Source organism: Nocardia sp. CA-119907 (genome assembly GCF_050955995.1).
Taxonomy (GTDB): domain Bacteria; phylum Actinomycetota; class Actinomycetes; order Mycobacteriales; family Mycobacteriaceae; genus Nocardia.
The window spans coordinates 576,717-1,499,462 of sequence record NZ_CP192091.1 but is presented as its reverse complement, the minus strand read 5'-3'; the positions used below and the strand labels follow the sequence as shown (position 1 = coordinate 1,499,462).

Annotated in this window: 822 protein-coding genes, 12 tRNA genes, 6 pseudogenes and 2 riboswitches (2 of these 842 running past the window's edge); of the genes and pseudogenes, 369 read left to right on the top strand and 471 right to left on the bottom strand. The window is 66.4% G+C overall.

Features of this window, described 5'->3' with window-relative positions; translation table 11 throughout:
- Positions 1–91, bottom strand: the beginning of a protein-coding gene (gene glyA, locus ACQP2D_RS06845) for a serine hydroxymethyltransferase (RefSeq protein ID WP_433685559.1). Its footprint begins 1,205 nt before the window's first position; the window shows 91 of its 1,296 coding nt (coding positions 1–91); it begins with the start codon at positions 89–91; its stop codon lies beyond the left edge, outside the window.
- A 114-nt stretch (positions 92–205) separates the two neighbouring features.
- A riboswitch (ZMP/ZTP riboswitch) is annotated at positions 206–290 on the bottom strand.
- Between the two features lie 49 nt (positions 291–339).
- Complete coding sequence (locus ACQP2D_RS06840; RefSeq protein ID WP_433682864.1) at positions 340–909, bottom strand: TetR/AcrR family transcriptional regulator; 570 nt, start codon at positions 907–909, stop codon at positions 340–342.
- A 166-nt stretch (positions 910–1,075) separates the two neighbouring features.
- On the opposite strand from ACQP2D_RS06840, the gene ACQP2D_RS06835 reads away from it, so the two are divergent.
- Together ACQP2D_RS06835 and ACQP2D_RS06830 are read left to right on the top strand one after the other, a co-directional pair.
- A complete protein-coding gene (locus tag ACQP2D_RS06835; RefSeq protein ID WP_433685558.1) occupies positions 1,076–1,552 on the top strand; it encodes a PaaI family thioesterase in 477 nt (158 codons plus the stop codon).
- A gap of 31 nt (positions 1,553–1,583) precedes the next feature.
- Complete coding sequence (locus ACQP2D_RS06830; protein WP_433682863.1) at positions 1,584–2,033, top strand: nitroreductase family deazaflavin-dependent oxidoreductase; 450 nt, start codon at positions 1,584–1,586, stop codon at positions 2,031–2,033.
- Positions 2,034–2,060: 27 nt separating this feature from the next.
- Here the strand turns inward: ACQP2D_RS06830 and ACQP2D_RS06825 are convergent, their stop codons facing one another.
- Positions 2,061–3,257 (bottom strand): DUF885 domain-containing protein, encoded by a 1,197-nt coding sequence (locus ACQP2D_RS06825; protein WP_433682862.1) that lies wholly within the window; start codon positions 3,255–3,257, stop codon positions 2,061–2,063.
- A gap of 176 nt (positions 3,258–3,433) precedes the next feature.
- On the opposite strand from ACQP2D_RS06825, the gene coaA reads away from it, so the two are divergent.
- Positions 3,434–4,366: a type I pantothenate kinase gene (coaA, locus tag ACQP2D_RS06820; RefSeq protein ID WP_433682861.1), complete on the top strand. Its 933-nt coding sequence runs from the start codon at positions 3,434–3,436 to the stop codon at positions 4,364–4,366.
- 32 nt (positions 4,367–4,398) lie between these two features.
- Here coaA and ACQP2D_RS06815 read toward each other — a convergent pair whose 3' ends face one another.
- Both ACQP2D_RS06815 and ACQP2D_RS06810 read right to left on the bottom strand, forming a co-directional pair.
- The gene (locus ACQP2D_RS06815; protein ID WP_433682860.1) at positions 4,399–4,977 is read right to left on the bottom strand and encodes a hypothetical protein; all 579 of its coding nucleotides are present in this window, start codon (positions 4,975–4,977) and stop codon (positions 4,399–4,401) included.
- A gap of 178 nt (positions 4,978–5,155) precedes the next feature.
- On the bottom strand, positions 5,156–5,944 hold the full coding sequence (locus ACQP2D_RS06810) for an isoprenyl transferase (protein WP_433685557.1): 789 nt from the start codon (positions 5,942–5,944) through the stop codon (positions 5,156–5,158).
- Positions 5,945–6,251: 307 nt separating this feature from the next.
- Between ACQP2D_RS06810 and trhA the strand changes: the two genes are divergently transcribed.
- The 3 genes from trhA to ACQP2D_RS06795 all read left to right on the top strand — a co-directional run bounded on the left by trhA (position 6,252) and on the right by ACQP2D_RS06795 (position 10,879).
- Positions 6,252–6,941, top strand: coding sequence for a PAQR family membrane homeostasis protein TrhA (trhA, locus tag ACQP2D_RS06805; RefSeq protein ID WP_433685556.1), 690 nt, complete (start codon positions 6,252–6,254; stop codon positions 6,939–6,941).
- An 87-nt stretch (positions 6,942–7,028) separates the two neighbouring features.
- Positions 7,029–9,293: an MMPL family transporter gene (locus ACQP2D_RS06800; RefSeq protein WP_433682859.1), complete on the top strand. Its 2,265-nt coding sequence runs from the start codon at positions 7,029–7,031 to the stop codon at positions 9,291–9,293.
- The gene (locus ACQP2D_RS06795) at positions 9,290–10,879 is read left to right on the top strand and encodes an adenylate/guanylate cyclase domain-containing protein (protein ID WP_433682858.1); all 1,590 of its coding nucleotides are present in this window, start codon (positions 9,290–9,292) and stop codon (positions 10,877–10,879) included. Before ACQP2D_RS06800 ends, ACQP2D_RS06795 begins: the two co-directional genes overlap by 4 nt.
- Before the next feature lie 121 nt (positions 10,880–11,000).
- Here ACQP2D_RS06795 and ACQP2D_RS06790 read toward each other — a convergent pair whose 3' ends face one another.
- Positions 11,001–11,525, bottom strand: coding sequence for an ATPase (locus ACQP2D_RS06790; protein WP_433682857.1), 525 nt, complete (start codon positions 11,523–11,525; stop codon positions 11,001–11,003).
- Between the two features lie 216 nt (positions 11,526–11,741).
- On the opposite strand from ACQP2D_RS06790, the gene ACQP2D_RS06785 reads away from it, so the two are divergent.
- Positions 11,742–12,086 (top strand): YrdB family protein, encoded by a 345-nt coding sequence (locus ACQP2D_RS06785; protein ID WP_433682856.1) that lies wholly within the window; start codon positions 11,742–11,744, stop codon positions 12,084–12,086.
- Between the two features lie 131 nt (positions 12,087–12,217).
- On the opposite strand, the gene ACQP2D_RS06780 is transcribed toward ACQP2D_RS06785, so the two are convergent.
- Entirely contained in the window at positions 12,218–14,290 is a 2,073-nt protein-coding gene (locus ACQP2D_RS06780; protein ID WP_433682855.1) for a thioredoxin domain-containing protein, read from the bottom strand.
- Positions 14,291–14,503: 213 nt separating this feature from the next.
- Between ACQP2D_RS06780 and ACQP2D_RS06775 the strand changes: the two genes are divergently transcribed.
- Positions 14,504–14,776: a zinc-binding dehydrogenase gene (locus ACQP2D_RS06775; RefSeq protein WP_433682854.1), complete on the top strand. Its 273-nt coding sequence runs from the start codon at positions 14,504–14,506 to the stop codon at positions 14,774–14,776.
- Positions 14,777–14,855: 79 nt separating this feature from the next.
- Positions 14,856–15,602 (top strand): annotated as a pseudogene (locus tag ACQP2D_RS06770) (helix-turn-helix transcriptional regulator); the annotation flags it as partial.
- A 129-nt stretch (positions 15,603–15,731) separates the two neighbouring features.
- On the opposite strand, the gene ACQP2D_RS06765 reads toward ACQP2D_RS06770, so the two are convergent.
- Both ACQP2D_RS06765 and ACQP2D_RS06760 read right to left on the bottom strand, forming a co-directional pair.
- Positions 15,732–16,262 carry a hypothetical protein gene (locus ACQP2D_RS06765; protein ID WP_433685989.1) on the bottom strand — a complete coding sequence of 177 codons (531 nt, stop codon included), beginning with the start codon at positions 16,260–16,262 and terminating at the stop codon, positions 15,732–15,734.
- A gap of 37 nt (positions 16,263–16,299) precedes the next feature.
- On the bottom strand, positions 16,300–16,842 hold the full coding sequence (locus ACQP2D_RS06760) for a cupin domain-containing protein (RefSeq protein WP_433682853.1): 543 nt from the start codon (positions 16,840–16,842) through the stop codon (positions 16,300–16,302).
- 236 nt (positions 16,843–17,078) lie between these two features.
- Between ACQP2D_RS06760 and ACQP2D_RS06755 the strand changes: the two genes are divergently transcribed.
- Together ACQP2D_RS06755 and ACQP2D_RS06750 are read left to right on the top strand one after the other, a co-directional pair.
- Entirely contained in the window at positions 17,079–18,095 is a 1,017-nt protein-coding gene (locus ACQP2D_RS06755; protein WP_433682852.1) for an AraC family transcriptional regulator, read from the top strand.
- Positions 18,096–18,214: 119 nt separating this feature from the next.
- Complete coding sequence (locus tag ACQP2D_RS06750) at positions 18,215–19,162, top strand: LysR substrate-binding domain-containing protein (protein ID WP_433682851.1); 948 nt, start codon at positions 18,215–18,217, stop codon at positions 19,160–19,162.
- Here the strand turns inward: ACQP2D_RS06750 and ACQP2D_RS06745 are convergent.
- Positions 19,114–20,016, bottom strand: a complete 903-nt coding sequence (locus ACQP2D_RS06745) for a serine hydrolase (RefSeq protein WP_433682850.1) — start codon at positions 20,014–20,016, stop codon at positions 19,114–19,116. The genes ACQP2D_RS06750 and ACQP2D_RS06745 overlap by 49 nt on opposite strands.
- Positions 20,017–20,119: 103 nt before the next feature.
- Between ACQP2D_RS06745 and ACQP2D_RS06740 the strand changes: the two genes are divergently transcribed.
- Positions 20,120–20,674 (top strand): GyrI-like domain-containing protein, encoded by a 555-nt coding sequence (locus ACQP2D_RS06740; RefSeq protein ID WP_433682849.1) that lies wholly within the window; start codon positions 20,120–20,122, stop codon positions 20,672–20,674.
- A gap of 63 nt (positions 20,675–20,737) precedes the next feature.
- Here the strand turns inward: ACQP2D_RS06740 and ACQP2D_RS06735 are convergent, their stop codons facing one another.
- The 4 genes from ACQP2D_RS06735 to mca form a co-directional block, all read right to left on the bottom strand.
- Complete coding sequence (locus ACQP2D_RS06735; protein ID WP_433682848.1) at positions 20,738–21,304, bottom strand: TIGR03086 family metal-binding protein; 567 nt, start codon at positions 21,302–21,304, stop codon at positions 20,738–20,740.
- 261 nt (positions 21,305–21,565) lie between these two features.
- On the bottom strand, positions 21,566–21,871 hold the full coding sequence (locus tag ACQP2D_RS06730) for a hypothetical protein (protein WP_433682847.1): 306 nt from the start codon (positions 21,869–21,871) through the stop codon (positions 21,566–21,568).
- Between the two features lie 228 nt (positions 21,872–22,099).
- Positions 22,100–22,369, bottom strand: a complete 270-nt coding sequence (locus ACQP2D_RS06725; RefSeq protein WP_433682846.1) for a hypothetical protein — start codon at positions 22,367–22,369, stop codon at positions 22,100–22,102.
- Positions 22,369–23,253, bottom strand: a complete 885-nt coding sequence (mca, locus tag ACQP2D_RS06720; RefSeq protein WP_433682845.1) for a mycothiol conjugate amidase Mca — start codon at positions 23,251–23,253, stop codon at positions 22,369–22,371. Before mca ends, ACQP2D_RS06725 begins: the two co-directional genes overlap by 1 nt.
- A 124-nt stretch (positions 23,254–23,377) precedes the next feature.
- Between mca and ACQP2D_RS06715 the strand changes: the two genes are divergently transcribed.
- Together ACQP2D_RS06715 and greA are read left to right on the top strand one after the other, a co-directional pair.
- On the top strand, positions 23,378–23,827 hold the full coding sequence (locus ACQP2D_RS06715) for a DUF4307 domain-containing protein (protein ID WP_433682844.1): 450 nt from the start codon (positions 23,378–23,380) through the stop codon (positions 23,825–23,827).
- A gap of 297 nt (positions 23,828–24,124) precedes the next feature.
- Positions 24,125–24,619: a transcription elongation factor GreA gene (gene greA / locus ACQP2D_RS06710; RefSeq protein ID WP_040695247.1), complete on the top strand. Its 495-nt coding sequence runs from the start codon at positions 24,125–24,127 to the stop codon at positions 24,617–24,619.
- Positions 24,620–24,723: 104 nt separating this feature from the next.
- Here greA and ACQP2D_RS06705 read toward each other — a convergent pair whose 3' ends face one another.
- Positions 24,724–25,869 carry a cystathionine gamma-synthase gene (locus ACQP2D_RS06705; RefSeq protein ID WP_433682843.1) on the bottom strand — a complete coding sequence of 382 codons (1,146 nt, stop codon included), beginning with the start codon at positions 25,867–25,869 and terminating at the stop codon, positions 24,724–24,726.
- Between the two features lie 99 nt (positions 25,870–25,968).
- On the opposite strand from ACQP2D_RS06705, the gene ACQP2D_RS06700 reads away from it, so the two are divergent.
- The 3 genes from ACQP2D_RS06700 (at position 25,969) to ACQP2D_RS06690 (ending at position 29,709) form a co-directional block, all read left to right on the top strand.
- Positions 25,969–27,144, top strand: coding sequence for an acyl-CoA dehydrogenase family protein (locus ACQP2D_RS06700; RefSeq protein ID WP_433682842.1), 1,176 nt, complete (start codon positions 25,969–25,971; stop codon positions 27,142–27,144).
- A 101-nt stretch (positions 27,145–27,245) separates the two neighbouring features.
- Positions 27,246–28,847: an HD domain-containing phosphohydrolase gene (locus ACQP2D_RS06695; RefSeq protein WP_433682841.1), complete on the top strand. Its 1,602-nt coding sequence runs from the start codon at positions 27,246–27,248 to the stop codon at positions 28,845–28,847.
- Between the two features lie 388 nt (positions 28,848–29,235).
- On the top strand, positions 29,236–29,709 hold the full coding sequence (locus tag ACQP2D_RS06690; RefSeq protein WP_433682840.1) for a DUF4254 domain-containing protein: 474 nt from the start codon (positions 29,236–29,238) through the stop codon (positions 29,707–29,709).
- A gap of 294 nt (positions 29,710–30,003) precedes the next feature.
- Here ACQP2D_RS06690 and ACQP2D_RS06685 read toward each other — a convergent pair whose 3' ends face one another.
- A complete protein-coding gene (locus tag ACQP2D_RS06685) occupies positions 30,004–31,377 on the bottom strand; it encodes a cystathionine beta-synthase (protein ID WP_433682839.1) in 1,374 nt (457 codons plus the stop codon).
- A gap of 460 nt (positions 31,378–31,837) precedes the next feature.
- Here ACQP2D_RS06685 and ACQP2D_RS06680 point away from each other — a divergent pair, with 460 nt between their 5' ends.
- The 3 genes from ACQP2D_RS06680 to ACQP2D_RS06670 all read left to right on the top strand — a co-directional run bounded on the left by ACQP2D_RS06680 (position 31,838) and on the right by ACQP2D_RS06670 (position 34,654).
- Positions 31,838–32,296, top strand: coding sequence for a hypothetical protein (locus ACQP2D_RS06680; RefSeq protein WP_433682838.1), 459 nt, complete (start codon positions 31,838–31,840; stop codon positions 32,294–32,296).
- Between the two features lie 190 nt (positions 32,297–32,486).
- Positions 32,487–33,410 carry an SGNH/GDSL hydrolase family protein gene (locus tag ACQP2D_RS06675; RefSeq protein ID WP_433685555.1) on the top strand — a complete coding sequence of 308 codons (924 nt, stop codon included), beginning with the start codon at positions 32,487–32,489 and terminating at the stop codon, positions 33,408–33,410.
- 23 nt (positions 33,411–33,433) lie between these two features.
- Positions 33,434–34,654 (top strand): acetyl-CoA C-acetyltransferase, encoded by a 1,221-nt coding sequence (locus ACQP2D_RS06670; protein ID WP_433682837.1) that lies wholly within the window; start codon positions 33,434–33,436, stop codon positions 34,652–34,654.
- 201 nt (positions 34,655–34,855) lie between these two features.
- Here the strand turns inward: ACQP2D_RS06670 and ACQP2D_RS06665 are convergent, their stop codons facing one another.
- Together ACQP2D_RS06665 and ACQP2D_RS06660 are read right to left on the bottom strand one after the other, a co-directional pair.
- Entirely contained in the window at positions 34,856–35,713 is an 858-nt protein-coding gene (locus tag ACQP2D_RS06665; protein WP_433682836.1) for a Bax inhibitor-1/YccA family protein, read from the bottom strand.
- Positions 35,714–35,906: 193 nt separating this feature from the next.
- On the bottom strand, positions 35,907–37,055 hold the full coding sequence (locus ACQP2D_RS06660) for a methyltransferase (RefSeq protein ID WP_433682835.1): 1,149 nt from the start codon (positions 37,053–37,055) through the stop codon (positions 35,907–35,909).
- 128 nt (positions 37,056–37,183) lie between these two features.
- Between ACQP2D_RS06660 and ACQP2D_RS06655 the strand changes: the two genes are divergently transcribed.
- From ACQP2D_RS06655 to ACQP2D_RS06640, 4 genes are all read left to right on the top strand, one after another.
- Complete coding sequence (locus tag ACQP2D_RS06655) at positions 37,184–37,759, top strand: AMIN-like domain-containing (lipo)protein (RefSeq protein WP_433682834.1); 576 nt, start codon at positions 37,184–37,186, stop codon at positions 37,757–37,759.
- A 63-nt stretch (positions 37,760–37,822) separates the two neighbouring features.
- Positions 37,823–38,230, top strand: coding sequence for a DUF6153 family protein (locus ACQP2D_RS06650; RefSeq protein WP_433682833.1), 408 nt, complete (start codon positions 37,823–37,825; stop codon positions 38,228–38,230).
- Between the two features lie 81 nt (positions 38,231–38,311).
- On the top strand, positions 38,312–38,980 hold the full coding sequence (locus ACQP2D_RS06645; protein ID WP_433682832.1) for a DUF305 domain-containing protein: 669 nt from the start codon (positions 38,312–38,314) through the stop codon (positions 38,978–38,980).
- Positions 38,981–39,202: 222 nt separating this feature from the next.
- Positions 39,203–39,745: a hypothetical protein gene (locus ACQP2D_RS06640; RefSeq protein WP_433682831.1), complete on the top strand. Its 543-nt coding sequence runs from the start codon at positions 39,203–39,205 to the stop codon at positions 39,743–39,745.
- Between the two features lie 6 nt (positions 39,746–39,751).
- On the opposite strand, the gene ACQP2D_RS06635 is transcribed toward ACQP2D_RS06640, so the two are convergent.
- From ACQP2D_RS06635 to ACQP2D_RS06625, 3 genes are all read right to left on the bottom strand, one after another.
- Complete coding sequence (locus ACQP2D_RS06635) at positions 39,752–39,925, bottom strand: hypothetical protein (RefSeq protein ID WP_433682830.1); 174 nt, start codon at positions 39,923–39,925, stop codon at positions 39,752–39,754.
- Between the two features lie 144 nt (positions 39,926–40,069).
- The gene (locus ACQP2D_RS06630; RefSeq protein WP_433682829.1) at positions 40,070–40,399 is read right to left on the bottom strand and encodes a hypothetical protein; all 330 of its coding nucleotides are present in this window, start codon (positions 40,397–40,399) and stop codon (positions 40,070–40,072) included.
- Positions 40,400–40,492: 93 nt separating this feature from the next.
- Positions 40,493–42,094 (bottom strand): FAD-dependent monooxygenase, encoded by a 1,602-nt coding sequence (locus ACQP2D_RS06625; protein ID WP_433682828.1) that lies wholly within the window; start codon positions 42,092–42,094, stop codon positions 40,493–40,495.
- Between the two features lie 60 nt (positions 42,095–42,154).
- Between ACQP2D_RS06625 and ACQP2D_RS06620 the strand changes: the two genes are divergently transcribed.
- Positions 42,155–42,895 carry a TetR/AcrR family transcriptional regulator gene (locus ACQP2D_RS06620; RefSeq protein ID WP_433682827.1) on the top strand — a complete coding sequence of 247 codons (741 nt, stop codon included), beginning with the start codon at positions 42,155–42,157 and terminating at the stop codon, positions 42,893–42,895.
- A gap of 201 nt (positions 42,896–43,096) precedes the next feature.
- On the opposite strand, the gene ACQP2D_RS06615 is transcribed toward ACQP2D_RS06620, so the two are convergent.
- Positions 43,097–44,047: a GlxA family transcriptional regulator gene (locus ACQP2D_RS06615; RefSeq protein ID WP_433685554.1), complete on the bottom strand. Its 951-nt coding sequence runs from the start codon at positions 44,045–44,047 to the stop codon at positions 43,097–43,099.
- 179 nt (positions 44,048–44,226) lie between these two features.
- Between ACQP2D_RS06615 and ACQP2D_RS06610 the strand changes: the two genes are divergently transcribed.
- A complete protein-coding gene (locus ACQP2D_RS06610; RefSeq protein ID WP_433682826.1) occupies positions 44,227–44,889 on the top strand; it encodes a DJ-1/PfpI family protein in 663 nt (220 codons plus the stop codon).
- A 10-nt stretch (positions 44,890–44,899) separates the two neighbouring features.
- A complete protein-coding gene (locus ACQP2D_RS06605; protein ID WP_433682825.1) occupies positions 44,900–45,364 on the top strand; it encodes a hypothetical protein in 465 nt (154 codons plus the stop codon).
- A gap of 15 nt (positions 45,365–45,379) precedes the next feature.
- Here the strand turns inward: ACQP2D_RS06605 and ACQP2D_RS06600 are convergent, their stop codons facing one another.
- Both ACQP2D_RS06600 and ACQP2D_RS06595 read right to left on the bottom strand, forming a co-directional pair.
- The gene (locus tag ACQP2D_RS06600; protein ID WP_433682824.1) at positions 45,380–46,402 is read right to left on the bottom strand and encodes a medium chain dehydrogenase/reductase family protein; all 1,023 of its coding nucleotides are present in this window, start codon (positions 46,400–46,402) and stop codon (positions 45,380–45,382) included.
- 96 nt (positions 46,403–46,498) lie between these two features.
- Positions 46,499–47,071, bottom strand: coding sequence for a TetR/AcrR family transcriptional regulator (locus tag ACQP2D_RS06595; RefSeq protein ID WP_433682823.1), 573 nt, complete (start codon positions 47,069–47,071; stop codon positions 46,499–46,501).
- 75 nt (positions 47,072–47,146) lie between these two features.
- Between ACQP2D_RS06595 and ACQP2D_RS06590 the strand changes: the two genes are divergently transcribed.
- A complete protein-coding gene (locus ACQP2D_RS06590; RefSeq protein ID WP_433682822.1) occupies positions 47,147–48,910 on the top strand; it encodes a hypothetical protein in 1,764 nt (587 codons plus the stop codon).
- Between the two features lie 183 nt (positions 48,911–49,093).
- Here ACQP2D_RS06590 and ACQP2D_RS06585 read toward each other — a convergent pair whose 3' ends face one another.
- Complete coding sequence (locus ACQP2D_RS06585) at positions 49,094–49,444, bottom strand: winged helix-turn-helix transcriptional regulator (protein WP_433682821.1); 351 nt, start codon at positions 49,442–49,444, stop codon at positions 49,094–49,096.
- A gap of 59 nt (positions 49,445–49,503) precedes the next feature.
- Here ACQP2D_RS06585 and ACQP2D_RS06580 point away from each other — a divergent pair, with 59 nt between their 5' ends.
- Positions 49,504–50,106, top strand: a complete 603-nt coding sequence (locus ACQP2D_RS06580; RefSeq protein ID WP_433682820.1) for a carboxymuconolactone decarboxylase family protein — start codon at positions 49,504–49,506, stop codon at positions 50,104–50,106.
- Here ACQP2D_RS06580 and ACQP2D_RS06575 read toward each other — a convergent pair.
- A complete protein-coding gene (locus tag ACQP2D_RS06575) occupies positions 50,079–52,091 on the bottom strand; it encodes an ArnT family glycosyltransferase (RefSeq protein ID WP_433682819.1) in 2,013 nt (670 codons plus the stop codon). The two genes, ACQP2D_RS06580 and ACQP2D_RS06575, sit on opposite strands and share 28 nt — an antisense overlap.
- Before the next feature lie 195 nt (positions 52,092–52,286).
- Here ACQP2D_RS06575 and ACQP2D_RS06570 point away from each other — a divergent pair, with 195 nt between their 5' ends.
- Positions 52,287–53,588 (top strand): serine hydrolase domain-containing protein, encoded by a 1,302-nt coding sequence (locus ACQP2D_RS06570; protein WP_433682818.1) that lies wholly within the window; start codon positions 52,287–52,289, stop codon positions 53,586–53,588.
- A gap of 6 nt (positions 53,589–53,594) precedes the next feature.
- Here the strand turns inward: ACQP2D_RS06570 and ACQP2D_RS06565 are convergent, their stop codons facing one another.
- Positions 53,595–54,806, bottom strand: coding sequence for a hypothetical protein (locus ACQP2D_RS06565; protein WP_433682817.1), 1,212 nt, complete (start codon positions 54,804–54,806; stop codon positions 53,595–53,597).
- A 198-nt stretch (positions 54,807–55,004) separates the two neighbouring features.
- Here ACQP2D_RS06565 and ACQP2D_RS06560 point away from each other — a divergent pair, with 198 nt between their 5' ends.
- The 3 genes from ACQP2D_RS06560 (at position 55,005) to ACQP2D_RS06550 (ending at position 58,525) form a co-directional block, all read left to right on the top strand.
- On the top strand, positions 55,005–55,946 hold the full coding sequence (locus ACQP2D_RS06560) for an esterase/lipase family protein (protein ID WP_433682816.1): 942 nt from the start codon (positions 55,005–55,007) through the stop codon (positions 55,944–55,946).
- A 117-nt stretch (positions 55,947–56,063) separates the two neighbouring features.
- Positions 56,064–57,185: a metallophosphoesterase gene (locus ACQP2D_RS06555; protein ID WP_433682815.1), complete on the top strand. Its 1,122-nt coding sequence runs from the start codon at positions 56,064–56,066 to the stop codon at positions 57,183–57,185.
- 74 nt (positions 57,186–57,259) lie between these two features.
- Positions 57,260–58,525, top strand: coding sequence for a permease (locus ACQP2D_RS06550; RefSeq protein ID WP_433685553.1), 1,266 nt, complete (start codon positions 57,260–57,262; stop codon positions 58,523–58,525).
- Positions 58,526–58,709: 184 nt separating this feature from the next.
- Here the strand turns inward: ACQP2D_RS06550 and ACQP2D_RS06545 are convergent, their stop codons facing one another.
- The 3 genes from ACQP2D_RS06545 to ACQP2D_RS06535 are packed head-to-tail and all read right to left on the bottom strand — an operon-like array spanning position 58,710 to position 61,620.
- Positions 58,710–59,129, bottom strand: coding sequence for a hypothetical protein (locus ACQP2D_RS06545; RefSeq protein ID WP_433682814.1), 420 nt, complete (start codon positions 59,127–59,129; stop codon positions 58,710–58,712).
- A complete protein-coding gene (locus ACQP2D_RS06540) occupies positions 59,126–60,574 on the bottom strand; it encodes a pyridoxal phosphate-dependent aminotransferase (RefSeq protein ID WP_433682813.1) in 1,449 nt (482 codons plus the stop codon). Before ACQP2D_RS06540 ends, ACQP2D_RS06545 begins: the two co-directional genes overlap by 4 nt.
- Complete coding sequence (locus tag ACQP2D_RS06535; RefSeq protein WP_433682812.1) at positions 60,571–61,620, bottom strand: helix-turn-helix domain-containing protein; 1,050 nt, start codon at positions 61,618–61,620, stop codon at positions 60,571–60,573. Before ACQP2D_RS06535 ends, ACQP2D_RS06540 begins: the two co-directional genes overlap by 4 nt.
- Before the next feature lie 407 nt (positions 61,621–62,027).
- Between ACQP2D_RS06535 and ACQP2D_RS06530 the strand changes: the two genes are divergently transcribed.
- Positions 62,028–62,360 (top strand): hypothetical protein, encoded by a 333-nt coding sequence (locus tag ACQP2D_RS06530; RefSeq protein ID WP_433682811.1) that lies wholly within the window; start codon positions 62,028–62,030, stop codon positions 62,358–62,360.
- 86 nt (positions 62,361–62,446) lie between these two features.
- Here the strand turns inward: ACQP2D_RS06530 and ACQP2D_RS06525 are convergent, their stop codons facing one another.
- Positions 62,447–62,905, bottom strand: a complete 459-nt coding sequence (locus ACQP2D_RS06525) for a MerR family transcriptional regulator (RefSeq protein WP_433682810.1) — start codon at positions 62,903–62,905, stop codon at positions 62,447–62,449.
- A 49-nt stretch (positions 62,906–62,954) separates the two neighbouring features.
- Here ACQP2D_RS06525 and ACQP2D_RS06520 point away from each other — a divergent pair, with 49 nt between their 5' ends.
- Positions 62,955–63,905 (top strand): alpha/beta hydrolase, encoded by a 951-nt coding sequence (locus ACQP2D_RS06520; RefSeq protein WP_433682809.1) that lies wholly within the window; start codon positions 62,955–62,957, stop codon positions 63,903–63,905.
- Positions 63,906–63,914: 9 nt separating this feature from the next.
- Here ACQP2D_RS06520 and ACQP2D_RS06515 read toward each other — a convergent pair whose 3' ends face one another.
- Positions 63,915–64,685 (bottom strand): hypothetical protein, encoded by a 771-nt coding sequence (locus ACQP2D_RS06515; RefSeq protein ID WP_433682808.1) that lies wholly within the window; start codon positions 64,683–64,685, stop codon positions 63,915–63,917.
- Between the two features lie 211 nt (positions 64,686–64,896).
- Here ACQP2D_RS06515 and ACQP2D_RS06510 point away from each other — a divergent pair, with 211 nt between their 5' ends.
- Positions 64,897–65,616 carry a DsbA family oxidoreductase gene (locus tag ACQP2D_RS06510; RefSeq protein ID WP_433682807.1) on the top strand — a complete coding sequence of 240 codons (720 nt, stop codon included), beginning with the start codon at positions 64,897–64,899 and terminating at the stop codon, positions 65,614–65,616.
- Positions 65,617–65,630: 14 nt separating this feature from the next.
- Here ACQP2D_RS06510 and ACQP2D_RS06505 read toward each other — a convergent pair whose 3' ends face one another.
- Complete coding sequence (locus tag ACQP2D_RS06505; protein ID WP_433682806.1) at positions 65,631–65,795, bottom strand: hypothetical protein; 165 nt, start codon at positions 65,793–65,795, stop codon at positions 65,631–65,633.
- A 91-nt stretch (positions 65,796–65,886) separates the two neighbouring features.
- Between ACQP2D_RS06505 and ACQP2D_RS06500 the strand changes: the two genes are divergently transcribed.
- Positions 65,887–66,228 (top strand): hypothetical protein, encoded by a 342-nt coding sequence (locus ACQP2D_RS06500; RefSeq protein ID WP_433682805.1) that lies wholly within the window; start codon positions 65,887–65,889, stop codon positions 66,226–66,228.
- A 7-nt stretch (positions 66,229–66,235) separates the two neighbouring features.
- Here the strand turns inward: ACQP2D_RS06500 and ACQP2D_RS06495 are convergent, their stop codons facing one another.
- Positions 66,236–67,570 carry an aspartate aminotransferase family protein gene (locus ACQP2D_RS06495; protein WP_433682804.1) on the bottom strand — a complete coding sequence of 445 codons (1,335 nt, stop codon included), beginning with the start codon at positions 67,568–67,570 and terminating at the stop codon, positions 66,236–66,238.
- Positions 67,571–67,657: 87 nt separating this feature from the next.
- On the opposite strand from ACQP2D_RS06495, the gene ACQP2D_RS06490 reads away from it, so the two are divergent.
- From ACQP2D_RS06490 to ACQP2D_RS06460, 7 genes are all read left to right on the top strand, one after another.
- Positions 67,658–68,617, top strand: coding sequence for a LysR family transcriptional regulator (locus ACQP2D_RS06490; protein ID WP_433682803.1), 960 nt, complete (start codon positions 67,658–67,660; stop codon positions 68,615–68,617).
- Between the two features lie 209 nt (positions 68,618–68,826).
- Complete coding sequence (locus tag ACQP2D_RS06485; RefSeq protein ID WP_433682802.1) at positions 68,827–70,464, top strand: acyl-CoA carboxylase subunit beta; 1,638 nt, start codon at positions 68,827–68,829, stop codon at positions 70,462–70,464.
- A gap of 11 nt (positions 70,465–70,475) precedes the next feature.
- The gene (locus ACQP2D_RS06480; RefSeq protein WP_433682801.1) at positions 70,476–70,664 is read left to right on the top strand and encodes an acyl-CoA carboxylase subunit epsilon; all 189 of its coding nucleotides are present in this window, start codon (positions 70,476–70,478) and stop codon (positions 70,662–70,664) included.
- 326 nt (positions 70,665–70,990) lie between these two features.
- Positions 70,991–71,398, top strand: a complete 408-nt coding sequence (locus ACQP2D_RS06475) for a hypothetical protein (protein WP_433682800.1) — start codon at positions 70,991–70,993, stop codon at positions 71,396–71,398.
- Complete coding sequence (locus tag ACQP2D_RS06470; RefSeq protein WP_433682799.1) at positions 71,388–72,212, top strand: hypothetical protein; 825 nt, start codon at positions 71,388–71,390, stop codon at positions 72,210–72,212. The genes ACQP2D_RS06475 and ACQP2D_RS06470 overlap by 11 nt, the downstream gene beginning before the upstream one ends.
- Positions 72,209–72,694, top strand: a complete 486-nt coding sequence (locus ACQP2D_RS06465) for a roadblock/LC7 domain-containing protein (protein WP_433682798.1) — start codon at positions 72,209–72,211, stop codon at positions 72,692–72,694. The genes ACQP2D_RS06470 and ACQP2D_RS06465 overlap by 4 nt, the downstream gene beginning before the upstream one ends.
- On the top strand, positions 72,691–73,062 hold the full coding sequence (locus ACQP2D_RS06460) for a hypothetical protein (RefSeq protein ID WP_433682797.1): 372 nt from the start codon (positions 72,691–72,693) through the stop codon (positions 73,060–73,062). The genes ACQP2D_RS06465 and ACQP2D_RS06460 overlap by 4 nt, the downstream gene beginning before the upstream one ends.
- An 83-nt stretch (positions 73,063–73,145) precedes the next feature.
- Here ACQP2D_RS06460 and ACQP2D_RS06455 read toward each other — a convergent pair whose 3' ends face one another.
- Positions 73,146–74,291 (bottom strand): esterase/lipase family protein, encoded by a 1,146-nt coding sequence (locus ACQP2D_RS06455; protein WP_433682796.1) that lies wholly within the window; start codon positions 74,289–74,291, stop codon positions 73,146–73,148.
- A gap of 271 nt (positions 74,292–74,562) precedes the next feature.
- A complete protein-coding gene (locus ACQP2D_RS06450; RefSeq protein ID WP_433682795.1) occupies positions 74,563–76,047 on the bottom strand; it encodes a long-chain-fatty-acid--CoA ligase in 1,485 nt (494 codons plus the stop codon).
- 138 nt (positions 76,048–76,185) lie between these two features.
- On the opposite strand from ACQP2D_RS06450, the gene ACQP2D_RS06445 reads away from it, so the two are divergent.
- Positions 76,186–76,836, top strand: coding sequence for a TetR/AcrR family transcriptional regulator (locus ACQP2D_RS06445; protein WP_433682794.1), 651 nt, complete (start codon positions 76,186–76,188; stop codon positions 76,834–76,836).
- Positions 76,837–77,197: 361 nt separating this feature from the next.
- Positions 77,198–77,908 (top strand): hypothetical protein, encoded by a 711-nt coding sequence (locus ACQP2D_RS06440; protein WP_433682793.1) that lies wholly within the window; start codon positions 77,198–77,200, stop codon positions 77,906–77,908.
- Between the two features lie 21 nt (positions 77,909–77,929).
- Here ACQP2D_RS06440 and ACQP2D_RS06435 read toward each other — a convergent pair whose 3' ends face one another.
- Positions 77,930–78,946 carry an alpha/beta hydrolase gene (locus tag ACQP2D_RS06435; RefSeq protein WP_433682792.1) on the bottom strand — a complete coding sequence of 339 codons (1,017 nt, stop codon included), beginning with the start codon at positions 78,944–78,946 and terminating at the stop codon, positions 77,930–77,932.
- A gap of 448 nt (positions 78,947–79,394) precedes the next feature.
- Here ACQP2D_RS06435 and ACQP2D_RS06430 point away from each other — a divergent pair, with 448 nt between their 5' ends.
- Entirely contained in the window at positions 79,395–80,435 is a 1,041-nt protein-coding gene (locus ACQP2D_RS06430; protein WP_433682791.1) for a hypothetical protein, read from the top strand.
- Positions 80,436–80,477: 42 nt separating this feature from the next.
- Here the strand turns inward: ACQP2D_RS06430 and ACQP2D_RS06425 are convergent, their stop codons facing one another.
- Positions 80,478–81,296 carry an SAM-dependent methyltransferase gene (locus ACQP2D_RS06425; RefSeq protein WP_433682790.1) on the bottom strand — a complete coding sequence of 273 codons (819 nt, stop codon included), beginning with the start codon at positions 81,294–81,296 and terminating at the stop codon, positions 80,478–80,480.
- Between the two features lie 335 nt (positions 81,297–81,631).
- On the opposite strand from ACQP2D_RS06425, the gene ACQP2D_RS06420 reads away from it, so the two are divergent.
- Complete coding sequence (locus ACQP2D_RS06420) at positions 81,632–82,711, top strand: hypothetical protein (RefSeq protein ID WP_433682789.1); 1,080 nt, start codon at positions 81,632–81,634, stop codon at positions 82,709–82,711.
- Here ACQP2D_RS06420 and ACQP2D_RS06415 read toward each other — a convergent pair.
- Positions 82,627–83,319 (bottom strand): hypothetical protein, encoded by a 693-nt coding sequence (locus tag ACQP2D_RS06415; RefSeq protein WP_433682788.1) that lies wholly within the window; start codon positions 83,317–83,319, stop codon positions 82,627–82,629. The two genes, ACQP2D_RS06420 and ACQP2D_RS06415, sit on opposite strands and share 85 nt — an antisense overlap.
- A 42-nt stretch (positions 83,320–83,361) precedes the next feature.
- On the bottom strand, positions 83,362–84,219 hold the full coding sequence (locus ACQP2D_RS06410) for an SGNH/GDSL hydrolase family protein (RefSeq protein WP_433682787.1): 858 nt from the start codon (positions 84,217–84,219) through the stop codon (positions 83,362–83,364).
- Between the two features lie 36 nt (positions 84,220–84,255).
- Here ACQP2D_RS06410 and ACQP2D_RS06405 point away from each other — a divergent pair, with 36 nt between their 5' ends.
- Complete coding sequence (locus ACQP2D_RS06405) at positions 84,256–84,765, top strand: MarR family winged helix-turn-helix transcriptional regulator (RefSeq protein ID WP_433682786.1); 510 nt, start codon at positions 84,256–84,258, stop codon at positions 84,763–84,765.
- 132 nt (positions 84,766–84,897) lie between these two features.
- Here the strand turns inward: ACQP2D_RS06405 and ACQP2D_RS06400 are convergent, their stop codons facing one another.
- The 11 genes from ACQP2D_RS06400 to ACQP2D_RS06350 all read right to left on the bottom strand — a co-directional run bounded on the left by ACQP2D_RS06400 (position 84,898) and on the right by ACQP2D_RS06350 (position 93,661).
- Entirely contained in the window at positions 84,898–86,805 is a 1,908-nt protein-coding gene (locus ACQP2D_RS06400) for an MFS transporter (RefSeq protein WP_433682785.1), read from the bottom strand.
- A 47-nt stretch (positions 86,806–86,852) separates the two neighbouring features.
- The gene (locus ACQP2D_RS06395) at positions 86,853–87,800 is read right to left on the bottom strand and encodes an SAM-dependent methyltransferase (RefSeq protein ID WP_433685552.1); all 948 of its coding nucleotides are present in this window, start codon (positions 87,798–87,800) and stop codon (positions 86,853–86,855) included.
- A 77-nt stretch (positions 87,801–87,877) separates the two neighbouring features.
- Positions 87,878–88,117 carry a hypothetical protein gene (locus tag ACQP2D_RS06390; RefSeq protein WP_433682784.1) on the bottom strand — a complete coding sequence of 80 codons (240 nt, stop codon included), beginning with the start codon at positions 88,115–88,117 and terminating at the stop codon, positions 87,878–87,880.
- Positions 88,114–88,452 carry an antibiotic biosynthesis monooxygenase family protein gene (locus tag ACQP2D_RS06385; RefSeq protein ID WP_433682783.1) on the bottom strand — a complete coding sequence of 113 codons (339 nt, stop codon included), beginning with the start codon at positions 88,450–88,452 and terminating at the stop codon, positions 88,114–88,116. The genes ACQP2D_RS06390 and ACQP2D_RS06385 overlap by 4 nt, the downstream gene beginning before the upstream one ends.
- Complete coding sequence (locus tag ACQP2D_RS06380; protein WP_433682782.1) at positions 88,449–88,766, bottom strand: hypothetical protein; 318 nt, start codon at positions 88,764–88,766, stop codon at positions 88,449–88,451. Before ACQP2D_RS06380 ends, ACQP2D_RS06385 begins: the two co-directional genes overlap by 4 nt.
- Before the next feature lie 2 nt (positions 88,767–88,768).
- A complete protein-coding gene (locus tag ACQP2D_RS06375) occupies positions 88,769–89,602 on the bottom strand; it encodes an SDR family NAD(P)-dependent oxidoreductase (protein WP_433682781.1) in 834 nt (277 codons plus the stop codon).
- Complete coding sequence (locus ACQP2D_RS06370) at positions 89,599–90,849, bottom strand: beta-ketoacyl synthase N-terminal-like domain-containing protein (RefSeq protein ID WP_433682780.1); 1,251 nt, start codon at positions 90,847–90,849, stop codon at positions 89,599–89,601. Before ACQP2D_RS06370 ends, ACQP2D_RS06375 begins: the two co-directional genes overlap by 4 nt.
- Positions 90,846–92,108 carry a beta-ketoacyl-[acyl-carrier-protein] synthase family protein gene (locus ACQP2D_RS06365; RefSeq protein ID WP_433682779.1) on the bottom strand — a complete coding sequence of 421 codons (1,263 nt, stop codon included), beginning with the start codon at positions 92,106–92,108 and terminating at the stop codon, positions 90,846–90,848. Before ACQP2D_RS06365 ends, ACQP2D_RS06370 begins: the two co-directional genes overlap by 4 nt.
- Positions 92,105–93,013 carry a cupin domain-containing protein gene (locus tag ACQP2D_RS06360; protein ID WP_433682778.1) on the bottom strand — a complete coding sequence of 303 codons (909 nt, stop codon included), beginning with the start codon at positions 93,011–93,013 and terminating at the stop codon, positions 92,105–92,107. The genes ACQP2D_RS06365 and ACQP2D_RS06360 overlap by 4 nt, the downstream gene beginning before the upstream one ends.
- The gene (locus ACQP2D_RS06355; RefSeq protein WP_433682777.1) at positions 93,013–93,270 is read right to left on the bottom strand and encodes an acyl carrier protein; all 258 of its coding nucleotides are present in this window, start codon (positions 93,268–93,270) and stop codon (positions 93,013–93,015) included. Before ACQP2D_RS06355 ends, ACQP2D_RS06360 begins: the two co-directional genes overlap by 1 nt.
- 1 nt (position 93,271) lies before the next feature.
- Positions 93,272–93,661, bottom strand: coding sequence for a TcmI family type II polyketide cyclase (locus ACQP2D_RS06350; protein WP_433682776.1), 390 nt, complete (start codon positions 93,659–93,661; stop codon positions 93,272–93,274).
- 952 nt (positions 93,662–94,613) lie between these two features.
- On the opposite strand from ACQP2D_RS06350, the gene ACQP2D_RS06345 reads away from it, so the two are divergent.
- Positions 94,614–95,228 (top strand): hypothetical protein, encoded by a 615-nt coding sequence (locus ACQP2D_RS06345; protein ID WP_433682775.1) that lies wholly within the window; start codon positions 94,614–94,616, stop codon positions 95,226–95,228.
- Between the two features lie 55 nt (positions 95,229–95,283).
- Here the strand turns inward: ACQP2D_RS06345 and ACQP2D_RS06340 are convergent, their stop codons facing one another.
- From ACQP2D_RS06340 to ACQP2D_RS06320, 5 genes are all read right to left on the bottom strand, one after another.
- Positions 95,284–113,397, bottom strand: a complete 18,114-nt coding sequence (locus ACQP2D_RS06340; RefSeq protein ID WP_433682774.1) for an amino acid adenylation domain-containing protein — start codon at positions 113,395–113,397, stop codon at positions 95,284–95,286.
- Positions 113,369–113,587 (bottom strand): hypothetical protein, encoded by a 219-nt coding sequence (locus tag ACQP2D_RS06335; protein WP_433682773.1) that lies wholly within the window; start codon positions 113,585–113,587, stop codon positions 113,369–113,371. The genes ACQP2D_RS06340 and ACQP2D_RS06335 overlap by 29 nt, the downstream gene beginning before the upstream one ends.
- 823 nt (positions 113,588–114,410) lie before the next feature.
- A tRNA-Leu gene (locus ACQP2D_RS06330) sits at positions 114,411–114,484 on the bottom strand.
- 145 nt (positions 114,485–114,629) lie between these two features.
- Positions 114,630–116,153 (bottom strand): amino acid permease, encoded by a 1,524-nt coding sequence (locus tag ACQP2D_RS06325; RefSeq protein ID WP_433682772.1) that lies wholly within the window; start codon positions 116,151–116,153, stop codon positions 114,630–114,632.
- A gap of 43 nt (positions 116,154–116,196) precedes the next feature.
- A complete protein-coding gene (locus ACQP2D_RS06320; RefSeq protein WP_433682771.1) occupies positions 116,197–117,663 on the bottom strand; it encodes a peptide MFS transporter in 1,467 nt (488 codons plus the stop codon).
- Between the two features lie 308 nt (positions 117,664–117,971).
- Between ACQP2D_RS06320 and ACQP2D_RS06315 the strand changes: the two genes are divergently transcribed.
- Positions 117,972–118,793: a neutral zinc metallopeptidase gene (locus ACQP2D_RS06315; RefSeq protein ID WP_433682770.1), complete on the top strand. Its 822-nt coding sequence runs from the start codon at positions 117,972–117,974 to the stop codon at positions 118,791–118,793.
- A gap of 37 nt (positions 118,794–118,830) precedes the next feature.
- Here the strand turns inward: ACQP2D_RS06315 and ACQP2D_RS06310 are convergent, their stop codons facing one another.
- From ACQP2D_RS06310 to ACQP2D_RS06270, 9 genes are all read right to left on the bottom strand, one after another.
- A complete protein-coding gene (locus ACQP2D_RS06310) occupies positions 118,831–119,778 on the bottom strand; it encodes an exopolyphosphatase (RefSeq protein ID WP_433682769.1) in 948 nt (315 codons plus the stop codon).
- Positions 119,771–120,325, bottom strand: coding sequence for a DUF501 domain-containing protein (locus ACQP2D_RS06305; protein WP_433682768.1), 555 nt, complete (start codon positions 120,323–120,325; stop codon positions 119,771–119,773). Before ACQP2D_RS06305 ends, ACQP2D_RS06310 begins: the two co-directional genes overlap by 8 nt.
- The gene (locus ACQP2D_RS06300) at positions 120,322–120,963 is read right to left on the bottom strand and encodes an FtsB family cell division protein (RefSeq protein WP_433682767.1); all 642 of its coding nucleotides are present in this window, start codon (positions 120,961–120,963) and stop codon (positions 120,322–120,324) included. Before ACQP2D_RS06300 ends, ACQP2D_RS06305 begins: the two co-directional genes overlap by 4 nt.
- A gap of 102 nt (positions 120,964–121,065) precedes the next feature.
- Positions 121,066–122,352, bottom strand: a complete 1,287-nt coding sequence (eno, locus tag ACQP2D_RS06295) for a phosphopyruvate hydratase (protein WP_433682766.1) — start codon at positions 122,350–122,352, stop codon at positions 121,066–121,068.
- A 157-nt stretch (positions 122,353–122,509) separates the two neighbouring features.
- Positions 122,510–123,301 carry a lytic transglycosylase domain-containing protein gene (locus tag ACQP2D_RS06290; RefSeq protein WP_433682765.1) on the bottom strand — a complete coding sequence of 264 codons (792 nt, stop codon included), beginning with the start codon at positions 123,299–123,301 and terminating at the stop codon, positions 122,510–122,512.
- Between the two features lie 144 nt (positions 123,302–123,445).
- Positions 123,446–125,218 (bottom strand): ABC transporter ATP-binding protein, encoded by a 1,773-nt coding sequence (locus tag ACQP2D_RS06285; protein ID WP_433682764.1) that lies wholly within the window; start codon positions 125,216–125,218, stop codon positions 123,446–123,448.
- A gap of 2 nt (positions 125,219–125,220) precedes the next feature.
- On the bottom strand, positions 125,221–126,075 hold the full coding sequence (locus ACQP2D_RS06280) for an ABC transporter permease subunit (protein ID WP_433682763.1): 855 nt from the start codon (positions 126,073–126,075) through the stop codon (positions 125,221–125,223).
- Positions 126,072–126,995 (bottom strand): ABC transporter permease, encoded by a 924-nt coding sequence (locus ACQP2D_RS06275; protein WP_433682762.1) that lies wholly within the window; start codon positions 126,993–126,995, stop codon positions 126,072–126,074. The genes ACQP2D_RS06280 and ACQP2D_RS06275 overlap by 4 nt, the downstream gene beginning before the upstream one ends.
- The gene (locus ACQP2D_RS06270; RefSeq protein ID WP_433682761.1) at positions 126,995–128,512 is read right to left on the bottom strand and encodes an ABC transporter substrate-binding protein; all 1,518 of its coding nucleotides are present in this window, start codon (positions 128,510–128,512) and stop codon (positions 126,995–126,997) included. The genes ACQP2D_RS06275 and ACQP2D_RS06270 overlap by 1 nt, the downstream gene beginning before the upstream one ends.
- A gap of 314 nt (positions 128,513–128,826) precedes the next feature.
- Here ACQP2D_RS06270 and ACQP2D_RS06265 point away from each other — a divergent pair, with 314 nt between their 5' ends.
- The 6 genes from ACQP2D_RS06265 (at position 128,827) to ACQP2D_RS06240 (ending at position 136,254) form a co-directional block, all read left to right on the top strand.
- Entirely contained in the window at positions 128,827–130,020 is a 1,194-nt protein-coding gene (locus ACQP2D_RS06265) for a TauD/TfdA family dioxygenase (RefSeq protein WP_433682760.1), read from the top strand.
- Positions 129,992–131,002: an ornithine cyclodeaminase family protein gene (locus ACQP2D_RS06260; protein WP_433682759.1), complete on the top strand. Its 1,011-nt coding sequence runs from the start codon at positions 129,992–129,994 to the stop codon at positions 131,000–131,002. Before ACQP2D_RS06265 ends, ACQP2D_RS06260 begins: the two co-directional genes overlap by 29 nt.
- Before the next feature lie 149 nt (positions 131,003–131,151).
- Positions 131,152–132,513: a Y4yA family PLP-dependent enzyme gene (locus ACQP2D_RS06255; RefSeq protein WP_433685550.1), complete on the top strand. Its 1,362-nt coding sequence runs from the start codon at positions 131,152–131,154 to the stop codon at positions 132,511–132,513.
- 52 nt (positions 132,514–132,565) lie between these two features.
- A complete protein-coding gene (locus tag ACQP2D_RS06250) occupies positions 132,566–133,600 on the top strand; it encodes a PLP-dependent cysteine synthase family protein (protein WP_433682758.1) in 1,035 nt (344 codons plus the stop codon).
- Positions 133,601–133,679: 79 nt separating this feature from the next.
- Positions 133,680–135,086 carry an MATE family efflux transporter gene (locus tag ACQP2D_RS06245; RefSeq protein WP_433682757.1) on the top strand — a complete coding sequence of 469 codons (1,407 nt, stop codon included), beginning with the start codon at positions 133,680–133,682 and terminating at the stop codon, positions 135,084–135,086.
- Between the two features lie 253 nt (positions 135,087–135,339).
- Positions 135,340–136,254: a putative PEP-binding protein gene (locus ACQP2D_RS06240; RefSeq protein WP_433682756.1), complete on the top strand. Its 915-nt coding sequence runs from the start codon at positions 135,340–135,342 to the stop codon at positions 136,252–136,254.
- Here the strand turns inward: ACQP2D_RS06240 and ACQP2D_RS06235 are convergent.
- The 8 genes from ACQP2D_RS06235 to ACQP2D_RS06200 all read right to left on the bottom strand — a co-directional run bounded on the left by ACQP2D_RS06235 (position 136,236) and on the right by ACQP2D_RS06200 (position 145,653).
- Complete coding sequence (locus ACQP2D_RS06235; RefSeq protein WP_040695304.1) at positions 136,236–136,811, bottom strand: TerD family protein; 576 nt, start codon at positions 136,809–136,811, stop codon at positions 136,236–136,238. The two genes, ACQP2D_RS06240 and ACQP2D_RS06235, sit on opposite strands and share 19 nt — an antisense overlap.
- Positions 136,812–137,001: 190 nt before the next feature.
- Entirely contained in the window at positions 137,002–137,475 is a 474-nt protein-coding gene (locus ACQP2D_RS06230; protein WP_433682755.1) for a pyridoxamine 5'-phosphate oxidase family protein, read from the bottom strand.
- A gap of 122 nt (positions 137,476–137,597) precedes the next feature.
- Entirely contained in the window at positions 137,598–138,059 is a 462-nt protein-coding gene (locus tag ACQP2D_RS06225) for a flavodoxin domain-containing protein (protein WP_433682754.1), read from the bottom strand.
- A gap of 143 nt (positions 138,060–138,202) precedes the next feature.
- Positions 138,203–139,294 (bottom strand): glycerol dehydrogenase, encoded by a 1,092-nt coding sequence (locus ACQP2D_RS06220; RefSeq protein ID WP_433682753.1) that lies wholly within the window; start codon positions 139,292–139,294, stop codon positions 138,203–138,205.
- A gap of 193 nt (positions 139,295–139,487) precedes the next feature.
- Positions 139,488–140,351: a MazG family protein gene (locus ACQP2D_RS06215; RefSeq protein ID WP_433682752.1), complete on the bottom strand. Its 864-nt coding sequence runs from the start codon at positions 140,349–140,351 to the stop codon at positions 139,488–139,490.
- Positions 140,348–143,959 (bottom strand): transcription-repair coupling factor, encoded by a 3,612-nt coding sequence (mfd, locus tag ACQP2D_RS06210; RefSeq protein ID WP_433682751.1) that lies wholly within the window; start codon positions 143,957–143,959, stop codon positions 140,348–140,350. The genes ACQP2D_RS06215 and mfd overlap by 4 nt, the downstream gene beginning before the upstream one ends.
- Positions 143,960–144,209: 250 nt before the next feature.
- A complete protein-coding gene (locus ACQP2D_RS06205) occupies positions 144,210–144,857 on the bottom strand; it encodes a TetR family transcriptional regulator (RefSeq protein ID WP_433682750.1) in 648 nt (215 codons plus the stop codon).
- 181 nt (positions 144,858–145,038) lie between these two features.
- Entirely contained in the window at positions 145,039–145,653 is a 615-nt protein-coding gene (locus tag ACQP2D_RS06200; RefSeq protein ID WP_433682749.1) for a TetR/AcrR family transcriptional regulator, read from the bottom strand.
- Between the two features lie 304 nt (positions 145,654–145,957).
- On the opposite strand from ACQP2D_RS06200, the gene ACQP2D_RS06195 reads away from it, so the two are divergent.
- The 6 genes from ACQP2D_RS06195 to ACQP2D_RS06170 all read left to right on the top strand — a co-directional run bounded on the left by ACQP2D_RS06195 (position 145,958) and on the right by ACQP2D_RS06170 (position 150,700).
- Positions 145,958–146,028: transfer RNA gene (locus ACQP2D_RS06195), tRNA-Gln, on the top strand.
- Positions 146,029–146,099: 71 nt separating this feature from the next.
- Complete coding sequence (gene glmU, locus ACQP2D_RS06190; RefSeq protein WP_433682748.1) at positions 146,100–147,590, top strand: bifunctional UDP-N-acetylglucosamine diphosphorylase/glucosamine-1-phosphate N-acetyltransferase GlmU; 1,491 nt, start codon at positions 146,100–146,102, stop codon at positions 147,588–147,590.
- Positions 147,587–148,567, top strand: a complete 981-nt coding sequence (locus tag ACQP2D_RS06185; RefSeq protein ID WP_354951356.1) for a ribose-phosphate diphosphokinase — start codon at positions 147,587–147,589, stop codon at positions 148,565–148,567. Before glmU ends, ACQP2D_RS06185 begins: the two co-directional genes overlap by 4 nt.
- A gap of 82 nt (positions 148,568–148,649) precedes the next feature.
- Entirely contained in the window at positions 148,650–149,009 is a 360-nt protein-coding gene (locus tag ACQP2D_RS06180) for a hypothetical protein (protein WP_433682747.1), read from the top strand.
- A gap of 50 nt (positions 149,010–149,059) precedes the next feature.
- Positions 149,060–149,893, top strand: coding sequence for a hypothetical protein (locus ACQP2D_RS06175; protein ID WP_433682746.1), 834 nt, complete (start codon positions 149,060–149,062; stop codon positions 149,891–149,893).
- Between the two features lie 156 nt (positions 149,894–150,049).
- Positions 150,050–150,700, top strand: a complete 651-nt coding sequence (locus ACQP2D_RS06170; protein WP_433682745.1) for a DUF2461 domain-containing protein — start codon at positions 150,050–150,052, stop codon at positions 150,698–150,700.
- Here ACQP2D_RS06170 and egtD read toward each other — a convergent pair.
- From egtD to egtA, 4 genes are all read right to left on the bottom strand, one after another.
- A complete protein-coding gene (egtD, locus tag ACQP2D_RS06165; protein ID WP_433682744.1) occupies positions 150,697–151,668 on the bottom strand; it encodes an L-histidine N(alpha)-methyltransferase in 972 nt (323 codons plus the stop codon). The genes ACQP2D_RS06170 and egtD overlap by 4 nt on opposite strands.
- Positions 151,665–152,498: an ergothioneine biosynthesis protein EgtC gene (gene egtC / locus ACQP2D_RS06160; RefSeq protein WP_433682743.1), complete on the bottom strand. Its 834-nt coding sequence runs from the start codon at positions 152,496–152,498 to the stop codon at positions 151,665–151,667. Before egtC ends, egtD begins: the two co-directional genes overlap by 4 nt.
- Before the next feature lie 124 nt (positions 152,499–152,622).
- Positions 152,623–153,963, bottom strand: coding sequence for an ergothioneine biosynthesis protein EgtB (egtB, locus tag ACQP2D_RS06155; protein WP_433682742.1), 1,341 nt, complete (start codon positions 153,961–153,963; stop codon positions 152,623–152,625).
- A gap of 67 nt (positions 153,964–154,030) precedes the next feature.
- Positions 154,031–155,356 carry an ergothioneine biosynthesis glutamate--cysteine ligase EgtA gene (gene egtA / locus ACQP2D_RS06150; RefSeq protein WP_433682741.1) on the bottom strand — a complete coding sequence of 442 codons (1,326 nt, stop codon included), beginning with the start codon at positions 155,354–155,356 and terminating at the stop codon, positions 154,031–154,033.
- Between the two features lie 261 nt (positions 155,357–155,617).
- On the opposite strand from egtA, the gene ACQP2D_RS06145 reads away from it, so the two are divergent.
- Together ACQP2D_RS06145 and ACQP2D_RS06140 are read left to right on the top strand one after the other, a co-directional pair.
- Positions 155,618–156,796: an aminotransferase class V-fold PLP-dependent enzyme gene (locus ACQP2D_RS06145; RefSeq protein ID WP_433682740.1), complete on the top strand. Its 1,179-nt coding sequence runs from the start codon at positions 155,618–155,620 to the stop codon at positions 156,794–156,796.
- Entirely contained in the window at positions 156,796–157,713 is a 918-nt protein-coding gene (locus tag ACQP2D_RS06140; RefSeq protein ID WP_433682739.1) for a ribonuclease Z, read from the top strand. The genes ACQP2D_RS06145 and ACQP2D_RS06140 overlap by 1 nt, the downstream gene beginning before the upstream one ends.
- A 74-nt stretch (positions 157,714–157,787) precedes the next feature.
- Here ACQP2D_RS06140 and ACQP2D_RS06135 read toward each other — a convergent pair whose 3' ends face one another.
- Positions 157,788–158,375, bottom strand: a complete 588-nt coding sequence (locus ACQP2D_RS06135; RefSeq protein ID WP_433682738.1) for a TetR/AcrR family transcriptional regulator — start codon at positions 158,373–158,375, stop codon at positions 157,788–157,790.
- Positions 158,376–158,498: 123 nt separating this feature from the next.
- Here ACQP2D_RS06135 and ACQP2D_RS06130 point away from each other — a divergent pair, with 123 nt between their 5' ends.
- Both ACQP2D_RS06130 and ACQP2D_RS06125 read left to right on the top strand, forming a co-directional pair.
- On the top strand, positions 158,499–159,200 hold the full coding sequence (locus ACQP2D_RS06130; RefSeq protein ID WP_433685549.1) for a lysophospholipid acyltransferase family protein: 702 nt from the start codon (positions 158,499–158,501) through the stop codon (positions 159,198–159,200).
- A 145-nt stretch (positions 159,201–159,345) separates the two neighbouring features.
- A complete protein-coding gene (locus tag ACQP2D_RS06125) occupies positions 159,346–160,992 on the top strand; it encodes a fatty acyl-AMP ligase (RefSeq protein ID WP_433682737.1) in 1,647 nt (548 codons plus the stop codon).
- A gap of 122 nt (positions 160,993–161,114) precedes the next feature.
- Here ACQP2D_RS06125 and pth read toward each other — a convergent pair whose 3' ends face one another.
- Complete coding sequence (gene pth, locus ACQP2D_RS06120; protein WP_062986458.1) at positions 161,115–161,696, bottom strand: aminoacyl-tRNA hydrolase; 582 nt, start codon at positions 161,694–161,696, stop codon at positions 161,115–161,117.
- Positions 161,697–161,720: 24 nt separating this feature from the next.
- Positions 161,721–162,326 carry a 50S ribosomal protein L25/general stress protein Ctc gene (locus ACQP2D_RS06115; protein WP_433682736.1) on the bottom strand — a complete coding sequence of 202 codons (606 nt, stop codon included), beginning with the start codon at positions 162,324–162,326 and terminating at the stop codon, positions 161,721–161,723.
- A gap of 303 nt (positions 162,327–162,629) precedes the next feature.
- On the opposite strand from ACQP2D_RS06115, the gene ACQP2D_RS06110 reads away from it, so the two are divergent.
- A complete protein-coding gene (locus ACQP2D_RS06110) occupies positions 162,630–164,273 on the top strand; it encodes a peptide chain release factor 3 (protein WP_433682735.1) in 1,644 nt (547 codons plus the stop codon).
- Positions 164,274–164,283: 10 nt separating this feature from the next.
- Here the strand turns inward: ACQP2D_RS06110 and ACQP2D_RS06105 are convergent, their stop codons facing one another.
- Both ACQP2D_RS06105 and ACQP2D_RS06100 read right to left on the bottom strand, forming a co-directional pair.
- On the bottom strand, positions 164,284–164,838 hold the full coding sequence (locus ACQP2D_RS06105) for a nuclear transport factor 2 family protein (protein WP_433682734.1): 555 nt from the start codon (positions 164,836–164,838) through the stop codon (positions 164,284–164,286).
- Positions 164,839–164,940: 102 nt separating this feature from the next.
- Positions 164,941–165,819: a DUF4393 domain-containing protein gene (locus ACQP2D_RS06100; RefSeq protein ID WP_433682733.1), complete on the bottom strand. Its 879-nt coding sequence runs from the start codon at positions 165,817–165,819 to the stop codon at positions 164,941–164,943.
- Positions 165,820–166,182: 363 nt separating this feature from the next.
- On the opposite strand from ACQP2D_RS06100, the gene ACQP2D_RS06095 reads away from it, so the two are divergent.
- The gene (locus ACQP2D_RS06095; RefSeq protein WP_433682732.1) at positions 166,183–167,457 is read left to right on the top strand and encodes a DUF445 domain-containing protein; all 1,275 of its coding nucleotides are present in this window, start codon (positions 166,183–166,185) and stop codon (positions 167,455–167,457) included.
- Positions 167,448–168,362, top strand: a complete 915-nt coding sequence (locus ACQP2D_RS06090) for an Abi-alpha family protein (RefSeq protein WP_433682731.1) — start codon at positions 167,448–167,450, stop codon at positions 168,360–168,362. The genes ACQP2D_RS06095 and ACQP2D_RS06090 overlap by 10 nt, the downstream gene beginning before the upstream one ends.
- Before the next feature lie 549 nt (positions 168,363–168,911).
- On the opposite strand, the gene ACQP2D_RS06085 is transcribed toward ACQP2D_RS06090, so the two are convergent.
- The gene (locus ACQP2D_RS06085; protein ID WP_433682730.1) at positions 168,912–170,705 is read right to left on the bottom strand and encodes an ABC-F family ATP-binding cassette domain-containing protein; all 1,794 of its coding nucleotides are present in this window, start codon (positions 170,703–170,705) and stop codon (positions 168,912–168,914) included.
- Positions 170,706–171,065: 360 nt separating this feature from the next.
- Here ACQP2D_RS06085 and ACQP2D_RS06080 point away from each other — a divergent pair, with 360 nt between their 5' ends.
- Positions 171,066–171,914 carry an LLM class flavin-dependent oxidoreductase gene (locus tag ACQP2D_RS06080; protein WP_433682729.1) on the top strand — a complete coding sequence of 283 codons (849 nt, stop codon included), beginning with the start codon at positions 171,066–171,068 and terminating at the stop codon, positions 171,912–171,914.
- A gap of 90 nt (positions 171,915–172,004) precedes the next feature.
- Here the strand turns inward: ACQP2D_RS06080 and ACQP2D_RS06075 are convergent, their stop codons facing one another.
- Both ACQP2D_RS06075 and ACQP2D_RS06070 read right to left on the bottom strand, forming a co-directional pair.
- A complete protein-coding gene (locus ACQP2D_RS06075; RefSeq protein WP_433682728.1) occupies positions 172,005–172,940 on the bottom strand; it encodes a 4-(cytidine 5'-diphospho)-2-C-methyl-D-erythritol kinase in 936 nt (311 codons plus the stop codon).
- 76 nt (positions 172,941–173,016) lie between these two features.
- Positions 173,017–173,787, bottom strand: coding sequence for an SDR family oxidoreductase (locus ACQP2D_RS06070; RefSeq protein WP_433682727.1), 771 nt, complete (start codon positions 173,785–173,787; stop codon positions 173,017–173,019).
- 75 nt (positions 173,788–173,862) lie between these two features.
- Between ACQP2D_RS06070 and ACQP2D_RS06065 the strand changes: the two genes are divergently transcribed.
- From ACQP2D_RS06065 to ACQP2D_RS06055, 3 genes are all read left to right on the top strand, one after another.
- A complete protein-coding gene (locus ACQP2D_RS06065) occupies positions 173,863–174,468 on the top strand; it encodes a TetR/AcrR family transcriptional regulator (RefSeq protein ID WP_433682726.1) in 606 nt (201 codons plus the stop codon).
- Between the two features lie 222 nt (positions 174,469–174,690).
- Positions 174,691–174,897: a heavy-metal-associated domain-containing protein gene (locus ACQP2D_RS06060; RefSeq protein WP_433682725.1), complete on the top strand. Its 207-nt coding sequence runs from the start codon at positions 174,691–174,693 to the stop codon at positions 174,895–174,897.
- On the top strand, positions 174,897–175,793 hold the full coding sequence (locus ACQP2D_RS06055; protein ID WP_433682724.1) for a hypothetical protein: 897 nt from the start codon (positions 174,897–174,899) through the stop codon (positions 175,791–175,793). Before ACQP2D_RS06060 ends, ACQP2D_RS06055 begins: the two co-directional genes overlap by 1 nt.
- Here the strand turns inward: ACQP2D_RS06055 and ACQP2D_RS06050 are convergent.
- The 4 genes from ACQP2D_RS06050 to ACQP2D_RS06035 all read right to left on the bottom strand — a co-directional run bounded on the left by ACQP2D_RS06050 (position 175,784) and on the right by ACQP2D_RS06035 (position 179,304).
- Positions 175,784–175,996 carry a hypothetical protein gene (locus ACQP2D_RS06050; protein ID WP_433682723.1) on the bottom strand — a complete coding sequence of 71 codons (213 nt, stop codon included), beginning with the start codon at positions 175,994–175,996 and terminating at the stop codon, positions 175,784–175,786. The two genes, ACQP2D_RS06055 and ACQP2D_RS06050, sit on opposite strands and share 10 nt — an antisense overlap.
- 172 nt (positions 175,997–176,168) lie before the next feature.
- The gene (gene rsmA / locus ACQP2D_RS06045) at positions 176,169–177,050 is read right to left on the bottom strand and encodes a 16S rRNA (adenine(1518)-N(6)/adenine(1519)-N(6))-dimethyltransferase RsmA (RefSeq protein ID WP_433682722.1); all 882 of its coding nucleotides are present in this window, start codon (positions 177,048–177,050) and stop codon (positions 176,169–176,171) included.
- A 34-nt stretch (positions 177,051–177,084) separates the two neighbouring features.
- Positions 177,085–178,212, bottom strand: coding sequence for a transglycosylase family protein (locus ACQP2D_RS06040; protein ID WP_433682721.1), 1,128 nt, complete (start codon positions 178,210–178,212; stop codon positions 177,085–177,087).
- Between the two features lie 264 nt (positions 178,213–178,476).
- A complete protein-coding gene (locus tag ACQP2D_RS06035) occupies positions 178,477–179,304 on the bottom strand; it encodes a TatD family hydrolase (RefSeq protein WP_433682720.1) in 828 nt (275 codons plus the stop codon).
- 104 nt (positions 179,305–179,408) lie between these two features.
- Between ACQP2D_RS06035 and metG the strand changes: the two genes are divergently transcribed.
- Positions 179,409–180,962 carry a methionine--tRNA ligase gene (gene metG, locus ACQP2D_RS06030; RefSeq protein ID WP_433682719.1) on the top strand — a complete coding sequence of 518 codons (1,554 nt, stop codon included), beginning with the start codon at positions 179,409–179,411 and terminating at the stop codon, positions 180,960–180,962.
- Between the two features lie 63 nt (positions 180,963–181,025).
- Here the strand turns inward: metG and ACQP2D_RS06025 are convergent, their stop codons facing one another.
- Together ACQP2D_RS06025 and rsmI are read right to left on the bottom strand one after the other, a co-directional pair.
- The gene (locus ACQP2D_RS06025; RefSeq protein WP_433682718.1) at positions 181,026–181,778 is read right to left on the bottom strand and encodes an isocitrate lyase/PEP mutase family protein; all 753 of its coding nucleotides are present in this window, start codon (positions 181,776–181,778) and stop codon (positions 181,026–181,028) included.
- 87 nt (positions 181,779–181,865) lie between these two features.
- Positions 181,866–182,717, bottom strand: a complete 852-nt coding sequence (rsmI, locus tag ACQP2D_RS06020) for a 16S rRNA (cytidine(1402)-2'-O)-methyltransferase (RefSeq protein WP_433682717.1) — start codon at positions 182,715–182,717, stop codon at positions 181,866–181,868.
- 238 nt (positions 182,718–182,955) lie between these two features.
- On the opposite strand from rsmI, the gene ACQP2D_RS06015 reads away from it, so the two are divergent.
- Entirely contained in the window at positions 182,956–184,557 is a 1,602-nt protein-coding gene (locus ACQP2D_RS06015) for a dolichyl-phosphate-mannose--protein mannosyltransferase (protein ID WP_433682716.1), read from the top strand.
- 42 nt (positions 184,558–184,599) lie between these two features.
- Here the strand turns inward: ACQP2D_RS06015 and ACQP2D_RS06010 are convergent, their stop codons facing one another.
- Entirely contained in the window at positions 184,600–184,959 is a 360-nt protein-coding gene (locus ACQP2D_RS06010) for a GntR family transcriptional regulator (RefSeq protein ID WP_433685548.1), read from the bottom strand.
- 7 nt (positions 184,960–184,966) lie between these two features.
- Positions 184,967–186,274, bottom strand: coding sequence for an arginine deiminase (arcA, locus tag ACQP2D_RS06005; RefSeq protein WP_433682715.1), 1,308 nt, complete (start codon positions 186,272–186,274; stop codon positions 184,967–184,969).
- 109 nt (positions 186,275–186,383) lie between these two features.
- Here arcA and soxR point away from each other — a divergent pair, with 109 nt between their 5' ends.
- Positions 186,384–186,869 carry a redox-sensitive transcriptional activator SoxR gene (gene soxR / locus ACQP2D_RS06000; protein WP_355176626.1) on the top strand — a complete coding sequence of 162 codons (486 nt, stop codon included), beginning with the start codon at positions 186,384–186,386 and terminating at the stop codon, positions 186,867–186,869.
- Here the strand turns inward: soxR and ACQP2D_RS05995 are convergent.
- The 7 genes from ACQP2D_RS05995 to ACQP2D_RS05965 form a co-directional block, all read right to left on the bottom strand.
- Positions 186,838–187,716: an SDR family oxidoreductase gene (locus ACQP2D_RS05995; RefSeq protein WP_433682714.1), complete on the bottom strand. Its 879-nt coding sequence runs from the start codon at positions 187,714–187,716 to the stop codon at positions 186,838–186,840. The two genes, soxR and ACQP2D_RS05995, sit on opposite strands and share 32 nt — an antisense overlap.
- A 116-nt stretch (positions 187,717–187,832) precedes the next feature.
- Complete coding sequence (locus tag ACQP2D_RS05990) at positions 187,833–188,960, bottom strand: glycosyltransferase (RefSeq protein ID WP_433682713.1); 1,128 nt, start codon at positions 188,958–188,960, stop codon at positions 187,833–187,835.
- Positions 188,961–189,098: 138 nt separating this feature from the next.
- A complete protein-coding gene (locus ACQP2D_RS05985; protein WP_433685547.1) occupies positions 189,099–190,916 on the bottom strand; it encodes a putative bifunctional diguanylate cyclase/phosphodiesterase in 1,818 nt (605 codons plus the stop codon).
- A 67-nt stretch (positions 190,917–190,983) separates the two neighbouring features.
- Entirely contained in the window at positions 190,984–193,137 is a 2,154-nt protein-coding gene (locus ACQP2D_RS05980; RefSeq protein ID WP_433682712.1) for an Rv1355c family protein, read from the bottom strand.
- Positions 193,134–193,898 carry a hypothetical protein gene (locus tag ACQP2D_RS05975; protein WP_433682711.1) on the bottom strand — a complete coding sequence of 255 codons (765 nt, stop codon included), beginning with the start codon at positions 193,896–193,898 and terminating at the stop codon, positions 193,134–193,136. Before ACQP2D_RS05975 ends, ACQP2D_RS05980 begins: the two co-directional genes overlap by 4 nt.
- 255 nt (positions 193,899–194,153) lie before the next feature.
- Positions 194,154–194,588: an effector binding domain-containing protein gene (locus ACQP2D_RS05970; RefSeq protein ID WP_433682710.1), complete on the bottom strand. Its 435-nt coding sequence runs from the start codon at positions 194,586–194,588 to the stop codon at positions 194,154–194,156.
- Between the two features lie 64 nt (positions 194,589–194,652).
- Positions 194,653–195,096, bottom strand: coding sequence for a GyrI-like domain-containing protein (locus ACQP2D_RS05965; protein WP_433199135.1), 444 nt, complete (start codon positions 195,094–195,096; stop codon positions 194,653–194,655).
- 241 nt (positions 195,097–195,337) lie between these two features.
- Here ACQP2D_RS05965 and ACQP2D_RS05960 point away from each other — a divergent pair, with 241 nt between their 5' ends.
- Positions 195,338–196,627 carry a M20 metallopeptidase family protein gene (locus tag ACQP2D_RS05960; RefSeq protein WP_433682709.1) on the top strand — a complete coding sequence of 430 codons (1,290 nt, stop codon included), beginning with the start codon at positions 195,338–195,340 and terminating at the stop codon, positions 196,625–196,627.
- A 30-nt stretch (positions 196,628–196,657) separates the two neighbouring features.
- The gene (locus ACQP2D_RS05955; RefSeq protein WP_433682708.1) at positions 196,658–197,380 is read left to right on the top strand and encodes a uracil-DNA glycosylase; all 723 of its coding nucleotides are present in this window, start codon (positions 196,658–196,660) and stop codon (positions 197,378–197,380) included.
- A gap of 47 nt (positions 197,381–197,427) precedes the next feature.
- Here ACQP2D_RS05955 and ACQP2D_RS05950 read toward each other — a convergent pair whose 3' ends face one another.
- Positions 197,428–198,006, bottom strand: coding sequence for a hypothetical protein (locus ACQP2D_RS05950; RefSeq protein WP_433682707.1), 579 nt, complete (start codon positions 198,004–198,006; stop codon positions 197,428–197,430).
- Between the two features lie 581 nt (positions 198,007–198,587).
- Here ACQP2D_RS05950 and ACQP2D_RS05945 point away from each other — a divergent pair.
- Positions 198,588–199,838, top strand: a complete 1,251-nt coding sequence (locus ACQP2D_RS05945; protein ID WP_433682706.1) for a KasA/KasB family beta-ketoacyl-ACP synthase — start codon at positions 198,588–198,590, stop codon at positions 199,836–199,838.
- Here the strand turns inward: ACQP2D_RS05945 and ACQP2D_RS05940 are convergent.
- The 3 genes from ACQP2D_RS05940 to ACQP2D_RS05930 all read right to left on the bottom strand — a co-directional run bounded on the left by ACQP2D_RS05940 (position 199,835) and on the right by ACQP2D_RS05930 (position 202,206).
- Positions 199,835–200,659, bottom strand: a complete 825-nt coding sequence (locus ACQP2D_RS05940; RefSeq protein ID WP_433685546.1) for a GNAT family N-acetyltransferase — start codon at positions 200,657–200,659, stop codon at positions 199,835–199,837. The genes ACQP2D_RS05945 and ACQP2D_RS05940 overlap by 4 nt on opposite strands.
- A gap of 120 nt (positions 200,660–200,779) precedes the next feature.
- Positions 200,780–201,706, bottom strand: coding sequence for a cyclase family protein (locus ACQP2D_RS05935; protein WP_433682705.1), 927 nt, complete (start codon positions 201,704–201,706; stop codon positions 200,780–200,782).
- A 59-nt stretch (positions 201,707–201,765) separates the two neighbouring features.
- On the bottom strand, positions 201,766–202,206 hold the full coding sequence (locus ACQP2D_RS05930; protein WP_433682704.1) for a universal stress protein: 441 nt from the start codon (positions 202,204–202,206) through the stop codon (positions 201,766–201,768).
- 128 nt (positions 202,207–202,334) lie between these two features.
- Between ACQP2D_RS05930 and ACQP2D_RS05925 the strand changes: the two genes are divergently transcribed.
- The gene (locus tag ACQP2D_RS05925) at positions 202,335–203,231 is read left to right on the top strand and encodes an alpha/beta fold hydrolase (RefSeq protein WP_433682703.1); all 897 of its coding nucleotides are present in this window, start codon (positions 202,335–202,337) and stop codon (positions 203,229–203,231) included.
- A 195-nt stretch (positions 203,232–203,426) separates the two neighbouring features.
- Here the strand turns inward: ACQP2D_RS05925 and ACQP2D_RS05920 are convergent, their stop codons facing one another.
- Positions 203,427–203,987 carry a hypothetical protein gene (locus ACQP2D_RS05920; protein WP_433682702.1) on the bottom strand — a complete coding sequence of 187 codons (561 nt, stop codon included), beginning with the start codon at positions 203,985–203,987 and terminating at the stop codon, positions 203,427–203,429.
- A gap of 564 nt (positions 203,988–204,551) precedes the next feature.
- On the opposite strand from ACQP2D_RS05920, the gene ACQP2D_RS05915 reads away from it, so the two are divergent.
- Positions 204,552–205,172: an antibiotic biosynthesis monooxygenase gene (locus ACQP2D_RS05915; protein ID WP_433682701.1), complete on the top strand. Its 621-nt coding sequence runs from the start codon at positions 204,552–204,554 to the stop codon at positions 205,170–205,172.
- 154 nt (positions 205,173–205,326) lie between these two features.
- Here the strand turns inward: ACQP2D_RS05915 and ACQP2D_RS05910 are convergent, their stop codons facing one another.
- From ACQP2D_RS05910 to ACQP2D_RS05895, 4 genes are all read right to left on the bottom strand, one after another.
- Positions 205,327–206,646, bottom strand: a complete 1,320-nt coding sequence (locus ACQP2D_RS05910; RefSeq protein ID WP_433682700.1) for a tetratricopeptide repeat protein — start codon at positions 206,644–206,646, stop codon at positions 205,327–205,329.
- 70 nt (positions 206,647–206,716) lie between these two features.
- Positions 206,717–208,393 carry a DUF4331 domain-containing protein gene (locus ACQP2D_RS05905; protein WP_433682699.1) on the bottom strand — a complete coding sequence of 559 codons (1,677 nt, stop codon included), beginning with the start codon at positions 208,391–208,393 and terminating at the stop codon, positions 206,717–206,719.
- A gap of 286 nt (positions 208,394–208,679) precedes the next feature.
- The gene (locus ACQP2D_RS05900) at positions 208,680–209,513 is read right to left on the bottom strand and encodes an SDR family NAD(P)-dependent oxidoreductase (protein WP_433682698.1); all 834 of its coding nucleotides are present in this window, start codon (positions 209,511–209,513) and stop codon (positions 208,680–208,682) included.
- A complete protein-coding gene (locus ACQP2D_RS05895) occupies positions 209,510–210,367 on the bottom strand; it encodes an SDR family NAD(P)-dependent oxidoreductase (protein ID WP_433682697.1) in 858 nt (285 codons plus the stop codon). Before ACQP2D_RS05895 ends, ACQP2D_RS05900 begins: the two co-directional genes overlap by 4 nt.
- A gap of 119 nt (positions 210,368–210,486) precedes the next feature.
- Between ACQP2D_RS05895 and ACQP2D_RS05890 the strand changes: the two genes are divergently transcribed.
- Positions 210,487–211,026, top strand: coding sequence for a helix-turn-helix transcriptional regulator (locus ACQP2D_RS05890; RefSeq protein ID WP_433682696.1), 540 nt, complete (start codon positions 210,487–210,489; stop codon positions 211,024–211,026).
- 26 nt (positions 211,027–211,052) lie between these two features.
- On the opposite strand, the gene ACQP2D_RS05885 is transcribed toward ACQP2D_RS05890, so the two are convergent.
- The 4 genes from ACQP2D_RS05885 to ACQP2D_RS05870 all read right to left on the bottom strand — a co-directional run bounded on the left by ACQP2D_RS05885 (position 211,053) and on the right by ACQP2D_RS05870 (position 214,590).
- Positions 211,053–211,418, bottom strand: a complete 366-nt coding sequence (locus ACQP2D_RS05885) for a hypothetical protein (RefSeq protein ID WP_433682695.1) — start codon at positions 211,416–211,418, stop codon at positions 211,053–211,055.
- A gap of 253 nt (positions 211,419–211,671) precedes the next feature.
- A complete protein-coding gene (locus ACQP2D_RS05880) occupies positions 211,672–212,685 on the bottom strand; it encodes a hypothetical protein (protein ID WP_433682694.1) in 1,014 nt (337 codons plus the stop codon).
- An 11-nt stretch (positions 212,686–212,696) separates the two neighbouring features.
- Entirely contained in the window at positions 212,697–214,016 is a 1,320-nt protein-coding gene (locus tag ACQP2D_RS05875) for a Dyp-type peroxidase (RefSeq protein WP_433682693.1), read from the bottom strand.
- Between the two features lie 13 nt (positions 214,017–214,029).
- Entirely contained in the window at positions 214,030–214,590 is a 561-nt protein-coding gene (locus ACQP2D_RS05870; RefSeq protein ID WP_433682692.1) for a hypothetical protein, read from the bottom strand.
- Positions 214,591–214,753: 163 nt separating this feature from the next.
- Between ACQP2D_RS05870 and ACQP2D_RS05865 the strand changes: the two genes are divergently transcribed.
- The 5 genes from ACQP2D_RS05865 to ACQP2D_RS05845 all read left to right on the top strand — a co-directional run bounded on the left by ACQP2D_RS05865 (position 214,754) and on the right by ACQP2D_RS05845 (position 217,999).
- The gene (locus tag ACQP2D_RS05865) at positions 214,754–215,443 is read left to right on the top strand and encodes a hypothetical protein (protein WP_433682691.1); all 690 of its coding nucleotides are present in this window, start codon (positions 214,754–214,756) and stop codon (positions 215,441–215,443) included.
- 111 nt (positions 215,444–215,554) lie between these two features.
- Complete coding sequence (locus ACQP2D_RS05860) at positions 215,555–215,770, top strand: hypothetical protein (protein ID WP_433682690.1); 216 nt, start codon at positions 215,555–215,557, stop codon at positions 215,768–215,770.
- A 166-nt stretch (positions 215,771–215,936) separates the two neighbouring features.
- Positions 215,937–216,389, top strand: coding sequence for a DUF4231 domain-containing protein (locus ACQP2D_RS05855; protein WP_433682689.1), 453 nt, complete (start codon positions 215,937–215,939; stop codon positions 216,387–216,389).
- The gene (locus ACQP2D_RS05850; RefSeq protein ID WP_433682688.1) at positions 216,386–217,705 is read left to right on the top strand and encodes a toll/interleukin-1 receptor domain-containing protein; all 1,320 of its coding nucleotides are present in this window, start codon (positions 216,386–216,388) and stop codon (positions 217,703–217,705) included. The genes ACQP2D_RS05855 and ACQP2D_RS05850 overlap by 4 nt, the downstream gene beginning before the upstream one ends.
- A gap of 3 nt (positions 217,706–217,708) precedes the next feature.
- Positions 217,709–217,999 (top strand): RyR domain-containing protein, encoded by a 291-nt coding sequence (locus ACQP2D_RS05845; RefSeq protein ID WP_433682687.1) that lies wholly within the window; start codon positions 217,709–217,711, stop codon positions 217,997–217,999.
- Positions 218,000–218,064: 65 nt separating this feature from the next.
- Here ACQP2D_RS05845 and ACQP2D_RS05840 read toward each other — a convergent pair whose 3' ends face one another.
- Both ACQP2D_RS05840 and ACQP2D_RS05835 read right to left on the bottom strand, forming a co-directional pair.
- The gene (locus ACQP2D_RS05840) at positions 218,065–218,700 is read right to left on the bottom strand and encodes a DUF3159 domain-containing protein (protein ID WP_433682686.1); all 636 of its coding nucleotides are present in this window, start codon (positions 218,698–218,700) and stop codon (positions 218,065–218,067) included.
- A 5-nt stretch (positions 218,701–218,705) separates the two neighbouring features.
- Positions 218,706–219,659 carry a TauD/TfdA dioxygenase family protein gene (locus ACQP2D_RS05835; RefSeq protein ID WP_433682685.1) on the bottom strand — a complete coding sequence of 318 codons (954 nt, stop codon included), beginning with the start codon at positions 219,657–219,659 and terminating at the stop codon, positions 218,706–218,708.
- A gap of 70 nt (positions 219,660–219,729) precedes the next feature.
- Between ACQP2D_RS05835 and ACQP2D_RS05830 the strand changes: the two genes are divergently transcribed.
- A complete protein-coding gene (locus ACQP2D_RS05830; RefSeq protein ID WP_433682684.1) occupies positions 219,730–220,326 on the top strand; it encodes a TetR/AcrR family transcriptional regulator in 597 nt (198 codons plus the stop codon).
- 373 nt (positions 220,327–220,699) lie between these two features.
- Positions 220,700–221,392: a type 1 glutamine amidotransferase domain-containing protein gene (locus tag ACQP2D_RS05825; protein ID WP_433682683.1), complete on the top strand. Its 693-nt coding sequence runs from the start codon at positions 220,700–220,702 to the stop codon at positions 221,390–221,392.
- An 816-nt stretch (positions 221,393–222,208) separates the two neighbouring features.
- Here the strand turns inward: ACQP2D_RS05825 and ACQP2D_RS05820 are convergent.
- The gene (locus ACQP2D_RS05820) at positions 222,209–222,343 is read right to left on the bottom strand and encodes a hypothetical protein (protein ID WP_433682682.1); all 135 of its coding nucleotides are present in this window, start codon (positions 222,341–222,343) and stop codon (positions 222,209–222,211) included.
- A gap of 743 nt (positions 222,344–223,086) precedes the next feature.
- Between ACQP2D_RS05820 and ACQP2D_RS05815 the strand changes: the two genes are divergently transcribed.
- Together ACQP2D_RS05815 and ACQP2D_RS05810 are read left to right on the top strand one after the other, a co-directional pair.
- Positions 223,087–223,701, top strand: a complete 615-nt coding sequence (locus ACQP2D_RS05815) for a hypothetical protein (RefSeq protein ID WP_433682681.1) — start codon at positions 223,087–223,089, stop codon at positions 223,699–223,701.
- 348 nt (positions 223,702–224,049) lie between these two features.
- On the top strand, positions 224,050–224,232 hold the full coding sequence (locus ACQP2D_RS05810; protein WP_433682680.1) for a hypothetical protein: 183 nt from the start codon (positions 224,050–224,052) through the stop codon (positions 224,230–224,232).
- A gap of 97 nt (positions 224,233–224,329) precedes the next feature.
- Here the strand turns inward: ACQP2D_RS05810 and ACQP2D_RS05805 are convergent.
- The 5 genes from ACQP2D_RS05805 to ACQP2D_RS05785 form a co-directional block, all read right to left on the bottom strand.
- Positions 224,330–224,402 (bottom strand) — tRNA-Ala (locus ACQP2D_RS05805).
- A gap of 122 nt (positions 224,403–224,524) precedes the next feature.
- On the bottom strand, positions 224,525–225,631 hold the full coding sequence (sepX, locus tag ACQP2D_RS05800; RefSeq protein WP_433682679.1) for a divisome protein SepX/GlpR: 1,107 nt from the start codon (positions 225,629–225,631) through the stop codon (positions 224,525–224,527).
- Positions 225,632–226,000: 369 nt separating this feature from the next.
- Complete coding sequence (locus tag ACQP2D_RS05795; RefSeq protein ID WP_433682678.1) at positions 226,001–226,651, bottom strand: GNAT family N-acetyltransferase; 651 nt, start codon at positions 226,649–226,651, stop codon at positions 226,001–226,003.
- Between the two features lie 12 nt (positions 226,652–226,663).
- Positions 226,664–227,923 carry a molybdotransferase-like divisome protein Glp gene (glp, locus tag ACQP2D_RS05790; RefSeq protein ID WP_354958371.1) on the bottom strand — a complete coding sequence of 420 codons (1,260 nt, stop codon included), beginning with the start codon at positions 227,921–227,923 and terminating at the stop codon, positions 226,664–226,666.
- Between the two features lie 126 nt (positions 227,924–228,049).
- Positions 228,050–229,006, bottom strand: coding sequence for a UTP--glucose-1-phosphate uridylyltransferase (locus ACQP2D_RS05785; RefSeq protein ID WP_433682677.1), 957 nt, complete (start codon positions 229,004–229,006; stop codon positions 228,050–228,052).
- A gap of 86 nt (positions 229,007–229,092) precedes the next feature.
- Between ACQP2D_RS05785 and ACQP2D_RS05780 the strand changes: the two genes are divergently transcribed.
- The 4 genes from ACQP2D_RS05780 to mscL (ACQP2D_RS05765) all read left to right on the top strand — a co-directional run bounded on the left by ACQP2D_RS05780 (position 229,093) and on the right by mscL (ACQP2D_RS05765) (position 231,255).
- Positions 229,093–229,680, top strand: a complete 588-nt coding sequence (locus tag ACQP2D_RS05780) for a 5-formyltetrahydrofolate cyclo-ligase (RefSeq protein WP_433685545.1) — start codon at positions 229,093–229,095, stop codon at positions 229,678–229,680.
- Positions 229,681–229,749: 69 nt separating this feature from the next.
- Positions 229,750–230,046, top strand: coding sequence for an FmdB family zinc ribbon protein (locus ACQP2D_RS05775; protein WP_433682676.1), 297 nt, complete (start codon positions 229,750–229,752; stop codon positions 230,044–230,046).
- A gap of 111 nt (positions 230,047–230,157) precedes the next feature.
- A complete protein-coding gene (locus ACQP2D_RS05770) occupies positions 230,158–230,739 on the top strand; it encodes an SAF domain-containing protein (protein WP_433682675.1) in 582 nt (193 codons plus the stop codon).
- A gap of 111 nt (positions 230,740–230,850) precedes the next feature.
- Positions 230,851–231,255 (top strand): large conductance mechanosensitive channel protein MscL, encoded by a 405-nt coding sequence (gene mscL / locus ACQP2D_RS05765; RefSeq protein ID WP_433682674.1) that lies wholly within the window; start codon positions 230,851–230,853, stop codon positions 231,253–231,255.
- A 132-nt stretch (positions 231,256–231,387) separates the two neighbouring features.
- On the opposite strand, the gene ACQP2D_RS05760 is transcribed toward mscL (ACQP2D_RS05765), so the two are convergent.
- The 8 genes from ACQP2D_RS05760 to ACQP2D_RS05725 form a co-directional block, all read right to left on the bottom strand.
- The gene (locus ACQP2D_RS05760) at positions 231,388–232,056 is read right to left on the bottom strand and encodes an MspA family porin (RefSeq protein ID WP_433682673.1); all 669 of its coding nucleotides are present in this window, start codon (positions 232,054–232,056) and stop codon (positions 231,388–231,390) included.
- A 75-nt stretch (positions 232,057–232,131) separates the two neighbouring features.
- Complete coding sequence (locus ACQP2D_RS05755; RefSeq protein ID WP_433682672.1) at positions 232,132–232,806, bottom strand: MspA family porin; 675 nt, start codon at positions 232,804–232,806, stop codon at positions 232,132–232,134.
- A 311-nt stretch (positions 232,807–233,117) separates the two neighbouring features.
- Complete coding sequence (locus ACQP2D_RS05750) at positions 233,118–233,786, bottom strand: MspA family porin (protein ID WP_433682671.1); 669 nt, start codon at positions 233,784–233,786, stop codon at positions 233,118–233,120.
- 62 nt (positions 233,787–233,848) lie between these two features.
- A complete protein-coding gene (locus ACQP2D_RS05745) occupies positions 233,849–234,517 on the bottom strand; it encodes an MspA family porin (protein WP_433682670.1) in 669 nt (222 codons plus the stop codon).
- Positions 234,518–235,214: 697 nt separating this feature from the next.
- Positions 235,215–235,790, bottom strand: a complete 576-nt coding sequence (locus tag ACQP2D_RS05740; RefSeq protein ID WP_433682669.1) for a MogA/MoaB family molybdenum cofactor biosynthesis protein — start codon at positions 235,788–235,790, stop codon at positions 235,215–235,217.
- Positions 235,790–237,220, bottom strand: coding sequence for a trypsin-like peptidase domain-containing protein (locus tag ACQP2D_RS05735; RefSeq protein ID WP_433682668.1), 1,431 nt, complete (start codon positions 237,218–237,220; stop codon positions 235,790–235,792). The genes ACQP2D_RS05740 and ACQP2D_RS05735 overlap by 1 nt, the downstream gene beginning before the upstream one ends.
- A 70-nt stretch (positions 237,221–237,290) precedes the next feature.
- Positions 237,291–238,766 carry an ATP-binding protein gene (locus ACQP2D_RS05730; RefSeq protein ID WP_433682667.1) on the bottom strand — a complete coding sequence of 492 codons (1,476 nt, stop codon included), beginning with the start codon at positions 238,764–238,766 and terminating at the stop codon, positions 237,291–237,293.
- Between the two features lie 6 nt (positions 238,767–238,772).
- Positions 238,773–239,459, bottom strand: coding sequence for a response regulator transcription factor (locus ACQP2D_RS05725; protein ID WP_433682666.1), 687 nt, complete (start codon positions 239,457–239,459; stop codon positions 238,773–238,775).
- Positions 239,460–239,831: 372 nt separating this feature from the next.
- Between ACQP2D_RS05725 and ACQP2D_RS05720 the strand changes: the two genes are divergently transcribed.
- From ACQP2D_RS05720 to ACQP2D_RS05695, 6 genes are all read left to right on the top strand, one after another.
- On the top strand, positions 239,832–242,651 hold the full coding sequence (locus tag ACQP2D_RS05720) for an ATP-binding protein (RefSeq protein ID WP_433682665.1): 2,820 nt from the start codon (positions 239,832–239,834) through the stop codon (positions 242,649–242,651).
- A complete protein-coding gene (locus ACQP2D_RS05715; protein ID WP_433682664.1) occupies positions 242,648–243,055 on the top strand; it encodes a roadblock/LC7 domain-containing protein in 408 nt (135 codons plus the stop codon). The genes ACQP2D_RS05720 and ACQP2D_RS05715 overlap by 4 nt, the downstream gene beginning before the upstream one ends.
- Before the next feature lie 7 nt (positions 243,056–243,062).
- Positions 243,063–243,437, top strand: coding sequence for a DUF742 domain-containing protein (locus ACQP2D_RS05710; RefSeq protein ID WP_354958386.1), 375 nt, complete (start codon positions 243,063–243,065; stop codon positions 243,435–243,437).
- 91 nt (positions 243,438–243,528) lie between these two features.
- Entirely contained in the window at positions 243,529–244,086 is a 558-nt protein-coding gene (locus tag ACQP2D_RS05705) for a GTP-binding protein (protein ID WP_433635024.1), read from the top strand.
- Positions 244,079–244,909 carry an MHYT domain-containing protein gene (locus ACQP2D_RS05700; protein WP_433682663.1) on the top strand — a complete coding sequence of 277 codons (831 nt, stop codon included), beginning with the start codon at positions 244,079–244,081 and terminating at the stop codon, positions 244,907–244,909. Before ACQP2D_RS05705 ends, ACQP2D_RS05700 begins: the two co-directional genes overlap by 8 nt.
- Positions 244,910–245,095: 186 nt before the next feature.
- A complete protein-coding gene (locus ACQP2D_RS05695; RefSeq protein WP_433682662.1) occupies positions 245,096–246,118 on the top strand; it encodes a glycoside hydrolase domain-containing protein in 1,023 nt (340 codons plus the stop codon).
- 422 nt (positions 246,119–246,540) lie between these two features.
- Here the strand turns inward: ACQP2D_RS05695 and rpmF are convergent, their stop codons facing one another.
- The 3 genes from rpmF to mrf are packed head-to-tail and all read right to left on the bottom strand — an operon-like array spanning position 246,541 to position 248,328.
- Positions 246,541–246,714, bottom strand: a complete 174-nt coding sequence (gene rpmF / locus ACQP2D_RS05690; protein ID WP_433682661.1) for a 50S ribosomal protein L32 — start codon at positions 246,712–246,714, stop codon at positions 246,541–246,543.
- Between the two features lies 1 nt (position 246,715).
- Positions 246,716–246,997 (bottom strand): type B 50S ribosomal protein L31, encoded by a 282-nt coding sequence (locus ACQP2D_RS05685; RefSeq protein WP_433682660.1) that lies wholly within the window; start codon positions 246,995–246,997, stop codon positions 246,716–246,718.
- Positions 246,994–248,328 carry a ribosome hibernation factor-recruiting GTPase MRF gene (gene mrf / locus ACQP2D_RS05680; protein WP_433685544.1) on the bottom strand — a complete coding sequence of 445 codons (1,335 nt, stop codon included), beginning with the start codon at positions 248,326–248,328 and terminating at the stop codon, positions 246,994–246,996. Before mrf ends, ACQP2D_RS05685 begins: the two co-directional genes overlap by 4 nt.
- 138 nt (positions 248,329–248,466) lie before the next feature.
- Between mrf and rpmB the strand changes: the two genes are divergently transcribed.
- The 4 genes from rpmB to rpsR are packed head-to-tail and all read left to right on the top strand — an operon-like array spanning position 248,467 to position 249,477.
- Positions 248,467–248,703, top strand: a complete 237-nt coding sequence (gene rpmB / locus ACQP2D_RS05675; protein ID WP_433682659.1) for a 50S ribosomal protein L28 — start codon at positions 248,467–248,469, stop codon at positions 248,701–248,703.
- 10 nt (positions 248,704–248,713) lie between these two features.
- Positions 248,714–248,884 (top strand): 50S ribosomal protein L33, encoded by a 171-nt coding sequence (gene rpmG, locus ACQP2D_RS05670; RefSeq protein WP_433682658.1) that lies wholly within the window; start codon positions 248,714–248,716, stop codon positions 248,882–248,884.
- Complete coding sequence (gene rpsN / locus ACQP2D_RS05665) at positions 248,884–249,189, top strand: 30S ribosomal protein S14 (RefSeq protein WP_433682657.1); 306 nt, start codon at positions 248,884–248,886, stop codon at positions 249,187–249,189. Before rpmG (ACQP2D_RS05670) ends, rpsN begins: the two co-directional genes overlap by 1 nt.
- A gap of 33 nt (positions 249,190–249,222) precedes the next feature.
- Positions 249,223–249,477 (top strand): 30S ribosomal protein S18, encoded by a 255-nt coding sequence (rpsR, locus tag ACQP2D_RS05660; protein ID WP_355176510.1) that lies wholly within the window; start codon positions 249,223–249,225, stop codon positions 249,475–249,477.
- 64 nt (positions 249,478–249,541) lie between these two features.
- Here the strand turns inward: rpsR and ACQP2D_RS05655 are convergent, their stop codons facing one another.
- The gene (locus ACQP2D_RS05655; RefSeq protein WP_433682656.1) at positions 249,542–250,120 is read right to left on the bottom strand and encodes a LysM peptidoglycan-binding domain-containing protein; all 579 of its coding nucleotides are present in this window, start codon (positions 250,118–250,120) and stop codon (positions 249,542–249,544) included.
- A 253-nt stretch (positions 250,121–250,373) separates the two neighbouring features.
- Between ACQP2D_RS05655 and ACQP2D_RS05650 the strand changes: the two genes are divergently transcribed.
- Positions 250,374–250,826 carry a hypothetical protein gene (locus ACQP2D_RS05650; RefSeq protein WP_433682655.1) on the top strand — a complete coding sequence of 151 codons (453 nt, stop codon included), beginning with the start codon at positions 250,374–250,376 and terminating at the stop codon, positions 250,824–250,826.
- 21 nt (positions 250,827–250,847) lie between these two features.
- On the opposite strand, the gene ACQP2D_RS05645 is transcribed toward ACQP2D_RS05650, so the two are convergent.
- The 6 genes from ACQP2D_RS05645 to ACQP2D_RS05620 form a co-directional block, all read right to left on the bottom strand.
- The gene (locus ACQP2D_RS05645; RefSeq protein ID WP_433682654.1) at positions 250,848–251,471 is read right to left on the bottom strand and encodes a hypothetical protein; all 624 of its coding nucleotides are present in this window, start codon (positions 251,469–251,471) and stop codon (positions 250,848–250,850) included.
- Between the two features lie 296 nt (positions 251,472–251,767).
- Positions 251,768–253,342: a bifunctional phosphoribosylaminoimidazolecarboxamide formyltransferase/IMP cyclohydrolase gene (gene purH / locus ACQP2D_RS05640; protein WP_433682653.1), complete on the bottom strand. Its 1,575-nt coding sequence runs from the start codon at positions 253,340–253,342 to the stop codon at positions 251,768–251,770.
- Positions 253,339–253,971, bottom strand: coding sequence for a phosphoribosylglycinamide formyltransferase (gene purN, locus ACQP2D_RS05635; RefSeq protein WP_433682652.1), 633 nt, complete (start codon positions 253,969–253,971; stop codon positions 253,339–253,341). The genes purH and purN overlap by 4 nt, the downstream gene beginning before the upstream one ends.
- Positions 253,972–254,091: 120 nt before the next feature.
- On the bottom strand, positions 254,092–255,645 hold the full coding sequence (locus tag ACQP2D_RS05630) for a cell division protein PerM (protein ID WP_433682651.1): 1,554 nt from the start codon (positions 255,643–255,645) through the stop codon (positions 254,092–254,094).
- Positions 255,646–255,729: 84 nt separating this feature from the next.
- Positions 255,730–256,779, bottom strand: coding sequence for a DUF5336 domain-containing protein (locus ACQP2D_RS05625; protein ID WP_433682650.1), 1,050 nt, complete (start codon positions 256,777–256,779; stop codon positions 255,730–255,732).
- Between the two features lie 120 nt (positions 256,780–256,899).
- Positions 256,900–257,910, bottom strand: coding sequence for a hypothetical protein (locus tag ACQP2D_RS05620; protein WP_433682649.1), 1,011 nt, complete (start codon positions 257,908–257,910; stop codon positions 256,900–256,902).
- A 41-nt stretch (positions 257,911–257,951) separates the two neighbouring features.
- Here ACQP2D_RS05620 and ACQP2D_RS05615 point away from each other — a divergent pair, with 41 nt between their 5' ends.
- From ACQP2D_RS05615 to ACQP2D_RS05605, 3 genes are all read left to right on the top strand, one after another.
- Positions 257,952–258,431, top strand: coding sequence for a Uma2 family endonuclease (locus ACQP2D_RS05615; RefSeq protein ID WP_433682648.1), 480 nt, complete (start codon positions 257,952–257,954; stop codon positions 258,429–258,431).
- 29 nt (positions 258,432–258,460) lie between these two features.
- Positions 258,461–258,643: a hypothetical protein gene (locus ACQP2D_RS05610; protein WP_433682647.1), complete on the top strand. Its 183-nt coding sequence runs from the start codon at positions 258,461–258,463 to the stop codon at positions 258,641–258,643.
- 88 nt (positions 258,644–258,731) lie between these two features.
- Complete coding sequence (locus tag ACQP2D_RS05605; RefSeq protein WP_433682646.1) at positions 258,732–259,676, top strand: undecaprenyl-diphosphate phosphatase; 945 nt, start codon at positions 258,732–258,734, stop codon at positions 259,674–259,676.
- Between the two features lie 58 nt (positions 259,677–259,734).
- Here ACQP2D_RS05605 and sucD read toward each other — a convergent pair whose 3' ends face one another.
- Positions 259,735–260,649 carry a succinate--CoA ligase subunit alpha gene (sucD, locus tag ACQP2D_RS05600; protein WP_433682645.1) on the bottom strand — a complete coding sequence of 305 codons (915 nt, stop codon included), beginning with the start codon at positions 260,647–260,649 and terminating at the stop codon, positions 259,735–259,737.
- A gap of 12 nt (positions 260,650–260,661) precedes the next feature.
- Entirely contained in the window at positions 260,662–261,828 is a 1,167-nt protein-coding gene (gene sucC / locus ACQP2D_RS05595) for an ADP-forming succinate--CoA ligase subunit beta (protein ID WP_433682644.1), read from the bottom strand.
- A 528-nt stretch (positions 261,829–262,356) separates the two neighbouring features.
- Here sucC and ACQP2D_RS05590 point away from each other — a divergent pair.
- On the top strand, positions 262,357–263,604 hold the full coding sequence (locus ACQP2D_RS05590) for a peptidoglycan DD-metalloendopeptidase family protein (RefSeq protein WP_433682643.1): 1,248 nt from the start codon (positions 262,357–262,359) through the stop codon (positions 263,602–263,604).
- Positions 263,605–264,277: 673 nt separating this feature from the next.
- On the top strand, positions 264,278–265,399 hold the full coding sequence (locus tag ACQP2D_RS05585; protein WP_433685543.1) for a M23 family metallopeptidase: 1,122 nt from the start codon (positions 264,278–264,280) through the stop codon (positions 265,397–265,399).
- Positions 265,400–265,533: 134 nt separating this feature from the next.
- Here the strand turns inward: ACQP2D_RS05585 and ACQP2D_RS05580 are convergent, their stop codons facing one another.
- Complete coding sequence (locus ACQP2D_RS05580; RefSeq protein ID WP_433682642.1) at positions 265,534–265,959, bottom strand: hypothetical protein; 426 nt, start codon at positions 265,957–265,959, stop codon at positions 265,534–265,536.
- 66 nt (positions 265,960–266,025) lie between these two features.
- Complete coding sequence (gene pcrA / locus ACQP2D_RS05575) at positions 266,026–268,653, bottom strand: DNA helicase PcrA (protein WP_433682641.1); 2,628 nt, start codon at positions 268,651–268,653, stop codon at positions 266,026–266,028.
- 383 nt (positions 268,654–269,036) lie between these two features.
- Here pcrA and ACQP2D_RS05570 point away from each other — a divergent pair, with 383 nt between their 5' ends.
- Positions 269,037–269,330, top strand: a complete 294-nt coding sequence (locus ACQP2D_RS05570; protein ID WP_327093861.1) for a chorismate mutase — start codon at positions 269,037–269,039, stop codon at positions 269,328–269,330.
- A gap of 114 nt (positions 269,331–269,444) precedes the next feature.
- Here the strand turns inward: ACQP2D_RS05570 and ACQP2D_RS05565 are convergent, their stop codons facing one another.
- Positions 269,445–270,899 carry an NAD-dependent succinate-semialdehyde dehydrogenase gene (locus ACQP2D_RS05565; protein WP_433682640.1) on the bottom strand — a complete coding sequence of 485 codons (1,455 nt, stop codon included), beginning with the start codon at positions 270,897–270,899 and terminating at the stop codon, positions 269,445–269,447.
- A 511-nt stretch (positions 270,900–271,410) separates the two neighbouring features.
- On the opposite strand from ACQP2D_RS05565, the gene pgi reads away from it, so the two are divergent.
- On the top strand, positions 271,411–273,048 hold the full coding sequence (gene pgi, locus ACQP2D_RS05560; RefSeq protein ID WP_433682639.1) for a glucose-6-phosphate isomerase: 1,638 nt from the start codon (positions 271,411–271,413) through the stop codon (positions 273,046–273,048).
- Between the two features lie 39 nt (positions 273,049–273,087).
- On the opposite strand, the gene ACQP2D_RS05555 is transcribed toward pgi, so the two are convergent.
- The 3 genes from ACQP2D_RS05555 to ACQP2D_RS05545 form a co-directional block, all read right to left on the bottom strand.
- Positions 273,088–273,510, bottom strand: coding sequence for an SRPBCC family protein (locus tag ACQP2D_RS05555; RefSeq protein ID WP_433682638.1), 423 nt, complete (start codon positions 273,508–273,510; stop codon positions 273,088–273,090).
- Between the two features lie 93 nt (positions 273,511–273,603).
- Positions 273,604–274,284, bottom strand: coding sequence for a nucleoside/nucleotide kinase family protein (locus ACQP2D_RS05550; RefSeq protein ID WP_433682637.1), 681 nt, complete (start codon positions 274,282–274,284; stop codon positions 273,604–273,606).
- Between the two features lie 65 nt (positions 274,285–274,349).
- Complete coding sequence (locus ACQP2D_RS05545; protein WP_433682636.1) at positions 274,350–275,306, bottom strand: LysR family transcriptional regulator; 957 nt, start codon at positions 275,304–275,306, stop codon at positions 274,350–274,352.
- A 71-nt stretch (positions 275,307–275,377) separates the two neighbouring features.
- Here ACQP2D_RS05545 and ACQP2D_RS05540 point away from each other — a divergent pair, with 71 nt between their 5' ends.
- Positions 275,378–275,791, top strand: coding sequence for a nuclear transport factor 2 family protein (locus tag ACQP2D_RS05540; protein WP_433682635.1), 414 nt, complete (start codon positions 275,378–275,380; stop codon positions 275,789–275,791).
- Here ACQP2D_RS05540 and ACQP2D_RS05535 read toward each other — a convergent pair.
- Entirely contained in the window at positions 275,788–276,465 is a 678-nt protein-coding gene (locus tag ACQP2D_RS05535) for a class I SAM-dependent methyltransferase (protein WP_433682634.1), read from the bottom strand. The two genes, ACQP2D_RS05540 and ACQP2D_RS05535, sit on opposite strands and share 4 nt — an antisense overlap.
- A 74-nt stretch (positions 276,466–276,539) precedes the next feature.
- On the opposite strand from ACQP2D_RS05535, the gene ACQP2D_RS05530 reads away from it, so the two are divergent.
- Positions 276,540–277,412, top strand: coding sequence for a helix-turn-helix transcriptional regulator (locus ACQP2D_RS05530; RefSeq protein ID WP_433682633.1), 873 nt, complete (start codon positions 276,540–276,542; stop codon positions 277,410–277,412).
- Between the two features lie 73 nt (positions 277,413–277,485).
- Here ACQP2D_RS05530 and ACQP2D_RS05525 read toward each other — a convergent pair whose 3' ends face one another.
- Complete coding sequence (locus tag ACQP2D_RS05525; RefSeq protein WP_433682632.1) at positions 277,486–279,105, bottom strand: acyl-CoA dehydrogenase family protein; 1,620 nt, start codon at positions 279,103–279,105, stop codon at positions 277,486–277,488.
- On the bottom strand, positions 279,092–279,721 hold the full coding sequence (locus tag ACQP2D_RS05520) for a TetR/AcrR family transcriptional regulator (RefSeq protein WP_433682631.1): 630 nt from the start codon (positions 279,719–279,721) through the stop codon (positions 279,092–279,094). Before ACQP2D_RS05520 ends, ACQP2D_RS05525 begins: the two co-directional genes overlap by 14 nt.
- Positions 279,722–279,775: 54 nt before the next feature.
- Between ACQP2D_RS05520 and ACQP2D_RS05515 the strand changes: the two genes are divergently transcribed.
- The 5 genes from ACQP2D_RS05515 (at position 279,776) to ACQP2D_RS05495 (ending at position 284,934) form a co-directional block, all read left to right on the top strand.
- Complete coding sequence (locus tag ACQP2D_RS05515) at positions 279,776–280,549, top strand: crotonase/enoyl-CoA hydratase family protein (protein WP_433682630.1); 774 nt, start codon at positions 279,776–279,778, stop codon at positions 280,547–280,549.
- Positions 280,500–282,080, top strand: coding sequence for a hypothetical protein (locus tag ACQP2D_RS05510; RefSeq protein ID WP_433682629.1), 1,581 nt, complete (start codon positions 280,500–280,502; stop codon positions 282,078–282,080). Before ACQP2D_RS05515 ends, ACQP2D_RS05510 begins: the two co-directional genes overlap by 50 nt.
- A gap of 206 nt (positions 282,081–282,286) precedes the next feature.
- Complete coding sequence (locus ACQP2D_RS05505; RefSeq protein ID WP_433682628.1) at positions 282,287–282,553, top strand: hypothetical protein; 267 nt, start codon at positions 282,287–282,289, stop codon at positions 282,551–282,553.
- Positions 282,554–283,024: 471 nt separating this feature from the next.
- On the top strand, positions 283,025–284,188 hold the full coding sequence (locus ACQP2D_RS05500) for an IS110 family transposase (RefSeq protein WP_433682627.1): 1,164 nt from the start codon (positions 283,025–283,027) through the stop codon (positions 284,186–284,188).
- A 218-nt stretch (positions 284,189–284,406) separates the two neighbouring features.
- The gene (locus ACQP2D_RS05495) at positions 284,407–284,934 is read left to right on the top strand and encodes a hypothetical protein (RefSeq protein WP_433682626.1); all 528 of its coding nucleotides are present in this window, start codon (positions 284,407–284,409) and stop codon (positions 284,932–284,934) included.
- 420 nt (positions 284,935–285,354) lie between these two features.
- Here the strand turns inward: ACQP2D_RS05495 and ACQP2D_RS05490 are convergent, their stop codons facing one another.
- Positions 285,355–285,651 carry a hypothetical protein gene (locus ACQP2D_RS05490; protein ID WP_433682625.1) on the bottom strand — a complete coding sequence of 99 codons (297 nt, stop codon included), beginning with the start codon at positions 285,649–285,651 and terminating at the stop codon, positions 285,355–285,357.
- 425 nt (positions 285,652–286,076) lie between these two features.
- Here ACQP2D_RS05490 and ACQP2D_RS05485 point away from each other — a divergent pair, with 425 nt between their 5' ends.
- The 3 genes from ACQP2D_RS05485 to ACQP2D_RS05475 are packed head-to-tail and all read left to right on the top strand — an operon-like array spanning position 286,077 to position 287,413.
- Complete coding sequence (locus ACQP2D_RS05485) at positions 286,077–286,958, top strand: helix-turn-helix domain-containing protein (RefSeq protein WP_433682624.1); 882 nt, start codon at positions 286,077–286,079, stop codon at positions 286,956–286,958.
- Positions 286,958–287,173: a DUF397 domain-containing protein gene (locus tag ACQP2D_RS05480; protein ID WP_433682623.1), complete on the top strand. Its 216-nt coding sequence runs from the start codon at positions 286,958–286,960 to the stop codon at positions 287,171–287,173. The genes ACQP2D_RS05485 and ACQP2D_RS05480 overlap by 1 nt, the downstream gene beginning before the upstream one ends.
- A 33-nt stretch (positions 287,174–287,206) precedes the next feature.
- Positions 287,207–287,413 (top strand): DUF397 domain-containing protein, encoded by a 207-nt coding sequence (locus ACQP2D_RS05475; RefSeq protein WP_433682622.1) that lies wholly within the window; start codon positions 287,207–287,209, stop codon positions 287,411–287,413.
- A 204-nt stretch (positions 287,414–287,617) separates the two neighbouring features.
- Here ACQP2D_RS05475 and ACQP2D_RS05470 read toward each other — a convergent pair whose 3' ends face one another.
- A complete protein-coding gene (locus tag ACQP2D_RS05470; protein ID WP_433682621.1) occupies positions 287,618–288,310 on the bottom strand; it encodes a pyridoxamine 5'-phosphate oxidase family protein in 693 nt (230 codons plus the stop codon).
- Between the two features lie 82 nt (positions 288,311–288,392).
- Between ACQP2D_RS05470 and ACQP2D_RS05465 the strand changes: the two genes are divergently transcribed.
- Positions 288,393–289,859, top strand: coding sequence for a PLP-dependent aminotransferase family protein (locus ACQP2D_RS05465; RefSeq protein ID WP_433682620.1), 1,467 nt, complete (start codon positions 288,393–288,395; stop codon positions 289,857–289,859).
- Here the strand turns inward: ACQP2D_RS05465 and ACQP2D_RS05460 are convergent.
- A complete protein-coding gene (locus tag ACQP2D_RS05460; RefSeq protein ID WP_433682619.1) occupies positions 289,793–290,914 on the bottom strand; it encodes a lipase family protein in 1,122 nt (373 codons plus the stop codon). The two genes, ACQP2D_RS05465 and ACQP2D_RS05460, sit on opposite strands and share 67 nt — an antisense overlap.
- 100 nt (positions 290,915–291,014) lie before the next feature.
- On the opposite strand from ACQP2D_RS05460, the gene ACQP2D_RS05455 reads away from it, so the two are divergent.
- From ACQP2D_RS05455 to ACQP2D_RS05440, 4 genes are read left to right on the top strand one after another with little or no spacing between them, the layout of a single operon-like run.
- Entirely contained in the window at positions 291,015–291,653 is a 639-nt protein-coding gene (locus ACQP2D_RS05455) for a TetR/AcrR family transcriptional regulator (RefSeq protein ID WP_433682618.1), read from the top strand.
- A gap of 49 nt (positions 291,654–291,702) precedes the next feature.
- Positions 291,703–291,948: a DUF2630 family protein gene (locus ACQP2D_RS05450; protein WP_433682617.1), complete on the top strand. Its 246-nt coding sequence runs from the start codon at positions 291,703–291,705 to the stop codon at positions 291,946–291,948.
- Complete coding sequence (locus tag ACQP2D_RS05445; protein ID WP_433682616.1) at positions 291,945–293,375, top strand: dihydrolipoyl dehydrogenase family protein; 1,431 nt, start codon at positions 291,945–291,947, stop codon at positions 293,373–293,375. The genes ACQP2D_RS05450 and ACQP2D_RS05445 overlap by 4 nt, the downstream gene beginning before the upstream one ends.
- A gap of 14 nt (positions 293,376–293,389) precedes the next feature.
- The gene (locus ACQP2D_RS05440; protein WP_433682615.1) at positions 293,390–294,895 is read left to right on the top strand and encodes a carboxylesterase/lipase family protein; all 1,506 of its coding nucleotides are present in this window, start codon (positions 293,390–293,392) and stop codon (positions 294,893–294,895) included.
- Between the two features lie 4 nt (positions 294,896–294,899).
- Here the strand turns inward: ACQP2D_RS05440 and ACQP2D_RS05435 are convergent, their stop codons facing one another.
- Both ACQP2D_RS05435 and ACQP2D_RS05430 read right to left on the bottom strand, forming a co-directional pair.
- Positions 294,900–295,769, bottom strand: coding sequence for an Fpg/Nei family DNA glycosylase (locus ACQP2D_RS05435; RefSeq protein ID WP_433682614.1), 870 nt, complete (start codon positions 295,767–295,769; stop codon positions 294,900–294,902).
- A 158-nt stretch (positions 295,770–295,927) separates the two neighbouring features.
- Entirely contained in the window at positions 295,928–296,791 is an 864-nt protein-coding gene (locus ACQP2D_RS05430; protein ID WP_433682613.1) for an SDR family oxidoreductase, read from the bottom strand.
- A 125-nt stretch (positions 296,792–296,916) separates the two neighbouring features.
- On the opposite strand from ACQP2D_RS05430, the gene ACQP2D_RS05425 reads away from it, so the two are divergent.
- A complete protein-coding gene (locus tag ACQP2D_RS05425; RefSeq protein ID WP_433685542.1) occupies positions 296,917–297,915 on the top strand; it encodes an Lrp/AsnC family transcriptional regulator in 999 nt (332 codons plus the stop codon).
- Here ACQP2D_RS05425 and cobF read toward each other — a convergent pair.
- Positions 297,863–298,621 (bottom strand): precorrin-6A synthase (deacetylating), encoded by a 759-nt coding sequence (gene cobF, locus ACQP2D_RS05420; RefSeq protein WP_433682612.1) that lies wholly within the window; start codon positions 298,619–298,621, stop codon positions 297,863–297,865. The two genes, ACQP2D_RS05425 and cobF, sit on opposite strands and share 53 nt — an antisense overlap.
- A gap of 43 nt (positions 298,622–298,664) precedes the next feature.
- Between cobF and ACQP2D_RS05415 the strand changes: the two genes are divergently transcribed.
- From ACQP2D_RS05415 to ACQP2D_RS05380, 8 genes are all read left to right on the top strand, one after another.
- Positions 298,665–299,471: a thymidylate synthase gene (locus tag ACQP2D_RS05415; protein WP_433682611.1), complete on the top strand. Its 807-nt coding sequence runs from the start codon at positions 298,665–298,667 to the stop codon at positions 299,469–299,471.
- Complete coding sequence (locus ACQP2D_RS05410; protein ID WP_433682610.1) at positions 299,468–299,962, top strand: dihydrofolate reductase; 495 nt, start codon at positions 299,468–299,470, stop codon at positions 299,960–299,962. Before ACQP2D_RS05415 ends, ACQP2D_RS05410 begins: the two co-directional genes overlap by 4 nt.
- 199 nt (positions 299,963–300,161) lie before the next feature.
- Positions 300,162–300,488: a cupin domain-containing protein gene (locus ACQP2D_RS05405; protein WP_355176414.1), complete on the top strand. Its 327-nt coding sequence runs from the start codon at positions 300,162–300,164 to the stop codon at positions 300,486–300,488.
- Positions 300,489–300,548: 60 nt separating this feature from the next.
- Positions 300,549–301,577, top strand: a complete 1,029-nt coding sequence (locus ACQP2D_RS05400) for a Dyp-type peroxidase (protein WP_433682609.1) — start codon at positions 300,549–300,551, stop codon at positions 301,575–301,577.
- Positions 301,574–302,374 carry a family 1 encapsulin nanocompartment shell protein gene (locus ACQP2D_RS05395; RefSeq protein ID WP_433682608.1) on the top strand — a complete coding sequence of 267 codons (801 nt, stop codon included), beginning with the start codon at positions 301,574–301,576 and terminating at the stop codon, positions 302,372–302,374. Before ACQP2D_RS05400 ends, ACQP2D_RS05395 begins: the two co-directional genes overlap by 4 nt.
- 80 nt (positions 302,375–302,454) lie before the next feature.
- On the top strand, positions 302,455–302,985 hold the full coding sequence (locus tag ACQP2D_RS05390; RefSeq protein ID WP_433682607.1) for a hypothetical protein: 531 nt from the start codon (positions 302,455–302,457) through the stop codon (positions 302,983–302,985).
- A 64-nt stretch (positions 302,986–303,049) separates the two neighbouring features.
- Positions 303,050–304,666, top strand: coding sequence for a TerD family protein (locus tag ACQP2D_RS05385; RefSeq protein ID WP_433685541.1), 1,617 nt, complete (start codon positions 303,050–303,052; stop codon positions 304,664–304,666).
- A 31-nt stretch (positions 304,667–304,697) separates the two neighbouring features.
- On the top strand, positions 304,698–304,820 hold the full coding sequence (locus ACQP2D_RS05380; protein ID WP_433682606.1) for a hypothetical protein: 123 nt from the start codon (positions 304,698–304,700) through the stop codon (positions 304,818–304,820).
- A 12-nt stretch (positions 304,821–304,832) separates the two neighbouring features.
- Here ACQP2D_RS05380 and ACQP2D_RS05375 read toward each other — a convergent pair whose 3' ends face one another.
- Complete coding sequence (locus ACQP2D_RS05375) at positions 304,833–305,489, bottom strand: TetR/AcrR family transcriptional regulator (RefSeq protein WP_433682605.1); 657 nt, start codon at positions 305,487–305,489, stop codon at positions 304,833–304,835.
- Between the two features lie 232 nt (positions 305,490–305,721).
- On the opposite strand from ACQP2D_RS05375, the gene ACQP2D_RS05370 reads away from it, so the two are divergent.
- The 4 genes from ACQP2D_RS05370 to ACQP2D_RS05355 all read left to right on the top strand — a co-directional run bounded on the left by ACQP2D_RS05370 (position 305,722) and on the right by ACQP2D_RS05355 (position 311,017).
- Complete coding sequence (locus tag ACQP2D_RS05370; RefSeq protein WP_433682604.1) at positions 305,722–307,257, top strand: amino acid permease; 1,536 nt, start codon at positions 305,722–305,724, stop codon at positions 307,255–307,257.
- Between the two features lie 222 nt (positions 307,258–307,479).
- Complete coding sequence (locus ACQP2D_RS05365) at positions 307,480–308,229, top strand: DUF1989 domain-containing protein (protein ID WP_433682603.1); 750 nt, start codon at positions 307,480–307,482, stop codon at positions 308,227–308,229.
- Positions 308,226–308,846: an urea amidolyase associated protein UAAP2 gene (locus ACQP2D_RS05360; protein WP_433682602.1), complete on the top strand. Its 621-nt coding sequence runs from the start codon at positions 308,226–308,228 to the stop codon at positions 308,844–308,846. The genes ACQP2D_RS05365 and ACQP2D_RS05360 overlap by 4 nt, the downstream gene beginning before the upstream one ends.
- Positions 308,847–309,085: 239 nt before the next feature.
- Positions 309,086–311,017 (top strand): 5-oxoprolinase/urea amidolyase family protein, encoded by a 1,932-nt coding sequence (locus ACQP2D_RS05355; RefSeq protein ID WP_433685540.1) that lies wholly within the window; start codon positions 309,086–309,088, stop codon positions 311,015–311,017.
- Between the two features lie 6 nt (positions 311,018–311,023).
- Here the strand turns inward: ACQP2D_RS05355 and ACQP2D_RS05350 are convergent, their stop codons facing one another.
- Both ACQP2D_RS05350 and ACQP2D_RS05345 read right to left on the bottom strand, forming a co-directional pair.
- Positions 311,024–311,176 (bottom strand): hypothetical protein, encoded by a 153-nt coding sequence (locus tag ACQP2D_RS05350; protein ID WP_433682601.1) that lies wholly within the window; start codon positions 311,174–311,176, stop codon positions 311,024–311,026.
- Between the two features lie 86 nt (positions 311,177–311,262).
- A complete protein-coding gene (locus tag ACQP2D_RS05345) occupies positions 311,263–312,417 on the bottom strand; it encodes an epoxide hydrolase family protein (RefSeq protein WP_433682600.1) in 1,155 nt (384 codons plus the stop codon).
- 63 nt (positions 312,418–312,480) lie between these two features.
- Between ACQP2D_RS05345 and ACQP2D_RS05340 the strand changes: the two genes are divergently transcribed.
- The gene (locus ACQP2D_RS05340; protein ID WP_433682599.1) at positions 312,481–313,431 is read left to right on the top strand and encodes a helix-turn-helix transcriptional regulator; all 951 of its coding nucleotides are present in this window, start codon (positions 312,481–312,483) and stop codon (positions 313,429–313,431) included.
- A 167-nt stretch (positions 313,432–313,598) separates the two neighbouring features.
- Here the strand turns inward: ACQP2D_RS05340 and ACQP2D_RS05335 are convergent, their stop codons facing one another.
- Entirely contained in the window at positions 313,599–314,573 is a 975-nt protein-coding gene (locus tag ACQP2D_RS05335; RefSeq protein WP_433682598.1) for an NAD(P)-dependent alcohol dehydrogenase, read from the bottom strand.
- Between the two features lie 141 nt (positions 314,574–314,714).
- Between ACQP2D_RS05335 and ACQP2D_RS05330 the strand changes: the two genes are divergently transcribed.
- Complete coding sequence (locus tag ACQP2D_RS05330; RefSeq protein ID WP_433682597.1) at positions 314,715–315,374, top strand: TetR/AcrR family transcriptional regulator C-terminal domain-containing protein; 660 nt, start codon at positions 314,715–314,717, stop codon at positions 315,372–315,374.
- On the opposite strand, the gene ACQP2D_RS05325 is transcribed toward ACQP2D_RS05330, so the two are convergent.
- Together ACQP2D_RS05325 and ACQP2D_RS05320 are read right to left on the bottom strand one after the other, a co-directional pair.
- Positions 315,375–316,121, bottom strand: coding sequence for a type 1 glutamine amidotransferase domain-containing protein (locus tag ACQP2D_RS05325; RefSeq protein ID WP_433682596.1), 747 nt, complete (start codon positions 316,119–316,121; stop codon positions 315,375–315,377).
- A gap of 127 nt (positions 316,122–316,248) precedes the next feature.
- Positions 316,249–316,725 (bottom strand): MarR family winged helix-turn-helix transcriptional regulator, encoded by a 477-nt coding sequence (locus tag ACQP2D_RS05320; RefSeq protein WP_433682595.1) that lies wholly within the window; start codon positions 316,723–316,725, stop codon positions 316,249–316,251.
- A 112-nt stretch (positions 316,726–316,837) separates the two neighbouring features.
- Here ACQP2D_RS05320 and ACQP2D_RS05315 point away from each other — a divergent pair, with 112 nt between their 5' ends.
- Positions 316,838–317,965 carry a GDSL-type esterase/lipase family protein gene (locus tag ACQP2D_RS05315; RefSeq protein WP_433682594.1) on the top strand — a complete coding sequence of 376 codons (1,128 nt, stop codon included), beginning with the start codon at positions 316,838–316,840 and terminating at the stop codon, positions 317,963–317,965.
- Between the two features lie 228 nt (positions 317,966–318,193).
- Here ACQP2D_RS05315 and ACQP2D_RS05310 read toward each other — a convergent pair whose 3' ends face one another.
- Entirely contained in the window at positions 318,194–318,805 is a 612-nt protein-coding gene (locus tag ACQP2D_RS05310; protein WP_433682593.1) for a TetR/AcrR family transcriptional regulator, read from the bottom strand.
- A gap of 71 nt (positions 318,806–318,876) precedes the next feature.
- Between ACQP2D_RS05310 and ACQP2D_RS05305 the strand changes: the two genes are divergently transcribed.
- The gene (locus ACQP2D_RS05305; protein WP_433682592.1) at positions 318,877–319,437 is read left to right on the top strand and encodes a peroxiredoxin-like family protein; all 561 of its coding nucleotides are present in this window, start codon (positions 318,877–318,879) and stop codon (positions 319,435–319,437) included.
- Between the two features lie 62 nt (positions 319,438–319,499).
- Here ACQP2D_RS05305 and ACQP2D_RS05300 read toward each other — a convergent pair whose 3' ends face one another.
- From ACQP2D_RS05300 to ACQP2D_RS05275, 6 genes and pseudogenes are all read right to left on the bottom strand, one after another.
- Positions 319,500–319,829: a Uma2 family endonuclease gene (locus ACQP2D_RS05300; protein ID WP_433682591.1), complete on the bottom strand. Its 330-nt coding sequence runs from the start codon at positions 319,827–319,829 to the stop codon at positions 319,500–319,502.
- A gap of 378 nt (positions 319,830–320,207) precedes the next feature.
- Positions 320,208–357,557, bottom strand: coding sequence for a non-ribosomal peptide synthase/polyketide synthase (locus ACQP2D_RS05295; protein ID WP_433685539.1), 37,350 nt, complete (start codon positions 357,555–357,557; stop codon positions 320,208–320,210).
- A 336-nt stretch (positions 357,558–357,893) separates the two neighbouring features.
- Positions 357,894–358,658 carry a precorrin-4 C(11)-methyltransferase gene (gene cobM / locus ACQP2D_RS05290; RefSeq protein ID WP_433682590.1) on the bottom strand — a complete coding sequence of 255 codons (765 nt, stop codon included), beginning with the start codon at positions 358,656–358,658 and terminating at the stop codon, positions 357,894–357,896.
- Between the two features lie 21 nt (positions 358,659–358,679).
- The gene (locus tag ACQP2D_RS05285) at positions 358,680–359,105 is read right to left on the bottom strand and encodes a PPOX class F420-dependent oxidoreductase (RefSeq protein ID WP_433682589.1); all 426 of its coding nucleotides are present in this window, start codon (positions 359,103–359,105) and stop codon (positions 358,680–358,682) included.
- 94 nt (positions 359,106–359,199) lie between these two features.
- Positions 359,200–359,817, bottom strand: coding sequence for a response regulator (locus tag ACQP2D_RS05280; RefSeq protein WP_433682588.1), 618 nt, complete (start codon positions 359,815–359,817; stop codon positions 359,200–359,202).
- A 194-nt stretch (positions 359,818–360,011) separates the two neighbouring features.
- A pseudogene (locus ACQP2D_RS05275) lies at positions 360,012–361,163 on the bottom strand (sensor histidine kinase); the annotation flags it as partial.
- Positions 361,164–361,293: 130 nt separating this feature from the next.
- Here ACQP2D_RS05275 and ACQP2D_RS05270 point away from each other — a divergent pair.
- Genes ACQP2D_RS05270 through ACQP2D_RS05260 form a run of 3 tightly spaced genes read left to right on the top strand, consistent with a single transcriptional unit; the run spans position 361,294 to position 364,021 of the window.
- The gene (locus ACQP2D_RS05270) at positions 361,294–362,361 is read left to right on the top strand and encodes an ABC transporter permease (RefSeq protein WP_433682587.1); all 1,068 of its coding nucleotides are present in this window, start codon (positions 361,294–361,296) and stop codon (positions 362,359–362,361) included.
- A gap of 31 nt (positions 362,362–362,392) precedes the next feature.
- Complete coding sequence (locus ACQP2D_RS05265) at positions 362,393–363,115, top strand: ABC transporter ATP-binding protein (RefSeq protein ID WP_433685538.1); 723 nt, start codon at positions 362,393–362,395, stop codon at positions 363,113–363,115.
- A gap of 54 nt (positions 363,116–363,169) precedes the next feature.
- Positions 363,170–364,021 carry a hypothetical protein gene (locus tag ACQP2D_RS05260; RefSeq protein ID WP_433682586.1) on the top strand — a complete coding sequence of 284 codons (852 nt, stop codon included), beginning with the start codon at positions 363,170–363,172 and terminating at the stop codon, positions 364,019–364,021.
- 239 nt (positions 364,022–364,260) lie between these two features.
- Here ACQP2D_RS05260 and ACQP2D_RS05255 read toward each other — a convergent pair whose 3' ends face one another.
- Positions 364,261–365,172: a LysR family transcriptional regulator gene (locus ACQP2D_RS05255; RefSeq protein WP_433682585.1), complete on the bottom strand. Its 912-nt coding sequence runs from the start codon at positions 365,170–365,172 to the stop codon at positions 364,261–364,263.
- A gap of 140 nt (positions 365,173–365,312) precedes the next feature.
- Between ACQP2D_RS05255 and ACQP2D_RS05250 the strand changes: the two genes are divergently transcribed.
- Entirely contained in the window at positions 365,313–366,731 is a 1,419-nt protein-coding gene (locus tag ACQP2D_RS05250) for an MFS transporter (RefSeq protein WP_433682584.1), read from the top strand.
- A complete protein-coding gene (locus tag ACQP2D_RS05245; RefSeq protein ID WP_433682583.1) occupies positions 366,728–367,474 on the top strand; it encodes a 3-hydroxybutyrate dehydrogenase in 747 nt (248 codons plus the stop codon). The genes ACQP2D_RS05250 and ACQP2D_RS05245 overlap by 4 nt, the downstream gene beginning before the upstream one ends.
- A 26-nt stretch (positions 367,475–367,500) precedes the next feature.
- Here ACQP2D_RS05245 and ACQP2D_RS05240 read toward each other — a convergent pair whose 3' ends face one another.
- Positions 367,501–368,094 (bottom strand): SACE_7040 family transcriptional regulator, encoded by a 594-nt coding sequence (locus tag ACQP2D_RS05240; protein WP_433682582.1) that lies wholly within the window; start codon positions 368,092–368,094, stop codon positions 367,501–367,503.
- A gap of 93 nt (positions 368,095–368,187) precedes the next feature.
- On the opposite strand from ACQP2D_RS05240, the gene ACQP2D_RS05235 reads away from it, so the two are divergent.
- The 8 genes from ACQP2D_RS05235 to ACQP2D_RS05200 all read left to right on the top strand — a co-directional run bounded on the left by ACQP2D_RS05235 (position 368,188) and on the right by ACQP2D_RS05200 (position 379,109).
- Positions 368,188–369,789 (top strand): carboxyl transferase domain-containing protein, encoded by a 1,602-nt coding sequence (locus tag ACQP2D_RS05235; protein ID WP_433682581.1) that lies wholly within the window; start codon positions 368,188–368,190, stop codon positions 369,787–369,789.
- A 5-nt stretch (positions 369,790–369,794) separates the two neighbouring features.
- On the top strand, positions 369,795–371,837 hold the full coding sequence (locus tag ACQP2D_RS05230; RefSeq protein ID WP_433682580.1) for a biotin carboxylase N-terminal domain-containing protein: 2,043 nt from the start codon (positions 369,795–369,797) through the stop codon (positions 371,835–371,837).
- Positions 371,834–372,994 (top strand): acyl-CoA dehydrogenase family protein, encoded by a 1,161-nt coding sequence (locus tag ACQP2D_RS05225; protein WP_433682579.1) that lies wholly within the window; start codon positions 371,834–371,836, stop codon positions 372,992–372,994. Before ACQP2D_RS05230 ends, ACQP2D_RS05225 begins: the two co-directional genes overlap by 4 nt.
- Positions 372,991–373,515, top strand: a complete 525-nt coding sequence (locus tag ACQP2D_RS05220) for a MaoC family dehydratase (RefSeq protein ID WP_433682578.1) — start codon at positions 372,991–372,993, stop codon at positions 373,513–373,515. Before ACQP2D_RS05225 ends, ACQP2D_RS05220 begins: the two co-directional genes overlap by 4 nt.
- Positions 373,512–374,324 (top strand): HpcH/HpaI aldolase/citrate lyase family protein, encoded by an 813-nt coding sequence (locus ACQP2D_RS05215; RefSeq protein ID WP_433682577.1) that lies wholly within the window; start codon positions 373,512–373,514, stop codon positions 374,322–374,324. The genes ACQP2D_RS05220 and ACQP2D_RS05215 overlap by 4 nt, the downstream gene beginning before the upstream one ends.
- A 33-nt stretch (positions 374,325–374,357) precedes the next feature.
- Positions 374,358–376,298, top strand: a complete 1,941-nt coding sequence (locus ACQP2D_RS05210; RefSeq protein ID WP_433682576.1) for an acetoacetate--CoA ligase — start codon at positions 374,358–374,360, stop codon at positions 376,296–376,298.
- Positions 376,299–376,385: 87 nt separating this feature from the next.
- On the top strand, positions 376,386–377,672 hold the full coding sequence (locus ACQP2D_RS05205) for a TetR/AcrR family transcriptional regulator (RefSeq protein ID WP_433682575.1): 1,287 nt from the start codon (positions 376,386–376,388) through the stop codon (positions 377,670–377,672).
- 186 nt (positions 377,673–377,858) lie between these two features.
- Positions 377,859–379,109, top strand: a complete 1,251-nt coding sequence (locus ACQP2D_RS05200) for a TetR/AcrR family transcriptional regulator (RefSeq protein WP_433682574.1) — start codon at positions 377,859–377,861, stop codon at positions 379,107–379,109.
- 1 nt (position 379,110) lies between these two features.
- On the opposite strand, the gene ACQP2D_RS05195 is transcribed toward ACQP2D_RS05200, so the two are convergent.
- From ACQP2D_RS05195 to ACQP2D_RS05145, 11 genes are read right to left on the bottom strand one after another with little or no spacing between them, the layout of a single operon-like run.
- Positions 379,111–379,803 (bottom strand): hypothetical protein, encoded by a 693-nt coding sequence (locus ACQP2D_RS05195; RefSeq protein WP_433682573.1) that lies wholly within the window; start codon positions 379,801–379,803, stop codon positions 379,111–379,113.
- A 12-nt stretch (positions 379,804–379,815) separates the two neighbouring features.
- Positions 379,816–380,994, bottom strand: a complete 1,179-nt coding sequence (locus ACQP2D_RS05190) for an MCE family protein (protein ID WP_433682572.1) — start codon at positions 380,992–380,994, stop codon at positions 379,816–379,818.
- Positions 380,991–382,070 (bottom strand): MCE family protein, encoded by a 1,080-nt coding sequence (locus tag ACQP2D_RS05185; protein WP_433682571.1) that lies wholly within the window; start codon positions 382,068–382,070, stop codon positions 380,991–380,993. The genes ACQP2D_RS05190 and ACQP2D_RS05185 overlap by 4 nt, the downstream gene beginning before the upstream one ends.
- Positions 382,067–383,167 carry an MCE family protein gene (locus tag ACQP2D_RS05180; RefSeq protein ID WP_433682570.1) on the bottom strand — a complete coding sequence of 367 codons (1,101 nt, stop codon included), beginning with the start codon at positions 383,165–383,167 and terminating at the stop codon, positions 382,067–382,069. The genes ACQP2D_RS05185 and ACQP2D_RS05180 overlap by 4 nt, the downstream gene beginning before the upstream one ends.
- Positions 383,167–384,180 carry an MCE family protein gene (locus ACQP2D_RS05175; protein ID WP_433682569.1) on the bottom strand — a complete coding sequence of 338 codons (1,014 nt, stop codon included), beginning with the start codon at positions 384,178–384,180 and terminating at the stop codon, positions 383,167–383,169. The genes ACQP2D_RS05180 and ACQP2D_RS05175 overlap by 1 nt, the downstream gene beginning before the upstream one ends.
- Entirely contained in the window at positions 384,177–385,199 is a 1,023-nt protein-coding gene (locus ACQP2D_RS05170; RefSeq protein WP_433682568.1) for an MCE family protein, read from the bottom strand. The genes ACQP2D_RS05175 and ACQP2D_RS05170 overlap by 4 nt, the downstream gene beginning before the upstream one ends.
- A 3-nt stretch (positions 385,200–385,202) precedes the next feature.
- Positions 385,203–386,570 (bottom strand): MCE family protein, encoded by a 1,368-nt coding sequence (locus ACQP2D_RS05165; RefSeq protein WP_433682567.1) that lies wholly within the window; start codon positions 386,568–386,570, stop codon positions 385,203–385,205.
- Between the two features lie 4 nt (positions 386,571–386,574).
- Positions 386,575–387,438: an ABC transporter permease gene (locus tag ACQP2D_RS05160; RefSeq protein WP_433682566.1), complete on the bottom strand. Its 864-nt coding sequence runs from the start codon at positions 387,436–387,438 to the stop codon at positions 386,575–386,577.
- 1 nt (position 387,439) lies between these two features.
- Positions 387,440–388,300, bottom strand: coding sequence for an MlaE family ABC transporter permease (locus tag ACQP2D_RS05155; RefSeq protein ID WP_433682565.1), 861 nt, complete (start codon positions 388,298–388,300; stop codon positions 387,440–387,442).
- On the bottom strand, positions 388,297–388,482 hold the full coding sequence (locus ACQP2D_RS05150; protein ID WP_433682564.1) for a hypothetical protein: 186 nt from the start codon (positions 388,480–388,482) through the stop codon (positions 388,297–388,299). The genes ACQP2D_RS05155 and ACQP2D_RS05150 overlap by 4 nt, the downstream gene beginning before the upstream one ends.
- A gap of 2 nt (positions 388,483–388,484) precedes the next feature.
- Positions 388,485–388,709, bottom strand: a complete 225-nt coding sequence (locus ACQP2D_RS05145; RefSeq protein WP_433601235.1) for a hypothetical protein — start codon at positions 388,707–388,709, stop codon at positions 388,485–388,487.
- 289 nt (positions 388,710–388,998) lie between these two features.
- On the opposite strand from ACQP2D_RS05145, the gene ACQP2D_RS05140 reads away from it, so the two are divergent.
- Positions 388,999–389,919 carry an oxygenase MpaB family protein gene (locus ACQP2D_RS05140; protein ID WP_433682563.1) on the top strand — a complete coding sequence of 307 codons (921 nt, stop codon included), beginning with the start codon at positions 388,999–389,001 and terminating at the stop codon, positions 389,917–389,919.
- 74 nt (positions 389,920–389,993) lie between these two features.
- On the opposite strand, the gene ACQP2D_RS05135 is transcribed toward ACQP2D_RS05140, so the two are convergent.
- The 4 genes from ACQP2D_RS05135 to ACQP2D_RS05120 form a co-directional block, all read right to left on the bottom strand.
- The gene (locus ACQP2D_RS05135; RefSeq protein WP_433682562.1) at positions 389,994–390,314 is read right to left on the bottom strand and encodes a hypothetical protein; all 321 of its coding nucleotides are present in this window, start codon (positions 390,312–390,314) and stop codon (positions 389,994–389,996) included.
- A 267-nt stretch (positions 390,315–390,581) separates the two neighbouring features.
- Positions 390,582–392,297: a hydroxysqualene dehydroxylase gene (locus ACQP2D_RS05130; protein ID WP_433682561.1), complete on the bottom strand. Its 1,716-nt coding sequence runs from the start codon at positions 392,295–392,297 to the stop codon at positions 390,582–390,584.
- Between the two features lie 286 nt (positions 392,298–392,583).
- Positions 392,584–393,705 carry a serine hydrolase domain-containing protein gene (locus ACQP2D_RS05125; RefSeq protein WP_433682560.1) on the bottom strand — a complete coding sequence of 374 codons (1,122 nt, stop codon included), beginning with the start codon at positions 393,703–393,705 and terminating at the stop codon, positions 392,584–392,586.
- A gap of 566 nt (positions 393,706–394,271) precedes the next feature.
- Complete coding sequence (locus ACQP2D_RS05120; RefSeq protein WP_433682559.1) at positions 394,272–395,135, bottom strand: SRPBCC domain-containing protein; 864 nt, start codon at positions 395,133–395,135, stop codon at positions 394,272–394,274.
- A gap of 60 nt (positions 395,136–395,195) precedes the next feature.
- Between ACQP2D_RS05120 and ACQP2D_RS05115 the strand changes: the two genes are divergently transcribed.
- The gene (locus ACQP2D_RS05115) at positions 395,196–395,666 is read left to right on the top strand and encodes a winged helix-turn-helix transcriptional regulator (protein ID WP_433682558.1); all 471 of its coding nucleotides are present in this window, start codon (positions 395,196–395,198) and stop codon (positions 395,664–395,666) included.
- Between the two features lie 336 nt (positions 395,667–396,002).
- Here ACQP2D_RS05115 and ACQP2D_RS05110 read toward each other — a convergent pair whose 3' ends face one another.
- Positions 396,003–396,473, bottom strand: a complete 471-nt coding sequence (locus ACQP2D_RS05110) for a Scr1 family TA system antitoxin-like transcriptional regulator (RefSeq protein WP_433682557.1) — start codon at positions 396,471–396,473, stop codon at positions 396,003–396,005.
- 435 nt (positions 396,474–396,908) lie between these two features.
- Between ACQP2D_RS05110 and ACQP2D_RS05105 the strand changes: the two genes are divergently transcribed.
- From ACQP2D_RS05105 to ACQP2D_RS05095, 3 genes are all read left to right on the top strand, one after another.
- Positions 396,909–397,220 carry a hypothetical protein gene (locus ACQP2D_RS05105; protein WP_433682556.1) on the top strand — a complete coding sequence of 104 codons (312 nt, stop codon included), beginning with the start codon at positions 396,909–396,911 and terminating at the stop codon, positions 397,218–397,220.
- Positions 397,221–397,225: 5 nt separating this feature from the next.
- Positions 397,226–397,447 (top strand): hypothetical protein, encoded by a 222-nt coding sequence (locus ACQP2D_RS05100; protein WP_433682555.1) that lies wholly within the window; start codon positions 397,226–397,228, stop codon positions 397,445–397,447.
- A 92-nt stretch (positions 397,448–397,539) separates the two neighbouring features.
- Positions 397,540–398,028 carry a hypothetical protein gene (locus ACQP2D_RS05095; protein WP_433682554.1) on the top strand — a complete coding sequence of 163 codons (489 nt, stop codon included), beginning with the start codon at positions 397,540–397,542 and terminating at the stop codon, positions 398,026–398,028.
- 62 nt (positions 398,029–398,090) lie between these two features.
- On the opposite strand, the gene ACQP2D_RS05090 is transcribed toward ACQP2D_RS05095, so the two are convergent.
- Positions 398,091–398,645, bottom strand: a complete 555-nt coding sequence (locus ACQP2D_RS05090; protein ID WP_433682553.1) for a hypothetical protein — start codon at positions 398,643–398,645, stop codon at positions 398,091–398,093.
- A 395-nt stretch (positions 398,646–399,040) separates the two neighbouring features.
- Here ACQP2D_RS05090 and ACQP2D_RS05085 point away from each other — a divergent pair, with 395 nt between their 5' ends.
- Both ACQP2D_RS05085 and ACQP2D_RS05080 read left to right on the top strand, forming a co-directional pair.
- The gene (locus ACQP2D_RS05085) at positions 399,041–399,841 is read left to right on the top strand and encodes a carboxymuconolactone decarboxylase family protein (RefSeq protein ID WP_433682552.1); all 801 of its coding nucleotides are present in this window, start codon (positions 399,041–399,043) and stop codon (positions 399,839–399,841) included.
- A gap of 138 nt (positions 399,842–399,979) precedes the next feature.
- Positions 399,980–400,299, top strand: a pseudogene (locus ACQP2D_RS05080) (helix-turn-helix transcriptional regulator); the annotation flags it as partial.
- A 90-nt stretch (positions 400,300–400,389) separates the two neighbouring features.
- Here ACQP2D_RS05080 and ACQP2D_RS05075 read toward each other — a convergent pair.
- Positions 400,390–400,578: a hypothetical protein gene (locus ACQP2D_RS05075; protein ID WP_433685988.1), complete on the bottom strand. Its 189-nt coding sequence runs from the start codon at positions 400,576–400,578 to the stop codon at positions 400,390–400,392.
- Between the two features lie 306 nt (positions 400,579–400,884).
- Between ACQP2D_RS05075 and ACQP2D_RS05070 the strand changes: the two genes are divergently transcribed.
- Positions 400,885–402,183 (top strand): helix-turn-helix domain-containing protein, encoded by a 1,299-nt coding sequence (locus tag ACQP2D_RS05070; RefSeq protein ID WP_433682551.1) that lies wholly within the window; start codon positions 400,885–400,887, stop codon positions 402,181–402,183.
- 56 nt (positions 402,184–402,239) lie between these two features.
- Here the strand turns inward: ACQP2D_RS05070 and ACQP2D_RS05065 are convergent, their stop codons facing one another.
- From ACQP2D_RS05065 to mftA, 8 genes are all read right to left on the bottom strand, one after another.
- Complete coding sequence (locus ACQP2D_RS05065) at positions 402,240–402,512, bottom strand: MbtH family protein (RefSeq protein ID WP_433682550.1); 273 nt, start codon at positions 402,510–402,512, stop codon at positions 402,240–402,242.
- Positions 402,484–428,079 carry a non-ribosomal peptide synthase/polyketide synthase gene (locus tag ACQP2D_RS05060; RefSeq protein ID WP_433682549.1) on the bottom strand — a complete coding sequence of 8,532 codons (25,596 nt, stop codon included), beginning with the start codon at positions 428,077–428,079 and terminating at the stop codon, positions 402,484–402,486. The genes ACQP2D_RS05065 and ACQP2D_RS05060 overlap by 29 nt, the downstream gene beginning before the upstream one ends.
- Positions 428,079–445,967, bottom strand: coding sequence for a non-ribosomal peptide synthase/polyketide synthase (locus ACQP2D_RS05055; RefSeq protein WP_433682548.1), 17,889 nt, complete (start codon positions 445,965–445,967; stop codon positions 428,079–428,081). The genes ACQP2D_RS05060 and ACQP2D_RS05055 overlap by 1 nt, the downstream gene beginning before the upstream one ends.
- A gap of 487 nt (positions 445,968–446,454) precedes the next feature.
- Entirely contained in the window at positions 446,455–447,831 is a 1,377-nt protein-coding gene (locus ACQP2D_RS05050; RefSeq protein ID WP_433682547.1) for a GAF domain-containing protein, read from the bottom strand.
- A gap of 128 nt (positions 447,832–447,959) precedes the next feature.
- The gene (gene mftG / locus ACQP2D_RS05045) at positions 447,960–449,402 is read right to left on the bottom strand and encodes a mycofactocin dehydrogenase MftG (protein WP_433682546.1); all 1,443 of its coding nucleotides are present in this window, start codon (positions 449,400–449,402) and stop codon (positions 447,960–447,962) included.
- 42 nt (positions 449,403–449,444) lie between these two features.
- Positions 449,445–450,845, bottom strand: a complete 1,401-nt coding sequence (gene mftF / locus ACQP2D_RS05040; RefSeq protein WP_433682545.1) for a mycofactocin biosynthesis glycosyltransferase MftF — start codon at positions 450,843–450,845, stop codon at positions 449,445–449,447.
- Positions 450,846–451,073: 228 nt separating this feature from the next.
- Entirely contained in the window at positions 451,074–452,621 is a 1,548-nt protein-coding gene (gene mftC, locus ACQP2D_RS05035) for a mycofactocin radical SAM maturase (protein WP_433685537.1), read from the bottom strand.
- Between the two features lie 14 nt (positions 452,622–452,635).
- Entirely contained in the window at positions 452,636–452,725 is a 90-nt protein-coding gene (gene mftA / locus ACQP2D_RS05030; RefSeq protein ID WP_354956351.1) for a mycofactocin precursor MftA, read from the bottom strand.
- 398 nt (positions 452,726–453,123) lie between these two features.
- Between mftA and mftR2 the strand changes: the two genes are divergently transcribed.
- Both mftR2 and ACQP2D_RS05020 read left to right on the top strand, forming a co-directional pair.
- Positions 453,124–453,762 carry a mycofactocin system transcriptional regulator MftR2 gene (gene mftR2 / locus ACQP2D_RS05025; RefSeq protein ID WP_433682544.1) on the top strand — a complete coding sequence of 213 codons (639 nt, stop codon included), beginning with the start codon at positions 453,124–453,126 and terminating at the stop codon, positions 453,760–453,762.
- Positions 453,763–453,805: 43 nt separating this feature from the next.
- Positions 453,806–454,861 carry a 2Fe-2S iron-sulfur cluster-binding protein gene (locus ACQP2D_RS05020; protein WP_433682543.1) on the top strand — a complete coding sequence of 352 codons (1,056 nt, stop codon included), beginning with the start codon at positions 453,806–453,808 and terminating at the stop codon, positions 454,859–454,861.
- Positions 454,862–454,875: 14 nt separating this feature from the next.
- On the opposite strand, the gene ACQP2D_RS05015 is transcribed toward ACQP2D_RS05020, so the two are convergent.
- The 3 genes from ACQP2D_RS05015 to ACQP2D_RS05005 form a co-directional block, all read right to left on the bottom strand.
- A complete protein-coding gene (locus ACQP2D_RS05015) occupies positions 454,876–455,616 on the bottom strand; it encodes a DNA alkylation repair protein (RefSeq protein WP_433682542.1) in 741 nt (246 codons plus the stop codon).
- A 5-nt stretch (positions 455,617–455,621) separates the two neighbouring features.
- Positions 455,622–456,383 (bottom strand): glutamate racemase, encoded by a 762-nt coding sequence (locus ACQP2D_RS05010; protein ID WP_433682541.1) that lies wholly within the window; start codon positions 456,381–456,383, stop codon positions 455,622–455,624.
- Between the two features lie 117 nt (positions 456,384–456,500).
- A complete protein-coding gene (locus tag ACQP2D_RS05005; RefSeq protein ID WP_433682540.1) occupies positions 456,501–457,700 on the bottom strand; it encodes an NAD(P)/FAD-dependent oxidoreductase in 1,200 nt (399 codons plus the stop codon).
- 232 nt (positions 457,701–457,932) lie between these two features.
- Between ACQP2D_RS05005 and ACQP2D_RS05000 the strand changes: the two genes are divergently transcribed.
- The 3 genes from ACQP2D_RS05000 to ACQP2D_RS04990 all read left to right on the top strand — a co-directional run bounded on the left by ACQP2D_RS05000 (position 457,933) and on the right by ACQP2D_RS04990 (position 460,238).
- A complete protein-coding gene (locus tag ACQP2D_RS05000; protein WP_433682539.1) occupies positions 457,933–458,289 on the top strand; it encodes an SPW repeat domain-containing protein in 357 nt (118 codons plus the stop codon).
- 5 nt (positions 458,290–458,294) lie between these two features.
- Positions 458,295–458,918: a TetR/AcrR family transcriptional regulator gene (locus ACQP2D_RS04995; RefSeq protein ID WP_433682538.1), complete on the top strand. Its 624-nt coding sequence runs from the start codon at positions 458,295–458,297 to the stop codon at positions 458,916–458,918.
- A 141-nt stretch (positions 458,919–459,059) separates the two neighbouring features.
- Positions 459,060–460,238 carry a lipase family protein gene (locus ACQP2D_RS04990; RefSeq protein ID WP_433685535.1) on the top strand — a complete coding sequence of 393 codons (1,179 nt, stop codon included), beginning with the start codon at positions 459,060–459,062 and terminating at the stop codon, positions 460,236–460,238.
- Here the strand turns inward: ACQP2D_RS04990 and ACQP2D_RS04985 are convergent.
- Positions 460,235–461,044 carry an alpha/beta fold hydrolase gene (locus tag ACQP2D_RS04985; RefSeq protein ID WP_433682537.1) on the bottom strand — a complete coding sequence of 270 codons (810 nt, stop codon included), beginning with the start codon at positions 461,042–461,044 and terminating at the stop codon, positions 460,235–460,237. The genes ACQP2D_RS04990 and ACQP2D_RS04985 overlap by 4 nt on opposite strands.
- A 202-nt stretch (positions 461,045–461,246) precedes the next feature.
- Between ACQP2D_RS04985 and ACQP2D_RS04980 the strand changes: the two genes are divergently transcribed.
- Complete coding sequence (locus ACQP2D_RS04980; RefSeq protein WP_433682536.1) at positions 461,247–461,885, top strand: DUF4232 domain-containing protein; 639 nt, start codon at positions 461,247–461,249, stop codon at positions 461,883–461,885.
- Positions 461,886–461,933: 48 nt separating this feature from the next.
- Here ACQP2D_RS04980 and tuf (ACQP2D_RS04975) read toward each other — a convergent pair whose 3' ends face one another.
- The 8 genes from tuf (ACQP2D_RS04975) to hppD all read right to left on the bottom strand — a co-directional run bounded on the left by tuf (ACQP2D_RS04975) (position 461,934) and on the right by hppD (position 470,445).
- Positions 461,934–463,124: an elongation factor Tu gene (tuf, locus tag ACQP2D_RS04975; protein WP_433682535.1), complete on the bottom strand. Its 1,191-nt coding sequence runs from the start codon at positions 463,122–463,124 to the stop codon at positions 461,934–461,936.
- 203 nt (positions 463,125–463,327) lie between these two features.
- Complete coding sequence (tuf, locus tag ACQP2D_RS04970; RefSeq protein WP_420772619.1) at positions 463,328–464,518, bottom strand: elongation factor Tu; 1,191 nt, start codon at positions 464,516–464,518, stop codon at positions 463,328–463,330.
- A gap of 115 nt (positions 464,519–464,633) precedes the next feature.
- Positions 464,634–466,736, bottom strand: coding sequence for an elongation factor G (fusA, locus tag ACQP2D_RS04965; protein WP_433682534.1), 2,103 nt, complete (start codon positions 466,734–466,736; stop codon positions 464,634–464,636).
- Positions 466,737–466,876: 140 nt separating this feature from the next.
- Positions 466,877–467,347 carry a 30S ribosomal protein S7 gene (gene rpsG, locus ACQP2D_RS04960; protein ID WP_014353063.1) on the bottom strand — a complete coding sequence of 157 codons (471 nt, stop codon included), beginning with the start codon at positions 467,345–467,347 and terminating at the stop codon, positions 466,877–466,879.
- A gap of 1 nt (position 467,348) precedes the next feature.
- Positions 467,349–467,723 carry a 30S ribosomal protein S12 gene (rpsL, locus tag ACQP2D_RS04955; protein ID WP_014353064.1) on the bottom strand — a complete coding sequence of 125 codons (375 nt, stop codon included), beginning with the start codon at positions 467,721–467,723 and terminating at the stop codon, positions 467,349–467,351.
- A gap of 295 nt (positions 467,724–468,018) precedes the next feature.
- Positions 468,019–468,576, bottom strand: coding sequence for a DUF3558 domain-containing protein (locus tag ACQP2D_RS04950; protein WP_433682533.1), 558 nt, complete (start codon positions 468,574–468,576; stop codon positions 468,019–468,021).
- Between the two features lie 11 nt (positions 468,577–468,587).
- Complete coding sequence (locus ACQP2D_RS04945; RefSeq protein WP_433682532.1) at positions 468,588–469,115, bottom strand: DUF3558 domain-containing protein; 528 nt, start codon at positions 469,113–469,115, stop codon at positions 468,588–468,590.
- A 121-nt stretch (positions 469,116–469,236) separates the two neighbouring features.
- Positions 469,237–470,445, bottom strand: coding sequence for a 4-hydroxyphenylpyruvate dioxygenase (gene hppD / locus ACQP2D_RS04940; RefSeq protein WP_433682531.1), 1,209 nt, complete (start codon positions 470,443–470,445; stop codon positions 469,237–469,239).
- Positions 470,446–470,604: 159 nt separating this feature from the next.
- Here hppD and ACQP2D_RS04935 point away from each other — a divergent pair, with 159 nt between their 5' ends.
- The gene (locus ACQP2D_RS04935) at positions 470,605–471,129 is read left to right on the top strand and encodes an Lrp/AsnC family transcriptional regulator (RefSeq protein WP_433682530.1); all 525 of its coding nucleotides are present in this window, start codon (positions 470,605–470,607) and stop codon (positions 471,127–471,129) included.
- 46 nt (positions 471,130–471,175) lie between these two features.
- Positions 471,176–472,342, top strand: a complete 1,167-nt coding sequence (locus ACQP2D_RS04930) for a low temperature requirement protein A (RefSeq protein WP_433682529.1) — start codon at positions 471,176–471,178, stop codon at positions 472,340–472,342.
- A gap of 44 nt (positions 472,343–472,386) precedes the next feature.
- Here the strand turns inward: ACQP2D_RS04930 and ACQP2D_RS04925 are convergent, their stop codons facing one another.
- Together ACQP2D_RS04925 and ACQP2D_RS04920 are read right to left on the bottom strand one after the other, a co-directional pair.
- Complete coding sequence (locus ACQP2D_RS04925) at positions 472,387–473,499, bottom strand: winged helix DNA-binding domain-containing protein (protein ID WP_433682528.1); 1,113 nt, start codon at positions 473,497–473,499, stop codon at positions 472,387–472,389.
- Positions 473,499–474,473, bottom strand: a complete 975-nt coding sequence (locus ACQP2D_RS04920; RefSeq protein WP_433682527.1) for an NADPH:quinone oxidoreductase family protein — start codon at positions 474,471–474,473, stop codon at positions 473,499–473,501. Before ACQP2D_RS04920 ends, ACQP2D_RS04925 begins: the two co-directional genes overlap by 1 nt.
- 147 nt (positions 474,474–474,620) lie before the next feature.
- Here ACQP2D_RS04920 and ACQP2D_RS04915 point away from each other — a divergent pair, with 147 nt between their 5' ends.
- Both ACQP2D_RS04915 and ACQP2D_RS04910 read left to right on the top strand, forming a co-directional pair.
- Positions 474,621–474,944: a type VII secretion target gene (locus ACQP2D_RS04915; protein WP_433682526.1), complete on the top strand. Its 324-nt coding sequence runs from the start codon at positions 474,621–474,623 to the stop codon at positions 474,942–474,944.
- Positions 474,941–476,077: a transglycosylase SLT domain-containing protein gene (locus ACQP2D_RS04910; RefSeq protein WP_433682525.1), complete on the top strand. Its 1,137-nt coding sequence runs from the start codon at positions 474,941–474,943 to the stop codon at positions 476,075–476,077. Before ACQP2D_RS04915 ends, ACQP2D_RS04910 begins: the two co-directional genes overlap by 4 nt.
- Positions 476,078–476,095: 18 nt before the next feature.
- Here the strand turns inward: ACQP2D_RS04910 and ACQP2D_RS04905 are convergent, their stop codons facing one another.
- The 4 genes from ACQP2D_RS04905 to ACQP2D_RS04890 are packed head-to-tail and all read right to left on the bottom strand — an operon-like array spanning position 476,096 to position 481,380.
- On the bottom strand, positions 476,096–477,313 hold the full coding sequence (locus ACQP2D_RS04905; protein ID WP_433682524.1) for a DUF7373 family lipoprotein: 1,218 nt from the start codon (positions 477,311–477,313) through the stop codon (positions 476,096–476,098).
- Positions 477,310–479,253 (bottom strand): serine/threonine-protein kinase, encoded by a 1,944-nt coding sequence (locus tag ACQP2D_RS04900; protein WP_433682523.1) that lies wholly within the window; start codon positions 479,251–479,253, stop codon positions 477,310–477,312. Before ACQP2D_RS04900 ends, ACQP2D_RS04905 begins: the two co-directional genes overlap by 4 nt.
- Positions 479,253–481,250, bottom strand: coding sequence for a serine/threonine-protein kinase (locus ACQP2D_RS04895; protein ID WP_433682522.1), 1,998 nt, complete (start codon positions 481,248–481,250; stop codon positions 479,253–479,255). Before ACQP2D_RS04895 ends, ACQP2D_RS04900 begins: the two co-directional genes overlap by 1 nt.
- A complete protein-coding gene (locus tag ACQP2D_RS04890) occupies positions 481,180–481,380 on the bottom strand; it encodes a DNA-binding protein (RefSeq protein ID WP_433682521.1) in 201 nt (66 codons plus the stop codon). The genes ACQP2D_RS04895 and ACQP2D_RS04890 overlap by 71 nt, the downstream gene beginning before the upstream one ends.
- Before the next feature lie 175 nt (positions 481,381–481,555).
- Here ACQP2D_RS04890 and ACQP2D_RS04885 point away from each other — a divergent pair, with 175 nt between their 5' ends.
- Positions 481,556–482,323, top strand: coding sequence for an acyl-[acyl-carrier-protein] thioesterase (locus ACQP2D_RS04885; protein WP_433682520.1), 768 nt, complete (start codon positions 481,556–481,558; stop codon positions 482,321–482,323).
- Positions 482,324–482,368: 45 nt separating this feature from the next.
- Here the strand turns inward: ACQP2D_RS04885 and ACQP2D_RS04880 are convergent, their stop codons facing one another.
- A complete protein-coding gene (locus tag ACQP2D_RS04880; RefSeq protein WP_433682519.1) occupies positions 482,369–484,039 on the bottom strand; it encodes an FAD-dependent oxidoreductase in 1,671 nt (556 codons plus the stop codon).
- A gap of 183 nt (positions 484,040–484,222) precedes the next feature.
- Here ACQP2D_RS04880 and ACQP2D_RS04875 point away from each other — a divergent pair, with 183 nt between their 5' ends.
- The gene (locus ACQP2D_RS04875; RefSeq protein WP_433682518.1) at positions 484,223–484,714 is read left to right on the top strand and encodes a SixA phosphatase family protein; all 492 of its coding nucleotides are present in this window, start codon (positions 484,223–484,225) and stop codon (positions 484,712–484,714) included.
- 17 nt (positions 484,715–484,731) lie between these two features.
- Here ACQP2D_RS04875 and ACQP2D_RS04870 read toward each other — a convergent pair whose 3' ends face one another.
- The gene (locus ACQP2D_RS04870; protein ID WP_354961774.1) at positions 484,732–484,935 is read right to left on the bottom strand and encodes a hypothetical protein; all 204 of its coding nucleotides are present in this window, start codon (positions 484,933–484,935) and stop codon (positions 484,732–484,734) included.
- A gap of 59 nt (positions 484,936–484,994) precedes the next feature.
- Here ACQP2D_RS04870 and ACQP2D_RS04865 point away from each other — a divergent pair, with 59 nt between their 5' ends.
- Positions 484,995–485,381: a glyoxalase superfamily protein gene (locus tag ACQP2D_RS04865; protein WP_433682517.1), complete on the top strand. Its 387-nt coding sequence runs from the start codon at positions 484,995–484,997 to the stop codon at positions 485,379–485,381.
- On the opposite strand, the gene ACQP2D_RS04860 is transcribed toward ACQP2D_RS04865, so the two are convergent.
- Positions 485,369–485,944, bottom strand: a complete 576-nt coding sequence (locus tag ACQP2D_RS04860; RefSeq protein ID WP_433682516.1) for a Uma2 family endonuclease — start codon at positions 485,942–485,944, stop codon at positions 485,369–485,371. The two genes, ACQP2D_RS04865 and ACQP2D_RS04860, sit on opposite strands and share 13 nt — an antisense overlap.
- A 159-nt stretch (positions 485,945–486,103) precedes the next feature.
- Here ACQP2D_RS04860 and ACQP2D_RS04855 point away from each other — a divergent pair, with 159 nt between their 5' ends.
- The 7 genes and pseudogenes from ACQP2D_RS04855 to ACQP2D_RS04825 all read left to right on the top strand — a co-directional run bounded on the left by ACQP2D_RS04855 (position 486,104) and on the right by ACQP2D_RS04825 (position 490,574).
- Entirely contained in the window at positions 486,104–486,574 is a 471-nt protein-coding gene (locus tag ACQP2D_RS04855) for a MerR family transcriptional regulator (RefSeq protein WP_433682515.1), read from the top strand.
- On the top strand, positions 486,571–487,581 hold the full coding sequence (locus ACQP2D_RS04850; RefSeq protein ID WP_433682514.1) for an aldo/keto reductase: 1,011 nt from the start codon (positions 486,571–486,573) through the stop codon (positions 487,579–487,581). Before ACQP2D_RS04855 ends, ACQP2D_RS04850 begins: the two co-directional genes overlap by 4 nt.
- Before the next feature lie 58 nt (positions 487,582–487,639).
- On the top strand, positions 487,640–487,933 hold the full coding sequence (locus tag ACQP2D_RS04845; RefSeq protein WP_433682513.1) for a putative quinol monooxygenase: 294 nt from the start codon (positions 487,640–487,642) through the stop codon (positions 487,931–487,933).
- A 90-nt stretch (positions 487,934–488,023) separates the two neighbouring features.
- Positions 488,024–488,488 (top strand): annotated as a pseudogene (locus ACQP2D_RS04840) (carboxymuconolactone decarboxylase family protein); the annotation flags it as partial.
- 12 nt (positions 488,489–488,500) lie between these two features.
- Positions 488,501–488,812: a GNAT family N-acetyltransferase gene (locus ACQP2D_RS04835; protein WP_433685534.1), complete on the top strand. Its 312-nt coding sequence runs from the start codon at positions 488,501–488,503 to the stop codon at positions 488,810–488,812.
- The gene (locus tag ACQP2D_RS04830; protein ID WP_433682512.1) at positions 488,809–489,798 is read left to right on the top strand and encodes a pirin family protein; all 990 of its coding nucleotides are present in this window, start codon (positions 488,809–488,811) and stop codon (positions 489,796–489,798) included. Before ACQP2D_RS04835 ends, ACQP2D_RS04830 begins: the two co-directional genes overlap by 4 nt.
- A gap of 131 nt (positions 489,799–489,929) precedes the next feature.
- Positions 489,930–490,574, top strand: coding sequence for a hypothetical protein (locus ACQP2D_RS04825; protein ID WP_433682511.1), 645 nt, complete (start codon positions 489,930–489,932; stop codon positions 490,572–490,574).
- A gap of 30 nt (positions 490,575–490,604) precedes the next feature.
- On the opposite strand, the gene ACQP2D_RS04820 is transcribed toward ACQP2D_RS04825, so the two are convergent.
- Positions 490,605–491,456 carry a helix-turn-helix transcriptional regulator gene (locus ACQP2D_RS04820; RefSeq protein WP_433682510.1) on the bottom strand — a complete coding sequence of 284 codons (852 nt, stop codon included), beginning with the start codon at positions 491,454–491,456 and terminating at the stop codon, positions 490,605–490,607.
- 100 nt (positions 491,457–491,556) lie between these two features.
- Here ACQP2D_RS04820 and ACQP2D_RS04815 point away from each other — a divergent pair, with 100 nt between their 5' ends.
- Entirely contained in the window at positions 491,557–492,570 is a 1,014-nt protein-coding gene (locus ACQP2D_RS04815; protein ID WP_433682509.1) for an aldo/keto reductase, read from the top strand.
- A gap of 54 nt (positions 492,571–492,624) precedes the next feature.
- On the opposite strand, the gene ACQP2D_RS04810 is transcribed toward ACQP2D_RS04815, so the two are convergent.
- From ACQP2D_RS04810 to rplJ, 18 genes are all read right to left on the bottom strand, one after another.
- On the bottom strand, positions 492,625–493,095 hold the full coding sequence (locus tag ACQP2D_RS04810; protein WP_433682508.1) for a PaaI family thioesterase: 471 nt from the start codon (positions 493,093–493,095) through the stop codon (positions 492,625–492,627).
- A 91-nt stretch (positions 493,096–493,186) separates the two neighbouring features.
- Positions 493,187–493,540: a CD225/dispanin family protein gene (locus tag ACQP2D_RS04805; RefSeq protein WP_433682507.1), complete on the bottom strand. Its 354-nt coding sequence runs from the start codon at positions 493,538–493,540 to the stop codon at positions 493,187–493,189.
- A gap of 111 nt (positions 493,541–493,651) precedes the next feature.
- A complete protein-coding gene (locus tag ACQP2D_RS04800; protein ID WP_433682506.1) occupies positions 493,652–494,704 on the bottom strand; it encodes a glycerophosphodiester phosphodiesterase family protein in 1,053 nt (350 codons plus the stop codon).
- A gap of 202 nt (positions 494,705–494,906) precedes the next feature.
- Positions 494,907–498,860: a DNA-directed RNA polymerase subunit beta' gene (locus ACQP2D_RS04795; protein WP_433682505.1), complete on the bottom strand. Its 3,954-nt coding sequence runs from the start codon at positions 498,858–498,860 to the stop codon at positions 494,907–494,909.
- A gap of 104 nt (positions 498,861–498,964) precedes the next feature.
- Positions 498,965–502,471: a DNA-directed RNA polymerase subunit beta gene (locus ACQP2D_RS04790; protein ID WP_433682504.1), complete on the bottom strand. Its 3,507-nt coding sequence runs from the start codon at positions 502,469–502,471 to the stop codon at positions 498,965–498,967.
- Between the two features lie 380 nt (positions 502,472–502,851).
- Positions 502,852–503,559 carry a hypothetical protein gene (locus ACQP2D_RS04785; protein ID WP_433682503.1) on the bottom strand — a complete coding sequence of 236 codons (708 nt, stop codon included), beginning with the start codon at positions 503,557–503,559 and terminating at the stop codon, positions 502,852–502,854.
- A gap of 11 nt (positions 503,560–503,570) precedes the next feature.
- Positions 503,571–504,281 (bottom strand): hypothetical protein, encoded by a 711-nt coding sequence (locus tag ACQP2D_RS04780; protein ID WP_433682502.1) that lies wholly within the window; start codon positions 504,279–504,281, stop codon positions 503,571–503,573.
- A gap of 50 nt (positions 504,282–504,331) precedes the next feature.
- Positions 504,332–505,573, bottom strand: coding sequence for an MCE family protein (locus ACQP2D_RS04775; RefSeq protein ID WP_433682501.1), 1,242 nt, complete (start codon positions 505,571–505,573; stop codon positions 504,332–504,334).
- Positions 505,570–506,814, bottom strand: coding sequence for an MCE family protein (locus ACQP2D_RS04770; RefSeq protein WP_433682500.1), 1,245 nt, complete (start codon positions 506,812–506,814; stop codon positions 505,570–505,572). The genes ACQP2D_RS04775 and ACQP2D_RS04770 overlap by 4 nt, the downstream gene beginning before the upstream one ends.
- Entirely contained in the window at positions 506,811–508,085 is a 1,275-nt protein-coding gene (locus ACQP2D_RS04765; RefSeq protein ID WP_433682499.1) for an MCE family protein, read from the bottom strand. Before ACQP2D_RS04765 ends, ACQP2D_RS04770 begins: the two co-directional genes overlap by 4 nt.
- A 1-nt stretch (position 508,086) precedes the next feature.
- Positions 508,087–509,097: an MCE family protein gene (locus ACQP2D_RS04760; protein ID WP_433682498.1), complete on the bottom strand. Its 1,011-nt coding sequence runs from the start codon at positions 509,095–509,097 to the stop codon at positions 508,087–508,089.
- A complete protein-coding gene (locus ACQP2D_RS04755) occupies positions 509,097–510,164 on the bottom strand; it encodes an MCE family protein (protein WP_433685533.1) in 1,068 nt (355 codons plus the stop codon). The genes ACQP2D_RS04760 and ACQP2D_RS04755 overlap by 1 nt, the downstream gene beginning before the upstream one ends.
- A gap of 8 nt (positions 510,165–510,172) precedes the next feature.
- On the bottom strand, positions 510,173–511,525 hold the full coding sequence (locus ACQP2D_RS04750; protein WP_433682497.1) for an MCE family protein: 1,353 nt from the start codon (positions 511,523–511,525) through the stop codon (positions 510,173–510,175).
- A gap of 34 nt (positions 511,526–511,559) precedes the next feature.
- Positions 511,560–512,360, bottom strand: a complete 801-nt coding sequence (locus tag ACQP2D_RS04745) for an MlaE family ABC transporter permease (RefSeq protein ID WP_433685532.1) — start codon at positions 512,358–512,360, stop codon at positions 511,560–511,562.
- 69 nt (positions 512,361–512,429) lie between these two features.
- On the bottom strand, positions 512,430–513,137 hold the full coding sequence (locus ACQP2D_RS04740; RefSeq protein ID WP_354961092.1) for an MlaE family ABC transporter permease: 708 nt from the start codon (positions 513,135–513,137) through the stop codon (positions 512,430–512,432).
- A gap of 98 nt (positions 513,138–513,235) precedes the next feature.
- Positions 513,236–514,312: an ABC transporter ATP-binding protein gene (locus ACQP2D_RS04735; RefSeq protein WP_433682496.1), complete on the bottom strand. Its 1,077-nt coding sequence runs from the start codon at positions 514,310–514,312 to the stop codon at positions 513,236–513,238.
- 275 nt (positions 514,313–514,587) lie between these two features.
- Positions 514,588–514,968, bottom strand: a complete 381-nt coding sequence (rplL, locus tag ACQP2D_RS04730) for a 50S ribosomal protein L7/L12 (protein ID WP_433682495.1) — start codon at positions 514,966–514,968, stop codon at positions 514,588–514,590.
- Positions 514,969–515,035: 67 nt separating this feature from the next.
- Positions 515,036–515,572, bottom strand: coding sequence for a 50S ribosomal protein L10 (gene rplJ / locus ACQP2D_RS04725; RefSeq protein WP_354961082.1), 537 nt, complete (start codon positions 515,570–515,572; stop codon positions 515,036–515,038).
- A gap of 428 nt (positions 515,573–516,000) precedes the next feature.
- Here rplJ and ACQP2D_RS04720 point away from each other — a divergent pair, with 428 nt between their 5' ends.
- Positions 516,001–517,614, top strand: coding sequence for an MFS transporter (locus tag ACQP2D_RS04720; protein ID WP_433682494.1), 1,614 nt, complete (start codon positions 516,001–516,003; stop codon positions 517,612–517,614).
- A gap of 59 nt (positions 517,615–517,673) precedes the next feature.
- Here the strand turns inward: ACQP2D_RS04720 and ACQP2D_RS04715 are convergent, their stop codons facing one another.
- From ACQP2D_RS04715 to ACQP2D_RS04665, 11 genes are all read right to left on the bottom strand, one after another.
- Positions 517,674–518,207, bottom strand: coding sequence for an NADPH-dependent FMN reductase (locus ACQP2D_RS04715; protein WP_433682493.1), 534 nt, complete (start codon positions 518,205–518,207; stop codon positions 517,674–517,676).
- Positions 518,208–518,384: 177 nt separating this feature from the next.
- Positions 518,385–519,098: a 50S ribosomal protein L1 gene (gene rplA, locus ACQP2D_RS04710; protein ID WP_354960268.1), complete on the bottom strand. Its 714-nt coding sequence runs from the start codon at positions 519,096–519,098 to the stop codon at positions 518,385–518,387.
- A 94-nt stretch (positions 519,099–519,192) separates the two neighbouring features.
- Positions 519,193–519,627, bottom strand: a complete 435-nt coding sequence (rplK, locus tag ACQP2D_RS04705; protein ID WP_355179587.1) for a 50S ribosomal protein L11 — start codon at positions 519,625–519,627, stop codon at positions 519,193–519,195.
- A gap of 111 nt (positions 519,628–519,738) precedes the next feature.
- The gene (gene nusG, locus ACQP2D_RS04700) at positions 519,739–520,518 is read right to left on the bottom strand and encodes a transcription termination/antitermination protein NusG (RefSeq protein WP_433685531.1); all 780 of its coding nucleotides are present in this window, start codon (positions 520,516–520,518) and stop codon (positions 519,739–519,741) included.
- 142 nt (positions 520,519–520,660) lie between these two features.
- Complete coding sequence (gene secE, locus ACQP2D_RS04695; protein ID WP_433682492.1) at positions 520,661–521,059, bottom strand: preprotein translocase subunit SecE; 399 nt, start codon at positions 521,057–521,059, stop codon at positions 520,661–520,663.
- A 29-nt stretch (positions 521,060–521,088) separates the two neighbouring features.
- Positions 521,089–521,161: transfer RNA gene (locus ACQP2D_RS04690), tRNA-Trp, on the bottom strand.
- Positions 521,162–521,393: 232 nt separating this feature from the next.
- A complete protein-coding gene (locus ACQP2D_RS04685) occupies positions 521,394–522,455 on the bottom strand; it encodes a fused (3R)-hydroxyacyl-ACP dehydratase subunits HadA/HadB (protein WP_433685529.1) in 1,062 nt (353 codons plus the stop codon).
- A gap of 261 nt (positions 522,456–522,716) precedes the next feature.
- Positions 522,717–522,887, bottom strand: a complete 171-nt coding sequence (gene rpmG / locus ACQP2D_RS04680; RefSeq protein ID WP_011211653.1) for a 50S ribosomal protein L33 — start codon at positions 522,885–522,887, stop codon at positions 522,717–522,719.
- 42 nt (positions 522,888–522,929) lie between these two features.
- A tRNA-Met gene (locus ACQP2D_RS04675) sits at positions 522,930–523,005 on the bottom strand.
- A gap of 91 nt (positions 523,006–523,096) precedes the next feature.
- Positions 523,097–523,169 (bottom strand) — tRNA-Thr (locus ACQP2D_RS04670).
- Positions 523,170–523,347: 178 nt separating this feature from the next.
- Complete coding sequence (locus ACQP2D_RS04665; protein WP_433682491.1) at positions 523,348–523,839, bottom strand: YajQ family cyclic di-GMP-binding protein; 492 nt, start codon at positions 523,837–523,839, stop codon at positions 523,348–523,350.
- Positions 523,840–524,043: 204 nt separating this feature from the next.
- Between ACQP2D_RS04665 and ACQP2D_RS04660 the strand changes: the two genes are divergently transcribed.
- A tRNA-Tyr gene (locus tag ACQP2D_RS04660) sits at positions 524,044–524,126 on the top strand.
- On the opposite strand, the gene ACQP2D_RS04655 is transcribed toward ACQP2D_RS04660, so the two are convergent.
- Entirely contained in the window at positions 524,115–524,723 is a 609-nt protein-coding gene (locus tag ACQP2D_RS04655; RefSeq protein ID WP_433682490.1) for a hemerythrin domain-containing protein, read from the bottom strand. The genes ACQP2D_RS04660 and ACQP2D_RS04655 overlap by 12 nt on opposite strands.
- A 126-nt stretch (positions 524,724–524,849) precedes the next feature.
- On the opposite strand from ACQP2D_RS04655, the gene ACQP2D_RS04650 reads away from it, so the two are divergent.
- Positions 524,850–525,314: a MarR family winged helix-turn-helix transcriptional regulator gene (locus ACQP2D_RS04650; RefSeq protein WP_433682489.1), complete on the top strand. Its 465-nt coding sequence runs from the start codon at positions 524,850–524,852 to the stop codon at positions 525,312–525,314.
- A 45-nt stretch (positions 525,315–525,359) separates the two neighbouring features.
- Here ACQP2D_RS04650 and htpX read toward each other — a convergent pair whose 3' ends face one another.
- Entirely contained in the window at positions 525,360–526,241 is an 882-nt protein-coding gene (gene htpX / locus ACQP2D_RS04645; RefSeq protein WP_433682488.1) for a zinc metalloprotease HtpX, read from the bottom strand.
- A 111-nt stretch (positions 526,242–526,352) separates the two neighbouring features.
- Positions 526,353–527,375: a polyprenyl synthetase family protein gene (locus ACQP2D_RS04640; RefSeq protein WP_433682487.1), complete on the bottom strand. Its 1,023-nt coding sequence runs from the start codon at positions 527,373–527,375 to the stop codon at positions 526,353–526,355.
- 194 nt (positions 527,376–527,569) lie between these two features.
- Between ACQP2D_RS04640 and ACQP2D_RS04635 the strand changes: the two genes are divergently transcribed.
- From ACQP2D_RS04635 to ACQP2D_RS04625, 3 genes are all read left to right on the top strand, one after another.
- A complete protein-coding gene (locus tag ACQP2D_RS04635; protein ID WP_433682486.1) occupies positions 527,570–528,850 on the top strand; it encodes a geranylgeranyl reductase family protein in 1,281 nt (426 codons plus the stop codon).
- A gap of 1 nt (position 528,851) precedes the next feature.
- Positions 528,852–529,265 carry a helix-turn-helix transcriptional regulator gene (locus ACQP2D_RS04630; RefSeq protein WP_433682485.1) on the top strand — a complete coding sequence of 138 codons (414 nt, stop codon included), beginning with the start codon at positions 528,852–528,854 and terminating at the stop codon, positions 529,263–529,265.
- 72 nt (positions 529,266–529,337) lie between these two features.
- Positions 529,338–529,772, top strand: a complete 435-nt coding sequence (locus ACQP2D_RS04625; RefSeq protein WP_433682484.1) for a VOC family protein — start codon at positions 529,338–529,340, stop codon at positions 529,770–529,772.
- Positions 529,773–529,826: 54 nt separating this feature from the next.
- On the opposite strand, the gene ACQP2D_RS04620 is transcribed toward ACQP2D_RS04625, so the two are convergent.
- The gene (locus ACQP2D_RS04620; protein WP_433682483.1) at positions 529,827–530,333 is read right to left on the bottom strand and encodes a DUF2505 domain-containing protein; all 507 of its coding nucleotides are present in this window, start codon (positions 530,331–530,333) and stop codon (positions 529,827–529,829) included.
- A gap of 39 nt (positions 530,334–530,372) precedes the next feature.
- On the opposite strand from ACQP2D_RS04620, the gene ACQP2D_RS04615 reads away from it, so the two are divergent.
- From ACQP2D_RS04615 to ACQP2D_RS04600, 4 genes are all read left to right on the top strand, one after another.
- Complete coding sequence (locus tag ACQP2D_RS04615; RefSeq protein WP_433682482.1) at positions 530,373–530,855, top strand: DUF3592 domain-containing protein; 483 nt, start codon at positions 530,373–530,375, stop codon at positions 530,853–530,855.
- A gap of 93 nt (positions 530,856–530,948) precedes the next feature.
- Positions 530,949–532,091, top strand: coding sequence for a glycosyltransferase family 4 protein (locus ACQP2D_RS04610; protein ID WP_433682481.1), 1,143 nt, complete (start codon positions 530,949–530,951; stop codon positions 532,089–532,091).
- 175 nt (positions 532,092–532,266) lie between these two features.
- Positions 532,267–532,980, top strand: coding sequence for a demethylmenaquinone methyltransferase (locus tag ACQP2D_RS04605; protein ID WP_433682480.1), 714 nt, complete (start codon positions 532,267–532,269; stop codon positions 532,978–532,980).
- Positions 532,981–533,113: 133 nt separating this feature from the next.
- The gene (locus ACQP2D_RS04600; RefSeq protein WP_433682479.1) at positions 533,114–537,370 is read left to right on the top strand and encodes a molybdopterin-dependent oxidoreductase; all 4,257 of its coding nucleotides are present in this window, start codon (positions 533,114–533,116) and stop codon (positions 537,368–537,370) included.
- 4 nt (positions 537,371–537,374) lie between these two features.
- On the opposite strand, the gene ACQP2D_RS04595 is transcribed toward ACQP2D_RS04600, so the two are convergent.
- Positions 537,375–538,409: an aldo/keto reductase gene (locus ACQP2D_RS04595; protein ID WP_433685528.1), complete on the bottom strand. Its 1,035-nt coding sequence runs from the start codon at positions 538,407–538,409 to the stop codon at positions 537,375–537,377.
- 82 nt (positions 538,410–538,491) lie between these two features.
- Between ACQP2D_RS04595 and ACQP2D_RS04590 the strand changes: the two genes are divergently transcribed.
- The gene (locus ACQP2D_RS04590; protein ID WP_433682478.1) at positions 538,492–539,136 is read left to right on the top strand and encodes a TetR/AcrR family transcriptional regulator C-terminal ligand-binding domain-containing protein; all 645 of its coding nucleotides are present in this window, start codon (positions 538,492–538,494) and stop codon (positions 539,134–539,136) included.
- Positions 539,137–539,250: 114 nt separating this feature from the next.
- On the opposite strand, the gene ACQP2D_RS04585 is transcribed toward ACQP2D_RS04590, so the two are convergent.
- The gene (locus tag ACQP2D_RS04585; RefSeq protein WP_433682477.1) at positions 539,251–539,781 is read right to left on the bottom strand and encodes a TIGR03086 family metal-binding protein; all 531 of its coding nucleotides are present in this window, start codon (positions 539,779–539,781) and stop codon (positions 539,251–539,253) included.
- 200 nt (positions 539,782–539,981) lie between these two features.
- Here ACQP2D_RS04585 and ACQP2D_RS04580 point away from each other — a divergent pair, with 200 nt between their 5' ends.
- The gene (locus ACQP2D_RS04580; protein WP_433682476.1) at positions 539,982–540,218 is read left to right on the top strand and encodes a hypothetical protein; all 237 of its coding nucleotides are present in this window, start codon (positions 539,982–539,984) and stop codon (positions 540,216–540,218) included.
- Between the two features lie 162 nt (positions 540,219–540,380).
- Positions 540,381–540,614, top strand: a complete 234-nt coding sequence (locus tag ACQP2D_RS04575) for a hypothetical protein (protein ID WP_433682475.1) — start codon at positions 540,381–540,383, stop codon at positions 540,612–540,614.
- 9 nt (positions 540,615–540,623) lie between these two features.
- On the opposite strand, the gene menD is transcribed toward ACQP2D_RS04575, so the two are convergent.
- From menD to ACQP2D_RS04560, 3 genes are all read right to left on the bottom strand, one after another.
- Positions 540,624–542,261: a 2-succinyl-5-enolpyruvyl-6-hydroxy-3-cyclohexene-1-carboxylic-acid synthase gene (gene menD, locus ACQP2D_RS04570; protein WP_433682474.1), complete on the bottom strand. Its 1,638-nt coding sequence runs from the start codon at positions 542,259–542,261 to the stop codon at positions 540,624–540,626.
- A 350-nt stretch (positions 542,262–542,611) separates the two neighbouring features.
- Entirely contained in the window at positions 542,612–543,055 is a 444-nt protein-coding gene (locus tag ACQP2D_RS04565; protein ID WP_433682473.1) for a DUF6918 family protein, read from the bottom strand.
- 86 nt (positions 543,056–543,141) lie between these two features.
- Positions 543,142–543,819, bottom strand: coding sequence for a PaaI family thioesterase (locus ACQP2D_RS04560; RefSeq protein WP_433682472.1), 678 nt, complete (start codon positions 543,817–543,819; stop codon positions 543,142–543,144).
- A 191-nt stretch (positions 543,820–544,010) separates the two neighbouring features.
- Here ACQP2D_RS04560 and ACQP2D_RS04555 point away from each other — a divergent pair, with 191 nt between their 5' ends.
- The 5 genes from ACQP2D_RS04555 (at position 544,011) to ACQP2D_RS04535 (ending at position 548,874) form a co-directional block, all read left to right on the top strand.
- Positions 544,011–544,904 carry a 1,4-dihydroxy-2-naphthoyl-CoA synthase gene (locus tag ACQP2D_RS04555; RefSeq protein WP_354959900.1) on the top strand — a complete coding sequence of 298 codons (894 nt, stop codon included), beginning with the start codon at positions 544,011–544,013 and terminating at the stop codon, positions 544,902–544,904.
- A gap of 1 nt (position 544,905) precedes the next feature.
- Positions 544,906–545,298, top strand: coding sequence for a VOC family protein (locus tag ACQP2D_RS04550; protein ID WP_433682471.1), 393 nt, complete (start codon positions 544,906–544,908; stop codon positions 545,296–545,298).
- 428 nt (positions 545,299–545,726) lie between these two features.
- Entirely contained in the window at positions 545,727–546,887 is a 1,161-nt protein-coding gene (gene menE / locus ACQP2D_RS04545; RefSeq protein WP_433682470.1) for an o-succinylbenzoate--CoA ligase, read from the top strand.
- A gap of 167 nt (positions 546,888–547,054) precedes the next feature.
- Entirely contained in the window at positions 547,055–548,038 is a 984-nt protein-coding gene (locus ACQP2D_RS04540; protein ID WP_433682469.1) for an ATP-binding cassette domain-containing protein, read from the top strand.
- Positions 548,035–548,874: an ABC transporter permease gene (locus ACQP2D_RS04535; protein WP_433682468.1), complete on the top strand. Its 840-nt coding sequence runs from the start codon at positions 548,035–548,037 to the stop codon at positions 548,872–548,874. Before ACQP2D_RS04540 ends, ACQP2D_RS04535 begins: the two co-directional genes overlap by 4 nt.
- A 48-nt stretch (positions 548,875–548,922) precedes the next feature.
- Here the strand turns inward: ACQP2D_RS04535 and ACQP2D_RS04530 are convergent, their stop codons facing one another.
- Positions 548,923–552,492: an AfsR/SARP family transcriptional regulator gene (locus tag ACQP2D_RS04530; RefSeq protein WP_433682467.1), complete on the bottom strand. Its 3,570-nt coding sequence runs from the start codon at positions 552,490–552,492 to the stop codon at positions 548,923–548,925.
- Between the two features lie 45 nt (positions 552,493–552,537).
- Between ACQP2D_RS04530 and ACQP2D_RS04525 the strand changes: the two genes are divergently transcribed.
- Positions 552,538–552,996, top strand: coding sequence for an SRPBCC family protein (locus ACQP2D_RS04525; RefSeq protein ID WP_433682466.1), 459 nt, complete (start codon positions 552,538–552,540; stop codon positions 552,994–552,996).
- 63 nt (positions 552,997–553,059) lie between these two features.
- Complete coding sequence (locus ACQP2D_RS04520) at positions 553,060–553,932, top strand: 1,4-dihydroxy-2-naphthoate polyprenyltransferase (protein ID WP_433682465.1); 873 nt, start codon at positions 553,060–553,062, stop codon at positions 553,930–553,932.
- 149 nt (positions 553,933–554,081) lie between these two features.
- Here ACQP2D_RS04520 and ACQP2D_RS04515 read toward each other — a convergent pair whose 3' ends face one another.
- The 5 genes from ACQP2D_RS04515 to ACQP2D_RS04495 form a co-directional block, all read right to left on the bottom strand.
- Positions 554,082–554,468 (bottom strand): phage holin family protein, encoded by a 387-nt coding sequence (locus ACQP2D_RS04515; protein ID WP_433682464.1) that lies wholly within the window; start codon positions 554,466–554,468, stop codon positions 554,082–554,084.
- A gap of 76 nt (positions 554,469–554,544) precedes the next feature.
- Positions 554,545–555,123, bottom strand: coding sequence for a Clp protease N-terminal domain-containing protein (locus tag ACQP2D_RS04510; protein WP_433682463.1), 579 nt, complete (start codon positions 555,121–555,123; stop codon positions 554,545–554,547).
- A complete protein-coding gene (locus tag ACQP2D_RS04505; RefSeq protein WP_354959891.1) occupies positions 555,123–555,344 on the bottom strand; it encodes a helix-turn-helix domain-containing protein in 222 nt (73 codons plus the stop codon). Before ACQP2D_RS04505 ends, ACQP2D_RS04510 begins: the two co-directional genes overlap by 1 nt.
- Before the next feature lie 137 nt (positions 555,345–555,481).
- Entirely contained in the window at positions 555,482–556,567 is a 1,086-nt protein-coding gene (locus ACQP2D_RS04500; RefSeq protein ID WP_433682462.1) for a PLP-dependent cysteine synthase family protein, read from the bottom strand.
- Positions 556,564–556,914: a DUF4229 domain-containing protein gene (locus ACQP2D_RS04495; protein WP_433682461.1), complete on the bottom strand. Its 351-nt coding sequence runs from the start codon at positions 556,912–556,914 to the stop codon at positions 556,564–556,566. Before ACQP2D_RS04495 ends, ACQP2D_RS04500 begins: the two co-directional genes overlap by 4 nt.
- A 173-nt stretch (positions 556,915–557,087) precedes the next feature.
- Here ACQP2D_RS04495 and ACQP2D_RS04490 point away from each other — a divergent pair, with 173 nt between their 5' ends.
- The gene (locus ACQP2D_RS04490; protein WP_330250627.1) at positions 557,088–557,297 is read left to right on the top strand and encodes a BldC family transcriptional regulator; all 210 of its coding nucleotides are present in this window, start codon (positions 557,088–557,090) and stop codon (positions 557,295–557,297) included.
- Positions 557,298–557,426: 129 nt separating this feature from the next.
- A complete protein-coding gene (locus ACQP2D_RS04485; protein WP_433682460.1) occupies positions 557,427–557,630 on the top strand; it encodes a hypothetical protein in 204 nt (67 codons plus the stop codon).
- A gap of 338 nt (positions 557,631–557,968) precedes the next feature.
- Here the strand turns inward: ACQP2D_RS04485 and ACQP2D_RS04480 are convergent, their stop codons facing one another.
- Positions 557,969–558,595 (bottom strand): DUF456 domain-containing protein, encoded by a 627-nt coding sequence (locus ACQP2D_RS04480; protein ID WP_433682459.1) that lies wholly within the window; start codon positions 558,593–558,595, stop codon positions 557,969–557,971.
- Positions 558,596–558,883: 288 nt separating this feature from the next.
- On the opposite strand from ACQP2D_RS04480, the gene lppU reads away from it, so the two are divergent.
- Positions 558,884–559,549, top strand: a complete 666-nt coding sequence (gene lppU, locus ACQP2D_RS04475; protein WP_433682458.1) for an LppU family putative lipoprotein — start codon at positions 558,884–558,886, stop codon at positions 559,547–559,549.
- 207 nt (positions 559,550–559,756) lie between these two features.
- Here the strand turns inward: lppU and ccsB are convergent, their stop codons facing one another.
- From ccsB to hemL, 6 genes are all read right to left on the bottom strand, one after another.
- The gene (gene ccsB / locus ACQP2D_RS04470; protein WP_433682457.1) at positions 559,757–560,725 is read right to left on the bottom strand and encodes a c-type cytochrome biogenesis protein CcsB; all 969 of its coding nucleotides are present in this window, start codon (positions 560,723–560,725) and stop codon (positions 559,757–559,759) included.
- Between the two features lie 2 nt (positions 560,726–560,727).
- On the bottom strand, positions 560,728–562,380 hold the full coding sequence (gene resB / locus ACQP2D_RS04465) for a cytochrome c biogenesis protein ResB (RefSeq protein ID WP_433682456.1): 1,653 nt from the start codon (positions 562,378–562,380) through the stop codon (positions 560,728–560,730).
- On the bottom strand, positions 562,377–563,210 hold the full coding sequence (locus ACQP2D_RS04460; protein WP_433682455.1) for a cytochrome c biogenesis CcdA family protein: 834 nt from the start codon (positions 563,208–563,210) through the stop codon (positions 562,377–562,379). The genes resB and ACQP2D_RS04460 overlap by 4 nt, the downstream gene beginning before the upstream one ends.
- A 294-nt stretch (positions 563,211–563,504) precedes the next feature.
- Positions 563,505–564,128 carry a TlpA disulfide reductase family protein gene (locus ACQP2D_RS04455; RefSeq protein WP_433682454.1) on the bottom strand — a complete coding sequence of 208 codons (624 nt, stop codon included), beginning with the start codon at positions 564,126–564,128 and terminating at the stop codon, positions 563,505–563,507.
- Positions 564,125–564,751 (bottom strand): histidine phosphatase family protein, encoded by a 627-nt coding sequence (locus ACQP2D_RS04450; protein WP_433685527.1) that lies wholly within the window; start codon positions 564,749–564,751, stop codon positions 564,125–564,127. The genes ACQP2D_RS04455 and ACQP2D_RS04450 overlap by 4 nt, the downstream gene beginning before the upstream one ends.
- A gap of 101 nt (positions 564,752–564,852) precedes the next feature.
- A complete protein-coding gene (gene hemL, locus ACQP2D_RS04445) occupies positions 564,853–566,190 on the bottom strand; it encodes a glutamate-1-semialdehyde 2,1-aminomutase (RefSeq protein ID WP_433682453.1) in 1,338 nt (445 codons plus the stop codon).
- A 191-nt stretch (positions 566,191–566,381) separates the two neighbouring features.
- Between hemL and ACQP2D_RS04440 the strand changes: the two genes are divergently transcribed.
- Complete coding sequence (locus ACQP2D_RS04440; protein WP_433682452.1) at positions 566,382–566,762, top strand: hypothetical protein; 381 nt, start codon at positions 566,382–566,384, stop codon at positions 566,760–566,762.
- Here the strand turns inward: ACQP2D_RS04440 and ACQP2D_RS04435 are convergent.
- From ACQP2D_RS04435 to ACQP2D_RS04410, 6 genes are all read right to left on the bottom strand, one after another.
- Complete coding sequence (locus tag ACQP2D_RS04435; protein ID WP_433682451.1) at positions 566,759–566,989, bottom strand: hypothetical protein; 231 nt, start codon at positions 566,987–566,989, stop codon at positions 566,759–566,761. The two genes, ACQP2D_RS04440 and ACQP2D_RS04435, sit on opposite strands and share 4 nt — an antisense overlap.
- Before the next feature lie 323 nt (positions 566,990–567,312).
- Entirely contained in the window at positions 567,313–567,579 is a 267-nt protein-coding gene (locus tag ACQP2D_RS04430; RefSeq protein ID WP_433682450.1) for a hypothetical protein, read from the bottom strand.
- Positions 567,576–568,163: a hypothetical protein gene (locus tag ACQP2D_RS04425; protein WP_433682449.1), complete on the bottom strand. Its 588-nt coding sequence runs from the start codon at positions 568,161–568,163 to the stop codon at positions 567,576–567,578. Before ACQP2D_RS04425 ends, ACQP2D_RS04430 begins: the two co-directional genes overlap by 4 nt.
- Positions 568,164–568,495: 332 nt before the next feature.
- Positions 568,496–568,912 (bottom strand): hypothetical protein, encoded by a 417-nt coding sequence (locus ACQP2D_RS04420; RefSeq protein ID WP_433682448.1) that lies wholly within the window; start codon positions 568,910–568,912, stop codon positions 568,496–568,498.
- A gap of 785 nt (positions 568,913–569,697) precedes the next feature.
- Positions 569,698–570,675 (bottom strand): porphobilinogen synthase, encoded by a 978-nt coding sequence (hemB, locus tag ACQP2D_RS04415; RefSeq protein WP_433682447.1) that lies wholly within the window; start codon positions 570,673–570,675, stop codon positions 569,698–569,700.
- Positions 570,676–570,732: 57 nt separating this feature from the next.
- On the bottom strand, positions 570,733–571,710 hold the full coding sequence (locus ACQP2D_RS04410) for an SDR family NAD(P)-dependent oxidoreductase (protein WP_433682446.1): 978 nt from the start codon (positions 571,708–571,710) through the stop codon (positions 570,733–570,735).
- 242 nt (positions 571,711–571,952) lie between these two features.
- Here ACQP2D_RS04410 and ACQP2D_RS04405 point away from each other — a divergent pair, with 242 nt between their 5' ends.
- Both ACQP2D_RS04405 and ACQP2D_RS04400 read left to right on the top strand, forming a co-directional pair.
- A complete protein-coding gene (locus ACQP2D_RS04405) occupies positions 571,953–572,780 on the top strand; it encodes a tetratricopeptide repeat protein (protein ID WP_433682445.1) in 828 nt (275 codons plus the stop codon).
- Between the two features lie 137 nt (positions 572,781–572,917).
- A complete protein-coding gene (locus tag ACQP2D_RS04400; RefSeq protein WP_433682444.1) occupies positions 572,918–573,196 on the top strand; it encodes a hypothetical protein in 279 nt (92 codons plus the stop codon).
- An 81-nt stretch (positions 573,197–573,277) separates the two neighbouring features.
- Here the strand turns inward: ACQP2D_RS04400 and ACQP2D_RS04395 are convergent, their stop codons facing one another.
- From ACQP2D_RS04395 to ACQP2D_RS04375, 5 genes are all read right to left on the bottom strand, one after another.
- Positions 573,278–574,840: a uroporphyrinogen-III synthase gene (locus ACQP2D_RS04395; protein WP_433682443.1), complete on the bottom strand. Its 1,563-nt coding sequence runs from the start codon at positions 574,838–574,840 to the stop codon at positions 573,278–573,280.
- Between the two features lie 73 nt (positions 574,841–574,913).
- Positions 574,914–575,978 (bottom strand): hydroxymethylbilane synthase, encoded by a 1,065-nt coding sequence (gene hemC, locus ACQP2D_RS04390; RefSeq protein ID WP_433682442.1) that lies wholly within the window; start codon positions 575,976–575,978, stop codon positions 574,914–574,916.
- Positions 575,975–577,420 carry a glutamyl-tRNA reductase gene (locus ACQP2D_RS04385; protein WP_433682441.1) on the bottom strand — a complete coding sequence of 482 codons (1,446 nt, stop codon included), beginning with the start codon at positions 577,418–577,420 and terminating at the stop codon, positions 575,975–575,977. The genes hemC and ACQP2D_RS04385 overlap by 4 nt, the downstream gene beginning before the upstream one ends.
- Positions 577,421–577,493: 73 nt before the next feature.
- Positions 577,494–578,315: a redox-sensing transcriptional repressor Rex gene (locus ACQP2D_RS04380; protein WP_433682440.1), complete on the bottom strand. Its 822-nt coding sequence runs from the start codon at positions 578,313–578,315 to the stop codon at positions 577,494–577,496.
- A gap of 254 nt (positions 578,316–578,569) precedes the next feature.
- Positions 578,570–578,830, bottom strand: a complete 261-nt coding sequence (locus ACQP2D_RS04375; RefSeq protein WP_433682439.1) for a glutaredoxin family protein — start codon at positions 578,828–578,830, stop codon at positions 578,570–578,572.
- Between the two features lie 129 nt (positions 578,831–578,959).
- On the opposite strand from ACQP2D_RS04375, the gene ACQP2D_RS04370 reads away from it, so the two are divergent.
- Positions 578,960–579,970 carry an HAD family hydrolase gene (locus tag ACQP2D_RS04370; protein WP_433685526.1) on the top strand — a complete coding sequence of 337 codons (1,011 nt, stop codon included), beginning with the start codon at positions 578,960–578,962 and terminating at the stop codon, positions 579,968–579,970.
- Positions 579,971–580,084: 114 nt separating this feature from the next.
- On the opposite strand, the gene ACQP2D_RS04365 is transcribed toward ACQP2D_RS04370, so the two are convergent.
- From ACQP2D_RS04365 to ACQP2D_RS04325, 9 genes are all read right to left on the bottom strand, one after another.
- The gene (locus ACQP2D_RS04365; protein ID WP_433682438.1) at positions 580,085–581,116 is read right to left on the bottom strand and encodes a lysophospholipid acyltransferase family protein; all 1,032 of its coding nucleotides are present in this window, start codon (positions 581,114–581,116) and stop codon (positions 580,085–580,087) included.
- A complete protein-coding gene (locus ACQP2D_RS04360) occupies positions 581,113–582,144 on the bottom strand; it encodes an NAD-dependent epimerase/dehydratase family protein (protein WP_433685525.1) in 1,032 nt (343 codons plus the stop codon). The genes ACQP2D_RS04365 and ACQP2D_RS04360 overlap by 4 nt, the downstream gene beginning before the upstream one ends.
- A 247-nt stretch (positions 582,145–582,391) precedes the next feature.
- Positions 582,392–582,493 (bottom strand): 30S ribosomal protein bS22, encoded by a 102-nt coding sequence (locus tag ACQP2D_RS04355; protein ID WP_003402602.1) that lies wholly within the window; start codon positions 582,491–582,493, stop codon positions 582,392–582,394.
- 169 nt (positions 582,494–582,662) lie between these two features.
- The gene (locus tag ACQP2D_RS04350; protein ID WP_433682437.1) at positions 582,663–582,953 is read right to left on the bottom strand and encodes a helix-turn-helix domain-containing protein; all 291 of its coding nucleotides are present in this window, start codon (positions 582,951–582,953) and stop codon (positions 582,663–582,665) included.
- Positions 582,954–583,228: 275 nt separating this feature from the next.
- Positions 583,229–584,068 carry a pyrroline-5-carboxylate reductase gene (proC, locus tag ACQP2D_RS04345; protein WP_433682436.1) on the bottom strand — a complete coding sequence of 280 codons (840 nt, stop codon included), beginning with the start codon at positions 584,066–584,068 and terminating at the stop codon, positions 583,229–583,231.
- Positions 584,069–584,140: 72 nt separating this feature from the next.
- Positions 584,141–585,052, bottom strand: a complete 912-nt coding sequence (locus ACQP2D_RS04340; protein ID WP_433685524.1) for a thioesterase family protein — start codon at positions 585,050–585,052, stop codon at positions 584,141–584,143.
- A gap of 155 nt (positions 585,053–585,207) precedes the next feature.
- Positions 585,208–586,101, bottom strand: a complete 894-nt coding sequence (locus ACQP2D_RS04335) for a sugar phosphate isomerase/epimerase family protein (protein ID WP_433685523.1) — start codon at positions 586,099–586,101, stop codon at positions 585,208–585,210.
- A 106-nt stretch (positions 586,102–586,207) separates the two neighbouring features.
- Entirely contained in the window at positions 586,208–587,908 is a 1,701-nt protein-coding gene (locus tag ACQP2D_RS04330; RefSeq protein ID WP_433682435.1) for a hypothetical protein, read from the bottom strand.
- Entirely contained in the window at positions 587,905–588,936 is a 1,032-nt protein-coding gene (locus ACQP2D_RS04325; protein WP_433682434.1) for a hypothetical protein, read from the bottom strand. The genes ACQP2D_RS04330 and ACQP2D_RS04325 overlap by 4 nt, the downstream gene beginning before the upstream one ends.
- Before the next feature lie 163 nt (positions 588,937–589,099).
- On the opposite strand from ACQP2D_RS04325, the gene ACQP2D_RS04320 reads away from it, so the two are divergent.
- A complete protein-coding gene (locus ACQP2D_RS04320; RefSeq protein WP_433682433.1) occupies positions 589,100–589,963 on the top strand; it encodes a hypothetical protein in 864 nt (287 codons plus the stop codon).
- Positions 589,964–590,032: 69 nt separating this feature from the next.
- Positions 590,033–590,365 carry a hypothetical protein gene (locus tag ACQP2D_RS04315; protein ID WP_433682432.1) on the top strand — a complete coding sequence of 111 codons (333 nt, stop codon included), beginning with the start codon at positions 590,033–590,035 and terminating at the stop codon, positions 590,363–590,365.
- 149 nt (positions 590,366–590,514) lie between these two features.
- On the opposite strand, the gene ACQP2D_RS04310 is transcribed toward ACQP2D_RS04315, so the two are convergent.
- The 3 genes from ACQP2D_RS04310 to ACQP2D_RS04300 form a co-directional block, all read right to left on the bottom strand.
- The gene (locus tag ACQP2D_RS04310) at positions 590,515–591,204 is read right to left on the bottom strand and encodes a response regulator transcription factor (RefSeq protein ID WP_040696229.1); all 690 of its coding nucleotides are present in this window, start codon (positions 591,202–591,204) and stop codon (positions 590,515–590,517) included.
- Entirely contained in the window at positions 591,201–592,436 is a 1,236-nt protein-coding gene (locus ACQP2D_RS04305) for a sensor histidine kinase (protein WP_433682431.1), read from the bottom strand. The genes ACQP2D_RS04310 and ACQP2D_RS04305 overlap by 4 nt, the downstream gene beginning before the upstream one ends.
- Positions 592,437–592,562: 126 nt before the next feature.
- Positions 592,563–592,946: a winged helix-turn-helix transcriptional regulator gene (locus tag ACQP2D_RS04300; RefSeq protein ID WP_433682430.1), complete on the bottom strand. Its 384-nt coding sequence runs from the start codon at positions 592,944–592,946 to the stop codon at positions 592,563–592,565.
- Positions 592,947–593,037: 91 nt separating this feature from the next.
- On the opposite strand from ACQP2D_RS04300, the gene ACQP2D_RS04295 reads away from it, so the two are divergent.
- Complete coding sequence (locus tag ACQP2D_RS04295; RefSeq protein ID WP_433682429.1) at positions 593,038–593,703, top strand: NADPH-dependent F420 reductase; 666 nt, start codon at positions 593,038–593,040, stop codon at positions 593,701–593,703.
- A gap of 210 nt (positions 593,704–593,913) precedes the next feature.
- Here ACQP2D_RS04295 and ACQP2D_RS04290 read toward each other — a convergent pair whose 3' ends face one another.
- The 5 genes from ACQP2D_RS04290 to ACQP2D_RS04270 all read right to left on the bottom strand — a co-directional run bounded on the left by ACQP2D_RS04290 (position 593,914) and on the right by ACQP2D_RS04270 (position 598,631).
- The gene (locus ACQP2D_RS04290; RefSeq protein WP_354956905.1) at positions 593,914–594,660 is read right to left on the bottom strand and encodes a phosphoglyceromutase; all 747 of its coding nucleotides are present in this window, start codon (positions 594,658–594,660) and stop codon (positions 593,914–593,916) included.
- A gap of 54 nt (positions 594,661–594,714) precedes the next feature.
- Entirely contained in the window at positions 594,715–595,620 is a 906-nt protein-coding gene (locus ACQP2D_RS04285; RefSeq protein WP_433682428.1) for an ROK family protein, read from the bottom strand.
- Between the two features lie 92 nt (positions 595,621–595,712).
- Positions 595,713–596,207, bottom strand: coding sequence for a YbjN domain-containing protein (locus ACQP2D_RS04280; RefSeq protein WP_433685522.1), 495 nt, complete (start codon positions 596,205–596,207; stop codon positions 595,713–595,715).
- Between the two features lie 2 nt (positions 596,208–596,209).
- Positions 596,210–597,637, bottom strand: a complete 1,428-nt coding sequence (mshA, locus tag ACQP2D_RS04275) for a D-inositol-3-phosphate glycosyltransferase (RefSeq protein WP_433682427.1) — start codon at positions 597,635–597,637, stop codon at positions 596,210–596,212.
- Between the two features lie 172 nt (positions 597,638–597,809).
- Complete coding sequence (locus ACQP2D_RS04270) at positions 597,810–598,631, bottom strand: alpha/beta fold hydrolase (RefSeq protein WP_433682426.1); 822 nt, start codon at positions 598,629–598,631, stop codon at positions 597,810–597,812.
- Positions 598,632–598,731: 100 nt separating this feature from the next.
- Here ACQP2D_RS04270 and ACQP2D_RS04265 point away from each other — a divergent pair, with 100 nt between their 5' ends.
- Positions 598,732–599,466: an SDR family NAD(P)-dependent oxidoreductase gene (locus tag ACQP2D_RS04265; RefSeq protein WP_433682425.1), complete on the top strand. Its 735-nt coding sequence runs from the start codon at positions 598,732–598,734 to the stop codon at positions 599,464–599,466.
- A gap of 118 nt (positions 599,467–599,584) precedes the next feature.
- Positions 599,585–600,070, top strand: a complete 486-nt coding sequence (gene mscL, locus ACQP2D_RS04260; protein ID WP_433682424.1) for a large conductance mechanosensitive channel protein MscL — start codon at positions 599,585–599,587, stop codon at positions 600,068–600,070.
- Between the two features lie 66 nt (positions 600,071–600,136).
- On the opposite strand, the gene ACQP2D_RS04255 is transcribed toward mscL (ACQP2D_RS04260), so the two are convergent.
- Both ACQP2D_RS04255 and ACQP2D_RS04250 read right to left on the bottom strand, forming a co-directional pair.
- Complete coding sequence (locus ACQP2D_RS04255; RefSeq protein WP_433682423.1) at positions 600,137–601,375, bottom strand: L,D-transpeptidase; 1,239 nt, start codon at positions 601,373–601,375, stop codon at positions 600,137–600,139.
- 68 nt (positions 601,376–601,443) lie between these two features.
- Positions 601,444–602,577, bottom strand: coding sequence for a UDP-N-acetylmuramate dehydrogenase (locus tag ACQP2D_RS04250; RefSeq protein WP_433682422.1), 1,134 nt, complete (start codon positions 602,575–602,577; stop codon positions 601,444–601,446).
- On the opposite strand from ACQP2D_RS04250, the gene ACQP2D_RS04245 reads away from it, so the two are divergent.
- Complete coding sequence (locus tag ACQP2D_RS04245) at positions 602,576–603,061, top strand: DUF2505 domain-containing protein (protein WP_433682421.1); 486 nt, start codon at positions 602,576–602,578, stop codon at positions 603,059–603,061. The two genes, ACQP2D_RS04250 and ACQP2D_RS04245, sit on opposite strands and share 2 nt — an antisense overlap.
- 330 nt (positions 603,062–603,391) lie before the next feature.
- Here ACQP2D_RS04245 and ACQP2D_RS04240 read toward each other — a convergent pair whose 3' ends face one another.
- Entirely contained in the window at positions 603,392–603,934 is a 543-nt protein-coding gene (locus ACQP2D_RS04240) for a VanZ family protein (protein WP_433682420.1), read from the bottom strand.
- 118 nt (positions 603,935–604,052) lie between these two features.
- Between ACQP2D_RS04240 and ACQP2D_RS04235 the strand changes: the two genes are divergently transcribed.
- Positions 604,053–604,574: a DUF2505 domain-containing protein gene (locus tag ACQP2D_RS04235; RefSeq protein WP_433682419.1), complete on the top strand. Its 522-nt coding sequence runs from the start codon at positions 604,053–604,055 to the stop codon at positions 604,572–604,574.
- Positions 604,544–605,338 (top strand): class I SAM-dependent methyltransferase, encoded by a 795-nt coding sequence (locus ACQP2D_RS04230; RefSeq protein WP_433682418.1) that lies wholly within the window; start codon positions 604,544–604,546, stop codon positions 605,336–605,338. Before ACQP2D_RS04235 ends, ACQP2D_RS04230 begins: the two co-directional genes overlap by 31 nt.
- Before the next feature lie 436 nt (positions 605,339–605,774).
- Here ACQP2D_RS04230 and ACQP2D_RS04225 read toward each other — a convergent pair whose 3' ends face one another.
- Complete coding sequence (locus ACQP2D_RS04225; RefSeq protein ID WP_433682417.1) at positions 605,775–607,265, bottom strand: hypothetical protein; 1,491 nt, start codon at positions 607,263–607,265, stop codon at positions 605,775–605,777.
- Positions 607,266–607,362: 97 nt separating this feature from the next.
- Complete coding sequence (locus ACQP2D_RS04220; protein ID WP_433682416.1) at positions 607,363–607,971, bottom strand: hypothetical protein; 609 nt, start codon at positions 607,969–607,971, stop codon at positions 607,363–607,365.
- 99 nt (positions 607,972–608,070) lie between these two features.
- Here ACQP2D_RS04220 and ACQP2D_RS04215 point away from each other — a divergent pair, with 99 nt between their 5' ends.
- A complete protein-coding gene (locus tag ACQP2D_RS04215) occupies positions 608,071–608,796 on the top strand; it encodes an LmeA family phospholipid-binding protein (protein ID WP_433682415.1) in 726 nt (241 codons plus the stop codon).
- A 507-nt stretch (positions 608,797–609,303) separates the two neighbouring features.
- On the opposite strand, the gene deoC is transcribed toward ACQP2D_RS04215, so the two are convergent.
- Positions 609,304–609,930: a deoxyribose-phosphate aldolase gene (deoC, locus tag ACQP2D_RS04210; RefSeq protein ID WP_433682414.1), complete on the bottom strand. Its 627-nt coding sequence runs from the start codon at positions 609,928–609,930 to the stop codon at positions 609,304–609,306.
- Between the two features lie 191 nt (positions 609,931–610,121).
- Between deoC and ACQP2D_RS04205 the strand changes: the two genes are divergently transcribed.
- A complete protein-coding gene (locus ACQP2D_RS04205; RefSeq protein ID WP_433682413.1) occupies positions 610,122–610,697 on the top strand; it encodes a GNAT family N-acetyltransferase in 576 nt (191 codons plus the stop codon).
- Positions 610,698–611,046: 349 nt separating this feature from the next.
- On the opposite strand, the gene ACQP2D_RS04200 is transcribed toward ACQP2D_RS04205, so the two are convergent.
- Positions 611,047–611,322: a hypothetical protein gene (locus ACQP2D_RS04200; RefSeq protein ID WP_433682412.1), complete on the bottom strand. Its 276-nt coding sequence runs from the start codon at positions 611,320–611,322 to the stop codon at positions 611,047–611,049.
- 127 nt (positions 611,323–611,449) lie between these two features.
- On the opposite strand from ACQP2D_RS04200, the gene purU reads away from it, so the two are divergent.
- Positions 611,450–612,382 carry a formyltetrahydrofolate deformylase gene (gene purU / locus ACQP2D_RS04195; protein WP_433682411.1) on the top strand — a complete coding sequence of 311 codons (933 nt, stop codon included), beginning with the start codon at positions 611,450–611,452 and terminating at the stop codon, positions 612,380–612,382.
- Positions 612,383–612,506: 124 nt separating this feature from the next.
- On the opposite strand, the gene ACQP2D_RS04190 is transcribed toward purU, so the two are convergent.
- From ACQP2D_RS04190 to ACQP2D_RS04170, 5 genes are all read right to left on the bottom strand, one after another.
- Complete coding sequence (locus ACQP2D_RS04190; RefSeq protein WP_433682410.1) at positions 612,507–613,541, bottom strand: alpha/beta fold hydrolase; 1,035 nt, start codon at positions 613,539–613,541, stop codon at positions 612,507–612,509.
- 933 nt (positions 613,542–614,474) lie between these two features.
- Positions 614,475–614,771 carry a DUF2516 family protein gene (locus ACQP2D_RS04185; protein ID WP_354956879.1) on the bottom strand — a complete coding sequence of 99 codons (297 nt, stop codon included), beginning with the start codon at positions 614,769–614,771 and terminating at the stop codon, positions 614,475–614,477.
- 72 nt (positions 614,772–614,843) lie between these two features.
- Complete coding sequence (locus ACQP2D_RS04180) at positions 614,844–615,488, bottom strand: heparin-binding hemagglutinin (protein WP_433682409.1); 645 nt, start codon at positions 615,486–615,488, stop codon at positions 614,844–614,846.
- Positions 615,485–615,985 (bottom strand): helix-turn-helix domain-containing protein, encoded by a 501-nt coding sequence (locus tag ACQP2D_RS04175; protein ID WP_433682408.1) that lies wholly within the window; start codon positions 615,983–615,985, stop codon positions 615,485–615,487. The genes ACQP2D_RS04180 and ACQP2D_RS04175 overlap by 4 nt, the downstream gene beginning before the upstream one ends.
- A 103-nt stretch (positions 615,986–616,088) precedes the next feature.
- The gene (locus tag ACQP2D_RS04170) at positions 616,089–617,531 is read right to left on the bottom strand and encodes a DUF445 domain-containing protein (RefSeq protein WP_433682407.1); all 1,443 of its coding nucleotides are present in this window, start codon (positions 617,529–617,531) and stop codon (positions 616,089–616,091) included.
- 234 nt (positions 617,532–617,765) lie between these two features.
- Here ACQP2D_RS04170 and ACQP2D_RS04165 point away from each other — a divergent pair, with 234 nt between their 5' ends.
- The 9 genes from ACQP2D_RS04165 to ACQP2D_RS04125 all read left to right on the top strand — a co-directional run bounded on the left by ACQP2D_RS04165 (position 617,766) and on the right by ACQP2D_RS04125 (position 625,867).
- The gene (locus ACQP2D_RS04165; protein ID WP_433685521.1) at positions 617,766–618,446 is read left to right on the top strand and encodes a TetR/AcrR family transcriptional regulator; all 681 of its coding nucleotides are present in this window, start codon (positions 617,766–617,768) and stop codon (positions 618,444–618,446) included.
- A gap of 189 nt (positions 618,447–618,635) precedes the next feature.
- Positions 618,636–620,075 (top strand): AarF/UbiB family protein, encoded by a 1,440-nt coding sequence (locus ACQP2D_RS04160; RefSeq protein ID WP_433682406.1) that lies wholly within the window; start codon positions 618,636–618,638, stop codon positions 620,073–620,075.
- Between the two features lie 32 nt (positions 620,076–620,107).
- Positions 620,108–621,358: a saccharopine dehydrogenase family protein gene (locus ACQP2D_RS04155; RefSeq protein ID WP_433682405.1), complete on the top strand. Its 1,251-nt coding sequence runs from the start codon at positions 620,108–620,110 to the stop codon at positions 621,356–621,358.
- A gap of 274 nt (positions 621,359–621,632) precedes the next feature.
- Positions 621,633–622,049: a hypothetical protein gene (locus ACQP2D_RS04150; protein WP_433682404.1), complete on the top strand. Its 417-nt coding sequence runs from the start codon at positions 621,633–621,635 to the stop codon at positions 622,047–622,049.
- Between the two features lie 3 nt (positions 622,050–622,052).
- Positions 622,053–622,721 (top strand): hypothetical protein, encoded by a 669-nt coding sequence (locus tag ACQP2D_RS04145; RefSeq protein ID WP_433682403.1) that lies wholly within the window; start codon positions 622,053–622,055, stop codon positions 622,719–622,721.
- Positions 622,718–623,413 (top strand): ESX secretion-associated protein EspG, encoded by a 696-nt coding sequence (locus tag ACQP2D_RS04140; protein ID WP_433682402.1) that lies wholly within the window; start codon positions 622,718–622,720, stop codon positions 623,411–623,413. Before ACQP2D_RS04145 ends, ACQP2D_RS04140 begins: the two co-directional genes overlap by 4 nt.
- 120 nt (positions 623,414–623,533) lie before the next feature.
- Positions 623,534–624,379 carry a polyphosphate kinase 2 family protein gene (locus ACQP2D_RS04135; protein ID WP_433682401.1) on the top strand — a complete coding sequence of 282 codons (846 nt, stop codon included), beginning with the start codon at positions 623,534–623,536 and terminating at the stop codon, positions 624,377–624,379.
- Positions 624,380–624,524: 145 nt separating this feature from the next.
- On the top strand, positions 624,525–625,304 hold the full coding sequence (locus ACQP2D_RS04130; protein ID WP_433682400.1) for a DsbA family protein: 780 nt from the start codon (positions 624,525–624,527) through the stop codon (positions 625,302–625,304).
- Complete coding sequence (locus tag ACQP2D_RS04125) at positions 625,301–625,867, top strand: vitamin K epoxide reductase family protein (RefSeq protein ID WP_433682399.1); 567 nt, start codon at positions 625,301–625,303, stop codon at positions 625,865–625,867. The genes ACQP2D_RS04130 and ACQP2D_RS04125 overlap by 4 nt, the downstream gene beginning before the upstream one ends.
- A 24-nt stretch (positions 625,868–625,891) precedes the next feature.
- On the opposite strand, the gene ACQP2D_RS04120 is transcribed toward ACQP2D_RS04125, so the two are convergent.
- Positions 625,892–627,013 (bottom strand): S1C family serine protease, encoded by a 1,122-nt coding sequence (locus tag ACQP2D_RS04120; RefSeq protein WP_433682398.1) that lies wholly within the window; start codon positions 627,011–627,013, stop codon positions 625,892–625,894.
- A 108-nt stretch (positions 627,014–627,121) separates the two neighbouring features.
- Here ACQP2D_RS04120 and ACQP2D_RS04115 point away from each other — a divergent pair, with 108 nt between their 5' ends.
- Positions 627,122–628,174, top strand: coding sequence for an NAD(P)-dependent alcohol dehydrogenase (locus ACQP2D_RS04115; protein ID WP_433682397.1), 1,053 nt, complete (start codon positions 627,122–627,124; stop codon positions 628,172–628,174).
- Between the two features lie 105 nt (positions 628,175–628,279).
- Positions 628,280–629,485: an AI-2E family transporter gene (locus tag ACQP2D_RS04110; RefSeq protein WP_433682396.1), complete on the top strand. Its 1,206-nt coding sequence runs from the start codon at positions 628,280–628,282 to the stop codon at positions 629,483–629,485.
- 7 nt (positions 629,486–629,492) lie between these two features.
- Here ACQP2D_RS04110 and ACQP2D_RS04105 read toward each other — a convergent pair whose 3' ends face one another.
- Positions 629,493–630,782, bottom strand: a complete 1,290-nt coding sequence (locus ACQP2D_RS04105; RefSeq protein ID WP_433682395.1) for a phthiocerol/phthiodiolone dimycocerosyl transferase family protein — start codon at positions 630,780–630,782, stop codon at positions 629,493–629,495.
- 124 nt (positions 630,783–630,906) lie between these two features.
- On the opposite strand from ACQP2D_RS04105, the gene ACQP2D_RS04100 reads away from it, so the two are divergent.
- Together ACQP2D_RS04100 and ACQP2D_RS04095 are read left to right on the top strand one after the other, a co-directional pair.
- Complete coding sequence (locus ACQP2D_RS04100; protein WP_433682394.1) at positions 630,907–631,482, top strand: TetR/AcrR family transcriptional regulator; 576 nt, start codon at positions 630,907–630,909, stop codon at positions 631,480–631,482.
- Positions 631,483–631,620: 138 nt separating this feature from the next.
- A complete protein-coding gene (locus tag ACQP2D_RS04095; RefSeq protein ID WP_433682393.1) occupies positions 631,621–632,352 on the top strand; it encodes a ZIP family metal transporter in 732 nt (243 codons plus the stop codon).
- A 240-nt stretch (positions 632,353–632,592) separates the two neighbouring features.
- Here the strand turns inward: ACQP2D_RS04095 and ACQP2D_RS04090 are convergent, their stop codons facing one another.
- The 5 genes from ACQP2D_RS04090 to aceA all read right to left on the bottom strand — a co-directional run bounded on the left by ACQP2D_RS04090 (position 632,593) and on the right by aceA (position 638,685).
- A complete protein-coding gene (locus ACQP2D_RS04090) occupies positions 632,593–633,159 on the bottom strand; it encodes a TetR/AcrR family transcriptional regulator (RefSeq protein ID WP_433682392.1) in 567 nt (188 codons plus the stop codon).
- Positions 633,159–633,578: a VOC family protein gene (locus tag ACQP2D_RS04085; protein ID WP_433682391.1), complete on the bottom strand. Its 420-nt coding sequence runs from the start codon at positions 633,576–633,578 to the stop codon at positions 633,159–633,161. Before ACQP2D_RS04085 ends, ACQP2D_RS04090 begins: the two co-directional genes overlap by 1 nt.
- Positions 633,579–633,687: 109 nt before the next feature.
- Positions 633,688–635,994, bottom strand: a complete 2,307-nt coding sequence (gene metE, locus ACQP2D_RS04080; RefSeq protein ID WP_433682390.1) for a 5-methyltetrahydropteroyltriglutamate--homocysteine S-methyltransferase — start codon at positions 635,992–635,994, stop codon at positions 633,688–633,690.
- 345 nt (positions 635,995–636,339) lie between these two features.
- Complete coding sequence (locus ACQP2D_RS04075; protein WP_433682389.1) at positions 636,340–637,209, bottom strand: 3-hydroxybutyryl-CoA dehydrogenase; 870 nt, start codon at positions 637,207–637,209, stop codon at positions 636,340–636,342.
- 186 nt (positions 637,210–637,395) lie between these two features.
- Positions 637,396–638,685 (bottom strand): isocitrate lyase, encoded by a 1,290-nt coding sequence (gene aceA, locus ACQP2D_RS04070; protein WP_433682388.1) that lies wholly within the window; start codon positions 638,683–638,685, stop codon positions 637,396–637,398.
- A gap of 453 nt (positions 638,686–639,138) precedes the next feature.
- Here aceA and ACQP2D_RS04065 point away from each other — a divergent pair, with 453 nt between their 5' ends.
- On the top strand, positions 639,139–640,278 hold the full coding sequence (locus ACQP2D_RS04065; RefSeq protein ID WP_433682387.1) for a lipase family protein: 1,140 nt from the start codon (positions 639,139–639,141) through the stop codon (positions 640,276–640,278).
- Positions 640,279–640,347: 69 nt separating this feature from the next.
- Here the strand turns inward: ACQP2D_RS04065 and puuE are convergent, their stop codons facing one another.
- The 5 genes from puuE to ACQP2D_RS04040 form a co-directional block, all read right to left on the bottom strand.
- A complete protein-coding gene (puuE, locus tag ACQP2D_RS04060) occupies positions 640,348–641,271 on the bottom strand; it encodes an allantoinase PuuE (protein WP_433682386.1) in 924 nt (307 codons plus the stop codon).
- Positions 641,268–642,272, bottom strand: coding sequence for an allantoicase (gene alc / locus ACQP2D_RS04055; RefSeq protein WP_433685519.1), 1,005 nt, complete (start codon positions 642,270–642,272; stop codon positions 641,268–641,270). The genes puuE and alc overlap by 4 nt, the downstream gene beginning before the upstream one ends.
- A 69-nt stretch (positions 642,273–642,341) precedes the next feature.
- On the bottom strand, positions 642,342–643,607 hold the full coding sequence (locus ACQP2D_RS04050) for a DUF6986 family protein (protein ID WP_433682385.1): 1,266 nt from the start codon (positions 643,605–643,607) through the stop codon (positions 642,342–642,344).
- Positions 643,608–643,722: 115 nt separating this feature from the next.
- Positions 643,723–646,581 carry a molybdopterin-dependent oxidoreductase gene (locus ACQP2D_RS04045; protein WP_433682384.1) on the bottom strand — a complete coding sequence of 953 codons (2,859 nt, stop codon included), beginning with the start codon at positions 646,579–646,581 and terminating at the stop codon, positions 643,723–643,725.
- On the bottom strand, positions 646,578–647,435 hold the full coding sequence (locus ACQP2D_RS04040) for an FAD binding domain-containing protein (RefSeq protein WP_433682383.1): 858 nt from the start codon (positions 647,433–647,435) through the stop codon (positions 646,578–646,580). The genes ACQP2D_RS04045 and ACQP2D_RS04040 overlap by 4 nt, the downstream gene beginning before the upstream one ends.
- Before the next feature lie 535 nt (positions 647,436–647,970).
- Between ACQP2D_RS04040 and ACQP2D_RS04035 the strand changes: the two genes are divergently transcribed.
- Both ACQP2D_RS04035 and ACQP2D_RS04030 read left to right on the top strand, forming a co-directional pair.
- Positions 647,971–648,594 (top strand): 2OG-Fe dioxygenase family protein, encoded by a 624-nt coding sequence (locus tag ACQP2D_RS04035; RefSeq protein ID WP_433682382.1) that lies wholly within the window; start codon positions 647,971–647,973, stop codon positions 648,592–648,594.
- Positions 648,587–649,819: a M20 family metallopeptidase gene (locus ACQP2D_RS04030; RefSeq protein WP_433682381.1), complete on the top strand. Its 1,233-nt coding sequence runs from the start codon at positions 648,587–648,589 to the stop codon at positions 649,817–649,819. Before ACQP2D_RS04035 ends, ACQP2D_RS04030 begins: the two co-directional genes overlap by 8 nt.
- 10 nt (positions 649,820–649,829) lie before the next feature.
- On the opposite strand, the gene ACQP2D_RS04025 is transcribed toward ACQP2D_RS04030, so the two are convergent.
- A complete protein-coding gene (locus ACQP2D_RS04025; RefSeq protein ID WP_433682380.1) occupies positions 649,830–652,718 on the bottom strand; it encodes a tetratricopeptide repeat protein in 2,889 nt (962 codons plus the stop codon).
- 239 nt (positions 652,719–652,957) lie between these two features.
- Between ACQP2D_RS04025 and ACQP2D_RS04020 the strand changes: the two genes are divergently transcribed.
- Entirely contained in the window at positions 652,958–653,317 is a 360-nt protein-coding gene (locus ACQP2D_RS04020; RefSeq protein WP_433682379.1) for a hypothetical protein, read from the top strand.
- 97 nt (positions 653,318–653,414) lie between these two features.
- On the opposite strand, the gene ACQP2D_RS04015 is transcribed toward ACQP2D_RS04020, so the two are convergent.
- From ACQP2D_RS04015 to uraD, 4 genes are all read right to left on the bottom strand, one after another.
- Positions 653,415–654,776, bottom strand: coding sequence for an 8-oxoguanine deaminase (locus tag ACQP2D_RS04015; RefSeq protein ID WP_433682378.1), 1,362 nt, complete (start codon positions 654,774–654,776; stop codon positions 653,415–653,417).
- Between the two features lie 4 nt (positions 654,777–654,780).
- Entirely contained in the window at positions 654,781–655,686 is a 906-nt protein-coding gene (pucL, locus tag ACQP2D_RS04010) for a factor-independent urate hydroxylase (protein ID WP_433682377.1), read from the bottom strand.
- A 3-nt stretch (positions 655,687–655,689) separates the two neighbouring features.
- A complete protein-coding gene (gene uraH, locus ACQP2D_RS04005) occupies positions 655,690–656,007 on the bottom strand; it encodes a hydroxyisourate hydrolase (protein ID WP_433682376.1) in 318 nt (105 codons plus the stop codon).
- A gap of 64 nt (positions 656,008–656,071) precedes the next feature.
- The gene (gene uraD / locus ACQP2D_RS04000) at positions 656,072–656,575 is read right to left on the bottom strand and encodes a 2-oxo-4-hydroxy-4-carboxy-5-ureidoimidazoline decarboxylase (protein WP_433682375.1); all 504 of its coding nucleotides are present in this window, start codon (positions 656,573–656,575) and stop codon (positions 656,072–656,074) included.
- A 141-nt stretch (positions 656,576–656,716) separates the two neighbouring features.
- Between uraD and ACQP2D_RS03995 the strand changes: the two genes are divergently transcribed.
- On the top strand, positions 656,717–657,316 hold the full coding sequence (locus ACQP2D_RS03995; RefSeq protein WP_433682374.1) for a nucleotidyltransferase family protein: 600 nt from the start codon (positions 656,717–656,719) through the stop codon (positions 657,314–657,316).
- Positions 657,313–658,371 (top strand): XdhC family protein, encoded by a 1,059-nt coding sequence (locus tag ACQP2D_RS03990; protein WP_433682373.1) that lies wholly within the window; start codon positions 657,313–657,315, stop codon positions 658,369–658,371. Before ACQP2D_RS03995 ends, ACQP2D_RS03990 begins: the two co-directional genes overlap by 4 nt.
- 10 nt (positions 658,372–658,381) lie before the next feature.
- Here the strand turns inward: ACQP2D_RS03990 and ACQP2D_RS03985 are convergent, their stop codons facing one another.
- From ACQP2D_RS03985 to ACQP2D_RS03970, 4 genes are all read right to left on the bottom strand, one after another.
- Complete coding sequence (locus tag ACQP2D_RS03985) at positions 658,382–659,473, bottom strand: ABC transporter substrate-binding protein (protein WP_433682372.1); 1,092 nt, start codon at positions 659,471–659,473, stop codon at positions 658,382–658,384.
- A gap of 77 nt (positions 659,474–659,550) precedes the next feature.
- Positions 659,551–660,288, bottom strand: coding sequence for an ABC transporter permease (locus tag ACQP2D_RS03980; protein ID WP_433685518.1), 738 nt, complete (start codon positions 660,286–660,288; stop codon positions 659,551–659,553).
- A 288-nt stretch (positions 660,289–660,576) separates the two neighbouring features.
- Positions 660,577–661,323: an ABC transporter permease gene (locus ACQP2D_RS03975; RefSeq protein ID WP_433682371.1), complete on the bottom strand. Its 747-nt coding sequence runs from the start codon at positions 661,321–661,323 to the stop codon at positions 660,577–660,579.
- Positions 661,324–661,505: 182 nt separating this feature from the next.
- Positions 661,506–662,318, bottom strand: coding sequence for an ABC transporter ATP-binding protein (locus ACQP2D_RS03970; protein ID WP_433682370.1), 813 nt, complete (start codon positions 662,316–662,318; stop codon positions 661,506–661,508).
- Between the two features lie 496 nt (positions 662,319–662,814).
- Between ACQP2D_RS03970 and pnuC the strand changes: the two genes are divergently transcribed.
- The 3 genes from pnuC to ACQP2D_RS03955 all read left to right on the top strand — a co-directional run bounded on the left by pnuC (position 662,815) and on the right by ACQP2D_RS03955 (position 666,005).
- A complete protein-coding gene (gene pnuC / locus ACQP2D_RS03965) occupies positions 662,815–663,504 on the top strand; it encodes a nicotinamide riboside transporter PnuC (RefSeq protein WP_433682369.1) in 690 nt (229 codons plus the stop codon).
- 75 nt (positions 663,505–663,579) lie between these two features.
- Positions 663,580–664,998 (top strand): MFS transporter, encoded by a 1,419-nt coding sequence (locus tag ACQP2D_RS03960; protein WP_433682368.1) that lies wholly within the window; start codon positions 663,580–663,582, stop codon positions 664,996–664,998.
- Entirely contained in the window at positions 664,995–666,005 is a 1,011-nt protein-coding gene (locus ACQP2D_RS03955; protein WP_433682367.1) for a sigma-70 family RNA polymerase sigma factor, read from the top strand. Before ACQP2D_RS03960 ends, ACQP2D_RS03955 begins: the two co-directional genes overlap by 4 nt.
- 248 nt (positions 666,006–666,253) lie before the next feature.
- Here ACQP2D_RS03955 and ACQP2D_RS03950 read toward each other — a convergent pair whose 3' ends face one another.
- Both ACQP2D_RS03950 and ACQP2D_RS03945 read right to left on the bottom strand, forming a co-directional pair.
- Positions 666,254–667,045, bottom strand: a complete 792-nt coding sequence (locus ACQP2D_RS03950) for a DeoR/GlpR family DNA-binding transcription regulator (protein WP_433682366.1) — start codon at positions 667,043–667,045, stop codon at positions 666,254–666,256.
- Between the two features lie 120 nt (positions 667,046–667,165).
- On the bottom strand, positions 667,166–667,738 hold the full coding sequence (locus ACQP2D_RS03945) for a TetR/AcrR family transcriptional regulator (RefSeq protein WP_433682365.1): 573 nt from the start codon (positions 667,736–667,738) through the stop codon (positions 667,166–667,168).
- 90 nt (positions 667,739–667,828) lie between these two features.
- Between ACQP2D_RS03945 and ACQP2D_RS03940 the strand changes: the two genes are divergently transcribed.
- On the top strand, positions 667,829–668,977 hold the full coding sequence (locus tag ACQP2D_RS03940; protein WP_433682364.1) for an FAD-dependent monooxygenase: 1,149 nt from the start codon (positions 667,829–667,831) through the stop codon (positions 668,975–668,977).
- Between the two features lie 195 nt (positions 668,978–669,172).
- Here the strand turns inward: ACQP2D_RS03940 and ACQP2D_RS03935 are convergent, their stop codons facing one another.
- The 4 genes from ACQP2D_RS03935 to ACQP2D_RS03920 all read right to left on the bottom strand — a co-directional run bounded on the left by ACQP2D_RS03935 (position 669,173) and on the right by ACQP2D_RS03920 (position 673,088).
- Positions 669,173–669,826: a TetR/AcrR family transcriptional regulator gene (locus tag ACQP2D_RS03935; protein WP_433682363.1), complete on the bottom strand. Its 654-nt coding sequence runs from the start codon at positions 669,824–669,826 to the stop codon at positions 669,173–669,175.
- Between the two features lie 123 nt (positions 669,827–669,949).
- Positions 669,950–670,855 (bottom strand): carbohydrate ABC transporter permease, encoded by a 906-nt coding sequence (locus tag ACQP2D_RS03930; RefSeq protein WP_433682362.1) that lies wholly within the window; start codon positions 670,853–670,855, stop codon positions 669,950–669,952.
- Positions 670,856–670,892: 37 nt separating this feature from the next.
- On the bottom strand, positions 670,893–671,777 hold the full coding sequence (locus ACQP2D_RS03925) for a carbohydrate ABC transporter permease (protein WP_433682361.1): 885 nt from the start codon (positions 671,775–671,777) through the stop codon (positions 670,893–670,895).
- A gap of 60 nt (positions 671,778–671,837) precedes the next feature.
- Positions 671,838–673,088 (bottom strand): extracellular solute-binding protein, encoded by a 1,251-nt coding sequence (locus tag ACQP2D_RS03920; protein ID WP_433682360.1) that lies wholly within the window; start codon positions 673,086–673,088, stop codon positions 671,838–671,840.
- A 158-nt stretch (positions 673,089–673,246) separates the two neighbouring features.
- On the opposite strand from ACQP2D_RS03920, the gene ACQP2D_RS03915 reads away from it, so the two are divergent.
- From ACQP2D_RS03915 to ACQP2D_RS03890, 6 genes are all read left to right on the top strand, one after another.
- Positions 673,247–674,161: an SIS domain-containing protein gene (locus tag ACQP2D_RS03915; protein ID WP_433682359.1), complete on the top strand. Its 915-nt coding sequence runs from the start codon at positions 673,247–673,249 to the stop codon at positions 674,159–674,161.
- Positions 674,162–674,192: 31 nt separating this feature from the next.
- Entirely contained in the window at positions 674,193–675,245 is a 1,053-nt protein-coding gene (locus ACQP2D_RS03910; protein ID WP_433682358.1) for an ROK family protein, read from the top strand.
- Positions 675,242–676,423 (top strand): N-acetylglucosamine-6-phosphate deacetylase, encoded by a 1,182-nt coding sequence (locus ACQP2D_RS03905; protein WP_433682357.1) that lies wholly within the window; start codon positions 675,242–675,244, stop codon positions 676,421–676,423. The genes ACQP2D_RS03910 and ACQP2D_RS03905 overlap by 4 nt, the downstream gene beginning before the upstream one ends.
- Positions 676,420–677,370 (top strand): hexose kinase, encoded by a 951-nt coding sequence (locus tag ACQP2D_RS03900; protein WP_433682356.1) that lies wholly within the window; start codon positions 676,420–676,422, stop codon positions 677,368–677,370. Before ACQP2D_RS03905 ends, ACQP2D_RS03900 begins: the two co-directional genes overlap by 4 nt.
- Positions 677,367–678,194: a class II fructose-bisphosphate aldolase gene (locus ACQP2D_RS03895; RefSeq protein ID WP_433682355.1), complete on the top strand. Its 828-nt coding sequence runs from the start codon at positions 677,367–677,369 to the stop codon at positions 678,192–678,194. The genes ACQP2D_RS03900 and ACQP2D_RS03895 overlap by 4 nt, the downstream gene beginning before the upstream one ends.
- Positions 678,195–678,321: 127 nt before the next feature.
- On the top strand, positions 678,322–679,737 hold the full coding sequence (locus ACQP2D_RS03890; RefSeq protein ID WP_433682354.1) for a glycosyltransferase 87 family protein: 1,416 nt from the start codon (positions 678,322–678,324) through the stop codon (positions 679,735–679,737).
- Positions 679,738–679,838: 101 nt separating this feature from the next.
- Here the strand turns inward: ACQP2D_RS03890 and ACQP2D_RS03885 are convergent, their stop codons facing one another.
- The 5 genes from ACQP2D_RS03885 to ACQP2D_RS03865 form a co-directional block, all read right to left on the bottom strand.
- Positions 679,839–680,411: a hypothetical protein gene (locus ACQP2D_RS03885; RefSeq protein ID WP_433682353.1), complete on the bottom strand. Its 573-nt coding sequence runs from the start codon at positions 680,409–680,411 to the stop codon at positions 679,839–679,841.
- 234 nt (positions 680,412–680,645) lie between these two features.
- A complete protein-coding gene (locus ACQP2D_RS03880; protein WP_433682352.1) occupies positions 680,646–680,996 on the bottom strand; it encodes a DUF3349 domain-containing protein in 351 nt (116 codons plus the stop codon).
- Positions 680,997–681,009: 13 nt separating this feature from the next.
- Positions 681,010–681,291, bottom strand: a complete 282-nt coding sequence (locus ACQP2D_RS03875; RefSeq protein ID WP_433682351.1) for a hypothetical protein — start codon at positions 681,289–681,291, stop codon at positions 681,010–681,012.
- An 11-nt stretch (positions 681,292–681,302) separates the two neighbouring features.
- Positions 681,303–682,610: an anion permease gene (locus ACQP2D_RS03870; RefSeq protein WP_433682350.1), complete on the bottom strand. Its 1,308-nt coding sequence runs from the start codon at positions 682,608–682,610 to the stop codon at positions 681,303–681,305.
- Between the two features lie 302 nt (positions 682,611–682,912).
- Positions 682,913–684,424, bottom strand: coding sequence for an ATP-dependent DNA ligase (locus ACQP2D_RS03865; protein ID WP_433682349.1), 1,512 nt, complete (start codon positions 684,422–684,424; stop codon positions 682,913–682,915).
- 93 nt (positions 684,425–684,517) lie between these two features.
- Here ACQP2D_RS03865 and ramB point away from each other — a divergent pair, with 93 nt between their 5' ends.
- Positions 684,518–685,924 carry an acetate metabolism transcriptional regulator RamB gene (gene ramB / locus ACQP2D_RS03860; protein ID WP_433682348.1) on the top strand — a complete coding sequence of 469 codons (1,407 nt, stop codon included), beginning with the start codon at positions 684,518–684,520 and terminating at the stop codon, positions 685,922–685,924.
- A gap of 277 nt (positions 685,925–686,201) precedes the next feature.
- Here ramB and ACQP2D_RS03855 read toward each other — a convergent pair whose 3' ends face one another.
- On the bottom strand, positions 686,202–687,434 hold the full coding sequence (locus ACQP2D_RS03855; protein ID WP_433682347.1) for an MFS transporter: 1,233 nt from the start codon (positions 687,432–687,434) through the stop codon (positions 686,202–686,204).
- 75 nt (positions 687,435–687,509) lie between these two features.
- Between ACQP2D_RS03855 and ACQP2D_RS03850 the strand changes: the two genes are divergently transcribed.
- A complete protein-coding gene (locus ACQP2D_RS03850) occupies positions 687,510–688,364 on the top strand; it encodes a TetR/AcrR family transcriptional regulator (protein ID WP_433682346.1) in 855 nt (284 codons plus the stop codon).
- A 64-nt stretch (positions 688,365–688,428) separates the two neighbouring features.
- Here ACQP2D_RS03850 and ACQP2D_RS03845 read toward each other — a convergent pair whose 3' ends face one another.
- Entirely contained in the window at positions 688,429–690,258 is a 1,830-nt protein-coding gene (locus ACQP2D_RS03845; protein WP_433682345.1) for an acyl-CoA dehydrogenase, read from the bottom strand.
- Between the two features lie 389 nt (positions 690,259–690,647).
- Here ACQP2D_RS03845 and urtA point away from each other — a divergent pair, with 389 nt between their 5' ends.
- The 6 genes from urtA to ACQP2D_RS03815 all read left to right on the top strand — a co-directional run bounded on the left by urtA (position 690,648) and on the right by ACQP2D_RS03815 (position 696,283).
- Positions 690,648–691,928 (top strand): urea ABC transporter substrate-binding protein, encoded by a 1,281-nt coding sequence (urtA, locus tag ACQP2D_RS03840; protein ID WP_433198423.1) that lies wholly within the window; start codon positions 690,648–690,650, stop codon positions 691,926–691,928.
- A gap of 68 nt (positions 691,929–691,996) precedes the next feature.
- A complete protein-coding gene (gene urtB, locus ACQP2D_RS03835) occupies positions 691,997–692,881 on the top strand; it encodes an urea ABC transporter permease subunit UrtB (protein WP_433682344.1) in 885 nt (294 codons plus the stop codon).
- The gene (gene urtC / locus ACQP2D_RS03830; RefSeq protein WP_433682343.1) at positions 692,878–694,032 is read left to right on the top strand and encodes an urea ABC transporter permease subunit UrtC; all 1,155 of its coding nucleotides are present in this window, start codon (positions 692,878–692,880) and stop codon (positions 694,030–694,032) included. The genes urtB and urtC overlap by 4 nt, the downstream gene beginning before the upstream one ends.
- Positions 694,029–694,883: an urea ABC transporter ATP-binding protein UrtD gene (gene urtD / locus ACQP2D_RS03825; protein WP_433682342.1), complete on the top strand. Its 855-nt coding sequence runs from the start codon at positions 694,029–694,031 to the stop codon at positions 694,881–694,883. Before urtC ends, urtD begins: the two co-directional genes overlap by 4 nt.
- Positions 694,876–695,568: an urea ABC transporter ATP-binding subunit UrtE gene (gene urtE / locus ACQP2D_RS03820; RefSeq protein WP_433682341.1), complete on the top strand. Its 693-nt coding sequence runs from the start codon at positions 694,876–694,878 to the stop codon at positions 695,566–695,568. The genes urtD and urtE overlap by 8 nt, the downstream gene beginning before the upstream one ends.
- 10 nt (positions 695,569–695,578) lie before the next feature.
- Positions 695,579–696,283: a GntR family transcriptional regulator gene (locus ACQP2D_RS03815; RefSeq protein ID WP_433682340.1), complete on the top strand. Its 705-nt coding sequence runs from the start codon at positions 695,579–695,581 to the stop codon at positions 696,281–696,283.
- 85 nt (positions 696,284–696,368) lie between these two features.
- Here ACQP2D_RS03815 and ACQP2D_RS03810 read toward each other — a convergent pair whose 3' ends face one another.
- Positions 696,369–697,247, bottom strand: a complete 879-nt coding sequence (locus ACQP2D_RS03810; RefSeq protein ID WP_433682339.1) for a nuclease-related domain-containing protein — start codon at positions 697,245–697,247, stop codon at positions 696,369–696,371.
- 388 nt (positions 697,248–697,635) lie between these two features.
- On the opposite strand from ACQP2D_RS03810, the gene ACQP2D_RS03805 reads away from it, so the two are divergent.
- Positions 697,636–698,169, top strand: a complete 534-nt coding sequence (locus tag ACQP2D_RS03805; protein WP_433685517.1) for a carboxymuconolactone decarboxylase family protein — start codon at positions 697,636–697,638, stop codon at positions 698,167–698,169.
- Positions 698,170–698,511: 342 nt separating this feature from the next.
- Positions 698,512–698,649, top strand: a complete 138-nt coding sequence (locus ACQP2D_RS03800) for a hypothetical protein (protein ID WP_433682338.1) — start codon at positions 698,512–698,514, stop codon at positions 698,647–698,649.
- Here ACQP2D_RS03800 and ACQP2D_RS03795 read toward each other — a convergent pair.
- Positions 698,643–699,440 (bottom strand): TetR/AcrR family transcriptional regulator C-terminal domain-containing protein, encoded by a 798-nt coding sequence (locus ACQP2D_RS03795; RefSeq protein WP_433682337.1) that lies wholly within the window; start codon positions 699,438–699,440, stop codon positions 698,643–698,645. The two genes, ACQP2D_RS03800 and ACQP2D_RS03795, sit on opposite strands and share 7 nt — an antisense overlap.
- Positions 699,441–699,593: 153 nt before the next feature.
- Between ACQP2D_RS03795 and ACQP2D_RS03790 the strand changes: the two genes are divergently transcribed.
- On the top strand, positions 699,594–699,971 hold the full coding sequence (locus ACQP2D_RS03790) for a VOC family protein (RefSeq protein WP_433682336.1): 378 nt from the start codon (positions 699,594–699,596) through the stop codon (positions 699,969–699,971).
- 261 nt (positions 699,972–700,232) lie between these two features.
- Here ACQP2D_RS03790 and ACQP2D_RS03785 read toward each other — a convergent pair whose 3' ends face one another.
- On the bottom strand, positions 700,233–701,084 hold the full coding sequence (locus ACQP2D_RS03785) for an SDR family oxidoreductase (RefSeq protein ID WP_433682335.1): 852 nt from the start codon (positions 701,082–701,084) through the stop codon (positions 700,233–700,235).
- 99 nt (positions 701,085–701,183) lie between these two features.
- Between ACQP2D_RS03785 and ACQP2D_RS03780 the strand changes: the two genes are divergently transcribed.
- The 3 genes from ACQP2D_RS03780 to ACQP2D_RS03770 all read left to right on the top strand — a co-directional run bounded on the left by ACQP2D_RS03780 (position 701,184) and on the right by ACQP2D_RS03770 (position 702,835).
- On the top strand, positions 701,184–701,582 hold the full coding sequence (locus ACQP2D_RS03780; protein ID WP_433682334.1) for a winged helix-turn-helix transcriptional regulator: 399 nt from the start codon (positions 701,184–701,186) through the stop codon (positions 701,580–701,582).
- Between the two features lie 599 nt (positions 701,583–702,181).
- Complete coding sequence (locus ACQP2D_RS03775; RefSeq protein WP_433682333.1) at positions 702,182–702,343, top strand: hypothetical protein; 162 nt, start codon at positions 702,182–702,184, stop codon at positions 702,341–702,343.
- Between the two features lie 75 nt (positions 702,344–702,418).
- Complete coding sequence (locus ACQP2D_RS03770) at positions 702,419–702,835, top strand: PPOX class F420-dependent oxidoreductase (RefSeq protein WP_433682332.1); 417 nt, start codon at positions 702,419–702,421, stop codon at positions 702,833–702,835.
- Between the two features lie 152 nt (positions 702,836–702,987).
- On the opposite strand, the gene ACQP2D_RS03765 is transcribed toward ACQP2D_RS03770, so the two are convergent.
- The 3 genes from ACQP2D_RS03765 to ACQP2D_RS03755 all read right to left on the bottom strand — a co-directional run bounded on the left by ACQP2D_RS03765 (position 702,988) and on the right by ACQP2D_RS03755 (position 706,671).
- Positions 702,988–703,692 carry a polysaccharide deacetylase family protein gene (locus ACQP2D_RS03765; RefSeq protein ID WP_433682331.1) on the bottom strand — a complete coding sequence of 235 codons (705 nt, stop codon included), beginning with the start codon at positions 703,690–703,692 and terminating at the stop codon, positions 702,988–702,990.
- Between the two features lie 96 nt (positions 703,693–703,788).
- A complete protein-coding gene (gene lpdA, locus ACQP2D_RS03760; protein WP_433682330.1) occupies positions 703,789–705,189 on the bottom strand; it encodes a dihydrolipoyl dehydrogenase in 1,401 nt (466 codons plus the stop codon).
- 507 nt (positions 705,190–705,696) lie between these two features.
- A complete protein-coding gene (locus ACQP2D_RS03755; RefSeq protein ID WP_433682329.1) occupies positions 705,697–706,671 on the bottom strand; it encodes a dipeptidase in 975 nt (324 codons plus the stop codon).
- 168 nt (positions 706,672–706,839) lie between these two features.
- Here ACQP2D_RS03755 and ACQP2D_RS03750 point away from each other — a divergent pair, with 168 nt between their 5' ends.
- From ACQP2D_RS03750 to ACQP2D_RS03740, 3 genes are all read left to right on the top strand, one after another.
- Positions 706,840–708,897, top strand: a complete 2,058-nt coding sequence (locus tag ACQP2D_RS03750; RefSeq protein ID WP_433682328.1) for a prolyl oligopeptidase family serine peptidase — start codon at positions 706,840–706,842, stop codon at positions 708,895–708,897.
- 83 nt (positions 708,898–708,980) lie between these two features.
- Positions 708,981–709,898, top strand: coding sequence for an alpha/beta fold hydrolase (locus ACQP2D_RS03745; RefSeq protein WP_433682327.1), 918 nt, complete (start codon positions 708,981–708,983; stop codon positions 709,896–709,898).
- Positions 709,895–710,617: a TetR/AcrR family transcriptional regulator gene (locus tag ACQP2D_RS03740; RefSeq protein ID WP_433682326.1), complete on the top strand. Its 723-nt coding sequence runs from the start codon at positions 709,895–709,897 to the stop codon at positions 710,615–710,617. The genes ACQP2D_RS03745 and ACQP2D_RS03740 overlap by 4 nt, the downstream gene beginning before the upstream one ends.
- On the opposite strand, the gene ACQP2D_RS03735 is transcribed toward ACQP2D_RS03740, so the two are convergent.
- Together ACQP2D_RS03735 and ACQP2D_RS03730 are read right to left on the bottom strand one after the other, a co-directional pair.
- Complete coding sequence (locus ACQP2D_RS03735; protein ID WP_433682325.1) at positions 710,554–710,985, bottom strand: nitroreductase family deazaflavin-dependent oxidoreductase; 432 nt, start codon at positions 710,983–710,985, stop codon at positions 710,554–710,556. The genes ACQP2D_RS03740 and ACQP2D_RS03735 overlap by 64 nt on opposite strands.
- Before the next feature lie 9 nt (positions 710,986–710,994).
- Positions 710,995–711,429: a winged helix-turn-helix transcriptional regulator gene (locus ACQP2D_RS03730; RefSeq protein WP_433682324.1), complete on the bottom strand. Its 435-nt coding sequence runs from the start codon at positions 711,427–711,429 to the stop codon at positions 710,995–710,997.
- 68 nt (positions 711,430–711,497) lie between these two features.
- Here ACQP2D_RS03730 and ACQP2D_RS03725 point away from each other — a divergent pair, with 68 nt between their 5' ends.
- Positions 711,498–712,001 (top strand): luciferase family protein, encoded by a 504-nt coding sequence (locus ACQP2D_RS03725; RefSeq protein WP_433682323.1) that lies wholly within the window; start codon positions 711,498–711,500, stop codon positions 711,999–712,001.
- A 2-nt stretch (positions 712,002–712,003) separates the two neighbouring features.
- Positions 712,004–712,930 (top strand): alcohol dehydrogenase catalytic domain-containing protein, encoded by a 927-nt coding sequence (locus tag ACQP2D_RS03720; RefSeq protein WP_433682322.1) that lies wholly within the window; start codon positions 712,004–712,006, stop codon positions 712,928–712,930.
- 5 nt (positions 712,931–712,935) lie between these two features.
- On the opposite strand, the gene ACQP2D_RS03715 is transcribed toward ACQP2D_RS03720, so the two are convergent.
- The 4 genes from ACQP2D_RS03715 to ACQP2D_RS03700 all read right to left on the bottom strand — a co-directional run bounded on the left by ACQP2D_RS03715 (position 712,936) and on the right by ACQP2D_RS03700 (position 716,027).
- Positions 712,936–713,796: an alpha/beta fold hydrolase gene (locus ACQP2D_RS03715; protein ID WP_433682321.1), complete on the bottom strand. Its 861-nt coding sequence runs from the start codon at positions 713,794–713,796 to the stop codon at positions 712,936–712,938.
- Positions 713,797–713,846: 50 nt separating this feature from the next.
- Positions 713,847–714,479 (bottom strand): TetR/AcrR family transcriptional regulator, encoded by a 633-nt coding sequence (locus ACQP2D_RS03710; protein WP_433682320.1) that lies wholly within the window; start codon positions 714,477–714,479, stop codon positions 713,847–713,849.
- Positions 714,480–714,712: 233 nt separating this feature from the next.
- Positions 714,713–715,513, bottom strand: coding sequence for an HAD-IIA family hydrolase (locus ACQP2D_RS03705; protein WP_433682319.1), 801 nt, complete (start codon positions 715,511–715,513; stop codon positions 714,713–714,715).
- A 58-nt stretch (positions 715,514–715,571) separates the two neighbouring features.
- Positions 715,572–716,027, bottom strand: coding sequence for a DUF2867 domain-containing protein (locus tag ACQP2D_RS03700; protein WP_433682318.1), 456 nt, complete (start codon positions 716,025–716,027; stop codon positions 715,572–715,574).
- Between ACQP2D_RS03700 and ACQP2D_RS03695 the strand changes: the two genes are divergently transcribed.
- On the top strand, positions 716,026–716,634 hold the full coding sequence (locus tag ACQP2D_RS03695) for a TetR/AcrR family transcriptional regulator (RefSeq protein WP_433682317.1): 609 nt from the start codon (positions 716,026–716,028) through the stop codon (positions 716,632–716,634). The genes ACQP2D_RS03700 and ACQP2D_RS03695 overlap by 2 nt on opposite strands.
- Before the next feature lie 9 nt (positions 716,635–716,643).
- On the opposite strand, the gene ACQP2D_RS03690 is transcribed toward ACQP2D_RS03695, so the two are convergent.
- Together ACQP2D_RS03690 and ACQP2D_RS03685 are read right to left on the bottom strand one after the other, a co-directional pair.
- Positions 716,644–716,934 (bottom strand): hypothetical protein, encoded by a 291-nt coding sequence (locus tag ACQP2D_RS03690; RefSeq protein WP_433682316.1) that lies wholly within the window; start codon positions 716,932–716,934, stop codon positions 716,644–716,646.
- Positions 716,935–717,110: 176 nt separating this feature from the next.
- A complete protein-coding gene (locus tag ACQP2D_RS03685) occupies positions 717,111–717,431 on the bottom strand; it encodes an ArsR/SmtB family transcription factor (RefSeq protein ID WP_433682315.1) in 321 nt (106 codons plus the stop codon).
- Positions 717,432–717,477: 46 nt separating this feature from the next.
- Between ACQP2D_RS03685 and ACQP2D_RS03680 the strand changes: the two genes are divergently transcribed.
- A complete protein-coding gene (locus ACQP2D_RS03680; RefSeq protein WP_433682314.1) occupies positions 717,478–718,659 on the top strand; it encodes an MFS transporter in 1,182 nt (393 codons plus the stop codon).
- Between the two features lie 43 nt (positions 718,660–718,702).
- On the opposite strand, the gene ACQP2D_RS03675 is transcribed toward ACQP2D_RS03680, so the two are convergent.
- Positions 718,703–719,161 carry a MarR family winged helix-turn-helix transcriptional regulator gene (locus tag ACQP2D_RS03675; protein WP_433682313.1) on the bottom strand — a complete coding sequence of 153 codons (459 nt, stop codon included), beginning with the start codon at positions 719,159–719,161 and terminating at the stop codon, positions 718,703–718,705.
- Positions 719,162–719,287: 126 nt separating this feature from the next.
- Here ACQP2D_RS03675 and ACQP2D_RS03670 point away from each other — a divergent pair, with 126 nt between their 5' ends.
- Together ACQP2D_RS03670 and ACQP2D_RS03665 are read left to right on the top strand one after the other, a co-directional pair.
- On the top strand, positions 719,288–720,301 hold the full coding sequence (locus tag ACQP2D_RS03670) for an SMP-30/gluconolactonase/LRE family protein (RefSeq protein WP_433682312.1): 1,014 nt from the start codon (positions 719,288–719,290) through the stop codon (positions 720,299–720,301).
- Between the two features lie 190 nt (positions 720,302–720,491).
- A complete protein-coding gene (locus tag ACQP2D_RS03665; RefSeq protein ID WP_433682311.1) occupies positions 720,492–721,682 on the top strand; it encodes a DUF6585 family protein in 1,191 nt (396 codons plus the stop codon).
- A gap of 269 nt (positions 721,683–721,951) precedes the next feature.
- Here the strand turns inward: ACQP2D_RS03665 and cyaB are convergent, their stop codons facing one another.
- The 3 genes from cyaB to ACQP2D_RS03650 all read right to left on the bottom strand — a co-directional run bounded on the left by cyaB (position 721,952) and on the right by ACQP2D_RS03650 (position 724,898).
- Positions 721,952–722,692: a class IV adenylate cyclase gene (gene cyaB / locus ACQP2D_RS03660; RefSeq protein ID WP_433682310.1), complete on the bottom strand. Its 741-nt coding sequence runs from the start codon at positions 722,690–722,692 to the stop codon at positions 721,952–721,954.
- A 71-nt stretch (positions 722,693–722,763) separates the two neighbouring features.
- Positions 722,764–724,389, bottom strand: coding sequence for a chaperonin GroEL (gene groL, locus ACQP2D_RS03655; protein WP_433682309.1), 1,626 nt, complete (start codon positions 724,387–724,389; stop codon positions 722,764–722,766).
- A 209-nt stretch (positions 724,390–724,598) separates the two neighbouring features.
- Positions 724,599–724,898, bottom strand: coding sequence for a DUF222 domain-containing protein (locus ACQP2D_RS03650; RefSeq protein ID WP_354955560.1), 300 nt, complete (start codon positions 724,896–724,898; stop codon positions 724,599–724,601).
- 198 nt (positions 724,899–725,096) lie between these two features.
- Between ACQP2D_RS03650 and ACQP2D_RS03645 the strand changes: the two genes are divergently transcribed.
- Both ACQP2D_RS03645 and ACQP2D_RS03640 read left to right on the top strand, forming a co-directional pair.
- Positions 725,097–725,771 (top strand): suppressor of fused domain protein, encoded by a 675-nt coding sequence (locus ACQP2D_RS03645; protein ID WP_433682308.1) that lies wholly within the window; start codon positions 725,097–725,099, stop codon positions 725,769–725,771.
- Between the two features lie 41 nt (positions 725,772–725,812).
- The gene (locus tag ACQP2D_RS03640; protein ID WP_433682307.1) at positions 725,813–727,870 is read left to right on the top strand and encodes an NAD(+) synthase; all 2,058 of its coding nucleotides are present in this window, start codon (positions 725,813–725,815) and stop codon (positions 727,868–727,870) included.
- A gap of 181 nt (positions 727,871–728,051) precedes the next feature.
- Here ACQP2D_RS03640 and ACQP2D_RS03635 read toward each other — a convergent pair whose 3' ends face one another.
- The 6 genes from ACQP2D_RS03635 to ACQP2D_RS03610 form a co-directional block, all read right to left on the bottom strand.
- Positions 728,052–728,789, bottom strand: a complete 738-nt coding sequence (locus ACQP2D_RS03635; RefSeq protein ID WP_433682306.1) for a Clp protease N-terminal domain-containing protein — start codon at positions 728,787–728,789, stop codon at positions 728,052–728,054.
- 121 nt (positions 728,790–728,910) lie between these two features.
- Positions 728,911–730,002, bottom strand: a complete 1,092-nt coding sequence (locus ACQP2D_RS03630; protein WP_433682305.1) for an NAD(P)/FAD-dependent oxidoreductase — start codon at positions 730,000–730,002, stop codon at positions 728,911–728,913.
- A gap of 82 nt (positions 730,003–730,084) precedes the next feature.
- Positions 730,085–731,143 (bottom strand): RNA polymerase sigma-70 factor, encoded by a 1,059-nt coding sequence (locus ACQP2D_RS03625; RefSeq protein WP_433682304.1) that lies wholly within the window; start codon positions 731,141–731,143, stop codon positions 730,085–730,087.
- A gap of 71 nt (positions 731,144–731,214) precedes the next feature.
- Positions 731,215–732,132 (bottom strand): CDP-alcohol phosphatidyltransferase family protein, encoded by a 918-nt coding sequence (locus ACQP2D_RS03620; RefSeq protein WP_433682303.1) that lies wholly within the window; start codon positions 732,130–732,132, stop codon positions 731,215–731,217.
- On the bottom strand, positions 732,129–732,851 hold the full coding sequence (locus ACQP2D_RS03615) for a phosphatidylserine decarboxylase (RefSeq protein WP_433682302.1): 723 nt from the start codon (positions 732,849–732,851) through the stop codon (positions 732,129–732,131). Before ACQP2D_RS03615 ends, ACQP2D_RS03620 begins: the two co-directional genes overlap by 4 nt.
- Positions 732,852–732,953: 102 nt before the next feature.
- On the bottom strand, positions 732,954–733,226 hold the full coding sequence (locus tag ACQP2D_RS03610) for a GlsB/YeaQ/YmgE family stress response membrane protein (RefSeq protein ID WP_433682301.1): 273 nt from the start codon (positions 733,224–733,226) through the stop codon (positions 732,954–732,956).
- A 223-nt stretch (positions 733,227–733,449) separates the two neighbouring features.
- Between ACQP2D_RS03610 and ACQP2D_RS03605 the strand changes: the two genes are divergently transcribed.
- On the top strand, positions 733,450–734,478 hold the full coding sequence (locus tag ACQP2D_RS03605) for a beta-ketoacyl-ACP synthase III (protein ID WP_433682300.1): 1,029 nt from the start codon (positions 733,450–733,452) through the stop codon (positions 734,476–734,478).
- Positions 734,479–734,496: 18 nt separating this feature from the next.
- Here ACQP2D_RS03605 and ACQP2D_RS03600 read toward each other — a convergent pair whose 3' ends face one another.
- Positions 734,497–735,189 (bottom strand): SIMPL domain-containing protein, encoded by a 693-nt coding sequence (locus tag ACQP2D_RS03600; RefSeq protein WP_433682299.1) that lies wholly within the window; start codon positions 735,187–735,189, stop codon positions 734,497–734,499.
- 54 nt (positions 735,190–735,243) lie between these two features.
- Positions 735,244–735,699: an SRPBCC family protein gene (locus tag ACQP2D_RS03595; protein ID WP_433682298.1), complete on the bottom strand. Its 456-nt coding sequence runs from the start codon at positions 735,697–735,699 to the stop codon at positions 735,244–735,246.
- A 190-nt stretch (positions 735,700–735,889) separates the two neighbouring features.
- On the opposite strand from ACQP2D_RS03595, the gene ACQP2D_RS03590 reads away from it, so the two are divergent.
- From ACQP2D_RS03590 to ACQP2D_RS03570, 5 genes are all read left to right on the top strand, one after another.
- Complete coding sequence (locus tag ACQP2D_RS03590; RefSeq protein WP_433682297.1) at positions 735,890–736,096, top strand: hypothetical protein; 207 nt, start codon at positions 735,890–735,892, stop codon at positions 736,094–736,096.
- A gap of 21 nt (positions 736,097–736,117) precedes the next feature.
- Positions 736,118–737,785, top strand: coding sequence for an FAD-dependent oxidoreductase (locus tag ACQP2D_RS03585; protein WP_433682296.1), 1,668 nt, complete (start codon positions 736,118–736,120; stop codon positions 737,783–737,785).
- Between the two features lie 14 nt (positions 737,786–737,799).
- Entirely contained in the window at positions 737,800–739,302 is a 1,503-nt protein-coding gene (locus ACQP2D_RS03580; RefSeq protein ID WP_433682295.1) for an ATP-binding protein, read from the top strand.
- Positions 739,302–739,655 carry a UBP-type zinc finger domain-containing protein gene (locus ACQP2D_RS03575; protein WP_433682294.1) on the top strand — a complete coding sequence of 118 codons (354 nt, stop codon included), beginning with the start codon at positions 739,302–739,304 and terminating at the stop codon, positions 739,653–739,655. The genes ACQP2D_RS03580 and ACQP2D_RS03575 overlap by 1 nt, the downstream gene beginning before the upstream one ends.
- A 132-nt stretch (positions 739,656–739,787) precedes the next feature.
- Positions 739,788–740,234 carry a hypothetical protein gene (locus tag ACQP2D_RS03570; RefSeq protein WP_433682293.1) on the top strand — a complete coding sequence of 149 codons (447 nt, stop codon included), beginning with the start codon at positions 739,788–739,790 and terminating at the stop codon, positions 740,232–740,234.
- Between the two features lie 99 nt (positions 740,235–740,333).
- On the opposite strand, the gene ACQP2D_RS03565 is transcribed toward ACQP2D_RS03570, so the two are convergent.
- Positions 740,334–740,951 carry a hypothetical protein gene (locus tag ACQP2D_RS03565; protein WP_433682292.1) on the bottom strand — a complete coding sequence of 206 codons (618 nt, stop codon included), beginning with the start codon at positions 740,949–740,951 and terminating at the stop codon, positions 740,334–740,336.
- 554 nt (positions 740,952–741,505) lie between these two features.
- Between ACQP2D_RS03565 and ACQP2D_RS03560 the strand changes: the two genes are divergently transcribed.
- The 8 genes from ACQP2D_RS03560 (at position 741,506) to mnhG (ending at position 751,352) form a co-directional block, all read left to right on the top strand.
- A complete protein-coding gene (locus ACQP2D_RS03560) occupies positions 741,506–743,773 on the top strand; it encodes an AAA family ATPase (RefSeq protein ID WP_433682291.1) in 2,268 nt (755 codons plus the stop codon).
- 125 nt (positions 743,774–743,898) lie between these two features.
- Positions 743,899–745,206: a hypothetical protein gene (locus ACQP2D_RS03555; RefSeq protein WP_433682290.1), complete on the top strand. Its 1,308-nt coding sequence runs from the start codon at positions 743,899–743,901 to the stop codon at positions 745,204–745,206.
- A gap of 110 nt (positions 745,207–745,316) precedes the next feature.
- On the top strand, positions 745,317–748,169 hold the full coding sequence (locus ACQP2D_RS03550) for a Na+/H+ antiporter subunit A (RefSeq protein WP_433682289.1): 2,853 nt from the start codon (positions 745,317–745,319) through the stop codon (positions 748,167–748,169).
- A complete protein-coding gene (locus ACQP2D_RS03545) occupies positions 748,166–748,540 on the top strand; it encodes a Na(+)/H(+) antiporter subunit C (protein ID WP_433682288.1) in 375 nt (124 codons plus the stop codon). The genes ACQP2D_RS03550 and ACQP2D_RS03545 overlap by 4 nt, the downstream gene beginning before the upstream one ends.
- Positions 748,537–750,156: a Na+/H+ antiporter subunit D gene (locus ACQP2D_RS03540; protein WP_433682287.1), complete on the top strand. Its 1,620-nt coding sequence runs from the start codon at positions 748,537–748,539 to the stop codon at positions 750,154–750,156. The genes ACQP2D_RS03545 and ACQP2D_RS03540 overlap by 4 nt, the downstream gene beginning before the upstream one ends.
- A 28-nt stretch (positions 750,157–750,184) precedes the next feature.
- A complete protein-coding gene (locus ACQP2D_RS03535; RefSeq protein ID WP_433682286.1) occupies positions 750,185–750,760 on the top strand; it encodes a Na+/H+ antiporter subunit E in 576 nt (191 codons plus the stop codon).
- Positions 750,757–751,017 (top strand): monovalent cation/H+ antiporter complex subunit F, encoded by a 261-nt coding sequence (locus ACQP2D_RS03530; protein WP_433682285.1) that lies wholly within the window; start codon positions 750,757–750,759, stop codon positions 751,015–751,017. Before ACQP2D_RS03535 ends, ACQP2D_RS03530 begins: the two co-directional genes overlap by 4 nt.
- Entirely contained in the window at positions 751,014–751,352 is a 339-nt protein-coding gene (mnhG, locus tag ACQP2D_RS03525) for a monovalent cation/H(+) antiporter subunit G (RefSeq protein ID WP_433682284.1), read from the top strand. Before ACQP2D_RS03530 ends, mnhG begins: the two co-directional genes overlap by 4 nt.
- Here the strand turns inward: mnhG and ACQP2D_RS03520 are convergent.
- From ACQP2D_RS03520 to ACQP2D_RS03500, 5 genes are all read right to left on the bottom strand, one after another.
- Positions 751,295–752,635: a DUF5933 domain-containing protein gene (locus tag ACQP2D_RS03520; protein WP_433685516.1), complete on the bottom strand. Its 1,341-nt coding sequence runs from the start codon at positions 752,633–752,635 to the stop codon at positions 751,295–751,297. The genes mnhG and ACQP2D_RS03520 overlap by 58 nt on opposite strands.
- A 185-nt stretch (positions 752,636–752,820) precedes the next feature.
- Positions 752,821–753,966 (bottom strand): glutamate--cysteine ligase, encoded by a 1,146-nt coding sequence (locus tag ACQP2D_RS03515; RefSeq protein ID WP_433682283.1) that lies wholly within the window; start codon positions 753,964–753,966, stop codon positions 752,821–752,823.
- A 14-nt stretch (positions 753,967–753,980) separates the two neighbouring features.
- On the bottom strand, positions 753,981–754,667 hold the full coding sequence (gene sodC, locus ACQP2D_RS03510; RefSeq protein WP_433682282.1) for a superoxide dismutase[Cu-Zn]: 687 nt from the start codon (positions 754,665–754,667) through the stop codon (positions 753,981–753,983).
- Between the two features lie 205 nt (positions 754,668–754,872).
- Positions 754,873–755,439, bottom strand: coding sequence for a LytR C-terminal domain-containing protein (locus ACQP2D_RS03505; protein ID WP_433682281.1), 567 nt, complete (start codon positions 755,437–755,439; stop codon positions 754,873–754,875).
- A 67-nt stretch (positions 755,440–755,506) separates the two neighbouring features.
- The gene (locus tag ACQP2D_RS03500; RefSeq protein WP_433682280.1) at positions 755,507–755,851 is read right to left on the bottom strand and encodes a DUF3263 domain-containing protein; all 345 of its coding nucleotides are present in this window, start codon (positions 755,849–755,851) and stop codon (positions 755,507–755,509) included.
- 180 nt (positions 755,852–756,031) lie between these two features.
- Between ACQP2D_RS03500 and ACQP2D_RS03495 the strand changes: the two genes are divergently transcribed.
- Genes ACQP2D_RS03495 through ACQP2D_RS03485 form a run of 3 tightly spaced genes read left to right on the top strand, consistent with a single transcriptional unit; the run spans position 756,032 to position 758,516 of the window.
- Positions 756,032–756,622: a peptide deformylase gene (locus tag ACQP2D_RS03495; RefSeq protein ID WP_433682279.1), complete on the top strand. Its 591-nt coding sequence runs from the start codon at positions 756,032–756,034 to the stop codon at positions 756,620–756,622.
- Positions 756,615–757,646, top strand: a complete 1,032-nt coding sequence (locus ACQP2D_RS03490; RefSeq protein WP_433682278.1) for an N-acetylglutamate synthase, CG3035 family — start codon at positions 756,615–756,617, stop codon at positions 757,644–757,646. Before ACQP2D_RS03495 ends, ACQP2D_RS03490 begins: the two co-directional genes overlap by 8 nt.
- Before the next feature lie 54 nt (positions 757,647–757,700).
- On the top strand, positions 757,701–758,516 hold the full coding sequence (locus ACQP2D_RS03485; RefSeq protein ID WP_433682277.1) for an exodeoxyribonuclease III: 816 nt from the start codon (positions 757,701–757,703) through the stop codon (positions 758,514–758,516).
- A gap of 116 nt (positions 758,517–758,632) precedes the next feature.
- Here the strand turns inward: ACQP2D_RS03485 and ACQP2D_RS03480 are convergent, their stop codons facing one another.
- The gene (locus ACQP2D_RS03480; RefSeq protein ID WP_433682276.1) at positions 758,633–760,555 is read right to left on the bottom strand and encodes an acyl-CoA dehydrogenase family protein; all 1,923 of its coding nucleotides are present in this window, start codon (positions 760,553–760,555) and stop codon (positions 758,633–758,635) included.
- A gap of 151 nt (positions 760,556–760,706) precedes the next feature.
- On the opposite strand from ACQP2D_RS03480, the gene ACQP2D_RS03475 reads away from it, so the two are divergent.
- From ACQP2D_RS03475 to fahA, 3 genes are all read left to right on the top strand, one after another.
- Complete coding sequence (locus ACQP2D_RS03475; RefSeq protein WP_433682275.1) at positions 760,707–761,333, top strand: TetR/AcrR family transcriptional regulator; 627 nt, start codon at positions 760,707–760,709, stop codon at positions 761,331–761,333.
- A gap of 199 nt (positions 761,334–761,532) precedes the next feature.
- The gene (locus tag ACQP2D_RS03470; protein ID WP_433682274.1) at positions 761,533–762,783 is read left to right on the top strand and encodes a homogentisate 1,2-dioxygenase; all 1,251 of its coding nucleotides are present in this window, start codon (positions 761,533–761,535) and stop codon (positions 762,781–762,783) included.
- On the top strand, positions 762,780–763,961 hold the full coding sequence (gene fahA, locus ACQP2D_RS03465; RefSeq protein ID WP_433682273.1) for a fumarylacetoacetase: 1,182 nt from the start codon (positions 762,780–762,782) through the stop codon (positions 763,959–763,961). The genes ACQP2D_RS03470 and fahA overlap by 4 nt, the downstream gene beginning before the upstream one ends.
- 145 nt (positions 763,962–764,106) lie before the next feature.
- On the opposite strand, the gene ACQP2D_RS03460 is transcribed toward fahA, so the two are convergent.
- The gene (locus ACQP2D_RS03460; RefSeq protein ID WP_433682272.1) at positions 764,107–764,796 is read right to left on the bottom strand and encodes a TetR/AcrR family transcriptional regulator; all 690 of its coding nucleotides are present in this window, start codon (positions 764,794–764,796) and stop codon (positions 764,107–764,109) included.
- A gap of 96 nt (positions 764,797–764,892) precedes the next feature.
- On the opposite strand from ACQP2D_RS03460, the gene ACQP2D_RS03455 reads away from it, so the two are divergent.
- Both ACQP2D_RS03455 and ACQP2D_RS03450 read left to right on the top strand, forming a co-directional pair.
- Positions 764,893–766,293, top strand: coding sequence for a lipase family protein (locus ACQP2D_RS03455; RefSeq protein WP_433682271.1), 1,401 nt, complete (start codon positions 764,893–764,895; stop codon positions 766,291–766,293).
- Positions 766,294–766,468: 175 nt separating this feature from the next.
- On the top strand, positions 766,469–768,034 hold the full coding sequence (locus ACQP2D_RS03450; protein ID WP_433682270.1) for a M12 family metallopeptidase: 1,566 nt from the start codon (positions 766,469–766,471) through the stop codon (positions 768,032–768,034).
- Positions 768,035–768,146: 112 nt separating this feature from the next.
- Here the strand turns inward: ACQP2D_RS03450 and ACQP2D_RS03445 are convergent, their stop codons facing one another.
- Together ACQP2D_RS03445 and thiC are read right to left on the bottom strand one after the other, a co-directional pair.
- On the bottom strand, positions 768,147–768,581 hold the full coding sequence (locus ACQP2D_RS03445) for a VOC family protein (protein WP_433682269.1): 435 nt from the start codon (positions 768,579–768,581) through the stop codon (positions 768,147–768,149).
- Positions 768,582–768,746: 165 nt separating this feature from the next.
- Entirely contained in the window at positions 768,747–770,405 is a 1,659-nt protein-coding gene (gene thiC, locus ACQP2D_RS03440; protein ID WP_433682268.1) for a phosphomethylpyrimidine synthase ThiC, read from the bottom strand.
- 225 nt (positions 770,406–770,630) lie between these two features.
- Here thiC and ACQP2D_RS03435 point away from each other — a divergent pair, with 225 nt between their 5' ends.
- Positions 770,631–770,825 (top strand): hypothetical protein, encoded by a 195-nt coding sequence (locus ACQP2D_RS03435; RefSeq protein ID WP_433682267.1) that lies wholly within the window; start codon positions 770,631–770,633, stop codon positions 770,823–770,825.
- On the opposite strand, the gene ACQP2D_RS03430 is transcribed toward ACQP2D_RS03435, so the two are convergent.
- Positions 770,818–771,300, bottom strand: coding sequence for a VOC family protein (locus tag ACQP2D_RS03430; protein ID WP_433682266.1), 483 nt, complete (start codon positions 771,298–771,300; stop codon positions 770,818–770,820). The genes ACQP2D_RS03435 and ACQP2D_RS03430 overlap by 8 nt on opposite strands.
- Before the next feature lie 109 nt (positions 771,301–771,409).
- Positions 771,410–771,817, bottom strand: a complete 408-nt coding sequence (locus ACQP2D_RS03425) for a VOC family protein (RefSeq protein WP_433682265.1) — start codon at positions 771,815–771,817, stop codon at positions 771,410–771,412.
- Positions 771,818–771,875: 58 nt separating this feature from the next.
- Between ACQP2D_RS03425 and ACQP2D_RS03420 the strand changes: the two genes are divergently transcribed.
- Positions 771,876–772,337, top strand: coding sequence for a MarR family winged helix-turn-helix transcriptional regulator (locus ACQP2D_RS03420; RefSeq protein ID WP_433682264.1), 462 nt, complete (start codon positions 771,876–771,878; stop codon positions 772,335–772,337).
- A 104-nt stretch (positions 772,338–772,441) separates the two neighbouring features.
- Here the strand turns inward: ACQP2D_RS03420 and ACQP2D_RS03415 are convergent, their stop codons facing one another.
- A complete protein-coding gene (locus ACQP2D_RS03415; protein WP_433682263.1) occupies positions 772,442–773,932 on the bottom strand; it encodes an MDR family MFS transporter in 1,491 nt (496 codons plus the stop codon).
- Between the two features lie 131 nt (positions 773,933–774,063).
- Between ACQP2D_RS03415 and ACQP2D_RS03410 the strand changes: the two genes are divergently transcribed.
- Together ACQP2D_RS03410 and ACQP2D_RS03405 are read left to right on the top strand one after the other, a co-directional pair.
- The gene (locus ACQP2D_RS03410; RefSeq protein WP_433682262.1) at positions 774,064–774,648 is read left to right on the top strand and encodes a TetR/AcrR family transcriptional regulator; all 585 of its coding nucleotides are present in this window, start codon (positions 774,064–774,066) and stop codon (positions 774,646–774,648) included.
- A 532-nt stretch (positions 774,649–775,180) separates the two neighbouring features.
- Positions 775,181–775,657, top strand: coding sequence for a DUF1772 domain-containing protein (locus ACQP2D_RS03405; RefSeq protein ID WP_433682261.1), 477 nt, complete (start codon positions 775,181–775,183; stop codon positions 775,655–775,657).
- A 91-nt stretch (positions 775,658–775,748) separates the two neighbouring features.
- Here ACQP2D_RS03405 and ACQP2D_RS03400 read toward each other — a convergent pair whose 3' ends face one another.
- A complete protein-coding gene (locus ACQP2D_RS03400; RefSeq protein WP_433682260.1) occupies positions 775,749–776,306 on the bottom strand; it encodes a TetR/AcrR family transcriptional regulator in 558 nt (185 codons plus the stop codon).
- A gap of 39 nt (positions 776,307–776,345) precedes the next feature.
- On the opposite strand from ACQP2D_RS03400, the gene ACQP2D_RS03395 reads away from it, so the two are divergent.
- The 3 genes from ACQP2D_RS03395 to ACQP2D_RS03385 all read left to right on the top strand — a co-directional run bounded on the left by ACQP2D_RS03395 (position 776,346) and on the right by ACQP2D_RS03385 (position 780,401).
- A complete protein-coding gene (locus tag ACQP2D_RS03395) occupies positions 776,346–777,590 on the top strand; it encodes a KasA/KasB family beta-ketoacyl-ACP synthase (protein WP_433682259.1) in 1,245 nt (414 codons plus the stop codon).
- Positions 777,591–777,684: 94 nt separating this feature from the next.
- Positions 777,685–778,476: a thioesterase family protein gene (locus ACQP2D_RS03390; RefSeq protein WP_433682258.1), complete on the top strand. Its 792-nt coding sequence runs from the start codon at positions 777,685–777,687 to the stop codon at positions 778,474–778,476.
- A gap of 413 nt (positions 778,477–778,889) precedes the next feature.
- Positions 778,890–780,401: a hypothetical protein gene (locus tag ACQP2D_RS03385; protein WP_433682257.1), complete on the top strand. Its 1,512-nt coding sequence runs from the start codon at positions 778,890–778,892 to the stop codon at positions 780,399–780,401.
- 15 nt (positions 780,402–780,416) lie between these two features.
- On the opposite strand, the gene ACQP2D_RS03380 is transcribed toward ACQP2D_RS03385, so the two are convergent.
- On the bottom strand, positions 780,417–781,061 hold the full coding sequence (locus tag ACQP2D_RS03380) for a TetR/AcrR family transcriptional regulator (protein WP_433682256.1): 645 nt from the start codon (positions 781,059–781,061) through the stop codon (positions 780,417–780,419).
- 85 nt (positions 781,062–781,146) lie between these two features.
- On the opposite strand from ACQP2D_RS03380, the gene ACQP2D_RS03375 reads away from it, so the two are divergent.
- The 4 genes from ACQP2D_RS03375 to thiD all read left to right on the top strand — a co-directional run bounded on the left by ACQP2D_RS03375 (position 781,147) and on the right by thiD (position 785,354).
- Complete coding sequence (locus ACQP2D_RS03375) at positions 781,147–782,232, top strand: epoxide hydrolase family protein (RefSeq protein ID WP_433682255.1); 1,086 nt, start codon at positions 781,147–781,149, stop codon at positions 782,230–782,232.
- Positions 782,233–782,267: 35 nt separating this feature from the next.
- The gene (locus tag ACQP2D_RS03370) at positions 782,268–783,452 is read left to right on the top strand and encodes an epoxide hydrolase family protein (RefSeq protein ID WP_433682254.1); all 1,185 of its coding nucleotides are present in this window, start codon (positions 782,268–782,270) and stop codon (positions 783,450–783,452) included.
- A gap of 167 nt (positions 783,453–783,619) precedes the next feature.
- The gene (locus ACQP2D_RS03365) at positions 783,620–784,243 is read left to right on the top strand and encodes an NAD(P)-dependent oxidoreductase (protein ID WP_433682253.1); all 624 of its coding nucleotides are present in this window, start codon (positions 783,620–783,622) and stop codon (positions 784,241–784,243) included.
- A 268-nt stretch (positions 784,244–784,511) separates the two neighbouring features.
- Positions 784,512–785,354 (top strand): bifunctional hydroxymethylpyrimidine kinase/phosphomethylpyrimidine kinase, encoded by an 843-nt coding sequence (gene thiD, locus ACQP2D_RS03360; RefSeq protein WP_433682252.1) that lies wholly within the window; start codon positions 784,512–784,514, stop codon positions 785,352–785,354.
- A gap of 156 nt (positions 785,355–785,510) precedes the next feature.
- Here thiD and ACQP2D_RS03355 read toward each other — a convergent pair whose 3' ends face one another.
- A complete protein-coding gene (locus tag ACQP2D_RS03355) occupies positions 785,511–786,233 on the bottom strand; it encodes a TetR/AcrR family transcriptional regulator (RefSeq protein WP_433682251.1) in 723 nt (240 codons plus the stop codon).
- A 402-nt stretch (positions 786,234–786,635) separates the two neighbouring features.
- Between ACQP2D_RS03355 and ACQP2D_RS03350 the strand changes: the two genes are divergently transcribed.
- The 3 genes from ACQP2D_RS03350 (at position 786,636) to ACQP2D_RS03340 (ending at position 790,709) form a co-directional block, all read left to right on the top strand.
- Positions 786,636–787,277, top strand: coding sequence for an SAM-dependent methyltransferase (locus ACQP2D_RS03350; protein ID WP_433682250.1), 642 nt, complete (start codon positions 786,636–786,638; stop codon positions 787,275–787,277).
- A 70-nt stretch (positions 787,278–787,347) separates the two neighbouring features.
- Entirely contained in the window at positions 787,348–788,655 is a 1,308-nt protein-coding gene (locus tag ACQP2D_RS03345; RefSeq protein WP_433682249.1) for a glycosyltransferase, read from the top strand.
- The gene (locus ACQP2D_RS03340) at positions 788,652–790,709 is read left to right on the top strand and encodes an ArnT family glycosyltransferase (protein ID WP_433682248.1); all 2,058 of its coding nucleotides are present in this window, start codon (positions 788,652–788,654) and stop codon (positions 790,707–790,709) included. The genes ACQP2D_RS03345 and ACQP2D_RS03340 overlap by 4 nt, the downstream gene beginning before the upstream one ends.
- 92 nt (positions 790,710–790,801) lie before the next feature.
- On the opposite strand, the gene ACQP2D_RS03335 is transcribed toward ACQP2D_RS03340, so the two are convergent.
- Positions 790,802–791,584 (bottom strand): SDR family oxidoreductase, encoded by a 783-nt coding sequence (locus ACQP2D_RS03335; RefSeq protein ID WP_433682247.1) that lies wholly within the window; start codon positions 791,582–791,584, stop codon positions 790,802–790,804.
- Between the two features lie 233 nt (positions 791,585–791,817).
- Between ACQP2D_RS03335 and ACQP2D_RS03330 the strand changes: the two genes are divergently transcribed.
- From ACQP2D_RS03330 to ACQP2D_RS03320, 3 genes are all read left to right on the top strand, one after another.
- Positions 791,818–792,210: a hypothetical protein gene (locus ACQP2D_RS03330; RefSeq protein WP_433682246.1), complete on the top strand. Its 393-nt coding sequence runs from the start codon at positions 791,818–791,820 to the stop codon at positions 792,208–792,210.
- A gap of 40 nt (positions 792,211–792,250) precedes the next feature.
- The gene (locus tag ACQP2D_RS03325; protein WP_433682245.1) at positions 792,251–793,282 is read left to right on the top strand and encodes a hypothetical protein; all 1,032 of its coding nucleotides are present in this window, start codon (positions 792,251–792,253) and stop codon (positions 793,280–793,282) included.
- A 153-nt stretch (positions 793,283–793,435) separates the two neighbouring features.
- Positions 793,436–794,074 carry a Uma2 family endonuclease gene (locus ACQP2D_RS03320; protein WP_433682244.1) on the top strand — a complete coding sequence of 213 codons (639 nt, stop codon included), beginning with the start codon at positions 793,436–793,438 and terminating at the stop codon, positions 794,072–794,074.
- A gap of 106 nt (positions 794,075–794,180) precedes the next feature.
- Here ACQP2D_RS03320 and ACQP2D_RS03315 read toward each other — a convergent pair whose 3' ends face one another.
- The 7 genes from ACQP2D_RS03315 to ACQP2D_RS03285 form a co-directional block, all read right to left on the bottom strand.
- Complete coding sequence (locus ACQP2D_RS03315; protein ID WP_433682243.1) at positions 794,181–794,795, bottom strand: TetR/AcrR family transcriptional regulator; 615 nt, start codon at positions 794,793–794,795, stop codon at positions 794,181–794,183.
- Between the two features lie 4 nt (positions 794,796–794,799).
- On the bottom strand, positions 794,800–795,609 hold the full coding sequence (locus tag ACQP2D_RS03310; protein ID WP_433685515.1) for an enoyl-CoA hydratase family protein: 810 nt from the start codon (positions 795,607–795,609) through the stop codon (positions 794,800–794,802).
- Positions 795,610–795,700: 91 nt separating this feature from the next.
- On the bottom strand, positions 795,701–796,861 hold the full coding sequence (locus ACQP2D_RS03305) for an acyl-CoA dehydrogenase family protein (RefSeq protein ID WP_433682242.1): 1,161 nt from the start codon (positions 796,859–796,861) through the stop codon (positions 795,701–795,703).
- Positions 796,858–798,957: an acetyl/propionyl/methylcrotonyl-CoA carboxylase subunit alpha gene (locus ACQP2D_RS03300; RefSeq protein ID WP_433682241.1), complete on the bottom strand. Its 2,100-nt coding sequence runs from the start codon at positions 798,955–798,957 to the stop codon at positions 796,858–796,860. The genes ACQP2D_RS03305 and ACQP2D_RS03300 overlap by 4 nt, the downstream gene beginning before the upstream one ends.
- Positions 798,958–798,962: 5 nt before the next feature.
- A complete protein-coding gene (locus ACQP2D_RS03295) occupies positions 798,963–800,561 on the bottom strand; it encodes an acyl-CoA carboxylase subunit beta (RefSeq protein WP_433682240.1) in 1,599 nt (532 codons plus the stop codon).
- Complete coding sequence (locus tag ACQP2D_RS03290) at positions 800,558–801,706, bottom strand: acyl-CoA dehydrogenase family protein (RefSeq protein WP_433682239.1); 1,149 nt, start codon at positions 801,704–801,706, stop codon at positions 800,558–800,560. Before ACQP2D_RS03290 ends, ACQP2D_RS03295 begins: the two co-directional genes overlap by 4 nt.
- Entirely contained in the window at positions 801,703–803,418 is a 1,716-nt protein-coding gene (locus ACQP2D_RS03285; RefSeq protein ID WP_433682238.1) for an acyclic terpene utilization AtuA family protein, read from the bottom strand. The genes ACQP2D_RS03290 and ACQP2D_RS03285 overlap by 4 nt, the downstream gene beginning before the upstream one ends.
- Before the next feature lie 229 nt (positions 803,419–803,647).
- On the opposite strand from ACQP2D_RS03285, the gene ACQP2D_RS03280 reads away from it, so the two are divergent.
- Complete coding sequence (locus ACQP2D_RS03280; RefSeq protein WP_433682237.1) at positions 803,648–803,791, top strand: hypothetical protein; 144 nt, start codon at positions 803,648–803,650, stop codon at positions 803,789–803,791.
- 173 nt (positions 803,792–803,964) lie between these two features.
- On the opposite strand, the gene ACQP2D_RS03275 is transcribed toward ACQP2D_RS03280, so the two are convergent.
- The 4 genes from ACQP2D_RS03275 to ACQP2D_RS03260 all read right to left on the bottom strand — a co-directional run bounded on the left by ACQP2D_RS03275 (position 803,965) and on the right by ACQP2D_RS03260 (position 807,625).
- On the bottom strand, positions 803,965–804,729 hold the full coding sequence (locus ACQP2D_RS03275) for an adenylate/guanylate cyclase domain-containing protein (protein ID WP_433685514.1): 765 nt from the start codon (positions 804,727–804,729) through the stop codon (positions 803,965–803,967).
- Between the two features lie 527 nt (positions 804,730–805,256).
- Positions 805,257–806,015 (bottom strand): ABC transporter permease, encoded by a 759-nt coding sequence (locus tag ACQP2D_RS03270; RefSeq protein WP_433682236.1) that lies wholly within the window; start codon positions 806,013–806,015, stop codon positions 805,257–805,259.
- Positions 806,015–806,959 (bottom strand): ABC transporter ATP-binding protein, encoded by a 945-nt coding sequence (locus ACQP2D_RS03265; RefSeq protein WP_433682235.1) that lies wholly within the window; start codon positions 806,957–806,959, stop codon positions 806,015–806,017. Before ACQP2D_RS03265 ends, ACQP2D_RS03270 begins: the two co-directional genes overlap by 1 nt.
- Positions 806,960–807,307: 348 nt before the next feature.
- Positions 807,308–807,625 carry a hypothetical protein gene (locus ACQP2D_RS03260; protein ID WP_433682234.1) on the bottom strand — a complete coding sequence of 106 codons (318 nt, stop codon included), beginning with the start codon at positions 807,623–807,625 and terminating at the stop codon, positions 807,308–807,310.
- 408 nt (positions 807,626–808,033) lie between these two features.
- Here ACQP2D_RS03260 and ACQP2D_RS03255 point away from each other — a divergent pair, with 408 nt between their 5' ends.
- Positions 808,034–808,585 carry an XRE family transcriptional regulator gene (locus tag ACQP2D_RS03255; protein WP_433682233.1) on the top strand — a complete coding sequence of 184 codons (552 nt, stop codon included), beginning with the start codon at positions 808,034–808,036 and terminating at the stop codon, positions 808,583–808,585.
- A gap of 189 nt (positions 808,586–808,774) precedes the next feature.
- Here the strand turns inward: ACQP2D_RS03255 and ACQP2D_RS03250 are convergent, their stop codons facing one another.
- From ACQP2D_RS03250 to thiO, 4 genes are all read right to left on the bottom strand, one after another.
- Positions 808,775–809,032: a helix-turn-helix domain-containing protein gene (locus ACQP2D_RS03250; RefSeq protein ID WP_433682232.1), complete on the bottom strand. Its 258-nt coding sequence runs from the start codon at positions 809,030–809,032 to the stop codon at positions 808,775–808,777.
- 353 nt (positions 809,033–809,385) lie between these two features.
- Positions 809,386–810,138 (bottom strand): thiazole synthase, encoded by a 753-nt coding sequence (locus ACQP2D_RS03245; RefSeq protein WP_433685513.1) that lies wholly within the window; start codon positions 810,136–810,138, stop codon positions 809,386–809,388.
- Between the two features lie 31 nt (positions 810,139–810,169).
- Positions 810,170–810,388, bottom strand: a complete 219-nt coding sequence (gene thiS, locus ACQP2D_RS03240; RefSeq protein WP_355189674.1) for a sulfur carrier protein ThiS — start codon at positions 810,386–810,388, stop codon at positions 810,170–810,172.
- Positions 810,385–811,482 (bottom strand): glycine oxidase ThiO, encoded by a 1,098-nt coding sequence (gene thiO / locus ACQP2D_RS03235; RefSeq protein WP_433682231.1) that lies wholly within the window; start codon positions 811,480–811,482, stop codon positions 810,385–810,387. Before thiO ends, thiS begins: the two co-directional genes overlap by 4 nt.
- A 57-nt stretch (positions 811,483–811,539) precedes the next feature.
- Between thiO and thiE the strand changes: the two genes are divergently transcribed.
- A complete protein-coding gene (thiE, locus tag ACQP2D_RS03230; RefSeq protein ID WP_433682230.1) occupies positions 811,540–812,247 on the top strand; it encodes a thiamine phosphate synthase in 708 nt (235 codons plus the stop codon).
- 560 nt (positions 812,248–812,807) lie between these two features.
- On the opposite strand, the gene ACQP2D_RS03225 is transcribed toward thiE, so the two are convergent.
- Positions 812,808–813,515: an NUDIX hydrolase gene (locus tag ACQP2D_RS03225; RefSeq protein ID WP_433682229.1), complete on the bottom strand. Its 708-nt coding sequence runs from the start codon at positions 813,513–813,515 to the stop codon at positions 812,808–812,810.
- A 114-nt stretch (positions 813,516–813,629) separates the two neighbouring features.
- Between ACQP2D_RS03225 and ACQP2D_RS03220 the strand changes: the two genes are divergently transcribed.
- The 3 genes from ACQP2D_RS03220 to ACQP2D_RS03210 are packed head-to-tail and all read left to right on the top strand — an operon-like array spanning position 813,630 to position 818,376.
- On the top strand, positions 813,630–815,012 hold the full coding sequence (locus ACQP2D_RS03220) for a hypothetical protein (protein WP_433682228.1): 1,383 nt from the start codon (positions 813,630–813,632) through the stop codon (positions 815,010–815,012).
- Positions 815,009–815,989: a glutamate ABC transporter substrate-binding protein gene (locus ACQP2D_RS03215; protein WP_433682227.1), complete on the top strand. Its 981-nt coding sequence runs from the start codon at positions 815,009–815,011 to the stop codon at positions 815,987–815,989. Before ACQP2D_RS03220 ends, ACQP2D_RS03215 begins: the two co-directional genes overlap by 4 nt.
- 5 nt (positions 815,990–815,994) lie before the next feature.
- The gene (locus tag ACQP2D_RS03210) at positions 815,995–818,376 is read left to right on the top strand and encodes a tetratricopeptide repeat protein (RefSeq protein ID WP_433682226.1); all 2,382 of its coding nucleotides are present in this window, start codon (positions 815,995–815,997) and stop codon (positions 818,374–818,376) included.
- A gap of 286 nt (positions 818,377–818,662) precedes the next feature.
- Here ACQP2D_RS03210 and ACQP2D_RS03205 read toward each other — a convergent pair whose 3' ends face one another.
- Complete coding sequence (locus tag ACQP2D_RS03205) at positions 818,663–819,880, bottom strand: acetate kinase (RefSeq protein ID WP_433682225.1); 1,218 nt, start codon at positions 819,878–819,880, stop codon at positions 818,663–818,665.
- Positions 819,881–820,030: 150 nt separating this feature from the next.
- Positions 820,031–822,103: a phosphate acetyltransferase gene (pta, locus tag ACQP2D_RS03200; protein WP_433682224.1), complete on the bottom strand. Its 2,073-nt coding sequence runs from the start codon at positions 822,101–822,103 to the stop codon at positions 820,031–820,033.
- Between the two features lie 94 nt (positions 822,104–822,197).
- On the opposite strand from pta, the gene ACQP2D_RS03195 reads away from it, so the two are divergent.
- Complete coding sequence (locus ACQP2D_RS03195; protein ID WP_433682223.1) at positions 822,198–822,701, top strand: nitroreductase family deazaflavin-dependent oxidoreductase; 504 nt, start codon at positions 822,198–822,200, stop codon at positions 822,699–822,701.
- A 604-nt stretch (positions 822,702–823,305) separates the two neighbouring features.
- Here ACQP2D_RS03195 and fgd read toward each other — a convergent pair.
- Entirely contained in the window at positions 823,306–824,316 is a 1,011-nt protein-coding gene (gene fgd, locus ACQP2D_RS03190) for a glucose-6-phosphate dehydrogenase (coenzyme-F420) (RefSeq protein WP_433682222.1), read from the bottom strand.
- Between the two features lie 511 nt (positions 824,317–824,827).
- Here fgd and ACQP2D_RS03185 point away from each other — a divergent pair.
- Positions 824,828–825,583: an HAD-IIA family hydrolase gene (locus ACQP2D_RS03185; protein WP_433685512.1), complete on the top strand. Its 756-nt coding sequence runs from the start codon at positions 824,828–824,830 to the stop codon at positions 825,581–825,583.
- Positions 825,584–826,806: 1,223 nt separating this feature from the next.
- Here ACQP2D_RS03185 and ACQP2D_RS03180 read toward each other — a convergent pair.
- From ACQP2D_RS03180 to ACQP2D_RS03155, 6 genes are all read right to left on the bottom strand, one after another.
- Positions 826,807–827,259: a MarR family winged helix-turn-helix transcriptional regulator gene (locus tag ACQP2D_RS03180; RefSeq protein WP_433682221.1), complete on the bottom strand. Its 453-nt coding sequence runs from the start codon at positions 827,257–827,259 to the stop codon at positions 826,807–826,809.
- Entirely contained in the window at positions 827,256–827,894 is a 639-nt protein-coding gene (locus tag ACQP2D_RS03175; RefSeq protein WP_433682220.1) for a DJ-1/PfpI family protein, read from the bottom strand. The genes ACQP2D_RS03180 and ACQP2D_RS03175 overlap by 4 nt, the downstream gene beginning before the upstream one ends.
- Before the next feature lie 1,011 nt (positions 827,895–828,905).
- Positions 828,906–829,352 (bottom strand): RpiB/LacA/LacB family sugar-phosphate isomerase, encoded by a 447-nt coding sequence (locus tag ACQP2D_RS03170; RefSeq protein ID WP_433682219.1) that lies wholly within the window; start codon positions 829,350–829,352, stop codon positions 828,906–828,908.
- 1,144 nt (positions 829,353–830,496) lie between these two features.
- On the bottom strand, positions 830,497–831,711 hold the full coding sequence (locus ACQP2D_RS03165) for an O-succinylhomoserine sulfhydrylase (protein ID WP_433682218.1): 1,215 nt from the start codon (positions 831,709–831,711) through the stop codon (positions 830,497–830,499).
- Complete coding sequence (locus ACQP2D_RS03160) at positions 831,708–832,124, bottom strand: rhodanese-like domain-containing protein (protein ID WP_433682217.1); 417 nt, start codon at positions 832,122–832,124, stop codon at positions 831,708–831,710. The genes ACQP2D_RS03165 and ACQP2D_RS03160 overlap by 4 nt, the downstream gene beginning before the upstream one ends.
- Positions 832,125–832,138: 14 nt before the next feature.
- Positions 832,139–832,255, bottom strand: a riboswitch (SAM riboswitch).
- A gap of 63 nt (positions 832,256–832,318) precedes the next feature.
- Complete coding sequence (locus tag ACQP2D_RS03155; protein ID WP_433682216.1) at positions 832,319–832,774, bottom strand: Rv0361 family membrane protein; 456 nt, start codon at positions 832,772–832,774, stop codon at positions 832,319–832,321.
- A gap of 363 nt (positions 832,775–833,137) precedes the next feature.
- On the opposite strand from ACQP2D_RS03155, the gene ACQP2D_RS03150 reads away from it, so the two are divergent.
- Complete coding sequence (locus ACQP2D_RS03150; protein ID WP_433682215.1) at positions 833,138–834,526, top strand: FAD-dependent oxidoreductase; 1,389 nt, start codon at positions 833,138–833,140, stop codon at positions 834,524–834,526.
- A gap of 124 nt (positions 834,527–834,650) precedes the next feature.
- A complete protein-coding gene (locus ACQP2D_RS03145) occupies positions 834,651–835,523 on the top strand; it encodes an amidohydrolase family protein (RefSeq protein ID WP_433682214.1) in 873 nt (290 codons plus the stop codon).
- A 137-nt stretch (positions 835,524–835,660) separates the two neighbouring features.
- Here ACQP2D_RS03145 and ACQP2D_RS03140 read toward each other — a convergent pair whose 3' ends face one another.
- Positions 835,661–836,143 (bottom strand): DUF456 domain-containing protein, encoded by a 483-nt coding sequence (locus ACQP2D_RS03140; protein ID WP_433682213.1) that lies wholly within the window; start codon positions 836,141–836,143, stop codon positions 835,661–835,663.
- Positions 836,144–836,385: 242 nt separating this feature from the next.
- Complete coding sequence (locus tag ACQP2D_RS03135; RefSeq protein WP_433682212.1) at positions 836,386–836,973, bottom strand: TetR/AcrR family transcriptional regulator; 588 nt, start codon at positions 836,971–836,973, stop codon at positions 836,386–836,388.
- Between the two features lie 31 nt (positions 836,974–837,004).
- On the opposite strand from ACQP2D_RS03135, the gene ACQP2D_RS03130 reads away from it, so the two are divergent.
- Positions 837,005–837,241: a hypothetical protein gene (locus ACQP2D_RS03130; protein ID WP_433682211.1), complete on the top strand. Its 237-nt coding sequence runs from the start codon at positions 837,005–837,007 to the stop codon at positions 837,239–837,241.
- 78 nt (positions 837,242–837,319) lie between these two features.
- The gene (locus ACQP2D_RS03125; protein ID WP_433682210.1) at positions 837,320–838,012 is read left to right on the top strand and encodes an NUDIX hydrolase; all 693 of its coding nucleotides are present in this window, start codon (positions 837,320–837,322) and stop codon (positions 838,010–838,012) included.
- Between the two features lie 652 nt (positions 838,013–838,664).
- Here the strand turns inward: ACQP2D_RS03125 and ACQP2D_RS03120 are convergent.
- Complete coding sequence (locus tag ACQP2D_RS03120) at positions 838,665–839,765, bottom strand: CaiB/BaiF CoA transferase family protein (protein WP_433682209.1); 1,101 nt, start codon at positions 839,763–839,765, stop codon at positions 838,665–838,667.
- A 252-nt stretch (positions 839,766–840,017) separates the two neighbouring features.
- Positions 840,018–841,520, bottom strand: coding sequence for a PLP-dependent aminotransferase family protein (locus ACQP2D_RS03115; protein ID WP_433682208.1), 1,503 nt, complete (start codon positions 841,518–841,520; stop codon positions 840,018–840,020).
- 62 nt (positions 841,521–841,582) lie between these two features.
- On the opposite strand from ACQP2D_RS03115, the gene ACQP2D_RS03110 reads away from it, so the two are divergent.
- The 5 genes and pseudogenes from ACQP2D_RS03110 to ACQP2D_RS03090 all read left to right on the top strand — a co-directional run bounded on the left by ACQP2D_RS03110 (position 841,583) and on the right by ACQP2D_RS03090 (position 843,653).
- A complete protein-coding gene (locus ACQP2D_RS03110) occupies positions 841,583–841,897 on the top strand; it encodes a hypothetical protein (RefSeq protein WP_433682207.1) in 315 nt (104 codons plus the stop codon).
- Between the two features lie 52 nt (positions 841,898–841,949).
- Complete coding sequence (locus tag ACQP2D_RS03105) at positions 841,950–842,522, top strand: methylated-DNA--[protein]-cysteine S-methyltransferase (RefSeq protein WP_433682206.1); 573 nt, start codon at positions 841,950–841,952, stop codon at positions 842,520–842,522.
- Between the two features lie 70 nt (positions 842,523–842,592).
- On the top strand, positions 842,593–842,808 hold the full coding sequence (locus tag ACQP2D_RS03100; protein ID WP_433682205.1) for a type II toxin-antitoxin system VapB family antitoxin: 216 nt from the start codon (positions 842,593–842,595) through the stop codon (positions 842,806–842,808).
- A pseudogene (locus ACQP2D_RS03095) lies at positions 842,805–843,164 on the top strand (PIN domain-containing protein); the annotation flags it as partial. The gene ACQP2D_RS03100 and the pseudogene ACQP2D_RS03095, both read left to right, overlap by 4 nt.
- Positions 843,165–843,242: 78 nt before the next feature.
- Positions 843,243–843,653, top strand: a complete 411-nt coding sequence (locus ACQP2D_RS03090) for a cupin domain-containing protein (protein WP_433685511.1) — start codon at positions 843,243–843,245, stop codon at positions 843,651–843,653.
- A 1-nt stretch (position 843,654) separates the two neighbouring features.
- On the opposite strand, the gene ACQP2D_RS03085 is transcribed toward ACQP2D_RS03090, so the two are convergent.
- Both ACQP2D_RS03085 and ACQP2D_RS03080 read right to left on the bottom strand, forming a co-directional pair.
- Entirely contained in the window at positions 843,655–843,984 is a 330-nt protein-coding gene (locus ACQP2D_RS03085; RefSeq protein ID WP_433682204.1) for a hypothetical protein, read from the bottom strand.
- Positions 843,984–845,174, bottom strand: a complete 1,191-nt coding sequence (locus ACQP2D_RS03080) for a Rieske 2Fe-2S domain-containing protein (protein WP_433682203.1) — start codon at positions 845,172–845,174, stop codon at positions 843,984–843,986. The genes ACQP2D_RS03085 and ACQP2D_RS03080 overlap by 1 nt, the downstream gene beginning before the upstream one ends.
- Positions 845,175–845,372: 198 nt before the next feature.
- Here ACQP2D_RS03080 and hsaA point away from each other — a divergent pair, with 198 nt between their 5' ends.
- From hsaA to hsaB, 4 genes are all read left to right on the top strand, one after another.
- Positions 845,373–846,536, top strand: coding sequence for a 3-hydroxy-9,10-secoandrosta-1,3,5(10)-triene-9,17-dione monooxygenase oxygenase subunit (hsaA, locus tag ACQP2D_RS03075; protein ID WP_433682202.1), 1,164 nt, complete (start codon positions 845,373–845,375; stop codon positions 846,534–846,536).
- A 147-nt stretch (positions 846,537–846,683) separates the two neighbouring features.
- Positions 846,684–847,562 (top strand): 4,5:9,10-diseco-3-hydroxy-5,9,17-trioxoandrosta-1(10),2-diene-4-oate hydrolase, encoded by an 879-nt coding sequence (gene hsaD / locus ACQP2D_RS03070; RefSeq protein ID WP_433682201.1) that lies wholly within the window; start codon positions 846,684–846,686, stop codon positions 847,560–847,562.
- Positions 847,562–848,467 carry an iron-dependent extradiol dioxygenase HsaC gene (gene hsaC, locus ACQP2D_RS03065; protein WP_433682200.1) on the top strand — a complete coding sequence of 302 codons (906 nt, stop codon included), beginning with the start codon at positions 847,562–847,564 and terminating at the stop codon, positions 848,465–848,467. The genes hsaD and hsaC overlap by 1 nt, the downstream gene beginning before the upstream one ends.
- A gap of 38 nt (positions 848,468–848,505) precedes the next feature.
- On the top strand, positions 848,506–849,081 hold the full coding sequence (gene hsaB / locus ACQP2D_RS03060) for a 3-hydroxy-9,10-secoandrosta-1,3,5(10)-triene-9,17-dione monooxygenase reductase subunit (protein WP_433682199.1): 576 nt from the start codon (positions 848,506–848,508) through the stop codon (positions 849,079–849,081).
- A 127-nt stretch (positions 849,082–849,208) separates the two neighbouring features.
- Here hsaB and ACQP2D_RS03055 read toward each other — a convergent pair whose 3' ends face one another.
- Complete coding sequence (locus tag ACQP2D_RS03055; protein ID WP_433682198.1) at positions 849,209–850,639, bottom strand: MFS transporter; 1,431 nt, start codon at positions 850,637–850,639, stop codon at positions 849,209–849,211.
- A gap of 126 nt (positions 850,640–850,765) precedes the next feature.
- On the opposite strand from ACQP2D_RS03055, the gene ACQP2D_RS03050 reads away from it, so the two are divergent.
- Positions 850,766–851,335 carry a TetR/AcrR family transcriptional regulator gene (locus ACQP2D_RS03050; protein WP_433682197.1) on the top strand — a complete coding sequence of 190 codons (570 nt, stop codon included), beginning with the start codon at positions 850,766–850,768 and terminating at the stop codon, positions 851,333–851,335.
- A gap of 29 nt (positions 851,336–851,364) precedes the next feature.
- Here the strand turns inward: ACQP2D_RS03050 and ACQP2D_RS03045 are convergent.
- From ACQP2D_RS03045 to ACQP2D_RS02970, 16 genes and pseudogenes are all read right to left on the bottom strand, one after another.
- Positions 851,365–851,455, bottom strand: a tRNA-OTHER gene (locus tag ACQP2D_RS03045).
- Between the two features lie 97 nt (positions 851,456–851,552).
- Positions 851,553–851,625: transfer RNA gene (locus tag ACQP2D_RS03040), tRNA-Lys, on the bottom strand.
- A 4-nt stretch (positions 851,626–851,629) separates the two neighbouring features.
- Positions 851,630–851,702, bottom strand: a tRNA-Asp gene (locus tag ACQP2D_RS03035).
- Between the two features lie 4 nt (positions 851,703–851,706).
- Positions 851,707–851,779, bottom strand: a tRNA-Phe gene (locus ACQP2D_RS03030).
- A 40-nt stretch (positions 851,780–851,819) separates the two neighbouring features.
- A tRNA-Glu gene (locus tag ACQP2D_RS03025) sits at positions 851,820–851,895 on the bottom strand.
- Positions 851,896–851,977: 82 nt separating this feature from the next.
- On the bottom strand, positions 851,978–852,100 hold the full coding sequence (locus ACQP2D_RS03020) for a hypothetical protein (protein ID WP_433682196.1): 123 nt from the start codon (positions 852,098–852,100) through the stop codon (positions 851,978–851,980).
- Positions 852,101–852,190: 90 nt separating this feature from the next.
- Positions 852,191–852,922, bottom strand: a complete 732-nt coding sequence (locus ACQP2D_RS03015; protein ID WP_433682195.1) for a hypothetical protein — start codon at positions 852,920–852,922, stop codon at positions 852,191–852,193.
- Positions 852,923–852,958: 36 nt separating this feature from the next.
- Positions 852,959–854,680 carry an asparagine synthetase B family protein gene (locus ACQP2D_RS03010; RefSeq protein ID WP_433682194.1) on the bottom strand — a complete coding sequence of 574 codons (1,722 nt, stop codon included), beginning with the start codon at positions 854,678–854,680 and terminating at the stop codon, positions 852,959–852,961.
- Between the two features lie 8 nt (positions 854,681–854,688).
- Positions 854,689–855,174 (bottom strand): hypothetical protein, encoded by a 486-nt coding sequence (locus ACQP2D_RS03005; RefSeq protein WP_433682193.1) that lies wholly within the window; start codon positions 855,172–855,174, stop codon positions 854,689–854,691.
- Between the two features lie 213 nt (positions 855,175–855,387).
- Positions 855,388–856,452: a hypothetical protein gene (locus tag ACQP2D_RS03000; protein ID WP_433682192.1), complete on the bottom strand. Its 1,065-nt coding sequence runs from the start codon at positions 856,450–856,452 to the stop codon at positions 855,388–855,390.
- Positions 856,437–857,327 (bottom strand): hypothetical protein, encoded by an 891-nt coding sequence (locus ACQP2D_RS02995; RefSeq protein ID WP_433682191.1) that lies wholly within the window; start codon positions 857,325–857,327, stop codon positions 856,437–856,439. Before ACQP2D_RS02995 ends, ACQP2D_RS03000 begins: the two co-directional genes overlap by 16 nt.
- Before the next feature lie 454 nt (positions 857,328–857,781).
- Positions 857,782–857,868 (bottom strand): annotated as a pseudogene (locus tag ACQP2D_RS02990) (hypothetical protein); the annotation flags it as partial.
- 144 nt (positions 857,869–858,012) lie between these two features.
- Positions 858,013–859,047, bottom strand: a complete 1,035-nt coding sequence (gene dmpG / locus ACQP2D_RS02985) for a 4-hydroxy-2-oxovalerate aldolase (protein WP_433682190.1) — start codon at positions 859,045–859,047, stop codon at positions 858,013–858,015.
- Between the two features lie 13 nt (positions 859,048–859,060).
- Positions 859,061–859,975 carry an acetaldehyde dehydrogenase (acetylating) gene (locus ACQP2D_RS02980; RefSeq protein ID WP_433682189.1) on the bottom strand — a complete coding sequence of 305 codons (915 nt, stop codon included), beginning with the start codon at positions 859,973–859,975 and terminating at the stop codon, positions 859,061–859,063.
- A gap of 10 nt (positions 859,976–859,985) precedes the next feature.
- On the bottom strand, positions 859,986–860,771 hold the full coding sequence (locus ACQP2D_RS02975; protein ID WP_433682188.1) for a 2-keto-4-pentenoate hydratase: 786 nt from the start codon (positions 860,769–860,771) through the stop codon (positions 859,986–859,988).
- 1 nt (position 860,772) lies between these two features.
- Positions 860,773–862,413 (bottom strand): FAD-binding protein, encoded by a 1,641-nt coding sequence (locus ACQP2D_RS02970; protein WP_433682187.1) that lies wholly within the window; start codon positions 862,411–862,413, stop codon positions 860,773–860,775.
- 105 nt (positions 862,414–862,518) lie between these two features.
- Between ACQP2D_RS02970 and kstD the strand changes: the two genes are divergently transcribed.
- Positions 862,519–864,243 carry a 3-oxosteroid 1-dehydrogenase gene (gene kstD, locus ACQP2D_RS02965; RefSeq protein WP_433682186.1) on the top strand — a complete coding sequence of 575 codons (1,725 nt, stop codon included), beginning with the start codon at positions 862,519–862,521 and terminating at the stop codon, positions 864,241–864,243.
- Positions 864,244–864,432: 189 nt separating this feature from the next.
- A complete protein-coding gene (locus tag ACQP2D_RS02960) occupies positions 864,433–865,299 on the top strand; it encodes a MaoC/PaaZ C-terminal domain-containing protein (RefSeq protein WP_433682185.1) in 867 nt (288 codons plus the stop codon).
- A 21-nt stretch (positions 865,300–865,320) separates the two neighbouring features.
- Here the strand turns inward: ACQP2D_RS02960 and ACQP2D_RS02955 are convergent, their stop codons facing one another.
- The 8 genes from ACQP2D_RS02955 to zapE all read right to left on the bottom strand — a co-directional run bounded on the left by ACQP2D_RS02955 (position 865,321) and on the right by zapE (position 871,596).
- Positions 865,321–865,698: a DUF5615 family PIN-like protein gene (locus ACQP2D_RS02955; protein WP_433682184.1), complete on the bottom strand. Its 378-nt coding sequence runs from the start codon at positions 865,696–865,698 to the stop codon at positions 865,321–865,323.
- Entirely contained in the window at positions 865,695–865,928 is a 234-nt protein-coding gene (locus ACQP2D_RS02950; protein ID WP_433682183.1) for a DUF433 domain-containing protein, read from the bottom strand. Before ACQP2D_RS02950 ends, ACQP2D_RS02955 begins: the two co-directional genes overlap by 4 nt.
- 39 nt (positions 865,929–865,967) lie before the next feature.
- Entirely contained in the window at positions 865,968–866,435 is a 468-nt protein-coding gene (locus ACQP2D_RS02945) for a hypothetical protein (RefSeq protein ID WP_433682182.1), read from the bottom strand.
- A complete protein-coding gene (locus ACQP2D_RS02940) occupies positions 866,432–867,718 on the bottom strand; it encodes a DUF58 domain-containing protein (RefSeq protein WP_433685509.1) in 1,287 nt (428 codons plus the stop codon). Before ACQP2D_RS02940 ends, ACQP2D_RS02945 begins: the two co-directional genes overlap by 4 nt.
- A gap of 169 nt (positions 867,719–867,887) precedes the next feature.
- The gene (locus tag ACQP2D_RS02935) at positions 867,888–868,850 is read right to left on the bottom strand and encodes an AAA family ATPase (protein ID WP_433682181.1); all 963 of its coding nucleotides are present in this window, start codon (positions 868,848–868,850) and stop codon (positions 867,888–867,890) included.
- 197 nt (positions 868,851–869,047) lie between these two features.
- The gene (locus tag ACQP2D_RS02930) at positions 869,048–869,542 is read right to left on the bottom strand and encodes a hypothetical protein (RefSeq protein WP_433682180.1); all 495 of its coding nucleotides are present in this window, start codon (positions 869,540–869,542) and stop codon (positions 869,048–869,050) included.
- Positions 869,539–870,456: a DUF4129 domain-containing protein gene (locus ACQP2D_RS02925; RefSeq protein ID WP_433682179.1), complete on the bottom strand. Its 918-nt coding sequence runs from the start codon at positions 870,454–870,456 to the stop codon at positions 869,539–869,541. Before ACQP2D_RS02925 ends, ACQP2D_RS02930 begins: the two co-directional genes overlap by 4 nt.
- 165 nt (positions 870,457–870,621) lie before the next feature.
- The gene (gene zapE / locus ACQP2D_RS02920; RefSeq protein WP_433682178.1) at positions 870,622–871,596 is read right to left on the bottom strand and encodes a cell division protein ZapE; all 975 of its coding nucleotides are present in this window, start codon (positions 871,594–871,596) and stop codon (positions 870,622–870,624) included.
- Positions 871,597–871,660: 64 nt separating this feature from the next.
- Between zapE and ACQP2D_RS02915 the strand changes: the two genes are divergently transcribed.
- The gene (locus ACQP2D_RS02915) at positions 871,661–872,239 is read left to right on the top strand and encodes a TetR/AcrR family transcriptional regulator (RefSeq protein ID WP_433682177.1); all 579 of its coding nucleotides are present in this window, start codon (positions 871,661–871,663) and stop codon (positions 872,237–872,239) included.
- Here ACQP2D_RS02915 and ACQP2D_RS02910 read toward each other — a convergent pair.
- The 7 genes from ACQP2D_RS02910 to ACQP2D_RS02880 all read right to left on the bottom strand — a co-directional run bounded on the left by ACQP2D_RS02910 (position 872,236) and on the right by ACQP2D_RS02880 (position 879,781).
- Positions 872,236–872,679 carry an NUDIX hydrolase gene (locus ACQP2D_RS02910; RefSeq protein ID WP_433682176.1) on the bottom strand — a complete coding sequence of 148 codons (444 nt, stop codon included), beginning with the start codon at positions 872,677–872,679 and terminating at the stop codon, positions 872,236–872,238. The two genes, ACQP2D_RS02915 and ACQP2D_RS02910, sit on opposite strands and share 4 nt — an antisense overlap.
- A gap of 77 nt (positions 872,680–872,756) precedes the next feature.
- Positions 872,757–873,944 carry a lipid-transfer protein gene (locus tag ACQP2D_RS02905; RefSeq protein WP_433682175.1) on the bottom strand — a complete coding sequence of 396 codons (1,188 nt, stop codon included), beginning with the start codon at positions 873,942–873,944 and terminating at the stop codon, positions 872,757–872,759.
- Positions 873,944–874,354, bottom strand: a complete 411-nt coding sequence (locus ACQP2D_RS02900) for a MaoC family dehydratase (RefSeq protein ID WP_433682174.1) — start codon at positions 874,352–874,354, stop codon at positions 873,944–873,946. The genes ACQP2D_RS02905 and ACQP2D_RS02900 overlap by 1 nt, the downstream gene beginning before the upstream one ends.
- Positions 874,351–875,316, bottom strand: coding sequence for a bifunctional MaoC family dehydratase N-terminal/OB-fold nucleic acid binding domain-containing protein (locus tag ACQP2D_RS02895; protein WP_433682173.1), 966 nt, complete (start codon positions 875,314–875,316; stop codon positions 874,351–874,353). Before ACQP2D_RS02895 ends, ACQP2D_RS02900 begins: the two co-directional genes overlap by 4 nt.
- A 10-nt stretch (positions 875,317–875,326) precedes the next feature.
- Positions 875,327–876,487: an acyl-CoA dehydrogenase family protein gene (locus ACQP2D_RS02890; RefSeq protein WP_433682172.1), complete on the bottom strand. Its 1,161-nt coding sequence runs from the start codon at positions 876,485–876,487 to the stop codon at positions 875,327–875,329.
- A complete protein-coding gene (locus ACQP2D_RS02885; RefSeq protein ID WP_433682171.1) occupies positions 876,472–877,536 on the bottom strand; it encodes an acyl-CoA dehydrogenase family protein in 1,065 nt (354 codons plus the stop codon). The genes ACQP2D_RS02890 and ACQP2D_RS02885 overlap by 16 nt, the downstream gene beginning before the upstream one ends.
- Positions 877,537–877,609: 73 nt before the next feature.
- Positions 877,610–879,781 (bottom strand): acyl-CoA dehydrogenase family protein, encoded by a 2,172-nt coding sequence (locus ACQP2D_RS02880; protein WP_433682170.1) that lies wholly within the window; start codon positions 879,779–879,781, stop codon positions 877,610–877,612.
- A 119-nt stretch (positions 879,782–879,900) separates the two neighbouring features.
- Between ACQP2D_RS02880 and kstR the strand changes: the two genes are divergently transcribed.
- From kstR to ACQP2D_RS02845, 7 genes are all read left to right on the top strand, one after another.
- Positions 879,901–880,563, top strand: a complete 663-nt coding sequence (gene kstR / locus ACQP2D_RS02875) for a cholesterol catabolism transcriptional regulator KstR (protein ID WP_433682169.1) — start codon at positions 879,901–879,903, stop codon at positions 880,561–880,563.
- Positions 880,564–880,811: 248 nt separating this feature from the next.
- Positions 880,812–883,382, top strand: a complete 2,571-nt coding sequence (gene otsB / locus ACQP2D_RS02870; protein ID WP_433682168.1) for a trehalose-phosphatase — start codon at positions 880,812–880,814, stop codon at positions 883,380–883,382.
- Between the two features lie 190 nt (positions 883,383–883,572).
- Positions 883,573–884,448, top strand: coding sequence for a metal ABC transporter solute-binding protein, Zn/Mn family (locus ACQP2D_RS02865; protein WP_433682167.1), 876 nt, complete (start codon positions 883,573–883,575; stop codon positions 884,446–884,448).
- Between the two features lie 94 nt (positions 884,449–884,542).
- A complete protein-coding gene (locus ACQP2D_RS02860) occupies positions 884,543–885,598 on the top strand; it encodes a metal ABC transporter ATP-binding protein (protein ID WP_433682166.1) in 1,056 nt (351 codons plus the stop codon).
- A 29-nt stretch (positions 885,599–885,627) separates the two neighbouring features.
- A complete protein-coding gene (locus ACQP2D_RS02855; RefSeq protein ID WP_433685508.1) occupies positions 885,628–886,464 on the top strand; it encodes a metal ABC transporter permease in 837 nt (278 codons plus the stop codon).
- Between the two features lie 308 nt (positions 886,465–886,772).
- Positions 886,773–887,942 carry an acyl-CoA dehydrogenase family protein gene (locus ACQP2D_RS02850; protein ID WP_433682165.1) on the top strand — a complete coding sequence of 390 codons (1,170 nt, stop codon included), beginning with the start codon at positions 886,773–886,775 and terminating at the stop codon, positions 887,940–887,942.
- 45 nt (positions 887,943–887,987) lie between these two features.
- Complete coding sequence (locus tag ACQP2D_RS02845) at positions 887,988–888,797, top strand: enoyl-CoA hydratase/isomerase family protein (protein ID WP_433682164.1); 810 nt, start codon at positions 887,988–887,990, stop codon at positions 888,795–888,797.
- Positions 888,798–888,809: 12 nt separating this feature from the next.
- On the opposite strand, the gene ACQP2D_RS02840 is transcribed toward ACQP2D_RS02845, so the two are convergent.
- The 6 genes from ACQP2D_RS02840 to carD all read right to left on the bottom strand — a co-directional run bounded on the left by ACQP2D_RS02840 (position 888,810) and on the right by carD (position 893,445).
- Complete coding sequence (locus tag ACQP2D_RS02840; protein ID WP_433682163.1) at positions 888,810–889,088, bottom strand: DUF4190 domain-containing protein; 279 nt, start codon at positions 889,086–889,088, stop codon at positions 888,810–888,812.
- 136 nt (positions 889,089–889,224) lie between these two features.
- Positions 889,225–890,208 (bottom strand): 23S rRNA (guanosine(2251)-2'-O)-methyltransferase RlmB, encoded by a 984-nt coding sequence (rlmB, locus tag ACQP2D_RS02835; protein ID WP_433682162.1) that lies wholly within the window; start codon positions 890,206–890,208, stop codon positions 889,225–889,227.
- A complete protein-coding gene (cysS, locus tag ACQP2D_RS02830) occupies positions 890,208–891,635 on the bottom strand; it encodes a cysteine--tRNA ligase (protein ID WP_433682161.1) in 1,428 nt (475 codons plus the stop codon). Before cysS ends, rlmB begins: the two co-directional genes overlap by 1 nt.
- Positions 891,636–891,699: 64 nt before the next feature.
- Positions 891,700–892,167 carry a 2-C-methyl-D-erythritol 2,4-cyclodiphosphate synthase gene (ispF, locus tag ACQP2D_RS02825; protein ID WP_354959966.1) on the bottom strand — a complete coding sequence of 156 codons (468 nt, stop codon included), beginning with the start codon at positions 892,165–892,167 and terminating at the stop codon, positions 891,700–891,702.
- A gap of 82 nt (positions 892,168–892,249) precedes the next feature.
- A complete protein-coding gene (ispD, locus tag ACQP2D_RS02820; RefSeq protein ID WP_433682160.1) occupies positions 892,250–892,954 on the bottom strand; it encodes a 2-C-methyl-D-erythritol 4-phosphate cytidylyltransferase in 705 nt (234 codons plus the stop codon).
- 2 nt (positions 892,955–892,956) lie between these two features.
- On the bottom strand, positions 892,957–893,445 hold the full coding sequence (gene carD / locus ACQP2D_RS02815; protein ID WP_354959943.1) for an RNA polymerase-binding transcription factor CarD: 489 nt from the start codon (positions 893,443–893,445) through the stop codon (positions 892,957–892,959).
- Between the two features lie 992 nt (positions 893,446–894,437).
- Between carD and ACQP2D_RS02810 the strand changes: the two genes are divergently transcribed.
- Positions 894,438–895,163, top strand: a complete 726-nt coding sequence (locus ACQP2D_RS02810; RefSeq protein WP_433682159.1) for a hypothetical protein — start codon at positions 894,438–894,440, stop codon at positions 895,161–895,163.
- A gap of 120 nt (positions 895,164–895,283) precedes the next feature.
- Entirely contained in the window at positions 895,284–896,690 is a 1,407-nt protein-coding gene (gene radA, locus ACQP2D_RS02805) for a DNA repair protein RadA (protein ID WP_433682158.1), read from the top strand.
- 116 nt (positions 896,691–896,806) lie between these two features.
- Here the strand turns inward: radA and ACQP2D_RS02800 are convergent, their stop codons facing one another.
- Positions 896,807–897,484, bottom strand: a complete 678-nt coding sequence (locus ACQP2D_RS02800) for a hypothetical protein (protein WP_433682157.1) — start codon at positions 897,482–897,484, stop codon at positions 896,807–896,809.
- A gap of 120 nt (positions 897,485–897,604) precedes the next feature.
- Positions 897,605–898,228 (bottom strand): carbonic anhydrase, encoded by a 624-nt coding sequence (locus ACQP2D_RS02795; RefSeq protein ID WP_433682156.1) that lies wholly within the window; start codon positions 898,226–898,228, stop codon positions 897,605–897,607.
- Positions 898,229–898,384: 156 nt separating this feature from the next.
- Here ACQP2D_RS02795 and ACQP2D_RS02790 point away from each other — a divergent pair, with 156 nt between their 5' ends.
- Entirely contained in the window at positions 898,385–899,275 is an 891-nt protein-coding gene (locus tag ACQP2D_RS02790) for an A/G-specific adenine glycosylase (RefSeq protein ID WP_433685507.1), read from the top strand.
- 365 nt (positions 899,276–899,640) lie between these two features.
- Here ACQP2D_RS02790 and ACQP2D_RS02785 read toward each other — a convergent pair whose 3' ends face one another.
- On the bottom strand, positions 899,641–900,387 hold the full coding sequence (locus ACQP2D_RS02785) for an alpha/beta fold hydrolase (RefSeq protein ID WP_433682155.1): 747 nt from the start codon (positions 900,385–900,387) through the stop codon (positions 899,641–899,643).
- A 423-nt stretch (positions 900,388–900,810) separates the two neighbouring features.
- Between ACQP2D_RS02785 and mhuD the strand changes: the two genes are divergently transcribed.
- The 4 genes from mhuD to ACQP2D_RS02765 all read left to right on the top strand — a co-directional run bounded on the left by mhuD (position 900,811) and on the right by ACQP2D_RS02765 (position 902,852).
- Positions 900,811–901,125, top strand: a complete 315-nt coding sequence (gene mhuD / locus ACQP2D_RS02780; RefSeq protein WP_397293899.1) for a mycobilin-forming heme oxygenase MhuD — start codon at positions 900,811–900,813, stop codon at positions 901,123–901,125.
- A 249-nt stretch (positions 901,126–901,374) separates the two neighbouring features.
- Entirely contained in the window at positions 901,375–901,569 is a 195-nt protein-coding gene (locus tag ACQP2D_RS02775) for a CbtB domain-containing protein (protein WP_040686176.1), read from the top strand.
- Positions 901,560–902,348: a CbtA family protein gene (locus tag ACQP2D_RS02770; RefSeq protein ID WP_433682154.1), complete on the top strand. Its 789-nt coding sequence runs from the start codon at positions 901,560–901,562 to the stop codon at positions 902,346–902,348. Before ACQP2D_RS02775 ends, ACQP2D_RS02770 begins: the two co-directional genes overlap by 10 nt.
- A gap of 36 nt (positions 902,349–902,384) precedes the next feature.
- Positions 902,385–902,852, top strand: coding sequence for a hypothetical protein (locus ACQP2D_RS02765; protein ID WP_433682153.1), 468 nt, complete (start codon positions 902,385–902,387; stop codon positions 902,850–902,852).
- Positions 902,853–902,865: 13 nt separating this feature from the next.
- Here ACQP2D_RS02765 and ACQP2D_RS02760 read toward each other — a convergent pair whose 3' ends face one another.
- Together ACQP2D_RS02760 and ACQP2D_RS02755 are read right to left on the bottom strand one after the other, a co-directional pair.
- Positions 902,866–903,540 carry a response regulator transcription factor gene (locus tag ACQP2D_RS02760; RefSeq protein ID WP_433682152.1) on the bottom strand — a complete coding sequence of 225 codons (675 nt, stop codon included), beginning with the start codon at positions 903,538–903,540 and terminating at the stop codon, positions 902,866–902,868.
- Positions 903,537–904,856 carry a sensor histidine kinase gene (locus ACQP2D_RS02755; protein WP_433682151.1) on the bottom strand — a complete coding sequence of 440 codons (1,320 nt, stop codon included), beginning with the start codon at positions 904,854–904,856 and terminating at the stop codon, positions 903,537–903,539. Before ACQP2D_RS02755 ends, ACQP2D_RS02760 begins: the two co-directional genes overlap by 4 nt.
- A 282-nt stretch (positions 904,857–905,138) precedes the next feature.
- Between ACQP2D_RS02755 and ACQP2D_RS02750 the strand changes: the two genes are divergently transcribed.
- Together ACQP2D_RS02750 and ACQP2D_RS02745 are read left to right on the top strand one after the other, a co-directional pair.
- Entirely contained in the window at positions 905,139–906,041 is a 903-nt protein-coding gene (locus tag ACQP2D_RS02750) for an ABC transporter ATP-binding protein (protein WP_433682150.1), read from the top strand.
- A 23-nt stretch (positions 906,042–906,064) separates the two neighbouring features.
- Positions 906,065–906,901, top strand: a complete 837-nt coding sequence (locus ACQP2D_RS02745) for an ABC transporter permease (protein ID WP_433682149.1) — start codon at positions 906,065–906,067, stop codon at positions 906,899–906,901.
- A gap of 66 nt (positions 906,902–906,967) precedes the next feature.
- Here ACQP2D_RS02745 and ACQP2D_RS02740 read toward each other — a convergent pair whose 3' ends face one another.
- Complete coding sequence (locus ACQP2D_RS02740; protein ID WP_433682148.1) at positions 906,968–907,579, bottom strand: TetR/AcrR family transcriptional regulator; 612 nt, start codon at positions 907,577–907,579, stop codon at positions 906,968–906,970.
- A gap of 115 nt (positions 907,580–907,694) precedes the next feature.
- Between ACQP2D_RS02740 and ACQP2D_RS02735 the strand changes: the two genes are divergently transcribed.
- From ACQP2D_RS02735 to ACQP2D_RS02710, 6 genes are all read left to right on the top strand, one after another.
- Complete coding sequence (locus tag ACQP2D_RS02735) at positions 907,695–908,339, top strand: FMN-dependent NADH-azoreductase (RefSeq protein ID WP_433682147.1); 645 nt, start codon at positions 907,695–907,697, stop codon at positions 908,337–908,339.
- A 27-nt stretch (positions 908,340–908,366) separates the two neighbouring features.
- The gene (locus tag ACQP2D_RS02730; protein WP_433682146.1) at positions 908,367–908,687 is read left to right on the top strand and encodes a DMT family transporter; all 321 of its coding nucleotides are present in this window, start codon (positions 908,367–908,369) and stop codon (positions 908,685–908,687) included.
- 26 nt (positions 908,688–908,713) lie between these two features.
- Positions 908,714–909,172 (top strand): SRPBCC family protein, encoded by a 459-nt coding sequence (locus ACQP2D_RS02725; protein ID WP_433682145.1) that lies wholly within the window; start codon positions 908,714–908,716, stop codon positions 909,170–909,172.
- 94 nt (positions 909,173–909,266) lie between these two features.
- Entirely contained in the window at positions 909,267–909,707 is a 441-nt protein-coding gene (locus tag ACQP2D_RS02720; RefSeq protein ID WP_433682144.1) for an OsmC family peroxiredoxin, read from the top strand.
- 338 nt (positions 909,708–910,045) lie between these two features.
- A complete protein-coding gene (locus ACQP2D_RS02715; protein ID WP_433682143.1) occupies positions 910,046–910,330 on the top strand; it encodes a hypothetical protein in 285 nt (94 codons plus the stop codon).
- A 148-nt stretch (positions 910,331–910,478) separates the two neighbouring features.
- Positions 910,479–911,282 (top strand): LLM class flavin-dependent oxidoreductase, encoded by an 804-nt coding sequence (locus tag ACQP2D_RS02710; RefSeq protein ID WP_433682142.1) that lies wholly within the window; start codon positions 910,479–910,481, stop codon positions 911,280–911,282.
- Positions 911,283–911,483: 201 nt separating this feature from the next.
- On the opposite strand, the gene ACQP2D_RS02705 is transcribed toward ACQP2D_RS02710, so the two are convergent.
- From ACQP2D_RS02705 to ACQP2D_RS02695, 3 genes are all read right to left on the bottom strand, one after another.
- Positions 911,484–912,131, bottom strand: coding sequence for a vWA domain-containing protein (locus ACQP2D_RS02705; RefSeq protein WP_433682141.1), 648 nt, complete (start codon positions 912,129–912,131; stop codon positions 911,484–911,486).
- 126 nt (positions 912,132–912,257) lie between these two features.
- Positions 912,258–914,816, bottom strand: coding sequence for an ATP-dependent Clp protease ATP-binding subunit (locus ACQP2D_RS02700; protein ID WP_433682140.1), 2,559 nt, complete (start codon positions 914,814–914,816; stop codon positions 912,258–912,260).
- Positions 914,817–915,064: 248 nt separating this feature from the next.
- A complete protein-coding gene (locus tag ACQP2D_RS02695; RefSeq protein ID WP_433682139.1) occupies positions 915,065–916,003 on the bottom strand; it encodes an esterase/lipase family protein in 939 nt (312 codons plus the stop codon).
- Positions 916,004–916,186: 183 nt separating this feature from the next.
- On the opposite strand from ACQP2D_RS02695, the gene ACQP2D_RS02690 reads away from it, so the two are divergent.
- From ACQP2D_RS02690 to ACQP2D_RS02680, 3 genes are read left to right on the top strand one after another with little or no spacing between them, the layout of a single operon-like run.
- On the top strand, positions 916,187–916,687 hold the full coding sequence (locus ACQP2D_RS02690; protein WP_433682138.1) for a hypothetical protein: 501 nt from the start codon (positions 916,187–916,189) through the stop codon (positions 916,685–916,687).
- A 14-nt stretch (positions 916,688–916,701) separates the two neighbouring features.
- Entirely contained in the window at positions 916,702–917,847 is a 1,146-nt protein-coding gene (locus ACQP2D_RS02685; protein WP_433682137.1) for a DUF6545 domain-containing protein, read from the top strand.
- Positions 917,844–918,017, top strand: coding sequence for a hypothetical protein (locus ACQP2D_RS02680; RefSeq protein ID WP_433682136.1), 174 nt, complete (start codon positions 917,844–917,846; stop codon positions 918,015–918,017). Before ACQP2D_RS02685 ends, ACQP2D_RS02680 begins: the two co-directional genes overlap by 4 nt.
- 223 nt (positions 918,018–918,240) lie before the next feature.
- On the opposite strand, the gene ACQP2D_RS02675 is transcribed toward ACQP2D_RS02680, so the two are convergent.
- From ACQP2D_RS02675 to ACQP2D_RS02650, 6 genes are all read right to left on the bottom strand, one after another.
- The gene (locus ACQP2D_RS02675; protein ID WP_433682135.1) at positions 918,241–918,921 is read right to left on the bottom strand and encodes a DUF1772 domain-containing protein; all 681 of its coding nucleotides are present in this window, start codon (positions 918,919–918,921) and stop codon (positions 918,241–918,243) included.
- 143 nt (positions 918,922–919,064) lie between these two features.
- Positions 919,065–919,625, bottom strand: a complete 561-nt coding sequence (locus tag ACQP2D_RS02670) for an FHA domain-containing protein (protein WP_433685506.1) — start codon at positions 919,623–919,625, stop codon at positions 919,065–919,067.
- A 251-nt stretch (positions 919,626–919,876) separates the two neighbouring features.
- Entirely contained in the window at positions 919,877–920,236 is a 360-nt protein-coding gene (locus tag ACQP2D_RS02665; RefSeq protein ID WP_040686163.1) for a histone-like nucleoid-structuring protein Lsr2, read from the bottom strand.
- Positions 920,237–920,351: 115 nt separating this feature from the next.
- On the bottom strand, positions 920,352–921,818 hold the full coding sequence (gene lysS / locus ACQP2D_RS02660; protein WP_433685505.1) for a lysine--tRNA ligase: 1,467 nt from the start codon (positions 921,816–921,818) through the stop codon (positions 920,352–920,354).
- A 309-nt stretch (positions 921,819–922,127) separates the two neighbouring features.
- Positions 922,128–922,550 carry a rhodanese-like domain-containing protein gene (locus tag ACQP2D_RS02655; RefSeq protein ID WP_433685504.1) on the bottom strand — a complete coding sequence of 141 codons (423 nt, stop codon included), beginning with the start codon at positions 922,548–922,550 and terminating at the stop codon, positions 922,128–922,130.
- 8 nt (positions 922,551–922,558) lie between these two features.
- On the bottom strand, positions 922,559–922,746 hold the 3' portion of the coding sequence (locus tag ACQP2D_RS02650; RefSeq protein WP_433685503.1) for a cysteine dioxygenase. Its footprint extends 403 nt past the window's final position; the window shows 188 of its 591 coding nt (coding positions 404–591); its start codon lies beyond the right edge, outside the window — the gene reads right to left on this strand; its stop codon occupies positions 922,559–922,561.

Sequence of the window (922,746 nt, the reverse complement as noted above, 5' to 3'; positions counted from 1 at the left end):
CGCGGGCGAGTTCGCCTGCCATCGCGGCCGCGACCTCGGGATCGAGCTCACCGAGAGATTGGGTATTGACAGAGGCGGTCGTCTGCGTCACCTGATCGAGTCTATTGGCCGTCCGCGCCGCGTCGATCAGGGGGTTCTGTGTCTCGGTGTGCATCGCAACCTCCGTGGTCCGGATGCCCCGGGGTGCGCACCCCGAAGCCCTTGAGCCCGGCACCCAGGCGCGCGGTGCGGGGCGAGGGTGCTTCCCGGTGGTTGCTTCCACCTCGAGTGCGCCAGTCGCGTCCGACCATCTTATCCGTGGGTACGCGACGTGCCGATACGCCTCTGCCGGCCCGCGCGTCAGGCATCGGGCACGGCGGACCGCAACAGCGCGGTGAGGTGGATCTGCGCGTCGTCGAGGGGCCGAGTGGATTTCAGCGCCCGGGATTGAATGATGGCACCCTCCAGTGCGCTGATCACGAATCCGGCCAGTGACCGCGCCTGCTCGACCGATAGACCGTTATCGCACAATGCGCTCGCGAGCCGGTCGGTCCAGTCGGTGAAGGCGGCGCCCGCCGCCGCCTGCACACCCGGTTCGGATTCGGCGAGGGCGGCACCGACGATGGGGCAGCCCGTGCTGAACGAGCTGCGCGTGAGGGCGCGCTGCCACCAGTCGGTGAGCGCGCTCGCCCATTGCGCGGGCGCGCCCTTCGCGGTGACCTTGTCCATCACGACGGCCAGGCGCGCGCCCGCCGTCTTGGTCGCGACCTCGACCAGTTGGCTCTTACCGGATGGAAAGTGCTGGTAGAGCGAATTCCGGGAGGCACTGCTGCGCTCGAGCAGGGCGGCGAGCCCGGCGGCGTGCACACCCTGCTCGCGAACCAGCTCGATGGCGCTTTCGATCAGTCGGTCGCGCGGGCCCGCGGTCATCGGCGTCCTCCCTGGGCTGTGCTCATTGTTCGCGCACTCATGGTTGCGTGAACCGATCGGTTCATGCTCCAATCATGACAGATGTGGACCGATCGGTTCATCGAAAGGACGGGATTTTATGAGCGAGCGCAGCGAGCGAACATCCAACACAGCCACATCGGTGGTCATGACGGAGCCGAGCGCTGGCGAGGCGCAGTCATGGGCACCGACCGACCTGGCCCAGCTGTCCGGACTCGAACTGCTGCGCACCGCGATGACGGCGCAAGGGCGGCCGCCGTTCATCGGCGATCTGCTCGGCATGGAGATCGAGCAGCTCGAGCACGGCGAGGTGGTCTTCGGGCTGCGGACCCGCCCGGATTTCGCCAATCCGCTCGGCACCACGCACGGCGGCATCTGCGCGACCCTGCTCGATTCGGTCATGGGCTGCGCCGTGCACACCACCCTGGACGCCGGCGTCGGCTACACCACGCTGGAACTGAAGATCAACTACATCCGCGCGGTGCCGACCGCCGGCAGTCGCCTGATCGCGACCGGGACCACCATCCACGTCGGCCGCACCACCGCCACCGCCGAAGGCCGAATCGTCGACGACCAGGACCGTCTGGTCGCACACGGCACCACCACCTGCGTCATCTTCCGCTGAGCGGACCCGCAGGCCGACGAAGGAGAACACCATGAGTGAGCGCAGCACCGCAGCGACCGTGCGCAAGTTCCGGCGCGAACGCCTCATCGGCCGCTATTTCGTCAATCCCGCTGTCGGACTGCTGGATCGGATCGGCATCCGCTCCGCGTTGCTCGCCGAACTGGAGACCACCGGCGCGAAATCCGGTCAGCCACGCCGCGTTCCGGTGACCGTTTCGATCGACGACGAGGGCGCCTGGCTCATCTCCCAGCACGGCCACCGCGCGGGCTGGGCCCGCAATATCGCCGCGAACCCGCAGGTCCGGCTGCGTCACGGCGAGCGCTGGTACACCGGCACCGCCGCCTTCGTCCCCGATGACAACGTGGTCGCCCGGGCACGCAGCTTCGCCAAGGGCCGCATCCCCGCCCAAGCCACGGCATGGACGATCAAAGCACTGGAATCGGATCCGATTTCGGTGCGCATCACATTCACCACGGCGTAGGTCGCCACAGCTGAGCGGGTATCGGGCTCATCTGGCGCGCAGACCGCCGGGGGTGAGGGGTTCGTCGAGGAGGCGGCGGAAGCGGTCGGCGCGATCGTCGGCGTCGGCCGCGCGGTCCAGCCAGCCGCCGAGCAGGCGGTAGCCCTCGACATAGGTGCTGATGTAGGCGCGCCACAGCGGTGAGGACAGGAAGCGCAGGGACTGGCGGGCGCGTTCGGGGGTGGTCAGGTTCCAGCGCTGCAGGAATCCGGCGACCTCGTCGGCATCGCGGTGCTGATCGTGCAGCAGCAGTGCGGCGTCCTGCCTGACCCCGAGCAATTTGGCCGATGCGTTCGAAAGCTGTTCCGCGCGTTCACCTTCGAAGCGCAGCCCCAGATCGGCGTAGATCTCCTGCGCCCATTTACCCCAGCCGGGTCCGACGATCGAGCGCAGCGCCAGATCCGCCAGCCCCTCCGCCATCAGACACTGCGGGGTGTTCACCAGGAACAGCGTCTGCTCGGCCTGCCCATTTTCGACCAGCCCGGCCTCCTTGCGGCAGTGCTCGGTGTGATGTCCGGGATAGGACTCGTGCGCGATGAGGGTGGGCAGATGCGCCATATGCTGTTTGAGGTCGGAGTTGATCGCCACCCTGGAGTGGTAGTTGCCCAGGTAGTAGTTGAAGCCGGACCAGGGCTTGTCCCCGACCACCTCATAGGTGACGTGCTCGTGGTCGGGCAGCGGATAACGCTCGCGCACCAGTTCCCGCAGCGCACCCGAGAATGCCTCGACGCAGACGTGCAACCGCTCCGGCGGAATCTCATCGGCCTTGCGGAACGCCGTCATCCGCTCGGCGAGCGGACCGTCGCCGGTCAGCACCTCGTCCATCTGCCGGTGCGCATCGCGATAGTCCTCGACATCCCCCGGTGCGATCTCGACATCGAAGTACGCCCGCACCTCGTCGACGAAGCCGATATCGTCCCCGGCGAACTTGCGTCCCGAACATTCCAGCGCCCGCAGGTGCACATCGAGGAATTCCGTCCGCTCCGGTGCCAACCCGGCGGCGGGCAGTGCCGCACGCAGTGCCGCGGCCCGCCTGGCCAGCTCGCGCGGCTGCGGTGCCGGCGCGTTCTCGACCTCGCGACGCAACGCCGGATCGCCGGTATACGCGTCGACGAACCCTTCCTCCAGCCGGTCGAATGCCAAGCCGAGTCGCAGGTACTCGGTCACGAGGGGATGCGCTTCCATGCCCGCCGACATTAGCCGCAATGGGCCTGCGTATCGACCGGTTACCACCCGGTAGGGCACCCCGCGTTTCACACGATGTTGACGCAGAGCAGAATTCGGCTATGCGAGAGCTGGACCGAATCTCATACCGTCGGCGCATCACGTATGCGTGTTTGCCGGAACGGAGTGTCGGGTAAGTGGCACGAATGAGCGAGCCGAGTCCCTATGTGGAATTCGACCGGAAACAGTGGCGCACCCTGCGTAAGTCGACTCCGCTGGTACTCACCGAGGAAGAACTGATCGGACTTCGCGGCCTCGGCGAACAGATCGATCTGGAAGAGGTCGCCGAGGTCTATCTCCCGCTCGCTCGTCTCATCCATCTGCAGGTCGCCGCACGTCAACGGCTGTTCGCGGCGACCGCGACCTTTCTCGGGGAGAAGCATCCCGATCAACAGGTGCCATTCGTGATCGGTGTCGCGGGCAGTGTCGCGGTCGGAAAATCCACCACGGCTCGCGTACTGCAGGCCTTGCTCGCGCGGTGGGATCACCATCCGCGTGTGGATTTGGTCACAACCGACGGATTCCTTTATCCGACCGCGGAACTGACCCGGCGCGGCATCATGCACCGCAAGGGATTTCCGGAAAGTTACGACCGGCGAAAACTGCTGCGCTTCGTCACCGAGGTGAAATCCGGTGCGGCCGAAGTATGTGCGCCGGTGTATTCGCATATCTCCTATGACATCGTGCCGGGCAAGTTCCACTGCGTGACTCAGCCCGACATTCTCATCGTGGAGGGTCTCAATGTGCTGCAGACCGGTCCGCGGTTGATGGTCTCGGACCTATTCGACTTCTCGATCTACGTCGACGCGCGCATCGAGGACATCGAAAAGTGGTATGTGCAAAGGTTTCTCACCCTGCGCCAGACCGCCTTCGCCGATCCGAACGCGCATTTCCACCACTACGCCGGTTTCACCGATGACCAGGCGACGGCCGCCGCACAGGAGATCTGGAACAACACCAACCGGCCCAACCTGGTGGATAACATCCTGCCCACCCGTCCGCGCGCCACGCTGGTGTTGCGCAAGGATGCCGACCACACCATCAACCGGCTGCGGCTGCGCAAGCTCTAGCCGCGGCGAACGCTTGCGGCCGCTCGAGGAGACTACAGCTTCCAGGCCGCGTCCAGCCGAGCCGCGACATCGATATCCCGGACCGCCGCGATATGCGGTTTGCGGATTTCGGTGGCGATATAGCGCGCCACGAACCGCCGGATCTCGTGGTCGACGCTGGCCAGGATGCGCAGCAGCTGCCCGCGCTTGGTGGCGGTGGCCACATTGATGCGGACATCGCTCGGGCGGGGCTCGGCGATATCGATGACGACCCGCAGTGGTTCGGCGGTGCGCACGGCCAAGTGCAGGTGGACATTGCCGTGGACGTGGAAGCGATGCCGGTCCACGGCGAGATCGAGCAGCAGATCGACATCGAGCGGGATGATCAGCTCGAAGGAGATGATGTCGTCGACATGCCGATGCAGCTTCGGCTCGCCGAGTCGCACCTGCGCGGCGACCTTGGCCAGCTTGCCCGGCCCGACGCCGATCGGCCCGAAATCGAAGGCGGCCCCGGTCAACTGGGCGAATGCGCCGGAAATGCGCTGCTCGGAGGCCGCGTACTCCAGGAACCGCCGACCGAACTGCTCATAGTCGATGTAAGGCGTCAGCCCATCCCCCCACGGCGGGTTCACTTTTCGTCCTCAGCTGAGGTCGCCGACCCAACCACAGCGGAGCGAGTCTTACGAGCGACGTTCGCGGCCCGTCTCGCGTCCGAGTCGTCGAAGCGTATGCGACGAAGTCGCGAGTCTCGACGGCTCGGACGCGAGACACCAGGGGGCCGCGAACACGCGGCGCCGCAGGCGCCACAAATCAAACACCGAAACGGCGATGTCGGGCGGCGTAGTCGCGCAATGCGCGCAGGAAGTCCACCCGGCGGAATTCCGGCCAGTACGCCTCGGTGAACCATATTTCCGAGTATGCGCTCTGCCACAGTAGGAATCCGGAAAGTCGCTGCTCACCGGAGGTTCGGATGACCAGATCGGGATCCGGCTGGCCGGAGGTGTAGAGGTGCTGGCCGATGGAGTTCACGGTGATCGACTGGACCAGATCCTCGCCGGTCTCCCCCGCGGCCATCTCCTGGCGGACCAGTTTGCGGACCGCGTCCGCGATCTCCTGCCGACCGCCGTAGCCGACCGCCACGTTCACGTGTACGCCATCGCGTCCGCTGGTGCGCTCGGCCGCGGTGCGCAGTCGCTTGGCGACCAGTTCCGGAAAGCCGTCCAGCGAACCGACGATGCGCACGCTCCAGTTCTGCTCCGGTGCGGACAGCTCCTCGACGACATCGGTGATCACCTCGAACAGCGTCTCCAGTTCGTCCGGATCGCGCTGCAGGTTCTCGGTGGAGAGCAGGTAGACGGTCACCATCTCGATGCCCTCGTCCGCGCACCAGCCGACGAGTTCGGCGATCTTCAGCGCGCCGACCCGGTGCCCGTGGCTCACATCGGTGAAGCCGTTCTCTCTCGCCCAGCGCCGATTACCATCACACATCACCGCGACGTGCCGGGGATGTTGTTTGCCCGCCAGCTGCTTGGACAGCCGGGCCTCGTAGATGCGGTAGGGCAAACCACGCACCTGACTCGGAAGCTCCACGGCGACCAACCCTACGCCCAACCGCTTCGATCCCGGCACCGGCTGTGTCGGATTCGCGGCGTTCGCGGTGCGCTCCATCGTTACGCCGCGCTACCACCTCTGGACCCGTCATTCCCGCCGCCGTGTTGGATTCGCCGCGTTCCCGGCGCCCTCCGTGAGCGCGCATTCCCTGCGGCGTATCGCCTCGACGGCCCGCACCAGATGCCTTCTGGCCCTCGCCCGCACCGCGGGTGACCCGGTACAGTGGCCGATGACCCACAACTTACGGCACCGTAGGTTACCGGCGGGTATTTCTAGGAGGTAGCTCGTGTCCGAAATGATCGGCACAGCCGATGCGATACCCGACATGATCACGCACACGGCTATACCGACAAAACCGCGCATGCGCGGCTGGATCCACACCTGGGCGGTCGGCATCGCGGCAATCGCGGGGCTCGTCCTGGTGGCCACGGCCGCGACGATTTCGGCGACGGCAGGCTGGTCCACCCTGGTCTACGGGCTCACGGTCTGTGGACTGTTCGGCATCAGCGCCGTCTACCACCGGGTGACCTGGGCAACCGCAAATGCGCGCGTTCAGATGAAGCGCGCCGACCATTCGATGATCTTCCTGTTCATCGCGGGCAGCTATACCCCGTTCGCACTGCTCGGGCTGCCGGGACGGACCGGGCAGACGCTGCTGCTGGTGGTCTGGCTCGGCGCGTTGGCCGGTGTGGCGTTGAAACTGCTGTGGCCCACCGCACCCCGCTGGGTCGGGGTGCCGCTGTATCTGCTGCTGGGCTGGGCGATCGTGCCGGTCGCCGGAGAGCTGAACACGAATATCGGCATCGCTCCACTGATCCTGCTGCTCATCGGCGGTCTGGTCTACAGCGGCGGCGCGATCCTCTACGCGACCAAATGGCCCAACCCCTGGCCCACTGTCTTCGGCCATCACGAGTTCTTCCATGCCGCGACGGTCCTCGCCGCACTGTGCCACTACGCCGCGATCTGGCTGGTCGTACTGCGCTGAGCCGCCCCCGGGACCATCGTGGGTGTGCCGAATTGCCCATTGCGGCAATAGAGTTGGGGACGAGGGACGGATAGACGGCGGGGCAATATGGCACAGCGGACGATCGAGACCGGCAGACGGCACACGGACAGCGATCGGAGGATCGGCTACCGCTGGGGCGTCGCGATGGCACAGCACCGGCGCATCGTCGTCACGCTCTGGCTGATACTCATCGCCGCGTGCGCGGTCGCCTACCCACAGCTCAACGGCCGCCTCGAGGCCATGGAATTCCACGCCGACCGGGCGGATTCGACACGGATCACCGAACTGCTCGCCGCGCACTATCCCGATCTGGGCGCCGAACAGCTGGCGCTGGTCTTCGATTCGCGCGAGCGGACCGTCGACGATCCGGCCTACCGGGCCATCGTGGAGCCAGCGGTCGCGGAGCTGCGCGGTGTGCCGGGGGTGCGGATCGCGGTCGGGCCGTTCCAGGGTGATCAGAAGTCGCAGATCTCGGCGAACAGACATGCGGCGATGGCGGTCATCGGGATCGATGGCGCGATTCCGGCGCGCGCGCAGTTGGCCGGTGAACTGCAGGAACGCGCGGGCCACTATTCCGGTGACGGAGTGAGCGTCGGCATCACCGGATTCTCGCCGGTATTGCACGATCTGATGCAGATCGAGGTGGCCGATTCCGGCCAGGCCGAGGCACTCGGCCTACCGGTGGCATTCGTGCTGCTCATCCTCGCGCTCGGCACGGTGGTCGCCGCACTGGTGCCGGTGATGGTCGCGGTGAGCGGGCTACTGCTCGCATTCGGCGGACTGTTTCTGCTGTCGCATGTGATGGGCACGAGTTCGCTACTGCTTGCCGTCGCGACCATGATCGGCACCGGTATCGGACTGGACTATGCGATGTTCGTGGTCAGTCGCTTTCGGGAGGAGTTGGCGAAGCCCGGCGGCAGTTCCCCGGCCGGTGTCGCCCATGCCTGCGGGATCGCCATCGCCACGGCCGGCAAGACCATCGTCGCCTCGGGCTTCATCGTGATGATCTCGCTGTGCTCGCTGGTCGTGGTGCGGGCGCCGGTGTTCCGGGGTATCGCGGTCGGCGTCGCGATCGCGGTGGTCGCCACGCTGGCGGTGGCATTGACACTGCTGCCAGCGGTACTGGCGATGCTCGGGACGCGGGTCAATCGCGGTGCGCTGCCCGCGCGGTGGCAGCCGCTGGAGACCCGACCGGGCGCCGAGGCCACCGATCCGACGAGCGGACGGTGGGCGCGCTGGAGCCGGATCGTCATGGCTCGACCCGCGGTGTTCGGTATCGCGGCCACCGTGGTGCTGCTCCTGGCGGCCGCACCGCTGGCCGGCGTGCGCTACGGGATGGATATGGGCACCGCGGCGATGACCGAGACCGCCTCCGGCAAGGCGGGCAAGGTCGCCTCGGAGAATTTCGCGCCCGGACTGCTCGCACCGATCACGCTGGTCGCGACCGGTCCCGGCGATTCCCCACTGAGTTCCACCTCGGCCACCGCGGTACAGGACTACCTGTCCGCGCTCCGCTCGGACCCGCGCATCGAACAGGTGCTGCCGATCCAACGCGACGGACGGATCTTCGCCATGGTGGTGGCGAAGACGTCATTCGATTCCACCGACGCCGATCGACTCGTCCGGGAGATCCGCGACCGGGCCGCCGTATTGCCCGCGGCGCAGGTCCTGGTCGGCGGCGTGACGGCCGAGTTCGCCGATATGTCCGATGAGATCACCGGGAAACTGCCACTGGTGATCGCACTGGTTCTATGCTGCTCGTTCGTGTTCCTCATCGCCGCCTTCCGCAGCATCGCGCTGCCGATCAAGGCAATCGTGATGAATCTGCTGGCCACCGGCGCGGCCCTGGGCATCACTGTCGCGGTGTTCCAGTGGGGCATCGGCGAGTCGCTGCTCGACTTCCACAGCACCGGATTCATCCAGGTATTCCTGCCGACCATGGTGTTCGCCATCCTGTTCGGGTTGTCGATGGACTATGAGGTGTTCCTGATCCGGCGGGTCAAGGAGTTCTGGGAGGGTTCCGCGCGCACCGCGGCCGATAACGAGTACGCGGTGGCGGCGGGACTGCAGCACACCGCCCGCCCGATCAGTGCGGCGGCGGCCATCATGGTGGCGATCTTCGGCAGCTTCCTCACCGCGAGCGTGCTCGAGCTGAAACAGATCGGGCTCGCGCTGGCGGTGGCCGTCGCGATCGATGCGGCATTGGTGCGGTTGGTGCTGGTGCCCGCGCTGATGAAGATGTTCGGGACCTGGAATTGGTGGCTGCCGGGTTCGACGCGAGCGGGCGTGCCGGTGCGGGTTACGGTGCGTGCGGACGCAGAGGCACCGTGATCACCAAGCTCGTCATCTGGGCGCTGAAGGCGCGATGGGGTTTGGCGGCGGTGGTGATCACCGCGAATCTCAGCGGGCTCGCGGTGATCGTCACCGAGCTGTGGCTCAGTGGATTTCTCGGCCGGATCGGCGACGACTGGCACCGCATCATCGGACTGGTGTCGATCTATCCGGTGGTGGGTTTTCTGGTCGGGGTCGGGCTCGCCGTGCGCGATCGCACCGTCTACTTCGCCTGGCTCGATGACGGCCGCAAGCCGACGGTCGACGAGGCCCAGCGACTGCTGCGCCTGCCGATCGCCATCACCATCCGAGCGCTGGCCATCTGGCTGCCCGGTGTGATCGTCGCGGCCTCGATGTTCTCCCATCTCACCGCGCACAACAGCGCGGCGGTGACGGCGGCGCTGTTCACCCTCGGCGCCCTCGAATCCGCCGGATTCACCTTCCTGATCGTCGACCGGCTGATCCGCCCGACCATCCCGGTGGTGGCGGGGGTCCTCGGCGGCACGATGCACTGGAGTTCCTCGGTGCTCGTCCGGGTCGTCATGACCTGGGCGGTGGCGGGTGCCATGCCGCTGCTCATGCTGATCGTGGTGCTCGCCGATCCGGCCTCCGGTGCGCCGAACCGCATCCGCACCGCCATCTACCTCTCCGGAGTCGGATTCGGTGTCGGCGCACTGGCCACCGCCTTCCTGGCCCGTTCGGTGGCCACGCCGATGCGCACACTGCGCCGGGCGCTGGACCTGATCACCAAGGGCGAGTTGGATGTCCGGGTACCGGTCGGCAGTACCAGCGAGATCGGGCGGCTGGAGCATTCGGTCAACGAACTCGCCGCCAACCTGCGCGAGCGTGAGCGGATGCGGGATGTATTCGGCCGCCATGTCGGCGCCGAGGTCGCCGAGCGGGCGCTGGCCGGCGGATTCGATCTGACCGGCGACGTACGCGAGGTGTCGGCGCTGTTCGTCGACGTCACCGGATCCGTCGAACTGTCCAGCGGTCTGCGTCCGCAGGAGTTCGTCGCCAAGCTCAATCGACTGCTCGCGATCGTCGTCGCGGCGACCGAGGAGAACAACGGTCTGGTCAACAAGTTCGAGGGTGATGCGGCACTGTGCATCTTCGGCGCACCGATCGCCTTGCCGGACAATGCGACACCGGCGCTGCGGGCAGCCAGGCGCATCCGGGACGAGGTCATCGCCACCGGCGAACTCGATATCGGTATCGGTGTGGCGCGCGGACCGGTGTTCGCCGGTGATGTCGGCTCCGATACCCGCTTGGAGTACACGGTGATCGGCGATGCGGTCAATGAGGCGGCCCGGTTGACCACCGAGGCGAAAGAGGTGCCGCGCCGAATTCTGGTGAGCGGCGCGGTCACCGAGGCCGCGGCCGCGCACGAGCGCGCCAAATGGACTCTCTACGACCATATTCTGCTGCGCGGCATGCCCGAGCCCACCGCCTGCTGGACCGATGTCGAGACCGCCGAGACATCCGGTGGCACGGCGCCCGACACCGCCCCGGCCGATGACCGGACCGCCGTCAGCGCGATCACCGAAGTGCGCACCGCGGCGACCGAATCTCCGTCCCAGAATTGAGTTGGTGTTCCTCGTACCGCACGAATGCGATACGAGGTCGATCTTGCCCTTCCTCGTCGGTGAGCTCACCAAGAAACCTTGTGCGCCAACCGCTTTCGACGAGTCACCCCTACCGCTGAGATCAGGGCAACCAGCGGGTCAGGCCGACGACCTCCGCCGCGATATCCGATACTCGGCGGCCATCGGTGCCGACCCGATGCACCCAGTCCGGGGCCTCGGCATCCAGCTTCGCGGCCGTCACCTTGCCGCGCTCGATGTGCTCGTCCAGTGCGGTGCCGATCTCCCGACCCGCGAGCCGCTCGGCCGCCGCCGCATCCGCACAGGTCAACAGGACCGCGGTGATCTCGGGCTGTTCCCCCAATGCCGCGACGAGCTCGCCGAGCACATTCTCGAAGACACTGGCGGTGTTCGTGTACACGATCCGCCGATATCCGAGCGCACGGTAATTCGCCCACATCGCAGCGAGATTCCGCTCCGCGAGTCCGTGCTCCCACGGCGCCGGATAGGCCTGATCCAGATTGTCGCCCTCGATCAAACAGTGCCGCACCCGCGCTGCCGAAAGCCGCGCGTGCACCTCGAAAGCCACGGTCGTCTTCCCGACCCCGGCCCTACCGCCGATGAAAAGTGCCTGACTGCGCACGGTCACCCAACCACTGTGCCGCATCGGCCACGGTGCCGGGCCCGACCGTGCCGACCGCGACCCGCCGGGAACTGTCAGCGGGATTACGGCGCTCGCATCACGGCATCTTCTCCCGCTCGCCGCCACGGCCGGTGCCAGGCGGCAACTTGACGAGAACGAACTATGCGTGCACACTGCTCTCATTAGAGAGCGTCGCTCTCGCCAATCTGAGGGAGAACAGACATGTTGGAAGCCTGGAAGTGGGCCAATCTCACGCTGGCATTCGTGATGGAGTTGGTCGCGTTCGCGGCGCTGGCGCTGTGGGGCTGGAAGACCGCCAATGCGACTCCGCTCAAGCTCGTACTGGCCGTGGGCATCCCCCTCCTCGCGGCGCTGGCCTGGGGCCTCTTCGCGGCGCCGAATGCGACATTCGACTACCCACTGCTAGCGGTCGTCACCAAGGTCGCGGTTTTCGGCGGCGCCGCGGTCGGACTGTGGGCCACGGGCTACCGATCGGTCGCGGTGGTCTTCGTCGCCGTCCTGGTCGCGAACCTGCTGACGATCAGGCTCGGACACCTGTCCTTGTGAGCAGGTCGACGACGCCCGAATCCGCAAGGCGGAGCCGAACCTCCACGCCGCCGACCTGTTCGCCCGCCCCTTCCCTGCCAGCGCACGATCCAAACGGTGCCGAGCAGACAGTGGGCAACCGCCGGTGCAGGCTAGGGGCGTTTCAGAGATGTGCTCAGGTCGACGGAAGTCGTCACCGGGAGGTCGCAGACCGAGCCGCGGCAGACGTAGGCGGCCGGTGCGCCGTTCTTCTGGGGTCGGTCGGCCAGGAGGGGAACCGAGTCGGTGGGCGCGGCGACAATGACCGTGCCGCCGGGGGCTTCGGTGCGGGCAGTGGCGATCAATTCCGTTGCCGCGGTGGAGCTGTCGGCCGCGATCGCGACCTGCAGCGGGCCGCGGAGAGCGGCTTCGGCGACGGTCAGCCATTGGCCCGCCGAGCGCGGGGCGCGGGCGAGGACGACGGCACCGCGGGCGAGCGTCCGATCGGCCAGCTCGCGGTAGCGCAGGGCGGGTTCCGGTGCGCTGGCGGCAGCGGCGGTGAGGAGGGCTTCGGCCAGTGCGGAGGCGCCCGCGGGGGTGGCGCCGTCGATGGGGTCGCGCGGACGGGTGACGAGGGTTTCGGCATCGTCGGCGGTGTCGAACCAGCTGCCGGGGGCCGCGGGATCGGCGAAGTGCTCAATCGCCTTGTCGAGCAGGCGTTGTGCGTGTTCGAGCCAGTCCAGTCGGCCGGTGGCCTGATGTAGGGCGAGCAGACCGGTGACCAGCCAGGCATAGTCCTCCAGGACACCGGGAGACGCACCGACGGCACCGCCGAGGGAGGCGCGGCGCACCCGGCCGTCGACCACATGCTCGGCCAGCAGGAAGCGGGCGCAGCGGACCGCGACGTCGACCCAATCATCTTGCCGCAGTGCGGAACCCGCTTCGGCGAGGGCGGTAATGGCCATACCGTTCCATGCGGTCACGACCTTGTCGTCGCGGTCCGGCTGTGGGCGTCGGCCACGGGCCGCACGCAGCGTCGCCCGAATCCGCTCGAAGCGCTCGCTGGCGGCGGCCGCGGTGGCCGAGTCGGATAGGGCATCGGGGTCGGAGTAGCGGGTGAGGACCGAGGTGCCCTGTTCGAAGTTACCGGCGGTGGTGACCCCGAAAACCTCGGCGGCCCATGCGCCGTCGATGGAACCGAGTTCGCCGATCAGGTCGGCGGGAGTCCATACGTACGTCGCGCCCTCGACGCCGGGACCGCCGGATTCCAGATGCGTATCGGCGTCGAGCGCGGAGGCGAACCCGCCACTGTCGGTGCCGAGATCGTCGATGATGAACTGCACGGTCTCGCGAGTAACCCTGTGTGCCAAGGACTCCCGGCCCTGCCCGAGAGTACGCCGAGCGAGATGCGCATAGGCGCGCAGCAATTGCGCATTGTCGTAGAGCATCTTCTCGAAATGCGGCACCACCCACGCGGCATCGACGGAGTAGCGTGCGAAACCGCCGCGCAACTGGTCGTAGATGCCGCCGCGCGCCATGGCTTCGGCGGTGCGGTTCACCACATCGAAGACGGCCGCATCGCCGGTGCGTTCCCAACTGCGCAGCAGCCCCTCCAGCAGCGCCGATGGCGGAAACTTCGGTGCGCCACCGAATCCGCCGTGTTCGGTGTCCTCATCGCGAACGACCGCGGCGACGGCGTGCGCGAGCAGGTCGGCCGAGATCGCCACCCCGGCATCGGGCAGCCCGGCGGTTTGTGCTCGCAACGCCTCGGTCACCTGGGCGGATGCCTGGTCCACTTCGTCGCGCCGGGACTTCCAGGTATCGGTGATGGCGGCGAGCAACTGGGTGAACGACGGCATCCCGCCGCGCGGCAGCTTCGGGTAGTAGGTGCCGCAATAGAACGGTTCGCCGTCCGGGGTGAGGAAGCACGTCATCGGCCAGCCGCCCTGACCGGTCATCGCCACCGTGGCGTTCATATAGACCGCATCCAGATCCGGCCGTTCCTCGCGATCCACCTTGACGCACACGAAGTTGTCATTCATCAACGCGGCCGTCTGCGCATCCTCGAACGATTCGTGCGCCATCACATGGCACCAGTGGCAGCTCGCATATCCCACCGAAAGCAGAATGGGCACATCACGCGCACGCGCCGCCGCCAGCGCCGCCGCATCCCACTCTCGCCAATGCACCGGATTCTCCGCATGCTGCCGCAAATACGGTGAGGTCGCGCTACCCAGCAGGTTCACAACTCCACCCTCTCACGTTCGTCGCGAGCGGCACACGGCCGCCGCGCCTGATTCGGCGTCCCGAACACGGTGGCTGGTGCGGTGCGCGCTGTGTCTGCCGAGCACGAACGCCTGGAACTGCGGCCGTCATGGGTTTACCCAGCGAGCTGGGCGTCATCCGGGAAGCGGCAGCCAGATGACGTCGCCCGAGGGGTTGTGGCCCCTCGGGCTGTCGTGCCGAGCAGCCGACGGCGTGGTGGAATCCTGGTCGCGACGCCTGCCCCGCCCGACGCCGAGCGTGCCGCCACCCGGGGCGTGCGCGCCGAATTCGTCTTTCACAGCTCGGATGCGCCCCGGCTCGCGACCGTGGCCGAGAAGATCGATTCCGGCACGCACATCCTGCTCGACCGCGTACTGCCGCTCGGCGAAGCGCCCGCAGCCCTGAGCTATCTCGCCGAAGGCAAGGCCAAGGGCAAGGTCGTCCTCGTCCCCGACAACGTCGTCTGAGAGCGGCCGCTGTCACGTCGCCGAGACTGGTGCCGTCAACCCCTGGTAGGCGGCGGGACCGGATACACATACTGAGCGTATGGATCTCTCGGAGCTCGGCGCTTTCCTGAAATCCCGGCGGGACCGGGTGCGACCGGCCGACATCGGGCTTCCCACCGGACCCCGTCGACGCGTACCCGGTTTGCGTCGTGACGAGGTGGCTACAGTCGCCGGGGTATCCACCGACTACTACGTGGAGTTGGAGCAGGGGCGCGGAGTCCAGCCGTCCGAACAGATGCTGGCCGTACTGTCACGGACACTGCGCCTCAGCTCCGACGAGCGAGATCACCTCTACCACCTGGCCGGACGTCCACTCCCCCCGGTGCACGGCATCGCCGCACATGTTCATCCGGGCATGCTCGATCTCCTCGACCGGCTTCCGAATACCCCGGCGCAAGTGATCACCGATCTGAGCGCGCCCCTGGTCCAAAACCAGCTCGCAAGAGCGCTGCTGGGCCCGCCGCAGGGCGGAAAAGGCATCGAGGCGAGCTTCATCTATCAATGGTTTGCGGACCTCTCCGTCCGTGAGCGCTATCACCCCGACGAACACGCACGACAATCCCGGGTATTCGTCGCGGATATGCAGGCGGTCGCCGCACGCGGCGGGAAAGATCCCGAAGTCATTGGACTCACCCGGAAACTCTTGCGTATCAGTGCAGAATTCGCAGAGCTCTGGGGCCAGCGCGACGTCGGCGTCCGTCGCGCAGACCGGAAGCGACTGATCCACCCGGTCGTAGGCGAGCTCGAACTCAACTGCCTGAGCCTGCTCAGCGAGGACGGCACCCAACGACTGCTCTGGTTCACCCCCGTGCCGGGCTCGCGGGCCGTTGAACAGCTCGAATTGCTTTCGGTGGTCGGTGAACAGGAAATAGCCAACGGTGATCGGCTGCGCGATCGGCGTGCTGGAGCGTGGCGGTCACGACATGTAGGAATAGGGCACGCTCGAGCCCGACGACCTGCGGATGGAATCCGGCACCACGTCGACGTACCCGGAGGCGGATACGGTGACGGACGGCAAATTCCATTGTCGTGTCGATGCTTCGGCGCGCCAGGCGATCTTCCATCCGAATGGCAGCAGGTGGACGCGTTCCCCATATCTCCCCAGTCGTTCGGCGAGATCCGAAAGCACGTCGAGAGTGTCGGCGACCTGGGTGAGGACATCCAGTGGATCGGCGGCTGGCGTCGATCCACTACCCGCAGTCGCGCAGTGCGGAACCCCAGCGATAACGATGTGGGCAGCCTCGCTGACGAGGCACAGGTACCGGATCGCGCGCGCGGCCTCGGCGGTCAAGGGACAATCGCCCGGTTCGACATCGACTCGCACCACCAGGCAATCGAAGAACATCTGCGCCATGCCCACCGTCGACAGGTCGACGGCCACGGCGCACGGACCTGCCGACATCAGGGTGTATTCGACACTGCGCCAACGACTTCCGACGCCCCTCATGCAACGGACCTCCGCCGCGAGCGCGGCTGCGGGTGCGTCATGGCCGGTCGGCGACGCCGCAGAGGGCGTAACAGAAGACGAACGGCACCGCACCGTCGTTGAACCATGCGTGCGGCGCGCCGTGCTGGATCACGCAATCGCCCGACCGCAGCGACACATCGACACCGTCGCCGAGGCGCATGCGGCCCTGGCCGCTGAGCACGACGACGAAATCGATACTCGCAGTGCTGTGCATGCCGGGCGCGGCGGGGTCGAACGCCGCCATCATCCCTGGCAGTTTCGCCTCCGCTTCCGCGGTGACGGCCGCCATTACTTCCTCGGGCGGGTCGGCGTCGGGCTCATAGGTCAGACCCGGCGGTACGGAGATGTACCCGAAACGCAGCCCGCCCGGGCCCGGGAAATAGCGGGTGTCGGTCCGGGGAGGCATCCGGTAGACCGGCAGATCGGGTAGCTCGTCGAGCTCCCACATCCGATAGATCTCGGCGCCGGGCAGCAGCGCCAATGTCAGCGGGTCGATACTGTCGTCCGCCAGCACCCGTCCCTGTCCGGTTCCGTCGTCGCCGACCACGATTCTGCGCATGTGAACTCCCGATTGTCTTCCGCGACCAGCTGAATCGGGTCGGCACCGATAGCCGCATCGGGCCGATCCGAGCTATTCGGACCGTAGCCGCGGCCCGCGCATCCCCACTTGTCCCAGTACGCACGAGCACTGTCCGAATGCGCAGAACTCGAAATACCCACGCTGCCGCTGCGGCGGTGATCCGCGCGGTTCTGCCGTAGGCTGCTTCCAGAATTGGGGTCGACGCCTGGGCACCGATGACCGTCGATCGGAAGGCGGTATTCATGGATCGAGCGGCCATCGCCGACTCCGCCACGACGAGTGTGGTGGATCCACATGAGCGAGCCGACTACTGGGCCCATCTGATCAGCACGTACCACTGTCGGCTGGGCTACCGATTCCCGAGCCACACCGACTTCCAGGGGCACACTCAACTGCGCCGCACCGACGCCTACCAGCTCGTCGGGTGGAAATCGGATGCTGTCACCTACCTGCGCAACCCAGCGCACATCCGTGCCGACCCCGACGACGATTACCGGCTGATCGTTCCGCTCGTCGGGCAACTGTCCTTCCGCACCGCCGACGGGAACGGGATCCTCACACCGGGAACGATGAGCCTGGTGGCCGTCGACCGGCCCTACGCGATGTCCATGTCCGACGGCACGCGAGGGCTGATCATCACCATTCCGCGCAGGGAAATACAGCATCGCCTCAACCGCGTCACGCCGCCCACCCACCCGCTGGATCTCACGAGCGGGCTCGGGCGGGTGACCGACGGGATCGTCAGTGCACTGTCCACCGAATGCGCCGCACTCACCGACCTGCAATTCGACGCCGTCGCCGAACGGCTGGTGGATCTGATCTGCATGCAGATCCTCGGCGACCCGGGGAGCTCACCCACCCGGCTCGCCCATGTGGAAGCGACCGCCCGTCGGTATATCCACAGCCATGCCGGAGATCCGGACCTCACCGGCACATCCGTCGCCGGTGCGCTCGGCTGGTCGCTGCGTCAAATTCAACTGGCGTTCAACGCGGTCGGCACCACGCCCAGCGAAGTCATCCGGGAGGAACGCCTGCAACTGGCGCACGATCGCCTGCGCAGCCCCGCCTACCGGCATCGAAGTATCACCGATATCGCATCGGACCTGGGCTTCGGTTCGACGAGCAGCTTCAGTAAGGCCTTCCGTCGACGCTTCGACACCACGCCCGGCCAACTCCGCGAAGGACTGGCGAGCAGCATCCGGCCCGGTCGCACGCCAGGAACAACCAGCTAACGGCCAACGAGTGCCGACCCGGCGTGACCAGCGGACAGCCCACAGGTCGCGGGGATCACCCATCATCTACGTCATCGCAAGCCATCAGCCGAGAAACACGACCACGCTATCGTCGCAGCGTGGACTCCCTGCGCCAGTTGCGGTACTTCGTCGCCGTCGCCGAAGAACTGCATTTCGGACGGGCGGCGGAGCGGCTGGGCATTGCGCAGCCGCCGCTGAGCCAGCGCATCCGCAAACTCGAGCAGGATCTCGGTGCCCGTCTGTTCGATCGGGACAGCCGACGGGTCGAACTGACCGAGGCAGGCCAGATCCTGCTCGCCGAATCCCGTGATCTGCTGGCCCGCTGGGATCGGGCGCAGCGGCTGGTGGGCAAGGCACATCGGGGTGAGATCGATGCGCTGCGGGTCGGGGTTCCGCCCGAGCTGGCCGGGCGGGTGCTTGCGGCGATCCTCACCGCATTCGAAAGTCGTGACGTCCGGGTCGATCTGCAGGAGCTGACCACTGCGGAACAGATCCGGCTGCTCGCCGACCGCCAACTCGATGCCGGGCTGCTACAGCATCCGATCGATGTGGTCGGCCTCGAACTCGGCCCCGAAGTCGAGACACCGCTCGGCGTGGTGCTGCCGCGCGACTCGCCGCTTGCCGTTCGCTCCTCGCTCACCCTGGCCGAGCTGGCCGGACTCGGTCTGGTGATCTTTCCGCGGGCCGCCGCGCCCGGACTCTACGACGCCACCCTGCGCACCTGCTGGGAGCACGGCTTCCGCCCCAGCCGGGTCCAGCACGCCCGCAACCCCGAATTCGTGCTGGGCATGGTGCTTTCCGGCCGCGGCGTCGCCTTCGACCAGGGCATGGTGGCGCAGAAGGAGCCGCGGGTCGTGTGGCGCCCGCTGACCGACCACTTGAGCTGGCGGCTGTCGCTGGCCTGGCCCGCGGCGGCACCGCATCCCCTGGTACGCGAGCTCGCCGACCTCATCGTCGAAGTGATCGAGGGCGACGGCTCGTCACGACCCGCACCCGCTCAGGAGGTGGCGCAGCGGCCGTGGAATGTCGTATTCGGCAGATCGTGACGGATGCGCTCGATCGCCAGCCGCGCGGCCGCGCCGATCGCGTGATCGACATCGGGCAATCGTTGTACGAGGGTATCGGCCCTGGTGAAAACCGCGACGGCATAGCGACTTCCGCCGGGGTATTCCACCACGCCGATCTCATTGCGAATCGCGGGCAGTGAACCGGTCTTGCCCCACACCGACACCTCGGGCGGGAAGGCCGCGGCGAGCCGGTGCCAGTTGACCTGCTGTGCCATGAGCCCGCGTACCCACCGGCAGGCCTCGGCGGCGCCAGCGCGCTCCTGGCCGAGCAGGGTGAGCAGGCGGGTCATATCGCGCGGCGTGCTCGCGGTGGTGCGGTGCGGGTCCATGGCACGGGTGGCGAGCACTTCGGACACGCTCAGCGTCGGGAAGCGGCGCGCGAAATCGACGGTATCGCGTGCGCCGATATCCTCGGCCATGGTCTGCACGACGTACCTGGGCGAGCCGACGATCCGGGTGCCGGTCAGGCCCAATTCGCGGACCAACGAGCGCACATTGTCCAGGCCGACGCGATCGAACAGCAGGTCGGCGGCAGTGTTATCGCTCACCGACAGCGCGAAGAACGCGGCATCGCGCAGGCTGAATTCGACATCGTCCGAACAGCCCGCGGTGCCGACGCCACCGAGCCGGTCCGCCGCGCTCGCCCGCACCCGGTCGGTCGGATCGAGCTGACCGGCCACGACCTGGCGCGCGAACTCCAGCACCAATGGCACCTTGACCACCGATGCCAGCACCACCGGTTCGTCGGCACCCAGCCCGGCCGCGCCGTCGCAATCGAAACATCGGGCATGCACCCAGCCGCGCACGCCGACCTTACGGAAGATTTCCTCCACGCCCGCCAAGCTTCCATACGGGGGCGATCCGAGTCATCTTGACTCTCCCCCCGATGGAGGGTTCACGCTCGTCAGCGTCCGCATTCGACCGGGAGGACCCGCGATGAAACTCGATCTGGCCAAGACCGATAGGCACTACTACGACGCCACCACGCAACCACAGCTGCGCACCTTCGACACCTACGGCTATCTCACGGTCACCGGCGCCGGCGCGCCCGGCGGCGAGGTGTACATCGAGGCGGTGCAGACGCTGTACCGAACCGCCTACGGCGCCAAGAAGCTCGCCAAGGCGGACGGACAGGATTTCGTGGTGCCCAAGCTGGAGGGCCAGTGGTGGGTGAATTCCGATGAGCCGCCGCTGTCGGTACCGCGCGAACAGTGGCAGTGGAAGCTGATGATCCGGATGCCCGATACCGTCAGCGCCGAGATGGTCTCCGGTGCCACATTCGAGCGGCTGACCGAGGGGGAAGCGATCCAGGTCATGCACATCGGACCGTACGCGACGGAACCGGAGACGTTGGCTCGCATGGAGGCGTTCATGGCCGAGCAGGATCTGGTCATGAACGGCCGCCATCATGAGATCTACCTCTCGGATCCGCGCAAATCCCCCGACGCGAAGACCCGGACCATCCTGCGTCATCCCGTCCGCCGCGCCTGATCCGGCGACGCCAGCTTCGTCAAACAGCGCACGAACTCGGCTGCGCGGCAAGTGGTTACGCGATCAGCACGCCCGTCCGAGATAGCCGAGCAGCCGGCGGTGCGCTGGCGCGTCGGCGGGCACGGCGACCTCCGCGCCGAACACGCCCGGTTTGCGGAAGCCGTCGAGGCCGCCCATCGCGTGCATGGTGGTCAGCAGTTCGGCGCACAGCTCATCGTCGGCGAGATCGGGGCGGTCGATGGCCACCGCGATATCGACGCCGTGTGCGACGACCTCGGTGAGGTGGATCATGGCGGCGGCCGGGCCGGGCAGCTCACCGAGCGAGAAGTGAACGGTGCCGGTCAGTGCGTCGGGACGATGCCAGGCCGCGCGGTCGACCTCGGACGCCGCGGCGAAGGCGCCCTGCGGATCGATGCCGAGCCAGTCGTCATCGTGTCCGGCGCCCGCGTCGGTGCCGCTCAGCTCGGCGGCGAACAGGTGCATACCGCCCACGGCATGGTTGAGCACGGCGTGCACATCCCACTCCGGACACGGCGTCGGCGCCGCGAGCCGGTCGCTGTCGACGGCGGCGACCACGATCGCGCCCGTCATATCCAGAGCGCGGTCGATCTGTCCGATCACATTGTCCATGGGCATCCTTCGCTCGAAGAGTTCGCAGAATAGGTAGCACGACGGGGTGACATCCAAACTCGATCCAACGCCGCCCGGATCACGGAATCCAGCACGGCAAGGACCCAAAAGGATTGCGCTGCCGCACTTCCGGCGACACGTAGGTCTCCGAAAACGAAATGTCAACGAGTTCCGCAAGCCCGCGATATCCGCACGAGGACTTCGGACAGCTGCGGCCGACCGGCGGTCGGCGAACCGGCGGTCGGCAGCGGCCGAAATGCGTTATCCGAGAACCGGATAGTTGGAGCGGATCACCGACCGCGGGTCGCGCGCACGCTTGATCTCCCGCAACCGCGCGAGCGTGGTCTCGTCGAACGCCGCGGCGGCCGTCTCCTCCGGAGTGAGGAATGTGTACGGCTTGCGGCCGCTGATGTGCGCGCCGATCGCATCGACGACCTCGGCCCGTCGGGCGGTGACCGCGGCCGTCAGATGCGGCAGTCCGAGGCCGAGTGCGTAGAGCAGGTACGGCTCGGTGACCGGGCCGCGCGCACCGCCGCGGCCACCGGCTGCGTGACCGCGGTCGACCACGGCCGCGCCGCCACGTCGAAGCCGTCTTCCCCCGGCACCAGCACCCGGCCGGGCAGGGCAGCACGCAGATCCTCGAATGTCATTGGTATTTCCTCACTTCGCAGCCGTGCCCGAAAGCACCTGCGGCCCGTGGATCGTGCCGCGACTACTCCATCGACGAAATACGGCCGGCAAACGTAACACCGGCCGCCCGAATTCATCGGGCGGCCGGTGTCGCAGCGGGCGCTATCAGGTTTTGTCGGGTCGATCGCCCGAGTCGCCCTCGTCCTTCTCGAGCCGGGTGATGCCCGGTTCAGTGCCCTCGTCGGCCTCCTGATCCGGCTCCGGATGGTCGGGCTCGAAGGTCGCGGGCAGCCCCTTGATATGCCGGTTCATCGACCGCACCAACAGCACTGTCCCGGCGAGCAGCACCAGAATGATCACCAGACCCAGCGGCGACGCCTTGCCGAACTCCGGTCCGGTCGGCGTGCCCGGCGCTTGGGCGAGTAGAGCCAGCATCACCGGTGCTCGTCTTCGATACCGGCGAACAGGTCGGTCTCCGGGAGCGAGCTCGACACCCGTGACTTGGCCAGTTCGAACTCCTCGGTCGGCCACAGCCGCTGCTGCATCTCCATCGGAATCGCGAAGAACGCGCCGTTGGGATCGATCTGCGTGGCGTGGGCACGCAGGGCGTCGTCACGCTGCGGGAAGTATTTGGCGCATTCGATCTGCGTGGTCACCCGGGTCATTCCGTCCGGGCGGCCCTGCCGGTAGGTGCGCATCCGCTCCAGCCACTCCCGCAATGGGAACGGCTCGCCGATCCGCTCGTACTCCGCGGCGAAGACATCCAGGCGGGCCATGGTGAAGCCGTGGTCGTAGTAGATCTTCAGCGGCTGCCACGGCTCGCCCGCGTCCGGGAACCGCTCCGGATCGCCCGCCGCCTCGAATGCGGCCATCGACACCTCATGGCAGCGGATGTGATCCGGATGCGGGTAGCCGCCGTTCTCGTCATAGGTGGTCATCACATGCGGTTTGAACTCGCGCACCACCCGGACCAGCGCCTCGACGGCCTCATCCAACGGGACCAGCGCGAAGCAGCCCTCCGGCAGCGGCGGCGGCGGATCGCCCTCGGGCAGGCCGGAGTCGACGAAACCGAGCCAGGTCTGTTGCACCCCGAGCGCGGCGGCCGCGGCATCCATCTCCTCGCGCCGGATCTCATCGATCCGCTCCAGCACCCCCGGCGTGTCCATCGCGGGATTGAGGATGCTGCCCCGTTCGCCGCCGGTCAGCGTCACGATGAGGACGTCATGGCCCTCGTCGGCGTAGCGCGCGGTCGTCGCGGCCCCCTTGCTGGATTCGTCGTCGGGGTGGGCGTGAACCGCCATGAGGCGAAAGCCACTCACGTCTCGTTCACCTCAGAACTCACCGTCATACCTCGTATCTCCGCCGCCGGGGTCCGATCTGCCTGTCCCTATAGTTCCATTCGACAGACTTTTGTTCCGACGTACCCCCCGGGAGCGATGCACCATGAGCGATACACCCGGTGCCGCCGCTTCGGCGCCCGCCGATCGACGTGCCGACCGGTACGGTACGACGCCACGCCCGAGGCGACGCTGGATTCCTTTCGCACTCGGCGCGGTCGTGCTCGCCGCGGGTCTCGGGGTCGCCTATCTCGGTTTCCAGAAGTACGGCCCGGACGATATCGACGCCGAACAGCTCGGCTACACCGTCGTCGACGATTCCACGATCTCGGTACACCTCAAGGTCACCCGCAAGGATCCGCAGCGGCCGGTGGTGTGTTTCGTGCGGGCGATGGCCAGGGACGGGTCCGAATTGGGCCGGCGCGAGGTGCTGATCGAACCGTCCGGCAGCGGCACCATCGAGCTGACGACCACCGTGCGCGCCTCCGCGCGGCCGGTCTCGAGCAGCATCTACGGCTGCAGCGATGACGTCCCCCAGTACCTGCGGGCGGGCTGATTCCGGGCAGTATCCCATCACGGCGTCCACAAAACGAACGCCGACCTGCGTGTTTATGATTCATGCTAAAATAGCGTGATGCACGGTTCCGGGGCCCGGAGCCGTGTTTGCTGCATTGACGGCCAGCGCTGTCAGTTCCGGGTGTGTGAGTTCGCCGGACCTGAGGCCTGTCGGGGTTCGATGAACTTCCCCAGGAGGGCAATAGCCGTCGGCTGGTGCGTGCCCGCCCCCTGTGGGCACTGCAGCGGATCAGGGAACCCGGTCTCGGCCGGGAACAACTACTAGGGAGTGATCGAGATGACTGAGACGCAAGTGACTTGGCTGACCCCGGAGTCGCACGACAGGCTCAAGGGTGAACTCGACGCGCTCATCGCCAATCGTCCGGTCATCGCTGCCGAGATCAACGAACGCCGCGAAGAGGGCGACCTCAAGGAAAACGGCGGATACCACGCCGCGCGCGAGGAGCAGGGTCAGCAAGAGGCGCGCATCCGGCAGCTGCAGGAGCTGCTGAACAACGCCAAGGTCGGCGTTGCGCCCACCAAGTCCGGCGTCGCGCTGCCGGGTTCGGTCGTCAAGGTCTATTACGACGGCGACGAGTCCGACACCGAGACCTTCCTCATCGCGACCCGCGAAGAGGGCCTCAATGATTCCAAGCTCGAGACCTACTCGCCGAATTCGCCGCTCGGCGGCGCGCTCATCGACGCCAAGGTCGGCGACACCCGTGAGTACACGCTGCCCAACGGCAAGACCATGAAGGTGACGCTGGTCAGCGCGGAGCCCTACCACAGCTGATCTGGGTTCGGGACCGGCTCGGCCGCGGCATCCCGACACCAGACCCGAAACGAACGGCCGCATCCGGGAGATCCGGATGCGGCCGCCGTTCGAGAAATGCATACCTAGTTCGCCAGCGCCTGCTCGATATCGGCCAGCAGATCGCTGACATCCTCGATGCCGACCGAGAGCCGCACCAGATCGTCCGGCACCTCGAGCTGCGAGCCAGCGGTGGAGGCGTGTGTCATCGCGGCCGGATGTTCGATCAGCGATTCCACACCGCCGAGCGATTCGGCGAGGGTGAATATCTTGGTGCGCGAGCAGAACTCGTGCGCCGCGTCCTTGCCGCCATTGAGCCGGACCGAGATCATGCCGCCGAATCGCTTCATCTGCTTATCGGCGATGAAGTGGCCGGGATGTTCGGCCAGGCCGGGGTAGATGACCTGCGAAATCGCCGGATGCCTGGTCAGGAATTCGGCGATGGTCTCGGCATTGTCACAGTGCCGATCCATCCGCACGGCGAGGGTTTTGGTGCCGCGCAGGGTGAGGAAGGCGTCGAACGGACCGGGCACCGCGCCGGCGCCGTTCTGCAGGAAGGCGAATGCCGCGTCGAGCTCCGGATCATTGGTGATCAGCGCGCCACCGACGACATCGGAATGCCCGCCCAGATATTTGGTGGTCGAATGGGTGACGATATCGGCGCCGAGCAGCAGCGGCTGCTGCAGGTACGGGGTGGCAAAGGTGTTGTCCACCACCAGTTTCGCGCCCGCGGTATGCGCGATATCGGCGAGCGCCGGGATATCGCCGATGCTCAGCAGCGGGTTGGTCGGGGTCTCGATCCAGATCAGCTTGGTATTGGGCCGGATCGCGGCGCGCATTTCGTCGACGTTGAACACGTGGGCGGGCGAATGTTCGATGCCCCACTGGCTGAAGACCTTGTCGATCAGCCGGAAGGTGCCGCCGTAGGCGTCATCCGGGATGACGATGTGGTCTCCGGGACGCAGCGTCGCCCGCAGCGCACAGTCGGTGGCGGCCATGCCGGAGGCGAATGCTCGTCCGTAGCGGCCCGATTCGAGCGCGGCGAGGTTCGCTTCCAGTGCGGTCCTGGTCGGGTTGCCGGTGCGGCCGTATTCGTAGCCGTCGCGCAGCCCGCCCACCCCGTCCTGGGCAAACGTCGAACTCGCGTAGATGGGCACGTTCACCGCACCGGTCCGCGCTTCGGGGTCGTATCCGGCGTGCACGGCTCTGGTGGAGAATCCCAGCTCACTCATGGGGTCAGCCTAGCGTCGGGCGATCGGTGGGCTATCGACCGGATCAGCGTTGTGCGCCGATCCGGACTTTCGCCGCGGGTGCGGCGGTAGGTTGAGCTCATGCTGAGCGTTGATGAACTGTTCGCGATCGATGCCCTGTTGAGCGAGGACGAGCGGGAGATCCGCGATACCGTCCGCACGTTCGCCAACCAGCGGTTGCGACCGCATATCGCGGACTGGTTCGAGGCGGGTACGTTCCCGGCCCGCGAGATCGCGCCGGAACTCGGCAATATCGGATTGCTCGGCATGCACTTGGACGGCTACGGGTGTGCTGGCCTCTCGGCGACCGACTACGGTCTGGCCTGCCAGGAGCTCGAGGCGGTCGATTCGGGCGTGCGCAGCATGGTCTCGGTGCAGGGCTCCCTCGCCATGACCGCGATCCACAAATACGGCTCCGAGGAGCAGAAACAGCGCTGGCTGCCGGACATGGCGGCCGGGCGCGCGCTCGGCTGTTTCGGCCTGACCGAACCGGACTTCGGCTCCAATCCGGGCGGCATGCGGACCAGGGCAAAGCGCGACGGCTCCGACTGGATGCTCAATGGCTCGAAGATGTGGATCACCAATGGCTCGGTGGCCGATATCGCGGTGGTGTGGGCGCAGACCGAGGATGAGGGCAAGCAGGTGGTGCGCGGATTCCTGGTACCCGCGGGCACACCGGGATTCACCGCCCGCGAGATGCATCACAAACTCTCATTGCGCGCATCGGTGACCGCGGAACTGGACCTCGACGATGTGCGACTGCCCGCGGACGCGGTCCTCCCGCAATCCCGCGGCCTGAGCTCCCCCCTCGGCTGCCTCAGCGAGGCCCGTTTCGGCATCATCTTCGGCGCACTGGGCGCCGCCCGCGACTGCCTGGCCGCAACCATCGACTACGCGCGGACCAGGGAGGTCTTCGACAAGCCCCTCGCCGCCTACCAACTCACCCAGGCCAAGCTGGCCGATATGGCCCTCGAATACGGCAAGGGCCAACTGCTCGCACTACAGATCAGCAGACTGAAAGACCGCGGCGAAGTCCTCCCCGAGCAAATCAGCGCGGGCAAACTGAACAGCACAAGGGAAGCCATCGCCATCGCCCGCGAATGCCGCACCATCCTCGGCGCAAACGGCATCACCCTCGACTATCCGGTACTACGCCACGCAAACAACCTCGAATCGGTCCTCACCTACGAGGGCACCGCCGAAGTCCACCAACTGGTCCTCGGCAAAGCCCTCACCGACTCCAACGCCTTCCGCTAACCCCGCATCCGACGAGAATGCGTTGACGCAGAGGGCTCGGCCGGCCGGGCCTGAAGTGGATTGGACCTGCACGGGGGCGGGCGGAACATTACTGTCGAAGGGTGTCGTCGATCCGGGTCACCGAGGTGCTCGCCGCGCTGTCATTGACCACCGACCTGGCGACCGGAATGCCGTTCGAAAAGGGTTTGGCCACTTGCCTTGTCGCGACGGCACTGGCCGATCGGATCGGGTTGGACGAGGCGGACCGGCGAGTCGTCTTCCACGCCGCGCTGCTCGGCGCCGTCGGCTGTACCAGCCGGGCGTCGGAGAACGCCGATTCCTATGCCGATGACATCGAATTCCAGCGCGCGTACCACACGCTCGACCCCGGTGACAGCGCCGTCTTCGCTGGTCAGATGCGGAATTTCGGATCCTGGGCGGCGGGTGCCCAGACCGTGCTGCGGGACCGTTTCGTGACCACGGCGCCGAAGGGCGCGCCGGTCGCGGTGCGGTCGGTCTGCGAGGTCAGCAGGGCGCTGGGTCCGCGCCTCGGCCTGCCCGAGGGTTCGGTGCGCGCTCTCACGGAAGTGAAGGAGCGCTGGGACGGACTCGGTGCGCCGGACCGGCTGCACGGGGAGACCATATCGCTGGCCGGACGCATTCTGCACCTGGCCGAGCAGACGGTATTGTCCTTGGGCCCCAACGCGATCGGATCCGGCGCGGCCGCCGCGGGTGCGACCGAGGCGGGCACCGTGATCGCTTCCGGCCGCAGGGACCAGCGCGCGGTGCTCACCGAACTGCGCCGCCGGGCCGGCGGACATCTCGACCCCGAGCTGGTCTCGGTCTTCGATGCCGATCCGGACGCGGTATGGGGCGCCCTGGATGTACCGGATCTGCTGGCCGCGGTCGTGGCGACCGAACCGGGGCTGCCGACGGTGATCCGGCCCGCCGAACGGGACCGGTTATGTCTGGCCCTGGCGATCGTTGTCGACCTGAAAGGCCGCTATCTGCTCGGTCATTCGGCACATGTCGCACAGCTCTGCGATGCGGCCGCGGCACTGTCGGGCATGGATGCGGGCGACCGGGCCACGCTGCGGGCGGCGGCACTGCTGCACGACATCGGCCGCGCCGGTGTCTCCAGCGCGATCTGGGATCGCCCCGGCCCGCTCGGCACGGGCGATTGGGAACGCGTTCGGCTGCACAGCTATTGGACCGATCGGGTACTGCGCCGATGCCCCGGGCTCACCGATCTGGCCGACGTCGCGGCGGGCCATCACGAACGCCTCGACGGCAGCGGCTACCACCGCGGCGTGCGGGTGCACGACCTGTCGCTCTCGGCCCGATTGCTGGCCGCCGCGGATGTTTTCGCGGCCATGACCGAACCGCGCCCCTACCGCCGCGCGGCCGAACTCAGCGAGGCGGCCGCACAACTCACCGCCGAAGCCGCGGCGGGCACCCTCGACCGCGACGCCTGCGCGGCCGTCATCGAGGCCGCCGGTCTGCGCCCGCCCCGCACCGAATGGCCCTGCGGCCTCACCGACCGCGAGGTCGACGTCCTGCGCCTGGCCGCCCGCGGCATGTCGAACCGCCAAATAGCCGCGGACCTCGTCGTCTCCGAACGTACCGTCGGCCATCACCTGGCCCACATCTACGACAAGATCGGACGCCGCACCCGAGCTGGCGCAGCGGTTTTCGCCATGGAGCACAACCTGCTGCCCGGCTAGCACACCGCCGCGGTCGCGCCGAACCCTTCCGCTTTCGTCGGACCGGATCAGCCGGCGCTGGCATCCCATGCTGGCGGCATTCGAGCGCTGAGCGGCCGAATTATGCTGGGGAACCGGCAAATTCGGCGTAGTCCGAACTGGTCGGCCTAATTCACAGTGTCGCTCGCACCAAGCGGAGAACATTGTTACTACCTGTCATCGCTGTGCCATCTTCATGTCACCGGTTCGCCAAGGCGAATAGCCAAGCTGTAACGGCACTCGGTTTCGGGAAGGCCTCACAGCATCGGAGCCGTACAGCGTCCCGGATCAACGCGGCGAATCCGAGTGCACCGACCGCTTATTCGGAGGTGCACCATGTCCATGCCGTCGCAAGATCTGGGGGCCCAGTATGTTCGTCCGTGACCGCGCGCCGATCATCGAGGGCGCGAAAACACTGCCGGACCAACGAGAATTGATCGCCGCATTCGGTGGGCATCCGCCCGAACCGGGTTCGGAACATCCGCTTATTCCGCTGGCGCGCGTGCTCGCCGATCTGCACAGGAAGCGGCACGACGATCCGCTCGCCACCGCCGGAATCGATTGCCGCCGAGCCGAACTCGTCTCGGCGATCGACACCTGGGTGATCACCCGGGTGCCGCAGCGGCGATCGACGGCACATATCCGGGCCGAATCCATCGGCGCGACATTGGATCGGATGGCCGCCGCCTACACCCACGCCAGCCATCTGCTGCACACCGCCGAAAAGGTCTCCGACGATCGCGTGCACGCCGCCTGGTACCGCCTCGCGCTGCTCGCCGACCAGTGGAGCGACCTCATTATCGGTGCCGCACAAGACAACTCGCGCACGCGTCGGTCCGCATAGTAACGGAGCACTGGCGGCAGTCGCCGCTGGACATCGTCCAGAGCGGGTCCAGGCTCTGGACGCGCTGGCAGCCGAGGTCCCATGCCCTCGAGCCTGGCCAGCAAGACGTTGATATGGCTTGGTGTCGATGCCTGGTACAGATCCGGCAGCGCCAGATCGACGAACAGCGCCGAGTCGAACAGTGCCACGGCCGTGGCCGAAACGCGGCCGCCGACGTGTGCCCGGCCGATGCCACGGATCCGTCACGTCGACGGACGACTCAGCACGGCCGGGCTACCGACGACTTCAGATGGATCAGGTGCTGAGGAACCCGAGCAGATCGTGCCGGGTGATCACGCCGACCGGCTTGCCGTCCTCGACCACCATCAACGCGTCGGTATCCGACAGCGCCTTGGTCGCGGCCGAAATGGGTTCGCCCGAACCGATCAGCGGGAACGACGGACTCATGTGCTGGGCCACCGAATCCGTCAGGTGCGCACGGCCCTCGAAGACCGCGGAGAGCAGATCGCGCTCGGTGACGCTGCCCGCGACCTCACCGGCCATTACCGGCGGTTCGGCGCCGACGACCGGCATCTGCGAAACCCCGTATTCGCGCAGGATCTCGATCGCATCGCGCAGGGTCTCCGACGGATGGGTGTGCACCAGATCGGGCAGCGCGCCCGACTTGCCGCGCAGCACATCACCGACCAGCGGTTCCGCGGTGCCGTCCAGACGTTCGCGCAGGAAGCCGTAGGAGCTCATCCACTCGTCGTTGAAGATCTTCGACAGGTAGCCGCGGCCGCCGTCGGGCAGCAATACGACCACCAGCGCGTCGGGATCGCGGCGCGCGACCTCGATGGCCGCGACCACCGCCATTCCGCAGGAGCCGCCGACCAGCAGACCCTCCTCGCGTGCGAGGCGGCGGGTCATATCGAAGGAGTCGGCGTCGGAGACGGCGATGATCTCGTCGGGGACGGCCGGGTCGTAGGCCGAGGGCCAGAAGTCCTCGCCGACGCCCTCGACCAGATACGGCCGACCGGTGCCACCGGAGTACACCGAACCCTCCGGATCCGCGCCGACGATCTTCACCTTGCCGCCGGACACCTCCTTCAGATACCGGCCGGTGCCGGTGATGGTGCCGCCGGTGCCGACGCCCGCCACGAAGTGGGTGACCTTACCGTCGGTATCGCGCCAGACCTCCGGACCGGTGGTCTCGTAGTGGCTGTCCGGGCCGCCCGGGTTGGAGTACTGATCCGGCTTCCACGCACCGTCGATCTCGCGGACCAGCCGGTCGGAGACGCTGTAGTAGCTGTCCGGGTGGTCCGGCGGCACCGCGGTCGGACACACCACGACCTCGGCGCCGTAGGCGCGCAGCACATTGCGCTTGTCCTCGCTGACCTTGTCCGGGCAGACGAATACGCACTTGTAGCCGCGCTGCTGCGCGACCAGCGCGAGCCCGACACCGGTATTACCCGAGGTCGGCTCGACAATGGTGCCGCCGGGCCGCAGGGCACCGGAGGCCTCCGCCGCCTCGATCATCTTCACCGCGATGCGGTCCTTGGCGCTGCCGCCCGGATTCAGATATTCGATCTTGGCCGCGACGACGCCGGCGTTGGGCCCCACCACCGAGTTCAACCGAACCAGCGGCGTATTGCCGATGAGGTCAACGACATGATCAGCGATGCGCATGCCCCCTATCGTTGCAGAAGGCTTTCCAGGGCGTTCGCGACGGTCCCGGAGGCGGACGCGCAGCGTACGGCGCGTCGGGCACCGCGAATGTCACAGATCCGACTCCGCGGTCTGCTCAACGGACCCGCAGGCAGCAGCACAGCGAAACCATGCAGGGCACCACGACCGGTCTCGCGGCCTTCACAACGAGCCCGCAGGCGAAAGCGCAGCGTATCCGCGCAGGGCACCGTCACAGGTCAGCCTCGACGGCGGTCACAAAGGGCCTGAAGGAAGCAGGACCACGAACGTCACACAGATCCGTCCCACGGCGTTCGCAGCAGGCACGCTGGCGGACGCACGGCACAACACGCAGCGCACTGCGAGTGTCGCGGATCCGACACTGTGAGTTCGCGCACGTCACCTCGGACGGTTTCGCGTGACAAACGCACCTGAGGGCGATCACTTGCCTAGGATCGCGACCATGAGGCAGCCGAACATCGCTCGCGCCGCAACAGTTCTCGTCGGCGCGGCACTCGCCGCGGGAGTTGGCGCGGCACAAGCCGATGCCGCGACCATCGAATTCCCGCAGGTGCCGACGCTGGCCCACGGCGGCATCTGCTGGACGAGCATCCGCACCTGGGCAGACACCAGTTCGGAGTGGCCGGGCCGGGCCATTCTCAATGTGCGCGCGCTTCCGGCGACGGGTCTCGGCCCCGGCGACTATCCGCTGGCCCCGCTGTGCGAGGTCCGCACCACCGTCGCGTGGCGCAATCTGAGCACCGGCGCGACGGGTGTCTACGAGAACAACGTGGTCACCGGCCTCTACGGCAGCATCCAGTACGCGCTGTTCCAGGACACCGGTCCGGGTCGCGTCGAGGTCACCGTCACTACCGACACCGCGAGCGTCCCGGCACACGGCACCTTCGACGTTCCCGCCTGATCCCGCCGGACCGCCACTTCGGCGAAGCGGGGCCCGGCGTGCGGTTTGGCGACGAGCGCCGATACGGTGCCGGGGCCGCACCTCGGATGAGCCAACGGCGCAGTTCAACCAACCGCGGGGTGCCGATCAACCCGTACTATTTCTAGTCGTGGCACCTCGAATCAGTTGGCGGACCGCCGCGGTGACTGGTATGGCGACCGTGCTGGCCGGATCCAGCGCGGGCACCGCGTCTTGGGCCGCGTACCGACTTCTCATGGCGCAGGCGGGGGTAGCGCGCGGTGTGATCGGGCGCGATACCAGCAAACCGCCGGAGGCCGACGGTATCTATTCGACCGGATGTGACGTCCCTGAGCCGTGGCGTCCCGGTCGGCCGGTCGACGTCCACCTGATGGTCTTCGGCGACTCCACCGCCGCGGGCGTGGGCTGCGTGACCGCCGAAGAGGTACCGGGGGTGCGCATCGCCCGCGGACTGGCCGAGGCCACCGGCATGCGGATCCGGTTGAGCACCAAGGCGATCTCCGGCGCGACTTCCAAGGGGCTGGCCGGACAGGTCGACGCGATGTTCGTGGCGGGGCCGCCGCCGGATGCCGCGGTCATCTTCATCGGCGCGAACGACATCACCAAGAAGCATTCGATATCCGCGTCGGCGCGCCGGTTGGGCGCGGCCGTCGCGCGGCTGCATGCGGCCGGGAGTGTCGTGGTTGTCGGCACCTGCCCGGATCTGGGCACCGTCGGCGCCATTCCGCAGCCGCTGCGCACCATCGTGCACAACTGGAGCGTCAGGCTGGCCAAGGCGCAGTTCGCGGTCACCCACACCGCGGGCGGCAGCCCCGTGCCGATGGGCGATCTCGGGCCCGAATTCCTCACCGCGCCACACCGGCTCTTCGCTGACGACGGCTTCCATCCTTCTGCCGACGGCTACGCATTGGCCGCCGCGCATCTGCTGCCGATCCTGGTGACGGCACTCGCACAGCGGCGCTCGGATTCGCCACAGGCCTGCGCTGCCGAACGTCGCGGCATCACCGCTCGGCTGCGCGGACTCATCGAATCACCGGGGTGGCGACTGTCCCGTTCAGCGGATTCGGTACACATAGAGGTGCCAGTACAGAACTGAGCGCGAGTACATAAGGAGCCCTCATGCCTGAGGCAGTTATCGTTTCGACCGCCCGCTCCCCCATCGGCCGGGCAGCAAAGGGTTCGCTGGTCGATATTCGGCCTGACGATCTGACCACCCAGATCGTGCGCGCGGCGCTCGACAAGGTGCCTGCCCTGGATCCGGCCCAGATCGACGACCTGATCCTCGGCTGCGGCTCGCCCGGCGGTGAGCAGGGCTTCAATATCGCCCGCATCGTCGCGGTGCAGTTGGGCTACGACTTCGTGCCCGGCACTACCGTGCACCGCTACTGCGCCTCGTCGCTGCAGTCCACCCGGATGGCCTTCCACGCCATCAAGGCCGGCGAGGGCGATGTGTTCATCTCCGCGGGTGTGGAGACCGTGTCCCGCTACAAGAACGGCTCCGCCGACAGCTGGCCGAACACCAAGAACTCGCTGTTCGCCGAGGCCGAGGCCCGGACCGCGAAGACCGCGGAGGGCGGCGCTGGCATCTGGCACGACCCGCGCGAGGACGGCCTGATCCCGGACGCCTACATCGCCATGGGCCAGACCGCCGAGAATGTCGCGTCGTTCACCGGCATCACCCGCGAGGAGCAGGACCGCTGGGGCGTGCGCTCGCAGAACCGCGCGGAGGAGGCCATCAAGGCGGGCTTCTTCGAGCGCGAGATCACCCCGATCACGCTGCCCGACGGCACCGTGATCTCCAAGGACGACGGCCCGCGCGCCGGAGTCACCTACGAGGCGGTCAGCCAGCTGAAGCCGGTGTTCCGTCCGGACGGCACCGTCACCGCCGGTAACTGCTGCCCGCTCAACGACGGTGCGGCCGCGCTGGTCATCATGAGCGACACCAAGGCCAAGGAACTCGGCCTCACCCCGCTGGCGCGCATCGTGTCGACCGGTGTCTCCGGTCTGTCCCCCGAGATCATGGGCCTCGGCCCGATCGAGGCGGTCAAGCGTGCACTCGCGCTGGCGGGCAAGTCCGTCGACGATATCGACCTGTTCGAGATCAACGAGGCCTTCGCGGTGCAGGTGCTCGGCTCGGCCCGCGCGCTGAAGATCGATGAGGACAAGCTGAACGTCTCCGGCGGCGCGATCGCGCTCGGCCACCCGTTCGGTATGACCGGCGCCCGCATCACCACCACGCTGCTCAACAACCTGCAGACATACGACAAGCAGTTCGGTGTGGAGACCATGTGCGTCGGCGGCGGCCAGGGCATGGCGATGGTCATCGAGCGCCTGAGCTGATCGGGTAACTCGCCAAATCGCTACAGCGGCTCCCCATCCCGGTGGATGGGGAGCCGTTGGCATATCAGGGGCCCCTGCTCGCCGTGGTGTCGATCGGCCCGGAGAATCCGAGTCCGCTCGCGGATCAGAGAACGGCCCCAGTTGCCTGGATTCTCGAGGCAACTGGGGCCGTATCGTCAGCGGCGGACCCGGGTGGCCGGATCAGTCGTTGTTGAAGTAGCTGAGCAGGCGCAGGATTTCGACGTAGAGCCAGACCAGGGTGACGGTCAGGCCGAGGGCCACGCCCCAGGCGGCCTTCTCCGGAGCCTGGGCGCGGATCAGCTGGTCGGCGGCGTCGAAGTCGAGCAGGAAGCTGAATGCGGCGACCGCGATGACGACCAGGCTGAAGACAATGGCGAGCGGGCCGCCGTCACGCAGGCCGAGACCGCCGTCGATGAAGAAGCTGGCGATCACATTGCCGAGGATGAGCACCAGGATGCCGATCATCGCGCCGAAGATCATGCGGGTGAAGCGCGGGGTGACCCGGATCGCGCCGGTCTTGTAGACCACCAGCATGCCCGCGAAGACACCGAAGGTACCCAGCACGGCCTGCGCGATCATCGCGCTGCCACCGACGCCGCCGAATTCGATATTGGTGAACATGAACGACAGCGCGCCGACGAACAGACCCTCGAAGACCGCGTACGAGAGCACGACGACCGGGTTGTCCATCTTCCTCGCGAAGGTCGCGACCAGCACCAGCACGAAGCCGATCAGACCGCCGCCGATGACGAACAGCGGGGCCAGCGCGGTATTGGCATTGGTGAGGCCGTAGGAGACGATCGCCGACAGCGCGAGCACACCGAGGGTGATGGCGGTCTTGGTGACCACATCGTCGATGGTCATGGCCCGGGTGGTGGGGGCCTGCTGATACGGCTGCTGATACTGGGGGTACTGCGGGTATTGGCCGTACTGCTGGCTCATCTGGCCCGCGCCCGTCACCCCTGATCCGAAGTTGGCATAGCCACCGCCCTCTTGCCGAGGAAGTTGACGGAATACCGGATTGCTAGTGGTGCGCACCGTGAATGCCTTTCTGGAGTCGTGGTCCACGTCGCCGTGGCCGATCGCCAGCGCCTAATTGCCGGTCGCTCGAAGATCGGTCCCGAGCCGTGTCGTTCGAGCCGGTCGCTCGATATCCAACTAGGTTGTCCAACGTGTGTCGGCCCGCTCGAGTTCCCCGAGCAACCCTTCGGTACGGACAAATCGGACTCTACTACCGCTGGACGTCGCGCAGTCCACACACGGATCGCGTGACCGTGAATTTCCGATTGCGGCCGATCACCTCGGTCTGGCCCACCATGCGCTGAACCACACCGCGATAGTTCAAATGTGAGTTGTACACCGTCCACAGCTCACCACCGGGGCGCAATACCCGGCCGGTCTCGGCGAACATCTTGATCGCCGATCCGGTGTGCACGGCCGCGCCGACATGGAACGGCGGATTGCAGAGCACCAGATCGGCGCTGTTGTCCGCGGCCGAGGACATGGCATCGTCGCGCACCACCGTCACCCGATCGGCGACCTGGTTGACCTCGGCGGTCGCCCGCGCCGAGGCCACCGCGGCGGCCGATTGGTCGGTGCCGACGACGCGGATGCCGGGCCGGGCCTTGGCCAGCGCGACGGCCAGAATGCCGGTGCCGCAACCGAGATCGATGGCATCGCGGGCATCGGGTTTCATCCACTTGAGGTGCTGCAACAGGAATCGGGTTCCGATATCCAATGTGGCGCCGGAGAATGCGGCACCGTGCGCGACCACATCGATATCAATATCGTCGATCCGCTCGCGCACCGGAAATGGCGGCGCGGCAACGGGTTTCGGACCGCTCACCAATAGCGTGCGTGATTTCTGCCGACCTCGGCTCGCGCGCACCTGCGAGAAAGAGTCCGCCAGTACGTCGTTCATGGATTTGGTCAGGTATTTATCGCGCCCGCCCGCGACAACGACCACCTCGGGGTCCGCGTAGCGGGCGATGGCGTCGGCGACCTCGGCCAGTCCGGCGAGCATGCGCGGCAGGCGCAGCAGGACGACCTCGGCGCCGGCGAGCAACTCTTCGGAAAGCGCGTGCGCGGCATAGCGATCCGTCAGGCCGAGCGCTCGGGCATTGTTGGCCAGCGCGAGTTCGCCGGTGAGCAGGTCCTGATGGACCCGGACGGCGCGCAGGTCGTGCCCGGCGATCGCGCCGAGGGTGAGCGCGCCGTAGGCGTCGCCGATCACCGTGATCCGGCCGCTGCCAGCGGCATCGATGGCGTCCGCGGCGACGTCGAGGATCAGCCGGTCGGCGGCATCGACGGCATAGAGGTTGCGCGCCTCCACATCCGGGTACCGCCGCAATCGGCCAAGTACATCCTCGACATTTTCCACACCTCAAGTGTGCTAGATCGTTGCCGATACATCGCGTCCGCCCCGCCATATCGGCGACACCCCGGTGCCGGACGCCGGGTTATCGCAAATCCCGGGCAGCGCGGGCGATGGCCAATACCATCAGCCACATGCGTAACAGGATGGTGCTGATGGCCGCCGCCGCGGCGATGGTGCTCGTTGGCTGCGGCGACGGTGGATCCAGCTCGAACGCCACGACCGCGCCGACCACGACCGGCACATTCAGCGACGCACCGGAGAGCGCACCGCGCGATGCCCTGCCCAAGCGCGGGGCCCCGTCCAATGCCGCGGGCGTGACCGTGACCGACCTGCGGATCGGACATCATCCCGGGTTCGACCGCGTGGTCTACGAATTCGGCGGCGCTGGCACGCCCGGCTGGATCGTGCAGTACACCGAGCAGGCCATCCAGGACGGCAGCGGCAAGGTCATCGATGTCGCGGGCCACTCGATTCTCGAGGTCCAGATCACGGGCTCGGCCTATCCGTTCGACAGCGGTGTGACGCCGTACTCCGGTCCCGATCCGGCCACCGACCCCAGCGCGCCCGCGATCGCGGGCGTCTACCGGACCACCGTCTTCGAGGGCACCACCCAGTCGTTCATCGGGGTCAACGCCGATCGCCCGAACTTCGCGGTCAGCACGCTGACGAACCCCACCCGGCTGATCATCGATATCGCGACCGCATAGCCGGTGTCGATACGGCCAGGGGGTATCAAAGGTCGCCCGTCCGGGCCGCTCTAGAATGACGGCGTGGTCGAACAGCATCTGCCTCCGCGCGCCACCGGACTCGTCCGGGCGCTCGGTGTGCTGGCGCTGCTCGCGGGGATCGTGGCCATGCACGCGGGGGTTTTCACCGTCGCCCCCACCCCCGCCGACCACCACGGCACGATGACAATGGCGATGCCCGCCGGGCACGATGCGACCACCGGATCGGACTGCACCGACGACGGTTGCGGCGATGCGCATTTCGGCATGCACGCCTGCGTCTTCATCCTGACGGCCGTGGCATTGGCCCTGATGCTCGTCCTGCTCTACTGGATCACCCTCGATCGACCGGGCGGCGGTGTGTCGAAACCGCGCCAGTGGTGGCCGATGCGCGAACGCGCACCACCGTGGACCGTGCTGTCCCTGGCCGAATTGTCGATTCTGCGGATCTGACAGGCCCACCGCGCCCGCAACCACGGTCGCGGCTTCTGCCTGTCCGAAACCGTTCATTAGCAATTCCTCAGGAGCACAGACATGTTCATCACCCGTAGCCGAATCACCCTTGCCATCGCCGTAACCAGCACCGCCGCAGCGCTTTTCGCCGCGGGGTGTAGCAATAGCGAATCGCCGAGCACGGACCAGGGCGCATCATCGAGCCAGGCCAGCTCCGGCAAGCCCGCTGCCCGAACCGATTTCAATGACGCGGATGTGACCTTCCTGCAGATGATGTACCCGCATCACGCGCAGGCGGTCGAGATGGCGCGGCTGGTCCCGAGCCGCACCCAGAACGAGCAGGTGCGCGCGCTCGCCGCGAATATCGAGCAGGCACAGTCCCCCGAAATGGAGCAGATCACCACATTGCTCGAGAGCTTCGGCAAGCCCGCGCCGAGCAGCACCGGACACGGCGGACACAGCATGGAGATGCCGACCACCATGCCTGGTATGACCACCATGCCCAGCACCTCGGCAATGCCGGGCATCATGTCGAACGAGCAGATGAACGCGCTCGCGGCGGCATCGGGAGCCGACTTCGACCGGAAGTGGATGGAACTGATGATCGAGCACCACGCCGGCGCGATCACCATGGCGAATACCGAACTCGCCAACGGCGTAAATCCGGACGCGAAGGGGCTCGCCACCGCCATCGTCGCCGCCCAGCAGTCCGAAATCGACACCATGCGCGGCCTGCTCGGACAGCGCTGACCCCAGCGCAACCGGGGCACACCGGGACGGCCCGTCCCGGTGTGCCCCGGTGCCGATCTTGTGGCCCTGACCTGGACGTTAGATCCCGGCGGATATCGGTTGGTCATCGATCTGGGTGCGGTCGGCTGACGTCGACGGGCGCGAGCAAGTACGGTCTTTACGTCCGGCCTCCTTCGTGCCTCCAGCGGCCGGGTGTTCGGAGGGGAGAGAGGGGAAACCGACATGCGACGTCTAGAACGTGTGGGCCTCGTCGCCGCCGCGGCCGCGGCCGCAGCGGGTGTCCTGACCATCGGCGCGTGCTCGAAGCAGATCACCGGCAGCGCGCAGGTCAACCAGACCGAACTCGCCGCATGGGCCTCCGAGGTCACGGCGTCGTCGGTGGCCGCATCCTCCTCGCGCGCGGCGGCGGCCGAACGGGCGACCGGAAGCGCTTGCGACACCTTCACCACCGCGAACACCAGCTCGATCCACTCCTTCAACGACTACATCGATGCGAGCAATAGCAAGGGCGTCAACGATCCGGAGACCAATTCCAAGGCCAATGACGCCGTCACGACGCTGCGCAATAACGCGCGCACCATCGATTCGAAGGTGACCTCCGAGGTGCCTTTGACCGTCGCGACCCCGCTGCGCAGCTACCGCGACGACACCAACGCACTCGCCGACACCCTCGATCGGCGCGCGCCGACCGATACTCTCAATGCCGCGATCGATAAGTTCAACGCCACCAAGAACATTGCCGAGGATGCCTGTAAAGGCCACTGACACAGCTCATTTCGCATCCTCGTCGGCGCGCCGAAAGAACTCTTCGAGCAGGTAGTCGAACGACGCACCGCTATCGGGCACCAGATGTCCCATACCGGGCAGAGCGGCCGAGGCCGTCCGCGGGCGATGCGGACGTGTCCTCGATGATCGCGCGGGTGGCGGCGCTGGTCGCATCGACATCCGGTGCCCCTACGCGACGAGAACAGCGGCGCTTCGACGATCGTCAGCGATCGGACGTGCTCCGGGCGCAGCGCGGCGGCACACAGCGAGACGAGCCCACCTGTGGTGTCGCCCCAAGAAGCTAATGGTCGAATACCGGGGTGATCAGGCCCCCGGCGGGATGGTCGACTGCCACGGCGATGACTCCGGCCCGCGTGGCTGCGGGCGGTGGCCGCGACGCTCGAACAATACGAGCGCCACGCCGCTGAGCGATGCGGCGATGGCGACGAGCGCGAAAATGAATGCCGCGCCAGGGAAGCCGACCACTCCGATCACCGCGGCGGCGATCGCGACGAGTCCGCCGATGATCAGCAGGACGAATCCGGGCCAATTTCTAGCGTCCGCCAACGTTATTCGCGGCTCCGGCTCGGTCGCGCGAGCGATATCCGGCGCGTCGTCGAGCGGGGGAATTTCCCACGGCCCTTCCGCTGTCATAGTGGTACCTCACATTTCGATCTCAGGCTGGGTGCTCGGTGCCTGACATCTCTGAGGTTTCCCCCACGCGCCGATCCGAAACAGCCAGGTGGGCTAGCCCCGAGTGCGGGCGAGGATGCGCGCGAGCACTCGGCCGAGCGCATCGGCCGGATCGGGCGGCGTGGTCGGCGCGCGCCAGGCGATCATCTGATCGGGTCGCACGAGAAGAGCGCCCTGCTCGGGAATTCCGACCTGCCGCAACCATTCCGGCGTATCGATCACCATCGTCCGCAGGGGTACGAGCAGACGGTCGGCAACCGCACGTGCGGCACCCAGCCACGTCGCACCGTCCGGACCGACCAGCAGCGTGAAATGGGATGCCACGAGGTCGAGGGTGGAGACTCGGGTGCCGTCACGCTCCACCCAGGCGTGCGGAAGCCGGGATCCCGGTGTACCGTCGAGCACCAGTTCGATGTCCTCGGTCGATGGCAGCGCGGGCTCCGGTGCGATTACCGCCGCCGAATCGTATCGATAGCCCATATGCACGACGGGAGCGTTGATGATGCCGAGTGCCGCGCGCTCGGCGGCGGCGGCCGAGCTGGAATCCCAGTGCAGCCGTGGGGCCTTCAAGCGAAGCAGCGCCTGCGCCATGGTGGTGGTCGCGACCGGACGCCGCTCGGCGTCATAGCTGTCGAGCAGCGCCGGACCGGCATGCCCGGCCAGCACCGCGGCCAGTTTCCAGGCCAGATTGTGCGCATCGGCCGCGCCGGTATTCAACCCGAAGGCGCCGAGCGGGGGCACCGCGTGCGCCGCGTCACCGACCAGGAACACCCGCCCATCCCGGAACCGTTCGGCGACCGATCCCCTTGCCCGCCAGGGCAATCTGCTGATCACCTGCGGATCCAGATCGGGATCGCCGACCGCGGCGCGGATCAATTCGACGCACCGGTCGACGGTGAAATCCTCGGCCGATTCGCCGCGCTCAGGATCGTAATCACTGTGGAAGACCCACTCTTTCGCGCCATCGATGGTCATCAAGATGCCCGGCGCGCTCGGGGTGGTGATATCGCATGCGACGAACTGCCGACCCTGGGTGTACGGGCGTAGGTCGGCGTGGAAGAGGATGTTCATCTTCGGATTGCCGAGCGCCCCAGGTCCGTTCGTGCCGATGCCGAGCGCCTTGCGCACCCCGCTGTGCACGCCGTCTGCGGCCACCAGGTAGTCGGCGCGGATCGTCTGCCCGTCGTCGAGATGGGCGGTAACGCCATCGGCGTCCTGGTCGAAGGACAGCAGCCGGGTCCCGTAGCGGACGGCGGCACCGCGCTGTGTAGCCGCGGGCAGCAGCACCGAATCGAGTCGGTGCTGTGGGCAGGTGCCGCGAATCGCGGCCGGTGTCACCAAGTCCGAGCGCCATCCCGAACGTGCGGGCGCGGCATCGGGCAGCCCGGCCGGATTCGCCGCGATGAGGGTTGTCGCGGTGAGTTTGCCGAGATTGCCCACCGACATATCGACGGCCACCGCATCAACCGCGTCCAACACCTCGGCCTCGCGCAGGAATTCCAGGGTGCGCGGGCCGAGCCCGGTCGCCCGCGGATGTACCGACGGCTCCGGCTGTGCCTCGACCAGCTGCGCCTCGACCCCGTGCCGGGCCAGAAATAGGGCCGTGAACAGGCCGACCGAGCCGCCTCCGACGATCAATATCGGTGTGCGCAACATGACAACTCCCTTATGGATACAGCGTTTCCGTAACGGATACACCGTATCCATACTGCTACGATGTTCGCAACGAAAGCAGTCGAGGAGCAGGTAGTGACGAATTCGGCGAAGACCCCCGCGCTGGTCTGGAGCAAGGAGCGGCGCATGCCGCGACGGCAGGCTCCCGGCGTGGAGCAGATCGTTCGCACCGCCATCGGCTTGGCCGACAGCGAAGGACCCGACGCGGTGTCCATGCGCCGCATTGCCACCGAACTCGAATCCGGCACGGCATCGCTGTACCGCTACATCGCCAGTCGCGACGATCTGCTCGATCTGATGATCGATGCGGTCCGCGGCGAAGTGGCGCCGCCCGCCCTCGTCGGCGACTGGCGCACCGACCTCACCGCCGTCGCGCAGCACCTGCGTGACACCATGATCCGGCACCCGTGGCTGGCCTCCGAACTGACCGGCCGACCCACCCTCGGCGCGAATTCCCTTCGCCTGCACGACACTTCACTCGCCGCCGCGACCGAGCTGACGCCGGATATCACGAGCGCGGCCGCCATTGTCGATACCGTGCACGCCTACGTTTTCGGCGCCACCGCCGCCCAACTCGCGGAGGAACAGGCGCAACGTCGCACCGGTCTGACCGAGGACCAGTGGCGCGAGACCGTCGCACCCTATATCCGCGAGGTGATCGCGAGCGAGGACTATCCCCACTTCGCCCGTCGGGTGCGCGACGCCGCCGATGCGGACGCGGACCAGCGCTTCGACTTCGGCCTCGGGTGCATACTCGACGGGATCGCCGCCCGGATCGACTGATTACCTGCCTGGCGCTATTGCGGCGAGTCCACGCGGTCGCTGGTCGACGAGATCGGCCTCGAGCCGGGACCGGTGTGCGCCGCAAGCTCGAACGCCGCGTGCTCGACCACGATCCGACGCTGTTCCACGATGGCCCGGCGGCGGCCCACCGGCGAGAGACTGTCTTGCAGTCCTGTTGGAACCGTCAGTTCGTGTGCTGAGTCAGCGGGCGAGGCTCTGGAAGGCGGTGCGGTAGGCGTGCGGACTGGTGCCGACGACTCGTTTGAAGCGGTCGCGAAAGGCGGTGGGGGAACCGAATCCGACCTGGACGGCGATGCGATCGACCGGATGGTTGGTGGCTTCGAGCAGATATTGGGCCTGACGCACGCGGGCTCGGTGCAACCACTGTAGCGGGGTGGTGCCGGTCTGTTCGCGGAAGCGGCGATTGAGGGTCCGCTGGCTCATACCGGCCTGGGCCGCGACGTCGTCCAGCGTGAGGGGCCGCGCGGCATTTTCCTCCAGCCAGCGCAGGAGCGGTTCCATCGACGCGCCCTGCGGCGTCGGCGGCTGGTCGTGCACGATGAACTGGGCCTGTCCCCCTTCGCGTTCCAGCGGCATCACCGCGAGGCGGGCGGCATCGGCGGCCACCGCCGAACCGTGATCGCGGCGAATCATGTGCAGGCACAGGTCGATTCCGGCAGCGGCGCCCGCGGAGGTCAGCAACTGGCCATTATCGACGTAGAGCACATCCGGGTCGACATCGATGGCGGGGTAGCGGGCGGCGAGCGTCGGGGCGGCCAGCCAGTGTGTGGTGGCGCGCAACCCATCGAGCAGTCCGGTAGCGGCCAGGATGAACGCGCCGACGCAGATCGAAGCGATGCGGATGCCGTTCGCCGCGGCCGTGCGCAGGGCCGCGACGATATCGGCGGGGACCGGCGCGGTGGGATCCGCGCAGCCGGGGAGGATGATCGTATCGGCCTCGGCCAATGCCTCGAGTCCCCAGCGGGCTCGGATGGTGAACAGTTCGGTATCGACGGTCGGTCCGGCCGCGCAGACGCGGACCCGGTAGGCCGGGCGGCCGTCGGGCAGCCGACAGCGGGTGAAGGATTCGATCGGCGTGGAGAGGTCGAAGGGCAGGACCTGGTCCAGCGCGAGGACGGCCACGGTATGCATGCCGATACCGTAGGTGGTCATCAGATTTCCGCCAAGAGGTCTGACCAGGCTAATTCGCCGTATTTGCAGTTCAGTCGTCCTGGCGAGAATCCGTTGGTATATGGCAATTCCGCCAGTTCCCGCGCCGCTCCCCGATCACTAGCGTCGGCAGCACCGACAATGAGAAGGAGCTGATTCGGGTGTTCGCCCAGTTCGTACTGTTCGACGGATTCGACCCGCTGGATGTCATCGCACCGCTCGAGGTGCTCGATGCCGGACGTCTGGTGACCGGCGGCGGAGTGACCGTCGAACTGGTCTCCGCCGAGGGCGCGCGCCGGGTGCCCAGCGGCATCCCCGCCATTTCGCTCGATGCCGCCGCCCGTCTCGATCCGGACCGCGCGGACCTGATCGTCGTCCCCGGCGCGGTCGGCAGACTGGCCGAGGGACCGGATGACCAACGGGCGGACACCATTCCGATGATCATTGCCCGCAGCCTCGGCACCGAACTGCCCGCGCTGCTGCGAGAAGCACTCGACAGCCAGGATACGACCGTGGCCACCGTCTGCGGCGGCTCGCTGGTGCTCGCGATGGCGGGTCTGATCAAAGGACGTTGCGCCACAACACATCTCAGCGGAATGGACACCCTCACCGCGACCGGGGTCACTGCCATCGATGCCCGCGTGGTCGATGATGGCGACCTGATCTCCGGTGCCAGCGTCACCTCCGGCCTCGATCTCGGCCTGTATCTCGTTGAGCGCGAACTGGGCCCGCGCATCGCCAATGCCGTGGAGAAACTGTTCGCACACGAGCGGCGCGGCACCGTCTGGCGCAATGCGGGCCGCAACCCCACCGTCGCCCTCTGAGCCGCCGCCCGTGACGAAACTTCTACTCTCCCTGCACGTCCTGGCCGCCATTATCGCCATCGGACCGGTGACGGTGGCGGCCAGCATGTTTCCCGCCACCGCTCGCCGGGCATTCGCCACCCCGGCCGACCAACACCACCTGACCACCGCCCGCACCCTGCACCGCATCTGCCGCGTCTACGCGGCCATCGGCCTCGCCGTCCCGGTCTTCGGCCTGGCCACCGCGGCGAGTCTCGGTGTCCTGACCGATATTTGGCTCACCATCTCCATCGCCCTGACCGGGGCGGCCGCCGGAATCCTCGCCCTGGCAATACTGCCCGATCAAACCCGCTTCCTCGCCGCGCTGTCCGGCACAACATCCCAGCCCGTCCCGAGCACCGGCCAGCTGGCCATGTTCACCGGCATCTTCAATCTCCTCTGGACCGTCGTCACGGTGCTGATGGTCGTCCGCCCCGGCTCCACGACGGGGGCGTGAGCCGGGGCAACAATGTCAGGGGACGAGGACGACCTTGCCGGTGACGGTGCCGGATTCGGCGAGTTCCATGGCGCGGGCAGCCTCGGCCAGCGGGATACGAGCGGCCACCTGCGCCCGCAGGATTCCGGCCGCGGCCAGGTCGAATACCGCGGTGAGATCCGCTGCGATCTCGGTGCGGAACCGGGCGCGGTTGCGCTTTCCCGCCCAGATGTTGAAGAAATGCGCATTCCGCTTGTTGGGCAGCAGATTCCACCAGATCAGGCGGCCCACCAGGGCGAGCACCGGGAGACGTGAGTTGCCGGGATCGTCCTTGGTGGCCGCGGAGCCATAGGAAACCAGCGTGCCGTGCGGCGCGAGCAGGCGGAACGAATCGACGATCCCGGGACCGCCGACATGATCGAAGACCGCGTCGACTCCGCCCGGCGCCAGCGCGCGAACCTGCGCCACCACATCGCCGCGGTAGTCGATGGCCTCGGCGCCCAGTGCGGTAACGGCTTCGGCATGCCGGGCGGAGGCCGTGCCGAGCACCCGGATTCCGGCATGGCGCGCGAGCTGGACCAGGGTCGAGCCGACGCCGCCATTGGCACCGTGTACGAGAATTGTTGCACCGCTGCGCACCTTGGCGATGCGATGCAGCATCTGCCATGCGGTGATGCCGTTCACAACGAAGGTTTCGGCCTCGGCGGCATCGAGGCCATCGGGAACCGGGACCAGGTCGGCGGCGTCGAGGACGATATGGCTGGCCCAGCCGCCCACCTTGGTCAGTACGGCGACGCGGCGGCCGAGCAGCGTCGAATCGACATTCGCCCCGATCGCGGTCACCGTGCCGACCAGGTCGTAGCCGGGGACGAACGGGAACGGCGGCTGGTCGTAGTACTTCGCGCGCCGCATCTGCTGTTCGGCGAAGGAGATGCCGGTGGCCTCGACGGCCACCATGGCTTGGCCAGCGGCCGGTGCGGGCAGCTCGCGGTGGGTGATCTGCAGACCCGACGGTTCGACGGGGCCGGGCAGCAGGATCTGGGTCGCCAGGGTGTTCATTTTCGGTGTCCTCTCAGTTGATGGTTTATCGAGTGAGTGACTGAACAGTCACTAGATGGCCAAAAAGAGTGCCCCACGAAGGGGCGACAAGTTTCCTCAGTGCTTCGGATCGACGTGACGGATACCGGCGCTCAGCATGCGCGCCCAATCGCTTTCGAGACTGTCCAATCCGAGCGTGGTGATCAGATGGCAGAGTTGGCCGTAGGCGATGAAGCGCTGCACCGCGTCATCGGCGGCTCCGGATCGCGTCTTCGCGAAGGTCGTCACGCGCTCGAGCCCGCGCCGCACCGCCTCGGCGACCTCCGGGATATCGACCGCCGATTGTGCGTGCACCTGCAGCAGCAACAGGTTTCGGTCGGCGATCAGTTCCGCGTACGCCGCACCCATCTCGTACAGGATCTCGTCGGGAGCCGCGCCGTCGACCCGCGCAGCGCCCGCCGACAACGCGCGCTCGACCAGTTCGTAGCACCGATCCAGCGCGGCGACGAACAGTGCGACCTTGCCGGGAAACAGCTTGAACACATAGGCCGGCGAGATATTCGCCCGCGCCGCAACGGTATTGATCGGCGTGCCGTGATATCCGGCCTGTGCGAATTCGGCGATCGCGGCATCGACCACTGCCTCGCGCCGGATCTCCGAGGTGGAAAGTGCGATACCGCGTCTGTCCATGTGAGTGACTATACACTCACTCACCCGCTCGCCGTCAACCCCCGGATTGTCGGACCCTGCCTCTACGGTGTGCCCATGGCGGATACCGAGCGCGCGGTCAGGCACGGGCAGTTGCTCAGTGATCTGCTGCGTGCGGACGCGCCTCCGTCCGAGATCCGTTGGCGGCTGGTAGAACTCACGCGGATGCAGGCCAGTGTTGCCGAATGCGCCGGGCGGGTGGAGTACTACTCGCGGATGTTGGCCGAAGGGCGGTCCACCGCCGCCGCTCATGCGCAGAGTGTGCTCGCCGAATTGCATACCGAGGGTGCGCTCGCCAGCACGGATGTCGTATCGCTTTCGCGGTCGGTGCTCGCGCGGCCGGAGAAGAAGCTGGTCCGCACACAGTTGAGCTGGTTGGATCGGGCGGTTAGGGGTGAGCCGGGGTGCGCTTCGGCGTCCGTGCGGGTGCTGGCGGAAGCCATGGAAACGACCGCGGATATCGCGCTGCGCGCGCGAATGGCGCGGATCATCACCCGGCAGCTGCGAGCGGCGGACGAGCCGACGCGGGTCGAATGCGCCGATGCCGCGCGGGCGTGGGAGCTCGAAGAGCGGTTTCCACTGCCACCTCGGGCTCCGCTCGCTCGATTCACCGTGGCGAGCACGGCTTCGGAAACGGTGGCGCTGTACCGCCGGGTGACCGCGCGACATCACGACGACTGGTCGCTGGATGAGCGATTCCTCGACGCCGTCATCCGGTTCACCTACCGGGATCGGGACGGGTTGGCGGTGGCGCTCGGCCCGGCTGTCGACCATGAAGTTCCTGCGGCGCAACAGGATTCATCGTGGTGGCAGCGCCAACGACAGCGTCGATGGTGTGCTGGACAGCCGTGGTCGATCCGTACCCTCGCCGCGATCGCCACCGGCGCACTGCGGTATCCGCCGCGCGGGCCGTCCCGGTCCACCCCATTGACCGACCGCATGGCCGAGTGGGGCACCCTGGCGCTGGAAGGCGCTGTGCTGCCGCCGTTCTCACTGGCGACACCTACCTTCGACAATGGCGGGATAGATGCCGCCGAACTCGTTGGACGGCTGCGCGAATACGCGGAGTTGGGCCTGCGGCCCGGTTCGGCCGATTTCGCCCAGGCGCTGGTGCGGGTCATGCCCACATCGCACCCCGAGGTGCCATTGATGGCCGATGCGCTGCACTCACCCGAGGGGACACGCCTGGCCGCCTGGCTGCGCGGCGAACAGTCCGATACGGAGATCGACGCGTTACCGAAGTACCTGAGCGCGGCATTGCGCGGCCCGCCCCCGAATGGGCGTGGGTACTCCAGTCCGCTACCCGCATATCAGCTCCCCATCCCGGAGTCGCAGGCCGCATGGATGTCGTGGGTGGACCGAGATCGGTTGTCGCGCATCGTGAGTCTGCCGGGCGCAAAGGGGCCGCAGGTGCATCGAGCGGTCATGACCGCACTCGTCAGCGAGGACGCCCGCGACCGCGCGGTGGGCGTCGACGCACTGGTCACGCTGGCAGCCACAGACGAACTCCGACCGGATCTGCTGGCGCGCGCACTACCCGTGCGCGCCCCGACCGGACGACTCGCGAGTTCACTGCGCGACACCCGACATGCACTGGGCGCACACCGCACCTGGCCTTTGCTCGCGGCCATCCTGCCCGTGCTGTTCGCGAACAACCCAACGCCCGGCCTGCCCGACTTGGTTGCGGTGGCGGCCGATTGCGCCCGTAAATCTGGTGCCCAGGGTGACCTCCTCGGACTCGATGCGGTGCTGCGGCGCGGCGGTGCCAGCCGACTGACCATGGCCGCCCGCGCACTGTCGGTCGCCTTGTCGAGCACTTGACCCGGGCGTCCGACTCGACCGCACCCAGGCGCGGTCGACCCAACGCTCAACCCAAACCTGCAGTGCCGAAGACCGCGACCGACTCGCAGCCGTCGCTCGGCGAGCGGCGCCAACCGGTTGGCCGGGCAGCGCACGCACTGTCCACGCGTTTATCGAACCGCCGCTCCGGCGCCGAACGCGTCGCTAGGCGTCGTCGGCCCAGCGCTCGACCCAAACCTGTAGCGGTCCGAGGGCCGCGACCAGGTCGAGGCCATCGGCGGTGAGGCGGTACCCCTTCGCATCCGTCTCCACGATCGCCACCTCGCGCAGCTCGCGCAGCCGATCGTTCAGCACGCTGGCCGACACCCCGCCGGTCAGACTCTGCAATTCGCGGAAGGTGACGCTGGCGCCGTCGCGCAATTCCCACAGCACCCGCAGCGTCCAGCGACGTCCGAGCAGATCCAGCAGCGCCATGATCGGGCGGCCGGTGCGCGATCCCCGCACGGGGTGGCCGACCACCGGAGTCTTGTCTGCTTCGGATTCCGAAGCTACCATCGAGACCGTCCTTGCTCTGTTTTTCGAAGCATGAAGACCAGTCTAACGAGGTTCGATCGATGACCACCGAATCCACACCCCGCATCGCCCCGCTGCGCCCGCCCTACGCACCCGATACCGACGCCCAACTGAAGAAGTGGATGCCACCGGAAGCCGCGGTCGAACCACTGGCGCTGTTCCGCACGCTGGCCCTGCACGACGAACTCTTCGCGCGCATGCGTCCGCTCGGCGCGGGAATTCTCGGCCACGGCCGAGTGCCGCCGCGCGACCGCGAGATCGTCATCCATCGCACCTGCGCCCGGGCGGGCGCCGAGTACGAATGGGGTGTGCACGCGGTGGTCCAGGGTCCGCAGGTCGGCCTGACCACCGCCCAGATCGACGCCGCCGCCGTCGGTCCGGCCGACGATCCGGCGTGGACCGCCGCGGACAGCGTGCTGGTGCGCATGGCCGATGAACTCCACGACACCGGGGATATCTCCGATGATGTCTGGACCCGGCTGGCCGACCGCTACGGCGCGGACCAGATCCTGGAACTGATCATCATCGCGGGCTGGTATCGCTTGCTCAGCACCGTGATCACCAGTGCCCGTATCGAATTCGAACCCTGGGCCCGGCGCTTTCCGGTGCGAAACCCTCAGCTCGGCGACACCGTCAGGTCGTAGACCGCGACATTGCCGATGTGGACCGCTTGATAATGCTCGGCCACCCAGTCGCCGATGTCCTTGTGGCCGACCGGCCGCCACAGCTCATCGTCGGGCTCCGCTGCCGGGGCATTGCCTTGATTCGGGACCCGCCAGGAATCGGGCAGCTTCACCTCCTGCGCGAGGTAATAGGTGACCTGATGGGTGCGCACCAGTTCCTGGAACTGGTGCAGCGTCGGCACCGGATCGTCGGAGGTGAAGCCGCCGATCGCGATAATCGGTGTGCGACTGGCCAATTCGAGGGTGGCCGCGGTCGAGGAGCGATCCACGGCGGCCGACCACCGCGTCGCCGTATCGCTGAGCATGCTCACCAATCGCGGCTCCGCGAAATCGCCGCTCATGAACCGGCGCATCTGCTGTTGGGCCTCGTTCTCGGGGCCGGGCTTCTGCTTGCGGCCCGGGCCGACCGTCGGACTGCCGCCAGTGTGCGACTGCGGCAGCGTCGTCACGGCATACGCCGTCGATCCGCCGAGACCGGCCAACACACCCGCGACCACCAGTACCGAGGTCACCCGATCGCGCGCCCGGCGACGCCCGGCCGCCGGAAGCGATGCGATGAGCAGACCGACGGCCGCGAGCACCGAGATCACGAGGATGGTCCACCGCAGCCAGGGCTGCCAGTCCGAATTCCGCTGTAGGACAATGAATGCCCAGATGCCGGCGGTCAGAATGAGTGCGGCGGAGCCGATTCGGCCGAATGCACCGTCGCGGCGACGCCACATTTCGTGTACCCCGAGCGCGAACATTCCCGCCACAGCGGGTCCGATCGCCAGGGTGTAGTAGGCGTGCATGCCGCCCTTCATGGTGGAGAAGGCGACGCCATCGATGATCAGCCACAGCCCGAAGGTCAGCGCCGCACCACGCACCAGATCGGTGCGCGGCGCCCGCCACCGTGCCGCGAGCACCAATCCGAAGGCGAGGATCGCCGCGGGCAGCAGCCAGGAGATCTCATAACCGATTTCGCCGGTGAACAATCGGTCCGGCCCCGAACCGAAGCCGCCGAAGCCCTGTCCCGGTCCGGCATTGTGCGGCATTTCGTAACCGGGTGGCAGCTCGAAGCGGTTGCCGCCCTTGTGGTTGCGGCCGAGGAAGCGCGCGAAGCCGTTATAGCCGAGCACCAGATCCATGAAGGTGTTGTTCGTCGAACCGGCCAGATACGGTCGCGAGGACTCCGGCCACAGCATGGTCAGCAGCACGAACCAGCCGGACGAGACGATCAACGCCCCGGCCGCGGCAAGCAGGTGCCACAGCCGGGTCCGCAGTGCGGTGGGCGCGACGATCAGATACGCAATGCCCAATGCGGGCAGCACCATCAGGCCCTCGAGCATCTTCGCCAGGAAGGCGAACCCCAGCGCGACGCCAGCCAGCATCAGCCAGCGCACACTCGCCTGCCGCAGCGCGCGGATGGTGCAGTACGCACCGGCCGTCATCAGCAGCACCATGACCGCGTCCGGATTGTTGAACCGGAACATCAGCGCCACCACCGGCGTCACCGCGAAGACGGCACCGGCGAGCAGTCCCGCGCCGCGGCTCGCGGTCGCCCGGGTCAGCGCCCCGTACATCAGCGCGACCGTCACGACCGCCATCAGTGCCTGCGGTATGAGCATGCTCGCGCTGCTGAAGCCGAACAGCTGACCGGAAAGTCCCATTACCCACTGCGATACCGGCGGCTTGTCGACCGTAATGAAGTTTTCCGGATCCAGCGAGCCGAACAGCACCGCCTTCCAGTCCCGCGAGCCCGACCAAGCCGCGGCGGCATAGAAGCCATTGCCCATGGCATTGACGGTGATATTCCACAGATAGGCGGCCGCCGTCGCGATCAGCAGGACCACCAGGCCGATAAGCTCCCACCGCCGGATGGGTGGCAGCGCCGTCGCCGAGACGGGCGGAGTCGGGTCGGGTGGGGTCGTGTCCGGCAGGGACGCCGGGGCACTGGTCACTGTCACCTGGGGAGTATCACAGCCGTACCGGTGGACCGCCTTGGCGTTTGCTGTCAGTCCGCTGTGAGCCTGCCCCTAACCCCTGTGACCATGGGATTTGGGGCGTTCGATGCCGTAACACGGGGCGATACCGCTCGATCTCACCACCGTAACCGTGGGTGCGTGGAGGGTCGAGTGCGTCGTCGTTCGAAGAGTGCTGTGGTGTCTGCGATCACCATGGCCATTGTGCTGTTGGCCGGTCTGTCGGGTGCGGTCGCCGATGCCGCGCCAGCGGAGCTGAAACATTGTGAACTCACCGATGGACGCACGCCGCAAACGGCGACGCCCGAAGAGGTGGGCCTCGATTCGCCCGTGCTACGCACGGCCATCGGCTTCGCCGCCGATCCGACACGCCGCAATATCCAGGTGTTCCGCAATAACTGTCTGATCGCGACCGGGCCGAACAACGCACAGACCGGCGGTGTGCCGTGGAATCTGTGGAGTGCGACCAAGAGCGTGGTCTCGCTGATCACCGGCATCGCTGTCGACGAGGGGCGGCTGCGGATCGATGATCCGATCGACGCCTATCTGCCGCCGGGCGTCGGCGATGCCGAGCACCGCGCGATCACCGTGCGCAATCTGCTCACCGAATCCTCGGGTCTCGAGGTCTCGGTACTCTCCGAGGGTGTCACAGGGCTGGCACAACTCGATCCGAATGTGGTGGCGCAGGCCATGGCGCGACCGGTCGAGCATCCGCAGGGCACGGTCTGGCGCTACAGCCAGCGCGCCGTCGACCTGATCGCCTATGTGGTACAGCGGGCGGTGGGCTCGGACTTCCAGGAGTATGCGCAGCGAAAGCTGTTCGACCCATTGGGCATCCGGAGCACCGACTACTACTGGGGCCGCGACCGCAGCGGAAACACCTATGGCTACGCCCATCTCGTGCTCCCTCCCGACGATTTCGTCAAGCTCGGCCTGCTGGTCGCCAATCGCGGGAACTGGCATGGCATCCAGGTCATTTCGGCCGACTACCTCGCGCAGGCGAGTCAACCGTCGCAGACCAGCCCGTGCTACGGCTTCCTCTTCGTCGTCAACGGACCCGAATGCGCCGCCGAATTCCCCGGTCTGCCCGCCGATGCCGTCAAGATGTCGGGCATGATGCGCCAGGACAGCTACATTGTGCCGAGCCTCGACCTGGTGGTCAGCTGGACCGGCGTCACCGTTCCGGGTGCTGCCGGGACCTTCCAGAACGACGCGCTGCGCGCCATCAATGCGGCCTTCCGGGAACCGCGGCTACCAGATCCGGGACCCTATGTGCCACAAGAGGGCGTGAGCCTGGACGATCCGATGATCACCAACCCCGACGCGGTCCTCGACGCCCTCGGCATCGGCCCCACCGCCTATCCGGGCTGCGGCCCGCTGCTCTGCCTCGGCAAGGCCCCGGCCGCACCGTTCGCGGATTGGCCATCCGGCTGCTTCATCCTCGGCTGCGTCGGCCCCGCCCCGACTCCCGGCATCCGCTGAACCCGTTCAGGTGGCCGGAATTTCGCGTTGGAACCAATCGAGAATCTGTGGGAGCGCGACGCGGGCAGTGGCGGAGTGGTCGATATCGCCGAGGTCGGTAAGAGTGGCGCGGTCGGTGCGCATCGCTTGCACGCAGTGTTCGGCATTGGCGTAGAGCACATTTCGGTCGCCGGTTGCGGCGTAGAGGTGCACCGGGACGCGTGGCGTCCAGTCGCAGGTACCGTCGCTGGCGGCCACCGCCGATTGCGAGGTTCCGGTCGGATGTTGGGCCTGGGCCAGGAATTTCGGTGTCAGCAGCAGTTCCGGGCGCGCGGGGAGGGCGTTGCCGATGGTGATCTCGTTCTGCTCTCCGTCGAAGAGTTGGTCGATGCGGTCGGCGATGGGTTCGGAGAATGCGTCGGCGGGCCGATCGTAGAGGTGGTAGATGCGGTTCATCGAGGTGATCCAGTAGGCCAGGTAGAAGACTGCGATCGCCGGGGGGACCCGTCCGTCGATGGCGCCGTGCGTCTCGACCTGCGCGACGTCGTAGGGACCGCTGATCGGCGCGAGCGCGGACAGGCCGAAGCCGGGGGCGTCACCGCCCTGTAGCGCCTTGCCCAGTGCCGTCGCGGCCTGTCCGCCCTGGGAGAAGCCGGTGACGAGGATGTCCGGGTCCAGATCGCGCTGCCGTTCGGCGGCCATGGTGCGGGCGGCGCGCAACAGGTCGACCGAGGCGCTGACCTCCGAGGGGGCGTGGGTGTAGGGATGAAAGCCCGGACCTTCGCCGAGTCCGAGGTAGTCCGGCGCGACGGCCGCGTAGCCCGCCGCGGCGAACATAATGGTGCGCGCACGTTCCGGGCGGGTCGTGCCATTGACCGAGGGCGCGTCACTCTTGAGCACCAGCGTGCCGTGCTCGTAGCTGACCACGCGCAGTCGCCGGGAATCGGTGCGCGGCAAGGCGATAAGTCCGCTCGCCGTTGTCGCGCCGCCCTCCGGGGTGATGGTGCGATAGACGACGCGGTAGGCGTCGACGCCATTGCGCACCGGCGTACCGATATTCGCATCGGCCAGATACGCCGTGGTCTGCTGGGGCGACAGCTGCTCGACCGGGGAGGTGGAGACCACCTCGCCGCGCGGTATCGCCGGGGCGGGTTTGTTATCGGAACCACAGGCGGTCAGCACCGAAACCAGCACTGCCGCGACGAACACTGCGATAGCCGAACGCGGCGTGCTGGGCATGAATTCGGATTCCTCTCCAACGGCCACACCGACCGACAGCGGTGCTCAACTCCATCGTGGCACCGCATTTCCGCGACTCGCCACGCTGGCAAACATGTTTGCCCTGAATTCGCTGTCATGTTATGAAGCAGGAGGTCGACAGCCATATCGGCCTCGATCACCGAGCCGATGGCGGGTTTCGTTTGCAGGTCCTGATTTGTGAGCGAAGGGAGCGTTGCGCTGTTCGCGAAGAGTTCGCCTGTTCGGCGATCGTTGATCCTGCCCGCTCTGCTCATCGGCGCATTCTCGGGCGTGATCACTACGGCGCACGCCGACGACAGCCCCCCGGATGGGAGCATGCCACCGGCCGGGGCCAATGATTGGGAGTGCCGACCGTCGGCGGCGCATCCGGAACCGGTGGTCCTGGTGCATGGCACCTGGGGTAATCAGAATTCCTGGGACGTGCTCGCACCGCAACTGAAAGCGGAAGGCTATTGCGTATTTTCGCTCAGCTACGGTCGTGCGGCCTCCAGTGTCCGCGGTGCGGAACCGGGCGTATACGGCACCGAGGACATTCGCAGTTCGGCCCGGGAAGTCGGCGGATTCGTCGACCTGGTGCGCGCGGCGACCGGTGTACCGAAGGTGGATATCGTCGCGCATTCGCAGGGCGGTCCGCTGGTGCGGCAATTCCTGCGCTTCGAGGGCGGCGCGAACCATCGCGATCCCGCGCAGAACAAGGTGGACCATCTGATCACCATTGCCGCGACCAATCACGGCACCACCGCGGAGGGGCTCGGTTACCTACTACCGACCGGCAGCGCACAGGCGCCCGTCCTCGACCTCGTCACCCAATATCTCGGCACGGCCGCGCTACAACAACTGATCGACAGTGAATTCCTGCACAGCCTCAATGCCGGGGGCGATACCGAACCCGGCATCAAATACACGGTGATCGCCAGCCATCTCGACCGGGTCGTCACCCCGCCCGAGGCCACCTTTCTCACCGCTGGTCTCGGTGCCACGGTCGACAATATCTGGGTGCAGGATCTGTGCCCGGACGATGACTTCAACCATGGCGCGCTGCCGGAATCGCCCACCGTTGGCTTTGTCGTGCAGAAAGCACTCGATCCGTCCTATATCGGACGACCCTGCCCGGACTGACGTGCGCGGATGGTCGTCGCCGACGCGGTTGCGTTAACGCTGTTATCGTCGATAGCGCCCATGGCGCCGGGTGGTGGGACCGGGCGCTGCACCGCACCCCGCGAGAAATGATCTTCCGTGAAATACGTTCCGCGCATCGCGCTGTTTCTGGCGATTCCCGCCATATTGTTCCTGCTGCCGTGGTGGACCTTGATCGGTGCCGCGACCGAGGGCCCGCTGTTCTGGTTCGGCTCGGCGGTTTTCCTGGCCGGATTCGTATGTTTGCCCGCCTCGATGTTTCTCGGCCATGGACCGCGGCAGTCGGATCCGGCGTCCATTGTGGGCGACACGCTGCTCGGCGTGATGTGGGTATTGTTCAGCTGGTCGGTGATCGGCAATATCGTCGGGCTCGGATTGGCGCTCGGCGGGATGGATGATCCGGCCCGCTCCAGAATTGTCGCCGCCGGCGTACTGGCGATCGCGGCCGCGCTGACGGTATGGGGGGTGATCGAAGCGCGCCGGGTGCCTCGGGTCCGCACCCTCGATATCGCGATCCGTGGGCTCGGCCCCGCGCTCGACGGACTGCGCATGGTGGTCATCACCGACACCCACTACGCCGCGCTCGACCGGTTGCGCTGGTCGGAGCAGGTGGTCGACGTCGTCAATGCCCAGCAGCCCGATATCGCCTGCCACGCAGGCGATCTCGCGGATGGTTCGGTGGCGAAGCGGCATCCGCAGGTCGACCCGCTCGGCAAGATCGAGGCCCCGCTCGGCCGGTTCTACATCACCGGCAACCACGAATACTTCGGCGACGCGCCGGGCTGGATCGACCATATGACCTCGATCGGCTGGCAGCCGCTGCACAACCAGCACGAGACGATCACCCGCGGCGATGATCGGCTGGTGCTGGCCGGTATCGACGATCCCACCGGCGTCGGCCTGCCCGGCCACGGCCCCGACCTGCCCGCCGCGCTCGCGGGCGCGGATCCGGACGCACCGGTCGTCCTGTTGGCCCACCAACCCAGGCAGGTCACCGAGGCCGCCGCCGCCGGTGTCGCCCTGCAGATCTCCGGCCACACCCACGGCGGCCAGATCTGGCCGTTCCACTATCTGGTCCGCCTCGAACAACCCGTCGTGGCCGGTCTGTCCCGGCACGGCGACACCCAGCTCTACACCAGCCGCGGTACCGGTTTCTGGGGTCCACAGCTGCGCGTCTTCGCACCCAGCGAAATCACCGTCCTCGTATTGCGTAGCGCCTGAGCGGATTCGGCCGGCGGGGCGTACGACTCGGCCCGCCGACCCGAGCGGCGGCTTGACCATTACCCAGTGGGGGTATAGCTTGCCGCGCAGGGCGGTCGAGCGGTCGCCCGGATCCCCACCGAGACGAGGTTGTGGTGAACGCTATCGGGCATGCGCTGTCGCTGGCCGGGTCGATGACCTGGGAGATCCTCTGGGCGTTGATCCTCGGCTTCGCGCTCTCGGCCGTGGTGCAGGCGGTGGTGCGCAAGTCGACCATCCTGCGGCTGATGGGCGATGATCGCCCGCGCACCCTCGCCATCGCGGCCGGGCTGGGCGCGGCCTCGTCGTCGTGTTCGTATGCGGCGGTGGCATTGGCGCGTTCACTGTTCCGCAAGGGCGCGAATTTCACCGCGGCAATGGCCTTCGAGATCGGTTCGACCAATCTCGTCATCGAACTCGGCGTCATTCTCGCGCTGCTGATGGGCTGGCAGTTCACCGCGGCCGAATTCGTTGGCGGTCCGATTATGATCGTGCTGCTCGCGGTGCTGTTCCGCCTCTTCGTGCGGTCCAAGCTGGTCGACGAGGCCCGTCGGCAAGCCGACCGCGGTCTCGCCGGATCGATGGAAGGCCATGCCGCCATGGATATGTCGGTAGCGGCCGACGGCTCCTTCGCGCACCGGCTGCTGTCACGATCGGGGCTGACCGCGGTCTCACATGGATTCGTCATGGAATGGGCCGCGATCCTGCGCGACCTCGTCCTCGGTCTGCTCATCGCGGGTGCGATCGGCGCATGGGTGCCGGAGACGTTCTGGCAGAACTTCTTCCTCACCGATCATCCACTGCTGTCGGCCATTTGGGGACCGATCGTCGGACCGCTGGTGGCAATCCTGTCGTTCGTCTGCTCGATCGGCAATGTGCCGCTGGCCGCGGTGCTGTGGAATGGCGGCATCAGCTTCGGCGGTGTGATCGCCTTCATCTACGCCGACCTGCTGATCTTGCCGATCCTGAATATCTACCGCAAGTACTACGGCACCCGGATGATGCTGACCCTGCTCGGCACCTTCTATGCCGCAATGGTCGGCGCGGGATACCTGGTCGAAATACTTTTCGGCACAGCCGATCTCATTCCGAAAGAACGCAATGCCATGGTGATGACGGAAGGAATCAGGTGGAACTACACCACCTGGCTCAATATCGCCTTCCTCATTCTCGCCGCACTGCTGGTCACGATTTTCCTACGCACCGGCGGAATTCCGATGCTGCGCATGATGGGTGGTTCACCCGACGCCGAGCACGATCACACTCGGCAAGAGCACACCGGTCACGACCATGACCATGGATCACCGCACGTCGGAATGTAATCCGTTCGTGGTAACCGAAACCAACCGCGTGACAGCGCCTTCCGTGGCGAGTTCAGCCACTGGCAAATGCCTATCGCATCGAGCCTTCCCCTGGTCGGGGACGCCGCGCACGTCACCCCCGCCGCTGACCGCGTTCAGCGCTAACTACTATGCCCACAGTGCCACGCTGAAAAACCTCTATCTACTAGGGCTTTTCACCCATGGTCTTCAGCAGGGCGGTGGTGGCGGCGCTGTATGCGGTGCTCGCCTCCAGCGGAACGGTTTCGTAGCCGATGGATTCGATGCCGCGGGCACGCAATCCCGCGATCACATCATGACGATGCAGAGGGTCCTGGAACCCGATCAAGACTGTACCGGGGCGCACCGAATCCAGTGGATACGTTGGAGGTTTCACCCACACCACAATGTCGGAGCGCGCGAAAACCTCCGCACGCTCGGCTACCCGCGCGCCGGACGCGCGGTAGTCCGCATCACCGAACCCGATCGACCGGCCCGCATCGCGCTCCACGATGACATCCACACGCGCGAGCCCGCGCACATCGTCGGGGATCAGCGCGACGCGTCGCTCATCGACCGCCGTCTCGCGGAGCACTCCGATAATCATTGTGCGACAGCGTTTTCCAGCACTGGCAGACCACGCTCGGCCAGTACCTTGGGATAGGTCAGCCCCTCCCGGATCTGCTGGATCAACCGTTCGAGCCGCTCGAAGACCTCATCGACCAGATCGGCCGACTCGCGGCCCGGCGCCTTGCGCGGCGCCAGTACATTGAATCGCACGCCGAGTCGCTCGGATCCGGTCCGGTCCAGCGCGACGGTGTCGATCCCGGCACCGGCGAGCAGCAGATCCTCCAGCTCCGCGCTGGTCGCGACACACGCCCGGCCGAGGAGCGCGTCGTCGAAGACCACGGTCAGGAACATACCCTGCCGACTGCCCAGTGGCCGTACGACTTTCGCACCGAATCGAGCATTGATGGCGGCAATGCGGCCATGCGCTCGGTCGAGTTGTTCGAGCATGCGCACGCGATTGTGCGCGAAGTAGTCCGCTGGCGTGTGCTCGACGATGGCTCGCGCCAGATGGGTGGACTCGCGCTGGAAGGAAATGGTGAGCCGCTCCCGAACCTCGGCAAGCCATTCGGCATTGCCCGAGCACGCCGCGCCCAATTTGCACGGCCCGAAAGCGTTGTAGCCCTTCGAGTTCCCCGTGATGGTCAGCACCTGGTCGTACAGCCGCCGCACGCCCTCGGCGGTGGGGATCTCCAGTGCGGCGATCGGAATGTGCTGCGCCACCATGCAGTCGAAGGCCATATCGCAGATCACCGGCACTCCATGTGCCACCAGCACGCGGCCGATCGCCAGCAGCTCCTCGGCCGAATACTCGGTGAATACCGGATTTCCGGGCAGGGTGAGCAGCACCCCGCACAGTTCGCCACGCTCGGCGAAGTAGCCGAGGCAGGATGCCAGCAGCTCCGGATCGATCTTGAAGGAGTCGTCCGGTGCGACCGGGCATGCCTGCATCCGCAGACCGTACTTCTCCACGTGGATGCCCGAACTCTTGTACAGGCCTTCCGGATACACAATGACACCACCGGGACGAGCAAGCGTCGCGACCGCCTCCTCGAGCAGCATGGTGCTCGAGTACGCGCAGACGATGACCTCCTCGGGCGATACCCGCACTCCGCGCACCCCGGCGACCGGCTCGGACAACCGCCCGAACAGCTTGTGCGCCGCCAACTCGCGCAGTATCAGCGGTTGCCGCTTGTGATACAGCGCGCCGTCGGTGTACTCATCGGGCCGCTCGGTGTGCAGCAGCTCGCGCCAGGCCAGATCCAGTGCGGCGACGGCGCTTTCGGCCAATGCGAGACCGGTCTCGCCGTGATAGGCGTCGATGACATCCGAATACATCCGGTCGCCCGCACCCGCGAACTGTGGCCGGGCGCCCAGGTGTCGACGCACTTCCCGCTTGCGCACCTCCGAGCGGTTGGCGCGGGCCGCGAGACTCGGCGCCGGGTGCTGCCATGGCAGCCCATTAACGGCAGCCTGCCGAGTCACGGCACCTCACCTTCGACGGGCGACTCCCCCGGCGCGGCCATCTCGCGCCAACTCTGTTCCAGCGCCGCGCGAAACACCCTGCGGCAGTCGCCATCGGCCAGGCGTTCGAAACCGGCCAGCGCGGGTGCGGCGACGAGATCGTTGACGACGATGCCCGAACCGGCGAGTTTGAGTTCGTAGAGGCGCTCGAACCGGCGCACCGCGAACGCGACATCGTGCTTCAAGGCCGAGAACCGGGTCGCGACGCGCGCCTGTCGGGAATAGTCGTATTCACCTACGGCGACGTACTTTTCGTCCACTACGAGCATGCTCTGCGCATTACGCGCGTGCTCGCGCTTGACCAGCACACTCTCCACTCCGGAACGCGCCTGTTTCCATAGTTTGTCGTCATAGGGCCATACGTCGTCGATCGTGTCGAGGACATACATGCGTCTCACATCGATTCGGGGCGGATGGGTATTGTCGGCCAGCCGCAGGATCGCGGCGTGATAGTCATCGCCGACATCGCCGCCGATGGTGCCGAGGTCGGCGGTGTGGATCGCGCGAACGGACTGCTTGGCCTGTTCGAGGATCATCAACCAGTCACTGACGGTATTCCATTCCCACACCGTCGCGCTGCGCGAGGGGATCTGCGCCAAGATCTCCTCGGCCCGCTCCAACTGCCGATCCGCGATCATGCGCAGCGGTTCGATCTCCTCGCGCGCACCTGTCGCATCGATCAGGCTGCCCGCGATGCCGATTGCCCGCTCGACCAGTTCAGGGTCCTTGCCGAGCAGCACATTGAATCGCATGCGCAGATCGTGGTACGCGCCGCCAGCGAGATCATCGGCGACACCGTCGGCGGTCGGCAATTCCTGGCCGAGCGCGAGGCTCAGACGTTCACGCAGCGGTAGCGGCGGCACCCGGGTGCCGTTCTCGATCTGCTGGATCAGACTGCGCGAACAACCCGCCTTGGCCGCGAGTGCGGCCTGGGTGAACCCGCGTTCGGTGCGGAGCCGACGGACCAGATCTCCTACCTGCTCACCGTCCGGCCCTGAGCCAGCCATGCCGCGCCTCCATCCTGCGCTCGGATCCTAATGCTCACGATGTGTCATCCGTCGTCATCATAGTCACGTTACGATGCCGGCCGCCGATTCGAGCAGTGGATGTTTCCTGGACGATCGCTGGAAACCGTACGCGCGGGCGGATATTGCGTATAGCAGCGCCGGTATCGTCGGTGCAATTTCATTCGCAATGGCATGACGCCACTCAACCTCGCCCGCATAGAACACATTTCGGACATTCTTCACTCAATATGCTTAACTCTAAGCAATATTGACTGAAAGATATCATCGGATAACATCTATGCTTAGTTGACATCCCGAAGTGGCGATCCATAGCATTGTCGTCAGCGCCACATGTGATTCGGAACCGCTTCCGGGACAGGTGGTTTCGATCGACCAAGGGAGGGGTCATGACGCTCGAACCGACCGACTGGTTGATCACCAGTGACATCACCCCCGAGACCGCCCACTACACCGGCGACGGCTGGATCCTCAGCTGGCTGCCGGGCCGACTGCTCACCCGTGAGCAGGCCATTACCGGCATGGTGCTCGACGAGACCCTGAGCGATCCGGATCCCGATGATTACCTGCTGGCCATGGAAATCGCGGCCATGCGCGCCGCCGATCTCGGCCTCGAACTGGCCCGAGCGGTCGTGCTGCTGCACGCCCGCATCCTCGAACGCGACCGGCGTCAGTCCGGCGCCAACTGCCGCATCGCGGTACCGACCACACCGGCCGCGTAACGGCAGTTGGCGCCGCGGAGGGGTCGGCGCCACCTGACGTCGCGCCGACACAGGGTCCGGCGAGTACCACTCGCCGGACCCTGTTCTCATCCGCGAGAAGCCGAAAGTGCCTGGTGGAGGCTGGCTTTCGACCCGACCCCGCGGCTGGCCAGGGCCGGTTCGGATCGGGTGTCGCCGAAGGTCTGCTTGAAGTCGGGACACTCGACCAACGGTCGATGCGTGCAGGTGGCGGCGTGGCGGAGGCTGTCGCGCATGCGGGTGAGGCGGGCGATATCGGCATCCAGCTCCATGGCCTTCGCGGCCATATAGCCGCGCAGCTCGGTGTCCGCGGGCGTGGCAACGAGAAATCGCGCGATCTGCGCGAGCGTGAAACCCGCTGCGCGAGCGCAGGATACGAGCGCCAACCGGTCGAGCACCTCGGGGCGGTAGGTGCGCCGCAGACCGTTTCGGCCCGCGGATTCGATGAGACCGCGCTTCTCGTAGTACCGCAGTGCCGACGCCGCCAACCCAGATCGCGCGGCCACTTCTCCGATATCGAGCTCCATCGCATCTACTCCTTGACTTGAAGTCGACTTCAAGTCAGACGATAGACGCATGAGCGAAACAAAAGAAGAGCAAATCTCCTTGGATCCCCAGGTTCAGGCCTATTTGGACCGTCTCGCCCGCGCCGATTTCGGCTCGGTGCACACCTTCACCCCGGAGCAGGCGCGCGAAGGGTGGCGCCGGCAGATCGCCCTACTCGGCGAACCGGAACCCATCGCCCAGGTCGAGGACCGGACGATCCCGAGCGCGGACGGACCGATACCGATCCGCGTCTACACCCCGGAGGGTGACGGCCCCTTCCCGGCATTGGTGTTCTTCCACGGCGGCGGCTTCATGCTCGGCGATCTGGACACCCACGACGGCCTGTGCCGCAGTCTGGCCAATGGCGCCGAATGCGTCGTGGTGTCCGTCGACTATCCACGGGCGCCCGAACACAAGTTTCCCGCGGCACCCGATGCGTGCTTAGGCGCGACCCAGTGGGTCGCCGAACGGGCGGCGAGCATCGGTGTCGATGCCACCCGGATCGCCGTCGGCGGCGATAGCGCCGGGGGAAATCTGGCGGCCGTCGTCGCGCGGATGGCACGCGACAGCGGTCCGGCACTGGTCTTCCAACTGCTGATCTATCCCGATCTCGACTTCCGCAGAACGAATTTCAGCATCCGCGAGTACGCGGGCAAGTACGGCAATATCAGTCGCGATGCCCAGTCGTGGTTCATGGACAACTACCTGAACAGCGATGCGGAGAAACTCGACCCGAGGGTCTCCCCACTGCTGGCCACCGACCTGGCCGACCTCCCCGCGGCGCTCATCATCACCGCCGAATACGACGCGCTGCGCGATGAGGGCGAACAGTACGGTGAGCGGCTCGACGAGGCCGGAGTCCCGGTCATTGTCACCCGCTATCCGGGGATGATCCACGAATTCGTCCGGCACCCCTTCGACGCCAGCCAGCGAGCCCGACTCGATGCCGCGACCGCGCTGCGGAAGGCATTCACTCGGTAGCGAATTGCGTCATGGGGTGATGTCGCGGTTCGATTGTGCTCGCGAAATGACAATGGGCATCCGCCACGACAGACGGACCGGATTGTCGGCCGCGCGACGCACGAGCAGCCATTGGCCGACAGCCGCCATAGTCGATCCGAGCGAGGTCACTACCGCGAGAAATCCCCAGTGCGTGAGCCCGGCGGATGCGTAGTTGGAGGTACCGGTGCCCGGGATGACGAGCTTGCCTCTACCGGTAGCCCAGTTGACTATCTGTCCGATGCTGCCGCCCAGGTCATAGGTCCGACCGGTCATGGCCTTGAGTTCAGCGCCTTTGCTATTGAGGTAGATCAGAGTCAGGATCACGAAAAGTGCGGCACACGCCAGGGAAAACGTCGTCAGGCGGGCGAGAATCTCGTTGCGAAGGCGGATGTTCAGCACGATGGCGCAGAGCGCGACGATGATGGCGGCGCTGGCGAGGATGGCCCAAAGGCCGGTGAGCGGCGGGGTTTTGGGCTTCGCTTGCGACCAGACGTTCAGGTAATTGGTGGTTATTTCGAGCCGGCCGAAGGCGTTGGCGGCGACCGTGCCGTCGGGTCCCTGTGCGGTGATCCACGACTGGAACAGCAGGATAAGGGTCGCCATGCTGCCGATCGCGGCGACTATGTAGCCCCAATAACATCGGAACGGTCTCAGCTGCGCCCGGAGCTCAGCCAGCTCCGCGGCGCGGCTTTGCATCGGTCTCACCGGAGCGGTCGCGCGTCGAGATGCGATGGCTCTGGAGGAGTTCGGCTGCTCCATGAGCTCAGCTTAGGTGTCGAAGAACACTGAGACTCGGCGCGAACTCACCTCCAGTGGGAACCTCGGTCGGCGGTGACCACCGCCGTTCGACTATGGCATCGGAGTCATCGATGCGATCGTTGGCACCTGGCAGGCGTCGGTGACCCGCTGACCGGGAACAGATCCAGTAGCCGAGGTGTTGCCAAACCCGGGGGTTCGAATGAGAGCGAGGATGACCGTGCGGGTCGAGATCTGGACCGATATCAATTGCCCCTTCTGCTACCTGGGCAAGCAGCGGTTCGAGCAGGCGTTGGCCGACTTCCCGCACCGCGCCGAGGTCGAGGTGGTGCACCGCTCGTTCGAATTGGATCCGACCTTGCCCGCCGATGAATCCGGTCCGGTCATCGCGAAGATCGCCCGCAAATACGGCATCAGCGAGGCGCAGGCGGCGGCCAATGAGCGCGGCATCGGCGCGCAGGCGGCCGCGATCGGACTGCCCTATCTGACCGAAGGCCGTGACTACGGCAACTCCTTCGATATGCACCGGCTACTGCATTTCGCGCTGGCCGAGGGCAAGCAGGACGAGCTGCTCGATGCCCTCTACCGTGCGAATTTCGCCGAAGAGCAGTCGCTGTTCGCCGATCACGAGCGCCTGGTGCGGATCGCCGTCGCGGCCGGATTCGATGAATCGGCGGTGCGCGCCGTGCTCGCCGACCCGCATGCCTACGCCGATGCGGTACGCGCCGACGAGCGGGAGGCCGCACAACTCGGGGCGACCGGCGTTCCGTTCTTCGTCTTCGATCGCAAATACGGCGTCTCGGGTGCCCAGCCGTCCGAGATGTTCACCCAAGTGCTGGACAAGGCCTGGGCGGATCGCGAACCCGTTATCGCGACGATCGGCGGGGCCGAGGTCTGCGGTCCGGACGGATGTGCGCTGCCCGCGCGCGATTGAGCTGCGGGACAGCGCTATTCACTCGGTGTGTCCGTGGTCGAGGGCGCGATGGGTCCGAGGCGCACGACACCCGCGTCGAAGTCGATCTCGACGCGCGGCCGGTGCGTCTGACCATCGCTGTCCTCGCTCCCCTCATCGGTCAGCTTCTGCCCCGGGAACAGTTCACCGATAACGCCCACGTCTCCACGATAGTCCGCGCCATGATTCGCGCCGTCCCACAGCAACCGTGAGCGACGTGCCATCGAGGTGACGCCCCCTACACTGGGCCGCATGCCTGTGCAACGGATGCTCGCTCTGTCCGCGTTCGCCCTGCTCACGCCCCTCGCAGCGGCGGCGTGCTCATCCTCGGGGCCCGGCTACAAGTCCGAGTGCGAGGTCAGCGGTTGCACGGTCACCTTCACCCGCGGCGTCAATGCCAAGGCCACTGTGCTCGGCATCGATGCCGAACTCGTCGCGGTGAACGGCAACACGGTCACGCTGAAGGTGGGCGGCCAAGAGGTCAGCATCCCGGCCGGGCAGACCCAACCCGCCGACGGTCTCCGCGCGACGGTGCAGGAGATCACCGATGACAAGGTCGTGGTCCGGCTCACCACCGGCGTCAACGCCAGCTGATCCGGTATCAGCCCTGAGCGACGACGTCACCGATCGCCGTGTCGAGGATGGACAGGCCGAGAGCGAGTTCGTCCTCGGTGGCGGTCAGTGGCGGGGCGATGCGGAAGACGCCGCCCATGCCGGGGAGCTGGACGATATTCATGTGCAGGCCGAGCTCCAGGCAGCGGCGGGTGACGAGCGCTCCGAGTTCATCGGAGCCCTCCTTGGTTTCGCGATCGAGGACGAGTTCCAGTCCGACGAGTAGGCCACGCCCTCGGATATCGCCGACGACGCTGTGCCGCTGGCCGATTCGCTCGAGACCACCCCGCAGGTACGCACCGAGTGCGGCGGCACGCTCGGCGAGACCGTCGCGGATGAGCACATCCAGCACCGTATTACCGACCGCGGCGACCAGCGGGTCCGATACGTGGGTGGTGAAGAAGAGGAAGCCACGCTCGTGTGCCCGCCGCTCGATCTCGGCGCTGGTGATCACCGCCGCGAGCGGCAGTCCCGCGCCGAGCGTCTTGGACAGGGTGAGGATGTCGGGCACCACGCCGTCGCGCTCGAAGGCGTACCAGGATCCGGTGCGGCACAGGCCGGTCTGCGCCTCGTCGAGGATGAGCAGCATGCCGCGTTCGCGACACTTGTCCCGCAGCGCGGCGAAATAGCCCGGCGGCGGTTCGACGACGCCGCCGGAGCTGAGGATCGGTTCGACCAGGCAGGCGGCCAGGCTGCCGACCGACTGGGCATCGATCAGGGCGAAGGCGAAATCGAGTTGGCGACGCCAGCCGAGTTCGCCATCGGCCGTGGTGAAGTCGGGGCGATAGGAATTGGGTACCGGGATGGCGAAATTGCCCGGTGCGGCGGGCCCGTAGCCCCTGCGGCCCGCGCTGTAGGTGGCACTGGCGGCCGCCTGGGTCATACCGTGCCAGGAGCGGGCGAACGAGACGATCTCGTGTTTTCCGGTGACCAGCTTGGCCATTCGGATCGCGGCCTCATTCGACTCGGCTCCGGTGGTCAGCAGCAGAACCTTCGCGAGCGGTTCGGGCAGGGTCTCGGCCAAGCGGCGGGCGAGGTCGACGACCGGGCGGCTGAGCATACCGCTGAACAGATGGTCCAGCTCACCGATCTGGCGGCGCACGGTGGCGACGATATCCGGATGTCTGTGTCCGAGAATCGAACTCATCTGACCCGAGGTGAAATCCAGTATCTCCCTGCCGCTTTCGGTGTACAGAAAACTGCCCTCGGCGCGGGCGATGATCTCGCGGGTGAACTCGCCCGTGCCCGCGTAGCGCACGAGATGGCGGTCGACGTCGCCCCAGAAGTCGTCGGTGGACAGTGATGCGGAGGTGGGAGCAGCCATATCTGCGACGGTAAGGCGGGTCCGAGCATCACGTCCATCTCACAATTCCGGCCGTGCTGTTCGGCCGAGCCGCACAACAATGGAGACATGCTGAACCCCTGGCGGCTGCGCCTACTCAGCCAGCTCGACTCCCTCGGCACCGTCCGCGCGGTCGCGCAGGCGGCCAACCTCAGCGCGTCCAGCGTGTCGCAGCAACTCGCCGTGCTCGAGGCCGAAACCAAGACCCGGCTGCTGGAACGCACGGGCCGCCGGGTCCGGCTCACCCCCGCCGGGCTGATGCTGGCCCGCCGAGCCAGGGCGATCCTCGATCAAATGGACGGCGTCGAGGCCGAACTGCGCAGCCTCGGTGACGAACCGGTCGGACAGGTACGGCTCGGCGCGTTCCAGAGCGCCATCCACTCGCTGTGTGTGCCCGCGGTGACTCAGCTGGCGCATACGCATCCGAACCTCGATATCGAACTGGTCGAGCTGGAACCGCATGCGAGCATGCCGGCACTGCGGGTCGGTGATGCCGACATCATCATTACGACAACCGATTTCGTCGAACATCCGCTCGGCGCGGATGTCGATATCGTGCCGCTGGCCACCGACCCGATCGTGCTCGTGCTACCACCCGGCCGGGCCGCCCGCGGCCCCGCCGACCTCGCCGCCTACGCAAACGAACCGTGGGCCTTCGATATGCCGAAGTCCTATATGGCGAACCTGGCGACTCGACTCTGCCGCGAATCAGGTTTCGAACCGCGCGTGGTGTGCCGCTTCAGCAACTACATGATGACGCTGCAACATGTCGAAGCCGGACTCTCGATCGCCCTGCTGCCCGGTCTGGCCGTCGACCCGCGCTATCGCGTCACCACCCGGGAACTCGCCACCCCCGTCACCCGCACGATCACCGCCGTCATCCGCCGCGGCGCGCCCCCGCGCGCCGCTGTCAACCTCGTGCTCGAGGCCCTGCGCCGGTTCCGTGATCTCCCGATCGCGGACCCGCGTCTCGGGGATAGTCGCCGGATCCTCGCTCCAGCACCGCGATCGCATGCCGGCCCCGGGTGAGCACATCGTCGACGAAGTCTGGCCGAACCCCGCGCGAGGGAACGGCCGGACCACTACCGGCTACGGTCATGCCGCGATTGATCGCGCTGGCCCTGCAGAGTCTCGCCCGGCCCTGAATTTCGACCTCGGTCGATCGGCGCAGCAAACATTTCGGCGCCCGATGGCGATTATCAAATGCACAAGCCGCACCGACCAGGCGAGAGCAGCTGATGATCCCCGAACGACCGCAGGCCGACAACGACGCACCGGACGCCGACCCCGCTTCAGCACCGAGCATCGATCCGATGCCCGGTCCGGCCTCGATGCGCGCTCACGTCGCCGAACTCGTCGAACGCAAACGTGCCGCCGCGATCGGACCCGATCCGGCGGCCACCGAACGCCAGCACGCGCGCGGTAAGCGGACCGCCCATGAGCGGATCGAGATGCTGCTCGATCCGGGTTCCTTCGTCGAAATCGAGGGCCTGCGCACGCACCAGGCCACCGGCTTCGGCATGGACCGCAAACACCCACCCGGTGACGGTGTCGTCACCGGGTGGGGCACCGTCGAGGGACGCCGAGTCTTCGTCTACGCGCACGACTTCCGGATCTTCGGCGGATCACTCGGCGAGGCGCACGCGCACAAGATCCACAAGGTGATGGATCTGGCCGCCACGGCGGGCGCGCCGCTGGTCAGCCTCAATGACGGTGCGGGCGCGCGCATCCAGGAGGGGGTGACCGCGCTGGCCGGATACGGCGGTATCTTCCTGCGCAATACCCGCGCATCTGGCGTCATCCCGCAGATCAGTGTGATGCTCGGACCGTGTGCGGGCGGTGCCGCCTACAGTCCGGCGCTGACCGATTTCGTCTTCATGGTGCGCGGCACCGCCCAGATGTTCATCACCGGACCCGAGGTGGTTACCGCGGTGACCGGCGAGACCATCACTATGGAGGACCTCGGCGGTGCCGACGTGCACGCGCAGACCTCCGGGGTCGCGCATTTCCTGTACGACGACGAGGCGAACTGCCTGCACGACGTGCGATTCCTGTTATCGCTGCTGCCGTCGAACAATCGCGAACAGCCACCGGTGCACGCCAGTACCGATCCGGCCGACCGGCGCGGCGAATCGCTCTACGACCTGGTGCCGACCGATAGCAACCGGCCCTACGACATGCGCGCGGTGATCGAGGAAATCGTCGACGACGGCGTGCTATTCGAGGTGCACGAGCACTGGGCGGCCAATATCGTCTGCGCGCTGGCGCGCTTGGACGGACGGGTGGTCGGGATCGTGGCCAACCAGCCCAGCGTCCTGGCCGGTGTGCTCGATATCGAAGCATCGGAGAAGGCGGCCCGATTCGTGCAACTGTGCGATGCCTTCAATATCCCGATCGTCACGCTGGTGGACGTGCCCGGCTTCCTGCCCGGCGTCGCACAGGAGCACGAGGGCATCATCCGGCACGGCGCGAAGTTGTTATACGCGTACTGCAATGCCACCGTCACCCGGATCTCGGTGGTGCTGCGCAAGGCGTACGGCGGCGCGTACATCGTCATGGACTCGCGCTCGATCGGCGCCGACCTGGCACTGGCCTGGCCGACCAATGAGATCGCGGTCATGGGTGCCGAGGGCGCGGCGAATGTCATTTTCCGGCGCGAGATCGCGGCCGCCGACGATCCCGACGCCGCCCGCCGTCAGAAGATCAAGGAATACCGCACCGAATTGATCCATCCGTACTACGCGGCCGAACGCGGTCTCGTCGACGACGTCATCGACCCCGCCGATACCCGCCCCGCACTGATCGCCGCACTGGCCGTGCTCAGCAGCAAGCACGCCGATCTCCCGATGCGCAAGCACGGCAATCCACCGCAGTAGGAGCAGCCCGGATGACCACCTTCCTGAAAATCGAGCGCGGCAACCCGACCGATGAGGAACTTGCCGCTCTGACCACCGTCCTGCTGTCCGTCATCGCCGGAGCCAGCCGCCCCACCCCCGCGTCCGGCCCGGCATCGGTGCAGTGGCTACGCCCCGAACGCCGCCCCGCCTTCGTGGTCCCGCACAGCTGGGCCGCCTGATCCCGGAAGATTCGCCAGCTGATAGCCGTGCTGGATATACCCGTTTGCTGATCGGAATGCCGGAGTCGCGCGATCCGGGCGCCCCATCGCCTTCTGGCATCGAAAGCGATTAATACCGAATGGTATTCGATCATCCAGTGTCGAAAGCCTCTGATTTCGAATCAGATTCACGTTGGGTGGCCTGTTGGATACCGAAAGGTATTGATACCGAAGGGTATTCTTAGCGCCGCATCCGGGGGAAATGCACCCATCGCCCAAATTTGCGCGGAATTCACCTTCCGTCACCCGTCCACACTGTGTAGCGTCGGGTTCGCTGGAATCCCCGAATGACAGGCCGGGCCGCGGTGATCGGAATCGACGACTGCTTGAAACACATCATGGACATTCCCGGTGCGCGCAGCGTGACGATGGTGGACGGCGCGAGCGGTCTGGCGATCGCCGCAGCGGGCAGGCACGACCTCGTCGACGAACATGAGGACGCAGCGACCACCACCGACGTGGTCCGCGCCGTACTCGGCTGCCCAGCACTGGCGACCGGCCGCGATGACGACCTCACCGAGATCATCGCCTGCGGCACCCGCGGCTATCACCTCTTGAATCTGGTGAACGGCGACTTCGACGGTCGGCTTTTCGTCCATGTGCTGTTCGATGACGACACCGGAAATCTGGCCATCGCGAGATTCCGGCTCCGAGCAATTCTCGCCGAATTGGCCGAGGGCGCACATGGGCGTTGACGTCGCGGCCGAACTGCGGCGATTGGAAGAGGAAAGAAGTACCGGAGTGTTGTGCGCGGGCGACGGCGCATTTCATCTCGCGGATGGTGCGATAACCGCCGCCGACTGTCTGCGCACAACCAATCTGGACCTACTCGTCGTCGCAGCGGGGGTGGCGACCACGGAGGAATTACGAAGGGCCGCGGCCGGGGATCCACACGGTGTGCTGACCCGGCCACGGCTGGAAACCCTGGCATTGCTGTCGGTCTTCGACGCCGCCTACTTCCTGCTCGCCACACCCGTCGTTCCCGAATTCCGACCGGCGCCGCCGCACTGGCTGGCCTCGGTCTGCCATATCCCGCCGCGGGTACTGCTGCACGAATGCGCGCGGCGGGGTGATCCGGAGGCCGAACCATGGCCCGCCGATCTGGTCGACCGCGCCCCCGTGGTGCCGGTGCGACGGGTCCGCCGCCGACGCGTCGCACTCACCGGCGGCCAGACCGAGGTGATCGCCGCCGCCGATGGTCGGCGCAGCGTGGCCGGGATCGCCCGCGACCTCGGCCGCACCAGCTACGGCGCGCTGGTCGCGGTGCGCGAGCTGACCGCGGCGGGGCTGATCGAGCCGCCCGACCTGGTGCCGGTCCCGGCCGGATGGTCGCCACCGATAGCGCACGCGGCGACCGCCGTCGCGGTCACCGAGCCGCGGCAGTTCCTGCCGCGCCGGGTGCGCCAGCCGGTATCGGCCCCGGCCCCGGGCCCGGCCCCCGACAGCTGGGAGCCCGTCGACCGCGACCTGCTCATCCGTCTCCGTGCGGCGTTGGAGGAGCTTGCGTGACCGCGCGGAAGAAACTGCTCGGCGAACTGATGGGAAGGTTTACGAAGGTGGCGATGACCGGACCCGAACCGAATGCGGTGGTGCTGGCGGAGCTGAAGGCGCTACGCGATCGCCTGCCCCGCGTGACCGGCTCACTGGTCGCCTCCAGCGACGGACTGCTCGTCGCGCACGATCTGCCACCCGATATCGAGCCGACCAGAATGGCCGCGCTGGCGTCGGCGCAGCTGTCGCTGTCGTACCAGCTGGCCGCCACCGCGCACGGCGGCGGATTCCATGAGGTCGTGGTGCACGGCTCCGGCGGACACGTGGTGATCTACGCCGCGGGCTGGTCCTCGCTGATGGTGCTCGCCGGACCCGAGGTGAATGTCGGCCGCCTGCATCTGGAGTCGCGCCCGGTGGCCCGCGCCATCGCCGATCACCTGACCGCCACCGACTCCGGAAAAGACCGGACCCAGAAAACCGATCGAAAGGAACGAGTATGACAAATATGGATCTGGCGCTGAAGGACATGATGGGAATCGATGGCGCGATCGGCGCCGCCGTCGTCGATTACGGCAGCGGCATGGCGCTCGGCATGCTCGGCAGTTCCAAGAGCCTGGACCTCCAGATCGCCGCGGCGGGCAATACCGAGGTGGTGCGGGCCAAGCTGCGGACCATCGAGCAACTCCAGCTCAAGGACGATATCGAGGATGTTCTCATCACGCTGAGCGGCCAGTACCACATCATTCGCCCGATGACCGGCCGCAAGTCCAAGGGCCTGTTCCTCTATATCGCACTGGACCGCGGCCGGGCGAACCTCGCGTTGGCGCGACACCGCCTCAAGGGCATCGAAGAGGATCTCGAGGTGTGACGTTGCCGCACACCACCTTTCAACGGCAGGCGGCGCGGCAGCTGCCGCGCCGCCTCCGCGTCCGGGGCGAATCGCATCGCGGGCTAGAGCTTTCCGCCGCCGCCGATCATCCAGGGATTGAAGGTGCATGCCAGATTCGGCGCGGCATCCGGGTCGAGTGCGTGCAATGCGATCGAGGCCGACCGCGGCGAATACATGATCGTCAGATGGTCGGACATATCCTGGACGCAGCCGTCCTGGAGCGTGATGTTGTGCACCGTGGCATCCGGGCCGGCCTGCAGGAATGTCCACTCGAAGGGGTTCGATACCTCATCGTGGCTGGTGCCGACGGCCGTATATTCGATGCCGGGAACGGTGTCACCGTGTTCGCTCAGCGTGGCGTAGAACCGTGAACCCACGGCCTGCTGAATATTGGCGACGCCGATGATCGGTTCGTAGAAGCCGAGAATGTTCACGCCGAGATTGGTGATCAACCGGCCCAGTGTCGCCATTCCCATCAGGGAGGTGCCGTGATTGGTGGCGCCGAAGCTGATCACCTTGCCGACCTTGTCTGCGCCGCCCTCGAATTTGAGGTACTGGCTCGATACCGGTCCGCCCTGGGAATGCGCCACAATATCGACCCGATCCGAACCGGTGGCGGTGCGCACTCGATCGATGAATTCGCCCAATTGCCGCGCGGAATCCTCCATCGGCCCGACACCGTAGCGGCCCGGCAGTATGGGACCGATGCCGCCGCCCTCCAGCAGATTCGATCGACCGTAGTTGAAGGCGAAGACGCAGTATCCGGCCCGCGCGAGCTGCGGCGACAGGTACGCGAAGGTGTCATAGGCGTTGAGCCAGGTGCCGTGCACCAGTACGACCGGCCGCGGATGTGCCGCGGACGGGGTGCAGTCGGCCCGGTTCGCACCGGGTGGGGCGGCATCCGGATGGGTCAGGCCGTAACCGAAGGCCGCCAGATAGGCGGATACTTCGGGGCCTTCGCCGACGGCGGCGGTGGCGTGGCTGCGCGCGGCGGATCCGGAGCTGCTGCCGGTGTCGACGATCGCCTTCGGCTGGTCGCCATTGGCCGCGGGCCGCAAGCCAGCATCGAGATAATCGGTGAGTTCCTGCTGGGTGAACTGCGGAGCCGAATCCGCGGCCGATACGCCGACGCCGAAATTCATGGCGAGCGCGGCAACGCCCGAAACAATGGCTGCCGCGAGCATTCTTCGGCCAATTCTGTGCTTCATTGCAAAACCTTTCCTGCCGCTTCGTGATCAAATCGTAATAAAGCGGCCAATTCATCATCACTGCCCGATCTGTCGATGTCACTGCGCTCTCGGAACAAGAAGCCGGTCGACAGACTGTCGCGGAAAACTATAAATAGGAGAGATTTGGGCAGTGCCAAAAGATTTCGCGATCACAAAATCACGAACGGTCGAACCGCTCGGCACATATCGAATTATGTGGCGCCGGGAATTCTCACCTCACAGCGGTTGGACATAATGCGCGGGACGGTCCTCAGCTGAACCGCTTTTTGAGCTCTCGCTTGAGGACCTTATGGCTGGGACCGAGCGGAAGTTCGGTGACGAATTCGACGCGCCGCGGATACTTGTGCTTGGCCAAGTGCGCACGCCCGTAGGCGATCACCGCTTCGGCGGTCACCGGCCGCGCGGGCACGACGACGGCGCAGACCTCTTCACCATAGGTGTCGTGCGGCAAACCGATGACCGCGACCGCGGCAATATCCGGATGCCGCAGCAGCGCCTCTTCGACCTCGGTCGGGTACACATTGAACCCGCCGCGGATGATCATGTCCTTGATCCGGTCGACGAGCGTCAGGTAGCCGTCGGCATCCTTGACCCCCAGGTCAGCCGTGCGAAACCAGCCGTCGACCACGGCGGCGGCCGTGGCCTCGGGCTTCCCGAGATACCCGTTGAAGACGTTGTGGCCGCGAATGACCACCTCGCCGAGTTCACCGGTGGGCAGCAGCGTAATCCGTTGCGATTCGGACGGATCGGCGATCTCCACCTCGACACCCCAGACCGAATGTCCGACCGTACCCGGCCGCGGACCGAAATCGGGCTGGTTCACCGCCGCCGTCGGCGAGGTCTCCGACAGCCCATAGCCTTCCAGGACCGGCGTACCGAAGACCTCCTCGAACGCCTCCAGCACCGGCTGCGGCAGCGATACACCACCCGAGATGCACAGCCGCAGTCGCGGCGGTTCCGCCAACTCGCGAGCGGCGGCGATCAGCCCGACATACATCGTCGGCACGCCGTGAAATGTATTGACGCCCTTGGCCTTCATCAGCCGTAGCGCCTCGGCCGCGTCGAATCGGGGCAACAGCACGAGGGCCGCTCCGGCACGCCAGGTGGCGTTCATCGAGACGGTCTGACCGAAGACGTGGAACAGCGGCAGCGCGCCGAGCGCGACATCATCGCTGCGCACATCGTTGGCGTCGAAGGCATTCACCGTCGCGTTCATCACCATATTCAGGTGACTCAGCTCGGCACCCTTCGGCCGACCGGTCGTCCCACTCGTATAGAACACCACCGCTGGATCGTCGGGGCGCCGCGTCACGAAGGTCGCAATGGGTTGTCCGGCAAGGGAATCCGGTTCGACACACGGTATCCGCACCGCCTCCGCGGCGGTCCCGCCCACCTCCGCGAACCACGGATGGCACACCAGCAGGCGAGCATCGCTGTCGCGCAGCACGTGTTCGGCCTCACCCGCCGTCAGCAGCAGATGCACCGGAACCGCCACCGCCCCGGCGGCGAGAATCGCGTAGTAGGCGGCCGGAAAGTCGGCGGTATTGGGGCACATGAGCGCGACGCGGTCGCCGGGGCGCACACCCAGCTCGATCAGGGCCGCGGCCTGACGCCGCGCCCGTTCCCACAGTTCGGCGAAGGTGATCCGCGCCGTGCCCTCGATCAGCGCGATCCGGTCCGGTCGCCGTCTCGCTTGTTCGGCCAGGATGCTCGCCAGGGACAGTGTCGCGTTCATAACGCCCGCCCGGTGAATCTCGTCATCGCTCTCCAAAAACTAGCAGCGCAAGTTTCAATCAACCGTAGGGCACCGAAACTAGCGGCGCAAGTTTTTGGCGGCTCCTGGAAGAATGCGAGCACCTAGAGGAGGCGATACATGGCCCGACCCCGCCGACCACTGCTCAGCCACGAGCGCATCGTCGAGACCGCGCTGGCCCTTGTCGACGCGGAAGGACTGGCGGCCGTCTCGACCCGCCGCCTCGCCGCCGAACTCGGCGTACAGGGACCCTCGCTGTACAACCATGTCGGCACCAAGGACGAACTCATCGACGCCGTGGTCGATTCCGTACTCGGCGAGGTGGACACGTCGATGTTCGGCGAGCTGTCGGCCGACAATCCGGCATGGCGGTCGGCATTGCGACGCTGGGCCCATTCGTATCGGAACGCCGTTGCCGCGCATCCGCATATCGTCCCGGCATTGGCGAGCGGACCCGGCCATCGGCCCAATGCGCTACGCATGGCCGATGCCGTCTTCGGTGGGCTGGTGGCAGCGAACTGGCCGCGCCGGGAGGCGACAACCGTCGGCACGCTGATGCGCTACTTCCTCACCGGCTCGTCCCTCGGCTCATTCGCCGCCGGCTTCCCCGCCGACGCCGAGGTTTACGCCGACGACTATCCACACCTGAACGAGGCGCACCTACTCGCCGATCGGCAGCAGCGCATCGATCAGGTCGCATTCGAGGTGGGTCTCGAATCGCTATTGGACGGACTCGAGGGCCGATACCAGTTACTACTCAGTAGTCAGTAGCGGAATCCCTTGCCGGAGCTGTTGATCGGGTCACAACCGGTGCGCCGCGGCGGTAGTAGCCAGCGCCGCACCGGCTCGTTTTACGCGGTCGCACAATGACCACGAAAACGCCTACGAGAGAGCGGGATTCACCGGAACCAGGCGGCCGATCCGCGCCCGGACCGGGGCTTTTGATGCCGAGTTCGCGCCGTTGTCTGTGCATGGGATCACGTTGCTCCTTCGGAGCTCAGGGGCATAACGTAACGTCCCGTTAACAGGACGATGTCGTCCTGACCAATTCCTTTATTCGGTCCCGCAGGAGGACATGCCCCGCAGTGCCCGCTCCCTCGATCAGGAAGCGGCGCAGCAGGTGTGGTTAGAAATGGCATACGCAACGCCTTGGCAAGTCAATGAAGTTCAGCTCGGCCGGTCCGAGAACGGTGGCTACCGCATTCGCGAACTGACCGCGCAACGTTTCGATTTACGATCCGACTGGGGCTACCTGTGCGCGGCGGGCCTGAGTCTGCTCACCTTCCTACTACTGTTCCAGCCCTGGGTTTCGGCGACGGGACCGAACGGCACGGTCAGCGCCAATGCCTTCGGTCGCATCGACGGATTCACCAGCAGCAATTGGCAATCGGGCGGCTCGGACGTGGTGAGCATCAGTGGCGCCTGGGCCGTCCTCACCACCATGGCGGTCGCCGGCACGGTTTTCTCGGTCGTGCTCTACTTCCGGGTGCGCAGCCGGGCGCTGTCCCGCCTGGTCATGGTCACGAGCGGTGCGGCCGCGCTCTTCGTGCTCATCACCCTGCTGTACCTCGACAGCAAGGCGCCGGAACTGCGCGAACTTACCGAATCCGCCACTCACGCCGGACTTTTCAGCTGGCTATTCGGCAATGACGTGACCTCGAACCTGGGGGTGGGTGAGCATCGAATCGCCAGTGCCGGAATCGATCTCGGCGCTACGCTCAGTGCCGTCTCCGCATTCGGCGCCGCGCTGGCCGCCGCTGCTATGGGGCTGCGCAAACAGCCGATCAGCGCACTGCGCGTGATCGCGACGCAGCGGCCGTATCGCGCGAAGATCGCTGCCTGACAACCCGACTCGGGCCGACCATCACTTGACGGTCGTATTCACCCAGTCGACAACAGCCCGCTGATAGGCGGCGGTATTCGGTGCGAGATTCACCGAATGTCCGCTGCCGGGCAGTACGAAGGTCTGCAACTTCGCGGCCGGGGCGAAGAACGGGGTCTCCGCGGCCAGCAGGGTGGCGGCGTCCCGGCAGATCGAATACGCGGGGCCGCAGGACAATCGGTCCAGACTGCCATTGGCGATCATCACGGGCGCCTTGATGAGGCTGGACATGCCCGGCAGTGTGGAGGTCAGGCCGTCCGGATATTCGGTGAGCGAGAAGACCTCCTTGGTCTTCTCGTCCAGTTCGACCACCCTGGGGTCGGCGTCCGGGCCGAAGAAATCCTTGGCCCGGGTGCCGGGCCGGGTCGTGAGATAGCCCGAATCCAGTGCGTGACCGGCGAATACGGGATCGTTGATGGCCTGGTAGTAGGTGGCGATGACGCCCAGCACCTCGGGGATATTGAGGGTGTGCGAATAGCCGGTGAGCAGTACACCGTCGACATCGTTGTGCGCGGTCGCCTCGATGACGGAGGTGCCCGAGGTCAGCGAGTGACCGACGGTGACGACCTTGCCGAAGGGCTGCGCGCCGGCGAATCCGCGCCGCAGCGATTGGACGATCTCGTGCAGGGCATCCGCGGTGGCGGTGGCGGTCAGTGTCATGGCCGGCGGGTGGCTGCTGTCGCCGTTGCCGAGCCGGTCCATGGTCAGCGTCGCGAAACCGGCACGGTTCATTGCCCGCCGGAAGCTGTAGGTCTCCGGCTGGTAAGCGAAGTCCCAATAGGTGGCGTTGTAGTTGGAGCCCGACATCAGCACCATCACGACATCGGTCGGCTGTTGCGGCAGGCACAGCGTCCCGGCCAGATTGCCCTGCGGCACAGGGAACGAGACGGCCTGGCAACTGTCCGGCGCCGCGGTATCGTCGGCATGGGCTACCCCCGGCGCGAGGCAGAGCAGTGCTGTGGCCGCGAATGCGGCAATGGACCGAACCGAGCTTCGCACGGGAGGCGCTCCCTCTTGCTGATGTATGAAAATCGCCAGGCTGGCATCCTGATCAGCCGTTCAGTTAGGCAGGCTATAGCGGGAGTTCGTCGCCGCGCAAGAATTGCTGCATGCGTCATGGAAAGGCCCGCACTCCGATTCCCTTGCGGCACAAGATCGGAACCGACCGCCCCGCCAACACCTCGAGTACCCCGTGCGTGGAGCGGTGCGCACCCGAGCTGGCATAACGGCATTCACTGTCGGCATCGTGCGTGGCGATGGCCAGTGTCGTCGATGGTGATCGAGAGGACCGTGCCATACTCGCGCCACTTTCTGGCGAATCACACTACCGCGCAGGGCGATTCGTTTGCTGCGAGAAGACGGAATCCGGCGTCGGCGACAGATCCGGCGCAAAGGACATGCCGGGCGTAAGCCCGAATGCGGGACGTTTGCGATCTACAATCCGGACGTGAGCGCGCGAGCTGTGCATTTTGTTGGAAGCTACCCGGCGGAGAGTGCCGACGACGCGATGCGGGCGATGTTGGACGGAGCGGGAGCCCGGCTACGTACGCTGCCCACCGGCGAGACCAGCCGCTATGAGTTCTATATCCAGCCGATCATCGCGGACCTGGTGACCCAGGGGGCATTGGAGGTGCGCAGGCCCGGCAGCTGGCGGACCAGCCAGGAACGCACCATCCACCGCGTCGCCCACGGCGCCGAACTCACCGGCGACATGATGGATCTCGGCTACCTCCGCGAGACACGGGAGGCGTTGCCGGTCTTCCAGAAGTTGCGCGAGGCACGCGATCTGCCCGACCTCTCGCTGCAGATGGGCATGCCCACCGATTTCACGCTGACGTTCATCGCCCTCGGTCCAACCGGCCTGCGATCACATAAGCAGGCGTTCACCGATGCCTCCGTGCGCGATATCGCGGCGATCCGCGAACTGGTCGGCGACGATGTGGTCATCCAGTTGGAGGCGACTGCCGAATTGGTGCTGCTGGCGAAAACCCAACCGGCACACCGGCAGGTGGAGGCGGCACTCGGGCTCGGCCGCGGCATTGCCGCGCTGGCCGCCGCGGCACCGGCGGGCACCCGATTCGGGGTACACCTGTGCCTGGGCAGCATGAACAACAAGTCCCGCGCCAGAATGCGCGACACCCGGCCGCTGGTGGATCTGGCCAATTCCATTGCGCGGCACTGGCCGTCGGGGCGTGTATTGGAGTACGTGCACGGACCACTCGCGGCGGGAGACGTGCCTCCCCCGACACTGCCGGAATTCTATGCGCCACTGCAGGATCTGCGGCTGGGCGATGGCACGGCCTTCTATGCCGGTCTGGTGCACGACATTCCGACCGAGGCGCAGCAGGTGCAGACATTGCACATGGTCGAAAGCGCGCTCGGCCGATCGGTCGACGGCGTCGCCACTGCCTGCGGACTCGGCCGCAGACCCCGCGAGATCGCCGACGCCCTGGCGGCACGCGCCGATGCCATCGCCGGGGCGGAGTGAACCGCTCGCCCCAAATATCGTTGCGGTCCTGGATATTCCGGACTAGTTCTTGCGGCCGACGCCGCCGATGAGCACCAACCCGGTTTTCGGCGTATCACCGTCGAGCCACTGCTGTACCGGCACCAGGCCGGGCTCGAGCATTTCGAAACCGTCGAAGTACTTGGCCACTTCGACCCGCGACCGGAAAATGACCTGCGCCGTGCTGCCGGCGGCCTGCGCGGTCGACTGCGCGATGAAGTCCGGATCGCTTTCGTCGGACCCATGGGTGAAGATGAAATAGCTACCCGGCGCCAGTTTCTCGTGGAAGCGCGCGATGATCTCGGCCGGACGTTCGTCGTCCATGATGTAGTGCAGCACGCCGACCAGCACGATCGCGACCGGCTGCGAGAAATCGATCTGCGCCTCGGTCTGCACCCGCTCGATGATGTCGTCCGGACGGCGCACATCGGCCAGCATCGGAGTCACCCGGGGCAGCTGGGCCAGCAGCGCGGTGTTGTGCGCGAATACGACCGCGTCGTAGTCGACGGCCACCACCTTCGACGACGCATCGATCTGCTGCACCGCCTCGTGCAGGCTGGGCGAGGCCGGAATCCCGGCACCGATATCGATGAACTGACGCACGCCCGCGTCGGCCGCGAGCTGCGCGCTCTGGATCATGAACTTGCGGACCAGCCAGGCCAGGGTTTTGGTATCCGGTGCTATCTGCAACATGCGGTGGGCCAGCATCTGGTCCACTTCGTAATTGTCCTTGCCACCCAGCAGGTAGTTGTACACCCGAGCCGAGTTCGGCTTCGATGGATCGACGCCCGCCGGTACCCGCTTGACGTCCGACACCGCACCTCCCTCGATATCCTCGATCATCGTAACAAGCCTTTCCTGCCGTCCGGCGGAAAAATGTTGGCGATATGGGATGTCCCCCGCCCCAGCCTCGTTCGACCGGTGCGGGCAACGCGAATCTGTAAATGATAGCGCTACAACGGCATTCGTCGATCTCACCACCAGCTTTTCCGAGCGGTACGCGGTGCTGGCCATTTGCCCGCATCTGCGACTCGCACCACCGGGATGCTCAACTCGCCCTCCCACCTACAGCCGCCTTACACCCGGAGCCAGCGCCTACGATCCCCGCCGCACAGTCCGAAGCGGAGATCCTCCGAGACCATCCCGCACCGCCGCGGCGCAAACGGCCCGTCATCTTCGTGAGGTCGGCCTTGGCTGCCGTGCTGATCGTCGTCGGGGCCGTGGTCGGAACGTGGGGGCTGAACCACACCAGCGCGGCACATACCAGCCGACCTCCGAACCCCGGGGTCGCCCTCGACGGCAAATACGAGGCCATCCGCACGCCCCGAACCTTCGATGGAAAGCCGGTCGAATCCGCGACCCCGTACACCCGGGTGTGGTCGGTCCGGTCGTACTGCCCGCCGCACAGCGAACGCTGCGTAGCCTCGATAACTACCCAGGACCCGTCCACCGGGGAGAAAGCCGCGATGGTCGCTGACTATCGCGACGGCGCACGGATCAGCACAAGAGAGCTACCGCCCGCGGCGAATTGCACGAGTACGGTCAACAAGGCGCCCATCGAGTCCCGGGCGTGGGAGCGGGTCGTAGTCCGATTCGCGGCTGGGTCGTGGACCGGCACCGTCTCCCCTTACGGCACCGAATCTTGTACGCATGTCTGGGAGTTTGCGATGACGCTCCGTCGTGTCGGCGAGATCGACCCGGCGGTCACCGTCGTCGCGCCGGACACCATCCCCGCCCGCGTCGATACCATGCCCATCGCGCCGATCCGCGGAACCTACGAGTTGACCCTCCCTTACCTTCCGACACCGGACTTTCCCAATCCACCACCACAGGAGAAAGTCCGACAACCATACGACACCATCTGTACGCGCAACGGAGATCGCTGCGTGGCAACGACATCCCCAGCACCTGGTGCCAGCAATTTTCCGCCGTTCATGCTCGAAGGCGGGGCATGGCGGAGCGTCTACACGGAGCCGTACACGTGCCATACGGAATCGGACGAACCGGTCACCAATGCGACGTTCCATTGGGAGTTGTTCCGGTCCGATGCGGGCCCCGACCTCATCAAATCCTTGACAGGCACCTGGGTCCTCGACAAAGCCGACCCGTGTCATGCGACCAGCCGCGGTTCCGTCGACATGCAGAGGGTCGGCGACCGACCCGCGACACCCGATCATCGCCCCGGGAGCGGGGAACTGACCGTGGTGAAGTACTGGATCGCGGCCGCGACGATCACCGGGGCGGTGACCAAGAGCTGACCCGCGATGGTGCCCAGCGCGCCGACCGCCATGACGCCACCGAAACAGCCGACCGCGGCGGCGGGCAGGATCGGACCGAACAGCCCGATGATGGTGGCGGTGGCGGCCGCGGCACCGGCCGCACCGCCGAGCACACAGCCCACGGCCGCGCCGCCGAGGCCGCCGACCACCGTGCCGACGAGGGCCCCCATGGCGATGGTGCTGCTCATCCGATTCCACGCCGCGACCTCGCGCTCGTATTCCGATCGAAACGGCGCCTGATCCTCGAAGGGCAGCGCCACCGGCCGATAGACCGCGCGCGCCATATCGAATTGCGGTACCAGGGTCGCGCTGTGCTCGGAAATCGCTGCCGCGATGGGGAATTCGAAATCGTCGAGCCGCAGCCGCAATGGCATAGCGGCGACCACCGTGCCGTCGGCGGCCCTGATCTCGAAGACATCGTTGTCCGATGACAGTGTGCCCGAGTCGATATCGATCACACTGGCGCCGTCGACCGCGCGTGCGGTGAAGGCAACGCCATCGATCTCTTCCGGGGTTTGGGCGGCGGCGGTGCCCACGGCAGTGGCGGCGGCGAGTGTGCAGGTGAGGATGAAGGTAATGACGCGCATGCTTGACCTTTTCGAGTGTGATGCGAACACCGAGGAATCGGTTCAGGACAGTTGGGCGAGAGTGACGATGACCGCCGCACCGATCTCCTGTTGGCCGGAGATGCTCAGGTGCACACCGTCATCGAGGTGCCCGTCGAAGCCCGAGGCGGGGGCGGTTATCGCGAACACATCCACGGTCGGTTCCGGCTGATCGATCAGCACCCGGGCGGTCTGGGCCATATCGGTCGTGCGCCAACCGATTCCGGCCCGCTGGAAGTGTGGGAACGCTGCCGCCCTGCCCTCGTCCACCGCGGCCGGTGTCAGCCACACCCAGCGCGCGCCGGTGGCCCGCACCGTCGATTCGCGCAGCATCAGCAGATTGCGGGTCGTTTCCGACATGCTCACCAGCCGAGGTCCGTCCAGCCCGCCCAGGCGCTGGGCATCGTTCGCGCCGAGTTGGCACAGCACCCAGTCGGGCCGCTGACCGACCAGCGTGGCCAGTGCGGTGAGCGCCTGTGTGGTGGTGCAACCGGATACGGCCAGATTGCTGAGTCGGATGCCGTCATCCGGACGGCGCACGGCCAGCAGCACCCGCAGTATCTCGAACCAGGACAGCCGATCCGCCGTCGTGCTCTCCCCGATGGCGACGACGTGCTGTCCCGGCTCGAACGGGAGCTGGTCCACCGCGTCGGCCACTTCGGCATCGGCCAGGAGTTCGGTGGCCGCGGCTCGGGTCTGGTCGTCGAATCCGGCGAGCAAGCGCTGGTATTCGGCCGGATCCAGTCCGAACAGGCCCGCGGCGCGGATGTCGTCGAGCCCGTTCACATAGGGCAGCGCCCGCTCGGGCCAATGGAACCGGATCAGCTTCTCGATCAACTCGGCATGCACGATCAACTCAATTCTCTCAGGTGAATCGTTCACCGCAGTGAACGATACTGCGGTGTGTACGATAGCGTGGTGAGCGAAGCCGAGCAAGGGGATGCGCAGCACCCGCCACGCACACGGGCAGTGACCTACCTGCTCACACAGATAGGCGCGCACGCGGCACAGCGATTCGCCGAACTCATCAGCGATCTGGACCTCTCCCCGCCCGATATCGGACTGCTGCGCATGATCGCCACCCAGCCCGGACGCAGTCAGCGGTCACTGTCCGCCGAACTAGGCGTCGTCCCGAGCCGCATCGTCACCCTGATCGACCACCTCGACCGCAAGGGCCTCGTCGAACGCCGCCGCAGCGCCACCGACCGCCGCAACCACGAACTGCACCTCACCCCCAAGGCACAACAGCTGATGGGCCAGGTATGGCAACTCGCCACAACGCACGAGGCCGATATCTGCGCAAGCCTGAACGACGCCGAATACGAGCAATTGGCAACCCTGCTCAACCGCGTCGCCGACCAACAGCGCCTGAAACCGGGCGTACACCCCGGCTATCGCCGGACTCCGTTCCCCCCGAGCGATACGTAACCGAAACCCGCCTTCCGACGAATCCAGGACCGGCCTGGTCCACGAACACATCGTGATCGATGCCGACCACCGACGACGGAGTAGCCGCAGGTAGCGGCATGCATTTGGCAAGTGCCCCCGGTGCGGCTCCAGTTAGGAGAACATCCGCCCTGACCGAGCATCGACGCGTGCGACCCCGCGGATGCTCTGGTCAACTGGAGCGGCATCACGGTGCGCATCGACCTCGGGTCGAATCGGACTGTGCTGTCCTGCGTGTCGAGGGACCGCGAACAATCCCGCAAAGACGGCAGCGAGAATTCCCACGGCCCACCACAGCGTGAGCCCGAAAGTGCGGGAGAAATTCTCCGCGTTGGCCATTTCACCCGCTTCGCTGAGGATTTCGGTCACCCGATCAGGCCTGCCGGGTTGGGTGGCCTGTCCCTCGATCCCCCGGCAACTCATAGGCGTCTCGGTGGGGTTGGTGCTGGCCGATCTGTCCTGCACGCACACTCGGAAGTCGGAGATGATCCGCGCCTGCGCCTGCTCGTCCAAGCCCGCCACGGCGAGTTCGGTGCGGACCCGGGGTATGACCGTATCGACGCTGCGGTCGGAACCGCTGTCGAGCTGGGCGAAGAAAATCACCCCGGCGAGCGCGACGCCGAGTGCGACGCCGAGTTGCTGAGCGGTGTTCACCAGGCCGGACGCCGAACCCGCATCGTCCTTGGGGACCGCGGCCAGCACGAAGTCGATGGTCGGCGAGACGATCAGGCCGAAGCCGAGTCCCGAAATGACGAGCGGTGCGATCAACTGCCACGATGTGATCGCCGGGCCATACCGCCCGGCGGCCCACACGCAGCCGGCGACGCCCGTGGCGTTGAGCAGTGCTCCGGCCATCAGCACTCGCCGCCCGTACCGGGGTACGAGCACCTCCACAGATATTGCGGCCGCCGCGGCAGCGCCGACGGCGAAGGCGCCAGCGGTCAGACCGGCCCGCAGTGGCGACCAGCCGAGGCCGAGCTGCATGTAGAGCGTCCAGACGAGGAAGAATCCGCCGAGCGCGATCCAGAAGATCAGCCAGAGCACGGTGCCGATCGTGAATGATCGCGCCCGGAACAATCCGAGGACTACCAGCGGTGAACCGATTGTCCTGGCACGTCGATGTTCGTAGACCACAAGGACCGCAAGCACTGCGATCGCACCGGCCATCATCGCGAAAGTCCATGCCGGCCAACCGAATCGGCGGCCTTCCATGAGCGGGTAGACCAGCATCGCAATCGCGGCCGTGACGAGCCCGGCGCCGACGAGGTCGAGCTTCGCAGCGGTGGCGGACTTCGATTCGCACATCACGAACAGGGCCGCGGCGATAGCGGCGACACCGACCGGGACATTGACCAGAAAGATCGGCCGCCAGTCGAGGCCGAACACATTCCAGTCGACGAGGACACCACCGAAGGTCGGCCCGACGACCGCCGCCGATCCGACGATGGCGCCGAACATGCCGAGTACCCTGCCCCGCTCGTTGGGCGGGAAGGTGACATGGATGATCGCGAGGATCTGCGGCACCATCAATCCGGCGGTGCCGCCGTGCAGAAACCGCGAGACGATGAGCATGCCTGGGCTGCTGGCGATGCCGCACAGCGCCGAGGCGACGGTGAACCCTGCGACTCCGGTCAGGAACAACCGGCGGCGGCCGTAGATATCGCCGAGCCTGCCACTGGTGATGAGGACCACGGCGAACGCCAGCACGTATGCTGCGACGATCCACTCGAGCTGCGCATACTGCGCCTGAAGATCGCGTTGGATGCTCGGTACAGCGATGTTGACGATGGTGGTGTCGAGCAGGTCCATGAACCCGGCGACGAGGACGACTACGAGCGCGATCCAGCGTCTGCGCTCCGGCGGCGTCGAACACCGCCGGGATACCGGCGCGCTCGCGACGGCCGGGCAGACGTCGCGAGCCTCCGCATCGCGAATCGACGGCCGCACCGTGTCGACCTGCCCGCTGGTCGACACGGCGGCTGCGGCCCGTTCGGTGACAGTACAACTCCACTGCCACACCATCTATGGCCCTCCCATCGTTGAAAGTGCGGTAACCCAGACGGTTTCGGTCAGAGCCGAGCGTTGGCCGACGTCGGCTTCCGCATGGTCGCGAGGCTCATCAGGGACGGGTTGAAGTGCCCCACCGCCGCACCGCCGCCGGGGACGGCACGGCCGTGGGATTGCAGGTAGTCGACCAGGCCGATCGCGGCGCCGGTCCAGCCCTGCGGTGTGAACGATTGCACCGCTTGGGTTTTGCGATCGTTGTAGATGAGCCCGGCCCAGCGTGCGCCCTCACCGCGGTCGTAGCTGTCCGGATCGGCGGACGGCGTGGTCATGGCGGAAAAGACGTCGGAATCGATCGCGGCCATTTCCTCGATGCCCAGCCAGCTGCCGGGGGCGGACAGTGCGTTCAGGGTGTCGAACAGTTGATCCTGGGCGGCGGGGGTGAGGTAGATAACGAGACCTTCGACCAGCCACGCTGTCGGTCGCGATGGATCGAAGCCGTTGTCGCGCAGGGCAGTTGCCCAGTCGTCGCGCAGATCGACGGCGACTTCGTGACGTTCGGCGGTCGTCGTCGCGCCGACGTCGTCGAGCACGGCGCGTTTGAATTCGAGTACCGGCTGGCGGTCGAGTTCGTAGATGACCGTGCCGTCCGGCCAGGGCAAGCGATACGCGCGGGCGTCGAGTCCGGCGGCGAGGACGACCACTTGACGCACACCCGCCTCGGTGGCGGAGCGCAGATAGTCGTCGAAGTACCGGGTGCGTCCGGCTTGGAAAGCTTGGAACAGCGATCCGAAGTCGGCCGAGCGCAGCGGATGTTGCTTCGTCAGTTCCGGGTCGGCGGTGAACAGCACGGCCCATTCGTCGCCCGCGGCGCGACAGAACACTTCGGCGAACTCGTCGACGGCCAGCGCCTGCGGCTGCCGAGCTGCCAGGCCGCGGGCTGCCGCGACGAACAGCGCCGTGGCGCCGACGCTCGTCTTGATGTCCCAGGAATCGTTGTCGTTGCGCGTAATGCTCACTTTTTCTCCAATAAGGGTCGGGTCACTGGTGCGATGGGCGGGGGATGTTGTCGTAGGCGGCGAGGAACTCGTCATGGCGTGCCACCGGGACCGTGGTCACAAGGACCACGCGACTCGGTGCCGTGGTCGGCGGCCCGGACCTGCTCGAGGCTGTAGCCGTGCAGCGAGAGCCCGTAAATGCAGATACCTTCGAGAAACCACCGCAGGGCGCGGACGAGGATGAGCGGCCCAGTGCAGGTCGACGGGCGGGGGTCGGACGAGTCCGGGTCGGCGGATTCGACGGGCGTGTCGGGTGGGGCGTTCGCGGTCACGGGAGTTCTCCTTCCGGCGTCGGCAAGCGAGTGTTTGCGGTGCTGGAGTGCGCGACGATGTGGATGTCGCGGCGGACTCGCCCCGCCCAGTACGGACGCATGGGGGTGGTGGTCTGCCGGTGGATCGGGGCGTCTTCCCAGGCGAGGAACGCCGCTTCGTCGGTCCATTCCGACAGCAGGATGTAGTGGTCGTCGTCGGCGCACGGCCGCAGCAACTCGTCACGAATATGGCCTGGCGTACCCGCGACCTGCGCAGTGACCTGCGCATATGCGGCTTCGAATGCTGCTTCCTCGCCGGCCCGTATGCGGGCTCGGACCATCACTCGCGCGGTCATGCGATCACCTGGCCCGGTCCATTCACCGTGCTCAGTTGCATGTCGTTGCTGGTGCGGACGGCCCGCAAGGCAGCGGTTGCGGCGTCCTGTTTGCGGCTGCGTTCGAAGGCGTGGAAGCAGCCCTCGTCGGCCCAGTCGCTGGTGATGACGAAAGTGCGCATATCCGGGTCCGCGGATACGGCGCGGGTGATGCGCTGCTGGAGGAAACCCGGGGACTGTGCGGCCAAGGTGAACACCGCCCGCAGGCCCTCGAGCAGGCGGGCAGCGTCGCGTCTGGCGACGGTCATGGTCAGGGTGGCGCGCAAGGCGGTCATGGTCAGATTCCTCCGTCGACGTTGAGGCAGACACCGTTGACGAACTGTGCGAGTTCGCTGGCGAGGAAGAGCACGGCGCCGGCGACGTCGCCGGGGCGGCCGAGACGGCCGAGGGCCGCCAGGGCCGCGTAGCGCTGTCTCTGATCTTCGGCCAGACCGATGATCTGGTCGGTTTCGATGATTCCCGGGGCGACGGTGTTGACGCGGATGCCCTGTGGCCCCAATTCCTTGCACAGCGAGCGAGTCAGGCCGTGCACGCCGGCCTTGGACGCGGTGTAGTGCGTCCGGTTGGGCATTCCGACATTCGCGACGGCGGAGGAGATGTTGATGATCGACGCGGACTCGCCCAGGCGAGGCAGCAGCGCGCGCACCATCAGGTACATCCCGGTCAAATTGGTGTCGACGACGCGGTGCCATTCGGCCGGATCCATCTGCAGCAGTGGCGTATTCGACACGACCCCTGCGTTGTTGACGACGATGTCGACGGTGGCCGGGGCAGTCTCGACGATGGTGGCGACTTCCGCGGGGTCGGCGACGTTCGCGAAGCACACGCGGCCGGGTGCGGTGGCCTTGTCCAGTTCGCGGGCGAGGTCGGTGGCGGCGGCGCTGGGTTTGCTGCCGATCGCTGTCACGTGCGCGCCTTGCGCGGCCAAGGCGCGGACGATGCCCAGGCCGATGCCGCGGGTGCCGCCGGTGACGATCGCGGTCTTGCCGGTCAGTCGCAGGTTCAGCTGCGCCTGTTGCACGCCGGGGGGATTGTCGGTTGTCGGATGCTCGCGCTGTCGCACAGCAGGGCATCCGAGCCGGCTGGCGAGGGTGTTCTCGTTGTCGTTCACTGTCGGACTCCTTCGGGTCGGCGCAGAATCAACGCGCTGTTGAAGCCGTCGTATCCGCGTGCGGCGACGGCGGCGACATGGACGGCCGCTCGTTGCGGAGCAGCGATGAAATCGAGTTCGCAGCCCGGGGCCGGGTTGACCAGCGCCCCGAACGCAGGCAAGGTTTGCTCCCGCATTGCCAGCACGGCGGTCGCAACGTCGAGCGCGGAACTGCCGTGGGCGGCTCTGCCCAGCAGCCCTTTCTGACCGGTGACCGGTACTCCGTCGGGGAAGACGGTGCGGATCGCGTTGGCTTCGGCCCGGTCGGCAGCCGGCACGCCGGCTGAGTCGGCGAACAGGACATCTGTTTGCCCCGGCGAGATCTGCGCACGCCGCAGCGCTCCTCGTAGTGCAGCGGCAAGGTAATTCGATGGCTGCTCACCGGTCACGTCGCCGCAGGGGTGGGAGGTGCGTCCATCGTGGTTGGCGGCGTACCCCGCGACCTCCGCGTACGCATACGGCGCGCCGCGCCGCAGCGCGTGCTGCTCTTCCTCCACAACGAAGATCGCGCCGCCCTCGCCGGGGACATATCCGGCGGCATCGACATCGAAGGGGAGATATCCGCGTGCGGGGTCCTTGTGCCGGCTCAGCCATCCGCTGCGCTGCAAGCAGGTCAGCGCGTAGGGGCCGAGTGGCGCCTCGGTGCCACCGGCCAGGACGACGTCGGTGCCGCGACGGATGGCACGGACTGCGTATCCGAGGCTGTCCAGGCCGCCGGCCGCTTCGGCGACGAGGACGCTCGACGGACCTTTCATCTGATGCAGAATCGAGGTTTGCCCAACGCTTGCCGCATAGAACCAGGCGATCGATTGATAGGTGCCCACGGTGCGTTTCTCTCCTGACCACAGCCGCTGCAGCTCCTGCTGGCCGAAGTGATTTCCGCCCGACGAGCTCGCCAACGCGACCGACATCTGGTATGGATCCAGGCTGGACGGATCGAGCTCCGCATCCGCCAGGGCCTGCGTTGTCGCCGCCATCGACATCCACGTCCATCGGTCGGTCTGCACGATCAGACGGCGGTCCATGTGCAGTTCCGGCACGAAGTCGCGGACCTCTCCGGCCAGCGTCGTCGAATACCCGGAGGCGTCGAAGTGGGTGATCGGTGCGATCCGGTTCTCACCTGCCACAACGGTTTTCCAGTGCTCGCTCGCCGACGTGCCGCTCGGGGCGACAACGCCTATCCCGGTGATCACTGCTCGGCGGGTCATCGCAATTCCTCCGGACGGGTGAAGACCATCGCGGACTGGAAACCGCCGAACCCACTCCCGACCGACAACGCCGTATCGACGGTGGCGTCGCGCGCGATGTTCGGGACGTAGTCCAGGTCGCACTCAGGATCTCGGTTACTCCAGTTGGCGGTCGGCGGTATCACGCCGGTGTCGATCGCCAACGCGCAGGCCGCCATTTCGATAGAGCCGATCGCCCCGAGCGAATGCCCGACCATCGACTTGATCGAGCTGACCGGCACCTCGTACGCGGCCGCACCGAGCGCCTTTTTGAAGGCGGCCGTTTCGTGGCGGTCATTTTGCTTCGTGCCCGAGCCGTGGGCGCTGATGTATCCGATCGCGCTGGGATCGATCCGGGCTTGGTCCATCGCGGCCCGGATGGCAATGCTCATCTCGAGTCCGTCCGGGCGGAGTCCGGTCATGTGGAAGCCGTTGCAGCGCGAGGCATACCCGCCGATCTCGCAGTAGATGTGGGCACCCCGATCCAGTGCGTGTTCGAGCTTCTCCAACATCAGCACCGCCGCACCTTCCCCCAGCACGAATCCGGCCCGCGTCATATCGAAGGGTCGGGACGCGTGCGCGGGATCGTCGTTGTCATCGGTGGTCGCCCGGATCGCGTCGAACGCGGCGACGGAGATCGGTGAGATGGGCGCGTCCGATGCGCCGGCAAGAACGAAGTCGGCGTCACCGTCTTCGATCATGTGAAGTCCGTAACCGATCGAGTCGATCCCGGATGTGCAGCCCGTCGAGATGACCGCTGCCGGACCGTGCAACTCGTACAACGCCGAAACCTCGGCGGCCATGCTGCTGGGGACGAGGGCCTGATACATGTGAGGCAGCACGGAACCCTCGTCGACCAGCCATTCCCGGCCACCGTCACTGGCGATGACGTACTCGTTCTCCAGGGTGATGGTCGCTCCGACCGCCGAGCCCAGCGACACCCCGAAAACGTCACGCGCGGCGTCGGACAACTCCAGACCACTGTCCTGCATCGCCTCGCGGGCGGCAACGAGCGCGAACTGCGTCATCCGATCACAGCGGCGCGCCTGCCTGGGCGACAACCCATATGCCTGCGGATCGAAATCGCACTCCGCCGCCACCTGCGAGCGAAACCCCGTCGGATCAAACGAACTGATCCGACGGGTCGCGGTGCGCCCGGACGACAAACAGTCCCAGAACGACCTGCGTCCGATTCCGCCTGGAGCAACGACCCCGATCCCGGTGACGGCGACCCGGGTCATCGAGCTCTCTCCGCGGCACTGTCCGACGGTTCGGTGTCCACGTGGCCGAGTTCGGGTCGTGGGGCGAGTGGTCCGAGATGGAAGACGACGCTCGCGGTCTCGGTCCCGACATTGCGCAACCGGTGCCGGACACCGATCGGGATGAACAGTCCCTGCCCCGCTGCCACCGGCCACTCCTCATCGTCGAGGTCGACGACGAGTTCCCCCTGTACGCAGAACAGGAACTCCTCCGAATACGGGTGGTAGTGCTCGGCGATGCGCTCGCCCGCCTCCAACGTGGCAACGCCGGTGAACCCGGACGTGCTGCCGACGGTTTTCGGGCTCAGCACAGTCCTGATCTCACCTCCCCGGCGGCGGTCAGCGGGAAGGTCGGAAGCATCGATGCGGCCCGGTCGAATGCTCGGCACAGATTCGCTCGATGGCTGATGCGTCGGCGTAGCTTGGGCGCCGGATTCCAGGGTGTGGCGCCGTTCGACCTTTTCCTTGATGAGCTGCATCTGAATCACGCTGTTGGTGTTGATTCGGTCGGTCATGCCAGCGTCGTCGAGCGGTGCATTCGGGTGCATGTGAAAGTCCTGGACCCAGGTCATTTGGGTGCCCGCTCCGGACTCGGCATAGTGCCAGTGGATGCGCATGTACTCGAACGGTCCGGTCTCCACGCGATGTGCGTCAACGGTTCGGTTGATCGGATCAACGGTTCGTTCGCTGACCCAGCTCCATACTCGACCGGCCTCGTCCGGGTGCATCGTGAGCCGGAATCGGACGGTGTCACCGTATTGTGCGAGAACGTCGACGGCGGCGTATTCGGAGAACAGATCCGGCCAGCTTCGCACGTCGTTGGTCGCATTCCACACCACGTCGAGGGGTGCGTCGATGTGGATCGTGTTTTCTGTGTGACCGGACATCATGCGACCTCCACGCTCATTGCGCGCTCGACGTGCCGGACCAATTCGGCACCGGTCATCTCGATCAGCTGAGCGGGCAACCTGACGTCGAAGTCGCGTTCCACAACACTCTGGATCTCGAAGACGGCAAGCGAATCTACGCCGAGTTCCGCCATTGTCGAACTGTCAACCGACTGCAACTCGTCCGGGCTGATATCGACCCCGACGTGCTTGTCCAGGATCGCGCGGAGGGTTTCCATGGTGAATGGTGCGGACACTTTACTTCTCCTCATTCCATTTTGTGTCGACATCCGACGCCGATCGGCTCGGAATTTCCAGCGTGGGACCGGTCTGCGGTGTCCAGCTGTAGAACATGTGGGCGCGCGCGTCCGCCGGGGATTGCCATGTCGCGAGATAGGGTGAAATGAATTCACCCAGCCGGGAGCTCACGCGCGCGAACTCCGGATGCTGCTGAGCTGTACCGATCGCGGCCGCGCCGGGTTCCGCGGTCTCCAGCAAGTGCACATAGAGATCACCCAGGACATAGAGTTCTCGCCGGGCGACGCCCGCGATCTCCGGCAGAGCTGTCGCATCGGATTCGGCGAAGATCTCGGCAACGCGAGAAGCGGCGTGCGGAAGTATTCGAGCGACGATCAACGAACGATTCATTGCACGACCCCGCGCCTGCCGAAAACGATTCGCTCGGGCAAACGCGCCATTGCGGCGCAGTTGCTACAATATTGGATGACCATAGAGCTTCTCCTGTCCAGGTTCATGGTTAGAAATGGGCTCGACGCCGGACTGTATCGGGCGTGCCATGAACTTTATTGGCGAAGCCGGGCGGTAATCCATACCCCTTGATGTGCAATACCCAGCACCTTCAGGTTGACATAAACAACACCAAGGTGGCACCCGACGGTGGATTATATTTCAACGACTTTCGTCGCAAACGATCATGGAAACCGTCGCAATAAATGTTAACAATAAGGCAGTTGCGTGCGATTCGCCGAACGGCGATGGATGTGGAAATAATAAAGCGAATTGCAATAGTCAATAGAAGCGAAGCGACCGTGCGCCCGATCCGGGCTGCCCAGAAGTTCAACGCCGAGCATAACCACGACATCCGCACTGCGTTGGCCACTGGATGTACACAGTCTGCGGGATAGCTTGGCCCACAACCGATCTCGAAGTTGCGTAATGGTTGACAACGATGGGGTCGACAATCGCGACCCAGCCCCGGCAGGCAGCAGCTCGACGACATCATCGTCGACGCCCGTAGAGGTCTACGCGCGCTCGCTGGTCCATCGCCGACGTCTTCTTGCGCCGACAGGACTGGGACTCCGGCTGCTGCGCACTCGGCGGGTTGACGTCAGCGCTCGGCGGGCCGGCAAACACAGCGGGATACCGATCCGGTGCATTCGGATGGCGCGACAGGCTTGACATAGCCACAGATTTGCCACGCGTACACGGGATTCGACAGTTCTCCCCGCTACGGCCGCGCCGGCCGCTTACACTGAGGCGCCGCAACGTGCGACAAATACTCGAGAGGTAGACGTCCAGGAGGTGCGGAATGCCGGAAGCCGTTCGTTGGCGCCGATCACGTCCACTATTGATTGCGAGCATGTTGCCGCTTGCGGTTTTCCTCGGCACCGGAGTAGCCAACCCAGCCCCGGATGACACCGCACAGGCACCTGCCATGCCGTCGGCGACAGCGGACTGGCTATCGCTGACGCGCCATGAGCAGGGGCACAGCCCTTCCCCGTCGCCGACCCTTCTCGCGCTACTCGGCCAGTCGCCGGTCGACACGCACCGCGCCGATCGAACTGTCGGCCCAGCGAATCCGCTCGCCGCCTACCGACGGATCCTGGTCGGGACGGTGGACGCGCCGGAGGCGCCGTCGGCCGTGGATCAGGATGCGATCCAGGCGTTCTGCGTGCAGTTCCCCGTAGATCCCCGCCGATGCTCCATCACCGCCGTGGACGCGGGCGTCGGTGCGGCAATCGGTGCGGGCCTCGCCGCGGGGATGTCCGCGCCCGTCGCGGTAGCCGCCGGCGCGGTCGGCGCGGCCGCCGGGTTCGTTGCCGGTATCCCGTTCATGCCGACCGGCTTGGTTGCCGGCCCGCTGCTCGGCGCGGCCGTCGGTGCCGCTGCCATTGCCGGACCCGCCGCCGTGCTCGGTGGCGCACTCGGGGCGTCGGTCGGGGCGGTAGTGGGCATTACCACGCCCCTCCCGTAAGCGGACGGCCGAACCGATGGATCCGGCGCCCACGACCTCGGCGAGATAGCCCCCGTCATCGATCCAGTCGGGCATTGAGAATCCGGGCGATCTGGGCGATCGCACCGGGTTCGGTCATTGCGAGATGGCTCGCGTCGATGTCGAAGATCGACATCTGCCCGCGGACCACCCGCGCCCATCCCTCGTGACCCGCGGCATCGGATCGCCTTTCCCGCGCCGCGGCGAAGTAGAGCACGTCGCTGTCCAAGACCGCGGGCCGCCACTCACTGGCCGCCAGGATCGCCAGGTTGTAGGCGTCGGTCAGGCGCTCGATCCGTGCGGCGTCGATACCGAAGCTGCCGCCCAGGTGCCGCTCGATCAGTTCGGCGGCCTCCTCGGCGGTCGCATCGGGGTTCACGAAGTCGACACCCATGACCGGGCCGAGATTGCTGATCAGTTCTCCGGCCGTGACGGCGCGCAGCGTCGCCTCATCGACACCGTCTACTTCGGCGTCCAACAGCGCCAGTAGCGCAACCTCTGCACCGGCGGCGCGCATCTGGACGGCGATGGCATGGGCGATGACACCGCCCAGCGACCAGCCGAGGAGGTGATAGGGGCCGTGTGGCTGAACCGCGCGAATCTCGTCGAAGTAGCGTTCGGCCATTTCTTCGATCGACGTCGGACCGGGGATCTCGCCGCCGATCTGTGGCGCCTGCAGGCCGTAGATCGGTCGACCGTCGGACAGGTATCGGTCGAGTGTGCGGTAACACCACGACAGGCCCACCGCCGGGTGGATACAGAACAGTGGCGGTAGCTCACCGCCGGTCCGGATCGGTAGCAGCACGTCGAAGCCGTCATCGGTCCGGTCGACGGCGGGACCCGAGCGCATTCCGGATTCGATCCGCTTTGCCAGGTCGGCCGGACAATGATCCGACAGCATCCAGCTGATCGGAATCTCGTAGTCGAGTTCCTTGCGCAACTCGCTCACCACCTGCACCGACTTCAGCGAGTTACCACCCAATGCGTAGAAGTCGTCATCGACGCCGACCCGATCCACACCGAGTACCGCTCCGAAGGCCCGTGCGACCTCCCCTTCCAGCCACGACGAGGGCGCCCTGAACTCCCCGACCGCGAGTACCGCCTCCGGCAGCCGCGTGCGGTCCAGCTTGCCCGACGCGGTGAGGGGCACGGTGTCGAGCACCATCATCGTGGTGGGCACCATGTAGTCGGGCAGTTTGGTCGCCGCGTGTGCCGAGACCGCCGCGGTGTCGACCGTGGCGCCCGCGGCAGGCACGAGGTAGCCGACCAGGTGGTCCACCGCACCGGTGGAGCGCACCACAGCGATCGCCCGGGCAATGCTGGGGTGCTCGGCGAGTACCGCCTCGATTTCACCGAGTTCGATACGCAGGCCGCGCAGCTTCACCTGGAGATCGGTGCGGCCCAGGTATTCCAATTCGCCGGTGTGGCGCCAGCGCACCAAGTCGCCGGTGCGGTACAGGCGCAGGCCGTCGCCGTAGGGGTCGGGCACGAACCGTTCCGCGGTGAGGCCCGGACGTGACCGATAGCCGCGTGCGAGTTGGGTGCCCCCCAAGTACAACTCGCCGGCGACACCGGGCGGCACCGGATGTAACCGGTTGTCGAGTACGTAGGCTCGCGTGTTCCATACCGGCGTGCCCATCGGCATGTTCCCGGTGTCGGCTTCGGTCACCCGGTGTGCGGCCGCGCACACGGTGAACTCGGTCGGCCCGTACAGATTGTGCAACTCGACCCCGGGCACCAGTCGCCGCACCGCGGCCACCACGTCGGGACCGAAGGCCTCACCGCCGACCAGGAACGTCCGCACCGACGCCAGCGACTCCGCGGGCGCCGCGTCCGCGAATACCGCCAGCATCGACGGCACGAACGCGGTGATCGTGACCCGCTGGGTGGCAATGGTTTCGGCGAGATGGGCCGGGTCGGTATGCCCGTCGGCCCGCACGATCACCAGCCGCGCGCCCACCGCCAGTGTCGCGAACAGCTCCCACACCGACATATCGAACGTGGCCGGGGACTTCAGCAGCACCACGTCATTCGACGTCATCGAGTAGGTCTCGATGACCCACCGCAACTGGTTGATCACCGAATAATGCGATACCGCAACACCTTTCGGTCGACCCGTCGACCCCGAAGTGAACAGCACGTATGCGACGTTGTGCGGTCGCAGCGGTGCGAGCCGGTCGGCGTCGGTGACCGGCGCGTCATCGAATCCGGACAGCTCGAGCCCGTCGAGGGACGACAGCTCCAGCACCGGTGCGGCGATCGACAGCATGTACGCGATGCGGTCGGCCGGCAGGTCCGGATCGACCGGCACGTACCCACCGCCGGCGGCGTGCACCGCGTACATGGCGGTGACCTGGTCCACTGAACGCCGCATCCGCAGCGCCACCAACGACTCCGGACCCACTCCGCGGGAGATCAACCACCGCGCCAACCGATAAACGCGAGACGCGAATTCCGCATAGGTCAGCGACTGTTCGCCGAATATCAGCGCGGTCCGGTCCGCACACGACTGCACGGAGTGGGCGAAGACCGAGGTGAGCGTCTCGCCGGTAGGGAGCATCTGATCGGTCGAATTCCACTGCGTCAGAACCGCTTCCCGTTCATCGGCGGCCAGCAGATCCACCTCGTGCACCGGCTGTGCCGCATCGGTCACCAGTGCGCCGAGCAACCGCAGCAGACGATCGCCGATCGTGGTCACCGTCGTCGCGTCGAAGAGGTCGCTCGCGTAGGTCAACCCGCCGCTGATGCCGGCCGCGGCACCGGTGGAGTCGTAGGAATCCGACACCGCGAGCTGCAGATCGAACAGCGCGGTGTCGGTGTCGGCCGTCACAGCCGACGCCGAGAGCTCCGGAAGTTCGAACTCGGCCCCGCCGACGTTCTGGAATGCCAACATCACCTGGAACAGTGGATGGTGTGCCTGCGACCGCACCGGATTCATCTCCTGCACCAGCCGCTCGAACGGAACATCCGCATGTCCGAACGCGGCCAGATCGGTCCCGCGCACCTGCTCCAGCAGCTGTGTGAAGGTCATTCCCGGGGTCAACCTGGTCCGCAGCACCAGCGTGTTGACGAACATCCCGACCAGATCGTCGAGTTCGGGTTGGCCGCGTCCCGCATATGGTGTGCCGATCGCTATATCGTCCGTATCGGCCAGCCGGGCCAGCGTGGCCGCCAGCGCAGCGTGGAAGACCATGAACAGCGTCGTGTTGTGTGCTCGCGCGACCCGCTGCAATCCCGCGTGCAGATCGGCATCGACGGTTATCGGTATGCTCGCGCCCGCATAGCTCTGCACGGGCGGACGCGGTCGGTCGGTCGGCAGCTCCAGCAAAGCCGGGAGCTCCGCCAATTCGCGTGTCCAGTAGTCGATCTGAGCGCGGAGCAGCGATTCCGGATCGTCTTCGGTTCCCAGCACGGTCCGCTGCCAGATCGCGAAGTCGGCGTACTGCACCGGCAGCAGCGGCCAGCTCGGTGTCTCCCCGAGCAGGTGCGCTGTGTACGCGGCCATCATGTCCCGTGCCAGCGGGCCGAGCGACGAGCCGTCGCAGGAAATGTGGTGCACGACCGCGGCCAGGACCCACTCGTTCGGCCCGAGTTCGAACAACCGTATCCGCACCGGCGCCTCGACCGTCACGTCGAACACCGTCGAGACGAACGCCGACAACGTTTCGGCCAGTTCCGATTCCGTGACCGAGGTCGCCACTATCGGCGCCATTGCCTCGGCGACCGGAAGGACAACCTGTGCCGGCTCGCCCTCGGCATACGGATAGACGGTTCGCAGTACCTCGTGCCGGTTCAGCACATCCTCGAAGGCCGCGCGCAGCGCGTCGAGATTCAGCTTTCCGGATAGCCGCAGCACGATCGGAATGCTGTAGGCGGCCGAGTCGGGCTCGAGCCGGTTCAGGAACCACATTCGCTGCTGTGCGAACGACAGGGGAATTCGCTGCGGCCGTGGCTGTGCCGTGAGCGCCACCCGACCGGTGTCGGCCTGCGATTCGGCGCGCGCGGCCAACCTCGCGACCGTCGGCGCCTCGAAGATCATCGACGCCGGGATGGTCGCGTCGAGCGCCGCGCCGATCCGCGCGGCTACGCGGGTGGCCACCAGGCTGTTGCCACCGAGTTCGAAGAAGTCGTCGTCGGCGCCTACGGGACCGTCGATGTCGAGGAGGTCGGCGAATACGCCGGCCACTATTTCCTCCACCGGCGACGCCGGGGCCCGGAATCGCTTGGCCTGGACGACGGGTGCGGGCAGGGCCGCGCGGTCGAGCTTGCCATTCGGCAACAGGGGGATGCTGTCGAGGATCATTACCGCGGCAGGCACCAGGTATGACGGCAACGCCTCGGCCAACGCGGCCCGCAACTGTTCGCCGGACAGACTCGCCTTGTTTTCGGGCACCACATAGGACACCAACTGCGCCGGACCCGTGCCCGCACGCCATGGCATCGTGACCGCGTATGCCACCTCCGCCCGCGCGCTCAACACCGCGTCGATCTCGCCCAGCTCGACCCGGTAGCCACGGATCTTCACCTGGAAATCGTTGCGCCCCAAGAACTCCAGGGCACCGTCGGGATTCCAGCGCACCACATCACCGGTGCGGTACATGCGGCGTCCCGGTTCCCCGAACGGATGCGCGACGAACCACGCCGCATTGGTAGCGGCCTTGTTCAGATATCCGCGCGCCAGCGCCGGCCCCGCCAGATACAGCTCTCCGGCCACCCCCACCGGCACCGGCCGCAGCCGGGTATCCAGGACCAGCGCCTGCATTCCGGGGACCGGGGCACCGATCGTCGGCCGGTCATCCGGTTGCAGCGCACCCGTCGCCGTGGCGACAATCGTCGCCTCGGTCGGCCCGTACAGCACCTGGAACTTCCGGGCGCGGGCAATGTCGGTGCCCGCCCATCGGCTCACCAGATCCGCCGGGACCTCCTCACCACCGGACATCACCAGCCGCAAATCGTCCAGCCCGGCCGGATCCACCGACGCGAGCGCCGCCGGGGTCATGAAGGCATGGGTGACCCGCCGCACGCGCAGGAACTCGGCCAGCTCACCGCCGCCGTAGATGCCCGTCGGCGCCACGACCAGTGCGCCGGCCCCGCTGACCGCGATCAGGATCTCCATCAGTGCGGCGTCGAACGACGGCGAGGCGAAATGCAACACCCTGGACATGCGCCGCAGCTCGCGGTCGGCGCGCCACCCCGAGACGAAGTCGGCAATGCCGGAATGGGTAATGGCGACGCCCTTCGGCACCCCGGTGGATCCGGAGGTGAAGACCACGTAGGCGACATCCGAGGCCCGCAGCGGCCGCGGCCGCTCGTCATCGCCGACCGGGCCGCTCGCCGACGCGTCGATCTGCGCGGCGACGGCCGGGTCGTCGAGCACGATCCAGTCCACCGAATCGGGCACCTGGGCACGCGACGACGACACCGTAATCCCCAGCGTCGCATCGGAATCCGACACCATCTGCTCGATCCGGCCCGCGGGATAGCCGGGGTCCACCGGCACGTATGCCGCACCCGACTTCACCACCGCCCACCACGCGACGACGGACTCCATCGACCGCGCCGCCGCGACCAGCACCGCATTCTCCGGTCCGGCACCACGGCGGATCAGTAGTCTCGCCAGCCGGCTCGATCTTTCGTCCAGCTGTGCATACGACAAGATGGCATCCCCCGCGACAACGGCGATACCGTCGCCGTTGTCGCGGACAGCCGAGGCGAACACCTCCGGCAGCAATCCGGACGGCTCCAGCGCCGCCACGGTGCGTGTGCCCACTCGCGAGATGAGCGCCGAGCGCTCGTCGGCTTCCAGCCAGTCGATATCCCCGACCACGACGGCAGGATCGTCGGCGACGGCTTCCAGTACCCGCACCAGCCGTCGGACAATTCCCGCCGCGGTCGCCTCGTCGAACAGATCCCGCGCATAGGTCATTATTCCCGAGATGCCTTGCGACACACCGGCATTGCCGGATGAATCGGACAGCACCAGTTGCAGGTCGAACTGGCTCGCCCCGGTATCCACATCCGCCCGGGCAACCCGGACGTCGGGCAGCGCCACATCGACCGTCGACACATTCTGGAACGCCAAGGCGACCTGGAACAACGGATGCCGCGCCGCCGACCGCTCCGGGTTCAACTCCTCCACGACCCGCTCGAACGGCACGTCCGCGTGCTCGAACGCCAGCAGGTCCGTCTCCCGGGTGCGCATCAGCAACTCGGCGAACGGCTCGCCCGTATCCACCCGGGTACGCAATGCGAGGGTGTTGACGAACATCCCCACCAGATCGTCCAGACCGGGCTCGCCGCGCCCCGCGACCGGGGTGCCGATCACTACGTCATCGCTGCCACTGAGCCGCCCCAATACCGTTGCCAGCGCCGCATGAATCACCATGAACAGCGACGACCCCCGCGACCGTGCCAGCGTGAGCAGCCGCTCGTGCAGCCTCACGCCGATCTGCACCGGCACCCGGCCGCCCGACATCGAGGCGACGGCCGGGCGCGGTCGATCGCCCGGCAGTTCCAGCCGGTCCGGCGCGCCCGCGAGCGTCGAGCGCCAGAACTCCAGCTGCGTGGACAGCAACGATGCCGGATCGTCCGCGGCCCCCAGCATCTGCCGCTGCCACCACGCGAAATCCGCGTACTGCACATCGAGCGGCTCCCATTGCGGCGCGTGTCCGGCCAGTCGCGCGACATAGGCCGCCATCACGTCACGAGCCAGTGGCCCCATCGACTGACCATCGCCGGCGATGTGATGGACGACCAGCACCAGCAGGAATTCTCCTGTGTCGCTGTCGAGCTCGAACAATCCCACTCGCAGCGGCACCTCGGCGGTCACATCGAATCCGCGCCGCACGAACTCGCCCACCACATCCGGGACCGAATCCGCCGGCACCCGCACCGGCTGCACCGGCACCGCGGGCTCGTCGAGAACGACCTGCCGCGGCTCGCCGGAGGTTTCCGGATATATCGTCCGCAATACCTCGTGTCGTCCGACCACATCGGCGAGCGCGGCCGCCAGCGCCTCGGTGTCCAGCCGTCCCGACAACCGCAGCATCACCGGAATGTTGTATGCCGCAGAGTCCGGCTCGAACCGGTTCAGGAACCACATCCGCTGCTGTGCCAGCGACAGCGGTACGGGGTCGGGGTGCACTCCCGGCAGCAGGGGCACCCGGCCCCCACCGTTGAGTGTCGCTGCGCGCGCGGCCAATCCGCCGACGGTCGGCGCCTCGAATACCGACCGCACCGGCACTCGCACGTTCAGGGCCGCGCCTATGCGCGCCACCGCCAGCGCGGCGCTCAGCGAATCACCGCCCAGCGCGAAGAAGTCGTCGTCGACTCCCACCCGGTCCACATGGAGCACCTGCTCGAATGTCCGCGCGACCAACTCTTCCAACCCGGGCGAGGGCGCCCGGAATTCGCGCGCGACGGCAACCGGTTCGGGCAACCGCTCGCGATCCAGCTTCCCGTTGGCGGTCAGCGGCACCTCGTCCAGCACCATCACCGCGGACGGCACCATGTACCGGGGCAGCGCCTCGGTCAGCGCCGCACGCAACTCCTCGCCCGATACCTCCGTCCCGGTCGCGGGCACGACATAGGAGACGAGCAGCACCGGTCGCCCGTCATCGCGGCGCGGCACCGTGACCGCATATGCCACATCCGCCCGCGCACCCAGCACCGCGTCGATCTCCCCCAGCTCGATCCTGGTGCCACGCACCTTCACCTGAAAATCGTTGCGCCCCAAGAACTCCATCGCGCCATCGGCGCTGCGGCGCACCACGTCACCGGTGCGGTACATGCGCCGCCCCGGCTCCCCGAACGGGCAGGCGACGAACCGCGCCGCGGTCAACGCCGTCCTGGCGACGTACCCATCGGCCAGGCCGGCACCGAACAGGTACAGCTCACCCGCGACACCGTCTGGCACGGGACGCAACCAGGTATCCAGGACGGCGGCCGCGACGGGGCCGACCGGCCTGCCGATCGTGATCGCGACACCGGAAGCCAGTGCATCACTGGCGGTAGCCCAGATAGTGCTTTCGCTCGGCCCGTACAGATTGACCATGGTGCGATCCGGCGCCCACCGATCGACCAGTTCCGGCCCGACCGGCTCACCGGCTGTTGCCAGCACGCGCAGCCCATCGAGACCGTCGCACGGAACTGTCGCCAGCGCCGAGGGGGTCACTACGGCATGCGAAATACGTTCGCGCCCGATCAGATCCGCCAACTCGGGTCCGGCGTAGACATCGGCCGGCGATACGACCAGTCGACCGCCCGAGCCGTGCGCCATCAACAACTCGAACACCGAGGCGTCGAAGCTGGGCGAGGCGACCTGCAACACCACCGACATCAGGTCGACATCGAGTACTCGCCGCTGTGCCGCGACGAGATCGGCCAAGCCCCGATGGCTGACGAGTACGCCCTTGGGCGTTCCGGTCGACCCGGAGGTGTAGCTGACGTACGCGGTCTGATCCCGCCGAATCGGTCCGCCGCGTTCGGCATCGGTGATCGGCGTGGCGGGAACCGAGTCCACGGCGCCGAGCGTCCGCTCCTGGTCGAGGACCAGCCAGTCGACGCCGTCGGGAAGATGCTTCCAGGTGGACGTGTCGGTCAGCCCGAGCACGGTGTCCGAATCCGACAGCAGAAATTCGATCCGCTCCGATGGCAGGGTCGGATCGATCGGCAGGAATGCGGCACCGGTCTTCGCCACGGCCCATACGGTGACCGTCGCCGCCAGGGATCGCGGAAGCACGGAGGCGACGACCTGTCCCGGCCGGGCGCCGTGCCGCAGCAGGACCCGAGCCAGCCGAGCGGATCGCTCGTCGAGCTGCCGGTAGGTCATGGCGGCCGTACCGCACCGCACGGCGATCGCATCGGGTTCGGTATGAGCGGAAGCGGCGAGTATCCGGTCCAACGTGTCCGGGATCGCGGCTCGCGCACCCGAAACCGGCCACGCCGGCCCCGGTTCCTCGTCGAGCGCCAGCTCGACCAGCCGCACGTCGGCGTTCGCGGCGATGCGGCACAGCAACTCGACGAAGCGGTCGAGGATGCGGCGCGCCGACGCGGTGTCGAATACCTGGTCGTGGAATCGGAGGGTGATCCGCAATCCCTGTGCCTCGCCGTCCTCGGACTGCTTCGGTTCCACGGCCAGGCTCAGCGGGTACGGCGTCGCGTCGACACCGCTGAGTTCGTCCACCCGCAGACCCGCCGAATCGACGAGTTGCTGCAATGCCATCCGGTCGACGGGGAACGACTGGAAAGTGATGGCGGTGTCGAAGAGTTCGGACAGGCCGACGCTGCGGTGAATCTCGGGTAGGCCGATATGGTGATGCTCCAGCATGCGGGCGTGCCGCGCCTGAATGCCGGTCAGCAACTCGCGGACCGTCATCGTGGGGTCGAGCGGGACTCGCACGGGAATCGTATTCAGGAACATGCCGAGCGTCTGATCGACCAGCGGCAACTCCGGGGGCCGGCCCGACACCGAGGAGCCGAAGATCACATCGGTCTCCCCGGTCAGCAGACGCAGATTCAGGGCCCAGGCCGCGGCGACCGCGGTGTTGATGGTGACGGCGGACTCCGCCGCCACTCGACGGAGTTCGCCGAAATGATCCGTGAGCAGCTCGGCCACGACCTCGGCGGCGGATACCGAGCCCGCTGCGCCAGCGGCGCGGGAAACCCGGGTGGGTGCGTCGACATCCGAAAAGGCTTGCGCCCATGCCGCTTTGGATGCGGGACTGTCCTGCCGACCCAGCCAGGACAGATAGTCGCGGTAGGAGGGAGCAGGTCCGGCGGAGTCGATGTGTGCGGGAGATCCGTAGTAGTCGAGCAGTTCTCGCATCAGCAGCGGCATCGACCAGCCATCCAGGATCACATGGTGATTCGTGACGAGCAACCGGAAGGACCGCGCATCGAGACGGATCAGCGTGAAGCGCAGGAGCGGAGGCGCCGACAGGTCGAACCCCGCCGCCGCGTCCGCTGCGGCAATCGCTTCCGGGTCGGCCGGAGATTCCGCATCGCCACCACCGGCGAGATCGATCTCCCGGAACGGGATCTCGGCATGGTCCAGCACGATCTGGCACGGTCCGGTCGACGTCTGCACAAAGGCGGCCCGCAAGATATCGTGCCGGTCGACCACGGCCTGAGCGGCACGTCGTAGGCGCTCACTGTCGACCGCGCCGGAAAATCCGATCATCGTCTGGACGGTGTAGTTGTCCCCGGCATCCGGGTCGAACGTCGAGTGGAAGTGCATCCCGGATTGCGTGGGCGACAACGGCCATACGTCGGACAGGCCGCGGTACTGCCGCTCCAGCCGATCGATGTCCTGTTGCGTGAGCGCGACGAGCGGAGAATCCGAGGTGCGATCCGCTGTCGGTAGTCGACGGGGTTCCTCGACTGTCGCGGGAGGCGCATTGCCGCCCGCCATGGCGGCGAGGGCGGCAACTGTCTTGCCTTCGAATACATCTCGCGGTGTGAGCGTGAGCCCGGCGGATCTGGCCAGCGCCACCAGCCGCATCGAGACGATGCTGTCCCCGCCGAGCGCGAAGAAGTTGCTATCGGCGGATACGGTGTCGATATGGAGCACATCGGCGAAGAGCTTCGCCACGACCTGCTCCAGCTGCGTCGACGGCGGTCTGCCGGCTGCGGCGTCGGATTCGAAGGCGCGCCGCTGCAATGCTTTCCGATCGATCTTTCCCGTCGGCGTGCGCGGCATCTCCTCGAGCCGCACGATCGCCGCGGGATTCATGTAGCGGGGTAGCCTGACCGCGAGGTCGTCGCCGAGTGCCGCCACATCCACGGCAGCGCCCGGTGCGGAGACGACATAGGACACCAGAACCGGTTCGCCGGCAGGCCCTTGCATCGCAACGGTGGCAACGCTCGCCACGTCCGGGTGTCGGGTGATGTGGGCATCGATCTCCCCCGGCTCGATCCGCAAGCCGTGAATCTTGACCTGCTGATCGCAGCGACCCAAGTATTCCAGGGCCAACCCGGCGCGTCCGCGCACCCAGCGCACGGAATCGCCGGTGCGGTAGATCCGCTCGCCGCGGGTGGATCGCGGATCCGCGACCAAGCGCGACGCGGTCACGCCCGGTCGATCGACGTACCCGCGGGCAAGTCCGGGCCCACCGATATAGAGTTCGCCCGCGACACCGATCGGCACCGGTCGCAGCCATGTGTCGAGAACCATCGCGGACGCGCCTCGGATCGGGCCACCGATCGTCACCGGCTCGCCGGGTACCAGGGCATCCGACCCCGTCGCCCAGATCGTGCACTCGGTCGGTCCGTAATGATTCATGAGCCGTCGCCCACGGCCCCACCGGTTCACGGTGTCCGGCCCGGTCGCTTCGCCGACGACCGCGAGCGATGTCAACGACGGCGTCCGGGACGGATCCAGGGTGTTCAGCACGGACGGGGTGATGATCGCGTGCGAAACCTGCTGCGCCCGAAGCAATTCCTCGAGGTCGGCCCCGGCGTACACCTCCGGTGGCGCCACCACGAGACAGGCGCCACTGCCGTGCGCCATCAGCAACTCCGACAAGCAGGCGTCGAATCCCGGTGAAGCGACCTGCAATACCACCGAATCCGTACCCACACCGAACGCGTCGACTTGCGCCGCGACCAGATCGGCCAGACCTCGATGGCTGAGGTGGACCGCCTTTGGTTTGCCGGTCGATCCGGACGTATAGATCACGTATGCCGCATTGTCCGCCGAGAGCCGGTCGGCGCCGGTCGGGACATCGGACAGACTACGTAGCCCCTCCGGAGCGTCGGACTCCGAAGCGTCCAGGACCAACCAGTCGACGGTATCCGGAAGCCGCGGTGCCACAGCGCTGGTCGTCACGCCCAGACCGGTCCGCGAGTCGGACAACAACTCCGCGATCCGCGCGGCGGGATTGGCGGGATCCAACGGCAGGAAGGCGGCACCCGTCTTCGCCACCGCCCAGATCGCGACGACCAGTTCGGCCGAACGGGGCACCGCCAATGCGACGATCGACTCGGCGCGAGCACCGTGGCCGACCAGCAGTCGAGCGAACCCGTCGGCGCGACGCTCCAGCTCACGATAGGTCCACGTGATGTCACCACACCGGACGGCCACGGCATCCGGATACCCGCGTGCGGTGCCCCACAGGATGTCGCGCAGTACGAGTTCCGCGGCCGGCTCCGCGCCGCCGACCGACAGTAGTTCCGCGCGTTCGGAATCCCAGCAGGACGAGATCGCGGCGACCGGCCGGGCGGGATCCGTGACGATCTGCGTGAGCAGCAGCTCGAATCGTTCGAGCAGCGTGCGGGCAGTGTCCGAATCGAATCGGTCGGTGGCGAATTTCAGCGTCACCGTGTAGGTGCCGGGCTCGTCGGCGTCCGGTCGCCGGTCGCGACTCGACCGCGGCGGGGTCACCTGCAAACTCAGCGGATACGGCGTGGCATCGTGTGCGTCGATCTCGACGAACCGCAATCCGGCGTCGGAGAGATTGCGCGCCAACAGTTCCCGGTCGAGCGGATAGGACTCGAGCACCGTCGCGGTGTCGAACATATCGGTGATACCGATGGCCCGTTGCAGCTCCGCCAAGCCGATGTGCTGGTGGCCCAGCATCGCCGCCTGTTCGGATTGCACGCGGACGAGCAGGTCGCCGACGGTTTCGTCGGGTTGGAGCCGGACTCGGACGGGCAGCGTGTTGACCAAGAGCCCGACCATGCGCTCGACATCCGGAATCTGCGGCGGGCGGTGCGAGATCGTATTGCCGAACACTACGTCCGACCGTCCGGTCAGGACGGCCACCAGCAATGCCCACGCCACCTGCAGGGCCGTGTTGGCGGTGACGCCGTGCGAGCGGCCCAGATCGACGATCGCGGCGGTGGTCGCGGCGTCGAGGTCCAGGCCGACTGCACCGGCGTCCGCGGTAACCGTCCGATCGGACCCGCTGGTGACCCGCGTCGGACTGTCGATTCCGGCGAGCATCTCCCGCCACGCGGCGGTCGCGGCGTCGCGATCCTGAACCTGCAGCCACCGCAGATACTCTCGATACGAACGAGGGGGCGCGAGCTCGGCGGTATCGCCATCGGATGTGTACAGCGAGAGCAGTTCGTGGATCAGCAGGGGCATCGACCAGCCGTCCAGCACGAGGTGGTGGTTGGTGACCAGCAACTGGAACCTATCGACGCCGGTGCGCACGAGGTGGAAACGCACCAGCGGCGGGCGGGCCGGGTCGAATGGAGCCGAGGCGGCCGCCGCGAGTCGCCGAAGCGCTTGCGTCTGCCGACCGGCATCGCTGATGTCGGTGACACTCGAGTCGCCCCAATCGACCCTGATGTCGCGCAATACGATCTGACGTGGCCCATCGGCACTTTCGACGAATGCGGTCCGCAGGCTGTCGTGCCGGTCGATGAGCACCTGCGCGGCCCGCCGCATCCGGTCCCCATCCACCTGCCCGGCGAACGTCAACGCCGCCTGCACGATGTAGCCGTCGTCGCCGTCCCGGTCGTAGATCGTGTGGAACAGCAGCCCCGACTGCAGGGCGGTGAGTGGCCACACATCGGTCATCGACGGGTATTCCCGCAGCCAGTTGTCGACATCGTCCTGCGCTACCGCGACGAGCGGAAAGTCGGATGGGGTGAAGCCGGGGGTGGTGTCGGATCGGACGTGATCGGCCAGCGCCCCCAGGGCGCGAACCCACAGTCCGGCGAGCTCGTCGACCTCTGCACCACTCAAAACCTGCGAGGCGAACTCCCAGGTCACGTCGAGTTCGAGCCCGTCGCGACCTGCCTCGGCGATCGCATTGATGTCGAGCACGGCGGCCAGCGCCATCGCCGGATCGCTGGTCGCGGTCAGCGCGGGGAATTCGGTGGTGGGTGCCCAGGGACCCGAGTGTTCACCAACACCCACCCGCCCGAGGTAGTTGAAGCTGATCTGAGGTTCGGGCAGGTCCGCGAGCTCGGCGCTGCCCCGTGCGTCGAGGTGACGCAGCATCTGATAGCCGATGCCGTTGCCGGGCACCGCGCGCAACTGCTCCTTCACCTGCTTTATCGCCAGTCCCGCACTCGTGCCGCCGGCCAGCGCATCATCGAGGTCGATATTCCCGCATTCGATCCGGACCGGGAAGCGTGTGGTGAACCAGCCCACGGTGGCGCTGAGATCGGCGCCGGGGACGGCCCGCTCCTCGCGGCCGTGTCCCTCCAGCGAGATCAGCTCGCCGGCGGCCGCCGCCGTACCGCGCCTGCGCCGCCACTCACCGAGTGCCAGTACCAGGGCCGCCAGCAGCGGATCGTTGGCGCTGCAGTGGAAGCGGTCCGGAATGGTGGTGAGCACCGCATCGGCAACCGCTGCCGGGATGCGCTGATGTACCCGGCCCACGGTGGCCCGCACGTCACGGTCCGGAATCAGACGACGCGATCCGAGCAGCTGATCGCCTCGCTCCAGTACGTCTTTCCACCGGCCGAGCTCCGCCGACCGCCGGCCCGGCGCCGCCTCGACCAGGCCGTGCACCCACCGCCGGAACGAGGTGGTGACCGGACCGAAATGCGGTTCGCCGCCATCGGAAATCTGCGACCAGGCCTGCGCGAGGTCGGCGAGGATGATGCGCCATGACACCGCGTCGACGGCCAGATGGTGGATCACCAGCCACATCAGGTCGGGTTCCGAGCCCTTGCGATCCCGAATCCAGACGGCCTGAACGAGCACGCCGTTGCCCGGTTTCAACCGATCCGCGGCCTGCTGCAGGTGCCGGTCGACTTCGGCGGCATCCCCTCGATCGAGCCGAACATCGACGAGCGCGGTGTCCGGGTCGACCGCTTCCCGATCGAGTACCTCGACGTACCGATCAGCCGAATCGCCGCGCAGTACCGCGCGCAGCATATCGTGGCGGTCCAGCAGGGACCCCAATGCGCGCACGAGACCCGCTCGATCAACCCCCTCGGGCAGCTGCACGAGCGCGGCCTGCGCAAATCGGTCGCAATGACCCCGATCGAGCATTGCGCGCATAATCGGCGACAACGGCATCGGCCCGACGCCGGCACCGGGCAACTCGGCCAGCTCGGGGGTATCGCGGGCTTCCGTCGCCGTGGCCGCCAGGCCCGCGACGGTCTTGTGCACGAACACATCCTGGGTGGAGAAACTCAGGCCCTCGGCCTTGGCCCGCGCCACCAGCCGGATCGACAGAATGCTGTCACCGCCGAGGGCGAAGAAGCTGTCGTCCGCTCCGACCCGAGGCACGCCGAGCACCTCGGCGAACAGCTTGGCGACCGTCTTTTCCCGGGCTGTGGCCGGCGCCCGACCGACCGGCGCGGTCCCGAATTCGGGCTTCGGCAAAGCGCTGCGATCGAGCTTGCCGAAGGTGTTCATCGGCAGGCTGTCCAACGACAGGATCACCGCCGGGACCATATGCGGCGGCAGCGAATCGCGGGCGAAGCGGTGGAGTTCGAGCGGATCGATCCGACGGCCGCTGACCGGGACGACATAGGACGCCAGCACCGTCGTGTCGGCGTTGTTCCGCACCGGCACCGTGACGGAAATGTCCACGTCCTCGTGTGTGGTGAGCACGGCGTCGATTTCACCCGGTTCGATCCGGTATCCGCGGATCTTGACCTGGAAGTCGCTGCGCCCCAGCAATTCCAGCGTCATCTCGGCGTTGTCGCCGGTCCAGCGCGCGATATCGCCGGTGCGGTACATCCGCTCACCGGTGCCGCCGTAGGGATCGGCGACGAACCGGGCGGCGGTTTCGACGGACAGATGGCTGTATCCACGGGCCAATCCCGGCCCGGCGAGATACAACTCGCCGGCGGTGCCCTTGGGCACCGGCTGCAGCGTTCGGTCCAGCACCATCGCCGAGACGCCACGAATCGGGCCACCGACCGTGTGGGCGTGGCCGGGTGTCAGCATCGCGCCGACGGCGGTCACGGTGGTTTCGGTGGGACCGTATTCGTTGTACATGGACAACGAATGTGTCCACCGCTCGATGACGTGCGGCGGACATACGTCGCCACCGACCACGACCACCCGCAGATCGGTCGTCGGACGCGGGTCCATGGTTGCCAGCATCGTGGGCGTCAGCGTCAGGTGGGTCACGTGCTCGTCGGCCAGCAGTTGCGTGAGCGGCTCACCGCCGGTCACCTCGGGCGGCACGATCACCAGCGTGGATCCGTTCGCGAAGCAGGTCAGAAACTGTTCCAGGGAGGCGTCGAAACTGGGCGAGAGGGCATAGGACACGCGGGATGTCGTGTCGATGCCATAGGTGGCGGCGCGGTCGGCAACCAGATTCGCGAGGCCGGTGTGGGTGACCTGGACACCTTTCGGCGTTCCGGTGGATCCGGAGGTATAGGTGATGTAGGCGACGTTGGACGGCCGTAGTGGGTGAATACGGTCATCGTCGGAAATCGGTCCGCCCGCGGTATCGGATTCCCACCCGGGCGCGGGGGCGTCGAGAACCACACTGTGTATTTCGTGCGGGAGCCGCCCGCGCAGGGCATCGACCGTGATCGCCACGGTTGCGCCGCTATCGGCGATCACGTGGTCTATCCGCTTCGACGGATACTCGGGGGACAGCTGCACGAAGGCGGCACCGCATTTCGCGACCGCCCACGTCGCCACGACCGATTCGACCGATCGGCGCAGCATGATCGCCACTGCCGTGTCCGGCCCGCAACCCAGAGCTATCAGATGCCGCGCCAGCTGGGAGGATCTGGTGTCCAGCTCGCCATAGGTCATCGTCTGCCCGGCCGAGGCGATCGCGCACGCACTGCGATTCCGGCGCGCGCTCTCGGTCAGAATCTCCGGAAGCAGCCGTGTTTCGACCCCGCTCGGCCCGCGCACTGGCAGCAGCGCGGAACGTTCCTGCGCTTCGAGCAGCGGCAGTCTGCTGACCGGACAGCCCTGCCCCCCGGCGAGGAACTCATGCAGGAACATGAGGAACCGGCGGTGGTGACCGGCGAGTTCCTCCGGGCTGTAGGCATTCGGATTGCCCTGGAAGTCGATCTGTGTGCTGTCCTTGCCTGCGCCCGGGTAGATATTGACGAAAAGGTCGGCGGTAGGGCCTGAAGTGAGGACGTGCAGGCTGCCTGTCGTGTCGCCGAGCACAACCTCGTTCTCGATCATCATGAGGTTCAGGGCCGGCCCGAAGGATGCCGCCTCATCGCGCGCAATCCCCATGTCATGGAATATGTCCTCTTGGCGGTAGCGCTGCCGCCGAAGGGCACTCGTCAACTCGCTGAGCACAGCGGCGATCAGTTCATCGACGTTTCGGCCGGCGACCCGTACTCGCAGCGGGACCACATTTGCCACCATGCCCCCGGAACGGCGCAGCACGGCAGAGTGCCGGCCCGAAACCGGCAGGCTCAGCAATACTTCATCGCTTCCGGTCATCCGCGCGAGATAAGCGGCGAACGCCGCGACGATGATCGGAGTCACGCTGGTGCTGTGCTCGAGCGCGACGCTTTCCAGCAGCTGCGCGGTGTCGTCGGGGAGCGCCGCGCTGACCAGCGCCGGATGAATGGTCGGCTTGCCCACACGACCGGCCAGGCTGACGACGGGAGGCGCGCCTGCCAGGTGCTCCAGCCAGTACTTGCGGTCGTTGTCGAAACGCTCGGAACCTCGGTACGCCAGATCCTGCTGGACGACGTCCGCCAGGTCCTGCGCCACGCACGGCGCCGCGTCCTCGGATCTCACCCGAGCGTTGTACAACTCGGTTATCCGGTGCAGCATCGTTACCGCGGCAAATCCGTCGAGCGCGATATGGTGCGCGCGCTGGTACCACAGGAAATGGCCCTCACCGACCTGGAACACAATGCTCGTCATGAGGTCGTCGTTCAGCAGGTCCAGCGGAGCAGAATAATCCTGCACCATAAGTCTGTGCGCAGTCGCAACCGGCTCGGTGTGCCCGCGCAAGTCCACGATCGACACCTGACCGCCGTGGTCCTCGTCGACGAACTGACGTGGCTCGCCGTCGACCTCGATCAGGCGCAGATGTCCGGAACCGAACTCGCGACCGGCGGTTCTGCAGGCCTCGGCAAGCAATTCCGTGTCCAACTCGCCTGCGATCTCGACGTATTGGGCCACAGATATCGGCGACGACTCCGCGAGATGCTGGGCAAACCAGATTCCTCGCTGTGCAGCGGTCAGTGGAAGAACGAATGACGAGTCCGAATTGTCATCGATGCCGCTCTTCAATTGGTCCATTTCGACCTCCGCCGAACCGTTCATCGCAGAAGCTCAAATATTGCTGTGCAGTTGCCAATATCAGCTTGTTGAAGCTTTGCAACACAGTGACGACAACCGGATCACACGCTCGGGGAGCACCGTCATGGCGATCGGTACCCGATTCCGCCGAGCGTGCACGGCGATCCAACCGGTCGGATGTCTCGGCCATCCGTCCATCGTGAGGTCGCCCGCAGCACAATCACAGGGACTAAAGTCACCAGTTTCGAGCACGATTCGGCATCCAGCAGCAAATACAGCGCAGACACGTGCCGCGCCATCAAGGTAGCTATAACGTGGCATCTAGGCTGTGTGAGCACGTAGGAGCAGTTCAGACTGACAGAATAGCAATGAGTTGGCTAATAATCACCATGATCAGTGAGGATAGGCCGCCGACAGTTCCACCACCCACGGTCAGCCTCGGAATCCCGAACAACTGTGCGACCTGTTTCGAATACTCCAACACCCGGCAGACATCGAATCCCGCGGGAGATCCAGGGCCTCCACCCGCCGATAGGATCTCTCGATCAACAGAATGCTCACAGTTAACTGGATCGTGTATTGGGCCGCTGAAGTTACCCTGTTACAGCAGGATCGGCAAGACACCAGAAGCCGGTGAATTTGCGCTTCGAAATCCATGTCTACGCCCATGGGCGAGCCGGTGGCGGTCCGCACTGGAAATAGCCGAACGATCGCAATTCGCTGGCTCGACAGCGAGCTCACTATCGACGGTCCGATCGGCAACGCGCCGATCCCGCGACAGGATCCGCCCATCGCCTGCGTCATGATCGCCAGGGCGGTCGCTGGGGTGGCCGCCGAGCCGGGGTGTGAGTTGCCCAGTCTGCCTTGGCCCACCTCGGGCCCGACCATTCGAGCACGCGATGGCAACTACCGAACGGAAGCCTCGCTACGCACCGGTCGATGCAGAGTGGCTCGGCAATCCCGAATGCACAGCCGAAACCCCTCCCGAGCTCGTCCTGTGCCGCAGTCACTCGTGCCCCCAGTCGGACTCGAACCGACACTTTGCAGATTTTAAGTCTGCTGCCTCTGCCAATTGGGCTATAGGGGCGCCCGGCTAGCGTACCGACTCGTACTGGCGTACCGGAATTCCCGCTGCAGGCAAGTCCGTATCCGGTGTCATCAGAGTGTTCGCGGCGGGGCGGATCGTTGGATGGGGCTGCGGCCGCTCGGGGCGCAGTTCTGTTGGGAGGCAGCTACTCTCGCGCGGTGATCTGGGTGGACTCCGGCGGGCCGTCGGCCGAGTCCGGCTCCGCGGCGTTGCCGAGGACGGAGTGTCGGCGGCTATAGGCGAAGTAGACGACCAGGCCCAGTCCCATCCAGACCACGAAGCGCAGCCAGGTCTCGACCGAGAGGTTGAGCATCAGCCAGAGGCATGCCAGGACGCCGAGGATCGGGATCAGCGGGACCAGTGGAACGCGGAAGCCGCGGGGGAGTTCGGGGCGGGTGCGGCGCAGGATCAGCACGCCGATGGCGACCAGTACGAAGGCGAAGAGGGTGCCGATATTGACCATCTCTTCGAGGGTGCCGAAGTCCACGAAACCGGCGAGCAGGGCGCACACAATCCCGACGAGCACGGTGAGCCGGACCGGTGTGCCCTTCTTACCGGTGTGCGCGAGGCGGCGCGGCAGCAGCCCGTCGCGCGACATCGCGAACAGCACGCGGGTCTGCCCGAGGAACATCACCATGACGACCGTGGTGAGTCCGGCGAGCGCGCCGACGGAGATGATGTTCTTGGTCCAGGTGGCGCCGTGCTGCGCGAAAGCCGTTGCCAGCGTTGCCTTATCGCCCGACAGTGCGGTATAGGGCACCATGCCGGTGAGGATCAGGGATACGGCGACATAGAGAATGGTGACGATGAGCAGTGAGCCGAGGATGCCGCGGGGCAGTGCGCGCTGCGGATCCTTGGTCTCCTCCGCGGTGGTCGCGACCACATCGAAGCCGATGAACGCGAAGAACACCAGGCTGGCCGCGGCGAGCAGGCCGTACCAGCCGAAGGTGCTGTGCCCGGCGCCGGTGAAGTAGGACAGCAGCGACTGCCGCAGCCCCTCGTCTTCCGCACCCTGCTGCGACGGCGGGATGTATGGCGTCAGATTCGACTTGTCGAAATAGGTGGCGCCGACCACGAGCACCAATGCGATAACGCTCAGCTTGATGGCAACGGCCACCGCCGAAACACGCGAAGACACCTTGGTGCCGACCGCGAGCAGCACCGCGAGCACGGCGATGAGTAGTACCGCACCCCAGTCGAAGTCGATCGGCCCTAGATGCAGGATCGGCGAATGCGACCCCATCACCTCACCGAGGTATTGCGACCAGCCCTTGGCGACCACTGAAACCGCGAGCGCGAACTCCAGGATCAGGTCCCAGCCGATGATCCAGGCGACGAGTTCACCGAAGGTGGCATAGGAGAAGGTGTACGCGCTGCCCGCGACCGGCACGGTCGAGGCGAATTCGGCGTAGCACAGCGCGGTCAAACCGCAGGCGATGGCGGCGAAGACGAAGGCGAGGGAGACCGAGGGTCCGGCCACATTGCCCGCGGTGCGCGCGGTGAGCGTGAAGATGCCAGCACCGACGACCACGGCGACACCGAAGATGGTGAGGTCCCAGGCGGTCAGGTCCTTGCGCAGTTTCGAATCGGGTTCGTCGGTGTCCCGGATGGACTGCTCGACCGATTTGGTGCGAAACAGACCGCCCCATCGAGTTCCTGGGGTCGCCACACTATCTCCTTGCTATCGAATGACGGGTTCTCCGCCGATTTATTCAGTGCACACCGGCCATATGTCGGCTCACCCATGGTGTGAGTGCGACGACGATCGAACCGGCACAGATCGCCACCGCTCCGGTGATACCGAAGTAAGCGAATTCGTGTTCCGCGTCATAGAACCGAGCCAAGGTACCGGACATCGACGTGCCGATGCCAACAGAGAAGAAGTACAGGGCCATCATCTGCGCGCGAAACGCCTCGGGGGCCAGCTGGGTGGTCACCGAGAGGCCGATCGGTGAGAGCAGCAGCTCCGAAACCGCGAAAGCACCCATGATGAGCAGCACCGCAATAGCCGGGACGGACTTTCCGCTGCTGCCCGAGAACAGCACGAACAACCAGAACGCCAGGCCCATGCCGATGACACCGAGGGCGAATTTGCGCGGTGTGCTCGGCGCGCGGTTGCCGAGTTTGGTCCACATCAGTGCGAACAGCGGCGACAGGCAGATGATCCATACCGGCTCGGCCGAGCCGACCCAGTTCGACGGCGCGGTCCAGCCGAAGATGCGCCAGTTCATCCGCTCGTCGGAATAGACCGCGAGCACGGTGAAGATCTGCTGGAACAGCGACCAGAAGACCGCGTTCGCGACGAACAGGGGAATGAACGCGCGGACCCGGCTGCGCTCGATCGGCGTCACCTTGGCGCTGGTCAGCATGATCACGAAGTAGGCGAGCGCGGCCGCGATGATGACACCGGTGGTGACCTCGGAGAGGTTGTCCAGATTCACCAGCCCGCTGATCAGTGCCAGCGCGATCACGATGGCCGCACCGGCCACGATCCCGGCGACCGGCCCAGCGGCGGCGCGCGGCAGCGGATTGGGCACATGTCGGCCCGCGGTGCCGAGGTTGCGCCGGAACACCACGTACTGGGTGAGCCCGACCGCCATACCGACCGCGGCCGCGCCGAAGCCGTAGTGGAAGCCCCAATGCCGCTGCAGCAGACCGGTCAGCAGCGGTCCGGTGAACGCGCCGAGGTTGATGCCGAGATAGAACAGCGTGAACCCGCCGTCGAAGCGCGGATCACCCCGCCGATACAGGGTGCCGAGCAGCGAGGACGCATTGGCCTTCAGTCCGCCGCTGCCGAGAGCGACCAGGACCAACCCGACCCCGACACCGGTCAGTCCCGGCAGGATCGCCAGCGCGAGATGTCCGGCCATCACCACGACGCCGCCGTAGAAGACGGTGCGCTCCATGCCGATCAGCCGGTCGGCGACCCACCCACCGAGCACCGTGGACAGATACACCAGCCCGCCGTAGGCGCCGACGATCCCGACCCCGGTGCTCTGCGGCAGACCGAGTCCACCGTCGGTCGTCGAGTAATAGAGGTAGTACCCGAGGATGGTGAGCATCCCGTAGAACGAGAAGCGTTCCCAGAGCTCGACTCCGAACAGGTTGGTCAAGCCGATGGGGTGACCGAACAGGGTCCGCTCCCTGATCGGTTGCTCCATCATTGCTGCGTCGGACATGCTGAGACCATCCCATATGGGCAGAGAATTTCCGGCATCCTGAACAAAGTTTCCCTGTTCATGCGCGATGCCACTCAACCCGCCTGTAGTGCGGGTCATAGCAAATCGCTGCCGGGCCGGAACATCGTGGAACTACCCGACAACAGGGTTCAGCTAGCGAATTCGAGGCAATGTCGAATATTCGTCGGCCCGGTTCCGTGACCTCACTCATTATCGACAACGCTCGACGAGAAGCCACCGGAACTTCCCGGTAAAGTGCGCCTCGCTGGACGGGGAACCCTCGTTTGTTGGCTGGACGGGGGAACCTGATGAAGCACTCGAGCGCGTACGCGGCACTGTTCCTCGCCGCGATCGTCACGCTGGTGTCGCTGCTCGGCACCGGATGCGCGCCGGTATCCGCGGTGGACGACGAGCGAAGCGATCTCGTCGTCGAGTGGGCGCAGGAGCCCCCGCTCACGGCCAATACCCTGCACGCCGATCTGCGGCTGGCACCGCTGCAGTGTGAGCTGCCGCCGGTCGAGATGAGCGCGGCCGGCCAGCGGCAATTCGTGCAGACCGCGCTGAACTGCCTTGCCACGGTCTGGGACTCGCCCCTGCGTTCCGCCGGTATGTCCGTCGCGCCGCTGGAGCTCGTCCTAGTGGATAGCGTGATATCCGGCTGCTCGAAGCAGGTCCGACCGACCGATGCCGCGTTCTACTGCGGCGGCAGTGTGTACTGGCCCGCCGACGATCCGATCCATCAGGGCTGGGGCTCGCTGCTCGAGCACTACCTGCTGTTCGTGGTGATGCACGAATACGGCCACCATCTGCAGTCCTCCACCGGCATCCTGCGCACGGCCGACCGGGATATCGATACCGCGGGCGAGCGGTCACCGGTCGGACTCGAACTCAGCCGACGCATCGAACTACAGGCCCAGTGCCTGGCCGGGGTGATGTTGGCGGCGGCGCAATCCGGCGGCATGATGACGCCGAGCGCGGCCGCCGAGCTGATCGATATCCAATCCGATGTCGCGGAGGATCCGGCCCACGGCACCGGCACGAACAGCAGGCGCTGGGTCGAAACCGGCTACCGCAGCGCCTCGACCGCGTCGTGCAATACCTGGGCGGCAACGCAGGACGAGGTGGAGTGAACGAATCCGATCGACCGCACGGGTCGCCGGTAATGTCTCAGGCGATCGACATGGCGATGCCGTCGAGGATGTCGTGTTCGCTGACGATGAGGGCGGATATGTCGGTGCGACGGGACAATTCGTAGGCGAGCACCTCGGTGATGACGGCGCCGCCGCCGATCACGTCGACGCGGCCCGGATGCATGGGGCCGAGGGCCGCACGCTCGTCGTGGTTCATGCCGATCAGGCGGTCGCAGACCTCGCGGACCTGGTCCAGGGTCAGGCTGGTGAGATGGACCCGCTCCGAATCGTATTCGGGCAGATCGAGGGCGACGGCGGCGAGCGTGGTCATGGTGCCTGCGACACCGACCCAGGTGTGCGCGCCGTCGACGGGCACCTTGTCGAAGGCCTCGGATAGTCGTTCGGTGGCGAATTCCCGTGCGGCGGCGACCTGTTCGGCGGTCGGCGGATTTCCGGGCAGGCACCGCTCGGTAATCCGGACACAGCCGATATCGGCGGAGAACGCGGCCCACACGCCATCGCTATCGCCGACCACCAGTTCGGTGGAACCGCCACCCAGATCGACGACGACGAAAGGTCCCGCGTCGCTGGCCAATTCGCCGACGGCGCCGGTGAACGACAGCCGCGCCTCTTCGTCGCCGGTGATCACCTCGGCCTCCGCCCCCGGCACCACGGTGCCGAGTTCGGCACGGGCCATGGCGAAGAAGTCCTCACGGTTCGCGGCATCGCGGGTGGCCGAGGTCGCGACCATCCGCACCCGGCTGACGCCCGCCTCCCGCATCATCACGACATAGTCGGCGAGCGCGATCCTGGTGCGCTCGATGGCCTCCGGTGCGAGCGCACCGGTCGCGTCCACACCCTGGCCGAGCCGCACGATGCGCATCTCGCGGTGCACGTCCGCCAGTCGGCCGTCACCGAGCACATCGGCGATCAATAGTCGGATGGAGTTGGTGCCGCAATCCACGGCCGCTACCCGGTCACTCATTGTCGCTCCGCTCGTTTTCGTGCCCGTCGGCTGGCGGGTAGGGCCGCTGGTACTTCGGCCAGTCGGCGGGAATCGCGGTGCCGCGCAAGCCATGATCGGCCGCCATCGCTACCGCTTCATCGCCGAACGGATTGACGCCGGGGCCCTTCGCCAGCGCGTGCGCGATCAGCACATGCAAGCATTTCACCCGCTCCGGCATCCCGCCACCGGTGAAATCGGTGCCGAGCGATTCGATGGCATCGCGTTCGGCCAGATAGCTCTCGTGCGCGGCGCGGTAGGCGGCGGCCAATTCCTGGTCGGTGGCGAGGCGTTCGGTCATTTCCCGCATGACGCCAGCGGATTCCTGACGACTCGCCTCGGCGGTGAGCCGCGGATCGGTCAGGTAGTACAGGGTCGGGAAGGGGGTGCCGTCGGGCAGGCGCGGCGCGGTCTTCACCACCGCCGGCAGCCCGTCCGGGGTGCGGTAGGCGACGGCGAGTACGCCGCGCGGTGCGCGCCCGAGCTGTTCGGCGATGATCTCGAGATCGCGGTCGGTCGGTGCGGTCACCTCGGTCCTTCCGGTGCTGGAGTCGGCGCGGCAGGCGGCCCGGCCGGTGCGGCCGCGGGCGGCGCCGGGGCCTGCTGCGGTTGGGAGATACTGCGCCACAGCTCGGTGTACCAGGGCTCAGGCGCCTTCGACTGGGTCGGCGCGGCGGGTGGTGCCGGCGCTTCGATTCCGGGCACCTGCACGATATAGGGCGTCTCACCCGGCATGACCAGCCGCAACCGGTCCCTGGCCTCGGACCGGACGTAGGCCGGATCCTGTTGCTGGGCCCGGCGATCGCGCAACTTGGCGAGATCGGCCTCGAGTTCGATGCGCTCTTGCGCGAGGTGCGCGGCCTCTGCGCGCTGGGTGAAGTAGGTGCGCAGCGGCACGGCCAGGGTCAGCGCCAGGGCGCACACCACAATGGCCAGGATGACCGCCTTACCGGTCGAGAGACCGAGGATGGTCCGATCGTGCTCGGCCGCACGCGGTTTTGTTCGTCGCGACTCGGCCTTCTTCTCAGCGGGTTCGGAGCGCCTGCGGGTCGTCCGCTTCGGCGCGGCCGCCGGAGATTCGGCCGCCGGGCGCGATCTGGCAGAGCGCGACGTGCGGCGGTTCCCACGTCCGGCCGGACTGGATCCACGCGCACGTCGCTCTGTCATACCGTCACCCTGTATCTACCTGTAGCCCATTGCGGTGCTCCCGGGGCCCCTCGCGATTACGCGGGTTGCCGCCTCCGGGCCCGTCGCGCGCACCGCGATCGACTAGCCCTCGAACGCGAACCGCGGGAACGCGACATCGCCCGCGTACCGTGCGGAATCGCCGAGCGCGTCCTCGATGCGCAGCAGCTGGTTGTACTTGGCGACGCGCTCGCTGCGCGCGGGAGCACCGGTCTTGATCTGGCCGCTGCCCACCGCTACGGCGAGATCGGCGATGGTGGTGTCCTCGGTCTCGCCGGACCGGTGGCTCATCATCGTCTTGTAGCCGTTGCGGTGCGCGAGCTCGACGGCGTCAAGGGTCTCGGTGAGCGTGCCGATCTGGTTGACCTTCACCAGCAGCGCATTGGCCGCACCCTTGGCGATGCCCTCCTCCAAGCGCTCCGGGTTGGTGACGAACAGGTCGTCACCGACGAGCTGCACCTTGTCGCCGATCTGATCGGTCAGCGCGATCCAGCCGTCCCAGTCGTCCTCCGACAGCGGGTCCTCGATGGAGACCAGCGGGTAGGCGGCGAGGAGTTCGGCGTAGAACTGCGCCATATCGGCGGCCGAGCGCACGCTGCCCTCGAATTTGTAACCGCTACCCGCGGTGTAGAACTCGGTCGCGGCGACATCGAGCGCGAGCGCGACATCGGTGCCGAGCTTCAGACCGGTCTTCGCGATGGCGACGCCGATCAGGTCCAGGGCTTCCTTGGTGCCGCCGACGGACGGCGCGAAGCCACCCTCGTCACCGAGGCCGGTGGACAGGCCCTTGGCCTTCAGCACCGACTTGAGCGCGTGGTACACCTCGGCGCCCCAGCGCAGCGATTCCTTGAAGGTCGGTGCGCCGATCGGGGCGACCATGAACTCCTGGACGTCGACGCCGCTGTCCGCGTGCGCGCCACCGTTGAGGATGTTCATCATCGGCACCGGAAGCACATGCGCGTTCGGGCCACCCAGGTAGCGGAACAACTCGAGGCCCGAGGATTCGGCGGCGGCGCGGGCCACCGCGAGCGAGACACCGAGCAGAGCGTTGGCGCCGAGGCGGGACTTGTCCGGGGTGCCGTCCAGATCCAGCAGGACCTGGTCGACGGTGCGCTGCTCGACCGCGTCGAGTCCGATGACGGCGGGCGCGATCTCGTCGAGAACACCCTCGACGGCCTTGCGCACACCCTTACCGCCGTAGCGCTCACCGCCGTCGCGCAGTTCGACGGCCTCGTGCTCGCCGGTGGAGGCGCCCGAAGGCACGGCAGCCCGGGTCAGGGTGCCGTCGTCGAGGGCGATCTCGACCTCGACGGTGGGGTTTCCACGAGAATCCAGGATCTCGCGAGCTCCGACCTGTTCGATGATGGCCACGAAAACGACACTCCTTCGGCTGCTGGCACGGTAGGTCTGACGGGAAGGGCCGTGCGCTTGCGAGCCTAGCGTCCTCGCCGATTGCGAGGTAACCGGCACTCCGACGAATCCCGTCGGATCGTCGTAGGGATCGCCCGTCGTTTCATCCAACGGGTGATCATGCCCGGCGTCCGACGCTGTACGCGGCGGCGCGATCACGGACCGTCAGCAGATACGCATTGGATTGGTTATAGGTCAACAGTGCTTGCTGCCAGCCGCGCTCGGAAGTCAGGTCGCCGCCGCTCGCACACAGGTATCGGGCCGCGGTGAGGGCGGCGTCATCGATATTCTGCGGGTCGGCGATGCCGTCGCCGTTGGCGTCGACGCCCCAGCGCTTCCATGTCTCCGGAATGAATTGCAGTGGGCCCAGGGCCCTGTCGTAGTCCGGATCGCCGTCGAGCTTGCCGCCATCGGTGTCCTTGACCAGAGCCACACCCGGCGAGCCGTCCAGCGGTATGCCGATGATCGGCGGGCGCACGGTGCCGTTGGCATCGACCGCCGAACCCCGATGGGTGCCGTGTTTACTCTCCACGCTGGCGATTCCCGCGATGGTGGTCCACGCGATCCCGCAATCGGGCCGGGACCTGCCCATGATCGCCGCGGCATAGCCGTAGGCCTCCAGCGCGACGCTCGGAATGCCGAGTTCGTCGGATTGCTCCTCGGCCCAGTCGCGCAATTGCACGGCGGTGCGGCCGGGGGCATCCAGGTCGATCATCGGCAGCGGCGTACCAGGACCGGGCGGGATGCCCTCGGGAATGGGCGGCAGCGCGCGTTCGGCGCCGCAACCGGCGAGCACGAGGGTCACCATTGCGGCGGCCGATACGCCGGTCAGCTTCGCGAGCACCCCTCCATCATCCAGATCCGAACGACCACCCCCGCGGAACAAGCGTCGCGGCAAGCCGAGCATCATATCGCCTCCCCCTCCGATGGCGCATGCCCCAGCTGTCACGCGCTTCGTGATCCGAGAGTACCGAGCAAATCGCCGTTGGAGTGGTCGCGAAATGTCCTCGCATACCTAAGGCGTATCACGCATATGCTGTGCGGCGGGCCGCTCCTAACCGAGAAGTTCACGGGTCGCGGTATGCGCCGGAGTGGTGAGTACCGTTGTCGCCGGACCGAATTCGACGATGCGGCCGTGATCGAGGACGATGACGTCCGAACAGTGGCCGGTGACCAGGGCCATATCGTGAGTGATGACGAGTAGGCCGGTGCCGTGTTCGGCGCGGATGCGGTCCAGCAGCGTCATGATGGCGACGGCGGTGTTGTGGTCGAGGGCGGCGGTGATCTCATCGCAGACCAGAACCGCCGGCTCGGCCGCGAGCGCCCTGGCCAGTGCCACCCGCTGACGCTGGCCGCCGGAGAGTTCGTGGGGATAGCGGGTCGCCAATTCCGGCGCGAGTTCGACCGAGTCGAGCAGATCGATGACGCGTTGCGCCAGTGCCCGTTTCGGCACACCGCCGATGCGGCGCAGTGGGCGGCCGAGCGTCTGCGCGACGGTTCGGCGTGGATTGAGCGCGGACCGTGGATTCTGCGTGACCAGTTGAATGCCATTGCGGCCATGGCTAGCTCGACGGCGAGGACCGACCGGGATCTGCGCACCGTCGAGTTCCAGTGAGCCGGTCGCCGCATGGTGCAGACCGGCGATCACCCGCGCGAGAGTGGTCTTGCCCGCGCCGGAAGCCCCGGCAACCGCGAGCGCCGAGCCGCGGGACAGGACGAGATCGATACCCGCCAGCACCTGTTGCCCGTCGATCGATGCGCCGATATCCCGAGCGCGCAGTAGGGGTTCCGGACTATCTGCGGACCGCAGTATCGCCGCATCCTGTGCATCCGGATCGAGCCGCTCGAGCACTTCGACGGCGCCCGACCGAACCACTGCGACGTCAGATCCGGCCGATGCCACCGACTCGCACTCCGCCTTCGTGTCGCACATCGGGTACCGCTGCGCCGCCGCATCCACCTGACTCGGCGAACCAACTGGCCTGTGAACCGCAGTCGAGGCGGCGGTGAGCACCGCGTCCCCGATACGCTCCGCAAGGTCGGCGGGCAGCTCCAGCGAGGTATCGAGCACCGGGCGTCGTGCCGCCGACAGCTCGACACGATCGTCCGACGAAGCGCCGATCCCGTTCGGCTGCGGCGAGTTCGACGCTGCCGAACGGATCGGACCAGCGACGCCGGTCGCACCGAGTTCGACCACGTTATCCGCGATCGCGTGAACGGCCGCCGTGTCATGTCCGGAGAGCAGGACAGCCGCTGCGTGCTCGGCGGCGATATCGGCCAGCAGGTGGGCGATTTCGGTGCGCAGGGCGCCGTGCAGACCGGCGAGCGGTTCATCGAGGATGAGTATTCCGGTGCGGCGGACCAGGGCACGGGCTAGCGCGACTCGGCGCTGCTGACCGCCGGAGAGTTCGCCGGGGCGGCGGCGCAGGTGTTCGGCGGACAGGCCGACCAGCTCCAGGGTTTCGGATACGGCCGCCTCCGGATGGCTCACCTCATCGAGCAGGGTACGCACTCGCATCAACGGGTTGAGGGCGGAGCCGGGATCCTGTCCGACATAGGCGATGTTCGCGCGCCGAAACCGTTGCAGTGCAGCGGGATTCAGTGCGAACACATCGCGCCCCGCGACGGTTGCCGAACCCGCGGCGCGAGTAGCTCCCGCCGGCAGGCGCCCGAGCAATGCGCGCATCAACGTGGTCTTGCCCGATCCGGAGGGACCGGTCAGTGCGGTGACCGTGCCCGCGGCGATACGGAATGTGGTGGGCCCGAACAACTCCTGCCCATTCGAACCGCGCACCGTCAGCGCGTCGACGACGACCGGGTCACTCATCCTCATCCCTCCAGTGCATCGAGGACGGCGTCTTCTCTGCGCGTCCGGCGAGTCGCCCATCGTCGCGGTGCGCCCGGCCGTCGGTGCTCGAAGCTCGTGACCGCGATATTCACGCTGACCGCGACCACCGCGATCGCCAGGCTCGGGGCCAGCACCGACCAGGGGTTGAGAAGCATGCCGGCGGCGTTCTCGCGCACCATGACCGCCCAGTTGCTCGCGCCGAGCGTGGTCGGCAGTTGCAGAAATGAAGCGGTGCTGACCACATAAACACCCTCGACGAACCGCAGGCCGAGTTGAGCGGCCAGCACTTCGCGCAGATTCGGGATCACCTCGCGGAATACCACATGCGGCAGGGTTTCGCCGCTGGCTTGCGCGGCTTCGACATAGCCGCTGGCGGCTACGCCCGCTGCGGCAGCCGCGAAAACCCTTGCGCAGTACGGGGTTCCGAAAAGCAGCGCCACCACGAGCAAGCCATACACGCCCGCGTCCGGCCAAGAGGTCAGCACCAGCAGGATGCCGAGGACGGCCGGGAGCAGGATCGCGAAGTCGGCGGCACCTTCGATCACCGCCCCGACCCGAGGGCGCAGCGCCGCGACGGTGCCGAGCACGCAGGACAGTGCCGTCACGGCCACCGCGATCACGGCGGCCAGCAACAGCAGACCCCAACCGCCATAGAGCAATTGGGTGAGGACATCGCGTCCGATTCGATCCGTCCCCAGCGGGGCATCCGCACCGGGCCTGGCGAACGGAATGCCGGCCGCCTGCTCGGCGGGCCGAGTCGCCAGGGTCGGCCCGAGCGCGGCGGTAACCACCACCAGCAGCGCGGGCAGCACGGTGAGCAGCCGAATTTTCGTCATATCCGCCCTCGCGATGCCCGAGTCCGAATACCGTCCGCCGCCGCCAACATCGCCATGATGACCACGCCGGCCAGCGCGACCACCGCGGCGATCAGCGAGGTATCGCGATCGGCCACCGAACTCGCCAGCACCGCACCGAGTCCCGGATAGTTGAAGATGGTCTCGACCACCAGCGCACCGCCGAGCAGCATGCCGACCGTGGTCGCGAAACTCGCCACAATGGTCGGCAGCGCGAACGGCAGCACATGCCGCGTCAGTACCATCGTGGTCGAAAGTCCGTCCAGCACAGCACTTTCCACATGCGGTGCACGCGCCGCGTCCAGCAGGGCCGCGCGCACCACCCTGGTGTTCCAGCCGATCTGCGGTATCGCCAGCGCGAGCACCGGCAGCACCAGCATGTCGGGGCTGGCCGGGAAGCCCGAGCGGCCGGTAATGGTGACGGCGGGCAGCCATCCCGCACCCAAGGAGAACACCAGGATCAACAACGTCGCGATGACGAACTCCGGAATCGCAGCGGCCGCAGTGGTAGTCGGCTGCAGGAACCGGGTCGACGCGCCCTGCCGGGCCGCCCACCAGCCGCCGAGCAGCAGCGATGCCACCACCGTCACCAGGAAGGCGATCCCACCGAGCAGCAGCGTGGGCGGGAACTTGTCGGCCAGTAGCTCATTGATCGATCGCCCACGCGCCGTCCGGCCGAAATCGCCGGTCGCCACACCGGATAGCCACTCGACGAACCGCACGGGCAGCGGACGATCCAATCCCAGTTCGTGTTCCTTCGCCGAGATCCGCTCCGCGGTGGCGTCACGGCCCAGCACCGCGCGAGCGGTATTACCCGGTAGCAGGTCGACGGCCACGAACACCGTTGCCAGCAGCGCGATCAACAGGATGACGCGCCGGAGGAGCAGTCGGGCGAAGGACATCACTGCGCGAGCCAGGCCCGTTCCAACTGGACCCTGGCGAAGCCGCCGAGCGTGGGCACATCGCGCACCCGGGACGCGGCGATATCGATACCGTCGGCCATGCCCCAGACCAGGTAGCCACCGCGCGTGTATTCGATCCGCTGCACCTCGCGACAAGCCGTCGCGTACTCCGAATCACCGGGCGCGGCCAGGGCTTTAGTTGTCGCCGCGTCGAATTCGGAATCCTTGAAAGCCGTTTCGTTGCGATTGGAGCCCGAGGACATCAGCTTGGTCGCGAAGAACAGCGCGGAATCATTGGTGCCCCAGGAGACCGTGTACAGCGGTGCCTTCAACCAGGTCTGGTCGTAGAAGGTGTTCGGCTCCTGGGTCACGACACCGAGCCGCAGTCCGATATCGGCCAACTGGGTGGCGATCACCTTCGCCGATTCGACCTCCCCCGGCGCCTCGGCCTTGGTGAGCAGCTGGTAGCCGCGACCGGTATCGAACCCGGCATCGCGCAGCAGCGTCTTCGCCCGATCCACATCGCGGGTCCGCTGCGCAATAGTGTTGTCGTACAACGGATCACCGGTGCCGAGGATGTCGTTGGCGATCGTGCCGTAACCGGAATGCACCTGATCGACCAGGGCCTTGCGATCGACGCCCAACCGAACCGCCTCGCGCACCCGCGCGTCGGCGAACGGCCCGTCGGAGGTCCGCATCGCGACCCCGACCATGGTGTCGTTCGGCCGCCGCACCACCCGCAGATCGCCGCGCCCGTCGGCGGTACGTCCGGCGATCGCACCGACATTGGAGGCCAGATCGATCTGCCCGCCGAGCACCGCATTCCCCAGCGACGTCACGCTGTCGAACATGGTCACCTCGATGGCATCCAGCAGCGGGACCGGACCGTGCCAGCGATCATTGCGCACCAGGCGGGCATTGCCGTCCTGATAGGACTCCAACCGGAACGGGCCGGTGCCGATGGCCTTGGTGAAATCGGTGGTGTCCTTCTTGACGGTGAAGGTCATCAGCCGAACCAGCAGCGGCAGTTGGGAATTCGACTCGGGCAATGCGATCACCACCCGGTTCGGGCCGTCGGCGGTGATGTCCTCCACGGCGGCAGGCATTTTCGACGCACCACCGACGCTGCGCAGCCTGCGCAGCGACCACACCACATCCTCGGAGGTGACCGGGGTTCCGTCATGGAAGGTCGCACCGTCGGCAATGCTGAAGCTCCAGCGGCGACGCTGCGCATCGGATTCCCACCGGTTGGAAAGGCGCGCAGCAACATTCGGGTCAGTGCCCGGTACCGTGAGTGCGTCGTACACCAGCGAGGTGATAAGGAAGTCGCTGTCATTACTGAGATTCGCGTGCGGATCGCGTTCGATGCGCGCCGCACTGCCGAGCGCACCGACCCGCAGGGTGCCACCGCGACGCGCGGACCCGCCGGAATCGCCGCCGTCCGAGCACGCCGCGACCAACAGCACCGCGCCGACGCCCAATCCCGATCGCAGGAGTTGTCGTCGATTCCATTCCATGGTGCCGCCCTCCTCGAGCATTCGAGTTACCAGCGCGCGATCGCGAAACCGTAGCCAATCGAGCTAGGACAGGCTAGCCTAAGAGCGTTCCAGTCGTTGGACTTTGCTCCGCCGCAAGACTCGGGCACCACCCCGAGATCGATGCCGCAAATTAGCTACAACCAGCAACACCGAGTCTTAATCTCAGTCATGCGCCCCTGCTATTTTTCACGACCCGCTTAGGTAAGGCTTGCTTAAGTAATCCAGAGGCACTAGCTTCGCAGATCGAATCGTCACAACCCCGCTTTTCGACCGATGCGAAGAAGGGATTCCTGGTGAAAGGCGTTCTCTCCGAACGTAAGACGCTTCACCCACTGGAAATCGAACGCCGTGAGCTGCCGACCGCCGCCGGATATGCGGTGCGCGCGCTCGCCCGTGAGATATGTATCACACTCGACTTCCGGCCCGATGCCGCGGCGGATACCGCGCGCACGCTGACCGATCCGGCATTGCTGGAGCACATCGATGCCCGCGTCGGCGAGTTGCCCGATGCGGTGCGCGTCGCCATGCGCCCGCCCGCCACCGCCGCCGGTGCCACCATCGTCGGCACGGTGCCTTTGACCGATGCCGAATTCGGCCCGACACCGCCGAGTTGGGTCGAGGCGGCCCGCTGGAGCGGTGACGCCGAACGTCGCGCGAGCTCATTCGAACTCGATGTCGTCATGCTGCTGCTCGCCCGCAGCGCGGGTGAACCGTTCGGCTGGCAGGGCCAGCAGGGCGGACGTCTGGTCAACAACATCCTGCCCTCCCCCGGCCACGAGCACGAACAGTCGGGTGCGAGCAGTAGAACCCTGCTCAGCCCGCATACCGAGGACGCATTCCACCCGGACCGGGCCAATCTGCTGATGCTGGCGTGCCTGCGCAACCCGGACCAGGTCGGCACCACCGTCTCCTCGGTGCGCCGGACCGAACTCTCCGCCGACGAGCGCCGACTACTGCGCGCACCGACGCTGCCGATCCTGCCCGACGTCTCCTACGGCACCGGCCACGAGCGCTACCGCGCCACCCCGCTGCCAACCTTGTGGAGCGCCGAATCGACCGATGACACAGGGGATTTGACGCTGCGCTACGATCCGGCATACACCCCGCTCGACGATGCCGACGCGGAGTTCCGGCTGGCCTACGCGCGCCTCACCGCGGAGCTCGAGCGCGTCTGCGTAACCGCCGCGCTCGCCCCTGGCGAACTCCTCTTGGTGGACAACGACGTCGCGGTGCACGGTCGGGTGCCGTTCACCGCGCGCTACGACGGCACCGACCGCTGGCTCAAGCGCGTCAATATCCGCCTGCCCGAACGACAACGGCGGGCCGCCGAGGCCGACGAAGATGGTTATGGGCAACGGATCGTCGCCCCGTTCCGAGCGGTGAGCAACCCGCCCGCGAGCGCTGGTGTACCGGCCCGGGCCACCGCCCGGACCGCAGTGAGGCTGGATACGACACAACATGATCGAGGAACCGTTGAGCACTCGTGACCGGAGCACACCACTGCGCGTGCTGAGCCGCAGCGACCTCGCGGACGTGCCCATCACGCCCGCCGATGTGGTGCGCGCGGTGGAGGAGGCGTATCTCGCCTTCGCCGCGGGTGATTCGGATAATCCGCGCAAACTCAGCGTGGCGAATCCGGATGGCTGGTCGGTGGCCTACGCCATGCTCGGGCGCGACGGCCGCCGCCGCGTGGTCGCGATGAAGACCTCCTACAAATTCGATCCCGGCCACGACCGGAGCACCAAGCGCTACTACACGACCATCACGCTCTACGACGACACCACCGGCGCGCCGATCGCGATGATGGACTGCGCCAGGGTCGGCGCGCTGCGCACCCCGGCGGTTTCGGCGCTGCTCGTGCGCGAGACCGCGCGCCGAGGCGCGGAGAGCGTACTGCTCATCGGTACCGGCACCCAGGGTCGGAATGCCTTGCCGCACTTGCTCGCCGCCAATCCCCAGCTGCGCAAGCTGATGCTCTATGGCACGCATCCCGAGGGCCTGACGGCGGTGCGCGACTATCTGGCCGCATACAACCCGCACGCGTTGCTGGAGACCGTCGAGGATCCGCGCGCGGCGGCCGGCGCCGCCGATGTGGTGCTGGCGACTGCGGGGCCGGGCACCGAGGTCGCGATCGAATCCGAGGATCTCGCACCGGGATCGACGGTCGTGCTCGTCGGCTACGGACTGGCGCCCTCCACGCTGGTCGACGCCGATCGCGTAGTCGCGACCAGCGCTGAGCAAATGGCGCTCACCGGCACCGATATGGTCGGCCCCGACGGCAGGCTGCGACCGGTCGATGCCGAGCTTCCACAGATCCTTACCCGCCGCGCGGTCGCCCGGCGCTCCGACGACGAACGGATCTTCGTCTACAACAGCGGGTTGGTGCTCACCGATATCGCCGTCGCGCACGCACTCGCCGAACGGGCCATCGCCGAGGGACGCGGCACGGAGGTGCCCCTGTGGGACTAGACATCAGCGCCGTCGAGTTCGACAAGACGGTGCCCACCCTCGGCACCGCCGAACCCGACGGCACGCTGCTGTTCGATGACGGCTCGACTCGCGACAAGATCAAGCTGGGCGATCACCCCGCGGGGACAAACGGATCCGCGGATCCGGCCGTGCTCGCGACGGTGCGGGCACTGCTGAACATCTGCGCGACGCCGCTGCCCGCGCACGCCGATGACTGGGAGCGCCGGTTGCTCGCCGATCCGAATCTGCTCGGCGATATCGCCTTTGCGATCGGCGGACCGTTCCACGTCATGTATCCGGCGCGAGTCGCGGTGAATATCAACGGATTCCGGCAGGCGTTCGAGCGGGCCGGGGTGGATGGCGCGATCTACTACGGCAAGAAGGCGAACAAGGCGCCCTGCGTTGCCCGTGCCTGCGCCGAAAATGGTGCGGGCGTGGATGTTTCGAGCATCGGTGAACTGACGGCGGCGCTGTCGCAGGGTATTCGCGGTGACGAGCTGATGGTGACCGGACCCGCCAAATCCGATGATCTGCTGTGGCTGGCGGTCCGGCACGGCGCATTGATCGCGATGGACGGTCTCGGCGAGCTCGAACGATTGGCCGCACTCACTACTCCGACCGCGGCGGCCCGCGTGCTGCTCCGGGTGCTGCCCAATGGATCGGCCAGCCGATTCGGCATGACCGCGGACGAACTGGACCGCGCGATCTCGGTGATCGGCGCTTCCGGCACGGTGGGTCACGAATCGATTCACCTGCACGGCTTCAGCTTCCATCTCTCCGGCTACGACGCGATCGCCCGCGCCGAACAGGCCGACGAGCTGATCGCCCGCTGCCTGGACGCGCGTACCCTCGGACATCCGGCCGACACCATCTCCATCGGTGGCGGATTCGGCGTCGACTATGTCGCGGCCACGGCCTGGTCCGAATTCACCGAATGCGCGAACCGGCAATGGTTCCACGCGGGCAAGTCCTTCGACTCGTACTACCCCTACCACTTCCCCGCGCCCGGCCCGGCCATGCTGACCGCGATACTCGAGCACAACGCTTTGGCAACTCGGTTGCGCGACAACGACATCCGGCTCGCTATCGAGCCCGGCCGAGCACTGCTCGACCAGGCCGGATCCACCGTGTTCCGGGTACAGGGCAGCAAAACCCGCCACGCCGACGAGCACCCCTACCAATTGCTCACCGTGGACGGCACCAGTCTGAGCCTGTCCGAGCAGTGGTTCGACAGCGAGTATCTGCCCGATCCGATACTGTGGCCGCCGCGCCCTGGCGAGCCCACCCCGACCTGCGTCGGCGCGGCCAGCTGTCTGGAATCCGACATGCTCAGCTGGCGGCGCATCCCGCTGCCGCGGCGGGCCGAGGTCGGCGATCTGCTGATCTATCCGAATACCGCTGGTTACCAGATGGATTCGAATGAGTCGGCATTTCACGAACTGCCGATTCCGCCGAAGGTGGTCCTGCACGACACCGGCGATCGGCTCCGCTGGACGCTCGACGCCGGATGATCCGGCACCCCTGTCAACCCACACCCTTACAGCCCCGAACGAGGAGACCTCCATGCCGCTCGTCACGCGCGTGACGGATCTGATCGGCCGCACCCCGCTGTTCGAACTGGCGACCACCGCGACCGGCACCCGGCTGCTGCTCAAGCTCGAGCAGTTCAATCCGACGGGTGCGGCCAAGATCAGGATGGCGCGCGCCATGGTGGACGATGCCGAGCGTCGAGGTTTGCTGAGCGTTGGCGGGCATATTATCGAGTCGACATCTGGGAATACCGGCCTCGGCCTCGCGGTAGTAGCTGCCGAACGTGGGTATCGCTTCACTGCCGTGGTCGATCACCACGCATGTAAGGACAAGCTGCGCGCGATGCGGGCAATGGGTGCGGAACTGGTATTCGTCGCCGATGAGGGCGACGACAACCTGGCCACCTCGGCGCGGGAGGACCTGGCCGAGGCGATGGCCGCCGCGCAGTCGGACGCGTACTTCACCGAACAGCACAACAATGACGCCAACGCGGTCGGCTACTACGCGGTCGCCGAAGAGTTGCTGAAGGATGTGGAACGCGTCGATATCCTGCTCTCCGCGGTGGGTACCGGAGGTTCGCTGTTCGGCACCGCGACCCGGCTGCGTCAACTCGGCTGCACGCCGCGGGTGATCGGCGTGGAACCCGTCGGCTCCATCGCGTTCGGCGGGCCGGGCGGCCCCTACTGGCAGTCCGGCACCGGCACCCCGCCCGGTGCCACCATCGGTACCGCCGTCGACTACTCGCTGCTCGACGAGGGCGTCAAGGTTTCCGATATCGCGGCCTTCGCCACCGCCCGCGCCGTCGCGGCCGAACTCGGACTGATGATCGGCGGCTCCGCGGGCGGCTCCGTGCACGCCGCGCTGACCCGTCTCGAAGACTTCCCGCCCGGCTCGACCGTGGTCACCCTGGTCTGCGACGGCGGCGAGAAGTACCTGGACACCGTGTTCGACGACGACTGGATGAGCGACCGCGACCTCCTCGACGCCGCCACCGAACGCGAAGTGCTCGAGATGCTCCACCGCTACGCTCCGGCCGCGCGCCGAGGGCAACTGGTCGAGGTGCGATGACGGACACGCGCGCCGCGAAGGGAAGAGTCGGGATGCAACCCGTGACGATCGGTTCCGAGATTCGACCGATGGAGTTCGAATGGTGAATCTGTCCGCCTTCCGTGCCGACGGACGGCAGCTCACGGCGTTGGCGGCGCCGATCGCGCTGACGCAGTTGGCGCAGATCGCCGTGTCCACCACGAATATCGCGTTGATGGGCACGCTCGGTGTGCGTGCGGTCGCGGCGGGTGGGCTGGCGATGGTGCTGTTCAACCAGATTCGCACCATGTGCGTCGGGCTGATCACCGGGACCGGCAATCAGATCGCGGGCTCGGTGAGTGCGGCGGGTAAGCGTGGCGAGTCCGCGGATCGGGAGGTTCGCGACATCGTGCGGTCGAGCTTCCTGATCGCCACCGTCGCTGGAATCATCGGTGGTGCGGTGCTCGTCGGACTCGGCTGGGCGCTGCGATGGCTCGGTCAGGACGCCGGGGTGCTGGCCGATGCGCGACCGCTGATGATCGCACTCGCGCCGGGACTGCTGCCCTGCCTGTGGTTCCAGGTGCTGCGCCAGTACACCGTCGGCATGCAACGCCCACAGGCGCTGCTTTTGGTCACCCTCGGCTCGGTGGCGCTGAATCTCGTACTGGCCCTTGCCTTCATCCACGGCTGGGCCGGACTGCCCGCGCTGGGACTGACCGGTATCGGCATCGCGACCTCGCTGGTCTTCCTACTCACCTTCGGCAGCTTCCTGGCGATGGTGCGCGCCGATGCCGAACTCGGCACCACCCTGCCGCTGCGGCCATGGCCGGTACACGTCCCGACCATCCGGGCCGAATTGAAGCTGGGCACGCCGATCGCGCTCACCTACGGTTCGGAGGCGGGCATGTTCTCGGTGCTCGCCCTGGTGATGGGCAGTATCGGGCCGGCCGCCCTGGCCGCGCACAACGTCGTCTACCAGATCATCTACATCGTCTTCCAGATCGCGATCGGTCTGTCCCACGGCGCGTCCATCCTGGTCAGCCATGCCGTCGCCCGCGACGAATTCGGCCACGCCCGCGCACTGGCCTGGCTGGCACTGCAGCACGCGGGCATTGTCGCCGCGGTCACCGGCGTCGTCTACATCGTCGCGCCGAAGCTCGTGCTGAGCCCCTTCCTCGAACCCGGTGACACCGCGACGATCGAATTGGCCCGCTCACTGCTGCTCATCGGCATCGTGCTCCAATTCTTCGATGCCGCACAGAACATCGGCACCGGCCTGCTGCGCGGCCTGAAGGAGACCAAGGCGGGCTTCCGGCTGTCCCTGGTCGGCTACTGGCTTGTCGGCCTGCCCACCGCCCTCCTGCTCGCCTTCCCACTCGGCCTCGGCGCCGCTGGGGTCTGGTGGGGCCTCACCGCGGGCCTGGCCACTACCGCCGCCCTCATGCTCCGCCGCTACTTCACCCTGCTGGACAGCGCCGAACAAGCCCGCCCCCATCCCCTCCCGCAGTCTCTCCCCACCCCCACCTGACCGCTCGCACCGTCCTCGAGGTCCGTGGCACCTGCGGGCACCCCCGAATCCCGACAAGGGTGCGACTCTCGACCATCCACCACCCGGCGCGCCACCGCACGCCCTCACGATCGCGCGAAATACCACACTTTTCTCGGAGTTCGCACCGCTTGCAGCGGTCTCGATGCGGTGCGGATCCCGACAAAGAGTGCCGCTCCGGGGCTTTTGGGCGGGCGGCGGAAAGTGTTGTGCAGCAACCTGATAGCGTGCCGGAATGCGGCAGAGCCTGGCATTGAGTTGTGAGCGGGTCTCCGCTGAACTGCTGGACCATTTCGACGGCGTCGGCATGGTGCGCGGCGAGTACGTATTCCGCGCCGCCGGGAAATACCCGACGCCCGAATCCGTTTCGGGTTATCTGGTGCCCTATCTGCGCCATATCGCCAAACGCGCGACCGGAACCATCTGGTATCGCACCATGGAGGCCGATACCGCCGAATGCAACATCCTCGACGGCGTCGAAGAGATCATCATCGAGCCGAACAAACTTCTCGGCCTCCGCGGCATTCGCCGGGCCCGCCGCTTTCCCGAGGCATTCGTCGCGGAACTCGAGGGCATCGCGCAGGTGCGCGACGAGGGCGCGGATATCGGCGTGCTGTTCCCCTTCGTCACCTATGTCGACGAATTGCAGTGGGCCATCGAGCAAACCAAGGCCGTTATCGGCGAGTGCCCGATGGCCACCATGATCGAGATCCCGTCACTGCTGCTCGAGGTCGATCGCGTGGTCACCACCGGGGTGTCACGCGTGGTGATCGGCTGCAACGATCTGTCCTCGCTGCTACTCGGCCAAGACCGCGCCACCCTGCGACCGGTGCGCCCCGTTCCGCCGCTGCTGCGCGCGATCGAACGGGTCACCATGGTGGCCGCGGCCGCGGACGTGCGGACCGCGGTGGCGGGCTATCTGCATCCGGACCTGGTCGCGGCCTGTGCCAACCTCGGCGTCGACGAATGCGTACTGCACTACTCCGACCTCCCCGAACTGCTGGGTGACCAGTTCGCGGAGCTGCCGGATCTGGATGTGCTGCAAGCGATCAAGCGCAAGACCCGCGCCGCGATCGCGGTGTTCGAGGCCGAGCGGGCGGCCGGTTCCGATCCCGACCACCCGCAGGCCTATCAGACGTTGACGCCGTAATCGCGGGCGATACCCGCGAGCCCGGAGGCATATCCCTGACCGATGGCGCGGAACTTCCACTCGTTGCCGTACCGGTACAACTCCCCGAACACCATGGCGGTCTCGGTGGACGCATCCTCGGTGAGGTCGTACCGGGCCAGCTCGGCGCCCGTGGTCGCGTCCACCACGCGAATGTACGCATTGCGGATCTGCCCGAACGACTGTCCCCGCGCATCGGCGTCGTGAATGGAAACCGGAAAGAAGATATTGGTGATCGTCGGGGGCGTCGCCGCCAGGTCGACATTGATCACCTCGTCATCGCCTTCGCCCTCGCCGGTGAGATTGTCACCGGTGTGCTCGATCGTGCCCTCGGGCGAGCGCAGATTGTTGTAGAACACGAAGTGCTGATCGGAAAGCACCCGCTGATTCGGCCCGGTGGCGAGCGCACTCGCATCGAGGTCGTAGTCGGCCCCGGTGGTCGTTCGCACATCCCAGCCCAGCCCCACCGCTACCTTGGTGAGGTTGGCCGCCTGCTTCGACAGCGAGACATTTCCGCCTTTGGCCAATGTGACGCTCATGATCCCCTTCCATTCGACGCGTTCGCGCCGCCTTTCACCTTCACGATTATTACTCTTCCGGACATGTTGCGCCGGTTCAGTTCTGGTGGACCGATTGTTTCGAGCGACCTGCAAACAGTCGCTAGCGGCCTGGTCGAATGACTACGAGCAGGCGCCAGCGGCACCTTTTCGAGCGACCCGCGAGCGGTCGCTAATCAGTCCACGCACGCAGCGTCTGCACACGCCCTTCGAGCGCATGCAGTTCGCTCGTATCGAGCACGGTGCGCTCGATACCGTTCGCCACCGCGAATGCCGACTGCCGGTGATCGTCGATCACCTCGACATCGATCCGCACCGCCACATAGTCTGTCGCGCCGGGCATTTCCTCGGCGATGACCTTCGCCCGACCCCGAGCGCACAGCGCGACATTGCCGCCGCCGAGAATCAGCAGAGCGACATCGGGCCGCTCCCGCAACCGGGCCAGCGAACCGCGATCGAATTTGAGGCTGATCAGAATGCGCCGGTCACCCGCGCGCACCGGCCACGAGACCGGAATCGCATGTGGCGCTGGATCGGTGGTGACCAACACCGCGATCGTCTCCTGGGGCCATTCCGGGAGCACGTCCAGTTCGGGATGATCGGTCGAGTGGTCCTGACGTTGCACGGGGCTGGCTCCGGCTGCCATCTTCGTCACCTCATGGATCGCGGCAACGCGGCGGGCTGTGCCGCGTCGATTGCAAGTCTAAGGTGCTGTGTCCCTTGTCCGCTGGCGCTGCGACCTTTGTCCGAAGTGCTCTCAGGCACCTCTCAGGACGCCAGTGCGGCAGCGCTGGGGATGGGCAGGGCCTTGGCCCAGTGACGGGCCATATCCCTGACGCGGATCTCCGATGACGCGTCATGTCGACCGTGCGCGCCGATCTGGGCGGCTCCGCGGGCCGTGAGCAGTTCGGCGGCGATCTCACCGCCGCGATTGAAGGTGTCGCCGTAGACCGAGTCACCGAGGCCGAAGACCGCGAACTCGAGGCCCGTGAGGTCCGGCTTGCGGGCCGCGAGCGCGTCGAAGAAGGGTTCCGCGCCGGTCGGCAAGTCGCCGTCGCCATAGGTCGAGCAGATGACGACGTAGAAGTCACCGGTGTCCAGATCGTCGATATCGAAGTCGGTCATATCGTGGACCGAGACGTCGTGGGCAGCCGCCAGCTCATCCGCCACACACTGCGCGGCAGCCTCGGCCGTGCCCATCTCCGAACCGAACAGAATGACGACCCGCACTTCCTGACTCCTCTCACCGGGCAAGTCGAGTAAGGCAAGGCTACCTTAATTTTCGCTCGTAGTCGCCCTCTCCCGAGGGCCCCGCTAGCATCCGGGTCATCTCATCGAAGACGACATGCAGGTCGCCGCGCGGCCGACATGCCTCAACCCGTGCCGAGGGCGTCGGCCGCGCGGAGGGCGTCGAGGACCATTGGCGTGTCGACGGTGAAGGGCTCGTTGTGGATGGTTTCGCCGGGGGCGATGGCGCGTTCGGCGATCGCGGTCAGGATGCGGGGGTCGGCGTCGGCCAGGCCGAGTGCGGCGAAGGTGGTCGGCAGGCCGACCGCTGTGCAGAACTCGAGCACCGTTGAAATCTCTTCGGCGGGTGCGCCTTCCAGCACCAATTGGGTGAGTACGCCGAAGGCGACCTTTTCGCCGTGCAGGTAGGGGTGGGTTTGCGGCGCGGCGGTGAGGCCATTGTGGATGGCGTGGGCGGCGGCGAGGCCGGAGGATTCGAAGCCAAGCCCGGAGAGCAGGGTATTCGCCTCGACGATGCGCTCGAGTGCCGGAGTGACGGTGTGGTTGCGGACCGCGGTCAGGGCTTGGGATCCGTCGGCGAGCAAGGTGCGGTAGCAGAGTTCGGCCAATGCGGTGGCGCTGCGGGTGGAGGCACCGCCGCGCATATTCCGCACCCGTGCGGCACTGCAGGTCCGCGCCTCGAACCAGGTAGCCAGCGCATCACCCATCCCCGCGGTGAGCAGCCGAGCCGGAGCCTGTGCAATGGCGGAGGTATCCACCAGCACCATCGCCGGATTCCGCCGGACCAGCTGATACGCCTCGAATTCCCCACTGTCGGTGTAGATCACCGACAGCGCACTGCACGGCGCATCGCTCGACGCCGCCGTCGGACAGCTGATCATCGGCAGATCCAGATCATCGGCCACCGCCCGCGCCGTATCGAGCACCTTGCCGCCTCCCGCCCCCAACACCACGGTGCTCCCACGCTCCTGCACCGCCGCGGTCACCCGCGCGATCTCCACCCGACTGCACTCACCCCCGGACCGATGCACCGAGTACTCGATCTTCGCCTCGGTAAGCGACTCCCGCCACGTATCCGCCAACAACCGATACGCACTACCCCCCGCCACAATCGTCACCGGCCCCCCGATCCCCAACCTCGTCATCTCCGCCCCGAGCGCCGCGGTCGCATCCCGCCCCTGCACGTAGTGCCCCGGCGAGGAAAACACACTCAGCATCTAGCCACCTCCCGATCCGGGGCACCGTCGATAGCGCCGAATCGCCCGCACACCACCGCTGCCCGACAGCTGCTCGTACGGGCAACGCTACGCGCACGACATCCGCTCTGGCCTGGGTTGAGCCATGAAACAGCGGCACAGTCATCGACACACTGGAGGCCGAGCCTGACCTAGCCGAGCGCGTCAGCCCCGCCTATCGCGGCCAATAGTTGCGCCAGTCCGCGTCGGACAGCGGGGCACGTTCGCCCCGCGCGGCCTCGGCGGCATCTTCCGCCGCGCGGATTTCCGAGGCGAAGGTCAGTGTCGCCTTGCGGAGGCGTTCTTCGGCGCTGTCCGTGCCGCCGAGGTGGATGACGCGCAGTTCGGCGGGGATGAGGTCTTCGGGGAGGCCCGCCTTGAGGCTGCGGGAGCGGATCTTTTCGGCAAGGGCGAGGGCCGGTTGGGCCATGGCTATGCCGTCGAGGCAGGAGCGGCGGGACTTTTCGGCGGATTTGCGTTCTTCCCAGGCCTTTTCCTGGGCGGCGATCTTTTCGGCGACGGTGGCCGACGGATCGATCGGCTCGTCGGCGAGGTGGGGGCTGCGGTTGACGAGTTTGGCGACAAGTGCGGCGGCGACATCGTCGACGGTGAATTCGCCTGCGGCCTGGGCGATTCGGGAGTGGAACAATACCTGCAGCAGCAGGTCGCCGAGTTCCTCCTTGATGGTTTCGGCGTCGTTGTGCTGGATGGCGTCGAGGAGTTCGTAGGTTTCCTCGAGCAGGTAGGGGCGCAGTGAGTCGTGGGTCTGGGTTACCTCCCAGCCGCCGAACTTCCACAGGCGGTCCATGACCTCGACGGCTCCGGCCAAACCGGCCGCCACCACAGCGGTATCGGTGCGGCCGGATTCATCGGGGGCCGATCCTGCGCCCCGACCCCCGTGGTCCGTTCGTCCGGAGTCGGCGTCGGCGTCGGCGGAACCGTTGCCGTTGGACTCCCGGTGATTGACGCCGTTCGCCTTACCCGCCGCGGCGGCATGTCGGGCGGCGCGCAGCACGGCCTCATCACGATCCGAACTCATCGAGCCGCGGCCTCGGTGGCAACCCGGAGTTCGACGAACCCCTTCGGCTTTCCGTCCAACTGGAGCAGCAGGTCGGCCACGAATTGCAACAGCACCAGATCGCGGACCCGGTCCGCACCGACACTGTCCTCCACCCGGGGCAGCGGCAACTGCACGACACCACTGGCGGCGCGATAGCCCGCACTGGGATACAGACGCTTCAAACGCATCTGCTTGGAATCGGGCAGACTCAGCGGTGAAACCTTCAATGTGGTTCCGGTGACCGCGATTTCGGTGACCTCGTACTCGCGGGCGAGCAGCCGCAGCTTCGCCACCGAGACCAGCCTGCCGACCTCGACCGGCAGCGGTCCGTAGCGGTCCACGAGCTCCTCGACAACCGACTCCAGCGTCGGATGATCTTGTGCGGCAGCCAGCTTCCGATAGGCCTCCAGCCGGAGTCGGTCGCTGGTGATGTAGTCGGGCGGAATATGCGCGTCCACCGGGAGGTCGATGCGCACCTCCTTGACCTCCTCGGTAGTGATCGGCTTGCCATCGGCGGCGGCCCGATACGCCTCCACCGCCTCACCGACCAGTCGCACGTACAGATCGAACCCGACACCGGCCACGTGACCGGACTGCTCCGCGCCGAGCACATTTCCGGCACCGCGAATTTCGAGGTCCTTCATGGCAACAGCCATACCCGCACCGAGATCGGAGTTCTGTGAAATGGTGGCGAGCCGGTCGTAGGCCGTCTCGGTGAGCGGCTTCTCCGGCGGGTAGAGGAAATACGCGTACCCGCGCTCCCGGCTGCGGCCGACCCGGCCACGCAACTGGTGCAGCTGTGAAAGACCGAGGGCGTCGGCGCGTTCCACGATCAAGGTGTTCGCATTCGAGATATCGAGACCGGTTTCGATAATGGTCGTGCAGACCAGCACATCGAATTCACGCTCCCAGAAACCCTGCACGGTCTGTTCGAGCATGTCCTCGTGCATCTGGCCGTGCGCGACCACCACCCGCGCCTCGGGCACCAGATCCCGAATCCGCTTGGCCGCCTTGTCGATCGAGGACACCCGATTGTGCACATAGAAGACCTGGCCGTCCCGCAGCAGTTCGCGCCGAATGGCCGCGGTGACCTGCTTGTCGTTGTAGCCGCCGACGTAGGTGAGCACCGGATGACGCTCCTCCGGCGGGGTGAGAATGGTCGACATCTCGCGGATGCCGGCCAGACTCATCTCCAGGGTGCGCGGAATCGGAGTGGCCGACATGGTCAGCACGTCCACGTGGGTGCGCAGCGCCTTGATGTGCTCCTTGTGCTCGACACCGAAGCGCTGTTCCTCGTCGACGACGACCAGGCCGAGATCCTTCCACCGCACGCCGGTCTGCAGCAGGCGGTGGGTGCCGACCACGATATCGACCGAGCCCTCCGCCATCCCCTCCAGCACCGCACGGGATTCGGCCGGATCGGTGAAGCGCGACAGTCCCTTCACCGTCACCGGGAATCCGGCGACGCGTTCGGTGAAGGTCTGCAAATGCTGTTGCGCCAGTAGGGTTGTCGGCACCAGCACGACGACCTGCTTACCGTCCTGCACCGCCTTGAAGGCGGCGCGCACGGCGATTTCAGTCTTGCCGTAGCCGACATCACCGCAGACCACGCGGTCCATCGGGACCGCCTTCTCCATATCCGACTTCACCTCGGCGATGGCGGTCATCTGGTCGACGGTTTCGGTGAACGCGAACGCGTCCTCCATCTCCTTCTGCCACGGACTATCCGGCCCGAACGCATGCCCGGGCGCGGCCTGGCGCGCGGCATAGAGCTGCACCAGTTCACCGGCGATCTCGCGAACCGCCTTGCGCGCCTTGCGTTTGGTATTCGCCCAGTCGGAGCCGCCGAGTTTGGACAGGCTCGGCATCTCTCCGCCGACATAGCGCGAGAGCTGATCGAGCGATTCCATCGGCACGAACAGCCGGTCGCCGGGCTGGCCGCGTTTGCCGGGTGCATATTCGATGACGAGGTATTCGCGCCGGGCCCCGCCGACGGTGCGCTCGATCATCTCCACGAACCGGCCGATGCCGTGCTGATCGTGCACGACCATATCGCCCGCGCTCAGCGCCAGCGGGTCGACTTGGTTGCGGCGCTTGGCCGGAAGCCGCTTACCCTCCGCCGGTGCGGTGACGCGGTTGCCGGTGAGGTCGGATTCGGCGACCACGACCAGCCCGGCGTCGTCGAAGATCAACCCGTCGTGCAGCGAACCGCACAGCACACCGACCAGTCCGGGTCTCGGCTCGGCGCCGACCGCCAATGCCGTGGCGGGCACCTCGGCATCGGCGAGCCGTTCCAGAATGCGTTGCGCCGTACCGTGACCCGCCACGACCACCACCGCGCGTCCGCCGGTGAGCACATGCGCGCGCAGTGACGCGAAGATCGTCGCCACCAGTTCATCGGAACCGCGCGCCGCCGGACCGGCCTGCACCGGCAATACCACCTCGGCGGGATCGCCGGATGTCAGCGGGCTCAGACTCCACCAGGGCAGGCCGTGCCGGTTTGCGCTGTCATGGATTTCGGGCAGCGCGCGATAGCCGGAGGCGGCCAGATCGAGCCCGTGTCCGCCGAGCGGAGCCGCGCCGCCGAAGGAAGCGGCGGTCCACGAGGCCTCCAGGAACTCCTCGCCGGTGCGCACCAAATCCGCCGCGCGCGTACGGATCTTTTCCGGATCGCACAGCAGCACCTGGGTGCCGTCCGGCAAAACCTCGGTGAGCAGCTGCAATGTGCCGGGCTGGAGCACCGGCAGCAGTGCCTCCATCCCCTCGACCGGAATACCCTGGGCCAGCTTCTCCAACATCTCGACCAGCGCGGCATCGGCCGCATTCGCCACCGCGACCTCGGCGGCGCGCTCGCGCACGGCCGAGGTGAGCAACAGTTCTCGACACGGCGTCGCGACGACCACATCCGCCGTCACATCGATCAGCGACCGCTGGTCGGCCACCGCGAAGGGCCGCAGCTCGGTCACCTCATCGCCCCAGAACTCCACGCGCACCGGGTGATCCGCGGTCGGCGGGAAGATGTCGAGGATGCCGCCGCGCACCGCGAACTCACCGCGCTTGCCGACCATGTCGACGCGGGTATAGGCGAATTCGACCAGGCGCATGAGCAATTCGTCGAAGTCGAATTCGGCGCCGACGCGCAGCACGATGGGCTCGATATCGCCGAGGCCCGCCGCCATCGGCTGCATCAGGGAACGAACGGTGGTCACCACGACGCGCAGCTGAACCGGGAACACCGAATCTGCGGGATGTGCGAGCCGCCGCAAAACCTCCAGCCTGCGACCCACGGTGTCCGCACCCGGCGACAGCCGTTCATGCGGCAGCGTCTCCCAGGACGGGAACTGCGCGACCGCCGCGCCGAGTATCTCCTCGAGTTCGACCGTCAGATCATCGGCCTCTCGCCCGGTCGCCGTCACCACCACCAGCGGCCGCTGGGCCGCGATGGTCGCCGCGACGAACGGTCGCACCGCCGCCGGGCCGACCAACTCGACCGGCGACTTGCCGACCAGGTCAGCGACGGTTCGCATGGCGGAATCGGCCCCGGCCACCGCGGCCAGTCCCGCGAGAGGTGGACGGTGGGTGGGCATCAAACACTCCCTGAGCTCAGGTGGGTTTTCCGGATGGCCAACCGAGTCTAGTCAGCACCGCTCCCCCGCCTCCCCGAGCCTCTTGCCGGTGCTGGGTGCCACGTCAGCATCGTCCCGGCCGCGGTCGCGCGAGTGGTCGAGTTCTGGGCGTACCCGACGAGTTACCCATGTGCTCACAAAATCAGTCGGCACCGGACAACCTACCAATGCACGGTGACACCGTTCTCGGCATGGATCGGTGCGGACCGACCTACGGGACGTAGCGGCGTAGGCGGCGGGCCGCGAATTCGCGGAAGTAAGAGAGCTTCTCCTGCGGCACGATCGAGGGCAGCAGGAAGTACCAGGCCCGTTCCATTCGGGTCGCCATCTGATCCATGGAATCGGTGCCGACCGCGGTGATGTGCACGCCCGCGGTCATCTCCTGGAGCAGCAGGCCGATCACCTCGGCGTCCAGGTCGGCCTCGAGATCGCCCTGGGCAATGGCCCGCTCGGCCAGAACTCGGTAGGTATCGCCCCAGGTCTTGGCGATATTGTCGCCCTGGGCGCCGCGATAGTCGCCGATCTGATGGGTCAGCTTGAGCATCGCGCCAACCATCGGATCGTTCATGGATAGGTCGGCGACGACATAGGTGATCCCGATACATGCCTCGAGTGCGGGCACTCTCGGATCGAAGAAGCCCTGGCAGGAACTGACCAGACGCTCATTGCCCTGGTCGACCACGGCGCGCGCCAGCTCTTCCTTCGAACCGAAGTGAAAGTACAAGGCGCCCTTGGTCACGTTCGACTGCGCGATGATCTCGCTCAGGCTCGCATTCGCATATCCCAAGCGCAGAAAGACATCGGCAGCACCCGCAAGGACGGAATCGCGGGTGATCTCCGCGCGCGCTTGCCTAGCCATCAGATCCGCCTGTCATCCCTAAAACCAGCCATCCTGAAGTAGACCGACATCCCGAAGTAGACCGACTTACCGCCCGAACAGCACCCAGAGGATGGGTGAACCGTACCACCAGGTGGGCGCCCGCCAGCGAATTCGAGCATTCGGACGGGCATACTGCGCAATTCACTGGCTACCAATGCGGTCAGTCTCCCGTACCGGCGCGCCATTCCGAGCTGAGCTGCGGATCGGCTTCCAAATGACTGAGTCCGTTCCAGCACAGGTTGACCAGATGTGCCGCCACAACCTCTTTCGACGGTTTGCGCTCGTCCAACCACCAGGTCGCGGCGGTCGACACCATGCCGACCAATGCCTGCGCGTACAGACCGGTCAGACTGGTATCGAATCCGCGGCGCTCGAAATCCCCGCCGAGAATATGCGCGACCTGATTGGTGGCCTCATTGAGCAGACTCGAGTAGCGCCCCTCGGCGGTGGCTGCGGGCTGGTCGCGCACCAGGATTCGGAATCCGTCGGTGCGTTCCTCGATATAGGTCAGCAGCGCGAGCGCGACCTGTTCGAGCCGGATCCGGGAACGATTCTGGGTCAGCGAGGAGGTGATCATATCCAGCAACATCGACATCTCGCGGTCGACGACCACCGCGTAGAGCCCCTCTTTGCCGCCGAAATGTTCGTACACCACGGGTTTGGAGACCTGGGCCCGCTGCGCGATCTCCTCGATCGATGTCGCGTCGTACCCCCGCTCGGCGAACAACGCGCGACCGATCTCGATCAACTGCTGCCGCCGCTGCGTTCCCGTCATCCGCGGTCGGGACACCTTGGGCGGCTCACCCGAAGACACCGTCCCGCCTCCTCGCGCATGCCAATAGTCGTCGGCCTCAACTGTTCCAGACAGCATCGCGCCGCCGTGCGTCACCCCGCCCAACACCGCGCCGCGGCCGCCGATCCCGTCATTCGCCCTGATAACGCGATCGGTGGGGACAGATCGCGGCGACGGGTACGCACGATTCGGCGCAGCAGTTCGACTAACCGGAGGTCTTCATGCGAGGATTCATGCCGTGCCGCTGGCGCAGCGGCGGGTTTCGCAAGATCCGCCGGTGTGACAATCCGCCGTAGTGTAATGGCAGCACCTCTGATTTTGGTTCAGATAGTTCAGGTTCGAGTCCTGGCGGCGGAGCACATCGGCACGATGGCTTATCGTTGGCCGCGCACATCACTGGCACGATGACAGGCAGCCGAGGGAGATCCATGCCACAGCAGACCGCCGTCGTCGTTCTCGCAGCCGGTGCCGGGACGCGAATGCGGTCGAAGACTCCTAAAGTGCTGCATTCGCTGGCCGGTCGAAGCATGCTCGCGCACGCGCTGCATGCGGCCAACGAGATCGACCCCGCGTTCCTCATTACCGTGGTGGGGCACGACCGCGAACAAGTCGGCGCAGCGGTCGCCGATGTCGGCGCCGAACTGGGCCGCGACATCACCACCGCCATCCAGGAAGAACAGCTCGGCACCGGCCACGCGGTGCAGTGCGCGCTGGCGTCGGTTCCGGCGGATTTCACCGGTGACCTGCTGGTCACCTCCGCGGACGTGCCGCTGCTGGACGGGCACACCCTGTCCGCGCTGCTCGACGAGCACCGCAGTTATCCAGAACGCTCCGCGGTCACGGTGCTGACCTTCGTACCGGACGACCCGAACGGCTACGGCCGCATCGTCCGCAATGCCAAGGGCCAGGTCATCGAGATCGTCGAACACGCCGACGCCACCCCTGAGCAGTCGGCGATCACCGAGGTCAACTCGGGTGTCTACGCCTTCGACGCGGCGGTGCTGCGCACCATGATCGGACGCCTGTCCACCGCCAATGCCCAGCACGAGCTGTACCTGACCGACGTGCTGCGGCTGGCCCGCGAGGCCGGACACCCGGTGCACGGCGCCCGACTGCTGGACGCGGCCAAGGTCACCGGCGTCAACGACCGGGTGCAGATGTCGGAGGCGGCGCGCACCCTCAACCGCTACATCCTGGAACGGCATATGCGCGCCGGGGTCACCATTATCGATCCCGCGACCACCTGGGTGGACGCCGGCGTGAAGATCGCCAGGGACGCCGAAATCCGGCCGGGCGTGCAATTGCTCGGCGGCACGGTAATCGGTGAGGATGCGGTAATCGGACCGGATTCCACGCTCACCGATGTGGTCGTCGGCGACGGCGCGCGCGTTGTTCGCACCCACGGTGATCAGGCCGTGATCGGTCCCGGCGCGAATATCGGGCCGTTCAGCTATCTGCGTCCGGGCACCGTGGTCGGCGATTCCGGAAAGCTCGGCGCATTCGTCGAAACGAAGAACGCCTCGATCGGCGCGCACTCGAAAGTGCCGCACCTCACTTATGTCGGCGATGCCACCATCGGCGAGCACAGCAACATCGGTGCCTCGAGCGTTTTCGTCAATTACGACGGTGTGAAAAAGCATCACACCGTGGTCGGCTCGCATGTGCGGACCGGCAGCGACACCATGTTCGTCGCACCGGTGACCGTGGGTGATGGCGCGTATACGGCGGCGGGTACTGTGCTGCGTAGAAGCGTTCCGCCGGGGGCTCTGGCGGTGTCGGGCGGACCGCAGAAGAACATTGAGGGCTGGGTGCAGCGACACCGTCCAGGGACGGACGCGGCGCGCGCGGCGGCGGAAGCCATCGCGGCCAAAGAGATGTCGGGTCAGGCAATCGAGCAAAAGGATGGCAAACAGCAGTGACCGCGTCATGGATCGACAACCAGAAGAACCTGATGCTCTTCTCGGGACGCGCTCATCCTGAGCTGGCCGAGCAGGTCGCCAAGGAACTCGACGTCCACGTCACTCCGCAGACCGCGCGCGACTTCGCCAACGGCGAGATCTTCGTCCGCTTCGAGGAATCCGTCCGTGGCTCGGATGCCTTTGTGCTGCAGAGCTTTCCGGCGCCGCTGAACCAGTGGCTGATGGAACAGCTCATCATGATCGACGCGCTCAAGCGCGGTTCGGCCAAGCGCATCACCGCGGTGCTGCCGTTCTACCCGTACGCGCGTCAGGACAAGAAGCACCGCGGCCGCGAGCCCATCTCCGCCCGCCTCGTCGCCGATCTGCTGAAGACCGCTGGCGCGGACCGCATCATCACCGTCGACCTGCACACCGATCAGATCCAGGGCTTCTTCGACGGCCCGGTCGATCACATGCACGCCCAGCTGCAGCTGGCCGAATACGTGCGCAACAACTACAGCCTCGAGCACATCACCGTGGTCTCCCCCGACTCCGGTCGCGTGCGCGTCGCGGAGAAGTGGGCCGACTCGCTGGGCGGCTCGCCGCTGGCGTTCATCCACAAGACGCGCGACCCGCTGGTGCCCAACCAGATCAAGGCCAATCGCGTGGTCGGTGAGGTGGAGGGCCGCACCTGTATCCTGATCGACGACATGATCGACACCGGTGGCACCATCGCGGGCGCGGTCAACGTGCTCAAGGCGGCCGGCGCCGGTGACGTGGTCATCGCCGCGACGCACGGTGTGCTGAGCGATCCGGCCGCCGAGCGCTTGGCCAGCTGCGGCGCCAAGGAGGTCGTGGTCACCAATACGCTGCCGATCAGCGAGGAGAAGAAGTTCCCGCAGCTGACCGTGCTGTCGATCGCGCCGCTGCTGGCGCGCACCATCCGCGAGGTCTTCGAGAACGGTTCGGTCACCGGACTTTTCAACGGCAACGCGTAGCGTTCGCATACTTCGTCGCGGCTCGGACTCCCGTCCGGGCCGCGACCTTTTTGTATGGGCAAGTCGGGGGCAACCACGCGCAGTGCGGGATTCTGATCGTCGGGCCCGCTTCGACGTGCCGATCGCCGCTCGCAACCATCGGATCCCGTTCGCCACCGAGGTCAAGGGGGATACTGGGGGTATGGACCGCGACCCTCTCGACCTGGATATGGGGGACGACAGGCAGGAAGACGATATCCGCGCGTATCGGCGCAATATCGAGGATCCGCCCGATGACCTGCACATTCGCTATCGTGAAAATGACGATGACGGCTGGCTCGGCATCGGCGAAGAACTCGAACAGGAGTGGACCGCGCAGCAGCAGGCCGTCGAACTCGCCGAGGAGGACGAACGGCCCGCCGAGGCAGCAGCGATCGAGATCATCCGCGACATCGACCTGTAGCGCACCGCCCCGGCGTGGCACCACGCAGCCGCCGACACGAGGAGAGTTCGATGACCACTCCGCAGGATCCCGAACGCGGCGATGCGTCGCCCGAGCAACCGGACGACCACAAATCCGCATCCGGTGAACCTGAGCCGCTCGAGTCCGCCGGCACAGAGTGGGCGGCACCAGCGGCCAGCGGACCGTGGGAGTCACCGCATGTCGAGCCCGCCGCACCGCATCCGCCCCGATCCGACGCACCGGGTTTCGCGGCCCAACCGGGGAGCGAGGGACCCGAAGCGCAGACACCGGCTCAGCGCGCGGCCGCCGAGACCGCACCCGATCTGGTGACGCGACCGCAGCCGTCGAGCCCGGAGGCTGATGATCTCTCGCAGCCTCAGCCAGCAGGCCCCGCGGATACAGCGGATCCCACCCGCCAACAGTCGGGGCAGAGCGCTCAGCAGGCCCAACCCTCGGACAGCACGGGCGCACCGAACCAATCACCGACACCCCCGGAACCGTGGGGCACCGCGCCCGAAGCACCATACGACCAGCAGCCGTATCCACCGGGCACCGTCTATCCGCCGATCAGGGACACCGCGCCCGAATCCCCGTCCGGCGGCTATCCCGCCTACCCCCAGCAGCCCTATCAGCCGTACCGCAAGGCGGACGCACGGTCCGATGGTCAGACCCTGTCGATCATCGGCTTCGTCTGCGCGGGCATCTCGTTGCTGTTCTGTCCGTACCTGTTCGGTCCGGCGGGCATCGTTCTCGGCGTCATCGGCCACAGAAAGGGCGAATCCCTCGGCAAGTGGGCCGCCGTCGCATCGGCGATCGCCCTGATCGTCGGACTCATCGTCAGCTACGTCCTCTTCAGCGGCAGCATGATCCCAGAAACCGACTGACCGACCACCGTCGCGATGGGGCGGGCGCGCGTCGTAGCGTTGTCCCATGAGTCGATTCGGTGGATTCCCGCTCGCGGGCCTGGACTTCTACGAGGATCTCGCATCGGAACCGCACAGTCCGAGGTCTGGACTGCGCTCTAGCGCTAGGTTGTGCGCATGAGCGGATTCACTGGTTTCCCGCTGGCTGGACTCGACTTCTACGAGGATCTGGAGGCCGATAACTCGAAGGCCTTCTGGACCGCCCACAAGGATGTGTACGAGGAGGCGGTCAAGACACCGATGGTCGCGCTGACCGCGGAGTTGGAGGCGGACTTCGGCACCGCCAAGATCTTCCGGCCGTACCGGGACGTGCGCTTCGCCAAGGACAAGGTGCCCTACAAGACGGCCCAGGGCGCGGTCGTCAGCGTCGCACCGGGTACCGGCTGGTATGTGCAGATCAGCGCGGCCGGACTGTACGTCGGCGGCGGATTCTATGCGGGCTCCCCCGCCCAGATCGCTCAGTTGCGCGCCACCATCGATGACGAGGTGCGCGGCGCGGAACTGGAGGCGATCCTGGCGAAGCTCACCAAGGCGAAGTTCACCATCGGCGGCGAGCAGCTCAAGACCAAGCCGAAGGGCTACGACGCCGACCATCCGCGCATCGATCTGCTGCGGCACAAATCGCTCACCTGCAGTAAGGAATTCGGCGCACCGGCCTGGCTGGACAGACCCCGTGCCGCCAAGGAGGTCCGCACCGCCTGGGAGACGATGCGGCCCTTCATCGAATGGCTGGGCGCGGTGGTCGGCGGCGCGCCCGACCGGTTCTAGCTGCGCGCCGCGAGCACCAGGGCGAAGCGGTCATCCGGGTCGGTCCAGACCTGTTCGGTCTTGAAACCGGCGGCGGCCAGTTCGGCATCGAGTCCGTCGATGCCGAACTTGGCCGAGATCTCGGTGCGCATCTGCTCGCCGCGGGCGAACTGGACGGTGAGATCCAGATCCCGGACGGTCACGGTCATATCTTCGGATGCCTCCAAGCGCATTTCGATCCACTCGTGCTCGGCATCCCAGAGGGCGACGTGGGCGAACTTATCGGGCTCGAAATCGGCGTCGAGCCGATTGTTCAAGACATGCAGCACATTTCGGTTGAACTCGGCGGTGACACCGGCCGCATCGTCATAGGCCGGTACCAGTACGGCGGGATCGATGACCAGGCCGGCACCGAGCAGCAATCGCTCGCCCGGCTCCAGCACGTCGTAGATGCTGGACAGGAATTCGGCGCGTTCGGCCGGAACCAGATTGCCGATGGTGCCGCCGAGGAAGGCGATCATGCGGCGGCCGCCGCCCGGCAGATTGTGCAGGGTGTCGGTGAAATCGCTGACCACGCCGTGCACCGCGAGACCGGGAAACTCGGCCGCGATCTCGGCCGCGGCGGCCCGCAGCGCCGCGGACGAGACATCCTGCGGAACATAGGTTTTCAGCGGTCCCTCGGCGGTCAGCGCGGAAAGCAACAACCTCGTCTTGGCCGCCGAACCCGAGCCCAGTTCGACCAGGACCTCGGCCTGCGCGGTGCGGGCGATCTCGCCGACCACCCGCTCCAGCAGTGCGCGTTCGGTGCGGGTCGGGTAGTACTCGGGGAGTTCGGTGATCTGCTCGAACAGCTCGCTGCCGCGGGCGTCGTAGAACCACTTGGGCGGCAGCCACTTCGGGTCCGCGGTCAGGCCGAGCCTGGCATCCGCGCGCAACGCCGAGGTGAGGTCGTCATCGGATAGGTGGATCTCCAACGTCGGTGCGGTCATGGGAGTGAGCCTTTCGTGCTTGGGACAGCGAGCAGGGGTGCCACCGTCAGCGCGCCGGGGCGGGCGCTGACCAGCTGCCGATCCGGAATCGGCTGCCAGCGTGGATCGTCGTCGAAGGGTTCGGAAGAGAGAATGGCGAAATCGTCGGTGACCAAGGCCGACAGCGAGTGGTACACGGTGGTCGCCCACAGCTGCTGACCGTCACCGAGCAGCAAATTCAGTCTGGCGCCCGGGGATCGGTCCAGTACGGCCGCGACCAGCAGACTCAATGCCGCCGGTGCCGCAGCCCACGAGCCATCGGGAGTGTCGGTCGAGAGCAGGCTACGCAGGATCACCCAGAGCGTCGCCGAATCGGTCGCGGATTCGGCCTCCAGCAACTGCGCCGGGTCGAACAGCTGACCCGCGTCGAGTTCGGATGCGGTGGAGCCGAATTCCTCGGCGACCGCGCTGAGAGCCCGCCGCCAATCGGGCACCACGCCGTTATGGCTGAACGCCCACCGACCGTGCGTGAACGGCGCACAAGCATTCCGCTCGACCGGCATGCCGATGGTGGCCGAGCGAACCGCCGCCAATACCGCCCACGACTCCAGCTGCGGCAGTACCTCTTGCACCGCCGGATCGGTCCAGATGGGTGCCGAATTGCGATACCGACTGACGGTCACACCATCGTCGTCACGCCACCAGGCCACCCCGAACCCATCCGCATTGATCGTCCCGCCACCGCGCATGTCCTCGGGTGCCCACGCCTGGGTCTGCAGGGAATGTGACCCGAGGGTCAACATATCGCCCACCCGCACGGGCGGACCGACGTAACCGAGTTGACGACACATCAGCGCGCACCTCCCACCAGCACGAATCGGACGCGGACTCCTCGGGCTGGAGCGCCGGTCGGCCGTTGTGGCACCGCGGCCGACGGCCCGCCGATCGAATTCGGCGTGGCCTCCATCGATGCCCTCACTCGCCCTCGCCTTTTCGCAGATCGCGAGCCAGGCGGAAACCGGAGAAGATCTGGCGGCGGATGGGATGGTCCCAGTTGCGGAAGGTGCCGCGGCAGGCGACCGGATCGGTGCCGAAGGAGCCGCCGCGCAGGACCCGGTAGTCACCGCCGAAGAAGACATCGGAGTATTCGGCGTAGGGGAACGCACGGAAGCCCGGATAGGCCTCGAATCCCGATGCGGTCCATTCCCATACGTCACCGATGAGCTGGTGCACTCCGGCCGGGGAGGCACCCGCCGGGTACGCACCGACATCGGCCGGCTCCAGGTGGCGCTGACCGAGATTCGCGGTGGCCTGGTCCGGTTCGGTATCACCCCATGGGTATCGGCGCGACGTTCCGGTCTCCGGATCGAACCGGGCCGCCTTCTCCCATTCCGCCTCGGTGGGCAGGCGCTTGCCCGCCCAGGTGGCGTATGCCTCGGCCTCGAACCAGCAGACGTGCAGCACCGGCTGCTGCGGGCGCACCGGGGTCATCACGCCGAATACCCGACGCCACCAGTGCCCGGCCGGATCGCGCTCCCAGAACTGCGGCGCGACCAGGTCCGCCTGCTGCCGGTGCGCCCAGCCGCGTTCGGACCACAGTTCCGGCCGGTCATAGCCGCCGTCGGCGATGAAGGCCAGGTACTGCGCATTGGTGATGGGCGCGGTGTCGATGGCGAAGGCGGGCACGTGCACCGGATGCGCCGGACGCTCATTGTCCAGTGCCCACGGGTCGGTCGAGGTGCCCATGGTGAATTCGCCTGCGGGAATGATGACTTCGCCACCGACCGGATTCGGCGCCGTCGGCGCCGCCGGTGCAGACAGTACGGCGGGGCCGGTGCGCAACTGGTGGGTCGCCAGCATGGTTTCGTCGTGCTGCTGCTCGTGCTGGGCGATCATGCCGAAGGCGAATCCGCCGTCGACCAGCGGACCACCGCGTAAAGCGCTGGTGTCCAGTACATCCCAGACCTTGTCGCGCACGGTGCCGACATAGCCACGGGCCTGGGTCGGGTTGAGCAGCGGAAGCTCGGGACGATTGACGCGGGCGTGTTTGAACGCGTCGTACAGCTCATCGATATCGGCGCGCACCGCTTCGCGCCCGCCGACATCGCGTACCAGCCACAGCTCTTCCTGGTTGCCGATATGGGCGAGGTCCCAGACGAGCGGGCTCATGAGTCGCGAATGCTGTGCGACCAGGTCCGCCTCGTCGAGATTCGTGAGTCCGACGGTGCGGTCCCGTGCGCGGGTGAGCACTTCGGCGATCTGGTCACGCAAACGCTCGGTGCCGGAATTATCTGTTGCGGGGTAGTGAGTGGTCACGATGAACATCTCCGGAACTCGTTCTTGCCAGGGACTCGAAGCGGCGGACTGAGCCGCGATGCCCCGGTCACGGGCGGTCCTCCTGCTGATCCGCGGGCTGCGAAGCGAGTTCTGCGGTCGGGGTGCGACCGCTGCGACATCGCTCGGCCGCGGACTCGATCTCGCGGGCGGCCGCCGGACTCGCCGCATGAGCGGCGGCCAGGGTCAGCAGCTCCACCGCTACCGCCCGGATCTCCGGATCGGCCAGCCCACAGCGGGCCGCGTCGAGCCAGCGGCCCGCGATCGGCGCTGCGACCGCGGTCGCCTCGGCGACGACAGCAGGGGACGACAGCAGGGCATCGAATACGTGGATCGGGACGGTCCAGTCGTTGTGCGGCTGGGCGTCCAGATAGCGGATCTCCAGATGTCCCGAGGCGCGCACCGGCGGGAACAGCGTGGTCAGGTGGTAGTCGAGATCGCCGAGCTCGGGACGGCGTCCGATCTCGTCGTCGAGCGCACCGGACAGCCAGTCCGCGAAGGTCGCGCCCGGTGGCGCGGCCCAGCCGGTCTCGCCGTCGTCTACGCCATCGGGGCGACGAACGCACAGCAGCGGGACATCCAGGGCCCAGCGCGCATAGCCCGCGACCGGATCCGGCCAGGACTCCGCCGCGGGACGGGTGCGCGCATAGTCGAGGCGCAACCAGGTGCGCATGCGCTGGGATGCCCACGCGCCGACGGGCGCACCGCGCAGTTCCGGCGAGCAGGCGAAGGCGGCGACCAGCGCGGGACCGATGGTGTAGAGCGCATTCCATCGGGCGGTGACTTCGCCGCGATCGGTACCGGCATCGACGCTGACCTGGGTCGCGGCCGTATTGCACATCATCAATTTGCCGAAGGGGCCGATGCCGCCGAAGGACTCTTCCATGGCGCGATAGCGCGGTAACCGCAATACCCGCTTGGGGCGGCGGTCCGCATCGGCGGCGGCGGACACGGTGCGGATGGATCGGGATTCGAGCAGATCCCGCAGCATCCTGGCATCAGCGGTCAATCCCTCGCACAGCTGCGCGGCAGCGGCGAACGGGGCGCTGGAGAGTTCGATCTGACCGCCGGGTTCGATGGTGACCCGGCTGCCCCCGGGCAGTGAGAGTGCCGGTGAATCGGGGGCGATGGACCGCGGTGCGTAGGGTCCGAGTGCATCTGCGAGTGCAGTCAGCTGCGGGCGGGGGGCGGCCAATGGGCCCGACGGCGAACACTCACCCTGCACGGTGAGCCATTCCAGTTCGGCGCCGATGAGCGTCGGTGGCCCCAACTTGAAACAGATCTTTTCGATATAGGCCTCGGCCGCGGCACGTGAGGACAGTTCACCGTGCTCCAGCGCGATGACCCGCTCCGGGTGCTCGAGCGTAACCGCCATACCAACCTCCACCATGTGAACCGGATACCCGTAGTCGGGGTTCGTCTGCCGGTAGTTGTCTCGGTAGTTCTGTATCGCCGCGATTGCTCGTCGTATTCCAGTGCGCCGACCCAACCCAGGGTAACGAGGGGCACCGACAAAAGATGTGACGAGAATCTGAATTCGTGGTCACGCCCGGCCCGCACGCGTGGCCCGGCCGTCGAGCTGCACCGACGCCGAGCGACGGCGCGACGGGCCGGTTTCGGCGATACTGTCGTCGACATGCTGGACGAGAATCGCGTACGTGCCGACACCCCGGGCTACGAGTCCGGATCCGACCTGGTCTTCCTCGATAGCGCGGGTTCGTCGCTGCCGCCGCGGATCGTGCTCGATACCGTCATCGGCCATCTGCGGCGCGAGGCCGAAGTCGGCGGCTACCGCGCGGCGAACGAGCGACTCGACGACCTCGCCGCCGTGAAGTCCGATATCGGCGCGCTCATCAATGCCGATCCGACCAGCATCGCGCTCAGCGACAGCGCCACCCGCGCGTGGTCCGACTTCTTCTACTCGGTCCAGCTCGCGCCCGGCGACCGCATTCTCATCTCGGGCGCCGACTACGCCAGCAATGCGATCGCCGCCCTGCAACGCGCCAAGGCCACCGGTGCGGTGGTCGAGCCGATTCCCAGCGACAGCAGCGGTCAGATCGATCTCGACGCACTCGCGGAGCTGGTCGACGAACGCGTCAAACTGGTATCGGTGCTGCACGCCCCGACCAATGGCGGCCTGGTCAACCCGGCCGCCGAGGCCACCAGGATCGCGCATTCGGTCGGCGCGCTCGTCCTGCTCGATGCCTGTCAGTCGGCCGGACAGCTGCCGATCGATGTGGCCGAATTGGGCGTCGACGCACTCTCGGTCACCGGCCGCAAATGGCTGCGCGGGCCGCGCGGCACCGGATTCCTCTATGTGCGACCGGAATTGGCCGCGTCGATGGAACCGCAGCGGCTGGACCTGCACAGTGCCCAGTGGACCGGCCCCGACGCGTACACCGTGCTGCCCGACGCGAGCCGCTTCGAATTCTGGGAATGCGATGTCGCCGCCCGACTCGGTCTCGGCGCGGCCGTGCGCTACCTGCTCGACCTCGGACCCGAGGATGTCTATGCCGCGATCGCGGCCCGTGCCGAACACCTGCGCAAAGCACTGCCGGAAACCTCCGGAGTCACGTTGCGCGACATCGGCATTCGGCACAGCGGCATCGTATCCTTCACCGTCGATGGAATTTCCGCCGTCGAGGTGCGCGATCGTCTTGCGGCACAGAACATTACGGTGACCGCCAGCCACGCCAGCTCCACCCTGCTCGATATGACCGCGCGCGGACTCGATTCGGTGGTGCGTGCCTCACCGCACTGCTTCGTCGGCTTCGAGGAACTGGACCGGTTCGTGGCCGCGGTCGCGGCGCTGTGATGTCCCCCAGGGAACTGGTCGTCCTCGGCACCGCGAGTCAGGTTCCGACCAAGCAGCGCAGCCACAATGGCTATCTGCTGCGCTGGGGCGAGGAGGGCATTCTCTTCGATCCGGGCGAGGGCACCCAGCGCCAAATGACCTACGCGGGCGTTTCGGTCACCGATATCACCCGCATCGCGGTGACGCATTTCCACGGCGACCACTGCCTCGGACTGCCCGGCATCATCCAGCGGATCAACCTGGACAAGGTCGCCCATCCGGTGGACGTGTACTACCCCGCGTCGGGCGAGCAGTTCTTCGAACGACTGAGCAATGCCAGCGCGTTCTACCGCACCATCGACCTTCGGGCGCATCCGATCGCCGATCCCGGTGCGCTGGACGCGCCCGGCGCACCGTTCGTCCTCGAAGCGGCCGCGCTATCGCATCCGGTCGAGGCCTTCGGCTACCGGCTCACCGAGCCGAGCGGTGTGCGCATCCTGCCCGAACGGCTCGCCGAGCTCGGCCTGCACGGCCCCGCGATCGGGCAGTTGCAACGCGCGGGCAGCATCGAATACGACGGGCGCACAATCACTCTGGCGGATATCAGCGAGCCGCGACCGGGCCAGAGCCTGGCCTTCGTGATGGACACCAGACTGTGCCCCGGCGTCGAGACACTCGCCTCCGGCGTGGACATGCTGGTGATCGAGGCGACATTCCTGGATGCCGACGCCCACCTCGCCGAGGAATACGGCCATCTCACGGCGGGGCAGGCGGCCCGGGTCGCCGCCGAGGCGGGTGTGCGCACCCTGGTGCTGACCCACTTCTCCCAGCGCTACCGCGACCTCGACGGCCATCTCGACGAGGCGTCCGAATACTTCACCGGCGAGATCGTCATCGCCACCGATCTCGCGAGAATCCCACTCCCCCAACGCCGTTAGCTCCATGGTGGCGGGCGGAGCAGCTCGTCACACCCGGCCGTGCACAGGCTCGGATCCCGAGCGGGGTGCGACTGTCAGGTCAGGTGCAATGCGAGGACCTGGGCGACCAGGGCGGGGGCGCTGGCTGTCGGGATGACGAGGCGCAGACTGCGGTTGGCCTGGAGGGCGGCGATGCCGTGCAGATTGGTCCACAGGGCAATCGCGGTGGCCCTCGGGTCGTCGGCGGTCGGCGCGGCCTCGGCGACCAGCGCGGCGAAGCCCTCGAACAGCGGCAGGGTGATCGAGCGCAGATTCTCGCCGGAACCCTCGAGCAGGTCGTGACGGAACATCAGGGTGAACATCTCAGGGCGCTCACCCGCGAACTCGACGTACTCCACCGACATGCGCTGCATATGCTCGCGCGGCGTGGTCGCGCCCTCCCGTGCCTTCGCGAACCGATCGATGAGATCGGCGAAACCCTGGGCGGCGATGGCGGCCAACAGCGCACGGTGGGTGGGAAAGTGACGGCGGGGCGCACCATGGGAGACCCCGGCCGCGCGGGTGATCGCCCGCAGACCGAGCTGCCCGACGCCCACCTCTTCGAGCATGTCGACCCCCGCGCCGACCAGCCGTTCCCGCAGGGGCTCATTTCCGACCTTGGAGACATTGTCTACGTCAGCCATCGAATCGCTCCTCACCGGTATACCGACTGCGTCACACAAGTAGAAATCCTCTACCCACAATAGTAGACATTGTCTACACTCGCCTAGTAGACAGTGTCTACGGCAACTTTCTCGGAGGCTCATGTGTGGTACCGGTTTTTCAAGTACGTGCTGGTCGGCCCGCTATTGCGACTGCTCGGTCGGCCCGCGGTGGAAGGTCGGCGACACGTGCCACGTACCGGACCGGTGATCATCGCCGCCAACCACCTCGCCGTGCTCGATTCCCTTTACCTCGCGCTGGTCCTGCCCCGCCGCGTCACCTTCCTGGCCAAGCAGGAGTACTTCACCGGCACCGGACTCGAGGGACGGTTCCTGCGCTGGTTCTTCACCGTCCTGGGTCAGGTCCCGGTGAACCGCACCGGCGGCACCGCCGCTGCGGACGCACTGGACGCCGCCACCAAGATCCTGGAATCGGGTGATATCTGGGCGATCCACCCGGAGGGCACCCGCTCCCCCGACGGCTGCGTCTACCGCGGGCGTACCGGTGCACTGCGCGTCGCCATGGCGACCGGCGCGCCGGTGATTCCCGTGGTGCTCTCCGGTACCGACAAGGTGAATCCGCGCGGTACCAAATTGCCGCGTTTCGGCAAGGTGCGCATCAGCTTCGGCACGCCGCGCTACTACCCGCATGTCCCCCCGAGCCGCGCGACCCACACCGCGACCGACACTCCGGCCGCCTCCCCGGTCCGCGCCGCCACCGACGAGCTGATGCGGGAGTTGGCCGCCCGGTCCGGCCGCGATTACGTCGACCGCTACGCCACCACTTTCGGTTCGAACCGCTCGTAGCTTTCCGCCCCTAATTCGCCGTCCAGATCGGCAAGTCCGCGGACTACCGCGCGGAAGCGTTAACGCGACGCGGAATTGGCGGGATAGTTGGAAGCAGGCCGGCACAACGTCCGGCCACCGCACCGTGGTGATCAGGGAGTTGGACTTGAGCAGGTTCACCGATGAGATGTACGCGACGGCACAAACCTCGGTTCGCGGGCTGGTGACCGGGGAGCCGAATGCGCCGCTACGGCAGTCGTGGGGCGAGATCCATCGCATCGCGCGCCGAATGGCGGGCGGCCTCGCGGCCGCCGGAATCGGACACGGCGACGCGGTCGGAGTGCTGGCCGGGATGCCGGTCGATATCGCACCGGCCTGTCAGGGCATCTGGATGCGCGGCGCATCGATCACCATGCTGCATCAGCCGACACCGCGCACCGATCTGGTCATCTGGGCCCGCGATACCGAGACCGTCCTGTCGATGATCGATGCGCGCGCGGTGGTGCTCGGCGCGCCCTTCGAAGCCGCCGAACCACTGCTGCGCGAACGCGGCATCACCGTGGTGCGCATCGACCAGCTCCGCGATGGCCCGGAGGCCGATCCGGTGCCGACCGTCGAGACCGATATCGCACTGCAGCAATTGACCTCGGGATCGACCGGATCGCCGAAGGCGGTGCGGATCACGCACGGCAACTTCTACGTCAATGCCTACGCCATGTTCGATCGGGTGAAGTTCCAGCTCGACGAGGATGTGATGATCAGCTGGCTGCCCCTGTTCCACGATATGGGCATGGTCGGCTTCCTCAGCGTCCCTATGCAATTCGGCGCCGAAGTGGTCTGCGTGACGCCGATCGACTTCCTCATGCGCCCGCTGCTGTGGGCCGAGCTGATCGACAAATATCGCGGAACCGTCACGGCGGCACCGAATTTCGCGTACTCGCTGCTGGCCCGCAGGCTCAAGCAGGCCGAGGACGGCGCCTACGACCTCAGCAGCGTCCGGTACATGTGGAACGGTGCCGAACCCGTGGACCCGGACACCATGGAGGCCCTCGCCGCCGCCGGAAAACGCTTCCGGCTCAGTCCGATGGCGCTGACCCCCGTCTACGGCATGGCCGAAACCACACTGGCGGTATCGATTCCGGATCCCGGACTCGGGCAGGTGCTCGACGTCATCGATGCCGACCTGCTGGAGGCCCTCGGCAAGGCGGTGCCGGTGCACGATCCGCACGGCGGCCACGGCAATCTCCGCCGCCTGCCCACGCTCGGCTATCTGGTCGACAATCTGGAGGGCCGGGTCGTCGACTCGGAGCGCCAACCGCTGCCCACCCGTTCCGTCGGCGTAATCGAATTGCGCGGTCCCGCGGTGACTTCGGGCTATGTCACGGTCAATGGATTCCGTACCGCGCAGGATCCGGACGGCTGGCTCGACACCGGCGATATCGGCTACTTCACCGACGAGGGTCTGATCGTGGTGTGCGGCCGGATCAAGGACGTCATCATCATGGGCGGCCGCAATATCTATCCCACCGATATCGAACGCGCCGCGATGCGGGTGGCGGGTGTGCGCCCCGGCAACGCCGTCGCGGTCCGTTTGGACGCGGGGGAAAAGCGCGAAAGCTTCGCCGTGGTGGTGGAAAGCAATGACCACCAGAACGCCAATGAGGTCAAGCGGATCGAACGCGAGATCGTGCACTCGGTGTTCTCCGAAGTCGGCGTCCGTCCCCGCACCGTCGCGGTGCTCGGTCCCGGCGCCCTCCCGAAAACCTCCTCCGGCAAACTCCGCCGCTCCGCCACCGCCATCCACCTGCGCTGAACTATTGAATTGCGCTCGGGCGCAGGGTCTTTGCACACCGCGACCGCGCGTCCGAGCAGAGATCCGCCGCCGTCGGACGGTGGTGGTTTCGTGGTCCACGGCTTCGCACAATCGGTGCCCGATCAGTGCAGCTGGTTCTGCGCCGGTTCGAGTCCGACGCGCAGCAGCAATTCGACTGCGTCCGCGGCCTGTTCGACGATGACCGGAACTTCCTTGCGCTCCACCGACGAAAACGGTTTGAGCACATAGTCCGCCGGATCCTGGCGCCCGGGCGGGCGGCCGATGCCGATGCGGGTGCGCAGATAGTCCTTGGTGGTCAAGGCACTGGAGACCGAGCGCAACCCATTGTGCCCGCCCTCACCGCCGCCGCGCTTGAGCCGAACCTGGCCGAACGGCAGATCCAGTTCGTCGTGCACGACGATCACCTCGGTCGGCGGCACCGAGAAGAATTTCGCCAGCGCCGCGACCGGACGCCCGGACAGATTCATGAACGAGCGCGGCTTGGCGATCAGCACCTGACGTCCGTCCAGCCGGGCCTGCAGCAGATCGGCACCGGACTTCTTGTGCACGGCAAAACGGCCGCCGACGCGCTGCGCGAGCACGTCGGCGACCAGAAAGCCGATATTGTGCCGGGTGCGCTCGTACTCCGGACCTGGATTGCCAAGTCCGACCACGAGCGCGGGCCCGGTCGAGGATTCGGTCATGCGGATAACCGACCCGGGGAGTTCTTACTCGGCGCTCTCGGCCTCGGCGGCGGCCGCGGCGGCCTCCTCGGTCTCCTGTGCGGAGGCCGGAGCCGCGATGATGTTGACGATCAGGGCCTCCGGGTCACCGGCCAGGGTGACACCCTTGGGCAGCGAGATCTCGCCCGCGGTGATCTGAGTGCCCGCCTCGACGCCCTCGATCGAGACCTCGATGGACTCCGGAATGTTCAGCGCGTCGGCCTCGATGGACAGCGAGGTGACGTCCTGGGTGACCAGGGTGGCCGGACCGGCCTCGCCGGTCAGCGCGATGTTCACATCGGCGGTGACCTTCTCGCCGCGCTTGACGATCAGCAGGTCGGCGTGCTCGATGTAACGGCGAATCGGGTGCACCACAACGGATTTGGTCAGCGCCAGCTGCTTCTTGCCGTCGATGACGAGGTTCAGCACCGCATTGGTGCCGTGCTCGCGCAGAATGGCGGCGAAGGCCTGGGCGTTGAGCGAGAGGTGCTGCGGGTCGGCGGCGTGGCCGTACAGCACGGCGGGGACGTTGCCCGCGCGGCGGGTGCGGCGGGCCGCGCCCTTGCCGAACTCCGTGCGGACGGCGGCTTCGAGAAGGTTGGCGTCGGACATGACTGGATCTACTCCCTACGGCTCTTCCGGGCTGTCAACAGTGCGCCAGGGACTGTGATCCGCCCTGGCAAAAGGTTGGTCTATTCGTCGGGCGAAGACCGAACGAGGACGGCAGAGAGCCGAGCCGCGTCGATCACGGTGAACGCATCAAGTCTGCGGTCACCCTCGCCGAGACAACCTGAACACCATAGCGCAACTGTCTATCTCCCCCTGAATCGGGTCGTCGTACTCGCCGAATGTCCGTCACCCGGGTCGCGTACGCTGGAGCGGTTGCCGATCGGCCGTCTGAAAGGTTGTTTGAAGTTGACCGCCTCCACTGAGGGTGTCGTCGCGCCCGCCCCGCGTGGGTTGCCCGCCGAGGTCGCTCGACGGCGCACATTCGCGGTGATCTCCCACCCCGACGCGGGCAAGTCGACGCTCACCGAGGCGCTCGCGCTGCACGCCAAGATGATCTCCGAGGCGGGCGCTATCCACGGCAAGGCCGGGCGCCGATCGACCGTATCGGACTGGATGGAAATGGAGAAGGCGCGCGGTATCTCCGTGAGCTCGACCGCACTCCAGTTCAACTACCGCGCCGCGGGCTCCGATATCGATAACGTCATCAACCTGGTCGACACCCCGGGTCACTCGGATTTCTCCGAGGACACCTACCGCGTACTCACCGCCGTCGACGCCGCGGTGATGCTGATCGACGCCGCCAAGGGTCTCGAGCCGCAGACGCTGAAGCTGTTCCAGGTATGTCGCCACCGCGGCATCCCGGTCATCACGGTGATCAACAAATGGGACCGCCCCGGCCGAGCGCCGCTGGAATTGCTCGACGAGATCAACGAGCGGATCGGACTCACCCCGACGCCGCTGTTCCTGCCGGTCGGCATCGCCGGTGACTTCCGCGGGCTGCTGCGTCGCGGCCCCGAGGGCGAGGCCGTCGAATACATCCACTTCACCCGCACCGCGGGCGGCGCGACCATCGCGCCGGAGGAATCGATCGACCCCGAAGCCGCCGAGGCGCGCGAGGGTGAGGCGTGGACGACCGCCGCCGAGGAGAGCGAACTGCTCTCGGCCACCGGACAGGACCACGATCAGGAAATGTTCCTGGCCGGGCAGACCTCCCCCGTCATCTATGCCTCGGCGATGCTGAATTTCGGTGTGCGGCAGTTGCTCGAGACCTTGGTCGCGCTGGCGCCCGCGCCCGGTTCGCGTGCCGATGTCGGCGGCACGCCGCGCGACACCACCGATCCGTTCAGCGCGGTCGTGTTCAAGGTGCAGGCGGGAATGGATGCGGCACACCGGGATCGGCTCGCGTTCATGCGGATCGTCTCCGGCGAATTCGAGCGCGGCATGGTCGTCACGCACGCCCAGACCGGTCGGCCGTTCGCGACCAAATACGCGCTCACCGTCTTCGGCCGGGAGCGCTCGACCGTCGACACCGCCTACCCGGGTGATGTGGTCGGCCTGGTCAACGCGACCGCGCTGGCGCCGGGGCACACATTGTTCGTGGACAAGAAGGTGGAGTTCCCGCCCATCCCGTCCTTCGCGCCGGAGCATTTCGCGGTGCTGCGCGCGCAGAGTGCGGGCAAGTACAAGCAGTTCCGCAAGGCCATCGATCAGCTCGATTCCGAAGGCGTGGTGCAGGTGCTGCGCAATGACGCGCGCGGCGATGCCTCCCCCGTGCTCGCGGCGGTCGGCCCGATGCAGTTCGAGGTGGTCACCGCGCGAATGCTGGCGGAGTTCAACGTCGAAACCCATCTGGAACACCTGCCGTACACGCTGGCCCGGCGTACCGATGCGGAGTCGATGGCCGAACTCGACCGGCAGCGCGGAGTCGAGGTGTTCACCCGCTCCGACGGGGCGCTGCTCGCGCTGTTCGGCGACAAGTGGCGGCTGCAGTACATCGAGAAGGAGCATCCGAAGCTCACGCTCGAGCCATTGGTGGCGGCCGCGGACTGAACGCCGGCCCTTATCCGGCTTCGGGTTCGGCTTCCGTCGCCGGTTCGGGCTCGCGGCGCAGCGGAGTAGTGGGCTCGCGTTCGACCGCCGCGATGCCGTCTTCGCGCGCGATCAGCCCCCAGCGACTCGATGTCAGCCGCAGGCTGGGCAGATCGCTGAGCGAGAGCACCACCTCATAGGTCCGCTCGTAGCCGGTGTGCGCGATGCGCCAGAGGCCGTCCTGACAGCGCACGTAGCGATCGGAGTAGAACGCCGCGCCGCGCAGCAGCATATTGTGCGCCGGTATGAGCACGGTATCGGCGAGATACCAAGTGCCGGTGGCGGTATCGCCGACGACATCGATCTCCGGATGATCACATCGGTGCTCGGTGATGACATGTGGACCGAGGGTGTTGCGCATGAAAGCCAAGAACGCGTCCCGCGACTCGAACTGCAGGTACTCGCTGTAGGTGGCGGTCGCCTCGGGAATCATCGTATCCGCGAATTCCTCCCACGACTTGGTATCGAGGGCGCGCAGATACCGGAACTTCAGGCGACTGATCGCTGACACAGCATCCTGATCCATAACCTCAACAATCCCATTCGAAGCCGTCGTGCTACACGAATTGGGAGATTTGTATCAGATTGCTATCACCGTTGGCCGATAATCCGCCCCGACAAGCGACGGTCAGTTGCCGATGGTGAAGCAGGTGTTGCAGAAGTCGCTGCCGAACTCCGTCAACCGCAGACTCTTGCGCACGATCTTGGGCGCGCGCCCCGCCTTCTTCAGCGCCGCCTCGACCACCGGCTGCACCTCGAGCACCATGTACCGGCTGAGCACCACCGGATCGTCGGAAACCTGGGTCAGCCCCAGGCGGTTCAGGTTGATCAGATAGGTACGGGAGCGGTCCGGATAGCGGACTCCGGCCTGTTCCGGCACCGAGGTCAGATCACCGGTCACCAACTCCGAGCCGATGCCGAGCGGACGATTGGTCCGCACATCGACCGTCGGCTGCGGACCGTTCAATGCCATGAATCGCAGAATGCGCGCCTCGTCCGGCGCCAACTCATCCAGGATCCGGTCATAGGCGGGGTGCACATCCTCGGTGAAGTAGACATCGGCCGAGCGGGCCAGCAGCGCATCGCCGCGGCGGCGCAACTCCTCGCTGCTCGCCGAGTGCAGCGGCGCGCCGATGCCGATCGCCTGCGGCTGCGACACACCGTTGGAAGCCGGTACATAGCTGACGATTTCGCGCACCGACCCCTCGGTGACGCCCAGCGCACTGCGCGCGATGGAGCGCAGGGCATTGCCGGTGCGCTCGGCGATATCGGCCGACGACTCACCGTCGAGCGCGGCCTGGGTGATCTCCTTGGTCACCTCATAGGTCGTCTCGACGGCCCACTGACTGCCGCGCACCACGGTGCCCGCGGCAAGTCCCGCCGCCCGGAACACGCCGCGAATCAGCCTCGCCTCATTGCTGATCTGCCGCTGTTCGACATCCGAGCTGCGCTCCACCGAGCGGGAACCGGCCCGGGCCAGGTCCTGTCCGGTCCTGTCGTCTGTCACGTCTACTCCGATGTATTGCCAAGTGAACGAATACGCCCACAGATTATTGCCCCCGAGCTTTCCAGGTATGCGTAACCGTGAGCCGAGTGGGCCAGCACTCACGTCGACCCCTGCTGTCGAACGTGTGGTGGTCGTCATTGTCTCCGGCGCCAGTTGACAGTACGACATTCTGGACACACAGTGTGACTGATGTCTCAGACAATCCGCTGTGGCCCGGGACACTCGCGATCTCACAGTAGGGTCCGTCTGCCGACTGGGTGCTAGTTTGGGATGCCGGTGAGGCGGCGGTCACCGGTGTATCGGCAGGAGGGTGTCGTGTTGGAGAGTGTTTTCGGGATACACCCGACGATCCTCCTCGAGTTAGTGACTATCCCGCTTTTCACTGGAATCATCGGCTACATCACCAACTGGACCGGCATCCTCATGCTGTTCAAGCCGGTCGCCTTCCATGGTGTGCATTTACCCGGACTGCGCGCACTGTTTCCCTTCCTGCCCAAGCGAATTCAGGTGCTTCCGCTACTGAGTTACGACGGCCGAATCGGCTGGCAGGGCATCGTGCCCTCGCGCGCCGACAAAATGGCGAGCATCGCCGTCGACAAGGGGCTGGCGAAACTCGGCAGCGTCGCCGACTTCTATCGCGAGCTGGAACCGGACAAGCTCGCCGAACACCTCGCCAATATCGCCGACGCGCAGATCAAGGACATCGTCGAAGAAATCCTGCGCCGCGAGCACCCGCAACTCTGGTACAACCTGCCGACCGGCGTGCGGGAGATGATTCACGCGCGGGTCCGCCAGCAGCTGCCCGATATTCTGCGCGAGCTGACCGAGGAATTGGGCGCCAATATCGATCAACTGCTCGACGTCAAGCAGATGGTCATCCGCTATTTCCAGGCGCGCCCGCACCTGCTCAACACCCTTTTCCAGGTGCTCGGCGCCAAGGAACTGCGTTTCATGCAGAACTTCGGTTTCTACTTCGGCGCGCCGATGGGTGTGGTGCTGGTCGGGATTCTGCACGCGACCGGCTGGTCGACGCTGGTGGTGCTGCCGATCGGCGGCGTCGTCATCGGCTGGGTGGTCAACTGGATCGGCCTGAATATGATCTTCGCGCCCGCCTACCCGAAGTGGTGGTGCCCGTGGCGGCAGGGTCTGCTGATCAAGCGGCAGTCCGAGATCACCGATGGCTACGCCGAATTGGTCTCCAGCCAGGTGATGACCGTCGCCAATATCGGCGACGAACTACTCAACGGCCCGCGCTCGGACCGGACCATGCAGATGCTCGAGGACACCTTGCGCCCGGCCGCGGACCGCGCGCTCGGACCCGCGAGACCCGCGGTGAAGTTCATGCTCGGCAGCCGGGAGTACGACTCGCTGCAGTCGACGCTGACCACCGAGGCCATGTCCATCGCACCGATCGCCTTCGCCGATCCGGACTTCAATGTCCAGCAGGGCAGGCAAATCAACGACTACATCGCCAAACAGATGTCGGCGCTGAAGCCTCCGGACTTCGTGGATATGCTGCGATCGGCCATCAAACAGGACGAATGGCTCCTTTTTCTGCATGGCGGCGTGTTGGGGCTCTTCGCCGGATACGCTCACATCCTGATCTTCGGAACGGGAGTGGCGACATCATGGCTATGACGGAATCTGGCGGCGACGATCAGCGGGCCGCCGGGCAGGACTCTGCGTCGGTGGAGTACTCCGAGGTGGCCGAAACACCCCAGCTCTCAACGGAAATCGCGCGGCTGCCGATCAGCTCGGTCGAAGTCGGATCCCGCAAGCGCGAGCCCGGATCGGTGCGCAAGACCGTCCGCGCGACCACCGGAGTCGCCCGGGTCGCGGTGACCGCTGCCGCCGAGGTGACAGCCTGGGGCATCGATACCGCACTCGGTGTCGGCGCGACCGTGGTGCGCGGCAGTATCGCCGGGAATCCACCGCGCGAGGTGCTGGCCGAGGCCGAGGCGGAGGTCCGCGACGCGGTGCGCCGCGCACTGCGGCTGCCCGCCACACCCGAACAGCCCACCTCCGACGCCGTTCCCACGCTGCGCGAACAGGGTGCCGCGCTGCTGCGCCTGTCGGCGAGCACGCAGGGCGAACATGCCGAAACCCACCCCGCCTTCGCCCGCATGCTGGCCGAACTCACCCCCGACGAGGCACGCATCCTGCGCTTTCTGCACCTCGACGGCCCCCAGCCCTCGATCGACATCCGCACCGGACGCCCACGCGGCCTCGGTGTCGAGCGGATCATCTCCGGCCTCAACCTGATCGGCGAACACGCGGGCCTGCGCTTCCCGAACCGCGTCCAGCAATACCTGCCCAACCTGCGTCGCCTCGGGCTCATCGAATTCGTCAAGGAACCCGTCGGCAACCCGAACCGCTACCAAATCCTCGAGGCCCAGTCCCCGGTCCGAGAAGTATTGAAGCGCTCCGGCTTCGGCACCAAGGTCTACTACCGCAGCATCACCCTCACCGGCTTCGGCGCCGACTTCGTGCAGACCTGCCTGCCTGTTGTCGTCCAGGACGGCCGAGTCTCCGGCACCAGCTAACTCCCGATCGGGGTGCCATTCGACTCGCTCGATGCGGCGCCACGTCGGCCGCGCGCGGTGCAGCGCCCACCCAAACGGCCGAATCTCTTGCACCGACTGTCCCCATGATCGAGACGCCATTCAACTCCGCTCCATCCGGCGCCACAGCGGCCGCGCGTGGTGCAGCGCCCATCGAACGGCCGAATCTCTTGCACCGACTGTCCCCATGATCGAGACGCCATTCAACTCCGCTCCATCCGGCGCCACAGCGGCCGCGCGTGGTGCAGCGCCCATCGAACGGCCGAGTCTCTTGCACCGACTGTCCCCATGATCGAGGCGCCATTCGACTCCGCTCCATCCGGCGAACAATCCGTCGCGCGTGGTGCGGCGCACACCGAATCGGGTGCGCTCCTTAATGGTTCGCCGGCACCGGACGGTCTGCGAGGCCGAGGCGGGGTCGGCCAGCGGGCAGGCTCCCGTCGGCTAGGGGCAGCCCCCGACTGAGGGCAGACACCATCGGCCCAAGCCTAAAGCGCCGTCGCCCAGGGATCAGGCGCCGTTGCCCACGTGTCAGGCGCCATCGGCCAGTTCGAGCCAGCGCTCCTCGGCGGTTTCCTTTTCGGCCAGTACCTGTTTCAGCTCAGCGCCAAGAGTGATGAGCTTTTCCGGATCGGTGGCGGCGTCGGCCAAGGCGGTGTGCAGGCGCTGCTCGCGTTCGGTGAGTTTATCGATGGCGCGTTCCAGTTTGGCCAGTTCCTTGCGGGCGGCGCGGTAGGCGGCGGAATCGGTGGCGGGGGTTTCGGCGGCTTTGGTGTCGGTACCGGAACGTGTTGTGGCGGAACTCGATACGGCGCGCTTGTTCAGGTATTCATCGATGCCACCGGGCAGGTTGGTGAGTTTGCCGTCGCCGAACAGGGCCCAGGTGGAGTCACAGATGCGCTCGATCAGGTAGCGGTCGTGACTGATCACGACCAGGGTGCCCGCCCAGTTGTCGAGCAGGTCCTCGAGCTGTTGCAGGGTATCGATATCCAGGTCATTGGTCGGCTCGTCGAGGAGCAGCACATTCGGCTCGGCCATCAGGATGCGGGTCAGCTGCAGCCTGCGCCGTTCACCGCCGGATAGGTCGCCGACCGGGGTGCGCTGGCGGGCGGGGGTGAAGCCGAGCCGCTCGGCCAGCTGACCAGCGGAGATCTCCTTGTCGCCCAGCATGATTCGCTGCGCGATCTGCTGGACGGCCTCCAGTACCCGCAGATCGGTCGGCAGATCGTCGAGTTCCTGACGCAGCCAGCCGATCTGGACCGTCTGCCCCTGAATGCGTTTACCCGCAGCGGGTTCAACCGCACCGGCCAAGGTGCGCAGCAGGGTCGTCTTGCCGGAGCCGTTCACCCCGACCAGGCCGACCCGCTCGCCCGGCGCGAGCCGCCAGGTCAAGTCGCGCACCAACTCTCGGCCGTCCGGTGTGGTGAGGGTAGTGTCCTCGAGCTCGATGACGACGCGGCCCAGGCGCTTTCGCGCGAAGGCGGCGAGTGAGACGCTATCGCGCGGCGGCGGCACATCGGCGATCAATGCCTCGGCCGCCTCCACCCGATAACGCGGCTTGGAGGTGCGCGCCTTCGCGCCGCGCCGCAGCCAGGCCAACTCTTTGCGCGCCAGGTTCGCGCGCCGGGCCTCGGCGGCGTCGGCCTGCCTGGCCCGCTCGGCGCGCGCGAAAATCCAATCGCCGTAACCGCCCTCGTAGCTCTCGACCCTGCCGCCGACAACCTCCCAGGTATCGGTGGCGACGGTGTCGAGGAACCAGCGATCGTGGGTCACGACCACCAGCGCGCTGCGGCGGTTGAGCAGATGTTCGGCCAGCCACTGCACACCCTCGACATCGAGGTGGTTGGTCGGCTCGTCGAGAACGAGCAGATCGAGTTCACGCACCAGCGCGGCGGCCAGTGCGACGCGGCGGCGCTCGCCGCCGGACAGATTGTCGACCGACGTGTCCAGGCCGAGGCCTTCGATTCCGATACCCGCCATCACCGAGCGGATGCGCGGATTCGCAGCCCACTCATGTTCGGCGACGTCGTCGGTCATCGCGTCATCGGCCAGTCCGGCCAGCACCACGGATCCGACGGTCGCGCCCGGGGGCAGCACACCGCGCTGGGTGACCACCGCCATCCGCAGCCCGCCGACACGGCTCACCCGGCCGCTGTCGGGCGGTTCGAGACCGGTCAGCACCTCCAACAGGGTGGTCTTACCGCCGCCGTTGAGGCCGACGACACCGATCCGCTCGCCCGCGTGGATACCGAGCGACACGTTGTCCAGGAGCGGTTTGATACCGAAACTCTTGGAGACCTGCTCGAGGTTGATCAGGTTGGACATGGATCCTTCCGAGTCGTGCGCAGGGCGAGTACTCGCCCTGCGCAAGCGTACCGAGCACCCCGAACCACCCATTCCCCCGCCGAGTCCCGAGCCCCGCCTCGGGCGCTCGGCCATCGGCCGCTGACCCGACGACTTGTGGCCGCAACGAACGGCCCTCCCCGGTCGCCGATTCGACCGGCGAACCGAGCGATTCCGAGGGACTTGCACGACGAACAACGTTCGTTTAGAGTCGGCGTAACGAACCGCGTTCGTCACGAACAACGTTTAGGCGCTCCCGGAGTACAGCCGCAGGATGGGAGCCCCACCTCGAGCCGAGGTGAGTGGGGCGGCACGATTCACCACTCTCATCGGAGGTTTCTCATGCACATCGGTCTCGGTCTGCCCATTTCCGATCCCACCGCACTGCTCGACTGGGCCCGCCGTGCCGATGCGGGCCCGTTCTCCACCCTCGGCCTGCTCGACCGGCTCGTCTATGACAATCCCGAACCGCTGATCGCGCTCGGCATGATCGCGGGCGCCACCGACCGCATCAAGGTGCAGACCGAGGTGCTCATCGCACCGCTGCGCGAGCCGACGCTGCTCGCCAAACAGGCCGCCACCCTCGACCGAATGTCCGGTGGCCGTTTCGTGCTCGGCCTCGGCGTCGGCGGTCGCGCGGACGATCACATCGCCTCCGGCACCGACCTGCGTACCCGCGGTCGCCGCCTGGACGAACAGATGGCGATCATGCGCCGCCTGTGGTCCGGTCAGCCGCACAGCGCCGACTGCGGACCGATCGGCCCCGCGCCGCTGCGTCCCGAAGGCCCCGAGGTTCTCTTCGGCGGCTTCCAGCCCGCCGCCATCGATCGCGTCGGACGCTGGGGCGGTGGATTTCTCGCCGCCGCCGCACCGTCCTGGGCCGGTGGTCTCTTCGAAGCCGCCCGTCGCTCATGGAAGGAATACGGCCGCGACGGCGAACCGCGTATCGTCGCCCAGGTCAATGTCGCACTCGGTGCGCCCGACCTGATCGAAGACGCCCGCACCTCGATGGGCAACTACTACGAATTCAGCGGTCGCGCCGATTACATGCTCGCGGGCATGCTCACCACACCTGACGAGATCCGCACAGCCATCAGCCAATTCGAAGATCTCGGCGCGGACGAGGTCATGCTCTACTGCTACGGCCGCGACGCCGACCAGGTCGACCGGCTCGCCGAGATCATCGCATAACCCCGCGCCAGCCAACCGAGCGTGCACTCTTCATCCGAGTTCGGCGAAATCGCCGGGTTCAGCGGGAAGTGCACGCTCCTCCCACAGACATCAACGCTTCCCAGGCGTGCCACTGCTGATGACTCGCGCACCGGGCACCGGTCCACTGGCGGTGCGCACGCTGCGGCATACACCCGCACCGGCGAGTTCGGCCGCGACCGCCACGGCGCCGTCCTCGCTGTCACACAGGAACGCACAGGTCGGACCGGAACCGGAGACCAACCCGGCAAGCGCACCCGCACCGACGCCAGCACGCAACGTCCTGCGCAGCTCCGGTTTCAGCGAGAGGGCCGCCGCCTGCAGGTCGTTACCCAGCAGGAGCGCAAGCTGTTTCGGATCACCGGAGGCCAGGGCCTGCATCAAGGCCTGCGGCTCGCCGAGCCGGGGCGGGTTCCCGTGCTCGCGTAGTCGGTCGAGTTCGGCGAAGACGGCGGGCGTGGACAATCCGCCCTTGGCCAGCGCGAGCACCCAGTGAAAAGTGTTGCGGGACAATACCGGAAGCAGCCGTTCACCACGACCGGTGCCGAGCGCGGTGCCACCGTGCAGCGCGAACGGCACATCACTGCCGAGTTCGGCGGCGACCGCGAACAATTCGTCGCGAGTCATCCCGACGTCCCACAGCTCGTTCAGGCCGACGAGTGCGGCCGCGGCGTCGGCGCTGCCGCCCGCCATCCCACCGGCGACCGGAATGCCCTTGTTGATGGCGATTTCCACCAGTGGCGCGCGTCCGGCCAGATGCGCGACGCGCACCGCGGCCTTCCAGACCAGATTGGTGCGATCGGTCGGCACATCGGCGGCACCCTCGCCGCTGACCCGGACCGACAGTGCGGCGGCGGGCGCGAGCTCCAGATCGTCGCTGAGCGAGAGCGCTTGGAACACCGTGGTCAGATCGTGATAGCCGTCCGCACGCACGTCGCCGACGCCGAGATGCAGATTCACCTTCGACGGGGCGCGCACGATGACGGGACTTGGCACTACTGACAGCACGGTGCTCAAGCCTATCGGGTGGGTCCGACAGGTGCTCAGCTCGAGATGAGACATTCACCCGCCATGTGTCGGACGGTTACAACAGCGCCCCGCCGGTGGCATCGATCCACTGTCCGGTAACCCAGCGCGAGTCTTCGGAGGCGAGAAAGGCCGTGATATCGGCGACGTCTTCGGCCTGGCCGACCCGGTTCAACGGCGACCATCCGGCGACCAATGCCTCGGTCTCGTCATCGCGCAGCCAGCTCGCGTTCATATCGGTGTCGATCACGCCGGGCCCGACGGCATTCACGGTGATGCCGCGCGCGCCGAGTTCCTTTGCCAGCGTTTGGGTGAACGTGTCGATGGCGCCCTTGGTCATGGTGTAGGCGATCAGCTGCGGCATTCTCGCCCCGTGGGTGAGGCCGGTGGAGATATTGATGATGCGGCCGCCGCTGCGCAGCCGGTCCAGGCCCAGCCTGGTAACGAAGAACGGTGCCTTCGCATTGACGGCGAAGAGCCGGTCGAAGGCCGCCTCATCGGTACCGCCGATCGGTTCGCGGATGCCGTCGATGCCCGCGTTGTTGACGATGATGTCGACACCGTCGGCATGTGCGTCGAATGCGGACCACAGTGCCGCGGCGTCACCGGGCACGCCGAGTTCGGCCCGGATCGCGAATGCCGAACCGCCCGCCGTCTCGATGGCGGCGACGGTCTCCTTCGCCGCCTGCTCATTGCCGTTGTAGTGCACGGCGACCCGCGCACCCGCTTGGCCCAGCCGTTGCGCAATGGCCCGGCCGATACCGCGACTGCCACCGGTGACCAGTGCCGTCTTGCCGTCGAGCCGACCGGTTTGCCGCTGTGCACCCATCATCAGACCTTTCTCTAGCGATCACTACAGAATGGACGTTAGCACATTATCTAGCGACCGCTATAGAATGGTCGGATGAGTGCACCGCCCCGGGGACGCCCCCGCTCGTTCGACCGGGATGCCGCGCTGGAAAGGGCGCTGCGACTGTTCTGGGCACGCGGCTACGAGGCGACCTCGATCGGCGATCTGACCGCGGCGATGGGCATCGGAGCGCCGAGCCTGTACGCCGCATTCGGCGATAAGGCGACGCTGTTCAACGAGGTCGTGCAGGTCTTCGGCACGCGCTACGGCGGATTCATCCCGCGCGCCCTCGCCGAGGAGCCGACCGCCGAGGCGGCGGTGCGCCGCATGCTGTGCGAGGCGGCGACGGAATACACCCGGGCCGATTGCCCGCACGGCTGCCTGGTGATGAGTGCGGGAGTCAACACCACCAGCACCGAGATCGCCGAAATGCTGCGCACGATCCGCAATCGAAATATGGAGGGCTTCGCCACGCGCATCCAAGCCGATATCGATGCGGGTTTACTGCCGCGGGAGGTCGATGCGGCCACGCTCGCACGCTATGTGGGCACGATTATGCAGGGCATGTCACAGGCGGCCCGAGATGGCGCGAGTCCCGCCCAGTTGGGGCGGGTCGCCGAAATGGCCATGCACGGTTGGCCTTCCGACGTTCCCGCGTGAACACGCGGTCGGCGCAGGAGATCAACCGACGGATCGGCACCGACCGGAGTCGCGGACACATCCGAAAACAACTGGGCGACGGGAACTATCCGAGCTTCCGGAACGACCAGTCGACAGACCGGGGAATCCACACTTGCGTCCGATACCCATGGGGGGTATGTTTCATTTTGCGTCGGGGATACCCCCGCACCGTATGATCGAATGCGAGCGAAGGAGTCGGACATGGCCACCAACACCTACACCGTCACGGGGATGACCTGCGGACACTGCGTCAACTCGGTCAAGACGGAGATCGGCAAGATCGATGGCGTGACCAGCGTGGATGTCGACCTCGCCACCGGTGCCGTCCGGGTGGACAGCGCCGCACCGCTCGCCGATGCCGATATCGTCGCCGCCGTGGACGAGGCGGGGTACGAGGTCGCCGTCTGATGCAGGACCGGCTGAAGTTCGCCGCGGTCGGTGGCGGACTGGTCGCGTTGTTCGGTGTCGCACTCGGAATCGGCGCCCTGGTGGGCGAGCCGACCGGGTCGGCGCCGGACCACGGCGCGATGGCGCACACCGAACAGGACACCGGGCTGTCGGATTCACGATCCGGCTACACCCTGGCCGACCTGGCCGCGCCCGCGGAGCCGAATCAAGCCGGGGCCCTGCGTTTTCGGATCACCGGACCGGATGCGACGCCGGTCACCCGATTCACCACCCAGCACGATAAGAAGTTGCACCTGATCGTGGTCCGGTCGGACACCACCGGATACCGGCACGTGCATCCGACCATGGACGATACGGGCACCTGGTCGATCGATTGGACCTGGGCGGCGCCCGGCTCCTATCGCGTCTTCGCCGATTTCGTCCCGGAAAAAGGTCCGGGCGATCTGGTCCTGAGCCGCACCGTCACCGTCGCGGGAACGGCTACGACACAACCGCTTCCGCCCGAATCGCGGTCCGCCACGGTGGACGGCTACCAGGTGCGCATGACCGGCGAGCTGAGCACCGCGGGCAGCGAACTGCGTTTCACCGTGACGCGCGACGGCGCACCGGTGACCGATCTCGAACCGTACCTCGGCGCGTACGCGCATCTGGTCGCATTGCGCGCCAACGACCTCGCCTACCTGCACGTCCATCCGCAAGGCGAAATCGGCCGCACGCCAGCCGGTCCGGAGGTCACCTTCCATGCACAGGCCCCGAGTGCGGGCGCATATCGGCTGTATCTAGACTTCTTCCACGGCGGTTTCGTGCACACCGCGCAATTCACTGTGCGCGCCGAATCATCCACAGCACCATCCACATCCCATGGCGCACACCACTCGGATGCCGGTCATCCCTGACCGCAGCCGCTGACCGGCGCTCGATCGACCCGGAAATCGCCGCGATGACCTGCGCAATCTGTGCGGCGCGTACTGCCCGGCGGCCCGGCCGAATTCGAGCAGGCCATGGCGACAATCACGTTCACGCCGACGAAGACAAAAGTTTGGTATCCACAATCCGTTTCGAGATGGCAGCCGATTGTGCGGATGGAAGTGCTGGTCACGCTTGGAGCCGCCGCTCCATCGCAACAGAAACCGACCGGTCCGGCCCTTGCGCAGTTCGAGCACGGATATCGCCTGCCGTCCTCAGCACCATTGCACTACGTGGGTTCCAAGCACATGTGGGTCATCCGAGTAGTACCGATGTCGAGCTGGGGCCGCGGCCTCGGGACGGGGTTACACCTGCGCGGCGAGGCGGACGAAGGCTGCGGTGTCGAGGGTTTCGCCGCGAGCGGTCGGGGGGATCCCGGCGGCCAGCAGGCGGCGTTCGGCCTCGGCGGGTGAGCCCGCCCAGGTGCCGAGTGCGGCGCGTAGGGTTTTGCGGCGTTGGGCGAAGGCGGCGTCGATGACCTGGAAGACGCGGCGGCGGTGCGCCTCGTCCATCGGCCACGGCGGTTCGGCGTAGCGCTCGATGCGGACCAGACCGGATTCGACGCGCGGCACCGGCCAGAAGACCTGGGTGCCGACCGCACCCGCGCGGCGCACGGTGCCGAAGAAGCCCGCCTTGACGCTGGGGACGCCGTAGACGCGGCTGCCCGGCTCGGCAGCCAGGCGATCGGCCACCTCCGCCTGCACCATCACCAATGAGGTTGTGATGCTGGGCAATTCGGCCAGGAGATGCAGCAGCACCGGCACGGCCACGTTATAGGGCAGGTTCGCGACCAGCGCGGACGGTGAAACCGGCAGGTCCCGCGCGCGCACCCGCAGCGCATCGGCCTCGACGACGGTCAGCTGCCCGGTCAATTCCGGCGCACGGTCCGCGACGGTCACCGGAAGATGCCGCGCGAGAACCGGATCGATCTCGACCGCGACGACCGAATCCACCACATCGAGCAGTGCCAATGTCAACGAGCCGAGCCCGGGCCCGACCTCGAGCACCGTATCCCCGCGCCCGACCCCCGCGGCCGCGACAATGCGCCGGACCGTATTGGCATCGTGCACGAAGTTCTGCCCGAGTTGCTTGGTCGGGCGCACGCCGAGCCGTTCCGCCAGTGCCCGCACCTCGGCGGGCCCGAGTAGCGCAGCGCTTCCACGAGCGGAAATATCGGGTTCGGACACGTCCGACAACGTATCAACCCGTTGCGAGCGGGACTCAGCCGATGCCGAGGCGGCTGGTGCAGGCGGGCCAGGCGCCCCAGCCTTGGCGGGCGCGGGTGACTTCGGCGATGGCGATCTGCTCTTCGCGGGTGGCGAGGTCGGCGCGGGGGGCGTATTTCAGTCCGCCCTGACGCTCCCAGGTGCCCTGGTCGAATTGGATACCGCCGAAGTAGCCGTTGCCGGTATTGATGGCCCAGTTGCCGGTGGATTCGCAGCGGGCAAGCGCATCCCAGATCGCGCCGTCGCGCACGGGCGGTACCTCGGTGCCGGGCTTGGCGCCCTTGCGGACGGTCTTGGGCTGCGCGGTCACCGTGACATTGGCGGAGACCGGCTGCCTGCTCACCTCCTGGCCGTTGACCATGGTGACCGCGAAGGTGACGTCCTGCACGCCGGGCTCGCCCGGACTCTCGACCACCGACCGGCTCATGTTCATGGTCGGATCCTCGATCACGTTCTCCGGCGGATCCAGCGGCATCGTCTCGACCCTGTTCTCGATGCGCTTGCGGGTCACCACGATGCGCAGACCATCGGTGAGCGGGGTGGTCGGCGCGGGCTCGACACTGTCCTGCTGGATCAGCGGAATCCCGGCGACGGCAAGGAAGTCACCGACGGTCGGCGCGGCCAGTCGGACATCGATGTAATTGCCGATGCCATCGAGCAACGATACCGAGCGCGGGCTGGCGACCTGCAATGCCGCGCCCGCCAGCGGCAGCCGCTCGGTGCGGGCCGGGGAAACGAACACCTCGCGCGGCAGATGCAGCTGATCGACCACATCGCCCGCGGTCAGTCCGGTGGACCACACCTTCTCGACCTTGCCGTCCAGCGACAGCGCGACCTCACGGGCCCGGTTCAGCGTGATGGTGGCGCCATCGGTAATCGCCGCGGCCAGCGCGGGCCGGACCAGGTCGCGATCGTTCACATCGAACCCCGCGGCCTTCAACACTCCGCCGACATTGGGCGACATGGTGGTCTGTGTCATCTGTTCGCCATCCACGACGACCGTGACCGTCTTGCGGTTCACGATCGCCATCGCGGCACCGACGATCAGTGTCACCAGCAGGGCCGCGACCGCCGCGTACAGCAGCGGCGAGCGGGACTGGTTGATCCTCGTGAATGGAGACATGGTCACAGTACGATAACGAAGCGGTCAGGGGTCGACAACCGCAGACTTACGAGCGGCGGGTTTCAATATCACAAATCAATATCGACGCCGCAGGTAAATCACAAAACGCACTGAGCGGAGTGACCTAGAACACACACGTCCATCCAGTCCCCTTGCACATTGACAGAGGCTTCGAATGGCGGTGTCGGAACAAGATCGCGGAAACAACTGCTCGAGCGATGCCGCCAGAACTCCCGTTCGACCCCGAACAGAAATGCAAATGATTCAGATACCGTAAATGCGGCGGGCGTTCGCGGTGGTTATTTTCGCGAGCTCCACCGGGTCCTGTTCACGCAATTCCGCGAGGGCGCGCACGGTGTACGGCAGGCAATACGGTTCATTGGGCGCACCGCGGAACGGATGCGGGGTCAGATACGGCGCATCGGTCTCCACCAGAATCTGGTCGTCGGGCACCACCTTGGCGGCCTCACGCAATTCATGGGCGTTCTTGAAACTCACCGTGCCGGAGAAGCTGAGGATGTAGCCCTCGGCCACGCACGACATCGCCATATTCGCGTCGGAGGAAAAGCAATGGAAGATCACGGTTTCCGGCGCGCCCTCGTCCAGCAGCACCGTCAGCAGATCGTGGTCGGCCTCGCGGTTGTGGATCATCAGCGGTTTGCGCAGGCGTTTGGCCAGGTCGATATGCCAGCGGAAGCCCTCGACCTGATCCTCGATATCGGCGCAGCCCTCGAGCTTGCCCGGCCAGTAGTAATCGAGTCCGGTCTCCCCGATCGCGACGACGCGCGGATCGGCGGCCAACCGTTCCAGCTCGGCCTTGGTCGGGTCATCGAGCACATTCGCCCGCGTCGGATGCAGCGCGACGGCGGCGAACACCCGGCGGTCCCAGTTCGCGGCCTGTACGGCCCACTGCGCGGCGGCCAGATCGTCGGCGACGGTGACCACCTGGCCGACACCGACTGCGGCCGCACGGTCCACGACCACGGCCGTCGACTCCGCATCGGTCGCCCCGCAGGCATCCAGATGCGTGTGCGCGTCCACCAGCGGCGCGAGCGGTTCCGGCAATTCCGGCGCGGCGCGCTTGGCACTCATCGGCGGGCTCCGGCACGGTAGTACACCGACGCCGAGCGGCGGTCATCGTCTCCGGGGATATTCACGTGAGCGTCGGAATCCACGCGCACTACAGTAGATGCACCATGAGCGCAGCTGCCCCCGCCTTCTACATCACCACGGCCATCGCCTACCCGAACGGTGCGCCGCATATCGGGCATGCGTACGAGTACATCTCGTCCGACGCCCTCGCCCGCTTCAAGCGGCTCGACGGATATGACGTGTTCTTCATGACCGGCACCGACGAGCACGGGCAGAAGATGCAGCAGACCGCGGTCGCCGAGGGCGTGCCGGTGGAGGAACTCGCCGCGCGCAACTCCGACGTGTTCGAGGCGATGGACAAGACGCTCGATGTGTCCTTCGACCGCTTCATCCGTACCACCGACGACGATCACCAGGTGGCCAGCGCCGCGATCTGGGAGCGGATGCTCGCCAACGGCGATATCTACCTCGACAACTACTCGGGTTGGTATTCGGTGCGCGACGAGGCGTTCTACACCGAGGAAGAGACGACGCTGCTCGAGGACGGCACCCGGATCTCGACCGAGTCGAAGACGCCGGTCACCTGGACCGAGGAGTCGAACTACTTCTTCCGCCTGTCGAACTACCAGGACAAGCTGCTCGCGCTCTACGACGAACATCCCGAATTCATCGCGCCCACAACGGCTCGCAACGAGATGGTGAGTTATGTGAAGGCGGGTCTGAAGGACCTGTCCATCTCGCGCACAACCTTCGACTGGGGCGTGCCGGTGCCCGGCCATCCCGATCACGTGATGTACGTATGGGTGGACGCGCTCACCAACTACATCACCGGCGTCGGCTTCCCGGATACCGAATCGGCTGCGTTCCAGAAGTTCTGGCCCGCCGACGTGCACATCATCGGCAAGGACATCACCCGGTTCCACACCGTGTACTGGCCCGCGTTCCTGATGTCGGCCGGGATCGAGTTGCCGAAACGCGTTTTCGTGCACGGGTTCCTGTACAACAAGGGCGAGAAGATGTCCAAGTCGGTCGGCAATGTGGTCGATCCGCTCGCACTCGTCGACGAATACGGCGTCGACGCGCTGCGCTTCTTCCTGCTGCGCGAGATCTCCTATGGTCAGGACGGCAGCTACAGCCACGAGGCGATCGTCGGGCGGATCAATACCGATCTGGCCAATGAATTCGGAAATCTGGTGCAGCGCAGCCTGAAGCTGGTCGCACGCGACTGCGGCGGCGTGGTGCCGACGCCGGGTGAATTCACCGACGCCGACCGTGCCCTGCTCGACCGCGCGAACGAGCTGTTGGACCGCTGCCGCACCGAATTCGACAGCCAGCAAATGCATCTGGCGCTGGAGGCGATCTGGCTGACCCTCGGCGAGGCGAACAAGTACTTCTCCGCCGAGGCCCCGTGGGCGCTGGCCAAGACCGGCACCGAGGAATCGCTGGCCCGCGAGGCCACGGTGCTGTATGTGACCATCGAACTGCTGCGCATCGTGGCCATCCTGGTTCAGCCCGTCATGCCCGAATCCGCGGACAAGATCCTCGATCTGCTCGCCACGCCGAACCGGACGTTCGCCGACATCGCGACGCCGCTGGTCCCAGGCACTCCGCTGCCGGAGCCGGTGGCGGTCTACCCGCGCTACGTCGAACCGAAGTAACCCCGCCGGAGCACGACAGAGCCCCCGAACTTCACCAGAAGGTCGGGGGCTCTTCGCATTCGCTTACTTCCAGCGATCGAGCAGGCGGTTTATCTCGGTGGTCAGCGCCCACTGGAGCAGGGGCCCGAAGCTGATTCGGCCGACGCCCTGATCGGCGAGCACGGCCCGATCGGATTCGCCGGGCACGCCGACCATGCTGATCGGCCGCGGCAGTTCACCGGTCAGCCGCCGGATATCGGCGTCGGCGCGCACACCCGCCGGGAACAGCGAGTCGGCGCCCGCCTCGGCGGCCAGCCGCAGACGAGCGATGGCCCGGTCGACGCGGTCGCTGTCGGCACCGTCCTGGCGCATGAACAGGTCGGTGCGGGCATTGATGACCACGTGCACACCCGCGGCATCGGCGAACTGCCGCAATCCGTGCACCAGATCGGCATGTTCCTCGGGGGTGCGCAGCCGACCGCCCTCACTGTGCACCGTGTCCTCGATATTGAGACCGATCGCGCCCGCCTCCAGCAGACCCTCGATCAACTGCGCGGGCTCGAGGCCGTAACCGGATTCGATATCGACCGAGACCGGAACTTCGACGGCATCGGTGATCTGCCGGACGCGGGTCAGCAGCTCCGCGAACGCCATACCTTCCTTATCGCTGCGCCCGATCGAATCGGCGACCGGATGACTCCCCAGGGTCAGCGCCGAAAATCCCGCCGACACAGCAACATTCGCCGACCATGCGTCCCATACCGTCGGAAAGACGCCGGGATCGCCGGGGATATGCAATTCGAGAAACGCCTTCGCCTTGCTTTCCAAAGTGGTCATGACACCGATCATCGTCTCGACCGTGATCGATGGCACTATGACACTCCCCATCCGGTCGCCCGGGAGTGTCGGCGATGGCGCGTCGCGCTACGAACTGTCGCCGCCATTGCGGCGGGAAATCAGGACGGCGTCGTAGAGTTCGCGCCGCGAGACCCCGGTTTCCGCCGCCACCTGCGCGCAGGCGTCCTTGAGGCGAATGCCTTCGGCGGTCAGCGATTCGACCTCCTCGACCAAGTCGGCGGGATCGGCCGAGGTCGGCTGCGCGCCTTCGAGGACGACGGTGATCTCGCCGCGCGCCCCGTCGACCGCCCAGGCGGCGAGTTCACCGAGGGTGCCGCGGACGACCTCCTCGTAGGTCTTGGTCAGCTCCCGGCAGACCGCGGCGCGCCGGTCCGGGCCGAGCACCTCGACCGCATCGGCCAGGCACTCGGCCAGCCGGTGCGGCGCCTCGAAGAATACGCAGGCCCGCGGCTCGGTGCGCAAGGTGCGCAACCACTCCCGGCGCTGGCCGGATTTGCGTGGCGCGAATCCGTCGAAGCAGAAGCGCTCCACCGGAAGCGCGGACAGTGCCAGTGCGGTGGTCACCGCCGATGGGCCCGGCAAGCAGGTGACCGGGAGCGCGCGCTGCACGCAGGCGACCACCATGCGATAGCCCGGATCGCTCACCGACGGCATGCCGGCATCGGTCACCAAGAGCACCGTGCGACCGTTCTCGATCTCATCGAGCAGCGCCGGAATCTTCGCGGCTTCCACATGATCGTCGAAACGCACCACTCGTCCGGTGATCTCCACCCCGAGCGCCTTCGCCAGGCTGCGGGTGCGCCGGGTGTCCTCGGCCGCGACGATATCGGCGGATCCCAGCGCGTCGCGCAGCCGCTGCGACGCATCGCCGATATCCCCCATCGGCGTCGCCGCGAGTACCAACCGACCCGCAGTCACCTCAGTCCTCCGCGTCCCCCGGCCTTCGCTGCCTTCACCGGTCGAGATTCTGTCATCATGCGAAAACCGATCCCGTGTCGGGTAATCACAACCGATGCCGACACGCAGGCGGACGCGCCGCACCGGAATCTGCGGGTCGTGCTCGCGCGGCCCCTCGACCGCGGCTGGGAGTGTGATTCGGGTAGCGGCGCGCAAACCGGTGCGGGTCTCGATGGCGCGCACAGCATACGATCGGGGCGTGACCCAGGTGACCGACCAGCGCGCGACCGTAGCCAAGGCCGTGCCCTCTTGGTCGAGCCCCGCGCCACTGCGGCCATCGCCCGATTTCGGGCCGCTCGACACGATGCAGGGGTGGGTGGTCACCGCGGTCCTCACCGTGATCGCGGCGCTGACCCGGTTCATCATGCTGGACTATCCGACCGACGCGTACACGCCGGTCTTCGACGAGAAGCACTACGCGCCGCAGGCCTGGCAGATCCTCACCGGCGGCGGTATCGAGGACAATCCCGCATACGGGCTGGTGGTGCATCCCCCGATCGGCAAACAGCTGATCGCGATCGGCGAGTGGATGTTCGGCTACAACGGCTGGGGCTGGCGGTTCAGCGCGGCGCTGGCGGGCACGGTGCTAGTGCTGCTGGTCATCCGGATCGTGCGGCGGATGGCGCGTTCCACCATGATCGGCGCGATCGCGGGAATTCTGCTGATCGCCGACGGACTCACCTTCGTCTCCTCGCGCATCGGCATGCTCGACATCTTCATGGCGGTGCTGGTCACCGCCGCATTCGGCTGCCTCATCGTGGACCGCGACGAGGTCAGGGCCCGAATCGCCCTGGTGGACTATCAGGGTCGGATCGACGCGAGCGAATGGGGTCCGCGGCTGGGGGTGCGCTGGTGGCGCTTCGGCGCCGGGGTGCTGCTCGGACTCTCCTGCGGCACAAAGTGGTCCGGCATGTACTTCATCCTCGCGTTCGGCCTCATGAGCGTGTGTTTCGACGCGTCGGCGCGGCGCACCTACGGTGTGCGCCGCCCGTGGGTCGGCACCGCGGTGCGCGATATCGGGCCCGCGCTGTACGCGCTGGTCTTGATCCCGCTCGGGGTGTATCTGGCCAGCTACTCGGCCTGGTTCGCCAGTGAGGACGGGGTGTTCCGGTATGCGGTCGGCAATCAGGTCGGGCGCGACGGACCGTGGTCGTTCCTCCCGAACGCCCTGCGCTCGCTGTGGTACTACAGCGGCGAGACGCTGCGCTTCCACGAGGGCCTGACCAATTCCGCGGGCAACCATCATCCCTGGGAATCCAAGCCGTGGACCTGGCCGATGGGGCTGCGGCCGATGCTCTACTACTACGCCGACAACGGCGTCACCGGCTGCGGCCAAACCCAGTGCGTGAAGGCCGTCATGCTGATCGGCACCCCGGCGATCTGGTGGATCGCCTTCCCGGTGCTGGCCTGGATGCTGTGGCGCAGTGTGGTCCGCCGGGACTGGCGCTACGCCGCGATCCTCACCGGCTACGGCGCCGGACTGCTGCCCTGGTTCTTCACCCTCGATCGGCAGATGTACTACTTCTACGCCGTGCCGCTGGCCCCGTTCCTGGTGATGGGGATCGCGCTGATCTGCGGCGATATTCTCGGCCCCGCCCGCTCGACACCGATACCGCGAAGTCCCGCGGGCACCTATCTGCCCGCGGTACCGAGCGAGCGGCGCAGCCTCGGACTCCTCGCGGTCTGCATCTATCTCGGGCTCGTGATCGCCAACTTCATCTGGCTCTGGCCGATCCTGACCGCGCTCCCGATCACCCCGGGCAACTGGCACGACCATCTCTGGCTGCCCAGCTGGCGCTGAGGCTGCCGTCTCGATCGACGACAAGCCCCGCAGCAGGTAGGGCTACCCCTCCAGAGCCGACTTGACGTACCGCAGCGCCGCTTCGTCATCGAGGCCGAGTCGTCGCATGGTGGCGACGTAATCGGTCGCGGCACGGCCCGCCAGATCCTTGGTCGGATCGCCCGAGGATGCGATGAAAGAGCCCTGCCTGCCCCGGGTTTCGACCACCCCGTCGGCCTCGAGCTCCCGATAGGCGCGCGCGACGGTATTCGGCGCGAGCCCGAGCTGTGCGGCGAGGGCGCGTACGGTCGGTATCTTCGTGCCCGCCGTCAACTCTCCCGAGCGCACCTGTGCGATGACACCGAGCCGCAACTGCTCATAGGGCGGAATCGACGAATCATGGGTAACGGTAATGGTGAACATCGCAGGCTCACACATCATCTCGCGACAGTGGGCAGGACATGCAGCGCGGTCCGCCGCGTCCGGAACCCAACTCCGAGCCCGGGATCCGCAGCACCTCGATGCCCGCATCCGCCAGCCGGGTATTGGTCATATCGTTGCGCTCGTAGGCGACAACCACGCCGGGCGCGAGCGCCAGGGTGTTGTTCCCGTCGTCCCACTGCTCGCGTTCGGCGGTGATGACATCGAGTCCGGTATCGATGACCCGCAGCTTGCCGATGCCCATCGCATCGGCGGCCGCCGGCAGGAACGGATCGGGACCGCGCATGCTCACCCTGGCCTGGTCGTTGCGCCCGCCATAGTCGTCCTCGCGATGAATCGTGAACGCGCACAGCGAATCCCGAACCGCCGGATACATCACGACGGCATCGGTATCGACCATGGTGCAGACGGTGTCCAGGTGCATGGTCGCCCGATTCTGCGCGATCGGGACGACCAGCACGGTGTGCGCGAGATCGTCGTCGAACAGGCTGCGCGCCAACGCTTCCGCGCCCGCGGGCGAGGTGCGCTCACCGACGCCCACCGCCACCACACCCGGTGCGAGCAGCAGCACATCACCGCCCTCGATCGGGGCGGTATGCGATTCATAGGCCCGCCGCACCCCGAGGAAGCGCGGATGGAACGCATAGATCAGATCGGTCAGCGAGGTCTCGCGCATCCGGGCGGGCAGGGCGAGTGAGGTGATCGCCACCCGCGGGCCGACCCAGAAGGACGAGTCCCTGGTGAACAGCAGATTCGGCAGCGGGTCGATGACGAAGTCCGCGCCGTGGTGCATGCGCCGCACCAGCGAGGTGTTGTCACCGCCGAAGGGCAGTTCGTCGAAGGTCATACCGGCCATCAGGATGTTGGCCAGATCCCTGGCCCGCACGCCGCGGAGGAAGGCCGCGAGTTCGTCGGCCAGGGTATGCCCGAGTTTGCGCGCGTCGACGGCCCCGGAGATGCCCTGGATGCGGGCGGCGCCGCTGACCGAGAGGGTTTCGGCGAGCAGATCCGCGAGCAGCAGCACCTCGACGCCGCGCTCGCGCAGCACGCTGCTGAAGGTGTCGTGCTCCTGCTGGGCCCGCTCGACCCAGGGGATGCCGTCGAAGAGCAGTTGATCGTTATTGCGCGGAGTCAACCTCCGCAGCTCGTCGCCGGGCCGATGCAACAACACCGTACGCAGGGTGCCGACCTCGGAGGTGACCGCCAGCCGCCCGCCCGGTTCACCGACACCATCCAGCCCACTGCCCGCTTCGTCCGCACCGCCTTCGTGCCCCGCCCGCACCGCGTCTGCTCCCATGATCCGACCGTAGTTCGCCGAGGGCGTAAGAGCACGCAATTGGGTGTGGCCGATTCTCACCCCAGCACACCCTAACCTGAAGTATTGTTCAGGTGAATGGAGGAGCGTGATGTCGACAACCGATTGGCGGGCGAAGGAGCTGACCCCCGGGCAGCTGTCCGAGCGTAGCGGAGTTGCGGTCTCCGCGTTGCACTTCTACGAACGCGAGGGTCTCATCACGAGTCGTCGCACAAGTGGAAATCAGCGCAGATACGCGCGCGAAACGCTGCGCCGCGTCGCCTTCATCCGCATCTCGCAGCGGGTCGGCATTCCGTTGAGCGAAATCCGCGCCGCGCTGGACAAACTCCCCGAGGGCCGTACACCGACCCGACGCGACTGGGAAACCCTGTCCACCACCTGGCGCGCCGATCTCGACGACCGCATCACCCAGCTGACCCGCCTGCGCGACAACCTGACCGGCTGCATCGGCTGCGGCTGCCTCTCACTCGGCAGCTGCCGACTGGTCAATGAACACGACCGCCTCGGCGAGCAGGGTCCCGGTGCCCGAGTACTCGATGTGACGCTCAACTGCCCTTCGAAACCAGCAGCCTGTTGAATCGATCGCCGATGCGGCGCATGACGAATTCGTAGGGGTAGGCGAATTTGCGTGCCCACCAATAGGCGAAACGGATATCGGTAGAGGTGTAGACCAGGAACTGATTGCGCTCGATACCGCGAAGTATCACCGCCGCAACATGTTCCGGCGTAACGGCGTGTTTGGTGAACGCGGTGGTGAGTCGCTGGATCCGGCGATCGTTCTTGTCCACACCGACGAGTTCGTAGGTCTGCACCAAAGGCGTATTCACCGCGCCCGGCACCACCAGATGCACCGAAATGCCGTGGCGCTGTAAGTCGAATCGCAAAACCTCGGAGACGCCGCGGATGCCGTACTTGGCCGCACTGTAGGCGGCATGCCATGGCAGCGCCAGGATTCCGGCCGCCGAGGAGACATTCACCAGTGCCCCACCGCGTTTCGCGCGGACCATCGGCGGCACGAAATTCTCGATCACGTGGATCGGGCCCATCAGGTTGACGTCCACCATCTTTCGCCAATGCCGGTGCTCGAGATTCTCGACCGTGCCCCAGGTGGACGTGCCCGCGATATTCATCACGATATCGAGGCTGCCGAATTCGGCGTGCACATCGGTCGCGAAAGCGGTGACCGCGTCATAGTCGGTGATATCGAGGGCGCGCGATATGAGGACCACACCGCCCGCTTCCTTGATGGTGCGCACCGTATCCTCGAGCCCTTCGGCGTTGATATCGGTGAGCACCAGTTCGGCTCCGGCCGTCGCCGACGCCAGTGCGGTCGCCCGGCCGATTCCGCTCGCCGCCCCGGTAACGAGCACCTTCGCGTCCCGCACCGTCTTCCCGCGACCAGAGCCAAGCACACCGGATCCCATCTCGAATATCATGAATCGGTTCTCCGCAGGGTACGCGGCGTCCGCGAGGGCCAAGAAGCCCGGGTGAACAAGTTTCAGAATTCGGAACCGCCCCGTCCGCACAGCGGGATATCGGACTACCGCCCGAGCACCGCCAGCATCCCCGCGACGGCTCGCGGCCAGGTGAACTGCTCGGCCCGGGTGCGCGCTGCCTTCCGCCGCCCAGCGGTCGGCAGCGCGAGCACATCGGTGACCGCCTGGGCGAAGGCGGACGGCCGATCGGCGGCGACCGCGCCGCATTCGGCGGTCACGATATCGGCCAGCGCCGAGGACCGGCTCGCGACCACCGGCGTGCCCGCGGCGAGCGCCTCCAGCGCGGCCAGCCCGAATGTCTCGTGCGGACCGGGCGCCAGTGAAACATCGGCGGTGGCGAGCAGCTTCGCCACCATCGCCCGATCGGTGATGAAGCCCGTGAAATGCACGGCGGGCAGTCCGCCCGGCAGCGGCGGCAGCGCGCGCGCCCGGCGCTCCAAAGCCTCCCGCCGCGGGCCCTCTCCGGCGACGACCAGCCGAGCCTCCACGCCGGCCTTACGCAGCGCGCCGATGGCCTCGATACTGCGATCCACCCGTTTCTCCACCGACAATCTGCCGCAGTGCACCAGCAGCGGATGTCCCGGCACGCCGAGATCGGCACGTAGTCGGTAATCGCGGCGGCGCGGACTGAACAGCTCCAGATCCACCCCGAGCGGCACCAGTTCGACATTGGGCGCATCGATGCGCAGGAACTCCGCTCGTGCGAATTCCGTTGTGCAGACCACGATGTCGTAGTCATCGGCGGTGCGGCGGTTGGCGATATCGGCGCAGCGGCGCGCCACCGGCCTCGGCATCATCTGGCCCAGTAGTCGGTCCAGGCGCTCGTGGGAGATCATGACGCTGGCCACGTCGCGGGAGCGCGCCCAGCGCCCGAAGCCACGCAGCGTCAGCCGATCCGATACCTCGAGCACATCCGGCCGCAGCCCGGCCAGCACATCGGCCACCCGCCGTGGATCCGCCGCCCGATATCCGCCGGTCCACGGAATCGCCAAGGCGGGCAGGGTTATCCGCACCGCACCGGTCGGCAGAATCTCCTCCGCCCGACGCGGTCCCGGCACAATGAGCACCACTTCGTGCCCGGCGGCCACATAACCCTCACCCAGATGATGCAATGCGGTGCGCAGCCCACCCGACCGCGGACCGTAGAAGTTCGCCAGTTGCACGATGCGCACATCGCCGATCGTGCAGCGAATCGGGTTCCCCCCGGAACCCATGCGCCCAACGGCGCATGAACACCCGTGAAAGACCCCGCTAACGGCCACGCCCCGGCGCAATCCGATACTCGGCTATCCGCGGCTACAGCGAGCCGGTCACGCCCGCGTCGTACCCCGGCCCGCCCGGGGCAGATCGAGATCCAACTGGATCCGGCCGACGGCCAGATGCGCCTCGACCTCATCGGCGGGCATCGGCCGCGCGATCAGGAACCCCTGGGCCCGATAGCAACCCAATCCGACCAGGGTGCGCGCGGCCACCGGCGTCTCGACGCCCTCCCCGACCACGCCGAGCCCGAACGACCCGGCCAGCCCGATAATCGACTTCACAATCGCCAGATCGTCGGTGCTCGCGCCGAGACGCTGTACGAACCCGCGGTCGATCTTCACCGCGTCCACCGGCAGTGCCTTGAGATGCGAGAGCGAACTGTAGCCGGTGCCGAAATCGTCGATGGCGATCTGCACACCCATTCGCTTGAGCCCGCGCAACGTGACCTGGGTGCGCGCCAGATCCTGCACCACCACATGTTCGGTGATCTCCAAGCAGACCGAACTGCCATCGATGCCGAACAGCCGCAGCATGTCCTCGATCCGTTCCACGAAGTCCAGGCTGACCAGCTGAACCGGCGAAACATTGATCCGCATGACCACATTCGCCGCCAGGCCGCGCCTACGCCATTCGGCGAACTGCGCGCACGCCGAGCGGATCACCCAGCGCCCGAGTTCACCGGCGAGATTGGTGGCCTCCGCGACCGTGACGAACGCGCCGGGCGGCAACAACCCCCTGGTCGGATGCAACCAGCGCACCAGCGCCTCCAGCGCGACGACCCGGCCGGTGCGTAGATCGACCTCGGGCTGATAGTGCAGCAGCAGCGATCCGTCGGAGACCGCGCCGCGCAGATTCAGCTCCACATCGTCCTGCAGTTCGAACTGCGCGCGCATGGCGTCGGTGAAGACCGCGACGCCGTTGCCGCCACCCGACTTCGCCGAAAGCAGCGCGTGATCGGCCCGGCGCAGCACATCGGCGACCGTGGTCTCACCCGGAATGCCCACCGCGACACCGACACTGGCGCCGCGGCTGACCGATTCCCCGCCAACGGTGACCCGCCGTCCGATGAGCTGCTGGATGCGCGTCGCCTCCAACTCGGCCGCCACCGCGTCCATCGGTTTGGCGGGCACGATGACGAATTCGTCGCCGCCGAGCCGGGCGATCATGTCATTGGGATCGAGATTCTCGCGCAGCCGCGAGGAGAGTGTGCGAATGAAGTTGTCCCCCGCGGTATGCCCCAGAAAATCGTTGAGCGCTTTGAGCCGGTCGAGATCGAGAAAGAATGCGGCCACCGGGCCGGGACTGCCCTGCCGCAGCCGCTCCTCCATATGCTCGAGCAGCGCCCGCCGGTTCGCCAATCCGGTCAGATCGTCGTGCAGGGCGATATAACGTAATCGCTCCTCGGCCACCACGCGCGCCTGTAACTGGGCGAACAGTGCGGCGATCGCCTTGAGTACGTTCAGTTCCCTGGTGCTCCAGTCGCGATCGCCCTGTTTGATGAATCCGAGCACGCCGGTCGACTCGCCGCGGGAGAGCAGCGGTACGGCGGCCATGGCGACCTGCGGAATGCCGGAGGAGCGCCGGATGGTCTCCTGATAGTCGGCGGATTGCTGGGATGGGCGCACAATGATCGGTTCGGTGGCGTGTTCCAATTCGCGGAACACCGAATCCGCGTGCTCGAAATGCACGATCTTCAGCGGATCCGGATCCGGTACATCACCGCGGTGCGGCCACTCCGCGATGAGTACGGTAGCCCGCTGCTCTCTATCGGTATGGCGTAGGTAGCTGAAATCGACGTCGAAGTGATCGACCAATCTGGCCAGCACACGTTCACTCGCCGCCACCATGGTCGTGGCGTCGACGCCCATCAACTCCGAGGCGACCTGGGTCACCAGTGAGTCGAGCGTTCGCCGAGGCACCTATTCTCCGATCGCGCTAGCTGCGGTTGCCCGCGCCCGGCACTGGAAGCCGCCTGCTGCGGACCGTGGCTGCTGCCGCATAGCTCAGGCGAAGCACCAATGCCATGATCTCATGCCCAGGCACTCCCAGCAGGTCCAGGAAACGGCCCTGAAGTGACGTTAGTGTATCCGCGAAATCCTCGGAAATCCCTTTCAGCTCGTCGGGGTGCCGCGAATAGAGGAATAACGGCGAGACCGGTTGCACCGCGAGACCGAGCCGTTGCGCCTCGATCCAGACCCGCTGCACGGCCGCGCCACCGCGCGCGTAGTCGGCCAGTGAAACCGATGCGGATCCGGATCGACGCGGGAAAGTGACCGCCAGCAGCGCCGAACTCGACCGCACTCGGTCCCGGGTGTACTCGCCGAGCGCGGTCCCCGCCGACCATTCGCGGAGCCGATCCATGACATCCGAGCGCACGCCGATCCGGATCTTGGCCTGCTCGTCGGCGGCCAATTCCATACTCCGGATATCGATCCCGGTGCGCGGATCCTCGCCGGGCCAACGCAGTTCGCCGAACAGCTCCTGATGCAGGCGCGGGGTCAGGTAGCGGATGCGATCGGATTCGGACAGTAGCGCGGCCGCGGCCGCGAGTTGGTCGGGTGCGGTGACGGCACGGACCATCCCGTCCGCGTCGGCGGCCGCCGCCCGCAGCGCGGGCAGGATGTGGTCGGCCAGCGGCGCGGCCGTGCCGAGACGCCGGTTCGTCTCGCGGGTGAGCGCGTCCGGATAGTCGCTGGCCAGTGCCGCATCGGTGCCGTCGCCGAGGTGTAGCACCGCGGTCAGCGCGGTGGCGTTGTCCTCGATGAACTCGAAATCGCCGAGTATGCCGTGCGCGGCCGCCGCGGTACGGGCGTTGTAGAGCGCGGCACCGATCGATACCGCGCTACCGCGGTAGCCGATATCCAGTGCCGACGAACGGGTTCGAGCGAGCTCGATGCGCAGGTCGTTCCGCTCGGCTCGCAGCGACCACGGTTGGGAATTGCCGCCCGACGGGGCACGCTGCGCGCATTCCAACACCATGTCGAAGGCGGTTCCATTCGATTCCGGCGCAACACCTTCCAGAGCCGGATATTCGTCGGATACCTTCTCGCAGCCGGGCTCCGGCTCGGCCAGTTCGTCGAGGCCGCGCTCCAGATCGAATCGGGTCCGCCCCGAGGACAGCTTCTGTCCGAGCCCGATCCGGCGCACCGCCGCCGCCACGATGGCGGCACCCAATTGCACATCGCCGCCGAGCTGCGGCCAGGTCGTGACGGTTTCGTCGATCTCGACCAGACTCGCCGCCATCCGGGCCGAGAGCTCCTTCGGATCCAGGATCCGCATGACGTGCGGCGCCTTGTCCTTGGTGGACAGCCCGCGCAGATCGGCCCCGACGGTCGCGCCGAGCAGACCGTGGAACGGCGGACGGTCCGGTTCGAGGTCATAGCGCTCGACGTCGAACAGCCCGCGATCGCTGGTATCCATCAGCAGCGGAATGCGGTGGCGCCGTGCGCCTTCCCGGACCGCGAACTTGATATCGAGCGAATCACATTCCTCGACGACGATCGATAGTCCCTGCATGAATTCGTCGACGGTGTCCTCGTCCACGCCCGCGGTGTAGACCTCGACCGGCAGATACGGATCGAGTTCGGCGATCCGGCGCGCGGTCACGATCGACTTGTTCACCCCGATATCGAAGATTCCGGCCGGCACCCGATTCAGATTCGACAGTTCGATATCGTCGAAATCGGCCAGGCGCAGCCCGCCGCAGCTGCCCTCCAGGGCCAGCGCGTAGGCAACCGCGTGGCCGACACTCTGCCCGACCACACCGATCGTCTGACCGGCACAGCGCAGCTGTTCGGCGCGGGTGAGCTTGTTCTGATTGCGGTCCAATCGGATTGCCCGATAAACCTTTTCGCCGGGCAGCCCGACCAGCGTGCGCCGCCACGGATAGTAAACCCACCGGTCGGTTTCCGGGCCGCCGAGATCCGCCGGAGGCCTGCGCACCTTGGCGAGTTCGGCGCGCAGCACATCACGGAGGTCGAGAATGCGGACCACCGGTGATTTCCGCAATTGCACGAGGATCTGCGCGTCGGCTACGGCCATCTCGTCGAGAATCAACGGGCGGTGCTCCGCGGTGAGGTCGCCGTTCATGCCTGCGCCAGTCCTCCGATCCCTGATCCACCCGAGGGAGCCCGACCGTGCGGTGACAGCCAAGCCTCCAGCGCCGCACGCTCTAACGCGATCAACGAACTCTGCAATTTTGTGGCTAATGACCGATATGTCCGGGTATCCCACCACATCGGAATGGTCCGATAGCGGTCGTCGGGATAGGGCACAGACGGTATCCGATCGGCGACGTATCCACCACTCGAGCGGTATAGACCGATATTCCGCGTGGCAGTGGTAACGAAACTGAACCGGGCATCGAGCAGCCGCGCGGCGTGCACGACGCAGCGCGACACTGCGGCGGCGAGCGCGGCACGCTGCTCGGCCGCCCGCGCGACCCAGACCGCTTTCACCTCGACAACCCCCTCTGGTATCCGGCCAGCAATCACCGCTCGCAACTCGGCGGCACCGGGTCGACCGGCCCAGGCGCCGAGGGCGCGTACCTCGTCGGCGCTGCCGTAGCGACCCTGTGCCCGCAATCCCGCGACGACCGCGCCGGTCGCGTCGACGGCGGCGAAGAACAACGATGTCGAACGGCCATCGACAACCCTGTCGTATTCCAAAGCGTGATCAACGTCGTAGTGCCGGTAAACCTGCAGCGCACCGCGCAGATAACGGCGCCACAGATCAGGATGGGCCTGCGGAGTAGCGACATGAAAGACATAACCGGAATGCATGTCCCGAAACCGCAACACCTCGGCATCGCGTGTGCCCCCGGGGCCGACTGCGATTGTTTCGACAGTCATGGTGTTCCTACTCCATTTGCTACCGCGCATCCGCGCGGTCACCGAGCCGGTCCGGCCGACTCACCAGACGACTCGCCGATCAGGTGAGTTTGCCTAGGGCAGTATCCGTCATCCGACAAGAATTGACCAGATGTCTGGTTAATCTTCCGAAAACTGATCGGCCGAACCGAAATCACCGCAGGTCAGAGCGCTCGAACAAGCCATCGAATGGAACGTAGAGACCAGTCGGTACTGATGAAGCTAATGTTCAGCAACTCAAACCAGGATGGAGATGAACAGTTCGACCGACTCCGGCCCGCGCCAAATCTCGATCTCTTCACGGTAGGCACGAGTGATCTCAGCGGAGGCCGTCGCATCATCGACCTGGGCCCAAACATCCTCGACCGGATCGTGATAGTCCCCGTTCGGCTCGAACCGAGCGTAGACACCCTTGGGCACCTTGACCAGCACGTCACCCACCGGAACCGCACTCGGATCCGAGTATTCGAAACACACGACAGCGTTGTAATTCCCGGCCGGATCCGGCACATAGACCGTATACATCAGCTGGTCGGCGCCCGCGCGGTCGCGCAGCCGATCCTTGAGGAATTCGATCAGATCGCTATTGCTGACCTTGAAGCTCGGACGGACCCGCGGCACCACGAGGCCGCCGTAGATGGCCTCGCGGCGCACCACGATCGCGTAGGTCATGACCGCGCCTCGCTGCCGCTCCGCCGCGAGATGCCCTGTGCCATGGTCGGTTCGCTGCGCTCACTCACCGCGCATCGACCGCCAGGTAGAGATCGATCTTGTACGCATGCGGATAACACTCGAAATCACCGGTGTAGGTGCGTTTGATCTGGTTGTGCTCTTCGGCATAGGCGATCTGCGTCCACAGGTCGGTCATCACCTGCGGAAAGTTACCGACCGAGGAGAATCGGGCATAGGTGCCGCGCGGCAGCCGCGCCACCAGGTGACCGCGGGTGACATCGCCGAAAGCCGCGCACTCATAGCCGACGATCTGGGTGTTATAGGTGCCGAGTTCACCGCTGTAGTCGGTGTAGGCGCTGGCCAGCGGGCCGCCGAGTTCCTGATGCAGTACCGCCGCCCACGCGGCCTCTAAATCGTGGTCACGCAGTTCCCCGAGCGCACGTTTTGGGCTGCGCACCGGCAAGCCGGCCACCCACGTCTCGTCTCGCTCGACGATTTCAAACTGCATGAAGAGACTCTTTCGAGGTGAATCCGGGGGCGTTGCCCGCATCCGGTCGGTCAGAAAGGCCATGCTATCAACTCGCCCCCGGTGGCCAGGCTCACATGTCCGGGTCGTTACCCGCCGCGCACGGCCAGTCGAACTGGTCGCACGACCTGTACGCAAACGATCGGCAATCGATGCATAGTGGACATGACCGTTTCGTCTATCGCTGATCGTGTGGCTTCCAAACACAACGAACGGAGTTCAGATGACCGCGGACGCGATCTACGACGAATTGGACAGGCGCGCGGCGCAAGTGGCCGATCAGGTCATCCAGTGGCGACACCACCTGCACCAACATCCCGAGCTGTCCAACCGGGAGTCGAATACCGCCGCACTCATCGCCGACCACCTGCGCTCGCTCGACCTGGACGAGGTGCGCACCGGCATCGCCGGACACGGCATTGTCGGCGTGTTGCGCGGCGGCGCGGGCGGCGACCGGACGATCGCGCTGCGCGCCGATATCGACGCGCTGCCGGTACCCGATCTGTGCGGTGTCGATTTCGCATCGACGGTGGTGGACAACGACTATCCCGGCGGACCGTTCCCGGTCTCGCACGCCTGCGGCCACGACTGCCATACCGCGATGCTGATGGGCGCGGCCTCGGTACTGACCGGCGTGCGCGATCAGCTGCCGGGGACAGTGCTGTTCGTCTTCCAACCCGCCGAGGAGGGGCCGCCGGTGGACGAGAAGGGCGGCGCGAAGCAGATGCTCGCCGAAGGCGCACTCGACGATCCGGCCCCGACCATGGCATTCGGCTTCCATGTCACGCCATATCCCAAGGGCTACATCGGATATCGGATCGGCAACCAGTTCGGCGCCTCCTGTCTGGTGCAGATCACCATCACGGGCCACCAGGTGCACGGGTCGACACCGTGGATGGGCGTGGACCCGATGCCCGCCGCTGGCGCGGTCATCACCGGCATCGGCCAGCTCTACCGGCAGATCAATGCATTCGATCCCTGCACCGTCAGCATCGGCCACGTGCAGGATGTGGGCCGGTTCAACATCATCGGGCAGACCGTCACGCTGTGGGGCACCATCCGCTGCGCCGTCGAGACCGATATGGTCGATATCCAGAAGCGCCTCGACACTCTCGCTGCGCATTCGGCGCAGGCCTATAACTGTTCGGCGACAGTCGAATACCTCCAGGATGTGCCCGCCGTGCACAACTCCGAGGAGTGGATCGAGGCGGGACTGCCGACATTCCGGCGCGTCGCCGGGGCCGATAAGGTCACCCCGACCATTCCGACACTGGGGTATGACGACGTCTCCGAGTTCGTCGACAAATTCGGCGGTCTCTACGTGACGCTCGGCGTGCAGGATTGCGAACTGGACCCGAAAACCGGTAGGCCCGTCCCCGTTCCCGGTGGCCGGGGTATGGCGATGAACCACAATCCGCACTTCTATGCCGATGACGGGCCACTGGTCACCGGGGGTCGGCTACATGCGCACATCGCATATGACCATCTCAGCGGCGCGCTGTCACCCACGTGACCACCCGCACCGTGTGATCGAATAACCATCGTGTGCGAGACCATCGCCGAACTCGACGCCGCGGTCGCCGACTGCTTCGCCTGTCCGCGGCTGGTCGCCTGGCGGGAGCGGGCGGCCAGGGAGAAGCGCGCGGCCTACCGCGACGAGACCTACTGGGGCAGGGCAGTTCCCGGCTACGGTCCGGATGACGCTCGGTTGCTCATCGTCGGCCTGGCCCCGGCCGCGCACGGCGGCAACCGGACCGGCCGGATGTTCACCGGCGACCGCAGTGGAGATTTCCTCTATGCCGCCATGTACAACGTCGGGCTGACCAATCAGCCGACGGCGGTGCACCGCGACGACGGGCTGCGGCTCATCGGAGCGCGCGTCACCGCACCGGTGCACTGCGCACCGCCGGACAATAAGCCGACCCCCGACGAGCGCGACCGCTGCAGACACTGGCTGGAAACCGAATTGGGCCTGCTCGCACCGACATTGCGGGCGGTGGTGGCACTCGGTGCGTTCGGCTGGCAGGCCCTGCTTCCCGCACTCGCGTCGTCGGGCTGGACCGTGCCGCGCCCACATCCCAAATTCGGGCACGGCGCCCATGTCGTATTCGCGCCGAGCGCCGCCGGTCGCGCGCCACTGCACCTGTTCGGCTGCTACCACGTCAGCCAGCAGAACACCTTCACCGGCCGGCTCACGCCCGAGATGCTCGAATCGGTGCTCGCCGCCGCGGCGAGCGCCGCTGGCCTACCTGCCGGCAGCAGCTGATCCTTCGCGGAGAACCGGCGCGCCCGCTCGGCGAACCGCACCGTGGATCAGGACGGCGGCGTGATCTTGGTGATGACGGTGCTGCCCTCGCGCGGTGCGACACTCACGAACTGCCGGTACGTGCGCACCGTCGAGTCGGGCCGGACCTCGGTGATCACGACATCGAAGCGTCCGTCGAGCATCGGCGTGATCAGTACGCAGTGCTGGGTGCCGAGCGGAACGGATTTGATCCCGGCATCGATCAGTTGGATGGCCGACACCCCGGCGTCCGGGCTGGTCAGCGATCGGGCGTCCGAGCCGGACCGGGTTACGTAGTAGGCGTATTGGAAGGCGAGGATCACGTCCGGACCCGATTTCGTCGAACCGGTGCCATTGCCGCGCACCAACTGTTCGGTGCGGGTCGGTTCGCAGTTCGGGCCGCCGCCGAGCACCGGATCGGTGATCGTCGCCGTCGACTGCCGGGTATTGCTCGCCTCGGCCGTGTACACCAGCACCAGCGCCACCGCCGCCAGCGTCCCGAAGAAGGCCGCGCTGCCGACCAGCCAGGGCCGGTGCCGCGGGCGTCGTTTCCGGCGTGGTCGGCGCGGCCCCGGTAGGACCCGTGGCGCCGATCCGGGCGGGATCATCCCAGGCCATAGTGGAGCGGCCGAACGGTTCCGGCTTCGGCGCATGCCGGTGCGAAGCGCGGCGGTATTGCCGCCGGGATCAGCTGCGTTCGACGACACCATGATCTCGCCACACCCCTTTGCCGGTGCCGCTCGGGCGACCTTCAAAATTTGCCGGGCCAGCAGCCCTATCAATGCCGTTGTGCAATAACAAGATTGCACATCCGCCCGAGTAATGGCGACCGAATCGGCCAGCGCGCGCCGGTCGGCGGACCGGCAGAGTATGCCCGATCCGGCCGCGGACGCGTCCGATTTCGGCAACTTTGGAGGGTTCCCACAAGAGCCGGGCCGAAGGTTCGTAAATACGGGCATACCGTGATCAAACCGCGCCGGTAAGCTCTTTCCGAAACGATGTCCGACGAAAACGCCTGCTCAGCAATGTGTTTCGACACCCTGCCCAGCACCGGGAAACGCCAACGACGATACCGCTCGACAATGATGTCGGGTTGCGGCGGCAAGGCTGTACGCCTGTTCGCTTCGCATAAGGCACTCGTCAGGACACCGAAACCGAGTTACCGGAAGAGAAATCAGGAGTGACGCTCGTGCGTAACCTCTTTGCCGCCGATGGACGATTCCCGAACGTCGTCGTGACGAGCCTCGCGGCGACCACCTCGATCGCTGGCGATGTCGATGCCACGTGGAAGGGACTCCTCAACGGCGAGAGCGGAATCGAGGAGCTGGACGATCCGTTCATCGAGGAGTACGAACTTCCGGTGCGCATCGGCGGGCACCTGAAGGTGCGGCCGGACACTCTGCTGACCCGGGTCGAGCAGCGCCGCATGGCCTATGTCGAACAGCTCGCGACCGTCCTCGGTCGGGAGGTATGGCGCAATGCCGGCAGTCCGGAGGTGGATCCCGAGCGACTCGGGGTGGCGATCGGTACCGGCATCGGTGGCGCGGATGCGATCACCGATGCGAACAGCAAATTGAAGAACGGTGGCTATCGCAAGATCTCGCCGCTGGCCGTGCAGATGATCATGCCCAATGGCCCGTCGGCCGTCGTCGGTCTGGAACTGAAGGCCAGGGCCGGAGTGATCACCCCGGTTTCGGCGTGCTCGTCCGGTTCGGAGGCGATCGCCAACGCGTGGCGCATGATCGCGATGGGTGACGCCGATATGGTCGTCACCGGCGGTGTCGAAGGCTACATCGATGTCCTGCCGATCGCGGCATTCACCATGATGCGCGCCATGAGCACCCGCAACGATGACCCGAAGGGCGCCTCACGTCCGTTCGACAAGGATCGCGACGGCTTCGTCTTCGGCGAGGCCGGTGCGCTGATGGTGCTGGAAACCGAGGAGCACGCCAAGGCGCGCGGCGCGACCATTCACGCGCGGCTGCTCGGCGCCGGAATCACCTCCGATGGCTACCATTTGGTGGCTCCGGCGCCGGATGGCGATGGCGCCGCCCGCGCGATGACCCGGGCGATGCAGACCGCGGGTCTGACGGCGAAGGACATCACCCACATCAACGCGCACGCCACCGCGACACCGATCGGCGATGTCGCCGAGGCCCGCGCCATCAACAAGGCGGTCGGCAACCATGCCTCGGTCTACGCACCGAAATCCGCACTGGGACATTCCATCGGCGCGGTGGGCGCACTCGAATCGATCCTGACCGTGCTCAGCATCCGCGACGGCGTCGTGCCGCCGACCCTGAACCTGGAAAACCTCGATCCCGAGATCGATCTCGATGTGGTACACGGTGAGGCGCGCCACCAGGAGATCGAGTACGCGATCAACAATTCGTTCGGATTCGGCGGGCACAATGTCGCGCTCGCCTTCGGCCGGTACTAGCGGACCAGGATGGCGCGCGGAAAGAGCAGCTGGAAGCCCAGCTTCTGCACGTTCTGCTGGGATTTCGAACCGGGCAGTGTGGTCACCACCGCGAGGTCACAGCCCGCGGCCGCGGCGGCGGCGAGGCGCATCGACAGCAATGATGCCTGTACCCCGCGTCGGCGGAATTCGGGCAGGGTCGCCGCACCACACAGTTGGGCAATGCCGTCGGTGAGGCGCAGGCTCGCGCCTCCGGCGGGCACGCCGTCGATCCAGGCCAGCGAACCGACGAAACCGGTTGTCGCGGTGAGGTCCCGCTCGGCGCGCTCGATCGCCTCGCGCGGGAACTCCTCGTGCGAGGCGACGCCCTGGGTATCCGGCGTGGCGAAGCCGTCCACAACGACATTCACCCAGGTATCGAATTCCTCGTGGCCGACATCGCGGATCTCCACGCCATCGGCCAGCTGTGCACGCCGGTCGGGGTCGAGTCGCAGACCGAGGACGTTCTCGAATCCGAACAGCACATAGCCACGACGAGTGAGGCATTCGACGACGGCGGGATCGGCGAGGGTCGACACCTCGAACTGCACCGGTGCGTCGCGCTCGGCGAAGGCCTGTTCGACGGCATCCATGTCGGCGTCGTCGAACGCACCGCCCATACCGACGCCGACAACCTTGTCGAGCGGCGATCCCGCACCCGCCCACACCGCGACGCCGCTGCCGATGGGGTGCAGCAGCACTCGCTCCCGCGGGTCCCGGCGCGCGGCCGCGCGGGCACCTTCCGCGATCAGGGTGCATTCGGCGTGCTCGACGCGCGCTGCGAGATCCTGTCCTGCGAACAAACCGGCGGCGAAGTCAGACGGCATGAGCAATTCCTACCCCGCCGGCAGTGCTCGATTCACCTGGTTTTCCGTCGCCGAGCTGGCTCGGCGTGTCCCAGTGGTGCGGGTCGGCACCGTTGGTCAGAAGATCGCGACCGGTGCGACCGGTGTCCCAGTGGCGCCGACGAACGGCTCGGGCATGGCGCTGAGCAGGAATTCGTAGCGCCCCTCCGCGGCACAGATCCGCGACAGCTCCTCGAGATTCCAGTTCTGCCCCTGCAGCATGCCCATCTCGACCAGGTGCAGTGCATGCACCGCCAGCCACCCGTTCTCGAACTCCGGCGGGAAGATCTCGAATGTCAGGGTGTCGTTCGCGACGGCCGCGACATCGCGGGCGTGGAACCATTCCGGACTGCGCACCGAAAGTCCCGGTGCGGGAACGGCATACCCCTGTTTGTCGCCCGCCAGATACAACCGCATCTGGCCGGTCCGCACCAGCACCACATCCCCGGCACGGACCCGGGTGCGCGCCAATTCCTCGGCGGCCAGCAGGTCCTCGGGTCCGACGGCGTGATCGCCGGGGAGGCGACCGACACCGTGGGCCGCCGCGATATCGAGCAGGACACCGCGCGAGACGATAGGGCGGGCCTTATCGATTCCGCTGAAGGCGGCGCCGCCGTGCGCGGTGATGGTGTCGGCCGGACGTCCGTTGTAGATCCGGCCCGAATGCGAGACATGGGTCAGCGCATCCCAGTGGGTGGCGGCCTGCAGTCCCATTGTCACAACGTCGTCGCTGGTGGCGACCAGTTCGGGGCCGAACATCTCCCAGTTCAGCGCGATCATCGAATGCAGCGGATCGACCCGGCCCGGTATCAGTCCGGTCTGTATTCCGTTCTGCTGCAACGGAACCGCCAATGCGACCCGCCGCCCGGTGCGCACCGTGGCCGCGGCATTCCGGACGACCTCGTCGGTGATCAGATTGAGTGTGCCGATCTCGTCGTCATCGCCCCAGCGTCCCCAGTTGTTCACCCGCGCAGCGATATCGAGAAATTCCCGGGGCAGTGCCATGGCGGCAATCTACCGTTCGCGGCCGGATCGCGGCGTCGAACGTCACGCCGCGCAGCGACTCACTTCGGCGCATGCCCGTCCTGGGCGATGAGCACCGAGCAATCGGCGTGTCGGGCGGCCTTCTCGGCGGTCGCACCGATGAAGCGACCCCAGATCGCCGAATGTCCGCTGCGGCCCAGGACGAGCAGATCCGCTTCGTGATGCGTTGCGGCGATGGCGAGTTCATGTGCGGGGTGTCCGGCGCGGATCTCGGCTTCGATGGCGATGCCGCGTTCGGCTGCCGTCGCGGTGGCCGCGGCCAGCCAACGGCGGCTGGTCTCCTCCTCGACCGAGCGCTCCTCCTCGATCTCACCGATCACCGGCCGGTAGAGCGGCCGATGCTCCTCCACGGCGACGACGGTGAGCGCGGATTTGTGCGCGGCGGCCAACTCGAGCGCGATCCGAAGAGCCTTGCGGGCGCCGGGCGAGTCGTCGTATCCCACCACGATCCGCTGGAACACATCTCCAGTGTGATCCTCCGGTCGAGCGTGGTCCAGCGGCGCGAAGAGTTCGCCATCCGCCCACGGGAGGTGTTCGTATCCGACCGTGGAAGGTGTTCGGCAGACCCCCAGCGAACTATGGTGACCGTATGCCCGTTACCGACGGTACCGCTGTCTCCGAACCGCCAGTCATCCCCGGTGTGCGCCGGTCGTTCATCACCGCCCGCGATGTCCGATTCCACGTCACCGAGGCCGGACCTGTCGACGGTCGGCCGGTCGTGCTGCTGCACGGCTGGCCGGAGCACCATTACGCCTACCGACACTTGCTCGCCGACCCACCCGATGGGCTCCGGATCATCGCGCCCGATCTGCCGGGCTACGGCTGGTCGGGCCCCGCGCCGCATCGGTGGGCGAAGGAGGACGTCGCCTCCGATGTGCTCGCACTCCTCGATGCGCTCGGCCTGGACCGCGCGCTGCTGGTCGGCCACGACTGGGGCGGTTACGTCGGATATCGCATGGTGCTGCGCGAACCCGAGCGCTTCGACGGCTATCTCGTGCTGAATATGGCGCATCCGTGGGTTCCGGTACCGACGGTATTGCGCCATCTCTGGCGCTTCCTCACCTATCAACCGCTGGTCGCCACCGTGGGTGTGCCATTGCAACAGCGCACCAAATTCCTCGAACGGGTCATCGGCGCCGCGATCACCGACCACAGCGCCTTCGGCCCCGAGGCGGTGCGCGTCTTCGCCGACCGCTTCCGCGATCCGGTCTGCGCCCGCGCCGCCACCGACACCTACCGAACCTTCTGGCTGCGCGAAGTCCCCGATGCCGCACGCAATCCGGAACGCCGCCGCATCGCCATCCCGATTCGTGCGGTCTTCGGCGTCGACGACGTCGCCGTGCACCCTTCCCTCGCCGCCGCCGATACCGCCAAAGCCGACGACTACACCTTCGAACCCGTCACCGGCTGTGGACATTTCGTCGCCGATGAGCGCCCCGATATCATCCGCGCCCGCCTGATCGAACTCGCGGCAGCCACGAAATAGCCTTTATCGCTGCAACTTTCGCGCCAACGCCGATGCGCGCAGCGGCGTGCGGGATCGCCGGGTCATCGGCGTCGGCGCTGAGCTCGGCGAGGGGGCATGCACAGTTCGGCGATGGAACAACATTCTCGCCCTCCCGGCCCACGGCGACTTTCCGGGTGAATATCCGGGCTGGGGCCGAGGTGGGGCGCCGCATCGTCACGGGCGAACAGACGCGTGCGCATCTCCCCCATCAGATTCGACAGACCTTCGATCTGCCCATCGTCCACCGACCGTTGTTCCGGTCGGTGGACGAGGTGCGGAGATGTAGGGAGCCAGCGCCGTCGCGATTCGATGCGGATCGCCGAGCCCGCGATAGTCGCCCGCATCTCGCACCAGCCTGGGCTGTATCGCGGCCACCAGATCAGCGGCCTGATGCAGCGAGCATTCTGCGCGGCCGAGCAGTTTGCGAACCAGCACCACCTGTTCGAAGGCTGACCAATCGGATTCGGCGATCCGTTCGGCAACCGCGGACAAGCCGCCCGAGGCCAGCGCGGCGCGCAGTTCGGACACCTCCTCCGCGCGGTCGGTGAGCAGTGTGCGGTACAGCGCCCGCGTCTCGTACGGCAGTGTCGGGATGAGACCGGCCGCGAACCGCCAGACGAATTCCTGGTGCGCATAGGCCAAATGCGGGTGCTGCTCGACGAATTCGCGCCAGTCGACGCCATTGGCCGCCGCGAGGAAATATCGCGGACAGTCGAGCGAGGTCGTCCTCGGCATCGAGCACCAGCTTGATGTGATGCTCGAAGTAATACCCCGCGCCCAGTTCCCTGGCCGCAATATCGTTTTCGGGCACCCCCTCGGCCCACGGCGAAGCCTCGAGCTTCACCCGCACAACGGCGAACCCGGCGTCGCGCATGTCCTCGACCAGTTCGGATATCGAATCCCGCACCGCCGCAAGCGTTCCGGACCGCCGCACCGTCACCATGGGCTGATCGCATACCCGTCCCCGCGCCAGCACGATATGGGTGAACTTCATATTCCGCTGCCCCGCATACCTTTCGAGCGCATCCACCCATGTTGCCCCGGCCCGCACGGTGATATGCCCTTCGAAGTCGCCCCGAAACTCCCGCACCCCCGCAGGTAAGCCGGATCGGCCGACCAACTCCTGTTCGCTCATATGTTCTACAGTACGAAGATGCGCATCCCGCTGTCGATCGCGGCAAGTTGCGGAGAGTGTGCTGGAAGGCAATCCGCTATTGCCATTGCGGGCGTGTCGGAGCAGTGTGAACGTACCGGTGGCGCCATCGGGGCGCTGCCCTGAACACCCCGAGGGGGTGGATCGTGTACGCACGTTCTACCACTATTCAGGCGCAACCCTCCGCTATCGACGCCGGGATTGCGCACGTTCGCGACGTAACAATGCCCGCTCTGGAAGACATCCCCGGCTGTATCGGACTGTCGCTGCTGGTCGACCGGAAATCCGGCCGGTGCATCGCGACGACCGCATGGGAAACCGAGGACGCGATGCGCGAAAGCGCGGACCGCGTTCGCGCGATCCGCGATCGTGCCGCCGAGACGTTCCGCGGCGGCGCAATGATCGAACACTGGGAGATTGCCGCATTGCATCGGGACCACCGCTCGCGGGAGGGCGCGTGTGCTCGCGTGGTCTGGAGCAAGATGGACCCGTCTCGGGCCGACTCGGCGATCGACACCTATAAGTCCCAAGCCCTGCCCGCCATGGAAGGCCTCGAGGGGTTCTGCAGCGCCAGTCTGCTGGTCGACCGGGCATCCGGGCGGGGCGTTTCGTCTGTCACCTTCGACAACGCCGATGCGATGGACCGCAACCGCGACCAGGCGACCGCCATGCGGGACCGAATCGCTGGGCAAGCCGGTATGGAGGTGACCGACATCGGCGAGTTCGAATTGGCACTCGCCCACCTGCGCGTACCCGAATTGGTGTAACCACGTGGCGGTGCCGTCATCGCCGACGGTGCCGTCGAGCAACTCGGCCGCGCCGGTGGCGCCTCGGCACCTCGTGCCGCGCGGCCGAGTTGCGCCCTGTTGACTACCGGACAGCTCGCGGTGTGGCAGCGGGCGGGAGTCGGCATACACCGGATCATCGCGGGCCGCCGAGCGAATCGAGCGCTTGCCGAGCCCGGGGAGCATGCAGCGGGGAGAAGTCCGGATTTATCCGCAATGCCTCCGACAGCGCGCTGGCCGCCGCATCGGCGCGGCCGAGCGCCGCGAGGATCATGCCGCGGTGGTAGGCGAGGGTGGCGCTGCGCCAGCCGAGGGCGACGGTACGGTCGGCGTAGCCGATCGCCTCCTCATCGCGTCCGGCCTTGTGCAGTGACCAGGCGAGTACGTCGGTGGTGATAATGCTCTGGCGGCGGCCGTATTCCAACTGCGCCAGCCGCACTGCCTCGGCTGGGTCGCCGTGCTCGGCGGCGAGCAGGGCGGCGTCCACGTAGTCGGTCGTGCCTTGTGCCGCCAGTGCCCGGAACTGCTCGGCGACCTGGCGGTACTCGACAGCGGCCTGCTCGGGTCGGCCCGCGGCGTCGAGCAGTTCGCCGAATTCGATCAGGTACTCCGGCAGCGGCGCACGGGTGGTCAGTGCCGCGTACTGCGCGATCCCCCGTTCGAGGTCGCCACGTGCCGCGAATACCTTGGCCTGCCCCTGCTGCAGCGCCGCACTGTCCGGATTTGCCAAAAGGCCGGAGCGATACTGACTTTCGGCGTCGTCGAGCTGCCCGCTATTGAATGCGAGCTCGCCGAGATGGTAGCGGCAGAAGGCGATCTGATCGGCGGTATTCGCCGCGCCGAGTGCCATCCGCAATGCGTTCATCGCATCCTCGGTGCGACCGTGCAGTTCGAGGTCGTAGGCGGCGCGGGTGAAGGACGGTACACCGGGACGCAGGTCGAGCATCCGCTGGACGGCCGCCGTCGCGGCGTCGGTATCGCCGAGTTGGGTCAGCGCGTCGACGAGGACGCCGTATACCTCGGCGCTGTCCGGCCGCAGTACGACGGCCTGCTCCGCATAACGGCGCGCGGCGGTGAATTCGTGCCGTGCGTTGGCGAGCACACCGAGCCCGGTCAGCGCCTCGGCATTGTTGTCGGGTTGCAACTCCATCGATCGGTCCAGCGCCCGCTGCGCCTCACCGTAATTCCTTGGATCGCCGGTGATCCGGGCCAATTCGACGTAGGAGGCGCCCAGCGCGGCCCAGCCCGCCGCATAGCCGGGCACCCGGTCCAGTTGTCGCCGCTTCTGGTCGATCTGCACGGCCAACGGTTCGATGGGTTGGGTGGACTGCGCGGCGGTCTGCGATGACCCGCCGGTGAATGCCGCGGCCGTCCCGAGGACGGCGGTGATCAACAGGATCACCACGAGCGTGCCGAGCGCGGGCTTGCGGCGCAGGCGGGAAGGGATTTCGGACATGTTCGGACCTCGGATGGTGCGGGGTGGGTGATCACCCGGGTAGCGGTGTCCCGCTACCCGGGTGCGGATGTCATTCGCTCGGTGGCGTATCGAGCCCGCTCAGCGGTGTGTTGAGCCCAGCGGCTCGCCTGCGGCGCAACCACAGCCAGCCACCGGCGACCAGCGCCGCACTGGCACCGACCCCGCCAGCGGCGATCGGCAGCACCGGCACCCCGCCGTCGTCCTGTTGTGCCGCAGCGGGTTTGGTGCCGCCCGCCGCCGGCCCGGCGTTATTGGACGGCCCGGCGCCAGCCACCGACGATCCGGCCTTCCCCCGCGATGGCAGCGCGACATACGGGAAGACATTGGAAAACGCCACATCGTTGGCATCGACCTTGTCCCCGGCGGCCAGCGCGTCCACCAGTTTGCCGGTCTGCGCCGCACCCTCCATGGCCTGCACCGCGATATCGACCACATCGTCGGCCAGTCGCCGGCCATTGGGGAATCCCTGCAGATCAGCGCCGAGCACGCCGAGCCGGTTCGGCTGTGGCGTCGGCGGCACCGACATGTTCAACCGCAGCATCTCCGATGGCTGGAATGCCTTGGGATCGACATCGGCATTGAGGACCTGCGAGTTCAGATCCGCCTGAATGGGCGGCGCGCTGCCGTCCAGCGTCGGCGCCTTCTTCGCGATCCCGGTCAGGAAGATCTCCACCAGGTCGTTGCGCGGGGCGGCGGGTGCGGGCACCTGATAGACCGACTGGATCAGTTTCGCCAGCTCGGGATCGGTGACCCGAGCGACCACCTCGGGAATCGTCGCGTCCTTACTCGGCGACAACCCGTTGAACGCGTCCTTCAGCCCGACCGGCATGACCACCTCGTTCACCAGCGGATTGCCGAGCCGCGATACCTGCACCGCCTCGCCGACCGCGGTCGCGGCACCGGGGCTGAGCTGCAATGAGCGGCGCTCGGTATCGCTCCACACCCCGATCACGGGGTTGCGCACCGGGTCACCGCGCAGTGCGAGATCGCGCCTCGGCACCTGCAGTACAACGGTATTGACGTTGTAACCGGCGAGCGTATCGGTACCGACCTCGGACAGATTGCCACCGTAGAGCAGGTCGAACACCCGCAGATCGAGGAAGAACGGATCCTCCGCGGCGCCGACGTACACCGAGCCGCCACCTGGCAGCGCATGGGTCGCCTGCTGACGCAGCGGCGCGTAATCGGGTATCGAGGCCGAACCGGTATACGACGGCGCCGCTTGGCCGTGCACGATCGGACGCCAGTCGTTGGCACCATGGCTGACCGATAGCGTGTAGTTCTGCCGGAAGAGCAGGTTCTCATCGTTCAGGTCGGTGACCGGCCCGTTGTTGTACAGGAAGGTGCCAGCGCCGCGACGATCGTCGTTGGTGAAGGTAACCCGGTAGCTGATATCCGGTTTCCCGTTGCCGTCGTTGTCGATATTGATGTCGTAATTTGCCTCGGTGGCCCAGGGATAGAAATTCGGACCGCCATTGGGTTCCTGCAGCCCGAACCAGTTGGCGATGATCGTCACCGTATCGGGCTTATCGGGGCTGACGAACGCATATACGTCGGTGTTGTCCACCGCTGGATCGCCAGCGATCAGCGGGGCCTCGCGATGGCTGGAGGCACCGGCGAACGGCACTCCGAGGCCACCCACTGTCCCGCTGAGCACAATGATTCCGACGGCCGCCAAGGCGCCGACGGCACGGCGCCGCACGCCGCGTCGAGTTGATCGGGTCATGAGTTTTCTTTCGTTGGCTACACCCGACTTTCGAGTCGGTGTCGCCAATGGTGAATCTCGGCCCCGATCCCCCACATCGGTCGATCGACCTATCTCGGCAACAGTCTCGACGCTCGCACCATCTGGCGCTTGGTCGACGACATCGACGGATGTCGGGCCGATGCGGATGGCCGAACCCGCCCGAGTTGCCGCGCATGCAGACTTTGTGCGTGCTGCTGGTCGTCGGCGTCCAGCTGGCGGTGGCGTCCCGGCCGGGCTGCAGCGGCATTACAGCAGGCGGTTTCAGTCAGGAGAACAGGCCGCGCAACTGTTCGGTGACCTCCCACAGCCGTCGCGAGGTGTCGAGATCATAAGAGGCGGGCGAGGACTGCTCCGGGCTGTACCGGTTGTAATAGGCGCCGCGTCGAATCTCGGATTCGGTGGCCAAGTGGACGATCGGACCCGCACCTTCGCTGGTCGGCAACGAAATCGCGCGCGAGAGCGTGCGCATCGCCAACATCCGCGGCCCGGAGAAGCCCCGCACCAGATCGGTGCGAACCATCCCCGGGTGCACCGCGACGACCTCGAGTTCGGGATATCGGCGGTGCAATTCGTAGCTGAAGTGGAGATTGGCGAGCTTGCTGCGGCTGTAGGCGACGAAGATGTGGTAATCCCTTGTGCTGTAGAGATCTTCGAACTCGATATCGATGGGGTCCGAGCGCAGCAGCGCCGCCCGATGGCCCTCGGAATTGACATTGACGACCCGGCCGCCGCCCTGCCGCAGCAATGGCAGTAGCGCACTCGTCATCGAATACGGGGCGAGATGATGGACGGCGAAGTTCTGTTCGATTCCCTCCGGGGTGACCGTCCGCTGTTGCGACATGACACCCGCATTGTTGATCAGGGTATCGATCCGGTCGACAGCTTCGGCGATTTGCTGTGCGGCACTGTCGATTCCGGCCTTGGTCGCGACATCGGCAGCGATCACCGTCGCGGTCGGCAACGCCGCCCGCAGGTCGCGCACCCGCTGTGGATCCCGTCCGATCAATATCAGCCGGTGACCGGCGGCGGCGAATGCGCCCGCGGCTTCCCGCCCGATTCCCGATGTCGCGCCGACCAGCACGATCGTGCGCTGACTCATCGCGCACCGTCGGCACGGGCCGCGGCGCCGAGGCCAGCGGCGGCGATGAGCGCTCGCTCGCGCAGCGCCGGCGGTAGGTGGGTGAGCAGGCCGAGCATGCGGGCTCCACCGCCGACCGAGTAGCGACGCTTCGGCGCGCGTGCCGAGACCGCGGCGGCGACCGTCTTCGCCACCGGAGCCACCGGTTCCATCTTGGTCGCGGCCGACGTTTTCGCGACCGCGGCGAGTTGGTGCTGGTACAGCGCTGTCCGCGTGGGATCGGCAGCGACCAGTGCGGCCTGTGCGGATTGCTCCGCCTTGGTGAAGATCTCGGTCTGCGTGGCGCTCGGTTCGACGACGACCACCGGAATTCGCCACGCCCGCAACTCCAGTCGCAATGCATCCGACAGCGATGACAGCGCCGCCTTGCTCGCGGAAATCGGGGCCAGGAACGGTATCGGCAACCGGGCCGTCGGGGCGCTGATATTGATCACCCGCCCGCCCCCTGCGCGCAGCAGCGGAAGGAATGCCTGGGTGACGTAAGCGGGGCCGAAAGTGTTGACCGCGAACTGAAGTCGCAGCTGATCGGGCGAGACCAGTTCCAGTGGTCCCTGCACGATGATCCCGGCATTGTTGATCACCGCGCGCAGACCCGCCGGGCCCACCTCGGACGCCACTTGTTCGGCCGCAGCGGCGACGCTGTCGGGGTCGGTCACATCGATCGGTACCGCCCGGCTACCGGATCCGGAGCGCCGATCGGAGTGCACACCCGCGTAAACGGTATAGCCCTGGCGGACAAGCAGATCGGTGATGGCCGCACCGATGCCGCCAGCGGAGCCGGTGATGAACACATTGCCCTTCATGTCCTCGGACATGGGTCCTCCATGCGTAAACATTGACATGTTACCTTGAACAGGTGCACTCACATTTACATGCTTGGATGAACATGTCAATGCCTACATGTAAACAAGTACATGAAGGGCGGTGATTACCCATGTCACTGAGGCATGCCCTGCTCGGCCTACTGGCCGAGGCGCCGGCTAGCGGCTGGGATCTGAGCCGCCGATTCGAGGATCTGCTCGGTTCGGTCTGGCCCGCCAAGCATCCGCAGATCTACGGTGAGCTGCGCAAACTACAGGACGACGAGTTCATCGCCACCGAGGCCGAAGGGCCGCGTGGGCGCAAGGAATACCGCATCACCGAAGCCGGACTGACCGAGGTGCGCCGCTGGCTGACCGAGGTCGAAGTCGACCACACCTTCCGGCTGGAACCGCTGCTGCGATCGATGTTCTTCTGGCTGATGGATCCCGACAAACTCGCCGAGTATCTCGACCGCGAGGCCGCGTACTACCGCGGCCTCGCCGACTACTACCGCGAAATCGCCGCGGCCAAGGACCGCGGCGATTACGGCACCGACCCACAAACCCAATCGATCCGCATCGCCGCCGAAGCAGGCATCCGCCTGACCGACGCACTAGGCGAGTGGGCGGAATGGGCGCAATCCCATCCACCCAGCAAGCAGCGAAAATCCTGAAACCCGGCCGACACGAGGGCCGAGACCTAACCCCCTGTGCCGCAGGGTAACCCGCCCGCACCGACTACGAACGTGGCGCTGCGCCCGCGCGCGTCCAGCCGCCCGTCACCCCAGCTCGCACTGCCATAACCATCCACCTCTATCGCGTACTCGCCCTCGGCCAGCCCCTCGGGCAACCGCACCGACGTCGAGGCCCGCCCGTCGACTATGCCCAGATACACCCGCCCTTCACTACCCAACGGCACCAAGAAGATCCGCGCATACTCGAGCTTCTTATGAGCGCCCGATGCAAGGGGCGACCACTCGATATCGAGCGACCGACACCCGGCATCGCTGAACTCGATGGCCACCCGCAGCGTCGCCGCCCCCTCAGGCCCGGCCCGATACCTCACCGCGCCCTCCTCGATGCCCGGACCCGCCCAAACGACTCGCTCAGCGGGACTTCCCTGTGCACCAGGCTGGCACGGCCACCTGCGCAAGGCAATCGGTCGGGCGTCGACAGAACACCGAGCCCAACGCTCGACCATGCACGGCCTCGACGCTGCCCAGCGCAACCATCAGCCGAGAATGCGCTCACGCAGGTGCCTCTCGACGTTTACCTGCATCAGTGCATGGTGATCGCACGTCCAAGACACATCTCGGGGGTCATCGCATGGTGGATAGGTTGTGCCAGAGGTTTTCGAGGCTGTCGGTGCCGCCGAAGAGGGTGGTGAAGTTGGTGGAGTCGAGGAGGATGATGTCGCCGGCGCGGGGGGTGGCGGGGGGCATCCAGAGCAGGGTGTTGAATTCGGTGTTGCCGGCGGCGGTGAAGGGGTGGGGGCGATCGGGGTCTACGCGTTGGCGGCCGAGGACTCGTAGTGAGTCGGTTTCCGGGGCGGCGAGTTCGTAGTGCGGCAGGTGGGGGTGGAAGTTGAAGGTGGTGACGTTGTCGAGCAGGTGGAGTGCGTCCAGATCTCGGAATCCGGTCAGGGGGGCGATCTCATCGGTGCCGTCCACGACCGCGGGGCGCAGGCCCCACTTGTTGTGCACGGGCACGTCGAGCGCTTTCATCAATGAGCGGGTGTACTGGCCGAAGCGCTGCTGACGGGGGACCAGCGGGTCGCCGTGATGCTCGTATTCGACCTGTCGCTGTGTGAAGTCGTCGGTGAAGCCGACGTCGTGGTGCGGCGCGAGCAACAGGCAGGTGCCTTCGCGTTGCAGCCACTCCCGGATCGCGGCGCACTCCTCGGGTGCGGCCTGCTGCTCGGACAGGACGTGATCGAGCCCGAACACCATGAGGGTGTCGGTATCCGCGAGGATCCGCTCGTCGATCGGCAAGGTGTAACCGGCCTGGTCGATGCGCTGGAATACCGCGACGGGATGACCGGTCGCCTCCCCGGCCAGTCGCTGGAACGCGAGTGTCGAACGATGGAAAAGCTCCAATGTGCCCGCGATACCCTGCAGGAAGTGCGCCGCGTCGTACTCGACGGTCTCGTAACTCGGCCACGAGACATTGCGGACCTCGGTCATCGTGGAGAAGCGGTTGTACATTTCGGCGGGATCGCGTTGCGCCTCCCACGGATAACTCCACGTCCAATAGATGCTCATCCGCCGCCGCCCGTCGTGCTTGCGCGGAATGTGGTCCTGGTTGTAGGTGCGTGCCCGCGGCAGGGTGCTCATGCTGTCACCTCTCAACTGTCGAGCGAGGCCAGGTATCGCAGTGCGCGGATACCCGGCAGGAAGAAGTACGCGCCGCCCTTGAGCGTGGTGAATGCCGGTAGCCCCGTGAGCACCTTGCGGATGGGCCGCTTGGGGATCGTGAACTCCAGGGTGCCGTCCTGGGTGCCGCAGATGGGGTCGCGCTCATTGCCGAGTTCATGGAATGCCTTGTCATTGATCCAGACGTTCTGGGCGAACTCGAACTGGCGAACCAGGCTCGCGCAGATGATGAACGCGGCAATGCCTCGATCCACCCCGTCATCGGGCGCGTTCTCCGGCAGCGCCGGGCCATAGGTGGCACCGCGGCGAATCATCCTGCGGCGGTTCATATTCGGTGCGGTATCGCGGGGGTTGAGCCGCCGCACGTGCGAGCCGAGCGGTATCGCGTAACCGTGCGGGTCCATCTGTTCGTAGTTGAAGTCGTTGTTGCGCATGGGATCCGCGCCCAGCTCTGGATCGTCGTGGTCGGGGGCCAGCGTCAAGGGGGCGCCGCTCGGCCAGCGGCCCATGAGCTTCGCGGCGAGCAGCTGCTGCCCGTCCGGGGTGTCGGCGCGCTCGCGCAGATAGCTCCGAAACGCGCCGACGTGTTCTTGCAGCCGCCGGTAGGCCATGTAGCTGCCGTTGCGGGACAACACCTCCGGCTGCGGCAGCCTGTGGACCGGCCCCTCCTCATCCGGGTAGCCGAGGATGAATTCGCCGGGTTTCAGCGGAGCGCCCGACCCCGGCGTCGGTTCCTCACCGGATCCCTCGATCACGGGCTGGGACAACCGGTCTCGGAAACCGAAGTGGTCGTGGGCGTGGTCGAATGGCGGCGTCGCGTTCAGATCCAAGAACGACAACACGCGCACACCCGGGCAGCGCGCCACCAGCTTCTGATGCTCGGCGGTGCACCGCTGGTGTTCGGCATCGGTGCGGGCGAACAGGATCCCGATGGCGTGCAGGTCATCACCGGCCAGCCCGCCGACCCAGTTATCGGGGTGATTCGCACCCGTATCGCCCAGGATGTCGGCGCGGGCGGCCATGCCTTCGCGGAACTCGTCGGGGAAGGTGGCGAGCGCTTCCCCCGACACCCCGAGCGCCCGCAGCCCGCGCCAGGTGAAGGCGAGCGTGATCCAGCGCTCGGAGCTGTCCATCGTGGCGCGCACGTCCGCGGCCGACTGCACCCGGCCCAGCAGCTCGGTCAACCAGGCCCGGCCCCCGGCGGGATCGTCGAAGGACAGGAACTCGTAGCGCCCGGTCATCGCCGGGGTGCGGGTCAGCAGGATGTGCTGAATATCGTCGAGTTCGAGCATCGGCCCGGACGATCTACTGCATCTGATCGAGCATGTCGGAGAACGCCGCCTTGAGCCGCAGCGCCTTTTTGATCTCGTCGGCGGTGACGTAGGGGTACTCGCCGTATTCGAGGAAGCTCGAACACTGGTGGTCCCGAACGAATTTCACGAAGGCCGCCGGATTCTCCTGCCAATCCTCCGGAAACCCTTCGAGATTGGTGAAGACGGTCGTGATACCGGTCTGGCTGAAGAGTGCGACGGCGTCCTCGGTGTACTTGTCGAAATCGGTGTCGAAGATGCCCTGGTACTGGAAATGCAGTCCCGAGCCGACATCGAACAACACCCACCGCAGATAATGCAACCGCAGTGGTGCCAGCACATCTGGACTACCCGCTACCGCCTCTTCGATCTGCTTACCGTATGCGCGAACTGCCTCTTCTCGACCCGGTTTCACCTTTGCGATGATCGAGAACCCGTAGCAGGCGGGCGTCCGTGGATAAATCGGGCCGTACCGACCCCGCTCCAGCTCGAAATAACCCTCCCTGGGGATGGCCATCGCCGCCGGCCTACTCCAGTCCTGATCGGTCGCTGGCATGGCGTCACCTGCCTTTACCGTCGCAGTATGGATATCAAGCATGGTACGCAGCGGGCCGATACTGCCGCAAAGGTTCGGCTATCTCCGCCGTACTGGACATCCGAGATAATTTCGGAAACTCCGAATCCCCGCCACCGGCGCCCCGGTTTGACAGGATTACCTCATGTCAACACCGCCGCAGAACACCAACTCGGCGCCGACACCGCGCCCTTTGTCTACGCCGCGAGCCGCCGCACTGGCCGGCATCGCCTTCGCGGTGTTGTTCGGTACCACGCTCATCGTGATCCGCATCAAAATGCCTGCAGGCCTTGAGGATTCAACCCAGTGGTTGAAGAGCCAACAGAGCGCGATCACGACGGCGACGGTGCTGATGCCCTTCGCCGGAATCTGCTTTCTATGGTTCATCGGCGTCGTGCGCGACGGATTCGGGCGCTACGAAGACCGATTCTTCCTATCCATATTCATCGGCAGTGGGCTGCTATTTCTGGCGATGATGTTCGTCGCCACCGCCGTCGCCGCTGGTTTGGTGGCGAGCAACACCGACGTCACCAATCCGGCCGCCCGCGCCGAGGTGATCAACTTCGGCAGACACGTCTTGGTTTCGGCGAGCCAGACTTATGCGCTTCGCATGGCGGCCGTATTCATGATCTCGCTCGCGACGATTTGGTTCAAGACCAGGCTGATGCCCCGCTGGCTCGCCATCCTCAGCTATTTGGTAGCCCTGACACTGCTCATCGTCAGCGAGATGAGCAAGTGGGCGGAACTGGTATTCCCTGCCTGGGTGCTCGTGGTCAGCTGCCTTATCCTGACCCGCTCCGGACTCACCGAACGACAACGCACCCAGCACGATTGATGCTGTGCCGCAGTACCCTCATGGACGAGCCCTCACCCCGTAGTTCGCCCAACCTGATCGTATCGATCATGCTCATGGCCAGCCACTGCCTCGCCGAACGAAAGACGCGAAATGGCTCGAGCGCTTCGAACAGCAAGAACTCCATCCGGCCCCTGGGGCACAAATGGCGCAGTCTTCGAGGCCCACCAAGCCACCGCAGACCTGGACATCGGCCGAGCAGGCCACCTACTCCTACTGCGGCAGATGTTCCCGGTATGGGTAATCGGCCTGGCCTGCTTCGGCATAACCGCCATCTTCATGATCCTGCGAACCCTGTTCGACCTGTGAGTTCCGCGGCGAGATCGGCGACGAACGCCCCGCGCGCGCACCGCATCGACGCGCCTGGCGCTGTCCTGTCCGATATTCACCGTCGGTGTTGGTCCGGTTACCGAATTCCTCCGACTGTCACGTCATCCGACTCCTACCATGTGGGCAGGCGAAGACGGAGGTGGGGATGGGCGGGAGCGCGGCGGAACCAGGGGATGCGAAAGACTACGCACTGACCGTGGCCGACGGGTCATACGAGTGGTATCGGCACGCCGCGATCAAGGCGCGCCGATACCACCGCGTCACCGAGGTGCTGCAACTCCTCGTGTCCGCCGCGATTCCCGTCGCGGCCGTGCTGCTGCGGGGAAATACCGATATCCCGGCGGTGCTCGGATCGGTCCTCGTCGTCATCGGCGGACTCCGTGCGCAATTCCACTGGCACGACAACTATTTGCGGTTCAGCCAGGCCCGCGAGGCCGTCGAGGCGGAGCGTCGGCTCTACCACACCCAGTCCGGCCCCTACGCCGACCCCGATACGAGGGACGCGGTGTTGGCGAGCGCCGTCACCACCATCGAACAGAAGGAAATGAGCGCTTGGCTGAAGATCGCGACACCGGGCCGGACCCGCGAGGCGCGATGAGCGCGCGACGCCGGATACCCACCTACTTCAGCCACAGCTACCGAGCCGAGGACCGCGACGCGTCGGAGTTCTTCTGGCGCAAACTGGAACCACACGGCTTCGGCTTCACCGTGGATCCACAGTCGGGTGCCCTGTCCACCTGTCATCTGGAAATGGTGATGCGTCGCAGCGCCTGCTTCGTCGCGGTGATTCCGCTGCGGCCGAGCGAACAGACCTACCGATGCTCGCCGTTCATGGTGCACGAGTACGGACTCGCGGTGCGGGCGCGCAAGCCGAGGCTCGTCTTCGCCGAAAAGGGCATCTCACGCAGGCATTTTCTCGACGTGGACGAGGTTCATGTCTTCGACCGCGACGAACTCGCCAGTTACGGAGACGATTTCGAACAATCGTTTCACCGGTTGCTGTTGGAGAGCCAGGCCTACTCGGCGGCGGCCGACCAATTGCGTGGTGAGGTCGGTCTGGCATTGCCGAACAATCCCGCGTACCGCGAGATCCGGCCGGTGATCATCGCGCTGCTGGAACGCTACGGCTATGCGGTCGCGGAGGCTCCCTGGCACCTGAAGGATCCCGCCGATATCGCCTTTCGCCTCGATCGGTTCGAGTTCGTCGTCGTCGATGTGGCATCGCGCGCGGTGCCCGCGTGGTTCTATCCGACCTTGGTCGGGCGGTTCGTCCCCACCCTCGACCTCATCCACGAAACCGACTCGGGCACAAGGACTCCCATACCGCCGCTGGTCGCCGGCGGTGCGTTGCGCGCCGCGGCGGCGCAGGACGATCTGGTGCTGCGATGGCACGACGCCGATCATCTCGTCGTTCAGCTCGATCAGCAGCTGAGCCGCTTCGATCTGCCGCGCCAGCAGTTCCGGTCAGTCGAGGAGGGCGTCGGCTACCTCCGCAGCATCGGGCGCACCGCGGGCACCATCTTCCTCAGCACCGCACGCTCGGACGCCGCGCTGGCCGGTGAGCTGGGACGCGCGCTCAAACTGTTGAACTTCTCGTTCTTCCACTACGTCTACAACAACACGATCCCGTTGGGACAGCAGTGGCAGCAGCGGCTGGAGAGTCTGATCACAGCAAGCCGGGTTTTCGTACCGCTGGTAAGCGAGGCCTACTGGCACAGCGAATGGTGCAGACAAGAATTGACCACCGCACAACGGCTCAGCGCCGACGGACAGCTCACCATTGTTCCGTACTTCCTCGACGGCAGCCAGGGTGAGGTGATCGCCGAACAGGGCGTCGACATCGCCGATCTCGGTATCGCGGATCGAGTCGCCCGCATCATCGCCGATATGGACCGTCTTTTCCTCGGAGCATGAAGCATGGAGTGGACACCAGCGCCTGTCGACACCAGCTCGGTGCGGCTGCCGCCGAATATTCAGAAGCTCGTGGAACGGTTGGCCGAGAACGCACACGACCGCTGGGCGGCGCGCCGAATGTCGGAAGGCTGGCGCTTCGGCCCGTCCCGCAGCGACGACCTGCTGACACACCCCTCCCTGGTTCCCTATCCGGACCTGCCCGAGCAGGAGAAGGACTACGACCGGGAACTCGCCACCGAAACCATCAAGGCGGTCCTGACCCTCGGCTATCGGATAGTCCCGCCCGAGGATTGACGGCCTGCGGGTGCCAACGTAGCGGCCACGTTCCACGTTCGTGCCCTCGGCGTGCGTGCCGTCGGTTATCGCTTGCGGACCCACAACCATGAGGTGGCGACGGCGATGAGTACCGAGGGCTTGCCGAGCAGCATGGTCCCCAATGCCAGGGCGGTGATCTGATCGGCGGCATACAGCGGCAGGAGTATCAGCACATGTACTGCCCACATCAGGGCCCAGGCCGCGGTCAGGCGCCGGTGCTTGCGGATCCGGGGCTGGTCGATATCGGCGGGCTCGATCCGGATGCGTTGGCACACAAGCAGACTCAACGGACGGCCGCGGATCAGGGTGGCGCCGAAGGCGACAGTCAAGACCGCACAGCCGACGATCTCGGGCAGGAAGAAGGCACGGCCCTCACCGGTGAACAGCACCAGCGCCGAATAGGCGGCGACAGCAGCCAGGGCGACCATGACGACCTTCGGTGAATCACCGCGCCGCAGCCGCCATCCGGCGAGCAGGGCCGCCGCCGTCAATGCGGCCGCGACCGCCGGACCGGTCCCGAACAGTTGATATCCGACCAGGAATACCGCGACCGGCGTGACGGCGTCGACGAGGTGCCGAACGCCGCCGTGCGCGATGACGGCCTGCCCGAGCACCCGGGCGGCCGGCCGTGCTCGCGCGGAGTCGTGCGGGGTCGCGGACCGGCTGTCGTCGAATGTCATTTCGGTCAACGGGCGGGCCGGGGGCCGACGATGGAGGCGCGTTCCATGATGCGCACATGGGGCCAGTAGTCACTGGCGGCGTAGTGCTGAACGGCGCGGTTGTCCCAGAACGCGACGGTGTCGGGCTCCCACCGCAGCCGAACCTGATGCTCGGGAGCATCGGCCGTCCGGCACAACCGGTCGATCAGCGCACGCCCCTCCTCGAGGTCCAAGCCGTGGATGCGGTCGGCGAAGACCCGGTTGACGTAGAGGTGCTTGCGGCCGGTGACGGCGTGCGTGCACACCAGCGGGTGGGCCACCGCCGGATGCTCGGCGCGCATCTTCTCCCGCTGCTCATCGTTGAGCATGTGCCCGAACGCGCGAGTGAAATCATGGACGGCGTCGAGGTTTCCGATCCGAGCGCGGGTGTCCTCGTCGATGGCGTCGTAGGCGGCGTACATGTCGGCGAACAGCGTGTCCCCGCCGATCGAGGGCACCGAAATCGCATGCAGGACAGCGCCCATCGATGGCTGCTCGCGCCAAGTGACGTCGTGGTGCCAGGCGTTCTCGAAACCGCCGACCTGGGCGCTCTTTTCGAATCGCACGAGTTCCGGCTGGTCGGTGTTGGAGGGGATGAACGGGTGGACCTCGAGCGTGCCGAACCGGCGCGCGAAGGCCACGTGCCGTTCCGGGGTGAGCGGCTGGTCGCGGAAGAACAGCACCTTGTACTCGTGCAGCGCCTGCCGCAGTTCGACGATCACCGCGTTCGGCACTTCGGTGGTCAGGTCCACCCCGGAGATCTCCGCGCCGAGGGTTGCGCCGGCCTGGCGGGCTTCGAAATGCTGCCAGCTCAGCTGGGCGAGCCGGTCACGCTCGGCGGCGATATGCGTGAAAGGGCCGGACCGGACCGGGTATCCGGGGAGCTGAACGGTGCGGGGCGTGATGCCGGCGGCCGGGTCCTTATCGGTGATCACGGACATGGCGACCTTCTTTCTCGTAGGAGTGAGGGTGTAGTCAATTGACTACAGTTGCATGAGCTACTGTAGTCGCATGACTACAGAGGGTGCAAGGACGCCTTCCGACGACAGCAACCCGCTCGGTCGCGACGCCGTCGTGTCCGCGGTGCTCACCCACGCCGCGGATCTGTTCGCCGAGCGCGGTCCGGCCGCGACGTCGATCCGGGACATCGCCGAGCGGGCGGGGGTGAACCACGGACTGGTATTCCGGCACTTCGGCGCCAAGGACAAGCTGGTGACGGCCGTACTCGATCACCTCTCCGCCGAGACCGCCGCACTAGTCGATACCGGCATTTTGTCGCCGGACGACCCCCGACTGCGCCGACACTGGGTCGTACTGGCACGCTGCATCCTCGACGGCTACCCGGTCGGACAGATGCAGAGCCGATTTCCTGTCATCACGGCCCTGATCGAGCAGACCCGCCTACAACGAGCCGACGACCACGACGCCGCCCTCTCCGTCGCACACGCAGCGGCGTTCGTACTCGGCTGGCAACTGTTCGAACCCTTCCTGCGCAAAGCCGCCGGGCTCGACAACATCCCGAATGCTCAACTGCAGCAGGCCATCAACGCCGAAGCCGTCCGGATCCTGTCCGGGAGCCCGCAATCCCCCGCCGACCAGAACCAATAGCCCGATCCGCACTGGATCGAGTGGCTCAAACCTTCGCGGCGCTGGAGGTAGGAAGCGGCATCCCGATCGGGAGCCATACCTTCCAGGCCAGCTGCGGACATGCGAAAATGGTGACCGGAAGCAGCGGCCGACGTCAGAACCCGCCGCACGCCGCACGGTCTGTGTCGCTTTCTTGCCTGTCAGCGAAAGCGAGGCACACGTGATTGCCGATGCGAGCAGCCCCTCGCCCCGATGACCGACGCGGGCACTAGCCAAGGACAACGGCGCGGTCCGCGGGATCAACGTCAGGGACAAGTCCACCAGGCAATCCAGGACGAACTGGTTTACGCACCCCAGGCATACCGATCGCACCATCAGAGGGAGGCGGGTTCCCATGGCCAAGATCCTCTTCGTAATGACCGGCGCAAGTTTTTGGACGCTCGAGGACGGCACCCGACATCCGACTGGTTACTGGGCCGAAGAGTTCACGGCCCCGTATACCGCGCTCATCGGGGCCGACCATGAGATTGTGGTGGCCACGCCCGGCGGCGTAGTGCCGTACGTCGACGCGATGAGTCTGCGTCCCTCGATGGCCGGCGGTGAACAGATTGCCCTCGAGCAGGAGGAGATCCTGCGGTCTGCCGAGGAGTTGCGGCGGCCGATCGAGCTGGCGAACGCTCGGCTGGAGGACTATGAGGCCGTCTACTACCCCGGTGGCCACGGTCCGATGGAGGACCTGTGCAACGATGCCGATTCGGGCCGACTGCTGATCGCGGCCCTTTCCTCCGGCCAGCCCTTGGCCATCGTCTGCCACGGGCCCGCCGCACTGCTGGCCACCCGCTGGAGAGGTGTTTCACCCTTCGCCGGCTACCAGGTCACCGGCTTCACCAATGACGAAGAGGACGCCGTTGGGTTGGCCGCCAAAGCCCGGTGGTTGCTGGAGGACGAACTGGTCACCCTTGGCGTCCACTTCACCCGCGGCGAGATCTGGAAGCCTTACACGGTCGTGGATCGCAACCTGTACACCGGACAGAACCCCGCGTCCGCCGAGCCGCTGGCCCAGGAATTGCTGAAGGTGCTGAACTAGTCGCTTCCCCCGAAAGCAAGACGCTCAGTGCGCTTCTTCTCGACGGAATCTGCTGTGGCAGTAAGTGTTTCGCAGCGAGAACGGGAGGTCGGGACCGATATGGGCTGCACCGACATGGAGTCCCGATGGGGAGCCAGACGTTACCGGCCGCTCTTGGCGGGCGGCGGTGGAGCGGAAATAAAGGAAAATCCCGGGAGCTCGTTGAAATCGCCCCCGGAATCCGGTGCCCTCCAACAAGAGGACCTCTGTCCGTGAAGTGGAGCTAACGCTCCACAACCCGAACACGTTGACGGCAATCGGGCCAGAAGTGCAGATCGAACCAGTCGGCAGGCGAACAGCCACTAGGACGCGGTGACGGGGGTGTCTCTGGGCAACGGCTTGCAGAGGTAGAGCAGGTCGTGTTCAGCCGGTTACGTTGATGGCCGCGAGGTGTATTCGGCCCAGCGGTCGACAGCCTGTTCGAGACAGAGTGCCGCGACCTCCGCAGGAGCCATGCCGACCGTGTGGATCAATCGCTGTGCGAGCCGATCGGGGACAGGTTCGCGAATCGGTGTCGGTGGAATGCCGAGCGGCACTGCCGCCGAGTCGCCCGACCACTTCACCGAGCTTGCTGAATTCCGGTAGCCGACTGGCCGCCGCGACGATGCGGGCAGTTGCTTCCGTGTAGACCTCGGCGTCGGCGCGTGCTCCGATTGCCCAGATCTCGCAGATCTCGATGGTCTGCTGATCGACGGCACGGTACACGATCCGCCAGGTGTTGCGGCCGACGACAAGCTTGCGGAACCCGGTCAGTTCGCCGCCGAGTGGATAGCCGACTCAAGGTGAGTCCAGCAGCAGGAGCACCTTTTTGAGTACTTTGGGCACGGCGTCGGGACCGAGTTTTCGGAGGTCGTCGATTGCCGCATCGGTCGCGGCGCGGTAGGCCAGCGGTGCGAGTACGGGCACGAGCACCCGGGCGACACCGCGGCCCGGAAGGCGGCTTCGCTGAGGCAGCCTTGGATCAGGGCCACACGCAACCCCAGCAGTTCGAAGCCGCGGCGAACCATCCCGAACTCAGCCGCCGGACGTCGCTGTCGGCGTCGGTCTGGTGGCACGGGAACAACCGGGGCGGCTGGAAAGCCATGTCGAGATCGAAACCCCCGCACCGATACGCAGGACCAGACTGCGCGTGCCCTGCTCAGCCCAACGACTGGGACCCGGACGCCCGCGGACCAGATCGATGGCAACAAGCGATCGACACCTGCCAGCAATGCCCTGTGCTGACGCAATGTCGCGACCTTGCCCGCACCTTCACCGCCACGGGCATCGGACCACGAGGGATGATTTGAGCCGGAGTCGCCTATGACAGTCGCGGCCGTGTCATTCGCAGACGTGAACCACCACAGGAACTCTCAGGCACTCCACGGCCCGCTGACGATTTCCCGCCGGACAGCACACCCAGAATTCCGGGACCCGTTTCTGCGCCTGGAACAGATCCTCCAGACAGATCTCGACAGGCTGATCGCGGCGGGCGCTACGGGAGAGCCAACCGTCGCCGAGTGATACGACGAAAGACGTTGTAGCTAAATGGCTTTACTGCGCCCTGTCGAATTCCTGACTGTGAGCCCATCATGGAATTCGAAGTCGGCGTCGTCGGACACCCGGACCCCGCCCACACCGCCTGAATGGTCAGACACGACAAGGAGACAGCTGGCATGTTCGATGATGACCTCGCACAAAGTCTGGTGGACCGGGCCACCACGTTCCAGCGGGCGCTTGTCGCCACTTTGTGCTTGAACCGAGCGGTCGCCCTCACGTACGACGAGTGGGCCGACCGTGAGGTCGCTGGATTCCGTCAACTCATCGATGACTCAACGGAATTCTGTCGGGCCCGAGCACTCGGCGGTCGGCCCCGGACTGGGCCGGATCTCCTGGACGCACGATTCCGCGAGGTTCTCGGCCCCGACGATTGGCCTGGCGACGAACCCGACGGTCTCGCGGCCTGGCTCATCGACGTGGTGTCGATCGCGGACTATGTGATCCGGACGTGGAGCGAGCCCGACCTGAGCGATTCTCGGTGCTTCAATGTCCTTGTCGCCTCCTATTCCCTAGCGGGAATGGTGAACGACGATGCAGTTCAACCCGGCGCCCAGGACCTCGGCGAGCTCGAGGTCACCAGGCAGATCGCCGACCTGCGAGCGGTTACCGGCCTGCGCGATCCGATCGGCGTGGACCAGCTGGACTGGCTGATGACGGAATCGGATGCGCTCCGCGAAGCGTATAGGCGAAGATTCCAGGATGTTGTCTCCAAGTACGAATCGGAGCAATGACTGAGCCACCTCGCAACCGCGATGATTCCGAGCGTCACCGAAATCGCCTACCCTAGGGCTTTCGGATGCTCAGGCGGACGAACCAGCATGGTGTCTGCGGCTCCGAGGAGGCTGATCAGGCCCGGCAGACAGCATCCGCCACAGCGTCTCGTCCAGGTATTGGCCGCCTCGGTGCCCCACAGGGTCTCGAGGGTGTCGCCGATTTCGTTGTCACCGACGCCCGGCCAACCGCCGGCTGGGTGCCCCGGGGACCATCGACGGTGTGGCCGTCGAGGCGGTCGAACCCCGGACCTACACCGGATGGTTCCACCACATTCGGAATCGCGGCCGAACTCCCCCCGGATCACCATGCGGAACCTGCGGCACACCTCGGTGTCCGTCATGCTGCACGCCGGTATTCCGGCATCCACCGTCGCCGCCTGGCACGGGCACGACGTTCGGATGATCACGGGCGCCTACAACCGGGCCTATGACGAAAGTCTGACCGCCGCCGCGTCGGCGATGTTCGACAGCACCGAAAACGTCGTCTGATCGACCCGCCCGCCCGTTGGCACAGTCGTGGCACACTGATCCTCGAAAGGAAAAACAGACCCAGTAAGAATACTGGGTCTGACCTGCATATACCGGGTGGAGCTAAGGGGAATCGAACCCCTGACCTTCTCGATGCGAACGAGACGCGCTACCAACTGCGCTATAGCCCCGTGCGGCTCCGGGGAACCGCGCTGTGACACTGTATCAGGCGAGGTGGGCAGACTCCGAATCGTGAGGCTGAGCTGGGCAGATGCAAGGCTGGGGTGCTCGAGCGGACGTGGCGTTCAGATGATCAGGCACCTGCGGCGCGACGCATATCGCCGCCGTGGCCGCGGCGCAGGGCGCGGGCGGTGGCGGCGTCGAAGGTTTCCAGGTGTTCGAACATGGGGTCTTCGTCATCGGGCTCGATGAGGGCGGAACGGCGGCGCAGGGCGCGGGCGGTGTCGCGGTCCATGACGCGCTGTTGAGCGCGCCGCTCGGCTTCGCGTTCCTCCTCGACGTGCTCGCCGCGGCTGCGGGCCAGCCGGGCGAGGCGACGGCGGCGGATCTCCTCTTCCATGCGCACCTGCTTGCGTAGGTACGCGAGATAGGTCACCAGGACGAGCGCGGAGCCGCCACAGCCCCACCAGAACAGTGGGCTGAGTGCCACCGAAAGTCCGCCGAAGGTGACGGCGGCCAGGATGAGGCCGAGTACCGCGCGCTGGCGGAAAGTGTAGCGGGCCGCGCGCGCGATGGCGTCGGCCTCGGGGTCGAAGCCGCCGCGGCCGCGCCGCGTGGGCACGAAATCCGAATCGTCGGAATCGGATTCGTCGAGACGAGCGGGTGGCGCCGTCCGGGCCGAGGGGATCCGGGCACCGGTCGTTTCGGTGTGCTCTGCCGCCACCAGGTCATCATCGGCCGTCGCACGTTGCTTCGCAGCCGTTCGGGCCGTTGCGATCTCGTCATCGTCGGAATCGATACGGTCGACTTCGCCGGCAGCGCCGTCGAATTCCGCTTCCGCATCGTCGTTTTCGTCATCGGCCGGGTCGACCTCGTCGACTTCGCCTTCCCTGTCGTCGATTTCGGTATCGGATACCGCCGACCTGGCTTCGGGCGGGCTGTCCGCGGAATCGTCGTCCTCGGTGACCTGCTCGTCGGCCGGTGTCGTCATCCGGTCCTCCGCATCATCGCTGTGGGATAGCTTTCTCTGCACTCGGGTCGGCCGGTAATCCGGATCGCTGTCATGTCCGGCGGCGGGTCCGCTCTTCGTGCGCCGCTTGGAACCGCCGCGGTGCAATACGCGGGTCGCCAACGCCGCGTCGGTAGTCTGCCTGATCCTGGGATGCCGGTCGGCGAGGATCGGGAACAGCACGAAGACCCAGAGCACGACCAGGCCAATCCATAGGATCGAATTCGGCATCTCGCCTCAGCACCTCCGTCCCCGCCGCATCGTCTGTTCGACCGGGCCGCACCGCGCCCCGTCGCGGTGCGTTCGCTCGCTGCAAAACGCCTCGGACGGACGGACGTCCGGTCGCCGCGAGGCGTATTCGGCACTGGTCACCGAGCGCCCCACAGCTCATCCTTTCGAGCGACCTGCAAGCAATCGCTACGGTCACTGCCGATGGCGCAGGACGCACCTCCGACGTCCGTAGGTTAATTCCGTGTCGCACCAAGTTCGGTCAGGCGCGCCGTGCACATACGCCACACCTGTCACATTCCCACCATTATTACCGCGCGTCGTGACGGCCGGGCGTGTCGAAAACGGTACGGACGTGCCGTCATTTGGCATTCAGGGCAGGGTGGCCCGTCCGTCGCGCACCAGCCGGTCCACGACGGTGCCCGCCACCTCCTCGACGGTGATGCCGACCAGCAGGTGGTCGCGCCAGGCCCCGTCCACATCGAGGTAGCGCTTCAGCAGACCCTCCTCGCGGAAGCCGACATTGCGCAGAACCGCTTGGCTGGCCAGGTTTTCCGGCCGCACCGTCGCCTCCACCCGATGCAAGCCGACGGGTCCGAAGCAGTGGTCGAGCCCGAGCGCCAACGCGGCCGTCGCCACCCCCTGACCACCCAAATCCTTGGCCACCCAATAGCCGATCCACGCCGAACGCAGTGCACCACGCACGATATTGCCGACGGTCAGCTGGCCGCTGAAGGCACCGTCGACCTCGATCACGAGCGGAATCATCGCGCCGCGTCTGGCCTCGGCCTTCAGACTCGACCACAGCGACGGCCAGTTCGACGCATGGTTGCGCGCCTCCCAGGCACCGCGCCCGGTCGGCTCCCACGGCTCCAGATGCGCTCTGTCGCGCAACCGGATCCGGCTCCACGCCGCCGCGTCGCGCAACCGCACCGGACGCAAACTCACCGCACCCGCCGCGACCCGCACCGGTCCCAGATGCGCGGGCCATCCGGGATGCTGCGTGCCCCGGAACACGTTCATCGCCTCCACGCCTCAGCCACGCTGTGCGAGAAATGCGACACGAACCTCGTCACCGGTCCTGATCTCGGTGTCGTCCGGGTCGATCACGATCAGACTGTTCGCCTCGGCCAGCGTGGCGAGCAGATGCGACGAACCGCCAGCGCCGCCGCCGAGCGGCTGCACCAGATAGTCGCCGGTGGCCTCGTCGCGCATGAGTTGGGCCCGCAGGTAACCCTTGCGCCCGGCGATCGAGGTGATCGGCGTGATCGTCCTGGCTCGAATGATTCGGCGCATCGGATGGCGGCGCCCCAAGGCAATTCGGATCAACGGTCGCACCATGACCTCGAAAACCACCAGTGCGCCAACGGGATTCGACGGCAACAGGAACGTCGGCACTTCATCGCGCCCGAGCCGTCCGAAACCCTGTACCGAGCCGGGATGCATTGCCACCCGGGCGATTTCGAGATCGCCCAGCCCTTCGAGCGCCTCCCGCACCTGCTCCGAGGCCCAGCCGCCGATCGCGCCCGCGATCACCACGACCTCCGAGCGCACCAGCTGCCCCTCCACCACATCGCGCAGCCGCCGCGGATCCGAACTCACGATGCCGACGCGGTTCACATCCGCGCCGGCATCGCGTGCGGCGGCGGCCAGCGCATAGGAGTTGACGTCGTAGACCTGACCGGGGCCGGGCGTGCGATCGATATCGATCAGCTCGCCACCCACCGAGATCACCGACAACCGCGGCCGCGGATGCACGAGCACCTTGTCCTGGCCGACCGCGGCGAGCAGACCGACCTGCGCCGCACCGATAATGGTGCCCGCGCGCACCGCCACATCGCCGGGCTGCACATCGTCGCCGATGCGCCGGACATAGTCGCCGGACCGCACCGGCTCGTACACCTTGATCCTGGCCCGGCCGCCATCGGTGAAATCCAGGGGCAGCACGGCATCGGCGAGTGTCGGCAGCGGCGCACCGGTATCGACCCGCACGGTCTGGCGCGGCTGCAATCGGATCGGCTGTTTGGAACCGGCGACCACCTCGCCGACCACCGGCAGCGTCAGATCGACAAGTTCGCCGTCCTCGTTGCGGATATCGGTACCGGCGGCGGCGACATCGACACTGCGCACCGCGTAGCCGTCGATGGCGGCCTGATCGAATCCGGGCAGCGGTCGCTCGGTGACGACATCCTCGGCGCACAGCAGGCCCTGGGCCTCGGAGATCGCGACCCGGACCGGCCGGGGCGCGACCGCCGCAGCAGTCACCTTGATCTGCTGATCCTCAACCGAGCGCATCCAGCCCTTCCTGATCTCTCCGCACCGACCCGATTCCGCAACCCGCGCAACCACGTTCCGTGCGCGAGGTGAACCATCATTCGTACCCGACGGTCCACTATCGGCGAAACCCGACGCCCGCCGCTATCAGTCGTCGGTGGTCAGCTGTGGGTCCCAGTCCGAACTGAGCCGATGCTGCAGCCACTCCCGCAGGGCGGGGCCGTATTCCTCTCGTTCCAAAGCAAAATCGACCGCAGCACGAAGATAGCCGCCCGGGTTGCCCAAATCGTGGCGCGACCCACGGTGGACCACCACATGGACCGGGTGGCCCTCCTCGATGAGCAGTGCGATCGCATCGGTGAGTTGGAGTTCGCCGCCCGCGCCCGGTTCGATCCGGCGCAGCGCGTCGAAGATGGCGCGGTCCAACAGGTATCGGCCCGCGGCCGCGTACGTCGACGGTGCGTCCGCCAGCGCCGGCTTCTCCACCATTCCGTTGACCCGCAGCACATTCGGGTTCACCGCATCGGGCACCGGCGCGACATCGAAGACGCCGTAGGCGCTGACCTCGTCCTTGGGAACGTCGATGGCGCACAACACCGTTCCGCCGCGCTTGCGCCGGACCCGGCTCATCACATCGAGCACCCCGCACGGCAGCACCAGATCGTCGGGCAGCAGCACGGCGATGGCGTCCTCGTCGTCATCGAGGACACCCTCGGCCTGCGCGACGGCGTGTCCGAGGCCGAGCGGCTCCTCCTGGACCACCGAGGTGACATCCAGCAGCGCGGGCGCCTTGCGCACCTTCTCCAGCAGATGGAATTTGCCGCGCTCGGCGAGCGTGCCCTCCAGCACCAGATCCTCGACGAAGTGCGCGACCACACCGTCCTTACCCGGCGAGGTCACGATGACCAGTCGCTCGGCACCGGAGTCGGCGGCCTCCGTCGCGACCAACTCGATGCCGGGAGTGTCCACCACCGGCAGCAGTTCCTTGGGCACGGTCTTGGTCGCGGGCAGGAACCGCGTCCCGAGCCCGGCCGCGGGCACCACGGCCGTGCGGAAACACGAAACGACCGCGCCATTCGCGGATTGTCCCGCCATTGCTGTCATACGCCTACCCTATCCATCCATCACCGGCCCGAGGCGGCCATCACGCCGACCCGGGTCCCGGTGAGCTTAAGGTGATCACCGTGGAGATGCCCGGCGAGCGTGACAAACATGCCTGGCGTGTGGAAATTAACGCTCGACGGGCCGCGCTGACCGCCGCCGAGCACGAAACCGAGGCACGTGAGCTGGCCCACAACGTCGCCGCACTGGATGTTCCCGAATGGGTCTGCGCGTATGTGCCGGTCCGCGGGGAACCCGGATCGACGGCACTGTTGACGGCGCTGCGCGCGGCGGGCGCCCGGGTGCTGCTGCCGGTCACCGGACCGCCGGGACCGCTGCGGTGGGCCGAATTCACCGGCACCGACGACTTGCGGCACGCCCGGTTCGGGCTGCTCGAGCCCGCGGGCGAGGTGCTCGCCGATGCGATAGCGCTGGCGGAATTGATCCTGGTCCCGGCGCTGGCGGTGGACCGCCGCGGCGTCCGGCTCGGCCGTGGCGCCGGATATTACGACCGGACGCTGGCCGCGGCCCGGCCGACGGCGCGCTTGATCGCGGTGGTCCGCGATGACGAACTGCTCGATCGGCTGCCCGAGGAACCGCACGATCTGCGCATGGGCTGGGCGCTCACACCGCATGGCGGCCTGCATCGATTGGGTCGCGAAGGGGATGCGGAATGAAATGCCGATTGGCGGTGTTGGCACTGTCGGCTGTAGAGTGCCAGATTGACGAACCCTGCGGAGGATCCAGTGCCAACTTATTCATATGCGTGCACCCAGTGTGACAACCGCTTCGACATCGTTCAGTCCTTTGCCGATGAGGCGCTGAGCGTCTGCTCGGAGTGCTCCGGGAAGCTGCGCAAGCTGTTCAACTCTGTGGGCATTGTGTTCAAGGGCAGCGGTTTCTACCGCACCGACAGCCGCGGCGGCGCGTCGACCGCGAGCGAGCCGGCGAAGTCGGACAGTGGTTCCGGCAGCTCCGGATCGAGTTCGGATTCTGCCTCCTCGGCCAGCTCCAGCACCGCGAGCACGGCCGTCGCCAGCTGAGTTTCACCAAGTAGAAGCAGCCCTGCGGGAGTTATCCCCAGGGCTGTTGTTGTCCACAGGCGCCGCTGTTGGCCGGGCGAGTCGCTGTGATTGTGGCCATAGGCTGCGGACATGGCTCTCCTGGGCATCATCCCGCTGGGCGCGACCCGCTCCTTCGCCGAACTCGGCCGTGGCAACTCCCTGCGCTGCGCATTCGGCAATCGGCCGCCGTGGGCGGACGGTCTGCTCGCCCGACGCCTGCTCGCGGCGGCGCTCACCGCACTCGCGGTCATCCTCTTCCTGCGCGGCGATCCCGGTAGTGAACGCACCGCCGTCGTGGTCGCCGGACGCGATCTGCCGCCAGGGCACCTATTGGAGGCGGCCGATCTGCGCTCGACACCCCACGAATCCGGGACACTGCCCGCGGGCGCGGTCGACGATATGGCCATCCTGGTCGGCGCGACGCTGACCGGCGCCATGCGCACCGGCGAGGTGTTCACCGATCTGCGCATCGTCGGTCCCAGGCTGGCGGCGGTCGCCACCGGCGCCGCGGACGCCCGCATCGTGCCCATTCGGCTGGCCGATACCGCGGTCGCGGAGATCCTGCGGGCAGGCGACCGGGTGGACGTCGTCGCCGCGGAGGAACAGAGCCCGCAGAGCAGCCGACCCGCTCGGCTGCTACTGCGCACCGCCCTGACCGTCGTTTTTCATTGACAATCAATAGCCGGGCATTTGCCATCAAGGTCAACTAGCATCGGTCGAATACGGCAGCCCGGACCGCCGAGCACAGCTATTCAGCTCCCATCCGAAGAGGAGATATCGGCAATGCTCAAGGGTTTCAAGGAATTTCTACTCCGCGGAAACGTCGTCGACCTAGCGGTGGCCGTGGTGATCGGTACCGCGTTCGTCGCAATCGTCACCGCGTTCACCAACGGCATCGTCAATCCGATACTCGCCGTCTTCGACGGCAACAATGAACTCGGCCTCGGTTTCCGACTGGTTGCCGATAAACCGGCGACCTTTGTACAGGTCGGCCCGATCATTACCGCGGCCATCAACTTCTTGATCATCGCCACGGTGTTGTATTTCGTGCTCGTGCTGCCCGCGACGCATGTGAAGAAACGATTCGGCACCAAGGACGCCACCCCCACCGATTTGGAGGTGCTGGTCGAGATCCGCGATCTGCTCACCGATGGGCAGCGCAGCGGGGGCGGACGACACGAGTTCTGACCACCTCCCCCGCACGACAACTCGAGCCGAATGCGGCACGACCATAATCAAATACCGTGATTTGATTGTGCCACAAGGCAAACGGGCCCGTCGCAGTCGCGACGGGCCCGTTCACATATCCGAGCGGAATATTCAGCCGAGGCTGAACGGCTTGCCCCACAATGTCGTCCAGGTGATGACATTGTCGGTTTCCACTTCGACGCTGACGAACGCCCGTGCCTGCGCATAGCCACCGCAGCCGGTCAGACCGATGGTCTCATCGGACCAGGTGACCGAACCGCTGCCGCCCTTGAACTTATTGCGCTTCTTGTGCGCCTCATTGCCGAAGTCGTCGGCCTGCTCGAGATCGAGCACATAGAACGACTGTGCCTGCCCCGGACCGAGACTCAGGTTGGCACCGCTGCTGGCGCCGACCTTCGGCTTGACGTTCTCGCCACTCCAGTCGAGACCACCGGTGACGCCGCCCTCCGCACCGCCGCCGTCGATATTCGCCTGGCAGCCGACGACATAGCCCGGGAAGATCGCACCATTCCAGCCATCGGTGACCTCGACCTGCGCGCTACCGGAGACCCATGCGTTGCGGTGCACCGGCGTGGATCCCATGGACGGGTTGATATTGGCCGATTCGCCGACCAGCCGGATGGTGAGAACGGTGCCGTCGGACAGTGTCTTGACGATTTCTCCGCCCGGCAGCGGAATGAAGGTGTCGGCATTGGCCGCACCGGTGGACAGCAGGCCCAGTGCCATGGCGGCGGCGCCACCGAGCCCGGCCGCGCGCACCGCAAACTTACGATCGATCATGATAGTTACTACCCCTAGCGGATTGAGTTCGATGAGTTCGATTCGGCGAATGGAGATTTCGAGTTCCCACCGCGGTCAGCCAATGCTGAACGGTGCTCCGTAGAGGGTGACCTTGGAGTAGTTGTTGCCGATGATCTCGACAACGGTGTAGGAACGCGCCTGGGCATAACCTGCGCAGCCCTGGATCTGGATCTCCGCATCCTGGTACTCGACCGAGTAGACCCCCGGCTTCAGGATGTCCTTGTAATCGATCTGAACGAACTTGACCTCGCCCGGGCCGAGATTGATGCCGATCGAACCACCGAGCGAACCGCCCGAGAGGTTGATACTGCCGGAAACGCCCGCCGAGATCGCGTTATCGGCGATGCTCACCTGACATCCGACGATATAGCCGGTGCTCAACTGCGAAGCACCGTGCGTCGAGGAGTTATTGGTGCCCGGCGCTCCGGAGGCGCCATTATTCGGACCGATGGTGCCCTCGGGCGTTACGGATACATCGGCAATGGCATTGCCCGAAACCCAGACGACTCGGCCCGCACCATTCGCGGCCAATGACGGCGAAATCAAGGCGTGTTCTCCCGTCCGGCTAACGGTCACGCCCGGGCCCAGCTTCTGGCCGTCCGGCAACGGCACGAAGACATCGGCGTTGGCAGCGCCGGTCGAAAGCAGGCCCATTCCCACAGCGGCGACGACGCCGGCGCCCGCGATGCGAACACCTCGACGCAGACCGCTGAAGCGGTTCTTGCTCATACTTCCCCTCATCAGGTTCTAGCGGACGACCTCGGGGTACCGAGGCCGAAGACCCTTTCATGCGGACACCGCTCGATGGAAATACCTTGGCCATCAAGCGGATTGCCAACAATCTCGTCGGTGGACGATCTTGGGTGCGCACAATGTTAGTGGTTTCCGCCGAATCTCTGTGAGATTTCGCACATGTTACCGTTCGATCCGCTACGATCCGCGAATTGCGGTGGGTATCAGGGGGTTTCACAACGAAAAAGCGGGCCCGCCGCGAATGCGACGAGCCCGCTCGGGTTTTCAGGGTGCGATGCCCCTGCCGATCAGCCGAGGCTGAACGGCTGGCCCCACAGGGTGGTCCAGGTGATGACGTTGTCGGTCTCCACCTCGACGCTGACGAAGGCCCGCGCCTGCGCGTAACCGGCGCAGCCGGTCAGGCCGATGGTCTCATCGGCCCAGGTGACCGAGCCGCTGCCGTTCTTGAACTTGTTGCGCTTCTTGTGCGCCTCATTGCCGAAGTCGTCGGCCTGCTCGAGATCGAGCACGTAGAACGACTGCGACTGGCCGGGGCCGAGGGTGAGGTTGCCACCGCTGGAGGCGCCGACACCTCCGGTAACGGTGTCCCCACTCCAGTCCGCGGTGCCCTCGACACCACCGGTGGCGCCGCCACCGGAGATGTTGACCTGGCAGCCGACGGTGTAGCCCGGGAAGATCGAGCCGCCGCCGTCACCGGACACCGTGACCTGAGCGCTACCCGATACCCACGCGTTGCGGTGCAGCGGGGTGGAGCCCATGGACGGGTTGATGTTGGCGGATTCGCCGGTCAGGCTGATGGTGACGACGGTGCCGTCGGACAGCGTCTTGGTGATCGAGCCACCCGGCAGCGGAACGAAGGTATCGGCGTTCGCGGCGCCGGTGGAGAACAGGCCAAGGGCGACGGTGGCAGCGGCGCCGACACCGGCCACCCGTGCCACGTTCTTACGGTTGATCATGCTATTTCCCTCGAGGGTTGATTCGCTTGAGCGAGAAGAATGTTCGTTGGATTCGACCGACGTCAGCCGATGCTGAACGGCTGCCCGTAGAGGGTGGTCTTCGAGTAGTGGTCACCGATGATCTCGACGACGGTGTAGGAACGCGCCTGGGCGTAGCCCGCGCAGCCCTGGATCTCGATCTCCGCATCCTGGTACTCGACCGAGTAGACCCCCGGCTTCAGGATGTCCTTGTAATCGATCTGAACGAACTTGACCTCGCCCGGGCCGAGATTGATGCCGATCGAACCACCGAGCGAACCGCCCGAGAGGTTGATACTGCCGGAGACACCGGCGGAGATGGCATCGCTGGCGATGCTGACCTGGCAGCCGACGATGTAGCCGGTGCTCAGCTGCGAGGCGCCGTGCGTCGAGGAGTTATTGGTACCCGGCGCACCGGAGGCGCCATTGTTCGGGCCGACCGTGCCTTCCGGCGTGACGGCCACATCGGCAATGGCATTGCCCGAAACCCAGACCACGCGACCGGCGCCATTGGCCGCCAGCGACGGCGAGATCAGGGCGTGCTCACCAGTGCGGGTGAGGGTCACATCGGGCCCAGCCTTCTGGCCGTCCGGCAACGGCACGAAGGTATCGGCATTGGCAGCACCGGTCGAAAGCAGGCCCAAGGCCACGGCCGCGGCAGCGCCGACGCCCGCAATCCGGGCACCGCTGCGCAGGGTGCGGTTCTCGCTCATACTTCCCCTCATCAGGTTCTAACTAGTCAGCCTCGACCATCGAGGCTGGACGGTGGTCCTCTCAGGCCCAGCTCAGTTTGTGCCCCGTTTGTTGCCGATGTGTAACCGGCTGTTATTTCGGCGCAACGGTCAGTGCTGGCAACGGAACCGAGCCAGGTTCCGCCGAGTCGGCAAACGTACGTGCCGTACCCGGGCCTGCGTGGTCCAGCGGCGTGGGTGGCTCGTGGCGAGATTAAACCGACCAGTAACGGTCTGGCAACGTAAGTTTCTGTTAAGATCAATGTGATCTAGATCACACTATCTCAAATGCTCATATTGCTTGACGTGCATAAACGAGGAAGAAGCTCCAGCCGAACCGGCACAAAAGGTGTCAGCAGTCACATCAATGCCGAAGGCAACTACGGGACAGCATCGTAGTTAAAGTCGAAGCAAATTTCAGGGTGAGGAATTCACAGTGGAAGAAGCGGCGGTATCGAACCGCGATACGTGGCTGGACCGTAGATGAGTCATCAGCCGTGATGGGGCGGCACCTGCGAGCGGAGCCAGTCGTCGGATGACGGTTCGGTATCGGAACCATCACCGCGCTCGTCGCCCGTCGTCTCCGGGAGAACGTCGCCGAAAATTTTTGCCAGACGCGCGGCATCCCTCGCCCGGCGCGCCGCCGGGCGAGGGTCGTCCGAGGAGTCCGTGGCGGAGATTATTCGGCCAATCCGGACAATTCGCCGATCACACGGCTGGCAAGCGGACTCAGGGTTGCCATGCCGTCGCGGACCGCCGCCCGGCTGCCCGGCAGGTTCACCACCAACGTGGAGCCGGAGACGCCGGCCAGACCGCGCGAGAGACCGGCGTCGAGCGAGCCGGCGACCCGGCCCGAGGAACGCAGCGCCTCGCTGATCCCGGGCAGTTCCCGGTCCAGCACCTGCGAGGTGGCCTCCGGCGTGACATCGCGCGGGGACATGCCGGTGCCGCCGACCGAGATGACCAGATCGACACCGCCGATCACCGCGGTGTTGAGCGCGTTGCGGATCTCCACCTCATCGGCCTGTACGGACACCGAAGCGTCCACCAGGAAACCCGCCTCGGTGAGCAGCTCGGTGACCAGCGGTCCGAGTGAGTCCACACCTCCATGCGCCGTTCGATCGTCGACGACCACCACCAGTGCACGCCCCGCCACAGGAGCATCGATTTCCATGGTGGTAACCGTAGCGTCCAGGCCGACGAGGTGGGCGTCGGCTCCCGGTCGCGCCGTCAATCCGCCCGGCAGGACCCGCATCATCGGCCGCCGTCCGCAGGCGCGCCAGAGAGGGTCACCTCGACGGTCTTGGGGTTATTGCCTTGTTCATCGGTGTAGGTGATCTTCACCTTGTCTCCTGGCTGATGTGAGCGGACCGCGGCGATGAGCGCGTCGCCGGAGTCGATGGTCCGGCTGTCCACCTTGGTGATGATGGACCCGGCCGGGATGCCCGCCTTGGACGCGGGGCCATCCGGAGTCGCCTCGAGCACCCGGGCGGCGGTGTCCTGCGGGCGCAGTTTGATGCCGATCTGGGCGTAGGTGGCGTGGCCGGTCTTGATCAGTTCGTCGGCGACCCGGCGGGCCTGGTCGACCGGGATGGCGAAGCCGAGGCCGATCGAACCGCTCTGCTGACCGGTCGCCTCGCCGCCGAGGCTGGCGATAGCGGTATTGATGCCGATGAGCTTGCCGTTGCCGTCGACCAGCGCGCCGCCGGAGTTGCCCGGGTTGATCGCGGCATCGGTCTGGATCGCGTCGATGACCGGCTGCACCTGGCTCGGCGTGCCCTCACCGTTGGTGGAGACCGGACGATTGAGCGCGGAGACGATGCCTGTGGTCACCGTGCCCGCCAGACCGAGCGGCGAGCCGATCGCGATAACCGACTGGCCGACCGCGAGATTCGACGAGGTGCCCAGTTCGATCGGGGTCAAACCGTCCTTGCCCTGGACCTTGATGACGGCCAGATCCGAGACCGGATCGGCGCCGACCAGCGTGGCGGGCGCGGTGGTGCCGTCGGCGAAGGCGACCTCCATCCTGGCATTGGCGCCACCGCCGGAGGCGACATGGTTATTGGTGAGGATCAGCCCGTCCGAGGACAGCACCACACCCGAACCCTCACCCTGGGCACGACTACTGGCGACCTTGATCATCACCACGCTCGGCAACACCTTCTGCGCCACCGCCTGGGTGGAACCGGCTGGCGCGTTCGTGACATTGCTGACGTTGGGTTTGGGCGCGTCCAGGGCATTGGTCACCACGGCGCGGCCGTTATCGGAGCGGGTCACCAGCGAGCCGACCGCGCCGCCGACTCCACCGCTGACGAGTGCGAGCGCGACCGCGCCGACGACGAGACCGGTGCGGACCGGGCGGCGCGCGGGTTCCGGCTGCGGTTGCGCACCGAAGGCGGCACCCGGATACGGCCCGCCGGGCGGCACCGGCGGCGCGAAGGACGGCTGGGTGTATTCCGGGCCCGATTCGGGGCCGGGAAACGGCTGGGTCGGGTTGGATGACACCCGCTGCTGCCAAATCGACGGAGGCTTCGGTGGTTGCTGAGGCACATATCCGGAGTGCGGGTACGCCTGATCCGGCTGGCCCGGTTGCACGGCCGGGATCTGCTGGGTGGGATGCGGGCCGGCGGCAGCATGGCGGTTATCCGGCTGCGGCGTCGCGCCTTCCTTCGAATCCTCGGTCATGTTTCTCGTATCTCCTTACGTCTTCGACCAGCTTGGCGTCGACGACTGAGAGCGGACTGAGACCGCGCTTTCAGTTTTCCGAGATATCGGTGGGCGTCTCCGGTACCGGCCCGCCATCACCTTCACCCGGCAATACGATACGGATCAACGCGCCGCCGCGCGGTGAGGTATCGATGGTGATGGTGCCGCCATGTTTGGTCACCACCTGTTTGACGATGGCCAGGCCGAGTCCGGAACCGGGCATCGAGCGCGAGGCCGTTGTCCGATAGAACCGCTCGAAGACCAGCTCGCGCTCATTGGACGGAATGCCGGGTCCGGCATCATCGACATCCAGTTCGAGCAGCCCGCGTCCGGTTTCGCGCATGGTCACCTTCACCTGTGCCCCGGCCGGACTCCATTTGGCGGCGTTGTCCAGGACATTGAGGATCGCGCGCTCCAGACCCGCCTCGTGCCCGTAGACGAACCACGGGCGCAACTCGGCGACGAACTCGCTCGAACCGCGGCGGCGCCGGGCCCGCTCCAGCGCGCGCTCGGCCACCTCACCGAGATCGATTCGGTCGTAGACGGTTTCGGGCGCGTCCTCGCGGGCCAGATCGACCAGATCGCCGACCAGGGTGGACAGCTCTTCGATCTGGGCCATGACATCCGAGCGCAGTTCGGCCATATCCTGTTCCGGAATCTGCGGTGCGCCAGGGCGACTGGACGCGATAAGCAGTTCCATATTGGTGCGCAAAGATGTCAGCGGCGTCCGCAATTCATGTCCGGCGTCCGCGACCAATCTGCGTTGGCGATCCCGCGATTCGGCGAGTGCGCGCAACATTGTGTTGAAACTCTCTGTAAGCCTTGCGAGTTCATCGTCGCCGGTAACCGGAATCGGCGTCAGATCGTCGGTGCGGGCAACCCGCTCGGTCGCGGCCGTCAGCCGCCCGATCGGTCGCAGCCCGGTGCGCCCGACCGCGGTACCGGCGCCCGCCGCCAGCACGACACCGCAACCGCCGACCACGAACAGCAACCACGCCAGCCGGTCCAGCACCTCCCTGGTCGGTTGCAACCGCTGCGAAACGATCAGCGTCGCACCGGAATGTGTCGGCATGGCGAGCACACGCTGATTACTCACGGTGCGCAGGGACGAGGCCAACTCGCCGTCGGCGACCGCGAGCTCTTGGGTGCCCACCGGCGGAATCGTCTGCTGCGGCGGCATATACGCCTTGTGATTGGCGTATATCAATGCGACCCCGACATCATTGGAGTACAGGCCGGCGATCACGATCGACTGGAATCCCAGGCTGTCGAAGTTGTTATTGATCATGGTGGCCGCACGGGCCTTCAGCTGCGAGTCGACATCGTCGTACAACGAACGCGCCACCATCGCGTACGCCGCGATGGAAGTCACCGCGACGGCCACGGCCACCACCGACGCGGCCAGTAGCGTCACCCGCCAGCGCAGCGAGACCGATCTGGTCAGGGGCATGGGCGGACGCATCTCCGCCGAATCCGGCTGACCGAGCGTGGCGACCAGTTGTCGCTTGGGGATCGCGCGTGCCATGACCGCCTACGGAGGTGTCTCGCGCAGGACGTAGCCGACGCCGCGCACGGTGTGGATGAGCCGGGCCTCGCCCTCGGCCTCGGTCTTGCGGCGCAGGTAGCCGATATAGACCTCGAGTGCGTTACCGGAGGTCGGGAAGTCGTAGCCCCAGACCTCCTCGAGGATGCGGCTGCGGGTCAGCACCCGGCGCGGATTCGCCATCAGCATTTCCAGCAGTGAGAACTCGGTGCGGGTGAGGCTGATCGAGCGGTCGCGCCGGGTCACCTCTCGGGTGACCGGGTCCAGCGACAGATCGGCGAACGTCATGGTCTCGGAAACCTCGCCGGGATCGGCGGCCCTGCGGCGCAACAACGCGCGCAATCGCGCCAGCAATTCCTCCAGCGCGAATGGTTTCGGCAAATAGTCGTCGGCACCGGCATCGAGTCCGGCTACCCGTTCCGATACCGAATCGCGCGCCGTCAAAACCAGAATCGGCAGATCGTCTCCGGTACTACGCAACCGTCGGCAAACTTCGAGCCCATCCATCCGCGGCATCATCACATCGAGTACGAGTGCGTCGGGTCGCTGCACGGTTGCCTTCTCCAGCGCGTCCACGCCATCGACCGCGAGATCGACGGCGTAGCCGTTGAAGGTCAGTGACCGGCGCAGCGATTCCCGGACGGCGCGATCGTCGTCGACTACCAGAATGCGCATGCCACCAGTTTGACCGCATCGACTGAGAGTCGACTGAGAGGGAGACGTTCGACACGCCGACGCCGCCTGCGGTTCACCCGAAAGGATCAGCCCCGCTAGGGGGTGGTCGAGTGACCAGCAGGTTTGTGATCACGTACAGATCTCGGTGCAAAACGCAACCGTTTTGGACGGCGAAACCCGTTCTGAGTAGCCATATTCGAGTGAATTACAGAGTGTGTGCCCCAGATTGCCGTTGGTCACTTTGCGCGGTATGTTCCGTGCGGTAAAAAGAAGACCTCTAGTTGGTTCTCAGCGGGTTGAATCAAAACCGAACAGCCACGCGCCATCCGGGGGCACTCGTGCAAGCTCGTGAAGCGGAGGCAACGGAAGCGGATGGAAGCTGCACCGCGGTCCTGGCAATTCAGTCTGTCCAACTGGTCGGTCACTCGCAAGGTTGGCATCGTGCTGGTGCTGCCCGTACTGCTGGCCACCGTGTTCGCCGTGCTCCGGATCAACAACGAACTGCGCACCATGTCGCAGTTGGACGCGGCGACCGAACAGGTCATCATCATTCGCCCGATCGTCAAGTTCGGTACCGCCACCGAACAACTCGCGGTCGCGGCGACATCCTCGTGGGGTAACACCGCGGATCCGGCCACCGACGCGGCGTTGACGAAATTCGATCAGGCGCTCGCCGATCTCGAGGCCGGAATGCGCACCACCAAGGCGAGCACCAGGGTCACCTCCGAATTGGCCTCGGCCGTCGCCACCGGCACCACCATGCGCAATAGCCTGCGCAACGGTTCGCCGATGATGGTCGGCGAACAGGCCGATGAGATCGCGGTCCGCATCGGCAACGCCTTCGCGCTCTCGCCCTCGGTCGAGGACCTCGTCATCCAGCGGTACTTCCTGCAGATCGGCGCGATCCAGAACGCGCGGCGCGTGCTGACCCAGCAGCGGATGATGATCAGCTCCCCCGACGCGAGTCACAATCCGAGCGTGCGGGCGAAGGTGCTCACCTCGGCGGGTGCCGAGATGACCATGGTCAATACCTACGGCATCATCCTGCCGGACAACGCGCCCAATATGCGTCCACTGCTGGACGCGGTCGGCATTCGGCTCGGGGCGTTCAGCCAGAACGCGGGCGATCCGACATCCAATCCGGCCGTGCTGGAATCGCTGCAGGTGAGCGCGGACACCTACGAGAAGACCACCAACGCTCTCGCCGACACCATCGATAGGGCGCTGGCCGATCGGACCACCGAGGCGCAGACCGGTGCGCTGCGCGAAACCACGATCGTCATCGGCATGCTGCTCGCCGGCCTGGCCCTGGCCCTGGCCGTCGCGCGCGCCCTGGTCGTCCCGGTGCGCAGGCTGCGGCGCGATGCCCTCGAAGTCGCACACGTCAAACTGCCCGACGAACTCGCCGTCGTACGCAGCGGTGGCGCCACCCCGGAGATCACCCCGGTCGCCGTGCACACCACCGACGAGGTCGGCCAGCTGGCCCGCGCCGTCGACGAAATCCACGAGCAGGCGCTGAATCTCGCCGCCGACCAGGCCCGACTGCGACTGCAGATCGGGAACATGTTCGAAACCCTGTCCCGCCGCAGCCAATCCCTCGTCGAGCAGCAGCTGGCGCTGATCGAGGATCTGGAGCACGACGAGGACAACGCCGAGCGGCTGCAGAGTCTGTTCCGCCTGGACCACCTCGCCACCCGCATGCGCCGCAACGGCGACAACCTGCTGGTGCTCGCCGGTACCGCGCTGCGCCGTGGCCAGCTGCATCCGGTGCCGCTGTCGGACATGCTCTGGAGTGCGGTCTCCCAGGTGGAGGACTACCAGCGCGTCGAGATCGGCGCGGTGCCCGACGGCATCGTCGCCGGTGAACCCGCCGTCGATATCGAGCATCTGCTCGCCGAACTCATCGATAACGCGCTGCGCTACTCCCCGCCGACCACACCGGTCGCGGTGATGGTGGCGCGCGCGGTCGACGGCGGCTACCTGATCGAGATCACCGACCGCGGCCTCGGCATGTCACTCGAGGATCTGCAGCTCACCAATGACCGGCTCGCCTCCGGTGGTGAGGTGACCGTCGAAACCGCCCGCCGCATGGGCCTTTTCGTCGTCGGCCGACTCGCCAAGCGGCACACCATCACGGTGAGCCTGCGCCGCACCTCGACCATGGCACAGCAGCCCGGCATCACCGCCAGCGTGCACCTGCCGGGCGCGCTGGTCGCACCGCCGCTCGACGCGACCGATCCGAACCAGCGGGCCATCGAGGCGCCGATGATGGCCGCACTGCCCGCACCGCCGCAGCAACCGCGCACGCTGGTGCCGGTGCCGAGCCTGCCGCAGCGCGAGCCGTCGCGGTTCGCCGTCACCAGTTCCGGGCTGCCGCAACGTCGCCCCGCCATGCGCGTTGCTGACGCACCCGAGGTACCAGTACCCGGGGACGATCAGACCGAAACCTCGGTCGACGTATTCGCCGAGCATCCGGTTGGCCGGGGCGAGACCGACCGGCAGCGCCTGACCCCGTTCGGACCGCCGACCTCGACGAATGAGTTCGCCACCGGGCCGAACTCGGTGATCGACGTGGAACCGCAGGTGCCCCTCGGCGCCGTCACCGACCTATGGGCCGAACAGCCCGACGACCCCGCCACGACCGGACCGACGCCGACCGTCTCCCGCGAACCGGCCGAACCGCAGGCCACCGCGTATCTCACCGGTCCACAGCCCATCACGCCGCAGGCCGTCCGGCCGTCGCTGCCGACCCGAAGGCCCCCCGCCGCAGCGGAACCCGCGACGACGACCTCGACTCGACTACAACCGGTACCGGCCGAATCCAGCACGACCACCTCGACCCGACTACAGCCGGTCCAGGGCGAATCGCCCACTCCGATCTACCAGCGGATGGTCTCGGAGTGGTTGGTCGAGCCCGCGACGGCGGCGCCCTCGCCGTCGGCATGGACCTCACCCGCCGACGCGGGCTGGACAGCCGCCGAACAGGCCAGTCATCCGACCCCTGAATCCCGCACCGTCGGCGGACTGCCGATCCGCCGACCGGGAGCACAGCTGGTGCCCGGTGGCCTCGCACCGGCGGAAGAACCCGGCGTACGTGATCCGGAGGAGATCCGGAACAACCTGACCAGGCATCTCAGTGGAGTCCGCAGCGGGCGGGCCGAAGCGCAGTACAACGACGGAGGGCTTGTATGACCAACCCCAACAGCACCACGGACGAGAACCTGAACTGGCTGGTCGCCCGCTTCACCAAGGATGTGCCCGGTGTGTCGCATGCGGTGCTGGTGACGGCGGACGGCCTGCTGCAGGCGACCAGTCCGCATCTACCCGCCGACCGGGCCGAACAGCTTTCCGCGGTCACCGCCGGTCTCGCGAGCCTAGCCACCGGCGCGGCCTCGCTGTTCGACGGTGGCAAGGTGATGCAGTCGATCGTGGAGATGCAGCGCGGCTATCTGCTGGTGATGAGCGTCGGCAACGGATCACATCTGGCCGTGCTCGCCAATAAGTCGCACGACATCGGCCGCATCGGCTATGAAATGGCCCTGCTCGCCGATCGTGTTGGCGCGGTGGTCACGGCCACCGCCCGGACAGCAGTCTGATCCAACGATGTCGAGTCCACTCGGCCAAGGGCCCAACCGGCCGACAACCCGTGTCAGACCCTATGCCCTGACCTCCGGGCGCACCGAACCCGCGGTCGACCTACCGCTCGAAGCGGTTATCGAAACACTGTCGTACACTGCGCATCTCGAATGGCCAGCGGGCGATCTGCGCACCGAGATCCTGCGCTTGGGCACGCATCGGCTCTCGGTCGCCGAGATCGCCGCCCACATGGATCGGCCGCTGGGCATGGTCCGGGTCATGGTCGGCGACTTGGTCGTCGACGGCGCCCTGCGCGTGCACTCGACCCTGACCGAAGAGGCGAGCTTCGACGAGCGTCGTTCCCTGATGGAGAGGACTTTGCGTGGACTCCGTGCCCTATAAGACTGCCGGGACCGCCGGAAATTACGGGCACGCCGGACAACCCGGCAACCCAGCACCCGGTGAGGCCGACACCCGTGTCGCCTCGACCAAAATCGTTGTCGCCGGTGGCTTCGGCGCGGGCAAGACGACCTTCGTGGGCGCGGTCTCGGAGATCGTCCCGCTACGCACCGAGGCCATGGTGACCCGCTTCTCCGACGGTATCGACGATCTCGCCGATACCCCGGATAAGGAAACGACCACGGTCGCCATGGATTTCGGCCGCATCATCCTGCCGGGCAACCTGGTGCTCTACCTGTTCGGCACCCCCGGCCAGCGCCGGTTCTGGTTCATGTGGGACGACCTGATCCGCGGCGCCATCGGCGCGGTGGTGCTCATCGACACCCGGCGGCTCGAGGACAGCTTCGCCGCGGTCGACTTCTTCGAGGCGCGCAAGCTGCCGTTCCTGATCGCCGTCAATCGCTTCCCCGACGCACCCCGCTTCCCGATCGCCGAACTGCGCGAAGCGCTTTCGGTGCGTGAAGGGGTGCCCATCGTGGATATCGACGCGCGTAATGCCATGGAGGTCCGCCAGGCGCTGGCGGCCGTCACCGAATATGCGATCGCCCAGCTGAAGGCGCTCGAATTGGAAGGATCCGCGCGACATGCATGACGTCCGGTTGTTCGCTGCGGCGAACAGCGGCGCTGTGGTGGACCAGTTCTCCATGGGGTACTGGGTCGCCGCACTCTCCTTCGGTGTTTCGGTGCTCGGCGCCGTGGTCGGGCTGGCCTGTGTACTACACGCAGCGCGTTCGTCCCGGTTCCGGTTGGTGTGGGTGACCTCGGCCGCGGTATCGATCGGCGGCGTCGGCGTCTGGCTGGCCACCTCGGTGGCACTGCTCGGCCTCGACATATCCGGCACCGCGGTGCGCTTCGACGGCGGCCGCATGATCGCGTCCATGGTGACGGCGTTCGGTGCGGTATTCGTCGCGCTGCTCGTCATCGGCCGCCGCCTGCTGCTGGCCCGGTTGATTCCGGGCGGACTGATCATGGGCATCGGGTGCGCTTCGAGTCTCTATCTCGGGCTCGGGTCCATTCGCATTCAGGGTTCGGTCGAGATCTCCCCGTGGCTTTCGGCCGTGGTGCTCGTCATCGCGCTGGTGACCGGGGTGGGGACGCTGTGGTCGTTCCAGGCGCTGCGCCATCCGCTCGCGCGTGCGGCCACGGTGCTGTTGTTCGCCGTCGGTGTGGCGGGCATGTACTACGCGGGCATCGCGGCCATCGACACGGCCATCGACACGGCCGGCAAGGCGCCGGACGGGCTCACGCTGTTCGAATTCGTATTTCCCATGTTCGTCATCGGCTCGCTGGCCCTGACAGTGCCGATCACCGCGGTGCTCATCGCGCCCGACCGGCGCGAGACCGCGGCGGTCATCGCGGCCGCGCGCCAGTCCGAGTTCGACGGACGCCGATCCAAGCTCGAGTCGGTGCGCTGAGCTCTTCCTCGGGTCGATGATGCCGACCGCCGCACCCCGCGGACCGGCGATGACGGCCGAACGCCCGGTGGGTGAATCCGAGATCGGTTGCAGGACTTTGCCGCCAGTTCGAAACACGCCGTGTCGGTTCGGGCGGGTTCGGCAATGCCGCCGATTTCGACCAAGGACCCACCTACAGTGGGAGATATGCGTTTCGGTCTGGACTACGCCGCGGGACGTCCCGGCGGCGCGGCCATCCAAGCGGCCGGATTCGACTTCGTGGTGCGCTACCTCTCCGATGGCGGTCCCACACTGCCCGGCAAACAGCTGACTCCCGCCGAGGCCGACGACCTACGCGCCCACGGCATTTCCATCGTGTCGAACTGGGAAACCACCGCGACCAGGATGTTGGACGGCTATGACGCCGGAATCGTCGATGCCCGTGCCGGTTTGGCACAGGTGCTGCGCTGTGGCGGCCGGTCGGATCGGCCGATCTACTTCTCCGCGGATTTCGACTCGACGCCGCAGGATCAGCTCGCGATCAACGCCTATCTCGAGGGCGCGGCCACCGTACTCGGCTTCGCGAATGTCGGTATCTACGGCGGGTTCTGGTCGATCAGCCGGGCGCTGGACGCGGGTGTCGCCACGTGGTCGTGGCAGACCGATGCCTGGTCCGGCACCAATGTCGAGCCCAGGCGCAATATTCATCAGACATTGCGCCAGGTGGTTGTCGGCGGTGTGCTCTGCGATGTAAACGAGGCCGAGACAATAGATTTCGGCCAGTGGGACTTTGTACAGGAGGAACCGGACGTGACGCCGGAACAAGACGCGGTACTGCGCGATATCCAGATCCAGCTGCGCGGTCCCGGCCTGTCCGGCTGGCCGCAGCTCGGCACCGATGCGGAGGGCCACAACCGCACCCTGGTGGACGGGGTGGCGGCGGCGCTGCAGCGGATCCAGGAGTTGGAGGCCGAATCGACCGATCTGCGCAGGCAGATCGGCGAATTGCGTACGGAGGTCAGCGAACTCGAGGCCACCACGGCAGATCTGGTCGAGGAGGTCAAACGGTTGGACGGACGGCACTGGCCGTGGCCGTTGTCGCTGATCGAGGGTCCGGCCGACTTCGTAGGTGAGCAGCTGGCCCGCCTGGAATCGCTGTTGCCGGAGTTGCCGGGTTTGCCCGGCCGGGAGACGGAGAAATCGACCGAGGAGCCAGAAGTTTGGCGATGAGCGGGTTCTCGGTGATCCGGCGAACCGGGGTTCCGAGAACCCGCCCTCCCGGATGAGGGTACCGGCGCGAGAGCACGAAAGCATCACTGCGCCAGGACTTTTACGGATACGAAAAACCAACTCTCAGTACGTAATTGACCTGCTAGCTACCGGGACGCAATCGAGATAGCGAAAAGATCACCATGTGGCGTGGATCACTTCGTTAGCTATCAGATTGCCACAGGCGAGACCGGGCTCCTAACCAAAACCGACGCGGAGATCTCATCCAGCGGATCCGGTCGATCGATCACCGGCCTCACGCGTTCGCGTCCGATGACAGCAGCGCGCGAGTCATCGTCGGCTGGCACATCCCGGTTCCCTCGAAGGAGGTCGCGTGGCCGTAAACGTGATGCTCGACAGGGAATACGAGAACCATCGCGGCGTCAGAGTCGCGCGGGATCGACGAGTCCGCGTTCGACCGCCCGCGCCAGACGGCGCGGCACCCTGTGCACCACCCCACCGACGCTGACCGGCACCGGGTCGGGTGGGGTGGCCTTCCACTGCGAGCGGCGGCTGCGGGTGTTCGACCGCGACATTCTGCGCTTGGGCACCGCCATATCAGCCCGCCCCTCGTCCGGGCTGGGACGTCGCCTTCGTCCGCCTGCCGTATTTCCGCTCGAACCTCTCCACCCGGCCCTGAGTGTCCAGCACGCGGTGCGCGCCGGTCCAGAACGGATGTGAATCGGCGGTCACGTCCACGACCAGCAGCGGGTAGGTGTTGCCGTCGGTCCACTCGACGGTGCGGGTGCTGGTGGCGGTGGATCTGGTCAGGAACTGCTTTCCGGTGCTCGAATCCTCGAACACCACGGAGTGGTAGTCCGGATGTATCCCACTCTTCACTTCACCTCTCCTCTCGGACTTTTGGCCTGTCCGTCCATCGGCAGGCCGGTGGGTTCGCCGGTCGCACAGGGATCGGCGTGCCACTCGCCGAACGGGTCCTCCCAGTGCGCGACCTGCTCGGGCGCGCATTCCACCAGACGCAGTTCGTCATCCTCGACCAGCGCCCAGTGCAGGGCCTCGCGGATCTCGCCCGGGTCCGCGTCGTGGACCAGGATGACCAGCGATATATCCCGGTCGCCGAACTGCTCGTCCCAGCGCAGCGCGGCCATGGCCCGGCGCATGGGATCGGCCTGTTCCCGCTCGGCCGGGCTCATCGCGGCCAACCATGGTCCGGCACCGCCGATCCGCAATCCGCCGCCCGCGGACTCCAGCCACACCACTTCATTCGGCTGGGTGGCCAGCCAGATCCGTCCGCGCGCGGTCACGACGCCGTCGAAGAGCACATCGAGGGCTTCGTGTAGGCGGGCCGGATGGAACGGCCGACTCGCGGCGAATTCGACAAGGGCCACACCATATTCGGTGCCCAGCGGCGGTTGACCGCGCAACAGCGGCGCATGCGCGTCGAATCTGCGGCCGCGCCGGGGGTGCGGCGAAATGTGCGCGAGCAGTGCTTCGACCTCGGCGGTGGCGCGCAGATCGATATCGTCGACCCAGGCCACCGGCGCCTCGGGTGCGAGCCGGGACAGCACCGCGCCGAGCCGAGCCCGATCGACGGCCTCGCCGCTATCGCCGAGCACCACAACGGCATCCGCGAAGTCGACCTGACCGACTGCCACCTGGGCCACCGTCCGGTCGTCGTCCACGGTCGCCGCCCCGCGCTCGGCGAGGGTGTCCCCTCCGGTGGCGTCGGCCAACCAGGTCGGCGCGTCCACGCAGGTGAGCACGGCCTCGACCCGCACATCGCGACCGGCCGGACCATCGACCCGGCCGACCACTCCGGTGACGGCGACATTCTCGATCGCCCGACATACCGTCTCCACCTCGAAGGCCGGATCCAGTTCCAGCACAATACGATTCACCGAATCGCGGGCGGCGAGTGCGCACAGCAGCGGCAGCAGATCGGTGCGCAGGGTGCAGGAGACGCAGCCGTGTGCGAGCTCGAGCACGGTCGAGGTCCGCTGCTCGCCGATGTGCACCGTGCGGTGCACGATGCCCTCGCCGAGCCCGCTCGGATCGTGCCGAACGGTGACGGTGCCCGGCGTCGCACGCAACACCGCGGCCAGCCGTTCCACACCCGCCGCGGCCGGTCCGGAGCATCCGGTGACCACCACGACGGGCGTTCTCCGGTCGGACCGCCTCCCGGGTGGGAGTAGGGCGGGATCCACCACCACAGCGCTCCTTTCGATAATGATTTTCATTTACTGTCGAGCAACGGTACATTGTCCGTCAGCTGTTGTCGAAAATGATTATCAACTGCCTGACCGCCCCGCCGACTCCGTCGGCCGTCATACCCGAATGGAGGGAGCCCAATGTCGGCGCACTGCCAGGTCACCGGGCGCAAGCCCGGATTCGGCAAGTCCGTATCGCACTCGCACAAACGGACCAGCCGCCGCTGGAATCCCAATATCCAGCGCAAGACCTACTACCTGCCCAGCGAGGATCGCCGCATCACGCTGACCGTCTCCGCCAAGGGCATCAAGACCATCGATCGGGACGGGATCCAGGCCGTGGTGGCCCGGATCCGTCTGAGCGGCGACAAGATCTGACGGGAGAACCATGGCCTCGAAATCGACCGAGATCCGGCCGATCATCAAGCTGAAATCCACTGCGGGAACGGGATATACCTACGTCACGCGGAAGAACCGGCGCAATGATCCGGACCGGATGGTGCTGCGCAAATACGATCCGGTGCTGCGCGGGCACGTCGACTTCCGCGAGGAGCGCTGATGGCCAAGACGTCGAAGATCGCCCGCAATGAGCGGCGCACACAGATCGTCATCCGCAACGCGCCGCGCCGCGCCGAACTGAAGGAGCTGATCCGCAAGCCGACCACTTCCACACAAGACCGCGCTATAGCACAGTCGGCGCTACAGCGGCTGCCCCGCGACGCGAGTCCGGTACGATTGCGCAATCGGGACGCCGCGGACGGACGACCGCGGGGTCATCTCCGGAAGTTCGGACTCTCCCGCGTACGCGTGCGCGAGATGGCCCATCGGGGTGAACTCCCCGGTGTACACAAATCGAGCTGGTAGACAACCACTGATCTCGAGAAGGAAACCCGTCACATGGCAGTCAAGCGAGCACCCTCGAAGAAGGTTCGCGCCGAGCAGGCCCGTCGCCCGAAGAAGAACCCGCTGATCGCGGCGGGCGTCGAGACGGTCGACTACAAGGACATCAACCTGCTGCGCACCTTCATCTCCGACCGCGGCAAGATCCGCAGCCGCCGGGTCACCGGACTCACCCCGCAGCAGCAGCGCCAAGTCGCCGTCGCGGTGAAGAACGCCCGCGAAATGGCACTGTTGCCGTTCACCAGCCGGTAGACACCGGCCGACGAATCAGGGCCCCCGTTGCGAAGCTCCGGGGGCCCTCGTCGTTCGGTGCTCCCTACGGGATGGTCAGCACCTGGCCCGGGTTGATCAGATCGGGGTTGTCGATGCCGCTGGCATTGGCGATCTCCTGGTAGCGGTTGCCGTCGCCGTAGAAGCGCTCGGCAATGGCCCACAGAGTGTCGCCCGGCTCGACCGTGTAGGTCTGCGCAGCGGGCGGCGGGGGCGGAACCTCTTCGGCGGGCGCGGCGACCTCCTCGGCGACCGGCTCGGCGGCCGGCTGCTCCGGGGCGGGCAGCGGGTTGTCGGTCTGGGTGCCCGACGCCCACAGCGCGCTGCCGTCCTTGCCGTACAGCACCACATTGCGGTCGGCCTGCACCGTCAGCCGGTCCGGCTCGCTGCCGTTGGTCTCGGTGGCCCAAGCGGCGCCCTCACCCTTGTAGAGCACGAAGTTGCCGTCCTCCTGCAAGACGGCCCGCTCGACCCCCTGATCGTGAGTCAGGGTGGACCACACGACATTTCCGTCCGGTTCCGACAGCACCAGGTTGCCATCGGCCTGCAGGGTGAGGGTGTACGCACCGCCGACCAGCGCCTGGCCGAGCCCGAGTTCTTCACCTACGCGCAGCGTGTCGCCCACGTTGTTCCTTTCGAAGGTTTAACTTGCAGAGCATCCGACTCGATACGCGCCGCGAACCCTGATTGGCGCGCATCGGCCCCGAATGTACTGTGCGCGAGGGCCGTACGGAGGTATTACGCGCAGCCTTAGCCAAACGTTCACTGTGCCGGCCGCATCGCTCTATCATCTTGTCGCGCAAACCGACGCGACGGTTCTCGCGGGTTGCTGGGTGGCCGCATCCCGGCACGTTGGCGGGTCGATTAGGGTGTTCGGCATGTATCGGATGTCGATTGGGCCCGCCACAGTCGCCGTCGCTTTGTTCGTCGGCCTCGCCGTCACCGGATGCGGTGGCTCCGATCGTGGTGGCGCACAAGAGAAGACGGCGACCAGTGCGGCGAGGTCCACGCCGACCGAAGGCAAACCCGCCGACGCTGGCCGGATATTCGTCGCTGATCCGAGCATTGTCGGCGGGCATCCGATTTCGTTCACCTCGTGGTCGCGGGTGGCCGACGATCGGATCGCGGTCAACTTCGAGACCGGATCGCCCGAGTGCTACGGAATGGATGCGACTGTGACCGAGACGAATTCGACGGTCACCATCGAGTTGCGCACCGGAACACGCGCCGATGCGGTCGGGCGAATGTGCACGATGATCGCGGTTTTCGGGACTCTCGAGGTGCCGCTGAAGGCGCCTTTGGGCAGCCGACAGGTGCTCAGCGCCGTCTAGCGGGGAAGCAAGCGCCGAGGATCACGACACGGGTTCGGCGATCGCGTCCGATAGGGCGGCGAATTCGGGATAGCTGCCGGATTTGGCTGGGCCCCAGGTCTTTTGCGCCATGACGCGCAAGGGCATGGTGATCGATGCGGCGATCTGTGCGGGTGTCTGCACGGTCGGGTCGTCGCACCAGACGTACAGGCCGGAGCCGAGACTACTCGCGTTCTGTTGCGGAGTCAGTCGGATGCCGTCCACGAAAAGCGTTGGGTCCCAGAGCTCGTAGGCCAGCGGCGGCCGAGCATTGCCGACAGTGGTCGGTCCACCGGTCACGTAGTAGGTGGGCGTGAAGGCGGCATTCTTCACCTGGTGGCCCGCCGCGATGAGATCCGGTGCGGTGCGGGCGATTCCGAAGAACGGCAGCGGCAGCTGCGGAATGCCCGCGCGGCTCCAGAAGTCGATGACGATATCGCGGTCGGGGGTGATCGTGCCCGCACCGGTGTGCAGTCCGTCATTCCAGATGCGCGGGCGTTTGCCGTGCGCGCGCACGATATCGGCGCCCCAGTTGATCAGGCCGAGATAGGCGTCGACCGGCTGGGCCTGTGGTCCGTAGGCGGCCCGGGCATACGTTCCCAGCTGCGGATATTCGTCGAAGGACATGACCCGGGTGCCGTTCAGCAGGAACTCGTCCGCGCCGAGATGCCAGTAGCGGCCGGAGAATTAGCACCGCACGATTCGACATGCGGCCACTCTACGAAACCAGAAGCGCTGCGCTCGCCTTGTTGCGGCCGCGCGCCGCAACCCGAAGCCCGCGGCGTCGCCCCTGTTGAACCACGCAGCACCCCGGCTTTCATCGGATTTGTCGCATCGCTACCCGAACCCGCCGTCACTATTCGAGGGTGCTTCGCCACGCGAAGAGGGCGGGAGCCGGATGGCGCCCGCCCTCTAGAGGGAACTCAGTGTGCGAAGTGGCGAGAACCCGTGAGGTACAGGGTGACTCCCGCTTCCCTGGCCAGGTCGATGGTGTCCTGGTCGCGGACCGAGCCGCCGGGCTGCACGATCGCCCGGATTCCGGCCTGGATGAGCTGCTGCGGGCCGTCGGAGAACGGGAAGAACGCGTCCGAGGCGGCCACCGAACCCTTGGCGCGGTCACCGGCGCGCTGCACCGCGAGACCGACCGCGTCGACCCGGTTGACCTGGCCCATCCCGACGCCGACCGAGGCACCGTCGTGGGCGAGCAGAATCGCATTGGACTTCACGGCACGGCAGGCGCGCCAAGCGAATTCGAGGTCGGCGAGGGTTTCCGCATCGGCCGCCTCGCCCGCGACCAGGGTCCAGTTCTCCGGGTCGTCGCCAGGGGCGTCGAGGATATCGCGCACCTGCAGCAGCGCGCCGCCGCTGATCGGGCGCAGCTCGGCGCCACCGCGGCGCGGCGGCTCGGCGACCAGGATGCGCACATTCTTCTTGCGCTGCAGCACCTCGACGGCACCGTCGGCGTAGGACGGTGCGACGATCACCTCGGTGAAGATCTCGGCGACCTGCTCGGCCATCTCCACGGTGACCTCACCATTGGCCGCGATCACGCCGCCATAGGCGCTCACCGGATCGCACGCGTGCGCCTTACGGTGTGCCTCGGCGAGATCGGCGCCGATCGCGATGCCACACGGATTGGCGTGCTTGATGATCGCGACCGCGGGCGCCGCGTGGTCGTAGGCGGCGCGCCAGGCGGCATCGGCATCGGTGTAGTTGTTGTACGACATTTCCTTGCCGTGCAACTGCTTTGCCTGCGCCAGCCCGGTGCTGCCGTCGTTCTGGGTGTAGAGCGCCGCGGCCTGATGCGGGTTCTCGCCGTAGCGCAGCACCGATGCGCGATCCCAGGTGCCACCGATCCAGCCCGGGAACTGCGACGCGGCAGCCTCATTCGGCTCGGCATCGGGGGCGAGCACGCTGGACATCCAGCTCGCGACCGCGACGTCATAGCTTGCGGTGTGCTGAAATGCCTTGGCCGCCAATACGGTGCGCTCGGCGAGGGTGAAGCCGCCCGACCGCACCGCGGCGAGCACATCGTCGTAGTCGCCGCTGTCGACGACCACCGCGACCGACGGGTGGTTCTTGGCGGCGGCGCGCACCATGGACGGACCGCCGATATCGATCTGCTCGACGCATTCGTCATTGCTGGCGCCGCTGGCCACGGTCTGGGTGAACGGGTACAGATTCACCACGACGAGCTGGAACGCCTCGACACCGAGTTCGACCAGCTGGTCGACGTGTTCGGCCTTGCGGGTATCGGCGAGGATGCCCGCGTGCACCCGCGGGTGCAGGGTCTTGACCCGGCCGTCCAGTGTCTCCGGGAATCCGGTCAGATCCTCGACCTTGGTCACCGGAATGCCCGCGTCGGCGATCTTGCCCGCGGTCGAACCGGTCGAGACCAGTTCGACACCGGCGGCGTGCAGTCCGCTCGCCAGCTCGATCAGCCCCGTCTTGTCGTAGACGCTGATGAGCGCCCTGGAAATCCCCTTACGCTCACTCACCGAAGTACCCGCTCATCTGGAATTACTGCCTTTCGTCCGTCGGAGACAATGCCTCTGGTCGCGACGGCGGCGACAACCTCCGCCAGCAACCGTCGCTCGACAACCTTGATGCGCTCGTGCAATGTGGCCTCGTCGTCGCCGTCCAGCACCGGAACCGCCTCCTGCGCGAGAATCGGGCCCGTATCGATACCGGAATCGACCAGATGCACGGTCGAACCGGTGACCTTCACCCCGTAGGCGAGGGCCTCGCGGACCCCGTGCGCGCCCGGGAACGCGGGCAACAGCGCGGGGTGGGTATTGATGATCCGGCCGCCGAACCGGGTCATGAATGCCGGGCCGAGGAGCTTCATGAATCCGGCCGAGACCACCAGATCGGGTTCGTAGGCCGCGACCGCGTCGGTCAGCGCGACATCCCAGGCGGCGCGATCGGGAAAGTCCCGCAACACCATCCGGAAGTTCGGGATCCCCGCGGCGGCCGCGTGTTCGGTGGCCTGGCAGACCCGGTCGACTCCGACGGCGACGATGGTCGCCGGGTAGTCCGGCTCGGCCGCGGCCTCGATGAGGGCGCGCAGCAATGACCCGGTGCCAGAGGCCAGCACGACGACGGTTGCCGGTGCCGTGGGGGGCACACTCGGGGCATTCGGGGACGGCTGGGGGGTGGCAGCCGACGGAGTCGGCGGGGTGGGCAAGCTCAGCGCTCTACTCCTGGTATCGGTCGGAACGGCGGCGGCGGTGCCACCGAGTAAAGCCTAACGACCGTCCACCTGGTCACTTTCCAGCAGGTCCGCCTCGACGACTTCGGCATCGACGATGTCGGGGACGGTATTGCTGCCCGGGGCACGCGTAGTGGCGATGGAAATCTGTTCCTCGACCAGTTCACCGTCGAGTTCTACCTCGAAGTCGGGGTCGTCGTAGTCGTCGTCATCGTCGTCGTAGTGATCGCGCTCATGGCGATCATCGTCGTAGTCGTCGTAATGATCGTCGTAGTGGTCGTCTTCGTAGTGGTCGTCGTCGTAGTCGTCGTCGTAATCGTCGTGGCGATCGATGACCGGCGCGCCGATCGGAACGACGAGCCAGCGCGCGAACATCAGGCCCACGTAGCCGGCGACGGCCAGCCAGCCGAAGATCACCGCCGCGAAGATCGGCAAGTCCAGGCCCATATGACCGAATGTGCCGAGATCACCACCCGCCGCCGCGCCGAGCAGCACCAAGGCCACGGTGGCCACCCCGGCCGAGGTCAGAGTCGCCCAGGGTGCGGCGGCCCGGTCATGCGAGGTCCGTCCGATATCCACACCCCCGAGCACACCGATGGCCGCCGGGATCAGCAGCAGCACCGGCCACCAACCGTCGGCGGGCCCGGTCGGCACCGCCGCCATGACCGGAACGGCCGGAATCGGCCCGCCGACAACGGAGAACACTCCGATCGACGCATCGCCGAGATGCGCGCCGGAGCCGACGATTACCCCGACGGCCGCGAGCACCACATTCGGCAGATATGCCAGTGCGAGCACGCTCAGCCCGATCACGCCCGCCGCATTGCCCGCGGTCTGATAGGTGTCGCCGATGCGCGACCAATGCATGAGGAACGACACGATGACCACCACGGTCGCGCAGGCCAGCAGGCGCAGCACCGACCGGCCCGCGCCGAAGACGCCCGCGATCGCCCAGTCGGGCAGGCGCAGCAGCGTGCAAAGCCTGCGCCGGTTCCGGCTCGCGATACCGCCCACCGCCGCGACCGAGTACACCGTGCCCACCCAGCCGAAGGCGGCGAGGGTATTCGGCGGCTGCAGCGCGACAACACCGGAGGCGTCCTCGGCGACCGCCAGACAGACGGCCGTGACCAGCAGCGGCCCGGCCAGCGCCGCACCGACAATCCAGCCGAGATCGGCGCGTGAGCTGTCCGGCTCGACCGCGCGGGCACAGTCCCGGCCGGACACCCAGATCAGCAGTCCGGTCGGCAGCAGCGGCAACAGTCCGAGCGAGGTCTTGCCGATCAGCAGCGGAACCTGGTGTATTGCAAACCATCCTGCGGCGATCGCACCCGAGGTGCCCGCCAGGCTGCTGCCCGAGGAGAGCAGGGTGGCCAGGGCCAGGATCGTGATGGCGACCAGCGCGTAGGTCGTCGGGCGGGCGGCGACCAGCAGCAGCACGCGGGCGCGCTCGGGGGTCAGCGATAGGAACCCGGCCTCGTCGAGACCATCGGTGTGGGAACCGCGCGGTGCTCGGTCGCTGCGCGCCGCGGGTTCCGCCGCGCCGCGGGACTCGGCGGTCCGGCGAACAAGAGAGGATCTCGGGGAGCTCATGGAAATTCAGCGTGGCAGCTCCCCCGGCGCGAGCGGGTCAGGCGCGCCGACCCGGTCCGGTGCCGCGCCGAGAGAGCCGGGGAATTACTTGTTGTCGTCCTCGGAGGGACGGAACGCGTGGGTGGCGTCCGAGGACGGGTCCGAACCGGTCTCACCGCCGAAGGGCTGGCTCTGCTGACCCGGCTGGCTCTGGCCGAAACCCGGTGCGCCGTACTGCTGGCCGGGCTGTTGGGCACCGAAGTGCTGGGTGGCACTGTCATCCGGGCGCGGCTGCGCGGCGGGCGCGGCACCGTAGGGCGAACCCTGCTGCGCCGCACCGTATCCGGGCTGCTGGCCATAGGAGGGCTGCTGACCGTAGGACGGCTGCTGCTGGCCCTGGCCGTAAGACGGCTGGCCCGGCTGGCCCTGACCATAGGGCTGCTGTGCCTGGTACTGCGGAGCGCTCTGACCGTATCCCGGCTGACCGTACGACGGCTGGCTCGGCTGGCCCTGGCCGTACGGGCTCGGGCTCTGGCCGAAGGCGGCGGGCTGCTGGCCCTGGCCGAACGCGCCTTGCTGGCCGTAGCCACCGGTGCCGAAACCGCCCGGCGGACTCTGCGGGGTGGCGGGCTTGGGCGCGGGCGGGGTCAGGATGCCGGATTCGAACAGCACCGCGACGATCGCGACGGCGGCCTGTACGAAGGCCAGGAATAGCAGCAGGTAGGCGCCCCACTTCAGCTCGACGTTCAGAAGATCGTCGGACGTGGTGAAGGCCAGAAACAGCGTGCCGAAGAAGCCAGCCGTCGATGCCGCGGCCGCGGCGCCGGTCCAATTCTGCTTGGGCAGCAACGACAGTCCGGCGAGCAGGCCGCCGAGCAGCAGGATCGCCAGCAGTCCCGCCGCACCGAAGTACTGGAAGAGGCTTAGTGTTTCGTCACTCTTGACCGTGCCCCGGCTACTCGCCTTCTGGCCGAAGAACGGCAGGAAGCCGAGCAGGAAATTGATCACACCGAGCCCAGCGACGCCGACCACCAGGAAATACGGCAGGCCCTTGGCGGTGGACGCGGTGCCGGTACCGGCCGTCTGGCCGGCGCTGGAAGGTGCGGGTGGCGTCGCGGGTGCGTTGTACCCGGAGCCCCCGGTCGGGTATGACATGGTCGTCGTCTCCTAGGTCGAGTCGTACGTGTCTTGACGGCTTGGATCTCTTCTGACGCTACTGCACTCGTTGGCCCGGGTCACCCGGGTCGAACTGGCCGGGCAACCGAAAAACACCGTCTACGCTGGTCCTCCGCAAATCCGCGCCCGCCGATAACAATTCTGCGCTACCACCTCCGATGGGAACGCGATTCGGCCCGGAGCGTCGGACGCCCCGGGCCGAACACCCCTCGATGCGATAAACCTTGCGGCACTAGCGGGGCACGACGTACCAGGCGCCGTAGCTGCCCACGCAGTCGTAGTCCTGCTGCTACGCGCACCCGAATTGCTGGCCGCACCCGAATCGCTGGCCGCACCCGAATCGATCAACGCATCCGAATCACCGCGGACACCCGAATCGCTGGCCGCACCCGAATCGATCAACGCACCTGAATCGCTCGGCGCGCGCGAATCGCTGCGCGCGTCGGAGCCATCGGCGGCGACGCTCGAACCGCCCAGCGCCGCAATGATCCCTGGCAGCGGATCGTCGGGATCGATCGCGCTATCGGAGGTAAGCCCATTCGCGTCCAGCACCGCGACGACCGCAGGTAGCACATCCTCGGCCTTGGCCAGCGGAGCCAGTTCGACGAATACCACCGCTCGACCGGAGTTGTCGGCGGCACGGGCGAGTTCGGCGGCGAGGCGGGACTTTCCACTGCCCGCGACGCCGACCAGGGTGGTCAGCCCAGGTTCGGCGAGGCGGGTGCCAAGGGTGGCGAATTCGCGGCTGCGACCGACGAAGCTGGTCGACGAGGCAGAGATGGCCAGGGCGCGGTGTGCGGTTGCTGTTTCGATGGATGCAGCCACGTCGGTGCCATGCGACGCAACTGTCACGTCAGCGCCGAGTGGCGTGGCAGGCCCGGCACCGAACTGTGCAGCGGCTGGGTCACCACCGAATGCTGCAGCGCCTGGGTCGGTGCCGAACGGGGAACCGGCCACACCACTGCCGAACGGAGTGGCGACCACGCCGATGCCAGACGGTGTCGCGGCCGGATCGATGCCGATCGGCGCACCAACCAACAGCGGCGGCAGCAGCAGCACACTCTCGCCGCGCTCCGCACGGGCCCGCAATCGCCATCCAGCCGAGTTCATCCAGCGGATCATCGCCCCACACGGATGCGAATATTGTGTCGATGCCGAGATTTGGGCACCTTCCCACAGCACAAGACGTCTGGGCGAAGAGCGGACCGATGAAAGTCGAGATTGTGCCGATTCCGCACGGGCAGCCGATCAGCGTGCAAGAGTTCGACGCTCTGCCGATCGGCACCAGCCATCGCTACGAGATCGAAAATGGCCACTTACTCGTAAGCGCCTGCCCAGCACCTTCACATCGCCGCGCCATCACGCGGCTGGTCTTTCAACTCGAACGCCAGTTGCCCACGGGATGGGAAGCGTTCGCCGAAATAGAGGCGGAGCTGCCCGTGGGACGCTGCCAGCGTCGAGCGCCCGATGTCGTGGTGACGCAGCCGACATCGACTCGCAGGCACGGATCCGCAGTAATCAGATTGCGCTGGCCAGCGGGGTCACATCGTCCGACGAGTCCGCGGTCCGCGACTGTTCGACCAGAGCAGGCGAGTACGCCGCCCCCAATGGCATTCCGCACTACTGGGTGATCGACATCGTCGATCTCGAATCGATCGACATGACCGTGTATCGCTTGAACAATGACACCGGTAAATACGGAATCGCACCACGAGTCACCGGTGTCGTGCGGCTAGAGGATCCGTTTCCGCTCACCATTGATCTCGCTATGCTGTCCGGGCCACGAGGCGATAGCGGAAGCGGATCGGCCGAGGTGGCCGGAGCACGTCCGAACATCGACTGAAACTTCAACTCGGACAAGCATTTCAAAACGGACACAGGTCTGATTCTGGGCGGGCCGTGGTGGGTTGGGCGTGCCAAGCTGTCAGGCGATGCTCACGTATACCCAAGCCATTGTGATCGGCGCATTGCAAGGCATAACCGAACTGTTCCCGATTTCCAGCCTGGGTCATTCCGTTTTGGTGCCCGCATGGCTGGGTGGGTCGTGGAGCGAGCTGGTCACCCAGGGCGATTCCGATTCCGGTACGCCGTATCTCGCCTTCGTGGTCGGGCTGCATGTGGCGACGGCGATCGCACTGCTGGTGTTCTATTGGCGCGACTGGGTCGATATCGTCACCGGCTTTCTCACCACACTGCGCACCCGGCGGATCGAAACCTCGACCCAGCGCCTGGCCTGGCTCGTAGTCCTGGCGACCGTGCCGGTCGGCATCCTCGGGCTGCTGCTGGAACATCCGCTGCGCACCTTGTTCGCGAAACCCCTTGCCGCGGGTCTGTTCCTGACGCTCAACGGCGTCGTACTGATCACCGGCGAGGTACTGCGCCGCCGCAGCCAGCCGACGCTCGCCGACTACGGCCGCCGTTTCGCCGAGGCAGAGGCGCGGGCCAAGGCCATCGAAGAGGGATACTTCGTGGCGACGGTGGAGGAAGAGTCGGCCGGCCTCGGCGATCTGTCGATCAAGGACGCGCTGATCATCGGTGTCTCGCAGACCGGTGCACTGTTCGCGGGCATCAGCCGCTCCGGCATGACAATGGTCGGCGGCCTGCTGCGTGGTTTGGACCATGAGGACGCGGCGAAATTCGCCTTCCTGCTCGCCACTCCGGTAATTCTGGCCGCGGGCGTGCTGAAGCTGCCGACGCTGGCCGGTCCGCAGGGCGACGGCATCCTCGGGCAGGTGCTGGTCGGATCGGTTGTCGCGGGCGGCGCGGCGTATCTGGCGGTCCGCTTCCTGGAACGCTACTTCAAATCGAATTCGCTGCTGCCGTTCGCGGTGTACAGCCTCGCCTTCGGCATCGCCTCGGTGGTCCACTTCCTCTGAGCCGACGACAAAGGCCGCCTTCCGGAACGGCAGGCGGCCTTTGTGCGAATGCGATGGATCAGGCGGTGACGCTTGCGTTCTCCAGGATCTCGCGCGCCAGTGCGGCGGTCTCGGACGGCGTCTTGCCGACCTTGACACCGGCGGCCTCGAGCGCGTCCTTCTTCGCCTGTGCCGTACCGGCCGAACCGGAGACAATGGCGCCGGCGTGGCCCATGGTCTTGCCCTCGGGGGCGGTGAAGCCCGCGACGTAGCCGACGACCGGCTTGGTGACATTGGCCTTGATGTAGGCCGCGGCCCGCTCCTCGGCGTCGCCGCCGATCTCACCGATCATCACGATCAGCTTGGTCTCCGGATCCTTCTCGAACGCCTCGATGGCGTCGATGTGGGTGGTGCCGATGACCGGGTCGCCGCCGATGCCGATGGCGGTGGAGAAGCCGAAATCACGCAGCTCGTACATCATCTGGTAGGTCAGGGTGCCGGACTTCGACACCAGGCCGACCGGGCCCTTGCCGGTGATGTTGGCCGGGGTGATGCCGACCAGCGACTCGCCGGGGGTGATGATGCCGGGGCAGTTCGGGCCGATGATCCGGGTCTTGTTGCCCTTCTCCACGTTGTAGGCCCACGCGTAGGCGGTGTCCTGCACCGGGATGCCCTCGGTGATGACCACGAGCAGCGGGATCTCCGCGTCGATGGCCTCGATGATGGCGTCCTTCGAGAACTTCGGCGGCACGAACGCGATGGACACGTCGGCGCCGGTCGCCTTGATGGCCTCTTCGACGGTGCCGAAGACCGGCAGGTCGACCGGGTTGCCGTCCTTGTCGGTGTGCGCGACGGTGGTGCCCGCCTTGCGCGCGTTGACACCGCCCACGACCTGGGTGCCGGCCTTCAGCATCAGCGCGGTGTGCTTGGTGCCCTCACCGCCGGTGATGCCCTGGACGATGACCTTGGAATCCTTGTTGAGGAAGATAGACATTTCCGGTTTCCTTTACTTGGCCGCTGCCAGTTCGGCGGCCTTGTCGGCGCCTTCGTCCATTGTCTGCGCGAGCGTGATCAGCGGGTGCGCGGCATCGACGAGGATCTTGCGGCCCTCGTCGACCTTGTTGCCGTCGAGACGGACGACCAGCGGCTTGTTCGCCTCGTCGCCGAGGATCTCCAGCGCCTTCACGATGCCGTTGGCGACCGCGTCACACGCGGTGATACCACCGAAGACGTTCACGAACACGCTCTTGACCTGCGCGTCGCCCAGGATGACGTCCAGACCGGCGGCCATGACCTCGGCCGATGCGCCACCGCCGATGTCGAGGAAGTTGGCGGGCTTGACGCCACCGTGGTTCTCGCCCGCGTACGCGACGACGTCCAGGGTGGACATGACCAGACCGGCGCCATTGCCGATGATGCCGACCTCACCGTCGAGCTTGACGTAGTTGAGGTCGTTCTCCTTGGCCTTGAGCTCCAGGGGATCGGTCGCGTCCTTGTCCGCGAAGGCCGCGTGACCCGGCTGCCGGAACTCGGCGTTCTCGTCGAGGGTCACCTTGCCGTCGAGCGCGAGGATCTCGTTGTCGGGGGTGCGGACCAGCGGGTTGACCTCCACCAGGGTGGCGTCTTCGCCGACGAACACCTCCCAGAGCTTCTGGATGGTGATGGCCGCCGCGTCGAGGACATCGGCGGGCAGGTGGCCCTGCTCGGCGATCGAGCGGGCGAACGCGAGGTCGACACCCTTGACGGCATCGACCGGAACCTTGGCCAGGCGCTCCGGCTTGGTCGCGGCGACCTCTTCGATCTCCATACCGCCTTCCACCGAGCACATGGCCAGGTAGGTGCGGTTGGAGCGGTCGAGCAGGAAGGAGATGTAGTACTCCTCCGCGATGTCCTTGGCCTCGGCGACCAGGATCTTCTTGGTGATGTGGCCCTTGATATCCAGGCCGATGATGTTCTGCGCGTGCGTGAACGCGTCGTCCGGGGTGGCGGCGAACTTGACGCCACCCGCCTTGCCACGGCCACCGGCCTTCACCTGGGCCTTGATCATCACCGGCTTGCCGATTTCCGCCGCGATAGCGCGGGCGTCCTCGGCCGTGTCCGTGACGCGGCCCTCGGACGAAGGCACTCCGTGCTTAACGAAGAGCTCCTTCGCCTGATATTCGAAGAGATCCATGTACTCACCGTCTCGTCTGCGTTGTGATGACAACGTCTTTGTTGGCGGCCCGACGTCGGAAGCGGGTCGGGTCGGACTTTAACCAGTCACATGGAGGGCCAAACGGCCACATTCATCCTAAGTGGCGCAGGTCACGGGGTGCCGCCCAGGGCGGGAAAATGCCTGGCCAAGGCTACTCGCGAGTAGGTTGCTGACGGCGCGCCAGGTAGAGCCGCCGAACCGGTTGACCGACGGCCTTCTACTACGTTTCGTCGTCGCCGAGCCTCACCCGCGTGCCCCTATCGCAGTGAGATATTCCGGTGCGTTACCGTGATCAATCTCACATGTTTGGATTGATCGCACGTAGCGCTTGCGGAGCTCGCAATCGTTTCGTTACCGTCATTGCGGTCGATGTCACAACACGGTCACGACTAGGAGGACGGCAAGCTTGACGCAGCACAGCACTCCGCAGACGGAGAGCCGTTCCATCACGCCTCATGGCAGGCAGTTCGACACCGTGATCTCTCGCTGGATGATGTGGCACTACCGATGAACCATCGCTCGACCTTCGCTTCCGATAATCGCGCTCGCTCCGGACATCGTTATCGCTCCGATGACGATGAGGCATATGGCGGACATTCCAATGCGGCGGTAGACCCGTTCGGTACCGCTTCGCGAGACTCCGGTCACAGGTACGCCGCGCCTGCCGCAGCCGGTTACGAGCACGATGACAACTCCTGGGGCGCGAACGATGCGTGGTCGCAGGCTGATTCGTGGTCGCAGGCCGAACCGCAGCAGCAGTCCGACTCGTGGGCGCAGTCGCAGTCCTGGGCGCAAGCCGACTCCTGGTCCGACGGCGGCGCGTGGGCGTCCGAGGATTCTTGGACGCCCGAGGGTGACAATTCCTGGGCCCCCGACTCCGAGGCGTCGTGGACGCCGGAGGCGGACGGATCCTGGGATGCCGATGAATCCTGGGATGGCGAGGACTCCGCGTGGGAGTCCGAGGATCCGGAATCTCCGGCCGGTCCCACCGTCATACCGGCCCGTCGCGCGAATCGCGGTAGCGGTGGCGCGCATCGGATGCCCGCACCGCCCGCCTCACTCAAGGGCCGCGCCGCGGTCGTCGCCGTCGCCGCCGGTGCGGTGGTTGCCGCCGGACAGGCCGCCTTCGCCTCGCCCGAACAGCCCTCGCAGGCCGTCGATTACGAGGCCGCGGGCCAGATCCACGAGATCGCCGCACAGTCGGTCAGCGTGGCCGACCCCAACTCCGCGCCGGATTCGCCGCAGGTGCTCAATGTCTCGGCCCCGAACAATCTCGGGCAGTTCGGCGACATGCTGCAAAAGGGCCAGAAGTTCGCCGATGATATGGCGGCACAGGAGGCGTCCAAACTCCGCCCGTTGTTCACCAAGTTCGCCGCGGGCAATTTCACCTCCGGCTTCGGCGCCCGCTGGGGCGTACAGCATCTCGGCGTCGATATCGCGGGCCCGATCGGCACCCCGATCTACGCCGTCGCCGACGCCACCGTGATCGAAGCGGGACCCGCCTCGGGCTTCGGCATGTGGGTCCGACTGCTGCACGATGACGGCACCGTCACCATCTACGGACATATCGACACCGCCACCGTGTCGCAGGGACAGCGCGTCCTGGCCGGCGACCAGATCGCCACCATCGGCAACCGCGGTTTCTCGACCGGCCCGCACTGCCATTTCGAGGTCTGGTTGAACGGCGTCGACAAGGTCGACCCGTTGCCTTGGCTGGCGACGCGGGGCATCAGCTTGGGTCCGCAGCGGGACTAGAAATCCAGCGGCACATGCGATACGGGCGGCGCACCACGTGTGCCGCCCGTTCTGGTCCGTATCCCCGCGATGGAGCCGAACCTATTCCGGGGCAATGGGATTCATCGAATACCTTGCGAGGCTGCAATCGATTCGCTACCGTCGGTGGACCTCAATAAGTGCGACGGAGGATGAAAGTCTGAATGCGCGTTGCGAACATCCTGAACGCATGGCTCGACACCCGAAGATCAGGAATTTCTCGAATCTTCTCCATGTTCGGAACATTTCGGACGCATAGCGGTGTGATGCAGTCGCAGTGATGAGGCAGGGATATCCGGGCGGTTCCGAGGGGCGCGGAATACCGATTCAGCATTATCTAGACAATTCTCAGCAAATCTCGCGCGGGACCCGTGGTGTCGAATTCTGGCGAGTGGGAGAGCCTTGGCCGCAAGCGGTCTCGCCGTTCGACGGTGGCGCCGAGAGCTACGACAGGCGTCTGGGGTACGACGGCGGTGGTCTAGGCCAGGGTCTCGGCGACAGCCGGGGATACCACATGAGCCAGGGCTACAACGAGGGCTACAACAGCTGGTATGGCAGCAATCACGGCCGCGACGATGACGTGGACCGGAATCACAATGCCAACGCGCACCACGACACTGCTTGGAGCGACGGCGATTTCGGAAGCGCCGACAAGGTGTGGGCCGCCGACTACGGAAGCGCGCCAGACGCCTGGTACGCCGACCCCGCAATCACTCACAACACATGGGACACCCACTCCGGAAACACACCAGACGCGTGGTACCCCGACCCCGCAAACACCCACAACACATGGGACACCCACTCCGGAAACACACCAGACGCGTGGTACCCCGACCCCGCAAACACCCACAACGCACGGGACACCCACTCCGGAAACACACCAGACGCGTGGTACCCCGACCCCGCAAACACCCACAACACATGGGACACCGACCCCGGAAACACCCACAACACATGGAGTAACCGAAACGACGGCAATGCGTGGGAGGGCGACGCGCGGGCCACAGTGGAGCGCGCGGACATCCCTGCTGCCCCAACGAACCGGCCGGTGCGCGGGAAGCGTCGGAGCGGGGCTCATCGGCTGCCCGCGCCGCCGAATGGGCTCCGGGGGCGGGCGGCGGTTATCGCGGTTGCCGCGGGGGCGATCGTCGCTGCGGGACAGAATCTGGCGACCCCCGCGAAGGCACCGGCCACAGCCGAACTCCAGGCCGTCGGACAGCAGCGGGCCGTCGCGCCATTCAGCGCGGACCTTCCCACGGCACCGGAACTTCTCGATATCGCGACGCCGATGGATCTCGACCAGTACGGCGATATGTTGCAGCACGGCAGTAAGTTCGCCGAGGAGATGGCGGCAGCGGCGGATGCGAAGCTGCGACCGCTGTTCACCAAATTCACCTCGGGCACTTTCACGTCCGGATTCGGCCAGCGCTGGGGTGTGCTGCACGGCGGTGTCGACATCGCCGCGCCCATCGGAACGCCGATCTACGCGGTCGAGGACGGCACCGTCATCGATGCGGGACCCGCCGCCGGATTCGGGATGTGGGTGCGGGTGCGCGGCGACGACGGCACCGTGACCGTGTACGGCCACATCAATACCGCCGTGGTCTCGGTGGGCGAGCACGTCCTCGCGGGTGACGAAATCGCCACGGTCGGCAATCGCGGCGAATCCACCGGCCCGCACTGCCATTTCGAAGTCTGGCTCAACGGCACCGACCGCATCGACCCGGTCCCTTGGCTTGCCACGCGCGGCATCAGCCTCGGCACGGAACGCGACTGACCACATCGCCCCACGGTGATCGCGCAGGAGACTTCACCCCCTCAGGATCTACACCCCTGAAGCCCCCTCCACGACGCCGTGACCGACCTGCTGCCGCACTCACGCCGAGCGATGCGCATCCCCCACAGCAGTGGCTATGGTGCCGCGGCGATTGCCAGGCCGATCAAGGTCACGACCTTCGTCGCTTCCAAACCGATGTACCAGTAGTGGGCGCGGGAGCGCGGTAGCTCCGCACCGGCAAGCACGCGGTCCGAGCGGCGGGTCAGCAGTGGCCGGACAACGAGAAGTTGTATGGCGAGAACCGCGATGGTGACGCCGAGCCAGATCCGAACAGCGCTGCTGGGGGCGACCACCGCGGTCGCCACGATCAACAGGGCCGCAAGGACGGTCTCCGTGATGTTCAGTGCCCGGAACACCAGCCGTCCGATGCCGAGGCCGAGTGGCACGGTTATCCCCGGTGCACGGAACTTCAGCGGTGCTTCCAGAAACGAGATGGCCAGCACCATGCCGAGCCACAGCATCGGCAGGAACCACAGCAGGTGTTGTGCGACCGCTTCCATATCGCGCACGCTACCGACATCACCCCCGGGTAGATCAGGGCCAATGGCCCCTATTCCCAAGGCCGGTCAGAGTTTGACCAGGGTGCGGCTGTATTGGGGGATCAGGCGGATTTTGCCCGCGGTACCGAAGTCGATGGTGACCGTGGCCAAGGGGCCGAAGCCTTCGGCGGCGACCACGCGGCCCAGGCCGTATTTGTCATCGCTGACTCGGTCGCCGACGGCCAGTACGAGATTGGCGTTGTTGCGGGTTGCGCCACCGGGGGCGGGGCGGCGCGGGGCGCGGTCGCTGACGCCCGGGCGCTGCTGGTTCCAGCCGTCGCGGGTCCAGTCGTGTTCCAGGCCGTCGTCGTCGCCGCGGCGGCGGATGCCGCGCGTCAACGGCGAGCCCTTGGGCTCCAACCGCTTCCAGTCGATGAGGTGGGCCGGAATCTCCTGCAGGAAGCGCGATTCCGGATTCGAGACCGGCTGGCCCCAGCCGGAGCGGACCACCGCGCGGCTGACGTAGAGCCGCTGCCTGGCCCGGGTGATGCCGACGTAGGCGAGGCGGCGTTCCTCGGCCAGTTCGGTCGGATCGCCGAGCGCGCGCATATGCGGGAACTGGCCGTCCTCCCAACCGGTGACGAAGACGACCGGAAATTCCAGCCCCTTGGCGGTGTGCAGCGTCATCATCGTGACCACGCCGGTGCCCTCATCGGGCAACTGGTCACTATCGGCCACCAGCGAGACCCGTTCCAGGAAGGCGGCCAGCGAACCCGGGTCGGGCTCGCCCTCGGCGACCTCGGGGACCAGGCCCTCCTGCCGGGCGGCCTCCGCGTTGTTGTACGCCTCGGAGCTGAATTCCCGTGCGACGCTGACCAATTCGTTCAGATTGTCGAGCCGGGCGCCGTCCTGCGGATCATCGGAGCCCTCCAGCTCGGCGCGGTAGCCGGTGCGGTCGAGCACCGCCTCGACCATATTGCCGAGATCTGGAAAGTCCTGATCGGCCTGCGCACCGGCCGCCCTGACCTCCTCCAGCAGATCGAGGAATCCGGCGATGGCGCGCTGCGAACGGGTATTCAGCAGCGCCACTTTGCCATCGGCGGCATCACGCAGCGCCTCGGCGAAACCGATCCCCCGCTGTTCGGCGTGCACCGCGACACAGGCCTCGGCTCGATCGCCGATACCCCGGCGCGGGGTATTGAGGATGCGGCGCAGGCTCACCGTATCTTCGGGATTGTCGAGCACCCGCAGGTACGCGACGATATCGCGCACCTCCTTGCGCTCGTAGAAGCGCACGCCGCCGACCACCTTGTACGGCAGCCCCATCCGAATGAAGATCTCTTCCAGCGCGCGGGAGTTGTTGTTGGTGCGGTAGAACACCGCGACATCGCTGTAGTTCGCATCGCCCGCGTCCACCAGCCGGTCGATCTCCCTGGCGACGAACGATGCCTCGTCGTGCTCATTGTCGGCGACGTAGCCGGTGATCAGATCGCCCTCACCGGAATCGGTCCACAGCCGCTTGTCCCGACGGTTCTCGTTGCGCGATATCACCGCATTGGCGGCGGAGAGGATGTGCTGGGTGGAGCGGTAGTTCTGTTCCAGCAGAATGGTTTCGGCATCCGGGAAGTCGCGTTCGAATTCCTCGATATTGCGGATGGTGGCGCCGCGGAAGGCGTAGATGGACTGGTCGGCATCACCCACGACACACAGTTCGCTCGGCGCGACCGCATCGTCGGACCGGTCCTCGGCGTGATGACCGACCAGCTCGCGGACCAGGATGTACTGGGCGTGGTTGGTGTCCTGGTACTCGTCGACCAGCACATGCCGGAACCGGCGCCGGTAGTACTCGGCGACCTGCGGATGGTGCTGCAGCAGCGCCACCGTCTCGCCGATCAGATCATCGAAGTCGAGCGCGTTCGCCGAACGCAACCGGCGCTGATATTCGGTATACACGCGGGCGACGAGCGCGGGCAGTTCGGTGTCGTCGGTTTCGGCATCGGCGGTGGCCTGTTCCGGGCCGATGAGCTCGTTCTTCAAATTCGAGATGGCGGTGGCCAGCAGGCGCGCCGAATATTTCTTGACGTCGATATCGAAGTCGCGGCTGATCATGGTGAGCAGTCGCCGGGAATCGTCGGCGTCGTAGATGGAGAAATTCGAATTCAGGCCCGGCACCAGGGCCGCCTGCATGCGCAGGATGCGGACGCAACTCGAATGGAAGGTCGAGACCCACATGTTGTTCGCGCGCGGTCCGACCAGCCCGCCGACCCGCTCGCGCATTTCGGCGGCGGCCTTATTGGTGAAGGTGATGGCCAGCACCTGACCGGGCGTCACACCGCGGGCGGCGAGCAAATAGGCGATGCGCCTGGTCAGTACCGCCGTCTTGCCCGAACCCGCGCCCGCGACGATCAGCAGTGGCGACCCGGTGTGCACGACCGCCGCGCGCTGCTGCGGATTGAGGCCGTCGAGCAGTCGCTCGGCTTCCTCCGCGCGGCGCTGTTCGCGTTCGGCGCGGCGCTTTTCTTGTTCGACACGGTGCTTGTCCTCGATGACACGCCGTGCTGGGTCATCGTCGGCCGGTTCCGGCACCCCCGCCGCAGTCGGCACGGCAGCGTCACCCAACTCCTCGGCACGAGCAGTGTCGACCTGCGGTTTCTGGGTTGGGTCCTGGTGCCGAGTCAGCCCGGCCTGCGTCTTGGGAGCCACCGTGATGTCCATCGCCCATCCACGCTACCGGCGGGCACCGACAGAGATGAAGTCCCCGTCGGCATCGGTGTCGATTCGGCGGCGGTGCGACGAACGGTCGATGAACTGCCCCCGTCAGCATGGCCACCGCTACCCCGACTGCCTTCTCACCAGATTCGCAAAACGAAGTGTTTTGCATTGCTACGGGCCCGTGGCAGACTGGCGGCATGATCTGCGCGACCGTGATGCACCCGATTCGGCTAATGGCCGGATATCGTGATCGCGGACTTGGTACCTGAACGCGCCGCCTGGGGGGAGGATTGCAAGGCCTACCGGGTTTGTTTTGCACGGTGAAAGAACCGGGTAACGAGCTGGGCTCACCAGCCGATCCATGTTCTGACACGAGGAGATGAATGATGAGCACCCCTGCCACGACGACCGGGTCCGATTCGGCTCTGCCCCATACCGAGGCCGAGATCGACAAGCTCCGCAAGGAGATCGACCAGCTCGACGCGGAAATCCTGGCCGCCATCAAGCGCCGCACCGAGATCTCCAGAATCATCGGTCGCACGCGCATGGCCTCCGGCGGCCCCCGCCTCGTACACAGTCGTGAGATGAAGGTGCTCGAGCGCTTCAGTGAACTCGGCCAGGAAGGCCACACCCTCGCCATGCTGCTGCTTCGCCTCGGCCGCGGCCGCCTCGGCCACTAGCCGCGTCTGCGGGCCGCGACGCGGCCCGACCGACCACGCGGCGCTCGCAAGACCGTCGCCTCCCCCATGGCCGCCCCGGGTGTTCACCCCCGGGGCGGTCGTTTCATATCCGGGTCAGGTGAGGGCGATGTACTTGGTGGACAGGTACTCTTCGATGCCCTCGATGCCGCCCTCGCGGCCGAAGCCGGATGCCTTGACGCCGCCGAAAGGTGCTGCCGGATCGGAGATTACGCCGCGGTTGACGCCGACCATGCCGGATTCCAGGCCCTCGGCGATGCGCAGGGCGCGGTCCAGATCGCGGGTGTAGACGTAGCTCACCAGGCCGAATTCGGTGTTGTTGGCGGCGGCCAGACCTTCTTCCTCGGTCTCGAAGCCGACGATCGGGGCGACGGGGCCGAAGACCTCCTCGCGCAGGATTCTGGCATTCGCGGGAATCTCGCTGAGGATCGTCGCGGGGTAGAACCAGCCGGGACCGCCGGGCGCCTTGCCGCCGAGCCGGACCTGTGCGCCGACCGCTACCGCATCGTCGACCAGTTCGCTGACCGTATTGAGCTGTTCCTCGTTGATCAGCGGGCCGAGAGTGGTGTTCGGATCGGTGCCGGGACCGAGCGTCACGCTGCTCGACATCGCCTCGACGAGTTTCGTCGTGAACTCCTCCTGCACGCCGTTCTGCACGTGGAAGCGGTTGGCCGCGGTGCACGCCTCGCCGCCGTTGCGCAATTTGGCCAGCATCGCGCCCTGCACCGCGGCATCGATATCGGCATCGTCGAAGACCACGAACGGCGCATTGCCGCCGAGCTCCATCGAGGTGCGCAGCAGCCCGTTCGCCGACTGCTGCACCAGCTTCTTGCCGACCTCGGTCGAGCCGGTGAAGGTGAGCTTGCGCAGGCGCGGATCCTCCAGCAGCGGCTTCGTCACGGCACCGGAACGGCTGGAGGTGATCACCGAGAGCACCCCGTCCGGCAGCCCCGCGTCACTGCACAGCTTGGCCAGCGCCAGCATGGTCAACGGCGTCGCCGAGGCGGGTTTGACGATCATCGTGCAGCCAGCGGCCAGCGCGGGGCCGATCTTGCGAGTGCCCATGGCCAGTGGGAAGTTCCACGGTGTGATGGCCAGACACGGCCCGACCGGCTGCTTGTGCACCATGATCCGCCCGGTGCCGGACGGCGCGTGCAGGTAGCGCCCGTGCACGCGGACCGCCTCTTCGCTGAACCAGCGGAAGAATTCGGCGCCGTAGCGCACCTCATTGCGGCTCTCCGGCAGCGCCTTACCCATTTCCAGGGTCATCAGCAGCGCGAATTCCTCGGCGCGCGCGGTCAGCTGTTCGAAGACGGTGCGCAGGATCTCGCCGCGCGCACGCGATGACGTCGCCGCCCACTCGGCCTGCACCGCGACGGCGGCATCCAGCGCGCGCACCGCGTCTTCCGGCGTCGCGTCGGCGACCTGGGTCAGCACCTGCCCATCCGCCGGATTGTGCACCGCGAAGGTGCCGCCTCCGGTGGCGTCGACGGGACCGCCGATCCACAACTGCGTCGGTACGGATTGGAGTACTTCACGTTCGGACACCATGAACCACAGCCTAGGCCGCGCGCCCGCGCCTCACCCGGGACTCATCGATGCGAATCACTGACCTTTCGACCGACCCGCAAGCGATCACCACAGCCCTTCTCGAACGACCCACAAGCGATCACCACAGCCCTTCTCGAACGACCCACAAGCGATCACCACAGCGCTCCTCGAACGACCCACAAGCGATCACCACAGCCCTTCTCGAACGACCCACAAGCGATCACCACAGCGCTCCTCGAACGACCCACAAGCGATCACCACAGCGCTCCTCGAACGACCCACAAGCGATCACCACAGCGCTCCTCGAACGACCCACAAGCGATCACCACAGCGCTCCTCGAACGACCCACAAGCGATCACCACAGCGCTCCTCAAATGACCCACAAGCGATCACCACAGCCCTTTCGAGCGACCCGCAGGCGATCACCACGGCCGGCCGATAGGGCGACATCGGCGGAAAGTATGCGGTCCTTGCCTGCGGACCCGATCGAGTGCTTGTAACCTCGCGGACGTGAGCAGCGACATCACCGCATCGGCGGCCTGGCGGAAACTGCACGAGCATCACAGCGCCGTCGCAGGACGACACCTGCGCGAATTCTTCGCCGAGGATCCCGACCGCGGCCGCGAGCTGATCGTGCAGGTCGGCGATCTGCACATCGACTACAGCAAGCATCGCGTCACGCGGGAAACCCTGCATCTGCTGGTCGAATTGGCGGACGAGGCCGGTGTGGCCGAGCGGCGCGACGCGATGTTCCGTGGCGACCACATCAATACCTCCGAGGACCGCGCGGTCGAACATATCGCGCTGCGGCTGCCCGCGGGCGAGTCGGTCATCGTGGACGGCGCCGACGCGGGCGCCGAGGTGCACGAGGTGCTGCGGCGGATGGGTGAATTCACCGACGCGGTGCGCTCGGGCGCATGGCGTGGCGCCACCGGCGAACGCATCCACACCGTGGTGAATATCGGCATCGGCGGCTCGGACCTCGGCCCGGATATGGTGCACCGGGCACTGCGGCACTACGCCGATGCCGGGATCGGCGCCCGATTCGTCTCCAATGTCGACCCCACCGATCTGCTCGCGAAACTCGACGGACTCGACCCGGCCACAACGCTGTTCATCGTTGCCTCCAAAACGTTCTCGACACTGGAGACATTGACCAATGCCACCGCCGCCCGGCGCTGGCTGGTCGCCGCGCTCGGCGCGGAGGCCGTCGCCAAGCATTTCGTCGCCGTCTCCACCAATGCCGAGCGCGTCGCGGAATTCGGCATCGACACCGCGAATATGTTCGGCTTCTGGGATTGGGTGGGCGGGCGCTACTCGGTGGATTCGGCCATCGGCCTGTCGGTGATGGCGACCATCGGCAAGGAGCGCTTCGCCGAATTCCTGGCCGGAATGCATACCGTGGACCGGCACTTCGCGACCGCGCCGCTGGCCGAGAACGGACCGGTGCTGCTCGGTCTGCTCGGCATCTGGTATTCGAACTTCTTCGGCGCGGAATCGCGTGCCGTACTGCCGTATTCGAACGATCTGGCGCGCTTTCCGGCCTACCTCCAGCAGCTCACGATGGAATCCAACGGCAAGTCGGTGCACGCCGACGGTACGCCGGTGACCACTTCGACCGGCGAAATCTTCTGGGGCGAACCGGGAACCAATGGCCAGCACGCGTTCTATCAACTGCTGCACCAGGGCACCCGGCTGATCCCCGCCGATTTCATCGGATTCGCCCGCCCCACCGCCGATCTGCCGACCCTCGACGGCACCGGCAGCATGCACGACATCCTGATGAGCAATCTGTTCGCCCAGACCAAGGTGCTCGCCTTCGGCAAGACCGCCGAGGAGATCGCGGCCGAGGGCACCGACCCGAAGGTGGTACCGCACAAGGTGATGCCGGGGAATCGGCCGAGCACAACCATTCTCGCGCCGCAGCTGACTCCGTCGGTCATCGGCCAGTTGATCGCCCTCTACGAACATCAGGTCTTCGTCGAGGGCACCATCTGGGGTATCGATAGCTTCGACCAGTGGGGCGTGGAACTCGGCAAACAGCAGGCGCTCGCCCTGGCGCCCTTGCTGACCTCCCCGGAAGAGCCGCAGCCGCAGGGCGACTCGTCCACCGACTCCCTCATCGGCTGGTACCGCGACCACCGCTGATGTCATGGTGGCCGACCGGACCGGTCGGCCACCGCCCGCTCAGCCCAGGGCCTGCGCCGTCTTGATCAGGGCGGCGACGACATCTGGGAAGTCGGCGGTGATATCCGGGCCGATTTCGGGGCCGATGGTGTCGGCGGCGTCGCCGATGATCTCGGTCCGGTAGACGACGCGGGTAAAGCCCTCGCCCGCGGGCTCGAGGCGGTGTTCGGTGACGACGGTGAAGTCGCCGCCGTCCATCTCATCGGTGAACAGCTCGCCCGGCTCGATCTCCACCAGGCGCAGCCGCACCGTATCGCCGCCGGGCAGCGTCATCGTGAACTTGGTGCCGACCTCGAACGGGCCGTCGATCTCGATCTCATCGAGACCGTCGTTCCACTCGGGCCAGGCCTCCATATCCGACCAGCACCGCCACAGCGCCTCCGGTGCGACCGCAGTTTCAGCGCTGTATTCGTACTCCCACATCCCGCTTGCTCCCAGATACGTCGACACGATCTATCGAGCGAGATCATGTCACTCACAGCGGGATTCGGCGACGCGGAGTCGGTGCCGCGGACATCAGCCCTCGGCGGCGTAATAGCGGCCGCCGCGCTGGCGCAGTACCAGGTCGGCGCTGTCCCGGGTGCCCGCGATCAGGTCGGCATTGCGTAGATCGCTGTCGTACACCTTGATTTTCGCGGCATCCGCGCTCCGGCCGCCGCGGATGTGGCGGCGCAGCAGGCGTTGTTCGATGACCTCGCGGGCCACGTCCAGGTACCAGACCTCGTCGAGCAGTTCGCGCACGCCCGACCAGGCACCCTCCACCAGCAGCAGGTAATTGCCCTCGGTAATGGCGATCTCGTGCTGGTCGAAGACGACACCGGCCGGGGTCGGTTCCTCGATGGCGCGGTCGAAGGTCGGCCACGGCACCGGCTCCCCGATGGGGGTATCGCGCAGGCGGCGCAGGGCTTCCAGATAGGCGGTGACATCGAAGGTGTGCGGTTCGCCCTTGCGCTCCAGATCATTCGTCGCGCGCAGCACGGCATTGGGTAGGTGGAAGCCGTCCATCGGCGCGATCTCGGCGCACACTCGACCGACGCGCTTGTTCAATTCGTCGCGAATCGACTTGGACAGGGTGGATTTACCCGCGCCCGGCGGCCCCGCGATGCCGAGCACATACCGTCGGGCGCACCCCGCCGCCCGGATCCGCAGATGCGCGACGAGCGAGCGCAGCGGCATTTCGACGGAAGTCCGTGTCATCGAAACAACCCTACTCAGGCTGCGGCCGCCCGCCGTGAATTTCGGCGTGTGGCTATGTAAGTCGGCTATCGAAGTCGCTGTCGGACTTCGGCGGCGAGATCGGCGGCGGCATCGCGCAGGGCTTCGATGAAGATCTGTCGCGGCTCGGTGTCGCGGTCGTGCGGGGTGTCGCGCTGGTCGTTGTGCTGAACACCGGGCCGAGCCTTCGAGCCATGGACGACGTATGTGGTTCGTACCGCGGCGGGATGATCGATGCGGACCAGGGCGATGCCCTGCGGCAGTACCGGTACCGCGATTCCGGGGACCACGGTAATGCCCATACTCGCAGCGACCAGGCCGAGTTTGGCGAACCAGTCGCGTGCGACGAAGGCGATCTCCGGCTCCCGGGTGGCGTCGGTCCACGCCCCGAGCAGGGTGCTGCTCAGCTCGGCGCTGCCCGCGATCCAGCGTGCACCGCGCAGCTGCTCGGGCGTAACGCTCACCCGATTCGCCAACTCATGGTCCGGTGCGACCGCTATCAGCAGAGGGTCGTCCAGCAGTGGTTCGATCTCGGTATCCGCGGGCAGATTCCGAGTCTCGGTCACCACCGCCAGGTCCAGCCGCCCGCGCGCGAGCGCGGACAGCAGCCGCGGACTGGTCCCTTCGCGCAGCGGCACCCGCGCGAGCCGGGGCGCGGTGGCGGCAATGGCCCTTGGCACCAGTGCCGCCATGGCGGTCGAGAACGCGCCGACCCGAAGGGTGGCGGGCGGACGCGCGGCCAGGTCATCGAGTTCCTGACGAACGGATCCGAGACCGCCGAGCACCGTTTCGGCATGGCGCAGCACGATCCGTCCGGCCTCGGTCGCCTGCACACCCCGCGCATGCCGCTCGAACAGTGCCCGGCCCGCGGCCTGTTCCATCAGTGCGATCTGCCGGGACACCGCCGACTGCGTATATCCCAGATTCTCCGCTGCGGTCGAGAACGATCCGCACCTCGCGGCCTCGCGCACCACACGCAACCCGACGATCGTGAACTCACCCATGCGGTTTGCTCATATCAACCATGCAAGACTATCGCTTGTCGCATGCCTCGAGGCTACCTAGCGTCGCAGGTATGAGCGCAACCGAGAACAAGAAACTGGTCGAGCGGATCTTCGACGAGATGTCCCGGGGCAATACCCGGGCGATGGCCGAGGCCATGGCCGACGACTTCCGCTGGATCTTCCCGGGAAACTGGTCCTGGTCGCACACCTGGGAACCGAAGGCAGTTGTGCTGGACGAACTCCTGCGGCCGCTGATGACCCAGTTCGCCGAATACCGCAGCGCGGCCGAATTCATCATTGCCGAGGACGACCGCGTGGTGGCCCAGGTGCGCGGCCATGGCATGACCACCGATGGTGAGCCGTACGAGCAGACCTACTGCTTCGTTTTCCGGGTCGCCGACGGTCGTCTCACCGAGGTGATCGAGCACTGCGACACCGCGCTCGTCGAGCGGGTGCTCCAACCGCTCACGCCCGGCACCAGCTAGATCGGGCGGATCGCGCGGTAGAAGGTGACGCGGCCCAGGCGGCGGTGGCGCTGAGAGGCGACCACGGCACTGTCGAAGCCGACGGAGCGCAGCAGTTGGGGGATGCTATCGCCGAGATTGTCGGCCGCGTGCTCGTTGTGCAGCATGAGCCGGGCGACCAGGCCGTCTTCCGGCGTGACGGCACCGCCGACATCAACAATGTGCAGACTGCCGCCGGGACGCAGCACGCGCAGCGCCTCGGCCAGCGCCGCTTTCTTGATGTCGGTGTCCAGGTGGTGCAGCATCATCGCCGACAGCAGCCGGTCGAATTCCCCCTCCGCATAGGGCAATTCCTGGGCATAGGCACGTTCGAAGCGAATTCCGCTCAGCCCGTGGGCTTTTCGTTCGGCCCGCGCCAGTGCGAGCGGATCGGGATCGGAGCCGATCAGCTCGGCGGCGGGTTGGGCGCGTTTGGCGCGAATCGTCAGATTTCCGGTGCCGCAGCCGATTTCCAGGACGCGGTGGCCGGGTGCGAGTTCGGCCTGCGCGACAACAGTTTCGTGGAGTTTGTACATGCCGAGCAGTCGGGTGAGCAGATCGTAGCCGGGCAGCAGTGCGTCACGGCCCGCCGCGGGCAGGTAGTCGTGTCGGTTGCCCATGGCGTGGATAACGGAATGTGGATGATCTTTGGTCATGGTTCTCATGGTGCCCGCAGATACAGCTACAGAATTGGGTGATTATCGGCGGAATTAGGACTATTTTCGGTATCATGACCGAGGCCACCCGGGTGATCAGGCACCGCGACGGCGTTCCGGTGTACGACTACCGGACCGACCATGTCACGCCGCCGATATCGCTGCTGCGGTTCGACGCACACCACGCGCCCGGAAATAGCAGTCCGCATATTCACGAATTTCCGGTGCTGGTGTATGTCCGGCCCACCGGTGCGGTGTACGTGGTCGCGGCGGGTCAGGTGATCAAGGCCGCCACTGTGGGTGAGTTCGACGGCGCTGTCGGAGTGTTCTTCGATCCCGCGATGCTCGGCGATGCCGGACGGACGCCCTGGCCGGCCTGGCGCGCGCATCCGCTGCTGTTCCCCTTCCTGCACCAACGTTCGGGTGGAGTGCTGGAGCTATCGGTACCGGTGGCACGCAGGCCGTTATGGGACAGCGCGATCGCGGCCATCGACACCGAACTGACGCAGCGGCAGGAGGGGTACCGCGAGGCCGCGACCGCACATCTGACGCTGCTGCTCATCGACCTCGCGCGACTGGCCGCCGATGTGGTGGGTGATCTGCGACGCAGCGGCGAACCGCTGCTCGCCGAGGTATTCGAGGTGATCGACCAGCGGCATACCGCACCGCTATCGCTACGCGATGTGGCGCACGCGGTCGGCATGACGCCGGGACACCTCACCACCGTGGTGCGCCGGCGCACCGGACGCACCGTGCAGGCGTGGATCACCGAGCGGCGCATGGCCGAGGCGCGCCGCCTGCTGGCCGATACCGATCTGCCGGTCGGCGACATCGCCCGTCGCGTCGGCCTGCCCGATCCGGGCTATTTCACCCGATTGTTCCGGCGCAACCACGGTCTATCGCCCCGGCAGTGGCGCGACCGACCCGCGCCGGTCCGGTCCGGTTAGACGGTGTTGCATGTGCCTGATGGGGAGGCCCTGCGTGGTTACGCATCCGCTGCCTCCTCCGGGCCTCGTCCCCTTAGACGAGGGCGCGGTCGATGATGGCCGCGGTGTCCACGCCGGTGGGCAGGGTGCCGAAGGCGATGCCCCAGTCGTCACCGAGGCGGGTGGCGCAGAAGGCATCGGCCACTGCCGGATGGCCGTGGCGGACCAGTTGCGCCCCCTGTAGCACCAGGGCCATGAGTTCGACGACGCGGCGGGCGCGATATTCGATCTCGTCGAGATCGGACAGTTCCTTGCCGATCCGGGCGATAGCGTCGTCGAGCCGGGGGTCGGCACCCGCCGCGAGCGAGACCTCGTTGAAGAATGCCTCCACGGTTTCGGGCTGGCGGCCCATGGCGCGCAAGGCATCCAGCGCGGCCACATTGCCGGAGCCTTCCCAGATCGACATGAGCGGAGCCTCGCGATAGAGCCGCGGCATACCGGATTCCTCGGCATAGCCGTTGCCGCCGAAGCATTCCAGGGCCTCGGCCGCATGCGACGGGGCACGCTTGCAGACCCAGTACTTGGTGACCGCCAGGGCGATTCGACGCAGCGCGGCCTCGGCGGGATCGGTGCTCGCCCGGTCGGTGGCACCGGCCAGGCGCATCATGACCGTGGTCGCGGCGTCGGATTCGATAATGAGATCGGCCAGGACATTGCGCATCGCGGGCTGATCGATCAGCTTGGCCCCGAACGCTTCTCGGTACCGCGCGTGGTGGGCTGCGTAGACGGCGCCGATGCGCATGCCGGTGGCGGAGCCGATGACGCAGTCCAGGCGGGTCATATTGACCATTTCGATAATGGTCTTGACGCCCGCGCCCTCCGCGCCGACCAGCCAGCCGGTGGCATTCTCGTATTCGATCTCCGAGGAGGCATTGGACTTATTGCCGAGCTTGTCCTTGAGCCGCTGGATCCGGATGGGATTGCGGGCGTCGTCCGGCAGGACGCGCGGCAGCAGGAAACAGGACAGGCCGCCGGGGGCTTGGGCCAGGGTGAGGAACATATCCGACATGGGCGCCGAGGTGAACCACTTGTGACCGACGATGCGGTAGCTGCCATCGGGTTGCGGTGTCGCGGTGGTGGTGTTGGCGCGGACATCGGAGCCGCCCTGCTTCTCGGTCATCGACATGCCCGCGATGAGACCGGCCTTGGTCGACGGTTCACGCAGGCCGAAATCGTAAGTGCGGGAACCCAGTAGCGGTTCGTACTTGGCGGCGAGTTCGCTATTGTTCCGCAGCGCGGGCACCACGGCGTAGGTCATCGAGATCGGGCACATATGTCCAGCGTCGGCCGCGCCCCAGGTGTAGAACTTGGCGGCCCGGGCGGCGTGCGCGCCCGGCCGGTCGTCGAGCCAGGGCGCGCCGTGCAGTCCGTGCGCCACCGCGACCTTCATGAGTTCGTGCCAGTACGGATGGAATTCGACCTCGTCGATGCGGTTGCCGTAGCGGTCGTGGGTGTGCAGGACCGGCGGATATTCGTTGGCGAGACGACCCCACTCCTGCGCTTCGAATCCGCCGGCGAGCGTGCCGAGTTCACGCACTTCCCGCTCGGCCCAGGCCGCGCCTTCCCGGTGCAGCCCCTCCAGCAGGGCCGGGTTCTTCGAGACATCGAAGGGCACGATGTTCGGAACCTGGTTGAAGACTTCATGCGTCGGCATCGGACACTCCTGAGTGGGATTCATCGCGCGCACCCAGCGCGCGTAGCGCGAACCTGATGACTTCGGGCACAACGGATTCGCTGTGCGGTGCGTCGGCCAGCGGGCCGACCAGGACCTCGCCGATGGCGCCGACCAGTGCGGCCGCGCTGGTCCTGGCATCCTGTGCCGGCAGTTCGCCGCACGAAACCCCGTCCGCCACCGCGGATTCGAAGGCCTCGGCGAAGGCGCGGCGGAAGTGCAGGCGCTCGGTGTCGACCACGGCATCGACGGGTTCGACGAGCAGGACGTAGGCGAGTTTCGGATTCTTCAGCGCCCGGCCCGCGAAGGTCTCCACCGCGGCACTGACCCGCTCGACGGCGGTTCCGGTGGCGGCGGCGGTCGCCACCGCGGTCACCTCGTGCGCGACCACCTTCCGGAATACCGCGCTGACCAGGTCGGCCTTGCCGCTGAAGTTCTTGTAGACCGTTCCGGTGGCCAATCCGGCCTCGGCGGCGACCGCCGCCATGGACAGTCCGGCGTAGCCTTCTCGGGACAGCACCTTGGTCGCGGCCTGCACGATCAGCCCCGCCTGCGCATCGAGGCGGGCCTGGACAGCGGGGGTTCTGCGGTAGGCCATACAAGAAGTGAACCATAAATTCATTTCTTGACACAAGACCACCCTCCACGGCGTATGGTCGTGCTCGTGAGTGTGCGAATCGAACGCAACGGATCCGTGACCACCGTGATCCTGCACCGACCCGAGGCACGCAATGCGGTCGACGGCCCGACCGCCGCGGCCCTCGCCGACGCATTCCGCGAATTCGATGCCGACCCGGCCGCGGCGGTCGCCGTGCTGTGGGGCGAGGGCGGCACCTTCTGCGCGGGCGCGGACCTGAAGGGGCTGGGGACCGAACGCTCCAATCAGGTCACCGAGGAGGGCGACGGCCCGATGGGACCGACCCGCATGCGGCTTTCCAAGCCGGTGATCGCCGCGATCTCCGGATATGCGGTCGCGGGCGGGCTGGAGCTGGCGCTGTGGTGCGATATGCGAGTTGCCGAGCAGGACAGCACATTCGGCGTGTTCTGCCGCCGCTGGGGTGTGCCGCTGATCGACGGCGGCACCATCCGGTTGCCACGCATCATCGGCACCGGCCGCGCCATGGATATGGTGCTCACCGGCCGCGCCGTCGCCGCGACCGAGGCACTGCAGATCGGGCTGGTCAATCGGGTGGTGCCGAATGGCGAAGCACGCAGCGCCGCCGAACAACTCGCCGCCGAACTGGCCGCACTGCCGCAGACCTGTCTGCGCTCGGACCGGATGTCGCTGCTGGAACAGGACGGTATGGACGAGCAGACGGCCCTGCACAACGAGTACCGGCACGGTCTGCGCGCCCTCTCCGACGGAGCTTTGGACGGTGCCCAGCGATTCGCGGCCGGTGCGGGTCGCCACGGCACGCGGAGCTGAGGGAGCGAACCCGACGGTGACGGGGCGGCTGAGCGTTGTCGACGAGATCTTCCTGCGCACCCATCGCGGGCTCGGCACTCCTATCGCACTACAGGGCTTGTGGCGAACCGCCGATCGAGTCGATCCGGAGCTGCTGCGGCAGGTGCACGCGGCGCTGCGCGTCGGCCCGTTGGGGCGCAGGGTGATTCGGCCGCGCGTACCGGGTGCGCGTCGTAGCTGGCGGCCGAATACTCGGGCATATCCGCTCGAGTTCACCGCGGGCACCATCGCTGACCGGGATCTACTCCAGTGGGCCGATCGGCAGGGCGCCGACCTCGATCCCGAATACGGTCCGGGTTGGCGATTATCGGTCGCCGCGCTCGATGACGGCGGATCGATTGTGTCGCTGACCTGTTCGCATGCGCTCGCGGACGGCAGGGCGCTCGTGCTCGCCGTGGACGACGCGCTGGGCGGCGCAAGCCTGACCGCACCGACGGCGCGGAGCACACGTTCGTTTGCGAAATCGACTGCACCAGAACCAGATAACTCCGGCACCACACAGACGACCGGTGGTGCGCGGGGCGTATCGAGTGCAAGCGACCCGATACTGACGTCCAACGCCGACGCGGCGACATCCGCTGCGCAGGAATTGGGGCAACCGTCGCGGCGCAGCTCATGGTCAGCGACATCCGCTGCGCGGGAATCAGACCGGGTCGATAGCGCGCACAAACCTGCCCGGTTGGACCGGGCAGCCGACGTTCGCGCTCCGGATTCGGATTGGTCCGATGCGTGGCGGCAGTGGTCGATCGTGGTGCGCGGCACTGTCCGCGCGCTGCGTCACGGGATCCCGGACCGTCCGGCTCGCGGACGCGGGCCGTCGATCGATGCGCGCACGCGGGTGCAGGCCGCGCCGACGCACAGCGTCATCGTGCAATGTCCGGCGGCCGACTGGGAGCTGGCCGCCACGGCATACGGCGGCACGGCCAATAGCCTGTTCATCGCGCTGATCGCGAAAATGCTGTGGGCCAGCGGATTTCCCGGCGCGACCATCGCTGCCAGCCTCCCGGTCGATACCCGCGACGAGCCGCGCGTCGATAACGATCTCGCGATGACCGAGATCAGTATCGATCGCGCCGATACTCCGGCCACGATCCTTCAGAAGTCCCGAATCGCCTACGAGCGCCGCATGTCCAGCCCCGGCGGGATACCGGAGGAACTGCTGCAGGTGATTCCGGACCGCTGCGCCTACGCACTATCCAAGGGCGCGGGTGAGCGAGACATCCTGTGCTCCAACATCGGAACCCTCCCTGACTCCCTGTGCGCCCTCGGCCCGCACCGCTGCACCGGCGTCGCCGCCCGCGCCATCCACCCCGGACTCACCGCGGACCACCTCCCCCGCACCCGCCTATCCGGCTACCTGTGCCGTATCGCCGACACCTACACCCTCGCCATCGTCAGCCTCGACCCCGACCGCATCGCCGCACCCGAGACCCTGCGCAACCTGGTCCACGAGACCACAACCGCCCTCTGGCTACCGATAACCCTGTGGTGAACACTGCGCTGGAAATCTGGCCCACACGACGACAACCGCCCTCTGGCGAATGCTTGCCAGCAGCTCGCCGAGCGTAGTGATAGGGCGGTTGAATGCAGCGTGTGCGACCACCATTCGACTAGCTCGACATAACTCCTCGGACCCAAGGCTCGGCCGCTGCCCTCGGCGGCGATTTCCAAGCGCTCCTGCGCGTCCTCGACCCGAACGTGAAGCTGACTGTCGACACCCCCGACGGCGTGGTAGTCACTCTCGGCGCCACCGAGGTCGCCGCTGGCGCCCGCATGTTCTCCGGCGAGGTCGCCCGCCACCGGCCCGTGCTGGTCAACGGCATCCCCGGCCACATATCCTGGCGCCCCGACGGAACCCCGCTGTCGGTCATCGCCTTTACCGTCGCCGAAGGCCGGATCACTGCTATCCACATCGTTGTCGACCCGGCCAAACTCGCATCGATCCACCTGCCGGACCCGGCCTGAGCTGGTGCCATCAGGGTCGGCCCGTGCATGGGGCAAGTCATCCCGGGCCGACCGGCCGAGTTCTGCAGCGCCGTGGCCGGTTCGGACGGCGCTGTCTTCGGCGGTCCCGCCACTGGCAACGTGGCGGTCCCCGTCGAGGGACCACCGTCCTGCCAGTTGTGGGACCACCGACGATAGCGAAGAAGTGGAACGGATTATCGCACTGTCGATTGGTCCGCCGCGTTTCCGAACGATCGGTATGCGGCTACTTAAGACTGGTGTCAGGGCTTGATCCCGGCCAGGATCGAGTCCCAGGTACCCGGTGGGAGGCTCCGTATGCGGCTGCCCGCCGATCGTAGGGTGTGGCTCACTCATGGCTTGCGTCCCACCGGGTTACCGTGCGGGCGTGGCTGGAAAGGGGTCTGCCCTGGCTCGAAGTAGCGGTGCCTTCCTGCACGGACACCTGCTCGTTCGGATCGAGGAAGGACGCTGGTGAGAGTCATCATCGGGATGGACCCGCACAAACGCTCGGCCACCATCGAAATCATCGACAAGTCCGCCACAGTGCTGACAACTGGCCGCTACAGCACCGATGCTGCCGGCTACGGCGAGATGATGACCGCGGCACAACAATTCCCGGACCGTGTGTGGGCGGTCGAGGGCTGCAACGGTGTGGGCCGTCATGTGGCGCATCGGCTGATCAACGACGGCGAAACCGTGATCGATGTCCCGGCGAAATTGTCGGCGCAGGTGCGGGTATTCGCTACCGGCAACGGCCGCAAGACCGACCCGGTCGATGCCCATTCGGTCGCGCTGGCTGCGCTGCGGTCGCCGAATCTGCGGCGGGTGCAAGCAGATCCGGAAGTGGTGGCGTTGGGGCTGCTGGTCGATCGGCGAGACGAACTCGGCCGGGCCCGCACCGAGCTGTTGAACCGGATCCACCGGTTGCTCACGGAGTTGGTGCCGGGCGGCACCAAGAGGTTCCTGTCCGCCATGCAGGCCCGCGTGCTGGCCGACACGGTCACACCGGCTGATCCCGCGGCGCGGGTCCGTCTGCGTCTGGTGCTGGAACTGATCGACGATCTCGAGGTAGTCGACCGGAGAACCAAAGCGGCGGACAAGGAGCTCAAGCAGCTGGTCCTGGACCGTGGTTCCACGTTGATGGACCTGCCCGGCATCGGCCCGTCCGGCGCTGCCCGGCTGCTTGCAGATACCGAGGACGTCCACCGCTTCGCTTCGCGGGACCGGTTCGCGTCCTGGAACGGCACCGCCCCGCTGGATGCGTCCTCCGGCCAGCAGCAGCGGCATAGGCTATCCCGCGCCGGGAACCGCAAGATCAACCGTGTCCTGCACATCATGGCGATCGTCCAACTGCGTCACCAGACTGCCGGCCGGGTCTACTACGACGGCAAACGCGCCGCCGGGAAAACCTCGATGGAAGCGACACGGGCGCTCAAGCGTCGCCTGTCGAACGTGGTCTACAACCGGATGGTTGCTGACCAGCACCGACGGGATGCGGCAGGCCCGGGAGGGCATTCGGGAACGACAACTGACTCCAGCGTGACCGGCCCGACCCCGCACACCGATCCTTCGGACAAGCCACAACCCGGACCTACCTCCACACAGCCTAACGCCGGACTCCGAACTGCCCCTTGACATAAAGGGGAGCCAGGAGAATATCTTCGTCAAGCGGGCGGCTCGGCACACGGCCCCGTACCATGGAATGCGAACCTGTGCAGTTTCTTTCGGTTTCCGATGGGCCTGTGCCGTCTCGATCTGGCAGCGCTGCGGTCCCACGGTAGCTTGCTGCTTGTAGTCACACGCTCAATGAGGGGGTTCGCGCGATGCGCTGGGGGTTTATGGCAATTTCCAGCATGGCCACGGTTGTTCTGGCGGCTGTGCTGAGTGGGGGAGTAGCGCAGGCGGGGGTGCCATCACTGACATCAGCGTATGACGATCCTGGATGTGCGTGTTTCGCCATGTTTCCGGCACAACCGAAAGTAGAGCAGATTCCTGGAGAAGGGCGCGAGGGGCTCACCTCCACTGAAACCAGTGTGCTCGCTCCCACCACGGAAGGCGTGGCGCTCCGATTGGCGTATTGGCGTATGCCTGCAGGTGCTACGTACGATCTGCACCAGGGCATTTCGTCTGTCGCCGACTTCCTTACCTCGGATGGCATGGAGACCAGCAGCATCCAGTACGGAACCTTTCGTGGGCACCCTTCAGTGACTGGCGAGTTTCTCGACAAGGACCAGGTGCCTGGGTACGCCAAAGCTCTCATTTTCACTGTCGACGATCGGGTATTCGCGTTGCGGGTAGCCACAAGGGCAAGTTGGGGAGCGAGTCCGAGTGACGGCGTTGCCGCGTTCAACGCATTCGTCGACGCGTTCCAGGTCTTCTGATCGTCGTTCACGCCAACCGGCTGATCCGTTCTGCCCGACGCGAGTCAGGATTCCGGGGCCGTGCCAGTGGCGTCTTCCGCTAATCGGCTACTTAGCGATCGCATCTCTCCCGATGACGATCACACTGTTTGCGCCAGAACCCGCAACGGTGGCAAACGATATCGTGCGAGCGACATCCGACCGAACGTCGAGGATTCGCAACACTTCAATACGCGAGCCCGCCAGTCCGGAACCCTTAGTCGCTGGGCCAACCGTCTTCGCCGATCTCGATCACCTTGCCGTCCGATGTGTGAAGTTTCGGAGCGCTGTCGGTCGGGGCCAGATCGAGCTTTCGCATGGTGTCCTCGTGGAATATCGCAAGGAGATCCCTTACCGAGCAAGCTATTTCGCCACACCATGGCCGGAGTCCGAACATCGTGTTCACGTCCCCGCTTGCGAGGCCGGGCGGTCGGACATATTCAGCAGCGCGGCCCAGTAATCCTCGCGGACCGCGTCCCACAGGTCGCTGTGCTGGGGCAGCAGTTCGCGGGCGTCGACCAGATCGGGATAGGTGTCGAACATAATCGTTCCGGGCTGCGCTCCGGGGAGCGGCGTTCGCGACGGCAGGCGGTACGCGGTGAATGCCTGGCCGGTGAGCTGAACACGCAGTATGCGAGCAGCGCGGTCGACCAGCTGCCACACCGCGACCTTCCCAGCTGGTATCTGCGTGGTACGCAACGGATTCGACCTCATCGGTGCCTCACGATCGGAGTTGCCGAACCCGATGTGGGACAGGGCATCTCGGCGCTAGGCCGTTCGGGAGGTGCCCACGCTCGGAGGGCTTCGAGGTAGCGCTCGATCACCTCGGTTGGCACATCGCAGTAAACCCTGTGCTGTGGTCCCAGGAACGCGGCTCGCTTTGGAAGTTCTCGGCTCGGCATGTACCGACCTCCGTGAGTCGATGGCTTGAGGTGCGCCCGGCCCCTGAACAAAGCTCCTGAGTGGGAAGGAGATTCGTCTCTCCGGTCGCGCTTCTAGCAGACCATCGGCATCCGAGAATGGCACTGTCATTCCGACAATCCCACAAAACTCACGAGAACCCCCACGGCAGATGTCATCCTGGCAGGCGATCACTGCCATTTCGAGAGTGCCGAGGAGCTGATGTGACCGCAGATCCACCCCGAGCCTCACTGCCGCGCCGCCAGTTGGGGCGGTTCATCCGCAGGCAACGCGAGGAGAACACCTTACTTACGCAGGCGGAGGTGGCGATTCAGATGCAGTGGAGCCACAGCAAGTACTCACGCCTCGAACGTGGCGAGCCGGGCAAGGTCCTTGACCGGGACCTAACCGAACTCGGCAAGATCCTCGAAATCCCTGACGACAAGATCGCAGTCATGATCGACCTGGCGCATCAAGTTGCTGAGAAGACTTGGTATTACACCTTCGATGACCTCATCCGCAGGAACTTCGATGTGTACATGCGGCTGGAGACAGACGCACACGCCATGGCGATCTACCGCCCGGATCTTATCCCCGGGTTATTCCAGACAGCTGATTATGCCCACGCACTCAATCGGATCTACTTCCCGAAGGACTCCGAGGAGGAGCACAACCGACGTATCGAGCTGAAGTTGCAGCGCCAGACGATCATCACTCGTAAGAAGTCTCCTGTCACAGTCGATTTGGTGCTGCACGAGTCGGCGCTTCATTCGATCGTCAGTGACCAAGCGGTCATGTCGGCACAGCTGCGTCGCCTTGCCGACCTGAGCACCCGGCCGAACATCACGATCCAGATACTGCCGTTCAAAGCCGGATTCCCACTCGGGACCCCTGTCGGCCCGTTCATAAAGCTTGACTTCACGCCGGACATGAAGGGCGTGGCTCAACCGACGGTGATCTTTATCGAGAATTTCACAGGTGATATGTACCTTGAAGGAACGTCGGACGTAGAGAAGTACCGGGTGGCGTACGCGACGATCCAGTATGCCGCGCTGGATGCAGTGGCCAGCAGGAACCTACTGCGGCAGTTAGCAAGAAGGGACTGATGACAATGAACGATGACTACCTAGCCGGGGCACAGTGGTTCAAGAGCACCCACAGCTCCGGCGACTCGGAGTGTGTGGAGGTCGCGTTCCTCGATGGGGGCATGGTGGGGATTCGGGATTCGAAGAATCCAGCTGGCCCCGCACTTGTCTTCACTCCCGGCGAATGGAATGCGTTCATCGGCGGCGCTCGCGACGGTGAGTTCGACCGGAGGTAAAGCCCGTCTACCAGGAGCGAAGGAGTTCATGCCGTGAAGATCGACCTGACCGGGGCGAAGTGGTTCAAGAGCAGTCGCAGCGCAGGCGGGAAAGAATGTGTCGAGGTTGCGCACCTGAGCGGCGGCTTTGTCGGCGTGCGTGATTCGAAGAACCCGACCGGTCCGGCACTGGTCTTCACCCCCAGCGAATGGGACGCCTTCACCGCAGGCGTGACCGACGGCGAGTTCAACCGTCCGTAGTGCCGCGTCCAGATAGCTACTGCTGTACCGCGCCTTGCGGCCGGAGAGTTCCGTTGAACGTAGTCGAATGGTGGTCACACACCCCCGTATTCGACCGCCATATCACTACGCTCGGCGAGCTAGTCTCCGCGAGGACAGAGGATCAGGCCCGATCCGTTCGTTCGGATCGGGCCTTTTCGTATCCGCCCAGGGTGGTCGGAACGATCACGATGTGGTGACCGACGCGATGTCGAGTCGATCGAGCACATCCTGTGGCACCTCGATGCCCGGCTCCAGATCATCTGAGGAGATCGGGGCGTCCCAGACCTGACGCATGGGCAATACGCCCGCCCACACACCCCCGGTCTCGATATCCGCGGCATCGTCCTTCGGACCGCCGGTCCGCACCTTCACCGAGGCCTCGGTCAGGTCGAGCGCGAGCACCATAGTGGCGGCCATTTCCTTTTTGTTCGGCCAGCGCACCCGATCCCACGCCCCGGGCGCGGTGTGTTCGACGATCACCCGCAGCGCGTGCATGCTCTCATCGGCGTCGGTGAGTTCGACCGCTCGGCCGCGCACCACCGCCGAGCGGAAGTTCGCGGAGAAGTGCATGGCCGAGCGGGCGTAGACGATGCCGTCGACCAGGGTGACGGCGATGCAGATGTCGCCGGTCAGCGCCGCGCGCAGGTTTCCGGCACCGGTCGAGCCGTGCAGGTAGAGGGTGTCGCCGTCGCGGCCGTAGATGGTCGGGAGCACCACCGGGCTGTCGCCGAGCAGCACGCCGAGGTGGCAGACCAGACCGGCATCGAGAACGGCATCCAGTTCGGCCCGGTCGGTCCGGCCGCGCTCCTTGGAGCGGGTCAGGGTGGTGCGTGGGGTCGGCGAAAGCGGCGGTCGAGAGCTGATCGACTTGGTCATACCTCTAGCGTGGCGGGAGAAGTGGCATTCTGAAATAGCCAATTCACGCAAATTCTAACAGTCCAATTTCCGGAGGTGAGCGATGCTGGATGAGCTGCCACTGGTCCTCGACCGTGATGCTGACGAGCCATTGTCGGTTCAAGTCGCGGAAGGCCTGCGCGCCGCGGCGAGCAACGGACTCCTGCGCGCGGATGATCGGCTCCCCTCGTCGCGAGCGCTGGCCCAGCGCCTCGGTGTGAGCCGCACGGTGGTCGCCGCCGCCTACGACCAACTGCACGCCGAGGGCTGGATCGCGAGCCGCCGCGGCTCGGGCACCTTCCTGACCACCGCCCCCGCCGAAGCGCCCGCCCGACCGAGTTTCCGCAGCACCGCCGAGCATCCGCCGGAACTGCTGGATCTCGGCCCTGGCGCGCCCTGCATCGAAGCCATCGACCAGGCGGCCTGGCGACGCGCCTGGCGCGCGGCGGCCGACAACTCCCCGATCATCCGCAAGGATCGCGGCGGCGAACCGGAATTCCGCGCCGCGGTCGCCGAACACCTGCTGCGCCACCGGGGCCTCGGTGCGGGCAGCAGGACCGTGGTGCTCGCGACGGCCGGAACCAGTTCGGCCGTAGGCGAACTCGCGGCCGCCCTCCTGCGTCCCGGCGACGCCATTGCCATGGAAGACCCTGGCTACCAGCGTGCCGCAGGTGCATTTGTCGCGGCCGGTGTCCGGGTGATCCCGGTGCCGATCGATGCCGACGGCCTGCGAGTCGACCGATTGCCCGACGGCATCAAGGCCGTGTATTGCACCCCGGCACATCAATTTCCACTCGGCACCCGCATGCAGGCGGCCCGCCGCGTGCAACTCGTCGAATTCGCCAGGCGCGCGGGCTTGCTCATCATCGAGGACGACTACGACGGCGAATTGCGCTACGACACCGCCCCTTTGCCGCTGCTGGCCGCGATGGCTCCAGACGTGGTCGTCCATCTCGGCACCACTAGCAAGATCCTCTCGCCGACCTTGGGCATCGGCTGGCTCGTCGCCGCCCCCGATATCACCGAAGCCATTGTCGCGCACCGCGAACGAACCGGCACCGGCCCGAGCCCCGCTGGCCAGCGAGTGCTCGCCGCATTCGCACACCACGGCGATCTCGCCAGACACCTGCGCCGACTGCGCCGCGCGGTGCCCCCGCGCCGAGCCCTGGTCGTGGACGAGCTTCGCCGCCGCGGACTCGACGTACTCGGCGACGACGCTGGTTCACACGTGGTGGTGCCACTGGATTCGGCCGAAACCGAACAGCGGGCCGTGGCAGCGGGCCGAGCGCGCGGTGTGGCGCTCGACGGACTGTCCCGCCACCACCTTGCGGCACAACACCATCCGCTCGCCACGGCAGCTGGCCCGCACACCTTCGGCATCGCACTCGGCTATACCGCACTGAGCTGGACCGAGCTGACCACCGCCGTTCCGATCGCCGGAGAATGCCTTACGCAGGCTTGGGTTCAGCCGAACAGTCGGGCAACGAAGGGCATGCTGTCCGGTAGTGAACCCGCGACGGTCGCGCTGTGATCCAAGCCGGGGTAGATGTGGACCTCGGGCCGGACGCCGTTGGCCTGCAAGTCGGCGATCAGTTTCGCAGTCAACGGCGCGGGCACATCGGTGTCATTGGTGCCCTGGCCGATGAACAGCGGGCGGTCGTATCCGGTCATCGGCACATCCATTATCGGACGCGCGGTCGCGGCGAAGTCGCCGTCCGAAAGTGGCCGGGAGAACAGCTGATTCAGGGTGACGCCCTCGGCGCGCTGGGCCAGGGGTGTGAAGCACAGCGTCCGGGCCGCGTCGACCAATTCCTTGCCGACGGGGGTGAGGTAGCTGTCCAGATCGAAGTCCGGACGTGCCGCCTTCAAGCCGTTCATCACATATGTCGCGTAGGCGGTCAGGTGCGACGACTGGATCGCTGGTGTGGACGGGCCGACCAGCGTGAACGCGTCAACGATATTCGAGGCCGGTCCGGTGGCGACCGTACCGCGGTAGTCGAGCTCAGGACCGTACTTCGTGGCCAGCGACGCGGTGAACACCGCCGCCCCGCCGCCCTGGGACTGACCGATGGCCACCCATTTCGACGAGAGCGAGTCGTCGACGGCACGGGCGGCGCGAACCATATCGATCGCGGCATGCGCCTCGGCACGGCCATCGAGATAGGCATGCACGCCAGGTGTGCCGAGGCCGATGTAATCGGTGGCCACGACGGCATAGCCCTGCCGAAGCCAAGTGGCCAGATAGTTCTTGTCGCGGTCGGAGCGACCCGCCGTCGACGGGGCGCAATCGTCGCCGACGCCGACGGTCCCGTGTTCCCATGACAGCACCGGCCAGCCGCCGGGTGGGGGCGTCCCGGCCGGGATGAAGATCGCGCCGGTCGACTGGGCGGGGCGATCGTCGGAGTCGCTGGTCCAGTAGGTGAGTCGGCGCGCGGATCCGGCGCCCGCGAGCCACAGGTCCGATGACAGCACCTCGTCGCGCACGACCGTTCCCGGCGCCGGTTGGGCCGGATCCGCCTGCGCGGTCGCAGCCACGGGTCCGGCCAGGATGGCCACCGTGGCCAGGGTGATCAGTGTGCGACGCATCGACACTTTCCTCTCATTCAGAGTTGCTGTCTCATTGAGACACATTAGCCGGACTAAGCTCAAAAGTGTCACTTTGAGACAGATGGGTTCTGGAGGACGCATGGAACAGAGCGGTCTGCGCGAGAAGGAGAAGGCGCGGGTGCGCCGGGAGCTGATCGATACCGCGCTGCGTCTGTTCGAGCGGCAGGGTTTCGAGCAGACCACGGTGCAGCAGATCGCCGATGCCGTGCAGGTTTCCCGGCGCACCTTCCACCGTCACTTCCCGTCCAAGATGGCCGTGGTATTCGCGCACGAGGAAGATCTGATGGCGCAACTGCTTTCGGCACTCGAGCGCCGACCGGACACCGAATCCGCACTCACCGCACTGCGTTCGGCGATCCAGGACCTACTGCTCGACGAATCCGAGGCGGCGCTGCGCCGCCATCAGGCCGATACCGCGCGCCGCGCCCGCCACCTGCTGGTCAGCAATCCCGAACTGCGCCAGGAGAATTTCACCGGAGCCATGAGCCGCAAGCATGCCCTCGCCCAGTTCCTCGCCGAGCGTTCCGGTCTCCCCGAAACCGATCTGCGCCCACAACTCGTCGCCGCCACCTGCTTCGCCGCCTTCGGCGTCGGCCTCGACACCTGGATGCTCGGCGCCGACCATTCGATCGCGGCGCTGTACGAAATCCTGGACAGCATCGTGGCCGCATTGCAGCAAGGAATCGATGTGCCAGCAGCCGATACCGGGCCGCACTGAACCGTTCGGATCACCGGGGAATTTCTGGCGCGGTCGTAGCATGGTCCCCATGACCGAACAGGACATCCTGGCGCGTATCAAGAATCTGGTCGATCGTGAGCATGATTTGCGGTCCAAGGCGACGGCCGGTGCGGTCGACCCGGTAACCGAGCGGCAGCAGCTCGCCGAACTGGAAGTAATGCTCGATCAGGCCTGGGATCTGCTACGGCAGCGCCGGGCGCGGATCGAGGCGGGTGGCGTCCCCGAGGAAGCGCAGGAGAATCCGGCCCGTCAGGTCGAGGGTTATCTGCAGTGACCCCGGATACCGCCGCCGACTATGACGTGATCGTGATCGGCGGTGGGCCCGCGGGCGAGAACGCCGCCGCCTACGCCATCGCGGGGACCGAGCGCACCGCCGCGATCGTGGAGCGGGAATTGGTCGGCGGTGAATGCTCGTATTGGGCCTGTATGCCGAGCAAGGCGCTACTGCGGCCGGCGCATGTGCTGTCCGGCGCCGAGGCCATGGCCGGGATCGCGGCGAGCGGACTCGATGTCGACGCGGTGCTGAAACGGCGCGACGCCTTCACGCACAAGCACGATGACAGCTCGCAGGTCGACTGGGCCGCGAACAACGGTATCGATGTGGTGCGCGGAACCGGGCGGCTCGCGGGCGAGCGACTGGTCGAGGTCGGCGGACGACTGCTGCGCGCCCGGCACGCGGTGGTGCTGGCCGCCGGGACCAAGGCCGCGGTGCCCGATATCCCAGGACTGCGTGACGCGCTGCCATGGATTTCCCGGGATGCCACCAATCTGCACGAGGTCCCGCGCCGGGTGGTGATCATCGGCGGCGGTGTTGTCGCCTGTGAGGCGGCGACCTGGCTGGCCGCACTCGGTGCGAGCGAGATCACCATGCTGGTGCGCGGTGACGCGCTGCTGGGCAATGCCGAACCGTTCGCACGCGAACGGGTGGCCGCGGCGCTGTCCGATGCCGGTGTGCAGATCCGCTTCGGCACCCAACCCACACGCGTGGAGCGCGCCGAGGCGAAGGACACCGGCGAGGGGTGGATCCACGGCGGAGCCGTCACCGTTCGGATCGGCGAGACCGTGATCGAGGCCGATGAGATCCTGGTCGCCGCCGGGCGCGGACCGGCGACGGCGGAACTCGGCTTGGACACGGTCGGGCTCGCGGACGGCTATATCGAGGTGGACGACCGGCTGACGGTGCGCGGCATCGATGGCGAGTGGCTGTACGCGGTCGGCGATGTGAATCATCGTGCCGCGCTGACCCATATGGGCAAATACCAGGCCAGGGTGTGCGGGGATGTCATCGCGGCACGGGCCGAGGGGCGCGCGCTGTCGGATGTGCGCTACGCCGCGACCGCCGATCACGGGCAGGTGCCGCAGGTGGTGTTCACCGCGCCGGAGGTCGCCTCGGTCGGGCGCACCGAGGCCGCGGCGCGTAAAGCGGGCTACGCGGTCGACACCGTGGAGATCGATATCGCGGTCGCCGGATCCGCGCTGGCTCGCGATGGCTACTCGGGGCGGGCGAAGATCGTCATCGATACCGCGACCGACACGCTGCTCGGCGCCACCTTCGTCGGTCCGGAAGTCGGTGAGCTGATCCACGCGGCGACCATCGCCGTGGTCGGCAAGGTGCCGCTGGCCACCCTGTGGCACGCGGTGCCCGCCTACCCGACGGTGAGCGAGCTCTGGTTACGCCTGTTGGAGGCCCGCCGCTCCTAGTTACCATCGGAAAGATGTCCGATATCACGACCGCCGACGGAGTTGTCCGCGGTTACCGCGGCCGCCGCGTACTGCGCTGGCGCTCACTGCCCTATGCCGCTGCACCGGTGGGTGACCTGCGATTTCGGGCGCCTCAGCCGATGCGGCCGTGGACCGGTGTGCGCGAGGCGACCACCTTCGGATTCGCCGCCATGCAGCACCGCACCGGTGCGCGGATCGGACCGCGCCGGTACCAGCCGACCAGCGAAGACGCCCTGACACTGAATGTCGTCGCACCGATCGAACCGTCCGCCGCGCCGCGGCCGGTCATGGTGTTCATTCACGGCGGCGGCTATCAGATCGGCACCTCGGCGCTGAGCCTGTACTCCGGTGGCCGGCTCGCGGTGCGCGGCGATGTGATCGTGGTGTCGCTGAACTACCGGCTCGGTGCGTTCGGATATGTCGATTTCGGTGAATTCGGCACGCCCGAGCGGCCTTTCGAGGCCAACCTCGGGCTGCGCGACCAGGTCGCGGCGCTGGAATGGGTGCAGCGCAATATCCCCGCATTCGGCGGAGATCCGAACAATGTCACCATTTTCGGCGAATCGGCGGGCGCACATGCGGTGCTGTCGCTGCTGGCGACGCCCGCGGCCAAGGGGCTGTTCCATCGCGGCATCGCGCAGAGCCCACCGGCCGATTGGGGTATGTCGGCCGAGGATGCACGCGCCTTCGCCCGCCGGTGCGTCGAAGCGCTCGGCGCCACCCCCGATACCGCGGCCGAGGCGCTGATCACGGCCGGTGCCAACGATATTCGCCGCGCGGTCGACATGACGAGCGGGAAAGTGTTGCGGGAACGCCCCGGGCTGTTCCCGATCGCGCCGGTCGTCGACGGCGAATATCTGACACAGTCGCCGATCGACGCCATCACCAGCGGTGCCGCACACCAGGTTCCGCTGATCATCGGCACGAATCGCGATGAGGGCACGCTGTTCGCGAAATTCGCCGATGAGCTGCCGACCACTCCGTCCCGCATGCACGCCCTACTGACGCGCGCGGGCGGCGCGGAACTCGAATCCCGGGTGATCGCGGCCTATCCCGGCTATCCCGATGCGAGGGTCGCCGTTCGCGCCGGTGGCGATTATGTCTTCTGGCGCCCCTCGGTCGCCGTCGCGGCGGGCCACAGTCGCTACGCCCCGACCTATACCTACCGCTATGACTTCGCACCGCGCGCATTGCGGCTCGCCGGTATCGGCGCGACCCACGCCACGGAGTTGATCCCGGTCTTCGGCGCCGCCGACTCCCCGTTCGGCCGCGCCATCACCGCGGCGGGCGGGCGGCGTGGACTGGCATCGGTCAGCCACCAGTTCCAGGACAACTGGCTCGAGTTCGCCCGCACCGGCCGACCGCTGCCATCCTGGCCCGCCTATACCGAAGACCGGCGCACCACATTGATCATCGACGACATCACCCGCCTGGAGAACGATCCTGATCGGGCCAAACGCATTGCCTGGCAAGGAATCCGGGTGCCGACGCTGATCTGAGGCGCTACTTGAGCAGACGCGACATGCGGCGGTCGGCCAATACCTTCCCGCCGGTCTGGCAGGTCGGGCAGTACTGGAACGAGCGCTCGGCGTAGGAGACCTCGCGAACGGTATCGCCGCAGACCGGGCACGGCAGGCCGGTGCGGGCGTGTACCCGCATGCCGGAACGCTTTTCCCCCTTGAGGCGTGCGGCGTCCTGGCCGACGGATCGCTGGACCGCGTCGGTGAGTACCGAACGCATGGCCTCGTACAAGGTCGAGATCGTTTCCGCCGACATGGTTTTGGTGTTGGCGAACGGGGAGATCTTCGCCGTGTGCAGAATTTCGTCGGAGTAGGCATTGCCGATGCCCGCGATCAGTGCCTGGTCCACGATGGCGGTCTTGATGCGCTGCGATGCGCCGTGCAGGATTTCGCCGAACTGGTCCTCGGTCACCGCTAGCGCGTCCGGGCCGAGGCGTGCGATACCGGGCACCCGCTTGGGATCGTCGACGATGTACACCGCGAGGCGCTTCTTGGTGCCGGCCTCGGTCAGGTCGAACGCGGGTGTCATGCCCTCGGGGGTGAAGAAGTGCACCCGCAGCGCGAGCGGACTCTTACCGCCCGGTTTGGGTGGCGTCTGGCTGGGCTCATCGATCCACCGCAACCATCCGCCGCGCGACAGATGCGTGATCAACCACAGCCCATCGCAATCCATCCCGAGGAATTTGCCCCACCGGCCCGCATCGGTCACATCGCGCCCGGACAGCGCCGTCACCGGCGGATCGAAGGTCTTGACCGCACTCAGTGCCGCCACATCGACACGCCCGACCACGGCGCCGACCGCGTGCTCCCGCAGGAACTGCGCCAACGCCTCCACTTCCGGTAGCTCGGGCACGAATGCCAGGCTACCCGGCCGCACCGACATCCGCGCAGTTCACGCACGTGGGGGGATCGAGGCCAAGTGGAACTGGCGGCGAGGACATCTCGGGCGACGCCGCATGGTTTCCACTTGGCCTTGATCGCCGCGCGCTCGGCTGCGGGCCGCGGTGGACGCTATGCCGCGTCCGCGGGGTCGAAGTGGTGGCGGTGGTGTTCCGCCCACTCACGGAAGGAGCGTGGTGGGATTCCGGTGATCCGCTCGACGGTGGGATGTACGACCGAGGTGAATGCCTCGAGGGCAGTGGCCCGCAGCGCCATGATGGCATCGGCCATCTCGTCCGGTACGCCGTGGTCGATGATCGACTGGCGCGCGGCGGCGGGCGCGACCTCGACATAGCGCAGCGGTCGGCCGAGTACGTCGGCGAGGATGCCGGTCTGCTCGCCCGGCGACAGCGGTTCCGGCCCGCTCAGCGTGTAGATCTGCCCCTCGTGACCGTCGGTGGTGAGTGCTCTCGCGGCGACCGCGGCGATATCGTGCGGATCGACCACAGCGATGCGGCCCTGGCCGAAGGGCGCGTAGACCGCGCCGTGGTCGCGAATGGAACCGGCCCAGTGCAGGGCATTGGCCATGAATCCCAAGGGGCGCACCATGGTCCATGCGACTCCGCTGTCGCGGACCGCGCGTTCACCGGCACGGTGCCAGGTCGGAATCGGATCGGTCGCGGTGTCGTCGCCGGTGCGACCGGATGACAGCTTGACCAGGTGACCGACCCCGGCACGGGCCGCCGCCAGCGCGAGATTCGCGTCGTGGGTGGGGATTTCGGGACCGCTGGACAGCAGGAACACTCGATCGACACCGCGCATCGCGTCGACGAGGGCGTCCGGATCGCCCAGATCCGCACGCACCACCTCGACACCGTCGGGCAGTCCGGCGGTCTCGGGCCGCCGCGTGGTCGCCCGCACCGACACGCCCGACGCGAGCAACTGGCCGACCAACTCGCGGCCTACGGTCCCGGTCGCTCCGGTCACCAGAATCATCAACTTCTCCTTCGTCGATCGGCCGGGCCCGGCGAGCCCGTGCCACGATCCACCTTCGACAGAAGTGCCGAAACAAACCGTCTACCGACAAAGATCAGCGGATACTTTCCATATCTCGCGTGGATATGAAAGATATTTCCATGCTCGATGACGTCGACCGCGGCCTGATCCATGCACTGCACATCGACGGGCGCGCACCGTTCAACAAGATCGCGGCCGTCCTCAACGTCTCGACGCAAACCGTCATCCGCCGCTACCAACGCCTGCGCGCCACCGCCGGACTCCGCGTGGTCGGCCTCGCCGATCCGAGCCACGCCGGGCACACCCAGTGGCTCGTGCGCCTGACCACAACCACCGGCACCGGCCAGCGCCTCGCACATGCGCTGGCCCGCCGCCAGGACACCTCCTGGGTCAAGATCACCTCGGGTGGCACGGAAATCCTGCTGGTGGTGAATATTCCGCGCGATGCCGCCGCCTCCCGCTCGCTCCTGCTGCGGGACCTCCCCCGCGCCGCTGGCATCACCGCCGTCTCGGCCCACTACGTCCTGCACACCTACCTCGGCGGCCCGACCGCGTGGCGCGGTCACACTGCCGCACTGGCCGAACACCAGCGAAATCAACTGCGGCCGAACCGATCCGATCCCGCACCGCGCCGCGACCTCACCGACACCGACGCCGCGCTGCTGGCCGCACTGCAACAAGACGGCCGTGCCCCCCTGGCCCGACTCGCGGCCGCGACCGGCTGGTCTCGAGCCACCGTCACCCGGCGACTCGCGGAGCTACAGGCGGCCCAGGCGGTCTTCTTCGATGTCGAACTCGATGACGCCCAGTTCGGCGCCACCACCCAGGCGCTGCTGTGGATGTCGGTGGCACCGGCGTACCTCGACCGGGTGGCTACCGCGCTCGCCGACCATGACGAACTGGCCTTCGTCGCCGCCACCACCGGCCCGACAAACCTTGTCGCACAAGCGATGTGCCCCGACACCGAAGCACTGCACCACTACCTCACCCACCGCCTCGGCGCGCTCGAAGGCATCCACGCCTTGGCGACCACGCCCGTCCTCGTCACGGTCAAGGCCGCTGGGCGTCTCCCGCACCCGGACGCAGCAGGTAGACGTCCATGATCCACCCCTTGTCGGCACGCAAACGCGTCCGGCGCTCGACGATCTCCTTTTCGACCTCGCGCAGCGGCCCCTCGATCAGCGTCTCGTCGGGCATGCCCAGATACGCGCCCCACCAGATGTGCACATCGTCGCCGGACACCTCGGTGAACGAGCAGTCACCGTCCAGCATCACCACCGTCGAACCGCCGAGCCCGTCTTCGCGCAGGCGGCGCCCGGTGGTGACGTGCACCGGCTCGCCGATGCGATGCAACACCATCCGATGCCGAGCGGCCAGCGCCTGCACGCTGGTGACGCCGGGAATCACCTCGTAGTCGAAGCGCTGCGCACCGCGATCCAGCACGCGTTCGATCATCCGCAGGGTGCTGTCGTACAGCGACGGATCACCCCAGACGAGAATGCCGCCGACACCGTCGACCTGGGCAAAGGCATCCTCGAGCAGTGCCGAGCGGCGATCGTGCCAATCCTCGACAACACCCTGGTAATCGGCGGGCGCCCGGTCGCGCGGCGGATCGGCGATCTCCACGATGCGGTAGGGGTGATCGAGGTGCTCGGTGAGGATCGTGGTGCGCACATCGATCAGTTCCCGCTTCTCGGCACCCTTTCCGATGACGAAGAACACCTCGACCTGCCGCATGGCCTTGATCGCCTGCACCGTCACCTGGTCCGGATCGCCCGCACCGATGCCGATCACGTAAAGCTTGCGCATGGCCCGAGCTTGCCAGGTGCGGGGGTGAGTAAGCTCGCCAGGCGTGGCCAACAATGCTGATACCCAGTACGAGGATCTGCTCCGACTGGTCCTCGAATCCGGCACCGCGAAGGCGGATCGCACGGGCACCGGCACCCGCAGCCTCTTCGGCCATCAGCTGCGCTACGACCTCGCCAAGGGCTTCCCGCTGATCACCACCAAAAAGGTGCATCTGAAGTCGATCGTCTACGAGTTGCTGTGGTTCCTGCGCGGCGATTCCAATGTGGCCTGGTTGCACGAGCACGGCGTCTCCATCTGGGACGAATGGGCCGATCGCCATGGTGAACTCGGCCCGGTCTACGGCGTGCAATGGCGGTCCTGGCCCACGCCGAACGGCACCCATATCGACCAGATCGCCGAGGTGCTGCACACCCTGCGCACCAATCCGGATTCCCGGCGCATCATCGTCTCGGCCTGGAATGTGGCCGAGCTCGACAAGATGGCGCTGGCACCGTGCCACGCGTTCTTCCAGTTCTATGTGGCCGAGGGCAAGTTGTCCTGCCAGCTCTACCAGCGCAGCGCGGACCTGTTCCTGGGCGTGCCGTTCAATATCGCCAGCTACGCGCTGCTCACTCATATGGTGGCGCAGCAGACCGAGCTCGAGCCCGGTGATTTCATCTGGACCGGCGGCGACTGCCACATCTACGACAACCACGTCGAGCAGGTCACCGAGCAGCTGACCCGCGAGCCGTATCCGTTCCCGACACTGAACCTGCGGCCCGCGCCGACACTGTTCGATTACGCCTACGAGGACGTGGAAGTGGTCGGCTACCAGCATCACCCGGCGATCAAGGCACCGGTAGCGGTGTGACCGATCGCGTCATCGGCCTGATCTGGGCGCAGACCCCGGATGGGGTGATCGGTCTCGAGAACACCATTCCGTGGCGCGTGCCCGAGGATATGGCGAACTTCAAGGCCGTCACCATGGGGCATCCGGTGATCATGGGGCGGCGGACCTGGGATTCCCTGCCGCCCCGATTCCGTCCGCTCGACGGCCGCCGCAATATCGTGGTGACCCGCCAGCCCGACTGGTCGGCAGCGGGCGCCGAACGCGCCGCCGCCCTTCCCGATGCCTTGGCCAGCTGCGCACCGGATGACGTCTGGATCATGGGCGGTGGCGAAATCTACCGGGCCGCTATGGATTTCGCGACGGATCTGCTGGTCACCGTGGTGGACACGCACGTCGAGGGCGATGCCTACGCACCGGCCATCGGCCCCGAATGGCACGCCGACGACACTGCCCCGTGGCGCGAGTCGAAGTCCGGCCTGCGGTTCCGGATCCGGCGCTATACCCGCACCTGAGCCGTGCGGCTGGCAAAGCGCCGGCATCGTTCATTACCGGCCGCACAGCACCGTCCGATCACCGAATGGCAGCAAGTACGCCGCAAATCGGCCTGGCGGTCAAACCGGACACACGTCACCCGCCGGTCGGGCATACTCCTGGATATCAGCCCGTGTCACCAGCCCTGATCCGGCTGATTGCTTCTGCGAAAGGCGGTCCATGGACAAGAAATCGCTGACTGCGGTCGCACGCCAACAGCTCAAGTTGGCCGCTACCGCCACGAGCGGGCGCAGTTCGCAAACCATCTACGGCGGTCATGCCAATGCGCTGCGGCAGACCGTGGTCGGTCTCTCGGCGGGCCAGAGTCTGGCCGAACACGATAATGCGGGTGAGGCCACCCTGCTGGTGCTCAGCGGCACATTGACCTTGATCAGCGGCACCAATGAGTGGAAGGGGTCGGCCGGGGACCTGCTGGTCGTGCCGAAGGCGCGGCACAGCGTCAAGGCCGTCGATGATGTCGCATTCCTGCTGACAGTCGCCAAGTAGTAGCCGACAAGCCAGCACCGGCTGGCCGATGTGTGGGTGCCGGGCTCTAGTCTGGAGCCCATGGGTGCGCCGCAGTCGATCTTGGAACCGCTCTCACCGGCGGCGATCTTCCTGGTCGCCACGATCGACGAGGGTGGCGAAGCGGCGGTGCGAGACCTGCTCGCCGATCTCCCCGGATTGCGTCGTTCGATCGGTTTTCGGGTGCCCGGAGCCGGACTCGCCTGTGTCGCATCGATCGGCTCGGCCGCATGGGATCGTCTGTTCGGCGGGCCGCGGCCCGCCGAATTGCATGAACTCCCCGAATTCGTCGGCGCGGTGCATCGCGCCCCGACCACCCCGGGCGATCTGCTCTTCCACATCAAGGCCGAAACCCAGGACGCCTGTTTCGAATTGGCGATGACGATCGGTGACCGGCTCGACGGCGCGATCACCATCGTCGACCAGACAGTCGGGTTCCGCTATTTCGAGCAGCGCGATCTGCTCGGCTTCGTGGACGGAACCGAGAATCCGGAGGGTTCGGCGGCGGTCAGCGCGGCTGTCGTGGGCGATGAGGATCCGGACTTCGCGGGCGGCAGTTATGTCATCGTGCAGAAGTACCTGCACACCATGGCGCAGTGGCGGGCACTGTCGGTCGAGGAGCAGGAGCGGGTGATCGGACGCACCAAACTCGACGATTTCGAACTCTCCGATGCGGACAAACCCGCGAATTCGCATGTCGCGGTGAACACCATCACCGATGCCGATGGCACCGAGCGCAAAATCGTTCGCGCCAATATGCCCTTCGGCAGCGTCAAGGACGGCGAATTCGGCACCTATTACATCGCCTACGCGGCCACGCCGAGCGTCACCGAAACCATGCTCTCTCGGATGTTCGTCGGCACGGAGGCGGCGGCCTACGACCGCATCCTCGACTTCTCCATAGCGGTGACCGGCACCTTGTTCTTCACACCACCCGCGGACTTCTTCGACGATCTCCCCGCAGCGCCCGGGGACGCCGCGGAGACACATGAGGAATCTTTGTCGCCCAACGGCGTTGGCACTATCGGTTCTCTAGGTATCGGCACGTTGAAAAGGAGCAGTCAATCATGAACAACCTCCATCGCGAACTCGCGCCGATCACCTCCGAGGCATGGAAGGCGATCGAACAGGAGGCGACGCGCACCTTCAAGCGGCATATCGCCGGTCGCCGGGTGGTGGACCTGTCCGGACCGCACGGAACCGACTACTCCGCGGTCGGACTCGGCCGCACTACCTCGATCACCGCACCCGATGAGGGTGTGCAGGCCCGCCAGCGCGTGGTCGCGCCGTTGATCGAACTGCGGGTGCCGTTCACGCTCTCGCGCGAGGAACTCGACGATGTCGAGCGCGGCGCCATGGACACCGATCTGGACGCGGTGAAGGAGGCCGCACGCCGGATCGCCTTCGCCGAGGACCGGGCCATCTTCGAGGGCTATCAGGCGGCGAATATCACCGGTATCCGGGCGAGTTCGTCCAATGCGCCGATCAAGCTGCCCAGCGATCCGCGGCTGGCGCCGGAGGCCGTAGCCCAGGCGCTCAGCGCGCTGCGGTTGGCGGGCGTCGACGGCCCGTACTCGGTGCTGTTGAGCGCGGACCTGTACACGGCGGTCAGCGAGACCTCCGATCACGGCCACCCGATTCGCACCCATATCGAACGCCTGATTCCGGAGGGCGAGATCATCTGGGCACCGGCCATCGACGGCGCGTTCGTGCTGACCACCCGCGGCGGCGACTTCGACCTGCAGCTGGGGCAGGATCTTTCGATCGGCTACCTCACCCACGACGGGCAATCGGTACAGCTGTACTTCCAGGAGAGTATGCAGTTCCTGGTCTACACCGGGGAAGCCGCGGTCGCGCTGGAGGCCTGAATGCGCCGACCCGCCCGCATCGGGAAGCCACTGGTCATCCGTACCGGCTAGGTTTGGTGCGGGCAAAGCAGGAGGTCGAGATGACGATGGTGCGCGCGGGCGTGGTTCCGACCCGGCGGGCAATGCTGTACGGGACGCTCGGGATCACGGCCACCGTGCTGGTTTGCAGTGCGATCGTCGCCGGATTCGGGCTCAACCGGGTCTTCACCGGATTGCTCGCCGGTGCGGTGGCCGGCATCGCACTGCTGGTCACTTTGTTCGGCAGGGACGTCGTCGTGCTCACCGAGGGGGCGATCTACCGGCGCACCCCGTGGCAGGAATCCAGTATCGACTGGGAGCGGGTGGTGGCCGGACGGTTCACCCTCGACGAGCGGGCCCGGTGGTCACTGGCGCTGGATCTGACCGGCGGCGACGAGCGCCACGGCGAACTCGTACTGCTGTCCATCCCGCCGGTGCGGCGGCCCGTCTCCGGCGCGTACGACATGCGCAAACGCGAGCAGGTCACCGAGATCCGGGCGATGCTGCGGCACAAGCGCGTGCCGGTGACGGTGCTCCCGGAAATCGCCGGTGCGCTGCAACAACATTGGCAGATCGCACCGCCGACCCACTGACCGAAGGCGGTCGCACACACCGAGACAGGGCGCGCCGAGGTCGTATACCTTGGCAGATGTGTCGATGATGAAGGGCGCCAATGTCGTGGTGTCGATGTCTTCAGTCCGCGTCGAGCTGGGATGGCAGTCAGGTCAAGGGGTTCCGGACGCGGATGCCTCGGCACTCCTACTCGTTTCCGGGAAGGTGCGCTCGGACAACGACTTCGTCTTCTACAACCAGCCGAATCATCCGTCCGGCGCGGTGCGGCACGAGGGTAAGCGGCAGGGGCCGACAGTAACTGACACACTGGCGGTAGATCTGGCGCAGGTCGAACCGCAGATCGACACGATCGTCATCGCGGCCTCCGCGGATGGCGGCACCTTCGGGCAGTTCCGTGGACTGTATGTGCGGGTGTTCGATGCGGTGAGCGGCGCGGAGGCGGCGCGGTTCGACAGCCCGGGTGCCAGTTCCGAGACCGCGTTCGTGCTCGGGGAGTTGTATCGGCGGCAGGGCGCGTGGAAGTTCCGGGCGGTCGGGCAGGGGTATGCGACCGGGTTGGCCGGGCTGGCTACCGATTTCGGGATTTCGGTTGATGATGCGGGGACCGGGCAGCAGTCGAGTGCGCCGTCATATGCCCCGCCGCAGCAGCCGAGCACGCCGGCACCGGCACCGCAACAGCCGTACACACCACGAGCCGCAACGCAACAGCAGTACGCGCCGCCGCCGACACCGCAGCCATACACGCCACCGCCCCCGCCGCAACAGCAGCATGTGCCGCCGCCGACACCGCAACAGCCGTATGTGCCACCAGCTACTCCGTACACCGCGCCTGCGCAGCAGCAGTACGGCGCGCCGCCGCCCTATCCACCTCCGGCTCCGCCCGGATTCCCGCCGAATCCGGTATCCCAGCCTTACCCGGCGAGCCCGACTTCACAGCCTTATCCGCCTGACCCGACGCCGCAGCCATACGCACCCAACCCGGCGTCGCAGCCGTACCCGCCGCCGACGATGCCCAACCAATTCACCGCGCCGCCTGCGGGTTCCGCCTCGACGGGCGCGCCGGTCAACCTCGGCAAGGTGTCGCTGACGAAGGAATCGCCGACGGTCTCGCTGACCAAACACGGCGCGACCGCGGGCACCATGCGGGTCAACCTGAATTGGACCACAGCGCAGACCGGCGGTGGCGGTCTGTTCGGCCGTAAGCGCGCCAGCAGCCTCGACCTCGATCTCTGCTGCTTTTTCGAATTGGCCGACGGCAGAATCGGATCGGTTCGTGCCCTCGACCGTTCCTTCGGCGCACTGGATCGGCCGCCGTTCATCCGGCTCGACCAGGACGACCGGACCGGTGGCAGCGCGACCGGCGAAAACCTCGATATCAATCTCGACTACACCGCGCAGTTCCGCCGGATTCTGGTCTTCGCCTCGATCTATGAGGGCGCGAACAACTTCCAGGGCGTGCAGTCGACCGCCACACTGTACCCGCGCAATTCGTCGCCGATCGAAATGATCATCGGCGGCTGCCACGACGATTCCCGCGATGTGATCCTGGCGCATATCGAGAATGTCAACGGTGAGCTGATCGTGCGCCGCGATGGCACCTTCATCCGTCCGCCCGCGGGTCGGCCCGGCGGCGGCATCCGCGAGATCGCGCGAATCTACAACTGGGCCTTCGAGTTCAAGGCGACCCGGGGCAAAGACTAGAGTCGGTCGAAACGATTGCGGGGGTGAGCTCGTGGTGCGGCGCGAAGGCGTATTCCTGCCGCGCCCGACCGATCCGTCGATCTTCCTCAACCAGGCCGTCAACCTGGCGTATGGCTGGGGGATGGCGTGGGTGCGGGTGGACGGAAAGTCCTGACTCGCAGGAGGTTCAGGGCGCCAAGTGCTGGAGTAGTTCGTGTGCGTCGGCGCGGAGTCGGTCCAGATCGCCGGACCAGCCGAGCATTCGCATGACCGCGTCGGGAATGGCGCGTTCCGCGTGCGCGGGCGCGCTGCCCGCGTCCGAGCGGATATTGATCACCGTCTCGACGAGCCGGAACGGCAGGCCCTCGGCCCCGGGAACATCCGCCTCGGCACTGACCGCCGCCGCCAAAGTCTCGTAGTGCCCGCGTAGTTCGTCGCGGCGCAGCCGGAAGGCGGCGAAGCGTTCGGTGCGCAACTCCGGTAGCAGATACAGCGCACCGAGGTTCCAGTGCGCCGCGCACAGCTGGCGCACATCGAACCAGGCGAGCGCGTACAGCCTGGTGTGCGCGGGTTCGGGCACCTCGCGCAGGCGTTCGGCGAGTTCCAGTGGACCCGCGATGGTTTCGGCGAGCAGCGCGTCGAGGATGTCGTCCTTGGCGGCGAAGTGGTGGTAGAGCGAGGCCTGCCGGATCCCGACCGCATCCGCGACCGCGCGGGTGGAGGTATTGGCATAGCCATTGGTGGTGAAGAGCTCGCCGGCGGCGTCGAGGATCTCGTCGCGCGGCGTCCGACCGCGACGGGGCCGCTGGTCGAGACGGGGACGGCCGGGACCGAGATTGGGCACGACGTCATTCTGGCATCGCGTCCTATACGACCATCCGCCGCCATAGCGATCAGACCGGTCTGGTCGTTCTGAGTCGATCGCCGAGGCGTGAGGTTTCTGTCACTCGATAGAAATCCGGGCAACGCAGAAGTTACCGGCGTTCCCGGAAGCGATACACAGGGGACACCGAAACCGCGATCGCGAACGCAAAACTGTCATTCGATAGGTATTGGCCGCTCGCGAAGGAACCCCCATGGCCACCACAGTCGACTCAGTCGCCCCCGTACTCCCGTCCCCCGATATCAGCCGGGACAACGCCGACCTCGCAGGCTTCGGCTATCAACCGGTACTGCACCGCAAACTGGGCCGCTACGCCTCGTTCGCGGCCGGATTCTCCTTCGTCTCCATCCTCACCACCATCTTCCAGTTCTTCGGCTTCGGCTATTCGTTCGGTGGTGCGGCCTTCTTCTGGACCTGGCCGATCGTCTTCGCCGGACAGTTCCTCGTCGCACTGAACTTCGCCGAACTGGCCGCGCGCTACCCGATCTCGGGCTGTATCTACCAGTGGTCGCGGCGGCTCGGCGGGGAGGTCGTCGGCTGGTTCGCCGGGTGGATGATGGTCATCGCGCAGATCGTCACGGCCGCGGCGGCGGCGATCGCACTGCAGGTGGTGCTGCCCTCGATCTGGAGCGGATTCCAGATCGTCGGCGACGATTCCGCGCTCACCTCGACCTCGGGCGCGACCAATGCGGTACTGCTCGGCAGCATTCTGCTGGTGATCACCACGCTGATCAATGTGATCGGCATCGATCTGATGGCCCGGATCAATTCGATCGGGGTCACCGTGGAGATCGTCGGCGTGCTGGCGATCATCGCGCTGTTCTTCACCCACACCGAACGCGGGGCGGGTGTGGTGCTGCACACCGATCAGGCCGCACCGGGGCCGTATTGGGCGGCCTTTCTCGTCTCCGGTCTGATGGCCGCCTACGTGATGGTCGGATTCGATTCCGCCGGTGAGCTTTCCGAGGAAACCAAGAATCCGCGCCATGTCGCTCCGCGCACCATCCTGACCGCGCTCTCGGTCTCCGCGCTCGGCGGCGGACTGCTGCTGCTCGGGGCACTGATGGCCGCGCCGAGCCTGGACGACGGTGCGCTGTCCACCGAGGGGCTGGCCTATGTGCTGACCTCGAAGCTCGACAGCCCAGCGGGCAAAGTTCTGCTCGGCTGCGTCGCGGTGGCGATCACGGTGTGCACCTTGGCAATTCAGACCGCGGGCTCGCGCCTGATGTTCTCGATGGCGCGCGATGGCAAGTTGCCCTTCGCTCGTCGCCTGGCCGCGGTGCATCCACGTTTCGGCACCCCGGTGCTGCCCTCGGTGATCATCGGCGTACTCGGCATCGGCCTGCTCGTACTCAACCTCGGCAATGCCGCGATCTTCGCCACCCTGGCCAGCGTGTGCATCGTGACGCTCTATCTGGCATATCTGCTGGTCACGGTGCCGCTGCTGGTCCGGCGGATCCGGGGCTGGGACAGCGACTCCGCACTGTTCGACCTGGGCCGCTTCGGCATTCCGGTCAACGCACTCGCGGTGGTGTGGGGCATCGCGATGGCGGTGAACCTGGCCTGGCCGCGCGCCGAGGTCTACACGCCCAATGGCGGCGGCTGGTGGATGCTCTGGGCCGCACCGCTTTTCGTGCTGGTGGTGATCGCCGTCGGTGTTGTCGTGCACCGCGTGGTCAATGCCGGGCCGACGACCGAAAGCCTCGAGCCAGCAGCTCAACCCGCCTGACCGATCAGTGCGCGGCGGTGGGCCGAACACCCTCCGCCGCGCACCATCCCGACCGCGCGAGGGACCCGCGCACCATGCCAGACCCACCGCAACCACGGAATACACACTCCGCCACCGACAACCGATCTACGCCAGCCCATCCGCCTACTACTCCGTGCGAGCACAGCCGCTGCACCGAGCGACGGTTCGGTCGCCCGATGTACCGCACCGAAAGGATCAACGATGACCAGCACAGCCTCGACCACTGGAGCACGGGCACATGCCCGGGCGCAAGCGGCCGTCGCGGAGATCGCGGGGCCGGAGCTGCCCGATGACGTCGCGGCGGCGAAGATCACCTTCGCGCAGCGGATTCCGTTCGGTGGGTACGCGAATATCGTGCTCGGTCGCGGGACCAGGATTCGGTTACGCGATGTGGCCGGTGCCGCGTGCGCGCATCTGCTGCTGCTGCGCGCCGACGCACCGTGGGAGCGGCTCAATGTCGCCGACACCGTGAAGGTTCCATGGCAGGCCTATCTCGGCAGCGGGCATCCGCTGCTCTCGGATCAGGGCCGGGTGCTGGCGACCATCGTCGCCGATACCTCCGGCCACCACGACACGCTGTGCGGACCGACGCCGCAGGCGCGCGGGCTGCTGCGGCTGGCGGGAGCCAAACAGGGCCTGGAGCCGCGGGATATCGCACCGACCGTATCCCTCTTCCGCGGCGTCCGCGTCGAATCCGATGGCGCGCTGACCGCGACCGGCAGTGCCGCGGCGGGCGCGTCGGTCGATCTGGTCATCCACCTGCCGGTGGTCCTGCTCGTCGCGAACACCGCGCATCCGCTCGATGACCGGGCCGCGACCGACCTCGATCTCGTCACCTGGTCCGCGCCGGAAGAGCTTGCCGATCACCATAATTCCGACCCGGAGTATCTGCGGGCGGTCGAGAACACCGAACAGGCATGGACGGCCGCGACTCTGGAGGTAGGGGCATGACCTCGGCACCGACCCGCATCATCGTGCTCGACGAAACCGTGCCGGCACGCGCGCCATGGTCGACCGTGGTCCGCGCGGGTGATCAGCTCGAAATCATCGACCTGCACGGCAATCAGGCCGTCGACTGTCTGCTGTACTCGGCCGCCGACCACACCGACCGCTACAGCGCGCAGGCCACCATCACCGCGCAGCGCAATATCTTCCTCGGCACCGGCAGTGTGCTGCGCACCGATGCGGGTACCGCGCTGATGACCGTCGTCGCCGATGAGGTCGGCAATCACGACACCATCGCGGGCGCCTGCTCCCAGGAGTCGAATACGCTGCGCTACGGTCACCACACCCGCCACCAGCACGCCTGCGTGGAGAACTTCCTCGCCGAGGCGCTGAAATGGGGTCTCGGCAAACGGGATCTGGTCTCGAATATCAACTGGTTCATGAACGTTCCGGTCGAGGCCGACGGCACCCTGGGCATTGTCGACGGACTGTCCGCTCCCGGAAAGAAGGTCACCCTCCGCGCGGAGATCGACACCCTGGTGCTGGTGTCGAACTGCCCGCAGATCAACAACCCCTGCAATGGTTTCGATCCCACGCCGGTGCGCATGGTGGTGACCCGATGACGGTGACCAACTTGTCGGCGAACGGTGCGACAAATCCGATTGGATCGTCGGGGCTGCCGACCGACAAACGCTTTCAGTCGATCAGCGGCACGGAGACCCGCGGACAGATCCCAACCGTCGCGATGGCCGATCGGACAACCGCGATAGCGGCTACTGCGACCGGATCGGATCACACGAAGGGCCACGACCTCGAGGCAACCGGCGACGCCATATCGCGAATTGAAGTGCTGCGGCCGGGAATGCTGACCACCGTGCAGGATTGGCCGGGACGGATCGGGTACTGGCATATCGGGGTGCCCCCGTCGGGGCCGATGGACGACCTGTCGTTTCGACTCGGCAATCGAGTGCTCGGCAATGCCGAGGGTGCGGCGGGACTGGAATGCACCCTCGGTGGCCCCGCGCTGAAATTCTCCGCACCGACCTGGGTATGCGTCACCGGCGCGCCGGCCGATGTCACCGTGAACGGGACCGCCGTGCGGCAGTGGCGGACCGTGCTGGTTCCGGCGGGCGGGGTGCTCGAAATCGGCGCGGTGCGCGGTCCGGGCATGCGCAGCTATGTATTGCTCGCGGGCGGCATCGAACTTCCCGAATATCTGGGCAGCACAGCCACTTTCACGCTGGGCAAATTCGGCGGCGGCACCGGCGATGCCCTGCGGGCGGGTGACACGCTGGAGCTGGGCTCGCATGTCGGTCGAATCGCGAAGGCGGTGCCGATGGAGCAGCAGCCGGTGCTGTCGCGACGCTGGGAACTGGCAGTCACCGAGGGGCCACACGGCGCACCGGAGTTCTTCACACGCAAGGACTTCGACACCATTATCGGCACCGACTACGAAGTGCACTTCAACTCCGATCGCACCGGTGTGCGGCTGATCGGCCCGAAACCGGAGTGGGCCAGGACCGACGGCGGCGAGGCGGGCCTACATCCGTCCAATATCCATGACACCCCGTATTCGGTGGGGGCACTGGACTTCACCGGTGATACCCCGATCCTGCTCGGCCCCGACGGTCCCAGCCTCGGCGGCTTCGTCTGCCCGGTGACCGTGGTCGCCGCCGACCGGTGGAAGCTCGGCCAACTCTGCCCCGGCGACAGCGTGCGGTTCGTTCCGATCCGTGCCGAGCACGCCGCCTCGATACGGGAACTCGGTCCGGCTCGGCGCGCGGCCTGGCCCGCCGTGCTGTCCCCCGGTGGCGACGGCGATGACGGTGTCTTGCGCCGCGCCGATGTCGACGACGAGATCGGCGTGACCTACCGCCGCCAAGGCGATGACGCCGTGCTCGTCGAATACGGCACCATGACACTGGATCTCGGCCTGCGCGCCCGAGTACACGCCCTGCACCAACATCTGCTCGCGCTCGGCCTACGCGGGGTTACCGAACTGACGCCGGGGGTACGGTCCCTCCAGATCCGGGTGGATCCAGCGATCCTGCCGGTGCGCGTGCTGCTGGACTTACTGGCCGAAGCCGAAGTGCACATCCCCGCCGCAGATCAACTCGTGGTGCCGAGTCGCACCGTTCATCTGCCGCTGTCCTGGGACGATCCGTCGACGCGCGAGGCCATCACCCGCTACATGCACGGCGTGCGCGCCGATGCGCCATGGTGCCCGTGGAATATCGAATTCATCCGGCGGATGAACGGATCGGCCTCGGTGCGGGAGGTGTACGACACCGTTTTCGGCGCCGAATACCTGGTGCTCGGCCTCGGCGACGTCTACCTCGGCGCGCCGGTCGCGACGCCGACCGATCCGCGCGACCGCTTGGTCACCACGAAATACAATCCGGCCCGCACCTGGACTCCCGAGAACGCCGTCGGCATCGGTGGGGCCTACCTGTGCATCTACGGTATGGAGGGGCCGGGTGGCTACCAGTTCGTCGGCCGCACCACCCAGGTATGGAGCCACCACTCCGACAAAGACGAATCCCCGTGGCTGCTCCGCTATTTCGACCGGATCCGCTGGTACCCCGTCGACGCCGACGAACTTCTCGACCTGCGCGCCGATTTCGCGGCGGGCAATGTCGAGGTGCGGGCCGAGGACGGAGAGTTCGCCCTCGCCGACTACCGGAAGTTCCTGTCCGACAATGCCGAATCCATCGATGAGTTCCGCGCGCGGCAGGCCGATGCGTTCGCCGCCGAACGCGACTCCTGGCGGAAGGCGGGCGAACTCCCGGCCTGACCGGTATTACCAGCCGAAAAGCTCGGCCAGATCGATGGACTCGTCGTCCCAGACTTCCTCGATATGGCGGCGCTCGGCCTCCGGCAGCTCCGGTGACCAGCCGCAGCGCCGCCAGAAGTCCTCTCGATGTTCCGGAGTAATCCTTCTCGGCTCGCTCATGGCGCTCACCCCTGCGTTGCCGCGGTCCTGCTGCCATTGATTGTGGGCCTGTTCCGGCCGCGACATGCCGGAACAGGCCCACGTTTTCAGCGCAGATCGCGGAAGAACTCGCGGATATCGTTCGTCAGTATCACTGGTTCCTCCAATGCCGCGAAGTGTCCGCCGTGATCCACATCGATCCAGCGGGTGATGGTGTTCTCGGGCTCGCTATAACGTCGAATGCAGACATCGTGGGCGAACAGGATGGCCGCGGTCGGCACGCCGGAGTTCGGCCGCGGCGTACCCCAAGAGCCGCCATTCGCGTACCCGACATAGGCGGCCGAGCCCGCGGTGCCATTGAGCCAGTACAGCATGACATTGGTCAGCAACCGGTCCCGGTCGATGATCTTGTCCGGGTCCACATTTCGCGGATGCGTCCACTCCCGGAACTTGTCCATGATCCAGGCCAGTTGGCCGACCGGGGAATCGGTCAGGCCGTAGGCCAAGGTCTGCGGGCGAGTCGACTGGATGGCGATATAGCCGAATTCCTCCTGCATGAACGCCGCGATGCGGCGAATGCGGTCGCGTTCCAGATCGGTCAGGCTGGCCAGTTCGTCCTCGGAGAGCTGCTGCGTCGGAATCGGTCCCGGACCGCCGCTGGTGTGCACGCCGACAACGTTTTTCGGTGCCACCCGGCCGACCTGCGGACTCACCGACCCACCGAGATCGCCGCCCTGTGTGCCGTAGCGCTCGTAGCCGAGTCGGCGCATGAGCTCGGCCCATGCCTCGCCGATCCGCGCGATGGACCAGCCCGCCTCGGAAACGGGTCCGGAGAAGCCGAAGCCGGGCAATGAGGGAATAACCAGGTGGAAGGCGTCGGCCGGATCGCCGCCGTGGGCGCGCGGGTCGGTGAGCGGTCCGATCATGTCGAGGAATTCGACGACCGAACCGGGCCAGCCGTGCGTCATCAGCAGCGGGAGCGCATCGGGCTCGGGCGAGCGGACGTGCAGGAAGTGGATGCGCTGTCCATCGATCTCGGTGGTGAATTGCGGATAGCTGTTGAGCTGGGCCTCGGCGGCGCGCCAGTCGTATTCGGTGCGCCAGTAATCGACCAGTACGCGCAGCCAGGCGGTCGGAACGCCGGTATCCCAGCCGTCGCCGGGCAGCGGTGCGGGCCACCGCGCATTGTCGAGACGATTGCGCAGGTCATCGAGCTGCTGCTGCGGGATTTCGATGCGGAACGGAGTGATCTCTGTGCTCATGAGAACCACAGTATGAGCCACTTAGGACAGCTTCAGCCCTAGGTCTGCGGCAGACTTTCAGCCATGTTGGAGACCTCCGCGCGCCTGCTGCGTTTGCTATCGCTATTGCAGACGCCCCGCGATTGGACCGGCACCGAACTCGCCGAACGGCTCGAGGTCGATGTGCGCACGGTGCGCCGCGATATCGATAAGTTGCGCACCCTCGGCTATCCGGTGGACGCCACCGCCGGTGTCGCGGGCTATCGCCTCGGTGCTGGCGCGAAGCTGCCGCCGCTGCTGCTGGACGACGATGAGGCGGTGGCCGTGGCCGTCGGGCTGCGCACCGCGGCGGGCGGCACCATCGCGGGCATCGAGGACAGCTCATTGCGCGCGCTCACCAAATTGGAGCAGGTGCTGCCGTCACGGCTGCGCCACCGGATCAGCCTGCTCCAATCGGTCACCGTCACCGTGCCGTCCGCCGGACCCACCGTCGACCCCGATGTGCTGACCGCCGTCGCCGGCGCCATCCGGGACAGCCACCGCCTGCGCTTCGACTACCGAACTCACAGCGGCACCACATCATTGCGCACCGCCGAACCGCACCGCCTGGTCCACAGCGGCCGCCACTGGTACCTCGTCGGCTGGGATATCGACCGCGCGGACTGGCGCACTTATCGCGTCGACCGCATGCACCCCCGCATCCCCACCGGCCCCCGGTTCACACCACGCGAACCGCCGGAAACCGATTTGGCCCACTACATCACCAGCGGCACAACGACTTCCCCCTACCGCTACACCGCCCGCGTCACCCTGCTGGTACCCGCCCAGGTCGCCGCCGAGCGCGTCGCACCGACCGTCGGCGTCATCGAGGCGATCGACGACCGATCCTGCCTACTCCGTACCGGTGCCAACTCCCTGGACGAACTCGCCATCTACATAGCGACTTTCGGATTCGCCTGCCGAATCCACGAACCCCCGGAACTCATCACCCATGTCCGTGAGCTCACCAGCCGCCTCACCGAAGCCATCGCATAGGGGTCGGTTGAAACGGCCGCGGTCTCGACAACCGCCTAGGGCACGGCGAGTCCGGCGATGGTAAGCGGCCGGGCGGATTCGGCCTCCGCCCGGACACCTCACCGAACGCCGCGAATCCGTCCTTGCGGGGCCGCCCGTCCGCGAGATACCGACGCCCGGACCACCTCCTATACGAGGATGACCGTTTTTCCCTGGGCGTGGCCCTGGGCAACGTGCGCCACCGCGATGGCGGCGTCGGACAGCGGGTAGCGGCCTTCGATCAATGGTTTCAATTCTCCGCGCTCGGCGAGGTCCGACAGGAAGGCCAGATCGGCGCTGCGGGGACGCATGAGCAGTGGACGTAGCGTCTGGGTGGCAAAGATATTGGCGAGCAATACTTTTGCGATCCAGATGATCGGGCCGAGCCAGTTGCCGCCCGGCGCGCCTGCCGAGGAGACGAAGACACCCTTGGGGGTGAGGACGCGTCGGCAGTCGGCCAGCGAACGGTTGCCGATCAGATCGAGGATGACGTCGTAGCGGTGCTGTTGGCGAGCGAAATCCGCAGTGGTGTAATCGATTACCCAGTCGGCGCCGAGGGTGCGGACGACCTCCCGGTGGCGGGTGCTGCAGACCGCGGTCACTTCCGCGCCGAGGGCCTTGGCGATCTGAACGGCGAAGGTGCCGACGCCACCGGAGGCACCGTTGACCAGCACGGACTGCCCGGCGCGCAACTGTCCGACCTCGCGCAATCCCTGCAGTGCGGTCATACCCCCATCGGGCACGGCCGCGGCATCTTCGAAGGTGAACCCGGCCGGTTTGGGCGCGAGAGTATCCACCGGGACGCGAACGTATTCGGCGAATGCGCCGGATACCACCGCGCCGTAGACCTCGTCACCGATGCGAAAGGTCCGCACATCGGGTCCCAGCGCGACCACTTCGCCCGCCAGGTCATGTCCGATCACCCGGTACTTGGGTCGACGAATACCGAAGCCCAGCAGGCGAATCAGATATGGCTTCCCGGTGAGCAGATGGACGTCGCCTTGGCACACCGCCGCCGCACGCACCCGGACCAGCACCTCGCCGGGACCGGGTTCCGGACGATCCACCACCTGCGCCCGCAGCACCTCGCTGGAACCGTACTTCGGGGCCACGATCGCGTTCATCGTCGCCACCCCGCCATTCGACCGGACCGCCCGCGCTTGCGACATAAGACTTCCTCACCTGCGATTTCCGCCGTACTTACAGTGTAAGTGCGATACCGAGGACGGTACGCTTACGGCGTAAGTACGTCAAGGGAGGGACCGATGGCCGAGAAACCCGCCAGCGCGACCCGCACGCCACTGAACCGGGATCGCGTGCTGCGCACCGCCGTACAGTTCGCCGACGAGCACGGGCTCACCGCGCTGTCCATGCGCAAGCTCGCGCAGGTGTTGGGTGTCGAGGCGATGTCGCTCTACAACCACGTCAGGAATAAGGACGATCTGCTCGATGGCATCGTCGACCTGGTCGTAGCGGAGATCGAGGCCCCCGCGATCGGCGGCGACTGGAAGACGGCGCTGCGCAAGCGCGCCGCCTCGGCGCACGAGATGCTGCGGCGCCACCCCTGGGCCACCGGCCTCATCGGCTCCCGGCTCAATGTCGGTCCGGCGATGCTGCACTACATCGATGCCACGGTCGGCTGTCTGCTCGCGGCGGGCTTCACCTATCAGCAGGCCGACCGGGCCTGGAACGCGCTCGACAGCCACATCTACGGATTCACCCTGCAGGAGCAGAATTTTCCGTTGGAACCCGCCGAATACGCCTCCGCCGCAGCGGAATTCCTGCCGCTCATTCCGGCCGAGGAATACCCGCATATGAACGCGCTCGCCGAGCGCGTCATCGCGGGCACCCACAACGGCGTGGCCGATTTCGATTTCGGCCTCGAACTGATCCTCGACGGCCTGGAGCGGCTCAGGGGCGCCTGATCAGACGCCGAGCGCTTCGATGACCAGCCGGGCCGCCGCCGCGCCCGAATACTGCTGCTGCCCGGTGATCAGGTTGCCGTCGCGCACGGCGTGGGACTTGAAGCGGCTCGCCACAATGAAGTTGGTGCCGTCGAGTTTGCGTGCCTCATCCTCGATGCGGAAGGGCTGGATGGTTCGGCCGACGAACTGGTCGGCGTAGTCCTCCTCGGAATTGGCGAAGCCGGTCCAAGTGCGGCCGCTGACCACCGGATTCCCGTCCGGAAGTGTCGCCTTCAGCAGCACACAGGTCGCATGGCACACCACCGCGACCACCCGGTTGGCAGCGACCCGTGACGCCACCAGGTCGTGAATGCGCACGTCATCGACGAACGTGTACATCGGCGCCTGGCCGCCGACCAGGAACACCGCATCGTATTCGTCGGGGTCGACGGTGCCGAGGGCACGTGTATTCGCCACCAAGGCGGCATGTTTCGGGGAGGACAGGAAGCCGAGGCTGATCAGATCATCGGCGCTGTAGCCGGTTTCGTCACGCGGGTCGCTCCAGGAGTCGGCGACCAGCGCACCACCGTCCGGGCTGGCGATATCGACCTGGAAGCCGTGTTCGACGAATTCCCAGTACGGATGGGAGAGTTCGGCCCACCAGAATCCGATGGGCCAGCCGGTCTGCCGGGAGACCGACGGATTCGAGGCCACGATCAGCACTCGTTTGGGCTTGTCCGGGTTCAGTACATCGACAGATGCGCTCACCGATTACACCTTTCGTCCGGGCCGGGCGGTTCGTCGCCCGCGCGGACCATTGTGCAGCGCGAGCGGGCGCCCGGCTCGTCAGTTCACTGAGAGCCGAATCCTTTGCCGGGGAGCATATTTCGGCGATCTAATCCGATTCACGTATGGTCGCCTGTGGACTGACCTGGTCGCGGATGGTGCGCAGTCCGGCGACGAAGGCGTCGAGTTGGTCCGGGGTCAGCAGACCGGTGAACCAGCGCTGGATGACCTCGAGGTATTCGGGCAGTACGCGCGCCAACTGGGTCGCACCGGCCGCGGTGAGTACGGCATAGGAGCTGCGGCGGTCCGCGGGATCGAGTTCGCGGCGCACGAATCCATTGCGCTGCAACCGGTCGACGAGCCGGGTGACACCGCTGGTCGACAGATTCGTCTGGGCGGCGAGATCGGTCATCCGCAGTCGCCGCCCCGGCGAGCGACTCAGTCGCATCAGCGCATTGACATCGAGGCCGGACAGACCGTGTTTCTTCCAGGTCGGTTCCAATTTGGCGGCCAGACCGTCGTAGGCCTCGTAGAGCAGGCCCATGATGGTGAGTCGGGGGTCATCGAAGAGGTCTGTCGTGTCCACGTCCCCGAGCGTAGCCGATGATAGTTGCGTTGCGGATAGTTGACATGAGGAATACCTCTGGCTAAGTTGTTGTCAGCGCAATATTCCTCACGGCAACAAAATGGAGATTCAGATGACTGGCACGCTGCGTTGGGTCGCGGGATTCCGTTCCACCCTGGTCAACCCCGCCGAGCGGATCCGTTTCGCGGAGCCGCGCGACTTCGACGATCACACGGTGCGCCAGGTGCTGCACCTGGTCGGCGGGGGCGAGCAACTGCGGGTGCGACTGACCAACCGCTACGGTTCGGCGCCAGTGACAATCGGATCGGCGCGCATCGCGGTGCGCAAGGCGGGCGAGGAAATCGTGGCGGAGACCGATACCGAACTGCGCTTCGACGGCAAGGCGGCCACGATCATCCCCGCTGGTGCCGACATCATCAGCGATCCGGTCGATTTCGCGGTCGCGGCGGGCACCGATCTCGCGCTGAGCCTGTACGTGCCCGAGGCGACCGAGCTGGCCCCCTTCTCGCAGCTGCCGATGGAGCCCAGCTACGTGACGACCGGCGACCAGACCTCCGCACTCGCGCTGCCGGACGCCGAACAGACCACCTCACGCTTCTACGTGACCGGTGTCGATGTGCTGACGGCGAGCACCGATCCGATCGTCGTCGCATTCGGCGACTCCTGGTTCGAGGGCGTCGGCTCGACCTCGGGCGCGAACCGTCGCTCGGTCGACATTCTCAACGAACGCCTCATCTCCGGCTGGGTGCTCAACCAGGGCATCGGCGGAAACCGCCTGCTCACCGATCAGGTCGGCGAGCACGGCCTCGCGCGCTTCGATCGCGACGTCCTCGCCGTCCCCGGGGTGACGCACGTGGTGCTGAACTTCGGCATCAACGACCTCATCCTCGACAACCACACCTCCCCCGCCGCCGACCTGATCGCCGGGCTCAGTGCCCTTGCAGAACGCGCTCGGGCCGCCGGGCTGAAGGTGTACGCGAATACCATCGGGCCCTTTGCCGGAGTGATCTATCCGGACCTCAATGTCGACGAGGGACGTCTCGTTCGCCACGCCGTCAACGAATGGCTGCGCACCACAAACATTTTCGACGCCGTCTTCGATGTCGCAACCGCCGTGGAAGACCCCCAGAACCCCGACTTCATCCGCCCCGACCTGGATTCCGGCGACGGCCTCCACCTCAACGACGCAGGCGCGTTGATCATGGGCGAAACCATGACACTTCCTGGCCTCACCCGCTGAATCACCGCCCCCTGGTACCGGCACGAAACCCCGTGCCGGTACCAACCTTTCCGCCCGTTGCCAGGAAATCACCACAGCAAGGCCAGTCCCCGAGAATGCACTGATGCAGGGGTGCCCTCGGCGGTTGCCTGCGTGAGTGCATGGTGATCGCTCGTCCAAGACGCCCACTGAGGGCGGGCTGGGGTGGGACGGCGCACTGAGGGCTCGAGGGGCGCCGTCCAAAGCGGGCTAAGGAGCCAGGCCGCGGAGGACAATTTCGAGTCCGAGGCGGAATTCTGTTGCCGGGTCGATGTTCTGGGCATCGGTGGCTGTTTCGGCAAGGAGGGGGTAGGTGTCTCGGGGAAGTTGGGTCATTGTGGTGGTGCCCGGGCCGGCGAGGGGGCCGTAGTGCTCGTTCTGGAGGTGGCCGACGAGGAAGGCCATGAGGGTGCGTTGAGCCAGGACTCGGGCCGGGCCGGTGAAGCCTGCGTCGGTGAGGATCGTGAGCATTGCCTCGATCGAGCGAAGGCTGGCGGGGGAAGACTGGCGGTGACTCACCACGAGTGGGACGGCTGCGGGGTGGGCGGAGACCGCGGTTCGCATGCGGTCCAGTAGGGCCGCGATGCGGTCGCGCCAATTCGGATCGGTCGGTGGAGTGAGGTCGATGGCGGCGAGGAGATGGTCGACGACCAGTACCTCCAGTTCGTCGCGGTCGGCGACGTAGCGGTAGAGCCCCATGGTGGCGATGCGGAGTTCCTTCGCGACCGCGCGCATGGTGAGGCCGGACAGGCCGTCGCGATCGAGCACCGCGATGGCGGCGGCCGCGATGGCGGGGCTGGTCAGCGAGCGAGGACGGGGCACGGGTTGACAGCGTACAAGGTACGCGCATACTTGTGGTAGGCGTACGTCGTACACCTACGAAGGGAGTTTCCATGTCCTTGCCGACCACGGTGGCCGATCGGGCACTTGTCACCATCGCCGACCGCACGATTCAGATCCCCGATCAGGACTGCCTGATACACCTGCAGTTCCGCCGGTTCGCGGGATGCCCGATCTGCACCCTGCACCTGCGCTCGTTCGCCGTCCGACACGATGAGATCCTCGCCGCGAATATCCGCGAGGTCGTCGTCTTCCATTCCAGCGCAGCCGAATTGCGCAAATACGAGGGCGACCTCCCCTTCGACCTGATCGCCGACCCGACCCGAATCCTCTACCGCGAGTTCGGCATCGAATCCACACCCCGCGCCCTACTCGACCCCCGCGCCTGGCCCACCCTCATCCGCAGCGTCGTCACCGCGACCAGAGCAGTACTGCGCAAGGAAAAGCCCTCTCCCCCAAACAAACCCGAGGGCGGCCGCCTCGGCCTCCCCGGCGATTTCCTCATCGCCCCCGACGGCCGAGTCCTGGCCGGCAAACTCGGCAAACACGCCGACGACCAATGGTCGGTAGACGAACTACTCGCTCTCGTACCGGCCACAGAGCCGCGACATTGATCACCGAAGGCCCGAGGCGAGCCAGAGCGCCGGTCCCATGGCCGACTGATATGGCACCCACCTCAGGGCATCAGTGACGCTGGGTCGATCGTGAATTCGAAAGGACTACGCAGGGTGACGGTATCTCCGGCCGGCACCCGATGCGTCCGCTCGTAGGATTCGTCCCCACCCAGTGCGTGCGCGAACAGAACGGGCAATGTTTCGCTGGGGAGCTGGCTCTTGAAGGGGTTGATCTCGAAGCGCCAGTAGTTCGGGATCCCGGCCGTGGCATAGAGCACCGGCTTGACCATGCGGTCCTGCAGCGTCGTCGATTTGGACACGACTTCGACCACCAATTTCACCTGCTCGGCGGGGACTCCGCGGTCGTCCCAGTCGATGGGGCCGATGGCCACCATGACATCGGGAATCGGCTCGTCCTAACCGATCTAGTACCCCGACACCTTCCAATACGACATAGCCAGGCGGCAACACATTGTCGAGGGCTCGCACCAACCATTTGATCAGCCACTGATGCCGCGGCTTCGGGGCAGCGTTCACGACGAGCTGGCCATTCAGCACCTCGTATCGCAATCCGTCTTCGGGCATGTGATCGAGGTCCTCGGCCGTCCAACGGTCGGACCGGGGAACAGGCATTGCCATTGGAACCACCTCCAACCTCGCCGAACGAACTGCGCTTACTCGTACCGAGTCTAGCCCGCGTGCTCCGTAACAGTGCGGTGTCAGCGGGGGTGGGCATTGGGCTGAGTGATCGGCCTGGCCGACCCGACCGCCTACTCGATGATCACGATGCGCACGTTCTCGTCGGCGGCGTCGGTTGGTTCGTCGAGGCCGACGAACCAGTGGCTGACCTCGCCGTCGGCGAGATCGTCGGCGATCTCGTCGGCACTGGGCACTACCGAGAGGGCACCGGCGGTTGCCGAGGACAGGAACTCCAGCAGGGCCGCACGTCCGGAGACCGCGGTGGTGAACGTCGTCGACTCGTAGTCGATCTCGTATTCCGAGCGCACCCGATCCGACTGCTCCAGCGCCTCGGTCTGGCTGAGTGCCTGGACCGATCCGTCGGCCGCGAGCACCACGAAGGCCGCATGTTCCTCGGCCAGCGGGCGCACCCGGTCCGCGTAGGACACCGGATGCGATGGCGCGGAGGCCAACTCGGCCTGCACCGTCGGATCGCTCGGCACCAGCCAGTTGATCGGGCCGTCGACCGGTTCCAGGGTGATCCCGAAAGCGGCTCCGGCGCCGACCATGTCGTCGACACTCAGATCACCGGCGAACAGGCAGGCGGCACCGGCCTTCTGGATGGCCCAGACCGCGACCACCGCATCCACCGAACGCGGCAGTGCGACCGCGATCACATCGCCGGGTCCGACACCGCGCTCGATGAGCACCCGCGCCAGCTGCGAGGAACGCCGATCCAGCACGTGGTAGGCGATTTCGTCGCCGTCCACCAGCAGCGCGGGGGCCTCCGGATCCGCCTCGACGACCTCGCCGAGCACCTTCGACACCGTGCGCGCGCCGACCCGGCCGACCGGCTCCGAGGCGGGAGCCGTTGCCGCGATACCGGATTCGGCGAGCAGGCGAGCGCGCTCACCGGCGTCGAGGATATCGATATCGCCGACCAGTCCGTTCGGATCGCCGAGCAGCGCGTCGACCACCCGGATCAGCCTGGTGGACAGGGTTTCCACCTCATCGGCGGTGAACCGGCTGAGCAGGTACTCGAGGGTGAACTCGAGCTTGGACTCCGCGGTCACCTGCAGGGTCAGCGGGTAGTGCGTCGTGCTGTCGACACCGACATCGGCCACCGACATGCCGTCGATCGAGCTCGCGGCCGCGATCGCCTCGCGATCGATCGGATACGACTCGAAGACCAGCAGGGTGTCGAACTGCGATCCGATCCCGGCGGCGCGCTGGATATCGGCGAGTCCGACGTAGTGATGGTCGAGCAGGTCGGTCTGGTCGCGCTGCAACCGCTTCAGCTGATCGTCGATGGTCGCGCGGTCGTCGATACGCACCCGGATCGGGAGCGTATTGATGAACAGACCGACCATCGATTCCACACCCGGCAATTCGGCGGGCCGACCGGAAACCGTGGCACCGAACACCACATCGGCCCGGCCGGTGAGCCTGCCGAGCAGAATGCCCCAGGCCGCCTGCACCAGCGTGTTCACCGTGATGCCGAGTTCGGCGCAGTGCTTGGTGAGCTGGCGGGTGCGGTCGGCATCGATCTCGGTGACCAGCTTGCCGGTCTCGTAGGTCTCGGCCGTCCGCGCCGGCGTCGCCAATTCGGTCGGCTCGGTCGCACCGTCGAAGGCCTCTGCCCAGATCCGCAGCGACGCGTCCTGGTCGCGGGTGGCGAGCCAGTCCAGGAAGTCGCGGTAGGGGGAGACCTGCGGCAGCGCCGACTGATCGCCACGCGTCGCGTAGAGCACCAGCAGATCCCGCATGAGCAGCGGCATCGACCAGCCGTCGACGAGCACGTGGTGCGTGGTGATGGCCAGCGACCACTCCTCGGCGGCGGTGCGGAACAGCGTGTAGCGCACCAGCGGCGGCGCGGACATATCGAAGCGATCCGCGTGCTCCGCCTCGATCCGTCGCCGCAGTTCCTCGGCCCGCTCCGCCTCGGGCAGATCGGTGAGATCCACCACGCGCCACGGCACTTCGAGTCGATCGAGCACGACCTGCATGGCCTGACCCATGGCATCGGTGACGAAGGCGGTGCGCAGGTTCGGGTACCGATCCAGGATCGCCTGCGCGGCCGCGTGCAGCCGTTCGATATCCACCGTTCCGGTCAGTCGCACCACGGCCTGCATGGTGTAGACGTCCACGGTGGCCGTGGTCATCAGCGCGTGGAAGAGCAGACCGGACTGCAGCGGCGAGACGGGCCACACATCGGTGAGCCCGCGGTAGGTCCGCTCCCACAGGTCGATATCGGACTGGCCGACCCGCACCAGCGGCAGATCCGACGGTGTGTGCCCACCGGCATCCGGGCGCTGTGCGTGCTCGGCCAGCGCGGTCAGCGCGTCGACCCACAGATCCGCCAACTCCTGCACCCGCTCCGGGCCGAGCAGGCCCACCGGGAATTCGAAGGTGGCGAGCAGACGCGGGCCAGCGTCCGCATCGCCCACGGTGACGGTGATATCCACCGCACCGTTGGCGGGCATATCGGCCGCGCGCTCGGTCTTGATCACCGCGTCCTGATACCGGAAGCTCACCTGACCCACCTGCGGCAGATGCAGCAGACCGTGGCCAGCACCCTGCTCCGGCACCGCGAGCAGTTGCTCCTTCACCGACTTGACGATGGCGCCCGCGGCGGCACCGCCGGTGAACGCATCGGCCAGATCGATATCGCCCAGGCCGAGTCGGGCCGGATAGGTAGTGGTGAAAGCACCGACCGTGCGCGACAATTCCGCGTCGCGGACCGCCGCGCGCCCATCGCCGTCGAGCCGGATCAGCACATCCGATCCGTGCTGTTCGCCGCGCCAGCGCACCAGCGCCATGGCCAATGCCGCAAGCAGCCCGTCCGACACACCGCCGTGGAACCGCGCCGGAACGGTGGTGAGCAGGACCTCGGAGACCGCCGTCGGCACCTCGACCCGAACCCGCCGCACCGAGGCGACGGTGTCCTGTGCGGGATCGAAGGTGCGCGCGCCGAGCAGCGGATCCGGCGTGGCCGAAACCTCGTGCCAGAACGGCAGTTCGGCGGCACGGGCACTCGCCTCATCGGTCAGGCCGTAGGCCCAGCGCCGCAGCGAGGTGCCGACCTCCGGCAGCGCGACCGGCTCGGCCGCGACCAGATCGCGCAGATCCGCGGTGACCACACCGAGGGATTTCGGATCGGCCGCGAAGGCGTGCACCACAACCAGCACGAAATCGCCGCCGTCGACCTTGTCCGAGGTAATGCGCACGAACTGCGCCATCACCCCGTTCGCCGGATCGAGACGATCCGCCGCGGCGGCGCGTTCGTTATCGGCGAGCCGCCTGAGCTCGTCGTAGCCGTAGTCCTCGGTCAGGGTGGCATCGACCGAAACCTCGTGCACCAGCGCATCGATATCGACGGTGCCGCGCTCGAGCGCCGCGAATGTCCAGCCATCGCTCACCTGGCGCAATCGGGTGCGCAGGGCGTCGTGCCGGTCGACGATCGTGGCGATCGCCGCGCGCAGTCCGTCGCGATCGAGTTCGCTCGGCAGGGCCACCGTCACCTCATGGGAGAGGCGCTGATAGGACGTGCCGCTGGCCAGCACGGCCGCGATGCTCGGCGGCAGCGGGATCTCGCCCACCCCGCCACCGGGCAGCTCCGCCATTGTCGGGCGCAGCTCGGCGGTCGAGGTGGCGATCGCCGCGAGTCCGGCGACACTGCGCTGATCGAAGACATCGCGCACGGAGAACACCACGCCCAGCGCCTTCGCCCGCGATACCAACTGGATCGACAGGATGCTGTTACCGCCGAGGGCGAAGAAGTCGTCATCGGCGCCGATCCGCTCGATGCCCAGCACATCGGCGAACACACCGGCCACGAGCTGCTCCACCGGCGAGACCGGCGCGCGGAATGCGGCATGTTCGAAGGTGGGCTGCGGCAGCGCATTGCGATCGAGCTTGCCATTGGCGTTGAGCGGCAACGCCTCCAGCGCCAGGAAGGCACTCGGCACCATATAGGACGGCAGCTCCGCCGCCAGCGCCGACTGCAGTGCGCGCTTATCGAGTTCACCGGTGGTCGGCACGACGTAGGCGACGAGGCGGTCGCCGAGCGCCGGATCGGTGTGCGCGAGCACGGCGGCCGAGGTGATCGAGGTCTGCCGCAGCAGTGCCGCCTCGATCTCGCCGAGTTCGATGCGGAAGCCGCGGATCTTCACCTGGAAGTCGGTGCGGCCACGGTATTCCAGTTCACCGTCGGCATTCCACGCCACCAGGTCACCCGTGCGGTACATGCGCGCACCGGTCTCGAACGGGTTGGCCACGAACCGCTCCGCGGTCAGATCCGCCCGTCCGAAGTAGCCGCGCGCCAATTGCGCACCGGCCAGGTACAGCTCACCGGATACACCGACCGGCACCGGACGCAAACGCGAATCCAGCACATAGACGCGGCTGTTCCACTCCGGCGCACCGATCGACACCGAAACGGCATCCGCATCGGTCACCTCGTGGTTGGTGATCGACACCGCGGCCTCGGTCGGACCGTAGAGGTTGAACAGCTTGGCGGCATCGGCCTTGCGGAACCGCTGCGCGGTCGCGGCGGGCAGCGCCTCACCGATCGCCAGTACCCGGCGCAACGACTCGGGCAGCTTTGCGTCCGATTCGGTCAGCAGGGCATCCAACATCGACGGCACCACATGCAGTGTGGTGACACCGGTATCGCGCATCAGGGTATTGAGGTAGGCCGGATCGCGATGTCCATCGGCGGTCGCGATGACCAGTCGACCACCGGAAACCGCCGCCGACCAGAACTCCCACACCGAAAGGTCGAAGGTCGCGGCCGTCTTGAGCAGCACCGCGTCTTCGGCGCCGAGGCCGAATTCGCTGGTCTTCCACTGCAACTGATTGGCGATCGCACCGTGCGGCAGCGCCACGCCCTTCGGCTGACCGGTCGAACCCGAGGTGAAGATCACGTACGCGGTATTCGCCGCGGTCAGCGTGCCGAGTCGTTCGTCACCGGCCACCGGCGCATCCGAGTACGGCGACAGATCGAGTTCATCGATGGCCACCGAATCCACCGTCGCGGAGGTGAAGCCCTCGCGACCGGTGGTCAGCACGCACACCGGAGCGGCGGTGCCGAGGATGTATTCGACGCGGTCGGCGGGCTGATCCGGATCGACGGGCACATACGCCGCACCGGCCTTGGCCACCGCGTACATCGCGACGACCAGATCCACCGACCGGCGGATCGCCAGCGCGACCCGATCCTCCGACCCGACACCACGCTCGATCAGGTACCGCGCCAGTCGGTTCACCTGCGAATCGAGTTCGGCATACGTCAGCGTCGCGTAGCGACTCGTTGCGGGGTGGTGGTCGGGCGACGGGTGGGCCAGCTCCAGCTTGCCGCCGGTTGGCACATCCGCGACCACCGCGATCGCGTCCGGCGTCGCGGCCACGGTCGCATCGAGCAGCGAGACCAGCGTCGCGGTGGTATCGACCGCGTGCGCGGTGTCATTCCACTGCATGAGGATCCGGGTGCTCTCCTGCGGCGCGAGCAGATCGATCTCGCCGACCGGCTGCGCCGTATCGGCGACGACCGCATCCAGCACCCGCAGGAACCGGTCCGCGAAGCCCTGCACCGTGGCCTCGTCGAACAGGTCGATGGCATAGCCGAATTCGGTGACGATCTCGGCCGGGGTGCCGTCATCGGCGTAGCGGTCGTAGAGCGTGACGTGCAGATCGGTCTTGGCCAGCTGGGAATCGAAGTTCACCGCGCTCACCGACAGGCCGGGCAGTGTGAAGGTGGTCTCGGCCAGGTTCTGGAACGAGAGCCCGACCTGGAACAGCGGGTTGCGCGCCGTCGAACGCTCCGGGTTGAGCACCTCGACCAGCCGCTCGAACGGCACGTCGGCGTTCGCGAACGCCTCCAGATCCCGTTCGCGCACCTCGGCGAGCAGATCGGCGAAGGTATCGCCGGGCCGCACCCGGGTACGGAAGACCAGGGTGTTGACGAACATGCCGATCAGATCGTCGAGTTCACGCTCACCACGGCCCGCGATCGGCGTGCCGACGGCGATATCGTCGGTGCCCGACAAACGAGACAATAGGACGGCCAGCGCCGCGTGCACGACCATGAACAGCGAGGCGTTATTGGCCCGCGCCAATTCGTGCAGGCGCGCGTGCTTGTCCGGGGCGATCTCGAAGCGAATCGCCTTGCCCTGGAACGACTGCGCTGGCGGACGCGGCCGGTCCGCGGGCAGCTCCAGCTGATCGGGCAGACCCGCGAGCGCGGACTGCCAGTAGGCGACCTGCTGTGCGGCAAGCGATTCCGGATCGTCCTCGGAACCGAGCACCGACCGCTGCCACAGCGCGTAGTCGGCGTACTGCACCGGCAGTGGCGCCCACTGCGGGATCTCCCCTTGCGCGCGTGCCACATATGCCGCCATGACATCGCGGGCCAGCGGGCCCATCGACGAACCGTCGGCCGAGACGTGGTGCACCGTGAACGCGAGCACATGGTCAAGTTCGGCGATCCGGAACAGCGTGACCTTCAGCGGCACCTGGACGGTGACATCGAAGGTGGTGAGCGCGAATTCGATGACCGTGCGGACCAGATCCGACTCGTCGATATCGGTGACGGTCAGCCGCGGCACGGCCTGATCGGCGGGCAGGATCACCTGGTGCGGACCGCTGGCCGAACTCGGGTAGGTGGTCCGCAGCACCTCGTGCCGCGCGAAGACGTCGCCGAGCGCCTGCTCGAGTGCCGCCACATCGAGCGCACCGGATAGCCGCACCGCGAGCGGGATATTGTCCACCGCCGAGGTGGCCGTATCGAACTGGTTGAGGAACCAGTACCGCTGCTGCGCGGGCGAGAGCGGAATACGGGCTGGGCGCTCCCCGGCCACCAGGCGCGGCCTGGTGCGGCCGGATCCGGCATTGTGTTCGGCCTTGGCCGCCAGCGCGGCGACCGTCGATGCCTCGAACAGGTCGCGCACCGCGAGCTGGGTATCCAGGGCCGCGCCGATGCGCGCGGTCACCTGGGTGGCCAGCAGCGAGTTGCCGCCGAGTTCGAAGAAGTCGTCGTCCAGGCCGACCCGGGCGATGCCGAGCACATCGCAGTAGACGCTCGCCACGATCTCCTCGATCGGGGTCGACGGTGCGCGGAACACCTTCGCCTCGAAGACGGGAGCGGGCAATGCCTTGCGGTCGAGCTTGCCGGAGGCATTGAGCGGGAACGCCTCTAGCACCACGAAGGCCGTCGGCACCATGTACGCGGGCAGATCGGCCGCGAGTTCGGCGCGCACCGCATCGATATCGACGGTACGGTCGGCCGCCGCGATCACATAGCCCACCAGCTGATCGCCGAGGCGATCGTCGGAGCGGACCACCACGGCCGCCTGGGCGATCGCATCCAGCGCGGTCAGCGCGGATTCGATCTCACCGAGTTCGATGCGCAGACCGCGCAGCTTCACCTGGAAGTCGGTGCGGCCCAGGTACTCCAGCTCACCGTTCCCGGTCCAGGTGACCAGGTCACCGGTGCGGTACATGCGCACGCCGGTGCCGAACGGGTTGGCCACGAAGCGATCCGCGGTCAGATCCGGGCGCGCCACATAGCCGCGCGCCAGCTGATCACCGGCGAGGTACAGCTCGCCCGGCACACCGACCGGAACCGGGTGCAGCCGCGAATCCAGCACGTACACCTGGGTATTGAAGACCGGGGCACCGATCGGCACCGAGACGGTGTCGGCGTCGGTCACCTCGTGATAGGTGACATCGACCGCGGCCTCGGTCGGGCCGTACAGATTGTGCAGCCAGACACCGGTCAGCTCGCGCAACCGCTGTGCGGTCACCGCGGGCAGCGCCTCACCGGAGGCGAAGACGTTGCGCAGGTCGAAGCATTCGCCCGCCCGGTCATCGGCCACGAAGACCGAGAGCATGGACGGCACGAAGTGCACCGTGGTGACCTGCTCCTCGGCGATGGTCCGCACCAGGTACGCCGGATCGCGGTGCCCGTCGGGCTTGGCGATGACCAGGCGCGCCCCGACCTGTAGCGGCCACCAGAATTCCCAGACCGACACATCGAAGGTGGCCGGGGTCTTCTGCAGCACCACATCGCCACGATCCAGCCCGTATTCGGACTGCATCCACACCAGGCGGTTGACGATGGCGAAGTGGCTGACCGCGACACCCTTCGGGCGACCGGTCGAACCGGAGGTGAAGATCACGTAGGCGGTATTCGAAGGCCGCAGCGGCACCAGACGTTCCGCATCGGTCACCGGTTCGTCGGAGTACGCCGACAGATCCAGCGCCGCGATATCCAGCGCCGTCGTGGTGCCCGCGTCGAATTCGTCGGCCGCGGTGGTCAGCACGCACACCGGGTTCGCGGTGTCGAGCACATACCGGGTGCGCTCGGCCGGATGATCTGGATCCAGCGGCACATACGCACCACCCGCGACGCTCACCGCGTACATGCCGATCACCAGCTCGAAGGACCGGCGCATACCGAGCGCGACCATCGAATCCGGTCCGACACCCAGCGAGATCAGGTGCCGTGCAAGGCGATTCACGCGTGCGGTGAACTCGCCGTAGGACAGATTCGTCCCCTCGAACGTCAGCGCGGTCGACTTCGGGCTCCGGGCGGCCTGCTGCTCGAACATCGAGACCAGGGTCGCTTCGGCGACGTCGTGCGCCGTGTCGTTCCAGGTTTCGAGCACCTTCGTGCGTTCGGCGGCATCGAGCAGATCGACGTCACCGACCGCGACGGCCGGATCCGCGACCACCGCGCGCAGCAGCCGGACCAGCCGCTGCGCGACACCGGCAATGGTGCGGGCGTCGAACATATCCTTCGCGTAGGCGAATTCGGCGGTCATGCCGTCGGCATTCCCGGCCGCGTCGATCCGATCGGCGAGGTTCAGATGCAGATCGAATTTCGCGGTCACCACATCGAGCGGGACGCCGGCCACCTCGAGGCCGGGCAGTTCGAAGGCCGCCTCGCCGGTGTTCTGGAACGACAGCATCACCTGGAACAGCGGATGCCGCGCCTGCGAACGGGCCGGATTGAGGATGTCGACCAGCCGCTCGAACGGCAGGTCCGCGTGGCCGAAGGCGGCCAGATCGGTTTCCCGGGCCCGCGCGACCAGCTCGGTGAACGACACACCGGCATCGACCGGAGTACGCAGCACCAGCGTATTGACGAACATGCCGATCGCGTCGTCGAGCACAGCTTCGCCACGACCGGCGACGGCGGTGCCGATGGCGATGTCATCGCTGCCGGACAGTCGCGCGAGCAGTGCCGCGAACGCCGCGTGCACCACCATGAACAGGCTCGCGCCCTGCGCGCGGGCCAGTGCGTTGAGTTCGGTCAGCAGCGCCGCGTCGATGCCGAATTCGTACACATCACCGCGGTTGGACGCGACGGCCGGACGCGAACGATCCGACGGCAGATCCAGCTGATCGGGCAGTCCGGCCAGACTTTCGGACCAGTACGCGACCTGCTTGGCGATCAGCGAGGCCGGATCGTCCTCGGAACCGAGGGTTTCGCGCTGCCACAGCGCGAAATCGGCATACTGCACCGGCAGCGGCGCCCAGGCGGGCGATTCGCCGCGGTTGCGGGCCGCGTAGGCGACCATCACATCGCGGGCCAGCGGACGCACCGACCAGCCGTCACCGGAGATGTGGTGCACCACAAAGACCAGCACGTGGGTATCCGGCAGCGACCCGTCCATCGGGGCCTCGAGCCGGAACAGCTTCGCCCGCACCGGAACCTCGGCGGTGACATCGAAGCCGGTCAGCACCAGCTCGCTGATGCGATCGCGAATATCGGTCTCCGACACCACGATCGGGGTCAGGTCGAGGTGGACCTGACCGGCGGGCAGCACGACCTGCACGCCGTGGCCGTCGGCGGTCTCCGGGTAGACGGTGCGCAGCACCTCGTGCCGGTCCACCACATCCGCGACGGCCAGCCGCAGCGCATCGGTATCGAGTGCGCCGGTGAGCCGGACCGCCAGCGGGATGTTGTTGACGGCGGTCTGGTTGTCGAACCGGTTGAGGAACCACATCCGCTGCTGGGCCAGCGACAACGGGATCTGTTCCGGCCGCGGTCCGGCCACCAGCTCCCGGCGACCGCCGGTGCCCTGCTGCGCCTCCATCCGCGCGGCCAGCGCGGCCACATTCGGCGCCTCGAACAGCAGCCGCACCGGAACGCGGGTATCGAGTGCGGCACCCAGGCGGGCGACCACCTGGGTGGCGATCAGCGAGTTGCCGCCGAGGTCGAAGAAGTCGTCGTCGAGACCGACCGGACGCCCGCCCTCGGCGGCCGACAGCCCCAGCACCTCGGCGAAGGTGTCGGCCACGATCTCCTCGATCGGGGTCGACGGCGCCCGGAATTCCTTGGCCTCGAAGGCGGGTTCGGGCAGTGCGCGGCGATCGAGTTTGCCGTTCGGGTTCAACGGCATGGCGTCGAGCACCATCAGCGCCGCTGGCACCATGTACGACGGCAGTTGCCCGGTCAGGTGCCCGCGCAGCTCGTCGACGTCCACCTCGCCGCCGTTCACCGGCACCACGTAGCCGACCAGCTGATCGCCGGTACGGGCATCCGAGCGCACCAGCGCCACGGCCTGCGCGACCGAATCGTGCGCGGTGAGAGCGGTTTCGATCTCACCGAGTTCGATGCGCAGACCGCGCAGCTTGACCTGGAAGTCGGTGCGGCCGAGGTAGTCGATGGCACCATCGGCGGCCCTGGTGACCAGGTCGCCGGTGCGGTACATGCGGGCACCCGGCGCGCCGAACGGGTTGGCCACGAAGCGATCCGCGGTCAGATCGGCGCGGCCGAAGTAACCGCGCGCCAACTGTGCACCGGCCAGGTACAACTCACCCGCCACACCCGGCGGCACCGGGTGCAGACGCGAATCGAGCACGTAGGCCTGCGAATTCCAGACCGGCAGGCCGATCGGTACCGCGCCGTCGACCTTTTCGGCGACGGGTCCGTGGGTCGCGTGGACGGTGAATTCGGTTGGGCCGTACAGGTTGTACAGCTCGGCCGAGCTCACCTTGCGAATGGCCTGTGCCGCATCGGCGGTGAACGCCTCACCGGCAATGAGCAGGGCACGCAGCGATTCCAGCGCCGCACCACCGGCAGCATCCACACTGCCCGCGAACACGGTCAACATCGACGGCACGAACGAAGTCATGGTGACCCGCTCGGCCGCAATCACATCCGCCAGATACTGCGGATCACGATGCCCATCCGGGGACGCCACCACAATCCGGCCACCAGTGGACAACGGGCCGAACAACTCCCACACCGACACGTCGAACGTCGCCGGAGTCTTGAACAACACCACATCATCGGCACCGATGCCGTACTCACCAGTGATCCAACGAATCTGGTTGACCACAGCCGCATGCGGTACGGCAACACCCTTCGGACGACCCGTCGAACCCGAGGTGAAGATCACGTACGCCGGGTTGCTCGGCCGCAGCGGTGCGATCCGCTCCGCATCGGTGACCGGCTCGTCGGAGTATCCGGACAGATCCAGCTCGTCGATGACGAGTGCGGGCAGAGCGGTGCCGTCGAAGTCGTCGCGCGAGGTCGTCAGCACACACACCGGCGCGGCCGACTCGAGCACATAGCCGATCCGCTCCGCGGGCTGATCGAGATCCAGCGGCACATACCCACCACCGGCCTCGTGCACGGCGTACGCCGCGACCACGAGCTCAACGGAACGCCGCAGACCGAGCGCCACCAGCTTTTCCGGACCGACCCCCGCCGCGATGAGACGCCGCGCCAACCGGTGCACACGCGTACCGAATTCGGCGTACGTCAGCGAAGTTCCGGTCGCCGGATCCACGATCGCGACCGCATCCGGGGTGGCCGTTGCCTGCCTGGCGAACTCGTCCACCAGCGTGCCGACGACACCCAGCGCACGCTCGGTGTCGTTCCAACCACGCAGCGCCAGTTCGGTTTCCCGCTCGTCGAGCAGGCCGATATCGCCGATGGCCCGATCCGGTTCGGCCGCGACGGCCCGCAGCAGCCGGTTGAACCGGTGCCCGAATTCGGCCATGGTGTCGGCGTCGAACAGGTCGGTGGCGTAGATCAATTCGGCGGTGATGCCCGATGGCGCGACCGTGGTGGCACCGGCGCCGTTGGCGGTACTGGTCGGGGTCGCGGTCTGCTCCGAAAGCACCAGCTGCAGATCGAACTTGGCCACATCGATGGGCAGTTCGACGCCGCTGACGGTGAGTCCGGGCAGTTCCAGGCTGTTCTGACCGGTGTTCTGGAACGAGAGCATCACCTGGAACAGCGGATGCCGCGCCTGCGAACGGGCCGGATTCAGAATCTCCACCAGGCGTTCGAACGGCAGATCCGCGTGCCCGAATGAGCTGATATCGATGCCGCGCACGGTGCGCAGCAGCTCGGTGAAGGTGGCGTCGCCGTCGATCGGGGTCCGCAGCACCAGGGTGTTGACGAACATGCCGATGAGGTCGTCGAGTGCGCGTTCACCACGGCCGGCGATCGGGGTGCCGATCGCGATGTCTTCCTCGCCGGACAAACGAGACAACAGAACCGCGAGCGCGGTGTGCGCGACCATGAACAGCGTCGCGCCCCGGCTGCGGGCGAGTTCGGCAAGCCTGCCGTGGGTTTCGGCGTCGATCTCGAAGACATGCGTCGCACCACGACCCGACGCCACCGCCGGACGCGGCCGGTCGGCGGGCAGGTCGAGCTGTTCGGGCAGGCCGCGCAGGGCCTTCGACCAGAACTCGATCTGCCCGGAGATCACCGACTCCGGATCGGTTTCGGCGCCGAGCACCTCGCGCTGCCACAGCGCGAAGTCCGCGTACTGCACCTCGAGCGGCCGCCAGGCGGGTTCGCCGCCGTCGACGCGGGCGGCGTAGGCGGTCATCACATCGCGGGTGAGCGGACCCATCGAGAAGCCGTCGGCCGAAATGTGGTGCACCACAAGGGCCAGCACATGTTCGGTCGGGCTGATCTCGAACAGCCGGGCCCGGAACGGGACCTCGGCGGTGACATCGAAGCCGCTCAGCAGGACCTCGGCGAGGCGCTGCGGCAGTTCGGCTTCGGTGACATCGACCGGCGTCAGATCCGGGATCACCTTGCCGGTGGAGACGGTCCGCTGGTACGCGGTGCCGTCGACCTCCGGGTAGTAGGTGCGCAACGATTCGTGACGGGCCAGCACATCGGCGACCGCGATCTGCAGTGCCTGCCGGTCCAGCAGACCGGAAAGCCGCACCGCGGCCGGGATATTGTCCACGGCCGATTCCGGATCGAAGCGGTTGAGGAACCACATGCGCTGCTGCGCCAGCGACAGCGGCACCCGCTCGGGGCGCTGCTGCGGCACCAGGGCCGCCCGCGCACCGGCACCGGCCCGCGACTCCGCACGGGCCGCCAGTGCCGCCACCGTGGCGGCCTCGAAGAGTTCGCGGACGCCGAGGTCGGTGTCCAGCGCGGCCGAGAGCCGGGCGGCGACCTGGGTGGCGCTGAGCGAGTTGCCGCCGAGCGCGAAGAAGTCATCGTCGAGTCCGACGCGCTCCAAGCCGAGCACATCGGCGTAGGTGGCGGCGATGATCTCCTCCACCGGTGTGGTCGGCGCGCGGAACACCGCGGCCTCGAATACCGGTGCGGGCAGTGCCTTGCGGTCCAGCTTGCCGGAGGCATTGAGTGGGAATTCGTCGAGCACGATGACGACCGAGGGCACCATATAGGCGGGCAGCTGCCGCGCCAGATCCTCGCGCAATGTCTCGATATCCAGCCGCAGATTCGGCGTGGCGATGACGTAGGCGACGAGCTGATCGCCGGTGTGCTGATCACCGCGCACCACGACCACGGCCTGGGCGACCTCGTCGAGTGCGGTGAGCGCCTGCTCGATCTCGCCGAGTTCGATGCGCAGACCGCGCAGTTTCACCTGGAAGTCGGTGCGGCCCAGGTACTCCAGCTCACCGTCGGCCGTCCAGGCCACCAGGTCACCGGTGCGGTACATGCGCGCACCCGCGCCGCCGAACGGGTTGGCCACGAACCGGTCGCTGGTCAGATCCGGGCGCGCGACATAGCCGCGCGCCAACTGGGTGCCCGCGAGGTACAGCTCACCCGCGACACCGACCGGAACCGGGCGCAGCCGCGAATCCAGCACGTAGACCTGGGTATTGAAGACCGGCGCACCGATCGGCACGGTATCGGTATCGGTCGCGACCACCTCGTGGAAGGTGACGTCGACCGCGGCCTCGGTCGGACCGTACAGGTTGTGCAGCGCCGCACCGGCCAACTCGCGCAGGCGGTGCGCGGGCTTGGGCGGCAGCGCCTCACCGGAGGCGAAGACCAGCCGCAGCGACTCACACCGCCCCGCCGCCGCATCGGCCACGAAGACCGAGAGCATGGACGGCACGAAGTGGGTGACGGTGACCCGCTCGGCGGTGATGATCTCGGCGAGGTAGGCCGGATCGCGATGTCCGTCCGGGCGCGCGACGACCAGGCGCGCACCGATCTGCAACGGCCAGAAGAACTCCCACACCGACACGTCGAAGGTCGCGGGCGTCTTCTGCAGTACGGCATCGGCGCTGGTCAGCCCGTAGGCCGACTGCATCCACACCAGGCGGTTCACGATCGCCGCATGGCTGACCGCGACACCCTTCGGACGGCCGGTGGAACCCGAGGTGAAGATCACGTAGGCGGTATTCGACGGACGCAGCGGCGCACGCCGTTCCGCGTCGGTGACCGGCTCATCCGGTAGCCCGAACAGGTCGAGCAGGTCGATGCGCACCTGGGCGGTATCGATCTTCAGATCGTCACCGGAGGTCAGCACGCAGACCGGATCGGCGGTGGCGAGAATGTATTCCGTGCGGTCGGCCGGATGATCCGGATCCAGCGGCACATACGCGCCACCGGCCACGGTCACCGCGTACATGCCGACCACCAGATCGATGGAGCGCCGCATGCCAAGGGCCACATACGATTCCGGGCCGACGCCGCGTTCGATGAGCCAGCGCGCCAAACCGTAGACCCTGGAACCGAATTCGGCGTAGGTCAGACTGGTTCCCTCGAACGTCAGCGCGGTCGCGTCCGGGGTCGCGGCGAGCTGGGCCTCGAACATCGAGACCAGCGTGGCCGCATCGTCTACCACGTGCGCGGTGTCGTTCCAGTCCGACACCACCAGCTCGCGCTCGACGGTATCGAGCAGTTCGATATCCCCGACGGGCACGGCGGGTTCGGTGGTGATCGCGGTCAGCACCCGGACCAGTCGATCGGCGATGCGGCGCACCGTCTGCTCGTCGAACAGATCGCGCAGGTAGCCCGCGCGGATCCGCAGCTGCGTGTCCAGCTGCGCGATCAGGGTCAGCGGGTAGTGGGTGGCGTCGGCGGCCTGCATATCGATGACCGCCATGCCATCGATATCGGCGGCCTGGGCCCGGATGCCCTCGGCATCGACCGGATAGGACTCGAAGACCACCAGCGTGTCGAACAGACCGCCGATACCGGCGGCGGACTGGATATCGGCCAGGCCGACGTAGTGGTGATCGAGCAGATCCGCCTGCTCGCCCTGGGTACGGGTCAGCAGCTCGCCCGCCGATTCCGACGGATCGAAGCGCACCCGCACCGGAACGGTATTGATGAACAGGCCGACCATCGATTCGACACCGGTGAGCTGGGCCGGACGCCCGGACACCGTGGTACCGAACAGCACATCGTCGCGGCTGGTCATCCGGCCGATCAGGATGCCCCAGGCGACCTGCAGCACGGTATTCGGCGTGACACCGAGCGAGGCGGCCACCTCGGTCAGTCGCGCGGTCGCCCGCTCGTCCAGTTCGAAGAAGTATTCGCCCGACAGCGAGGTGATCTCGCGGCCCGCGTCCGGACGCGACAGCAGCGTGGGTTCGCTGACACCGCGCAGCGCATCGGCCCACGCGGCCACCGAGGCCGCATGATCCTGCTGCCTGGTCCATTCCAGGAAGTGCCGGTAGGAGCGCACCGCGGGCAGCACATTGGTATCGGCGTGGGCCGCGTAGAGCACCAGCAGATCCCGCATGAGCAGCGGCATGGACCAGCCGTCGAGCAGGATGTGGTGGTTGGAGACCACGAACTGCCAGCGGTCCTGGGCCACCTGGATCAGGGTGAACCGGATCAGCGGCGGCGCCGTCAGATCGAAACGCTCGGTGCGGTCCGCGGCGATGAGGTCGGCGTCGTCGCCGGATTCGATCCGGTCGTGCTCGGCCCAGGCGACGCGGACGCTGTCGAGCACCACCTGCACCGGGTTGCCGTCGTTATCGGTGACGAACGCGGTGCGCAGGTTCTCGTAGCGGTCCACCAGAGCCTGTGCGGCCGAACGCAACCGGGTCGCGTCCACCCGGCCGGTGAGCGTCAGCACGGCCTGCGCGGTGTAGACGTCCACCGAGGTGGCGGCCAGGCGCGCGTGGAAGAGCAGACCCGCCTGCAGTGCCGACAGCGGCCAGATATCGGCCAAGGCCGGGAAGCGCTGCTCCCAGTTGTCGATATCGCGCTGGGTCGAGCGCACCAGGGCGAAGTCCGACGGTGTGTGCCCACCGGCGCCGTTCGAATGGGCGTGCCGGGCAACCGCTTCCAGCGCGGTGACCCACAGCTCGCCGAATTCGCGGACCTGCGTGGCGTCCAGCAGGGTGGTCGGGTAGCCGATATTCGCGGTCAGCTTGTCGCCGACCACGATGGCATTGATATCCAGCGGCGCCATCGCGGGCATATCCGCGTCGTAGGCGCCGCCGAGCGCGCCGAGTTCCGCGGCCGGGATCCAGCCGAAGCCGCGCAGCGCCTCGGGCACATCGCCCTCGGAGACGCGGCCCAGGTAGTTGAAGCTCACCTGGCCCGGCTGTGCGGCGGGCAGTTCGGTGGCGGTCGCCGCATTCATATAGCGCAGCAGGCCGTAGCCGATGCCCTTGTCCGGCACCGCGAGCAGCTGTTCCTTGACCGCCTTGACGGCCTTGCCCAGGGCCGGGCCGCCGGTCAGCGCGGCATCGATATCGATACCGGACAGATCGAAGCGCACCGGGAAGATCGCGGTGAACCAGCCGACCGTGCGGGACAGATCCGCGCCGGGCACGATGTCCTCTTCGCGGCCATGGCCTTCCAGTCGGAGCAACAGCGCGTCGTCGGTGCGGGTGCCGGTGCGGCGCGCGCGCCACTTCGCGGTTGCCAGGGCGAGCGCGGTGAGCAGACCGTCGTTGACACCGCCGTGGAACAGCGCGGGCACCGTGGTCAACAGCGCCTTGGTGACCTCGGCGGACACCTCGACCTGCAGCTTGTCGATGACACCCGAGGTATCCACGGTCGGATCCATCGGCCGCTCGGTCAGCAGCGGATCCGCGGTGGCGACCACCGAACGCCAGTAGTCGAGTTCGGCCACCCGCTGGGCACTTTCGGCCTCACGCCGCAATGCGTCCGCCCAGGCCCGCATCGAGGTGGCGGGCGCGACGAGCTGCGGATCCTGGCCCGCGGTGAGCTGACCCCACGCGGTGACGAAGTCCGGCACCAGGATGCGCCAGGAAACACCGTCCACCACCAGGTGATGCGCGGCCACGATGAGTCGGCCGCCGCGGCTGCCGTCCGACGGCTCCAGCCAGACGAACCGAACCACCACGCCCGCGGCCGGATCCAGCAGATCCAGCGACGCATCCAGTGCGGCGGCGGCGATGTCGACCAGTCCGGCCGTGTCCACGCCCGCGTCGAATTCGGTGCGGTCGATCAGCGCGTCGACATCGACCGTGCCCGGTGCGGCGGTGTCGACGATCCAGTCGTCGCCGTCGCGGTAGAGCCGCGCCCGCAGCATGTCGTGGCGATCGATCACCGCGCCAACGGTTTTCGCGATACCGGCCCGGTCGATGCCGACCGGCAGCTCCAGTGCCATGGTCTGGTTGAACCGGCCGAACGACCCGTCGCGCTCGGCCATGAACCGGACCACCGGGGTCAACGGCATGGCGCCGACGCCACCACCGGGCAGCTCGGCCAGCGCCTCGATACTGGATTCGGTGCTGTCGGTGGTCTCGGCGACCGCGGCGAGTCCGGCCACGGTGCGCTGTTCGAAGACGTGGCGCGGGGTGAAGACGACACCGCGTGCCTTGGCCCGCGAGACCAGCTGAATCGAGACGATGCTGTCGCCGCCGAGTGCGAAGAACGAATCGTCGACACCGACGCGATCCACCCCGAGCACCTCGGCGAAGACCTCGGCGATGGTGTGCTCGATCGGGGTGCGCGGCGCGCGGAAGACGACCTCGGTCGCGAATACCGGCTCCGGCAACGCCTTGCGGTCCAGCTTGCCGACCGGGGTCAGCGGGATGTGGTCGATGACCATCACCGACGACGGCACCATATAGGCGGGCAGGCGTTCTTCGACGTGCGCGGTCAGCTCGGCCACGTCGATCGAATGCCCCTGCGCCGCGACCACATACGAGACCAGCGAGGTCGCGCCCGCGGTGCTCTTGTGGCCGACGGTGACGGCGAAGTCGACGGTCTCGTGCGAGGCCAGCGCGGCGTCGATCTCACCGAGTTCGATGCGGAAGCCGCGCACCTTGACCTGGAAGTCGGAGCGGCCGACATATTCGACGGTACCGCTGTGCGTCCAGCGGACCACGTCACCGGTGCGGTACATCCGCGCACCCGCGACATACGGGTTGGCCACGAAACGTTCGGCGCTCAGCCCGGCCCGCGCGTGGTAGCCGCGCGCCAGCTGAATGCCCGACAGATACAGCTCACCCGCGACACCCACTGGCACCGGCCGCAGCTGGGCGTCCAGGATCAGCGACTGCATACCGCGGATCGGGGCACCGATCACCACCGTGTCACCGGCCACCAGCGGATCGCTGATATTGGTCATGATCGTGGTCTCGGTCGGACCGTACCCGTTGTGGAAGTTGCGGACCGACCCGTTCTCCAGCGGCACGGCCCATTTCGCGACCAGATCCGCCGGCACCGCCTCACCACCGGCGACCAGCACCCGCAGCGAGTCCAGCCCGGTCGGGTCGAAGGTGGCCAGCGCGGCCGGGGTGATGAACGCGTGCGTGACCCGCTCGGTGCGGATCAGCTCGGACAGTTCCTCACCGCCGTAGACACCGGGCGGCGTCACCACGAGCGCGCCACCGGCGCCGATCGCGAGCAGCAGCTCGAGGATCGAGGCGTCGAAGCTCGGCGAGGCGAAATGCAATGCGCGCGAACCAGAATCGAGGTCGTAGCGCACGATCTGCTCGACACTGAAGTTCGCGAGACCCGCATGGGTGACCACCACGCCCTTGGGCACGCCGGTCGAGCCCGAGGTGTAGATGACGTAGGCCGGATGCGCCGGACGCAGCGGGCGGACCCGGTCGGCGTCGGTGATCGGACCGCCGTCGAAGGCATCCAGGTCGAGGTCTTCGAGCACCAGCCAGCGCGCCGATTCCGGCAGGCCGTCACGGACCGCCGCGACCGTGAGGCCAACGGGGGAACCGGAATCGGTGACCATATGCGCGATGCGCTCGGCCGGATAGTTGGGGTCCACCGGTACGAAGGCCGCACCGGTCTTCGACACCGCCCAGGCGGCGAATACCGAATCCGCGGACCGCGGCACACCGACGGCGACCAGATCCTCGGTGCCGATGCCCTCGGCAATGAGCAAGCGGGCCAAGCGGTTCGAGCGCTCGTCGAGCTCGCCATAGGACACACGTGTCCCCTGGAAGACCACGGCGGTCGACTTCGGGTCCATCGCGGCGGCCTCGGCCAGCAACTCCGGCAGCGTGCGCGCGGGAACGGCCGCGGGGCCGGTGCGGGCGATGAGATCGGCGCGCTCCTGGGCATCGAGCACGTCGATCGCGCCGACGGTGACCGTCGGATCGGCGGCGATGGCCTCGAGCACGCGCCGCCAGCGCTGGGTGATCTCGGCGGCGGTCGCCTCGTCGAACAGTTCAGTGGCGTAGGTGAGCGCCAGCGTCATGCCGGTGGAACCGGTTTCCGACAGCGTGAACTGCAGGTCGAACCGGGCGACGTTCTCCTCGAGGTCCAGCGCGGACACCGAGAGACCCGGCAGTTCCAGCGCGGTGCGATCCAGGTTCTGGAATGCGAGCATCACCTGGAACAGCGGGTTGCGCGCCTGGGAGCGTTCCGGCGCGAGCAGTTCCACCAGGCGCTCGAACGGCACGTCGGCATTGCCGAAGGCGTCCAGATCGGTCGCCCGCACCCGGTCCAGCAGTTCGGTGAACGACTCGGACTGGCTCACCCCGGTGCGCAGCACGAGGGTGTTGACGAACATGCCGACCAGATCGTCGAGTGCCTGCTCACCGCGTCCGGCGATCGGCGAGCCGACGGCGACATCGTCGGTGCCCGACAGCCGGGCCAGCAGCACGCTCAGCGCGCTGTGCATCACCATGAACAGCGACGCACCGCGTTGCCGTGCAATGGCTTCCAGTGTCGCGATGAGCTCACCGGGCAGTTCGGTCTGCAGTGTCGCGCCGCGATGCGAGGCGATCGCGGGGCGCGGCCGGTCGGTGGGCAGCGGCAGTTCGTCCGGCACACCGTCGAGCGCGCGCTGCCAGTGTGCGACCTGACGCGCCATCAGCGATGCCGGATCGTCCTCGGAGCCGAGCACCTCCCGCTGCCAGATCGCGAAGTCCGCGTACTGCACCGGCAGTGGCGCCCAGCCGGGCGCGGCGTCCTGGGTGCGCGCGGAGTAGGCGAGCATGACATCGCGGGTCAGCGGGCCCATGGAGAAGCCGTCGGCCGCGATGTGGTGCACCACCACGACGAGCACATGCTCGTCGGGCCCCGCGGCGAACAGCCTGGTCCGCAGCGGAACCTGTTCGGAGACATCGAATCCGGTGCTGACGAACTCGGTCACCACCACGGTCAGCTCGGCCGGATCGACCGAAACCGGCTGCAGGTCCAGCGCGATCGCGTCGGCGGGCACGATCACCTGTACCGGGGTGCCGCCGTGCTCCGGGTAGCGGGTGCGCAGCGATTCGTGCCTGCGCACCACATCCGCCACCGCCAACCGCAGCGCCTCGAGATCGAGGGCACCGGTCAATCGAATGGCGATCGGCAGGTTGTAGGCCGCCGATGCGGTGTCGTACTTGTTCAGGAACCACATGCGCTGCTGCGCGAACGACAGCGGCACCAGTTCGTCGGCCTTGCGCGGGCGGGCGAGCAGCCGGGCCCGCGCCGCACCGTCGGCATGCGATTCCACCCGGGCCGCGAGCCCTTCCACGGTGGAGGCCTCGAACAGCGCGCGCACCGGCACCGTGGTGCCGAGGGCAGCGCCGATCCGGGACACCACCCTGGTCGCGATGAGCGAGTTGCCGCCGAGATCGAAGAAGTCATCGTCGACGCCGACCCGGGGCAGGTCGAGCACATCGGCGAAGACGGCGGCCACCGTCTCCTGCACCGGGGTGACCGGAGCGCGGAAAGCCTTGGCCTGCACCGCGGGTGCGGGCAGCGCGCGGCGATCCAGCTTGCCGTTGACGGTCAACGGGATCCACTCGAGCCGAACCAGCGCCGCGGGCACCATGTACGACGGAAGTCGTTGCGCCGCACCGCTGCGCACCACATCGAGATCGGGGATCACCTCGGGTTCGGCGACCACATAGGCCACGATCCGCTGATCGCCCGGCTGGTCCTCGCGAACGATGACCGCGGCCTGGGCGATGCCGGGCTGGGCCAGGATCGCCGATTCGATCTCGCCGAGTTCGATGCGGAAACCGCGCACCTTCACCTGATCGTCGGCGCGACCGAGGTATTCGAGTTCGCCGAAGCGGTTCCAGCGCGCGAGGTCGCCGGAGCGGTACAGGCGCGTGCCCGCCGCATCGGCGTCGGCGAGCGGGTTCGCGACGAAGCGGGTGGTGGTCAGGTCCGGGCGGCCCAGGTAGCCGCGGGCCAATTGCGGTCCCGCGACATACATTTCGCCCGCGACCCCCACCGGTACCGGCCGCAGCCGGTTGTCGAGCACGTACACCCGCAGACCCGCGATGGCGCGCCCGACCACACTGCCGGAGGCGGCGGCGATGGTCGCGGCGTCCAGCGCGCGGTAGGACACGTGCACCGTGGTCTCGGTGATGCCGTACATGTTGACCAGCAGCGGAGCGACCGGCGCGGAGCCCGCGGAACGCTTCTTGGCACCGTCGCCGTGTCGGGCGACCCAATCGGCGAGCCGGCGCAGTTCGAGGGCTTCACCGCCGAACACCACATAGCGCAGCGCCAGCGGTTCGGCGTCCGGCGCGGCATTGCGATCGGCCTCGGCCAGTTGGTAGAACGCGGACGGCGTCTGGTTGAGCACCGTGACCTGTTCCACCCGCAGCAGTTCCAGGAACTGTTCGGGCGAGCGCGAGGTGTAGTAGTCGACGACCACCAGGGTGCCGCCGAACAGCAGCGGACCCCACAGCTCCCACACCGAGAAGTCGAAGGCGTAGGAGTGGAACAGCGTCCACACATCGTCGGGGCCGAAGCCGAAGTCGCGATCGGTATTGGCGAACAGCCGCACCACATTCCGATGCGCGACCGCGACACCCTTCGGGCGTCCGGTCGAACCGGAGGTGTAGATCACGTACGCCACATTGTCCGGGGTGAGCGCCGCGAGGCGGTCGGCGTCGGTGATCGGGGCGTCGTCGGCGTCCTCGATATTGCCGGTCTCCACCGCGAATCCATCGAGGACCACGGTCGGCAGTTCGGCGGGCACGCTCACCTGGACCGTGGAATCGAGGATCACGCTGGTCGGACGCGAATCCGCGAGCACATAGGCGATGCGGTCGGCCGGGTAGGTCGGATCCACCGGCACATAGCCCGCACCGGTCTTCACCACCGCGAGCAGCGCGACCACCAGGTCCAGCGAGCGGGGCAGGATCACCGCGACCAGCGATTCCGGACCGGCGCCGTCGGCGATCAGCCTGCGCGCCAGCACATTCGCGCGCCGGTCCAGCTCCGCGTAGGTCAGCGATTCGATGCCGAACTTGGCCGCGGTATTGTCCGGATGCGCGGCTACCGCCTGCTCGAACAGGTCGACCAGCGTGGTGCCGGGTGCGGCGAATCGCGCTGTGCCGCCATCGAATCCGGACGACACCCAGCGCTGCGACACATTCAGCCGCTCGGCCTCACCGAGCAGATCGATATCGCCGATGACGATCTCGGGATCCTCGACCACACTCCGCAGAATCCGGACCAGACGATCGGCGAAGGATGCCACCGTCTCCGGATCGAACAGTTCGGTGGCGTAGTTCCACGACATGCCCAGCGCGCCGTCGGCGGCCTCGCCGACGGTCAGCTGCACATCGAATTTGGCGGTGCCCGGATCGAATTCGACCACGGACAGCTCCACACCCGGCAGGGCGACGGTGCCCATATCGGCGGCCGAGGCGGCCTCGAAGGTCAGCGCAACCTGGAACAGCGGGTGATGCGCCTGCGACCGGGCCGGGCTGATGACGTCGACCAGCCGCTCGAACGGCACATCGGCATTGGCGAAGGCCGCCAGATCGGTGCGGCGCACCTGGGCCAGCAGATCGCTGAACTTGGCGCTCGGATCGACCTCATTGCGCAGCACCAGCGTATTGACGAACATGCCGACCAGATCGTCGAGCGCGCGTTCACCGCGTCCGGCGATCGGGGTGCCGATGGCGATATCGGTGCTGTTGGACAGCCGGGCCGCCCAAGTCGCCAGCGCGGCGTGGACGACCATGAACAGCGTGACCCCGCGGGCGCGGGCGAGTTCGGCCAGTGCGGTGTGCAATTCGGCGTCGACCGAGAAACCGTGGGTGCCACCGGCATTGGAGGCGACCTCGGGCCGCGAGCGGTCCGCGGGCAGCTCGATCTGGTCGGGCAGATCGGCCAGCTGCCCGGTCCAGTACGCGAGCTGCTGTGCCGCGACGGATTGCGGATCGTCCTCGCTGCCGAGCACCGCGCGCTGCCACAGCGCGTAGTCGGCGTACTGGACATCCAGTGGCGCCCATGCGGGCACCTCACCGCGGCTGCGCTCGGTGTAGGCCAGCACCACATCGCGCAGCAGCGGGCGCAGCGAGAAGCCGTCACCGCTGATGTGGTGCATGACGAGCACCGCGACGTGGTTGTTGTCATCGATGCTGAGCAGATTGGCCCGGAACGGCACCTCACTGGTCACATCGAAGTGGGCACTGGCCAGCTCGACAATGCGCGCGGGCACCGTGGCGGGCGCGATCGCCTCGGCCACCAGCTCGAAGCGCACCTCGTCGGTGTGCAGAACGTGCTGGTAGCCGGTGCCTTCCAGCTCCGGGTAGATGGTGCGCAGCGCCTCGTGGCGGGCCAGCACATCGCCGATGGCGGCGTTCAACGCCGCGATATCGACATCGCCAGTGAGCCGGATGGCGACCGGAATGTTGTTGACCGCGGTCTGGTTGTCGAAGCGGTTGAGGAACCACATCCGCTGCTGGGCCAGCGACAGCGGGACCAGCTCCGGGCGCGGCTGTGCGGTCAGTGCCGCCCGGCCGCCTGCTCCGGCGGCCGATTCCACCAGCGCGGCCAGCGCCGCTACATTCGAGGCCTCGAACAGTGCGCGCACCGGGATCTGGGTGTCCAGTGCCGCACCGAGCCGCGCCGCCACCTGCGTGGCGATCAGCGAATTGCCGCCGAGTTCGAAGAAGTCGTCGTCCAGGCCGACACCGTGGCCGACCCCCTGCAAGCCCAGCACCTCGGCGAAGGTGCCCGCGACGATCTCCTCCACCGGAGTGGTCGGCGCGCGGAAGACCTTGGCCGCGAAGGCCGGTGCGGGCAGTGCCTTGCGATCCAGCTTGCCGGAGGCATTGAGCGGGAACGCGTCGAGCACCATATAGGCCGCGGGCACCATGTAGGCGGGCAGCTGCTCGACCAGCGTGTTCTTCATGGTCTCGACAACGATGGCGCGGTCCGGGTTCGCGACCAGATAGGCGACCAGCTGATCGCCCGTCCGCTCATCGGAATGCACCAGTACGACCGCCTGCGCCACCGCGTCCTGTGCGGTGAGCGCCGACTCGATCTCCCCGAGTTCGATGCGCAGACCGCGCAGCTTCACCTGGAAGTCGGTGCGGCCCAGGTACTCCAGCTCGCCGCGCGCGGTCCACATGACGAGGTCGCCGGTGCGGTACATGCGCGCGGCAGTGCCGAACGGGTTCGCGATGAACCGCTCGGTGGTCAGGTCGGGGCGGCCGACATAGCCGTGCGCCAGCTGGGCGCCCGCCAGATACAGCTCACCCGGAACGCCGGCCGGCACCGGACGCAACCGCGAATCCAGCACGTACACCTGGGTGTTGAATACCGGGGCGCCGATCGGCACCGAGCTGACATCGGCGTCGGTCACCTCGTGGAAGGTGACGTCGACCGCGGCCTCGGTCGGCCCGTACAGATTGTGCAGCCGCGCGCCGGTCAGCTGGCGCAGGCGCTGGGCCGTCACCGCGGGCAATGCCTCACCGGAGGCGAAGACATTGCGCAGGCTCGCGCATTCGGCCGCGCGATCCTCGGCGACGAATACCGAGAGCATCGACGGCACGAAGTGCACCGTGGTGACCTGCTCCTCGACGATCAAACGTGCCATATAGGCCGGATCGCGATGGCCGTCGGGCTTGGCGACGACCAGGCGCGCGCCGACCTGCAACGGCCAGAAGAACTCCCACACCGACACATCGAAGGTCGCCGGCGTCTTCTGCAGCACCACATCATCGGCCGCGAGACCGTATTCGGCGTGCATCCACACCAGACGGTTGACGATCGCGGCGTGCGAGACGGCCACACCCTTCGGGCGGCCGGTCGAACCCGAGGTGAAGATCACGTACGCGGTATTGCCCGGACGCAGCGGCCGATGCCGATCCGCATCCGTCAGCGGCTCGTCCGAGAATTCGGCGAGGTCGAGTTCATCGATGCGGACCTGCCGCGACACCGTGGTCTCCAGATCGGTGCCGGAGGTCAGCACGCACACCGGGCGCGCGGTCTCCAGGATGTAGTCGATCCGTTCGGCCGGATGATCCGGATCCAGCGGCACATAGGCACCACCGGCGGCATTGATCGCGTACATGCCGACGACCAGGTCGATCGAGCGCCGCATACCGAGGGCGACATACGATTCCGGGCCGACGCCGTTCTGCTTCAGCCAGCGCGCCAACCGGTGCACCCGGGCGCCGAACTCGGCATAGGACAGACTGGTCCCCTCGTAGGAGACCGCGTACTCGTCCGGGGTACGCACCAGCTGTGCCTCGAACAGCGAAACCAGCGTCGCGGCCGCATCACCCACCGGTGAGGTGAGCGCCGCGTCCACCGGGAATTCGGTGTCGTTCCATTGGTCGAGCACCAGAGCCCGCTCGGTGCCGTCGAGCAGATCGATATCGCCCACCGCGACCGACGGTGCCGCGGTGATACCGTGCAACACCCGGACGAAACGCTCGGCGAAGGATTCGGCGAACAGCTCGTCGAAAAGGTCAGTGGCATAGACGAGTTCGGCATCCATCTCGGATTCCGCGCCCTCGCTCAGCGTGAGCTGCAGGTCGACCTTGGCGGTCGGCTGGTCGATGCCCAGCTCGGAGACCGCGAGGCCCGGCAATTCGAGCGAGGTGCGGCCCAGGTTCTGGAACGACAGCATCACCTGGAACAGCGGATGCCGCGCCTGCGAGCGGGCCGGGTTGAGCACCTCGACCAGCCGCTCGAACGGCACATCGGCGTGTGCGAAGGCCTGCAGATCGCGCTCGCGCACGTGGCCGAGCAGGTCGGTGAACGATTCGGACGGATCAACCGCGGTACGCAAAACCAGGGTGTTGACGAACATGCCGACCAGATCGTCGAGCACCTGCTCACCGCGACCGGCCACCGGGATGCCGATGGCGATGTCATCGGAACCGCTCAGGCGCGCGAGCAGTGTCGCGAAGGCGCTGTGCACCACCATGAACAGCGTGGTGCTGTGCTCGTGCGCGACGCGGTTCAGCGCGTCGACCAGGGCGCCGGGCAGCCGGAATCGATGTGTCCGTGCCTGATACGAGGCGACCACCGGCCGCGGCTTCGGCGAAAGGCGCAGTTCCTCGGGCAGTCCGGCCAGGGTTTCGCGCCAGTAGCCGAGCTGTTCGGAGATCAGCGAGGTCGGATCGTCCTCGGCGCCGAGGGTTTCGCGCTGCCACAGCGCGTAATCCACGTACTGCACCGGCAGCGGAGCCCAGACCGGCGCGGATTCGGAGCTGCGCGCGATATAGGCCGACATGAGGTCGCGCACCAGCGGACGCATCGAGAAGCCGTCCGCCGCAATGTGGTGCACGACGACCGCGAGCACATGATCCTGGGTGTTGTCGCGCCACTTCTTGCTGCTCAGCGGCGCGCGCTCGACCTGGTAGAGCCGAATCCGCACCGGGGATTCGGTGGTCACGTCGAAGCCGCGACCGATGAATTCATAGAGGGCGCCGCCCATTTCGCTCTCGGCGACCGGGACGATCTCCAGTTCCGGCAGCGCCCGCGCGGCCGGGAGCACCTGCTGGTAGGCCACGCCCTCGTGGGAGGGGTAGACCGTGCGCAGCGATTCGTGCCGGGTGATCACATCGGCGATGGCACCGCGCAGCGCGGGCAGATCCAGATGCCCGTGCAGCCGCACCGCCACCGGAATATTGTCGGCGGCCGAATCGGCGTCGAAGCGGTTGAGGAACCACATCCGCTGCTGCGCCAGCGACAGCGGCGGGTACTCCGGGCGCGGACGCGGGGTCAGCGCCTGACGGCCACCGGCCCCGGCATTGGCCTCCATGCGCGCGGCGAGCGCGGCCACGGTCGGCGCCTCGAACAGCAGCCGGACCGGAACCTGGGTGTCCAGTGCCGCACCGAGGCGCGCCACCACCTGGGTGGCGACCAGCGAGTTGCCGCCGAGATCGAAGAAGTTGTCGTCGATGCCGATCCGGTCATGGCTGAGCACATCGCCGAAAATGCCGACGACGATCTCTTCGATCGGCGTCGACGGCGCGCGGAATTCCTTGGCCTCGAAGACGGGCTCGGGCAGTGCGCGCCGGTCCAGCTTGCCGTTGGGGTTCAACGGCATGGCATCGAGCACCACAATGGCGGACGGGACCATATACGAGGGCAGTTGCTCGCTCAGGTGCCCGCGCAGCTCATCGAGGTCGACGGTGCCGCCATTGGCGGGCACTACATAGGCGACCAGCTGATCGCCGGTACGGGCATCCGAGCGCACCAGCGCCACGGCCTGCGCGACCGAATCGTGCGCGGTGAGAGCGGTTTCGATCTCACCGAGTTCGATGCGCAGACCGCGCAGCTTGACCTGGAAGTCGGTACGGCCCAGGTAAACGATCGACCCGTTGGCATTGCGGGTGACCAGATCACCGGTGCGGTACATCCGGGCACCGGAGGTGCCGAACGGGTTGGCCACGAAGCGATCCGCGGTCAGATCGGCGCGGCCGAAGTAACCGCGCGCCAACTGCGCACCCGCGAGATAGAGCTCACCCGCGACACCCGGTGCGACCGGATGCAGGCGGGCATCGAGCACATACGCCTGGGCATTCCAGACGGGCAGGCCGATCGGCACCGCGCCGACCAGGCCCTGTGCCACCGGTCCGTGGGTCGCGTGCACCGCGAATTCGGTTGGGCCGTAGAGGTTGTACAGCTCGGCGGAACTGACCCGGCGAATGGCCGCGACCGCGTCTCCGGTGAAGGCCTCACCGGCGATGAGCAGGGCACGCAGCGATTCCAGCGCCGCACCACCGGCAGCATCCACACTGCCCGCGAACACGGTCAACATCGACGGCACGAACGAAGTCATCGTGACCCGCTCGGCCGCAATCACATCCGCCAAATACTGCGGATCACGATGGCCATCCGGGCTCGCGACGACGATCCGACCGCCGGTGCTCAACGGGCCGAACAACTCCCACACCGACACGTCGAACGTCGCCGGAGTCTTGAACAACACCACATCATCGGCCCCGATGCCGTACTCACCAGTGATCCAACGAATCTGGTTGACCACAGCCGCATGCGGTACGGCAACACCCTTCGGACGACCCGTCGAACCCGACGTGAAGATCACATACGCGGTGTTCTCCGCCCGCAGCGGTGCGATCCGCTCCGCATCGGTGACCGGCTCGTCGGAGTACCCGGACAGCTCCAGCTCATCGATGGACAGCGTCGGCAGACCGCCGCTCTCGAAGTTGTCGCGCGAGCTCGTCAGCACACAGACCGGTGCCGCCGACTCGAGCACATAGCTGATCCGCTCGGTCGGCTGGTCCAGGTCCAATGGCACATAGCCGCCGCCCGCTTCCTGCACCGCGTACGCCGCGACCACAAGGTCGACCGAACGCCGCAGACCGAGCGCCACCAGCTTTTCCGGACCGACCCCGGCCTCGATGAGACGCCGCGCCAACCGGTGCACGCGCGCGCCGAATTCGGCATATGTCAGCGTCGCGGAGCGACTCGATGAGGGGTGGTGGTCGGGCGACGGGTGGGCCAGCGAGGTTCCGGTCGCCGGATCCACGATCGCGACCGCATCCGGGGTGGCGGCGGCCTGCGCAGCGAACTCGCCCACCAGGGTGAGCCCAGCCCCGTCACCCCGGCGAGCGCCGGAACGACGCGGGGAGCGCCCGGGCTGCCGACGCGGCAGCAAATCGCGCCGGGTGTCGTTCCAGCCGGTCAGCGCCAGGGCGGTTTCGTCATCGTCGAGCAGCCCGATATCGCCGACCGGCACCGTCGGATCGGCGATGATGGCCGCCAGCACCCGATCCAGGCGCCGCGCGAACGCCGCCACCGTCGCCTCGTCGAAAAGGTCGAGCGCATAGGAGAATTCGGCCGACATACCGGCCGCCTCACCATGCTCCTGGGTCTCCTGCAGGGTCAGCTGCAGGTCGAACTTGGCCAGCCTGGCGTCGTAATCGATGCCATTGACCGACAGTCCGGGCAGTTCCAGATTGGCCTGTCTGGTGTTCTGGAAGGCCAGCATCACCTGGAACAGCGGATGGCGCGCCTGCGAACGAGCCGGGTTCAGGATCTCGACCAGCCGCTCGAACGGCAGGTCCGCATGGGCGAAGGCGTGCAGATCCGTTTCCCTGGCCTGCGCGAGCAGATCCGCGAAACTGGCGGAGCCGTCCACATTCGTGCGCAGCACAAGGGTGTTGACGAACATGCCGATCAGATCGTCGAGCGCGGCCTCACCACGACCGGCGGCCGGGGTGCCGATCGTGATATCGCCGGTACCGCTGGCCCGCGCCAACAGCACCGCGAGCGCACTGTGCATCACCATGAACAGCGACGCATTGTGCTTGCGCCCCAAGTCGATCAGCGCGCGCTGGGTCTCGGCGGAGATCACGAACGCGTAGGTGCCACCCCGGTAGGAGGCGACCGCCGGACGCGGACGATCCGATGGCAGCACCAATTCGTCGGGCAGATCGGCGAGTTCGTTGGTCCAGTACCCAATCTGGCTGGCGATCAACGAATTCGGATCGTCCTCGGAGCCGAGCACCTCGCGCTGCCACAGCGCGTAGTCGGCGTACTGCACCGGCAGCGCGGACCAGGCGGGCGATTCCCATGAGGTGCGCGCGGCATAGGCCACCATGACATCGCGCGCCAGCGGTCCCATGGACCAGCCGTCGGCCGAAATGTGGTGCACCACCATACCGAGCACATATTCGGATTCGCTGATCTCGAACAGCCGGGCGTGCAGCGGCACCTCATCGGTGACATCGAAGGCCATGGAGGCCAGGTCGACCAGATGCTCGACCAGCGTCTCCTCGGTGACCCGGTACGGGGTCAGGTCCGGAACGATCTGTGCCGCATCCAGAATCCGTTGCACCGGACCGTTCTTGGTCTCCGGGAATACGGTGCGCAGCGATTCGTGCCGGTCGATCACATCGATGACCGCGACCTGCAGCGCGGCGACATCGAGGTCACCGGACAGCCGGATCGCGACCGGGATGTTGTTGACCGCCGATTCGGTATCGAACCGGTTGAGGAACCACATGCGCTGCTGTGCCAGCGACAGTGGCACCTGCTCGGGCCGCGACCGGGCCACCAGCGCCTTGCGCGCGCCGTCACCGGCATGCGATTCCACCCGGGACGCCAGCGCCGCCACGGTGGACGCCTCGAACAGCATGCGCACCGGCACCCGGGTGTCGAGCGCGATGCCCAGGCGCGAGGCGACCTGGGTGGCGATCAGCGAGTTGCCGCCGAGTTCGAAGAAGTCGTCGTCGACACCGACCCGGGAGATGCCGAGCACCTCACCGAAGATCTGGGCGACGATCTCCTCGATCGGGGTACTCGGCGCACGGAATTCGCGCACCTCGAAGACCGGCGCGGGCAGCGCCTTGCGGTCCAGCTTGCCGGACGGGTTGAGCGGGAACGCGTCCAGGCCGACGATCGCCGAGGGCACCATGTACGAGGGCAGGGTGCGGTGCAGCGAGTTCTTGATGTCATCGACATCGGCGACGCCACCCGGGGTGACCACATAGGCGACCAGCTGATCGCCCGCGACGGTATCCATGACGAGCACGACGGCCTGGGTGACCGCGGCATGTTCGAGCAGCGCGGTCTCGATCTCACCGAGTTCGATGCGCTGGCCGCGGAATTTCACCTGGAAGTCGGTGCGGCCGATGTACTCCAGCACACCGGCGGTCCCGATCGCCGGATCCTGCGGCGCGGTCCAGCGGACCAGGTCTCCAGTGCGGTACAGGCGCGCGCCCGGTGCGCCGAACGGGTCGGCGACGAACCGCTCCGCCGACAGGTCGGGGCGGCCGTGGTAGCCGCGGGCCACCTGGACACCGCCCAGGTACAGCTCGCCCGGCACTCCGACCGGCACCGGGTTCAGGCCCGCATCGAGCACATAGGTCTGCGCATTCCATACCGGGCGGCCGATCGGCACCGTGGTCGGCGCGGCCTCATCGATATGCCAGGCGGTGGCGTGCACGGTGAATTCGGTCGGACCGTACAGGTTGTGCACGGCGGCACCGCAGAACTGCCGGAATGTGGTCACCGTGGCCGGCGGCAGCGCCTCACCGGCGACGAGAACCGCACGCAGCGAAGCGCATTCGGCCGCGGACGCGGCCCCGGCGAAGACCGAGAGCATCGAGGGCACGAACGAGGTCATGGTGACCCCGTGGCGGCCGATGATCTCCGACAGGTACATCGGATCGCGGTGACCGTCCGGCGCGGCAATGAGCATGCGCGCGCCGACCGCCAGGGTGCCGAACAGCTCCCACACCGACACGTCGAAGGTGACCGGCGTCTTCTGCAGGATCACATCGGCGGCGTCGATGCCGTATTCACTGGTGATCCAGGCGATCTGGTTGACGACACCGGCATGGCTGACCGCCACGCCCTTGGGTCGGCCGGTCGAACCGGAGGTGTAGAGCACGTAGGCGGTGTTCGAAGACCGCAGCGGCGCAAGGCGTTCGGTATCGGTGACCGGCGTGTCGTCGAAGTCGGCGAGGTCGAGGGTGTCGAGCTGGAACACCCGATGGTCACCGTCGGCGGCGACATCATCGGCGGTCGTGGTGAGCACGCAGACCGGATTCGAGCTGGCGAGGACATATTCGGTGCGCTCGGCCGGGTGATCGGGATCGATCGGCACATAGCCGCCACCCGCGGCCATGGTCGCGTAGATGGCCACCAGCATGTCCACCGAACGGCGAATGCCAACGGCCACCAGCGATTCCGGGCCGACGCCCTCGGCGATCAGCTTGCGGGCCAAGCGGTTGACCCGTGCCGAGAATTCGGCATACGACAGCGTCGCGTAGCGACTCGATGAGGGGTGGTGGTCGGGCGACGGGTGGGCGAGTTCGGTTCGCGGCCCGAACTCGCCTTCGCTGCGGGCACCGCCGTCGAAAACGACGGCGATCTCGTCCGGACGTTGACGCACCTGCGCGTCGAACAGGTCGAGCACGGTGGCGGCGGGCACCGGATCGGCGGTGCGGTTCCAGTCGTGCAGCACCGTCGCGCGCTCGGCGTCATCGAGGATATCGATATCGCGGACCGCGGATTCCGGTGCGGTGACGGCGGTTTCGAGCACGCGCAGGAAACGGCGGCCGAATTCGGCGACGGTTTCCGCATCGAACAGATCGGTGGCGAAGGACACCACGGTCGACATACCGGTGGGTTCGCCGTGCGCGCCGCGTCCCTCGGTGACCGTCCACTGCAGGTCGAATTTGGCGATATCGACCTCGAGCTCATCGGCGGTGACCGACAGGCCGGACAGCTCCATCGAACCGTGCGAGAGTTCCTGGAACGAGAGCATCACCTGGAACAGCGGATGCCGCGCCTGCGAACGGGTCGGGTTGAGCACCTCGACCAGCCGCTCGAACGGCACATCGGCATAGGCGAATGCGGCGAGATCGCCCTCGCGCGTGCGGGTCAGGAAGTCGGTGAAGGCCTCGCTGCCGTCGACCTCCGAACGCAGCACCAGGGTGTTGACGAACATGCCGATCAGATCATCGAGCGCCTGCTCACCGCGACCGGCGACCGGAGTGCCGATGGCGATATCGCTGGTACCGGACAGCCGCGACAGCAGCACCGCCAGCGACGCGTGCAGCACCATGAATACGCTGACGCCCTGGGCGCGCGCGAATGCGGCGATGCGCTCGTGCAGATCGACATCGATATCGAAGCCGACCCGGCCACCGCGGAAGCTCTGCACCGGCGGGCGCGGACGGTCGGCGGGTAGGTCGAGCTGATCCGGCAGACCGGCCAAAGCTCTACGCCAGTAGGCGATTTCGCGGGCCGCCATGGAACCGGGATCGGATTCCGCGCCGAGCAGCTCACGCTGCCACAGCGAGTAGTCGCGGTACTGCACCGGCAGCGGCGCCCACACCGGGGCCTCACCAGCGGCCCTGGCCAAGTAGGCGGCGGCGACATCGCGGGCCAGCGGACCGAACGAAAAACCATCCGCCGCAATGTGATGCACGACGAACGCGACCGCGTAGTCGGGGGTTCCGTTATTCGAACCGGTGACGCGGTAGACCCGCACCCGGATCGGCAGTTCGGTGGCGACATCGAATCCGGTGGCGGCGAATTCGACCAGCACGCCGTGCAATTCGGCGGGATCGATCGACTGCACCTCGATACCGAGATCGATCTCTTCCATCGGCAGCACCAGCTGGTAGCCGCCGTCACCGGACTCCGGGAAGATGGTGCGCAGCGACTCCTGGCGCGCCATCACATCGGTCAGCGCCACCTGCAGCGCATCGACATCGACCTGGCCGCGCAAGCGCACCACGAACGGCAGGTTGTAGGCGGGCACCGTGGAGTCGAACTGGTTGATGAACCACATCCGCTGCTGTGCCAGCGACAGCGGCACCCGCTCGGGCAGCTGCTGGGCGACCAGCGGCGGCCGCGCGGCATCGGCGGGACTCGCGGTTTCGGCGCGGGCGGCGATACCGGCCACCGTCGGGGTCTCGAACAGCGCACGCACCCCGATCTGGGTGCCGAATGCCGCACCGATCCGCGACACCACCTGGGTGGCGACCAGCGAGTTGCCGCCCAGATCGAAGAAGTTGTCATGGATGCCGACGCGCTCCTGGCTGAGCACATCGGCGAAGATGGCCGCGACGATCTGTTCGGCTTGGGTACGCGGGGCGCGGAATCCGGCGGCGTCCGCACTGAAGACCGGCTCCGGCAGGGCCTTTCGGTCCAGCTTGCCGGAGGTGTTGAGCGGGAACGCGTCCAGCACCATGATCGCGGCTGGCACCATGTAGCTGGGCAGCTTCTCCGCGACGAACCGGGTGAGTTCGGCCGATTCGATGGACTGTCCCGGCGCGGGCACCACATACGCGACCAACTGTTGGCCGGTGGCGGTATCCACCACCAGGACGGCGGCTTGGCTGACGGCGGGATGGGCGAGCAGATCCGTTTCGATCTCGCCGAGTTCGATGCGCTGACCGCGGAACTTCACCTGGAAGTCGGTGCGGCCGATGTATTCCAGCGTGCCGACGGCATTCCAGCGCACCAGGTCACCGGTGCGGTACATGCGTTCGCCGTGGGTGCCGAAGGGGTTGGCCACGAACCGATCCGAGGTCAGATCGGGACGGCCTCGGTAGCCGCGCGCGAGTTGGCGTCCACCCAGGTACAGCTCACCCGGTGCGCCGACGGCCGCGGGCCGCAGCCGCGCATCCAGCACGTAGACCTGGACGTTCCACTCCGGGATACCGATCGGCACCGTCACGGTATCGGCGGCGGTGGCCTCCCAGTAGGTCACCGAGACCGCGGCCTCGGTCGGACCGTAGAGGTTGTGCAGACCGGCGCTCGTGATCGCGCGGAAACCTGCCGCGGTTTCCGGTGGCAGTGCTTCACCGATGACGAAAACCGCACGCAGGGTGGCGCATTGGGTGGTGGTGGCGTGGGCGACGAAAACCGTCAGCATCGAGGGCACGAAGTCGGTGACGGTCACCTGGTGCCGCTGGATCATGTCGGCGACATACAGCGGATCCCGGTGCCCGTCGGGGGCGGCGATGATCAGCTTCGCGCCGACCATCAGCGGCAGGAAGTAGCCCCACAGTGATACGTCGAAGGTGGTGGCGGTCTTCTGCAGATACACGTCATCCGCGGTCAGGCGGTATTCATCGAGCATCCACAGCTGCTGATTGACGATCGCGTGGTGGGTGACCGCGACACCTTTGGGGCGTCCGGTCGAACCGGAGGTGTAGATGACGTAGGCGGTGTTGTCCGGACGCAGCGGCGCGCGTCGGTCGGTATCGGTGACCGGTGCGTGGTCGAAGGCCGACACGTCGAGGGTGTCGATCTGTACCCGGCGCACCGATTGCGGTAGTTCGAGTTCGTCGGAGGAGACAGTGAGTAGGCAGACCGGTGCCGCGGAGTCGAGGATGTAGGCGGTGCGATCGGCGGGGTGATCCGGATCGATCGGCACGTACGCGCCACCGGCCTTGAGCACCGCGTGCATGCCGATCACGAGGTCCAGTGAGCGTCGCATGCCGAGTGCGACCAGCGATTCCGGGCCGACACCGTCGGCGATCAGGAACCGGGCCAGTCGGTTGACCCGTGCGGCGAACTCGGCGTAGGTGAGCTGCGCGTCCTGGAAATCCAGCGCGATATTGTCCGGGGTCAGCTCGATCTGCGCATCGAGCAGCGCCGCCAGGGTGGTATCGGGAACGTCCTGCTCGGAGTCGTTCCACTCCAACAGAGTCAGTTCCCGCTCGTCCTCGGTGGTGGCCGGTAGCTCCCACACCACCGCATCGGCGTCCGCGGCCAGGAACCGGTCGAAGAACTCCAAGAACCGCGAATGATGCTGCGCGGCTTCGGCTTCGGTGTAGAGGTTCGGGTTGGTCTCGAAGTCGATATGCGAGCGGGTACCGCCGACCGACTGATAAAAATTGACACCGAGATCCTCGATACTGCCGGTCGACAGCACATTGAAGCTACCGACCATATCGCCGAGCACGATCTCGTTGTGGAACAACATGATGTTGATCCAGGGGCCGAAGAACTGCGCGCCGACACCAGTGTCGATGGTCGATCTGCCCGCGCTGTCGCGGCGGATGTCCTCGTGCCGGTAGCGCTGATGACGCAGCGCGCCCGACACCTCCACCGTCACCGAACGCAGCAGTTCCGCGACGGTCGTGTCATAGCCGACCCGCAACCGCAGCGGCACGATATTCGACGTCACGCCACCGGAACGGCGCATAGCGGCAGTGGTGCGCGCGGTCACCGGCAGGCTCAGGATCACCTCTTCCGCACCGGTCCACTGCGCCAAATAGGCGGCAAAACCCGCGATCAGCAGGCCCGCGGGCGAATTGTCGTGCCGCGCCACCGCATCGGCGAGCAGTGCGTCCTGCTCCGGCGACAACGCCGCGCTGGCCACACCGTTGAGCGGCGCGGGCGGCGCGGACCGGCCCGCCAGGCTCGTCCCATCCTCCAGCCCGGCGACCCGCTGGGCCCAGTGTTCCTTATCGGACTGGAATCGAGAGCTGTCGCGGTAAGAGATCTCCTGGTCGTAGAGGGTCCGCAGATCGGTGACCTTGGACGGGGGCGCTTCGACGCCGTTCTTCGCCGCGGTATACAGCTCGGCGGTACGTTGCATGTAGGTCATCGCGCCGAAACCGTCGAGCACGATGTGGTGCACCCGGGCGTACCAGTACCAGTGCTGGTCCGCCAACTGGAGTGCGGCGAGCCGGATCAGGCGATCGGACACGATGTTCAACGGACGGCTGTACTCCGCGCGCATCCAGGCCATCGCGGCCGCCTCGGGATCATCGGCGCCGCGCAGGTCGACGTAGACGATCTCGTCACGATCGGGAATCGTCGGATCAATGAACTGCTGCGGCTCACCGTCGCGTTCGACGATGCAGAGGAAGCCCGAGCCGAACTCGTTCGAGGCGTCGATACTGGCCTGCCGCAGCACCGCGCGATCCAGGTCACCGTGCAGGTCGATGTACTGGGCGATGTTGATCGGAACCTGCGGGTCCACGTGCTGCGCGTACCAGATGCCCAGCTGCGCGGGCGACAGCGGAAAGTACTCCGCAGCAGCCTGCGTAGCGCCCGCCCCTGTGTCACCAGTTTCGCCGTTTCCGCCGAAATCCAGCCGGTCCAACCCGTAACCTCGCTTCCGGAACACCACGCAAGCGCTCCCCGACGAACACTGGTACAGGACGCGCACCTATCCGAGCGTGGCGTCTGCGTTCCCGCGTTCAGTTCTTATCAATCAAGCAAAAATGTTCATTGGCACTATCTGCCCGCCAGGCCGACCTTGTTACATGGGCGCGACCGTGCCCGCTACCCACCGACCGGTTCCACCGGGAAGTTCACTGCAGATCACCGAAACAATCTACCGTCGCCCCCGCCGCCCGACCAATCAGCTCCCATAGCCGGGAAACATCACCCCAGGCAGCGGCGTCATCGCAAGTTTGCTAGTCCACTGTCACCCATCTCACACCGCTTGCGAAGGTCGGTGCCGGTCACGCGCCGGATCGTACAGATGCGATTGCGCGCAGGATGGATTCGGTGCGAGCGCGCGGCCGACGAGGATGACGGCGGCTTGGCGCAGGCCCGCGGATTCGACCTGGTCGGCAATGTCGGTGAGGGTGCCGCGCAGGATCAGTTGGCCGGGTTGGCTGGCTCGGTAGACTACCGCGACCGGGCAGTCGGGGCCATGGATCGGGATAAGTTCGGCCGCGAGAGTGCGGATCCGGGTGATGGCCAGGTGCAGGACGAGCGTGGCGCCGGTGTTGGCGAAGTTGGTGAGGGCCTCGGACTCCGGCATCTTCGTCGAGCGGGCCTGGGTGCGGGTGAGAACCACCGATTGGACCAGCTCGGGGACGGTGAGTTCGGTGCCGAGCAGGGCGGCCGCCGCGGCGTAGGCGGGGACGCCGGGGGTGACATCCCAGGGAACGTCATGTGCGTCCAGGCGGCGGGTTTGTTCGGTGAGGGCCGAGTAGATCGATGGATCGCCGGAGCACAGGCGCGCGACATCCCGACCGGATCGGTGCGCGCGCACCAGGTGCTCGGTGATCTGATCGATGTCCAGATGCTGGGTATCGATCAGTTCGGTCCCGGGGGCGCAGTGTGCGAGCACCTCGGGGTCCAGGTAGGTGCCCGCATAGAGGCAGACCGGGGAGTCGCGCAGCAGGGTCACCGCCCGGACGGTCAGCAGATCCGCAGCGCCCGGCCCGGCCCCGATGAAGTGCACGGTCATGCGGGTGAGTGTATGGAGGGCTCAGGCCGTCGCGTCGAAGTGGGCGATCACCTTGGTCGGACGCACCCGGACCACCAGTTCGCCGGGGACGCCATTGCGCTTGCCGAATTCCTCGGCGCGGTCCGCGCCCATATAGCGGCCGCCGATTTCGGTGGCGGTGCGCAGGAGTTCGTCGGGATCCTCGGACAGGGTCACCGTGCCCTGCACCTGCACCGAGGGGTACAGGTCCGCCTCCACGTCGACGACCAGCGCGATCCGGTTGTCCCTGGCGAACGCCTTGCCCTTCGCCGAGGTCTTGCCGGTATTGAACACCAGTTCGTCACCCTCGAGGACGAACCAGACCGGCGTCACCACCGGACGTCCGTCGGTGGCCGTGAATGCGACCTTGGCGGTTCGGCTGCCGTGAGAGAGGAATTCGCGTACCGCGGGATCCGAGAGTGAGGCCATCCCCCAACCCTAGGGCCACCCCCGCGCCGACGGCCGACATATCGCCGCCCAGCTGGTGGCGCGCCCATCGAGGAACGGATCCGGGCACGGATGTTCAGATGGCACCTTGTTCACGGGCGCGGGCGACCGCGGAGGTGCGCGAGCGGACGCCGAGTTTGGCGTAGATGTGCACCAGGTGGGATTTGACGGTGGTTTCGCTGAGGAACAGTTCCTTGGCGATCTCGCGGTTGGAGCTGCCGTCGGCCACCAGCCGTAGCACCTCGATCTCCCGCGGGCTCAGGGTGGTGTCGGCGCGGCGCACGCGGGTCATCAGCTTGGAGGCCACGGCGGGTGACAGCACACTCTCCCCCGCGGCCGCCGACCGCACCGCCGCGAGCAGTTCGACCGGTGGGGTGTCCTTGAGGATGTAGCCGCAGGCTCCGGCCTCGATAGCGCTGAGAATGTCGGCGTCGGTGTCGTAGTTGGTGACAACCAGGACGTTCGGCGGGTTCGGGAGCGCACGCAATTCGGTGGTCGCGTCCACACCCGAGCGGCCGGGGCCGAAGCTGAGATCCATCAGCACCAGATCGACCGATGTGGTTGCGCAAAAGGCCACTGCGGCCTCGGCGGTCGGCGCGTCGCCGACGACGGTGATGTCCTCATTGCTCTCCAGCAGTGCCCGCAGGCCCGCGCGCACGATGGCATGGTCGTCGGCGAGCAGTAGGTGGATCATGCGCGGCGCTCCGGATCGGTCGAATTCGGTTCGAGCGTGCTTGCTTTCGGTGACAGTGGATCGGATTGCGCTGTGGGCACATCGGTTTCGCACGGCACAGGCCGCGATTCCTCGGATCGAGGTTCCACCGCGGGCTCCGACTGTCCCGCGATCTGATCGGAATCTGTTGCCGACGATCGGGATTCAATGCCTTCGAGCTCGATCGGAAACGCAACTGTGACGGCGGTGTGGCCGGGCTCCGACTCCACCGCCATGGTGCCGCCCTGCTGTTCTACGCGACTGCGCATGGCGGCCAATCCGAAGGTGCCCGACGGCGCGCGATCCAGCACTGCGGGATCGATGCCCATACCGTCGTCCACCACGTCCAGATACACCTCGGTGTCGGAATAGGTCAGGGTCAGCCGCATCCGGCTCGCTCCCGCATGGCGCACCACATTCGAGACCGCCCCCTGCGCGATCCGAACCAGGGCCGCCTCGACCGGCATCGGCAGCCGCTCCGGCGTCCCCTCGACCACCATCTGGGTGATCAGTCCCGGCGCCTCGGCGCGCAGGCAGATGCGTTCCAGCGCCTGCGCGAGGCTCTGCCCTTCCAGTGCGGCGGGGGTCAGTTCCGCTATGAGTCTTCGGGTTTCCGCCAGATTCTCCGCCGCGGTCTCGCGCGCCAGCCGAATCTGCTGCAGTGCGGGATGATCCGGTGTGGACTGTTCCGCCGCGTGCAGTAGCAACTGAATGCTGCTCAGCCCCTGGGCCACGGTGTCGTGGATCTCCTGCGCCAGTCGTTCGCGCTCGGCGAGCTTGCCCGCCGTGCGTTCCTGTTCCGCGAGTGTCGCTCGGGTGCTGAGCAATTCATCGATCAGGCGCTGACGTTCGGCGGACTCCCGGAACAGCGCCTCATAGCCCAGGCCGATCCCGACCGCGACCGCCGCGCCGAGCATCGGCCCGATGGCACCCGCCACCGACCAGCCGCGGTGCACCCCGAAACCGATGACCGCGACCGCGGTGGCCGCGCCGACGGCGAGAAAGCTCCACGGGCGCGGCAGCAGGTGCAGGTACAGGAAGAACATGCCGAATGCGAGATATCCGGCGTCGGGCGCGAACACCACCAGCCCGAGCCACAGCACGGTCAGCATGGCCAGCCAGAGGCGGACGCCCACCGGGTGGCGGCCGACCAGCGCACCGGAGAAGTACACGGCCAGGAATGCCACGGTCAGCGTGACGACGGCGAGCGGATGTCCGGCGCCGGGCAGTAGCGCACGCACCGCCACCAGCACCGCCAGCGTTGTCACCAGCACATGCAGCCCCAGCCGCAATGCGGTGAAGACGGGGGTGAACGGCGACGCATGCACGCTGCCAGCTTATGTGCGGCTACCTGGGCGGCATCCATCGAAAGGTGTAAAACGCCGCCCAACCTTCGATCGGGGTCGGTTCCTCCGCGTGCGCGATGGCGGGCGCGGGCGAGCGCGGCAGGGTGAAGGCATGTTCGTCGCACTCCGGGATCTGCGGGCCGCACGCGGCCGCTTTCTGCTGATCACACTGGTCGTCACCCTGGTGGCGCTGCTGGTGAGCTTTCTCAGCGGTCTCACCGCCGGGCTCGCGCACCAGAACATCTCCGCCATCGAGGCGATCCACGCCGATGCCGTCGTCTTCGCCGACAGCGGCGCCGATCCCTCCTTCGACGCCTCGGCGCTCACCCCGCAACAGGTCGAGACCTGGCGCACCGCCGCGGGTTCGACCGGCACCGTCGACAAGATCGGCATCAGCCGGACGGAGGGCGCGGTATCGGGCCGAGGCGAGACCAAGCCCGCGCAGGTCGCGCTGTTCGGGACCGCGGGAACGGCATTCGGCAATCGTGGCGCAACCGATTCCGGCACGGTGGTGCTCAGCACCGGCGCGGCCAAGGCGCTCGATGCCGTTGCCGGTGACACCGTCACGCTCGGCGCGTCCGGTTTCCGGGTGGCCGCGGTGCAGGGCGACGACTGGTACAGCCATACCCCCGTCGTCTGGATGACTCCGGCCGACTGGCAGTCGGTGAGCCCGCGTGGTGGCGCGGCCACGGTACTCGCGGTGTCCGGAATCCCGAATATGGCCGCTGTCAACGCATCCGCGCATACGACCTCGACCAGCGTCTCCGGATCGCTATCGGCATTGAGTTCCTATAAGGCCGAAAACGGTTCGCTGACCTTGATGACGGTGCTGCTGTTCGCCATTTCGGCGCTCGTGATCGGCGCGTTCTTCACCGTGTGGACGGTGCAGCGCATGCCCGATATCGCGACCCTGAAGGCACTGGGCGCGACCTCCGGCGCGCTGGTCCGCGATGCCCTCGCGCAGGCGGCGATCGTGCTGACCGCCGGTGTCGCCGTCGGCCTCGGCAGCACCGTCACCGCGGCCACCTTCATGGGCGACGCGCTGCCCTTTGTCCTCAGCCCGTCGACCACCCTGCTGCCCGCGGCGGCCCTGATCGTGCTCGGCCTGCTCGGCGCCGCCTTCGCCCTGCGCTTCCTGTTCACCACCGACCCGCTGACCGCGCTCGGTGCGGCCCGCTGACCTCTCGGAGACCCGCATGACCACCGCGACCATGACGAAAACCGCTCTCACCGTTAGCGATACCACCCTGACCTATCCGGACGGCGCGGGCCGACTCACCGCACTGAACCAGGTGAACCTGCACGTCCCCGGGGGCGCCATCGCGGCCATCACCGGCCCCTCCGGCTCCGGTAAATCCAGCCTGCTCGCCGTCGTCTCCACCCTGATCCGCCCCGATACCGGCCGCATTGCCCTCGAAACACCAAAGGGCACAGTCGATCTCGCCACGCTGACCCGCCGCGAAGCCGCCGCCCTGCGCCGCTCGTCCATCGGCATCGTCTTCCAACAGCCGAACCTCATCCCCGCCCTCACCGCCGTCGAACAACTCGAGGCCATGTCCCACCTCGGCCAGCGGCTGTTCACCTCACCGATTCAACGCCGCGAAACCCGATCCAAGGCAATGGAATTACTCGATTCGGTCGGCCTGGCCGACCAACACGCCAAGCGACCCGCCCAACTCTCCGGCGGCCAACGCCAACGCGTCAATATCGCCCGCGCCCTGATGAACGACCCCGCCCTCCTGGTCATCGACGAACCAACCAGCGCCCTCGATACCGAACGCGGCGCCGCCGTAATCGACCTGATCCTCACCGTAGCCCGCGCCCACACCGCCGCCACCCTCCTGGTAACCCACGACCGCACCCACCTCCACCACATGGACACCGTCTACCGCATGGTCGACGGCACCCTGTCCCCCGAACCCCGCACATCCTGAAACCTGCACTCCTGCTGAGTTTTTCCTGTCGGTACCCACCGCTACCGTGCCCCCATGCCCAGCGTCCTGCACGAAGTGGTGATCGACCTGTTCCGGCAGCGCCCCCAACTGGCCGCCGAACTATTGGCCGATGTGCTGGACACCCCGCTACCCGCGTTCGACCACGCACGCCTGGAGTCAGGTGACTTCCCCGACATCGACCCCACCGAGTACCGCGCCGACACCGTCGTCGTCCTGGCGACCGGCACCACCCCGGTGCTCGGCGTCGTCGTCGAGGTTCAACTGAAGCCGGACGGTGACAAGTACTGGAGCTGGCCGGTATACCTGACCACCCTCAGAGGCCGCATCCGCTGCCTGACAGTCCTGCTCGTCCTCTGCCCGAACGAGCGCACCGCCAACCACTGCCGCAAGCCCATTACAGTCGCCCCGGATTTCACGCTCAGACCTGTCGTACTCAGTCCACAAGATGTCCCTGTGGTCACCGACCCGCAGGTCGCGGCCGACAACCCGGAACTCGCGGTGCTGTCGGCCATTGCTCATCGCAACCATCCCGAACGAAATGCAATCCTGACCACCCTCGCCGCGAGCGTGTTCCCCGCGCCCCGCGGCGAGATGTACATTGACCTTGTAGCGGCCATCTTGCCCAAGGCGGCCCGGCACTTCTTGGAGAGCCTCATGACGACCGGCACCTACGAATACAAAAGCGAGTTCGCCCGGCGCTACTATTCCCAGGGCGAGGCACGGGGTGAAGCCAAAGCTCTGCTCAAGATCCTTCACAAACGAGGCCTCATCGTTTCCGAAGCTTTGGCCGCCGAGATCCACGAATGCACCGACCTCAGTCGGCTCGACACTTGGCTCGATCGTGCCCTGACAGCCAACACCATCGACGAAGTGTTCGTCGAATAGCGGATCGACGAGATCTGTCCAGAATAGCCGTGGAATGAGTGCGGAGGCTGGCGAACCGGCAGGTAGTCCGCCTCCGGCGCGTGTGCGAGAAGTCGCAGCGAGTACATCGAGCTACTCCACGAGGTGTCCACTCGACCGCTATCGATGCGGCGCGCATCACATTTCGATTATGCGAGCTCGCCAACAACAGCCAGAACCGAGTGGGCAAGCCCGGCAACATATTCCACCGGCAGCACCGATCAAGCCGACAAGCCGAGCAGCATATTCCGCTGCTCCCGAACACGAACCTGAATCGCGTCCACCACCGCCGCCACCTCCGGCCTGCGCAGTGTCTCGGTGCGGGTGACGAGCCAATAGGTGAGCCGAACCGAGACCTCCTTGCGGAGCACCCGGACCAGATCGTCGTGGCGGTCGGCCATGAAGCAGGGCAGCAGACCCAGACCCGCGGCCGCACGGGTCGCCTCGACATGTACGAAAACATTTGTGGACGTGACGGATTCACGCATAGCCGGCGCGAAACTGTTGGCCAGATCCAGATCGTCCACCTGGAGCATCGAATCGATGAAGTAGACCAGGGAGTGCCGCGCGAGATCACCGATGGCCGTTGGCGTTCCGTGTTCGCGCAGATAGTCGCGGGAGCCATAGAGCCCGAGGCAGTAGTCGGCCAGCCGAATCGCCTTGGCGCGGTGCACCTGCGGTTCACCGACCACCACTTCGATATCGAGACCCGAACGCTGCTGGGAGGCACGGCGGGTCGCGGCGACGATCTCGACGGCGATCTTCGGATGCCGCCGCTGCACCTCGGCGGCGGCCGGTGCGGCCATATAGGCACTGAATCCGTCGGTCGCGGATATCCGGACCACCCCCTCCAGCACCCGAGTGCCGTCGGCATCGGTGGCCAGCGATCTGACCGCCGATTCCACCGCCTCGGCCGCGGCGAGCGCCTCGCGTCCGAGATCGGTGAGCTCCCAGCCGCCGGTCACCCGGGTGAGCACGCGGCCGCCGAGCGTCCGCTCCAGTGCGGCGATGCGGCGGGAGATAGTGGTGTGGTTGAGGCCGAGTTCCTCGGCGGCGGTAACGAAGCGCCCGGAGCGCCCGACGGCGAGCAGAACCAGCAGATCGTCCGCGCTGGGATAGGCAGCCGGAGTCATTTCTGCATTCTTGCAGACGCGCACTGCACAACTGGTCATTGCGGCCGCAGATATGTGCACGAATACTCGTTCTGACCACGGAATGTGGGGGTCGTCACATTCGCAACATGATGTGGCCCCGGTCATGAAGGAGATGTTCGATGAGCGTGCGCAGTGCAGTGCGGCCGACCGGTGAGCCCGGCGGAGTGCCGGCCGGTCTGAGGCGGGTGGTGGCCGCCTCCATGGCGGGCACCGTGGTCGAGTGGTACGAGTTCTTCCTCTACGGCACGGCTGCGACGCTGGTCTTCAGCAAGGTGTTCTTCGCCAAGGGCACCAGCGATCTCGACGCGATCCTCGCGGCGTTCATCACCTACGCCGTCGGCTTCGCCGCGCGCCCGCTCGGCGGCATCGTCTTCGGACACTTCGGCGATAAGTACGGCCGCAAGAAGCTGCTGCAATTCAGTCTCATCCTGGTCGGATCCGCAACCTTCCTGATGGGCTGTCTGCCGACCTTCGCCCAGGTCGGCTACTGGGCGCCGGCACTGCTGGTCGTGCTCCGGTTCATCCAGGGCTTCGCGGTCGGCGGCGAATGGGGTGGCGCGGTGCTGCTGGTTGCCGAACACAGTCCGAGCCGCAGTCGTGGTTTCTGGGCGAGTTGGCCGCAGGCGGGTGTGCCCCTCGGCAATATGCTGGCGACGGTCGCACTGCTGGCACTGACCTCGACGCTATCGGATGCGGCCTTCCTGAGCTGGGGCTGGCGCGTCGCGTTCTGGCTGTCCGCGGTGGTCGTGCTGGTCGGCTATTACATCCGCACCAAGGTCACCGACGCGCCCATCTTCGTTGCGGCACAGCAGGAAATCGCACAGCTCGAGGCGAATTCGCTGAGCGTGGTCGAGGTACTGCGGCGCTACCCGCGCGGCGTCCTCACCGCCATGGGGCTGCGGTTCGGCGAGAACATCCTCTACTACCTGGTGGTCACCTTCACCATTACCTATCTCAAGGTGCAGGTGCACGTCGACACCAAGGTCATCCTGTGGTGGCTGCTGGCCGCGCACGCCGTGCATTTCGTCATGGTTCCCTTGGCGGGCAGTCTCTCCGACCGCTTCGGTAGGCGGCCGATCTATCTGATCGGCGCGCTCACCGCGGGCACCTGGGGCTTCTTCGCCTTCCCGATGATGGACAGCGGCCACAACGCGATCATCATGGCCGCGATCATTATCGGCCTGGTATTCCACGCCTTCATGTACGCCGGACAGCCCGCGATCATGGCCGAGATGTTCCCCACCCGCATGCGCTATTCCGGTGTCTCCCTCGGTTATCAGGTCACTTCGATCGTGGCCGGATCGCTCGCACCGATCATCGCGGTGCGCCTGCTCAATACCTACAAATCCGCGGTACCCATCGCCATCTATCTGGCAGCGGCCGCCGCCGTCACCGCCATCGCCGTCCTGTTCGCCCGCGAGACGAAGGGCATCGCGCTGGAGGGTATCGACACCGCGGATGCGGAAAGCCTGGCAACCCAACCATCCTCGGCAGCGCAGGTAGCGCCGGCCGACACCGTAAGAGCGGAGCTCACATGAGTGATCTGACCGGACGTTCCGCACTGATCACCGGCGGCGCGAGCGGCATCGGCGCCGCCTGTGCAAGGGAACTCGCCGCACGCGGAGCCACCGTCACCATCGCCGATATCGATGACATCGGTGCCAAGGCATTGGCCAGCGAGATCAATGGAAAAGCCTGGGCGGTGGACCTTCTCGATGTCGCGGCACTGGAAGGACTCACCCTGGATGTGGACATCCTGGTGAACAACGCCGGTGTGCAGAGCATCAACCCGATCGAGGATTTCCCGCCCGAGCGGTTCCGGAATCTGATGACCCTCATGGTCGAAGCGCCGTTCCTGCTCATCCGCGCGGCGCTGCCGCGGATGTACGAGCGCGGCTTCGGTCGGATCATCAATCTGTCCTCGGTGCACGGGTTGCGTGCGTCGGAGTACAAGGTCGCATATGTGACCGCCAAGCACGCGCTGGAGGGTCTGTCCAAGGTGACCGCGCTCGAGGGCGGCCGGCACGGCGTCACCAGCAATTGCGTCAATCCCGGCTATGTCCGAACACCGTTGGTGGACAAGCAGATCGCCGACCAGGCCAAGGCGCACGGCATCGATGAGCAGCAGGTGCTGGAGCAGGTGCTGCTCACCGAGAGTGCGATCAAACGCCTGGTGGAGCCGGAGGAGGTGGCGTCGCTGGTCGGCTGGCTCGCCTCCGCCGATGCGGGCATGGTCACCGGTGCGTCCTACACCATGGACGGTGGGTGGACCGCACGGTGATTCCGGCGGGCCCGGGCCGGACCGGCCTATCCGAAGGCCGACAGCGCCATGCGGCGCAGCACCGGCCGGGCCCGGGTGGCGGTGGCATCGGTGGCACTGTGCGGTGTGGAGTTCATCAACCCGAAGCCCGCGTGGGCCTGCATCCGTGCGGTCTCCTCCGGCAGTTCCGGATGCACCTCCCGCAGCACCGCCACCCAGATCTCCACGTACTGACGCTGGGTGCGTCGCAGTTCGCGCCGGGGGCCGGCCGGAACATTGTCGAGGTCACGGTCCTGGATCCGAATGAGTTCGGGCTCGCCGAGCGCGAAGTCGAGATGGAAATCGACCAGCCCGGCCAGCGCCTCCTGCGCCGACTCGGTCCGCGCCACCACCGCCTTTCCGCCGTCGAGCAGCCGCTGGCTGACCCCGACCAGCAGTTCGACCAGCAGTGCCTCCTTATTCGGGAAGTGCCGGTAGACCGCGGGCCCGCTGATCCCGACGGCCGCGCCGAGATCGTCCAGGCGCATGCCGAGGAAGCCGCGGTCGGCGATGAGCCGGGCGCCCGCATCCATCAGCTGCGCCCGTCGCTGCAGCTTCAGTTGTTCCCTGCGGGTGAGCGCGACGGGGTTGGTGCTGGTCACACGCGCTCCTTTCTGCACACCTGGACATCTCGGTTAATCAACATTAACCTGAATTCCAGTTATCGGCGACTAACTGGATGGCAGGACGGCGTGATGACGGTGACCGAACAGGTCGGAGTCGACAACCGCACGGCGCATGGGGCGCTGTTGGAAGATCTGCGTGCCCGGCTGGCCACGGCGGCGCTCGGCGGGCCAGCGAAGGCGCGCGAGCGGCATGTGGCCCGCGGCAAGCTGCTGCCCCGGCAGCGGGTGGATCAGCTGCTCGATCCGGGCAGCCCGTTTCTCGAACTCTCACCGCTGGCCGCGACCGGGATGTACGACGACGAATCCCCCGGCGCGGGGATCATCACCGGCATCGGCCGGATCTCCGGGCGCGAGTGCGTCATCGTGGCCAATGACGCCACGGTCAAGGGCGGCACCTACTACCCGATGACGGTGAAGAAACATCTGCGCGCCCAGGAGGTCGCGCTGCAGAACCAGCTGCCCTGTGTCTATCTGGTCGACTCCGGTGGCGCGTTCCTGCCGCGCCAGGACGAGGTTTTCCCGGACCGGGAGCACTTCGGCCGCATCTTCTACAACCAGGCGACCATGAGCGCCAAGGGCATTCCGCAGATCGCCGCGGTACTCGGCTCGTGCACCGCCGGTGGCGCGTATGTACCGGCGATGAGCGATGAGGCGGTGATCGTGCGCAATCAGGGCACGATCTTCCTCGGCGGACCGCCGCTGGTGAAGGCGGCGACCGGTGAGGTGGTCACCGCCGAGGAGCTGGGTGGCGGCGAATTGCATTCGCGTACGTCGGGAGTGACCGATCACCTGGCCGAGGACGACCAGGACGCGCTGCGCATCGTGCGCCGCATTGTGGCCACCCTCGGCCCACGCCCGGCCAGCCCGTGGGAGGTGACGCCGACCGTCGCGACCACGAAGCCGGAGTCCGAGCTGTACGACGTGGTCCCGGTCGATCTGCGCACGCCATACGACGTCCGCGAGGTCATCCATCGGCTGGTCGACGGCGGTGCCAATGGCGAGGACGGATTTCACGAATTCAAGGCCGAATACGGTAAGACCCTGGTCACCGGATTCGCCCGCATCCACGGACATCCGGTCGGCATCGTCGCCAATAACGGCGTGTTGTTCAGCGAATCCGCCATGAAGGGCGCACATTTCATCGAGCTGTGCGATAAGCGCAAGATTCCGCTGCTGTTCCTCCAGAACATCACCGGTTTCATGGTCGGACGTGACTACGAGGCGGGCGGTATCGCCAAGCATGGGGCCAAGATGGTCACCGCGGTGGCGTGCGCGCGGGTGCCGAAGCTCACCGTGGTGATCGGCGGATCATATGGCGCGGGCAACTATTCGATGTGCGGGCGCGCGTATTCGCCGCGCTTCCTGTGGATGTGGCCCAATGCGCGCATCTCGGTCATGGGTGGCGAACAGGCCGCCTCGGTGCTGTCGACGGTGCGCGGGGATCAGCTCGACAGCTCCGGACAGCCGTGGTCGGCCGCGGACGAGGAGGCATTCAAGGCCCCGATTCGGGAACAGTACGAATATCAGGGCAATCCATACTACTCGACCGCGCGGCTCTGGGACGACGGCGTCATCGACCCCGCCGACACCAGAACCGTGCTCGGACTTGCCCTTTCGGTGTGCGCGCAGGCGCCGCTCGAACCCGTTTCCTACGGCGTCTTCCGGATGTGATCGCGATGATGAACAAATCCCATCCCATCGAATTCGACACCGTGCTGGTCGCCAATCGCGGTGAGATCGCGGTGCGGGTCATCCGCACCCTGCGCACCATGGGCATTCGCTCGGTGGCGGTCTACAGCGATGCGGATGCACAGGCCAGGCATGTGCGCGAGGCCGATACCGCGGTGCGCCTCGGCCCGGCCCCGGCCAGGGAGAGCTATCTCGATATCGAGAAGGTGGTCGCCGCGGCAGTGCGCACCGGGGCTCAGGCCGTGCATCCGGGCTACGGGTTCCTCTCCGAGAATGCCGCTTTCGCCGCCGCGCTGGCCGAGGCCGGCATCGTCTTCCTCGGACCGCCCGCGAAGGCGATCGAGGTCATGGGCGACAAGATCGCGGCGAAGAATACCGTCGCCGCCTTCGATGTGCCCGTCGTCCCCGGTATCGCCCGACCGGGACTCACCGATGTCGAATTGATCGACGCCGCAACCGATATCGGCTATCCGGTGCTGGTCAAGCCGTCGGCCGGTGGCGGCGGCAAGGGTATGCGACTGGTCGAGGAGCCCTCGGCGCTACCGGCCGCGCTGGCCAGTGCCCGGCGCGAGGCGGCAGCGGCATTCGGTGACGACACCCTGTTCCTGGAGCGATTCGTCACCTGTCCGCGGCATATCGAGGTGCAGATCCTCGCCGACCAGTTCGGCCACGTGATCCACTTGGGCGAACGCGAATGCAGCCTGCAGCGGCGGCATCAGAAGGTCATCGAGGAAGCGCCCTCGCCGCTGCTGGACGCCGCGACGCGGGCGCGCATCGGCGCCGCCGCGTGCAATACCGCGCGCAGTGTGAATTACGTCGGTGCGGGCACGGTCGAATTCATCGTCTCCGCCGATCGGCCGGACGAGTTCTTCTTCATGGAGATGAATACCCGCCTGCAGGTGGAACATCCGGTCACCGAACTGGTCACCGGAATCGACCTGGTGGAGTGCCAGGTGCGGATCGCGGCCGGACAGAAGCTCGCGGTGAACCAGGACGAGCTGCGGCTGGTCGGGCACGCGATCGAGGCCCGGGTCTATGCCGAGGATCCCGGCCGCGGCTTCCTGCCCACCGGCGGCACGGTCCTCGACCTGTCGGAGCCCGAAGGCGCTGGTGTGCGGGTGGATTCCGGATTGCGCATCGGCACCGTGGTCGGCAGCGATTACGATCCGATGCTCTCGAAGGTCATCGCACACGCGACCGACCGCGACGCCGCACTCGCGAAGCTCGATCGGGCACTCGGCGATACCGTGCTGCTCGGTGTCACCAGCAATATCGAGTTCCTGCGATTCCTGCTGGCGGATCCGGATGTGGCCGCGGGCCGGCTCGATACCGGACTGCTGGATCGCCGCGTCGGCGACTTCCGGCCCACCGCGGTCGGAGACGACGAATTCATTGCCGCCGCGGCCTATCACTGGCTGCGGCGCTGGCCAGCGGCCCCGAGCGATCCGTGGCAGATCCCGTCCGGTTGGCGCATCGGCGCGGCCGCGCCGACCACCATCAGGCTGGCCAGCGGTGACCGCACCGAACACGTATATCTGACCGGCGCCCCCGATGCCGCCGAGGTACACCTCAACAGCAGCGAATCTACCTCGCTCACCGCCGAATTCACCGGAGCTGCTTGCGGAGTGCTGGTCCTGACGCTGGGCGGCCTGCGCCGGGACTACCGCGTCGCCGAACACGACGGACAGCTCTGGGTGGCCGGACCATCCGGCGTCTCGGTGCTGCGCGAAGTGGCCGAGGTGAATGTCCGCGCCGGCGCCGAACACGTCGGCGACGCCGAGATCCGCAGTCCCATGCCGGGTTCGGTGATCGCGGTGCCGGTCGGCAACGGTGCCACCGTGGCCGCGGGCACGCCGGTTGTCGTGGTCGAGGCCATGAAGATGGAGCACACCCTCACCGCACCGGTCGCGGGCTCCGTCGAAGTCCTGGTCGAACCGGGCACCCAGGTCCGCCTCGATCAGCCGCTGGTGCGCATTACCGCGGCTGCCGCCGAACCCGAAACCGCCGAGCGAGAAGGAACTTTCGCATGACCGAGTTTTTGTCCACCGGCACCCTGCCCGAGGAGTACCGCGACCTCGCACTGACGGTGCGTGATTTCGCCAGGTCGGTGGTCGCCCCGGTCGCCGCCGAACACGATGCGAACCACACCTTCCCATATGAGGTCGTCGCCGGGATGGCCGATATGGGCCTGTTCGGTCTGCCGTTCCCCGAGGAGTACGGCGGCATGGGCGGCGATTACTTCGCACTGTGCCTGGCGCTGGAAGAACTCGGCAAGGTGGACCAGAGCGTCGCGATCACCCTGGAGGCCGGTGTCTCGCTCGGCGCCATGCCCATCTACCGCTTCGGCAACGATAAGCAGAAGCAGGAATGGCTGCCGCAGCTGACCAGCGGCCGCAAGCTCGCCGCGTTCGGGCTCACCGAACCCGGTGCGGGCAGCGATGCGGGCGGCACCAGGACCACCGCGGTCGCCGATAGCGGCGAATGGATCATCAACGGCAGCAAGCAGTTCATCACCAACTCCGGCACCGATATCACCACCCTGGTGACGGTGACCGCGGTGACCGGCCAGTCGGGCGGCAAGAAGGAGATCTCCACCATCCTCGTCCCCACCGACACCGCTGGCTTCGTGGCCGAACCCGCCTACAACAAGGTCGGCTGGAATGCCTCGGACACCCATCCGCTGAGCTTCACCGACGTCCGGGTGCCCGAGGAGAATCTGCTCGGCGAGCGCGGCCGCGGCTATGCCAACTTCCTGCGCATTCTCGATGAGGGCCGGATCGCCATCGCGGCGCTCTCGGTGGGCGCGGCCCAGGGCTGTGTGGACGAAAGCGTGCGCTACGCGAAGGACCGCGAGGCCTTCGGCCAGGCCATCGGCCGCAACCAGGCCATCGCGTTCAAGATCGCGAGAATGGAAGCGCGCGCCCACGCCGCCCGCACCGCCTACTACGACGCCGCCGCACTCATGTTGGCGGGTAAGCCGTTCAAGAAGGAGGCCTCGATCGCCAAGCTGGTGGCGAGCGAGGCCGCGATGGACAATGCCCGCGATGCCACCCAGATCTTCGGTGGCTACGGCTTCATGAACGAATACGCTGTGGCCCGGCACTATCGCGACAGCAAGATCCTCGAAATCGGCGAGGGCACAACGGAGGTACAGTTGATGCTGATCGGGCGGGAGTTGGGCCTGTGAGCGAGCGGAGCGAGGGAACCGCCGACACAGCCGAGACCGACGCGCCGCGCCGGGTGGTGCAGCGCGGCCTGTGGCTCGACGAGTTCGAGATCGGCGTCGTGTACGAGCACCGGCCGGGCCGGACCATTACCGAGGCCGATAACGTCCTGTTCACCACGCTGACCATGAACACCCAGGCGCTGCACCTGGACGCGGCGTTCAGCGAGCAGCTGCCACCGTTCCACCAGCGGCTGGTGAATTCGATGTTCACGCTGTCCACTCTGATCGGCCTCTCGGTCGCGCAGCTGACCCAGGGCACGATCGTGGCCAACCTCGGCTTCTCCGAAATCACCTTCCCGAAGCCGCTGTTCCACGGCGACACCATGTACGCCGAGACCGTGGTCACCGACAAGCGCGAATCGAAGAGCCGCCCCGGCGAAGGCATCGTCACCTTCGCCCATACCGCGCGCAATCAGCACGGCGATATCGTGGCCACCGCGATACGCAAAACACTGGTGCGCAAGGAATCGAGGCCGACATGAGTTGGCAGCTACCGGGACCGGCCTGGCTGTTCTGCCCGGCCGACCGCCCCGAACGCTATGCGAAGGCCGCCGCGGCGGCCGATGTGGTGATCATCGATCTCGAAGACGGTGTCGCCGCCGAAGACAAGGCGGGCGCGCGCAAGGCACTCATCGATACCCCGTTGGCTCCGGAAACCACCGTCATTCGGATCAATGCCGCCGGCACCGATGAGCACGCGTTGGATCTCGCGGCGCTGGCCCACACCGAATACCGGCGGATCATGCTGCCGAAGGCCGAATCCGCCGAACAGCTGGACTCGCTCGCCGACTACGAGGTGATCGCACTGATCGAATCGCCGCTCGGCGCCGTCACGGTCGAGCGCGTGATGTTGGCGCGCAATGCGATCGGGGCCATGTGGGGTGCAGAGGATCTGGTCGCCGGACTCGGCGGCAACTCCAGCAGACATGCCGACGGCGGCTACCGCGATGTGGCACGGCATGTTCGGTCGAGCACGCTGCTCGCGGCCAAGGCGTACGGGAAGTTCGTGCTCGACTCGGTGTTTCTGGACATCCGCGATCTCGACGGACTGCGCGCCGAAGCGCTGGACGCGGTCGCGATCGGCTTCGACGCGAAGGTGGCGATCCATCCGAGCCAGCTGCCGGTCATCCGGGCCGCCTACGCGCCGTCGGCGGATGAAATCGACTGGGCCCGAAGGGTACTCGACGAGGTGCCGAAGCATCGCGGCGTCTTCGCCTTCGAGGGCCGGATGGTCGATGCCCCGGTGCTGCGGCATGCCGAGCAGATCGTGCGGCGCGCGAACCACACCTGATTTCCGAAAGATATTCAGCCAGGAGGTACTGCGGTGCAACCACAATGGGTGCCGACCGAATCCGATATCACGGAGGCGCGCATCACCGACTTCGCCAGATTCGTCACGGCGCGCACCGGAGTGTCCGCGCCGGACTACCGGACGCTCTGGCAGTGGTCGGTCGATGATCTGCCCGGCTTCTGGGGTGCGCTGTGGGATTACTTCGAGCTCGGCCCGGTCACGGGTGACGTGCTCATCAGCGCCGAAATGCCCGGGGCGCAGTGGTTTCCTGGTACCCGGCTGAACTATGTGGATCAGGTCGTTCGGCAGTTCCGCGCCGATCGGCCCGCCATTGTCGCGGTGACCGAGGACGGTCCGGTGCGCGAGGTGTCCTGGAGCGAATTGATCGACAGCACCACGGCATTCGCGCGCACGCTGCGCTCGCTCGGTGTGCGCCCGGGTGATCGGGTGGCCGGATATCTGCCGAATATTCCGGAGGCGGTGATCGCCTTCCTGGCCACCGCGAGCATCGGCGCGGTGTGGAGCGCCTGCGGCCAGGACTATTCCCCCAAGGCGGCGCTGGACCGGCTCGGCCAGCTGGAACCCACCGTATTGGTCACCGCCGACGGCTACCGCTTCGGCGGCAAGACGCACGATAAGCGCGACGATATCGCGGCGCTGCGGGCCGGACTCGATACCGTGAAAACCACCGTGGCCGTCTCTCAGCTCGACCTGCCGGTGCCGGACGCGCTGTCCTGGACCGAGGCAACCACCAATATCGAAGCCGCTGTCATCGAGACGGAGAGTGTCGATTTCGACCATCCGCTGTGGATCGTATTCTCCTCCGGCACCACCGGACTGCCCAAGGGCATCGTGCACGGCCATGGCGGCGTGCTACTGGAACATCTCAAAGCCGTTGCGCTGCAGGCCGATATCGGTCCCGATGACACCTTCTTCTGGTACACCAGCCCGAGCTGGATGATGTGGAACTTCCAGATCGCCGGGCTGCTCGTCGGCGCCACCATCGTCTGCTACGACGGCAGCCCCACCTACCCGACCCCGGATGCGCTGTGGCATATCGCATCCCAGGTCGGCGCGACCGTGCTCGGTACGAGTCCGGGCTATGTGCTGGCCTGCATCAAGGCGGGTGCGGTGCCGCGCACGGACCACGATCTGTCCGCGCTGCGGCAGGTCGGCATCACCGGTTCATCGCTGCCGCCCGCATCGGCGGTGTGGTTGGGCGAGAACGTCGGTGACCACGTCCAGGTCGCCTCGATCAGCGGCGGCACCGATGTGGTCTCCGCCTTCATCGGTGGCGCGCGCACGGTGCCGACCTGGCCCGGCGAGCTGTCCGCGCCCTATCTGGGTGTCGCGCTCGAGGCATTCGACGCCGACGGCAAGCCGGTGCGCGACGAGGTCGGCGAGCTCGTCATCACCAAGCCCATGCCGTCCATGCCGGTGCGCTTCTGGCGCGATGCGGACGGAACTCGTTACCACGACGCCTATTTCGATATGTTCCCCGGCATCTGGCGACACGGCGACTGGATCACCATCACCGATCGCGGCAGTGTCGTGGTGCACGGCCGCTCCGATTCCACCCTCAATCGCCACGGCATCCGCATGGGCAGCGCCGATATCTACCAATCCGTCGAACGGCTTCCCGAAATCACCGAGGCCCTGGTCATCGGTGCCGAGCAGCCCGACGGCGGGTACTGGATGCCGCTGTTCGTCACGCTCACCCCCGGCACCGATCTCACCGACGACCTGAAAACCCGCATCAACACCACCATCCGCACCGAGGTCTCCCCCCGCCACGTCCCGGACGAGATCATCCTCGCGCCGGGCATCCCGCATACGCGCACCGGCAAAAAGCTCGAGGTCCCCATCAAGAAGCTGTTCCAGGGCGCCGACCCGGCCCGCGTCGTCGAACGCAGCGCCGTGGACAACCCGGAGCTACTGGACTGGTACGCCGCCGTCCGCCCGCGGTCCGCATAGCGGACATTGCACGCGGACGCCCCACCTGGGCAAATCAGACCGACCTGGACAGCTCGGTGAACTGAGGTGGTCGTTACGATGTCGGGCATGGGTGTCGACAACCGCCGTACGGCGCGCAAGGTCAGCGGCGACTCGGCACCGCGAGAGATTCGACGCAGGCCGAAGAATCGGCGGGCCCAGATCGCGGCGGCCTCAGCGGCTGCCTTCGGCGCGCTGGGCTACCACGGCGTGAGCATGGACGATATCGCCTCCGGGCTCGGCATCAGCTCGGCCGCGCTGTACCGGCACTACCCGAGCAAATACGCACTGTTCCGGGAGGAATTGCTGCGGGTGGGGCGGGCCATGACGGAATCGGTCGAGCTGCCGGAGGAGGCGGCGGGCCGGGGGATGGCAGCCGACGGAGTCGGCGGGGTGGATAAACCCTGGTCGCCGGAGCGGCGGCTGCGCCATGTGCTCGACGCGCTCATCGGCGTCACCATCGAGAACCGGCCGACCGTCACCCTGGTGCGCTGGGAGGGCCGCTATCTCGAGCCGGAGGATCTCGCGGTCCTCATCGAACAGCAGCTCACCGTCGTCGGCGCGATCGGCACGCAACTGGCCGCGCTACGACCGGAACTCGGGGCGGACGACCTTCGGGTAGTGCGCGCCGCACTGCTGAGCGCGATCACCAGCATCGCCGATCACCATGCCACCCTGCCCGCGAAATCCCTTGCCCGACTGTTGAGTTCGGCCTGCTGGGCGCTCGTGCCCGCCGAACTCCCCGCGGTCGAAGCGGATGCCGAACTGCCGGTGGCCGCGGAGATTCCGGATTCGTTCAAGCACGAACTGTTGCTGCGCAAGGCCGTCGAACTCTTCCACGATCGCGGCTATCCGAATGTCAGCGTCGAGGAGATCGCCACTGCCGCAGGGCTTTCCGCGGCATCGGCGGTGTACCGGTTCTACCGCGGCAAGAGCGATCTGCTCGCCGCCGCCTTCCGCAGGGCCGCCGACCGGGTCTCCGGCGCGATCGGCCCAGCGGTGGCGGCCGCCCCCGACTCCGAGGCGGCGCTGACCACGCTGATCGAGCAGTACGTCGAGGGCTCGTTCACCGAACGGGCGCTGACCTTCGTGTATTACACAGAGTTCCAGCACGTTCCGCCCGAGGAGCGCACGGTGCTGCGAAATATCCAGCGACTCAGCGTCGAAGAGTGGGCGCGGCTGCTGCGCGAGGTCCGACCGGAGCTCTCGCCCGCCGAGGCCCGATTCCTCATCCACGCGGCATTCGCCTTGGTGGTCGATCTCGGACGGACCTTCAATGCCGAACCGATCGCCTCGCCGGCCCGGGTTCGGTTGCTCATGCAGCTCGTCCTATTCGGCCGTCCGGCCCGCTCGTAGTCCGAGTCACGCTTCGGCATCGGGTCGGCCCGACAGCAATTATGTTAGCGACTATTCTGGTCGTGTTGCTGACAAGATAGCGATGTGGAAGCATCATTCTTGGATTTTTTGTGATCTTCAGTTCAATCGCATTTCAGCACTGGGAAGACCCGCATAGCAAGCGTCCGGTTGGGCTAACATCGCGGAATGGATGCCGAGGACCGTCGCGCAACGGAGGACGCGAGCGCAGATCGCACCGCTCGGTCGCGTGCGGTACGCCGTCGACCGCGCGACCGCAGGGCACAGATCGCCGCCGCCTCCGCGGAGGCCTTCGGATCCTTCGGCTACCACGGTGTGAGCATGGAGGACATTGCCTCGCGCCTCGATATCAGCTCCACCGCGCTCTACCGGCACTACCCGAGCAAATACGCGCTGTTCCGCGAGGAGGCGCTGCGGCTGGCCGCGCTGAGCACCGAGGCCGTCCGCCTGCCCGAACGGCTGCGCGACCGGCCCGCCGCCGAACGCCTCGACCACATCCTCGATGCCCTGATCGCGGCCTCCATCGCCAATCGCCGCAGCGCCGCGCTGCTGCGCTGGCAGAACCGCTACCTCGAGGACGCCGACCGCCAGATCCTCATCGATCACCTGATGGCCACCGACGCGGCGGCGCGCGACCTGCTGGCCGAGATCCGACCCGAGCTACCCGCTCGGGATCGGGGGGTGCTCTCGGCCGCCGCGATGAGCGTGATCGGCAGCATTTCCGATCACCATGTCGCGGTTCCGGCGCGCGCGCTGACGGCCCTGCTGCGCTCGGCCTGTGACGCGGTCATCGCATGCGAGCTGCCTGCTCCCGGCGATGCCGCCGAACCCCTTGGGGCCAAGGAGGTTCCGCTCACCTTCAAACATGAGCTGTTATTGGTGCGCGCCATCGAGCTGTTCCATGAGCACGGGTATCCCAATGTGAGCGTGGAGGATATCGCCAATGCGGCGGGCCTACCCGCGTCCTCGGCGGTGTACCGCTTCTACCGCAGCAAGGGCGATCTCCTCGCGGCGGCGTTTCGCCGTGCGGCGGAACGGGTTTCGGCGGCGATCGGGCCGGCCATCGCGGCATCGGAGCGTCCGGAGCAGGCGCTGGGGACCCTCATCGAGTTGTACGTGCAGGGCTCGTTCGCCGAGCGCGAGCTGACCTTTGTGTACTACGCGGAGATCAGCAATGTGCCGCCGGAGGATCGCACCGTGCTGCGCAATATCCAGCGGCTCAATGTCGAGGAGTGGGCCAAACTGCTCATCGGGGTCCGGCCGGAGCTGTCCCCGGCCGAGGCGCGGGTGCTCGTCCACGCGGCGCTGGCCCTGGTGGTCGACCTCGGCCAGTGGCTCGGACCCGATAATCCGCTGTGCTCGCGGCAGCGGGTCGCGCACCTGATGCAGGTCATCCTCTTCGGTCGGCCCGCGCACTAGGTTATGACCGCGGTGGCGCGGCGAGCGGTGAGTTGACCTTGTTGACCAGCCAGCGTCCGTCCACCTTCTCCAGCCGCATCACCATGGACAACTGACCCGGCGCCGGTTTGCCTTGGGTGCCCATGCTGGTGATGGTCTGGCCGATGACCACGATCGCCTCGGCGGATTCGGTATCGCCGGATTTGATCGCGCACTGGACGTCATTGACCTTCGAGACCACCTCGCCCTGGGTGAGCACATCGCGCAATTCCTTACTGGTGCTGTCGAATTGCTTCTTCCAGTCACCGGTGGCGCCGTCGAGCACCCCCGCGAAGTACTTGTCCAGGTTCTTGGCGTCGTAGTCGGCGAGCACCGGCGCGTACCGGCAGGCGGCGCGGCGGGCATCCTCGTGCGCGGTGACGATGGCCTTGTTGTCCTCGTTCTGGAGGTAGAACAACACCGACGACGCGGCCACTGCGGCGAACAGCACCGCGGCGGCGCAGCGGTACGCGATCCTGCCTCGTCTGCCGGGGGCGCGCAGCAGCGTAAGGCGCCTGGCGACAGGAGATTTCACGTCTTCCGGAGCAGAAGTCGACTCCGCGCCATTGTCGGAGGCGGCGTCCCCGTCCTTGCCGAGCGAGACGGCTGCCTCCGGCTCGGACACATCGGCATTGTCGATCTCGATGTCGGCTGTGTTGCTTGTTCGCTCGCTCATGATTTCTCGTTCCTATCTGCCGGGCGCGGGTCGGGAGAGTTCATTGCCGGTGACGCCGGGTGGCGGGCCGGAGCCGTTGTCCGGCACATTCGGTCGCGGCGCATTCGCCGAACCGCGGACCTGGAGTGCGGGATCGGTGGTGACGCAGTAGTTGTAGAGCCGCACCCTGGTATCGACGACCTTGTCGGTCGGCACCACGGGCACCGTCTGGTAGTCGCAGGTCGGCCGCGGCCATGGATCGACCAGGGTGTTGAAGGCGTTGTCGTGCGCCGGAATGCCGATGGCCTCCGAACCCGCGCGCAATGCGGGGAACAGCGCCTCGATGGCCGGTTGGCGCAGCTTGGCCGCCTTGGTGATGGCGACGAAGTTGGTGATCAGATCGGTCATCGGATCCTGGGTGTCGTGCACGATGCCGCCGAGGGTGGCCAGTTGGCCGGGCCCCTGCTCGAGGAACCGGCGCACTTCCTGGTCGGCGGCGGTCAACTGCTGGAACAGTGCGCTGGACCCGGTGGTCAGCGTGGTCAGATCGGGCTGTGCGTGCGTGGTGGTTTCGGCGATCACCTGCAGGTTCTCGATCAGGCGCTGGGTCTGTGGCAGCAGATCGGACAGTCCGGACATGGCCCGGCTGATCCCGGCGACCATATTGCGCAGCCGATCCGGACCACCGGCCAGCGCCCTATCGAGTTCATCGATGATCACATTGAGTCGGGTCGGATTCATCCCGCCGATCAGCCCGCTCATATTCGCCAGCACCGACTGCACCGTGACCGGCGTGCTGGTCACCGCGCGCTCGACGATCGAGCCGTCGGACAGATACGGCCCGCTATCGGAGTCGGGGCGAAAGTCCAGGTACTGCTCCCCCGCGGCCGAGAGCCTGCCCACGGCCACGGTGCCGCCCACCGGAATCCTTGCGCTGTCATCGATTTCGGCGATGGCGGCGACACCGTCACCGGATATCCGGACCTCGCGCACCTTGCCGACCCGACTGCCGCGGAAGGTGACGTCATTGTTCGCCGCAACACCGCCCGAACTCTTCAGCTCCACCCGGACGGTGTAGGTGCTCGGCAGCGGATTGATCCGCAGCACGGCCGCACCGAGATAGGACATGCCGAGGATGAGCACGACGACCAATCCGATATTGGCCACCGCGATCCGATGCCGAACCAGCCAGTGCCACAGCGGAATATTCATCGCCCACCGCCCTGCAACCGTCCGATGACCTTCTGGATGACCTCCGCGAGACTGCCGATGAACGCTGGTACATCCCCGATTTCCGGCCAGCGGCTGCCCTTCGGATCGGTCAGCGCACCGATATCGAGATAGGAGACCGTCGCGGCGACCGCGAGCACCGGCCCCTCATAGCTGGCCATCACATTCGGATAGAGGGCGTGCAGGCCGTCCAGTGTGCCCGCGAGATTGTCGCCCATCCGGGTGAATCCGGACATCAGCCGCTGGATGCTGTCGAACAGGCTCAGGAACTCCGGACCGGTGGTGTCGGTGAAATCGCCGAGCGCGGACATGGTCACCGACACCTTGGCGACCAGATCGGCAATGCTCCTGTTGTTTTCGGCGACCAGCCCGATCAGCGGCGGGAAGGTGTCGGCGGCCGCACCCAATTCCGCCTTGCGCCTGGCCAATTCGCCGGTCAGCACATTCAGCCCGGACAGCACGCTGTCGACATCGGCGGTGCGCGCGTTGAGCGCCGCGAGCACCTCGGTCATCTCGGTGATCAGATGCGACAACTGCGGCGCGCGCCCGGCGAACATCGAATTCATCTCGGTGGTTATCCGCGCGACCTGATTGAGCCCACCGCCATTGAGCAGCATGGAGATCGACATCATCAGCTGTTCGACCGAGGCGCCGGTGCTGGTGTGGTCGGCCGCGATGGTGTCGCCGGGCCGCAGCATATCGGCGCTGGCCTGCTCGGCGGGCAGGGTCATGGCGACGAACATGTCACCGAGCGGGGTGGCCTGGCGCAGTTCGGCGGTGGTGCCGCGAGGCAGCTGGATATCGCGTCGGATCCGCATCTCCACATCGGCGAGGAAGTTGGTGGTGCTGATCTTGGAGACCATCCCGATTTCCGTACCGCCGATCTTCACGTGGGCGTTCGCGGGCAGGTTGAGCGCGTCCTCGAAGACGGCGTGCAGCTCATAGCCCGGTCCGCCGATGCCCGGCTTGGGCAGCGGCACATTGTCGACCGTCACGGCGCATCCCGCCGCGGCGACGACCACCGCCGCGGCAAGGAACGTTGAACGCGCCGCCCTCATTTGGTGATCCCGAGCAGTGCGGCGGTCAGCCCGAAATCGGGGCCGAAGTCCTGGATCTTGCCGGTGCGGCAGCCGTCGAGTCGCAGCTGGATGCGCTCACAGAACAGCGAGAGCGCCTCACCGTCGAGCACCGCCTTGTCGAGCAGACCGTGCAGGCGCAAGGCCCGGTCCTCCCGGCTCACGGCATTGCTGAAGTTCTCGAAGAAAAGCGGTGTGACATCGGCGATTTCGGTGAGTCCGCGAGCGTTGGCGCGCATCTGCGCGGTCAGTGTGGTGAACCTGGTGAGCGCGCCGAGCAGCTGTTCGCGGTTGCGGCCGACCACGGTCGAGGTATTGGTGACGAAGTCGTTGAGCTGGGTGATCACCGCCTGCAGTCCGGGCGCCTGCTGTCCCATCAGCTGCACCAGCTCGGTGAGTCGGCCGCTGAAATCCCGGACCGTCTGGTCGTTCTGGGCGATGATCTCGGTGATCTCATTGAGTTCGACGATGGTGTTGGAGATCTGGTCGCCATTGGCGAGGGTGACCTGGAAGGCCGTGGACAGATCGTCGAGCGTCTGACGCAGCTTGTCCCCGTTACCGTTCAACAGGGGAAACAGCACCCGGCTCGCCATCGGCCCGGTTTCGCTATCGCCCTTCAGCGCATCGCCGAGCTGATCGAAGGTGTCCAGAATGCGGTCGAGTTCGACCGGGGTGCGGGTGCGGGCGAGCGGGATGTGCTGACCGTCGGTCAGCACCGGACCATTGCCCTCGTAGGCGGGGGCGAGTTCCACATGCCGATTGGTGATCAGCTGTGGTGAAACCAGTGCGGCCATCGCATCGGCCGGAATCCGCACGCCCTTGTCGATGGACATGGTGACCTCGACATAGCTGCCCTTGGGCGTCACGGTATCGACCCGTCCCACCGGCACGCCGAGCACCGCCACATCATTGCCCGCGTACAGGCCAGCGACGTTCTCGAAATCGGCGCTGATGCGCAGATGTTCGCCGAGATATTGCTTCGGCAGTGCGGTGAGGCTGTCGGGCAGCAGCGAACAGCCGGTCGCCACGCTCACCGCCAAGCCGAGTACCGCGGATTTCAGAAAAGTACCAGTCCTCATCAGTTGCACCCCTGTACGGCTTGGGCAAAACACAGCCAGTTGTCCGGGAACACCCATGGCGCCCACACATCGCCGTAGGGGCCGTTGCCGAGCGCATTGTTGAACTGGCGCAATGCGACCGGCATGATTTCGTAGAGCGAATCGAGGTTGTCGCGGTTCTTTTCCAGGCCCTCGGACATGATGTTCAGGTTCTGGATGAGCGGACCGAGCTGATCCTGGTTCTCCAGTCCCATCTCCTGCAGTAGCCGCGACAGGCTCGCCACATTGTCGAGCAGTTGTTTCAGCAGACTCTGGCGCAGTGCGACGGCATTGCCGATGGCCTCGCCGCGGGTGAGCAGCAGGAGCACGCTATTGCGATTGTCGGAGGCCAGCTGGGCCACCTGGTCCATGCTCTTCAGCAGGGTGTCCACCTCGTCGCGGCGATCGTTGATCACCTTGGCCAGCGCACCGATGCTGTTGAGTGCCTCGACGGTGAGCTGCGGGGAATCGCCCATCTGCTGGCTCAACACATCCAGGGACTGGCGCAACTCGGCCGGATCCAGGCGTTCGATGCGCTCGAAGGACGACTTGTACACCGGATCCTGGATGACCTTGCCCAGGTTGTACGGCACCGATGTCTGCTTCAGCGGAATTCGGCTGTCCGGCAGTCCTTTTCCATTACCCGGCAGCAGTTCGACATGCAGTTTGCCGAGAATGGTGGTCATCTTGATGGCGGCCGAGGCATCCGGACCGAGCCGAAGATCCTTGCGCACCTGCAGATCCACGATCACCTTCGCACCGTCGAGTCGCACGGCGCTCACCGATCCGACCTCGATGCCCGACACATCCACCGATGCCCCCGACCGCAGACCCGCCGCCTGGGCGAATTCGGCGTGAATCGTCTTGTCGCCGAGATGCGCCTGCGACAGCGCACTGGATCCGACCAGCAGCACGACCACCGAACCCGCCGCGAGAAATCCGAGCCACAGCAGGCGATTGCGCACCGGACGCACCCGGCCAACTAAGGCGATCATCGGCAGACCTCCGAGTGAGAATTGCCGCCGACCTGCGAGAACAGCCCGGGCGGCAGCAGCACGCCCCAGAGCGACACATCCAGCGAGCAGATATAGGCATTGGCGTAGGCGCCGTAGCTGGTGAACCGAGCCAGCGCATTGAGAATGGTCGGCAGCTCGACCGCGGCCTGATCCAGTGATGCGCCATTGAGGATCAACAGGGCGACGCCGCTGGTCGCATCATTCTGTGCCCGAGCCAGATTCGGCTTCACCTGGCCGATCAGGGTGACCAGCGAGTCGGTGGATCTGGCCACGGTGTCGACCGAGGATTTCAGCGACTCCCCCTGCGCGTACAGCGATTCCACCAGGGCGCGCGCCTGTGTGATCAGGGTTTCCAACTCGCCGCTGCGATTGGCCAGGCCCGCTATCACGCTGCTGAGATTGCCGATGACATCGCCGAGGATCTTGTCGCGCTGACCGAAGGTGCCGGCGAGTTCGGCGGCCTGGGTGATCAGCGCGCTGAGCGAGACGTTATTGCCCTGCAGGGCCTGGATCAGGGTTTCCGACAGCGAGTTGACCTGATCCGGTTGCAGCACACTGAACAGCGGCTCGAAGCCCGACAGCAGCGCCGACACATCGAAGGAAGGTTCGGTGCGCTCGACGGGAATCGCCGATCCGGCGGCCATGACCGCGCCGTCCCCGTTGCCGGGAACCAGGGCGATATAGCGTTGTCCGATCAGATTCTGATAGCGCACGAGAGCTTTCGTGGTTGTGGTCAGCCGCTGGTTGCGCTGGATACGGAAGTCGACGCGCGCCCTGTAGTCCCCGTCGAAATCGATGCCGTCGACCCGCCCGACCCGAACACCGGCCATGCGAATGTCATCGCCGACGCGCAGGCCGAGTACATCGGTGAAGGTCGCGGAGTAGGAATCGGTATCGCCGGTCACCGAGCGCTGCAGCGTCGACCAGATCGTGTAGGTCAACAACACCGCTACGACGGCGAACAGGCTGAATCCGATCAGTGCCCTGCCTGATTTCATGCGCTAACCCCCCGCGTTCGATGCGGTGTCGTATACGGTCACCGAGCCACCGGCCAGCACCGGAGCCAGCAGCAGGTACTGCGCGGCAGTCGGGCGACCACCGACGATCGCGGCGGCGGCATCGAGTCCGCGCAACCCAGTCGAATTCGGTGGGGCGGGTCGATCTGTCGCCGCCGCGGGCGCGGTCAGGCCCGGAATGCTGGGCAGGCCGGGAATTCCCGGTATCGCGACGGCGGGCGGCGGTCCAGCGGCGGCCAACCGCTTGGGCATCAGTTGCGGTGGAAACTCCTGTGGCACAGGGACGTCTGGAATGCTAGTGCCGCCACAGCGCGGCCCCGCCATGGTGCCGTAGTGCGGGCAATCCTTGGCGGTGTACTGCTGGAACGGCGTGAAGCTGACGTCCATCTTCCACACCATCTGGCGACTCGGCCCGAAACCGAAGGTTGTACGCACCCGCTGCAGTGCGGCATTGAAGTTGGCGGCCGTGTCCGGAATGGCCTGCGGATCCCGGGCCAGACCGCCGAACAGGCCGTCCAGTCCGGCGACCAGATCTTTGCCGGAGTCCGGATTCCGCGCGAACAGCGCATTGACCGAGTCGACCGTGCCGCTGGCATTGGTCAGCAGTGCGACGAGATTGTCGCGCCGCTCGGTCAAGGTGCGCGCCGTGGTCACCGAATCGGACAGCACGCCGACCAACTCCGGTGCCGAAACGCTGAGCGCCGTCACCGCCCGGCCCAGATTGCCGAGCAGATCGCCGATGCCGGGAATCGCGTGCACCTGGGTGAGCCAGGTATCGAGGCGTTCGACGGTGGACCCCGGCACCCGCGCCCCCGGCTCGAGCGCGTCGGCCAGAGTGGCGAGCACCCGGCCCAATTTCTCCGGCTGAATGTGGTCGAGCACATCACGCAGCACGCTGAGCGTGGTCTGCAATTGCACGGTGCCCGCGCCGGTGTCCTCGGGAATTCGGGCGCCCGCGCGCAGCGTGTCGGTGGTGTGGCCGTTGTCGACCAGTTCGATGGCGGTCACGCCGAAGATATTGTTCGGAATCACCCGTGCGGTGACATCGGCCGGAACCAATTCCGCCACACCGGGTTTCAGATCCAGGTCGGCGTCCTGACGTTGCCCCTTCGCGACGACCTCGACGGCCGCCACCGAACCGACCACCATGCCGCGGAATTTCACATCGGCATGGGTGGGCAGCCCGTCCCCGGTACTCGTGAGCACGGCGACCACGGAAACCTTGTCTTCGAAGTAGCCGGTATAGCGCAGCCCCAGCAGATACAGCAGCAGCGCCGTCGCGGTGGTCACGGCGATTCCGGCGAGGGTGAGTTGACGGGCGGTGGGTCCGCGCCCACTTGGATCGAGCAGCATGCGCCTACCCCGATATCCGGAACCCGGGGTCGATACCCCAGATCGCGAGGGTCAGAAACAGATTCACGAACACCATGACGACGATGACCATCTTGATCGCCCGCCCGGCCGCGTGGCCGACCCCTTCCGGGCCACCGGTGGCGATGAAGCCGTAGTAGCACTGGATGAAGGTCGAAATCAGCACGAACACCACGACTTTGATGACCGAGAAGAAGACATCGATGCCATTGAGGAATTGGAAAAAGTAGTGGTCGTAGGTCCCGGCGGAGGTGCCGCCGAGGAACAGAACGGCCAGCTTCGTCATCAGATACGCCACCGCCAGGCCCACGCTGTAGAGCGGGACAATGGTCAGGATCGCGGCGATCATCCGGGTGGTGACCAGGTACGGAAGCGGCCGGATGGCAATGGATTCCAGTGCGTCGATCTCCTCGGAGATCCGCATCGCACCCAACTGCGCGGTGAATCGGCATCCGGCTTGGATGGCGAAGGCCAGCGTGGCCAGGATCGGCCCGATCTCCCTGGTGGTCGCGAAACCCGAGATCGCGCCGGTCAGCGGATTCATCGTCAGCAGGTTCAGCGCGGTGTAGGACTCCATGCCGACGGTGATTCCGCCGAATCCGCACAGGATGATGACGACGCCGACCGTGCCGCCACCGACGATGAGCGAACCATTGCCCCACCCGACATCGGCGGTCAGCCGCAGCACTTCCTTGCGATAGTGCCGGAGCACGAAGGGAATTGCCGAGACGGCCTGAAAGAACGTGATCGCCTGATGGCCGAGTCGCTGATTGGCCCGGATCGGCACGCGGGCCACCTCGCCCACCGCGCGGATCGGTTTCAGAGCCGGTGGGGTGTACCGGGTGCCCATCTCAGATCACCTTCGCCGGGAACAGCGTGTTGTAGATCTGGGTGATGATGATGTTGGTGGCGAACAGCATCAGCGCCGAGTTGACCACTGCGGCGTTGACCGAATTGGCGACACCGCCCGGTCCACCCTTGGTGTGTAATCCGATGTCGCAGGCGATGATCGCGGTGAGCGCACCGAAGATGGCCGCCTTGACCAGCGCGATCACCAGATCGTTCGCCACCGCGAAGGAGGCGAAGGTGCTGATGAACGAACCCGCCGTACCGCCCTGGGCGTAGACATTGAACATGTAGCCGGTGGCGAACCCGACGAAGACCACGAATCCGCACAGCAGGATGCTGACCAGGATCGCCGCCAGCAGCCGCGGCGCGACCAGCCTGCGCACCGGATCGACGCCCATCACCATCATGGCGTCGATCTCCTCGCGAATGGTGCGGGAGCCGAGGTCGGCGCAGATGGCCGAGCCGACCGCACCCGCGATCATCAGCGAGGTGACCAGCGGTGCGCCCTGGCGAATGATGCCGAGACCGCTGACCGCGCCGATGAACGTCGTCGCACCGACCTGATTCACCAGCGCGCCGACCTGGATCGAGACGACGACGGCGACCGGAATCGCGACGAAGACGGTCGGCGCGGCCGAAACGCTCGCCATGAACGCGCACTGTTTGATGAACTCCTGAAAGGGAAAGCGGCGCACCAGCATCGCGCGCACCATCTCGACGAAGGCATCGCGCAGCAACCGGACCTGACGGCCCAGCGTCTCCAGCGACCGCTGGGGATGGCGCCGCCACAGCCCCTTCAGATCCTCGACCGCCCGCTCCAGATCGGTTGGCTCGGTGGGCGGTTCGGCGAGTTCGGTACTCATGCCGACTCGCTCAGTTGATGCTGTAGCAGGACGAGGACATAGCCGACCACGGCGATACCGGCGGCGGCGGTGCTCAGCACGGCGAGCCAGAGCCCGAACCGCAGCACCGGATTGACTTTCATACGCCCCCCGAGGATCTTGACGCCGATCACCAAGATGTCGATGAGCCAAACCAAGATCATCATCAGGTCATACACACATTCGAGAAGGTGAGTACCGGCCAGCACACGATCGAGCCGAGGAACGAGATGACCACGTCGATGCCGTGCATGCGGTGCAGGTGGCTGGTGTGGGTCAGCGTCCAGATGAGCCCGACGAGCCCGTACGGGATGGCGAGGATGATGAGGGTGCCGAGGAATTCGGAGACCTTCATCTCGTAGCTGAATATTCGATCCAGCTTCTTGAGCATGCGCCTGCGTCCTTTCCTACGCCGCCCGAGCGGGACGGCCGGACCCGCGCCGGATCGAGGTATCGCTACGGCGCGAGTGCGGCCGATCACTGTCCGATCGGTCGGGGTATGGCTGCGTATGTTACGCACAATTCTGTCGATAGCGGAAGAACTCGAGGACACTTAGTTTCGCGATTATCGATAGACAACCCAGCTTAGCCAGATAACGTATGGTCTTGAACTTAAGAATCCTTAGTAACATAATCGATGTACGGCCCATGCGGGGCCGGTTTGGCGGCAGGAGAGTTCGATGACGAGCAACGCGGCTTCGGCAGCATTGCGGCCCACCTCCCTCGACCACACGGAGCTGACGAAGGAACAGACCCGCATCCACATCAACTCCGCGCACCGTCCGTTCACCAAGCGGCCGGTCAAACTGACCGATGCGCTGGACTTCTGGTCCTTCGCCGGGGCCGCGGCCAATGTGGCGATGCAGATGTCGCGCCCCGGCGTCGGGTACGGCGTGGCGGAGAGCCGCGTGGAATCCGGTGCGCTGATGAAGCATCCGTGGAAGCGAGCCCGCACCACCACGCAGTACCTCGCGGTCGCCATCCTCGGCACCGAAGAGGAGCGGCGGGCCTACCGCGAGGCGGTGAATGTCGCGCACCGGCACGTACATTCGCAGCCGGGTGCGGCGGTGAAGTACAACGCCTTCGACCGCAACCTCCAATTGTGGGTCGCCGCTTGCCTCTACATCGGCTTCGAGGACACCTACCAGCTGTTACAGGGCCGGATGAACGACGAACAGGCCGAGGCCTTCTACTCGTCCTCCTCGACGCTGGGCACCACACTCCAGGTCACCGAGGAGATGTGGCCCGCGACCCGCGCCGAATTCGATCGCTACTGGAACGAGGCCTGCGCACAGGTGGTGCTCGACGACTACGTCCGCGGCTATCTGAACGATCTGCTGAATCTGCGCATGATCCACTGGTATCTGCGCCTGCCGTTCCGAAACCTGTTGAAGTTCCTCACAATCGGCTTCCTGGCCCCCATTTTCCGCGAACAGCTCCAGGTCGAATGGACATCCGCCGACCAGCGCCGCTTCGAGCACCTGTTCGTATTCGTCGCCTTCGTCAACCGCTTCATTCCGCGATTCCTTCGCCACGGCGGCACCTATGCGCTAATGACCGATATCCGCCGCCGCATCCGCAAGCACAAAGACCTCATCTGAACTCCGCCCCGTGCCGAGAGTTCGCGACCGTAGTCGAAAGGTGGCTCGAGCGGCTCAATTGAGCGACCCGATGACTACGCTCGACGCACGGCCTGCCGGTGGCGGATGGCGTGGCGGATGGGTTCGGTGAAGGTGTGGGGGTGGTGGTAGACGTGGGGGGCGGCGGTGCAGAAGGTGGTCCGGCCGTGGGTGGTGAGGCAGTTGTGGCGGGGGTTGTCGCGGACGGCTGCAGGTTCGCCGGAATGCCAAGTGGCGCTGTCGTATTCGAGACCAATTTGCCATTTGCGCCAGCCGAGGTCTAAGCGGCGCAGACCATCAGGTGTCTGCACCTCCAGTTGCGGCTCGGGATGGGGCAGGCGCGCGTCGATGCACCGCAGGCGCGTGCGCGACTCCATGGGGGACTCCGCTCGGGAATCGGCTAGCGGAATCAACTCAGCCGCTTGCGTGCAGCCACGCCTGCCCGCCTGCCTTTCGATCTCACCACCCAACTCCGCACGCGAGAGCCCTTGACGCAGCGCCAGATCCAGGGTCGGCAGGCACCAGCACCTCTCCCCACCCTGTCCACACCCACCACCCTGTGGATAGTTCGCCGACAGTAGTCAAAGGGCGGCTTGCGCCCTGTGTTCTCGCGACCATTTGACTACCGTCGACTGGGGCACGGGCTAGCGGGTGGGGTAGCGGCGGTCGATGAGGTCGAACATGTTGGGCTGGCCTGCTTTGTAGAGTTCGCGGTCGATGAGTTTGAGGGGCTCCCAGAGGGGCATGGTGAAGCGGGGGGTGATGGTGGCGGGTGCGGCCGGGGAGCCGGAGGCGTGCAGGATGGCGTTGGCCGCGAGGCGGCCGCCTTCGTTGGCGCCCTCCATGCAGGCGACGTTCATGCCGGTTTTGATCCAGTCGCCCGCCAGGAACAGGTTGTCGATGTCGGTATAGGCGTCGGGGCGGTCGGACCAGGAGCCCGGGTTCTGGATGAAAATGGCGTCGTCGTAGCCGATATCGGGGGTGCCGGCACCAGTGAGGGCGGGGTCGATCATCCAGGAGTGCAGCATTTCGTCGGCGAGCTGGATGTCACCGTCATCATTGACGTGGGCCTTGATCTGCGCCCAGGTTTCGCGGGCGATCTCCTCGGGTGTGCATTGTTCGGCGGTCTTGCGGTTGAAGGTGCCGGGCTCCTCCCATTCGGAGATGATGGCGGAGAGCACATCCTGGACGGTGCCGTCGCCGTAGGTGGTCAAGGGTCGCCGCCAGAACTGGGCCTCGCTGATCGAGGTCAGGCCCCAGGGTGCGTCGTTGTAGCCGACGTGGCCATTGGCCAGGTCGACCCGTTTGCGCAGGAAGAACTGGATGCCGACCATCCACGCGGCCTGGAGGTTTCGGATGCGGTCCAGGGTGGGATCGGCGGCGGACAGGTCATCGGAGAGCAGGTCCGGGAATTTGTCGAGCGGGATCGCCGAGAGGTAGTAGTCGGCCTCCACCGTCCGACGGGCGCCGCTCCGGTCGGTCACGGTGGCCGAGGTGATGTGTGCGCCGTCGCTACTGAAGCCCGAAAGACGTTGGCCCAGTGCGAAGGTCACGCCGATCGAGCGCAGGTAGTCGATCCACGGATTGATCCACGTCTCGGTGGTCGGGCCGTTGAGTACGCGGTCATTGCCCTTGCCGTCGGTGTCGTTGTCGAGGTTCAGCAGCGACCAGACATACTCCTCGCCGACCAGACCGATCGAATGCGCGCTGCAGTTGCGGGATTTGGTGGCCACGAGTTCGCGAATGAAGCCGTCGCCGAGGAAGCGGTTGTACTCCGGGGACGAATTGTCCAGGCGCGCGAAATCGGTCCAGGTCATTCGCTCCCACTGACCGAATTTGCGCTCGGTGCTGCTCGAGACGTAGACGGCCAGTCGCTCCGCGGCGAACACCGCCTCGGGTAGCGGCAGGCGGAACAGCGACTCGAAGACCGATGCGACGGAATCGATGAATCCCTGGGGCGTCATAGGGAATTGGGAGAACGGTAGCGGGAACGGCAGCGGCACGGTGAGGTTGTGCCGATTCATGCCCGCGATCATCGCCGCATTGAGGCGGACCAGGTTGTCCCACACGCCGTTCGCATTGCCGGGGAACGGGATCCGGCGCAGCGTATCGGGCAGATTGTGATAGAAGCCGAAGAAGCTGCGGAAGCCGTGTTCGCCCGGCAGTTGGCCCCCGCCGGAGTCGGCGTAGATGCTGCGCGTCTTACCGCCGAAGGCATCGAGCTTCTCGTACACCGTGACAGCGAATCCGCGCTCGGCGAGCTCGTGCGCGGCGGTCAGCCCCGCGGGGCCCGCGCCGAAGACGGCCACCGACCGGTCCGGCTGGGCGCTCGCACGGCGGCCGGTTGGCGCCAGTGTCATTGCGGCGGCGACACCTCCGACCAGGGCGGCATTCTTCATGAATGTGCGTCGCGAGTGCGACGGGGACGGCTTCTGCTGCATTGCTGAATCTCCCGACCATCCGGCCTGCACGTCCATGTGCGCCGCACAGGCACCTGCGTTGTCGAGATATGTTACTGAAGATTCTTGTCGGGCGTAGGCGATTTCGCGTGTGCGACAGCGAGCGAAAGACGGTTATGAGATAGCCAAAGATCACACAGCCGAGGATCGATTCACGATGGGCTGATGTTGATGCAAATTCTGTTCATCAACAAAGAGCGTGCGACAGCATGGCGGTCTGATCGGGCTGCTGTTTCGGCGGCTTGGTATAGGCGTAGGTCACTGCTCGGCCGTCCGGTGTCGCGCCGGATATCGTGAGGTACCCGGAGATGCCACCGGTGTGTCCGACATACTCTGCGCCGCAAGGCAAATGGGCGGAGCCGACGCCGAGCCCGTAGGATATGTCGAGCATTCCCATCGGCACACCGTCGCGCATCTCCCGCAGTTCGGCCGCGGGTACCACCTGTCCGGCCAGCAGCGCTCGGTAGAACCGATTCAGATCGTCGCCGGTGGAGACCATCCCGCCCGCCCCCCACGGCACCGAAGGTTCGATGCGCGACACATCGGTGATCACGCCGTCTATGTCGGCGTACCCCTTGGGATGCGGGCCCCGGATATCGAGCTCACCCGGCCCCGGCAAGTAGGTGTCATCGAGCCGCAACGGCTTCAGAATCCGCCGGTTCAACTCATCGACATACGATGCGCCCGTGACCCGTTCGATGAGCATATCCGCCACGATGTAATTGGAATTGCTGTACTCGAACCGCGCACCCGGCGCGAAATCCGCTGGCCTGCTGAGGATTATCGCGATCTCCTCCGCGGGCGTCATGATCCGCCCCTCCAGGCCCGCCCGATATTCGTCGACGCGCGGGTCATCGGTGAGCTCCGGCAAACCGCTCTGGTGCCGCAGGATCTGACGGACCGTAATCGCCCGCCCGTCGATCCCGTCGCCTCGCAACACCCCCGGCAGATACGTATCCACCGGCTCATCGAGCCGAACCCTGCCCTCCGCCACCAACTGCAACATCACCGCACTGGTGAACGTCTTGCTGACACTGCCGATCCGCACCCGCTGCGGTGGTGCCGCCGGAATCGGCGCATGGGTACCGATATCGGCGACACCACTGGTGAGCGTGACCGTCTTCCCGTTCTCGGTCAGCGTCGCGATCATCCCCGTGACCCCATCCTCCACCGCCCGATCGATATCCCCCCGCACCACCCGAATCCGGTTCTCCGACACCCCCGCCGACGCATCCGTACCCGCATCCTGCGCACATCCCACGAGTAGGGCAACCAAACCAGCAGCAATACCTATCGTCACAACCCGCATACCTCGAGGGTAGGAATCCTCCCCGCCCCACGCATCGGGGTCGGCCCCTGAGATCGCCCCGAGGGAGGGCCCCTAGTACCACCGGGTGATCATGTGTTGCCCAGACATGGATCGACGCGGCTGTCGCCCTCGGCTGGCATCCGTGGGCAACCGGCGGAGAGGCCACCGACGAACTGGGATGCGCGATCGACGCAGGGGCGCTGAACCTGGGCAGTGACCGTCAGCCGGGCTTGGGTCGAGCTCGTCGGTCATCACGCAGAGAAGCCGGACACCGCTGACTTCGACGTCTTCATCGACCGGAATCCCGCACTGCTGAACAGGCGGCTGCTCACCCGCTGCTATCGACCCTCCACGCTAGCAAGCGTCCCGTCCCGGAGCGGCGGGATCGAACCCGACCTCGCCCCCTCCCCGGCGACATACCGGGGGGCGGATGACGCGGCGCACATTTCCGAGGGCGAATGAAGGTAATGGCGCCGAGCTGCGCGCGGGCCACGACGCCGTGCTCGGCATGCTGGAGGCTGCCCCCGCATCCCCGATCCCGGCGGCGGCTTGACGGTGCGCCCGCGCTACTTGAATTGGATTATCTGGAGGTAGTTCCCGTCCGGGTCCACGAAGGTCCCGAAGCGGCCGGAGGGGCGATCCGCACCGGGAGCTAGCCAGTCCACGCCGGCCGCCCGCAGCCGCGCCTCGATGGCGTCGAAGTCCTCGACATGGAAGTTGAGGATCATCCGGCCCGGCTCGTTGTTCTTCGTCCCAAGGTCGTCGCGCTGGTCGATGACCAGTAGGAAGCCGCCGAGATCGATCGGTCCTTCGCCTGTGTATTCCGGCGCGAGCGTGCTGCGGTACCAGTCCCGCAGTTCCGCCGGCCGGGTGCTTCCGAGCAGGATGCTGCCCGGTTTCAGGGTGACGGCACGAGGTGAGCGCTCGGCGCGCAGCACGGACGCGGCGTCCTGATGAGCCGGGGCGTTTCCACCCTCCTTCGGGTTGGGTTGTCCCACACCGGTACTGATCAGATTCCGCAGACTGCCGCCGATATAGCCACCCCATGCGTTGGAGCACACGTCGTAGCACTCGTACTGCGGAACCAGACCCACGTGCGTGAAGCGAACCTCGGCGCCACCGTCGTTTTCGGAGATTTCGAAGACGATCTCGGTGCCCTTCCATTCCGCCTGGTCTTCGATGAAGTTGAAGTAGTTGTCCAGCACGAGCCATGCGACCTTGCGGCCGGGCACCAGTTCGGTGACGCGGATCGTGCAGCGATGAACATCCTGGTAGCGGTGGACGAACTCGCCGCCGACCTGATCGGTGACGCCCTCGGCATCCTCCGACCACCAACCGCGGACATCGACGATGGCCTCGAAGGCTTCCTGGGGCGTCCGATCCACCGAGAAAGCGGTGGTGAAGTTCTGCTTCGCATCTACTTGCATCATGCAAGTGAGCATAGTCACGGCAACTTTCATGACGCAAGTGGGATCGGTAGACTGGTTCGCATGCTCGGGAAGACCTACGACTCGCAGGTGTGCTCGATCGCGCGCGCACTGGAGGTGATCGGCGAACGCTGGAGCTTGCTCATCGTTCGTGACGCCGTGTTCGGGGGTTCGACCCGTTACAACGACTTCCAGCGCAGCCTGGGCGTGGCGACCAACATCCTCAAGACCCGGCTCAATGGTTTCGTGGAGGCCGGAATCATGGTGCGCCGCAAGTATTCCGAGCAGCCCGACCTGTATGAATACCTGCTGACCGACAAGGGGCGTGCGCTCGCCCCCGCGCTCGTCGCGCTCACCGAATGGGGCGACGAATGGGCGACCGACGGCGAGCCCCCGATTCTCTACACCCACTCGGTATGCGGCGCGGGAATCACCCAGCAAACGGTGTGCGCCCACTGCGGTCGCGTGCACGACCCCGCCGAAATCCAGGCCACGATCGGCCCCGGGATGCCCCCCGAACGTGTACAGACCTGATCTCCGCCAAGACGATGGTCCAGCGGCGGCGAGAAGAATCCCGAGGCTCGCAAAACGGCGTATACGAAGTGATGGAGTCGCAGTCCAAGGTCATCGAAGACTTCCAGACCCTGTTCCGCACCGTCTGCGAGCGCTCACCGGTGTCGATACCGAACCGGCGGCGAAATACCAAGTGCCTGGAAGCGAATCTGCCGCAGCAGACACCCGCCCAAGCCAAGATCTTCTCCCGGCCAGGACTATGGGATTCCGAGTTCGCGCACACCCGGGACACTGGTCACACATCGACTCTCCACATGACACGCCGGTCTTCGGGCCGCTCGATGTACAGATCGCTGCTCATCGCCGGACCTGCACGCGTCGTTCGATGTCTTCCTCATTGCCATCGACATAGAACGCCCGGATCATGCCGCGCGCAGAGTCCGCGGTTTGCAACAGACCTGGTACCAGCTCTTGGTAGGAGATCAGGCGGCGCGCGGCGCGTTCCATGTCGACGTACATGTTGAACGCGTCGATGAACAGTCCACCGAGGGACGTGATCCCGCCCTCGTCCTTGGCCGCCGCTGCCCGCGAGGCCAGTCCGACCGCCTGCTCGGTGGCATCGGGCTCCACCTCGTACAGCGAGCACAACTCACGTACATCCTGACGCCGGGGTTTGACGGCACGACCGGTCTCTAGGCGCTGTAATCCGTTGTAGCTGAGTTGAACTGCCTTTGCGGCGTCTTGGATTGCGAAGCCGCGCCCCTCGCGCTTCTCGCGCAGGAAACGGCCCAGCTGGCGACGCAGCAGCGTCGGCGATTCCTCGGGCATCGGATTCCCCCCCACACAGTGAATGCACTTGCGCTCGAATTCCGAACACGGTTCAACAGCGCATTCGCATCCTGTCCAGGAGCTTTCGACGAGTTCGTCTGAACATTCAGATTTTACTCGAGCAGGTATGCGTCCGGTGGTGTGCTCACCATGCGCTCGGAGAGAACTTTTCCCAGATCAGGAGTTGTTTTCAGGGGCCGAGCGCACGTACCACTGTTGAGATCCGGGAGGTCGGCACGTGCCGAATCGAGAACTGCCGCAGCGAGATCCGTTCGTTGGTCCGCCAGCTGCCTACCGCGGCGCGCCAGCCGATGTGGTCGAACGGTTCGCGGATGCGGTACGCGAGTGGGTGGTCCAGTCCGTACCCACCGAATCGTCCCGGTGCCGGGGTGAGGCGTCCCCCGGCATCGGGCGCACGAACGGCGAGGTTCAGTAATGCGTCGAGATGCCTTGCGCACCACACGAACCCAGGACGGCAGCAAGGTCGCCGTGTGGCAGTTGATCGGCAGTTCCGCTCGCATCCTGCGCCTACAGCTTCCCGGTGCGGCGTTCACCGCCTACCGCCTGCCGTCGCGCACGACGCTGCCGAGCGCCCAACCCGGCACGATCATGTTCGATCCCCACCCGGACCTGGCCGACGCCCGGGTACTACTTCCCCAACACGAGGACCTGTGGAATGTCCTGCGCGACGCCTACTGGGCCGCCCTCCTGAGCCGGACCGATCTCGCGAACTCGTTGGAGCCGTGACGCATATGTCCCGGCCACCGCGAAAGGAAATCGCCCGTTCCGTCAGAGCGCTGCTCATCGCCTTCCACCAAGACACTTGGTTCAAGCTCGGACTCGCTCCGACGAACAGCCGCCCACTGTGCCAATGCGCGGACGGCTCTCTATACGAGGTCGGCGAAGACGGCTGGCCCACCGAGTACGACGAAATCCACACCGCGCCAGCCGATTATGTCGCGCATATCGAATGAATACCTTGCAAAGGTTGCAGCTTGTGCGAGGTAATCACTGGGTATGCGACAGCCAGAGGTTCCGGGATCCAGGCGGTGGTTAGGATCGGGCGGTGTCGACCATCGCTAGGCACGCCCTGCCTATCGATGTGGATTGGGTGCGGTGGATGGTGGGGCCGGCAGGGCGATGTCAGCGGGATGCGTTGGAGCGCAGCCTGATCGAGTACGGATGGGGCGCATATTCCGAGGTTTCCGCGCTGCCATGGTGTGAGAGTCAGTGCGCGCCATTTTATTTCGGAATCGATGCCAGTTCTGGATCGCCCGATTGCACGCCGTGGCGTATGGATTTCGGCTGCCTTCCTGGAGTGGACCACGACGGCATGCAGTCCATTCAGCTGGGCTGTGCGCTGAGATGGCCTGCTTTCGGCGAGGATCCGGATGACCCGGCAGGATTGCCCGTTGCCATGCACAACCTCGGCGTGCTGGCGTATCTGCGAGGAGCGCGCGAGGATGCGATCCGGTGGTTCCGGATGGGCGATGCGGCCGACCGGCAGCCAAATGGGCACTTGGATCGAGCGCGGCGAATGTTGGCCTGGCTGTGAGGAAACGAGCGACTACGACACGGTGGGGCGCTGAACCTTTCTGAAGGCACCAGGGCCTCGGCTCAATTCGCGGGTGCCACCCGGAGTTTGGGATCGGCTCCAGGTGAGTGGAGCGGGGTGAGCACGGTGTCCGGGTACACGACTTTCGTACTCGTCCAGCGGAAGTCCAATTCGTCATCCGTAGGGAACCACCAGGTCGCAGCCCGCATGGGATTTCCAGCGCAGAGGAACAAATAGTAGGCCGTTGTCGGCTTGTCGTCGCCGTAGGGACCGGGCAAGTTCTCCCAGCACATTCCCGGGGTATTCGCGAGTTCGTTCAACTTTTCGGCTTTCATGCCCGGCGTAACGACCACCATGGTGTCCCACTCGTCCTGGAGACCGGCGGCTCGGGTGATTTCCACCATCTTGACCGGTATGTCACCGGAAGCCGCCTGCCTCGCGGCAGTCAGAAGAGTGAAACCACCGTTCGGCGATGAACCGCCCGAGCGCACGTCGAACGAAGCACGACAGTCGGCGCCCGCCACCTCCCGATTACCAGAGGACTGGTCCGCCCCACATCCGGCTGCCAGCAGCACCGATACCAAACCGGCGACGACAGCCAGGGCTCCGACTCTCATCAGATGATCACTTGCTTCCGGATAGCGGAATACCGACGCCAGCTGGCGATCCGGTCATCGCCTCGGTCACCCGATTGCTCCAGGTGATCTGCGGGGCGGGCAGTCGACTGCCATCGGCATTCGAAGTCTGAGCCGGACCGATCTCTCGCGAGTACGACGAATCCACACCACACCAGCCGATTAAGGTCGCGCATATCGAATGCATACCTCGCATAGGTTGCAAGCTTGTGCGAGGTAATCACTGGCTGTGCGACAGCCACTGATGTCGACCACCCACACGGGGAGCAGGTCTGGTGGTTGTGGTGGGTGGTGGCTGTGCCGAGGTCAGGGGTCTTGGCCAGGCGGGCGAATCAGTGCTTGCGTTGGAGTGCGCTCCAACTTTTAGAGTTCGGTGCATGACGAATGCACAGGCTTCTACCAGCAATGATCGTTTCGAGCGTGGACTGGAGCTGCTTCGGCAGGTCGGTGGGCAGGAGCGGCCCGCGGTGCTGGACAGTCTCGCGGATATCGCGCCGGACCTCGGACGGCTGACCGTCGAATTCGGGTATGGCGACATTCTGTCGCGGCCCGGACTGACCTTGCGGCAGCGGCAGTTGGCGACAGTATCCGCGCTGGCGGCGATGGGAAATGCGGCGCCGCAGTTGCGGTTCCACATCGACGGGGCGCTGAATGTGGGGTGTACGCGGGAGGAGATCGTGGAGACGCTCATCCATGTCAGCGTGTACGCGGGGTTCCCTGCCGCACTGAACGGGCTGGCGGCGGCGCGCGAAGTGTTCGACGCCCGGACCGATCTCCCGGCACCGACCGAACCGGCACCGGCCCCGAGCGGTGACCGATTCGAGCGCGGGAGCGCGAAGCTCGCCGAGATCGATGGGCACGCGGGCGAACAAGTTATCGACTCGCTGCGCGATATCGCCCCGGATCTGGGACGCTACATCATCGAGTACAGCTTCGGCGATATCTACTCGCGGCCGGGTCTGGACCTGAAGACCCGCGAAATGGTCACCGTCGCCATGTGCACCGCACTCGGCACCGTCGCGCCGCAACTGGGCGTGCACATCCACGGTCTGCTGAATGTCGGCGGCACCGAGACCGAGGTCGTCGAAATCATCACGCAGATGGCGGGTTACGCTGGATTTCCCGCCGCACTGAATGGAATCACCGTGGCGCGTGCGGTTTTCGCCGAGCGCAACTGATGCCCGCAGCGAGCCGGTTCCGGCAGCAGAGCGGCCAACGCGATCGCGACCACGGGTATTAGCGCAGTGTGGTGCGGACGGCTTGGGGACCATGACCATCGGCAATGGCCCCGAGCACCGGCACGAACAGCCCGCCCGCGCGAACTGATCATCGCCTGCTCGGCCCCCGAGGACCTGCCGCCGACGAACTCGCCCGCCTGCGCCAGACGGTGGTGTGGACACTGGCCGAGCTCGGAAGACAGATCGGTGCGAGTGAACGCACCCTCGCCCGCCTGTTCCGCACCGCACTCGCCCCGACCTATCCGCAATGGCGCGCCCAGCTGCGCCTGCACCGCGCGTTGCAACTGCTGGCCGAATCACTTCCGGTTACCACCGTGGCGCACCGCTGTGGATGGGCCAGCGCCAGCACCTTTATCAATGTCTACCGTCGCACGCTCGGGCATGGGCCCGGCGCCTACCAACGACGCCACCGAGAATCTCCGCACCCGAACCCGGTGCGGCGCTCGACAATTGAGCGCCGCACCGGAACCCCTCATCAGGGTATCGGGCTACTTCTCGGCGGTGCGCCGGAAGCAGTGGGCGGAGGCGGCCAGGTATTGGCGACAGCGAGCGCCGTGGCCAGCGTGGACGGACAGGATGAAACGGGCCCGGTCGTCGCTGAGACCCACCGGTTCTTGGCCGCAATCCCGGCTCTGCACCAGCCACAATTCCCGGATATCCGAATGCAAAACGTCCATTGTTCACCTCCGCGAAAAGATAAGTGCACCCGGCACCGGCAACCCCGCCGAAGCCCGCCTTCAACGCTGTTGGATCGGAGCAGCGTCGGGACCGTGCGTCGGGCCACGAAGAGCCAGCGCCCCCGAAAGGGTTTGGGGCACAAACACCGGTGCCGGGTACCGCTTCAGCGTGCACGTTGCGATTCGATCGATAACAGAGCCGAATGTGGTAAATGCGAGTAATTTTCGATTGAATCAGCCTGGTACGAGGAAGCGGGACCTATGGTTGAGGTCGACTGGACCGGCGAGGACGTACACGCTCTTCGCATGGCGATGAAGCGAAGTCGCTATGAGTTCGCGCGCTTGGTGGGCGTCACCCCGCGCACCGTGATCTTGTGGGAGAACGGCCGGACAACCCGGATGCATGCCGCAAGCAGGCGTTTGCTCGATCGAGTGCTATCGGAGGCCGATTCGGTCGTCATCGCGCGATTCGAGCGCGCGATCGCGACCGGCCCACTGACAACCCGTGACATCGGAGAGGCGAGCGCGGCGCTCGATCGGACACAGCTCGGTAGGGACATCGGGCTCGACAAGGAAGTCGAGGATGACGACGTGAGAAGGCGATTACTGCTGGCCTGCATCGGCGCGGGCCTGGCGGGGCAGGCGGCCGATATGGTCGCCAGCGAACCGGAGAAGATGCTCGCGACCCTGGACGCCGGGTCGATGAGCGAACGGCGGCTAGGCTTCTTCGAGCAATCCACCGAAACCCTCGGCGCCCGGGTGGTGCAGGTGCCGCCGCACGAGTTGCTGCAACTCACGCTCGACCAGTTCCGCGCGGTCCGTGCCAGTCTCGCGGAACGCCAGGCCACCCACCATCAAATCCGACTGGTCCGTACCGCGGGCCGCCTGGCGAATGTCGTCGGCGAAATTCTGTTCAATGAGGGCCATTTCGGTCAGGCGCGAATGTGGTACACCACCGCAATTCACGCCGCCCAGGACATCGGCGACCGCTATTCCGAGGACATCGCACTGGCGGGATTGGCGTATTTACCGACCTATAGCGATAGTCCGAAGGAAGTTTTGAACCTGCTCGGCCCGCGTCTCGAAGAAAATCCGGGCCATGGTCCGGCGGCGGCCTGGCTGTGGGGAATGGCGGCCCGCGCGCACGCCAGCCTCGGTAATTTCGACGGCTTCGCCCGGAGTATCGCGAGATCGGAGCAGGCGCTGGAAAATGTTCCCGCAGAACAGCTCTCGATCGGCATCTTTTCCTTCCGGCCGGAGAAGCTGGCCTTCTATCAGGCCATCGGCTACTCCCGCTTGGGCCGCACCGAGCAGACCGCACGCGCCGCCGCGCGAGCTATCGAACTCTACGACCCGAGCGAGACCATGGAGCCCGCGCTGGTCCGGTTCGAACACGCCACCGCCCTGCTCGGCTCCGGCGAGGTGGACGAGGCCTGTTCGGTGGCCACCCGCGCGATCACCAATGGCCACACCTACGTCGGCCTCACCGTCACCAAGCGCGCCAAACAATTCGACTCCGCACTGTCGACCTTCCAGGGTCGCGCCGTCGCCGACTGGCGCCAACAAGCACGAATGATCATCAACTCCCCCCGCACCCGGGCCTGAGGGGGCGGGGCGCACCGATCGGCAGGGGGGATGTGTGACCGGCGCGCCCCGCCTATTCAGTTGGCTTCGGGGTGCATTGCGGCTATCAGCGAGTTGGGGCGCATATCGAGCCAGTGGGATTCGACGTAGTCGAGGCAGGAGCGGCGGGGGGCCGCGCCGTGGGCGATGGTCCAGCCGCCGGGGACGGCGGCGAAGATCGGCCACAGTGAGTGCTCGCCCTCATCGTTGATCAGGACGTAGAACTGGGCGTTGTCGTCGTCGAAGGGGTTGGTCACGGGAATTGGCCTTCCTGGGAGGGGTTCAGGTCCGGTCGGCGTGCGCCAATACATTGGTCAGGACGTGGCCGATGCGGGCGAGGGCGGATTCGGAGGTCATGCGCCAGTGCGAGGCCTGCACGGCGTGGTTGTGCACGGTGCCGTCGATGGCGTCGGACCAACTGGCCGCGCCGGTGGCCCCGGTGGGATCGTCGAGCGCGGCGGTGAAGTAGACGAGATTGCCCTTATAGGGCCGTGGGCGGTAGCGGGTGATGAGCTCCAGGGAGTGCGTGCCCGCGTCGAGGACCCGGCCGAGTCGATCGAAGCCGAAGGAGGCGAACGGTTCCGGGAGATCGGCGATGCGGCGGGCGAGTTGGGTGCGGTCGAGTTCGGTATCGGTTTCGTCGGCCTGTTCGCCGAGTAGTCCGCCGAGCAGATCGGCCACCGGGACCGTGGCCGTCTCGTCCACCGTGACGTGCAGTGAACTGTCCATCATGGCGAGCATCGCGACATGTTGGCCCTGGTCCTGCAAGTGGTTCGCGACGGCATGCGCGAGCACACCGCCGAGCGACCAGCCCAGCAGGTGATACGGCCCCTCCGGCTGCACCGCGCGGATCTCACGGACATAGTGCCCGGCCCAGTTCTCGATCGAATCCGGCAGCGCCGCCGCGGCATTCAATACCGGCGACTGGATGCCGTAGATGGCACGCTCGGGATCGATGTGCGCGGCCAGACCGGCGAACGACCAGGCGACACCGCCGACCGGATGGATACAGAACAGCGGCTCGCGGGCACCGCCGGGCCGCAGCGGCAATAGCACATCGAAGGCCGCCTGTGCGTCGACGCGGCCGCGACCGGAGCGGTGCAGTTCGAGGTGGGTGATGAGATCGGCCGGTGTCGGTGCGGCGAACAGCCACACCACCGGGATCTGTTCGGCGAGAGCCGAACTCAGCCGGGACGACAGTCGGGTGGCGAGCAGCGAATTGCCGCCGCGTTCGAAGAAGTTGTCGTCCATGCCGATGCGCTCGACCGCCAGCACCTCGGCGAAGGCGGTGCAGACCAGCTGCTCCAACTCCGTTTCCGGAGCGCGGAATTCCCGGGTGCCCAGCTCGGGCCGGGGCAGCGCGGCCCGATCGACCTTGCCATTCGCATTCAGCGGCAGGGTTTCCAGCCGCATCAGGACCGTTGGCACCATATAGCTCGGCAGCACCTCGGTCAGTGCGGTGCGCAGCACCGTCGGATCGACCGGCTCGGTGGCGGTGAAATACCCGACGAGCATGGCGTTATCGCCACCTTGCTGGGCCACGACGATGGCCTCGGACACCATCGGACGCGAACGCAGCGCGTGCTCGATCTCGGCGAGTTCGATGCGATAACCGCGCACCTTGACCTGGAAGTCACGGCGCTGCACGTATTCGAGATTGCCGTCGGCACCCCAGCGGACCATATCGCCGGTCCGATAGATTCGCGTGCCCGGTGCGCCGAACGGGTTCGCCACGAAGCGTTCCGCGCTCAGGTCCGGTCTGCCGTAATAGCCGCGGGCCAGTTGCGCACCACCGAGGTACAGCTCACCGGTCACTCCGGCCGGTACCGGATGCATCCGGTCGTCCAGCACATAGACCTGGTTCCCGGCTTCCGGTGTGCCGATCGGGACCACCGCGTGCCGAATGGCCGGGCCGGTACGGAATCGGGTCACCGAGACCGCGGCCTCGGTGGGGCCGTACAGATTATCGATCCGGGCCGCAGTGAGCGCCCGCATGCGATCGACGGTGTCTGCGGGCAGTGCCTCACCGATGACGAGCACCCGGCGCAGCGATCTCGGCAGCCGCCGGTCGCCGCCGACCTCCGCCACCATGGCCAATAGCGATGGCACCAGCGTCACGGTGGTCACCGAGGCGCGCCGGATCAGATTCAGGACACCCGACGGATCCCGTTGCGCGCCTTGCGGTGCCAGCACCACGCGCGCGCCGGCACGCAAGGCCGACCAGAACTCCCATACCGACAGATCGAAGGCGGCGGAGGTCATCAAGAGGGTGGCGTCATCGGTGTCGAGCGCGTATTCCGATTGCAGCCAGTCCAATTGGTGTGCGACCGCGGCGTGCGGGACCGCCACCCCCTTCGGTGTTCCGGTCGAACCCGAGGTGAAGATGACGTAAGCGGTGTTCGCCGGGGTCAGCGGCGTCACCCGTTCCTCGGCACGCACCGGACTGCTGTCGAGGACACCGGCGGCGATCGAGATATCCAGCACTACATCGTGCTCGGCCACGTTCTCGGGCAGCCAGGGCCGCTCGGCCGAGGTCAGCACCAGCGCCGGATTCGCGGCGGCGAGTACGCTCGCGGTCCGCTCCAGCGGATGGGCCGGATCGAGCGGCACATACGCACCACCGGCCGTCACCACGGCGTACATCGCGACCAGCAGTTCGACACTGCGCGGAATGGCGAGGGCCACCAGCGATTCCGGTCCGACACCGCGCCCGATCAGCGCGCGGGCCAGCCGATTCACCCGAGCGGCGAACTGACCGTAGGTGATCGTCATGGCGTCGTCGACGATTGCCACCGCATCGGGCCTGCGCACGACCTGTGCCTGGAATGCCTCGACGAGGGTGACCGGTGCCGTCTCGCGCTCGCTTCGATTCCAGGTCACCAGCATGCGTTCGCGTTCGGCGGGGTCGAGCAGGTCGAGATCACCGACCGGAACATATGGTGCGGCACAGATCGCGGCCAGCAGGCGCTGTAGGCGACCCGCGAAACCGGCGACGGTGGACTCGTCGAACAGTGCGGTCGCGTAGGTGATCGATGCGGCCATGCCCGCCGGATTCCCATCCGTGTCATAGCGGTCGGTGACCACCAGATGCAGATCGAATTGCGATACCTCGGAATCGAAATCGGCCGCGGTCGCGGTCAATCCGTCCAGTGTGAACTCGGCCTCGGCCTGGTTGTGGAAGGAGAAGCCGACCTGGAACAGCGGGTGCCGCGCGGTGGAACGCTCCGGATTCAGCACCTCCACCAGCCGCTCGAACGGCACATCGGCATGTGAGAAGGCGGCGACGTCCGCGGTACGCACCAGATCCAGCAGTTCGGTGAAGTCCGCGCCCGCATCGACCGGCGTGCGCAGCACCAGGGTATTGACGAACATGCCGACCACATCATCGAGTTCGGCCGCGCCGCGGCCCGCGACCGGGGTGCCGACCGCGATATCGGCGGTGCCGGACAGGCGTGCCAGCAGTACCGCGAATGCGGCGTGCAGCACCATGAACAGCGTCGCTCCGGTCCCGCGGCCCAGATCGGCCAGCGCCGCCTGCATTTCGGCGCCGATGGTGAAATCGACATGTCGGCCGCGGGTGGAGACGATGGCGGGTCGTGGCCGGTCGGTCGGCAGGGACAGTTGCGCGGGTAGTCCGGTGAGGGTTTCGGTCCAGAACCGGAGTTGCCGGGCGAGCAGCGAGTCCGGATCGTCCTCGCTGCCGAGCAGATCCCGTTGCCAGCGGCTGTAATCCGCGTACTGCACCGGCAGCGCCGTCCATCCGGGCAGCGCACCCTGCTTGCGTGCGGCATAGGCGAGCATCACGTCACGGGCCAGCGGGACCAGTGACGAACCGTCGGCGGCGATATGGTGCACGACCACGACGAGCACATGCGCACCGAGGTCGGTCGGCCCCTCGACCGGACGGAACAGCCGGGCTCGGACCGGAACCGCTTCGGTGACATCGAATCCGCCGCCGACGAAGTCCACCACCGCCGCGGTCAGATCGTCGACCGGCACCGGAATCGCGACCAGCACCTGCACTTCCGCGTCAGCCATGGGCAGCACCACCTGCACCGGGCCGTTCTCGCGCTGCGGGTACACGGTGCGCAGCACCTCGTGGCGCTGCACCACGTCGCTGATGGCCGTGTTCAGCGCCGCGATATCCAGCTCACCGGTGAGCCGCACCGCGAGCGGAATGTTGTAGGCGGTGGACTGCCGGTCGAGGCGGTTGAGGAACCACATGCGCTGCTGTGCGAGCGACAGCGGAACCGGATCGGTTCCGGTGCGCCGGGTCAGTGCCGGACGTATGCGCACCGCGGCCGGATCGGTGGCGGCGGTATCGAGGGCTGCGGCCATGGCCGATACCGTCGCGTTCTCGAAGACCAGCCGCACGCCGACCGAGACGTCGAGGCGCGCACCCAGTCGCGCGGCCAATTGCGTTGCGGTCAGGGAGTTTCCGCCGACGGCGAAGAAGTCGTCATCGACACCGACCGTCTCCAAGCCGAGCACATCGGCGAACACCTCGGCCACGATCCGTTCGGCCGCTGTCTCCGGCGCGCGGAAGGCAGCGGTACGGAACTGGGGCTCCGGGAGTGCCTTTCGATCCAACTTGCCGACGGGGGTCAGCGGCAGTTCATCCAGGACCATGATGGCCGCGGGCACCATATAGGCGGCGAGTGCGCGTCCGGCGAAGGCGGTCAGCTCGGCGGTGTCGATCGTCCGCCCCGCCGCGGCGACCACATACGCGACCAGCGAGACGGTGCCTGCGGCGTCGGTATGTCCGATGGTCACCGCGAATTCGACGGTGTCGTGGCTCGAGAGCACCGCGTCGATCTCACCGAGTTCGATGCGCAGACCGCGCACCTTCACCTGCTGGTCGGCGCGTCCCACGTACTGGATCGCGCCGTTCGCGGTCCAGCGCACCAGGTCACCGGTCCGATACAGCCGTCCACCGGCCGGACCGTAGGGGTCGGCGACGAAGCGATCCGCCGAAAGGCCCGGCCGCGCGTGGTATCCGCGAGCCAGACCCGGCCCGCGCAAGTACAGCTCACCGGTCACCCCGTCCGGCACGGGCTGCAACCGGGTATCGAGCACCACCGCGGACATGCCGTGGATCGTGGTGCCGATATCGAACCGGCCCGGTCGCAGCGGTGCGCTGATATTGGTGATGATCGTGGTTTCGGTCGGGCCGTAGGTGTTGTGGAAGGACCGTCCGATCCCCCAGCGCTGCACCACATCCGGCCCGTAGGACTCGCCGCCGACGGTCAACTGCTTCAGTTCGGGCAGCTCGCTCGGATCCAATGTCTGCAGCACAGCGGGAGTTATGAACATATGGCTGACCCGCTGGTCCCGGATCAGCGCGGTCAATTCCGCCCCGCCGTAGACACCGGCGGGTGCGATCACCAGCGCGGCGCCCGCGGGCAGTGCGAGCAGCAGCTCCAGCATGGACGCGTCGAAGCTGGGCGATGCCACATGCAGGACCCGCGACGCCGCGGTGACCTCGTAGCGATCCCGCTGTGCGCGTGCCACTCCCGCGAGTCCGCCGTGGGTGGCGAGCACGCCCTTCGGTATGCCGGTCGAACCCGAGGTGTAGATCATCCAGGCCGGATTGGCCACCTGTACCGGACGGGTCAGCTCCGCCGCGCTGAGCGGGGCCGCACTCGTATGCCGCATGCGCGCCGCGGTGGCGGGTGCGTCGAGAACCAGCCATTCGGTGGTTTCCGGCAGTGCCGTGCGGCAGGCGGTCAGCGTAAGACCGACGGTCGCAACGGAATCGGACAGCATGTGCGCGATCCGGTCGGCCGGATAGGTGGGATCGACCGGTACGAAGGCCGCGCCGGTCTTGGCCACCGCCCATACCGCGAGGATGGACTCGGCCGAACGCGGGATCGCCAGGGCGACGAAATCCTCGGCGCCGATGCCGTGCCCGATGAGCATTCGCGCCAGTCGGGACGACTGCTCGTCCAAGGCGCGATAGCTGAGTTCCCGATCCTCCGAAATCAGCGCGAGCGCATCGGGATTCATCGCGACGGCTTCGGCCATCAGCTCGGCGAGGGTACGCGGCGGGACCGGTGCATCACCGCGCCTGCCGAGCAGTTCGGCGCGTTCGGCCGGAGCCAGCACATCGATCGTGCCGACCGGCGCGGACGGATCCGCGGTGAGTGTGCCGAGGACCCGGCCGAATCGACGCAGCAACCCAGCAGCGGTGGCCTCGTCGAACAGGTCGGTGGCGTAGTTGAGTTCCACCGCGAGGTGACGGTCGGCATCGAGGTCGGCCGCGACGGTGAACTGCAGATCGAACCGGGCCACCGGCTCGTCGAAGGCAACGGCCGCCAGCTCCAGACCGGGCAGCGCAAAGGCCTCCGCGCCGGTGTTCAGATAGCTCAGTGCCACCGTGAACAGCGGATGTCTCGCCTGCGAGCGCTCGATGCCGAGTTCGTCGACGACGCGTTCGAAGGGGACGGTGGCATGGGCGAAGGCGGCCAGATCGACCGTCCTGGTCTCGACGAGCAGCTCGGCGAAGGAACGGTCCGGATCCGGATGCGTGCGCAGCACCAGGGTGTTGACGAACATGCCGACCAGATCGTCCAGCGCCGCCGCGCCGCGTCCTGCGACCGGGGTACCGATGGCGATATCGGCCGAACCCGAGAGCCGGGCCAGCAGTACGGCCAGCGCGGCATGCACCACCATGAAGGGGGTCGCGTTGTGCCGCAGCGCGAGTTCGTGCACCCGGGCGCCGATACCGCCGCCGATCCGGGCGCGGACATTGCCGCCGCGCTTGGACGCGATGGCCGGGCGGGGCCGGTCGCTGGGCAGTGCCAGCTCTTCCGGCAGCTCGCGCAGCGCCTCGGTCCAGTACGCGAGCTGCGGTACCGCGACCGCGTCCAGTTCGGCCGTCTGCCACAGCGCGTAATCGGCGTACTGCGCGGCGAGTTCCGGCCAGACGGGAGTACCGCCGAGCACTCGGGACAGGTAGGCCGACAACAGATCTCGCAGCAGTGGTTGCATCGAGTAGCCGTCCGCCGCGATATGGTGCAGCACCGCGACGAGCACATGGCTGGTCGCATGTTCACGCAGCAGCACCGCGCGCACCGGCACCTCGGCGGTGACATCGAATCCCGCAGTGAGGAATTCGGCGATCCGCTCGTCCACCGGACCGTTCAGGGGCTCGACCGTCAGCCGCACCGGAGCTGATTCGACGGGCAGGATCACCTGGTGTCCGGTGCCGCCCGCATCGGCGGGATACACCGTGCGCAGCACCTCATGACGTGCGACCACATCCGCGAACGCGGCACACAGCGCCGCCGCGTCCAGTTCACCGCCGATCCGCACCGCGACCGGGATATTGTGCGCCGCCGAATCCGGATCGAGCCGGTTGAGGAACCACATGCCGCGCTGCACCGGCGCCAGCGGAATCAGCTCCGGGCGTGGTCCGGCGAGCAAGGGCACCACCTGCTCGTGCGCATCGGCGTCGGCGGCCAGCCGGGCGGCGAACGCGTGCACCGTGGGCGCCTCGAACAGCGCCCGCACCGGCACCCGGCGACCGAGCCGCTCGCTCAACCTGGCCAGCACCCGGGTGGCGATCAGTGAATTGCCGCCCAGGTCGAAGAAGTTGTCGTCGGCACCGATCGGCGTCCGTGTCAGGACCGTCTCGAACGCGTCGGCCACCAGTCGCTCGGCCGGAGTGACGGGCGCGCGGTAGGCCACGCGGTCGAATACCGGTTCCGGCAGTGCATTTCGATCGAGTTTGCCGGAGGCATTGAGCGGGAAGGCGTCGAGTACCACGATCGCCGACGGAATCATGTACGACGGCAGCGCATCCGCCGCGGCAGCCAAGGCGGCCGCACGGAGACCATCTTGCGCGACACCGGTGACATGCCCGACGAGCTGATCACCGGTATTCGTGACGACAACACGGGCGGCGGCCTGCGAAACACCGGGCACCGCGGCGAGTACCGCCTCGATCTCGCCGAGTTCGATGCGCTGGCCGCGGAATTTCACCTGGAAATCGGTGCGGCCCAGGTACACCAGTTCCGGGGTGGCACCGCTGGTATCCCAGCGAACGAGGTCGCCCGTGCGATACATGCGCTCCCCCGCCGGGCCGAACGGGTTGGCGACGAACCGATCCGCGGTCAGATCCGGCCTGCCGTGATAGCCACGGGCTAGCTGCGTCCCCGCAAGGTACAACTCCCCCGCCACACCGGGCAAGGTCGGCCGGAGCCGGGAGTCCAACACATACACCCGGCTGTTCCACTCCGGATTGCCGATCGGCAGGACGGCACGGTCGATATCGCCGGTGACATCGCGGTAGGTGATGCTCACCGCCGCCTCCGTCGGGCCGTACAGGTTGTGCAGACGTGCGTCGCTCACCGCGCCGAAGGCACGCACGGTCTCACCGGGCAGCGCCTCACCGATGACGAATGCCGTGCGCAGTGTGTCGAGATCGGCACGCGCTCCCGCGGTTTCGATATGTTCGGCGAACGTGCTCAACATGGATGGCACGAAATCGGTCACGGTGACGCCGTATTCGCCGGTCACCGCGCCCAGGTAGCCGGGATCGCGGTGGCCGTCCGGGGTGGCCAGCACCAGCGTCGCGCCGATGCGCAAGGGCAGGAAGTAGCCCCAGAGCGAGACATCGAAGGTGGTCGCCGTCTTCTGCAGGTACACATCCTCGGCGGTGAGGCGGTACTCCGACTGCATCCACGTCATCTGGTTCACGATTGCGGCATGGGAGACGCTGACGCCCTTGGGCTTTCCGGTGGAACCGGAGGTGAAGATGACGTAGGCCGGGTTCCGCGGGTGGATCGGCGCGGTGCGCTCGTGCACCGCGATCGGATCGTCGGCGTAGCTTTCGAGCGCGACGGTGTCGATGTGCACCGTCGCACCGGTGTAACCGAAATCCGCTCGATCGCGTTCGGTGGTGAGCAGCACGGCCGGTGCCGCGGTATCGAGAATGTGCGCGATGCGCTGCACCGGATGATCCGGGTCGATCGGCACATACGCACCGCCCGCCTTGAGCACCGCGTACATCGCGACAACCAGATCGGTCGAACGCCGAATCGCCAAGGCCACCAGTGACTCCGGACCGACACCGGTCGCGATCAGATGGCGGGCCAGCTGGTTGGTCCTGCGGTCCAGTTCGCCGTACGACATGGTCCGGCCGGTGCCCGCGGCATCGGCCGCGAAGACCAGGGCGGTGTCCTCCGGTGTCGCGGCGGCCTGCGCCTCGAACTCGTCGAGCAGCATCTCCGCGACGAATGCGGTGTGCGCGGAGTCGTTCCACGCGGTCACCACCCGATCCAGCTCACCGGATTCGAACAGATCGATATCGCCCACTATCTGCTCCGGATCACCGATCACCGCGGCGAGCAGCCGGATGAAACGGGCGCCGAAGGTGGCGATGGTCGTCGCGTCGAACAGGTCGGTGGCGTAGGTGAACCGCAGCGCATCATCGGTGACGGTCAACTGCAGATCGAATCGGGTCGTCTCGTAGTCGATGTCGTACTCAGCGACCGTGACGCCCGCCATCTCCACCGATACCGGTGCGAGGTTCTGGAAGAACAGCGCGACCTGGAACAGCGGATGTCGCGCCTCGGAGCGCGGTGGATCCAGCACCTCCACCAGCCGCTCGAACGGCACATCGGCATGGGCGAAGGCATCGAGGTCACCATCGCGGACGCGACGCAATACCGACGCGAAGGAGTCGGAGCCGGGAACCCGAGTGCGCAGCACCAGGGTGTTGACGAACATACCGACGAGATCATCGAGTGCGGCCGCGCCACGACCGGCGATCGGCGCGCCGATGGCGATATCGGCCGTGCCGGACAGGCGTGCGAGCACGGCGGCCAGCGCGGCATGCACTACCATGAACGGGCTGGCATCGTATTGCGTTGCGATGGCAGCGATTCCGTCGCGCGCTGCCGCATCGAGCCCGATGGTGATGCTCGCCGCGGCATGGCTGGCGACAGCGGGACGCGGCCGATCCGTTGGCAGATCCAGTTGTGCGGGCAGCCCGCCGAGCGCGTCGTTCCAGTAGCGCAGTTGCCGTGCGGCCACCGATTCCGGATCGTTCTCGGCACCGAGGAGTTCCCGCTGCCAGAGTGCGTAATCCGCGTACTGCACACCCAATTCGGTCCACGTGGGGGCGGTGCCCGTGGCACGCGCCGCGTACGCGATGGCGATATCGCGAGCCAGTGGGGCCATCGAAAAGCCGTCCGCCGCGATGTGATGCACCACGACGGCGAGCAGGTGTTGCTGATCCGCTGGCGTGGCCAGGCCGATGCGCAGCGGTACCTCGGTGCTCACATCGAAGGGTGTCGCGACCAGATCCACCAGTGCGGCAGCGATATTCGACGGATCCAGTTCGACGATTTCGGGCACCTGTGAGCGGTCCAAGATCCGTTGGTAGCCCGTGCCATCGACATCCGGGTAGATCGTGCGCAGGGTTTCATGCCTGGCGATCACATCGGCGACGGCGGCGGTCAGCGCCTCGGTGTCGAGATCTCCGGTGAGCCGGATGGCGACCGGAATATTGTTCACCGTCTCGTCCGGATCGAAGCGGTTGAGGAACCACATCCGCTGCTGCGCCGGCGAGAGCGGGATCAGGTCGGGACGCGGTCGCGCGGCCAGTCGCGGACGGCCGCCGGTGCCGATGAGCCCTGCGGCGAGCGCGGCCAATCCGGCGACATTCGGGGCCTCGAACAGCATCCGCACGGGGACTTCGGCATCCAGCACCGCCCCGAGCCGAGCCGCCACCTGAGTGGCGAGCAGCGAATTGCCGCCGAGGGCGAAGAAGTTGTCATCGAGGCCGATCCGGTCGACGCCGAGCAGACCGCCCATGATCTCGGCGACCGTCTGCTCGGTCTCGGTCGCGGGTGCGCGGTAGGCGGCGACCTCGAATACCGGTGCGGGCAGTGCGGTGCGGTCGAGCTTGCCGGAGGCATTGAGCGGGAAGGCAGCCAGCACGACGAATGCCGAAGGCACCATGTAGGCAGGCAGCGCGGCCACCAGCTCCGCACGCGCCGCGTCGATATCGATAGACCCGCCGACCAGATACGCCACCAGCTGATCGCCGAGCCGATCATCGGAGCGCACGACAACAACGGCTTGGTCGACCGCATCCAGTGCGGTGAGCATGGATTCGATCTCCCCGAGCTCGATCCGCAACCCACGCACCTTCACCTGGAAGTCGGTGCGGCCCAGATACTCCAGCTCACCGTCGGCGTTCCAGCGGACGAGATCACCGGTGCGATACATCCGCTCGCCCGCGGCACCGTGCGGATTCGCGACGAACCGGTCAGCGGTCAATTCCGGCCTGGCCACATAGCCGAGCGCCAGCTGCGCACCGGCCAGATACAACTCGCCGGGAACGCCGACCGGCACCGGCCGCATTCGCGCGTCCAGCACCAGCAGCCGGGTATTGAACACCGGCCTGCCGATCGGAACCGAAACCGTATCGCCGGCGGTCACCTCATGGAAGGTGACGTCGACCGCGGCCTCGGTCGGACCGTACAGATTGTGCACGCTGGCCCCGGTCAGTTCGCGGGCCCGCTGCGCGATCGCCGCGGGCAGCGCCTCGCCGGAAGCGAATACCGCACGCAGCGTGCGACATTCGCGCACCTGCGGTTCGGCGAGGAATACCGCCAACATCGACGGTACGAAATGCGCGACGGTAATCCGCTCATCGTCGATCAGTCGCGCCAGATAGGCCGGATCACGATGGCCATCGGGCCGCGCGAGCACCAGACGCGCGCCGACCCGCAACGGCCAGAAGAACTCCCAGACCGAGACGTCGAAGGTCGCCGGGGTCTTCTGCAATACCGCGTCCTCGGCGCGCAGACCGTACTGCGCCTGCATCCACACCAGGCGATTGACGATCGCGGCATGCGATACCGCGACTCCCTTCGGACGTCCCGTCGATCCGGAGGTGAAGATGACGTACGCCGCATGCCCCGGCGACAGCACAGCGAGCCGATCCGCCGCGGTCAGCGGTGCTGGCGAATATCGGGTCAAATCGAGTCGATCGATCCGAACCTGGTGCGCCGTACCGACTTCCAGATCCACGCCCGCGGTGAGTACCAACACCGGCCGCGCGGTCTCCAGTACGTATTCGATCCGATCCGCCGGGTGGTCCGGATCCAGCGGCAGGTACGCGCCGCCGGCGACCGTCACCGCGTACATGCCGACCACCAGGTCCAGCGAACGCCGCATACCGAGCGCGACAATCGAATCCGGTCCGACGCCCTGGCCGACCAGCCAGCGCGCCAGTCGGTGCACCTGATCAGCGAATTCGGCATATGTCAGCGTCGCGGAGCGACTCGTTGAGGGGTGGTGGTCGGGCGACGGGTGGGCCAGCGTCGCGGAGCGACTCGTTGAGGGGTGGTGGTCGGGCGACGGGTAGGCAGGACTGTCGAATGTCAGGGCAATGGCATCAGGTGTCCGCAGCACCTGTTCCTCGAACAGCGACACCAGCGTCTCCGTGCCGTCTACCGGGAACGACGTATCGTTCCACCGATCCAGCACCAGCGCGCGCTCGGCGCGATCGAGCAGTTCGATATCGCCCACGCGGACGGTGGCATCCGCCACGACCGTCTCGAGCAGCCGCACCAAGCGGGCCGCGAACGATTCGACCGTCGTCCGCTCGAACAGATCCGTCGCGTAGCGCATGACCGCACGCACCGCGGTGCCAGCGCCCGCGGCGTGCTCGGCGAATTCCAGTGCGAGGTCGAATTGCGCGACCTGGTTGTCGATCGGGTAGGCGGCAACGTCCAAACCGGGCAGGCGCAACACCGTATCGTCGCGGTGCTCATAGGTCAGCAGCGTCTGCACGATCGGTGCGTGGGCCTGTGAACGCACCGGATTCAGCTCGTCGACGAGCCGCTCGAACGGCAGATCGGCATGCGCGAAGGCGCGGATATCGGTGGCCCGCACCCGGCCGAGCAGTGCGGCGAAGGTTGTCTCGGCCGCCACCTCGGTGCGCAGCACCAGGGTGTTGACGAACATGCCGACGAGATCGTCCAGCGCCTGCTCGGCGCGACCGGCCACCGGGGTCCCGATCGCCACATCGTCCACGCGAGCCAGGCGGGCCAGCAGGATCGCATAGGCGGCGTGCAGGACCATGAACGACGAGACCCCATGCCTGCGGGCCAGCTCAGCGATGGCAGCGGTCAGCTCGGCGGTGATCGCGAACTCGACCGCGGCCCCGCGCCCGGACGCGACCGCTGGACGCGGCCGATCGGCGGGCAGTTCCAGGACCGGGGCGAGCCCGTCGAGTTCGGTGCGCCAATGCGTGATCTGGCGCGCCAGCACGGATTCCGGATCATCGGCCGAACCGAGCACATCGTGCTGCCACAGCGTGAAGTCCGCGTACTGGACCGGCAGCGGTCGCCACAGCGGCGCCGCACCCGCGGTGCGAGCGCTATAGGCCACCATCAGATCGCGGGCCAGCGGAGCCGTCGAGACGCCGTCGGCCGCAATGTGGTGCACCACCACGACGAGCACATGGTCGTCGGGTGCGACCTGGAACAGATTGGCGCGCACGGGAATTCGGGTGCGCAGATCGAATCCGATCGTCGTGACGCCGACAATCGCTGCGGCGAGGTCGGATTCGGCGATATCGGTACGCGGCAGTGCCGGCTCGGCGCCCTCGGCCAGCACCACCTGAACGGGACCGGCTCCGTCATCGGGGAACACGGTGCGCAGCGATTCGTGCCGTGCCACGACATCACCCAGCGCCAAGTGCAGTGCCCGCTCATCCAGTGCGCCGGTGAGGCGAATGCTGATCGGAATGTTGTAGACGGCCGAGTCCGGATCGAGCCGGTTCAGCAGCCACATTCGAGTCTGTGCCAGCGACAAAGGAATACGGCCCGAGCGTGCTCTGGCCGCAAGTACGGCTCGGGTGGCCTGCGCGCTATCGGAATCGGTCACCCGAAGGGCCAATGCGGCTACGGTCGGAGCCTCGAAGATCTCGCGCACGGTGAGTGCGCACCCGAACGCGGCATTGGCACGTGCGACCAGACGCATGGCCAGCAGCGAGTTCCCGCCCCGAGCGAAGAAGTCGTCATCCGCACCGATGCGCACATCACCGCCGATCAGATCGGCGATGAGCGTGGCGAGCACCGATTCGGCGCCTTCGCCGGGAGCCCGGAATTCCGCGGTAATACCGGATATTTCGACGGCGGGCAAAGCGGCGCGATCGAGCTTGCCGACCGTGGTGAGCGGCATCTCGTCGAGCACCACCAGATGCGCGGGCACCATGTACCCGGGCAGGTGGTCGCGCACCTCGGCGAGCACCGCCTCCGCCGACAGCTCCGCCCCGGTGACATAGCCGACCAAACAGTCATAGCCGGAGGTGTCCTGAACCAGCACCACCGCGGCATTCGTCACGCCCGCCACGGCGGTCAGCGCCGACTCGATCTCGCCGAGCTCGATGCGCTGACCGCGCAGCTTGACCTGGAAATCATTGCGGCCCAGATAGACCAGGTCGCCCCCGCGATTCCAGCGCACCAGATCCCCTGTGCGATACATCAATCTGCCGGGCACCCCGAACGGATCGGCCACGAACCGCTCGGCGGTCAGCCCGGACCGTCCGTGATAGCCGCGGGCCAATTGGTCGCCCGCGAGATACAGCTCACCCGTCACACCGATCGGCACCGGCCGCAGCCGGGCATCGAGCACGTAGGCGCGGGTATTCCAGCACGGACGGCCGATGGCGACATCACGGCCGGATTCGGCGTCGGCATCAGTGAATTCGTGATAGACCGCCGAAATCGCGGCCTCGGTGGGACCGTACGCATTGTGCACCGCCCCGCCGACGTGTTCGCGAATCGCGGTGAGCAGATCCGGTGTGAGCGCCTCACCGCCGCAGTGCAGGTGCCGGAATGATCCCAGCGCATCCCCCATGCCCTCACCGATCAGCGCCGCGAGTACCGACGGCACGTATTCGGCGATGGTGATGCCGTGCTCACGCAACAGCCCGGCGAAGTAGGCCAGGTCGAGATGGCCGCTCGGGCGGGCGATCACCAGTGGTGCGCCGACCGCGATCGGCAGGAAGCATTCCCACACCGAGACGTCGAAGGTGAGCGGGGCACGCTGCAGAATTCGGTCATTCGCGGTGACCCCGTAGCGGAATTCGAGCCACCGCAGCTGATTCATAATGGCGCGGTGGGTGACCGCAACCCCCTTGGGGCGGCCGGTCGAACCGGATGTGAACAGCACGTAGGCCGTATTGTCCCGGCGCAGTGGCGCGCGGCGCTCCGGAAGCGTTCTGGCATCGAAGGCGGTGAGGTCGAGGTCGGCGAGATCGACCACGCGCACGGCATCGAGTTCGGGCAGCACCGCACCGCCCACCGCCAGCACCAGAGCCGGTGCGGCACTGTCGATCACCTGCGCGAGCCGGTCGGCCGGATGGGCCGGATCCAAGGGCAGGTACGCACCGCCCGCGCGCACGATCGCGTATATCGCCACGAGCATGTCGATCGACCGCAGCGCGGCCAGACCGACGATCGTCTCCGGTCCCACGTCCGTCGAAATCAGCCACCGAGCCAGACGGTTCACCCGTGACTCGAACTCGGCGTAGGTCACCGTGGTGTCCTCGAAACGCACCGCGACGGCATCGGGGGTCGCGACCACGCGGGCGGTCAGCAGATCGTCGAGGGTCGCCGGGGGCAGCGAGCGGGCAGTGGCATTGCGATCCGAGAGCAGCAGGCCGCGTTCGGCCACCGACATCAGCTCGACATTGCCGACGGGTGTGCGCATATCGCGGACCATCGCGCGCAGCACTCGTTCGAAACCCGACAGGAACCCGCTGACGGCTTCCTCGTCGAAAAGGTCGAGCGCGTAATGCAGATGGATATCGATACCGTCGGCCGAACCGTCGGCGGCGTAGCGGTCGGTCAGTGTCCAGTCCAGATCCAGCTGGATCGGCCCGGGACCGATATCGAGTGCGGCAATGGCCAGTCGGTGCAGTTGGAAGTCCGGCTTCGACTGGTTCTGCAGCGTCAAGGCCACCTGGTACAGCGGTGCGTGTGCCTGCGAGCGAACCGGATTCACCACATCGACGAGCTGTTCGAAGGGGACGACGGCGTGATCGAAGGCGGCCAGGTCGGCGGTGCGGACCGCCGCGAGCAGGTCAGCGAGCGTGGCCTCGGCACGCACCTCGGTGCGCAGCACCAAGGTATTGACGAACATGCCGACCAGATCGTCCAGGGCTTCGTCGCCGCGACCGGCGACCGGCGTGCCGACCACGATGTCATTGCTCGTGCTGAGGCGGCTCAGCAGTACGGCGAGCGCGGTGTGCAGCACCATGAACGGGGTGACCCGGTGTGATGCCGCCAATTCCTGGATGCCCTGGTGCAGATCGCGGTGCAGACGGCCGGTGATGGCACCGCCGCGGTTGGAGGCTGCCGCGGGCCGGGGCCGGTCCGCGGGCAGGGTCAGCACCTCGGGGACGCCAGCGAGCCGCTTGGTCCAGTACTTCAGTTGATGGGCCAGCAGCGAACCCTTGTCCTCGGCTCGGCCGAGCGCGGCGCGCTGCCAGATCGCGAAGTCCGCGTACTGCACCGGGAGCGGGCCCCAGGACGGGGCGACACCGGCACAGCGGGCCACATAGGCAGTGGCCAGATCGCGGGTCAGCGGTGCGAACGACCAGCCGTCCGCGGCGATATGGTGCACGACGAACAGCAGCACGTGCACCTGCTCGGCCGAGTTGCCCTGCGGCGCCGCCGATTCGTCATCGATGTGCAGCAGCCGCACCCGCAGCGGCACCTCGGTCGTGACATCGAATCCGCCCTGGGCCACCGTGGCGATGAGTCCCGGCAGCTCGGCCGCCGGTACCGAGCGCGCCACGAGTTCCACCAGCTTGGTTCCGGCGGGCAGCACCACCTGCGTCGCGGCACCATCATGTTCGGGATAGATGGTGCGCAGCGTTTCGTGCTTGGCGATGACATCGGCAATCGCACGTTCCAGCGCTGGCACATTCAGCACACCGGTCAGGCGCAGCGCGAACGGAATGTTGTATCCGCCGCTGGCCGTATCGAATCGGTTCAGGAACCACATGCGCTGCTGGGCGATGGACAGCGGAATCGGCTCGTGGCGCTCCTGGGCGGTCAATGGCGGCACCGCCGGTGGCGCGGTTTCGATATCGTCCGCGCGGGTGACGGAGATCCGGCGGGACAGCTCGCGCACCGTCGGTGCGTCGAAAATGGTGCGCACCGGCACATCCACACCGGTCGCCCTGGTGAGCCGGGCGGCGAGCTGCGTGGCGATCAGCGAATTTCCGCCGAGGGCGAAGAAGTCGTCGTCCGCGCCGACGGTCTCCACATTGAGCAAAGCGGTGAAGATCTCGGCGACGAGGGTTTGCGCCGGACCGGTCGGTGCGTGGAATTCGGTGGCGACCAAAGCCGGTGCGGGCAGGGCTTTTCGGTCCAACTTGCCGGAGACGGTGACCGGGAAATCATCGAGCACGACAAAGGCGGACGGCACCATATAGGAGGGCAACCGCCGCGACAGCTCGGATCGGACGACAGCCGTATCGACTGCACCATCCGCCACCAGGTAGGCGACCAGCTGATCGCCCGTGCCGTAATCGTCTCGGGCCAGCACGATTGCCTGTTCGATTCCGGCAACCGCCAGCAATGCCGACTCGATCTCGCCGAGTTCGATGCGCAGACCACGAATCTTCACCTGGAAGTCGGTGCGCCCGACGAACTCCAGCTCACCCGGCGCACGCCAGACGACCAGATCGCCGGTGCGGTACATGCGGACACCGGCCGGACCGAACGGATCGGCCACAAACCGTTCGCCGGTCAGATCGGCCCGGCCGAGATAGCCGCGAGCCAATTGCGCGCCGGACAGATACAGCTCACCGGGGACACCCACGGGTACCCGGCGCAGCCGAGCGTCGAGCACGTACGCGCGGGTATTCCAGTTCGGACCGCCCATGGGCAGTATGGCACCGTCGCTATCGGTCACCTCATGGGCGCTGACCTCGACCGCCGTCTCGGTGGGGCCGTACATATTGTGCACGCGGGCACCGGTCCGCGTTCGGGCCCGCTGCGCGGTCGCCGCGGGCAAGGTTTCGCCCGAGCAGAACACGTGCCGCAGGGCGGGCACATCGATGTCATCCGCGACGAAGATCGCGAGCATGGACGGTACGAAATGGGTGACCGTAATCGACTCGCGCCGAATCAGATCCGCGAGATATCCCGGATCCCGGTGACCGTCCGGCCGGGCCAGCACCAACCGAGCCCCGACCTGCAATGGCCAGAAGAACTCCGGCACCGAGACATCGAAGGCCACCGGCGTCTTCTGCAGCAGCGCATCGGTGCTGTCCAGCGCGACATGCGCGGACTGCATCCACAGCAGCCGATTCACGATCGCGCCGTGGCTCATCGCGACGCCCTTGGGCCGACCGGTGGACCCCGAGGTGAAGATGACGTAGGCGGTATTGGCGGCCCGAAGCGGTGCGTTCCGGTCGGCATCGGTGATCGGGGCGGCCGAATACCCGGACAGGTCGAGCCGATCGATGCGCACCTGCGACCCGGCGATATCCAGATCACGGCCCGAGGTCAGCACGCAGAGCGGTCGCGCGGTCTCGAGGATGTGGCCGGTGCGCTCGGCCGGATGGTCCGGATCGAGCGGCACATAGCCGCCACCGGCCACCGTGATGGCATACATGCCGACCACGAGATCGATGGAGCGGTGCATTCCCAGTGCCACAAGGGAATCCGGTCCGACGCCCTGCTCGATCAGCCAGCGCGCCAAGCGGTGCACCCGGTCGGAGAACTCGGCATATGACAGCGTCGCGGAGCGACTCGTTGGGGGGTGGTGGTCGGGCGACGGGTGGGCCAGCGTCGCGGAGCGACTCGTTGGGGGGTGGTGGTCGGGCGACGGGTGGGCCAGCGTCGCGGAGCGACTCGTTGGGGGGTGGTGGTCGGGCGACGGGTGGCCCAGCGTTGTCCCGTCGAAGGTCAGCGCGGGTGCGTTCGGGGTCCGCGCCACCTGGGCGGTGAACAAGGAAGCGAGCGTCCGGGTTTCGTCGATTGCGCGCGTCGTATCGTTCCACCGATCCAACAGCGACCGCTCGTCGGCATCCAGCAGCTCGATCTCACCGATCCTGGTCTGTGGCGTCGCGGCAGCGGCGGCGAGCACTCGCAGGAAGCGGGCGACGAAGGCGGCGATGGTCGACGCATCGAACAGATCGGTGGCGTAGCGCAGGCTGCTGGTGAGCCCGCCGTCCTCGGCGCGTTCGTTCACCACCAGGTGCAGGTCGAATTTCGCACCGGTATCGACCGGTTCGACCGGTTCGACCGTCAGCCACGGCACCTCGAACGCCCGGCTGCCCGCCGCCACGCCCGGTGCCGCACCGAAGCTGAACATGACCTGGAACAGCGGATGCGCGCCGGTGCCGCGGTCCACCGCCATGGCATCGACCAGGCGCTCGAACGGCAGATCCGCATTGGCGAAGGCCGCCAGATCCGTATCACGCACGCCCGCAAGGAGTTCGGCGAAGGTCACCGACGCACTGACCCTGGTTCGCAAGACCAGGGTATTGACGAACATGCCGATGAGCGCGTCGAGTTCGCGGGCACCGCGCCCGCTGACCGGCGAGCCGATCACCACGTCGTCGGTGCCGCTCAGTCGGGCCAGCGTCGCCGCGAAGGCCGCATGCACCACCATGAACAGCGTCGCGCCGCCGCGCTGTGCCAGTGCGCGCAGATCTGCCGCGATCTCGGGCGTCACCTCGAAATCCACCGCGGCGCCGCGATTCGACGCCAGCGCCGGACGCGGCCGGTCGGTGGGCAGTGCGAGTTGGGCCGGTAGGCCGTCGAGGGTTTCGCGCCAGAATCGCAGCTGCTGATGCGCCGGATCGCCGGGCCGATCCTCGGCGCCGAGCAGTGCCCGATGCCAGAGACTGTAATCGGCGTACTGCACCGGCAGTTCCTGCCAATCCGGTGTGCGGCTCGGCCCACCCGCCACCCGGCCAGCACCCCCCATCGAATCGCTTCGCGATGCTGTCCCCAACCTGGCCCGGTAGGCGGACACCAGATCGGTGATCAGCGGCGTCATCGACAGTGCGTCGGCGGCGATATGGTGCACGACGAACACCAGCACGTACTCGTCACCGGGGATGCCGCGCCGATCGTCGACGCGGTCGACACTCAGCAACGCCACCCGCACGGGCAGTTCGGCGGTCACATCGAATCCGGCGCTGGTGATCGCGGCAATGGCGGCGGCCAGATCGGCACGCTCGACGGGCACCGGTTTGAGGATCAGCCCGATCTCTGTCGATACCAGAATCGACTGGTACGGACCGGATTCGCTATCGGGATAGCAGGTGCGCAGTGCTTCGTGCCTGGACAGCACATCGAGCACCGCCTGCTCCAGCGCGTTGACATCGAGCCTGCCGGTGAGCCGGAGTACGACCGGAAGGTTGTAGACACTGGCCGCGCGGTCCTGGGTTTCGATCCGATTGAGAAACCACAGTCGCTGCTGGGCCGGTGAGAGCGGAATGCGCTCCGGACGTTCCTGCCGCACCAGCGGCAGTGCGGGCGCGGCGGCCCGGCTGAGTTCATCGACAGCGGCCGCGAACCCCTCGACCGAGGACGCGTCGAAGAGGGCGCGCACCGGGATGCGCGCACCGATGGCCTCCCCGGCCCGGGCGGTCACCTGGGTGGCGTCGAGTGAGCTGCCGCCCAGAGCGAAGAAGTCGTCATCGAGGCCGACCCGTTCGACGCGCAGCACCTCGGCGAATACCGCCGCCACCAAGCGTTCGGCCGCATCGGCAGGCGCTCGGAAACTCTTGTGCCGCAACACCGGAAGCGGCAGCGCTGTGCGATCGAGCTTGCCACTGGTGTTGAGTGGGAACTCGGACAGCTCGACCAGCGCGGTCGGCACCATATAGCCAGGAAGACGCCCGGTGAGGCCCGCTTTGACCGCATCCAGGTCCAATTCGCCGCCCGGCGTGCGAATCACATAGCCCGCCAGATAGTCCCCGGTATCGCCAGCGATCAGCCGGACGGCGGCCTGCGCCACCGCTGACGCCGCCAGCAATGCCGCCTCGATCTCCGCGAGCTCGATCCGCTGGCCACGGAACTTCACCTGGAAATCCGTCCGACCGAGGTAGACGAGCTCGCCATCGGCATTCCAGCGCACCAGATCTCCGGTGCGATACATGCGCGCACCGGACCTGCCGAAAGGGTTGGCCACGAACCGCTCCGCGGTCAGATCGACCTGGCCGTGGTAGCCGCGGGCCAGCTGGTCACCGGCCAGATAGAGTTCGCCGGGTACGCCGATCGGCGCTGGGTGCAGCCGCGAATCCAGCACGTACACCTGGGAATTCCACTCCGGCTCGCCGATCGGCACCAGTTCGTCGTCGGCGGTGACCTCGCGGTAGGTGATCGATACCGCCGCCTCGGTCGGACCGTACAGATTGTGCAGCGCGGCCTCGCTCACCGCGTGGAAGGCCGCGACGGTTTCCGGCGGCAAAGCCTCACCGATGACGAAAACATCACGCAACGAGTCGAGTTCCCCCGCTTCGGCATGCATTGCGAAGACGGCGAGCATCGATGGCACGAAGTCGGTCAGTGTGACGCCGTGTCTGGCAATGGTTTCCGCGATATAACGGGGATCGCGGTGGCCGTCCGGCGCGGCGAGCAGCAGGGTCGCGCCCGCACGCAGCGGCAGGAAGTACCCCCACAGCGATACGTCGAAAGTGGTCGCGGTCTTCTGCAGGTAGACATCACCACCGCGGGGCCGGTATTCATCGTGCATCCAGGCCAGCTGGTTGGCGATGGCGCGGTGTTCGATCGATACACCCTTCGGCTTGCCCGTCGATCCGGAGGTGAAGATGACGTAGGCGGGGTGTTCGGGTCGAAGTATCGCGCGGCGCTCGCCGTCAGCGATCTTGGCGGCGGAGTGCTCCGACAGGTCGAGCTCGTCGATATGGTGCAGGTTCACGCTCGGCGGCACGGTGGCGGGAAGGGTGAATCCGGTGCCGCGCGTGGTGAGTACGGAATGCGGCCGGGCGGTGTCGAGAATGTGCCAGATGCGCTCGGCCGGATGGTCGGGATCCACCGGGACGTAGGCGGCACCGGCGCGCAGCACCGCATACATCGCGACGACCAGCTCGATCGAGCGCGGCATGGCCAGCACGACCAGTGATTCCGGGCCGACGCCGGTACCGATGAGCAGGCGGGCCAGCCGATTGGCCCGCTCGGAGAGTTCGGTGTAGGTGAGTTCGGTCGTCTCGGAGACCAGGGCAATGGCATTCGGCGTTCGACGCACCTGGTTGTCGAAACCCTCGTGCAGAAATCGGTCGGCGACCTTGTGTCCGCTGGCATTCCAGCTCGCGGTGACGTAATCGAGTTCGCCCATATCCAGCAGCTCGATATCGCCGACCGCGATATCCGGATCGGTGACGGCCGCGCGCAGCAGCCGGAGGAACTTGGCTCCGAATTCCCGGACGGTCGCGGCATCGAATAAATCAGTGGCATAGGTGAATTCGGCACGATAACCGGACTCGTCCGTGCCGGTGTCGGAGAGTGTGAGCTGGAGATCGAATTTCGCGAAGCCGGGATCGAAATCGACCAGCTCCACGTCCAGACCCGGCATCGTCAGCGCGGCCGGCCCGATGTTCTGCATGAACAGCGCGACCTGGAACAGCGGATGCCGCCCCTGCGAGCGCGCCGGATCGACTGCCTCCACCAGTCGCTCGAACGGAATATCGCTGTGCGCGAAGGCATTCAGATCGCGCTCGCGCGCCCGGGCGACGAGATCGGCGAAGCTCAGCTCGCCCCGGACCTCGGTGCGCAGCACCAGGGTATTGACGAACATGCCGACGAGATCGTCCAGCGCACGCTCACCGCGCCCGGCGACCGGCGTGCCAATGGCGATATCGGAGGTGCCGGACAGCCGCGACAGCAGCACGGCGAGCGCGGCGTGCACGACCATGAACGGCGTGGCGCGGCTGCGGGCGGCGATCCGGTCGATCGCGTGCCGCAGTTCCGCGTCGATGGCGAATTCGTGGGTGGCCCCGCGATAAGACGCGACGGCGGGGCGCGGTCGATCGGCGGGCAGATCCAGCTGTGCGGGCAGATCGGCCAATTCGCTGGCCCAGAACCCGAGCTGGCGCGCGGCCACCGAATCCGGATCGCTCTCGTCGCCCAGCACCTGCTGCTGCCACAGTGCGTAGTCGGCGTACTGCACCGCCAAGGCGGCCCAGCCGGGTTTGCGGCCACCGCGACGGGCGGCGTAGGCGGTGACCAGATCGCGCATCAGCGGCCCCATCGAGACGCCGTCGGCGGCAATGTGATGCACCACCAGCACCAGCGTGTGATCCTCCGGTCCGCTGCGCAGCAGACGCACCCGGACCGGGATCTCCTCGGCGACATCGAATCCCTGTACAGCGGTGGCCAATACGGCACCGGTGAGTTCGGCCGCCGGCACATCGGTCGCCGACAGGTCGAATACGGCGTGCACCGAACGCACCACCTGGACCGGACCGTCCTCGGTCTGCGGGTAGACCGTGCGCAGGATCTCGTGCCTGGCCACGAGATCGGTAATGGCCGCGGACAGGGCGGAGACCTCGAGCGCACCGCGCAGGCGCAGCGCGACCGGGATATTGTCCACCGCGGCGGTATCGAAGACGTAGGCCGATTCGGTGTGCGTGCCGAACCGGTTGAGAAACCACATGCGCCCCTGCGCCGGGGACAGCGGAATGCGCTGCGGCCGGGCGACCGCCGTGAGCGCGGGCCGCGCGAGGCCGGTCCGCGACCGTCCGGCCAGTGCCGCCGCCGTCGGGCGGTCGAAGAAATCCCGGACATCAATGGTGATGCCGAGCGCGGTCCCGATCCTGGCGATGGCACGGGTGGCAATGAGGGAATTGCCGCCGAGTGCGAAGAAGTCGTCATCCGCGCCGACCCGCTCCACGCCGAGCAGTTCGCCGAAAATCTGCGCGACGGCGATCTCATCGGCGGTCGCCGGAGCACGGTATTCGGCCGCGCCGGACCCGAATACCGGTTCCGGCAGCGCGCGACGGTCCAATTTGCCGTTGGCATTGATCGGCATGTCGTCGAGCACCATGACCAGCGACGGCACCATGTAGTCCGGCAGGTCCCGCCGGGTCGATTCCAGCACGGTGGCCGGATCCGGCGTAATGCCCCGGTGTGCCACCACATAGGCCACCAGATGATCCCCGCCCGCGTGCCGATGCAGCAGCACCGCGGCCTGTGCGACCTGCTCATTGCGCAGCAGCGCCGCCTCGACCTCGCCGAGTTCGATCCGCAGTCCGCGCAATTTCACCTGGAAGTCGATGCGGCCCAGATATTCCAGTTCGTCCGGACCGGCGGTGCCGTCGGTGACCCAGCGCACCAGATCGCCGGTGCGGTACATCCGGTCACCCGGCGCGCCCTCGGGATTGGCCACGAAGCGATCGGCCGTCAGTCCGGGACGGGCCACATAACCGCGAGCCAACTGCACACCGGCGAGGTACAGCTCACCGACGACGCCGCTGGCGACCGGCCGCAGATTATCGTCGAGCACCAGCAATTCGGTGTCGTCGGCGGGCGCGCCGATCGGCACGGTGGTGTGGTCGGCCGCGGTGACCTCATGGGCGGTGACATCGACGGCGGCCTCGGTGGGGCCGTAGAGGTTGTGCAGCGTCGCGCCGCTGATATCGCGGAAGGCGGCCGCGGCCGCGGCGGGCAGCGCCTCACCGGAGGCGAAGACCAGGCGCAGGCTCCGCGCCGCCGTTTCGATCTGCGGTTCGGCCACGAATACCGCGAGCATCGATGGCACGAAATGCGCGACGGTGACACCGCGTCCGGCGATCGTGCGGGCCAGATAGGCCGGATCACGATGACCGTCCGGTGCCGCGATCACCAGCCGTGCCCCGACCTGCAACGGCCAGAAGAACTCCCATACCGAGACGTCGAAGGTGAACGGCGTCTTCTGCAGAACCACATCGTCGCCGCGTAGTCGGTACAGCCGCTGCCGCCACCGTAGGTTGGCGAGGATCGAACGATGCGATACCGCAACACCTTTCGGGCGGCCCGTCGACCCGGAGGTGAAGATGACGTAGGCCGTATTGTCCGCCGACAGCGGTGCGCGGTCCAGCGCCTCGTCGGATATTGCGTCGCCGTCGAATTCATCGATCCGCAGTACCAGGATATCCGGGCCGAGCTCCGGCTGGTCCTGGGTCGTGGTCAGCACCAGCACGGGTGCGGCAACTTCGAGAACGTAACCGATGCGTTCGGCCGGATGCTCGGGATCGATCGGCACATACGCGCCGCCCGCCTTCAGGATCGCGTACATGCCGACCAGCAGGTCGAACGAGCGTCGAACGGCCAGTCCCACCAACGCGTCCGGGCCGACACCCAGGTCGACCAGGTGCCGAGAGAGTGCGTTGACCCGGCCGTCGAACTGCGCATACGTCAGCGTCGAGCCCGCGAATTCCAGCGCCACCGCATCCGGCGTCCGGCGCACCTGCTGCTCGAATTCGCTGACCAGGGTCTCGATCGGCGCGAACGTCGTCGGCAGCACATGCGCAGCCGCCGCCAGCGCATCGTCGAGCAGTTGTTCGAGCACCGTGCCGAGCGCGCCGTCGGCCGATTCCAGCAGTGCGGGCAGCTGACCGGAGACCACCACCGATACCAGCGCGTCGGCACCGAGACCGCCGCCCATGGCCTCGTCGAGCACCATGATCTCGGTGGCCAGTGCACCGTAGGTGATGGTGGTTCCGTCGTGCCGCAGGGCGACCCGTTCCGGCTCCAGTTCGGCGACCTTATCGATCAGGCCGGGCAGGTCACCGATTCCGTACGCCCGGCGCAGCGCCGAATGATCGTGCGCGGCACTATGCTTGCCGAGTCCGCTGGATGCGACCGATTCTGCGTGGGACATCAGCTAATTCCTTCCGAATCGACTTCCAACCCCGAGTTGGAAATCACGGCCTGTGCCTCGGTGCGCAGGGTCCGCAGCACGGCGGCGAGACCACTGCCGCCGAGGGCGGCCAGGAGACCGGGCACCAGCCCGGCCAGGGCGACATTGATGAGCGCTTCCGGTTTCGCGGTCGCACCCATGGCCTTGGCGACCGTCGCGAGCTTGGCAGCCAGCTCGCCATAGGTCACCGTGTGCGCGTCGTGGGTGAAGGCGACGGCACCGGATGCGATATCGGCCGCGGCCGCGATGACCGCGGGCAAGTCCGCCAGTTTCGGCGCACTGTCCTGGTCCTCGACGCGCGGCGAGTGTTCGGCTCCGCCGCGTTCGGCGGCGCTGCGAATATCGATGGCGCGGATCGCGATCGACGGGTCCGCCGCGACTATCGCGAGCACACGCAGCAGTCGTTCGGCGAACAATCGGACCGTGGCGGCGTCGAAAATGTCGGTCGCGTACCCGAACCGCATTTCCAGCCCGGACAGTTCCCCCGCCGCGTCGAACATCTCGATACCGGTCAGCTGGAGGTCGTATTTCGCCTCGGCCAGCGCGAGATCGAGCACCTCGACCTCGAGTCCGGGCAGCGCGACGCGGCCCGTCGGCAGGTTCTGGAAGGTGAACATCACCTGGAACAGCGGCGAATAGGCGCTGGATCTGGTCCGGCCCATGGCGTCGACCACCTGCTCGAACGGCACATCGGCGTGCGAGAGCGCCGCGATATCGCGATCCCTGGCCTGGCGCAGCAGGTCCGCGAAACCGATGCGTCCATCGACCTCGGTGCGCAGCACGACGGTATTGACGAACATGCCGATCAGCTCGTCGAGTTCGCGTTCGCCCCGGCCCGCGACCGGTGCGCCGATGGCGATGTCCGGCGTACCGGACAGCTTGCCGAGCAGGACCGCGAAGGCACTGTGGATCAGGGTGAACAACGTGGTCCCGTGCTCGCGAGCAATGGTGTCCAAACGCCCGGTGAGCTCGGCGTCGACCTCGAAATCGACGGCCGCGCCGCGCATATTCCGGCGCGGTGGACGCGGTCGATCCGTCGGCAGCGGCAGCACCTCGGGCAGTCCGGCCAATTCCGTTGTCCAGTAACCGAGTTGCCGCGACAGCAGGCTGTCCGGATCACCGTCGGAGCCGAGCACGGTCCGCTGCCACTGGCTGTAGTCGGCGTACTGGATCGGCAACGGAGCCCAGTCGGGTGTGTGGCCCGCCGTCCTGGCCAGATAGGCGCGCATGAGATCGCGCGTCATCGGAGCCACCGAATAGCCGTCGGCGCTGATGTGATGCAGCACCACGACGAGCAGGTGTTCGTCGATATCGGCGCGCAACAGCGCCGCCCGAACCGGCACCGCCGCGGTGATATCGAAACCGGCGGCCACGAATTCGTCGATCCGCGCGTCGATATCGCGGCGCGATACCGGGGTCGGCGTCAATTCGAACGACAGATCGGCGACGGTCAGCACCTCCTGTACCGGACCGGGCTCGGTGTCCGGATACCGGGTGCGCAAGGTCTCGTGCCGTTCGATCACGTCGCGGATGGCCGAGCCGAGGGCCGCGATATCCAATGCGCCGGTCAGGCGCAGTGCCGCCGGGATGTGATAGGACGAGGAGTCCGGTGCCAGCCGGTTGACCACCCACATGCGCTGCTGTGCCAGCGAAAGCGGCACGGGCGCGGTGCCGGACCGGCGGGTGAGCGCGGGCCTGGCATCGGCGTCGCCGAGGTCGGCCAGGTGTGCCGCGAGCAGTCCGACGGTCGGTGCTTCGAATACCGCGGCCACCGGAACCCGCACTCCCAGTGCGGAACCCAGCTGCGCAGCCAGCCGCGTCGCCAGCAGCGAATTGCCGCCGAGCGCGAAGAAATCGGTGCCGACCCCGATCTCGCTGTGCCGCGCCGCCGAACCGATCACCGACCCGAAGGTGGTGGCGACCAACCGTTCCCATTCACTCGCCGGTGCGCGGAAATCCGCTGCGGCGAATACGGGTGCGGGCAGCGCGGCCCGATCGACCTTGCCATTCGCATTGAGTGGCAATGACTCCAGCACGACCACCGCGGCGGGAACCATGTAGGTCGGCAGCTCCGCAGCCATCGCGGTGCGGATCGCAGCGGCCAGTTCGGTCGAATCCGCTTCGGGCACTGCGACATAGGCGATGAGCCGAGTCCCCGCATTGTCGTCCTCGTGCGCCACTGCGACCGCGGCCCGCACATCGGGCAGCCGCAGCAGCGCGGTCTCCACCTCGCCGAGCTCGATCCGGAATCCGCCGATCTTGACCTGGAAATCCGCGCGCTCCAGGTACTCCAGCGTGCCCTCAGGACGCCACCGGACGATATCGCCGGTCCGATACATCGTGGTGCCGATGGCGGCCGCGAACGGATCCGCGACGAACCGCTCGGCCGTCAGGCCGGGTCTGCGCTGATAGCCGCGCGCCAATTGCGCACCGGCCAAGTACAACTCACCCGGCACGCCGACCGGAACCGGCCGCAATCGCCCATCGAGCACATAGACCCGGCTGTTCCACGCGGGTGTCCCGATCGGCACGATATGCGTCGGATCGTCATCGACCTCGAAGCCGGTGATCGATACCGCGGCCTCGGTCGGGCCGTACAGATTGAACAGTCGCGCACCGGTCGGTTCGGCCCTGCGCCGGAACTCGACCACGGTAGCCGGCGGCAGCGCCTCGCCAATCGCGAGCACCTGCCGCAGCGATTCCGGCAGTGGCGCGGCCGATACCGCGAGCAGCATGCCGACCAGCGACGGCACCGCGTGCAGCACCGTCACCGCGTGCCGTTCGATCAGGGCACGCAGCCGGTCAGGGTCACGTTCGGTGCCCGGCGCGGTCACTACCAGCCGACCGCCCGTCGTCAGGATCGACCAGAACTCCCACACCGACAGATCGAAGGTCGCCGGCGTCTTGAGCAGCGCGGTCGCATCCGGCTCCGACCCGAATCGGTCACGCAGCCAGGCCAATTGGTTGACGATCGCGGCATGCGCGACGGTGACGCCCTTGGGCAGACCGGTGGACCCGGACGTGAAGATCACATACGCCGGATGCTCGGGCCGCAGTGTTCGAATCCGTTGGTCATCGGTGATCGGCATCGCGTCGTATTCCGACAGGTCGAGCCGATCCACTTCCAGTGCGGGAAGCGCTGTTTCGATGGGCAATCCGTCGCGCGAGGTCGTCAGCACACAGATGGGCGCGGCGGTCTCGATAATGTGCGCGATGCGGTCGACCGGATGATCCGGATCTATGGGCACATACGCACCACCGGCGCGCACCACCGCGTACATGGCGACAACCAGTTCGACCGAACGCCGCATCGCGAGCACGACGGTCGCCTCCGGGCCGACCCCGTCGGCAATCAGTCTGCGTGCCAGCCGGTTGACCAACGCATCGAATTCCGCATAGGTGAGCACGGACTCGGAGGTCGCCTCGATCAGCGCGATGTGGTCGGGCGTCAGTGCCACCTGGGTATCGATGAGATCCGCCAGCGTCGCCGAAGCCACCGGATGCGCCGTCCGGTTCCACTCCTCGACCAACTGGCTACGGGCGGCCTCCCCGAGCAAGTCCAATTCGCCGACCGCTGTATCCGATTGGGCAACAACACCTTCGAGAATCCGACGCAACTGTTCACCGAACCGCCGCGCACTCGCGGGCTCGAACAGATCGGTGGCATATCCGAGCGCCAAGTCGATCCCCTGGGGTGCGCCGTCCGTGCCGTAGTGATCGACCGCGAACAGATGCAGATCGAATTGCGCCACCCCGCTGTCGAATTCGAGCTCACGCACCTCGAGTCCGGGCAGCCGCAGCGTACCGCGCTCATGGTTCTGGAACGAATACCCGACCTGGAACAGCGGATGACGCGCCGTCGACCGTTCCGGATTCAGCACCTCCACCAGGCGCTCGAACGGCACATCCGCGTGCGAGAAGGCCGCGATATCCGCCGCCCTGGCCCGCCCGAGCAGCTCATCGAAACTTTCCGCACCGTCGACCCGGGTCCGCAGGACCAGCGTATTGACGAACATGCCGATGACATCATCGAGTTCGGCATCGCCGCGTCCCGCGATCGGCGTGCCGACCGCGATATCCGAACTTCCGGACAGCCGCGCGAGCAGCGCGGCCAAGGCGGCATGAACAACCATGAACAGCGTTGCGCCGCTGCGCCGTCCGTGCGTGACGAGCGCGGCATGCAACTGCGCGCCGATCGCGAACTCGACCTTCGCGCCGCGCAGACTCTGACGCGCGGGCCGGGGGTGATCGGTCGGCAAGGCCAGCTGATCCGGCAGCCCGGCCAATGCCCCCGCCCAGTAAGCGAGCTGTTGCGCCGATACCGATTCGGGGTCGTCCTCGCTGCCGAGCAGTTCCCGCTGCCACAGCGCATAGTCCGCGTACTGCATGGCGGGTGGCGTCCAGCCGGGTGCGCTGTCGTTCAGGCGCGCGGTGTACGCCTGCATCAGATCCCGGACGAACGGTGCGAGCGAAGACCCGTCCGCGGCAATGTGATGCAGCACCGCGGCCAGGACGAACTCCGCACGTCCCGCAATCCGGAACAACCGCATCCGCACCGGAATATCGGCCGTCACGTCGAAGGTAGTGGCGGCCAACTCCCTGATCCGTTCCGGGAGTTCGGCCTCGGTGCTCTCGATCGGGTAGAGCGACGGAACCGCCTGCGCGACCGGCATGATCAGCTGCACCGCCACGCCGTCGACCTCCGGATACCGGGTCCTCAGCGATTCGTGTCGGCCGACCAGATCGGCGACCGCCGCTTGCAGTGCGGCGATATCCAATGCCCCGGTGAGCCGCAGCGCCACCGGAATGTTGTAGGCGATCGAGTCCCGGTCGAACCGGTTGAGGAACCACATCCGCTGCTGCGCGGGCGATAGCGGAATCCGCTCCGGACGCGCACCGGCCACCAGTGCGGGCCGGATCGCACCCGAATCGTTCGCAACGACCGCGGCGGCGAGATCGGCCACCCGGGGCGACTCGAACAGCGCACGGACGCCGACGGTATGACCCAACGCGGCACCGATTCTGGCGGCGGCCTTGGCGGCCAGCAATGAGCTGCCGCCGAGTGCGAAGAAGTCGTCATCCGCGCCGACCAGACCGTCCGCGCCCATGCCGAGGACATCGGCGAAGACTCCGGCGACGACTTCCTCGGCGACCGTCCCCGGCTTGCGGTAGGCCGTAGCCTCGAATACCGGCGCGGGCAGCGCGGCGCGATCCAATTTCCCATTGACGGTCAAGGGAATTCGATCCACCACCATGATGGCGGCAGGCACCATATGCTCGGGCAGCCGGTGCGCGAGCCGTTGGCGCAGCGCCCCGGTATCCAGCGCGTCGACACCGACCGCATACGCGACGATGCGCGGCTCATCCACCAGATCGGTGCGCACGATGACCGCCACCTCGTGCACCGATACGTCCGCATCCAGCAGCGCCGCTTCGATCTCACCCAGCTCGATCCGGAACCCACGCAGGTTCACCTGCTGATCGGCCCGGCCCAGATACTCCAGCTCACCATCGACGGTCCACCGTGCGAGATCACCGGACCGATAGGCCAGCGCACCATTGTCGGCGTACGGATCGGCCACGAACCGGCTCGCGGTGAGCGCCGGCCGCCCGAGATACCCGCGCGCCAACTGCCCGCCCGAGACATAGATTTCGCCGGGCACACCAACCGGCACCGGCCGCAGCCGGGCATCGAGCACCCGCACGACCAATCCCGGTATGGCGCCGCCGATGACGCTCGCCGATCCGGTGCTCGGATCGATCCGCCGGTAGGAGACGTGCACGGTGGTCTCGGTGATGCCGTACATATTCACCAGCTGCGGCGAGATCGGATGTCGGGCCGACCAGCCGCCGAGCCGCTGCGGTTCCAGCGCCTCACCACCGAAGATCACATAGCGCAAGGCGAGTTCGGCGGGCGGTGCGGCGGCCTCGGCCGCGATCAGCTGATAGAACGCCGACGGCGTCTGATTCAGCACCGTCACCCGTTCCGCGGTGAGCAGTTCCAGGAACTGTCGCGGTGAGCGCGAGGTGAAGTAGTCGACCACCACGAGCCTGCCGCCGTACAGCAGCGCCCCCCACAGCTCCCAGACCGAGAAGTCGAAGGCGTAGGAGTGGAACATGGTCCACACATCCGCTGGTCCGAAATCGAAGTGGCCCCGGGTGTTGTCCAGCAACCGCAGCACATTGCGATGCGGAATGACCACACCCTTCGGCTGTCCGGTGGATCCGGAGGTGTAGATGACATAGGCCGTATGCGCGGGCTCGAGCGGTGCCCGGCGATCGGCCTGGGTGATCGGCCCCGGATCCATCGAATTCAGGTTGGCGGCCATATCCAGCACCGGCCCGCCGAACCAGCCGGGTGTCAATTCGGCGGTGGCGCTGGTGATCGCGCAGATCGGGCGCGCGTCATCGAGGACGTATTCGATGCGATCCGCCGGATAGTTGGGGTCGATGGGCAGATATCCGCCACCCGCCTTGACCACCGAGAGCAGCGCGACGATCAGTTCCACCGAGCGCGGCAGCGCCACCGCGACCAAGGCCTCCGGTCCGACTCCGGCCGCGATCAGCCGCCGGGCCAACCGGTTCGACCAGGTGTCGAGTTCGGCGTAGGTCAGCGATCGGCCACCGGCACCGACCGCGATCGCGGCCGGATCCAGCGCGGCGGCCAGTGCGAACCGGTCCGCCACTGTGCTGGTCTCGGTGACGTAGGTCGCCGCCGGAGTGGCCCATTCGTACAGCGCCCGATGCTGTTCCTCGGCGCTGAGCAGTTGGATATCCCCCACCACCACCGTGGCATCGGCGGCGATGGCGGCCAACACCTGGGTGAACCGGCGCCCGAGCACCGCAATGGTGCCCGTGTCGAAAAGGTCTGTCGCGTAGGTGATCTCGATATCCATGCCATCGGCGCGACCATCGGCGTCATCGGATTCGACCACCGTGAACTGCAGATCGAATTTGGCCGCGGCCGCGTCGAACGCGACCGGCCGCACCACCAGACCGGCGAGTTCGAGCCGGGGCAGGGTGAAGTTCTGGAAGGCCAGCGCCACCTGGAACAGCGGATGCCGGTTCTGCGCCCGGGCGGGCGCGATGACCTCGACCAGCCGCTCGAACGGCACATCCGCATGGGACAGCGCCTCGATATCCTGTGCGCGCACGGTGTCGAGCACCGTTTCGAAGCGCGCCCTGGTGTCGATATGCGTGCGCAGCACCAGGGTATTGACGAACATGCCGACGAGTCCATCGAGCGCGGCGGCACCGCGACCGGCGACCGGGGTGCCGATAGCGATGTCCGCACCGACCGAGAGCCGCGACAGCAACACCGCCAGCGCCGCGTGCACCGTGCTGAACAGCGTGGTCTCCCGCTTACGCGCCAGTTCACGCAGTTCACCATGCAGATCCGAATCGATGCGCAGCCGATGGATATCACCGCGATACGACGAGACCGCCGGTCGCGGACGATCGGTGGGCAGTTCCAGTTGCTCCGGCAGACCCGCCAGCACGCCCCGCCAGTACGCGAGTTGGTGGTGCGCCTGCGATCGCGGATCATCGTCGACGCCGAGTGTTTCGGCCTGCCACAGCGTGTAGTCGGCGTATTGCACCGGCAGTGCGGTCCATTCCGGCGCGCCGCCCGCGCGTCGAGCGGCATAGGCGGTCATCAGATCGCCCGCGAGCGGGCCGAGGGAGAAGCCGTCGGCCGAAATATGGTGCAGCACAATCGCCAATACGTGCTCGACCGCAGCACCATCGGTGATCGCGAACAGCCGGGCCCGCAGCGGCAGTTCCGCCGTCAGATCGAAGGTGGCCGCCGCGAATGCGCCGAGGCGCGGTGTGAGTTCCGCTTCGGTGACCGGCTCCGATCGCAGCGTCGGCACAGCCTGCGCCGCGGAGATGATCACCTGTTCCGCACCGTGCGGTCCGTCCGGGTAGACAGTGCGCAGGCTCTCGTGCCGGGCGACCACATCGGCCAGCGCGGCGGCCAGAGCCTCGACATCCAGTGCACCGGTGAGCCGCAGCGCGACCGGAATATTGTCCACGGCATCGCCGGGTCCGGTCGCATCTCCCGCGAGAAAACGGTTGAGGAACCAGATGCGCTGCTGCGCGGCCGACAGCGGAATCCGCTCCGGACGTGTGCGAGCGGTCAACTCGACACCGCCATGCCCAGGGAATCCGCCGCGCGACACCTCGTCCGCGATCGCCGCGACCGTGGCCGCCGCGAACAAGATCCGCACCGGCAGCCGCACATCGAGCGCTACACCCAACCTGGCGACGACCTGGGTGGCACTCAGTGAGTTGCCGCCGAGGGCGAAGAAATCATCGTCCAGGCCGACCCGCTCGATACCGAGCACCTCGGCGAAGGTCCGGGCGATGAGCACCTGCATCGCCGTGCCGGGCGCACGGAAGACGGCGGCCTCGAATACCGGCTCGGGCAATGCCTTGCGATCCAGCTTTCCGGACGCATTGAGCGGGAACTCATCGAGCACCACATAGGCCGACGGCACCATGTACGCCGGTAGCTCCCCGCTCAGTACTGCTTTCACGGCATCGGTATCGACCGTCACACCGGCATGGCCGACGAGGTAGGCCACCAACTTTTCCGCGCGCAGCACGACCACCGCCTGTGCGATCGAATCGACTGCGGCAAGGGCGGTTTCGATATCGCCGAGCTCGATCCGCAGGCCGCGCAGCTTCACTTGGAAGTCGGTGCGTCCCAAATACTCGAGCACCCCATCGGCCCGCCAGCACACCAGATCACCCGTGCGGTACATCCGCGCACCGTCGCCGAACGGATTCGCCACGAACCGATCGCTTGTCAGCTCCGGCTGTCCGACATATCCGCGCGCCAATTGCGCTCCGGCCAGGTACAACTCGCCGGACACGCCCACCGGCACCGGACGCAACCACCCGTCGAGCACATAGACCTGGGTGTTGAACACCGGCGCACCGATCGGCACGGTGTCGATATCGGCAGCGGTGACCTCGTGGCCGGTGGCATCCACGGCCGCCTCGGTCGGGCCGTACAGATTGTGCACGGCCGCACCCGTCAGCGCACGCAGGCGGTGGGCGGGCCGCGGCGGCAACGCCTCGCCCGACGCGAATACCAACCGCAACGAAGCACACTGCGCCGCTATCGGTTCCGCGACGAACACCACCAGCATCGACGGCACGAAGTGCGCGACACTGACCCGCTCGCGGCGGATCACCCGCGCCAGATACGCCGGGTCGCGATGTCCGTCCGGCTGCGCAACGACCAGGCGCGCACCGATCTGCAAGGGCCAGAAGAACTCCCACACCGACACATCGAAGGTCGCCGGGGTCTTCTGCAGCACCACGTCATCGCAGGTCAGCGCATACGCTTCCTGCATCCACACCAGCCGATTCACGATGGCGCCATGTGAAACCGCGACGCCCTTCGGCCGTCCGGTGGACCCGGAGGTGAAGATCACGTACGCGGCATTGCCCGGCGCCAAGGCACCGAGTCGATCCGCATCGGTGAGCGGGGCGTCCGAATAGTCGTCGGTGTCGAACAGATCCACATCGAGCACCGCCCACACCGGCGAGCGCCCCTCGACCTCGGTGGCCAACTCCAATCCGTCATCCGAACGGGTCAGCACGCAGACCGGCCGAGCGGTCCGCAGCACCTGCGCGATGCGCTCCGCCGGGTGATCCGGGTCCACCGGAACATACGCGCCACCCGCGGTGAGCACCGCGTACATGGCCACGACCAGATCGATGGAGCGCCGCATGCCGATCGCCACGGTGCTATCCGGACGAACCCCGATGGACACCAACAGCCGCGCCAGCCGATTGACCCGGCCCGCGAATTCGGAATATGTGAGCGTCGCGTAGCGACTCGATGAGGGGTGGTGGTCGGGCGACGGGTAGGCCAGCGATTCGCCCTCAAAAGACACCGCGACCGCCGCCGGCGTCCGTGCCACCTGCGCCTCGAACAGCGACACCAATGTCGCGTCGGCGTCGCCCGGATGCGCCGTCGCATTCCAGGAGTTCAGGATGAGCGCCCGCTCGTCCTCGTCGAGCAGATCGAGATCGCCGATCCGCATCCCCGGATCCGCCATCGCGTCGAGCACGCGCCGCAGCCGGATCGCGAACGCGGCGACGGTCTCGGCGTCGAACAGGTCGGTCGCGTACTCGAAGGTCGCGGCCAGTCCGGCGGGGGCACCGGCGGCATCGACAGCTTCGGCGAGCGTCAGCTGTAGGTCGAATTTCGCTGTTCGCGTGTCGATATCGAGCGCCGATACCGCGAGTCCGGCCAATTCCAGGCTGGTCTGCGCGGTGTTCTGGAAGTCCAGCATGACCTGGAACAGCGGATGCCGTGCCGCCGACCGCTCCGGCTGCAATACCTCGACCAGCCGCTCGAACGGCACATCGGCGTATGCGAAGGCGCGCAGATCACTGTCACGCACGGCCACGATCAAGTCGGCGAACCGCAATTCCGGACGCACCTCGGTGCGCAGCACCAGGGTATTGACGAACATGCCGACCAACTCGTCCAGCGCCTGATCACCACGTCCCGCGATCGGCGTACCGATCGCAATATCCGGCTGCCCGGCGAGTTTCGCCAATACCGTGGCGAATGCGGCATGCAGGACCATGAACAGCGAGGCGTTCGCATCCTCGGCCAGGGCACGTAGTCGCTGATGCGTCGCGGCATCGATGGTGAACGCGTGGCGCGCACCGTGGCCGGTGGCGACCGCAGGGCGTGGCCGGTCCGCCGGCAGGGTCAGGACCTCGGGCAGACCGGCCAGTTCGGCAGCCCAGTACCGGATCTGCTCGGCGATCACCGATTCCGGATCGTCCTCCGTACCCAGCGCCGCGCGCTGCCACAGGGTGTAGTCGGCGTATTGCACCGGCAGCGGCGCCCAGCCCGGCTCGGCACCGGCCAGGCGGGCGGCGTACGCGGCCATGAGATCCCTGGTCAGCGGCGCGATCGACCAGCCATCGGCGCTGATGTGATGGATGGAGACGACGAGTACGTGCTCGCTGCGTTCCGCAGCGTCCGCATGGATGTCACGCGCACCCTCGGACCGAATGCGGAGCAGTGTCAGCCGAACCGGCGGCTCCAGTTCCATGGCGAAGGGCATTGCCGCCGCGGCACGGATCCGATCGGCCAATTCCGCCGCCGCCACCGCCTCGGGCACGAGCGAAGCCGCGACCTCCTCGACCGCCAGCACCTGCTGGTGCGGAATACCATCCACCGCTGGATATCTGGTGCGCAATGTCTCATGCCGGCCGAGCACATCCGCAATAGCGGCGGTCATCGCGGCCACATCGAGTGTGCCCCGCAAGCGCATTGCGGCCGTCAGATTGTTCGCGACCGAATCGGCATCGAACTGATCGAGGAACCACATCCGCTGCTGGGCATAGGACAGCGGCACCCTATCGGGACGGGGACCGGCCACCAGCGCAGGACGGTTGCGCGCCGTGCCCTCGGTAGGCAGATGCGCGGCGAAGGCGGCCACCGTCGAATATTCGAACAGCAGCCGCACCGGCACCTCGACACCGGCGACCGCGCCGATCCGCCCCGCGATCTGCGTGGCCACCAGTGAATTTCCACCGAGTGCGAAGAAGTCGTCGTCCAATCCGACCCGGTCGAGCCCGAGCACCGCCGCGAACACCTCGGCCACCGCGAGTTCCGCCGAGGTGGTCGGTGCGCGATATGCCTTCGCGGCCAGAACCGGATCCGGCAGTGCCCGCCGATCCAGCTTGCCGGAACTGGTCAGCGGCATTTCCGCCAGCGCGACATAGGCGGTCGGCACCATGTACGACGGCAGCGTGGCGCGCAGCCGCTGCTCCAGCACCGCGCTCAGCTGCGCCTGCGGGATGGCGGCGACCACATAGGCGACCAGCAGTTCACCCGCGGCATGGGCGAACACCCGGACCGCCGCCGCCCGCACATCGGCCGCGGCCACGAGCGCCGCCTCGATCTCGCCGAGCTCGATCCGCTGCCCGCGGAGCTTCACCTGGAAGTCACTGCGCCCCAGATATTCCAGTTCCCCGGCACGATTGCGTCGCACCAGATCGCCGGTCCGGTACATCCGCGCTCCGGGCGGTCCATAGGGATTGGCCACGAAGCGCTCGGCAGTCAACTCGGCCCGGCCGTGGTACCCCCGCGCCACCTGGACTCCGGACAGATACAGCTCGCCGATCACCAGATCCGGCACCGGCCGCAGCCGCGCATCGAGCACCAGCACCTGACTCCCGCGCACCGGCCGACCGATCGGCACCGGTCCCCGCGCCGCCGCATCGACCGCGGCGTGGGTGGCATGCACCGTGAATTCCGTTGGGCCGTAGAGATTGTGCAGCTCGGCTCGGCTCACCGCAGCGAAGTCGGCCGCGACCTCACCGGTCATCGCCTCACCGGCCACGAAAACCGTCCGCAGCGAGGCGATCTCGGCAATGCCGGTGGCATCGGCGAATACCGTCAGCATCGACGGCACGAACGAGGTCATCGTCACCCCGTGCGCGGCGATGGTGGCGGCCAGATACGCACTGTCGCGGTGTCCGTCGTGTTCGGCGACCACCACGCGCGCGCCATGCGCCAGCGGTGCGAACAACTCCCACACCGATACGTCGAAGGTCACCGGCGTCTTGAACAGCACCACATCACCGGACCCGATGCCGTACTCGTCGGCAATCCACTCGATCTGGTTCACCACCGACGCATGCGCTACCGCGACACCTTTCGGCTTACCGGTGGATCCGGAGGTGAAGATCACGTACGCGGTATTGTTCGCCCGCAGCGGGTACAGCCGATCCGAATCCGTCACCGGCGCATCCGAATAGCCCGAGCAGTCGAGCGCATCGATGGCCAGCACCGCCGAATCGACTCCGATCGACCATCCATCGCATGTGCGAGTCAGCACGCAGACCGGCCGGGCCGAGGCGATGACGTCCGCCCGCCGGGCCGCCGGTTGGTCCGGATCCACCGGCACATAAGCACCGCCCGCGGTCAGCACGGCATAGGCGGCCACCACGAACTCCACCGACCGCCGCATGCCGAGCACGACCAGCGCCTCGGGCCCGACCCCGGCGGCGATCAGCCGCCGAGCGAGCCGATTGATTCGCCCGGACAACTGCGCATATGTCAGCGCACCGTCTCCATCGACCAGCGCCACGGCATCGGGCGTGCGCCGCGCCTGCGCCTGGAAGCCGGCCAGCAGGGCAGCCGGACTCTTCAGCGGCGATTCGGCGATACCGCACTCGATCGCCCGCTGCCGACCGGCCGCGTCGAGCAGCGGCAGATCCCCGACCCGCGACTCGGCGTCGACCACGACCGCCCGCAACAACCGAACCAGCCACAGCGCGTAGTCCGCGATGGTTGATTCATCGAATAGATCTGTGGCATAGGCGAATTCGGCCCCGACACCACTCGGTGCCAGCTCCGCCGATACCGGACCTTCCCCGAGTCCGGCACCGGCGAAGCTTTCGGTGACCGTGAGTTGGAGATCGAATTTGGTCACCCCGGTGTCCAGCGTACTGGTGTCGACCGATAAATCGGGGAGTTCGAATCGGATGTCCGCGGCATTGTCGAAAGCGAGCAGTACCTGGAACAGCGGGTGTCGCGCCTGCGAGCGCGGCGGGTTGATGGCCTCGACCAACTGCTCGAATGGCAGTTCGGCGTGTCCGAAGGCGGCGAGGTCGGTTTCGCGCACTAGCGCGAGCAGTGCCGAGAAGGGCGTGGCGGGATCGATCGCGGTCCGCAGCACCAGGGTGTTGACGAACATGCCGACCAGGTCGTCCAACGCCCGTTCACCGCGTCCGGCCACCGGCGTGCCGATCACAATGTCGTCGCCACCGGACAGCCGCGACAACAGCACCGCGAATGCGGCATGCAGCACCATGAAATTCGAAACGCCCTGGGCACGTGCGAGTTCGGTGATTCCGGCGTGCAACTCACCGGGCAGCTCGAAACGGAAAACCGCACCGCGCCCGGACGATACCGCGGGCCGCGGCCGATCGGCGGGCAGCTCGATCAGATCGGGCGCACCGGCGAGCGTGGCGGTCCAGAACTCCCGCTGCTTCGCCAGGGGTGCGGCCGGATCGGTCGCGGAGCCGAGCAATTCACGCTGCCAGAGGCTGTAGTCGGCATACTGCACCGGCAGCGACGACCACTGCGGAGCAGTGCCCACACGCCGGGATCCATACGCGGACATCATATCTCGCGCCAGGACCCGCAGCGACAGCCCATCGGCCGCAATATGATGCAAGACCAGCGCCAACGCGCAGCTTTCGTCATCAATCAGGAAGATCCGCGCCCGAATGGGTATTTCGCGCTCGAGGTCGAATCCGAGCGCCGCGAACCGAGCCAACTCCGCGTCCAGCTCACCGGCACCGATCGACTCGGGCTCGCCGACGACCACGGCCTCGTCCGCGGACAGCACCACCTGCCGCGCGGCGAACTCCGCCGCCGATACCGCGGGGAAGATCGTGCGCAGCACCTCGTGCCGGCCGACCACATCGGCCAGGGCCGACCGCAGCGCGGCCACCTCGACCGCACCGCGCAACCGCACCACGAAGGGCATGTTGTAACCGGCGCTGGCACGCTCGAACCGGTTAAGGAACCAGATCCGCTGCTGCGCCGGAGATAGCGGAACCAGCGACGGCCGGTGACGCACCCGCAGCAGCGCGAGCACCGGCACGTCGCTGGCTCCACCCGTCCGCTCGATCAGTTCGGCGAGTGCGGACACCGTTGTGGCGGTGAACAATTCGCGAACTCCGAGCCGACAGCCCAGATCCGCGCCCAAACGGGCCGCGACCTGGGTGGCCACCAAGCTGTTACCGCCGAGAGCGAAGAAATCGTCGTCACGTCCGACCCGATCGTGACCCAATACCTCGCCGAACACCCGCGCGACCGCGGCCTCCATCGGCGTCGCCGCCGCGGCATAGTCGGTCGAACTGCGCTCGGGCGCGGGCAGTGCGGCACGATCCAATTTGCCGGAGGCATTGACCGGCAGCGCGTCCAGCACCACGAATGCCGCGGGCACCATATACCCGGGCAGCGACTGGCTCGCCGCGGCCCGCAATTGCGCGAAAGATACTGTGCCAGGCTCGGATTCGACGACATAGGCGACCAGCTGCTCGCCCACTCCGGCGTCGTCGCGCACCACGACCACCGCGCGTACCACCGCGTCGACGGCACCGAGTACGGCCTCGACCTCACCGAGTTCGATCCGCAATCCGCGCAGCTTGACCTGGAAATCGGTGCGACCCAGATACTCCAGCTCGCCATGGGTGGTCCACCGGACCAGATCACCGGTGCGGTACATACGGGTGGCGGCGCCGTCCGGCCCGCCGAACGGATCGGCGACGAACCGGTCGGCGGTGAGCCCGGGTCGGCCGATGTAGCCACGGGCGAGCTGTACCCCCGACAGATACAGCTCGCCCGCAGCCCCGACCGGTACCGGCCGTAGCCGCGAATCGAGCACATAGAGCCGGGTATTGAACACCGGCGCGCCGATCGGCACCGAGAGGGTATCGGTGTCGGTCACTTCATGGAAGGTGACGTCGACCGCCGCCTCCGTCGGACCGTACAAATTGTGCAGCCGCGCACCGGTCAGCACCCGCAGCCGCTGGGCCAGCGCGGCGGGCAGCGCCTCACCGGAGGCGAAGACCGTGCGCAACGAGGTGCGGTTGGTGAACTCCTGGTGAGCCAGAAACGCTTCCAGCATCGATGGTACGAAATGTGCGGTCGTCACGCCGTATTCGCTGATCACGGCGCGCAGATAGGCCGGATCGCGATGGCCGTCGGGCTCGGCGAGCACCAGCCGTGCCCCGACCTGCAGCGGCCAGAAGAACTCCCACACCGATACATCGAAGGTGGCCGGTGTCTTCTGGAGTACGACATCCTCGGAGCAGAGCCGATACATCTGCTGCATCCACACCAGCCGATTCACGATCGCCTCGTGTGTGACGGCCACGCCCTTCGGCAGTCCGGTCGACCCGGAGGTGAAGATCACATAGGCGGGCTGTCCCGGCCGCAACACGCTGCGGCGCTCCCGATCCCAGACCGGATCATCGGCGTATTCCGCAAGATCCAGCAGGTCTACGCGGATCTCCGGGATCCCGGAGAACTCCGGTGCCGCAGCCGCTTCGGTGGTCAGCACGCAGGCGGGCCCGGCGGCGGCCAGAATATGCGCGGTGCGCTCGGCCGGATGATCCGGATCCAGCGGCACGTAGGCCGCTCCCGCCGCGAGGATCGCGTAGATCGCGACGATGAGCTCCGGCGAGCGGCGGATGTTAACGGCGATCAGCGTTTCGGGTCCGGCGCCGAGCCCGATCAGATGCCTTGCCAGCCGATTGCTGCGGACCTCGAGTTCGCGATAGGTCAGATCCGACGCACCGGCGCATCGCACCGCGACCGCATCCGGTGTCCGCCCGACCTGCGCCTCGAACATCGACACCAGCGTCGGCGCACCGGCGATCACCGTATGCATATCGAAGGCGGTCGCATTCCAGATCCTGGTGCTGACCTCGAGTTCCAGTTCGGTCGCCACCGCCACCGCCACCATCGGCGTATCGACCTCGGCGGCCACCACCCGCTCCAGGTACCGCAGGAAGCGGGCGTGGTGGCGGGCGATGTCATCGGCGGAATACAGATTCGGATTCGCCTCGAAATCCACGTGCACGCTGTCGCGCTCGCCGTAGTACACATTGAGGCTCAGATCCTCCACCGGCCCGGTGGAGAGCACGTGATACCGGCCGACCGTATCGCCCAGGGTCAGTTCGCTGCCGAACAGCATGATGTTGGCCAGCGGACCGAAGAGCGCCCGGCGCGCCGGCCTCCCGTCGTGCTCGGCATCACGCCGGATGTCCTCGTGCCGATACCGCTGGTGGCGCAGTGCGCCCGCCACCTCGACCCGGGTCGCGCGCAACAGCTCGCCCCAGGTGCCGTCGACCGCGAGCCGCAGCGGCACGATATTCGACAGCATCCCCGCCGACCGCCGCATCACCGCCGTGGTGCGCGCGGTCACCGGCAGGCTCAGCACGGCCTCGTCCCGGTCGGCGAGCCGCCCGAGATATCCGGCGAAGGCCGCGAGCAATACCACCGCCAACGTCGAATCCTGGCTCGCGGCAACGATATTCATCCGGTCGACCAGCGCTTCCGGCAGTACCCGACCGGCGATCAGATTGGCCGCCGAACGCGGTGCGGTGCGCCCGTCCAGGGTGGTCACGCCGTCGAGTCCGGCCACCCGCTCGGCCCAGTACACCCGGTCGGCCTCGAAACGGGCGCTGTCGCGGTAGGCGAGTTCGCCGTCGACCAGCGCGGTCAGCGCGTCCGGCCGCACCGCTGACGGCTCGGTGCCCAGCACCCGGGCGGTGTACAGCTCGGCCACCCGCTGGGTATTGGTGAGCGCGCCGAACCCGTCGAGCACGATGTGATGCGCCCGCAGATACCAGAACGACCGATGGTCGGCGACCCGCAGCACGGCACCCGCGAACAGCCGATCGGCCAGCATATCGACCGGCGCACTCGCATCGGCCCGCATCCATTCATGTGCCGCCGCCACCGGATCGGCATGCTCGCGCAGGTCGATCGCCTGGATATCAACGGAATTCGCCGGATCCACCCACTGGCACGGCGCACCACCGGATTCGCCGACCCGCAGCAGTACCGATTCGTATTCGCGCGCAGCCTCGGCCGCCACCTCTTGCAGGATCGCGGTATCCAGTGCCTGCGGCACGTCCACGTACTGGGCCACATTGATCGGCACGTCGGGCTCGAGCAACTGTGCGTACCAGATCCCCAACTGCGCCGGAGCGAGCGGAAACGGTTGCGACGCGGTGTGCGCCGACCCTTCCGGTCGCGCCCCACCCAACTCCGTATCGTGCACCAGAGCCTCCTCGTTCGGCGAAACAACAGCTGGCCGAACGCTTTTGGGCACGACGAATAAAGCCCCTGCGGCAACGCAGTTCAGCGTTGGACGCATGGCTGGGACGCCACCACAAGATGATTCGGCGAATGCGCGGGGCACAACGACGGCCCCCACACGAGATCGGAACAGATTGCGTGAAAACGAGATCGGTGACCGTCGGTCACCACCGCGGCGACCGACGGTCACCGCTTGCGCCTAGCTCTTGATCGCTCCTCCAACGTTGCTGCCGCGGTGCGGGCGCCGCGGCTGTGTCAGCTTCATCACACGGATGTGATCCGTGCATTGCGAACATTAGGCGCTTGGTTAATAAAAAGGAACTTTTTGCACTAAAAAAAGTTGGTCGATCGTCCAGCGCTCTCAACTGGACCGACGCAACAGGGCAAAGCTGTGTCCGCGACCACATTTCGATCGCGTATGTGAGCCACGGCACTTTCGGATGTGCAGACTATGAGCCCGAACGTTGCATCCGCGTTGCATCGGCGCCCAAGCGCCGATCGAGCACTCGAATCTTGGCCTCGATCTGCGCATATAACGGCGAATCACGATCCACCGTCGCGCGATAGGCGGCCCAGGACGCGGCATCGTCACGCCCCTCGGCGCATGCGGTCCACCGGCGCAGCACCGCGGTATCGCCGGAACTGAGTACCGCGGTACGCAGCCGAACCCGAAGTTCATCTCGAATATCAATAATTCCGGGTGCGGTCGAGCGCGGCAGCACCGGACCGGCGTACAGCCGTAATGCGGAATCGACATCACCGGAGTCGAGTGCCGCCCGCAGCGCTTCGATATCGGTTGCGACATGCACCCGCAACCGATATGGGCGCGAACCGAATACGTTCGGACCGACCACCGCACGCAGCCGCGACATGGCGGCGCGAATGGTGCCGTTGTCAAGATCTGTGTCATCGAGCAGCAGCGCGAGATGGTCGGCGCCGAGCCCTTCGGGATGTTCGGCGAGCAGCAGCAGGATCTCAGCGTGCCGCTGCGACAACGGAACTCGATCACCCGCGACGCTCAGCAGCGGCTGCCCGAGCCCCAGCACATCCAGACCGAGCCGGGCCAAGGCGATTTCGCCCGTCGTGCTGTCATAGGCCACGGCACGGCCCGCCGACCCGTGCTGCCCCGCCCGCATGGCATTCAGCAGCAGATCCATTTCGGCCGCAGTCGATGTCGCCTTCACCAGCGCCAGGATCTCCGGTTTGGCCACCCGCACGCCCCCGGCGATCATCAGCACCCCGACCAGCCTGCCGTCGGGATCGTGTACCGGCGCGGCGGCACCGGTGATCTGATGCATCCGGTGCAGAAAGTGTTCGGGCCCATGGATCCACGCGGCCCGACCGGTACGCACCACCAGGCCGACGGCATTGGTTCCGATGCGGCGTTCGCTCAGGTCGTCACCGGCGCGCAGACCGATTTCGGCGGCCGCGTCGACCTGATCGGTATTGCCGTGCACCCACAGCACCCGGCCGAATTGATCGGCCACCGCGACGATCAAACCCGTTCTGGCCGTGTCCTGTACGAGCAGTTTGTCGATCAGCGGCATCAATGCGGCAAACGGGTGCGCATCGCGATAGCGCTGCAGATCGGCACCGCGCAGGCCGCGCCCGTCCAGCACGTCCATCGGGTCGATGCCGCCGCGCACGCTGCGCAGCCAGGATTCGAGCACGACCGGACGCAGCAGACCGGCAAGCTGCGACAGCTGCTCACCACCCGCGCTAAGGTATCCGTGTGCTTGTGCGGCATAGGCTTCCAGAGCGCCGAGTTGAGTGCCGGGTTCGACGCCGTGCCGTGGGGGCCGCCCACCTGCAAGATTGCTGACCATTTGCCTTTCTTTCCGCCCCAAACTGTACCGGCGCGCATTACCAGACAACGGCGGTTGTCTTGGTTTGTCCGCCAGCTCACACCCCGTTCAGACCTCGTACAAATGTGACCTACCCGTCTTTCAGATCCTTAGGTGAGATATTCGCTGACGCGTTCGGCGATCATTACCGTCGTCGCCTTCGGACCGCGGCTCAGCGGCACCGGCACAACGGAAAGATCCACCACGGATAAGCCGGTCGTGCCGTGCACTCGGCACCGCTCGTCGACCACCGCGCGTTCGTCGTCCGCACCGCCCATTCGGCAGGTTCCCGACAGATGTTGAGAGGTAGCCAGATTCGCGTGCAGCCACGCATCGGTGGGTTCCGGTATCGATTCCGGCGCGCGCAGGATCGGGATTCCGTGCAATACCTCGAGCGCGATGGTCACCGCTTCGCGCAATCGAATCCGATCGGTGGCCGCCGATAAGTAGCGGAAATCGATGAGCGGCGCGTCGACGGGATCAGCGGAACGCAGCCGGAGCACCCCTTCGGATCGCGGACGCATGAGCGCAACACCTAAACGATGGATATACGGGGTAAACGATACGGCGTACGGACGGATTTCGACATCGTCGAGTTCCAGCACATATTCCAGCGGGATACCGGCGCCGCTCGCGAGCGCCGCAGCACTGCGATACTCGATGCCGATCTCGGGATGATCACTGAACCACGCGCCGACCGGCGCGGGATGCAGCACCGGAATATCCAGCGCCCGCAGCTGCCGCGGATCGCCGATACCGGAGCGCAGCAACAGCGCGGCGGATTCGATGGCGCCCGCACACAGCACGATGTGATCGGCCGCGAGCGTGCCCGCCCTGCCCTCGTGCAGGTAGTCGACGCCGACGGCGCGAGTGCCGTCGAAACGGATGCGAGTCACCACCATCGCGCCGGTGACGGTGAGGTTCGGCCGGGCGAGCGCGGGCGCAAGATAAGCCGTCCCGGTGTCGACCCGCCTGCCGTGCTCGACATTGCACGGCACCGGTCCGTAGCCTTCGGCCGGAGCGGCCCCGGGCAGCGCGTTCAGGTCGGGAATCGAGGCAAGGCCGAGTGCCGCACAGGCCGAGGCGAATTCGCGACTCAGCGGTGTCGGGTCGGCGGTGCGGCGCACCGGTATCGGCCCCGTCGTGCCGTGCCCCGGCCGATCGCCGTAATCGTGATCGCGCTCGAGGCGGCGATAGGCGGGCAGCACCGCATCGAAGGACCAGCTCGCCGCGCCGTCCAACTCCTTGCTCCACGCCGTGAAATCGGCCGCCGTCGCGCGCACGAAATAGCCGCCGTTGATCGCGCCCGATCCACCGATCACCCTGCCGCGCACAATATTTCCGACAACACTGGCGGCCAGGTCAACGGGGTAGCGCCACACCACGGTCGATTCGGGACCGATCGGCATCCGGGTCGCGTCGAGCAGTTGCGCCGCATCGATCGACACCGGACCGGCCTCGACCAGCCGCACACTGTGGTTCGGATCCTCGCTCAGCCTGGCCGCCAGGACGCAACCGGCCGTGCCACCACCGACGATCAGCGTATCGACCATCTACATCAGCTCATCGGGTGGTAAAGCCATCACACGTTCGATTCAGCTCCGGGGCGTACTCGGCTTGAGCGACTCCAGGCTGCGGGCGCGGAATGCGCCCAGCCACAAGCCGGTTCCGTACGCGATATCGTCCATCCGCTTGTAGGCCACATAGCGGAACGGGTCGAGGCCGCCCGCGTCCCGGTGGGTGAACCAGTCGGCGAAGCCATCAGCGACCGCCATGGTGACCGCGATGCGCCGCACCCGCCGCGACAGCATCATCGCCACCATGGTGATCGGCCAATAGTGTCGGCACATGGCAGATGCCAGCCGCCAGATACCCGCGAAGTAGCCGCGCGCCAGATAGATCGCCGCGATTCGCGTCGGGTTGTCCAGTCCGGTGAACACCCGGTGCAGTCGGGCCAGCGCGGTCACCATGGTGACCAGTCCGCCGAGCAGTCCCCATTTCGTCAGCGTGGCGAACAGTATGGTCGCCACCGCCGTCCAGAGCGGCATCGACAGCGGCGTCACCATGCCCGGATGCCGCTCGCCGAGCGGTGCGGCGCCGGTGCCGTAGAAGAGTTTGCGACCGAACCAGGCGCGGAACGAGATTCGATTATCGTGCGCCACGTGCGCCGCGGGCTCATAGCGCAGCCGCCAGCGCGCCTGCTCCAACCGCCAGCACAGATCGACGTCCTCGGCCACCTGCATCGACTCGTCGAATCCGCCCTCGGCCAGCAGCGCCCTGCGGCGCACCAGCAGCGCGGCGCTGGGCACATACGACACCAGTCCGCGCGACTGCACGGCCGATTCGCGCCGACCGAGATCGAGTGAGGAGCGGGTGTGTTCATAGCGCGCCAGCGCATTCGACTCCGGATCGAGTGTGACGATCCGGGGCGCGACCAGCGCCACCTCCGGATCGCTGAAATGCCCCAGCATCACCTCGAGCCAGCCGCTGCGCGGGACGACGTCGGAGTCCAGGAAGGCGACGAAGTCGGTTGTCGCGGCCCGCAATCCGGCATTGCGCGCGGCGGCCGGGCCCTGTCTGCGGTCGTGGCGCAGCACCGTCACCCGGCAGCGGGTGCCACGGTTGCGCGGGATCTGGACGGGCTGATCCGAACCATCGTCGACGACGATCACATTGTGCCCGCGCAGGGCCGCGAGCAGTCGGGCCAGGCCGTCGGTGTTGTTGTGCAGGGGCACGATCACGGTCACGTCATCGAGCGAGGGCAGCAGCTGGGGACGCGGATTAGCGACACCGGAGTCGAGCAGCCGTCTGGCAACAACGGCGGACTTCGGGCCGGTGACCTCGAGGTACCCGTCGCCGATCATCTCGGCGGCCTCCGGGGCAAGTCGCAGCAACCGGGCGGGCGAACCCCCGATCAAGATGCGTCCCCCGGAGTATGCGCGTACCCGTGGATCGATCCGCACCCCGAATCCATCGGGCAGGCGATCATGGCGCATTCCTGGCATGCTAGGCGGAGATTCGTGCATTGGCATCATCAGTCCGGAAAAAAGGACCGAATTCCGTACGAATACGCCCGCGGGGCGGGATATCTCCCGACACGGCTTTCCGGCGGGTCGCGAGCGACTCGCCGAAGCCATCCGGCAACGAGCGGGCAATCATCGATTTGCCACTCGATAGCCATCGTCGATTGATCATGCAGCACATAACTGGCTACCGGCTCGAAATCATGTCAGTGGACTCTCATCGCAGGCGCGCGCGGGTCGCCGCTCCGGCGATGTGCGTTCAGTGGCGGGGCGAGATATCGACAGCGTCAGCGGAATCGGACCCGACTTGCGCGATCCGGGTCGGCTCGCCGCAGATCGGCGCGAGTGGTCGACCGAAGAGCGCGGGATCATCCGACCGGCGTCGGCAAGCGCCGCCTCGCCGTAGCCCTGCACACACTCCGGATCGGGTCCATCCGCGGGCAGTCCGGTGAAGAACTTCGCCGCCATGCAACCGCCGCGGCAGGAGTCGTAGTGGGCGCAGCCGGAGCACGCGCCGCCACCGGTGGGCTCGCGCAGTTCGGCGAAGAGTTCCGATTCCTGCCAGACGGTGCGGAAACCGCCGTCCGCCACCACATTTCCGGCACGGAACCTGTCGTGAATCGCGAAGGGGCAGGCGTACACGTCGCCGACCGGATCCACCAGGCAGACCACCCGGCCCGCACCGCACATGTTCAGGCCGGGCAGCGCCTGGCCGAATGCGGAGAGGTGGAAGAACGAATCGCCGGTGAGCACGCCTTCGCCATTGCGCACCAGCCAGTCGTAGAGCACCCGTTGCTGTTGCGGAAGCGGGTGCAGTTCGTCCCAGACATCCGCACCCCGACCCGATGGCCGCAGCCGCGTCAAACGCAGTGTGGCACCGTATCTATCGGCAATCGCCTTGAACTCGTCGAGCTGGGCGATGTTGTGCCGAGTCGCGACCACCGACAGCTTCGCGTCGGTGAATCCGGCCGCCGCCAGATTCTCCAATGCCCGGATCGCCATGGCGTAGGATCCCGGTCCGCGCACCGCATCGTTGACCTCGGCGTCGGCGCCATCCAACGAAATCTGTACGTCCACATAGTCACTGGCTGCCAGGCGCGCGGCGACCTCCGGTGTGATGCGAACTCCGTTGGTGGAGAACTTCACTCCGACATGGTGCGCGGTCGCGTAGTCGACCAGCTCCCAGAAGTCCTGGCGCACAGTGGGTTCGCCGCCGCCGATGTTCACATAGAAGATCTGCATGCGTTCGAACTCGTCGATCAGCGCCTTGCACTGCTCGGTGCTCAGCTCGCGCGGATCGCGGCGGCCGGAAGAGGACAGACAGTGCACACAGGACAGATTGCAGGCGTAGGTCAGCTCCCACGTCAGGCAGATCGGTGCGGCCAAACCGGTTTCGAACCGATCGATCAGCCGCCCACCCGTGGCGGCTCGCGGCTGCCCGGCCAGCGGAAGCGGTGCGGGCATCGGCGTGGGCGCACTGCCCGACGCGGCCTGCCTGATCATGTGCGAATCGGCCAACTGCGCCAAGGCGCGCACATACGGCCCGGCGAGGTCGTCCGAGACGCCCGCCGCCCGCAGCGCCGCACGCGCCGAGGCATGCGCGGGCAGCGACCGCACGATCTCGAGGATCCGTCGGCTCTTCAGGAAGGAGAGTTTGCGCGTGCCGAAGTGGTAGAGCAGCGCACCGAACGACTCCGGCCGCAGCGCCACCCGCGGATGCGGCTCCCATCGGGTATCGAGATCGAGCATGGTCGCACCGCCGATCAGTAGACGCCGCACATACCGTCGATGGAGACCTCTTCGATGAGGGTCTCCTCGATCAGCGGCGCCTCCTCGATCGACCTGGATTCGATCGTCGCGATCCGTCCGGTGTTGTCGGTATCGGTGTGTCCGATGGATCCGTGCTCCGGCATGCCTACCTCCGAGATGCGACCAGTTACCGCGGCCACGGGTGCGGCCGTGCTCACACGATAACGTCACGAGCTGACAAAATGGAACACGTTTCAGTACGTGAATTACATCAGAGCCACATCCGGCCGGCGCGACCACAGGCGTCGGCGCAGGTCCGCCTCCCCACACACGCCGACCGAGCCGCGACCGCGCGCTCTAGACTGCGGGTGGCAAGCAGCTGAACAGGACATGTCGGGCGACATCGCCCGCGGTGGTAGAGGTGGCATGGGAGTCGGACGAATGCAGACGAGCGGGGGCGGCTACACCCCGCGGTGCGAGCTCGAGGTCCGGAGGCGGGAGCTTGCGTAACCACGGAGGGCCTGGGAGCGCCGCAAATAGGACACTGTCGGAATCCGAGATCGTCGAGGCCGCGTTGCGCGTGGTGCGCGAGGACGGCGTGGAGAAACTGTCGATGCGTCGGCTCTCCCGCGAACTCGGAGTTTCGCCGATGGCGCCGTATTACTACGTCGCCGATAAACGCGAGCTGCTCGACCTCGTCGCCAGCGCGGCACTGACCGGAGTTCGCAAGCCACCGCCCGATTCCGGGCCATGGCAGCACCGACTGCGCGATCTGATCGACCAGATCGACGACAAGCTGCGCAAACATCCAGGACTGGGCGATGTGCTGATCGAGCAGATGCTGGGCAAACAGCTCGATCTGATCGCCGCCATCATGGAGATCCTGTTCGAGGCGGGTTTCAATGACCGCAATGTGCTGGCCGCGTACGCGACGATCCACACCTACCTGTTCGGCCGCAGGCGGGTGAATCCGCGCGACCGGTCACCGCTATCGGAGGTGGCACTGCCGGAGTCGGTGGAGCGGGCCACCAAATACATGGCGGACCTGCGCGGGAAGTACGCCTACGACTTCGGCATGGAAGTGCTGATCGATGGTCTGCAGGCCCAGCTTGTCCGTCAGCCCGATCCCGACGTACGATGAAACTGAAACACGTTCTAGTTTTGGTTGTGTTCGAGAGGACGAAATGACCACCGTCGAAGTTCCACACGGTTCGCGTTCGGTCGTGCTGCGGGTATCCGCGGTCATCGCCGAAACGGCCGACACCTGTTCGCTGGTCTTCGACGTGCCCGACGAACTGCGCGAACGTTTCGACTACCAGCCGGGCCAGTTCCTCACGCTGCGCATCCCGAGCGACATCACCGGCTCGGTGGCGCGCTGCTATTCACTGGCCAGCTCACCGCACACCGACGACCGGCCCAAGGTGACGGTCAAGCGCACCGTGGGCGGCTATGGATCGAATTGGGTCTGCGACAACGTCAAAGCGGGCGACCAGCTCGAAGTACTGCCGCCGTCGGGCGTTTTCACGCCGAAGAACCTCGACGACGATCTGCTGCTGTTCGGCGCCGGCAGCGGCATCACGCCGGTGATGTCCATCCTGAAATCGGCGCTGGCGCGCGGAAACGGCCGAATTGTGCTGGTGTACGCCAATCGTGATCACGAATCGGTGATCTTCGCCGGCGAACTGCGCGAATTGGCCGAGAAGCATCCGCAGCGGCTCGTCGTCATCCACTGGCTCGAGCACCTGCTGGGCCTGCCGACCGCCGATGGTTTGGCCGCGCTGGTCGCGCCGTACGCGGGCTACCACGCCTTCATGTGCGGGCCGAAGCCGTTCATGGACCGGGTGCACGATGCGCTGGCCCGACTCGACGTGCCGCGTTCGCGCACGCACGCTGAGGTGTTCAATTCCCTTGCGGGAGACCCGTTCGCGGATCAGGCGCCGGTCGAGGTGACCGACGAGGAGGCTGCCGACGCGGCCACCGTCGAGGTCGAACTCGACGGCGAGGTGCACGAGCTGAAATGGCCGCGCAAGCAGACCCTGGTCGACATCATGCTGTCCAAGGGGCTGGATGTGCCGTATTCGTGCCAGGAGGGCGAATGCGGTTCCTGCGCGTGCACGGTGCTCGAGGGCAAGGTCGAAATGGACAATGCCGAAATCCTCGATCCCGAGGATATCGAGAACGGCTATATCCTCGGCTGCCAGGCGCATCCGGTCACCGACCACCTGCGCATCCAATTCTGATCCGGTGCAACCGGTTACAGTCCGCGGTAGTGGACGCGGAGGGCCGGATCGAGGCGCTCGGTCGCATAGCTCAATGCGGTGCGGCCCATAGCGGCCGCATGCTTGTCGAGGAAGCCGGTCAGCAGTCGCTCGTCGACGCGCTTGCCGACCTCGCGCAGCATCCAGCCGAGCGCCTTCTGGATCAGATCGCGGCGGTCGTCGAGGAGTTGTTCGCAGAGTTCGAAGGTGGTCGAGGCATCGCCCGTCTTGATGAAGGCGAAGGTCGACAGCAGTGCCACCCGGCGCTCCCAGAGAGAGTCCGCGCGCGCGAGTTCGAAGAGCAGGTCGCGTGGCCGATCGAGCAGCCAGGGGCCGATGACGTTCTCGGCGGAGACGTCGACCAGATCCCAGTTGTTCACCCGGCCCCGGCGCACCGCGGCGAGATAGAGCTCGACCATCGCCGCCTGCCCATCGGTATCGAGCGTGCGCGACTTGCTCGCCTTGGCGAATCTGGCATTGAGGATGACCAGCGCGGCCAGCCGCTCCTCGTGCACGGCACTGTCGAGCAGCGCATCGATCTCATCGAGTGGAAGTGCCGCAAAGCGTTTCGCGATCGATCGGGTGACAGGCACCCGCACACCGATGAAGACATCACCTTCGCCGTACTCACCGGGCCCGGTCTTGAAGAACCGCGCCAACTGGCCGGCATCGGCGGGGTCGGCGACCTCGGCCAGCGCCGCACGCACCGCGGCGGCGGTCGGTTGGGGTTGGGCCATCGCCGCTATCCCTGCGCTCCCAGGATCCGTCCCGATTCGAAAGCGGCTGCGCTGACCGGCAATTCGCCCGACCTACCGCTGTTGAGCACCCGCACCGCACCATTGCCGGTGGTCGGCCTGCCGAGCGCATCCATGCGCCGAATCGTCTGTGCCGCAACGGCTTGCGCGCTGTCGAAGAGCCGAACGCCATCGGGCAGTGCGGCGACAATGGCATCGATGACCAGCGGGTAGTGGGTGCAACCGAGCACCACGCCCTCGACATCGTCCGGCGTCTGTTCGGCCGCGCGCGCGATCGAATCGCGGGCCGCGGCCAGATCACCGCGATCGATCGAATCCGCCAAACCGTGACAGGCGATGCCGACCACCTTCGCATCACCGCCGAAGCGGGCGATCAGATCCGCCTGATACCGACTGGCGGTGGTGGCCGCGGTGGCCCATACCGCGACCGACTTGCAGACCGCCGCAGCCGGTTTGATCGCCGGAACGGTGCCGATCACCGGGACACCGGGCCCGACCTCCGCGCGCACCTGGTCCAGCGCGGTGACGCTGGCGGTATTGCACGGCAGCACGATCACCTCCGCCCCGAGTTGCACCGAACTCCGCGCGGCGTCGACCACCCGGTCGGTCACCCACTGCTCGGGTTTGGGTCCCCACGGCGCGCCATCCGGGTCCAATCGCAGCAGCAGGTCGACATCGGGCCGCAGCTTGCGCAGCCAGGCGGCCGTGGGCAGCAACCCCAGCCCGGAATCGATGAGCGCGACGATCACTCGACCACCGTATTACAGCGGACCAGCCCGCCCTACTCGGCCGCCGGGCCGGTGGTATCGAGCACCCACGCGAGCAATCGCTACGACTGATCCTTCCGAGCGACCTGCAAGCAATCGCTACGGTGTGGCCGCGAGCAGATCCGCGATCGGCGCATTCGCGGCGATCTTCGCGCGGACCTTCATCACCTGGCCGGTCATGCCCGCGCCGACCACACCGGTGAGGTTGCCGTGCTGGGAGTAGTAGGCGAGGAATTTGCGGCCGTCGTCGGCGACGATGTGGATATCGTCATTGGCGCTCGGGGTGCCGAGGGCCTGGATCTTCACGTCGTACTGATCGCTCCAGAAGTACGGCACCCGCGCCGCGGTCGGCGGTTCGGCGCCCAGCAGCGCGCAGGCCAGCAGTTTCGCCTGCTCACCCGCATTCGTCCAATGCTCGACGCGCTTGCGCAGCCCGGTCTCGTGCAGCCAGGCGGCCACATCGCCGACCGCCCACACCCCATCGACCGAGGTGCGGCCCACCTCATCGGCGAGCACGCCGCCACCGGCGGCGGGTTCGGCGAGTTCGATACCGGAATCGGCGAGCCATTCGGTCACCGGACGCGATCCGACGCCGATCACCACCAGATCGGCGGATACCTCACTGCCGTCGGAGAGCATGGCGCCGCGCACCCGCTCGGCATCATCGGCGAGGAAGGTGTCCAGGCCGGTCTCGCAACGCAGGTCGACGCCCTCGGCCCGATGCATGCGGGCCACCAGCGCGCCGATCTGTTCGCCGAGCACCGAGGCCAGCGGCGTCGGCTGGGGTTCGACAAGGACGACCTCGACACCGCTGGCCCGGAAGCTCGCCGCCAGTTCACAGCCGATGAATCCGGCACCGACCACCAGCGCCGTACCGGCGCCGGACAATTCGGCGCGCAGCGCGGCGGCATCGGCATGTCCGCGCAGCACGTGCACACCCCGCAGATCGGGCAGTCCGGGCAGGCGGCGCGGCCGCAGACCGGTCGCGATGATCAGCTGGTCATAGACGAGCGTGCCGCCATCGGCCAGGCGTACCTGGCGCGCGGCGGTATCCACGCCGACCGCCTCGGTATTCAGCCGCAGGTCGATCTGCTTCTCGTCGAAGAATTCGGCGGGCCGCAGGGTGGTGTCGTCGGTCTCGCCGCGCACGAACTGCTTGGACAGCGGCGGGCGGTCGTACGGCAGCCGCGACTCCTCGCCGATGAGGATCAGCTCGCCCTCGTATCCGGCACGACGCAACTCCTCGGCGGTGCGCAGCCCGGCGAGACCGGCTCCGACGATGACAATCGGCCTGTTCATGCAGCCTTCCCTTCATTGACGCCGAACCGGCGCTGGGTCGAGTTGGCATCCGTTACTGAGGGTGACACGAAGCTCACCCTAACCTTTGCTTGGTCGCACACCGCAGTGAGGGCCGCCACACCGGATTACCCGCCGATCGGTGTGCAAACGTATCCATATCTATATTGATCGGTCGGTCAATCAGAGTTAGATCTGAGTGAGGAGAACAATTCAGAGCCCGAGGAGGCACACCATGTTCACCGAAAGTCGCGCGCAGGATTTCCTGGCCGTTGTGCTGGGCATCTTTACCGCGCTGTCACCCCTGTGGGTGAACACGAACGACAACGCCATGTGGTCGTTGATCGTCTTGGGCGCGCTCATCGCCCTCACCGGCCTGGCGCAGATGTACCGGCCGACCCTGGCGGCCGCCGACTATGCGATGGGCCTGTTCGGCGCATTGCTGTTCATCTCCCCATGGGCGATGGACTACACCGACTACCGCGGCGCATCCTGGACCGCATGGGTAGTGGGCGTGGTGACGGTGGTGGTCGCGGTGGCGGCGCTGCCGACGGTATCGGGTCGGCTGCACGATATGGCGCCGCATCACTGATGCAGATGCCGAAACCCCGGCGAGGCGGGCGGCGCCGTAGCGCGAAAGTCGACGGCGACGCCCGTCAGCTCATTCTCGATGCCTCGGAAAAACTCTTCGCGGCACAGGGATTCGACGCGACCGCGACCGCGACCATCGCCGAGGCTGCCGGTGTCCCCAAGGGCCTGGTCTTCTATTACTTCCCCACCAAGGATTCGATCCTGTCCACGCTGATGGCCGAGCGGGTGCCGGCGGAGCCGATCGGCGATATCGGCACGGTGGTCGCGCCGGGCGATCCGGCGGCCAGCCTGGTCAATCTCGATGCCGCGCTGAATCTGCGCGATCACCACTCCTCGGTGCTGCGCGTCATCATGTGGCGCGAGGCCGATACCCATCCCGATGTCCGCCGCCAATTGCGCCGCCTGCGCGATCAACTACTCGATGTCACCGCCCGGGTACTGCAGGCCAGCGCGCCCGTTCCGGTCCAGCCCGGGACGCTGCGTGCCTGCGCGGCCGCCTGGGTTTCGGCGATGTTCGCCATTGCCAGCAGCGATCGGCTGCACGCCCTCGACGGGGTACCGCTGCCGACAGCGGATGAGATCTTCAATGTGGCGCGGGTGGTCGCAGCGGGTATGACGCAGCTCGGCTGAACATTCTTTCGACCGGATAACTGAAAGGCGCGCCTTTACCGATGTCATCCGGGGCGCGTGATAAACCTTCGGCTTGTGCAGATCAATCGAACACTTCGAGATCTCGCCGGTCTCGCGACGCGCGCATTGATCGTCTGCCTCATGGTCGGCGCCGCAACGACATTCCTGGGCGGTACCGCAGCCCGGGCCACACCGATTTACCCGACCCCGGACCCGGACCCCTTCTATGCGGCACCAGAGGATCTGGCGGATAGGCAACCGGGTGAGGTGCTGGCGACGCGACCGCTGCCACCGCTGCTGGTCTTCCCGGAAACCATGGTCACGCAGATCAAATTCCGTTCGACCAATTCCGCTGGACAGCCGATCGCGGCGACGACCACAATGCTGACGCCGCACTCACACCGCCCCGATGCACCGGTCCTGTCCTATCAGCACATCATCAACGGCCTCGGCACACAGTGCACGGTGTCGCGCGTGCTCTACACCTCCGATCCGGCGCTGCAACTGCGCGAGGCGGTGCTGCTCAACGCGGTGCTGTCGGACGGCTGGAGCGTCGCACTGCCCGATCATCTCGGGCCGAACTCCGCCTATGGCGCGGCCCGGCTCGGCGGCCAGATCACCCTGGACGGTATTCGCGCCATTCGCCGGGTTCCCGAACTCGAAATAGCCAACAGCAGGATCGCGATGGCGGGCTATTCCGGCGGCGGAATGGCCACCGCATTCGCCGCCGCGATGGCGCCGCAGTACGCGCCCGAACTGGACATCGCGGGCGCCGCGATCGGCGGCGTACCCATGAACCTGGTGAAAATGCTGGAGTGGGTCAATACCAATCCGCATCCGGCATTCGGACTCTTGATGGCGGCCGGTATCGGGCTGGAACGGGAGTACCCGGACCGCTTTCCGATCAGCGACTACCTGAATCAGCGCGGGCTGGAGGCACGCACCGCGATAGCCAACGCGTGCACCAACGAAATCCTCTACATCGGCGCCGGGCACAGCGCCCGCGATTACGCGCGGAGCATGACCCTGGCCGATGATCAGAATGCCAGGACGGTGGTCGAAGAGAACAGTCTCGAACTCTTCGACGGCATCCCGAGAATACCGATCTTCGAATGGCATTCACCGTCCGATCCGCTCATTCCGGTCGATGCCATCGACAATGTCGACCGGCGATATTGCGCCGCGGGTGTCGCGCTGCAAGCCGAACTCACCTACTCCTCCGAACATCTGAGTGCCGCCGTGCTCGGGGTACCCGCGGTGCTGTCCTGGCTCGACGCCCGCTTGCGCGGCGATCCGGCGCCGAACAACTGCGCAGACTAGTCCGCGAGGAATGCGACGACATCGGGCACGAAGCGCTTCACGACCCCGATGTGGGTGGTATGCGGGTAGATGATCAAGCGCGAGTTCGGGATTCCGTCCGCGGTGCGGCGGAAGTTCTCCGTGCTGTATGCGGTGTCGCTGTCACCGCCGAGGACCAGGGTCGGCGCGGTGATATCGCCGAGCCGACCCGCCAGGTCGAAGGCGTCCTCGGCGCGGATGAAGGCCAGGGTGTCGGCGGGATTCCGCGGGCGCGCGAGGGGATCGGCCAACCACATGCCCGCGGCGGCGAGGCGCTGCGCGATCGGTGATCTGAAGGCGACCCCGGCCATGTGGTGCAGCCCGCGCTTGCCCGCATAGGCTGCCTCGCCGTAGCGCAACTGCGCAGTGCGGGCGGCGTTTTCCAGGGTGTAGCCCGATGAGGCGATGATCAGTCGCCGGACGGCGGCGGGATGGTCGGCCGCGAGTTGCAGGGCCAGCGATCCACCCGAGGAGACGCCGAGAACATCGACGGGTTCGCCGAATTCGTCGTGCATTGCCCGCGCGTGCTCGGCGGCGATATCGGCCATCGTCGTGCCCTCGGCCATACCGGGCGCGCGGTTCACCGCGTAGACCCGGAAATGCGCCGCGAGCGGGGCCAATGTCCTGATCTCGGACTGTCGCAACCATCCGGTGGGATTGGCGTGATCGGGGGTGAACCACCGCAGGAAGACCAGCGGCCGTCCGAATCCGAGCGCGAGATACGGCATGCCATGCGTCCACGTGCCCTCGGTGACGTCCAGTGCGGTGGCCAGGGCCGAATTGCTCATGCTTCCTCCGATCAACCGGTCTTACCTCTTTGCTCGACGTTAGCGCCGAGCCATGCCGACTCGCGACAACCTCGGAGGTCATGGGTTCGAGTACCCATTCGGAGGGGTTCAGCTACCGCACCGGCGCGAAGTTCGCCCAAAAGTTCGTATGCCCGGATACGTTGTGGTTCGTTGTTGCGCACCGGGCGACTACCGTTGGGATATGCGCCTGATAGCAGCGGCCGCCCTGGTGGCGGCGTTGCCGATGGCCGCCTGCGAGAGTTCGTCGCCCGCGCCATCGGCCAGCATGATCACGCGGCCCGCTGTCGCGGCAACTACGCATACGCCGATTCCCGGACCATCGGTCCCCGCGGCATCGGTGCCCGGAGCGACAACACCCGCCACCAACGGCCCGCCGACCGAGACACCACCCCTTGGCGCACCGTACTGTGCCGCCACGGACCTCGTGCTATCGCTGGAGAGCGCGAGCGCGGCGGCCGGGAGCATCTACGCACCCGTCGATTTCACGAATATCGGCGCACGCACCTGCACGCTCTTCGGCTATCCAGAAGTGTCACTGGCCGCCGGAGATCCGCCACTGTCGATCGGCCCTGGAGGCGAGCAGATCACCGATGGCGAGCCGCGGCAGGTCATCCTCGGACCCGGCGCGGTCGCGCATGCGACAGTGCGCTACACCCAAGCGGGAAATTACGACTGCGAGCGCGCTCCGGCCGAATATCTGCTGGTGTATCCACCGAACCAGACCGTCCCGGTGACGCTCCCCTTCGATGCGGACGCCTGCGTTCAGCCCCCGATAGCGCTACTGCACGCCGAGTACGTGAAACCGGGCGCGGCGAACTGAAATCTCCGGGAGCGGACCCGAGCGGCACCGCTCGGGACGCTCAGGAAATCACTGAAGGATCTTGGTAACTCGGCCCGCGCCGACAGTGCGGCCGCCTTCGCGGATGGCGAAGCGGAGACCTTCGTCCATGGCTATGGGTTGGATCAGTTCGACCTTCATTTCGGTGTTGTCGCCGGGCATGACCATTTCGGTGCCCTTGGGCAGGGTTACCACGCCGGTGACGTCGGTGGTGCGGAAGTAGAACTGGGGGCGGTAATTATTGAAGAACGGCGTGTGACGGCCGCCCTCATCTTTGGACAGGATGTAGACCTGGCCTTCGAATACGGTATGGGGCGTGATGGTTCCGGGCTTCACCACCACCTGACCGCGTTCCACATCCTCGCGCCGAACGCCGCGCAGTAGCAATCCGACGGCGTCACCCGCTTGGCCCTGATCGAGGAGTTTGTGGAACATCTCGATGCCGGTGACGTGCGTTTTGGTGCGCTTGTCGCGGATACCGATGATCTCGACTTCATCATTGAGCTTGATGGTGCCGCGCTCAATGCGGCCGGTGACCACGGTGCCGCGGCCGGTAATCGTGACCACATCCTCGACCGGCATCAGGAACGGTTTATCGGTCTCCCGCACGGGCTCCGGAATCGCCTCGTCCACCGCATCGAGTAGTTCGACGATCGATTGCTGCCACACCGGATCACCCTCCAGCGCCCTCAGACCGGAGACCCGGATCACCGGGGCGTCCTCGTCGAATTCCTGGGCCGCCAACAGATCCCGGACTTCCAGCTCGACGAGTTCCAGAATCTCTTCGTCATCGACCATATCGGCCTTGTTCAAGGCGACCAGGATATAGGGCACCCCGACCTGACGGGCGAGCAGCACGTGCTCCCGAGTCTGCGGCATCGGCCCATCGGTCGCGGCGACAACCAGAATCGCACCGTCCATCTGCGCCGCGCCGGTGATCATATTCTTCACATAATCCGCATGCCCCGGCGCATCCACATGCGCGTAATGTCTACGCTCCGTTTGATATTCGACATGCGCGATATTGATCGTGATGCCACGCGCCTTCTCCTCCGGCGCCTTATCGATCTGATCGAACGCGGACACCCGATTCAAACTCGGATACTTCTCCGCCAAGACCTTGGTGATCGCCGCGGTCAACGTGGTCTTGCCGTGGTCAACATGCCCGATGGTGCCAATGTTGACGTGCGGCTTCGTGCGATCGAATTTCGCCTTCGCCACTGTGCAGCCCCCTTGTGGACTTGCCATGAACAAATGACGAGGTCCCCAACGGCAAGAGCGGCCCCGCACGAACGCCGAGGGCCTCACCCCGACGATAACCCCGAAATCCCCTGCCCACCCCACCTTTTCACCAGATATCCCCCGAAACGCCGAACGGCGCCGCCCCTTTCGGAGCGACGCCGTTCGAAAAGCGATTCAGTGAATCACTTGATGATCTTCGTGACGCGACCGGCGCCGACGGTGCGGCCACCCTCGCGGATCGCGAAGCGCAGACCCTCGTCCATGGCGACCGGCTGGATCAGCTTGACGGACATCTCGGTGTTGTCACCGGGCATGACCATCTCGGTGCCCTCGGGCAGGGTCACAACGCCCGTCACGTCCGTGGTACGGAAGTAGAACTGCGGACGGTAGTTGTTGAAGAACGGGGTGTGGCGGCCGCCCTCGTCCTTGGACAGGATGTAGGCCTGACCCTCGAACTCGGTGTGCGGGGTGGTGGTGCCCGGCTTCACGACAACCTGGCCACGCTCGACATCTTCGCGCTTGATACCACGAACCAGCAGACCGACGTTGTCGCCCGCCTGGCCCTGGTCGAGCAGCTTGCGGAACATCTCGATACCGGTGACGGTGGTCTTGGTGCTCTTCTCGCGGATGCCGACGATCTCGACTTCCTCGTTCACGTTGATGATGCCGCGCTCGACACGACCGGTGACGACGGTGCCACGACCGGTGATCGTGAAGACGTCCTCGACCGGCATCAGGAACGGCTTGTCGGTCTCACGAACCGGGTCCGGGATGGACTCGTCGACCGCGGCCATGAGCTCGAGTACCGACTCGGTCCACTTCGGGTCGCCCTCGAGCGCCTTCAGACCGGAAACGCGCACGACCGGCGCGTCCTCGTCGAACTCCTGCGAGGCCAGCAGTTCGCGGACCTCCATCTCGACGAGTTCGAGGATCTCGTCGTCGTCGACCATGTCGGCCTTGTTCAGGGCGACCAGGATGTAGGGCACGCCGACCTGACGGGCGAGCAGCACGTGCTCACGGGTCTGCGGCATCGGGCCGTCGGTGGCGGCGACCACGAGGATGGCACCGTCCATCTGCGCCGCACCGGTGATCATGTTCTTGATGTAGTCGGCGTGACCCGGCGCGTCGACGTGTGCGTAGTGGCGCTTCTCCGTCTGGTACTCGACGTGGGAGATGTTGATCGTGATACCACGAGCCTTCTCCTCAGGCGCCTTGTCGATCTGATCGAAGGCAAAGCTCTCGTTCAGATCCGGGTACTTGTCAGCCAGCACCTTGGTGATCGCTGCGGTCAGCGTGGTCTTGCCGTGGTCGACGTGACCGATGGTGCCGATGTTGACGTGCGGCTTCGTCCGCTCGAACTTCGCCTTCGCCACTTGGTGTCCTCCTGGACTTGTTGGTGCGTGCAGTTGCAGCAGTGCGGTTTACATATTGGGGGTCGTGCTGACTCCCGGCTGATAGGGGCAAGTCTTGCACCTGCCCCGATCGGTATTACTCGCCGGTCGCCTTGGCGATGATCTCCTTCGACACGTTGGCCGGAACCTCCGCGTACGAATCGAACACCATGGAGTAGTTCGCCCGGCCCTGGGTCTTCGACCGCAGATCGCCGATGTAACCGAACATCTCCGAGAGCGGAACCAGCGCCTTGACGACACGGGCACCACTGCGTTCCTCCATGGCCTGGATCTGGCCACGGCGGGAATTCAGGTCGCCGATCACATCGCCCATGTAATCCTCGGGCGTGATGACCTCGACCGCCATCAGCGGTTCGAGGATCACCGGACCGGCCTTACGGGCCGCTTCCTTCAGGGCCTGCGAGCCGGCGATCTTGAAGGCCATTTCCGACGAGTCGACGTCGTGGTACGCGCCGTCGAGCAGCGTGACCTTCAGGTTCACCAGCGGGTAGCCCGCGAGCACACCGTACTGCATGGCATCCTGCGCGCCCGCGTCCACCGAAGGGATGTATTCGCGCGGCACGCGGCCACCGGTGACCTTGTTCTCGAACTCGTAGGTCGCGCCGTCCTCGCCGACGAACGGCTCGAGGGCGATGATGACCTTCGCGAACTGACCGGAGCCACCCGTCTGCTTCTTGTGGGTGAACTCGAGCTTCTCGACCGGCTTGGTGATCGTCTCGCGGTAGGCCACCTGCGGCTTACCGACGTTCGCCTCGACCTTGAACTCGCGCCGCATGCGGTCGACGAGGATGTCGAGGTGCAGTTCGCCCATGCCGCCGATGACGGTCTGGCCGGTCTCCTGGTCGAGCTTGACCGAGAAGGTCGGGTCCTCTTCGGACAGACGCTGGATCGCGGTGCCCAGCTTCTCCTGGTCGGACTTGGTCTTCGGCTCGATGGAGACCTCGATGACCGGGTCCGGGAAGGTCATGGACTCGAGCACGATCTGGTTCTGCGGATCGCACAGGGTGTCACCGGTGGTGGTGTCCTTCAGGCCGATGACCGCGTAGATGTGGCCCGCGACGGCCTCGGTGACCGGGTTCTCCTTGTTGGAGTGCATCTGGAACAGCTTGCCCAGCCGCTCCTTCTTGCCCTTGGTCGAGTTGATGACCTGGGCGCCCGAGTCGACCTTGCCCGAGTACACGCGGACGTAGGTCAGCTTGCCGAAGAAGGGGTGCACGGCGATCTTGAAGGCCAGCGCCGCGAACGGCTCGCTGGTGTTCGCGTCGCGGTGGATGATCTCCTCTTCCTTGCCCGGGATGTGGCCGTCGGTGCCACCGTCGTCCAGCGGGGTCGGCAGGTAGTCGATCACGGCGTCGAGCATGGGCTGCACGCCCTTGTTCTTGAACGCCGAACCACACAGCACCGGGTAGATCTCGGAGTTGACCGTCATCTTGCGGATGGCGCCCTTGATCTCCTCGATCGAGAGCTCCTCGCCACCGAAGAACTTCTCCAGCAGCGCCTCATCCGATTCGGCGACGGTCTCGAGCAGCTCCTGGCGGTACTGCTCGGCCTTCTCCGCGAGGTCGGCCGGGATCTCCTCGATCTCGTACTTCTCGCCGAGCTTGGTCTCGCCCTTCCAGACCTTGGCGTTCATCTCGACCAGGTCGACGATGCCCTCGAAGGTGTCCTCGGCGCCGATCGGCAGCTGGATGACCAACGGCTTGGCACCGAGGCGGTCCTTGATGGTCTGCACGGTGAAGTAGAAGTCCGCACCGAGCTTGTCCATCTTGTTGACGAAGCAGATCCGAGGCACGTTGTACTTATCGGCCTGACGCCACACCTGCTCGGACTGCGGCTCGACGCCTTCCTTGCCGTCGAACACCGCAACGGCGCCGTCGAGCACGCGCAGCGACCGCTCCACCTCGACGGTGAAGTCGACGTGCCCGGGGGTGTCGATGATGTTGATCTGGTTGTTGTTCCAGAAGCATGTGGTGGCCGCGGAGGTGATGGTGATACCACGCTCCTGCTCCTGCTCCATCCAGTCCATGGTGGCGGCGCCATCGTGGACTTCACCGATCTTGTAGGTGATACCGGTGTAGAAGAGGATGCGTTCAGTTGTGGTCGTCTTGCCCGCATCAATGTGGGCCATGATGCCGATGTTGCGGACCTTGTTCAGGTCGGTGAGCACGTCCTGTGCCACGGAAATCTTCCCCGCTCGTAGCTAGTTGGGATTTTCGGGGACGACCCAGTGGTCGTCTCTATGTCAACGCCGGAAGCGGCAGGTAAGTGCCGCATTCCGACTCTGCCTCCCGACCCAGAAAACGACGGGCCGGGCAGACGTCACCAGCGGTAGTGCGCGAAGGCCCGGTTGGACTCGGCCATCTTGTGGGTGTCCTCACGGCGCTTCACCGAAGCACCGAGTCCGTTGCTGGCGTCGAGCAGTTCGTTGGCGAGGCGCTCGACCATGGTCTTCTCGCGACGGGCGCGCGAGAAGTTGACCAGCCAGCGCAGCGCCAGGGTGTTGGCACGGCCGGGACGAACCTCGACCGGCACCTGGTAGGTGGCGCCACCGACGCGACGGGGCTTGACCTCGAGCGACGGCTTGACGTTGTCGAGCGCGCGCTTGAGGGTGACGACCGGATCGGTGCCGGTCTTCTCGCGCGCCTGCTCCAGCGCGCCGTAGACGATGCGCTCGGCGGTGGACTTCTTGCCGTCCAGCAGGATCTTGTTGACCAGCTGAGTAACCAGCGGCGAACCGTAGACCGGGTCGTTGATCAGCGGACGCTTGGGTGCGGGGCCCTTGCGTGGCATATCAGCTCTTCTCCTTCTTGGCGCCGTAGCGGCTGCGGGCCTGCTTGCGGTTCTTCACACCCTGGGTGTCGAGGGACCCGCGGATGATCTTGTAGCGAACACCGGGGAGGTCCTTCACACGACCGCCGCGAACGAGCACCATCGAGTGCTCCTGCAGGTTGTGGCCCTCACCCGGGATGTAGGCCGTGACCTCGACCGCGCTGGTCAGGCGAACACGCGCGACCTTGCGCAGCGCGGAGTTCGGCTTCTTCGGGGTGGTGGTGTACACGCGGGTGCACACGCCACGACGCTGCGGGCTCCCCTTGAGGGCCGCGGTCTTGGTCTTGGCGACCTTGTCGCGACGACCCTTGCGGACCAGCTGGTTGATGGTTGGCATAGACCGGCTTTCCTTAATTAGTTAACGCGGTGTCTGGAACTTCATGTCTGTGTCATCGAGTCTTCACTCGCACGTCCGGCCACGTTTCTCGCGTCCCGAGGTCGGGCGTGTCGCACGCAAGACATAGTCCGAATTCCGGGCACGCCGGAAAGGTCGGCCGCTCTCGCTGGCCTACGTTTGCGCACGAACTTGCCCGCATGCTTCCGGGCACAGCGATCCACGATACCCGTGGCCTCGACACATGGTCAAAGTGGGGTCGGTCGATGCGACCGGAGGGCCACTACCACCGGCCGGGCTACCTGGCCAGATTCAGGGTCAGCTCGACCAATTTCTGGGCACCGGCACACGGATCGGGATGCCCGCCCGGTCGGTAGTTGATCCACCAGCCGATGATGCCGGTATCGGCGGCGCCCGCACTCACCCCACACGAGTCGGGATCGTTCGGACGGGTCGTCTTCAGACCGCGCCGCCCCTGCACGGTGATGTTCTCGGTGTTGTAGCCCAGCTTGTCGTTATTGGACTTCTCGTTATTCAGTGAGCCTTCCTCGTACCAGTTGAGGGTGACCATGGCCGAGCCGCCGGGTGCGTCCTCGACATCCCACATGCAGACCGCGCCGTTGAACGACGGCGAGACGACCTTCGCATTGCCCACCGCCGAACCGATCTGGTCGAGCCCGACCACCTCGCATTCACGCAGCAGCTTGTCGAAGTTGGAATTGACGGTCGTGGCTCCGCTGCCGCCCGCCGGATGCGCAGAGCCCTTGACGGTCTTACCGCAGCCACCGGCGCTCAGCGCGACCGCGCACACCGTGGCGGCGACGGCCGCGATCCGGAGGCCCGGACGTGAACTCATCTGTGTTCCCCTCACTGCAGCCGCTGCACGGTCAACTCGGCCAGCTTGCGGGTCCGGTCACACGGATTGCCCTGACTGGAGAACAGTCCGTAGGACATCGACCATTCGAAGAAGTCGTCATTGAGCTGCACCGCGAGATCGCAGACCGCACCGCCGGGGTCGAGTGCCTGGAATCCCTTGCGGCCGCCGACATCGATGGTCTCCGGATTGCGGCCGACATTGGAGACCCAGGCCTTCTCGCGATCGATCGGGCTACCCCGATACGACGCGAAAGTGACACTCGGCGAAGCGAGTCCGGCGGCCTGGAAATTGCAGCCGACCGAGTTCCGATAGACCCGCGCGAGCTGAGGCAGTCCGGCGATATCGCGAACCTCTTGTTCGGTGACATGGCCACATTCACCGACGAACGGGCCGAGCGTGGCGACCTTCGGCGGCGGCCGCAACGGGGCATTCGTGGAATCGGAGTCACCGTCCGAGCCGCAGGCCGCTAGCGTCAGTGCCAAGGCCAGACCGGTGACGATCGCCGACGGGATCCGCATGCGATGAACTCTACTGAAATCCTGGCCGCGCGGGCGCGGCGTGTTCGCGGCCCCCTTGGTCGCTCGTAAGACTCGCTCCGTTGTGGCTGGTAGTGCGGTGATCTGACGAACCGGTATGCGACTACAGGTTGCCGCGGGCAGCTTGTTCGCGTTCGATCGCCTGGAACAGGGCCTTGAAGTTGCCCTTGCCGAAGCCGAGGGAGCCGTGGCGTTCGATGAGTTCGAAGAAGACGGTGGGGCGATCGGTGAGCGGTTTGGTGAAGATCTGCAGTAGATAGCCGTCCTCGTCGCGGTCGACCAGGATGCCGCGGCGTTGCAGTTCGCGCACCGGGACGCGGACATGGCCGATGCGGGCGCGCAGTTCGGGATCGGAGTAGTAGGTGTCGGGTGTTTCGAGGAATTCGACGCCCTCGCGGCGCAATACGTCGACGCATTCGAGAATGTCGCTGGTGGCCAGTGCGATGTGCTGCACGCCGGGGCCGCGGTAGAACTCGAGGTATTCGTCGATCTGGGAACGCTTCTTACCCACCGCGGGTTCGTTGAGCGGGAACTTCACCCGGTGATTGCCATTGGCCACCACCTTGCTCATGAGCGCGGAGTACTCGGTGGCGATATCGTCGCCGACGAATTCGGCCATATTCGTGAAACCCATGACCCGGCGGTAGAACTCGACCCACTCGTCCATCATGCCCAGCTCGACATTGCCGACGACATGGTCGATGGCCTGGAACAGCCGGGTCGGCGTGCCGGGCCGCGGCTGATAGGCGGAGCGGCGGGCGATATACCCGGGCAGGTACGGCCCGTAGTACCTGGAGCGATCGATCAGCGTGTGCCTGGTCTCGCCGTAGGTGGCCAGTGCCGCCGACCGGACGGTGCCGAATTCGTCTGTGTCGTCATGTGGTTCGGCCAGAATCGTCGCGCCGTGCGTGCGCGCCCACTCGATGCAGCGGTCCACATCCGGCACCTCCAGCGCGATATCGACGACGCCGTCGCCGTGCCGGTCGTGGTGGGCGACCAGCGGGCTGTCCGGTGCGACCGCGCCGGTGACGACGAATCTGGCCGCGCCGCTGCGCAGCACATAGGCCTTGTGATCGCGGTTGCCGGTCTCCGGGCCCGAGTAGGCCTCCAGCCGCATGCCGAAGGCGGACTCCAGGAAGTGGGCGGTCTGGGTCGCGTTGCCGACCACCCAGACCAGCGCATCCCAGCCGATGACCGGAAACGGATCGACGGCGTCATCGTGATCGACGAGCCCGACGAGCCTGCGCAGGTCGCCGTCGGTGGGTGGCGGGCCGCTATGTCGCTGGGAGTTCGGCAGGTGCTCGATGGTCATGATCCAAGGAAATCGCCGCCCCACTGGATAGGCAACATCACCGATTTTCGATAGACACTGTGGCGAATTCGGCTAGGAACTCACCCCTGATGCTGGACAATTTGAATAGCATCGTCAGTGACCAGCATCACGCCGGTCGCGCCCCGAACGGAGGCTGTCATGTCGCGCACGCCCGCGAAACTGGATGAACTCGATCTCGCCATCCTCACCGCGATGCACGAGTATCAGAAGGCGGGCATTCTCGAACTGTCCCGGCGCACCCGAGTCGCGCGGGCCACCGTCCAGTCGCGCATCGGACGGATGGAGGAGTCGGGCGTCATCGCGTCCTATGATCCGCAGATCGATGTCACCGCAGCGGGTTTCGATGTGCAGGCCTTCGTCACGCTGGAGATCGCACAGGGTGCGCTGGATACCGTGGCGGCCGAACTCGACGCGATTCCAGGGGTTTTAGAGGCGTATGCGACCACGGGCTCCGGTGATGTGCTGTGCCGGATCGGCGCGGATTCCCATGCCGGGCTGCAGGCGGTGTTGTTGAGTATCGACCGGACGAGTTCGGTGGTGCGTTCGCACAGCGTGATCGTGCTGTCGACGGTCATCGCGCACCGGACGCTGCCGCTATTGCGCACGCTGACACCGACCGGGACCACCAAAGCACCCGCCTACCGGGACAACCCCGAGCACTGACCCCCATCTAGTCTCGTAGTCCTGTGTCACCGAGTACGAGATTTCGATGAGCGAGCCTGCCGAATCCAACACCGCCACACCCCATGCCCGCGCCACCTGGGCCGAGTTGTTCTTCGATCTGGTCCTGGTCTTCGCGGTCACCCAGACCGCGCATGTGCTCGGCCAGCACACCTCGATCGCCACTCTCGGCCACGCCCTGGTCCTGCTCGCACCGCTGTGGTGGGGCTGGGTCGGCGTCACCATTCTGGTGAATACCGTCGAGGAGACCAATGCCCAACGTCTCGTGCTGTTCGGTTGCGGGCTGTTCATCTACTTGATGGCGGTGGCGGCGCCCGCCGCACTGGATCAACCACGCGGGGCCGCAATGGTTTTCGCGGGGGCGCATCTGCTGTTGCGCATCGTGCTGTTCATCGCCGTCACCCGCACCCACGGCTTCGAGACCGCCATCAATCCGTTCAGCATCGGATTGGTCACCGCCATAGCGATTTTCGCGAGCGCGCCGCTGCCGGAACATACGCGTATCTGGGTCTGGACCGGGGCGCTGGTGGTGCAGTTGGGCGCACCGCTGCTGTACGGCAGGGCCGTGCGCAACCGGGCGATCGGGGTCTCGCATCTGGTGGAGCGGTTCGGCCTGTTCATCATTATCGCGCTGGGTGAATCGGTGGTCGACGCGGGCGCGCAGGCCGCATCGACCGATCTCGATCCGGAGGTGGTGACCACGCTGGTGCTGGCCTTCCTGGTCGGCGCGGGGCTGTGGTGGATCTACTTCCATCGCTCGGCGCGATTGCTCGAGCACGCACTGACGACCATGCCCGCGCCCGGGTTGATCGTGCGGGACGTGCTGAGCTACGGGCATTTGGGGCTGGTGGCCGGGCTGGTCGCGGTGGCGGTCGGGCTGGGTCATGCGGTGGCCGATCCCGGTCATATCGCACACGGTGTTGCCGCCGCACTGGCACCGGGCGGCGCTGCGCTGTTCCTCATGGCCCTGGTGGTGAATCGGTGGCGCATGCTGGGCAATGTGGCCACGACCCGCATCGCGGCGGCGCTGGGTTTGATCGTCGTCGCGCTGGTGTCGTCGATGCTGCCCGCCATCGCCGTGGTCGGACTCACCGCGGCCGTGCTGGTGGCAATCGATATCGCCGAGCAGATGGTGGCCGGACCCGGTCAACCGCTGCCCGTGGTCCGGGTGCGGCGGCAACCACGCTCGATGTAGCGCCGGGCATATAGGCGGAGCCAGCGCCGTCCCGGCCAACCTCGTCAGGGCCGCAAATCGGCGCCCACATCGAGGATTTCGACGCTCGGCTGCTTATCCGCCTCCAGGAAGCCGACCAGCGCATGGGCTTCGGCGTCCACAGCCCGGCGTTCCGCGGCCGTCCACTTCCTGATCGGCGTTATGCGCAGTCGGGCGACGCCCTTCTCCAAGAAGATCTTGTAGAAGCCCGCGAGGAAGCCGTCGACCAGGACCGGTGAAACAGCGGCGGCGAATGCGCGCAGTGGTGGTGCCGCGCCGTCGGGCACGATGCGGGACCGATCCTGATGGGACAGGATCGCATTGTCGTACCAGCCGAGCAGACGGACCGGGGCGGGCAGGTCCGGATCGGCGAGTTCGCCGTCGGCGACGTCGTAGAGGGTGCGGCCGCGTTCGTCGGTATAGGTGCGCAGGCGGTCGCCGAGTTGCGCCACCGCGGCCTTCATACCGGTCAGCTTCGACCAGGTCTGCATATCCATGGTGCTGGCAGGGCCGAAGGCGCGCAGATAGCGAAAGACCAACTCCGCCAGCGGATAGCTCGGATCCAGCGGTGCGCCCAGCCAGGGCTCGACGCGGGACCACACCGGCCTGCTGTTGTCCTTCCACTTGCCGCGCGGCGGGGTCTGCAGCACCGGCAATTGGTACAGCCAGGTCTGCAGCACCGCACCGGCATCGCGATCCGGGTAGATCGCCGCGGCCTCGGCGCGCAGCTCGGCCGCCGACATCGGCTCATCGCCCAGTGCCGCCTCACCGTGCTCGCGCACCTCATCCGGATCCAACCCGACCATCGCGCCGTAGTTGAAACCCTTTCGGAAGGGGACCTTTTCGAGCTCTGGCTGAATATGCGGGGCGATGCGCAGCGCATCCGGCGGCGTCACCAGATGAATCGTGCCGCGCATCAACGTGATCCGCACCAGCGCGCGTTCCTCCAGCCCGGCCGAAACCGTCGCGGGATCGAAATCCGCTATGCGACTCCACAATCCGACGAACGGCGGCGGGGAATCCTGCGCCTGCAAGCCGACCAGATGCTCACACATCTCGAACACATTCAGCGTCGAACGCTCCAGCAGATGCTGACGCGCGAGCAAGGTCCGGTTCAGTACCCGATTGGACAGCATCATCAGCGCAGGGTGACAACGACTTTGCCGGTGGCGGTGCGATTGTCGAGGGAGGCGACGGCCTCGGCGGCGCGCTCCAGCGGGTAGAGCACGGGCTCCGGCGGGGTGATCTTGCCGGAGGCCAGCAGGGGCTCGACTTCGGCCCACTGTTCGGTCAGGTAGCCCGGATGGGTCATTACCCATTCGCCCCAGGCCGCGCCGGTCACCTCGACATTCTTCAGCAACAGTCGATTCACCTTGACCGTGGGGATCGCCCCCGCGGTGAAGCCGACCACCAGCAGACGACCGGCCGAGGCCAGGCTGCGGATGCTGTCGGTGAACCGGTCGCCGCCGACCGGATCGAGCACGATATCCACACCGCGACCACCGGTGAGTTCCTTGACCGCCGCGAGCCAGCCGTCGGTCAGCACCACATCGGTAGCGCCGTTGGCGCGCGCGACGGCCGCCTTCTCCTCGGTACTCACCACCGCGATGACCCGGCCCGCACCCAGCGCCGCGGCCATGCGCAGCGTCGAGGTGCCGATGCCGCCGGCCGCGCCGTGCACCAGCACGGTCTCCCCCTCGGCCAGCCTGCCGCGGTTGCGCAGGCAGAAGTGCACGGTCAGATCGTTGAACAGGATCCCGGCCCCGGCCTCCAGCGATACGTTGTCCGGCAGGCGGAACACCATCTGCGCCGGTACGACCGCCACCTCGGCCATGGCATTGCCGAGCAGCGTCAGCGCGACCACCCGGTCGCCCGCCTCGACGTGCGCGCCCTCCGGAGCCTCGCGCACGATCCCGGAGATCTCACCGCCGACGACGAACGGCAGCTCCGGCTTCATCTGGTACAGACCGCGCGTCATCAGCACATCGGGAAACGCCACCCCGGCCGCGTGCACATCGATGACCACACCCCCGGGATAGGCCGCGGGCTCGGCGATCTCGACGACCTCGATCGCTTCCGGCCCCTCCAGCTTGCTGACCTGGGCTGCGCGCATATCCCGACCTCTCTGTCCACTCGGCGACACTCACATCATCACCGACGCCGTAACCAACCTAACCGCCCCCTTCGGCCCCCTGTCCACACCGCCCGTTTTTGCTATGCTGACCGCGACCTGAGGTGGGGACGAAGGGGGAGTTTTTCCGTGGTGGATACCAATGACCCGGGAACATTGCGGGTCGACGCGGGCGCGCTACAGACCTTCGCCAAAAGTCTTGGCGATGAGGCGAACGGCATCAAAAAGCTCAATGCCGGTGACGGCTTCAATGCCGCGATCAACGCATTGCCCGGCACCCAATTCGGCGCCGCGGTGCAACCGGCCACCGATGTCGTCAACCGCGGCCTGACCCGAATCGGCGAGCGCCTCGAGAAGATCGCCTCGATCACCCACAACGCGGCGGGCGCCTTCGAAGTCGCCGAGGCCGACTTCACCAACAACCTGAAGACGATCGGGTTGCAACTGCCATGACCCTCACCATCGACGACGTCGCCAAATGGGAGCCCGGCAACCTCACCACCGCCGCGAACAACGCGGGCAAGATCTCGACGGACCTGGATACCGCGGTCCGCAAGGGCACCGAGGACACCGCGAGACTGGGAACCGACAAGACGTGGTCCGGCGTGGCCGCTACTGCCGCCAATACGCGGATGGAGACCGAAAAGACCCGCGCCTCCGCGCTGAGTCAGGCACTGCGCGATCTCCAGACCGCCTTCACATCCCAGGTCGACAACCTGAACAATGCCAAGCAGAAGGTGCTCTCGCTGCGCGACCTGGCCACCAACCCGACCTGCCCGGTCCCTGGCGCGAAGACCGAACCGGGCTTCCACGTCGCCACCGACGGCACTGTCGACGCCAATGACCGAATCGCTTGGTACAAGGCGAATCTGAACGAGTCCGAAGCCAACCGGCTCACCGGTCAGGCCGGACTGGACGCCGCGAAATGGCAATCGGACATTGTCAACGCGCTCGCGCAGGCCGAAGCCGTGGCTGAACAGGCGAAGGTCCAGGTGGATCAGGCGGTCACCAAACTCCAGACCGCCTACGACGGCCTCGGCGACGCGAATGCCATTGCGTCGCAGCCGCAGAACACCAGCACGGCACCGAGCTCGACCACATCCACCTCCGATACGGGCAAGCCCAGCTATGTGTCGAGTAGTCACAACGGCAGCAGCTCCGGATCCTCTTCGAGCTCACTGTATTCCGGCAGTACCGGTTCGAGCGCACCAACCGGAGCGAAGCCGAGCGGCGATGTGGCCAAGTGGATCGAGGATGCGAAGAAGGCGCTCATCGCCATGGGGTACGACCCGAAGGATATTGATGAGAACGCTATCGCGTTGATAATTCAGCACGAGTCCGCGGGCGACCCATACGCCGAAAATCGCTGGGACAGCAACTGGGTGGCCGGGCATCCCTCCAAAGGACTCATGCAGACCATCGACAGCACTTTCAACGCATACAAAGCGCCCGGCCACGACGATATCTGGAATCCGGTCGACAACATCATCGCTGGGGTTCGGTATTCGATCGACACATACGGATCGCTCGGCAATGTGCCAGGTGTTGCGGCGGTCAATTCCGGTGGCGCATACCGCGGCTACTGACGGCGAGCGAACAAGGCGTCATCGACTGTTGGCGAACAAGGTGTACTGTGCCGCTGCCCGCTGCTGGGTCTCCCACAATCGACGGCCCAGGAGCAACGCGACGTAGCGCCGGTAGGCGACGAAACACCGGAACTGCGCGTCGGAGGATTGCGCCGAATAGTCCTGGACACAGGCCGTATTCGGAACGTCCTCGGGTGGATCGACCGCACGGCGATCAACCGCCGCACCCAATTCCACGGATTCAGTGACGAATACGGTTGCGGCCGCGTCGTCTCGTGTTCGGAATACCAGTACGCTCGGCGTCATCGCGACCCGATCCACACCAGCGCGCTGCAACACCGGGAATCGTCCGCCCTGATCGAGGATGTAGTTCAGATAACCACGCGCGGTGTAGACGACCTCGCCTTGGCCATCGGGTTCCGGAACGACTCCACCAGCATGCAGAGCACGAATGAGGACGCTATCCGGATCCTGACGCAGGGTTTTGAATTTGCCGATCGGAGTTGGGACGAATTTGTCCAGTTCCGGAAGTTCGGCGTCGAGGTATTTCTGCGTCATCTCGGTCAGCCGAGTGAGATCCGTTGTCCGAGCATCCGCAAGGACGCTCACCACGTAAACTCCGTGCGCGGTCGTACTGCCGAGGGTAGGAACCGACGGCCGCCAGTGCGCGCTAGATGTCGGATATTTGGGCAGGGTGACCGCGACATTCTCTGGGTTGAGCCCGAAATCCACGGTATCGAGCTCCTTTGCCGCGGCCTCTGCCGCCGTCGCATCCGGAAACCGAAGTACCGTTATCACCAGGCCCTCCCGCTCGTGACTACCATGCGTGGCTTTGGTCAGCGGGCGTGAGTCGTCGGCGGATCCAGTCGAGAACCCCACGACGAAGTCGTATTTCTGCAGTACCGGCACGACGGCATCGGCCAAGTAGAAGGTCACCGACTTCGCCTCGGTGTGCGCGGCCGCCGCAGCACCACCGGTGTACTTGCCGTCCACCTCATGTGGGCTCAGCACCGCATCCGACATCCGGGCGGCCTCGAGGCGCCGGTATCCGAGGTCGCTCAGATGTGACGACAGTTTGGGGGGCGACGTCGGCGATGTGCCGACATCGAGTGTGCGCACATCGATTTCGGCCGCGACACCCGTGCCATGGACAGTCGCGCCACATCCGGATACGACGACAACAGCGGCAAGCACGGCGACCGTGCGCAAAGCTGAAAACGTCCGGCCGCGCATCATCGGCTCACCTTGGGAAGATTGTCGAGAATGTTCTGCAGGATCTGCCGCGCGCCGAGGCACCGCAGCTCAGGATGTTCCCCGACCGAGGAACCCGCAACCGAGACCGTCACCACCTCGGACGGCCGCCCATCGGTGGCAGGGCGGTATACCCCATCCCGAGTGCACGAGGTCGACTTCATCTCGGCCTCGTCGACATCGACCACATTCCCGCCACCGAAGTCGAAATGAATCGGTTTCTGCTCGTTGGACGGAGTGTGCGTCCAGAGGTACACGGTGACTGTATTGGCGGAAATCCACTTACAGGTATGCAGCAAGTCCGGCGTCCCATGAACCAGTTCGCCGATCGATAGTTTCAAGGTGATGGTGTCGACCACCGCACAGGGGTCGTGACGTGCCAGCGAACCACGAAAGTTCTGCAGCTGCGGCACTTTGACAGTGAGATTACGAGCCAGCGCTGCTGCGGCTTCGTCCGAGATTCGGCAAAGTTCGTCGGCCGAACCCTGGTGCGTCGCCCCCACACGAACGACGATTCCGAACTGCGGGTCGGCGGCTGCGGGCAACAACGCCCGGTCGCACTGATTGTTCGCAGCCGCAGGGTTCTCGAGCACAGGAACTCCGCTGACTTTCCTGCTGCTGTCTCGAAATCCATCGATCCGCTCGGCGGCCACGGTGATCGAATACCCACCTGCAGTCGCATTGCAGGATCCCCAATCGCCGAAGACCGGTTTCCGCTCCCATTCCCCCAGGGAATCGACCAACGGATCGTTCATGGCGGCGCACACATCGATGGACCGCAGCTTGGTCATGTTGAACCCGGCGAGCGGGTTCGGTCTATCGGGGTTCGACCCACCTCCGCTGAGCGCAACCGCACCGGTCACGGCCGCGCCGAGCAGAACCACCACTCCCATGAGCGCACCGATCAAGGCCCGCTTTTGTTTGCGCCGATCCGATCGGTTCGGCGACCGTGCCTCGAGCTGCCGGAGTTTCTCATCGAAGCTCGGACCGGCCCCGGGGCCGGTCGTGTCCGCACCGACGATCTGCGTCGCTTCCGGATCGGTGAGCAGTGCAGACAGTTCCGCGCCCTGTGCGCGGATAGCCTCGTGGACCGCGGCGGACCATGGATACGCCTGGGGCGGAAGCGGTCCCAAAAAGTCGAGGATTCCCGCTGGGGTGGGGCGGGTTTTCGGGTCCTTGCGCAGACAGGGCTCGACGAGGTGACGCACCTCCGGCAGGAGGCCACTGAGGTCGGGCTGGGTGTGCACGATGTTGTAGAGCGTGTGCGGCAGGGAAGATCCGGCGAAGGGGCTCTTGCCACCCGCTGCCATCGCTAGAACAGCGCCAAGGGAGAAGACGTCGCTGGCGGGGGTCAGCGCCTCGGATTGCGCCTGTTCGGGCGACATGAAGGCAGGTGAGCCGATGATCGAGCCGGTGTGGGTCAGTTCGGATCGACCTTCGACGGCACGAGCTATACCGAAGTCGATAACGCGCGGACCATCCTCGGCGAGGATAACGTTGGCGGGTTTGAGATCTCGATGGATCAACCCGACGCCGTGAATCGCACGCAATGCGGAGGCAAGGCCGATCGCGAGGGATCGCACTTGCGCAGAAGGTAGCGGACCACAGTCTTGCACCGCCTTGTCCAAGGGCATACCTGGTACGAAAATCGATGCAAGCCAAGGTGTTTCAGAGTCGATGTCGAAGTCGATCACGGCCGCGGTGAAAGCGCCCGATACACGCGCGGAGGTTTGCACCTCGCGTCGGAAGCGTGGCAGGAAGTCCTCTTCGGTAATCAGGTGCGCGTGCACCTGTTTGATCGCGACCAAGCGGCCATCGGGCCCGACGCCGAGCAGCACCCGCCCCATGCCACCGGCACCGAGCTGACCCAGCAGTCGGTATCTGCCGATGCGGTCGGGGTCACCGGGCTGCAGCTGCGTCACCATCAGGATTTCCTCAATCTGTCGACAACCCCACGGAGTACCGATTCAGTTGCGGCACAGGCAGCCTCGACAGCCGTTCGATCTGCGGGTACGACTATTACGGTGATCAATTCCCCCCGATCTTCGATGGTCGGGCGTACCAGGTGAATTGTTGTGCAGACGCCACTGCTGGTGGTGATGCGCGTCGAGGCGAGACCGCCCAGCTTGCCGCCGTCCACCACAAGGTTGCTGTACCTCGAATTGTCGTCGACCCGTGGTTCCTCATCCGTTCGGACAGTGATGAGGCCGAAATTAGTGCCGTTCCATGAGCAGGTGTGTACGTTTACCGGCGAAGGCTCGGCTGTCGATCCCGTCGTGGCTGCAATAACCGTTGGATCGACCGATGCGCAGGGGTCCATCGGCACAACCGACTGCTTCGGCGGACTGACGCGCGGCGGATCTGTCGCCAATCGCGTGACAACAGCTTTCAGGGCCTGCGCAGCCAACTCACAGACATCCCCGTCCGCCAGACTGATCTTCAGCTCGACACCGACGAATGGTTTGGCGCGAAGCGCGATACCCCGGGCGCACGACCGCGTTTCGGTTGTTGTATCGAGTACCGATTTACCCGCAACCGAGGTGCCGGTTTCGTTGCGCGATCCCGCAAGTACGGTCCCCACGCTAATCGTCATGGCGGGCTTCTCGCCGTCAGCGGTCGCGAACTGTGTACTGCAGACCGAAGAATTCGTCAGCTTGGGTTTTAGCGGTTGGCCAAGCGAACCGACCACATCGGAGCCGAGCAGTTTGCACGAGTCGACCAGCCGCAGTTGATCATCGGACAAATCGAGAGACTTGTTCGCCAGCGGATCCGGTGTGGGCTCGATGCGAGTGAGCAGCACCGCCGTGGTCCCGCCTGCCACCAGCAACGTCACCGCAGCCGCGACAATTGCCCATCGAGCCGGACGCCTTCGCTTCTCGGGATCTCGGATCCGCCCGTCCAGCGCCACCCATCGTTCCGCATCGGCCCGCGCCCGCGCGATCTGTTGCCGCACCCCGCCCGACCAGCTGGACTGCGCGGTCACTGCGTCGACCGATTCGAGCAGCTGAGCGGGCGTCGGGCGATAGGCGGGGCGCTTATCGAGGCACGCATCGAGCACCGGGCGCAATATTGTCGGCACTCGGCTCGTGTCGACCCGGTTGTGCACCACGTTGTACAAGGTCTGCGGCGGCGACGCCCCGAGGAATGGGCTCTGTCCGGTCGCGGCGAACAACAGCATGGCACCAACGGAGAAGACATCACTGGCGGCGGTGAGCTGTCGGCCTTCGGCCTGCTCGGGCGACATGAAGGCGGGCGACCCGATGAGCGAGCCGGTGCTGGTGAGCTGGGGATCACCCTCCAGCGCCCGGGCGATACCGAAGTCGATGACCCGCGGACCATCCTCAGCGAGCAGCACATTGCTGGGTTTGAGGTCGCGGTGCACCATGCCCACACGATGGATTTCCATGAGTGCCGACGCCAGGCCCGCGGTGAGCAATCGGAGTCCGCCCAGCGACATCGGGCCGAATTGGTCGACGGCGGCGTGTAGGGATGGGCCCGGTACGAACACCGAGGCCAGCCACGGCTCGGCGGCATCGGGGTCGGCATCCATGACCGCGGCGGTATAGGCACCGGTGACACGCTGTGATGCCTCGACCTCGAGACGGAAGCGGGCGCGGAATTCCGGGTTCTGTGCCAGGTGGCGGTGAATCATCTTGACCGCGACGAGGCGTCCGTCCGGCGATCGCCCGAGCAGCACTCGCCCCATCGCCCCCTGCCCGATTACACCGAATAAGCGATGGCGGCCCACCGTGCGAAGATCATGCGGCCCTAGTGATTTCAACCCCGCCCCTCCCCTCGGCCCTGCCTGGGATAGTACCGGCGAGATCGCCGATCGTCCCGTGGCGCAGCGCTCAGGCGAAGCTTTTGCCGCGTTCGGCCAAGGCGGTGCGGAGTTTGACGATGGCGGTCGGGCCGACGCCATGCAGGGCGGCGACGTCGCGTTCGGTCCAGCTGGTCAGGTCGGCCAGGTGCTGGATTCCGGCGGCGGCCAGGGCGCGTTCGGCGGGTTTGCCGAGTTTCGCGGGCAGGTCGGAGTCGGGGCCACTGGTCACCGGCGATCACCTCTCATCGAATCGCTGCGCGGCACTCATTGCCCGTCCTGCTCGGCGGGACCGACAAGTGAGAGTAGAGGCGGCTCGACGCGAGGGTGTGACGTACGCCCCGTAAAGTCGTCTCAGAACAGCAGCGTAAAAGAACGCGGCACACCGTGCAGCGCGAGGAGCACCAGTGTCACTCGATCAGCCACTCGCCCCGCTTCCCCAGGAGGGCATGGGGTTTGCGTCGGCGTGGCCCATCCGGGCTGGCGATGTAGATCCGTACAACCGCTTGCGGTTCGACGCAGTCGCACGCTATCTGCAAGATATTGCCTGGGAGCAGCTGCAGCAGACGAATCTGCATACAACCGATCCGACCTGGATCGTTCGACGCACGGTCATCGACGTCATCCGGCCGATCCTGTGGCCCGACGAGGTGCGGCTGCTGCGGTGGTGTTCGAGCATGTCCACACGGTGGACGAATATGCGGGTCCGGGTCACCAGCGCCAACGGCGGATTGATCGAGACCGAGGGCTTCTGGATCAATATCAGCGAGTCCAACAACATGCCAGCCCGGATCAGCGATGAGGGCCTGGCCTATCTGGCACAGACCACCAATGAGCATCGCCTGCGCTGGCGGCCCTACCTCATCGACGCGACACCGCCGGAATCGGATACCGATATGCCGTTCCCAGTGCGGGCCACCGATATCGACCAGTACAACCATGTCAACAATGCCTGTTACTGGCAGGCGGTGGAACAGTTCCTGGTCGAGTACCCCAAGCTGGTCGCGGGCCCGCATCGCGCGGTGATCGAGTACGTGGCGCCGGTGCTCGCTCGTCAGCACGTCACGGTGCGCAGCCGCTATGAGCCGGGCGACCGCTCCGGGCGGCCGGTACTGCGGCTGTGGTTCGTGGTCGGCGGCATCACCACCACGGTCGTGCGCATCATGCCCCTGTAAAACAAACCGGCTCCGTTCACTCGGAACGGAGCCGGTCTCGCCGATTCAGCCGCGCGCGGCCTTGAGCAGGTCCTCGCGAGTGGTGAATTTGACCCGCGGACGTCCCGCGGCCTTGCCCGCGGACTTCTCCGCTGTATCGATGGCCTTCCAGCCCGCGCGGTCGACCAGATCGGCCTGCCGCTGCGCGAGCAGCGCCTTCAGCGCGGCCCGATCGGCCTGTGGCGCACCGAGTTTGCCGGTGCTGAAGTCGGCGATCAGGTGCTCGACGGTCTCCTCGGCGTCGTTGCGGTTGGACCCGATGACACCGCGCGGACCACGCTTGATCCAGCCGCTCACATAGACACCGAGCAGCGGGATACCATCTTCGCCGATTACCCGCCCGTGCTCATTGGGAATGACCGCGCGGCGCTCGTCGAACGGCAGATCCTTGATCGGTTTGCCCTTGTAGCCGATGGAGCGCAGCACCAGTCCGGTCTCCAGGGTTTCGGCGCGATCGGTCGTGCGCGCCACCAATTGGCCGTTCTCACTGACCAATTCGTTGTGCGCGAACTCCACCGACTCGACGTGATCGGTACCGTGCAATGCGATAGGCGAGGCCAGGTAGCGGAAGACGATCCGCTTGTTCGCCGGATCGCGGGTGACCGCCGCGAACTCCTTGGCGAGGGTGTACTTGAGCTGCAGCGACGGCTCGACCTGCGGATCGTCGAGCAGCGCCTGGCTGGCCGGGTCGAGGGCGAGGTCGGCCTCGTCGACGACGATATCGACGCCCTTCAGATGTGCGAGCGCCAGGAACTCCGGCGAGGTGTAGGCCGCCTGCAGCGGACCACGCCTGCCGAGCACGACCACCTCGCGGATATTGCTGGCGCGCAGCGCATCCAGGGCATAGTCGGCGATATCGGTCTTGGCGAGTTCGTCCGGATCCACCGTCAGCACACGGGCGACATCGAGGGCGACATTGCCGTTGCCGACGATCACCGCGCGCTCGGCCGATAGGTCGAAGTGCCGGTCCGCGAAGTCGGGGTGACCGTTGTACCAGGCGACGAACTCGGTCGCCGAGTGGCTGCCGGGCAGATCCTCGCCGGGCACACCGAGGCGCCGGTCGGCGGATGCGCCGACGGCATAGATGACCGCGTGATGATGGGCCAGCAGTTCCTCGTGCGTGATGTGCGTACCGACCTCCACATTGAGGTAATACTGCAGCGTCTCGCGACGGAACGCCGATTCGAACATGCCCGAGACCGTCTTGGTGCCCGGGTGGTCGGGGGCGACACCCGCGCGCACCAGCCCCCACGGCGTGGGTAGCCGATCGAACATCTCGACCTCGACATCGCAGCGCCGCAGCAGTTCGTCGGCGGCGTAGCAGGCAGCCGGCCCCGCGCCGACGATGGCGACGCGAAGCGTGCCGAGCTCCTTGGGCGGACGTGGGGGCGTGACGATCGGATCGAAGTTCGATTCGAGCGGATGCCGTTGGAAGTAGGCGGCATTGATGTCGCGGAACCTGGCCAGCGACGCGGTCAGATCATCCTCGGAGAAGATCGCCTCAACCGGGCACGCGTCGACGCAGGCACCGCAGTCGATACAGGTGTCGGGATCGATGTAGAGCATTTCGGTGGTCGCGAACTCCGGCTGATCCGGGGTAGGACGAATGCAATCGACCGGGCACTCGGTGACGCAGCTGGCGTCGTTGCAACAACGCTGCGTGATTACGTAGGCCATATTGTGCAGATCCTCGAAAATGTACGTGGGTTGTAGCCACCCAAGGGGGTCAGGTGTGGGCGGGAGCGTCACCGCCGCGGAGCCTGCGGAGGGTGCCCCAGGGGGCGCCGCGTTGTGATGCCGCTTTCAGTTTGCCTCGAGTGTGGTCGAGGCCTCTCTTCCCCTAGGCCTTACCGTATCTGCATGGTGCGGACTCTGATCCTCATGCGGCACGGTAAATCGGCCTACCCCGACGGTATCTCTGATCACGAGCGCCCGCTCGCGCCGCGCGGTCAGCGTGAGGCCGGCCTGGCCGGACAGTGGTTGCGCGATACCCAGCCACCGATCGATGCGGTGCGCTGCTCGACCGCCACACGCACGCGCGAGACCCTTGCCGCCACCGGGGTCACGGCACCGGTGGTCTATGAGGCGGGCATCTATGAGGCGTCGCCGCGCACACTCATCGAGTTGATCCAGCTCAGCGATGACGATGTCGCGACCCTGCTGGTGATCGGGCACGCACCCGGAATGCCGTGGACGGCATGGGAGTTGACGAGCAACCGGGATTCCGATCCGGCGATCGAGCTCAGCAGGAAATTCCCCACCTCGGCACTCGCGGTGCTCGAATTCGACCGGCCGTGGGCGCAGGTGGACGAGGGCACCGGTGATCTGGTGCGCTTCCACATCCCGCGCTGAGCACGTGCTCGGCGTCGTCAGCGCAGTAATTTGCCGCCCACGACCACGACGACGCCGAGGACGACGAGCAGGACGAACGCGGCGAATCCGCCGAGCAGCCACCACACGACGCCGAGCGCCAGTACGAACGGCGCCACCGCGATGGCGGTGATCACCGGGCTTTCCTTGACCGTGGCCCAGGCCGCGCGGCCCCTGATCCGGTCGATGTCCTTACCTGGCATGTCACCAGGGTAGGTGCGAAAACTAGTTCTCGCCGTCGAGCCGATGAGATGCTCAGCAGATGGATTGGAAAATCGAACTGGTCGCCATTCCGGTGACCGATGTGGACCGCGCCAAGGACTTCTACACCAAGATCGGCTTCAACCCCGACCACGACCACCGCGTCAACGAGGGCCTGCGCTTCGTCCAACTGACCCCGCCCGGCTCCGGCTGCTCCATCTGCATCGGCGAGGGCATCACCGACGCCGCACCCGGCAGCGTCGTCGGCATGCAGATGGTCGTCGCGAGCGCCGAGGACGCATACCAACAGCTGGTCGCGGCCGGTGTGGAGGCGACCCCCGTGAAGGATATGGGCTGGGGCCTGTTCACCTTCTTCGCCGATCCCGACGGGAACAAGTGGGCGGTACAGGAGTTACCCAAGCGCGACGGTGGGTCTCAGCCCAACTGATCGAGCTGGATCGTGAGTGGACACGGTGAGGTGGTCGTATACGTGCCGGTCACCTCACCGTTGTCGACGTAACCCAGCTCCTCGGTCAGCGACAACGGAAGCAGACTCACGGGTGAGTCGAGATCGATGATCCAGTAGTGCGGAATCCCGGCATCGGCATAATCGACACGTTTGACCTTGTAATCCATGCGCCGCGATCCGGGCGAGACAATCTCGATGACGGCGACTACACCTGATGCACGCAGAATCCCGCCCTCGGACTTGCGACGCTGTAGTTCGCTGCGCCGCACCAACACCAAATCCGGCCGACGGACTGTCGCAGGCTCGTCCTCACCCGCCAATTCCAGATTGATATCCACCTCCGGGACGGCGACCAAGTCCGGAGGAAGCTGAACGCGCACCTGAGAACCGAGATCCAGGCCCGCCAGCATATGCTCCGGCTCTGGCGACGGCGCCATGATGAGGCTCCCCTCCTGCAATTCCAAACGGAACTGATAGTCCTCGTGAAGGGCCAGCCAGTCCTTCATCGTCAGCAGCCGTCGTGGTTCAGGAAGTGCCGTCACCCTCGCTCCTCAGCTCGCCCCACCCTGGTCGGCTCCAGTGTCCCACGCAAAGTACCGGGTCGGCGGCAAGCGAAGCCGCGCTTCGGCAGAATTGAGACTTGCTTGGAGTGCGCTCCAGGTGGCTAACGTCGTTTGTGTTCATCGAGAAGGGCGAGTGCAGTGGGTGGAGCCGTAGGTCAGGTTGTCGGTGATCAGCAGGCCGTCGATATCGATCGGGAGAAGCCGCAGTATTCGATCGGTGAGGCGGCCGATCGGTCCGGCCTCAGCCGCGACACGTTGCGGTGGTACGAGCGGATCGGGCTGATGAACTACATCGGGCGCGATCACGCCGGGAAGCGCCGGTTCAGCAATCGCGATCTGGAGTGGTTGGCATTGATCGGCAGGCTGCGCACCACCGGGATGTCGGTGGCCGACATGGTCCGCTATGCCGAATTGGTGCGGGAGGGGGAATCCACCGTGCCCGAGCGGCTGCAGATGTTCCGCAATACCCGCGCCGAGGTGCTCGCCAAGATCGACGAACTCCGCCAGACGGTGGCCGTGCTGGATTACAAGATCGACCTGTACGAGGGCAAGACCTCCGCCGTCAAGCCGGCCGCACTCACGCAACCATGTGAAGGGATCAAAATATGAGCTCGCTTCCGACCGCAGCCCTGGGTGCCAGCGGCATCCGGGTGGGCACACAAGGCCTGGGCTGCATGGGAATCAGCGATTTCTACGGCCCATCGGACCTGACCGAATCGCGGGCGACCCTGGATCGCGCACTGGAGCTGGGTGTCACGCTGTTCGACACCGCCGACATATACGGCTCGGGCCATAACGAGGAATTCCTCAGCGATTTCGTGCGAGCCAATCGCGACCGGCTGGTCCTCGCCACCAAGTTCGGCGTCGTCCGCAAGGCCGACGATCCCACCTACCGCGGCATCGACAACTCCCCCGAATACATTCGCAAAGCGGTCGATGCCAGCCTGCGCCGGCTCGGCGTCGACACCATCGACCTGTACTACATGCACCGTCGCGATCCGGCGGTCCCGATCGAGGAATCGGTCGCCACGATGGCCGAACTCGTCGCGCAGGGCAAGGTTCGGGCGCTGGGACTGTCCGAGGTGACCGGCCACGAACTGCGCGCGGCCCATGCGGTCCATCCGATCGCGGCTGTGCAGTCCGAATGGTCGCTGTTCTCCCGAGATGTCGAGGACAGCGCGGTACCCACGGCCGCCGAACTCGGCATCACCTTCGTGTCGTACTCGCCGCTGGGTCGCGGATTCCTCACCGGATCCTTCGCCACGGCCAGCGATTTGACCGATGGCACGGACTTCCGGCACCAGCAGCCGCGCTTCTCCGGCGATAACGCGGCGCACAATGTCGAACTGCTCGCGCCGCTGCGCGCCATCGCGGACGCCCGCGGCATCTCCCTCGCCCAGGTGGCATTGGCGTGGGTGCACGCTCAGGCGGGTGTGCGCGGGCTGGCAGTGGTCCCGATTCCGGGCACCCGCAGCCGCACCCGGCTCGCCGATAACGTCGCCGCCGCGACCATTTCGCTCACCGCCGAGGAATTGGCCACGCTGGACCCGATCGCCGACAAGGTGGCCGGAGACCGCTACGCGGATATGTCCTTCACCTCCGCCGGCCGGGAATAACCGCGCCTAGCGCCTGCGCGCAGGCTGCCCGAGCAGCACAACACATCAGGAGTCATCGGTGTCCACCCTGACACTCAATGTCCGGTTCACCGCCAAACCCGGTCACGAGACCGAGTTGCGCGAAACGCTGGAGGATATGGTCGCGCCGACGCTCGCCGAACCAGGTTGTCTGGCCTACGAGCTGTACCTGCACCCGAGCGATCCGAGCCGCGTGGTGCTGCTCGAGGAGTGGGTCGACGAGGCGGCGCTCGCGGCGCATTTCGAAACGCCGCATCTGAAGGAGTGTGCCGCCGCATTGGCGGAGATCCTGCTCGAGCCGCTGCAGGTCCGGCGGTTCAACGACGTCGGCTGAGCCGGCACGGCACACGATCACACCCCGCGCAGCACGGCGATCCGGACCGCAGTCCGGGCATATCGCCGTGCTGCTCTACTATCCGGAGCTATGGAGTCTCCAGGCGGGCGTGTGTTCATGGATAAGCAGACCCCGGAAGCGTTTCGAACCCTGAACACCGTGGCCAGCACGGTCCGCGCGGCGGGTGCCGCGGCCGGACTGAACCGCAAGCTCATCGAATTGATCAACCTGCGCGTCTCGCAGATCAACGGCTGCGCCTACTGCCTCGACGTGCACCATCGCGCGGCCGTCGCGGCCGGTGCCACCGAGCGCGAACTCGCCGTACTGCCCGCATGGGACCGCACCGAGCTCTACACACCGCAGGAGCGGGCCGCGCTGGCACTGGCCGAACTCAGCACCACGCTGCCGGATGAGGCGACGATGGACCGTGAGTACGCTCGGGCTCGAGAGCATTTATCCGATGATCAGGTCTCGGTGATCCTCTGGATCGCCACCACGATCGGCGCATTCAACAGGGTGTCGATCCTCAGCAAGCACCCGGTGCGACCGCGGAAGGAGAAGCCGACCATGACCGAACCGACGCCCGAGAGCAAGGTCGTCCGCAACGACGAGAAGAAGCGCTACGAAGTGTTCTTCGGCGGTGACCTCGCCGGGTTCAGCGAATACGAAGAGCGCGATGACGAGACGGTGTTCATCCACACCGAGATCGATGGCGCGTTCTCCGGCAAGGGCCTCGGCAGCATCCTGGCCAAGAACGCGATCGAGGATGTGATCGCCCGCGGCCGGGTGATCCGACCGCTGTGCCCGTTCATCAAGGCCTACCTCGAGAAGCATCCGCAGTACGACGAGCATGTGGTCGGCAAGGGCGTCACGCGGTGAGTGATCTCGATTCGCATCCGGAGGAGGCGGTCTGCGAGGCATCGCCGGGTCCGGGACCGGTCGCGGAGTTCTATCCGGCGCGCGAGGTCCCACTCGGCGGTGTGCGCGGCGTCTACGTGGAACGCGTACTGCCGCAACGTGATCTGCCGACCGTCGGCGCCTGGTGCTTCCTCGATCATTTCGGCTCGCCAACGGTCACCAAGACGGGTGCATCGCCGGATATCGACCCGCATCCGCATATCGGACTGCAGACGGTGACCTGGCCGTTCGACGGACGGATCCGCCATCGTGATTCGATCGGCTCCGATGTGGAGATCGAACCGGGTCAGCTGAACCTGATGACCTCCGGCCGCGGCATCGCCCATTCCGAATACGGCGTCGCCGGTGCGCACGCCGGGCACGGGCTGCAGCTGTGGATCGCACTGCCCGGCGACAGCCTCGGTATCGATCCGCATTTCGAGCAGCATCGCGACCTGCCGGTCTACCAGGCCACCGGAGTGCGGGCCATCGTGCTGATCGGCACCTTCGCCGGACTCACCTCACCCGCCAAGGCTTATACGCCGATCGTCGGCGCGGATGTGCGGATCGAGCCCGGCACCGATACCACTATCGCTCTGGATCCCGATTTCGAGCACGCACTCATGGTGATCGACGGCAACCTCACCGCCGCCGACACCGAAATCGCCGCTGGCCCACTGCTCTATCTGGGCACCGGCCGCGACGAACTGCGACTCAACAGCACCGAGGGCGCCCACTTCGCGCTGATCGGTGGCGAACCGTTCGGCGAAGAACTGGTGATGTGGTGGAATTTCGTCGGCCGCAGCCACGAGGACATCGTGGCGGCCCGAAATGATTGGGAGAAGCACGATCTCGACCGTTTCGCCGATATCGCGGGCCACACTTCGGAACAGCGCATCCCGGCCCCGCCATTGCCGGGCCTGCATCTGAAGCCGCGCAAGCGCCGAATCGGCCAGGCCAGAACCTGATTTCGAGGCACCGCCGCGCGGCCCCGATGAAATTAAGGCCATGGCCCTCTTCTGATGTCGATCACGAAACGGTATCTTCGTCGGCAACCGAAACGGATATTCCACTCGGGTGGCGCGACGAGAAGAGCACGATGAGGATCTCCACTATTACCGCGACAGCACTGCTGGCTCTGGCGACCACCACGATCGGAGCCAGTGTCGTGCACGCGGAACCCACACCGCCCGTGGCGAATTCGGCCGCCGACGCACCACTCGACCTGCAGGGCGTATTCCAGCAGATCGGCTACCACGTCACCGCGGCCGAGAACCGCCATGCCGTGGTGACCACCATTTCGGAGGGCCGGTGGGATCTAGTCCGGGAGAACAAGGTCATCTCGCTGACCGATCACAACGGACAGGTCGTCGCCGCGCTGCCGACCGCGCTGAATATCGGCGGACACCGGATCAATCTGGCCCCGGTCATCGACGAGGCGGGTACCCGGCTGTCGCTGACGCCCATCAGCGGGTCGGATGAGCCGGTGCGCGATGTCAGCACCCAGGAGCGCTTCTTCGGTCAGATCGAGAAGTCGATGCCGCAGGTCCTGACCGGTGCCGCCATCGGTGCGGCCATCGGTTTCGTACTCGGCTTCCCGCTCGGCCTGTTCGTCGTCGACTTCGTCACCGTTCCGATCACCACGGTGGTGGGTGGCGTCATCGGCGCATTCGCCGGTCTGTCGGTCGGCGGTGGTGAGCCGGCGGTCCAAGCCGCGATGGACTACTTCAACGTCAATCCCTGAGCACCGTAATCGACTGCGGAGCTGGGTGATTCACCCGTCGTGGGCGGGCAGCAGGCGCTGCGTGCCGATGACCCGCAACAGATCCAGCTTCTCCGCCGCATCGGTACCCGGACGGGGCAGGTAGACCAGTAGTCGCTGTGCCTCGTTCGGAGTGAGCAGGGTTTCGCAGATCGTATCGATCAGACCGACCTCGGGATGCAGGATCCGCTTGGTGTCGGAGATTCGCACCGCCACTTCGTGCTCGTTCCAGAGCCGCTCGAATTCCGCACTCGCGGCACGCAATCGGCTCACGAATTCGGTGACATCGGCATCGCCGGAACGACGGGCGGCGGTCGCGCGCAGGTCCGCGACATGCTTGCGGCCCAGCCGATCCCAGTCCTCCGCCGGGAAAATGGCCCGCGACGACGGGTCGGTGAACCACCGCCAGGCGTAGAACCGATCCCAGCCACGGCGATTCGCGTGATCACCGACGAGCAGCGTGTGCATCCGGTTCTGCACCAAGACCTCACCGAGGTCGGTGATAACGGTGGCCGCGGTGTCGTCCAGCTTCGCCAGCACATGCATGATCCCGGGACCGACGTGCTTATCCGCGAACTCGCGCCCGGGCGGGGTGTGGTCGCACAGGTGGTAGAGGTGGTCGCGTTCGTCATTGCTGAAGCGCAGTGCCCGCGCCAGCGCGGCGAGCACCTGCGTGGACGGCCGCGGGCCACGGGACTGCTCCAAGCGGGTGTAGTAGTCGGTCGACATGCCCGCGAGCAGGGCGACCTCGTCCCGGCGCAGCCCGGGGGTGCGGCGGCGGACGCCCGGCGGCAGCCCGACATCGGCAGGCGTCAACTGTTCCCGGCGCCTGCGCAGGAAATCGGCCAGTTCGGAACGGTCCATATCACCACTGTCCCGCAATGCCCGCCGCCGAGCCAGGGATCGCCGATCCCCCGATAAGCGATCTCTGCCGCACCCCTTTTCCAGGGCTCAAGCTTGATCCATGACGACACCGAAGATCACCACCGATACCGAACTCGGCAAAACCGGCCCGGCCGTCAGCCGCATCGGACTCGGCGCCATGGGCATGTCCGGCATGTACGGCGCCGCCGACGACACCGAATCGATCGCGGCCATCCACGCGGCCCTGGACTCCGGCGCAAATCTCATCGATACCGGCGACTTCTACGGCGCGGGCCATAACGAGATGCTGATCGGCAGGGCCATCGCCGAACGTCCTCGCGAGGATGTCGTACTCAGTGTGAAGTTCGGCGCGCTGCGCGGACCGGGCGGCAGCTGGGGCGGCACCGATAACCGACCCGTCGCACTGCGCAATTTCCTCATCTACAGCCTGCAGCGCCTCGGCGTCGACTACATCGACATCTACCGGCCCGCGCGATTGGATCCGAACGTTCCGATCGAGGAGACCATCGGCGCCATGGCCGAACTGGTCGAGGCGGGCTACATCCGGCACATCGGGCTGTCCGAGGTCGGTGTGGATACCATCCGCCGAGCCGCGGCTGTACATCCGATCGTGGATCTGCAGATCGAATATTCGCTGATCTCACGCGGTATCGAGGCCGAAATACTGCCCGCGGTAAGGGAACTCGGCATCGGAATCACCGCGTATGGCGTGCTGTCACGCGGCCTGCTGAGCGATTCGGTCCGCCAGGGCGCGAGCTTCGCCCCCACCGATTTCCGTGCGCACAGCCCACGCTTCCAGGGAGAGAATCTCGACCAGAACCTCAAATTGGTTGATGCGCTCGCGAATATCGCCGCGACGAAGGATGTTTCGATCGCGCAGCTGGCCATTGCCTGGGTGCTGACCCGGGGCGCGGATATCGTACCGATCCTCGGCGCGCGAACCCGCGAACGCTGGTCGGAATCCCTTGGCGCACTGGATATCCAGCTCAGCGCCGAGGAACTGGCCAGCATCGAGGCCGCGGTGCCCGCGGATCAGATCGCGGGTGAGCGCTACGCGGCCGCGCAAATGGCGTTGCTGGACAGCGAGCGCTGATCCGGCCGGGAGAGCGGCTCGGCCGCCCTCCCGACTACCGTCCGATATCCGCGGTCACTTCCTCCTGGGACGGATGACCGCGGTGAAAGCCGATGCGGCGACCGACTTTCCGGTGTTGTCGGTAATATCCACCGGCACCGCCAATTCGACATCGACCCGCGCCGCGATATCGGCGCGCACCCGCTCGAGCGTTTCGGCGGACAGCTCGGAGGTCGCGCGGAACGGGCCCGCCGCGCCCTTGGCCCGGGCCAGATATTCGATCCGGCCGTCGCGGGCCACGATGAACGTCTCACCCATGAGATCGACGATGCCCGAGACCGACGCACCCATCGCCGCGGTCTCGGCCAGGCCGAACAGCACCGCGGCGTGCAGATCACCGTTGTGGTTGAGGTGTTCGGGCTTGGGCGCGATCGTCACGACATTGCGGCCCGCGCCGAACTCGGCCCCCTCGATCCCGGCGTACTGGATAAACCCGAGCTTCTGAAAACCGGCCATCACCAGCTCGCCCATGGCTGCGCTGTCCATCGCATCTCCCACTAAACTGAAACGTGTTCTATTTTCATACCTCGGCGGTGCGCGGTTGTCCACAAAATCGTGCTCGGGCGGAGTGCCACGGTCAGTACGAGGACGTACTCGTCAGCGTCACGACGAGATAGCCGACCGCGAGAACCGCACAGACCACATTGGCAACAGTGGCGGCGATCGCCCAGGCCTTCGCCTTCTTGGACGCATCGAACGCACCCGCGAAATCCCCGCCGTGCCATTTCGAATGCACCTGCGCACCGAAGAGAATCGATACAATGCCGAGCACGGAGCCCACCATGCAGGTGAGGGTCCCCAGGATGGTGGCCCCGATCGCCCAGCCCAGATGGGCAGGCGGCTGCGCCGGATACCCGTACCCCGGCTGCGGACCATATCCGGGCTGGTTGGCGGGGTAGCCGTAACCGCCCGGCTGTTGCCCATCAGTCATGGCAGTCATCCCGTCTCGAAGTCGGCGGCTGAACCCGGCAATCCCGGCCGAGGCCGCTACCAGCCTACGAACCGAACCCGCCCCGCACACCACAGCCCCGCACCAGATGGACTAGCGGTGATACGACCTGGGGAGCCGGTAGCCGCGTTCAGCGAGGATGGCACGCGTTAGATCCGGACGGTTGGTGATCAGACCGTCCACGCCGCGATCGATCAGCGCGGTCATGGTGACGCGATCGTCCACCGTCCACGGCACCACGGTCATGCCGCGCTCGTGTGCGGCACGAACCAGTTCGGCGGTGGTGAACGCCGCGTAGCCGGGATCCTCGACCGTGCCGTCCTGCGGGCTACCGTGCACCGGCGACAGGACATTCGCGCCGAACGACGCCGCTGCCGCCACATATTTCTCCGGCAGTGTGCCCGAGAAGTCATCGATATCGATGCCGCCCAACCAAGGCGACGCGCCCGGCCGACCCGCCTGCAGAAATTGCTGCCCATTGGTCAGCGCGACGATCGGCAATTCCGGCGCCACCTCTCGCATCCGCATCAGCGCGCCCCAGTCGAAACTCTGGATGGTCACCCGGTTCTCGAGCTGCGACCGATGCACCTGCGCCGCGACCACCTGGACGAACTGCTCCCGCGGCGCGGTCTGCTCCGGAGCACCCGCCTCCACCTTCGTTTCGATATTCAGCATGACGTCATCGGCGCGATACGCCCGCACCAGATCGAATACCTCCGATAGCAACGGCATTCGCTCCCCCGGCACAATCCGCTGATCCGGAAATGCGGCCAATTGCTTGGAGCCACAATCGATTGTCCGCACCTGGGCCAATGTCAGATCCCGAATGAACTGCGTACCGGGCACATACGGAAACCGAGGATCACCGGGAAACGCGGGCGCGGTATCGACACATTTGTCCGGACTCGGATCCCGATCATGGGTGACCACCGCGAACCCATCCGCCGTGATCTGCACATCCAATTCCAAGGTGCTGACGCCGAGCTCCAACGCATTCGCAAAAGCGGCCAGGGTGTTCTCCACCACCAGTGCGGCACCACCGCGATGCGCCTGCAGATCGAAACTTCGCCCCGGTCCGTCCGCCGACGCCGCACCGGCGGCGGCCACCAACACCCCGGCCACGCCAGCCACGAACCACTGTCGCATACACCTCATCGTGACAAACCCACCCCACCACCACGCAACCGTCGAATGAACAACCAACGCGTAACCGCGCCAACGTCACCGATCAGTTCAGCCAGCCGGTGACGTCGGGCACCACGTGAGTTCGGTGAGATTGATACGGAAACGCACATCGGCCCCCGTTCCGAATGGAACGGGGGCCGAATGCTGTTACGGCACTGCCGGACTACCGGTAGTCGCTGAAACCGTAATCGTCGAGCGGGACCGCGGCGCCGGTGGTGGCGCCGAAGCTGTCCGGGCTGTAGTAGGTGTCGTCGTAGGACGGCACCGCGTACGCCGCGGCACGAGCCTCTTCGGTCGGCTGGACCTGGATGTTGCGGTAGCGGTTGATACCGGTACCGGCCGGGATCAGCTTGCCGATGATCACGTTTTCCTTGAGGCCGATGAGCTTGTCCGAGCGGCAGTTGATGGCCGCGTCGGTCAGAACTCGGGTGGTCTCCTGGAAGGATGCCGCCGAGAGCCACGAATCGGTCGCCAGCGACGCCTTCGTGATACCCATCAGCACCGGGCGACCCGCCGCGGGCTCGCCGCCCTCGGCGACGACGCGACGGTTGGAGGCCTCGAACTCGGCGCGCTCGGTGAGCGAGCCGGGCAGGAACTCCGTGGCACCGGAATCGATGATCGTCACGCGACGCAGCATCTGGCGCACGATGACCTCGATGTGCTTGTCGTGGATCGACACACCCTGCGAGCGGTAGACCTCCTGGACCTCGTGGACCAGGTGGATCTGCACCTGACGGGGGCCCATCACGCGCAGCACCTCATGCGGATCCGCCGCGCCTTCCAGCAGCTGCTGGCCGACCTCGACGTGGTCACCATCGGAGAGCAGACGCTCGGTGCCGTCGTCGTGCTTGAACACGCGCAGGCGCTGACGCTTCGAGAGCTTGTCGTAGACAACCTCTTCGCCACCGTCATCCGGGATGATGGTGATCTTGTAGAAGCGATCGTCGTCCTCGAGCCGCACCCGACCCGAGACCTCCGCGATCGGCGCCTTGCCCTTGGGCACACGAGCCTCGAAGAGCTCCTGCACACGGGGCAGACCGCCGGTGATGTCGTCACCCGCGACACCACCCTGGTGGAAGGTACGCATGGTCAGCTGGGTACCGGGCTCACCGATGGACTGCGCGGCGACGATACCGACGGCCTCACCGATATCCACCAGCTTGCCGGTCGCCATCGAGCGGCCGTAGCAGGTGGCGCAGACGCCGGTGCCGGTGGTGCAGGTCAGCACGGAGCGGACCTTCACATCGGTGATACCGGCGTCGAGCAGTGCCTCGATGGCCGGGTCGCCGAGGTCGGCGCCCTTCTCCACGATGACATTGCCGTTCGCGTCGATCGCGTCGGCCGCGAGCGTCCGCGCGTATGCGGAGGTCTCCACGTGCGCGTCCCGGATCAGCGAGCCGTCGAGCTGCTTCTCCGCGATCGGCACCAGGATGCCGCGCTCGGTGCCACAGTCGTGCTCGCGCACGATGACGTCCTGCGACACGTCCACCAGACGACGGGTCAGGTAACCCGAGTCGGCGGTGCGCAGCGCGGTGTCGGCCAGACCCTTACGGGCACCGTGGGTGTTGATGAAGTACTCCAGAACCGTCAGGCCCTCACGGAAGGAGGACTTGATCGGCCGCGGGATGAACTCACCCTTCGGGTTGGTAACCAGGCCCTTCATACCGGCGAGGGTACGAGTCTGGGTGAAGTTACCGGTCGCGCCCGAGTCGACGATCGTGATGATCGGATTGTCGGCCGGGTAGTGCGAACGCAGCGCCTTACCGACCTCTTCGGTCGCCTCCTGCCAGATCTTGACCAGGGCGTTGTTGCGCTCCTGATGATCGAGAGCACCACGCTGGTACTTCTTCTCGATCTGATCGGACTGCGCCTCGTAGCGCTCCATGATCTCGGTCTTCTCCGGCGGAACGAGCACGTCCGACATCGAGACCGTCACACCGGAACGGGTGGCCCAGTAGAAGCCGGCGTCCTTCAGCTTGTCGACGGTCTGCGCGACCACGATCATCGGGTAGCGCTCGGCCAGATCGTTGATGATCGTCGCCTGACGCTTCTTCGGCATCTGCTCGTTGATGAACGCGTAGTCCGCCGGGAGCAGCTCGTTGAACAGCACGCGACCGAGGGTGGTCTCGGCAATCCACGCGTCGCCGCGGCTCCAACCATCCGGGAACAGCTCCGCCTCGACAGCCTTCGGCGGGCGCTGGTCGGTGAGCCGTACCTTGATCAGCGAACGCACGGTGAGCTCACCGCGGTCCACCGCCATCTGCGCCTCGGCGGGCGAGGAGTACACGCCCTGCTCCGGTGCGTCCTTGGTGGCCGTCTGGTACTCGCCCTTCGCGCCCTGTTCCAGGCGGGTCAGGTAGTACAGACCGGTCACCATATCCAGACGCGGCATGGCCAGCGGACGACCCGAGGCGGGCGACAGGATGTTGTTCGAGGACAGCATCAGGATGCGGGCCTCGGCCTGCGCCTCCGCGGACAGCGGCAGGTGCACGGCCATCTGGTCACCGTCGAAGTCGGCGTTGAACGCCTCACAGACCAGCGGGTGCAGCTGGATGGCCTTACCTTCCACCAGCTGCGGCTCGAAGGCCTGGATGCCGAGGCGGTGCAGGGTGGGCGCACGGTTCAGCAGCACCGGGTGCTCGGCGATGACCTCTTCGAGGACATCCCACACCTGGGGCCGCTGCCGCTCGACCATCCGCTTGGCGGACTTGATGTTCTGCGCGTGGTTCAGGTCGACCAGACGCTTCATCACGAACGGCTTGAACAGCTCCAGCGCCATCAGCTTGGGCAGACCGCACTGGTGCAGCTTCAGCTGCGGACCGACCACGATGACCGAACGGCCCGAGTAGTCGACGCGCTTACCGAGCAGGTTCTGACGGAAACGCCCCTGCTTGCCCTTGAGCAGGTCGCTCAGGGACTTCAGCGGGCGGTTACCCGGACCGGTGACCGGACGGCCGCGGCGGCCGTTGTCGAACAGCGCGTCCACCGACTCCTGCAGCATCCGCTTCTCGTTGTTGACGATGATCTCGGGCGCACCCAGATCGATCAGTCGCTTGAGGCGGTTGTTGCGGTTGATCACGCGGCGGTACAGGTCGTTCAGGTCGGAGGTGGCGAAGCGGCCACCGTCGAGCTGAACCATCGGGCGCAGCTCCGGCGGGATCACCGGAACGGCGTCGAGCACCATGCCCATGGGCGAGTTGCCATTGGCCTGGAAGGCCGCGACAACCTTGAGCCGCTTGAGCGCGCGCAGCTTCTTCTGGCCCTTGCCGGAGCGAATGGTCTCGCGCAGCGACTCGGCCTCGGCGTCGATGTCGAAGTTCTCCATCAGCTTCTGGATGGACTCCGCACCCATGGCGCCGGTGAAGTACTCGCCGTAGCGATCGATCAGCTCGCGGTAGAGCACCTCATCGACGATGAGCTGCTTGACCGACAGCTTGGTGAAGGTGGTCCAGATCTCCTCGAGCCGGTCCAGTTCGCGCTGGGCCCGGTCACGGAGCTGACGCATCTCACGCTCGCCGCCGTCCTTGACCTTGCGGCGCACATCGGACTTGGCACCCTCGGCCTCGAGCTCGGCCAGATCGGCCTCGAGCTTCTGGGCGCGAGCCTCCAGGTCGGCGTCGCGCTGATCGGCGACGGCCTTCTTCTCGACCTCCATCTCGGCCTCGAGCGTGGAGAGCTCGTTGTGACGCAGCTCCTCGTCGACACCGACGATGACGTAGGCGGCGAAGTAGATGATCTTTTCCAGATCCTTCGGCGCCAGGTCGAGCAGGTACCCGAGGCGCGAAGGCACGCCCTTGAAGTACCAGATGTGGGTAACCGGAGCGGCCAGCTCGATGTGGCCCATCCGCTCACGGCGCACCTTGGCGCGAGTCACCTCGACGCCACAGCGCTCACAGATGATGCCCTTGAAGCGGACACGCTTGTACTTGCCGCAGTAGCACTCCCAGTCCCGGGTGGGACCGAAGATCTTCTCGCAGAACAAGCCGTCCTTCTCCGGCTTGAGCGTGCGGTAGTTGATGGTCTCCGGCTTCTTCACCTCGCCGTAGGACCACTGGCGGATGTCTTCGGCGGTGGCCAGACCGATCCGGAGTTCATCGAAGAAGTTGACGTCTAGCACGTAACTTCCTTTCCCCTATTCGGGTCGAATTCGAGCAAAAGTTCACTAGTTGGTGGAACGCGGAGCCGAATGCGGTTCGCTGTGAACAGCATTCGGCCTACCGCCTAGTTCGCCAGATCGTCGACGGTGGCGGCTTCGTTCCTGGACAGGTTGATGCCCAGGTTCGCGGCCGCGCGCTCCAGATCCTCGTCGTCACCATCGCGCATCTCGATCGCCGCGCCGTCCGAAGACAGCACCTCGACATTGAGGCACAGTGACTGGAGTTCCTTGAGGAGCACCTTGAACGATTCCGGGATGCCCGGCTCCGGAATGTTCTCGCCCTTGACGATCGCCTCGTAGACCTTCACACGGCCGACCACGTCGTCGGATTTGATGGTGAGCAGTTCCTGCAGCGTGTAGGCCGCGCCGTAGGCCTGCATGGCCCAGCACTCCATTTCACCGAAGCGCTGACCACCGAACTGCGCCTTACCACCGAGCGGTTGCTGGGTGATCATCGAGTACGGACCGGTCGAACGGGCGTGGATCTTGTCGTCGACCAGGTGGTGCAGCTTCAGGATGTACATGTAGCCCACCGCGACCGGGTACGGGAACGGCTCCCCGGAACGGCCGTCGAACAGCGTCGACTTGCCGTTGTCGTCGACCATGCGCTCACCATCGCGGTTCGGCAGGGTCGAGGACAGCAGACCGGTCAGTTCCTCTTCGCGGGCACCGTCGAACACCGGGGTGGCGATGTTGGAATCGGCCGGAGCCGCCAACATCTCCTCTGGCAGCGCCCTCGCCCAATCCGGACGGGCGCCGTCCGCACCGACGCCGACATCCCAGCCCGCCTTGCCGATCCACCCGAGGTGGGTCTCCAAGATCTGGCCGATGTTCATACGGCGCGGCACACCGTGGGTGTTCAGGATGATGTCCACCGGGGTGCCATCCGGCATGAACGGCATGTCCTCGGTCGGGAGGATCTTGCCGATAACACCCTTGTTGCCGTGGCGACCGGCGAGCTTATCGCCGTCCTGGATCTTGCGCTTCTGCGCCACGTACACGCGCACCAGCTCGTTGACACCGGGAGGCAGATCATCGTCGTCCTCGCGCGAGAACACGCGGATGCCGATGACCTTGCCGGACTCACCGTGCGGCACCTTCAGCGAGGTGTCGCGCACCTCGCGCGCCTTCTCACCGAAGATCGCGCGCAGCAGCCGCTCCTCCGGAGTCAGCTCGGTCTCACCCTTCGGGGTGACCTTGCCGACCAGGATGTCGCCGTCGCGCACCTCGGCGCCGATGCGCACGATGCCGCGCTCGTCCAGGTCCGCCAGGACCTCGTCGGAGACGTTCGGGATATCCCGGGTGATCTCTTCGGCGCCGAGCTTGGTGTCGCGGGCATCGATCTCGTGCTCCTCGATGTGGATCGAGGTCAGCACATCCTCTTCCACGAGGCGCTGCGACAGGATGATCGCGTCCTCGTAGTTGTGGCCTTCCCACGGCATGATCGCCACGAGCAGGTTCTTGCCGAGCGCCATCTCACCGTTCTCGGTGCACGGACCGTCGGCCAGCACCTGACCGGTCTCGACCCGCTGCCCCTCGTCGACGATCGGCCGCTGGTTCGCGCAGGTGCCCTGGTTCGAGCGCGCGAACTTGCGCATCCGGTAGCTCTTGCGGGTGCCGTCGTCGGCCATCACGGTGACGTAATCGGCCGAGACCTCTTCCACCACGCCGGACTTCTCGTTCACCACGACGTCACCGGCGTCGACCGCCGCGCGCAGCTCCATACCGGTACCCACGATCGGGGACTCGGAACGGATCAGCGGAACGGCCTGCCGCTGCATATTCGCACCCATGAGGGCACGGTTGGCGTCGTCGTGCTCGAGGAACGGAATCATGGCGGTCGCGACCGACACCATCTGGCGCGGCGAGACGTCCATGTAGTCGACCTCGGAGGCAGGGACGAGTTCGTTCTCGTCATTGCCCCGGCGGCAGAGCACGCGCTCCTCGATGAAGCGGCCATCTGCGTCGACCGGCGAATTGGCCTGCGCACGGACGTGGCGGTCCTCTTCGTCGGCGGTGAGGTACTTGACCTCATCGGTGACCACGCCGTCGACCACCTTGCGGTACGGCGTCTCGATGAAACCGAACGGGTTGACCCGCGCGTACACCGACAGCGAACCGATCAGGCCGATGTTCGGGCCTTCCGGGGTCTCGATCGGGCACATGCGGCCGTAGTGCGAGGTGTGCACGTCACGGACTTCCAGACCGGCGCGCTCACGGGACAGACCACCCGGACCCAGCGCCGAGAGACGACGCTTGTGGGTCAGACCCGAGAGCGGGTTGTTCTGGTCCATGAACTGCGACAGCTGCGAGGTTCCGAAGAACTCCTTGATCGCGGCCACGACGGGACGGATGTTGATCAGGGTCTGCGGCGTGATCGCCTCGACGTCCTGGGTGGTCATCCGCTCGCGGACCACACGCTCCATACGCGACAGACCGACCCGGATCTGGTTCTGGATCAGCTCGCCGACGGTGCGCAGGCGACGGTTGCCGAAGTGGTCGATATCGTCGACCTCGACCGGCACCTCTTCGCCGCCGGGCGCGGTCATCGCCCGATCACCGGCGTGCAGACGCACCAGGTACTCGATCGTGGCGACGATGTCTTCCTTGGTGAGCACCGATGCGGTGATCGGCTCGCCGAGGTGGATGCCCAGCTTCTTGTTGATCTTGTAGCGACCCACGCGCGCGAGGTCGTAGCGCTTCTCCTTGAAGAACAGGTTCTCCAGCAGGGTCTGCGCGGACTCCTTGGTCGGCGGCTCGCCCGGACGCAGCTTGCGGTAGATGTCCAGCAGCGCCTCATCCTGACCGGCGGTGTTGTCCTTCTCCAGGGTCGACATCATGATCTCGGAGAAGCCGAAGCGCTCGACGATCTCCTCGGTGGTCCAACCCAGCGCCTTCAGCAGCACGGTGACCGGCTGGCGCCGCTTGCGGTCGATGCGCACACCGACGGTGTCGCGCTTGTCGACATCGAACTCCAGCCAAGCACCGCGCGACGGAATGACGCGCACGCTGTGCAGATCCTTCTCGGTGCCCTTGTCCACGCTGTGGTCGAAGTACACACCCGGCGAACGCACCAGCTGCGACACCACGACGCGCTCGGTGCCGTTGATGATGAACGTGCCCTTATCGGTCATCATCGGGAAATCACCCATGAAGACCGTCTGGCTCTTGATCTCACCGGTGTTGTTGTTGATGAACTCAGCGGTCACGAACAACGGCGCCGCGTAGGTCATGTCCTTGTCTTTGCACTCGTCGATGGAGGCCTTGACCTCCTCGAAACGAGGATCCGAGAAAGAAAGGGACATGGAGCCGGAGAAGTCCTCGATCGGCGAGAGCTCCTCGAGTACCTCCTCCAGACCGCCCGTTAGTCCGCCGTCGCCGCGAGCCGCGGCTTTCTCACGCCACGAAGGCGAGCCGATCAACCATGCAAATGAGTCGGTCTGTAGATCGAGAAGTCCGGGCACCTCCAAGGGTTCACGGATCTTCGCGAAAGACACCCGCAACGGGGCTCCGGGGATTCCGGCAACTGCCTTGGTCTGGGTGGAGACTGCCAAGATGCGTCCTTCCAGCACCTCACGCGCGTCGCGTGGTGGTCCGCGACCGTCGCTTGTCTGCTACGAATTCCGCTGGTCACAACCCGAACGAAACCCGAACAGGCAACAACGGAAGTAACACCGGAAGGGTGGAACTTACGTGTGCAAATCGAGGTATGGACAGGAGGCAGCCAGCGCAACGTCCAACCGTACACCCATACGCAAGGTGGTGTCAAAGTACCACCCGAACCAGCCGCCGCGTGGCGGCACGCCGTGACCGTTATGACCGTGTGTCCTGCCCGAATCGCTGGCTGCGTCGGGTAGCCACGGGGCTCATGAAGCCACTGTGACAGCTGCCGCTGTTGTGAATAGCGTGACGTGTCCGGCGAAACTCGTCAAGTGGCAGAGCCCGCAGGCGATTACTGGTCGACGATGGCCGAGGCCAGCCACTTTCCGTCGACCTTCTGCATCTTCAGCACGATCGGGCCGGACGCGCTCTGCTGCGCGACGCCGTTCTTGTTCGCGCTGACCACGAAGTTGACCAGCAGCTCGGCCCGATCCTTGGTGAGCAAGGTCACCCCGATCGGATCGGCGAGTGCGTCGGCGCTGGTCTGCGCCTGTTTCAGGGCGGCGAGATTGGTATCGGCGTACTTGTCGAAATCGGTCAGCATCGGGCCGGTGACGACCGCGTGCACCGCATCCTTGTAACCGTCGAGTTTGTTCACGTCATAGGCGTAAATGGTCTTCAGCGCATGGGAGGCGGCCGCGGTCACCTCCTCGGTGGCCTTGGTGTCCACGTAGCCCTGGTTCGAATCGTCGATACCCGGACGGAAGGCCGCGACCGTGGCGAATGCACCGAGCAGCACGGTGGCGATGAGCATGGCCGCGACCAGCCCCCACCCCCGCCCCAGGCGCAGCCGCTGTGACCACGGCCGCGACGGTGCGGGCTGCGGAGCGGGACGTGCCGGCTCGGTCGTGCCCGCCACTTTGGTCCTGCGCTTCGCGGTGGACTCATCGGTCGCGCGCGTGCCACGGCGGGCGGCGGCGGATCCGGTGCTGGCCGCGGTGCGGCCGACGGTGGGACGGTTGCGGGGAGTGATCCGATTGACTGGTCGACGAGATGCCATGACGGGTTCTCCTACGATCCGGGCTTGGGCGGGGTGGCGCCCGCGGACGGCGTCGCACCGGTCTGCCCGGCAGTCGGCTGATTCACGGGGATGGGCTGACTCAGCGGATTCGCCTTCTCGGCCTTCCAGACGTCCCCCTGTTCGACCAGGTCCAGCGCCCAGGTCTGCCGGTAGGCATACGGCGCCACATTCGGCGCGGTCCTGGTGGTCTGCAACACGATCAGCGCGGAGGCGTGATCGCGCTCGGAGTTCAGCGCGGTCAGCGAGGAGCCGACGACCTTCGATTCCAGCCTGGTCTTGGCCTCCGTGGCCTGGGAGCGGAACTGCTCCTGGGTCTTGGTGGCGTCATCGAGCAGCGATCCGGTCATCGAGGACTGGATCAGCTTGATCGAACCGTCGACATCATTGGGATCCAGCGACATCAGGTTGATCGCGGCCTGCCTGGCATCGGCGAGGGCGGTATCGCGCGCATCGGCGCGCGGGCCGTCGGTGAAGAACGCCGCACGCACCCACCCGGTGCCGAACCACGCCGCGGCGATCAGCGCGACGACCAGCGCGCCGACCGCGGCCATGGTGACCGCGAGTCGACCGGCGGGAGCGTCGGCGGACGCCTCCGCCGGGTGTACGGGATCCGATGCCGTCGCGTCATGCGCCGCGGCATCAGCTTCCGTGGAATCGGTGCCGGCTACCACCGGCGTTTCCTTGGACATGTCGATGCTCACAGCGAGACACCCTAACTTCGGTTACTGCGGCGGGGCCGCATAGGTCCTGTTCACCGCTTGGGCGTGACCCCCAACAGGGTGGCCATCTGGACGGCGATCGGGTTCAGGTTCAGCTTCTCCGGATCGGTTTTCGGGGTGGAATCCCAGGGCTGGGTGATGCTCGGATCGGCCAGATCGGCGCGCATCCCACCGCGCACCGCCGTTGGATTACCAAACGGCACAGTGCATTTCGCGTCCTTATTGAACGGGAATTCGTCGCGGGTGTCGTCGAAGTCCGGATTCTCCCGCTTCATCTGCTCGAGGATGCGCTGGGTGCCCTCGTAGCCTTGGGTGCAGGCGGGCGGGTTGTTCACCTCGAGCACCAGGCCGAAGTGGCTGGTGCCGTCGCCGGGTGCGGTGGAGGAGGCACCGATGGACAGCTGCGGAATCATCTGCAGCAGCGGACGCAGCGCGTAGAACTTGGGCGAGATGCCCAGCATCAGCTGACGCAGGTTGGCCAGATCCTCGGTGAGGGCGCCACCGCTCTCGTTCAGCAGTGCGCCGATCTGCTCGCCCGCGTCGGTGCCGGTGCCGATCAGCCGCCGGATATCCGGATCGCTGGAGCGCAGCTGCGCGGTGAGCTCGTCGAGACCCTGGCTGAACTGGCGGATGTAGCTCGACTGGTCCGCCTGGGTGCCCAGGGCGATCCGGCCGTCGCGGATCAGCTGGATCGTCTGCGGCAGGGTGTCCTTGAACGTGGCGGTGAACTTGTTCAGCGAATCGACGAAGACCTTCAGATCGTCGCCCTTGCCGTCGAAGGCCCTGCCGAGTTCGGTGACGGTTTTGTTCAGCGCGGTGAGATCGACCGAACGCGTGAAGGTGTCCACGCTCTGCACCAGTTGCTCCACCGAGATCGGTGTCGCCGCCGAGCTGATCACCGAACCGTCGCGCAGGTACGGGCCGTGGTCGGCATCGGGCTGCAGGTCGACGTACTGCTCACCGATGGCCGACCGGTTGGCGATGACGGCGCGGGCCGATTCCGGAACCTTCGGTGCGCTCGAATCCAGGACGAGTTTGATCGCGACACCGGTGTCGGTGAGTTCGAGATCGCCGACCCGGCCGACCGGAACGCCGCGATAGGTCACCTCGGCGCCCTTGTAGATGCCGCCGGTCTGCTTGGCCTCGACCCGCACATGGTACTCGCCGATGCCGAGCATGTGATCTAGCCGAACGTATTTGGCGCCGACGAAAACCACGCCGAGCACCGCGATCACGGCAAACGCGATCAGCTGATAGCGCACCAGGCGGGTCATCGCTGACCACCTCCGATTTGGTCGAGAATCGCCCCGAGCGGACCGGTCGGCAGCTGCGGCAGGCCAGCCGGGAAGCGCGGCATATTGGGCGGCAGCGGCAGCAGCGAAACCGTCGGCCAACCCGGGCGCGGGCCATTGCCGCCGTAGTACGGGTTGGTCGGATTCACCGGTACCTCCGGGCCGTACGGCGGCGGGATGTACACCGGATCGCCCTTGCCGACGCCGAGATTGCTCAGCGTGACACCGATCTGCTGGTCCACCGAGAGCCAGGTGTTCACCTGGCCACCGAAGGTGCCCTCCAGCGTGGAGTCCGGGAAGGGATAGGTCGGCACCAGGGGCAGCGCGGTGACCAGATCCGGTGCGGCCCTGCCGAGTTCCTGCAGGGTCGGACGCAGCGAGGTCAGATCCTTGATCAGATCGTCCTTGGAGTGGTTCAGCACGTCGAAGCCGGCCTGACCCACCCGATCCAGCTGTTGCAGCAGCGCGATGAGTTGCGGCCGCTGCTCGTTCAGGATCTTGATGCCCTGCGGCAGCTCATTGATGATCTTGCTGATCTGATCGGTCTGGGTGCTCACCCGGTTGCTCAGCGTGGCGAGTCCGTCGATAGCCCTGGTGATGTCGTCGACCTGATCGTTCAGCCCCGCGATCAACTTATTGGCCTGATCGAGCAGCGAGCGCACCCGCTCCTCGCGACCGCCCAGGGTCTTGTTCAGCTCGGTGACGATGGGCTGCAACTGCGCGACGCCGCCGCCGTTGAGCAGCAATGACAGCGCACCGAGCACCTGCTCGATCTCGGTCGCGTGCCTGGTGCGGTCGGCCGGGATGACCGAACCGTTGCTCAGCTTCTTGGTATCGGGCTGATCGGTGGGCTTGGACAGCTCGATGAACTTCTCACCGAGCAGATTCGACTGCCGCACCTCGGCCCGCGCATTGGCGGGCAGATCGACCGAGGAGTTCACCACGGTGCGCACACTGGCGGTCCACCCGTCCGGTGCGAGCGCGATCTCCTCGACCCGGCCCACCGGGACACCCTCGATCTTGACCGCGGACTGCGGCACCAGATCGAGCACATCGTCGAAGCGGATATCGATGGTCATCGGATGGTCACCGACATCGGCGCCGCCGGGCAGCGGCACCGCGTAGATGCCCTCGGAAGAACACGAGGCCACCAGGACCGCGCTCATGCCGACCACCAGCGCGGCGCCGAGAGTGCGTGCCGCGGAACGGACTCGCTTGTTCATCGCTGGCCACCTCCCTGCGAGGGCGGAAGTTGATCGGACGGGGTGCCGGGAACGGTGCCGGGCACCGGGGCGCGCTGCTCGTTCTCGCCGCTGAGAATGCCGAACGGCAGGATCAGCGTCGGCGTCTTCACGCCCGCGGTGATCTGATCGGTGATCTCCTTGCAGTGCTCCAGGATCGGGCGCATCTGCTTGCCGAGCGCCTCGAATTTGGGATCGCCCGGCATCAGCTTGCCCAGGTCGAGCATCTTGCACACCACACCGAACGGGTCCTGCAGATCGGTGAAGTTGGCCCGCATATCGAGGGTGCCGGATTCCGCGTTGTGGATATTGATCAAGTTGCTCAGCGCCAGCGGCAGCACAGGCAGCGCCGCGGCCAGATCGTCGCGCTGCTTGGCCAGCGTCGCGGTGAGCGTGGTCAGGCCCTGGGCGTTCTGCTGGACCAGATCCCGGTTCTCATCGATGAACCGGGCGACATCACCCAGTGCGATCGACAGCAGATTCAGCGCCGCGCCGAGATCCTGGCGTTCCCCGGCGAGGAACGTCGACAGATCCGCGAGCTGGGCATTGAATTGCCGCACCTGCTGGTCGTTCTGGGCCAGCATAGTGACGAAGGTCTGCAGATTCTTGACCGTGTCGAAGATATCGCCGCGGGCATCACTGAGGTACCGCGTCGCCCGGGAGAGCTGGGTGATGCTGTTGGCCAGCGCCTCGCCGTTGCCCGACAGATTCGCCGCCGAGGTGCGCACCAGCTGGTTCACCGCGCCCTCGGCATTGGCGCCATTGGGGCCCAATGCGTCGGAGAGTTCGGTAATGCTCTTGTACAGCTGGTCGACCTCGACCGGGGTGACCGTGCGTTCGCGCGGAATGGTCGCGGTGCGCGCCATTTTCGGACCGCCGCTGTAGGCCGGGGTCAGCTGGATGTAGCGATCGGAGACGATCGATGGCGTGATCTGCGCGGCCTTGGCTTCGGCGGGGATGTCGTAGCCGCGGTCGACGCTCATCACCACCTTGACCTGATCACCTTGCGGCTCAACCGAATCCACATGTCCGACCGGCACGCCCAGGATCCGCACATCCGAACCCTGGTAGATGCCGACGGAGCGGTCGAAGTATGCGGTGATCTTGGTCGTGGTCATCCGGTCGAAGAGCCACCAGAGCGCCCCGGCCACGACCAATGCCGCGATCAGACCCATCGCGATGGCCACCTTGGTGCCACGACCCGAGGACCGCAGCGTGGTCAGCGGTTCCTTACGAGGCCAGTTCACCCCCATGTCAGTTACCTCCCAGGGTGCGCACCGGCGGCCGGTCGCCCGGAATCTCCGGCAGGCCCGGCGGCACCAGGTTCACGATCACCGCGTCGAACCAGCGGCCGGTGCCGAGCACGTTGGCGTAGAGGCCGTAGAACGGGGCCGCGAGTTCCAACGTCTTGGAAATGTTCTGCTGGTTGTCGTTCAGCAGGTCGATCGCCGACTTCAGGTTGGTCAGCGCCGTCCCCATCTGCTTCTCGTTATCGGCGACCAGTGCACTCAGCTCGGCGGACACCGTCCTGGCGCCGCTGAGCAGCTGCGCGATCGACTGCTGCCGAATATTCAGCTCCGCCAACAGCTGTCCGCCATTGGCGAGCAGGCGCTCGAACTGCTGATTGCGGTCCGCGAGCACCCCGGTGGTCTGCCTGGCCGCCGCGAACAGCTTCTTCAGCTCTTCATCGCGCTTGGCCAGCGTCTCCGAGAGCCGGGCCACACCGTCGATGGAGTTGCGGATCTCCGGCGGGGTCGTTTCGAACGCCTCGGAGAGCACTCGCATGCTGGTGGCCAGCTGCGCGGTGTCGATCTTGTCGATGTTGTTGGCCGCATCGCTGAACGCGTCCACCACGTCGTACGGAGATACCGTGCGCGACAGCGGGATCGCCTTGCTCGGACTCGCGGGCTCGGAGCCCTTCGGGTCCAGCGCCAGGTACTTCTGCCCGAGCACGGTCTTGATCTGGATGGAGGCGGTCGTCTCGTTGCCGATCCAGGCGTCCTGGGTGCGGAAGTCGACGAGCACCTTGTTGCCGTCGAGCCGAACATCCGATACCGCACCGACTTTCACACCCGCGATGCGCACCTCATTGCCCTTCTTGAGGCCAGCGGCCTCGGAGAACTCCGCGGTGTATTTGGTGCCGGCGCCGATGATCGGCAGCCGGTCCAGGAAGAACGCGGAGACCGTCACGAGCAGCACCATGGCAAGGCCGAGCACACCCATGAACGCGGGGCTGCGCTTGCCGAGCAGGATCCGGTCGTCCATCAGTGACCACCCTTCCCCTGGCAGCGCGGTGCGGCATTGGTGTAGATCGGCTGGTTGACCGTCGGCAGCCCGCCCGGGAGGTTGAGCTGCGGCGCGTCCACCGCGCCCGGCCCGACCACGATGTCGATACCGCACAGGTAGAACTGGAACCACGAGCCGTAACTGCCGACGCGGCCGAGCTTTTCCATCTTGATCGGCAGGTTGGTCAGCGCCGTATTCACATCGTCCTTGCGCTCGTCGATGGTGCCGGTCAGCTGGCTGAGTCCGGCGATCGAGCCCTGCAGCGTCGGGCGGGTCGGCACCAGCAGATCCGCGGTGGCCGAGGCCAGATTGCCGAGCGAGGTGACCGAGCTGCCAATGGTGTCGCGGTCGGCGGCCAGCCCGCTGACCAGCGCCTCGGTATTGACGATCAGCTGATCGAACTGACCCTCGCGCTCATTGACCGCATTGAGCACGGCCGTCAGGTTCTTCACCAGCTGGCCGATGACGGCGTCCTTGTCGGCGATCTTGTTGGTCAGATTCGCGGTGGTCGCCACCAGGTCGTGGATGGTGCCCTGCTCGCCCTGGAAGACCTGAATGATCTCGTAGGACAGCTTGTTCACATCATCGGCGGTGAGCGTCTGGAACAGCGGCCGGAAGCCGTTGAACAGCGTGGTCAGGTTCAGCGCCGGCTTGGTGTGCTCGAGCCCGATGGTCGCGCCCTTGTTGAGCTTGCGGCCCTGCTCCCCCGCACCCTGTTCGAGCGCGATATAGCGCTGGCCGACCAGGTTTCGGTAGCGGATGGTCGCCGTCGTCGAGGCGGGCAGCCAGTTGCGGTCGGTCAGTTCGAAGCCGACCTCGGCCTGGCGCTTGTCCACGATCGAGACGCTGGTGACCTTGCCGACCCGCACACCGGCGATGCGCACCTCGTCGCCGGGATTGAGCGAGGTGACATCGACGAAGCGGGCCTTGAACGGGGTGCCGCGGCCGGTGTAGTTCGCGATCGAGAGCCCGAGGACCGTGGTCGCGAAGAGGGTGACGATGATGAAGATAACGAGCTTGGTCAGCGGCGATCCGAGGCCGCGCATCTTTTCCTTCATCGCACGCTCACCTCGCTGCCGCGGAATGCGGGTGCACCGATCCTGGTGACCCAGCTGGGCACCTGCTCGGGCGAAACACCGTTGGCCGCACCGTAGATCGCGCCGAGGGTCCGCTGTTCGGTCGGCGAACCCGCCGTGGTCGGCACATTCGCGGCCGGGTACGTGCCGAACTGCGGCACCGGCAGCTTGCCGCTGACCTGGTCACCCGGATTGCGACTCGGCACCGCGTAGGAGCCGTCATTGTTCGGTCCGCCGGTGTACTGACCCGGATCGGTGAACACCGGATACTCCGGCACGCACCACGGTCCGCGGGTGTCGAGCCAGCGTGGCTCGTCCTGGTTGGGCAGGTACTTACCGCGGGTATTGGTCAGCTCCACCGACACCCGGGAGCCGGGCCGCGACGTGCCCATACCCATGATCTGGTCGATGCGCGGCTTCATCTTGGCGAAGTTCGCCATCGCGCAGGCGTAGGTCGGCGAGTAGGTGGCCAGCAATTCCAGCGCGGGGCGGGAGTCGGCGGCCAGGTCGATGATGTTGTCGCGGTTGGCGACCAGGAAGTCCGCGGTGCTGGCCGCGGTCGGGTTCAGCGTCGCCAGCAGCGTGTCGATCTGCGGGCGGCGCTGCACGATGGTCGCGTTGGTGGTGCGCAGATTGTCGAATGCGTCGACCAGCTGCGGCAGGGCGTCGGAGTAGGTGGCGGCCACATCGGCGAAGCTCACCAGATCCTGTTTGATATCGGGCATCACACCGTTGAGGTCGCGGAAGATGGTGTCCAGCTTGTCCACCGACTCACCCAGTGCCACACCCTGACCCGATAGCGCCTGCGACAGCGCACCGAGGGTGGAGGCGAGGTCCTGCGGCGGAATCGCCTGCAGCAGCGGCAGCACATCGTCGAGCAGCCTGCTGATCTCGATGGCATTGCCGCTGGTGTCCTGATGCAGGGTGACGCCGGCGGTCAGGTGCTGCTTACTGGGTTCGTCCGGGATGATGAGGTCCACGTACCGCTCGCCGAAGAGCGTCTTGGGCAGCAGCCGCGCCGTGGCGTTGGCCGGAATCTGGGTGGCCTTGCCGGGATCGATCGCCAAGTCGAGGGTCACCTGACCGCCCTCGGATCGGCTGGACCTGACCTCGCCGACGTTGACGCCGCGCACCTTCACATCGGCATTGCGGGTCAGCGCATTTCCCACACTGTCGGTGATCAGGTTGACCCGGACGGTGTCGACGAACGCCTTGTTGTAGATCGCGACCGTCGTCACCAGGAATAGCGCACAGACCACGAAGAACGCGACACCGAGCAGTCGGACGCGCAATTTCTCCGTCGCGCGCCACATCTGCACGCGATCACTCATGACGGCACCTCACTGCTTGCCGTTTCGATGCCGTTCATCCCGCGACCCGCACTGTCGTTGTCGTACCCCAAATGGCGAGGCTGAGGAAGAAGTCCAGAACATTCACCAGCACGATCGCCGCGCGCACCGCACGACCCACCGCGACGCCGACGCCGGCCGGTCCACCGGCGGCATTGAAGCCGTAATAGCAATGCACCATGATGATCACGAATGCGAAGACCAGCACTTTGACGAATGAATATAAGACGTCTTCTGGCGGCAGGAACAAACTGAAATAGTGGTCATAGGAGCCACTGGATTGTCCGTTGAACCAGATGCTGATCATCCGCGATGCCAGGAATGTGCCGAGCAGGCCGACGATGTAGAGCGGAATGACCGCGAGGAAGCCCGCGATCACCCGGGTGGTGACCAGGAACGGCACACCCGGCACCGCCATCACCTCGAGCGCGTCGATCTCCTCGGAGATCCGCATGGCGCCGAGCTGAGCGGTGAAACCACAACCGACCGTTGCCGATAGCGCGAGCGCGGCGACCAGCGGCGCGATCTCACGGGTATTGATATAGGCGGTGAGGAAGCCGGTCAGCACCGAGCTGCCGAGCGAGTCCAACGCCTTGAAGCCCTGCAGGCCGACGACCACGCCGACCGAGCCGGACATGAAGACGATGACGCCGATGGTGCCGCCGATGACGGCCAGCGCGCCACTGCCGAAGGTCACCTCGGCGAGCAGCCGCATGACCTCCTTGCGGTAGTGCACGGCGGTGCGGGGAATCCAGGCGATGGCCTTGGAGTAGAACGACATCTGATCGCCAGCGCGGTCGACGACGTTCACCGGCATGCGCGCGATCTCACGGACCCGGCGGGCGGACTTCGCCAGGACCGGGGGGCGGTACGAGGTGGCCACGGGTCAGGCGCCCTTGGCGGGGACGACTTGCAGATACACCAGGGTGAGGATCAAGTTCACGAAGAACAGCACCATGAAGGTGATAACCACGGATTGGTTCACCGCGTCTCCGACTCCTTTCGGGCCCCCTTTGGGATGCAAGCCCTTGTACGCGGCGATCACGCCTGCGAGCAGACCGAATATCAAGGCCTTGATTTCGCCGATCCACAGGTCAGGCAGCTGGGCCAGTGCGGAGAACGAAGCGAGGTAGGCGCCGGGCGTGCCGCCTTGCAGCCCGACATTGAAGAAATAGCCACCGGCGATGCCGACCACCGACACCAGGCCGTTGAGCAGCAGCGCGACCAGCATCATGCCGAGTACGCGCGGCACAACGAGCTTCTGCACCGGATCGACGCCGAGCACCTCGAGTGCGTCGATCTCCTCACGGATGGTGCGCGAGCCGAGGTCGGCGGCGACCGCCGATCCGGCCGCGCCCGCGATGATCAACGCGGTGACAACGGGGGCGGCCTGCTGGACGGTAGCCAGCACGCTGGTTGCGCCGGTAAAGGATTCGGCGCCTAGTTGTTTGATCAAGGAGCCGGTCTGCAGCGCGACAACCGCACCGAACGGGATGGCGACCAGTGCGCTGGGCAAGATCGAGACACTCGCGATGAACCACGACTGCTCGATGAATTCGCGCAACTGGAAAGGCCGTTTGAACGTCTTGCGCATAACGTCGATGAGCAGCGCAAAGATGTTGCCGGCCTGGCCAAACCCCGACTCCACAGGAGTCCGCAATCGCGCCAGGGTGGAATTCACGATCGCAGATGTTACCCGTTAGTTGTGTTGTGGCGCACGGTAGTGTCGAACGAGCCACCTTGGTATCCACCCTGGTCGCCGTTCTGGTACGCCATCACCTGCGTATCGTCGTTCTGATCAAGTGACTCGCGGATAGCCACCTGGGCCGCATGCGGCAGGGTGTGCATGATTTCGCGAACTCGTGCCTGGCGGCGAAGTACGGCCTGGCGTACCGGCATACCGGGCGTCGCCCGCATCTGCGGGATGATGCCCTCGACCTCCTCGGCACCACCGTGGTGGTGACCGGCGTCCACGAGCGCCTGCTCGCGCGCCATCTGGGCCTCGTCCTTCTCCTCGGACATGCCGATCGGGCCGATCATGCGACCGTTGAGGAACTGCTTGACCACCGGCTCCTCGGAGGTGAGCAGCACCTCGCGCGGACCGAACATCACCAGCGAACGCCGGAACAGCATCCCGATGTTGTCGGGCACCGTACGAGCCAGGTTGATGTTGTGGGTCACGATCAGGATCGTCGCGTCGATCTGAGCGTTGATATCGATCAGCAACTGCGACAGATACGAGGTACGCACCGGATCCAGACCCGAGTCCGGCTCGTCGACCAGAATGATCTGCGGATCCAGCACCAGAGCCCGCGCCAGACCGGCGCGCTTGCGCATACCACCGGAGATCTCACCCGGGAGCTTGCCCTCGGCACCGAGCAGACCGGTCAGCTCGAGCTTCTCCATCACGATCTTCTTGATGTCGGACTCGGACTTCTTGGTGTGCTCACGCAACGGGAAGGCCACATTGTCGAACAGGTTCATCGACCCGAACAGCGCACCGTCCTGGAACAGCACACCGAACAGCTTGCGGATTTCGTAGAGCTCCTTATTGGAGCAGGTCGTGATATCGGTGCCGTCGATGAAGATCGAACCGCGCTCCGGACGCAGCAGACCGATCAACGACTTCAGAAAGACGGATTTACCGGTACCCGAGGGGCCGAGCAGCGCGCTGACCTCACCCGAGGGCAGCGTCAATGAGACGTCCTGCCAAATACGCTGGGAACCGAAGGATTTGGTAACACCTTCGGTCCTGACCTCGACGCCCACGCCAACCTCCACAAATTCTCAGCGAGCAGCCCACCGGCGAACCGCGCTATCGGGTATCACGGTGTGTCGCGTCACAGTGGGTGCGGTCACTGTATCCCATGAGCATGACGCGGCACACCCTAACCTGACCGAAGAGTAACCCCGAATCACTCTCAGTATTCGCAATACCGTCGCGTGCTTCGGGACAAAGCAAACGGGCGGTCCCCAGTGGGACCGCCCGCTCGACTACACAGCCGTGGCGACCCCTTGCGGGTCGCTCGGCAGGGTCAAGTGAATTACTTGACCGAGACCTTGGCGCCGGCCTCTTCCAGCTTCGCCTTGGCGGCCTCGGCGGCCTCCTTGGCGACCTTCTCCAGGATCGGCTTCGGGGCACTCTCGACCAGGTCCTTGGCTTCCTTCAGGCCCAGGCCGGAGACGATCTCGCGGACCACCTTGATGACCTGGATCTTCTTCTCGCCCGCACCCTCGAGGATGACGTCGAACTCGTCCTGCTCCTCGGCGGCCTCGGCCGGAGCGGCACCACCGGCGACGGCGGCGACGGCGACCGGAGCAGCCGCGGTGACCTCGAACTTCTCCTCGAACTTCTTGACGAAGTCCGACAGCTCGAGCAGGGTCATTCCGGCGAAGGTCTCGAGCAGTTCGTCAACGTTGGCCATTGTTGTTTCCTTTCGGTAGTTGGTTGTCTATGAGGGCGAGCCGCAACGAGTCACCCGCATGGGGGTGTTACTCGGCGGCAGCTCCGCCTTCGGCCTGCTTCTTCTCCTGCAGGGCGGCGGCCAGGCGGGCCACCTGCGAAGCGGGAGCGTTGAACAGACCGGCAGCCTTCGCCAGGTTGCCCTTCATGGCGCCGGCCAGCTTGGCCAGCAGCACCTCGCGGGACTCCAGGTCGGCGATCTTCTCGACCTCGGCAACGGACAGCGCGTTGCCGTCCATGTACCCGCCCTTGATGATGAGCGCCTTGTTGTCCTTGGCGAAGGTCTTGATGGCCTTCGCGGCGTCGACCGGCTCGCCCTTGATGAAGGCGATGGCGGTCGGTCCGACGAACAAGTCGTCCAGGCCAACGACGCCCGCCTCGGCGGCCGCACGCTTGACCAGGGTGTTCTTGGCGACGGAGTAGGTAGCGCCTTCGCCGAGCGCGCGACGCAGATCGGTGAGCTTACCGACCGACAGACCACGGTATTCCGTGATGACGGTGGCCGTTGAGCTCCTGAACTGCTCCGTGATCTCTTCGACCGCGGTGACCTTCTCGGGTTTTGCCATACTTCGCCTCCTCTCTGGATGTCGGTTCGTATTCGAACTGCCGAGTACCAGGGGCCAGCGATAAAGCAAACGCCCCGAACGCAGAGCGTTCCGGGGCGCAACAGGTGATCGACCCGGCATGCACCGGATCAATGCCCAGCCTCGGTCCTCCCTGCGTGGGCCGCCGGCTTGATGCCGAACCTTCGACCACGCCCGAATGGGCGCAGTGACCAACGGTCTTCGGTAGAACGGATTGGGTAGTCATCGAACTCGTCGATTACTTCCGTCCACAGTAGCCGAACCCGCCCTCATCTGCCAAAACGGGTGCGAACGGGACGCTTTCGCGACCGAATTGTTGTGGCGCGCCTCACATTTCACACGCGAATGTGGCGGATGTCGCCAGCAACAAGTGTTACCAAGAGTGACAGATACTGCTTGACTACCGAACTATGGCAACCTCCATAGTCGATCCACCGGTGCTGCTGGAACGACGCACCACGCGCTTCATCGCCCTGGCCGTCATCTGCCTCGCGGAACTGCTGGTCGTCCTCGACAACACCATCGTGAACGTGGCCCTCCCCTCGATCGGGGTGGAGTTGGCCACCGGCGTCAGCGGCCTGCAATGGGTCGTCGACGCGTACACCCTGACCTTCGCCGGGCTGTTGCTCGCCTTCGGCAATCTCGGCGACCGCTACGGACGCCGCCGCATGCTGATCATCGGTTTGCTCGGCGTTGCCGTGATGTCGATCGGCGGCGCGCTCTCGGAGTCCATGGGCAGCGTCATCGCCGCCCGCGCCGCGATGGGCATCTTCGCCGCGGCCGTCTTCCCCGCGACGCTGGCGCTGATCATCAATGTCTTCACCGATAGACGCGAGCGCGCACTGGCCATCGCCGCCTGGACCGCGATGGCCGGATTCGCCATCGCGATCGGGCCGATCTCGGGCGGCTGGCTGCTGGAACACTTTTCCTGGCATTCGGTCTTCTGGATCAATGTGCCGGTGGCACTCATCGCCGTGGCCGCCACCCGCATCTGGGTCCCCGAATCGCGGTCCACCCAGGTGGGACGGCTCGATCTGCCGGGTATCGCGCTATCGATCGCGGGCATCACGCTGTTGGTGTGGGCCATTATCGAGGCGCCGCGCTACGGCTGGCTGTCGACGACCACCCTCAGCGTCGCCGCGCTCGGCATTGTCCTGCTCGCCGCCTTCATCACGTGGGAATTGCGTACCAGCGCGCCGATTCTCGATATGCGGCTGTTCCGCAATCGCCGATTCTCCATGCCCGCCTTGGCAATTGCGGTCGGCTACTTCTCGATGTTCGGATTCTTGTTCCTCATTACCCAGTACTTCCAAGGCATCCGCGAGTACACCCCGCTCGAATTCGGTATCGCCTCACTGCCGTTCGCGTTCTCGGTCGCGATCGGCGCACCGATCGCGACGCTGCTGGCCACGCGGGTCGGAACCACGCCGGTGATCGTATTCGGGCTACTGCTCACCGGATCGGGGTTGTACCTGGGTGGTCAGGTGACAGTGGACAGCAGTTACGTCACCGATGTACTGCCGTCCATGGTGTCGATGGCGCTCGGCCTGGCCATCGTGCAGGGCCCGGCCACCGAATCCATCATGTCGTCGCTGCCGCTCGATGAAGCGGGGGCGGGTTCGGCGGTCAATGACACCACTCGCGAAATCGGCGGCACACTCGGCGTCGCGGTGCTCGGCTCGATTGTGGCCTCCTACTACACAACTCGCGTCGCACCGCTGATCGATCGGGTACCCGCCGGGATGATGAACTCCGACGAGCGCAGTCTGGTCAAGGCCAGTCCGCTCAGTGTGCTGGAGATGCGCAAACGAGAACTCGCGCCGTTCTTCGCCGCCCAGCGCGAAAGCCTCATCACCGCGATGAAAACCGCCGCCCTGCAGGGGTCACACGCCGCATCACTGGTGGCCGCGGGCGCGGTCGTGGTGTGCGCGCTGATCGTCGCCATCTTCCTGCCGTGGGGTGCGCAGGAGGGCGAGTCGGTGCTGCTCGGCTGGCGCAAATCCACCGAGTCCCGGGACAACTGACCATCGAGGCGAGTCGAATGGTGGTGCGAACTCACCATTCGACTCGCCTCGGCGATGGGTCAGGCGGGGGTCGCCTGGCGAACCAGGCGCGCAAGTGCCGCGAGTGCGCCGGTGCGGAATTCGGGTGTGGTGACCAGGCCGTCGACGTCGACGGCATCGCGAGCCACGGGGAGTCTGGCGCAGGTGTCCGGATCGACGATGGCGCCGACGTAGCCCAGCACCGTGGTCAGCGTGGTGGCCGCGCCTTCACCACGGCCCCGGGCCGCGACATTGAGGAAGGCCGTTGGCTTTTCGTAGAGGTCGGCGGTGCCGACGGTCCAATCCAGCAGGTTCTTGAAGCTGCCGGGGAGGGTGCCCGCGTATTCGGGTGTGCAGAGCAGTACCGCGTCGGCACGCGAAATGTGTTCGCGCAGTGCGACAACCGACCGATGGCCGGTTCCGTCATCATCGGGACTGAATGCCGGAAGGTCGGCGAGGCCCTCGTACCAGAAGGTCTCGACGCCCTCCGGTGCGATCGCCGCCACGGTGCGCAGTGCGGCGGTATTGGTCGAAGCACTACGCGTGCTTCCGGAAATGAGCAGAACGGCGGTCACCCCAGGGGCAACCTCCGCCGCGCGCGAATTAGTCCGGTCGGCGGTGCTTCCACTGGAGCGACATCCGCAACGCGCAGAGGGCGGGAACGCGATTCGCGTTCCCGCCCTCTGCGGTACTGCTCAGCTTCCTGCGGTAGTTCAGCCTTCGCGGTGAGCTACCGAAAGCTCGGGTGCTACTTACGCATCCTCGTCGAGGAGGTTGCGGGTGCGGTTCGGGTCCACCGGGATGCCCGGTCCGGTGTTCGTCGAGACCGTCACCTTCTTGACGTAGCGGCCCTTGGCGGTCGACGGCTTGGCACGCAGGATCTCATCCAGCGCGGCACCGTAGTTCTCCACCAGCTTGGCATCATCGAAGGACGCCTTGCCGATGACGAAGTGCAGGTTGGCCTGCTTGTCGACGCGGAAGTTGATCTTGCCGCCCTTGATGTCGTTGACGGCCTTGGTCACATCGTTGGTGACCGTGCCCGTCTTCGGGTTCGGCATCAGGCCGCGCGGGCCCAGGACACGCGCGATCCGGCCGACCTTGGCCATCTGGTCCGGGGTGGCGATCGCGGCGTCGAAGTCCAGCCAGCCGCCCTGGATCCGCTCGATCAGATCCTCGGCGCCGACCGCGTCCGCACCGGCGGCCTCGGCCTCGGCGGCCTTCTCACCGGCCGCGAACACGATGACGCGGGCGGTCTTACCGGTGCCGTGCGGCAGGTTGACCGTGCCGCGGACCATCTGGTCGGCCTTGCGGGGATCCACACCGAGACGAACGGCGACCTCGACGGTCGCATCGGTCTTGGTGGTTGCGGTCTCCTTCGCCAGGCGCGCGGCGGCCAGCGGGGAGTAGAGCTGAGTGCGATCGACCTTCTCGGCCGCGGCGAGATACGCCTTGCTTCGTTTTGCCATTTTGTCTGTGTCCTTATCGGTGTTCAGATGTGGTTGCCGGGCCTGGCAGGCCCTCCCACGTGGGTCCCGGCAGCTGGTCCGGGATTACGGGAACTCAGCCCTCGACGGTGATACCCATCGAGCGAGCGGTACCCGCGATGATCTTGGCCGCCTGGTCGATGTCCTTGGCGTTCAGATCTTCCTGCTTGGTCTTGGCGATCTCCCGGACCTGGTCCATGGTGACCTTCGCGACCTTGGTCTTGTGCGGCTCGGCCGAGCCCTTCTGCACACCGGCGGCCTTGAGCAGCAGCCGAGCGGCGGGCGGGGTCTTCAGCTTGAAGTCGAAGGTCCGGTCCTCGTACACCGAGATCTCGACCGGAATGACGTTGCCACGCTGCGATTCGGTCGCGGCGTTGTACGCCTTGCAGAACTCCATGATGTTGACGCCGTGCTGACCGAGCGCGGGGCCGACCGGAGGGGCCGGGTTCGCCTGGCCGGCCTGGATCTGAAGCTTGATGATCCCGGCGAGCTTCTTCTTCTTGGGGGGCATCTTTCTTTCCTAGGTGTTTGTTTTCCTTGCTCTTTGCAAGTCCAAGGTGAATCAACCCGTGGTCCGGGCCGATCCATTCCGTCGTCCCGTCGCCGGGGCGGCAGAGTTGGTCTAGATCTTCGCGACCTGAGTGAACGCCAGCTCGACCGGAGTCTCGCGACCGAAGATCGACACGAGCACCTTGAGCTTCTGCTGCTCGGCGTTGACCTCGGAAATGCTGGCGGGCAGCGTCGCGAACGGGCCGTCCATCACGGTCACCGACTCGCCGACCTCGAAGTCGACCTCGATGACCGGCTTGGGTGCGATGTCGGTGGCGGCCGCGGTCGCCGCGGCGGCCTCGGCAGCGGGCTTCTTCTGCTGCTGGGCGGCCGGGACCAGGAACTTCACCACGTCATCGATGGAAAGCGGCGACGGGCGCGAGGTGGCGCCGACGAAACCGGTGACACCGGGGGTGTTGCGCACCGCGCCCCACGACTCGTCGTTGAGCTCCATCCGGACCAGGATGTAGCCGGGCAGCACCTTGCGGTTGACGTGCTTGCGCTGGCCGTTTTTGATCTCGGTGACCTCTTCGGTCGGCACCTCGACCTGGAAGATGTAGTCCTCGAGGTCCAGGTTCTGCACGCGGGTTTCGAGGTTGGCCTTCACCTTGTTCTCGTAACCGGCGTACGAGTGGATCACGTACCAATCACCGGGGGCGCGCCGCAGCGCGGCCTTCATCTCGGCGACCGGATCAGCGGGTTCGGCATCGACAGGAGCAGCCTCGACAACTTCGGCGTCAGCGGCGTCGGATTCGTCGACCACAGCTTCCTCGACGGCCGCAGACTCCTCGACGGTCTGCACCGCGTCGTCGACCGGGAACTCGTCGGTTGTGTCGTTCTCCGGGGTGCTCACTGGGGCACTCGCTTCCTGTGTCGTCACGTACATCCTTTGCGTACCGGGCCGGGCGCGCTGTGACGCGCACCGCCCCGGGATCGGCTACCGGCGTCGGCAGATCGTTTCGAGCGCCCTGCAAGCGGTCGCTAGCGGTGATCAGCTAGCCGAACAGCCAGCTGACACCCTTGATGAACGCCACATCCAATCCGCTGATGAACGCGACCATGAAGATCACGAACACCAGAACAACGCTCGTATAGGTGACCATTTGCTTCCGGTTGGGCCAGATCACCTTGCGCAGTTCCGCGACAACTTCGCGCAGGAACTTGATCAAACGCTTGAACGGGTTACCCGTCTTCTTGCGCTCGGCCCGATCGGTCTTCTTGGCTGCCTTGGCCACTGTGGGCCGGTCGATCGTGGCGACCGAACCCGTATCGGCCTGCGACGCAGAGCGACCCCGCCGGGCGGACCGCTTGCCGCTCGGCCGAGCCATGGCGGCGGTGTCGTCGCCATCCTCGGCAGCATGCGCGCCGTGGCGAGTATCCCGCTCGTCGACCACGTCGATCCTTTCGTCGCTGGCATCCAGGGCAGGGGCGACAGGACTTGAACCTGCAACCTGCGGTTTTGGAGACCGCTGCTCTGCCAATTGAGCTACGCCCCTTTGGTCGGACGATCACAGCTGTCCGACCACTGTTCTGTGTTCAGTTGTCGTTCTTGCTCTCTGGTGTCACACAACACGCGCGCCACTCCGGCAGTTGCCGACCCCGTGGTGAATCCCCTACGGACCCACCTGGAGCCAGCCTTGCAGAGCAGCGCGCAGCGGCTGGTGACCCCAGAAATCTGAGTGTACGTTACCGCCCGCGGCATTTGCCAATCAGGGTCACCCGACCAGCTCAGACCAGTTGCACGGTTGCCGTAGCCCGTCCGAAGATCTTCTTGCCCGCCGCCTTCGCCACGATGGCGACGACCGCGGTCCGGGTCTCCGGATCCACCGATTTCACCTTACCCGTGAACTCGACCTCCGCGGGCTCCTCGGAGCCGACGTACACCGGACTGGTGAAGCGGACGTTGTATTCCTTGACCGCGCCGGGATCGCCGAGCCAGGAGGTGACGAAACCGCCGCCGAGGCCCATGGTGAGCATGCCGTGCGCGACCACATTGTCCAGGCCGACCAGCTTGACGACCTCATCGCTCCAGTGGATCGGATTCGCGTCACCGGACACGCCCGCGTAGTTCACCAGATCGCCGCGCGTCAACCGGACGGTGCGCGGGGGCAGCTCGTCGCCGACCGCGATGTTCTCGAACTCGAGCGCATGCTTGCTCGGCGCGATCGCGGGCACCACCGGCACCGGCGCCGCGGCGGGAGCGACCAGGGTGCGCGGGTGATGGGTGGGGGCGTCCTCGCCGATGCCGTGCATGAGCACATTGCGGACCGCGCCCTGCAGGTTCGGGTCGATATCGCCGCCGCTGCGTCCGATCAGCGTGGTGTAGGTGGTGAGCACCATCTCGTCGTTCTGCGCGGTGACGACGTTCTTGGTGACGATGATGTCGCCGCCGAAGGCCTGCCGGAACGAGTGCAGGTAGACATCGCAGACCAGTTGGTCGCCGACCTTGATCGGCCGATGGAATTCCAGGATCTGATCGGTCTGCATGATCTGGCTCAGGTCGTAACCGGTGACGATCTGCTCGAAGAGCTTGCGCTGGGCCAGAATTCCGACCAGGGAAATGAAGGTCAGCGGGGCGAGCAGGCCGTCGTAGCCGTACTCCTGCGCGGCATCCTCATCCCAGTGCACCGGGTGATAGTCCTGTACGGCGCGGGCGTATTCACGCACCTTCTCGCGGCCGACCTCGTAATAGTCGTCGACGCGGTAGTGATGACCGACCATCGCCGCGGCGTGCGCCGCAGGGTCGAGTTCTTCGTCCATTGCGACCGCTTCGTCTGTACCGGTGTTGATTGTCACGGGAGGACTGTACCTATCTGACCCCGCAACCGGAGTCGACGAGCGTTCACGACTGCGCCTCGCGAACGCTCGGCGCTATCGTGCCCGCATTGGCGGCTGTGTCTATTGCTCACTCGCTACGCTCGCTCGTGCCCCGTCCGGCGCGTGAAACACGTCAGGGCCGGACATGATGTCCGGCCCTCGCAAGTGTCACGACCCGAGAATCCGGGACGAAACCCGGAAGCCAATCAACGCGGCAGCGGCACGCGTGGTGGACTAGCGGGATTCGCGGTGCGCCCGGTGCGTGCCACAGTTCGGGCAGAACTTCTTCAGCTCCAGCCGATCCGGGTCGTTGCGCCGGTTCTTCTTGGTGATGTAGTTGCGGTGCTTGCACTGCTCGCAGGCCAAGGTGATCTTTGGCCGGACATCGGTGGACTTCGCGGCCACGATATTCCTTCTTTCGGTCAACCAGATGGTCTGATCGGTCTTTGGTAGCGATGGCCGGACTTGAACCGGCGACACAACGATTATGAGTCGTTTGCTCTACCGACTGAGCTACACCGCCACGGGGTCGCATTGCCTTGGTGATGCCGCGCCCGGCTCCACAAAGTGGAGGGTGTAGCGATGCCGAGTCGGTCACCACCGGCAATCCGGCGAGCCCCCTAACGGAATCGAACCGTTGACCTTTTCCTTACCATGGAAACGCTCTGCCGACTGAGCTAAGGGGGCATGACTAGCTCCGCACCGTGATCTTTGATCACGACCCCGGCGCGGCGAAGTCTTGAACGAGGTTACACACTCACCGGTCACAGTTCCAAACCGGGTGGTCAGAGCCGGTTTGTGGCCACCCGTCGAGCGGCCGCTAGCGACTGCTTGCAGGTCGCTCGAAAGGATCAGCCACGGCGCCCTACCGGTAATTGACGAACTGCAGTGCGATGCCGAAGTCCTCACCCTTCAGCAACGAGATCACCGCCTGCAGATCGTCGCGCTTCTTGCTGGAGACGCGGAGTTCATCACCCTGGATCTGCGCCTTGACACCCTTGGGGCCCTCATCGCGGATCTTCTTGGAAATCTTCTTCGCATGTTCGGTGTCGATGCCCTGCACCAGGGTGCCGGTGATTTTGTAGGTCTTACCCGAGGCGGCTGGCTCACCGGCGTCGAATGCCTTGAGCGAAATATCGCGGCGGATCAGCTTTTCCTTGAACACATCCAGCGCCGCTTTGACCCGCTCCTCGGCCTCGGCGGTCAGCACGATCTTGTCCTCACCGGACCATTCGATGGTCGCGCCGGTGCCACGGAAGTCGTAGCGGGTGTTCAGCTCCTTCTCCGCCTGATGCAGCGCGTTGTCGACCTCCTGACGGTCGACCTTGCTGACAACATCGAAAGACGAATCGGCCACACTTCGCTCCTGTCCTGGCGGTCCAACGGTCTTGACAGACCCTTTCGAGCGACCTGCGAGCAGTCGCTACGGACCGGCTGTTCCGGTCACGGTCAGTTCTACCCCGCGGCGCGACCGTAGTCCCGTCGCATGGCCGATGGCCAGCCGGTTTGCATTATGGGTGCGGGTTCGTTGTAAGCTGCACTGCGCGCCGAGAAGCGCGACGGCAGGTTGCCCGAGCGGCCAATGGGAGCAGACTGTAAATCTGTCGGTGAAAGCCTACGTAGGTTCGAATCCTACACCTGCCACCGAAAGCCCCCGTCGATCCAAATGATCGGCGGGGGTTTCTCTTTTCCGCCGCACGAGATCAATTCACAAAGGGTCGGCTGTCGAAGTGCGGCCGGATCGGTCGCATTCAGGGTCGCGACGAGCTCGTCCTCCTCGTAGCGGAAATGGGTTTTCAATTCACCTGCGAGCCGATCGAATTCGGTGCGCAGACGGCCGGGATCGGCACCGTCGAGCAGTTGCTGTAGCTCGGTGAGCGCCGCGGCGACGACACCGTGTTCACGCTGCAGCCGCTCGACCACCGGAGCCAGTTCCGGGTGCTGTCGGGCCAGCGCCGGAAAGACACCGTCCTCACTGCTGTGATGTTCGTGAAGCGCGCCACAGAATGCGATGCAGTGACTGCGCAGATCGGCCGGCAGACTCGGGATTTCACTTCCATTATGGAGCTGGTCGAGCTGGGCGCGGACCGTCGCGAGATCACGGCGCAACTGCTCGTGCACGGTGCGCAGATGATCGCCGATGGCGGCGGCACGGCGCACCGGCTGCTCGGGCACCGCACCGCCGGGACCAGTGGTCGCGGCATTGAAATCCGATGCCGAACTCGGCCGTGAATCGGTCATGTCGTGCGTCCTTCCAGATCACCGGGTATATCGGCGATCGCCGGTACTAGCCTTGCCGGAGACAGCAGATTTTGCTTTGCAAGCAGAAATACTTTGTATGCAAAGATTATTTGGGAGGTGCAGTAGATGTCAACGGACGTGCCTGGCATCGGGGTGGAAGAGGGCGTTCGGAGCCTGCTGCTGCTCATGCCCCGAGTGGTGGGGCGAGCCAAGAAGATGCGGGTTCCCGCAGAGCTGCAATCGTTTTCGCTCGCGCCGCGACATCTGTCATTGCTGGCGAATCTGGTGTTCGAGGGACCGATGACGGTGAACGATCTGGCGGCGCGGCTGGAGGTGGCGCCGACGACGGTCAGCCTGATGGTGGGCGATCTGAGTCGTCAGGGTGTGCTGGAGCGGCGCTCGGATGAAAAAGACCGGCGCCGCACCATCGTTGCTATCGCGGCGGCGCACGAGAAGTCGGTCAACGCCTGGCTCGGCGGCAGCGCGCGGGCCTGGCGGAAGGTGCTCGAACCACTGGATGCCGAGCAGCGGCGGCTGTTCGTCGCGACGCTGCGGGCCTACGAGCAGGAGCTGGCGGCCGAACATGATTGAGCGCCTTGGCATCCCGGCGCCCGTGTATCAGTGGTGGCGGGCGGCTCAGTAGCGGCGGGGACCGCCCGCCATTTCCTCGAGGCGGGCGATGCGGTCGGCCATCGGGGGGTGGGTGGAGAACAGGCGGGCCGCGCGCTCACCGGTGCGGAAGGGGTTGGCGATCATCAGGTGCGACTGGGCGGTCAGCTGCGGTTCCGGGGGCAGCGGTGCGGCCTGTACGCCGCGCTCCAGCTTGCGCAGGGCCGAGGCCAGCGCGAGCGGGTCGCCGGTCAGCTCGGCGCCGGACTGATCGGCCTGGTATTCACGCGAGCGGGAGACCGCCAATTTGACCAGGGTCGCGGCGATCGGGCCGAGCAGCGTCACCAGGATGACGCCGAGGATATTGGGGCCCTCGCCGTCGCGATTGCCGCCGAACATCGATGCGAAGAAGGCCAGATTGGCCAGGCCGGAGATGACCGCGGCCAGTGCGCCCGCGATCGAAGAGATCAGAATGTCGCGGTTGTAGACGTGCGATAGCTCATGGCCGAGCACCGCGCGTAGCTCGCGCTCGTCGAGGATCTGCAGGATGCCGCTGGTACAGCAGACAGCGGCATGGCGCGGACTGCGGCCGGTCGCGAAGGCATTGGGCGCGTTGGTCGGGCTGATGTAGAGCCGGGGCATCGGCTGGCGCGCCGTGGTCGCGAGCTCACGCACGATGCGATAGATGGCCGGGGCCTCCAGCTCGCTCACCGGCTGCGCGTGCATGGCCTTGAGCGCGATCTTGTCGCTGTTGAAATAGGCGTAGGCGTTCATACCCACCGCGAGCAGGATCGCCAAGAAGAGAATGGTCGGGCTGCGGAACATCGCTCCGGCGAGCACGATCAAGGCCGAGAGGCCGACCATGAGCCCGAACGTCTTCAGCCCATTCGCATACCCGTGCGTGTGCATAGGTCTCCTTGCCCACTCCCCCGTTCGTTGAGTGTCTTACGGCAGATCAACGATAGAGATCACGGGCAAAGTTCCGGGTGTGATCGAGTCCGGCGTGCCGGGCCGCAACCACTAGCCGACGCGCTCGATGGTGTAGCGGACCAGATGCTCCAGGGCGTCATTGGCCGGACCCGAGGGCAGTGCGGACAGTTCGGCGTGCGCGAGATCGGCGTAGCCCTGCAGCTTCTCCTTGGCCAGCACCATGCCGCGGGAGCGGGCGAGCAGGCCGAGCGCCTCTTCGACCTCGGCGTCGGTCTCCAGCGGGTGGGCGAGCAGTTTGCGCAGCCGGTGGCCCTCGGCGCCCTCATCGCGCAGCGCGTACAGCACCGGCAGGGTGTGCACGCCCTCGCGCAGGTCGGTGCCCGGCGTCTTACCGGACTGTTCGGCGGCCGAGGAGATGTCGATGATGTCGTCGGAGATCTGGAAGGCGGTGCCGACCGCATCGCCGAGCCGGGCCAGCCGTTCCACATGCTCGGTGTCGGCGCCGGAGAAGGTGCCGCCGAAGCGTCCGGCGGCGGCGATCAGCGAGCCGGTCTTTTCCCAGACCACGCGCAGGTAGTGCTCCACCGGATCCTGGGAATCGCGGGCTCCCATGGTTTCCCGCATCTGGCCGGTGACCAGTTCGGCGAAGGTCTCGGCGATGATCCGCACGGCATCCGGGCCCAGGGTCGAGGTGAGCCGGGACGCGTGCGCGAACAGATAGTCGCCCGCGAGGATGGCGATGCTGTTGCCCCAGCGCGAATTCACGCTCGGGGCGCCGCGGCGCATCGGGGCCTCATCCATCACATCGTCGTGGTAGAGGGTCGCCAGGTGCACCAGTTCGACGACGGTGCCAGCGGTGATCAGGGCCGGATCGGTCGGGCGCGGGCCGAGCTGCCCGGTGAGGATGGTGAACAGCGGGCGGAATCGCTTACCTCCGGCCTTGGCCAGGTGCAGCGCCGCCTCCTGCAGGAACAGTTCGCCGTCGGACAGCTCATCGATCAGCAGTTTCTCGACATCGATGAGCCCATTGCGCACGGTCGCCGCGAGCTCGGTGTCACCGAGATCGACTCCGGCGACCACCGTGCTCTCATCACTCACAGCCGATGTGCTCATCTCTTCTCCCAGCGCTGCGTCCGACCCCACGGTAGAGAACCTAGCGTGTCCCCGCCGCGCGGCCCATGAACACCGTCACTATGCGGTGTATCAGACACTTTCGCATATGCTTTTCCGAGCTCATCGATCGCATGGTGTGCGGCACAGGCGGGCACCGTCGACATGAACCGAACCCTCCTGCAAGTATTGACCGCATGGGTTCACCGGATGTCACACCCGCGGGCGCGGACGGGGAGACGCAGGGCGCGATTCCCACGCACACCGAAGTGCTCGTGGTCGGCGCCGGACCGGCCGGTTCCGCCGCGGCCGCATGGGCCGCGCGAGCTGGCCGCGATGTCGTACTCACCGATGCCGCCGTCTTCCCACGGGACAAGACCTGCGGCGATGGACTCACCCCGCGCGCGACCGCCGAATTGGAGAAGCTCGGACTCGGTGCCTGGCTACGCGCGCACACCGTGAACCACGGCCTGCGGATGACCGGCTTCGGCCGCGAGGCCCTGCTGCCGTGGCCGGGCGGTTCCTTCCCAACGTATGGAAGTGCCGTTCCCCGAACCGAACTCGACGACAAACTGCGTGAGACAGCCGTGAAGTCCGGGGCCAGAATGCTGGACGGCACAAAGGTGATAGATGTCATCCGCGAGGGTGATCGCGTCACCGGTGTGACGGTGAAGACGGCGGATGGCACCCAGGTGATCAGCTGCAAGACGCTCGTCGTCGCCGACGGTGTGCGCTCCCCGATCGGCAAAATGCTCGGGCGCACCTGGCATCGGCGCTACGCCTATGGCACCGCGGCCCGCGCCTACATCAAATCCGCGCGCAGCGACGACCAATGGATCACCTCACATCTGGAATTGCGCAATGCCGACGGCGAATTGGTGCCCGGCTACGGCTGGGTGTTCCCGCTCGGCAATGGCGAGGTGAATATCGGTGTCGGATCGCTGGCCACCGAGAAGCGACCCTCGCATATCGCGTTGAAACCGCTGCTGGAGCATTACACCTCGCTGCGCCGCGAGGAGTGGCGGTTCGAGGGTTCGCTGCGCGCTGTCGCATCGGCGCTGCTGCCGATGGGTGGTGCGGTATCGAATATCGCGGGGCGCAACTGGGTGCTGATCGGCGACGCCGCGGGATGTGTGAATCCGCTCAATGGCGAGGGCATCGATTACGGCCTGGAGGGCGGTCACATGCTCGCCGGGCTGCTGGACGAACCGGATCTGACGGCGGTGTGGCCGGAGCTGTTGCGGGCCCGCTACGGGCGGACCTTCTCGGTGGCGCGGCGGATCGCCGGACTGGCGACCCATCCGCGGATGGTGCCGATCGGCGGGCCGCCGGTCATGCGGTCGAAGTACCTGCAGCGCACCGCGGTTCGGGTAATGGGCAATCTGGTCACCGACGAGGATCTGGATCTGACCGCACGGGCCTGGCGCGCGGCGGGTCGGGCGTCCTACCGCTTCGACGAACTCGCCCCGTTCACCTGAGATGACCGGATTACCTGCGCTCTATCTGCTGCCGCACCTGCGGCGGGCGCGGGATCTCGCCGATCGCGACTATGCCGAGCCGTTGAATCTGGACGAATTGGCCGCTGCCGCAGGGGTTTCGAAGTATCACTTCCTGCGCGCGTTCGCGGCGGTCTACGGGTTGACGCCCGCGGCATATTTGGCGGAGCGGCGGATCGAGCGGGCACAGGACTATCTGCGGGCCACCAATCTCACCGTGACCGAGGTCTGCATGCTGGTCGGGTACAGCAGTCTCGGATCGTTCAGCAGTAAGTTCCGGCAGCTGGTCGGGGTGACGCCATCGGAGTACCAGGCCAAATTCGCCGATGGGGCGCCGCGGATTCCGGGCTGCTATGTGTTCATGCACGGGCTCTCGGACCGCAAGCCGCCGAGTTGAGTCGCCGGTGCTACGCACAGCTCAGCAATTTCGGAGAAGCGGCCGGATCGCCGCGTTTTCTAGCCTTTGGGCATGACTATTACCAACGTTTCCCTGGTCACCGTGTACGTCACCGATCAGGACGCGGCGAAGCAGTGGTACATCGACAAGCTCGGATTCGTCGAAACCAGCGATGTGACCATGGGCGAGAACGGATTCCGCTGGGTCAGCGTCGCACATCCCGAGCATCGCGAACTCGAGATCACCCTGATGATTCCGGGACCGCCGCTGGATGAGAATCTGGCCGACGCCATCCGCCGGGCACTGGCCAATGGCACCCACGGCGCGCTCGGGTTGAAGACCGATGACTGTCAGAAGACCTTCGAGGAGCTGACCGCCAAGGGCGTGGAATTCATTCAGCCGCCCGCCGCCCGCCCCTACGGCACCGAGGCGATCATCCGCGACAACTCCGGCAACTGGTTGGTGCTGGTGGAACCCAAGGAATTCAGTCCGGAAGACTTCGCCTGACCAGCGGCCCTGACACGCCCCGGCTTCGACCGGGGCGTGTGCCGGACGGCGGGCTCAGGACCTGGCTTGGGTGGCGAACCACGCCTCGATATGTTTGCGTTCGCTCTTGAGCACCCGGTGATGCAGTTGTTCGGCGAGCGGTTCGATGGCGCCACCGACCAGTGGAACCTTCACCTGTACCGTGCCGACGACCTCGATTTCCGAACCCTCGGCGGTCGGGCGGAGTTCGTAGGTGCCCGTCATCTCGCTGGTGATGCCGCCGGTAGCGCCCTCGAAGGTGCCTTTGGCGATCTCGCCGTCCAGCGCCTGCCAGTTGTCGGTGCGTGAGAGCACCAGGTCGCTCTTGAGCACCTTGCGCACGATTCCGGGAACCTTGTCGTCGCTGGCCTTTTCCGTCATATGGATGCGGATGGTGTCCGCGCCGTCGGGGTGTGATAGGTCGACTGTGGCGGTTTCGGCACCCGCGAACCGGGACCGCCAGACTTCGTCGTTGGTGAGTGCCCGGTGAAGATCTTCGACCGGTACGGCGTAGGGCACGGTGAAGCTGAATTTTCGGGACATGGGCGCCACGCTAGCGGAGGCGGCAAGTAGCCTGTTGGGGTGTCGGAAACCAGCCAGTCTGCAAGGCGGTCGAACCGCCTGCGGCGGGCCAGGATCGGTGTCCTGACCGCGGCGATAGTGCTCAGCACGCTGGTCGGGCTCCTGGTGCTCGCCGCCTGGCGCAATGACTATCTGATCAGCTCCGACAAGGGTGTGACCTCCGCCGAGGTGCTCTCGGCCGGGCGGTTGCGCTCGGCGGTCACCTATGTGACGCCCGACGGCAAGACGCACAATCCGAAGGTCGGCGTGCTGTATCCGACCAATCTCACCGCGGGTGAGCGGATCAATGTGGAGTACAGCCGCAGCGATCCGGATCTGGTGCGGGTGGCCGGGCGTGATGTGCGGGTCGCGATTCAGCCCGCGCTGTCGGTGATCGTGGTGGTGTGGGGTATCGCGCTGCCCACGATATGGATTCTGGCCCGGTCCCGGCGCCGCACGCCGGGATCCGCCGACGGCGCCCGCGCCGCCGCGAGCGCCACCTGAGCCGGACCCGGCACCCCGACAGTTCGCCGGATCTTTGCGTACCGGTCACGTCGACGTGACGGCGCGGCGCGGTGCACGAGTCAGTCTGACAGGGTGCGAGTAGCCATCGTTTCGGAGTCGTTCCTGCCGAATATGAACGGCGTCGTCAATTCCGTGCTCCGGGTGCTGGATCACCTGGAACAGCACGGTCACGAGGCATTGGTGATCGCGCCGGGTACGCCGAGCGGGCTGCCCGCCGCCGCGGACTTCCACAGCCGGTTCCCGGTGTATCGGGTGCCCGCGGTGATGGTGCCGAAGGTCAGTTCGTTGCCGGTCGGCCTGCCGCAGCCCGGAATCACCGCCGTGATCGATGACTTCGACGCCGATGTGGTGCATCTGGCCTCGCCGTTCCTGCTCGGCGCCGGTGGACTCGGCGCCGCCATGCGGTTGGACCTGCCGTCGGTGGCCATCTATCAGACGGATGTCGCCGGATTCGCGAAGAGCTATGGGCTCGGGCTGGCCAGTCGGGCGGCGTGGGCATGGACGCGGCGCATCCACGAGGGCGCGACCCGGACATTGGCCCCCTCGCGCGCGGCCGCCGAGGATCTGGCGCGGCACGGTATTCCGCGGGTGCACCGCTGGGGGCGCGGGGTCGATATCGCCCGGTTCACGCCGTCGGCGAAGCAACCGGGGCTGCGCGCCTCCTGGTTGCGTGGGCAGGACAGGCTGCTCGTCGGTTTCGTCGGTCGGCTGGCTCCGGAGAAGCACGTGGAGCGACTCGCGGTGCTGGCGAGCGATCCGAAGATCCAACTGGTGATCGTGGGGGACGGACCGGAACGAGCCCGGTTGGCGCGGATGATGCCCTCCGCGGTGTTCACCGGTGAGCTCGGCGGCGCCGAGTTGGCGCGGGCCTACGCGAGTCTGGATGTGATGGTGCACGCGGGCGAGCACGAGACGTTCTGTCAAGGGGTGCAGGAGGCACTGGCCGCCGGGGTTCCGGTGATCGGGCCCGATGCGGGCGGACCACGCGACCTGATCGCGCACTGCCGCAACGGCTACCTACTACCTGTGGACCGCTTCTCCGAACTACTGCCCAGCGCGGTTGCGGCGCTTCGGGATCCGGTAACCAGGGCGCGGTTCGCCGGTGCCGCGCGCAAGTCGGTGCTGCACCGGACCTGGCCCGCCATCTGCACCGAGTTGATGGGGCACTACGCCGATGTCACCGGTATTCGGGTCCAACTGCCGCACACCGCGTGACGGCGCGAATCTCGGCTCCGTCATGTGAGTTTCGCGACGTCGCGGTTCCCATTCGCGCCAGGTGGCGCACGTGACCATGCGAAAACCGGCACATACAGCCGCGATCGAAACTGTCTGGGCCAGTCGGGCCCGAGGGTTCTCGTGGGCCGGCTGGTACGCGCGGTAGGTTCAGGGTGTGGCGAAAACAGAGCAGCGGGAATCGGTTCGAGCCTCGCTGGACAAGCAGCCGCACGAGGTCGCGTCGATGTTCGACGGGGTCGCGAAGCGGTACGACCTGACCAATACCGTCATTTCGTTGGGACAGGACCGATATTGGCGCTGGGCGGTGCGCAAGGCGCTGGCACCGCGACCGGGCGAGCGGGTGCTCGATCTCGCCGCTGGGACCGGGATTTCCACGCTCGACCTCGCGAAGTCCGGCGCGTGGTGTCTGGCCGCCGACTTCTCGCTCGGCATGCTCGCCGCGGGTAAGTCCCGCAATGTGCCGATGGTGGCGGCCGATGCGACCGCGCTGCCCTTCGCCGATAATTCGTTCGATGCGGTGACCATCTCCTATGGCCTGCGCAATATCTCCGAGACCGATCGGGCGCTGCGCGAGATGCTGCGGGTCACCAAGCCGGGCGGGCGGTTGGTGGTCTGCGAGTTCTCCACACCCGTGGTGCCGGTTTTCAGCACCATCTACATGGAGTATTTGATGAAGGCCCTGCCGAAGGTGGCGCGGGCGGTCAGCAGCAATCCGGACGCCTATGTCTACCTCGCCGAATCCGTGCGCGCCTGGCCGAATCAGCGGCAGTTGGCGATGCGGATCGCGGATGCGGGCTGGTCGTCGGTGAAGTGGCGGAATCTGACGGGCGGGATCGTCGCGCTGCATCGTGGCTACAAATTGGGCTAACGTCCTGGTCACGACACATTTCTGTGGTGTGCGCCACAGCTCACCGACAGATTTTGTGCCGGTGAGGTTATTTGTCACCTCCCGATAACGTTGGGTAAATCCGGCGCAATCGGCGATCAGCATGATCGGTGGCATGACCGATGCAGTCTCCGACGGCACGAGCACCGCCAGAACGGCATGCTCCTACTGCGGCGTCGGCTGCGGTATCACCGTCGAGACGCGTCCGGGCGCCGATGGTGCGCCGGTTATCGCCAAGGTGCGCGGCGACAAGCTGCATCCGACGAATACGGGCAGGCTGTGCACCAAGGGCGCCACCCATCTGGAGTTGATGCGGGTGCCGGGGCGGATGGAGACCGCGTACCGGCGGCCCCAGCGCGGCCAGGTGCCGGTGCCGTTGCCCGTCGACGAGGCGGTGCACGAGGCGGCGACCCGGCTGCGGGCGATTCTGGACGAGCACGGACCGGATGCGATCGCGCTGTACGTCTCCGGACAGATGTCGCTGGAGGCGCAGTACCTGGCGACCAAGTTGGCCAAGGGCTATCTGCGGACCAAGCACATCGAGGCCAATTCCCGATTGTGTATGGCCAGCGCCGGGACCGGATATAAGCAGTCGCTCGGTGCGGACGGGCCACCCGGATCCTATGACGACTTCGAGCACGCCGAGCTGTTCTTCGTGATCGGCGCGAATATGGCCGACTGCCATCCGATTCTCTATCTGCGCATGGTCGACCGGGTCAAGGATGGCGCGAAGCTGATCGTGGTGGATCCGCGGCGCACCGATACGGCGGCGCGGGCGGATCTGTTCCTGCAGATCGCACCGGGCACCGATCTCGCTCTGTTGAACGGGCTGCTGCACCTGCTCGTCGAAAACGGCGATATCGACGCGGATTTCATCGCCGAGCACACCGAGGGGTGGGCGGCGATGCCCGAATTCCTTGCCGACTACCCACCGGACAAGGTCGCCGAGATCACCGGACTGGCCGAGGACGATATCCGCACGGCCGCGCGCTGGATCGGCGAGGCGGGGGAATGGATGTCGCTGTGGACCATGGGGCTCAACCAGTCCACCCACGGCACCTGGAACACCAATGCGGTCTGCAATCTGCATCTGGCCACCGGCGCCATCTGCCGTCCCGGCAGTGGGCCGTTCTCGCTGACCGGCCAGCCCAATGCCATGGGCGGACGCGAAATGGGTTATATGGGTCCGGGACTGCCCGGCCAGCGCAGCCTGCTCTCCCCCGCCGACCGCACCTTCGTGGAGACCGCGTGGAGTGTCGAGCCCGGCACGCTGCGCGACGAGGCCGGTCCCGGCACCATCGAGATGTTCCGTGCGTTGTCCAATGGGCAGATCAAGGCGGCCTGGATCATCTGTACCAATCCCGTTGCCACCGTGGCCAATCGGAAGACGGTCATCGGCGGTCTCGAGGCAGCCGAGCTGGTGATCGTGCAGGACGCCTACACCGAGACCGCCACCAACGCCTATGCGGACCTGCTGCTGCCCGCCACGCTGTGGGCCGAGGCCGATGCGGTGATGGTGAATTCGGAGCGCAATGTCACGCTGTTGCAGCGCTCGGTCGATCCGATCGGCGAAGCCCGCCCGGACTGGCTGCTGATCGCGCAAGTCGCCACGGCAATGGGCTTCGAGGGGTTCGAATACGCCTCCGGTGCGGAGGTTTTCGAGGAGATCAAGCAGTTCGCCAATCCGGCCACCGGATACGACCTGCGTGGTATGAGCTATGACCGGTTGCGCGAAGGGCCGATGCAGTGGCCGTGTGCCGAGCCCGATCGCGCACGCAATCCGATCCGCTATCTCAATGACGGCGTCAGCCAGGAGGCTTTCGTCGATGACACCGGACATCGGCCACGGCTGGCCTTCGCGACAGCGAGCCGTCGTGCGGTGTTCTGGCCGCGCCCGCATATGGCGCCGGACGAGATGCCCGATGACGACTACCCGTTCGTACTGAACACCGGTCGACTGCAGCATCAGTGGCACACCATGACCAAGACCGGGAAGATCGACAAGCTCACCAAGTTGACCGGGCAGCCATTCGTCGAGGTGCATCCCGCCGATGCCCAGCGGCTCGGGGTCGAGGCGGGCGATCAGCTCGAAATCGCCTCGCGGCGTGGACGAGCGGTGCTGTCGGTGCAGGTCAGCGACCGGGTGCGGCCCGGTGACTGCTTCGCACCGTTCCATTGGAATGACGAGCAGGGCGAGTATCTGACGATCAATGCCGTGACCAATGACGCGGTGGATTCGGCCTCGCTGCAGCCCGAGTACAAGGCGTGCGCGGTGTCATTGCGACGCGTCGCGGCGGTGCCGCGGCCGCAAGTACCCACCGGAGTAGCGGACGCTTCGACACAGCCTTTCAGCGAACCAGCCGCACCGGGAGCAACCGCTATCAATGGCTCGCCGGACGCGCATCCGCTGGCGGTCGTGCTCGGGCTCGATGCGGGCATCGCCCCAACCCTCAGCGAGACCGAGCGCATCTATCTCGCCGGATATCTCTCGGCATTGCAGTCCATTCCGGTGACCGGGCAGCCGGTGCTGCCCGCGTCCGCGCCGATCGCCCAGCACAGCCGGTTGTGGATCGATGGGCTGCTGGCGGGCATGTACTCGCGCAGCGCCGCATCGCCGACCCCATCGGCGCCCGCCGACGATACTCTGGACGAGCTACCGGCCCGCCCCATCACCGTGCTGTGGGCGTCCCAGACCGGCACCGCCGAGGAACTGGCCGTGACGGCCGCCGCGCGTCTGGCCGAATGCGGTTACACCCCACGGCTGCTCGATATGGACTCGTGCGAACTCGACGAGCTCAGCGGCGATGTGCTGGTGATCAGCAGCACCTTCGGCGACGGCGGTCCGCCGGATAACGGCACCGACTTCTGGGCACGCCTGAGCGACAGCGTGATCCGATTGACCGGCATGCGGTACGCGGTCTTCGCGCTCGGCGACTCCTCCTATGACGACTTCTGCGGCCACGGCCGCAAACTGGACACGAAGCTGATCGAACGCGGGGCCACCCGACTGTTGGCGCGCGTCGACAGCGAACCCGATTACGAGGAATCGGCGGCGCGCTGGCTCGACGAGGTGCTCAACGCACTCGACGGCGGTCGGGAAACCGGCACGTCCCAGGCGAGTTCGTCCGGCCCCGGCGGAATCCGGATGCCGGTGCGGCCCACCGGTGGCACTGCCACGTTGGTACTGCCCCGCACCGCTCCGGCCCTGGGCCGGACCCAGAGCTCCGGCCCCGCGCCGTTCACCCGCAACGCGCCGGTGACCGCACCGCTGGTGCGCAATGAGCCGCTGTCACATGCCGGATCACCGAAGGAAGTGCGCCAGTTCGGGTTCGACCTGCACGAGCTGGAAGCGTCCTACGAGGTCGGCGATTCGCTCGGGGTATGGCCCGCGAATTGCGAGTCGCTGGTGGCCGAATGGCTCGGAGCCACCGGATTGGACGGCCGCCGGGTCATCGAGGTCGACGACCAGGAACTGCCGCTGGCCCAGGCGCTGCGTACCCGCTACGACATTACGAAGGTCAGCCACGATCTGCTCACCTTCATCGCCGAACGCAACCCGAACAACCGGCTGGCGAAACTGCTGCGCCGCGATAATCGCAATGAACTCGACAACTACCTGTGGGACCGACAGGCCGTCGACGTGCTGCGCGACTTCCCGGTCCGGGCCGATCTCGTCGAATGGCTCGGCACGCTGAAAAAGCTACAGCCGCGCCAGTATTCGATATCATCGAGCCCGCTGGTCAGCCCCGATGAGGTGCAGCTCACCGTCGGGATCGTCCGTTACGGCGATCCGGCGGCGATCGGATCGGCGGCGCGCCGCGGTGGCGTGTGCTCGACCTTCCTCGCCGACCGCGCCGACGCCGATGCGGCGGCGGTGCCGATCTTCCTGCAGCGCGCACCGCACTTCCGGCCGCCGCTGGATCCGACGGCACCGATGATCATGGTCGGTCCCGGCACCGGTATCGCGCCGTTCCGCGGCTTCCTCCAGGAGCGCCGCGCCCTCGGGTGCACCGGGCGCAACTGGCTGTTCTTCGGCGATCAGCATGCCGCCCAGAACTTCTACTACCGCGCCGAATTGGAAGATATGTTCCGCTCCGGCTTCCTCACCCGACTCGATCTGGCCTTCTCCCGCGACCAGCGCGAGCGAATCTACGTGCAGCACCGCATGATCGAACACGGCGCGGAGCTGTGGTCCTGGCTGCGCGACGGCGCGTACTTCTATGTGTGCGGCGACGCCGCGCGGATGGCCAAGGATGTGGACGACACCCTGCTCGCCATTGCCAGGATTCACGGCAAGCTCGACGAGGACGGTGCGCTGGCGTTCAAGAAGCAGTTGGTCGCCGAGAAGCGCTACGTCCGCGACGTGTACTGATCCCCTACGCCGCGGGCGGATTCAGGCGGGCGAAGTCGGGCAGCCGGTAGTAGGGGTAGTACGGGTACGGCGGCGTGACCGCGCTGGCCTTGTCGAGGCGGGCCATCTGGTCGGCGTCGAGTTCCCAGCCGATCGCGCCGAGGTTCTGGCGCAGTTGCTCCTCGTTGCGCGCGCCGACGATGACCGTCGACACGGTGGGGCGGCGCAGGAGCCAGTTGAGGGCGATCTGCGGGACGGTCTTTCCGGTCTCGGCGGCGAGTTCGTCGAGGATGTCGACCACGTCGTAGAGCTGCTCGTCATCGACCGGCGGGCCCGCCGCGGCGGTCTGATGCAGGCGGCTGCCCGCCGGAAGTGGCTGGCCACGGCGGATTTTCCCGGTCAGGCGGCCCCAGCCGAGCGGGCTCCACACCACCGCGCCCACGCCCTGATCCCGGCCGAGCGGCATCAGCTCCCACTCGTAGTCGCGGCCGACGAGCGAGTAGTAGACCTGATGGGCCACATAGCGGGTCAGACCGTGCCGGTCCGCCGCGGCAAGGGATTTCATCAGCTGCCAGCCCGCGAAATTGGAGGCTCCCAGATACCGGATCTTGCCCGCGCGCACCAGATCGTCCAGGGCCGCGAGGACCTCCTCGACCGGGGTGTGCGCGTCGAAGGCGTGCAGCTGGAACAGGTCGATGTAGTCGGTGCCGAGCCTGCGCAGCGAACCCTCGACGGCCTTGATGAGCCGCGCACGTCCGGAGCCCGCCTCGAACGGCCCCGGACCGGTCGGCAGGCTCGCCTTGGTGGACAGCAGCAGCCGATCGCGCCTGCCCTCGATGGCCGCGCCGAGCACTTCCTCGGAGGCGCCGTCGGAATAGACATCGGCCGTATCGAACATGGTGACGCCCGCGTCCAGGCTGATATCGACCAGGCGCCGGGCCTGCTCCGCATCGGTATCACCCCATGCGCTGAACAGTTCACCGCGCCCGCCGAAGGTGCCCGCGCCGAAGCTCAGGGCCGGGACGTGCAGACCTGATGCGCCGAGCCGCCGGTACTCCATCATGACTCCTAAAGGGTCTATAGTTCCGTTAATGCGGTCGAACCTACACCCATTGCGCCATAAATGAAACTGGAGTTCCGTTATGCAGTCCGACAATGCCACCCCCGGCTCGGTCCGCCCAGGTGGGCGCACCGCCCGCGTCCGCGAGGCGGTCTTGCAGGCTGCGGGTGATCTGCTCGCCGAACGCGGTTTCGCGCACCTGGATCTGACCGAGGTCGCGGCACGCGCGGAGGTCGGCAAGACCACGGCCTACCGCCGCTGGCGCAACTCCACCGGACTGGTCGCCGATCTACTCGTCGATATGGCCGAACAGTCGCTGCCGCACGCCGACACCGGCTCGCTACTCGGCGATCTCACCGCCAATGCCCGCCTGGTCGCCAAAACCCTTACCGACCCGCGCCAGGGCAGGCTCTTCCAAGCCGTCATCGCCGCCGCCACCTGCGATGAGACGGCCGCCGCCGCACTGCGCCGCTTCTACGACATCCGTCTCACCGAATGGTCACCCTGCATCGTTGCCGCCATCGCGCGCGGCGAAATCCCGGCAGGAACCGACGCCCGCGCCGTGCTCACCGCGGTCTCGGCCCCGCTCTACTACCGCCTCCTCGCCAGCGGCGACCCGATCGATGACGAAGCCGCCAGCACCGCCGCCATAGCAGCCGCCCAGGCCGCCGCCGCGGGCATCTTCACGAAGGCCGCGAAAACGCCAACTACACATAAGGACTCATGAAGTCAGCGCGGTGGGCATGACGATCGTCCCGGCTCACCGCGACAGAGACCGGGCTCTGCCCTCGCCGAACGGCTCAGCTCGAACGGGCGGCGGCGCGGGCGATGCCGCAGGCGATCAGCGAGTCCAGCCCGGATCGCGACCGGTGAGTCCGATGACTCGATCCAGTTCCGGCGCGGCGTCGGGCACCGGCACAACGGAGCCGAACATCCCCGGTGTGCCTTCGGCCGGTGTGTCACTGAGGAATTCGAGCAGAACCGCCAGATGGGATGGATCGGCGGCCGGTCGCTGACCGGTTGCCAGGGCGAGATCCCAACTGTGCACGACGGTTTCGTTGAGTGCGATCATCGCCATCACCACGGCCGGAGCGGATACACCGCCCGCCTCGGTCGCACCATCCCAGTCCGCCGGACCCCGCCATGCCTCGCAGTCGTCGGGCAGCACGGTCTCCGGGCCGACCGAACGGCCGACCGCCTCCTTGGTCGCGGCCTGCCGGAAGGCCTCGGTGAGCATGATGACGTGGGCGAGCAGATCGCGCACGGTGGTATCGGTGCAGGGTGTCGGTGCCGTGAGCTGTTCATCGGCCATGGCGCCGACCACCGCCGCCATGGCGGTCGCGGCCGGTTCGAGATCGAAATTCGGGTGCATCGGAGCCTCCTGGCAACGGACATCACGCACTCGTCGGGACAGAGCGAGCCAACGGAATTCATCGGTTCGCCGCGGGCCTCGCGCCGGACCGCGGCCCGCCCGATCCCGCGCCGCGTGTGCGTCTCCTCCCGGCTCTCACCGCACCCCATCGCAACCAAGTCGTAGCGGCGAAAAGTGCTGGAAAAGCGGAGAATTGGTAGATGAAGGGCGATCGAGTGGAGATCGTCGTCGACTTCGGCGACGAGTCTCGCAGTTATGAAGTGACCGCAACGCGCGCGGGGCGCAAGGTCGAGGTCCGCATCGCGCGGGGCGTGGTGGAAGTCAGTGAGGTGACGCGCACCGGAGTCCCGGTGCGTACCGCGCGGTTCCTGGCCGGGCGCACACTGGCGCTGGTCGAACATCCCGCGAACGGGTCGGGTCCGGTCGAGGGCGAGTGAGGCAACCCAAGTAGCGGATGGGTTGCCGAGCGGCCGAACTAGGAGCATTCTCAACAGTGTTGGACTGATGTCCGCTCGCGCTGCGATTCCCGCAGCACCTGGTTTTCCCCCGGCAGATAATCGGGTACCCGGCCGCAGAGCACGCGCGGAGAGGAGTGAACGATGACCGATCCCAGCACATCCCGCACGCCGGACGAGGTCGGCGAGGCCGACTATGTCGAGCAGTCCGTCGTCGCCTATCCCGACTACGACGATGACAGGGCGGATATCAGCAGCGAACGCGATCTGGTGGCCGCGGTCGACCGGGACGCCTTCAGCGCCGATCCGGCCGATGTGGTGGAGCAGTCGATCGCCGTTCCGCTCGATGACGATCACGAACCGGGTCCGGCGTACTGAGCTCTCGGCTCACGGCGCGATCTTGGCCCGGACCGTCGCGTGCAACTCACGCAGGCTGGAGCGCTCGGTCGCCACTTCGAGCACGCGCAGACCGTGCGCATGCCCCGCCAATTCGGCCGCCAAGTGCTCCGGATCGACCTGCTTGTGCGGGATCCGGTAGGCGGCGCACAACGCGGCCAGATCCATCCCGTGCGGGGTGCCGAAGACGCGCTCGAAGACACCGGCGTACTGCGGGTCCCCCTGTTCGAGGAGTTCGAAGATGCCGCCGCCGTCGTCATTGGCGACCACGATGGTCAGATCGGCGGGCCGGGGTTCACCGCGGCCGATGAGCAGGCCGGAGGCGTCGTGCAGGAAGGTGAGGTCACCGATCAGCGCGATGGTGCGACCGGTGTGGTGCAGTGCCGCACCGACGGCCGTGGAGACGGTGCCGTCGATACCCGCCACGCCGCGATTGGACAGCACGCGCACACCCGGGTGCGGATGCGAGACCAGGGCCGCGTCACGCACCGGATTGGATGCGCCGAGCAGCAGCTGGTCGCCCTCGCGCAGTGCGTCCATCACCACACCGGCGACATGTAGGCCGGTCGGCTTCGGATGCTTGGCGAGCTCCGCGCGCACCACCTGATCGGCCTTCGCGTTCAATTCCCGGCAGTGCGCCAGCCATTCGGCGCGCGGCGCACCCGAGATGATCGCCCTGGTTCCGGTGCCGACCACATTGCCGGAGACATCGGGCCAGCGCGGACCGGTGGTGAGCGCGTAGACGGTGACGGACGGATCGGCGAGCACCTTGGCAACCTGGCGGTGCAGCGTCGGACGCCCGGTGATGATCGCCTGGCGCGGCTTCAGCAGCGGCAATGCCAGCGGATGCAGGGCCGGGCCGTGCATCGGGGCGGTGGGTTCGGCGACCGTCGGCAGCTCGGCCAGTTCCGGACGCAATCCGGCGCCGTGGCCGGAGATGACGACCGTATCGGGTGTGAGATCGAGTTCGAGTGGGACGTCGAGCGTCGCGTATTGGGTCGACGTCCACGCGGCACCACCGGCGCGCCCCTGCGGCGCCGATTCACCCGGCGCATGGTCCGGGACCAGCGGCTCGCGCAGCGGAATATCGAAATGCACCGGCCCGGCATTGCCGGAGCGGGTGCCGCGGGCCGCGGCAAGCACCCGGCAGACGGCCGAACGCCACTGGCTGTTCTGCTGGCTGTAGGGCGCACCGTCCCCGCACTCCTCCTCGGCGAGTCCGAGGCTGATCGAGGCACGCACCTGGCTGCCGAACAGACCGAACTGCTCCACGGTCTGATTGGCGCCGGAGCCGAGCATTTCGTAGGGCCGGTTGGCACTGAGCACCACCAGCGGAACCCGGGCGTAGTTGGCCTCCAGCACCGCGGGACCGAGGTTGGCGACGGCGGTTCCCGAGGTCATGACGACCGGCACCGGCAGTCGGCTGGCAACCGCGAGCCCGATGGCCAGAAAGCCAGCGGTCCGCTCGTCGATGCGCATGTGCAGGCGCAGCTTGCCCGCCGCATCGGCCGCCTGGAGGGCGAATGCCAGCGGCGCGTTCCTGGACCCAGGACACAGCACGACGTCTCGCACACCCCCGCGCGCGAGTTCGTCAACGACCACCTGCGCCTGCGCTGTAGACGGATTCACGCCTCCAGCCTCTCAGACAGTTGCTCCGACGTCTTCGTCACCCTGCTCACAAACAGATGTTCGAGTGGGAATTTGCCGCCCGCGCCCACCACCGGACGCGGGCGGCCGGTATGCGCCGCACCTCGAAATCCCGCCTCGCCGAGGCGGATTTGATATGCGGCGCAAGGATCACCGCCCTACCGACCACTACGGAGCGAGTCTTACGAGCGAGCGTTCGCGGCCCGTCTCGCGTTCGCGCGGCAATGACACAGCCGCGTAGTCGAAGCGCATGCGACAAAGTCGCATGTCTCGACTGCTCGGACGCGAGACACCAGGGGGCCACGAACACGCAGCGCTACAGGCGCTGCAAATCAAGCGTGGCGCTGCACGAGGTCGCCAAGGCGCGGCAGGGCCTCGATGACGTTCTTCTTGGCCGAGGAACGCATCGACGAGTAGACCTTCTGCAGTGCCGGACGCGTCGAGGCCTGGGCACGCGCGTCGGTCACCGCGAGCAATGCCTCGGCGACCTCATCGGACTTGGCGACCAGCAGGTCGGCGAAATTGCCGGATCCCGTGGCCGTGTATTCCTGCCAGAAGGGCTCCAGCTGCGATACCAGCTTGGGCGCCAACGACTCCAGCGCATCGGGCACGATGCTGGGGCTGATCTTCTTGACCGCCGCGTACCCACCCTTGACCGCAAGGCCAGACGCACCACCCTTGTCCGACACCTCGGCGTCCAGAACCTCCTTGGCATCGGCAAGGAAGGCCGTGCGCTTAGCGTCGTCGAGCAGGGATTCAGACAGTGCTGCAACCACTTTCAGGTTCCTCCGGGATCGATGTCGATGAACGAGCGCACGTCACTATACGCACTGGTGCGCGCGGTCACACGGCGCTCGTCCAGCTACGGCTGCCACGGCAGCAATTGGACCATCAATCCTTCACAATCCGCGAGGAGATTGCCCTGCTCATCGGCCAATTCGGCGGTTATGTACGTTTTGCGCCCTTCGATGCGGTCGACACGACCGCGCACGGTCAGCGACGTCTCCAGCGGAGTGATCTTGCGATAGTTCACATGGAGATAGGCGGTGCGGCTGATCGGTCGTCCCGCGTAATGCACGATCATGCCGAGCAGATCGTCGAAGAGCAGCGGGAGCACACCGCCGTGCGCCGCGCCATTGCCGCCGAGGTGGTAGCGGCGGAACTCACCGGTCATCTCGATGCCATCGGGTCCGGCCTCGACCACCTGCCACGGCAGCAGCAAAAGGCTGCCGCGCCCGGGCAATTCGACCGCGCGGCCCGCCGGGCCCTGGAGTTCGGGCGCACGATAGGGCTCGAGCAGTTCGACGAGCTGTCGCGCCTGGGCGAGCGCGTCACCGAAGACCTCGTCGGGCGCGTCCACGGAGACGGCCAGATCCTGCAGCGTGCGCATGACCTCGACGAACGGCCCGAAGTTGGCCCCGATCCGCGCGCGGGAGACCTTGGGGAAGCCACCGTGCTTGTCGTACCGGGATTCGTCCACCGCACTGTGGTCGATGCGCGGGCCGGATCGTCCGACACTGCGCTCAGTAACCGGTTTCACTGCCTCACGCCCTCCCGTCGCCCGACCGCCGCCCCTCAGTGAATCGCTCCGCGATGCTGCATCCATCCCTGCACGGTAACGTCTTGTTTTACACCGTCAAGTCGTACCGCTGAGTAACGCCATCGGCACCGTAGAAGTTCGCATGGAACTCACTGGCACCCGGATTATCGACGGAAGCAATAATCACTGGGGTGACGTTCAATCCGAAGCTGTGGCGGCCCGTTCCAGGGTTCGAGAACCTGACCGACATCACCTATCACCGGCATATCGAACAGGGCACCGTCCGGGTGGCCTTCGATCGGCCGGAGGTGCGCAACGCGTTCCGTCCCCATACGGTCGACGAGCTTTATCGCGCGCTCGATCACGCCAGGATGACCCCGGACGTCGGCGCGGTCCTGCTCACCGGCAACGGACCGAGCCCCAAGGACGGCGGCTGGGCCTTCTGCTCCGGCGGCGACCAGCGCATCCGCGGCCGCAGCGGCTACCAGTACGCCGAAGGCGAGACCGCGGACACCGTCGACCAGGCGCGCGCGGGCCGCCTGCACATCCTCGAAGTGCAGCGGTTGATCCGCTTCATGCCGAAGGTGGTCATCGCGCTGGTCAACGGCTGGGCCGCGGGCGGCGGGCACAGCCTGCACGTGGTCTGCGATCTGACCCTGGCCAGCCGCGAGCACGCCAGATTCAAGCAGACCGACGCCGATGTCGGCAGCTTCGACGGCGGTTACGGCAGCGCGTATCTCGCGAAAATGGTCGGCCAGAAATTCGCGCGCGAAATCTTCTTCCTCGGCCGTCCCTACACCGCCGAGGAAATGCATCAGATGGGCGCGGTGAACAAGGTCGTCGACCACGCCGAACTGGAGAATGTCGCGCTGGAGTGGGCCGCCGATATCAATGGCAAATCCCCGCAGGCCCAGCGCATGCTCAAGTACGCGTTCAATCTGCTCGACGACGGTCTGGTCGGCCAACAGCTGTTCGCGGGCGAGGCCACTCGGATGGCCTATATGACCGATGAAGCGGTCGAGGGCCGCGACGCCTTCCTGGAAAAGCGCAAGCCGGACTGGACCCCCTACCCCTGGTATTTCTGAGATGGACATCCTCAGCAGCCGAGTCATCCTGCGGCCCGCCGACTACCGCGCGACACTCGCCTTCTACCGCGACGGGCTCGGGCTGGCGATCGCGCGGGAGTATCCGGGCGGCACCGTTTTCTTCGCTGGACAGTCGCTGGTCGAGGTAGCCGCGCACGGCGGATCGGGTAGATCCACGGCGTTCGAGGGCGCGCTCTGGCTGCAGGTACGCGACATTTCGGACACCGCGGCCGAACTCGCACTCAAGGGCATCTCGATCGATCGCGCGCCGGTGCAGGAGCCGTGGGGGTTGATCGAAATGTGGGTGCACGATCCGGACGGGGTGCCCATCGTTTTGGTCGAGGTGCCTGCCGAGCATCCGATCCGACGGGATTCGCGCTGGTCACCGGACTGATTGCGCGGGCGGCGGTGACCAGAGCGACCTGTCCCGAGTTGCCAATGCCGACCCCGGCGAGGACGATAACGCACGGATGGCCGCCCGACCGCCGACGTCCGGGTGACCGCCACTGAGTACCGTCCTCCGAGTGAATCGCAGTCTCGATGTCCGGCGTACCCGAGTTCTCCTCCCCTGACGCGGCCGAAGCCACTCCCCGCTGCCTCAGCAAACCGACCCCTGCCGCATGCGGTGACGTTGACATGACACGATCAAGGTCGTGAGGGAGCGCAGCGAGCGAACCATGAACACAGCGCGCCTGCGCACGACAGGGCCGAGCAGCAGCGAGGTGCAGTCGTGAGAGAGCGAAGCGAGCGAACCATGGGTACTGCGCGCCCGCGCACCGCGGACCCGCGCCTGATGGAGCCGAACGTCAGCGAGGCGCCGTCATGAGCAAAACCCTGCGGACGCTGCCGATGCCGACGGGATCGGGACTCGGCGATGTGATGCCGCATTTGCGAGAAGTGTTGGAGGGGAACGGTCCAGCCTGGTTGCCGATACCCACCAGCGACCGCCGGGAGGCCCGGCGACTCAGCGATGCGCTGGCCCCGGGCGAGCTGATCGATGACGAGGTGGCGCTCGTGGTGACAACCTCCGGCACGACCGGTGTCCCGAAGGGCGCCATGCTCAGCGCGGCGGCGCTGCGGGCCAGCGGGACCGCGACCCACGATCGTCTCGGTGGTCCGGGCACCTGGCTGCTCGCCCTGCCGACCCACCACATCGCCGGCATTCAGGTGCTGCTGCGCAGCATCCTGGCCGGTACCGAACCCGCCGTCCTCGACGTTTCCGGCGGCTTCCTACCCGAGGCGCTCGCGGGCGCCATCTCGGGTATGCGCGGTGAGCGCCGCTACTCCGCATTGGTTCCGACCCAGCTCATCAAGGCCCTGGAGGCGCCCGCCGCAGCGGCGGCGCTGGCCCAGTTGGATGGCGTGCTGGTCGGTGGTGCCGCCACTCCGGCTCCGGTCTATGAACGCGCGAAAGCGGCCGGTATCAATGTCGTTCGCACCTACGGCATGAGCGAAACCTGCGGTGGTTGCGTATACGACGGTATTCCGCTGGACGGCACCGAGATTCGCATCGAGGACGGTCGCGTCCTGCTCGGCGGCGCGATGATCGCCAACGGCTACCGCGGCCACCCCGACCATCCGGCCTTCGCCGAACCCGGCTGGTTCCGCACTGAAGACGCGGGCACCTATGAGAACGGCGTGCTCAGCATCAGCGGACGCCTCGACGAGGCGATCGTGACCGGTGGGCTGCTCGTCATCCCGCAGGTGGTGGAGGCCGTGCTGATCACCCATCCGGGAATCAGCGAATGCGTGGTGCTCGGCCTGCCCGACGACAGGCTCGGGCAACGGGTCGCCGTCGCGGTGGTCCCCGCCGCTGGCGCGACTCCGACCCTCGAGGAACTTCGCGACCACGTGGTGCGCGAACTCGACTCCATCGCCGCCCCACGCGAACTCGCGATCCTCGACGAGCTCCCGCTGCGCGGCCCCGGTAAACCGGACCGCGCCAGGCTCCGCGAACATCTGCTCGCCGAATCCACGCACTGACACCGGATCGGCATGGTGGCGGCCCAGCCCGAGAAGGCGCCGCCACCAGCTGACCTGACCTTCTTGCGTCGAGTCCGATCGCGGTGGTGGGCGTGCAAGTGGGTGCAAGAGTGTGGCGACATCGCGGTGCAAGGACCGTGCAAGACGCGGGCCGCAAAGTCTTGGGCATGACATCTTTCACACCCAATTCAGCGCTCGCCGTAGAGGCGGACGGCCTGGTCAAGGTGTTCGGGGAACAGCGCGCCGTCGACGGTGTGAGCCTGGCGGTTCCGCAGGGCTCGGTCTACGGCGTGCTCGGACCGAACGGCGCGGGCAAGACCACGACCATCCGCATGTTGGCCACCCTGCTGCGCCCGGACGGCGGCAGCGCCCGCATCTTCGGCCGTGACGTCGTCGCCGAACCGACGGCCGTGCGGTCACTGGTCGGCGTCACCGGGCAGTACGCCTCGGTCGACGAGGGTCTCACCGCCACCGAAAATCTGGTCATCTTCTCCCGCCTGCTCGGTCTGAGCCGAATCGATGCCAGGCGCAAGTCGGTCGAGTTGCTCGAGGAGTTCGACCTCACCGAGGCGGCGGACAAGCCGCTGAAGAACTTCTCCGGCGGCATGCGTCGCCGTCTCGATCTGGCCGCCAGCCTGATCGCGACACCGCCGCTGCTGTTCCTGGACGAGCCGACGACCGGCCTCGATCCGCGCACCCGCGCCCAGATGTGGGAGACCATCCGCCGTCTGGTCCGCGAGGGCGCGACGGTGCTGCTCACCACGCAGTACCTCGACGAGGCCGATCAGCTCGCCGACCGGATCGCCGTCATCGACCATGGCAAGGTGATCGCCGACGGCACCGCCGACCAGCTCAAGGCCTCGATCGGCGGCTCCTCACTGCACCTGACCCTGGTCGATCGGGCCCAGCTCGATGAGGCCCGCCGCATTGTCGGCGAATTCCTGGGCACCGAGGCCCAGATCACGCCGGAGGCCGGACGGCTCACCGCCCCGCTCAAGGATGCGGGCATGACCGCCGATCTGCTGATCCGCCTGCGCGAGTGGGAGATCGCGATCGACGAGATCACCGTCAGCAAGCCCAGCCTCGACGAGGTCTTCCTCACCATCACCGGCCACCCGGCCGAAGACGACAACGAACGGAGCGCGGCATGACCACCATTACCGCACCTGATCAGGCCGCGCGATATGCGGCACCACACTCGATCCCGGAGGCCAGCAATCACATCAGCCTCCGCCAGACCGTGGCGACCTCGTTCACCATGGCCTACCGGGGCATCCTCAAGATCAAGCACAATCCCGAGCAGCTGTTCGATGTGACGGTGCAGCCGATCCTGTTCACCGCGCTGTTCGCCTATATCTTCGGCGGGGCGATCGGCGGGAGTGTGTCGAACTATCTGCCGGTTCTGGTTCCCGGCATTCTGGTGCAGACCGTGATCCTGACCTCGGTCGTGACCGGTACCCAATTGCGCGAGGATATGGACAAGGGCGTCTTCGACCGATTCAAATCCCTGCCGATTGCCCGCATTTCGGCGCTCGCGGGCGCGTTGATCGCGGATATGGTGCGCTATGCGCTGGCCACCACCCTGACCATCCTGGTCGGCCTGGCGATCGGCTACCGGCCCGAAGGCGGATTCGCCGGTGTCGTGGTAGCCGGTCTGGTCATCGTGGTCTGCTCCTTCGCGGTGAGCTGGATCTGGGCGCTGGTCGGCGTCACCGGTAAGAGTGCCGCTGGCGTGCAGGGCATCTCGATGATGGTGATGTTCCCGCTGACCTTCATGTCCGGCGCCTTCGCTCAGGTCAGCACCATGCCGGGCTGGATGCAGGGGCTCAATCACGTGAATCCCGTGTACTACATGGTGAATACGGCCCGAGCGCTGATGAACGGCAATGTCTACGGCAGCGATCTGGCCTGGTCGCTGATCGGCTCGGTGGTCGTGATCGTGATCTTCGCACCGCTCGCGGTCCGGGCCTACATGCGCCGGGCGTGACCATTCAGGTCTGACCGCTAACCGAAAGTCGCGGTGGGAGACGCCAAGTCACCCACCGCGATTTTCGTTGTCACGGGCCAGTTCTTGGAAAAGTTCGAGGATCCGATCCGCCGCCTGTCGTCGGCGCAGGCTCGCGGCCCGATGCAGCGCGGCGTCCATGAGGTCGTCGCCCACGGTTGTTCGATGCAGCGCGATGTGTCGCCGCAATTCGGCCGACGGATTGTCCTGCCGTCCCCTTACTTTGCTGGCCAGCGACACCAACTCCAGGCCGATCTCCGAATCGTGCCGGATCGCGAGATGAAAGGTGCCGACCGCATTGCCGACCGCGCCGATCTGCGGCAGATCGTAGAACTGCCCGAGGCGGCCCGTTGCCAGGCGAACCAGGGTGCGCACGATATCGTCCGCCTCCGCTGGTCGCCCGTAGAGCACATACGCGTCCACCGCCCCGCTCGCGGTCATCAGAATGCCCGGACCCGGCATCGGCTCGTCATCGGGCCAGCCGTACAGATCCAGCGCCCGGCGGTAATGGCGCAGCCCGGCATCGATATCGCCCTCGGCCAGTTCGAGTTCGGCTATACCGATGACGACGGGGGCCAGCCGGTGGTTGCGCCGCATGTGCGGGTCGTCGATCGGAGAACCATGTGCCGGTTCGCCATCCGGTGCGCCGAGGGCGAAGCCCAACTCCCGCCGCGCCTCCGCGAGGCGACCGGCGCCGATCAGCGATACCGCGAGATAGCTGCGCATCTCCACAGCTTCCTCGTGTGCGCGCAACTCGCGCAGCAACTCCCCGGCCCTGCGGTAGTTCTCCACCGCGTCGGCGTAGTGCGCGGTCTGTCCGGCGAGCTGTCCGAGATGCTGGGTGACCATCGCCGTACCCCAGACATCGGCGCCTTCGATCAGCTGCAGGGCGGCCAGCGCGTCGCGGGTGGAGCCGTACACATGGCCGGAGTTCTCCCGGACATTCGCGCGCATGAATACCGCCGTCGCGCGCACCACAGGATCCGGCGACCGGGCACCGTCGGCGAACAGTCTGGCCGCGCCCGAACCCGAGGGATCCTCGCAGGCCATGACGCCGAGAAAGCGCGCTCCACTATTGAGATCGATTGCAGTGCTCAGCAATCGACGGATCCGCGCTCGGGTGGTCCCCACCGCACGCAGGTCACCACCCAGGTACACCATGTGCATACCGATCTGCAGATGCGCGAGCATCTGCAGATCGGCGACCGTACCGCGTACCGGGCCGGGTTCGGGTGCCAGATTGAGAATCCGGCGCGCCCAACCGCTCACCTCCATATGCGCGCCGCGCATCACCCACAGCGTGCCCAGAACTGGGAAGACCCGATATACCGTGCGGGCGTCCCTGCGTTCCAGCGCATATCGCAGCACCGTGACCAGATTGTCGAGCTCCGCACCCACCGAGAGCACGGTGGCCACCTGAGCGCCGGAGAGATAGCGGTGCACGGCCGAGACCGAATAGTCACGGGCCCAGCGCGACATGCGATCCATGACCACGGGACGCTCATCGATCGCGCCCGCAATGCCCGCCGCCGCATCGGATCCGGTGCGCGCGAGTTGTTCCTCGCCGAATTCGCGGACCGTTTCCAGCATGCGGTAGCGGGTTCCGATGAGACTTTCGTCATCGTCGAGGACGGTGAGCAATGACTGGCTCACCAGACCGTCCACGGCCGTGGCTACATCGTCGACATCCGGTCCACCGGCCACCATTTCGGCGGCGTCGAGGGTGAACCCGGCCGGAAAGCGGCACAGCCTGCGCAGGGCGATCTGCTGCGGCTCTTCGAGCAGATTCCAACTCCACGCGATCACCGCGTACAAGGTGCGATGCCGTTCCGGCGACGAGCGATCTCCGCTGCGCAGTAGGGCGAAGCGGTGTTCGAGCCGGGTTTCGATCTCCTCGACGCTCATGGTCCGCACCCGCGCGGCCGCGAGTTCGATGGCCAGCGGCAGGCCGTCGAGCGTGCGGCACAATCGGGCAACGACTTCGGGATCCAGCCCCACCGTCGGCCGCACGGCACGCGCCCTGGCCATGAACAGCTCGGTGGCGGGCGATCCGGCCGCGTCGATCGCCAAGGGCGCCAGCGGATATACCGTTTCGGCGGTGATCGCCAGCGGTGCCCGGCTGGTGGTGAGCACGCTGAGCTGGTCACAGCTGCCGACCAGATCGGCGACCACCTCGGCCACCGCATCGATCAGATGCTCACAATTGTCCAGTATCAATAGCATCGGGCGGGCGGCGAGCGCGTCGCGCAGGCGGCGACCGGCATCGCTGTAGCCGGTGGTGCGCCGCCACGCCGTCTCCCGGACGATCTCGCCGAGGCCGAGCGTCGTGCTGATCGCGGCCTCGATATCGGCGCGCGGATCGGCGTCGGCGGCCGGATCGGCACGCACCGAGGCCAGTTCCACCAGCACCACGGACTCCTGGCGCGCCACTCGAGCGCCCAATTCATTGGCCACCCTGGTCTTTCCGGTACCGCCGGGACCCAGCACCGTGGTCACCCGGGACCGGAACACCAGATCCTCGAGCGCGTCCAGATCGGCGGCACGTCCGAGCAGGGCATTGGGGGCCGCGCGCAAGCCGATCGCCGAGAGCACGTTCGGCGGTGCGGCAGCGGTCGAATCCGATACGCGTCCAATCGAATCCCGATCGACCGAATCCGGCACCACGGCAGCGACGGCGGGATCACCTGGTGCGGCCGAATTCACAACGGTCGCCGGATGCGACACCAGCCCAACACGATCGGGCCTCGCTGCCGATCCCGGCACCGGATCACCGCGCAGGATGGCGGTATTCAACTCCACCAGCACCGGACCGGGGTCCGCGCCGAGTTCCTCGATCAGCCGCCCCCGTAGAGATGCGAAAACATCCAAGGCCTCGTTCGGACGCCCGGCCGCGGCCAGCAACCGCATCAAGGTGCCATGCGCGGCCTCGTCGAGCGGCTTCGCGGCCACAGTTCGGCGTGTGATCGCCACCGCGCCGTCGAGATCGCCGCTCGCGACCCGGGCCTCGACCTCGATCGCCGCCAATTCGGACAACCGGTGCGCCGCCGCGGCGCGTAGTTCCTCGGCGAGTTCGCCTGCGGGGAGGTCGGCCCCCGGCTCACCGCGCCAGAGCGCTCTGGCCTGCGCGACCACGGTCAGGCAACCAGCGTGGTCGCCGTCGGCCTGTCTGGCGCGGGCCGCGCGCAGCAGTTCGTCGGTCAAGGTCAAATCGACCTGATCCGCGGTCAAGGTGAGGCGGTAACCGGCCGGGCCGATCTCCAGTGCGGCGTCCGGCAGCGCGGACCGCAGCCGCGACACCTGGGTGTGCAGTGCGTTCATCGGCGCGCGCGGCGGCTGCTCACCCCAGACCTCATCGATCAGCGCCTGGGCGCTGCGGCTGCGACCGGGGCGCAGGGCCAGTGCCGCGAGCAGCAGCCGCGAGCGCGCCCCGGGCAGCGCCGTGAGGGCACCATCCCTGCGTAGCGCGATTTCGCCCAGCAGGGCCACTACGACCGATTCGCCTGCGGGCGTCGTGAGGGTTTGACTTCGGCCGATCGGGCCGCTCTGGTCAGGAAACATTCCGTCGCTATCGTATGCGAGCAATGCTTGCTGGGCTGACATGGTTTCCCCCTGTTCTGCGCGGGTGCGTCGCTTAGGCTGAGCCCCATGGCTGAGTTCGAAATCGTTCGGCAGGCTGTGATCACGGCCGACCCCGCGCGCATTCATGGGCTGATCGATAACTTCCACGAGTGGACCAAGTGGTCGCCCTGGGAGGATGTCGATCCGCAGTTGCAGCGGAAGTACTCCGGGCCGGACGCCGGCGTAGGCGCCCGGTACGCCTGGGACGGCAACCGCAAGGCCGGTCGCGGCAGCATGGAGATCACCTCCAGCGACGACCGGGAGATCGGTATCCGGCTCGCCTTCGAGAAGCCCTTCAAGGCCACCAATAAGACGACCTTCGAGCTGAACCCCGTCGAAGGCGGCACCGAGGTGGTCTGGCGGATGACCGGGCAGCATTCGGGCCTGATGGGAGTGATCGGAAAGGTGTTCCCGATCGACAATATGATCGGCAAGGACTTCGAGAAGGGCCTCGGCCGATTGAAGGCGGCCGCCGAGTCCAACTGAGCCGTGCCAGCCAACCGAAGCGCCCGAGCAGACTGCACCGCCGCCGCGCACTAGGCTGCGAATATGGCTACTGCAGCGCAATGGATCGAGGGCGCACGGCCCCGTACCCTGCCGAACGCGATCGCCCCTGTCCTGGCCGGAACCGGCGCCGCCGCCTCCATCGATGGTGCGGTGTGGTGGAAAGCCGTTCTGGCGCTGCTGGTTTCGCTGGCCCTGATCATCGGGGTGAATTACGCCAACGACTACTCCGACGGTATCCGCGGCACCGATGACGTGCGCGTCGGCCCGCTGCGGCTGGTCGGGCAGAAGCTCGCCTCCCCCGCCGCGGTCAAGAATGCCGCGATCATCAGCCTGGCCATCGGTGCGGTCTTCGGACTGGTGCTCGTCATCGCGACGGCGTGGTGGCTGCTGCTGGTCGGGGCGGCCTGCCTGGCCGGGGCCTGGTATTACACCGGTGGCAGCAAGCCGTACGGCTACAGCGGTTTCGGCGAGTTGGCGGTCTTCGTATTCTTCGGTTTGATCGGCGTGCTCGGCACCGAATTCGTGCAGGCCGAGCGCATCGAATGGGCGGGGCTGGTGCTCGCGGTCGGGGTCGGGGCGTTCTCCAGTGCGGTGCTGGTCGCCAATAATCTGCGCGATATCCCGACCGATACCGAATCCGGGAAGGTCACCCTCGCGGTCAAACTCGGCGATCCGCGCACCCGCACCCTGCACTTGGCGCTGCTGGCGGTGCCGTTCATCGCCACGCTGTTGCTGGTAGTGCGCACGCCGTGGGCATTGGTCGGGCTGGTAGCGGTGCCGCTGGCGGTGCGTGCCAACGCACCGGTGCGCTCCGGTAAGGGCGGGTTGGAATTGATTCCGGCCCTGCGCGATTCGGGGCTGGCACTGCTGGCGTGGTCGGCGGTTACCGCGTTGGCGCTCGGTATCGTCGGTTAGGTATTTCGACGTATCGCACCGGGTTGTCGCGGGTGGGGCCGAGCCCGCACTTTCCGGCCGAATCCGGCGATCTCCGCCTCGTCCGCTCGAAGAATGCACGCTCGGCACCATTCCGCCATCGAACGAGCGGTTGACGCGGCGCGCAGCTGCTAGTCGTCGCCGTCCGGTACCAGGACGCCGAGGATCCAGTTGACCACCGCTACGATGATGCCGCCCCAGAGCGCGGCCCAGAAGCCGTCGACGCGCAGGCCGTAGTCGGTGGTCTCGGTGATCTTCGCGGTGAGCCACAGCATCAGCGCGTTGATCACCAGCAGGAACAGACCGAGGGTCACGATGACCAGCGGTAGCGATAGAAGTTTCACAATCGGCTTGACCAGGGCGTTCACCACGGTGAAGACCACGGCGACGGCCAGGATGACAATGACTTTCCCGCCATTGCCCTTGTCGGCTGGGCTGAGGATTTCGATCTTGTCGACCCAGGCGGCGGCCAGCCAGATGGCCACCGCGTTGATGATCAACCGAATCAGAAGCTGCATGCCACGATGCTAGGCCCGGAGGGCGGGCATGTGCTGCCACAAAACACAAATCCCGTGGCACGCACATACCCGCCCCCTACGCGGCACGATCGAGCAGTGCGTGCACCTTCGGCCGGAGATCGTCGATCGCCTTCGCACCGCCGAGGATGCGGGTGGTGTTCGCATTGGGCGCGCGCAGAATGCCGAGCAGCAGATGTCCGGATTCGATGGTCTTCTCCTTGCGGGCCAGCGCTTCTCGCAGTCCCAGTTCCACCACCTTCTTCGCATCCTTGGTGAACGGGATATGACCCCAGTTCCGGTCGCGTCCGAAGGCGAATCTGGATCGCTCCTCGGGGACCGCCCGCTCCAGCGCATCCGCACCGAAGGTCGCCTCCAGACTCTCCCGCACCGCGTCCAGGTCGATGCCGATCGAGCGCAGCGCCTCGGCGTCCTCTTCCCCCATCGGCTGACCTTTACTGTGTTGGCCAAGGGTTTTCAGTGCGTCCCGATGCGTGACGCCCACCTCTTCGAGCAGCGCCTGCAACTCCGGCTCGCCCTGCGACAGCAGGCCGAGCAGCACATGCTCCACCTCGATCCTGGGTGAGCGCAGCTCGCGCGCGTCTTCCTGGGCGCTGATGATCGCGATCTTCGCCGCCCTGCTGAACCGTTCGAACATCAGCGGTTCCCGCCTCTCCGGTTGTATTTCTGGTGAACCGCCTGCTTGCTGACCTCGAGCGCCTCCGCGATCGCCTGCCATGACCACCCCTGTTCGCGGGCATTGGTCACCTGGATCGCCTCCAGCCGTTCGAGCAGCCGACGCAGTGCGAGCACCGCACGCAGCCCGACCCTGGGGTCGGGGCTGCCCGCGGCGGCCGCCAGTGTGGTTGCCTCAGTCATGGCGTCAATTTTGATTGACGCCATCGCGGGTTGTCAACAAAAATTGACGCCGCCGGAGTCCGCTACCGGAGAAAGCGAAACCCCGCCGCCCCGGCGCTACGGCCGGGATGACGGGGTTGCAGAACTGCGTGCGGCGACTAGCCGGACCAGATTCCGGTCGCGGTGAACTTGTCCAGGACCGCCGCGGGTTCGGCCAGGCTCATACCCTGCGCCTCGACCCACGCGTCGTCGAAATACGTTCCGGCATAGCGATCTCCGCCGTCACACAGCAGGGTCACCACACTGCCGGAACGACCGGCGCCGATCATTTCGGCGATGAGCGCGAAGGCGCCCCACAGGTTGGTGCCGGTGGAACCGCCTACGCGGCGGCCGATTACCCTACTCGCGTGCCGCGCGGCCGCGATGGAGGCCGCATCGGGGACCTCGATCATCCGGTCCACCACCTGGCCGATGAAGGACGGCTCCACCCGCGGGCGGCCGATTCCCTCGATGCGCGAAGGCATTCCGGTCTGATATCCGGCGTCGGCGGTCTGGTAGCCACCGAAGAACGCGGAGTTCTCCGGATCGACCACGGCCAGCTTCGACGGGAAGCGGTGGTAGCGGATGTAGCGGCCGATGGTGGCGCTGGTACCGCCGGTGCCCGCGCCGACCACGATCCAGTCCGGCACCGGATGCGTTTCCAATTCCATTTGCTCGAAGATGGATTCGGCGATGTTGTTATTGCCGCGCCAGTCGGTGGCGCGCTCGGCGTGGGTGAACTGGTCCATGTAGTGACCACCGCATTCGGCGGCCAGCCGGGCCGCCTCGGTGTACATATCCGGCGGGCGCTGCACGAAATGACAACGGCCGCCCTGGGCCTCGATCAACTCGATCTTCTGCGGCGAGGTGCTCGCTGGCATAACCGCCACGAAATCGAGGCCGAGCAGTTTGGCGAAGTACGCCTCGCTGACCGCCGTCGAACCCGAGGACGCCTCCACCACCGTGGTGCCCTCGGTGACCCAGCCGTTGCAGATCGCGTACAGGAACAGCGACCGCGCCAGCCGGTGCTTGAGACTGCCGGTGATGTGGGTCGACTCATCCTTCAGGTACAGCTGGACGCGCCACGCCGCGGGCAACGGGTACCGCAGCAGATGGGTGTCGGCGCTGCGCTGAGTATCGGCCTCGATGAGGCGCACGGCGTTGTCGACCCAGCCGCGCGGAGTACTGCGGTCGCAGTACTTCACGAAGCCGCCCCGGTCGAGTCGTCATCGCCGCGCAGCCGGGCGCGCAGCTGCGCCTTGTCCTGACGGCGCTTGGCGTCGACGATCGCGATGTCCTCGTTGACCCGCGCACGCATCCTCTTGAACACCGTCAACGACAGCGGCATCGCGATGATCAAGGCGAACAGGGCGGCGACCACCAGCGGGATCTCCACCGAGACGAGCTGGGCGATGCCCACGATCGCGGCGGTGATGACGACGACCAAACCCAGCCTGGCGAGCGTGTACAGCACCAGATTGCGGGCCAGCCGCGCGCCGGCGCCAGCCGTCTGCTGTCTCGGGTCACCTTTCGGTGGAGTTGCGTCACTCACGTCGTCCAGCCTATGCGAAGCTATGGCCCGCGCCTCCTGCCGAGGTAGGACCCCGTATCCCATTTGTCTATTACTTCCCCTTTACCAACTGTAGGTGGTTCGAGTACCTAGGGGTCGCAGTGCAACGATGGCGCCATCTGATGAGGGAACTGTCGAGAACGGAGAGGTTTGCTATGACTGCGATCACCGTCGGCGGCCAGGACACCCTGCTGACACCGGGCCAAGTGGCCGCTATGTTCCACGTCGATCCGAAGACCGTCACCCGCTGGGCCCACGCCGGGCGCCTCGGGTCTCTGCGCACACCGGGTGGACACCGCCGGTTCCGCGAGTCCGAAGTACTCCAACTGCTCAGGTCGCTGACCACCGAGGCCACCGCACGCTGATCGTGGCCGATGCGGGCCCGTAGCGATCCCCTGTCTAGGGGCCCGCACCCACCCTGCAGAGTGAATTTCGCATCTGCAGTGTTCGAAGGCTACGCACGCGACTACCCTCGTTAGCAGGAGGTGAGCGACGTGACGTACCTGTTGGCACTCATCGCAGTTGTGGCAGTCGCGGTGTTGTGCTGGAAGGCGTTCGGCCCTGAGAAATCCGGACCGAGCGCTCGGCCCACGCGTTCACCACAACGCAAGCGAATCATGGGCCCGGACGACGACCCTGAATTCCTCTGGCGCCTCTCGCGCCAGCATCGTGATGGCGACGGGCCCACCGAGCGCTGAACGGTTGACCCCTCGACTCGCCGAGTGGTTCCAGCGGCGCGAATCCCTTGGTCGCGCAACCATATTGACCACGCGGTCTATTTCGCCCCGCCGCCGACCGATCGCGCCCGCGCGCGGACCCGAACAGCGCACACTTCACGAATAGGTGGCCCGGCCCGTCCGATCCCCGACCGAGCAAGAGCCGCCCGCACCGGCACGGCCACCACCTCGGCATCCAGGGCAGCTGGCAAATCGACATCACCCGCCCACTGAGGTGTCCCGCATATGCAATGGCTAGCTCGCACAACCTAGAGAGCCTGTGCGAGGTCGCCACTGCGTGTGCGACAGCTCTCAGACGATCACGGCTCGCCGTTGACGACCGCCATCATGGCGTCCATGAAGGATTGGCCGCCCATGATGTAGCCGCCGGCGATGGCGCCTACGACGGCGCCGATGGGGCCGGTGATGATGCTGAAGAAGAAGACGCCGACGATGGCGCCGACGATGAGGCCGAGGGCGCCGCCGAGGATCACGCCGACGATGTTCTTGTTGATTTCGTCGGTCAGCCGGGCCATGGAGCTGACCGGCTGCATCTCGCCGATGTTCTTGGCGGTCAGTTTCGGTGTGAGAGCGAGGGTTCGGCCGTTATCGGTGATGGCTTGGTCGACCGCCACATTCGTGCCGGAGAGCTGGTAGGTCAGTGGAACTTCGGCGACCACGTCGCCGGTGTCGGACTTCAGCAGGACCTTGGTGCCGTTATCGGTGAGTTCGAACTTGCCGCTGTCGACGGCGGTGGTCACCACGCGATGGGTTTCCTTGCGTTCGTCCTTCGTGTCGGAAAGCACGGTGTGGTAACCGATTCCCTGTTCGACGCCGGAGGCCGACACCTCTTTGGCGACCTCCGCGGGCTTCGCGTGCGCGGTTCCCGCAGCGACTCCGACGGCAGCGACGGACAAGAAAGTGGCGGCGAGCATGCCGAACTTCATCAAGGTTTCCTTCTGACAAGCACCGGCCCCGGTAGCCGGATGACGCGTCTAGCGCCACGTAGCTTGTTGCCCCGCACGGCATTTGGGAAACCCCTGACAGCCATCGTTATTCGATTGTTACCCAGCATCCGACCCGTGATCATTTCACACAAGTATCCTTTTTATCCTCAAAAATTGGGTGACTCGACGCACACGCATCACATGGTGTAGGCATGACGTGCTCAATCAAAATGCAACATTCAACTTCGGATCTCCGCGCGCGAGTTCGAACACCCATGGAGGACGTCAGTGTCGCGTCAACGTGTCCGTGCCGGGGTGACCTTGACGGTCTTCATCGGGGTGACCGCGCTGGCGGCGGCCGTCGTCGCCGTGGCCGCGATGTCGCTGAGCAACAACAAGTCCACCGGCGGCGGCCCCTCGCCCGCGGCCCAGAACGACGCCGCGCCAACCACATCGGCACTACCGTCGACCTCCGAGGACCTACCACTGGCCACCGAGGCACCGCCGACGACCTCCGCCGTGCGCAGCACCTTCGACAAGATCGCCGGTGGCCTGAAGGTGGAGGTCGGTGACTGCGTCGAGATCGGCCACAACGGCGATACCGCCACTCTCGGCAAGGCCGCCTGTGGCAGCGCGACTTCCAACTACAAGATCATCGACAAGGCGTCCGAGAACGCCGCCTGCCCCAGCGATGCCGACCGCACGCTCAACGACACACTGCGCGGCATCAACCGCGCCGCCCTCTGCCTGGACATCGACTGGGTAGTCGGCGGCTGCATGGACCCGAACAAGGACAACCCCAAGCGCATCGACTGCGCCACCAAGGGCATGCCCAACGGCGTCCGCGTAGTCGAGGTCAAGCAGAACACCACAAACGTCAACGTCTGCTCCGCCAGCGACCGCGGAATCGTCTACCAGCAACGCCAATTCGTAGTCTGCGTTCACCGGCTTTAACCAACAAGCTTTTCCGCTTCATGGTCTCGGTTTGCCTCCCCGGCACGACAATTCGCAGGGTCGAAAACCAGGCGGCACAACCGATCACGACATGTCGTTGACAAATCGCACTGACGTGAGACACGGTCCGAGCGGAGCCATCGGGTAAGTGAGTTGGCGAGCCCACCCACCGAAAGAGGGTGCGGCAGTATCCCCGAGTAGATCCTGCTAGTTCAGCCCAGCGTACGAGTGCAACCCGCTGATCACGATGTTGATGATGAACAGGTTGAAGAGCATCGCTACGAAACCCGCGACGTTGATATACGCGGCCTTGGTGTCGCGCCACCCCGATGTCGCGCGGGCGTGCAAATACGCGGCGTAGAGGACCCAGGCTATGAAGGAGCAGGTCTCCTTCGGGTCCCAGCCCCAGAAGCGGCCCCAGGCGGCTTCGGCCCAGATGGCGCCGAGGATTACGCCCGCACCGAAGAGGGGGAAGCCGATGATGGTGGTTTTGTAGGCGAGACGGTCCAGGGTGCGGGCGTCGGGCAGGCGGCGGGCGATGGTGCCGAGGATATTGGCGGATTCGGCGCCTTCGGGCTGCCGCAGGCGGTAGAGGAAGAGCAGGCTGGCGATGCCGGAGACCATGAAGACACCGCTGCCGATGCTGACGATGGTGACGTGGACGGGCAGCCAGAACGACTTCAGCGCTGGCACAACGGGTGCCGCGTCGGCGTAGAGCACGGTTCCCGCCAGGAACATCAGGATCAGGATCGGGACGAGCAGGAATACCCACATCGACCGGTAGCGCTGTTCGCGCAGGAACACCATGCCGACGACGGCAGCCGCGGCGGTCGCCATGGTGACGAATTCGTACATATTGCCGAGCGGAAAGCGGTGGGTCGCGAAGCCGCGCAATACGATCGAGGTCACGTGCAGGGCGATGGCGACGAACAGCACCGAGAACGCCATATTGCCGGCGCGTTCCGCGAACGGCTTGGCCTGCGGCGTCTCGACCCGCCCCGGCGCCGCGGGACGTTCGGCGCCGCCGCCAGCGGTCACCAGTTCGCGCGCGACGACCTTTTGTGTCCGCGCCGCCGCGTACTGCACGATCAGCAGCACCAGCACCAGCGCGTACACGACGATCGCCGATTTGAAGGCGAGATCGCTGTACTGGGCGATGGTCTCGTCGATCGGCATGGTCACTCTCCCGGTCGGTCCGCGGACGCGGCGGATTGGTCATCGAGCAGGCGCTTGCGCAGGCGGTCGAATTCGCCGCCCCAGCCCGCCTGATCGGTTCTGGCCAGCCCGCCCATCTCTACTACGGTGTGTCGTTTGTCAACGGTACCGGCTTCGTCGTCGGCCGGGTAGCAGCGGATCCAGATGCGCCGCCGCTTCACCAGCAGCGACACCAGCAGTCCGGCCATCATGGCCAGCGCGCTCACCAGCACCCACTGCTGCGCCGGATCATGCGATACCTGCAGGTTCACGAATTCCTGCGCGCCGTCGAAGGTGACCTTGGTGCCATTGGGCAGGGTGGTCGACTCGCCGGGACGCAGGTTGACCCTGGCCTCCTTGGTCAGTCGCCCCTGCTTGACCTGCTCGGGATCCAGCGCGAACAGCGACTGCGGCTTGCCGGTGTCCAGACCGGTGTCGCCGCGGTAGACGTCCACCGCGACCGCCGGATCGTTCATGGTCGGGAACGACGAGGTCAGCAGGCTGCCGTGGAGCAGGGCGGTCGGCGCGAACAGCCCCTCGATCGCGATCTGGTTCTTGCGGCGTTCTTCGTCGGTCGCGTACATGCCGCCGGGCGGATCGATCCGCAGCACACCGCTGGACAGGAAGGTCTGGGCGTTATCGGGCCGCCACTGGACGGTCTCGGTTCGGGTCTGCCCGTTCGGGAAGGTCACCGTGAATGTCGGCGCGAATCCGTGGCCCTGCAGGTACAGCCGATCACCCGCGACGCGCAGTGGATGGTTCACCTGGATCTGCGCATCGCGCCAGTTATTGCTCTGCAGATCGGCGCCGGCCTGATATTCGATATGCGAGGTGAACATCTCGGCCTGACCGTTCGTCAGGTAGTCGGCCTTGAAATCCTTGACCCGCACGCACAGCGGCGCCATACCGGTGCCGTCGTTGATATTGCCCGCCTTGAACGAGTCGAAGACCGCGGGCGAGGTGGTGCAGAAGCCGGGACCATTGTTCGCGATGACGATCACACTGCCCTCGTAGCCGAACAGCTTGCCGACCGCGATGGCGACGAGCAGCCCGACCAGGGCCAGGTGGAAGACGAGGTTGCCGAGTTCGCGGGTGTAGCCCTTTTCCGCGGAGAGGGTGATCTCACCGTCACGAGTGCCCTCACGCACCTCGGTGCGCCAGCCGCGCAGTTCTTTTCGCGCGTACTCGAGCACCGCGTCGGGGGTGCCGTCGACCGTCTCGGAGTAATGGTGCGGCAGCCGCGACAGGTTGCGCGGAGCGCGCACCGGCGGCGTGCGCAGTGCGCGGTAGTGGTCCAGGCAGCGCGGCAGAATGCAGCCGACAAGCGAGATGAACAGCAGCGCATAGATCGCCGTGAACCAGAAACTCGAGAACACGTCGAACAGCTGGAACCGGTCCATCCACGGACCGAGCGTCGGGCGGTCGGCGATGTACTGGTCGACCTTGCCCTCGTTGAGATTCCGCTGCGGCAGCAGCGCCCCCGGAATCGCGGCCAAGGCCAGCAGGAACAGCAGCACCAGCGCGGTGCGCATGCTGGTGAGCCCGCGCCAGCCATTACGCACGAGCGCCCACGCGCGACCCGGTAGCGATTGGCGCGGCGGTGTCACCGGCGCCTCGGGTCTGTCGATCACGGTCATATCGGCAAGGTCACCTCGGAAACGAACGCATCGCGCACCCAGGCGACGAACTGGTCCCATGCCCCGGTGACCAGCGCGATACCGACCGCGACCAGCAGCATGCCGCCGATGAGCTGAATGGTGCGGGAATTGCGCCGCAGCCAGCCGACACCGCGCAGCGCACTCGCCGAACCGAAGGCCAGGATCACGAACGGCAGTCCGAGACCGAGGCAGTAGGCGACGATCAGCGCGACGCCGCGCACCGCCGTCGTGCCCTCGGTACCGGCCGAGACCGCCATCACCCCGGACAGCGTCGGTCCGAGACACGGCGTCCAGCCGAGCGCGAAGACCGCGCCCAGCAGCGGAGCGCCCGCGATACTGGTGAGCCGGCGCGGCTCCATCCGGGTATCGCGCTGCAATGCGGGGACCAGACCGATGAACACCAGACCCATCAGGATGGTGACCACGCCGCCGACCCGTTGCAGCAGTTCACGATTCACATTCAGGGTCTGGATGACGCCGAAAACCGTCGCGGTGGCGAGCACGAACACCACGGTGAATCCGGCGACGAACAGACCGGCCGCACCGGCCACCCGCAGCCGACCCGTACGTGCCGCAGCCCGCTCCGAAACCGCCGTACCACCAAGGCCTTTGGCTTGTGCGGCGGTGGCGGGCGGCGCCTCGGCACCGACCAGCCCGGCGAGGTAGGACAGGTAACCCGGAACCAGCGGCACCACACACGGCGAGGCGAACGAGACCAGTCCGGCCAGTAAGCAGGCGCCGAGTGCCAACAACAGCGGCCCGGTCGCCGCCGTCTGCTGGAACGAATCACCAACTGCGGCAAGCACCATCAGTCGGTCTCCACCGGGGGTCGATCGGTATGCTCGGGCACCGGCGCTGCAGAAGTATTTGTTGCGGGGGGAACAAAGTCCATCATGGAATCGGCTGCGGCGCTGCGTGGTACGGCGGCCACGCCGACCCACCGGTCATCGACGGTCCAGACACCGCGAACGAGTCGAGCGGCCTGCCGCGGGCGACACGCGCGCGGGCTACGAGTACGGCGATCGCGATTCACGATTGCACCTTCCTACCGCCCGATAGCGAGCGGGACGTAATTACGGCATGGGCCGAACGACGGCACGGGGTCACTGGGAACCTTCCGCGGCAATGCGTTCGACGACTGGTTGTAGGTCTTCCGCCAAGAGCGACCGGAGGAAGACAGCGGCCACCCGATGTTGCCGATCCAGCACCAGCGTGGTGGGAATGACACTGGTCGGGAAGTTGCCGCCGAGCGCGAGCAGGGTGCGCATGGACGGGTCGTAGACGGACGGATAACCGACCTTGTTGTCGACGACGAAGTCCTGCGCCTTGTCCTGCTGGAAATCACGGACATTGATGCCGAGAAAGACGACGCCCCTGTCCTTTGTTGCCTCGTAGACCTTTTCGAGCGCGGGCGCCTCGGCGCGGCACGGCCCGCACCACTGCCCCCACAGATTCAGGACGACCACCTTGTCCGGGAAGTCGGCGACCGAGGTGGTCTTGCCCGAGGTCATCAGATCCGGCCCGGCGAGCTTGCCGATGGTGCCACGCGCGGCGGGCGGATCGTAGTAGATATCGGTTTTGCCACCGGGCGAGACGAATTCGAACGTACCGCCGGAGGCCACCGCATCCTTCCCGGTCGAACAACCCGCGAGCGCGGCGACCAGGGCCACGCACGCGAGCAGGACCGGCGCACAGCGCCGGGCCAACGACCGGGAGGAAGTTCTCATGCGCCGTGCACCGTGGGATCCGAACCGCCAGCGGGTTCGGAGTAGACGATGTCGACGAGGGTGTCGCCCTGGTAGACCAGCGAGGTCAGCGAGGCGAGCGAGCACTGCCGGTGCCGCGGATCGTGCCAGAGCCGCTGGCCCTGCAGGAACCGCCGCAGCGTCCAGACCGGCAGCTGATGCGAGACCAGCACGGCCTCATGTCCGGCCGCCTCGACCCGGGCCTTGTTCACCGCGGCCAGCATGCGGTGTGCGATCTGCAGATAGGGCTCGCCCCAGGACGGGGTGAACGGATCGCGCAGCTTCCACCAGTGCCTCGGCTTGCGCAGCGCGCCGTCACCGACCGAAACCCGCAGGCCCTCGAAGGTATTGCCGGCCTCGATCAGGTTCTCATCGGTGCGCACCATCAGCCCGTGCTGCCTGGCGATCGGTTCAGCGGTCTCCTGCGCGCGCTGCAGCGGTGAGGCGATGACCAGCGCGATGTCGTGGTCGGTCAGCGAACGCGCCACCGCACCGGCCTGCGCGCGTCCGGTCACCGAGAGGCTGAACCCGGGCAGGCGACCGTAGAGAATGCCCTTCGGGTTGTGCACCTCGCCGTGTCGCAGCACGTGCACGATGGTCTCGATGGCGTCGTCATCGGGCGTCTCGACGCCGGGCCCGGTGGCCTCAGCGCTCGCGACCGGAGTGTCTGGTAGTTCGCGCTCTTCGGAATCTGGCTGGTCGGAACTCACGCGCTGGATCCTTCGGGGGTGGCGGCCGCGGCCGCGTGTGCGGCGGCGGGCAGGGCTGCGGCGATACGGTCGAACGCGTCCTCGTCGAGCGCCGCGGAGACGAACCAGGCCTCGAACGCGCTCGGCGGCGCGTACACGCCGCCATCTAGCAATGCGTGGAAGAAAGCGGGAAAACGCCAGGTCTGGCTGGCTTTGGCGGCATCGTAGTCGGTGACCGGACGGTCGGCGAAGAACACGCTCACCATATTGCCCGCGAACTGAACCTGATGCTCGACCCCTGCCGCGTCGAGCGCCTCGGTGAACAGGCCGCCGAGCCGCTGGGCATTGCGATCGAGCGCGGCGTACACCGCGTCATCGGCCGCGCGCAACGAGGCGAGCCCCGCGGCGACAGCGACCGGATTACCGGAGAGGGTGCCCGCCTGATACACCGGGCCGAGCGGCGCGAGGTGATTCATGATCTCGGCGCGTCCGCCGAAGGCGGCGGCGGGCAGTCCACCGCTCATCACCTTGCCGAAGGTGTAGAGATCACCGGCGACGCCGTCGAGGCCGAACCACCCGGACCGGCTGACCCGGAATCCGGTCATCACCTCGTCCATGATCAGCAGCGCGCCGTGTTCGGTGGTCAGCTTGCGCAGGCCTTCGTTGAAGCCGGGCAGCGGCGCGACCGCACCCATATTGCCCGCGGCCGCCTCGGTGATCACGCAGGCGATCGCATCCGGATGTGCGGCGAAGGCGGCGGCGACAGCGTCGATGTCGTTGTAGGGCAGCACGATGGTGTCACCGGCTTGTGCACCGGTGACACCGGGCGAGGTCGGCAGGCCGAGTGTGGCGACGCCGGACCCGGCGTCGGCCAGCAGGGCGTCCACATGGCCGTGATAGCAACCGGCGAACTTGATGATCTTGGCGCGGCCGGTGTAACCGCGGGCCAGCCGGACCGCGCTCATGGTGGCCTCGGTGCCGGAGTTCACCAGGCGGACCCGGTCCACCGGCGCCACCCGCTCGGCGATCAGCTCGGCGAGTTCGATCTCGGCCTCGGTCGGTGCGCCGAAGGACAGTCCGCCAACGGCCGCGCGCTGCACGGCCTCGACCACCTCGGGGTGCGCGTGGCCGAGGATCATCGGACCCCAGGAGCACACCAGGTCAACATATTCGTTGCCGTCGACATCGATGAGCGTGTAACCGTTGGCAGAGGCGATGAATCGCGGTGTGCCACCGACGGACTTGAACGCCCGCACCGGCGAGTTGACACCACCTGGAATCACCGAAGCAGCCCGGTCGAAGAGCTGAGCCGAGACCGGCACCGATGCCCTGGTCGCGCGCGGAGAAGAACTCACGACGTCCAGTGTCTCAGCCCGATCCGAAGGAGTCGACGACAGGGTGTAGTGGAGGTGATGCAGACCGCAGCCACACCGGCGTCCCGCATGCAACACGCCGATCGTGGTTCGCGGCGATATCGGTGGCTGAATGATTGCTGGTGCGTAATCTCGGAGGGTCGTCGCACCATCTAGCCCACCGGGAGAGCGCCATGCGGTTTGCCGTCCTCAGTGCCACGATCTGCGCCGCGGTCGCCGCCGCCATATCCTTCGGCGCCGGATCCGCCGCCGCCGCGGATCCGATCACCCAGCCCGACCGGGTCGGGCTGCATCTGAATCACTCGGAGACCGAGGCACTCGGCGACGGACCGGTGCCCGCATTGATCACCATGGTGGTGCCGCTCAGCCGAATCGGGGCCGGGCTGAAAGGCGACTCCGAGATCTACCACGACGAAAACGGCGGCGTGCACGCCTCACTGCGTCAGGTCATCACGGAGGCGGCCAGCCATCCGGACGGCACCGTCGCGCTGTACCTCAACGCGCCGGGCACCCACAGTGGCCGCCTGCTGGACATCTACCAGAACTGGAACTAGGTGTACATGCACGGCACCGAGGCCGAGATGGTGTGCAGCTGGCACATGAAGTTGTTGTAGACACCCGCCGAACCCGAATCGGGCACGAAGATCGGCGCGGGCTGGGCCACCTCGGTCTCGGCGGGCTCGAGCGGCAGTCCCGGTGCGGCCCATGCGGGGGCCGCACCGATCGCGGCCACCACGGCAACCGCCGCGCACACTTTTCCGGCAAAACGAATCACAAGCATTTCTCCCAGTCGACACGGTGCGGATAACCGGCCGAAAGCATAACGGCCACAACAGTATTCACCGAATGCCGACCGTTGCGACCGAGACACCTCGCGGCGCGGCACTTGCACGGTAACCGAGTCGCGGCACATCCGCCAGACGGTGCCACTAGGCCGTGACGCCGACGCAGAACAGCGCGAAACCGGTTGTCAGCAGGCAGGATAACGGAGCGGGCAGCAGATTCAGCGGCGAGAACGTAGGAATTGGCGGCATCATACCTGCGAGGTTCCCGCGAAATCGGCGACCAAACGGTCGCGGCGACGGAGATCGCCGGTGCTCGCCCTCAGCGCGACCGCGTGGCCCGCACCGTTCGCGCGACGGCATCAATGGCGAGCACGCCGCCCACGATGACCAGGAACGTGGCCAAGACCAGCCACGGGCCGCTGTAGCGGGTGGCCTGGAAGCCGGGCACCTCGCCCGAGGGGGCCAAGGTGGTGGTGATCAATCCGCTGCGCCAGCTCACCACCGCGAGGACCGCGCAGGCCAGGGCGAGCGTCAGCTCGACCAACGCGGGCAGCATGCGGTCACCGAGCACGATCCATCGCTTCAACGATCCGCTCCGTTCTCGCTGTGTTCGGTTTCCTCGGTATTCGGCGCGGCCAGGTCCGCATGCTCGGCCGCGTCTGCGTCCGCATCCTCGGCCGCGTCTGCCGCCTGGTCCGCACCACCCAATGCCGTGGTGAGCGCGGCCCGCAGTCCGCGGTGATCCTTCGCCCACGCCTGCACCAGGGCACCGTCGACCAGTCGCAGCCCGATGGCCTTGCGCCGACGCGGCACCCCACTCAACTCGCCGAGTGAACGCGCCGATTCCCAATCCTCATCGTCCCAGGAATCCTCGTCCCGCTCGGGCAGCACCGCATCGATGGCCGCCAGCGGCAGGGTTTCGGTGCCCTCGCGCAGCGCGGTATCGGTCAGCTCGACGCTCACATGCCGCTGCCCCGCGATCACCTGCAGCACAACGAAACCGGCGATCAACGCGGCACAGAAAATGAGGGCGAACCAGTGCACCTGGGCGGCGGCCACGAATTCGAGAATCAGAACGATCAGACACAGCAGCGGCCCGTAGGCCACCGAACGCCACCGCGCGCCCGGTTCCGCGAACAGGATGGTTGTGCCATCACCCGTATCGGTCACAGCATGCTCCCGGTCACGCCGAGCGGGGCGCCGGGAGTCGATATCCCGCCCCGGGTCAGCCGACCTTGCCGGGCAACAGCAGCACCGCGACGGTAACCAAGCCGAAGAGGATGAGCAGACTCAGCACGAGCAGATCTCGTCGAATGCTCTGCGGCTGTTGGATAACCACTCGCATCGATGCCTCCGATCTTCGGGAGCCATCTGGTCGACGTTCTTACGAAACGTAAGTCAACGTGTAACAAATAACTACCGGTTCCCATTTCCGCTGTGACAACCCTCACGATACATGCTGGCGTTTCCTTGACAAACTCGCGGGCGACTCCATATCCCGTTCACCTGCGGTTCAATTGGAAGTATGCGGTCGAGTCCGGACGGTGACTCAGGTACACCGCGCCCGCCGCGAGTACGCCCTGCACGATCGCGGCACCACCGGCCAGCAGCGAGGCCGCTCCGGTCACCGCTTCCAGCGCGAACAGGGTGCCGACCGCGACCAGCACCAGCCAGACGCCGACGGCGGTCAACAGCGTCCGCGCCCACAACTTTCCGCGCACCATCTGATGCACCAACAGCAGCGTGAACGCGGCCAGCGCCAAACCGATCACCACACCGACCACGAAGGCCAGCGAAACCATCAGCTGCGCACTGGGCATCGTGAAGTTCGGATCGCTGGCATGCACCTGGTCGTACATCTTCTGCGCATACTCACCGCGCTGCTGCACGGCCGCCAGAATCGACCCGATCAACTGCACGATCCCGAATCCGATAACCCCCCACCACAATTGCCGCGCCGTCCGAACATCCTCCGGCGGCTCCGGCCGCGGCCCGACAACCGGACCACCCGGGTACCGGCCCGGTGCGTATGGGCCCTGCGGGTGTGGACCCGGTGCGTATGGACCCGGTGCGTGTGGGCCCTGTGGATACGGCCCAGGCGGATAGTGCCCCGGAGGGTATGCCCCGGGCGAACTCGCGCCCTGCGGATGCGCCCAAGGCGAATTCGGTCCCGGCGCGTACGACTCAGCCGAACGCGCTCCTTCCGGATGCGACCCCGGCGCATTCGACCAAGGCGAGCCCGGCTCGGACTGCCCCACTCCGTCCGGATGCGATCCCGCCGGACTCATTTCCTGCGGATGCGACCCCGCCGAATTCGGCCCCGACAAGGACAGCTCGGCCGGACTCGCCCCGGCGGAACTCGGACCACTCGGATCCGAACCCGGCGACGCCGACTTGGCCAACTCCGGGCCCAACGACTCGGGCGAACTCGCTCCCACCGGATGCAACCCCGGCGAGTACGGCTGCGGCCGATTCTCTCCCTCCGGATGCGATCCGGAGGGACTCACTTCCTGCGGATGCGACCCCGGCGAATTCGGCCCCGACAAGGACAGCTCGGCCGGACTCGCCCCGGCGGAACTCGGACCACTCGGATCCGAACCCGGCAACGCCGACTCGGGATCCAACGACTTCGGCCCAGACGCTTCCGACGCCGACGACTCCGAATCGGCCGGATTCGGAGTGGGCGTATCCGATCTGGACGAATTCACGACAGCCAGTGTGCGGCCTCGGTCGCCCAATAGGTGAGCACGATGTCCGCGCCCGCCCGGCGGATGCCGATCAGTGATTCCAGGATGGCGGCGCGGCGGTCGATCCAACCGCGCTGGGCGGCGGCGGTGATCATCGCGTACTCACCCGAGATCTGGTACGCGGCCACCGGCACGGTCGACTGGTCGGCGACATCGCGGAGGATGTCCAGGTACGACATCGCGGGCTTGACCATCACGATGTCCGCGCCTTCGGCCAGATCGAGCTGCAACTCCCGGATCGCCTCGCGACGGTTCGCCGGATCCTGCTGGTAGCTGCGCCGATCCCCCTCCAGCGAGGAGGCGACGGCCTCCCGGAACGGGCCGTAGAACGCCGAGGCGTACTTGGCGGCGTAGGCGAGGATGCCGGTGTCGGTGCGCCCGACAGCGTCGAGTCCACGCCGGATCGCGCCGACCTGGCCGTCCATCATGCCGCTGGTGCCGAGCAGATCGGCACCGGCATCCGCCTGCGCGAGGGCCATCTCCACATAGCGGTGCAGGGTGGCGTCATTGTCGACGGCGCCGTCGGCGGACAGCACGCCGCAATGCCCGTGATCGGTGAATTCGTCCAGGCAGGTATCGGCCATGACAACCGTCGCATCGCCGACCTCCTCGGCCAGCGCGCGCAAACCGCGGTTCAGGATCCCATCGGGATCGCTGGCCTTACTGCCGGTGGCGTCCTTGTCCTCGGGCAGCGGCACGCCGAATAGCATCAGCCCGCCGACCCCCGCGGTGACCGCCTCGACCGCCGCCTTGCGCAGCGAATCCATCGAGTGCTGGCGCACCCCCGGCATGGATCCGATCTCACGCGGCTCGTCCAGCCCATCGGCGACGAACATCGGCAACACCAATTGCCGTGGCTCGAGAGTTGTTTCGGCCACGAGACGGCGCAGGGCGGGAGTACGGCGCAACCGCCGCGGGCGGTCCAATCCGGTCATAATCCGCACGATACGCCCGGTCCGAATGCCCGTTGCACGCGCGGGTGCACCGAACGATCAGCGAGCCGGGAAGCCCGGCGGCATCTGCATCTTTCCGCCGCCGAACGGACCGCCGCCGACCAGCACGGTGGAGCCGGCCATATAGCCGAGATCGTCGCCACACAGCGCGAGAATCGCCCGCGCGATCTCGGCCGGCTCGGCCATCCGACCCAGCGCGGATACATTCAGCGGACCCCATGCGTCCTTGAAGGCCGACCATATCGGATCCGGCAGACCGGCCGGGCGGATCAGCGCGGTATTCGTGGTGCCCGGGGCGATCGCATTGACCCGGATGCCGCGCGGGCCGTACTGCTGCGCCATCGATCCGACCAGACCCTCGATTCCGGCCTTACTCGCGGAGTAGGCGGGCGCGCTCGCCATCAGCGATTTGGAGGCGGTGCACAGGATCACCCCGCCGCCGGAGCGTTCCAGCAGCGGCACTTCATATTTCACCGAGAGGAAGATTCCGCGCAGATTGGTGTCGAGTACGTCGTCCCACTGCTCGACCGAAAGGTCCTCGGCCGCACCCTCGATCCTGATCCCCGCATTGTTCAATGCCACATCCAGGCGACCGAACCTGCGATCCACCGCTGCAACCAATCGCTCGACCTCGGCCGGAACGCGAATATCGGTACGCACGTAATGCGCTGCTGCGCCGATGGATTCGGCAATCCGCGCACCGAGCTGTTCGCGCCGTCCGCAGAACACCACCGACGCGCCCTCGGCGGCGAACGCGCGCACGGCGGCCTCGCCGATACCCGATGTACCGCCGGTCACCAGGACCACCTTCCCAGCGAAGCGGCTGCCCGGCGCGGCCGCCGGTAGCGGTTCGGTCGGCGGATCGCGCAGATACGGCGGCACCACAACGGCCGTCGTCACCGCGGCGGCACCCGCGCCCGCGGCCGCGAGCCCCATGAACGTGCGGCGCGAACGGCTCTGACGCACAGGCGATTCGGTATCCGACGATTCGTTTTCCGGTGTCGATTCCGCAGTCATGCACCGATCATCTCGGCCGACCGATCGGGCCGCTTCCTCCTGGCGGCCCGATCGGTCGGCCCATGGGAGGACACCGTGTCATCCCCGGGGTACCGATCGGCGTTAAGGATGTCTCGAGGATTCGATAAGGCCACTGCGCGACGCTGCGGCCACGCGGCGGTGGGCGGCCGTACCGAGAATGGTGAGATGCGGTGGCGGGGGATGATGGTGGTGAGTGGCCGGTCCGGCTCCGGGAGTAGACGATGACCGAATTCACGATTCCGCCGCGGCGGACCGATTGGAGTGGTCTGCGGAAACTGGCGCGCGGCGGGGATCCGGGCGTCATCCTGCAGTTGGCGCAGCGGCTGTACGAGGCTGGCGAGGCGGCCGAGGCCGAACAGTGGTTCCGGCGCGCCGCCGCGCAGGGCAGCGGCCCGGCCATGGCGGGTCTGGGCGCACTGCTGGCGGCCGACGGACGGATCTCGGAGGCGATCCGGTGGCTGGAGTTCGCCATCGCGGCCGACTGCCCCGGGGCCGATCAGCAGTTGGGAACGCTGTATTTGGAGCGCGGGGATCTCGACGCCGCCGAAATGTGGTTCCTGCCAGCGGCTGAGGACGGACTGCCGGAGGCGCTGTGCAATATGGGGGTTGTCGCGAGTCGCCGGGGCTTCGACAACGAGGCACGGCACTGGTACGAGCGCGCGGTGCGGGCCGGAAGTTCAACGGCCATGCGCACTCTCGGGGTGCGGCTGGCGCGCGAGGGACAGGTCGAACGGGCGGTCACGCTCCTGACCGAGGCCGTTCGACGCGGCCGGGCCGATGCCATGGCGGTACTCGGCGTGATCTTCCTCGAGCACGGTGACTGGGTCGAGGGTGAGCGGTGGCTGCGCCGCGGCGCCGAGGCCGGCGATGCCGATTCGATGTTCCACCTGGCGCGCTTCCTGCGCGAACAACATGTGCACGTGGATTTCCCGGACAGTCCGGCCGCGGCCGAGGCAAAAGCCAAGGCGTACCAGGACGCGCGGTACTGGTTGGAGCGCGCCGCCACACTGCGCCACCCCGAGGCCATGCGACTGCTGCACGACCTGTGAACTCGCGCCGATGCTGGCCACGCGATGATTGTCGAAACCCCTTGTGAGCGGGCGTTTTTGTCGGTGGGCAGTAGTAAAATCGAAGGCGTGTTCGAGGGAACTCCCACGGTTCCCGATCGCGACGGGAGGACGCCACAGTGCCCAAAACCGCACCCGAGTCGAAGGTTATCGATCGGCCCTATGTCCCGCTGCGCAAGCAGCCGCTGCCCGCCGGGCGACCGCGCAAGTGGTACATCTCGCACAACCGCCGCCTCAAGGCGATGCGCTTGACCATCGCGCTGCTGGACTCCGGCATCTACCTGCCGAGTCAGGCCAGCAATGAAAGGATCCGGCGGACAGCCGAACTCATCGATATCCGACCCCCGTCCGACACCACCTGTCGGTTGGTGCGGACCCTGATGCGCTACAGCCGCTGATCAACGGCGCTCGACGGTTGCGGCGGCTCCGGTTGCGCGACGAGGGGCGACGCCTTCGTCGCGCAACCGGGTAGGCCAAAGCTACCGGCTGCGGCGGCTCTTCTTACGAGGCGGCGGCAGCAGCCCCTCGGCACGCAGGCGGGCCGCATGCTCGGCCAGCGCCTCCACCAGCGGGCCGACCTGGGCGACCTCGGGCTGCACATCCACGCGCAGACCGAATTCGATGGCCGTCTCGGCGGTCTTCGGGCCGATGCAGGCAACGATGGTGCGCGCGTGCGGCTTACCCGCGATGCCGACCAGATTGCGAACGGTGGAGGACGAGGTGAACAGGACCGCATCGAAGCCGCCGGTCTTGATCATCTCGCGGGTCTCGGCAGGCGGCGGAGAGGCGCGCACCGTGCGGTAGGCCGTGACGTCATCGATCTCCCAACCGCGGTCGCGCAGACCCTCGGCCAAGGTTTCGGTGGCGATATCCGCGCGCGGCAACAGCACTCGGTTCACCGGGTCGAAAACGTCGTCGTAGGGCGGGAAGTCGGCGAGCAGGCCCTCGGAGGACTGTTCGCCACTGGGCACCAGCTCCGGATTGATGCCGAACGAGCGCACCCTATCCGCGGTGGCCTCGCCGACACAGGCGATCTTCACGCCGGAAAAGGCCCGTGCGTCCAACCCGAATTCGGCAAACTTCTCCCATACCGCGCGCACCGCATTGGTCGAGGTGAACACCACCCACTGGTAGCGACCGTCGACCAGTCCCTTGACCGCGCGCTCCATCTGCGCCGGACTGCGCGGCGGCTCGACCGCGATGGTCGGCACCTCCATCGGGATGGCGCCGTGGGTCACCAGTCGCTCGCTCATCTCAGCGGCCTGATCCTTGGTGCGCGGCACCAGCACGGTCCAGCCGTACAGCGCGCGCGACTCCCACCACGACATCTTCGACCGCTGCGCGACCACCTTGCCGATGGTCACCACCAGCGGGCCGACCAGTTCGGATGCCGCGCTGTTGAGCGTGGCCAGGGTGGCCTCGATGGTGCGCTGCTGGCGGGTGGTGCCACGCACCGTCACCGCGACCGGGGTCTGCGGCGCCATACCGTGTTCGACCAAAGCGCTCGCGGTTTCGGCCAGATGACCCGAGGTCGCCGAGAGCACCAGCGGGCCGGGCGCCGCGGCCAGCGCGGCCCAGTCGACCTCGCCGCGCACATCGGCCTCGGTGTGCCCGGAGCCGAGCGCGATACCGGCGAAGCTCGGCACCGCCGAACCATTGGGCAGACCCGGCAGCACCTCGAAGACCATATGCGAACGAGTGACCGCGTTGACCTCGACGATCACCGAATCGGTCGTCAGCGGATCACCCGCGACGACCCGGACCACATCGTGGCCGCTGCGCGCCTCGGCGATCAGTGTCTTGGCCACCTCGGCGGGATCGCCGAGCGCGGGACGCACATCCACCGGACGCTCGCCGTCCGCACCGGGCTCGACCTCGATACCGATCAGCGCGAGCACGCCCTTGTCGACATCGGGATCGGTGAACGCCAGCGTCGCGCGACCGAGCACCTCGCGAGCACGCACTGTCAGCAGTGCCACATCGCCGGGACCCGACCCGACGAACAAGATCCGACCAGGGTGCTTCTTGTGTGCTCGGCTCATGCCAGTACCTCGCTAGCGCTCGGCACTGGCATGCCCGAAGGCGCTGTGCTGATGATTCGCTCGCTGCGCTCGCTCATTGGCTGTTCTCCATTGGACTGAAATTGATGAAGTCGTCAGAGGCGGGCGGGTTCACCGCCGATGTGGGGGAACCGGCAGACTCCGGTTCCGGCGCGCTGAGCAGCTCGCGGGCGCCCAGTTCGAGCAGTTCCCTGGCCAGCTCGCGGCCCAGTTCCGCGGCGCGCTCCGGCGGGCCGACCACGGAGGCGCGCAACACATCGGAACCGTCGACGGCCGCCGCGCAGCCGCGCAGCGACAGTTCGTCGACGATCTTGCCGTCATCGTCGAGCGATTCGACGACTTCGGCGATGGCGCCGATCGGCGCGGTGCAACCGGCCTCGAGTTCGGCGAGCAGCGACCGCTCGGCGATGACGGCGGCACGGGTGGCGGCGTCGTCGAGTTCGGTCAGCGCCTCGAGCAATTCGGCATCGTCGCACCGGCATTCGACCGCCAGCGCGCCCTGCGCGGGTGCGGGCAACATCTGCACCGGCTCCAGCGCCTCGGTGACCGCGTCGAGCCGCCCGATCCGGGCGAGTCCGGCCCTGGCGACCACCACCGCGTCCAACTCGCCCTCGCTGACCTTGCGCAGGCGGGTGTCGAGGTTGCCGCGCAGCGGCACGATGTCCAGACCGAGCCCGAGGGCGCGCAACTGGGCCGCGCGGCGCGGCGCCGAGGTGCCGACCCTGGCACCGGCGGGCAGCTCACCGAGCACCAGACCATCGCGGGCCACCAGCGCGTCGCGCGGATCCTCGCGGGTCGGGATGGCGGCGATGGTGAAGCGCGGATCCTGTGCGGTCGGCAGGTCTTTGTACGAGTGCACCGCGATGTCGATATTTCCGGCGGCCAGTTCGTCACGCAGCGCCGAGGTGAATACGCCGACACCGATCTTCTGCACCGGATCCGAGGACAGATCGCCCGCGGTCTTGATGACCACCAGCTCCGCATCGTGTCCGGCCGCGATCAGGGTGTCGCGAACCGTGCCCGCCTGGGTGAGGGCGAGCAGACTACCTCTGGTGCCGATCCGCCACGGCACGCGCGTGCTGCCTGCGGTCACGTTTTCCTCTTCCTGCGCAATTGTCATGCCGTCTGCCCCTGTTCCTCGCCGCGGTGTCCGGCGGTGAAGTCGTCGGCAAGCGCGATCTCGCCGTCCCCGGTAAAACGCAGCGCGCCGTGCTCGTCGCCGATCGGACTGATTTCCATCGGTGTCGCAACCGCTTGCGCCGCACCGGGTTTGAGCTCGAACAATTCCCGCAGCGCCTCGGCGTAGGTATCCCCGCCCGGCGTCGAGGCCAGCTGCTTGACCCGCACCGTCGGCGCGTGCAGCAGTTTGTCGACGACGCGGCGCACCGTGCGCGCCACCTCGTCCCGTTCCGGATCGGCCAGCCCGGGCAACCGGGAATCGAGTCTGAGCAGTTCCGCCTCGACCACCTCGGCCGCGCGCTGACGCAGCGCGGCCACGGTCGGGGTGACCTCCGCCATGCGCTGGCCCGCAAGGTATTTCGCGAGTTCGTCGGCGACGATCGAGCGGGCGGCCGCGGTATCGTCGGCGGCCGCGCCGGCCGCCGGATCGCGCTGCAAGGTCTCGATATCGATGACTGTCACACCGGGCAGACCGGCGACGGCGTGTTCGACATCGCGCGGCAGGCCGAGATCGCAGAACACCAACGGCCGTTCCGCCGAGGCGAATTCGCTGCCGCGCTCACGTTCGGCCAGGGCGCGGTGGGTATCGGCCAGTGTCACCACCGCGCCGACCGCACCGGTACAGGTGATGACGACATCGGCGGCCGCCATCGCCTCGGTCAACCGTGACAGTTCCATCGCGTCGGCCTCGACACCGTGGCTGTGCGCGGTGTCCGCGAGCCGCTTGGCCCGGGCGAGGGTGCGGTTCACCACGACGATGCGGCCGATACCCGCACGCGACAGATGCGCCACCGCGAGCCCGCCCATGGCACCGGCCCCGACCACCACGGCGGTCCGACCCGCGAGCGGGCCGAGCACCTGCTGCGAGCGATCCAGCGCCACCGAAACCACCGAGGCACCGGCCCGATCGATACCGGTCTCCGAATGCACCCGCTTGCCCACGCGCAATGCGTGCTGGGCCAGTTCGTGCAGGGTCCGCCCGACCGCCTGCTGGGCATCGGCGGAGGCATAGGCGCCGCGGATCTGGCTGAGCACCTGCTGCTCGCCGATCACCATCGAATCCAGGCCGCTGGCCACCGCGAACAGATGTTCGGCGGCGGCCTCGCTGTAGCGGACGTAGGCGTGCTTGGTCAGATCCGGCAGCGGCAGTCCGGAATGTTTGGTCAATAGTTCGCCGACCTCGGCGAGACCGCCGTGGAAGGCGTCGACAACGGCGTAGACCTCGACGCGGTTGCAGGTCGAGACGATCATCGCCTCGGAGACGTGGCTGGAGGTGAGCATTCGGTCGATCAGCTTGGGCCGGTCCGCGTCGGTGATCGCGACCTTCTCCAGAATCGAGACAGGCGCGCTGCGATGCGAAATCCCGACTAACAGAATGCTCATGACTCCGCCTCGCTGGCGCTCGGCTGCGTCATGCGCATGGCGCGCTGGCACATGATTCGTTCGCTACGCTCACTCATGGTGTAACCACCGATCCCTTGCTGGATGGCTCCGTTGCCGAATGCGAGGTCGTCGAGTGTTTGAGTGCCGGATGTCCGGCAGCAGTGTGCGCGGGCGCGCGGTGGGCGATGCGGCCGGAGACCGCGTGCGCGACCTCGGGCAGGGGCGGAGCATTGCGCGCGGTCTCGAACGACAGCATCTGCAGCTCGACCGCCAGGTCGACCCGGCGGACCTCCACGGTCTCCGGCGCGGTCAGCTCACATGGGGCAAAGCTCAGGATCGACTGCAGCCCGGAGGCGACCAGTTGGTCGCAGACGTCCTGCGCCGCATCGTCGGGCACGGTGATCACCGCGATGGTCGGCTTCAACGCATCGATGGCCGGGGCCAGATCCGCGACATCGCGCACCACCAGACCGGCGACGGATATGCCGATCACCTCGGGATGGCTGTCGAACATGCCGACCACGGTGAACCCACGCCGCCGGAAGCCGCCGTAGCCCACCAGGGCCCGGCCCAGATTTCCGGCGCCGACCAGCACCACCCGATGTCCCTGCGACAGACCGAGCACATCCTCGATCCTGGTGCGCAACTTGGCGACGTCATAGCCGACACCCCGAACGCCATTGGGTCCCAGGAACGAAAGGTCCTTGCGCAGCTTGGCCGAATTGACACCCGCCGCGACAGCCAGTTCCTCACTCGATACGATGGCAACACCGTCGTCGGCCAACATGGCGAGGACCCGGAGATAGGTGGCCAGCCGCGCCACCGTGGCCTGCGGGATGTCCTTCTGCAGAGCCCTGCCGGAGACGCCGCTTGGCGCCTCATGCTGCTCTGTCACGTCGTCGGCTCCTCGTTCCGGCCTCCGGCGAGGTCCGGTTCATCGTTCGACCTCGTGCCCGGGGCGGTCCGGTGCCATGGTCGAAGTATTCGGAATGCTGGGTTCACTACCGCGGTGGATCCGCAGCCTCGGAGCATGCGGGTCGCGTGCCACCACCGTAACCGCTTGTGCAGCCCTTCACAAAGTCGGTGAATTTGGCCTCATTTTCCGCCGCGACCAGCAGCGCGGCGGAATCGGGCCGGATCAGCTATCGCTCAGCGAGTCAAGTCGGCCCGCAATCGGAGCTCGTCGACATCGAAATAGCTGTGCTCACGGCCGTCGAGCAGCACGACAGGAAGCCGGTCGCCGTACTCCGCCCGCAGGCCAGGGTCGGTTCCGGCGATTTCGTCGACATCGACCGTCGCCGGCTCGATGTCGAATTCGGCACAGATCGCCCGGAGTTGCTCGAGCGCGATGACGCAGAGCCCGCAGCCCGATCTCGTCAGCAGCGTCACCGAATGTGTGGGATTGGTCATGGCCGATATTAAATCCCCTCGCCACGCCCCGATCGGAGCGTGCCGTACTGCCTTAACTGTCACCGCGGCCAGCTAATGTGGTTGTGGTTCGCGCGACGGGCGGAGGTACTGGTGCCGGAACGATCGAAGGTGGCAAGGGCAGGTTTTATCGCGGGACGATTCGGTGAGTTTCCGGTGCGGTGGAATCAGGGTCGGCTCGGCCAGGGTCTGCAGGACCAACTCGCGCGCATCTCTCGCAGCCCCTTCGGCCCGAGCGAGGAAGAGCTGCGGGCCAATCTGGCCGGTGAGGCAAGTGCCGAGGCGGCGCTGTCGCTGCACGACGCCGAACTCGCCGAGGCCGATGTCGAGGCGGCCGGGCCCGAGGTGCCACGTGACCTGACCGCGGCCGCGTTCTTCGATGTCGACAACACCATGGTGCAGGGTGCGTCGATCGTGCATTTCGCCCGCGGACTGGCCGCGCGCAAATACTTCAAGACCTCCGATCTGGTGGACGTCGCCTGGAAACAGGTGAAGTTCCGGGTCACCGGCAAGGAGAACAGCACCGATATGGCCGCGGGCCGGGAGAAGGCACTCGCGTTCATCGCGGGCCGCCCGACCGCCGAACTGGCCGCCCTCGGCGAGGAGATCTACGACGAGATCATCGCCGACAAGATCTGGCCGGGGACAAGGGCTCTGGCACAGATGCACCTGGACGCGGGGCAGCAGGTATGGCTGGTTACCGCGACACCGGTCGAGTTGGCGCAGGTGATCGCCAAGCGGCTCGGGCTGACCGGGGCGCTCGGCACGGTCGCCGAGAGCGTGGACGGGAAGTTCACCGGACGGCTGGTCGGCGACATTCTGCACGGTCTCGGCAAGGCCCATGCGGTGCGCACGCTGGCAATCCGAGAGGGCTTGAACCTCAAGCGCTGTACGGCCTACTCCGACAGCCACAACGATGTGCCGATGCTGTCGCTGGTCGGCACCGCGGTGGCGATCAATCCGGATTCGGACCTGCGCGAGGTGGCGAAGAACCGCGGCTGGGAGATCCGCGACTTCCGTACCGGGCGCAAGGCCGCCAAGATCGGCGTGCCGACGGCGCTGGCGCTCGGTGCCGCCGGTGGCGCGGTCGCCGCGGCGGTCACCCGACGCCGCGAGCACTGATCACCCCGCACCGTCGCCCCTGCGAACGCCGGAATCCAGTGCGGTCGAGGGGTTTCCGGACTGGGTCCCGGCGTTCGCCGGGACGACGGGTCAGGCGAACGTCCGGATCGTCCGCTAACCCGTGAACGGGTTGCGACGCTTGGTGAGCAGTTTGTAGAGCGTCTGCTGGATGGTTTCGCGGACCTGGTCGGTGACCTCGAACATGGTCATCGGATCGTCGGCCGCCTCGGCCTCGTAGCCAGTGGTCGGGATGGGCTCGCCGAATTCGATGTACCACTTGGACGGCAGCGGCAGCGCGCCGAGCGGGCCCAAATGCGGGAACAGCGGAGTCACCGGGAAATACGGCAGATTGAGCAGTCGGGCCAGCGGCTTGATATCGGCCAGCTTCGGGTAGATCTCCTCGGAGCCGACGATCGAGCACGGGATGATCGGCGTACCCGTCCGCACCGCCGCGGCGACGAAGCCACCGCGACCGAAGCGCTGCAGCTTGTACCGGTCGGTGAACTGCTTACCGACGCCCTTGAAACCCTCGGGGAAGACACCGGTCAATTCGCCGGCGCGCAAAAGCCTTTCGGCATCCGGACGGCAGGCCAGGGTGTGACCCGCCTTGCGGGCGAGCACGCCGAGCACCGGCATCTCGAAGATGAGGTCGGCGGCCAGCAGGCGCAGTGCGCGTTCCTTCGGATGCCGATCGTGGACCGCCAGTTGCAGCATCAGTCCGTCGAGTGGAACCGTGCCCGCGTGGTTGGCGACGATCAGCGCACCGCCCGCCTCCGGAATGTTCTCGATCCCGTTGACCTGCACCCGGAACCAGAAATCCGAGAGCGGGCGCAGCGTGGGCAGGATGAGCGATTCGAGCAGATGCTCGTCGAAACCGAATTCGTCGACCTGATAGTCACCGGTCATGCGGCGACGCGCGAATTCCGCGGTGCTGCGGATCTGCCTGCCGACGGCGCCGCGCAGCATCTCCGATAGGGACTGCGGCGCGGGCGGTTCGTTCGCGGCCAGACGTTCGGTCAGCGAGGTCACCACCTGGCTCGGCGTTGCCTCGCCGGTCACCGGCTCCGGCCAGCGCCGGGGCGCGGTTCGCTGGCGCGTTTCTACGTTCAGATCGTGGAGTTGGATGACTTTGGCTACGTCATTCATGAATGTGCTCCCGTACCGGCCCCCAACAGGCCGAGCAGTTTATGTTCTGCGGCATCGATCCAGGCGGGATCGATGACGGGCCGCGACGCTGCGCCCCCGATGAAGTCGTCGAATGCCTGCACCGTCGTCCAGCGCGGTACGAACCCGAGCTCGGTGCGCATGCGGGTGGTGTCAAGGCCACAGCCGAAATGGAAATAGTCGAGCTGTTCACTGGTGAAATCACGCATGATCGGCCCCATGAGCGCGCGACCCGCGGTGCGGAACACAATCCACGGGATCGGCAGCTCGATGCGGCCAGCGCGCCGGATGGCCTGCGATAGCGCCAGCGCGCCGTCACCGGCGATGTTGTAGGTGCCGCCGGGTGCGTGCCGGGCGGCGTGCGCCATCGCGGCGATGGCGTCCTCCTCGTGCAGCAACTGCAGCCTGGCATCGCGGCCGAAGACCGTCGGCGCGACCGGCGAACGCAGATACTGCACACCACGCCCGGCGAGGCGCGGGCCGACAATGGGTGCCAGACGCAAAATGGCGGTGGCGATATCGGGGCGGCGCCGACCGAGTCCGCGAACGAATCCCTCGATTTCGATCATGTCCCGAGCAAACCAACCGCTCGGTGGCGTTCGCGCGCTCATTTCCTCGGTGAATTTCGCGGGATCCTTCGCGCTGCATCCGTAGACCGCGGAGGTCGAACGCACCACCACCCGGCGCACCGAAGGCGATTTCTGACAGACCGCGAGCAACTGCATGGCGCCGAGGACATTGAGATCCTTCATCACCGCCCGGCCACCACCGGCCGGCGGATGCGCGACCATCGACGCGTGCACAACGGTATCGACCTCATTGCCGCCGATTACCTTGCGAATCAAGGGATTTCGAATATCGGCGCGAATGAACTCGGCGCGGCCCATGCGCCGTTGCAGGTCACGACCAGGGGTCATGGTGTCGACGGCCAGGATGCGTTCGATGTTCTGATCCTGGGCCAGCCGCGCGACCACGTTGCCGCCGAAGAATCGGCTGGCACCGGTCACCATCACCACCTTGGGTGTATGTCCATCCCGTACCTCAGAACCCACCGCACCGGATCCCAACTGTGACAGCCCCCCTATTCCATGACTGCGGTACCAGCGTAACTGGTCGATTCGGATACGCCGGGATTATTAACCAGGTTCTAACGATGACTTCAGTCACCCGATACACGAGCAACTTTCAAAATTCGCTGTTTCAAAAAGAAAAGCCCGCCACCAATCGGTGACGGGCCTCCCAGCTAACGCGCGGCTCTTACTTGCCGAGTTTGCGCCGCTGAACACGCGTGCGGCGAAGCAGCTTGCGGTGCTTCTTCTTCGACATGCGCTTGCGGCGCTTCTTGATCACAGAACCCATAGGGTCGTCCTCGCGTTCTCTCTACTCGGCGCGCACGCCAATCACGTACGCCTGTTTCAGCGTCCGCGCCGCCAGCAGGCACCGGACACCACAAAGCGGTGCCGCCAGGCAGGCGCACACGAACCGAGGGTTCATCCTACCGGGACACCGACAAGCGGATGAAATCGCCTCATCCAGCGTCGAAGTAGGACGTCTCCAGGTAGTCGTGGACCGCTTTGGCATGCACCCGGAACGAGCGACCGACCCGCACGGCGGGCAACTCACCCGAGTGCACCAGCCGATAGACGGTCATCTTGGATACCCGCATTAGATTCGCAACCTCGGCGACGGTGAGGAACTGGGTACCACCGCCGAGCACCGACTGCGTCGGAGACGTCGAGCCGCCTTGCGTCCGGGAACCAGCCCGGCCACCCGATGGTCCTGAGCTACCTGGCGACGTCCCTGAGCTATTTGCAGACATCTTGTTAGACATCATTGCACCACTGACCTCCGGCACGTCCGCGCCGCCAGCTTCCCCACCGGCGGAACAGACACGCACGTGCTCCTTGAAGCTTAGCGGGACCAGTGGGATTACTGCGACGGGTGTGAGAAATCAGGTTTACATGCAGGGAACCGACCGGTCACCCTGAATATGCGCTGAGTTTGATTTCGGTCACCCGTACTACCCCCTAGGGGTTACGCGACGCCAAGCGCTTCGCTGTGTTCGATTCGCGGCATTCCCGGAGCCCTCCGCGGTCATGCCGCGCTACCGCCACCGTGCCCGTCGTTCGCACCCTGCTCCGCCGACCTTTGCTTGGCGGCGTGCAATGCCTCCAGAAAGGCCGAGCGCACCCCGCCCCGCTCCAATTCGCGCACCGCGGCGGCGGTGGTGCCCGCCGGAGAGGTCACGGCCGCACGTAGCTCGACGGCAGTCTGCCCGGACCCCTCCAGCAGCGCGGCCGAGCCGATCATCGTCTGCACCACGAGTTGGGTGGCGACGTCGCGGGTCAGGCCGAGTCCGACGCCCGCATCGATCATGGCCTCGACCACCAGGAAGAAGTACGCGGGTCCGGAGCCCGAGACCGCGGTCACCGCATCCATCTGCGCCTCGGTCACGGTGGCCACCTTGCCGACCGCGGCGAGCAATTCGGTCACCTGGGCCAGCTGTTCGGCGCGGGCGTAGCGGCCCGGCGCGAGCACACTCATGCCCTGGCCGACCAGCATCGGGGTATTCGACATCACCCGCACCACCGGGAATCCGGCGGGCAGCTTGTTCTCCAGGCGCGCCGTCGGCACACCCGCCGCCAACGACACCAGGATCTGATCCCGGTCGCTGTCGAGCTCGGCCTTGGCCAGCTGGGTCAGCACGGTATCCACGTCACCCGGCTTGACCGCGATGACCAGGATATCCGCGCCGACGATCGCGTCGGCGATCGAATCGGTCACCCGCACGCCGAGCCGGTCAGCGATCAGCTCGGCGCGATCCGGATGGGTCTCCACGACGACCAGATCCCTGGCCGCCCGTCCCGATTCCAGCAACCCGGCGATCAACGCCTCGCCGATGCGACCGCCACCGATCACCGCAACTCTCGTCATAGGACTAAAGGCTAATCGCGCGGCAATATCGCCGCGGCGCTGGGGAACCGGTGCCGGTGCGGAAACCCCGTGCTAACGCTGCTGCGGCACCAGCGCGAGCTGACGGCTCTGGGCCACGACCGCACCGGTGGAGTCCAGGACCAGCTGGTCCTCGTCGAACATGCGGCCGCCGACCTCTTGGCTGGTCGCGATGATCCGCAGCCAACCCGGAGCCGGCCGCCGGCGCAGGTAGGTGGTCATCTGCACGGTCGGAGCCCAGCCGACGTGGCCCAGGTTGATCGGAACCGGCGGGCTCATATCGGCCGACATCATCGCGAAGTACATGGCGACATCGGGGTCCTGCTGGTCGCCGTCGAAGGGATGCATCCACAGACGCAGACGCGGTTCCCCCTTCGCGCCGTCGAGGAATGACGCCCAGGAACGGTCGAGGTACAGGTCGGCGCCCTGGGCGACATGGACGAGCTTGCCCATCGACGAGCCCCGGTACCCGATCGCGTCGGCGGGCGGTGCGACCGGCATATCGCCGTGTTGCGGCGCGTAGATCGGCTCGACGTCATCGAGGTGGCCGAAGGTGAAGGAGGTGCGCACCAGCTTGCGCCCCTGCTGGATGAGGTTCACATCGACCAGGCAGATCTGGCGACCCACCTTGCTGATGTGCACCTCGAATTCGACCTCGCCCGGTTCGGGGGCACCGAGGAAATCGGAACTCGCCGCGATGGGGGCCATCGCCACCAGGGCCGGATCTGAGGCGCGCAGCCAGCGGGTCGCGGCCGCAGCGCTGGCCGCGACCATGGTGCCACCGTGCACCTTCGGGCCGATGGTCCAGATCTTATCGATGAAGCCCAGGTAGCGGCCGGTTTCGGGAGCGGCCGACAGCAGTTCGGTCAGGGTGACCACCCGGCTGAAGGGTGCATTGCTGGCGACGGCTTGCGGGTTGTTGGCAGCGACACCACCAGCGGCGGTTCGCTCGAGATCGGCGGTCAGCTCCGGCATCGTCACTCCTGTCGTCGGTCGGCCGCACAAGCGGGTCGCGGCGTTCGTACAGCGTAAACGAGCCGGATCGCGGTTCGAATTCCCCTCTGCCGGGAGATCGGTGCAAGATCACAGCCCGGCGCGGGGATCCGCAGCTCGGCGTCGGATCAAACCCGGTTCACGTGCCTCGGTGCTGGCGCGGGGGCGGGTGCGTTGAGGTGCTGTCTGGCGAAGGCCAGCGTGCGGTGCAGCATGCCGGCGCGGTCCGGGGTGGTGCGGGCGTTCTGGGTATTGATCTCGGCGATCGCGTGCCCGGCGAAACCGGATCGGACCAAGGCCGCGCACAGCTCGGCGCACGGCTGGGTGCCCTCGCCGGGTACCAGATGTTCATCGTGCGCCGCGCCGCGGCCGTCGGCGAGATGCAGGTGGGCCAGGCCGTGACCCATCCGCGCGGCCAGTGCCAGCGGGTCCGTGCCAGCGGTCGCGGTATGCGAAAGGTCGAGGGTGTAGTGCCGGAATCCGGTATCGGTCGGATCGTAGGAGGGACTGAACGCGGTCAGCCCGGGTCCGGGTCCGCCGCGGCGCTCGAGCCGCTTCGCCGAACCGGCGCCGCGACCGAACAGGGTATCCGCGCGCATGGGGAACATGTTCTCCACCGCGACGATGACGTGGCTGTGCTCCTCCAACTCCGCGACCTGGTCGGCGAAGCCCTGCGCATAGCGGCGCTGCCAGCGGAACGGCGGATGTACCACCACGGTGCTAGCGCCGAGCGCCTCGGCGGTGCGCACGCTGCGCTCGAGTTTGGCCACCGGATCCGAACCCCATACCCGCTGGGAGATCAGCAGGCACGGTGCGTGGATGGCGAGTACCGGCATGTCGTATTTGCGGGAGTATGCCTGGATCGTGGCGATGCTCTGACTGGCCGGTTCGGCCCAGACCATCAATTCGATTCCGTCGTAACCGATTTCGGCCGCATATCGGAACGCCGCCTCGGTGTTCTGCGGATACACCGAGGCCGTCGAGAGGCCGACGAGAATCTGCTGCCTATCGGGCTCGCCGATAGGGTGGGGTTCGGTGTGCACGTCCTGATCCGGCGCGGGCCCCCGCACCGCGCTGTCCGCCCTGATGTCGTCCGCCTGCCCGATGTTCCCCACAGCTGCTCCCTGCTCAGTTCGTACTGAGAAGAAAGGCTAGCGGTCCCAACGTGACAAAGATGCCTACGACGACGGCGATCACCGTACTGAGGATGTCATCGGTGCGTCGCAATATGCGCACCAATGCCACCAGGCCGAGGATCACGATCATCGCCAGGCACAGCGCCACCCAGGGCAGCATTTCCCACATGCGCTCGAAGCCCTTGAACAGCAACATTCCGGCGACCGCCGCGCCGGTGCTCTGACCACCGAGAATCATCCACTGGCGGCGATTGGCGTCGTAGTCCGCCTTCCGTGCTCGCCGCGAGCGGCGCGGGAACGATGTCGCATAGGAATGTTCCGAATCCGAGTCGGCGTCGAAATCGTCGTCGTCGTAATGCGAATCGGCGTCGTGATCGTCGAGGGCATCACCCGTCGGGAACGGTTCGTACACATCGGTTCGACCGTCGTATCCATCAGCCAGATCGGTAGGTGCCGGACCGGCGTCACGTTTCGATCGGCCACGCCGACCGCGCCCGTTCGCGCGCTCGGCCCGTTCGACGCCGTCGCGCAGCAGATCGCCCGCCACGGTCTGGCCGGAGACGAGCGGTTGATCCTGACTGGCCAGTGACCACGCGGCCGTGGGTATGCCCTCGGACTCGGGTGCGTTGTTCTTCGGCGGTACATGTCTTCGCACCGACCACGCGGGCAATCCGCCGTCGGCCGGTCCGCGCGCACCATCGCGCCGTGCGGATCTTCGCTGCTCGGATTCGGCATCGACACCGCGATTCGCGGTCCGGTCCGGAGCCTGCGATCTCGACGGACCGTCCGGCAGCGGCAGCGGTGCCGACTCGGGCGCGAAGCCATTGGTGGACGGTGACCACCCCGCGGTCGAAGGTCCGGCTTGCGCCTCGGCCTCCGCGGCGCGCCGTCGGGCGGCCCGGCCACCGGTTCTCGATCCGTTCCGCTGCGGTTCGGGTGCATCCGCGCGGCGGCCGATATCGTGCAGCGGCCGGACCTCGGTGGTCTCCTCCACCGGTTCGGCGTGCCGGTGTCGACGTCCGGTGCGTCCCGAGTCCGCGGCGGGTGTGCCATCCGACAGCGGTGACGCGTACGGGTCCGGTGCCGGGGCATAGAGATCCGATAGCGGCGCGGACAACGGATCCGCGGGCGCCGAGTGCCACGATGGCGCCACATCCCGGCTCGGCATTTCCCGCCCCGGCATGACCCGGCTGGACCATCCGGGTGCCGGCGATGGATCGGCTTCCGGAGCGGCATAGGTCGAAAGCGGGTCGTATCTGGTGATCGGCCCCGACATCGGCGAGTAGTTGGGCAGTTCGGGCGCGGGCGGCGCATACGGTTCCGGCGCGGCATACGAAACCGGTTCCGGCGGCGCGGCGTACGAAACCGGTTCGGGCGCAGGCGTTTCGAAACCGGCGGAGCCATAGCCGCCGGACTCGAATCCGGCCGGCCGATAGCCGGAAACGTCGTACCCGGTGGATTCGTACGCCGGTGGTTCGTACGCCGGTTCCTCATCGGCCTCGGGTGCGGCGTGCGCCGAATGGCCACCACCGCCGCCGACCGGAATGGCCGGGAGGTCACCGGTCAGCTCGGCCACCGAGATGCCGCGGCCACCACGCCGCCGCCGACCGCCGCCTCCGGATGAGGCCGCGCCCTGCGCACCGTTGCGTGCCAGCAGCTCGGCAACCGATAGCTGCTTGGAATCCTCACTCATGACGACACCGTTTCGATCGGGCCCGATAGACCGCCGCCGGGTACCGGCTTACCGCTAGCGTCCACGACAGCACCCGGCAATGCCGTGGCCCTCGGTCCGCCGTTCATATCGGTATCCAGTTTGCGCAGGATGAGCCCCTCGCGCAGTGCCCACGGACAAATCTCGAGGGTATCCAGCGATAGTGCCCGCATACTCGCCTCCGCGACCAATGCGCCAGCCACCAATTGCTGTGACCGATCGGAACTTACGCCTTCCAATTCTGCACGGTCCGCCGCCGTCATTCTCGATATGAAGGCAATCAGTTGGCGCAGACCTGAGCTGGTGAGTGTACGGCGCACCCGCAGCCCGGCCGAAGAGGGTGCCGCTCCGGTGAGCCGGGCAAGGGACCGGAAGGTCTTCGATGTCCCCACCGCGAGATCCGGTTTACCTGCATCCAGCAGCTGTTTCGTCGGCGTGACCAGTTCCGCGTCGAGCCAATCGCGCAGTACCGAGACTCGGCGCTTGCCCGGCGGATCCTCGCGCAGCCATTCCCTCGTCAACCGTCCGGCGCCGAGTTGCAGCGAGAGTGCGACATCGGGTTCCTCGTCACCGCCGTTGGTCATTTCCAGTGAGCCGCCGCCGATGTCGAGGTTCAGGATCCGCCCCGCGCTCCAGCCGTACCAGCGGCGCACCGCGAGGAAGGTCAGCCGAGCCTCGTCGACACCGGAGAGCACCTGCAGCTCGACACCGGTCTCGGCCCGGACCCGAGAGAGGACTTCATCGGAGTTGGTCGCCTCGCGCAGCGCGGAGGTAGCGAACGGCATCAGCTCGACGCATCTGGATGTCTCGGCGATGCTGGCGAATTCGGCGACCGTCGCGATCAGGCGTTCGGCCCCTTGGACGGTGATGCGGCCCTCGCCGTCCATGTTCTCCGATAGCCGTAGCGTGGCCTTTGTCGAGCTCATGGGCATCGGGTGACCACCACGATGGGCGTCCACCACGAGCAGGTGGACGGTATTGCTTCCGACATCGAGAACCCCAAGCCGCACATGAACACGGTACTGGGTGAACCGGCACTTTAGACCAGGCGACTGAACTGTTAGCGTCCTGAGGTGTGACGGTAGGCGCAGCAGTGAGTGAGCGGGGCGAGCGAACCAGCAAGCACAGCGCGGCGCCGCGCACGACGGAGCCGAGCGCCAGCGAGGCGCAGTCGTGAGCGGCTCCAAGAGGCCCCGACCAGCGGGGAAAATCGATCCGGCGCCGGAGGTCGATCTCGACTTTCCCCGGGAATGGATCGAGTTCGTCGATCCAGCAAACGACGAGCATGTGATCGTCGCCGATTTGACGTGGCTGCTGTCGCGCTGGACGTGCGTCTTCGGCACTCCGGCATGCCAGGGAATTCTGAGCGATCGCCCCGATGACGGCTGCTGCTCGCACGGCGCGTTCCTCTCCGATAAAGACGACCGCAAGCGCCTGACCAATGCTGTGAAAATGCTCACACCCGGGGACTGGCAGCTGATGGACCAGGCGACCGACGACGAGGGCAAGATCACCAAGAAGGGCTATCTCGAGCTCGACGAACTGGAGGACGAGCCCGCGCTGCGCACCCGCCGATTCGACGGCGCGTGCATCTTCCTGAACCGGCCCGGCTTCGCGGGCGGCGTCGGCTGCGCACTGCACACCATGGCGCTGCGCAAGGGCATCGAACCGCTCGAGGTGAAGCCGGACGTGTGCTGGCAGCTGCCGATCCGGCGCACCCAGGATTGGGTCGAGCGCCCCGACGGTGTGCAGATCCTCGAGACCACCATCACCGAATACGACCGGCGCGGCTGGGGTCCGGGCGGCGAGGACCTGGATTGGTACTGCTCCGGCTCCCCCGACGCACACGTCGGCGCCCGTCCGGTCTGGCAGTCCTATGCCCCCGAGCTCAAGGAACTGCTCGGCGTACCCGCCTACGAGGAGCTGGCCAGGCACTGCAAACGCCGCGAGGGCCTGGGGCTCATCGCGATCCATCCGGCGACCGTGCACGCCGATCGGATGAAACCCGAAGCGCACATCACAGACCAGTCAGCGTGAGGTTTGCATGACGGGCCATTCACCTACCCGCCATGCGAGCTTCACCCAGATGCGGTTGGATGTGCGGTCATGTTGAAGAAAGCACTCGCCCTGACCACGATCGCGCTCGGTGCCACCGTCGCGCTGACCGGTGCCGCGCACGCGGAACCCAATGGTGACCCGGCCAAATACGCCGATTTCACCGCCGACTTCCTGCCCGCGAACACCCCCGACGCGATCAACGCCCAGGCGAATGGCAAGAACCTGATCATGAGCCCGTACGGCATCAGCCGTACCATCGCCTGCCGCGGCACCAGCGCGGCCGATGTCTACGACTGCATGCAGGAAGACGATCTCGGCTGGATCACCCTGCGCAAGAACGATCTCCCCGGCCTCGGCCCCACCTGGGTTTACCTGCCCTGATTTCTCTCCCGACGTAGCGTGCAGCCGAGGTTGTCGGGGCCTCGGCGGCGGCGCCCGTCATCAATTCGCGGTAATTCGCCGCCGTACGCCGTTCGCCACAGCTCCCCGGGCGGACGATCCGTACGGCGGGCACGCCCCACTAGCGCCGATCAGGCCTCGAGCTTGTAACCGAGGCCACGCACCGTCACCAAATGCTCCGGCTTGGCCGGATCGCCCTCGATCTTCGAGCGCAGCCGCTTGACGTGCACGTCGAGGGTCTTGGTATCACCGACATAATCGGCACCCCAGACCCGGTCGATCAGCTGGCCGCGGGTCAGCACCCGGCCGGAGTTGCGCAGCAGGTACTCGAGCAGATCGAATTCCTTGAGCGGCAGGGTGACCTGCCTGCCGTTGACGTGCACGGTGTGGCGGTCGACATCCATGCGCACCGGTCCGGCCTCGAGCACACCGCTCTCATTGCCGCCGTCCAGCTCATCGCCGGCGCCGCGGCGCAGCACCGCCCGGATGCGGGCGATCAGTTCGCGTGCCGAGTACGGCTTGGTGACGTAGTCGTCGGCGCCGAGTTCCAGACCGACCACCTTATCGATCTCGCTGTCCCGCGCGGTCACCATGATCACCGGGACGCCACTGCGAGTACGCAGCTGTTTGCACACATCGGTGCCGCTCATACCGGGCAGCATCAGGTCGAGCAGCACGATATCGGCACCGGAGCGGTCGAATTCGGCGAGCGCGGACGGTCCATCACCGACCACGGTGACCTCGAAGCCCTCCTTGCGCAGCAGGAACGCGAGCGGATCGGCCAGCGACTCCTCATCTTCGACGATCAGAACACTCGTCATCTGCGTGCCTCCACACCATTTGGTCTACCCGGCCCCGTGGGGCGCGGGTGTGTTTCTCTCATGCTCACCACGGCGCCGTCGACTTCTTCCTCGCCGCCGGATTCGTGGTGGGCAGGTATTCGCAGGGTGAACGTCGATCCGGTGCCCAGCTTGCTCCACAGGGTGATCTCACCGTTGTGGTTGGCTGCCACGTGCTTGACGATAGCCAGGCCGAGCCCGGTACCGCCGGTGGCGCGCGAGCGGGCCTTATCGGATCGGAAGAAGCGCTCGAACACCCGCTCCTGGTCTTCCTTGGCGATGCCGATACCGCGATCGGTCACCGCCATCGCGACGTGATCGCCGCGCAGTGAGCGGCTCACCGAAACATGGGAGCCTGTCGGCGAGTACGCGATGGCGTTCTCCACCAGGTTGGACAGCGCGGTAACGAGCAGCGTTTCGTCGCCGAGCACCTCGAGTCCACTCGGACGATCGGTGCTGACGGTGATACCAGCGGCCTCGGCGGCGGTGCGGGAGCGGTCGACCGCCTGCATCACCACGGTGTCGACGTCCACCACCTCGAGTTCGGGTAGCTTTTCCGCACCCTGTAGCCGCGATAGCGCGATCAATTCGGTCACCATCTTGCCCAGGCGTCGGGATTCGCCGAGTACCCGCTGACCGAAGTGCCGGACCGCCTCGGGATCCTCCGCCGATTCCAGCATGGCCTCGGCCAGCAGGCTCATCGCGCCGACGGGGGTTTTGAGTTCGTGGCTGACATTGGCGACGAAGTCCCGGCGGGTGGCCTCCATCCTGGCCTGCTCGGAATCGTCGTCGGCGAACAGCACGGTGAAGCTGGTCTCTTCGCGTGATAGCTGCCTGGCCACTCCGCGCACCGCGATCCGGCTGCGGCCGGGCATCGGATTCTTGGCGGTGAGATCGAATTCGGCGGACTCGCCGGTGGCGAGCACCTTCTCCACCGCCGCCCAGGCGCGCTCGTCGAGCAGCCGGTTGCGGACCAGGCCGAGTTCCTCTGCGCGCGGGTTGACCAGCACCACATCGCGGTACTCGTCGACGACGGCGATACCGCTCTCGGAGGCGAGCACGATCAGGTCGAGGACCTGGGACATGGTGAGGCCGGAATCTGCCTGCCTGCGGGCGGCCTGCCTGGCGTTCACGAACGGGATAAGTAGCCCGCCGACTGCCAGGCCGACGACAGCCGCGAGGACTGCCAGAAGGACGGCCTGGGGAACACTCACCCTTGAATCGTACGGTCGCCGACCGACAACCCAACTCGGGGTACGCGAAGTTTCGCGCAGGTCATGGGTACTTCCAGCCTTGTTAGCCGCTCGTTTACGAGTTGTTCTCCCCCGCCGCACCGAGCATCAGTCGTCTGCGCCCGCCATCGCCGTGCCGACCGCACGACCGTGCTTGTCCACCCATTCACCCAGGGCATAGATCGGGGTCAGCAGGTCGCGTCCGGCTTCGGTGAGTTCGTACTCGACGCGCGGCGGGGCCTCGGCGTAGCGGCGGCGCTCGATGAGGGTCATGGACTCCATCCGGCGCAGGGTCTGGGTCAGCATCTTCTGGCTGATGCCGCCGATGGCCGCGCGGAGTTCGCCGGGACGCATCGGACCATCGCGCAGCATATAGACGATGACCGTGAGCCAGCGGTTGCCGAACAGGTCGACACCGAGTCGGGCCGGGCAGTCGGCCTCGTAATCGCCGTAGGGCGCGAATTCCACCGGCTGTGCGGATTCGACGGTCATGGCACCAGCCTGCCACCGCCGTTGCGCACCTTCGGGTGCCTATCGGAATCCCTAGCGTCGCTTCCGGATACATCCCGAGCTAGGAGTTGATATGCGAATCGGAATCATCGGGGCCGGAGCGATGGCGAAGGCGCTGGGCGGTGGCTGGGCCGCGGCCGGACACGAGGTCGTCATCGGTGCGCGGTCCCGCGTGGCAGCGGACGAGCTGGCGGCAACTATCGGGCACGGAGCACGCGGTGGAAGTATCGGCGCGGCGGCCGAATTCGGGGCGATCGTATTGCTCGCGATACCGGTAAGCGCCCTTGACGAAGTGCTCGGCGAAATCGGCGGCTCACTCGCCGGACGAACGGTGATCGACTGCACCAATGCGTTCCTGCCGGACGAGGCCGCGCCGGAGGGGGTGCTGGCCTTCGTACTGTCCGAGGACGCCGTGGCCGCTCGCATCGCGGCGACGGTTCCGGATGCGCATGTGGTGAAGGCGTTCAATGTCTGTGCGGCCGAAGTGTGGGAATCGGACACCCGTGTCTTCGAGAACAGCAGGCTGGCGGTCCCGATCTGCGGCGACGACGCGGATGCGGTGCGGCAGGTCGCCGTGCTGGCCGAAGATCTCGAGCTGCAACCGCTTTCGGCGGGCGGACTGCATCGCGCAAAGTACCTCGAGGCCACCTCGGTATTCACCGTCGGCCTCTGGTTCGCCGGTGCGGATGCCCGCGCGATCTTCCCGCCATTGACGGCGGCATTCGCCGTGGCCGACTAGGCGCCGATCGGCCCAGGTCCGAGCGCGCACAACCGCCCAGACGCGGGTTCGAGCATGAATGCGCGCGAAGTGCACGCTCGGGCGGGATTCGACTTACCAGCCGGGTTCCACGCACCGGGTATCGACGAAACTCGGCGCCTTCGGATCCGAGCAACGCGCCGCGACCGATGCCGGTCGCGGCGCGTTGTCGGCCTGAGCCGACGGAGATGCTTATTTGCCGCCCTGGCTGGCGACGGCCGCGGCACCCGCGGCGGCGGCCTCGGGGTCGAGGTATTCGCGCGGGCGAACCGGGCGCAGGTTCTCGTCGAGTTCGTAGCGCAGCGGGATGCCGGTGGGGATGTTCAGGCCCGCGATATCGTCATCGGAGATCTGGTCCAGGTGCTTGACCAGTGCGCGCAGCGAGTTGCCATGTGCCGCAACGAGAACGGTCTTGCCGGAGAGCAGGTCCTTGGAGATGGTCGACTCCCAGTACGGGACCATCCGGTTCACCACGTCGAGCAGGCATTCGGTCTTCGGGACATCGATGCCCTGGTAGCGCGGGTCGCCCTCCTGGCTGTACTCGTTCGCCGGATCGATCGGCGGCGGCGGGGTGTCGTAGCTGCGCCGCCACAGCATGAACTGGTCGTCGCCGTACTGATCGCGGACCTGCGTCTTGTTCTTGCCCTGCAGATCGCCGTAGTGACGCTCGTTCAGGCGCCAGTCGCGCACGACCGGGATCCAGTGCCGGTCGGCGGCGTCCAGCGCGATATTCGCGGTGCTGATCGCGCGCCGCAGCACGGAGGTGTAGACGATATCGGGCAGAATGCCGTGTTCGGCCAGCAGTTCCCCGGCGCGCTTCCCCTCGGCCATGCCCTTATCGGTCAGGTGCACATCCACCCAGCCGGTGAACAGGTTCATGGCATTCCATTCGCTCTCGCCGTGGCGCAGCAGCACGAGGGTGTACGTCATGCCCGCCATTCTGGCATGTGCGCGAACCGCGCTCGCACCCGTTCCCGCCGGTCAACCGACCACTCAGGAGATGGCGTCGGCCGTATCGTGCCCCGCGGCCAGGACGCCGGCACCAACGAGGGTGGCGCCGTTGGTGATTCGGGACGGCACCACCCGCAGGTCGCGCAGGAAGTCCAAGCCGGCGTGCCGGGTCAGCGCCGCACGCAGCGGATCCCAGAGCGGTTCACCCGATTGCGCGAAACCGCCGCCGATCACCACCCGATCGATATCGAGTGTCGAGGCAGCAGAGGCGATGGCCGTGCCGAGCGCCGTTCCGGCCCGGTGCAGCGCGGCGAGCGCGATCTCGTCACCGGAGTGCGCGGCCTTCGCGAGTCCGGCGCCGGTTTCGCCGCGCCAGCCCTGCTCACGCGCCCAACGCACCGATGACATGCCGCTGGCGATCGCCTCCACACAGCCGACGCCGCCGCATTCGCACGGCACATCCCAGCCCGGCACCACGATATGCCCGACATGCCCCGCATTGCCGGTGCGGCCGAGCACTACGCGGCCATCGGCGATGATGCCGCCACCGATACCGGAGGAGACCGTCATCGCCAACCCGTTCGGCACCCCGCGCAGCGCACCGACATGATGTTCGGCCAAGGCCAGGCAGGCGCCATCGATGGCGAATCGCACCGCGGCGGCAGGAAAGAGCCGCTGTACCTCGGCGACGATCGGAAAGCCCGACTTCCATTCCGGAATGTTGAGCGGACCGGTGACACCGGTCCGCACATCGACCGGTCCGGCCGAACCGATTCCGATCGCCGAGACCGTCGCATCCCCCGCCACCTCGCGCAACAGCTCGCGGCACGCAGGCCACACCGATTCGCGCGGCACATCGACGCGCCGCACATCGCGCACCTTCCGACCCGCGTAGACCACCCCGACGGCGAACTTCGTGGCACCGATATCCAGAGCAAGAACCATCATCGTCGTGCGGCCTCCTGTACCTCGCGGCCCATTCACACAAATGCGCCACAGCGCGATTGTCGCCTACACCGGACGTGTCGGTGCGCGATCGCTCAGGGCTGGTCCGCGGCTTCGACCAGGTGCTCGAAGGCGCGCAGGTTCTTGAGCGATTCGCCGCGCGAGACCCGCCACTTCCATTCCTTCCGAATGGACTCGGCGAAGCCGAGTTCGAGCAGGGTGTTGAAGTCGGCGTCCACGGCCTCGAGGATCTGGCCGAAGATCCGGTCCAGTTCGTCGGGGGTGACGGCGTGGGTGGACATGCGGCCGACCAGATAGATATCGCCGACGCGGTCCAGGGTGTAGGCCACGCAGTAGAGGCGGCGGTTGCGCCGCAGCAGGAATTTGTAGACGCCCTCGAAGTTCTCATCGGGCTTGCGGCAGACGAACGATTCGATCCGCACGCCGTGCTTGCCGACGGTGAGCATCACGGTGGTCTGGAGTTTGCGCTCGCCGGGCAGGACGACGACGAAGGTGTCCTGGCTCGGGTGGGTGTACTCGATCTCCCGGTCCCGCAGCGTTTGGTCGATCAGCTGCGCGGTCGCGGACATACTCATCGGTGCGCTCCCGTCCGGCGCCGCCACAGCGCCCGCGATCTGGCCTGACTGCTCTCGCCGAGCAGCCCAGCGCTGCGTTCACCAGCGAGGCTAGCGCGTTCACCGGGCAGTTCGGCCCGCGCGCTGTCGAGGACCAGGCTGCGCCGCGCGCTGAAACCCGAGCGGATCGCACGGAAATCGGCCAGCGCCGCGGAGTAACTGGCGAGCAGTCCGTCGGCGGTGTGTTTCCAGGAGAAGTTCGCGGCGTGCTCGACCGCGCGCAGACCCATCCGACCCAGTCGCCCGGCATCGTCGAGCAGGTGGCCGAGGGCGTCGGCCCAGTCCGGCGTCCGGTGTCCCGGGACCAGCAGACCGGTCTCACCATCGCGCACCGCGGTGCCGAGTCCGCCGACATCGGCCGCGAGCACGGGGGTGCCGCTGGCCTGTGCCTCGATGGCGACCAAACCGAACGATTCGTTGTAGCTGGGCACCGCGACCAGATCGGCCGCCCGGTACACCTGGACCAGCCGGTCCGGCGGCTGCGGCGGCAGGAAGGTGACGTGGTCGGCGATGCCGAGCGCGGCGGCGAGTTCGATCAGCGCATCCGGACGCTCCAGTCCGCTCCCGGACGGTCCGCCGACGATGAGCACCCGCAGCTTGCGCGCCGGATTCCGGTGCAGCAGTTCCGCGGCGGCCCGGACCAGCACATCGGGCGCCTTGAGCGGCTGGATGCGGCCGATGAACGCGACGATCTGCTCGTCGGCGCGCAGGCCCAATTCGGCTCTGGCGGCGGCCTTTTCACCCGGACGGTAGCGGGTCAGGTCCGCACCGGGCGGCACCACGTCGATGCGCTCCGGATCGGCGCCGTACAGCTCGACGAGCTGACGCGCCTCCTCCGCGGTATTGGCGACCATCCGGTCGGCCTCGGCGATCACCTGCTTCTCGCCGATCTCCCTGGTCGCGGGTTCGGGACAGTCCCCTTCGGCCAGCGCCGCGTTCTTGACCGCGGCCAACGTGTGCGCGGTGTGCACCAGCGGGACCCGCCAGCGGTCGCGCGCCAGCCAACCGACCTGACCGGAGAGCCAGTAATGCGAATGGACTAGGTCGTAGTGGCCGGGTAGATGTCCGGCCTCCTGGCGCAGCACCTCGGCGGTGAACGGGCACAGCTGCGTCGGCAGGTCGCGCTTGTCCAGTCCCTCGAACGGACCGGCCACCACATTGCGCACCAAGACCCCGGGGGCCGCCTCCTGGACCGGCGGAACGTTCGAGGAGGTGGCCCGGGTGAATATCTCGACCTCGGTGCCGCGTCGGGCCAGCTGAACAGCGGTTTGCAGCACGTAGACGTTCATGCCGCCCGCATCGCCGGTCCCCGGTTGGGCCAGTGGTGAGGTGTGCACCGATAGCACGGCAATCCGATTGGGCCGTAGGTCCGGGCGTTGACTCACACTTCCATAGTGCACGGTGCATCACCGAACTCAGACGCCGTATCCGAGCCAAGTGACAGCTGTCACAGCGCTTCGTGAGGCTTCTCACGCGCCGGTGCGCCTATCCGCCCGGCTCGAGCACGGCACCAAGTCTGTTCGAGCCGGGCGCACGGCGCCAGCGAATTTCGGACGGCTAACTCAGACCGTCGATGAACGCGCCGACCTCGGCGACGAACCGGGCGCGATCCTCGATGAACAGCCCGTGCTGCGCTTCCTCCCAGAACGAGGCGCGGGCATCGGGCACGGCGTCGACGATGTAGCGCCCGTTCTCGATCGGCACCACCGGATCCTTTGTCCCGTGCAGGACCAGCACCGGAATGTCGAGGGTGCGCAGCGTTTCGGTGTTGTCGACGGTGCGGTAGAACAGCGCCTTGCGCACCCGAGGCGGTGTGGACAGGCTCGCCCCGAAGATCCGCTGCGCATCGACACCCTTATCCGGGCCCGGCCCGGTATTGGCATTGCCGAAGGCACCGAATGCGCGCAGCGCACGTCCGGCACTCTCCTCGAAGACGCCCGGCATGGCCTCCCGCATGGCCGAACCGGTCTCCGCGCCGGGCGCACGGCCGATGTTGGCCATCGAACCCGAGTAGATGACGCCCGCGACCGCGCCGGTGCCGTAGGCCGTCAGATAGTCGGTGAGCACGATGCCGCCATAGGACCAGCCGAGCAGTACCGCCCCGGTTTCGACACCCTCGGCCGCCAGCACCGCGGCGATATCGGCGGCCCAATTCTTCGGATCGTCGTAGCCGGTCTCCGGCGCGTCGGAATAGCCGTGACCGCGCAGGTCGACGGCGATCACGCGGAAGCGCTCGGCCAGCTCGTCCGCGGCCGCACCCCAGCACTGCAGGTTGGCCGACCAACCGTGCACCAGCACCAGCGGCCTGCCCGCCGCCGGGCCGCTGACCCGATAGACGATGTTGGTTCCGTCCGCACTGACCGCATCCCGAATAGCCATGCCACCGAGGCTAGTAGCGCCCCTGCCCGGCGGCGTGATCCGGGCAACAGCCGGGCTCGCCAGCAAATGTGGAGCGCGGCGACTGCTTAGGATCGGCGCTATGAGCATTCGCACCGCCGTCGTCACCGGAGCCAGCTCGGGCATCGGGGAAGCCACCGCCCGGGAACTCGCCAAGCAGGGCTATCACGTGTACGTCGGTGCGCGCAGGATCGACCGGCTGCAGGCCCTGGCCGACGAGATCGGCGGCACCGCACTCGAACTCGATGTGACCTCGGACGAATCGGTGCGCGCGTTCACCGATGCGATCGACAGCGCCGATGTGCTCGTCAACAATGCGGGCGGCGCGAAGGGGCTGGCCCCGGTGGCCGAGGCGGACCTGGACGACTGGCGCTGGATGTGGGAAACCAATGTGCTCGGCACGCTGCGGGTGACCAAGGCGCTGCTGCCGAAGCTGATCGCCTCCGGCGACGGCCTCATCGTCACCATTACCTCGGTCGCCGCCTTCGAGGCCTACGACAATGGCTCCGGCTACACCTCGGCCAAACATGCCCAGGCGGTGCTGCACCGCACCTTGCGCGGCGAATTGCTCGGGCAGCCGGTGCGGCTCACCGAAATCGCGCCCGGCGCAGTCGAAACCGAATTCTCGCTGGTCCGTTTCGCCGGGGACACGGAGCGCGCTGCGAAGGTCTACGAGGGCATCGACCCGCTGGTCGCCCAGGACATCGCGGAGATCATCGGATTCGTCGCGTCGCGACCGTCACATGTGAATCTGGACCAGATCATCGTCAAGCCCCGTGACCAGGCCGGACCGGGTCGCTTCGCGCGCCGGGGCTGACGGAATCGGCGATACTCCTTCTGAACTTCGAGCGTTCGCGATAGCTGTGAATTCGCTCCGATCGCTGGCGGCGGATAGCATCGCGACGCATATAGACCAGATTGGAGTTGTTCGGCTCATGCTCAAGGGTTTCAAAGATTTCCTGATGCGCGGGAACGTTATCGATCTTGCGGTCGCGGTGGTCATGGGCACCGCGTTCACCGCGGTCGTAACGGCGGTGACGAAGGGAATCATCAATCCACTGCTCGCGGTCATGGGCAAGACCAATGAGTTGGGGCTCGGCGTTCAGCTGGTCGCCGATAAACCGGCCACCTTCATCGCGGTCGGGCCGATCATCACTGCGGTCATCGACTTCGTCATGGTCGCCGCGGTCCTGTACTTCGTGCTGATGGTGCCGATGAAGACCCTCAAGAACCGGTTCGGCACCGCCAAGGTGGCCGAGCCGAGCGAGGTCGAACTGCTCATCGAGATCCGGGATCTGCTGGCCAAGCAGCACGCGGATTCGACCATCGATGTCGAAACGTTCGGCAAGGACGGCTCGCTCGTCAAGGATCGCTCGCACATCAAGGACGGCGCGCGCATCAAGGACGATGCGGCACGGTAATCGACTGGCGCCGAATACGATTCGCCCCCGCCACGATTGCGATCGTGCGGGGGCGAACTCTATCGGCTAGCGCGGCGGGCCCGGGGCCACCGGTGTAGCGGAAATGCTGGCACCGGAAGTTCCGTCCGAGGCGGACAACGACTTCCACTGATTCCAGTCGATGGTCCAGTCGTAGAGGTCGCCGTCGGCGGCGGACAACTGGATCGATGTACCGGTCACCTCGACCGGATCGCCGTAGAGCGCGGTCGGGAAGAATGCCTGCGCGTCATTGGGGGACAAATTGATGCACCCGTTGGTGACATTCGAGGAGCCCTGTGCCGAAAGCGATTCCGGGTTGGCGTGGATGAATTCGCCATTATTGGAGATGCGTACGGCCCAGCGTTCGCGAACGTTGGTGTAGAACGGGGGATTCGACATCAGGAAGTCTTCGTACTTCTCGGTGACCACGTGCACACCCGAACGGGTGACATTGCGCGCCTGATTGCCCTCGCCGTAGCTGACCGCGAAATCGAAGACGGTCTGTCCATCGCGCACCACCTGCATGCGGTGACTCGGCGCGCTGGCCTTGACGATCTGGCTGCGGCCGATGCGGAAATCCGAAGTGAGATCGGAGTATCCGTAGTTTCCGCCGCCCAGATCCAGGCCGTAGAGCTTGGCCGCCACGTGCACGGTGGTGCCGGGCACCCAGTAGTCCTTGGGCCGCCAGTGCACGCGGGAGCCGCCGTTTTCGTCGGGGAACCAGGCCCACGCGCCCTCGGTCGGCGGGGTGGTGGTGACCGTGAGCGCCTTCTCCACCGCGGCCTTGTTCTGCACGGATCCCTTGAACTGCAGGATGATCGGCGCGGCGATGCCGACCTCCTGGTTGTCGGCGATATTGAGCGTCGCGGGGAAGGTGTTCTTCGGCGCGAGCGTGGTGAAGGCGCCATCGATCGGAACCGGCTTGTGGTCGACGCCGATCGCGGTGCCGGACCAGGTGTATTTGGCGTCGTAGCCGAGCGGTTCGGTGATCTGGTAGCTGCGCTTGTCCGGGGCGAGCTCACCGGTGACCTGCTTGCCATTGGCATTGGTCAGCGCGATCTGGTCGATGGTGCCGTCGGCGACGGTGACCGAGATCGGTGCGGTCGGGTTGACGTTCTTGGCATCGGCGGCCGGTGCCAGCGTGACCTTGGCGACCGGTGTGTTGTCTTTGGCGGCACCGGCTTTGCCGCCTTTGTCGGACGTGCATCCGGCCACCAGCGCGACCACGACGAGCAGCACGGCGGAGACGGCGATGGCCGGTCTATGAAAGCCTGGACGAATGCTCACCGCATCGAATTTACGCGGCGAGAACCGTTCGCTCGGCTAGCGAAGAGTGTGGTGTACGTTGCACCTGTTTAAAGGTCAACCCCGATGGGTACCGGCTCCGGTTCCAGCCGGATCCCGAACCGATCGGCCACGCCGTCACGGACCGTGCGGGCCAGCTCGACCAGATCGGCCGAGGTCGCGGCACCGCGATTGGTCAGTGCCAGCGTATGTTTCGTGGACAGCCGGGCCGGGGCATCCGGTCCCGGGAAGCCCTTGGCGAATCCGGCCCGCTCGATGAGCCAGCCCGCGGAGAACTTCACGCCATCGGGCGCGGGATAGGTGGGGATAGTGACATCGCCCACATGAGCGGTGATCGCGGCCTTCACCTCGGCGACGCGGTTGTCCGCGACGACCGGATTGGTGAAGAACGAGCCTGCGCTCCAGGTGTCGTGATCGGCGGGGTCGAGCACCATGCCCTTGCCCGCGCGCAGCTTCAGCACCGCGGCCCGGACCTGATCGGCGGGACGGGTGTCACCATTGGTCGCGCCGAGCGCGTTCGCGAGTTCGCCGTAGCGCAGTGGTGCGCTCGATCCGTCGGAGTTGAGTGCGAACTCCGCCGCTAGCACCACGGCGGTATCGCGGTGCTTGAGCGCGCTGGTCCGGTAGCCGAAGCCGAGTTCGGACGGGTCGACCCAGCGGATCTCACCACTTGCGCGATCCAGCAGCCGCACCCGGCGCAGCAGCGTCTCGACCTCGACGCCGTAGGCCCCGACATTCTGTACCGGTGTCGCACCGGCCGAGCCGGGAATGCCGGACAGGCACTCCAGCCCGCCGAGCCCGGCCTCGACTGTGGCCGCGACCACGGTGTCCCAGTTCGCGCCCGCCTCGACGCGGACGCCGTCGGCATCGATCTCGACGCCTTCGTTGGCCACCCGAACCACGACGCCGTCGAAACCATCGTCGCCGATCAGCAGGTTGGAGCCGCCCGCGAGCAGCAGCAGCGGAATGCCCGTCGCGTCCAGCGCTCGCACCGTCTCGACCAGCGATTCGGTCGTCACGCACTCGGCGACCGTCGCCGGACCGCCGACCCGCAGCGTGGTCAGCTCGGCCAGCCGGACCGATTCGCGCACCCGCGCACCGCTATCGGTCAGCAGCTCGCGCAGTTGATCCGACGACACCACCCGTGAAGTTCGCACGCTCCAGACGGTAGCCTGTTCGACCATGGCTACACCGCTGGCGTACTCGGCCCGCTACTCGTATCCGGTCGCCACCGTTCGCGCGGCCTTCGCCGATGAGCGCTACTGGAAGGACCGCATCGCCGAGGTGGGCGGTGACAATGCCCGACTCGATTCGGTGACCGTCAGCGGCGACCAGGTCAAGGTCGAAATGGTGCAGTCGATCTCCGCCGAACTGCTGCCACCCGCGATCACCGCGGTGCGCCCCGGCGATCTGATCATCCCGCGCACCGAGCACTGGACCGGCGATTCGGCCACCTTCACCGCACGCGTCGAGGGTGCGCCCGCCGAGGTCCGCGGGACCATCGCCCTCTCGGCCGACGGCTCCGGGTCGGTGGCCCAGTCCGAGGGCACCATCGAGGTGAAGGTCCCGCTGTTCGGCGGCAAGATCGAGGCCGCGATCGCCGAGCGGTTGACCGAACTGCTCGCGTCCGAGGCAGAGTTCACCAACAACTGGCTCGCCGAGCACTGAGTTCGACGCTGGACCGTCGCGCCTCGTATGACGGCGTGCCAGCCGCGAGCTTCGTCTGACGAATCCGCCCCAGGGCCTGAGCGCGTCCTGGGGCGAGCTTCGTCCGATGAATCCGCCGCCCCAAGGGCCTGAGCACGTCCAGGGCGGACATCCATGAGCGGAATGATCCGACTCCGAGCCCCCGAGCTCCACACCGAATCGCCACACCACGCTAACCGCAGGCCTCACCTGACAAACCCGCCCCAAGGCCGAGCACGTCCAGGGCGGACATCCATGAGCGGAATGATCCGACTCCGAGCCCCCGAGCTCGACACCGAATCGCCACACCAGCTAACCGCGGGCCTCACCTGACAAACTCGCCCCAAGGCCGAGCACGTCCGGGGTGGACGCCCACCATCGATGTGATGCGAGTCCGGCGAGCAGTGCTCCGACGGCATTGACGAGGACATCGTCGACCGACGAGTGACGGCCGATGCCCAGGGCGAATTGCAGCACCTCCACCGCACTCGACAGGCATGCGCCGACCAGCAGCAGTCGCCATGGGTTGGCGAACCACGCCCACCGTAGCGGCAGCAACGAGCCGAGGGCGGCGAATACCAAGAGGTTTCCGCCGAGCTGCTCGATGACTCGGTCGTCGCGCAGTTGATCGGCCAGATCGCGCAGCGGCACCGGATTCACCGAACGGCCGCTGCCCACCGGCGTGAGGAGCATCCACAGCCACGGCGCGGTGCCGACCACCATGCCCACCTCAGCGAGGGCAGTGCGCCAGTCGCCGCGACGCCGCGCCAGCCACCACACGACCCAACCGGCGAGCGGTAGTGCGGCCATCGACGCCAGTATCACCCCGCCCCACGCCGCCCACGTCCCATTCATCCCGCAAGTCTGGCCGGACGATGTAGAGATAGCGCGTGCCGGTGTGGGGTTTGTGGCGAGGCCCCACAGTCAGCGCCGGGCGATGGGGCGGCGAGCGCTGCCGGTAACGTAGACGCTCATGGCTCGCCGACTGGACTATTCAGCCCGCTATCCGCTGCACACCACAAAAGAGCTGTACGCGGCGATGTCGACCCGTGAGTACTGGGAAGACCGGTGCGCGGAGTTGTCGAAGTATTCGCCGGGCAACGAGATCGTCAGCCTCGAGGTCGGCGACTCCGGCATCGAGGTCGTGCTCAACCACATCCTGCCGCGCGAGATGCTGCCGGAGATCGCGCAGGCGGTCATGCGCAAGGACATGATCATCACCCGCAAGGAGAGCTGGGGACCGTTCGACGAGAACGAGTCGGTGGGCAAGTTCTCGGCCGCCATTCCGGCCGGGCCGGGCAGCCTCGGCGGCGCGATTCGGCTGTTCCCGACCGAGACCGGCTGCACCATGCGGTTCTCCTCCGAGGCCAAGGTGTTCATCCCGATGGTCGGCCCGCGGCTCGAACAGTTGATGCTGGTGAATCTGGTCGACCTGTTCCGCGGCGAGGCCGAACAGACCGTGAAGTGGCTGGAAGAGCAAAACCCGACCCGCTGAAACCGGTCGGCACCATCACAAGAGGCACCACCGGTGTCAACCGGCTTCGACGCAGCGACCGCTGGCTGATCCACGACGAGCTGGTCGCCACGCGCCTGCGCGAAGCCGCCGATCCCCTGGTCGTCGACCTCGGCTACGGCGCGAGTCCTTGGACCACGCTGGAGTTGGCGGCCCGACTGTGCACGGTCCGCCCCGATGTGCGGGTGGTCGGGCTGGAGATCGATCCGGAACGGGTGGTGCCCGGCCGCGACGGCGTCACCTTCGCCCGCGGCGGCTTCGAATTGGCCGGTCTGCGACCGCATCTGGTGCGCGCGTTCAATGTGCTGCGCCAATATCCGGAAGCGGCCGTGCCGGATGCGTGGGCCACCATACTGTCCGGCATCGCCCCGGACGGTCTGCTCGTCGACGGCACCTGCGACGAACTCGGCCGCCGCTGCGCATGGGTCCTGCTCGACCGCACCGGCCCCCTGTCACTGACCCTGGCCTGGGACCCGTTCACCGTCGAGCGCCCCTCCGATATCGCCGAGCGCCTGCCAAAGGTATTGATACACCGCAATACCCCCGGCGAACCGGTCCACGCACTCCTCACCGCCGCCGACCGCGCCTGGGCGCGCGCCGCACCCCTGGCACCGTTCGGCCCCCGAGCGCGCTGGCGCACCGCCGCGGACTACCTACGCCAAGACGGTTTCCCAGTGCGAACCTACCGCCGCCGCATGCGCGACTGCGTGCTCTCGGTCCCATGGTCCACGGTCGCTCCCAATTAGTCGCGCCACGAAGGCCCCCCGACCAGCTGTCACTCCCCCGTAGCCCACGCTCACCAAGAGCGCCCCAGCGCGGGTGCATACCGGCCACCCGCCCGGTAACAACCCCGCACCCTCACGCAAACTTTCGGTCCCAGCCCTCGGTGAGTCGCGCGGCATGTCGGTCTGCGGGATGTTCGAAACCCCTGCGGGAACGCTGTGGATCCGAGTTCTTCTTTGGTTCCGCGATCCGCTAGGCAAAGTCGCGCGGCGACGGCATCTGACCAGGGGCTGTCGAGCGGAATCCAGGATCGTCAGGGGCGCCGGGCAGCTGGTCAGGCCACAGACCACAGGCCACAGGCCACAGGGAAGGCAATCACCTGACGGGTAGGTTCCTCGAATTCGGGACCGCCGCAGTGCTCGCGCCACAGCTGCGGGCGCCGGATGTCGCTGACGTGCGCTAGTACGATCCGAATAGCGATGGGAGGTAGCCGACGGCGGTTGCGACCGGGAGGATGGAGTTCGGTTCGAATGGCTGACGCCATAGGCCGCCGTGGGCGGCACCGGTCGCGAAAATGCCCTCGGGATCGGCGGCGGCGGGGGTGTCCGGCGGGGCGAACAGGTCGGCGACCAGCTTGGCCGCCAAGAGAGTTCGGGCCGTATCGGGGTCGAAGACTTCGATGCCGAAGTGGCGGGCGCCGCGGTAGGTGGCGGCGAGGGAGCGTTGTGTGCCTAGGGACTTCGTCCACGCGGGTGGTGCGACGGTGCACGAGACCGTGCGGCCCGCGGTATACGCGAGGACTGTGCGCCAGCGCAGCAGGCGTTGGGCCAGTGCGTGATTCGGGCCTTGGGACGAGAGCAGCGCATCGGCGACGCTCCACAGCGCGCCGAGCTGATCGGGACTCGTTGTGCGGTAGTTCGGCCGGTATAGAGCCGATGCGGTGAGCATGCACAGCAGGTGCTGGCCGATGGCGCGCGGTCCGCGCGTGTACAGGCGGGAGTGCGCAGCGGCGATGATGTCCTCGGGGACCGCGTAGCAGTCGGTCGGCGAGCCGAGGTATGCGACGGCGGCGTCGGTGCGGTGGTCGAGCAGATCCGAGACGAGGACATCCATCGCCGCGGCGAGCCGCACCCCTTGCGGTCCGGGACCATTCGCGTACAGACCGAAGACCGGCCGAATATCGGAACCGAGCTGCGCGCGAATCCACTGCACCAGTGCGGGGAACTGCCTGGTGATATCCGCGCCCGGCCCGGCGGTGACGGGATAGCCGAGCCGACCGGCCCCCGCCTCGGCGGCGGCGCGAATCGCGCGCCATCGGCCCGCCCCGGGCAGATCGATCGCGAGCACATCAGCGCCCCAACGCAATAGCGGCCGCAACGGACCGAGTTCGGCCGCCGCCCCGGTGACGATCACCCGGAAACCGGGCAGTGACAACCACTCCGGATGATCGATCACCCGCTCCACCGCGGCCGCGAAGGCGGGTTCGATAATGCCGCGACGCCGCCAGTCGGTCAGCTGCCCCCACAGCGCCTCTTCGGCCAGCAGCGCACCGCGGAACGGGATTTCGAGCCGGGTCACGGGCTGCGCGGTTCCGTCGATCCGGCCGGTATCGAGTGCGTCCTGCGGCGCGATCGCATCCACATCGACGCTGTGCAGCGGCGCGGTGGTGTGCCCGGTCACGAAACGCAGCAGCTGGCGCGCGGCCCGCAAACCGTCGGTCGCCATCCCCGCCGACGCCGTGGGTGAACTCGCGGCCAGTGCGGTGAGTCCACGAAAGACGCCGCGGTAGGCACGCTGCCAGTCCCGGCAGGTCTCGACCTGTTGTGCGAGGTCCGCGTCATATCTGCGGACGGCGTCGGCGACCACGGCGGTGGCGAACATATCGCCGACACGCTCGGGCGCTCCGGACGGAAAGACCAGATCCCACCTACTGTGACCTACCGTCCCCATGGTCAGTCACCATGCCATGATTGCGCGCCGGGCAAAACTGGAGACTGCGGGAATTGATAGCTGAAACGGATCACTGAACGGGTCCTCACCGCATCTGTCATGCGCCGGTGAGGGCGCGACGCACCCGGGCCGCCGCCCGCGGCGGCAGACGCACACTCGCGGAACGGATTTCGTCGACATCGCAGCGATGGATGGCGACCGCGTCGCCGACCACCTCGTCCAGCGCGGACTGTCCGATATCGGCCTCGGCCAGGTCGAGCACCGTGCGCACGGGTGTCGTCACCAGAAACGGACCCGCTGATTCGAGATCGGTGGGGATCAGCGCGCGCCGCAGCACCACCAGCCGCGGCGTGACCGGCGGTCGGCCCGCGCCGACCGATAGATGCAGAAATCGCGGACGTAGTCGCCCGAGCCCATGTAGATCGGCCGCGCTCTGATGGGATACCGCGGCGGCACCGTCGAACCAGGCGGCCCACATGGCGTATTCGTCGAGCGGACCAGCGGGCCAATCGGCCAGGCGCAATAGCCCCACCCCGGCCCGCGTCACCGATCCGTCGCCGAGTCCGGCGCGCACTCGCGCCTCACATCCGGTGCGCAACACTTGTCTGGTGGTGAAGAACCCCGCATGGCGTCCCGCCAATCGCCGCAGCACACGCCACCCGTGCTCGGCGGAATCGAGGGCGCGGCCCGCCGCGTCGCCAGCCATGTCGACCAGGCTACGCTCGAATCTTGTGTCACATGTCACAATCGAACCCCTCACAGCGCCCACAGAGCGACCTCAGAAAAGTCCGGAAGAATCGAGCGCATGAGTACGAAGAGCCCATCCACCCTGAAGGTGAACCGGCGTGCCCTGGTGATCGCCCTAGTCGTGGTCGCGATTCTGCTCGCTACCGTGCTGGTCGGCGGGGAGGCGTATGCCAGACATCAAGTTTCGCGTTGCATCAGTACGCAATTCGAGAAGGATATGGGCTCGAAGATCGATGTGAGCTTCGGACCCAAACCGATGCTGCTCACCTGGATCGACGGCAAGGTCGGCCAAGTGAAGGTGGACAGCGCCGACTCCAAATTCGGCCCCGCCGTCGGCATGGTGGTGCACGCCAGGTTCAACGATCTCGAGATCACCGATAGCGGCCGCACCGGCGGCACGATCGGTAGCTCCTCCGCCGATGTCACCTGGGGCAATGACGGCATCAGGGAGACGCTCGGCGGCCTGGTCAGCGGAGTGTCGTCCTCCGCGTCGAGCGGGATGCTGACCCTGGATGTGCTCGGCGGGCTCGCGCAGTTGCAGGTGAAGCCGCAGGTGAAGAACGGCGTCGTCGAGGTCGAGACGATGTCGGCGGCACTGCTCGGCATCGGGCTGCCGACCGATCTGGTGTCGGGGATCGTCGATACCTTCACCCAGAGTCTGCAGAGTTACCCGCTCGGCCTGAAGGCCACCGAGATCAAGGTCACCGATAGCGGCATCGCGGTGAAGTTGGCCGGCGGTCGCACCGAACTCCCCGCCGCCCAGGGCAACAACACCACCTGCTGAGGCATCCGAATCGTGATGCGGTTCACCGCGACCGGCGTGTGTTCGCCAACCCCGAACGCCGCCTCGCCGGATACTCGCTAGCCAGCCGCAGCCCGAGCAGCGCTCCCCTTCTCGCCGGATCAGCCGACCCGAAGACCGCCGCCCGGAACTGAGGCGCTGGCCGACGTTGTGTCCGAATGGTGACCGCCTGACAGACAACCGAATACGCGGACTGCGCTGAACGTGCGCCGCGCTATCCGATCCAGCAACTTCCACCATGGTGGACCACCTAACGGAACAACCACTCGCCGACAGCACTCAACGCGCACCTTCCCGCCCCGATCCGGCGACTCTGCCACGTTGAACGAAAAGTGCATGCTCAGCGCGGTATCGCCGGATCGGCAGGGGAACTTCGGATCACTCCGGAAAACCGTCGAGCACCGCCCTATCCGAGCCAGCGACTTCCGCCACGTTGAGCGAAAAGCGCATGCTCAGCGATATCGATGGAGTCGGCAGGGGAACTTCGGATCAGTCCGGAAAACCGTCGAGCACCGCACCGGATTTCGAGAGGCCGAGTCGGGTGGCACCGGCGGCGATCAGCTCCGCGGCGGCCTCGGAAGTACGGATTCCGCCGCTGGCCTTCACGCCGAGCCGCCCGCCGACCGTCTCGGCCATCAACTGCACCGCGTGCACGCTCGCACCACCGGCCGGGTGAAATCCTGTGGAGGTCTTCACAAAATCGGCACCGGCACGCTCGGCGATGCGGCAGACCTCGACGATCGCCGCATCGGGCAGCGCCGCCGATTCGATGATCACCTTGAGCACCGCACGGTCCTCCACGGCCTCGCGCACGGTCACGATGTCGGAGAGCACCGCAGTGTAATCGCCTGCGAGCGCGGCACCGACGTCGATCACCATATCGACCTCGGCCGCACCCTGTTCGACCGCGAGGCGCGCCTCGGCACCCTTGATCAGCGAATGGTGTTTCCCCGATGGGAATCCGGCGACGGTCGCGACCACCAGACCGGGCGCGCGCACCGGCAGCATAGAGGGCGATACGCAGATCGCGTACACGCCGAGTTCGCGTGCCTGCGCGACCAACCCGTCCACATCCGCGTCCGTCGCGTCCGGCGCGAGTAGCGTGTGGTCGATCATGGCGGCCACTTCGGACCTGGTAAGCGACGCGGAATTTGCCACAGGGTGAGAGTCTGGCATACCGGTGGCGAATTCCATTGCGCGCCTCGGATGCATCGCGCACACTCGATACTGTCGGTGGAGCCGCTGCGACTGCCCTGCCGACAGTTGCGCTGCGGATGGCCCAATTTCGTTCAGGAGGAGACGACACCGTGCTGATCCGTCGCGAACGCGCCGACGATGCCGCCGCGATCGCGGCCGTCCACCGCAGTGCCTTCGGACCGCATTACGCGAAGAGCAATTCCGATCGGCGGGAAATGGCCGTACTCACAGGTGAACTCGCCGATGCGGGTGCCGCTGATCCACCCGAGGTCGATCTCGTCACTCGGCTGCGCAGTGATTCCGGCTGGATCCCCACCCTCTCGATGGTCGCGGTGGAACACGATGTCGTAATCGGCCACGTCTGCCTCACCCGCGCCGGCGTAGGCCCGTTCCCCGTGCTCGCCCTCGGCCCGATCGGCGTCCTCGCCGAACATCAGGGAATAGGCGTCGGCGCGGCCCTCATGCACGCGGCCCTCGGCGCCGCGGACGCCCTCGACGAACCCCTCATCGGCCTACTCGGCAGCCTCGACTTCTACCCCCAATTCGGCTTCATCCCCGCCGCCCGCCTCAGCATCACCCCCGACGACTCCTCCTGGATCTCCCACTTCCAGGTCCGCCCCCTCTCCGCCTACGACCCCCAGATCACCGGCGAATTCCACTACGCCGAACCATTTTACGAGCTGTAACACCCCAGGTCCCGCACTCGGAGTCGGCCCCAACAGTCCACGTATCAGAGACCACGAACCCTCCACTCACACCTTCATAAGCCCACCCATCAGCAATATTTCATGATCAGAATGCGCTGGTGCAGGCAAGCGCCGACAGCGACACCGCGCCAACGCATTCTCGACAAAGTCAGCTCGGCTCGCGACATCAGCGACACCGCTCGCATACCTAGTTCAAGATCACCTTGCGATGGCGCACGCAAACGCCGAGCGACACTGCGTCAGCGCATTCTCGACGGAGTCGGCTCGGCTGGCGACGTCGCGTGCTCAGTTCGTGATCGGCATGGGGTGGTGTGGGGGATTCTCGGGGTTATGGGTGGTGGTGCATGGTGTAGACGTAGGAGCGTTCGTGTTTGCGGGAGACCCAGGCGCCTTCGGGTGGGAGGGGGCCTTGGCCGGGGTCGTCGAAGGGGCGGCTGAGGACTTCGCCGGAGTCGGTGCAGATGGACCAGCCGAAGTCGGGGAGGCGGCGGCACCAGAGCTCGTGGTCGACTCGTTTGTAGGAGGGGTAGCCGTAGGCCCAGCCTTCGCGCACGAATTCATAGGTCAGCCCATCGAGCTGTCGGACGAACTGCACACGCGTCACGGCGGCATCCTCACATCGGGCCCGCGAGCGGTGCGTGGGCCACTCGTGTTCATTATCCGGCGTCGACGAGCAGCGCGCGAGCAAACCTGTTGTGTGGGCGTCATGGGCGACCTGGGAAGATGAGGCCATGAGTTCCGCTCCACCCGCTCCGGACGACCGCCGCTTCGTGCTCACCCTCGGCTGCCCGGACCGTCCCGGCATCATCGCGAGGATCACGTCGTTCATCGCCGAGTTCGGCGGGTCCATTGTGGAGGCCGGTTATCACTCCGTGCCGGGAGCGTCCGGCCAGGGAGCGCCGCAATCCGGGACCGCCGCCGATACCGGCTGGTTCTTCACCCGTCAGGCGATCAAGGCGTCGACGGTGCCGTTCGGCATCGCGGAACTGCGCGACCGGTTCGCGGGTGTGGCGGCCGACTTCGGTCCGGAGACGGAGTGGCAGCTGCTCGACTCCGGTGAACGCCGCCGCGCCGTTCTGCTGGTCAGCAAGGACGGCCACTGCCTGCACGATCTGCTCGGCCGGGCCACCAGCGGCGAATTGCCCGCCACCATCGAAGCGGTGATCGGCAACCACCCGGATCTCGCCGGTATGACCGAGGCGCACGGCGTCAAATTCCACCATGTGCCCTTCCCGAAGGATCCGGCCGAACGCGGCCCGGCATTCGACGAGGTCCGCGCCCTGGTCGACGCCCACGACCCGCACGCCGTCGTCCTGGCCCGCTTCATGCAGGTGCTGCCCGCCGAACTCTGCCAACACTGGGCGGGCAAGGCGATCAATATCCACCACAGCTTCCTGCCGTCGTTCGTCGGTGCCCGCCCCTACCACCAGGCCTTCGCGCGCGGCGTCAAGCTGATCGGCGCGACCTGCCATTACGTCACCGCCGAACTCGACGCGGGCCCGATCATCGAACAGGACGTCATCCGCATCGACCACGCCGACGAAGTCCGCGATATGGTCCGCCTGGGCCGCGATATCGAACGCGTAGTCCTGGCCCGCGGCCTCCGCTGGCACCTGGAAGGCCGAGTCCTGGTCCACGGCCGCCGCACCGTCGTCTTCTCCTGACCCACCGAATCGGCTCGATACGCAGGTGGGCAACGGCATCCGGTGTGGTGTATGGCTATGGTTGCGCCGCGAGTAGTGCTCGAACAGCGGCGTCCGGGATGCTCGGGTCGGGGCGGGGTGGGGCTCAGCTGACGGCTGCGGCGGGCTGGTAGACGGAGTCGAGGATGAGAGCTAGTTCCTCGTTGAAGCGTTCGAACATCTCGGCATTGCCGAGGTGGCCCTGGGGTAGGACCTCGTATTTGACCAAACTGCCGGTTTTGCTGAGCATCTCGGTGATTCGTTCGGAATGCACCGGCGGTGTCATATCGTCGAGCTCGCCTGCCAGGATCGTTGTCGGCACAGTGAGATTGCGTGCGGATTCACCGAGATCCAGTTCGGCGAGCAGGATTCCGAATTTCGCGCGTACTCGGGCGGGGCAGGACCGGACGATGGCGAGGCTGTAGTCGACCACATCACCGCTCGAGCGCCGACTCATGATCTGCCGGGTGAAGGCCCGCTTCACGGGTGCGATCGGGGGGAAGACGATCGGGGTGCCGAGGCCCAGGCGACCGATGAAGTGCGGCAACGGGATTCGCCGCCGCAGCAGCGGGAGCGGTGTGTTGAACAGCGGTACGACCGTGGTCTCGGCGACCAACTGCCCCGGTGCGGTGTTGGTCAGCAGTACCGCGCTGGCCTGCTCGGCGACCCGGTCGGGGTAGCGCCCGGCCCATGCCTGCAATGTCATGCCGCCGAGGCTGTGGCCGACCAGCACGGCCCGTTCGCCGGGCCGCAGGGTGGCATCGAGCACGGCGGCCAGATCGTCGGCGAGCAGATCGGTGCTCAGCGGGCTGCAGCCCAGCTCACTCTCGCCGTGGCCGCGCACGTCATAGGCGATGACGCGGTATTCGCCGGCGAACGCGTTGATCTGCGCGTTCCAGTATTCGATGGCGCAGGTCCAGCCGTGCACCAGCACGATCGCCGGAGCATCGGCCGGTCCGTAGGCGTGCACCCGCAGCCGCGCCCCATCGCGGGTGACAACGGGAACGACCTCATACGGCACCGTCGGCGGGTTCAGCGCCGCGATCGCATAGGTACGCGACCGCAGGTTGGCGCGGTATGTACGGACCAGCCCCCGGACCTGACCAGGGAAGTCCTTATCTGCAGGCGGCATTACACGCATCGGACACTCCTTTGTGTAACTGCTAGATACAGTAACCCCGAGTGCTAGCTAATGCAAGCATCAAAAGTTATCCGACGTTCCGCCGCTCACACTCGCGTCCCCGTCCCGCATACGACCAGCAATCCCCACCCCGACCGGCCCCTGAGCCCCCGAACAAAGAACACCCCATTCGACGGCCGAGGACACAGCCGTTCGCCCCGCCGCGGGACAGCCAACGCCGACCTGCATCCACCTCGGCCGCACATGCCCACGCAACTACCCCGCGAGATGACGAGAAAGTGAGCAACGCCCCCGATGCCCCTCGGAGAAACATCGCTCTCCCGACCGCCCCGGAGCATCCACCGCGCCGACCGCCCCAATGAGCACCGCCCCCTCTGACACCCCCGTAAAAGCGACCGCCCTAGGACCACAGCAGCCGGACCGCACCAGATCGCACCCATTTCGACCGCACATCTGCCACGCAGATAACCGTCGCACTATGGAAGAAATGAGCAACGGCTCGCGCCCCGAAGGAGCACGGACGGCCCGAGCCGTCCGCAGCACTCCGCACCCACCGCCTCATCCAGCTTCAGCCGCTTCGACCAAATCGGTACCGGTCACGATGATGAAGACCCGTGCAACGGCCGCACCTTCTGATCAAAAAATGCAACGACCCCAGACCACGCCAAGGCAGGTCAAGGCGAACCTGGTCCAAATCATCGGGGTCACGATGACGCAGAAGGCGACAACGGCCGCATCCCCCGATCACGCCGATGAGCAACGCCCCCGCTCTCCCGCCATAACCGAAGCGCCCCGACCCCGAGCGCGCCACTACCTGCGCAGCGCACACCCACCACCGGCGATAGCTTCCGAGCAGATCACACCCACGACGATCAGGACATGCCCAACCGCCGCATCACCCCCGACTCGGAACCAGCGGCGCTCCGGAAGCTCCTACCAGCGCGGTCCGCGCTGAATCTCGTCCACCTTCGGTCGCACATCGGCCAGATACACACCGGTGGCGATGATGGAGACCAGGGCGAGCAGACTCGTGACGCTCAGGGAGAGGAGCAGGAACAGGAGCGCTGCGCCGAGGATCGCTATCCAGATCGGTTTTGTCAGCTTGTCCACCGCCGTGAAGGCGTCGGGGCGTTGGCGGATGGCGTGGATCAGCGCGAAGATTGTCGCGCCGAGCGCCAAGAGCCGCAGCCCGTCCAAAATCCAGCTGGCCAATCCGTGCGCTGTGTCCACCAGCCCATCATAGAAGCAACGGCCCCGCACACGCCGGGTGTGCGGGGCCGTTGCGGCGGGATGAAGAGAGCGTCAGGCCTTCTTGGGGGCCGCCTTCTTGGCCGGAGCCTTCTTGGCGGCGACCTTCTTGGCCGGAGCCTTCTTGGCGACACCGTCGGTGGCGGGCTCGGTCTCGGTGGTCACCTCGACGACCTCGGCCTCGACGACCGGGTCGGCCCCTTCCTCGGCCTCTTCCTTGGCCGGACGGCCGATCAGCTCGTTGACCTTGGCGAGCGCATCCTCGGCACGGCTGGCCGCATCCTTGTAGAGGGTCTCGACCCGCTCGATCTGATCCTCGACCAGGTGGTTGGCGCGCAGCCGATCGACGGTCTCCTCACCGCGCACGGCCAGGTCCGCGTACAGGTCCAGGACCTGGCTGTAGTACTTCTCGGCGAGCGCCCGCAGTTCCTCCGGGGTGAACTTCTCGCGCAGTTCGGCCAGGTCCTCCGGCAGCTCGGAGGGCAGCCCGGACAGCCGCTCGCGCAGCGACTCGAACTGGGCACGCACATCGGCGGGCACATTGGCGAAGCGCTCGCGGGCCTCTTCGACCCGGCCGCTGACATCGGCGGAGGCAGCGCGCTCGCGCACCTGGGTGACGGCGTCGAGAACCGCGGTGTACACCGCGTCACCGGCGCCGACGGTCGCGAACAGTGGCTTGATGCTTGAATTTTCGGTCATTCTTCGTTCTCCTGGCGTGGCGGAGTAGGTGTTGTGCTCGGAACGTCGCTGTCCCATTCAGTCCCCCCTGGTTCGCTTCCTCCGTTTTCCCGGCGAAACGATTCATAGATGTCCAGCAGCACCTGCTTCTGCCGTTCGCTGATCGACGTATCGGCAAGCAGGGCATCCCGGACCGGACTGTGCGGCCGCTGCTCGAGATAGCCAGCCCGTACGTACAACACCTCCGAAGAGACCCGCAGCGCCTTGGCGATCTGCGCGAGTACTTCGGCGGACGGATTGCGCAATCCGCGCTCGATCTGGCTGAGGTATGGATTGCTCACTCCCGCCAGGGTGGCGAGCTGACGCAACGAGACTTGCGCGGCTTCTCGCTGTGCCCTGATGAAACCTCCGATGTCGTGTGCCGCGTTCGCGACACGCGCCGCCTTTTCGCCGACGCCGCTGGATCTCTCCTGCGATTCGTCGGCGTACTCGGCGGAACCTTCGGGCTGGTCGGCCATCACTCACCTTCTGGCGGTTGTACGTTTCCAATTCTAAAGCAGGGTGCTAACTATTGCAAGCACCCTGTTAGCACCTTTCCAGCAAACACTCGGCGCGCTATGCTCAGCCGCCGAACAGCACCTGAGAAATCGTGTAGATCGCCAGTCCCGCCAGCGATCCCACGACCGTGCCGTTGATGCGAATGAATTGCAGATCGCGCCCGACCTGCACTTCGATCTTCTTGCTCGCCTCCTCGGCATCCCACCGGGCAACAGTATCGGTCACCAGCGTGGTGATCTCTGCGGCATAGTTTCCCACCAGATACCGCGCGCCGCGGTCGATCCACCCGTCAACTTTGGCGCGCATCTCGGCGTCGTCGCGCAAACGCTCGCCGATCTGCTGCACGTTCTCGGCCACTTTGCGCCGCAGCGTGGAGTCCGGATCATCGGCCGATTCCAGGATCAACCGCTTGGCCGCGCGCCAGGTCGCCTCGGCCATTCCGGTGATCTCCTCGCGACCCATGATCTGCGCCTTGATCCGCTCGGCCTTTTTGATCATCGCGGCGTCGTGCTGGAGGTCGTAGGCGAATTCCTCGAGGAACCGATTCGCCGCGAGCCGAACCTCGTGTTCCGGATCGGCCCGCACCTTCCAGGTGAACTCGACCAGCTCCCGATAGATCTTTTCTGAAAGCAGAATGTTTACGAATTTCGGAGCCCATTGCGGCGCGTCCCGCAAAACGATCCGATCGATCGTCTCCTGTGAGCTGAGCGCCCACTGGTGCGCGCGCTCGGCGAGCATGTCCAGCAGTGGCAGTTGCCGATTGTCGGCCAGCAATTCGGCGAGCACCCGGCCGATCGGCGGACCCCACAGCGGTTCGGCGATCCGCTTGACGATGGTGTTGTCGATCACCTGCTCGACGTCCTTGTCCCGCAGCACCCCGACCACCGCGCGCAAAATCGTCGAACTCTCCTGGGCCACCCGGCCCGCATGTCCGGGATCAGCCATCCAGCGCCCGACCCGCCAGGAGACCTGCGCCGAATTCACCTTGGCCGAAACCACATCCGGAGCAAGGAAATTCGAGCCGACGAAGGAGCCGAGGCTGGCGCCGAGCTGATCCTTCTTCTTCTTGATGATCGCGGTGTGCGGGATCGGCAGGCCCAGCGGATGCCGGAACAGCGCGGTTACCGCGAACCAGTCGGCGAGTGCGCCGACCATGCCCGCCTCGGACGCGGCACGCAGGTAGCCGACCCAATCACCGCCCGACCCGCGCGATTCCAGCCACCGGCAGAACAGATAGATCGTCGTCGCGAACGCCAACAAACCGGTGGCCAGCGCCTTCATCTTGAACAGATCGCGACGCTTGCCCTCGTCGTCGACAAAGGCCGCGAAACCGGCCGGCGACGCCTGCGCGTCGAGCACCCCGGGGGTGGAGCGGGGCCCTTCGCTGGTCCGCCCGTCGCCCGCCGCCGCCAACGACGTGCGGCCTTCGGCCGACTGCGCCGGTCCGGCCGCCACCACCTCCGCGCCCGTCGTTCGCGCCGCTGTGTTGCCGGGAGCTCTCTCCATGACACCCATTCTGCTGCGTGTCGCGGACAGACCTCCGGCCCGATCGCAAGCGACATGCAACCGACACCGAACGGTCGGATTATGTGCAACCTGTCGCAACCACTACCCAAACGCGCATGTTGGTCGTTGCCTGGACCTAAGCTGGTGGTTCCAGGATGCCGAACAACCGAGGGAGTCAAGCTGTCCACCGAAGACCTTGTCGATGTCGGCGAGCTCGCCGAACGACCGGCGGCGGTGCGCACCGGCCGGACGGACGGTCGTAAGCGCCGATGGCGACAGCACAAGATCGACCGCCGCGAAGAGCTGGTCGACGGCACCCTCGCGGCTATCCGCACGCGCGGCAGCAATGCGGGCATGGACGAGATCGCCGCGGAGATCGGCGTCTCCAAGACCGTGCTCTACCGCTACTTCTCCGATAAGAACGACCTGGTCCACGCGACCATGCAGCGGTTCATCGAGACCACCCTGATGCCGCGGGTGTACGAGGCGATCAGCCTCGACGCCGACGAATACCACCTGGTGCGTTCGGCGCTGGCCGCCTATGTCGGCACGGTCGACGAGGACCCCGAGGTCTACCGGTTCATCATGGGCAACGGCTCGACCGATCAGTCCTCACTCGCCGAATTCGAGAAGCTCTTCGCCGACGTCGTCACCACGGTCATCATCGATCGCAGCGCCGAGCACGGCTTCGCGACCGAAGGTGCGCTGCTGTGGTCGTATGTGCTGGTCGGCGGCATCCAGTTGGCTACACACTGGTGGACGACGGATAAGGCGATGACGCGTGAAGAGGTCATCGACTACCTGACCATGATGGCCTGGAGCGCCATCGAGGGAATGGCGCGCGCCGGTGGTTCCCGCGAGATCTTCAACGCGCAGCCGCACATCCTGCCCAAGCCGCCGCAGACCGGTGCCTGACCGCTAGCTCGCGGTCGCCGACCTGATCAATCGCCCGACTTCGAGCCGCTAACAGGCCGCTAGCTGGGCCGCTAGCTGAAATAGTGACGGCAGTCTCGACATTGCCGCCTCGTTGGCTACTCTGAAGCCGAGCGGTGCATGGGTGTCGCACATCACCGCCCTCGCGTCGGCACCAACGGAGGTACCTCGATGGCGAAGCAAGTGCCGACTTCTCGGCTTGCTCGTGGCACCAAGCTGGGTGCGGTGGCAGCCAGTTCGGTCATCCGAACCCAGCGCACACGGCTATCGATGCGGGGCAGATCGGCGGCCGTGCGCGCGAAGATGGCCGAGGAGTCGATGATCCGCACCACCGAACAGGTGGTCATGGTCCTCGGGACCATGAAGGGCGTGGCCATGAAGCTGGGCCAGATGATGTCGGTACTCGATCTCGACCTGGTGCCCGAGAGTCATCGGGAGCGCTTCCAGAAGCGACTGGCCGTGCTGCGCAATGCCGCGCCGACGGTGTCGTTCGAAGCGATGCGGCAGGTGATCGAGGAGGATTTCGGCCAACCGCTGGACGCGGTCTTCGCCGAATTCGAGCCGGAGCCCATCGCCGCAGCCTCGATCGGGCAGGTGTATCTCGGACGGCTGCGCGACGGCCGCCAGGTCGCGGTGAAGGTGCAGTATCCCGGCATCGACGCCGCGGTGCGCGCGGATCTGAAGAATCTGGCCATGTTCCGGCGCGTGCTGCAATCGGCGATGCCCTGGGTGACCCCCGCCGTACTCGACGAGCTGCGGCTGAATATGGAAAGCGAACTCGACTACCACGCCGAGGCCGACACCCAATTGCAGATCGCCGAGCTCTATGCCGGACATCCGTTCATCATGGTGCCGCGCTCACTGCCCGAACTCAGCACGACACGGGTGCTGGTCAGTGAGTATGTGGCGGGCAAGGGATTCGAGGAGATCCGCCAGCTGCCCGCGGCCGAGCGCAATCGGATCGGCGAGATCATCTACCGGTTCTATGTCGGTTCGCTGTTCAGCTTCAATGAGTTCTGCGGCGATCCGCATCCCGGAAATGTGCTGCTTGCCGATGACGGCCGGGTCGGCTTCCTCGACTTCGGTCTGTTCAATCGGATGGATCCCGAACATGTGCGATTCGAGACGATCTGCCTGCGCGCGGCGGCCGAGGATCGCGCGGAAGACCTGCGGCAGTTGATGATCGAGCGCGGCGTGATCGACTCACCCGAGGAGATCGGGGCCGAGGAATGCCTGGAATATGTGCTCGCGGCCTCGGAATGGTGTCTGGTCGACGAGGAGCTGACCATCACACCAGAGCTGGCCAGCGGTGCGTTTCTGCTTGCGGTGGATCCGCGGGCCAGTGAGTTCGCCGGAATGAAACAGCAGAATCTGCCGCCCGAGCACCTGTTCTCGCGCCGCGCCGACTTCCTCACCTTCGGCATGCTCGGCCAGCTCGAATGCAGTGCGAACTGGCACATGATCGCCCGCGAATGGCTCTACGACGAACCGCCGGTCACCGACTTGGGTAAGGCGCACCGCGAATGGCTGGTCGAGCATCGGCCGACGCCGACCAAGAAGCCGCGGGCGCGCGCGAAGAAATCCACCGCGCGCGGTTCCGGCGCGAAATAAAGTCCACGACAGCAGCTATCGAACGGAAGACCATGACAGACAACCGAGAATTCGACCTAGTGCTGTTCGGCGCAACAGGTTTCGTCGGCAAGCTGACCGCGCAGTATCTGCTCGGCGCGGCGCCCGCCGACGCGCGCATCGCGCTGGCGGGGCGCTCGCTCGACAAATTGACCAGCGTCCGTGACGAACTCGGCTCGGCCGCGGCGAATTGGGGCCTGGTCGTCGCGGATTCGACCGATCAGGCCGCACTCGACGCATTGGCCGCACGCACCACCGTCGTGGTGACCACCGTCGGCCCGTACCTGCGCTACGGCCTGCCGCTGGTGGCCGCGTGCGCCAAGGCCGGCACCCACTACGCCGACCTCACCGGTGAGCCGCTGTTCATCCGGGACGCGATCGACAAGTACCACGAGCAGGCCGTCGAAACCGGCGCGAAGATCGTGAATTCCTGTGGCTACGACTCGATTCCGTCCGATCTGAGCGTATACCAGCTGTACCAGCGCACGGTCGCGGACAACACCGGTGAGCTCGAGGACACCACCCTGATCGCATCGCTCAAGGGCGGGGTCAGCGGCGGCACCATCGACTCGGGCCGGGCCATGATGGAGGCCATCGCCGCCGATCCGTCCAAGGGTTCGGTGATGAGCCACCCGTACTCGCTGAGTCCGGACAAGTCGATGGAACCCGATGTGGGCCGCCAGACCGATCAGGCGCTGCAGCGCGCGAGCACCATCGACCCCAGTCTGGACGGCTGGGTCGGCACCTTCGTCATGGCCGCGCACAACACCAAGATCGTGCGCCGCACCAATGGCCTGCTCGGTTGGGTCTACGGCAAGCACTTCCGCTACCGCGAGGTGATGAATGCGGGCAAGTCGGCCACCGCACCGCTGGTAGCCGCCGGAATGGCGGGCGGCATCGTCGCGACCATGGCTGCGGGTGCGGTGCTTTCGCGAGTCGCGGTGGGGCGCAAGCTGCTCGACCGCATCGTGCCGAAGCCGGGCACCGGGCCGAGCGAAAAGGCGCGCACCAGTGGGTGGTTCACGATGAAGACCTACGCGCGTACCTCCTCGGGCGCGAGGTATGTCGCCACCTTCTCCGGCACCGGCGATCCCGGATACCAGGCAACCGCGGTAATGCTCGGCCAGGCCGGACTGTGCTTGGCCTTCGATGGTGCGAAGCAGTCCGAGCTGGCCGGCATCCTCACCCCCGCGGCGGCAATGGGCGATGCGCTCACCGATCGGTTGCGGGCGGCGGGGATGACCATCGAGGTCGAGCGCGCCTGAACCTGGCCCGCCGCACCATGAACGCGCCCGCCCGCGCCATCTAGTCGCCTCTGCCCCGGCGGTCGGGTGGGCGGACCACCCGACCGATCGGATCACCGTGCCGTCGGCGTCGTGCAGTGTCGGCCAATGCCGTGGCGGAGCGCGGTAATTGGACGGTCGTGCGCCACATCACAATGGCGTACGACCGGGGCCAAGCCCAGTACACAGGTCGCTACCGAGCGGTAAAGTGCCGACCAAGTGCGGTGGGTGGACCGAGCGGAAGGGGGCGACCCAGATGGCGGTACCTGATACCGGGCAGCGGACGGCCAGACAGCTGTACGCCGCCGCCACCGGGACCAGCGGCGGCGAACCCTTCGAATTGGCGGCCGATGTCGCCGAAAACCTCGCCGCCGCATGCGACAAACTCGTCGAGGATCTGCAAAAGGCCGCTGCCAACGGACATTTCGTGACCGAAGTCAACGGCTTCCCCGACCTTCCGACCGGACGCGGTCTGACAAAGGGCTTCGGCGACAAAGGCGCCCAATTCTTCGACACCATCACCGCATTCCTGGAAACCGCCCTGCTGTACAAGGCCGCGTACCTGGCCGCGGGCAAGCGATTCGAGGATGCCGAGGCCGCCAATCGCGCCGCACTGCAACTGATCACCGACTACCTGGAGTCGGGCGAACAGATCAGCGACGGAAGTCACTGAGCCATGGCAGATTCCGCGACCAAGGCCACCGCCGACGCCATCCGGGCCCAACAGCGCGCCCTCGCCGACTCCGCCGGATCGGCAAGCGGCGGAACAGATCCCGCCTACGCACCCGAGCGCGAGCTCTTCGGCGCCTATACTCATCAGGAAATCTGGGATCTGGTGCACGAGGTCATCGATCCCGTCGCCCTCGGCCGGATCGCCGATGCCTGGCGCGCCAACGCCACCGCGGTCGCCGAGGCATTCCAGGCCTTTTCCGATGCCACCAACCGCGAGTTCGCGCACTGGACCGGCCGTTCGGCCGATGCCGCGCTGCGCGCCACCCGCGAATTCGTCCGCGCTGGCGCCGAGGCGCACGACGTCTGCCGCGCGGTGCAGCGCCTGATGGAACTCAATTCCGATGCAGCACAGGCCATCCGAGCGGCGATATCGCCGCCTTCGCAGTATCGTGCACTGGAAGATCCGGCCGCCGAAGCCATTCACGGCGGACAACGCAGGATGGACCACGACATGGCCGCTGCTACGGCGCAGGCCGATGTCCAGGACACGATGACCTATGTCTATACCCCGACCATGCCCGCCTCCGGCGATCGTGTCCCCCGGTTCACCCCACCACCCGACGGTCCACAGATCGCGCGGCCGAACCCCGGCGGTGGGGGCGGCGCACGGTGAAGTGGGTATTCACCCCGGACGAGTTCACGCACGTCTGGGAAAGCGAAACGAGCCTCGACCGCCGTCCCTATCCGGTCAATCTGGCACCCGCCGCCACGGTCCGCACCGAATCCGAGCACGCCGCCCTACGCCTGCCCCAGCGCTTCGCCCGCCAGGCCGACGCGGACCTGGCCGCCGCGCTGATGCTGTGCGCGCGCACCGACGCCACCACCATCACCATCTCCGGTGAATCGGGCGCCAAGCGGATCCTGGTCTTCGCCGCGGTGGTGCACAACCACGCGGGCATCCTGATCGCCGACATCGACAAGGTGACGGTGCGCATGTGCCACGCCCGCAACCTGGGTAAGCAGCTGATCGAGATCATCGGCTCGGCCCAGCCCGGCAAGCTGGCACCGATGCGGGAGCCGCAGGACGCGGTGCTGAACTCCGACGGCGACGCGGCCGCGAGCAACGGCCATCGCCGCGCCGCCCGGTTCCGCCAGACCCTGCGAAAACCGGTGGACGGTCGCGGATTCGTCACCGTGACCGTGGAACCCGAGAACCCGATGTCGCCGCCCACTCGCCACCGCAGCTGGCTCGACTTCACCGGTGACGGACGCTATCTGCTCACCACCGCGCACGATCTGACCCTGGCCCCGGTCACCGACGAGGAATTCGCCGACCAATTACTCCGTTTGGCCCAGATCCGCTGATCCCATCGCCCAGCAGTTGATTCATCGGCACATCGCGGCATCCGCAATCACCACGGAGCGAGTCTTATGAGCGACCCGTTCGCGCCCGCGCGGCCGCGACAACAGCCATACGATATTCGAATGGCGAAGAAATGGTCTCTGCCGCCCATCGAGGCCCTGCGGGCCGATGGTTTACGCATCGCTGATCTCGACACCTCCCGTACGCCCGGATTCAAGGGCGATAAAGCACAGGGCCAGGAACTGCTGACCGAACGCACCGCCGTGCTGTCGGATCTGCAGGAAAAGCTCTTCGCCAGCGGCCGCTCCGGCGATACCCGCAGCGTGCTGCTCGTACTGCAGGGCATGGATACCGCGGGCAAGGGCGGCATCGTCCGGCATGTCATCGGTTCGGTGGATCCCCAGGGCGTCGACCACGCCTCCTTCGGGGTGCCGACCGAGGAGGAGAAGCGCCACCACTACCTGTGGCGCATTCGCAAGGCACTGCCGCGCGGCGGACAGCTCGGTGTCTTCGACCGCTCGCACTATGAGGACGTGCTGGTCGTACGGGTGCACAACCTGGTGCCGCCGGAGGTCTGGGAGCCGCGCTACGACGAGATCAACGCCTTCGAGCGGGAACTGCTCGACGAGGGCACCACGCTGGTCAAGGTCGCCATGTTCGTCTCACTCGACGAGCAGAAGAAGCGGCTGCGCGAACGCCTGGATCGATCGGACAAGCACTGGAAGTTCAACCCCGCCGATATCGATGAGCGCGGCTACTGGCCCGCCTATCAAGAGGCCTACCAGGTAATGCTGGACCGCACCTCGACCGACTATGCCCCCTGGCATGTCATCCCCGCCGACCGCAAATGGTTCTCCCGCCTCGCGGTCACCGAATTGCTCATCGACGCGCTGGACCGGCTCAAACTCGACTGGCCACCGGCGCAGTTCGATGTCGAGGAGCAGCAGCGCCGCCTCGAACAGGCCTGAGCACGCGTTCTGCCGGGGCCAAGGTTCCTCTCAGGTTGACCACGGATGATGTGGGCCGTGCCCGTCCACGCCCTGGGTGAGTTCCGGATCTACCATCGTGGCGGCAGAGAACCGGCAGGCAAGCGAAAGGCGTGGTGAACGCACGGTGAGCAATAAACCGGGTGGTAAGAAGAATCCGCTCTTGGCGGCGGAGCGCGCCGACCGCAACCGCAAGATCTTCATCCAGGTGGGCGTGGCGATCGTACTGGTCGGGCTCATCGCGGCGATCGGCATCGGGATCGCGGTGAAGAACGCCAAGAAGAACGATCTGGGGGCCACCCCGTCCATCGCGGCCACCGCGGCCCAACTGCTCAACGGCGGCACCGCGACGATCACCGATAACGGCGCGATCCGCATCGGCAAGCCGGACGCGAAGGTCACCATCCGCGTCGTCGCCGACCTGCAGTGCCCGGCCTGCAAGGCCTTCGAGGCGGCCAATGCGCAGGTGATCAAGGACGCCGTCGACAAGGGCACCGCCGTCGTCGAGTACAACGTGATCTCCTTCCTCGACAAGGCCTCCACCACCAAGTACTCCTCGCGCGCGGCCAACGCGTCCTACTGCGTCGCCCAGTCGGATCCGTCGAAGTACCTCGGCTGGCTGACCACGATGTTCGAAAAGCAGCCCCCCGAAGGGAGCGCCGGCCTGACCGACGATCAGCTGATCGAGATCGCGACCAGCGCGAGCTACACCGATTCGTCGGTGGCACAGTGCATCAAGGACAACAGCTACAACAAGTACATCGAGGCCAAGACCAACGATGTGCTGAAGAGCGGAATCCAGTCGACCCCGTCGGTCTTCGTCAATGGCAAGCAGATCCAGTCCAGCCAGGAGCTGATGACCCCCGGCGGCCTCGCACCCGCGATCGCCGCCGCAGCGGGCCAGTGAACAACTCCTCGGCCAGATCCGCCTGGGTGCTGCTGATCGGCGGGCTGGCCGGCTGGCTCGCCTCGGTCACGCTGACCGTCGAGCGGTTCAAGCTGTTCACCGATCCCGGCTACACCCCCTCGTGCAGCATCAACCCGATCCTGTCCTGCGGGAATGTGATGACCACCGAGCAGGCCGCCCGGTTCGGATTCCCCAATCCGATCATCGGCATCGTCGGCTTCTCGGTGGTGGTCACCCTCGCGGTACTCGCCGTCTCCGGTGTGCGCTTTCCGCGTTGGATCTGGGGCGGGCTGTGGGTGGGCACCGTGCTCGGCACGATCTTCATCTGCTGGCTGATCTTCCAGAGCCTGTACCGGATCGGCGCGCTGTGCCCGTACTGCATGGTGGTGTGGGCGATCATCACCCCGCTGCTGGCGGTGGCCACCGAACAGGTGTGGGGTGATTCGCGCGGCCCGCTCGGGGTGGTTGTCGAATGGCGCTGGACCTTTGTGGCGCTGTTCTACGCGGTGGTGCTGCTGCTGGTCTTCCTGAAGTTCCAGGATTACTGGCTGTCGCTGGTCTAGGCGAGATCAGTTCGGTGTGCCCGGTCAGTTCGGTGTGCCCAGCGCGAGCACCACGCTGACCTTCCGCTGCGCACCGCCTACTCCGGTGACGCCGAGCAGCACCGTGTCATCCGGCTTGCGCACATTGATGGCGGCCCGCAATGCCTTCGCATTGGTGATGTCACGGCCGTCGATCGAGGTGATCACATCCCCGTCGATGAGTCCCGCCGCGTATGCCGGTAAGCCGTACAGCGCGACGTCGACCCGGGCCCCACGGGGTTTCGCATCCGAGATCAGCACCCCGAGCGTCGCCGTCGGCCCGATGTGCACGGTCTCGGTGGGCGTACCGGAACGAATCTGGTACACCACCCGCATGGCCGTATCGATCGGCACCGCATAGCCGTTGGGTGTGCGCCCGACCTCACGTGCGGTCTCCCCCGATGCGGCGGTGATCACGCCGACCACCGTGCCACCGGGATCGGCGAGCGCACCACCGGACTGTCCCGCACTGACCGGCGCGGCGATCTCGACCATCCCGGTCAGTGATTTGCGGGTCAGATCCGAGGCGTTGAGCGCGACGATCGTGCTGTTCAGATCGGTGATATTGCCCTGGACCGAGGTCGGGGTGCCGCCGGTGCCGCCCGCATTTCCTATGGCCAGCACCTCTTCGTGGATGCGCAGATCGGCGGAGCTGCCGACGCGCGCGATCATCAGGTCGGCGGCGCCGGACAGTTCCAGTAGCGCGATATCGGCGCCGGAGTCGTAACCGAGCACCTTCGCGCCGTAGACCGCGCCGTTGCCGACATCGGTGACGGTCACCGTATCGGCTCCCTTCACCACGTGATGGCTGGTCAACACCTGGCCGTCGGTGGTGAGCACGATCCCGGATCCGGCCGAACCGAGCCCGAGCGGGGCCGCTGAGGTGCTGATATTCACCAGTGCCGGTTGGACGGCCCGCGCCACCGCGGCCGGATCCAGCGGCGGCAGCGGTTCGAGCAGGGCGGGTGCGGAGTCGTCCGCACCCGACGGCGAGGTCCATTCCGACAGCTCGCCGCGGAAGCCGAAGAAGGCCGCGACCGCGAGCACGACCGCGAACAGCAGCGCGAGCGCGCGCCCGCCACCGTCGACGCGCTGCCCCTCGGGCGCACGGTGCCGTTCGTCGTCCATCGTCTCCCGCCTCCGGCTGGGCCTTTGACCGATTTCCATTGTGGCCAGCAGATGCACAACAGGCGCTGCGTTTGGCAAACCTGCGCACGCGACGGTAGGCATGTACGCATGAGCGTTGCAGCCGCGTATTCGATGTCCGCGCCCGATGGGCAGTTCGATAGGCTCGTCATCGAGCGGCGCGAACTCGGGCCGCGCGATGTGCTGATAGATGTCAAGTACGCGGGCATCTGCCACTCCGATATCCACACCGCCCGCGACGAATGGGGTGGGGCGAAGTACCCCTGTGTCCCCGGCCACGAGATCGCCGGCATTGTCGCCGCGGTCGGTTCCGAGGTGACCAGGCATCGGGTCGGCGACCGGGTCGGTGTCGGATGCATGGTCGATTCCTGCGGCGTCTGCGGTCCATGTCTGGCGAATGAAGAGCAGTACTGCGACAACGGCGCCACCATGACCTACAACACCCCGGTGGACCCGGCCGTCCAGCCCGGCGGTCACACCATGGGCGGCTACTCGACCCAGGTCGTGGTGACCGAGAACTTCGTGCTGTCCATTCCCGACGGCATCGGACTCGATGTGGCGGCGCCGCTGCTGTGCGCGGGCATCACGCTGTTCTCCCCGCTGCGGCACTGGAACGCGGGACCGGGCAAACAGGTCGCGATCATCGGCATGGGCGGACTCGGACACGTCGGGGTGAAGATCGCCGCGGCGATGGGAGCCGAGGTCACCGTGCTGAGCCATTCGCTGAGCAAGCAGGACGACGGCAAGCGCTTCGGTGCGCAGCATTACTACGCGACCGGTGACAAGCAGACCTTCCGCGACCTGCGCAACCGATTCGACCTCATCCTCAATACCGTCTCGGCCGACCTGCCGATCGACAACTACCTGCGCCTGCTGAGACTGGACGGCACCCTGGTGATCCTCGGCATGCCCGAAAACCCGTTGAGCGTCAGGGCTTTCACCATCGCCGGGTACCGTCGCGCGCTGGCGGGCTCGATGATCGGCGGTATCGCACAGACCCAGGAGATGCTGAATTTCTGCGCCGAACACGGAATCGGCGCGGAGATCGAACTGATCTCGGCCGATGAGATCGACGGGGCTTACGACCGGGTTGTCGCCAGTGATGTGCGTTATCGGTTCGTGATCGACGCGTCGACGATCTAGTACGGGCGCGCCGGACGTATTCGGTGCGCGCGACCGAGTCGAGCCGTGCCGCGGTCGCGCGCATGTCGTTGCGCGAATTCGTGTCCGGTTCAGTAGCTTGGCGGTGTGTCTGCGGATGAAGATCGAACGCCGCCCGCCGAAACGGCGGTCGTCACTGCCGATGTGACGGCGGGTCCGCCGCCATGGCTGTTGCGAGCGTTCCTGCTCGCCGCGGCGACGGTGGCCGGGCTGATATTCGGCTTCTGGGTGCTGCAGAAGTTGCAGGGCTTTCTGCGGGTTCTGCTGGTTTCGCTGTTCCTGGCGTTCGCCATCGAGCCCGCGGTGAATTGGCTTGCCGCGCGCGGGGTGCGGCGCGGGCTGGCGACCGGGATCGTCTTCCTGCTGCTGACCGCGGCCACCGTCGCATTCGTGTGGACGCTCGGCGCGCTGCTCGTCGACCAGGTCACCACCTTGGTCAAGAACGCGCCCGATAATGCGGATCAGGCCATCGACTGGGTCAATCGCACCTTCAAAACCCATCTATCCAGCGAGGATGTCCAGAAATATCTCGGTGAGTGGAGTTCCACCATCGACCGCTATCTGGTCGGACTGGCCGGCAATGCCTGGGGCGTGGGCACCGCCGCGATCGGTGCGATCTTCCAGGCCCTCGGCGTGCTGTTGTTCACCTACTACTTCGCCGCCGACGGACCGCGTTTCCGCAATGCGGTCAGCTCCCTGCTGCCGCCGCACCGCCAGCGACATGTGTTGCGCGCCTGGGATATCGCCGTCGAAAAGACCGGCGGCTACATCTATTCGCGCGGGCTGCTCGCACTGTGCTCCACGATCGCGCACTATGCCGCACTGCGCGTGCTCGATGTGCCGTCCGCGTTCGCGCTGGCATTGTGGGTCGGCGTTGTCTCGCAGTTCATCCCGACCGTCGGCACCTACCTCGCCGGTGCGTTGCCGGTGCTCGTCGCGCTGGTCCACAACCCATCCAGCGCGCTGTGGATTCTCGGCTTCATCCTGGTGTACCAGCAGTTCGAAAACTATGTCCTGCAGCCGAGAATCACCGCGACCACACTGGATATGCATCCGGCCGTCGCATTCGGCGCGGTCATCGCGGGTGCCGCGATCCTCGGGCCGACCGGTGCGCTGCTGGCGATTCCGGTCACCGCGACGGTACAGGCATTCGCCGGTGCCTACATCCGTCGCTACGAGGTCGAGGCGGATACCGATGCCGATAAGACCGAGCCGCCGCCGAAGAAGCAACGAAAGTGGACTCGGCAGTTGACCATTCGTCTCACCGGCAGCGGGCGGCCGCCGACCGAATAACACCCGGCTATGCGCCGCTGATGCCCTGGAGTGCGGCGATCAGCGCCAGACTCACCTTGCCCAACTGCGCTCGGCTGTGCTGCGCGGTGTCGTATTCGACCTGAATCGTGAGCCGTTCGCCAACCGTGAATATGGTCAGCTTGGGTGGCATACCGGGACCCATTGCATACACATCGTCGCGAATGATTCGGATGCCATCCGGTGTCGAATGCAGTGGCAGGCGACCGATATTGGAGATCGCGAGGGTCGGCGCGGCGGACAGGATCGCGGCGGTCGGCGCGTCCCGGACGCGTTGCGCGGCCAGTAGGAAGACCGCGGCTTCGCGCCGCTCCTGCGCGGCGCGCATGCCCGCGGCCACCTGGTGCGCGACCTCGATCGGGCTCGAATCGTGCGAGACCATCGCGGAAGTACCCGCGCCGGATGCGCAGTTGAGCATGGTGCTCGCGGGCAGATCCACCTCGGACCGCACGTCAACGGCGTGTCCGCAGAACATCGGCAGCGGTCCGGTGGCTGGCTCGAGCTGCGAGCGGAATGCGATCAGGCCCGCGCCGCCGAGCAGACTGTTGACCGAAAGGCCGTGTGCGCGCGCCGCATCGATGAGTGTCCGGGTTTCCTCGGCGTCCAGTTCGATGCGCTGTACCGCGAAACGACCGAGCGGATCCGTGCCGCCGCCGTCCTGCGGCAGGGTACGCGGGGCGGATTCCGGACCCATGGTGGCGGCACCGGCCCGAAGCTGGTCGAGCCAATCGGCGACCTCGGCGTCCGAGATGACGCCGGCGAGTTGGTCATCGATGGCCGCGGGCAGCCGCTGATCCGATTCCGGTTGCGGCAGTGTGCTTCCGGTCGCGTGCGCGGTGTAGCGCTGCCACATCTGCGCCAGCAGCGCGAAAGCCGATCTGCCGTCGGAGATGCCGTGGTGAACGACCAGGACGATCTGATCCCGATCACGGTCGCGCAGTAGATGGGCGCGGAACAGACCGTCGCGCCAATCCCGTGGCCCGTTCACCAGACTCAGATATTCGGCTTCGCCGCCATCGCCGACCTCGAGGCGCGGTCGGTAAGCGTCGTCTCGAACGAAGTGCAGCACATTGTCCGCGTCGGTCACCGGCTTACTGCGCAGCAGCGGATGCGCGGCCGACAGTTCATCGAGGACGCGGCGCAAGATCTCGATATCGAGCGAACCGTGCACGGTGGAGCCGATGAACAGCGGCATATCGCCGGTCGGCACACTGCCGAGCTTGCTGCCGGAGTCGAAGTAGGTCGTCTCGAAGGGGGAAATCGGTCGCTGCGTGGTCATCTCGTACTTCCTGTTTCGGAGTGGGCGGTGCCCTCAACATACAACTGTTTCAAACGTTTGTCACAGACGTGTGTTTGAAACGTTCGTCACAAACAGGTGTATGCCGAACTGGTAGGGTGCGACCGTGGGAACCCGAGAAGATCTGCTCGCCGCGGCCAAACAATGCCTGGCCGAACGCGGTTACGCGCGCACTACCGTGCGCGATATCGTGGCCGCGTCCGGCAGCAATCTGGCTGCCATCAACTACCACTTCGGCACCCGCGACAAGCTGCTCAATCAGGCGATGATGGAGTCGAGCGCGACCGCCGTGCAGCAGATACTCGAGTCACTGCCCGACCGCGCCGCCGCCGATCCGGCCGCCCGCCTGCGGGAGTTCCTCCAGCGGCTGATCGCCTCGTTCACCGAGAATCCCGCGCTGTGGTCGGCCAATGTCGAAAGCCTTGCCCAGGCGCTACACTCCCCCGAACTGCGCGCCGAGATCGGCTCCGCGCAGGCTTTGGCGCGCACCGGACTCGCCGACCTGTTCGGCCCGGCCGAGCCGGACTCTCGGCTCGGCGATGTGCTGCAGACCATGATCGGCGGCCTGCTGGTCCAACATCTGGTGGACCCAGAACACGCCCCCACCGCCGCCGATATCACCACCGGCCTGCGCACCCTCGCCGCGCTTGTGGCCCGGACTCAGCCACGGTCGGCGCCGTAGCCGCAGGCGAAATGCCCGCGAACGTGATGTCCTAGCTGCACCCCCGCAAAGGCAAAACCCTAGCCACCGGCACATATCCGGCGAACACGCAGGGCGGATATCGCATTGTGCTGCGGATCGGTGGCAGATGCTGGACCGATGGCGATTCTGCTTGCGCTGGTTTCGATGTGTTCGACGCTGGTCGGCGGGCTGGTGGCGGTTCGGATCGGCGACCGCAGGCATCTGGTGCTCGGGTTGGCGGCGGGGGTCATGTTGGGGGTCGTCTTCTTCGACCTGCTGCCCGAGGCATTGGCGCAGCAGGGGCACAGCGCACTCGGGGTTCCGGCGGCGCTCATCGCGACTGTCGTCGGCTTCGTGACCATCCACGTGATCGAACGCGCGGTCGCCATCCATACCGGTCACGAACGCGAATTCGGTGCGCACAAACACGGTTTCGAATCCGTCGGACTACTCGCGGCGGCCGGGCTGATCTTCCACAGCACCCTCGACGGCCTCGGCATCGGTCTGGGTTTCCAGGCGGGAGCCACCGTCGGCGTCGCGGTCGCCATCGCCGTCATCTGTCACGACTTCGCCGACGGCTTCAATACTTTCACCATCACCACCCTCTACGGCAGCGCCCGCAAACGTGCCATCACCCTGCTCGCCCTCGACGCGATCGCACCGGTCGTCGGCGCGGTCATCGGCACCGTCATCCGCGTTCCCGCCGAAACCGCCGGCCTCTATCTCGGCTACTTCGCCGGTTTCCTGCTCTACCTGGCCACCGCCGATATCCTGCCCGAGGCACACGCCGAACACCCCTCCCGCCTGACCCTCGCCTGCACCGTCACCGGCGCCACCCTCATGCTCGCGGTCGCCGCCCTGAGCCACTGAATCGGCGTCGAACACGCAACGGGATCAGCGCTTTTCGAGTTGCGGCAGCACCCCTTGGGCGATCCAACTCATCGCGTCGGCGAATGCGGGAGCGGGACCGGCAGCCAGATCGAGCAGGCGTCGGCCAGCGCGCCGAGTTCGTCGGCAATGCTCGCGGCCGATGGCAGTGTTGCGACAGAGGTCACCGGATCAACACCGGGAATCGGGCGGTTCATCCCGCCCGCTGCGGTTGGGCAACGGTCAGCGGATTATCACGCGGAGCACGGCGTCGACCGACTGGTCGGCGAGGTGGTCGGTCAGCGGTAGGTGACCGAAGAGGGCGCGGTAGTAGATCGGTGCGACAATGGCATCCAGGACGAAATCCAGGTCGGTATTCGGATCGATTTCGCCACGGCGAATCGCCGATCGCAGTGCGATCGCGGTGCTGCGCCTGCGCGGTTCGAAGACCGTGGCCAGGAAATGCGTGCGTAGGTCCTGATCATTGGCGAGATCGGCGACCAGCGCGGGCAATACCCGACTGAGTGAGGTATCGCGCAGTGCCGCAACCAGATTCCGCATTGCGACGGTCAGATCGGCGCGCAGGTTACCGGCGTCCGGCGTTGGTTGCAGACCGAGCAGGTCTGCCACGACATCGACCACCAGGTGCCGTTTCGATGGCCAGCGGCGGTAGATCGCGGGCCGGTGCAGACCGGCTCTGGACGCTACCCCGCCAATGGATAGTTCGGCATAGCCGTTCTCGTCCAATAGCTCTCGGGCCGCCGCGAGGATCGCGATATCGATGCGGTCTTCGCGGGCGCGGCCGGGCATCAGAACACCGGACGTGGCATCAGGACAACGCGCCAACCATCCGGATCGGGGAAGGTCAGGCCGCCGTTGGCGGCCCAATACGGATTCTCGGCGGGGACGGGTTCCACGCCGAATTCGCCCAGTCGCTGTGCCACGTCGAACATCTGTGACTCGTTCGAGAAGTACAGCACCAGTAGGTTTTCCGCACTGGGTGCCGTGCCCGGGCTGCCGTCCACATGCGTGGTGAACTCCAGGTGATACCCGGTCCCGGGCAGTCCGAGCATTACTCCGTCATAGCCCGCGTGGTTTTCGAATCGGTAGAGCTCGCGCAGTCCTAACCCCTCGACGTAGAACCGCACGACCTCTGCTAGGCGATCGGTGGGCCGGGCAATACGAACCTGCGCCACCGGCAACGACTCGGGCCAAGCCTGATCAGCCATACCCGAACAATACGGTACGGACCGTACCGATTTGAATATGCCGTCGATCACGCCCAGCGAAAGGCCGCCGCCACATCGTGAGATGTGAAGGCGGCCTGCTGCTTCGGCGCTACTCCGCCGCGGCCGCCCGCCGACGGACCCGGCGCGCCGCCGCGACCATATTGCGCAGCGAGGGCTCCAGCTGCCAGTAGTGACGGGTCTTCAAACCGCCGTCCGGATTCGCCCACAGCCGTTCCGGCGTCACGGCTTCCGCCGCGGCGGTGAGCAATTCGTCGAGCTCATCGATGTCCGGGATGCGCGCCGAACGGCTTTCGTAGACACCGGGACCGACACCGTGACTCAGGCCGTGGCCCGAGGCGGAGTCTTCCTTGAGCGCCTTCAACACCCATTCGATCGAGCGGGTGGCCACGATCGCGGTGACATCGGCATCTAGTTCCTCGATCGCGTCGACCACCTCGGTGCGCCCGGAATAGCCGATATGCGTATGGATCTGGGTCTCCGGCTTGACTCCGGAGGTCGCCAAGCGGAAGGCCGCGACCGCCCAGCGCAGGTATTCGGCGCGCCCCGTCGGGCGCATGGGTAGCAGCTCGCGAATGGCGGGTTCGTCGACCTGGATGATCGAAATACCGGCACGTTCGAGATCGACAACCTCATCGCGAATGGCCAGTGCGACCTGGTCGGCGGTTTCGTACAGTGGCTGGTCCTGGCGCACGAACGAACGCGCGATCATGGTGACCGGTCCGGTGACCATGCCCTTGACCGGCCGATCGGTCAGCGACTGGGCGTAGCTGATCCATTCGACCGACATCGGCGCGGGTCGCGAGACATCGCCGTAGATGATCGGCGGTCGCACACAACGCGATCCGTACACCTGCACCCAGCCGAAGTGCGTGGTCGCGAAGCCGTCGAGCAGCTCGGCGAAGTACTGGATCATGTCATTGCGCTCGTGTTCGCCGTGCACAAGCACATCGAGGCCGATGTCCTCCTGCAGGCGGATCGTGGCCTCGATCTCGGCCTCGATCTTCTTGCGGTATTCGTCGTAGGACAGTTTGCCCTGACCGAGGTCGTAGCGGGCCTGGCGAATTCTGACGGTCTGTGGGAACGAGCCCAGCGTGGTGGCGGGCACCAACGGAAGATTCAGCTTGCGCTGCTGGGCTTCGCGACGCACGTCGTAGGGTTCGCGGGTACGCATATCGGGTGTGATCGCGTAAACCCGTTGCCGCACCGCGTGTTTCTGCTTGAAGTGCACCTCGGTGGGCCGTTTGCGCCACTTGTCCGACGGGCCCTCGGTCAGCGCCTTGGCGAGCGAAACCACCTCGCCGACCTTCTGCTGCGCGAAGGCGAGGCGGTCGGCGACATGGCCCTCGATGTCGTATTCGGCGAGCACGTCATAGGGCACGTGCAGCAGCGTCGTGCCGGTGGACACCACCAGATCGGGGCAGACCTTGGCCAACTCGTTGAGGTATTCGAGTGTCACGTAGCGATCCGCGCGCCAGACATTGAGGCCGCTGATCACGCCCGCGTACAGGCGCTTACGTCGAATGCCGGGAATTTCGGCGAGCTCTTCGGGCTGGATCCGATAGCTCGCCAGATCCACTCCGATGGCCTCGACATTGGTCTCGGCCAGAATCCGCAGCGCCTCACCGAAATCGCCGTACTGTCCGGTGACGAGCATGCGCGGGCGCAGCGCCGCCGTCGAAAGCCGTTGGTAGGCTCGCTCGAATGCGGCCAATTCGGCCGGGGTGCGCTCACTGGTGAAGCACGGCTCGTCCAACTGCACACAGGTGGACCCGCGCTTGGCGAGGATTTCGAACAGCTCCTCGTACACCGGAAGCAGCTTGTCGAGCAGGCTCAGCGTGTCGAAACCGCCTGTCTCACCGGGGATATGGCCCGCCTTGGACAGCAGCAGCAGCGACACCGGTCCGACCATCACCGGGCGCAGTTCGATATCGCGATCCTTCGCGCGATCCCACTCGTCGAGCAAAGCCTCCGGGTGCAGCGAGAATTCGGTGTTCTCATCGAGTTCGGGCTGGCGGTAGTGGTAGTTGGTGCCGAAGAACCGCACCAGCTCCAGCGGCGGCAGATCCGGGCGGCCGCGCGCCATCAGGAAGTAGAAATCCAGTGGGTGCAGTTCGTCCTGGAACGGCTTGAACCGCGCGGGCACCGCACCGAACAGCAGCGCATTGTCGAGGATGTGGTCGTAGAAGGAGAAGGTGTTGCCCGGGACCTGGGTCAGGCCGGTGGCAGCGAGACCGTTGTACTGCCGCTCCTGGATATCGCGCCCGACCGCGAGCAACTCGTCACGGGAGATGCCGCCGTGCCAGTAGCCCTCGAGCGCCCGCTTGAGTTCCCGATGCGGCCCGATCCTCGGGTAACCGAGAATGCTCGATCCGTAACCGTCCTGGACGTTGACCATGAGCGGGGTACTCCCTTTCGATCACCTGCGCGGTGTCCTCGACCCAGACCCCGCAACAGCGCTGCGCTCTCGGTTTCGGCCGAGCCGCTAGTCAAGACCCGACCTTCTTGCAGCCTATGCCGATAACGGCATCGGCTTTGTCTGATTTGCGGCGCCTGCGGCGCCGGGTGTTCGGGGCCCTGTATCTCGCGACCGAGCGGTCGAGACTCGCGACTACGTCGAGTCGCTTCGACCGCTGCGGCCGCGAGACGGGCCGACGTCGCTCGTCGGGCTCACTCGTCGAGGTTGCTCGCGTGTCGACGCAACCACCATCACGGTGCCGAGACCAGGAGCGACGCGATCAGATCAAACCTTGTACTGGTAGAAACCCGCACCGGTCTTCTTGCCGAGCAGTCCGGCCTCGACCATGCGCATCAGCAGCGGCGGCGCCGAGTACAGCGGCTCCTTGAACTCCTGGTACATGGAGTCGGCGATGGACTTCACGGTGTCGAGGCCGACCAGGTCGGTCAGCGCCAGCGGCCCCATCGGGTGGGCGCAGCCGAGCACCATCGCCTTGTCGACGTCTTCCTTGGTGGCGAAGCCGGATTCGACCATTCGGATGGCCGAGAGCAGGTACGGCACCAGCAGCGCGTTCACCACGAAGCCGGAGCGGTCGGCCGAGCGCACGACCTGCTTGCCGAGCACATCGCTGGCGAAGGCCTCGGCGCGGGTGGACACCGCCTCGCTGGTCTTCAGCGTGGTGACCAGTTCGACCAGCGGCAACACCGGCACCGGGTTGAAGAAGTGCATGCCGACCACGCGCTCCGGGTTGGCGGTGGCGACGGCGATCTTCATGATCGGGATGGAGGAGGTGTTGGAGGCCAGAACGGCGTCCGGATCGGTGACGACCTTGTCGAGTTCGGCGAAGATGGCGGTCTTCACTTTCTCGTCCTCGAGCACCGCCTCGACCACCAGCTGGCGGTCGGCGAAATCGCCGAGGTCGGAGGTGAACCGCAGGCGCCACGCAGCCTGTTCGCGTTCGCGTTCGGTGATCTTGCCGCTGCTCACGCCACGGTCCAGCGAGCGCAGGATGCGGGCGCGGCCCGCCGCGGCTAGTTCCCGAGTCTGTTCGTAGACGAGCACGTCGATATGCGCCCGTGCGCACACCTCCGCGATTCCCGCACCCATCTGTCCGGCACCGATGATGCCGACGCGCTGAATCTTCTCGCTGCTCACGTCCCGCTCCTGCTGGTTTTGTCTGGCTGTCGGGTGTCTGGTGGCGAAGGACGCTCGGATGTGAGCAGGTCCTTCGATGGTCCAAGGTATAGGGATGCCCTCCCCGCTGGGGCTGTTCAGCGGGGAGGGCGGTACACCCCTACTGGGAGTAGAGGGCTATCGGTATGCGCGGAGCGCCGCCATGGATCAGTGGAACTGGCCCTCTTCGGTGGAACCCTTCAGGGCCGCCGTCGAGGTGTTCGGGTCCACGGTGGTGGCGATGGTGTCGAAGTAGCCGGCACCGACCTCACGCTGGTGCTTGATGGCGGTGAAGCCACGCTCGGCGGCGGCCTTGAACTCGCGCTCCTGCAGGTCGACGAAGGCGGTCATACCCTCGCGGGCGTAGCCGTAGGCCAGGTCGAACATGCCGTAGTTGAGCGAGTGGAAGCCGGCCAGGGTGATGAACTGGAACTTGAAGCCCATGGCACCCAGCTCACGCTGGAACTTCGCGATGGTCGCGTCGTCCAGGTGCGCCTTCCAGTTGAAGGACGGCGAGCAGTTGTAGGCCAGCAGCTGGTCCGGGAACTCGCCGCGGACGGCCTCGGCGAACTTGCGGGCGACCTCGAGGTCCGGCACACCGGTCTCCATCCAGATGAGGTCGGCGTAGGGGGCGTAGGCCTTGGCACGCGCGATGCAGGGCTCGATGCCGTTCTGCACACCGAAGAAGCCCTCGGCGGTGCGGGTGCCGTCCAGGAACTCACGGTCGCGCTCGTCCACGTCCGAGGTGATCAGGGTGGCGGCCTCGGCGTCGGTGCGGGCGATGATCACCGAAGGCACGTCGGCGACGTCGGCGGCCAGACGCGCGGAGGTCAGGGTGCGGATGTGCTGCTGGGTCGGGATCAGCACCTTGCCGCCCAGGTGGCCACACTTCTTCTCGGAGGCCAGCTGGTCCTCCCAGTGCACACCGGCGGCACCGGCGGCGATCATGGCCTTCTGCAGTTCGTAGGCGTTCAGCGCGCCACCGAAGCCGGCCTCGGCGTCGGCGACGATCGGGGCCAGCCAGTTCTGGACGGAGGTGTCGCCCTCGACCTTGGCGATCTCGTCGGCGCGCAGCAGCGCGTTGTTGATGCGGCGGACCACCGACGGCACCGAGTTGGCCGGGTACAGCGACTGGTCCGGGTAGGTGTGGCCGGACAGGTTCGCGTCACCGGCGACCTGCCAACCGGACAGGTAGATGGCCTTCAGGCCGGCACGGACCTGCTGGACCGCCTGGTTACCGGTGAGGGCGCCGAGGGAGTTGATGTAGTCCTCGTTGTTGACGAGGTCCCAGAGGATCTCCGAGCCACGACGGGCGAGGGTGGCCTCTTCGACGACAGTGCCCTGCAGCTTCGACACCTGCTCGGCGGTGTAGTTGCGGGTGATGCCCTTCCAGCGCGGGTTGGTGTCCCAATCCTGCTGGATCTCGGCAGCGGTCTTCGGGGTGCCGACGTTCGACATCTCTGACTCCACTTCTTCGTTTCGGTGCTCCACGGTCGAGCATCGCTCGAACTGCTGTGGCGGCAATTTGCAGGCTTGCTAGGCCCATGGGGTGTACTTCCACACGATGGCACACCAGGAAATAGCCGTCTACCTGTTGCAAGTGTGAATCAGAGCTAGGTTTCAACCGATCTTTGCTAACTTTGCGAAATTAGCCTGCGAATTGCACGCGTGAAACCTACCCGCCGGTAGTGCTGACATGCGGTTTTAGCGTAACGCTCGTACTGTTAGCGACCGCACCGGGTACGCCCATCCGACGCGCCCGGCATTCCGCGCTGTGAGGACGTTCACACGCACTCGTGTGGCCTCCGCCACCTCCGAGCGAGTGACCGGGCACACGATCGGGCAGACTGGTGCGACATTCGAACTCTCGGGCGGGCGTCCAGTTCATCGTGGACGCCCGATAGGAGCGTTATGCGGAAACTGTGGTTCACCACGGCGATCGCCGTCGCATGCGGCGCGAGCCTGCTGCGGCTGCCGGCAGCGGGCGCCGAACAGGCCGATCCCGGCACCGTCGTATCCGTCGCACCGCTGGCCGCGGTGGCCACGCTGCCGGGTTCGGTGAACTCCAGCCGCCTCGTGTACTCGACCACCACCGTGAACGACGCACCGACGGTGGCCAGCGCCGCGGTCTACTTCCCGCCCGGCCCGGCCCCCGAGGGCGGCTGGCCGGTGATCGCGTGGGCCCACGGCACGGTCGGGCTCGGCGACAACTGCGCCTACAGCATCGCCGGGCCCAGCGCCGTCGAACGGGACTGGGCGTATCTGGGGACCTGGCTGGCGCAGGGCTACGCGATCGTGGCCGCGGACTACGCCGGACTCGGCACGCCCGGCGAACATCCCTACCTCGACGGACGCGTGGAGGCGCACAACGTCGTCGACGCGGTCAAGGCCGCCACCGGGCAGTACTCGTCGCTGGCGAAGAAATGGGTGGTCGTCGGGCAGTCACAGGGCGGCGGCGCGGCGGTGTCCACCGCGCGGTACGCGACCGAATTCGGCGGGCCGGAACTCGACTATCGCGGTGCGGTCGGCACCGGCGTGCCCGCGTATATCGAGGATGTTCTGCAACTGCTCGGGCCGGCTGTGCCGCCGATCAAGCTGAACCCGTACAGCACCGCCTACGTGCTCTACATCCTGAACGGATTGCGCACGGCCTACCCCGAGCTGGATATCGAGTCCTTCCTGAGCGACTCCGGACGCGCATGGCTCACCCGGGCGCGCGATGTGTGCGTCACCCCGCTGCACCATGAGCTCGGCGCCAGCGGCGTACTGATCGGCGATCTGTTCGCACGGCCGCTCGCACTAATTCCGAACGTGCACGGACTGCTGCACGAATACCTGGGCCTGCCCGAATCCGGTTACGACAAGCCGCTGTTCCTCGGGCAGGGACTGCGCGATACGGATGTGATCACGCCGGAAACGCTGCGGTTCGCGGCGGTGCTCGTGGTCAACCGGCAGCCGGTCACGGTGCACACCTATTTCGAGGATCACGACGGGACGGTCAATGCGTCGCTACGGGATTCGCTGCCGTTCGTGCGCGGTCTGTTGGCCTGACGCGGCGGCACCGAACGGCCCGAGCGCCCATTCCTGATTCCGCGGAATCCGTGGGCGCTCGGACCGGAGTCAGTCGCTGCGCACCGGCGGGTGAGTGTCGCGCCAGTGCTCGGCTATGTCTATGCGGCGGGTGATCCAGACGTCATTGTGGGATTGGACGTGGTCCAAGAAGTGCTCCAGGGCAGCGATGCGGGCCGGACGGCCGACAATGCGGCAGTGCAGGCCGATCGAGAGCATTTTCGGGCTGCCCTCCGCACCTTCGCGATAGAGGGTGTCGAAGGCGTCGCGCAGGTGGGCGAAGAATTGGTCGCCGCTGGGAAAGCCCGCGGGTGAGGCGAAGCGCATGTCGTTGGTGTCGAGGGTGTACGGGACCACCAGGTGGTTGCGGCCGTGCACGGTCACCCAGTACGGGAGGTCATCGGCGTAGGAGTCGGAGTCGTAGACGAATCCGCCGTGTTCGACCACCAGTTCCCTGGTGTGCGGGGAGTCGCGGCCGGTGTACCAGCCGAGCGGGGCCGAACCGGTCAGCTCGGTGAGGATGCGCACGGCCTCGGCCATATGCGCGCGTTCGGTATCGCGGTCGGTGAGTTGGTAGGACTGCCAGCGCAGGCCGTGGCTGGCGATTTCGTGGCCGAGTTCCTGAAAAGCGGCCACCGCCTCCGGATTTCGCTGCATGGCACGGGCGACGGCGAAAATGGTCAGCGGCAGATCGCGGCGTTCGAAGGCACGCAGGACCCGCCACAGTCCGGCGCGGGAGCCGTATTCGTAGAGCGATTCCATGCTCATGTGACGGTTCGGAAAGGCCTGTGCCGGAGTCATTTCCGAGAGAAAGGTCTCCGAATGCGGGTCGCCGTCCAGAACGCTGTTCTCCGCACCCTCTTCGTAATTGAGCACGAATTGCACGGCGATCTTCGCATCGCCCGGCCATTTCGGATCCGGCGGTGTCGATCCGTATCCGATGAAGTCGCGCTGATTCATGTCGGTGTCGCTCATCCCCCGAGTTCTCCATATAGGCGCAGCCGCGCGAGACCGCCGTCGGGATAGATATCCAGTCGGACCTCCTCCACCGAGGCCGCCATCGGCGCGATCGCGAATCGGTGCCTGGTATCGGGCAGCAGTTCGGTGCGCGGCAGCAATTCGAGTTCGGTGCCGTCATTGGTGTGTCCGGTGAGCCGGGCGGAGCCGGGGCTGTTGCCGAGGAAGTACGACGTATCGATCTCGGCGAGCCGGATGAGGCCCGGACCGGCGAGCCGGATGCGCACCCAGTCATTGCTGTCGTCGCGGCGGCGGGCGGTTTCCCAGCCATCACCCATCTTCCTGGCCAATCCCGGATAGAGCAGTTGGTTCGGCGAACTGTAGAAGCGGTTGGAGCAGTCCAGGACCAGGGCACCGTTCTCCAGCGCGGCCAGGTCCAGCGGGCCGAGGCCGAGCAGCCTCGGATCGGGCCTGCCCTCGCCGTGCACGCGCAGCCGGGCCACGCCGCCGTCCGGATGCATGGTGAGTTTCACATGGGTCCAACGTTTTTCGTTCTCGATGACGAAGGGATTGCGGCTGTCACCGGATACCGGGGCGCGGTCGATCAGGGTCACCCAATCATCGCGGTCGGCAATGGCTTCCGCGGGCGGATAGCCCTCGATCTCCAGTGCGGAGACCGAAATCGTTGGCGGATAGTTGCCTTTGAACCAGGCGGTGTCGACCACGATGCCGCGGATCACGCCGGGCACGCCGAGGCGCACAATGGCGGAGTCGTCGCCGGGGCGGCCGCGGTGCCTGCGGGTTTCCCAGCCGTCGTAGATCTGGCCCTTGTGCCCGAAGGTCGACGGCCGGTATTCCGACGGGCCCGGATTGATCAAATTCTCCTTCTCCGCGAAGAATTCATCGTTGGCCCAGATCACCGCTCCGCCGAGCGGGCGGACCGCCAGATCGGGCAGTAGCGTGAAATCGTCTACCTCGACCGGGTCGCGCCCACCCGTCGCCCGAGGACTGCCCCGCATCGAATCGCTTCGCGATACTGCACTCATCGCACCTCCTGTTTCGCGTGGGAATCCCGCGACCGGTTCATTTCACACCGCTTCCTGCGGAATCGGCGCACGCGCGACCAGCGCACCCAATACCTCCGGGGTCAATGCCGGTGCGAGCGAACGCAATTCGACGGCGCTCCGAGCACCGCAGTGCACGCCGCGCAACACCGTGGCGGCCAAGGCCTCCGCGGTGGCGGGCTCGTCCATCACGCCGCCGGAACGCCGATCGAGATAGGCCACCAGGCGTGGCACCGCGACATCGATGGCCTGCCGGAAGAACTCGTAGGTGGCCAGCCAGCGGGTGACCAGATGGCCGGGGTGCATATCCCAGCCCTGGTAGTAACCGAGGCGCAGGGCCCGGCTGACCAGCCGATGGTGATTGCGCAGTGCGGCTTCCGGTTCGCCGTCCGGGACGATCTGGGTGGAGCCGTCGCAGACCCACACGCCCGTTTGGGCCGCGGCGACCTGCATGACCGACTTCGCATAGTCCGCGGCGGGGTGGTCGAGCGCCTGATCGGGTGCGGCGATCCCGCATGCCGCGGTGTAGTCGTAGGTGCCGAAATGCAGTGCGCTGCAGCGCCCCTCGGACAGACCGATCATCTTGGCGATCGGGGCGCTGCCATCGGCGGCAATGATCGCCTGCGGGCTCTCGATCTGCAGTTCGAACCGCAGCGTGCCCGCATCGAGTCCGAAACCGCGCTCGAATCCCTCGCACAGTGCCACCAGTGCCGAGGCCTGTTCCGCCGCCCGGATTTTCGGCACGGTGAAGACGAAACCCGCTGGTACGCCGCCCGCCGCAGCCAATACCAGCTCGAGGGTGCGCAGCGCGCGGTCGCGTTCGGAGCCGGCCAGTCCCTTCATCCGGATACCCAGACTCGTCGGCCCACCGGGCAGCTTCGCCCATTCCGCGAGCACCGTGCCCGCATTGCTCGCGGCCTTGTCCTCCTCGGTATCGGCCCGGAATCCGTAGCCGTCCTCGAAGTCGATGCGCAGATCCTGGATCGGGTGCCGCTCGAGTTGTGCGCGCACGGTGGGCAGTGCGTCGGTGTGGTCGAGTTCGGCGAGCAGATCGTAGTGGCGATCGAGGAGTTCGGTCGCCACCGCCCCCCATTCGGCGGGGGTGTCGGCCGTGGCGCGGTCGGCGGGCACATAGGCGGTGTGAATCGGCTGGACCCGGCCGTCGGGGTCCGGATAGCGGGTGCGCAGATCGGCGTCGACCGCGTCGAGCACCGCGTCGATCTCCGCGCGGACGTTCTCGGGTAGCTGTGTTGGATTTGCGCCGCTCCCGGGCCCTCCGTGGTTACGCACGCTGCCTCCTCCGGGCCTGACGCTCGCGTCGCGGAGTTGGATTTGCGCCGCTCCCGGGCCCTCCGTGGTTACGCACGCTGCCTCCTCCGGGCCTGACGCTCGCGTCGCGGGGAAATCACCCTCGAGCTCCTTCCTGAAGTGCTCGCCAGATCCGGTCGGCCGTCATCGGCAAACGGGTCTGTCGTACCCCGACAGCATCGCGGATGGCATTCGCCAGCGCGGGGGCGACCGGGTTGTATGGCGATTCACTCATCGACTTGGCACCGAGGGGGCCCAGGTCATCGATGGTGTCGGCGAAGTAGACCGCGGTGCGCGGCAGGTCGGCGAGCTGCGGGATGTGGTAATGCCGCAGCGTCGGGGTGGTTACCACGCCCTGGTCGGAGCGCATGTCCTCGTAGAGCGCGGTGCCGATGGCCTGCGCGACCCCGCCCTCCACCTGGCCGCGGCACTGCACCGGGTTGAGCACCGTGCCCGCATCGGCGGCCTGGACCGAGTGCAGGATGCGCACCTCCCCGGTCTCCGGCCGCACGGCGACCCGGAATGCCTGCACATTGAAGCTGACCGAACGCGGGCTGCCCGCGTGTTCGCCCTGCCCGGACAACTCGCCGTCGGCCAGTAGTTCGGCGACACCGACCAGCCGGTCGCCGCAGCGGACACCCGCCGGTTCGAGAACGCATTCCGCCTCGGGGCGATCGGTTAGTTTCGCCGCCCGGACCAGGATGTGTTCGCGCAAGGCCACTGCCGCGAGGTAACAGGCCTTGCCTGCGACCGTGATGCCAGTCGAGCCGAAGGCTCCGGTGTCGTGGCCGACGACATCGGTGTCCGACTGGCGAATCACGATGCGGCGCACATCGGTACGCAATGCCGTTGCCGCGAGCTGGGCGTGCACCGTTGTCGTGCCGCTGCCGAATTCCACTGTGCCGACTCGGATCTCGTAGCGTCCGTCGGGCAGCAGAGTGGCGGTGGCCTCGGCGCGGTGGCCACGCGGCGGGATGGTGGCGATCATGGCCAGTGCCATGCCGGTGCCGACCCGCCAGTCCGGGCCGGGTGCGGGAACTCCATTGCCGCGCAGAATGGCTCGCTCGGCCAGGTCGAGACATTGATCGAGGCCGTAGCTGCCGAATGCCAGATCGCCCCGGTCGGCTTCGGCTCCGACGAACTCATCGCCGGGCACCACCACATTGCGTCGGCGGAATTCGAACGGGTCGATGCCGAGTGCGCGCGCCAGTTCGTCCATGGCCGATTCGACGCCGAAGATGATCTGCCCGAGGCCGTAGCCGCGGAAGGCGCCGGAGGGAATGTTGTTGGTGTAGACCGCTCTTGCCTGGACGCGCTTATTGGCGCAGCGATAGACCTCGACGGATTCGCCGACACCGTGGAAGATGACGCCCACACTGTGGTTGCCGTACGCACCGGCATCAGCGAGCACGTCGATCGAGAGCGCGGTCAGCACGCCGTCGGCATCCGCGCCCGCGGTGACCGCGACCCGCATCGGATGACGGCATGTGGCGCTGGTGAATTCGTCGGACCGGGTGAATTCGTACTGGACGGGTCGCCCGGTGCGCAGCACGGCCAGCGCGATCAGATCCTCGGCCAGCATCTCCTGCTTGGCCCCGAACCCGCCGCCGACCCGCTTGGCGAAGACACGCACGCGATCCCGCGGCAGCCCGAACAGATGGCACAGCTCGTCACGAACCAGGAACGGCACCTGGGTGCTGCACCGGATGACCAGCCTGCCGTCCTCGTCCAACCAGCCGATGCCGCCGTGGGTTTCCAGATGTACGTGCTGGCCGCGCGGCGACTGCCAGATACCGCTGACCACCTGCGCCGCCGCGGCCAGACCCGCCGCCACATCGCCGACCTCGCCGTCCACCTCGGCGATCAGATTCCGCTCGGTATCGGCGATGCCAGCCGAATCCGGCTTTCCACCATGCAGTTTCGGTGCTTCCGGAAGCAATGCCTCGGCCGGATCGAATACCGCGGGCAGGGTCTCGTATTCGACCGCCAGTGCGCGGCAGCCCGCACGGGCGATATCCATGCTCTCCGCCACCACGGCGGCAACCCGCTGGCCGACGAATCGCAGCGTGCGATCGAGCACATAGGTGTCGTCGGGATCGTCGGCGCGAAGCTCATGGCGCCCGGTCGAAAACGCGATATCCGGCGCATCGACGTAGGTGAGCACCGCGTGCACGCCGGGCAGTTTTTCGGCCTCGGCCGTGTTGATGGAGACGATCCGCGCGTGCGGATGTGGGCTCGGTAGGACCGCGATATGCAGGGGGGCGATGGGCGGAGCATCCGTGGTGGTCGGTGCGTCCTGCGGCGAGACGTCGAAGGTGAACGGTTCAGTGCCCGTGACGATCCGAGGTCCAGCGGGTGCACCGACGCCGGTGCCCGCTCGTCCGAAGGCGGTGTGCTCCGCTGAAGTGGCGTCACCCGCCGAGGCTGCCTGGCCGGCCGCCGCGCCGGTGTGCGCTGTCATACCGCAGCCAAGGGTCGTATCGGTCTCGCTCCGTGGCTCGGCCGCAGCCTCGGTAATCGTGCCGGTCAGCGCATCCGCGATTGCGCGATAACCGGTGCAGCGGCAGAGGTTTCCCTTCATGAGCTCCGATAGTTCTGCCGGATCCGGCGCGATCGGTCCGCCGCAACCGAGGCCCGCGGCGGTGACCACCATGCCCGCGGTGCAGAAGCCGCATTGGAAGGCCGCCGAATCCACGAATCGCCGTTGGATCGGATGCTGTTGCTCGGCGGTGCCCAGGCCGGCGGCGGTGGTGATGGTGCGATCGGCGGCGCGGTGGGCGGGAATGATGCAGGAGTGAACCGACACACCGTCGAGCTGAACGGTGCAGGCTCCGCAGTCACCCGCATCGCAGCCCTTCTTCACCGCGAAGACACCCTGCTCGCGCAGCAGCGTGCGCAGGCATTGGCCCGGTCGCGGATCGGCCCGCACAGTTTTGCCGTCTACCTCGAATTTCATTGCGAATCACCGGCTTCGCCGCGTAGCTCGGCGGCCACCTCCCGCGCCAGCACACCGCTGACGTGACGGCGCCAGTCCGGTGCGCCGTGCGGATCGCCGAACCACAGCGTCGGATCGATGTCCTCGACCGCGGCGGATACTTCGTAATCACCAGGTGTCGCAGCGAAATCCAGCACAACAGGTCGGCCGGTGGCGGCGGTGATGGTGATCGCACACTGGCCGTACAGCTCACGACGCCCCATGACGACGGCCCCCGAACGACCGAGCGGAGCCAGCGCGATCTTCCGGAAAGCGGTGTGCGCGTGCAGGGTTCGAAATGGAACGGTGATCGATCGCAATACCTCACCCGAGGTGAGCGCATTGCGTCCCGGCCCAAGCACGAACTCCCGCAGGGGAATCCGCCGATCACGGCCGTCCGGTGACCACACCAGCGCGACGCCGTCCAAAGCCACCAGCGAACCCAGCACTGCACCCGCGGGCAAGGACAGACACACATTCCCGCCAACGGTCGCGGTTCGCCAGATCTTGTGCGATGCGAGCAACGCCCGGCACGCCCGCGCGAACAGTGCCGTCCCCGGCCAGTCCGCCCGCAACACCGCCATCCCCAGTTCCCGCCCCGGCATCGCCCCAGCGAACTCCGCCAACGTGCAGGTAGCCGCGATCTCCAACCCCCCGCCCGTCTCCATCAGCGCGGGCCACCCGAACCCGGTGATATCGACCAGCCGATCCAACCCCTCCTGCGGCTCGGAGAACAAAAACGTCCCGCCGGCGAGCACTCCGCATGCGCCACCGACAAAAGCCAGGTCAGCCCGCTCTCGAGCGACAACCACATCCCGAATCGTGTCCAGATCCACGCCACACCTCGCTCCACAGACCACTACCACCAACCCTAGGAGCGCAGCGTTGCGGCAACATTTCACAACACCGAGCCCAGGTTGCGCGGCGGTAACCACAACCAGATCTACTTCTATCCTCGCTCGAGCATTCGGCACACGTCAGCAACTATGCAGCGAATTGCTTCCGGGCGATCTGCGGGCATGCTCGATCACTTTGTCGGCCGGGATCGCGGTCGTCCCGATCACGTGAACGGCGGGGCCTCTTCCCCGAGCCGAAGGACGATCCGACGGCGGCCACCGAGTTAAACCACTCGACACGCGTTATTGATCACCCAAAGCTTGAATTGTCGGAATTTGGCATTATTCTCGAGCCGCGCGGTTCGTGCATCGAACACCCCACCGTCACCGTCGGAAGGTTCCGGCTATTAACCAGCACTCGACGGGCGAGATCAGTGACGATCTCGAGCCCCTCGCGGCCCGAACTCGAACGAGCGCCGCTTTCTGGCGGCTCGCCGAGCATGACTTCGATCTGTCCCCTGACGAGCGTGCGGTATTGCAACGCACATTCCACGACGACACCGAGCTGGACAAGTGGCTACCGAACGGCGGAACCTATCGGCGGCGGGCCTATGCCTGCTTCACGCTGTCGGTCGGGGATATGAACTTCACGCCGATCGACGAGCCGCAGCCCTATGTGCAATCGCTCGAGGTCAATCGCCTGGTCGGCGGAATCGAACGCCGATTCAAACAGATCGCACCCGGACATCCCGCCACCGAGCCGACCAGGAAGATCGCGGCGGTCGTCGCCAAATCTCTGGCGGCGGAAGCTATTTTGTCGGCCGATCGCACGCCCAAGGTGCTCGTCGATGCCCACTACATGGCAATCACGGCCCCCGGTGAACCCGCACCGGAGGGTAAGCACCGCGATGGGCTGATCGCCGGATCCGCACACTTGATCGAGCGCCGAAACCTGCGGAAGGACACCGGAATCTCCTCGATCTACGACGGAGCCGACCCGGAAAACAAACTGGCGGCATTCGAGCTCGAGCAGCCGCTGGACTCCTACGTCTTCGACGATGAGCGTGTCCAACACTTCACCAGCGAGATTCAGCCGATGGCATCCGGCGTGCAGGCGTATCGAAATGTCCTACTACTGGGATTCCGAAGGTGTGACTGACTCGATCGACACAGTGATCAGCGGGCTGGACCGCCTGCTCCCCGAGGACGAGCTCGTGCATATCGCTGCCGAGCTCACCGCCGTCCCCTCGTTCACCGGACAGGAGACGGAGTTGGCAGTACATGTCCGAAAACTGCTGGCGAACAACGATATTCAAACATTCGAACAGCAAGTTCAGCCGGGGCGATACCAGACGATCGGACTGCTCGGATCGCCGGACAACACACCGGCACTCATGCTCAATGGCCACTTGGATATGGATCCGCTCGGCCGGGATCATCCGGACGATCCGTTCACGGCGCAACGCCTGGGCGATCAGCTTTTCGGCGCCGGTCTGCACAATATGAAGAGCGGTCTGGCCGCCATGATCGGCGCGGCAATCGCGATGCGTCGTAGCGGAATTCCGCTACGACGGCCCTTACTGCTCGAGTTCGTGGTCGGCGAACTCCAGGGTGGTGTAGGCACGAAATACGCGCTGGCAGCAGGATTGACGGCCGACGCCGCCGTGGTGCCGGAGCCCTATTCGGTCCGTCGAGTCATCACCCGCACCGCGGGGGTGCACAAGTTCGCCGTGGTCGTCCGCGGCCGCACCGCCCACACCAGTCGATTCGACGAGGGCGTCGACGCGATCGCGGTGCTGCGCAAAGTGCTCGATCGCCTCGACGAGGCCGATCTGGGTTTGCGCAATGCGGACTTTCCACCGCTGCCCCGGTTGCAGGTGGCCAGTGTGCTCGCCGGACGTGGTGAGTCGCATGATCTTTCGGGCATTTCCTACTGCTCCGACAAGGCGACGGCACTCATCGACCTCCGCTACCCGCCGCCGTACGAACCCGAGGACGTCACCGCGGCGATCGACACCGCACTCGATCGCCTCCGCCCCCGGTTCCGCGAGGCCACAATCAGCGTGGAGCATCCGATCGACCCGCTGTTTCGCGTCGGCGGTACCGATATGCCGCCGATGGATATGTCTCCCGATTGCCAGCTGGTGCGCGACATCACCGAACTGCTCCCCCAGGTCTCGGACTTCGACGTCGAGGAGACCGGCTTGGCGCTGCCCTATTCGTACTGCGGCAACGACACCACCCACCTCAGCCGAGCAGGCATCGAATGCTGTCTGTTCGGACCGCGCGGCACCACCCCCAACACCGAGCATCATGTGCTCATCAGCGAAATGACCGCGTGTGCTCGAACGCTGGCCGCATTGGCGGTCCGCCGCTGCGCATAGCGCGACCGAATCAGTCACTGCGCATGTGGATTTCGGATGTGGCCTGTCCGCCGTGCCGCACGCCGGTGCTCTCATAGAGCGCGAGGGCCTGGGCCGATAGGTCCTCGGCCAGCCGCGCCTGCCCGGTCTTGACCGCGACCGTGGCCCGGCCGCGCAATGCGTCGGCCTGACCGAGCGGATCACCGATTCGCTTGGCGATCCGCTCGGAATCCTGGTAATACCGCTGCGCGGCCGGATACTCACCGAAATGCCGCTCGATATGCCCCAGCCCGCGCAGGGTATCCACCTGGCTGAACGGGTCGTCGATCTCGACGGCTATGTCGTAGGCCTGTTGGAACATGCTGCGGGCGTCGTCGTAGTCGCCGGCCTTGCGGGCGATGTTGCCCAGGCCCCAGAGCGTCCAGCCTTCGCCGTAGCGGTCGTGGATGCGGCGGGCGATCGTCAGTGCGTCGTCGAAGTAGCGGCGGGCCGTTTCCTGTTCGCCCACCAGTCTTTCGATGTGGCCGAGCCCGCGCAGTGCGTCACCCTGCAGCTTTCGGTGATTCATGTTCTGTGCGAGGCGGAATGCCTCCTGGTAGAGGCTTCTGGCCTCGGCTTGTTCGCCGAGTCGGCGGATGACCTCGGCCAGGCCCCACTGGGCCGTGGCCACCCGAACCGGATCGCCGATATCGCGGGCGATGGCCAGGGCCTCCTCCGAATTGAGGCGTCCGATCCGGTAGTCCGAAGCCGCCCGCGCCACATGAGCCAAACCCTGCAACGCATCGCATTCGGTGGGCCGATTGCCGATCGCCACGGCCAGGGCGAGGGCCTGATCGAAGTAGCCACGCGCCTTTGCGTGATCGCCTGTGCTCCTGACGGTTTGGCCGAGCTCGCACAGGATCGCCGCCTCGGTGTGCTGGTCGGATAGCTCGCGTGCGACGGCCCCGGCCTGTTCGAAGGCCGTCGCCGCGGCCTCGTGATGACCCATGAGCCGGTCGACGCGCCCGCGTCCCACCAGAGCCCAGGATTCCGCGCGGCGGTCGTTGACCTGTCCGGCGATATCGAGTGCGCGTCCGAACAGGCGGTGGGCCAGGGACCAGTGGCCGGTGCCGGAGAGATGCGACGCCAGGCGGCGCGCCAATTCGGCCGCGTCCTTTGTCGGTTCGGCGGCTTTGATACAGCCCTGGAGCATGTCACGCTCGCGGGTCAGCCATTCGCGGGCCTGGGTCGCGTCATCGGATGGATTCCAAAGGTGTTCGCTGCCGGCGGGGTCGAAGATCTGGTGGGTGCTCGCTTGGCGGGCGACGGTGAGACTCTCACCGACCAGTCGATCGATGACGGCGGCGTATTCGGCGGGGGAATCCTCGCGTTCGGCGTGCATGCGGGCACACCATCGGGTGAGATCGTGCATGCGGTAGCGCGTACCACCTGGCCCTCCGGAGGACGGGTCGAGGAAGCCCGCCTCGAAAAGCCTGCGCACCATCATCATGCCGTCGCCGAGTGGCACCGAGGCCATGGTCGCCATGGCCTCGGCGGTGATCTCCTGGCCGGGAAACCAGCCCAGCAGACGCACTGCCCGTTGGTGTTTCGGATCCTGCAGACGCTGATAGGACATTTCGAAGGCCGCGCGCAGTGACTCGTCCTCCGCGGCGAACTGGTCGAAGAGGTGTTCGGCGGCCGAATCGGCCGAATCGCGGTAGACCGAATCCGCCTTGATCCGCGCGCTCAGTGCGGCGATATCGGCGGCGCTGTCGGCCAGCATCTGCTCGCCGTGGTGGGCGATCTGACCGCCGATCAGCCTGATGGCCAGGGGAAGTCGGCCCGCGGTCTCCAGGATCTGGCGGACCGCCAGTTTGTCATAGCCCGCCCGGAGGTTGCCGAGTTTGACGAGCAGTTCCTCGGCCTCGTCCCACTCCATGACCTCGAGGCGCAGTGGAGCGGCGCCGGACAGGCCGGTGAGTTTGCTGCGGCTGGTGATCAGCACGAAGCAGCCGGGGGCCTGCGGGAGCAGGTCCTTCACCTGTGCGGTGTCGAGGACGTTGTCGAAGACGATCAGCATGCGGCGAGCGCTCATCGCCGTGCGCCATCGGTTCGCACGCCCGGCCAGATCCACATCGATGGTCTCGCGCGCGACCCCGACCTGCAGCAGGAGCTGTTCGAGGACATCGACGGGTTCGCGCGGATCCCGGCCCAGGGTGTAGCCGTGCAGGTCCACCCAGATGGTGCCGTCGGGATAGTGCCGTCCGAAGGCCGCGACCGCGTAGCGCGCCAGCGCGGTTTTGCCGATACCGGTCAGACCATCGATGACGTGCACCGCGACCGCACCGGTGCGCAGGTGTTCGGTCACCCGGTCACGCAATTGGGCCTTCGGGCCGTCGCGTCCGGTGAAGTGCGGTACCTCGGCGGGTAGGTCACCACCGGCGGGCACCGGCAGTCTGCCGATGGACCGCCGCGCGACGGCTTCGTGGTACTCCAGCCGCTCGTGTTCGGGCATGTGCGCCAGATCGGCGACATCGACGAGTTGGTCCCAGGTGGTGCCGTAGATGGTCGCGAGGTTCTTGAGCACACGCACCGTCGGCCGGACGCCGGAGGGGCGTTGCGGTTCGCCGTCGAGGATTGCGCCGTCGCGGGTGAACGGCCACGCCTCGTATTCGGAGATCCGGCTGGCCTTCATGGTCGCCCTGGCACTGTCGGTGAGCTCGTTGTAGCGCTCGGCGACCATGCCCTGGGTGAGTTCGTTGGCGTAGCGCCAGGCGGCGCGCGGGCGGTATCCGCGCTGACGCAGTTCCGCGGCGAAGGGCTCCAGCAGTTGCTGATCGGTCAATCCGAGATCGGCCAGTCGATCACGCAGACGTCGTCGATCCTCAGCACTGACATTGCCTCCGGGACGTGGGCGGGCCGGTCGGCCTGCTCGATCCATCGCCCACCCTCCCGCGCGCGAACTGCCCGGCGTCGGTGCGGTGCGCGCGCCGGAGAATCGAAACGCTGATTGTGATTAATCCCTTGGTATCAGCCGCATTTCCGCTGGTCAAGTGAGTCTGTCGGAGTGAAGAAATCACTTTTGCCGCTGGGATCGCGGCACGCCGAGCCGAACTGACACCGTTGAGGGCATCAACTGAACAATGTGACAAGTCGCAGCGGATGAAAGGGGTTCGCGCGATGACGATTACGACCACGGAATGGTTGATCTCCAGCGATGTGGCACACGAGGCCGCCTTCCGAATCGATCTACCCGAGGTCGGCCGCGGTAAATGGGTGCTGTCCTATCTGCCGACCGATCGTCGGGTGACACGGGCGCAGGCACTCGCGGGAATGGTTGTGGCGGAGATGATCCTGATGGACCAATTGGATCCGACCGGGCGGTTCGACCGGGAAATCGCCGAACTGCACGCCGCCGAACTGGGTCTGACGCTGTACGAGGTCATGTGCCTGCTCGCACTGCGAGCCAGAATCGGATCGGCGGATGCGGGGCGGTGCGATCCGGTGGACCGCGTCGCGCACGCGGCCGCGCGGGCCTAGACCACCAAAGACCAACTGGCGCTGCGGGTTCTGCGCCGACCCGCAGGGAACCGCGGCCGCCGTCTTCGAGGGGACGACGGCGGCCGCCGCCCGAGAGCTATCCGGCCTTCGCGACCAGCGCCGCTTGGGCCCGAGCGACCTCGCCACCGACCTTGTCCTCATCGACGGTGCGCACCTCGCCGTCGCGAACAACCGTGCGCCCGTTGACGATCAACGCGGCAAGCGGCGGCGCGGAGCCGAGGATCAACGCGGTCACCGGGTCGTCGATGCCCGCGTGTGCGGGCGTATCGAGCCGCCACAGCGCGAGATCGGCGAGCTTACCCGGTTCGATCGAACCGATCTCGGCAGCGCGCCCGAGCAGCCGAGCGCCGCCAATGGTGGCCAGTTCCAGCGCCTTTCGCGTACCGATCGCACGCGGCCCGCCCGTGGCGCGGGCGTACAACAACGCGTTACGCGGCTCCTCGATCATCGAACTGGATTCATTGCTCGCCGAACCGTCCACACCGAGTCCGACCGGCACTCCGGCCGCGACCAGATCCGCCGTGCGCGCGATGCCGGCACCGATGCGGGCATTCGAAGTGGGACAATGTGCCACACCGGTACCGGTTTTCGCCATAGTGCCGATGGCTTCGTCATCGAGGTGGATGCCGTGCGCGTACCAGACATCCGAACCGAGCCAGCCCAGCCGCTCCATGTACTGCGCCGGTGTGCAGCCGAATTTCGCCGCGCAGAACTCCTGCTCGTCGAGCGTCTCGGCCAGATGGGTATGCAGGCGCACCCCGAGATCGCGTGCCAGCAACGCGGATTCACGCAGTAACTCGGTCGTCACCGAGAACGGCGAACAGGGTGCGAGCGCGATCCGCAGCATCGAGTCGAACGACGGATCATGCCAGCGCGCAACGGCATCCGCGCTCGCGGCGAGGATCGCGTCGAGGGATTCCACCACCTGGTCGGGTGGCAGCCCACCCGAGCTCTGCCCGAGATCCATCGAGCCGCGGCACGGCTGGAACCGCAATCCGACCTCGGCGGCCGCGGCGATCTCCGCGCCCAGCAGGTCGCCGCCCGCGTGCGGGAAGACGTAGTGGTGGTCGGTCGTCGTGGTGCACCCGGTGCGCGCCAGCGTCGCGAGCGCGCCGGTCGCGGCGACGCGCACCGCGTCCTCATCGATGCCCGCCCAGATCGGGTAGAGCGTGGTGAGCCATTCGAACAGGGTGTTGTCCGCCGCCAGACCCCGGGTGATCCATTGGTAGAGATGGTGGTGGGTATTGACCAGGCCCGGCGTGAGCAGGCAGCCACGGCCATCGATCCGGTGCACATCCGCGCCGAGATCGGGCGCGTCGCCCGCGCCTACCGCGGTGATCCGGTTGTCGAGCACCGTGACGTGGCCGCGACGGTATTCGGTGCCGTTCGGATCGACAGTTGCCACGGCGCACCCGTCGATGACCGTCGTTGTCGTCATGCGCCTACGGTATCCATGCCGGTCCGGCTTCCGGGGCATCTTCACGTCGCACGGTGGCGTGGATGAGTCCGTAGGGCCGATCGTCGGCATGGTAGACCTCGCCGTGGTTCTCGATACCGAATCGACCCAGGTCATAGTCGAAGTGATGCTTATTGGGCGCGGCCAGCCGGATCTCGGCCAGTACCGGATACGCCGCCAGCGCGGCCTTGCCCATCTCGAACAGCGTCTGCTGCAGAGCCTTGGAATGCAGCGTCGCGAAGACCTCGACCATCCGCTGCCGAACTCCCGCGTACACCGCATCCCAGTCCACCCCGGTCGTGCCGGCGAAGCGCCACTGCGCGACCAAGGAGGTGGCGAGCATCCGGTCGCGGGTCGGCGCGAGCACGGTGAATTCGTCGGTGAGGAAGTCGGCGAACTCCGAACCGGTCGACTTGAGGATCACCAGATCCTGCACCCCACCGATGACCCAGGCCTGCTGCTGGTCGCCCTTGCCGGCCACGGTGACCGCCGCGGTCCGCACCTCGGGGCCTTGCCGCACCCAGGTGTGGTCGTGCTCGCCGCCATCGACCGTGACCCGCTGCCAGGCGTATTCGTCGACCTCGATGCGCGCACTGTGCACCGGATCGATCGCATCGACGAAATGCCCGGCCAGCGCCAGTGCGTAATCCTCGATCGGTTGCAGCCCAGGCTTCTTCGCGTACGCGTACGCGGTCTGCTTCTGAGTATCGGTCGGCAGCACCTTCGACTGGTCACCGGCGACATAGGCGTCGGCGAAATCGCCGCGCAGCACGGTGGATACGTTCACATCGCGGATCTCGTGGCGCGCGCCGTCCCGGTAGATCCGGACGATGCGGTTCTCCGCCTTGCCGTATCGGTTGTCCGACAGCACGATCGGCCCGGTCAGCTCCATGGCTCAGCTCCCTCGATAGGTGGAAAAGGCGAAGGGCGACAACAACAACGGGACGTGGTAGTGCCGCTCCTCGATGACAACGAAGGTGACGCAGACCTCCGGATAGAACGATTCGATCCGGCGCTGCGCGAAGTAGGAGCCGGTGTCGAACACCAGCCGATAGGTGCCGGGCGACAATTCCGCGCCGAGCGCGGCGATGCGGCCGTCGTCATCGGTGGTTCCCGAATCGAGCACCTCGGCGTCGCGATGGAGCACCACCGCGATACCGGCCGCTGGCGCACCCGCGACGGCATCGAGCACATGAGTGCTCAGCGTGCTCATGGCGCCACCTCGCTAGCGCTCGGTTCCGCCGCGACCGTGCCCATGGTTCGCTCGCCGCGCTCGCTCACGCCGACTCCCCCAGCAGTCGGCCGAGCCTGATCCGGTTGATCTTCGCCAATTCCGTTCGCATAACCCGCCTTTCGGTCTCCGGATCATTGCCGAGCCGGGCGGTGAGCAATTCGAGCAGCTCCGCACCGGACTTGCCGGTCGCGCACACCAGGTAGATGTGGCCGAACTTCTCCTCATAGGCCAGATTGCCCTCGGCGAGCCCGGCCCGCACCGCGTCCTCGGCCCCGGCCACTCCGGCCTGCTCGCGCGCCGACGCCGCGGTATCGGGCCTGGCGCCGATGCGCGGATGTCCGTCGAGGGCGCGATCGATCTCGTCCTCGGACAATTCCGCGAGCACCGCATCGGCCGCGTCGCAGACCGCGTCGATATCGGCATACGGCCGCCCGGCGACCAGCGACCGCGCCCAGACCGGCGACGAGCAACACCCGAGCACGGCCGCGACGGCCGCCGACTCCGGCAGCCCATTGAACTTCGCGAGGCCGACTCGGTCGTCTGTCATCGGACCAGCATCGAATACGACCACCCCGGTCGCCAGTCGAACGAGATAGATCACCTCCGGCGTGTCGTTTACCCGCGACCGTCGATGTCACACCATCTTTCCGTAACCCATCGGCTACACGACCGGACTACCGTCTCGACCATGGTGGTATCCGACGGCACCGCTCCCGATCCGGTCTGCGCGGGCATCGTCCTGGCCGCGGGCGCCGGTACGCGGTACGGGATGCCCAAGGCACTGGCCGAGGGCGGCGCGTGGCTGCGGTCGGCGGTGGCGGCGCTGCGTGATGGCGGCTGCGATCCGGTGATCGTGGTACTCGGCGCGACCGGACCGGCGCCGACGGCCGTCGACCTACCCGATGGCACCGATTATGTGTGGGCCGCGGACTGGGCGACCGGGCTCGGCGCCTCGCTGCGCGCGGGCCTGCGGGCCGCCGCGGGCACGCCCGCCGATTACGTCGCGATCATGCCGGTGGATACCCCAGATGTCGGCGCGGATGTCGTCGCCCGGGTCACCGCCGCCGCCTTCGCCGCGCCGACCGGCCTGGCTCGCGCTGTGTTCCACACCACACCCGGACATCCCGTTGTTATATCCAACAAGCATTGGACCTCGGTTTATCAAGCAGCCGTAAGAGATTCCGGCGCCCGGACCTATTTGGCCGGTAATAACGATATGGTGTGCGTCACGTGCGACGATTTGGCGACAGGCGATGATCGTGACTTCCCGGCCACGCCGCACGCGTGAGCGGAGCTGAACAGATGCGCGACATCGTCGACGACCTTTTGCGGGTATGGCATTCCGGCCGGACCGGCGGACTGGCCACCATCGTGCGCACTGTGGGTTCCGGACCGTTGCCGGTGGGCACATCGATCCTGGTGGATGCCAATGGCGCGGTCTATGGCTCGGTTCTCGGCGGCACCGTCGAGGCGACCGTGATCAGTGCGGCCACCGAGGCCGCGCGCACCGGTAGACGCGGATTGCAGCGCTTCGGGGTGCCGCCGGGCGAGCCGGGGCTGGACTCCGGCGGCATGGTCGATGTTTTCGTGGAGCCGTTCTCCCGCCGCGACTTTCCGGAATTCCCCACCGTCGCCGCGGAAATCGCCGCGCACCGCCGGGTCACGGTATTCACCGTGGTGTGGAATCCGGACCCGGATCTGATCGGACAGCATCTGGTCACCCCGAAACGGCATGCGACCGAACTCGTCGCACTGCCGGAATCCGATGTATTCGTCGCCTCGTTCCCGCCGCCGCCGCGAATGATCATCTTCGGTGCCAATGCCTTCGCCGCGGCACTCAGCGTGCAGGCCAAATTGCTCGGCTACCGCGTCACCATTTGCGACTCCCGCGACACCTTCGCAACCCTCGATGCCTTTCCCGGCGCCGAGGTGGTCGTCGACTGGCCGCACCGGTATCTGAATACCCTCGCGGCGGCCGGCGAGATCGATAACAGCACCGCGATCGTCGTACTCGGACACGATCCGAAATTCGAGATCCCACTGCTCACCGTGGCGCTGCGACTACCCGAGCTGGGTTATCTGGCCGCGAACGGATCGTGGTCGGCACACACCCGGCGCATCGAAGACCTCAAGGCAGGCGGCTTCGACGACGCGACACTCGCCCGCCTGCACTCCCCCGCCGGTCTCGATATCGGGGCACGCACCGCCGCCGAGGTCGCGGTGTCCATCACCGCCGAACTGCTTGCCGCCCGGTCTTATGAGACCGGGCAGCAGGCCACCGAAAATGCCGATGCCATACCGGAATTCGGCGCATATTCGGCCAATGCCTCGATAGCGCTCTAGCCGCGGAGCACTACTTCAGACCGGGATTCTCCGCGTACACCTCACGCAACACCGACAGGTCGAACAGCTGGTCGGCCTTGATATCGATCTTGGCAGTGCGCAACGCGGCGATATTCTGCTCGATCAGCTGATCGGTCATGGTCAGCAGACCGTTGGCGGTCGAATCCGCCGATACCACCAGGCCGTTCTGCGCGGTCGCCTCCTTGGTCTGCTCGGATAGATCGAGCTTCTGATCCTTGCCGTAGACCTCGACCGCGAGCCGGGCGGATTCGGCCGGATTCGCGACCGCGTCCTTCCAGCCCTTGATCTCGGCGATCAGGAAGGCCTTCAGCTTGTCGCGCTCCTTATCGATGGTGGACTGCTTGACCGTCAGGGTCTCGGCGACCAGCGGCAGGTTGTAGTCGGCGAAGAGGAAGTTCGTATTCTCGAATCCCTTGGCGGTCAAGGTGATCGGCTCATTGGTCACGTAGCTGACCCAGCCGTCGACCTCGCCGTTGGCCAGCGGTGTCGGATCGTATTGCGCGGGCACGATGGTGACATCGCCGGGCTTCATACCGTTGGCGGTCAGCAGGGCATTGAAGATCAGCTGGTTGGTGTCCTGCACACCGATCTTGCGGCCCTTCATATCCTGCGGGGTCTTGATCGGCTTGGCGGCGGAGCTGACGATGCAGAAGGGGTTCTTCTGATACGTGGTCGCGACGATCTTGGCGGGCAGGCCCTCCAGGATGGCGGGTGCGGTGGTCTGCGGCGCCGAGGTGCCGAGCCAGACCTTGCCGGTGTCCAGGCCCGCCTCGACCGAGGTGCTCGCGGCGCCACCGGCGATCAGATTCACCGAGCCGAATCCGGCCTCCTTGTAGTAGCCCTTGGAATCGGCGAAGTACTCGCCCGCGAATTCGATGTTCTTCAGCCAGGACAGCTGGATCGCGACGGAACCGTACTTGGATCCGTCCGCCACCGACCCGCCGGACGAGTCTTTCGAATCATCGCCACATGCGGCCAATAGGCTCGCACCGCCCAATGCGGCGCCAGCCAGCGCGGAGTAACGAAACAGGGATCGCCGGTTCAGGTTCGGCCCGAACGAAGAGCGTTGCACGGGTGTCATGGGCCGAATCTAGGGGGATTCCGTTTCAATTTCTTTACTTTGACGTTCCGAGCGCTGATTTGCGAAAAACTAACCGGTCAGCGGCGGCCCGCCTCGGGGCCGAACCGGGCCAGGACCAGATTTTCGATGACGCCGACGATCGCGTACAACAGCACCGAGACGATGGTCACGATCACGATCGAGGCCCACAGTTTGTTGTATTGGAATGTCGGGATGGCGCGAATCAGGCTGGCCCCCAACCCGGTTCCGCTGCCGAGCCACTCCCCGAGCAGCGCGCCGATCAGTGCGCCCGGTACCGAGATCCGCGCGGCCGCGAAGACCGAAGGCAATGCGGCGGGGACGGCGACCATGCGCAGTCCGGTCCAGCGGGACCCGCCGTACGCGGCCACCAGATCCATGGCCTGACGCGGTGCGTTGCGCAGTCCGGCCATGATCATCACCAGCGCCGGGAAGAACACTACGATCGCCGCGAGCACCGTCACACCGGCCAGTCCGCGCCCGAATACCAGCACGATGATCGGCGTCAGCGCCACCAGGGGCACCGACCGCAGCAGCATGGCGACCGGCATGAACGTCTGCTCGACCACCGAGAACGAGACGAACAGCGCGGCGACCACGAGCGCTGCCAGCATGCCGACGCCGAATCCGATGGCCGCATCGCGCAGGGTGATCTGCAGATCGTCGAAGATCGCCTGTCGGGCGGCATGTGCGCCCGAGGAGTTGAACAGGTACTTCCAGACATCGGTCGGCGTCTTGCCGACCCGTGGCCCGACCTGCGGGAATGCCTTCAGGAAGACGTACCAGATCACCAGCATCAGCAGTAACGCGGTGATCAGGGGAAACAGGAAGCGCCCGATACGACTCAGCACGTCGAACGTCCCGGCGGCGGCACTGCGTTGGGGCCGCGGGCTCTCCACAACGGCCGTAATCACTTTGTCCATCGGCGCACGTTCGTCAGCCATGGCACTCCTCCGAACGGGCCCCGCAGCGGAGCGTGGTCTCGCACTGTTCTGCCCGCCGCGCACCCCCTGGCCCGACGCGCGCCGGTTCACCGCCCGAATTCATCGGGCGACTGCACCCGCGGGGCGCCAATTGTGCCCAGCTCATCTCGCCTCCTGCGCGGTCCACGGGGTGACCAATCGGGCGACCGCCGCGACGATCGCGTAGCCGAGCCCCGCGAGTGCGGCGGCGGCCAGTGCCATCCCCCAGGTGCGCGGCACGTTATATGCGGTTTGCGCGGCGGTCAGTGCGACGCCGATGCCGCTGTCCACGCCGCCGAGGTACTCACCGATGATCGCGCCCAGCACGGCCGAGGGCGCGGCAATCTTCAACGCCGCGAACATGTTCGGCAGCGCCGCGATCGCCTGCACCCGGTAGAGCTGTTGCCAGCGACCGCCGCCGTAAGCCCGCACCAGATCGAGGCTGGCGACGTCGGCCGAGCGCAGTCCGGTGACGGTGCCGACCATGGTGGTGAAGAAGCAGTACATCGCCGCGAGGAAGACCGTCGGAGTGCGCCCGCCGAAGACCACCAGGATGATCGGACCGAGCGCGAGCAACGGGATGCAGTAACTGAGGATGGCCAACTGGGTAGCCAGCGGTTCGATCCATGGGATCAACACGATGAGGAACGCGAGCCCGATGGCCAGCGCATTGCCCCACACGAATCCCTTGAACGCGCCCAGCGCGGTGATCCGGAAGTTGGGGCCGTACAGATCCCAGCCGTCGGTGTACATGGTGTGCAGGACGGTCCACGGACTGGGGATCGTGCCGCCGGCGACCTCCATCGCGGCCAGCAGCCACCACACCGCGACCAAGCCGAGGACACCGATCAGTCCACCGATCCTTTTCATGACGCGCCCCCTTGTCGGCGGCGGCACACCACCACCGCGCGCGGCGGCCGATGTCGAGCAACCCGCTGCCACCCTGGGCGTGCGTGGGCCAGGCATCTGGTCAGGTCATGCCATCGCGGTTCACGGTTGTCACTCATGCCCACACCTCACGAACCGTTGCAGGCGGGCGCGATGCGATTCGCTCATGCGACACCACCCTTGCCGGACTTTCCGAACAGCAACTCCGATAGGTAGTCGTGCAGCTGGTGGAATTCCGGGGTGCGCATCATCTCGGGCGTGCGCGGGCGCGGCAGATCGATCTTCACCAACTCCAGCACCCGGCCCGGCCGCGGACTCATCACCGCGACGACATCGGAGAGGAATACCGCCTCCGCGATGCCGTGCGTGACCATCAGTGTGGTCGCGGGCTTCTCGGTCCAGATCCGCAGCAGTTCCAGATTCAGCCGCTGCCTGGTCATATCGTCGAGTGCACCGAAGGGCTCGTCGAGCAACAGCACCGTCGGCTTCACGACCAGGGCGCGCGCGATCGAAACACGTTGGCGCATACCGCCGGACAGCTGCGCCGGTTTGGCCTTCTCGAAACCCTCGAGCCCGACCAGCTCGACCAGATCCGCGATCAGCCCCGGATCCGGGGAGATGCCCGCGACCTGCAATGGCAGCTTGATATTGGATTCGACCGACCGCCACGGCAGCAGCGCCGAATCCTGGAAGGCGATGCCGAGTTCATGGCGGCTGCGCAGCTGGGCGGGGGTCTCACCGTCGATGAGCGCCTTGCCCGCGGTCGGGGTCTCCAGTCCGGCCAGGATGCGCAGCACCGTCGATTTACCGCAGCCCGACGGGCCGAGCAGGGACAGGAACGCCCCCTGCTCGGTATGCAGATCCACCGCGTCCAGCGCCTGCACCGTCTTCCGACCGACCCGGAACGTCTTCGTCAACCCGCTGATGTGGATGCCCGTCCCCCCGGTGGGCTCCGCGGTACCGCTCGCCGTGCTCATGACTCCAAACACTAGGAGCAGGTCGTTGCACGGATATTGCGAATCGCCACCCCAAATTGCGCAATCGTTACGTTGACCGGGGCCGCCGCAGCCAGGAACGCCCCACTCGTGTGGCGCTTCGAACTCGAACTGGCACCACCGGATAGCAGCACACTGTGCGAGCGCGCGGACGGCTCACTGTGCGAGGTGGGCGCAGACAGCTGGCCCAGAGAGTACGACGACCCAGGATCGTGAGCCCCGATGATGCGTTGACCGACGCCTCGACTGCACGGCGAATATATGTCCTCGCAAACCTTTCTCATACCTCGCACATCGACTCGCCGCACGAAACGCCGTCGCCAGAACACGAAAGTATGCGTGAAAACCAGCGGGGCTGGATTTGGCTGGGTGTGGGGGGGGTTAGTGCAGGGGGCGGGTGGTGGTGGGGTGTTTGGATCCGGGTGCGGCGAATTGGCGGGTTGGGATGAGAAGTCGAACGGCTCGGGTTACAGCGGAGGTGAATCCTTTCGTCGCGCTGCTCGACGCCAAGCTGCACATCGCGGGTTCGGAGATCCTGTGGCGCGAGATCATCGGCAACGGTTTCGGGCTGGCCGCCGCGGTCGGCGGTATGCGGCGGCGGGTGTGGGCGTGGCCGATCGGGGTCGCGGGCAATGCGCTGCTGTTCACCGTTTTCGTCGGCGGGGTTTTCCACACCCCGCAGCAGCTGAATTTGGCCGGACAGGCGGGTCGCCAGCTGATGTTCATCGCGGTCAGCGTGTACGGCTGGTGGAGTTGGTATCGGCACGCGCGCGCCGAAACCGGGCTCGAACACCGTGGTGTCGTGCCGCGCTGGGCCAGCGGGCGCGAACGGCTGCTGCTGGTGGCCGCGATGCTGCTCGGCACGGCCGCGTTCGCCCAGCTGTTCGCCCTGATCGGTTCCTATGGGCCGTGGGCGGAGGCCTGGATCTTCACCGGATCGGTCCTGGCGACCTACGGCATGGCACGCGGACTCGCCGAATTCTGGCTCATCTGGATCGCTGTCGATCTCGTCGGCGTGCCACTGCTGCTGAAGGCGGGCTACTACCCGTCCGCGACCCTCTATCTGATCTACGCGGGCTTCGTCGTTTGGGGCTTCGCGGTCTGGGTGCGGACCATGCGCACCACGGCGGCACCCGTGCCCACCGAACTCGCCCCCGCCCGAAATTAGTTTCGCAACCTCCGATGAATCGGCGCCGCGGCGCCGGTATGTACCCGCACAACCCATCGGAGGAGTGCATTCACGATGAAAATGACTGTTGGGCAGCGCTGGGTACTGGCGCTGACATCATTGGCGGCGCTGATGATCACGCTCGACGCGTTGGTCGTCACCACCGCATTGCCCGCGATACAGCGCGATCTGCGGGCATCGATCGCGCAGTTGGAATGGACCATCAATGCCTATGCCCTGAGTTTCGCGGTATTGCTGATGGCGGGCGCCGCGCTCGGTGACCGGTACGGCCGCCGACGCGTGCTGATGGTCGGGCTGGTGCTGTTCGGCGCGGCATCCGTCGGGTGTGCGCTGGCGCCGAGCCTGGGCTGGTTGATCGCGGCGCGTGCCGCGCAGGGCACCGGCGCGGCCGCGGTGATGCCGGTGGCGATGTCACTGCTCTCGGCGGCATTCGGGCCCGAACAGCGGACGCGGGCGCTCGGATTGTTCGCGGCCGTAAACGGTTTGGCCACCCTCGGCGGACCACTCGTCGGCGGCGCGGTGGTGCAGGGGCTGGCCTGGCAGTGGATCTTCTGGCTGAACGTTCCGATCGGTGCGGTGCTGGTGCCGCTGATCGCGACCCGGCTGAGCGAAAGTTTCGGCACGGCACGCGCAGTGGACTATCGCGGTATCGCGCTGGTGAGCCTCGCGGCATTCGGACTGGTCTGGGGTCTGGTCCGCGGCAATGAATCCGGTTGGGCCAGTGACGAAATCGTCGGCGCGTTCGCGGTGGCAGCGGTGGCGCTGGCCGGGTTCGTGCGATGGGAGCTGCGTACTCCCACGCCGCTGATTCCGATGCGCTTCTTCGGATCCCGAGCGTTCTCCGCGGGCAATGCGGTGGGATTGCTGCTGTTCGCCTCGATCTTCAGTGGCGCGTTCTTCTTCGCCCAGTTCCTGCAGTTGGTGCAGCACAATGGGCCACTCGGTGCGGGTCTGCGGTTGGCGCCGTGGACCGTGACGCTGTTCCTGGTCGCACCGATCGCGGGTAAGCAGGTCAACCGATTCGGCGAGCGACCGCTCATTGTCACCGGATTGCTCATGCAGGCCATCGGCTACGGCTGGATCGCCCTCACCGCATCCCCCGAACTGCCCTACCCCGCACTGATTCCGCCCTTCGTGATCTCCGGTATCGGCGTATCGATGGCGATACCGGCGGCCCAGAGTGCCGTGCTCCGCGCCGTCCCGCTGCCCGCCATCGGTGCTGCCTCCGGCACCTTCAACACCCTGCGCCAACTCGGCGGCGCCTTCGGCATCGCCGTGCCCGCAGCGGTTTTCGCGACGATCGGCGGGCTCGATTCGGTGCAGGCGTTCAGCGACGGTTTCGTCGGCGCGATCGGCACCGCCGCCGCACTCGCCCTGGCCGGGGCCGCGATCGGCCTACTGATTCCCGGCGGTACGCCGACCCCGCAGGACATCCCCGCTGACACCGCCGATCGACTCGGAGCAGCCTCATGACCAGCACCGATCACCACACATCCGCGGTAGGTTATGCCCCCATGACGGCCGGTGCGGATTTCGCCGCGCGCACAGCGTCATTGCGGCCCGAGCTGCTGGCGCACTGCTATCGGATGCTCGGCTCGATCCATGATGCCGAGGATCTGGTGCAGGAGACGATGCTGCGGGCCTGGCGCTCGGCCGATCGCTTCGACGAAGAGCGGGCCTCGCTGCGCACCTGGCTGTACCGGATCGCCACCAATGCCTGCCTGACCGCGCTCGAACAGCGCGGCAGGCGGGCACTGCCCACCGGGCTGGCCGGTCCGAGCGACACCCTCGTCATGCGTCCGCGCAAGCATCCCGAAATCCCCTGGGTGGAACCGATTCCCGACGCCCTACTGGGTACTTCGGCCGACGATCCGGCGACCGTGGTCGCCGCCCGCAGCGGCATCCGGCTGGCGTTCATCGCGGCGCTGCAATATCTGCCCGCCCGCCAGCGCGCGGTGCTGATCCTGCGTGACGTGCTCGCCTGGTCCGCGGCCGAGGTCGCCGACCTGCTCGAAACCTCCCCCGCCGCCGTCAACAGCGCATTGCAGCGCGCCCGCGCCCAATTGGAGAAGGACGCCCCGATGATCGACCTGATGTCGGAATCCCTGAGCCCGGACGAGCGCGCCATGATCGATCGGTACATGTCCACCTTCGGCAATGCCGAAATGGCCGAATTCGCCGAGCTTCTGCGCGATGACGTGGTGCTCGAAATGCCGCCCGCCCTGCTCTGGTTCGCCGGACGTGCGGATGTGGTCGCATTCTTCGCCGATAAATGCGGTTCGGCACCGGACCGCTGGCGCGGCATACCGACCTCGGCCAATACCCAGCCCGCCGTGGCCTACTACCTGCGCGACGACGATGACATCTACCGGGCACACTCCATCCACCTGCTCACCCTGCGCGAGGCGGCCATCGACCGGATCACCGTCTTCGTCGACGCCACCCTCTTCCCGAGCTTCGGCCTACCCGCGATCCTCTGAATACGCACCCGATCGGGATCCGCACGCATCGGTGCTTCAGGGCTTCGGTGTCCCCGCAGCAACGGCGAACAGCCGCCCGCCGCATTGGCGGTTCGGTCGAACCGATAGCCGAGTTCGGTCGTGTGCCCGGCGAAGAGACACCAGGTCGAGGACGCGAGCAGGGCGGCCAGGTGTCCCGATCGGGTTGCTCGGCTTCCGCTGGCGCGTCAATGCCCGGCGGTGCCACACCGCTCGACCTTGCCCCCGATTCACACGATGTCGACCCGAACCCCCGCCGCCCGAATCGTCGCCACCGCATCCGGATTCGCGTCCGCATCGGTGACCAGCACGTCGACCTGCTCGATGCCGCAGATGCGGGCCAGTGCCGAACGTTCGAGCTTGTCGGCGGTCGCGACGACCATTACCTGGCCCGAGCGCCGCACCATCTCGGTCGTCACGCCGGCTTCGTCGATATGGCGACACTGCGCACCGCCCTCGGCGGATATCGCGTTCACCCCGAGAATCAGTGCGTCCAAACGCAATTCGGCCAATGCCCGTTCGGCCAGCGGGCCGTGCAGCTCATAGGATTCGCGCCGGGCGACACCGCCGAGCACAATGGTGCGCATATGCGGTCGCAGGACCATTTCCCCGGCGATATTGAGTGCGTTGGTGACGATGGTCAGCTGATCTCCGCTGGCATTGGCCAGGTCGGTCCGTCCGGCCAGCGCGCGCGCCACCGCGGTCGTCGTGGTGCCACCGTTCATCCCGACCACCGCACTCGGTTCGATAAGTCCCGCAGCGTGTTCGGCGATCCGCTGCTTGGCCGCACCGCCGCCCTGCCGGTAGCGGGCGGGCAGGTCGTAGGCGATCGACGTCGCGACCACGCCGCCGTGGGTTCGGGTCGCCAACTGCTGTTCGGCGAGTGCGGTGAAATCGCGGCGTACCGTCGCCGGTGATACCCCGAGGCGTTCGGCGGCCTCCTCGACCGAGAGCCGCCCGGAGTCGGCGAGCAGTTCCAGCAGTCGGTTCCACCGCTGCGGCCGATCCGTCGGTCCGGTCATCTCACGCCCTCCCGGCCACGCGGGTGACCTGCTGTTTTTCCATGCACGCAAATAATCTGACCACAGGCACGCGCCGACCGTAGAGATTCGGTCGCCGTATTGCCAAGCCGGACACCCACATCACCGTGCCCGCAATCCGTCGAGCACGATCTCGACGACCCGATGCACGGCAGCCGCATACGATTCCCCCGCGCGGGTATAGATCTGCAGGGTCATCAGCGCCGCGACCTCTCCCGGCTCGATATCGGAACGCATGTCACCGTCCTGCTGCGCCTGTCCGGTCATCCGCGCAATCAGCTCGACAATCCGCCCCCGCACCTCGTGCAATCGCGGATCCGCCTGAATCTCGGCATGCAAATTGGGTTCGATCGCCGCGGCCAGCCCCCCGACCCGCCGCTGCGCACAGTCGTGCAGAAACCGCGATAGCGCGGGCCACGCCGCACCCTCCTCGGCCAAGGCCGTGGCCGCCAACTGCGCCAGCTCCGCCAGGTAGGACTGGGCGGTCTCGGCGATCAGCGCATCCCGATCGGGAAAGTGCCGGTACAGCGTGCCGACACCGACACCGGCCCGGTCGGCGATCTCCTTCATGGGCACATCAACGCCCTGCTCTCGGAACGTCACCAGCGTCGCGGCGATGATCTGGTCCCGATTGTTCCTGGCATCGGCCCTCTTCAGCGCGGCCGTGGCCCTCACCTCCCAGACTAAGTGGACGAAATCCTTCCGCTTACTGTACGCTCCCTACTAACCGGACGAAATTCGTCCACTTAACCGAAAGGTGATGTCATGAACAAGACGGTGCTGATCTCCGGCGCGGGTATCGGTGGATCGACGCTGGCGTATTGGCTGGCCGAGCGCGGCTTCCGCGTGACCGTGGTCGAGCGGGCCACGGGCCAGCGCTCGAGCGGAAATCCGGTCGACGTGAAGGGGCCCGCCATCGATGTGGTCGAGCGGATGGGCATCATGCCGCGCCTGCGGGCCGCGAGTTCGGCTGTGTCCCAGATGAATTTCGTCAATGCCAGCGGCCGTCGGGTCGCCCGAGTCGATCTGAAGGCATTCCAGGGATCGGCGGGCGACCGCGAAGTCGAGGTCCCCCGAGCCGATCTCGCCGCGATCCTGCTCGACGCCAGCCGCGACAATGCCGAATTCCTGTGGGGTGACACGATCACCGGACTGAGCCAGCACGCCGACGGCGTTGATGTCACCTTCGAACACGCCCAACCCCGCCGCTTCGACTTCGTCATCGGCGCGGACGGTCTGCATTCCACGGTGCGGCGCCTGACCTTCGGCGACGAGTCCGAATTCGTCCGGCATATGGGCATTTACATCGCGACGGTGCGGATCGATGAGCCGTTCGGCAGCGACCAGGAGGTGCTCATCTACAACACACCGGGGCGGGCGCTGTCCGTACATCCGACGAACGGGCAGGCACTGGCTGCATTCATGTTCCGACACAGGGGCGTACCGGGATTCGACCACCGCGATAGCGAGTTGCACAGGCGGCTCGTTATCGAGGCATTCACCGATCAGGGCTGGCGCGTCCCCGAACTGCTGGATCGGGTGCGCGATACCGACGACCTCTTCTTCGACTCCGTCAGCAAGGGCGAGTTGGCGCGGTGGTCGGATGGACGCATCGCACTGCTCGGGGACGCCGCGTCCTGCGTATCCCTGTTCGGCGACGGTTCCACCCTCGCGATCGCCGGTGCGTACACCTTGGCCGAGGAACTGGCGGCCACACCCGGGGATCACGAGGCCGCATTCCGGCGCTATGAGACCCGGCATCGAGTGCTGGTCGATCCCAAACTCAACGGTGTCGCCACTGCGGCATCGATGCTCATTCCGGCGACGAAAGCCGGTATCGCACTGCGCAATACTGCGACTCGTGTCATCCCGGCTGTCACGGCGATCCGCAACAGGATGCGGACCGCCGTATGAAGGGATCCACCCGGCGCTGATAAACGCGCCGGGTGAATACCACAGTCGGCCGAAAGCCGCCCGCCCGCACCGAGATACATATTCCGAGCGGGTACCTCGCAGACCGGATAGGTTGCGCTCTCTTTTCCGATGAATCGCGGAGCTGCCGCCGAAACGACGAGCAATGGAATCGCGACAGAGCGGCCGTCCGCCGAATCAGGTCAGCGCGAGACCGGAATTCACGAAATAGGCGATCTCCTCGCATATTTCATCCAGCGATACCTCGGCATCGGGGTGGGTGGTCCGCACCAACTCCTGGGCCAGCGAATTCACCGCCCCGATCACCGCCAGTGCGAACAGATCGAAGCGCCGCGGCATGGTCTCGCCACGCTCGACAGCGCGTTCGGCCTCGTTGATCAGCAGCGATGACAGCAGGCGGCGCTGCTGCCCGCGCCACTCCTCCACTGCCGAACTGACACCGACCACCTCGACATAGCACACTCGCGCCGACCGCCGATCCGCACACGTCACCTCGAGATAAGCACGGAAACCGTCGATAACCCGGCTGGAAAGCGGTTGCCCCGCCGTCTTTGCCATGCTGTCCAACGCCCGTTCGACCGCATGCGCGGTAATGCGATTGACCAGTGCGATCAATAATGCCTCGCGGCTGCCCATATCTTCATAGAAACTGCGCGTGGAGACATTCGCGACGGTACACAGCCGCTCGATCGAGGTGGCCGAATAGCCCTGAGTGCCGAATAATTCGAGCGCGGCATCGATGAGTCGTGCCTGCCGCTGGGCCACCCGCTGCTCCTTGGACAGCCCGCCGTAGCTGCGGCCCTCCCTGGGTTCGTCATCCTGCCGTGCCACGGATTCGATGCTACCGGGTGGAAGTGCCCGCCCCGGTCCGCCGACATTCGGATGACCGCTACCTCCGCGAGCTCGCGACACGAAAAGGCGGGTGGCACATGGCCACCCGCCGATCCCGGGCGATTACTTGACGCTGCCCGCGGTCAGCCCCGCGACCAGGCGCTTCTCGATGAATGCGAACAGGATGACCACCGGAACGATGCCCACGGTCGAGATCGAGAAGACGTACTGCCAGGCCGTGTCGTACTGTCCGATGAATTTGGTCAGCGCCACCGACAACGGCTGATTCTCCGGGGTGGTCAGCACCACCAGGCTCGCCGCGAACTCGTTCCAGCAGGCCACCACCACGAAGATCGTCGCGGTGACGATGCCCGGCCACACCAGCGGCAGACTCACCCGGACCAGGATCTGCCACCGACTCAGACCGTCGAGCTTCGCGGCCTCCTCGATCTCCACCGGAACGGCGGCGAAGAAGCTGTGCAGGATCCACACCGCGAACGAGAGGTTGAAGGCCGCGTTCACCAGGATCATCGCCAGCCAGGTGTCATTGATGCCGAGGGTGAAGAACTCTCGGATCAGGCCGGTCACCAGTACGGTCGGCTGCAGCATCTGGGTGACCAGCACCAGCGCGAGGAATATCGCCCGGCCCGGAAACTTGTGCCGCGCGGTGTAATACGCGGCCGGAATCGCGACGGCCAGCACCAGCACGGTGGCACATACCGAGATGATGATCGTGCTCACCAGATTGAACGGCAGCGGCGTCTCCGGGGTGTCCCACATGGTGGCGTAGTTGTCCGGATGCCAGGTCTCGGGCAGATAGGTCGGTGGGATGCGCAGGATTTCGGCGCGACTCTTCAGCGAGCCGAGCACCATCACCACGAACGGCGTCAGGAAGATGACCGCCAGCACCACCCCGACCGCGGTGAGTTCCCAGCGCCGCCGCCGCGCCCGCCCGCTCGGCACCTCGACAACCGTGGTGTCCGGCGGGATTTCCACACCGTCGATGTGTATATCCGCCTGCGTGGTCATCGGCTCACCTCGCCTCGGTAGGTGCACATGGTGCTCATCAATCCACCTGCTGCGTCGGTTTGATGATCTTCACGTAGATCGCGATGATGACCACGATCAGCACGAAGTTGAGCACGCTCATGGCGGCGGCGGTATCGAGCTGTTGATTCTGCCGAATCAGCTTGAAGGTCAACGTCGTTGTCGTATCCGCGCCGAAGCCCGCGATGCCGCCGGTGATCACCTGCAGAATGGGCAGCGAGTTGAACACATTGATGATGTTGATAATCGTCGCCACCGCGATCGCCGGACGCAGCTGCGGCAGGGTGAGATACCGGTAGCGCTGCCAGGCGCTGGCGCCGTCGACCCGGCCCGCCTCCTCGATCTCGGCCGGAATCGATTGCAGCCCGGCCAGAATCGTGTAGGTGGTGAACGGAATCGAGACGAAGCACGCGACGCCGATCGCCACCAGGAATGCGGGCGTCGGCTGTTTGGTGAAGCCGTAGCCGCGATCCAGCAGCCCGATATCGACCAGAAACCGGTTGGCGATGCCGACATCCGGATCGAGCATGTAATAGAAGATGGTCGTCGTCATGACCACCGAGGCCGCCCACGGCACCAGGATCGCCATGCGCACCGCGGTGCGTCCCGGGAAATCCTTGTTCAGAAACTGCGCCAGGCCCGCCGAGAGCACCAGGGTGATCAGCACGACGCTGACCACCCAGACCACGGTGTGCGCCAATACCGATCCCAATTCGCTGATATCGAAGAGGTTCCGGTAATTGGCCAGCCCGGCCGGACCGCGGTCCTGACCGTAGGCGCTCAGGTCCCGGGTGCTGGTCCAGACCATATAGCCGACCGGGAACGCGACAATGGCCGCGATCAGCACCAGGGCGGGCCCGATCCACGGGGCCGCCCGCAGCGTCGAATTCTTCGCTATCCGCACCCGAACCGCTCCGCCCGATTCCCGGCCCGCCCGGGGCCTTGCGTGGTCAAGCGCCCCACGCTACTTCGTTGCTTCCTGAATACGCTGCAACACCTGGCTCGGGTCCGCACCCTGGGCGATGGTGCCCATCTGCTGATGCATGGCACCCTGCGCCGCGGCCCACTTCGGATTGTTGCTCGGATAGAACTTGGCCACCGGCAGAGTCGCCGCGAAGGCCTTGGTCACCGGGTCGTCGGCGAGCACCGTGGTGGCACTGGTGGTAATCGGAATGAAGTGCTCGTTCTTGACGAAGTTCGAGTACACATTCGCCGAGTAGAAGAAGTCGAGGAACTTCTTGATCGTCTCGGCCTTCTTACCGTCCTTCTTGAAGGCCATCAGGTGATCGGCCACACCGAGGGTGACGGGTGCGCCGTCCTTGGTCGGCGAAGGCGCGGTGGCGTATTTCAGTCCCGGATTCTTATCGGCGATCTGGGCGATGGTCGGCGGCAGACCCTCGATCATGCCGATCTTGCCCTGGATGAAGGAATTGATGACGTCCTTGCGGTTGGTCGCACCCGGATTCGGCTGGGTGACCCCGGCGTCGATGATCTCGCGCATGGCCTTGACCCCCTCCAGATTCTGCGGGGTGTCCACGGTGATCTTGTCGCCCTCGGACCAGTTACCGCCCGCCCCGAAGGTCCACAGCGAGGTCTCGGCCTGCGATTCCTCACTGCCCAGCGGCAGGCCGTAGCCGGAGACGCCGCCGCCGAGCGCCTGGATCTTCTTGGCGGCATCGGTCAGTTCGGCCCAGGTCTTGGGCGGCGTGGTCACCCCGGCCTTGGCGAAGAGGTCGGTGTTGTAGAACAGGGTGCGGGTCGAGGCGAACAGCGGCATGGCGTACTGCGTGCCGTTCAACGAGGCGTTCTTGGCGAAGCCGGGCTGCACGTCCGAGAGCACGTTCGGCGAGACCACCTCGGAGGCGGGGTAGAGCATGCCATCACCGGCGAAGCTGGCATATGCGTCGATATTCAGCAGGTCCGGGGTGGTGGAGGTGGACTGCAGCTTGGTCTTCACCACATCGTTGATCGAATCCCACGACTCCAGTTGCAGCTTCACCTTGTAGTCCGGGTTCTGCTTCTGGAAGTCATCGATGATGCGGTCCCACAGCGCCTTCGTACCGTTGGCGCCGTCGCTGTAACTGGGGGCGAGGAAGTTGATCGTCTTTTCCGAGTCGGCCGAGTCCTTGGAGCCGAAGCCGCAGGAGGAGACGGCGAGCGCGAGGCCGGTCACCATCGCGATCCCCGCGAGTACGCCGTGGAGGGGTCTTTTCACGAGCAGAACCTTTCAAATTTTCACTCCGGGCGTCACTGGACCGCCGATGATGGAGCGAACGAATCGACTGTCCAACAATGTAGACCCCATAGTGATCACATGTGACTGATTCGCTCGTAAATTTGACATGAACGATCACATGGGGTGATTCTGTTGTCGTGCCGATTTCCGCTCACCCCACCCCCGTGACTCATCTGGCCGCCGAAGTCGCCACCCAGCCCGACGACTGGGTCCGCGCCGAGACCATCGCCGCCGAATACCGCGCCGTACTGCCCCAACCGGGCGAGCGCGTCGCCGTCATCGGCTGCGGCACTTCGCTGTTCATGTCCCGCGCCATCGCGTCACTGCGCGAGGGCGCGGGCCAGGGCCTGACCGACGCCTGGCCCGCCAGCGAGGTCCGCGGCGGTCGCGACTACGACCGCTACCTCGTCATCTGCCGCTCGGGCACCACCACCGAGGTGGTCAATGCGATGCGGGAGATCCCGGAAGCCATTCCGCGCACCGTCATCTGCAGCAGTCCGGGCACCCCGGTACTCGACCTCGGCGATCCGATCCTGATCGACGAGGTCGACGAACTGTCGGTGGTGCAGACCCGCTTCGCCACCACCACGCTGGCCATCCTGCGCTGGCATCTGGGCGAGGATCTGCGTCCGGCGATCGAGCAGGCGCGGGCCGTACTGGCCGAAGACCCGGCGCAGGCTTTGGCCGCTGTGCGCCGTGCCGAGCAGATCAGCTTCGTCGGGATGGGCTTCGCGGCCGCGATCGCCGAGGAGGCGGGCCTCAAACTGCGCGAATCCTGCCAATCCTGGACCGAGTCCTACCTGCAGACCGAATACCGGCACGGACCGATCAGCATCTCCGCGCCGGGCCGGGCCGTCTGGGCCTTCGGGCCGCTGGTCCCGAATTTCGCGGCCGATGTGGCCGTCACCGGGGCCACCTTCGAACACCGCGATATCGACCCGATGGCCGATCTGGTCCGCGTCCATCAGCTCTGCGTGCTGCGCGCCGCCGACCAGGGTCTGGATCCGGACCATCCGCGCAACCTCAACCGTTCCGTCGTGCTGGATCAGTGATCGGCCGGTAACGGGAACTACTGTGCCGAAGATGGGAACCGAACAGCCCCCGACCACCGTGCACCGCGACGATCTCGCGGACCGCACGGACGCGGTGCGCTCGGCGGTGCCGGACGCCGCAGCGGCGCCGGGACCGGTTGCGGTACCGCCGCAGCCGGCCCCGGTGTTGGGCGAGGATCTGCTGGTGCTCGGTCTCGATGTCGGCGGCACCACCATGAAGGGCGAGATCACCGACGCCTCCGGTACGGCGCTGGCCTCCCGCGTCGTCGCCACACCGCAGGGCGAAGCGGCCTTCGAAACCATGGGCGCGCTCGGCGATCAGCTGTTGGCCGAGCTGAGCGCTGACCAGCGCGACCGGGTCGCGCGCGCGGCCGTACTACTGCCCGGCATCGTCGACCCGGTCCGCTCGATCGCGGTATTCAGCAGCAATGTCGGCTGGCGTGATGTGCATATCGGCGACCGGTTCACCCGCCGCTGGGGCATGCCGGTGCTGATCGAACACGATGTCGCGGTGGCCGGCTGGGCCGAATGGCGCTATGGCGCCGGGCGCGGCCACGACGATGTCTGCGTGGTCATTCTGGGCACCGGCATCAGCGGCACCCTCTCCGTCGGCGGCCACCTGGTGCGCAGCGGCTACGGGCAGACCGGTGAATACGGCCATATTCCGGTTCGGCATGCGGACGGATTGCGTTGTCCCTGCGGCAATATCGGCTGCGTGGAAACCGTCGCATCGGGTGCGGCCATCGCCCGCGCCTACGCGCAGCGCACCGGACACGAAACGGCGAGCGCGGCCGATGTCTTCGCCCGGCTCGATACCGATTCCGATGCCAAAGCCGTTGTCGACGAAGCGATCAGCGCGCTGGCCGACGGACTGCTCGGCCTCATCCACGCGGCCTGTCCGGAACTGATCATCCTCGGCGGCGGACTGGCCGGCGCCGGCCCCGCCCTCACCGAACCACTGCAGCACACCATTGCCGAACGTCTGCGGGTCGTACCGGCACCGCGGGTGCTGCTCGGCGAATTCGGCGCTCGCGCGGGACTGATGGGTGCGGCCCTGTTCGCCAGGTCCGGAGCTCTGACGTGACCAGCGGCGAGACGGGCGCCGGTGGCCGCATGACGCTCGAGATCCGCGGACGGATCGTATCGGCGACCTCGACTTTCGACGACGGCGTGGTGTCCGTGCGAGCCGGGCGGATCGACCGTGTCTCATCGCTCGCGGACTGGGTTGCCGCGCATCCGGATTCGAGCGTGCCACCGTTTTCGGGCACCGTGCTGCCCGGACTTGTCGACATTCACAACCACGGCGGATTCGGACATCGGTTCGACACCGTCGACGCCGATGAGGCGCGCTCGGCCGCCGAGTTCCACCACGCGCATGGATCGACAACGGTGCTGGCCAGCGTGGTCACCGGCGCGGCGGCGGATATGGTCGCGCAGGTCGCTACGCTGCGCGCACTGGCCATCGACGGCACCATCGGCGGAATCCACGCCGAGGGGCCGTTTCTGGCCGAGGCGCGATGTGGCGCGCAGGATCCGCGATATCTGCGCGATCCCGATCTCGAACTGACCGATCGACTGCTCGCGGCCGCCGACGGTGCGCTGCGAATGATGACGCTCGCCCCGGAGCTGCCCGGATTCGACAAGGTGGCCCAATGTCTTTCCGATAGCGGCGTTGTGGTGTCGCTGGGCCACAGCGATACCGACTTCACCCGCTTCCAGCAGGCCATGCGCCCCAACGGCTTCGGCAGTCTGGTCACCCACCTGGCGAACGGTATGCCGCCGCTGCATCACCGCGAGCCCGGTCCGGTGGCCGCGGCGCTGGTCGCCGCGGCGCGACGGCAGGCCGTCGTCGAATTGATCGGCGACGGCGTGCACATCGACCCCGGTTTCGGCGCATTGGTTTTCGCGACCGCACCTGGACAGGTCGCACTGATCACCGACGCGATGCAGGCCGCTGGCATGCCCGACGGCGAATATCGGCTCGGCCCGCAGGTTGTCCGGGTCAGCGATGGCGTGGCCCGGGTGTCCACTGGATCCATCGCGGGCGGCACCGCTCACCTCCTGAAATGCCTCACCTGGGCGGTCGACGCCTGCGGTGTGCCGCTGCGCGACGCTGTGATCGCGGCCACATCGGTGCCCGCGGCCGCGGCGGGACTGACCGAGGTGGGCGACCTCCGTACCGACCTGCTCGCCGACCTGGTGATAGTTGATGACAATCTCCAGTTGCGCCGGGTGCTCAGACGTGGACAGTGGTTGTCGTGATCCTCACCGTGACAATGAATCCCGCCTATGACATGACCTACCGCGTAGAGCATTTCGAACGCGGCCAGGCACATCGGGTCCGCTCGGTCGAACAGCGGATCGGCGGGAAGGGCATCAATGTGACGCGGGTGCTCAATCAGCTCGGCAAATACGCTCGGGCGACGGGCTTCTCCGACCACGCCTTCGCGGCCGCCGCCGAACTGGAGATGCCGGTCGATTTCGTGCACGCACTGCCCTGGGTCCGACGCACGGTGGTGATCAGCGAATCCGGCGACGGCACCGCGACCGCGTTATGGGAGCCGGGCGCGCGAGTCTCGAATCCGCATGCCGCCGAACAGCTCTCGGTCCGGGTGTCCGGCATGCTGCCGGAGATCAACGGCCTGGTCATCTCCGGATCACTGCCGGGTGGCATCGTGCCCGGCCTGCCCGCCGAAATCGCGCGCACCGCCATTACCGCGGGCGTGCCGACCATCTGTGATGTCGACGGCGAAGCACTGCGCCTGGCCGCCCACGTCCCCGGCATCATCCTGATGCCGAATACCGAAGAGCTGGAACGTCTCACCGGACGCGTCCCGGTGACCCCGGATGAGGTCGCCACGGCCGCACAGCCGCTCATCGAACGCGGCGTGCGCGCCATTATCGCCACCCGCGGCGCGGAGGGCATGGTGGTGGTCACCGCCGAGGGCGCGTGGTCGGCCGTACTGCCCGAACCGCTCGCCGGAAATCCCACCGGGGCAGGCGATGCCGCGACCGCCGCGGTCATCGCGGCCCTCTCCGATGCGGACGGCCTGCCGGACTGGTCGGCCATCCTCGTCGATGCGGTGGCCACCTCCGCGGCCGCGGTCGTCATTCCGGTTGCCGGTGAGATCGACCGCTGCCTGCGCGCCCGCATCGCACCCACGGTGGTCGTCGAACGACTAACCACCCCGCAGGAGAAATCCGCATGACCGCCAGACCCGTCCCGGACCTGATCACCGCCGCCCGTCCCGGCGGCCTCGGCGCCTTCAATGTGATCACCCTCGAGCACGCCGAAGCCATCGCGGCGGCCGCCGAAGCGGCGAAACGGCCAGTGCTGCTCCAGCTTTCGGAGAATACGGTGCACTACCACGGCGCGCTGGCCCCGATCGCACTCGCCTGCCTGCGCATCGCCGCCGACAGCACCGCCGATATCGCGGTACACCTGGACCACGCCACCTCGTTCGAACTCATCCGCACCGCGGTCGAACTCGGTATCCGCTCGGTCATGTACGACGGCTCCACCCTCGACTACGCCGAAAACGTCTCCGCCACCGCCGATATCACGCGCTGGTGTCATGCCCGCGAGGTCTTCGTCGAGGCCGAACTCGGCGAGGTGGGCGGTAAAGACGGCGCGCACGCCCCCGGGGTGCGCACCGATCCGGACGAGGCGGTCGAATTCGTCGCCACCACCGGCGTGGACGCCCTGGCTGTCGCGGTCGGCTCCTCGCACGCCATGCATACGCGCACCGCCGAATTGGATAATGACCTGATTGCCCGGCTGGCCGCGAAGGTGCCCGTCCCGCTGGTACTGCACGGCTCCTCCGGTGTCCCCGACGCGGGACTGCGCGCCGCCGTCGAGCACGGTATGACCAAAATCAATATCGCCACCCGGCTGAATATCCTTGCCACGGACGCGATTCGGACCACCTTCGCCGGCCGCCCCGCGATCGTCGATCCGCGCAAGTACCTCGAACCCGCACGCGCAGCGATCCGGTCAGAGGTCGAACATCTGCTGCGCGTGCTCGCCGGATAGACCTCACCACCCGGGGGAAGTACGGCATCCATCGGTGATCAGTAATGATAGGCTGAATTGCTCTTAGTTTAGCTAAAGGTTTGCTGTCCGTTCGAGCTGTATCACCTGATGAAGGAATAACAACTCCATGGCTGTCATCCTGCAATCAGGAGAACAGCGCGCTGCCGGTGTGGGGACGCAGCAGAAAGCCCCGCACAAGTTATCGCTCAGTGCCGCAGTCGTATTCGCATCCCTGTCCATCGGCGCCTGGCTGGTCTTTCTACGGCCGAACTGGCAGATGTACTGGCACCAAGTCGATCTACAGGTCTATATGTGGGGCGGTACCGTCGCGGCGACGCATCCGACGTTGCTGTACGACGGCCGCGGCCCGCTCGGCCTGCCCTTCCTCTACCCCGTCTTCGCCGCGTGGATCTGCGCCGAACTCTCCCGCTTCCCGATCAACTACATCGGGACCGGCGTCACGGTACTGACCATGGCGTCGCTGTTCGTGAGCGTGTGGAGCGCCGCGAGACTGCAGCAACTGCGGCGCGGGCCAGGTTTGCTCGCGATATGCATCGCCGTCACCGGGGCCGCGATCTGGTTGGAGCCGGTCCAGCAGACCTTTCGATTCGGACAGCTCAGTGCGATCCTCATGGCACTGGTGCTGGCGGATCTGGCCATCCCCAAGGAGAGCCGGTATCGGGGCATCCTCATCGGCATCGCGACGGGGTTGAAGCTGACGCCCGCGGTCTTCATCGTCTACCTGTTCATCACCCGCCAGTACCGTGCCGCCGCAACGGCCGCCGCGACCTTCGCCGCGACGGTCGCGATCGGCTTCTGGTACCGGCCGACCCAGGCGCTGCAGTTCTGGTCGACGACCACGACCTCGCAGAACCGAATCGGCTTCGCCTATGTGCAGAACCAGTCGATCAATGGCATGTTCGGCCGGCTGGAATGGTCGACGTGGGACGACACCACATCCTCGTTCGTGTGCGCCGGTCTGCTCGCACTCGCCGGCATCGCGGCGGCGCGCATCGCCCACCTGCGCGGTGACGAATTGCTCGGCGCACTGCTCGCGGCCACGGTAATGCTGCTGGTCTCGCCGATTTCCTGGACCCACTACTGGGTGTGGATCGTACCCGCGCTGCTGTGGGTGATCCACGCCCTGCGCCACCGCTCGCTCGCCATCCGGATCGGCATTCCCGCGGCCATCTATCTGTTCGTCTTCGCGTGGCCGCTACAGGTCGATCGGGTCGGATCATGGGATCCGGAACTGCCGCTGCTGCCGCAGGGGCTGATCTGGCTGGTACCGCAGACCGAAGGCCGGGAATTCCGCTGGACACCATGGCAATTCCTGCTCGGCGATTCGTACACCCTGCTCGCCACCATCGCGCTCGTCGCCGCGATCGTCTGGCTGCTCCCGCTGAAGCCGCGGCCACCGCAAACCTCCGACGAGGTTGTTGCGGACCGGCGGCGCGAGCGAGGGATCGACGCCGCCGGTCAGCGGCGAGACGGTCCGAGCAGTGAACCGCCAGGGTCGAGCGAATTGGAAGCCGTGGGGTAGAGCTCTGTCCGCGGAGCCCGCTTCCATTCGCCGACATCGTCATACTGCTCGGACAACCTCGAGAATATTGGCGTTCCAGCTGTGAATCGCCTGGGAAATGGTCAATTGGCGCTGCCGCTCGACGGGTTGGCCCGGCGCTGCCGCTCGCATTCCTCGTGGTCGGCATCGGGGCGGTCCGGACCCTGCAGGCTGCAACCCTGTCGGTTGTATCCCGCCGCGTCACGGCCCCAGCGGTCGTAACCCCACAGGTCATAGCCGCTGTGGTCGTAGCCGAACCGGTCGCGACCCGAGCGGTCATAACCCGAGTGGTCGAAACCGGAGCGGTCGTAGCCGAACCGGTCGCGACCCCAGCGGTCATAACCCGAGTGGTCGAAACCGGAGCGGTCGTAGCCGTCGGGACCGTAACCGTCCGGGCCGAAGATGTCGGGTGGCGGAGTCGGGCTCGGTGCAGTGGGCTGGGTCGGCGCGGGTTGGGTCGGCGCCGGAGCCTGGGTGGGAGTCGGAGCCTGGGTGGGAATCGGGGCGGGAGTCGGCGCCGCTGTTGGGGCGCCGGTGTCCGGGGTTGCGAACGCGGGCGCGATTGCCGCCGCGGGAGCGAGTGCCAATGTTCCGGCGACAACGGTCTGCAGCAGCATCCGTTGGACCGTGCGTGAACTCCTCGTCCACCGCACCATGATCGACCTCCTTCTCGAATCGGAGCGCGGCGTCGCGCTCCGATCGGACTATCGGTCGATCGTCCGGTATTGCTACCCGTCATGGAACCTATGCCACGGCGAATATCGTTCCACCCGAGGGAAACTCGATGATGACAGGCACTACTGCGCCGTCGAATCAGGGATTCGGGATCCGATCGAGCATGGGCCTCGAGCAGCGAATGAGCCAGGGCGGCAAGGGATTCCGACGGAACCCTATTGGCGATCTTGGAGATCATCTCCTGGTAATGGCGTCGCCAGCGGCCAGCCGCCAGCCGCCAGATGTGAAGCGACCCTGGCGATATCGTGCGCGTCCGGCTGTTCCATCGCCATCCGCGCGATCGCCGCTTCGATATCGGCGTGGCTGATCAGGCTGTCCCGGTTGGAGTCCACCAACTCCTCGGCGATCGCGACCACCTCGTAATCGGTCAGATGACGGTGCAGCACCGCGAACAGGGCGACATAGTCCGATCGCGGAATCCCTTGCGGATATCCGGCCCGCAGCCAGCCGATAACCCGGCCGAGCAGATTCGGCCGAACCTGAGCGGATTTCGCTGGATCGGTCACGATGCACCTCTTCCTACTGTCCGAACAGATGAATTCCGAATTCAGCGGCCAGGAACGCCTTCGCGGTGTAAAGAATTCCGGTGACAATCGCGGCGATGATCAGCGCGAAGCAGGCGTACGCACCGGCCAGCGCGCGGTGATTGCGCTGGCCGGCACGGCCGTCCGCGGATGCCGCATCGGCGACCGACCAGAGCCGCACCCCGACGGCGAAGACGATCGGCAGACCCGCGCCGAGCAGCAGACCCGCGAGAGTCACCTTCCACAGCGCGTTCAGATTGGTGACGAGTGTGTGCACGGTGCGCCTCCTCAGACCTGAGCCGAACGGCTATTCGATGCGTTGGTCTCCCTCGGGGACGATCCGGCGGGCGGCGACGATCCATCGACGGTCACGTGTTGTCCATCCTCTGCGACCGACGCGGCTTCGGTCTCGGTGTTCTTCGCAAGCTCCGCAGCGGCGTCCGGCGTGTCGGCCTCGGCCGCTCCGCCGGGCCACTCGTTGACATTGCCGGTGTGCACCGGATCGCGCCGCGACCGCAGATACATCAGCACCGACAGCGCGATCAGCAGTGCGAACACCACCAGCACCCCGGGCAGCCCGCCGATGATATGGGCGATGGCCCAGCACACCGCACCGGCGACGCCCGCGAGCGGCAGCGTCAGCAGCCAGGCAACGGCCATCCGGCCCATCACACTCCAGCGCACCTCCGCCCCCTTGCCGAGCCCGGTGCCGAGGATCGATCCGGTCGCGGTCTGCGTGGTCGACAGCGGCAGCCCGAAGTGGGCGGAGGTGAGGATGATGGCGGCGGAGGAGGATTCGGCGGCCAGCCCCTGCGGCGAATCGATCTCGACCAGCCCCTTGCCGAGGGTGCGGATGATCCGCCAGCCACCGAGGTAGGTGCCCGCCGCGATAGCGACGGCGCAGGCCGCCATCACCCACACCGGCATCTCGTCGTTCTTGTTCAGCGTGCCGTGCGCGACCAGGGCGAGGAAGATGACGCCCATCGTCTTCTGCGCGTCATTGGTGCCGTGCGCCAGTGAGACCAGCGAGGCCGAGCCGATCTGCCCCCAGCGGAAGCCCTCGTTGACCTTGTCGGGATCCGAACTCCTGGTGATCCGGTAGACGCCCCAGGTCCCGATCGCGGAGACCAGCGCGGCCACGATCGGTGCGAGCAGGGCGGGCAGCACGATCTTGGTCAGTACACCGTCCGCGCCGTGCGCCCAGATCACCCCGCCCCAGCCCAGTGCGGCGATGGTGGCACCGATGAGGCCGCCGAACAGCGCGTGCGAGGAACTCGACGGCAGGCCGAACAGCCAGGTCAGCAGATTCCACAGAATGCCGCCGACCAGACCGGCGAACACGATGATCAGCAGCGCCTCACCCTGGACGGCGTCGAGCCGGACAATGCCCTTGGCCACCGTCGCGGCGACCGCCACGGACAGGAAAGCGCCGATCAGATTGAGACCCGCGGATACGGCGACAGCGACTCGTGGTCGCAGTGCGCCGGTGGCGATGGAGGTCGCCATCGCATTGGCGGTGTCGTGGAAGCCGTTGGTGAAGTCGAATACGAGTGCCGTGGCAATGACGATCAGGAGTACCAGGAGGTCCGCGGTCACCCCTCCAGTGTGCGGCACTCGCAATCAAGATTGCCACGCGGTTGCCGCCCATCGGGACCGATTCCGGGTCGGCTACCGTGGAGCCGGTCTCTACCTACCGGGGCCCGAGCAGCCGGCCGTTATCGGCGTACCAGCATGAACCCTGGAACCGAACCACGGTCCGGACCGCCCCAACTGCGACAGCAGCGCGCCATCACGACAGCTGCGCCCGATCACGGCACCGATGCGCGATCGCTGCCCGCGATCAGAGACAAGAGCGCACGATAACCGCGGCTGCGCACGATCAACGGCGGCAACATATATCACGGCAGCAGCGCGCGAACCGTTTCGATGGTGTCGACATCGGCCGCGGTCTTATCCGGGCGATACCGGACGACGCGGGCGAAGCGCAGGGCGACGCCGCCCGGATAGCGCGGGCTCACCTGGACGCCGTCGAGGGCGATTTCGACCACGAGCTCGGGCCAGAGGTAGACGGTGTATTCATCGCGGGCGCGCTCGTGGCGCGGGAATTCGGCGGTCTGCCATTGCAGGAGTGCGTCGGTGAGGCCCTTGAAGGTCTTGCCGACCATGACCGGGTCGCCGGTTTCCGGATCGCGCGCGCCGAGATGCAGATTCGACAGGTATCCGGTGCGCCGTCCATATCCCCATTCGGCGCCGAGGACCAGCAGGTCGAGGGTGTGCGTGGGCTTGATCTTCTGCCAGGCCCGGCCGCGGCGGCCGGCGGCGTAGGGCGCGCTCAGTGACTTGATCATCACACCTTCGTGCCCGGCGGCCAGCGCACCGTCGAAGTATTCGGCGGCGGCCTCCGCATCGGGCCGGATCAGCGCGGGGATGCTGTGCGCGGCCGCCACCTTGGTCAGTGCCGTGCGGCGCTCGAACAGCGGGGCGTCGAGCAGGTCCTCGCCGTCCAGATGCAGGCAGTCGAAGAAGTACGGGTGCAGCAGCAGTTCCCTGGTGGAGCTGACCTCGGCGAAGCGGCTCATCGTCTCCTGGAACGGACGCGGCCGCCCGGAGTCGGTGAGCGCCAACGTTTCTCCGTCCAGCACCACGCTCGTGCAATCGAGCCGGGCGACCAGGTCGACCAGTTCCGGCACGCTCGCGGTGATATCACGCAGCGTCCTGGTGAACACCCAGACCCGCGAATTCTGGCGATGCACCTGGATGCGCGCGCCGTCGAGTTTGTGCTCGACGCTCACCTCGTCGCCGAATTCGGCCATCACTTCGTCCAGCGACGCACCGGGTGCGGCGAGCATGGGCTGGATCGGGCGGCCGACCTCCAGCCGGAACTCGCTCAGCGCGTCGACCCCACCGGTCAGCGCGGCGACGGCCGTGACGGGTAGCTGTCCGGAGAGCATGTATGCCCGCCGGACCAGCTCGATCGGCACCGCCGCGGCCACGGCGACCGCCTCGGCGACGATCGCGGTGAGCGCACCCTGGCGCAACTCACCGCCCAGTAGGCGCATCAGGAACGCCTGCTGCTCGGCGGTGGCGGCGCTCCACAACGCCGCGAGCAGGTCCCTGCGCCGGTTCGCCGAGCCGGGGCCCGATGTGGTCGCCAATTCGCTCAACGTGCCGTCCACCGATGAAACCGTCAGCGTCGCAAGTTCACTCGGCGCGGAGTCGAGAGTGGTCAGCGTGCGCCAACCGGTGCCGATGCGACCCTGCCGCAATTCACCGGACACCCAGGCGACCACCGGCGCGAGCTCGTCCGGGGCAGCCTCGGTCAACAGCGCGGCCAAGGTGGCGATCTTCGTCTTACGGGACCGGGTCGCGCGGACGGTCTCCGAGGCCTGCACGACATCCGAGAACAGCACCAGACGACGGTAACCCGGCCGTGTGACATATCGCTCAGCAGTGCTGCTAATTGCCCATTGGCACGGTTGCGAATGTCCTCATAAACTGGTCGCGTGGCCAAGACTTACGTCGGGGCGCGGCTTCGCCAGCTGCGGACCGAACGAGGGCTGAGCCAGGTCTCACTCGCCCAGAAGCTGGAGATCTCGGCGAGTTACCTCAATCAGATCGAACACGATGTGCGCCCGCTCACCGTGCCGGTACTGCTGCGGATCAGCGAAGTCTTCGGCGTCGACGCTACCTTCTTCTCCTCCCAGGACGACACCCGGCTCATCGCCGAACTCCAAGAGGTCGTCATGGACCAGGAGCTCGGCATCGAGGCCGATACCCAGGAGATCGCGGATATGGTCTCCGCACATCCGAGCATGGCGCGCGCCCTGGTCAATATGCACAACCGGTACCGCAATACCTCCGCACAGTTGGCCGCCGCCACCGAGGACCGTTTCGCCGACGGCTCCGGCAGCGCGACGATCAGCAAGCCGCACGAGGAGGTGCGCGACTTCTTCTACCAGCGGCAGAACTACATCCACGAGTTGGATACCGCCGCAGAGGAGCTCACCGCCCGCATTCGCTTCCACGGCGGCGATGTGAACAGCGAGATCGCGCGCCGGTTGCGCGCACACGATGTGAGCATTGTCGAGCGGATCGATCTCGGCGAGGGCGTACTGCACCGCTACGACCCGCAGAGCCAGCGACTCGAGATCGCGCCGCATCTGTCCGGCGGCCAGCGCACCTTCAAACTCGCGGCCGAACTCGCCTATTTCGAATGCGGCGACCTGCTCGAAAAGCTGGTGGAGGAGGGCAATTTCACCTCCGAGGACACCCGCAAGCTGGCCATGCTCGGCCTCGCCAACTACTTCGCCGCGGCAACCGTCTTGCCCTACACACACTTTCACGAGGTCGCCGAGGATTTCCGATACGACATCGAGCGACTCTCGGCCTTCTTCACCCAGAGCTACGAGACGATCTGCCATCGCCTCTCGACGCTGCAGCGCCCCAAGCTGCGCGGCGTCCCGTTCTCATTCGTGCGGGTGGATCGGGCGGGCAATATGTCGAAACGCCAGTCCGCCACGGGCTTTCACTTCTCCGCCAGCGGCGGCACCTGCCCACTGTGGAATGTGTACGAGACCTTCGCCTATCCGGGCAAGATCATGACGCAGATCGCCCAGATGCCCGACGGGCGCAAATACCTGTGGGTCGCCCGTACCGTCGAGCGCCGCGCGACCCGATATGGCCAGGCCAGCAAGACGTTCGCGATCGGCCTCGGTTGCGAACTGCGCCACGCGGGTCGGGTCGTCTACGCCGACGGCATCGATCTCGACGAAGCCAAGGCCACCCCGATCGGCGCGGGCTGCCGCGTCTGCGAACGCGCCAACTGCCCGCAGCGCGCCTTCCCGCCACTCGGCAAGGTCCTCGACATCAGCGAACACCGCAGCTCGGTCTCCCCCTACGTCCTCAAGTGAGGCCGCTACGCATGCCGACGGGGACACCGCTGGCAGTGCCGCACAGCCAATGAGCATCGCGCAGAACTCACACACTATGCGACACCAACACAGGCTATGCGACACCAGCACGCGCCATGCGACAACCAACACCCGCTACGCGGCCGCGACACGCGCTCTGCGACCCCGGCCACTCAGGCGGGAGGTGGAGTCCGGAATGCGCTGGGCCGACATCGCCGGAATGCGCCAGGCCGACATCGGCGGATTCCGATGTCGGCCTTGGTGGTTCGCTAGTTGGTTATGCGGGCAGTGTCGAACGCTGGATACGCACTCCGAACAGGGTGAGGCCCAATGCTGCGACAAGGAGTGTGGCCAGTGTCCAGGCCAGGACCGAAAAGCCGTGTGGTGCAGCGGCAGCGGCGACCAGTGGTCCGGCGGTCGCGCCGACGTAGAAGCTGAACATGGCGACCGAGGAGGCGGCGGCGCGCGCTTGGCCACCCAACTCACCCGCGGTCTGCAGAACCGCTGGTGCGATGACGCCGAGGCCGCCGACCAGCACCGCGAGCAGGATGGTCAGCACGGCGAGGTGGGCGCCCTCGAAGGTGGCGATCACCATGGCGGTCGCGGCGACCAGCACGCCGAGCACCATTTGCCCCGGCTTGGTCAGGCGCGAGAGCGGGATGGCCAGCAGCGGCAGTGCGAACATCACCGGCAGCGCACCGGCCCGCAGCGCGAGCAGTTCACCGGAACCCTTGACCAGACCGGTGATTTCGATGCCGGTGTACACCCCGACCATCACCGCCATGCTCAGCGCGCCCGCGGCCAGCATCGGCAGCAGCGCCTTGATGCGCAGCACCGCGGGGATCGCCGCGTAGCTGTGCACCAGCGGCTTGTCCCGGCCGGTCGGCGCGTCGTCGAGCATGACCGCGCGCAGGACGAAGGCGAGCGCCACGAAGACGACGGCCGAGCCGATGAACATGGTGCGCCACGGGAATGCGGCGACAACGGCCTGCGAGGCGATCTGAGCCAGGACCGTCGCGGCGAGGAAGGACGTGGCCACCGACATGGTGACCACCGCGCGGTGCGCCGGGGCGATGCGGGTGGCGATATAGGCCATGATCGCCGGTGGAATCGAACCGACGACCAGGCCCTGCGCGACCCGCAGACCGACCGCGATCGGGGCACTGAACGATAGACCGGTCAACAGTGTGACCACCGCTGCGACGATCATGCCGGTGACCAGCACCCGGCGGTGACCGTAGCGGTCCGACAGCGGGCCGAACAGCACGAAGCCACCGGCATAACCGAAGGCGAAGGCGCTGATGATCCAGGTCATTACGCCAGCGCCCACGTTCCAGTCCGCTTTCATTGCGGTGAACAGTGGAATCGGAATGTACATCTGGCCGGTGGCCAGCAGGGCGGACAGGACGAAGACGGGGAGGGTACGCCCGGTGTGCGCACGTGGTGACGCGCTGCGAGTGCGTGCCTTGGCCGGGATACCGGCCGGAAGCTGAAGAGTCGGCGTTGCCATAGCGATGAAGGTAGGCCCGTCACGCCCTAGATGTCAACCAAATAGTTGGTTTAATGAGATGGTAAAGTCATGGTCATGACGGTCACGATGAAACGGAGCGATGCGACCAAGCAGGCTCTATTGCGTGCCGCGCGTGATGAATTCGCCGAATACGGCCTGGCCGGCGCGCGGGTGGACCGGATCGCGGAGGCGGCCGGGGTGAACAAGGAGCGCATCTACGGCCTGTTCGGCAGCAAGGACAAGCTCTTCGACGTCATCCTGATCGACACCATGCGCGAGTTCATGGATGTGGTCCAGCCGCTGGCCGATACCGAACCCGGCGAGTACGTGGGCAAGCTGTTCAACTACCACCGCGAAAATCCGCAGCTGCTGCGACTTTTGCTCTGGGAGGGCCTGCACCGCGGCACCGACGCGCACGATATCGATGGCTGGCGCGCCCAGCACTACGTGCGGAAGTTCGACCGCGCCAAGGAGCAGTTCGACGTCGACGAGAGCCACGCGGGCCGACTCCTGCTCGCCCTGTGCGGCCTGTCCAATTGGAGCCTCGCGGTCCCCCAGACCACCCGACTACTGCTCGGCGCCGACGCCGAGAACCGCGACGCGACCCGCGAATTCATGATGGAGTTCGCCCGAGCGGCCATGCAGCGCGACAAATCGGTGCCCCACCGCGAACCGGTCAACAAGTTGACCACCGAATCGGCCACCCCGGTTGACAAACCGAGCCCGGCGGTCGTCACCGAAGCGACCAACCCGGTCGACCGCGCCGCCCAACGCCTGCGCGAGGCCCAAGCCGCAGCCGACGCGGCCCGCGAAGACCTCGCCGCCGCCCTGCGCGCCGCACACGCCGACGGCACCAGCGCCAACCAGCTCGCCCGCCAGGTGGCCGGAACCCTCTCCCGCCCGGTGGTCCTGAAGCTGCTCGCCGACTGACGCTTTCGATCGCCGAAACCCACTGCTTACGAATGGATTCCGGCGATCAATGCATGGGCGTGGCTCAGAACGACGCTTCGTCCAGCTCCATGATGTCGTTGTCGATCGCGGCGATGATGTTCTTCACCGCGGTCAGCTCCGGCAGCGCGTTCTTCGCGAAGAAGGTCGCGACAGCCACCTTTCCGGCGTAGAAGGGGCGGTCCTTCTCCGGTGTGTCGCCGGCCAGGGCGGCGGCCGCGATTTCGGCCTGCACCAGCAGGCGCCAGCCGATGAGCAGATCGCCGACCGCGAGCAGGAAGCGCACCGAGCCGAGTCCGACCTTGTACAGCTCCTTCGGATCCTGCTGGGACGCCATCAGATATCCGGTGAGCGTCGCCGCCATCGCCTGCACATCGGCGACCGCGGTGGCCAGTAGCACCCGCTCGGCCTCGAAGTGACCGGTCTTCGCCTCCAGGAATGCGGCGATCTGCCCGTTGACGTGGGCGAGCGCCACCCCCTTGTCCCGAATGATCTTGCGGAAGAAGAAGTCCTGGGCCTGGATGGCGGTGGTGCCCTCGTACAGCGAGTCGATCTTCGCGTCGCGGATGTACTGCTCGATCGGGTAGTCCTGCAGATAGCCCGAACCGCCCAGCGTCTGCAGCGATTCCGTGAGGTACTGGTAGGCCCGCTCGGAACCGACACCCTTGACGATCGGCAGCAGCAGATCGTCGACCCGGTGCGCCAATTCGGCGTCCGCACCCGAAACCAGCTCTGCCACATCGGCGTTCTGGTGCGCGGCGGTATACAGGTACACCGCGCGCAGACCTTCGGCGTAGGCCTTCTGCATGGCCAGCGAACGCCGCACATCGGGATGGTGGGCAATGGTGACGCGCGGGGCCGCCTTATCCGCCATCTGCGTCAGATCCGCGCCCTGCACCCGCTGCTTGGCGTAGTCGAGGGCGTTGAGGTAACCGGTGGACAGCGTGCCGGTGGACTTGATGCCCACCACCATGCGCGCGTTCTCGATCACCTGGAACATCTGTGCGATGCCGTTGTGCACCTCGCCGACCAACCAGCCCTTGGCGGGCACATCGGTTGCGCCGAAGGTCAGCTCACAGGTGGGCGAGGACTTCAGCCCCATCTTGTGTTCGACACCGGTCACGTAGACGCCATTGCGGTCGCCCAGCTCGAGCGTCTCGTGATCGAAGAGGTATTTCGGTACGTAGAACAGCGAAAGCCCCTTGGTGCCCGGACCGGCGCCCTCCGGGCGGGCCAACACCAGATGGAAGACGTTCTCGGCCGTCTCGCCGACGTCGCCGCCGGAGATGAAGCGCTTGACGCCCTCGATATGCCAGGACCCGTCCTCCTGCGCGATCGCCTTCGTACGCCCGGCACCGACATCGGAACCGGCATCGGGCTCGGTCAGCACCATGGTGCCCGCCCAGCCGCGGTCGTACCCCTTTGTCGCCCACTGCTTCTGCTGCTCGGTGCCGACATTGAACAGCACCGAGGACATCACCGGCCCCATATTGAAGAAGCTCGCCGACGGGTTGGCGCAGGTGAGCATCTCATTGACCGACCAGACCACGGCCGCGGGTGCGGGCGTACCGCCCATCCCCTCCGGCATGCCGAGCCGACTCCAGTCGGCCTCGTGCACCGCCGCGACGGTCTTGCGTAGTGCCTCGGGCACCGAAATCGAATAGGTGGTCGGATCGTAGACCACCGGATCCCGGTCGGCCGCGCTGAAGGATTCCGCCACCGGCCCTTCGGCCAGCCGCTTCACCTCGGCGAGGATCTCCCGCACAGTATCCGAATCAAGATCGCCATAGGCACCCGTATCCAGGAGCTTGTCCAGTCCGAACACCTCGAACAGGTTGAACTCGATATCCCGAACGTTCGCCTTGTAGTGACCCACCGGTCCTCCTCGACTCACGCGTCCCCCAGCCTCGGCAGCACGGGGCTCGACGTTTTGACGTTGTACAAAACGAGACTGCCGTACCGCTGTCTTGCTACGCAACCGTAGCCAGAGTGGCCCCTCACACGTGCGCACCGAGCGGTCGCGCAAAGGTTCACACCACGGAAACATGCGCAACCGACTCGTCACCGAGAGATATTCCGGCGCAACAACTTCTGTCTAACGTTCGCAGCACGAATACAGCCGTTGTATACAACCCGGTCTACAGCCCCTGTTCCGGCGACCTACCAACCGTCGGACTCGGCCGTGACCGGTGCAAAGGCGGGCGTATTCGGCGCGGTGCGCGCAGCGCCGCCGAACACCTGATGAGGAGAGAAGGGTCCGTCCCCATGCCAGAATCCCGTGACATCCATCGATCGCGTTCCCGCCGCGTCACCAGGGCGTTGGTCGCGCCGACGGCCGTCGCACTGGCCGGTCTGCTGCTGACCGGCTGTGGCGCCAAGGATGACGCCTCGACCAGCGGCTCCAATGCCGCGTCGTGCGTGGACACGTCGAAGGACTCGATCAAGATCGGTTCACTGCACTCCCTGTCCGGCACCATGGCGATCTCCGAGGTCACCGTCGCCAACTCGACCAAGCTGGCCGTCGACCAGATCAACGCCGCGGGCGGGGTTATGGGCAAGAAGCTCGACCTGGTGCTCGAAGACGGCGCCTCGGACCCGAAGACCTTCGCGGAGAAGGCCGAAAAGCTGATCAGCTCCGACTGTGTCGCAGCGGTATTCGGCGGCTGGACCTCATCGAGCCGCAAGGCCATGAAGCCGAAGTTCGAGAGCCTGAACTCGCTGCTGTACTACCCGGTCCAGTACGAGGGCCTGGAGGACAGCAAGAACATCTTCTACACCGGCGCGACCACCAACCAGCAGATCCTGCCCGCGCTGGACTACCTGAAGCAGAAGGGCATCAAATCCCTCTACCTGGTCGGCTCCGACTATGTCTTCCCGCAGACCGCCAACCGGGAGATCAAGGCCTACGCCGCGGCGAACGGCATCGAGATCAAGGGTGAGGACTATACCCCGCTCGGCTCCACCGACTTCTCCACCATTGTCAACAAGGTCCGTAATGCCAAGGCGGGGGCGGTATTCAACACCCTCAATGGCGACTCGAATGTGGCCTTCTTCCGCGAGTACACCAATGCGGGTCTGAAAGCCGCCGATATGCCGGTGGTTTCGGTGTCCATCGCCGAGGAAGAGGTCGCGGGCATCGGCGCGCAGAACATCGCGGGCCAGCTCACAGCGTGGAACTACTACCAGACCGTGGACACCCCGGTGAACAAGAAGTTCGTCGCGGACTACAAGGCGGCGTTCGGCGCCGACAAGCCGACCTCGGATCCGATGGAGGCCGCCTACGCCTCGGTCTTCCTGTGGAAGAACACCGTCGAGAAGGCAAAGTCGTTCAAGGTGGCCGATATTCAGGCCGCGGCCGACGGCGTGACCTTCGAGGCCCCGGAGGGCCTGGTCACCGTCGACGGCTCCAACCACCACATCACCAAGACCGCCCGCATCGGCGAGATCCGGCCGGACGGACTGATCTACACGGTGTGGGATTCGGGCAAGGCCGTCACGCCGGACCCGTACCTGAAGTCCTACGAGTGGGCCAAGGGCCTCAAGTAGCGACTGGCGCCGGGTGCGGGCTTTGTGAGAGGGAGCCCGCACCCGGCCGATCCCGTTAGGAGTTCAATATGGACGTGTTGATCGGCCAGCTCTTCACCGGGCTGAGTCTGGGATCGATTCTGCTGCTCGCGGCGCTCGGCCTTTCGCTGACCTTCGGTCAGATGGGCGTGATCAATATGGCGCACGGCGAATTCATCATGGCCGGGTGCTACACGACTTATGTTGTGCAGAAGGTCATCTCGTCGACCGGGGTATCGCTGGTCGTTTCGCTGCTGATCGGCTTCCTGGTCGGCGGACTGCTCGGCGCGGGGCTGGAAATGGGCCTGATCCGCTGGATGTACGACCGGCCGCTGGACACCCTGCTGGTCACCTTCGGCGTCGGACTGGTGCTGCAACAGGCGGCCCGTGACATCTTCGGCGCACCCGCCAAGAATGTGCTCGCCCCCGAATGGCTCAGCGGCGGTGTCACCATCCTCGGCGCCGTGGTGCCCAAGACCCGGATCTTCATTCTGGTACTCGCACTGGTCACGGTGACCGCGCTGGCCACCGTGCTCAAGACGACCCCGCTGGGACGGCGCATCCGCGCGGTCGTGCAGAACCGCGGATTGGCCGAGACCAGTGGCGTTTCCAGCCGTATCACCGATATCAGCACGTTCTTCCTCGGCTCCGGCCTGGCCGGGGTCGCTGGCGTCGCGCTCACGCTGATCGGTTCGACCAGCCCCACCATCGGGCAGAGCTATCTGATCGATGCCTTCCTGGTGGTCGTGATCGGCGGACTCGGGCAGATCAGGGGCACGGTGATCGCGGCCTTCGCACTCGGGCTGCTGAATTCCTACATCGAATATTCGACGACGGCCTCGATCGCGAAGGTAATCGTCTTCGTCATCATCGTCATCTTCCTGCAGGTCCGTCCGCAGGGTCTGTTCACCGTTCGCACGAGGAGTTTGGCATGACCACACTCGGACAACGTTGGCGCGCACATCCTTCGGTGACCGCATGGGGCGGCTTCATCGTCGCCGCGATCCTGCTGTTCGCGGTCGCACCCGCCGTGCTCAGCGATTTCCGGCTCAACCTGCTCGCCAAATTCCTGTGCTTCGCGATCGTGGCCGCAGGCATCGGATTGGCCTGGGGCCGTGGCGGAATGCTCACCCTCGGACAGGGCGTGTTCTTCGGCATCGGCGCCTACATCATGGCCATGCATATGCAGATGGCCGATGCGGCCCGGCTGCACAATGACGTGCCGGAGTTCATGGAGATCGCCGGTATTCGCGAATTGCCGTCGTTCTGGCGGCCTTTCGCCTCCGCACCGGTCGCCTTGATCGGCATTCTGGTACTGCCGGCACTGGTGGCGGCGGCGCTCGGATACGGCGTGTTCAAGCGCCGGGTCAAGGGCACGTATTTCGCGATTCTGAGCCAGGCGCTGGCGGCGGCGCTGGCGATTCTGCTGACCGGTCAGCAGAAGATCGGCGGATTCACCGGGCTGTCGGACTTCCGTGCCTTCTTCGGCTTCAAACTCTCGGATCCGGCGAACCGGCAGATGCTGTTCTTCATTGCGGCGGGCACCCTGCTGCTGGTGGTCGCGGCGGTGCGTCAACTCATGCGCAGCCGGTACGGCGAATTGCTCGTGGCCGTGCGTGATCAGGAGGAGCGGGTGCGCTTCCTCGGCTACGATCCGGCCAATATCAAGATCGTGGCGTATGTTGTCGCGGCCTTCTTCGCCGGCATCGCGGGTGCGCTGTTCACACCGATCGTCGGCATTATCTCCCCGGCCGATATCGGCGTGGTGCCGTCCATCGCATTCATTATCGGCGTCGCGATCGGCGGGCGCACCACCCTGCTCGGGCCGGTGCTCGGCGCGATCGGCGTCGCCTGGGCGCAGACCGCGCTATCGGAGGAGTTCCCGTCCAGCTGGACCTATCTGCAGGGTGTGCTGTTCATTGTGGTGGTCGGGTTCATTCCGGCGGGTCTGGCGGGGGTATGGCCGATGCTGAAGGGGTTGCTGGACAGCAGGTTCGGCAAGTCGGTCGACCCGGTGCCGGTCGTCGTCGCCGAAGCGCTGCCCGAGGTCGTACCGGTTGCCGAGGATAAGGTGGAATCCCTATGAATACGGTTGCGCCAGCACATGATCCGAAAGCCGGTGGCAATGCGGGCATGTCGAGTGAGTACCTCGAAATTCGCGGCCTCTCGGTGAGTTTCGATGGCTTCAGAGCCGTCTCGGATGTGGATCTCACCGTGCTGCAAGGCGATCTGCGCTTCCTCATCGGCCCCAATGGCGCGGGTAAGACCACGCTCATCGATGCGATCACCGGACTGGTGCCTGCCAGTGGATCGGCGCAGAAGTCCGGCGTGGAATTCCTCGGCAAGAAGGTGCATCAGATCGCCCGGCTCGGTATCGGCCGAACCTTTCAGACGGCGAGTGTCTTCGAGCAGTTGAGCGTTTTGCAGAATCTCGATATCGCGGCCGGGGCGGGTCGGTCGGCGTGGACGCTGCTGCGCCGCCGCAAGTCGGTGTTGCCGAGTATCGAAGAGGCACTGGAGATCACCGGCCTCGGCGACCTGCGCGATAAACCCGCGGGCGTATTGGCGCACGGGCAGAAGCAATGGCTGGAGATCGGCATGCTGCTGGTGCAGAACGCCTCGGTGCTCCTGCTCGATGAACCGGTGGCGGGCATGAGCGCCGAAGAGCGTGAGGAGACCGGAAATCTATTGCGCCGCATCGGCGGTGAACGCATTGTCGTGGTGGTCGAGCACGATATGGACTTCATGCGCTCGTTCGCGACCTCGGTGACCGTATTGGCCGCGGGCAAGGTGCTCAGCGAGGGCACCGTCGAACAGGTACAGGCCGATCCCAAGGTGCAGGAGGTCTACCTCGGCACCGCCGCGGCCATCGGCACCGAACTCGAAGACGCGCATACGGCGCAGGAGCTGACCGCGAAGGAGTCCGCCGATGCTTGAGCTCATCGATATTCATTCCGGTTACGGCCGGACCGAGGTGATCCACGGCGTGTCGATCACCGTTCCGGACGACAGCGTGGTGGCGATCATGGGACACAATGGCGCGGGCAAGACCACGCTGCTGCGCACCGCGGTCGGTCTGATCGGTACGAAATCCGGCCAGATCACGTTCCACGGTGAATCGATCAGCAAGCTGTCGCCGTCGCGCCGGGTCAAGCGCGGCATCGCGTATGTGCCGCAGGGACAGCAGAGTTTCCCGCAACTGACCACCGCCGAGAATCTGCAGGTGGTGGCCGATGGCCGCAAGCGCGGCAAGGCGTTGATCGATGAATCGCTCGATCTGTTTCCGGCGCTGCGGGAACTGCTGACCCGCAAGGCGGGGTTGCTCTCCGGCGGTCAGCGCCAGCAGCTGGCGATCGCGCGGGCGCTGATCACCGAGCCGAAGCTGCTCATTCTCGACGAACCCACCGAGGGCATCCAGCCCTCCGTTGTCGCCGAAATCGAGCGCACCATTATCGATTTGACCGGTCGCGGCGGACTCAGTGTGCTGCTGGTGGAACAGCACATCGGCTTCGCTCTGCAAGCGGCACAACGCTATTACGTCCTGCAGTCCGGACGGGTGACGTCCACGGGCGAGGGCGGTGCGGGCGCGGAGACCTCGGTCCGCTCGGCAATGGCGATCTGAGCTGGCCGCCATGACGCGCAGGGGGCGAGTTCCGCTCAGCGAGCGGGTATACGAATCGCTGCGGCGGGACCTGGCCACCGGAGCGATCGTGCCCACCGAACGGCTCGGCGAGGAACGGCTGGCCGAGATCTACGGGGTCTCGCGCACCCCGGTGCGGGAGGCGCTGGCCCGGCTGCGGGCCGACGGGCTGGTGGAGCGCCACGCCGATGGACTGTATCCGTTTCGGCCGCGATTGGAGGAACTGGACAATCTGTACGAATTGCGGATTGTGCTGGAGACCAGGGGATTTCAGCGGGTGATCGGTATCGTGGGCGAGCCGACGCCCGCGCACGATCTGGCGCTGGTGCGCGCGGAACTCGACACCTGGCGCGGCTTCCGCGACGATCCACCCGAACCCGGCCCCGCGCTGGTCGCCGCGGACGAGCAGTTCCACACGACGCTGCTCGCCGCGGCGGGCAATGCGGCGCTGGCCGAGGCGCTCACCGGCGTGTACGTCCGGGTGCGCCCGGTCCGCACCCTCGATCTGCCGACGCCCGAGCGGATCGCCACCATGACCGGCGAGCACATCGCGATCGCCGAACAACTGCTCGACGGTGATCCCGACGCGGCATTGCGCACCCTCACCACCCATATAGGCCGCTCCCGCACCCATGTGCTGGCTCGCGCGCAGCAGGCCATCGAATTCACGAAACTCTCACGCGCGGTTCGGGACTGACGACGGCCCCGGTTCGACCGAGCGGGGATCGGTCGGCCGTCGTTGGCAGGCCAAGACGAACACGAAGGCACACAGTCCTACGGAATCAGCACTTGGTCTGGAACGGCCAGCATTCGATCGGACGGTACGGCGGCGGCGACGGCGTCACGCTTGTCGTCGTATCCGGCTCGCGGGCCGGTTGGGCCGAATCGTGTGCGAGCGAACTCGCGATCACGATCAGGACGATCACCATGCCGAGCAGCGCAACGGCAAAGATCGCCCACCCGGCGGTCGTCTGCCGCCTACTCGGTGGCAGTGGCGCGGGGATGACGTGCTGTCGGAGGTCCCGCGCGGACGGCGTCGGCGCCTCGGGCTGCACCGCGTCGAAGCCATCGGCGAGCAGTTCTGCGCGCGAAGGCTTTTCGGCGCCGAGCGCATCGCAGGCGGCGGCGACCCGGTCGGCGGTCCAGCTGCGCGGTCCGGCGGAGAAGCCGTCGAGGTAGATGCGCAGCTCGGCCGCGTCGCGGGCATTCGCGACGAGCACATCCATACCAGGGCGCAGGTTGGTGCGCGCGGGCCGCACCGCGACCCCGCGGAATGGCACCAGCACGACGACGCCGCAGATATGACCCGGATCGATCAGTGCCCGCTCGAGGGTGGTCTTCACGGCGTGCACGCTGTGTTCCACGTGGTCGACGGGATCGCCCGAGATCTCCTCGTCGAATTCGGCGGGCTCCGCGCTGATCGTCCACGGACCGTCGCCCGGAATACTCAGTATTCCGTTCTGGCGGCGCCGGAAGCCCTTGACATCGGCCACCGTAATGCCGCGCGGGGTCAGGATGACCGCATCGACCCGCCGGGCCCCACGGTCACCGACCGCTACGTCGAGCAATGCGACACCGGTCGTCGAATACGACCGCAGGCATTCCACGAACTCCTGCTCCGCCCCGGAGAGATTCGCTCCGGTCTTGATCTTCACCAGCATCGCGTCTTTCCCTGCCTCATCCGGTTCGACCCGGCGTCCCGCATCCACCGCGCCGGTACTGATGATGACCCGCGGTCGCCGCGAAGACCACAGGAAAGCCAAGAAGGCCAGCACAATCCGGCAACAGGGAACCGGCCAGTCGGATTCAAGGCGCCTCGGCAAGCCAGCTCCGAATCCCAGCAACGCCCCTATCGATGCGGTCACGAACCGAGCCCAGCCGGGATACCGCAAGGTCCAGGAACCGCGCGCCGCACAAACAGAGTGCTGCCGATCCACCGATCAGCGACCTACCCGCTAGTACGCTCTGATTCGGTCCGACACCACGGACCCGCGACGAGACTCCTCCGGTGCACACTGGGGAGCAGGAGGAAAAGGCATGGTTTCGGTGTTGCAACCACGCATTTCACCCGGACGGCTCCGCGAGCTCGGTCCGATCAATTGGGTTGTCTGGCAGTTGCTTTCGCGCGCGGCGGGCACCGATGACGCACATCTGTTCAGCACACTCGGCCGGACGAAGGGGCTGTTCCGCGGCTGGCTGCACTTCTCGGGACGATTGATGCCGGGCGGCCGACTGCCCCGGCACGAATCCGAACTGGTCATCCTGCGCGTCGCCCGCCTGCGCGACTGCGCCTATGAAATGGACCATCACATCCGCATCGGCAGGCGCGCCGGTGTCACGCCGGAAATCCTGGAGCGAGTCAGCACCGGCCCCTCCGCCGACGGATGGTCGGATAAACACCGTGCCCTGCTCAACGCGGTCGACGAACTGGTCGGAACCCGCGATATCGGCAATGCCACCTGGGCCGACCTTGCCGAGCACTACGACGAGCGCAGCCTGATCGAAATCGTCCTGCTCATCAATCAGTACGAGGGGTTGGCCGCAACCATTACCGCGCTGCGGATCCAGCGCGACGGGCTGTGATGCTCGGGAGCGTCGGCGAGCAGCGCGTGAGCAAGGCAGCGCGTGAGCAAGGCAGCGCGTGAGCAAGGCAGCGCGTGAGCGATTAATGGCCCGCGCGCCGCTTTCTCGATTTGGCGGCAACTCCGGGGCGACCTTCGTCGAAGGCCGTCCAGCTGGATAGCAACTGAAGAAGGTCACTCACAGAATGATCACTTCCCGCACACCAAATGCACGCAAGCACCTATTCTGAATCGCATACCGAAACTGTGTCACACGCCACAGTGTGACGACGCGACCATAGGAAACCCCTCCATCAAACTTGCCGACAGTTAGCTGTCAGCTCGACAGGAGAAAGGGGGCGTCATGACCGTCAGCCTCGTGTTGATCGTGGCGGGATTCATCCTTCTGGCAATCGTGATCACAAGTTTCATGCTGCCCGGCAATGCGGACGCCACCCGGCATCCGGACCCGAACAACGACATCAGCAGCGGCGATCAGTAGCCGATATCGCATGCGACTCCACGGCTTTCGATGAGGGCGGCCAGGCCGTCGAGGACTCGCGCCAGGCCGAATTCGTAGGCGTGGTCGGCGCTATACGCGGAGTCGTGCGCCTGACCGGCGACCGCCCCGACGCGGGCGGCCAGCGGATAGCGCTCGGCGTCGAAGACCTGGGCCAGCAGCGGAGCGGCGCGTTCCCACCACTGCTGGTCGGACATCGCGCTGTCGGCGGCGGCGCGCTCGGTATCGATGGCAATGCGGGCGACCGAGGTGACGAAGCCGAGGACGAAGGTGAGCGCCGCGTCCATATCGAGGTCATCGAGGCCGAGGCCGTCGAAGGCGCGCAGTTCGTGCTCGTATTTGGCGGCAACGCCGGGCCCGAGCGGCGGACGCGTGGTCGGCAGATAGGCGACCCACGGGTGGCGGATCAGCATGGCACGGTTCTCGGAGGCGATTGTCGCGACCCGATCGCGCCAGGGCAGTTCGCTCAGAGCGGCGCGTGACATCTCCCGGTAGACCGCATCCAGCATGAGGTCCACCAGTTCGACCTTGCCCGGTACGTAGGTGTAGGTGGCCATCGGAGTCAGGCCGAGTTCGGTGGCCACAGCGCGCATGGTGAGCGCGCCGATCCCCTGCGCATCCGCGATCTCGATCGCCGCCGCGACCACGGCATCCACACTGCTGCGCTGCTTCGGTCCGCGCTGCCGCTGCGACGCACCGGGCACGCGCCACAGCAATTCCAAGGTGCGCACGGGATCACCCGCACTACTGCGGTCCCGTGACTGCTCGGCCACGCCACCTCCTCGCCTCGCGGGCCACCCCCGCCGATACCTCTCGAGCCGATCGTATCGGGGTGATCCACGTCATAGTGCAGCCGCCGGGGAACTACCGTACAAAGTACAGTGTACTTAGTACAGAGTTTACGGCCGGCTCCAGAGGAGGACCCTTTGAACATCACCGCTTCCGCAATCTCCCTCAATGTCGCCGATCCGCAGGCCTCGGCCGAATTCGCCATCGACCATCTCGGCTTCACCGAGCAGAACTCGGCCGACGGCTTCATCGCCATCGCCCGCCCCGATGCCGGTTTCAGCCTCTGCTACCTGCGCACCGGCCTGGACAGCTTCAAACCGAAGAACAAAGCGGGCAGCGCAGGCGAGGGCCTACTGGTCGCCTTCGTCGTAGACGACATCGATGCCGAATACGACCGCCTCCAGCACGCAGGCGTCCCGATCGTCACCCCGATCGAAACCGAACCCTGGGGCGAACGCTACTTCCAGATCACCGACCCGAACGGCATCATTCTGCAATTGGTGCAATGGCTTTAGCCGCCGGGCCGATACCCAGGTCGCAGACCTCTGCATAGCTCGCCACAAGCGCGAACACGGCGCACAAAGCCAGTGCGGGCAACTAATTCCGACACGTACCGGAATTGCATGCCAAGTACGTGAACACGGCAGGCATCGGCTGTAATGCCAACCCATTCCGTTGACGCACAACGGGCTTGCACACCGTATCGGCGGCGCGGATAGCGCGACCGCGAAATACGGTGTGCAAGCCCGGGGCTCAGCTCGGATGACGAGGTGCGGTCAGGCGAGGGCGGCGCGGAAGATTTCGATGGCGGGGGTGGCGGGGCGGCCGATCAGCTTCTGAAGGTCGCCCGAGTCGACATCGAGGATGCCGCCGCCGATTCCGGCATCCGCGTCGGCGAGTGCCGCGGCGTAGGGGGCGGGGAGTCCGGCCTGTTCGAGTGCGGCGTGGTAGTCCTCCTTGGACAGGTTCTCGTAGCGCACCGGCTTGCCCGATGCCTGCGAAATCACCTCGGCGAGATCGGCATAGGTGAGGCGCTCATCGCCACCGAGCTCGTAGACGCGGCCCTCGTGGCCATCGGTGGTCAGCACCTTGGCGGCCGCCTCGGCGTAGTCGGCGCGCGCCGCGCCAGCGACACGGCCATCGCCCGCGGCCCCGTGCAGCACCCCGGTCTCGACGGCGTTGCCGAGTCCGCCGAAGTAGTTCTCCCAGTACCAGCCATTGCGCAGGATCGTATGCGGGACAGCGGATTCCGCGAGCACGGCCTCGGTGCCGATGTGCTCCTGCGCCAGAATCAGCGGGTTCTCGGTGGCGCGCGGAATGCTGGTGTAGGCGAGCAGTTTCACACCCGCCCGCTCCGCAGCGCGAATCACATTGGCGTGCTGGGCAACTCGCGCACCGAACTCATTACCGGAGACGAGCAGCACCCGGTCGACGCCAGCGAGCGCGCGGTCGAGCGCCTCAGGGTCGTCGTAGGCGGCTTGGCGGACCTCGACACCCCGCTCGGCCAGATCGGCGACCTTCTGCGGATCACGCACGATCGCGACCACCGGCGTGGTGCCCTCACGCAAAAGCGCCTCCACGACGAGACGACCCAACTGCCCACCGGCTGCGGTTACGGCGACGGTCATGACTACCTCCCAAGGTATGTACGGTTCATCAAGTACTAACTAATAGTAAGCACTATGCATTCCGTAGACACTTTGGTCAAGTTAGGTACTATCGATTCCATGACTGCTCAGCGCCCGCCGTCGGCGAATACCGATGACCCGACGCTGGAAGCCGACGTCTTCGCCCGAAACTGCACGTCACGACCAGTGTTGCAGAATGTGGCCAGCCGCTGGGGCACCCTCGCCCTGGTCGCGCTGCGCGAGGGGCCGTACCGATTCAGCGCCCTGCGCCGCCGCGTCGACGGCGTCAGCGAACGCATGCTCTCCCAGACCCTGCAGGCCCTGGAACGCGACGGCCTGGTGCATCGCGAAGTCCACGAAACCATCCCGCCCCGAGTGGAATACACCCTCACCGACCTCGGCGCCGAGGTCGCCGAACGCCTGGAAAGCCTAATCGTGGTCCTGGAAACAAATATGTCCCGAGTCCGCGCAGCCCAGGCCGCCTACCACCGCGACTGACGGCCCGTCCCGCATCCCAGCCCACGCCCGCCGAGCTACGGCTGTCGCATAGACACGAGGCATCGCGCACAGGCAGCAACCTGTGCGAACTAGCCAATGCCTATGCGACAGATGGCTTTCCGGTCCTGCAAACGATGGGCAGTGCTCATGATTTCTCAACTGGGTAATGGTGCGCGCCGCGCTGCTCTTTCTGATCGGCGGGATTTTGCCGGCAGTCGGCTCACTCCTATGGACCCGCTTCGTCGGCCGCGGCCTACTCGAACGATTGGTTACCTGGGTAACCCGAGCACCCGCCACCCCGCGCCGGGCACCACTCCACGCCCGCAACCGGTGGCCTGACCCGCCCCCAGCCGTGCCACCCACCGCTCAGCGCAAACCATCGGTCCGTAACTGGACAGCCAAGCTGTCGCATAGGCAGTGGTCAGTTCGCATACCTTGCACAACCTGTGCGCGATGCCCGATACCTATGCGACAGCGACAGGTCGGCAGCAACCAGCGGCGTGTAGCTGACGCCGTGGGCGGCCAGCGCGGGCTGAGTCAGCGCGCGATGGCGGCGCGCCGGGCATCGCGGCCGACGACGACCGCGCAGGCGAGACAGCGTGTGCGTTACCAAGTTCACCAGCCCCGCCGTCGTCCGTCGCAGGGCGGCCGCACCGCACCGCACCGCACCGCACCGCACCGCACCGCACCGCACCGCACCGCACCGCACCGCACCGCACCGCACCGCACCGCACCGCACCGAGGCCGATAGATACGGGTGAAGTGAGGGCAGCGCAAATCGAAAGGCGGCCGGGGCGCGTGGGAAGGTCGGGCGGCGGCGCTCCGTTGAGGTGGGTATGGAACTTTCCTCTGCGCTCGACTTCGCTCGCGCCCACCGCCGGTCGGTGCTGACCACGATTCGCCGCAATGGGCGGCCGCAGCTGTCCAATGTGCTGCACGTCATCGGGGACGATGGGATCGTTCGCATCTCCATCACCGCCGATCGGGCGAAATATCACAACCTGGTGCGTGACCCGTGGGCCGCGATCCATGTGACCCGCGATGATTTCTGGGCGTACGCCGTCCTCGAGGGGAGCGTCGAGGTGACTCCCGTCGCCGCCGCTCCCGACGATGCCACCGTCGACGAGCTCGTCGCCTACTACCGCGCGGCCTCCGGCGAGCATCCCGATTGGACCGAATACCGCGAGGCGATGGTCAAGGACCGCCGCGCACTGGTCCGCATCACCCCGACCCACGCGTACGGAATGCTCTGATCGGCGACGGTGCGCATCGGAATCGGCCGCATCGTCCCCGGGCGGAATCCGCAGATATGGCGTAGCAGTTCGGCCGCCTTCGTCCACGCAACACCCATGCGCTGAATCCACGCGATCCCACAGAATTCCGACAGGACAGGCCGATCCCGCGCCTAATGGCCGATCAGATTCGAAATAGTGACGAAACTGTACCCCCTGGAACGCAATTCGCTGACGATCCGCGGTATCGCAGCCATCGACGCCGCCCCCTGATCGCTCCAGACATGCAGCAGCACAATGGAGCCCGGCCGCACCTTCGCTACCGTTTCCGCGACGATCTCATCGGTGCTCGCCACCTTGCCGGAGTCGGGCTCCACATCCCAGGTCACGGTGGTCCGATCATGGTCCGACAGATACTTCGGCAATGCCCACAGCTTCTTGCCGAACGGCGGACGGAAGGTGATCGGCCCCTGATAGCCGGTTTTGGCGATCTCGGCATCCGTGCGTTCCAGCTCGTCCCGAACGCTGTCGGCCGAGACGAACACCATCCGCTGATGGGTATAGCTGTGGTTGCCGAGTTCGTGCCCAGCCTGCGCGATAGCACGTCCGGCCTCCGGCCGCGCGGCCAGATTCTCGCCGATCAGATAGAACGTTGCCGGAATCTGGGCGTCTGCAAGGACTTTCAAGACTTCGGGGTACGGCGCCGACGGCCCGTCATCGATGGTCAGCGCAACCACCTTGTCATTGGTATCGACGCGGTGCACGATGCGGCCCGCGAGTTGGTAGGTCCGCGAATTCATCAGGTAGTAGGTGCCGACCCCGAGCAGCACCACGACGGCAACGAACAGCGCACCAGCGATCAGCAACCTACGCAGCATCAATCCGTGTATACCAGACGGCCTTCGGCGACGGCGGGCACGAAAAACGGTGGCGCCCGGCCCTTCCGGACCGAACGCCACCGCCTCGTCGAATGATCAGAAGTTGATCATGTGGCCAGCGAGGCCGTGGAACGCTTCCTGCAGCGCTTCGCTCAACGTCGGGTGGGTGTGGACGTTGCGGATCAGCTCGTTGACGGTCAGGTCCCACTTCTGGGCCAGGGTCATCTCCGGCAGCAGTTCGGAGACGTCCGGACCGATGAGGTGGCCGCCGAGCAGTTCGCCGTACTTGGCGTCGGCGACGAGCTTGACGAAACCGGTCGGATCGCCGAGGCCGTGCGCCTTGCCGTTGGCGGTGAACGGGAAGGTGGCGACCTTCACGTCATAGCCCTCGTCGCGGGCCTGCTGCTCGGTGAGGCCGAAGCTGGCGACCTGCGGCTGGCAGAAGGTGGCACGCGGCATCATCCGGTAGTCGCCGAGGGTCACCGTCGGCGCACCGGCGATGGTCTCCGCGGCCACGACACCCTGGGCCTCCGCGACGTGGGCGAGCTGCAGCTTCCCGGTCACGTCACCGATGGAGTAGATGTGCGGCACATTGGTGCGCATGTTGTCGTCGATGACGATGGCGCCGCGCTCGAGCGCGACACCGGTGTTCTCCAGGCCGTAGCCCTCGACCCGGGGCGCGAAGCCGACGGCCTGCAGCACCTTGTCGACGGTCACCGTCTCCAGATTGCCGGTCTTGTTGTCCTTGATCGACACGGTGACCTTGGAGCCGTCGTCGTCGATCGACTGCACGGCCGCACCGGTGGTGATGGTGATGCCGAGCTTCTTGTACTGCTTGGTGATCTCCTTGGAGACGTCGGCGTCCTCGTTCGGCAGCGCGCGATCGAGGAACTCCACGATGCGCACGTCGACGCCGTAGTTCTTCAGGACGTAGCCGAACTCCATGCCGATCGCGCCGGCACCGACGATGAGGATCGAACCGGGCAGGTCGCGGGTGAGGATCTGCTCCTCGTAGGTCACCACGTTCGCGCTGAGCGAGGTACCCGGCAGCAGCTTGGTGACGGTGCCGGTGGCGATGATGACATTCGAGAAGGTGATCGTCTCGGTGCCGCCGCTGGACAGCGCGACCGAGAGGGTGTTCGCGTCGGTGAAGGTGCCCTTACCGTCGAACTCGTCGATCTTGTTCTTCTTCATCAGGAAGTGGACGCCCTTGACCCGGCCGTCGGCGACCTTGCGGCTGCGGTCGAACGCGACGCCGAAGTCGAAGCTCACATCGCCCGAGATGCCGAAGGTCTTGGCTTCCTTGGTGAAGATGTGCGCCAGTTCCGCATTGCGCAGCAGCGCCTTGGAAGGGATGCAGCCCACATTGAGGCAGACACCACCCCAATACTTCTGCTCGACGATCGCGGTACGGAGGCCAAGTTGTGCCGCGCGGATGGCGGCGACATAACCGCCAGGACCGGCACCGAGAACGACAACGTCGTAATGGGAAGTCACGTCGTCGAGCCTAACTCCGTCGCGCACACTTCACCCACCTTCCCCCCGCAACTATGAGACGTGCGCCACATGGTGCAGCAACTTTCCGGTGCGCAGGCGGATACACAGGCGCTACGACATCCTGGCTGCCCGGTTCGCCACAGTGTGGCGGTGAACAAAATCCGCTCGCACCACCAGCAGGTTCGATAGCTAATGACTATCAACTCTGGCGCACGCCGGTCGCTGTTCACGGCACATCACCGGGGACGGCCCATGAACATTATTTACTCGACGCCGCACACTGCTGGTCATCCGCGATCAACCCCCTCGCCGGCGCCGATCGAGCGGGGCGGACCGGCGTCGGCGCAGCCAACACTCGTCGACGCATCGCACAGTCCTCGGCACGACGGACGGACGGGCGACGACGTAGACCACCCACCACGGCACCGGCCAACAGCACGTCCAGCGAGCGCGATCGGATCCGCTCCACCCCAGTTCCGACCGTCGCGGACGGCCAGAAGCATGCCGCTAGTCCCGCCAGACCTCCCGTGCAATCCGGGCGAAGTTGCCACCGAAGACCGCCGCCCGATCGGCCGCGCTGAATCCACGATCGGCGAGTGCCGCATCCAACCCGGGCAACTCGTTCAGCCCCAATAGATCCTCCGGCGGAACCCATTGCAGCGGCCCCCATTTCGTATACGCGTCGGAAAACGCGCCCGGATCCTGCATGAGCATGTCATTGAAATCCTCGGCGTCGAACGAGTAATCGGACCCGACGCCGATATGTTCGATGCCGACGAGTTCGACACCGTATTCGATATGCGCGGCCATGGCCCGCACCCGCGCGGCACGGCCATCGATCGCATTCTGCCCCAGGAAGATTCCCACGCCATTGATACCGATGACCCCACCGGTCGCCGCGCAGGCCAGCGCCTGCGCATCGGTGATATTGCGCGGATGATCCCACAATGCGGCGAAATTCGAATGGCTGTAGATCATCGGGACCGCGGTGCACGCGGCCAGATCCAGTCCGGTCCGAGGCGAGCAGTGCGAACCGTCGACGAATACACCGACCTCGTTCTGCTTGCGCACCAAGTCGCGACCGTAGGCGGTCAGCCCGGTGTCGTCGGTGTCCAGGCAACCGCAACCGGCCGCATTGGCGTGGTTGTAGGTCGGCAGCAGTGAGCGAACACCCAACTCGTAGAACATCTCGACGTTATCCAGATCGCCGCCGAGCGGCCCCGAATCCTCCAGATCGAAGGCCAGCGCAATGGCGTCGGCCGCACCGATATCGGCGAATCGCTCGACCAGTCGGAAACGACCGTCGCCCAGCGCATCCCGACGGAACTTGTGCACTAATGCCAGCGAATCCTCGGTCGACTGCCGCGAATATCCCACGTTCACCGATAAATACGATCCGAGCGGATACCGTGCAAGGTCCGCGATCCGCGCCGAATGCAGTAGCGGCAGGCAGCAGTGCTGCTCCCAGAGAAACTGTGGCAAACCGGCCACCTCCCGGTCGGATCGGTCTCGGAGCAGCGATCCTACTGAGCCGACCGGTAGGTACGACACCCTGGGCCCGATGGCGGGCAACCCGTAACAACATGCCCGATATGCCCGATTTAGCGAGTGATATCTCACCTTCCGAGGACCCTCGGCAACAATGTGGACATGACGGGCGTTGAGCTAACTGTGACCGATCCCTACCTGTGGCTCGAAGAAGTAACCGATGAACGGGCCCTCGACTTCGCCCGCGCGCACAACGACGTGGTCGTCGAGCGTTTTGCCAGTTCCGATCGGTTCACCGAACTCGAGCGCCGCATCCTCGACATGCTCGATACCGATACCAAGATCGCCTACCCGGGCCGCCGCGGCCGGTGGCTCTACAACTTCTGGCGCGATGCCGAGCATCCGCGCGGGTTGTGGCGGCGCACCACCTTCGCCGAATACGCCAAGGAGTCGCCGGACTGGGATGTGCTGATCGACCTGGACGCGCTCGGCACCGCGGAGCACGAGAACTGGGTATGGGGCGGCGCCGCGGTGCTGCGCCCGGAGCAGTCGCGCGCGCTGATCAGCCTGTCTCGCGGCGGCGCCGATGCCAAGGTGGTGCGCGAATTCGATATCGAAACAAGGGAGTTCATCGATCCGGCGGACGGCGGTTATTTCCTGCCCGAGGCGAAATCCGAGATCCGCTGGATCGATATCGACTCGGTCTATGTCGGTACCGATTTCGGTCCCGGCTCGCTCACCGATTCCGGATATCCGCGCATCGCCAAGCGCTGGCGGCGCGGCACCCCGCTCACCGAGGCGGAGACGGTATTCGAGGGTGAGTCCGGCGATGTCGCGGTCTCCGCGGGCTACGACCGGACACCGGGCTACGAACGGCATTTCGTCGGCCGCGCCACCGACTTCTTCAACGAAGAGGTATACCTGCTCGAAGACGACGGCAGCCTGCGGCATCTCGACGTGCCGACCGATGCCAGCGAATCCTGGTACAAGGATTGGTTCCTGGTGCGCCTGAAGTCGCCGTGGACGATCGCCGACACCACCTACCCCGCCGGTGCGCTACTGGCCATCGACTTCGAGAAGTTCCTCTCCGGCGCAAGGGAATTCGAGATGGTCTTCACCCCGGACGCGCACACCTCGCTGCACGGCTACGGCTGGACCGAGAACCATCTGCTGCTCATCACCCTGGAGGATGTGCAGACCAAGCTCTACGTCCTCACCCCCGGTTCGGACGGGTGGCACCGGGAACCGCTGGCCGACACCCCACCGATGGCGACCACCAGCGTAATGAATCTGGATCCGCTCGAGGGCGGCGACGAATTCATGCTGACCACAAGCGGATTCACCACTCCGGCCACCCTGCTGGCCAGCGCGGTCGGCGGCCGGACCGAACAACTCAAACAGGAACCGGGCTTCTTCGACGCCGATGGCGTCGAGACCGAGCAGTTCTTCGCCCGGTCCGATGACGGAACCATGGTGCCGTACTTCGTGATCCGGCACCGCGATCGCAAGGGCACCCCCGGCCCGACGGTGATGTCGGGCTACGGCGGCTTCGAGGTCTCGCGCACCCCCGCCTACAGCGGGGCCTCCGGGATGGGCTGGCTGGAACGCGGCGGCACCTGGGTGATGACCAATATCCGCGGCGGCGGCGAATACGGCCCGCAGTGGCATACCTCGGTGCAGAAGGCCAACCGGCACAAGGTCTATGAGGACTTCTCCTCGATCGCCAAGGATCTGGTGGCCCGCGGCATCACCACCCCGGAACAGCTCGGCGCGGTGGGCGGCAGCAATGGCGGCCTGCTCATGGGCGTCATGCTGACCCGCTACCCGGAACTGTTCGGCGCCATCGTCTGCCAGGTCCCGCTGCTCGATATGCAGCGCTACCACCTGCTGCTGGCCGGTGCCTCGTGGACGGCCGAATACGGCGATCCGGATAAGCCCGAAGAGTGGGAGTACATCAGCAAGTACTCGCCATACCAGAACGTCCGCGCGGACGGGTCCTACCCGCCGATCCTGCTGACCACCTCCACCCGCGACGACCGGGTGCACCCTGGTCACGCCCGCAAGATGGCCGCACTGCTCGAGGAACAGGGCCACACCGTCTGGTACCACGAGAACATCGAGGGCGGCCACGGCGGCGCGGCCGACAATAAACAGTCCGCATTCCAGGCCGGACTCATCTACGAGTTCTTCACCCAGATGCTGATGGAGCGGTCCGCCTGAGCCATACCCCGGCCCGGTGCAGCGTGCACCGGGCCGATTTTTGCACCATTGTCTACAACGTAGACTTGATCTACGTTGTAGACATGACGAGCGAAACCGCCGTACGAATCGTCGAGACCACCGGCGCGCGACTGCATACCGAATCGGCCGGAACCGGACCAGTCCTGGTCCTCATCCCCGGCGGCGGCGGTGACGCCGGAATGTACGAGGCGGTCGTGCCCCTACTGGCCGACCGCTATCGCGTCATCACCTTCGACCGGCGCGGCAACTCGCGCAGCCCGTTCACCGATCCGCACGCCGCGATCGATATCGCGACACAGGCGGCCGATGTCATCGCGATCCTCGACGCGTACGCCATCGACCGCGCCCATATCTTCGGCAGCAGTGGCGCGGCGATCATCACGCTGGAACTGCTCGCCGCGCACGCCGACCGGCTCAACGACGCGGTCGTGCACGAAGCACCGCTCGTCCAGTTGCTGCCCGAGGCGAGTCCAGCGCGTTCGGAGCTCGCCGAGATCGGCAGGCTCGCGATCGAGAAGAGCCCGCTGCGCGCCTTCGCCGCATTCGGCGTGCTGACGATGCCGAATGTGCCACGGGTATTGCGGTCGAGGTTCGGACAGACCTTGATGGCGGGCGGAACTCGGGTTTCATTGACGATCGGCGCCGCGCTGCGGCGGATTACCCGAACTCGGCCCTCGACCATGACCCGCCAGCTGAACAATGCCGACCTGCTGCTCGTCCGCGAACTACCCGCCTTCTGCTTCGACTATCAGCCGGACCTGGCCGCGCTCCAGAAGGTCGAGGTGCCATGGCGGCTCGGCACCGGACGCGAGAGCGTCGGCAAGCCGTACTATTTCGCCACCCGCGCACTGGCTGGCGAACTCGGCCGGGACTGTGTGGAATTCCCGGGTGGGCATGTGCCCTACCAGTTGCGGCCGGAGGAATTCGTCGATCGGCTGCTCGAACTGTTCGACGAAATGGGCGAAGGGACCTCGCGATGAGCCGACCAGCTGGGCGCAGGCAGCCGACACCGAGCACCCGGACCGCACTGAACCGCGATTACATCGCCGCGGTGGCGTTGACCGTCATCGATACCGCGGGGCTCGACGGCTTCACCATGCGGAAATTGGGGGCCGCGCTCGGCGCGGACCCGATGGCGGCCTATCGGCACTTCACCGATCAGCAGGAGCTGTTCGACGGCATCGCCGAGGCGATGTTCGGCGAGCTGGAAATGGAAACGCTACCGTGGCAGGCCGATTGGCCGGAGTTGATGAGCGTCTATGCGCATCGGCTGCGTTCCACGTTGCGGCGGCATCCGAATGCGGTGCCGATCTTCGCCACCCGACCGGTCCGCAGCGCCGCCGCGATCGAGACCGGAAATTGGATGCTGGAACGCCTGCAGGGCGTCGGCTTCACGCCCGCCGTTGCCCTGCAGTTCGCCCGCTGCCTACGCGAATACGTGGTCGGGCACATCCTGAGCCATACGGTGGCCGCCGTCGCGGCACAGCGCAGCCGCAAGCCCGCGCCCGACGCACCGAACTACAACACCCTCGCCGCGGCCGCCGATGCCGCCGCGGACAGTGATCACTTCGAGATCGGCCTCACCGCGATGCTCGACGGATTCGGCAAGCATCTCGGCGAAAAGACGAGCCACGCTCAGGAAGTCCCGTTCGACCGGGTGAGTACCACGACCGGGATCTCCCAGGACACCTTGGCCTGAAAATCGGCCAGGAACGGCGAGGCCACCAACTGACGCTCCCAAAGCTGTTGCCGCTCCGCACCTTCGGCAGCCGAAGCGATCACGGGCCACGACTCGTTCCCGAACTCGACGATGGCTTCGGGATGCGCGACCAGATTGTGGTACCACCCCGGACGGTTCTCCCGCCCGCCATTGGCGGCGAACACCACCACCCGCTCACCGTCGCGCTGATAGGCCAGCGGCCAGGTGAATACCGCGCCGGTGCGCGCACCGGTCGTGGTCAGCAGCAGCAGGGGTATGTTCGCGAACTGCCCGCCGACCACCCCCGCATTGGCGCGGAACTCCGCGACGATCTCCCGATTCAATTGCCGCCGTTGCTCATTCGACACGACCCCAGCCTATGACGACTTGCCCGATTGCGCCTCGTCGTAGCGCAGGCGCGCGCCCGCCACATACTCGCGATGCCCCTGCGCCCAATCGATGAGCGCGTTGACCTGCGTCGACAGCGTCGCGCCGACGGGTGTCAGCTGGTAATCCACCCGCGGCGGAGAGGTCGGCGTCACCGTGCGCGCGACCAGACCGTCACGTTCGAGGCTGCGCAACGTGAGGGTGAGCATGCGCTGCGAGATCCCCTCGATCGAGCGCTGCAACTGCGAATAGCGTTGCGGCCCATCGGTCAGCAAGGCCATGACCAGCACACTCCACTTGTCGCCGACCCGATCCAGTACATCGCGGAGCTGACACAGCGCCGCCCCCTCACCGATCGGTTCATCGCCGGTCGTCGCACGCACATCGGTGTTCGGTACGCGGGTCAAAGTGCCTTCTTCCGTCACCAGCCCATTGTCGACAAGATCTCACTTACACACAAGAAGTAACCAACGAACAGAAAGTGTGGTGAGACATGGAGATCGATCTCGCGACCCCACCGCGGCGGTCCGGCCCCCGGCCGACCACCACCGGCCGAGAGATACCGCACGACCAGCTCGACGGCTTCTCTCCGGCTGAGATCCGGGCCGCCCTGGTCGAATATGCCCAGGCGCTACCCAACGTATTCACCGGGCCGAGCCAGGTTTCGGAACCGAGTTCACTCGCCCTGCGGTTGCGCGATCCACGCGGGCCGTGGGAAGCCTTCCTGCACCCGAGCCGCGACGAATTCGGCCACATCCACCGGAGCGGATTTCTCCATCTCACCCTGCCCCGCGCGGTCATACCGCCACTGACCGAGGCGGGCTGGATCGAACCGCATCCGATCAGCAGGCGGCCGGAATGGCCGGACACGATCGTGATGCTCTACGCGCCCCGCGACGAATCCGAACTCGACCTGGTCATCGCCGCACTGCACGCCTCATGGCAACAGGCCGCCGACCTCACCCCCCCCCCCCACGAAATAGGAAGCGAGACATAGCAATGCGCGCAATCGCATTCACGGGCTTCGACCAGCCTGCGACCATCACCGAATTGCCCGTGCCCGTGCCGGAACCCGACGAAGTGCTGGTCCGGGTGCGGCACACCTCGATCAATGGCTTCGACCTCGGCGTGCTCGGCGGCTATATGCGCGGGGTATTCGAGCACGAGTTCCCGGTCGTGCTCGGCAAGGATTTCGCGGGCACCATCGCCGCCGTCGGCGCGCAGGTCACCGACCTGGCCGTGGACGAAGAGGTATTCGGTGTCGTCATGCGGGCAACGCTGGGTCAGGGCAGCTTCGCCGAATATGTAGCGGTGCCAGCGGGTTACGGCATTGCGCGGATCCCCTCCGGCCTCGACGACGCCGCAGCGGGCGCGCTCGGCCTCGCCGGTACGGCCGCGCTGACCGCGCTCGACGCGCTCGAACCGAAACCCGATGCACTCCTATTGATTTCGGGTGCGACCGGCGGCGTCGGCGGCTATGCCATCCAACTGGCGACGGCGCGCGGCGCTGTCGTCATCGCCACGGCCCGGCCCGGCGAGGAAACCGACTTCGTCACGGCACTCGGCGCCCACCATGCCGTCGACCCCGCCGACCTGGTGGACCGAGTTCGCGAACTCGCCCCCGATGGCGTGCCGGCCGCACTGCATCTGGCCGGTGACGGCGCGACCGTCGCCGGATTGGTCACGCGCGGTGGCCGATTCGCCTCAACGGTGCATTTCGTCCCGGCCGAGGCCGCCGATCGCGACCTGGCCACCACCGATGTAATGGCCGATCCGAGCCGGGCCAATCTGGATCGCCTGGCCGCCGATGCCGCGGCGGGCAGACTGCGAATCCCGATCACCAAGCGCTACGAACTGGCCGACGCCGCAACGGCGATCGCCGATTTCACCGGCGGCACCCTCGGCAAGCTGGCGGTCACCCTCTAGCAGGGTCAGCGGTCCCGTAACCACTTCTCGATCTGATCGACGGTACTGCGGTACTTGCGGATCCAGCCGTTGTGTCCCAGGGGTTCCGGCTGTACCCAGGTCGTCACGTCGGCCTTGGGCAGCTTCGCCAGCAGATGCGCCGCCGAACTGTCGGGCGCGAGATCGTCATCGGTCATGGTGATGGACAACACCGGCAGCTTCAGCCTGCCGATCCGCTCCTCGTAGTCGATATCCGCGCCGACCGGCTGGAAGCGGCCGGTGCGGGCCAGCCGGGCCCAGTCGGAGATCAGCACTTTCGACTGGCGCCCGAATCCGCCCACCGAGATCCGGTCACCGGGCCAGAAGCCGGCCAGGTTGGCCGTCATCGAGATGGCCGCGGTGCCGACCAGCATGCCAGGGCCCGAAATGCCGCGGAAGCCACGGTGATACGGGGTGCCGGAGGCGATCAGGATCAGTCCGCCGAGTCGGCCACGAATGCGTGCGGCGTACAGCACGGCGAGCTGGCCACCCATGCTGTGGCCGAGCAGGTACGGGGTGCTGTCCGGGAATCGGTCGCGCACCACCGAGAAGATCGCCGGGAAATCGACCGAGACCAGTTCGTGGTAGCCGTAGGTGCTCGCGGCGCTCGGGCGCGGCCTGCTGTCACCGGCACCGCGCAATTCGCCGATGGCCGCGTCGAAACCGCGGGCGGACAGTGCGGTGGCGAACAGTTCGTAGTATCCCGCCGGAACACCGAGGCCGGGCACCAGCACCACCACCGGACGGGGCGCGTCCGGCGTCACCGGATGACGGTGCGTCCCGCTCGCCGGGAACAGCCGCACCGGCACGGTGCTGCCATCCGGCATCTGGATGGGAACCTTCTCCATGATGCGCACCGTACCGCGCGATGATCACCGATCGACCGGAGCGACCCGTGCTACGCGCCGACCGCACCCATGATCACTCGGCTGAGCACTCGAATCACATCGTCGAGTGGCGGCCGCGGATCCGAACCGCTCCAGGAGTCGACCACATAGTTGACCGCGCCGATGATGGCCAGCACCCGCATCTCGTAATCGCCCGTGGGGATTTCGCCTTGCATGGCGGCATCCTCGGCGGCGCTGGCGAGTAGCGAACCCCAGACCCGGCGCAGTTCCAGCCGGAACTTCTCGACCTTCGGCCCGGCGCCGACGACCTCCACCAGCGCCACGCGCGCCTTGCGCGGATCGGCGCCGATGGATTCGACGTAAGCGCGCACGGCCGCGTCGATGATCTCCAGCGCGGTCGCATCCGACTTCTTGTCGAGGGCGGCGGTTACCGCTTCGCGCGATTCCCTATCGATCTGCTCGTAGAGCTCGAGTAGGAGGGACTCGCGGCCGGTGAACTCCTCATAGAACTGACGTGAGGAGAGTCCGGCGTCCTTACAGATCGCGCCGACCGAACTATTGGCGTAGCCATCGCGCGCAAAGACCGTAAGGCCCGATTCCAGAAAACGCGCACGCCGCTGACGTTGCCGGTCCTCTACGGGTTGCCCGGCATACATTCGTCCCGTATTCGCATCCTGTGACATTGGGCCAGACAATACCTAAGCGCTCGATCCCCTTGTCATGGATCGGGCTGTTCGTCTCGAGCTTCGGCCGACATCGCGTTAGCCGAAAGTTGGCCGCCTGGTTGCTATTGCGCCGAAATCCCGCTTCTGTCCGATCTAGCCCCCGCCACGCACCTCGTCACTGGCTGTTTGCCGACGCGGACGATGCGGAGAGGTTCGGCACGCCGAAAGTGTTTTGCAGGAGTTTTTTAGAATTATTTTCCGTTGCGCCGGAGACCTTTCAACAACGCGGGCAGATCCGCAACGGAATCAATGACGTGATCGGGCGCCGACGCTGCCCCAGCTAACACCGCGGACCGGAATTTCCCGGTGCGCACCAGAACTCCGGTCATGCCGACCCGCTGGGCGGCGAGCACATCGGAGTGCAGATCGTCGCCGATCATCAACACCTGTGCCGGATCCAGCCCCATCAGGTCCGCGCAGGTCCGAAATCCCGCCGCCTCGGGCTTGCCGATCACCGTGATCTCGGCATTGCCAGCGGCCGCCAGACCTGGCAGATACGCACCGGAGTCGATGCGAAGTCCGTCATCGGTGGCCCAGGTCAGGCCGCTGTGCATCGCGACGACCGGCACACCGTCCAACATCAGCTCGACCACCCGACTCAGCGCGCGGTGGGTGAATTCCGCACCGGCACCACCGATTACGACGACATCCGGATGTTCGTCATCGAGGGTGAGATCGGCGAGATCGGGCCGGATATCGCCGTGGTTGAGCACCCAGACCCGCGCATCCGGATAGCGACGGCCCACATACTCACCGGTGAGCCGAGCGGCGGTGACGATCTCGTCGGCGTCGACATCGAATCCGGCGCCCCGCAGCCGCTCGGCGATCGCGCCGCAGGTGCGGGAGGTGGTATTGGTGAGAAATGCTCGGCGCAAACCACTTTCGCGTATCCGGCGCACGGCGTCGGCGGCGCCTTGTAGCTCGCGCCAAGAGGTCACCAGCACGCCGTCGATGTCGTAGAGCACACCGTCGATCCGAGTGTCGCCAGACATGGATTCAGCCTACGGCCGTCGGCCCGAAGTCGTCGCCGCAACCGCCCGGCATGGCGTGTCAGCGGCCGATGCGGGCGAATTCACGGGCGGCGCGTGCCAGCATCCATGGCACGAGCCGACGGTGAAATGGGCGAATGACGGCGAAATACCGTCGGCCCCAATCATTTCGGTATTCGACCAAGGAGGTGATGGTGACCGCGCCATCGTCGACGAGAACCGAGACGACAAAGTCCAGGACCGACATCGCATCGGCCGTCACGTGCTCACGTTCGTCGCTTTCACGATCCGGAAAAGGCTTGCCGAAGAATATCTTTCGGGTCCATTCACGCGGATCGGTGGGAGCGCCCGGCGGCAATGCCATTTCATAGGAATCGATGTAGTCCCAATTCGATCCCGATGCGCGCGCCAGGGCCGCCCGTTCGGGAATCTCGACTCGTCCACGAGTAGGCATCACATTCCTCCGGCAAATCCGTACGGAAGCGTATGGAATGACCATACGGTAGCGTACGGGCATGGCACAAGAGGGCAGGAGTGCGACCGCGAAGTCGTCGGCACCGCGGCGACTCAGCGCCGACGACTGGGCCCAGGCCGCGCTGGACGCACTGGCCGCGGGCGGCCTCGCGGCGGTCGCGGTGGAACCCATCGCCAAGCGGCTCGGCACCACCAAGGGCAGCTTCTACTGGCATTTCAAGGATCGCGCGGCCCTCATCGATGCGGCACTGGCGCGCTGGGAACGGCGCAGCACCGACGATGTGATCGCCGAGATCGGTGTCGAGACCGATCCGGCCGAGCGGTTGCATCGACTGTTCGCCCAGGTCATCGACTACGCGGCCACCGGACGCATCGAATTGGCGCTCTTGGCCTCTGCGGACCAGGCCGCGGTCGCCGCGACATTGCGCCGAGTCGCGGACCGGCGCATCGAATACATTGCCGAACTGCTGCGCGAATTGGGGCTGACCGCCGGACAGGCGCGGACCAGAGCGGTTGTCGCCGTGAGCATCTACCACGGATTCAACCAGCTGGCCCGCGTCTCCCCCGACGCACTCCCGAGCACCGATGCCCAGCGCAGGACATTGGTGGATACGGCATTTCAGAGCCTGCTGCCACCGAAGCGGCACTGACGCAACGGATCAGCTGCCGCCACCGCAGCCGCCGCCGCCACCGCCACCGCAGCCGCCGCCACCACAGCCGGACCCGCCACCGCCACAGCTCGAGCCACCGCCGCAACTGGAGCCGCCACCGCAACTGGAGCCGCCGCCGAAGGTGGAGCCGCCGCCGCTCTCGCCACCACTGCCGCCCGCACTCCATCGGCCCCGCCTGTGGTTTCGGCGCCGCCGAGCGTCGCCGCCCGCGAAATTGAGGAATGCGAGCACGCCGTAAAACATCACCGCGCCGACCACGAACACCACGATTGCGTCCACTGCCCCACCCCCGAGTGACTTGCGAGGCTTACCCTCACCTCCAGTGCACCCGCTACCGGCCCGGCGGTAAAGCCGCTACTTTTGGGGCGTTTGAACAGGTCGACGGCGTGCGATCGGGTCGATAACGGTTCCGGTCCACTGGAACCGCCACTGCCGAAATCCCATTCGAGACCGGGTCAACGTTGCGAGGCGTTGATGATCGCGTCGAGCAGACCCGGAAAGCGTTCCTCCAGATCGCCACGGCGCAGCTCGACCAGCCGGTTGCGGCCGGAGACGTAGGTGGTCGTGACGCCCGCATCGCGCAGCACCTTCCAGTGATGCGATGCCGTCGCGGCGGTGATCTCCACATCGAACTTATCGATGGCGCAGCTCAGTGGCTCGCGTACCCCGGCGAGCCCGCGGATCAGTTCCAGCCGAATGGGATCGGCGATGGCGCTGAGCACCCGGCTCAGGTCCAGGTCGCCGGTGCTCGGCTGCGGTAGCTGACGCACGTTCATCCTCCGATCGTTTGACAACCATCGAATTATATCGCAGCATCATAAGATGCTTCGACAACCATCGAACAATCTCTATCGATCCCTGATTCCACTCGCCGTCGGCACTTTCGTGCTGGGCACAGACGGTTTCGTACTGAACGGCATGCTTCCGCTCATCGCCCGCGACCTGGACGTTTCGGTGTCCACCGCGGGCCAGCTCACCACGATGTTCGCCTGGACCTACGCCATCGCCTCACCGGTCATCGCGGCCGCGACCGGATCATGGGATCGACGCTGGGTATTGGGCGGCGGCGCGGTGCTTTTCGTGCTCGGCATGATCGGACAGGCTGCGGCCCAGGACTTTTCGGTAATGGCTGGAGCGCGGATCGCGGCCGCGATCGGCGCGGCGGCATTCCAGGCCAATGCCTTTGCCGTGGCCGGAGTCGTCGCCGATGACGCGCACCGGGGGCGGGCGCTGTCGGTTGTCACCGCCGGGATCACGCTGTCCGCGGTCGCCGGCGTGCCGATCGGCATCTTCGTCGAGCGTTGGATCGGTTGGCGCGGTGTGCTCTGGGCGATCGCCGCGGGCGGTGCCATCGCGGCGGCGCTGGTGGTGCTGCTGCCGCGGGTCACCCTGCCGAGCACCGGATTGCGCCATCGCTTCGGCGTACTCGCGCGGCCCGCGGTGCTGCGGGTACTGCTGGTGACGACGCTGCAGATGACCGCGGCCTACACCACCATCGTCTACCTGCCGGTCGTCGTCGCCCCATCGGTGCCGCAGGGACAGCTCGCATGGCTGCTGCTGGTCATGGGCCTCGGTCAGGTCATCGGCAATGCGCAGGCGGGCCGAGCCGTGGACCGTTTCGGCCCGGCGCGCACGCTGACCGTCGGACTCGTCGGCAGCCTCATCGGACTGCTCCTGCTCGGCCCGGCCACCCACGCCACCTGGGCGGTCTTCGCGGTACTCGGCCTGACCGGCCTCTTCGGGTCCGCGATCCTGATCCCGCAGCAATTCCGACTCTTCGCGATTGCCCACGACGCGCCGACCGTCGCACTCGGCCTCAATGGCTCGGCCATCTACCTCGGCAGCGGCATCGGCTCGCTGCTCGGCGGCACGGTGCTGGATTCCTCGGGTGCGGGCTGGCTCCCGTGGACCTCGGCCGCGGTCGGCTTCGTCGCCCTCACACTCGGCGTCGCCACCCTGCGCCGACCGATACGCACCGAAACGGCGGCAGTCGCTCCGGCGTGAAACCCCTGCTCCCCAATAGCTCCCGGACCGATCGGACCGGGAGCTATTTCTTTGGCGCGGATTCGGGTCGGATCGAGTCGAGCAGGTCGGCGCAGCGGGTGAGCAGTCCGCACAGGGCGGCATGCTCGGCTTCGGTGAATTCGGCGGCCAATGCGCGCTCCACGCGCACGGCATTCGCATCCGCCTCCTGCGCGAGCGCCGCGCCCGCTTCGGTGAGTCGGGTCTCCAAGACGTTCTTGTGCCAGGCGTGGGGTGTGCGCTCGATCAGGCCACGGTCCTGGAGATTCGTCAGGATCGTATTCATGGTCGGCGGGGTCACCCCGCACAAGCGGGCCAGCGCAGCGGCGTTGATACCCGGGTTTTCGATGAGGAACAGCAGGGCCCCGTACTGCGGAACGGTGAGGCCCGCCGGTTTGAGCGCCGCACTCTTCGCCGAGTTGAGAGCCTGTTCGGCGCGCTTGATGTAGGAGCCGAGACGCTCGGAGGAGTGCATGGACGTCATGTCCGCATGGTATCTGCCCAACTTCTCATTAGCCCCTTGACGTTGATTAGAGGTCTAATATAACTTCGTGCTCATTCCAAGATGCGAATGCATTCGGATGTTCGACCCCACCCAGGAGCCATGAGCATGTTCCGCACCATCTCGACCATCGTCACCGCCGTTGCCTGCACCGCCGTCGCGGCCTGCGCGACGGCGACGGAGACACCGAAGGCCACGAACGTCAGCCAACCGACCACGCGCATCAGCACCGCATACGAACTGCCCGGCGATCGCGTCTACCCCGAAGGCATCGCCGCCGATCCCCACACCGGCGACATCTATGTCGGCTCCTACGCCAACGGCGCCATCTACCGAGCCACCCCCGGCGCGAAGCGCGCCGAGACCTACCTGCCCGAAGGGGCCGACGGCCGCAAGACCGCCAATGGGCTGAAAGTCGATGCGGCGGGGCGACTGTGGGTGATCGACTCGACGACCGGGGTCGCGGTCTACGACACCACCAGCCGCGCACTGATCGCCCGCTTCGATGTCCCCGGCACCGGGCCGCGCCTGGTGAACGATCTGGCCATCACGCCGAACGGCACCGCCTACCTCACCGACAGCCTGCATCCGGTGGTCTACCGGATCACGCCGGACCAGGTCACCGATGCGGCGGCACATGGCGGACGGGCCGATCTGACAACACAATTCGACCTGAGCGCCACCATCAGCACGCATGCACCGGACGCGTTCACATTGAACGGCATCGTCTCCGATGATTCCGGTCGCTATCTGCTGATCGTCGATATGAATTCCGGCGAGCTGTATCGCGTTGCGACCGCATCGAATTCGCCGGACCCGATCCGCAAGGTCACCATGCGCGGCGCCGACCTGAAACATGGTGACGGACTGGAATTGCACGGCGATACGCTGTGGGCGGCCCAGAATGCCAGCAATACGATCACCCGCTGGAAGATCAGTGACGATGGGGCGAGCGTCGAACTGGAGCGCACCGTCACCGATGAATCCCTGCGCATCCCCACCACCTTGATCCGCAGCAATGATCGGACCCTGGTCGTGTCCTCCCAATTCGACAAGGGCGGCCCGATGGGACCGGGCACACCCATCACTCCGTTCGCCGTGCTGACCGTCGACGGCATCTGATCCGGCGTACGGCCGGTTCGCCAAACGGACCGGCCTTCGGGTTTTCCCGGCGAAACGCGGGTGCGGTCCGCGGCCGCACCATCGCCGTGACGTAAGCTCGATCAACCGTACGCGAGCGGACTGGGGTGGCGGCCTCCGGTCGAGTGACATACGCTTCGCCGCGGAGGAAAACCGCCTCATGGAGGGACAATTGACCACTCCGAGCCATGGCGATGTCGGAACCGGCGGGCCACAAAAGGTTCCACTGTCGCAGCTGATCCACCTGATGTCCGAATATCAGAAGCTCGGCACACACCGGCAGACGTTTCTACCGGCGCCTGTACGTGACACTTTTATGCGCGGCTGCGGGATCGTCGCGGGCGGATTCACCGCCGTTGGTGTCATCTGCGCGACGGTCGGCGCATATCAGGGTGCACTCGCGGTCGGTCTCCTCGCCGTGATCCCCGCCTCGATGGCCTTCTTCCGCGGGCGGCGCAATCGTCGGCACCGCGCCGCACGGCTCGACCTGTTCGACTACGGCATGACCGTGTACCGCTCCGGTGAACAGATCGCCGGATTCCGATGGGACAGCGCCGAAGTGCGCCAGCAGGTCATCCCGTTCCAGAATTCCGCGCTCACGGAATATTCGCTGCACATGACCGGCCCCGACGGCGCCGAGGCCGCATTCGACGACAGCCTGTTCGCCGACGGGCGCGACTGGGGCAAGGCCATCCAGTCGGCCATAACCCTGGCCCAGCTCCCCCGTGCCGTCGCCGCCATCGACGACTGCGCGACGGTCTATTTCGGCGAGATCGCCCTCGATCTGACCGCCCTCTACTTCCGCAGCAGGGCCTTCGCCTGGGAACAGATCCAATTGATCGACGCCCGAAGCGGATTGGTCCGCATGAAGGTGGACGGCATCTGGGTATCCCTCACCCCCGTCGGCCAGATCCCGAACTTCTACATCTTCAACGAACTCGCCGAACGGCTACGAGTCGCCGCCGCCGCCGAACTCGAACCGAACACCGACGCACCGTTCACCGAACTCGAACCCGCGACAGTTGCCGAGCTCGAATCCAACTCGGCGTCGCTCGAAAAGCCGTTTACCGATACCGAAATCGAACCGCCCGCAGTCACCCCAACGTTCGAACCCGAGACACCGGCGGTCGCCACTACGGTCGTCAAAGCCGAACCCGAAACACCTGTAGTCACCCCGACGGTTGTCGACAGCGAACCCGAGACACCCACAGCCACCCCAACAGTCGTCAACTCCGAACCCGAGACACCCCCCATCACACCGACGGCACAGGATGGCGAAGTCGAAGCGCCCGTTGCGAAGGTCGGCCAGAAGGGCAACCCCACCGATCGCGCAGCAGACAACCTGACCATCGCGTCGAATTAGCCAACGCCGTCGCTTGCTCGTATCAGCGGATCCCGAGTTGCCTATCGCCGCGCCGACCCAGGACGAGTCACAAGCTCGAGCCGTGTCCGAGGGGTTGCGGTCCCTGACCGGCATCTGGGAATCCGGCAGGACCGACACTGCGGAACGCCATGATGACTATATTCGTGGGCGTCTGCGTCAGCGGCGAAGCCCGGTCTGACTCCCAGCGGCAGGATCCGGTGAACGAGGCGGATATGTAGATCATGCTGGGGAGGCTCGTGGGGTTGTGATCAGCGGGCGGCAGCCATGACCAGATCGCGGTAGGGCCGGCCGACGACCGGGTGATCGGCTATTCCGAGTTCGGTTTCGACGTCTTCGAGGTGGACGGTTGCAGCGTCGGTGTCTGCGGCGGTGACCTCGGTTTCGACGAAGGTTCCGGCGTGGGTGACTGTATCGATGCTGACGATGATGTCGTCGTGTTCGGGATGTTGGTAGAGGGTGCGTGCTTTCTCGACGCGGACGAGTTCGACCATGCCGATCGCGGCGAGCAGTTGGTTCGCGGTTGCGGCTTGGTCGGGACTGCTCAAAGTCACATTGGTTTCGCGTTTTGCGATCACGTCGGTTTCGCCGTGCGTACTGGCGTTCGACGGTGGCTTGTAAGTGATTTCAGCGAACCCGTCTCGCTGCCGAATACGAAGGCACTCAACGGTTTTCATATAGTCGACATCGGGACGGCTGTAATAGGTATCGACCTCGGCGCGGTCTCCGGCCTCGCGATATCCGAGCTCGGCGAGCCGCTGTCGGAGGGAACAAGGGTCAGGGAGTTCGCGTTTACGCTCGACCTCGATCAAGTGCATCGGTGGATCATCCTCTCGCGTGGATGGCGGTATGGACGCGAGCAAGACTGGGTTTGGAGCAATGTTGGCGGATCGTTCCGAGCGACTGCTGTAGGGCCTCGGCGTCGCTGACGGGGACCGCTGGTAGCCGCAAAGCCGGTGAGTCACTACGTATCTCGACGGACCGCCGGTCACCGCGAGAAAGGCCGAAGGCCGGTCCTGGTGGACCGGCCTTCGGGGCTAAAGGTGTTGCTGGGGAGCGGGACTCAGAAGTCCATGCCGCCCATGCCACCGGTCGGGTCGCCCGCGGGAGCGGCGGCCTTTTCCGGCTTGTCGGCGACAACGGCCTCGGTGGTCAGGAACAGGGCCGCGATGGAGGCCGCGTTCTGCAGGGCCGAACGGGTCACCTTGACCGGGTCGGCGACACCGGCCGCCAGCAGGTCCTGGTACTCGCCCGAGTCGGCGTTCAGGCCGTGGCCCGCCGGGAGGTTCGAGACCTTCTCGGCGACAACACCGGGCTCGAGGCCCGCGTTGAACGCGATCTGCTTCAGCGGAGCCGACAGCGCGACACGCACGATGTTCGCACCGGTCGCCTCGTCACCGGACAGCTTCAGGTCGTCCAGAGCCGGAGCCGACTGCAGCAGGGCCACGCCACCACCGGCGACGATGCCCTCCTCGACGGCGGCCTTGGCGTTGCGCACGGCATCTTCGATGCGGTGCTTGCGCTCCTTGAGCTCGACCTCGGTCGCGGCACCGGCCTTGATCACCGCAACACCACCGGCCAGCTTGGCCAGGCGCTCCTGCAGCTTCTCGCGGTCGTAGTCGGAGTCCGAGTTCTCGATCTCGGTGCGGATCTGCGCAACGCGGCCCTTGATGGCCTCCGCGTCGCCCGCGCCCTCGACGATGGTGGTCTCGTCCTTGGTGATGACGACCTTGCGGGCCTGGCCCAGCAGTTCGATGCCGGCGGTCTCCAGGGAGAGGCCGACCTCTTCGCTGATGACCTCGCCACCGGTCAGGATGGCGATATCGGCGAGCTGCGCCTTGCGACGGTCACCGAAGCCCGGCGCCTTGACGGCAACGGACTTGAAGGTGCCACGGATCTTGTTCACGACCAGGGTCGACAGGGCCTCGCCCTCGACGTCCTCGGCGATGATCAGCAGCGGCTTACCGGCCTGGATGACCTTCTCCAGCAGCGGCAGCAGGTCCTTGACGGTGGAAACCTTGGAACCGACCAGCAGGAGGTACGGATCCTCGAGGACCGCTTCCTGACGCTCCGGGTCGGTCACGAAGTAACCGGAGATGTAGCCCTTGTCGAAGCGCATACCCTCGGTGAGCTCCAGCTGGAGCCCGAAGGTGTTGCTCTCCTCGACGGTGATGACGCCTTCCTTGCCGACCTTGTCCATGGCCTCGGCGATGAGCTCACCGATGGACGAGTCGCCCGCCGAGATACCGGCGGTAGCGGCGATCTGCTCCTTGGTCTCGACCTCCTTGGCGGTGTCGAGCAGCTTGGTGGTGACGGCCTCGACGGCCTTCTCGATGCCGCGCTTCAGGCCGAGGGGGTTGGCGCCAGCCGCGACATTGCGCAGGCCCTCACGTACGAGCGCCTGGGCCAGCACGGTGGCGGTGGTGGTGCCGTCGCCAGCGACATCGTCGGTCTTCTTGGCGACTTCCTTGACCAGCTCGGCGCCGATCTTCTCGTACGGGTCCTCCAGGTCGATCTCCTTGGCGATGGAAACACCATCGTTGGTGATCGTGGGGGCACCCCACTTCTTCTCCAGGACAACGTTGCGACCCTTCGGGCCCAGCGTCACCTTGACCGCGTCGGCGAGGGCGTTCAAGCCCCGCTCGAGGCCGCGACGGGCCTCTTCGTCGTACGCAATTGTCTTGGCCATTGCGTTGAGATCCTCCACATGTATATGGCTGACACACAGGACGACCGCAGGTTGGATCGCCCCATTTACGCTGGCCAGGTTCGGTGCCCGCGACGGACGACCGAGGGTGTCGATGGAACCCGGTCTCACCGTCCCGACCTGGCACTCACACGTCGAGAGTGCCAAAGCCCTTTTTAGCACTCAGGGGTATCGAGTGCAAGGTCCGCCCCTCACGCCGAACGGCGGTCGTCCACCCGGAGTATCAACGCGACGAACGCGTCGGCCCGGCGCTGCTCGGGCGTGCGTGGTTCTCCCTCATCGACCGTTACGAGTTCCGCATCGTTCAGCAGCAGCTCAGCCTCCACCCGCATGATCGCCCGAATGAACGGCGGCGCGACATCCGGCGGCAGGTCGCCGTTGATGATGTAGCTGCCATCGGGCTGCGATTCGGTGGACACATAGGTCAACGCGCGCTCGAGATCAGCGCGTCGTTCCCCCGCAACTAGGTCGGAATCCGCGACATCCGCCATTGCTATAGCTTACCGGTGCGCCGGATCAGGCCTTTTTCGACAGGCCGGGCAGTGCCGGATCGGCATCGGCGCCGCCCCGGCACGACCAGCAAACCGCTGTCCGCCAATCACTTCCGATCCGCGCACCGCGACCCGGGTCAACGGACGCCGGAAATCGGGTGGCGCGCCGGGCGGCTCCGGCCGACCTAAAGTAGCCGAGTGAGTGAAAGTCCCGGCTGGAGCGCTATCGACGCCGCGTTGGAACAGCTGTACCACGACATCGAACCCAGTCACTGGGGGACGCAGATGCCCTGGTCGCTCGGTGGTCCCGATCCGCTGGACGGCATCAGCGCCTATCCGCGCACCGAACCGGTTCTGCACTGGCATTACGTCAGCTACGGCATGACCGAACTGCACGAGAAGGAATGGGACAATCCAGACGAATCGGGCTGGGGATTCGAGTTCACGTTCCGGCTGGTCCGACAGCCGCACGACCGGCAACCGCCGGTCTGGCCCGCCGACTTCCTGCAGAATCTGGCCCGCTACGTCTTCCAGTCCGGGAATGGGTTCGCGCCCGGCCACACCATCAAGGCCAACGGTCCGATCGCCGCCGAGCACGCGGATTCGGATATCCACGCCGTCGCCTTCACCGTCGATCCGGAGCTGGGCGTCATCGACACACCGCACGGGCGCGTCCAGTTCCTGCAGATCGTCGGGCTGACCATGCCCGAGTACCGGGCCGCACAGGGCGGGCACACGCTCGCGGTGCTCGATGAACTGGCGGCGCACCTACCGCTGCTCGTCACCGATATCGACCGCGGACCGCTCATCGAGGAGCCGAAGACCAAGGCGACATGGCCGCGCTGGGGCGGGGGGCTGCGCGGGCGGGCGTAGATTTCGCAGCGGAAGATCAACGATCCCGAAGGGGGACGACCGTGCCCGAATTGCCGTTCGACTCGCTCTACCGGCACGGGTTCGCGCGGGTGGCGGTCGCGGTGCCGCGGGTCCGGGTCGCCGATCCCGCGTACAACGCCGAGCGGACGTTGGAGTTGGCGCGGCGAGCGGCCGCCGACGGTGTGGCGCTGACCGTCTTCCCCGAACTCGGCCTGTCCAGCTATACCGCCGACGATCTGTTCCACCAGGACGCGCTGGCCGACGCGGTGGACGCGGCACTCGAACGCGTCGTGGCCGCGAGCGCGGAGATCGATACGGTGCTGGTGGTCGGGGCACCGGTGCGGACACAGGGCCGGCTGTTCAACTGCGCGATCGCGATCTGCCGCGGTGCCGTGCTCGGCGCGGCACCGAAGAGCTACCTGCCGAACTATCGCGAGTTCTACGAGAAGCGCCAGTTCGCGGCGGCCCGGGAGGCCCTGAACGACCACATCACGATCACGGGGCAGCGGGTGCCCTTCGGCGCCGATCTGCTGTTCACCGCGACCAATGTCGACGGCTTCGTATTCCATCTGGAGATCTGCGAGGACGGCTGGGTGCCATTGCCGCCCAGTGGATATGCCGCGCTGGCCGGCGCGACGGTGCTGGTCAATCTGTCGGCGAGCAATATCGTCATCGGCAAGGCCGACTACCGGCGCGCGCTGTGCACATCGCACTCCGCGCGCTATCTGGCCGCCTATCTGTATTCGGCTGCCGGACATGGTGAATCGACCACCGATATGGCCTGGGACGGACAGGCACTGGTGTGCGAGAACGGCGAATTGCTCGCTGAAGGCGAACGCTTCAGCGACCATGCCCAGCTGGTCACCGCGGATCTCGACCTGCAGCGGCTGGCCGCGGACCGCATCCGTACCACCAGCTTCGCCGACAATGTGCACGATCACCGCGACCGGCTGATCCGGCTGCGGCGGATCGAGGTGGAGCTGCCCGTCCCGACCAGCACACTGCCGCTGCGGCGCGAAATCCAGCGCTTTCCTTATGTTCCCAGCGATCCGAGGGCGCGCAACGAACGCTGCGCGGAGGTGCACCACATCCAGGTCGAGGGGCTGAGCACCCGCCTGCGCGCCACCGGCAGCCAGCGCGTTGTCATCGGCGTCTCCGGCGGACTCGACTCCACCCAGGCACTGATCGTCGCGGCCAAGACCATGGACCGGCTCGGGCTGCCGCGGACGAATGTGCTCGCCTACACCATGCCCGGCTTCGCGACCAGCGCCCGGACCCGCACCGACGCGCACGCGCTGATGGCCGCGCTCGGGGTGACCGCCGAGGAAATCGATATCCGCCCATCCGCCACCCAGATGCTGCGCGACCTGAAACACCCGGCCGCCGAGGGTGTTCCGCAGTACGACGTCACCTATGAGAATGTGCAGGCAGGCGAGCGCACCGCACATCTGTTCCGCCTTGCCAATCAGCACCACGCAATCGTCGTCGGCACCGGCGACCTCAGTGAACTCGCCTTGGGCTGGTGCACTTTCGGTGTCGGCGACCATATGGCGCATTACAGCGTGAACGCCTCGGTACCGAAGACGCTGATCAAATACCTGATCGCGTGGGCCGTCGACACCGACCAGTTCGGCGATGCGGCGGGCAAGGTGCTGTCATCGATTCTGCAGACCGAGATCTCGCCGGAATTGGTGCCCAGCGACGACACCACCGCGCCGGGCCAGAGCTCCGAGGCCACCGTCGGCCCTTACGAACTCCAGGACTTCCACCTCTACTACCTGCTGCGCTTCGGCTACCGTCCGAGCCGCGTCGCCTACCTGGCCCGCCATGCCTGGGCCGAGCGCGAGCGCGGCGGCTGGCCGGACCTCATCCCGGCCGACCAGCGCAATACCTACGACCTGCCGACGATCAAATACTGGCTGGCCGAATTCCTGCGCCGCTTCGTCCAGACCAGCCAGTTCAAGCGCTCCACCCTGCCCAATGCCCCGAAAGTCGGTTCGGGCGGCTCACTTTCGCCGCGCGGCGACTGGCGCGCCCCCAGCGACGCCTCCGCCGCGGCCTGGCTGGACGAACTCGCCCGCAACGTGCCCGACCACTGAGTTCAGGCTGCGACGGGCGGGCGGTATCGCACCGGAACCGACATCCGGGAGCCGCGCCGCACCGATACCCCGCGCGAGCGAACGGCGCGCCGCTGCCGTGCCCTGGCCGCGTGTGCGCACCGAATGCCGATGACTATCCAGGCAATTCGACGTCGTCCGGCGGCGAACGCGGCCCGGCCGTTCATGACTTCTCGGCGGCGATCACCGAAAGCAATTCGGCCAGATCGGCTTCGGCCTTCGCCTTATCGATGCCGAGATCGGACAGAATTCCGGAACCATTCTCCTGTTCGAGCAGTGCGAGCAGGACATGTTCGGTGCCGATGTAGTTGTGTCCCAACCGAAGTGCCTCACGGAAGGTCAGCTCCAGCACCTTCTTGGCCTCGGCTCCGAACGGAATGAGCGCTGGCACCTTCGCCGGATCGGCGGGCTGTTGGGCGATGACCGCCGTCGCCGCATCCCGGACGACGTCGAGTTCCACCCCTTGCGCCGTGATCTCCCGGGCGCCGAGGCCTTCCGGCTGCGACAGCAGGGCCAGCACCAGATGTCCGACGCCGATCTCGAGATTGCTGGAGGCGCGAGCCGCCTCCTGGGAGGCCACCACCATCTTCCGCGCCCGCGGAGTGAACTTCGCGAAGCCCGCATTGGGATCCATGGCCGCGGCTTCGGCCGGATCACCCGGCCCCTTCGGCACGAACCGCTTCTGCGCCGCCTGTTTGGTGACGCCCATGCTGGCGCCGATATCGGTCCACGAGGCGCCCGAGCGGCGGGCCTGATCCACGAAGTGGCCGATCAGATGATCGGCCACTTCGCCGAGATGTCCGGCCGCGACCACCGCATCGGACAGTTGGTCGAGCACATTGTCGGGACGTGCCTTTTTGATGCCCTCGATCAGATCGTCGAGTCGTATGTTGATTGTCATGCGTCAACCATAAGTTGACGATCCGAGCTTCGTCAACCACTAGTTGACGATCGGCCGAAGATCGGGGCGCGCATCGGAACACCGCTGGGCACAATGCGATTCAACGGCACGTCGAGCACCGTCAGGGACGCGCCGCTCGCCCCGCGCCCTGGACGATCTGCTCCTTGAACCAGGCCGCCGTCCGGCCGGTCAGCACGGTCCGCGCCGGGGCGTCATCGTGGTGCAGGAACTGGACGACCCCATCACGACGGCCCAGGCTGATGCATTGGAAGTAGTACCGGAACCGCAGCTCACGGGGCTCGCGACCGGTCAGGCGCGCGACCACGACATCGGCCGCGTACTTACCGGTCGGCAGCGCGGTCGCGCAGGCCATCCGCAGGTCCCGGCCGCCGGGACCGGCGACCACCGCGGCGTCACCGGCCGCGTACACGTCGGGATGGGATAGCGAGCGCAATGTCGCATCGGTCAGCACCCGGCCATGTCCGTCCACCGCGAGCCCCGCTCGCTGTGCGAGATCCGGTACGCCGAACCCCGCGGTCCACACGGTCGCCGCGGCCGCGAGGGCGGAGCCGTCGGCCAACCGCACACCATCCGACGTCACCTCGATAACCTTGGCCTCCGAACGGATCTCGGCACCGAGTCGCTCGAGCGCCCGTCGCACATGCCGCTGCGCCCGCAGGGAAAGCCAGGAGGCCGGTGCCTCCGAGCCGAGCAGCACCACCTGCGAATCCGGTTGGCACTCGGCCAGTTCCGCCGCCAATTCGATGCCGGTGGCACCGCAGCCGACCACTACGATCGGACCCGATGGGATGCCGGTCCGCAGTCGCTGCGAATCCTCCGGCGTTGCAACGGAATACGCGTGCTCCGCCACTCCCGGCACGTCGGCGTCGTTTGTACTGCCCAGTGCGTAGATGAGCGAGTCGTAGTCGAGGGCCCGCGCGTCGTCGAGGATTACCTGCTTACTCGCGGTGTCGATACCGTTCGCTCGAGCGCGCACGAACTGGATCTGCTTGGGCTCGAGCAGGTCTCGCAGATCCCACTCCTGGACCGACTGTCCGACAGCGTACTGGTGCAGCCGCACCCGTTCGATGAAGTTCGCGCGGGCGTCGACGACGGTGATGTGGGCCTCGCGCGCGGTGCGCGCCAGTCTGCGGGCCGCCGCCAATCCCGCGTATCCGGCGCCGAGGATGACGATTCGATGCTGTCCGGTCATGATGTGGCTCCCTTTCGATCGGCCGACACCCCTTAGACTGGGCAGCCCTCCGATCCCTGACAGCTGTCGGACATGACCCGCGTCACTGTGCGGCCGCCCCGTCGACCCGGCCGACATAGGACAGCTTCTCCGGATTGACGATCAAACGCAGCGCGGTCACCACCTCGTCGAGGATGTCGACGGCCACGACCAAGACCGGCTCCCCCGCCAACCGGACAACGACCGCCAGCGCACCGTTGATCTCCTCCAGCGTGATCACCATGCCCGGCACCTCCCAGCGGAACAGACCGGCCAGGTAGCGCGCGACCGCGGCCGCGCCCACGACCGGCCGACGGCCCGCAGTGACCAGCCCACCGCCGTCCGCGGTCGAGGTGACGTCGGCGGCGAGCATGCCCTCCAGCGCCTGCAGATCCCCGACGCGCGCCGCCTTCAGGAAGCGCTCGATCAGCTCGCGGGCCTGATCGGCCGGAACATCGAAGCGCGGTCGGCCCTCGCGCACCCGCACACTCGCCCGACGGAAGATCTGCTGGGAGTTGGCCTCGGATACCGGGAGCATGTCCGCGATCTCCCGGTGGGCGTAGCCGAATGCCTCGCGCAATACGAAGACGGCCCGCTCGATCGGGTTCAACCGCTCCAGCGCCGTCAGCAGCGCCAGCGATACCAGCTCGCGCTCCTCCACCGACTCCAATGGCCCGAGCTCACCGCGCGCGGTCGGCACCGGCTCCGGCAGCCACGGCCCGACATAGGTCTCGCGGCGGGCCCGCGCCGAAACCAGCCAGGTCCGGCACAGATTCACGATCGCGGTGCTCAGCCAGGCCTCGGCAGAGCGAATCCTGGCGCGATCGGCGCCGTCCCAGCGCAGGTAGGTCTCCTGCACCGCGTCCTCGGCCTCGGTCGCGGATCCGAGCATCCGATAGGCGAGCGCGAACAGGCGCGGCCGATGCGCCTGGAATTCGCGCAATCCGTCCGGTTCCACCGCCACCTTCTTCCGTGCTCGGCCGCTGGAGATGACGGTACCGGTCGGGATCGCCGCGGCCCCGGGGAGTTCAGCGGGCGATCCGATGGTCCAGCCACGACCGAAAGCCCGATCAAGATCGAACCCCCAGGGCCCGAAACCCCCGAGCGCCGCAAGAGTGCTCATGACTGCGCCTCGCTCATAGCCGTAGCATTCCCGCCGGGTCTTGATGATTCCTAAAGAAATGCCAGACGGACTCAGTCGGCCAGATCGTCCCGGCGCTCCTTACCGGGACTGCGCAGCCGCAACCGACTCGCCCCACGGATCGCTGCCCCGCGGATCGCCGGACGCGGAATCGCGGGCCGCCGCCGCTGTGCCCGGCGCTGGGCCCGACGCTCGGACGGTTTGTGCTGCCAGGTTTCCGGACGCGCGGCCACCCAGCGCTGCGAATGCCAGGCGAACGGGATATGCCCGAGGTACACCGCGACCAGCACCAACAGCAAGACGATCGGATAGGTGACCAGCAGCGCCGCGGCGAGCGCGGTCAGCACCAGCAGTCCGGCCGCGGCCTGTGGCGCCACCGATACCGACTTCATCGCCAGCGTCGGAATGGTGCTGACCGCCAGTGCCGCCGCGAAGACCGTCCAGGCCGCGACCTCATAGAAGCCGACCCACCAACCGTCACCGAACTGCACATACAGTCCGATCGGCACCAGCGCGATCAGCGCCGCCGCCGGAGCGGGCACACCGACGAAATACTCACGCGACCACTCCGGTCGCGTGTCATCGTCGAGCAGCGTATTGAACCTGGCCAGCCGCAACACAATGCTCACCGCGAACACCAGCGCGATGATCCAGCCCACGCTGTTGCTGTCGAGCAACGCGATATACAGCACCAGACCCGGCGCGACACCGAAGGAAATGGCGTCGGAGAGCGAATCGAGCTCCGCGCCCATTTTGGTGGTGGCGGCCAGCATCCGGGCCAGCCGTCCGTCGAGCGTGTCCAGCACCGCAGCCGCGCCGACCATCGCCAGGGCGATATCGAGTTTGTCGTCCAGGGCGAACTTCACCGCGGACAGTCCCGCGCACAGCGCCAGGATTGTCACAATGCTCGGCAACAGCCGGATGGTCCGGCGCCTTCGCTGCGGTGTTGTTGGCAGGGCCTGCTCCATCATGAGTCGGTCGAAAGTACGGCCAGCACAGTCTCGCCCCCGATCGTGCGCTGTCCGGGTTCGACGAGCAGTTCGGTGCCCGCCGGGAAGTAGGTGTCGACGCGGGAGCCGAAACGGATCAGGCCGTAGGTATCGCCAATGGTGAGTTTGTCACCGACCTGGGCGTCGCAGACGATGCGCCGCGCCAGCAGACCCGCGATCTGCACGACCACGATCTGCGCGCCGCCCGGGGTGTCGATAACCATGCTGTTGCGCTCGTTCACCGCACTGGCCTCGGGCAGATCCGCGGAACGGAAGTGACCGGACTGGTGCAGTACCGTGCGCACGTTCCCGGAGATCGGCGTGCGCTGCACATGCACGTCCAGCACCGAAAGAAAGATGCTCACCCGCGGCAGCGGCGCATCGCCGAGGCCCAGTTCCGCGGGCGGCGCCGCGGTATCGACGAGGGCGATCTCACCGTCGGCCGGGGCGACGACCACACCGGCCCGGTTCGGCGGCACCCGGTTCGGATGCCGGAAGAAGGTCGCGCAGGCCGCGGCGGCCAGCAAACCCGTGCGCCGCACCCACTTGCGCTTACCGCCGAGCACGGCGACCGCGAGCGGCGCAGCGACAAAGGGCAGCCCGGCGGGGTGTAGCGGGGGAATCGCGGCCCGGACCAGATCGACGACATGGCCGACTCCGGTCGTTTCGGGCGTGCCGGGCGGGGTGGGACGGCGTGCCACAGGCTCCTCTTTCGTACTCGATGCAGACGTATTGCGCCCCTCAACGATAGGTCCGGCGCAAGCGTTCACACCTTACGGGAACGGAGCCTGTGGCACCCGCTCTCAGTGCACGGCTTTACGTCCGGTGACCAGCCTGACCAGGAACAGCAGAATCACCGCGCCACCGAGGCAGGTGAAGAAGCTGAACCAGAGGCCGCCGCCCTCGACATCGACACCGAGCAGCTTCAGCAGGAATCCGCCGAGTAGCCCTCCGACGATGCCGACCACAATATTGAGGAGGATGCCCTGCTGTGCATCCGTCTTCATGATCTTGCTGGCAATCCAGCCCGCGAGACCGCCGATGATGATCCACCCGATAATCCCGAGTCCGAGCATGGTGTCCTCGAATCACTAGTTGGGCGCAGCGCCGCACCACAGGGCGTGCTTCGAGGGTATACCCGCCGAATGTGAGAATACGCACGCCCATTCCGCGCACCTCGGGCTAATATGAGGGGGCCTCATGTCTACGGGGACGTAGGTAGTGGGCCGATGAGGGACTCATTTCGATGCTTCGGGGTACAACCCGGCGGCGCCGCCGCAGGTACATAGGAGACGCACAATGGCCGCTCGAATCGCCCAGACAACGGGGTCAGAGCACACGGCGATCCTCGGGCTCGGCGTATACCGCCCCGCCCGAATCGTCACGAACGACGAAGTGGCCGGGCCGATCAACTCGAGTGACGAGTGGATCCGCACCAGGTCCGGCATCAAGACCCGGCGGTTCGCCTCGGAGGAGGAGACCATCCAGTCCATGAGTGTCGCCGCCGCGCGCGACGCACTCGAATCCGCAGGCGTCGAGGTCGACCAGGTCGATTGCGTCATTGTGGCCACCTCCACCCACCTGCTGCTCACCCCGGCCGCCGGACCGCGGATCGCGACCGAGCTCGGGATGAACGGGGCGGCGGCCTTCGACGTCTCGGCGGGCTGCGCCGGCTTCTGTCACGCACTCGCGATGGCCTCGGATCTGGTGCGCTGCGGAACCGCCCAGCATGTGCTGGTGATCGGGGTCGAGAAGTTGACCGACACCGTGAATCCGACCGATCGCTCCACCGCATTCCTGTTCGCCGACGGCGCGGGAGCGGTAGTGGTCGGCCCATCGGAGGAGCAGGGCATCGGCCCGACGGTGTGGGGTTCGGACGGCACCCAGCACCACGCGATCCGCCAGGACAAGGACTGGATGGAGTACTTCCGGGAAATCGACGAGAAGGGCCTGGACGCGGTGCGGCCCTATCTCGCGATGGAAGGAACGGCGGTATTCCGCTGGGCCGCACATTCACTGGAAAAGGTGTGCCGCGACGCCATCGATCGCGCGGGCCTGTCCACCGACGACCTGGACGCGATGATTCCGCACCAGGCCAATGGCCGGATCATCGAGATCATGGCCCGGGTGCTGAAACTGCCCGAGCACTGCGCGCTGGCCAACGACATCGAGGAGACCGGAAATACCTCGGCCGCCTCGATTCCGCTGGCCATGGAGGCGCTGCTGCGCAACGGTGAGTCCAAGCCCGGCGATACCGCGCTGCTGATCGCCTTCGGCGCGGGTCTGTCCTATGCCGCACAGGTTGTCACACTGCCGAACTGGCAATAGCAATCTCGCGGTAGGAATTCAGCCCAGGCCCCAGGTGACCTTCACGGTGAAGGTCACCGTCTGGGTGCCGGGTTCCAACTGAAACGACTCGGGGGCACCGGCCTTCGGGTTGGTGTCTTCGCGGCTGCTGGCCTCGTTGATGGTGATGACATCGGTCAGCTTCATCCCGGCCAGCACCGCGTACTGATCGGCCCTGGACCTGGCGTCGGCGAAGGCGCGCGAGCGCGCGTCGGCGAGCAGCTTCGAATTGTCCTCGATCGCGAAAGATACTCCGCGCATGCGGGTTTCATTGCCACCCGCCTTGGTTCCGGCGTCCAGGATCGCCGAAGCCTTGGACAGATCGCGGATCACGATATGCACCGAGTTGGTGGCCCGGTAGCCGGAGATGACGCGTCCGTCCGGACCGTACTGCGGCTGGACGGAGACGTCCTTGGTCTGCACATCCTCGCGGCCGAGTCCGGCGGCGACCATGGCATCGGTCATCGCCTTGGACTTTTCATTGGCGCCGGAGATGGCCGCAGAGACGTTGTCGGCGTTCACCTCGACACCGAGATCGGCGTTCAGGGTATCGGGGGCACCGCGGACCTGACCGGTGCCGACCACCGTGACCTCGCGCTCGGGCGCCGAATCGGATTTACCGCATCCGGTGAACAGCAGGGCCGAACCGGCCACGGCGACAATGACTACCGAATAACGCGTATTGGGTCGCATAGTCGCAACCTACGCATCCGGCGCGGCCGTGCGCGGTAGAACACACTGCGCCGATCAGACGGTCGCCTCGACCACAGTCTTGATCTTGTCGAGCGTTTCCCGCATCCCGCGTTCGAGCAGTTCCTCGAAGGGCGCCTCGCCGCCGAGCGCGGCATCGATGGCCCGGCGGGAGAACCAGCTGGTGCCATTGGGCACATCGCGGCGTTCGACCAGCCGGGTGCCGGTGGCGGTCGGCTCCAGCGTGTAGCTCCATACGCTGTAGTTCTCGTTGATGCGAAATGCGAAGGCCTGGTTGGGCTCATAGCGCACAATGCGCGCGGTGGTCGGCCAGTACTTCTTGCCGTCGGTGTTGAGGTTGATCGTCCAAGTGCCCGCCTTCGGCGCGCCGAGCGCGACCATCCGCACACACTGCGGGCTGAACTCCCGCATGCGCTTCAGATCGGAGACGACGGCCCACACCCGCTCCGGCGGCGCGGCGATGTCGATAGCGGCTTCGATATTTTTCGGCAACGCTGCCTCCGGGAACCTCTAGCACTACTTGACGATTAGGCAACATCCTAGACGGCGGCTGTTGGAAGACGAATGGGTCACTTTTTCACGATTTGTTTGCCGGCCCTTGTAATAGCGCGCGCACAATATTGGATAGACGAAGCATCAGACACTGCCACAAGCTTTTCCGTCCAGCGTGAGGTGATCGGCCGTGAAACTGCGCTCACTCTTACATCGTCGACATGCGGACGAGGTCCCGCTGCTTCCTGCTATCGAACCCGAGCTCACCACCGCCAAGGGCATCGCCGCCAAGGGCTTCGCCGCGCCGCGCGGCAAGCGCAAGATCGTGCAGGAAGAACGACTGGAGCGCCTGCTCACCCCCAACGAACTCGACTTGGTGCGCGAACATCGAGTTTGACGAGCATTCCATACTCGATATGTGACTTCACCCGCTGCTACGAAGCCGGCCATCCTCAGTGTCGACGACGATCCGGGGGTCTCCCGTGCGGTCGTGCGCGACCTGCGCCGCCGTTATGGGGCCGATTACCGGATTCTGCGCGCGGAATCGGGCGCGGAGGCGCTCGACGCCCTGCGTGAGATGAAACTGCGCGGCCAGCCGGTCGCGGTACTGATCGCCGATTTCCGGATGCCGGGCATGGACGGCATCGAATTCCTCGAGCAGGCCATGGATCTGCACCCGTACGCGCGTCGGGTGCTGCTGACCGCCTATGCCGATACCAGTGCCGCTATCGATGCGATCAATGTCGTCGACCTGGACCACTATCTGCTCAAGCCGTGGGATCCACCGGAGGAGAAGCTGTATCCGGTGCTCGACGGACTACTGGAGGCCTGGCGCAGCAACGACCACAAACCCGTCACCGAGACCAAGGTGGTCGGCAATCGCTGGTCGCCGCGGTCATCGGAGGTGCGCGAGTTCCTGGCGCGCAATCAACTGCCCTACCGCTGGTATCTGGCTGAGGAGCCGGAGGGCGCACGGCTGCTGGAGGCGGCCGGCGCCGACCCCAATATCTGTCCGGTGGTGATCACCCCGGCCGGGCAGGCGCTGGTGCAGCCGAGCGACGGCGAACTCGCCGAAAGTGTCGGTCTCACCACCAATCCGACCGGCGACTTCTACGACCTGATCGTGGTCGGCGGTGGACCGGCCGGACTCGGCGCCGCGGTGTACGGCGCGTCCGAGGGACTGCGCACCGTGCTGGTGGAGCGCACCGCGACCGGCGGACAGGCCGGACAGAGTTCGCGCATCGAGAACTACCTCGGTTTTCCGGACGGCTTGTCCGGCGCGCAGCTGGCCGACCGGGCGCGGCGCCAGGCCGCCAAATTCGGGGCCGAGGTGATCACCACGCGCGAGGTGGTCGGGCTCGAGGTGAACGGATCCGCGCGCACCGTGCGCTTCGCCGACGGCGGGCGGCTCTGCGCGCATACGGTCATCATCGCAACGGGTGTGGACTACCGGCGCCATCCCGCCCCTGGTGTGGACGATTTCACCGGGCGCGGGGTCTATTACGGATCGGCCATGACGGAGGCCTCCGAATGCGCCGACCACGATGTCTACATCGTCGGCGGGGCGAATTCGGCGGGTCAGGCGGCGGTGTTCCTGTCCCGCAACGCGCGCACGGTGCATCTGGTGGTCCGCGCTGATTCGTTGGACAAGTCCATGTCGCACTATCTGATCCAGCAGATCGCCGCGATACCGAATATTCGCGTGCACACCAATACCGAGGTGACCGCCGCCGACGGCGAGGATCACCTGCAGTGGATCGTGCTGCGCAATAACGCGACCGGTGCGGAAGAAAAAGCCGAGGCCGAACGGTTGTTCCTGTTCATCGGCGCCGCACCGCAGACCGACTGGCTCGACGGAGTGATCAAGCGGGACGAGGCGGGCTATGTGCTCGCCGGTCCCGATCTGCTCGTCGACGGGGCCAGACCGACGGGCTGGGAGCTACCCAGACCGCCCCACCATCTGGAGACCAACGTGCCAGGGGTGTTCGTGGCGGGTGACGTACATGCCGACTCGGCGAAGCGAGTGGCGTCGGCGGTCGGTGAAGGCGCGATGGCGGTCATGCTCGTGCACCGGTACCTGGCGTGATAGGAGGCTGGACCATGAATTCGAGGGAGACGGCGGAGCGCAGCAGCCATTTGGTCTGCGATCCCGAGGAACTGCGCAGCCTCTTTCTGTTCGAGAAGCTCACCGATGCACAGCTGGAGCTGCTGTGTGCCGACGGACGCATCGAGATCGTCGAGCCGGGCCTGGTCTTCCGCGAGGGCGATCCGGCCACCTGCTTCTACGTCATGATCGACGGCGAGGTGCAGCTGACCAAGCTCTCCGGCGGTGCGGAGATCGAGATGTCGCGCACCGACTATCGCGGTGCGTACGCGGGTGCGTGGACCGCCTACCTCGGCGACAAGGCCGACCAGAACTACACCGCCTCGATGTATGTGACCCGGCGGTCGCGGTTCTTCGTACTCGACGCTGGCTCCTTCTCGCGGATGATGCACGAGTGGTTCCCGATGGCGGTGCATCTGCTCGAGGGCGCGTTCTTCGGTAACCGCAACAATCTCGAGCGGATCAACCAGCGCGAACGGCTGCTCGCCTTGGGCTCGCTGTCGGCGGGCCTGACCCATGAGCTGAACAATCCGGCCGCCGCCGCGGTGCGCGCCACCGCCGGATTGCGCGATCGGATCGCCGGCATGCGGCACAAGTTGGCGATGATGGCCCAGGGCAAATTCGACACCACATCCCTGGAGGCGCTGGTGCGTCTGCAGGAGGAGGCCGCGGCCCAGGTCGCGAAGGCACCGGAGCTGACGACCCTGGAGGCCGCCGAGCGCGAGGACATCCTCAGTGAATGGCTGGAGGACCACGGGATCGACGACGGCTGGAATCTGGCGCCGAATTTCGTCCAGGCCGGCTTCGATGTGGATTGGCTGGAACGGGTTTCGGCCACCTTGGAGGGCTGCCCGGCCCAGGTGTTCCAGGGGGCGTTCCGGTGGCTGAACTACACCATCGAGACCGAACTGCTGATGAACGAGATCGCCGACTCGACCACCCGCATCTCCACCTTGATCGGTGCGGCCAAGCAGTATTCGCAGATGGACCGGGCGCCGTTCCAGGTGGTCGACATCCATGACCTACTCGACAGCACGCTGGTGATGCTCAGTCGCAAGATCGGCGACGGTGTCAAGGTGGTCAAGGAGTACGACCGCACGCTGCCGGAAGTGCCCTGCTACGCGGCGGAATTGAATCAGGTGTGGACCAACCTGATCGATAACGCGGTGTACGCGATGAACGGTAGCGGCACGCTGACCATCCGCACCCGGCACGAAAACGATTGCGCCGTTATCGAAATCGGCGATACCGGGCCCGGCGTGCCCGCGGAGGCGCGCAGCCGTATCTTCGAACCGTTCTTCACCACCAAGCCGGTGGGCGAGGGCACCGGTCTCGGCCTGGATATTTCGTTTCGGATCGTGGTGAACAAACACCACGGCGATATTCAGCTCGACTCCGAGCCGGGCAACACCAGGTTCACCGTGTGGCTCCCGCTGCACCGCCCCGAAGAAACCGACGACATCGAGGCGCAGTCCGTAGCCGATACAGGAGGTCAGTGATGACGCAGGAACTGGATGGCATCGACCCGGCAGTCGCGCCCAGCGGTCCCGGCTGTATGGAATGTGAAGCGGCCAATGGCTGGTGGGTCCACCTGCGCCGGTGCGCGCAGTGCGGGCACATCGGCTGCTGTGACACCTCACCGGAGCAGCACGCCTCCCAGCATGCCAAGGACACTGGGCACCCGTTCATCCAGAGCTATGAGCCGGGCGAGGATTGGTTCTTCGATTTCCGCTCCGACGAGATGTACAGCGGCGGACCGGAACTCGCGCCGCCGACACATCATCCGGTGGACCAGCCGGTGCCGGGTCCGCGCGGCCGGGTGCCCGCCGACTGGCAGGAGCATATCCACTGACATCAGGGATCGTTTGGAAAACCGCAAGGGGCGCACCGCACTGTGGGCTCCATGACACCCAGCCGATCCAACCCGGTACCCTGCACCGGACGCGCCGGAGACTCCGGTGCCGCGAGTTACCGGGGAACGCACGTGATCAAGCGAGTTACCGCCATCGCCCTGGCCACCGGGGCGGTGGCCTTCGCGCTGGCCGGATGTGGCAGTTCGGACGATTCCAGTACCGACGCGAACGGTCTACGCAAGGGCGCGACGGGCACGAGTGCGCCCGCGAGCACCACGGCCGCGCGCCCGACCGGCACCGCGCCGACCACGAACGCCGACGCACCGACCACCACCAAGCCCACGGCGGGCAATTCCTCGCTCGGCCCAGCGTCGAGCACCACCTGCGGTGAGTTCAAGAAGTTGGACAGCACCGAGGAGAAGGGGCTGATCGAGAAGGTGCTCGCGGAGAATCCGGGCAGTGCGTTCGAGGGCAGCCCGAATGTCGCCCTCGGCACCGCCAAACTCGTCTGCCTGGCCCCCACCTACGCCGACACCCCGGTCGCGGTGGCTGCCGGGATCGTCGAAAAGGACAAGTAGGGCCGCGCTGCTCGGTCGCAGCACCAACGGCACATACACAGAACGCGCGTACACAGCGGGCAGGCGCTGTGTACGCGCGTTCTGCTCATGGCGCGACTATCAGGGCTGACCGGTGGCGAACGCGATCACGGCGTCGAGGAACTCCTGGCCGCCCATGACGTATCCGCCGATCAGCGCACCGGCCGGGATGCTGATGATCCACAGGAAGGGGATGAAGGCCCCGATGACGGCACCGATGACGATGCCCGGCAGGTTCTTGTTGACCTGCTCCATGAGCCGGTCGTAGGAGCTGATGTCCTTCAGCCCCGCAATGTCCTTCAGCTTCGCGGTGTCCGTCGGGGTCATCGTCGAATTCAGCGCGAGGGTGTGGCCGTCCGCGCTGATCTGCTGGCTCATCGCGATCGGGAGTCCCGCGACCTCGGAGTGCAGCGGCACCTGGTCCACCGTCACGCCGTCGTCGGACTTCAGCAGCACTGCGGCACCGTCCGAGGCGAGCTCGAACCGGCCACTGTCAACCGCCCAGGTGATGGTCTTATCAGTTGGGGAAACCGTTGTGTGGTAGTTGATTCCGTGTGCATTACCAGAAGTCACGTCCCCCTGGGTCACTGCCGCCGGCTGGTCAGTCGCCACGGCGGGCTGCCCATTGGCGGTGGCCGCGGTAATCCCCACCGCGGTGACGGCCATGAAGACAGCAGTAGTGATCTTTCCGAACTTCATTTCTTGAATTCCCTCCACTTTGTTGTCCCGCCCGACAAGGGGCGGGACCAGAACGTTAGCGTGCGGAATTCGTTGTCGCACATCGGGGTTCGTCAGTCATGAAATCACTGACAATTGCCGAAGTTTAGCTATGCACACTTTCATGTATCGATTCGGGATGCGGTCGGGCCACATGAGGAATGCCCTACATTTGCTCGAGCCGAGCCTCTAAATCCGAAACATTCGTTCGTCATATCGCAAGTGAGCCGAAGGTCCCGGCCGATCCGCAGTGGGGCGACGTGATTGGCCGACGTCAGCGGGAGCGACTCGGACAGGCGTACCAGTCTTCGGGGCGAAATTACTGGTCAGAGCACACTGCCGCGATTACCCGTCCGACCGGCGAAATTCGACGACGATCCGCGACCGTTTTCGGTTCCGTGAGTACATTCACAATTTCGGGGTGCAGCCAGGCAAATACTGGATCGGGGCACTCGCCGGCGAGGATTTTCCGCGTATCACGGATCTTTCCGACGGACCGCCGACCAACCGGGGCCGGACGCGGGCAGAATGACACGGTGGCAGAACTGGCACTCACCGCGCGACTGAACCCCTCCGCCGCCGACGCCAGGCGCGGGGTGGTCCGGCTGCATCCGGAGGCACTGACCGCGCTCGGGCTGCGGGAATGGGACGGGATCGCGCTCGTCGGGTCGCGGCGCACCGCGGCGGTGGTCGGGGTGGCCCCGGCCGGCACACCGGCCGGGGTGGCGCTCCTCGATGACGTCACGCTGTCCAACGCCGGGCTGCGCGAGGACGCGAATGTGGTGGTGTCACCCGCGACGGTGTACGGCGCCAGACAGATCTCGGTGAGCGGTTCGGTCCATGCCACCAGAACCATTCCGGCGGCGACGCTGCGGCAGGCACTGCTCGGCAAGGTGGTGACCGTCGGCGACGCGGTATCGCTGCTACCCCGCGATCTCGGCCCCGATATCAGCTCTTCGGCTGCCACCCAGGCGCTTTCGCGTACCTTCGGCATCGCGTGGACCACCGAACTGCTGACCGTCACCGCGACCGATCCCGGCCGTGCTCCGGTGAGCGTGCAGCCGAATACCGCGGTCGTATGGGGTGCGGGTGCGGTGGCGGCCCGGGATTCCGCCGATCGGGCGGCGGCCGGGCTACCGAGCCCGACCGGTGAGTCCGCGCGCGGCGTCACCGAGGCCGCGGCCATCCAGACCATGACGGCGACCGACGGCGCGGGCGCGGGCTGGAGTACGACGATCGGTGCATCCGCCATCACGGTCGAGGAGCTGGCGGGCGCGCACGGGCAGGCCGCGAAACTGCAGGAATGGCTCAGCCTCGCACTCGATGAACCGGAGCTGCTGAAAGCCCTCGGCGCCACACCCCATCTCGGGGTGTTGATCACCGGTCCGGCCGGGGTCGGCAAGGCCACCATGGCACGCGCGGTGGCCGCGCCACGACGCATCGTCGAACTGGACGGCCCGACGGTCGGCGCGGCCGAGAGCGGCGCGCGGTTGCGCGAGGTCGGCGACGCGGTGGCCGAAATCTGTTCCGGGCGTGGCGGAATCCTGCTCATCACCGATATCGACGCACTGCTGCCCACGCCGGCCGAACCGGTCGCCACCCTCATCCTGGATCAGCTGCGCGCGGCGATCGCGGCACCCGTCGTCGCCTTCCTCGCCACCACGGCGCATCCGGCCGGAATCGATCCGCGACTGCGGGCGCCGGATCTGTGCGATCGCGAGCTCGCGCTCGCGCTGCCGACCGCGGCGGTGCGCAAGGCGCTGCTGGAGCAGTTGCTGCGCAAGGTGCCGACCAAGGATCTGAAGCTCGACGAAATATCGGTGCGCACACCGGGATTCGTGGTCTCCGATCTGGCCGCGCTGTGCCGGGAGGCGGCGCTGCGGGCGGCATCGCGAGCCAGTAAACAGCATTCGGAGCCGGAGCTGACGCAGGCGGATCTGCTCGGCGCCACCGAGGTGATCCGGCCGCTATCACGTTCCGGCACAGAGGAACTCGCGATCGGCAGCCTCAGCCTCGATGACGTCGGCGATATGGTCGAGACCAAAGAAGCACTGACCGAAACCGTGCTGTGGCCGCTGCGACACCCGGATTCGTTCGCCCGCCTCGGCATCCATCCACCGCGCGGCGTACTGCTCTACGGCCCGCCCGGCTGCGGCAAGACGTTCCTGGTACGCGCGCTGGCCGGCACCGGCCAGCTCAGCGTGCACGCGGTCAAGGGTGCGGAGTTGATGGACAAATGGGTGGGCGCATCCGAACGGGCGGTGCGCGAATTGTTCCAGCGCGCACGCGATTCCGCACCCTCGCTGATCTTTTTGGACGAGGTGGACGCGCTCGCGCCGCGGCGCGGTCAGAACAGCGATTCCGGTGTCGGCGATCGCGTGGTCGCGGCACTGCTCACCGAACTCGACGGCGTGGAACCGCTGCGTGATGTGGTGGTCCTCGGCGCGACGAACCGCCCGGAACTGATCGATCCGGCACTGCTGCGGCCCGGTCGGCTGGAACGGCTGATCTTCGTGCCGCCGCCGGACACCGACGCTCGACTGGAAATCCTGCGAGCCGCCGGAAAGTCGGTACCGCTGGCCGCCGATGTCGACCTCGTCGCGCTCGCTGCCGATCTGGACGGCTACTCCGCGGCCGATTGCAGTGCCCTGTTGCGCGAGGCCGCACTGGCCGCCATGCGCCGCGATGTGGCGGCCGCCGATGTCACCGCCGCGGATGTCGCGGCGGCCAGGGCGGTGGTGCGACCGTCACTCGATGCCGATCAGGTCGAGTCGCTGCGCCGATACGCCGATACTCGGCGATAGCCGTCATCGATGAGCGCAAACCCCTGGTAATCGGCTTCTTCCTGGGGTTTTCCCAAATCCGACATATGCGGGCGATGTGGGCGTAATCACAGGTTCCCGGGCTGAGCGCGAGTAAGTTCGACCAGGTGCACAAGATCGGCAATGCGGTCGACACGATCACGGCCTGCGTCGGGGCCGCGGTCGCGGGCGTCGCGATGTTCCTGCCGATCAATTTCAGCTGGACCGCGGACACCTCGCCCTATCGGCTGGCCAGCCTCAACAACAGTGTTCCGCGCGGGGCCGCGATAGGAGTGATCGTGGCGGTCTCGGTCGCGGTGCTGGTGACCACCTTCAGCAAGCCGATGATGGCGTGGGCGGCGGCGCTCGCCGCGGCGTTCAGCATGGATATCAACCACTTTGCCGGACGCCATGTGTCCTCGGCCGACATGCTGACCACGCAGAACTATCTGGATTCGATCCTGGCCGGAGTGCTACTCGGCGCACTGGGCGCCGCGGTACTGCGGCGACCGGGTCCGGCGGCCGGATTCGCGATCGGCGGCGCGGGATTCTTCGTCTACGGTGATCTGGCCGAGTTGATGGAGACCACCGACGGCGATCCGTATTCGGTGCTGGAGACACCGCCGCGCTGGCTCATCGGGGTGGCGGTGGTGTTGCTCATCATCAGTACACTGCGCAACCGATCCCAGCCCAAGCAGCCGAGTTCGCCGACGACGGTCATCGAACTTCCGGTGACGCCGATCCTGGCCTCGATGGTGCTGGCACTGGTGATCCTGGCGATTACCGAATGGCTGGCGCGCCAATATCAGCACGCACCCGATGTCGGTCACGCGGTCGAGATCGGGATGGCGGTGGCCGCGACCGTCATCGCCGCCACCGCCGCGGCCATGCTGCTGCCCCGCCGGGACGGGTCCGGGGTGTATCTCGCGGTGAGTCTGGTCGCCGCCGCCGACGCGGTCGGCGGCGACCCGAGGCCCGGTTGGAGCATCGCCGCGTTGCTTGTGCTCACCGCGCTCGGGCTGCTGGTCGGGATCCGCCTGCCCTCGATGTTCCTCGCCATCCTGATGATCGCCGGGCTCGCGGTATTCGCGCTGCTGAAATCGGCCAACGTCCATGGCTATGTGGTCGCGGCCAGCAGCGCCCTCATCGCCCTTGCGGCCGGTTACTGTTGCGGCGCCGCCTGGCCCCGCTACGCGCCGAGCGGCGTACTCGCCATCGCGGCGCTGTATCTGCCCTCGATAATCACCGCACTGCCGCACGACTCCGCCGAATGGCCGCCGGCCGGGAGCGCCAGCCACCAAACGCTGGCGGGCCGCACCGCGCTCGCCATCGTCGGCGGATGTGCCCTCGGATTGGTGGTACTGCGCCGAATCCGGCCGCGTCGCCGACCGAAGCCGGACCACCCCGTCGCAGGCGAGTCGGTAGCGGACATATAGCCCCATCGCGCGGAGATGGCATACGCCATACCGGCTCGGCCGACGAAAGTCCCAGGCCCCAAGTAAGATCATGCGCATCACCCCGCCGCAACTACCCGACGGAGTGCAGTTTGCTCGTAATCCTGCTCGCGCTCGCGATGGCCGCACTGACGGCTCCCCTGTGCGTGCGGATGCTGGGGCGCAACGGTTTCTACGTACTCGCGCTGGTGCCGTTCGGCTGCCTCGGCTGGGTGATCGCAAATTGGGGTAGTACACAGCGGGTTCGGGTCGGCTGGGCGCCGAGTATCGAGATGAATATCGATCTGCGCTTCGATGCGCTGGCGGCGATCATGTCCGCGCTGGTGCTCGGCATCGGAGCGCTGATTCTGACCTATTGCGCCCGGTATTTCGAGGACGACGAACCCCGGCTCGGGATATTCGCCGCACAGTTGGTCGCCTTCGCCGCGGCCATGTTCGGGCTGGTCACCAGCGATAACATGTTGCTGCTCTTCGTCTTCTGGGAAATGACGACGGTGTTGTCGTTCCTCTTGGTCGGCCACAATGCCGAGCAGGCCGTGAGTCGGCGGGCGGCGATTCAGGCGCTCTTGGTGACCGGCGCGGGTGGGCTGGCGATGCTGGTCGGGATCGTCATCCTGGGGCAGGTCGGCGGCAGCTATCTGCTGTCGGATCTGCTTGCCGGGCCGCCGACGGGCGGCGCGGCGACGGTAGCGGTGGTGCTGCTGCTGGTCGGGGCGTTGAGCAAATCGGCCATCGTGCCGCTGCACTTCTGGTTGCCGGGCGCGATGGCGGCGCCGACACCGGTGAGCGCGTATCTGCACGCGGCGGCCATGGTGAAGGCGGGTGTGTATCTGGTTGCCAGGCTCGCACCGGCGTTCGCCGGTAGCCCGGCCTGGCATCCGCTGATCCTCACCCTCGGCGTGGCATCGATGGTGCTCGCGGGGTTGCGGTCGCTGCAGGTGACCGATCTGAAGTTGGTGCTCGCCTTCGGCACGGTGAGCCAGTTGGGGCTGCTGATCCTGCTGGTCGGGGTCGGCACACCCGATGCGGCATCGGCCGGGACGGCATTGATCGTGGCGCACGCGCTTTTCAAGGCGTGTTTGTTCATGGTGGTCGGGATCATCGATCACGGGGCCGGGACGCGCGATCTGCGGGAACTGTCAGGGCTGGGACGTCGGGCTCCGGTTCTGCGCGCGGTAGCGGTGCTCGCCGCGCTGAGCATGGCCGGGATACCGCCGCTGCTCGGATTCGTCGGCAAGGAGAGCGCGCTGGGCGCGATCCTGGACGCGGATATCCTCGCCGAGCCGGCCAGGTTGGTGCTGGTTGCCGGTGTCGTGCTCGGATCCATGTTGACGGTCGGCTACAGCATCCGATTCATCTGGGCCGCCTTCGCGGATAGGGATCTGCCGCCCCGCGCAGCGGATGTCGACGGCGGTTCGCACGGGCGCGGTCACTGGCATGCGCCGGGCGTGACGTTGCTGGGCGCGCCCGCGCTGCTCGCGGTCGGCGGCTTGGTCGCTGGCCTTGTCGCACCACAGCTGGATCGGCTGCTGAACCCCTATGCGAAATCCCTGCCCGGCGTGCTCGACTCGCATCTGACACTCTGGCACGGGTTCAATACCCCACTGGCACTGACCATTCTGATCATCGGCGTGGGCATCGTGTTGTTCCGCATGCGCGGTCGCATCGGCGAGTCCGCGACGCTGCTCGGCAATGCCGACCGCGCCTACGACGCCACCCTGCGGGCCATGGACCGGCTGTCGCTGCGGATGACCGGTGCCGTGCAGCGCGGTTCGCTGCCGCTGAGCCAGGCGGCGATCCTGGTGACGCTGATCCTGCTGCCGACGGTGCTGCTCGCGGTCGGCACCCGCACCGGTGTTCGCCTACGCCTGTGGGATTCGCCGTTCCAGACGGTGATCGCCGCGATCATGGTCGCCATGGCGCTCTGCGCGACCGTGCTGCGCAACCGGTTGGCCAGCGTGCTGGTCGTCGGTGTCACCGGCTACGGCTGCGGTGTGATCTTCGCGCTGCACGGCGCGCCCGATCTGGCGCTCACCCAATTCCTGGTCGAGACACTGACTTTGGTGATCTTCGTATTGGTACTGCGAGCCTTCCCGGCGGAGATCGACGAAAGCCGCACGGCCGCATTCACAGTGCGCAGGGCCATCCTGTCCGTGCTGGTCGGTGCGACGGTGGCGGTACTGGCCGCCTTCGCCATCGCCGCGCGCTCGACCGAACCCATCTGGCATCTGATCCCCGATGCCGCATACACCTTCGGGGGCGGCAAGAACGCGGTCAATGTCCTGCTGGTCGATATCCGGGCCTGGGACACTCTCGGTGAGATCTCGGTGCTCGTCGTGGCGGCGACCGGTGTCGCGTCACTGGTGTTCCGCAGTCGGCGCTTCGGCAGCGCCCCGCGCGCGGTGGATGCCCCGAACTACGACCCGGACCTGGTGAGCTGGCTGCCCGCGGGCCGGTTGGTGGATCGGCGCTACCGATCGATGGTTCTGCAGATAACCACCCGGCTGGTCTTCCCGACCATCATGGTGCTGTCGGTGTACTTCTTCTTCTCCGGCCACAATGCCCCCGGCGGTGGCTTCGCGGGCGGGCTCACCGCCGGTCTCGCGCTGACGCTGCGCTATCTCGCGGGTGGCCGCTATGAACTCGGCGAGGCACTGCCCGTCGACGCGGGACATCTGCTCGGCGCCGGACTGGCGCTGGCCGCCGGAACCGCGGCCACTTCGCTGCTGGTCGGCGCGCCGCCGCTGTCCTCGGCGCTGCTGGAGGTGACGCTGCCGGCGCTCGGGCACGTCAAGCTGGTCACCGCGCTGTTCTTCGATCTCGGTGTCTATTTGATCGTGGTCGGCCTGGTCCTGGACGTGTTGCGCAGCCTCGGCGCCCGCCTGGACAGCGAACTGGCCACCGCCGAGGACGATTCCACCTCGGCGCGCGGAGGTTTCCAGTGAGTGCGAATCTGACCCTGCTGATCCTGATCGGGATTCTCGTCGCGTGCGGGGTCTATCTGATCCTCGAACGCGCGGTATCGAAAATGCTGCTGGGCATGATCCTGTTCGGCAATGCGGTGAATCTGCTGATCCTCACCGTCGGCGGGCCGCACGGCCGCCCACCCATCCGCGGCGAGGCCGAGTCGGAGATGGCCGATCCGCTGGCGCAAGCGATGATGCTCACCGCGATCGTGATCACCATGGGCCTGGCGGCTTTCGTGCTCGCGCTCGCCTATCGCTCCTACATCCTCACCACCACCGAGACGGTGCAGAACGATCCGGAGGACGTCGAGGTCGCCGCCCGGCGCGAGGGCGAGGATCCGGAGCATTGAGCGATCCGCTGACCACACTCGCACCGCTGCCGGTCCTGGTGCCATTGCTCGGGGCGGCGGGCACACTGGTGTTCGGACGACGGCCCCGCATCCAGCGCACGCTGATGTTGGCCGTGCTCGCCGCCGGGGTCGTGATCTGCGCAATGCTGTTGTATCTGGTCGATCGCGACGGCACCACCGCGCTGCAGGTCGGCGGCTGGGGCACACCGATCGGCATCACACTGGTGGTCGACCGGCTCTCCGCGGCAATGCTGCTCGTCTCCGCGATCGTCTTGCTCGCGGTCTCTGCCTACGGTGCGGGCCAGAATATTCGCGATGGTGACGAGCGGCAGCCGACCTCGATCTATCGGCCCACCTATCTCGTACTCACCGCGGGTGTTTCGGCCGCCTTCCTCGCTGGCGATCTGTTCAACCTGTTCGTCGGCTTCGAAATCCTGCTCGCCGCATCCTTTGTGCTGCTCACCGTCGGCGCGACCGCGGACCGGATCCGGGCCGGTATCGCGTACGTGATGGTCTCGATGGTGTCGTCGCTGATCTTCCTGACCGGTATCGCACTGGCCTACGCGACCACCGGAACACTGAATCTGGCCCAGCTGGCCGTGCGAATGAGCGAGGCGCCCAACGGCATTCGAATGTCCGTCTACGCGGTACTGCTGGTGGCCTTCGGCATCAAGGCGGCGGTCTTCCCGCTGTCGAACTGGCTGCCCGACTCCTACCCCACCGCCCCCGCCCCGGTGACCGCCGTATTCGCGGGCCTGCTGACGAAAGTCGGTGTGTACGCGATCATCCGGACCCACACACTGTTGTTCCCCGACGGCGGTTTCGACGACATACTGCTGGTCTGCGGCCTGCTCACCATGCTGATCGGCATACTCGGCGCGATCGCGCAGAGCGATATCCGACGGCTGCTGTCGTTCACGCTGGTGAGCCACATCGGGTACATGGTGTTCGGCATCGGACTCTCCACCGCCGCCGGACTGTCCGGCGCGGTGTTCTATGTGGCGCATCACATTCTGGTGCAGACCACACTGTTCCTGGTGGTCGGACTGATCGAGCGGCAGGCGGGTTCGGTATCGCTGCGCCGACTCGGCGGTTTGGCGGCGGCGAGTCCGCTGCTGGCCATCCTGTTCCTGGTGCCAGCCTTGAATCTCGGTGGCATACCGCCGTTTTCGGGATTCATCGGCAAGGTCGCCCTCCTGCAGGCGGGTGCAGCGGACGGCAGCGTACTGGCCTGGGTGCTGATCGGGGGTTCGGTGGTGACCAGTCTGCTCACCCTGTACGCCGTCGCGCGGGTGTGGAGCAAGGCGTTCTGGCGGCCGCGCGCCGAGGCACCCGAGGGACACCTCACCGCGGCGAAACCGCCGACGCTGGTGGAGGATTCCACCGATGTGCTCTATGACGAGCGCACCGATCCCGGGCGGATGCCTTTGCTGATGGTGCTGTCGACGGCAGCGCTGGTGGTGGTCGGTCTCTGCCTGACCGTCTTCGCCGGTCCGATCCTGCGCATCGCCGATCGAGCGGCGACGGACCTGAGCGATCCCACGGTGTATGTCGGTGCGGTGCTGGGCGATTCATCCGCCGACCACGGCAAATCGAATAAGGGACCGATCCGATGAGCGAGCGAGGCATGGGCGTGGTGCGGGTATGAGTACCGGCGCGGCACGGTTGCTGCCCAGCCGGGCGACGGCGGTACGGATCGGCGTACTGCTGTGGCTGACGATCGTATGGTTGACGCTCTGGGGCGATCTCAGTGTCGGCAACTTAGTGGCCGGACTCGGGGTCGGCGCACTGATCATGCTGACCTTGCCGCTGCCCCGGGTCCCGGTATCCGGGCGGGTGCATCCGCTGTCGCTGGCCGAATTGATCGTTGTCAGTGTGTATTACGCGCTGGAATCCAGTCTGCAGGTGGCCTGGTTCGCGGTGCGTCCGGCGCCACCGCCGGTATCCGGTGTGCTGCGGGTGAATTTGAGTATGCGATCGGATCTGGTGCTGGTGTTGTGCGCCGATGTGCTCAATCTGATTCCCGGCACGATGGTGCTGGAGATCGACCGTCAGCGCTGTGTCATCTACGTGCATGTGCTGGATGTGAGCAGCGAGGCGGCGGTCGACACGTTCTACCGGACCACCCGGCGGCTGGAACGGCTGCTCATCTCGTCGTTCGAGCGCCCCGCCGAATGGCATTCGGCCACTAGGAGTTCCGATCCGGAGGTGGAATCGTGACCGTTGTCGCCATTGTGGCGGGCATCATGCTGATGGCCGCGGCCGTACTCGTCAGCTACCGCATTCTCGCCGGACCGAGCACCCTGGACCGGGTCGTCGGCATCGACGCGCTGATGGCCATCGCCGCCTCCGGACTCGCGGTCTGGGCCGCCTACAGCGACGACACCACGGTCGTGCCCGCGATCGTGGCGCTGGCCCTGGTGGGTTTCCTGGGCTCGGCCGCGGTCTCCCGATTCCGGGTCAGGGATGACGTATGAACCTGTGGCACTTGGCCGCCGGGGCCCTCATCCTGACCGGCGCGACGCTCGCACTGACCGCATCCATTGCCATCGTGCGCTTCCCCGACACCCTCTCGCGCATGCACGCCGCCACCAAACCCCAGGTGGTCGGTCTGATCCTGGTGCTGGCGGGCACGGCGATCCAGCTGCGCGGCCACGGCAATATCGGGCTGCTGGTACTGGTCGGCCTGTTCACCCTGCTCACCGCCCCGGTCATCGCCCATTTGATCGGCCGCACCGCCTACCGGGAACAGCGCTACCGTGACGGGCTGCTGCGCGTCAATGAAATGCGCGACGACGACGACAACCGCTGAGCCGCATCATGATCCGACCGAATCCGCTCCTCGGGTGCGCTCACCGGCACCCCGGCGAACCAGGTCGCATGGAACGCCGCGGCCATGGCGGCCAGCAACGCGAGTACGACAGTCCCGGCCAGCACCGGATACTCGGCCATCGAGACCGCGAGATAGCGGAAGGCGAGCAGCAGTGCGCCGAGGATCGCCGCGCCGAACAGGACCAGTCGCACGCGGAACCAGCCCCAGCCGCGTTCGGGATCGCGCAGTACCGATTCGACGGTCAGGCACAGCACCGCGCCCGCGACCAGGTCGACGCCGTAGTGGTAGCCGAAGCCCAGGGTCGCGGTCAAGGTCGCGAGCAGCCAGAACGCGCCGAGGCAGCGCAACCACAGCGGGGCGCGGGAGCCATCGGTGTCGCGGCGGGTGTGCACGAAGACCGACAGTGCCCACGCGGTGTGCATGGAGGGCATGCAGTTGCGCGGTGTGTAGGCGTCGAAGGGCATTGTCGCCGGATTGCGGTCGACCGGTGGGATGGCACCGGGCCAGAAGTTGCCCACCTGCAGGCCGTGGCCGTCCGCGCCGAAGGCGAACATCGGGCCGACCACCGGGAAGATCACGTAGATGACCGGACCGAGCAGTCCGAGCACCAGGAAGGTGCGCACGAGGTAGTGCGTCGGCCATAGACCGGTCGAAACCACCCGGCGCAGCTGCCACACCGCGACGACGATCGCCGCCACCGGAAGTTCGATATAGACCCAGTGCAGTACCGCGTAGACGGCCGGTCCGAGTGCGTCCACTACCCGGCCCATCACCCAGGACGGATCGCCCAGCGCGTGGTCGGCGAGCGCCACATAGACGTCGTAGACCTGTGGACGGCTGACCACCGTAATGTGCAGCCACACATCACCGACCTTGGTGGCCAGGACCAGCAGTGCGCCCAGGGCGGCGGCGTGCAGCGCATTGCGCCGCTCGACCCCGCGCCAGCGGAATACCGCGACCAGCGCCAGACCGGTCAGCACAATGGTCGGACCATTGCCGATGGCGAACGATGCACCGCTGAGCAGTCGAATACTCGCCCACACCGCGTCGATACCGGCGGCGATGCCGACCGCGATCATCCTGCGGCGCTGCGAGATTCCGACCAGGGCCAGAACCAGTCCGGCCCACGGCACCGACATGGACTTGGGCGTGCCGACGTAGTCGTGCCACAGACTGCCGAGCGGGCCCTCGAAATCGTGCCCGATCGAACCCAGCTGCAGGGCGATGAGCAGCACTGGCACCGCCGCGACGGCGGCCACCATCCAGATCCGCGAGCGCGCGCGCACCCGCTCGACGCGGCTGCCACGGCTGTCCATTTCGAGCGCTTTGCGAGCGATCGCTACGCGTTGACCCGGATCTTCGACAAGCACATCGACCATAGTAAACGGGGGATGAACGCCATCCCCCTGGCCAGCTGAACGTCAGCAGACCGTTCGCCCCGGCGACGCTACTGGTCCAACTCCTTGACCAGGGCATCGACCACCGCGACCAGATCGCCCTGTGTGCTGGCGGCCACTTTGCGCTGCCGCTGATAGGACGCGCCGCGCTGCGGGATCTCCGCCACCAGCGCGAGTTCGTCCGCACATCCCAGCCGTTTGGCCGTCGGCTCCAGTCGGTGCAGCAGATCCGTCAGATCGTCGGTGACCAATCGCTCATTGCTGTCGTCGTCGACAATGACGATCGCGTCCAGGCCGTAGCGGGCGGCCCGCCACTTGTTCTCCTGGACATGCCACGGCGGAATGGACGGCAGCGCTTCACCGCTCTCGAGGCGCTGATCGAGGTCGACGATCAGGCAGTGGATCAGCGCGGCCATGGCCGCCAGCTCCGCGCGGGTCGAAATCCCATCGCAGACCCGCACCTCGATGGTGCCCCATTTCGGCGCTGGTCGGATATCCCAGTGCATGCCGCCGAGCTGCTCGAAGACCCCGGTTTTCATCTGGTCGTGTACGAAATGCTCGAACTGCGTCCAGTTTTCGAATTGGAACGGGAGACCGGCGGTCGGCAGCTGCTGGAACATCAACGTCCGGTTGCTCGCGTAACCGGTATCCGAACCGGCCCACATCGGTGAGGACGCCGAGAGCGACAGCAGATGCGGATACGACAGCAGCAGCGAGTTCAGAATCGGAAAGACCTTCTCGCGGTGCGAGACTCCGACGTGCACGTGCACGCCCCAGATCATCATCTGGCGCCCCCACCACTGGGTGCGATCGATCAGCTCGTCGTAATGCGCTGAGCGCGTGAGCTGTTGGGCCGACCACTGGGCGAACGGATGGGTGCCCGCACAGAACAGATCGACGCCGAGCGGATCGGCGGCACGGCGCACGGTATCCATGGTGCCGCGCAGATCATCGACCGCCTCACCGACCGTGTTGTGCACACCGGTGACGAGTTCGACCGTATTGCGCAGCAATTCCTTGGTGACCTGCGGTGTGCCATCGTAGGCGCGCAGCTCGCCGAGCGAATCGAATACGGCCGCAGCGGTATTCGACAGATCGCGGGTCACCTTGTCGACGAGCGCGATCTCCCATTCGATACCGATAGTAGGCCGGGGTGAGCCCTGGAAGGGAACCCGCGCGATTGCTGTCCCGGCCATATCGGTGAACCTTGCTACTGGATGACGCCGCAAGCGACGCGGCCGCCCGCGTCGCCGGTCGCAAGAGTGGTCTCGTCCGGACCCGCGACACCGTCGGCGCGGACATAACGGTTGGGGATATTGCCGAAGTTATCGGCGTCGGCGTGGATCATCAGGGCCTTGCCCTTGATGTCGTCCAGGGTCACCGCATCGGTGGTGGTGACCAGCTTGGCCGAACCGTCCGCACGGACCTCCAGCGAGGTCAGATCGCCGCTGGCCGGATGCGCGTTGGCGCTGCCGACCTGCAGGTGGCCACCGGCGGAGAGGAAATCACCCGCGGGACCGCCGGTGGGCGCGACCGAATTCGGCTCGCACTTGCCGACCTGGTGGATGTGCAGGCCATGGAAGCCCGGACGCAGTCCGTGCGCCTCGATGCTGACCTGCAGGTGGTTACCGTCCTTGGTGATGTTCGCGACGGCGACCGAGGAGCCGGCGGGGTCCTTCAGGTCGACCTTCACCCCGGGGTTCGCGTTCGGGGCGCCTGTTTCGGTGCCGAACTCGCTCGCGGGCGGGGCGGACGCACCCGTCCATACCGGAGGCGTGGTTCCCTTGACTTCGCTCGACTCCTGACTGTTCGAGCAGGCCGCGAGGCCGAAGACCGCGACAGCGAGCACCGGGGTCACAGTGCGCCAGGACGGGCGACGAGTTGTGGACGGGGCCATCGGGGGAACTCCTTTACGAGTACCGAGTTTACGAGTAAAGCTGGGTGGACACGTTCGTTACCGGACAAGATGATGCCACGCCCGCCGTGTCGTACCGTGACAGGGCCGTGTCGCGGCGAGGCGTATTCATTTCGCGACGCTCCCGGGACCTCCGTGGTCACGCTCGGCCAGGCCTGCCGGCCCGCCGCTCGCACCGCGACACACCTCAGTTGCCCGTGACAACCACAGTGACACCCGAACCCGAACCTGCCGCTCGGGGCTGGGCGGTCGCGCCCAGTTCGTCGGCAATGGCCAGTGCGGCCTCTTTCTCACCGGGGCTATTGCCGTAGTACACAGTCGTATTCGTAATATTCGGGCCGGGATAGTTGCCGACCTCGGCGACCGTCCAGCCGTTGGCGGTGAGCTCACTCGCCGTGCGCGCGGCCAATCCGGCGACCGTGCTGTTGTTCAGAACGTGTACCGGCACCGCGCGATTCGCCGTTGTTGTCGACGGGGTCGTCGTCGGCGTCGTGGTCGACGACGTAGCGGCCGGTTTTGTGGTCGAGGCCACCGGGGTGGTCGTCGCAACCGCCGTGGTTGCGACGGCCTGACTCGTGGTCGCGGTGGTCTGACCCATTGCCGCGGTCGAGGATTCACCCGATCCCGAGGTATCGGAGTCCGAACTCGACAACGACATCGCGCCGAGCCCGGCGAACACGATGGCCAGCGCGATCAACACCATCGCCAGCGCGCGCAACGGCGGCCCGCCGGAGGTGGGATTCGAGTAGCTCACGTAAAAGACCCTATCCGCAAACCGGGTCCCATGGTCGTTGCGCGGGGCCCGCTTTTACAGCGGCGCGTCATACCTGGAAGCCGAGCCTCCGGGCGGCTCGCGCCTTCTGCCTGCTCGCCCGCAGTCGGCGCAGCCGCTTCACCAGCATGGGATCGGCGGCCAGGGCCTCCGGCCGGTCCACCACCGCGTTGAGCACCTGGTAGTACCTGGTCGGCGACATGCCGAACAGCTCACGAATGGCCTCTTCCTTGGCACCGGCGTACTTCCACCATTGCCGTTCGAAGGCCAGAATGTCGTGCTCGCGACGGCTGAGACCGTCACTGCCATCGCCGACCTGCGCGGCCGTGACATCCTCGCTCGCAGAAGGGCCGCCTTGGATCGCGGAAAGATTCCGAGCCGCTGCGCCGTCCATCTTGCTCCCTCGCCGAGTAAGAACCACCAGACGAAAAATGATGCTTATACGTCGCGGATCATTGAACCACGGGCCCGAGGGATTGCCCCACCTCAGTTACGGCGTGTTCCCTACCGGCCGGTAGCGAGTCGCAACGACGCGTTGTCGGGCTCGCGAACGCCATCGGCAATAATTGGCGCCATGGCAATCCTCCCCATCGTGATCGTCGGTGATCCCGTACTGCACAATCCGACCGAACCGGTCACCCAGACGCCGGAGGAGCTGGCCGAGCTGATCGCGGATATGTACGAAACGCTCGATGCCGCCAATGGCGTCGGGCTGGCCGCCAACCAGGTGGGCGTGCCGCTGCGGCTGTTCATCTACGACTGCCCCGATATCGATGCGAAGGGTGCGACCGTACGGCGCAAGGGTGCGGTGATCAACCCGGTGCTGGAGACCTCGGAGATTCCGGAGACCATGCCGGATCCCGACGATAACGACGAGGGCTGCCTATCGGTGCCCGGCGAGCAGTTCCCGACCGGCCGCGCCGACTGGGCGCGCGTCACCGGAACCGATGAGCAGGGCAACCCGGTCGATATCGAGGGCAAGGGTTTCTTCGCACGCATGCTGCAGCACGAGGTCGGACACCTCGACGGCTATCTCTATGTGGATGTGCTGATCGGCCGCAACGCCCGCGCGGCGAAGAAGGCGATCAAGCGGAACGGTTGGGGCACACCGGGACTCAGCTGGATTCCCGGTACGGTGCCCGATCCGTTCGGGCACGATGACTGATCCGGCCGGAGCGGAGCCTGCGCAGCGACCGGACGGGGCGGGACAACGGGGTGATTCGCCATTGCCCGATATCCAACTGGGACGGCGCGTTGTACTGCGGTATCGGTTGCCAGCGGGTTATCCACAGCCGCTCACCGATGTGATCGGCGAATTGGTCTCACTGGATCCGCCGACGGTGCGCGGCGCCGACGGACAGGTCGTCGCGGTCGCCCCGGATCGGGTGGTGGCGATGAAAGCGCTGGGGCCCAGGCCGATTCGCACCAGGGAGATTCGCGCGCTGGAGACCGCCGCGGCGTACGGCTGGCCCGGCATCGAGCAGGCCTGGATCGACGGTTGGCTGTTGCGCGCCGGGCACGGATACACCAACCGCGCCAATTCCGCTGTGCCGCTGGGGAGTTCGGACGGGCCGGCGGCGCTCGGCGCGGATACCCTGCAGCGGATCGGCGAGTGGTACACCGCGCACGGGCTGCCGGTACAACTCGCGCTGCCCGATCGACTCGCCCCACTGCCGCTCGGCTGGCGCAGTCGGCGGGAGACCCGGCTGCTCGCCATCGATATCGAGAATTTCGTACTGCCGCAGGGCCCGCCGATGGTGCGCATCGCACCCGCGCCCGATGACGCGTGGCTATCGATGCACCGCCATGGCGGCGAAGACCCTGCGACACAGGCGTTTTCCACACCGCCGGTGGTCGAAGTATTGACGGCGGTGCACGACGGCGAGGTCGGATTCGCCTCGCTCGGCCTGCCCCGGCCCATCGCGATCGGCCGCGGCGCGCTCACCACCGCGCCGGACGGCCGCCACTGGATCGGTCTGACCTGCGTCGCGGTGGCGGCCGAGCACCGCAGACACGGACTGGGATCGCTGGTGTGCGCGGAGCTGATCCGCTGGGGTGCCGACCGCGGCGCCACCCACGCATACCTCCAGGTCGAGGCCGAGAACACCGTGGCCATCGCGATGTACCACGAACTGGGTTTTCTCGACCACCACTCCTACCGCTACGCCACGCCGGACGGCCCTCGCTGAACCAGTGTTCCTCCGGTAGAACAGAGCTATCACCCATTGCGAAGGAAGGCATCCGTGCGTCTCGCGACCTGGAACGTCAACTCGATCCGCTCCCGCCTCGACCGGGTCGCGGACTTCCTCGACCGCCAGGACATCGATGTGCTCGCGATGCAGGAGACCAAATGCCGTGACGACCAGTTCCCGTTCGAGCGCTTCGACGAACTGGGCTACGAGGTCGCCCATATCGGGCTGAACCAGTGGAACGGCGTGGCCATCGCCTCCCGCATCGGCTTGGACGATGTGGCCGACGCCTTCCCGAATCAGCCCGGCTTCGACAAGGACGCGGACGAATCGCTGATCAGCGCCCCGATCGTGGAATCGCGCGCACTCGGGGCGACCTGCGGTGGCGTCCGAGTATGGAGCCTCTACGTACCCAATGGCCGCACCCTCGACGACCCGCACTACACCTACAAACTGGAATGGCTTGCCGCCCTGCGCGATAACGGCGCCCAATGGCTCGCCGACCATCCGGAGGCCCAGATCGCCCTGGTCGGCGACTGGAATATCGCACCGACCGACGACGATGTCTGGTCTGTCGAATACTTCGCCGATAAAACCCACACCTCGCAGCCCGAACGCGACGCCTTCAACGCCATTGTCGAAACCGGCTTCGCCGACATCATGCGCCCCTTCGCCCCCGGCCCCGGCGTCTACACCTACTGGGACTACACCCAACTGCGCTTCCCCCGAAAAGAAGGCATGCGCATCGATTTCATCCTCGGCTCCCCCGCCCTGACCGCCCGCGCCAAGGACGCCCTGGTCGACCGCGAGGAACGAAAAGGCAAGGGGGCCAGCGACCATGCCCCGGTGATCGCCGAATTCACCGATTAGGAGTCGCCGACGGATTCCACGAGGTCGTGGTCCGCGATATCTCCGGCCCGAAGCTGTCCGATAGATCGCTCCAAGTGACGGGCGTTGGCCGGTGAGCCGAGCGGCCGTAACGCGAACTACGGGTTCATCTCGTACCCACCGGCGTGCGCCCGCGCCTGGGCGAGCACCTGATCGAAGCGCTTCTGGTCGGTGATCGGGCGGCGGACCAGGTCCAGGGCGCGGGTTTGTTGGGCCTTGGTGGCGGTGGGCTTGGTATGCAGGGTCAGTGCGTTCTTGGAGAATTCGCGGACGAAGATGTCGAATATCTGGTCCAGTACCGCTGTGCTCGTGGCTTCGATCTCGGCCTGTTCGAGGATCAGCTGGGCGTAGGGCACTGCCGTGAAGAGCTCGCCGAGGGCGAAGAGGAAGTCGACATCGCGCTGCTGGGCGGGGGTCGGGGAGGCCGCGGCGAGCAGGGTTTGGAAGGCGAGGGCCTGCTCCAGGAAGATGCCGACATTCGGCACGTGGGCGAACTTCTCGAAGACCGGTCGCCAGTCGCGGAAGCGAATTCGGCCGAGTCCGCTGCTCGGGCCCTGCCGGAACAGGAATTCGTCATCGGCGCCGTCGCGCCGGGTCGGCACGGGATCGTAACTGGCACCGGCCAATTCGGTGCGCAGCCTGGGCACCGCGGCACCGGCGTGCGGGGTGAGCTTGCGACTCGACCAGCTCAGCGCACCGGAAACCGCGCGCACCGTACCCTTCGGCGCGATACCGGCGCCGGGAAGGTAACGCAGCGCCGCCAATCCGGCATCGGCCGGATGGAACATATAGTTGGCCAAGAACTTCAGTGACAGCGCCATATTCACGTGCACGGTGCCTTCGAGCCGCGGCAGCCCGAACAGTCCGAGCATCGCCATCGGGAAGTACATATCGTTCTCGAAGCCGCGGGCCGCGATCACATCCGCGAGATCCTCGATGATGCGCTGGCCCTGCCGGGTCACGGTCATCTTCTCGATCGCGTTGAACAGCAGGTAGCGACGGTCATCCGGGGACGCGCAGCGCAGATAGTCGATAGCTCGCTCGCTGTAGAGCTTCATTGCGAGCAACCGTGCGTACGAATCGGTCAGCAGCGAGCGCACCTGCGGGAATTCGGTTACCCTGTGCCCGAACAGAATTCGGTTCTCGGCATGGGTGATCGCCTCGTAGAAGGCGTGTTCACAGGCGCCGACCGCACCGAATCCGAGATTGAACTTGCCGACGTTCACGGTATTCATGGCCGCGTGGAAGGCGTTCTCACCGCGGTGCAGGATGTCTTCCTCGGCGACCGGATACTGCTCCAGATCGAAGGCGGCCACATACATCTGGCTGTCGACGACATTGCGGCGCAACTTGTAGTTCTCGTGCTTGCTGTCCGCGACGAAGAACAGATACCCCTCGTAATCCTCCTGCGTCGGTTTGCTTCCCAGTGCTTTCGCGCTATCGATGATCGGCTTGTCCGCACGCCGACCGAATACCGACACCATGCCCGCCAGATTGCCGTTGCCGATGTAATGCTTACCGCCGGAGGCGGTATAGCCGCCGCCACTGCTGGGCGTGAGCACCATATCGGTGGAGTAGACGTCGGCGCCGTGCTCCTTTTCGGACAGGCCGAAGGCGAAGATTTCGCCGGAATCCAGCAGCGCGGCGGCCCTTTGTTTGGCGGCCTTGTTCTCGCTCTGCCAGATCGGGCCGAGTCCGAGAATGGTGACCTGCCAGACATACCAGTAGGACATTCCGTAGAAGCCGAGGATCTTGCTCATCATCGCGATCCGGCCGGCGTCCCAGCGCTTGTTCGGATCGCCGTTCGCCTCGGCCGCGGGGGTGAGGAAGGTGGCGAACACGCGCTCGCGCTTCACGAAATCGAGGAAGTCGGCGTACCAGATCCGCTCCCGGTCATCGTGCTTCAGTGCCGCCTTGCCCTTGGCTTCGAACCAGTCGACGGTGGCGCGCAGCAGCCTGCGGGTCTCCGCGTCGAATTCGGCGAATTCGCAGGTCTTCGGGTTGAACAGAGTTTCGGGCATCGATGACTCCTCGGCCGGGCGACTAGCTGTCCTGTCCTGCTCGGACGGCTTCATTCGCGACTGTAGCATTATTGTTCGTCGATGTAGGAATCTGACCCCCAGGCTCGGGACCAGCGCGAACCCACGGTACAACGCTGATATCTTGGTGCGCATGGGTAGCGAGACCGCGGTGCGGCCACGGCAGCGTGCACAGCATCTGGGCCCCGAGCGTCGCCGGCCCCAAGTGCTCGACACCGCATTGGCGATCGCCGTCGAACACGGCATCGCGGCGGTCACCATGGCCGCGATCGCCGAGCGGATGAATGTGACCCGACCCGTGGTGTACGCCTGCTTTCCGGATCGCGTCGAACTGATCGAGGCGCTGATCCAGCGCGAGGAGAGCTTTCTCGTCGGCGGACTGCTCGAGGTGCTGCCGCCGCGCGATGTCGACGCGGGCGAGACCGTATTCATCGACGGCTTCCGCGCGCTGCTGGAGAAGGCGGCCGATCGGCCCGATGCGTGGCGGCTGCTGTACGGCAATCCCGATCCGGCCGTTGCGGATTCATTCGGGCGCGGCCGCAAACTCGCCATCGAACGCTGCACCACACTGCTGCGCCCGACACTGCGCGCCTGGGGCACCGCGGACGCCGACCGCAAACTGCCGGTGCTGGTGGAACTGTGGGTGTCCGCGGGCGAGGGCGCGGTGCGCACCCTGCTCACCGGCGAGGGTGACTGGGATCCGCAGAGCCTCGGGGCATTCGTCGGCTCGGCCGTCCACCGCGCGCTGCGCCACGCCTGAGCGAGGCGGCACCTACTGCACCACGCGCCCGATCTGACCTGACGACGGTCGACAATTGTTCAGCAGTTGGCCCTATCGCTAGGCGGAATGCCGCAGAAGACCGCGCTGGACCAACAAAATGTCCACCGATCTCGCCCTGTGCCCCACCATCGGGCACTACGATGGAGGCATATCCAGCGGTCCAGCCGGAGGTACGGTCATGGCGTTCTATCGGCAGGTGGGAGCGGTGCCGCCGAAGCGACACACGCAGCATCGAGACGACCAGGGGCAGCTCTATTACGAAGAGCTGATGGGCGAGGAAGGCTTCTCCGGCGATTCCTCGTTGCTGTATCACCGGGGTCTGCCGCCCGCGATCGTCGACTCGACGGTCTGGGAGTTGCCGGACCAGTCCCTGACTCCGAATCATCCACTGCGCCATCGCCATCTGCGGCTGCACCAGCTGTTCCCCGGCGATACCCCGGCCGAAACCGATCCGGTCACCGGCCGACGGCTGCTGCTCGGGAACGCGGATGTGCGGATCTCCTACGTCGCGGCCAAGGGCGCCTCACCGCTGTATCGCAATGCGATCGGCGATGAGCTGGTGTACGTGGAATCCGGTGCCGCCGTCGTCGAAACGGTCTTCGGCACCATTCCCGCCCGACAGGGCGACCAGGTTCTGATTCCGCGGGCGACCACACACCGCTGGCTACCGAGCGGCCCGGAACCGCTGCGCGCGTACGTCATCGAGGCGGCCGGCCACATCACCCCGCCGAAGCGCTATCTATCGAAATTCGGTCAGCTGCTGGAACATTCGCCGTACTGCGAGCGCGATCTGCACGGACCGTCGCAGCCGTTGATCGCCAACGGAACCGATATCGAGGTGCTGGTGAAACACCGACCCGGCGGTCGCGTGGTCGGCACCCGGATGATCTACGCGACGCATCCCTTCGATGTGGTCGGCTGGGACGGCTACCTGTATCCGCTCACCTTCAATATCTCCGATTTCGAACCCCTCACCGGTCGGGTGCACCAGCCGCCGCCCGCCCATCAGGCCTTCGAAGGCATCAACTTCGTGGTGTGCAATTTCGTACCGCGCAAGGTCGACTACCACCCGCTATCGATTCCGGTGCCGTACTACCACTCCAATGTCGACAGCGACGAAATCATGTTCTACTGCGGCGGAAACTACGAGGCGCGTAGGGGTTCGGGCATCGGCCAGGGTTCGGTGTCGGTGCATCCCGGCGGCTATGCGCACGGTCCGCAGCCGGGCGCGTACGAGCGCAGTATCGGCATCGACTTCTTCGATGAACTCGCGGTCATGGTCGATACCTTCCGGCCGCTCGAACTCGGCGAGGGCGCGCTGGCCTGCGAGGATCCGGGATATGCGTGGACCTGGTCGGGTCGCGGACCACAGGCCGACGGACACCGGCCACCGAATCAGCGCGCGCACGCGGACCGCGGGCCCGCATGAAGACCCGCGTCGAAGTAGCCGACGACGACCTCTTCGGTCCCCGCAATCTCCCCTACGGCGTCTTCGCACCCGAAGGTGCGGGTTTTCGTGTCGGCGTCCGGATCGGCGAATATGCCATCGATCTGGCTGCGGCACTGGAGGATCCGGTCTTCGCCGAGCCGAACCTCAATGCCTTCATGGCGCAGGGGCCGCGTCGTTGGCGCGAGGTGCGCAACCGGATCCGCGAACTGATCGATGCCGAATTGCCCACCGCCGCCGTGCACCTACTGCATGACGTGCGGACGAAGCTGCCGGTACAGATCGGCGATTACGTCGATTTCTACGCCAGCATCGACCACGCGACGAACCTCGGCAAACTGTTCCGTCCCGATGCCGAACCACTGCTACCGAATTGGCGATATCTGCCGGTCGGATACCACGGACGCGCCGGCACCGTGGTGGTCTCCGGCACCGAGATCGTGCGCCCGCGCGGCCAACGCCGAACAGCCTCCGGCACACCGGATTTCGGTCCGTCACAGCGTCTCGATATCGAGGCGGAGCTCGGTTTCCTGGTCGGGATCGGTTCCGAACTCGGCACCCCCATCGATATCGACGAGTTCGCCGAGCACGTCTTCGGCGTCGCGCTGGTGAACGATTGGTCCGCGCGTGATATCCAGGCCTGGGAGTATCAGCCGCTCGGACCGTTCCTCGGCAAATCCTTCGCGACGTCGCTGTCGGCCTGGGTCACCCCGCTGGCCGCATTGGAGGCGGCCCGCATACCGCTGCCGCGGCAAGTGCCCGAGCCGCTGCCCTATCTGCGGGGCAGCCAGTCATGGGGATTCGATATCGATCTGGCCGTGCGCTGGAACGGCCAAACCGTCGCACACCCACCGTATGCCCGGATGTACTGGTCACCGGCGCAGATGCTGGCGCATCTCACCGCGAACGGCGCCGCCACCCGCACCGGCGATCTCTACGCCTCGGGCACCATCTCCGGACCGGCATCGGACCAGCGCGGTTCGTTCATCGAATTGTCCTGGGGCGGAGCCGACCCCGTCATGGTGAACGGGCTGCACCGCACCTTCCTGGAGGATGGCGACGAGGTGGTCATCACCGCATCCGCCCCGGGCCCGAACTCGCATCGCATCGGCCTCGCCGAGGTCCGCGGCCGCATCTGGCACGCCCGCCCCGCACCATGACACAACCCGGCGCACTCACCGGCTGGCCAGAGGCCAAGCGGGCAGGACGAGTGACGCATAGCCCGTGGCTACCTCGCACATGGTACGGCCTATGCGAGGTAGCCAATGGGTATGCGGCAAGTATCGAGGTGGCGGCGTGGGGCGCTCACCGCGCGGCGTCGATCCGGACGCCGGCATCGACCACGGCGATGAACCGCTGCAGATCTTCGGTGAGGGTATCGACCATATCGGGAGCGCCACCGTCGTCGTGATGGTGCAGCCAGTCCGCGACGAGTTCGAACATGCCGCCGATGGTGGCCAGCGCCAATGCGATTCGCCTGCGCTGCACCTGCGGATCCGATGACGCCTCGCCGGACCACTGCCGGTCCAGGAAGGCCGCCGCCCAGCGCCGGTTACTGCGGCGCTGCTGCTCCACCGCGGGTGAGATGCCGCCCGCCTCGCCGAAGGTCACCTTGGCCAGCCGCGAATCATCGGCGATGGCATGGACGAAGGCTGCGATTATGGTCTCGGCGCGCTCGGGCCAGGGCAATTCGGCGGACGCGGCGGCCGCCTCGCTGGCCCGCTGCTGGATCTGCTCGGTGATATGGGTGAGCAGCGCGACGTAGCACGCTTCCTTGCTGTCGAAATGATCGTAGAAACCCTTGGTGCCGACAAAGGCGCGCTGACAGATCTGTTCGATCGAGGTTCCCGAAAAGCCTTGCTCGGCAAATAGTTCGGTAGCCGCGTCGAGCAGTTGGCTGCGCCGTTGCGCGCTGCGCTGCTCGGCATCGAGGCCACGGATACGGCGCCGGGCCGAAGTCGGATCGGGCCGCGCGGCGGATTTGCTGCGGGTCATACACCGACCATAGCCGGAGGCATTTCAACAAGACCTCTTGTTGGTAACAGTATGTCGTGTTGTAATCGCTGTCACATCGATGAGGAAGGGACGGACGTGCCAGTGATCAATGGGGATCCGATCTGCCGCACACGTCGGCGCGGATTGCGCGCGGCCGTCGCGGCGCTATCGATGGCTGTCGCGGTGGCGACCGCGCTGCTGGCCGGGGTCATCACCGCCATGCCCGCCGCCGCAGCGCCTGTGCCGCAACAGGATTCGTTCTACCAGCCACCGGATGGCTTCGAGACGCAGGAAGTCGGCACGATCCTGCGTTCGCGCGAGGTCCAGCTGGCGGTGCTGACCGTCCTGCCGCTGAGCGTGCGCTCGTGGCAACTGCTCTACCGCAGCACCGACCTGTTCGGACAGCCGACGGCGGCTGTCACCACGGTGATCCTGCCCGCGGGCGCGGACCCGAACCGCTCGCGACCGCTGGTTTCGCTGCAGTTCTACTACGACAGCGCCAGCATCGACTGTGCGCCGTCGTTCGTCTTGCGGCAGGGCGCCGGACTGCCGGGCATAGAGGGCATTCACTCACAGAGTGAGCTGATCGCGATCGCCGCGCTGATCAGCCAGGGCTGGGCCATCTCGGTACCCGACTACGAGGGGCTCGACGGCCATCTCGCGGTGGCCGCGGAGCCGGGATATATGACCCTCGACGGTATTCGCGCCGCCGAGCGCTTCGCACCGCTCGGCGGCGCGAATACCCCGGTGGCGATGTGGGGTTATTCCGGTGGCGGCATGGGCACCGGCTGGGCCGCGCAGTTGCAGCCGACCTATGCGCCGGAGCTGAATGTGAAGGGTGCGGCGCTCGGTGCTCCGGTCTCGGACGTCGCATCCCTGCTGCACGTCAATGGTTCCATGTTCGCCAGCCTGATCGGCATCGGCGTCTCCTCGCTGTACCAGGCGTACCCGAAGTTCCGCGAGGTCACCGATCAGTACCTGACGCCGGAGGGCACGGCACTGATGAACCGGACCAACGCGCAATGCCTGCCGCGCAATGCGCTGACCCAGATGTTCACCGATTACCAACGGATACTGACGATTCCGATCGCGCAGTATCTCGCACTGCCGGAAATCCGGGAGGTCTTCGACGCGACCGTGCTCGGCAAGCAGACCCCGACCGCGCCGATTTTCATCTACCAGGGCGTATTCGATGAGGCCGTGCCGATCTGGACCACCGATCGACTGAACCAGCAGTGGTGTGCGGACGGCGCATCGATCGTCTACAAACGCGACCATCTCAGCGAGCATCTGACCCTGCCATCGCTCGGTATGGCCGACACCTTCAATTGGTTGACGTCACGCCTGGCTCCTGATGCGGCGGATCAATTCGGCTGTCGCACCGAGAATGCGGTCTCGATGCTCGCCGATTTCAATGCCCTGCTGACCCAGATCGAAATCAATCTGAACGCCACCTTCGGCGCGCTCGGATTCCCGATCGGCCCTCGCGAACGCTGACCACTAGTGGCCTAGGTCAGGCATTCGTTGGAGATACAAGAACACGCGCAGAGATTTCCTCGATGCTGAGCCGCGAAACCGATGATCACGTACGGCACCCGCAGTAGACTGCGGCACGAATCTTCGCTACGGCGTCAGTCCGCACTGTACGGCACTCGCAGAGAGGAGATCGGGTATGGGGCATGCAATACCGGGCAAGATCTTCCGGTGGCCGAATCGTACGGTTCCATTCATCATCAACGCCACCGACTTTCCGACAGGATCATCGCAACTCGGCGTCATTAATTCGGCGATAACCAAATGGAACAACACAGCTGGTATTCATGTGACTCTTATACCGCGAACGGCCGAAACATTCTTTGTCGAGTTCGTGGCCGCCGACAGTAGTTGCTCGAGTGACATCGGAAAGAAAGCGTTCATCTGGCCGAGCCGTTCCGGGAAGACGCAAGTCAGATGCGACACCACAGCAGACTTTCAAGACGGTAACGTGATACACGAGATCGGCCACGCTGTCGGTCTCCTTCATGAGCATACGCGCAGTGATCGCGATAATTTTGTCGCGGTCATCGTTCAAAATGTCCTGACCGCCAAGATCGGCAACTACAACCGGCAGACCGGCCAGCGGATCGGGATATACGACTTCGGCTCGATCATGCACTACCCGAGCAACGGCACATTCTGCGTTCAGTGGTATCCCTCGGCGCCGGTGCCACAGGAGTTCAGCAGGCGTTCACCATCGCTAGCGACATTTGCCCCCAATGGCGAACTGCACATGGTCCACGTCGGCCCTTCGAGTCTTATACCGCGGGTTCCCGATTCGACCGATATCTGGCACTCGTGGACCTCGAACGGGGCGGTGTGGACCCGAGGTCCCAGGGTGCCAGGGCGAGGGAGCAGGGACACTCCCGCGTTGGCCTCGTTCAGTGTCGACGGTCAACTGCACATGGTGCACCGAGGACGCAGCAGTGACTTCCTATTCCACTCGCGATCCGCTGATGGGCGTAACTGGAACGCCCCGGTAGTGATACTCAATATGGTCGAGGGCAGCGGCACTCCGGCGTTGACAGAGTTCAAGAACGAGCTGCACCTGGTGCACCGCGGGAAGAACAGCAATGAGTTGTTCCATTTGTTCAGCGCCGATGGACTGACCTGGACGCAGAATCCGCAGGGCTCACCGATTCCCGGGCAATTCAGCAGGGACACTCCGGCATTGGCCTCGTTCAGCGTCGACGGTCAACTGCACATGGTGCACCGAGGGCAGAGCGATGACTTCCTGTACCACTCGTGGTCCGCCGATGGGCGAACCTGGAGTGACCCATTCGGAGTTCCGATTCCGAATCAGCAATCCAGCAGGCACGCTCCCGCGCTAGCGGAATTTGTCGGCGACGACGGAAAAATGAAACTCCATATGGCATACGCCGACGAGGCCGGGACGGTATGGCACACATACTTCGGCAGAGTGAGCCCACTCATCGGCAGCACTGGCACACGCATTCATATCGCCTACAGTTGGAGCCCGGCGACCGATCGCGACAACAACAAGAGCCGATTCGGACCAGCACTCATTTCGTTCGATGGTCGATTGACCATGATGCTCGTCAAAGCAAACAGCAGCCGGATTGTGCAGACCTCGCGAGACGCGACCTTGCAGTGCATCGTCCCGAGCGGAGGGACAACGATTGGTCAACGTGTCGCGCTCAGCACAGACGACATCGCGACCGTGAATACGATGTACCCCTGAGGGCAGCCGCTGCCGTAGCGGCCGCCACTCGATTGCCGACTGCGGCGGCGCGGCATCGCCGTCCGAGCCATCGAACGCGACATCCGTGTGTGGCTCGCCCAGACGTCCTGCCTCAGTCCAGGCAGAACTCATTGCCCTCAGGGTCGGCGAGCACGATGTGGCCGGCGTCCAAACCGCCCGGCTCGATACGGCCGAGCCGCGTCGCACCGATCGCGACGAGTCGGGTTGCCTCGGCTTCCAACGCGGCCATCCGTTCGTCGCCGGTCAGACCGGGCGCGGCGCGGATGTCCAGGTGTACACGGTTCTTCGCGGTCTTCGGTTCGGGCACCTTCTGGAAGAACAGCCGCGGCCCCGAACCATCGGGATCGAGGATGGCCGACCGGTCGTTGTGATGCTCCGGCGGTACACCCCAGGCGGTCAATGCGGTCGTCCAATCCGGAAAACCCTCGGGCGGCGGCTGCAGGTGATAGCCCAATGCTTCCGCCCAGAACGTCGCCTGCGCACCGGGATCGGCACAGTCGTACGTCACCTGGAACTCCTTGCCCATCACGGCTCCAATCTGTCGGCGACCTGTTCGGCCTGGAACAACCGGCATCTTCGCACCGACCGCTGACAAACTCCGCGCGAACGAAGAAGTCGGGCCCGATCCGCACCGTTCGGATCGGGCCCGCTCACGTCCATGAGTGCGGCGAGGTCACCGCCGCGGGCGAAACTACGAGACCACGGGCAGGTACACCTGCGCACCGTGATCGGCGAACTCGGCGGACTTCTCCGCCATACCGGCCTCGATCGCCTCCACCTCCGAAAGCCCCTGGCGCGCCGCGTATTCCCGCACGTCCGCGGAAATGCGCATGGAGCAGAACTTCGGTCCGCACATCGAGCAGAAGTGTGCGGTCTTGGCGGGTTCGGCGGGCAGGGTCTCGTCGTGGTACTCGCGGGCGGTATCCGGGTCCAGGGACAGCGCGAATTGGTCGCGCCAGCGGAATTCGAAGCGCGCCTTGGACAATTCGTTGTCCCGGTCCTGGGCGTGCGGGTGCCCCTTGGCGAGGTCGGCGGCGTGGGCGGCGATCTTGTAGGTGATCACGCCGACCTTGACGTCGTCCCGGTTGGGCAGACCCAGATGCTCCTTGGGCGTCACGTAGCAGAGCATCGCGGTACCGGCCTGGGCGATGATGGCGGCGCCGATGGCCGAGGTGATGTGGTCGTAGGCGGGCGCGATATCGGTGGCGAGCGGGCCGAGGGTGTAGAACGGCGCCTCCTCGCACAACTCCTCTTCCAGCCGCACGTTCTCCACGATCTTGTGCATCGGCACGTGTCCGGGACCCTCGATCATCACCTGCACCCCATGGGATTTCGCGATCTTGGTCAGCTCGCCGAGAGTGCGCAGCTCGGCGAACTGCGCCTCGTCATTGGCATCGGCGATGGAACCGGGACGCAGACCGTCACCGAGGGAGAAGGTCACGTCGTAGCGCGCCAGGATCTCGCAGAGTTCGGCGAAGTTGGTGTACAGGAACGATTCCTGGTGATGGGCCAAACACCATGCGGCCATGATGGATCCGCCGCGCGAGACGATGCCGGTGACCCGCTTGGCGGTCAGCGGCACGTAGCGCAGCAGCACACCGGCGTGCACGGTCATATAGTCGACGCCCTGCTCGCACTGCTCGATCACGGTATCGCGGTAGATCTCCCAGGTGAGTGCGGTCGGATCGCCGTTCACCTTCTCCAGCGCCTGATAGATCGGCACGGTGCCGACCGGGACCGGGGAATTGCGCAGAATCCACTCGCGGGTCTCGTGGATGTTCTTACCGGTGGACAGATCCATGATGGTGTCAGCGCCCCAGCGGGTGGCCCACACCATCTTCTCCACCTCCTCCGCGATCGAGGAGGAGACGGCCGAGTTGCCGATATTGGCATTGATCTTCACCAGGAACTTCTTGCCGATAATGGTCGGCTCCAGCTCCGGATGCCTGTGGTTGGCCGGGATGACGGCGCGGCCAGCGGCGACCTCATCGCGCACGAACTCGGCGCTCACGCCCTCGCGTGCGGCGATGAAACGCATCTCGGGGGTGATGATGCCCTGCCGCGCCCAGGCCAGTTGGGTCTTCGGACCGTCGACCTCGGGCTTGGTCCAGCCGTCGCGCAGCTTGGGCAGCCCCGCGTCCAGGTCGATGGTCGCCGCCTCGTCGGTGTACGGGCCCGAGGTGTCATAGACATCGAAGTGCTCGCCATTGGTCAGATTGATCCGGCGCACCGGAATGCGCAGGTCATCGACCTGTTGGTAGTGCTTGACGCTGCCTTCGATCGGACCGGTGGTCACGGAGTCGACAGGAGCGGAGCCTGCGGAGCGACCCGCGGACGCAGTTGTGCCCATTCGATTTCCTCCCTACGCCAGCATTACCTGGTCAGGTTCATACGGTCGACGGCCCTGAACGCCCGAATGGGCTAGCCGTCCTCTCAGCCCGCTGGTGCGAGCCCCCGTTGGGTGTGAAATTTTCCCGCCCGACGATACCTTTCCACGTCCGCATCCCGCCCGGCGATCGGAGGAACATACAGCGAAGCGCGAGATGGCCGACCGTGCGCCGGTAGATTCGACAAGGTGAAATTCACCCTGGAGGTAGACCTGGATGTCCTGCCCGAGGGCGTCCCAGCGCCTGCCGATCTCGCCGATGAGCTCGGTCGCATCCTGCGCTACTGGGGCGGCAACGTGGAGCACTACCAGTTGATCGAGGGCGATGGTTCGGCCATCTACAACTCCGGATACCGCGAGGTCGGCTCCTGGCAGATCAGCTGATCTTGCCCTCGTAGGCGTCGCGCATGCCCTGCAGGTCGATCTTCTTCATCCCGAGCATGGCCTGCATGGCGCGGTTCGCCGCCGCCCGATCGCTACTCGCGAGCAGGGCATCGGCTGCCACGGGCCAGATCTGCCATGGCACGCCGTATTTGTCATTGAGCCAACCGCATTCGATCTCCTGGCCGCCGTCGGCCAATAGCGCCGCCCAGAGCCGGTCGATCTCCTCCTGGCTGTCACAGTTGACCAGCAGCGACATGGCGTGGGTGTAGCGGAAGTCGCCGCCGCCGTTGATCGCGGTGAACTTCTGGCCGTTGAGTTCGAAATCGACGAGCATGGTGAGTCCGGCTTCGCGTGGCCCGACTTCGCCGTAGGGCAGCACCTTGGTGATCTTCGAATCCTCGAAGAGCGAACAGTAGAATTCGGCGGCCTCCTCGGCCTGGGTGTCATACCAGAGATTGGTGACGATTTTCTGCATGGCGATCCTCCCGATCGGTGTGGTACCTGCACAGGTGCAGACGTTCGAGGGAGCATGGATTCATCGCCGGGCGGCGAGGTGTTTCGGAAGAAAGTCTCCCACTGCGGGGTCAGTAGGACTGGAGTTCGATCAATGTGCCTTCCGGATCGCGCAGCTGCGCGGTCCGCAGCTGCGGTCCCCACTCCGGACGATCCACCGCCCCGGCGACCAGCGTCGCGCCGTTGCGCAGGCACAGTGCGACCCCCGCGTCGACATCGGCGACCCGGCACACGAACATCACCGCGTCTTGTGCGGGTGCCGCGGTCACCGGCAGGTCGGTGGTGCCGGCGACCTGGGCCATGGCGGCGCGGTCGAAGAGCACCAGCACGGCCTGGTCGTCCACATCCCAGTTCGCGTACGGGCCCGCCGCGGTGCCCTTGATCAGCTTCGCGCCGAGCAGCTCCGGGAGGACGGCGCGGTAGAACTCGAAGCATTCGGCGAAGCGGGTGACGAGCAGTCTCGGGTACAGGGCGTCCACGGTATCTCCTATTTAGTAGGTTCGAACCTATCGTAGGACCGGCCCTATAATTTGTCGTATGGAATCCGCGCGGACCCTTCCGCCGAGCCTGCTCGGGCTCGACACCTACCTGCTGTCACGTGTCGGCAAGGTCGCGCGCGGCAGATTCGCCGATCGGCTCGCGGCGCGCGGGCTTCGGTTGTGGCATATGGCCGTACTCGCCGCGCTGGTCGATTTCGGCCCGCACGTGCAGCGCGATCTCGGGATCCGGCTCGATATCCACCCCAGCGATGTGGCGAAGATCGTCGATGAACTGGCCAGCGCCGGTCAGGTCGAACGCACCCGCGATCCCGCCGATCGCCGCCGCATGTCGGTGCGGATCACCAGGTCCGGCCGGGCGGCGCTGCGGGCGCTGGACAAGGAGGCCCGGCAGGTGCGCGAGGAGATCCTCGCACCGCTCAGCCGGGACGAACGAATCGTGTTGTCGGACATGATGCGTCGACTGTTCGAGCACACCCACCCGGACACCGTCGCGGACTGACACTGGGCACCGGTACGCGGGGTCCGGCGGCAGCCGACGCCACACCACAGCCGACGGACACACGCCCGCTCGACCCGGTGTGATCGAGCGGGCGTCGGACCGCATCAGGCCGCGGTCTGCGTCTGCGCCGCGACCTGCGCCGACCCGCCGTGCGCGGCCGGTTCAGAAGTCTTGCCGCGCAACGGAACTTCCTCGATGAACCAGGCGATCACGAAACCGAGCGCACAGATCACCGAGGCGGCCAGGAAGACATGCCCGACGCCAGAGGCGAAGGCGTCCAGATACCCGGGCCCGTCGGCGGGCGCATGTCCTTGCAGGGCCCTGGTGAACAGGGATCCGAAGGCCGCGACGCCGATTGATCCGCCGAGGGTGCGGAACAGGGTGACAGCGCCGGATGCCGCGCCGATATGCGATATCTCCACGCTGTTCTGCGCGACGGCAGTGGACAGCTGCATCGAGAAGCCGAGTCCGGCTCCCATCAGCGCCATCGCGAATCCCGTTGCCAGCCGCCCGGTTTCGGCATCGACGGTGGCCAGTAGTACGGCACCCGCGGTGAGGAACACGCCGCCGAGAATGAAGAAGTTCTTGTACTTTCCGGTGGCGGTCATCCGCTTGCCGACGAGCTGGGACACGATGAGCAATGGGATCATCATCGGCAGCAGCAGCCATCCGGAGTTGGCCGCCGAGGCGCCCTGCACGGTCTGCTGGAACAGCGGCAGATACAGCACCGATCCGAACATGATCACGCCACCGACCAGGGCCGTCAATGCGGCCAGGGTCAGATTGCGGGTACGGAAGATCCCCAGCGGAATCACCGGATCGACGGCCCGGCGCTCGATGACGAGGAAGGCGGCGAGAGCGGCCACCGCGAGCACGGCGAGTCCGATGATCCGGGCCGAGAGCCAGGCGTAGTCGATACCGCCCCAGGTCGCGATCAGCACCAGCGCGCCGATCGCGATGGCGAGCGTGCAGATACCCGCGTAGTCGATGGTCACCTTCCTGCGCGCGACCGGAAGCTCGAGCCGCCACCACGACCAGGCGAAGGCCACCAGGCCCAGCGGGATATTGATGTAGAAGGCCCACCGCCAGTCGAGTCCGTCGGTGATCAGACCGCCGAGCAGCGGGCCGCCGATGGTGCCGATGGCCATCGTGGTGGCGGTCATGCCCTGGTACTTTCCGCGTTCGCGCGGCGGGACCAGCGCGCCGATGAGGGCGAACGCGGTGACGGCGATGCCGCCCGCGCCGAGACCCTGCAGTGCGCGGAATCCGATCAGCGCCGACATCGACCACGATGCGCCCGCCAGCACCGAACCGATCAGGAAAACGCCTATAGCGCTGAGGAATACGGTCTTTCGGCTGTACAGGTCGCCGAGTTTCGCCCATACCGGCGTCGAGATCGCCGATAGCAGCGTGTACGCGGTCACCACCCAGGCGACCTGGGACAGTCCGCCCAATTCACGCACGATCGTCGGCATCGCGGTGCCGACGATCGCGTTGTCCAACATTGCCAGCAGCATCGCCAGCAGCACACCGGCCAGCACCGGTCGGATCGATCGCGTGGGCGCGGTTCTCATTTCGGTCATTTCTGCGGACATGGCCGCTCACCTCCTTCGGGCTTGTCATCGGCAATCCGGACCGCCGACCGGTCCAGAAAAGCATAGTCGCTATAAAAGTACAACTGCTCCGACTTTGGTGCAGATAGCCTGATCCGGGTAGAGTCGGCGATATGACCGCGACGACCGGACGCCGTGAGCGCAAGAAGGCCCAGACGCGGCAGGCCCTGGCCGATGCCGCGATGCAGCTGTTCACCGAACGCGGCTACGACAATGTCGGCGTCCGGGAGGTCGCCGAGGCGGCAGACGTATCACTGAGCACGCTGTTCAAACATTTCCCCAGCAAGGAATCACTGGTCTTCGATCTGGACGCGGATATCGAGGCCGACCTGGTCGCGGCCGTCCGCGATCGCCCCTCGGGACAACCGGTCATGCACGCGCTGCGCGACTATCTGATGCGCAGTCGCACCACGCGCAGTGATGATCCCGGCATCGTCGCCTTCCACCGCCTCATCGACTCGACGCCAGCACTGCGCGAATACGCACACCAGATGCTGCTGCGGCACGAGTCCGCGCTGGCGGCCGCGATCGCCGAAGCGACCGGCAAACCGGAGGGCGATCTCGCCGCCGCGGGATTGGCCCACTTCGCCCTGGAAAGCTCCAAAGTCGCCAGCACACGGGAGGATCCGCCGCGCGCGCTCCGGAAGCTGTTCGACCTGCTCGAACACGGCTGGGGCGCGGACGCCGCAGGTCAGTGACTCGGTGACACGAAATCCCTGGGCACCAACCACATCGCAAGCACAGTCACTTCGCGACCATGTCCGCCGAAGGGCATGACGGAGCAGCCACACCGAAGGAGTGTCGCGCGCTGATGCGCCGTTGAGGAACGACCAACATCGAGCAGCGAGTCGGCGAGGCGAGTTGATGGCGTCCAGCCGGAGCGCTCGACCGCAGCACCGCCGACAATCCAGCCGAGGGTCGGGCCCACCCCAGCCGATGCTTACCAGGTAGGCGCTGACCGGCTCCGCACGTTCAAACTCCACACGGACATGCTCTGAGCCAATGCTCTTCACCTCCGCACTTTGTCGCAGCAATCTCACAGACATCGATCGATCCGCTCGTCCATCGACATTCAGCCAGCATTCATGGCATATCAGCTAACAACTAGATACCGAAGTGATCGATGCAGGGGCGCAGGGAAATCCACACATCGGCAGCAATCGGTTGACGGACAGATCTAGCGCTGCTAGATTCTCTATCAACGCTACAGACGAAGAAACGGAAGCCATCATGATCACCACTGCCATTCAGGTCATCGCCATCGCCTCGGTCCTCGCGAACGCCGTCGTCTACGGCACCGACGCCTGCTTCGCACTGATCACGCGTTCGGTGTACGACAAGCTGGACGACCGGACCGTGACCATTTCGGCGGGCTGGGGCCACTACTACGGCGATCGCCGGATGCCGATCGTCGGCATCGGCGGCGTGGTGACCGCCGTCGCGGCAACACTGCTCGCGGCCATCGGCGGTCACGTCCCGGCGGCGATCGCGGCGGGTATCGCCGTCATCGCGCTGGTGACCTGGCTCGGGATCTACGTTCGGGTCGCGAAGCCGGTGAACACCCAGCAGACCGCCGCCGCGCAGTCCGGTGTCATCCCGTCGAATGCACGTGCGCTGCAGGAGAAGTGGAACAGCGTCATCAACGGCCGGGTCGCCCTCCAGTTCATCGCCGTCGCCGCACTCTGCGCCGCTATCGCCCTTGCCTGACACTCCTCATCGAAACCCTGTGTCGACCGCACATCGAATGTGCGGTCGACACAGGGTTTCGCTGGTATACGGCCATCTCGAAATGCATTGCCTAGCGGATGGTTTGGTCGATCAACAAGCGCGCGGCCCGGTCGGTGCGCTCGACGTCACCGGTGATCAGCCGATCCTGAATAATGCCGCGCAGACCCGAAACCAATAGCGTGGCAACGGCTTCCGGATCATCGATGGTCTCGATCCGACACAGCGCATCAGTGAGCGTGCCGATGAAGGTCGCGATCGCGGCATTCGCGTATTCGCCATAGGGACTCCCCGGCGCACATGCCGCGCCGAGTACTTGCAGCAGCACGCGCACACTCGTCGTGGCCTCCCCCGCGATATTCACCGAGCAGAATGCGCCGAGCCGCTCGCGCAGCGCAGCCGCATCGGTGATATCAGCGAAAACGGCGCCGATATCCGGGCGCTGCGTGGTGAGCGCCTGGACCAGCAACTCCTCCTTGGTATTGAAGTAGTGGATCAGCATGCGGGAGCTGGTGCCGAGTTCGGCGGCGAGCGGGCGCAGCGACAGATCGCCGAGACCGCGTTCGGCGATGTACTCGACGACACCGGCCAGCAGGTCGGCGCGTTTCGCGTGGTCGAGGGGGCGAGCCATGAGTTGACTGTAGCGATTGGTACAGGTATTCATGACATCGTGACTGTAACAATCGCTTCAGAAACTCGGCCGTCGGTCGTGGTCACCGCGGTCGCCGCGACCACATCGCTGGCCGATGACATCGACGCGACCTGGTCCGGCCTGCTCGCCGGACGCAGCGGTATCGGCAGGCTCACCGACGATTTCGTCGCCGAATACGATCTACCGGTCCGCATCGGCGGCAAGTTGACCGCACATCCGGGTGCGCAACTCACCCGGGTCGAACAGCGACGCCACTCCTATGTCGAGCAAATGGCCCTGGTGCTCGGCCGCCAAGTGTGGCGCAATGCGGGCACACCCGAGGTCGAGGGCGAACGGCTCGCGGTGGTCATCGGCACCGGCCTGGGCGGCGGCGACGCGCTGATCAATGCCGTCGACTCGATGCGCGACGGCGGCTACCGCAAGGTATCGCCGATGTCGGTGCCGATGGTGATGCCGAACGGCCCGGCCGCCACGGTCGGACTCGAAATCGGTGCCAAGGCCGGGGTTTTCGCGCCGGTCTCGGCCTGTTCGTCCGGTTCGGAGGCGATCGCGCACGCGTGGCGGCTGATCACCACCGGCGAGGCCGATGTCGTGGTCGCGGGCGGTGTCGAGGGTCATATCGATGCGGTGCCGATCGCGAGCTTCGCGATGATGCGCGCGATGAGCACCCGCAATGACGAACCGGAGCGGGCATCGCGGCCGTTCGATCGGGATCGGGACGGCTTCGTCTTCGGTGAGGCCGGCGCATTGCTGGTGCTGGAATCCGAGCGGCATGCGCGGGCGCGCGGGGCGCGGATCCATGGGCGCGTACTCGGCGCGGGGATCACCTCCGACGCCTACCACATCGTCGCCTCGGAGCCGGACGGCATCGGCGCCGCCCGTGCCATGCGCAAGGCGATAAGCACTGCCGGACTTCAGATTTCGGATATCCAGCACGTCAACGCGCATGCCACCTCGACATCGATCGGCGATGCGTCGGAGGCCAATGCCATCACCGCCGTCACGCCCGAGGCATCGGTCTACGCACCCAAATCCGCACTCGGCCATTCGATCGGCGCGGTCGGGGCGCTCGAATCCATCCTCACTGTGCTGACATTGCGCGACCAGATCGTCCCGCCCACACTGAATCTCGACAATCGCGATCTGGAGATCGACCTCGATATCGTCGCGGGCGCACCCCGCGAGCAACACATCGACTTCGCACTCAACAACTCCTTCGGCTTCGGCGGCCACAATGTCGCCCTCGCCTTCGGCCGGGCGTAGCCACGCCCGGCCGGTTGCCACGGAGTAGCGTCGTAGCAGAATCGTTAACCGGACAAACAACCCACCGGGCAGCTTCGATGGACGGGACAACGACGTGGCCGACGCCTTCTACACCCCAGATCCGACGGATCCGAATCGGTTCGTCTCGACCGAGTTGACCCGCGGTCCGTGGTCACCGGACGCCCAGCACGCCGGACCGCCCTCCGCGCTGCTCGGGTACGCGATCGAGCGCTGTGAGCCACGGACCGGATTCCAGGTCGGGCGGGTCGCGGTGGAGATTCTCGGGCCGGTTCCGCTGGAGCCGCTGACAGTGGCGACGCGGGTGGTCCGCCCCGGCCGCAGCGTCGAGCTGATCGAGGCGACCCTGTCCACCGATCGCGGGCCGGTGCTGCGGGCGAATGCCTGGCGCTTCAAACTCGCCGAGCCGGAACTCGAACTGCCCGAACAGATTCTGCCGACCGGCGCGCGTCCCGGCCCCGATCAGGCTGTGCCGTCCCAGTTTCCCTCCGATCAGCCGGTCGGCTTCCACACCGGCATCGAATACCGCTTCGTCAGCGGCTCATTCGCCGAACCCGGCCCGGCGATCTGCTGGATCCGGCTGCGGTATCCGATCGTCGCCGGAACCACCCCGAGCCCACTGGAACGCACACTCGCGGCGGCGGATTCGGGCAACGGCGTCAGCTCGGTGCTGGACTGGTCCCGATACCTGTTCATCAATACCGATCTCACGGTCACGCTGCACCGGCAGCCGGTTGGCGAGTGGGTCTGCCTGGACGCCGCCACCTATCCGCAACCACACGGCATCGGCTTGGCGGAGTCGGCACTGTTCGATGAAAAGGGCCCACTGGGCCGCAGCACCCAAACCCTGTTCCTCGGACCGCGCTAGCGTCTGCGCGGGCCGAAGTCCGCGGCCCAACGCAGACGCTCGTCGCACGCCGTCGAATCGGATTGCGCGGCAGCCGAGAGTGCGGCGACGTGGCACGAACTTCGCAGGTCGAGACCACCGGCCGGCCTGTTGCTGAGCAATCGCCGCATGTGAAACCATAAATGTGATTCGGTCGACCCGAGAACTCTGATGACTGGACACCCGGCAGCACACCGCGCACCGCGGACACCGGGCCCGGCGACCGACACCACTCGCGCAATGGTTTCCGGTCCGGGTCTTGCTGGTTTATGTGCCGCACTCGGGCTGCTTCCGGTCGCGCCAGTGCTGGCCTGGGCGGACGCGCTGAGACCTTTCCGAATCTGGTTCTGGACGCCTTCGCGCAGCGTCCCGGACGCGGGAAGGAGTTGAATCCGATGCGCTTGCGACTGACCCCGGACCAACTCGCCGCGGCCTTGTCCATCTCCGGGCTGCAGCCAGGGCCGCGCTCCGCGCTGCCGTCGACAACCCCGCCGCACGACCCGGCGGCGGAGCTGAAGGACACCGGACTACTCGAGGACGACGGCCGACTCATCGGATCGGCGACGGCAGCGTTGCGAATCGCCGCCGATCCCGCCCGCACTGTCGTCATCACCGCCAACCGCGCCGGGCAGGCCGGCTGGAAGTCGGTGCTGCTGCTGCACGGGGACGAGGACGAAACCTTCGTCATGCAGGCCGGGACCGGCGACGACGGCTTCGAATTCACCGTCGTGCCCACGCTCACCCAGGCCACCGCGCAGGTGGACGAACTACTCGATCTCACCTCCTACGGCCCCGGAGCCTTATCGCCTCCCATCGACCTCGATCTCATCGCGTTCGCCGCCCTGCTCGCCGCCACCGATACGGCGCAGGAGGCCCGCCTGGCCGGGGTCCTTGGTCGAAAGGTCACGCCAGGACCGCCCGAGCTGCGGGCGCTCGAACTGGAGGAACAACTCGCCAAGGGACTTGCCGGCGACGACACCCGCTGGTCCCTGCCCGCCGCCCAGGGAGCCGCACCGGTGTCACTCGCGGCGGCGGCCGGTCGGATGCCGGAGGGGCTGGCCAGGCTGGCATTGCTCGGTCTGGTCCGGCTGGAGGCCCTCGGCAGCTACCGATTCACCGATGCCGGGACCGCGGTAGCGCGGACGTTCGGTCAGCTATTGACGACGGGCAGCATTGCCGTGTTCACCGGTGCGGCATCGGAACGGCCCGCACTCGCCCACTTCACGGTGTTCCGATCGACATTCACGACGCGGTTCGCGTTCTGGAGCGAGCTGGCGACGCGAAACCCGCGCGTGGAATTGTTCGAGACCACAGCGGATGTCGCACTCCGTGTGGTGCGCGACGTGCTCGACCCTGCCGTGGTCACGTTCGCCGGTGGCACAGCGGCATTCGACGCGGCCTCCGCGCCCACCGAGGCCGTGCCGATGGTCGAGCGCGGCGGCGAAGCGACGTGGCATCCGACCCACCAGGTGCCCGGCAACGGCATGCCGGCGTGGGCCACACCCGATCCGGCCCGGCCACCCGTCGCCCACATCGACCCGTACGTCGAACTCGAGATCCTCGAACGCGCCGGGGACTGGGCGCATATCGCCTGCAACAACGGCTGGACCGGCTGGGTCGACGGCCGCGCCATCGAACCGCTCACGGCCCCCGCCGCGGCACCCTGGTACCCCACCCACCGGGTACCCGAGGGCGGAATGGCCGCGTGGGCCTCGCCCGATCCGAGATTCGGACCCATCACCAGTATCGATCCCGGCGTCGAACTCCAGATCCTCGAGCGCGCCGGGGACTGGGCACATATCGCCTGCAACAACGGCTGGACCGCCTGGGTCGACGGCCGCGCGATGCAACCCCTGACACTGCCCCGCGCCGCGCCGAGGACATCCACCGACAACAGGCGCGTCTGATGTCGCGGTCGCGGATCAACGCCGCTGCCAGCGCCAGGCGAATTCGCCCTCCTTGGGCGGGGGCCCTGGGAGATCGCCTTCGGCCGACAGTCCGGCGAGCAGCATGGCCAGCACACGTCGGCGCAGTTCCGCGGTGCGCTGCTGGTCCGGCATGGTGATGGCCGCACACGATTCGAGGACCAAACCGAGATCGTTGGCATTGGCATCCGCGCGCAGCCGACCGGAGGCGTGCGCCCGCCGCACCAGTTCCTGGGTTACCTCGCCCGAATGCGTGATATCCGGCAGCATCGAGTCGTCCGGGGTGAACGTGCCGGCCAGATGCACGGTCAGCGAGTGCACGTCGGCCTCGACCACCCGTTCCAGGAATCCGACCAATCCGCGCCAGCCATCCGAATCCTCCAGTGCGGCATCGGCTTCCGCGTTGTAGCGGCGCAGGCCCTCATGGCAGAGGGTGCGCAGCAGCACCTCCTTGCTCGGATAGCGGCGATAGAGGGCGCTGATTCCGACGCCAGCGCGTTCGGCGACGGCGGCGATCGGCGCGTTGGCATCGGCCAGGAAGACCGCGCGGGCGCCCTCCAGGATGAGTCCGTCATTGCGGGCGGCCTGGGCCTTGCGACCCGGCAGACCCTTCTGAGCTGGGGCATCGGTTGTTTTCGACATGAGTTCAGACTAGCACTTGAAACGGAATGATCCGTTCTGCTACTGTTTAAACAGAACGAAGCATTCCGTTTCACAAGGAGCAGCAATGAGCGCCATCACCCCCTTCACCATCAACATCGACCAGGCCGACCTCGACGACCTGCAGGACCGACTCGCCCGCACTCGCTGGGCGGATCAGATCCCCGGGTCGGAGGACACCTACGGGGTGAGTGTCGAGCGCGTGCGGCATCTGGTGAACTACTGGCGCGACGGATTCGACTGGCGCAAGGTCGAGGCGAAGCTCAATGCGTACCCGCAGTTCACCACGGAGATCGATGGGCAGAACATCCACTTCCTGCACATCGAGTCGCAGCGGGACAACAGCTTTCCGCTGATCCTGACCCACGGCTGGCCGGGCACCTTCGTCGAATTCCTCGGCGTCATCGAGCCGTTGACGGCGGCCGGATTCGATCTGGTGATCCCGTCGGTGCCGGGTTACGGATTCTCCGGTCCGACAACCGAATCCGGTTGGAACGATCAGCGCATCGCCAAAGCCTGGGCCGAACTGATGCGGCGGCTCGGGTACACCGAATACGGTGCGGTCGGAAATGACGGGGGCGCGCAGATCTCGCCCGAACTCGGTCGAGTCGCGCCGGATAATGTTGTCGCCATTCAGGTTTCGCAGGTGTACTCGTTCCCCTCGGGTGATCCGGCGGAGCTGGCCGACCTCACCGAGGACGAGCAGCAGTCACTGGCGACGCTGGATTGGTTCGTCAAGAACAAGATGGGCTTCAATATCCTGCAGTCGCAGCAGCCGCAGACGCTGGCGCACGCGCTGATGGATTCGCCGACCGGTCTGATCGGCTGGAACAGCCAGCTGCTCGGCCCGGATCTGGACGATGAGTTCGTGCTGACCAATATCGCGATCCACTGGCTCACCGGCACCGCGGGTTCAGCCATCCGGCACTACTTCGAGAAGGCCAAGGCGCAGCAGCCGACCGAGCCGACCACGGTGCCGCTCGCGCTGTCGGGATCCAATGGTGACTTCCACGGAATCCGCCGGTTCGCCGACCGCGATCACACCAACATCGTGTCGTGGCGCACCCACGACGTGTACACCCACTACCTGCACCACGTCGCACCCGCGCTGATGGCCGGTGAGATCACCGAATTCTTCGCGCAGTACCGCTGACGCCCGATGCCGTTCCGCGCGGCATCGCATCGCCGATGCGATGCCGCGCGGACATCGCCTTCCCATCGACCGAGGAGACCGCCGTGACTGCCATCCGTCCCTTCACCATCGACATTCCCCAATCCGAGCTCGACGACCTGAACGACCGGCTCCGCCGCACGCTGTGGCCGGACGAGCTGCCGGGTGTCGGTGATTCGTACGGCGTGCCCAAAGATCGAATTCGCGGCCTCGCCCAGTACTGGCTGGAGCACTTCGACTGGCGGGCGCTCGAGGCGAAGCTGAACACCTATCCGCAGTTCACCACCGAGATCGATGGCGAGAACATCTACTTTCTGCACATCCGGTCGTCCCGCGAGGATGCGCTGCCGGTGATCCTGACGCACGGCTGGCCTGGCTCGGTGCTCGAATATCTCGACGTCATCGAACTGCTGACCGAGCCGGCATCGGCCGACGACCCCGCCTTCCACGTGGTGATCCCCGCATTGCCCGGCATGGGTTTCTCCGGGCCGACGCACAGCACCGGTTGGACCATGCGCCGGGTCGCACGGGCCTGGGTCGAGCTCATGGATCGACTCGGATACGAGCGCTTCGGCGCGATCGGCAACGACGGCGGCTCGATGGTTTCACCGGAGATCGGCCGACTCGTCCCCGATCGGGTAGTGGGTGTGCATGTGACACAGCTGTTTTCGTTCCCGTCGGGCGATCCGGCCGAGTTCGAGGACCTCTCGACGGAGGACCTCGCGGCGCTGGCACACCTGAAGTGGTTCCAGGACAACAAGATGGCCTTCAACCTCTTCTGCGCCCAGCAGCCGCAGACCTTGGCGTATGCGATTTCTGATTCGCCAGTGGGTCTCTTGGGTTGGAACGCACAGCTTTTCGGCGAAAGCCTGGATGCCGAATTCGTGATCGGTAATGTCGCCCTGTACTGGTTGACCGGCACCGCGGGATCGTCGGTGCGGTTCTATTACGAGGAGGCGCACAGCACCGAGCGGCCGACCGCGCCGACGACGGCGCCGACCGCGCTGGCGATGTTCAAAGGCGATTTCCAGTCGATGCGGCGCTTCGCGGAGCGTGATCACAGCAATATCGTCAGCTGGAACTCCTACGATGCGGGCTCGGTGGTCGGCGGCCCGAACGATGCCGCGGGCCATTTCGCCGCGCACGAGACGCCCGAGCTGCTGGTCGGCGATATCCGCCAGTTCTTCGCGAAGCTCAGCTGACGGGAAACTGCTGGTCACCGGCCCGCATTCCGCGCACGGGAATGCGGGCCGGTGCGCGTAGACCCACTCTTATGTCCGCGAGACTCACGACCATGGTTCGTCTCACGCTCCGTTGATGTACTGGATTCACCAACAGCTGAACAGCTTTCAGAGTCAAGGAGAGAACAATGCGGATCGCAGTCTTCGGAGCCACCAGTACCGTCGGTCGTCTGGTCGTCGAGCAGGCGCTCGAACAGGGGCATGAGGTCACCGCCTTCACCCGCAATGCGGCCAGCGTCGGGCAGCGGCACGAGCGGCTGCACATTGTCGAGGGCAATGTGCTGGACGCGAATTCGGTCGAACAGGCGGTCGTCGGTCAGGACGCGGTACTCATCTCGCTCGGCGCGGGCCGCAAGGGCGTCATCCGGGCCGAGGGCACCCGCGCGGTCATCGAGGCGATGAACCGCACCGGCGTCGAGCGCCTGATCTGCCAGACCACCCTCGGCGTCGGCGACAGCGAGGGCAACCTGAACTTCCTCTGGAAGTACGTGATGTTCGGGATGCTGCTGCGCCGGGCCTACGCCGACCACGTCGAGCAGGAGGAATACGTCCGCGTCAGCAACCTGGACTGGACCATCGTCCGCCCGAGCGCCTTCACCGACGGCCCCCGCACCGATGCCTTCCGCCGCGGCTTCGGCGCCGACGAAAAGGGCCTGTCGCTGAAGATCGCCCGCGCCGATATCGCCGCGTTCATGCTCGAACAGCTCACCGATGCCACCTACACCCACCGGGCCGCTGGCATCTCCAACTGAGCCGACTATGCCGGTCGAACTCGGCGGGTTCCCCGCAACCGACCAGAAACCCACGCCCCCGATCGAGTGCGTGGGTTTCTCTCGCTCAGTGGTGGTTGTGGAGATGGCGGCGAGATCGGGCCGGGTGGCCAGCCAGCAGAAACCCTTGCTGCGCAAGATGCCTCGGAGCGCTCGGCCACCTCCTCGTGACTGCCGACCAGCGCCGTGCCCGCCCCCGAACGTGCACGCTCAGGCCGGTGCGGGTCGGCGACTGAGTAGGGTCAGCGGTGTGAAACTGCTGCCGCTTGTGCCCGACGGGCAGACTCCGGTTCGTGTCCTCACCATCGCCGGAACCGACTCCGGGGGCGGCGCGGGTATTCAGGCCGATTCGCGGACCATGGCCCTGTGCGGCGTGCACGCGTGTGTGGCGGTGGCCGCGGTGACGGTGCAGAACTCGGTCGGGGTGAGCGGGTTCCATGAGATTCCGCCGCAGATCGTGGCCGATCAGGTGCGCTCGGTGGTCGGGGATATCGGGGTCGGGGCGGCCAAGACCGGGATGTTGGCCTCGACCGCCATTATCGAATCCGTCGCGGCGGTCTGTCAGGAGGTGGGGATCGGGCGGGACCGGACGCCCCTGGTGGTCGATCCCGTCGCGGCATCCATGCACGGTGATGCGCTGCTGCACGCGGAGGCGCTGGACGCGGTGCGGCATACGCTGATTCCGCTGGCCACGGTGGTGACACCGAATCTCGACGAGGTGCGGCTGATCACCGGTATCGAGGTCACCGACGACGCCGCGGCGCGGCGGGCCGCGCAGGCGCTGCATGGGCTCGGGGCGCAGTGGGCGATCGTCAAGGGCGGACATCTGCGGTCCTCCGATGTCAGCACCGATCTGCTCTTCGATGGCGATCAGTTCCTGGAGTTCACCGCGCCGCGGATCAACACGGGGAACGACCACGGCGGTGGTGACACCCTGGCCGCGGCCATCGCGTGCGCGCTCGCCAATGGTTACTCGGTTCCCGACGCGGTCGCGTTCGCCAAGGACTGGACCTACCGGTGTCTGGCCGCGTCCTACGATCTCGGCGCAGGTCACGGGCCCGTTTCCCCGCTCTGGCGGCTGTCGGCGAGCTAGCGCCGAAACTTGTCGGTGGGTGGGTACATACTCGAGGTATCGCAGCCACCGTTGGCCGCAACGGAGCGGTTCAATGAGAACAATGGGGTTCGATGTGGCCGCGGAAGCCGACCGCCACTGGCGCGCCCGCGGTCGGCGCCACCGGTGGTGCACAGATCACTCGCTGGAAAACGCAAGGTGCAGTGGCAGATCCGCGTCCATGCTGATGCCGTTCAGTCGCGCATTGGCCTCGGCCAATGCGGAGATGATCTCGGCCAGATAGGCGACGAACTTCTCGATCGGCATCGCATTCGCCTGTAGTCGGTTCGCGCCCAGCCACCAGTCGGTGGCCGAGGCCACCGCGCCGAAGACCGAATAGTTGACCAGTTCGACACTGGACACCTCGACGGAACCGTCCGCGAGCAGTCCGGTGAACAGATCGGCCGCCCGCTTGGCCGATTGACGAGCCGACTGCAGCGCGCGCTCGGAGTCATCGGCGCGCTGGGTGAAGTGACTGTGCAGCATGAAGCGGAAGACATTCGGATGCTCGGTCACCACGAGCACATATTCGGCCGCGCCGCGCCGGATGACCTCGCGCGCCGAATCATTGGTCAGGTCGACGCTGGAAACGATCCGTTCCCACAGCATGTCGCGGACCCGGTCGACGATGGCGTTGTAGAGGTCGGTCTTATCCTCGAAGTGCCGATACAGCTTGGGTTTGGCGGCACCGGCCTCCTTCGCGATATCGCCCATGCTGACCTCGGGCCCGAACCGGTCGAGCGCCCGGAACGCCGCATCGACGAAGTCCGCCCGAACCTTGCGCCGATGCTCCCGCCACCGCTCGGTCCGAGCATCCACCCGCTTGGGCGGCACCTCACCCACGCCCCGCCCACTACGCATCACAACCCCGACCGTACCAACCCCCCACCCGACCTCGACCAACTCGACCGAAACCAAAACCACGACAGCCTGCGTCAGCGATCCACCAGCACCAGGAAACGCTCAGCGTTGGCGAGGTGGCCGCAACGATGCCACACGAACCAAAGCCGTACGCACTTCCCACAAGATCAGCAATACACCGTCCCTCCCCCAGGGCGCATCCTGGACCCAATGATCACCATGCACTCACGCTGGCAAACGTCGAGAGCACGCCTGTACCAGCGCATTCTCGAAAATGAGGCGGATGGGAGAACAGTGGGGGCATTTGCTGGAGTGGCAAGAAAGTTGGCGTTGGGAATGGTGGGGCGGAGATCATGCGGTCAGGGGGAAATGTCATGCGGCAAGTTGGATGGGAGATCGAGGATGACCGATAGCACTGCGTCGCAGACTGCTCTGGAATTCTGGGAGGAGTTCTATCAGGATCGGGATCAGATTTGGACCGGGAATCCCAATCCGTTGTTGGTGCGGGAGGTCGTCGGGCTTACGCCGGGCACTGCGTTGGATCTGGGGTGTGGTGAGGGGGGCGACGCCGTCTGGTTGGCACGGGAAGGGTGGCGGGTCACCGCGGTCGATGTGTCTGCGACGGCGTTGCGGCGGGCGGGGGCGCATGCCGCTGAGGAGGGTGTCGCGGATCGGATCGTGTTCGCGGAACATGATCTGGCGCAGTCGTTTCCGGAGGGGGAGTTCGATTTGGTCTCGGCGCAGTTCTTTCATTCGCCGGTTGCGCGGCAGGACGAGCGGACGAAGGTCTTGCGGCGGGCCGCTGAGGCGGTGGCCGTTGGTGGGGTGCTGTTGATCGCGGGGCATGCGGGGTGGCCTTCGTTTCTGGAGCATCGGCATGATGTGCACTTTCCGACGATGGATGAGGTGCTGGACGGGCTCGCTTTCGACGCAGATGCGTGGCGGGTGGAGACCGCGGATGAGGTCGAGCGGGTGGTGACCGGGCCGGAGGGGCAGGTCGGGACTCGCTCCGACACGATCTTGCGGATCCGCAGGCTCGGGTAAGCAACAGTCCCCAGGAACCTCACAGCCAGGGCCCAGCTAGGCTCCAGCGCGGTTGGCGAGGGTGGTCACCATGACCGAATCGACGACCGCCGCGCACCGGGCGGATATGACCGAAACGGTGATCACGCCCGTGCTGGACGTCGTGATCCCCGTCTACAACGAAGAGGCCGACCTGGGCATCTGCGTGCGGCGGCTGCACACCTACCTGCGTGACGGGTTCCCGTTCCCGACCCGGATCACCGTTGCCGACAATGCGAGCACCGATGACACCATGCAGGTCGCGCGACTGCTCGCCGATGAGCTCGACGATGTGCGGGTGGTGCATCTGGACGCGAAGGGCCGGGGCCGCGCACTGCGCGCGGTGTGGGAGCACTCCGATGCACAGGTCGTCGCGTATATGGATGTGGATCTGTCCACGGATCTGAATGCGCTACTGCCGCTGGTGGCTCCGCTGATCTCGGGACATTCGGATCTGGCGATCGGCACCCGGCTCGACGCGTCGTCGCGGGTGGTTCGCGGACCCAAGCGAGAGTTCATCTCGCGGTGCTACAACCTGATCCTGAAAGCCTCACTGCAGGCACGGTTTTCGGATGCGCAGTGCGGATTCAAGGCGATGCGCACCGATGTCGCGCGCCAGCTGCTGCCGCTGGTGCAGGACGGTGAATGGTTCTTCGATACCGAACTCCTGGTGCTCGCCGAGCGGGCGGGCCTGCGCATCCACGAGGTGCCGGTCGATTGGATCGATGATCCGGACAGCCGCGTGGATATCGTCGATACAGCGCGCAAGGATCTGCTCGGGGTGTGGCGCTTGCTGCGCGGTCTGACGACCGGTGCACTGCCGCTGGAGGAGCTGCGGCGCGCGGTCGGACGCGAACCACTGGTTCCGGGTGTGCCCTTGGGGATGGTCGGGCAGGTGGTGCGGTTCGCGATGGTCGGCGTGATTTCCACGCTCGCCTATATGCTGCTGTACTTGGTGTTGCAGCCCATGACCGGTGCCCAGGTCGCGAACTTCCTCGCACTGCTCATCACCGCGATCGGCAATACCGCCGCCAATCGCGCCTTCACCTTCGGGGTGCGCGGGTCGACCGGCGTCGTCTCGCATCAATTCCAAGGGCTGCTGATATTCGGCTTCGGCCTGCTGATCACCAGCGGATCGCTGTTCGCCCTGCATCGCTGGGCCCCGGACGCGGCCGTCCACCTCGAACTGTTCGTCCTGGTGGTGGCCAATCTGATCGCAACCCTCATCCGATTCGTCGGTCTGCGTTGGGTATTCCGAAACCCTACCGGTGCCGTCGAAAACCGATCGACCGCGCCGGATGCGGTCACGGAGCCGATGCTGCGCGCCACGAAGGCGACCATCGATGGAGTTCGCCGATGACAGCGACGCTGACACCACCGGCTACGGCGATCCTGCCCGAACCACCGCCGAAGCAGCAGATCCGCTGGGAATACCCGGCATTGGCCGCACTCCTGATCGGCACCGGTATCGCCTACCTGTGCAATCTCAGCGCCAACGGCTATGCGAATTCCTTCTATTCCGCTGCGGTACAGGCGGGTTCGAAGTCCTGGAAGGCCTTCTTCTTCGGCTCCTCGGATGCGGCCAACTCGATCACCGTCGACAAACCACCGGCCTCGCTCTGGCTGATGGAGCTTTCGGTACGGGTGTTCGGGCTGAATTCCTGGAGCATCCTGGTACCGGAGGTGCTGCTCGCCATCGCCTCGGTGGCATTGGTGTGGGCGACGGTGCGCAGGCCCTTCGGCCCGGCGGCCGGGCTCATCGCCGGACTGGTGCTCGCGGTGACTCCCGTCGCGGTGCTGATGTTCCGGTTCAACAACCCGGATGCGCTGCTGGTATTCCTGATGGTCGCGGCGGCCTGGGCGATGACGAGGGCAATCGAGAACGGGCGCATCCGCTGGCTGGTACTCACCGGCGTGTTCATCGGATTCGGATTCCTCACCAAGCAATTGCAGGTGCTGCTGGTGGTACCCGCGCTGGCGCTGACCTATCTCATCGCCGGTCCGCCCAAACTCGGCAAGCGCATTCTGCACCTGCTCGCGGCGGGCGCGGCCATGCTCGTCTCGGCCGGTTGGTGGCTGCTCGCGGTCGAGCTGTGGCCGGCATCGTCACGGCCGTGGATCGGTGGGTCGCAACATAATTCGATCCTCGAACTGACCCTCGGCTACAACGGACTCGGCCGGTTGAACGGCAATGAGCACGGCAGCGTCACCCCCGGCCGGGGCGATATGCCGCCCGGTGGCGGTGGCGGTGGCATGTGGGGCAGCACCGGCATCACCCGGCTGTTCGAACCCGCACAGGGCGGTCAGATCGCCTGGCTGATCCCGGCCGCGCTGGTCGCCCTGGTCGCGGGAATCCTGTTGCGCGGCAAGGCCCCTCGCACCGATGGACGGCGCGCGTCACTGCTCCTGTGGGGCGGCTGGCTGCTGGTGACCGGACTGACCTTCAGCTTCATGGCGGGCATCTTCCACCAGTACTACACGGTGGCGCTGACCCCGGCGGTCGCGGCATTGGTGGGCATCGGCGCGGTGCAGCTATGGCAGCAGCGGCATCAACTGTGGGTCCGGTTGTTCGCGGCACTCGCGGTCGGCCTGACCACCGCGACCTCCTGGATGTTGTTGTCGCGCGACTCGAACTTCGTGCCGTGGCTGCGCTGGACGATGCTGGTGGTCGGCGTGCTCGCGACCATCGCGGTGCTGTTGCCCGCACCGCGCAAGCTGGCATTGGTCGCGGCACTGGCCGCCGCCTTCGCCGGATTGTCCGGCCCCGTCGCGTATTCCGCCCAGACCATCGCGACCTCGCATGAGGGTGCCATCCCGTCGGCGGGACCGAATGTCGGGATGTTCGGTCACCGGCCTGGCGACTTCGGCGGTCCAGGCGGCATGCCCGATGGACGAAATGGCAACGGACGCAATATGGACGGCACACGAGGCAGGAATGGCGCAATGGGTACACCCCCAGGTGGCGCCGCCTTGCCGCCCGGCGGCGCCAATGGCCCTGCGGGCCAGGGTGGTCCGATGATGGGCGGGCCCGCCGGTGGACTACTCGGCGCGAGCAAGCCGAGCGATAAGGTCGTTGCCCTGCTGGAAGACAAAGGCACCGACTACACCTGGGTCGCCGGCGCCATCGGCTCCAATAGCGCCGCCGGATTCCAGCTGGCCACCCAACTGCCCGTCATGCCGATCGGCGGCTTCAATGGCAGCGATCCGTCGCCGACGCTGGATCAGTTCAAGGCGTTCGTCGCCGACGGGAACATCCACTACTTCATCGGCAGCGGCAACCGCGGCGGCGAAGAAGGCGGTTTCGGTCCCGGTCGCTCCGGCATCAGCGCCGAGATCAACAAGTGGGTGCAAGAGCATTTCACCGCGACGGAGGTCGACGGCGTCACCCTCTACGACCTGACCACCGCCCACTGATCCACTGCGTAAGGTGATCCGCCCGGTGCGTGCGCACCGGGCGGATCTGTTTCGGCGGCTCGGACACCACATCGGAGTCGCCGAAGCTCGGGCTACTTCGCCGCGGGCTCGGTCGCATCGAGCCATTCCGCGAAGGTCGGGCCCGCGAGGACCGCGTGCGGGCCGGCGAGCAGGGTGCCGTCCTCGAAGATCTCGCGGTCGGCGTTGTCCGGGTCGCTCACCTCGCGGACCTCGGCCGGAGTACCGCGGCGAGCGGCCAGCAGCGCAGCAGCACCCGCCATGGTCTCCGCACGGGGACCCGCGATTTCCGGGAACGGGCCAGCCGAGGACTCCGGCAGCGGATGCACCGCGAGGTCCACCAGCGCCTCCGCGACCGAACGAGCCGCAACCAGTTGGGTTTTCATATTCGCGACGTAGGAAGCGTCCCCCTGGGTACCCCACTGCATCATCACCTCGACCAGTTCATGGAACTGGGCGGCGCGCAGGATCTGCACCGGCAGTGGACCTTCGAGCAGCACCTTCTCGTGGACGAGCTTGGCCGCGTTGTAACCGGCGACGGTGTTGTCGATACCGATGATGGAGACCACGACCAGACGCTCGACACCGGCCTTCTGGCCTGCCTCGTGCAGGTTCTTCGCCGAAGCGGTGAAGAATTCGGTGGCGATGTCCTTATCCGCGGACGGCGTGCTGGACGCGTCGATGACAACCTGCACTCCTTCGAGCGCTTCCACGAGTCCTGCACCGGTTTCGATATCGACACCGTTGGCCCGGGAGAATGCGACCACCTCGTGTCCCTGCTCGTTCAGCACATCCACCACGTGGCGGCCCAGCCGTCCGGTCGCTCCGGCCACTGCGATCTTCTTGGTGTTCGGCATGATTCCCGCTCCTGGTTCGTTGCGTTGTTTCGCGTTCACAGAGACGACGAGGCAGGATGGGCGAGTGTGACATGCCCTCGCGGACGGGCTTCCTCGAAATCCTCTTAATGAGGCTTTCACGCGAAACTCTTTCGCACGCCGCGAACTCCGGCAATGATGTAGTCCCGCGCGGGACGACTCCGGTCGGAATCCGACATCAGGTCACGCGCCAACTCCGAGCCATCAGGACAACTGTGAGAAGCATTTCGAGATTCGCTCTAACCGTCATCGGCGCACTGGTCGCCATCGCGCTCACCGTCGGATTCGCCGCCAACGCATCGGCGGCACCGGTCGAATCGCCAGCGCCCGCCGCACCGGCTGCCTCGTCGGAGCCGATCGCCGCGGCCTCCGACCCGGCCCCGCAGGTGAACCTGATCAACGGTTGCCTGGCGCCCGGCGACAGCATCGAGCTCAGGACGGCGCTCGGCGGCCTGCTCGGCGCCACCATCGGCGGCATCGCGGGCCTGCCCATCTTCATTGTCGGCGCGATTCCCGGACTGATCATCGGCGGCCTGCTCGGCGTCCTCATCGGTTCCTCCTCCTATGCGCTCGATGAGGGGCACGCGCAGCAGCAAGACCTGTGCTAGTCACGAAAATCGTTGTGTGACAGCGTGTTAGCGTGCAGGTATGAGCTCGACCACCGATCGATTCATTGACGCCGTCTTCGATTTCGAGCGCGCGGTGCACGCGCAGGACCCGCAGGAACAGCAAGAAGCTCATAGGGAGATGCATCGCCTGTACCAATCGGCGACTCCGGAAGAGCTCGCACAGGGCGGGAAGCGGCTCGCCGACGTGCTGTCCGATGTGCAGTCGGGACCGCGGGCGAGTATCGCGGTCCTCATCGGCGCGTGCGTCGAGGGTGGTGCGGATCCGGTCGCATGTGCACCCCGGGTACTCGGCAACCTCGCCAAAACCCTCGACAACGCCAAGGAATTCGCCGAGATGTGGGCGGCGGCCGAGGTCGGCGAGGCACCCGACCCGGAACAGGTCGAGCTGGATCCGGAACTGTTCGAGGTCTTCGGATTCGACCAGACGCTGTCGTGGTGGACACTCGACGACTGGAACCGCGCGGGTCTGGCCATGTTGCAGCACAAGTCGGTGCGGCAGAAGTTCGGGCAGGCGGGTCGCGACATTATCCGCGAGCGTCACGACGCGCTGGGCGAGATCTCCGCCCGGTGGGACAAATGCCTCGGATACGCGCTGATCGTGCTGGACGACGAACCGCTCATCGTGCTGCACCGCGAGACCGGCACCGGCTACGCGATGCGGATGACCGGCATCGGTGACAACTTCCAACTGCACACCCTGCTCGCGGATGCGCTCATCGGCGGTGGGCATATTCCCGGTGACGCGCCGACGGCGGAGGCGGTCGCCATGTGCCGCGATATGCCCGGCATGGTGCACACCACCGGATCGTTCAATCTGGTCGCGCCGGACGGCTCCTGGATCTGGAACGAGGGCACGCCCTCGGATATCCCGGTGGTCGACGGCACCCGCGTGCTGGTGCTGGATCCGCCGCCGTACCAGCGCAGTTGGCCAGCGGGCCGGTTCTTCCCGAATATGCTCGGCGATCTGACGCTGGAGCGGGTACTGACGGCCGAGGAGGCGGCCAGCTGGTTCCAGCACGTATCGCCGGACAAGGGCCCGGCGCAGGACTAGCTCCACACAACCCACCGATAAACGCTCGAGCCGTCGTTTACCGCACCGCGCAGCTCTGCGGCAATTCGATCAGCCCACATGCGGGCGTATGTCCGGGGCGCCGCCCGGGCCGATGCATCGGACCGGGTACGGCCGAGACGTTAGGCTAGCGGCATGAGCGAGGCTGTCGACTGGTCATGGCTGCGTACGACGATCCCGATTGTCGACATGGCCATGTACTTGGACATGCCCGAGGACATAGCCCGCACCCTCGAGATTCGCGATGGCATGATCGTGCATTGCGAATCGCCGTCGCCGAACCACGTCGCGATCAGCGACAACATCAAGGGAGCACTGCGCGAGGCGGTATCCAAGCGTTCCCGTGACATGCCTTGCTTGCGGGCCAGTGGTGAACTCGACATGTTGGTTTCCGAGGTTCCCTTTCATTACAAGCGGCCGGATGCGATTGTGTACCGCTGTATCGATGAGCCGCGGGGCAAGTGGAAGACGAAGCCGACGGCGTCGGACACGCTGTTGGTTGTCGAGGTCGTGTCCCCGAATACAGTGACGGCCGACCTGGTCGAAAAGCGCGCGGAGTACGCGCGGCTGGGAATCCCCTGCTACTGGATCGTGCGCATGGTGCAGGACGACGGGCCCGCGACATCGATCGAGATGCTGAGACTCACCACCGATGGCACCTACGTCCGGGAGAACATGTCGCTGCGGGCTCGTGGTGACGCGGTAGCGGTCGATGTTGCCGACCCTCTTGACGTGACGATCAGCTGGAATCAGCTCGATGTCGGCCTGGACTGATATCGGGTAGTCATTCCCGGCGGCGTCCCACGGTGGCCGGTGTTCGTCGAGTGCGGGATGGCGCGGCCATATCCGCGTACGCGGGGGTGGTGTAGAGACCGACGGATCACCGTGGGGCGTTCAATGCGGTGTGTAGCGTGGCCGCCCACTGCGAAACGATCTGCTTGCGGCGGGCCGAGTCATCGGTCAGCACATCGGCCAGGCCGAGCCCGCGTGCCAGATCGAGGGTGGCCTGGACGAGGTGGTGCGCAACCGGATCGGAGTCGTCCACACCGAGCGCCTCCACCGCACGCCGATGCGAGATGCGACCGAATTTGGCTTCCAGCGGCACGATTCGCTCCCGCAGCGCCGGATCGGCCGCCGCATGGGTCCACACTTGCAGCGCCGCCTTGAACAGCGGACTGGTGTAGGACTCGACCAACCCGGCCACCACCGCTTCGGTGCGGCCGATCCCTTCGTCCATGGCGGTCACCGCCTTGCCCTCGACCTTGGCGTGCTGGGTGCGGCTGTCGAACATGTACTCGAGTGCGGCGGTGATCAGATCTTCCCTGGTCGGAAAGTGATGCTGGGCCGCACCACGCGACACCCCCGCCCGTTCCGCGACAACCGCGACCGTGGCCGCCGCCCAGCCCATTTCGGCCAGGCAGTCGATGGTCGCCTCGAGCAGGCGCTGCCGGGTGGCTCGGCTGCGGTCCTGCTTGGGTTCGTGGGGTGTCACCATGGCGCTATTCTGCCCAGCTCGGTGGCCGACGCTGCAAGAAGGCCGCCATGCCCTCGTGCACCTCTGGGGTGCCGAAGAAGCTCGCGGAACGTTTCGCCAGCTCCTCGGCGGAGCTATCGAACTCGGCCAGGATGGCCGCGTTGACCAGTCGCTTGGCCTCGGCGAGACCCTGTGGTGAGCCCTTGCGCAGCTCCGCGCACAGCCGGGCCACCTCAGCCACCGGATCGTCGGCGGTGACCGTGACCAGACCGATCTGCTCGGCGACATCCGCGCCGAACTTCTCACCGGTCAGGTAGTACCGGCTGGCCGCACGCGGGCTGAGCCGTGGCAGCAGAGTCAGCGAAATCATGAACGGCGCCAATCCGATTCGCACCTCGGTGAGGGCGAAACTGCTGCCGGGACCGGCCACCACGATGTCGCACGCGGCGACGATGCCCATGCCGCCCGCGCGCACATTGCCATCGATCCTGGCAACGATCGGCTTGGGCGTTTCGACGAGTCTGCGCAGTACGCCGATCATTACGCGGGTGCGCTCATCGGCGGCCACCGCCGGATCGGCATTGCTGGCCTCACTGAGGTCGGCGCCCGCGCAGAAGGTATTGCCGGTGTGCGCGAGCACGATGCCGCGCACAGCCGGGTCGGCCGCCGCATCGTCGAGGCCTTGCAGCAGCTCGTTCACCAGGCGCGAGGAGAGCGCATTGCGGTTGTGCGGTGAGTCGAGTGTGAGCGTCGCGAAGCCATTGGCGACCTCGTACCGCACATACGGTGCGGTGGATGTCTCGGGCTCACCCGTCTCCCGGCCACCGCCGCTCATCGAGTTGCGATGCGACGCTGAATTCATCGAACCTCCTGTAGTGGCCGCCCCTGCCCTCGTCGTCCGGCATCGGGACGACGCGGCGAGAGTGTCAGTAGGACTTGGGCAGACCCAGCGAGTATTGGGCGACGAAATTCAGCACCATCTCGCGGCTGACCGGGGCGATGCGACCGATGCGGGCGGCGGCGAGCATGGCGGCCAGACCGTACTCCTTGGTGAGGCCAGCGCCGCCGTGGGTCTGGATCGCCTGATCGAGCGCCTTGATGCTGGCCTCGGCCGCAGCGTATTTCGCCATATTCGCGGCTTCGGCAGCGCCCATCTCGTCGCCGGCGTCGTAGAGGGTCGCGGCCTTCTGCATCATCAGCTTGGCCAGCTCCACCTCGACCTTCACCGCCGCGAGCGGATGCGAAATGCCCTGGTGCGCACCGATCGGCGACTTCCACACCGTGCGTTCCTTGGCGTACTCGACGGCGCGTTCGATGGCATAGCGGCCCATGCCCACGGCCATGGCCGCACCCATGATCCGCTCCGGGTTGAGACCGGCGAACAGTTGCATCAGCGCGGCATCTTCCTTGCCGACCAATGCCTCCGACGGCAGCCGCACGTCATCGAGGAACAGGGTGAACTGGTGGTCCGGCTCGATAATGTCCATTTCCTGCGGCGTCTTGACGAACCCGGGGGCATCGGTCGGCACGATGAACAGCGCGGGCTTGAGCTTGCCGGTCTTGTGATCCTCGGTGCGCGAGACGATCAGCACCGCCTCGGCCTGGTCGACGCCGGAAATGAAGATCTTGCGGCCGTTGAGGATCCAGTCCTCGCCGTCGCGACGCGCGGTGGTGGTGATCTGATGTGAATTCGATCCGGCGTCCGGTTCGGTAATGCCGAAGACCATCGTGCCGCTGCCGTCGGCGAGTTTGGGCAGCCACAGCTGCTTCTGCTCGTCGGTACCGTATTTGGTGATGATGGTGCCGCAGATAGCCGGTGAGACCACCATCAACAGCAGGCCCGCACCCTGGGCCGCCAGCTCCTCCATGACCAGCGAGAGCTCGTACATGCCCGCGCCACCGCCGCCGTATTCCTCCGGCAGATTCACGCCGAGGAAGCCGAGTTTGCCCGCCTCATCCCACAATTCGGTGAGCGGTTCGTTCTTGCGCGCCTTCGGCAGCACATAGTCGCGGTAGTTGTACTTCGCGGCGAGCGCGGCCACCGCGGCCCGCAGCGCCTTCTGCTCGTCGGTTTCGATGAAACTCATTGGTTCTCCTGGATTTCGGTGGGATCGACGACGGCGAGTACGGCGCCGACATCGACCTGCTGGCCGACAGTGACATTGAGGGCACTGAGCACGCCCGCGGCGGGCGCGGAGATGGTGTGCTCCATCTTCATCGCTTCCAGCCACAGAATCGGCTGGCCCTGTTCGACGGCGCTGCCGACCTCCGCGCCGATCCGAATCACGCTGCCCGGCATGGGCGCGAGCAGTGAACCGTGTGCGACCTGATCGGCCGGATCACTGAAGCGCGGCAGCCTGCGCACCGAGACCGGTCCGAGCGGCGAATCCACGCAGACCAGATCGCCGTAGCGGGCGATATCGAATTGCCGACGCACCAGCCCGCGTTCGCCCGGAACGGCGAGCACTACCCGATCGGGCCCGGCTTCTACCAGTTCGAGGCCGTCGTGACCGTCCACCGTGACGCCGGTGCGGGCGAAGCGGTAGCCGATGTCATGTGTTCCGCTGGTACGGCTCTCATACGACTTGCGCAGCGACTGCGACGGCAGGTTCCGCCAGCCCGCTGGCAATCCCGCGCCGACCCTGGCCGCCTTGCGATTGGCCGCGGCATCCGCGAGTGCGGCGGCCACGATCGACAGCGACTCATCGGCCTCCGAGACCAGAGGCGCCGACAGCGCGTCCAATCCGTGGGTGTCGAAGAAGGCGGTATCGGTGTCTCCGGCGAGGAATGCGGGGTGGCGCAGCACGCGGACCAGCAGGTCGCGATTGGTGACCAGACCGTGGATCTTGGCGCGCTGCAATGCCGTTGCGAGCAGTCGTGCCGCCTCGGCGCGGGTCTCGGCGTAGGAGATGACCTTCGCGAGCATCGGGTCGTAGTGCACGCCGACAACCGAACCGTCGACCACACCGGTGTCCAATCGCACACCCGGTCGGTCGAGTACATCGAATTCGGTGAGCACCGAGGGGATTTCGAGCCGATGCACGGTGCCGCTCTGCGGCTGCCACTCGTGCGCCGGATCCTCGGCGTAGAGCCGGACCTCGATCGAATGTCCACGCAGCGGTGGCGGGGCAGCGGCCAAGGCACCGCCCGCCGCGACCTCCAGCTGCGACCGCACCAGATCCAGTCCGGTGGTGCATTCGGTGACCGGATGTTCCACCTGCAGACGGGTATTCATCTCCAGGAAGAAGAACTCGCCCGCCTCGTCGGCGAGGAATTCCACGGTTCCGGCACCGGTGTAGCCGATCGCACCGGCCGCCAGCTCGGCCGCCTCGAACAGCCGCTCGCGCATGCTCTGTCCGGCCGCCATGCGCGCGGGACCTGCGTGCGCGCGTACACCTTGCGGGGTACCGCTTTGACTGCCCCCACCGTGTGCCTCCGGCCCTGACGCGCGCATGGCGTCGATCCGCTCCACCAGCGGCGACGGCGCCTCCTCGAACACCTTCTGATGGCGGCGCTGGATCGAGCACTCACGCTCGCCCACCGCCCAGATGGTGCCGTACGTATCGGCCATGACCTGGACCTCGATATGTCTGCCGGTCTCGAGGTACCGCTCACAGAACACCGTCGGATCGCCGAAGGCGGATTCGGCTTCCCGGCGCGCGGCCGCGATCTGGGGTTCCAGATCGGCGAGGTCGCGCACCACGCGCATACCCCGACCGCCACCTCCGGCGGAGGCCTTGATCAGCACCGGCAGATGTGCGGCGGTGACCTCGGCCGGATCGAGTTCGGCGAGGACCGGAACACCGGCGGCGTCCATCATCTTCTTCGAGGCGACCTTCGAGCCCATCTGCTCGATGGCCTCCACCGGCGGACCGATCCACACCAATCCGGCCGCCTGCACCAACCGCGCGAATTCGGCATTCTCGGAAAGGAATCCGTATCCCGGATGGATGGCATCGGCACCGGTGGCCAGGGCGGCCTCGATGATCAGCTCACCGCGCAGATATGTCTCCGCCGGAGCGTTTCCCGGCAGGCGTACCGCCGCATCGGCCTCCGCGACGTGCGGTGCCGCGGCATCCGCATCGGAGTAGACCGCGACCGTGCCGATACCCATGCGACGGCAGGTGGCGAATACCCGACGGGCGATCTCGCCACGATTGGCAACAAGAACATTCGTAACCATGGCGCTCACATCCGGAAGACGCCGAAGCCATCGGCGCCCTTGACTGGGGCATTGTGGATGGCGGACAAGGCCATTCCCAATACCGTGCGGGTATCGCGGGGATCGATCACGCCGTCGTCGTAGAGCCGCCCGGACATGAACATCGGCAGCGATTCGGCTTCGATCTGCGCCTCGACCATCGCGCGCATCCCGGCATCGGCCTCCTCGTTGAACGGAATGCCCTTGGCCTCCGCGGCCGCCCGGCCCACGATCGAGATCACACCGGCCAGCTGTGCACCGCCCATCACGGCGGATTTCGCACTGGGCCAGGCGAAGACGAATCGCGGGTCGTAGGCGCGACCGCACATGCCGTAGTGCCCCGCACCGTAGGACGCACCCATCAGCAGCGAAATATGCGGCACCTTCGAATTCGAGACCGCATTGATCATCATCGCGCCGTGCTTGATGATGCCCTTCTGCTCGAATTCCTTACCGACCATGTAACCGGTGGTGTTGTGCAGGAACAGCAGTGGCGTATTCGACTGGTTGGCAAGCTGGATGAACTGGGTCGCCTTCTGCGACTCCTCTGAGAACAGCACACCGCGCGCATTGGCGAGAATGCCGACCGGATAGCCGTGCAGCTCGGCCCATCCGGTGACCAGACTGCCCCCGTAGAGCGGTTTGAACTCGTCGAAATCCGAACCGTCGACAACGCGGGCGATCACCTCGCGCGGGTCGAACGGAATCTTCAGATCGGACGGGACGATGCCCAACAGCTCTTCGTGGTCATAGAGCGGCTCGATCACCTCGGCACGCGGTGCTGGCCCCTGCTTCTTCCAGTTCAGCCGCTTGATGATGGAGCGACCGATGCGGATCGCGTCCTGTTCGTCGACCGCCAGGTAATCGGCCAGACCCGAGATGCGCGCGTGCATATCCGCACCGCCGAGCGATTCGTCATCGGACTCCTCACCGGTGGCCATCTTGACCAGCGGCGGTCCGCCGAGGAACACCTTGGACCGCTCCTTGATCATCACCGTGTAATCGGACATGCCGGGGATGTACGCACCACCGGCCGTAGAATTGCCGAAAACCAAAGCGATGGTGGGGATTCCGGCCGCGGACGCCCGAGTGAGATCCCGGAACATCTGCCCGCCGGGAACGAAGACTTCCTTCTGCGTCGGCAGATCCGCGCCACCGGATTCGACCAGGCCGATCACCGGTAGTCGGTTCTGCATGACGATATCGTTCATGCGCAGGTTCTTGCGCAGTGTCCACGGATTCGAGGTACCGCCGCGCACGGTCGGATCCGGTGCGACGATCATGCATTCGACGCCCTCGACAATGCCGATTCCGCACACCACGCTGGCACCGACATGAAAGTCGCTGCCCCATGCGGCAAGTGGGCACAGCTCCAGGAACGGCGAATCCTCATCGATGAGCAATTCGATGCGTTCGCGCGCGGTCAGCTTGCCGCGCTTGCGATGCCGGGCCAGCTTATCCGGACCGCCACCCGCGATGGCCTTGGCGAATTCCGCCTCGACCTCGCCGAGTTTGGCGGTCATGGCCTCGGCCGCGGCGGCGTATTCCGGCGACGCGGTATCGAGGCTGGTTCGTAATGTCGTCAAGACTGGTACCCCAATCGTTTCGCGGCCAGGCCGGTGAGGATTTCCGTCGTACCGCCCCCGATACCGAGAATGCGGATATCGCGGTACTGCCGCTCGACCTCGGATTCGCGCATATAGCCGAGACCACCGAAGAGCTGTACGGCCTGGTTGACCACCCATTCGGCCGCCTCGACGGCGGTGTTCTTGGCGAAGCACACCTCGGCGATCAGATCGGTTTCCCCATCCGCGCTGCGCCGCACCACATCTCGGGTGTAGACCCGGGCCACATCGATGCGGCGCGCCATTTCGGTCACCGTATTCTGCACGGCCTGCCGGCTGATCAGTGGTCGGCCGAACGTCTCTCGATTGCGCACCCATTCCAGGGTCAGCTCCAGGCAGCGCTGCGCTTGCGAATACGCCTGCACCGCGAGGCCGACGCGCTCGCTGACGAAGGCGCCCGCGATCTGATAGAAGCCGGAATTCTCCGGGCCGACCAGATTCTCCACCGGCACCCGGACATCCACATAGGACAGTTCCGCGGTATCGGAGGCCCGCCAGCCCATCTTGTCGAGCTTGCGGCTGACGGTGAATCCCGGCGTCCCCTTCTCCACCACCAGCAGCGAAATCCCGCCGGAGCCGGGGCCGCCCGTGCGCACCGCGGTCACCACGAAATCGGCGCGCACGCCCGAGGTGATGTAAGTCTTGGCGCCATTGACGATGTAATGGTCGCCATCGCGGCGGGCGGTGGTGGTGAGATGGCCGACATCGGAGCCGCCACCCGGTTCGGTAATGGCGAGAGAACCGATCTTCTCCCCGGCCAGGGTCGGGCGGGCGAAGCGTTCGATCAGATCCGCATTGCCCGAGGCGATAATGTGCGGCACCGCGATACCGCAGGTGAACAGGGAGGCGAACAGACCACCGGAACATCCGGCCTGGTGGATCTCCTCGCAGACGATCATGGCGTCGATGCCGTCACCGCCGGAACCGCCCGCGGATTCCGGGAATTGGATGCCGAGCAGTCCCAGCGCTCCGGCCTTCTTGTGCAGTTCGCGCGGGATCTCGCCATCGCGCTCCCAGTCGTCGAGATACGGGAGGACCTCCCGCTCAGCGAAACCTCTTATAGAGGAACGCAATTCACGCCGCTCCGGCGTATTCCACGGATTCATGGCAACAACTCCAACGGTACATCGACATGACGCGAGCGCAGCCATTCGCCGAGCCCCTTGGCCTGCGGATCGAATCGGGCCTGATAGGCCACCCCCTGTCCGAGCAGACCTTCGATAATGAAGTTCACGGCACGCAGATTCGGCAGCACATGCCGGGTGACGGTCAGCGGCGCGGCTTCGGGCAGCAATTCCTTGACCCGCTCGACCGTGAGCGCGTGCACCAACCAGCGCCACTGTTCATCGGTGCGCACCCACACCCCGATATTGGCATTGCCGCCCTTATCGCCACTGCGGGCCAGTGCGATCGTGCCGAGCGGTGCGAGGCGAGTTTCGCTGGCAGGCAACGGTTCTGGCAACTCGGGTTCGGCGACCTCGGCCAATTCCCTGGTATCCGATGCTGGTTCGATATCGACGCGGGTGCCCTGCGGCAGCACCGCCGCATGCGGCACCTCGGCGGCGTCGACGAATCCCGGCGTGTACACACCGTACGGCGATCCATTGCCGGGCAGGCTGGTGAAGCTGGTCCCCGGATAGCTGGCCAATGCCAGCTCTACCGCGACATTGGAGAAGCCACGACCGACCTTGTTCGGATCCGGATCGCGAACCACACAGCGCAGCAGGGCACTGGCCTGCTCCTCGGTTTCGGCATCCGGCCGGTCCAAGCGCGCCAGCGTCCAGGTCAGCTCCGCGGGCCGCACCGGCAGCCAGGACTCCAGTTGTCGTTGTGCGAGTGCGGCTTTCGCCTCGATATCGAGTCCGGTGAGGACGAATTCCATTTCATTGCGGAAGCCGCCGAGCGTATTGAGGGAGACCTTCAGCTGCGGCGGCGGGGCTTCGCCGGCCACACCGCTGATCAGCACCCGATCGGGGCCTTCCGGACTCAGCTCGATACTGTCCAGCCGCGCGGTGACATCGGGCCCCGCGTAACGCGCGCCCTGGATCTCGTACATCAGCTGCGCCGCAACGGTATCCACGGTGACCGCACCGCCGGTGCCCTGATGTTTGGTGATGACACTGCTGCCGTCCCTGCGCACCTCGGCGATCGGGAAGCCGGGGCGGCCCAGATCGGCCAGTTCGGTGAAGAACGCGAAATTGCCGCCGGTGGCCTGGGTACCGCATTCGATGACATGTCCGGCCACCACCGCACCGGCCAATTGGTCGTAATCGGTTCGCCCCCAACCGAAATGGGCGGCAGCGGGGCCGACGATCACCGAGGCGTCGGTGACCCGTCCGGTGACCACGATATCCGCGCCCGCGTTCAGACATTCGACAATGCCCCAGGCACCGAGGTAGGCATTGGCGGTCAGCGGCGCACCGAGGCCGAGTTCGCCCGCCCGGCCGAGCAAGTCGTCCCCCTCGACATGGGCGATCTTGGCGTCCAGGCCGAGATCCGCGGCGACCTTGCGCAGCTTCTCCGCCAACCCGGCCGGATTGAGCCCGCCCGCATTGGTGACGATCTGCACATTGCGTTCCAGCGCCAGCCCGAGGCAGTCCTCGATCTGCCGGACGAAGGTCTTGGCGTAACCGAGGCTCGGATCCTTCATCCGGTCGCGGCCGAGGATCAGCATGGTCAGCTCGGCGAGATAGTCCCCGGTGAGCACATCGAGCTGCCCGCCATCGAGCATCTCCCGCATGGCACTGAGCCGATCACCGTAGAACCCGGAACAGTTGCCGATTCGGATCAACTCCGGATCGGCGGCCAGCATACTCATCAGCTGGAAGGCCCTCCTGTGCGGCGAACCGTCCCGGCGCGCCGCGTTGCGCCGCCGGTGGAGTCCGCGTTCCCGATCCAGCATCACACCCGATCCAGAAAAAAGCAAGCATGCGTGCTTGTTAATTGAACTAGGCCGGACACCGAGCTAGAGGAAGCAGTGATACGCGGGACAAAAGGGCCGCGAACCCGCCGCGCCGAAGGCGCGGCCGAAGATACAGAATGGGCGAATGCCCTCCGTCATCCTGTTCGCCCTGGCCGGATTCCTCCTCGGCGGGGCCTACACCACCTGGAAGACCACCCGGCCGCTCGCCATCGTCCTCGCGGTACTCGGCGTACTCGCGGCCGCCGGTGCGGCGCTCTGGTTGGTATAGACGATCACACCCGACGCCACCCCCACGGAACGAGTCCTACGAGCGACCGTTCGCGGCCCGTCTCGCGTCCGAGCAGTCGAAGCGCATGCGCCCGCAGGCGCGAGTCTCGACTGCTCGGACGCGAGACACCAGGGGGCCGCGAACACGCGGCGCCGGAGGCGCTGCAATTCAACTCAGCCTTTCGACAGGCGGAAGATCCGCAGGTCCTCGGGTACGCCGCTCAGTGGCGCCGCGAAGAAGCTGCGGCGGTACGGCTTGACCGCGAAACCGAGTTCCCCCAACGTCTCCGGTGCCAGCGACTGCAATGTGGCCTCCGACAGCATGGTGTTGCCATTGCCTCCGGCCTCCATCACCCGCGCGGCGATCGTGACATCGACCCCGAGCCAGTCGCCGCCGATCTCGCGCGGCGTGCCGGTGTGCAGGCCGATGCGCATCTGCGGCCGATAGCCGTGCACATCGACCTCGGCCAGATTGCGCTTGGCCTGCACGGCGGCGCGCAATGCGCGATCGGCCGAGGTGAATACGGCCATCACACCGTCGCCCATGCGCTTGACCACATGACCGCCGCGATCGGCGATCGGCGGTTCGATGGCCTTGGCTACCACCCGCAACAGCTCGAGGGTTGCCTCATCGCCCGCTGAGAGCGACCAACTCGAGAACGCCACCAGATCGGTGAACATCACAGTTATTTCTTCGCTACCGTGTCCGCGGCCGACACGCTCCAACATGGCCTGCCAGACCTGCAATGCGCCGAAGCCGATCTCTCTGGCCGCACTCGGGGTATCCCCGACCAACTTGTCCGCCGCACGCGCAACTGCACGTGCACCACCCGGACCCGAAACCGACAGTGGGTCACCGAAAGACGGGTCACCGGGCAGCTGTTCGCGCGCCTTGCGCAGGGCACCGATGAGGTCCGGCCGCTGGTTCGCGGCATTCATCAGCGCGGAGAGCTGCCCACGACGAAATACCGAACCGGAACGCCGCGGTGTGTCGTCCTCGTCGGCGGGCACCAAGGGTATGGACACCTCGGGCGCAACGCCGTCCTCGTCCTCCGGCTCCGACGCGGGCTCTGTACCGCCGGAAGGTGTTTCGGTCACGCCCCGAGCGTATCTCAGCCGACCAACCGTCGGCGGGTTACTTATTACCGCCATCTGCCACCCCTAGATCAGACTCAGCGGGCACTTCAGCGGGTCCACCGATAGATAACTCACTGGTTGCTGTTCCCGAGCGTAACGAGCCCAGCTTCCGGATGGAAGCGACGCGAATCACAGTTTTCTGGATATTCACAATGTCGCCCGGATTGTCCCGAAATACCCATCGACCCGGTGTGGAAGAGGATTCACACACCGGGTCGATGGCACCGTCCGCCGGGCAGTGGCGAACGGTGCACGGGGCGCACGGACCTCCCGACAAGGTCGGCGCCCATCACCCGAGTGGCGAGGGAGGGCAACTCGGGTAGCCGATATCAAGCGTCGCGCTGGTTGACCACGAAAAGCGCGGCGCCGAAGACGATCGCGACGAAGGCGGCGAAGTAGAGCAGGCTGCCCCACGGTCCCCAGTGCCAGTTCGCCGTCGATTCGGTGGCGCTGTAGAAGTGGCTCGCGTTCGCGAAGGGCAGGAACGGCTGCACATTGCGCCCGAAGCTGCCGAAGGCGCCGAGCAGCGGCTCGATCAGCAAGGGCCACAAGACAATCAGCGAAATCGCCGCGGCCGACTGCCGCACCAGCACACCGATGCCGACCGCGAGGAGCACACTGAGCAGCGCGTAGATCGGGATGCCGTAGATCTCGCGCCAGGCGTCGCCGCCGGAGAGCGTCAAATTGCTGCTCGCATCGCCGCCGACTGCCTTGGCGATCGCGAAGGCGGCGAAGGCCAGCACGATGGTGAGCACCGCGCCGTACACCCCGACCAGACCGGCCTTGGTCACGATCACCTTCGCGCGGTGCGGCGTCGCCTGGAAGGTCGTCCGGATGATGCCGAAGCGGTATTCGCTGGTCACCGTCAGGGTGGCCATGATCATCAGGACCATTACGCCGAATCCGCTGATCCCGCCGACCGCCGTGGCGACGGTCAGATCCAGTGCGTTCTCCTTGCCCGATGACGAGCGGGCCACCGCCGCGAACAGCGCGGCCAAGCCGAGGGCGAGCACCACCACAATGGCCGAGCACCACCAGGGCGACCTGGTCGAGGTGAGCTTGATTCGTTCCGCTGCCAGCACGCCCATCAGAGCGCACCTCCCATCACCTGATCGAAACCTTCACCGTGGTACTGCACCGCGCCACCGGTCATCCGCATGAAGGCCTCCTCCAGCGAGGCCCGCTGCGGCGCCAGCTCGAACAGGGTGATGTCATTGGCGCCCGCGAGTTTGCCGACCGCGTCGCTGGTCACCCCGGCGACCACCAGTGCGGCGCCGTCCTGGCCCGCGCCGTCTTCGCGGACGGTCAGACCGTTGGAGGTGAGCAGGCTGCGCAGCTGCTCGAGCTGCGGACTGCGCACGCGCACCGACTGTTCCGAGGCGCGGTCGATGAATTCCTGTGTGGTCGAATCGGAGATCAGCTGACCGCGGCCGATGACGACCAAATGCTCGGCGGTCTGGGCCATTTCGGAGAGCAGATGGCTGGAGACCAGCACCGTCCTGCCCTCGGCCGCCAGCCGCTGCATGAAACGGCGGATCCAGAGAATGCCCTCCGGGTCCAAGCCGTTCACCGGCTCATCGAACAGCAGCACCGGCGGATCGCCGAGCAGCGCACCGGCCAAGCCGAGCCGCTGCGACATACCGAGGGAGAAGCCGCCCGCGTTCTTGCCCGCCACCTCGGACAGGCCGACCAGCCGCAGCACCTCGTCCACGCGGGACATCGCGATGCCATTGGAGGCGGCCATCCACTGCAGATGCGCGCGCGCCGAACGGTTCGGATGCACCCATTTGGCATCCAGCAGCGCGCCAACCGCGCGCAGCGGATGGTCGAGCTCGTGGTAGGGCTTGCCGTTGATCAATGCGGTGCCCGCGGTGGGCTTGTCCAGGCCGAGGATCATCCGCATGGTGGTGGATTTACCGGCGCCGTTCGGCCCAAGAAACCCCGTCACCTGTCCGGGTCGAACGGTGAAGGAGAGATCTTGAACCGCGACGGTCTGCCCGTAATGCTTGGTCAGGCCTCTCAGCTCGATCATGGTGACCAGCTTTCCTCATCGCGCGGCCACGCGCGTCATTAAATGGTGCCCAGTTCAATCATCCTCGAGGATGACGACCGGCCCCGAGCCGCATCAGGGAATCCCCCTGACCGATGCCCCTGTTAACGCGGCGGATCCCCGAGCGGCCCGCCACAGCCGCTGGACGTGACCGGCGACTCCGGGCATGTCCGGAGCCAACACCATGCCGTAATCGACCGGGGCCTTAACTACTCGTCAACTACTCGTCGTCCTCGTCATCGCGGCCATGGGTCGGCCAGCACACCGCGCAGACAAGCACCACCAGCGGCACCCCGGCCGCCACGGCCAACTCGAACACCACCGTCGCGCTCACGGCAGCCGCCCGGCAGGCGCGACCGCCGCCCAACGATGGAACGACAGCCGTGGCAGCACGATCTCCACATCGGCCACACTCATAATCGCATTCACCGCAAGCACATTCAGATGTTCGAGCGACGGCGCGATGACCGCATCGACATCAGCGCAGCGCACCTGGTCGACCAGCGGAAGCAACGACAACTCCGACGGCCAGGTCAGCGCATACCCGAGCCGCTGCGCCAACCGCCGTACCTGCGCCACATCCCAGTCCGCCGCCGAACTGACACCGAAGTCGACCCATCCCAACGCGGTCGGCTCTTCCCGCATCATGTACCCCCTGTTCCTATTGGTGGGCACCCGCCGTCGAGGACGTCCGTCCAGGCGCGGCTCGAACTAGGGCCGGACGTTCGGGATTCGAAGCGTCGACTCGACGGCGAGGCCATCCTCAGCGTCCGTCGAACCGGCATGGCGAAGCGACGACGCAAAAGACGTCAAACCACGCCTATTTAGGGCGACATTCCGGCGTCATTGCTCTAGCGTGTCGTCATGGGGACTGCACCGAACCTCGCACTCCGCGCGGCCCGCAACGCGCGGCGGATGAGCCAAGACGATTTGGCGCGCGCCCTGCGGGAAGTCGGTTGCGCGAGCGCGACCAAGCGACTCGTACAAAGATGGGAAGCCGGGACCACCCTCAACCCACGGCCGTCACACGCGCGCGCCCTCGAGAGAGTGATGAAAATGCCAATCGAGTCATTGGGATTCGGTTCGGTCGAGCCGGGCCGGTCCCTATCCAGCGACGACGAGAACGGGCACGTGGTCGACTCCCCGATCGGCCAGGTACCCCACGAATCCGCTACTGCGACACCACGACCGGCGAACGGGAACTACAACGGGATCTGGCTGTCGAGGTACGAGTACTACTCGTCCGGGCGTGACGCCACCTTCACTGCGGTTCACCACGTCGTGGTGTTGCAACACGATGACGCGTTGACCGTGCGCAGCCTGCCCGAGTCGGCAATCTCGTCCATGGAAATGGATCTGACCATCGAGGGGAACGTCGCAACGGGCACCTGGACCGAGCGCACCGCCCCTGATGGCTACTACCGGGGTGCCAAGTACCACGGCGCCATCCAACTGCTGATCGAGCTGACCGGCACCCGGATGGCAGGGAAGTGGATCGGATTCGGCAAGTCCTTCGACATCAACTCCGGCCCGTGGGAGCTGATCTTGCAGGACCGTTCGACATCCAAGGCGACGATCGAGGCATTCTCCCGGCCGCCTGAGGCATGAGATCTTGCGGGGTCCCGCACTATCTCGGACCCCAAGGGAGCGCAATAGTGAGCACCCTCGGGCCAGCCTAAGAGACCTTCCCCAGCATGGGGCAAGGTCTCTCTGCGTTCGGCGGGCTATTCAGGTTCGAGTACCTCGCGCTATAAACCCCTGCGAGTGCCGGACCTGATGCGATGGGTTATCTCCGGCTCAGCGGGCCGGTGAGGAGGCTTGGGCCCAGAAGCGCTTGGGGATGCGATCGGCTTGGCGGGCCAGGTGACCGGCGTGCACGGCGTCGCGCATGGCGGCGGCCATCCGGCGCAGGGTCTCGATCCGGGTGTCATCGCGCTCACCCTGCTCGATCTTGCGGACCAGCGACACCGAGACGTTCGAAGCCTGCGCGAGCTCCCGCTGCGTCAGTCCGCGCCGCTTCCGGACCGACTGCAGGCGTTCGCCGAGATCCGCCATGACCCGAGACTACGGACATGTCGATGCGGCCGCACAGGTACGCGCGGCTTCCGCCGCTCGCTCGGCGCATAGTCACCCGCTGTGCGAAGGGCTCAATCCTTTGCGACAGAGTGGGATTCCCTCCGCTCAGGAGTCTTGGTATGCGAGATCCCAGTGCACGCATATCCAGTGACTACCACGCACAACGTCCAGCGTGTGCGAGGTAGTGACCCGCTATGCGAAGTGCTCGATCCTTTGCGGCAGAGTGGATTCCTCGTCGGCTCAGGCGTCACAAGCGCTCGAGGGCACCTACCTGCGGATAACGCCGAGTTGTGCGGCGAGCGCCAAGCCCGCGGCGGTGGGGTTCCCGCGACTCAGCGGGCCGGTGAGGAGGCTTGGGCCCAAAAGCGTTTGGGGATGCGACCCGCGCGGCGGGCGAGGTGGCCTGCGTTGACCGCATCCTTCATGGCCGCCGCCATGAGGGCGGGTTGCTTGGCGCGGGTGACGGCGGTGGCGAGCAGGACAGCCGAGCAGCCGAGTTCCATGGCCAGGGTGGCGTCGCTGGCGGTGCCGATACCCGCGTCGAGGATGACCGGCACGCCTGCGGCGGCGACGATCATCTCGATATTGTGCGGGTTGCCGATGCCGAGGCCGGTGCCGATCGGGGCGCCCAGCGGCATGACGGCGGCGCAGCCCGCGTCCTCCAGTCGGCGGGCGAGGATCGGATCGTCGGTGGTGTAGGGCAGTACGACGAATCCCGCGTCGACCAATTGTTCGGCGGCGGTGAGCAATTCGATCGGATCCGGGAGCAGGGTGCGCTCGTCGGCGATCACCTCCAGCTTGACCCAGTTGGTGTCGAGCGCCTCGGCGGCCAACTGTGCGGTGAGCACGGCCTCGGCGGCGGTGCGACAGCCGGCGGTATTGGGCAGCGGCATGATCTCGAGGCGTTTGAGCAGGTCGAGGACGCCGGTGCCGCCGACCGCGTCGACCCGGCGCATGGCGACCGTGGTCAGTTCGGTGCCCGAGGCGAGCAGCGCCTCCTCCAGGACGGCGAGGTTTTCCGCGCCGCCGGTGCCCATGATGAGGCGGGAGCCGAACTTCTTGCCCGCGATCTCCAGTGCGCCGATTTGCGCCGGGGCGCTGGCGTTTTCCGGTGCGTCAGCCACCCTGAACCGCCGTCAGCACTTCGATCTGCCAGCCGCGCCCGACCGGCTCGTCCCAGCGGGACTTCGGGAACACCGCACCGTCCACCGCGAGCGCGACGCCCTTGGACGGCAGCCCGAGACGATCGAGAAGTTCACGCACCGTGAGCGATCGGTCGAATTCGTGGTCCTGCCCGTTCACGGTGACACCGATGGGGACCGAGATCGAGGTCATCGAACTCCTCCTGCAGATGTGGCGAGCGACGGCGGGTGCGCCGTCGAAAAACGATGGGGGTCGGCGGCTTTCGCGTCATCGAGGAGTGCGCCGTCGAGCAGGTTCAGCACCGCGTCGACGGTGAGCGGGACCGCGAGCATGCCATTGCGGCCGTGACCGGTGGCGGTCACGATCCGGTCGGTGAGCCGCCCGATCAACGGCAGATTGTCGGGGGTGCCCGGCCGGGATCCGGCGCTGGCCTCGGCCAATTCGTATTCGCCGATGCCCGGCAGTACCGCCTCGGCGTCGGCGATCAGATCGCGGACCCCGGCGACGGTCACCGTCGTATCGAAGCCCGCCTCGTATTGTGTTGCGCCCACGACGATTCCGTCGGCGCGCGGCACCAGGTAGACCTGCCTGCCGTGTACCCGCGCGCGGATCACCCGCCGCGGCGGCGGTGTCGCGCCGGGCCGATGACGCAGGCGCAGAATCTCGCCCTTGACCGGACGGACCTGCAGCTGCGGCCACAGCCGCGCCGAGGCCGCGCCGGCGGCGAGCAGGATCTGATCGTGCGCCAGCGCGTCCAGTGACTCGACCGTTTCCGCACGCATATCGACTCCGGCTGTCCCACAAGCCTTTTGCAGCCCGGTGAGCAATTGCCGATTATCGATGGCCGGTTCGGCGGCGGCGCGCAGACCGGCGCGCACGGTGCGCGCGAGCGCGGGCTCCAGCGCGCGGACACCGGCCCGGTCGAGTACCTCGAGTTCGTGGCCGTGGCCACCGACCCATTCGGCCACCGTGCGCAGATCCGCGGCGTCGGCGCCGTCCAGCGCGACGGTCAGGGTTTCATCGGCCACGAACACCGACACCCCGGTCACGGATTCGAGCCGGGCGGCGAATTCGGGCCAGCGGGCCAGCGAGGCGGCGCCGAATTCGAGGACCAGTTCCTCCCCCGGCCACCCCTCGGACAGCGGTGCGAGCATTCCCCCGGCAACCCAGGACGCTCCGGATCCGACGGCGGGATCGAATACGGTGACCGACCATCCCGCCTCGGCCGCCCGCCAGGCGGCGGCGAGTCCGATGGCGCCGCCACCGACGACGGCCAGAGTCCGCATTGATTCCACCTGCCTTACTATTTTCATCCCCACGGTAGCGCGACTACGGTCGAGCACGTGCAACCCTCCCACCAGTACCGGCCCCTACCGCCCAGGGAGCGTTTGGCTACTGCCCGGCTGTATCTCTGCACCGACGCCCGCAGAGAGAAGGGCGACCTGGCCAGGTTCGCCGAGGCGGCGCTCGCGGGTGGTGTCGACATCATTCAGCTCAGGGACAAGGGATCACCCGGTGAGGCGAAGTTCGGCCCGCTCGAGGCCAAGGCCGAAATCGGCGCGCTGGCCGAACTGAAGGCCGCGGCCCGCCGACACGGTGCGCTGGTCGCGGTGAACGACCGCGCCGATATCGCGTTCGCCGCCGGTGCGGATGTGCTGCACCTCGGCCAGAACGATCTGCCGCCCTGGTACGCGCGGCGCATCCTCGGACCCGACGTGGTGATCGGGCGCTCGACGACCAGCCGGGCACAAGCCGGACTCGCCGCGGTCGACGAGCACATCGACTACTTCTGCACCGGCCCGGTGTGGGCTACGCCGACCAAGCCCGGACGTCAGGCCGCTGGCCTGGACCTGGTGCGTTCCACCGCCGACGCCCATCCGACCCGGCCGTGGTTCGCGATCGGCGGCATCGACGCCGAGCGGCTACCCGAGGTGCTCGCGGCGGGAGCCGAGCGCGTTGTGGTGGTGCGAGCGATCACCGAGGCCCGCGACCCGGAGGCCGCGGCGCGTCAGCTGAAGTCCGCCCTGCTGCAGAACGCTCACCTCGGCTGAGACGCACTCAACCCGATCCAAGTGCGGCGATGATGTTCGATTCGGCCAACCTACGGAGGATGATCTCGAGCAGACACTGCTCGCGAACACTCAACGCGGCCGAGACCCGCCGAAAGCGCGACCTCGCAGCCCGGCACGGCTCATCGCCCGACACGACCGACTCACGGACAGCGGTCCCGAGCCGACACCGCTCACGAACACTCAACGCGACCGACGCCCCCCGAAAGCGCGAAACCCGGCACGGCTCATCGCCCGACACGACCAACTCGCAGACCGCGACCTCGAGCCGACACCGCGCACAAACGCTCAACTCGGCCAGCCGCCCACAGCGCGATCTCCCAGCCCGGCGCAGCTCATCGCCCGACACGACCGACTCACGGACAGCGGTCCCGAGCCGACACCGCGCACGAACACTCGACTCGACCGAGACCCGCCGAGCACGCTCTCATCGCGGCATCGCTCCGGGCTCGACCGCAGGGCCGCTCTGCGATGCACACGGGTCCGAGACTGCACTTTTGGCGATTTCCACGGCGTGTACACGGAACGCTTCGGCCGATCCCTCAGGACAGAACTTGAATTCGGGTGAGCGACAGGATCGGATCGGCCGGGACGGTCTCGGGATACGCGCCCGGCATCCCGACAGCCGCCGAATCCAGCTCCGGGTCGACAATTCGGGCGAACGTGCCCGGCCCGTTTGGTTCGGCGTGCAGCCAGACGAATCCCTGGTCGGCCAGGTCAACGGTGCGCGGCAGTACGGCCGCGACCGCATTGGCGTCATCGACATGCACATCGTCGAGGCAGACGCGCGCCGGAGCCGCACGCAGCGCCGGCCAGGAAGCGGCGAATCCGGGGTGCAGCGGATGGCTGTCGACCTCGTCCTCGGGAACCCAGGCCAACGCACTGCTCTCCCGGTTGCGGCTGGTCGGCAGCGCCATCACGGCATCGGCCACCACCGTGACATAGGTCCAGCCGCTCAATGCGGTCGCAGTGACCCGCTCGCCGCGCACGCGCACATCGGCGGGATCGATACCCGCCTCCTCCCATGCCTCGCGGACCGCCGCGTGCACCGGGGTCTCGTGGCTGTCACGGGCGCCGCCGGGCAGCGCCCAGGTGCCGCCCTGATGACTCCACGGCGCACGGTGCTGCAACAACACCACCGAACCGCCGCCAGCGAGCGGCGCGCGCAACAGCAGTCCGGCAGCCCCGAAGCGGCCCCAATGCCGCTGTCCGTCCGGACCGCGGGACCACCCGTCACCGTCACCACGCATCTGGTTACCATCCTCATCCAGCCGGGGCGCGGGTATTTCACACGCCACGGCGCCGGTAAGACCACAATAAGCTCGCAGCAGGAGCACACGTGCGCACCAACCGGGGAGGTGGAGATGGCAGCGCTCGAATCGACGACGGCCCCGCAGCCGACGTCGGTCACCGCGGATACCGCGTCGGAGCGGCTCGACGTGCCGCGAGAGGCTGGGCTGCGCGCCCATCTGGACCCGGCCAATCTACGGTCCTTCGCGCTATCGACGCCCGGTCGGCTCATCGCCATCGGCTTGCTGCTGATCGGCCTATGTCTGGGCGCGGGCATGATGACCGCCGCGACGGTCAGCGATCGTCAGCAGGCATTGGACACCCTGCTCGACCAAACCGAGCCGGACGCGAACTCCTCCCATCACCTCTACACCTCGCTGTCCATCGCGGACGCCGCCGCGAGTACCGCGTTCATCTCCGGCGGCCTGGAACCGCAAGCCGTGCGCGAGCGCTACAGCCAGGCGCTCGGTGAAGCGTCCGCGGAGCTGGTGACGCAAACAGGCCACGCGGCCGGACAGGCCACCGGCACCGACGATCCGGATACCCGGCTGCGCGCGGGCATAGCCACCGGCCTGCCGGTCTATTCGGGCCTGATCGAGACCGCCCGTGCGAACAATCGCAATGGCTACCCGGTCGGCGCGGCGTATCTGAGCGAAGCGTCGAATCAGATGCAGACCGTCCTGCTGCCGATGGCCGCCCAGTTGCAGAGCCATCGCTCCGATGCGGTCAGCACGGCCCAGCGCCGTCACGTTCAGCCGCCATGGCCCGCGATCGCCGTGCTGATCCTGGCGCTCGGCACGCTGGTCTGGGCGCAGTTCGATCTGTCGAAACGCTGGCACCGCGTGCTCAATCCGGGACTGCTGCTCGCCTCCGCCGCGATGCTGATCCTGTTGGCGTGGACACTGACCGCCGGATCGGTCTCGGCGGCGGACATGATCGGCGGGCGTGACAATGGGGCGGTGCCCGCCTCCCGATTGACCGAGAGCCGGATCCTGACCCAGCAGGCCCGTTCGGCGGAGACGCTGAAGTTGGTGCGTCGCGATGCCAGCGGCGACTACGACCGGACCTATGAGGCCAGCGTCACCCGGCTCAACGAACTGCTCGGCGGCTATCCCGATGACGCACCGGCGGCCGGTGAGATCGCCAATGCCCGTGCGGCACTCGGGCGTTGGCGGGCGGCTCATCAGCGGATGACCGATGCACTGGCGCACGGCGATTTCACCGGGGCGGCGACGGTGGCGACCGGACCCGGTTCGGCCGATGCCGCAGCGCAGGTGGACGCACTGGACCGGGCGCTCGGCCAGGGCCTGGACGAGACCCGCGACACGTTGCGCGACAACATCTCCGGCGCGGCACTTGCGCTGGACTTCCTGGCCCCGGGTGCCATGGTGCTCGGCATTCTCGCCGCGGCCTATGTCGGCCTCGGTATCTGGCCACGACTTCGGGAGTACCGGTGAACCGGGCGCGCGGACTGCTCGCCGCGCTCGCCGCGACGGCCCTGCTCGCGGGTTGTACCACCGGCTCGGACGCGACGATCACCCCGAAGACCGTCAAGTACACCGAGCCGCCGCTGCCCGCCCAGGCCGTGACGATACCGACGGATGCACCGGTCGCGCCGGAACGCGATGCGCAATGCGGCGATCCGACTGCCAGCCTGCGGCCCACCGGTGCTGGCGCGAACGCCCACGGCCCGACCATCGACGCGATCCGAGCCCGCGGTCGTCTGGTGGTCGGATTGGACACCGGCAGTAACCTTTTCAGCTTCCGTGATCCCGTGAGCGGCAGCATCGTCGGCTTCGACGCCGATATCGCCAGGGAGGTCGCCCGCGATCTGCTCGGCAGTCCGGAACAAATCGAATACCGCAGTCTCGGTTCGGCCGAGCGCGAGACCGCGCTGCAGAATCACAGCGTCGACCTGGTCGCCAAGACCATGACGATCAATTGCGAACGGCGCCAGAAGGTCACCTTCTCCACCGTCTATCTGCTAGCGAATCAGCGCGTACTGGTGGTGAAGAACTCCGGTATCCGCACGCTGGCCGATCTGGCTGGTAAGCGGGTGTGCATCGTCTCGGGCACCACCTCGCTGGACCAGATGCGTCGCAGCCAGCCCGCCGCGACCATCCTCACCGTGCCCACCTGGGCCGACTGTTTGGTTGTCCTGCAGCAGCGCCAAGTCGACGCGGTCAGCACCGATGACGCCGTTCTCGCGGGTCTGGCCACACAGGACTCGTCCTACACCGAACTGGTCGGCCCCAGCATCAGTTCCGAGCCCTACGGCATCGGAATACCGAAGGGCAATGACGACCTGGTCCGCTTCGTCAACGGCACGCTGGAGCGCATTCGCAACGATGGCACCTGGGTTCGGCTCTACCAGCAATACCTCATCGCCCTGGGCCCGGTCCCAGCACCGCCCGCGGCTACCTATCAGGACTGACGGCGATGACGCCCCCGCACGATGCCCCTTCCGAGGATTTCCCCGATTCGACCGAGACCGAGCAAAAGGAACCCGCCGCGCAGAAGACCCCGGAATCGGTTCCGCACTACCCCACATCCGCCGAGCCGATCTGGCGCGAACCCGAGTCCGGCGAAACCGTTCGCCGCGATCACGTGGCCGCCGAATTCACCGTCGGCGCTTGGAACCCACCCGCGGAACCGACCTCCGCCGCGACCATCCGCACCTCCGGTCGCAATGTCCGCACCGCGCGCTCCCGGCCGACGACACGCAAACTCGGTGCCGGACTCGTCGAGATCCCAGCGGTCCCGCCCGCCGATCCACGGACCGCGGTACTCGTCGATCCCGTTGTCGCCGAGGGCAGGCGCTACTGTTGGCGCTGCGGCAGCCAGGTCGGCCGCGCCACCGCGACCCGACCGGCGACGACCGCGGGCACCTGCCGAACCTGTGGCGCGTCATACGATTTCCGTCCGTCCCTGCACAAGGGCGATCTCGTATCGAGCCAGTACGAGATCCAGGGCTGTATCGCGCACGGCGGGCTCGGCTGGGTCTACCTCGCGATCGACCGCAATGTCAGCGATCGCTGGGTGGTCCTGAAGGGTTTGCTGCACGCGGGTGACACCGAGGCGCAGGCGGTGGCCGTTGCCGAACGGCAATTCCTCGCCGAGGTGGCGCATCCCAGCATCGTCAAGATCCACAACTTCGTCGAGCACACCGGCCCGGACGGCGAGTCGGTCGGCTACATCGTCATGGAGTACGTCGGCGGTCGCTCACTGTGCGACATCCTCGACGCCTACCCGCGGCCGGAGCGGATGCCGGTCACCGAGGCCATCGCGTATGTGCTGGAGATCCTGCCCGCGCTGGACTATCTGCATTCGATCGGGTTGACCTACAACGACCTCAAACCCGACAACATCATGATCACCGAGGATCAGGTCAAACTCATCGATCTCGGTGCCGTCGCGACCATCGGCGCGTACGGAAATCTGTACGGCACCCGGGGATTCCAGGCACCGGAGATCGCCAGGACCGGTCCGACGGTGGCCACCGACACCTTCACCGTCGGGCGGACGCTGGCCGTGCTGACGCTGCGCATGCCGAGGGAGCAGGGGCGCTACCTCGACGGCATTCCGGACCCCGCCGACCAGCCGGTACTGCAGCGCTACGAGTTCTTCTATCGCGCACTGCTGTGCGCGACCGATCCGGATCCCGCGCGCCGCTTCCCCTCCGCCCGCGCCATGTCCGCCCAATTGGCGGGCGTGCTGCGCGAGATCATATCTATGGAGACCGGCGCCGAACATCCACAGCTGTCCACAGTTTTCAGTCCACAGCGTGGCAGCTTCGGCACCGAGGAGTTGATCAGCCAGACCGACGCCTATGCCGACGGCATCGCCAGGAGCAAACTGCTGCGCGCGGGCGAAGTGGCCACGGCCCTTCCGGTTCCGCTCATCGACCCCGTCGACGCGACGGTCCCGGTGCTCGCGGCCGCCGCACAGGCGGAGCCACGGGATGCGCTCGCCGCTTTGCAGGAGGCCAGAACGCGCGCCGAAGCCGATCACGACATCGCCCCGGGCGTACTGGATCTGGAGCTGGCCCTGGCCGAGGCCCGGCTGCGACTCGAACTCGGCGAATCGGCCGTGGTTCGACAGATGCTGTTGCGGGTGGCCGCCGATCACGACTGGCGCGTCGACTGGTATCTGGGCCAGGCCCAGCTGCTGGAATTGGATTTCGAGCAGGCCTACACCAATTTCGATGCGGTGCTTCGGGTGCTGCCCGGTGAGATCGCACCCAAGCTCGCCCTCGCGGCCACCGCGGAACTCATACTGCAGCACTGGGATTCCGAGGATCCGCAGCACTGGCACGCCTGCGCGGAGAAGTTCTACAGCACCGTCTGGCGCACCGACAACGCGGCGGTGAGCGCCGCCTTCGGCCTGGCCAGACAACTCACGGTGGCAGGCCGGTGTGACGACGCGGTGCGCGCACTCGATGAGGTACCCGCCGCCTCGCGGCACTACACCACGGCCCGGATGACCGCCGTATTGCTGCTGCTCACAGCGGCGCCGATCGCCGAACTCCCCGAATCCACCCTGCACATTTCGGCCTTGCGCATTCTCGACCTGCCGATCAGCGAAGGCCGCGCGACCCAGATGCGTGTGCTCGTCCTCGGCACCGCCCTGGCCTGGCTCCAGGCCGGCAACTCACCGAGAAACGACGATGCGACTCTCTTCGGCGCCCCCTTCACCGAGCGCGACCTGCGTGCGGGCATCGAAGCCGGACTGCGCGCCCTCGCCCGCACCGCCCCGGGCCGCAACCACCGCTACGCGCTGGTCGACCTGGCCAATTCGATTCGCGCCAAGACCTGGATGTGAAGAGCGCGAACAAAATAAAACCCGGCCGGGAGGGAAGGCCGGCCGGGCTCGGATCCAGGTTCGCGGAGCAGTCGGCATACCGATGATCCCCGGGTTCCGCGTGCGTCCCGCCCGCCCCGGGGGCAGCCGGAGCGGACACATCGAGAGTGGCGAGGGCATCGCGGTCCCGATGACGGCGGATGGTCCGCCCCGGTTTCGGTGTCCGGCGCGAACCTGATCCGACACCCATACTGACCGATCGAGTGTGAGGATTTCGTGAGGTTTTCCAGAGCCCGGTCCGCCCACCTCAGTCTGCGTCCTGAGCTGCGACGACGCGGTGCGCGGCGCGGGCGATGGCCAATTCCTCGTTGGTCGGCACGACCAGTACGGCCACCTCGGCGCCGGGTGCGGAGATATGGCGGGCCGTGCGTTCCGCGGCGGTGTTGCGGGCCGGGTCGACCTCGATGCCGAAGCGGGACAGCCCGGCCAGCGCGTCGGCACGGACCTGCGGACTGTTCTCGCCGACTCCCGCGGTGAAGGTGATGGCGTCGACGCCACCCAGTTCGATCAGGTACGCGCCGAGGTAGCGGCGTAGCCGGTGGATATAGACGTCGTAGGCCAGGCGGGCCGCGGCATCGCCCGCGTCGATGAGTCGCTGCAATTCACGGAAATCGTTCACACCGGACAGGCCCTTGAGTCCGGCGTCGCGGTTGAGCATTTCGTCGATCTGGTCGATATCCATATGCGCCGAGCGAACCAGATGCGCGATGATCCCGGGATCGAGGTCCCCGCCTCTGGTACCCATCACCAGCCCCTCCAGAGGCGTGAAGCCCATGGTGGTGTCGATCGGGTGGCCGCCGCGAATCGCCGACGCCGATGCGCCATTACCGAGATGGAAGACGATCTGATTCAGCTCGGCCGGATCCCGCTCGAGCAGCGCGGCCACCCGGCCGGAGACGTACTCGTGCGAGGTGCCGTGGAATCCGTACTTCCGAATACCTTGCGCGGCAGCAATTTTCGCATCGATGGCATAGGTTTTTGCGGCATCGGGCAGGCGGTGGAAGAAGGCGGTATCGAAGACCGCGACCTGCGGCACGCCCGGCAACAGTGCACGCGCGCTCTCGATACCCGCCACATTCGCCGGATTGTGCAGCGGCGCAAGCGAAGACAGGTCCGATATCGCCGCGACCACGGCATCGTCGAGCAGCGTCGGCCGATAGAACACCTCGCCGCCGTGCACCACCCGGTGCCCGACCGCGCACACACCCGCGGCGGCCAGATCGTGGCCGGTCTCGGCGAACATATCGAAGACCAGCCGCAGGCCCACCGTGTGATCGGCGATCGGCCCGCGATGTTCGATGGTCCGGCCATCGACCTTGTGCTCGATCCCGGCGTTCTCCTCACCGATCCGATCGACCATGCCGGATGCGGCGACCATACCCGACTCCGGGTCGAGCAGTTGGTATTTGATCGACGACGAACCGGAATTGATGACCAACACCAGGTCATCGGCACCCTTGGTCATGATGTCTCCTGCATCTCGCGCGTTCTCCGCACTCTGTCGGCAACCACGGCGGTGATCGCGTTCTTCCGCATCATGCCGCCCGTGTGTCGCGAGACACTGGTATGGGATCGGCGGCGGGCCGAGGTGCTCGCATCGAGCGATGGCACCGGGTCAGCCCTCCTGCGCCTGGATCGCGGTGATCGCAACGGTATTCACGATATCGGCGACCAGCGCACCGCGGGACAGATCATTGACCGGCTTGCGCAGCCCCTGCAGCACCGGGCCGATCGCGATCGCACCGGCACTGCGCTGCACCGCCTTGTAGGTGTTGTTACCGGTGTTGAGGTCGGGAAAGACGAAAACCGTTGCCCGCCCCGCCACCTCGGAGTCGGGAAGTTTGGTGGTCGCGACGGTGGGTTCGATCGCGGCGTCGTACTGGATCGGGCCCTCCACCAGCAGCTCCGGCTCGCGCTCGCGCACCAGTTTGGTCGCGACCCGCACCTTGTCCACATCCGCGCCACTGCCGGATTCACCGGTCGAATACGACAGCATCGCGACGCGCGGCTCGATGCCGAACCGGGCCGCCGTGTGCGCCGAGGAGATCGCGATATCGGCCAGCTGCTCCGAGGTCGGGTCGGGGACGACCGCGCAGTCGCCATAGGCGAGCACCCGATCGGCCAGACACATGAGGAAGACGCTGGAGACGGTGGCCACCCCGGGCACCGTCTTGATGATCTCGAAGGATGGCCGGATGGTGTGCGCCGTGGTGTGCGCGGCACCGGACACCATGCCGTCGGCAATGCCCCGGTGGACCATCATGGTGCCGAAATACGAGATATCGGCCATGGTTTCGCGAGCGCGCTCGAGCGTCATGCCCTTGTGCTTGCGCAGTTCGGTGTACTCCGCGGCGAATTCATCGAGATAGCCCGAGGTGCGCGGATCGAGTACCCGCGCGGCCGAGATATCGACGCCGAGTTCCGCGGCGCGGGCACGCACCGTCGTCTCGTCGCCGAGGATCATCAGATCCGCGATCTTGCGCTGCAATACCCGACCGGCCGCGCGCAGGACGCGGTCGTCGTCGCCCTCGGGCAGCACGATGGTCTTGCGATCGGCCCTGGCGCGTTCGATCAGCTGATATTCGAACATCTGCGGTGTCACCACCGAGGTGTCCGGAATCTCTATGTGCTGCAATAACTGCGATGCGTCGACGTGCTGTTCCATCAGCGCCAGCGCGGTATCGACCTTGCGCGGACTGCCCGCCGACATCCGTCCGCGAGTGCGGTAGGCGGCGCTCGCGGTGTCGTAGGTGCCCAGCTCGGTGGTGAGGATCGGCAGCTTCGGTTTGAGGCCGCTCATCAGTCTGGCGATCGCCGGATGCGGCAGCATGCCACCGTTCATGATGATGCCCGATAGCGACGGAAAGCCTTCCGCCTCATGCGCATTCACCGCACTGAGCAGTACGTCGGAGCGGTCGGCCGGTGCGATCACCACGACACCGTCGACCAGGCGCTCCAGAATATGTTCGGCGGTCATGCCGCCGACCATGACCTGCAATGCCTCGCGCTGCAGCAATCCCACATCGCCGCTGTACATTTCGCCGCCGATCGCGGTGCACAGCTCGGCCATGGTCGGCGAAATCAGCAGCGGCACCTCGGGCAAGGTCCACGACGGCACATCGAAGCCGCCCAGTGCCGCGCGGACCTCGTCCAAATGCCCCGGATCGCAACGGTTGGCGATAATGGCCACCAGATGCGCATGTTCGAGCGACAGTTCGAACGCGCACAGCTCCGCCAACTGTTTGACCTCGTCCGGTGTGCGGCCCGAACCGCGCACCACCAGCAGCACGGGCGCGCCGAGGTTCACCGCGATGCGGGCATTGAAGCGCAGTTCGCTGGGGCTGGCCACATCGGTGTAGTCGCTGCCGACGATCACCATCGCGTCACACAACTTCGCGACCTCGTGGAAGCGCATGACGATCTCGCTGATCGCCGCATCCGGATCCGCGTGCACCTGCTCATAGGTGACGCCGATGGCCTGCGTGTAGTCGATATCGGCGGTGCTGTGCTCGAGCAGCAGTTCCAGGATGTAGTCCGGTTCGGTGGTCGAGCGGGTGATCGGCCGGAATACGCCGACCCGGGCGGTGCTCGCGCACAGCATCTGGAGCATTCCGAGCGCCACCGTCGATTTTCCGGTGTCACCCTCCGGAGATGCGATGTACACAGCGGATGGAGCGGAATCGGCCATATCCGAGAGCTTAGTGAACCCGCGGCTACCTCGACGGTCGAGCGAGATCGCGATCACCCATGCTGTTCGCGCCGTGCCCGGATATAGTCCGGGCATGGCTGAGCCGTTCCCGAACCGCCAATGGGGTTCGAACACCAATCTTCTCGCCCGCGCGGCCACCAAGTTCGCTGCCACCAAGCCCGGTTCATGGTTCATCCGGCAGATCACACCGCTGGATCGGGCCGTGCTCGAGCGCACCGACGCCAAGTACACGATCCTCGGCCCGATCGGCGCGCCGGTGATCCTGCTGACCACCATCGGCCGCAAATCCGGCCAGCCGCGCACGCAACCGCTGCTCTATGTGCACGACGGCGACACGCTGTACGTGATCGGCAGCAACTTCGGCCAGGAAAGACATCCGGCGTGGTCGGCCAATCTCCTGGCGAATCCGAAGGCCACCGTGGCCATTGCGGGTCAGCGCATTCCGGTCCGGGCCGACCTGGTCGAGACCGGCAAAGACGCCATATTCGCACGCTTTGTCGAGGTCACCGGCGCATATGACGCCTACCGCTCCCGCACCACCCGCGACCTACGCATCTTCGCCCTCACCCGGACCTAGCCGCACCATTTACATCCGCACCAGCGTTGGAGCGATCACAAAGCCGACAACGGGAATCCCCGCGACCTGCACGGTCCAGTGCGGTGAGCACGGCAGCCTAGGAAGTCACACGTTTTCGGCGCGCCCAACCGACCGAGCGGAACACAAACGCACGCCGAACACTCCGGCCACAGGCGTTAGAGCGAGCGCGAAGGCCGACAAAGGTGCGGGAAATCCCGCGACCTGCGCTGCGCTATCCAGTGGGGCGAGCACAGCAGCCTAGGGAGCCACACGTTCCCGGCGCGCCCAATCGACAGGGCCGCACAACAGCCGAACTTTCTACACCCCGCACAGGTTTTAGAGCCAGCGCGAAGGCCGACAACGAGTGCGGAAATCGCCGCGACCCGCGCTGCGCGGTGGAGTGGGCGCGGCTCGGGCGAGTCGCAAGACTCTCGGCTCGCCCAATCGACCGTGTGGAACACGGCCGCACCCTGAGCACCCCCGCAGAGCGAGCGCGAAGGCCGACAAAGAATGCGGAAATCGCCGCGACCTGCGCTGCGCGGCGGGGTGGGCGAGTCGCGCGGCCTCGGCGCGCCTGGGGAAGCGGGCGCGCCGAGGCGGTGGCTCAGCCCAGTGCGCGCAGGCGAGGGGCCAGGTCGCGCTGGAAGAGGTCCAGGAAGCGGCGCTGGTCGTGGCCGGGGGCGTGGAAGACCAGGTGGTTGAGGCCCGCGTCGAGGTAGGGCTTGATCTGCTCGACGGCCTGGTCCGGATCGCTGGCGACGATCCAGCGCTTGGCGATCTGCTCGATCGGGAGGGCGTCGGCGGCGGCCTCCATTTCGATCGGGTCGGTAATGGAGTGCTTCTGCTCGGCGGTGAGCGAGAGCGGGGCCCAGAAGCGGGTGTTCTCCAGTGCCAGTTCGGGATCGGTGTCGTAGGAGATCTTGATCTCGATCATCCGGTCTATCTGCTCGACGGTGCGACCGACCTTGGCCGCGCCCTCGGCGACGGCGGGCATCAACTTCTCGGTGTAGAGGTCCATACCCTTGCCGGAGGTGCAGATAAAACCGTCACCCGCGCGTCCCGCATAGCGTGCGACCAGCGGTCCGCCCGCCGCGATGTAGATCGGGATGCCGCCCTTGGGCACATCGTAGATCGAGGCGCCGGCGGTCTTGTAGTACTCGCCGTCGAAATCGGTGCGCTCGCCGGTCCACAGAGCGCGCATGAGATCGACGGATTCGCGCAGCCGAGCGAAACGCTCCTTGAACTCTGGCCATTCGCCGGTGTAGCCGGTGGCGATCTCGTTGAGTGCCTCACCGCTGCCGACACCGAGCATGATGCGGTCCGGGTACAGACAGCCCATAGTGGCGAAGGCCTGCGCGATGACGGCGGGGTTGTAGCGGAAGGTCGGGGTGAGCACCGAGGTGCCGAGTTGGATGCGCTTGGTGCGCTCACCGACCGCGGCCATCCAGGCCAGCGAGAACGGTGCGTGCCCGCCCTTGTGCCGCCACGGCTGGAAGTGGTCGCTGACCGTCGCGCTGTCGAGGCCGTGCTCCTCGGCCAGCACCGCGATTTCCACCAGTTCCCGCGGCCCGAACTGCTCCGCCGACGCCTTGTATCCGAGCTTGAGATCACCCATATGCGCCACTCCTGTCGCTTCGCTCAACGGTCGGTACGGGAGGTTCCGCACACCGTCGGCCGCATGCGTTCCGCGACCGCATCCCGGTACAACCGCAAGGGCGACACGGGAGTTCCCGCACCTCGATCGGCCTACCTGGGCACTGCGCGATCGGATCTCACACGGCCTCCCCTCGACCATAGTCAGCGCAACTCGACCTGTGTGCAGGGCCATACCAACTCGACCGCGAACCCGCATCAAGAGCGGCAACTCACGCAACCCCGGCAATCGCCCGGTGATTCGCTCTCGCATATCGAATAGGCATCGCGCACAACCCACACCGTGTGCGGGATGCCCAGTGGCTGTGCGGCAGCAGACTCTCACGCTCGCGGGTGCACCGCGCGGGTGCGGTGGACGCGGATGGTGTGGGGATGGTCGCATCGGGCCCGGTATTCGCCCGGTGGGGTGATCGGTAGCCGACAATTGACTCGTGACTACACCGGCTGAACCGATCCTGTCCTACCTCACCGATATGGATGGCGTGCTGGTGCACGAGGACCATTTGGTGCCCGGCGCCGATAAGTTCCTTGCGGAACTGCGGGCCAATGAGATCCCGTTCCTGGTGCTCACCAATAACTCGATTCGGACTCCGCGCGATCTGCAGGCCCGCCTGCGCCACTCCGGACTCGATATCCCGGAGGAGGCGATCTGGACCTCGGCGCTGGCCACCGCGACCTTCCTGAACGACCAGCGCCCCAACGGAACCGCCTATGTCGTCGGCGAATCCGGACTCACCACCGCACTGCACGAAATCGGTTATGTGCTGACCGATAGCGATCCCGACTACGTGGTGCTCGGCGAGACCCGCACCTATTCCTTCGAGGCGATCACCACCGCGATCCGCCTGGTCGAGCGCGGCGCGCGGTTCATCGCCACCAATCCGGACGCGACCGGCCCGTCCCGCGATGGCCTGCTGCCGGCGACCGGTTCGGTCGCCGCGCTGATCACCCGCGCGACCGGCAAGGAGCCGTATTATGTCGGCAAGCCGAACCCGCTGATGATGCGCTCGGCACTGCGCCGGATCGGCGCCCACTCCCAGTCGACCGTCATGATCGGCGACCGCATGGATACCGATATCGTCTCCGGCCTCGAAGCGGGCATGCGAACCGTCCTGGTGACCACCGGCATCTCCACCCGCGCATCGATCGAGCAGTTCCCCTACCGCCCGACCCTGGTCGTCGATTCGGTCGCCGACCTGGTCGGCCGCACCGACAAACCCTTCGACTGATCCGGGCGGCGGCAGTCGTACCCCTTGCCTCGGCCCCAGTCCATGCGGGCGCCACAAGGGTGCGGCTGTCACGCGGGTCCAGGTTGTGCGCAAGCGCATTTGACGGTTCCGCGCGAGCAGGGTGCGGCCGTTACCCGCGACTACGTTGGGCGGGTGCGCGCGAGCGCGTTCGGCGGGCGAGCGGGTGCGGCGAGCGCGTTCGGCGAGCGCGTTCGGCGGCCAGCGCGTTCGGCGGCCAGCGCGTTGGGCGGGTGCGCGCGAGCGATGGGCGGGTGCGCGAGCGCTTCGAGCGGGGTGCGCACGAGCGCGTTCGGCGGGTGCGTCGAGCGTGTTGGCGGGTGCGGCAAGCGCGTTCGGCAGGTACAGCAAGCGCGATGGGCGGGTGCGCGCGAGCGATGGGCGGGTGCGCAAGCGCCTCGAGCGGGGGTGCGCACGAGCGCGTTCGGCAGGTGCGTCGAGCGTGTTGGCGGGTGCGGCAAGCGCGTTCGGCAGGTACAGCAAGCGCGATGGGCGGGTGCGTGCGAGCGATGGGCGGGTGCGCAAGCGCCTCGAGCGGGGGTGCGCACGAGCGCGTTCGGCAGGTGCAGCAAGCGCGTTCGGCGGGTGCGCGCGAGCGATGGGCGGGTGCGCAAGCGCCTCGAGCGGGGGTGCGCACGAACGCGTTCGGCGGGTGCGGCGAGCGTGTTGGCGGGTGCGGCAAGCGCGTTCGGCAGGTGCAGCAAGCGCGTTCGGCGGGTGCGCGCGAGCGATGGGCGGGTGCTCGAGCGCCTCGGCGGGTGTGGCCAGCGCGTTCGGCGGGTGCGCGCGAGCGATGGGCGGGTGCGCGCTTCGAGCGGGGGTGCGCACGAACGCGTTCGGCGGGTGCGGCGAGCGCGTAGGCGGGTGCGGCAAGCGCGTTCGGCAGGTGCGGCAAGGCGTTCGGCCGGTGCGGCGAGCGCGTTGGGCGGGTGCGTGCGAGCGATGGGCGGGTGCGCGAGCGCTTCAAGCGGGTGCGCACAAGCGCGTTCGGTGGATGCGGCGAGCGCGTTCGGCCGGTGCGGCGAGCGCGTTCGGCCGGTGCGGCAAGGCGTTCGGCCGGTGCGGCAAGGCGTTCGGCCGGTGCGGCGAGCGCGTTCGGCGGGTGCGGCGAGCGCGTTCGGCAGTTTCCCGCAAGCGCGCGGCTGTCCGATCACCGACGCGCCGGTCACGGCGGGCTGATTGCGCACGGAACCGCGGCTGGGAGGTCAGGTTTCGTCGGTGATAGCGTCCAGGGCGGCGGAGAGTCGGGTCATGACCTGGACGGTCAAGGTGAACTGCTCGGGGCCGAGTTCGTCGGCGAGGCGATCGGCGAGGATCGCGTGCTGCGGGTTGATGCGTTTGATCGCATCGCGACCGGCCTCGGTAACCGCGACGAGTTTCGCGCGCCGGTGCGCCGGGTTGGGCCGATATTCGGCGAGTCCCTTGTCCACCAATAGGTCCGCGATGCGCTGCACACTCTGGCGGGTGATGCCCATCGCGCGGGCGATCCCGGAGACCGGCAGCGGTCCGCGCAGCACCGCGCCGATGACCTGCCACCAGGCGGCGGTCAGCCCCGCCGGACCGGCCAATTCCTCTGCGATGGCGAGGAATTGGCCGTTCAGCCGGAACGAGGTGATCGCCGCGGCGCTGAACAACTCTTGTTCGGGCGTATCGCTCATGTCTGCGACGATGCCATCTCGTATTCGGCGAGTTCGGCATAGCCCGTCGGATCGCTGTGCCCGTACAGCCGGTACCAGGCGTCGAGGATGCGCGGCTCGTAGACGCCTAGCAGGTCGAGCACCTCGCGGGCGAATTCGAAGGGCGCCATCGCACTGGCCGTGATCACGTTATCGCCGGTCACAGCCGGTTCGGCGACATAGTGCGCGGCACCCGAATATCCGCTGTACCGAAGAACTTCCACCGCATTGCTGGTGTGTGCCCGGTCATCGAGCAGGCCCTCCTTGGCCAAGGCGAAGGTGGAGCCGCAGATCGCCGCGACGGGCACTCCCGCGTCGACGAACTCCCGCGCCTTGTGCGCGAAGGGCGCCAATTCGTCGCCGGTCATCCACAGATCGGCCCCCGGCAGGATCAGCATCGCACTGTCGGCGGGGGTGAGATCGGCGAGCGCCACATCCGGCACGATGCGCACTCCCGCCATTGTGGTGATCGGATCCCGCGTCGGCCCAACGGTCCGTACCCGAAACGTCCCGGGAGCGATCTGCCAGCGCGGATTGTTGATATGCGCGGTCGCGGCACCGACCTCCCAGTCGGCGAGCGTGTTGTAGACGGCCTGGTGAACTGTTCTCGTAGCCATGACAGCATGCTGTCATGTTTGACAGCATGCTGTCAATAATCCGCGCCGCATCGGCCAACCTCAGGCTCGGCGCGGGAACGGGCGGGCGCAGGCGCGACGCGGGCTCAGGCGCGCTCAGGCGCAGGCACGGCGCGGGTGCGGGCATAAGCGCGGCGGGGCTCAGGCACGGGCTCAGGCTCGGCGCGGGAACGGGCGCAGGCTTGGCGCGGGAACGGGCGCAGGCACGGCGCGGGAACGGGCGCAGGCACGGCGCGGCGAGGGCTCAGGCGCAGGCGCAGGCGGGGAGGCTCGGACTCGGGCTTGAGCGCGGGCTCAGGCTCGGCTCGGCTCGGGCACGGGCACAGGCTCGGATTCGGGCTTGGCGCCGGCGCGGGCACAGGCTCGGGCTCAGATTCAGGGTCGGCGCGGGCTCAGGCTCGCTCGGGTTCAGGCGCGGGCTCGGGCTCGCTCGCGGGCTCAGGCTCGCTCGGGTTCAGGCGCGGGCTCAGGCTCGCTCGCGGGCTCAGGCGCGGGCACAGGCACAGGCTCGGATTCAGGCTTGGCGCCAGCGCGGGCTGGGCTCAGATTCAGGGGCGGCGCGGGCTCAGGCTCGCTCGGGTTCAGGCGCGGGCTCGGGCTTGAGCGCGGGCTCAGGCGCGGGCACAGGCACGGGCACGGGCACGGGCACGGGCACAGGCTCGGATTCAGGCTTGGCGCCAGCGCGGGCTGGGCTCAGATTCAGGGTCGGCGCGGGCTCAAGCTCGCTCGGATTCAGGCACAGGCACAGGCTCGGATTCAGGCTCGGCGCAGGCTCGGGCTCTGGCTCGCTCGTGTTCAGGCGCGGGCTCAGGCTCGGCTCGGGCACGGGCACGGGCTCAGGCTCGGATTCAGGCTCGGCGCGGGCTCGGGCTCAGGCTCAGATTCAGAGTCGGCACGGGCTCAGGCTCAGGCTCAGGCTCAGGCTCAGGCTCAGGCTCAGGCTCAGGCTCAGGACGGATCGTTGGTGCGGCGGTGTAGGCGGGCCAGGACCGATCAGTGACCGCGTTCGATTTTCGACAGATGAGCGATATTGGCGCGGTCATCCGGATCCGTGCTCGGCTCGCCGCCGAACCAGGCGTCCAGAATCTCCGTCAGGACCGCGGTGGAGGTCGAACGCAGGCTCAACGCAAGCACATTCGCGTCATTCCACTTCCGCGCACCGGCTGCCGTCACGGCGTCACCACACAGCGCGGCCCGGATCCCCGCGACCTTATTGGCGGCGATCGACGCACCCGTCCCGGTCCAACAGCACACGATCGCCTGCTCGGCCCGCCCCTCGATCACATCCCGCGCCGCCGCCGCACTGGCCCAAGCCCAGTCGTTCCGCTCGGTATCCGATAGCGCGCCGTGCACCAGGGTCTCGAACCCCCGCCTGCCCAGTTCAACCACGAGCTGCTCGGCCACCCCCACCCGCTCGTCCGCCGCAACCGAAATTCGCATACCCCAAGCGTAATGAGACAGACCTCCGCATAACGACGTAAAGCCCGGCGACCGGCGAACATCCTCACCGGACCGCGGCGCTCATCGCCGACAGCCACACTTTTCGGCACGACATCCGACGCCGCCCCGGCGGCACAACGAGCCAACAGCCATTCGCCCACACGAACGAGACCCGATCCCCCTCAACCCTGGCCCGCCGGCACAACGAGCCGAGAGCGATTCACCCACACGAACCAGACCCAGGCCCGCTCATCACCAACAGCCACACCTACGCCAAACACCCCACCCCGACCCAACGGCACAACGAACCAACAACCATCCACCCACACGAACCAGACCCAGGCCCGCTCATCACCAACAGCCACACCTACGCCAAACACCCCACCCCGACCCAACGGCACAACGAACCAACAACCATCCACCCACACGAACCAGACCCAGGCCCGCTCATCACCAACAGCCACACCTACGCCAAACACCCCACCCCGACCCAACGGCACAACGAACCAACAACCATCCACCCACACGAACCAGACCCAGGCCCGCTCATCACCAACAGCCACACCTACGCCAAACACCCCACCCCGACCCAACGGCACAACGAACCAACAACCATCCACCCACACGAACCAGACCCAGGCCCGCTCATCACCAACAGCCACACCTACGCCAAACACCCCACCCCGACCCAACGGCACAACGAACCAACAACCATCCACCCACACGAACCAGACCCAGGCCCGCTCATCACCAACAGCCACACCTACGCCAAACACCCCACCCCGACCCAACGGCACAACGAACCAACAACCATCCACCCACACGAACCAGACCCAAGACCCCTCAACTCTGGCCCGGCGGCACAACCAGCCGACAGCGATTCACCCGCGCGAACGAGACCCAGGCCCGCTCATCGCCAATAGCCACGGCTACGCCAAAACACCCCACGCTGCCCCGGCGGCACAACAAGCCGACTGCCATTAATCCGCACGAACCGGCAAAACACCCCACCCTCGCCCGGCAGCACAACGAGCCAACAGCCAGTCACCGGCACGTTTGAGTCCGAACGCGACTGAGTCCGACGCGACTGAGTCCGAACGCGACGCGGGCGCACGATGCCATCGCGTCGCGTTCGTCGGATGTACTAGCTCAGCGCGTGGTCCAAATCGCCCAGCAGATCCTCGACATCCTCCAGCCCCACCGAGATGCGCACGACGCCGTCGGACAGGCCGATGGTGGCGCGGCCCTCGGGGCCCATGGCGCGGTGGGTGGTGGTGGCGGGGTGGGTGATCAGGGTCTTGGAGTCACCGAGGTTGTTGGAGATATCGACGATGCGCAACCGGTTGAGCACCTCGAAGGCCCGCTTCTTCGCCTCGTGCTCCGGCGCGTTCAGCTCGAAGGTGACGACCGTGCCGCCGCCGCTCATCTGACTGGTCGCCAGCTCGTGTTGCGGATGTGATTCCAGATACGGATAGCGCACCCATGAGACGGACTTATTGCCCTCGAGGAAGCGGGCGATGCGCAGCGCGGATTCGGTCGAATGCCGCACCCGCAGCGGCATGGTCTCCAACCCCTTGAGCAGGGTCCACGCATTGAACGGGCTCAGCGCCGGACCGGTATGGCGCATAAGGGTCTTCACCGGACCGTCGATGTAATCCCGGGGGCCGAGGATCGCGCCGCCGAGCACCCGGCCCTGGCCGTCGATGTGCTTGGTGCCGGAATACACCAGCACATCCGCGCCGAGCTCGAAACCACGCTGCAGGAGCGGGGTGGCAAAGACGTTGTCCAGCACCACCTTCGCGCCCGCGGCATGGGCGAGTTCGGTCACCCGGCGCACATCAACCAGCGTCTGCATCGGGTTGGCCGGCGTCTCGAAGAACACGGCCTGGGTCGGCACCGACAGCGCCTGCTCCCACTGGTCCAGATCATCGCCGTCGACGAAGACGGTCTCCACACCCCAGCGCGGCAGGATCTCGTTGCACACCACGAAGCACGAGCCGAAGAGGCTGCGCGCGGCCACGAGTCGATCGCCCGCACCCAGCAGCGCGCCGAGCGCGGTGAATACCGCCGACATACCGCTCGCGGTCGCGAAACCGGCCTCGGCGCCGTCGATCAGGCGCAGTCGCTCCTCGAACATGGCCACCGTCGGGTTGCCGTAGCGGGAGTAGACGAAGTGTTCGATATCGCCGGTGAATGCGGCCTCGGCCGCCTCGGCGCTCTCGTAGACGAAACCGGAGGACAGGTACAGCGCCTCGGCGGTCTCCTCGAATCCGGAGCGGCGCAGGCCGCCGCGGACGCCGAGCGTCGCGGGGCCGACCCCCTCGGGCAGCGGTTTGTCGAACGCACCACCGGTGATCATGACTGCCGCCACGGCAGACCGAGTGCGCGCCAGCCGGAGCCGCCGCGGTGACCGAACTCGTCGATCGGGCCCTCGAAGCCCTCGAGCACGTTGTACGACGGTTCGATCCCGACACCGGTCGCGGCGACCGCGGCACCGATGGAACGCTGCCCGGAGCGACAGAGAAAGACCACGGGCGCCGCCGGGTCGCGACCCTCCAGTGCCGAGGTCAGCTGTGCGACGAACTCACCGTTGCGGGCGCCACTGCTGTCGACCCATTCGATCAGCACCGTCGGCCGATCGATCGAGCTCGTATCGGGGACGCCGACAAAGCGCCATTCGGCCTCGGTGCGCACATCGACCAACACGGCCTCGGGATTGTCGCGCAACAACTCCCACGCCTGCTGTGGGGTGATGTCACCGGCATATGTCATGCGATCCTCCTGTGAATCCACGCTTGCCGCACCTGGGTTTCGGTGCGCGGCCAGGTCGTCACCCGGAGCACCCCACCGCGGAGGAGGGTTGCCGACCAGCTAGCCGGGGCTTGACGCTGGTTCTCATGACCTGCGTCCGAGATTGCCTGGGCAGGGGCCGCCATGTCAAACCCAGGTCAGCGCCGCGCCGGTAATCAGTTGCAGACGATCCAGCGGTCGCTGGAGCGAATCAAATTCCACGTCGCCGGCGTCTCCCGGCCGTCGACCGCGATGGTCACGTTCGCCTTCGCCCTATCGCCGTCGACCATGGCATTGTCAATGTTGGTGACCTTGATCGACTTTCCGGCCGCGGCGCCACCGAACTGGGCGGCCAGCGGCGACTTGCTCTCGTCGAATCCTTGGCAGGCCACCGCGGGCGGCGGTGTGCTGTCGGTGGTGCCTCTGGCCTCCGCGTAGCGATGCACCGCGGCCGCGATCTTGTCCGAATCTGTGACATTTTTCTCAGCGGGCGAGAGCACGGCGCCCAGCACGATGGCGACCAGGACGACGGCCGCGAATACCGCCGCCGCGATGAACGGCGCCATCGTGCGGCGATCGGTCTGGTCGACCTCGATCACCGGTTCGTCGTCGGTGCCCTGCTGCTCTGTCATGGGTCGATCATCCCTGGTGGGCAGCGGTATCCGACAGGCGCCCCCGGACCGCGCTCGACCTCGCACCGCGGGCGGCGCGGCAATGATCTGATAGCCACCCGGACAGTGGGTACTCCGATAAGTGAGCCTGGATGGCAACCATCCGGTTCACGCACCGCCCGCAGGGTGCGCCATGCGCCACCGATAGAATCGCGAGACTGCGGCCTGCTGTCATAGCCATATGTCAGCTCACCGACGTAGCGACTGTGCAGCCGCGAGCCGCCTGTCCGCATCGTCAGGTGCAACCAAAGAAGGTGCGCCAAGTTAGCCTAAGCTAAGACTGACGCCATTAATTGTTTCGACCATAAGGGTGCGCGTAAGAAGATGACCGAACACAGTGCAGCGACTCGCCCGCTTCGCATAGCGATCGTGGGCGCAGGACCGGCCGGTATCTACGCCGCCGACGCGTTGATGAAGTCCGATGCCGATGTGAGCATCGACCTGTACGAGCGCATGCCGGCGCCGTTCGGTCTGATTCGCTACGGCGTCGCGCCCGACCACCCGCGCATCAAGGGCATCATCACCGCCCTGCACAAGGTGCTCGACAAGCCGCAGGTCCGCCTGCTCGGCAATATCGACTACGGCACCGACATCACCCTCGACGATCTGCGCACGTTCTATGACGCGGTGATCTTCTCCACCGGCGCCAACGCCGACCGCGCGCTGGACATCCCCGGCATCGGCCTGGACGGCAGCTACGGCGCCGCGGACTTCGTGTCCTGGTACGACGGACATCCGGATGTGCCGCGCACCTGGCCGCTGGAGGCCGAGAAGGTCGCCGTGCTCGGTGTCGGCAATGTCGCACTCGATGTCGCGCGTGTGCTCGCCAAGACCGGTGACGAACTGCTGCCGACCGAAATCCCGCCGAACGTCTACAACGGCCTGAAGGCGAACAAGGCGGTCGAGGTGCACGTCTTTGGCCGCCGCGGTCCTGCCCAAGCCAAGTTCACTCCGCTCGAGCTGCGCGAACTCGACCACTCCCCGACCATCGAGGTCATCGTCGATCCCGAGGACATCGACTACGACGAGGGCTCCGAGGCCGCGCGCCGGCACTCCAAGCAGGTCGACATGATCGCGAACACCCTCGAGCAGTGGGCCATCCGCGATGTCGGCAACCGCCCGCACAAGCTGTTCCTGCACTTCTTCGAATCCCCGGCGGAGATCATCGGTGAGGACGGCAAGGTCGTCGGCCTGCGCACCGAGCGCACCCAGCTCGACGGCACCGGCAATGTCAAGGGCACCGGCGTCTTCAAGGACTGGGACGTCCAGGCCATCTATCGCGCGGTCGGCTACCTGTCGCAGAACCTCACCAATCTGCCGTTCGACGACCAGGCCGGCGTGGTCCCGAACGAGGCCGGACGCGTCATCGCCGACGAGGACGCCGACGGTGCGCAGCGCTACCTGCCCGCCACCTACGTCACCGGCTGGATCAAGCGCGGTCCGGTCGGTCTCATCGGCCACACCAAGGGCGATGCCAACGAGACCGTGGCCTGCCTGCTCGACGACAGCGTGAATTTCACTCCGGCCGAGAAGCCGGAACTGGACGCCGTCACCGAATTCCTCGAGGGCAAGGGCATCCCGTTCACCACCTGGCAGGGCTGGTACCGCCTCGACGCGCACGAGCGCGCCCTCGGTGAGCCGGAGGGTCGCGAGCGCGTCAAGGTCGTCGAGCGCGAGGACATGCTGCGCGCCAGCGAACCGCACAAGGTCTAGTGCCGGTGCCACAGGGGGTGAGCGTCACCTCCTGTGGCACTCGACAATCCGACACGGCCGCGGCAGCGCAAAATCTGTCGGGTCCGCCGCAGCGGAAAATCCTTCACTGAGGCATTCTGTACAAGTGTTCGATGCCCATCTCCACATCTTCGACCCGCGGTTCCCGCTGGCCGAGAACGAGGGCTACCTGCCCGACCCGTTCACCATCGCCGATTACCGAAAGCGTATGTCGCTCTTCGATGTCGGCGGCGGGGCCGTGGTCAGCGGATCCTTCCAAGGCACCGATCAGACCTACCTGAAGGCGGCGCTCGCGGAACTGGGCGAGGGCTGGGTCGGCGTCACCGCATTGGACCCCGATGCCACCGATGCCGAGATCATCGAACTCGACCGCATCGGTGTGCGGGCACTGCGCTTCAACGTCAAGCGCGCGGCCGCGGATATCACCGCGATGACCCTGCTGGCGCTGCGGGCGCACGATCTGGTCGGCTGGCATGTCGAGGTCTATATCGACGGCACCATGCTCACCTCACTGCAACCGGTGATCTCGAAACTGCCGGTGTTCTCCATCGACCACCTTGGCATGTCCGAGGAGGGCCTGCCCTACCTGCTCGATCTGGTCGATGGCGGCGCGCGGGTGAAGGCGACCGGCTTCGGGCGGGTGCACATGAATGTGGCCGATACGCTGCGCCGCATCCACGCGGTCAATCCCGAGGCGCTCATGTTCGGCACGGATCTGCCCGGCACCAGGGCGGGACGGCCCTTCGACGATTCCGACGTCGATCTGATCTGCGATGTGGTCGGCACCGATATGTTCAAGGTGCTCGAGGACAACGCGCGGGCGTTCTACCGACTACCCGCCCGCGTACGCGATACTCCGACCGATCCGGCACCCACCCTGCCGATCCTGCGCACCGAACAGCCGACCCTGCCGCTGCGCCGCGATGAGATCCCGAAACTCGAAGCGGCGGATACGATCCCATTCCCCGCCATCGAGTGAGTACAATCCGGCCGTAACCCTCATTTGCCGGGATCGTCCCGCTTCAGGGTGGTCGGACATACGGCATGACCGAAACCCCAGCGGGGCCGGTTACCCGAGTTGTCCACCACTGTTGACCCGACGGAGCCCGCCTCGAATCAGGTCACGATGGCGCCGATGACCCACACCCCGGTCGCCAGCAGCGCGCCGAAGAGTTCGATGAGCATCGACAGGCCGACGCCCTCGAGGGCGTGAACCGTTGCCTGCCAGGCGGGTTGGTTTTCGCGGAGGCGGTGGAGTTCCGAAAGGTACACGCCCAGCACGAATCCGATGAACAACCCGACCACCGGGATGATGAAGAAGCCCACGATGCCCAGGACCGCGCCCACGAACAGCGCGCGATTGGAAACCCCCGCATCCTTCATCTTCCGCCCCGGCCATGTGTACTTGATGATCCCGGAGAGCACCAGAAACGCGGTACTGATACCGAACACGACCCAAGCCGTCGCCCCACCGGTCACGACCGCCCAGACCGCAATGGCCCCGAAGATCAATATGACCCCGGGCAGTATCGGAACGATGATCCCGACCACCCCGACCAGAATTACCAAGCCGACAACGACCTCACCCCAAGCTGACACCGCCGGTCCCTCCGCTCTCCGCGCCCAGTCACGCTGCCTGGATTCTCACCTACCCACCCCTCCCGCGCACACGGGAGGCTCGCCCCCTACGGAAAACCGCCCATAGCTCGCGGAGCCGCCCCAACTCCAGCCACGCCGGACCCTCCGCAGATCACTCGGTCACCAACGACCTGGACGAGCGATCACCATGCGCTGATGCAGGTAACCGTCGAGAAGCACCTGCACCAGTGCATTCTCGGCTGCTATTGGGGTTTGGGCCCGACGCCGGAGAGGAGGGTGGTGATCAGGCGTGCGGCTAGGGCGTCGGGGTTGGTGGTGCCGTCGAGTTCGGTGGTGCCGTGGACGGTTTCGGTGATGAGGGCCAGGTAGGCGCGGCGAACCGAGAGTAAGTCGGCGTCGGGGGCGATGATGCCGTCGGATTGGGCGTGGGCTAGGGCGGCATCGCATTTCGCGAAGACGCGGGCCTGTAGGTCGGCTACCTCGGGGTCGGTTTCGTCGACTCGGTCCAGTGCGTACGCGGCGCCGTATTTGATCTCGATGACATTGGCGGTGGCCTGGTGTAGGGCGACCATGGGGGGCGCGGTCTCTGGGCGGGCCGCGTCTACGGCGGCGTCGATGCGGCGCCACGCGTTGACCGCCATGGTGCGCAGCAGCTCTTCGCGGCTGGCGAAGCGGCGGTGCACGGTGGTTCGGGCGACGCCGGCGGCTTCGGCGATCTGTTCCAGCGTCGCACGGGGGTTTTCGCTCAGCACTCGCTCCGCGGCATCGAGGATGGCGCGCACGGTGCGTTCGGCGTCGGCGCGCAGCGGGCGCGCGGATGTGGGCGGCATGGGCTCCTCTTCGCTGAGATCTGCTGCACTGGTGGGCACCCGCAAGGCCGCGATCGGCCCGTCCATGGACAGCGCGGCGCACGTCGTCCGCTCGGCCCTGCGTGCCCTCGAACGCAACAGGGGCTATGTGGTGCCCGGTGCGGGAAACTTCGCCTCCGCGCATCTGATGCCGCGCCGACCGCGTACCCTCGTCGCCCGAATCGCCAAGCTGGTGACCCGCGGCGTGGCCGATGCGGCCGATCAAGGTTCGGCGCGCACAGCGGCGTGAGGTCGGCCGGAGCCGAGAGCGTGCCGATGGGCGAGAACTGACGTCACCGAATCTCCGAAGCTGGGGCAAGATCGAAGGATGGGCCCCACCACGGGACCTCGCGTCCCCACCAGCATCGCCGACTTCCGCGCAACGGCCAGCGCGCGGCTGCACGGGTATCCACACACCGAGGTCCCGGACGCACCGGGCCTCCGTCGCGCCGCGGTCCTGCTCTGTGTGGTCGATGAACCGGACGGCCCGTTATCGGTGATCGTCATCAAGCGGGCATATCGCGGGCGCAATGCCGGACAGTGGGGATTGCCGGGTGGGCGGGTCGATGCGGGCGAAACCACCGAACAGGCGGCGATTCGTGAGCTGCACGAAGAGCTCGGGCTGACCGCCACCCCGGCCGACATCCTCGGCAGACTCGACGACTTTCCCGCCACGTCCGGTTTCGTGATCACCCCGATCGTCGCGGCCCTCGCCGATGCGGATGAGCTGCGGCCCAGTCCGGCGGAGGTCCACTCGGTCCATCTCGTGGATCTCGCCCGGCTGGCCGCCGACGATGTCCCGCACTGGGTGTCCCCGAAAGACGCTGCTCTGCGCGCCGACGCGCCATCGACCACCCTCGAAGGCCTCGGCCTGCTGCAAATGCGCCTCGGCGAGCATATGACCATCCACGCCCCGACCGGTGCGATGCTCTGGCAGTTCCGCGAGGTCGTCCTGCTCGGCCGGGACGCCACCGAAGCCCGCATTGCCCATTTCGCCCAACCGGAGTGGACCCGCCACTAGGGCACGTTTGCAGGTCGGCGGCCCTCGGCATGCCGGTGGGGCGCGGTGCTGCTCGCCAGTTCGACACACACGCCGGGGCGCAGGACACGTAGGCCGAATTCGGCCAGTATCACTGGGCTCCCTGCTCTCGTGCTGCATGAAGCAGTAACGAGCCGAATCCGGACTCGGATTCGGCATACTGCGGCGCAGCCAGCGGCGGCCGCCTCGAAGTCCGAGCGCTCCAACACGATCGCCGCGTCCTCGGCTACGCGGCCGAACTGCGACTGCCGCCGGACAACTCGCCCGAGCGACTGTCGGCTGAATCAGCTTGCAGACCAATGGCTCCGGAGCTGATCTGAGCATCTGAAGCGACACAGTCCCTGATGGAAACCGAGGTCTGTTGGCATTGCGGCGCTCTGGGCTATAGGTGAATCGTCAATCCGCCCAGACGGATTCGATCGGCATCGCCTCACTGGGCGGGTCTGAAGCGTCACAGGCCCCGCGCAAACCGGGGCCCGTCGACATAGCGGCGCACTGCGTTCGAGGTGAATCATCAATCCGCCCACACCGATTCGATCGGCATCGCCTCACTGGGAGGGTCTGCAGCGACACAGGCTCCGGCGGAAAACCGGGGCCCGTCGACATAGCGACGTACTGCGTTAGAGGTGAATCATCAATCCGCCCACACCGATTCGATCGGTGTCGCCTCGCTGGGCGGCGGGGTGGGCGTGCCGGCCGGTGTGCGCGAGAAGCGTGGGGCCGGTGCGTGCTGGACGACGCCGTCGATCTCGATGAGTCCGGTGCGGGCGGCGATGTGCGGATTCTGTTCGGCCTCGGTGAAGGTCAGCACCGGTGTCGTGCAGGCGTCGGTGCCGTCGAAGATCGCGGCCCACTCGTCGCGGGTCTTGGTCTTGAACTTCTCCGCGAACAGTTTCTTGAGCTGATCCTGACCATTCGGGTCGATCTGCATCGGCAGGCCCTCGGGGTCGATTTCCAAGCCCTGCAACAGTTCCGCGTAGAACTGCGGTTCGATCGCGCCGACCGCCATGTACTTGCCGTCGGAGGTCTCGTAGGTGTCGTAGAAGGCCATGCCGGTGTCGAGCAGGTTGGTGCCGCGCTCATCGGACCACAGGCCCATACCGCGCATGCCCCAGATCATGTGCGAAAGGGCGAGCGCCCCATCGATCATCGCCGAGTCGATGACCTGGCCCTTGCCGGAGCCCTGCCGCTCGACCAGCGCCGCGAGAATGCCGAAGACCAGGAACATCGAGCCGCCGCCGAAGTCGCCGACCATATTCAGCGGGGGCACCGGCCGCTCGCCCTTGCGGCCGATCGCGTGCAGCACACCGGTCAGCGAGATGTAGTTGATGTCGTGTCCGGCACGATCGGCCAGCGGTCCGTCCTGGCCCCAGCCGGTCATCCGGCCGTAGACCAGACGCGGGTTGCGCGCGAGCACGGCATCCGGGCCCAGGCCCATGCGCTCGGTGACGCCGGGGCGGAAGCCTTCGATCAGCACATCGGCCTTCTCGGCGAGTGCGAGCACCCTCTCGATATCCGCCGGATCCTTCAGATTCGCCTCGACGATGGTGCGCCCGCGCCACTGCGGCCGCTCCATGAAACCGGGCAGCATGCCCGGCCGCTGCACCCGAACCACATCGGCCCCGAGGTCGGCGAGCAGCAGTGCCGCATGCGGACCCGGACCGATCCCGGCCAACTCGATGACCTTGATGCCCGCAAGCGGACCCTGCTTGGTGGCGGTGGATGGTGTACTCACGCCCTACCTCGGTTCGTCGTTGATCCAGCGCACCGCCGATACGGTGCTCCCCGGGAGCCACCCCCGGGCTGTATTGACAGTACGACAATAAGCTGCGGATCAACCATACGAGCACCGAGGCTCACGCAAATCCAGTTGTCATCGCGCATACCGCACAACCTGTGCGAGGTCGTCACTCACTATGCGGTAGCTCAACCGGCCGCGATCGGGCGGACCCGCGCCTGGTAGGCGTGCCAACGACGCGGGCGGGGGTCAGTAGCAGGTGAGGGGTTGGAGGGGGTCGGCGGCGCGGGGGGTGAGCGCCTCGTAGGCGGCGGCTATGGATTTGACTGCTAGGCGGAGTTCGGGTTCGGGGTGGGTGAAGGGCAGGCGGAGGAAGCGTTCGAAGGCGCCCTGGACGCCGAATCTCGGTCCGGCGGCGAGTAATACGCCGTGGTTGGGGGCGGTGGCGGCGAGGGCGGTCGAGACGGGGGCCGGCAGTTGCGCCCAGACGGACATGCCGCCGTCGCCGACGATCGTGCGCCAGTCCGGGAGTTCCTCGGCGAGGGCCGTGAGCAGGGCCGCGCGCTGGGAGTGCAGTTGGTCGCGGCGGCGGGTGAGGATGGTGTCGGCGTGCTCGAGCAGATGGATGGTGGCGAGCTGGTCCATGACGGGGGTGCCGAGGTCGACGGTGGAGCGGATGCCGAGCAGTTTCGCGATCAACGGTTGGCCGGTGCGGATCCAGCCGACGCGCAGACCGCCCCAGAAGGATTTCGAGGCCGAACCGATGGTGATGATCTCGGAGCCCTTCGCGAAAGCCGCGACCGGCGGTGGGGCGGTCCGGTCGGTCAGGCTCAGGTCCACCATCGACTCGTCGATCACCACGGTCATTCGGGTTTCGCGGGCAATGGCGGCCAGTTCGGCGCGGCCGTCGGCGTCGAGCAGCAGGCCGGTCGGATTGTTGAAGTCCGGCACGAGGTAGGCCAGCGTGGCCGCGGTTTGTCTTGCGGCGCTGCGGATTCCGTCGAGATCCCAACCGGATTCCGGGGTTTCCGGACGAAGCGGCACCGGCACCGGCCGGGCTCCGACGTCCCGGATCGCCTCGATGGCATTGGGATAGGTCGGATGGTCGATGAGCACCCGGGCCGCCGGAGCGGTGAGCACATTGAGCAGCAGGCGCAGGCCGTGCTGGGCGCCGAGGGTGACCAGGATCTGGTCCGGTTCGGTGGGCAGGCCACGCTCGGTGTAGCGGCGGGCCAGCGCCTCGCGCAGTGCGAGCACCCCGACGGGGTCCATGCCGTGCGTGCCCAGATAGGCCGGAATACCTTGCAGCGCATCGGAGTACGCATCCTGCATCTCCATGGGCGCGGCCATCGCGGCGTAGGTCATATCGATGGTCGGCAGTTCCGGCTGGGACATCATCGCCAGGATGCTGCGGGCGGGTTTGGTGCCGTCGTGCTGCACGTCGCGCGGGAGGGCGACGGTACTGCGCGAGCCCTGGCGGCTGATCAGATAGCCGTGTTCGCGCAGCAGGCTGTAGGTCGAGGTGATAGTGGTGCGACTGACGCCGAGGGTGGCGGCGAGGTCGCGCTCACTGGGCAGGGCGACGCCGAGCGGCGCGCGACCGTCGTGGATGAGCAGACGGATGCCTTCGGCGAGGGCCAGATAGGCCGGGCGCGTCGAGCGGCGCTCGCCCGATTCGCCGTTCTCATCCGCATGGCGCCAGTACCCCAGATCGCGGGCCAGGCTGGCGGCACCGATCACTCTCGTCGACATAAAGTCCAGTATTAGCGAAGTGGATATTTAATGGCAAGGCCAGTGCGGCGCACGCTGTTCGTATGAGCGCCCTCGCCACCGTCCTCGTCATCGCCTTCTTCGGCTATCAGGTGCACCGGTACGCGCCGAGACAGCCCGGTGCGGTCTTCCGCCTCGAACGGTTCCACGCACCGGGTCCGCTGACCGACTGGTCGCCCTCGTACTACGAAAACCAGCGCCAATACGCGGATCTCGCCGCGATCTACGGTCGCGGCGATGTACCGGATCCCGATGCCGTGGCACTGACGCACCCCGAGCGGACCGCGCGGCGGACGATCTCGAACCCGAGCTGCGGAGCGGTAAAGCCGACCGTCGGCGGATTCCAGGCCAGTTTTTAGAAACTGGACTGGACTGCTCGAAGATGTCGGACCCCGTGTGCACACTGACCGTATGAGTGCTTCCGCGCGCCCGGTCACCGGGTCGGCGCTGTTCGACACCGCGATCGGCCCCTGCGCGATCGCCTGGACCGATGACGCGGTATTCCGGTTCCGGTTGCCGGAGGCGACCCCCGCCGCGACGCGGGCCAGGATCACGCGGCCGAGCAGCCGGATACCGGACGCCGACGAAATCCCCGAGGCCGCGCCCACCGGCCCGATCGCCGACGCCATCGCACACATCCAGGCACACCTCGCCGGAGACCTCGACGATCTGCGCTGGATTCCGGTGACCACCAAGGGAATTCCGGAATTCCACCGCGCCGTCTACCAGGTGACCCGCGCCATCGATCCGGGCCACACCCTCAGCTACGGCCAGGTTGCCGACCGCATCGGCGCCCCCGGCGCGGCCCAGGCCGTCGGACAAGCCTTGGGCCGCAACCCGATCCCCCTGATCATCCCGTGCCATCGAGTCCTCGCCGCCGACCACACCCTCAACGGCTTCTCCGCTCCCGGCGGCATCACCACCAAACAGCGCCTACTGGAAATCGAACGCACCCCGGGCTTCGGCGAACCCACCCTGTTCTGACCACAGCTCGACCGCCGTATATCTCCGCTGATTTCATTGATATGCGGCTGGATATCAAGGGGGTTTGGCCATGGCTCGGACCGTGATAGATCTCGATGATCAACTGCTCGCCGACGTATCGAAGACACTGGGTACCAGCACGAAGAAGGACACTGTGCACGCGGCGCTGCGCGAGGTGCTGGAGAACCAGCGCCGAGCTCTTGCGGTGATCCGTCTGCAAGGCGCCGCCGCCGACGGCGCCTTCGATCTGGACCTGCTCGAGGACAAGCGGACATACCGCCGGTGAGCGCGGCCCAATTCCTCATCGACACCAGTGCCCTGGTGTCGATCATGAAGCGGGATCCGGATGCCTTCGCCTGGCAGCGCGCGGCCGCGTCCGGGCTGATCGCCGTCTGCCCGACTGTCGAGTTGGAGTTCTTCTACTCTGTGCGGTCTGCCGCCGATCGGGACCGGACCATCGAGGACATGCGAGTGGTGTTCGGTTGGGAACCCATCGATGATCGGGCCTTCAACCGCGCCTGGGAGGTTCAGGGAGAACTCACCGAGCGGGCGCAACATCGCAGCGCAGGCCCGGTTGATCTCGTTCTCGCAGCCACAGCGGAACTACGCGGACTGACCCTGCTGCACAGAGATCGCGACTTCGAGTGCATCGCAGCGGTCACCGGACAGCCGCGTCAGTGGCTGGACCCCGGACGCGCGCCGATCGGGCATAGTCGGGATATGACCGACAACCGACCGCCGCTTGCCGTCGCACTCGATCTGGAACCGCATCCGGAGGGTGGGTGGTATCGGCAAACCTGGCGCAGTGCAGTGGAATTCACACCGGAGGGCTATCCGGGGCCGCGGGCCAGCGCGACGGCGATCTACTTCTTACTGATGCCGGGCGAAAAGTCGGCGTTGCATACCGTGCGCTCGGACGAGCTGTGGCTGTGGCATCGAGGTGGGCCGCTGGTGCTCGACATCGGGGGCGAGGAGATCGTCCTCGGGCCCGATGTCGAGCGCGGGCAGGTATTGCAGGCGGTGGTGCCGGGTGGGGTCGGTCAGGCCGCGCGGCCGGCTGGTGCCGAGTACGTCCTGGTGAGCTGCATTGTTTCGCCGGGATTCGACTTCGCCGACTTCACCCTCGACTGAATCAGTCGATTTCCAGCAGCCCCTCGTCGACGGCCCATTTGATCGTCTTCTCCAGTTGCGCACAGGATTCCGGCCGCCCCGGGCCGTAGCCCTGCGCACTGAGCTTGGCGAAGACCGGGCAGCGCGCGGCCGGATTCTCCGTCCATTGCACTGAGGTCTGGTGCGACGAACTCTTGCGCACCAGCACCTCGCTCTGGCAGGACTGACACCGCAGCGGCGTCAGCCCCTCCTCCAGATAGCGCTGCTTGTCGACCACGGTCTGGGCCTGCACCGCGGCCCGCCGCGCCGGTTGGTCGGCGAAGTCGGGTGCTTTCGCCCAGGTCGCCGCCATCAGACTCCCGCTTCCGCTTCCCGCTTGCGCCGCAGATTTTCGGCGACCTCGGCCTCCCATGCCTCATTCGCCTTGGTGGTATCCACCTCGAACTCGAAGCGCTGGGTCATCTTCTCGGTCACATCGGCCAGGTCGACATAGAACTGGTCGTACCAGCGACGCAGCTGATAGACCGGCCCGTCCTCCTCGCAGAGCAGCGGGTTTTCGACCTTGGACTTGTGCTTCCAGATCTCCACATCCTGCAGGAAGCCGACGCTGATGCCTTCGGTCATCTTCGCCGCGAGCTTGTCGGCCATATCGCCGTCGACGCCCTTCGGCTTCTCCAGCGAAACACCCCACTGCAGGACGAAGGAATCCTGAGTGACCGGGTAGTGGCAGTTGATCAGGACGCTCTTGACCTCGTATCCGCTGTAGATATTGATCAGCGGATTGATCATGTACGACGGCCCGAAGTACGACGCCTCCGACTTCAGCAGCGTATCGCCGCCATACTTGGAGGCCATGCCGATATCGGGACGCCCCTTGGTCTCCAGGAACTGGGTGGCGATATGCCCCTCGAAAACGTTCTTGAAGTACGTCGGGAATGCGAAGTGGATGTAGAAGAAGTGGGCCATATCCACCACGTTGTCGATGATCTCGCGGCAATTCGCGCCCTCGATCAACAGCGAGTTCCAGGTCCACTCGGTCCACCCGCTGTCGAGTTGTTCGCTCGGATTGCCATCCGCGTCGGTGTACGGGCCGACGATGTGCGGAATGGTCACCTCGGGCGGGGGCTGGCTGCCCTCGACATCGTGCCAGACGAACAGCTGTCCGTTGCGCTCGAGCGTGGTCCACTTGCGGGTCCGCGCCAGCGGCGGCACGCGCCGCGCGTAAGGGATCGCCGTGCATTTACCGTTGGTCCCCGACCAGCGCCAGTCGTGGAACGGGCAGGCGATATCGCCGTTCTTGACCTCGCCCATGCTCAGGTCGCCGCCCATATGCCTGCAGTAGGCGTCCAGCACCCGGAGTTCGTCATTGCTGTCGACCCAGACGACGAGCTTGGTGCCGAACACCTCGACCGCGTGTGGCTTGCCGTCGCGGAACGTCTTCGCCAAACCGAGGCAATGCCATCCCCGCGCATAGCGGGTGGGTGCAGAGCCCACATCGAGCTCACGGATCTTCGCACCGCTCCCCAGTGGGGTAACTGCCATCGCGATTCCTCCTCCTTCTGTACTAGAACACGTTACAAAAATGTCGCGTTCCACGCCAGCGATTCGGTCGACCACCTGCGAATCGGTGGCGAACGCCCCCGAGGGTCACCCGTTCTCGACAGAAATAAGAACCTGTTCTAGTCTCAGAGGCAAATGAGTACCGGTTACCAATCCGACCAGGCAGGAGCAGGTCCCGCGATGACGCAAGAAGTGACCGAACGGGTCGAAGCACTGTTGCCGACGCTGCGCGAGCGCGCGCAGGAGGCCGAGGACCTGCGGCGTATCCCCGACGAATCAATGAAGGCACTGCAGGAGACCGGATTCTTCCGGCTGCTCCAGCCCAAGCAGTGGGGCGGACACGCGGCCGACCCGGTCGTCTTCTACGACACCGTCCGCAAACTCGCCAGCGCATGCGGCTCCACCGGCTGGGTGGCCGGCATCGTCGGCGTGCACAACTGGCATCTCGCACTGTTCGCCCAGCAGGCGCAGGAGGATGTCTGGGGCGAGGACGACGAGGTGCGCATTTCCTCGTCGTACGCTCCGATGGGCGCGGGCACCGTCGTCGACGGCGGCTACCTCGTGAAGGGTGCGTGGGCCTGGTCCTCGGGCTCGGATCACGCGACCTGGGCGGTGCTCGGCGGTCCGGTGATCAAGGACGGCAAGCCGGTGGACTTCGGCAGCTTCCTGATCCCACGGACCGACTACCGCATCGATGATGTGTGGAACGTCGTCGGCCTGCGTGGCACCGGCTCCAATACCGTTGTGGTGGAAGATGTTTTCGTGCCGTCGCATCGGTTCCTCAGCTTCCGCGCGATGAGCGAGCTGAAGTCCCCCGGCCTGGAACAGAACACCGATCCGGTGTACAAGATGCCTTGGGGCACTATCCATCCCACCACCATCTCCGCGCCGATCGTCGGCATGGCCTACGGTGCGTACGCCGCCCATGTCGAGCACCAGGGCAAGCGGGTGCGCGCGGCCTACGCGGGTGAGAAGGCCAAGGACGATCCGTTCACCAAGGTGCGCGTGGCCGAGGCCTCCAGCGATATCGACGCGGCCTGGCGTCAGCTGTCGGGCAATGTCGCCGATGAATACGCACTGCTGGTGGCGGGCAAGGAGATTCCGTTCGACCTGCGGGTGCGGGCCCGCCGCGACCAGGTGCGCGCGACCGGCCGGGCGATCGCATCGATCGATAAGCTCTTCGAGGCCTCCGGCGCCACCGCGCTCGCGAACGGCACTCCGCTGCAGCGCTTCTGGCGGGACGCGCACGCCGGTCGGGTGCACGCGGCCAACGATCCCGAGCGCGCCTACGTCATGTACGGCACGCACGAGTTCGGGCTCCCCGTTACCGACGGCATGGTTTAGGCGTGACCGAGCGCAGCGAGGGCACCATGGACACAGCACCACCGGTCGCAGCGGAACCGAGCGCCAGCGAGGTGCAGCTGTGACCGAGCGCAGCGAGGGCACCATGGACACAGCACCACCGGAAGAGAGCGCCAGCGAGGTACGGCTGTGACCGCGACTGCCGAGCTGACCTACGCTTCGACCTCGCGGTACGCGCAGGTGCGGCCCGAGATGCGCCTGCACTACCACGAGGCCGGGGTTGGCAATGGCCCGACGATCGTGCTGCTGCACGGCGGCGGGCCCGGTGCCTCCTCGTGGTCGAACTTCGCCCGCAATATCCCGGAGCTGGCGCGCGACTTTCACGTACTGGCCGTGGATCAGCCGGGCTTCGGACGCTCCGATAAGCCGACCGATCATCCGCAGTACTTCGTGCACAGCGCCTCGGCGCTGCGGGATCTGCTCGATGCCCTGGATATCACCGGACGTGTGCACCTGCTGGGCAATTCGCTCGGCGGCGGTACCGCGGTGCGGTTCGCGCTGGACTACCCGGATCGGGCCGGCAAACTGGTGCTGATGGGTCCGGGCGGGTTGAGCCTCAACCTGTTCGCGCCGGACCCGACCGAGGGCGTCGCGCAGCTCGCGAAGTTCAACTACCAGCCGACCAGGGAAAATCTGGAGGCGTTCCTGCGGATCATGGTCTTCGATCAGTCGCTGATCACCGATGAGCTGATCGAGGAGCGTTTCGCCTCGGCGAGCACACCCGAGGCGCTGGCCGCGACCAGGGCGATGGGAAAGTCGTTCGCCGGATCCGATTTCGAGCAGGGCATGATCTGGCGCGAGGCCTATCGGCTGCGTCAGCCGGTGCTGCTGATCTGGGGCCGGGAGGATCGGGTGAATCCGCTCGATGGCGCACTGGTCGCGACGAAGATGATTCCACGGGTGCAGCTGCACGTATTCGGTGCTTGCGGACACTGGGCCCAGCTGGAAAAGTTCGATGAATTCAACCGGCTGGCAACGGATTTCCTTGCCGGTGCGAAGGAGAAGTGATGAGCATTCGATCACTGGCGTATCTGCGCATCGAGGCCACCGATATGGCCGCCTGGCGCGAATACGGCCTCAAGGTGCTCGGCATGGTCGAGGGCAAGGGCGGCGATCCGGCGGCGCTGTACCTGCGCATGGACGACTTCCCGGCACGCCTGGTCATCGTGCCCGGCGATAAGGACCGGCTGCAGGTCTCCGGCTGGGAGACCGCCAATGCCGCTGATCTGCAGGACATCCGGGACCGGCTGGACGCGGCCGGGGTGCCGTTCAAGGAGGGCACCGCGCAGGAGAAGGCCGATCGCCGGGTCTACGACCTGATCTCGTTCGAGGATCCCTCCGGCAACACACTGGAGGCGTTTCACGGTGCGGCACTGGAACATCGGCGCGTGGTCAGCCCGTACGGGCACCGGTTCGTCACGGGCGAACAGGGACTCGGCCACGTGGTGCTCAGCACCAAGGACGACGCGGCCGCGCTGACCTTCTACCGCGATGTGCTCGGCTTCCGTTTGCGTGACTCGATGCGGCTGCCACCGCAGATGGTCGGACGTCCCGCCGATGGTGAACCGGCCTGGTTGCGCTTCTTCGGCTGCAATCCGCGGCACCACTCGCTGGCCTTCCTGCCCATGCCGACCCCGAGCGGCATCGTGCACCTCATGCTCGAGGTGGAGGGGTCCGACGATGTCGGGCTCTGCCTGGATCGCGCGCTGCGCAAGAAGGTGAAGATGTCGGCGACGCTCGGCAGGCACGTCAACGACAAGATGCTGTCGTTCTATATGAAGACACCTGGCGGATTCGATGTCGAATTCGGCTGTGAAGGTTTGGAAGTCGATGACGACGACTGGATCGCCAGGGAATCCACCGCGGTCAGCCTGTGGGGTCACGATTTCACGGTCGGACAGCGGCAGCAGTAATAGGTGACAGGGCGAGCGACCAGACCGGCGGGAAGACCATGACAATCGACGAATACCCGGCGATCGACGGACGGCAGTTCCGAAATGTATTGGGGCAGTTCTGCACCGGCATCACGGTGATCACCACCTTCGATGCCGACAGCGCCCCGATCGGCTTCGCCTGCCAATCCTTCGCCGCCCTGTCCCTCGAGCCACCCCTGGTCCTGTTCTGCCCCACCAAGACCTCCCGGTCCTGGGCGGCCATCGAACAGTCCGGACGCTTCTGCGTGAACGTCCTGGCCGAAGAGCAGCAGCAACTGTGCGCCCGCTTCGGTTCCCGCGAACCCGATAAGTTCGCCGAAACCAGCTGGCACACCTCGGAACTGGAGCTCCCGCTCCTGGACGATGCCCTGGCCACCATCCAGTGCAAGGTGGACAGCGTCGTCGACGGCGGCGATCACTACATAGTGATCGGCCGAGTGCTGGCCCTGTCGGAGTCGACCAGCTCCGGCAGGCCGCTGTTGTTCTACCGCGGCCAATACACCGCCATCGAACCGGAAAAGACCGTCCCCGCCCCCTGGCGCCATGACCTGGAGCATTTCCTCACCACCACAACGTTGGACACCTGGCTCTAGGCATACCTCACTGCTCGAATCGAATCGTGTTCGCGCGCTGTGTCATTCGTCGGCACAGTCAACCTACTGATTCACCTGCGGCCCAACCCGAAGTAGCTCGGGTTGGGCCGCAGGCGTATTCGGGTGGTCAGGTTGTGGGGCGGGTGCTGCGGAAGGTGAGGGCGACTGCGAAGGTCAGGGCGGCGATGCCCACCGCTGCGGCGAAGGCGGTGGTGATGCCGCTGACCAGGGCGTGCTGTGCCGAACCTCCGGCATTGCGGGAGGCGGTGCCGAAGACCGTGACCAGGATGGCGAGGCCGAGGGAGGCGCCGGTCTGCTGGAGGGTTTGCAGTGCGCCGCCCGCGGCACCGGCTTCGGCCGGGGGCACGCTCGACATGATGATCACATTGAGCGGCGAGAAGGCAAGGCCGATACCGCATCCCATCAGGATCATGGCGATGAACAGCAGTGGGAAGTAGCCGCTGTCGACCGTCAGCCGGGTCAGCAGGGCCAGACCGGCCGCCATCGACATCGTCCCGACCACGGTCACCGGTTTCGGACCGAAGCGCGGCAGCAACCGCGGGATCAGCCGGATCATGGTGAACATCAGCAGTGCGGTCGGCATGAAGGCGAAACCGGTTGCCAGCGCGGACAATCCGCGCACTTCCTGCAGGTACTGGGTGAGGAAGAAGAACATCGACATACCGGCCATCGGGCCCAGGAACATATTGGCGTAGGCAGCGGCGCGATTGCGGTCGAGGAACAGCCGCAATGGCAGCAGGGGCTGGGCCGTTCGCGCCTCGATGGTCAGGAAGGCGGCGATCGATGCGGCGCCGACCGCCAGCCAGATAACCGTCCCCGCATCGCCCCAGCCGTGTGACGCGGCGCTGATGAAGCCGTAGACCAGTGCGGCGACGCCGCCGGTGGCGGTCACCGCACCGGGCAGGTCGAGGCGCGCGGGCTGCCGCTCGACAATCGGCAGATAGCGCAGCGCGAGCACCACGACGGCCAGGCCGAAGGGCACATTGATGAACAGCGCGGAGCGCCAGCTCAACCATTCGGTCAGCAGGCCGCCGACGATGAGGCCGATCGCGAAGCCCGCGCTGGACATGCCGGAGAACAGTGCGAGCACCCGCATCCTGGCCTTGGGTTCGCTGAATGTGGTGGTCAGCAGCGCGAGGGTGCTCGGCCCCGCCATGGCACCGCCGATGCCCTGTACGACACGGGCGATGAGCAGCCAGGTCGCCGATGGCGCCAGCCCGCCCGCCAGCGAGGCGAGTGTGAACAGTGCGGTACCGGCGACGAACAGGTTGCGGCGGCCGAACAGGTCACCGGCGCGGCCGCCGAGTAGCAGCAGACCGCCGAAGACGAGGGTGTAGGCGTTCATCACCCAGGACAGATTCGTCGCGGTGAAATGCAGGTCGGTGCGGATGCGCGGCAGCGCCACATTCATCACCGTGATGTCGAGGATGATCATCAATTGGCAGGTCAGCAGGGTGACCAGCACGATGCCGGAGCTGAGCCGACCGGCGGTGGGGATGGCGGACGCACGGGTGTCCGCGGAGAGGGTGGTGGACAAAGAACGCTCCATCGCATGAGATTCAAACGGAGGGAGCCTCCGTTTCCGATGGAGCTATCATATGGAGGGTTCCTCCAGTTACGCAACTCTATCTGGAGGGTCCTTCCGTTTTCCACTGGAGGGAATATGGCAGCACCGTCGACCGGACGACCGATGCGCGCGGACGCCCGGCGCAACTACGAGCGGATCGTGACGACCGCTCAGGAGGCGTTCGCCGAACAAGGCCCCGACGCGCCGCTGGAAGAGATCGCGCGCCGAGCCGGCGTCGGCATCGGCACGCTCTACCGACACTTTCCGAGCCGCGAGGTGCTGGTCGAGGCCGTATACCGCTCCAGCATCGAACAATTGAGCGCCCGCGCCCATCACCTGCTCGAAACTCACTCGGCTGCTGCGGCTTTCGAGCAGTGGCTGCGCGAACAGGTGCAGTGGGTGATGGACAACCGCAGCCTCGCGACCACCCTGAAGGCCGGAATGGACAAGGGCTCGCCGACCTTCCAGTTGTGCCGGACCCTGATCACCGATGCGGCGGGCGCACTCCTGCAGGCGGCACAGGACACCGGCGAGATCCGTCGCGATATCGAGCCGCGCGATCTGCTCAGATTCGGCCATGGCATCGGGGTCGCGTGCGAAACGGTGCCCGAAGCCGCCGATCGGATGATCACCGTGACGCTGGACGGTATGCGCACGTCGGACTGAGCGCACTGTGGCGGAAACCGAGCGCGCTGTGGCGGAAAGCCGAGGTGTCGATCCCCATCCCATTCGCATGGGACCATCCGTTTTCAAGACGGTGACGAACGCCGGTCCGCATGACTTTCCGTGATGCCGCGGAAAGACGAGGGCACGATCCCCAAGGCTTACACCTCGATTCGCTCAGCAGGCGATCCCAGACGCGCGTCTGGTTGTCTTTCCCCGGTGCGCCCGGTAGGGATCGAACCCACGACATCCGACTTAAAAGGACGGAGCTCTACCAACTGAGCTACAGGCGCATAGCGACCTCGACGGGAATCGAACCCGCGTAGTTCTGATCGACAATCAGAGTGCTCGACCAACAGAGCACGAGGCCATCGCGGTTTCTGAAGGATTCGAACCTTCGACACCTCGGGCTTCAACCGAGTGCTCTGCCAACTGAGCTGAGAAACCTTGCAGCTGCCACTCGCGAGTGGAAGCCGAATGCGGCGGGTGACGCAGATCGGAATCGAACCGACGTGGTGCCTGAATGAAAGTCAGGTTGCCCATACCAGCAGAGCAACTGCGCCGAACGGTAGGAATCGGAAAAGGAAGAAGGGCCGCTCCCGGCTCTTGCCCGGTGCGACCCGTTGCGACACAGAAAGAGCTGTATCACGGACCGCCCGAGGCACTGCTATCGGAAAAGTCGTAGAACGAAATCGCCTGCGCGGAACGACTTTCCGAGGCAGCATCGAAGAAGCGCTCACGCCCTTCGGATTTCGCCTTGGTGGTCATTGCCGGATCCCTTCCCTGAACTCGTTGAATCCACGGTAAGCAGGCCCGCACGCGATCGCAACCGAATTATCGGATCGCACTCGCGGCCGGTTAGGTGTGCGACGTACACGTGGCGGCATCCGGCAATTCTTCGGCCAGGAAGACGGTTTGGGCCATCATCTTGAAACCGGACATCTGTTCGCGGAAGACCTCGATGGACTCTTCCGGGTGCACCGAATCGATGACCGCGTGTGGGCCGATGGCATTGAACTGGTGGCTGACACCGCGCGGAATCTGCATATCGACAAAGGAGCAGGGCGGGACGATCAGGTTGTATCTGGTGCGGTGCAGGCCGGGCGGTGTATCCGGTAGTTCGTCCTCGAATTCGCTCGGCACGAAGGGCGTAACGCCGACAACGTTGGTCACCCGGAACGGCGAGAGGCTGCTCACCCGGATGTGGGTGTCGGGGCCGGTCATCATCCGGACGAAGCGCAGGCCGGTGTGCAAATGCATGCGCGAGCAGATGCCGCGTTCTTCGGCATTGTAGAAATCCATGATGTAGCGGTCGGCGACGAAGCCGTCGAAGGGGGTTTCGATCATGTAGACATCACCCTCCTCGAAGGTCTGGGATCGGATGATGCCATCCGCGTCGGGGGCGGTGGCGGCACGACTCGCCTTGGCATTGCGGACTATCTGGGCGAACGCCTGGACGACCACCGCGGCGACCTCGGCCGGAAATTGCGCGACGGGCGTGACGACATTGCCTCCCGCATCCCGGAATTCGGCGAGGTCGTGGATCTCGTTCTCATCGTCTGCGCGGTATTTGATTCGGGGATCGGACATGCGGCTCCTCGGTGCTACTCCAACGGACGAATGCGGTCACGGCCCCACGTCGAAGGACCGCAACCACAGCTCCAACGACAGCACCAGCCACAACTTGCCGCCCTGCCGCGGCAGCAGCGCACCGTCACCACGCAACCACGACCGGATGGTGTCCTCCCGGAACAGACCACGCGCCCGGGCGGACGAGCCGAGCAGCAGGTCGTGGCCGAGTTCGCGTAGCGGCCCGGAGAGCCACTGCTGCACCGGAACTCGCATACCACTCTTCGGGCGGTCCACGATGGTGGCCGGAAGTAGATCTCGCACAGCCTGTTTGAGAATCCACTTCTCGCTGGTACCGGCCAGCTTGTACCGGCCGGGCACGCGGAAGGCGTGGTCGATCACGGCGCGGTCGAACAGCGGCGCGCGTCCCTCCAAACCGCTTGCGGCGGTGAGCCGTTCGACCTTGGTCAGAATGTGATGTGCGCCCTTGGTACGCAGATTCGTATGCAATAACTGGTTGAGCAGGCTGGTCATCCGGCCCTGGCGCAGGTACGGAGCGATCAGCTCGGTCAGCGGCGGTGCGTCGGTGAGTGCGGACAGCACATCGCGGCTCAGTAGCACCGGCAGATCGCTGTAGCACTTGCGGTAGCTGTCCAGATAGGCCGAAGCCCTGGCATCGGCAGCCGGATCGTCGCGGGACAACTCGAAGATCAGCATCGGCAGGTTCTTGGGACCGCCGAAGACCGGGTCGCCGCCCTCACCATTGAGCACCACTCGCATACCGTCCGCGGCAACGGCTTCGGCGAGCATCAGATTCGGTACGGTGAGCGGATCGCCGACCGGGCAGTCCAGCAGCGATACCGTCTCCGCCAGTCGCGATGCGACCGTCGTACCGGGGACGGTGAGTACCCGATGTTCGGTATTGCAGTGCGTGGCAACGAGTCCGGAGTAGGCGAGTTCGTTCGGTGTGGTGCCACCGAAGCTGATGGAATACGACCGCACGCGCTGATCGTGCAGCTTGGCGGCAAGGGCGGTGACCAGGCTGCTGTCGATACCGCCGGAGAGCAGCACCCCGACCGGTTCACCCGCGGGCAGGCGCCGGGCGACCGCGTCCTCGAGCAGTTCACGCAGTTCCAGCACGTGGTCGGCGGCCGAGCGCGCATCCTCGACTTCGATCGGCTCCCAGTAGGTTTCCTCGGTGATCGAGCCGTCGTCGTGCAGGCGAACACAGCGGCCGGGCAGGACCTCGTTGATATCGCGCAGCAGCGTCTCGCGGCCCGGCAGGTAGGCGAAGGTGAGGAAGGACCGGACCGCGGGTAGATGCAGTCCGGTGCGCAGTGCGGGCCATCGGTGCAGTGCACGTAGCGATGTGGACGCGGCCCAGCCGTGGCCTGCGCGCGCATGGAATAGCGTGCGGGTGCCGACGTGGTCGCGGAGCAGCACGAGATCGGCACCGTCTGCGATGGCCAGTGCGAACATGCCGTCGGCGTCGGCGATTCCGTCGAGTCCGAAACGGGCGTAGCAGTGCAATAGCAGTTCGCCGTCGGCGCAGTCCGGCGATATGCCCGCGCCGAGTCGAGCGCGCAGCCGGGCCGCGTTGAACAGCGTGACCTCACCGACCGCCGTCAACTCGCCGACGGTGAAGGGCCCCGCCGCGACGCCGGGACCTTCGAGCAACCCCAGCGCATGACGACCGGTGACCGACACCGGATCGCCACCGACCGCCCGCACCTGACCGGCCGGGTCATCGGGAGTCTGGAAAGCACACCAACGAGACATTGTTCCCCTCAGCCGAAATCGCCGCCGTCGTCCCCGGCGTCATCGTCCCAGCCGCCGTAATCGCCACCCTCGTCACTGGAACCGGACGACTGCGCGACCGCCTGTCGACGCAACTCCTCCTCTTCCTCCACCGTCAGCGAAATCGGCGGCATGACCAGCGCACCGAGCAGTGCGCCACCCGCCACCGCGGCCAGAATCCCACCGAGCCGACCACCGAACGAGGACCGATTCACCGTCAGCACACCGTCACCCCACAGCGTCCGCCCGAAACCCGCCTCCCGCCCGTACACAACGGATCCATTGCGATACAGACGTTTCACGATCTTCGGACCGAGCGCCTCATCGGTCCCAGAGCCGCCCCGATCATCGCGCCACGACACCACCCCGCGCGCATCACGAGTCCGCCACTCCTGACGCCCATCGGCATAACGCCGATGCACAGACCCGTCAGCAAGCAATTCATCGGTATAGGTGACCTGCCGATGCTCCGACACAGCACTCCCCTTCCCTGTCTCGGGCCAGACCAACAAGCCCGTTGTCCTGCATAGTTCGATCACGTGCGTTATCGGCACGCGCACCCCGCAAACCGGGCGATGCACAGCGCCACACCGGCGGCCCGCTCGATTCAGCGGCCGCGCCACAGCCATGTTCTCCCCTTGATCGACCGGCCGGCAGCACACCCTGCTGACCCATGGTGGCGTGGAAACTCATGCGGCGGGCCAGGACAGGAAGCCTGCGTTTCGGGCGCGGCGTAGCTCGGTGAAGGTGGGTCGGGGTGGGCGGACCTCACGGACGAGGCGGTGGACAGTGCGCAGCAGCGAGGCCGGGCGCACCGCTTCGACCTCGACGTACCGGCCGCGGCGCAGCCATGCGCGTTCCCACGAATCCACCTGCGCCACCATCGCGCTCAGTGCAGGGTCGCCGTGGGACTCTTCGCGTTCCCACGAATCGACCTGCGCAGCGCCCGGCGATGGGTCACGGTGCAATTGTGCAGGTCCGGACAAATCCGCCTGCGCCGCTATCGTGTCCAACCCAGGATCGCAGTCCAGCTCGTCGCGCTGGCACTGATCCATCTGTGTCGCCTCGGCGTTCAGCGCTGGGCCGTGGCGCAACTGTGCACGTTCCATCGAATCAACCTGCGCCACAAAAATGTTCGGCACCGGACCATGGACATCGGGTAGGTGCAGTGTGCCTGCCTGGCGTGGCCGTAGGCCCAAGGGGACGACGCGTACGCCGTCGGGGATTTCGGTCAGTTCCCTCAGTCGCGCTGGGAAGGTGAGTCCGGTGGCGCTCGCATCGTGCAGTAGATAGATGGTGCCCCGGACGCTTGCGAGCATGCCTGCGATACCGGGATCCAGGGGTAGTTCGGCTGCGCTGAGTACCGGGCATGCGGATTCCATCGGTAACCCGTTGGCGCGCAGCATTTGTGCGATTGCGTCCGATTCGCAGACGAGCAGCCGTGGTAGGCCGTAGTCGAACAGGTCCGGTTCGGGTGTGTGCCGTCCGGCTCGGGTGGCCTTCGGTGGCGCGATCGTCAAAAGACCCGGCACCTCGCCGTGGCGGTCGAGCGCGGTGCGAAAGGACGCGTAGCTCAGCGGTGCGGGGACCGTGAAAGCGAAGCGTCGTGGGATCCGATGCACAGGTGTGAGGATTCGGCACACCTCGTAATAGAGCTGGCCCTCGGTGAAGCGGATACCGCTCGGTGCGGCGGCTCGCTCGGCGGCGATGCGCAGCAGCCGATCGAGCATATGCTGTTTCACCCGGTCGGCCACGTGAGGAAACCTACCTCGCGGGCCCGCCGCCGCTCCGGATCGCCCGCATCCTCGACCCGCTCGACCGCCCGTTGCAGCACGGCGAGCAGTTTCGCTGGCGGAATCGCGGCGATCGGCGACCACCACCCTTCGGCGAGCCATTCGATCTCCGCCGCCGAGAGCGGTTCCCCGCGCAGGAATGCGGTATCGGACTCGGGCGGTCGGGGCTCACGCAGCCGCAGCGCCGATGCATTGGCCAGTACCGCGCGCGGCCACAGGCCGACCGGCACGACCCTGGGTCCGAGCGCAGCGCGCGCCTGCCCGACCAGCGCGACACCGGTCAGGCTGGCATCGTGCAGCACGATCACCGGCACACCCGGTGGCAGCCGATCGATGCGATCCGATAGGGCCATATCCCAGGTCCGCGACACCTCGTTCGCGGCAAGGCATGCCAGCACACTCACATCCGGACACAGCACGGCGAATCGAGGACGCTGCACGGCTGGTGGTTTCACCAGTGATTCGTCCACCGAGCCGGGCGGCGGACCGTTATAGATCGAGGTCCACCGGCCGATCACATCCCGACGGAAGACGTTGTACGGCACCGGCATTCGCACGGAGGCGACATTCAGGAACCAGGGCCGCGCGGACTGCATTCCGACAATGGCCAGCGCAAGCACCAGCGCGCCGAGCGGAATCACCACCCCCGCCGGTACCGCGCCACTGACCATCAGGAAGAACGCCACCACCACAATGGCCACCGAAACCCCGATGCGCACCCGCTTGAACACCTGCAGCACATCCGGAACCTTCTTGCGCCCGGCCGCATACCAGAGCTGCGTCAAGGTGTACCGCAGCCCCCGCCCGTCCCCGAGCCGCTCGGCCAACTTGCGCATCCGAATATCGTGCAGCCCGAACGGACTCTCCTTCGGCTCGAGCGCGAACTCCCGCTTACACGTCGAACAGCGCCGCCCCCCGCGCTCCTTGCGCAACAAATTCGCATTGCAATGCGGACAGATCACGCCTCATAATCTCCGATTCCCCCACCCCCCGCGACCCCAAATTTCCAATGTTCACCCACCCGCCAGCAACCGACCCACATCCCGTCGGCACCGCGCACAAGTACAGCCTGCGCAAGGCACCGTGACACCCCGTGCAAGGCCCCGCCCCGTGGAACCCGCGCACAACAGCATTCACCCGCCGCCGGAGGCTGGCGCATATCCAGCGGGCACCGCGCACAAGTTACAAGCCTGTGCGAGGTACTCACTGGATATGCGACAGCCGCATGCAAAGGGCCGCGACCGTTGCGGACTGGCTGCGGCCTTGCCGTCCTGGGACCAGCCGGAGACGGAGACGCCTCACGCCAAAGCTCCAGGCGATATCGATCAACTGGTCCTCTTGGCCGCCAACCAATTTGCACTTGCCCGCACGCACCAGACATTTCACCCGCTTCCAGAGACTGGTGCATATCTACTGGGCACCGCGCATAAGTTGCAGCCTGTGCGCGGTGCCCACTGGATATGCGGCACCCGATGCAAGGCCGCGACCAGTTGCGGACCGGTCGCGGCCTTGCGGTCCGGGTCAGGCGGAGACGGCGGCTTCGCGTTGGAGTTCGAGGGCGATATCGATGAGCTGGTCCTCTTGGCCGCCGACGAGTTTGCGCTTGCCGGCGCGCACCAGCATCTCGGCGGCGGAGACGCCGTAGCGTTCTGCCTGACGTTCGGCGTGCTTGAGGAAGCTGGAGTACACGCCTGCGTAGCCCATCATCAGTGCCTGGCGGTCCAGCAGGCATTCCTGCGGCATGACCGGACGGACCACATCCTCGGCCGCATCGGCGATCGCGAAGAAGTCGATACCGGTCTTGATGCCGAGTTTGTCGCAGACGCCGACGAATGCCTCTACCGGAGTATTTCCCGCACCAGCGCCGAATCGCCGTGCGCTGCCGTCGATTTGCTTCGCGCCCGCGCGAACGGCGTAGACGGAGTTGGCAACAGCCAGGTCCAGGTTCTCGTGCCCGTGGAAACCGACCTGGGCGTCATCGCCGAGTTCGGCGACCAGCGCGGCAACCCGGTCCGAAACCTGTTCGAGCACAAGCGCACCCGCGGAGTCCACCACGTAGACGCACTGGCAACCCGCATCGGCCATGATGCGGGCCTGCTTGGCCAGCGCCTCCGGCGGCTGGGTATGCGACATCATCAGGAAGCCGACAGTTTCCAGACCCAGCTCGCGCGCGAGACCGAAATGCTGGATCGACACATCCGCCTCGGTGCAGTGCGTGGCGATGCGGCAGATCGACGCACCGTTGTCCTGGGAGATCTTGATGTCCTCCTTGACGCCGACGCCCGGCAGCATGAGCACCGCGATCTTGGCCTGCTTCGCCGTCTCCGCCGCGATCTTGACCAACTCCTGCTCGGGAGTGTGCGAGAAGCCGTAGTTGAACGACGAGCCGCCGAGTCCGTCGCCGTGGGTCACCTCGATGACCGGCACCCCGGCACCGTCCAGCGCGGTGACGATATTGCGCACATCGTCGGCGGTGAACTGGTGGCGCTTGTGGTGCGAGCCGTCACGCAGCGAGGTATCGGTGACGCGGATGTCGAGTTCTGCTGAATAGACCATATCGAAGGCTCCTTTACACCCGGGCCGACAGAATCTGCTGTGCCATGACCTCGCCGACCTGGGTGGCGGCGGCGGTCATGATGTCGAGGTTGCCCGCGTACGGCGGCAGGAAGTCACCGGCGCCCTCGACCTCGACGAAGACCGAAACCTTCGCCATACCACCGGAAACCACCGACGGCGGGTCGAACTGCGGGTCGTTCAGCAGCCGGTAGCCGGGCACGTACTTCTGGATGTCGCCGACCATCCGATGGATGGAATCGGCGATCGCGTCGGTATCGGCATCCTCGGGAATCGCGCAGAAGATGGTGTCGCGCATGATCATCGGCGGTTCGGCCGGGTTCAGGATGATGATCGCCTTGCCGCGCTGCGCGCCGCCGATGGTCTCCACACCGCGCGAGGTGGTCTTGGTGAACTCATCGATATTGGCGCGGGTGCCCGGTCCGGCGGAGACCGACGATACCGAGGCCACGATCTCGGCGTAGGGCACCGGCACCACGCGCGATACCGCCGCCACGATCGGAATGGTGGCCTGACCACCGCAGGTGATCATGTTGACGTTGGGCGCATCGAGATTCGCACCGACCAGATTCACCGGCGGCACGACCGCGGGCCCGACGGCGGCGGGCGTGAGGTCGACCGCGCGGATCCCGGCCTCGGCATACTTGGGTGCCGCGGCGCGATGCACATACGCCGAGGTCGCCTCGAAGACGAGATCCGGCAGTTCCGACTGCGCGAGCAACCAGTCAACGCCCTCGTGCGAGGTCTCCAGCCCGAGCCCGCGGGCGCGCTTCAAACCCTCGCTCTCCGGGTCGATTCCGATCATCCACTTCGGTTCCACCGTGGTGGAGCGCAGCAGCTTGTACAGCAGATCGGTGCTGATATTGCCGGATCCGACGATCGCGGCGGTGACGGTCCCCGTTTCGGACACGGCCAGCCTCCTATTTGAATTGCAAACGGACAGAACCGAGTCCGGCGAACTCGGCATGGAACGAATCACCCGCGCGGGCGTCGATGGCGCGGGTGCAGGAGCCGGGCAGCACGATGTCGCCCGCCTTCAACCGCACCCCGAAGCTGGCCACCTTGCGGGCCAGCCAGGCCACCGCGATGACCGGATCGCCGAGCACGGCATCGCTGCGGCCCTCGGCGATCACCTCGCCGTTGCGGGTGAGCACGGCGTCGATGGCCTTGATATCGATGTCTTCCGGCGCGACCCGCGCCGCACCGAGTACGAAACCGGCCGAGGACGCGTTATCGGAAATGGTGTCGGCCAGCCCGATCTGCCAATCCTTGATCCGCGAATCGATCAGCTCGATGGACGGCGCGTACGCGACCGTCGCGGCGAGCACATCGGCCTCGGTGCAATCGGCACCGGGCAGATCCGCGCCCAGGATGAAGCCGACCTCGACCTCCACCCGGGGGATCAAATAGCGCGAGGTCTCGACTGGAACGTCCTCGAATACCTGCATATCCGCGAGCAGATGACCGTAGTCGGGTTCATCGACACCCATCATCTGCTGCATGGCGAGCGAGGACAGGCCGACCTTGTGCCCCACCACCTTCGCGCCATTGTCGAGTTTGCGCCGGATATTGATCAGCTGGATCTCATAGGCGTCCACGACATCGATATCGGGATGCCTGGCGATGAGGGGTTCGATGCCGACCCGGTCGCGCTCGGCGACATCGAGTTCATCGGCCAATTCGATTCGTACCGCGTCGGACAGCACGCTAATTTCCTTCCACTGTTGTCGCTTCGGGCACGGCTGCCCGCGAAAGCGCGTCGGCACCTGCCGCGAACCTGCCCGCACGCCGACCGGAGAAAATGCAGTCGGCCAGGGACAATCCGCTGACGTAGGAGTCCGAGCAGATGCCGACCGCGGTCCGCCCGGCCGCGAACAGGCCGGGAATATCGGTTCCGAGAGCCGATTGCACGGCTCCGGTGCTCTCGTCGACGACCACGCCGCCGAGGGTGAGCATCGGGCACGGGTTGATGACGCTCGGCCTGATACCCACATCCAGCAACCAGAACGGCCCGGCCCCAACCGTTTTGGTGAACTCCGCGGGCTTGCCGACCGGATCGGGCGCACCGTTCTCGATGGCGGCATTGTGCTCGGCGACGGTGGCGCGCAGCCCGTCGGCATTGATACCGGCCTTCGTCGCGACGGCGTCCAGGGTCGCGCCGCGCACCGCGGTCCGCCGCATCGCCTCGAACTGCCCGCGCTGGAACCAGGCCGACTGAGTCCGAATCTGCGCGATCGCGGTACGCATGAGCTTGTCGTCGGCGAGCAGCCAACCCTTGCCGTCGTGTTCGGTGATCAACGCGTGGCCGACCGCGGCACCGTAGCGGGTCTCATCGATGACCCGGCGGCCGTCCGCGTCGACCAGTACCGAACCGGTAAAAGCGCTGGGCGGCAGGATGAACCGCCACGCCGAGATATTCCCCATCCGATCCGTCGCGGCACCGACCTGCTCGGCCATCCGGATCCCGCTACCGTCATCGCCGGTCGTGCCGAGTGCGAGTCCGCCGCGGTAGCGCGGCCCGTATTCCCGCAGCATGTCCCGATTCGCGATGAACCCGCCCGCGCTCAGTACCACACCGCGGCGGGCCTGAATCCGAATCGTGGTGCGGTAGCTGCGATCCAGCTTCGCCAGCCGACGCTCCAGCGCCTTGCGCAGCGGCGGGTAGTAGATGCCGGGCTTGGCGGCGATCTTCGAGATCCGGGTGTAGCGGTCCCGGACCGGTCCCGGGGCGTCGCGCAAAGTCTCGCATTCGACGCCGATCACCGTGCCGTTGTCATCGACGATCAATCGCGTTGCCTGCGTGAGGGTTTCCACCCGAACCCCGCGCCGCGCCGCGGAGGCGGCCAGCGGACCGGTGAGCTTCTTACCCGAGGTGCCCTTGCCCTTGACCCGGTGTCCGCGCTGCGCGGGCGTCGCGACCTCGCGCCCGTAACCGGAGACCTCACTGCCCGAGTAGTAGAGGTAGTAGCTGTCATTGGGATACGACGTCTTGTACGGACACAGCGACGCCTCGAACGGCACCCCGTGCCCCTTCAGCCATTCGATCATCGCGGGGCTCTCGGCGACGAAGCGCCGCAGCGTCTCGGGCTTGACGGCGGTGCCGACCTCACGCTCGAGATAGGCCAGCATCTGCTCCGGTGTATCGCGCACACCCGCCTCGTGCTGCACCGATGTGCCGCCGCCCGCGTAGATGATGCCGCCGGACAGCGCCGACGCGCCGCCACCAGCGAAGCGCTCCAGCACCAGCACCTGCGCACCCGCATCCGTCGCTTCCAGCGCGGCCGCCGCACCCGCGGCGCCGAATCCGACGACGACCACGTCGGCGGCCAGGTCCCATTCGAGGCCCATGTACATCACTCCGGTCAGAAACTGAAACAAGTTTTCTCGACGAATGGAACGCCGAGCAAGTCTTCTGCCACTCAACATAGACCAAATGCGCCCCCATTCTATAACGTGTTCTACATGACTGATCCGGTTAATGACCCACACAGCTACGATGTGGTGGTGGTTGGCAGTGGTGCTGCCGGGATGACCGCCGCCCTCGCCGCAGCCCACCATGGACTGAGTGCGGTGATCATTGAGAAGGCCGCGCACTACGGCGGGTCGACCGCGCGCTCGGGTGGTGGTGTGTGGATCCCCGGCAACAAGGCGCTCGCGGCGTCCGGCCGTCCCGATGACCGCGAGGATGCGCGCACCTACCTGCACAGCATCATCGGCGATGTGGTGCCGAAGGACCGGATCGACACTTATATCGACCGAGGTGCGGAGGCCTTCGACTTCGTCCTCGACCACACTCCGCTGAAGATGAAGTGGGTGCCCGGCTACTCCGACTACTACCCGGAGGCTCCGGGCGGCCTCGGCGATGGACGCTCGTGCGAACCCGCGCCGTTCAACGCGAAGGTCCTCGGCGAGGAGCGGTTCGATCTGGAGCCGCCGTATGCCAAGGCTCCGCTGAACGTCGTCGTCATGCAGGCCGATTTCGTCCGGCTCAATCTGATCCGCCGCCATCCGAAGGGCATCATGCGGGCGATGCGGGTCGGCGCCCGCACCTACTTCGCCAAGTGGACCGGTAAGCACATCCTCGGCATGGGGCAGGCCATCATCGCCGCCATGCGCAAGGGGCTCCTGGACGCGAATGTGCCGCTGCTGCTGAACACTCCGCTGACCAAGCTCATTGTGGAAGACGGCGTGGTCACCGGCGTCGAGGCCGAGCACGACGGCGAAACGGTGCGGTTCACCGCCAAGTACGGGGTGGTGCTGGCCAGCGGCGGTTTCGAGCACAACGCCGAAATGCGCACCAAGTACCAGCGCCAGCCCATCACCACCGAGTGGACCACCGGCGCGGCCGCCAATACCGGCGACGGCATCAATGCGGGCATGGATGTGGGCGCCGCGGTCGGCTTCATGGAGGATTCCTGGTGGGGGCCGACCATCTTCAAGGGCGGTAAGCCCTGGTTCGCGCTGGCCGAGCGGAATCTGCCCGGCACCATCATGGTCAACGCCGACGGCAAGCGATTCGGAAATGAGTCCGCTCCTTACGTCGAGGCTGTGCACACCATGTACGGCGGCGAATATGGGCAGGGTGAAGGTCCGGGCGCGAATATCCCCGCGTGGCTGGTTTTCGACCAGCGCTACCGGAACCGCTACATCTTCGCCGGATTGCAGCCTGGTCAGCGGTTTCCGTCCCGCTGGATGGAAAACGACCTCATTGTCAAGGCCGATAGCCTCGAGGAGTTGGCGACCAAGATCGGGGTGCCCGCGGACAATCTGGCCGCGACCGTCGAGCGGTTCAACAAGTTCGCCGAGACCGGTGCGGACGAGGACTTCGGCCGCGGCAACAGCCACTACGACCGCTACTACGGCGATCCGACCGTGAAGCCCAACCCCTGCCTCGCGGGGCTCGTACAGGGTCCGTTCTACGCGGCCAAGATCGTGCCCGGTGACTTGGGTACGAAGGGCGGTCTGGTCGCCGATACCGCCGGTCGGGTGCTGCGCGAGGACGGCAGCGTGATCGAGGGTCTGTACGCCTCCGGCAATAGCGCGACCCCGGTGATGGGCCACACCTACGCGGGCCCGGGCGCCACCATCGGCCCCGCGATCACCTTCGGCTATATCGCGGTACTGGATATCGCCGAACGCAAGAAGCAACTGTCGGCCGAGGCAGCCGCCGAGGCGTGAGCGACCGAGGGGGCGTCTCACCGAGCGGACGCCCCCTTGCCCACGCGGACGCGGTCGCCGCAGGATCGTGTCGAGGCAACCGTCCCCGTGAGCGACGAACCGCAGGCCACCTCGCCGGACCGCATCCGACCAGGACCCGGCCGCACCGGGCAGCGGAATCTGTCCACAAGCATTCACAAGGAGAACTCGATGCCCATCGATCCGAAAATCGCCCTCGGCGCGGAACTGCCCAGCCGGGAGTTCGCCTGGACGCCGTCGGATGTGCAGCTGTACCAGCTGGGACTCGGAGCGGGCACGCGCTGGACCGATGCGGCCGAACTGCGTTACCTCGACGACCGCACCCCACAGGTGCTGCCGACTTTCGCCACCGTCGCGGCCACCTTCCACGACACCGAACCCCCGAAGGTCAAGTTCCCGGGCATCGATATCGATCTCGCGAAGGTGGTGCACGGCCACCAAGAGGTCGAGGTGCACCGCCCGATTCCGGCCTCCGGCAAGGCCACCAGCACCGGACGCATTACCGAACTGTGGGATAAAGGCTCCGCCGCCGTTGTCGTACAGGAGCACACCGTCACCGGCTCCGACGGCGAACCCCTCTGGACCGCCCGCTCATCCATCTTCGCCAAGGGCGAGGGCGGCTTCGGCGGCGAACGCGGCCCGAGCACGAAGACCGAACTCCCCACCCGCATCCCGGATTTCGACGTCACCACCCCAACCCTCCCCCAGCAGGCCCTGCTCTACCGCATGTGCGGCGACCGCAACCCCCTGCACTCGGACCCCGAATTCGCCCACGCAGCAGGCTTCCCCAACCCCATCCTCCACGGCCTCTGCACCTACGGCATCGTCTGCAAAACCGCCACCGACACCGTCCTCGATTCCGACGCGACCCGCGTAACCGGCTTCCGCGCCCGCTTCGCAGGCGTGCTGTACCCCGGCGAAACCATCCGCACCCGAATCTGGCGCGGGGATGGCGAATTGACCATTGCCGCAACGGCGGTCGAGCGCGATGACGCTCCGGTTCTCGGCGACGTCACCCTGCGCTTCCAGCCCGCCTGAGCCCCGCGCGAGACCGGAACGTCAGGCGCGACTGTCCGGGTCGCGATCGGCGTGTGCAATCAACCGATCGCGGCCCAGCTCTACGACTGAGTTCTCGGCAAGAAGCCCGACAATGTCGTCCATGTGCTCGGCAAAGATCTGCAGCAGGGCATTGTTGGTGATATTGCCCGTCGAAACGATCAACAACCTGGACGGACACCCGTAGAGCACATGGCCGACCCAGAAGTCGCGATCTTTGCTGACGACCACACGGTTCTCACGATCCGCAAGTTTCGCGATGTCGTCATCGGCCGTGCGGTTTCCTTGCTCGAGTTGAGATGTGTGCACGATATCGTGCCCCGCCGCCGCCAGAAACATGGCCAAGCGCCGAGGCAGCTGGGCGTCGACGAGGAACTTCACGCCGCGTTGAAAGGTATCGTCGTCTGCTGGGCGGTCACGATCGCAGCGTACTCGAGCGCCGCCAGCACGTCGTCACCTTCGAGGTCGGGATAGTCCGCGAGAATGTCGTCGATGCTCATGCCTGCTGCCAGCAACTCGAGGAGCATCTCGACGGGATACCGGAGGCCACGCACCACCGGCTTACCGTGGCAGACGGCAGGGTCGGAGGTGATCCGTTCCAGTCGGGACATGCGAACCACTCTACCTATACGGGTGCCCTGACAGCTTGCTCATCGAGGCAGGCTGACCGGCTGTTGTGCTTCTGCCCCATTACGTCTGCGCCGTTGGGCGACCCCCTGGATCACCATGGCGTACAGGAGGATCACCAGGATCGGCGCGGCGACTGGGACCCAGGCCAGGCGTAGGGGGAGCAACGCGGCGCAGACGGCGACGGTGGCGAAGGCTACCGCGCCGGCTACCGAGGGCACCGTTGTCGGGACTACGCCTACCGGGGCGGAGACGGTGGCGGTGTTCAGGAGGTAGGCGGTGGCCACCAATCCGGTTGCCGCTGCAGCCAGTACGCCGGTGTCGGCGGCGGCCAGTACGCCGATTGCCAGCAGTACCGCGGCGACGGCGGGGAGGCGGAACCACCAGCCTGCTACTACGAGTAGGACTGCGGGGATGCCTGCCCAGGGGGTCATCAGGGTTACCGAGGTGACCAGGAGGACGCCGGAGAGGATGGCGAGGAATCGGATCATCGGTGTACCCGTACGGTTCGGCGGTGGTCGGGGATCAGGCGCATTACCTGGTCCAGGCGGGCGTCTTCGGTCCAGGCGACGATGTCGACGCCGACGGTGCCCATATCTCGATACATCGAGGCGCGCTCCAGACTCCACATTCTGGCGAGGGTTGGGTCGAGCTCTTCCTGGAAGGGGGTGCCGCGCAATACATCGACGACCACGACGACATGGCCGCGTTTGCGCAGGTCGATCAGGGCCAGGGCGAATTGGGTGTCGAGGAGGGTGGAGAAGGCGACGATGATGGCGCCGAGTGGGACGGCGGCGTGTGGGGCGAGGGTGCCGGTGGTCGGAATGTGCTCATCGCCGACATCGAGGACGGTGTCCACGATCCGATAGAACTGACGCCGCCCGATATCGGGGCGCAGCCAGCGGGGGGACTGACCGAGGCAGACGACCGCGGTGCGATCCCCCGCCTGCAATGTCGATTGCACCACCTGCGCCGCACCGCGCACCGATAGCTCGAGGGAGTCGGTCGCCGGGCCCGCTGCCTGCTGCGAAGTGTCGACGAGCACAACCACATCCGCGGATCGGTTGGTGAGCCGCTCGGTGACGTACAGTCGCCCGCGCCGGGCGCTGACCGGCCAGTTCACGATCCGCAGCTGATCTCCGGGCGCGTAGGCGCGGATATCGGCGTACTCGACGCCCGGACCGTGCTTGCGGGTGAGGTGGGTGCCGAGCCGTTCGGGAAGTTCGGTGCGCGGCAACTTCATTCGCTGCGGATCGGTGATCGGATAGACGAAGAGCTGACCTGCCGGCAGCACGGCGGTCGCGACGGACAGCCCCGCCGGGCTGAGCGCGGAGACCCGGACCGATAGCGGATAGCGACCCCAGCGGTCCGCCGTCAAGGCCAGCCGCAGCCCGGCGGGTGCCGTCCCGGAATCGATCGCCTCCTCGATTTCGATTCCGAGGCCGGCGGACTTCTCCGGAGTCAGCCGCAGCAGTGCATGGCCCGATTCTACGAAGGCGGCGATCGTCGTCACGATCTCCTCGGTCTCGAAGCAGCGCAGCGTGCCGCCGCCGTCGACAAGGATCCGGGTCGTCGACTGCTGCCATGGCGCGGTGGCGAGCACACCGAGCAGCGGGGCCGCGAATACGACCAGCTGCCAGCGGCCGAGCACCACCGCGAGCACCAGCGCGACGGCCGCGGCCACCGCCAGCATGAACACCAATGGGGCCGGGCGCCAGCGCAATTCGGCCTCGACCGAAGTGCTGACATCCCGGTGTCGCGCCCCGCCGGCCATCGGCTCGTCGCGGCTCGGCCGTCGCGCGTCATAGGCCCGGGCCGCCGCGATCCCCTGAATAACGGCGCCCGGCTCGATCCCGCCGGACTGCGGCGCTCCCGGCTGCATCCCGCCCGACTCTGTCGCGTCCGGCTGGGAAACACTTGGCTGGGTCATGTTCTGCCCCGCATCAGGTCACCGATGCGCGCGGAACCGGCAGACGGCGCAGCAATTCGGTGATCACGTCCTCGCCGCGGATCCGGCGCACCCACATCTCGGGTCGCAGGGTGATCCGGTGCGCCATGGCCGGAACGGCCAGCGCCTTGACATCTTCCGGAATCACATAGTCGCGCCCGAGCAGCAGCGCGCGGGCCCGCGACATCTGCACCAGATCGAGTTCGGCGCGCGGGCTCGCGCCCACCTCGACCTGCGGATGTCCGCGCGTCGCACTCGCCAGCGCGACCACATAGCTGACCACATCGGGATGCACCGTGACGAACTCGACCGACTGCCGCATCTCCAGTAGTCCGTTCGCATCCACGACCTGGACCACCTGCGGTGTCGCCGAACCCCGCTCGAGGCGGCGGCGGATCATCTGCCGTTCGTCGTTCTCCGACAGATATCCCAGCCGCAGCTGCATCGCGAACCGGTCCAACTGGGCTTCGGGCAGCGGGTAGGTGCCCTCGTACTCGATCGGGTTGTCGGTGGCGAGCACGATGAAGGGCTGCGGCAGCGGGAAGGTTTCCCCATCGATGCTGACCTGGCCCTCGGCCATTGCCTCGAGCAGCGCGGCCTGCGTCTTCGGCGGCGTGCGGTTGATCTCGTCGGCCAGCAGCACATTGGTGAACACCGGACCGCGCCGGAAATTGAACCGGCCCGATGACATGTCGTAGATGGTGGAGCCGAGCAGGTCGGCGGGCAACAGGTCGGGCGTGAACTGCACGCGGGTGAAGTCCAGGCCGAGCGCGGCGGCGAAGGACCTGGCGATGAGCGTCTTGCCGAGGCCGGGCAGGTCCTCGATCAAGATGTGACCGCCGGAGAGCACGGCGATCATGATCAGCTGCAACTCATCTCGCTTGCCGACGATCACTCGGGACAATTCCCGCAGTACCGCCTCGCTGCGCTGGATGGTCGCGTCCATCGGCATCGTCATTTGTCTACTCGCACTTGCCTCAACCCATTCTCTTTCGGCCGTATTCACTTGGGCTTGATCGGGGACCTACGTGGCTGCGCACGCTGACTGCCTGCTGCGGGCCTGACCGCTCATGCCGTGTTCGATGGGGCATGATCGGGGCCCTCCATGGTTACGCACGCTGCCTCCTCCGGGCCTGACCGCTCATGCCGGGGCACTTACATTCTCTGCAGACGGCGCAGGATTTCGTCCAGTGCCGCGCGCCCGGGTGCGGGCGTCGTCTGATCCCGCAGTGCCGAGTTGGCCGGATCGACCCAGAGCCATAATTCCGGACCGAACTGCAGTATCCCGGCGGCCTCGGTCGCCTTGCGGTTCTTGGCGACCCGCAGTCCGGTGGACAACTCGAACTCCTTGGCCAGCAGTGGACGCAGGTGCCGATCCCAGTCGGCTCTGGTGCCGTCCGCGCGATCGGCCAGCATTTCCGCCCTGGCATGCCAGTGCCGCAGCATTTCCGCGGGGCCGTTCTCGATGTAGTCCTGCTCCGCATCGGCCTTCGGGCCGGACCTGGTCGACAGCGACCAGATCAGCTGAATCATGACCAGCGCCACCGGAATTCCGGCGGCGATCAGCAATGCGCCACGCGCCCTGCCGAGGGTGATCAACTCGATCAGCACGATGATGATCAGCGCGCCGAATACGATCGCGCGATTCATACCATCTCCCCCTGCAGATCCGCCAGAACGATGCGCAGCAGCTGTTCGGCCCGCATCCGCTGCCACTCCAGCATCGAATGCGGACTGAATCTGGCCTCCTCGAACAGCGCGACCAGTTCCCTGGCGGACGCGTCGTGCAGTGCGCCGCGTTCGAAGGCGCGGGCCAGCACTTCCATCGGGGTATCAGAGGCCAGTGGCGCGGCCGCGCGATCGAAGGACAGGCCGCGTTCCATCGCGACGTAACAGGCGATGATGGCCTCGCGCGGATCCTGGCCGGGCGCGTTCATGGCGGCCAGGCCCATCTCGGCCGCTCGGGCCAGTGAACCCGCTACCGTCGGCGCGGCCGTGGGCAGCGGGGGCGCGGCCGGACGCGGCTTGCGCTGGCCCGCCATCGCGACCGCGATCACCCCGGCCAGTGCCGCACCGACCAGCGCGACCGCGGCGATGGTGGCCACCAGCATCGCCGTGCCGCCTAGATGCGGGGTCGGCGCAGCATCGGGTGTCGGCGCCGTGGTGACGACCTCCCCGGTGGTGCTGCGCGAGCCATTCCGTGGCGCCGACGCCGGCGCCGGCTCGCCCTCACGCCCGAAACCGACGAAGAAGACCGCCGACGCGGCCGCGACGATCAGGGAAACCCCCGCCAGGGCGGCCAGGACCAGCAGGCCGACCCGGCCGAGACGTCCGTTTCCGCGCTCGGAATCGCGATCCACCTCCGGCATGGCCAGCGGCAGCCGGTGCTGACTGGCGATCACCCCGGCGATCAGGATCACCATCGATACGGTGAGCAGCACCGGCATCAACACCACCGAGATGGCCGATGGCACTGTGCGGTGGTCACCGGAGGCCTGCGCCCCGGGAATGTGGCCGCGCAGCGCGATCGCGGCACACGCCAGCAGCGTGATCAGCACGATCACGCGCGTTATCGGCGCTCCCGCCCTAACCACCTGCTACCACCACATCTGAGTACAGCTCTGAACAGGCACATAGTTACATGCCGAGTGGTCGGCTCGGGATGGAATCGAATACTTAGAATCGCCTCCTCTTTATCGACAATAGCGCCACTTCGATCGTGTACGGTGCTAGCCGATCGCGACGGATTCGGGCTGGTGGAGTTCGCCGAGACGGCTTTCGGTCCGTGCGATATCGGGGATGCCGGGGACATCGGTGACCAGGTCCGATATCGGCGCACGGGCGGTGAGGGTGAGTTCGCGATCCGCGTCGTAGAGCACGTCGATCAGGTTGACGAAGCGCATGGCCCAGTCGGGTGGGACCTCGCGCAGGGGTGGAACGTCGCACAGGGTCCACCGTTGAAATCGTCGCGCCAACTCGACGTAGTCCGAGGCGGCGGTAGCGGTGCCGCACAGGGCGGTGAAGTCGATGACGAGCGCGGCGTCGTCGATCGCGCGGGCCCGGATCGTGCGGGTGCCGACGTGAATATCGACGCCCGGATCCGCCTCCCGGAGGACCGGATCCGCCGGGTGGTCCGCATCGCAGACGAGATAGCGCCCGGCCGCGAAGGCGGTATCCGCGCCGCCGCGCCTGCGGTAGTCGAGTGGACCATCGACCGAGACGACGTCCAGATGCGCGACGATGCGCGCGATCGTCGGCAGGAAACGATCATGGAACAGCGGGTTGGGCAGCAGTTGATCCGGTGGATAATTCGAGGTCACCACCAGCACGATGTGGCGGGCGAAGAGCGTGTCGAGCATTCGGGCGATCAGCATCGCGTCGCCGATATCGTGCACGTGGAATTCGTCGAAGCAGACCAGTTCGGCATTGCCGAGCAAGGTGTCGATGGCCTTGTCGATGGAGCCCGACTCATGTGCCGCGATGTGCAATTCGGCGAAGAACTCGTGGAAGTGGAAGCGGCGCTTGCGATTCGATCCGACGCGCGCGAAGAACTCGTCCATCAGCATGGTTTTGCCGCGGCCCGGTCGGCCGTGCAGGTAGGTGCCGCGATGCCGCTTTACCGGATGGCCGCGCCGGTCGAGCAGTGCCAGCAGCCGCGCCCGCGCCCGGAGCTGATCGGCATCCAATGTGATGTTGTCCTGCATGGCATCCTCCTGATCCTCTACAGTTGTAGAGGATCAATTCAGACGGACGCCACAGAAGGTGACGATGTCCACAACCGACCGGCACACACTGATCGTCGATGCCGCCATCGACCTCATTGCCACCCAGGGCATTCGAGCACTCACCCACCGCGCCCTCGATACCGCGCTCGAACTGCCCGCCGGATCGGCCTCCTATTACTTCCGCACCAAACGGGCACTCATCGAGGCGATCGCGGACCGGATCACCACCCGCTCCCGCGACGATTTCACCGCCGCCGAGCTCGAATCATCCGAAGCCGCCGACGCGACCCACATCGCCCGCGCCATCGCGATATGGCTCGATCGATTGCTCGTCGAACGACGCAATCACCTGATCGTCCGACACGCGCTCATCATCGACCTCCACGCCGATCCCGAACTGCACGATCGACTCGCGCACAGCCTGTTCTCGACCATTCGAGCCCGAGACCTGTTCCGCGCCCTGCACTTCCCCGATCCCAGCAGTGCCGCCGCCGACTTCATCGCGGTCCTCGAGGGGGCCGTCTTCGATCGCTTCGCGGGAGCGCGCGCCCACCTCCCCGCAGGCACCGCCGAGAGCGTTGATCAACTCACGGGGCTGCTGTTGCGCCACCTCGACGGTTAGCGTTGCGGCCAGCCGCGCTCGCTGTAGGTAGCCCCACTGAGGTAGCCACGCAACCCCGCCGCGGGATACCCGATGATCGAGTCCACGGGCAGCGCGTCCAGCGAAAACCACTGCAGCTCATAGCTCTTGTCCGGCTCCCGGTTGACCGGCTCGCCGCGCCAGCGCAGCGCCTCGAAGAACACCCCGAGCCGGGCCTCGCGCCCGGAGCCGACCACATGGGCGGTATGCACATGCCGCAGATCCGCCGGGTCGATAACGACCCCGACCTCCTCATAGGCCTCCCGCACCGCACCGGCGGTGGCCGACTCCCCCGCTTCCAGCTTTCCGGCGGGCAGATGCCACAGCCCATCGAACTCGTCGGCACTGCGCCGCCTGCTGAGCAGCACCTCCCGGCCACGAACGAGCAGAATATGCACGTCGACAAGGTGTCGATCGGTCATAAGCCTCCTCTCGGCGCCGCTGCCATCTACCGATCCACCGGTATACCCGAATGAACCCGGTCGGCGCCCGATCGGACTCAGTTGGCGCTCAGCACCAACCCCGAGGTCGGCACACCCGTACCCGCGGTAACCAGGATGTTCTCCAAGCCCGCAACGGGATTCACCGAAGTACCCCGAATCTGGCGCACGGCCTCGGCGATCCCGTTCATCCCGTGGATATACGCCTCGCCGAGCTGTCCGCCATGGGTGTTCAAAGGCAGCCGCCCGCCGACTTCGATGGCACCGTCGGCGATGAAATCCTTCGCCTCACCGCGGCCGCAGAAGCCGAGCTCCTCCAACTGCATGAGCACGAACGGGGTGAAGTGGTCGTAGAGGATGGCGGCCTGCATATCGTCTGGGCGCAAACCGCTCTGGGCCCAGAGCTGGTCGCCGACCAGCCCCATTTCCGGCAGTCCGGTGAGGGCGTCGCGGTAGTAGCTCGTCATCACGTACTGGTCGGCACCGGACCCCTGGGCGGCGGCGGAGATCACGGCCGGGCGCTGCGGGAGATCGCGGGCGCGCTCGACACTGGTGACCACGATCGCGACGCCGCCGTCGGACTCCTGACAGCAGTCGAGCAGATGCAGCGGTTCGGCGATCCAGCGGGAATTCTGGTGTTCCTCGAGGGTGATCGGCTTGCCATAGAAGAAGGCAGCCGGATTCACCGCGGCGTGTTTGCGATCGGCGACGGCAACCCGGCCGAAGTCCGCACTGGTCGCGCCGTAGACGTGCATATAGCGCCTGGCGACCATCGCCACCTGGGCCGCCGGAGTTCCCAGGCCCTGTGGATAGGACCAGCCCGCATCGATACCCGAGGAGGTCGGCGCGGTGGCCAACGCGGTGGAGAACTGACCGAAGCGCGATACCGACCGCTCATTGAAGGCGCGGTAGGCGACGACCACATCGGCGACACCGGTGGCGACCGCCATGGCCGCCTGCTGGATGGTGGCACAGGCCGCGCCGCCGCCATAGCCGATGTGGCTGAAGAACTTCAGCTGCGGGATGCCAACGGCGCGCGCGACCGCCGCCTGGGTGTTGGTATCCATGGTGAAGGTGGTCAGGCCGTCCACATCGGCGGGTGTCAGACCCGCGTCGGCCAGCGCCGCGGTGACCGCCTCGGCGGCCAACCGCAGTTCGCTGCGGCCGGAGTCCTTGGAAAAGTCGGTGGCGCCGATGCCGACGATGGCGGCGCGGCCGGAGATCCCAGTGGTGTTGTCAGCGGTCATCATGGCCTCCGCAGGGCGATAACGGCTTTCGCCGTGATGTGGTCACCGAGGCTGTCGCGTCCGACGACATCGATGTGGATGTCATCGCCCTCGATGGCGGCGACAGTGCCCGAGAGCGTCAGGGTGTCACCGGCATACAGCGGTACGCCCAAGCGCAGCGCGATCGATTTGACGATGGCACGCGGTCCGGCCCAGTCGGTCACGAAGCGCTGCACCAGCCCGGTATCGGTGAGGATATTGACGAAGATGTCCTTGGAACCGCGGGCGACGGCCTTGTCCCTGTCGTGGTGCACATCCTGAAAGTCCCTGGTGGCCAGGGCCGTACTGATCACGAAGGTCGGATCGGCGTGAATGACCAGCTCGGGCAGTGCGGTCCCGACCTGCACGGCGGCGGGTTCGACGTAGGTCATGCGATCACCCGCCAGACCGGCAGTACGGCCGCATCGTCGAGCTCCTCGAACTCGACCTCTACCGGAAGGCCGATCTTCACATCGGCCGGGTCGATGCCGCGCAGTTCACCGAGCATGCGCACGCCCTCCTCCAATTCGACAAGCGCGACGACGAACGGCAGGTGCCGCCCAGGCACTTTCGGCGCGTGATGCACGACGTAGCTGAAGACTGCACCGCGCCCCGAGGCGACGACGTAGTCGGTCTGCTCGGATTTGTCCTGCCACAGCGCCGGGATCGGCGGATGCCGCAACGTGCCGTCCGGCAGCCGCTGGATCCGTAGCTCACCGGCTTTCGTACCCTCCCAGAAGAATTCGGTATCCCAGGACACCAGCGGCTCGACCCGTTCACCTACGGGCGCTTTCGCGGCGGCGGTACCGGTGCCAGGTGCGAATTTCAGTAGCCGCCAGAGCATTTCGGCGACTACCTCGTCGCCCACCCGCCAAGTGATCTCGAAGCTGACGAACCACCCTTCGCCGAGCGCGGTCCGCTTCGGGCCGCGGATATCGCACAGTCGACTGGTAACCGACACTTGCTCACCGACATTCAGGTATCGGTGGTAGGTCTGCTGGCAGTCGGTCGCGACCACCGAGGTGAAGCCCGCGCTGTCCAGCAGCTCGATGACCTGGTTCGTGGGATCGTCCGCGGCACGAGAACCGTTGAGCCCGAGCATGGTCCAGACCTGGATCATGGCGGGCGGCGCCACGGTGCCGGGATGTCCGGCCGCGCGGGCGACCGCTTCGTCGACGTAGATCGGGTTTTTGTCCCCGAGCGCCTCCACCCAGTTGTTGATCATCGGCTGGTTCACCGGGTCACGCCCGCGGCGTGGCGCGCAATCCCCCGCCGCGATGATCTTCTCTGCGGCGGCGGTAATCGCTTCCGGAGTCAGGGTTTCCGGCACGCGCGGCTCCTTGCTGTAGTCCATCTCGCGGGATTCATCGTGGTACCCGAGGCAGTTTCAGACCGGACGAGGCGACCAGTTCGCGCATCACCTCATTGACGCCGCCGCCGAAGGTCACCACCAGGTTCTGCTTGGTCCTGCGGTCCAGCCAGGTCAGCAGTTCGGCGGTGGCGGGATCGGCCGGATCGCCGTAGTGGCCGACGATCTCCTCGGCGAGTCGACCCGCCTCCTGCAGCGATTCGGTCGAGTACACCTTGGTGGCCGAGGCGTCCGCGATCACGCTGGCCTGGTCGCCGTCGACGGTCGCCGCCACCTGCCAGTTCAGCAATTCGTTCAGCCGGACCATGGCGTGGATGCGCCCGAGCGAACGGCGTACGTCATTTCGGGCGAGCACGCCGCGCGGCTGCGCCCACTCGCGCACGCGGTCGTAGAGCTGTTCGATCTTGCCGGACGGACCCAGGCTCACCCGCTCGTGATTGAGCTGGGTGGTGATCAGCCGCCAGCCCCTGTTCTCCTCGCCGACCAGCATGTCGGCGGGTACGCGCACATTGTCGAAGTAGGTCGCGTTGGTGTGGTGCGCCCCATCGCAGGTAATGATCGGCGTCCAGGAATAGCCGGGATCGGTGGTGTCCACGATCAGGATCGTGATGCCGCGGTGCCGCGATTCGACCGATCCGGTGCGGCAGGCCAACCAGATGTAGTCGGCCTCGTGCGCGCCGGTCGTGAAGATCTTCTGCCCGTTGACGATCCAGTCGCCGGACTCGTCGCGCACCGCACTCGTGCGCAGCGATGCCAGGTCGGTGCCCGCCTCCGGCTCGGAGTAGCCGATCGCGAAATGGATATCGCCGGAGAGGATTCCGGGCAGGAACTTCGCCTTCTGCGCATCGGTGCCGAAGCTCTGCAGCGTCGGTCCGACCGTCAGCAGGGTGACCAGCGGTAGCGGAACATCCGCGCGCACCGCCTCATTGAAGAAGATCTGCTGTTCCATCGGACCGAAGCCCTGGCCGCCGTATTCCTTCGGCCAGCCGACCCCGAGCCAACCGTCCGCGCCCATCCGGCGCACCACCGCGCGGTAGGCGTCGCCGTGGCGGTTGACCGCCATCTCGGCCTCCTCCTCGGGAGTCACGAGATCGGCGAAGTAGGAACGCAATTCGTCGCGTAGCCGGCGCTGCTCCGCGGTCAGATCGATGAGCATCTGGCCCCCAATCGGTCGAGGCGCAGGGATTCGCCGCCGAGCCAGCGGGCGATGTCCTTGGCCTGTGAGTAGTAGCGATGCATCGGATGGGTCACGTCGACCCCGAGACCACCGTGCAGGTGATGGCATTTCTGCATGGCGGCGGGCAGTTCCGAGGCCACGGTGTAGGCGAGCACATCGAGGTCGTCGTCGATGCGCTCTTGATGCGCTGGCGTCGAATCGTCCTGTGCCAGTGCCCAGTTCGCCGAGACGGCGACGGCATGCAGGGTTCGCGAGACGACGTAGACATCGGCGATCTGCTGGGCGACGGCTTGGAATTCCGCGAGCGGCCGGTTGAACTGGTGGCGGGTCCGCAGATGTTCGGCGGTGAGCACCAGCGCACCCTTCAGCAGTCCGTCGGCGGTTGCGCCGATCGAAGCGACGGCCATGCGGTGCAGTTCGGCAATGCCGCCGGGCAGCAGCTGCTCGGCCGGAATCTCGACCTGGTCGAGTCGCACCGTGCATTCGGGGATCCCACCGGATACCGGCGTCGGTGTCAGGGTCAACCCGGCCGCATCCGAATCCACCAGTGCGATACCGGAATTCGTCGGAATCAGCAGCCAGCGCGCCTGCTCCGCATACGGCACAGCCACCTTGTGACCGGTGATGCGCACGGTGTCGCCATTGGAGACGGCCGTGGTCTCGGGTTTGACGACGAAGGGATTCGCGGGCTCGCTGACGGCCGCGGTGAGCACCGCACCCTTGGCGACCTCCGGATAGACCCGCTCGGCGACGCTGTCCGGCAGGACCGCCAGCAACGGCAGCAGCCCGAAGCCGAGGGTCGGCAGGGCGGGCACCGCCACCGCATCGGTTGCCAGTTCGGTCAGCAGCACCGAGACCTCCGGCAGGCCCATGCCGTCACCGCCGAACCGCTCCGGCAGCGCGAGCGAGAGCAGGCCGGTCTCGATCAGACTCGGCCAGAGCTCGATATCGCGTGCCGGTTCACGCTCCAGCAAACTCACTACAACCTCGGCCACGGCGTCCTGGCCCTCGTCCCGGGTGAAGTCCACGCTTACTCCAATTAAGTTCAGTATCGCTCCGCGCTTCCATGAGGGGCGATCTTCTGGCAACCGACCTCGTCGACTAGCCGTCCGCGTCGCGGGGCAGTCCGAGAATTCGCTCACCGGCCACGGTCAGCAAGATCTGCTCGGTACCACCCGCAATCGATAGACAGCGGGTGAGCAGGAACTCTTTGAGCACCTCGGAGTCCTGCGCACCGATTGCCCCCGCCGTCTCCACCGCGAATTCGGCAACCGCCTGGCGATGCCGGACACCGACGAGCTTGCGCACACTGCTCTGCGCTCCCGGATCACCGCCCGCGAGCATCCGCACCGCGGCGCGCTGTTCCAGCAGCAGTCCAGCGATGGCATCGGCGACGAAACCGCCGAGCCGATCGTTCACAAGCTCCGCACCCGGCCCGGTGGCGGGCAGTTTGGCGATGAGTTCCTCGAGCACCGGCCCGATCCCATTGCCGCCCATGGCGACGCGTTCGGTCGACAGGGTGGAGCGGGCGATCTTCCAGCCGTTGTTCAGCGCGCCGACCACACAGTCGTCCGGCACGAAGACGTCGTCGAGGAAGACCTCGCTGAACCGCGCCTCACCGGTGATCTGCACCAGCGGGCGCACCTCGAGCCCCGCGCTGCGCATATCGACAAGGAAATAGCTGATACCGCGATGCTTCGGTGCGTCGGGATCGGTGCGAGCCAGGCAGATCGCCCAGTTCGCCCGGTCGCCCAGCGACGTCCACACCTTCTGTCCGCGCAGCACCCAGCCGCCGTCGACCTGCTTGGCGGTGGTCCGCAGCGCCGCCAGATCCGAACCGGCCTCCGGCTCGCTGAACAGCTGACACCAGATCACTTCACCGCGCAGCGTCGGAAACGCAAACCGATCGATTTGCTCCTGGGTGCCGTGCTGCAGCAGCGTCGGGATCGCCCAGCCGCCGATCGCCAGATCCGGTGACTCCACACCCGCGCGGCGCAGTTCCTCCGAAATCACCAGGCCCGTCATGGGATTCGCGCCACGGCCGTACGGTGCCGGCCAGTGCGGCATGACGAGTCCGGCCTCGACCAGCGCATTGCGCTGCTCGCCGACCGGCAGTGCCGCGATCGCGGCCACCTCGGCGGCCAGTTCGTGCACGCCGCTGTCACGCCCGGCGACCGCCTCAGAGGCCGTCGCTTGCGCAGCGGAGGCGAAGATCCGATCCGCACCGGTGGTCCGGCGCTGACCGGCGCGGGTCAGCTCGGTGACCCGGGCCCGCCACCGCGCCGATCCGCCGAGCAACTGCCGCAATGCGGTGGCCCGGCGCAGGTAGAAGTGCGCGTCGTGCTCCCAGGTGAAGCCGATGCCGCCGAGCACCTGAATGCAGTCCTTGGCGGTCTCCACCGCGGCGTCCAGGGAAATCGCGGCGGCGATCGCGGCCGCGATCGGCAGCTCCGCACCGCCCTCGTCGACGGCGGCCGCGGCATCGGCAGCGACGGAGCGGATCAGCTCGGTGCGGCACAGCATCCAGGCGCAAATGTGTTTGAGCGCTTGGAAAGACCCGATCTTGCGCCCGAATTGCTCACGCACCTTGGCATATTCGACCGCGGTCTCCAGACACCATCCCGCCACACCGGCGAGTTCGGCCGAAACCAGCACCGCGAGTAGATCTTCCACCGCGTGCGGCGACTCGAACACCCGCTCCGTCGGCACCCGCACCTCGGCACAGTGCACACGCGCCAGTGGCGTACTCGAGTCAGCCGGTGCCAGCGCCTCGATGCGCAGACCGTCGGCATCGGGCCCGATTACACACCAGCGCAACCCTTCCGGCGTTCGCACCGGCAACAGCACCGAGGTACCCGGCGCGGCACCGAGCACCGAATCCCAGATACCCGTGAGCAACAGCTCACCGGATGCGGTCGGTACGCTCACTACCGGTCCGACAACGAAGTCGAGCGCGACACCACACGGCATATCCTCGGCGAGGGCGCCAGCGGTGACCAGATTCGCCAATGCGGTGGACAGCACCGGCCCGCCGACCAGGTCGTGTGCCGCCTGTTCGACCAATACCGCGAGGTCGGCGACCGATCCGCCATGGCCGCCGGCCGCCTCGGCGACCGCGACCCGGAATATCCCGAAGTCGGCCAGTCCGGGCCAATAGGCGCGCCAGAAGTCCGCCGGATCGTCCCGCATTGTTGCAATTGGACGCACCGATCCAGCCCATCCGCGCATCGACTCCTGACCGGCTTTATGCTCGTCAGTGGTGGCGATGGTCACAGTCCGTACCGCCTTTCCGGCGTGACTCCCACACCTAGAACATGTTCTAATATCCTAGCTGGGCGGAAGTCAAGAGACGACCGAGGCCCGTTGCCGGAATGCGAAAGGACTCTCAATCCATGGCCAGTCCCTCCCGATCGCAGCCAGCCGATTCGAATTCGGCGGGGCGAGCGTCGGCCAACGCGACGGTCACGACGCTCAGCGAAGACGAACTGAGCTCAGCCGCGCAGCGGGAGCGGCGTAAGCGAATTCTGGACGCGACCCTCGCACTGGCCTCCAAGGGCGGTTACGACGCCGTGCAGATGCGCGCGGTGGCCGAACGCGCCGATGTCGCGGTCGGGACGCTCTACCGGTATTTCCCGTCCAAGGTGCATTTGCTGGTCTCCGCGCTGTCGCGGGAATTCGAGCAGATCGAGGGCAAACGCAAGCCGCTTGCCGGACAGACGCCGAATGAGCGCATGCACCTTTTGCTGACCCAGATCACCCGGATGATGCAGCGCGATCCATTGCTCACCGAGGCGATGACCCGCGCATTCATGTTCGCCGACGCGTCGGCGGCCGCTGAGGTCGATCGGGTCGGCAAGGTCATGGATCGCGTTTTCGCCCGTGCCATGAACGACGGCGAACCCACCGAACGCCAGCTGGCCATCGCGCGCGTCATCAGCGACGTCTGGCTGTCGAATCTGGTGGCCTGGTTGACCAGACGGGCATCGGCGACCGATGTCACCGAACGCCTCGAGCTGACCGTCGATCTGCTGCTCGGCGAAAACGGCGCCAAGTAGCAACCACCCAGCTCGACCACCAGCGCAGACCGAGCAAATTCGGTATCGGAGGCCGCTGCGCGCGTCGTAATTTCGGTCACATCCACTGCTCATCGCGCCGTACGCATGGCGGCGCGCGGGCACGGTGGGCGACCATTGCGTTAACGCAATACTGCGCACGCATGACGGCGCGCTTCGGTGCGGCAAATTCAACACAGTATTGTCACGCGTGCCCCTGAAAAAACTCCTCCGATCACTAGGTTGGATGCGTGAGCGCACAGGATCTGCCACTGGAACTTCGCCGTGCACTGTCGACGGTCGCGCGCGTGCCACGGCTTTTGGTCGCATCGGACTACGACGGGACGATTGCGCCCATCGTGTCCGATCCGGCGAAGGCCTTTCCACACCGAGAATCGGTGAGCGCGCTACGAGCGCTCGCCGGTCTCACCGGGACGACCGCCGCCGTGATCTCCGGCCGTGCACTGCGGGATCTCGCCGCATTGTCGCGTCTACCGGTCGAGGTGCAACTGATCGGTAGTCATGGCTCGGAATTCGATGTCGGTTTCGTGCACGCCATCGACAACGACGCCAAACAATTGCTGGTGGAAGTGCAGACGAGTCTGTCACAGATCGCCGCGGAGAATCCCGGTGCCAGCGTCGAGATCAAACCGGCCAGTGTCGCGTTGCACGTGCGCAATGCGAGTCCGGAAATCGGATTGCGCGCGCTGAAGGCGGTCCGGCAGGGCCCGTCCTGCTGGGTCGGCGTACAGGTGACCGAGGGGAAATCGGTTATCGAACTCGCGGTGATCCAGACGGATAAGGGCGTCGCGCTCGATACCGTCCGGCATCAGGAGGGCGCATCGGCCGCGGTGTTCTTCGGTGATGACGTCACTGATGAAAAGGCCTTCCGCATGCTTTCCGGCCCCGATGTCGGCATCAAGGTCGGCGATGGCGAGAGCCTGGCCAAATACCGGGTGGACAGCACCGAGGCCGTCTCCTGGGCACTGGCCTTCCTGCTGGAGGAACGACGTACCTGGCTGGCCGGTGCCAGCGCGCCGCGCATCGAGCGGCTGAGCATGCTGTCCAGTCCGCGCTCGGTGGCGCTGCTGACCCCCGACGCGACCGTCACCTGGTTCTGCCATCCGGAACCGGATTCGGCCGCGGTCTTCGCCCATCTGCTCGGCGGCCCACAGGCGGGCCACTTCACCATCGAACCGGAACGGCCGGGCCTGCCGCTGTCCCAGCGCTATATCGACGGCACCATGACCGTCGAAACTCGTTGGGCCAGCCTACAAGTGGTGGACTATCTGCCGCACGACGTGGCACCGAACCGCACCGACCTGACCCGGGTGATCACCGGCGATGCCAAGGCCGTCGTAACCTTCGCGCCCCGACCGGAATTCGGCCAGGTGCCGGTGAGCATCGAATGCGAGCCGACCGGCCTGCGCGTGGTCGGCACCAATGATCCGATGGTGCTGCGCTCGCCCGGCGTGCACTGGGAGATCCAGTCCGACGGTATGCACAGCTCGGCGCGCGCCGTCGTCGATCCGTCACGCGGCCCGATCGTGCTGGAAATGCGCTGCGGTACACATGATCTCGCGCCCGCCATGAGCAGTGAGGCGGATCGGCGCAAGGATTCCGAGGACTACTGGTCGAAGTGGGCGGCGAAACTGCAACTGCCGCCACTGAAGCCGGATCTGATGAAGCGCTCGGCACTCACCCTGCGCGGCCTCGTGCACGCGCCGTCGGGTTCGATCCTGGCCGCGGCCACCACCTCGCTGCCGGAGGACATCGGCGGCGTGCGCAACTGGGACTACCGCTACTGCTGGCTACGCGATGCCTCGCTGACCGCGCAGGCGCTGGTTTCGCTCGGCTCACTGACCGAGGCCGAGGAATTCCTCGGCTGGGTGCACCGGGTGCTGGAAACGCTGCCCGGTCCGGAGCGTCTGCACCCCCTGTACACGCTCTACGGCGAGACGCTGCCGCCCGAGGCATCGATCGATCAGCTGCCCGGTTATGCGGGTTCGCGCCCGGTCCGCGTCGGCAACGCCGCGAATATGCAGGTGCAGCTGGACGTCTTCGGTCCGATCGTCGATCTGATCGCATCGCTGGCGCACGGCCGCGAGGCGAAGGGCCTGACCGATCCGGCCAAGGCGCTGCCGGATGCCGACTGGGAACTCGTGCACGCCATGGTCTCCGCGGTGCAGCGGCGCTGGCAGGAACCCGACCACGGCATCTGGGAGATCCGCGGCAACCCGCGCCACCATGTGTACTCAAAGGTAATGGGCTGGCTCACCGTGGACCGGGCGATCACGCTGGCGCAGCGCTTCGAGCGCCAGATCGATCCGGCCTGGGCCGCATTGCGCGAGACCATCGCCGACGAGGTGAAGACCAAGGGCTGGAACGACGAGGTCCAGTCCTACACCGCGGCCTACGACGGCACCGATCTGGACGCGGCCACCCTGCACATCGGCCTCAGCGGCCTGATCGAGCCGTCGGACCCGCGCTTCGCGGCGACGGTGGTGGCCACCGAGGCGGAGCTGCGCAGCGGCTCGACCGTGTACCGGTACCACCACGACGACGGCCTGCCCGGCGGCGAGGGCGGATTCCACCTGTGTGCGGCCTGGCTGGTCGAGGCGTATCTGCTGATCGGCAAGCGCTCGGATGCCGAGGCACTGTTCGCGCAGCTGATCGATGTCGCCGGACCGACCGGTCTGCTCAGCGAGGAGTACGACCCGGTCGCCGAGCGCTCACTCGGCAACCATCCACAGGCCTACAGCCATCTCGGCCTGCTGCGCTGCGCACAGCTGCTCGGCAAGCCGGTGGAAGCGCTCGTCTGACGCGACGGTGGCGTAGATCCGGGCCCGCGAACCATCGGTTCGCGGGCCCAGCCCATATCCGGCGCCGAAGTGATGCCGCGAACACCGGCTCGTGCTGGGCGGGACCTCCTGCTACAGTTCAAATGGTAACGATTTCCATTATGATCTAGAGCACTCTCAGATCTGCCGCATTGCCAGGAGTACCCCGCGCGTGAGCACACGAATTGCCCTCGGATTCGCCGGTATCGCCGTGGGGGTGGCCACCGCGCTGACACTCACCGCATGCGGAAGCTCGAAGGATTCGGATAAGCCGAATATCGTCGCGTCCACCAGCGTCTGGGGCAATATCGCCACCACCATCGCGGGCCCGGATGCCGCGGTGACCTCGCTGATCACCGATCCCGCCGCCGATCCGCATTCGCATGAGACCTCGGCCGTGGAGTCGGCCAAGATCAGCGATGCCGACCTGGTCGTATTCAATGGCGGCGGCTACGACCAGTTCATCGAGAAGGCGATCCAGGGCAAGCGCGCCGTCGACGCGTTCGAATCCCGCACCGATAAGAGCGATGAGAACGAACATGTCTTCTTCGACCCGCGCACGGTGAGCACGGTCGCCGATCGGATCGCGAGCGCTCTCGGCGAAATCGACTCCGCGCACGCCGCCGCCTACACCGAGCGCGCCGCCGCGTTCAAGACCCAGCTGAGCGCGATCAGCGCGGTCTCCGGCAAGATCGCCGGCGAGCATCCGAAAACCCCGGTGCTGCAGACCGAACCGCTGGCGCACTACCTGCTGGTCGCCGCCGGAACCGAGGATCTGACCCCGCACGAGTTCCAGGAGGCGATCGAGCAGGAGACCGATCCCGCCCCCGCCGCCGTCGCCGCCACGCGGGATCTGCTGACCGGCAAGAAGGTTCGCGCGCTGATCTACAACATCCAGACCGAGGACAAGATCACCAAGGACCTGCGCTCGCTCGCGCAGTCGAACGGGCTACCCATCGTCGAGGTGACCGAAACCCTGCCTGCCGGTATGGATTACATTCAGTGGCAGACCAAGAACGCCCAGGCGCTGGCCGCGGCGCTGGCCTGACCGCGTTATGAAAGCATCGCGCAGCGATTCGATGAGGGGCGGTGGCCGGGTGATAAGTGGGCGAGCATCGCGCAGCGATTCGATGGGAAGCCGGGTGACCGATGGGTCCATCGAAGTCGCGCCGACCACCGAGCAGCAGCCGTCGGATACCCGCCCCGTCGTCCATCTCGACGCCGCCAGCCTGGCATTCGGCGAACGCACACTCTGGCAGGGACTGGATCTCGAGGTGGCGCCCGGTGAATTCGTCGCGATTCTCGGGCCGAATGGATCCGGCAAAACCTCGCTGCTGAAGGTGCTGCTCGGACAGCTCGCGCTCAGCTCGGGCAGCGCCGTTATCGCGGGCGGACCGGCACGCGCGGGCAATCCCGATATCGGCTATGTGCCGCAACAGAAGACGATCGACGCCGGTGTCCAATTGCGCGGGGTCGACCTGGTCGGGCTCGGTGTCGACGGGCACAACTGGGGCCTCGGACTGCGCCGCCGCGCCGAGCGCAAGCGCAAAGTACGCGCCGCCATCGCCGATGTCGGCGCGGAGAAATTCGCCTATGCGCCATTGGAATCCATGTCCGGTGGCGAACAGCAGCGGCTGCGCGTGGCACAGGCGCTCGTCGGCGATCCCAAGGTGCTGCTCTGCGATGAACCACTACTCAGCCTCGACCTGGCGAATCAACGACTGGTATCCGAGCTGATCGATCGGCGTCGGCGAACCCACAACACCGCGGTGCTTTTCGTGACACACGAGATCAATCCGATTCTGCCGCTGGTGGATCGGGTCCTGTACCTGGTCGACGGAAAGTTCCGCATCGGCACCCCCGACGAGGTGATGACCTCGGCCGTCCTGTCGGAGCTCTATCGAACCGAGGTCGACGTCCTCCGAGTACGCGGCAGACTGGTCGTAGTCGGCACCGGCGACACCATGGACGCCCTCGGCACCGCCGGAGCCCAACACTGCCACGGCGCAACCCTCTCCGATCCCGGACCAGTCGCCGTCGCCCACCCAACTACCGACGCGCGCCCAGTTGCCGACGCACAGCCGGTCCCCAACACGCACCCGGTTGCCGACACGCCGTCGGTTGCCGACGCGCAGCCGGATTCTCATGGGTGGCCGGTCTCCGAAACGACGCCGAAGCCGAGTGGGGTTCGTTCGTGATCGACAAGCTATCGGACGTCATTTCGAAGATGTTCGACTTCTCCACCACCGCGAACCTGCTCTCCTACTCGTTCGTACAGCAGGCGGTGCTCGCGGCCGCGCTGCTCGGCCTGCTGGCCGGGGTGATCGGTCCATTGATCATCAGCAGGCAGATGTCGTTCGCGGTGCACGGCACCAGCGAACTGTCGCTGACCGGCGCGGCGGCCGCATTGCTCGCCGGAATCGGCGTCGGGCTGGGCGCGATCGTCGGCTCGGTGGTGGCGGCGGTGCTGTTCGGTCTGCTCGGAACCAAAGCCAGAGAACGCGATTCGGTGATCGCGGTGGTGCTCTCGTTCGGGCTCGGGCTCTCGGTGTTGTTCCTGTGGCTCGGCCCCGAACGCGCCGGTTCGAAATTCTCGCTGCTCACCGGTCAGGTGGTGAGCGTCGGCTACAGCGGACTCGCCCTGCTGGTGACCTGCACGGTGCTGGTGCTCGCCGTGCTCGCGGTGGTCTACCGGCCGCTGCTGTTCGCGAGCTCGGATCCCGAAGTCGCGGTCGCACGCGGGGTTCCGGTGCGAGCGCTCTCGGTGGTCTTCGCGGTCATGCTCGGCGTCACCGCGGCCTTCGGCGTGCAGATCGTCGGGGCCTTGCTGGTCCTCGCGCTGCTCATCACCCCGGCCGCCGCAGCGGCACAGCTGACCGCGAATCCGGTGCGCGCCACCGTGCTCGCGGTCGTCTTCGCCGAAACCGCCGCAGTGGGCGGCATCCTGCTATCCCTGGCCCCCGGCGTCCCCGTCTCCACCTTCGTCACCACCATCTCCTTCCTGACCTACCTGATCTGCCGAATCCTGGGCCCCCGCCGCCGCCGAGCCGCCCGCACCCACTGACCCCGCTTGCGGACCCGAAGCCGATTCCGCGCACGGAGGCACCGGGGGAAAGGCGAGGGCGATCAGCAGCTGGGCGACGGCGGCGGCGGTCATCATGGGGGTTCTCCTCATCGGGTTGTTCGTCCGGGGGCCGGTGCGGCTCCCCGTGCTCGACGACCAAACGATCGGCTGCGGCGCTGACACCGCTATCAGCGCAGGTCACAAAGGCCCTTACCGCCGCAAGCAAGATTTGAGGGCAGCCGCCGTCAGTCAGAGGCCCCCGGTTTCGTATGCTCGACCCACGCGCCCCATCGAACGAATGGTGACCAATGATCGACTTCACGATTCCCGCCGAACTCGCCGCCGAACGCGACCGGGTCCGCCAGTTCGTCATCGACAAGATCGTCCCCTTCGAGCGCGACCCGCGCGTAACCTCCCACGGCCCCACCGATGAACTGCGCCAGGAACTCGTCGAGCTGGCGCGCGCCGAGAAGCTGCTGACCGTACAGGCTCCGGAAGCCCTCGGCGGGCGCGGTCTCAGCCATATCGAGCAGGCCGTGATCTACGAGGCAGCGGGCTGGTCCACCCTCGGCCCGGTCGCGATGAACTGCGCCGCACCGGATGAGGGCAATATGTTCCTGCTCTCCAAGATCGCCAATTCGGAGCAGGTCGAGCGCCATCTCGCCCCCGCGGTCGCCGGTCACCGGCGCACCGTCTTCGCCATGACCGAACCGGACGGCGCGGGTTCGGATCCGAATCAGCTGGCCACCGAGGCCGTCTTCGACGGCGAGAACTTCACCATCAACGGCCGCAAATGGCTCATCACCGGCGCGGACGGCGCCAAGAGCTGGATCATCATGGCGCGGGTCGCGCCGAACCCACATCTGCCCGAGGGCCCGACGCTGTTCCTGACCGAGGGAGATCAGCCCGGCATCATCATCGAACGCACCATGAACACCATGGACCGCAACTACGTCGGCGGCCACGGCGTCGTGCGCTTCGAGAATCTGGTGCTGCCCAAGTCGGCGCTGCTCGGCGGGACCGGCCAGGCGCTGCGCTACGCCCAGCTCCGGCTCGCCCCGGCCCGGCTCACCCACTGCATGCGCTGGCTCGGCGCGGCCGAACGCGCACAGTCCATCGCGGTCGAATACGCCAGGACCCGCACCGCCTTCGGCAAGCCGATCGGCGACCACGAGGGCGTATCGTTCATGCTCGCCGATAACGAGATCGCGCTGCACCAGTGCCGCCTCACCATCTGGCACGCCTGCTGGCTCATGGACCAGGGCGAGAAGGCCAGGCATGAGAGCTCGATCGCGAAGGCGTTCGTCTCCGAAGAACTGTTCAAGGTGACCGACCGCTGTGTTCAGGTGCTCGGCGGCATCGGCATCAGCGATGAAACGGTGGTCGAAATGATCTTCCGCGATATGCGCGCCTTCCGCCTCTACGACGGCCCGACCGAGGTCCACAAGTACGCGATCGGCCGCCATGTGCTGCGCTGAATTTGCAGCGCCCGCGCGGCCGACAACTCCATTAACATGCGTGGCATGAGTTCGGAACTGCTCGTCGATGTCTCCGCGGGCATCGCCGTCCTCACGCTCAACCGACCCGCTCAGCAAAATGCCGTCACCCCGGCCATGGCCGCCGAACTGAGTGCGGCGCTGCAGCGCTGTGATGCCGAAGATGCGATCCGCGCGGTCGTCATCACCGGTACAGCACCCGCGTTCTGCGCGGGTGCCGATCTGTCCAGCCGGGTCGGCGATGTCAGCGCCACCATCGATCCGCCGCCGTGGCGGGTGCGCAAACCGGTGATCGCGGCGGTGAACGGCCATGCGGTCGGCATCGGACTGGCGCTGGCCCTGCAATGCGACCTGCGCTACATGGCGCGCGACGCGGTATACGGCCTCAATCAGGTGCGCCGCGGCGTACTGGCGGACGGCTACTCGCACTGGACGCTGCCGCGGCTGGTCGGTATGGCCAATGCCGCCGACATCATGCTCACCGGCCGCACCTTCGACGGCGAGGAGGCCAAGGCAATGGGCTTGGCCAATGGCTGTCTGCCCGGCGGCGAGGTGCTGCCGACGGCACTGGCCATCGCCCACGACATCACGAACGGTGCCGCGCCGCTGCCGGTCGCGCTGTCGAAACGGCTGCTATGGGAAGGCTTGGGCATGAGCCCGGGGATGGTCGGACAGTTGGAGACCGACCTGAACAACCACGTCACCAAGAGCGTCGACGGCGGCGAGGCGATGGCGGCCTTCCGAGATCGCCGCCAGCCCAACTGGACCGGCAGCATCAGCCAGGAATGGCCCGCCTGGGACAGCGAGAGCGAACACGAGCGTCCCAGCCTGGATTGATCCCTGGAATATCTAGGCTCGGCCGCCGATCAGGATCAGCAGGAAGATGATCGCCATACAGACCATCAAGATCGTGCCGACGATGCCGAGGACGTAACCGACCAGCACCTGAGCGCGGCCGCCGTAGCCACCGTGGGACTGCTCGATCTGGTCGAGCGCACGCCTTCCGAGCGCCCAGGCCACCGGCCCCAGCGCGCCGCAGCAGAACAGACTCGCCGCGCCGAGCGCCAGCACCGCCGTCGCATGCGGATGCTCGATCGTCTCCTGAGGAGCCTGGTTCGGGATGGCCACGAGTCGAATTCTACGGGGCGCGAGCCGATTTGCCGTCCAACCCGATCCCCCGATTCGCAAACCGCGGCAGCGGCTACGGCCGCGCCAGCGCACGCCCATCCGACACGATCGTCATCAAGGGGCGTGCGCGGTGTGCTCAGATGCGGCGCTGGCGGGCGATTTCGGAGAGGACGACGCCCGCGGCCACGGAGGCGTTCAGGGATTCGACCGGACCGGCCATCGGGATGCTGAGGATGGAGTCACAGGTCTCGCGGACCAGACGGGACAGGCCCTTGCCCTCCGAACCGACCACGATCACGGTGGGGATGCTGCCGTCGAAATCGTCGAGGGTGGTGTCGCCACCCGCGTCGAGGCCGACGATCTGGAAGCCCTGCGACGCCCAATCCTTCAGCGTGCGAGTCAGATTCGTCGCACGGGCGACCGGCAGCCGGGCCGCGGCACCCGCGCTGGTCCGCCAGGCGACCGCGGTGACGCTGGCGCTGCGCCGCTGCGGAATCAGCACACCCTGGCCACCGAAGGCGGCCACCGAGCGGATCACCGCGCCGAGGTTGCGCGGATCGGAGATATTGTCCAGCGCGACCAGCAGGGCGGGTTCGGCCGAATCCTGTACCCGCACAACAAGATCGTCCGGATGGGCATAGCGGTACGGCGGCACCTGCAATGCCACACCCTGATGCAGTCCGTTGGAGCTCAACCGGTCCAGATCGGTGCGCGGCACCTCGAGAATGGAAATGCCCGCATCGGCGGCCATTTTCACGCTCTCGGTCAGCCGGTCGTCGTTCTCGGTGCCGACCGCGACGTACAGCGCGGTCGCCGGTACACCGGCACGCAGACATTCGACAACCGGATTGCGCCCGAGCACCATCTCCGGACCGTCATCGCTCTTGCGCCCGGCCGGACGACCACCACCGGCGCCGCGCGGGCCCGGCCGGCCCTGGGCCGCGGCCTTCGCCTTGGCCGCCGCCCGCTTGGCCGCGGGATGTTTGGTCCTGGCCTCGGCGGGCGGGGTCGCGCCGCGCGGCTCGAGTCCGCGCCTGCGCTGCCCACCGGAGCCGACAACGGCGCCCTTCTTGCTGCCGCCCTTACGGATCGCGCCGCGACGCTGCGAGTTGCCTGCCATCAGTTCGCCTTTCCACGCTGTACCGCACCCGGGGCATGCTGCGCCGCGCCCAGCGACCATTCCGGCCCCTGTGGGGTATCGGTCACTTCGATTCCGGCGGCCTGCAACCGGTCCCGCACCGCATCGGCACTGGCCCAGTCCTTATCTGCACGCGCCTGCTGGCGGCGATCGAGTTCGGCGCGCACCAGCACGTCCAATGCGTCCAGCGCGACCGAATTGTCCTGCGGGGTGTACCACTGCGGGTCGAACGGGCAGACGCCGAGGATATTCAGCATGGCCCTGACCTGTCCGGCCAACTCGACCGCCGTATCGATCGTGCCCGACTCCAGCGCCTTATTGCCCTCGTGCACCACCCGGTGCACCTCGGCCAGCGCCCGCGGAATCGCGAGATCGTCGTCGATCGCCTCGGCGAACGCATCGGTCCACTTGCCGACCGCGATCTCCCCGGCCCGCTCGGCCACCCGGTGTATGAACGCCTCGATCCGCTGGTAGGAGGCCGCGGCGTCGTAGAGCGCCTTGTCCGAATACTCCAGCATGGACCGGTAGTGCGCGCTGCCCAGGTAGAACCGAAGTTCAACGGCCCGAACCTTTTTCAGCACATTCGGCACCGAGAGCACATTGCCCAGGGATTTGGACATTTTCTCCCCGCCCATGGTCACCCAGCCGTTGTGCAACCAATACCGCGCGAATCCATCACCGGCCGCCTTGGACTGAGCGATTTCGTTCTCGTGGTGCGGGAAGACCAGGTCCATTCCACCGCAATGGATATCGAATTCGGCGCCGAGATAGAACTCGGCCATCGCCGAGCATTCCAGATGCCAGCCGGGCCGGCCCGGCCCCCACGGCGACGGCCAAGTCGGCTCACCCGGTTTGGCGGCCTTCCAGAGCGTGAAGTCGCGCGGATCGCGCTTGCCCTCGCCAGCGCTCTCGCCCTGGTGCACGTCATCGAGCTTGTGCCCGGACAGGCTTCCGTATTCCGGATAGCTGACCACGTCGAAGTAGACGTTGCCCGCGGAGGCGTAAGCGTGCCCGCGATCGATCAACCGCTGCATCAGGTCGACCATCTGGGTGATGTGGCCGGTCGCGCGCGGCTCCGCCGACGGCGGCAGCACGCCGAGGGTCTGGTAGGCCCGGTCGAAGGCGCGCTCATAGGTGGCCGCCCACTCCCACCAGGGTCTCCCCGCCTCGGCGGCCTTGGCCAGGATCTTGTCCTCGATATCGGTGACATTGCGGATGAACCACACGTCGTAGTCGTGCGCGAGCAGCCAGCGCCGCAGTACGTCGAACGCGACTCCGCTGCGCACATGGCCGATGTGCGGTTCACCCTGAACGGTGGCGCCACACAGGTACACCGAGGCACGGCCGGGGACCAGGGGCGCGAAGTCGCGCATGGTCCGCGTGTCGGTGTCAAAAAGGCGCAGAGTCACGGAAGTCGATCCTAGCTGGTATATAAGGCCGTTCACGGAGCGGCTCGGGTCGGCGGGAGCTGGCTCAGCGACACGCTTGTAGCAGGGCGGTAGCCACCGCGGCCACACCCTCGCCGCGGCCGGTCAACCCGAGGCCGTCGGTAGTGGTGCCCGACACCGAAATCGGGGCGCCGAGCAGTCCGCCGAGTACCTCTTGGGCCTCGGCGCGACGCGGTCCGATCTTCGGCCGATTGCCGATTACCTGGACCGCGGCATTGACGATTTCGAAGCCGGCCTCGTCAAGGAGCCTACGCACTTCCTTCAGCATGGCCGCACCGGATACACCTGCCCATTCCGGGCGCCCGGTGCCGAAGACCGCGCCGACATCGCCGAGTCCGGCCGCGGAGAGCAGCGCATCGCAGAGCGCGTGCGCGGCGACATCGCCGTCGGAATGTCCGGCGCAGCCGTCGTCGCCGTCGAAGAGCAGGCCCGCCATCCAGCACGGCCTGCCCGCTTCGATGGGATGGACATCGCTGCCGATGCCCACGCGCATGGTCATGCCTCCACCTCGCCAGCGCTCGGCTCCGGCATGACCATGCCTATGGCTGTGTTGAGTGTTCGCTCGCTGCGCTCACTCATGACCGGCCCACCGTCCGTGCGCCGTCGAGCACCGCATTGGCCAGCAGGAGGTCGAGGCGGGTGGTGATCTTGAAAGCCATGGGGTCGCCGGGAATGGTGTGCACCTGGGTGCCGAGCAGTTCGACGAGTCCGGCATCGTCGGTGGCCCGCAGCGTCTCATCGGCGTAGGCCGCGCGCAGCAATTCGGCGGCGAAACCCTGCGGCGTCTGAATGGCGCGCAGGCTCGCTCGATCGGGAGTGCCGGTGACACCGCCGTGCGCGTCGACCGATTTGATGGTGTCGACCACGGGCAATGCGGGCACGACGGCGGTGGCAACGGCGCGCAGTTCGGCGACCACCCGGGCGATCAGCTCGGGTGGGGTCAATGCGCGGGCGGCGTCGTGCACCAGGAAATAGGCGGCATCGGGGGCAGCGGCGATACCCGAACGCACCGAATCGGTGCGCTCGGCGCCGCCGATGACCACACGCACCGACTCCGAGGGCGGCAGCAGGGCAACGGCGCTCTCGACGAGTTCGGCGGGGACGATCACGATGATCCGGTCGACCGCCCCGGAGGCGATCAGGCCGTCGACGGCCAGCCGGACCATAGGTGTGCCGCCGACCGCGACGAACGCTTTGGGTGTCGATTCACCCAGGCGAACGCCACGACCTGCGGCAGGCACCAACGCAACGACGGAACCGTCGCTGTTAGAAACGTTCACGGTCAGGAGGCCGCGGCGAGAACCTCATCGAGGAGCGACTCGGCCTTGCCGTCATCGGTTCCCTCGGCTAGCGCGAGCTCGCCGACGAGGATCTGACGGGCCTTGGCCAGCATCCGCTTCTCACCCGCGGACAGTCCGCGGTCCTGCTCCCGACGCCACAGGTCGCGAACGACCTCGGCCACCTTGTTCACATCGCCGGAGGCGAGCTTCTCCAGGTTGGCCTTGTAGCGGCGAGACCAGTTAGTCGGTTCTTCGGTGTGCGGCGCACGCAGCACTTGGAAGACTCGGTCGAGACCCTCCTGGCCGACGACGTCCCGCACGCCGACATATTCGGCGTTCTCTGCGGGAACGCGAACAGTGAGGTCACCTTGGGCGACCTTCAGGACCAGATACTCTTTTTGCTCACCCTTGATGGTGCGAGTCTCGATTGCTTCGATCAGCGCCGCTCCGTGGTGGGGGTAAACGACGGTGTCTCCGACCTTAAAAATCATGTGTCCCGTGCCCCTTTCGATGTTCACAGTTTAACATGCGACTCGGTAACGGCGCGATCAACTGTGCAGGTCAGGGCCACAACGAGGCGAGCGCTGGGGTTGACAGAACCGGTGCGGTGTGCATTGTGTTGTGCCAGAACGGGTTATCGACCGGCACGCTTACCACACGAGCCGATCGATACGTCCAGCAGCACCATGGCAACTCGGCGCGCCGCCCAAAACCGTTACCCAACGGATGCGATGCCCCGGAGTGTCCCGACCGCGAAGCCACGACCACCCGGAGTGGGTCTCAGGACACCGTGGAGTGGGTCTTACGAGCGACCCGTTCTCGGTCGCGAAGCGCGGCCACCGAGTCAGCCGCGTGCAGACGCGGCCATCGAACTCACCCGAGCCGCCGAAGCGCATGCGCCGCAGCAAGCGCCCCCGCCCCTAGGCGGCGCACCTCCGACACCGAACTACCCGCCCTAGGCGACCACGGAGTGAGTCATACGAGCGACCGTTCGCGGCCCGTCTCGCGTCCGAGCCCGTCGAAGCGCATCACCCGCATGCACACGAGTCTCAGCCATTGGGCGGCGCACCTCCGGCGCCGAACTACCCGCTCGAGGTGACCACCACGGAGCGAGTCTTACGAGCGAGGTTCGCGGCCCGTCTCGCGTCCGAGCCGTCGAAGTACATACACCGCAGGCATGAGCCTCAGCCGCTGGACGGCGCACCTCCGGCGCCGAACTACCCGCTCGAGGTGACCACCACGGAGCGAGTCTTACGAGCGACGTTCGCGGCCCGTCTCGCGTCCGAGTCGTCGAAGCGCATGCGCCGCAGGCGCGAGTCTCGACGGCTCGGACGCGAGACAAAAGGGGGCCGCGAACACGCCGCGCCGCAGGCGCGGCAAATCCAACACAGCCCGGACGTCCGCTCGACGGAGGCTACTACTACGCTGCCTAGTTATTACTCTCCCTAGCGGAGTGAGCCCGGTCGACATGGAGGGACAACCCGTGACTGCCCTGAAAGCTGTGACCGCCTCGACAGGGGCGCGACGTCGCATGGTTTCGGTTGCCGCGCTCGCCGCCGGAGCGGCGCTCGTGCTGTCCGGCTGCGGTGCAGGCCAGATCTCGCAGACCGCGACCCAGGTCGCCGCGGTCAACGGCAACCACGCCGACATCGACCGGATCTCGCTGCGCAATGTGCACATCGTCTTCCCGGCCGCGGGCAGCGAGTACACCAACACCAAGGGCGGCAAGGCGATCATCGCGCTGTCGATCATCAATAACGGCGAGACCGTCACCGACGAGCTGACCAGCATCAACACCGACCTCGGCACGGTGAAGATCACCCCACCCGCGGGTGATCCGGCATTCCGGATCGCGCCACAGCAGACCGTCGTCGCGGCCTCGTCCGCGCCGGGCACCGCGGCCAAGTCCGACGAGCACGGTGCGACACCGTCCACCACCGCGACGCCGTCCACCACCGCCAAGGGCGATCAGCACGGCGCCGGTCCGGCCGGTGATAAGGCCACCGCCGACGCGGAGAAGAAGCCCGGTCTGATCGAGATCACCGGTCTGACCAGGGATATCACCCCCGGCCTGACCTACCCGGTGACCTTCAACTTCAAGCAGAACGGCACCGTGACGGTCCAGGTCCCGGTCGACGCCGGGCCGCTGGCCGAACGGCACGAGGGCCAGGCCGCCGCGACCGAGGGCGAGCACAAGGGCGGACACTGATCCGCTGACCGATCCCCACGTACGGCTGTCGCGCCATCGCGCGGCAGCCGTTTTCGTATCTGTCGAGCCCACTTGTCACTGTCGAGCCCGCTTGTCGGATGCGGTACGTAAGGTGCGCCTGTGGCCAAGACCAAGTCGATCTTCCGATGCTCCGCCTGCCGACACGAGGTCGCCAAGTGGGTGGGCAAATGCCCGGATTGCGGCGCCTGGGGCACCGTCGACGAGGTAGCCGGCGCGGCGGCGACCGCGGCATCGCCGGTCGGGCGGCGGGCGATGTTGCCGAGCACCGCTGCCGCGCCCATTTCGCATATCGATTCGAAGGTCACCAAGGCCAGGCCGACCGGCGTCGAGGAACTGGACCGGGTGCTCGGCGGGGGCATCGTGCCGGGATCGGTCGTGCTGCTCTCCGGTGAGCCGGGGGTCGGCAAGTCGACGCTGCTATTGGAGGTCGCGCACCGGTGGGCCACCCAGCGCGATGAGAAGTCGCTGTATGTCACCGCGGAGGAATCGGCGGGACAGGTCCGGCTGCGGGCCGACCGGACCAATGCGGTGCACGAGAGGGTCTATCTGGCAGCCGAATCGGATCTGTCGGTCGTGCTCGGCCATGTCGAGCAGGTGCGTCCGACGCTGCTCGTCGTCGATTCGGTGCAGACGATGCTGGTCCCCGAGGTGGACGGCACCATCGGCGGCGTCACCCAGGTGCGCGCGGTGGCCGCCGCACTCACCTCACTGGCCAAGGCGAGCGGTATCGCGGTGCTGCTGGTGGGCCATGTCACCAAGGACGGCAATGTCGCCGGCCCGCGCACGCTGGAGCATCTGGTGGATGTGGTGCTGCAGTTCGAGGGCGATAAGAACTCCACGCTGCGCATGGTGCGCGGCATCAAGAACCGCTTCGGCAGTTCCGATGAGGTCGGCTGTTTCGAACTGCACGACGACGGGATCTCCTGCGTCACCGATCCGTCCGGCCTGTTCCTGCACCACCGCACCGATTCGGTGCCGGGCACGGCCGTCACGGTGGCAATGGACGGTAAGCGGCCGCTGGTGGCCGAGGTGCAGGGGCTCACCGTGCACACCGAGATCCCGAACCCACGGCGGGCGGTGAGCGGGCTCGACTACAACCGTGTCGCGATGGTGCTGGCCGTATTGCAGAGCCGCGGCCGGGTATTCCTCGGCAAACACGATGTGTATGCCGCGACGGTGGGTGGTATGCGGCTGCTCGAGCCCGCCGCGGATCTGGCGGTCGCCCTTGCCATCGCCAGTGCCGAACGGGATCAGGCACTGCCCGTCGGCTGGGTCATCCTCGGCGAGGTCGGCTTGGCGGGCGAGGTGCGGCGGGTCACCGGACTGGAGCGCAGACTGGCCGAGGCCGAACGGCTCGGCTTCACCACCGCCCTGGTACCGCCGGGCCTGGCCCGGACGAAGAACGGCATGAAGGTGCACGAGGTAACCGACGTCAAATCCGCCATCCGCCTCGCCGGTCTCCGCAAGTCACGCACCCCACCCGCCGAAACCGCCCCCGACTTCTGAGCCGATAACGGCTGTCGCACAAACCAATTGATCACGCACAACCAGTGGCTATCACGCACAACCCATACGCTGTGCGCGATAACCGCTGGATATGCGACAGCGCGCTGGGGTGGGGGTTAGGCGATGTTGAAGGGTTCGGCGGCGCTGCGTAGGGAGCCGAGTTGGGCGATTACGGTGTAGGCGCCGGGGGGGACTTGGACGCGGTCGCCGGCGCAGTTGGGTTGGGAGGTGGAGCCGGACCAGGTGACCATGAAGGCGGCCTGTTCGCCGCGGTTCAGGGTGCGGACATCGGGGGCGCCGTCGGGGTAGCAGTCGGTGCTCGACCAGAGGCGGCGCTGGCCGTCGAGAGTGGTCACCGAGACCTGTTGCAGGCCCGAGCCGACATCGCGGGAGCAGGACGAGGACGAGATATTGGTGATGACGATGCCGAAGACCGGGGTCTCCCCGGTCTTGTAGGTCGGCTGTTCGACGGTCACCTTCACCGCGAGCGACTGATCCGGGCAGGCGCCCGCGGCGACCGGACTGCTGGCCGGGGCGGCGGTGGTACTGCCGGAGGGCTTCGCGCTGGACTCGCCCGTGGTCGGCGGCGGCGTCGAGGACGCGCCCGCTGGCTTATTCGTCGCCGCGGACGTGCTCGTCGCGGCCGCCTTTGTCGTGCCGGGCGAATCGCCGCCGCGCGTGACCGCCAGGACCAACCAGATGACCAGTGCGAGCGCCACGACCAGGATGCCGATGGCGAACGCACGGCGTCGCCAATAGATCTCCGGAGGCAGCGGTCCATTCGGTTCCAGCACGGAGTCAACGGTAAGGGCACGATCCGGTGCAGCGACTCAGGACCCCGGCGTGTCGGATCGGAAAACCCGAGCGCGGCAGGTAAATTCCGCTCGCACGCTGGACCGCCTCGATCGGCCGCGTCAGGCCATCTCGCCGATATTGCCGATGACCCGCTGCAACTTCACCTGCCCCTCGGCCAGTTTGTATGTGACACAGGCGATTGCGCACTCACCCGTGGCCACCCGCTGCGAAATGATCATCGACCGCTGCATGAGCAGGCGGCTGGTCTCCACCACATGCCTGGCCTCCATCTCGTCGACGGTGGACAGCCCCTCCCGGCGCCCGACCAGAATCGACGGCGTGACCCGCTCGACCACGCTGCGGATGAATCCGCCGGGCACCTCGCCGCCGTCCAGCGCGTCGATGGTGGCCTTCACGGCGCCGCAGCTGTCGTGTCCGAGCACCACGATGAGCGGCACATTCAGCACCTGCACCCCGTACTCGATCGATCCGAGCACCGAGCTGTCCACCACGTGGCCCGCGGTGCGCACGACGAACATATCGCCGAGGCCCTGGTCGAAGATCAGTTCGGCGGCGACGCGGGAGTCACCGCAGCCGAACAGAATGGCGTGTGGGTGCTGGCCGCTGACGAGCTTGGCCCGGTCGGCCGCGCCCTGACTAGGATGCAGCAGGTTGCCGTTCACGAAGCGCTCATTACCCTCGCGAAGGGATTTCCAGGCACTGATCGGGTTGGAATCCGGCATACCGACCATTGTGCACATGACAGTGGTTACCAGCGAGTTCGGTGCGTTACGGATCGGCAAATATCGACTGGCCGCAGGACAATAGGAACGGTGAGGGCAGTGCTGGAGGGCGGCGCAGCGCACAGGCGTGCAGGCAGGAAGTCCAAGATCACGGCGGTGGCCAACCGGGTGGATGCCGACTCGTTGCTGGATTGGTATCGGGCGACCGCGCGGGATCTGCCATGGCGGCGTGCGGACGTCACCGCCTGGCAGATTCTGATGAGCGAGATCATGCTGCAGCAGACGCCGGTGGTACGGGTCGAGCCGATCTGGCGGGAGTGGGTGGCGCGCTGGCCGGTCCCCTCCGCGATGGCGGCCTCGTCACAGGCCGAGGTGCTGCGCGCCTGGGGCAAGCTCGGCTATCCGCGCCGCGCGCTGCGGCTGCACGAATGTGCCAAGGTGCTCGCAGAGGTGCACGGCGACGAGGTGCCGACCGATGTCGAGGTGCTGCTCGGTCTGCCCGGCATCGGCGCGTATACCGCGCGGGCGGTGGCCTGCTTTGCCTATGGGCAGCGAGTTCCGTTGGTGGACACCAATGTTCGACGGGTGGTTGCGCGCGCGGTGCACGGGCGGGCCGAGGCCGGTAATCCGTCCGCGCGCGATCTGCCCGAAACCGAGGCATTGCTGCCGCACCGAATCGACCATGCCGCAATGTTTTCCGCCGCGCTGATGGAACTGGGCGCCACGGTGTGCACGGCCCGCACGCCCGACTGCGCGCGTTGTCCGCTGCCGCAGTGCGCGTGGGTCGCCGCGGGCAGGCCGGTATCCGAGGTGGTTCGCAAGACGCAGAAATACGAGGGCACCGATCGCCAGGCGCGCGGACGCCTGCTCGACGTACTACGCGACGCCACCGGGCCGGTCGAGCGAATTCGCCTGGACCTGGCCTGGACTCGCGATCCGGGCCAACGCGACCGCGCCCTGGACTCACTGCTGGTAGACGGCCTGATCGAGCAAACCGCCGATGGTCTGTTCGCTCTCGCGGGCGAGGGCGACCCCACCCGCGCCTGACCTCATCGGCACCAACGCTCCTGCGACCACCGCCAAACTATTGCCGAAGTCGCTGCCTACCGAATCGTCCGGGGCTGCCGGATCCGCCTCTCGGGCGGGGGCGACCTGGACTCATCGGACAGCCAGCCCTCCTACAACCACGGCGACACAATCGCCGAAGTCGCTGCCTACCGGATCGGCCCGGACCCCGTCCGGCGCCGCCGGATCCGCCTCGCGGGCGAGAGCGACCCCCCGCACCTGAACTCAACGACAACCAGCCCTCCTGCAACCACGGCGACACAATCGCCGAAGTCGCTGCCTACCGGATCGGCCCGAACCCCCTCCCGCTTCGCCGGATCCGCACGTCCAGGGTTGGGCTGGCGTGACTAGGAGGCGAGGACTTTGCGGAGGAACTGCTCGACTTCGGCGCGGTAGCGCTCGGGTTGGTCGTCGTGGACCAGATGGCCGGAGTTCGGGACGCGAACGTAGACGGCGTCGGGATGGACGGCGGCCATCTCTCCCATCTGGCCCTCGGGGGTGATGGTGAATTCGCCTTCGATCAGCAGGACCGGGGCTTTGACCGCGCGCCACTGGGCCCAGAAGTCGCGTGTGCCCCACTCTTCGGAGATATCGCGGAAGGTCGAGACCGAGCCGTGCAGGCGGTAGCCGTCCGGACCGCGTTCGAAGGATTTGAGAAAGTACCGTCCCGCGACCGGGCCGAAGTAGTCCAGGACCGCGCGCTCGTCCGGGAACGGCTGCGGCCAGGCTTCGATCATGGCCGCCCAGTTCTCGGCGGTGCGGCCGCGGAAATCGGGGGCGATGTCCTCGACGACGAGTGCGCGCACCCGTTCCGGATACTGCGCCGCGAACACCCAGCCGTGCAGCCCGCCCATCGAATGCCCGATCACCACCATGGGTTCGCAGATCTCGGCGGTCGCCGCGGCGAGGTCGTCGATGAAGGCCTCGGTGCTCAGCTCGGCGGGCGCGGGACGGCCGTGCCCCGCGGCGTCGAAGGTGTAGACATGGCCGTGGGTCCGCAGCCAGTCCAGCTGATCGCGCCAGGTGCGGGCGCTGCCCATCAGTCCGTGCAGCAGCAGGATCGGCACCCCCGCCCCGCCTTCGTCGTACAACACGGTGTCATTTTGCAGCGCCTGCGGTGCCGCGTGTTCGCGGGCTCTGGTTTCGGCCGCGCGGACGCGACCTGTACGCGGCCCCAGCGTCTTGCGTTTGAGCCGTCGAGCCTCGCGACTTCGTCGCACGCGCTTCGATGACTCGGACGCAAGGCGGGCCGCGAACGGGATCGCTGGTAAGACTCGCTCCGTGGGAGGCACCTGAAGGCGGGCAGTTCGACGCTGCATGTATGCCTGCCCAGCAGCCGAGCCCAGTGTCTGCGCCGCACGCGCTTCGATGGCTCGGCTGAGTTCGATGGCCGCTCCTTCGGGGACGCGAGGCGGCGCGAACGGGGTCACTCGCTTCCGAGTGGCAGAGTCGCGCAGTCGACTCGCCAGCGCATGCGCTGCGGGGTGGCCGAATGGGGCAGACGTATCGTCGGAGCCATGGCTGTTGTGAAGATCAATGCGATCGAGGTTCCGGAGGGCGCCGGCCCCGAGTTGGAGAAGCGGTTCGCCCATCGCGCGCACGCGGTCGAGGGCTCGCCCGGATTCCTCGGTTTCCAGTTGCTGCGGCCGGTGGCCGGGGAGAACCGGTACTTCGTTGTCACCCAGTGGGATTCGGAGGAGTCGTTCGCGGCATGGCGCGATGGACCCGCGCGGGAGGCGCATGCGGGCGAGCGGCAGAAGCCGGTTTCGACGGGCGCATCGCTGCTCGAGTTCGAGGTCGTCCTGGACGTCGCGGCTAAACCCGCATCCTGAAATCCGCTGGCCAACACCGGCACGCGACTCGCCCCACCGCGTGGTGGGCAAGTCGTGGTTGTGTTGACGGCGGATGCGGCCAGATGCGACAGTTTGAATGACAAACGCGAGGGTGACGCGGTAATTCGGTGAGATTCCGAAGCGGTCGCGCCACTGTGTTCTTGCACCGAGTCCTTGGTGCCGGAAAGCCAGACACCGGCACCTTCGCATCGACCAACTCACGGGACGCGCATCCCTAGGAGGACTCGAATGGCTATCGCGCATTCACCGAGTCGGGCAACCGATTCACTCGGCACGCTGCTCATCGCAGTGGGCGTCGTTCTACTCGCACTGCTCACCCTGTACTTGGTCGGCTTCGACCAGGGGGTCATCTCGCGCAGCGGGATGTACTTGCACGAGCTGATGCACGATGGACGTCACCTGCTCGGTGTGCCGTGCCATTGATCGGATCGCTCAAGACCCTGCTGCTCCGTGGCCTGCTGGCCGGTCTCATCGCCGGTCTGCTGGCCGCGACAGTGGGCTATTTCGTCGGCGAGCCCAAAATCGAGGCGGCCATTGCCATCGAAGAGGCCAATACCGCCAAGGAGAAGGCCGCCGACCACGCTCAGGAACCGGCGGGGCATACCCACGGTGACGAGGAAGAGCCGCTGGTCAGCCGGTCCGGACAGAAGGCGGGCCAATTCTTGGCGCTCGGACTTGCCGGGCTCGCACTCGGGGCCATATTCGGTTCGGTCGCGTATTTCGCGCGCAGGTACTCCACGCTGTCGGGGCCGAAGCTCGCGCTCGGGCTGGCACTCGCCGGTTGGGCCGCTATCGTGGCGGTGCCGTTCTTCAAATACCCGGCCAATCCACCCGCTGTCGGTGATCCGGACACCATCAACCAGCGGACCCTGCTGTGGTCGGCGGCGGTGCTGCTCGGGTTGGCCGCGGTCGGCATCGGGGTGTACGTCTACAAACTGCTTGCCACGCAACTCGATACGGTCCGGCTGATCGCGGGGGTCGGGGCCTTCGCCTTGGTCGTCGTGCTCGGCTACATTCTGCTGCCCGGCATCAATGAGGTGACCGAAGATTTCCCGGCCGCGCTGCTGTGGCAGTTCCGTGCGGCCTCGCTCGGCGAAACGGCCACGCTGTGGGCCTGCCTCGGCCTCGGTTTCGCGGCACTCACCGAATTCGCCACGCGCGGTAGCACTCCGGTACGAGAGCCGATCACTACCGCAGGCTGATCCGGAATTCGCATTGCGATGGGCAGTGTCGGTGTCATGACCGGCACTGCCTTTTCCGTACGGCCACGCACCGCCGCACCGCGCTCGGTTTCCGTGGCATTCACCGGGCTCGTCACCGCATTGTTGTGCGGTGTCGGCGAGGCCATTACCTACACCGCCGTGCAATTGGACCGACCGGACGCCGATATCGGTTCTCTCACAGCAGGTCTGGCCGTTCGCGGTGCCATTTATCTGGTGGTGCTCGGGGTTGCCGTCCACATGGCGCACGGCGCACGCTGGGCCAGGATCGTGCTCACCTTCGGCATCGGTGTGATCGGCACGGCCTCGCTGATCATCGAGCCGCTGGCGGCCACCTTATCCGCCAGGGAAATCGGCGACCTTTTCGATAACCTCACCGCCGCCGCGGTGATCACCGGAATCTTCCGCACCGGGCACATCCTGGCCGTCCTGGTGGCCATCCCCGCGATGTACCGGCCGAGTGCCCGCCGCTACTTCCACTCCTGAACCGCGGCCGGGGTCAGTGCCAGCCGGGGCGGACCAGGCCGGATTCGTAGGCCATGACCACCAATTGGGTGCGGTCTCGGGCGTCCAGCTTCATCAGAATGCGACTGACATGGGTGCGGGCGGTGGCGGGACTCATGAACAGTCGTTCGCCGATTTCGGCATTGGTAAGCCCCTCGGCGACCAGGACCATGACCTCACGTTCGCGTTCGGTGAGTTCGGTGAAGGCGGCCGGCGGGGGTTGTTTGGCATGGGCGGAGAATTCGGCGATGAGGCGGCGGGTCACGCCCGGTGAGAGCAGGGCGTCACCGGCGGCCACCACCCGGACAGCGCGGACCAGGTCGGCGGGTTCGGTGTGCTTGACCAGGAAACCGGTCGCCCCGGCGCGCATTGCCTCGAAGACGTACTCGTCGAGTTCGAAGGTGGTCAGTACGACGACCTTCACCCCGGCGAGCTTCGGATCCTCGGCGATCATGCGGGTGGCGGCGAGGCCGTCCAGAACCGGCATGCGGATATCCATCAGGACCACATCGGGGGTCAGGCTGCGGGTCATCCGGACGGCCTGTTCGCCGTTATCGGCCTCGCCGACCACCTCGATGCCGTCCTGCGCCTCGAGCAGCGCGACGAATCCGCCGCGCACCAGGGCCTGATCGTCGGCGACCAATACCCGGAGCGCATCCGTCTTGTTCACTGCGCCTCCTCCCGAGCCCCCACCTGCGACGGCAGCCGGGCCACCACCCGGAACCCGCCGCTCGGCCGCGGTCCCGCGATGAGCTGGCCGCCGAGGGCGTGTGCGCGCTCGCGCATGCCGAGAATCCCATTGCCCCCGCCTGTTCCGGACTTCGATTGTGGCGCGGTGGCGCGGGCATTGTCGATGGTGATCTCGACCGAATCGGCGGCGTAGCGCACGGTCACCGCGGCCGGGGCGCCCGGCGCGTGCCGGACCACATTGGTCAGCGATTCCTGGATGATGCGCGCCGCTGCCACATCGACGACACTCGGCAGTTTGTGGGCGGTGCCGATAATGCGGGTGTCGACGGTGAGACCGGCGGCGCGGGCGCGCTGCAGCAGCGCGTCCAGATCCTCGATGCTGGGCGCGGGGCTGCGCGGGGCGGGCGGCCTGACTTCGGCGACACCGTTATCGCGATCAACCGAATTGTCCTGGGCCCGTTCGGAATCGCGGTGTCCAGGCGCGGATTCGGGCACGCGTTCGGCACCGGATTCGCGCACGTCCTGCGCATCCGGCGTCGAAGTGCCATTGCGGATCGAGTGCAAGAGGGTATGCACCTCGGCCAGTGCGTCCTTACTCGCCGTCTTGATCGCCGCCAGCGCCGATCGGGCCTGCTGCGGCTTCTTGTCGAACAGCTCGAGCGCCACCGAGGACTGCACATTGATCAGCGAAAGGCTGTGTGCCAGTACATCGTGCAGCTCACGCGCGATGGCAAGGCGCTCCTCACTGGCCCGCCGTTCGCGCTGCGCCTCCGCATCGCGGCGCGCCGCCTCAGCGCGCTGCCTGCGCGCCACCAGCACCGCCTGACGCTGACGAATCCCCTCCGCGATCGCGACGAGCACACCGAGCCAGGCGATCATCCCGAATGCCAGCCACGGATTCGCGGGATGTCCGACGATCGCGGGCAGCGGCCAGACCAGCGCGAGATAGCCGATCGGGACGAGCGGATATGTCCACCAGCGTGATCCGACGATCGCGGCGGAGATGAACGCGATCACCAGCGAAACGAAGATCGGGCCGTAGCCGTAGCCGCGCAAGAGGTACACCGCGCAGGACGCGATCGTCACGAGCAGCACCGGCAGCGGATACGACCGCCGCAGCAGCAATGCGACCGGCCCGACGAGCAACAGCACGTAGCCGAGTGCGTCGATCGTGTGCACTCCGGTCTGACGCAGGTTGGCATTGCGGCCCCCACCGAGCTGGATCACCGCGACGACGAGCGCGAGGACCCAGTCCTGCACGACCGGACCGCGTTTCGATTCCCCTGGCGCTGTCACACTTGCAGCCTATTAGCCCGACGCCGCCGAGACGTCCGCCGCGCTACGTATGCTCCCCCGCCGCCCCGAATATTTTGCCGGCCGTCGATGCCCCCACCGTCGCGTCGCACGCCGACGATCGAGGTGACAGCCGGTTTGTGGGCGTTCGGCGACGAGCTACCCAGGTGCGCACGAATCAGTCGTCGCGTCCGCTGTCACGGTGATCCGTAGGCCGCGGTACGTATGTCGAACGTCGCCGCGCGACGGATGCGTCGGCCCTGGTCGGAGGCGGATTCTCGGTGCATGACAGATTCCATCGTGGTCACCGCGGGGTTGACCAAACGCTACGGCACCCACACCGCCGTCGACGGCGTGCATATGACTGTCGCACCCGGCGAGATCTACGGCTTCCTCGGTCCGAATGGAGCCGGTAAAACGACCACGCTGCGCATGTTGGTCGGCTTGATCCGCCCCAGCGCCGGTACCGCCAGCGTGCTCGGACACACGCCCGGCGATCCGGCGGTGGTCCGTCGGATCGGCGTCCTCATCGAGGGTCCCGGCTTCTATCCCTACCTCACCGGCCGCGATAACCTGCGGGTGCTCGCGAACTACCGCGGCCTCGACGGTGCCGACGTGGCGGAGTCACTGGAGCGCGTCGGTCTCGCCACCCGTGCCGACGATAAATTCCGCACCTACTCCCTCGGTATGAAGCAGCGTCTCGGCGTCGGCGCGGCCCTGCTCGGCGGGCCCGATCTGCTGATCCTGGATGAGCCGACCAATGGCCTCGACCCGCAGGGCATGGCCGAAATGCGCGAACTCATCACCACTCTCGCCGGCGACGGGCATACGGTGCTGCTGTCCAGCCATATGTTGAGCGAGGTACAGGAGATCTGCGATCGCGTCGGGGTGATCTCCGGCGGCAAGCTGCTCACCGAGTCGACCGTCGCCGAATTACGCGGCGCCTCTTCCCTTTTGCTGCGAGCCGAACCACTGGAGGTGGCATTCCCCGCGGTGCGCCGGGTGGTCGGTGAACGCTCGGCGTTGTTGACCGCGGGTGGTATTCGGATCGAGGCCGGTGCGGCCGCCGCCCCGGCGGTCGCTCGCGCGGTCGTCGAATCGGGTGCGGATCTGCTGGAGCTGCGGACCGATGAAAAGTCCCTGGAGGAAGTGTTCTTCGAAATGACCCAATGGGAGCCGGTGAAATGAACGGACAGGCAATGAGAGATCTGATGGCGAGCACGAAGGCGGAAATACTGCGACTGCGCAAGTGGCCAGCGTTCTGGATCATTCTCGGCACCTGGATTCTGCTGAATCTCACGTTCGCCTACTTGTTCAATTACCTCGCCTACACCTCCGGCGATATGCGGACAATGTCGAATGGCGTGCCGAAAGATGTTCTGCTGCACCAGATGCTGCCCGCCGCGGTGCCCGAGGTATTCACCCAGGGCATGGCGATGTTCGGCGGTGCGTTGATGCTCATTCTCGGCGCGCTGACCATTGGCAGCGGATATGGCTGGGGCACTTGGAAAACCGTGCTCACCCAGGGGCCGTCGCGAGTCAATGCGATCAGCGGCGCGCTGATCGGCCTGGCGCTCACGGTTATCGCGCTCGTATGCGTCGCATTCGTCGTGGATATCGGAATCGCCTCGATCATCGCGGTGACCCAATCGCAGTCACTCGCTCTGCCCGGACTCGGGCAGGCAGTGAACGGAATCATCACCGGCACAGCGATTCTCGGGATGTGGACGCTGGCGGGCGCACTGATCGGGACGATCGCCCGCAGTCCGGCGCTGGCCGTCGGCCTCGGCCTGATCTGGGTGCTGGTGGTCGAGAACCTGCTGCGCGGTGTCGCGGCAATCTTCGGCCCGATCAAGGTGCTCACCGATCACCTGCCCGGCACCGCGGCGGGTTCGATAGCCGGGGCAATGCGGACCGTTGACGGGCCATCGACGCCAGGAGTGCTCGACATCCTGTCGCGAACCCAGTCGCTCATCGCACTGGCGGCGTACGTGACACTCTTCGCGGCGGCCACGATGTGGCTGGTGCACCGGCGCGATATGGTCTGATCCACCAGACACCGAAACCGTTGGCGGACAACAGTTCGTCAGCGGTTTTCGTGCCTTCCGGGGCGATCAGCGCTCGGACAGCACGGAATGGGCCAGTTCCGTCAGTGCCGCGGTGATCTGCGCGGCACCGAGGCCGCGCTCACGCTGATGCCGGTAGACCTCGGCGGCCAGCGGCGCGAGCAGCGGATCGACCATGGCATCCGGCTCCTCGATGCCCCCGGCCACCAGCAGCGACCGCACGTGCAGAAACCAGAAGCCATACGCACCGGTCGCGAATCGCGCACCACCGGCCTCCGCACCGAGCACCAAATCCGCATGCCCGTCGAGTAATTCGACCATCGCCGCATAGAAGGCGGCGAGCCGTTCGGCCGGTGCGGCGCCCGGGCCGAGCGGCGGATCACCGCGCAGCAGCTTCTCCTGCAGGGCGCGCTCGTGTTCGTCGAGCAGTGCGACCGCGATCGAATTCTTGTCCGGGTAGCGGCGATACAGCGTGCCACGCCCGACCCCGGCGGCCTTGGCGATGTCATCCATCGTCACGGTGCGCGGATCCCGAGTGGCGAACAGTTCGGCAGCGGCGGCGAGCACCTTGGCCCGGTTGCGGGCCGCATCCGCGCGCTCGGTCGGCGGTGCCGGTGCCGCGGTCGGATGCCCGCCGAGCAGGTCCATATCGCTGGTCATGGCCCCGACTGTACTCGACATTCGAAGGAACTGGACAGAATGTCCAGTTGTAGTTACAGTCGATCTCGCGACCAACTGGACACAATGTCCAATTAACTCCGAGAAGGGGCCGATCATGAGCACGTTGTTGCATCTGGACGCCAGCGCCCGACGCCGTTCCATCAGCCGGGAACTGAGCGCGGAATTCGCCGAGACGTGGCGCGCCGCGAATCCGAACGGCGGCTACATCTACCGCGACCTCGCGGCCGAGCCCGTGCCCTTCATCGACGAGGCATGGACTGAACTGTGCGACGCCGTCCTCGCACAGCCCGCGACCGACCTGGACCGCCTCGCCGAATTGGTCCGCACGCCGGAACAGTCCGCCGCCTGGTCGATCGTGCAGCCGCTGCTGGCCGAGGTGCTGGCCGCCGACGTGATCCTGATCGGCACCCCGATGTACAACTACTCGATCCCGGCCGCACTCAAGGCCTGGCTGGACCAGGTGACCTTTCCGCGAATGTCTTTGGGCGACAGACGATTCGTCGTTACCACCGCACGCGGCGGGTCCTACACGCCCGGCGCACCGAAGGCGGCCTTCGACTATCAGGAGCGCTATCTGCGCGACTTCTTCGCTGGCCATTTCGCCGTCACCGACACCGTATTCGTCACTGCGGAACTCGCCAATGCCAGGCAGGACCCGGCGCTGGCGCATTTGCGCGGCAAACACGACGAGTCCCTGTCCACCGCAATGGAATCCGTGCGCAAACTGGCCGGCCGCTAGCGCCCGCTCGAAAGGATCGGAATAGCGATGAATTGGATTGTTCTCGGCGTCGCCGGACTGGTGGAGATCATCTGGTCGCAGAGCATCAAACCGACGGAGAATTTCACCCGCCTCGTCCCCACCGTCATCTGCTTCGTACTCGGCGCGGTCGCGGTGTATCTGCTGTCGCGGGCCATGCAGACGCTGCCGGTCGGCACCGCGTATGCGATCTTCACCGGAATCGGCGCGGCAGGGGCCATCGGCCTCGGCGTGGTGGTGAACAAGGATCCGCTCAGCGCGGGTCGGCTCCTGTCGCTATCGCTGATCCTCGGCGGCATCGTGCTCGCGCGCGTCACCAATCCGGAATAGGGACGCGCGGCGGTACAGTCCGAACCATGGTCGAACCGGTGCGGGTACCCGATCTGTCCTCGCGGCCTTACGGGCTCGAGGTCGAGCGCGCCATGGGCGCGTCGCCGCCCTTGCTCTACCGCGCCTGGACCGAACGGTTCGACCGGTGGTTCGCGGCGCCCGGCTCGGTGCTCATGCGCCCCGCCGTGAACGAGCCGTTCTTCTTCGAAACCGAATACGAGGGCATGCGCAGTCCGCACTACGGACGGTTCCTGCGCCTGGTCCCGGACCAATTGGCCGAGCTGACCTGGGTGACCGGGGCGGGCGGCACCGGGGGGACGGAGACCGTGGTGACGATCGAATTCACGCCGAAGGACTCCGGCACCCGACTTCGCCTGGCACATGCCGGATTTGCCGATGAAGCCGCCCGCGACCGACATGCACAGGCCTGGCCACTGGTGCTCGAACAACTCGATCAGCGCACCGCGGAACCGGCTGAGCGCTGAGCCCATACGGGCTGCCGCCTTCGAACACCCGCCGCGCACGCGACGGGTAGGTTCGTCTGCGAATCGTGATTCACACATTGTCGAAAGGACTGTGATGCCCACACGTACCGCGCGCACCGCTTGGACCGGCGGCCTTCAGGATGGTTCCGGCCAGGTCGAGCTGGCCAGTTCCGGTGTCGGCAAGTACGACGTCTCCTTCCCCAAGCGCGCCGCAGACGATGCCGACGGCACCACCAGCCCCGAGGAACTGATCGCGGCAGCCCACTCCTCCTGCTTCGCCATGGCGCTCTCGGCGCAGATCGCCAATGCGGGCGGCACTCCCGAGACCCTGGACGTCACCGCCGACGTCACCCTCGGCCCGGACCCCGATGGCGGTTTCCGCATCAGCGCCATCAAACTCACCGTCCGCGGCCGGGTCTCCGGTCTGGACGCCGACGGTTTCGCCGCCGCGGCGGCCGCCGCCAAGGCGGGGTGCCCGGTCAGCAAGGCCCTCGCCGGAGTGGACAACATCACCCTCGACGCCGCCCTCGCCTGACTTCCCGGCTCCTCGCACACCGCACATAGGGTGTGCGAGGAGCCCAGTGGTTATGCGAGGTCGCATATTTGCCGCGCTGCGTCCCCTTTGCGGGGTACCCCGGATGCCGGGGTACAGCTGCGATCAATGTGTGAGTCGAATCGTGGATCGTGGCCGCCGGGCGAATCTGGCAACATCCCGGCCAACTGCGTCATATGAGCCGGGCCGGCCATCCGCAAACATCGGGCATATCCGGTGCCAGAGGCGTTTCCCGACCCAACGTATACGCGTACAGGCGTAGGACGAATATCGTCGGCAGGCCGATGTCCGGCTGGGGGTGTCCGGAGCAGGGTTGGGGCATGAACATTTTCACACAACCCGAGGCCATGACCTTTTTGGCCGATCACTATGACGACGGCTGGCATCCCTGGCCGTTCTTCTGGATCGTTCCCTTGTTGTTCTGGATCACCTTCATTGTCATTGTCGTCTTCGCGCGGCGGCGGTTCTGGGGACACCAGAGCGGAATCGGTGCGCTGCGTACCGCATTCGCACGCGGTGAGATCACCGAGGACCAATATCGGAGCCGACTTGCGGTGCTGCGCGAACGCGGCGGCAAGCCGCGCGGGGAAACTCCCGCTACTTGAGCCACAAGCGTTTTCGACGAGCTGTGCCCGTTGGCCGCATGAGCGGCGGGCATCGCAGCGACCGTTTGCCCAATGAATATCGGCCGCCAGCACACGGTCGTCATTCGAACCCGATCATCATTCGACCCGAATCACGGGAGACCACACCATGAGCATGACCTTCGGAATCGTCATCACGCCCCGCTCGGGTGCCGAATGGGCCCGCGCGGCACGCGGCGCCGAACAGCAGGGCTACCGGACCATTCTGCTTCCGGACACACTGAACACCCCGTCACCGTTCCCGGCGCTCGCGGCCGCGGCGGCGGTGACCACCACCATCCGGCTGCGTCCGAACGTACTGGCCGCTCCGCTGCGCGACCCAGCCGTCACGGTACGGGAAACGGCCGCACTGCAACTGCTTTCGGACCAGCGATTCGAGCTCGGCATCGGGTCGGGGCGTCCCGATGCGCGGGCGGAGACCGAACGGCTCGGTATGCCTTGGGGTTCGGCGGCCCAGCGCCGCGAGCAACTCATCGCCACCGTGCGGGCCGTACGCGAACACGATCCCGCGCCGCCGATCGTCGTCGCCGCGAACGGACCTCGAATGCTCACTGTCGCAGCGGATTTCGCCGATCGGGTACTGCTGGCCGCCGGACCGGAGGCCAGCGAGGCCGATCTCGCCGAGATGGTTCGGGTGGTCCGGGACAACACCGATCGCGATGTGCGCTTCATCCACCAATTGGTCGGCATCGGCGACGAGCTGCCGTTCTGGCTGAGCAAGCGGCTCGGTCTCACCGCGGCCGGCCTGCGGGCGGCCGGATCGGCGGGTGTGCTGGACGGCGATCCGGCGACCGTCGCCGAGGTGCTCGAATACCGCAGGGAGAAGTACGGAATCGATGAACTGATCGTCCCCGGGGAGCTGGCCGACGCTTTCGCCCCAACACTCGCCCGGTTCATGAAGCCCACTGCCTAACAGCGCACTTGGCGCCGATGCCCGCAGCGGCACCCTGCCGCAGCTCGCAGCAGTGGCCGGCTCGCAGCCGTAGCTCCCAGCGCGCGCTCAGCCGCAGCCCGCATTGGCCATAACGCCGCGGTCGCAATTCTCGCGACCGCGGCGTTGCGCTGATGAGCGCGCCCTCGAAGCGGCCCGCACCCGCCCGACGGGCCCGCGAAACTACTGCCCGTCCGGATTCGCCGCCCGCCGTTCGGAATCGGTGAAACCTGCCACGGCCTGCCCCGGCGCCGCCATACTGCGCCGCGCCGAATACGCTGCCGCCGAGGCGAATACACCGGCCGTACCCGCCGGTGTCGCACCGTAGGTGAGCGAGCGACGTGGATCGAAGCCCAGCTCGGAGCCGACGGCCACGGCATCCATATTCGCGCCGAGGAAGACGAAGTCCCAGGAGTACACCTCCTGCTGCTGGGTGATCAGCGCCCGCACCGCGGCATGTGTCCACTCCTGACTGGAATTCTCGTGCCCATCGGTGAGCACCACGACGATCACCGTGCCCGGCCGCTCGTGCTCGGGACGTGCGGCGAGTTCGGTACCGACATCGGTCACGAGCCGCCCCACCGCGTCATACAGCGCGGTACCGCCGCGCGGCTGCAGGCTCAGCGGCGGCACCTTGTCGATGGGCCGATTCGCATAGACCAATTCGTATTCGGTATCGAATTGCGCGAGCGTCACCAGGGTCGTCTTCGGCACCTTGCGCTGTTCCTCGATGTAGGCATCGAAGCCGCCCTCGGTATCGGATTTGATCGATTGCATGGACCCGGAGCGATCCAGCAGTACGGCGATCAGCGTCAGATCTGAATTTGTCATCCAGCACCCCCGGGGTTGTTATTCGATGAACGCTCACCACGGTACGCCGCTGCGCGAAGCCGCGAATTCCACGAAAAATGCCGCCCACCGGAGATCCGGTGGGCGGCATTCTCGAGGCGTTCGAGCCTATTCGCTGGCGGCTTCGGACACGGTGCCTTCGCCCGCACCCGTGAGCACGACCTCCGGCTTCTCCTCCGTCGCGGGCGCCTTGGTCAGCTTCGCCTTACCGGTGAAGGTGAACTTGGCGTTCTCGCCGGAGCCCTCGCCGTCCCAGCCCTCGACGTCGACCACGATGGTCTGACCGGGACCGATCTCGCCGAAGAGGATCTTCTCCGACAGCTGGTCCTCGATCTCGCGCTGGATGGTCCGACGCAGCGGCCGGGCGCCGAGCACCGGATCGAAGCCGCGCTTGGCGAGCAGTGCCTTGCCCTGCGGCGACAGCTCGATCTCCATGTCCTTGTTCTTCAGCTGCGTGGCGACGCGGCCGATCATCAGGTCCACCATCTCCACGATCTGGTCCGTGGTCAGCTGGTGGAAGACGATCACGTCGTCGATGCGGTTGAGGAACTCGGGCCGGAAGTGCTTCTTCAGCTCGTCGTTGACCTTGAGCTTCATCCGCTCGTAGTTCGAACCCTCGGCGTTGGACTGGGTGAAGCCCAGGCCGACGGCCTTGGAGATATCCGAGGTACCCAGGTTCGAGGTGAAGATCAACACGGTGTTCTTGAAGTCGACCGTGCGACCCTGGCCGTCGGTGAGACGACCGTCCTCGAGGACCTGCAACAGGGTGTTGTAGATCTCCTGGTGTGCCTTTTCGATCTCGTCGAACAGAACGACCGAGAACGGCTTGCGGCGCACCTTCTCGGTGAGCTGGCCGCCCTCCTCGTAGCCCACGTACCCGGGCGGGGCACCGAAGAGCCGCGATGCGGTGAAGCGGTCGTGGAACTCGCCCATATCGATCTGGATGAGCGCGTCGTCGTCGCCGAACAGGAAGTTCGCCAGCGCCTTGGACAGCTCGGTCTTACCGACACCGGACGGACCGGCGAAGATGAACGAGCCCGAGGGGCGCTTGGGATCCTTCAGACCGGCACGAGTACGGCGGATCGCCTTGGAGACGGCCTTGACCGCGTCCTCCTGGCCGATGATCCGCTTGTGCAGCTCGTCCTCCATGCGGAGCAGACGGGTGGTCTCCTCCTCGGTGAGCTTGAACACCGGAATACCGGTCCAGTTGGCCAGCACCTCGGCGATCTGCTCGTCGTCGACCTCGGCCACGACATCAAGATCACCGGAGCGCCACTGCTTTTCGCGCTCGGCGCGCTTGGCGACCAGCTGCTTTTCCTTATCGCGCAGCCGCGCGGCCTTCTCGAAGTCCTGCGCGTCGATGGCGCTTTCCTTCTCCCGGCGCGCATCGGCGATCTTGTCGTCGAATTCGCGCAGGTCCGGCGGGGCGGTCATGCGACGGATGCGCATGCGCGCACCGGCCTCGTCGATCAGGTCGATCGCCTTGTCCGGCAGGAACCGGTCGTTGATGTAGCGGTCGGCCAGCGTGGCGGCGGCCACCAGCGCGCCATCGGTGATGGAGACCCGGTGATGCGCCTCGTAGCGGTCGCGCAGACCCTTGAGGATATTGATGGTGTGCTCGACCGTCGGCTCGCCGACCTGCACCGGCTGGAACCGGCGCTCCAGGGCGGCATCCTTCTCGATGTACTTGCGGTACTCGTCGAGGGTGGTCGCACCGATGGTCTGCAGCTCGCCGCGGGCCAGCTTCGGCTTCAGGATCGACGCGGCGTCGATCGCGCCCTCGGCGGCACCCGCGCCGACGAGCGTGTGCAGCTCGTCGATGAACAGGATGATGTCGCCGCGGGTGTTGATCTCCTTGAGCACCTTCTTCAGGCGCTCTTCGAAGTCACCGCGGTAGCGGCTGCCCGCGACCAGGGAACCCAGGTCGAGGGTGTAGAGCTGCTTATCCTTCAGCGTCTCCGGGACCTCACCGTTGACGATGGCCTGCGCCAGACCCTCGACCACGGCGGTCTTACCGACACCGGGCTCACCGATGAGTACCGGGTTGTTCTTGGTGCGGCGGCTCAGCACCTGCATCACGCGCTCGATTTCCTTCGAGCGGCCGATGACCGGGTCGAGCTTGCCCTCGAGGGCGGCCTGGGTCAGGTTGCGACCGAACTGGTCGAGCACCAGCGAGGTGGACGGGGTCCCGGCCTCGCCGCGCGAACCGGATTCCACCGGCTCCTTGCCCTGGTACCCGGACAGCAGCTGGATGACCTGCTGGCGCACCCGGTTGAGATCCGCACCCAGCTTGACCAGCACCTGCGCCGCGACACCCTCACCTTCACGGATCAGGCCGAGCAGGATGTGCTCGGTGCCGATGTAGTTGTGGCCGAGCTGCAGCGCCTCGCGCAGGCTCAGCTCCAGCACCTTCTTGGCACGCGGGGTGAACGGGATGTGACCGGACGGGGCCTGCTGGCCCTGGCCGATGATCTCCTCCACCTGGCTGCGCACACCCTCCAGCGAAATACCAAGGGATTCCAGCGACTTCGCCGCTACGCCCTCGCCCTCGTGGATCAACCCAAGCAGGATGTGCTCGGTGCCGATGTAGTTGTGGTTGAGCATCCGGGCCTCTTCTTGGGCCAGGACAACGACGCGCCTCGCGCGGTCGGTGAACCTCTCGAACATCGCTCCCTCACTCTCCTGCTCCGACATTCTGGCGTCCGACGCTTCTTTGGCGTCAGCCTGCCATGAAGCCCGGGGGTTGCGGCCCCGGCCTCCACTCTAGTTGGCAGGGGATTAAGCCGCCTCCAGTCCACCCTATTGGTGACCGGCGACAGCACGGTCATTCACTCATAACGTGCTAGTTGCGGGATACGTTTCCGCTCAGGTTTTGCCCTCAGCGAAATCGCCGTCCACGCTTCCCAGGCGTGGTGTCAGCCGGTGAACGGCGGCACGTATTCGCACGGCACCTCGCGCGCATGCGCCGGATCGAGGGCATTCAGGACGAAGCGGGCGGCGCGGGGGCTGCCCGCGATGGCCAGATGGTCGGAGAAGTCGGCGGCGCAGCCGTCCTGTACGACGATGTTCGTGACATTCGGCCCGGCCACGAAGCCGGAGGTATAGGGCACGACGATCTCGTCGAGGCTGGTCATGATGTTGGTGTAGGTGATTTCCGGGACATATACGCCGTCGCTATTGAGGTCGGTCAGGAACGCGGAATCGCGCAGCAGCTCGACACAGGCCTGGCACAGCGAGCCCACCGCGGCACGGAAGGAGGGTCCGGCGCCGAGCTGGCCGGCGAAGGCCGCGATATCCGCGCCGCCGCCCGCGTTGGAGCCGCGCCAGGCCGGTGCGATCGATACGTACTTATCGATCTTGTCCGCACCGTCGAGGCGCTTCGCGTAGTAGTTCGGCACGACCGTGCCCTGCGAATGTCCGACTACATCCACCTTGGCCGCCCCGGTCGCCGCGAGCACCCGATCCACGAATGCGCCGAACTGCACCGCGCTCTGCTCGATCGGCAGCATTCCGCCCACCGCCGAGATCGGCCACGGCAGGTCGTAGGCGCCATAGGTCAGCGAGAAGACGCAGTAACCTTCGTTGGCGAGCAGCGGCGCGTAGACGCCCCAATTGGTCTGCGCACCACCGCCGGTGCCGTGCGCGAGCACCACCGGATTCGGATGCTCGGCGCTCGGCCGGCACGACCAGTCATTCGACCCCGGCAGCGACCCACCATGATCGACCAGCTCATTCGGGATACCCGCGAAGAAGTTGTAGTCGACCGGATACGCCGCCTGCGCCGGACCGGCCGCGCCGACCCACAGCACGGCGAGTATCGCGACGACGAGCGCGGACCCTGGAACACGCCGCATGGATACCTCCGGAATCTGAAACCTGTTCCAGAACGTAGCGCAACTTATGGTCACCACGGAGCCACTTCGGACAAGTCGCCGAACGAATCATGAAGACCGACAACAAGTGACGGCCGTCCCTGCCGCCTCGCTCACCACGCAGCCGTCCGGTAGCGTCGCGAGCGTGTTCGAATCGGACCTGCCGTGAAGCGCTGGAAGCGCTCCGACCCGATCATCGAGCAGATACGCAATGTCACCTCGACATTGACCGTGCCCTCTCCATGGGATCGGATGGTCTTCTTACAGCAGGTTTCCGAGTCGGTGGGCAAAGAGATCCGGCTGCTGCCCCTGCCTCCGACAATGACGACGGCACTGCCGTGCGGGCTGGTGCTCGAACGCGTCGATGACGTCGTGATCGCCTACGACACCAACCGTTCCGGCTACCACGCCGACCACATTGTGCTCCACGAAATCGGGCATCTGCTGCTCGATCACGCGGACGGCGAATCCGATCGCTCGCGTCGCGACACCGTCGGCGCATTGCTCCCCGGCATCGATCCGACCACGGTGATTCGCGTGCTGCAACGCAGCGACCACGACGACACGGCCGAACGGCAGGCCGAACTGTTCGCCTCCCTGGTCATGTCCAAGTCTCGGACCGGGCCACCCGGTTCCCTGCTGCGCCATGCGATGTTTCCGGACTGAGCCGCTACGGACACATGCCGCACTCGTCATGGCCGTCGGCCTTTTCGCTGCCGCTGGTCGCATACGCGTGGACGGTGGTTGCGATTCGCATCGTCAGTGTGCGGTCGACCGCGATCGAGCGCCGCGCCACCCTCGTATTCGGACTGCTGACCGCCGCTGCCACTATTCGTGAGCGTGATCCGCAGGCAGCGATCGTCGCGGCGTCACGCGGAGCGCTGTCGAGCGCACTGCTGTTCCAACTCGGCCTCATCCTCGTCGCGGCGACGGCTGGGTTCATGATTCTGACGCTGGCAACCGCACTCGGTCGCGACTACTCCTCCGCCGCGGTGCACGGGACGGCTCTCAGCTGCGCGGTCGTATCGCTGATCTGCGGTGCGAGTGCCCGCGACCAGGGCATCATGATCGAATCCCAGACCGGCTGGGCACCGCTCGGATTCTGGCTTCCGCTGTTGGTGCCGACCGTGTGGATCGACTACCTCGTCATCCGTTTGTGCGTAGCGCAGATGAGCGGGCGGCCGGACCGCAGGGAATTCCTGCTCTACGGCGCACTAGCGGTATTTCCCGGTTTCCATCTGGTCGCGTTCGGCTGCGCGCCCATTTCAGCGGCTTTCCAGGTCGGTGGCGAGCACACGGCGTTCGCCCGATTCCTGGCCGCGACCGACCGCGACATCATGCTGTATCAGACCCTGGTATTCGCATCGGCGCTGACCGTGCCGATGCTGTTGCGGCTGATCGGACGACTCGGCCGGGACGGCTACGCACGCAGCCGCAGACGACTGCTCCCGCTGTGGACCGACCTCACCGCGGCATGCCCGGAAATCGTTTATCACACCAACGGCCTCGGCAGCCGATTCTTGTTGCACCGCACGGTAATCGAGATTCGCGATTGCCAACGCATCCTGTCGCGATACGCGCCACCCGAGCCGCCGGAAATTGGTTCCGTCGACAAGCCCGACCTTGATCGACTGCGGTACGCGGTCCGACTGGCACAGGCGTGTGCCGCCAAGACAATTGGCGCCGCGCCCTCGAGAAACATCTTGGCCACACCGTCCAACGCCGCCGATGTCGATGCGGAAATCGCCGAACTCACCGCACTCGCGGCATGCTGGAAGCAGGCGCGCGCCATTGCCGAAGTCGAGCAGACACCATTTCCGGCATGACCGACGCCGTCAGACCCCAACCAGTGAGTGCGCGATTGCCGTCCTGCGTGCACAGCACCGACGGCCGGTACGGCGTCCAGTACGAATCCGCGGCGGTGATGCCTTTCGGCCCGCAGATCGGCCGTCAGGCGCGTTCCAGCGGCCATGGCGGCGCACACCGGGCGCGGTGACCAGGATGACGAAATTGGCGGCACTCGCCCCGTATCGGTCCACGAGAACACGCTCCGCCCTGGCGGATTCGGAGTTGCCATACCAAAAGCCGCCGCCGGTGGGTCGATCACTGATCGACCCACCGGCGGCGGCACAGATAGCGAGTGGATGGACGGCGGCCGCGAGGACCGCCTTGGGTGTTCGGATGGCCGGGCGAGCGACTCGGTCGCGCACGAGCCGACCCTAACCGAGGTGCTGCGCCCCCGCGGGGTGCGCGGCGTACTGCGCGGTCGTCGGCCGGAATGCGTACTGCTGGGCCATGATCGGCGCGCGGTAGGGCTGACCGGCGGTCTGCAATCCGGCGGCGGGCACCGGCTGCGCCTGCGAAACCTGCTGGGTGGCAACCGCACCCGAGGCCTGTGTGCGCCCGTGCTGGATACCGGCGACGAACAGCGCACCGCTCAGCACCAGGAAGGCCAGCGTGTGCAGGATCGCCCGAATGATATTCCAACGCACCCAAGCGGATTCGAAATCGGCACGCACCTTGGCCAGGTCGGCGATCTGGGCCGGATCGCCCGCGGCCGCCAGTTGATCGTTGAGCGGCACATTCAATCCGGAAGTGACCGCGAAGGCGATCACATTGAGCGCCAGGGCAATACCGAGCCAGATCAGCGTGGTGCGGTGCTCCTTGCCCAGGTGCAGCGCGGCCGCCAGGACGGTGAACCCGACGGTGCCCATGAACCCGATCATGAACCACGGGTTGATGATGACCACGTTGATCTTCTGCATCACGTCGATCATCGCGCGGTCATCGGTGCGGTTCAGCGCGGGCATCACCGACGTCGCATAAGCGTAGAAGACGCCAGCGATCAGGCCGGTTGCGAGCGTGGCCGCCACCAGCGCGGCGAGTCGTAGCGCGAACATGAATTTCTCCTGCCTCGTAGCCCGGACCTGGTCGGAATTACTCGGTCCGGCGATGACTCGAGTACACCGGTTGCCGTCGAGACCATCCATGGCTGAGGCGCTCGGCTACCTAAGCCAGCGTCCACACCCCGCAGGGAATGGACTCACAAGTCCCTATCAGAGATCAACCCGCTCTGCATAGCCAAACCGGCCAGTCGGACCCTTTTCTGATTCTGCGGCAGATTTTCCACGCCGAACTTGGCGAACAGCGCCCGCAGGTGAGTCTTGATCGCATCGACACTGAGGAACAACTCCTCGGCGATCTGCTGATTGGAGGCCGGAGTCGCGAAACCCGCCCCGTTCTTATACGGACGGCACAGCGCGATCAGCACCGACCGCTGGGTATCGGTCAGCGAGCGCAGCGTGGGAATGGTGCCGGTCGAGGTTCGCGTCGCGTCATCGACCACGCCCCCGAATTCGTGGAACGAAACCAGCGAGGTGCCGACCCGGATGCGATCGCCCGCCATCAGACGGCGGCGGCCGACGAGTCGTTCACCGTTGACGAAGGTGCCGTTGCGGGACAGGCCGTCATCGACAATCGTCCAGTGCGCGCCAAGGTATTCGATAGCGGCGTGCAGGCGCGAGACCTCGGCGTCCCAGCGCAGCGCCAGATCGGCCTGCGGGGACCGTCCGATGGTGACGCGCTGCTGGTCGGGGGTGAGCATCAGCTCCTGCTGACGACCCGAGTCATCAGTGAATCGCAACAACGATCCGATGAAACCAGTCACTGCGCCGATACCTCATCTCTCCATACCGCCAGTGACGTCCTTTGCACAGTTCCATGGTGCCGCGTCCTGGTACCGCGAGCAAGATCGAATCGACTCCGGACCATCCTCATATCGAAGGCCTATCACAAACGAGCCGCCGCCCCGGCGTCGCACGATTCGCCCGGGCGGCGGCCCAATAAAATAAGAACTCAGCCCTTCGCGGCCTTGTTGTACGCATCGGTGATGTCAGCCGAGATACGACCCCGCGCGGACACCTTGTGTCCATTCCGGCGCGCCCACTCGCGAATTGCAGCACTTTGTTCACGATCGATCGAGACCCGGCTCTTCGCAGCCCCGGGAGCAGCGACCGCAGCCTTGACCCGGCGCCGGCCACTGACGCGCCGAGCACTCGAAACCCACTCTTCCAGCCCGTCGCGCAGCTTCGCCGCATTTGCCGACGACAGGTCGATCTCGTACGACACACCGTCGATCGCGAACTCAATGGTCTCGTCCGCGATGGACTCACCATCGACATCGTCGATCAGGCTAACGGTGACCTTCTTTGCCATGAGATGAACGTCCTCTCGAAATCGTGCGACCCGCATACTAGGCCGATTACCCGAGGCAAGAATACCCCGAATTCCGAAAATTCCAAGACGAGGGCCGAGCTATGCAATCCGATCGTCAGCGAGTGACTGGACGCACAATTGGGAACAGTATCGTTTCCCGGATTCCGAATCCCGTCAGTGCCATCAACAAGCGATCGATTCCCATACCCGTACCCGTTGTCGGAGGCATGCCGTGCTCCATCGCGGCAAGGAAGTCCTCATCGAGCACCATCGCTTCGTCATCACCCTGTGCGGCCAGCCGCGCCTGATCCACGAACCGCTCACGCTGGATCACCGGATCGACCAACTCCGAATAGCCAGTTGCCAACTCGAAGCCACGCACATAGAGATCCCACTTCTCGGTAACTCCGGGCTTGCTGCGATGCTGTCTGGTCAGTGGTGATGTCTCCACCGGGAAGTCACGGACGAAAGTCGGTGCGTAGAGCTTGTCACCGTACTGGTGCTCCCACAGTTCTTCGACCAGTTTGCCGTGGCCATAGCCCTTGTCCTCGGGAATTTCCAGACCGACCCGATCGGCGAGCGCAAGTAATTCCTCGATCGACGTTTCCGGTGTCACTGATACGCCAAGTGCATCGGACAGCGACGGGTACATCTCCACCGTTGCCCACTCGCCACGGAGATCATATTCGGTGCCATCTGCAAGTGTCACCACCTGGGTACCGAAGACCTCTTCGGCAACTTCCTGCACCAATTCCCGAATCATCCGCGCGGAGTCATCGTAGGTGCCGTATGCCTGATACGTTTCGAGCATTGCGAACTCCGGGGAATGTGTGGAGTCCGCGCCCTCGTTGCGGAAGTTCCGGTTGATCTCGAAGACCTGTTCCAGGCCGCCGACCACACACCTCTTGAGGAACAGTTCCGGCGCAATTCGCAGGTAGAGATCCATATCGAGGGCGTTGGAACGGGTGACGAACGGCCGCGCCGCCGCACCGCCGTGCAGCGTCTGCAGCATCGGCGTCTCCACCTCGAGGAAGCCGCGCCGCTCGAGCGCATTGCGCATCGCGCGCACCACCGCGACCCTGGTCCTGGCCATTTCCCTGGCCTCGGGACGCACGATCAGATCGACGTAGCGCTGCCGTACCCGCGACTCCTCGTTCATCTCCTTATGCGCCACCGGCAGCGGCCGCAGCGCCTTGGCCGACATCGACCAGGAATCGGCCATAACGCTCAATTCCCCGGTCCGCGAGGAGATCACCTCACCGTGCACGAATACGAAGTCGCCGAGGTCGACATCGGCCTTCCAGGCCGCGAGCGCATCGGCGCCGACGCCGTTGAGGCTGATCATCGCCTGCAGTTTGGTGCCGTCCCCCTCCTGCAGCGTCGCGAAACATAGCTTGCCGGTATTACGCATGAATATGACGCGGCCGACGACACCGACCTGCAAACCGGTCTGGGTATCCGGCTCGAGCGCCGGATAGGCGGCCCGAATTTCGCCGAGGGTATGCGTACGCGGCACCACCACCGGATAGGCCTCACCGCCATCGGCGATCAGCCGCTCGCGCTTCTCGCGCCGAATCCGCATCTGCTCCGGAACGTCGTCCGCGGTGGGCGCGGGACGGTTGGTTTGCCCCGCAGGAACCGAACCCGCGGAGCGACCGGATGAAGGCGTGTTCGGGGTGCTCACGTTCAACAACCCTAGCGGGCACCGGAAATCGATTTGCGGGCCGCCCGGGGATGACCCGCCGGGCCCGAATCGACAGCGCCCGGAACGGGCCACAACAGCCCGTTTTCGGGCGTTGTCCGGCACGCCGAATACCGGGCGCGCACCGGTGCCGGATCGAAAGCTATTGCGCGCCGCTATGTTTCGAGATGGAAGTGGTTTCCGCCCTAATTAGAGCGTTGCCAGCGCCTCGACCTCACGGGCGAAGTGCGGGGCCCGAACGCCGACCGCGAGCAGGCTGGCCGCCTTCAAAGCCTGGTAGCCGCCGATCACATCGGTGGCCCGATGCAGCCCGAGTTCCTGTAGCGCCGCCGCGGCGAGACTGGAGGTATAGCCCTCCGAGCAGACGATGATCCATTCCACATCGTGATCGGTGGCCAGCGCCAGCCGGGCCGAACTCGACGGGTCCAGGCGCCATTCCAGGACATTCCGTTCGATCACCAGCGCACCCGGCAGCGCGCCCTCACGGGCCCGCTGCGCCTGCGGCCGGATATCCACCAGAATCGCGCCCCGGTCGACCGCCTCGGTCGTTTCAAAGGCATAGATGCGGTTCAGGCGGGCCCGTGCGTTGTCGAGCATCTGATCGATGGTCAAACGGGTCATTACATATCACCTTCGGGCTGGTCGGTGAGGACGGTTCGGGTGCGGCGCAAGGTGCCGTGACCGGTCACCTCGTAATAGGACATGGCGGTCAGCGGCGGTGAATAGGCGTGCACGCTGAGGGTGGGATCGAGTGGCCCGGTCGATTCGGCCGCACCGTTTCGAGCGACCTGCAAGGAGTCACCGGCGA

What these genes read in the sequence shown, in the direction of transcription:
- ACQP2D_RS05785 (WP_433682677.1), bottom strand. Translation starts at nt 229,006, where the DNA reads ATGACAGCAATGGCGGGACAATCCGCGAATGGCGCGGTCGTTTCGTGT.
- ACQP2D_RS05440 (WP_433682615.1), top strand. Translation starts at nt 293,390, where the DNA reads ATGTCCGATATCACGACCGCCGACGGAGTTGTCCGCGGTTACCGCGGC.
- ACQP2D_RS03410 (WP_433682262.1), top strand. Translation starts at nt 774,064, where the DNA reads ATGACCGCGACGACCGGACGCCGTGAGCGCAAGAAGGCCCAGACGCGG.
- ACQP2D_RS05520 (WP_433682631.1), bottom strand. Translation starts at nt 279,721, where the DNA reads ATGGCCTACCGCAGAACCCCCGCTGTCCAGGCCCGCCTCGATGCGCAG.
- alc (WP_433685519.1), bottom strand. Translation starts at nt 642,272, where the DNA reads ATGCGGGGCAGTCCTCGGGCGACGGGTGGGCGCGACCCGGTCGAGGTA.
- pth (WP_062986458.1), bottom strand. Translation starts at nt 161,696, where the DNA reads ATGACCGAATCCTCGACCGGGCCCGCGCTCGTGGTCGGACTTGGCAAT.
- ACQP2D_RS05110 (WP_433682557.1), bottom strand. Translation starts at nt 396,473, where the DNA reads ATGCCCGAGGAATCGCCGACGCTGCTGCGTCGCCAGCTGGGCCGTTTC.
- ACQP2D_RS02665 (WP_040686163.1), bottom strand. Translation starts at nt 920,236, where the DNA reads ATGGCAAAGAAGGTCACCGTTAGCCTGATCGACGATGTCGATGGTGAG.
- ACQP2D_RS04115 (WP_433682397.1), top strand. Translation starts at nt 627,122, where the DNA reads ATGAGCGTTGCAGCCGCGTATTCGATGTCCGCGCCCGATGGGCAGTTC.
- ACQP2D_RS03020 (WP_433682196.1), bottom strand. Translation starts at nt 852,100, where the DNA reads ATGACCACCAAGGCGAAATCCGAAGGGCGTGAGCGCTTCTTCGATGCT.
- ACQP2D_RS03960 (WP_433682368.1), top strand. Translation starts at nt 663,580, where the DNA reads ATGAAAATGACTGTTGGGCAGCGCTGGGTACTGGCGCTGACATCATTG.
- ACQP2D_RS05605 (WP_433682646.1), top strand. Translation starts at nt 258,732, where the DNA reads ATGCTCACGTATACCCAAGCCATTGTGATCGGCGCATTGCAAGGCATA.
- ACQP2D_RS06735 (WP_433682848.1), bottom strand. Translation starts at nt 21,304, where the DNA reads ATGGACAATGTGATCGGACAGATCGACCGCGCTCTGGATATGACGGGC.
- glp (WP_354958371.1), bottom strand. Translation starts at nt 227,923, where the DNA reads ATGCGCTCGGTTGAGGATCAGCAGATCAAGGTGACTGCTGCGGCGGTC.
- thiO (WP_433682231.1), bottom strand. Translation starts at nt 811,482, where the DNA reads ATGCGGACTCTGGCCGTCGTCGGTGGCGGCGCCATCGGACTCGCCGCC.
- ACQP2D_RS04945 (WP_433682532.1), bottom strand. Translation starts at nt 469,115, where the DNA reads ATGCGGATCCCGTCGGCGATCGTCACCGGTCTGGCCTTGGCACTGACG.
- ACQP2D_RS04590 (WP_433682478.1), top strand. Translation starts at nt 538,492, where the DNA reads ATGCAGTCCGACAATGCCACCCCCGGCTCGGTCCGCCCAGGTGGGCGC.
- ACQP2D_RS04085 (WP_433682391.1), bottom strand. Translation starts at nt 633,578, where the DNA reads ATGGCTGATCAGGCTTGGCCCGAGTCGTTGCCGGTGGCGCAGGTTCGT.
- ACQP2D_RS03490 (WP_433682278.1), top strand. Translation starts at nt 756,615, where the DNA reads ATGACTGATCCGGCCGGAGCGGAGCCTGCGCAGCGACCGGACGGGGCG.
- ACQP2D_RS05315 (WP_433682594.1), top strand. Translation starts at nt 316,838, where the DNA reads ATGACTGGCACGCTGCGTTGGGTCGCGGGATTCCGTTCCACCCTGGTC.
- ispF (WP_354959966.1), bottom strand. Translation starts at nt 892,167, where the DNA reads ATGCGCGTGGGCATCGGCAGCGATGTCCATCCCATCGAAGCGGGCAGG.
- ACQP2D_RS05090 (WP_433682553.1), bottom strand. Translation starts at nt 398,645, where the DNA reads ATGAGAGTCGGAGCCCTGGCTGTCGTCGCCGGTTTGGTATCGGTGCTG.
- ACQP2D_RS04815 (WP_433682509.1), top strand. Translation starts at nt 491,557, where the DNA reads ATGACGACACCGAAGATCACCACCGATACCGAACTCGGCAAAACCGGC.
- ACQP2D_RS02905 (WP_433682175.1), bottom strand. Translation starts at nt 873,944, where the DNA reads ATGACCGCTGACAACACCACTGGGATCTCCGGCCGCGCCGCCATCGTC.
- ACQP2D_RS03210 (WP_433682226.1), top strand. Translation starts at nt 815,995, where the DNA reads ATGACGCCCCCGCACGATGCCCCTTCCGAGGATTTCCCCGATTCGACC.
- ACQP2D_RS05975 (WP_433682711.1), bottom strand. Translation starts at nt 193,898, where the DNA reads ATGACTGTCGAAACAATCGCAGTCGGCCCCGGGGGCACACGCGATGCC.
- ACQP2D_RS04905 (WP_433682524.1), bottom strand. Translation starts at nt 477,313, where the DNA reads ATGATGCGCGGCCGGACGTTTTCAGCTTTGCGCACGGTCGCCGTGCTT.
- deoC (WP_433682414.1), bottom strand. Translation starts at nt 609,930, where the DNA reads ATGATCGACCACACGCTACTCGCGCCGGACGCGACGGACGCGGATGTG.
- ACQP2D_RS05105 (WP_433682556.1), top strand. Translation starts at nt 396,909, where the DNA reads ATGCGTCGAGATGCCTTGCGCACCACACGAACCCAGGACGGCAGCAAG.
- ACQP2D_RS04375 (WP_433682439.1), bottom strand. Translation starts at nt 578,830, where the DNA reads ATGACCAATCCCACACATTCGGTGACGCTGCTGACGAGATCGGGCTGC.
- urtE (WP_433682341.1), top strand. Translation starts at nt 694,876, where the DNA reads ATGCTTGAGCTCATCGATATTCATTCCGGTTACGGCCGGACCGAGGTG.
- ACQP2D_RS05985 (WP_433685547.1), bottom strand. Translation starts at nt 190,916, where the DNA reads ATGGGCGTCGACGCCACGACCATGGTGGCGGCGAGTGAACGTGTGCTG.
- ACQP2D_RS05175 (WP_433682569.1), bottom strand. Translation starts at nt 384,180, where the DNA reads ATGATCGCCTTAGTTGGCCGGGTGCGTCCGGTGCGCAATCGCCTGCTG.
- ACQP2D_RS05400 (WP_433682609.1), top strand. Translation starts at nt 300,549, where the DNA reads ATGGGTGCGCCGCAGTCGATCTTGGAACCGCTCTCACCGGCGGCGATC.
- ACQP2D_RS03305 (WP_433682242.1), bottom strand. Translation starts at nt 796,861, where the DNA reads ATGAGTTTCATCGAAACCGACGAGCAGAAGGCGCTGCGGGCCGCGGTG.
- ACQP2D_RS03605 (WP_433682300.1), top strand. Translation starts at nt 733,450, where the DNA reads ATGGCCGCTCGAATCGCCCAGACAACGGGGTCAGAGCACACGGCGATC.
- ACQP2D_RS05995 (WP_433682714.1), bottom strand. Translation starts at nt 187,716, where the DNA reads ATGGGATCCGGTGTGCTTGGCTCTGGTCGCGGGAAGACGGTGCGGGAC.
- ACQP2D_RS03310 (WP_433685515.1), bottom strand. Translation starts at nt 795,609, where the DNA reads ATGAGCGGCGGTGGCCGGGAGACGGGTGAGCCCGAGACATCCACCGCA.
- ACQP2D_RS06345 (WP_433682775.1), top strand. Translation starts at nt 94,614, where the DNA reads ATGTTGCCGCTTGCGGTTTTCCTCGGCACCGGAGTAGCCAACCCAGCC.
- ACQP2D_RS05525 (WP_433682632.1), bottom strand. Translation starts at nt 279,105, where the DNA reads ATGCCGACGCATGAAGTCTTCAACCAGGTTCCGAACATCGTGCCCTTC.
- ACQP2D_RS03290 (WP_433682239.1), bottom strand. Translation starts at nt 801,706, where the DNA reads ATGAATCCGTGGAATACGCCGGAGCGGCGTGAATTGCGTTCCTCTATA.
- ACQP2D_RS05555 (WP_433682638.1), bottom strand. Translation starts at nt 273,510, where the DNA reads ATGTGGGAGTACGAATACAGCGCTGAAACTGCGGTCGCACCGGAGGCG.
- ACQP2D_RS03105 (WP_433682206.1), top strand. Translation starts at nt 841,950, where the DNA reads ATGAGTGCTTCCGCGCGCCCGGTCACCGGGTCGGCGCTGTTCGACACC.
- rpmB (WP_433682659.1), top strand. Translation starts at nt 248,467, where the DNA reads ATGTCGGCGCACTGCCAGGTCACCGGGCGCAAGCCCGGATTCGGCAAG.
- rpsG (WP_014353063.1), bottom strand. Translation starts at nt 467,347, where the DNA reads ATGCCACGCAAGGGCCCCGCACCCAAGCGTCCGCTGATCAACGACCCG.
- ACQP2D_RS04895 (WP_433682522.1), bottom strand. Translation starts at nt 481,250, where the DNA reads ATGGCGTCGGCCCGACCGCCATCGTCAAACTCCGCACCGCCTTGGCCG.
- ACQP2D_RS02970 (WP_433682187.1), bottom strand. Translation starts at nt 862,413, where the DNA reads ATGGGCCTCGAATGGGACCTGGCCGCCGACGTGGTCGTCGTCGGATTC.
- ACQP2D_RS03085 (WP_433682204.1), bottom strand. Translation starts at nt 843,984, where the DNA reads ATGGCGGCGACCTGGGCGAAAGCACCCGACTTCGCCGACCAACCGGCG.
- ACQP2D_RS06070 (WP_433682727.1), bottom strand. Translation starts at nt 173,787, where the DNA reads ATGGGTGCACAGCGGCAAACCGGTCGGCTCGACGGCAAGACGGCACTG.
- ACQP2D_RS04805 (WP_433682507.1), bottom strand. Translation starts at nt 493,540, where the DNA reads ATGACTGATGGGCAACAGCCGGGCGGTTACGGCTACCCCGCCAACCAG.
- ACQP2D_RS05200 (WP_433682574.1), top strand. Translation starts at nt 377,859, where the DNA reads ATGGATGCCGAGGACCGTCGCGCAACGGAGGACGCGAGCGCAGATCGC.
- mhuD (WP_397293899.1), top strand. Translation starts at nt 900,811, where the DNA reads ATGGCTGTTGTGAAGATCAATGCGATCGAGGTTCCGGAGGGCGCCGGC.
- ACQP2D_RS04155 (WP_433682405.1), top strand. Translation starts at nt 620,108, where the DNA reads ATGACAGACAACCGAGAATTCGACCTAGTGCTGTTCGGCGCAACAGGT.
- mftF (WP_433682545.1), bottom strand. Translation starts at nt 450,845, where the DNA reads ATGCGCCATGATCGCCTGCCCGATGGATTCGGGGTGCGGATCGATCCA.
- resB (WP_433682456.1), bottom strand. Translation starts at nt 562,380, where the DNA reads ATGACCGTGATCGACAGACCCGAGGCGCCGGTGACACCGCCGCGCCAA.
- ACQP2D_RS05270 (WP_433682587.1), top strand. Translation starts at nt 361,294, where the DNA reads ATGTTCGTCGCACTCCGGGATCTGCGGGCCGCACGCGGCCGCTTTCTG.
- ACQP2D_RS03315 (WP_433682243.1), bottom strand. Translation starts at nt 794,795, where the DNA reads ATGGTGACACCCCACGAACCCAAGCAGGACCGCAGCCGAGCCACCCGG.
- ACQP2D_RS03250 (WP_433682232.1), bottom strand. Translation starts at nt 809,032, where the DNA reads ATGGCGGATCTCGGCGAACGCCTGCAGTCGGTCCGGAAGCGGCGCGGA.
- ACQP2D_RS05615 (WP_433682648.1), top strand. Translation starts at nt 257,952, where the DNA reads ATGCCGAGATTTGGGCACCTTCCCACAGCACAAGACGTCTGGGCGAAG.
- ACQP2D_RS05235 (WP_433682581.1), top strand. Translation starts at nt 368,188, where the DNA reads ATGACGGTGACCGAACAGGTCGGAGTCGACAACCGCACGGCGCATGGG.
- ACQP2D_RS06725 (WP_433682846.1), bottom strand. Translation starts at nt 22,369, where the DNA reads ATGCTGGCTCTACTCGCCCAAGCGCCGGGCACGCCGACCGGACCGGAG.
- menE (WP_433682470.1), top strand. Translation starts at nt 545,727, where the DNA reads ATGAGCAAAACCCTGCGGACGCTGCCGATGCCGACGGGATCGGGACTC.
- ACQP2D_RS02945 (WP_433682182.1), bottom strand. Translation starts at nt 866,435, where the DNA reads ATGATCCGATTCCTCGCCATCCTCTCCGGCGTCCTCCTGGTCACCTCG.
- mftG (WP_433682546.1), bottom strand. Translation starts at nt 449,402, where the DNA reads ATGGTCGATACGCTGATCGTCGGTGGTGGCACGGCCGGTTGCGTCCTG.
- ACQP2D_RS06825 (WP_433682862.1), bottom strand. Translation starts at nt 3,257, where the DNA reads ATGGAAGCGCATCCCCTCGTGACCGAGTACCTGCGACTCGGCTTGGCA.
- ACQP2D_RS06480 (WP_433682801.1), top strand. Translation starts at nt 70,476, where the DNA reads ATGACCACCTTCCTGAAAATCGAGCGCGGCAACCCGACCGATGAGGAA.
- hemB (WP_433682447.1), bottom strand. Translation starts at nt 570,675, where the DNA reads ATGACCGGATTGGACCGCCCGCGGCGGTTGCGCCGTACTCCCGCCCTG.
- ACQP2D_RS03125 (WP_433682210.1), top strand. Translation starts at nt 837,320, where the DNA reads ATGGGCCCCACCACGGGACCTCGCGTCCCCACCAGCATCGCCGACTTC.
- ACQP2D_RS05255 (WP_433682585.1), bottom strand. Translation starts at nt 365,172, where the DNA reads ATGACTCCGGCTGCCTATCCCAGCGCGGACGATCTGCTGGTTCTGCTC.
- ACQP2D_RS05355 (WP_433685540.1), top strand. Translation starts at nt 309,086, where the DNA reads ATGCTGACCACCGTGCAGGATTGGCCGGGACGGATCGGGTACTGGCAT.
- ACQP2D_RS04920 (WP_433682527.1), bottom strand. Translation starts at nt 474,473, where the DNA reads ATGCGCGCAGCCCAGGTCAGCAAGCTGGAGGGGCCGGAAGCGATCGAG.
- ACQP2D_RS06670 (WP_433682837.1), top strand. Translation starts at nt 33,434, where the DNA reads ATGCCTGAGGCAGTTATCGTTTCGACCGCCCGCTCCCCCATCGGCCGG.
- ACQP2D_RS05630 (WP_433682651.1), bottom strand. Translation starts at nt 255,645, where the DNA reads ATGAGCTCCCCGAGATCCTCTCTTGTTCGCCGGACCGCCGAGTCCCGC.
- ACQP2D_RS06635 (WP_433682830.1), bottom strand. Translation starts at nt 39,925, where the DNA reads ATGTCGATGCGACCAGCGCCGCCACCCGCGCGATCATCGAGGACACGT.
- ACQP2D_RS05450 (WP_433682617.1), top strand. Translation starts at nt 291,703, where the DNA reads ATGACCGAACAGGACATCCTGGCGCGTATCAAGAATCTGGTCGATCGT.
- ACQP2D_RS04820 (WP_433682510.1), bottom strand. Translation starts at nt 491,456, where the DNA reads ATGGACCGTTCCGAACTGGCCGATTTCCTGCGCAGGCGCCGGGAACAG.
- ACQP2D_RS06240 (WP_433682756.1), top strand. Translation starts at nt 135,340, where the DNA reads ATGCGGCAGAGCCTGGCATTGAGTTGTGAGCGGGTCTCCGCTGAACTG.
- ACQP2D_RS04395 (WP_433682443.1), bottom strand. Translation starts at nt 574,840, where the DNA reads ATGAGCCGAGCACACAAGAAGCACCCTGGTCGGATCTTGTTCGTCGGG.
- ACQP2D_RS05005 (WP_433682540.1), bottom strand. Translation starts at nt 457,700, where the DNA reads ATGAACAGGCCGATTGTCATCGTCGGAGCCGGTCTCGCCGGGCTGCGC.
- ACQP2D_RS04835 (WP_433685534.1), top strand. Translation starts at nt 488,501, where the DNA reads ATGACCGAACCGACGCCCGAGAGCAAGGTCGTCCGCAACGACGAGAAG.
- ACQP2D_RS05390 (WP_433682607.1), top strand. Translation starts at nt 302,455, where the DNA reads ATGACGATGGTGCGCGCGGGCGTGGTTCCGACCCGGCGGGCAATGCTG.
- ACQP2D_RS04910 (WP_433682525.1), top strand. Translation starts at nt 474,941, where the DNA reads ATGACCCTCACCATCGACGACGTCGCCAAATGGGAGCCCGGCAACCTC.
- ACQP2D_RS03110 (WP_433682207.1), top strand. Translation starts at nt 841,583, where the DNA reads ATGAGCGCCCTCGCCACCGTCCTCGTCATCGCCTTCTTCGGCTATCAG.
- ACQP2D_RS05845 (WP_433682687.1), top strand. Translation starts at nt 217,709, where the DNA reads ATGGAGTGGACACCAGCGCCTGTCGACACCAGCTCGGTGCGGCTGCCG.
- thiC (WP_433682268.1), bottom strand. Translation starts at nt 770,405, where the DNA reads ATGGGCACAACTGCGTCCGCGGGTCGCTCCGCAGGCTCCGCTCCTGTC.
- ACQP2D_RS03635 (WP_433682306.1), bottom strand. Translation starts at nt 728,789, where the DNA reads ATGACAATCAACATACGACTCGACGATCTGATCGAGGGCATCAAAAAG.
- ACQP2D_RS02950 (WP_433682183.1), bottom strand. Translation starts at nt 865,928, where the DNA reads ATGTCCCGACTGGAACGGATCACCTCCGACCCTGCCGTCTGCCACGGT.
- ACQP2D_RS03675 (WP_433682313.1), bottom strand. Translation starts at nt 719,161, where the DNA reads ATGACGTCCATGCACTCCTCCGAGCGTCTCGGCTCCTACATCAAGCGC.
- ACQP2D_RS06545 (WP_433682814.1), bottom strand. Translation starts at nt 59,129, where the DNA reads ATGATTATCGGAGTGCTCCGCGAGACGGCGGTCGATGAGCGACGCGTC.
- ACQP2D_RS03115 (WP_433682208.1), bottom strand. Translation starts at nt 841,520, where the DNA reads ATGTCGACGAGAGTGATCGGTGCCGCCAGCCTGGCCCGCGATCTGGGG.
- ACQP2D_RS04900 (WP_433682523.1), bottom strand. Translation starts at nt 479,253, where the DNA reads ATGGTGACGCAGCTGCAGCCCGGTGACCCCGACCGCATCGGCAGATAC.
- htpX (WP_433682488.1), bottom strand. Translation starts at nt 526,241, where the DNA reads ATGCACACGCACGGGTATGCGAATGGGCTGAAGACGTTCGGGCTCATG.
- ACQP2D_RS05725 (WP_433682666.1), bottom strand. Translation starts at nt 239,459, where the DNA reads ATGCGCATTCTGGTAGTCGACGACGATCGCGCCGTCCGGGAATCGCTG.
- ACQP2D_RS03705 (WP_433682319.1), bottom strand. Translation starts at nt 715,513, where the DNA reads ATGTCTGGCGACACTCGGATCGACGGTGTGCTCTACGACATCGACGGC.
- ACQP2D_RS06320 (WP_433682771.1), bottom strand. Translation starts at nt 117,663, where the DNA reads ATGTCCGACGCAGCAATGATGGAGCAACCGATCAGGGAGCGGACCCTG.
- ACQP2D_RS03785 (WP_433682335.1), bottom strand. Translation starts at nt 701,084, where the DNA reads ATGACCGTCGCCGTAACCGCAGCCGGTGGGCAGTTGGGTCGTCTCGTC.
- ACQP2D_RS05865 (WP_433682691.1), top strand. Translation starts at nt 214,754, where the DNA reads ATGTCAACACCGCCGCAGAACACCAACTCGGCGCCGACACCGCGCCCT.
- ACQP2D_RS02700 (WP_433682140.1), bottom strand. Translation starts at nt 914,816, where the DNA reads ATGTTCGAGAGGTTCACCGACCGCGCGAGGCGCGTCGTTGTCCTGGCC.
- ACQP2D_RS02960 (WP_433682185.1), top strand. Translation starts at nt 864,433, where the DNA reads ATGCCCATCGATCCGAAAATCGCCCTCGGCGCGGAACTGCCCAGCCGG.
- rlmB (WP_433682162.1), bottom strand. Translation starts at nt 890,208, where the DNA reads ATGGCAGGCAACTCGCAGCGTCGCGGCGCGATCCGTAAGGGCGGCAGC.
- ACQP2D_RS06205 (WP_433682750.1), bottom strand. Translation starts at nt 144,857, where the DNA reads ATGGCTAGGCAAGCGCGCGCGGAGATCACCCGCGATTCCGTCCTTGCG.
- ACQP2D_RS06450 (WP_433682795.1), bottom strand. Translation starts at nt 76,047, where the DNA reads ATGAACGCGACACTGTCCCTGGCGAGCATCCTGGCCGAACAAGCGAGA.
- uraD (WP_433682375.1), bottom strand. Translation starts at nt 656,575, where the DNA reads ATGACAGACGACCGAGTCGGCCTCGCGAAGTTCAATGGGCTGCCGGAG.
- ACQP2D_RS03565 (WP_433682292.1), bottom strand. Translation starts at nt 740,951, where the DNA reads ATGAAGTTCGGAAAGATCACTACTGCTGTCTTCATGGCCGTCACCGCG.
- ACQP2D_RS06765 (WP_433685989.1), bottom strand. Translation starts at nt 16,262, where the DNA reads ATGAGGGGCGTCGGAAGTCGTTGGCGCAGTGTCGAATACACCCTGATG.
- ACQP2D_RS04245 (WP_433682421.1), top strand. Translation starts at nt 602,576, where the DNA reads ATGGCTACACCGCTGGCGTACTCGGCCCGCTACTCGTATCCGGTCGCC.
- zapE (WP_433682178.1), bottom strand. Translation starts at nt 871,596, where the DNA reads ATGCAGGACAACATCACATTGGATGCCGATCAGCTCCGGGCGCGGGCG.
- ACQP2D_RS04455 (WP_433682454.1), bottom strand. Translation starts at nt 564,128, where the DNA reads ATGAGAACTTCCTCCCGGTCGTTGGCCCGGCGCTGTGCGCCGGTCCTG.
- ACQP2D_RS06175 (WP_433682746.1), top strand. Translation starts at nt 149,060, where the DNA reads ATGACCACTCCGCAGGATCCCGAACGCGGCGATGCGTCGCCCGAGCAA.
- ACQP2D_RS04595 (WP_433685528.1), bottom strand. Translation starts at nt 538,409, where the DNA reads ATGGAGTACCGGCGGCTCGGCGCATCAGGTCTGCACGTCCCGGCCCTG.
- ACQP2D_RS05750 (WP_433682671.1), bottom strand. Translation starts at nt 233,786, where the DNA reads ATGATCAACCGTAAGAACGTGGCACGGGTGGCCGGTGTCGGCGCCGCT.
- ACQP2D_RS05180 (WP_433682570.1), bottom strand. Translation starts at nt 383,167, where the DNA reads ATGAGGACTGGTACTTTTCTGAAATCCGCGGTACTCGGCTTGGCGGTG.
- hsaB (WP_433682199.1), top strand. Translation starts at nt 848,506, where the DNA reads ATGACAATCGACGAATACCCGGCGATCGACGGACGGCAGTTCCGAAAT.
- ACQP2D_RS06290 (WP_433682765.1), bottom strand. Translation starts at nt 123,301, where the DNA reads ATGATGCTCGGCTTGCCGCGACGCTTGTTCCGCGGGGGTGGTCGTTCG.
- ACQP2D_RS06455 (WP_433682796.1), bottom strand. Translation starts at nt 74,291, where the DNA reads ATGAAGCACAGAATTGGCCGAAGAATGCTCGCGGCAGCCATTGTTTCG.
- ACQP2D_RS06615 (WP_433685554.1), bottom strand. Translation starts at nt 44,047, where the DNA reads ATGCATACCGTGGCCGTCCTCGCGCTGGACCAGGTCCTGCCCTTCGAC.
- ACQP2D_RS06755 (WP_433682852.1), top strand. Translation starts at nt 17,079, where the DNA reads ATGACCGTCGATCGGAAGGCGGTATTCATGGATCGAGCGGCCATCGCC.
- ACQP2D_RS06310 (WP_433682769.1), bottom strand. Translation starts at nt 119,778, where the DNA reads ATGAGTGACCGGGTAGCGGCCGTGGATTGCGGCACCAACTCCATCCGA.
- ACQP2D_RS06645 (WP_433682832.1), top strand. Translation starts at nt 38,312, where the DNA reads ATGTTCATCACCCGTAGCCGAATCACCCTTGCCATCGCCGTAACCAGC.
- ACQP2D_RS03445 (WP_433682269.1), bottom strand. Translation starts at nt 768,581, where the DNA reads ATGGGCAAGGAGTTCCAGGTGACGTACGACTGTGCCGATCCCGGTGCG.
- ACQP2D_RS03740 (WP_433682326.1), top strand. Translation starts at nt 709,895, where the DNA reads ATGAGCCGACCAGCTGGGCGCAGGCAGCCGACACCGAGCACCCGGACC.
- ACQP2D_RS03500 (WP_433682280.1), bottom strand. Translation starts at nt 755,851, where the DNA reads ATGGACGGCGCAGCGGCTCGGAATCTTTCCGCGATCCAAGGCGGCCCT.
- ACQP2D_RS06740 (WP_433682849.1), top strand. Translation starts at nt 20,120, where the DNA reads ATGAAACTCGATCTGGCCAAGACCGATAGGCACTACTACGACGCCACC.
- ACQP2D_RS05280 (WP_433682588.1), bottom strand. Translation starts at nt 359,817, where the DNA reads ATGATCCACCTACTGCTCGCCGACGACCATGCCATCGTGCGCGCGGGC.
- ACQP2D_RS06245 (WP_433682757.1), top strand. Translation starts at nt 133,680, where the DNA reads ATGGTGAATCTGTCCGCCTTCCGTGCCGACGGACGGCAGCTCACGGCG.
- ccsB (WP_433682457.1), bottom strand. Translation starts at nt 560,725, where the DNA reads ATGCCGATCGACGAGACCATCGCCCAGTACAGCGATCTCGCCTTCAAA.
- ACQP2D_RS03335 (WP_433682247.1), bottom strand. Translation starts at nt 791,584, where the DNA reads ATGCCGAACACCAAGAAGATCGCAGTGGCCGGAGCGACCGGACGGCTG.
- cobF (WP_433682612.1), bottom strand. Translation starts at nt 298,621, where the DNA reads ATGCGCAAGCTTTACGTGATCGGCATCGGTGCGGGCGATCCGGACCAG.
- ACQP2D_RS03950 (WP_433682366.1), bottom strand. Translation starts at nt 667,045, where the DNA reads ATGACCGGACCGACGGATCGGCCGCAGCGGTGGAACCGACTGCTGGAA.
- ACQP2D_RS03580 (WP_433682295.1), top strand. Translation starts at nt 737,800, where the DNA reads ATGAATTCGAGGGAGACGGCGGAGCGCAGCAGCCATTTGGTCTGCGAT.
- ACQP2D_RS03325 (WP_433682245.1), top strand. Translation starts at nt 792,251, where the DNA reads ATGAGCTCGACCACCGATCGATTCATTGACGCCGTCTTCGATTTCGAG.
- ACQP2D_RS04745 (WP_433685532.1), bottom strand. Translation starts at nt 512,360, where the DNA reads ATGCCGGTGAACGTCGTCGACCGCGCTGGCGATCAGATGTCGTTCTAC.
- thiS (WP_355189674.1), bottom strand. Translation starts at nt 810,388, where the DNA reads ATGACCTCGATCTCGGTCCCCATCGGTGTCACCGTGAACGGGCAGGAC.
- ACQP2D_RS04630 (WP_433682485.1), top strand. Translation starts at nt 528,852, where the DNA reads ATGACCGGATTACCTGCGCTCTATCTGCTGCCGCACCTGCGGCGGGCG.
- ACQP2D_RS05540 (WP_433682635.1), top strand. Translation starts at nt 275,378, where the DNA reads ATGAGCGCAACCGAGAACAAGAAACTGGTCGAGCGGATCTTCGACGAG.
- ACQP2D_RS06525 (WP_433682810.1), bottom strand. Translation starts at nt 62,905, where the DNA reads ATGGAGCTCGATATCGGAGAAGTGGCCGCGCGATCTGGGTTGGCGGCG.
- ACQP2D_RS05850 (WP_433682688.1), top strand. Translation starts at nt 216,386, where the DNA reads ATGAGCGCGCGACGCCGGATACCCACCTACTTCAGCCACAGCTACCGA.
- egtA (WP_433682741.1), bottom strand. Translation starts at nt 155,356, where the DNA reads ATGGCGGTTACGCTCGAGCACCCGGAGCGGGTCATCGCGCTGGAGCAC.
- ACQP2D_RS05895 (WP_433682697.1), bottom strand. Translation starts at nt 210,367, where the DNA reads ATGTCCGAGGACATGAAGGGCAATGTGTTCATCACCGGCTCCGCTGGC.
- ACQP2D_RS05840 (WP_433682686.1), bottom strand. Translation starts at nt 218,700, where the DNA reads ATGACATTCGACGACAGCCGGTCCGCGACCCCGCACGACTCCGCGCGA.
- ACQP2D_RS05880 (WP_433682694.1), bottom strand. Translation starts at nt 212,685, where the DNA reads ATGAGCACCCTGCCGCGGGCACGCACCTACAACCAGGACCACATTCCG.
- ACQP2D_RS05715 (WP_433682664.1), top strand. Translation starts at nt 242,648, where the DNA reads ATGACCAACCCCAACAGCACCACGGACGAGAACCTGAACTGGCTGGTC.
- ACQP2D_RS05530 (WP_433682633.1), top strand. Translation starts at nt 276,540, where the DNA reads ATGACCGAGGCCACCCGGGTGATCAGGCACCGCGACGGCGTTCCGGTG.
- rpsL (WP_014353064.1), bottom strand. Translation starts at nt 467,723, where the DNA reads ATGCCAACCATCAACCAGCTGGTCCGCAAGGGTCGTCGCGACAAGGTC.
- rpmG (WP_433682658.1), top strand. Translation starts at nt 248,714, where the DNA reads ATGGCCTCGAAATCGACCGAGATCCGGCCGATCATCAAGCTGAAATCC.
- ACQP2D_RS06380 (WP_433682782.1), bottom strand. Translation starts at nt 88,766, where the DNA reads ATGACCGCCTTGCGCGCCACCCTGACCATGACCGTCGCCAGACGCGAC.
- ACQP2D_RS05150 (WP_433682564.1), bottom strand. Translation starts at nt 388,482, where the DNA reads ATGATCTTGGTTTGGCTCATCGACATCTTGGTGATCGGCGTCAAGATC.
- rplK (WP_355179587.1), bottom strand. Translation starts at nt 519,627, where the DNA reads ATGCCCCCCAAGAAGAAGAAGCTCGCCGGGATCATCAAGCTTCAGATC.
- rpmF (WP_433682661.1), bottom strand. Translation starts at nt 246,714, where the DNA reads ATGGCGGTGCCCAAGCGCAGAATGTCGCGGTCGAACACCCGCAGCCGC.
- ACQP2D_RS02940 (WP_433685509.1), bottom strand. Translation starts at nt 867,718, where the DNA reads ATGGCCGGCGGGGCGCGACACCGGGATGTCAGCACTTCGGTCGAGGCC.
- ACQP2D_RS05015 (WP_433682542.1), bottom strand. Translation starts at nt 455,616, where the DNA reads ATGGCCCAACCCCAACCGACCGCCGCCGCGGTGCGTGCGGCGCTGGCC.
- rplL (WP_433682495.1), bottom strand. Translation starts at nt 514,968, where the DNA reads ATGGCCAACGTTGACGAACTGCTCGAGACCTTCGCCGGAATGACCCTG.
- ACQP2D_RS04755 (WP_433685533.1), bottom strand. Translation starts at nt 510,164, where the DNA reads ATGCGCGGCCTCGGATCGCCGCTGACCAAGCTCGTTATCTTCATCATC.
- ACQP2D_RS05050 (WP_433682547.1), bottom strand. Translation starts at nt 447,831, where the DNA reads ATGGTCAGCAATCTTGCAGGTGGGCGGCCCCCACGGCACGGCGTCGAA.
- ACQP2D_RS05925 (WP_433682703.1), top strand. Translation starts at nt 202,335, where the DNA reads ATGCCCGTTACCGACGGTACCGCTGTCTCCGAACCGCCAGTCATCCCC.
- ACQP2D_RS06640 (WP_433682831.1), top strand. Translation starts at nt 39,203, where the DNA reads ATGCGACGTCTAGAACGTGTGGGCCTCGTCGCCGCCGCGGCCGCGGCC.
- ACQP2D_RS02915 (WP_433682177.1), top strand. Translation starts at nt 871,661, where the DNA reads ATGTCCACAACCGACCGGCACACACTGATCGTCGATGCCGCCATCGAC.
- ACQP2D_RS03195 (WP_433682223.1), top strand. Translation starts at nt 822,198, where the DNA reads ATGGCTGAGCCGTTCCCGAACCGCCAATGGGGTTCGAACACCAATCTT.
- ACQP2D_RS05250 (WP_433682584.1), top strand. Translation starts at nt 365,313, where the DNA reads ATGAGCGTGCGCAGTGCAGTGCGGCCGACCGGTGAGCCCGGCGGAGTG.
- ACQP2D_RS03520 (WP_433685516.1), bottom strand. Translation starts at nt 752,635, where the DNA reads ATGGTGGCCGCCGTCGCGGCGGTGCCAGTGCTGCTCATCGCCCTGCAG.
- ACQP2D_RS02725 (WP_433682145.1), top strand. Translation starts at nt 908,714, where the DNA reads ATGGTCGAACCGGTGCGGGTACCCGATCTGTCCTCGCGGCCTTACGGG.
- ACQP2D_RS04930 (WP_433682529.1), top strand. Translation starts at nt 471,176, where the DNA reads ATGAGCGAGCCTGCCGAATCCAACACCGCCACACCCCATGCCCGCGCC.
- urtB (WP_433682344.1), top strand. Translation starts at nt 691,997, where the DNA reads ATGGACGTGTTGATCGGCCAGCTCTTCACCGGGCTGAGTCTGGGATCG.
- ACQP2D_RS05550 (WP_433682637.1), bottom strand. Translation starts at nt 274,284, where the DNA reads ATGACACGGACTTCCGTCGAAATGCCGCTGCGCTCGCTCGTCGCGCAT.
- ACQP2D_RS03080 (WP_433682203.1), bottom strand. Translation starts at nt 845,174, where the DNA reads ATGGCAGTTACCCCACTGGGGAGCGGTGCGAAGATCCGTGAGCTCGAT.
- ACQP2D_RS03855 (WP_433682347.1), bottom strand. Translation starts at nt 687,434, where the DNA reads ATGGCAACGCCGACTCTTCAGCTTCCGGCCGGTATCCCGGCCAAGGCA.
- ACQP2D_RS03150 (WP_433682215.1), top strand. Translation starts at nt 833,138, where the DNA reads ATGACCGAACACAGTGCAGCGACTCGCCCGCTTCGCATAGCGATCGTG.
- ACQP2D_RS04350 (WP_433682437.1), bottom strand. Translation starts at nt 582,953, where the DNA reads ATGTCTGCAAATAGCTCAGGGACGTCGCCAGGTAGCTCAGGACCATCG.
- ACQP2D_RS02910 (WP_433682176.1), bottom strand. Translation starts at nt 872,679, where the DNA reads ATGACCGATCGACACCTTGTCGACGTGCATATTCTGCTCGTTCGTGGC.
- ACQP2D_RS03715 (WP_433682321.1), bottom strand. Translation starts at nt 713,796, where the DNA reads ATGGAGAAGGTTCCCATCCAGATGCCGGATGGCAGCACCGTGCCGGTG.
- ACQP2D_RS05870 (WP_433682692.1), bottom strand. Translation starts at nt 214,590, where the DNA reads ATGCCAGCGACCGATCAGGACTGGAGTAGGCCGGCGGCGATGGCCATC.
- ACQP2D_RS04310 (WP_040696229.1), bottom strand. Translation starts at nt 591,204, where the DNA reads ATGACGAGTGTTCTGATCGTCGAAGATGAGGAGTCGCTGGCCGATCCG.
- ACQP2D_RS02765 (WP_433682153.1), top strand. Translation starts at nt 902,385, where the DNA reads ATGACCGGCACTGCCTTTTCCGTACGGCCACGCACCGCCGCACCGCGC.
- ACQP2D_RS04145 (WP_433682403.1), top strand. Translation starts at nt 622,053, where the DNA reads ATGGCAGATTCCGCGACCAAGGCCACCGCCGACGCCATCCGGGCCCAA.
- ACQP2D_RS04170 (WP_433682407.1), bottom strand. Translation starts at nt 617,531, where the DNA reads ATGGAGAGAGCTCCCGGCAACACAGCGGCGCGAACGACGGGCGCGGAG.
- ACQP2D_RS03700 (WP_433682318.1), bottom strand. Translation starts at nt 716,027, where the DNA reads ATGCCCGTACGCTACCGTATGGTCATTCCATACGCTTCCGTACGGATT.
- ACQP2D_RS05860 (WP_433682690.1), top strand. Translation starts at nt 215,555, where the DNA reads ATGGCTCGAGCGCTTCGAACAGCAAGAACTCCATCCGGCCCCTGGGGC.
- kstR (WP_433682169.1), top strand. Translation starts at nt 879,901, where the DNA reads ATGGCCAGTCCCTCCCGATCGCAGCCAGCCGATTCGAATTCGGCGGGG.
- ACQP2D_RS05780 (WP_433685545.1), top strand. Translation starts at nt 229,093, where the DNA reads ATGCCCGGCGAGCGTGACAAACATGCCTGGCGTGTGGAAATTAACGCT.
- ACQP2D_RS06515 (WP_433682808.1), bottom strand. Translation starts at nt 64,685, where the DNA reads ATGGAGCAGCCGAACTCCTCCAGAGCCATCGCATCTCGACGCGCGACC.
- ACQP2D_RS04980 (WP_433682536.1), top strand. Translation starts at nt 461,247, where the DNA reads ATGCGCCTGATAGCAGCGGCCGCCCTGGTGGCGGCGTTGCCGATGGCC.
- ACQP2D_RS04875 (WP_433682518.1), top strand. Translation starts at nt 484,223, where the DNA reads ATGGTGCGGACTCTGATCCTCATGCGGCACGGTAAATCGGCCTACCCC.
- ACQP2D_RS03995 (WP_433682374.1), top strand. Translation starts at nt 656,717, where the DNA reads ATGGTGGTATCCGACGGCACCGCTCCCGATCCGGTCTGCGCGGGCATC.
- ACQP2D_RS04300 (WP_433682430.1), bottom strand. Translation starts at nt 592,946, where the DNA reads ATGACCGTCGAATCCGCACAGCCGGTGGAATTCGCGCCCTACGGCGAT.
- ACQP2D_RS04785 (WP_433682503.1), bottom strand. Translation starts at nt 503,559, where the DNA reads ATGGCATCTCGTCGACCAGTCAATCGGATCACTCCCCGCAACCGTCCC.
- ACQP2D_RS06830 (WP_433682863.1), top strand. Translation starts at nt 1,584, where the DNA reads ATGAGTGAGCGCAGCACCGCAGCGACCGTGCGCAAGTTCCGGCGCGAA.
- ACQP2D_RS04440 (WP_433682452.1), top strand. Translation starts at nt 566,382, where the DNA reads ATGCGGTTTGCCGTCCTCAGTGCCACGATCTGCGCCGCGGTCGCCGCC.
- ACQP2D_RS04575 (WP_433682475.1), top strand. Translation starts at nt 540,381, where the DNA reads ATGACCGATCCCAGCACATCCCGCACGCCGGACGAGGTCGGCGAGGCC.
- ACQP2D_RS04750 (WP_433682497.1), bottom strand. Translation starts at nt 511,525, where the DNA reads ATGAGTGATCGCGTGCAGATGTGGCGCGCGACGGAGAAATTGCGCGTC.
- lysS (WP_433685505.1), bottom strand. Translation starts at nt 921,818, where the DNA reads ATGCGGATTCGGCGCGAGAAGCGCGAGCGGCTGATCGCCGATGGCGGT.
- ACQP2D_RS06520 (WP_433682809.1), top strand. Translation starts at nt 62,955, where the DNA reads ATGAGCGAAACAAAAGAAGAGCAAATCTCCTTGGATCCCCAGGTTCAG.
- ACQP2D_RS05115 (WP_433682558.1), top strand. Translation starts at nt 395,196, where the DNA reads ATGCTCGGGAAGACCTACGACTCGCAGGTGTGCTCGATCGCGCGCGCA.
- ACQP2D_RS04025 (WP_433682380.1), bottom strand. Translation starts at nt 652,718, where the DNA reads ATGGATCGAGCAGGCCGACCGGCCCGCCCACGTCCCGGAGGCAATGTC.
- sucC (WP_433682644.1), bottom strand. Translation starts at nt 261,828, where the DNA reads ATGGATCTCTTCGAATATCAGGCGAAGGAGCTCTTCGTTAAGCACGGA.
- ACQP2D_RS04410 (WP_433682446.1), bottom strand. Translation starts at nt 571,710, where the DNA reads ATGACTGCGGAATCGACACCGGAAAACGAATCGTCGGATACCGAATCG.
- ACQP2D_RS03370 (WP_433682254.1), top strand. Translation starts at nt 782,268, where the DNA reads ATGCGATGCCGCGCGGACATCGCCTTCCCATCGACCGAGGAGACCGCC.
- groL (WP_433682309.1), bottom strand. Translation starts at nt 724,389, where the DNA reads ATGGCCAAGACAATTGCGTACGACGAAGAGGCCCGTCGCGGCCTCGAG.
- ACQP2D_RS04600 (WP_433682479.1), top strand. Translation starts at nt 533,114, where the DNA reads ATGACCGATGCAGTCTCCGACGGCACGAGCACCGCCAGAACGGCATGC.
- ACQP2D_RS03750 (WP_433682328.1), top strand. Translation starts at nt 706,840, where the DNA reads ATGACGGGCGTTGAGCTAACTGTGACCGATCCCTACCTGTGGCTCGAA.
- uraH (WP_433682376.1), bottom strand. Translation starts at nt 656,007, where the DNA reads ATGAGCACGCTGAGCACTCATGTGCTCGATGCCGTCGCGGGTGCGCCA.
- ACQP2D_RS06115 (WP_433682736.1), bottom strand. Translation starts at nt 162,326, where the DNA reads ATGTCCGACGCCAACCTTCTCGAAGCCGCCGTCCGCACGGAGTTCGGC.
- ACQP2D_RS03480 (WP_433682276.1), bottom strand. Translation starts at nt 760,555, where the DNA reads ATGCCCGAAACTCTGTTCAACCCGAAGACCTGCGAATTCGCCGAATTC.
- ACQP2D_RS05590 (WP_433682643.1), top strand. Translation starts at nt 262,357, where the DNA reads ATGAACCATCGCTCGACCTTCGCTTCCGATAATCGCGCTCGCTCCGGA.
- ACQP2D_RS02930 (WP_433682180.1), bottom strand. Translation starts at nt 869,542, where the DNA reads ATGAATCGCGCGATCGTATTCGGCGCGCTGATCATCATCGTGCTGATC.
- metG (WP_433682719.1), top strand. Translation starts at nt 179,409, where the DNA reads ATGAGCGCAGCTGCCCCCGCCTTCTACATCACCACGGCCATCGCCTAC.
- ACQP2D_RS05855 (WP_433682689.1), top strand. Translation starts at nt 215,937, where the DNA reads ATGGGCGGGAGCGCGGCGGAACCAGGGGATGCGAAAGACTACGCACTG.
- ACQP2D_RS03205 (WP_433682225.1), bottom strand. Translation starts at nt 819,880, where the DNA reads ATGACCAAGGGTGCCGATGACCTGGTGTTGGTCATCAATTCCGGTTCG.
- ACQP2D_RS05965 (WP_433199135.1), bottom strand. Translation starts at nt 195,096, where the DNA reads ATGCAGTTTGAAATCGTCGAGCGAGACGAGACGTGGGTGGCCGGCTTG.
- ACQP2D_RS05265 (WP_433685538.1), top strand. Translation starts at nt 362,393, where the DNA reads ATGACGAAAACCGCTCTCACCGTTAGCGATACCACCCTGACCTATCCG.
- ACQP2D_RS04405 (WP_433682445.1), top strand. Translation starts at nt 571,953, where the DNA reads ATGACCGAATTCACGATTCCGCCGCGGCGGACCGATTGGAGTGGTCTG.
- ACQP2D_RS06440 (WP_433682793.1), top strand. Translation starts at nt 77,198, where the DNA reads ATGGCATACGCAACGCCTTGGCAAGTCAATGAAGTTCAGCTCGGCCGG.
- ACQP2D_RS04280 (WP_433685522.1), bottom strand. Translation starts at nt 596,207, where the DNA reads ATGTCCGCGACCGCGCAGCTGATCGACCAAACGCTGCGGGACCGGGAG.
- ACQP2D_RS06625 (WP_433682828.1), bottom strand. Translation starts at nt 42,094, where the DNA reads ATGTTGCGCACACCGATATTGATCGTCGGAGGCGGCTCGGTCGGCCTG.
- ACQP2D_RS03380 (WP_433682256.1), bottom strand. Translation starts at nt 781,061, where the DNA reads ATGTCGAAAACAACCGATGCCCCAGCTCAGAAGGGTCTGCCGGGTCGC.
- ACQP2D_RS04270 (WP_433682426.1), bottom strand. Translation starts at nt 598,631, where the DNA reads ATGGCTATTCGGGATGCGGTCAGTGCGGACGGAACCAACATCGTCTAT.
- ACQP2D_RS03135 (WP_433682212.1), bottom strand. Translation starts at nt 836,973, where the DNA reads ATGCCGCCCACATCCGCGCGCCCGCTGCGCGCCGACGCCGAACGCACC.
- ACQP2D_RS05165 (WP_433682567.1), bottom strand. Translation starts at nt 386,570, where the DNA reads ATGCTGCTCGATCCAAGTGGGCGCGGACCCACCGCCCGTCAACTCACC.
- ACQP2D_RS05225 (WP_433682579.1), top strand. Translation starts at nt 371,834, where the DNA reads ATGACCGAGTTTTTGTCCACCGGCACCCTGCCCGAGGAGTACCGCGAC.
- ACQP2D_RS04135 (WP_433682401.1), top strand. Translation starts at nt 623,534, where the DNA reads ATGGCGAAGAAATGGTCTCTGCCGCCCATCGAGGCCCTGCGGGCCGAT.
- ACQP2D_RS05155 (WP_433682565.1), bottom strand. Translation starts at nt 388,300, where the DNA reads ATGAGTACCGAACTCGCCGAACCGCCCACCGAGCCAACCGATCTGGAG.
- ACQP2D_RS06590 (WP_433682822.1), top strand. Translation starts at nt 47,147, where the DNA reads ATGGCGGATACCGAGCGCGCGGTCAGGCACGGGCAGTTGCTCAGTGAT.
- ACQP2D_RS06035 (WP_433682720.1), bottom strand. Translation starts at nt 179,304, where the DNA reads ATGAGTGCCAAGCGCGCCGCGCCGGAATTGCCGGAACCGCTCGCGCCG.
- ACQP2D_RS06690 (WP_433682840.1), top strand. Translation starts at nt 29,236, where the DNA reads ATGTTCGTCCGTGACCGCGCGCCGATCATCGAGGGCGCGAAAACACTG.
- rplJ (WP_354961082.1), bottom strand. Translation starts at nt 515,572, where the DNA reads ATGGCAAAACCCGAGAAGGTCACCGCGGTCGAAGAGATCACGGAGCAG.
- ACQP2D_RS03350 (WP_433682250.1), top strand. Translation starts at nt 786,636, where the DNA reads ATGACCGATAGCACTGCGTCGCAGACTGCTCTGGAATTCTGGGAGGAG.
- ACQP2D_RS05835 (WP_433682685.1), bottom strand. Translation starts at nt 219,659, where the DNA reads ATGTCCGTGATCACCGATAAGGACCCGGCCGCCGGCATCACGCCCCGC.
- ACQP2D_RS03620 (WP_433682303.1), bottom strand. Translation starts at nt 732,132, where the DNA reads ATGATGGAGCAGGCCCTGCCAACAACACCGCAGCGAAGGCGCCGGACC.
- ACQP2D_RS04825 (WP_433682511.1), top strand. Translation starts at nt 489,930, where the DNA reads ATGAGGATCTCCACTATTACCGCGACAGCACTGCTGGCTCTGGCGACC.
- ACQP2D_RS04020 (WP_433682379.1), top strand. Translation starts at nt 652,958, where the DNA reads ATGACGATTACGACCACGGAATGGTTGATCTCCAGCGATGTGGCACAC.
- ACQP2D_RS06200 (WP_433682749.1), bottom strand. Translation starts at nt 145,653, where the DNA reads ATGACGGGAACGCAGCGGCGGCAGCAGTTGATCGAGATCGGTCGCGCG.
- ACQP2D_RS03260 (WP_433682234.1), bottom strand. Translation starts at nt 807,625, where the DNA reads ATGATGCGGGAAGAGCCGACCGCGTTGGGATGGGTCGACTTCGGTGTC.
- ACQP2D_RS03940 (WP_433682364.1), top strand. Translation starts at nt 667,829, where the DNA reads ATGAACAAGACGGTGCTGATCTCCGGCGCGGGTATCGGTGGATCGACG.
- ACQP2D_RS03515 (WP_433682283.1), bottom strand. Translation starts at nt 753,966, where the DNA reads ATGGCCGGGACAGCAATCGCGCGGGTTCCCTTCCAGGGCTCACCCCGG.
- ACQP2D_RS04315 (WP_433682432.1), top strand. Translation starts at nt 590,033, where the DNA reads ATGTTGAAGAAAGCACTCGCCCTGACCACGATCGCGCTCGGTGCCACC.
- ACQP2D_RS04810 (WP_433682508.1), bottom strand. Translation starts at nt 493,095, where the DNA reads ATGGACAGCGCAGCCATGGGCGAGCTGGTGATGGCCGGTTTTCAGAAG.
- glmU (WP_433682748.1), top strand. Translation starts at nt 146,100, where the DNA reads ATGCCACAGCAGACCGCCGTCGTCGTTCTCGCAGCCGGTGCCGGGACG.
- ACQP2D_RS03650 (WP_354955560.1), bottom strand. Translation starts at nt 724,898, where the DNA reads ATGGCGGATGTCGCGGATTCCGACCTAGTTGCGGGGGAACGACGCGCT.
- ACQP2D_RS05130 (WP_433682561.1), bottom strand. Translation starts at nt 392,297, where the DNA reads ATGACACTGGCGCCAACCGGCCGCCGTGCGAGCGCCCAGCCGGACCGG.
- ACQP2D_RS02845 (WP_433682164.1), top strand. Translation starts at nt 887,988, where the DNA reads ATGAGTTCGGAACTGCTCGTCGATGTCTCCGCGGGCATCGCCGTCCTC.
- ACQP2D_RS05950 (WP_433682707.1), bottom strand. Translation starts at nt 198,006, where the DNA reads ATGATCCCGCCCGGATCGGCGCCACGGGTCCTACCGGGGCCGCGCCGA.
- ACQP2D_RS05230 (WP_433682580.1), top strand. Translation starts at nt 369,795, where the DNA reads ATGATGAACAAATCCCATCCCATCGAATTCGACACCGTGCTGGTCGCC.
- ACQP2D_RS05495 (WP_433682626.1), top strand. Translation starts at nt 284,407, where the DNA reads ATGGCCACGGTTGTTCTGGCGGCTGTGCTGAGTGGGGGAGTAGCGCAG.
- ACQP2D_RS04540 (WP_433682469.1), top strand. Translation starts at nt 547,055, where the DNA reads ATGACATCTTTCACACCCAATTCAGCGCTCGCCGTAGAGGCGGACGGC.
- hsaA (WP_433682202.1), top strand. Translation starts at nt 845,373, where the DNA reads ATGACGCAAGAAGTGACCGAACGGGTCGAAGCACTGTTGCCGACGCTG.
- ACQP2D_RS03265 (WP_433682235.1), bottom strand. Translation starts at nt 806,959, where the DNA reads ATGATCGAGCTGAGAGGCCTGACCAAGCATTACGGGCAGACCGTCGCG.
- ACQP2D_RS05385 (WP_433685541.1), top strand. Translation starts at nt 303,050, where the DNA reads ATGATGAAGGGCGCCAATGTCGTGGTGTCGATGTCTTCAGTCCGCGTC.
- ACQP2D_RS03745 (WP_433682327.1), top strand. Translation starts at nt 708,981, where the DNA reads ATGACGAGCGAAACCGCCGTACGAATCGTCGAGACCACCGGCGCGCGA.
- ACQP2D_RS05740 (WP_433682669.1), bottom strand. Translation starts at nt 235,790, where the DNA reads ATGCGGGTCCTGCCGGGCGGATTGACGGCGCGACCGGGAGCCGACGCC.
- urtD (WP_433682342.1), top strand. Translation starts at nt 694,029, where the DNA reads ATGAATACGGTTGCGCCAGCACATGATCCGAAAGCCGGTGGCAATGCG.
- ACQP2D_RS03340 (WP_433682248.1), top strand. Translation starts at nt 788,652, where the DNA reads ATGACAGCGACGCTGACACCACCGGCTACGGCGATCCTGCCCGAACCA.
- ACQP2D_RS06230 (WP_433682755.1), bottom strand. Translation starts at nt 137,475, where the DNA reads ATGGCAGCCGGAGCCAGCCCCGTGCAACGTCAGGACCACTCGACCGAT.
- ACQP2D_RS04650 (WP_433682489.1), top strand. Translation starts at nt 524,850, where the DNA reads ATGTCAACGGACGTGCCTGGCATCGGGGTGGAAGAGGGCGTTCGGAGC.
- ACQP2D_RS05755 (WP_433682672.1), bottom strand. Translation starts at nt 232,806, where the DNA reads ATGAGCAAGAACCGCTTCAGCGGTCTGCGTCGAGGTGTTCGCATCGCG.
- ACQP2D_RS05810 (WP_433682680.1), top strand. Translation starts at nt 224,050, where the DNA reads ATGCGGAACCTGCGGCACACCTCGGTGTCCGTCATGCTGCACGCCGGT.
- ACQP2D_RS06090 (WP_433682731.1), top strand. Translation starts at nt 167,448, where the DNA reads ATGGCTATGACGGAATCTGGCGGCGACGATCAGCGGGCCGCCGGGCAG.
- ACQP2D_RS04480 (WP_433682459.1), bottom strand. Translation starts at nt 558,595, where the DNA reads ATGAAGTTCGGCATGCTCGCCGCCACTTTCTTGTCCGTCGCTGCCGTC.
- ACQP2D_RS03535 (WP_433682286.1), top strand. Translation starts at nt 750,185, where the DNA reads ATGAGTACCGGCGCGGCACGGTTGCTGCCCAGCCGGGCGACGGCGGTA.
- ACQP2D_RS06630 (WP_433682829.1), bottom strand. Translation starts at nt 40,399, where the DNA reads ATGACAGCGGAAGGGCCGTGGGAAATTCCCCCGCTCGACGACGCGCCG.
- ACQP2D_RS03275 (WP_433685514.1), bottom strand. Translation starts at nt 804,729, where the DNA reads ATGAATGCCGCGAACCAGCGGCCGGACCTCATCGGTGCCCTGCGCAAG.
- ACQP2D_RS03320 (WP_433682244.1), top strand. Translation starts at nt 793,436, where the DNA reads ATGAGCGAGGCTGTCGACTGGTCATGGCTGCGTACGACGATCCCGATT.
- ACQP2D_RS03015 (WP_433682195.1), bottom strand. Translation starts at nt 852,922, where the DNA reads ATGTCCGATCCCCGAATCAAATACCGCGCAGACGATGAGAACGAGATC.
- ACQP2D_RS04510 (WP_433682463.1), bottom strand. Translation starts at nt 555,123, where the DNA reads ATGTTCGAACGGTTCAGCAGGGCGGCGAAGATCGCGATCATCAGCGCC.
- ACQP2D_RS04250 (WP_433682422.1), bottom strand. Translation starts at nt 602,577, where the DNA reads ATGGTCGAACAGGCTACCGTCTGGAGCGTGCGAACTTCACGGGTGGTG.
- ACQP2D_RS04190 (WP_433682410.1), bottom strand. Translation starts at nt 613,541, where the DNA reads ATGCGTGTAATGCCGCCTGCAGATAAGGACTTCCCTGGTCAGGTCCGG.
- ACQP2D_RS06490 (WP_433682803.1), top strand. Translation starts at nt 67,658, where the DNA reads ATGCTGAACCCCTGGCGGCTGCGCCTACTCAGCCAGCTCGACTCCCTC.
- ACQP2D_RS04065 (WP_433682387.1), top strand. Translation starts at nt 639,139, where the DNA reads ATGCGGAAACTGTGGTTCACCACGGCGATCGCCGTCGCATGCGGCGCG.
- ACQP2D_RS06215 (WP_433682752.1), bottom strand. Translation starts at nt 140,351, where the DNA reads ATGAGTTCGGATCGTGATGAGGCCGTGCTGCGCGCCGCCCGACATGCC.
- ACQP2D_RS06800 (WP_433682859.1), top strand. Translation starts at nt 7,029, where the DNA reads ATGGCACAGCGGACGATCGAGACCGGCAGACGGCACACGGACAGCGAT.
- ACQP2D_RS06400 (WP_433682785.1), bottom strand. Translation starts at nt 86,805, where the DNA reads ATGGTGTGGCAGTGGAGTTGTACTGTCACCGAACGGGCCGCAGCCGCC.
- ACQP2D_RS02680 (WP_433682136.1), top strand. Translation starts at nt 917,844, where the DNA reads ATGACCGACGCCGTCAGACCCCAACCAGTGAGTGCGCGATTGCCGTCC.
- ACQP2D_RS03155 (WP_433682216.1), bottom strand. Translation starts at nt 832,774, where the DNA reads ATGACAGAGCAGCAGGGCACCGACGACGAACCGGTGATCGAGGTCGAC.
- ACQP2D_RS03385 (WP_433682257.1), top strand. Translation starts at nt 778,890, where the DNA reads ATGCGCTTGCGACTGACCCCGGACCAACTCGCCGCGGCCTTGTCCATC.
- ACQP2D_RS02735 (WP_433682147.1), top strand. Translation starts at nt 907,695, where the DNA reads ATGAGCACGTTGTTGCATCTGGACGCCAGCGCCCGACGCCGTTCCATC.
- pucL (WP_433682377.1), bottom strand. Translation starts at nt 655,686, where the DNA reads ATGGAGCTGACCGGGCCGATCGTGCTGTCGGACAACCGATACGGCAAG.
- ACQP2D_RS05085 (WP_433682552.1), top strand. Translation starts at nt 399,041, where the DNA reads ATGACGAATGCACAGGCTTCTACCAGCAATGATCGTTTCGAGCGTGGA.
- ACQP2D_RS05120 (WP_433682559.1), bottom strand. Translation starts at nt 395,135, where the DNA reads ATGATGCAAGTAGATGCGAAGCAGAACTTCACCACCGCTTTCTCGGTG.
- ACQP2D_RS04160 (WP_433682406.1), top strand. Translation starts at nt 618,636, where the DNA reads ATGGCGAAGCAAGTGCCGACTTCTCGGCTTGCTCGTGGCACCAAGCTG.
- ACQP2D_RS03100 (WP_433682205.1), top strand. Translation starts at nt 842,593, where the DNA reads ATGGCTCGGACCGTGATAGATCTCGATGATCAACTGCTCGCCGACGTA.
- ACQP2D_RS06680 (WP_433682838.1), top strand. Translation starts at nt 31,838, where the DNA reads ATGAGGCAGCCGAACATCGCTCGCGCCGCAACAGTTCTCGTCGGCGCG.
- metE (WP_433682390.1), bottom strand. Translation starts at nt 635,994, where the DNA reads ATGGTCAACGTCCAGGACGGTTACGGATCGAGCATTCTCGGTTACCCG.
- ACQP2D_RS02850 (WP_433682165.1), top strand. Translation starts at nt 886,773, where the DNA reads ATGATCGACTTCACGATTCCCGCCGAACTCGCCGCCGAACGCGACCGG.
- ACQP2D_RS04225 (WP_433682417.1), bottom strand. Translation starts at nt 607,265, where the DNA reads ATGGGGACGGTAGGTCACAGTAGGTGGGATCTGGTCTTTCCGTCCGGA.
- ACQP2D_RS05285 (WP_433682589.1), bottom strand. Translation starts at nt 359,105, where the DNA reads ATGGCCTCACTCTCGGATCCCGCGGTACGCGAATTCCTCTCTCACGGC.
- pta (WP_433682224.1), bottom strand. Translation starts at nt 822,103, where the DNA reads ATGGCCGATTCCGCTCCATCCGCTGTGTACATCGCATCTCCGGAGGGT.
- ACQP2D_RS05570 (WP_327093861.1), top strand. Translation starts at nt 269,037, where the DNA reads ATGAGCACCCCTGCCACGACGACCGGGTCCGATTCGGCTCTGCCCCAT.
- ACQP2D_RS06300 (WP_433682767.1), bottom strand. Translation starts at nt 120,963, where the DNA reads ATGACAGAGCGACGTGCGCGTGGATCCAGTCCGGCCGGACGTGGGAAC.
- ACQP2D_RS05875 (WP_433682693.1), bottom strand. Translation starts at nt 214,016, where the DNA reads ATGCTCGAACTCGACGATATTCAGCACATCCTGCTGACCCGCACCCCG.
- ACQP2D_RS05215 (WP_433682577.1), top strand. Translation starts at nt 373,512, where the DNA reads ATGAGTTGGCAGCTACCGGGACCGGCCTGGCTGTTCTGCCCGGCCGAC.
- ACQP2D_RS03405 (WP_433682261.1), top strand. Translation starts at nt 775,181, where the DNA reads ATGATCACCACTGCCATTCAGGTCATCGCCATCGCCTCGGTCCTCGCG.
- ACQP2D_RS05100 (WP_433682555.1), top strand. Translation starts at nt 397,226, where the DNA reads ATGTCCCGGCCACCGCGAAAGGAAATCGCCCGTTCCGTCAGAGCGCTG.
- mscL (WP_433682674.1), top strand. Translation starts at nt 230,851, where the DNA reads ATGCTCAAGGGTTTCAAGGAATTTCTACTCCGCGGAAACGTCGTCGAC.
- ACQP2D_RS05170 (WP_433682568.1), bottom strand. Translation starts at nt 385,199, where the DNA reads ATGAAATCAGGCAGGGCACTGATCGGATTCAGCCTGTTCGCCGTCGTA.
- ACQP2D_RS06365 (WP_433682779.1), bottom strand. Translation starts at nt 92,108, where the DNA reads ATGACCCGGGTCGCCGTCACCGGGATCGGGGTCGTTGCTCCAGGCGGA.
- ACQP2D_RS06170 (WP_433682745.1), top strand. Translation starts at nt 150,050, where the DNA reads ATGAGCGGATTCACTGGTTTCCCGCTGGCTGGACTCGACTTCTACGAG.
- ACQP2D_RS05610 (WP_433682647.1), top strand. Translation starts at nt 258,461, where the DNA reads ATGACCGTGTATCGCTTGAACAATGACACCGGTAAATACGGAATCGCA.
- ACQP2D_RS05020 (WP_433682543.1), top strand. Translation starts at nt 453,806, where the DNA reads ATGACCACCGTCGAAGTTCCACACGGTTCGCGTTCGGTCGTGCTGCGG.
- ACQP2D_RS03600 (WP_433682299.1), bottom strand. Translation starts at nt 735,189, where the DNA reads ATGCGACCCAATACGCGTTATTCGGTAGTCATTGTCGCCGTGGCCGGT.
- ACQP2D_RS03460 (WP_433682272.1), bottom strand. Translation starts at nt 764,796, where the DNA reads ATGACCCGCAGCAAATCCGCCGCGCGGCCCGATCCGACTTCGGCCCGG.
- ACQP2D_RS04265 (WP_433682425.1), top strand. Translation starts at nt 598,732, where the DNA reads ATGAGCATTCGCACCGCCGTCGTCACCGGAGCCAGCTCGGGCATCGGG.
- ACQP2D_RS06495 (WP_433682804.1), bottom strand. Translation starts at nt 67,570, where the DNA reads ATGGCTGCTCCCACCTCCGCATCACTGTCCACCGACGACTTCTGGGGC.
- ACQP2D_RS06760 (WP_433682853.1), bottom strand. Translation starts at nt 16,842, where the DNA reads ATGCGCAGAATCGTGGTCGGCGACGACGGAACCGGACAGGGACGGGTG.
- ACQP2D_RS03975 (WP_433682371.1), bottom strand. Translation starts at nt 661,323, where the DNA reads ATGAAAAGGATCGGTGGACTGATCGGTGTCCTCGGCTTGGTCGCGGTG.
- ACQP2D_RS03685 (WP_433682315.1), bottom strand. Translation starts at nt 717,431, where the DNA reads ATGAACGTGCGTCAGCTACCGCAGCCGAGCACCGGCGACCTGGACCTG.
- ACQP2D_RS06025 (WP_433682718.1), bottom strand. Translation starts at nt 181,778, where the DNA reads ATGACCACTTTGGAAAGCAAGGCGAAGGCGTTTCTCGAATTGCATATC.
- ACQP2D_RS03885 (WP_433682353.1), bottom strand. Translation starts at nt 680,411, where the DNA reads ATGGTGCGGTGGACGAGGAGTTCACGCACGGTCCAACGGATGCTGCTG.
- egtC (WP_433682743.1), bottom strand. Translation starts at nt 152,498, where the DNA reads ATGTGTCGTCAACTCGGTTACGTCGGTCCGCCCGTGCGGGTGGGCGAT.
- ACQP2D_RS03180 (WP_433682221.1), bottom strand. Translation starts at nt 827,259, where the DNA reads ATGAGCGATACGCCCGAACAAGAGTTGTTCAGCGCCGCGGCGATCACC.
- carD (WP_354959943.1), bottom strand. Translation starts at nt 893,445, where the DNA reads ATGATTTTTAAGGTCGGAGACACCGTCGTTTACCCCCACCACGGAGCG.
- ACQP2D_RS03815 (WP_433682340.1), top strand. Translation starts at nt 695,579, where the DNA reads ATGACGCGCAGGGGGCGAGTTCCGCTCAGCGAGCGGGTATACGAATCG.
- ACQP2D_RS04525 (WP_433682466.1), top strand. Translation starts at nt 552,538, where the DNA reads ATGGCTGAGTTCGAAATCGTTCGGCAGGCTGTGATCACGGCCGACCCC.
- ACQP2D_RS05825 (WP_433682683.1), top strand. Translation starts at nt 220,700, where the DNA reads ATGGCCAAGATCCTCTTCGTAATGACCGGCGCAAGTTTTTGGACGCTC.
- rpsN (WP_433682657.1), top strand. Translation starts at nt 248,884, where the DNA reads ATGGCCAAGACGTCGAAGATCGCCCGCAATGAGCGGCGCACACAGATC.
- ACQP2D_RS02775 (WP_040686176.1), top strand. Translation starts at nt 901,375, where the DNA reads ATGGCTATCGCGCATTCACCGAGTCGGGCAACCGATTCACTCGGCACG.
- ACQP2D_RS04460 (WP_433682455.1), bottom strand. Translation starts at nt 563,210, where the DNA reads ATGGTGCTTGCCGCAGTTGGTGATTCGTTCCAGCAGACGGCGGCGACC.
- ACQP2D_RS04740 (WP_354961092.1), bottom strand. Translation starts at nt 513,137, where the DNA reads ATGCGCAAGACGTTCAAACGGCCTTTCCAGTTGCGCGAATTCATCGAG.
- ACQP2D_RS06060 (WP_433682725.1), top strand. Translation starts at nt 174,691, where the DNA reads ATGGCCACCAACACCTACACCGTCACGGGGATGACCTGCGGACACTGC.
- sucD (WP_433682645.1), bottom strand. Translation starts at nt 260,649, where the DNA reads ATGTCTATCTTCCTCAACAAGGATTCCAAGGTCATCGTCCAGGGCATC.
- ACQP2D_RS06655 (WP_433682834.1), top strand. Translation starts at nt 37,184, where the DNA reads ATGCGTAACAGGATGGTGCTGATGGCCGCCGCCGCGGCGATGGTGCTC.
- ACQP2D_RS05565 (WP_433682640.1), bottom strand. Translation starts at nt 270,899, where the DNA reads ATGGTGTCCGAACGTGAAGTACTCCAATCCGTACCGACGCAGTTGTGG.
- ACQP2D_RS03720 (WP_433682322.1), top strand. Translation starts at nt 712,004, where the DNA reads ATGCGCGCAATCGCATTCACGGGCTTCGACCAGCCTGCGACCATCACC.
- ACQP2D_RS04580 (WP_433682476.1), top strand. Translation starts at nt 539,982, where the DNA reads ATGAAGGGCGATCGAGTGGAGATCGTCGTCGACTTCGGCGACGAGTCT.
- ACQP2D_RS02995 (WP_433682191.1), bottom strand. Translation starts at nt 857,327, where the DNA reads ATGCGCAAGTTGGCCGAGCGGCTCGGGGACGGGCGGGGGCTGCGGTAC.
- ACQP2D_RS06370 (WP_433682780.1), bottom strand. Translation starts at nt 90,849, where the DNA reads ATGACCCGCCGAGCAGTGATCACCGGGATAGGCGTTGTCGCCCCGAGC.
- ACQP2D_RS04935 (WP_433682530.1), top strand. Translation starts at nt 470,605, where the DNA reads ATGTCGCGCACGCCCGCGAAACTGGATGAACTCGATCTCGCCATCCTC.
- ACQP2D_RS03010 (WP_433682194.1), bottom strand. Translation starts at nt 854,680, where the DNA reads ATGTCTCGTTGGTGTGCTTTCCAGACTCCCGATGACCCGGCCGGTCAG.
- ACQP2D_RS03970 (WP_433682370.1), bottom strand. Translation starts at nt 662,318, where the DNA reads ATGAGCACGGCGAGCGGTACCGCGGAGCCCACCGGGGGGACGGGCATC.
- ACQP2D_RS03710 (WP_433682320.1), bottom strand. Translation starts at nt 714,479, where the DNA reads ATGTCACAGGATGCGAATACGGGACGAATGTATGCCGGGCAACCCGTA.
- ACQP2D_RS03165 (WP_433682218.1), bottom strand. Translation starts at nt 831,711, where the DNA reads ATGATCACCGGTGGTGCGTTCGACAAACCGCTGCCCGAGGGGGTCGGC.
- hppD (WP_433682531.1), bottom strand. Translation starts at nt 470,445, where the DNA reads ATGACCATCGAGCACCTGCCGAACTCCCAGCGACATAGCGGCCCGCCA.
- ACQP2D_RS05890 (WP_433682696.1), top strand. Translation starts at nt 210,487, where the DNA reads ATGTCACTGAGGCATGCCCTGCTCGGCCTACTGGCCGAGGCGCCGGCT.
- ACQP2D_RS05900 (WP_433682698.1), bottom strand. Translation starts at nt 209,513, where the DNA reads ATGAGTCAGCGCACGATCGTGCTGGTCGGCGCGACATCGGGAATCGGG.
- ACQP2D_RS04635 (WP_433682486.1), top strand. Translation starts at nt 527,570, where the DNA reads ATGGGTTCACCGGATGTCACACCCGCGGGCGCGGACGGGGAGACGCAG.
- ACQP2D_RS06360 (WP_433682778.1), bottom strand. Translation starts at nt 93,013, where the DNA reads ATGTCCGGTCACACAGAAAACACGATCCACATCGACGCACCCCTCGAC.
- ACQP2D_RS03810 (WP_433682339.1), bottom strand. Translation starts at nt 697,247, where the DNA reads ATGCTGGTGAAGATCAAGACCGGAGCGAATCTCTCCGGGGCGGAGCAG.
- purU (WP_433682411.1), top strand. Translation starts at nt 611,450, where the DNA reads ATGAGTTCCGCTCCACCCGCTCCGGACGACCGCCGCTTCGTGCTCACC.
- ACQP2D_RS05430 (WP_433682613.1), bottom strand. Translation starts at nt 296,791, where the DNA reads ATGATTCTGGTGACCGGAGCGACCGGGACCGTAGGCCGCGAGTTGGTC.
- ACQP2D_RS04240 (WP_433682420.1), bottom strand. Translation starts at nt 603,934, where the DNA reads ATGAATGGGACGTGGGCGGCGTGGGGCGGGGTGATACTGGCGTCGATG.
- ACQP2D_RS06620 (WP_433682827.1), top strand. Translation starts at nt 42,155, where the DNA reads ATGTTCGCAACGAAAGCAGTCGAGGAGCAGGTAGTGACGAATTCGGCG.
- ACQP2D_RS06220 (WP_433682753.1), bottom strand. Translation starts at nt 139,294, where the DNA reads ATGCTGAGTGTGTTTTCCTCGCCGGGGCACTACGTGCAGGGGCGGGAT.
- ACQP2D_RS06675 (WP_433685555.1), top strand. Translation starts at nt 32,487, where the DNA reads ATGGCGACCGTGCTGGCCGGATCCAGCGCGGGCACCGCGTCTTGGGCC.
- pcrA (WP_433682641.1), bottom strand. Translation starts at nt 268,653, where the DNA reads ATGGACATCACGGTGGCTCCCAAGACGCAGGCCGGGCTGACTCGGCAC.
- ACQP2D_RS06510 (WP_433682807.1), top strand. Translation starts at nt 64,897, where the DNA reads ATGACCGTGCGGGTCGAGATCTGGACCGATATCAATTGCCCCTTCTGC.
- ACQP2D_RS05545 (WP_433682636.1), bottom strand. Translation starts at nt 275,306, where the DNA reads ATGGGTGAGTTCACGATCGTCGGGTTGCGTGTGGTGCGCGAGGCCGCG.
- ACQP2D_RS03980 (WP_433685518.1), bottom strand. Translation starts at nt 660,288, where the DNA reads ATGCTGGTGATCTGGTACGTCTTCCTGAAGGCATTCCCGCAGGTCGGG.
- ACQP2D_RS05815 (WP_433682681.1), top strand. Translation starts at nt 223,087, where the DNA reads ATGTTCGATGATGACCTCGCACAAAGTCTGGTGGACCGGGCCACCACG.
- ACQP2D_RS03470 (WP_433682274.1), top strand. Translation starts at nt 761,533, where the DNA reads ATGGCGTTCTATCGGCAGGTGGGAGCGGTGCCGCCGAAGCGACACACG.
- ACQP2D_RS04925 (WP_433682528.1), bottom strand. Translation starts at nt 473,499, where the DNA reads ATGATGCTGTCCAATCGGGTACTGAACCGGACCTTGCTCGCGCGTCAG.
- ACQP2D_RS06105 (WP_433682734.1), bottom strand. Translation starts at nt 164,838, where the DNA reads ATGGATCAGGATGCTGTGTCAGCGATCAGTCGCCTGAAGTTCCGGTAT.
- ACQP2D_RS06700 (WP_433682842.1), top strand. Translation starts at nt 25,969, where the DNA reads ATGCTGAGCGTTGATGAACTGTTCGCGATCGATGCCCTGTTGAGCGAG.
- ACQP2D_RS04870 (WP_354961774.1), bottom strand. Translation starts at nt 484,935, where the DNA reads ATGCCAGGTAAGGACATCGACCGGATCAGGGGCCGCGCGGCCTGGGCC.
- ACQP2D_RS03495 (WP_433682279.1), top strand. Translation starts at nt 756,032, where the DNA reads ATGGCAATCCTCCCCATCGTGATCGTCGGTGATCCCGTACTGCACAAT.
- ACQP2D_RS04585 (WP_433682477.1), bottom strand. Translation starts at nt 539,781, where the DNA reads ATGCACCCGAATTTCGATCTCGAACCGGCCGCGACCGCCATGGCGGCG.
- ACQP2D_RS05935 (WP_433682705.1), bottom strand. Translation starts at nt 201,706, where the DNA reads ATGGCACTGCCCCGGGAATTTCTCGATATCGCTGCGCGGGTGAACAAC.
- ACQP2D_RS04105 (WP_433682395.1), bottom strand. Translation starts at nt 630,782, where the DNA reads ATGACCACGCAGCGACCGATTTCCCCCTTCGAGACGACCTACTTCGAC.
- ACQP2D_RS05350 (WP_433682601.1), bottom strand. Translation starts at nt 311,176, where the DNA reads ATGAGCGAGCCGAGAAGGATTACTCCGGAACATCGAGAGGACTTCTGG.
- ACQP2D_RS05000 (WP_433682539.1), top strand. Translation starts at nt 457,933, where the DNA reads ATGTTCACCGAAAGTCGCGCGCAGGATTTCCTGGCCGTTGTGCTGGGC.
- ACQP2D_RS05360 (WP_433682602.1), top strand. Translation starts at nt 308,226, where the DNA reads ATGACCTCGGCACCGACCCGCATCATCGTGCTCGACGAAACCGTGCCG.
- ACQP2D_RS06715 (WP_433682844.1), top strand. Translation starts at nt 23,378, where the DNA reads ATGAGCGATACACCCGGTGCCGCCGCTTCGGCGCCCGCCGATCGACGT.
- ACQP2D_RS04175 (WP_433682408.1), bottom strand. Translation starts at nt 615,985, where the DNA reads ATGGCCGACCAGCCCGAAGGTTCCGCCGAGTACGCCGACGAATCGCAG.
- ACQP2D_RS05480 (WP_433682623.1), top strand. Translation starts at nt 286,958, where the DNA reads ATGACAATGAACGATGACTACCTAGCCGGGGCACAGTGGTTCAAGAGC.
- ACQP2D_RS05515 (WP_433682630.1), top strand. Translation starts at nt 279,776, where the DNA reads ATGGTCGTGCTCGTGAGTGTGCGAATCGAACGCAACGGATCCGTGACC.
- ACQP2D_RS03255 (WP_433682233.1), top strand. Translation starts at nt 808,034, where the DNA reads ATGCCAATCGAGTCATTGGGATTCGGTTCGGTCGAGCCGGGCCGGTCC.
- ACQP2D_RS03220 (WP_433682228.1), top strand. Translation starts at nt 813,630, where the DNA reads ATGGCAGCGCTCGAATCGACGACGGCCCCGCAGCCGACGTCGGTCACC.
- ACQP2D_RS04985 (WP_433682537.1), bottom strand. Translation starts at nt 461,044, where the DNA reads ATGAGCAATTCGGCCCTGGCCACCGCACTGGACGTCACCGAGGGCACG.
- ACQP2D_RS05145 (WP_433601235.1), bottom strand. Translation starts at nt 388,709, where the DNA reads ATGCTCAAGAAGCTGGATCGAATATTCAGCTACGAGATGAAGGTCTCC.
- ACQP2D_RS02900 (WP_433682174.1), bottom strand. Translation starts at nt 874,354, where the DNA reads ATGACCTACGTCGAACCCGCCGCCGTGCAGGTCGGGACCGCACTGCCC.
- ACQP2D_RS02855 (WP_433685508.1), top strand. Translation starts at nt 885,628, where the DNA reads ATGTTCGACTTCTCCACCACCGCGAACCTGCTCTCCTACTCGTTCGTA.
- ACQP2D_RS04850 (WP_433682514.1), top strand. Translation starts at nt 486,571, where the DNA reads ATGAGCTCGCTTCCGACCGCAGCCCTGGGTGCCAGCGGCATCCGGGTG.
- ACQP2D_RS05745 (WP_433682670.1), bottom strand. Translation starts at nt 234,517, where the DNA reads ATGAGCGAGAACCGCACCCTGCGCAGCGGTGCCCGGATTGCGGGCGTC.
- ACQP2D_RS05720 (WP_433682665.1), top strand. Translation starts at nt 239,832, where the DNA reads ATGGAAGCTGCACCGCGGTCCTGGCAATTCAGTCTGTCCAACTGGTCG.
- ACQP2D_RS06580 (WP_433682820.1), top strand. Translation starts at nt 49,504, where the DNA reads ATGACCACCGAATCCACACCCCGCATCGCCCCGCTGCGCCCGCCCTAC.
- ACQP2D_RS06385 (WP_433682783.1), bottom strand. Translation starts at nt 88,452, where the DNA reads ATGACCGCGCGAGTGATGGTCCGAGCCCGCATACGGGCCGGCGAGGAA.
- ACQP2D_RS04620 (WP_433682483.1), bottom strand. Translation starts at nt 530,333, where the DNA reads ATGTCCCGAAAATTCAGCTTCACCGTGCCCTACGCCGTACCGGTCGAA.
- ACQP2D_RS03695 (WP_433682317.1), top strand. Translation starts at nt 716,026, where the DNA reads ATGGCACAAGAGGGCAGGAGTGCGACCGCGAAGTCGTCGGCACCGCGG.
- ACQP2D_RS05620 (WP_433682649.1), bottom strand. Translation starts at nt 257,910, where the DNA reads ATGAACTCGGCTGGATGGCGATTGCGGGCCCGTGCGGAGCGCGGCGAG.
- ACQP2D_RS04290 (WP_354956905.1), bottom strand. Translation starts at nt 594,660, where the DNA reads ATGGCGGGCATGACGTACACCCTCGTGCTGCTGCGCCACGGCGAGAGC.
- ACQP2D_RS03400 (WP_433682260.1), bottom strand. Translation starts at nt 776,306, where the DNA reads ATGGCTCGCCCCCTCGACCACGCGAAACGCGCCGACCTGCTGGCCGGT.
- ACQP2D_RS05455 (WP_433682618.1), top strand. Translation starts at nt 291,015, where the DNA reads ATGGAACAGAGCGGTCTGCGCGAGAAGGAGAAGGCGCGGGTGCGCCGG.
- ACQP2D_RS04880 (WP_433682519.1), bottom strand. Translation starts at nt 484,039, where the DNA reads ATGGCCTACGTAATCACGCAGCGTTGTTGCAACGACGCCAGCTGCGTC.
- ACQP2D_RS04045 (WP_433682384.1), bottom strand. Translation starts at nt 646,581, where the DNA reads ATGAAATTCGAGGTAGACGGCAAAACTGTGCGGGCCGATCCGCGACCG.
- ACQP2D_RS05370 (WP_433682604.1), top strand. Translation starts at nt 305,722, where the DNA reads ATGGCCACCACAGTCGACTCAGTCGCCCCCGTACTCCCGTCCCCCGAT.
- ACQP2D_RS05910 (WP_433682700.1), bottom strand. Translation starts at nt 206,646, where the DNA reads ATGTCCGAAATCCCTTCCCGCCTGCGCCGCAAGCCCGCGCTCGGCACG.
- ACQP2D_RS04490 (WP_330250627.1), top strand. Translation starts at nt 557,088, where the DNA reads ATGACTGCGATCACCGTCGGCGGCCAGGACACCCTGCTGACACCGGGC.
- ACQP2D_RS05460 (WP_433682619.1), bottom strand. Translation starts at nt 290,914, where the DNA reads ATGCGTCGCACACTGATCACCCTGGCCACGGTGGCCATCCTGGCCGGA.
- ACQP2D_RS02675 (WP_433682135.1), bottom strand. Translation starts at nt 918,921, where the DNA reads ATGTTCGCGCTACGACTCGCCGCGCTGGTGGCGGCCACGCTCGCAACC.
- ACQP2D_RS05830 (WP_433682684.1), top strand. Translation starts at nt 219,730, where the DNA reads ATGACTACAGAGGGTGCAAGGACGCCTTCCGACGACAGCAACCCGCTC.
- ACQP2D_RS02695 (WP_433682139.1), bottom strand. Translation starts at nt 916,003, where the DNA reads ATGCGGCGTGTTCCAGGGTCCGCGCTCGTCGTCGCGATACTCGCCGTG.
- ACQP2D_RS05960 (WP_433682709.1), top strand. Translation starts at nt 195,338, where the DNA reads ATGACCGCGGACGCGATCTACGACGAATTGGACAGGCGCGCGGCGCAA.
- ACQP2D_RS05140 (WP_433682563.1), top strand. Translation starts at nt 388,999, where the DNA reads ATGACGAGCAACGCGGCTTCGGCAGCATTGCGGCCCACCTCCCTCGAC.
- ACQP2D_RS02895 (WP_433682173.1), bottom strand. Translation starts at nt 875,316, where the DNA reads ATGGACTACAGCAAGGAGCCGCGCGTGCCGGAAACCCTGACTCCGGAA.
- ACQP2D_RS04090 (WP_433682392.1), bottom strand. Translation starts at nt 633,159, where the DNA reads ATGCCCGGCCGCGCCCGCGAAGACCGCATCGATATCGCGATCCTCGCG.
- urtA (WP_433198423.1), top strand. Translation starts at nt 690,648, where the DNA reads ATGCCAGAATCCCGTGACATCCATCGATCGCGTTCCCGCCGCGTCACC.
- ACQP2D_RS06785 (WP_433682856.1), top strand. Translation starts at nt 11,742, where the DNA reads ATGTTGGAAGCCTGGAAGTGGGCCAATCTCACGCTGGCATTCGTGATG.
- ACQP2D_RS04095 (WP_433682393.1), top strand. Translation starts at nt 631,621, where the DNA reads ATGGCGATTCTGCTTGCGCTGGTTTCGATGTGTTCGACGCTGGTCGGC.
- ACQP2D_RS03365 (WP_433682253.1), top strand. Translation starts at nt 783,620, where the DNA reads ATGCGGATCGCAGTCTTCGGAGCCACCAGTACCGTCGGTCGTCTGGTC.
- ACQP2D_RS06425 (WP_433682790.1), bottom strand. Translation starts at nt 81,296, where the DNA reads ATGATCGAGGATATCGAGGGAGGTGCGGTGTCGGACGTCAAGCGGGTA.
- puuE (WP_433682386.1), bottom strand. Translation starts at nt 641,271, where the DNA reads ATGAGCGACACCGACATGAATCAGCGCGACTTCATCGGATACGGATCG.
- ACQP2D_RS06535 (WP_433682812.1), bottom strand. Translation starts at nt 61,620, where the DNA reads ATGGCTGGCTCAGGGCCGGACGGTGAGCAGGTAGGAGATCTGGTCCGT.
- ACQP2D_RS03625 (WP_433682304.1), bottom strand. Translation starts at nt 731,143, where the DNA reads ATGAGCACTCTTGCGGCGCTCGGGGGTTTCGGGCCCTGGGGGTTCGAT.
- ACQP2D_RS06235 (WP_040695304.1), bottom strand. Translation starts at nt 136,811, where the DNA reads ATGAGCGTCACATTGGCCAAAGGCGGAAATGTCTCGCTGTCGAAGCAG.
- ACQP2D_RS06135 (WP_433682738.1), bottom strand. Translation starts at nt 158,375, where the DNA reads ATGGCTGACGTAGACAATGTCTCCAAGGTCGGAAATGAGCCCCTGCGG.
- ACQP2D_RS05970 (WP_433682710.1), bottom strand. Translation starts at nt 194,588, where the DNA reads ATGACCTACGCGATCGTGGTGCGCCGCGAGGCCATCTACGGCGGCCTC.
- ACQP2D_RS02890 (WP_433682172.1), bottom strand. Translation starts at nt 876,487, where the DNA reads ATGCTCATCGATCTGACCGCGGAGCAGCGCCGGCTACGCGACGAATTG.
- ACQP2D_RS03420 (WP_433682264.1), top strand. Translation starts at nt 771,876, where the DNA reads ATGGAATCCGCGCGGACCCTTCCGCCGAGCCTGCTCGGGCTCGACACC.
- ACQP2D_RS05710 (WP_354958386.1), top strand. Translation starts at nt 243,063, where the DNA reads ATGTCGAGTCCACTCGGCCAAGGGCCCAACCGGCCGACAACCCGTGTC.
- ACQP2D_RS06145 (WP_433682740.1), top strand. Translation starts at nt 155,618, where the DNA reads ATGCTGGACGAGAATCGCGTACGTGCCGACACCCCGGGCTACGAGTCC.
- ACQP2D_RS05735 (WP_433682668.1), bottom strand. Translation starts at nt 237,220, where the DNA reads ATGACCGAGGATTCGAAGGAAGGCGCGACGCCGCAGCCGGATAACCGC.
- ACQP2D_RS03930 (WP_433682362.1), bottom strand. Translation starts at nt 670,855, where the DNA reads ATGACCACGCAGGCGGATATACACATCGACGGTGTGGAAATCCCGCCG.
- ACQP2D_RS03345 (WP_433682249.1), top strand. Translation starts at nt 787,348, where the DNA reads ATGACCGAATCGACGACCGCCGCGCACCGGGCGGATATGACCGAAACG.
- ACQP2D_RS04535 (WP_433682468.1), top strand. Translation starts at nt 548,035, where the DNA reads ATGACCACCATTACCGCACCTGATCAGGCCGCGCGATATGCGGCACCA.
- ACQP2D_RS02745 (WP_433682149.1), top strand. Translation starts at nt 906,065, where the DNA reads ATGGCGAGCACGAAGGCGGAAATACTGCGACTGCGCAAGTGGCCAGCG.
- ACQP2D_RS04950 (WP_433682533.1), bottom strand. Translation starts at nt 468,576, where the DNA reads ATGAGTTCACGTCCGGGCCTCCGGATCGCGGCCGTCGCCGCCACGGTG.
- trhA (WP_433685556.1), top strand. Translation starts at nt 6,252, where the DNA reads ATGATCGGCACAGCCGATGCGATACCCGACATGATCACGCACACGGCT.
- ACQP2D_RS04285 (WP_433682428.1), bottom strand. Translation starts at nt 595,620, where the DNA reads ATGATGGTTCTTGCTCTGGATATCGGTGCCACGAAGTTCGCCGTCGGG.
- ACQP2D_RS06065 (WP_433682726.1), top strand. Translation starts at nt 173,863, where the DNA reads ATGAGTGCACCGCCCCGGGGACGCCCCCGCTCGTTCGACCGGGATGCC.
- ACQP2D_RS02705 (WP_433682141.1), bottom strand. Translation starts at nt 912,131, where the DNA reads ATGACAAATTCAGATCTGACGCTGATCGCCGTACTGCTGGATCGCTCC.
- ACQP2D_RS06705 (WP_433682843.1), bottom strand. Translation starts at nt 25,869, where the DNA reads ATGAGTGAGCTGGGATTCTCCACCAGAGCCGTGCACGCCGGATACGAC.
- ACQP2D_RS05195 (WP_433682573.1), bottom strand. Translation starts at nt 379,803, where the DNA reads ATGAGCGAGCGAACAAGCAACACAGCCGACATCGAGATCGACAATGCC.
- egtD (WP_433682744.1), bottom strand. Translation starts at nt 151,668, where the DNA reads ATGACCGCACCGACGTTGGAGATCCACCTATCCGATGACGACCTCACC.
- ACQP2D_RS05980 (WP_433682712.1), bottom strand. Translation starts at nt 193,137, where the DNA reads ATGAACGGCGACCTCACCGCGGAGCACCGCCCGTTGATTCTCGACGAG.
- ACQP2D_RS04550 (WP_433682471.1), top strand. Translation starts at nt 544,906, where the DNA reads ATGGACATCCTCAGCAGCCGAGTCATCCTGCGGCCCGCCGACTACCGC.
- ACQP2D_RS05260 (WP_433682586.1), top strand. Translation starts at nt 363,170, where the DNA reads ATGCCCAGCGTCCTGCACGAAGTGGTGATCGACCTGTTCCGGCAGCGC.
- ACQP2D_RS03630 (WP_433682305.1), bottom strand. Translation starts at nt 730,002, where the DNA reads ATGACCGGACAGCATCGAATCGTCATCCTCGGCGCCGGATACGCGGGA.
- ACQP2D_RS03280 (WP_433682237.1), top strand. Translation starts at nt 803,648, where the DNA reads ATGCCCTCCGTCATCCTGTTCGCCCTGGCCGGATTCCTCCTCGGCGGG.
- fahA (WP_433682273.1), top strand. Translation starts at nt 762,780, where the DNA reads ATGAAGACCCGCGTCGAAGTAGCCGACGACGACCTCTTCGGTCCCCGC.
- ACQP2D_RS06340 (WP_433682774.1), bottom strand. Translation starts at nt 113,397, where the DNA reads ATGGACCAATTGAAGAGCGGCATCGATGACAATTCGGACTCGTCATTC.
- ACQP2D_RS03475 (WP_433682275.1), top strand. Translation starts at nt 760,707, where the DNA reads ATGGGTAGCGAGACCGCGGTGCGGCCACGGCAGCGTGCACAGCATCTG.
- rplA (WP_354960268.1), bottom strand. Translation starts at nt 519,098, where the DNA reads ATGGCAAAACGAAGCAAGGCGTATCTCGCCGCGGCCGAGAAGGTCGAT.
- ACQP2D_RS04235 (WP_433682419.1), top strand. Translation starts at nt 604,053, where the DNA reads ATGGCTCGCCGACTGGACTATTCAGCCCGCTATCCGCTGCACACCACA.
- ACQP2D_RS05580 (WP_433682642.1), bottom strand. Translation starts at nt 265,959, where the DNA reads ATGGAAGCGGTCGCACAACACCTGCTGTGGTTCCTGCCGATGCTGTGG.
- ACQP2D_RS05700 (WP_433682663.1), top strand. Translation starts at nt 244,079, where the DNA reads ATGCATGACGTCCGGTTGTTCGCTGCGGCGAACAGCGGCGCTGTGGTG.
- ACQP2D_RS03175 (WP_433682220.1), bottom strand. Translation starts at nt 827,894, where the DNA reads ATGGCTACGAGAACAGTTCACCAGGCCGTCTACAACACGCTCGCCGAC.
- ACQP2D_RS05075 (WP_433685988.1), bottom strand. Translation starts at nt 400,578, where the DNA reads ATGGACGTTTTGCATTCGGATATCCGGGAATTGTGGCTGGTGCAGAGC.
- ACQP2D_RS02670 (WP_433685506.1), bottom strand. Translation starts at nt 919,625, where the DNA reads ATGCTCACCCCCGACCAGCAGCGCGTCACCATCGGACGGTCCCCGCAG.
- ACQP2D_RS06485 (WP_433682802.1), top strand. Translation starts at nt 68,827, where the DNA reads ATGATCCCCGAACGACCGCAGGCCGACAACGACGCACCGGACGCCGAC.
- ACQP2D_RS05770 (WP_433682675.1), top strand. Translation starts at nt 230,158, where the DNA reads ATGGCTCTCCTGGGCATCATCCCGCTGGGCGCGACCCGCTCCTTCGCC.
- mnhG (WP_433682284.1), top strand. Translation starts at nt 751,014, where the DNA reads ATGAACCTGTGGCACTTGGCCGCCGGGGCCCTCATCCTGACCGGCGCG.
- ACQP2D_RS04530 (WP_433682467.1), bottom strand. Translation starts at nt 552,492, where the DNA reads ATGTCAGCCCAGCAAGCATTGCTCGCATACGATAGCGACGGAATGTTT.
- ACQP2D_RS03910 (WP_433682358.1), top strand. Translation starts at nt 674,193, where the DNA reads ATGGGAACCGAACAGCCCCCGACCACCGTGCACCGCGACGATCTCGCG.
- ACQP2D_RS05065 (WP_433682550.1), bottom strand. Translation starts at nt 402,512, where the DNA reads ATGTATTGGCGCACGCCGACCGGACCTGAACCCCTCCCAGGAAGGCCA.
- ACQP2D_RS05405 (WP_355176414.1), top strand. Translation starts at nt 300,162, where the DNA reads ATGGACAAGAAATCGCTGACTGCGGTCGCACGCCAACAGCTCAAGTTG.
- ACQP2D_RS05345 (WP_433682600.1), bottom strand. Translation starts at nt 312,417, where the DNA reads ATGAGCACAGAGATCACTCCGTTCCGCATCGAAATCCCGCAGCAGCAG.
- ACQP2D_RS03375 (WP_433682255.1), top strand. Translation starts at nt 781,147, where the DNA reads ATGAGCGCCATCACCCCCTTCACCATCAACATCGACCAGGCCGACCTC.
- ACQP2D_RS04640 (WP_433682487.1), bottom strand. Translation starts at nt 527,375, where the DNA reads ATGAGCACATCGGCTGTGAGTGATGAGAGCACGGTGGTCGCCGGAGTC.
- ACQP2D_RS04775 (WP_433682501.1), bottom strand. Translation starts at nt 505,573, where the DNA reads ATGACCCGCCTGGTGCGCTATCAGCTGATCGCGTTTGCCGTGATCGCG.
- ACQP2D_RS06595 (WP_433682823.1), bottom strand. Translation starts at nt 47,071, where the DNA reads ATGGACAGACGCGGTATCGCACTTTCCACCTCGGAGATCCGGCGCGAG.
- ACQP2D_RS06500 (WP_433682805.1), top strand. Translation starts at nt 65,887, where the DNA reads ATGCCTGTGCAACGGATGCTCGCTCTGTCCGCGTTCGCCCTGCTCACG.
- ACQP2D_RS05160 (WP_433682566.1), bottom strand. Translation starts at nt 387,438, where the DNA reads ATGGGCACCCGGTACACCCCACCGGCTCTGAAACCGATCCGCGCGGTG.
- ACQP2D_RS04515 (WP_433682464.1), bottom strand. Translation starts at nt 554,468, where the DNA reads ATGCAGCTTCTGATTCGGTTGATCATCAACGCGGTGGCCATCTGGCTG.
- ACQP2D_RS04865 (WP_433682517.1), top strand. Translation starts at nt 484,995, where the DNA reads ATGGATTGGAAAATCGAACTGGTCGCCATTCCGGTGACCGATGTGGAC.
- ACQP2D_RS06140 (WP_433682739.1), top strand. Translation starts at nt 156,796, where the DNA reads ATGTCCCCCAGGGAACTGGTCGTCCTCGGCACCGCGAGTCAGGTTCCG.
- aceA (WP_433682388.1), bottom strand. Translation starts at nt 638,685, where the DNA reads ATGTCGAACGTCGGCACCCCGAAGACCGCTGCCGAGATCCAGCAGGAT.
- ACQP2D_RS04655 (WP_433682490.1), bottom strand. Translation starts at nt 524,723, where the DNA reads ATGACCGATTCACGGCCGAGTTCGGCATCGGATTTCAATGCCGCGACC.
- ACQP2D_RS04180 (WP_433682409.1), bottom strand. Translation starts at nt 615,488, where the DNA reads ATGACCGAAAATTCAAGCATCAAGCCACTGTTCGCGACCGTCGGCGCC.
- ACQP2D_RS05125 (WP_433682560.1), bottom strand. Translation starts at nt 393,705, where the DNA reads ATGCGGGTTGTGACGATAGGTATTGCTGCTGGTTTGGTTGCCCTACTC.
- ACQP2D_RS05135 (WP_433682562.1), bottom strand. Translation starts at nt 390,314, where the DNA reads ATGGAGTCGCGCACGCGCCTGCGGTGCATCGACGCGCGCCTGCCCCAT.
- ACQP2D_RS04505 (WP_354959891.1), bottom strand. Translation starts at nt 555,344, where the DNA reads ATGACTGAGGCAACCACACTGGCGGCCGCCGCGGGCAGCCCCGACCCC.
- sodC (WP_433682282.1), bottom strand. Translation starts at nt 754,667, where the DNA reads ATGGCCCCGTCCACAACTCGTCGCCCGTCCTGGCGCACTGTGACCCCG.
- ACQP2D_RS05060 (WP_433682549.1), bottom strand. Translation starts at nt 428,079, where the DNA reads ATGTCCCACGCAGAATCGGTCGCATCCAGCGGACTCGGCAAGCATAGT.
- mftC (WP_433685537.1), bottom strand. Translation starts at nt 452,621, where the DNA reads ATGCTCGATCTCGATACCCGATGGGAGCCGCATCCGCGGGTGGCGCTG.
- ACQP2D_RS05470 (WP_433682621.1), bottom strand. Translation starts at nt 288,310, where the DNA reads ATGACCAAGTCGATCAGCTCTCGACCGCCGCTTTCGCCGACCCCACGC.
- ACQP2D_RS03415 (WP_433682263.1), bottom strand. Translation starts at nt 773,932, where the DNA reads ATGTCCGCAGAAATGACCGAAATGAGAACCGCGCCCACGCGATCGATC.
- ACQP2D_RS03985 (WP_433682372.1), bottom strand. Translation starts at nt 659,473, where the DNA reads ATGACACCCGTGCAACGCTCTTCGTTCGGGCCGAACCTGAACCGGCGA.
- ACQP2D_RS04015 (WP_433682378.1), bottom strand. Translation starts at nt 654,776, where the DNA reads ATGACGACAACGACGGTCATCGACGGGTGCGCCGTGGCAACTGTCGAT.
- ACQP2D_RS03270 (WP_433682236.1), bottom strand. Translation starts at nt 806,015, where the DNA reads ATGGGCGTGCTGGCAGCGGAACGAATCAAGCTCACCTCGACCAGGTCG.
- ACQP2D_RS02720 (WP_433682144.1), top strand. Translation starts at nt 909,267, where the DNA reads ATGCCCACACGTACCGCGCGCACCGCTTGGACCGGCGGCCTTCAGGAT.
- ACQP2D_RS03430 (WP_433682266.1), bottom strand. Translation starts at nt 771,300, where the DNA reads ATGCAGAAAATCGTCACCAATCTCTGGTATGACACCCAGGCCGAGGAG.
- ACQP2D_RS03725 (WP_433682323.1), top strand. Translation starts at nt 711,498, where the DNA reads ATGGAGATCGATCTCGCGACCCCACCGCGGCGGTCCGGCCCCCGGCCG.
- ACQP2D_RS06250 (WP_433682758.1), top strand. Translation starts at nt 132,566, where the DNA reads ATGCCGCTCGTCACGCGCGTGACGGATCTGATCGGCCGCACCCCGCTG.
- ACQP2D_RS04360 (WP_433685525.1), bottom strand. Translation starts at nt 582,144, where the DNA reads ATGGTGACCGGTGCCAGCCGATTCTTCGGCGGCAACGTGGTCGCGCGG.
- ACQP2D_RS04800 (WP_433682506.1), bottom strand. Translation starts at nt 494,704, where the DNA reads ATGCGACAGTGGTTCGTGGCTGGCGTGGCCGGGGTGTTGGTGGCCGCC.
- ACQP2D_RS06685 (WP_433682839.1), bottom strand. Translation starts at nt 31,377, where the DNA reads ATGCGCATCGCTGATCATGTCGTTGACCTCATCGGCAATACGCCGCTG.
- ACQP2D_RS02795 (WP_433682156.1), bottom strand. Translation starts at nt 898,228, where the DNA reads ATGCCGGATTCCAACCCGATCAGTGCCTGGAAATCCCTTCGCGAGGGT.
- ACQP2D_RS06335 (WP_433682773.1), bottom strand. Translation starts at nt 113,587, where the DNA reads ATGGCCGAGACATCCGACCGGTTGGATCGCCGTGCACGCTCGGCGGAA.
- greA (WP_040695247.1), top strand. Translation starts at nt 24,125, where the DNA reads ATGACTGAGACGCAAGTGACTTGGCTGACCCCGGAGTCGCACGACAGG.
- ACQP2D_RS05645 (WP_433682654.1), bottom strand. Translation starts at nt 251,471, where the DNA reads ATGTCCTTCGACGAATATCCGCAGCTGGGAACGTATGCCCGGGCCGCC.
- ACQP2D_RS04330 (WP_433682435.1), bottom strand. Translation starts at nt 587,908, where the DNA reads ATGAGTGAGGATTCCAAGCAGCTATCGGTTGCCGAGCTGCTGGCACGC.
- ACQP2D_RS03890 (WP_433682354.1), top strand. Translation starts at nt 678,322, where the DNA reads ATGGCTGTCATCCTGCAATCAGGAGAACAGCGCGCTGCCGGTGTGGGG.
- ACQP2D_RS04760 (WP_433682498.1), bottom strand. Translation starts at nt 509,097, where the DNA reads ATGGACGACCGGATCCTGCTCGGCAAGCGCAGCCCCGCGTTCATGGGT.
- ACQP2D_RS04150 (WP_433682404.1), top strand. Translation starts at nt 621,633, where the DNA reads ATGGCGGTACCTGATACCGGGCAGCGGACGGCCAGACAGCTGTACGCC.
- ACQP2D_RS03770 (WP_433682332.1), top strand. Translation starts at nt 702,419, where the DNA reads ATGGAACTTTCCTCTGCGCTCGACTTCGCTCGCGCCCACCGCCGGTCG.
- ACQP2D_RS04355 (WP_003402602.1), bottom strand. Translation starts at nt 582,493, where the DNA reads ATGGGTTCTGTGATCAAGAAGCGCCGCAAGCGCATGTCGAAGAAGAAG.
- ACQP2D_RS04765 (WP_433682499.1), bottom strand. Translation starts at nt 508,085, where the DNA reads ATGGGGGTGAACTGGCCTCGTAAGGAACCGCTGACCACGCTGCGGTCC.
- ACQP2D_RS05465 (WP_433682620.1), top strand. Translation starts at nt 288,393, where the DNA reads ATGCTGGATGAGCTGCCACTGGTCCTCGACCGTGATGCTGACGAGCCA.
- ACQP2D_RS06415 (WP_433682788.1), bottom strand. Translation starts at nt 83,319, where the DNA reads ATGCGCGTCATTACCTTCATCCTCACCTGCACACTCGCCGCCGCCACT.
- hemC (WP_433682442.1), bottom strand. Translation starts at nt 575,978, where the DNA reads ATGACAATTGCGCAGGAAGAGGAAAACGTGACCGCAGGCAGCACGCGC.
- ACQP2D_RS03185 (WP_433685512.1), top strand. Translation starts at nt 824,828, where the DNA reads ATGGATGGCGTGCTGGTGCACGAGGACCATTTGGTGCCCGGCGCCGAT.
- ACQP2D_RS03450 (WP_433682270.1), top strand. Translation starts at nt 766,469, where the DNA reads ATGGGGCATGCAATACCGGGCAAGATCTTCCGGTGGCCGAATCGTACG.
- ACQP2D_RS06275 (WP_433682762.1), bottom strand. Translation starts at nt 126,995, where the DNA reads ATGTCCTTCGCCCGACTGCTCCTCCGGCGCGTCATCCTGTTGATCGCG.
- rpsR (WP_355176510.1), top strand. Translation starts at nt 249,223, where the DNA reads ATGGCAGTCAAGCGAGCACCCTCGAAGAAGGTTCGCGCCGAGCAGGCC.
- ACQP2D_RS06585 (WP_433682821.1), bottom strand. Translation starts at nt 49,444, where the DNA reads ATGGTAGCTTCGGAATCCGAAGCAGACAAGACTCCGGTGGTCGGCCAC.
- ACQP2D_RS06840 (WP_433682864.1), bottom strand. Translation starts at nt 909, where the DNA reads ATGACCGCGGGCCCGCGCGACCGACTGATCGAAAGCGCCATCGAGCTG.
- ACQP2D_RS06470 (WP_433682799.1), top strand. Translation starts at nt 71,388, where the DNA reads ATGGGCGTTGACGTCGCGGCCGAACTGCGGCGATTGGAAGAGGAAAGA.
- ACQP2D_RS06315 (WP_433682770.1), top strand. Translation starts at nt 117,972, where the DNA reads ATGAAGCACTCGAGCGCGTACGCGGCACTGTTCCTCGCCGCGATCGTC.
- ACQP2D_RS06445 (WP_433682794.1), top strand. Translation starts at nt 76,186, where the DNA reads ATGGCCCGACCCCGCCGACCACTGCTCAGCCACGAGCGCATCGTCGAG.
- ACQP2D_RS03300 (WP_433682241.1), bottom strand. Translation starts at nt 798,957, where the DNA reads ATGGTTACGAATGTTCTTGTTGCCAATCGTGGCGAGATCGCCCGTCGG.
- urtC (WP_433682343.1), top strand. Translation starts at nt 692,878, where the DNA reads ATGACCACACTCGGACAACGTTGGCGCGCACATCCTTCGGTGACCGCA.
- ACQP2D_RS03955 (WP_433682367.1), top strand. Translation starts at nt 664,995, where the DNA reads ATGACCAGCACCGATCACCACACATCCGCGGTAGGTTATGCCCCCATG.
- ACQP2D_RS04385 (WP_433682441.1), bottom strand. Translation starts at nt 577,420, where the DNA reads ATGAGCATTCTGTTAGTCGGGATTTCGCATCGCAGCGCGCCTGTCTCG.
- ACQP2D_RS05730 (WP_433682667.1), bottom strand. Translation starts at nt 238,766, where the DNA reads ATGGCACGCGCGATCCCCAAGCGACAACTGGTCGCCACGCTCGGTCAG.
- sepX (WP_433682679.1), bottom strand. Translation starts at nt 225,631, where the DNA reads ATGCCGAATTCGATCCTATGGATTGGCCTGGTCGTGCTCTGGGTCTTC.
- ACQP2D_RS06835 (WP_433685558.1), top strand. Translation starts at nt 1,076, where the DNA reads ATGACGGAGCCGAGCGCTGGCGAGGCGCAGTCATGGGCACCGACCGAC.
- ACQP2D_RS05695 (WP_433682662.1), top strand. Translation starts at nt 245,096, where the DNA reads ATGCGTTTCGGTCTGGACTACGCCGCGGGACGTCCCGGCGGCGCGGCC.
- ACQP2D_RS03680 (WP_433682314.1), top strand. Translation starts at nt 717,478, where the DNA reads ATGCTTCGACAACCATCGAACAATCTCTATCGATCCCTGATTCCACTC.
- ACQP2D_RS05920 (WP_433682702.1), bottom strand. Translation starts at nt 203,987, where the DNA reads ATGCCGAGGACGACCTCGCTCGACTGTCCGCGATATTTCCTCGCGGCG.
- ACQP2D_RS04295 (WP_433682429.1), top strand. Translation starts at nt 593,038, where the DNA reads ATGCGAATCGGAATCATCGGGGCCGGAGCGATGGCGAAGGCGCTGGGC.
- ACQP2D_RS06285 (WP_433682764.1), bottom strand. Translation starts at nt 125,218, where the DNA reads ATGAGTGACCCGGTCGTCGTCGACGCGCTGACGGTGCGCGGTTCGAAT.
- ACQP2D_RS06040 (WP_433682721.1), bottom strand. Translation starts at nt 178,212, where the DNA reads ATGTCTCCATTCACGAGGATCAACCAGTCCCGCTCGCCGCTGCTGTAC.
- ACQP2D_RS06010 (WP_433685548.1), bottom strand. Translation starts at nt 184,959, where the DNA reads ATGTTCACCATTACCGTTACCCATGATTCGTCGATTCCGCCCTATGAG.
- ACQP2D_RS06530 (WP_433682811.1), top strand. Translation starts at nt 62,028, where the DNA reads ATGACGCTCGAACCGACCGACTGGTTGATCACCAGTGACATCACCCCC.
- ACQP2D_RS04365 (WP_433682438.1), bottom strand. Translation starts at nt 581,116, where the DNA reads ATGAATGACGTAGCCAAAGTCATCCAACTCCACGATCTGAACGTAGAA.
- ACQP2D_RS05625 (WP_433682650.1), bottom strand. Translation starts at nt 256,779, where the DNA reads ATGTCATACCCGACCGGGGGCTCCGGGTACAACGCACCCGCGACGCCA.
- ACQP2D_RS03850 (WP_433682346.1), top strand. Translation starts at nt 687,510, where the DNA reads ATGACGGTCACGATGAAACGGAGCGATGCGACCAAGCAGGCTCTATTG.
- ACQP2D_RS05365 (WP_433682603.1), top strand. Translation starts at nt 307,480, where the DNA reads ATGACCAGCACAGCCTCGACCACTGGAGCACGGGCACATGCCCGGGCG.
- ACQP2D_RS03780 (WP_433682334.1), top strand. Translation starts at nt 701,184, where the DNA reads ATGACTGCTCAGCGCCCGCCGTCGGCGAATACCGATGACCCGACGCTG.
- ACQP2D_RS02730 (WP_433682146.1), top strand. Translation starts at nt 908,367, where the DNA reads ATGAATTGGATTGTTCTCGGCGTCGCCGGACTGGTGGAGATCATCTGG.
- ACQP2D_RS03160 (WP_433682217.1), bottom strand. Translation starts at nt 832,124, where the DNA reads ATGACATATGCCGGTGACATCACCCCACAGCAGGCGTGGGAGTTGTTG.
- ACQP2D_RS06270 (WP_433682761.1), bottom strand. Translation starts at nt 128,512, where the DNA reads ATGGAATGGAATCGACGACAACTCCTGCGATCGGGATTGGGCGTCGGC.
- ACQP2D_RS05650 (WP_433682655.1), top strand. Translation starts at nt 250,374, where the DNA reads ATGTATCGGATGTCGATTGGGCCCGCCACAGTCGCCGTCGCTTTGTTC.
- ACQP2D_RS05425 (WP_433685542.1), top strand. Translation starts at nt 296,917, where the DNA reads ATGAAAGATATTTCCATGCTCGATGACGTCGACCGCGGCCTGATCCAT.
- arcA (WP_433682715.1), bottom strand. Translation starts at nt 186,274, where the DNA reads ATGGGAGCAGACGCGGTGCGGGCGGGGCACGAAGGCGGTGCGGACGAA.
- ACQP2D_RS03090 (WP_433685511.1), top strand. Translation starts at nt 843,243, where the DNA reads ATGACCGACAACCGACCGCCGCTTGCCGTCGCACTCGATCTGGAACCG.
- ACQP2D_RS05535 (WP_433682634.1), bottom strand. Translation starts at nt 276,465, where the DNA reads ATGACCAAAGATCATCCACATTCCGTTATCCACGCCATGGGCAACCGA.
- ACQP2D_RS02935 (WP_433682181.1), bottom strand. Translation starts at nt 868,850, where the DNA reads ATGACGATGCCGATGGACGCGACCATCCAGCGCAGCGAGGCGGTACTG.
- mscL (WP_433682424.1), top strand. Translation starts at nt 599,585, where the DNA reads ATGCTCAAGGGTTTCAAAGATTTCCTGATGCGCGGGAACGTTATCGAT.
- ACQP2D_RS03285 (WP_433682238.1), bottom strand. Translation starts at nt 803,418, where the DNA reads ATGAGTATGCTGGCCGCCGATCCGGAGTTGATCCGAATCGGCAACTGT.
- ACQP2D_RS02715 (WP_433682143.1), top strand. Translation starts at nt 910,046, where the DNA reads ATGAACATTTTCACACAACCCGAGGCCATGACCTTTTTGGCCGATCAC.
- ACQP2D_RS02750 (WP_433682150.1), top strand. Translation starts at nt 905,139, where the DNA reads ATGACAGATTCCATCGTGGTCACCGCGGGGTTGACCAAACGCTACGGC.
- ACQP2D_RS03355 (WP_433682251.1), bottom strand. Translation starts at nt 786,233, where the DNA reads ATGCGTAGTGGGCGGGGCGTGGGTGAGGTGCCGCCCAAGCGGGTGGAT.
- ACQP2D_RS03225 (WP_433682229.1), bottom strand. Translation starts at nt 813,515, where the DNA reads ATGCGTGGTGACGGTGACGGGTGGTCCCGCGGTCCGGACGGACAGCGG.
- ACQP2D_RS02685 (WP_433682137.1), top strand. Translation starts at nt 916,702, where the DNA reads ATGCCGCACTCGTCATGGCCGTCGGCCTTTTCGCTGCCGCTGGTCGCA.
- ACQP2D_RS02710 (WP_433682142.1), top strand. Translation starts at nt 910,479, where the DNA reads ATGAGCATGACCTTCGGAATCGTCATCACGCCCCGCTCGGGTGCCGAA.
- ACQP2D_RS03895 (WP_433682355.1), top strand. Translation starts at nt 677,367, where the DNA reads ATGACCGCCAGACCCGTCCCGGACCTGATCACCGCCGCCCGTCCCGGC.
- ACQP2D_RS06280 (WP_433682763.1), bottom strand. Translation starts at nt 126,075, where the DNA reads ATGACGAAAATTCGGCTGCTCACCGTGCTGCCCGCGCTGCTGGTGGTG.
- ACQP2D_RS05305 (WP_433682592.1), top strand. Translation starts at nt 318,877, where the DNA reads ATGTCCTTGCCGACCACGGTGGCCGATCGGGCACTTGTCACCATCGCC.
- ACQP2D_RS03050 (WP_433682197.1), top strand. Translation starts at nt 850,766, where the DNA reads ATGGCAGCACCGTCGACCGGACGACCGATGCGCGCGGACGCCCGGCGC.
- ACQP2D_RS04720 (WP_433682494.1), top strand. Translation starts at nt 516,001, where the DNA reads ATGGCAACCTCCATAGTCGATCCACCGGTGCTGCTGGAACGACGCACC.
- ACQP2D_RS06080 (WP_433682729.1), top strand. Translation starts at nt 171,066, where the DNA reads ATGCACATCGGTCTCGGTCTGCCCATTTCCGATCCCACCGCACTGCTC.
- ACQP2D_RS03670 (WP_433682312.1), top strand. Translation starts at nt 719,288, where the DNA reads ATGTTCCGCACCATCTCGACCATCGTCACCGCCGTTGCCTGCACCGCC.
- ACQP2D_RS04990 (WP_433685535.1), top strand. Translation starts at nt 459,060, where the DNA reads ATGGTCGGCGCCGCAACGACATTCCTGGGCGGTACCGCAGCCCGGGCC.
- ACQP2D_RS05335 (WP_433682598.1), bottom strand. Translation starts at nt 314,573, where the DNA reads ATGAACGCGATCGTGGCCCCGAAGTACGGTTCCAGCGAGGTGCTGCGG.
- ACQP2D_RS03575 (WP_433682294.1), top strand. Translation starts at nt 739,302, where the DNA reads ATGACGCAGGAACTGGATGGCATCGACCCGGCAGTCGCGCCCAGCGGT.
- ACQP2D_RS04995 (WP_433682538.1), top strand. Translation starts at nt 458,295, where the DNA reads ATGCCGAAACCCCGGCGAGGCGGGCGGCGCCGTAGCGCGAAAGTCGAC.
- ACQP2D_RS05190 (WP_433682572.1), bottom strand. Translation starts at nt 380,994, where the DNA reads ATGAATATTCCGCTGTGGCACTGGCTGGTTCGGCATCGGATCGCGGTG.
- ACQP2D_RS06475 (WP_433682800.1), top strand. Translation starts at nt 70,991, where the DNA reads ATGACAGGCCGGGCCGCGGTGATCGGAATCGACGACTGCTTGAAACAC.
- proC (WP_433682436.1), bottom strand. Translation starts at nt 584,068, where the DNA reads ATGACGAGAGTTGCGGTGATCGGTGGCGGTCGCATCGGCGAGGCGTTG.
- ACQP2D_RS05340 (WP_433682599.1), top strand. Translation starts at nt 312,481, where the DNA reads ATGTTGGAGACCTCCGCGCGCCTGCTGCGTTTGCTATCGCTATTGCAG.
- ACQP2D_RS06350 (WP_433682776.1), bottom strand. Translation starts at nt 93,661, where the DNA reads ATGAATCGTTCGTTGATCGTCGCTCGAATACTTCCGCACGCCGCTTCT.
- ACQP2D_RS05760 (WP_433682673.1), bottom strand. Translation starts at nt 232,056, where the DNA reads ATGATCGATCGTAAGTTTGCGGTGCGCGCGGCCGGGCTCGGTGGCGCC.
- ACQP2D_RS06085 (WP_433682730.1), bottom strand. Translation starts at nt 170,705, where the DNA reads ATGTCCAACCTGATCAACCTCGAGCAGGTCTCCAAGAGTTTCGGTATC.
- ACQP2D_RS04215 (WP_433682415.1), top strand. Translation starts at nt 608,071, where the DNA reads ATGAGTACGAAGAGCCCATCCACCCTGAAGGTGAACCGGCGTGCCCTG.
- ACQP2D_RS03170 (WP_433682219.1), bottom strand. Translation starts at nt 829,352, where the DNA reads ATGCGAATTTCGGTTGCGGCGGACGAGCGGGTGGGGGTGGCCGAGCAG.
- ACQP2D_RS05330 (WP_433682597.1), top strand. Translation starts at nt 314,715, where the DNA reads ATGGCCGAGAAACCCGCCAGCGCGACCCGCACGCCACTGAACCGGGAT.
- ACQP2D_RS04770 (WP_433682500.1), bottom strand. Translation starts at nt 506,814, where the DNA reads ATGAACAAGCGAGTCCGTTCCGCGGCACGCACTCTCGGCGCCGCGCTG.
- hsaC (WP_433682200.1), top strand. Translation starts at nt 847,562, where the DNA reads ATGAGCATTCGATCACTGGCGTATCTGCGCATCGAGGCCACCGATATG.
- ACQP2D_RS06460 (WP_433682797.1), top strand. Translation starts at nt 72,691, where the DNA reads ATGACAAATATGGATCTGGCGCTGAAGGACATGATGGGAATCGATGGC.
- ACQP2D_RS06055 (WP_433682724.1), top strand. Translation starts at nt 174,897, where the DNA reads ATGCAGGACCGGCTGAAGTTCGCCGCGGTCGGTGGCGGACTGGTCGCG.
- ACQP2D_RS04120 (WP_433682398.1), bottom strand. Translation starts at nt 627,013, where the DNA reads ATGGACGACGAACGGCACCGTGCGCCCGAGGGGCAGCGCGTCGACGGT.
- ACQP2D_RS05205 (WP_433682575.1), top strand. Translation starts at nt 376,386, where the DNA reads ATGGGTGTCGACAACCGCCGTACGGCGCGCAAGGTCAGCGGCGACTCG.
- ACQP2D_RS05185 (WP_433682571.1), bottom strand. Translation starts at nt 382,070, where the DNA reads ATGAGGGCGGCGCGTTCAACGTTCCTTGCCGCGGCGGTGGTCGTCGCC.
- ACQP2D_RS06600 (WP_433682824.1), bottom strand. Translation starts at nt 46,402, where the DNA reads ATGAACACCCTGGCGACCCAGATCCTGCTGCCCGGCCCCGTCGAACCG.
- dmpG (WP_433682190.1), bottom strand. Translation starts at nt 859,047, where the DNA reads ATGGTCTATTCAGCAGAACTCGACATCCGCGTCACCGATACCTCGCTG.
- ACQP2D_RS05395 (WP_433682608.1), top strand. Translation starts at nt 301,574, where the DNA reads ATGAACAACCTCCATCGCGAACTCGCGCCGATCACCTCCGAGGCATGG.
- ACQP2D_RS05905 (WP_433682699.1), bottom strand. Translation starts at nt 208,393, where the DNA reads ATGACCCGATCAACTCGACGCGGCGTGCGGCGCCGTGCCGTCGGCGCC.
- ACQP2D_RS03765 (WP_433682331.1), bottom strand. Translation starts at nt 703,692, where the DNA reads ATGCTGCGTAGGTTGCTGATCGCTGGTGCGCTGTTCGTTGCCGTCGTG.
- ACQP2D_RS02740 (WP_433682148.1), bottom strand. Translation starts at nt 907,579, where the DNA reads ATGACCAGCGATATGGACCTGCTCGGCGGGCATCCGACCGCGGCACCG.
- fgd (WP_433682222.1), bottom strand. Translation starts at nt 824,316, where the DNA reads ATGGGTGATCTCAAGCTCGGATACAAGGCGTCGGCGGAGCAGTTCGGG.
- ACQP2D_RS03800 (WP_433682338.1), top strand. Translation starts at nt 698,512, where the DNA reads ATGACCGTCAGCCTCGTGTTGATCGTGGCGGGATTCATCCTTCTGGCA.
- soxR (WP_355176626.1), top strand. Translation starts at nt 186,384, where the DNA reads ATGTCGACAACCGATTGGCGGGCGAAGGAGCTGACCCCCGGGCAGCTG.
- ACQP2D_RS06260 (WP_433682759.1), top strand. Translation starts at nt 129,992, where the DNA reads ATGATCGAGGAACCGTTGAGCACTCGTGACCGGAGCACACCACTGCGC.
- ACQP2D_RS06565 (WP_433682817.1), bottom strand. Translation starts at nt 54,806, where the DNA reads ATGCCCAGCACGCCGCGTTCGGCTATCGCAGTGTTCGTCGCGGCAGTG.
- mfd (WP_433682751.1), bottom strand. Translation starts at nt 143,959, where the DNA reads ATGCCCACCCACCGTCCACCTCTCGCGGGACTGGCCGCGGTGGCCGGG.
- ACQP2D_RS05795 (WP_433682678.1), bottom strand. Translation starts at nt 226,651, where the DNA reads ATGAACGTGTTCCGGGGCACGCAGCATCCCGGATGGCCCGCGCATCTG.
- ACQP2D_RS04520 (WP_433682465.1), top strand. Translation starts at nt 553,060, where the DNA reads ATGGCTACTGCAGCGCAATGGATCGAGGGCGCACGGCCCCGTACCCTG.
- ACQP2D_RS03610 (WP_433682301.1), bottom strand. Translation starts at nt 733,226, where the DNA reads ATGCTCGGACTCGGGATTATCGGGTGGATCATCATCGGCGGTCTCGCG.
- ACQP2D_RS05070 (WP_433682551.1), top strand. Translation starts at nt 400,885, where the DNA reads ATGGCGATGAAGCGAAGTCGCTATGAGTTCGCGCGCTTGGTGGGCGTC.
- ACQP2D_RS04220 (WP_433682416.1), bottom strand. Translation starts at nt 607,971, where the DNA reads ATGGCTGGCGACGCGGCGGGCCGCGCCCTCGATTCCGCCGAGCACGGG.
- ACQP2D_RS04625 (WP_433682484.1), top strand. Translation starts at nt 529,338, where the DNA reads ATGACTATTACCAACGTTTCCCTGGTCACCGTGTACGTCACCGATCAG.
- cobM (WP_433682590.1), bottom strand. Translation starts at nt 358,658, where the DNA reads ATGACCGTGCACTTCATCGGGGCCGGGCCGGGCGCTGCGGATCTGCTG.
- ACQP2D_RS05245 (WP_433682583.1), top strand. Translation starts at nt 366,728, where the DNA reads ATGAGTGATCTGACCGGACGTTCCGCACTGATCACCGGCGGCGCGAGC.
- ACQP2D_RS04435 (WP_433682451.1), bottom strand. Translation starts at nt 566,989, where the DNA reads ATGCTTGTGATTCGTTTTGCCGGAAAAGTGTGCGCGGCGGTTGCCGTG.